Source organism: Priestia sp. JSM ZJ58 (assembly GCF_044383985.1).
GTDB lineage: Bacteria > Bacillota > Bacilli > Bacillales > Bacillaceae_H > Priestia > Priestia zanthoxyli.
Genome location: NZ_JBISEM010000001.1, coordinates 230,687 through 1,153,432, shown reverse-complemented (window position 1 = coordinate 1,153,432; position 922,746 = coordinate 230,687). Strand labels below are relative to the sequence as shown.

957 protein-coding genes, 6 tRNA genes, 1 other RNA gene, 7 pseudogenes, 8 riboswitches and 5 other annotated features (2 of these 984 only partly in view) are annotated in these 922,746 nt (G+C 38.9%); of the genes and pseudogenes, 169 read left to right on the top strand and 802 right to left on the bottom strand.

Features of this window, described 5'->3' with window-relative positions; translation table 11 throughout:
- Positions 1-205, top strand: partial view of a hypothetical protein gene (locus ACH6EI_RS05970; RefSeq protein WP_028414870.1) — the end only. 389 nt of this gene lie to the left of the window's left edge; the window shows 205 of its 594 coding nt (coding positions 390-594); its start codon lies beyond the left edge, outside the window; the stop codon is at positions 203-205.
- Between the two features lie 79 nt (positions 206-284).
- On the opposite strand, the gene ACH6EI_RS05965 is transcribed toward ACH6EI_RS05970, so the two are convergent.
- Together ACH6EI_RS05965 and ACH6EI_RS05960 are read right to left on the bottom strand one after the other, a co-directional pair.
- Entirely contained in the window at positions 285-1,487 is a 1,203-nt protein-coding gene (locus ACH6EI_RS05965) for an iron-containing alcohol dehydrogenase (RefSeq protein ID WP_098999675.1), read from the bottom strand.
- A gap of 80 nt (positions 1,488-1,567) precedes the next feature.
- Positions 1,568-2,077: a GNAT family N-acetyltransferase gene (locus tag ACH6EI_RS05960; protein WP_098112467.1), complete on the bottom strand. Its 510-nt coding sequence runs from the start codon at positions 2,075-2,077 to the stop codon at positions 1,568-1,570.
- A gap of 411 nt (positions 2,078-2,488) precedes the next feature.
- Here ACH6EI_RS05960 and ACH6EI_RS05955 point away from each other — a divergent pair, with 411 nt between their 5' ends.
- The gene (locus ACH6EI_RS05955; protein WP_394530417.1) at positions 2,489-2,680 is read left to right on the top strand and encodes a hypothetical protein; all 192 of its coding nucleotides are present in this window, start codon (positions 2,489-2,491) and stop codon (positions 2,678-2,680) included.
- Positions 2,681-3,081: 401 nt separating this feature from the next.
- Here ACH6EI_RS05955 and ACH6EI_RS05950 read toward each other — a convergent pair whose 3' ends face one another.
- Positions 3,082-3,249 carry a hypothetical protein gene (locus tag ACH6EI_RS05950; RefSeq protein ID WP_165573610.1) on the bottom strand — a complete coding sequence of 56 codons (168 nt, stop codon included), beginning with the start codon at positions 3,247-3,249 and terminating at the stop codon, positions 3,082-3,084.
- Between the two features lie 196 nt (positions 3,250-3,445).
- On the bottom strand, positions 3,446-3,829 hold the full coding sequence (locus ACH6EI_RS05945) for a hypothetical protein (protein ID WP_028414874.1): 384 nt from the start codon (positions 3,827-3,829) through the stop codon (positions 3,446-3,448).
- A gap of 608 nt (positions 3,830-4,437) precedes the next feature.
- Here ACH6EI_RS05945 and ACH6EI_RS05940 point away from each other — a divergent pair.
- Positions 4,438-5,151: a hypothetical protein gene (locus tag ACH6EI_RS05940; protein ID WP_014458832.1), complete on the top strand. Its 714-nt coding sequence runs from the start codon at positions 4,438-4,440 to the stop codon at positions 5,149-5,151.
- Positions 5,152-5,201: 50 nt separating this feature from the next.
- Here the strand turns inward: ACH6EI_RS05940 and ACH6EI_RS05935 are convergent, their stop codons facing one another.
- Both ACH6EI_RS05935 and ACH6EI_RS05930 read right to left on the bottom strand, forming a co-directional pair.
- The gene (locus ACH6EI_RS05935) at positions 5,202-5,348 is read right to left on the bottom strand and encodes a hypothetical protein (RefSeq protein WP_014458831.1); all 147 of its coding nucleotides are present in this window, start codon (positions 5,346-5,348) and stop codon (positions 5,202-5,204) included.
- A gap of 43 nt (positions 5,349-5,391) precedes the next feature.
- Positions 5,392-6,312, bottom strand: coding sequence for a CPBP family intramembrane glutamic endopeptidase (locus tag ACH6EI_RS05930; RefSeq protein ID WP_098999674.1), 921 nt, complete (start codon positions 6,310-6,312; stop codon positions 5,392-5,394).
- Between the two features lie 855 nt (positions 6,313-7,167).
- Between ACH6EI_RS05930 and bioF the strand changes: the two genes are divergently transcribed.
- The 3 genes from bioF to bioC are packed head-to-tail and all read left to right on the top strand — an operon-like array spanning position 7,168 to position 9,903.
- Positions 7,168-8,346: an 8-amino-7-oxononanoate synthase gene (gene bioF / locus ACH6EI_RS05925; protein WP_028414876.1), complete on the top strand. Its 1,179-nt coding sequence runs from the start codon at positions 7,168-7,170 to the stop codon at positions 8,344-8,346.
- Positions 8,343-9,089 (top strand): alpha/beta fold hydrolase, encoded by a 747-nt coding sequence (locus tag ACH6EI_RS05920; RefSeq protein WP_028414877.1) that lies wholly within the window; start codon positions 8,343-8,345, stop codon positions 9,087-9,089. The genes bioF and ACH6EI_RS05920 overlap by 4 nt, the downstream gene beginning before the upstream one ends.
- The gene (gene bioC / locus ACH6EI_RS05915) at positions 9,082-9,903 is read left to right on the top strand and encodes a malonyl-ACP O-methyltransferase BioC (RefSeq protein ID WP_028414878.1); all 822 of its coding nucleotides are present in this window, start codon (positions 9,082-9,084) and stop codon (positions 9,901-9,903) included. Before ACH6EI_RS05920 ends, bioC begins: the two co-directional genes overlap by 8 nt.
- 111 nt (positions 9,904-10,014) lie before the next feature.
- Here the strand turns inward: bioC and ACH6EI_RS05910 are convergent.
- The 3 genes and pseudogenes from ACH6EI_RS05910 to murQ all read right to left on the bottom strand — a co-directional run.
- Positions 10,015-10,455, bottom strand: a pseudogene (locus tag ACH6EI_RS05910) (PTS sugar transporter subunit IIA); the annotation flags it as partial.
- A gap of 120 nt (positions 10,456-10,575) precedes the next feature.
- Positions 10,576-11,982, bottom strand: a pseudogene (locus ACH6EI_RS05905) (PTS transporter subunit EIIC); the annotation flags it as partial.
- A gap of 32 nt (positions 11,983-12,014) precedes the next feature.
- On the bottom strand, positions 12,015-12,905 hold the full coding sequence (murQ, locus tag ACH6EI_RS05900; RefSeq protein ID WP_028414879.1) for an N-acetylmuramic acid 6-phosphate etherase: 891 nt from the start codon (positions 12,903-12,905) through the stop codon (positions 12,015-12,017).
- A gap of 604 nt (positions 12,906-13,509) precedes the next feature.
- On the opposite strand from murQ, the gene ACH6EI_RS05895 reads away from it, so the two are divergent.
- Positions 13,510-14,622 (top strand): type II asparaginase, encoded by a 1,113-nt coding sequence (locus tag ACH6EI_RS05895; protein WP_028414880.1) that lies wholly within the window; start codon positions 13,510-13,512, stop codon positions 14,620-14,622.
- Between the two features lie 131 nt (positions 14,623-14,753).
- Here ACH6EI_RS05895 and ACH6EI_RS05890 read toward each other — a convergent pair whose 3' ends face one another.
- From ACH6EI_RS05890 to mreC (ACH6EI_RS05835), 12 genes are all read right to left on the bottom strand, one after another.
- A complete protein-coding gene (locus ACH6EI_RS05890; protein ID WP_028414881.1) occupies positions 14,754-15,140 on the bottom strand; it encodes a hypothetical protein in 387 nt (128 codons plus the stop codon).
- Between the two features lie 385 nt (positions 15,141-15,525).
- Entirely contained in the window at positions 15,526-16,944 is a 1,419-nt protein-coding gene (locus ACH6EI_RS05885; protein WP_028414882.1) for a sodium/glutamate symporter, read from the bottom strand.
- 21 nt (positions 16,945-16,965) lie between these two features.
- Entirely contained in the window at positions 16,966-18,132 is a 1,167-nt protein-coding gene (locus ACH6EI_RS05880; protein WP_098999672.1) for an alanine dehydrogenase, read from the bottom strand.
- Positions 18,133-18,469: 337 nt separating this feature from the next.
- Complete coding sequence (locus ACH6EI_RS05875; protein ID WP_098999671.1) at positions 18,470-19,333, bottom strand: DUF4097 family beta strand repeat-containing protein; 864 nt, start codon at positions 19,331-19,333, stop codon at positions 18,470-18,472.
- Positions 19,323-19,886: an HAAS signaling domain-containing protein gene (locus ACH6EI_RS05870; RefSeq protein WP_098999723.1), complete on the bottom strand. Its 564-nt coding sequence runs from the start codon at positions 19,884-19,886 to the stop codon at positions 19,323-19,325. The genes ACH6EI_RS05875 and ACH6EI_RS05870 overlap by 11 nt, the downstream gene beginning before the upstream one ends.
- On the bottom strand, positions 19,873-20,202 hold the full coding sequence (locus tag ACH6EI_RS05865; RefSeq protein WP_028414886.1) for a PadR family transcriptional regulator: 330 nt from the start codon (positions 20,200-20,202) through the stop codon (positions 19,873-19,875). The genes ACH6EI_RS05870 and ACH6EI_RS05865 overlap by 14 nt, the downstream gene beginning before the upstream one ends.
- Before the next feature lie 280 nt (positions 20,203-20,482).
- Positions 20,483-20,638: a hypothetical protein gene (locus tag ACH6EI_RS05860; RefSeq protein WP_028414887.1), complete on the bottom strand. Its 156-nt coding sequence runs from the start codon at positions 20,636-20,638 to the stop codon at positions 20,483-20,485.
- A gap of 492 nt (positions 20,639-21,130) precedes the next feature.
- Positions 21,131-21,799, bottom strand: a complete 669-nt coding sequence (locus ACH6EI_RS05855) for a phosphatase PAP2 family protein (RefSeq protein ID WP_098999669.1) — start codon at positions 21,797-21,799, stop codon at positions 21,131-21,133.
- 140 nt (positions 21,800-21,939) lie between these two features.
- On the bottom strand, positions 21,940-23,358 hold the full coding sequence (locus tag ACH6EI_RS05850; protein ID WP_028414890.1) for a HAMP domain-containing sensor histidine kinase: 1,419 nt from the start codon (positions 23,356-23,358) through the stop codon (positions 21,940-21,942).
- Positions 23,359-24,042 (bottom strand): response regulator transcription factor, encoded by a 684-nt coding sequence (locus tag ACH6EI_RS05845; RefSeq protein ID WP_028414891.1) that lies wholly within the window; start codon positions 24,040-24,042, stop codon positions 23,359-23,361.
- A gap of 261 nt (positions 24,043-24,303) precedes the next feature.
- On the bottom strand, positions 24,304-24,999 hold the full coding sequence (locus ACH6EI_RS05840) for a response regulator transcription factor (protein ID WP_028414892.1): 696 nt from the start codon (positions 24,997-24,999) through the stop codon (positions 24,304-24,306).
- A 181-nt stretch (positions 25,000-25,180) separates the two neighbouring features.
- Positions 25,181-25,972 carry a rod shape-determining protein MreC gene (gene mreC, locus ACH6EI_RS05835; protein WP_051418593.1) on the bottom strand — a complete coding sequence of 264 codons (792 nt, stop codon included), beginning with the start codon at positions 25,970-25,972 and terminating at the stop codon, positions 25,181-25,183.
- Positions 25,973-26,482: 510 nt separating this feature from the next.
- Between mreC (ACH6EI_RS05835) and ACH6EI_RS05830 the strand changes: the two genes are divergently transcribed.
- Together ACH6EI_RS05830 and ACH6EI_RS05825 are read left to right on the top strand one after the other, a co-directional pair.
- The gene (locus tag ACH6EI_RS05830) at positions 26,483-27,247 is read left to right on the top strand and encodes a COG4705 family protein (RefSeq protein WP_223546208.1); all 765 of its coding nucleotides are present in this window, start codon (positions 26,483-26,485) and stop codon (positions 27,245-27,247) included.
- 113 nt (positions 27,248-27,360) lie between these two features.
- Positions 27,361-27,519: a hypothetical protein gene (locus tag ACH6EI_RS05825; protein ID WP_155017460.1), complete on the top strand. Its 159-nt coding sequence runs from the start codon at positions 27,361-27,363 to the stop codon at positions 27,517-27,519.
- Positions 27,520-28,371: 852 nt separating this feature from the next.
- Here the strand turns inward: ACH6EI_RS05825 and ACH6EI_RS05820 are convergent.
- Complete coding sequence (locus ACH6EI_RS05820; RefSeq protein ID WP_098999668.1) at positions 28,372-29,274, bottom strand: LysR family transcriptional regulator; 903 nt, start codon at positions 29,272-29,274, stop codon at positions 28,372-28,374.
- A 178-nt stretch (positions 29,275-29,452) separates the two neighbouring features.
- Between ACH6EI_RS05820 and ACH6EI_RS05815 the strand changes: the two genes are divergently transcribed.
- The 3 genes from ACH6EI_RS05815 to ACH6EI_RS05805 all read left to right on the top strand — a co-directional run bounded on the left by ACH6EI_RS05815 (position 29,453) and on the right by ACH6EI_RS05805 (position 32,052).
- Positions 29,453-29,962 carry a cyclophilin-like fold protein gene (locus ACH6EI_RS05815; protein WP_028414895.1) on the top strand — a complete coding sequence of 170 codons (510 nt, stop codon included), beginning with the start codon at positions 29,453-29,455 and terminating at the stop codon, positions 29,960-29,962.
- 81 nt (positions 29,963-30,043) lie between these two features.
- Positions 30,044-31,213 (top strand): MFS transporter, encoded by a 1,170-nt coding sequence (locus tag ACH6EI_RS05810; RefSeq protein ID WP_098999667.1) that lies wholly within the window; start codon positions 30,044-30,046, stop codon positions 31,211-31,213.
- A 131-nt stretch (positions 31,214-31,344) separates the two neighbouring features.
- Positions 31,345-32,052 carry an SDR family oxidoreductase gene (locus tag ACH6EI_RS05805; protein ID WP_098999666.1) on the top strand — a complete coding sequence of 236 codons (708 nt, stop codon included), beginning with the start codon at positions 31,345-31,347 and terminating at the stop codon, positions 32,050-32,052.
- A gap of 112 nt (positions 32,053-32,164) precedes the next feature.
- Here ACH6EI_RS05805 and ACH6EI_RS05800 read toward each other — a convergent pair whose 3' ends face one another.
- The 3 genes from ACH6EI_RS05800 to ACH6EI_RS05790 all read right to left on the bottom strand — a co-directional run bounded on the left by ACH6EI_RS05800 (position 32,165) and on the right by ACH6EI_RS05790 (position 34,369).
- Positions 32,165-32,575: a cupin domain-containing protein gene (locus ACH6EI_RS05800; protein ID WP_098999665.1), complete on the bottom strand. Its 411-nt coding sequence runs from the start codon at positions 32,573-32,575 to the stop codon at positions 32,165-32,167.
- 57 nt (positions 32,576-32,632) lie between these two features.
- Positions 32,633-33,496, bottom strand: coding sequence for an aldo/keto reductase (locus ACH6EI_RS05795; protein ID WP_098999664.1), 864 nt, complete (start codon positions 33,494-33,496; stop codon positions 32,633-32,635).
- 117 nt (positions 33,497-33,613) lie between these two features.
- A complete protein-coding gene (locus ACH6EI_RS05790; RefSeq protein ID WP_098999663.1) occupies positions 33,614-34,369 on the bottom strand; it encodes a carboxymuconolactone decarboxylase family protein in 756 nt (251 codons plus the stop codon).
- A gap of 216 nt (positions 34,370-34,585) precedes the next feature.
- Here ACH6EI_RS05790 and ACH6EI_RS05785 point away from each other — a divergent pair, with 216 nt between their 5' ends.
- On the top strand, positions 34,586-35,134 hold the full coding sequence (locus tag ACH6EI_RS05785; RefSeq protein ID WP_028414900.1) for a TetR/AcrR family transcriptional regulator: 549 nt from the start codon (positions 34,586-34,588) through the stop codon (positions 35,132-35,134).
- A 305-nt stretch (positions 35,135-35,439) separates the two neighbouring features.
- Here the strand turns inward: ACH6EI_RS05785 and ACH6EI_RS05780 are convergent, their stop codons facing one another.
- The 10 genes from ACH6EI_RS05780 to ACH6EI_RS05735 all read right to left on the bottom strand — a co-directional run bounded on the left by ACH6EI_RS05780 (position 35,440) and on the right by ACH6EI_RS05735 (position 42,580).
- Positions 35,440-35,997: a sugar O-acetyltransferase gene (locus ACH6EI_RS05780; RefSeq protein WP_098112455.1), complete on the bottom strand. Its 558-nt coding sequence runs from the start codon at positions 35,995-35,997 to the stop codon at positions 35,440-35,442.
- Between the two features lie 166 nt (positions 35,998-36,163).
- Positions 36,164-37,522, bottom strand: a complete 1,359-nt coding sequence (locus tag ACH6EI_RS05775; RefSeq protein WP_028414902.1) for an SLC45 family MFS transporter — start codon at positions 37,520-37,522, stop codon at positions 36,164-36,166.
- Between the two features lie 1,378 nt (positions 37,523-38,900).
- Positions 38,901-39,317, bottom strand: a complete 417-nt coding sequence (locus tag ACH6EI_RS05770) for a helix-turn-helix domain-containing protein (RefSeq protein WP_098112454.1) — start codon at positions 39,315-39,317, stop codon at positions 38,901-38,903.
- A gap of 191 nt (positions 39,318-39,508) precedes the next feature.
- Positions 39,509-39,661, bottom strand: a complete 153-nt coding sequence (locus ACH6EI_RS05765) for a YjcZ family sporulation protein (protein ID WP_013058439.1) — start codon at positions 39,659-39,661, stop codon at positions 39,509-39,511.
- A gap of 283 nt (positions 39,662-39,944) precedes the next feature.
- Positions 39,945-40,052: a YjcZ family sporulation protein gene (locus tag ACH6EI_RS05760; RefSeq protein ID WP_081213975.1), complete on the bottom strand. Its 108-nt coding sequence runs from the start codon at positions 40,050-40,052 to the stop codon at positions 39,945-39,947.
- Positions 40,053-40,253: 201 nt separating this feature from the next.
- On the bottom strand, positions 40,254-40,592 hold the full coding sequence (locus tag ACH6EI_RS05755) for a CotD family spore coat protein (protein WP_098999661.1): 339 nt from the start codon (positions 40,590-40,592) through the stop codon (positions 40,254-40,256).
- Positions 40,593-40,775: 183 nt separating this feature from the next.
- The gene (locus ACH6EI_RS05750) at positions 40,776-40,964 is read right to left on the bottom strand and encodes a hypothetical protein (RefSeq protein WP_028414904.1); all 189 of its coding nucleotides are present in this window, start codon (positions 40,962-40,964) and stop codon (positions 40,776-40,778) included.
- Between the two features lie 125 nt (positions 40,965-41,089).
- On the bottom strand, positions 41,090-41,833 hold the full coding sequence (locus tag ACH6EI_RS05745; protein WP_394530422.1) for an HAD family hydrolase: 744 nt from the start codon (positions 41,831-41,833) through the stop codon (positions 41,090-41,092).
- Positions 41,834-42,056: 223 nt separating this feature from the next.
- Complete coding sequence (locus ACH6EI_RS05740) at positions 42,057-42,239, bottom strand: hypothetical protein (RefSeq protein WP_028414906.1); 183 nt, start codon at positions 42,237-42,239, stop codon at positions 42,057-42,059.
- A 134-nt stretch (positions 42,240-42,373) separates the two neighbouring features.
- Positions 42,374-42,580, bottom strand: a complete 207-nt coding sequence (locus ACH6EI_RS05735; RefSeq protein ID WP_028414907.1) for a hypothetical protein — start codon at positions 42,578-42,580, stop codon at positions 42,374-42,376.
- Positions 42,581-43,093: 513 nt separating this feature from the next.
- On the opposite strand from ACH6EI_RS05735, the gene ACH6EI_RS05730 reads away from it, so the two are divergent.
- Together ACH6EI_RS05730 and ACH6EI_RS05725 are read left to right on the top strand one after the other, a co-directional pair.
- A complete protein-coding gene (locus ACH6EI_RS05730) occupies positions 43,094-43,303 on the top strand; it encodes an alpha/beta-type small acid-soluble spore protein (RefSeq protein ID WP_047750082.1) in 210 nt (69 codons plus the stop codon).
- An 83-nt stretch (positions 43,304-43,386) separates the two neighbouring features.
- Positions 43,387-43,545, top strand: a complete 159-nt coding sequence (locus tag ACH6EI_RS05725) for a hypothetical protein (RefSeq protein WP_165636196.1) — start codon at positions 43,387-43,389, stop codon at positions 43,543-43,545.
- 221 nt (positions 43,546-43,766) lie between these two features.
- Here ACH6EI_RS05725 and ACH6EI_RS05720 read toward each other — a convergent pair.
- A pseudogene (locus ACH6EI_RS05720) lies at positions 43,767-43,868 on the bottom strand (esterase); the annotation flags it as partial.
- Between the two features lie 265 nt (positions 43,869-44,133).
- Here ACH6EI_RS05720 and ACH6EI_RS05715 point away from each other — a divergent pair.
- Both ACH6EI_RS05715 and ACH6EI_RS05710 read left to right on the top strand, forming a co-directional pair.
- A complete protein-coding gene (locus ACH6EI_RS05715; RefSeq protein ID WP_028414909.1) occupies positions 44,134-44,922 on the top strand; it encodes a hypothetical protein in 789 nt (262 codons plus the stop codon).
- 4 nt (positions 44,923-44,926) lie between these two features.
- Positions 44,927-45,397: a hypothetical protein gene (locus ACH6EI_RS05710; protein WP_028414910.1), complete on the top strand. Its 471-nt coding sequence runs from the start codon at positions 44,927-44,929 to the stop codon at positions 45,395-45,397.
- Positions 45,398-45,609: 212 nt separating this feature from the next.
- On the opposite strand, the gene ACH6EI_RS05705 is transcribed toward ACH6EI_RS05710, so the two are convergent.
- The 6 genes from ACH6EI_RS05705 to ACH6EI_RS05680 form a co-directional block, all read right to left on the bottom strand.
- A complete protein-coding gene (locus ACH6EI_RS05705; RefSeq protein WP_014458796.1) occupies positions 45,610-46,128 on the bottom strand; it encodes a YfiT family bacillithiol transferase in 519 nt (172 codons plus the stop codon).
- Between the two features lie 121 nt (positions 46,129-46,249).
- Positions 46,250-46,783 (bottom strand): hypothetical protein, encoded by a 534-nt coding sequence (locus ACH6EI_RS05700; protein WP_051418594.1) that lies wholly within the window; start codon positions 46,781-46,783, stop codon positions 46,250-46,252.
- A 196-nt stretch (positions 46,784-46,979) separates the two neighbouring features.
- Positions 46,980-47,261, bottom strand: a complete 282-nt coding sequence (locus ACH6EI_RS05695; protein WP_025749994.1) for a hypothetical protein — start codon at positions 47,259-47,261, stop codon at positions 46,980-46,982.
- Positions 47,262-47,342: 81 nt separating this feature from the next.
- Entirely contained in the window at positions 47,343-47,528 is a 186-nt protein-coding gene (locus ACH6EI_RS05690; protein WP_028414911.1) for a hypothetical protein, read from the bottom strand.
- Between the two features lie 559 nt (positions 47,529-48,087).
- Positions 48,088-48,582, bottom strand: coding sequence for a DUF3267 domain-containing protein (locus tag ACH6EI_RS05685; RefSeq protein ID WP_098112507.1), 495 nt, complete (start codon positions 48,580-48,582; stop codon positions 48,088-48,090).
- 101 nt (positions 48,583-48,683) lie between these two features.
- Positions 48,684-49,181 carry an ankyrin repeat domain-containing protein gene (locus tag ACH6EI_RS05680; protein WP_098999658.1) on the bottom strand — a complete coding sequence of 166 codons (498 nt, stop codon included), beginning with the start codon at positions 49,179-49,181 and terminating at the stop codon, positions 48,684-48,686.
- Positions 49,182-49,349: 168 nt separating this feature from the next.
- Between ACH6EI_RS05680 and ACH6EI_RS05675 the strand changes: the two genes are divergently transcribed.
- The gene (locus ACH6EI_RS05675) at positions 49,350-49,802 is read left to right on the top strand and encodes a DUF4288 domain-containing protein (RefSeq protein ID WP_098112445.1); all 453 of its coding nucleotides are present in this window, start codon (positions 49,350-49,352) and stop codon (positions 49,800-49,802) included.
- 116 nt (positions 49,803-49,918) lie between these two features.
- Here the strand turns inward: ACH6EI_RS05675 and ACH6EI_RS05670 are convergent, their stop codons facing one another.
- Positions 49,919-50,500, bottom strand: a complete 582-nt coding sequence (locus ACH6EI_RS05670) for a manganese efflux pump (protein WP_394530424.1) — start codon at positions 50,498-50,500, stop codon at positions 49,919-49,921.
- A 119-nt stretch (positions 50,501-50,619) separates the two neighbouring features.
- Here ACH6EI_RS05670 and ACH6EI_RS05665 point away from each other — a divergent pair, with 119 nt between their 5' ends.
- Positions 50,620-51,261, top strand: a complete 642-nt coding sequence (locus ACH6EI_RS05665; protein ID WP_028414916.1) for a DUF1232 domain-containing protein — start codon at positions 50,620-50,622, stop codon at positions 51,259-51,261.
- A 43-nt stretch (positions 51,262-51,304) separates the two neighbouring features.
- Here the strand turns inward: ACH6EI_RS05665 and ACH6EI_RS05660 are convergent, their stop codons facing one another.
- The 3 genes from ACH6EI_RS05660 to ACH6EI_RS05650 all read right to left on the bottom strand — a co-directional run bounded on the left by ACH6EI_RS05660 (position 51,305) and on the right by ACH6EI_RS05650 (position 53,761).
- Positions 51,305-51,577, bottom strand: coding sequence for a DUF3973 domain-containing protein (locus ACH6EI_RS05660; protein ID WP_049165968.1), 273 nt, complete (start codon positions 51,575-51,577; stop codon positions 51,305-51,307).
- Between the two features lie 492 nt (positions 51,578-52,069).
- Positions 52,070-52,942, bottom strand: a complete 873-nt coding sequence (locus tag ACH6EI_RS05655) for an AraC family transcriptional regulator (RefSeq protein WP_108674268.1) — start codon at positions 52,940-52,942, stop codon at positions 52,070-52,072.
- Between the two features lie 249 nt (positions 52,943-53,191).
- Entirely contained in the window at positions 53,192-53,761 is a 570-nt protein-coding gene (locus ACH6EI_RS05650; RefSeq protein ID WP_028414918.1) for an MEDS domain-containing protein, read from the bottom strand.
- Between the two features lie 326 nt (positions 53,762-54,087).
- On the opposite strand from ACH6EI_RS05650, the pseudogene ACH6EI_RS05645 reads away from it, so the two are divergent.
- Positions 54,088-54,282: pseudogene (locus tag ACH6EI_RS05645) on the top strand (winged helix-turn-helix transcriptional regulator); the annotation flags it as partial.
- Positions 54,283-54,406: 124 nt separating this feature from the next.
- Here the strand turns inward: ACH6EI_RS05645 and ACH6EI_RS05640 are convergent.
- Together ACH6EI_RS05640 and ACH6EI_RS05635 are read right to left on the bottom strand one after the other, a co-directional pair.
- Positions 54,407-54,592 carry a hypothetical protein gene (locus ACH6EI_RS05640; RefSeq protein WP_028414919.1) on the bottom strand — a complete coding sequence of 62 codons (186 nt, stop codon included), beginning with the start codon at positions 54,590-54,592 and terminating at the stop codon, positions 54,407-54,409.
- 231 nt (positions 54,593-54,823) lie between these two features.
- Entirely contained in the window at positions 54,824-55,606 is a 783-nt protein-coding gene (locus ACH6EI_RS05635; protein WP_394530426.1) for a GNAT family N-acetyltransferase, read from the bottom strand.
- Positions 55,607-55,755: 149 nt separating this feature from the next.
- On the opposite strand from ACH6EI_RS05635, the gene ACH6EI_RS05630 reads away from it, so the two are divergent.
- Entirely contained in the window at positions 55,756-56,187 is a 432-nt protein-coding gene (locus tag ACH6EI_RS05630) for a hypothetical protein (RefSeq protein ID WP_028414921.1), read from the top strand.
- Between the two features lie 439 nt (positions 56,188-56,626).
- The gene (locus ACH6EI_RS05625) at positions 56,627-56,758 is read left to right on the top strand and encodes a YvrJ family protein (protein WP_014458777.1); all 132 of its coding nucleotides are present in this window, start codon (positions 56,627-56,629) and stop codon (positions 56,756-56,758) included.
- 14 nt (positions 56,759-56,772) lie between these two features.
- On the opposite strand, the gene ACH6EI_RS05620 is transcribed toward ACH6EI_RS05625, so the two are convergent.
- Complete coding sequence (locus ACH6EI_RS05620) at positions 56,773-58,038, bottom strand: molybdopterin molybdotransferase MoeA (RefSeq protein ID WP_108674269.1); 1,266 nt, start codon at positions 58,036-58,038, stop codon at positions 56,773-56,775.
- A 114-nt stretch (positions 58,039-58,152) separates the two neighbouring features.
- Here ACH6EI_RS05620 and moaC point away from each other — a divergent pair, with 114 nt between their 5' ends.
- Both moaC and ACH6EI_RS05610 read left to right on the top strand, forming a co-directional pair.
- On the top strand, positions 58,153-58,641 hold the full coding sequence (gene moaC / locus ACH6EI_RS05615; protein WP_394530429.1) for a cyclic pyranopterin monophosphate synthase MoaC: 489 nt from the start codon (positions 58,153-58,155) through the stop codon (positions 58,639-58,641).
- A gap of 12 nt (positions 58,642-58,653) precedes the next feature.
- Positions 58,654-59,166 carry a MogA/MoaB family molybdenum cofactor biosynthesis protein gene (locus tag ACH6EI_RS05610; RefSeq protein ID WP_014458774.1) on the top strand — a complete coding sequence of 171 codons (513 nt, stop codon included), beginning with the start codon at positions 58,654-58,656 and terminating at the stop codon, positions 59,164-59,166.
- Between the two features lie 33 nt (positions 59,167-59,199).
- Here ACH6EI_RS05610 and ACH6EI_RS05605 read toward each other — a convergent pair whose 3' ends face one another.
- The 5 genes from ACH6EI_RS05605 to ACH6EI_RS05585 all read right to left on the bottom strand — a co-directional run bounded on the left by ACH6EI_RS05605 (position 59,200) and on the right by ACH6EI_RS05585 (position 64,457).
- Positions 59,200-59,862, bottom strand: coding sequence for a sulfite oxidase-like oxidoreductase (locus ACH6EI_RS05605; protein WP_108674271.1), 663 nt, complete (start codon positions 59,860-59,862; stop codon positions 59,200-59,202).
- A gap of 24 nt (positions 59,863-59,886) precedes the next feature.
- On the bottom strand, positions 59,887-60,804 hold the full coding sequence (locus ACH6EI_RS05600; RefSeq protein WP_042991975.1) for an ABC transporter permease: 918 nt from the start codon (positions 60,802-60,804) through the stop codon (positions 59,887-59,889).
- On the bottom strand, positions 60,791-61,858 hold the full coding sequence (locus ACH6EI_RS05595; RefSeq protein ID WP_189643473.1) for an ABC transporter permease: 1,068 nt from the start codon (positions 61,856-61,858) through the stop codon (positions 60,791-60,793). Before ACH6EI_RS05595 ends, ACH6EI_RS05600 begins: the two co-directional genes overlap by 14 nt.
- Complete coding sequence (locus ACH6EI_RS05590; RefSeq protein WP_108674272.1) at positions 61,833-63,365, bottom strand: ABC transporter ATP-binding protein; 1,533 nt, start codon at positions 63,363-63,365, stop codon at positions 61,833-61,835. Before ACH6EI_RS05590 ends, ACH6EI_RS05595 begins: the two co-directional genes overlap by 26 nt.
- 81 nt (positions 63,366-63,446) lie before the next feature.
- A complete protein-coding gene (locus ACH6EI_RS05585; RefSeq protein ID WP_014458769.1) occupies positions 63,447-64,457 on the bottom strand; it encodes a BMP family lipoprotein in 1,011 nt (336 codons plus the stop codon).
- 75 nt (positions 64,458-64,532) lie between these two features.
- Positions 64,533-64,639, bottom strand: a riboswitch (SAM riboswitch).
- Positions 64,640-64,972: 333 nt separating this feature from the next.
- On the opposite strand from ACH6EI_RS05585, the gene ACH6EI_RS05580 reads away from it, so the two are divergent.
- On the top strand, positions 64,973-65,134 hold the full coding sequence (locus tag ACH6EI_RS05580) for a hypothetical protein (protein WP_155017469.1): 162 nt from the start codon (positions 64,973-64,975) through the stop codon (positions 65,132-65,134).
- Positions 65,135-65,224: 90 nt separating this feature from the next.
- Here the strand turns inward: ACH6EI_RS05580 and ACH6EI_RS05575 are convergent, their stop codons facing one another.
- On the bottom strand, positions 65,225-65,593 hold the full coding sequence (locus ACH6EI_RS05575) for a hypothetical protein (RefSeq protein ID WP_028414930.1): 369 nt from the start codon (positions 65,591-65,593) through the stop codon (positions 65,225-65,227).
- A 19-nt stretch (positions 65,594-65,612) separates the two neighbouring features.
- Positions 65,613-67,223, bottom strand: coding sequence for a putative polysaccharide biosynthesis protein (locus tag ACH6EI_RS05570; RefSeq protein ID WP_108674273.1), 1,611 nt, complete (start codon positions 67,221-67,223; stop codon positions 65,613-65,615).
- 334 nt (positions 67,224-67,557) lie between these two features.
- Here ACH6EI_RS05570 and ACH6EI_RS05565 point away from each other — a divergent pair, with 334 nt between their 5' ends.
- Positions 67,558-68,142: a YjgB family protein gene (locus ACH6EI_RS05565; protein WP_108674274.1), complete on the top strand. Its 585-nt coding sequence runs from the start codon at positions 67,558-67,560 to the stop codon at positions 68,140-68,142.
- 27 nt (positions 68,143-68,169) lie between these two features.
- On the opposite strand, the gene ACH6EI_RS05560 is transcribed toward ACH6EI_RS05565, so the two are convergent.
- The 3 genes from ACH6EI_RS05560 to ACH6EI_RS05550 form a co-directional block, all read right to left on the bottom strand.
- On the bottom strand, positions 68,170-69,012 hold the full coding sequence (locus ACH6EI_RS05560) for a GNAT family N-acetyltransferase (protein WP_028414933.1): 843 nt from the start codon (positions 69,010-69,012) through the stop codon (positions 68,170-68,172).
- Positions 69,009-69,674: a cyclase family protein gene (locus tag ACH6EI_RS05555; RefSeq protein ID WP_098113616.1), complete on the bottom strand. Its 666-nt coding sequence runs from the start codon at positions 69,672-69,674 to the stop codon at positions 69,009-69,011. The genes ACH6EI_RS05560 and ACH6EI_RS05555 overlap by 4 nt, the downstream gene beginning before the upstream one ends.
- A 93-nt stretch (positions 69,675-69,767) precedes the next feature.
- Entirely contained in the window at positions 69,768-70,895 is a 1,128-nt protein-coding gene (locus ACH6EI_RS05550; RefSeq protein WP_028414935.1) for a 2-methylaconitate cis-trans isomerase PrpF family protein, read from the bottom strand.
- A 184-nt stretch (positions 70,896-71,079) separates the two neighbouring features.
- Between ACH6EI_RS05550 and ACH6EI_RS05545 the strand changes: the two genes are divergently transcribed.
- Both ACH6EI_RS05545 and ACH6EI_RS05540 read left to right on the top strand, forming a co-directional pair.
- Positions 71,080-71,940: a LysR family transcriptional regulator gene (locus tag ACH6EI_RS05545; protein WP_108674275.1), complete on the top strand. Its 861-nt coding sequence runs from the start codon at positions 71,080-71,082 to the stop codon at positions 71,938-71,940.
- Between the two features lie 296 nt (positions 71,941-72,236).
- Complete coding sequence (locus tag ACH6EI_RS05540) at positions 72,237-73,553, top strand: CitMHS family transporter (protein ID WP_028414937.1); 1,317 nt, start codon at positions 72,237-72,239, stop codon at positions 73,551-73,553.
- Positions 73,554-73,886: 333 nt separating this feature from the next.
- Here ACH6EI_RS05540 and ACH6EI_RS05535 read toward each other — a convergent pair whose 3' ends face one another.
- Positions 73,887-74,564 (bottom strand): hypothetical protein, encoded by a 678-nt coding sequence (locus ACH6EI_RS05535; protein WP_028414938.1) that lies wholly within the window; start codon positions 74,562-74,564, stop codon positions 73,887-73,889.
- A gap of 148 nt (positions 74,565-74,712) precedes the next feature.
- Complete coding sequence (locus ACH6EI_RS05530) at positions 74,713-75,165, bottom strand: hypothetical protein (protein WP_108674276.1); 453 nt, start codon at positions 75,163-75,165, stop codon at positions 74,713-74,715.
- Positions 75,166-75,365: 200 nt separating this feature from the next.
- Between ACH6EI_RS05530 and ACH6EI_RS05525 the strand changes: the two genes are divergently transcribed.
- A complete protein-coding gene (locus ACH6EI_RS05525) occupies positions 75,366-75,608 on the top strand; it encodes a hypothetical protein (protein ID WP_028414940.1) in 243 nt (80 codons plus the stop codon).
- A gap of 85 nt (positions 75,609-75,693) precedes the next feature.
- Here ACH6EI_RS05525 and ACH6EI_RS05520 read toward each other — a convergent pair whose 3' ends face one another.
- The 4 genes from ACH6EI_RS05520 to ACH6EI_RS05505 all read right to left on the bottom strand — a co-directional run bounded on the left by ACH6EI_RS05520 (position 75,694) and on the right by ACH6EI_RS05505 (position 78,034).
- Complete coding sequence (locus ACH6EI_RS05520) at positions 75,694-75,828, bottom strand: hypothetical protein (RefSeq protein ID WP_255256922.1); 135 nt, start codon at positions 75,826-75,828, stop codon at positions 75,694-75,696.
- Between the two features lie 139 nt (positions 75,829-75,967).
- On the bottom strand, positions 75,968-76,612 hold the full coding sequence (locus ACH6EI_RS05515) for a Bax inhibitor-1/YccA family protein (RefSeq protein WP_014458757.1): 645 nt from the start codon (positions 76,610-76,612) through the stop codon (positions 75,968-75,970).
- A gap of 145 nt (positions 76,613-76,757) precedes the next feature.
- Positions 76,758-77,339, bottom strand: coding sequence for an ATP-dependent Clp endopeptidase proteolytic subunit ClpP (gene clpP / locus ACH6EI_RS05510; RefSeq protein ID WP_028414941.1), 582 nt, complete (start codon positions 77,337-77,339; stop codon positions 76,758-76,760).
- Between the two features lie 29 nt (positions 77,340-77,368).
- On the bottom strand, positions 77,369-78,034 hold the full coding sequence (locus ACH6EI_RS05505; RefSeq protein ID WP_028414942.1) for a sigma-70 family RNA polymerase sigma factor: 666 nt from the start codon (positions 78,032-78,034) through the stop codon (positions 77,369-77,371).
- A 152-nt stretch (positions 78,035-78,186) separates the two neighbouring features.
- Between ACH6EI_RS05505 and ACH6EI_RS05500 the strand changes: the two genes are divergently transcribed.
- Positions 78,187-78,726: a DUF2199 domain-containing protein gene (locus ACH6EI_RS05500; protein WP_028414943.1), complete on the top strand. Its 540-nt coding sequence runs from the start codon at positions 78,187-78,189 to the stop codon at positions 78,724-78,726.
- Between the two features lie 39 nt (positions 78,727-78,765).
- Here ACH6EI_RS05500 and ACH6EI_RS05495 read toward each other — a convergent pair whose 3' ends face one another.
- The 3 genes from ACH6EI_RS05495 to ACH6EI_RS05485 all read right to left on the bottom strand — a co-directional run bounded on the left by ACH6EI_RS05495 (position 78,766) and on the right by ACH6EI_RS05485 (position 81,816).
- Complete coding sequence (locus ACH6EI_RS05495; protein WP_099331227.1) at positions 78,766-80,016, bottom strand: C40 family peptidase; 1,251 nt, start codon at positions 80,014-80,016, stop codon at positions 78,766-78,768.
- Positions 80,017-80,195: 179 nt separating this feature from the next.
- Complete coding sequence (locus tag ACH6EI_RS05490) at positions 80,196-81,395, bottom strand: MFS transporter (protein ID WP_028414945.1); 1,200 nt, start codon at positions 81,393-81,395, stop codon at positions 80,196-80,198.
- On the bottom strand, positions 81,364-81,816 hold the full coding sequence (locus ACH6EI_RS05485; RefSeq protein WP_013058498.1) for a MarR family winged helix-turn-helix transcriptional regulator: 453 nt from the start codon (positions 81,814-81,816) through the stop codon (positions 81,364-81,366). The genes ACH6EI_RS05490 and ACH6EI_RS05485 overlap by 32 nt, the downstream gene beginning before the upstream one ends.
- A gap of 253 nt (positions 81,817-82,069) precedes the next feature.
- On the opposite strand from ACH6EI_RS05485, the gene ACH6EI_RS05480 reads away from it, so the two are divergent.
- Complete coding sequence (locus ACH6EI_RS05480; protein WP_028414946.1) at positions 82,070-82,498, top strand: hypothetical protein; 429 nt, start codon at positions 82,070-82,072, stop codon at positions 82,496-82,498.
- 14 nt (positions 82,499-82,512) lie between these two features.
- Here ACH6EI_RS05480 and ACH6EI_RS05475 read toward each other — a convergent pair whose 3' ends face one another.
- From ACH6EI_RS05475 to ACH6EI_RS05460, 4 genes are all read right to left on the bottom strand, one after another.
- Positions 82,513-82,890 (bottom strand): hypothetical protein, encoded by a 378-nt coding sequence (locus tag ACH6EI_RS05475; RefSeq protein ID WP_397376932.1) that lies wholly within the window; start codon positions 82,888-82,890, stop codon positions 82,513-82,515.
- A gap of 149 nt (positions 82,891-83,039) precedes the next feature.
- Positions 83,040-83,690, bottom strand: a complete 651-nt coding sequence (gene sigH, locus ACH6EI_RS05470; protein ID WP_049165990.1) for an RNA polymerase sporulation sigma factor SigH — start codon at positions 83,688-83,690, stop codon at positions 83,040-83,042.
- 385 nt (positions 83,691-84,075) lie between these two features.
- Complete coding sequence (locus ACH6EI_RS05465) at positions 84,076-84,231, bottom strand: DUF3934 family protein (RefSeq protein ID WP_162837669.1); 156 nt, start codon at positions 84,229-84,231, stop codon at positions 84,076-84,078.
- A 77-nt stretch (positions 84,232-84,308) separates the two neighbouring features.
- Complete coding sequence (locus ACH6EI_RS05460) at positions 84,309-84,509, bottom strand: cold-shock protein (RefSeq protein ID WP_013058502.1); 201 nt, start codon at positions 84,507-84,509, stop codon at positions 84,309-84,311.
- A 482-nt stretch (positions 84,510-84,991) separates the two neighbouring features.
- Here ACH6EI_RS05460 and ACH6EI_RS05455 point away from each other — a divergent pair, with 482 nt between their 5' ends.
- Complete coding sequence (locus ACH6EI_RS05455) at positions 84,992-85,666, top strand: hypothetical protein (RefSeq protein ID WP_108674277.1); 675 nt, start codon at positions 84,992-84,994, stop codon at positions 85,664-85,666.
- A gap of 41 nt (positions 85,667-85,707) precedes the next feature.
- Here ACH6EI_RS05455 and ACH6EI_RS05450 read toward each other — a convergent pair whose 3' ends face one another.
- The 3 genes from ACH6EI_RS05450 to ACH6EI_RS05440 all read right to left on the bottom strand — a co-directional run bounded on the left by ACH6EI_RS05450 (position 85,708) and on the right by ACH6EI_RS05440 (position 88,835).
- Complete coding sequence (locus ACH6EI_RS05450; protein WP_080754474.1) at positions 85,708-85,821, bottom strand: YjcZ family sporulation protein; 114 nt, start codon at positions 85,819-85,821, stop codon at positions 85,708-85,710.
- Positions 85,822-86,010: 189 nt separating this feature from the next.
- Complete coding sequence (locus ACH6EI_RS05445; RefSeq protein WP_033579977.1) at positions 86,011-87,399, bottom strand: amino acid permease; 1,389 nt, start codon at positions 87,397-87,399, stop codon at positions 86,011-86,013.
- 41 nt (positions 87,400-87,440) lie between these two features.
- Positions 87,441-88,835 carry an amino acid permease gene (locus tag ACH6EI_RS05440; RefSeq protein ID WP_099331228.1) on the bottom strand — a complete coding sequence of 465 codons (1,395 nt, stop codon included), beginning with the start codon at positions 88,833-88,835 and terminating at the stop codon, positions 87,441-87,443.
- 528 nt (positions 88,836-89,363) lie between these two features.
- Between ACH6EI_RS05440 and pruA the strand changes: the two genes are divergently transcribed.
- The 3 genes from pruA (at position 89,364) to ACH6EI_RS05425 (ending at position 92,898) form a co-directional block, all read left to right on the top strand.
- Complete coding sequence (pruA, locus tag ACH6EI_RS05435; protein WP_028414951.1) at positions 89,364-90,932, top strand: L-glutamate gamma-semialdehyde dehydrogenase; 1,569 nt, start codon at positions 89,364-89,366, stop codon at positions 90,930-90,932.
- Between the two features lie 72 nt (positions 90,933-91,004).
- Positions 91,005-91,919 carry a proline dehydrogenase family protein gene (locus ACH6EI_RS05430; RefSeq protein WP_014458744.1) on the top strand — a complete coding sequence of 305 codons (915 nt, stop codon included), beginning with the start codon at positions 91,005-91,007 and terminating at the stop codon, positions 91,917-91,919.
- Between the two features lie 175 nt (positions 91,920-92,094).
- The gene (locus ACH6EI_RS05425; RefSeq protein ID WP_028414952.1) at positions 92,095-92,898 is read left to right on the top strand and encodes a YwqG family protein; all 804 of its coding nucleotides are present in this window, start codon (positions 92,095-92,097) and stop codon (positions 92,896-92,898) included.
- A 57-nt stretch (positions 92,899-92,955) separates the two neighbouring features.
- Here ACH6EI_RS05425 and ACH6EI_RS05420 read toward each other — a convergent pair whose 3' ends face one another.
- On the bottom strand, positions 92,956-93,477 hold the full coding sequence (locus ACH6EI_RS05420; RefSeq protein ID WP_098999646.1) for a YcxB family protein: 522 nt from the start codon (positions 93,475-93,477) through the stop codon (positions 92,956-92,958).
- Positions 93,478-93,649: 172 nt separating this feature from the next.
- On the opposite strand from ACH6EI_RS05420, the gene ACH6EI_RS05415 reads away from it, so the two are divergent.
- Positions 93,650-94,036, top strand: a complete 387-nt coding sequence (locus ACH6EI_RS05415) for a VOC family protein (protein ID WP_098999645.1) — start codon at positions 93,650-93,652, stop codon at positions 94,034-94,036.
- Between the two features lie 26 nt (positions 94,037-94,062).
- On the opposite strand, the gene ACH6EI_RS05410 is transcribed toward ACH6EI_RS05415, so the two are convergent.
- Positions 94,063-94,215 carry a hypothetical protein gene (locus ACH6EI_RS05410; RefSeq protein ID WP_014458740.1) on the bottom strand — a complete coding sequence of 51 codons (153 nt, stop codon included), beginning with the start codon at positions 94,213-94,215 and terminating at the stop codon, positions 94,063-94,065.
- A 190-nt stretch (positions 94,216-94,405) separates the two neighbouring features.
- Here ACH6EI_RS05410 and spoIIP point away from each other — a divergent pair, with 190 nt between their 5' ends.
- Positions 94,406-95,590 carry a stage II sporulation protein P gene (gene spoIIP, locus ACH6EI_RS05405; protein WP_034271278.1) on the top strand — a complete coding sequence of 395 codons (1,185 nt, stop codon included), beginning with the start codon at positions 94,406-94,408 and terminating at the stop codon, positions 95,588-95,590.
- A gap of 256 nt (positions 95,591-95,846) precedes the next feature.
- Here spoIIP and ACH6EI_RS05400 read toward each other — a convergent pair whose 3' ends face one another.
- The 4 genes from ACH6EI_RS05400 to pgaC form a co-directional block, all read right to left on the bottom strand.
- Complete coding sequence (locus ACH6EI_RS05400) at positions 95,847-97,562, bottom strand: putative bifunctional diguanylate cyclase/phosphodiesterase (protein WP_028414956.1); 1,716 nt, start codon at positions 97,560-97,562, stop codon at positions 95,847-95,849.
- A 380-nt stretch (positions 97,563-97,942) separates the two neighbouring features.
- Positions 97,943-98,809 (bottom strand): intercellular adhesin biosynthesis polysaccharide N-deacetylase, encoded by an 867-nt coding sequence (gene icaB / locus ACH6EI_RS05395; RefSeq protein WP_028414957.1) that lies wholly within the window; start codon positions 98,807-98,809, stop codon positions 97,943-97,945.
- Complete coding sequence (pgaD, locus tag ACH6EI_RS05390; protein ID WP_028414958.1) at positions 98,806-99,267, bottom strand: poly-beta-1,6-N-acetyl-D-glucosamine biosynthesis protein PgaD; 462 nt, start codon at positions 99,265-99,267, stop codon at positions 98,806-98,808. The genes icaB and pgaD overlap by 4 nt, the downstream gene beginning before the upstream one ends.
- Entirely contained in the window at positions 99,225-100,481 is a 1,257-nt protein-coding gene (gene pgaC / locus ACH6EI_RS05385) for a poly-beta-1,6-N-acetyl-D-glucosamine synthase (protein ID WP_034328181.1), read from the bottom strand. The genes pgaD and pgaC overlap by 43 nt, the downstream gene beginning before the upstream one ends.
- Positions 100,482-100,774: 293 nt before the next feature.
- On the opposite strand from pgaC, the gene ACH6EI_RS05380 reads away from it, so the two are divergent.
- From ACH6EI_RS05380 to ACH6EI_RS05360, 5 genes are all read left to right on the top strand, one after another.
- Positions 100,775-101,296, top strand: a complete 522-nt coding sequence (locus ACH6EI_RS05380) for a ferritin (protein ID WP_014458733.1) — start codon at positions 100,775-100,777, stop codon at positions 101,294-101,296.
- A gap of 22 nt (positions 101,297-101,318) precedes the next feature.
- Positions 101,319-101,519 (top strand): hypothetical protein, encoded by a 201-nt coding sequence (locus tag ACH6EI_RS05375; protein ID WP_028414960.1) that lies wholly within the window; start codon positions 101,319-101,321, stop codon positions 101,517-101,519.
- 142 nt (positions 101,520-101,661) lie between these two features.
- Positions 101,662-101,817, top strand: a complete 156-nt coding sequence (locus tag ACH6EI_RS05370; protein WP_014458731.1) for a hypothetical protein — start codon at positions 101,662-101,664, stop codon at positions 101,815-101,817.
- A gap of 475 nt (positions 101,818-102,292) precedes the next feature.
- A complete protein-coding gene (locus ACH6EI_RS05365; protein ID WP_108674278.1) occupies positions 102,293-103,018 on the top strand; it encodes an AbrB/MazE/SpoVT family DNA-binding domain-containing protein in 726 nt (241 codons plus the stop codon).
- 249 nt (positions 103,019-103,267) lie between these two features.
- On the top strand, positions 103,268-104,002 hold the full coding sequence (locus tag ACH6EI_RS05360; RefSeq protein WP_049166000.1) for a class I SAM-dependent DNA methyltransferase: 735 nt from the start codon (positions 103,268-103,270) through the stop codon (positions 104,000-104,002).
- Positions 104,003-104,057: 55 nt separating this feature from the next.
- Here the strand turns inward: ACH6EI_RS05360 and ACH6EI_RS05355 are convergent, their stop codons facing one another.
- Positions 104,058-105,608: an ABC transporter substrate-binding protein gene (locus ACH6EI_RS05355; RefSeq protein WP_099331378.1), complete on the bottom strand. Its 1,551-nt coding sequence runs from the start codon at positions 105,606-105,608 to the stop codon at positions 104,058-104,060.
- A 205-nt stretch (positions 105,609-105,813) separates the two neighbouring features.
- Here ACH6EI_RS05355 and ACH6EI_RS05350 point away from each other — a divergent pair, with 205 nt between their 5' ends.
- The gene (locus ACH6EI_RS05350) at positions 105,814-107,310 is read left to right on the top strand and encodes a gluzincin family metallopeptidase (RefSeq protein WP_028414964.1); all 1,497 of its coding nucleotides are present in this window, start codon (positions 105,814-105,816) and stop codon (positions 107,308-107,310) included.
- A gap of 130 nt (positions 107,311-107,440) precedes the next feature.
- Here the strand turns inward: ACH6EI_RS05350 and ACH6EI_RS05345 are convergent, their stop codons facing one another.
- Both ACH6EI_RS05345 and ACH6EI_RS05340 read right to left on the bottom strand, forming a co-directional pair.
- The gene (locus ACH6EI_RS05345) at positions 107,441-108,319 is read right to left on the bottom strand and encodes a 5'-methylthioadenosine/S-adenosylhomocysteine nucleosidase (RefSeq protein WP_394530434.1); all 879 of its coding nucleotides are present in this window, start codon (positions 108,317-108,319) and stop codon (positions 107,441-107,443) included.
- A gap of 156 nt (positions 108,320-108,475) precedes the next feature.
- Positions 108,476-108,579: riboswitch (purine riboswitch) on the bottom strand.
- Positions 108,580-109,064: 485 nt separating this feature from the next.
- Positions 109,065-110,075 carry an aldo/keto reductase gene (locus ACH6EI_RS05340; RefSeq protein ID WP_028414966.1) on the bottom strand — a complete coding sequence of 337 codons (1,011 nt, stop codon included), beginning with the start codon at positions 110,073-110,075 and terminating at the stop codon, positions 109,065-109,067.
- Between the two features lie 286 nt (positions 110,076-110,361).
- Here ACH6EI_RS05340 and ACH6EI_RS05335 point away from each other — a divergent pair, with 286 nt between their 5' ends.
- Both ACH6EI_RS05335 and ACH6EI_RS05330 read left to right on the top strand, forming a co-directional pair.
- Complete coding sequence (locus ACH6EI_RS05335; protein WP_014458723.1) at positions 110,362-110,607, top strand: hypothetical protein; 246 nt, start codon at positions 110,362-110,364, stop codon at positions 110,605-110,607.
- Positions 110,608-110,731: 124 nt separating this feature from the next.
- On the top strand, positions 110,732-111,373 hold the full coding sequence (locus ACH6EI_RS05330; protein ID WP_028414967.1) for a pyridoxamine 5'-phosphate oxidase family protein: 642 nt from the start codon (positions 110,732-110,734) through the stop codon (positions 111,371-111,373).
- 11 nt (positions 111,374-111,384) lie between these two features.
- Here the strand turns inward: ACH6EI_RS05330 and ACH6EI_RS05325 are convergent, their stop codons facing one another.
- The 4 genes from ACH6EI_RS05325 to ACH6EI_RS05310 all read right to left on the bottom strand — a co-directional run bounded on the left by ACH6EI_RS05325 (position 111,385) and on the right by ACH6EI_RS05310 (position 113,101).
- Positions 111,385-111,552, bottom strand: coding sequence for a hypothetical protein (locus tag ACH6EI_RS05325; protein ID WP_167387332.1), 168 nt, complete (start codon positions 111,550-111,552; stop codon positions 111,385-111,387).
- Complete coding sequence (locus tag ACH6EI_RS05320; protein WP_028414968.1) at positions 111,536-112,018, bottom strand: DinB family protein; 483 nt, start codon at positions 112,016-112,018, stop codon at positions 111,536-111,538. Before ACH6EI_RS05320 ends, ACH6EI_RS05325 begins: the two co-directional genes overlap by 17 nt.
- Before the next feature lie 2 nt (positions 112,019-112,020).
- Entirely contained in the window at positions 112,021-112,539 is a 519-nt protein-coding gene (locus ACH6EI_RS05315; protein ID WP_028414969.1) for a GNAT family N-acetyltransferase, read from the bottom strand.
- 64 nt (positions 112,540-112,603) lie between these two features.
- Entirely contained in the window at positions 112,604-113,101 is a 498-nt protein-coding gene (locus ACH6EI_RS05310) for a hypothetical protein (RefSeq protein ID WP_224980604.1), read from the bottom strand.
- 250 nt (positions 113,102-113,351) lie between these two features.
- On the opposite strand from ACH6EI_RS05310, the gene ACH6EI_RS05305 reads away from it, so the two are divergent.
- Positions 113,352-113,546 (top strand): hypothetical protein, encoded by a 195-nt coding sequence (locus tag ACH6EI_RS05305; protein WP_048407606.1) that lies wholly within the window; start codon positions 113,352-113,354, stop codon positions 113,544-113,546.
- An 18-nt stretch (positions 113,547-113,564) separates the two neighbouring features.
- On the opposite strand, the gene ACH6EI_RS05300 is transcribed toward ACH6EI_RS05305, so the two are convergent.
- Both ACH6EI_RS05300 and ACH6EI_RS05295 read right to left on the bottom strand, forming a co-directional pair.
- Positions 113,565-113,723, bottom strand: a complete 159-nt coding sequence (locus ACH6EI_RS05300; RefSeq protein ID WP_162213596.1) for a hypothetical protein — start codon at positions 113,721-113,723, stop codon at positions 113,565-113,567.
- A 62-nt stretch (positions 113,724-113,785) separates the two neighbouring features.
- A complete protein-coding gene (locus tag ACH6EI_RS05295; protein ID WP_014458715.1) occupies positions 113,786-113,956 on the bottom strand; it encodes a hypothetical protein in 171 nt (56 codons plus the stop codon).
- Positions 113,957-114,143: 187 nt separating this feature from the next.
- On the opposite strand from ACH6EI_RS05295, the gene ACH6EI_RS05290 reads away from it, so the two are divergent.
- Positions 114,144-114,530 carry a MerR family transcriptional regulator gene (locus ACH6EI_RS05290; RefSeq protein WP_013058539.1) on the top strand — a complete coding sequence of 129 codons (387 nt, stop codon included), beginning with the start codon at positions 114,144-114,146 and terminating at the stop codon, positions 114,528-114,530.
- Between the two features lie 36 nt (positions 114,531-114,566).
- Here the strand turns inward: ACH6EI_RS05290 and ACH6EI_RS05285 are convergent, their stop codons facing one another.
- A complete protein-coding gene (locus tag ACH6EI_RS05285) occupies positions 114,567-115,523 on the bottom strand; it encodes an aldo/keto reductase (protein ID WP_397376919.1) in 957 nt (318 codons plus the stop codon).
- 225 nt (positions 115,524-115,748) lie between these two features.
- Positions 115,749-116,429, bottom strand: coding sequence for a CPBP family intramembrane glutamic endopeptidase (locus tag ACH6EI_RS05280; protein WP_028414972.1), 681 nt, complete (start codon positions 116,427-116,429; stop codon positions 115,749-115,751).
- Positions 116,430-116,512: 83 nt separating this feature from the next.
- Here ACH6EI_RS05280 and ACH6EI_RS05275 point away from each other — a divergent pair, with 83 nt between their 5' ends.
- The 3 genes from ACH6EI_RS05275 to ACH6EI_RS05265 all read left to right on the top strand — a co-directional run bounded on the left by ACH6EI_RS05275 (position 116,513) and on the right by ACH6EI_RS05265 (position 118,972).
- The gene (locus ACH6EI_RS05275) at positions 116,513-117,250 is read left to right on the top strand and encodes a MerR family transcriptional regulator (protein ID WP_028414973.1); all 738 of its coding nucleotides are present in this window, start codon (positions 116,513-116,515) and stop codon (positions 117,248-117,250) included.
- Entirely contained in the window at positions 117,247-118,491 is a 1,245-nt protein-coding gene (locus tag ACH6EI_RS05270) for an MFS transporter (RefSeq protein WP_224980474.1), read from the top strand. The genes ACH6EI_RS05275 and ACH6EI_RS05270 overlap by 4 nt, the downstream gene beginning before the upstream one ends.
- A 199-nt stretch (positions 118,492-118,690) precedes the next feature.
- Complete coding sequence (locus tag ACH6EI_RS05265) at positions 118,691-118,972, top strand: hypothetical protein (protein ID WP_028414975.1); 282 nt, start codon at positions 118,691-118,693, stop codon at positions 118,970-118,972.
- 50 nt (positions 118,973-119,022) lie between these two features.
- Here ACH6EI_RS05265 and ACH6EI_RS05260 read toward each other — a convergent pair whose 3' ends face one another.
- Positions 119,023-120,498 carry a glycoside hydrolase family 32 protein gene (locus ACH6EI_RS05260; RefSeq protein ID WP_034328185.1) on the bottom strand — a complete coding sequence of 492 codons (1,476 nt, stop codon included), beginning with the start codon at positions 120,496-120,498 and terminating at the stop codon, positions 119,023-119,025.
- A 327-nt stretch (positions 120,499-120,825) separates the two neighbouring features.
- On the opposite strand from ACH6EI_RS05260, the gene ACH6EI_RS05255 reads away from it, so the two are divergent.
- Positions 120,826-121,299, top strand: coding sequence for a YtxH domain-containing protein (locus ACH6EI_RS05255; protein ID WP_013058548.1), 474 nt, complete (start codon positions 120,826-120,828; stop codon positions 121,297-121,299).
- A 43-nt stretch (positions 121,300-121,342) separates the two neighbouring features.
- Here the strand turns inward: ACH6EI_RS05255 and ACH6EI_RS05250 are convergent, their stop codons facing one another.
- The 3 genes from ACH6EI_RS05250 to ACH6EI_RS05240 all read right to left on the bottom strand — a co-directional run bounded on the left by ACH6EI_RS05250 (position 121,343) and on the right by ACH6EI_RS05240 (position 122,977).
- Positions 121,343-121,681 carry a hypothetical protein gene (locus ACH6EI_RS05250; RefSeq protein ID WP_028414977.1) on the bottom strand — a complete coding sequence of 113 codons (339 nt, stop codon included), beginning with the start codon at positions 121,679-121,681 and terminating at the stop codon, positions 121,343-121,345.
- A gap of 290 nt (positions 121,682-121,971) precedes the next feature.
- Positions 121,972-122,232, bottom strand: coding sequence for a hypothetical protein (locus ACH6EI_RS05245; RefSeq protein WP_016765166.1), 261 nt, complete (start codon positions 122,230-122,232; stop codon positions 121,972-121,974).
- A gap of 136 nt (positions 122,233-122,368) precedes the next feature.
- Positions 122,369-122,977, bottom strand: coding sequence for a hypothetical protein (locus ACH6EI_RS05240; RefSeq protein ID WP_028414978.1), 609 nt, complete (start codon positions 122,975-122,977; stop codon positions 122,369-122,371).
- A 173-nt stretch (positions 122,978-123,150) separates the two neighbouring features.
- On the opposite strand from ACH6EI_RS05240, the gene ACH6EI_RS05235 reads away from it, so the two are divergent.
- A complete protein-coding gene (locus tag ACH6EI_RS05235; RefSeq protein ID WP_028414979.1) occupies positions 123,151-123,516 on the top strand; it encodes a DUF3221 domain-containing protein in 366 nt (121 codons plus the stop codon).
- A gap of 11 nt (positions 123,517-123,527) precedes the next feature.
- Here ACH6EI_RS05235 and ACH6EI_RS05230 read toward each other — a convergent pair whose 3' ends face one another.
- From ACH6EI_RS05230 to ACH6EI_RS05205, 6 genes are all read right to left on the bottom strand, one after another.
- Complete coding sequence (locus ACH6EI_RS05230; protein ID WP_028414980.1) at positions 123,528-124,460, bottom strand: patatin-like phospholipase family protein; 933 nt, start codon at positions 124,458-124,460, stop codon at positions 123,528-123,530.
- Between the two features lie 127 nt (positions 124,461-124,587).
- The gene (locus ACH6EI_RS05225) at positions 124,588-126,498 is read right to left on the bottom strand and encodes an ABC transporter permease (protein WP_099331232.1); all 1,911 of its coding nucleotides are present in this window, start codon (positions 126,496-126,498) and stop codon (positions 124,588-124,590) included.
- Positions 126,485-127,252, bottom strand: a complete 768-nt coding sequence (locus ACH6EI_RS05220) for an ABC transporter ATP-binding protein (protein WP_028414982.1) — start codon at positions 127,250-127,252, stop codon at positions 126,485-126,487. The genes ACH6EI_RS05225 and ACH6EI_RS05220 overlap by 14 nt, the downstream gene beginning before the upstream one ends.
- A complete protein-coding gene (locus ACH6EI_RS05215) occupies positions 127,249-127,605 on the bottom strand; it encodes a YxeA family protein (protein WP_028414983.1) in 357 nt (118 codons plus the stop codon). The genes ACH6EI_RS05220 and ACH6EI_RS05215 overlap by 4 nt, the downstream gene beginning before the upstream one ends.
- Before the next feature lie 87 nt (positions 127,606-127,692).
- Positions 127,693-128,727, bottom strand: a complete 1,035-nt coding sequence (locus ACH6EI_RS05210) for a sensor histidine kinase (protein WP_028414984.1) — start codon at positions 128,725-128,727, stop codon at positions 127,693-127,695.
- Position 128,728: 1 nt separating this feature from the next.
- Complete coding sequence (locus ACH6EI_RS05205; protein ID WP_028414985.1) at positions 128,729-129,400, bottom strand: response regulator transcription factor; 672 nt, start codon at positions 129,398-129,400, stop codon at positions 128,729-128,731.
- Positions 129,401-129,725: 325 nt separating this feature from the next.
- Here ACH6EI_RS05205 and ACH6EI_RS05200 point away from each other — a divergent pair, with 325 nt between their 5' ends.
- On the top strand, positions 129,726-130,544 hold the full coding sequence (locus tag ACH6EI_RS05200) for a squalene/phytoene synthase family protein (protein ID WP_028414986.1): 819 nt from the start codon (positions 129,726-129,728) through the stop codon (positions 130,542-130,544).
- A gap of 35 nt (positions 130,545-130,579) precedes the next feature.
- Here the strand turns inward: ACH6EI_RS05200 and ACH6EI_RS05195 are convergent, their stop codons facing one another.
- Both ACH6EI_RS05195 and ACH6EI_RS05190 read right to left on the bottom strand, forming a co-directional pair.
- Positions 130,580-132,529 carry an FUSC family protein gene (locus ACH6EI_RS05195; protein ID WP_028414987.1) on the bottom strand — a complete coding sequence of 650 codons (1,950 nt, stop codon included), beginning with the start codon at positions 132,527-132,529 and terminating at the stop codon, positions 130,580-130,582.
- Between the two features lie 156 nt (positions 132,530-132,685).
- The gene (locus tag ACH6EI_RS05190) at positions 132,686-132,946 is read right to left on the bottom strand and encodes a metal-sensitive transcriptional regulator (protein ID WP_013058561.1); all 261 of its coding nucleotides are present in this window, start codon (positions 132,944-132,946) and stop codon (positions 132,686-132,688) included.
- Between the two features lie 378 nt (positions 132,947-133,324).
- Between ACH6EI_RS05190 and ACH6EI_RS05185 the strand changes: the two genes are divergently transcribed.
- Positions 133,325-133,765: a NucA/NucB deoxyribonuclease domain-containing protein gene (locus ACH6EI_RS05185; protein ID WP_028414988.1), complete on the top strand. Its 441-nt coding sequence runs from the start codon at positions 133,325-133,327 to the stop codon at positions 133,763-133,765.
- A 35-nt stretch (positions 133,766-133,800) separates the two neighbouring features.
- The gene (comJ, locus tag ACH6EI_RS05180; protein ID WP_098113593.1) at positions 133,801-134,208 is read left to right on the top strand and encodes a competence protein ComJ; all 408 of its coding nucleotides are present in this window, start codon (positions 133,801-133,803) and stop codon (positions 134,206-134,208) included.
- Positions 134,209-134,309: 101 nt separating this feature from the next.
- On the opposite strand, the gene ACH6EI_RS05175 is transcribed toward comJ, so the two are convergent.
- The 4 genes from ACH6EI_RS05175 to ACH6EI_RS05160 all read right to left on the bottom strand — a co-directional run bounded on the left by ACH6EI_RS05175 (position 134,310) and on the right by ACH6EI_RS05160 (position 138,632).
- Entirely contained in the window at positions 134,310-134,900 is a 591-nt protein-coding gene (locus ACH6EI_RS05175) for a CPBP family intramembrane glutamic endopeptidase (RefSeq protein WP_028414990.1), read from the bottom strand.
- 388 nt (positions 134,901-135,288) lie between these two features.
- Positions 135,289-137,607 carry an RNA polymerase recycling motor HelD gene (gene helD / locus ACH6EI_RS05170; protein WP_108674279.1) on the bottom strand — a complete coding sequence of 773 codons (2,319 nt, stop codon included), beginning with the start codon at positions 137,605-137,607 and terminating at the stop codon, positions 135,289-135,291.
- 243 nt (positions 137,608-137,850) lie between these two features.
- A complete protein-coding gene (locus ACH6EI_RS05165) occupies positions 137,851-137,976 on the bottom strand; it encodes a hypothetical protein (RefSeq protein ID WP_014458690.1) in 126 nt (41 codons plus the stop codon).
- Between the two features lie 140 nt (positions 137,977-138,116).
- Positions 138,117-138,632: an enoyl-CoA hydratase/isomerase family protein gene (locus ACH6EI_RS05160; RefSeq protein WP_108674280.1), complete on the bottom strand. Its 516-nt coding sequence runs from the start codon at positions 138,630-138,632 to the stop codon at positions 138,117-138,119.
- Positions 138,633-138,874: 242 nt separating this feature from the next.
- Between ACH6EI_RS05160 and ACH6EI_RS05155 the strand changes: the two genes are divergently transcribed.
- Positions 138,875-139,243, top strand: a complete 369-nt coding sequence (locus tag ACH6EI_RS05155; protein WP_013084552.1) for a winged helix-turn-helix transcriptional regulator — start codon at positions 138,875-138,877, stop codon at positions 139,241-139,243.
- Between the two features lie 23 nt (positions 139,244-139,266).
- Here the strand turns inward: ACH6EI_RS05155 and ACH6EI_RS05150 are convergent, their stop codons facing one another.
- The 8 genes from ACH6EI_RS05150 to ACH6EI_RS05115 all read right to left on the bottom strand — a co-directional run bounded on the left by ACH6EI_RS05150 (position 139,267) and on the right by ACH6EI_RS05115 (position 146,913).
- Entirely contained in the window at positions 139,267-140,481 is a 1,215-nt protein-coding gene (locus ACH6EI_RS05150) for a cytochrome P450 (protein WP_028414993.1), read from the bottom strand.
- Between the two features lie 170 nt (positions 140,482-140,651).
- Positions 140,652-141,047 carry a DoxX family protein gene (locus ACH6EI_RS05145; protein WP_048019962.1) on the bottom strand — a complete coding sequence of 132 codons (396 nt, stop codon included), beginning with the start codon at positions 141,045-141,047 and terminating at the stop codon, positions 140,652-140,654.
- A 155-nt stretch (positions 141,048-141,202) separates the two neighbouring features.
- On the bottom strand, positions 141,203-142,624 hold the full coding sequence (locus ACH6EI_RS05140) for a glycosyltransferase family 2 protein (RefSeq protein ID WP_108674281.1): 1,422 nt from the start codon (positions 142,622-142,624) through the stop codon (positions 141,203-141,205).
- Between the two features lie 44 nt (positions 142,625-142,668).
- Positions 142,669-143,892, bottom strand: coding sequence for a nucleotide sugar dehydrogenase (locus tag ACH6EI_RS05135; RefSeq protein WP_042991958.1), 1,224 nt, complete (start codon positions 143,890-143,892; stop codon positions 142,669-142,671).
- A complete protein-coding gene (locus tag ACH6EI_RS05130) occupies positions 143,885-145,411 on the bottom strand; it encodes a glycosyltransferase family 2 protein (RefSeq protein ID WP_099331233.1) in 1,527 nt (508 codons plus the stop codon). Before ACH6EI_RS05130 ends, ACH6EI_RS05135 begins: the two co-directional genes overlap by 8 nt.
- A gap of 2 nt (positions 145,412-145,413) precedes the next feature.
- A complete protein-coding gene (locus tag ACH6EI_RS05125; protein WP_014458685.1) occupies positions 145,414-145,614 on the bottom strand; it encodes a hypothetical protein in 201 nt (66 codons plus the stop codon).
- 18 nt (positions 145,615-145,632) lie between these two features.
- On the bottom strand, positions 145,633-145,980 hold the full coding sequence (locus ACH6EI_RS05120) for a DUF2642 domain-containing protein (protein WP_028414998.1): 348 nt from the start codon (positions 145,978-145,980) through the stop codon (positions 145,633-145,635).
- A gap of 258 nt (positions 145,981-146,238) precedes the next feature.
- A complete protein-coding gene (locus ACH6EI_RS05115; protein WP_099331234.1) occupies positions 146,239-146,913 on the bottom strand; it encodes a C40 family peptidase in 675 nt (224 codons plus the stop codon).
- A gap of 185 nt (positions 146,914-147,098) precedes the next feature.
- Between ACH6EI_RS05115 and ACH6EI_RS05110 the strand changes: the two genes are divergently transcribed.
- Positions 147,099-148,295, top strand: a complete 1,197-nt coding sequence (locus ACH6EI_RS05110; RefSeq protein WP_397376906.1) for a protoglobin domain-containing protein — start codon at positions 147,099-147,101, stop codon at positions 148,293-148,295.
- A 134-nt stretch (positions 148,296-148,429) separates the two neighbouring features.
- Here ACH6EI_RS05110 and ACH6EI_RS05105 read toward each other — a convergent pair whose 3' ends face one another.
- The 3 genes from ACH6EI_RS05105 to ACH6EI_RS05095 form a co-directional block, all read right to left on the bottom strand.
- Entirely contained in the window at positions 148,430-148,960 is a 531-nt protein-coding gene (locus ACH6EI_RS05105; protein ID WP_028415001.1) for an HTH-type transcriptional regulator Hpr, read from the bottom strand.
- Positions 148,961-149,155: 195 nt separating this feature from the next.
- On the bottom strand, positions 149,156-150,019 hold the full coding sequence (gene rsiV / locus ACH6EI_RS05100) for an anti-sigma-V factor RsiV (protein WP_098999632.1): 864 nt from the start codon (positions 150,017-150,019) through the stop codon (positions 149,156-149,158).
- Positions 150,016-150,516, bottom strand: a complete 501-nt coding sequence (locus ACH6EI_RS05095) for an RNA polymerase sigma factor SigV (protein WP_028415003.1) — start codon at positions 150,514-150,516, stop codon at positions 150,016-150,018. Before ACH6EI_RS05095 ends, rsiV begins: the two co-directional genes overlap by 4 nt.
- A 160-nt stretch (positions 150,517-150,676) precedes the next feature.
- Here ACH6EI_RS05095 and ACH6EI_RS05090 point away from each other — a divergent pair, with 160 nt between their 5' ends.
- The gene (locus tag ACH6EI_RS05090; protein ID WP_108674282.1) at positions 150,677-152,086 is read left to right on the top strand and encodes a polysaccharide deacetylase family protein; all 1,410 of its coding nucleotides are present in this window, start codon (positions 150,677-150,679) and stop codon (positions 152,084-152,086) included.
- Between the two features lie 28 nt (positions 152,087-152,114).
- On the opposite strand, the gene ACH6EI_RS05085 is transcribed toward ACH6EI_RS05090, so the two are convergent.
- Genes ACH6EI_RS05085 through ACH6EI_RS05075 form a run of 3 tightly spaced genes read right to left on the bottom strand, consistent with a single transcriptional unit; the run spans position 152,115 to position 156,089 of the window.
- Positions 152,115-153,230 carry a GerAB/ArcD/ProY family transporter gene (locus ACH6EI_RS05085; protein WP_028415005.1) on the bottom strand — a complete coding sequence of 372 codons (1,116 nt, stop codon included), beginning with the start codon at positions 153,228-153,230 and terminating at the stop codon, positions 152,115-152,117.
- Positions 153,231-153,247: 17 nt separating this feature from the next.
- Positions 153,248-154,477, bottom strand: a complete 1,230-nt coding sequence (locus tag ACH6EI_RS05080) for a Ger(x)C family spore germination protein (RefSeq protein ID WP_394530442.1) — start codon at positions 154,475-154,477, stop codon at positions 153,248-153,250.
- Positions 154,467-156,089: a spore germination protein gene (locus ACH6EI_RS05075; protein ID WP_108674283.1), complete on the bottom strand. Its 1,623-nt coding sequence runs from the start codon at positions 156,087-156,089 to the stop codon at positions 154,467-154,469. Before ACH6EI_RS05075 ends, ACH6EI_RS05080 begins: the two co-directional genes overlap by 11 nt.
- Positions 156,090-156,246: 157 nt before the next feature.
- On the opposite strand from ACH6EI_RS05075, the gene ACH6EI_RS05070 reads away from it, so the two are divergent.
- Entirely contained in the window at positions 156,247-156,480 is a 234-nt protein-coding gene (locus ACH6EI_RS05070; RefSeq protein WP_028415008.1) for a YczF family membrane protein, read from the top strand.
- A gap of 167 nt (positions 156,481-156,647) precedes the next feature.
- On the top strand, positions 156,648-157,820 hold the full coding sequence (locus ACH6EI_RS05065; RefSeq protein ID WP_223546227.1) for a hypothetical protein: 1,173 nt from the start codon (positions 156,648-156,650) through the stop codon (positions 157,818-157,820).
- A gap of 50 nt (positions 157,821-157,870) precedes the next feature.
- Here the strand turns inward: ACH6EI_RS05065 and ACH6EI_RS05060 are convergent, their stop codons facing one another.
- The 4 genes from ACH6EI_RS05060 to ACH6EI_RS05045 all read right to left on the bottom strand — a co-directional run bounded on the left by ACH6EI_RS05060 (position 157,871) and on the right by ACH6EI_RS05045 (position 163,811).
- Positions 157,871-159,304, bottom strand: coding sequence for an amino acid permease (locus ACH6EI_RS05060; RefSeq protein ID WP_028415010.1), 1,434 nt, complete (start codon positions 159,302-159,304; stop codon positions 157,871-157,873).
- A 230-nt stretch (positions 159,305-159,534) separates the two neighbouring features.
- Entirely contained in the window at positions 159,535-160,434 is a 900-nt protein-coding gene (rocF, locus tag ACH6EI_RS05055; RefSeq protein WP_034270538.1) for an arginase, read from the bottom strand.
- Positions 160,435-160,825: 391 nt separating this feature from the next.
- On the bottom strand, positions 160,826-162,904 hold the full coding sequence (gene ggt, locus ACH6EI_RS05050; RefSeq protein ID WP_028415011.1) for a gamma-glutamyltransferase: 2,079 nt from the start codon (positions 162,902-162,904) through the stop codon (positions 160,826-160,828).
- Between the two features lie 409 nt (positions 162,905-163,313).
- Positions 163,314-163,811, bottom strand: a complete 498-nt coding sequence (locus ACH6EI_RS05045; protein WP_028415012.1) for a tetratricopeptide repeat protein — start codon at positions 163,809-163,811, stop codon at positions 163,314-163,316.
- 173 nt (positions 163,812-163,984) lie between these two features.
- On the opposite strand from ACH6EI_RS05045, the gene ACH6EI_RS05040 reads away from it, so the two are divergent.
- On the top strand, positions 163,985-164,071 hold the full coding sequence (locus ACH6EI_RS05040; RefSeq protein ID WP_016765201.1) for a YjcZ family sporulation protein: 87 nt from the start codon (positions 163,985-163,987) through the stop codon (positions 164,069-164,071).
- 188 nt (positions 164,072-164,259) lie between these two features.
- Here ACH6EI_RS05040 and ACH6EI_RS05035 read toward each other — a convergent pair whose 3' ends face one another.
- The 4 genes from ACH6EI_RS05035 to ACH6EI_RS05020 all read right to left on the bottom strand — a co-directional run bounded on the left by ACH6EI_RS05035 (position 164,260) and on the right by ACH6EI_RS05020 (position 167,493).
- The gene (locus ACH6EI_RS05035; RefSeq protein WP_016765202.1) at positions 164,260-164,340 is read right to left on the bottom strand and encodes a YjcZ family sporulation protein; all 81 of its coding nucleotides are present in this window, start codon (positions 164,338-164,340) and stop codon (positions 164,260-164,262) included.
- 327 nt (positions 164,341-164,667) lie between these two features.
- Positions 164,668-165,987: a TrkH family potassium uptake protein gene (locus tag ACH6EI_RS05030; protein ID WP_028415013.1), complete on the bottom strand. Its 1,320-nt coding sequence runs from the start codon at positions 165,985-165,987 to the stop codon at positions 164,668-164,670.
- Positions 165,988-165,990: 3 nt separating this feature from the next.
- On the bottom strand, positions 165,991-166,650 hold the full coding sequence (locus tag ACH6EI_RS05025) for a potassium channel family protein (RefSeq protein WP_098999628.1): 660 nt from the start codon (positions 166,648-166,650) through the stop codon (positions 165,991-165,993).
- Between the two features lie 124 nt (positions 166,651-166,774).
- A riboswitch (cyclic di-AMP (ydaO/yuaA leader) is annotated at positions 166,775-166,919 on the bottom strand.
- Positions 166,920-167,034: 115 nt separating this feature from the next.
- Positions 167,035-167,493, bottom strand: coding sequence for a carboxymuconolactone decarboxylase family protein (locus ACH6EI_RS05020; protein WP_108674284.1), 459 nt, complete (start codon positions 167,491-167,493; stop codon positions 167,035-167,037).
- Between the two features lie 120 nt (positions 167,494-167,613).
- On the opposite strand from ACH6EI_RS05020, the gene ACH6EI_RS05015 reads away from it, so the two are divergent.
- On the top strand, positions 167,614-168,069 hold the full coding sequence (locus tag ACH6EI_RS05015; RefSeq protein ID WP_028415016.1) for an Lrp/AsnC family transcriptional regulator: 456 nt from the start codon (positions 167,614-167,616) through the stop codon (positions 168,067-168,069).
- Between the two features lie 288 nt (positions 168,070-168,357).
- On the opposite strand, the gene ACH6EI_RS05010 is transcribed toward ACH6EI_RS05015, so the two are convergent.
- Together ACH6EI_RS05010 and ACH6EI_RS05005 are read right to left on the bottom strand one after the other, a co-directional pair.
- Positions 168,358-169,260, bottom strand: coding sequence for a peptidyl-prolyl cis-trans isomerase (locus ACH6EI_RS05010; RefSeq protein WP_108674285.1), 903 nt, complete (start codon positions 169,258-169,260; stop codon positions 168,358-168,360).
- Positions 169,257-170,531: a S1C family serine protease gene (locus ACH6EI_RS05005; RefSeq protein WP_028415018.1), complete on the bottom strand. Its 1,275-nt coding sequence runs from the start codon at positions 170,529-170,531 to the stop codon at positions 169,257-169,259. Before ACH6EI_RS05005 ends, ACH6EI_RS05010 begins: the two co-directional genes overlap by 4 nt.
- Before the next feature lie 222 nt (positions 170,532-170,753).
- Between ACH6EI_RS05005 and ACH6EI_RS05000 the strand changes: the two genes are divergently transcribed.
- Together ACH6EI_RS05000 and ACH6EI_RS04995 are read left to right on the top strand one after the other, a co-directional pair.
- Complete coding sequence (locus tag ACH6EI_RS05000; protein WP_028415019.1) at positions 170,754-171,425, top strand: response regulator transcription factor; 672 nt, start codon at positions 170,754-170,756, stop codon at positions 171,423-171,425.
- Entirely contained in the window at positions 171,422-172,771 is a 1,350-nt protein-coding gene (locus ACH6EI_RS04995) for a sensor histidine kinase (RefSeq protein WP_028415020.1), read from the top strand. Before ACH6EI_RS05000 ends, ACH6EI_RS04995 begins: the two co-directional genes overlap by 4 nt.
- 35 nt (positions 172,772-172,806) lie before the next feature.
- Here ACH6EI_RS04995 and cuyA read toward each other — a convergent pair whose 3' ends face one another.
- Positions 172,807-173,799, bottom strand: coding sequence for a D-cysteate sulfo-lyase (gene cuyA / locus ACH6EI_RS04990; protein WP_108674286.1), 993 nt, complete (start codon positions 173,797-173,799; stop codon positions 172,807-172,809).
- A gap of 150 nt (positions 173,800-173,949) precedes the next feature.
- Between cuyA and ACH6EI_RS04985 the strand changes: the two genes are divergently transcribed.
- The 3 genes from ACH6EI_RS04985 (at position 173,950) to ACH6EI_RS04975 (ending at position 176,161) form a co-directional block, all read left to right on the top strand.
- A complete protein-coding gene (locus ACH6EI_RS04985) occupies positions 173,950-174,468 on the top strand; it encodes an acyl-CoA thioesterase (RefSeq protein ID WP_028415022.1) in 519 nt (172 codons plus the stop codon).
- Positions 174,469-174,542: 74 nt separating this feature from the next.
- Complete coding sequence (locus tag ACH6EI_RS04980; RefSeq protein ID WP_028415023.1) at positions 174,543-175,223, top strand: GntR family transcriptional regulator; 681 nt, start codon at positions 174,543-174,545, stop codon at positions 175,221-175,223.
- Complete coding sequence (locus tag ACH6EI_RS04975; RefSeq protein WP_108674287.1) at positions 175,220-176,161, top strand: DMT family transporter; 942 nt, start codon at positions 175,220-175,222, stop codon at positions 176,159-176,161. Before ACH6EI_RS04980 ends, ACH6EI_RS04975 begins: the two co-directional genes overlap by 4 nt.
- Positions 176,162-176,202: 41 nt before the next feature.
- On the opposite strand, the gene ACH6EI_RS04970 is transcribed toward ACH6EI_RS04975, so the two are convergent.
- The 3 genes from ACH6EI_RS04970 to ACH6EI_RS04960 form a co-directional block, all read right to left on the bottom strand.
- Positions 176,203-176,781, bottom strand: coding sequence for a suppressor of fused domain protein (locus tag ACH6EI_RS04970; protein ID WP_013084584.1), 579 nt, complete (start codon positions 176,779-176,781; stop codon positions 176,203-176,205).
- A 224-nt stretch (positions 176,782-177,005) separates the two neighbouring features.
- Positions 177,006-178,106: a M24 family metallopeptidase gene (locus ACH6EI_RS04965; RefSeq protein WP_099331236.1), complete on the bottom strand. Its 1,101-nt coding sequence runs from the start codon at positions 178,104-178,106 to the stop codon at positions 177,006-177,008.
- Between the two features lie 75 nt (positions 178,107-178,181).
- Entirely contained in the window at positions 178,182-178,856 is a 675-nt protein-coding gene (locus ACH6EI_RS04960; protein WP_033579911.1) for a hypothetical protein, read from the bottom strand.
- A gap of 312 nt (positions 178,857-179,168) precedes the next feature.
- Here ACH6EI_RS04960 and ACH6EI_RS04955 point away from each other — a divergent pair, with 312 nt between their 5' ends.
- Together ACH6EI_RS04955 and ACH6EI_RS04950 are read left to right on the top strand one after the other, a co-directional pair.
- The gene (locus ACH6EI_RS04955; protein WP_372454540.1) at positions 179,169-180,125 is read left to right on the top strand and encodes an LCP family protein; all 957 of its coding nucleotides are present in this window, start codon (positions 179,169-179,171) and stop codon (positions 180,123-180,125) included.
- Between the two features lie 225 nt (positions 180,126-180,350).
- Positions 180,351-180,716 (top strand): hypothetical protein, encoded by a 366-nt coding sequence (locus ACH6EI_RS04950; protein ID WP_028415028.1) that lies wholly within the window; start codon positions 180,351-180,353, stop codon positions 180,714-180,716.
- Positions 180,717-180,743: 27 nt separating this feature from the next.
- On the opposite strand, the gene ACH6EI_RS04945 is transcribed toward ACH6EI_RS04950, so the two are convergent.
- The 5 genes from ACH6EI_RS04945 to ACH6EI_RS04925 form a co-directional block, all read right to left on the bottom strand.
- Positions 180,744-181,262: an NAD(P)H-dependent oxidoreductase gene (locus ACH6EI_RS04945; protein ID WP_028415029.1), complete on the bottom strand. Its 519-nt coding sequence runs from the start codon at positions 181,260-181,262 to the stop codon at positions 180,744-180,746.
- Positions 181,263-181,402: 140 nt separating this feature from the next.
- On the bottom strand, positions 181,403-182,149 hold the full coding sequence (locus ACH6EI_RS04940; protein ID WP_108674288.1) for a YwaF family protein: 747 nt from the start codon (positions 182,147-182,149) through the stop codon (positions 181,403-181,405).
- Positions 182,150-182,358: 209 nt separating this feature from the next.
- The gene (locus ACH6EI_RS04935; RefSeq protein WP_108674289.1) at positions 182,359-183,882 is read right to left on the bottom strand and encodes an ABC transporter permease/substrate-binding protein; all 1,524 of its coding nucleotides are present in this window, start codon (positions 183,880-183,882) and stop codon (positions 182,359-182,361) included.
- Positions 183,882-184,832 carry an ABC transporter ATP-binding protein gene (locus tag ACH6EI_RS04930; RefSeq protein WP_014458647.1) on the bottom strand — a complete coding sequence of 317 codons (951 nt, stop codon included), beginning with the start codon at positions 184,830-184,832 and terminating at the stop codon, positions 183,882-183,884. Before ACH6EI_RS04930 ends, ACH6EI_RS04935 begins: the two co-directional genes overlap by 1 nt.
- Before the next feature lie 265 nt (positions 184,833-185,097).
- Positions 185,098-185,170: transfer RNA gene (locus ACH6EI_RS04925), tRNA-Thr, on the bottom strand.
- A 210-nt stretch (positions 185,171-185,380) separates the two neighbouring features.
- Here ACH6EI_RS04925 and ACH6EI_RS04920 point away from each other — a divergent pair.
- Positions 185,381-186,433: an aromatic ring-hydroxylating dioxygenase subunit alpha gene (locus ACH6EI_RS04920; RefSeq protein ID WP_108674290.1), complete on the top strand. Its 1,053-nt coding sequence runs from the start codon at positions 185,381-185,383 to the stop codon at positions 186,431-186,433.
- A 32-nt stretch (positions 186,434-186,465) separates the two neighbouring features.
- On the opposite strand, the gene ACH6EI_RS04915 is transcribed toward ACH6EI_RS04920, so the two are convergent.
- Positions 186,466-187,995 (bottom strand): DHA2 family efflux MFS transporter permease subunit, encoded by a 1,530-nt coding sequence (locus ACH6EI_RS04915; protein WP_108674291.1) that lies wholly within the window; start codon positions 187,993-187,995, stop codon positions 186,466-186,468.
- Between the two features lie 265 nt (positions 187,996-188,260).
- Here ACH6EI_RS04915 and ACH6EI_RS04910 point away from each other — a divergent pair, with 265 nt between their 5' ends.
- Positions 188,261-189,181 (top strand): TetR/AcrR family transcriptional regulator, encoded by a 921-nt coding sequence (locus tag ACH6EI_RS04910; RefSeq protein WP_028415034.1) that lies wholly within the window; start codon positions 188,261-188,263, stop codon positions 189,179-189,181.
- A gap of 109 nt (positions 189,182-189,290) precedes the next feature.
- Here ACH6EI_RS04910 and ACH6EI_RS04905 read toward each other — a convergent pair whose 3' ends face one another.
- From ACH6EI_RS04905 to ACH6EI_RS04880, 6 genes are all read right to left on the bottom strand, one after another.
- Positions 189,291-190,112, bottom strand: coding sequence for a carbohydrate ABC transporter permease (locus tag ACH6EI_RS04905; protein ID WP_014458643.1), 822 nt, complete (start codon positions 190,110-190,112; stop codon positions 189,291-189,293).
- 17 nt (positions 190,113-190,129) lie between these two features.
- Positions 190,130-191,032 (bottom strand): carbohydrate ABC transporter permease, encoded by a 903-nt coding sequence (locus ACH6EI_RS04900; RefSeq protein WP_098113586.1) that lies wholly within the window; start codon positions 191,030-191,032, stop codon positions 190,130-190,132.
- 23 nt (positions 191,033-191,055) lie between these two features.
- A complete protein-coding gene (locus tag ACH6EI_RS04895; protein WP_028415036.1) occupies positions 191,056-192,297 on the bottom strand; it encodes an ABC transporter substrate-binding protein in 1,242 nt (413 codons plus the stop codon).
- A 72-nt stretch (positions 192,298-192,369) separates the two neighbouring features.
- Positions 192,370-194,490, bottom strand: a complete 2,121-nt coding sequence (locus ACH6EI_RS04890; protein WP_028415037.1) for an amylo-alpha-1,6-glucosidase — start codon at positions 194,488-194,490, stop codon at positions 192,370-192,372.
- An 87-nt stretch (positions 194,491-194,577) separates the two neighbouring features.
- Positions 194,578-195,594: a LacI family DNA-binding transcriptional regulator gene (locus tag ACH6EI_RS04885; RefSeq protein WP_028415038.1), complete on the bottom strand. Its 1,017-nt coding sequence runs from the start codon at positions 195,592-195,594 to the stop codon at positions 194,578-194,580.
- 146 nt (positions 195,595-195,740) lie between these two features.
- A complete protein-coding gene (locus ACH6EI_RS04880; protein WP_028415039.1) occupies positions 195,741-197,015 on the bottom strand; it encodes an ATP-binding protein in 1,275 nt (424 codons plus the stop codon).
- Between the two features lie 271 nt (positions 197,016-197,286).
- On the opposite strand from ACH6EI_RS04880, the gene ACH6EI_RS04875 reads away from it, so the two are divergent.
- The gene (locus ACH6EI_RS04875) at positions 197,287-198,051 is read left to right on the top strand and encodes a sulfite exporter TauE/SafE family protein (protein ID WP_108674292.1); all 765 of its coding nucleotides are present in this window, start codon (positions 197,287-197,289) and stop codon (positions 198,049-198,051) included.
- Positions 198,052-198,284: 233 nt separating this feature from the next.
- Positions 198,285-199,637 (top strand): cation:dicarboxylate symporter family transporter, encoded by a 1,353-nt coding sequence (locus tag ACH6EI_RS04870; RefSeq protein ID WP_397376889.1) that lies wholly within the window; start codon positions 198,285-198,287, stop codon positions 199,635-199,637.
- 27 nt (positions 199,638-199,664) lie between these two features.
- Here the strand turns inward: ACH6EI_RS04870 and ACH6EI_RS04865 are convergent, their stop codons facing one another.
- Together ACH6EI_RS04865 and ACH6EI_RS04860 are read right to left on the bottom strand one after the other, a co-directional pair.
- Positions 199,665-200,060, bottom strand: coding sequence for a hypothetical protein (locus ACH6EI_RS04865; protein WP_108674293.1), 396 nt, complete (start codon positions 200,058-200,060; stop codon positions 199,665-199,667).
- Positions 200,061-200,130: 70 nt separating this feature from the next.
- Complete coding sequence (locus ACH6EI_RS04860) at positions 200,131-201,102, bottom strand: NAD(P)H-dependent flavin oxidoreductase (RefSeq protein ID WP_028415043.1); 972 nt, start codon at positions 201,100-201,102, stop codon at positions 200,131-200,133.
- Between the two features lie 172 nt (positions 201,103-201,274).
- On the opposite strand from ACH6EI_RS04860, the gene ACH6EI_RS04855 reads away from it, so the two are divergent.
- Positions 201,275-203,317, top strand: a complete 2,043-nt coding sequence (locus tag ACH6EI_RS04855; protein WP_028415044.1) for a catalase — start codon at positions 201,275-201,277, stop codon at positions 203,315-203,317.
- A 123-nt stretch (positions 203,318-203,440) separates the two neighbouring features.
- Entirely contained in the window at positions 203,441-204,154 is a 714-nt protein-coding gene (locus tag ACH6EI_RS04850) for a YoaK family protein (protein WP_063248327.1), read from the top strand.
- 26 nt (positions 204,155-204,180) lie between these two features.
- On the opposite strand, the gene ACH6EI_RS04845 is transcribed toward ACH6EI_RS04850, so the two are convergent.
- Positions 204,181-204,678, bottom strand: a complete 498-nt coding sequence (locus tag ACH6EI_RS04845; RefSeq protein WP_028415046.1) for a GNAT family N-acetyltransferase — start codon at positions 204,676-204,678, stop codon at positions 204,181-204,183.
- A gap of 200 nt (positions 204,679-204,878) precedes the next feature.
- Here ACH6EI_RS04845 and ACH6EI_RS04840 point away from each other — a divergent pair, with 200 nt between their 5' ends.
- Positions 204,879-205,460, top strand: coding sequence for a YitT family protein (locus ACH6EI_RS04840; protein WP_013058630.1), 582 nt, complete (start codon positions 204,879-204,881; stop codon positions 205,458-205,460).
- Positions 205,461-205,497: 37 nt separating this feature from the next.
- On the opposite strand, the gene ACH6EI_RS04835 is transcribed toward ACH6EI_RS04840, so the two are convergent.
- The 7 genes from ACH6EI_RS04835 to ACH6EI_RS04805 all read right to left on the bottom strand — a co-directional run bounded on the left by ACH6EI_RS04835 (position 205,498) and on the right by ACH6EI_RS04805 (position 212,832).
- On the bottom strand, positions 205,498-206,466 hold the full coding sequence (locus ACH6EI_RS04835; protein WP_028415047.1) for an LCP family protein: 969 nt from the start codon (positions 206,464-206,466) through the stop codon (positions 205,498-205,500).
- Between the two features lie 87 nt (positions 206,467-206,553).
- Positions 206,554-208,476, bottom strand: a complete 1,923-nt coding sequence (gene ltaS, locus ACH6EI_RS04830) for a lipoteichoic acid synthase (RefSeq protein ID WP_028415048.1) — start codon at positions 208,474-208,476, stop codon at positions 206,554-206,556.
- 406 nt (positions 208,477-208,882) lie between these two features.
- A complete protein-coding gene (locus tag ACH6EI_RS04825) occupies positions 208,883-209,236 on the bottom strand; it encodes a cupin domain-containing protein (RefSeq protein ID WP_028415049.1) in 354 nt (117 codons plus the stop codon).
- 52 nt (positions 209,237-209,288) lie between these two features.
- Entirely contained in the window at positions 209,289-210,188 is a 900-nt protein-coding gene (locus ACH6EI_RS04820) for a DMT family transporter (RefSeq protein ID WP_028415050.1), read from the bottom strand.
- Positions 210,189-210,339: 151 nt separating this feature from the next.
- On the bottom strand, positions 210,340-211,467 hold the full coding sequence (locus ACH6EI_RS04815; RefSeq protein WP_028415051.1) for an NADH-dependent flavin oxidoreductase: 1,128 nt from the start codon (positions 211,465-211,467) through the stop codon (positions 210,340-210,342).
- Between the two features lie 194 nt (positions 211,468-211,661).
- Positions 211,662-211,847: a Fur-regulated basic protein FbpA gene (locus ACH6EI_RS04810; RefSeq protein ID WP_033580328.1), complete on the bottom strand. Its 186-nt coding sequence runs from the start codon at positions 211,845-211,847 to the stop codon at positions 211,662-211,664.
- Positions 211,848-211,956: 109 nt separating this feature from the next.
- Positions 211,957-212,832, bottom strand: a complete 876-nt coding sequence (locus ACH6EI_RS04805; protein WP_247807428.1) for a DUF4405 domain-containing protein — start codon at positions 212,830-212,832, stop codon at positions 211,957-211,959.
- Positions 212,833-213,078: 246 nt separating this feature from the next.
- Positions 213,079-213,310 (top strand) — a binding site (T-box leader).
- Between the two features lie 67 nt (positions 213,311-213,377).
- Here ACH6EI_RS04805 and ACH6EI_RS04800 point away from each other — a divergent pair.
- Positions 213,378-214,748: an amino acid permease gene (locus ACH6EI_RS04800; protein ID WP_028415053.1), complete on the top strand. Its 1,371-nt coding sequence runs from the start codon at positions 213,378-213,380 to the stop codon at positions 214,746-214,748.
- A 42-nt stretch (positions 214,749-214,790) separates the two neighbouring features.
- Here ACH6EI_RS04800 and ACH6EI_RS04795 read toward each other — a convergent pair whose 3' ends face one another.
- The 4 genes from ACH6EI_RS04795 to ACH6EI_RS04780 form a co-directional block, all read right to left on the bottom strand.
- A complete protein-coding gene (locus ACH6EI_RS04795) occupies positions 214,791-216,017 on the bottom strand; it encodes a DUF819 family protein (RefSeq protein ID WP_028415054.1) in 1,227 nt (408 codons plus the stop codon).
- A 131-nt stretch (positions 216,018-216,148) separates the two neighbouring features.
- Positions 216,149-216,715, bottom strand: coding sequence for a TetR/AcrR family transcriptional regulator (locus ACH6EI_RS04790; protein WP_028415055.1), 567 nt, complete (start codon positions 216,713-216,715; stop codon positions 216,149-216,151).
- Positions 216,716-216,836: 121 nt separating this feature from the next.
- Positions 216,837-217,475 (bottom strand): hypothetical protein, encoded by a 639-nt coding sequence (locus ACH6EI_RS04785; RefSeq protein WP_028415056.1) that lies wholly within the window; start codon positions 217,473-217,475, stop codon positions 216,837-216,839.
- Positions 217,472-218,371: a LysR family transcriptional regulator gene (locus ACH6EI_RS04780; RefSeq protein WP_028415057.1), complete on the bottom strand. Its 900-nt coding sequence runs from the start codon at positions 218,369-218,371 to the stop codon at positions 217,472-217,474. Before ACH6EI_RS04780 ends, ACH6EI_RS04785 begins: the two co-directional genes overlap by 4 nt.
- Before the next feature lie 156 nt (positions 218,372-218,527).
- Here ACH6EI_RS04780 and ACH6EI_RS04775 point away from each other — a divergent pair, with 156 nt between their 5' ends.
- Positions 218,528-219,277, top strand: coding sequence for a sulfite exporter TauE/SafE family protein (locus ACH6EI_RS04775; protein ID WP_028415058.1), 750 nt, complete (start codon positions 218,528-218,530; stop codon positions 219,275-219,277).
- 21 nt (positions 219,278-219,298) lie between these two features.
- Here the strand turns inward: ACH6EI_RS04775 and ACH6EI_RS04770 are convergent, their stop codons facing one another.
- The 4 genes and pseudogenes from ACH6EI_RS04770 to ACH6EI_RS04755 all read right to left on the bottom strand — a co-directional run bounded on the left by ACH6EI_RS04770 (position 219,299) and on the right by ACH6EI_RS04755 (position 221,548).
- The gene (locus tag ACH6EI_RS04770; protein ID WP_028415059.1) at positions 219,299-219,793 is read right to left on the bottom strand and encodes a GNAT family N-acetyltransferase; all 495 of its coding nucleotides are present in this window, start codon (positions 219,791-219,793) and stop codon (positions 219,299-219,301) included.
- 72 nt (positions 219,794-219,865) lie between these two features.
- The gene (locus ACH6EI_RS04765) at positions 219,866-220,507 is read right to left on the bottom strand and encodes an NAD(P)-dependent oxidoreductase (protein WP_028415060.1); all 642 of its coding nucleotides are present in this window, start codon (positions 220,505-220,507) and stop codon (positions 219,866-219,868) included.
- Between the two features lie 50 nt (positions 220,508-220,557).
- Positions 220,558-220,755, bottom strand: a pseudogene (locus ACH6EI_RS04760) (hypothetical protein); the annotation flags it as partial.
- 130 nt (positions 220,756-220,885) lie between these two features.
- Positions 220,886-221,548, bottom strand: coding sequence for an MgtC/SapB family protein (locus tag ACH6EI_RS04755; RefSeq protein WP_028415061.1), 663 nt, complete (start codon positions 221,546-221,548; stop codon positions 220,886-220,888).
- A 105-nt stretch (positions 221,549-221,653) separates the two neighbouring features.
- Between ACH6EI_RS04755 and ACH6EI_RS04750 the strand changes: the two genes are divergently transcribed.
- Together ACH6EI_RS04750 and ACH6EI_RS04745 are read left to right on the top strand one after the other, a co-directional pair.
- Positions 221,654-222,463, top strand: a complete 810-nt coding sequence (locus ACH6EI_RS04750; protein ID WP_028415062.1) for a class I SAM-dependent methyltransferase — start codon at positions 221,654-221,656, stop codon at positions 222,461-222,463.
- Positions 222,464-222,506: 43 nt separating this feature from the next.
- The gene (locus ACH6EI_RS04745; RefSeq protein WP_028415063.1) at positions 222,507-223,226 is read left to right on the top strand and encodes a poly-gamma-glutamate hydrolase family protein; all 720 of its coding nucleotides are present in this window, start codon (positions 222,507-222,509) and stop codon (positions 223,224-223,226) included.
- Between the two features lie 51 nt (positions 223,227-223,277).
- On the opposite strand, the gene ACH6EI_RS04740 is transcribed toward ACH6EI_RS04745, so the two are convergent.
- On the bottom strand, positions 223,278-223,787 hold the full coding sequence (locus ACH6EI_RS04740; RefSeq protein WP_028415064.1) for a hypothetical protein: 510 nt from the start codon (positions 223,785-223,787) through the stop codon (positions 223,278-223,280).
- Between the two features lie 22 nt (positions 223,788-223,809).
- Positions 223,810-225,219, bottom strand: a complete 1,410-nt coding sequence (gene pdxR / locus ACH6EI_RS04735) for a MocR-like pyridoxine biosynthesis transcription factor PdxR (RefSeq protein WP_028415065.1) — start codon at positions 225,217-225,219, stop codon at positions 223,810-223,812.
- 112 nt (positions 225,220-225,331) lie between these two features.
- On the opposite strand from pdxR, the gene ACH6EI_RS04730 reads away from it, so the two are divergent.
- Entirely contained in the window at positions 225,332-225,730 is a 399-nt protein-coding gene (locus ACH6EI_RS04730; RefSeq protein WP_028415066.1) for a GNAT family N-acetyltransferase, read from the top strand.
- Between the two features lie 233 nt (positions 225,731-225,963).
- Positions 225,964-228,057: a TerD family protein gene (locus ACH6EI_RS04725; protein WP_028415067.1), complete on the top strand. Its 2,094-nt coding sequence runs from the start codon at positions 225,964-225,966 to the stop codon at positions 228,055-228,057.
- Between the two features lie 65 nt (positions 228,058-228,122).
- Here the strand turns inward: ACH6EI_RS04725 and alaP are convergent, their stop codons facing one another.
- The 3 genes from alaP to ACH6EI_RS04710 all read right to left on the bottom strand — a co-directional run bounded on the left by alaP (position 228,123) and on the right by ACH6EI_RS04710 (position 230,446).
- Positions 228,123-229,526: an alanine permease AlaP gene (alaP, locus tag ACH6EI_RS04720; protein WP_028415068.1), complete on the bottom strand. Its 1,404-nt coding sequence runs from the start codon at positions 229,524-229,526 to the stop codon at positions 228,123-228,125.
- A 316-nt stretch (positions 229,527-229,842) separates the two neighbouring features.
- Complete coding sequence (locus ACH6EI_RS04715; RefSeq protein WP_016765258.1) at positions 229,843-230,001, bottom strand: DUF1540 domain-containing protein; 159 nt, start codon at positions 229,999-230,001, stop codon at positions 229,843-229,845.
- Between the two features lie 100 nt (positions 230,002-230,101).
- A complete protein-coding gene (locus tag ACH6EI_RS04710; protein WP_230624677.1) occupies positions 230,102-230,446 on the bottom strand; it encodes a hypothetical protein in 345 nt (114 codons plus the stop codon).
- Positions 230,447-230,509: 63 nt separating this feature from the next.
- A riboswitch (SAM riboswitch) is annotated at positions 230,510-230,611 on the bottom strand.
- Positions 230,612-230,732: 121 nt separating this feature from the next.
- On the opposite strand from ACH6EI_RS04710, the gene ACH6EI_RS04705 reads away from it, so the two are divergent.
- A complete protein-coding gene (locus ACH6EI_RS04705) occupies positions 230,733-231,029 on the top strand; it encodes a hypothetical protein (protein WP_014458607.1) in 297 nt (98 codons plus the stop codon).
- A 12-nt stretch (positions 231,030-231,041) separates the two neighbouring features.
- Here ACH6EI_RS04705 and ACH6EI_RS04700 read toward each other — a convergent pair whose 3' ends face one another.
- The 6 genes from ACH6EI_RS04700 to ACH6EI_RS04675 form a co-directional block, all read right to left on the bottom strand.
- Entirely contained in the window at positions 231,042-231,488 is a 447-nt protein-coding gene (locus ACH6EI_RS04700; protein WP_028415070.1) for a GNAT family N-acetyltransferase, read from the bottom strand.
- Positions 231,489-231,569: 81 nt separating this feature from the next.
- Positions 231,570-232,010, bottom strand: coding sequence for a hypothetical protein (locus ACH6EI_RS04695; RefSeq protein WP_028415071.1), 441 nt, complete (start codon positions 232,008-232,010; stop codon positions 231,570-231,572).
- Positions 232,011-232,117: 107 nt separating this feature from the next.
- Positions 232,118-233,107 carry a glycosyltransferase family 2 protein gene (locus ACH6EI_RS04690; protein ID WP_034270670.1) on the bottom strand — a complete coding sequence of 330 codons (990 nt, stop codon included), beginning with the start codon at positions 233,105-233,107 and terminating at the stop codon, positions 232,118-232,120.
- 12 nt (positions 233,108-233,119) lie between these two features.
- A complete protein-coding gene (locus ACH6EI_RS04685; protein ID WP_028415073.1) occupies positions 233,120-234,805 on the bottom strand; it encodes a DUF6044 family protein in 1,686 nt (561 codons plus the stop codon).
- 37 nt (positions 234,806-234,842) lie between these two features.
- Entirely contained in the window at positions 234,843-235,262 is a 420-nt protein-coding gene (locus ACH6EI_RS04680) for a GtrA family protein (protein WP_028415074.1), read from the bottom strand.
- Between the two features lie 158 nt (positions 235,263-235,420).
- Positions 235,421-236,746, bottom strand: coding sequence for a metallophosphoesterase (locus ACH6EI_RS04675; RefSeq protein WP_034328197.1), 1,326 nt, complete (start codon positions 236,744-236,746; stop codon positions 235,421-235,423).
- Between the two features lie 221 nt (positions 236,747-236,967).
- On the opposite strand from ACH6EI_RS04675, the gene ACH6EI_RS04670 reads away from it, so the two are divergent.
- Positions 236,968-238,353 (top strand): protoporphyrinogen oxidase, encoded by a 1,386-nt coding sequence (locus tag ACH6EI_RS04670; RefSeq protein WP_099331237.1) that lies wholly within the window; start codon positions 236,968-236,970, stop codon positions 238,351-238,353.
- Between the two features lie 474 nt (positions 238,354-238,827).
- Here ACH6EI_RS04670 and ACH6EI_RS04665 read toward each other — a convergent pair whose 3' ends face one another.
- The 4 genes from ACH6EI_RS04665 to ACH6EI_RS04650 form a co-directional block, all read right to left on the bottom strand.
- A complete protein-coding gene (locus ACH6EI_RS04665) occupies positions 238,828-239,679 on the bottom strand; it encodes a VOC family protein (protein WP_098999620.1) in 852 nt (283 codons plus the stop codon).
- Between the two features lie 207 nt (positions 239,680-239,886).
- Positions 239,887-240,825 (bottom strand): MBL fold metallo-hydrolase, encoded by a 939-nt coding sequence (locus tag ACH6EI_RS04660; protein ID WP_098999619.1) that lies wholly within the window; start codon positions 240,823-240,825, stop codon positions 239,887-239,889.
- A 24-nt stretch (positions 240,826-240,849) separates the two neighbouring features.
- Complete coding sequence (locus ACH6EI_RS04655) at positions 240,850-241,776, bottom strand: DMT family transporter (RefSeq protein WP_033579879.1); 927 nt, start codon at positions 241,774-241,776, stop codon at positions 240,850-240,852.
- Positions 241,773-242,255 (bottom strand): GNAT family N-acetyltransferase, encoded by a 483-nt coding sequence (locus tag ACH6EI_RS04650; RefSeq protein WP_098999618.1) that lies wholly within the window; start codon positions 242,253-242,255, stop codon positions 241,773-241,775. Before ACH6EI_RS04650 ends, ACH6EI_RS04655 begins: the two co-directional genes overlap by 4 nt.
- A gap of 220 nt (positions 242,256-242,475) precedes the next feature.
- Between ACH6EI_RS04650 and ACH6EI_RS04645 the strand changes: the two genes are divergently transcribed.
- Together ACH6EI_RS04645 and ACH6EI_RS04640 are read left to right on the top strand one after the other, a co-directional pair.
- Entirely contained in the window at positions 242,476-243,096 is a 621-nt protein-coding gene (locus tag ACH6EI_RS04645; RefSeq protein WP_028415080.1) for a LysE family translocator, read from the top strand.
- 277 nt (positions 243,097-243,373) lie between these two features.
- A complete protein-coding gene (locus tag ACH6EI_RS04640; RefSeq protein WP_028415081.1) occupies positions 243,374-244,807 on the top strand; it encodes an alanine/glycine:cation symporter family protein in 1,434 nt (477 codons plus the stop codon).
- Between the two features lie 61 nt (positions 244,808-244,868).
- Here ACH6EI_RS04640 and ACH6EI_RS04635 read toward each other — a convergent pair whose 3' ends face one another.
- Entirely contained in the window at positions 244,869-245,321 is a 453-nt protein-coding gene (locus ACH6EI_RS04635) for a CBO0543 family protein (protein WP_028415082.1), read from the bottom strand.
- Between the two features lie 157 nt (positions 245,322-245,478).
- Positions 245,479-246,444, bottom strand: a complete 966-nt coding sequence (locus ACH6EI_RS04630; RefSeq protein WP_048019912.1) for a bile acid:sodium symporter family protein — start codon at positions 246,442-246,444, stop codon at positions 245,479-245,481.
- Positions 246,445-246,736: 292 nt separating this feature from the next.
- Between ACH6EI_RS04630 and ACH6EI_RS04625 the strand changes: the two genes are divergently transcribed.
- Positions 246,737-247,843 (top strand): mechanosensitive ion channel family protein, encoded by a 1,107-nt coding sequence (locus ACH6EI_RS04625; protein ID WP_025750169.1) that lies wholly within the window; start codon positions 246,737-246,739, stop codon positions 247,841-247,843.
- 40 nt (positions 247,844-247,883) lie between these two features.
- On the opposite strand, the gene safA (ACH6EI_RS04620) is transcribed toward ACH6EI_RS04625, so the two are convergent.
- The 5 genes from safA (ACH6EI_RS04620) to ACH6EI_RS04600 form a co-directional block, all read right to left on the bottom strand.
- Positions 247,884-248,507, bottom strand: a complete 624-nt coding sequence (gene safA, locus ACH6EI_RS04620) for a SafA/ExsA family spore coat assembly protein (RefSeq protein ID WP_099331238.1) — start codon at positions 248,505-248,507, stop codon at positions 247,884-247,886.
- Between the two features lie 137 nt (positions 248,508-248,644).
- Entirely contained in the window at positions 248,645-250,009 is a 1,365-nt protein-coding gene (locus ACH6EI_RS04615) for a hemolysin family protein (protein WP_028415084.1), read from the bottom strand.
- Between the two features lie 613 nt (positions 250,010-250,622).
- Positions 250,623-250,853: a YuzI family membrane protein gene (locus tag ACH6EI_RS04610; protein WP_016765278.1), complete on the bottom strand. Its 231-nt coding sequence runs from the start codon at positions 250,851-250,853 to the stop codon at positions 250,623-250,625.
- Between the two features lie 114 nt (positions 250,854-250,967).
- Positions 250,968-251,687, bottom strand: coding sequence for an NAD-dependent protein deacylase (locus ACH6EI_RS04605; protein ID WP_028415085.1), 720 nt, complete (start codon positions 251,685-251,687; stop codon positions 250,968-250,970).
- A 12-nt stretch (positions 251,688-251,699) separates the two neighbouring features.
- The gene (locus ACH6EI_RS04600) at positions 251,700-252,098 is read right to left on the bottom strand and encodes a universal stress protein (protein ID WP_013058676.1); all 399 of its coding nucleotides are present in this window, start codon (positions 252,096-252,098) and stop codon (positions 251,700-251,702) included.
- A 158-nt stretch (positions 252,099-252,256) separates the two neighbouring features.
- On the opposite strand from ACH6EI_RS04600, the gene ACH6EI_RS04595 reads away from it, so the two are divergent.
- Positions 252,257-252,400 (top strand): hypothetical protein, encoded by a 144-nt coding sequence (locus tag ACH6EI_RS04595; protein ID WP_013058677.1) that lies wholly within the window; start codon positions 252,257-252,259, stop codon positions 252,398-252,400.
- A 26-nt stretch (positions 252,401-252,426) separates the two neighbouring features.
- On the opposite strand, the gene pfkA is transcribed toward ACH6EI_RS04595, so the two are convergent.
- A complete protein-coding gene (gene pfkA / locus ACH6EI_RS04590; protein WP_028415086.1) occupies positions 252,427-253,386 on the bottom strand; it encodes a 6-phosphofructokinase in 960 nt (319 codons plus the stop codon).
- 345 nt (positions 253,387-253,731) lie between these two features.
- Between pfkA and ACH6EI_RS04585 the strand changes: the two genes are divergently transcribed.
- A complete protein-coding gene (locus ACH6EI_RS04585) occupies positions 253,732-254,409 on the top strand; it encodes a C40 family peptidase (protein ID WP_013058679.1) in 678 nt (225 codons plus the stop codon).
- 134 nt (positions 254,410-254,543) lie between these two features.
- Positions 254,544-255,086 (top strand): 5' nucleotidase, NT5C type, encoded by a 543-nt coding sequence (locus tag ACH6EI_RS04580; RefSeq protein ID WP_028415087.1) that lies wholly within the window; start codon positions 254,544-254,546, stop codon positions 255,084-255,086.
- Positions 255,087-255,236: 150 nt separating this feature from the next.
- Here ACH6EI_RS04580 and ACH6EI_RS04575 read toward each other — a convergent pair whose 3' ends face one another.
- From ACH6EI_RS04575 to ACH6EI_RS04565, 3 genes are all read right to left on the bottom strand, one after another.
- Positions 255,237-255,362 carry a hypothetical protein gene (locus tag ACH6EI_RS04575; protein WP_013058681.1) on the bottom strand — a complete coding sequence of 42 codons (126 nt, stop codon included), beginning with the start codon at positions 255,360-255,362 and terminating at the stop codon, positions 255,237-255,239.
- Between the two features lie 586 nt (positions 255,363-255,948).
- A complete protein-coding gene (locus ACH6EI_RS04570) occupies positions 255,949-256,074 on the bottom strand; it encodes a hypothetical protein (protein ID WP_016765283.1) in 126 nt (41 codons plus the stop codon).
- A gap of 102 nt (positions 256,075-256,176) precedes the next feature.
- Complete coding sequence (locus tag ACH6EI_RS04565; RefSeq protein WP_028415088.1) at positions 256,177-256,581, bottom strand: secondary thiamine-phosphate synthase enzyme YjbQ; 405 nt, start codon at positions 256,579-256,581, stop codon at positions 256,177-256,179.
- Between the two features lie 118 nt (positions 256,582-256,699).
- On the opposite strand from ACH6EI_RS04565, the gene ACH6EI_RS04560 reads away from it, so the two are divergent.
- From ACH6EI_RS04560 to ACH6EI_RS04550, 3 genes are read left to right on the top strand one after another with little or no spacing between them, the layout of a single operon-like run.
- The gene (locus ACH6EI_RS04560; RefSeq protein ID WP_028415089.1) at positions 256,700-258,136 is read left to right on the top strand and encodes a spore germination protein; all 1,437 of its coding nucleotides are present in this window, start codon (positions 256,700-256,702) and stop codon (positions 258,134-258,136) included.
- Between the two features lie 15 nt (positions 258,137-258,151).
- Positions 258,152-259,249 carry a GerAB/ArcD/ProY family transporter gene (locus tag ACH6EI_RS04555; protein WP_063248346.1) on the top strand — a complete coding sequence of 366 codons (1,098 nt, stop codon included), beginning with the start codon at positions 258,152-258,154 and terminating at the stop codon, positions 259,247-259,249.
- Positions 259,246-260,373 (top strand): Ger(x)C family spore germination protein, encoded by a 1,128-nt coding sequence (locus ACH6EI_RS04550; RefSeq protein WP_098113575.1) that lies wholly within the window; start codon positions 259,246-259,248, stop codon positions 260,371-260,373. Before ACH6EI_RS04555 ends, ACH6EI_RS04550 begins: the two co-directional genes overlap by 4 nt.
- Positions 260,374-260,378: 5 nt before the next feature.
- On the opposite strand, the gene ACH6EI_RS04545 is transcribed toward ACH6EI_RS04550, so the two are convergent.
- On the bottom strand, positions 260,379-260,747 hold the full coding sequence (locus ACH6EI_RS04545) for a hypothetical protein (protein WP_028415092.1): 369 nt from the start codon (positions 260,745-260,747) through the stop codon (positions 260,379-260,381).
- 230 nt (positions 260,748-260,977) lie between these two features.
- Between ACH6EI_RS04545 and ACH6EI_RS04540 the strand changes: the two genes are divergently transcribed.
- Positions 260,978-261,580 carry a DUF3885 domain-containing protein gene (locus ACH6EI_RS04540; RefSeq protein ID WP_013058688.1) on the top strand — a complete coding sequence of 201 codons (603 nt, stop codon included), beginning with the start codon at positions 260,978-260,980 and terminating at the stop codon, positions 261,578-261,580.
- Positions 261,581-261,618: 38 nt separating this feature from the next.
- Here ACH6EI_RS04540 and ACH6EI_RS04535 read toward each other — a convergent pair whose 3' ends face one another.
- From ACH6EI_RS04535 to ACH6EI_RS04515, 5 genes are all read right to left on the bottom strand, one after another.
- Positions 261,619-262,314 (bottom strand): hypothetical protein, encoded by a 696-nt coding sequence (locus tag ACH6EI_RS04535; RefSeq protein WP_033579869.1) that lies wholly within the window; start codon positions 262,312-262,314, stop codon positions 261,619-261,621.
- Positions 262,314-263,183, bottom strand: a complete 870-nt coding sequence (locus ACH6EI_RS04530) for an ABC transporter ATP-binding protein (RefSeq protein WP_028415094.1) — start codon at positions 263,181-263,183, stop codon at positions 262,314-262,316. Before ACH6EI_RS04530 ends, ACH6EI_RS04535 begins: the two co-directional genes overlap by 1 nt.
- On the bottom strand, positions 263,180-263,548 hold the full coding sequence (locus ACH6EI_RS04525; protein ID WP_028415095.1) for a GntR family transcriptional regulator: 369 nt from the start codon (positions 263,546-263,548) through the stop codon (positions 263,180-263,182). The genes ACH6EI_RS04530 and ACH6EI_RS04525 overlap by 4 nt, the downstream gene beginning before the upstream one ends.
- A 105-nt stretch (positions 263,549-263,653) precedes the next feature.
- Positions 263,654-264,409 (bottom strand): alpha/beta family hydrolase, encoded by a 756-nt coding sequence (locus ACH6EI_RS04520; RefSeq protein WP_049166054.1) that lies wholly within the window; start codon positions 264,407-264,409, stop codon positions 263,654-263,656.
- A 214-nt stretch (positions 264,410-264,623) separates the two neighbouring features.
- On the bottom strand, positions 264,624-265,514 hold the full coding sequence (locus ACH6EI_RS04515; RefSeq protein ID WP_013058693.1) for a YitT family protein: 891 nt from the start codon (positions 265,512-265,514) through the stop codon (positions 264,624-264,626).
- Positions 265,515-265,774: 260 nt separating this feature from the next.
- On the opposite strand from ACH6EI_RS04515, the gene ACH6EI_RS04510 reads away from it, so the two are divergent.
- The 3 genes from ACH6EI_RS04510 to ACH6EI_RS04500 all read left to right on the top strand — a co-directional run bounded on the left by ACH6EI_RS04510 (position 265,775) and on the right by ACH6EI_RS04500 (position 268,151).
- The gene (locus tag ACH6EI_RS04510) at positions 265,775-266,584 is read left to right on the top strand and encodes a DUF4397 domain-containing protein (RefSeq protein ID WP_028415097.1); all 810 of its coding nucleotides are present in this window, start codon (positions 265,775-265,777) and stop codon (positions 266,582-266,584) included.
- Positions 266,581-267,204, top strand: coding sequence for a class F sortase (locus ACH6EI_RS04505; RefSeq protein ID WP_028415098.1), 624 nt, complete (start codon positions 266,581-266,583; stop codon positions 267,202-267,204). The genes ACH6EI_RS04510 and ACH6EI_RS04505 overlap by 4 nt, the downstream gene beginning before the upstream one ends.
- 128 nt (positions 267,205-267,332) lie before the next feature.
- A complete protein-coding gene (locus tag ACH6EI_RS04500) occupies positions 267,333-268,151 on the top strand; it encodes a glycerophosphodiester phosphodiesterase family protein (RefSeq protein WP_028415099.1) in 819 nt (272 codons plus the stop codon).
- Positions 268,152-268,178: 27 nt separating this feature from the next.
- Here ACH6EI_RS04500 and ACH6EI_RS04495 read toward each other — a convergent pair whose 3' ends face one another.
- The 12 genes from ACH6EI_RS04495 to ACH6EI_RS04440 form a co-directional block, all read right to left on the bottom strand.
- Complete coding sequence (locus tag ACH6EI_RS04495; RefSeq protein WP_028415100.1) at positions 268,179-268,865, bottom strand: hypothetical protein; 687 nt, start codon at positions 268,863-268,865, stop codon at positions 268,179-268,181.
- A gap of 1 nt (position 268,866) precedes the next feature.
- Entirely contained in the window at positions 268,867-269,709 is an 843-nt protein-coding gene (locus ACH6EI_RS04490; RefSeq protein WP_028415101.1) for an ATP-binding cassette domain-containing protein, read from the bottom strand.
- Positions 269,710-269,828: 119 nt separating this feature from the next.
- On the bottom strand, positions 269,829-270,338 hold the full coding sequence (locus tag ACH6EI_RS04485; protein WP_033579864.1) for a GNAT family N-acetyltransferase: 510 nt from the start codon (positions 270,336-270,338) through the stop codon (positions 269,829-269,831).
- 35 nt (positions 270,339-270,373) lie between these two features.
- Positions 270,374-271,579 carry a TolB family protein gene (locus tag ACH6EI_RS04480; RefSeq protein WP_033579863.1) on the bottom strand — a complete coding sequence of 402 codons (1,206 nt, stop codon included), beginning with the start codon at positions 271,577-271,579 and terminating at the stop codon, positions 270,374-270,376.
- A gap of 101 nt (positions 271,580-271,680) precedes the next feature.
- Positions 271,681-272,499 carry a membrane protein insertase YidC gene (gene yidC, locus ACH6EI_RS04475; protein ID WP_014458568.1) on the bottom strand — a complete coding sequence of 273 codons (819 nt, stop codon included), beginning with the start codon at positions 272,497-272,499 and terminating at the stop codon, positions 271,681-271,683.
- Positions 272,500-272,997: 498 nt separating this feature from the next.
- Positions 272,998-274,377, bottom strand: a complete 1,380-nt coding sequence (locus ACH6EI_RS04470; protein WP_028415103.1) for a sucrose-specific PTS transporter subunit IIBC — start codon at positions 274,375-274,377, stop codon at positions 272,998-273,000.
- A gap of 178 nt (positions 274,378-274,555) precedes the next feature.
- On the bottom strand, positions 274,556-275,383 hold the full coding sequence (locus ACH6EI_RS04465) for a PRD domain-containing protein (RefSeq protein WP_033579862.1): 828 nt from the start codon (positions 275,381-275,383) through the stop codon (positions 274,556-274,558).
- A 37-nt stretch (positions 275,384-275,420) separates the two neighbouring features.
- A complete protein-coding gene (locus ACH6EI_RS04460) occupies positions 275,421-275,918 on the bottom strand; it encodes a PTS sugar transporter subunit IIA (protein WP_028415105.1) in 498 nt (165 codons plus the stop codon).
- A 234-nt stretch (positions 275,919-276,152) separates the two neighbouring features.
- Entirely contained in the window at positions 276,153-276,353 is a 201-nt protein-coding gene (locus ACH6EI_RS04455) for a hypothetical protein (RefSeq protein ID WP_099331239.1), read from the bottom strand.
- A gap of 130 nt (positions 276,354-276,483) precedes the next feature.
- Positions 276,484-277,110, bottom strand: coding sequence for an FMN-dependent NADH-azoreductase (locus ACH6EI_RS04450; RefSeq protein ID WP_014458563.1), 627 nt, complete (start codon positions 277,108-277,110; stop codon positions 276,484-276,486).
- A gap of 140 nt (positions 277,111-277,250) precedes the next feature.
- Positions 277,251-277,706, bottom strand: coding sequence for a hypothetical protein (locus ACH6EI_RS04445; RefSeq protein WP_028415107.1), 456 nt, complete (start codon positions 277,704-277,706; stop codon positions 277,251-277,253).
- Between the two features lie 160 nt (positions 277,707-277,866).
- A complete protein-coding gene (locus ACH6EI_RS04440; protein ID WP_028415108.1) occupies positions 277,867-278,412 on the bottom strand; it encodes a hypothetical protein in 546 nt (181 codons plus the stop codon).
- 666 nt (positions 278,413-279,078) lie between these two features.
- Between ACH6EI_RS04440 and ACH6EI_RS04435 the strand changes: the two genes are divergently transcribed.
- Positions 279,079-280,245 carry an FtsW/RodA/SpoVE family cell cycle protein gene (locus ACH6EI_RS04435; protein ID WP_014458560.1) on the top strand — a complete coding sequence of 389 codons (1,167 nt, stop codon included), beginning with the start codon at positions 279,079-279,081 and terminating at the stop codon, positions 280,243-280,245.
- A 245-nt stretch (positions 280,246-280,490) separates the two neighbouring features.
- Here the strand turns inward: ACH6EI_RS04435 and ACH6EI_RS04430 are convergent, their stop codons facing one another.
- The gene (locus ACH6EI_RS04430) at positions 280,491-281,939 is read right to left on the bottom strand and encodes a SulP family inorganic anion transporter (RefSeq protein WP_028415109.1); all 1,449 of its coding nucleotides are present in this window, start codon (positions 281,937-281,939) and stop codon (positions 280,491-280,493) included.
- A 214-nt stretch (positions 281,940-282,153) separates the two neighbouring features.
- A complete protein-coding gene (gene deoD / locus ACH6EI_RS04425) occupies positions 282,154-282,858 on the bottom strand; it encodes a purine-nucleoside phosphorylase (protein WP_013058711.1) in 705 nt (234 codons plus the stop codon).
- Between the two features lie 194 nt (positions 282,859-283,052).
- Here deoD and ACH6EI_RS04420 point away from each other — a divergent pair, with 194 nt between their 5' ends.
- Complete coding sequence (locus ACH6EI_RS04420; protein WP_013058712.1) at positions 283,053-283,205, top strand: hypothetical protein; 153 nt, start codon at positions 283,053-283,055, stop codon at positions 283,203-283,205.
- Positions 283,206-283,256: 51 nt separating this feature from the next.
- Here the strand turns inward: ACH6EI_RS04420 and ACH6EI_RS04415 are convergent, their stop codons facing one another.
- The 5 genes from ACH6EI_RS04415 to ACH6EI_RS04395 form a co-directional block, all read right to left on the bottom strand.
- Positions 283,257-283,580, bottom strand: a complete 324-nt coding sequence (locus ACH6EI_RS04415; RefSeq protein WP_013058713.1) for a hypothetical protein — start codon at positions 283,578-283,580, stop codon at positions 283,257-283,259.
- Positions 283,581-283,826: 246 nt separating this feature from the next.
- A complete protein-coding gene (locus ACH6EI_RS04410; RefSeq protein ID WP_028415110.1) occupies positions 283,827-284,453 on the bottom strand; it encodes a phosphatase PAP2 family protein in 627 nt (208 codons plus the stop codon).
- Between the two features lie 235 nt (positions 284,454-284,688).
- Positions 284,689-285,459, bottom strand: coding sequence for a sporulation protein (locus tag ACH6EI_RS04405; RefSeq protein ID WP_028415111.1), 771 nt, complete (start codon positions 285,457-285,459; stop codon positions 284,689-284,691).
- Positions 285,446-286,279: a serine/threonine protein kinase gene (locus ACH6EI_RS04400; protein WP_047749946.1), complete on the bottom strand. Its 834-nt coding sequence runs from the start codon at positions 286,277-286,279 to the stop codon at positions 285,446-285,448. Before ACH6EI_RS04400 ends, ACH6EI_RS04405 begins: the two co-directional genes overlap by 14 nt.
- Before the next feature lie 6 nt (positions 286,280-286,285).
- Positions 286,286-286,540 (bottom strand): hypothetical protein, encoded by a 255-nt coding sequence (locus ACH6EI_RS04395; RefSeq protein ID WP_080754470.1) that lies wholly within the window; start codon positions 286,538-286,540, stop codon positions 286,286-286,288.
- Positions 286,541-286,657: 117 nt separating this feature from the next.
- Here ACH6EI_RS04395 and ACH6EI_RS04390 point away from each other — a divergent pair, with 117 nt between their 5' ends.
- On the top strand, positions 286,658-287,719 hold the full coding sequence (locus ACH6EI_RS04390) for a DUF2515 family protein (RefSeq protein ID WP_033579858.1): 1,062 nt from the start codon (positions 286,658-286,660) through the stop codon (positions 287,717-287,719).
- Between the two features lie 58 nt (positions 287,720-287,777).
- On the opposite strand, the gene ACH6EI_RS04385 is transcribed toward ACH6EI_RS04390, so the two are convergent.
- The 3 genes from ACH6EI_RS04385 to ACH6EI_RS04375 form a co-directional block, all read right to left on the bottom strand.
- A complete protein-coding gene (locus ACH6EI_RS04385; protein ID WP_013058720.1) occupies positions 287,778-287,948 on the bottom strand; it encodes a YozD family protein in 171 nt (56 codons plus the stop codon).
- A 265-nt stretch (positions 287,949-288,213) separates the two neighbouring features.
- Positions 288,214-288,900: a hypothetical protein gene (locus tag ACH6EI_RS04380; RefSeq protein ID WP_013058721.1), complete on the bottom strand. Its 687-nt coding sequence runs from the start codon at positions 288,898-288,900 to the stop codon at positions 288,214-288,216.
- 197 nt (positions 288,901-289,097) lie between these two features.
- Positions 289,098-289,313 (bottom strand): YozE family protein, encoded by a 216-nt coding sequence (locus ACH6EI_RS04375; RefSeq protein WP_013058722.1) that lies wholly within the window; start codon positions 289,311-289,313, stop codon positions 289,098-289,100.
- Positions 289,314-289,721: 408 nt separating this feature from the next.
- Here ACH6EI_RS04375 and ACH6EI_RS04370 point away from each other — a divergent pair, with 408 nt between their 5' ends.
- Together ACH6EI_RS04370 and dat are read left to right on the top strand one after the other, a co-directional pair.
- Positions 289,722-290,759 (top strand): acyltransferase family protein, encoded by a 1,038-nt coding sequence (locus ACH6EI_RS04370; protein WP_013058723.1) that lies wholly within the window; start codon positions 289,722-289,724, stop codon positions 290,757-290,759.
- 121 nt (positions 290,760-290,880) lie between these two features.
- Positions 290,881-291,726, top strand: coding sequence for a D-amino-acid transaminase (gene dat / locus ACH6EI_RS04365; RefSeq protein ID WP_028415114.1), 846 nt, complete (start codon positions 290,881-290,883; stop codon positions 291,724-291,726).
- Positions 291,727-291,761: 35 nt separating this feature from the next.
- On the opposite strand, the gene ACH6EI_RS04360 is transcribed toward dat, so the two are convergent.
- The 13 genes from ACH6EI_RS04360 to ACH6EI_RS04300 all read right to left on the bottom strand — a co-directional run bounded on the left by ACH6EI_RS04360 (position 291,762) and on the right by ACH6EI_RS04300 (position 304,746).
- The gene (locus ACH6EI_RS04360; protein ID WP_013058725.1) at positions 291,762-292,040 is read right to left on the bottom strand and encodes a YokU family protein; all 279 of its coding nucleotides are present in this window, start codon (positions 292,038-292,040) and stop codon (positions 291,762-291,764) included.
- A gap of 14 nt (positions 292,041-292,054) precedes the next feature.
- Positions 292,055-293,467, bottom strand: a complete 1,413-nt coding sequence (gene kamA, locus ACH6EI_RS04355; protein WP_028415115.1) for a lysine 2,3-aminomutase — start codon at positions 293,465-293,467, stop codon at positions 292,055-292,057.
- Positions 293,468-293,534: 67 nt separating this feature from the next.
- Entirely contained in the window at positions 293,535-294,383 is an 849-nt protein-coding gene (ablB, locus tag ACH6EI_RS04350) for a putative beta-lysine N-acetyltransferase (RefSeq protein ID WP_028415116.1), read from the bottom strand.
- A 26-nt stretch (positions 294,384-294,409) separates the two neighbouring features.
- Complete coding sequence (locus ACH6EI_RS04345; protein WP_028415117.1) at positions 294,410-295,675, bottom strand: peptidase; 1,266 nt, start codon at positions 295,673-295,675, stop codon at positions 294,410-294,412.
- A gap of 13 nt (positions 295,676-295,688) precedes the next feature.
- Positions 295,689-296,351, bottom strand: coding sequence for a 3-oxoacid CoA-transferase subunit B (locus ACH6EI_RS04340; RefSeq protein ID WP_028415118.1), 663 nt, complete (start codon positions 296,349-296,351; stop codon positions 295,689-295,691).
- Entirely contained in the window at positions 296,336-297,037 is a 702-nt protein-coding gene (locus tag ACH6EI_RS04335) for a CoA transferase subunit A (RefSeq protein WP_028415119.1), read from the bottom strand. Before ACH6EI_RS04335 ends, ACH6EI_RS04340 begins: the two co-directional genes overlap by 16 nt.
- Positions 297,038-298,387: an aspartate aminotransferase family protein gene (locus tag ACH6EI_RS04330; protein ID WP_098999605.1), complete on the bottom strand. Its 1,350-nt coding sequence runs from the start codon at positions 298,385-298,387 to the stop codon at positions 297,038-297,040.
- 108 nt (positions 298,388-298,495) lie between these two features.
- The gene (locus tag ACH6EI_RS04325) at positions 298,496-299,731 is read right to left on the bottom strand and encodes a dicarboxylate/amino acid:cation symporter (RefSeq protein ID WP_057242995.1); all 1,236 of its coding nucleotides are present in this window, start codon (positions 299,729-299,731) and stop codon (positions 298,496-298,498) included.
- 180 nt (positions 299,732-299,911) lie between these two features.
- Positions 299,912-300,066: riboswitch (cyclic di-AMP (ydaO/yuaA leader) on the bottom strand.
- A gap of 602 nt (positions 300,067-300,668) precedes the next feature.
- Entirely contained in the window at positions 300,669-302,138 is a 1,470-nt protein-coding gene (locus tag ACH6EI_RS04320; RefSeq protein ID WP_028415122.1) for an NAD(P)/FAD-dependent oxidoreductase, read from the bottom strand.
- Between the two features lie 216 nt (positions 302,139-302,354).
- The gene (locus tag ACH6EI_RS04315) at positions 302,355-303,755 is read right to left on the bottom strand and encodes an ATP-binding protein (protein ID WP_028415123.1); all 1,401 of its coding nucleotides are present in this window, start codon (positions 303,753-303,755) and stop codon (positions 302,355-302,357) included.
- 153 nt (positions 303,756-303,908) lie between these two features.
- A complete protein-coding gene (locus ACH6EI_RS04310; protein WP_080518349.1) occupies positions 303,909-304,082 on the bottom strand; it encodes a YjcZ family sporulation protein in 174 nt (57 codons plus the stop codon).
- Between the two features lie 87 nt (positions 304,083-304,169).
- Positions 304,170-304,595, bottom strand: a complete 426-nt coding sequence (locus ACH6EI_RS04305) for a hypothetical protein (RefSeq protein ID WP_176551729.1) — start codon at positions 304,593-304,595, stop codon at positions 304,170-304,172.
- Positions 304,585-304,746, bottom strand: a complete 162-nt coding sequence (locus ACH6EI_RS04300; protein WP_165573653.1) for a hypothetical protein — start codon at positions 304,744-304,746, stop codon at positions 304,585-304,587. Before ACH6EI_RS04300 ends, ACH6EI_RS04305 begins: the two co-directional genes overlap by 11 nt.
- Before the next feature lie 214 nt (positions 304,747-304,960).
- On the opposite strand from ACH6EI_RS04300, the gene ACH6EI_RS04295 reads away from it, so the two are divergent.
- Complete coding sequence (locus ACH6EI_RS04295) at positions 304,961-305,716, top strand: DUF4397 domain-containing protein (RefSeq protein ID WP_014458542.1); 756 nt, start codon at positions 304,961-304,963, stop codon at positions 305,714-305,716.
- 31 nt (positions 305,717-305,747) lie between these two features.
- Here ACH6EI_RS04295 and ACH6EI_RS04290 read toward each other — a convergent pair whose 3' ends face one another.
- The 7 genes from ACH6EI_RS04290 to ilvA form a co-directional block, all read right to left on the bottom strand.
- A complete protein-coding gene (locus tag ACH6EI_RS04290; RefSeq protein WP_028415126.1) occupies positions 305,748-306,320 on the bottom strand; it encodes a YpmS family protein in 573 nt (190 codons plus the stop codon).
- Positions 306,321-306,332: 12 nt separating this feature from the next.
- A complete protein-coding gene (locus ACH6EI_RS04285; protein ID WP_014458541.1) occupies positions 306,333-307,217 on the bottom strand; it encodes an SGNH/GDSL hydrolase family protein in 885 nt (294 codons plus the stop codon).
- A 236-nt stretch (positions 307,218-307,453) separates the two neighbouring features.
- Positions 307,454-308,032 carry an SCO family protein gene (locus ACH6EI_RS04280; RefSeq protein WP_098999603.1) on the bottom strand — a complete coding sequence of 193 codons (579 nt, stop codon included), beginning with the start codon at positions 308,030-308,032 and terminating at the stop codon, positions 307,454-307,456.
- Between the two features lie 24 nt (positions 308,033-308,056).
- The gene (locus ACH6EI_RS04275; protein ID WP_098999602.1) at positions 308,057-309,673 is read right to left on the bottom strand and encodes an ATP-binding protein; all 1,617 of its coding nucleotides are present in this window, start codon (positions 309,671-309,673) and stop codon (positions 308,057-308,059) included.
- 150 nt (positions 309,674-309,823) lie between these two features.
- Positions 309,824-310,666 (bottom strand): DegV family protein, encoded by an 843-nt coding sequence (locus tag ACH6EI_RS04270; RefSeq protein WP_028415129.1) that lies wholly within the window; start codon positions 310,664-310,666, stop codon positions 309,824-309,826.
- A 169-nt stretch (positions 310,667-310,835) separates the two neighbouring features.
- Positions 310,836-311,087, bottom strand: coding sequence for a YpmP family protein (locus ACH6EI_RS04265; protein ID WP_013058743.1), 252 nt, complete (start codon positions 311,085-311,087; stop codon positions 310,836-310,838).
- Positions 311,088-311,248: 161 nt separating this feature from the next.
- On the bottom strand, positions 311,249-312,520 hold the full coding sequence (ilvA, locus tag ACH6EI_RS04260; protein WP_013084697.1) for a threonine ammonia-lyase IlvA: 1,272 nt from the start codon (positions 312,518-312,520) through the stop codon (positions 311,249-311,251).
- A 231-nt stretch (positions 312,521-312,751) separates the two neighbouring features.
- Here ilvA and ACH6EI_RS04255 point away from each other — a divergent pair, with 231 nt between their 5' ends.
- Positions 312,752-312,970 carry a hypothetical protein gene (locus ACH6EI_RS04255; protein WP_028415130.1) on the top strand — a complete coding sequence of 73 codons (219 nt, stop codon included), beginning with the start codon at positions 312,752-312,754 and terminating at the stop codon, positions 312,968-312,970.
- A gap of 294 nt (positions 312,971-313,264) precedes the next feature.
- Here ACH6EI_RS04255 and ACH6EI_RS04250 read toward each other — a convergent pair whose 3' ends face one another.
- The 12 genes from ACH6EI_RS04250 to ACH6EI_RS04195 form a co-directional block, all read right to left on the bottom strand.
- Complete coding sequence (locus tag ACH6EI_RS04250) at positions 313,265-313,750, bottom strand: dihydrofolate reductase (protein ID WP_028415131.1); 486 nt, start codon at positions 313,748-313,750, stop codon at positions 313,265-313,267.
- Entirely contained in the window at positions 313,747-314,541 is a 795-nt protein-coding gene (locus tag ACH6EI_RS04245; protein ID WP_013058746.1) for a thymidylate synthase, read from the bottom strand. Before ACH6EI_RS04245 ends, ACH6EI_RS04250 begins: the two co-directional genes overlap by 4 nt.
- Positions 314,542-314,808: 267 nt before the next feature.
- Positions 314,809-315,711, bottom strand: coding sequence for a formyltetrahydrofolate deformylase (gene purU, locus ACH6EI_RS04240; protein WP_028415133.1), 903 nt, complete (start codon positions 315,709-315,711; stop codon positions 314,809-314,811).
- Positions 315,712-315,996: 285 nt separating this feature from the next.
- Positions 315,997-317,802: an IucA/IucC family protein gene (locus tag ACH6EI_RS04235; RefSeq protein WP_394530446.1), complete on the bottom strand. Its 1,806-nt coding sequence runs from the start codon at positions 317,800-317,802 to the stop codon at positions 315,997-315,999.
- Complete coding sequence (locus tag ACH6EI_RS04230) at positions 317,799-318,956, bottom strand: MFS transporter (protein ID WP_099331241.1); 1,158 nt, start codon at positions 318,954-318,956, stop codon at positions 317,799-317,801. The genes ACH6EI_RS04235 and ACH6EI_RS04230 overlap by 4 nt, the downstream gene beginning before the upstream one ends.
- A gap of 3 nt (positions 318,957-318,959) precedes the next feature.
- Entirely contained in the window at positions 318,960-320,249 is a 1,290-nt protein-coding gene (locus ACH6EI_RS04225) for a lysine N(6)-hydroxylase/L-ornithine N(5)-oxygenase family protein (RefSeq protein ID WP_108674295.1), read from the bottom strand.
- On the bottom strand, positions 320,228-320,821 hold the full coding sequence (locus ACH6EI_RS04220; RefSeq protein ID WP_028415137.1) for a GNAT family N-acetyltransferase: 594 nt from the start codon (positions 320,819-320,821) through the stop codon (positions 320,228-320,230). Before ACH6EI_RS04220 ends, ACH6EI_RS04225 begins: the two co-directional genes overlap by 22 nt.
- Positions 320,818-322,572, bottom strand: coding sequence for an IucA/IucC family protein (locus tag ACH6EI_RS04215; RefSeq protein WP_028415138.1), 1,755 nt, complete (start codon positions 322,570-322,572; stop codon positions 320,818-320,820). The genes ACH6EI_RS04220 and ACH6EI_RS04215 overlap by 4 nt, the downstream gene beginning before the upstream one ends.
- On the bottom strand, positions 322,550-324,070 hold the full coding sequence (locus ACH6EI_RS04210; RefSeq protein ID WP_099331243.1) for a pyridoxal phosphate-dependent decarboxylase family protein: 1,521 nt from the start codon (positions 324,068-324,070) through the stop codon (positions 322,550-322,552). Before ACH6EI_RS04210 ends, ACH6EI_RS04215 begins: the two co-directional genes overlap by 23 nt.
- Position 324,071: 1 nt before the next feature.
- Positions 324,072-325,436 carry an aspartate aminotransferase family protein gene (locus ACH6EI_RS04205; RefSeq protein WP_099331244.1) on the bottom strand — a complete coding sequence of 455 codons (1,365 nt, stop codon included), beginning with the start codon at positions 325,434-325,436 and terminating at the stop codon, positions 324,072-324,074.
- Between the two features lie 262 nt (positions 325,437-325,698).
- Positions 325,699-326,391, bottom strand: coding sequence for a copper homeostasis protein CutC (locus ACH6EI_RS04200; RefSeq protein ID WP_014458532.1), 693 nt, complete (start codon positions 326,389-326,391; stop codon positions 325,699-325,701).
- Between the two features lie 251 nt (positions 326,392-326,642).
- Positions 326,643-327,383 (bottom strand): hypothetical protein, encoded by a 741-nt coding sequence (locus ACH6EI_RS04195; RefSeq protein WP_397376847.1) that lies wholly within the window; start codon positions 327,381-327,383, stop codon positions 326,643-326,645.
- Positions 327,384-327,548: 165 nt separating this feature from the next.
- Here ACH6EI_RS04195 and ACH6EI_RS04190 point away from each other — a divergent pair, with 165 nt between their 5' ends.
- Positions 327,549-328,976, top strand: a complete 1,428-nt coding sequence (locus tag ACH6EI_RS04190) for a cryptochrome/photolyase family protein (protein WP_099331246.1) — start codon at positions 327,549-327,551, stop codon at positions 328,974-328,976.
- Between the two features lie 239 nt (positions 328,977-329,215).
- Positions 329,216-330,421 (top strand): ATP-binding protein, encoded by a 1,206-nt coding sequence (locus ACH6EI_RS04185; RefSeq protein WP_397376845.1) that lies wholly within the window; start codon positions 329,216-329,218, stop codon positions 330,419-330,421.
- Between the two features lie 36 nt (positions 330,422-330,457).
- Here the strand turns inward: ACH6EI_RS04185 and ACH6EI_RS04180 are convergent, their stop codons facing one another.
- The gene (locus ACH6EI_RS04180) at positions 330,458-330,952 is read right to left on the bottom strand and encodes a metal-dependent hydrolase (RefSeq protein WP_224357778.1); all 495 of its coding nucleotides are present in this window, start codon (positions 330,950-330,952) and stop codon (positions 330,458-330,460) included.
- A 107-nt stretch (positions 330,953-331,059) separates the two neighbouring features.
- Positions 331,060-331,227 carry a hypothetical protein gene (locus ACH6EI_RS04175; protein ID WP_165573659.1) on the bottom strand — a complete coding sequence of 56 codons (168 nt, stop codon included), beginning with the start codon at positions 331,225-331,227 and terminating at the stop codon, positions 331,060-331,062.
- Positions 331,228-331,351: 124 nt separating this feature from the next.
- Here ACH6EI_RS04175 and ACH6EI_RS04170 point away from each other — a divergent pair, with 124 nt between their 5' ends.
- The gene (locus ACH6EI_RS04170; protein ID WP_028411356.1) at positions 331,352-331,594 is read left to right on the top strand and encodes a hypothetical protein; all 243 of its coding nucleotides are present in this window, start codon (positions 331,352-331,354) and stop codon (positions 331,592-331,594) included.
- 36 nt (positions 331,595-331,630) lie between these two features.
- On the opposite strand, the gene ACH6EI_RS04165 is transcribed toward ACH6EI_RS04170, so the two are convergent.
- The 3 genes from ACH6EI_RS04165 to gabT form a co-directional block, all read right to left on the bottom strand.
- Positions 331,631-333,055 (bottom strand): NAD-dependent succinate-semialdehyde dehydrogenase, encoded by a 1,425-nt coding sequence (locus ACH6EI_RS04165; protein WP_028411357.1) that lies wholly within the window; start codon positions 333,053-333,055, stop codon positions 331,631-331,633.
- Between the two features lie 31 nt (positions 333,056-333,086).
- Positions 333,087-334,457, bottom strand: a complete 1,371-nt coding sequence (locus tag ACH6EI_RS04160; RefSeq protein ID WP_028411358.1) for a sigma-54 interaction domain-containing protein — start codon at positions 334,455-334,457, stop codon at positions 333,087-333,089.
- 148 nt (positions 334,458-334,605) lie between these two features.
- Positions 334,606-335,961 (bottom strand): 4-aminobutyrate--2-oxoglutarate transaminase, encoded by a 1,356-nt coding sequence (gene gabT, locus ACH6EI_RS04155; protein ID WP_028411359.1) that lies wholly within the window; start codon positions 335,959-335,961, stop codon positions 334,606-334,608.
- Positions 335,962-336,237: 276 nt separating this feature from the next.
- On the opposite strand from gabT, the gene ACH6EI_RS04150 reads away from it, so the two are divergent.
- Positions 336,238-336,663, top strand: coding sequence for a DUF2621 domain-containing protein (locus ACH6EI_RS04150; RefSeq protein ID WP_028411360.1), 426 nt, complete (start codon positions 336,238-336,240; stop codon positions 336,661-336,663).
- 31 nt (positions 336,664-336,694) lie between these two features.
- Here ACH6EI_RS04150 and ACH6EI_RS04145 read toward each other — a convergent pair whose 3' ends face one another.
- From ACH6EI_RS04145 to ACH6EI_RS04135, 3 genes are all read right to left on the bottom strand, one after another.
- Positions 336,695-337,186: a CcdC family protein gene (locus ACH6EI_RS04145; RefSeq protein ID WP_013084715.1), complete on the bottom strand. Its 492-nt coding sequence runs from the start codon at positions 337,184-337,186 to the stop codon at positions 336,695-336,697.
- Between the two features lie 105 nt (positions 337,187-337,291).
- Positions 337,292-337,849, bottom strand: coding sequence for a DUF2179 domain-containing protein (locus ACH6EI_RS04140; RefSeq protein ID WP_013058767.1), 558 nt, complete (start codon positions 337,847-337,849; stop codon positions 337,292-337,294).
- Positions 337,850-338,059: 210 nt separating this feature from the next.
- Positions 338,060-338,767, bottom strand: a complete 708-nt coding sequence (locus tag ACH6EI_RS04135) for a cytochrome c biogenesis CcdA family protein (RefSeq protein WP_028411361.1) — start codon at positions 338,765-338,767, stop codon at positions 338,060-338,062.
- Positions 338,768-338,906: 139 nt separating this feature from the next.
- Between ACH6EI_RS04135 and ACH6EI_RS04130 the strand changes: the two genes are divergently transcribed.
- Positions 338,907-339,083, top strand: coding sequence for an aspartyl-phosphate phosphatase Spo0E family protein (locus tag ACH6EI_RS04130; protein WP_013084718.1), 177 nt, complete (start codon positions 338,907-338,909; stop codon positions 339,081-339,083).
- A gap of 22 nt (positions 339,084-339,105) precedes the next feature.
- On the opposite strand, the gene ACH6EI_RS04125 is transcribed toward ACH6EI_RS04130, so the two are convergent.
- The 8 genes from ACH6EI_RS04125 to yneA all read right to left on the bottom strand — a co-directional run bounded on the left by ACH6EI_RS04125 (position 339,106) and on the right by yneA (position 347,173).
- Positions 339,106-340,911, bottom strand: coding sequence for an ABC transporter ATP-binding protein (locus ACH6EI_RS04125; RefSeq protein WP_028411362.1), 1,806 nt, complete (start codon positions 340,909-340,911; stop codon positions 339,106-339,108).
- Positions 340,901-342,664 (bottom strand): ABC transporter transmembrane domain-containing protein, encoded by a 1,764-nt coding sequence (locus tag ACH6EI_RS04120; protein ID WP_028411363.1) that lies wholly within the window; start codon positions 342,662-342,664, stop codon positions 340,901-340,903. Before ACH6EI_RS04120 ends, ACH6EI_RS04125 begins: the two co-directional genes overlap by 11 nt.
- Before the next feature lie 90 nt (positions 342,665-342,754).
- Positions 342,755-342,967, bottom strand: a complete 213-nt coding sequence (locus ACH6EI_RS04115; protein WP_013058772.1) for a YneF family protein — start codon at positions 342,965-342,967, stop codon at positions 342,755-342,757.
- A gap of 90 nt (positions 342,968-343,057) precedes the next feature.
- Complete coding sequence (sirA, locus tag ACH6EI_RS04110; RefSeq protein WP_028411364.1) at positions 343,058-343,498, bottom strand: sporulation inhibitor of replication protein SirA; 441 nt, start codon at positions 343,496-343,498, stop codon at positions 343,058-343,060.
- A gap of 149 nt (positions 343,499-343,647) precedes the next feature.
- Complete coding sequence (gene tkt / locus ACH6EI_RS04105) at positions 343,648-345,654, bottom strand: transketolase (protein ID WP_013058774.1); 2,007 nt, start codon at positions 345,652-345,654, stop codon at positions 343,648-343,650.
- Between the two features lie 167 nt (positions 345,655-345,821).
- Positions 345,822-346,052, bottom strand: coding sequence for a DUF896 domain-containing protein (locus ACH6EI_RS04100; protein ID WP_013058775.1), 231 nt, complete (start codon positions 346,050-346,052; stop codon positions 345,822-345,824).
- A 69-nt stretch (positions 346,053-346,121) separates the two neighbouring features.
- Entirely contained in the window at positions 346,122-346,790 is a 669-nt protein-coding gene (locus ACH6EI_RS04095) for a YneB family resolvase-like protein (protein WP_028411365.1), read from the bottom strand.
- 53 nt (positions 346,791-346,843) lie between these two features.
- Positions 346,844-347,173, bottom strand: a complete 330-nt coding sequence (gene yneA, locus ACH6EI_RS04090) for a cell division suppressor protein YneA (protein ID WP_028411366.1) — start codon at positions 347,171-347,173, stop codon at positions 346,844-346,846.
- Between the two features lie 146 nt (positions 347,174-347,319).
- Between yneA and lexA the strand changes: the two genes are divergently transcribed.
- Both lexA and ACH6EI_RS04080 read left to right on the top strand, forming a co-directional pair.
- Positions 347,320-347,937, top strand: a complete 618-nt coding sequence (gene lexA / locus ACH6EI_RS04085; RefSeq protein WP_013058778.1) for a transcriptional repressor LexA — start codon at positions 347,320-347,322, stop codon at positions 347,935-347,937.
- Between the two features lie 209 nt (positions 347,938-348,146).
- The gene (locus ACH6EI_RS04080; protein ID WP_034270839.1) at positions 348,147-349,592 is read left to right on the top strand and encodes a magnesium transporter CorA family protein; all 1,446 of its coding nucleotides are present in this window, start codon (positions 348,147-348,149) and stop codon (positions 349,590-349,592) included.
- Between the two features lie 67 nt (positions 349,593-349,659).
- On the opposite strand, the gene ACH6EI_RS04075 is transcribed toward ACH6EI_RS04080, so the two are convergent.
- Entirely contained in the window at positions 349,660-349,860 is a 201-nt protein-coding gene (locus ACH6EI_RS04075) for a hypothetical protein (protein ID WP_223546232.1), read from the bottom strand.
- A 282-nt stretch (positions 349,861-350,142) separates the two neighbouring features.
- On the opposite strand from ACH6EI_RS04075, the gene ACH6EI_RS04070 reads away from it, so the two are divergent.
- From ACH6EI_RS04070 to ACH6EI_RS04060, 3 genes are read left to right on the top strand one after another with little or no spacing between them, the layout of a single operon-like run.
- Positions 350,143-351,648, top strand: a complete 1,506-nt coding sequence (locus tag ACH6EI_RS04070; protein WP_028411368.1) for an ArnT family glycosyltransferase — start codon at positions 350,143-350,145, stop codon at positions 351,646-351,648.
- 20 nt (positions 351,649-351,668) lie between these two features.
- Positions 351,669-352,064: a GtrA family protein gene (locus tag ACH6EI_RS04065; protein ID WP_108674297.1), complete on the top strand. Its 396-nt coding sequence runs from the start codon at positions 351,669-351,671 to the stop codon at positions 352,062-352,064.
- The gene (locus tag ACH6EI_RS04060) at positions 352,061-353,038 is read left to right on the top strand and encodes a glycosyltransferase family 2 protein (protein WP_028411370.1); all 978 of its coding nucleotides are present in this window, start codon (positions 352,061-352,063) and stop codon (positions 353,036-353,038) included. Before ACH6EI_RS04065 ends, ACH6EI_RS04060 begins: the two co-directional genes overlap by 4 nt.
- A 39-nt stretch (positions 353,039-353,077) precedes the next feature.
- Here ACH6EI_RS04060 and ACH6EI_RS04055 read toward each other — a convergent pair whose 3' ends face one another.
- From ACH6EI_RS04055 to hflX, 7 genes are all read right to left on the bottom strand, one after another.
- Positions 353,078-354,055, bottom strand: a complete 978-nt coding sequence (locus ACH6EI_RS04055; protein WP_028411371.1) for a cation diffusion facilitator family transporter — start codon at positions 354,053-354,055, stop codon at positions 353,078-353,080.
- A 109-nt stretch (positions 354,056-354,164) separates the two neighbouring features.
- Complete coding sequence (locus ACH6EI_RS04050) at positions 354,165-355,991, bottom strand: APC family permease (RefSeq protein ID WP_028411372.1); 1,827 nt, start codon at positions 355,989-355,991, stop codon at positions 354,165-354,167.
- A 162-nt stretch (positions 355,992-356,153) separates the two neighbouring features.
- A riboswitch (cyclic di-AMP (ydaO/yuaA leader) is annotated at positions 356,154-356,297 on the bottom strand.
- A 191-nt stretch (positions 356,298-356,488) separates the two neighbouring features.
- A complete protein-coding gene (locus tag ACH6EI_RS04045; RefSeq protein ID WP_028411373.1) occupies positions 356,489-357,529 on the bottom strand; it encodes an N-acetylmuramoyl-L-alanine amidase in 1,041 nt (346 codons plus the stop codon).
- Positions 357,530-358,451: 922 nt separating this feature from the next.
- Positions 358,452-359,786: a type I glutamate--ammonia ligase gene (gene glnA, locus ACH6EI_RS04040; RefSeq protein WP_013084732.1), complete on the bottom strand. Its 1,335-nt coding sequence runs from the start codon at positions 359,784-359,786 to the stop codon at positions 358,452-358,454.
- A gap of 83 nt (positions 359,787-359,869) precedes the next feature.
- A complete protein-coding gene (locus ACH6EI_RS04035; RefSeq protein ID WP_014458504.1) occupies positions 359,870-360,277 on the bottom strand; it encodes a MerR family transcriptional regulator in 408 nt (135 codons plus the stop codon).
- A 182-nt stretch (positions 360,278-360,459) separates the two neighbouring features.
- Positions 360,460-361,722: a methionine gamma-lyase family protein gene (locus tag ACH6EI_RS04030; protein WP_028411374.1), complete on the bottom strand. Its 1,263-nt coding sequence runs from the start codon at positions 361,720-361,722 to the stop codon at positions 360,460-360,462.
- Positions 361,723-361,736: 14 nt separating this feature from the next.
- Positions 361,737-362,999: a GTPase HflX gene (hflX, locus tag ACH6EI_RS04025; RefSeq protein WP_016765352.1), complete on the bottom strand. Its 1,263-nt coding sequence runs from the start codon at positions 362,997-362,999 to the stop codon at positions 361,737-361,739.
- 277 nt (positions 363,000-363,276) lie between these two features.
- Between hflX and ACH6EI_RS04020 the strand changes: the two genes are divergently transcribed.
- Positions 363,277-363,888, top strand: a complete 612-nt coding sequence (locus ACH6EI_RS04020) for a trimeric intracellular cation channel family protein (protein WP_013058789.1) — start codon at positions 363,277-363,279, stop codon at positions 363,886-363,888.
- Positions 363,889-363,919: 31 nt separating this feature from the next.
- Here the strand turns inward: ACH6EI_RS04020 and spoVK are convergent, their stop codons facing one another.
- From spoVK to ACH6EI_RS03380, 128 genes and pseudogenes are all read right to left on the bottom strand, one after another.
- On the bottom strand, positions 363,920-364,858 hold the full coding sequence (gene spoVK, locus ACH6EI_RS04015; protein ID WP_223546698.1) for a stage V sporulation protein K: 939 nt from the start codon (positions 364,856-364,858) through the stop codon (positions 363,920-363,922).
- A gap of 205 nt (positions 364,859-365,063) precedes the next feature.
- A complete protein-coding gene (gene hfq, locus ACH6EI_RS04010) occupies positions 365,064-365,288 on the bottom strand; it encodes an RNA chaperone Hfq (protein ID WP_013058791.1) in 225 nt (74 codons plus the stop codon).
- A 32-nt stretch (positions 365,289-365,320) separates the two neighbouring features.
- Positions 365,321-366,271 (bottom strand): tRNA (adenosine(37)-N6)-dimethylallyltransferase MiaA, encoded by a 951-nt coding sequence (gene miaA, locus ACH6EI_RS04005; protein ID WP_098112974.1) that lies wholly within the window; start codon positions 366,269-366,271, stop codon positions 365,321-365,323.
- 100 nt (positions 366,272-366,371) lie between these two features.
- A complete protein-coding gene (gene mutL / locus ACH6EI_RS04000; protein ID WP_028411376.1) occupies positions 366,372-368,249 on the bottom strand; it encodes a DNA mismatch repair endonuclease MutL in 1,878 nt (625 codons plus the stop codon).
- Between the two features lie 18 nt (positions 368,250-368,267).
- Positions 368,268-370,925 (bottom strand): DNA mismatch repair protein MutS, encoded by a 2,658-nt coding sequence (gene mutS, locus ACH6EI_RS03995; protein WP_028411377.1) that lies wholly within the window; start codon positions 370,923-370,925, stop codon positions 368,268-368,270.
- Between the two features lie 163 nt (positions 370,926-371,088).
- The gene (gene bcaP / locus ACH6EI_RS03990; RefSeq protein WP_028411378.1) at positions 371,089-372,486 is read right to left on the bottom strand and encodes a branched-chain amino acid transporter BcaP; all 1,398 of its coding nucleotides are present in this window, start codon (positions 372,484-372,486) and stop codon (positions 371,089-371,091) included.
- Between the two features lie 176 nt (positions 372,487-372,662).
- Positions 372,663-373,208, bottom strand: coding sequence for an outer spore coat protein CotE (locus tag ACH6EI_RS03985; protein ID WP_013058796.1), 546 nt, complete (start codon positions 373,206-373,208; stop codon positions 372,663-372,665).
- Positions 373,209-373,433: 225 nt separating this feature from the next.
- Entirely contained in the window at positions 373,434-373,865 is a 432-nt protein-coding gene (locus tag ACH6EI_RS03980; protein ID WP_013058797.1) for a YlbF/YmcA family competence regulator, read from the bottom strand.
- Position 373,866: 1 nt separating this feature from the next.
- On the bottom strand, positions 373,867-375,396 hold the full coding sequence (gene miaB, locus ACH6EI_RS03975; RefSeq protein WP_025601388.1) for a tRNA (N6-isopentenyl adenosine(37)-C2)-methylthiotransferase MiaB: 1,530 nt from the start codon (positions 375,394-375,396) through the stop codon (positions 373,867-373,869).
- 254 nt (positions 375,397-375,650) lie between these two features.
- Positions 375,651-376,517, bottom strand: coding sequence for a 2-oxoacid:ferredoxin oxidoreductase subunit beta (locus tag ACH6EI_RS03970; RefSeq protein WP_013058799.1), 867 nt, complete (start codon positions 376,515-376,517; stop codon positions 375,651-375,653).
- A complete protein-coding gene (locus tag ACH6EI_RS03965; RefSeq protein WP_013058800.1) occupies positions 376,504-378,261 on the bottom strand; it encodes a 2-oxoacid:acceptor oxidoreductase subunit alpha in 1,758 nt (585 codons plus the stop codon). The genes ACH6EI_RS03970 and ACH6EI_RS03965 overlap by 14 nt, the downstream gene beginning before the upstream one ends.
- Before the next feature lie 17 nt (positions 378,262-378,278).
- Entirely contained in the window at positions 378,279-378,455 is a 177-nt protein-coding gene (locus ACH6EI_RS03960; RefSeq protein ID WP_155017479.1) for a hypothetical protein, read from the bottom strand.
- A gap of 185 nt (positions 378,456-378,640) precedes the next feature.
- Positions 378,641-379,558, bottom strand: coding sequence for a dipeptidase (locus ACH6EI_RS03955; RefSeq protein WP_042991934.1), 918 nt, complete (start codon positions 379,556-379,558; stop codon positions 378,641-378,643).
- Between the two features lie 75 nt (positions 379,559-379,633).
- On the bottom strand, positions 379,634-379,894 hold the full coding sequence (gene spoVS / locus ACH6EI_RS03950) for a stage V sporulation protein SpoVS (protein ID WP_003181955.1): 261 nt from the start codon (positions 379,892-379,894) through the stop codon (positions 379,634-379,636).
- Positions 379,895-380,117: 223 nt separating this feature from the next.
- Positions 380,118-380,915: a TIGR00282 family metallophosphoesterase gene (locus tag ACH6EI_RS03945; protein ID WP_028411380.1), complete on the bottom strand. Its 798-nt coding sequence runs from the start codon at positions 380,913-380,915 to the stop codon at positions 380,118-380,120.
- 81 nt (positions 380,916-380,996) lie between these two features.
- Positions 380,997-382,556: a ribonuclease Y gene (gene rny, locus ACH6EI_RS03940; protein ID WP_013058803.1), complete on the bottom strand. Its 1,560-nt coding sequence runs from the start codon at positions 382,554-382,556 to the stop codon at positions 380,997-380,999.
- Positions 382,557-382,836: 280 nt separating this feature from the next.
- The gene (recA, locus tag ACH6EI_RS03935; protein ID WP_013058804.1) at positions 382,837-383,874 is read right to left on the bottom strand and encodes a recombinase RecA; all 1,038 of its coding nucleotides are present in this window, start codon (positions 383,872-383,874) and stop codon (positions 382,837-382,839) included.
- 199 nt (positions 383,875-384,073) lie between these two features.
- Positions 384,074-385,315, bottom strand: a complete 1,242-nt coding sequence (locus ACH6EI_RS03930) for a competence/damage-inducible protein A (RefSeq protein ID WP_028411381.1) — start codon at positions 385,313-385,315, stop codon at positions 384,074-384,076.
- 16 nt (positions 385,316-385,331) lie between these two features.
- Entirely contained in the window at positions 385,332-385,916 is a 585-nt protein-coding gene (gene pgsA, locus ACH6EI_RS03925) for a CDP-diacylglycerol--glycerol-3-phosphate 3-phosphatidyltransferase (RefSeq protein WP_028411382.1), read from the bottom strand.
- A 144-nt stretch (positions 385,917-386,060) separates the two neighbouring features.
- Positions 386,061-387,044, bottom strand: a complete 984-nt coding sequence (locus tag ACH6EI_RS03920; protein ID WP_223546233.1) for a helix-turn-helix domain-containing protein — start codon at positions 387,042-387,044, stop codon at positions 386,061-386,063.
- A 12-nt stretch (positions 387,045-387,056) separates the two neighbouring features.
- Complete coding sequence (locus ACH6EI_RS03915; protein ID WP_013058808.1) at positions 387,057-387,848, bottom strand: DUF3388 domain-containing protein; 792 nt, start codon at positions 387,846-387,848, stop codon at positions 387,057-387,059.
- Between the two features lie 213 nt (positions 387,849-388,061).
- A complete protein-coding gene (locus ACH6EI_RS03910; RefSeq protein ID WP_013058809.1) occupies positions 388,062-388,322 on the bottom strand; it encodes a DUF3243 domain-containing protein in 261 nt (86 codons plus the stop codon).
- 65 nt (positions 388,323-388,387) lie between these two features.
- Positions 388,388-389,113 (bottom strand): elongation factor P 5-aminopentanone reductase, encoded by a 726-nt coding sequence (gene ymfI, locus ACH6EI_RS03905; protein WP_028411384.1) that lies wholly within the window; start codon positions 389,111-389,113, stop codon positions 388,388-388,390.
- A 63-nt stretch (positions 389,114-389,176) separates the two neighbouring features.
- Positions 389,177-390,460: an EF-P 5-aminopentanol modification-associated protein YfmH gene (gene yfmH / locus ACH6EI_RS03900; protein WP_025750276.1), complete on the bottom strand. Its 1,284-nt coding sequence runs from the start codon at positions 390,458-390,460 to the stop codon at positions 389,177-389,179.
- Positions 390,447-391,742, bottom strand: a complete 1,296-nt coding sequence (gene yfmF / locus ACH6EI_RS03895) for an EF-P 5-aminopentanol modification-associated protein YfmF (RefSeq protein WP_028411385.1) — start codon at positions 391,740-391,742, stop codon at positions 390,447-390,449. The genes yfmH and yfmF overlap by 14 nt, the downstream gene beginning before the upstream one ends.
- Positions 391,743-392,000: 258 nt before the next feature.
- Positions 392,001-392,960, bottom strand: a complete 960-nt coding sequence (locus ACH6EI_RS03890; RefSeq protein WP_013084750.1) for an ABC transporter permease — start codon at positions 392,958-392,960, stop codon at positions 392,001-392,003.
- Complete coding sequence (locus tag ACH6EI_RS03885; RefSeq protein ID WP_099331248.1) at positions 392,957-394,018, bottom strand: ABC transporter permease; 1,062 nt, start codon at positions 394,016-394,018, stop codon at positions 392,957-392,959. Before ACH6EI_RS03885 ends, ACH6EI_RS03890 begins: the two co-directional genes overlap by 4 nt.
- Positions 394,015-395,544, bottom strand: coding sequence for an ABC transporter ATP-binding protein (locus tag ACH6EI_RS03880; RefSeq protein WP_028411387.1), 1,530 nt, complete (start codon positions 395,542-395,544; stop codon positions 394,015-394,017). The genes ACH6EI_RS03885 and ACH6EI_RS03880 overlap by 4 nt, the downstream gene beginning before the upstream one ends.
- Before the next feature lie 119 nt (positions 395,545-395,663).
- Positions 395,664-396,752 carry a BMP family lipoprotein gene (locus ACH6EI_RS03875; protein ID WP_028411388.1) on the bottom strand — a complete coding sequence of 363 codons (1,089 nt, stop codon included), beginning with the start codon at positions 396,750-396,752 and terminating at the stop codon, positions 395,664-395,666.
- 133 nt (positions 396,753-396,885) lie between these two features.
- On the bottom strand, positions 396,886-397,611 hold the full coding sequence (locus ACH6EI_RS03870) for a GntR family transcriptional regulator (RefSeq protein ID WP_028411389.1): 726 nt from the start codon (positions 397,609-397,611) through the stop codon (positions 396,886-396,888).
- 640 nt (positions 397,612-398,251) lie between these two features.
- On the bottom strand, positions 398,252-400,609 hold the full coding sequence (locus tag ACH6EI_RS03865) for an FtsK/SpoIIIE family DNA translocase (protein ID WP_099331250.1): 2,358 nt from the start codon (positions 400,607-400,609) through the stop codon (positions 398,252-398,254).
- A gap of 138 nt (positions 400,610-400,747) precedes the next feature.
- The gene (locus tag ACH6EI_RS03860; RefSeq protein ID WP_028411391.1) at positions 400,748-400,957 is read right to left on the bottom strand and encodes a YlzJ-like family protein; all 210 of its coding nucleotides are present in this window, start codon (positions 400,955-400,957) and stop codon (positions 400,748-400,750) included.
- Positions 400,954-401,706 (bottom strand): ClpP family protease, encoded by a 753-nt coding sequence (locus tag ACH6EI_RS03855; RefSeq protein ID WP_013058820.1) that lies wholly within the window; start codon positions 401,704-401,706, stop codon positions 400,954-400,956. Before ACH6EI_RS03855 ends, ACH6EI_RS03860 begins: the two co-directional genes overlap by 4 nt.
- 105 nt (positions 401,707-401,811) lie before the next feature.
- Complete coding sequence (locus tag ACH6EI_RS03850; protein WP_028411392.1) at positions 401,812-403,479, bottom strand: ribonuclease J; 1,668 nt, start codon at positions 403,477-403,479, stop codon at positions 401,812-401,814.
- Positions 403,480-403,673: 194 nt separating this feature from the next.
- Positions 403,674-404,546 (bottom strand): 4-hydroxy-tetrahydrodipicolinate synthase, encoded by an 873-nt coding sequence (dapA, locus tag ACH6EI_RS03845; protein ID WP_013058822.1) that lies wholly within the window; start codon positions 404,544-404,546, stop codon positions 403,674-403,676.
- A 75-nt stretch (positions 404,547-404,621) separates the two neighbouring features.
- The gene (dapG, locus tag ACH6EI_RS03840) at positions 404,622-405,854 is read right to left on the bottom strand and encodes an aspartate kinase (RefSeq protein WP_028411393.1); all 1,233 of its coding nucleotides are present in this window, start codon (positions 405,852-405,854) and stop codon (positions 404,622-404,624) included.
- A gap of 39 nt (positions 405,855-405,893) precedes the next feature.
- Entirely contained in the window at positions 405,894-406,937 is a 1,044-nt protein-coding gene (gene asd, locus ACH6EI_RS03835; RefSeq protein WP_013058824.1) for an aspartate-semialdehyde dehydrogenase, read from the bottom strand.
- 191 nt (positions 406,938-407,128) lie between these two features.
- Positions 407,129-407,734, bottom strand: coding sequence for a dipicolinate synthase subunit B (locus ACH6EI_RS03830; protein ID WP_013058825.1), 606 nt, complete (start codon positions 407,732-407,734; stop codon positions 407,129-407,131).
- The gene (gene dpaA / locus ACH6EI_RS03825; RefSeq protein ID WP_013058826.1) at positions 407,734-408,633 is read right to left on the bottom strand and encodes a dipicolinic acid synthetase subunit A; all 900 of its coding nucleotides are present in this window, start codon (positions 408,631-408,633) and stop codon (positions 407,734-407,736) included. The genes ACH6EI_RS03830 and dpaA overlap by 1 nt, the downstream gene beginning before the upstream one ends.
- Before the next feature lie 188 nt (positions 408,634-408,821).
- Positions 408,822-409,088 carry a YlmC/YmxH family sporulation protein gene (locus ACH6EI_RS03820; RefSeq protein WP_013058827.1) on the bottom strand — a complete coding sequence of 89 codons (267 nt, stop codon included), beginning with the start codon at positions 409,086-409,088 and terminating at the stop codon, positions 408,822-408,824.
- A gap of 98 nt (positions 409,089-409,186) precedes the next feature.
- Positions 409,187-410,431, bottom strand: coding sequence for a M16 family metallopeptidase (locus ACH6EI_RS03815; protein WP_028411394.1), 1,245 nt, complete (start codon positions 410,429-410,431; stop codon positions 409,187-409,189).
- A gap of 28 nt (positions 410,432-410,459) precedes the next feature.
- Positions 410,460-411,440, bottom strand: a complete 981-nt coding sequence (locus ACH6EI_RS03810; protein ID WP_028411395.1) for a polysaccharide deacetylase family protein — start codon at positions 411,438-411,440, stop codon at positions 410,460-410,462.
- A gap of 142 nt (positions 411,441-411,582) precedes the next feature.
- Positions 411,583-413,709 carry a polyribonucleotide nucleotidyltransferase gene (gene pnp, locus ACH6EI_RS03805; protein ID WP_014458473.1) on the bottom strand — a complete coding sequence of 709 codons (2,127 nt, stop codon included), beginning with the start codon at positions 413,707-413,709 and terminating at the stop codon, positions 411,583-411,585.
- Between the two features lie 168 nt (positions 413,710-413,877).
- Positions 413,878-414,147 (bottom strand): 30S ribosomal protein S15, encoded by a 270-nt coding sequence (gene rpsO / locus ACH6EI_RS03800; protein WP_013058831.1) that lies wholly within the window; start codon positions 414,145-414,147, stop codon positions 413,878-413,880.
- 149 nt (positions 414,148-414,296) lie between these two features.
- On the bottom strand, positions 414,297-415,253 hold the full coding sequence (gene ribF / locus ACH6EI_RS03795) for a bifunctional riboflavin kinase/FAD synthetase (RefSeq protein ID WP_099331251.1): 957 nt from the start codon (positions 415,251-415,253) through the stop codon (positions 414,297-414,299).
- Between the two features lie 28 nt (positions 415,254-415,281).
- Positions 415,282-416,199 (bottom strand): tRNA pseudouridine(55) synthase TruB, encoded by a 918-nt coding sequence (truB, locus tag ACH6EI_RS03790; protein WP_028411398.1) that lies wholly within the window; start codon positions 416,197-416,199, stop codon positions 415,282-415,284.
- Between the two features lie 92 nt (positions 416,200-416,291).
- A complete protein-coding gene (rbfA, locus tag ACH6EI_RS03785) occupies positions 416,292-416,657 on the bottom strand; it encodes a 30S ribosome-binding factor RbfA (protein WP_013058834.1) in 366 nt (121 codons plus the stop codon).
- 14 nt (positions 416,658-416,671) lie between these two features.
- Complete coding sequence (locus ACH6EI_RS03780) at positions 416,672-416,950, bottom strand: DUF503 domain-containing protein (protein WP_013058835.1); 279 nt, start codon at positions 416,948-416,950, stop codon at positions 416,672-416,674.
- A pseudogene (gene infB / locus ACH6EI_RS03775) lies at positions 416,947-418,815 on the bottom strand (translation initiation factor IF-2); the annotation flags it as partial. The pseudogene infB and the gene ACH6EI_RS03780, both read right to left, overlap by 4 nt.
- Before the next feature lie 22 nt (positions 418,816-418,837).
- Positions 418,838-419,137 carry a YlxQ family RNA-binding protein gene (locus ACH6EI_RS03770; protein ID WP_028411400.1) on the bottom strand — a complete coding sequence of 100 codons (300 nt, stop codon included), beginning with the start codon at positions 419,135-419,137 and terminating at the stop codon, positions 418,838-418,840.
- Complete coding sequence (gene rnpM / locus ACH6EI_RS03765) at positions 419,137-419,418, bottom strand: RNase P modulator RnpM (RefSeq protein ID WP_013058838.1); 282 nt, start codon at positions 419,416-419,418, stop codon at positions 419,137-419,139. The genes ACH6EI_RS03770 and rnpM overlap by 1 nt, the downstream gene beginning before the upstream one ends.
- Before the next feature lie 13 nt (positions 419,419-419,431).
- On the bottom strand, positions 419,432-420,544 hold the full coding sequence (nusA, locus tag ACH6EI_RS03760) for a transcription termination factor NusA (RefSeq protein ID WP_028411401.1): 1,113 nt from the start codon (positions 420,542-420,544) through the stop codon (positions 419,432-419,434).
- A 37-nt stretch (positions 420,545-420,581) separates the two neighbouring features.
- Entirely contained in the window at positions 420,582-421,052 is a 471-nt protein-coding gene (gene rimP / locus ACH6EI_RS03755) for a ribosome maturation factor RimP (protein ID WP_028411402.1), read from the bottom strand.
- A 364-nt stretch (positions 421,053-421,416) separates the two neighbouring features.
- Entirely contained in the window at positions 421,417-425,727 is a 4,311-nt protein-coding gene (locus tag ACH6EI_RS03750; RefSeq protein WP_028411403.1) for a PolC-type DNA polymerase III, read from the bottom strand.
- Positions 425,728-425,845: 118 nt separating this feature from the next.
- Positions 425,846-427,543: a proline--tRNA ligase gene (locus ACH6EI_RS03745; RefSeq protein ID WP_028411404.1), complete on the bottom strand. Its 1,698-nt coding sequence runs from the start codon at positions 427,541-427,543 to the stop codon at positions 425,846-425,848.
- A 104-nt stretch (positions 427,544-427,647) separates the two neighbouring features.
- Positions 427,648-428,907, bottom strand: coding sequence for an RIP metalloprotease RseP (rseP, locus tag ACH6EI_RS03740; RefSeq protein WP_028411405.1), 1,260 nt, complete (start codon positions 428,905-428,907; stop codon positions 427,648-427,650).
- A 78-nt stretch (positions 428,908-428,985) separates the two neighbouring features.
- Positions 428,986-430,134, bottom strand: coding sequence for a 1-deoxy-D-xylulose-5-phosphate reductoisomerase (gene dxr / locus ACH6EI_RS03735; protein WP_028411406.1), 1,149 nt, complete (start codon positions 430,132-430,134; stop codon positions 428,986-428,988).
- Between the two features lie 35 nt (positions 430,135-430,169).
- Entirely contained in the window at positions 430,170-430,961 is a 792-nt protein-coding gene (locus ACH6EI_RS03730; protein ID WP_028411407.1) for a phosphatidate cytidylyltransferase, read from the bottom strand.
- A gap of 18 nt (positions 430,962-430,979) precedes the next feature.
- Positions 430,980-431,762 (bottom strand): undecaprenyl pyrophosphate synthase, encoded by a 783-nt coding sequence (locus ACH6EI_RS03725; RefSeq protein ID WP_028411408.1) that lies wholly within the window; start codon positions 431,760-431,762, stop codon positions 430,980-430,982.
- A 134-nt stretch (positions 431,763-431,896) separates the two neighbouring features.
- Positions 431,897-432,454: a ribosome recycling factor gene (gene frr, locus ACH6EI_RS03720; RefSeq protein ID WP_013058847.1), complete on the bottom strand. Its 558-nt coding sequence runs from the start codon at positions 432,452-432,454 to the stop codon at positions 431,897-431,899.
- Positions 432,455-432,456: 2 nt separating this feature from the next.
- A complete protein-coding gene (pyrH, locus tag ACH6EI_RS03715) occupies positions 432,457-433,179 on the bottom strand; it encodes a UMP kinase (RefSeq protein ID WP_028411409.1) in 723 nt (240 codons plus the stop codon).
- A 76-nt stretch (positions 433,180-433,255) separates the two neighbouring features.
- The gene (tsf, locus tag ACH6EI_RS03710; protein WP_013058849.1) at positions 433,256-434,137 is read right to left on the bottom strand and encodes a translation elongation factor Ts; all 882 of its coding nucleotides are present in this window, start codon (positions 434,135-434,137) and stop codon (positions 433,256-433,258) included.
- A 107-nt stretch (positions 434,138-434,244) separates the two neighbouring features.
- Positions 434,245-434,964, bottom strand: coding sequence for a 30S ribosomal protein S2 (gene rpsB / locus ACH6EI_RS03705; protein WP_013058850.1), 720 nt, complete (start codon positions 434,962-434,964; stop codon positions 434,245-434,247).
- A gap of 158 nt (positions 434,965-435,122) precedes the next feature.
- Positions 435,123-435,650 carry a hypothetical protein gene (locus ACH6EI_RS03700; protein ID WP_108674299.1) on the bottom strand — a complete coding sequence of 176 codons (528 nt, stop codon included), beginning with the start codon at positions 435,648-435,650 and terminating at the stop codon, positions 435,123-435,125.
- Positions 435,651-435,665: 15 nt separating this feature from the next.
- Complete coding sequence (locus tag ACH6EI_RS03695) at positions 435,666-436,427, bottom strand: FliA/WhiG family RNA polymerase sigma factor (RefSeq protein WP_025750299.1); 762 nt, start codon at positions 436,425-436,427, stop codon at positions 435,666-435,668.
- A 56-nt stretch (positions 436,428-436,483) separates the two neighbouring features.
- On the bottom strand, positions 436,484-436,978 hold the full coding sequence (locus ACH6EI_RS03690; protein ID WP_028411411.1) for a chemotaxis protein CheD: 495 nt from the start codon (positions 436,976-436,978) through the stop codon (positions 436,484-436,486).
- 50 nt (positions 436,979-437,028) lie between these two features.
- Positions 437,029-437,457, bottom strand: coding sequence for a chemotaxis protein CheW (locus tag ACH6EI_RS03685; RefSeq protein WP_014458457.1), 429 nt, complete (start codon positions 437,455-437,457; stop codon positions 437,029-437,031).
- Positions 437,458-437,487: 30 nt separating this feature from the next.
- Positions 437,488-439,467, bottom strand: coding sequence for a chemotaxis protein CheA (locus tag ACH6EI_RS03680; RefSeq protein WP_224980527.1), 1,980 nt, complete (start codon positions 439,465-439,467; stop codon positions 437,488-437,490).
- 14 nt (positions 439,468-439,481) lie between these two features.
- Positions 439,482-440,525, bottom strand: coding sequence for a protein-glutamate methylesterase/protein-glutamine glutaminase (locus ACH6EI_RS03675; protein WP_063248586.1), 1,044 nt, complete (start codon positions 440,523-440,525; stop codon positions 439,482-439,484).
- Between the two features lie 9 nt (positions 440,526-440,534).
- Positions 440,535-441,404 carry a MinD/ParA family protein gene (locus tag ACH6EI_RS03670; protein ID WP_028411415.1) on the bottom strand — a complete coding sequence of 290 codons (870 nt, stop codon included), beginning with the start codon at positions 441,402-441,404 and terminating at the stop codon, positions 440,535-440,537.
- Positions 441,397-442,494, bottom strand: a complete 1,098-nt coding sequence (gene flhF, locus ACH6EI_RS03665; protein ID WP_028411416.1) for a flagellar biosynthesis GTPase FlhF — start codon at positions 442,492-442,494, stop codon at positions 441,397-441,399. The genes ACH6EI_RS03670 and flhF overlap by 8 nt, the downstream gene beginning before the upstream one ends.
- Positions 442,494-444,530, bottom strand: coding sequence for a flagellar biosynthesis protein FlhA (flhA, locus tag ACH6EI_RS03660; protein ID WP_033579790.1), 2,037 nt, complete (start codon positions 444,528-444,530; stop codon positions 442,494-442,496). Before flhA ends, flhF begins: the two co-directional genes overlap by 1 nt.
- A gap of 30 nt (positions 444,531-444,560) precedes the next feature.
- Entirely contained in the window at positions 444,561-445,643 is a 1,083-nt protein-coding gene (gene flhB, locus ACH6EI_RS03655) for a flagellar biosynthesis protein FlhB (RefSeq protein ID WP_033579789.1), read from the bottom strand.
- A 2-nt stretch (positions 445,644-445,645) separates the two neighbouring features.
- Positions 445,646-446,422 (bottom strand): flagellar biosynthetic protein FliR, encoded by a 777-nt coding sequence (fliR, locus tag ACH6EI_RS03650; RefSeq protein ID WP_028411419.1) that lies wholly within the window; start codon positions 446,420-446,422, stop codon positions 445,646-445,648.
- 2 nt (positions 446,423-446,424) lie between these two features.
- The gene (gene fliQ, locus ACH6EI_RS03645) at positions 446,425-446,694 is read right to left on the bottom strand and encodes a flagellar biosynthesis protein FliQ (RefSeq protein ID WP_016765390.1); all 270 of its coding nucleotides are present in this window, start codon (positions 446,692-446,694) and stop codon (positions 446,425-446,427) included.
- Positions 446,695-446,704: 10 nt separating this feature from the next.
- Positions 446,705-447,373: a flagellar type III secretion system pore protein FliP gene (fliP, locus tag ACH6EI_RS03640; protein ID WP_028411420.1), complete on the bottom strand. Its 669-nt coding sequence runs from the start codon at positions 447,371-447,373 to the stop codon at positions 446,705-446,707.
- Complete coding sequence (locus ACH6EI_RS03635) at positions 447,366-448,007, bottom strand: flagellar biosynthetic protein FliO (RefSeq protein ID WP_108674301.1); 642 nt, start codon at positions 448,005-448,007, stop codon at positions 447,366-447,368. The genes fliP and ACH6EI_RS03635 overlap by 8 nt, the downstream gene beginning before the upstream one ends.
- Positions 448,008-448,070: 63 nt before the next feature.
- Entirely contained in the window at positions 448,071-448,433 is a 363-nt protein-coding gene (locus ACH6EI_RS03630; protein ID WP_108674302.1) for a response regulator, read from the bottom strand.
- Positions 448,434-448,454: 21 nt separating this feature from the next.
- Positions 448,455-449,585 (bottom strand): flagellar motor switch phosphatase FliY, encoded by a 1,131-nt coding sequence (gene fliY, locus ACH6EI_RS03625; protein WP_264158851.1) that lies wholly within the window; start codon positions 449,583-449,585, stop codon positions 448,455-448,457.
- Entirely contained in the window at positions 449,575-450,576 is a 1,002-nt protein-coding gene (gene fliM / locus ACH6EI_RS03620) for a flagellar motor switch protein FliM (protein ID WP_108674304.1), read from the bottom strand. The genes fliY and fliM overlap by 11 nt, the downstream gene beginning before the upstream one ends.
- A 20-nt stretch (positions 450,577-450,596) precedes the next feature.
- A complete protein-coding gene (gene fliL / locus ACH6EI_RS03615) occupies positions 450,597-451,028 on the bottom strand; it encodes a flagellar basal body-associated protein FliL (protein ID WP_028411424.1) in 432 nt (143 codons plus the stop codon).
- Between the two features lie 3 nt (positions 451,029-451,031).
- Positions 451,032-451,241 carry a flagellar FlbD family protein gene (locus ACH6EI_RS03610; protein WP_025750317.1) on the bottom strand — a complete coding sequence of 70 codons (210 nt, stop codon included), beginning with the start codon at positions 451,239-451,241 and terminating at the stop codon, positions 451,032-451,034.
- Positions 451,242-451,276: 35 nt separating this feature from the next.
- Positions 451,277-452,092: a flagellar basal body rod protein FlgG gene (gene flgG, locus ACH6EI_RS03605; protein ID WP_108674305.1), complete on the bottom strand. Its 816-nt coding sequence runs from the start codon at positions 452,090-452,092 to the stop codon at positions 451,277-451,279.
- Between the two features lie 25 nt (positions 452,093-452,117).
- Positions 452,118-452,546: a flagellar hook assembly protein FlgD gene (gene flgD, locus ACH6EI_RS03600; protein WP_033579782.1), complete on the bottom strand. Its 429-nt coding sequence runs from the start codon at positions 452,544-452,546 to the stop codon at positions 452,118-452,120.
- A 9-nt stretch (positions 452,547-452,555) separates the two neighbouring features.
- On the bottom strand, positions 452,556-455,174 hold the full coding sequence (locus ACH6EI_RS03595) for a flagellar hook-length control protein FliK (RefSeq protein ID WP_108674306.1): 2,619 nt from the start codon (positions 455,172-455,174) through the stop codon (positions 452,556-452,558).
- A 17-nt stretch (positions 455,175-455,191) separates the two neighbouring features.
- On the bottom strand, positions 455,192-455,824 hold the full coding sequence (locus ACH6EI_RS03590) for a MotE family protein (protein ID WP_033579781.1): 633 nt from the start codon (positions 455,822-455,824) through the stop codon (positions 455,192-455,194).
- Between the two features lie 9 nt (positions 455,825-455,833).
- Positions 455,834-456,277, bottom strand: a complete 444-nt coding sequence (gene fliJ, locus ACH6EI_RS03585; protein ID WP_028411429.1) for a flagellar export protein FliJ — start codon at positions 456,275-456,277, stop codon at positions 455,834-455,836.
- A gap of 2 nt (positions 456,278-456,279) precedes the next feature.
- Positions 456,280-457,593, bottom strand: coding sequence for a flagellar protein export ATPase FliI (gene fliI / locus ACH6EI_RS03580; RefSeq protein WP_108674307.1), 1,314 nt, complete (start codon positions 457,591-457,593; stop codon positions 456,280-456,282).
- Positions 457,568-458,356: a flagellar assembly protein FliH gene (fliH, locus tag ACH6EI_RS03575; protein WP_063248580.1), complete on the bottom strand. Its 789-nt coding sequence runs from the start codon at positions 458,354-458,356 to the stop codon at positions 457,568-457,570. Before fliH ends, fliI begins: the two co-directional genes overlap by 26 nt.
- Positions 458,349-459,368: a flagellar motor switch protein FliG gene (gene fliG / locus ACH6EI_RS03570; protein ID WP_025750326.1), complete on the bottom strand. Its 1,020-nt coding sequence runs from the start codon at positions 459,366-459,368 to the stop codon at positions 458,349-458,351. Before fliG ends, fliH begins: the two co-directional genes overlap by 8 nt.
- A gap of 11 nt (positions 459,369-459,379) precedes the next feature.
- The gene (gene fliF / locus ACH6EI_RS03565) at positions 459,380-460,972 is read right to left on the bottom strand and encodes a flagellar basal-body MS-ring/collar protein FliF (RefSeq protein ID WP_048019845.1); all 1,593 of its coding nucleotides are present in this window, start codon (positions 460,970-460,972) and stop codon (positions 459,380-459,382) included.
- 49 nt (positions 460,973-461,021) lie between these two features.
- Positions 461,022-461,312 carry a flagellar hook-basal body complex protein FliE gene (fliE, locus tag ACH6EI_RS03560; RefSeq protein ID WP_397376804.1) on the bottom strand — a complete coding sequence of 97 codons (291 nt, stop codon included), beginning with the start codon at positions 461,310-461,312 and terminating at the stop codon, positions 461,022-461,024.
- 12 nt (positions 461,313-461,324) lie between these two features.
- Positions 461,325-461,774 carry a flagellar basal body rod protein FlgC gene (flgC, locus tag ACH6EI_RS03555; protein ID WP_108674308.1) on the bottom strand — a complete coding sequence of 150 codons (450 nt, stop codon included), beginning with the start codon at positions 461,772-461,774 and terminating at the stop codon, positions 461,325-461,327.
- 2 nt (positions 461,775-461,776) lie between these two features.
- Positions 461,777-462,166 (bottom strand): flagellar basal body rod protein FlgB, encoded by a 390-nt coding sequence (flgB, locus tag ACH6EI_RS03550; protein WP_033579777.1) that lies wholly within the window; start codon positions 462,164-462,166, stop codon positions 461,777-461,779.
- Positions 462,167-462,609: 443 nt separating this feature from the next.
- Entirely contained in the window at positions 462,610-463,389 is a 780-nt protein-coding gene (codY, locus tag ACH6EI_RS03545) for a GTP-sensing pleiotropic transcriptional regulator CodY (RefSeq protein ID WP_013058882.1), read from the bottom strand.
- 28 nt (positions 463,390-463,417) lie between these two features.
- Positions 463,418-464,818 (bottom strand): ATP-dependent protease ATPase subunit HslU, encoded by a 1,401-nt coding sequence (gene hslU, locus ACH6EI_RS03540; RefSeq protein ID WP_013084801.1) that lies wholly within the window; start codon positions 464,816-464,818, stop codon positions 463,418-463,420.
- 16 nt (positions 464,819-464,834) lie between these two features.
- Positions 464,835-465,377, bottom strand: a complete 543-nt coding sequence (gene hslV, locus ACH6EI_RS03535; RefSeq protein WP_013058884.1) for an ATP-dependent protease subunit HslV — start codon at positions 465,375-465,377, stop codon at positions 464,835-464,837.
- A 14-nt stretch (positions 465,378-465,391) separates the two neighbouring features.
- On the bottom strand, positions 465,392-466,294 hold the full coding sequence (xerC, locus tag ACH6EI_RS03530) for a tyrosine recombinase XerC (RefSeq protein WP_014458427.1): 903 nt from the start codon (positions 466,292-466,294) through the stop codon (positions 465,392-465,394).
- Between the two features lie 65 nt (positions 466,295-466,359).
- Positions 466,360-467,664 (bottom strand): FADH(2)-oxidizing methylenetetrahydrofolate--tRNA-(uracil(54)-C(5))-methyltransferase TrmFO, encoded by a 1,305-nt coding sequence (gene trmFO / locus ACH6EI_RS03525; RefSeq protein WP_028411436.1) that lies wholly within the window; start codon positions 467,662-467,664, stop codon positions 466,360-466,362.
- A 206-nt stretch (positions 467,665-467,870) separates the two neighbouring features.
- A complete protein-coding gene (topA, locus tag ACH6EI_RS03520; protein WP_028411437.1) occupies positions 467,871-469,946 on the bottom strand; it encodes a type I DNA topoisomerase in 2,076 nt (691 codons plus the stop codon).
- A gap of 154 nt (positions 469,947-470,100) precedes the next feature.
- Positions 470,101-470,982, bottom strand: a complete 882-nt coding sequence (dprA, locus tag ACH6EI_RS03515; protein WP_028411438.1) for a DNA-processing protein DprA — start codon at positions 470,980-470,982, stop codon at positions 470,101-470,103.
- A 63-nt stretch (positions 470,983-471,045) separates the two neighbouring features.
- Entirely contained in the window at positions 471,046-471,948 is a 903-nt protein-coding gene (gene sucD, locus ACH6EI_RS03510; protein WP_028411439.1) for a succinate--CoA ligase subunit alpha, read from the bottom strand.
- 18 nt (positions 471,949-471,966) lie between these two features.
- The gene (sucC, locus tag ACH6EI_RS03505; RefSeq protein WP_013058890.1) at positions 471,967-473,127 is read right to left on the bottom strand and encodes an ADP-forming succinate--CoA ligase subunit beta; all 1,161 of its coding nucleotides are present in this window, start codon (positions 473,125-473,127) and stop codon (positions 471,967-471,969) included.
- Between the two features lie 368 nt (positions 473,128-473,495).
- Entirely contained in the window at positions 473,496-474,263 is a 768-nt protein-coding gene (locus ACH6EI_RS03500; RefSeq protein WP_028411440.1) for a ribonuclease HII, read from the bottom strand.
- Between the two features lie 107 nt (positions 474,264-474,370).
- A complete protein-coding gene (ylqF, locus tag ACH6EI_RS03495) occupies positions 474,371-475,237 on the bottom strand; it encodes a ribosome biogenesis GTPase YlqF (protein WP_025750333.1) in 867 nt (288 codons plus the stop codon).
- Between the two features lie 21 nt (positions 475,238-475,258).
- Complete coding sequence (gene lepB, locus ACH6EI_RS03490) at positions 475,259-475,810, bottom strand: signal peptidase I (RefSeq protein ID WP_013058893.1); 552 nt, start codon at positions 475,808-475,810, stop codon at positions 475,259-475,261.
- A 180-nt stretch (positions 475,811-475,990) separates the two neighbouring features.
- Entirely contained in the window at positions 475,991-476,335 is a 345-nt protein-coding gene (gene rplS / locus ACH6EI_RS03485; protein WP_013084808.1) for a 50S ribosomal protein L19, read from the bottom strand.
- 161 nt (positions 476,336-476,496) lie between these two features.
- A complete protein-coding gene (trmD, locus tag ACH6EI_RS03480; RefSeq protein WP_028411441.1) occupies positions 476,497-477,237 on the bottom strand; it encodes a tRNA (guanosine(37)-N1)-methyltransferase TrmD in 741 nt (246 codons plus the stop codon).
- Positions 477,237-477,749, bottom strand: a complete 513-nt coding sequence (gene rimM / locus ACH6EI_RS03475) for a ribosome maturation factor RimM (RefSeq protein WP_028411442.1) — start codon at positions 477,747-477,749, stop codon at positions 477,237-477,239. Before rimM ends, trmD begins: the two co-directional genes overlap by 1 nt.
- 12 nt (positions 477,750-477,761) lie before the next feature.
- A complete protein-coding gene (locus ACH6EI_RS03470; RefSeq protein ID WP_098999584.1) occupies positions 477,762-478,145 on the bottom strand; it encodes a YlqD family protein in 384 nt (127 codons plus the stop codon).
- A 151-nt stretch (positions 478,146-478,296) separates the two neighbouring features.
- Positions 478,297-478,527 carry a KH domain-containing protein gene (locus ACH6EI_RS03465; protein WP_013058898.1) on the bottom strand — a complete coding sequence of 77 codons (231 nt, stop codon included), beginning with the start codon at positions 478,525-478,527 and terminating at the stop codon, positions 478,297-478,299.
- An 11-nt stretch (positions 478,528-478,538) separates the two neighbouring features.
- Complete coding sequence (rpsP, locus tag ACH6EI_RS03460; protein WP_013058899.1) at positions 478,539-478,811, bottom strand: 30S ribosomal protein S16; 273 nt, start codon at positions 478,809-478,811, stop codon at positions 478,539-478,541.
- A 137-nt stretch (positions 478,812-478,948) separates the two neighbouring features.
- Positions 478,949-480,292: a signal recognition particle protein gene (gene ffh, locus ACH6EI_RS03455; protein WP_028411443.1), complete on the bottom strand. Its 1,344-nt coding sequence runs from the start codon at positions 480,290-480,292 to the stop codon at positions 478,949-478,951.
- 12 nt (positions 480,293-480,304) lie between these two features.
- Positions 480,305-480,637 (bottom strand): putative DNA-binding protein, encoded by a 333-nt coding sequence (locus ACH6EI_RS03450; RefSeq protein ID WP_025750337.1) that lies wholly within the window; start codon positions 480,635-480,637, stop codon positions 480,305-480,307.
- 273 nt (positions 480,638-480,910) lie between these two features.
- Positions 480,911-481,909 (bottom strand): signal recognition particle-docking protein FtsY, encoded by a 999-nt coding sequence (gene ftsY, locus ACH6EI_RS03445; protein WP_013058902.1) that lies wholly within the window; start codon positions 481,907-481,909, stop codon positions 480,911-480,913.
- 25 nt (positions 481,910-481,934) lie between these two features.
- Positions 481,935-485,495 (bottom strand): chromosome segregation protein SMC, encoded by a 3,561-nt coding sequence (gene smc, locus ACH6EI_RS03440; protein WP_028411444.1) that lies wholly within the window; start codon positions 485,493-485,495, stop codon positions 481,935-481,937.
- A 77-nt stretch (positions 485,496-485,572) separates the two neighbouring features.
- Positions 485,573-486,319, bottom strand: a complete 747-nt coding sequence (gene rnc, locus ACH6EI_RS03435; protein ID WP_013058904.1) for a ribonuclease III — start codon at positions 486,317-486,319, stop codon at positions 485,573-485,575.
- A 181-nt stretch (positions 486,320-486,500) separates the two neighbouring features.
- Entirely contained in the window at positions 486,501-486,734 is a 234-nt protein-coding gene (gene acpP, locus ACH6EI_RS03430) for an acyl carrier protein (protein WP_013058905.1), read from the bottom strand.
- A gap of 138 nt (positions 486,735-486,872) precedes the next feature.
- Positions 486,873-487,613 (bottom strand): 3-oxoacyl-[acyl-carrier-protein] reductase, encoded by a 741-nt coding sequence (fabG, locus tag ACH6EI_RS03425; RefSeq protein WP_013058906.1) that lies wholly within the window; start codon positions 487,611-487,613, stop codon positions 486,873-486,875.
- 1 nt (position 487,614) lies between these two features.
- Positions 487,615-488,559 (bottom strand): ACP S-malonyltransferase, encoded by a 945-nt coding sequence (gene fabD, locus ACH6EI_RS03420; RefSeq protein WP_098999582.1) that lies wholly within the window; start codon positions 488,557-488,559, stop codon positions 487,615-487,617.
- A 3-nt stretch (positions 488,560-488,562) separates the two neighbouring features.
- The gene (gene plsX / locus ACH6EI_RS03415; protein WP_028411446.1) at positions 488,563-489,567 is read right to left on the bottom strand and encodes a phosphate acyltransferase PlsX; all 1,005 of its coding nucleotides are present in this window, start codon (positions 489,565-489,567) and stop codon (positions 488,563-488,565) included.
- 20 nt (positions 489,568-489,587) lie between these two features.
- Positions 489,588-490,151: a transcription factor FapR gene (gene fapR, locus ACH6EI_RS03410; RefSeq protein WP_013058909.1), complete on the bottom strand. Its 564-nt coding sequence runs from the start codon at positions 490,149-490,151 to the stop codon at positions 489,588-489,590.
- Positions 490,152-490,414: 263 nt separating this feature from the next.
- Positions 490,415-492,463: an ATP-dependent DNA helicase RecG gene (gene recG, locus ACH6EI_RS03405; protein WP_028411447.1), complete on the bottom strand. Its 2,049-nt coding sequence runs from the start codon at positions 492,461-492,463 to the stop codon at positions 490,415-490,417.
- Entirely contained in the window at positions 492,456-493,343 is an 888-nt protein-coding gene (gene sdaAA, locus ACH6EI_RS03400) for an L-serine ammonia-lyase, iron-sulfur-dependent, subunit alpha (protein WP_013084817.1), read from the bottom strand. Before sdaAA ends, recG begins: the two co-directional genes overlap by 8 nt.
- A 79-nt stretch (positions 493,344-493,422) precedes the next feature.
- Entirely contained in the window at positions 493,423-494,085 is a 663-nt protein-coding gene (gene sdaAB, locus ACH6EI_RS03395) for an L-serine ammonia-lyase, iron-sulfur-dependent subunit beta (RefSeq protein WP_028411448.1), read from the bottom strand.
- Between the two features lie 212 nt (positions 494,086-494,297).
- Positions 494,298-495,326 carry a PTS sugar transporter subunit IIC gene (locus ACH6EI_RS03390; protein WP_098626931.1) on the bottom strand — a complete coding sequence of 343 codons (1,029 nt, stop codon included), beginning with the start codon at positions 495,324-495,326 and terminating at the stop codon, positions 494,298-494,300.
- A 195-nt stretch (positions 495,327-495,521) separates the two neighbouring features.
- Positions 495,522-497,189, bottom strand: a complete 1,668-nt coding sequence (locus ACH6EI_RS03385; RefSeq protein ID WP_098626932.1) for a DAK2 domain-containing protein — start codon at positions 497,187-497,189, stop codon at positions 495,522-495,524.
- Positions 497,190-497,205: 16 nt separating this feature from the next.
- Positions 497,206-497,568 (bottom strand): Asp23/Gls24 family envelope stress response protein, encoded by a 363-nt coding sequence (locus ACH6EI_RS03380; RefSeq protein WP_013058913.1) that lies wholly within the window; start codon positions 497,566-497,568, stop codon positions 497,206-497,208.
- Between the two features lie 314 nt (positions 497,569-497,882).
- Here ACH6EI_RS03380 and rpmB point away from each other — a divergent pair, with 314 nt between their 5' ends.
- Positions 497,883-498,071, top strand: a complete 189-nt coding sequence (rpmB, locus tag ACH6EI_RS03375; RefSeq protein ID WP_013058914.1) for a 50S ribosomal protein L28 — start codon at positions 497,883-497,885, stop codon at positions 498,069-498,071.
- Positions 498,072-498,128: 57 nt separating this feature from the next.
- On the opposite strand, the gene spoVM is transcribed toward rpmB, so the two are convergent.
- From spoVM to ACH6EI_RS03290, 17 genes are all read right to left on the bottom strand, one after another.
- The gene (spoVM, locus tag ACH6EI_RS03370) at positions 498,129-498,209 is read right to left on the bottom strand and encodes a stage V sporulation protein SpoVM (RefSeq protein WP_016765421.1); all 81 of its coding nucleotides are present in this window, start codon (positions 498,207-498,209) and stop codon (positions 498,129-498,131) included.
- Positions 498,210-498,288: 79 nt separating this feature from the next.
- Complete coding sequence (locus tag ACH6EI_RS03365) at positions 498,289-498,936, bottom strand: thiamine diphosphokinase (RefSeq protein WP_028411450.1); 648 nt, start codon at positions 498,934-498,936, stop codon at positions 498,289-498,291.
- A gap of 116 nt (positions 498,937-499,052) precedes the next feature.
- On the bottom strand, positions 499,053-499,709 hold the full coding sequence (rpe, locus tag ACH6EI_RS03360) for a ribulose-phosphate 3-epimerase (RefSeq protein WP_013058916.1): 657 nt from the start codon (positions 499,707-499,709) through the stop codon (positions 499,053-499,055).
- A 2-nt stretch (positions 499,710-499,711) separates the two neighbouring features.
- Positions 499,712-500,593, bottom strand: coding sequence for a ribosome small subunit-dependent GTPase A (rsgA, locus tag ACH6EI_RS03355; protein WP_013058917.1), 882 nt, complete (start codon positions 500,591-500,593; stop codon positions 499,712-499,714).
- 13 nt (positions 500,594-500,606) lie between these two features.
- Complete coding sequence (pknB, locus tag ACH6EI_RS03350) at positions 500,607-502,652, bottom strand: Stk1 family PASTA domain-containing Ser/Thr kinase (protein WP_047751791.1); 2,046 nt, start codon at positions 502,650-502,652, stop codon at positions 500,607-500,609.
- 5 nt (positions 502,653-502,657) lie between these two features.
- Positions 502,658-503,401, bottom strand: a complete 744-nt coding sequence (locus ACH6EI_RS03345) for a Stp1/IreP family PP2C-type Ser/Thr phosphatase (RefSeq protein ID WP_028411452.1) — start codon at positions 503,399-503,401, stop codon at positions 502,658-502,660.
- A gap of 4 nt (positions 503,402-503,405) precedes the next feature.
- Positions 503,406-504,497: a dual-specificity RNA methyltransferase RlmN gene (gene rlmN, locus ACH6EI_RS03340; protein WP_028411453.1), complete on the bottom strand. Its 1,092-nt coding sequence runs from the start codon at positions 504,495-504,497 to the stop codon at positions 503,406-503,408.
- A gap of 2 nt (positions 504,498-504,499) precedes the next feature.
- Positions 504,500-505,840, bottom strand: coding sequence for a 16S rRNA (cytosine(967)-C(5))-methyltransferase RsmB (rsmB, locus tag ACH6EI_RS03335; protein ID WP_028411454.1), 1,341 nt, complete (start codon positions 505,838-505,840; stop codon positions 504,500-504,502).
- The gene (gene fmt, locus ACH6EI_RS03330; protein WP_028411455.1) at positions 505,833-506,771 is read right to left on the bottom strand and encodes a methionyl-tRNA formyltransferase; all 939 of its coding nucleotides are present in this window, start codon (positions 506,769-506,771) and stop codon (positions 505,833-505,835) included. Before fmt ends, rsmB begins: the two co-directional genes overlap by 8 nt.
- A gap of 10 nt (positions 506,772-506,781) precedes the next feature.
- Positions 506,782-507,255 carry a peptide deformylase gene (gene def, locus ACH6EI_RS03325; protein ID WP_013084828.1) on the bottom strand — a complete coding sequence of 158 codons (474 nt, stop codon included), beginning with the start codon at positions 507,253-507,255 and terminating at the stop codon, positions 506,782-506,784.
- Positions 507,256-507,325: 70 nt separating this feature from the next.
- Positions 507,326-509,740 (bottom strand): primosomal protein N', encoded by a 2,415-nt coding sequence (priA, locus tag ACH6EI_RS03320; RefSeq protein ID WP_028411456.1) that lies wholly within the window; start codon positions 509,738-509,740, stop codon positions 507,326-507,328.
- Entirely contained in the window at positions 509,737-510,954 is a 1,218-nt protein-coding gene (gene coaBC, locus ACH6EI_RS03315; protein WP_028411457.1) for a bifunctional phosphopantothenoylcysteine decarboxylase/phosphopantothenate--cysteine ligase CoaBC, read from the bottom strand. The genes priA and coaBC overlap by 4 nt, the downstream gene beginning before the upstream one ends.
- Positions 510,955-511,134: 180 nt before the next feature.
- Positions 511,135-511,356, bottom strand: a complete 222-nt coding sequence (rpoZ, locus tag ACH6EI_RS03310) for a DNA-directed RNA polymerase subunit omega (protein ID WP_013058926.1) — start codon at positions 511,354-511,356, stop codon at positions 511,135-511,137.
- A 2-nt stretch (positions 511,357-511,358) separates the two neighbouring features.
- Positions 511,359-511,973: a guanylate kinase gene (gene gmk, locus ACH6EI_RS03305; RefSeq protein ID WP_013058927.1), complete on the bottom strand. Its 615-nt coding sequence runs from the start codon at positions 511,971-511,973 to the stop codon at positions 511,359-511,361.
- Between the two features lie 13 nt (positions 511,974-511,986).
- Entirely contained in the window at positions 511,987-512,247 is a 261-nt protein-coding gene (locus ACH6EI_RS03300; protein ID WP_013084831.1) for a DUF370 domain-containing protein, read from the bottom strand.
- A gap of 46 nt (positions 512,248-512,293) precedes the next feature.
- On the bottom strand, positions 512,294-513,169 hold the full coding sequence (locus tag ACH6EI_RS03295; RefSeq protein ID WP_028411458.1) for a YicC/YloC family endoribonuclease: 876 nt from the start codon (positions 513,167-513,169) through the stop codon (positions 512,294-512,296).
- A gap of 153 nt (positions 513,170-513,322) precedes the next feature.
- A complete protein-coding gene (locus ACH6EI_RS03290; protein ID WP_394530450.1) occupies positions 513,323-516,001 on the bottom strand; it encodes a cation-translocating P-type ATPase in 2,679 nt (892 codons plus the stop codon).
- A gap of 141 nt (positions 516,002-516,142) precedes the next feature.
- Here ACH6EI_RS03290 and ACH6EI_RS03285 point away from each other — a divergent pair, with 141 nt between their 5' ends.
- Positions 516,143-517,855, top strand: coding sequence for an Rqc2 family fibronectin-binding protein (locus ACH6EI_RS03285; protein ID WP_028411460.1), 1,713 nt, complete (start codon positions 516,143-516,145; stop codon positions 517,853-517,855).
- Positions 517,856-517,889: 34 nt separating this feature from the next.
- Here ACH6EI_RS03285 and pyrE read toward each other — a convergent pair whose 3' ends face one another.
- From pyrE to ACH6EI_RS03075, 42 genes are all read right to left on the bottom strand, one after another.
- Positions 517,890-518,528, bottom strand: a complete 639-nt coding sequence (gene pyrE / locus ACH6EI_RS03280) for an orotate phosphoribosyltransferase (RefSeq protein ID WP_028411461.1) — start codon at positions 518,526-518,528, stop codon at positions 517,890-517,892.
- On the bottom strand, positions 518,525-519,247 hold the full coding sequence (gene pyrF / locus ACH6EI_RS03275; RefSeq protein WP_098626934.1) for an orotidine-5'-phosphate decarboxylase: 723 nt from the start codon (positions 519,245-519,247) through the stop codon (positions 518,525-518,527). The genes pyrE and pyrF overlap by 4 nt, the downstream gene beginning before the upstream one ends.
- Positions 519,219-520,160 (bottom strand): dihydroorotate dehydrogenase, encoded by a 942-nt coding sequence (locus tag ACH6EI_RS03270; protein WP_013058933.1) that lies wholly within the window; start codon positions 520,158-520,160, stop codon positions 519,219-519,221. Before ACH6EI_RS03270 ends, pyrF begins: the two co-directional genes overlap by 29 nt.
- Positions 520,157-520,930, bottom strand: coding sequence for a dihydroorotate dehydrogenase electron transfer subunit (locus ACH6EI_RS03265; protein WP_328152849.1), 774 nt, complete (start codon positions 520,928-520,930; stop codon positions 520,157-520,159). The genes ACH6EI_RS03270 and ACH6EI_RS03265 overlap by 4 nt, the downstream gene beginning before the upstream one ends.
- Complete coding sequence (gene carB, locus ACH6EI_RS03260; protein WP_014458390.1) at positions 520,927-524,139, bottom strand: carbamoyl-phosphate synthase large subunit; 3,213 nt, start codon at positions 524,137-524,139, stop codon at positions 520,927-520,929. Before carB ends, ACH6EI_RS03265 begins: the two co-directional genes overlap by 4 nt.
- Positions 524,139-525,224, bottom strand: coding sequence for a carbamoyl phosphate synthase small subunit (locus ACH6EI_RS03255; RefSeq protein ID WP_028411464.1), 1,086 nt, complete (start codon positions 525,222-525,224; stop codon positions 524,139-524,141). Before ACH6EI_RS03255 ends, carB begins: the two co-directional genes overlap by 1 nt.
- On the bottom strand, positions 525,209-526,498 hold the full coding sequence (locus tag ACH6EI_RS03250; RefSeq protein ID WP_028411465.1) for a dihydroorotase: 1,290 nt from the start codon (positions 526,496-526,498) through the stop codon (positions 525,209-525,211). The genes ACH6EI_RS03255 and ACH6EI_RS03250 overlap by 16 nt, the downstream gene beginning before the upstream one ends.
- A complete protein-coding gene (locus ACH6EI_RS03245; protein ID WP_028411466.1) occupies positions 526,461-527,399 on the bottom strand; it encodes an aspartate carbamoyltransferase catalytic subunit in 939 nt (312 codons plus the stop codon). Before ACH6EI_RS03245 ends, ACH6EI_RS03250 begins: the two co-directional genes overlap by 38 nt.
- 148 nt (positions 527,400-527,547) lie before the next feature.
- Positions 527,548-528,855 carry a uracil-xanthine permease family protein gene (locus ACH6EI_RS03240; RefSeq protein ID WP_028411467.1) on the bottom strand — a complete coding sequence of 436 codons (1,308 nt, stop codon included), beginning with the start codon at positions 528,853-528,855 and terminating at the stop codon, positions 527,548-527,550.
- A 156-nt stretch (positions 528,856-529,011) separates the two neighbouring features.
- Positions 529,012-529,554 (bottom strand): bifunctional pyr operon transcriptional regulator/uracil phosphoribosyltransferase PyrR, encoded by a 543-nt coding sequence (gene pyrR, locus ACH6EI_RS03235; protein WP_013058940.1) that lies wholly within the window; start codon positions 529,552-529,554, stop codon positions 529,012-529,014.
- Positions 529,555-529,745: 191 nt separating this feature from the next.
- Positions 529,746-530,660: an RluA family pseudouridine synthase gene (locus tag ACH6EI_RS03230; RefSeq protein ID WP_013058941.1), complete on the bottom strand. Its 915-nt coding sequence runs from the start codon at positions 530,658-530,660 to the stop codon at positions 529,746-529,748.
- Positions 530,657-531,124 (bottom strand): signal peptidase II, encoded by a 468-nt coding sequence (lspA, locus tag ACH6EI_RS03225; protein ID WP_013084844.1) that lies wholly within the window; start codon positions 531,122-531,124, stop codon positions 530,657-530,659. The genes ACH6EI_RS03230 and lspA overlap by 4 nt, the downstream gene beginning before the upstream one ends.
- Positions 531,125-531,204: 80 nt before the next feature.
- Positions 531,205-531,492, bottom strand: a complete 288-nt coding sequence (locus ACH6EI_RS03220; protein WP_028411468.1) for a conjugal transfer protein TraR — start codon at positions 531,490-531,492, stop codon at positions 531,205-531,207.
- 170 nt (positions 531,493-531,662) lie between these two features.
- Positions 531,663-534,428 (bottom strand): isoleucine--tRNA ligase, encoded by a 2,766-nt coding sequence (gene ileS, locus ACH6EI_RS03215; protein WP_014458384.1) that lies wholly within the window; start codon positions 534,426-534,428, stop codon positions 531,663-531,665.
- A gap of 70 nt (positions 534,429-534,498) precedes the next feature.
- Positions 534,499-534,719 (bottom strand) — a binding site (T-box leader).
- A gap of 69 nt (positions 534,720-534,788) precedes the next feature.
- The gene (locus ACH6EI_RS03210) at positions 534,789-535,283 is read right to left on the bottom strand and encodes a DivIVA domain-containing protein (protein WP_013058945.1); all 495 of its coding nucleotides are present in this window, start codon (positions 535,281-535,283) and stop codon (positions 534,789-534,791) included.
- A gap of 84 nt (positions 535,284-535,367) precedes the next feature.
- On the bottom strand, positions 535,368-536,141 hold the full coding sequence (locus ACH6EI_RS03205) for a YlmH family RNA-binding protein (protein WP_013058946.1): 774 nt from the start codon (positions 536,139-536,141) through the stop codon (positions 535,368-535,370).
- 50 nt (positions 536,142-536,191) lie between these two features.
- Positions 536,192-536,461 (bottom strand): YggT family protein, encoded by a 270-nt coding sequence (locus tag ACH6EI_RS03200; protein WP_108674311.1) that lies wholly within the window; start codon positions 536,459-536,461, stop codon positions 536,192-536,194.
- 3 nt (positions 536,462-536,464) lie between these two features.
- Positions 536,465-536,929 carry a cell division protein SepF gene (locus tag ACH6EI_RS03195; protein ID WP_028411470.1) on the bottom strand — a complete coding sequence of 155 codons (465 nt, stop codon included), beginning with the start codon at positions 536,927-536,929 and terminating at the stop codon, positions 536,465-536,467.
- Positions 536,930-536,945: 16 nt separating this feature from the next.
- Positions 536,946-537,629, bottom strand: a complete 684-nt coding sequence (locus ACH6EI_RS03190) for a YggS family pyridoxal phosphate-dependent enzyme (RefSeq protein WP_099331255.1) — start codon at positions 537,627-537,629, stop codon at positions 536,946-536,948.
- A 7-nt stretch (positions 537,630-537,636) separates the two neighbouring features.
- Positions 537,637-538,458 carry a peptidoglycan editing factor PgeF gene (gene pgeF, locus ACH6EI_RS03185; RefSeq protein WP_098999571.1) on the bottom strand — a complete coding sequence of 274 codons (822 nt, stop codon included), beginning with the start codon at positions 538,456-538,458 and terminating at the stop codon, positions 537,637-537,639.
- Between the two features lie 74 nt (positions 538,459-538,532).
- Positions 538,533-538,787, bottom strand: coding sequence for a YlmC/YmxH family sporulation protein (locus ACH6EI_RS03180; protein ID WP_013058951.1), 255 nt, complete (start codon positions 538,785-538,787; stop codon positions 538,533-538,535).
- Positions 538,788-539,132: 345 nt separating this feature from the next.
- Complete coding sequence (gene sigG, locus ACH6EI_RS03175; protein ID WP_013058952.1) at positions 539,133-539,912, bottom strand: RNA polymerase sporulation sigma factor SigG; 780 nt, start codon at positions 539,910-539,912, stop codon at positions 539,133-539,135.
- Positions 539,913-540,060: 148 nt separating this feature from the next.
- Complete coding sequence (gene sigE, locus ACH6EI_RS03170) at positions 540,061-540,780, bottom strand: RNA polymerase sporulation sigma factor SigE (protein ID WP_013058953.1); 720 nt, start codon at positions 540,778-540,780, stop codon at positions 540,061-540,063.
- Between the two features lie 30 nt (positions 540,781-540,810).
- On the bottom strand, positions 540,811-541,734 hold the full coding sequence (spoIIGA, locus tag ACH6EI_RS03165) for a sigma-E processing peptidase SpoIIGA (protein WP_014458377.1): 924 nt from the start codon (positions 541,732-541,734) through the stop codon (positions 540,811-540,813).
- A gap of 276 nt (positions 541,735-542,010) precedes the next feature.
- Positions 542,011-543,168 carry a cell division protein FtsZ gene (gene ftsZ / locus ACH6EI_RS03160; protein ID WP_013058955.1) on the bottom strand — a complete coding sequence of 386 codons (1,158 nt, stop codon included), beginning with the start codon at positions 543,166-543,168 and terminating at the stop codon, positions 542,011-542,013.
- 41 nt (positions 543,169-543,209) lie between these two features.
- Positions 543,210-544,505, bottom strand: a complete 1,296-nt coding sequence (gene ftsA / locus ACH6EI_RS03155; protein WP_013058956.1) for a cell division protein FtsA — start codon at positions 544,503-544,505, stop codon at positions 543,210-543,212.
- Between the two features lie 427 nt (positions 544,506-544,932).
- Positions 544,933-545,691, bottom strand: a complete 759-nt coding sequence (locus ACH6EI_RS03150) for a cell division protein FtsQ/DivIB (protein ID WP_016765445.1) — start codon at positions 545,689-545,691, stop codon at positions 544,933-544,935.
- Positions 545,692-545,844: 153 nt separating this feature from the next.
- On the bottom strand, positions 545,845-546,750 hold the full coding sequence (gene murB / locus ACH6EI_RS03145) for a UDP-N-acetylmuramate dehydrogenase (protein ID WP_028411473.1): 906 nt from the start codon (positions 546,748-546,750) through the stop codon (positions 545,845-545,847).
- A 540-nt stretch (positions 546,751-547,290) separates the two neighbouring features.
- On the bottom strand, positions 547,291-548,391 hold the full coding sequence (spoVE, locus tag ACH6EI_RS03140; protein ID WP_099331256.1) for a stage V sporulation protein E: 1,101 nt from the start codon (positions 548,389-548,391) through the stop codon (positions 547,291-547,293).
- Between the two features lie 61 nt (positions 548,392-548,452).
- A complete protein-coding gene (gene murD / locus ACH6EI_RS03135; protein WP_028411474.1) occupies positions 548,453-549,802 on the bottom strand; it encodes a UDP-N-acetylmuramoyl-L-alanine--D-glutamate ligase in 1,350 nt (449 codons plus the stop codon).
- Entirely contained in the window at positions 549,803-550,777 is a 975-nt protein-coding gene (gene mraY, locus ACH6EI_RS03130) for a phospho-N-acetylmuramoyl-pentapeptide-transferase (RefSeq protein ID WP_013058961.1), read from the bottom strand.
- Between the two features lie 61 nt (positions 550,778-550,838).
- Positions 550,839-552,302: a UDP-N-acetylmuramoyl-L-alanyl-D-glutamate--2,6-diaminopimelate ligase gene (locus tag ACH6EI_RS03125; RefSeq protein ID WP_028411475.1), complete on the bottom strand. Its 1,464-nt coding sequence runs from the start codon at positions 552,300-552,302 to the stop codon at positions 550,839-550,841.
- A 211-nt stretch (positions 552,303-552,513) separates the two neighbouring features.
- Positions 552,514-554,430, bottom strand: a complete 1,917-nt coding sequence (locus ACH6EI_RS03120) for a stage V sporulation protein D (protein ID WP_108674312.1) — start codon at positions 554,428-554,430, stop codon at positions 552,514-552,516.
- Positions 554,431-554,499: 69 nt separating this feature from the next.
- A complete protein-coding gene (locus ACH6EI_RS03115) occupies positions 554,500-556,758 on the bottom strand; it encodes a penicillin-binding protein (protein ID WP_028411476.1) in 2,259 nt (752 codons plus the stop codon).
- A gap of 5 nt (positions 556,759-556,763) precedes the next feature.
- Positions 556,764-557,123, bottom strand: a complete 360-nt coding sequence (gene ftsL, locus ACH6EI_RS03110; RefSeq protein WP_028410764.1) for a cell division protein FtsL — start codon at positions 557,121-557,123, stop codon at positions 556,764-556,766.
- Between the two features lie 33 nt (positions 557,124-557,156).
- Positions 557,157-558,092 (bottom strand): 16S rRNA (cytosine(1402)-N(4))-methyltransferase RsmH, encoded by a 936-nt coding sequence (rsmH, locus tag ACH6EI_RS03105; RefSeq protein WP_028411477.1) that lies wholly within the window; start codon positions 558,090-558,092, stop codon positions 557,157-557,159.
- 334 nt (positions 558,093-558,426) lie between these two features.
- Positions 558,427-560,052 carry a bacillithiol biosynthesis cysteine-adding enzyme BshC gene (bshC, locus tag ACH6EI_RS03100; RefSeq protein ID WP_394530454.1) on the bottom strand — a complete coding sequence of 542 codons (1,626 nt, stop codon included), beginning with the start codon at positions 560,050-560,052 and terminating at the stop codon, positions 558,427-558,429.
- Positions 560,053-560,142: 90 nt separating this feature from the next.
- The gene (locus tag ACH6EI_RS03095) at positions 560,143-560,526 is read right to left on the bottom strand and encodes a DUF3397 domain-containing protein (RefSeq protein ID WP_013058968.1); all 384 of its coding nucleotides are present in this window, start codon (positions 560,524-560,526) and stop codon (positions 560,143-560,145) included.
- A gap of 1 nt (position 560,527) precedes the next feature.
- Positions 560,528-561,409 (bottom strand): 2-dehydropantoate 2-reductase, encoded by an 882-nt coding sequence (locus ACH6EI_RS03090; RefSeq protein WP_098999566.1) that lies wholly within the window; start codon positions 561,407-561,409, stop codon positions 560,528-560,530.
- A gap of 158 nt (positions 561,410-561,567) precedes the next feature.
- Positions 561,568-563,109 (bottom strand): acyl-CoA carboxylase subunit beta, encoded by a 1,542-nt coding sequence (locus ACH6EI_RS03085; RefSeq protein ID WP_098999565.1) that lies wholly within the window; start codon positions 563,107-563,109, stop codon positions 561,568-561,570.
- A gap of 19 nt (positions 563,110-563,128) precedes the next feature.
- Entirely contained in the window at positions 563,129-563,341 is a 213-nt protein-coding gene (locus ACH6EI_RS03080; RefSeq protein ID WP_098999564.1) for a biotin/lipoyl-containing protein, read from the bottom strand.
- Positions 563,338-564,690: an acetyl-CoA carboxylase biotin carboxylase subunit gene (locus ACH6EI_RS03075; protein ID WP_028411481.1), complete on the bottom strand. Its 1,353-nt coding sequence runs from the start codon at positions 564,688-564,690 to the stop codon at positions 563,338-563,340. The genes ACH6EI_RS03080 and ACH6EI_RS03075 overlap by 4 nt, the downstream gene beginning before the upstream one ends.
- A gap of 313 nt (positions 564,691-565,003) precedes the next feature.
- On the opposite strand from ACH6EI_RS03075, the gene ACH6EI_RS03070 reads away from it, so the two are divergent.
- A complete protein-coding gene (locus tag ACH6EI_RS03070; protein ID WP_013058973.1) occupies positions 565,004-565,474 on the top strand; it encodes an N-acetyltransferase in 471 nt (156 codons plus the stop codon).
- A gap of 81 nt (positions 565,475-565,555) precedes the next feature.
- Here ACH6EI_RS03070 and ACH6EI_RS03065 read toward each other — a convergent pair whose 3' ends face one another.
- From ACH6EI_RS03065 to ACH6EI_RS03050, 4 genes are all read right to left on the bottom strand, one after another.
- Positions 565,556-566,158, bottom strand: coding sequence for an RsfA family transcriptional regulator (locus ACH6EI_RS03065; protein ID WP_028411482.1), 603 nt, complete (start codon positions 566,156-566,158; stop codon positions 565,556-565,558).
- Positions 566,159-566,336: 178 nt separating this feature from the next.
- Positions 566,337-567,104 (bottom strand): enoyl-CoA hydratase/isomerase family protein, encoded by a 768-nt coding sequence (locus ACH6EI_RS03060; protein ID WP_028411483.1) that lies wholly within the window; start codon positions 567,102-567,104, stop codon positions 566,337-566,339.
- Positions 567,105-567,273: 169 nt separating this feature from the next.
- Positions 567,274-567,447: a 50S ribosomal protein L32 gene (gene rpmF, locus ACH6EI_RS03055; protein ID WP_013058976.1), complete on the bottom strand. Its 174-nt coding sequence runs from the start codon at positions 567,445-567,447 to the stop codon at positions 567,274-567,276.
- A gap of 65 nt (positions 567,448-567,512) precedes the next feature.
- The gene (locus tag ACH6EI_RS03050) at positions 567,513-568,031 is read right to left on the bottom strand and encodes a YceD family protein (protein ID WP_014458367.1); all 519 of its coding nucleotides are present in this window, start codon (positions 568,029-568,031) and stop codon (positions 567,513-567,515) included.
- A 179-nt stretch (positions 568,032-568,210) separates the two neighbouring features.
- On the opposite strand from ACH6EI_RS03050, the gene ACH6EI_RS03045 reads away from it, so the two are divergent.
- Positions 568,211-569,410, top strand: a complete 1,200-nt coding sequence (locus ACH6EI_RS03045; protein WP_099331257.1) for a nucleotidyltransferase — start codon at positions 568,211-568,213, stop codon at positions 569,408-569,410.
- Positions 569,411-569,437: 27 nt separating this feature from the next.
- Here the strand turns inward: ACH6EI_RS03045 and ACH6EI_RS03040 are convergent, their stop codons facing one another.
- Both ACH6EI_RS03040 and ACH6EI_RS03035 read right to left on the bottom strand, forming a co-directional pair.
- Positions 569,438-570,454, bottom strand: a complete 1,017-nt coding sequence (locus tag ACH6EI_RS03040) for a SepM family pheromone-processing serine protease (RefSeq protein WP_028411485.1) — start codon at positions 570,452-570,454, stop codon at positions 569,438-569,440.
- Complete coding sequence (locus ACH6EI_RS03035; RefSeq protein WP_099331258.1) at positions 570,444-571,241, bottom strand: patatin-like phospholipase family protein; 798 nt, start codon at positions 571,239-571,241, stop codon at positions 570,444-570,446. Before ACH6EI_RS03035 ends, ACH6EI_RS03040 begins: the two co-directional genes overlap by 11 nt.
- Before the next feature lie 466 nt (positions 571,242-571,707).
- Between ACH6EI_RS03035 and ylbJ the strand changes: the two genes are divergently transcribed.
- A complete protein-coding gene (gene ylbJ, locus ACH6EI_RS03030; protein ID WP_033579758.1) occupies positions 571,708-572,916 on the top strand; it encodes a sporulation integral membrane protein YlbJ in 1,209 nt (402 codons plus the stop codon).
- Between the two features lie 58 nt (positions 572,917-572,974).
- On the opposite strand, the gene coaD is transcribed toward ylbJ, so the two are convergent.
- Together coaD and rsmD are read right to left on the bottom strand one after the other, a co-directional pair.
- Positions 572,975-573,469, bottom strand: coding sequence for a pantetheine-phosphate adenylyltransferase (coaD, locus tag ACH6EI_RS03025; protein WP_013058982.1), 495 nt, complete (start codon positions 573,467-573,469; stop codon positions 572,975-572,977).
- Positions 573,470-573,504: 35 nt separating this feature from the next.
- Positions 573,505-574,074 carry a 16S rRNA (guanine(966)-N(2))-methyltransferase RsmD gene (gene rsmD / locus ACH6EI_RS03020; protein ID WP_099331259.1) on the bottom strand — a complete coding sequence of 190 codons (570 nt, stop codon included), beginning with the start codon at positions 574,072-574,074 and terminating at the stop codon, positions 573,505-573,507.
- Positions 574,075-574,663: 589 nt separating this feature from the next.
- Between rsmD and ACH6EI_RS03015 the strand changes: the two genes are divergently transcribed.
- A complete protein-coding gene (locus ACH6EI_RS03015; RefSeq protein WP_013084871.1) occupies positions 574,664-575,050 on the top strand; it encodes a DUF7147 family protein in 387 nt (128 codons plus the stop codon).
- 74 nt (positions 575,051-575,124) lie between these two features.
- Here the strand turns inward: ACH6EI_RS03015 and ACH6EI_RS03010 are convergent, their stop codons facing one another.
- Positions 575,125-575,400: a YlbG family protein gene (locus ACH6EI_RS03010; RefSeq protein ID WP_013058985.1), complete on the bottom strand. Its 276-nt coding sequence runs from the start codon at positions 575,398-575,400 to the stop codon at positions 575,125-575,127.
- Positions 575,401-575,477: 77 nt separating this feature from the next.
- On the opposite strand from ACH6EI_RS03010, the gene ACH6EI_RS03005 reads away from it, so the two are divergent.
- On the top strand, positions 575,478-575,792 hold the full coding sequence (locus ACH6EI_RS03005; protein ID WP_033579757.1) for a hypothetical protein: 315 nt from the start codon (positions 575,478-575,480) through the stop codon (positions 575,790-575,792).
- Between the two features lie 5 nt (positions 575,793-575,797).
- Here the strand turns inward: ACH6EI_RS03005 and ACH6EI_RS03000 are convergent, their stop codons facing one another.
- The 36 genes and pseudogenes from ACH6EI_RS03000 to ACH6EI_RS02825 form a co-directional block, all read right to left on the bottom strand.
- Entirely contained in the window at positions 575,798-576,244 is a 447-nt protein-coding gene (locus ACH6EI_RS03000) for a YlbF/YmcA family competence regulator (protein ID WP_099331260.1), read from the bottom strand.
- A gap of 100 nt (positions 576,245-576,344) precedes the next feature.
- Positions 576,345-576,731 (bottom strand): carbohydrate-binding protein, encoded by a 387-nt coding sequence (locus ACH6EI_RS02995; RefSeq protein WP_033579756.1) that lies wholly within the window; start codon positions 576,729-576,731, stop codon positions 576,345-576,347.
- A 99-nt stretch (positions 576,732-576,830) separates the two neighbouring features.
- Positions 576,831-577,067, bottom strand: coding sequence for a YlbE-like family protein (locus tag ACH6EI_RS02990; protein WP_013058988.1), 237 nt, complete (start codon positions 577,065-577,067; stop codon positions 576,831-576,833).
- Between the two features lie 5 nt (positions 577,068-577,072).
- The gene (ylbD, locus tag ACH6EI_RS02985) at positions 577,073-577,483 is read right to left on the bottom strand and encodes a YlbD family protein (RefSeq protein WP_033579755.1); all 411 of its coding nucleotides are present in this window, start codon (positions 577,481-577,483) and stop codon (positions 577,073-577,075) included.
- A gap of 82 nt (positions 577,484-577,565) precedes the next feature.
- Positions 577,566-578,153 carry a lipoprotein heptaprenylglyceryl N-acetyltransferase LhaT gene (gene lhaT / locus ACH6EI_RS02980; protein ID WP_028411492.1) on the bottom strand — a complete coding sequence of 196 codons (588 nt, stop codon included), beginning with the start codon at positions 578,151-578,153 and terminating at the stop codon, positions 577,566-577,568.
- Between the two features lie 133 nt (positions 578,154-578,286).
- Positions 578,287-579,054 (bottom strand): menaquinol-cytochrome c reductase cytochrome b/c subunit, encoded by a 768-nt coding sequence (locus tag ACH6EI_RS02975; RefSeq protein WP_028411493.1) that lies wholly within the window; start codon positions 579,052-579,054, stop codon positions 578,287-578,289.
- Positions 579,055-579,164: 110 nt separating this feature from the next.
- Positions 579,165-579,839 carry a menaquinol-cytochrome c reductase cytochrome b subunit gene (gene qcrB / locus ACH6EI_RS02970; protein ID WP_013058992.1) on the bottom strand — a complete coding sequence of 225 codons (675 nt, stop codon included), beginning with the start codon at positions 579,837-579,839 and terminating at the stop codon, positions 579,165-579,167.
- Positions 579,840-579,842: 3 nt separating this feature from the next.
- Complete coding sequence (locus tag ACH6EI_RS02965; protein ID WP_013058993.1) at positions 579,843-580,343, bottom strand: QcrA and Rieske domain-containing protein; 501 nt, start codon at positions 580,341-580,343, stop codon at positions 579,843-579,845.
- A gap of 204 nt (positions 580,344-580,547) precedes the next feature.
- A complete protein-coding gene (locus ACH6EI_RS02960; protein ID WP_028411494.1) occupies positions 580,548-581,006 on the bottom strand; it encodes a YpiF family protein in 459 nt (152 codons plus the stop codon).
- A gap of 117 nt (positions 581,007-581,123) precedes the next feature.
- Positions 581,124-581,669: a ReoY family proteolytic degradation factor gene (locus ACH6EI_RS02955; protein ID WP_013058996.1), complete on the bottom strand. Its 546-nt coding sequence runs from the start codon at positions 581,667-581,669 to the stop codon at positions 581,124-581,126.
- 97 nt (positions 581,670-581,766) lie between these two features.
- Complete coding sequence (locus ACH6EI_RS02950; RefSeq protein ID WP_205689540.1) at positions 581,767-583,029, bottom strand: tetratricopeptide repeat protein; 1,263 nt, start codon at positions 583,027-583,029, stop codon at positions 581,767-581,769.
- 298 nt (positions 583,030-583,327) lie between these two features.
- The gene (aroA, locus tag ACH6EI_RS02945; RefSeq protein WP_034270869.1) at positions 583,328-584,617 is read right to left on the bottom strand and encodes a 3-phosphoshikimate 1-carboxyvinyltransferase; all 1,290 of its coding nucleotides are present in this window, start codon (positions 584,615-584,617) and stop codon (positions 583,328-583,330) included.
- A gap of 21 nt (positions 584,618-584,638) precedes the next feature.
- Positions 584,639-585,739 (bottom strand): prephenate dehydrogenase, encoded by a 1,101-nt coding sequence (locus ACH6EI_RS02940; RefSeq protein WP_099000468.1) that lies wholly within the window; start codon positions 585,737-585,739, stop codon positions 584,639-584,641.
- Positions 585,740-585,811: 72 nt separating this feature from the next.
- On the bottom strand, positions 585,812-586,915 hold the full coding sequence (gene hisC, locus ACH6EI_RS02935) for a histidinol-phosphate transaminase (RefSeq protein ID WP_099000469.1): 1,104 nt from the start codon (positions 586,913-586,915) through the stop codon (positions 585,812-585,814).
- A 4-nt stretch (positions 586,916-586,919) separates the two neighbouring features.
- Positions 586,920-587,735: a tryptophan synthase subunit alpha gene (gene trpA / locus ACH6EI_RS02930; RefSeq protein WP_033579751.1), complete on the bottom strand. Its 816-nt coding sequence runs from the start codon at positions 587,733-587,735 to the stop codon at positions 586,920-586,922.
- Positions 587,722-588,936: a tryptophan synthase subunit beta gene (trpB, locus tag ACH6EI_RS02925; protein WP_028411500.1), complete on the bottom strand. Its 1,215-nt coding sequence runs from the start codon at positions 588,934-588,936 to the stop codon at positions 587,722-587,724. The genes trpA and trpB overlap by 14 nt, the downstream gene beginning before the upstream one ends.
- 30 nt (positions 588,937-588,966) lie before the next feature.
- A pseudogene (locus ACH6EI_RS02920) lies at positions 588,967-589,560 on the bottom strand (phosphoribosylanthranilate isomerase); the annotation flags it as partial.
- A complete protein-coding gene (gene trpC / locus ACH6EI_RS02915) occupies positions 589,550-590,317 on the bottom strand; it encodes an indole-3-glycerol phosphate synthase TrpC (RefSeq protein WP_028411501.1) in 768 nt (255 codons plus the stop codon). The gene trpC and the pseudogene ACH6EI_RS02920, both read right to left, overlap by 11 nt.
- Positions 590,307-591,332 carry an anthranilate phosphoribosyltransferase gene (trpD, locus tag ACH6EI_RS02910; RefSeq protein ID WP_028411502.1) on the bottom strand — a complete coding sequence of 342 codons (1,026 nt, stop codon included), beginning with the start codon at positions 591,330-591,332 and terminating at the stop codon, positions 590,307-590,309. Before trpD ends, trpC begins: the two co-directional genes overlap by 11 nt.
- Entirely contained in the window at positions 591,325-592,839 is a 1,515-nt protein-coding gene (gene trpE, locus ACH6EI_RS02905) for an anthranilate synthase component I (protein WP_028411503.1), read from the bottom strand. The genes trpD and trpE overlap by 8 nt, the downstream gene beginning before the upstream one ends.
- A gap of 283 nt (positions 592,840-593,122) precedes the next feature.
- Positions 593,123-594,205: a 3-dehydroquinate synthase gene (gene aroB, locus ACH6EI_RS02900; protein WP_028411504.1), complete on the bottom strand. Its 1,083-nt coding sequence runs from the start codon at positions 594,203-594,205 to the stop codon at positions 593,123-593,125.
- On the bottom strand, positions 594,205-595,377 hold the full coding sequence (gene aroC / locus ACH6EI_RS02895) for a chorismate synthase (RefSeq protein ID WP_099000471.1): 1,173 nt from the start codon (positions 595,375-595,377) through the stop codon (positions 594,205-594,207). The genes aroB and aroC overlap by 1 nt, the downstream gene beginning before the upstream one ends.
- A gap of 134 nt (positions 595,378-595,511) precedes the next feature.
- Positions 595,512-596,294 carry a CheR family methyltransferase gene (locus ACH6EI_RS02890; protein ID WP_028411506.1) on the bottom strand — a complete coding sequence of 261 codons (783 nt, stop codon included), beginning with the start codon at positions 596,292-596,294 and terminating at the stop codon, positions 595,512-595,514.
- Positions 596,295-596,505: 211 nt separating this feature from the next.
- Positions 596,506-596,955, bottom strand: a complete 450-nt coding sequence (ndk, locus tag ACH6EI_RS02885; RefSeq protein ID WP_013059010.1) for a nucleoside-diphosphate kinase — start codon at positions 596,953-596,955, stop codon at positions 596,506-596,508.
- A gap of 115 nt (positions 596,956-597,070) precedes the next feature.
- Positions 597,071-598,036 (bottom strand): heptaprenyl diphosphate synthase component II, encoded by a 966-nt coding sequence (gene hepT, locus ACH6EI_RS02880; RefSeq protein WP_028411507.1) that lies wholly within the window; start codon positions 598,034-598,036, stop codon positions 597,071-597,073.
- A gap of 81 nt (positions 598,037-598,117) precedes the next feature.
- Positions 598,118-598,822 (bottom strand): demethylmenaquinone methyltransferase, encoded by a 705-nt coding sequence (locus tag ACH6EI_RS02875; protein ID WP_013059012.1) that lies wholly within the window; start codon positions 598,820-598,822, stop codon positions 598,118-598,120.
- Positions 598,823-598,826: 4 nt separating this feature from the next.
- On the bottom strand, positions 598,827-599,618 hold the full coding sequence (locus tag ACH6EI_RS02870) for a heptaprenyl diphosphate synthase component 1 (RefSeq protein ID WP_226313308.1): 792 nt from the start codon (positions 599,616-599,618) through the stop codon (positions 598,827-598,829).
- 281 nt (positions 599,619-599,899) lie between these two features.
- Entirely contained in the window at positions 599,900-600,130 is a 231-nt protein-coding gene (gene mtrB / locus ACH6EI_RS02865; protein ID WP_028411509.1) for a trp RNA-binding attenuation protein MtrB, read from the bottom strand.
- A gap of 25 nt (positions 600,131-600,155) precedes the next feature.
- Positions 600,156-600,722: a GTP cyclohydrolase I FolE gene (gene folE, locus ACH6EI_RS02860; protein WP_013059015.1), complete on the bottom strand. Its 567-nt coding sequence runs from the start codon at positions 600,720-600,722 to the stop codon at positions 600,156-600,158.
- A 148-nt stretch (positions 600,723-600,870) separates the two neighbouring features.
- Positions 600,871-601,143: an HU family DNA-binding protein gene (locus ACH6EI_RS02855; RefSeq protein WP_013059016.1), complete on the bottom strand. Its 273-nt coding sequence runs from the start codon at positions 601,141-601,143 to the stop codon at positions 600,871-600,873.
- A gap of 373 nt (positions 601,144-601,516) precedes the next feature.
- Entirely contained in the window at positions 601,517-602,995 is a 1,479-nt protein-coding gene (spoIVA, locus tag ACH6EI_RS02850) for a stage IV sporulation protein A (protein ID WP_013059017.1), read from the bottom strand.
- Between the two features lie 229 nt (positions 602,996-603,224).
- Positions 603,225-603,947: a hypothetical protein gene (locus tag ACH6EI_RS02845; RefSeq protein WP_028411510.1), complete on the bottom strand. Its 723-nt coding sequence runs from the start codon at positions 603,945-603,947 to the stop codon at positions 603,225-603,227.
- 24 nt (positions 603,948-603,971) lie between these two features.
- On the bottom strand, positions 603,972-604,175 hold the full coding sequence (locus ACH6EI_RS02840; RefSeq protein WP_028411511.1) for a DUF2768 domain-containing protein: 204 nt from the start codon (positions 604,173-604,175) through the stop codon (positions 603,972-603,974).
- Positions 604,176-604,490: 315 nt separating this feature from the next.
- On the bottom strand, positions 604,491-605,522 hold the full coding sequence (locus ACH6EI_RS02835) for an NAD(P)H-dependent glycerol-3-phosphate dehydrogenase (RefSeq protein ID WP_013059021.1): 1,032 nt from the start codon (positions 605,520-605,522) through the stop codon (positions 604,491-604,493).
- A gap of 17 nt (positions 605,523-605,539) precedes the next feature.
- A complete protein-coding gene (gene der, locus ACH6EI_RS02830) occupies positions 605,540-606,850 on the bottom strand; it encodes a ribosome biogenesis GTPase Der (protein ID WP_028411512.1) in 1,311 nt (436 codons plus the stop codon).
- Between the two features lie 297 nt (positions 606,851-607,147).
- Entirely contained in the window at positions 607,148-607,753 is a 606-nt protein-coding gene (locus ACH6EI_RS02825) for a YphA family membrane protein (protein WP_028411513.1), read from the bottom strand.
- A 120-nt stretch (positions 607,754-607,873) separates the two neighbouring features.
- On the opposite strand from ACH6EI_RS02825, the gene ACH6EI_RS02820 reads away from it, so the two are divergent.
- Complete coding sequence (locus ACH6EI_RS02820; protein ID WP_013059024.1) at positions 607,874-608,011, top strand: YpzI family protein; 138 nt, start codon at positions 607,874-607,876, stop codon at positions 608,009-608,011.
- 30 nt (positions 608,012-608,041) lie between these two features.
- Here the strand turns inward: ACH6EI_RS02820 and ACH6EI_RS02815 are convergent, their stop codons facing one another.
- The 10 genes from ACH6EI_RS02815 to prsW all read right to left on the bottom strand — a co-directional run bounded on the left by ACH6EI_RS02815 (position 608,042) and on the right by prsW (position 617,381).
- Complete coding sequence (locus ACH6EI_RS02815; protein WP_028411514.1) at positions 608,042-609,256, bottom strand: MFS transporter; 1,215 nt, start codon at positions 609,254-609,256, stop codon at positions 608,042-608,044.
- 179 nt (positions 609,257-609,435) lie between these two features.
- Complete coding sequence (gene fni, locus ACH6EI_RS02810; RefSeq protein WP_099000472.1) at positions 609,436-610,485, bottom strand: type 2 isopentenyl-diphosphate Delta-isomerase; 1,050 nt, start codon at positions 610,483-610,485, stop codon at positions 609,436-609,438.
- Positions 610,486-610,501: 16 nt separating this feature from the next.
- Positions 610,502-611,638, bottom strand: coding sequence for a 30S ribosomal protein S1 (gene rpsA / locus ACH6EI_RS02805; RefSeq protein ID WP_028410732.1), 1,137 nt, complete (start codon positions 611,636-611,638; stop codon positions 610,502-610,504).
- Positions 611,639-611,800: 162 nt separating this feature from the next.
- On the bottom strand, positions 611,801-612,388 hold the full coding sequence (locus ACH6EI_RS02800) for a lysophospholipid acyltransferase family protein (RefSeq protein ID WP_033579748.1): 588 nt from the start codon (positions 612,386-612,388) through the stop codon (positions 611,801-611,803).
- Positions 612,385-613,059 carry a (d)CMP kinase gene (gene cmk, locus ACH6EI_RS02795; protein WP_028411517.1) on the bottom strand — a complete coding sequence of 225 codons (675 nt, stop codon included), beginning with the start codon at positions 613,057-613,059 and terminating at the stop codon, positions 612,385-612,387. The genes ACH6EI_RS02800 and cmk overlap by 4 nt, the downstream gene beginning before the upstream one ends.
- Positions 613,060-613,221: 162 nt before the next feature.
- The gene (locus ACH6EI_RS02790) at positions 613,222-613,398 is read right to left on the bottom strand and encodes a YpfB family protein (protein ID WP_013059030.1); all 177 of its coding nucleotides are present in this window, start codon (positions 613,396-613,398) and stop codon (positions 613,222-613,224) included.
- Positions 613,399-613,466: 68 nt separating this feature from the next.
- Complete coding sequence (locus ACH6EI_RS02785; protein ID WP_028411518.1) at positions 613,467-614,132, bottom strand: flagellar brake protein; 666 nt, start codon at positions 614,130-614,132, stop codon at positions 613,467-613,469.
- Between the two features lie 153 nt (positions 614,133-614,285).
- On the bottom strand, positions 614,286-615,635 hold the full coding sequence (gene ypeB / locus ACH6EI_RS02780) for a germination protein YpeB (protein WP_014458333.1): 1,350 nt from the start codon (positions 615,633-615,635) through the stop codon (positions 614,286-614,288).
- Positions 615,636-615,652: 17 nt separating this feature from the next.
- The gene (gene sleB, locus ACH6EI_RS02775; protein WP_028411519.1) at positions 615,653-616,585 is read right to left on the bottom strand and encodes a spore cortex-lytic enzyme; all 933 of its coding nucleotides are present in this window, start codon (positions 616,583-616,585) and stop codon (positions 615,653-615,655) included.
- 145 nt (positions 616,586-616,730) lie between these two features.
- Positions 616,731-617,381 (bottom strand): glutamic-type intramembrane protease PrsW, encoded by a 651-nt coding sequence (gene prsW, locus ACH6EI_RS02770; RefSeq protein WP_028411520.1) that lies wholly within the window; start codon positions 617,379-617,381, stop codon positions 616,731-616,733.
- A 198-nt stretch (positions 617,382-617,579) separates the two neighbouring features.
- On the opposite strand from prsW, the gene ACH6EI_RS02765 reads away from it, so the two are divergent.
- Entirely contained in the window at positions 617,580-618,551 is a 972-nt protein-coding gene (locus tag ACH6EI_RS02765) for an asparaginase (protein ID WP_099331262.1), read from the top strand.
- Positions 618,552-618,570: 19 nt separating this feature from the next.
- Here ACH6EI_RS02765 and ACH6EI_RS02760 read toward each other — a convergent pair whose 3' ends face one another.
- From ACH6EI_RS02760 to ACH6EI_RS02715, 10 genes are all read right to left on the bottom strand, one after another.
- Entirely contained in the window at positions 618,571-619,542 is a 972-nt protein-coding gene (locus ACH6EI_RS02760) for a YpdA family putative bacillithiol disulfide reductase (RefSeq protein WP_099331263.1), read from the bottom strand.
- A 123-nt stretch (positions 619,543-619,665) separates the two neighbouring features.
- Entirely contained in the window at positions 619,666-620,931 is a 1,266-nt protein-coding gene (locus ACH6EI_RS02755) for a Glu/Leu/Phe/Val family dehydrogenase (RefSeq protein ID WP_370506064.1), read from the bottom strand.
- Positions 620,932-621,288: 357 nt separating this feature from the next.
- Positions 621,289-621,891, bottom strand: coding sequence for a genetic competence negative regulator (locus tag ACH6EI_RS02750; RefSeq protein WP_025750420.1), 603 nt, complete (start codon positions 621,889-621,891; stop codon positions 621,289-621,291).
- A 127-nt stretch (positions 621,892-622,018) separates the two neighbouring features.
- A complete protein-coding gene (locus tag ACH6EI_RS02745) occupies positions 622,019-622,930 on the bottom strand; it encodes a MerR family transcriptional regulator (protein WP_028411523.1) in 912 nt (303 codons plus the stop codon).
- A 107-nt stretch (positions 622,931-623,037) separates the two neighbouring features.
- On the bottom strand, positions 623,038-623,805 hold the full coding sequence (locus ACH6EI_RS02740; protein ID WP_099331265.1) for a metallophosphoesterase: 768 nt from the start codon (positions 623,803-623,805) through the stop codon (positions 623,038-623,040).
- A 20-nt stretch (positions 623,806-623,825) separates the two neighbouring features.
- Complete coding sequence (locus tag ACH6EI_RS02735; RefSeq protein WP_099331266.1) at positions 623,826-624,200, bottom strand: hypothetical protein; 375 nt, start codon at positions 624,198-624,200, stop codon at positions 623,826-623,828.
- 54 nt (positions 624,201-624,254) lie between these two features.
- A complete protein-coding gene (locus ACH6EI_RS02730) occupies positions 624,255-624,710 on the bottom strand; it encodes a DUF2663 family protein (RefSeq protein WP_047749869.1) in 456 nt (151 codons plus the stop codon).
- 88 nt (positions 624,711-624,798) lie between these two features.
- Positions 624,799-625,404, bottom strand: a complete 606-nt coding sequence (locus ACH6EI_RS02725; RefSeq protein WP_047749868.1) for a CPBP family intramembrane glutamic endopeptidase — start codon at positions 625,402-625,404, stop codon at positions 624,799-624,801.
- Positions 625,404-626,921, bottom strand: a complete 1,518-nt coding sequence (locus ACH6EI_RS02720; protein WP_028411528.1) for a RecQ family ATP-dependent DNA helicase — start codon at positions 626,919-626,921, stop codon at positions 625,404-625,406. The genes ACH6EI_RS02725 and ACH6EI_RS02720 overlap by 1 nt, the downstream gene beginning before the upstream one ends.
- A gap of 23 nt (positions 626,922-626,944) precedes the next feature.
- Positions 626,945-627,994: a YpbB family protein gene (locus ACH6EI_RS02715; RefSeq protein WP_028411529.1), complete on the bottom strand. Its 1,050-nt coding sequence runs from the start codon at positions 627,992-627,994 to the stop codon at positions 626,945-626,947.
- A gap of 257 nt (positions 627,995-628,251) precedes the next feature.
- On the opposite strand from ACH6EI_RS02715, the gene ACH6EI_RS02710 reads away from it, so the two are divergent.
- Positions 628,252-628,500, top strand: a complete 249-nt coding sequence (locus ACH6EI_RS02710) for a ferredoxin (protein WP_013059046.1) — start codon at positions 628,252-628,254, stop codon at positions 628,498-628,500.
- Positions 628,501-628,581: 81 nt separating this feature from the next.
- On the opposite strand, the gene ACH6EI_RS02705 is transcribed toward ACH6EI_RS02710, so the two are convergent.
- Complete coding sequence (locus tag ACH6EI_RS02705; RefSeq protein ID WP_028411530.1) at positions 628,582-629,157, bottom strand: ECF transporter S component; 576 nt, start codon at positions 629,155-629,157, stop codon at positions 628,582-628,584.
- 154 nt (positions 629,158-629,311) lie between these two features.
- Positions 629,312-629,455, bottom strand: a riboswitch (FMN riboswitch).
- A gap of 299 nt (positions 629,456-629,754) precedes the next feature.
- Between ACH6EI_RS02705 and serA the strand changes: the two genes are divergently transcribed.
- Positions 629,755-631,329 (top strand): phosphoglycerate dehydrogenase, encoded by a 1,575-nt coding sequence (gene serA / locus ACH6EI_RS02700; RefSeq protein WP_028411531.1) that lies wholly within the window; start codon positions 629,755-629,757, stop codon positions 631,327-631,329.
- A gap of 31 nt (positions 631,330-631,360) precedes the next feature.
- Here the strand turns inward: serA and ACH6EI_RS02695 are convergent, their stop codons facing one another.
- The 12 genes from ACH6EI_RS02695 to ACH6EI_RS02640 all read right to left on the bottom strand — a co-directional run bounded on the left by ACH6EI_RS02695 (position 631,361) and on the right by ACH6EI_RS02640 (position 643,108).
- Entirely contained in the window at positions 631,361-632,050 is a 690-nt protein-coding gene (locus ACH6EI_RS02695) for a peptidoglycan DD-metalloendopeptidase family protein (protein WP_028411532.1), read from the bottom strand.
- 171 nt (positions 632,051-632,221) lie between these two features.
- Positions 632,222-633,994 carry an ATP-binding protein gene (locus tag ACH6EI_RS02690; protein WP_033579740.1) on the bottom strand — a complete coding sequence of 591 codons (1,773 nt, stop codon included), beginning with the start codon at positions 633,992-633,994 and terminating at the stop codon, positions 632,222-632,224.
- The gene (locus ACH6EI_RS02685) at positions 633,994-634,710 is read right to left on the bottom strand and encodes a response regulator transcription factor (protein ID WP_013059051.1); all 717 of its coding nucleotides are present in this window, start codon (positions 634,708-634,710) and stop codon (positions 633,994-633,996) included. Before ACH6EI_RS02685 ends, ACH6EI_RS02690 begins: the two co-directional genes overlap by 1 nt.
- Before the next feature lie 328 nt (positions 634,711-635,038).
- On the bottom strand, positions 635,039-636,217 hold the full coding sequence (gene ccsB / locus ACH6EI_RS02680) for a c-type cytochrome biogenesis protein CcsB (RefSeq protein ID WP_099331267.1): 1,179 nt from the start codon (positions 636,215-636,217) through the stop codon (positions 635,039-635,041).
- A gap of 11 nt (positions 636,218-636,228) precedes the next feature.
- Positions 636,229-637,851 (bottom strand): cytochrome c biogenesis protein ResB, encoded by a 1,623-nt coding sequence (resB, locus tag ACH6EI_RS02675; protein ID WP_028411535.1) that lies wholly within the window; start codon positions 637,849-637,851, stop codon positions 636,229-636,231.
- A 12-nt stretch (positions 637,852-637,863) separates the two neighbouring features.
- Entirely contained in the window at positions 637,864-638,385 is a 522-nt protein-coding gene (gene resA, locus ACH6EI_RS02670; RefSeq protein WP_028411536.1) for a thiol-disulfide oxidoreductase ResA, read from the bottom strand.
- A 198-nt stretch (positions 638,386-638,583) separates the two neighbouring features.
- Positions 638,584-639,309 (bottom strand): pseudouridine synthase, encoded by a 726-nt coding sequence (locus ACH6EI_RS02665; RefSeq protein WP_028411537.1) that lies wholly within the window; start codon positions 639,307-639,309, stop codon positions 638,584-638,586.
- Between the two features lie 86 nt (positions 639,310-639,395).
- Positions 639,396-639,929 (bottom strand): spore maturation protein, encoded by a 534-nt coding sequence (locus tag ACH6EI_RS02660; protein ID WP_013084923.1) that lies wholly within the window; start codon positions 639,927-639,929, stop codon positions 639,396-639,398.
- Complete coding sequence (locus ACH6EI_RS02655) at positions 639,926-640,525, bottom strand: nucleoside recognition domain-containing protein (protein WP_013059057.1); 600 nt, start codon at positions 640,523-640,525, stop codon at positions 639,926-639,928. The genes ACH6EI_RS02660 and ACH6EI_RS02655 overlap by 4 nt, the downstream gene beginning before the upstream one ends.
- Positions 640,518-641,666 carry a D-alanyl-D-alanine carboxypeptidase family protein gene (locus ACH6EI_RS02650; RefSeq protein WP_033579737.1) on the bottom strand — a complete coding sequence of 383 codons (1,149 nt, stop codon included), beginning with the start codon at positions 641,664-641,666 and terminating at the stop codon, positions 640,518-640,520. Before ACH6EI_RS02650 ends, ACH6EI_RS02655 begins: the two co-directional genes overlap by 8 nt.
- A 117-nt stretch (positions 641,667-641,783) precedes the next feature.
- Positions 641,784-642,356: an SMC-Scp complex subunit ScpB gene (scpB, locus tag ACH6EI_RS02645; protein WP_048019796.1), complete on the bottom strand. Its 573-nt coding sequence runs from the start codon at positions 642,354-642,356 to the stop codon at positions 641,784-641,786.
- Positions 642,353-643,108, bottom strand: coding sequence for a segregation/condensation protein A (locus ACH6EI_RS02640; RefSeq protein WP_013059060.1), 756 nt, complete (start codon positions 643,106-643,108; stop codon positions 642,353-642,355). Before ACH6EI_RS02640 ends, scpB begins: the two co-directional genes overlap by 4 nt.
- Before the next feature lie 198 nt (positions 643,109-643,306).
- On the opposite strand from ACH6EI_RS02640, the gene ACH6EI_RS02635 reads away from it, so the two are divergent.
- Entirely contained in the window at positions 643,307-643,405 is a 99-nt protein-coding gene (locus ACH6EI_RS02635) for a YjcZ family sporulation protein (RefSeq protein ID WP_170836726.1), read from the top strand.
- Between the two features lie 132 nt (positions 643,406-643,537).
- Positions 643,538-644,059 (top strand): DUF309 domain-containing protein, encoded by a 522-nt coding sequence (locus tag ACH6EI_RS02630; RefSeq protein WP_099331268.1) that lies wholly within the window; start codon positions 643,538-643,540, stop codon positions 644,057-644,059.
- A 75-nt stretch (positions 644,060-644,134) separates the two neighbouring features.
- On the opposite strand, the gene ACH6EI_RS02625 is transcribed toward ACH6EI_RS02630, so the two are convergent.
- A complete protein-coding gene (locus ACH6EI_RS02625; RefSeq protein ID WP_013059063.1) occupies positions 644,135-644,488 on the bottom strand; it encodes a GNAT family N-acetyltransferase in 354 nt (117 codons plus the stop codon).
- 244 nt (positions 644,489-644,732) lie between these two features.
- Positions 644,733-645,167: a peptidylprolyl isomerase gene (locus ACH6EI_RS02620; protein WP_013059064.1), complete on the bottom strand. Its 435-nt coding sequence runs from the start codon at positions 645,165-645,167 to the stop codon at positions 644,733-644,735.
- Between the two features lie 389 nt (positions 645,168-645,556).
- On the opposite strand from ACH6EI_RS02620, the gene ACH6EI_RS02615 reads away from it, so the two are divergent.
- The gene (locus tag ACH6EI_RS02615; protein WP_014458307.1) at positions 645,557-646,432 is read left to right on the top strand and encodes a DUF1002 domain-containing protein; all 876 of its coding nucleotides are present in this window, start codon (positions 645,557-645,559) and stop codon (positions 646,430-646,432) included.
- A gap of 47 nt (positions 646,433-646,479) precedes the next feature.
- On the opposite strand, the gene lysA is transcribed toward ACH6EI_RS02615, so the two are convergent.
- The 19 genes from lysA to ACH6EI_RS02520 all read right to left on the bottom strand — a co-directional run bounded on the left by lysA (position 646,480) and on the right by ACH6EI_RS02520 (position 661,839).
- A complete protein-coding gene (gene lysA / locus ACH6EI_RS02610) occupies positions 646,480-647,799 on the bottom strand; it encodes a diaminopimelate decarboxylase (RefSeq protein WP_028411542.1) in 1,320 nt (439 codons plus the stop codon).
- Between the two features lie 138 nt (positions 647,800-647,937).
- Positions 647,938-649,419, bottom strand: a complete 1,482-nt coding sequence (locus tag ACH6EI_RS02605) for a spore germination protein (RefSeq protein WP_028411543.1) — start codon at positions 649,417-649,419, stop codon at positions 647,938-647,940.
- Positions 649,412-649,978 (bottom strand): stage V sporulation protein SpoVABEA, encoded by a 567-nt coding sequence (spoVAEA, locus tag ACH6EI_RS02600; RefSeq protein WP_014458304.1) that lies wholly within the window; start codon positions 649,976-649,978, stop codon positions 649,412-649,414. The genes ACH6EI_RS02605 and spoVAEA overlap by 8 nt, the downstream gene beginning before the upstream one ends.
- 6 nt (positions 649,979-649,984) lie before the next feature.
- Positions 649,985-650,335, bottom strand: a complete 351-nt coding sequence (gene spoVAE, locus ACH6EI_RS02595; RefSeq protein ID WP_013059069.1) for a stage V sporulation protein AE — start codon at positions 650,333-650,335, stop codon at positions 649,985-649,987.
- A complete protein-coding gene (gene spoVAD, locus ACH6EI_RS02590) occupies positions 650,323-651,354 on the bottom strand; it encodes a stage V sporulation protein AD (protein WP_028411544.1) in 1,032 nt (343 codons plus the stop codon). Before spoVAD ends, spoVAE begins: the two co-directional genes overlap by 13 nt.
- A 13-nt stretch (positions 651,355-651,367) precedes the next feature.
- The gene (gene spoVAC / locus ACH6EI_RS02585; RefSeq protein WP_028411545.1) at positions 651,368-651,829 is read right to left on the bottom strand and encodes a stage V sporulation protein AC; all 462 of its coding nucleotides are present in this window, start codon (positions 651,827-651,829) and stop codon (positions 651,368-651,370) included.
- A gap of 18 nt (positions 651,830-651,847) precedes the next feature.
- Entirely contained in the window at positions 651,848-652,270 is a 423-nt protein-coding gene (locus tag ACH6EI_RS02580; protein ID WP_014458301.1) for a stage V sporulation protein AB, read from the bottom strand.
- Positions 652,260-652,880, bottom strand: a complete 621-nt coding sequence (locus ACH6EI_RS02575; protein WP_028411546.1) for a stage V sporulation protein AA — start codon at positions 652,878-652,880, stop codon at positions 652,260-652,262. Before ACH6EI_RS02575 ends, ACH6EI_RS02580 begins: the two co-directional genes overlap by 11 nt.
- A gap of 161 nt (positions 652,881-653,041) precedes the next feature.
- On the bottom strand, positions 653,042-653,803 hold the full coding sequence (gene sigF, locus ACH6EI_RS02570; protein WP_013059074.1) for an RNA polymerase sporulation sigma factor SigF: 762 nt from the start codon (positions 653,801-653,803) through the stop codon (positions 653,042-653,044).
- 12 nt (positions 653,804-653,815) lie between these two features.
- Positions 653,816-654,259 carry an anti-sigma F factor gene (gene spoIIAB / locus ACH6EI_RS02565; RefSeq protein WP_013084935.1) on the bottom strand — a complete coding sequence of 148 codons (444 nt, stop codon included), beginning with the start codon at positions 654,257-654,259 and terminating at the stop codon, positions 653,816-653,818.
- Positions 654,259-654,609 (bottom strand): anti-sigma F factor antagonist, encoded by a 351-nt coding sequence (spoIIAA, locus tag ACH6EI_RS02560; RefSeq protein ID WP_014458299.1) that lies wholly within the window; start codon positions 654,607-654,609, stop codon positions 654,259-654,261. The genes spoIIAB and spoIIAA overlap by 1 nt, the downstream gene beginning before the upstream one ends.
- A gap of 102 nt (positions 654,610-654,711) precedes the next feature.
- Positions 654,712-655,878 (bottom strand): D-alanyl-D-alanine carboxypeptidase family protein, encoded by a 1,167-nt coding sequence (locus ACH6EI_RS02555; RefSeq protein WP_099331269.1) that lies wholly within the window; start codon positions 655,876-655,878, stop codon positions 654,712-654,714.
- A 116-nt stretch (positions 655,879-655,994) separates the two neighbouring features.
- Positions 655,995-656,825: a purine-nucleoside phosphorylase gene (locus ACH6EI_RS02550; protein WP_028411548.1), complete on the bottom strand. Its 831-nt coding sequence runs from the start codon at positions 656,823-656,825 to the stop codon at positions 655,995-655,997.
- Between the two features lie 16 nt (positions 656,826-656,841).
- Positions 656,842-658,023 carry a phosphopentomutase gene (gene deoB, locus ACH6EI_RS02545; protein WP_028411549.1) on the bottom strand — a complete coding sequence of 394 codons (1,182 nt, stop codon included), beginning with the start codon at positions 658,021-658,023 and terminating at the stop codon, positions 656,842-656,844.
- A gap of 197 nt (positions 658,024-658,220) precedes the next feature.
- Complete coding sequence (xerD, locus tag ACH6EI_RS02540; RefSeq protein WP_028411550.1) at positions 658,221-659,114, bottom strand: site-specific tyrosine recombinase XerD; 894 nt, start codon at positions 659,112-659,114, stop codon at positions 658,221-658,223.
- A gap of 6 nt (positions 659,115-659,120) precedes the next feature.
- Positions 659,121-659,348: a YqzK family protein gene (locus ACH6EI_RS02535; protein ID WP_013059081.1), complete on the bottom strand. Its 228-nt coding sequence runs from the start codon at positions 659,346-659,348 to the stop codon at positions 659,121-659,123.
- 195 nt (positions 659,349-659,543) lie between these two features.
- Complete coding sequence (gene fur / locus ACH6EI_RS02530; RefSeq protein WP_013059082.1) at positions 659,544-659,996, bottom strand: ferric iron uptake transcriptional regulator; 453 nt, start codon at positions 659,994-659,996, stop codon at positions 659,544-659,546.
- 112 nt (positions 659,997-660,108) lie between these two features.
- Complete coding sequence (spoIIM, locus tag ACH6EI_RS02525) at positions 660,109-660,753, bottom strand: stage II sporulation protein M (RefSeq protein WP_025750451.1); 645 nt, start codon at positions 660,751-660,753, stop codon at positions 660,109-660,111.
- A gap of 534 nt (positions 660,754-661,287) precedes the next feature.
- The gene (locus ACH6EI_RS02520) at positions 661,288-661,839 is read right to left on the bottom strand and encodes an NUDIX hydrolase (protein ID WP_028411551.1); all 552 of its coding nucleotides are present in this window, start codon (positions 661,837-661,839) and stop codon (positions 661,288-661,290) included.
- 71 nt (positions 661,840-661,910) lie between these two features.
- Between ACH6EI_RS02520 and mciZ the strand changes: the two genes are divergently transcribed.
- A complete protein-coding gene (gene mciZ, locus ACH6EI_RS02515) occupies positions 661,911-662,078 on the top strand; it encodes a Z-ring formation inhibitor MciZ (protein ID WP_033579730.1) in 168 nt (55 codons plus the stop codon).
- Between the two features lie 93 nt (positions 662,079-662,171).
- A complete protein-coding gene (locus ACH6EI_RS02510) occupies positions 662,172-663,089 on the top strand; it encodes an aldo/keto reductase (RefSeq protein ID WP_028411552.1) in 918 nt (305 codons plus the stop codon).
- 27 nt (positions 663,090-663,116) lie between these two features.
- Here ACH6EI_RS02510 and ACH6EI_RS02505 read toward each other — a convergent pair whose 3' ends face one another.
- From ACH6EI_RS02505 to ACH6EI_RS02490, 4 genes are all read right to left on the bottom strand, one after another.
- The gene (locus ACH6EI_RS02505; RefSeq protein ID WP_028411553.1) at positions 663,117-663,365 is read right to left on the bottom strand and encodes a YqkE family protein; all 249 of its coding nucleotides are present in this window, start codon (positions 663,363-663,365) and stop codon (positions 663,117-663,119) included.
- A gap of 64 nt (positions 663,366-663,429) precedes the next feature.
- Positions 663,430-664,098 (bottom strand): CoA transferase subunit B, encoded by a 669-nt coding sequence (locus ACH6EI_RS02500; protein WP_028411554.1) that lies wholly within the window; start codon positions 664,096-664,098, stop codon positions 663,430-663,432.
- 20 nt (positions 664,099-664,118) lie between these two features.
- Entirely contained in the window at positions 664,119-664,808 is a 690-nt protein-coding gene (locus ACH6EI_RS02495) for a CoA transferase subunit A (RefSeq protein ID WP_028411555.1), read from the bottom strand.
- A 238-nt stretch (positions 664,809-665,046) separates the two neighbouring features.
- Positions 665,047-666,234 (bottom strand): acetyl-CoA C-acetyltransferase, encoded by a 1,188-nt coding sequence (locus ACH6EI_RS02490; RefSeq protein ID WP_028411556.1) that lies wholly within the window; start codon positions 666,232-666,234, stop codon positions 665,047-665,049.
- Between the two features lie 177 nt (positions 666,235-666,411).
- Between ACH6EI_RS02490 and ACH6EI_RS02485 the strand changes: the two genes are divergently transcribed.
- Positions 666,412-667,308, top strand: coding sequence for a hydroxymethylglutaryl-CoA lyase (locus tag ACH6EI_RS02485; protein ID WP_028411557.1), 897 nt, complete (start codon positions 666,412-666,414; stop codon positions 667,306-667,308).
- Between the two features lie 68 nt (positions 667,309-667,376).
- A complete protein-coding gene (locus ACH6EI_RS02480; protein ID WP_028411558.1) occupies positions 667,377-668,288 on the top strand; it encodes an alpha/beta hydrolase in 912 nt (303 codons plus the stop codon).
- On the opposite strand, the gene ACH6EI_RS02475 is transcribed toward ACH6EI_RS02480, so the two are convergent.
- Complete coding sequence (locus tag ACH6EI_RS02475) at positions 668,285-668,623, bottom strand: iron-sulfur cluster biosynthesis family protein (RefSeq protein ID WP_028411559.1); 339 nt, start codon at positions 668,621-668,623, stop codon at positions 668,285-668,287. The two genes, ACH6EI_RS02480 and ACH6EI_RS02475, sit on opposite strands and share 4 nt — an antisense overlap.
- A gap of 130 nt (positions 668,624-668,753) precedes the next feature.
- On the opposite strand from ACH6EI_RS02475, the gene ACH6EI_RS02470 reads away from it, so the two are divergent.
- Positions 668,754-668,969 (top strand): CDGSH iron-sulfur domain-containing protein, encoded by a 216-nt coding sequence (locus tag ACH6EI_RS02470; protein ID WP_028410691.1) that lies wholly within the window; start codon positions 668,754-668,756, stop codon positions 668,967-668,969.
- A gap of 73 nt (positions 668,970-669,042) precedes the next feature.
- Here the strand turns inward: ACH6EI_RS02470 and ACH6EI_RS02465 are convergent, their stop codons facing one another.
- Together ACH6EI_RS02465 and ACH6EI_RS02460 are read right to left on the bottom strand one after the other, a co-directional pair.
- A complete protein-coding gene (locus tag ACH6EI_RS02465; RefSeq protein ID WP_099331270.1) occupies positions 669,043-669,837 on the bottom strand; it encodes an SDR family NAD(P)-dependent oxidoreductase in 795 nt (264 codons plus the stop codon).
- A 23-nt stretch (positions 669,838-669,860) separates the two neighbouring features.
- The gene (locus ACH6EI_RS02460) at positions 669,861-670,817 is read right to left on the bottom strand and encodes an MBL fold metallo-hydrolase (protein ID WP_028411561.1); all 957 of its coding nucleotides are present in this window, start codon (positions 670,815-670,817) and stop codon (positions 669,861-669,863) included.
- Positions 670,818-671,085: 268 nt separating this feature from the next.
- Between ACH6EI_RS02460 and proI the strand changes: the two genes are divergently transcribed.
- A complete protein-coding gene (proI, locus tag ACH6EI_RS02455) occupies positions 671,086-671,934 on the top strand; it encodes a pyrroline-5-carboxylate reductase ProI (protein ID WP_099000482.1) in 849 nt (282 codons plus the stop codon).
- A gap of 136 nt (positions 671,935-672,070) precedes the next feature.
- Positions 672,071-673,087 (top strand): NADPH dehydrogenase NamA, encoded by a 1,017-nt coding sequence (gene namA, locus ACH6EI_RS02450; RefSeq protein WP_028411563.1) that lies wholly within the window; start codon positions 672,071-672,073, stop codon positions 673,085-673,087.
- 28 nt (positions 673,088-673,115) lie between these two features.
- On the opposite strand, the gene rnz is transcribed toward namA, so the two are convergent.
- The 12 genes from rnz to mce all read right to left on the bottom strand — a co-directional run bounded on the left by rnz (position 673,116) and on the right by mce (position 687,285).
- Positions 673,116-674,045 (bottom strand): ribonuclease Z, encoded by a 930-nt coding sequence (gene rnz, locus ACH6EI_RS02445; RefSeq protein WP_099331271.1) that lies wholly within the window; start codon positions 674,043-674,045, stop codon positions 673,116-673,118.
- A gap of 68 nt (positions 674,046-674,113) precedes the next feature.
- The gene (locus ACH6EI_RS02440) at positions 674,114-675,472 is read right to left on the bottom strand and encodes an aspartate aminotransferase family protein (RefSeq protein WP_028411565.1); all 1,359 of its coding nucleotides are present in this window, start codon (positions 675,470-675,472) and stop codon (positions 674,114-674,116) included.
- Positions 675,473-675,565: 93 nt separating this feature from the next.
- Entirely contained in the window at positions 675,566-677,035 is a 1,470-nt protein-coding gene (locus ACH6EI_RS02435) for a CoA-acylating methylmalonate-semialdehyde dehydrogenase (protein ID WP_099331272.1), read from the bottom strand.
- A 207-nt stretch (positions 677,036-677,242) separates the two neighbouring features.
- The gene (locus ACH6EI_RS02430) at positions 677,243-678,874 is read right to left on the bottom strand and encodes a PucR family transcriptional regulator (RefSeq protein WP_033579724.1); all 1,632 of its coding nucleotides are present in this window, start codon (positions 678,872-678,874) and stop codon (positions 677,243-677,245) included.
- Positions 678,875-679,013: 139 nt separating this feature from the next.
- Positions 679,014-679,205, bottom strand: coding sequence for a hypothetical protein (locus tag ACH6EI_RS02425; RefSeq protein ID WP_013059103.1), 192 nt, complete (start codon positions 679,203-679,205; stop codon positions 679,014-679,016).
- Between the two features lie 395 nt (positions 679,206-679,600).
- Entirely contained in the window at positions 679,601-679,813 is a 213-nt protein-coding gene (locus ACH6EI_RS02420) for a hypothetical protein (protein ID WP_028411568.1), read from the bottom strand.
- A gap of 33 nt (positions 679,814-679,846) precedes the next feature.
- On the bottom strand, positions 679,847-681,265 hold the full coding sequence (gene hydA, locus ACH6EI_RS02415; protein ID WP_033579723.1) for a dihydropyrimidinase: 1,419 nt from the start codon (positions 681,263-681,265) through the stop codon (positions 679,847-679,849).
- Between the two features lie 19 nt (positions 681,266-681,284).
- Positions 681,285-682,565, bottom strand: a complete 1,281-nt coding sequence (gene preA, locus ACH6EI_RS02410) for an NAD-dependent dihydropyrimidine dehydrogenase subunit PreA (protein WP_028411570.1) — start codon at positions 682,563-682,565, stop codon at positions 681,285-681,287.
- 21 nt (positions 682,566-682,586) lie between these two features.
- The gene (locus tag ACH6EI_RS02405) at positions 682,587-683,948 is read right to left on the bottom strand and encodes an NAD(P)-dependent oxidoreductase (RefSeq protein ID WP_099331273.1); all 1,362 of its coding nucleotides are present in this window, start codon (positions 683,946-683,948) and stop codon (positions 682,587-682,589) included.
- Between the two features lie 224 nt (positions 683,949-684,172).
- Positions 684,173-685,291: a tripeptidase T gene (locus ACH6EI_RS02400; protein ID WP_013084962.1), complete on the bottom strand. Its 1,119-nt coding sequence runs from the start codon at positions 685,289-685,291 to the stop codon at positions 684,173-684,175.
- Between the two features lie 25 nt (positions 685,292-685,316).
- A complete protein-coding gene (locus tag ACH6EI_RS02395) occupies positions 685,317-686,867 on the bottom strand; it encodes an acyl-CoA carboxylase subunit beta (protein WP_033579719.1) in 1,551 nt (516 codons plus the stop codon).
- The gene (gene mce, locus ACH6EI_RS02390; protein ID WP_099331274.1) at positions 686,860-687,285 is read right to left on the bottom strand and encodes a methylmalonyl-CoA epimerase; all 426 of its coding nucleotides are present in this window, start codon (positions 687,283-687,285) and stop codon (positions 686,860-686,862) included. The genes ACH6EI_RS02395 and mce overlap by 8 nt, the downstream gene beginning before the upstream one ends.
- A gap of 149 nt (positions 687,286-687,434) precedes the next feature.
- On the opposite strand from mce, the gene prli42 reads away from it, so the two are divergent.
- A complete protein-coding gene (gene prli42, locus ACH6EI_RS02385; protein ID WP_149917156.1) occupies positions 687,435-687,530 on the top strand; it encodes a stressosome-associated protein Prli42 in 96 nt (31 codons plus the stop codon).
- Between the two features lie 75 nt (positions 687,531-687,605).
- On the opposite strand, the gene ACH6EI_RS02380 is transcribed toward prli42, so the two are convergent.
- The 17 genes from ACH6EI_RS02380 to ACH6EI_RS02300 form a co-directional block, all read right to left on the bottom strand.
- Positions 687,606-688,130, bottom strand: coding sequence for a L,D-transpeptidase (locus ACH6EI_RS02380; RefSeq protein ID WP_014458269.1), 525 nt, complete (start codon positions 688,128-688,130; stop codon positions 687,606-687,608).
- 98 nt (positions 688,131-688,228) lie between these two features.
- A complete protein-coding gene (locus ACH6EI_RS02375; protein WP_013059112.1) occupies positions 688,229-689,179 on the bottom strand; it encodes an aromatic acid exporter family protein in 951 nt (316 codons plus the stop codon).
- A gap of 160 nt (positions 689,180-689,339) precedes the next feature.
- Positions 689,340-690,062, bottom strand: coding sequence for an amino acid ABC transporter ATP-binding protein (locus ACH6EI_RS02370; protein ID WP_028411574.1), 723 nt, complete (start codon positions 690,060-690,062; stop codon positions 689,340-689,342).
- On the bottom strand, positions 690,055-690,714 hold the full coding sequence (locus tag ACH6EI_RS02365) for an amino acid ABC transporter permease (protein WP_013059114.1): 660 nt from the start codon (positions 690,712-690,714) through the stop codon (positions 690,055-690,057). Before ACH6EI_RS02365 ends, ACH6EI_RS02370 begins: the two co-directional genes overlap by 8 nt.
- A 31-nt stretch (positions 690,715-690,745) precedes the next feature.
- Positions 690,746-691,549 (bottom strand): transporter substrate-binding domain-containing protein, encoded by an 804-nt coding sequence (locus tag ACH6EI_RS02360; protein WP_026106695.1) that lies wholly within the window; start codon positions 691,547-691,549, stop codon positions 690,746-690,748.
- Positions 691,550-691,830: 281 nt separating this feature from the next.
- The gene (locus ACH6EI_RS02355) at positions 691,831-692,268 is read right to left on the bottom strand and encodes a BrxA/BrxB family bacilliredoxin (protein ID WP_028411575.1); all 438 of its coding nucleotides are present in this window, start codon (positions 692,266-692,268) and stop codon (positions 691,831-691,833) included.
- 192 nt (positions 692,269-692,460) lie between these two features.
- The gene (gene meaB, locus ACH6EI_RS02350) at positions 692,461-693,456 is read right to left on the bottom strand and encodes a methylmalonyl Co-A mutase-associated GTPase MeaB (RefSeq protein WP_099331275.1); all 996 of its coding nucleotides are present in this window, start codon (positions 693,454-693,456) and stop codon (positions 692,461-692,463) included.
- Between the two features lie 16 nt (positions 693,457-693,472).
- A complete protein-coding gene (scpA, locus tag ACH6EI_RS02345) occupies positions 693,473-695,623 on the bottom strand; it encodes a methylmalonyl-CoA mutase (protein WP_099331276.1) in 2,151 nt (716 codons plus the stop codon).
- Positions 695,616-697,652, bottom strand: coding sequence for a methylmalonyl-CoA mutase family protein (locus ACH6EI_RS02340; RefSeq protein ID WP_099331277.1), 2,037 nt, complete (start codon positions 697,650-697,652; stop codon positions 695,616-695,618). Before ACH6EI_RS02340 ends, scpA begins: the two co-directional genes overlap by 8 nt.
- A gap of 157 nt (positions 697,653-697,809) precedes the next feature.
- Positions 697,810-699,069 carry a dihydrolipoamide acetyltransferase family protein gene (locus ACH6EI_RS02335; RefSeq protein ID WP_049166191.1) on the bottom strand — a complete coding sequence of 420 codons (1,260 nt, stop codon included), beginning with the start codon at positions 699,067-699,069 and terminating at the stop codon, positions 697,810-697,812.
- 15 nt (positions 699,070-699,084) lie between these two features.
- Positions 699,085-700,068 carry an alpha-ketoacid dehydrogenase subunit beta gene (locus tag ACH6EI_RS02330; RefSeq protein WP_013084975.1) on the bottom strand — a complete coding sequence of 328 codons (984 nt, stop codon included), beginning with the start codon at positions 700,066-700,068 and terminating at the stop codon, positions 699,085-699,087.
- Positions 700,069-700,080: 12 nt separating this feature from the next.
- Positions 700,081-701,073, bottom strand: a complete 993-nt coding sequence (locus ACH6EI_RS02325) for a thiamine pyrophosphate-dependent dehydrogenase E1 component subunit alpha (RefSeq protein ID WP_013084976.1) — start codon at positions 701,071-701,073, stop codon at positions 700,081-700,083.
- Positions 701,074-701,093: 20 nt separating this feature from the next.
- Positions 701,094-702,515, bottom strand: coding sequence for a dihydrolipoyl dehydrogenase (gene lpdA / locus ACH6EI_RS02320; RefSeq protein WP_099331278.1), 1,422 nt, complete (start codon positions 702,513-702,515; stop codon positions 701,094-701,096).
- A 28-nt stretch (positions 702,516-702,543) separates the two neighbouring features.
- A complete protein-coding gene (gene buk, locus ACH6EI_RS02315) occupies positions 702,544-703,623 on the bottom strand; it encodes a butyrate kinase (protein WP_390896062.1) in 1,080 nt (359 codons plus the stop codon).
- A gap of 96 nt (positions 703,624-703,719) precedes the next feature.
- Positions 703,720-704,823, bottom strand: a complete 1,104-nt coding sequence (bcd, locus tag ACH6EI_RS02310) for a branched-chain amino acid dehydrogenase (protein WP_013059125.1) — start codon at positions 704,821-704,823, stop codon at positions 703,720-703,722.
- Positions 704,824-704,835: 12 nt separating this feature from the next.
- Positions 704,836-705,747 carry a phosphate butyryltransferase gene (gene yqiS / locus ACH6EI_RS02305; protein WP_099331280.1) on the bottom strand — a complete coding sequence of 304 codons (912 nt, stop codon included), beginning with the start codon at positions 705,745-705,747 and terminating at the stop codon, positions 704,836-704,838.
- Positions 705,748-705,985: 238 nt separating this feature from the next.
- Positions 705,986-708,055 carry a sigma-54 interaction domain-containing protein gene (locus ACH6EI_RS02300; RefSeq protein WP_028411583.1) on the bottom strand — a complete coding sequence of 690 codons (2,070 nt, stop codon included), beginning with the start codon at positions 708,053-708,055 and terminating at the stop codon, positions 705,986-705,988.
- 175 nt (positions 708,056-708,230) lie between these two features.
- Between ACH6EI_RS02300 and ACH6EI_RS02295 the strand changes: the two genes are divergently transcribed.
- Positions 708,231-708,482 (top strand): DUF2627 domain-containing protein, encoded by a 252-nt coding sequence (locus ACH6EI_RS02295; protein WP_028411584.1) that lies wholly within the window; start codon positions 708,231-708,233, stop codon positions 708,480-708,482.
- Positions 708,483-708,494: 12 nt separating this feature from the next.
- On the opposite strand, the gene ACH6EI_RS02290 is transcribed toward ACH6EI_RS02295, so the two are convergent.
- Positions 708,495-709,223, bottom strand: a complete 729-nt coding sequence (locus tag ACH6EI_RS02290; RefSeq protein ID WP_099331281.1) for a glycerophosphodiester phosphodiesterase — start codon at positions 709,221-709,223, stop codon at positions 708,495-708,497.
- Positions 709,224-709,347: 124 nt separating this feature from the next.
- Between ACH6EI_RS02290 and ACH6EI_RS02285 the strand changes: the two genes are divergently transcribed.
- Both ACH6EI_RS02285 and ACH6EI_RS02280 read left to right on the top strand, forming a co-directional pair.
- Positions 709,348-709,500, top strand: coding sequence for a YycC family protein (locus ACH6EI_RS02285; protein ID WP_064504589.1), 153 nt, complete (start codon positions 709,348-709,350; stop codon positions 709,498-709,500).
- 313 nt (positions 709,501-709,813) lie between these two features.
- Complete coding sequence (locus tag ACH6EI_RS02280; protein WP_028411586.1) at positions 709,814-711,145, top strand: peptide MFS transporter; 1,332 nt, start codon at positions 709,814-709,816, stop codon at positions 711,143-711,145.
- 370 nt (positions 711,146-711,515) lie between these two features.
- On the opposite strand, the gene spo0A is transcribed toward ACH6EI_RS02280, so the two are convergent.
- The 26 genes from spo0A to ACH6EI_RS02150 form a co-directional block, all read right to left on the bottom strand.
- Positions 711,516-712,304 (bottom strand): sporulation transcription factor Spo0A, encoded by a 789-nt coding sequence (gene spo0A, locus ACH6EI_RS02275; protein ID WP_013084985.1) that lies wholly within the window; start codon positions 712,302-712,304, stop codon positions 711,516-711,518.
- Positions 712,305-712,531: 227 nt separating this feature from the next.
- Positions 712,532-713,812: a SpoIVB peptidase gene (spoIVB, locus tag ACH6EI_RS02270; protein ID WP_028411587.1), complete on the bottom strand. Its 1,281-nt coding sequence runs from the start codon at positions 713,810-713,812 to the stop codon at positions 712,532-712,534.
- Between the two features lie 182 nt (positions 713,813-713,994).
- A complete protein-coding gene (recN, locus tag ACH6EI_RS02265) occupies positions 713,995-715,722 on the bottom strand; it encodes a DNA repair protein RecN (RefSeq protein WP_028411588.1) in 1,728 nt (575 codons plus the stop codon).
- A 16-nt stretch (positions 715,723-715,738) separates the two neighbouring features.
- Positions 715,739-716,188, bottom strand: coding sequence for a transcriptional regulator AhrC/ArgR (gene ahrC / locus ACH6EI_RS02260; protein WP_013059136.1), 450 nt, complete (start codon positions 716,186-716,188; stop codon positions 715,739-715,741).
- Positions 716,189-716,349: 161 nt separating this feature from the next.
- Positions 716,350-717,177, bottom strand: a complete 828-nt coding sequence (locus tag ACH6EI_RS02255) for a TlyA family RNA methyltransferase (RefSeq protein WP_397376797.1) — start codon at positions 717,175-717,177, stop codon at positions 716,350-716,352.
- On the bottom strand, positions 717,174-719,075 hold the full coding sequence (gene dxs / locus ACH6EI_RS02250; RefSeq protein ID WP_028411590.1) for a 1-deoxy-D-xylulose-5-phosphate synthase: 1,902 nt from the start codon (positions 719,073-719,075) through the stop codon (positions 717,174-717,176). Before dxs ends, ACH6EI_RS02255 begins: the two co-directional genes overlap by 4 nt.
- Positions 719,076-719,395: 320 nt before the next feature.
- On the bottom strand, positions 719,396-720,292 hold the full coding sequence (locus ACH6EI_RS02245; RefSeq protein ID WP_099331283.1) for a polyprenyl synthetase family protein: 897 nt from the start codon (positions 720,290-720,292) through the stop codon (positions 719,396-719,398).
- On the bottom strand, positions 720,292-720,525 hold the full coding sequence (locus tag ACH6EI_RS02240; protein WP_013059140.1) for an exodeoxyribonuclease VII small subunit: 234 nt from the start codon (positions 720,523-720,525) through the stop codon (positions 720,292-720,294). Before ACH6EI_RS02240 ends, ACH6EI_RS02245 begins: the two co-directional genes overlap by 1 nt.
- A gap of 3 nt (positions 720,526-720,528) precedes the next feature.
- Positions 720,529-721,869, bottom strand: coding sequence for an exodeoxyribonuclease VII large subunit (gene xseA / locus ACH6EI_RS02235; RefSeq protein WP_034271010.1), 1,341 nt, complete (start codon positions 721,867-721,869; stop codon positions 720,529-720,531).
- 84 nt (positions 721,870-721,953) lie between these two features.
- Positions 721,954-722,346, bottom strand: a complete 393-nt coding sequence (gene nusB, locus ACH6EI_RS02230) for a transcription antitermination factor NusB (protein ID WP_013059142.1) — start codon at positions 722,344-722,346, stop codon at positions 721,954-721,956.
- A 221-nt stretch (positions 722,347-722,567) separates the two neighbouring features.
- Positions 722,568-722,969: an Asp23/Gls24 family envelope stress response protein gene (locus ACH6EI_RS02225; protein WP_013059143.1), complete on the bottom strand. Its 402-nt coding sequence runs from the start codon at positions 722,967-722,969 to the stop codon at positions 722,568-722,570.
- Positions 722,970-722,998: 29 nt separating this feature from the next.
- Positions 722,999-724,351, bottom strand: a complete 1,353-nt coding sequence (gene accC, locus ACH6EI_RS02220; RefSeq protein ID WP_028411593.1) for an acetyl-CoA carboxylase biotin carboxylase subunit — start codon at positions 724,349-724,351, stop codon at positions 722,999-723,001.
- A 12-nt stretch (positions 724,352-724,363) separates the two neighbouring features.
- Positions 724,364-724,870, bottom strand: coding sequence for an acetyl-CoA carboxylase biotin carboxyl carrier protein (accB, locus tag ACH6EI_RS02215; RefSeq protein ID WP_098112938.1), 507 nt, complete (start codon positions 724,868-724,870; stop codon positions 724,364-724,366).
- A gap of 352 nt (positions 724,871-725,222) precedes the next feature.
- The gene (locus ACH6EI_RS02210; RefSeq protein WP_223268967.1) at positions 725,223-725,873 is read right to left on the bottom strand and encodes a SpoIIIAH-like family protein; all 651 of its coding nucleotides are present in this window, start codon (positions 725,871-725,873) and stop codon (positions 725,223-725,225) included.
- A gap of 7 nt (positions 725,874-725,880) precedes the next feature.
- Positions 725,881-726,543 carry a stage III sporulation protein AG gene (gene spoIIIAG, locus ACH6EI_RS02205; RefSeq protein WP_013084996.1) on the bottom strand — a complete coding sequence of 221 codons (663 nt, stop codon included), beginning with the start codon at positions 726,541-726,543 and terminating at the stop codon, positions 725,881-725,883.
- Positions 726,540-727,169: a stage III sporulation protein AF gene (gene spoIIIAF, locus ACH6EI_RS02200; RefSeq protein WP_224980536.1), complete on the bottom strand. Its 630-nt coding sequence runs from the start codon at positions 727,167-727,169 to the stop codon at positions 726,540-726,542. Before spoIIIAF ends, spoIIIAG begins: the two co-directional genes overlap by 4 nt.
- Positions 727,166-728,350: a stage III sporulation protein AE gene (gene spoIIIAE, locus ACH6EI_RS02195; protein ID WP_013059149.1), complete on the bottom strand. Its 1,185-nt coding sequence runs from the start codon at positions 728,348-728,350 to the stop codon at positions 727,166-727,168. The genes spoIIIAF and spoIIIAE overlap by 4 nt, the downstream gene beginning before the upstream one ends.
- A gap of 24 nt (positions 728,351-728,374) precedes the next feature.
- The gene (spoIIIAD, locus tag ACH6EI_RS02190) at positions 728,375-728,758 is read right to left on the bottom strand and encodes a stage III sporulation protein AD (protein ID WP_013059150.1); all 384 of its coding nucleotides are present in this window, start codon (positions 728,756-728,758) and stop codon (positions 728,375-728,377) included.
- A gap of 20 nt (positions 728,759-728,778) precedes the next feature.
- Positions 728,779-728,985 carry a stage III sporulation protein AC gene (gene spoIIIAC / locus ACH6EI_RS02185; RefSeq protein ID WP_013059151.1) on the bottom strand — a complete coding sequence of 69 codons (207 nt, stop codon included), beginning with the start codon at positions 728,983-728,985 and terminating at the stop codon, positions 728,779-728,781.
- Positions 728,986-729,004: 19 nt separating this feature from the next.
- Positions 729,005-729,517 carry a stage III sporulation protein SpoIIIAB gene (gene spoIIIAB / locus ACH6EI_RS02180; RefSeq protein WP_028411597.1) on the bottom strand — a complete coding sequence of 171 codons (513 nt, stop codon included), beginning with the start codon at positions 729,515-729,517 and terminating at the stop codon, positions 729,005-729,007.
- A gap of 6 nt (positions 729,518-729,523) precedes the next feature.
- Positions 729,524-730,471: a stage III sporulation protein AA gene (gene spoIIIAA, locus ACH6EI_RS02175; protein WP_028411598.1), complete on the bottom strand. Its 948-nt coding sequence runs from the start codon at positions 730,469-730,471 to the stop codon at positions 729,524-729,526.
- Between the two features lie 65 nt (positions 730,472-730,536).
- Positions 730,537-730,818, bottom strand: a complete 282-nt coding sequence (locus ACH6EI_RS02170; protein ID WP_028411599.1) for a YqhV family protein — start codon at positions 730,816-730,818, stop codon at positions 730,537-730,539.
- Between the two features lie 138 nt (positions 730,819-730,956).
- Positions 730,957-731,514 (bottom strand): elongation factor P, encoded by a 558-nt coding sequence (gene efp / locus ACH6EI_RS02165; protein WP_098112940.1) that lies wholly within the window; start codon positions 731,512-731,514, stop codon positions 730,957-730,959.
- A 19-nt stretch (positions 731,515-731,533) separates the two neighbouring features.
- Positions 731,534-732,592, bottom strand: a complete 1,059-nt coding sequence (locus tag ACH6EI_RS02160) for a M24 family metallopeptidase (protein ID WP_033579709.1) — start codon at positions 732,590-732,592, stop codon at positions 731,534-731,536.
- A 1-nt stretch (position 732,593) separates the two neighbouring features.
- Positions 732,594-733,031 carry a type II 3-dehydroquinate dehydratase gene (gene aroQ / locus ACH6EI_RS02155; RefSeq protein WP_013059157.1) on the bottom strand — a complete coding sequence of 146 codons (438 nt, stop codon included), beginning with the start codon at positions 733,029-733,031 and terminating at the stop codon, positions 732,594-732,596.
- 121 nt (positions 733,032-733,152) lie between these two features.
- On the bottom strand, positions 733,153-733,689 hold the full coding sequence (locus tag ACH6EI_RS02150; protein WP_028411601.1) for a YqhR family membrane protein: 537 nt from the start codon (positions 733,687-733,689) through the stop codon (positions 733,153-733,155).
- Positions 733,690-734,002: 313 nt separating this feature from the next.
- On the opposite strand from ACH6EI_RS02150, the gene ACH6EI_RS02145 reads away from it, so the two are divergent.
- Together ACH6EI_RS02145 and ACH6EI_RS02140 are read left to right on the top strand one after the other, a co-directional pair.
- The gene (locus tag ACH6EI_RS02145) at positions 734,003-734,959 is read left to right on the top strand and encodes a DUF1385 domain-containing protein (RefSeq protein ID WP_014458240.1); all 957 of its coding nucleotides are present in this window, start codon (positions 734,003-734,005) and stop codon (positions 734,957-734,959) included.
- Positions 734,960-735,007: 48 nt separating this feature from the next.
- Positions 735,008-735,406 (top strand): SA1362 family protein, encoded by a 399-nt coding sequence (locus tag ACH6EI_RS02140; protein ID WP_013059160.1) that lies wholly within the window; start codon positions 735,008-735,010, stop codon positions 735,404-735,406.
- Positions 735,407-735,436: 30 nt separating this feature from the next.
- On the opposite strand, the gene ACH6EI_RS02135 is transcribed toward ACH6EI_RS02140, so the two are convergent.
- The 4 genes from ACH6EI_RS02135 to ACH6EI_RS02120 all read right to left on the bottom strand — a co-directional run bounded on the left by ACH6EI_RS02135 (position 735,437) and on the right by ACH6EI_RS02120 (position 740,842).
- Entirely contained in the window at positions 735,437-736,318 is an 882-nt protein-coding gene (locus ACH6EI_RS02135) for a patatin-like phospholipase family protein (protein ID WP_028411603.1), read from the bottom strand.
- A 102-nt stretch (positions 736,319-736,420) separates the two neighbouring features.
- Positions 736,421-736,852 (bottom strand): transcriptional regulator MntR, encoded by a 432-nt coding sequence (gene mntR / locus ACH6EI_RS02130; protein ID WP_013085004.1) that lies wholly within the window; start codon positions 736,850-736,852, stop codon positions 736,421-736,423.
- 285 nt (positions 736,853-737,137) lie between these two features.
- Positions 737,138-739,696 carry a vitamin B12-dependent ribonucleotide reductase gene (locus ACH6EI_RS02125; protein WP_099331284.1) on the bottom strand — a complete coding sequence of 853 codons (2,559 nt, stop codon included), beginning with the start codon at positions 739,694-739,696 and terminating at the stop codon, positions 737,138-737,140.
- A 312-nt stretch (positions 739,697-740,008) separates the two neighbouring features.
- Positions 740,009-740,842: a lipoate--protein ligase family protein gene (locus ACH6EI_RS02120; RefSeq protein ID WP_013085005.1), complete on the bottom strand. Its 834-nt coding sequence runs from the start codon at positions 740,840-740,842 to the stop codon at positions 740,009-740,011.
- Between the two features lie 229 nt (positions 740,843-741,071).
- Here ACH6EI_RS02120 and ACH6EI_RS02115 point away from each other — a divergent pair, with 229 nt between their 5' ends.
- Positions 741,072-741,455: a rhodanese-like domain-containing protein gene (locus tag ACH6EI_RS02115; RefSeq protein WP_098112941.1), complete on the top strand. Its 384-nt coding sequence runs from the start codon at positions 741,072-741,074 to the stop codon at positions 741,453-741,455.
- Between the two features lie 44 nt (positions 741,456-741,499).
- On the opposite strand, the gene gcvPB is transcribed toward ACH6EI_RS02115, so the two are convergent.
- Genes gcvPB through gcvT form a run of 3 tightly spaced genes read right to left on the bottom strand, consistent with a single transcriptional unit; the run spans position 741,500 to position 745,438 of the window.
- The gene (gcvPB, locus tag ACH6EI_RS02110) at positions 741,500-742,978 is read right to left on the bottom strand and encodes an aminomethyl-transferring glycine dehydrogenase subunit GcvPB (protein ID WP_397376796.1); all 1,479 of its coding nucleotides are present in this window, start codon (positions 742,976-742,978) and stop codon (positions 741,500-741,502) included.
- Entirely contained in the window at positions 742,971-744,317 is a 1,347-nt protein-coding gene (gene gcvPA / locus ACH6EI_RS02105; protein WP_033579704.1) for an aminomethyl-transferring glycine dehydrogenase subunit GcvPA, read from the bottom strand. Before gcvPA ends, gcvPB begins: the two co-directional genes overlap by 8 nt.
- Before the next feature lie 20 nt (positions 744,318-744,337).
- Positions 744,338-745,438: a glycine cleavage system aminomethyltransferase GcvT gene (gene gcvT / locus ACH6EI_RS02100; protein WP_047749843.1), complete on the bottom strand. Its 1,101-nt coding sequence runs from the start codon at positions 745,436-745,438 to the stop codon at positions 744,338-744,340.
- Between the two features lie 212 nt (positions 745,439-745,650).
- Positions 745,651-745,743, bottom strand: a riboswitch (glycine riboswitch).
- Positions 745,744-745,923: 180 nt separating this feature from the next.
- On the opposite strand from gcvT, the gene ACH6EI_RS02095 reads away from it, so the two are divergent.
- Both ACH6EI_RS02095 and ACH6EI_RS02090 read left to right on the top strand, forming a co-directional pair.
- On the top strand, positions 745,924-747,597 hold the full coding sequence (locus ACH6EI_RS02095) for a DEAD/DEAH box helicase (RefSeq protein ID WP_033579702.1): 1,674 nt from the start codon (positions 745,924-745,926) through the stop codon (positions 747,595-747,597).
- Entirely contained in the window at positions 747,584-748,408 is an 825-nt protein-coding gene (locus ACH6EI_RS02090; RefSeq protein WP_099331285.1) for a YqhG family protein, read from the top strand. Before ACH6EI_RS02095 ends, ACH6EI_RS02090 begins: the two co-directional genes overlap by 14 nt.
- 23 nt (positions 748,409-748,431) lie before the next feature.
- Here ACH6EI_RS02090 and ACH6EI_RS02085 read toward each other — a convergent pair whose 3' ends face one another.
- The 9 genes from ACH6EI_RS02085 to ACH6EI_RS02045 all read right to left on the bottom strand — a co-directional run bounded on the left by ACH6EI_RS02085 (position 748,432) and on the right by ACH6EI_RS02045 (position 753,274).
- The gene (locus ACH6EI_RS02085; RefSeq protein WP_013059170.1) at positions 748,432-748,617 is read right to left on the bottom strand and encodes a YqzE family protein; all 186 of its coding nucleotides are present in this window, start codon (positions 748,615-748,617) and stop codon (positions 748,432-748,434) included.
- A 43-nt stretch (positions 748,618-748,660) separates the two neighbouring features.
- A complete protein-coding gene (comGG, locus tag ACH6EI_RS02080) occupies positions 748,661-749,035 on the bottom strand; it encodes a competence type IV pilus minor pilin ComGG (protein WP_098112944.1) in 375 nt (124 codons plus the stop codon).
- Positions 749,025-749,462, bottom strand: coding sequence for a competence type IV pilus minor pilin ComGF (comGF, locus tag ACH6EI_RS02075; protein ID WP_099331286.1), 438 nt, complete (start codon positions 749,460-749,462; stop codon positions 749,025-749,027). Before comGF ends, comGG begins: the two co-directional genes overlap by 11 nt.
- On the bottom strand, positions 749,459-749,797 hold the full coding sequence (locus ACH6EI_RS02070; protein ID WP_098112946.1) for a type II secretion system protein: 339 nt from the start codon (positions 749,795-749,797) through the stop codon (positions 749,459-749,461). Before ACH6EI_RS02070 ends, comGF begins: the two co-directional genes overlap by 4 nt.
- Positions 749,781-750,218 carry a competence type IV pilus minor pilin ComGD gene (comGD, locus tag ACH6EI_RS02065; protein ID WP_016765559.1) on the bottom strand — a complete coding sequence of 146 codons (438 nt, stop codon included), beginning with the start codon at positions 750,216-750,218 and terminating at the stop codon, positions 749,781-749,783. The genes ACH6EI_RS02070 and comGD overlap by 17 nt, the downstream gene beginning before the upstream one ends.
- Positions 750,205-750,516 carry a competence type IV pilus major pilin ComGC gene (gene comGC, locus ACH6EI_RS02060; RefSeq protein WP_016765560.1) on the bottom strand — a complete coding sequence of 104 codons (312 nt, stop codon included), beginning with the start codon at positions 750,514-750,516 and terminating at the stop codon, positions 750,205-750,207. The genes comGD and comGC overlap by 14 nt, the downstream gene beginning before the upstream one ends.
- A 14-nt stretch (positions 750,517-750,530) precedes the next feature.
- Entirely contained in the window at positions 750,531-751,577 is a 1,047-nt protein-coding gene (gene comGB / locus ACH6EI_RS02055; RefSeq protein ID WP_033579696.1) for a competence type IV pilus assembly protein ComGB, read from the bottom strand.
- Positions 751,568-752,620 carry a competence type IV pilus ATPase ComGA gene (gene comGA / locus ACH6EI_RS02050; protein WP_028411611.1) on the bottom strand — a complete coding sequence of 351 codons (1,053 nt, stop codon included), beginning with the start codon at positions 752,618-752,620 and terminating at the stop codon, positions 751,568-751,570. Before comGA ends, comGB begins: the two co-directional genes overlap by 10 nt.
- 270 nt (positions 752,621-752,890) lie before the next feature.
- Complete coding sequence (locus tag ACH6EI_RS02045; protein WP_028411612.1) at positions 752,891-753,274, bottom strand: Spx/MgsR family RNA polymerase-binding regulatory protein; 384 nt, start codon at positions 753,272-753,274, stop codon at positions 752,891-752,893.
- Between the two features lie 262 nt (positions 753,275-753,536).
- On the opposite strand from ACH6EI_RS02045, the gene ACH6EI_RS02040 reads away from it, so the two are divergent.
- A complete protein-coding gene (locus ACH6EI_RS02040) occupies positions 753,537-753,773 on the top strand; it encodes a DUF2626 domain-containing protein (RefSeq protein ID WP_013059179.1) in 237 nt (78 codons plus the stop codon).
- Between the two features lie 37 nt (positions 753,774-753,810).
- Here the strand turns inward: ACH6EI_RS02040 and ACH6EI_RS02035 are convergent, their stop codons facing one another.
- Positions 753,811-754,443: an MBL fold metallo-hydrolase gene (locus tag ACH6EI_RS02035; protein ID WP_028411613.1), complete on the bottom strand. Its 633-nt coding sequence runs from the start codon at positions 754,441-754,443 to the stop codon at positions 753,811-753,813.
- A gap of 209 nt (positions 754,444-754,652) precedes the next feature.
- On the opposite strand from ACH6EI_RS02035, the gene ACH6EI_RS02030 reads away from it, so the two are divergent.
- Positions 754,653-754,829, top strand: a complete 177-nt coding sequence (locus ACH6EI_RS02030; protein ID WP_028411614.1) for a DUF2759 domain-containing protein — start codon at positions 754,653-754,655, stop codon at positions 754,827-754,829.
- 35 nt (positions 754,830-754,864) lie between these two features.
- Here the strand turns inward: ACH6EI_RS02030 and ACH6EI_RS02025 are convergent, their stop codons facing one another.
- The 25 genes from ACH6EI_RS02025 to ACH6EI_RS01905 form a co-directional block, all read right to left on the bottom strand.
- On the bottom strand, positions 754,865-755,767 hold the full coding sequence (locus ACH6EI_RS02025; protein WP_028411615.1) for a M14 family metallopeptidase: 903 nt from the start codon (positions 755,765-755,767) through the stop codon (positions 754,865-754,867).
- A gap of 111 nt (positions 755,768-755,878) precedes the next feature.
- On the bottom strand, positions 755,879-756,847 hold the full coding sequence (locus tag ACH6EI_RS02020; protein WP_098112947.1) for an ROK family glucokinase: 969 nt from the start codon (positions 756,845-756,847) through the stop codon (positions 755,879-755,881).
- 2 nt (positions 756,848-756,849) lie between these two features.
- Positions 756,850-757,056: a YqgQ family protein gene (locus ACH6EI_RS02015; RefSeq protein WP_028411617.1), complete on the bottom strand. Its 207-nt coding sequence runs from the start codon at positions 757,054-757,056 to the stop codon at positions 756,850-756,852.
- 181 nt (positions 757,057-757,237) lie between these two features.
- The gene (locus tag ACH6EI_RS02010; protein ID WP_028411618.1) at positions 757,238-758,758 is read right to left on the bottom strand and encodes a rhomboid family protein; all 1,521 of its coding nucleotides are present in this window, start codon (positions 758,756-758,758) and stop codon (positions 757,238-757,240) included.
- A gap of 134 nt (positions 758,759-758,892) precedes the next feature.
- Positions 758,893-759,069, bottom strand: coding sequence for a hypothetical protein (locus ACH6EI_RS02005; RefSeq protein ID WP_013059186.1), 177 nt, complete (start codon positions 759,067-759,069; stop codon positions 758,893-758,895).
- Between the two features lie 51 nt (positions 759,070-759,120).
- Positions 759,121-759,918, bottom strand: a complete 798-nt coding sequence (locus ACH6EI_RS02000; RefSeq protein WP_028411619.1) for a DUF92 domain-containing protein — start codon at positions 759,916-759,918, stop codon at positions 759,121-759,123.
- The gene (locus tag ACH6EI_RS01995; RefSeq protein ID WP_028411620.1) at positions 759,905-760,471 is read right to left on the bottom strand and encodes a 5-formyltetrahydrofolate cyclo-ligase; all 567 of its coding nucleotides are present in this window, start codon (positions 760,469-760,471) and stop codon (positions 759,905-759,907) included. The genes ACH6EI_RS02000 and ACH6EI_RS01995 overlap by 14 nt, the downstream gene beginning before the upstream one ends.
- 48 nt (positions 760,472-760,519) lie before the next feature.
- Positions 760,520-760,669, bottom strand: coding sequence for a 50S ribosomal protein L33 (rpmG, locus tag ACH6EI_RS01990; protein ID WP_013059189.1), 150 nt, complete (start codon positions 760,667-760,669; stop codon positions 760,520-760,522).
- A gap of 242 nt (positions 760,670-760,911) precedes the next feature.
- The gene (locus ACH6EI_RS01985) at positions 760,912-763,191 is read right to left on the bottom strand and encodes a sugar phosphate nucleotidyltransferase (protein ID WP_099331287.1); all 2,280 of its coding nucleotides are present in this window, start codon (positions 763,189-763,191) and stop codon (positions 760,912-760,914) included.
- Positions 763,188-765,506 (bottom strand): glycosyltransferase, encoded by a 2,319-nt coding sequence (locus tag ACH6EI_RS01980; protein ID WP_397376795.1) that lies wholly within the window; start codon positions 765,504-765,506, stop codon positions 763,188-763,190. Before ACH6EI_RS01980 ends, ACH6EI_RS01985 begins: the two co-directional genes overlap by 4 nt.
- Complete coding sequence (locus tag ACH6EI_RS01975; protein ID WP_028411623.1) at positions 765,499-765,993, bottom strand: DUF4912 domain-containing protein; 495 nt, start codon at positions 765,991-765,993, stop codon at positions 765,499-765,501. Before ACH6EI_RS01975 ends, ACH6EI_RS01980 begins: the two co-directional genes overlap by 8 nt.
- A 67-nt stretch (positions 765,994-766,060) precedes the next feature.
- A complete protein-coding gene (locus ACH6EI_RS01970; protein WP_141483538.1) occupies positions 766,061-766,267 on the bottom strand; it encodes a hypothetical protein in 207 nt (68 codons plus the stop codon).
- Between the two features lie 119 nt (positions 766,268-766,386).
- Entirely contained in the window at positions 766,387-767,046 is a 660-nt protein-coding gene (gene phoU / locus ACH6EI_RS01965) for a phosphate signaling complex protein PhoU (protein WP_013059193.1), read from the bottom strand.
- 22 nt (positions 767,047-767,068) lie between these two features.
- The gene (gene pstB, locus ACH6EI_RS01960) at positions 767,069-767,866 is read right to left on the bottom strand and encodes a phosphate ABC transporter ATP-binding protein PstB (RefSeq protein ID WP_370506071.1); all 798 of its coding nucleotides are present in this window, start codon (positions 767,864-767,866) and stop codon (positions 767,069-767,071) included.
- A 389-nt stretch (positions 767,867-768,255) separates the two neighbouring features.
- The gene (locus ACH6EI_RS01955; RefSeq protein ID WP_255256887.1) at positions 768,256-768,384 is read right to left on the bottom strand and encodes a hypothetical protein; all 129 of its coding nucleotides are present in this window, start codon (positions 768,382-768,384) and stop codon (positions 768,256-768,258) included.
- A 126-nt stretch (positions 768,385-768,510) separates the two neighbouring features.
- Positions 768,511-770,688: a peptidoglycan D,D-transpeptidase FtsI family protein gene (locus ACH6EI_RS01950; protein WP_099331288.1), complete on the bottom strand. Its 2,178-nt coding sequence runs from the start codon at positions 770,686-770,688 to the stop codon at positions 768,511-768,513.
- A 161-nt stretch (positions 770,689-770,849) separates the two neighbouring features.
- Entirely contained in the window at positions 770,850-772,127 is a 1,278-nt protein-coding gene (locus ACH6EI_RS01945; protein WP_028411625.1) for an MFS transporter, read from the bottom strand.
- A gap of 129 nt (positions 772,128-772,256) precedes the next feature.
- On the bottom strand, positions 772,257-772,865 hold the full coding sequence (sodA, locus tag ACH6EI_RS01940) for a superoxide dismutase SodA (protein WP_014458213.1): 609 nt from the start codon (positions 772,863-772,865) through the stop codon (positions 772,257-772,259).
- Between the two features lie 197 nt (positions 772,866-773,062).
- Positions 773,063-773,155 (bottom strand) — tRNA-Ser (locus ACH6EI_RS01935).
- Between the two features lie 11 nt (positions 773,156-773,166).
- Positions 773,167-773,243 (bottom strand) — tRNA-Ile (locus ACH6EI_RS01930).
- A gap of 3 nt (positions 773,244-773,246) precedes the next feature.
- Positions 773,247-773,321: transfer RNA gene (locus tag ACH6EI_RS01925), tRNA-Asn, on the bottom strand.
- A gap of 40 nt (positions 773,322-773,361) precedes the next feature.
- A tRNA-Met gene (locus ACH6EI_RS01920) sits at positions 773,362-773,435 on the bottom strand.
- Position 773,436: 1 nt separating this feature from the next.
- Positions 773,437-773,511 (bottom strand) — tRNA-Asn (locus ACH6EI_RS01915).
- A 62-nt stretch (positions 773,512-773,573) separates the two neighbouring features.
- Positions 773,574-774,059, bottom strand: coding sequence for a DUF456 domain-containing protein (locus tag ACH6EI_RS01910; protein ID WP_028411626.1), 486 nt, complete (start codon positions 774,057-774,059; stop codon positions 773,574-773,576).
- An 86-nt stretch (positions 774,060-774,145) separates the two neighbouring features.
- Entirely contained in the window at positions 774,146-775,801 is a 1,656-nt protein-coding gene (locus tag ACH6EI_RS01905; RefSeq protein WP_028411627.1) for a Na/Pi cotransporter family protein, read from the bottom strand.
- A 227-nt stretch (positions 775,802-776,028) separates the two neighbouring features.
- Between ACH6EI_RS01905 and ACH6EI_RS01900 the strand changes: the two genes are divergently transcribed.
- Positions 776,029-776,805, top strand: a complete 777-nt coding sequence (locus ACH6EI_RS01900; protein WP_226313309.1) for a DUF1189 domain-containing protein — start codon at positions 776,029-776,031, stop codon at positions 776,803-776,805.
- 151 nt (positions 776,806-776,956) lie between these two features.
- Here the strand turns inward: ACH6EI_RS01900 and ACH6EI_RS01895 are convergent, their stop codons facing one another.
- Positions 776,957-778,168 carry an MFS transporter gene (locus ACH6EI_RS01895; protein WP_028411629.1) on the bottom strand — a complete coding sequence of 404 codons (1,212 nt, stop codon included), beginning with the start codon at positions 778,166-778,168 and terminating at the stop codon, positions 776,957-776,959.
- Positions 778,169-778,244: 76 nt separating this feature from the next.
- On the opposite strand from ACH6EI_RS01895, the gene ACH6EI_RS01890 reads away from it, so the two are divergent.
- The gene (locus ACH6EI_RS01890; protein WP_028411630.1) at positions 778,245-778,577 is read left to right on the top strand and encodes a hypothetical protein; all 333 of its coding nucleotides are present in this window, start codon (positions 778,245-778,247) and stop codon (positions 778,575-778,577) included.
- 151 nt (positions 778,578-778,728) lie between these two features.
- Positions 778,729-779,832 (top strand): flavodoxin-dependent (E)-4-hydroxy-3-methylbut-2-enyl-diphosphate synthase, encoded by a 1,104-nt coding sequence (gene ispG, locus ACH6EI_RS01885; RefSeq protein WP_201763664.1) that lies wholly within the window; start codon positions 778,729-778,731, stop codon positions 779,830-779,832.
- 36 nt (positions 779,833-779,868) lie between these two features.
- On the opposite strand, the gene ACH6EI_RS01880 is transcribed toward ispG, so the two are convergent.
- Positions 779,869-780,234, bottom strand: a complete 366-nt coding sequence (locus ACH6EI_RS01880; protein ID WP_013059205.1) for a G protein-coupled receptor family protein — start codon at positions 780,232-780,234, stop codon at positions 779,869-779,871.
- A gap of 259 nt (positions 780,235-780,493) precedes the next feature.
- On the opposite strand from ACH6EI_RS01880, the gene ACH6EI_RS01875 reads away from it, so the two are divergent.
- Positions 780,494-781,069, top strand: a complete 576-nt coding sequence (locus tag ACH6EI_RS01875) for a 5' nucleotidase, NT5C type (protein WP_034271152.1) — start codon at positions 780,494-780,496, stop codon at positions 781,067-781,069.
- 30 nt (positions 781,070-781,099) lie between these two features.
- Here the strand turns inward: ACH6EI_RS01875 and ACH6EI_RS01870 are convergent, their stop codons facing one another.
- From ACH6EI_RS01870 to ACH6EI_RS01860, 3 genes are read right to left on the bottom strand one after another with little or no spacing between them, the layout of a single operon-like run.
- Positions 781,100-781,513, bottom strand: coding sequence for a Fur family transcriptional regulator (locus ACH6EI_RS01870; protein ID WP_013059207.1), 414 nt, complete (start codon positions 781,511-781,513; stop codon positions 781,100-781,102).
- Positions 781,510-782,352, bottom strand: coding sequence for a metal ABC transporter permease (locus tag ACH6EI_RS01865; protein ID WP_028411633.1), 843 nt, complete (start codon positions 782,350-782,352; stop codon positions 781,510-781,512). The genes ACH6EI_RS01870 and ACH6EI_RS01865 overlap by 4 nt, the downstream gene beginning before the upstream one ends.
- A complete protein-coding gene (locus ACH6EI_RS01860) occupies positions 782,349-783,128 on the bottom strand; it encodes a metal ABC transporter ATP-binding protein (RefSeq protein WP_028411634.1) in 780 nt (259 codons plus the stop codon). The genes ACH6EI_RS01865 and ACH6EI_RS01860 overlap by 4 nt, the downstream gene beginning before the upstream one ends.
- A 273-nt stretch (positions 783,129-783,401) precedes the next feature.
- On the opposite strand from ACH6EI_RS01860, the gene ACH6EI_RS01855 reads away from it, so the two are divergent.
- A complete protein-coding gene (locus ACH6EI_RS01855) occupies positions 783,402-783,653 on the top strand; it encodes a DUF2624 domain-containing protein (protein WP_394547790.1) in 252 nt (83 codons plus the stop codon).
- Between the two features lie 49 nt (positions 783,654-783,702).
- Here ACH6EI_RS01855 and ACH6EI_RS01850 read toward each other — a convergent pair whose 3' ends face one another.
- Both ACH6EI_RS01850 and ACH6EI_RS01845 read right to left on the bottom strand, forming a co-directional pair.
- Positions 783,703-784,590, bottom strand: coding sequence for a deoxyribonuclease IV (locus tag ACH6EI_RS01850; RefSeq protein ID WP_028411635.1), 888 nt, complete (start codon positions 784,588-784,590; stop codon positions 783,703-783,705).
- A gap of 28 nt (positions 784,591-784,618) precedes the next feature.
- Entirely contained in the window at positions 784,619-785,938 is a 1,320-nt protein-coding gene (locus ACH6EI_RS01845) for a DEAD/DEAH box helicase (protein WP_013059212.1), read from the bottom strand.
- Between the two features lie 185 nt (positions 785,939-786,123).
- On the opposite strand from ACH6EI_RS01845, the gene ACH6EI_RS01840 reads away from it, so the two are divergent.
- Together ACH6EI_RS01840 and ACH6EI_RS01835 are read left to right on the top strand one after the other, a co-directional pair.
- Positions 786,124-786,828, top strand: coding sequence for a YqfQ family protein (locus ACH6EI_RS01840; RefSeq protein ID WP_028411637.1), 705 nt, complete (start codon positions 786,124-786,126; stop codon positions 786,826-786,828).
- 128 nt (positions 786,829-786,956) lie between these two features.
- Positions 786,957-787,907: a 4-hydroxy-3-methylbut-2-enyl diphosphate reductase gene (locus tag ACH6EI_RS01835; protein WP_028411638.1), complete on the top strand. Its 951-nt coding sequence runs from the start codon at positions 786,957-786,959 to the stop codon at positions 787,905-787,907.
- Between the two features lie 43 nt (positions 787,908-787,950).
- On the opposite strand, the gene ACH6EI_RS01830 is transcribed toward ACH6EI_RS01835, so the two are convergent.
- The 35 genes from ACH6EI_RS01830 to gpr all read right to left on the bottom strand — a co-directional run bounded on the left by ACH6EI_RS01830 (position 787,951) and on the right by gpr (position 822,361).
- Positions 787,951-789,072 carry a Nif3-like dinuclear metal center hexameric protein gene (locus ACH6EI_RS01830; RefSeq protein ID WP_048019743.1) on the bottom strand — a complete coding sequence of 374 codons (1,122 nt, stop codon included), beginning with the start codon at positions 789,070-789,072 and terminating at the stop codon, positions 787,951-787,953.
- The gene (locus ACH6EI_RS01825) at positions 789,069-789,773 is read right to left on the bottom strand and encodes a tRNA (adenine(22)-N(1))-methyltransferase (RefSeq protein ID WP_028411640.1); all 705 of its coding nucleotides are present in this window, start codon (positions 789,771-789,773) and stop codon (positions 789,069-789,071) included. Before ACH6EI_RS01825 ends, ACH6EI_RS01830 begins: the two co-directional genes overlap by 4 nt.
- Before the next feature lie 169 nt (positions 789,774-789,942).
- Positions 789,943-790,302 carry a cytochrome c550 gene (gene cccA / locus ACH6EI_RS01820; protein WP_099331290.1) on the bottom strand — a complete coding sequence of 120 codons (360 nt, stop codon included), beginning with the start codon at positions 790,300-790,302 and terminating at the stop codon, positions 789,943-789,945.
- Between the two features lie 131 nt (positions 790,303-790,433).
- Positions 790,434-791,573, bottom strand: a complete 1,140-nt coding sequence (locus ACH6EI_RS01815; protein WP_028411642.1) for an acyl-CoA dehydrogenase family protein — start codon at positions 791,571-791,573, stop codon at positions 790,434-790,436.
- 384 nt (positions 791,574-791,957) lie between these two features.
- The gene (rpoD, locus tag ACH6EI_RS01810; RefSeq protein WP_013059219.1) at positions 791,958-793,091 is read right to left on the bottom strand and encodes an RNA polymerase sigma factor RpoD; all 1,134 of its coding nucleotides are present in this window, start codon (positions 793,089-793,091) and stop codon (positions 791,958-791,960) included.
- 65 nt (positions 793,092-793,156) lie between these two features.
- Positions 793,157-794,965: a DNA primase gene (gene dnaG, locus ACH6EI_RS01805; protein ID WP_016765586.1), complete on the bottom strand. Its 1,809-nt coding sequence runs from the start codon at positions 794,963-794,965 to the stop codon at positions 793,157-793,159.
- A gap of 41 nt (positions 794,966-795,006) precedes the next feature.
- The gene (locus tag ACH6EI_RS01800) at positions 795,007-795,477 is read right to left on the bottom strand and encodes a YaiI/YqxD family protein (RefSeq protein WP_028411643.1); all 471 of its coding nucleotides are present in this window, start codon (positions 795,475-795,477) and stop codon (positions 795,007-795,009) included.
- Positions 795,478-795,788: 311 nt separating this feature from the next.
- On the bottom strand, positions 795,789-796,592 hold the full coding sequence (locus tag ACH6EI_RS01795; protein WP_014458195.1) for a pyruvate, water dikinase regulatory protein: 804 nt from the start codon (positions 796,590-796,592) through the stop codon (positions 795,789-795,791).
- 33 nt (positions 796,593-796,625) lie between these two features.
- A complete protein-coding gene (gene ccpN, locus ACH6EI_RS01790; RefSeq protein ID WP_025750542.1) occupies positions 796,626-797,264 on the bottom strand; it encodes a transcriptional regulator CcpN in 639 nt (212 codons plus the stop codon).
- 258 nt (positions 797,265-797,522) lie between these two features.
- On the bottom strand, positions 797,523-798,287 hold the full coding sequence (recO, locus tag ACH6EI_RS01785) for a DNA repair protein RecO (protein WP_013059224.1): 765 nt from the start codon (positions 798,285-798,287) through the stop codon (positions 797,523-797,525).
- A 27-nt stretch (positions 798,288-798,314) separates the two neighbouring features.
- Positions 798,315-798,458 (bottom strand): YqzL family protein, encoded by a 144-nt coding sequence (locus tag ACH6EI_RS01780; protein ID WP_014458193.1) that lies wholly within the window; start codon positions 798,456-798,458, stop codon positions 798,315-798,317.
- A 155-nt stretch (positions 798,459-798,613) separates the two neighbouring features.
- Positions 798,614-799,519 carry a GTPase Era gene (gene era / locus ACH6EI_RS01775; protein ID WP_013059225.1) on the bottom strand — a complete coding sequence of 302 codons (906 nt, stop codon included), beginning with the start codon at positions 799,517-799,519 and terminating at the stop codon, positions 798,614-798,616.
- Positions 799,512-799,910, bottom strand: a complete 399-nt coding sequence (locus ACH6EI_RS01770) for a cytidine deaminase (protein ID WP_028411644.1) — start codon at positions 799,908-799,910, stop codon at positions 799,512-799,514. Before ACH6EI_RS01770 ends, era begins: the two co-directional genes overlap by 8 nt.
- 91 nt (positions 799,911-800,001) lie before the next feature.
- On the bottom strand, positions 800,002-800,373 hold the full coding sequence (locus ACH6EI_RS01765) for a diacylglycerol kinase family protein (protein WP_016765589.1): 372 nt from the start codon (positions 800,371-800,373) through the stop codon (positions 800,002-800,004).
- On the bottom strand, positions 800,357-800,827 hold the full coding sequence (gene ybeY / locus ACH6EI_RS01760) for an rRNA maturation RNase YbeY (RefSeq protein ID WP_028411646.1): 471 nt from the start codon (positions 800,825-800,827) through the stop codon (positions 800,357-800,359). The genes ACH6EI_RS01765 and ybeY overlap by 17 nt, the downstream gene beginning before the upstream one ends.
- Positions 800,824-802,932, bottom strand: coding sequence for an HD family phosphohydrolase (locus ACH6EI_RS01755; protein WP_071276952.1), 2,109 nt, complete (start codon positions 802,930-802,932; stop codon positions 800,824-800,826). The genes ybeY and ACH6EI_RS01755 overlap by 4 nt, the downstream gene beginning before the upstream one ends.
- A gap of 63 nt (positions 802,933-802,995) precedes the next feature.
- Positions 802,996-803,970 carry a PhoH family protein gene (locus ACH6EI_RS01750; RefSeq protein WP_028411648.1) on the bottom strand — a complete coding sequence of 325 codons (975 nt, stop codon included), beginning with the start codon at positions 803,968-803,970 and terminating at the stop codon, positions 802,996-802,998.
- Positions 803,971-803,973: 3 nt separating this feature from the next.
- Entirely contained in the window at positions 803,974-805,161 is a 1,188-nt protein-coding gene (gene yqfD, locus ACH6EI_RS01745) for a sporulation protein YqfD (protein ID WP_028411649.1), read from the bottom strand.
- Positions 805,162-805,177: 16 nt separating this feature from the next.
- Positions 805,178-805,462, bottom strand: coding sequence for a sporulation protein YqfC (gene yqfC, locus ACH6EI_RS01740; protein WP_013059232.1), 285 nt, complete (start codon positions 805,460-805,462; stop codon positions 805,178-805,180).
- Positions 805,463-805,521: 59 nt separating this feature from the next.
- On the bottom strand, positions 805,522-805,983 hold the full coding sequence (locus tag ACH6EI_RS01735; protein ID WP_099331291.1) for a hypothetical protein: 462 nt from the start codon (positions 805,981-805,983) through the stop codon (positions 805,522-805,524).
- Between the two features lie 31 nt (positions 805,984-806,014).
- On the bottom strand, positions 806,015-806,998 hold the full coding sequence (gene floA / locus ACH6EI_RS01730; RefSeq protein WP_028411651.1) for a flotillin-like protein FloA: 984 nt from the start codon (positions 806,996-806,998) through the stop codon (positions 806,015-806,017).
- The gene (locus tag ACH6EI_RS01725; protein WP_099331292.1) at positions 806,998-808,329 is read right to left on the bottom strand and encodes an NfeD family protein; all 1,332 of its coding nucleotides are present in this window, start codon (positions 808,327-808,329) and stop codon (positions 806,998-807,000) included. Before ACH6EI_RS01725 ends, floA begins: the two co-directional genes overlap by 1 nt.
- A gap of 178 nt (positions 808,330-808,507) precedes the next feature.
- Positions 808,508-808,951 (bottom strand): GatB/YqeY domain-containing protein, encoded by a 444-nt coding sequence (locus ACH6EI_RS01720; RefSeq protein WP_013059236.1) that lies wholly within the window; start codon positions 808,949-808,951, stop codon positions 808,508-808,510.
- Between the two features lie 15 nt (positions 808,952-808,966).
- Complete coding sequence (rpsU, locus tag ACH6EI_RS01715) at positions 808,967-809,140, bottom strand: 30S ribosomal protein S21 (protein ID WP_013059237.1); 174 nt, start codon at positions 809,138-809,140, stop codon at positions 808,967-808,969.
- A gap of 226 nt (positions 809,141-809,366) precedes the next feature.
- Positions 809,367-810,725, bottom strand: coding sequence for a tRNA (N(6)-L-threonylcarbamoyladenosine(37)-C(2))-methylthiotransferase MtaB (gene mtaB / locus ACH6EI_RS01710; protein ID WP_099331293.1), 1,359 nt, complete (start codon positions 810,723-810,725; stop codon positions 809,367-809,369).
- 5 nt (positions 810,726-810,730) lie between these two features.
- Entirely contained in the window at positions 810,731-811,483 is a 753-nt protein-coding gene (locus ACH6EI_RS01705) for a 16S rRNA (uracil(1498)-N(3))-methyltransferase (RefSeq protein ID WP_099331294.1), read from the bottom strand.
- A gap of 19 nt (positions 811,484-811,502) precedes the next feature.
- Positions 811,503-812,444 (bottom strand): 50S ribosomal protein L11 methyltransferase, encoded by a 942-nt coding sequence (gene prmA / locus ACH6EI_RS01700; protein WP_028411654.1) that lies wholly within the window; start codon positions 812,442-812,444, stop codon positions 811,503-811,505.
- A 117-nt stretch (positions 812,445-812,561) separates the two neighbouring features.
- On the bottom strand, positions 812,562-813,692 hold the full coding sequence (dnaJ, locus tag ACH6EI_RS01695) for a molecular chaperone DnaJ (protein WP_013059241.1): 1,131 nt from the start codon (positions 813,690-813,692) through the stop codon (positions 812,562-812,564).
- A gap of 235 nt (positions 813,693-813,927) precedes the next feature.
- A complete protein-coding gene (dnaK, locus tag ACH6EI_RS01690) occupies positions 813,928-815,745 on the bottom strand; it encodes a molecular chaperone DnaK (RefSeq protein WP_014458181.1) in 1,818 nt (605 codons plus the stop codon).
- Positions 815,746-815,775: 30 nt separating this feature from the next.
- A complete protein-coding gene (grpE, locus tag ACH6EI_RS01685) occupies positions 815,776-816,336 on the bottom strand; it encodes a nucleotide exchange factor GrpE (protein ID WP_028411655.1) in 561 nt (186 codons plus the stop codon).
- 105 nt (positions 816,337-816,441) lie between these two features.
- Positions 816,442-817,470, bottom strand: a complete 1,029-nt coding sequence (gene hrcA, locus ACH6EI_RS01680; protein ID WP_013059244.1) for a heat-inducible transcriptional repressor HrcA — start codon at positions 817,468-817,470, stop codon at positions 816,442-816,444.
- 91 nt (positions 817,471-817,561) lie between these two features.
- Positions 817,562-818,701 (bottom strand): radical SAM family heme chaperone HemW, encoded by a 1,140-nt coding sequence (gene hemW, locus ACH6EI_RS01675; protein ID WP_033579674.1) that lies wholly within the window; start codon positions 818,699-818,701, stop codon positions 817,562-817,564.
- 175 nt (positions 818,702-818,876) lie between these two features.
- Positions 818,877-820,700, bottom strand: coding sequence for a translation elongation factor 4 (gene lepA, locus ACH6EI_RS01670; protein WP_013059246.1), 1,824 nt, complete (start codon positions 820,698-820,700; stop codon positions 818,877-818,879).
- Between the two features lie 128 nt (positions 820,701-820,828).
- Positions 820,829-821,164 carry a YqxA family protein gene (locus tag ACH6EI_RS01665; protein ID WP_099331295.1) on the bottom strand — a complete coding sequence of 112 codons (336 nt, stop codon included), beginning with the start codon at positions 821,162-821,164 and terminating at the stop codon, positions 820,829-820,831.
- A gap of 84 nt (positions 821,165-821,248) precedes the next feature.
- Positions 821,249-822,361 (bottom strand): GPR endopeptidase, encoded by a 1,113-nt coding sequence (gene gpr / locus ACH6EI_RS01660; RefSeq protein WP_028411658.1) that lies wholly within the window; start codon positions 822,359-822,361, stop codon positions 821,249-821,251.
- Between the two features lie 256 nt (positions 822,362-822,617).
- Here gpr and rpsT point away from each other — a divergent pair, with 256 nt between their 5' ends.
- Positions 822,618-822,884, top strand: coding sequence for a 30S ribosomal protein S20 (gene rpsT, locus ACH6EI_RS01655; protein WP_013085065.1), 267 nt, complete (start codon positions 822,618-822,620; stop codon positions 822,882-822,884).
- Between the two features lie 34 nt (positions 822,885-822,918).
- Here the strand turns inward: rpsT and holA are convergent, their stop codons facing one another.
- Positions 822,919-823,935, bottom strand: coding sequence for a DNA polymerase III subunit delta (gene holA, locus ACH6EI_RS01650; protein ID WP_099331296.1), 1,017 nt, complete (start codon positions 823,933-823,935; stop codon positions 822,919-822,921).
- Positions 823,936-824,262: 327 nt separating this feature from the next.
- On the opposite strand from holA, the gene ACH6EI_RS01645 reads away from it, so the two are divergent.
- Positions 824,263-824,397 (top strand): YqzM family protein, encoded by a 135-nt coding sequence (locus ACH6EI_RS01645; RefSeq protein WP_013059251.1) that lies wholly within the window; start codon positions 824,263-824,265, stop codon positions 824,395-824,397.
- 57 nt (positions 824,398-824,454) lie between these two features.
- On the opposite strand, the gene ACH6EI_RS01640 is transcribed toward ACH6EI_RS01645, so the two are convergent.
- The 3 genes from ACH6EI_RS01640 to ACH6EI_RS01630 form a co-directional block, all read right to left on the bottom strand.
- Positions 824,455-826,746 carry a DNA internalization-related competence protein ComEC/Rec2 gene (locus ACH6EI_RS01640; protein WP_108674862.1) on the bottom strand — a complete coding sequence of 764 codons (2,292 nt, stop codon included), beginning with the start codon at positions 826,744-826,746 and terminating at the stop codon, positions 824,455-824,457.
- Positions 826,747-826,814: 68 nt separating this feature from the next.
- Positions 826,815-827,381, bottom strand: coding sequence for a ComE operon protein 2 (locus tag ACH6EI_RS01635; RefSeq protein WP_028411661.1), 567 nt, complete (start codon positions 827,379-827,381; stop codon positions 826,815-826,817).
- A gap of 90 nt (positions 827,382-827,471) precedes the next feature.
- Positions 827,472-828,107: a helix-hairpin-helix domain-containing protein gene (locus ACH6EI_RS01630; RefSeq protein ID WP_099000498.1), complete on the bottom strand. Its 636-nt coding sequence runs from the start codon at positions 828,105-828,107 to the stop codon at positions 827,472-827,474.
- 96 nt (positions 828,108-828,203) lie between these two features.
- Here ACH6EI_RS01630 and comER point away from each other — a divergent pair, with 96 nt between their 5' ends.
- Positions 828,204-829,034 carry a late competence protein ComER gene (gene comER / locus ACH6EI_RS01625; RefSeq protein ID WP_099000499.1) on the top strand — a complete coding sequence of 277 codons (831 nt, stop codon included), beginning with the start codon at positions 828,204-828,206 and terminating at the stop codon, positions 829,032-829,034.
- 40 nt (positions 829,035-829,074) lie between these two features.
- Here comER and ACH6EI_RS01620 read toward each other — a convergent pair whose 3' ends face one another.
- The 8 genes from ACH6EI_RS01620 to ACH6EI_RS01585 are packed head-to-tail and all read right to left on the bottom strand — an operon-like array spanning position 829,075 to position 834,167.
- Positions 829,075-829,833 carry a class I SAM-dependent DNA methyltransferase gene (locus ACH6EI_RS01620; protein WP_099331297.1) on the bottom strand — a complete coding sequence of 253 codons (759 nt, stop codon included), beginning with the start codon at positions 829,831-829,833 and terminating at the stop codon, positions 829,075-829,077.
- Positions 829,830-830,183, bottom strand: coding sequence for a ribosome silencing factor (rsfS, locus tag ACH6EI_RS01615; RefSeq protein WP_013085071.1), 354 nt, complete (start codon positions 830,181-830,183; stop codon positions 829,830-829,832). Before rsfS ends, ACH6EI_RS01620 begins: the two co-directional genes overlap by 4 nt.
- Positions 830,176-830,748 (bottom strand): bis(5'-nucleosyl)-tetraphosphatase (symmetrical) YqeK, encoded by a 573-nt coding sequence (yqeK, locus tag ACH6EI_RS01610; RefSeq protein WP_028411664.1) that lies wholly within the window; start codon positions 830,746-830,748, stop codon positions 830,176-830,178. Before yqeK ends, rsfS begins: the two co-directional genes overlap by 8 nt.
- Positions 830,735-831,307, bottom strand: a complete 573-nt coding sequence (locus ACH6EI_RS01605) for a nicotinate-nucleotide adenylyltransferase (RefSeq protein ID WP_025750563.1) — start codon at positions 831,305-831,307, stop codon at positions 830,735-830,737. Before ACH6EI_RS01605 ends, yqeK begins: the two co-directional genes overlap by 14 nt.
- A gap of 60 nt (positions 831,308-831,367) precedes the next feature.
- Positions 831,368-831,667, bottom strand: coding sequence for a ribosome assembly RNA-binding protein YhbY (gene yhbY / locus ACH6EI_RS01600; RefSeq protein ID WP_013059260.1), 300 nt, complete (start codon positions 831,665-831,667; stop codon positions 831,368-831,370).
- An 18-nt stretch (positions 831,668-831,685) separates the two neighbouring features.
- Complete coding sequence (gene aroE / locus ACH6EI_RS01595) at positions 831,686-832,525, bottom strand: shikimate dehydrogenase (RefSeq protein ID WP_099000501.1); 840 nt, start codon at positions 832,523-832,525, stop codon at positions 831,686-831,688.
- Positions 832,526-832,544: 19 nt separating this feature from the next.
- Positions 832,545-833,651 (bottom strand): ribosome biogenesis GTPase YqeH, encoded by a 1,107-nt coding sequence (gene yqeH, locus ACH6EI_RS01590; RefSeq protein WP_028411666.1) that lies wholly within the window; start codon positions 833,649-833,651, stop codon positions 832,545-832,547.
- Positions 833,652-833,654: 3 nt separating this feature from the next.
- Positions 833,655-834,167, bottom strand: a complete 513-nt coding sequence (locus ACH6EI_RS01585) for a YqeG family HAD IIIA-type phosphatase (protein WP_013059263.1) — start codon at positions 834,165-834,167, stop codon at positions 833,655-833,657.
- A gap of 549 nt (positions 834,168-834,716) precedes the next feature.
- Between ACH6EI_RS01585 and ACH6EI_RS01580 the strand changes: the two genes are divergently transcribed.
- The gene (locus ACH6EI_RS01580) at positions 834,717-834,857 is read left to right on the top strand and encodes a sporulation histidine kinase inhibitor Sda (RefSeq protein WP_013059264.1); all 141 of its coding nucleotides are present in this window, start codon (positions 834,717-834,719) and stop codon (positions 834,855-834,857) included.
- 73 nt (positions 834,858-834,930) lie between these two features.
- Here ACH6EI_RS01580 and ACH6EI_RS01575 read toward each other — a convergent pair whose 3' ends face one another.
- Positions 834,931-835,713: a phosphatidylserine decarboxylase gene (locus ACH6EI_RS01575; protein ID WP_028411667.1), complete on the bottom strand. Its 783-nt coding sequence runs from the start codon at positions 835,711-835,713 to the stop codon at positions 834,931-834,933.
- Positions 835,714-835,827: 114 nt separating this feature from the next.
- Between ACH6EI_RS01575 and pssA the strand changes: the two genes are divergently transcribed.
- Positions 835,828-836,367, top strand: coding sequence for a CDP-diacylglycerol--serine O-phosphatidyltransferase (gene pssA, locus ACH6EI_RS01570; RefSeq protein ID WP_013059266.1), 540 nt, complete (start codon positions 835,828-835,830; stop codon positions 836,365-836,367).
- Positions 836,368-836,542: 175 nt separating this feature from the next.
- On the opposite strand, the gene ACH6EI_RS01565 is transcribed toward pssA, so the two are convergent.
- Positions 836,543-836,692 carry a hypothetical protein gene (locus ACH6EI_RS01565; RefSeq protein WP_014458166.1) on the bottom strand — a complete coding sequence of 50 codons (150 nt, stop codon included), beginning with the start codon at positions 836,690-836,692 and terminating at the stop codon, positions 836,543-836,545.
- Positions 836,693-836,908: 216 nt separating this feature from the next.
- Between ACH6EI_RS01565 and sigK the strand changes: the two genes are divergently transcribed.
- The gene (sigK, locus tag ACH6EI_RS01560) at positions 836,909-837,637 is read left to right on the top strand and encodes an RNA polymerase sporulation sigma factor SigK (RefSeq protein WP_013059268.1); all 729 of its coding nucleotides are present in this window, start codon (positions 836,909-836,911) and stop codon (positions 837,635-837,637) included.
- Positions 837,638-837,806: 169 nt separating this feature from the next.
- Here the strand turns inward: sigK and ACH6EI_RS01555 are convergent, their stop codons facing one another.
- The 6 genes from ACH6EI_RS01555 to ACH6EI_RS01530 all read right to left on the bottom strand — a co-directional run bounded on the left by ACH6EI_RS01555 (position 837,807) and on the right by ACH6EI_RS01530 (position 842,205).
- Positions 837,807-837,947: a YrzI family small protein gene (locus ACH6EI_RS01555; RefSeq protein WP_014458165.1), complete on the bottom strand. Its 141-nt coding sequence runs from the start codon at positions 837,945-837,947 to the stop codon at positions 837,807-837,809.
- A 389-nt stretch (positions 837,948-838,336) separates the two neighbouring features.
- The gene (locus tag ACH6EI_RS01550; protein ID WP_028411668.1) at positions 838,337-838,567 is read right to left on the bottom strand and encodes a YrhC family protein; all 231 of its coding nucleotides are present in this window, start codon (positions 838,565-838,567) and stop codon (positions 838,337-838,339) included.
- 81 nt (positions 838,568-838,648) lie between these two features.
- The gene (locus tag ACH6EI_RS01545) at positions 838,649-839,782 is read right to left on the bottom strand and encodes a bifunctional cystathionine gamma-lyase/homocysteine desulfhydrase (protein WP_028411669.1); all 1,134 of its coding nucleotides are present in this window, start codon (positions 839,780-839,782) and stop codon (positions 838,649-838,651) included.
- A 1-nt stretch (position 839,783) separates the two neighbouring features.
- Positions 839,784-840,707 carry a PLP-dependent cysteine synthase family protein gene (locus ACH6EI_RS01540; RefSeq protein ID WP_108674316.1) on the bottom strand — a complete coding sequence of 308 codons (924 nt, stop codon included), beginning with the start codon at positions 840,705-840,707 and terminating at the stop codon, positions 839,784-839,786.
- A 143-nt stretch (positions 840,708-840,850) separates the two neighbouring features.
- Complete coding sequence (gene mtnN, locus ACH6EI_RS01535) at positions 840,851-841,546, bottom strand: 5'-methylthioadenosine/S-adenosylhomocysteine nucleosidase (RefSeq protein WP_028411671.1); 696 nt, start codon at positions 841,544-841,546, stop codon at positions 840,851-840,853.
- A gap of 17 nt (positions 841,547-841,563) precedes the next feature.
- Positions 841,564-842,205, bottom strand: coding sequence for a class I SAM-dependent methyltransferase (locus tag ACH6EI_RS01530; protein WP_028411672.1), 642 nt, complete (start codon positions 842,203-842,205; stop codon positions 841,564-841,566).
- 138 nt (positions 842,206-842,343) lie between these two features.
- Here ACH6EI_RS01530 and ACH6EI_RS01525 point away from each other — a divergent pair, with 138 nt between their 5' ends.
- Positions 842,344-842,559 (top strand): DUF2536 family protein, encoded by a 216-nt coding sequence (locus ACH6EI_RS01525; RefSeq protein ID WP_013085082.1) that lies wholly within the window; start codon positions 842,344-842,346, stop codon positions 842,557-842,559.
- Between the two features lie 13 nt (positions 842,560-842,572).
- Here the strand turns inward: ACH6EI_RS01525 and ACH6EI_RS01520 are convergent, their stop codons facing one another.
- The 21 genes from ACH6EI_RS01520 to cymR all read right to left on the bottom strand — a co-directional run bounded on the left by ACH6EI_RS01520 (position 842,573) and on the right by cymR (position 863,727).
- Positions 842,573-843,223, bottom strand: coding sequence for a YrrS family protein (locus ACH6EI_RS01520; protein WP_013085083.1), 651 nt, complete (start codon positions 843,221-843,223; stop codon positions 842,573-842,575).
- A gap of 117 nt (positions 843,224-843,340) precedes the next feature.
- A complete protein-coding gene (locus tag ACH6EI_RS01515; RefSeq protein ID WP_028411673.1) occupies positions 843,341-845,107 on the bottom strand; it encodes a peptidoglycan D,D-transpeptidase FtsI family protein in 1,767 nt (588 codons plus the stop codon).
- Between the two features lie 119 nt (positions 845,108-845,226).
- Entirely contained in the window at positions 845,227-845,787 is a 561-nt protein-coding gene (locus ACH6EI_RS01510) for an isochorismatase family protein (RefSeq protein ID WP_028411674.1), read from the bottom strand.
- A 119-nt stretch (positions 845,788-845,906) separates the two neighbouring features.
- Entirely contained in the window at positions 845,907-846,383 is a 477-nt protein-coding gene (greA, locus tag ACH6EI_RS01505; RefSeq protein ID WP_013059279.1) for a transcription elongation factor GreA, read from the bottom strand.
- A 218-nt stretch (positions 846,384-846,601) separates the two neighbouring features.
- The gene (gene udk / locus ACH6EI_RS01500; RefSeq protein ID WP_028411675.1) at positions 846,602-847,237 is read right to left on the bottom strand and encodes a uridine kinase; all 636 of its coding nucleotides are present in this window, start codon (positions 847,235-847,237) and stop codon (positions 846,602-846,604) included.
- A 7-nt stretch (positions 847,238-847,244) separates the two neighbouring features.
- A complete protein-coding gene (locus tag ACH6EI_RS01495; RefSeq protein ID WP_028411676.1) occupies positions 847,245-848,507 on the bottom strand; it encodes a peptidase U32 family protein in 1,263 nt (420 codons plus the stop codon).
- Positions 848,508-848,546: 39 nt separating this feature from the next.
- Positions 848,547-849,476, bottom strand: a complete 930-nt coding sequence (locus tag ACH6EI_RS01490) for a peptidase U32 family protein (protein ID WP_028411677.1) — start codon at positions 849,474-849,476, stop codon at positions 848,547-848,549.
- On the bottom strand, positions 849,473-850,129 hold the full coding sequence (locus tag ACH6EI_RS01485) for an O-methyltransferase (RefSeq protein ID WP_028411678.1): 657 nt from the start codon (positions 850,127-850,129) through the stop codon (positions 849,473-849,475). Before ACH6EI_RS01485 ends, ACH6EI_RS01490 begins: the two co-directional genes overlap by 4 nt.
- A 181-nt stretch (positions 850,130-850,310) precedes the next feature.
- Entirely contained in the window at positions 850,311-851,414 is a 1,104-nt protein-coding gene (mltG, locus tag ACH6EI_RS01480; RefSeq protein WP_028411679.1) for an endolytic transglycosylase MltG, read from the bottom strand.
- A 412-nt stretch (positions 851,415-851,826) separates the two neighbouring features.
- A complete protein-coding gene (locus ACH6EI_RS01475) occupies positions 851,827-852,111 on the bottom strand; it encodes a DUF1292 domain-containing protein (protein ID WP_013059285.1) in 285 nt (94 codons plus the stop codon).
- Positions 852,112-852,265: 154 nt separating this feature from the next.
- The gene (gene ruvX, locus ACH6EI_RS01470; RefSeq protein WP_013059286.1) at positions 852,266-852,682 is read right to left on the bottom strand and encodes a Holliday junction resolvase RuvX; all 417 of its coding nucleotides are present in this window, start codon (positions 852,680-852,682) and stop codon (positions 852,266-852,268) included.
- Positions 852,683-852,952, bottom strand: coding sequence for an IreB family regulatory phosphoprotein (locus ACH6EI_RS01465; RefSeq protein ID WP_013059287.1), 270 nt, complete (start codon positions 852,950-852,952; stop codon positions 852,683-852,685).
- 84 nt (positions 852,953-853,036) lie between these two features.
- Positions 853,037-855,670 (bottom strand): alanine--tRNA ligase, encoded by a 2,634-nt coding sequence (alaS, locus tag ACH6EI_RS01460; protein ID WP_028411680.1) that lies wholly within the window; start codon positions 855,668-855,670, stop codon positions 853,037-853,039.
- A 388-nt stretch (positions 855,671-856,058) separates the two neighbouring features.
- Complete coding sequence (locus tag ACH6EI_RS01455) at positions 856,059-857,120, bottom strand: AI-2E family transporter (protein WP_048019728.1); 1,062 nt, start codon at positions 857,118-857,120, stop codon at positions 856,059-856,061.
- A gap of 113 nt (positions 857,121-857,233) precedes the next feature.
- Positions 857,234-857,368: a YrzQ family protein gene (locus ACH6EI_RS01450; protein ID WP_013059291.1), complete on the bottom strand. Its 135-nt coding sequence runs from the start codon at positions 857,366-857,368 to the stop codon at positions 857,234-857,236.
- Positions 857,369-857,393: 25 nt separating this feature from the next.
- Positions 857,394-857,585 carry a hypothetical protein gene (locus ACH6EI_RS01445; RefSeq protein WP_013059292.1) on the bottom strand — a complete coding sequence of 64 codons (192 nt, stop codon included), beginning with the start codon at positions 857,583-857,585 and terminating at the stop codon, positions 857,394-857,396.
- A 141-nt stretch (positions 857,586-857,726) separates the two neighbouring features.
- Entirely contained in the window at positions 857,727-860,084 is a 2,358-nt protein-coding gene (gene recD2 / locus ACH6EI_RS01440) for an SF1B family DNA helicase RecD2 (protein WP_047749816.1), read from the bottom strand.
- Positions 860,085-860,108: 24 nt separating this feature from the next.
- Positions 860,109-860,768: a tetratricopeptide repeat protein gene (locus tag ACH6EI_RS01435; protein WP_013085089.1), complete on the bottom strand. Its 660-nt coding sequence runs from the start codon at positions 860,766-860,768 to the stop codon at positions 860,109-860,111.
- A gap of 157 nt (positions 860,769-860,925) precedes the next feature.
- The gene (gene mnmA, locus ACH6EI_RS01430; protein ID WP_028411683.1) at positions 860,926-862,038 is read right to left on the bottom strand and encodes a tRNA 2-thiouridine(34) synthase MnmA; all 1,113 of its coding nucleotides are present in this window, start codon (positions 862,036-862,038) and stop codon (positions 860,926-860,928) included.
- Positions 862,039-862,144: 106 nt separating this feature from the next.
- Positions 862,145-863,287 carry a cysteine desulfurase family protein gene (locus ACH6EI_RS01425; protein ID WP_028411684.1) on the bottom strand — a complete coding sequence of 381 codons (1,143 nt, stop codon included), beginning with the start codon at positions 863,285-863,287 and terminating at the stop codon, positions 862,145-862,147.
- Positions 863,288-863,310: 23 nt separating this feature from the next.
- Positions 863,311-863,727, bottom strand: coding sequence for a cysteine metabolism transcriptional regulator CymR (cymR, locus tag ACH6EI_RS01420; RefSeq protein WP_013059297.1), 417 nt, complete (start codon positions 863,725-863,727; stop codon positions 863,311-863,313).
- Between the two features lie 226 nt (positions 863,728-863,953).
- Between cymR and ACH6EI_RS01415 the strand changes: the two genes are divergently transcribed.
- Positions 863,954-865,231 (top strand): replication-associated recombination protein A, encoded by a 1,278-nt coding sequence (locus ACH6EI_RS01415; RefSeq protein ID WP_028411685.1) that lies wholly within the window; start codon positions 863,954-863,956, stop codon positions 865,229-865,231.
- 46 nt (positions 865,232-865,277) lie between these two features.
- Here the strand turns inward: ACH6EI_RS01415 and pstA are convergent, their stop codons facing one another.
- The 8 genes from pstA to ACH6EI_RS01375 form a co-directional block, all read right to left on the bottom strand.
- On the bottom strand, positions 865,278-866,207 hold the full coding sequence (pstA, locus tag ACH6EI_RS01410; RefSeq protein ID WP_025750576.1) for a phosphate ABC transporter permease PstA: 930 nt from the start codon (positions 866,205-866,207) through the stop codon (positions 865,278-865,280).
- Positions 866,204-867,091, bottom strand: coding sequence for a phosphate ABC transporter permease subunit PstC (pstC, locus tag ACH6EI_RS01405; protein WP_013059300.1), 888 nt, complete (start codon positions 867,089-867,091; stop codon positions 866,204-866,206). Before pstC ends, pstA begins: the two co-directional genes overlap by 4 nt.
- A gap of 124 nt (positions 867,092-867,215) precedes the next feature.
- On the bottom strand, positions 867,216-868,100 hold the full coding sequence (locus ACH6EI_RS01400; RefSeq protein WP_033579664.1) for a phosphate ABC transporter substrate-binding protein PstS family protein: 885 nt from the start codon (positions 868,098-868,100) through the stop codon (positions 867,216-867,218).
- Positions 868,101-868,521: 421 nt separating this feature from the next.
- On the bottom strand, positions 868,522-869,286 hold the full coding sequence (locus ACH6EI_RS01395) for a tRNA threonylcarbamoyladenosine dehydratase (RefSeq protein WP_028411687.1): 765 nt from the start codon (positions 869,284-869,286) through the stop codon (positions 868,522-868,524).
- Between the two features lie 162 nt (positions 869,287-869,448).
- Positions 869,449-869,630: non-coding RNA, 6S RNA (gene ssrS / locus ACH6EI_RS01390), on the bottom strand.
- 119 nt (positions 869,631-869,749) lie between these two features.
- Positions 869,750-871,528, bottom strand: a complete 1,779-nt coding sequence (gene aspS / locus ACH6EI_RS01385; RefSeq protein ID WP_013059303.1) for an aspartate--tRNA ligase — start codon at positions 871,526-871,528, stop codon at positions 869,750-869,752.
- A 12-nt stretch (positions 871,529-871,540) separates the two neighbouring features.
- The gene (gene hisS, locus ACH6EI_RS01380; protein WP_028410586.1) at positions 871,541-872,809 is read right to left on the bottom strand and encodes a histidine--tRNA ligase; all 1,269 of its coding nucleotides are present in this window, start codon (positions 872,807-872,809) and stop codon (positions 871,541-871,543) included.
- A 68-nt stretch (positions 872,810-872,877) separates the two neighbouring features.
- Positions 872,878-873,110 (bottom strand) — a binding site (T-box leader).
- 87 nt (positions 873,111-873,197) lie between these two features.
- A complete protein-coding gene (locus ACH6EI_RS01375) occupies positions 873,198-873,374 on the bottom strand; it encodes a hypothetical protein (RefSeq protein ID WP_013059305.1) in 177 nt (58 codons plus the stop codon).
- A gap of 166 nt (positions 873,375-873,540) precedes the next feature.
- Here ACH6EI_RS01375 and ACH6EI_RS01370 point away from each other — a divergent pair, with 166 nt between their 5' ends.
- Positions 873,541-874,425, top strand: coding sequence for an N-acetylmuramoyl-L-alanine amidase family protein (locus tag ACH6EI_RS01370; RefSeq protein ID WP_223546263.1), 885 nt, complete (start codon positions 873,541-873,543; stop codon positions 874,423-874,425).
- Here the strand turns inward: ACH6EI_RS01370 and dtd are convergent.
- The 6 genes from dtd to ACH6EI_RS01340 form a co-directional block, all read right to left on the bottom strand.
- Positions 874,416-874,877: a D-aminoacyl-tRNA deacylase gene (dtd, locus tag ACH6EI_RS01365; RefSeq protein WP_028411689.1), complete on the bottom strand. Its 462-nt coding sequence runs from the start codon at positions 874,875-874,877 to the stop codon at positions 874,416-874,418. The two genes, ACH6EI_RS01370 and dtd, sit on opposite strands and share 10 nt — an antisense overlap.
- 15 nt (positions 874,878-874,892) lie before the next feature.
- Positions 874,893-877,091 (bottom strand): RelA/SpoT family protein, encoded by a 2,199-nt coding sequence (locus tag ACH6EI_RS01360; protein ID WP_013059308.1) that lies wholly within the window; start codon positions 877,089-877,091, stop codon positions 874,893-874,895.
- A gap of 185 nt (positions 877,092-877,276) precedes the next feature.
- Positions 877,277-877,789, bottom strand: a complete 513-nt coding sequence (locus ACH6EI_RS01355) for an adenine phosphoribosyltransferase (protein WP_013059309.1) — start codon at positions 877,787-877,789, stop codon at positions 877,277-877,279.
- Positions 877,790-877,804: 15 nt separating this feature from the next.
- Complete coding sequence (recJ, locus tag ACH6EI_RS01350) at positions 877,805-880,147, bottom strand: single-stranded-DNA-specific exonuclease RecJ (RefSeq protein ID WP_028411690.1); 2,343 nt, start codon at positions 880,145-880,147, stop codon at positions 877,805-877,807.
- A gap of 140 nt (positions 880,148-880,287) precedes the next feature.
- A complete protein-coding gene (secDF, locus tag ACH6EI_RS01345) occupies positions 880,288-882,525 on the bottom strand; it encodes a protein translocase subunit SecDF (RefSeq protein ID WP_028411691.1) in 2,238 nt (745 codons plus the stop codon).
- 137 nt (positions 882,526-882,662) lie between these two features.
- Complete coding sequence (locus ACH6EI_RS01340; protein ID WP_028411692.1) at positions 882,663-882,956, bottom strand: post-transcriptional regulator; 294 nt, start codon at positions 882,954-882,956, stop codon at positions 882,663-882,665.
- A gap of 64 nt (positions 882,957-883,020) precedes the next feature.
- Here ACH6EI_RS01340 and spoVB point away from each other — a divergent pair, with 64 nt between their 5' ends.
- Entirely contained in the window at positions 883,021-884,631 is a 1,611-nt protein-coding gene (gene spoVB / locus ACH6EI_RS01335; protein WP_028411693.1) for a stage V sporulation protein B, read from the top strand.
- Positions 884,632-884,651: 20 nt separating this feature from the next.
- Here the strand turns inward: spoVB and ACH6EI_RS01330 are convergent, their stop codons facing one another.
- A complete protein-coding gene (locus ACH6EI_RS01330) occupies positions 884,652-885,305 on the bottom strand; it encodes a DUF421 domain-containing protein (protein ID WP_028411694.1) in 654 nt (217 codons plus the stop codon).
- Between the two features lie 146 nt (positions 885,306-885,451).
- Here ACH6EI_RS01330 and ACH6EI_RS01325 point away from each other — a divergent pair, with 146 nt between their 5' ends.
- Positions 885,452-885,835, top strand: a complete 384-nt coding sequence (locus ACH6EI_RS01325; protein WP_014458132.1) for a TIGR04086 family membrane protein — start codon at positions 885,452-885,454, stop codon at positions 885,833-885,835.
- 35 nt (positions 885,836-885,870) lie between these two features.
- Here the strand turns inward: ACH6EI_RS01325 and yajC are convergent, their stop codons facing one another.
- The 7 genes from yajC to ACH6EI_RS01290 form a co-directional block, all read right to left on the bottom strand.
- Positions 885,871-886,134 carry a preprotein translocase subunit YajC gene (gene yajC / locus ACH6EI_RS01320; RefSeq protein WP_028411695.1) on the bottom strand — a complete coding sequence of 88 codons (264 nt, stop codon included), beginning with the start codon at positions 886,132-886,134 and terminating at the stop codon, positions 885,871-885,873.
- A gap of 72 nt (positions 886,135-886,206) precedes the next feature.
- Positions 886,207-887,346, bottom strand: coding sequence for a tRNA guanosine(34) transglycosylase Tgt (gene tgt, locus ACH6EI_RS01315; RefSeq protein WP_013059317.1), 1,140 nt, complete (start codon positions 887,344-887,346; stop codon positions 886,207-886,209).
- 23 nt (positions 887,347-887,369) lie between these two features.
- Positions 887,370-888,398 carry a tRNA preQ1(34) S-adenosylmethionine ribosyltransferase-isomerase QueA gene (gene queA, locus ACH6EI_RS01310; RefSeq protein WP_048019724.1) on the bottom strand — a complete coding sequence of 343 codons (1,029 nt, stop codon included), beginning with the start codon at positions 888,396-888,398 and terminating at the stop codon, positions 887,370-887,372.
- Positions 888,399-888,421: 23 nt separating this feature from the next.
- Complete coding sequence (locus ACH6EI_RS01305) at positions 888,422-888,622, bottom strand: DUF2905 domain-containing protein (protein WP_028411697.1); 201 nt, start codon at positions 888,620-888,622, stop codon at positions 888,422-888,424.
- Complete coding sequence (ruvB, locus tag ACH6EI_RS01300) at positions 888,619-889,620, bottom strand: Holliday junction branch migration DNA helicase RuvB (protein WP_028411698.1); 1,002 nt, start codon at positions 889,618-889,620, stop codon at positions 888,619-888,621. The genes ACH6EI_RS01305 and ruvB overlap by 4 nt, the downstream gene beginning before the upstream one ends.
- Before the next feature lie 16 nt (positions 889,621-889,636).
- Positions 889,637-890,248 (bottom strand): Holliday junction branch migration protein RuvA, encoded by a 612-nt coding sequence (gene ruvA / locus ACH6EI_RS01295; RefSeq protein ID WP_028411699.1) that lies wholly within the window; start codon positions 890,246-890,248, stop codon positions 889,637-889,639.
- 296 nt (positions 890,249-890,544) lie between these two features.
- A complete protein-coding gene (locus ACH6EI_RS01290; protein ID WP_028411700.1) occupies positions 890,545-891,081 on the bottom strand; it encodes a BofC C-terminal domain-containing protein in 537 nt (178 codons plus the stop codon).
- A gap of 291 nt (positions 891,082-891,372) precedes the next feature.
- Here ACH6EI_RS01290 and ACH6EI_RS01285 point away from each other — a divergent pair, with 291 nt between their 5' ends.
- Positions 891,373-892,452 (top strand): YsnF/AvaK domain-containing protein, encoded by a 1,080-nt coding sequence (locus ACH6EI_RS01285; protein ID WP_028411701.1) that lies wholly within the window; start codon positions 891,373-891,375, stop codon positions 892,450-892,452.
- A gap of 103 nt (positions 892,453-892,555) precedes the next feature.
- Here ACH6EI_RS01285 and ACH6EI_RS01280 read toward each other — a convergent pair whose 3' ends face one another.
- From ACH6EI_RS01280 to nadB, 6 genes are all read right to left on the bottom strand, one after another.
- Positions 892,556-893,215, bottom strand: a complete 660-nt coding sequence (locus ACH6EI_RS01280; protein ID WP_033579658.1) for a YhcN/YlaJ family sporulation lipoprotein — start codon at positions 893,213-893,215, stop codon at positions 892,556-892,558.
- 94 nt (positions 893,216-893,309) lie between these two features.
- Positions 893,310-894,275, bottom strand: a complete 966-nt coding sequence (locus ACH6EI_RS01275) for a phosphotransferase (RefSeq protein ID WP_223546267.1) — start codon at positions 894,273-894,275, stop codon at positions 893,310-893,312.
- Positions 894,265-895,545, bottom strand: coding sequence for a SafA/ExsA family spore coat assembly protein (gene safA, locus ACH6EI_RS01270; RefSeq protein WP_028411704.1), 1,281 nt, complete (start codon positions 895,543-895,545; stop codon positions 894,265-894,267). The genes ACH6EI_RS01275 and safA (ACH6EI_RS01270) overlap by 11 nt, the downstream gene beginning before the upstream one ends.
- 214 nt (positions 895,546-895,759) lie before the next feature.
- Positions 895,760-896,860 (bottom strand): quinolinate synthase NadA, encoded by a 1,101-nt coding sequence (gene nadA / locus ACH6EI_RS01265; protein ID WP_028411705.1) that lies wholly within the window; start codon positions 896,858-896,860, stop codon positions 895,760-895,762.
- A complete protein-coding gene (nadC, locus tag ACH6EI_RS01260; RefSeq protein ID WP_028411706.1) occupies positions 896,817-897,710 on the bottom strand; it encodes a carboxylating nicotinate-nucleotide diphosphorylase in 894 nt (297 codons plus the stop codon). The genes nadA and nadC overlap by 44 nt, the downstream gene beginning before the upstream one ends.
- 35 nt (positions 897,711-897,745) lie before the next feature.
- Entirely contained in the window at positions 897,746-899,290 is a 1,545-nt protein-coding gene (gene nadB, locus ACH6EI_RS01255) for an L-aspartate oxidase (protein ID WP_028411707.1), read from the bottom strand.
- 89 nt (positions 899,291-899,379) lie between these two features.
- On the opposite strand from nadB, the gene ACH6EI_RS01250 reads away from it, so the two are divergent.
- Together ACH6EI_RS01250 and ACH6EI_RS01245 are read left to right on the top strand one after the other, a co-directional pair.
- Positions 899,380-900,516, top strand: a complete 1,137-nt coding sequence (locus ACH6EI_RS01250; RefSeq protein ID WP_028411708.1) for an IscS subfamily cysteine desulfurase — start codon at positions 899,380-899,382, stop codon at positions 900,514-900,516.
- 15 nt (positions 900,517-900,531) lie between these two features.
- Positions 900,532-901,077, top strand: a complete 546-nt coding sequence (locus tag ACH6EI_RS01245) for a transcription repressor NadR (protein ID WP_028411709.1) — start codon at positions 900,532-900,534, stop codon at positions 901,075-901,077.
- A 29-nt stretch (positions 901,078-901,106) separates the two neighbouring features.
- On the opposite strand, the gene pheA is transcribed toward ACH6EI_RS01245, so the two are convergent.
- The 23 genes from pheA to ACH6EI_RS01130 form a co-directional block, all read right to left on the bottom strand.
- The gene (gene pheA / locus ACH6EI_RS01240; protein WP_028411710.1) at positions 901,107-901,979 is read right to left on the bottom strand and encodes a prephenate dehydratase; all 873 of its coding nucleotides are present in this window, start codon (positions 901,977-901,979) and stop codon (positions 901,107-901,109) included.
- A 28-nt stretch (positions 901,980-902,007) separates the two neighbouring features.
- Positions 902,008-902,457, bottom strand: coding sequence for an ACT domain-containing protein (locus ACH6EI_RS01235; protein WP_028411711.1), 450 nt, complete (start codon positions 902,455-902,457; stop codon positions 902,008-902,010).
- A 33-nt stretch (positions 902,458-902,490) separates the two neighbouring features.
- On the bottom strand, positions 902,491-903,777 hold the full coding sequence (gene obgE / locus ACH6EI_RS01230) for a GTPase ObgE (RefSeq protein WP_028411712.1): 1,287 nt from the start codon (positions 903,775-903,777) through the stop codon (positions 902,491-902,493).
- A 51-nt stretch (positions 903,778-903,828) separates the two neighbouring features.
- On the bottom strand, positions 903,829-904,365 hold the full coding sequence (locus tag ACH6EI_RS01225) for a Spo0B C-terminal domain-containing protein (RefSeq protein WP_028411713.1): 537 nt from the start codon (positions 904,363-904,365) through the stop codon (positions 903,829-903,831).
- A 171-nt stretch (positions 904,366-904,536) separates the two neighbouring features.
- A complete protein-coding gene (gene rpmA, locus ACH6EI_RS01220; protein WP_013059335.1) occupies positions 904,537-904,830 on the bottom strand; it encodes a 50S ribosomal protein L27 in 294 nt (97 codons plus the stop codon).
- Between the two features lie 16 nt (positions 904,831-904,846).
- On the bottom strand, positions 904,847-905,179 hold the full coding sequence (locus tag ACH6EI_RS01215; RefSeq protein WP_013059336.1) for a ribosomal-processing cysteine protease Prp: 333 nt from the start codon (positions 905,177-905,179) through the stop codon (positions 904,847-904,849).
- Between the two features lie 9 nt (positions 905,180-905,188).
- Positions 905,189-905,497, bottom strand: a complete 309-nt coding sequence (gene rplU, locus ACH6EI_RS01210; protein ID WP_013059337.1) for a 50S ribosomal protein L21 — start codon at positions 905,495-905,497, stop codon at positions 905,189-905,191.
- A 14-nt stretch (positions 905,498-905,511) separates the two neighbouring features.
- Positions 905,512-905,583, bottom strand: a sequence feature (ribosomal protein L21 leader region).
- Positions 905,584-905,661: 78 nt separating this feature from the next.
- Positions 905,662-907,131, bottom strand: a complete 1,470-nt coding sequence (locus tag ACH6EI_RS01205) for an Rne/Rng family ribonuclease (protein ID WP_028411714.1) — start codon at positions 907,129-907,131, stop codon at positions 905,662-905,664.
- Between the two features lie 83 nt (positions 907,132-907,214).
- On the bottom strand, positions 907,215-908,081 hold the full coding sequence (locus ACH6EI_RS01200; protein WP_028411715.1) for a M50 family metallopeptidase: 867 nt from the start codon (positions 908,079-908,081) through the stop codon (positions 907,215-907,217).
- The gene (locus ACH6EI_RS01195) at positions 908,074-908,856 is read right to left on the bottom strand and encodes a M23 family metallopeptidase (protein ID WP_028411716.1); all 783 of its coding nucleotides are present in this window, start codon (positions 908,854-908,856) and stop codon (positions 908,074-908,076) included. Before ACH6EI_RS01195 ends, ACH6EI_RS01200 begins: the two co-directional genes overlap by 8 nt.
- Before the next feature lie 120 nt (positions 908,857-908,976).
- The gene (gene minD, locus ACH6EI_RS01190; RefSeq protein ID WP_013059341.1) at positions 908,977-909,777 is read right to left on the bottom strand and encodes a septum site-determining protein MinD; all 801 of its coding nucleotides are present in this window, start codon (positions 909,775-909,777) and stop codon (positions 908,977-908,979) included.
- Between the two features lie 2 nt (positions 909,778-909,779).
- Positions 909,780-910,463, bottom strand: coding sequence for a septum site-determining protein MinC (minC, locus tag ACH6EI_RS01185; RefSeq protein ID WP_028411717.1), 684 nt, complete (start codon positions 910,461-910,463; stop codon positions 909,780-909,782).
- Positions 910,464-910,579: 116 nt separating this feature from the next.
- Positions 910,580-911,098, bottom strand: a complete 519-nt coding sequence (mreD, locus tag ACH6EI_RS01180) for a rod shape-determining protein MreD (protein ID WP_014458115.1) — start codon at positions 911,096-911,098, stop codon at positions 910,580-910,582.
- Complete coding sequence (gene mreC / locus ACH6EI_RS01175) at positions 911,098-911,979, bottom strand: rod shape-determining protein MreC (RefSeq protein WP_013059344.1); 882 nt, start codon at positions 911,977-911,979, stop codon at positions 911,098-911,100. The genes mreD and mreC (ACH6EI_RS01175) overlap by 1 nt, the downstream gene beginning before the upstream one ends.
- Before the next feature lie 19 nt (positions 911,980-911,998).
- Positions 911,999-913,024 (bottom strand): rod shape-determining protein, encoded by a 1,026-nt coding sequence (locus ACH6EI_RS01170; protein WP_013059345.1) that lies wholly within the window; start codon positions 913,022-913,024, stop codon positions 911,999-912,001.
- Positions 913,025-913,253: 229 nt separating this feature from the next.
- Positions 913,254-913,940, bottom strand: a complete 687-nt coding sequence (gene radC, locus ACH6EI_RS01165; RefSeq protein ID WP_028411718.1) for a RadC family protein — start codon at positions 913,938-913,940, stop codon at positions 913,254-913,256.
- A gap of 15 nt (positions 913,941-913,955) precedes the next feature.
- Complete coding sequence (locus tag ACH6EI_RS01160) at positions 913,956-914,525, bottom strand: Maf family protein (RefSeq protein WP_108674318.1); 570 nt, start codon at positions 914,523-914,525, stop codon at positions 913,956-913,958.
- A 111-nt stretch (positions 914,526-914,636) separates the two neighbouring features.
- Positions 914,637-915,719, bottom strand: coding sequence for an SPOR domain-containing protein (locus ACH6EI_RS01155; RefSeq protein ID WP_033579649.1), 1,083 nt, complete (start codon positions 915,717-915,719; stop codon positions 914,637-914,639).
- A 118-nt stretch (positions 915,720-915,837) separates the two neighbouring features.
- Positions 915,838-916,593 carry a prepilin peptidase gene (locus tag ACH6EI_RS01150; RefSeq protein ID WP_034265545.1) on the bottom strand — a complete coding sequence of 252 codons (756 nt, stop codon included), beginning with the start codon at positions 916,591-916,593 and terminating at the stop codon, positions 915,838-915,840.
- Positions 916,590-916,784 (bottom strand): ATP synthase subunit B family protein, encoded by a 195-nt coding sequence (locus ACH6EI_RS01145; protein WP_033579647.1) that lies wholly within the window; start codon positions 916,782-916,784, stop codon positions 916,590-916,592. The genes ACH6EI_RS01150 and ACH6EI_RS01145 overlap by 4 nt, the downstream gene beginning before the upstream one ends.
- A gap of 185 nt (positions 916,785-916,969) precedes the next feature.
- On the bottom strand, positions 916,970-917,527 hold the full coding sequence (locus ACH6EI_RS01140; RefSeq protein ID WP_028411723.1) for a DUF420 domain-containing protein: 558 nt from the start codon (positions 917,525-917,527) through the stop codon (positions 916,970-916,972).
- Positions 917,528-917,683: 156 nt separating this feature from the next.
- Positions 917,684-918,982 (bottom strand): bifunctional folylpolyglutamate synthase/dihydrofolate synthase, encoded by a 1,299-nt coding sequence (locus ACH6EI_RS01135; RefSeq protein WP_028411724.1) that lies wholly within the window; start codon positions 918,980-918,982, stop codon positions 917,684-917,686.
- A gap of 96 nt (positions 918,983-919,078) precedes the next feature.
- Entirely contained in the window at positions 919,079-921,721 is a 2,643-nt protein-coding gene (locus ACH6EI_RS01130; protein WP_108674319.1) for a valine--tRNA ligase, read from the bottom strand.
- Between the two features lie 82 nt (positions 921,722-921,803).
- Positions 921,804-922,048, bottom strand: a binding site (T-box leader).
- 230 nt (positions 922,049-922,278) lie between these two features.
- On the opposite strand from ACH6EI_RS01130, the gene ACH6EI_RS01125 reads away from it, so the two are divergent.
- Entirely contained in the window at positions 922,279-922,476 is a 198-nt protein-coding gene (locus ACH6EI_RS01125; RefSeq protein ID WP_013059354.1) for a hypothetical protein, read from the top strand.
- 11 nt (positions 922,477-922,487) lie between these two features.
- Here the strand turns inward: ACH6EI_RS01125 and ysxE are convergent, their stop codons facing one another.
- Positions 922,488-922,746, bottom strand: partial view of a spore coat protein YsxE gene (gene ysxE / locus ACH6EI_RS01120; RefSeq protein WP_013085128.1) — the 3' end only. Its footprint extends 791 nt past the window's final position; only the last 259 of its 1,050 coding nucleotides appear in the window; its start codon lies off the right edge, out of view; the stop codon is at positions 922,488-922,490.

The window sequence follows — 922,746 nt, the reverse complement described above, 5'->3', positions numbered from 1 at the left end:
GTCTAAAGGCGGAGGCGACATTGAAGTAGAGACAAAAGGAAAGTCGACATCAATTCTTTTCTTTACGTACCGCGGGATGCTAGACAATTTCTCAGGATTTGTTTATGACCCAAATGATCATAAACCTTCAAAAAGCGATTTTGACGGAGATTTTAAACAGATAGAAAAAGTACATAAGAACTGGTATTATGTATCTTCTTATTAAAAATAGATACTACTTAAAAACTAGCCCCAAATCGTTAGACACTGTCTGACAATTAGGGCTAGTTTTTAATTTTCATTCTTTACTTCAAGCTCTCTACTTCAGAATGCCGTTTTTTATCTACACGGTCAAAGTAAGCTTGTTCAAGAATTTGCATATAATCGCCCTCGGTAATTAAACGGACGTTACTTGATGTTGAGTTATTTTGCATGGCCAACCTTACAATGCTCGGAAAGTCTTCTTTCTTTACACCCTCTAAATCTTTCAATTTAGGAATGTTTAATGATTCTGTTAATTCTATAATTCCTTGAATTAATTTTTCAACAGCTATTTCATCTGAATCTGAATCCTTGGCAAAGCTCATATACCTTGCTAATGTAGCATGTAATTGCTTATTCTCCATAGAATTGAACCTTAATACATATGGTAAAAACACTGCGTTGGCAACTCCATGCGGGGTATCATAAAGTCCTCCAAGCGCTTCTGCTAAGCAGTGTACTGAGGCAACATCTGCAGATCCAAAACAAAGGCCTGCTAAGAGACTTCCTTCCAGCATATCTTGACGAGCCGCTTCATTTTTACCATCGCGGAAAACGATAGGCAATGCCGAAACAATGGTTCTCATTGCTTGAGCTCCGAGCGCTTGTGAAATAGAATTTGTTACTTTACATGTATAACCTTCAATCGCATGAACGAGTGCATCAATGCCAGTAGCGGCAGTAACAGAAGGCGGAAGACTGAATGTTAGTTCAGGATCAAGAATCGCCAAGGCAGGTCTTAACAAACTATGTTTGAGTGTCATCTTTCGGTGTGTAGATGCTTCCGTAATAACAGCAGAACGAGTAACTTCTGATCCCGTACCTGAAGTAGTTGGAATACAAATAACTGGTGCAATGTTTGAATACAGGAGTCGGCCGTCTGCATAGTCAGATGGTTCCCCGCCGTTTGGACCGCACAGTGCAATAGCTTTTCCAGTATCCATCGCACTTCCACCACCAATGGCAACAACTGCATCCGCACTAAAGTCATGAAATAACTTAGCACCTTCCAAGCAGTTCGTATCTCGAGGGTTTTGTTCAATTGAATCAAATACCAGCACCCGGTAACCAGAATTCTCCAGGGAAGTTACAATTGGTGAAACTAATCCTGCACGAACTACACCAGGGTCACTCACGACTAAAATTGATGAACTAATATTTAAAGATGTCAGCATTTCTGGTAATTCTCTAGCTTTCCCCATTCCTACCTCAATTTGAGTAGAACAAAAATAGTTATAAGATTTCATTTATACCCCTCCCGTTGTCTAAAATCAAATACATATCTTAAGAAGTACTAGTTTTTAAAATTTCATCATGGCCGGTAAGCTTACTTATTCCACTCTGAAGCTAATATACCCATAAAATATGTATCTACGTATTTCCCATCCACATAGGCATGGTTTCTTAATTTTCCTTCGGTAACAAAACCAATCTTTTCATATAGTGCAATGGCCTGTTCGTTTATTCCCCTTGTGGTTAAATAGATTTTATTTAGACGAAGCTGTTTAAACCCTAGATCAATCATTTGCTCCATAGCCATTCGACCATATCCGTGACCTCTAGATTCTGAAGATAGGAGAATTCCTATACTAGCTCTTCCATGTGCATAGTCTATATCCTTCAGAAATACCCATCCGACTAATTCTTTTTCATCGCTTTCAATTCCTAAAATTAAATCGTTGTTCATTCTTTTGTTTTCTACTTCTTGTACCACCTCTTCATAAGTTAAAGGTGTTCTGCCTATCATTCGTATTGCCCGTTCATCATTTAACCATTTATGTAAGTATTGAATGTGAGTAGTTTCAAATGGCGTAAGATGTATTCTTTTTGTACTCATTGATTTATCTTCTCCTTCTAAAGAAATGCAATCACAAATTACAATTCATTCCATACTTGATTCCATAAATATCGCTGACAAAGGTAAATGTGTATTTCTACTTACGATATACAACAGCCAAATTAAAATAAGTAGGTGCATAATTGAATTAAGCCATTAATCTGTTTAAATAGAACACTTTTGTATATAATTCTGGAATCAATAAAAAAAACCTCTCTTACATTTTACGTATAGTTAATCTTTGTCTTTAATTAGGGTTAATTCATCGGTTTGAGCTATTAAATCAATTTTCTCTAATCTGAGGTTGGTTCTTCTAATAAAACCCATTACGTTAATCCGATGTAATAGAAGAAGGATTTTTACTTTTTAAGGTAGAATAGTTCCTTAAAGAATCATAAAGGAGTTGATTTCATGTCTAAACAAACAAAAGATAGAAAAGAAATAAAGCTTTTGGATTCTCAACTTTACTTATGGGAGGAAATTAGAAAGCTGTTGAGGAAAAAAGAAAAAAGAAGTCTAGCCTTTGAACAAGAGTATACAGAACATGATATATTACACATTGCTTTAAACAGATTAATGAGTGAGCTAATCTCTAGACATTAAAAATTTCATCTATTATATTTGATATTATTCGAAATAGATACGTTTAATATAAAAATAGACAGAATATTTCATTAATATCTTTACTTTGTAAACGTTTTCGTTTATACTAAGTATAGGTTGGATGGCATGAGTGGCTGTCATAGTATTTAGCGTAGGCGGGGCTGATATGAGGGAACAGGGCATAGAAGAAATGTCCTTTTTTTGTTTGGGCAACATTTGTTAGAAACTAGGAAATGTTATAAAACTTCTTTCAAACGCTTTTTTTGTTTCATATGCCCTATCCAGTCTAGAAATTGAAAAAGACCACCTCTTCCCAGTCAAAAGAGGTAGCTTTTTTTAAAAATTGAATGAACAGTAGTCATTAAATAATGCTTTATTGCTTCTTGAGTAAGTTGCTTAACTTAAGAAATGGTATTCGTAGACAGCATATTAACCGCTTTTTCCAACAGTAAAATATCTTCTTCAACCATTCTTTTCATATCATCGAGATCAAGTTGAATATATTCTTCTTTTAAACGTTCTAATTCCCTGACGAACAGGGATCCCGTATAGTACCTATAATTTGTCACTACTATTTATCCCCTTTGTATGCTCTTACTAGATGTAATTCCCCTTTATTCAGATTAACAACCAATAAATGCAAAATTTTTTAAAAAAATCCTTCCCTGATGTAGGTAAAGGATTTTTAACTTGATTAAAATAGGAAAAATATGTTATTAACGTGGCCAGATTTTTAGTTTCATATACATACAACGTTTTATCGTTCTACTTTGATGTTAAATCAAATTTATCTTCTTTCCCATTCCATTTTATTGTCACGTGATAAGGAGCGTTGCTGCTTTGAGTCGAACACCCGCTGCAGCTTCCATTTAAATTAATTTTCCCTTCTGTCTCGTCATCCGTACCTGATAATTTGCTTGTTTCCCCTTCAACAACATAAGAAACTTTTCCTACTTTCTCCTTGTCTTTTCCTTTATAGATGATACTGCCTTGCCCATTTTCAGTATTCTCTCCTTTATTTAAAAGATATAAAGCTTTCCAATGATCTCCTTCACCTTCGAAACGCACACTTTCTTCTTTGCTGCCACAGCTACCCAATACTAATAAAAAAATAGATATAAGTCCTAAAAACAAAAACTTCCTTTTCAATTTAAATCCTCCTACACGATAAAAAAGCACCCAACTATCCTATTAGGTGATTTTTTGTTAGTATCTGTTCTTTTTTTCAAGTAATTTAATTAATCTATCATTTTGTTTCACTATCGTTCTTAGCTTAGCTTCTAACGAACATAAAGTGATAAAGACGGCTATAAATCCTATAATGACAAAAAACATATTAGCTGATATCCCCCATACATCATTTTATTTTCAGAACAATATCTATATAATAACATTTTTTCTATATTTTATATCATAATGTTGTTTCTTAGTTAACATAATAAATAAAAGGAATAGGAAAGTGTTCTCTTAAAGGAAACCTTCAGGGCGGCCATTTAAACGTTCTAGCTATACCAAAATACAGAATGAATATGCCTTCACCCACGAACTCAACAGCTTTCCTTTATAATAAATACCCTTTCTCTAGCTAATAATAAGTAAGTAAAATATGTATATACTATAAACTAACACCATTCTTAAAAGTCTGACGTTTACGAACATCTACCTATAATTCAGCAATGTTTCCATCTAAATCATGGTTTCTCTTCTTCTATTAAAGGGAATTAAACCCTAAAAGTGAACCTTAAAAGGAGACCACCATGGTTACAATTGAATCAATTATCATAGGTATTGTTTTTATCCTCATTCAATTATACGCATTAACGATTGTCGAACGTTCTCCAATCGGGGAGCAAAAGCTGCTCTCATTATCAGGTGGTGTAGCTATTGCTTATGTATTTATTTATATCTTACCGACGCTTCATAAGAAACAAGAAGAGTTTGGAGGATCGCTAGCCCTTGATACTGAACTATATTTTCTTGGTCTTCTCGGCTTACTCGTCTATTTTTCAGTGTATTCATTTGCTCAGACAAAAGCAGCCACTCACCTAACGGAACTGACCGTTTATATGGTACAGGCTAGTTTTTTTATGATTTATTCTTTTATCATTTCTTATGTCGTGTTTTCAACCGATGTTAAGCGAGTTGAATCAGTATTCTACGGACTGGCTATCAGCCTTCATTTTATCGGGTGGTCTTACCATCTAGGAAAAAAACATCCGCGCTTACACAAAACTAGAGGTCGCTATATGCTGGCCGGAGCAACTTTTCTTGGGTCAATTCTGGGCGTTTTCGGACCCTCATCAGGACTGCTTATTGAGTCTATGATTGCTTTTAGTTCAGGTGCAATGTTATTTAACGTAATCAGTAAAGAGCTCCCTTTTGAAAAACATGCGCATTTGCCTACCTTTTTAATCTCATCTCTTGTCTACGCCGCTACAATGATTTCGTTAAAAGCTTTTTTCAACTGGTAGTTGCGAGGTGTTGGGACAAAATAAAAAGAGCAGCCATAAAGGCTGCTCTTTTAAAGTATGGTTTTTATTACTAGATACACTGCAGCAATCGATGCAAGAACGATAAGTACATTCAAAATGCGATGTTGAGTAGCTAAGTGGCCCCGCTTCATTTCTGCACGAGTCAATGGTTTATTTTCATCGTGATTTCCACTCACTCTGTTACATCTCCTATCCTGTTTAGGTATTGGTTCTACTAATTTAAGCAATAAGCTGATCTTTTTCAGCTGCTTCTTCCTTTTTTATCTTCCCTCTACATACGATATAGAAAACACTGAACATAACAATCGACCAAATAAGGTTAGCTCCTGGCTCAGTGTTAGCTACCTTAAACAAACTCGGTATAGACCCGAAAACAGAATCATCCGTTGTAAGGAACAGAGCGAGAAATATGTTATTGGCTGCGTGTGCTCCAATGGTAATTTCTAAGCTTTTTGTTTTAACGGCGATATATGTAAGAGCAAAACCAGCTACAATATAATCTAGTCCCACCAATATAATCGATTTATTCATTTCAGGATTAGCAAAATGACCTATTGAAAACATTAGTCCCACAATAATCGCAAGTAAAATTGGACGCTTCACTTTCTTACCCACCCATTGAAGAAGAAGACCTCTAAAAAACAGCTCCTCGGTTGTTGTTTGAATAGGTACTAATAAAAGCGTGATCAGTACTAACAGGGCATACTCTTTTAAACTTACATGATTCCATGAATAATCCGAGTGGTTAAACACGACATCAATTAATTGTGAAACGATTAGTAACAGACTAAAAGCTCCAAAAGACCATATTACTTTCTTCCAGTTCACACGTTTGTTAGCAGTGATTAGTGATTTCATTTTTCGTTTGTGAATAAAACGAATCCCGATCCATAAACCAAAAATCCAGCATATGTACATAATATGAGACAACAGAAAATCAAGATTAGCATTGATTCCTACAGCTAACCCGCTATCAAAATCAACATATGATTTTCCACTTTCATCAGCCGCAACCATTATCATTTCAGCAATAATATAAATAATGGATCCTAACAGCATAAACACAGAAGCAAGGACTGTTGTACTTACATAACGCTTCCAGCTATTTTTTCCTTCTTCCACATTTAAATAGTTTTTCATTTTATTCTTATTCCCTCAGCCTTCTCTTCTCAACTACATCGTTCTTCTCTACTTCGTTGTTGTCTAGGCAATGTAAAGATCTATTAGGACCCGAAGTCCTGCAATTATGTTAACTACCGCCTGCTTTTTACCTTTGAAGATAAGGGAAGAGACTGACAACATTAAGAAATTACAACTCTACCCATTACCTCTTTATATAAAATTTAGCGCCTTAAAAGCCGTCAAAAAACAGCTTCTTCTAAAAGAAGACTCGACACTAAGTCATCGTTAACCTTTATATCCTGCTCATACGTGCCCGCATACACATAATTTTGAAGAAAATACTTGCTACTCAAGAATATATATCCTAGAACAACTAAAATAAATATTTTTTTCAACATCGTCCTCACCTTTTTATCTAAAGTTTCCCCCTCGCGGCTGCTTCCACAATCGCTAAGGGCTTACCCATAAACAGATTTTCATTTTTTAAAATTAGCTACCATTCTATCTAACACCGCAAAAATGCATATAAGTTACAATTATATTACATTATTATTACAAATGTAACAATTACATTATAACTAAGAAAATGAGGATAATCAATATGAAGTGTTTAAGTAAAGCAAATAAAATTGCTAGATTAATATGATGTGTGTAAATAAATCCAAAACATGTTGGAAAAGATGTTTGTTATTAAACAGGAATATTTAAAGAACAAAAAAAGCAAACTCCCTACCGTTAGGAGTTTGCTTCTTTTATTCAAGAGTTTTTATAACCTCTCTCATCTTGACACTCTTCTAAAGGAGTGATTAGATATATATGTTAACTATTTAAAAATTAAAGTTAACTAATTTCATTGTCGGTGGTGAGAGTGTATTGTATTGGGAAGAAGATATTAAGAGAGAACTTGCCTATTTAGATGAGATTTTTCAAAAACGGCACCTTGTTACTACAGAATTTGCTGAACAACCATGGCTTACAGTCAATGGACGTAAAATGTTAAACCTTGCCTCTAATAACTATTTAGGCTATGCAGGAGATAGTGGACTGAAGAAAACAATGAGTGATGCTGTGATGACGTATGGAGTAGGAGCAACAGCTTCACGCTTAATAGTAGGAAATCATTTCCTTTACGAGAAAACAGAAAGAGCCCTTGTTAATTGGAAGACAGCTGAGGCAGGACTTATTATCAATAGTGGTTATAATGCAAACCTAGGAATCATCTCAGCCTTGGTTCCGCGTAATGGCTTCATCTTCAGCGATAAGTTAAATCATGCAAGTATCATTGATGGGGCCCTACTGAGCCGTGCAAAACTTCAACGCTATCGCCATAACGATATGAACCACCTAGAAAATTTATTAAAAAAAGTTCCCTTAGAGTCACGGAAGTTAGTTGTAACAGATACTGTTTTCAGCATGGATGGTGATTTCGCCAAGCTTAAGGAGCTTGTTAAATTAAAAGAGCAATATAACGCCCTACTAATGGTTGATGAGGCTCATGCAAGCGGTGTATACGGAAAAAATGGTGAAGGATACGCACATTTTCTTAATCTGCAAGATAAAATTGATATTCAAATGGGAACGTTTAGTAAAGCGCTAGGATCATTTGGAGCTTATGTTACGGGAAAACAGTGGCTCATAGATTATTTGAAAAATAGAATGCGAGGACTCATTTATTCAACTGCTCTTCCCCCTGCTATACTCGGTGCAATAACGGCTGCAATTGAAAAGGTGCAACAAGACACAGAGCGTCGCGCACTTCTTCAACAACATGCACTATTTTTCAGGAAGGCCCTTACATACGAAGGATTTAACACATGCAAAAGTCAATCTCAAATCATTCCAATTTTGACGGGAGAAAACAAAAGAACAATGCAGTTTGCAGAGCGTTTACAGAAAGAAGGAATTGCTGCTATTGCAGTTAGGCCTCCTACTGTTCCTGAAAATAAAGCAAGAATTCGTTTTACTGTAACAGCCGATCATACGCGAGAAGATTTAAATTGGGCCATAAAGAGAATTTCTCTAATTGGAAAAGAAATGAGTGTGATTCAATGAAACAAGCCACTATTATAATATTTCCCGGATGGGGAATGGAAAAAGCAGCGTTTCATCCGATCATAAAACCATTGTCTACTATATGTAACGTTTTGTGTACAGACTGGAGAGGTGTAAAAGAACTAAGTGACTTTAGAGAACGAGCAATCCAATTGCTTACTTCTACTCAAGGTACTGTTTATTTAATGGGTTGGTCATTAGGTTCCCTTGTAACGCTTGAACTTGCAAGTTTATACCCTAACAAGATAGAAGGACTCATATTAATTGGCGGAACTAGTCGCTTTACAAACGACATGCATAATACATTTGGATGGGAGCAACGCATCGTTGAACGTATGAAAAAACAACTACAGCGTAATAAAGAAAAAACCCTTACTTCATTTTATAACGCTATGTTCACTAAATCTGAAAAAGAAGAAGAATTTCATCATCAATTTATTGAAGTTGTTCAGCGTGATTATCAAGGAGACAGTACGTACTCCCTCCTTACAGGGCTAGATTATTTACTCCAAAAAGATGTTAGAATGCAACTCAATCAAATTCAAACTCCTTGTTTGTTGATCCATGGAAGAGATGATCAAATATGTTTGCCTGAGTCTTCTTCTTTCATAGCTGAAAGAATTGGTGGAAAAGCGCAGCTGTGTATTTTAGAAAAAGCTGGCCATATTCCTTTTTTTACAAAGCCTCAGCACTGTACGCAACTTATAGAAAAATTTCTCGAAAAGGAGCTCATTTATGATTAATAAGCAACTTTTAAAGAAAAGATTTAATAATCATGCTAAAACTTATGATGCTTATGCCGATGTACAAAAAAGCATGGCAAACCAATTAATAGATCAGCTTTCCACCAATTTCTTTAACCAGGAAATAGCTATTCTTGAAATTGGCTGCGGCACGGGTTATTTAACACAGTTATTATGCGAAAAATTTCCTAAGGCTGCTATTACAGCAGTTGATTTGTCATCAGGAATGATTGAGTTAGCAAAGGAAAAAGTAAGGGAAGATCGAATTTCTTTCATATGCGGAGATATCGAGGAACTAAGTATAGAAAGACATTATGACCTTATTATTTCTAATGCAACATTTCAGTGGTTTAATAGTCTTCATACGACAATTAAAAAATTGTATAAACAACTTAAGCCTACAGGCAGCCTGCTATTTTCAACCTTTGGTAACCGTACGTTTCAAGAGCTTCATTCATGCTACAGCCATGTGAAACAAAAGCTTGGTCTTTTCAGTAACAGTTCACCTGGCCAATCGTTTTTTTCTCTTGAAGAGTTGTCTCAAATTTGTGAACAAGCATTAGTTCCATTGAGAGAGCATCCATTTAAACTATCAAAAACGGCGGAGCTAGAGGTTCAATACTTTCCGACGGTTAAGGCATTTTTTACATCAATAAAAAAGATTGGAGCAAGTAACAGTAACGAGGAAAGCTACTGTCAGCGCCCTTCCTTTTTTCGTGAATTAATCAACCTATACGAAAATAATCATCGTGACGAAAATGGCGTAAAAGTAACCTATCATTGCTTAATGTTTAATATTACAAAAACGAACTAATAGCCAATCCAGCCCTGGCTACTCTCTAGAAGTGATGACTTGCCGCCAGTAAAAAAGGGTACTCTTCTATTTAGAAAAGTACCCTTAAATAATCAATTAGATTTAATTAACTTACTGTTTTTTAGAAACTAGCTCAATAATATTTGTTATACCTTGCTCATTGTACCCTGTTTTTAATAACTGTATTTGATTATGTTCAGATAAATTTGTAAAAATGATTGGTGTAACAAGTGATTTAGCATTTTCTTTAATGTAGTTTAGGTCTATTTTTAAAAGCGGGGTTCCTTGTGTAACCTTTTCTCCCTCTTTAATTAGACATGTAAACCCTTTCCCATTCAAGTTCACTGTTTCTAACCCTACGTGAATTAATAACTCTAGACCTTGATCTGTTTTTAGACCTATGGCATGTTTTGTAGGAAAGATGCTAACAACCTCCCCGTTGATAGGAGAAACAAGAGTATTATTAGTTGGTTCGATGGCAAAACCGTCTCCCATCATCTTTGAAGAAAAAACGGCATCAGGGACTCCTTCTAGAGGCACAATATATCCATCAAACGGAAGTTTGAATGCGCTTTCTAAAGTTGTATCGTTCATTTCTTTTTTCTCACCTGTTGCAGCAACTTCAGCTTTTGCTTTTGTTTCAGATACTTCTTTATTATTAGATCCTTCTGTAATAGCCTCTTTTGGTATGCCAAATAAATATGTGCAGATGAACCCTCCAGCATATCCTGCAAGTAAGCCAATGATATATTTTAGCCATAAGCCATGAGCAATTAATGGAATTAAAGCTAGACCAGATGGACCGATAGCGATGGAACCAACGTTTCCGAACATTCCAATTACGGCTCCTCCAATTCCTCCACCGATACAAGCCGTAATGAACGGGCGTCCTAATGGAAGAATAACTCCGTAAATAAGTGGTTCTCCAATACCTAATATTCCGACAGGAAGAGCCCCTTTAATAATGGTAACAAGTGATTTATTTTTACGACAACGAATCCAAAGTGCTAAAGTTGCACCTACTTGTCCAGCACCAGACATGGCAAGAATCGGAAGCAAGATGGTCATACCAGCTGTGTTAATCATTTCAATATGAATAGGGATTAATACTTGATGCAGACCTAGCATCACCAATGGTAAAAATGCCACTCCTAGTACAAAACCTGCAAAAACCCCTCCACGTTCAAGTGTCCAATCTATTCCACCAATTAAATTACTAGAAATTAGACCTGCAAAAGGCATAATAAAGAAAATCGTTAGTAATCCAACAATCAGAAGAACAACTGTAGGTGTTACAATAATATCGATTGCATCAGGAATAAATCTACGTAAGAATTTTTCTAAAAATGAGAGTAACCATACAGCAATCAAAACCCCGATAATCCCGCCTTGCCCAGGAGTTAGAGGCTGATCAGTAAAGATATTCATAATAGGAAACTCTTCTGTAACTCCCGTTAAAAGGGTAATACCTCCGATAACTCCACCTAGGGCCGGAGTAGCGCCAAACTCTTTTGCTGCGTTAATCCCTACATAAATAACTAAATAGCTGAAGATTGCATTTTTAATCACATTAAGAATCGTAACGTATTGTTGCCAATTATCTTTATCAAGGTCTCCCGCGGTTATGCTGTTGGCTAAAATAGAAGCAATACCAGCTATCAAACCTGCGCCTACGAATGCTGGAATGAGAGGGATAAAAATGCTTCCAACTTTTCGTAAAAAATTCTTAAATGGCGTATTGTTTTTCTTTTTCAGCTCAGATTTCATATCTGCACCTTTTGAAGTCAAATCTTCAGATGAAGCTTTTTCTTGTGAAGGAGCTGTTGAATCTTCTTGAAGTATAATACCAAATTGTTCAGCAACTTTCGTAACTACTCCTGGTCCTAGAATAATTTGATACGTATCATCATCGACAACCCCTACCACTCCTTTCACTTGTTTTATACTCGCTTCATCGATTCTATTATGATTCACTGGGGTGACACGGAGTCTTGTCATACAGTGTGTATAATTCGCTATATTAGAACTGCCTCCAAGAGCTTGAAGCAGTTCTTTAGCTGTTTGATGATGTTTACTCATAGTTGTTCCCATCTCCCTTATAGTTTCGCTACTTAATTCACGATTGCTTGACGGATAAATCCTTGTGTTTGTTCTAAACGATGTAAAGATTCCTCATATGAAAGTCCTGTTAAAATCATGACTATAGCAAGCTTAGAATTACAATTTGCTTTTGCTAAGTACTCTTCTGCCGTATCATACGTGCATGAAGTTGCTTCCATCACAATTCGTTTTGCGCGTTCTACGAGCTTTTCATTCGTCAGCTGAACGTCTACCATTAGATTTCCATACACTTTTCCGATACCTACCATAGAAGCTGTCGAAAGCATGTTACAAACCAATTTTTGTGCTGTTCCGGCTTTCAAGCGAGTAGAACCTGTTAATACTTCAGGACCATTTACTACTTCAATTGCAATGTTTGCTACTTTTCCAATATCAGAGCCCTTATTACAGCTAACTGCTATTGTTTGAGCCTCAATTGAGTTAGCATATTCTAATGCTCCAATGACATAAGGTGTACGACCGCTTGCTGCAATCCCCACAACAATGTCTACCTTAGTAAGTCGAATGTTTTGTAAGTCTTCCATGCCCAACTCTTTACTATCTTCTGCTCCTTCTACTGCTTTGATAAAAGCTTTTTCTCCGCCGGCAATTAAGCCTATTACTTCATCTGGGTTTGTACCAAATGTAGGCGGACACTCAACAGCATCAAGCAAGCCGATGCGGCCACTAGTTCCTGCACCTATATAAATAAGGCGCCCCCCTTGTTTCTTAGCTTCTATAATAGCTTCTACAGCTTTTGCAATAGAAGGAAGTTCTTTTTTTATCGCACTCGCAACTTTTTCATCTTCTTCATTCATGGTTGTAAGAAAATCAAAAATGGACATTTCATCCAGATTCATTGTTTTTTCATTACGAGTCTCAGTAGTTAAATGTTCAAGCATTACTTATCATCCTATCTTTGTTTTTGTTTGAAATCGTTCTCAAGTACAGAATAACGCCTTTGAAATTAAATTTCAACAATTATTTTAAAATGTTAAAATTTAATTTCAAAAGCTATAGTAATATGTGACTTTGAACAAACATCATATGCCTGAATTTTAGTAAATAAGACAACTCTCACCGTATAAATATCAAGCATGTCTTATATCAATAATGACTCCTTCCCTGCTGCAGTAAGGATTTTTTTTATAAACGTTCCTATTAAAATCATTATTTTCATCCCTATATAGAGACTACATTATGTTAAATGGGTAAAAAAGCGAAAGGATTTCCATCTTTTAAAATAGACTAGTTCCTTAAAAGGTTATAAAGGAGCCGAACTCATGTCTAAACAAATAGAAGATATAAAAGAAATAAAGCTTTTAGATTCTCAAGTTCACTTATGTGAGAAGATGAGAAAATTGTTAAGAGAAAAAGCAAAAAGGATCTCATAAAAATAATGCGTTTATCTTTTTATTCTTCGTGCGGACAAATGATTGGATATTTTAAATTCAGCTTACCAATAATACCGTTATATGTCTTTTGCGTAAAAGGAGCTAAGTAACGATGAAACTGAAAAGAATAGTAATTATCACCTTTTTATCAAGCGTTATCTTATTTTCGGGACCTTTATCATTGGTCAATGCATCAGTAAATGATTCTAAAATGACTGTGAAAAATTCAGTGAAAGAAAAATTGCCCAATATAAAGATTTTGGCCACTGGAGGTACGATTGCAGGTTCTTCTGAGAGCAGCACAGACACAACTGGATATGAATCAGGAGCCCTTGATATTAAAACCATCATTAAAGCTGTTCCTGAGTTAAAAAAACTAGCGAATGTAAGCGGAGAACAAGTTGTAAATATCGGAAGTCAAAATATAGATAACAGCATTTTGTTAAAGTTAGCCAAACGAATTAATACGCTATTAGCGTCTAAGGATGTTGACGGGATTGTCGTGACACACGGATCTGATACGATGGAGGAAACAGCTTATTTTCTAAACTTAGTAGTAAAAAGTGAAAAACCTGTAGTTGTGGTTGGTTCAATGAGACCCGCTACCGCTATAAGTGCAGATGGACCGCTAAACTTGTATAATGCGGTGAAAATTGCTTCTAAAAAAGAAGCACGAAATACCGGTGTTTTAGTAGCGCTTAATGATCGAATTGGCGCAGCTCGTTATATAACGAAAACACATACAACGGCAGTGGATACGTTTAAATCTCCTGAACAGGGATATGTAGGAGAAATAGCTGGAGATCAGGTATTATTTTATAATAAAGCAACTCGTAAGCATACAACGCAATCAATATTCGATGTATCAAAATTAGATAAGCTTCCTCGAGTAGACATCATATATGGGTATCAAAACGACTCTAGGAACTTTTATGACACGGCCGTAAAAGCTGGAGCTAAAGGAATAGTCGTCGCAGGAGCAGGAAATGGGCTGCTATCCGATGTTGCCCTAACAGGTGCTAGAGATGCGGTAAAAAAAGGCATAGTTATTGTTAGATCTAGCCGCGTAGGAAGCGGGGTTGTGACACATGAAGAATCAGATGATAAAGATACGTTTGTTACATCTGATTCATTAAATCCACAAAAAGCCCGTATTCTTTTAATGCTTGCTTTAACGAAAACAAAGGACCCTAAAAAGATTCAAGAATATTTTAATGAGTATTAATCAAAAATATCTTTCCTCCTCTATTTTGGTGCTTTAAGAACAATCGGTAACAAAAGTATAAACAGGCCGAGACACCACTAGCATACTTTTGTCTCGGCCTGTTTTCATAAGAAAAAGCATCAGCAGGTCCCTTATTCATTTCCCCAGTTCTTGCTTTCTATAATTAAATGATTGGATGTGTTATCTAGGACACGCCATACCAAGGTCTTACCTTCTATATCTTTTAACTCAATAATACCTTCTAACTTATTGGTATTCACATGGACACGGTTCTCATCTATTCTTAGCGCACTTTTTAATCTCGTTCCAAATGTTGCAGGACTTTCTTCCGTTAGCTTTACAATTACATCTATCATACGTTTATCAGAAATATAGTTTTCGCTGTTTTCATAGTTTTTATCAGCAGGTTTAATAGCGTGTTCTAACCCATTTTCGTACTGACGCCAATCAACAATTAAAAAAAGCGCAAATATTAAAGACACTGTTAGTAATAAGCCATACACAACATTTCGTTTCATTTACTTTTGCTCCTTTCAATAGGGTTTTATAGGTAAAACAAAGAAAATACCTGTTGTAAGAATAGGTTGTATCAGAAAATAGTATCGTACAACTCTGAAAAATATTCCGGTTTCCGAGTAAAAGAAGGTATATTTTTAAAGATTTCTACCTACGGAGACTATAAATATCTAGACAATCGGCTTAATATAGGTCAAGCACTAACAATCCATTAATTAAGAAAAACAAGAGATAAATCATGGTAGAAAACGGACGAATTTATCCTTCTCTATCACAAACTTCTCATCGGATTGTAAGAGCCCGTAAACGTATGTTTACGGGCTCTTGTTTCTCGTTCATAAGATATAAATATAAGTAGTCAAGTATACATATTTTATTTAACCTACGTTATTTTTCAATATGTTCTCCCGATATAGGAATAAAGCCTTCATTTCTATCTAGTGGAACAGGAGGACGCTCGCCTAAAGGAACCTTCCAGTGCCACCATTTGAAGATTCGAGCGATGACGAAACATAGAATTGATATGCCTGCAAAAATCCCAACAAACGTCCAGTGCTGTCCGCTTAGCAGCATAACAGGGCCCGCTGACCATGCAAATAATTCTAACGGCGTATTAAGCGGTCCAACTACCGCTGTGTCTGTAAGTGTTTTTGATTTATTGTTAGGATCAATAATTCTTAGTAATGTAAGTCCGATAGCGAATACACCTGTTGAGTAGCCATACACAAATATAGAACGTTCAAACCAGCTTTCATAGTTCATAGCAGGTCCAATTACGACTAGCATCACCACCACTACTACTATGCCTGAAAGCATTAATAAACCAAGCGGAAGTGCATATTCAACAACAATCGGTAATTTAATTGACGCTACACCGAAAAACACAAGAAAATCGGTTGCTGCACTGCCTAAACGATCGACTACCTTACTATCAACGTATTTGTAAACGCCTTTTTCTCCTTTGCCTAGCAATATGTACATAAGCAACGCTATTAAAAATGCTATTGTAAACGTTGGGAATTCCAGTCCCCAAGCAGTAGCAATATAGTTATTTAATAGATAGCCCAAACCTGACGGCACAACTAATAATGCTAAATGAAAAGCTAATGGATCCATGGCAATTGGTGAAATCGTGTCATTCCCCATTGCCGTTCTATTTTTAGGCTGAACTAATCCTGTTTTTAGATCCTCCGAAATTTCCGAAAAATCTTTTACATAGTGAGTATAACCTTTTCGCGTTGCCCATTTTATAAAGATAAGTCCACCAAAAATACCTGCTAAAATACCGCCGGTAGCAGCTGTCATTCCTAAGTCAGTTGCATTTTCCCATCCTAAATTTTCAAAGGTTGTACCTACCGCTGCCGCCGTTCCATGACCTCCATAAAATCCGGCTGCTAAAAGCAAACCAAATCCGTTATTAATCTCCGGGGCAAACTTTGAAATCACTAAAATCGAAAAAACAATTGGAATAGACATTTGAAGACCTATACAAAGAATTTTATAAGTGGCATATGCGCCCATTCGATTAATATCCTTTTTCATATTGCCTGGTGAAAAAGAAAACCCGTTTATCCCAACTGCCGCAAATACAAAGATGGTGATGATTCCTGCATATGAGCTAATATCTTCAGAAAAAGGTAGAACATTTAGAAAGCTAGGTCCTAGTGCTAAACCTAAAAAACCTGCCAATAAGCTTGCCGGAATAAAACTTCTTTGAATAAATTTAAATTTTGCGCGAAGCAGCATGCCTATTAGAATCAGGACGCTGGCACAAGCAAAATCTACTAGTATCGTATATACAGTCATTCATATCCTCCTTTCGTAACGTTACATGCTTAAAAAATTAGTTGATCTTGTTGATGTAGCCGGTGGTGCTGGGTCTAGTTTTTCTTCTTTTATATGTAATACGTCTTCTGGTTTGATCCAAGGTCTATTTTGGATAGCACTTGTTTCTTCATGTGTAAGGTATCCTTTATAAGCGGTTAAGCTTCGTCTTAAAAATCCGTCTTTCATACAGGCTGATTTTACACCTGAATTTAGGATAGATTGGATATGTGGCAATACAGATGCCGCATAAGCTACAGAAGTAGAATTAGCAATAGCTCCAGGAATATTGCTGACACAATAATGAACGACACCATTTTCGATATATGTAGGATTTTCATGAGTTGTTTCACGGAAGGACTCAATCGCACCGTCAGTATCATTGCTAATATCTACAATAACTGATCCTTTTTCCATTAAATTGAGCATATCACGATCTATTAAATAATCTTCGCGTTCCTTTGGCCATTTAACACAGTTAATCACCATATCAATTTCAGGAAGCAATTTTTTAATATTTTGCTTAGTTGATAGCTGCGTATTTACTTTTTCATTATACGTTTTGCCAATATCTCTTAATGTTCCGTAATTGATATCCATTACAGTACACCACGCGCCTAAAGAATGTAGCACCTGCAGCGCCGACCTTCCTACTAGTCCTCCTCCAAGGATAAGCACCTTCATACCAGGGGCTCCGGCTAAGCCACTAACAAATTTTCCTTTCCCTCCGTTAATCGTTAGCATTGCCTGCAGACCCATTAATGCACCTTGTTTTCCCGCTGCTTCACAGTTAACTGAACCAAATCTATGAGAATCCTCTGCTGTGAACGCAATACATTTGCTATCGAGTATAGCCTGTACCTGCTCTTTATGTGCAGCTGGATGTATACACGTATAGATAATTTGGTTTTCCTTAAGCAGCTTATATTCACTTTCTTCAATCTCTTTAACTTTTGCGATAAAGTCACATCTTTCATACATCTCTTCTGTTGTTTCTACTATTTCCGCCCCTTCTTCTTCATACTGTTCATTCGTAAATCCCGCTAATGCGCCCGCATCTTTTTGAACAAGAACCGTATGGCCGTCATCTTTAATAGCAGCAGCCTCCACAGGCGTCATAATTACTCGATACTCTCCCACTTTATTATCTTTCAATACACCAAATATCATGTTGTTCCCCCTAAAGTCGTTTTTTTTTGAATGCTTCTCCCTCTCATTCCTGCGTGATATCAAAGTTAATCAAACTATTAATAATATTCAGATTAAAATGAATACAGCTTATTTTTCTAGCACGCAAGTTTTGGAATAATTGTTCTATTAGAACCTTATTCTGCATTCACTTACCAAATTATAAATTAAAATGAATAAAAATTCAAAACAATATAATATTACTATCTATTTTTTGTGTAGTAACAAGCTTTTAGCTTATTAATCTTGCATAGAAAAAAGGTTCCACTCATTAACGTTCAATGAGTAAAACCTTTTTAATTTAGTTATAGCTAATAGGTTACTTTATTACTGAAATATTGCCATTGTGAGTACCTAGTTTAATGATATTCTTTCCATTTCCAATAACAGCGTCCCTATCATATTTATTCAGAATATCGACTTTTCCATTGTCGACAGAAACGTTAAATTGAACGTTACTTGGTTGTTTTTCCGTTGTAATTTTAATCTTTCCATTGTTCGTTTTAAAGTCAATATCTCGATCAAGTTCTTCTGTTTCGAGAGCGATACTTCCGTTATGCGTTTCGCCTTTTAAACTACCTTGCACGTTACTCAGCGTTATTTTTCCGTTATTTCCTTTTGCTTGAACTGTTTTGGCTGCAGCATTTTTTATGCTCGTAAGTCCATTGTGTACGCTAGTGTTCAGGTTTTGTGAATCAATGTCCTCTAATTCTACACGTCCATTGTTTGCACGAACAGAAACATCTGCTGCGCGTAATTTTTTAACAGACACATATCCGTTGTTACTGGAAATCCCCAATGAATTATACTGTTTTTCAGGCAGATAAACGTTGATGGATAGCGGTTTTAATACACTAACAATATCAAAATTGACCCAGCTGCGCTGCTGTTCATTATAAGAGATAAAAAGGGTTGAATTTTTAACGTCAGTAGTGAAGTCTCTTTTTATGTTAGGAGATGTTTCGCCTTTTAAGGTTACTTTGATATTATCGCCTTTGATAGGATACACATGAACACGAGTATTATCCGTATTAATGTTTACCTTTGATACTTGATTACTGTTAATAACTTTTTCTTTTGAAATAGGTTCAGGATCAATAGCACGATAAGTAAGGAGACTTCCTATAACCCCAATAAGAATGAGAATGCCTGCAAGAACGGAGAGTTTCTTTTTATTCAACACGTTTTAAACCGCCTTTCACCAGTGATACATTGTATTTCAGATAACGTACAAAGCCTTTTATAGCTAGCTTCGTTACAACGAACATACCTAGCATAATAAAATATCCAATTCCGCAAAATGCTAACGACATAAATAAATTAAAGAGAAAAAAGCCGCTCAAATGTACAATAGCTTCACCGAGAACTAGAATAGGAGATAGCAAGAAACATAGACCTATGGCCCAAGCTGATAAAATAAAGCCAGCTAATGCAACGGCAGGCCCAAGCACAATCACTACATTAAAAAAAGCTAAACCAATTACGGCCCAAGTAGCTCTCAAAATATTTTGAGTTGTTGCCTTAGCTGTTGCTTGCTCAACATGATAATCTGCCAGCAATTCTTTGGCTATTTGATTTGGAGAGCCTAGTGACGTTACAATTTCTTCTTCTGTTTTTCCTTCTTCTAAGCCAATGGAAAAATGTTCTTCATAATCTTGTAAAATATCTGCTCGTTCTTTTGAGGATAATGGTTTTAATGATTCATTTAATTGCTGTAAAAATTTACCCTTCGACATTGTTCACACCTTCTTTAATTAATTGATTAACACCTCTTGAAAACTCATTCCATTCATCGATAAGTTCGTATAAATACTCCCTGCCTTTATCGGTAAGCTGATAATATTTCCTTGAAGGACCTTCTGTAGATTCCTTTAAATACGTTGTAAAATATTCTTCTTTTGTTAATCGGCGCAGAAGAGGATATACCGACCCTTCTGATATTTCAATTTGATCGGAGATTTTTTGAACTAATTCATATCCATAGCGGTCTTTCTTATCCAGTAATACAAGGACACAAAGCTCTAAAACTCCTTTTTTAAATTGCACGTTCACTGTTCTTCACCCTTTTCTTTTCACAGTCCACTACTGTTTATTGTATAGTACTGATTTATAATAACTTCCTAATAATTACAATATATCACCAGCTATTGTTTATTGCAAGGTACTGTTTAATATTTTTTAAAATTTTAATCATTTTACGTTCGTAAGGTATTTTTTATAAAGCAAGGTTCAACCTTCTTTTTCTAATTAGCTTATAGATAGAATTATTTTTAATGCACCAAAAGAAAAAGCAGCCTATAACTATAGACTACTCAGCAGCGAACATTCTAGGCTATTTTTCTTTTGCTTGCTTGATAAATAAAAAAAAAACCGTAATTAAGATAAAATAATTGAGCGGGTTTTTAAAGATATTCCCGTCTAAAGCTAATTGTAATAAGATCCACAAAGCGAATATAACGAGTATGGCTGGTATTATAAGTTTGTTCATACATTGCTCATCCTTAGTCTCAGAGTAATACAGTAATCATGACTCTCAATATTTTTTATACTGTAAAAATTCAATCCACAAATAGCTTTGAAAGTATATTGATTGAATTACTGTAAGAATATCACTTTTTAAGATAAAATTTAACAGTTTCTGCCACAATCGATAGAAATAGATCAATTTCATTTGATTTTTTTGTAATAAGTTCAAGAAAAAAGTAACCGTTATTTTACATTTTCTAATAATAAAAACAGTCAATTTTATGACTGTTTTAAGTAGAATGCTATCAAAAATTTCATTTCCTAGGTGGTGTATCATCTTTATAAAAAATGCAGTTCTTATAGATTCGTTTTTTATTCCCCCTACTGAAAAAACGTCCATAAATCAATGCTGGCTGTTCATATCAGTACTTTTGATAATCCACACTTAATTATGAAGCCAGTCACTTGCATCCTTAGCCTATATGATTATTTCCGTGTTGATATATCATCGTATTCATTCTTTACTTTGAGTAAATCTTCTTTGCTCAACCTTCTTCTCCTGATAGCGTTGATAGAACCAAATAGCAATAGCTAGCCAGCAGCCGCTAGCAAAATAGCCTCCAATAACGTCGCTAGGATAATGCACGCCTAAGTAAATACGACTAATACCTATTGCTAGAATCATTGTAGTGGTAATAACGATTAAAAGTGTACGTCCCCAGCGAGTAGAAATATGACGCCAGAGCAAAAATGAAAGGACGCCGTAAACAGCAAAAGCACTCATAGCATGCCCACTTGGAAAGCTATAACCATTGATTTCGATTAATCGATGGAAATCAGGACGTGCACGATGAAAAAGTAGTTTTAGCAGCTCATTGAGGATTGGAGAACCTACAATAATCGCGATAAATAAAATAAGCTCCGTTCGATGTTTTAATACCTTATAGAGAAAAAACAAACTAAAGAGAGAAATCACTGCAACAGATGGCGTAGAGCCAATAAAAGTAAAGCATTTCATAATAGTCGTTAGCCCAGGAGTTTCGAACCCTTGAATTAGCGATATAATAGACCGATCAAATGCGACAATTTTTGATCCATTAATTAAAAGAGCCATCCCACTAAAACAAATAAGGGACAACAAGCTTAATATAAAAGCAAGTGTAAATTGAAACTTCAACTTCATACTAGACACCTCTACTTTCTGTGCTTTATCAAGCTACTTTTGATGAAATGTGATAAGGTCTTTTTCCTTTTAGATTTTGATGCTTCTTTGCTTTTGAAGTTAGGAGTATTAAAAATAAAGAGCTTGTTTTATATGCACATTTATAGAGAGTTAGTAAACAGAGGCCATACAGCCGTTACATTTGTTCCTTCGCCCTCTTTACTCTCGATGTTAATCGTACCGTGGTACTTTTCAATCCATCGTTTGGCTATAGCCAGTCCTAAGCCAAGTCCTCCTTGTTTTCTGCTCCTTGCCTTATCCACTCGGTAAAATCTATTTAAAATATAAGGTATATCCTCTTCTGGAATTCCAATTCCTTTATCCATTATTTTAAGGGATACCTTTTCATTGATGAGAGAACAGTCTATAACTACCTCTTTCTCTTCCTTCTTAGAATATTTGACTGCATTATCTAACAAAATGATTAATATTTGTTCTAGATGGCGAGAAGAAATATTCACGTACAGATTTTCATGTGAGTGTCTTATTTTAAACTCATAGTTGTTATACAGTACTTCAAAATTCCTTACAACATGTTGAACAGTGGCCAATACGTTAATAGGTTCAACATCTACAGGATTTATCAGACTATTTTCAGCTCGGGATAGCTCCAATAATTCTTGCACAAGATTCGTTAAACGCTCTACTTCTTTCAGACTGGATTTCAAGGATTTATCTAATACTGCTGCTTCATTTTTCCCCCAGCGATTTAACAATGTCAAATGTCCTTGGATAATGGCTAACGGAGTTCTTAATTCATGTGAAGCATCCTCTACAAACTGTTTTTGCTGTAAAAAAGAGTCTTCGAGGCTATCCATCAACTCATTAAATAAACTGCCTAATTGAGCAAATTCATCGTTTTTTTCATTAACTGGAACACGTTCTTCAAGGCCATTTGTTTTTATTTTTTTCATCGTCAATGTTAACGCTTGAACGTTAGATAGTATTTTCTTTGCTAGAATGGTTCCACCTAGAATACTAAAGATTAGTGAGCCTATCCCTGCAGCAAGCATTAATAAAAAAATCTTGTCCATAAAAGCATCAGACATCTCCATATTTCTAACAATTTCAACCGTTCCAGTGAAGTTGTCGGTGACAATTGGAGAACGAAGAACGAGTAGACGTTCATCGTGGTTTCGAATCACTTTATACTCTTGGTGCTTCACCGCCTTCGGTTGCTGCCAATTTGGTGAAACATTGTTTGAGGTACTGGTTATAATGTTCCCTTTCCTATCAAGAACACGAATCAACTGATTCTTTTCATTAATTTTCGATAAGTATCCTTCACTGCTTTCAATTTGTTTTAAGGATAAAGGTTCATCATCAGATTGAATAAAAGCGAGAACCTCGTTTAATTGATGAATACCATTTTGCTTCTCATAATTTAAAATACCGTTATCAATCACAATGTATTGAAAGAGGTTATAAGAGAGAAAAAGAAAAAATAAAAACATGGAAGACCATAACGTTATCTTCCATCTTATAGGCAAATCTTTTATACACTTTATCCACTTTCTCATTTAAACATCACGCATCACGTACCCAACCCCTCTGATGGTTTGAATATATAACTCTTTGTCCTGCGCACTTAATTTATTTCTTAAATATCTAACATATACATCGACAACATTCGTTTCAACAACTGAATCGTACCCCCACACTTGCTCTAAAAGTATGTCTCTCGTTAATACTTTGTTAATGTTACGCATAAAAATGGCTAGGAGTTCAAATTCTTTATTCGTGAGTTCAATTAGTTTTTTTTCTTTTATCACTGTTCTTGATTCCAAATCAAGTTCAATATCTTTAAATGTTAATAGTAGCTTCTGATCCAGCATCTTGTTGTTTTCTTGACGTCTAAAAATGACTCGCATTCTTGCAAATAATTCTTCAATTGCAAATGGTTTGGACAAATAATCGTCAGCTCCATTATCAAGCCCCATTACCCTATCCATGACACTATCCTTAGCTGTGAGCATAATAACAGGAGTATCCTTAGTTGTTCTTAGTCTTCTGCATACCTCAATTCCATTTAATCCAGGCATCATTAAATCCAATAATATAATATCGTACTTCTGCTTGGTTGCTTTATCTAAACCAGTACGACCATCGTAAGCTACGTCAACTAAATATCCTTCATATTTTAGTTCTAATTCTAAAAATTCTACTAATCCTTCTTCATCCTCTACAATTAGTACCTTTTGCATATAAAGTACTCTCCTTTGTCTAAAAATTAAAAACGTAAAAACTGCTTCTACAAATGAATATGAGTACTAGTACTATATCCCTCCATTTTGAAAGATAATAAGAAGAAATATGAAATAAGTTTTCTATGACTTTCTTCTTTATAGGCTTTTCTTCAATTTATCAAATAAAAATTAGATTTGAATAAAAAAGAGATTAAGAATAAATGAATTTATTTCTTAATCTTCTTTAATGAATCATATAAAGTTGCTTTCCTTGTTTCTTTAACTTTCTTTAATGGTGTATCCTATACCTCGAACAGTCTCAATGAGTGAGGGACTAAATCCTTCTTCAATTTTCTTTCTCAAATAACTTATATAAACATCAAGTATATTTGTATCTCCTTCGTATTCATATCCCCATACATTTAGTAAGATTCCTTCACGAGTAACCGTCTTATTTTTATGGATGACTAAGTAAATTAATAAATCATACTCTTTAGGGGTTAAGCTGATTTTTTGCCCAGCTCTAGTTACTTCTCTTGATTCAGTATTTATAACCATATCTTCAATTAATAATAACGAGTCTTTTTCTACCTTATTCCTAATAACAAGGTGCTTATAACGTAGTAAAGAACGTATCCGAGCCAGCAATTCTTCAGTTTTAAATGGCTTAGTTATATAGTCGTTTGCGCCATGATCTAACCCCAGTATTTTGTCTAGAGTTGAGTTGCGAGCTGTCAAAAGAATAATAGGCACGTAATTTTCTCTCTTTCTTACTTTACGCAAGACCTCTATACCACTCATTTCCGGTAGCATAATGTCAAGTAAAATTAAATCAAACATATTTGATAAGGCCATTTCGAGACCATCTCTTCCATTGTTTTTAATTTTCACTTGGTAACCTTCATGTTCAAGTTCCATTTTTAATATATTGCCTATTTCTACTTCATCTTCCACAATTAAAATACTTTCTTTCATCTAACTAACCCCTCTTTTCAATCTCTATATTTTTGCTTTGCATATCGATCGCTCTTTCCAATAATAAAGAGAAGTGTATAGCTATCACAAACCAACATCTCAGTAGACAATAAGAAATTTTAAGTGCTGAACATAAAAACATAAGATAAAAGACTTCTATTAGAATGTGATATTAAATTCCCTACCCATTGTTCTTTGCTTTAATAACAATTACTTCACTAATATCATTAAAGTTGGATGAGGGTTTTACAACGGCCAATTGCGTTAATCCATATTCATCAGGCTTTACTTTGATGACTTTTCCTAAGGCTAACTTCCTTTGAAAGATTGAACTGATAGGAGAGGTTTGAACTTTATCTCCTACATTAACCTCAGCCTCACTAGGGATTTTTCTAATAATTAAATTACCTTTTTTATCATCGTAGCCTTCTAATGTTCCATTCACGCTTTTCCTATCCTTTAACATTACCGCCATACGATTTGTCCTAAGGTTTGAGCTAATTAGTTCTACGATAGAGGTTGACGAAAAAACTTTGGATACCTTCCCAACGACTCCATTTGTACCTAGCACATTCATATCTATTTTTAACCCCTGCTTCTTTCCTTTATCAATTGTTAATTCATTGTTCCAGTTGTTCGTTGAGCGGCCAATTACGGTAGCTGTTACAGGATTATAGGTTTTCACCTGATCTTCTGCTTTTAAAATTTTTTTTAAGACTTTATTTTCATATTCCAACTTATAAGCATTTGCTTCCTCCTGATTTTCAGTGGCTAGCTTATTCTTTAAGATAGAGTTTTCTTTGTAAGTGGAAAATAATTGACTCACTTGTTGAGGTTCACTCCAAGAAAGCTTGTCTAAAGAAAGTAAGCTACCTTTGTACAAGGTTCCAACAAAAATAAGTCCTCCTACAGTAAGAATCCCTCCTATCAAAATATATGTATGTCTTTTCTTCTTTCTTTGAAAACGTATCAAAATGGCACCTTCCTACCAATAGTCATGCTATTTATAATCTTACTAGCTGTTTCTTAAAAATTTCTTAAGTATCATCATCTTTGACCTCTTAACAACTGTTCAACGTTCTCCTTCTTTTAATGAATTGTACTTATTTTCTAGTTTCAAAAGCTGAAGGCATAACGTTATGTTTAAAAAACTTGGCTCACATAATTTAAATTTAATACTGTGTAATGAAATTTAAATGAAATTAAAATGAGAATTCGATAAAAAATAAATATTTTATTTTTATAAAAACATCATGGTGCAACAGAGTTGATAAAACATTTAATTAAAACATTAATAAAAAGTTTTTTATAAAAATCTCATTAAATTCTTATTTATTTTTCATTTTAATTTTAGAAAAAGACTGTACAGTTTGAATTGCAGCGATGAAGCTTTTAAAAAATTTCTTTAAGAAAAACGTTAGGCAAGTGTGCCGTTTATTTAAGAGAATAAACAGTTAGCACAAGAAGGAGAGAAAAATTAAAAATGCAAGCATCTTCGCCAATGAATAAAATTGCACAAATTACCCTTGTTTTTTGGATTATGAAGATTTCTGCTACGACACTGGGTGAAACCGCAGGTGACTTGTTAGCACAAACATTAGGAGTTGGATATGCAGTTAGTACGCTGATCTTTTTTAGCATATTTTTAATTACACTTGTAGCTCAACTAAGCTCTAAGAGGTATATTCCGGCCCTTTATTGGACTGTTATTCTGTCAACTAGCGTAGCTGGCACAACTATGTCTGATTTTATGGATCGTACACTGGCATTAGGTTACGCAAAAGGCTCGATGATATTAATCACTATATTGTTGTCGATATTTGCATACTGGTATTTTAGCGAGCGTTCATTAAATATCAACTATATTAGAAACCGCAAGGCTGAAATACTTTATTGGATTGCCATCCTTTTCTCAAACACATTAGGTACAGCTTTAGGAGATTTTTTGTCTGATACGTCTGGCCTTGGATATATAGGTGGAGCTATTTTAATTGGCAGCTTACTAGCATTCATTGTTATATGTACCTTCTATACAAAGATTTCTCGTGTGTTTTTATTTTGGGTAGCATTCGTTTTGACTCGCCCTTTCGGAGCAACATTTGGAGATCTTTTGACAAAGCCACATGAAAAAGGTGGTTTAGACTTAGGTACGGCAGGCTCTTCTCTAGTCCTAGCCTCCATTCTTATTGTCTTTATGATTCATACGACATTTAAACAAAATAAAGTAAGCTCAGAACAAGCGCTGTAGATTTCCTTTTTTATTTAATACATTACAAAACCCATAAAAAGAAAAAATCTAACGAAGTGACTAATTGCATGAACCACCTCTTTTTCGCACATACTCGTAAGGAGGTGGTGTTTATGGTTAATCAGTTAGAAGTTCTTACCCAGCGTGTTAATGATAAACAATACGATTACTGGCTTCATCATGATTTATTTAGTGCTCAATGGTGGCTAATTATCATTTTAAGTGCGCTTTTCTATTCGTTTTTTATCTCCTCATTGACCGACAACGAATAATATTTATTCTCTTAGTATTTTTCATTAGTTTTGTTTTAGTTGGTACTGTGGATGAACTCGGAAAGTTCTTTGGCGTATGGAGCTACCCTCATCAATTATTGGTCTTTACTCATCGTTTTAATTCCGTTGATTTTGCAGTTATCCCGGTTATACTTACATTAGTTTACCAATTCTTTAGCACATGGAAGATTTATTGGATTGCTTCTCTTATTGCTTCAGCTTTTATCGCTTTTATTGGAGTGCCTATATTTACTTTTTTCCATGTTCTATGGAGCATATTAATTACAGACACAAAAAAAGCTCACCTTAAAAGGTCAGCCTAAATAGGGGAGTTCTATAGAAAATGTTGTATTGCATTACTGATATTTATACTAGCATCTAATAGTGAAAAATTGGTGAAATGTTCGTCTCACTTATCTTTTTAAAAATTTCTTCTTTGCAAAATGAAGTCTACGTTTTAAGCTCTCACTATAAAAGCGTGAACTCGTGACAGGCTACGCTTTTATACATCTATATTCCATTAAGATCTATGAAAGTTAACCGGTCTCTAATCAGCGCTTACTCGTTCAAGCCTGCTATTTTTAGGTACGTCTCTTTTATCTTCAATCGCTCTCTGTAAAGGAAGCTAAAAGAACTGTAAAATATATGGACGAAAAAGCTAATCATTATCTTGATATTATTAACGGTTTATCGCCAGATGACACTAACCCTGGCGAATGGGAGTTAATACATCATAATAAAACATCCTAAGGCTCTTAACATCACCTCCATACCCGCAGTAAAAAGACTTATCTACCATACCGTATAGATAAGTCTTTTTAATCCATTTGTTTGAACTAGACCGATGCGCTGTCAGTTTAGAGTTTGTGAAAATTCCCCCTGCAGTTCTTTTAAAAACGCATCAGCTGCAGCTGAAAGAACATGATGCTTTTTCCACACAATATTTAAACCTGATTCAAGTCTTGGCTGTAACGGCCTGAAACAAAGGTTGCTATTAGTAGACGTATTGACTATTTTATCAAGTGTTATGGCATATCCAACGCCTTCTTCAACCATAATGGCCGCATTATATGCAAGATTGTATGTAGTGACGATGTTTAATTTATGAAAATCTTCGCCAAACCAATCCGCAAATTCATTTTTTGAAAACGTCTGTTTCATGGCCTGTCGTGAACAAATCAGTGGAACGTTTAATAAATCTGCAGCTTGAATGCTTTCTTTGAGGGCAAGAGGGCTGTCTTTTCTCATCACAACGCCCCAAACATCTTTGGCAGGGATATTAAGATAATTGTATTTTGAAATATCAGCCGGTTGAATTAAAATGCCAAAGTCAAGCAGCCCCTTGTCAAGCCGTTCCGTTATATCTTCTTCGTTTCCGCTGTAGAGGTGATATCGTATATTGGGATAACGTACCTGCACATCTTTTGCGACTCGTGCAATATGTTTCATTGCTTCTGTCTCCCCGCCCCCTATATAAATATCACCACCTATTGTTTCTTCCATGGAACTAAACTCCGCCTCCAATTTATCGACCATATTAACAATTTCCTCTGCCCTGTTTCGCAGAAGCATTCCTTCATCTGTCAAAATGATACTGTGACTGCTGCGAATAAATAATTTTTTGCCCAACTCTTGTTCAAGATCTTTTAATTGTCTAGACAGTGTTGGCTGAGTCACATGCAAAACATCAGCGGCCTTCGTGATGTTTCCTTCTCTTGCAACCGTAAGAAAATACCGCAAAACTCGAATTTCTATATCCCTCTCCTCCTTTCATAAGCTTTAGTATATACACTCCAGAAATGCTTATCAAACATATCATGATATAAGATATAAGTATTTTTTATATTTGGAAGAAGCCGTTAGAATAAACAACACAGAAGTTTATATCACACCATCAACATCTTTAATAATTCAATGTGGAAAGGAGCTTAAGATGAAAAAGCTGTTGTGCCTAGCTTCTATCTTAGTAACAAGCGTTGTCCTTGCCGCTTGTGGCAACAATAATTCATCTGCAACCGACCATAATGCCAGTAAGCATTTAAACCGAGTACCAGAACAAACAGAAGAAGTTAGTATTTCAAATACAAGAATAAAGTTAACGTTCAACAACAAAGAAGTGTTTGTTAGGATGTACGATAATCCAGCAAGTAAGGATTTTCTAGCTCAACTGCCTTTAACCGTAACGTTTGAAGATTATATAGGTAAAGAGAAAGTTAGTATTTTACAAAAAAGATTATCTATAGATGATGTACAAGCCGGAGACCTATCCAAAAAAGGAGACTTTGCTTATTACGCTCCTTGGGGAAATGTAGCTATTTTTTACAAAGATTTTGAGGATGCTACAAACGACCTTATCATACTAGGTCAAATTGAATCAGGAAAGGAAAATTTTGAAAATGTTGATGGTGATTTTACAGGTAGAATTGAAAAAGTGACTAAGTAAAAACATGACAATACACCTTTAAACAACCCGCTTTACAGCAACTAGAACACAACATTTTTCAGAAAGAAGGATCTTTATTTTATGTCTAAACAAACTAAGCTACTTATATTTGTCTTAACTTTAGGAGCTTTCGGTATTATCAATACCGAAATGGGCGTTATAGGGATATTATCCTACATTGCGGATCACTTTCATATCAGTGTATCAAAGGCAGGATGGCTGGTGAGTCTCTTTGCGCTTACTGTGTCAATATCCGGTCCAACGATGCCGTTATTATTTTCGGGAGTCAATCGCAAGAAGGCAATGCTGCTTGTACTTGGTATTTTCATTTTCGGTAACATTATCTCTATCTTTACTTCTAATTTTGCTATTGCCATCATTGCGCGTGTGATTCCAGCTATTTTTCATCCAATTTATTTTTCAGCAGCTTTTACAATGGCAGCGAACTCAGTTAGCAAGGAAGAGGCTCCAAAAGCTGTTTCCAAAGTCTTTATTGGCGTATCTGCAGGTATGGTACTTGGTGTGCCGATCGCAAGTTTTCTTGCAAGTACAGTCTCGTTTCAACTATCAATGACGTTTTTTGCTGTTATTAACGCGATAGTATTTATTGCTACGTGGGCATTCTTCCCTTCAATGCCTGTTAAAGAAAGACTTTCATACGGAGCACAGCTCAGCGTATTAAAAAAACCCGTTACTTGGCTTTCGATCATTGCTGTCCTTTTACTCAATTCAGCAGTATTTGGGGTATATAGCTATCTTGCTGAGTATCTTAAAAGCGTTACGAACCTTTCTGGACAATTAATTAGTTTCATGCTGGTGCTGTACGGTGTGGCAAATATTATCGGAAACATTATCGCAGGGAAATTACTTACGAAAAATGCCATTAAAACTGTAGTCGTTTTTCCTTTCGCATTGGGAGTCGTTTACATCATTTTATTCTTTATCGGACAGTTTACTTGGCCGATGGCTATCATGACTTTAGTTTGGGGAATATTTGCTGGTATAGGAACGAATATTAACCAATACTGGATTTCATCAGCAGCTCCAGAAGCTCCTGATTTCGCGAATGGATTATTTTTAGCATCCGTTAACTTAGGAACAACCATTGGTACAGCCGTAGGTGGACTATTTATATCAGGAATGGGTATACAATACGTTGTACTAGTAGGCATCTTGTCATTAGTATTAAGCGCACTATTTATTTTACCAAGAAGTTATATGAAACGTCCTGTAAGTCAACTTTCAAAATAAGACATCAACGCAACTTTCTTTCGGGATCCCTAGTAGGATCCCTTTGTTTTCTTTTATTACATCTATGAAAAGCTGAAATCTGTTCTAATCAATGCTTACAGCATTCATATATAAAAAATGGAGGACTTGAAATGGAAAAACATACTAAAGTTGCACTCGTCACCGGAGGAAATCGCGGTATTGGCTATGAACTAGTGAGACAATTGGCGATGAAAGGTTTTAAGGTCATTTTGACGAGCCGAAATTCAGAAACCGGACATAAAGCCGTGCAAAAACTGAAAGACTCTCATCTTGATGTTTCATTTTTGACAATGGATATAAACAATCAAACAAGTATCGGTCAAGCTGCGGCTAAAGTAAGTGAGCAATATGGAAGATTAGATGTGTTAATTAATAACGCGGGCATATATTTAGATAAAAATCAAAAATTAGTGAACTTGGACCCTTCTGTTCTAGAAAAAACGCTAGAAACGAATTTCTTCGGTGCCTACCACGTAATCCGTTCCTTTATGCCTCTTATGGAACAGCAAGCCTACGGAAGAATTATTAATGTTTCCTCCGAATATGGAGCAATGAGTGAAATGTCTTCTTCAGGAGTGGGCGCTTATAAGTTATCCAAGCTTATTCTAAATGGCTTAACGCAATTAATAGCTGTGGAAAGCACCAAAGATATCAAAATTAACGCGGTCGATCCAGGATGGGTAAGCTCAGATATGGGTGGACCATCAGCTCCAAGAACGCCGCAGCAAGCTGCTCGTTCTATTCTTTGGTTAGCAACGATTGGACCCGAAGGACCTTCCGGATTCTTTTTTAAAGACGGAAAACAAATCGATTGGTGAACTTTTATAGCGTTAAGGCTATTTCCTATGACATCTTGAATTTATAATAAAAACCCTACGAATTATTAGTAATAATCCGTAGGGTTTTTGCTTCTAAGATACATACGATCTATTATTTTATGCTATTATATTCCTCATCCGTTACTGGTTCTAACCACTCCGGCGTACCGGCAGTGATGGCAATGTGTTCAAACCAGCTGTCTTTTGCAGCACCATGCCAATGTTTGACACCATCATGCGTCACAATAACATCTCCAGCTTTTAAGAATTGTGCAGGTTTTTCTTCTTCTTGGTACCAACCTTCGCCCCCTGTTACTAATAGAAGCTGAAATCCATCACGATGAATATGCCAGTTATTGCGGCATCCAGGTTCAAAGGTTACATTTCCAACTCCAACGTTCACTTTAGGATCTGCGATTAAGGTTTGGAGATAACTTTGTCCAACAAAAAATTGTGCATACGCTTCATTCTTTTCACCTACTGGAAAAATAACGCCATTTTTTACTTCTTCATGTTTTGCCATTTTGATTCCTCCAATACTATCATTCATTGCTATAAAAAGTCCTCATTCGTTAGCCGTTTATTTTAATTTCCCGCCAAATACCGGGAAGTAGCTATGCTCACCATAATCTTGAATAGGTTCTACATTTTTCAAAGTCTCCATATCTGCATCGCTGATCACAAAGTCAAGCTTTGCATTGATTCTCATATGATCTGGGTTTGCCGTCTTAGGAATGACTGCAAGACCAAGCTGAATATCATAGCGCAGGCAAAGCTGAGCAACAGACACTCCGTATTTATCAGCTATTACCTTCACTTCTTTATTATCAAGAACCGCACCGTGCGCAATTGGTGAATATGCTTCTACCAAGATACCATTCTTCTGGCAGAACTCAATTAACTCCAAAGGCGTATTGCTCACATGTGCCAATATTTGATTGACCATAGGCTTGATTTCACAGCTAGAAAGAATATTCTCTATATCATCCTGAAGGAAGTTAGAAAGGCCGATTGCCTTTACCTTCCCTGCCTTATAAGCATCCTCCATTGCTTTCCATGCCTCTTTGTTTTCTTCGAAGTAACGTTTCTCTTCTCTAAACTCCGTCCAAGGCTGTGGACTGTGGGTAATTAGAAGATCAATGTAATCCAGCCCCAACTTTGTTAAAGACTCATCAATGGAATTCGTAACTTCCTCATAAGTTTTTGCTTCTGCTGCAACCTTTGTTGTAATAAAAAGTTCTTCTCTTGCAACACCGCATGAACGGATTCCTTCGCCTATACCAGCTTCATTCATATAAGCTTGTGCCGTATCAATATGACGATACTCGCTAGATACCGCATCACGCACTGCCTGCGCTGCCTGTTCATCATCAAGCAGCCAAGTACCCAGGCCTAATAGCGGAATTTCTACACCGTTTGATAATTTATACGTTTCGTTAAACATGTTTTTTATCTCCTTTGAATTGTTTATTTTTTGTAGTAGCTTGTCTTATATGCTTTGGTTTCCCATTTCTTATCAGGAAGTTCTTCACATAAAACAGAAATTTTTCACTCTCTTCTCTTAGTTTTCAGGGCTAATTTCATTAATACAAGCTAATGCATTTAGTGTTCTTGGAAACCCCATATATGGAAGACAGTGAGTAATTGCATCAATCAATCGTCCCTTGTCATTTCCAACATTCAGGTTACCTTGTACATGTGCCTTCACTTGACCTTCAGCACCGCCTAACGCACTTACAATACAGAGAGTTAATAGCTCTCTTGTTTTCAAATCAAGTCCGCTGCGGGTGTAGAAATCTCCGAAGCAAAAAGCAGAAAGATATTCCTGTATATGCGTTTGATTCAATGGAGCATTCTTCTGCATTTTTTTAATAACATCTCCGAAAATCTCTACTTGAGTAGCCAGCCCTTTTTGCAAACGATTCTGTTCATCTATCGCCTTTTGGCTTTCAAGCGGTAACGCGATATGGTTTGCTTTAAAAACCTCATTCACTTCATTGACGGCATTTAACGTTTTTGGAAAGCCAATATATGGCGCACACTGATAAACAGCCTCTTTAATTTCTACAGGCGTTAGCCCAACATTCAGCGCTGCGCTAACATGTGCTTTTAACTGAGATAACGTCTGGTTAGTAACCAGAACGACCAGTGTAATTAGTTCACGTTGCTTATCGTCTAGGTCACCTTGATAAAAAACTTCTCCAAAAATGAAATGGCTCAGAATGTCTTGAAAATCCGGATCGGTAACATGTGTAGCCGGAACACCATCGCCAAACAGCTGTTTATATTTTTCTGCACTCTTATCAATACGGTTCATACACATCCCTCCTCTTGAATTTCATTTTTTTATACTTTTAAAACTCTCTATCTTTCTGTTGAAAAAATAATCAATATTGATTGATTAATCAACATCTGTCTATAATTATAAAAGCAAATAAAATCCTTTCAATCGTTAATTGAAGGCGATTCGTTGATTACTCAACAAATGAAGAGGTATTGTTGAATATCTTTTAAAAAAAGTGAGGTTTTTAAAATGGCGAAAGTGGATAGAAGAATACTAAAGAGCCAAGAGGCTATAAAAAACGCAGTGACTGAATTAATGACCCAAAAACGATTTGATGACATTACCATTCAGGATATTGCTGACAAAGCAAACGTTAACCGAGGCACGATTTATCTTCACTATATGGATAAATATGATTTATTAGATAAGATGATTGAAGAACATATGAACAACCTCGAAGAACTATGTCATTCGGCTGCTGATATGACGTTCCAAGAAGGAAATTATGTTTGGTTTGAATATTTTGAGCGTCACCATCTCTTCTTTTCAACCATGTTAGAAAGTAAAGGCGCTCATTATTTCCGCAGCCGTTTTCTCGAGTTAGTCATCCAAGAGTATGGTCCTGAAGTTGATACAACTGAAGGAGAAAACAAAGGGTTGCGTAAAGAGGTTGTTATTCAGTTCTTTGCCTCGGCCGTTGTAGGGACAGTAGAATGGTGGTTTAAAAACGGGATGCACGTTCCAACCGATGTAATAGCCGAGCAAACCGGCATATTGTTAGATCGGAATTTGGAATAATTTCATCCGTTTTACACGTACACATAAATGAAAATTCCCCCAAAGTGTAAAAGTGGCAGAAACTTTCTTATTAGAAGATTATGTTAATAAGCTGAGTTAGAGATGATATGACTTGCAGTCAGATAAAGAGATCATCTCAACATAAAAGAACAGCACTAAACCTGCTGAGTATCCATAGGTTTAGTGCTGCTCGAACATTTTGTTTTTTTAAAAACAGATATTGATTTTTACAGAAAGATTCATTTCTATCGGGAATAACTCTTTATTTTTTAGTTAATTTATAAACAATGTTTAGCTAGTAAAAATTAATCCAACTTTTTTATAATTTTTGCGGGGTTCCCTCCCACTACTACATGATCTGGAACATCTTTTATCACAACAGCTCCGGAAGCGATTACAGCATTATGTCCAATTGTAACGCCTGGATTGATGACAGCTCGTCCCCCAATCCATACATTATCTCCAATCGTGACGGGCTTGGTATATTCAACTTCTGTAATTCGCTGTTCTGCATTCACAGGATGAGTATTCGTATAAATATGTACGCCCGGTGCCATCATGCAGTTCTTACCTATTGTAATTCGTCCCCCATCTAAAAGTGTGCAGTCAAAGTTCGCATAAAAATTTTCTCCTACGTGGATATTGTATCCGTAGTCGCATCGAAAGTTAGATTCAAGGTAAATGCGTTCTCCTGTTGAACCAAATAGTTCCTTTAGTAACTCGGTACGCTTTTCATAATTCGTCTCATCTGTACCGTTAAACGAACGAACAAGCCTTCTTGCATCTTCCCGGTCCTTTACTAATTCTTGGTCTGCTGGAAAATACAGCTCGCCATCCACCATTTTTTCTTTTTCAGTTTTCATTGATTCATTCTCCATTCTTGTTATCAAATTTCCCACTAGATTGAATTCGTTTACATTTTATCATGATAGTCAATACAAAAATAAGATGTTTATAGATTCCGGTCAATAGCTCGAACACAAAAAAACTAAGAAACCACGCTGCTTTTGTACCATGGACAGCTACTAATTACTTTGTATATGTTTCCTTAATAATCGAAACAGACGCTGCTCCCGTAGCAAGTAAAATACCTGAGATTAAAATCATGCCCGGCATAGAAGATCCGATTATTGGGAACAAAGCAAAACTCAAGCAAGAAGCTATAATTTGCGGCAAACAAATACTTCCATTAAATAACCCTAGATATGTTCCCATATTCTTTCCTGACAGGGCGTTGGTAAGCATCGTGAACGGAAACGTCATCATAGCAGCCCAAGCGATGCCAATTAAAATAAATGAAGCAATCAGCATCCATTGATTGTGAATAAAAAAGACAGATCCAAAACCAATACCGCCTAGCAGTAAACTAAAAGCATACGCTGGCTTACGTTTGTTGTTGGCTACGCGTGACAAAACTAGTGACCAAATGACTGCGGCAATCGACTGTACAGCTGATAAAATGCCGAACCAGTTGCCAGCTGCTTGATAGCCGGAGCTAGACGGCTGATTCGTATACCAAACGTTTTCAGCGACTGCACCTGTACCGTATGTCCATAAATATTGAAAGCCCATCCAGCAGAAAAATTGAACAAGTGTGACCGTCCAAAAAACCTTTGGAGCGTTGCGAAGCAGTTTAAAAACGTTTACATTTTCTTTTGTAGCTTCATCTGGAATACCATGGTATGCTGCAAATTCTGCAGGTGAATATTCTTTTACTTTAAGTATTGTAAATAAACTACAAATAATTAACACAACGGCTCCAACATAAAATGAAATAACAACTGATTGTGGTACTACTCCTTTTGGTGCACTATTTGATACGCCTAATACCGTTAAAACAAAAGGGAAAATACAGGCTAGCACAGCACCGCTGTTTGATAGAAAACTTTGAATAGAATAGGCAAAACCTTTTTGCTCTTCATTGACCATGTCTCCAACCATCATCTTAAATGGCTGCATGGCTACATTTGATGATACGTCCATAAACAAAATAGTGATGGCGCCAAAAGTCATAGCAGCCACCGCACTAAAACCAAAACTGCCGGCGTTTGGCAGCAAACACATAACAATTACGGCTACAATTGCGCCAATCAGTAGATAGGGTATACGACGGCCAAGCCTTGGCATCCAGGTACGATCTGAAAAATAACCAACTAAGGGCTGAACCACTAAACCGGCCAACGGCGGTAAAATAAAGAAAAAGCCTAATGTAGTTGGATCAGCACCGATTGTTTGAAATATACGTCCCATATTTGAACTCTGTAATGAGAATGCCATTTGTACACCTAAAAATCCAAAACTAATTAACCATATGGTACTGATCGGTAGATAAGGTAAGTTTGGCTGAACGCTTTTTTCACTGGTTTCAACGATTCTTTCTTCTAACATAACTGCCTCCTATGATTCAATTAACAGCCGCAAAAGATAGATGTTCTGATGTAAAGTGCTACAACATGTGTTGTGAACGTTTTCAAAACAACGATGAATACTGTAAATGCTAGTGTCTTTGGCTGGCTGTTTTCTATTTTGCTAGATTACCTCAGGAATACGGCATAACTAATAGTCCTGTCTAAAAATGCTGTTTGAGTATGTAAGAATTTTCACTATCTGCTCATCCGTAAGCTGCTGACTATCGCTTATACCTTCTTGAAAGTTTCATAAAATCTAATTATTAAAAACATTAGAATACTTTTATTTGAACATTATATACTAAACTAATAATTTAATGCAATCGTTTGCACAAATTATTTTTTAAATATTTAAAGACCTTCGAATCTCGTGACACTTTGCTTACATACTCATTATCATCGCTTTAATATTTCTAAGTAAAAGGAGGCTTTACTCTTGAAATCTTATAAAAAACCCAAAGAATATACGTATTCCTTGGGTTTGAGTTCCTTTAATTCACTTAATTTCCTTCTGGAGCAATCCATAATAGAACAGAGATTATCTGTAATATAACTTTAACTGAAGGTTTTTGTAACCATAAGGATTATAAAGAAGATAACCGCGAAGAAAAATCCTTGACTGACAGGTCTAATAGTCTTTTTATCTAAGGATTTTCGGGTAAATAGCTTGAAGAACAATGGAAACAGAATGCCTCCAATGATTGCTGTAATTAGTGCTTTAACTAACATCCAATACTCCTTTCTAAAAACTGTTAATATCCGTATATAGCTGGTTCAGTAGAGAAAACAACATCGCTCCATTTCCCGGGCAAATATTTTGGTAACCAATAGGAATGTTTAAGAATTGATCCCTTTAGCTATAACACTATTTTCTTATGTAAAAGGTTTTACAATTAAAAGCATAATAAACATGATAATCGCAAACAAAGCTCCCTGAAGGACAAAGTTTATTGGCCTATGAGTAGCTTCATTTGCTTTTAGAAAATACTTTGACCATCTTGTATGCATCATTATTTTTGCACATAAGCTAAATAAAACACCCGCACTGATTGAAGCAACTGCTGTTTTTAAGATATAAATTCACTCCTTTCTAAAACAATTGAAGGATACCCATAACTTAACATAAAAACCTAAATCCTACAAAAAATCATAGAATTGAAAACGTATGGTAATCGCCCGTAAACCATTCGTTTACAGACGAAACTGTGAATTAGGCTAAGAAATTTTGTGGAAAACCGTTCATTTCCTTACTACTAACATTTTTAATAAACCCTCTAAAAGAAAATAATAACCAATGTTAATGTTTTTATGACTACAAGTACAAAAACAGGCTTTAAGGTTCCTTAAAGCCTGTCCACTTACCTTTCTTCCTTAAAATCTTTTTTTATATTCCAAAACGTTTTCATTAAATCCTCATAAAAAAACATCGTTAGAAAACCTAGTATGGTAACCCCCGCTGAAAATTTACCTAAATCTAAAAATAATCCTACGAATACAAGAATGATTCCAACCACAAAACCAGGATCTGAAAAATCCTCACTTTTTTTTCGATCAATTGCTATTTTGCTTTGAAATGATTGATCTCCCTTAATTAATTCATCCAGCGTCACATTATAAACCTCACTTAACTTAATAAGGTTCTCAATATCCGGATACCCTTTATTATTTTCCCACTTATAGACGGCTTGTCTAGATACATTCATTTCCCCAGCTAAGTCTTCCCTGGACATCTTTTTTTCTTCCCTTAACTTCTGCAGCTGTTCCCCTAAATTCACTCTCATCACCTCTAAGGCTTAGCTTACAATAAATATGTAAAAAATTCCATAAACGCTTAGTAACAAGCTGTAAACCATTGGTTAACGCGGCAAATATAAAGCGTAATCACTTGACATGTACAAATTCAACACAGAAAAAAAGCTAGCATAAAGCTAACTTTTTTAAGTTAGAGATAAAGGCAGGCTAATAATTAGCAACCGCCAAATCCTCCCCAACAAGCACAGCCAATAATGATTAATAAGATAAACAGCACGATAATTAAAGCAAAACCACTGCCACCGCCGTAACCGCAGCCGCCGCCATAACCATAGCCACAACCTCCGCCATAACCGCCAAAGAACATAAACTTCACCTCCTTCTTCTTCATACATTTAGCATATGATAAAAAACGAAATGTGCTCCACGAAGTGGATAAACTACGTTTTATATCACTATAAAAAAACAATAACCTTTTAGTTTCTTTTACATACAATGAAGCATCCTCAGATCCCATATACGAGTTTTACGCCCTCTGCAATAGAGTGTTTGAATTCCGCCCAATCAGTTCTATTGCGTATAAAAGCACTCCCTCACAACCTCGAATAAAAAAGTCTTTCTCAAATTAGAGAAAGACTTTTTTATTGTTATTAACAGCCAAATCCGCGGCCGTAACAGCTGCATCCAATAATGACAAGAAGAATAAACAGAACAACTAATAAAGCAAAACCAGAACCAGCTCCACCATAACTAGACATACAAACACTTCCTTTCGTGATATTTAACTAAAGGAAAAAACTTTAAACTTACATGGGTTAAGGTATTATATGTAGACATAGCTCATATCGATTGGATTTTGGTCTAAAATGGGCTATTTTGTTTAACGATAGCTAAATAACATCCTAAGTTTCACATAGTAAAAACCCTTCATTGTTAAAATGAAGGAGCTTTTTTGGCTATCAGCACCAAAGACGAGGTCTAGGAGGACAGCTTGGAGCACAAAAATGTTGGTGCGTTTCCTGACATACAACGGATTCTGTATGCGGGAATGAGTGCATATATTTATAATTTTTTTGATAAACATTTGTAGTATGACTCGGATGCACCACTGGCACAAACACATCTTGACCAGTAAAAGATGTATTTTGTTTAACTGGGTCATACTGAGCAGGCATGGTTTGAGGAGGCAATTGACCACAAGGTTTAGCTTGAGGATAACCACAGTTACCTTGCTGAGGATACATAGCGCCGTGATAACCACCGTAATTAGAGTGCTGATAAGGATAGTTGTTTCTCATATTAAAAATCTTCTCCTTTCTGTTAGTAGACTCCTATTACTGTATGTGAAACAACCATAGAATGTTTGGACAAATACCTAAAAAAGACCCTAAATAGTTAGGGTCTTTTTTACTAAGAGAAAAAATGTGTATCCTTAGTAACATAGCTATGATACTAAGAAATAAAAGGTTTTTTAATGCCCATTATTCCTCAAGATTAACATCCATCGCTCCGTTATCAATATTATTTAAAATGGTTTTGTTTTTATCGTCTAATTCATTACGTAAAAGTGAATTACGCGTCGCTTCGTATAAATCGTAGCTTCTTTCATCAACTGGAGAATTATGATCTTCACATATCATTTTTTCTGATTCTTTGGATTGACCTCCCATATCAGTCACCTCCTCTGTATAGTATGTGAGTTGATTAGAAAAAACATAATAACTTTATCTGCCCACTGTTGAGTAAGGTTTAATCAACGGTTAGCTGTTTCTGTATATTGTGTTTACATATGACCTTAGGTGGACACAACCATTTCTTGAGCGTGCTTTTGGATGATTTCTGGAACTTCCAGCAGTGAATGAACGGTTATTAATTTACCTTTTGGCGCAATATCAATTTCAACTTGGTTATAGCTCCACTCCAGTTCAGAAGGTACGTGAATCGCATGTATTCCAACCTCTACTGCCGGTCTTATATCGGTTTTTAATGAATTGCCAATCATCCAAGTTTTTTTTGGATTGTACTTAATTTGGTTTAGTATTTCTTTTAATGCAGGTGTATCTTTTTGTTCAGAAATAAATACCCTTTTTTCAAAGTATTTAGCTAGCTCTAGCTGAACAATTTTTCTACCTTGGTTTTCCTCGTCTCCACCTGTGTGTAAGTAGAGATTATGTCCTTGTTCTTTAAGCTTATCTAATACTTCATACATATTTGGCAGAGGCTCTATCGGTACTTCAAATACACTTTGGCCAATTTTTTTGACTCTTTCGACTCTATCTTCATGAATATCTTGATGATTTTGTTCACTAAAAAATAAATAAGTAGCTACTAATGATTCTGGAAAACGGGAAGAGTGAAGGCCATACTTTTCGATACTTTTTAAATCTATCTCTAACTGCTTTTGTTTTATTTCTTCCTTAGTCAGCTTCTCAAACCATTCCTGCAATTGAGCCACAAAAGCATTTATTGTGTCTCTAAAATATTTATTACAGTGAACAAGCGTATCGTCTAAATTAAAAAGTAAGGTTTGCTTCTGCATTTCGTGAAATCCTTTCTACAATGGATGTACAGACAGTATATATAAAAAAACACTAACCGCTTTTATTACCTATCCACACCTAAAACCAAGGTGAATTTTTCAATACCTTAGGCACGAGCAATTGATTACTATACTGAAATGAGAATATTTAGTGGAAAGATCCTTCTAACATATAAAATAGAAGGATCTTTTTTATAAAATAAAACGCTGCAGAATATTCCTGCTAATAAATATAACGTTCAAAATGTTCTCTATTCATATTTGTTTTGAACGTAGAGGTACTCAGTCCTGAACGATTTATTAGCGGTTGGCTGCCTTCGTTTTCTTTAGGTATATTCATTTCAAGACCTTGTATAGTGAAAGGATCATACATATACGTTGTTCGTTCAGTTTCCGTATGCGACATTAACTTCACCTCTATTAATAGCCCTCATTTTTTTAAATCATGTTAACTCGTTTACAGCAGATCCTCTAATAAAAATAGCTACGTTTCATAGGTCTTTTCGCTAAAAAAAGATCCGCCGTTTTCTACTTTTTTTATTACGTTGTAATTTCTTGTGGCTCTTCGCCTTCAAGGTCAGTAAAGAAATTTTCTAAGGATTCCCTTGGGTCAAGAGCACGTCCGTCTTCTTCGACAATACGGTTAAGCGTAGGGTCATTATTGCTATCTTTATTTTTATAGTTGTTATAATCAACTCTTTCTGCAATTCCTGAATTATCAACGTCTTTAAAGTCTTTCTTTGGCATAAAAACACCTCCTAGCCCTATTGTTTGAAAATTTGAAGATAAAATAAGTGGAAGGTTAAGTTATATTTTTATTTCCCCAGAATTAATTAGATACTTGTTGCTAAGAGATATGTACAACATGCTTAATTGTTTTACGAAATGGGGAAACTAAAACGTCATAACTGAATTTACAGAGGAAGAATAACTAAACACACTTCTTAAAATAGCTATAAAAAGCAATCATTTTTATTAATCCAAAGACTAATTCTTTAAAGAGTTAGTCCTTTGTCATTCAATTAGTATACTCATGAACATGAAAAAAGAATGACAAATGAACTGTCATTCTTTCTCCTACACATGGCAAGCGTATAGTTTTCTTCACAAGGAAATGAAACATGTAATTCCATTTTTCACAGCGTAACTTGTTTCTACTCTTTAGTATCATTAAATGATAAGGTCTAAACATCCACAAATTACCATGTATATACTTCTTGGCCTCTAGGAAACTTAAGGAAAACAAGGAGGTGACACAACATGGCAAACAACAAAAGCAGCAACAACAACGAATTATTAGTATACGGTGCTGAACAAGCAATCGATCAAATGAAATATGAAATCGCTAGCGAATTTGGTGTAAACCTTGGTGCTGATACAACTGCACGTGCAAACGGATCAGTAGGCGGCGAAATCACAAAACGTCTTGTGCAATTAGCTCAGCAACAACTTGGCGGCGGACGCTTCTAAGACAACTTTATAACTGATGGCTGAAGGAAGAATGGATCTCCATTCTTCCTTTTTGTACGAATAAAAAAAGAAGGAGAGATTATATGCAGCAAAATCAACCGGCTAAAGAAAATGCGGGCTTTACTGAAAAATCAGCAGCTTCTGCAACAAATGCTCAAAAAGTAAAACAAGAAATCCAAAGAGACATAAATGAAGGGCAAGGTGCAATGACTTCTCGAGAAGCAGGCGCAATGCGCGATTAAAAAAACACTTTAAGCAGTTTTTAATCACGGACTCTTTGTATAAGAACCTATAAAAGTACCTCAATTAACCGAGGTACTTTTAGCAGTCTACTCTATTTCGACGGGGGAGATACTGTGACTTCGGGTGTGTTTCATCAGGTCCATACTGGTGAAACACAAAGGCAAACGGTCTAATCCCCAATATATAAAAGGCGAGCCTGCCTTGTCCACCTGAAAAATAATTAGTTTGTATTTTGTCCCTCGCCATTCAGCCCTTCTTTTATGTACGCGTTAACCTGACTATTTGAAAGCAACCCAATATGTCCAATGCCATAAAGTTGAATATATTTCTATATCTTGAACAAACGAATCAAGACGCCGTGAAGCATCTAACCATCTCTTTATTAACATGATACCAATTGTTAGAAACAACATGTAAAAAAGCTCTCTATCGAAAAATAAAGAGCTTTTTCTTATCAACGAGTTCTCCATTTTGACAAAGATTAAGTGTATATCAATGGATATTGCATAAAATAAGTAAACAAGACCATATTAAATATGAATGATAGGTATAAAAGTGTATTTTCTTCCAATCATAGGAGATCGTATATGAATAATTATAAAAATGACAATACTGCAAGACGCTATATTGCTCATGTCAGTATATTTGGAACGACTCAAATTCATTTAAGAAACCCCTATATTGTTGCTTGGTGGTCAGCAGCTTTTCCTGGGTTTGGACACTTGCTACTGTCTAAATACCTTCGCGGCTTTGTGTTATTTATATGGGAGGTCGTCATAAACCTTAAATCTCATGTAAATTTAGCAATGATTTATTCTTTTCAAGGAAACATTGATATGGCCAAAGACGTGCTTAATACAAGATGGCTTCTTATTTATATTCCCGTTTATATTTTTGCTATATGGGATAGTTACCGAACAACCGTTGATTTAAATAAAATATATGTGTTAGCTGAAAGAGAAAATCATCGGTTCAACTCCTTTAGTATAGGAGCCATGGAAATAAACTATTTAGATAAACGGAATCCCATCTTGTCCGTTGCCTGGTCCTTTTTGATGCCAGGTCTAGGACAACTTTATATTCATCGGATCATTGGTGCTTTCTTTGTTATCATTTGGGCAGTCATTTTCTTTTATTATTCCCATCTACTTGAAGGGATTTCTCTGCTATTTTTAGGAGAAATAAAACAGGCTACTTCCGCTTTAAATAAAGAATGGCTGTTATTTTTCCCTTCCCTATATGGTTTTGCTACTTTTGATTCCTACATGAATACTGTTGAGAACAATAAACTTGTGGAAAGAGAGCAAAAAAACTTCTTCGAGAAAACGTATCAACATCCAAGCTTTTGTATTGTGAAAGGAAAAAAGGTGGAGTGAAAACATGCAGATCTTTTCTACATTTGAATACTCCAGTTACATAGAGTTAGCTGTTTCGGAGCTAGAGAGAAAAGGGATAAAGAAAAGGGATATATTTATTGTTCCTCTTAATAATCGAACAGAAAATCGCCGGATTTTTGATAGCCTTCATCGAGCAGATGGAGTTTCTCTTATTGATTTAGGAATGGCTTTAGCCACAGCCTTTTCCGTCATTGGTGCAAGCATTGGCTTTAAACTAAGCTGGGGCCCTATTTATTGGGGAATTATTAGTGCTTTTATCGGATTTAGCTTAGGATTGGGAATTAAACTATTTATATTTAAAGTAATCAGGAAAAATCAACGACTTCTGCGTGGCAAACATTCAGAAGTCATACTCATTGTGGATTGTCGTACGGTGGATGCCGAAATGGTTGAACAAACTTTGTGGAAAAACCTTGCCTTAGGTGTTTCAAAAGTTAGATCTGATGGCTTATAAAAATAAGTCACCATCGTACAATACAATAGCGAGATGCAGGATGAATGAATCACTATTCAGGATTAGAGATAACTTCCTTAACGGTTTGAGGGATTGAGGGAGTTTTCCTGTTTTTAAGCTGTATACTCTTCAATTAGCATAATTTCATTTATTAGAACCAAAAAAGCTCTTAAAAAGAGCTTTTTTGGTTCTAACATATGTTAAATGCCATTCTACCATCCTCTTTGATTTCTTAATGTGGTAATATGAGCAATATGATGCTTTCCATGCCAAGCGTAAGTGGCTATTAATTGCTCAATCGTCACTTCCCCATTTTCAGGATGGTGGATCATTTTCTTCAAATCTTTTTCATCAAGTGAGTTTAAAACTTTATGAAGACGCTTATGTAAAGCTGAAAAAAGTTGAAGAGAAACTTCTATCGGTAAATCATTATCAGGCAGAGTGGACCAAGCTACTTCATCATAGGCCTTAATAGTAGGTGCTTGCTCTGTTAAGCCTAATTTAAAACGAGTATAAGCATTCATATGTGAGTCAGCTAAATGATGGACAACTTGACTTAATTTCCAACCGCCTTCTCGATAAGGCGTAGCTAACTGCTCGTTTGTCAGCCCTTCTACAGCATAAGCTAATTGCTTTGGTGCATCTCCAATGTCATGAATCCAACCTTGAATATCTTCTTTCTGAATATTTTCCTTCACGGTAAATTTTCCAATAGGATATTGATTAAACATACTTCTTCCTCCCTTTCTAATTTTGTTAATATCTAGTATAGCACTCTATATGAAAATAAACTTGAATATTCAGAATAAACAACAGACGGATAAAGTGTTAAAAATAAATAAAAAAAGATCTTCAGCTATTGGAAGATCCTTTTTGGATAGTTGCTTTAAGCACTTGTAATCTTGACTGAGAATCATTGGTTTGCCTAATTACTTTTTCCACAATGTACTGATATCCATATAAAACAACGGCTAAAACCGTAGTCATCCCCCAGTACATGCTTGGCGACATCTTTTTCATTTTAAAGATGCCCACTTTTTTCAAAGCACCGCCAAAAGGGAAAATATTAAACCAGTCTAACACCGTATTGGCAAGTATGTATTTTAGAAAAGAGCCGTACGTTAGCTTAAATATCCAAAGCGTTCCTATTAAGTGCGGACCTAAAATATAAGTAAAATCTATAGGTGCTTTAGGAAATAAAGGATTGTTGTTTCTAAACCATTTTTTCTGATTAGCAATGACGGTAAACACAATGATGAATAAGTTAGCGAAAGTAGCTACAGGCAAAAAGCGGACAAATGATTTTGTTCCTATAAAAGGCGCAGTTAACCATGGAAAGATTAGCACGCTTAAAGAAATGATCAATTTTCTTTTATACTTACGCATGAATTGTCTCCTCAAACTGTATTTTCGTAAATATTATTACCTAAAATTGAAAGTTTATGTAATATACCACAACGATTCCAGACAAAGATAACCTAGCTAACGATGACATACGTTTATTTCTAGTGACGATGGCATTAAAATCCAATCCTCAAAAAAAGAAGCATCTAGTCTTTAAAGACTAAATGCTTCTCCTCCTTTACACCTTATAGATTTCATTAGACGACAGCCAGTCAACGAATTGATGATACGGATAATATGTAGTCCCTTTCAGCTCTATTTTTGGAGCTCCAGGATATTTAGTTAACAGTTCTTCAATTTCACCCTTACTCAAATGAAAGTGATAGTGTAGATCTTTTTCTTTAATCAAATAAGGATATTTTGATTTCCTTTGAGGTTTACTAAAATTTTTTAAACCATCGCCTATAAAATAACCAAGGGCAGCTAATCCTAACGCTAACCAAAAAAAGTTCATTTCCAAAACAGGATACCCCCCAAACATTTCTAATAAATACATTCTAGCGTAAGATTCATAACAAAGAGATCTTACTTTATAAGATCTCTACAAATTAGCCAGTTTTTCATCAGCTATAAACTTCATAAGTATACCTGCCCCTGAAACATTTAATAATATGCTGCTTCCTAAAATAACACCATATAATAATCCAGCTATATGTAATGTTAAAGCTAAAATCAAAAAGACTGTTCCTATACCAACTAAAAATAATCCCAAGCTTCGATTATCCATCTATTTCACCACCAAAAAAATAAATATAGTTATATTTTAACATAATTATAATTATTTCACTTATCAAAAAGAAGGAGAAGCTAAGCTATGTTAGTTTCCCCTTCTTTTTGTAACTCCAGTTTTCATTAAAAACCCTGCGGATATAATACAGGCAGCAGATAAAAGCACCCCTGTTAATCCCTGTTTTAAAATAAACCCAAAGATTATAATAGAAAATGATCCTAAAAAGAACATCAACTTGACTAAAACATTTCTTTTGCTCATTTACCCAATCATCTCGATTCTATATACAAATAATACATATAGTTACTCCCTCTGTTCTCTTTGTCCAGCACTCCAAGCTAACGCTAATATAGAAATCGTTACTACTAGTGCAGTCACCATAACTATATCCACCTCTTATTCCTTATAATTACATTTTAACATAGTTTTAGAATACTGTTGGAACGGAGATTATCCGAAACTGACTAGTATAAAACGGATTACCAGCACAAAAAGAGCATCTAATTACTATAAGTGCTCCTTTTTTAGGTATTAGTACAACTAGACCCCTGTCCTACTACTTTACTTGGTAATAACCTCTGCAAAAAAACGAGTTCTTCGGTTTAATAGCAATTAAAAATGAGTTATAGATATCTGAGCCAGAAATGAATGTATTTATCCAACATACAAATAATAGGATGGATCTAATGTTTCCTGATACATAGAACGACGTAATAGCAGGAACTATCGATAATACAAGAAAAGGCAAGCTCATAAAGATCCAATATCTCGTTTTAGATAGAGTTGCATTTGTATTGAGCCAGAAAAATATTCCGCTAAATGTCAAGCTCACATCACCTTTTTTATATACGACTAAAACGTGCAGACATTCATGAATAGCAAAGACAATCATACCCATTATAATAAGATAAAAGAGATTGATGTGAGTAAAGCCTGCTCCAAAGAAATAAGGTATTGATAGAATAATAATCTGAAGCAAATATACAAACTTCATATAGTGTTTTCGATACCACGTATTCTGGATAAAAGGTGTCCATTCAGAAAAGTCCATGCTTATTTGTGGCAAGTGACGAAACCAAATGATAATAGGCGTTCCCTCTCCTTCATGTAAACTTCCGCTAATTTCATTAACATAAAATCTCCTACTCTATATTAAGCTTTATGATTTAAATACTGAGTAAGTAAATGAACTGCGCCGTCTTGTTTTTTCTCTACTGCAACCTCTAAAGGTGTTTTACCATCATCTTTTTGTATATCGATATCTGCACCTTTTTCGATGAGAAGTTTAATCATATTTTCATCTCCTAGCAACGAGGCCTCATGAAGGCTAGTCCATCCACCGCTTTGTTTTGCATTTACATCTGCGCCTTTTGTAAGCAACAAGTCTACAGCTTGAATTTGCTGATTTGCTACTGCTGCATGAAGAGGCAGGTTTTCATTCGAATTTTTAGCCTTAATATGAATATCCGCCCCTAGCGACAACAATAACTTAGTGCTATCCACTTGTCCAAAATAACAAGCTAAATGTAAAGGCGTCCATCCATCTGAATTAAAAGCGTTAAGTAAAGATGGCTCTTTATTTAATAAAACTCTTATCTCTTCGCTTTTCCCATTCACTGCAGCATTTGTTATTTGATCAATATATTCCACTTTACATCCCCCTAATATATAGAAATACCTTGATTATATTTCCATTTTATCATAGTTTAGTGGATGAACACGATATACAAACTCAGTTATATAAGCAAGAAGGACAATAAGGAATACGATGATAAAATTAATAATTATGGTTCCTTTAGTTAAGAATGGAGAGTTGGTATGAAAACGAATAAAACCGGAAAATTAGATAGCCACTGGTATGGAGTAAAGGTTCTTTATCAGTACTTCATGGTGGATAAACCTAATCCAGAAAACATTGATGAAAACTACGAAGAACATCAGATATTTGAAGAAAGCATTTTATTAATTAACGCTCCATCATTTGATCAAGCCTATGAAATTGCAGAAAAAAAAGCAAAAGAATGTGAAGACAGCTATACCAACGTTTATGATCAGACTGTAAAGTTCCAATTTATTGAGAGTTTAGATGCCTTCCTCTTATGTGAAGAAGAGGAGTTACCAAATGGTACGGAAGTATATTCACGTTTTTTACACGTACCTAAAAAAGAAAGTCTAGCTAATGTCTTATCTAGGTACTATCCGGAAGTTACAGAGGATGAAACAGACCTGATACGTAAAAACTTCATTTTAAGGAATAGAGATTTTAATTAAAAATTCATATTAAATATAAAGACAAGATGTATACGATATACGAACTTGATCAACATAATGTACTAACTTAAAACATAAGGAAGAGACGCCACTTGCTTTAAATGGCGTGTCTTCTTTTAAAATATTTGAGTAAAAGCTACAATTAAAATCGTAATCCCGCTTATCAACGTTCCGCATTGACCTAATGTAAAGCTGCCGATTTGAACATTTGCTGCTTTTTGCCCCACCATTACTCCTAGCCATACCGTTATAAAACTACCAAATGCTGATGTAAGCGAAATAGCTAAAGGTGATAAACCAAATAAACCCGCTCCTAGACCGTTTGTAAGTGCATTGGCTGAAAGTGCAACACCTAGCACACTGCTTTCAACCCAGCCAATATATCGTACGTTTTCTTGACCACTACTATCTAGTTCATCAATTCCATTATTTTTTTGGGAACCAACTAATAAAATAATTCGAATTCCAATTAGCGTTAATAATACGACGGCTACAATAACATGGAACACTCCCGGTAAGATTGTTGAAATCCACCTGCCAAACATAATTCCCACCATGCTAAAGAGGAAACAAATAGCTGCTATTAGTAAATTCGAAAGCCATTTGATCCTGATTTTTCGTACTCCATAAGATATTCCTACACCAAAGTTATCTATACTTGATGATAGGGCAAAACCTAAAATGAATAACCATTCCATTTTGTATTCTCCTTTTGATGATAATATTGAGGAAATTTGCTTACTTGTTGCATATATTGTTGATAAACCTTCAATAAAATGATTACTGCGCGTTGAAAAATATAAAGAGGTGAATCGCAATGTCTAACATCCAAAATGAACAAAGCCTTGGTCTGTTATTACGGTCTTTATTAAAGGAAAATGCTTTATCTATGCGGAAACTAAGCTCACTTACGGGGATTGATACGGCAACTATTTCACGGATTATAAATGGAAAGCAGCAAGCAAATCTACATCATTTAAAGCAATTTGCACACTATTTAAATACGCCTCTTGAAGCATTGATTGATCCTGCTGAAGCTGCTTCAAACCATACAGAAAATGAACTAGAAACAGGCATTCATTACTCCATCGATAAAATTCAAGAAATACTTAAATCTTTTAATATAGCAGATACCAACTTTACGATTGAACGTGTAAAACAAGAACTAACAAAATATAAGCAATATGCACAGACAGACGAAGGACACAGCATGATCATAAATAACTTTCAATCCAAAATAGAGCAAGTAGGAAGCGTTGGTACTTTCATCGACCAATTAAAGCAAATGTATCTTGAATATTGTAGCGAAGAAACCTCAGCCGCCAAGCGCTCTATATTGGGAAGTGCGCTATTGTATTTTATTTTGCCTACCGATATTATTCCAGACTACGTCTTTCCAATCGGTTATTTAGACGATGCAATAGCTGTACAACTAGTGATGAATCAACTTACGGAATAAAAACTGAGTTTTATTAAGGGAACTGAACGCGGCATTCCGCTATTTATTGTGAAAATGGAACTTTTTCTGAACCATGACGATGAGCAGGTAAATACTCTATTGCCTTCTTTAATTTAGATAATTCCTTTGGCACAATCTTTTTAATAATTTTTTCTTTTTTACATGGCTCGCATGACTCATGGTTGCATCTATGTGCACACATACCTAAAGGGATTTTCTCTCCTACAAATGGATCTATATAGACTCCATTTTCAAATAACTTACTCTTAATAAGATGTTCATTTTGCAATCTGCAGCAATTAACACAATAGTACATTTGTTTTCACTCTCTTTCTTATACTTGATTTTGAAACATCTTATGAGAACTCATCAACAGAAGTGCTTGTTCCTACATGAAAAGTTGAAAAAATCTCAACAGGCGTTGATGAATACTCAACACACGTTACTTCCAAACATATAGTTTAAGTATGACATCATACAGAGTGTCATACTTGGGTTAATGACCGTATTACTTAGTTTATGGAGCTTGAACTCTAAAGCAAGATTAAAATTAAAAGCTGTAAGTTAAAAAGCGAATAATATTCCAGTGTTTGCTTAAACTACTCAAGATACCGCAACGTATCGACTATGTGAGAAATAATTCTCCTAGCAGAAAAGCTCCCTACGGAAATAGGGAGCTTTTTCTGCTTTTTATGTAAGGACGGTACATATTTATTTAGTCAACGTAATGTAGTTGATAGAAAGCTATAAAGTAGCAAAGGTAGATCACATTTGCGATCTACCTTTGCTCTCCATTACGGAGTCATCATTACTTTTTTAACACGGGTATCCATATTTCACTTTTAAAGGTTGGCGACGTTACATTTTTATGTTCATTCCATAAGATTTCCGGTCCTTCTACTTGTTCATAAGTTGAGGCCGGAAACCATTCTGAATAAATTCGTCCCCATACATCTTGTAATGTGTCAGGAAATGGTCCGACTGCTTCGAATACAGCCCATGTTCCAGCTGGCACTTCAAGTTGTACTAAATGATCGGGACAATCCTTAGTTGTGGCTACACCGATATAATGGTCCAGCTGCCCTTTTTCCTCCATTCTCCCTTCAGAAAAGTTCACAGATGCACTAAGCAAACCTAATGGTGTAACATTAGAAAGTTCTTTTAATTCACGTATTGTTTCATCGTTCAAGCTTTCCCACATAGCAGCAATCTTTGGATTGACTCCATGAAAGATTATTGGAACTCTTTCTTTAATACCGACTATATGAAAGGCCTCTTTTTCCTCAATTCGATAATTCATTTCATTTCCTCCTTTAATTGATAACTGAAAGGTCATTTTTGGAAATGCTTTAAGTGAACTCCCATTTTTTTTAGCTTCCGAAGGAGTTATACCGTGTAGATTTTGAAAAGCCCTTGTAAACGAATCGGGTGAGCTGTAATTGTACTTGATCGCAACATCAATGACTTTGATGTTACTATCTTTAAGTTCAAATGCTGCAAGTGTAAGTCGTCTTCGGCGAATATATTCTGATAAAGTAATACCTGCAAGAAAAGAAAACATTCTTTTAAAGTGATACTCAGAGCAAAGAGCCAGTCTTGCTACTTCTCTAAAATCGATATCATTGGTTAAATTCTCCTCAATATAGTCTAAAGCTCTATTCATATTTCTAAGCAAATCCATTTATATGACCTCCCTTATTATCAGAATAGCAGGATTTGAATAGACCTATCCGACATTTCATGCACAGTTATGCAGGCTTTTTTCTTCTGTTCATAAGTTTTCACAAACTTAAACAAGCTATTCAAAATGCAATTTTAGTTAACATAATAACTTTCGAAAACAACCAATAAAGAGCCTTAAAGTATAAGGCTCTTTATTGGTTCTCTATTCACCTGTGTTTTTATGAGCAAATCCCAACCAAAATAGCAATTACACTGCATCTGTCATTACATATAAATGGGATGGCGCAATTTTATTTTCTAAAATTACGTATGGATGGCATTTCATTAAAGCGAGCTTAAGAACTTCTGGTACTCTCTCTTCATCATAAGCGCATACTAAATACAATCCGCCTTTATTTACTAATTTATCGGCTTCATTTTCAAACTCTTCTAGAATAGGTATAATTCCTTCTTGCTGTCCCCATTCTACATGAGCCCATATTTGAAAAGATGTATTGTTTTTATAGAAAGGATCTAAGTGTCTAGAAAGGTGTTCAAAGATTATGGCAGGCTGAAAACTTCCACTTGAACAGTAATAATCAAAATTATTAATAGTATGTATATAGGTTAATTGATCTTTAGTTAGAATTCCCTCTAATTTTTCAAAAATTAATGGAATTAATCTTTCACTTTCTATAACTAAAGTATGTCTCTTCTGTTCAATACCCGAAACAATATAAGACACAAGATTGTCTAAGTAACTTTTCATATCGTCAATGTTGTAGTAAATATGAACGCTTTCATTATTCTGTATTAATTGAGCAAACTGATTTTTCAAATATGTACGCTCCCTTATATAAAATCAACCTAAATTTTAAGCCTCTTGAAATAGTAATTTGTTTATCTGTTAGAAAGATTCTACGCTTTGCGTTCCTGCATGTCAAAATTGGATGTTCTTCCCTTTGTTTTGGGGTGGACAGCTGTTTTTAGAACAGTGTATCTATATTGATTGCAAACGTTTGCGACAATTATTCTAGCAGCTTGACTAAAGGATACTATACCCTTTTCAAATACGATTAAAACCTAACAAGAAGTAATTATGGAATTAAACTTAAAAGAGAAGCTCCAACGTTTCTTCTATATTCACTTATGTCCTCTCAAAACCTTCAATTAAAAGAGTTAGAAAAAGACGGGATTGTTCACCGTGAAATCTATAAAGAAATCCCCCCAAAAGTAGAGTACTCCCTAACCGAATTCGGAAGATCTCTCGAACCAATCATTTTACTTATGAAAGACTGGGGAGAAACGCATAAGAACAGAATTATTAATGCGAGAGCAATGAAAAAAGAAGAAATTTAAATATAAATTATATTTATTAATAGATTCGTGTACTTTAGATATAGCCTATACACGAGTAGTTACTGTAATGTAATAAGCTAAAAAAGTGCTTGGATAATGTTTATCCAAGCACTTTTGAAATTAATTATGTATGACTTTTCTTTTTAATTTGTACACCTGTATAAATAGAATTACCTATTAATATTGCGGTTCCTAAAAGCCATCCCACCGTAGGAGAGTACTCAAATACATTTTTCAAAGCCATCCCTAAAGAAATAGCTGCCATTCCTAACATTAATAAAAGGACAGTAATGCCTTGCTGTCTTTGCATATATACCACCTCAGATGCTTTTTCTTCTAATCATTGTTTCCTCGGCTGCTCTTTTTTCCCTACAATCCAAGCTAAAGATAAAATTGAAACAGTTACAACTACTGCCGTCAACATCCCTATATCCACCTCTTCTTCCTTATAATTACATTGTAAGATACCTATCATAATTAGACTTAGTTAACTTAAAATATGTTGTTGGTACAAAGAAAAAAACCATATTTCTAGGGCTTTTCATTTTAATACATATAGAGCGTAACTCTCTTCATTAGAAAATCCAAGTTTACTAGCTAATACTTTTGACGCTTCATTATTATTATCGCAATCCCAAGCAGGCATAACGTTCTTTTCTAAACACTTTTTTATAAACTCTTGACCTACTATCTTTCCCAGTCCCCGTCCTCTATAGCTAGGATTAGTCACAATATCGATTTCAGCTATTGTTCCACTATGAAAGATCGACACACATTCAGCGACAATATTTTCTTTATGGATAACACAAACGCCTAATCCATTTTTCAGAAAATGACTTTCTGATTCCCAGTAATCCACTATATATGATTCATTCAAATTCTTACTTTTTCTTAAAGCGTCGGAGTTAAAATCTTTTAACTCATAAAGATCGGGAAGATTATACTTAGAAGGAACTTTTGAAGCAACAAATCTATACTTAGAACGCATCATTTTCTTTACGTACGGTTCGAAAGTCTCGTCAAAAAAAGCCTCCCAGTCGGTCGATGGAGTAAAAACAGTAAAACGTTTTTCCTTACCATAAACATTCTCAACGAAGTAACGATAGAGAGATTTATTAAACACCCCATCATTTCCTTTACCAAATACATAATAGTCACCTGCAGGTATTCTAAGAAATCCTGACGTTGGCCTCATACGATCATTTACATACACAGATCCTTCAATAACATGATTAACGACAGAAAAAGCAAATGTAGGAGTCTTAAATGATGCTTTTAAAATGTTATGTATCTTATCATAATCTTTTGGTTCTAAATAATACATTTTATCTACTCCTCCTTAACAAAGTATATGTTTATATATGTGTTAATTAATACCACACAAGACTATTTTACTGTAAACTGAATACTACAGATTTAACAATATCTAATTTATAAAAATATCGTACATCAACATGTTAGCAGGAGGAACTTATGATATCGCTTCATAGAATTTTAAAATTGCGTGATTTAGAAATCTTCCATGTATCAAGAAATGGAAGAATTATTTCTTATGTAGTTATTGAAGACACTCGAAATCCATTTACAGAAGAAGATAAAAAACTAGATCCATTATGTTATATGGATGCAGAAGATATTGACGCGATTTTAAACGTTTTTAGGATTTCGATCATTAATGATGAAAAATTAAACGAAGAAGATTCAGACCTTATAACATCGTTCTTTTCAGACTTTGTTAATAATACAAATTTAACAAACTTTATTATTAAGGAATACATTCAAGAAGATTTGTATGATCATGAAGTTAATCTAAAATTCTTCAATAAAATGTTAAAGAATATAGGTTCAAATTATAGTATTGAAGAATTTGATGAAATCAACTGGATTTATTTATCTCAGGATTAAAATATAAACTGTGTACACAACCATTCTCTTAGGCACACAGCAAAAAAGAGAACCCTTAGGGAAGTAAGAGTTCTGAAAAAGTCACTTTTATAGAATATGCAGCTTTTTATACATCCTTCATTTAGTTGGTTTTTCATTAGGAGGACCAATTAAATCGATGAATTAAAAGTGCACCTCTTATTCATATGTTAGAACACATCAAAAGTATTATTTATATTTTAAAATATGTTATAGTTTAATTCCAATAATCGTTCATACTTGAATACGTGTGAATGAACCCTTATAAAAAGCAGCCTCGCTTGCCAATGCCGAGGCTGCTTTTTCTTATTTCTTAAGGACTTTTGTCTTAAAAATGGATGTATGTCCTGTGAACAAATACTTAGAAATCACATATTATAGTGTATCTTCTAATTGAAGGAGGTATGCAATTATAGAAAACTTGGTTAGTTATATTAAAGAATTAGGCTTTCCAGTTGCGCTATCTTTTTACTTACTCGTGCGCATTGAAAGCAAATTAGATCGAATTACAGAACTGCTTCAAATTCTTATTGAAAAAAAGGACAAGCAATAAGCAGACTTCTGCTTTTATACCCAAAGCGAACTTGTACCTTCTTTTTCAAGATGCAGCACATCCACTTCTATTCCCCTATCGTATCCATGCTCTCCACCCGGAAGAACAATCAAGCCGTTCGCCGCAGCTAAAGATGAAATAGCACCCGACTTGTCCATGCCAACAGGCGTTACTAAGAGCCTTCCCCCTTCGTCTGTAATTTTTCCTCGCACCATTCTTGTGAATGCGTTAGGCTCTTTAAAACGGCCGTTTAACACCGCTTTTGTTTTATGTAAATGAGGCGCCGGTGAATGTAAAAAGCTGCGAACAATCGGACGTACAAACAGTTCAAACCCGACATAGCAAGCAGATGGGTTTCCTGATAATCCAAACAACAGCTGTCCGTTTCGTTCTGCGACTGTTGTGACGCTTCCCGGTCGCATCGCAATTTTGTTAAACAGCACGTTCGCGCCAAGCTTTTTATAAATAGCCGGTAAATAATCATAGTCCCCAACGGATACGCCGCCGGTTGTCAGTAAAATATCCACTTCTTCAAGCGCTTTTTCTACCGCTTCATAGCAGCGGTCAAAATCATCTTCAAGCTTCCCTAAATATTTCGGAATTCCCCCGCTTCTTACGATTTGTGCAAGTGCCATATAGGAGTTGCTGTTGCGGATTTTCCCTGGTTCTAGCGGCTCGTTCACATCAAGCAGTTCGCTTCCTGTTGTTAACACGCCAACAATCGGCTGCTTCACCACGGCTACATCCGCATAGCCAAACGTAGCTAAAAAAGCGGTGACGCCCGGATTGATGCGCGTTCCTTTTGAAACGAGCACGTCTCCTTTTTTTGTTTCTTCTCCTTTTAACGCAATGTGTTCCCACTTTGAAGCCCGCCTGCTTAACGCCATATACGTTTTGCCTTCTTTTTCATACGACTTCGTTACTTCAAGCATCACAACCGCATCACATGAATGAGGCACTTGTGCTCCTGTCATAATGCGCACAGCTTGAAACGGCTTTAGTTCTTCTTCAAAGACAGAGCCAGCGCCGATTTCACCTACAACTTCGAACTCGACAGAATGTTCATTTGATACTTCTACGCAGTCTTGTGCTCGAACCGCAAAGCCGTCATAAAGCGATTTATTAAAATGAGGCACGTTTTGGTCGGCGATAATATCTTCTCCTAAATAGCGTCCGTAGCTTTCGGTGATCGATACACGTTCGATGCTGCCTTTTCTTTTATATGTCATAACTTTTTCAATTGCTTCAGGAATTGAAATAGGTGTTCTGCTTTCTAACATACATTCTTCACTTCCTTTATGTCTGTTCACTTTTTGCGCTATGGTGTAAAATCATAGCATATCTCACTATTTCTATCATACAACAAAATTTACTGAAAAAGGATGAAAACACCGATGTCTTCTTTTACTCATTTTAATGATCAAGGCCGGGCCAATATGGTCGATATTAGCGAAAAATCTATCACTCGCCGCGTTGCAACAGCTCGTTCAAGCATACTTGTTAACAAAGAAATTCACGAAGCCATTGTAGAACATAAGATCGGAAAAGGCGATGTGCTTGCTGTTGCACAAGTAGCAGGGATCATGGCAGCAAAACGCACGTCTGACATTATTCCGATGTGTCACCCTCTTTTATTAAAAGGCGTGAACCTTTCATTTGAATGGGATACAAGCAATGACCAGTATCGTTTATTAATAGAAGCAACGGTTAAAACGGAAGGATTAACCGGTGTTGAAATGGAAGCTTTAACCGCCGCTTCTGCCTGCGCATTAACCGTTTATGATATGTGCAAAGCCATTGATAAAGGGATGATTATTGGCGAAACATATCTGCTTGAAAAATCAGGCGGCAAAAACGGTGACTACAAACGTACAGAAGCGTAAAGGAGGTACATAATGAGCGTACACGAACATAAATCCAAAGCAACGCAGCCCGTTCGCTGCAAAGTCATTACCGTATCCGATACACGTACAAAAGAAACCGATAAAAGCGGCGCGCTGATGATCCAACTTCTAAAAGAACATGATATGCAAGTCGCAGCATATGAAATTGTAAAAGACGACCAAACGTCGATTCAACAAGCGATACTTGCCGGCTGCAGTGATGATGACATTGACGTTGTCCTTACAAACGGCGGAACCGGCATTACAAAACGAGACGTCACGATTGAAGCTGTTCAAGCGCTGATTCATAAAGAAATCGTCGGGTTTGGCGAGCTGTTTCGCATGCTGAGCTACACGGAAGACATTGGCAGCGCAGCGATTATGAGCCGGGCAATTGCCGGGACGGTTAACGAAAAAGCCGTTTTTTCTACACCAGGATCAAGCGGTGCGGTTCGTCTAGCCATGACCAAGCTGATTTTGCCTGAACTTCGCCACGTTGTGTGGGAGTTAAACCGCCAGCGCTAACAAAATGCCTATGCACAAGCATAGGCATTTTTATTAATCATAGTCTTTATGTACCCACTCATCTTCTGGAATACCTAAATCTTCTCCAGAAAAACGCTCTTCTTTAAATGGATCTCCTCTAAGATGAAAGCCGTTTTGCTCCCAAAAGCCAGGATGATTTTCATCAATGACTTCAAAGCCTCGAAGCCATTTAACACTTTTCCAAAAGTACAAGTGCGGAACAACCAATCGCAGCGGATATCCATGCTTAGGTGTAAGCGGCTCTCCGTTAAAGGAATGAGCAAGAAGAATATCGTCTCTCAGCAAATCTTCTACTTCAATGTTTGACGTATAGTCATTGTCTCCGTGCAGCATGATATATTTACTTTTTAACTCCACGCCAACTGCTTTTAAAAAGTCTGTAAACAATACGCCCGTAAATTCATTATCAAGCCTTGTCCATCTCGTTACGCAGTGAATATCACATTTCACCGTCGTTTGCGGCATATCCAATATGTCTTGATAGGAAAGGGTCACTTCCTTGTCTACCAATCCAAACACACGAAGCGTCCACTCCTCTAAGTTATACTCCGGCACGTCCCCTTCATGTAAAATAGGAAAGCGCTCTGTCACTACTTGCCCCGGAGGCACTCGTCCTTCATACTTTGGATCAATTTCTGGTGTTTTCATTCGTTTAATACGGTCTGCTTTGTTCATAGGTACCACCTCTTTATTTTTTTATCAGCGTGCACTTTGCTGACTTGTTTGATTCGTTTCGACACCTTTATCTCGTAAGAAAAACATCGCGGCTAATGTAAGTACGTAAGGGACCATCATCGTAAACTCAGTCGGTATTGAAAAACCTTGCAGTCGTGTGCTCACGGCATCCATTAAGCCGAAAAGGATACTTGACGCTAAAATACCGAGCGGATGAGACTGACCGAGCATCATCGCAACAAGTGCGATAAATCCACGCCCTGAAGTCATACCTTCTGAGAACATCGTGACTTGCCCTAACGAAAGCTGTGCTCCCGCGATCCCGCACAGGATTCCGCATGCTGCAATCGCAAACAGCTGATATCTTATTGCTTTCAACCCAAGCGTACTTGCTGCTACTTTATTGTAGCCTACTGCTAGAAGACGAAAACCAAAAATCGTTCGATAAAAGAAGATATAAAAAGCAATAGCTGCTAAAAAAGCAAAATAGACAAGCGGTGACTGCCCGGAAACAATGTCGCCGATTATAGGTATGTCTTTAATTAAAGGAATATCCCATGTACCTATCCCGTGCATGTTTTTATCGTAATAGGCACCTTTTGTATGAAAAATAGTCCGGAGTAAAAATGTCGTTAAGCCCAGTGCTAAAAAATTAATAGACACCCCAACGACAATTTCATTCGCTTTAAACACCACGACCATCATTCCAAAAAGCAAAGCAAAAAGTAAGCTTGCTCCAGCAGCAATCACGATCGCAAAAAAGACATTGTGAGTATAATAGTTACCGGCAATTCCACTAAAAGCCCCAATCAATATCAGACCTTCTAACCCTACATTAAATATGCCTACGCGCGCACAAAGCATTCCGCCCAGCGCCGCTAATAAAATCGGTGCAACCATTCGCAGCGTTGCATTTAACAGTGACCAATCAAGCAGCTCCACGAATATCAGCTCCTTTCTTTTTGGCTTTCCACCACTGCTTTGTAAATTTCGCTGAGATAAATAGAATAAGAACAGCTTGCATAATACTCGCAATTTCTAACGGAATTTCTATATTACGCTCTAGCCCCATCGCTCCTGTTTGCAAAGCGGCAAGTAAAAGAGACGTAAAAACAATGCCGATTGGATTTGAATTTGCTAACAGAGCAGCCATCACTCCAGTCCATGCATATCCAGGAACGGTGAGCGCACCGTCTACAAATCGGTACTGTGAACCAAGCACTTCAAATCCTCCTGCTAATCCAGCCAAGCTTCCGCTAATAAACATGCTAAACAGCATGACTTTTACCTGATGAATGCCTCCATACGCTCCGAACAACGGATTTTTCCCGGATGCGTTTACTTCATAGCCAAACACAGAGTAGCGAAGCACCGTCCATAGCAGCAGCGCACCCACTAGAGCAATGATAAATCCGACATGAAGAGGCATTCCTTGAAACACTTTTCCAAGCCATGCTGATTGCTCAATCATAGGCGTCTGAGCGAGAGCAGCTGAGCCTGTTTTATCTTGAAAAGGGTGACCTGCTAAATAACTTGCAAATAAAACAGCGATATAATTTAATAAAAGGGTCGAAATGACAAGCTGAATTTTAAACGCGGCTTCCATCCATCCTGCTAAAACGGAAAGCAAACCTCCTGCCACAACAGCAGCGGCAATGGCTGCTATCAGCTTGACTATCCCTGGAGCCGGCAGGTAATAAGCAACAATCGCTGCACTAATCGCTCCAACGACCATTTGTCCTTCTCCCCCTAAATTAAACACACCTGCTCTAAAAGCAAATCCCACACCTAACGCAATTAACAGAATAGGCGTAGCGCGAGCCAGTGTAGTGGTGAAGAAATAAAAATTACCAAACGCTCCATTCCAGAGCTCTGTATATGTTTGGAAAACCGAACCACCTGTTAAGAAGATAATAATGCCTCCTATCGCTAAGCCAAAAATGACCGCAATAATCGGTTGGATTAATGATTTAAGAAGTTTCTGCAACTGTATCACCTTCTACCGTTCCTCCTGCCATTAATATGCTTAGTTTCTCTTCCGTCGCTTCTTCTCTTGTAAGCTCTCCGACAATACTGCCTTCGTACATCACTAAAATTCGATCTGATAGTGAGATAATCTCCGACAGCTCAGACGATACAAGTAAAATAGCAGAGCCATTATTCCTTTTTTGAATCAAGGCATCATGAATACGTTCCATTGCCCCAATATCCACTCCTCGCGTTGGTTCGGCAGCAAGTAGAAAAGAGGTGTTTTGGCCAAGCTCTCTTGCAACAATTAATTTTTGCAGATTTCCCCCAGACAGTTCTCCTGCTTTTTGCTTAGATGAAGTGGCTTTAATCGAAAATTCATTTATCCATTCCTCCACGCTCGACTTGAATATCTTTCTTTTCAGCCAGCCCATCTTCGAGTAAGAAGCTTTATACTGATAGCCCATCAGCGCATTTTCCTCGATCGTATCGTCTTTAGAGGCTCCCCACATATAGCGGTCTTCTGGAATATGAGCAATTCCTGCCTCTCTTCTTTCACGCACAGATCGCCCTGTAAGATCTTCATCTCCAAGTTTGATACTTCCGGTGTCTGTTTCTACTAATCCAGCAATTGCTTGAAGCAGCTCTGACTGCCCATTTCCTGAAACCCCTGCAATACCGACAATTTCGCCTGCAGAAACGTGAAGAGACACATTTTGCAACACGTTTTTTTGTCCTTTTCCTTTTAAAAAGAGATTTTGTACGCTTAAATGAGAAGTGCTTTGTGATGGCACTCTTGCAGGACGCTCTTTTAATTCTCTCCCTACCATTAGTCTCGCTAAATGGTGAGCATTGGTATCTTCTTTACTTGTGACGCCGGCTACTTTACCATTTCGAAGAACTGTAATTCGGTCCGCTACTTCCATCACTTCTTGCAGCTTATGTGTAATAATAATGATGCTTTTTCCTTGAGAAGCCAAAAACCGGATTGTTTTTAATAGTTCCTTTACTTCATAAGGAGTAAGAACTGCGGTAGGCTCGTCTAAAATAATAATTTCTGCTCCTTGATACAGCACTTTTAAAATTTCAATCTTTTGCTGTTCCCCAATTGAGCAATGCTTTACTTTTTTATGAACATCCACTGAAATTTGATAAGTTTGGGTTAATTGCTGTACATCTGCTTTCGCCTGCTTTCTGTTGAAAAAGAGACCTTTCTTTGGCTCATGCCCCAAGACAATATTTTCAGCCACTGAAAAATGAGGAAAAACCATAAAATGCTGATGCACCATGCCTATTCCGTTTTTAATCGCATCCGCAGGAGATGAAAACGAAACAGGTTTCCCGTGCAGCTGAACACTTCCTGAACTCGGCTTTTCCATTCCGTAAAGCATCCTCATCAACGTTGTTTTACCAGCACCGTTTTCTCCGACCAGCGCGTGAACCTCCCCTTTTTTCAGCGTAAAAGACACGTTATCGTTTGCTAAAAATGAACCGTATTTCTTCGTCAAATTCGTTAACTGCAACAGCTCACTCATTCCATTCATTGCTCCTTTCCCTTTAGGTTTTTTTCAAAAATAAGAAAGAGAAGCCAGCCTTACTCGACTTCTCTTCTCAACTCACTTTGCTAACGGATCTTTTACCACTGTTTTTCCATCAATAATCGAATCTTTAATTTCTTTTAATTGATCAATTACATCTTGTCCTACAAAGTCATTAAGAGGTGTCTTGCTGTCTTGAGTCACATACGTTAACCCAACACCTTTTTCTTTTAAGCCGTATGTCACTACGCCCGATTTAAATTTGTCATTTGCGAGTGCTTCTACCGTTTCATAAGCAGCCGCATCAGATCCTTTTAACTGCGATAAAATGATATGCTCAGGATCTACTTCCGTACGGTCAATATCTTGTCCTGCCGTATAAAAACCTTTTTCTTTTGCTGCTTCAAATACACCCAAGTCGCCTACAGCTGATGCTCCAGCGATAAAATCAGCACCTTTTGAAGCTTGTAAAATAGCAAGTTCTTTTGCTTTAGCTGGATCAGAGAAACTTCCCACATAATTTACTAGAAACTCTGCTTTGGGATTTGTTGATTGTAATCCTTCTTTAAAGCTTACCGTCCATTTTTTTAATAATGGAATATCATCAGCTGCAACCATTCCTACTTTATTCGTTTTCGTAATCAATCCTGCGGCTGCTCCTAATAAATATGAAGCTTCTTGTTCACGGAATACAACGCTTCTTACATTTGGTAAATCAACCACTGTATCAATAATCGCAAATTGACGCTGCGGATTTTCTTGAGCTACTTTTTTCAACGCATCTTCGGATTCAAAAGAAGATGTAATAATCAAGTCATAATTTTCTGCTACGGCAGCACGCAAATTACTTTCAATGGCTGCTTGATCTGTAGATTCAATTGTCTTTACATCAATGTTATACTTCTTCCCAGCGCGTTTTGCTCCCTCATCCATTTGCTGAAAAAACGGGTTAACTCCAATCTTTTCAGGCAAAACAAGAGCAATTCGCTTCTTTCCTTTCTCTTCACTTCCACTGCTTTTTGTGCTTTTTGACTGACAGCCAGTTACGAGTAGTACAAGCGCAACTGCTAAAATAAGAAATCTCTTCATTTAACTTACTCCCCCTATAATATAAAAAAAGCTCTTCCTTTATATAAAGGAAGAGCTCGTTAACCAAACGTCTCTTCCTCATCTTCAAGAACATACTGTTCTTAAGGATTTGGCACCATTCTGTCATAGACAGCGGTTGCCGGGTTTCACAGGGCCAGTCCCTCCACCTCTCTTGATAAGGAAAACAATAGCTATTTGTTTTATGTAATATAGTCAATATTAATAGTTTTTTAATAATTGTCAATATTATTTTTCTTTTTCATACAAAAAAACTTTAAAAACAGATAGGATTATATGGTTTTAGTCTACTAAAATAGAAGTTAAAGCCTTTACCTCATTTCTTGAATCATTCTATACTTCTTCACAAAGCGCTTATACTGAATTTGTTGACTGTCGAAAGGATTTAGTGGTAGCAAATAAATTCTATTATGCTTCTTCGGTTAATGTGTTATTAATTGAAACCACTTTACCAATAATGTTAGACTTTTCCTTAGCGATATTGTTAAGAGGTGTTAATGTTGAAATTAATGAAAGAATTATCTGGCATAGCCATTGGGCTTATTATCGCTTTAGCCGTTTCAAAAATATTTTTTGATACCCCGACCAACATTGGAATCGTAGTTATTTTTATTACGAGTATGGTCGTAACAGGGGTAGCAAGAGCAAAACTAAGATGAGATAATCTAACAAAAAAACACCACCTTTTATTCGCAAGGTGGTGTTTTCTTTTAATGATTTTAGTATGTAGTAATTCTAAGTGAAGGCCTTTACCCTTCTCCATCAATCATCGTATACTTCCTTGCAAAGCGCTTGTAGTAAATTTGCTCATCCTCTTGCCCATCGTTAAAAACAAGTCGGTTATGATCAATATCTTTCTCTTTTAACACATAGCCTTTTTCATTCATCAGTTGAATATATTCATCTAAATGTCCTTTTTTCACCATATAGTAAAGAGCATCATCTGAATCCGTAGTCTCTGCTACACCTTGACTTCCCACTTCTAATTTGAAAACAGCTTTTGCCGTTTGAATGGGACGGTAGTCTCCAAACACTCTTTCCCAATTTAATAGCAGCAGCGCGCCGAAAATTATGATACATCCTCCAGCCGCTACGGTTAGTAAAAATCGTTTTGACACACCTTTCTCTCCTTTACATTTACATTCTTTTTCTTCTATTTAATACAACAGATTGCCCTAAACTTGTTTTTACGCCAAGCCCTAGATACACAGCAGCACCTAAAGCAATTGAAATACAAGATGTGCTAATCGCAAGTGAAGATGCAGACAGCTTATTTTCTAAAAAATAGTGAGAAGTATAATTGCCGATAATCACAGCGGCTGACATCACACTTACTAATAAAACAGGTGTCAACGCAGCTTGTCCCAGTGATTGAACTCGGTAAGAAATAGATTTTTCAATTAAATAGAAGTTATATATAACCGATACACCATACCCTCCGTAAGTCGCGACAACCGGTCCAATTTCTTTTAAGCTTGAAACCAACAGTACGTTTAATACTATCTTCACAACAATTCCTAAGCCCAAGCCTAAAATTAGCTTCTTTTGTTGATTAATTCCTTGGAGAATTGCGGCTGTTACGGTAAAAAGAGCAAAAAGAATCGCAGCAGGCGCATACCATTGTAAAACAACTCCACCGATTTCAGGACTGTTTTTCGCTCCAAAAATCATCATATATACCGGCTTACCCAATAAACAAAGCCCTACCGCAGCAGGAAGAGTAAAAAACAACAGCAGCTGCAGCGTTTTTGTAATCTTTCCTTTTACTTCTCGTAAATTTCTTTGCACAAAAGAAGATGTAATGCCCGGAATTAGCGACATGCTGAAGGCAGTCGCTAACGATACCGGCACCATCACCAAAATTTGCGCTAATCCAATGACGGAGTTAATCGTTTCAGCCTTAGCTTGTCCATATCCTATTGATTGAAAAAGCATGTTAATCGTAAACGTATCAATATTTTGATAGATAGGAATAGCTAAACCAACTAATACAAACGGAACAGCGTACGTCACAAGCTCTTTGAACATTAAAGAGAACGGAACGGATTTATTATTCTTTCCGCTGTTCACTTCTTTTATAATCAACCGCTTGCGCTTCAAATAAACCGCTCCAAGAATCCCAATTCCCCCTACGCCTCCAATAAACGCTCCAAACGTACCGATTCCAACAGCTTTTGTCATTGTGCTATGAAAAAGGTGAATAACAGCGTATGCTCCTACTAAAATGAACAACACTCGCACTATTTGTTCAATAATTGTACTTAGCGCGGACGGTCCCATAGACTGGTTACCTTGAAAGTAGCCTCGTAATAGACTCATAGGCGGGATAATAATTAAAGCAAAGCTTACCATTCGGATGACGTACACTACGTCTTTTTGACTATTTCCTGAGGAATCTTTTCCGTTAATAACTAGTTCAGCGAGCCACGGTGCCATCGTATAGAGGACTAAGAAACCTATTATGCCCGTTATCGTCATTAATAGAAGTCCTGCTTTTAACAGATCTTGTCCCGCACGGTAGTTTCCAAGACCGTTATATTTCGATACATACTTAGAAACAGCAAGCGGAAGACCCATTGTCGAAAAGCTTAGCATCAATGTATATGGACCGTATGCATACTTATAAAGTGCATAACCTGACGTTCCCACTAAGGCTGTGAAAGGAATAATATAAATAAAGCCTAAAATCTTTGTTAACAAAGAAGACGCTGTTAATAAAAGCGTACCTCTCATCAAATTTTTTTCCATACATCAAAACTCCAGCAATAAATATTATATTTTTAACAAATACTTGATTTATTGTATCATAATTACAATTATTATCCAGTTTTTTATAAAGCATTAGAACCTTCTTCATATTGCGTTTTTTTACCTAATAAAGGAATATAAACCACTCTTTTCACCTATGATAAATGAATCGTTTTTTGCTTTTTGCTTTACCTGACGTTTACATTCTAAAAGACGTGTTACATTATATATATATCAGTTACCAACTCAACTAAGACTCCTTGACTATTCTGGCCTACCTTCTCTTTTAGGTAGACTGAGGTTGCTAAATCGTTATATATAGGAGGAAAAAATCATGAAAATGAAACAACGACTATCAAAAGCGGCTGCTGCTGCGACGATTACAGGAATTGCTGCGTTTGGATTTGCTCCTGTCGCTCAGCTTGATACACCAGCACATGCAGCTACATCTCAAGAAACAAGCAGTCAAAGTCAAACAGCTGTAAAGAACATTAACGAAATTTATAACGCCGCAGTAAAAGGTGAAGTACCACGATTAACAGCAGACTTTAAAATTGGCAAAACCCTGCGTCAAGACGTTCGCGATCAGTTCGGTCCGCCGCCTGAAGGTTCATCAAATAGCTTTGACTACTACCACGCGGAAATGGGCCATCCTGGGTATGCATTCGGCTATGACCAAAATAACGTCATCAATGAAATTCGCTATTTTGGTACGAATGTAGAGCGTCAAACAAATTTAGGGTCCATCACGCAAGCTAACTTAAAGAAAGAATTAGGTCAGCCAAACTTTACAGGTAAAGTAAAAGGTGATGGTACGACTCAAACGAGATACACGTATCACGCCGGCGCCTATGATCTTGAATTTATTTTTGATGATAGCAAAACGTTAAATCACGTTAATTTAGTTAAAAAACCTTAAGTAATAGAAAAAGTAGCAGACAGCCTGCTACTTTTTTTCATGAAATAAAACTAGTGCTGAATCAGCTACGTGTTCATACCCAATCTCCATATAAATCTTGTTAGGCGTAGGGTTTGTCATGTCCGTGTATAGACTTGTTGTTTGAAAACCGCTGTCTAGCATAAGCTGAGAAAGCGTGGACACACAGCTTGAGGCATAGCCTTTTTTACGTTCTTCCCGCGGCGTGTATACAAAGTTAATTGTAATGTTATGAGTCGTTGGACGCGTAGCATTGGCAATCGACACATACTTCCCGTTCACTTCCCATAAAAATAACCGTTCTGCTTTAATAAAAGCTTCGCCTGTTTTGACAGCTTGTTCTTTTGACACAGGCTCTCCAATAGTCCCCATAAACTCCCAAATCCATTCTGTCACGAGCGGAAGGTGCTCCAACCTTGCTTTTACCAGCACTCCGTTCGCGTCCACAGCTTTTTTTACTTTGTCTAACTGATAAATGCGCTGATCCATTTTCAAAGAAGCTTCTTGATTTTTTAGCGCTGCTAGTTTTTGAGAAAGATATAAAGCCGTTTGCCTTTCTCCAACTAAGCCCGGTACGTCGATTTCTTGTAATAGCTCTGCCGCTTCGCTTAGTTCACCCTCCGTTAGCTTCTGTATTTGAGACAGGATGATTTGCTTAGGATGCGTTTGCAGTAACACAAGCGCAGCACGACTGTCTTTTAAAATAACACCCATGAAATTTGGTTTGCTGCTTTCATTTAAGCTGTGTAAAATGCCAAGCGCTAAGTTATGAAGAACTTCATTCTTCGATAAAAGCGGTTCTACTTGGTTTTTAAATTCCTGCACTTCTCTATATCTATGTAACTGGATCATTTTCTTTCTACCTCCGCAAATGCTCTTACGGGAAACGTTCCGGCTCCTTTTATTTTAGGAGGCACGGCGTAAAATAAAAAGGACTGCGTTAGTTGATTTAAGTGACATAAGTGTTCAGCAATTACAATGTCCGCTCCTAACAGCAGCGTATGAGCTGGTCTTGCTTTTCCTTTTGTGTCGTCAATATTCATCGAATCAATTCCTACAAGAGCGGGCTGTTGAGACACTAAATAAGCTGCCGCGCTTTCTGTTAAGTATGGATGGTTTTCTAAATAATCGTCTGTATTCCAGTAGCGATCCCATCCCGTGTGAATTAATACCGCTTTGCCTTTTACGTCTATATGGTGAAAATGAGATTCATCAATAGCCGTTAAAGTCGGGTCGATTGAAACTACTATTCCTTCCAGTCCGGCTGTTTTATCAATAGCCGTTTGAGCTAAATCCGCTCCGTTTTTATATCTGTGAAACGGCACGTCAATATACGTACCGGTATTCGTGACCATTTCAATTTTACCGATTTGAAATTCAGTCCCTGGTTCATACAGCTTTTTAGACTCTTCTCGGCTTAAATAGTCGCAAATAATCGGTGCCGGCAAGCCTTTATGCGTGATAACTCCGTCTTCAATGACGTGGCTTAAATCAATATACGTTCTTTTTTTCATACTACCACCTACTTTTTTCAATATTCAGTAAAAATAGTCTAACATAAAAAAGCTCTTCCTAGTTTCCTAGAAAGAGTTTTTTTGAGAACGTTATCAACTTGATAAACATACATCGTACGCGTGCTTTGTATAAACAAATCCTTCAAAAATAAGACGGGCCGTACGCACTACTTTGATTCCATTAACCTGTCCTTCTTTTAGATCTACACTGGTTTCCATAATTCCCATTGGATGAGCAAGTCGAACCGTATCGCCTTTTAGTTGAACCATTTCTGACAGAAGCGTGCCTTTTGTATAGATAGCCGCCGTTGTACAAATTGCTCCTGTAATCGCAAGCGTTTGATGCGGTTTTTGCATCGACATCATGCGAATTAATACGTCCATTTGAGAAGCAGCTTTTTCTCTGCCAGTCCCGTCGCGGTGGTCCATCGGAGGAGCAATAATCGTCATTTTTGGAACCGCTGGTGATAGTTTAGTTGCTTTGCCTTGAGGTGCGAGCCCCGCTTTTTCCGCTGCAATGGAGCGAATTTCTTCAAATAGCTTCAGCTGTTTGTCCGTGTATTCATGCGGAAGTTCTGTTCCTTTTAGGCCAATATCCGCTGCTTTAACAAATACAAGCGGATTTCCTACATCAACAATTGATGCTTTTACTGTTCCGATGGATGTTTGCAGAAGATCAATAGCGTTCCCGGTCGGAAGCAGTTTTCCGGTAACGGCTCCTTCTCCGTTTTCAAACGAAAGATAAATAGGTGAACCCGTACCTGGCACTCCAGGAATCATACATTCCCCTTCTGTTTTCACTTTCCCGTTTTCTACTTCTACTTCCGCTACGATTACTTTTTTAGTATTCGTATTATAAATCCGCACTTTGGTCACCGGTTCCACAGCTTGTACAAGTCCTTGTTCAATTGCGTAAGGCCCCACTGCTGAGGAGATATTGCCGCAGTTTCCTTTAAAATCAACGAGAGATTCGCTGATGCTGACCTGCGCAAACGTGTAATCTACGTCAGCTTTCTCTAAATCTGATTTTTTAATAATCGCAATTTTACTTGTCAGCGAATTAGCTCCGCCCAACCCGTCAATTTGACGTTGATCCGGACTTCCCATTATATCTAGCAAAAACGGTTCCCAATCCGATTTGTTCACAGGCATTTCTTCATGATTGATAAAGACCCCTTTACTCGTTCCACCTCTCATAACCGTTACAGGAATACGCGTCATCTTAATCACCTTTCTCCCCTACTAACAAACGCCCAGGCGTTCATCAAACCATTTTATTTTTTTACTATTTAGAACCGGTTCATTTGCCATTTATCGTATAATAGAGGTGGTCATAAGTAAAATACATAAAATTTATTGTCTTTTTAAAAAAAATTTTATAATCTAAATACAAGGGGGAATTGGGATGGATCAAAAAGATTGGATATTAATTAAAACGCTTCACGAAGAAAAGAACATTACGCGAACGGCTGAAAGGCTCTACGTATCGCAGCCTTCTTTAAGCTACCGGCTTAAAAATCTTGAAGAAGAATTTGGCGTGACGCTGTTTTTTAAAACGAAAAAAGGAATTGAGTTTACATCTGAAGGTGAGCATCTTGTTCGCTATGCAGAAAACATGTGGAAGCAGCTGCAAGAAACAAAAGACAGCATGCGTAATATGAGCGAAACCGTTACAGGCACGCTTCGCTTAGGGGTATCGAGTAACTTCGCACAGCATAAGCTTCCAAAGATTTTAAAACAGTTTTCTCTTCACTATCCAAACGTACAGTTCAGTGTCAATACAGGCTGGAGTACGCAAGTTATGAATCTATTAGACTCTTCGCGTGTGCACGTTGGTATTTTGCGAGGCAATTACCCGTGGAACGGAGAAAAATCACTGCTGACGAAAGAGCGGCTTTGCTTAATTTCAAAAAAAGAAATTGCGATTGATGACTTGCCAAGCCTGCCTTATATTAATTATAAAACGGATACGTCGCTAAAAGATCTCATTCAAGACTGGTGGCATGACAAGTTTTCAGAGCCTCCGTTTGTAGCGATGGAAGTTGACCGGCAAGAAACGGCCAAAGAAATGGTTAAAAATGATTTAGGCTTTGCGATTTTACCAGAAATTTGCCTTCACTCCAGCGACAATTTATATACATACGGACTTTCATACCGAGATGAATCACCTTTGCTTCGAAACACGTGGCTCATGTACGATCCTTCTTACTTGAATCTATCGGTCGTGAAAGCATTTATTGACTTTTTAAAGCTAAGTGAAAAATGAAGCAAAAGCTAAAAAGTTTGGGTCTTTGGAGAATCTCTCTTTTGGACCAAGCTTTTTTCTAGACTACCATTATAAATTTTTTTTATGAACTTTCTAAAAAAACCTATATTTCCTTTATTTTTAAAAATGTACTAACATGAAAACAAGAAACATCAGCGGGGGTAAAGAGCGGATTTAAAAATTCTTAATAATCAAACTACGACTCATACATGGGGATGAAAGATGTTAGTCACGTTTTTTTACTCTAAAAGAAAACGCTTTCAGAGAAACGAGGGAAAATAAAGGAGGTTGTTTGAATGCTAGCACTACTAGGTTTTACAATGATTATTGTCTTTACGTATCTCATTATGTCAAAAAGGATGTCTCCTATCGTAGCTTTAATGGTGATTCCACTTCTTTTTGCGGTGATTGGAGGGTTTGGCAAAGGCGTCGGAGACATGATGCTAGAAGGGTTAAAACAAGTAGCTCCGTCAGCTGCGATGCTGCTGTTTGCCATTTTATACTTCGGCGTTATGATTGATGCCGGCCTGTTTGATCCATTAATTAAGCAGCTGTTAAAAATCGTAAAAGGCGATCCGCTCAAAATCGTGATTGGAACCGCTCTTCTATCGCTTTTAGTTGCACTAGACGGAGACGGTACAACTACTTATATGATTACGGTTTCTGCTCTTCTTCCACTGTATAAACGTTTGAATATGAGCCCGTTAGTGTTAACGACGGTTGCGATGCTTTCTCTTAGTATTATGAGCAGCATGACGCCTTGGGGAGGCCCGGCTACTCGCGCGATTGTTGCTCTTAACCTCGATGCATCAGAGTTCTTTATTCCACTTCTTCCAACGTTAATTGGCGGAGCTTTGTGGGTGATTTTTACAGGCTATATTCTTGGAAAAAAAGAGCGCAGACGACTTGGTGCTATTGACATCGAGCAGTTTGAATTAAAAAGCTCGCTTGCTTTTGCTGAAGACGCGTCTTTAACTTCTCAAGAAGATATTACGCAGCCTAAAAAAATCTGGATTAACTTAGCCTTAACCATTGCACTTATGGTCGTATTAGTTTCTGGTATTTGGTCCGTTTCTGTTTTATTTATGATTGGTTTTGCGCTTGCTCTTATGATTAACTATCCAAAACTTGAGGATCAAAAAGAACGTTTAATGGCTCATGCAGGCAACGCGTTAACCGTTGCAGCCCTTGTCTTTGCAGCTGGTATTTTTACAGGAATACTCTCCGGCACTAAAATGGTGGACGAAATGGCAAGCCTGTTAATTCATTTAGTTCCTGATTCACTCGGTTCGTTTTTACCAACAATCGTTGCTTTAACAAGCATGCCGTTTACATTTGTGATGAGTAACGACGCCTATTACTTTGGTGTTTTACCAATCTTCGCTGAAACTGCTGCTTCTTACGGAATTGATCCAATGGAAATTGCGCGAGCTTCAGTACTCGGACAACCTGTTCATCTATTAAGTCCACTCGTTGCCTCTACTTTCTTACTTGTAGGTATGGTAGGTGTTGATCTTGGTGAACATCAGCGCTTTGCATTTAAATGGGCCGTTTTAACGTCTCTTGTTCTCATTGTCCTTGCTATTGTCACAGGCGCACTTACGCTATTTTAATAGGGAATAAAAGCTGCTATAGCTTTTTATTAATAAATTCTACATGATAGGTGGAGGTACTTCTAAAATGTATGTGATTACGTGTTATGTCAGAAAAGGTGAAATGAAAATGTACGAGTTTGATAGTAAAGAAGAAGCGCTTTCTCAGCTCAAAAAGCTGAAAGGCTGCAGTATTCTTTCAGAAGTTGCTTACTTTAATGATTCATCGGTTATTCCGATAGCTATTTAATTATGCACCACTCAACCCTATAGGTACAAATTTGATAAGCTTCCTTTCGCTCAAAAGGAAGCTTCTTTTTTATGTTCTTCTCAAGCTCCGGCCCTTTTCTCTCATCAACGTTTTGTTACGTCTGGTTCGTTTTGTTTCCTTGCTTCAATCATATGAATAATTCGATTAGTATGTGGAGTTAATGCTGTACATTTTTGATAGAAGGCTCCGTCTACAACAAGCAGCTCTTCGTCCATCCCGCAAAACTTGCAGCGGAGCTCTTGTGGTCCTGCGTATGAGGTGTGATAAACACTATCGTTAAAGATGGTATAAAAAGTATTTCGTTGCTGCGCGTCGTAAAAGCCATATTCTTTATTACTGTCATCACGGTAGTTAACTCCATAGTTCCGTTCAAATTCTTCTTGAGTAAACCCATCCTGCAAAAGTTCATTTTGTACTAGTGCTCTTAAACAATCCTCTATTTCTTCGTCGTTAAATGAACAATTATGTGCGTAAACATTCAGTTCTTCAGTGCTGTTCTCTTTTACCATCACTTCACTGCCGCAAATCTTACAGGGGTGTTTAGGACGCTGTTGATCAAAGTAAGAGAGAGTTTGTACCTTTTCCACTGCTATTTCATCGCTCACCTTTTTAAATTTGATCATCACATTTTCTGTTTGACTAACGTTTTCGTTATACAACATCACTTCATATTCATCTATATTCTTTCCGTTTTCTTTTCGACTCGAATGCTCCATTACTTCATACGAAGAAATGGTAAAAAACTCGTTAAAATTCACCACTAGCATGCATCCTTCCAAAAAATTTGCGTTCTCTATGTACCTGCTCTATACTACCATTTTTTCAAAGGCTCGCACCACTAAACGAACTTCTTTTAAATTCATGCATGTATAGCAGTTCACTATAACTCCCAAATATCCGATCAGTTCGCTATTTCACATTCACATCAAATAAATAAGTTGCCTTTCCATGAGGCCATTTACCCGATACTTCGTAAAGATAGTAACCGCTCTTTGAAGACACTTCAATATGATTATCCGTTATTTTAATTTTTTCTTTTTGATTATTTTTGTTTAGTTGATAAATTGTAAGTTTTGGATTGTTTTTTAGTAGAATTGTAACTTTGGTATCTTTCTCTAGCGTGAGGTCATCAAATTCTTTAGCAACCTCTTTTGGTGAGTAAGAATCCATTTTGGTTATGTGCGCACCATCGTCACCGTTCCATTCATATTCTCCTACTCGCATTTCATACTCTTTGTCATTAACCACAATGCTTCCTGACACTGGAACTTGTTCATCATTAGGTGTAGATACATTGACCTTTTCTTGGTTGCAACCAACTAGTAAGAAAAAGAATAACGATGTAAGAACTACTTTATTCATACTTTCCCTCCTCTTAAGACTCGCTCTTCTCCTCATCTTATTTTTCATCACAAATATATAATACCAAAAATATCCATAAGAGAAACCATGAAAAATCGTCACAATTATGATTTACATCAATCTGTTTGGTTACAACCCCTTATGCATATTCTTTTACTATGCGGCATACGTAACACTAACCCTTTTATAAGGAGGATTCCATGAATACGTATATAATCATCAGTATTGGCGTTGCTGCCAGCGCATTTTTATTTCGTAAATATCGAAAGCAAGTCGTTGAAATATATACAATCAGTGAATTTATTCATGCTAAAAACGGCGCGGTCGCTACAGGCTTTACGTGGCTTGAAAAGTTTTTGAAAGAACCTTACGCTACCGGACCAAACTATGAAAAAACAGAGGATGACGTTAGCGAGGATGAAGATGGGGATGGCGGAGAATAACTAAAACAAAAAAAAGAGATTGTGATATAACTACATCAATCCCATCTAAAGATCAACAGATTGGATACATGAGGTGGACTGCTTATTATACCGCTGTTGATTTCCGTGCAAGGCTTCGCTTTCCGCGGGCGGCCGCTGAGCCTCCTCGTCGCTTCCGCTCCTGCGGGGTCTCACCTATTCCGCTTCTCCCGCAGGAGTCTCCGCCTTGCCCTCCAATCAACAGCTAGAAGCATCTAAATGGATGACACCTACGCTCATCCTACCAATAAAAAATCCGAACGAAGTTGATTCTCCATCAAGAATCTTCATCGTTCGGATCGCCCTTCAGTTAGAACACTTTTGTCCCAGCCTATTTCTTATTAATCATCGCTGCCTAAAATACCAAAAAAGCGAAGCAAGTTGATGAATAGATTAATAAAGTCTAAATAAAGAGATAGTGCCAGCAGTGGAACAAGCTCTTCTGTAATTTCACCATGCTTCATTTTGTTAAAATCATATAGTACGTAAAGTGAGAAAACGATGGTACCAATCACTGAGAATGCCATAAGTCCAGGCGTTGTTAATGGACTAAACAGCGAGAAAATGCTGATGCACACTAATGCTAACAGCGCCACTAATAAAAAGCTGCCTAAAAACCCTAAATCTTTTTTTGTTTTTGCGCCAATTACACCCATCACCGTAAAAATAACGAACGTGCTTCCAAACGCATAAAGAACGACTTGCGCTCCCGCTACTGATGCATAGTAGCTGACAATCGGAAACAGCGTGATGCCTGATATAAATGAAAAAGCATATGTAAAGCCATATCCTACGCTTTTTTTCTTTCGTAACATAAATGCGGCAACCAGCATCACAATTTCAGCAATCGCTAACGGAAGGAAATAAGCCGGCGGCACATATTGACCTACGTATAAGCCAACTGTTGAAATAAATAACGAAAAAATAAATGTGACTAATACTTTTTGAAACAGAGACCGCTGCTCTACTCCAATCACTTCTTGCATGTGTAAAACCTTCTTTCTAAAATCTGTTATATTTTATATAATACCTACCTTTTCAAGAAAAATAAAGATAATACTAAGGTCTTTTTTCTTATTTCTATAGACAAGAAAGCATAGACGCTGCCGTCTATGCTTTCTTGTCACCTCTTTATTTCGGCAACAGAATACCATCGATAATTCCGTACTCCCTTGCTTCTTCAGCACTCATGAAATAATCTCGTTCCGTATCGTTTGCCACTTTTTCAACCGGCTGTCCCGTTCGTGTTGATATGATTTCATTAATATGCTGCTTCAATTTTAAAATCCGCCGAGCGCTAATTTCAATTTCAGTCGCCTGCCCTCTAGCTCCTCCTAGCGGCTGATGAATCATAACTTCACTATTTGGAAGTGCATAGCGCTTTCCTTTTGCTCCTGCTAGGAGAAGCAGTGCGCCAAAAGAAGCGGCCATGCCCGTGCAAATTGTTTGAACGTCCGGCTCAATGTACTGCATCGTATCATAAATCGCAAACCCTGCGGAAGTCGAACCTCCGGGGCTGTTAATATACAGTGAAATATCTTTTTTAGGATCATCTGCCGCAAGAAATAAGAGCTGCGCGACCACGCTGTTAGCAATATGATCATTGATTTCATCACCAATTAAAATAATCCGGTCTTTTAACAGCCTCGAATAAATATCATACGAACGTTCACCGCGGTTGCTTTGTTCAATTACATATGGAATGGTACTCATATATATCCTCCTTGTCACGCGTAATATGGCTATGCAGCCATGCAGAGAGTGCATGTCGGAGTATACGTTGGTTTTTGAATGACGCTTTTTAAGGAAGGCAACTCCCGAATCAAAAGTGCTGGGTCCTGCGCTTCTAACGTTTTATAAAACAGTTCTGACAGCTTTTTACGCTCTCTTTCATCCCAAAAAGAATCTGTAGAAAACGGCTCACTGTCTTTTTCTAATCGCTGCTTAGCACGATGTAAATTGCTTTTCACCGCTGTTTCTGACGTTTGTAAAATCGAAGCGATCTCTTTCAGCTGATAGCGAAAGCCTTCTTTTAAGAAAAAGATAACCGCTTGCTTCGGCGTAAATTGACTAAGCAGCAGTTCGACCGAGTGTCCCTTACTATCAAACGCATGCTTATCGGCTTGTTGTTCCAAAGCTTTTTCTTCGACTATTCCTTCACGCTTTCGTTTTCGCAGCAGGTCAATCCAGTGGTGGTACGCAATTTTATTTAACAGCGCAGAAGACAAATTGTGCTCTTCGCCTTTATATCGCTGAGCTTTTAAAAACGTTTCTTGCGCGATATCATCTCCGTCCCACACATTTTGTGCTAAAAAGCGGCAGTACTGCTGCAGTTTTGGGTAATGCTCGTTCCAGCAAGCCTCATCAAAGCTTTCTGTTTGTTTTTCAATTTTTTTTGAATGTGACATGGTTTTCACTCCTTTTGCACTCTCTATTTACTAAACGATTAAAGGAAATTCAAAAGATACGGGGAATCAAACTTTTTTATACATTATACGCTTAAGCAGCCATTTTTTTGTATTATAATGAAGATACTTTTATCTAAGGAGTCTAAAATGATATGCGAAGAAGACGATTATACGGCAAAAAGAAAACGAACAAACTTCACTATAAAGACTTAACTTGTGAACACCCTCTGCCCGCTTTGCCTATGAGTTATACAAGTGAAGCTCCTTTTTACTATTATGAGGCGTCAGAAGACGAAAAACAAAACGACTTTGAACTATATTCAGAGATTTGTATCATGAATCAAGAACATTTTTTCGTCAGAGGCTGCGTTGAAATTCCCGTTCTTAATGAAGAAGACCCTTTCATTTGGAACATTTGGGTTTCTTTAAGCGAAGAAAATTTTCATCGAATGATAAATTTATGGGAAAGTGACGAAAGAGAACATGAACCGCCTTATTTCGGCTGGTTTTCAGTTTCAATTCCAGGCTATCCTGAAACGTTAAATTTAAAAACAAATGTGCATACAAGACCTGTTGGAACGAGACCTCTCATTGAATTAGAACCAACCGATCATCCTTTAGCCATCGAGCAGCGGGAAGGGATAACTCTAGAGCGAATCAAAGATATACAAAAACAATTGGCTACCTATTAAAAAACCAAGACAGCCCCAGACTGTCTTAGTTTTTTACCTTTATGGCATGCGCTTTGCTCCGTAGTATTTAGGCGCCCAGTAGCTGTCTACTTTATAGTTTGTAATTTTCACGCCCTCAGATGTGGATACGTGAACGACATAGTCATTTCCAATATAGATAGATGGAATAAGTGAACTTCCTTCAAAAAAGACGAGATCTCCCGGCTTCAAGTCAGATTGTGAAATGGTTTCTCCTGCTTCCCACTGCTGACTTGCATAGCGCGGAATGTCTTTTCCAGCTGCTTCTTTATAAATGTATTGAACAAAACCTGCTGTATCAAAGCCTGTAGAAGGACTTGTCCCACCTTGTGCGTAAGGTACTTCTCCTACATATTTAAGAGATTCCGTCACAAATGGATTGTCTTTTGACAGCGATAAGTCATCGTAGCGCCTTGCTCCGGCGTACTTAGACGTCCAGTAGCTGCTTGTTAGGTAATCAACCGTCACATTTTCGCTGCGCTTGGCGTGAATAAACTGATTGCCGCCTGCGTAAATGCCTACGTGTGAAATCCCTTCACGATACGTGTCTTTAAAAAAGATAACGTCTCCTGGCTTTAAATCTGCCCGTGCAACTTCTTCTCCAACTTGCCACTGCTGATCGGTTGATCGCGGAAGGTAGACGTCCGATGCATGTTGAAATATATAGGCAACAAATGCGGAACAGTCAAAACCGTCTGTTGGCGACTCGCCTCCAAATACATATGGCGTGCCGAGATGTTTTAATGCTTCTGCAATGACTTCATTATCTTTTGCAATTTCCGGTGCTCCTGTAATGCGCTTTGCTTTGGCGAAATGTGATGACCAATAATCACTGCTTGAAATGTTTTTCACCACGACTTTTCCGTCTGAAGAAGATGCATAAATCATCTCATCGTCTCCGATATAAATAGCGGCTACGTTCACTTCACCGTTTTCATTAGTGTCAAAAAACAATACATCACCCGCTTGCAGCTCGTTTTTATCAACGTCTGTCCCAAGCTCTGACTGTTCTTTCACGGAACGAGGCAGCGTTGTATCCAGCGCTTGCTTAAACACATATTGAACGAAGCCAGAGCTGTCAAACCCTTCGCTTAGCGTCTCTCCTCCAGATGTATAATCGGCTCCTTCATACGTTTTTGCTTTACCAGCAATCACGTTTTCATCTGTAGCAGCCTGTACTTGCACAGCTTTTTCTGCAGGAAAAGCGCCTTCATAAAAAGTGGCAAGACTAAGCCCTAACGCTGTGACCATAAGAGGTTTCATTACTTTCATGTTTGTTCTCCTTTGTTTTTTATTTCATCCAAGAAGTTTTATATGTAAATGGTTCCCCTGTTAAAGTATGGTGCAGATGGATAGGAATTGGCTAGTACCTTTTGACTTAAATATGCTTCCCTTCCAAAGTCCTGTAAAAAATCCATAAAAAAACTCGGCGCATATTACGCCGAGCTTTTTTATTTCATGCCCACCTGGATATTTGCTGCTTTTTGTTTTTGACGTAAATTTGCAATCCACTTATAGTAAAGCGTAATTAACAGAACAAAAATTCCTAGCGCAAAGTACAGTTTCGAATAGCCTAAAGCGCCTGCTGCAATTCCTAATACAAACGAACCAACTGCAATCCCGCTATCATAAAACGTAAAGAATGTAGCAGTTGCATATGCGCTTCGGTGAGCAGGCGCCGCTTGAATCGCAAGCGTTTGGAAGCTAGGAAGCAGCGTTCCATACCCTAGTCCTACTAACGCACCTGAAAACAGCAGCATCCAAGAAGAATGTGTAAAGCTTAAGCTAAATAGACCAATCGCAAAGACAATACACGATGGAATAATCACAATGTTTGGGCCAGATTTATCAAATAATCTTCCTGTAAACGGTCGTGAAATCAGCATCGCAGCTGCGAATACGACAAAGAAAAAGCTTGCTGTTTTAATTAATCCAAGCGACTGTGCGTACACAGAAATAAACGAAATAATACTTGCATACGAAAAAGAAACGAGAATACCTACAGATGAAATCGGCATGGATTTCTTTTCAAACAAGTCGCTCAGTGAAAATGATTTCTTCACTGGCGAAGCAGCGTTTTCTTGAAGATTTTTGACCATCATTCCACACAGCCAGCCAACGAGCATAATCACGCCAAATACAAGGAAAATAATGTTGTATGCCATGTATTGATGAAGCGTTAATGCTAAAAACGGCCCTGCAACTACAGCTAAGTTCATTGACATTCCGAAGTAGCCAAGCCCTTCTCCTCGTCGTTTAGCGGGAACTAAATCCGCTGCAATCGCTCCGGTGACGGTTGTCGCTAAGCTGAATGAAATTCCTTGAAAGAAGCGCAGTAATAAAAGCACGTTAAAATGGTGGATAAACATATATAAGAAGGAAGAAAGCGCAAAAATGAGGGTACTAAATACAAGCGTTTTTTTCTTTCCAATGTTTTCAATGACTTTCCCTGAAAACGGTCTAACAATAATCGCAGATAATAAAAAGATGGTAACAACAAGCCCTGCCTGCGTACTCGTGCCGTCCAAGGCGTCTAATACATAAATCGGCAGCAGCGTCAGCAATGCATAAAACACGACAAAAATAAAAAAGTTGGTAATCGCAATGCTGATAAAGCTTTTAGTCCAGATTGGCTCCTGCTGGTTCGTCATTCATTTCACCCTTTTCTGTAGATTTACAAATTTTCTTTAATAACGAAATAAGCTGATCCTGTTCGCTGTCGGATAAAGCAATCAGCAAATTTTCTTCTAAACGTTCAATTTCTTGCTGAATTTCTGGAAGCTTTTTCTTCGCTTGAGGAGACAAATAAACGATGCGCTCTCGTTTATCACTGCCTGCTTTTCGAACGATCCATCCGCTTTTTTCAAGCCTTGTTAACGTGCGGGTAACCGTTGGCGCTTCGACATTTAAATACTGCCAAATCTCCGTTTGCGTCATCGAGCCGAATCGCTTTAAACAAAATAAAATTGAATACTGTGAGCTGTATAGCCCGTACGCCTTTAACACTTCATTTACTTCTTTAATAGACAATCTCGACTTTTGATGAAGTTCATGAAACACCAAGTTATTCACTTTTCCCACCTCACCTTTTCATTTTATTTACCTAGGTAACTAATTGCTCTTTTATTAGTATATGTGCTGCTAGTTGATGTGTAAAGGCGGCCAAAAAGAGTAAAAATCAGCTGTTTTCTCTCATTTTCTACTAATGATTTACGCTTACACTTCTGTTTTCTTATTCTTTCGTATCACGAAACTTTTTGTATAGATTTACATGCACCTGCAAACTCTGTTAAAGAAGACGAAACAATATGCGGGAGGCTGGTATATGTTTTCACTGCGCGGCGATGCTCATAAAGTCTACCTTAAACTGAAAAAAGCGGCTCATCAAAACCAAAACGCAGAAGATATTGATGAATTAGCGGAAATGGAAGAAATTCGGCAGCTTTACCTTACGCTCGACAGCGCTATTTTACGAAAAGTGTATTACCGAATGACCAAAGAAAAAAACGGCTCCGGCGTCATCCCTATCCTTGTTTCTGCCTTGCCCTGGCTCTTTTTTTTATTTTCGCAGCGGCTGCAGCAATTTTTATTTAAAGACGGCAGCTGGCTTTGGATTATTTTTGTCGTGCTGTATGTTTTTATTCTCATTCCAAGCGTGTTTCTTCATTTCCGTGAACAATCGTGGGCTTCTGTTCATATTGAAATTATTCAAGACATTTTAAAAGATCGTGAAAAAGAGCCGAAACCCCTTTGAGGTCCGGCCCTTTTCTATTCATGTAGCTTATTCATCACTTTTGGAATGACGTGAGACAGTAAAAACCTACCTAAAAGAATCAGCAGGTAAATCATAATGAATTGAAAAACAATGAACACATGATGCGTATGTGCCCAAGCAAGCATATTAGTCGTAGAATAAGCCAATACAACAATTAATAGTAAAAAACACAGTACGTATAAAATACGCTTACCCCAAGAGGTAGCTTTTATTTTCTTTTTAATAAGCCTGCGATGTTGAATTCCCTGTAAGCATATGTAGAGGGTCAATACAAATGTAAGCATATCTCGCATTACGAAAAAAGGAATAAGTCCGATTCCTACAATCATCCACGTTAGCTTGTCATAATGCTTGTCTAGAAAGAAAAACATAAAATCCTCCTTCGAAATTAACGTGCTATTAGTTTAACACATAAAGGAAATTATGGTAAAAACCTAAATTTGCTAAATATTTCAGTGCAGAATAGACACCTATTCAATAAAAAAAGAACCTTATTATCCAATAAGGTCCTCTTTACCTATTATGAAATAGCTTGTCTGCTTTCTACGTCTCGACCTAACTTTCTTTTGATACGCTGCAGCGCGTTGTCAATTGACTTGACGTGCGTGTTTAATTCTTTCGAAATTTCAGCGTATGAATGGCCGTCCATATACAGCGTCAATGCTTTTCTTTCCAATTCACTAAGTGTTTCCGCAATTTTTAACTCGCGGTCTTCCACTTTTTCTTGATGAATCAGCACCGCTTCCGGATTAGCAATTTGATCGCCAGGAATCATATCCATCAGCGTATAGTTTGATTCTTCATCATACAGAGGCTTGTCCAATGAAATGTACGAATTTAACGGACCGTGCTTTTGACGAGTAGCCGTTTTAATCGCCGTAATAATTTGTCTTGTGATACATAACTCCGCAAACCCTTTAAAAGATGTTAGCTTGTCTTCGTTAAAGTCGCGAATTGCTTTGTACAGTCCAATCATTCCTTCTTGGACGATGTCTTCTTTTTCAGCACCAATCAAAAAGTATTTTCTTGCTTTTCCCCTTACAAGATTTTGATACTTATTGATTAAATACTCCAATGATTTTTCGTCTCCGCTGTGAACCATTTCAACCAAAACATGATCTTCTAACATAGCATAATTTTGAACTTTTTCAATTACGATGCCTGCGCTCACTCATATCCCCCCGTTACACTTAGTTGAGTTTTGATGTGTTCTAAACTGATGCATGATCTACTTACTACGACGCTACTGCAATACGGTCCAGAAACGTAAAAAGCGTACAGAGTAAACTGTCGCTTTCCTCTCTCACTTTATGCTCCCCTGCATCTTTCTATAATCTATTATAAAGAAGTATAACCGATAAAAATCAAAAAGGTTGTCGAAATATGAAAGTGTTTGCAAAAAAAATCAATTTTTATAGAAAATTCACACAAATCACTTTATTATTTCATATAGTGACAGCAATCTGTCAAAAAAGCAATAAAAAAATAATTCCATATGAAATAAACTTACTCAAGCAGAGTAAGTCGAAGTTGCAGATGATACTGCGCATATAGGATTAGTTGCCTTCCGGCTTATCAGCATTTTTTGTTCCCTTGCTTTTATAAGGCTTTGCATTTTTCTTCTTTTTTGCACTCGCCTGCCAGCGGTTCCACCCTTTTTTGCCGGTGCCTCGCCCCGTGCCACCTTTACCTTTTGCTTTACTCATACGTATTCCTCCGTTACCTGCGTGTTTGCTACAATAAAAAAAGACCCCGTCCAAAGTCGGAGTCTTTTTTGGATTGCATAAAATTATGCTTTTACAACGTTAGCAGCTTGTGCACCGCGTTGACCTTGCTCGATGTCGAAAGTCACTTTTTGACCTTCGTCTAAAGATTTGAATCCGTCGCCTTGAATTGCGCTGAAATGTACGAATACATCTTCTCCGCCTTCAATTTCGATGAAACCGAAACCTTTTTCTGCATTAAACCATTTTACTGTACCTTCAGTCATACTATTTCCTCCAGTGGTGGAATTACTCCACACATATATTACTACCCTTGCTCAATCGTACTATTTCCAGATAAAAATTTCTATTGAAGAATATTTCTCTTCTTTCAATTTCATACCGAACAAAAATAATTAACCTTAGTGTAACATATCAATTTAGAAATAGCAAGTTTCTGTTCTAAGACAGGCTTTATCCTAATTATGTATCTGTTAAAACCCTCTGTGTAAGCTTTGAGGCTACCGACATTTCTGGATTGTGATGCGCCATAAAGTTTTTTCATTCTGCAATATGTATCATTTGCACAAAAATAAATATTTCATATCCTGTTTTCTAAGAAACTACGACGCTTATAAATGGACATACACATTTTTTATCAATTTATTTCCCACTCTCTCTTCTCCCATGCAATAAAATAACCATTAATTACAAAAAAAGATAATAATAGTATATAATGATACGTGATTTATAGCTAAGGAGGAACAACATGATTCGTGAACGATCACTTTTGATAAAAGGACTCATCTTTTTACTAGCTGTTTTTATCTTAAATATCCCTTTCCCTAACTCAGCGCCGCTTATTAATTCTGTCTTTTCTTTTTTAGGCCTTCCCATTTATGGAAATGAAGAAACAATGACGGGATTCTATTATGCTAACAATGCTTGGGCAATCATACTTTTAACAAGTCTTTTTTTACTTTATAAAAGTTTAAACCGTCATCGTTTAAAACTAACGATTTTAGCTGCATTCATCGTTACTTCCGGCCCTGGGTTTATGATTGAAGTCATGCAAAAGACCGTGTTAACAGGAATGTATGCCGTTTCTTACGATGCTGAAAACAGCAGTTGCACATTCGAGACTAATAAAAGAGAAACCATATTAACGGGAAACTGCAAGCTTTCCTTTGAAAATCACCGTTCAAAGCCTGTTACGTTTGAAGTGGCAATTGATAAGCGCGCTTTTTTTGAAGATGAACAGCCTTTTTTACAAATGATGAATAAGCCTAAACTTCATACCATTACGTTAGAATCAAAGGGGTATCAAACTGTAGAAATTACTTCATCTGTCAAAGTAGCTGATTTACCCTCTAAACTCTATATCGGAGAAATGAACGGCTTTCACGTAAACATTTATCAAAACGGGAAAAAGCGTTATTTATAAGCATTGAAAAAAGCCCTTATAGGGCTTTTTAAATGAGTGAATTACCAGCCAAGGCCTCCGCCGTAGCAGCTGCAGCCGATGATTACTAATAAAATAAATAATACAACTAATAAAGCAAAACCAGATCCATATCCACATCCAGCGTTTCCAGACATACGAACACTTCCTTTTCTTTAGTTACTCTTTCCTCAAGAAAAACGCCGCTTGCATTTCGCTTGAGTTGGATTATCTTATGCCTGAACACGCCGATTTGACTCTGGTTTTTTCTTTTTTCTTTTTCCTTCTTGCCATGCACCTCATTAGTAAAAAAAGAAAATGCTTTTCAGCCCCTCTTACAAAATCATTTATTTCACTAGCTTACGTCTTTCAGAAGACCGTACTTCCGTGCGCTTTCCGATACCTAGTACATAGTAGCTCAGCACGACAATAGCTAAAAAGATAAGCCCGACAATCAGCGATATGCGCGTTTCATCATTAAACCACATGCCTACAAGCACCATAAGTAAAAACGCGATGGTTACGTAGTTCGTCACAGGAGCAAAAGGCATTTTAAATGGATGCTGATCCATCGCCGCTCCTTTTGCTTTTCGAAAACGAATTTGACTAATAAGAATGACAAACCATGGAATCATACCTGGAAGCACGCTCGCGCTGTACACGTACACAAAAACATTTGGCGGAGCAATATAATTTAAGACAACGCCCGCAGCTAACCCAATCATTACCGCAACGGTACTATAAATAGGTACACCGTTTCGAGAAACCTTTGTAAAAAACGCTGGAGCCTGTCCGTTTACGCCTAACGTATAAAGCATGCGTCCTGCGCTGAAAATTCCGCTGTTACATCCAGACATTGCCGCTGTAATGACCACAAAGTTAATGATTCCCGCAGCTGCCGTAATCCCTACTTTCGCAAATGTAGAAACAAACGGACTGCCGAGTGAGTCCAGCTCGTTCCACGGATATACCGTTACAATGATAAAGATGGCACCGATATAAAAGATTAATATACGCCAAATCAAGCTTTGAATCGCGCTTGTTAACGTTTTTTTAGGATCTTTGGCTTCTCCTGCTGTAATTCCAATAAGCTCTACTCCTTGATAGGCAGCAATCACAAGCGACAGCGCAAAGAAAAAGCCGGACCATCCGCCTGTAAAGAAACCGCCGTTTGCCCACAAATTCGATAGTCCAAGCGCTTCTCCCCCGTTTCCAAGACCGAAGAAAACAAGGCCAAGACCGGCAATAATCATGAGAACAATCGTCACGATTTTAATCATTGCAAACCAAAATTCAAACTCTCCAAACGATTTTACTGAGATTAAATTTGCCGCACCGAGAATGATCATGGCGATAATTCCCGGAACCCACGCCGGCAAATGCGGGAACCAGTACTGCATATAAGCTCCGACGGCAATAATTTCTGCCATGCCGACAATGACCCACTGAAACCAGTTGCTCCAAGCCGTAATGTAGCCAGCTAACGGGTGAATATATTTATGACCAAATGTCGCAAATGAACCCGTACTTGGCTCTAAGTAAAGCATTTCACCCATTGCACGCATAATAAAGAAAATAAAGACGCCGCAAATAGCATACGCAAGCAGGACGGATGGCCCCGTCCATTTAATGGTGCTTGCTGAACCCATAAATAACCCTACCCCGATCGTTCCTCCAAGAGCAATCATTTGAATATGACGAGATTCAAGCCCTCTTTTTAACTCTTTGTTTGCCAATTTACTTCCTCCTAGCCCCTCGTGATGATTTTCTCTTCTATTTAAGAGATTCTTTTATTCCCCTGTCCTGATAGGGAATGATCATCTTTTTTCTTTTTCATAAAGAAGTACGAACATACCACAAATACAGCAATCAGCAGCGTGAGATAAAACTGAGTGCGAAGTGAATCAATAAATGCCATCGCAATAAAGATACTTGTGATTGCCGCAATCGTTCCATACGTTAAATAAGGAAACAGCCACATTCTGATTTTTAAAGCTTCTGGCTTTTCTTTTTCGTATTTCTTTCTCATGCGAAGCTGTGAAAAAGCAATAACAAGGTACACAAGAAGCGCTACGCCTCCAGATGCATTTACTAAAAATAAAAAGATTTTATCAGGTGAAAGATAGTTAAAACCAACGCTGATGTAAGAAATCACGGTACATCCTACAATGGCATTAAACGGAATGCCTTTTTTATTCACTTTCAAAAACATGCGCGGCGCGTCTCCTTTTTGCGCCATTGAGTAAAGCATACGAGAACTCGTATATAGACCTGAATTTAAGCAAGAAAGAACAGCAGTCAGTACGATAAAGTTCATAATTTGAGCAGCTGCCGGAACGTTTACCAGCTCTAATATCGAAACAAACGGACTTTTCATCAAGCTTGAAGAATCCCACGGAAGGATTGTTACTAAGATTAAAATGGACCCAAGATAAAAAATTAAAATACGATAAATAACGGTATTTGTTGCGATGGTGATCGCTCGCTCAGGCTGAGCCGATTCTCCAGCCGCTGTTGCGACAATTTCTGTTCCCATAAAAGAAAACATCACAATCGCCACTCCTAAAAAGACGGAGCTGATTCCATTTGGAAGAAATCCTCCTCTATGAAGAAGGTTCGACGCTCCCGGAGACTCTACTCCCGGCATTAAACCGAGGATGATCGCTCCCCCTAAAAGTAAAAACAGCACTAAACTAACTACTTTAATAAGCGAAAACCAGTATTCAAATTCACCAAATGATTTAACAGAGTATAAGTTCGTTAACGTTAATAAAAATGTCAGGAGCAGACTCACACCCCAAGACGGTAGAGATGGAAACCAGTATTGAATAATCGTTGAACCAGCAATCGCTTCAACAGCAATAACAATTACCCAGAAAAACCAGTATAGCCAGCCGATTGTGTAGCCAGCCCACGGTCCAAGCGCTTCTCTGGCATATGTCGCGAACGAACCGCTTGAAGGATTAGCCGTAGACATTTCCCCCAGCATTCGCATCACTAAAATCACCAGCAAACCGGCAAACGCGTACGAAAAAATGGAACCAGGACCTGCTGCGTTAATAAGCGATCCGCTTCCAATGAACAAACCGGCACCAATGATTCCTCCTAAAGAAATCATGGTTATGTGTCGAATTTTTAATTCTTTTTTTAACTCAGGCGGTTGATGACTCATATTAAAATCCTCCTCATAGAAACCGTCATTTAAAGAATTACACGTTCTTCGCATCGCGCGTTAAATATGTAAGCCCTTACAAAATCATGGACAAATAACTGCCGTTTTCCTACCCTCCTTCTATCTGTGCATGCAAATGAAGCTTTCACTTAACGCAAAAGTCAGCTTCATTCGACAAAATCACTTTTCGAATTATATGATAATTTATTTTGAACAACTTTGTCTATTGTTTTTTGATCGAAAAAGTATTTTACCTTACTATCGATAAACTCTTTCTTTTATCGTAATTCTTCACTTCAAAACATCTTTTCATCTACTTACTCATATCCCTTTCTTTTCTTTTTGTTCAAAATCACTATAAAAAACATCGTTTTATTGGCTTTTTAAACAAAAGTGTTTATTTTAAAAATTTTTGAACATTTTTGTTAAAAAACTATGTACAAAACGAGAATAAGGTGATTATAATACAGGTATAGGGTGTTGGAATATTAATTATGTTGTAAATTTTCTAAAAAAGGGGTAATGAAAATGAACACAATGAATATTAACGAAATCAAACAATACAAACACGAGCCTTTCACGGACTTTACGGTTGCTGAAAACAAAGATGCGTTTGAATCTGCATTAGAACTTGTACAATCAGAGCTTGGAAAGGACTATCCTCTTGTAATTGGCGGAGAATTCATTACAACAGAAGATCAAATTCAGTCCATTAACCCAGCAAATAAAGCAGAAGTTATCGGACGCGTGTCAAAAGCAGATCAAGACCTGGCTGAAAAAGCAATGCAAGCAGCACTTTCTACATTTAATACATGGAAAAAAGAAGCGCCGGAAGCTCGCGCTGACATTCTTTTCCGCGCAGCGGACATCATTCGCCGCCGCAAACATGAATTTTCAGCTTACCTTGTAAAAGAAGCAGGAAAGCCGTGGAATGAAGCAGATGCTGATACAGCAGAAGCAATTGACTTCCTTGAATACTACGCTCGCCAAATGGTGCAGCTAAAAGACGGCGCGCCTGTTGAGAGCCGCGAAGGTGAAGAAAATAAATTTAATTACATTCCGCTTGGTGTCGGCGTTATTATTTCACCGTTTAACTTCCCGCTAGCGATCATGGCTGGAACAGCTGCTGCAGCGATCGTAGCAGGAAATACAGTTCTATTAAAACCAGCAAACAACACGCCGGTTATCGCAGCAAAATTTGTAGAAGTAATGAAAGAAGCCGGCCTTCCAGACGGCGTACTGAACTACGTGCCGGGAAGCGGAAGCGAAATTGGCGACTATTTAGTAGATCATCCAAAAACACGCTTTGTTTCATTTACAGGCTCGCGTGAAGTAGGCTGCCGCATCTATGAACGCGCAGCAAAAGTACAGCCTGGTCAAATTTGGCTAAAGCGCGTTATTGCTGAAATGGGTGGTAAAGACACGGTCGTTGTAGATAAAGATGCTGATTTAGATTTAGCTGCTTCTTCTATTGTGTATTCAGCATTTGGCTTCTCTGGACAAAAGTGTTCAGCAGGTTCTCGTGCGGTTGTTCACCAAGACGTATACGATATCGTTCTTGAAAAAGCAGTTGCGCTCACAAAAACATTAACAATGGGCAGCCCTGAAGATGTAAATACGTATATGGGACCTGTTATTGATCAGGCTTCTTTCAACAAAATTACAAAGTACATTGAAATCGGTAAAGAAGAAGGCCGTTTAATGACGGGCGGAGAAGCAGATGATTCAAAAGGCTACTTCATCCAGCCTACGATCATTGCAGATGTAGATGAAAAAGCACGTTTAATGCAAGAAGAAATCTTCGGCCCAGTCGTAGCATTCTGCAAAGCGCGCGACTTCGATCATATGATGGAAATTGCGAACAACACTGACTACGGTTTAACAGGTGCCCTTCTTTCAAATACGCCTGAACACATTGAGCGTGCGAAAGAAGAGTTCCACGTTGGAAACCTTTATTTCAACCGCGGTTGTACAGGTGCCATCGTTGGGTACCAGCCGTTTGGCGGATTTAATATGTCAGGAACAGATTCAAAAGCTGGCGGTCCTGATTACTTGATTCTGCACCTGCAAGCAAAAACAACAAGCACAACGCTTTAATACTCAGTAGAGCAGCCCTAGGCTGCTCTATCTTAAAACAACAAGGGATTTTTTCTATAGGGGGAGATATTTATGTTAGCAGAGGTATCTAAAAATGTGTTTCTTCACGCTTCCCAAAATAAAGCGCTAAACAAAGCGGCGAAAAAATGGGGTCTTCGCTTTGGTGCAGCTCAAGTGGTAGCTGGCGACACAATTGAACATGCGATTAAAAAAGTGCAAGAACTGAATGAAAAAGGACTTGTCTGTACGCTTGATCATTTAGGGGAATTTGTTTCAAGCAGAGAAGAAGCTATCGAAGCAACTCAATATAACGTCAGAACGCTGGAAGCTATGGGCCAAGCCGGTGTAACATGTAACTTATCCGTAAAAATGACGCAGCTTGGTTTAGATATTGACCGCAGTTTTTGCGTTGAGAACATGCGCCGTATTGTTGAAACGGCGAAAAAATACGATAACTTTGTCCGAATCGACATGGAAGACTACGCTCACTGTCAAATGACGCTAGATATTTTACGAGAGCTTCGCGAGACCTATGATAATGTCGGAACAGTTATTCAAGCTTACCTGTTCCGCGCTGAACAAGACGTAAAAGAGCTAAAAGGAGTTCCTCTTCGATTGGTAAAAGGCGCGTATCAAGAATCACCAACCGTGGCGTTTCAAGACAAAGCCCAAATTGATGAGAACTATATGCGAATTATTGAAGAGCATCTGCTTAGCGGAACATACACGGCTATTGCATCTCACGACCACAATATTATTGCAAAAGTAAAAGAGTTCGCTCACAAAAACAACATCCCGCGCACGCAGTTTGAGTTTCAAATGCTGTACGGATTCCGAACAGATATGCAGCTTAGCCTTGCAAAAGAAGGCTATACAATGCGCGTATACGTTCCATTTGGCAACGACTGGTTTGGCTACTTTATGCGCCGCTTAGCCGAAAGACCGCAAAACGTCGCATTTGCTTTAAAAGGATTCTTTTCTAAATAAGCAATCTATTCAGTAAGTATCATAATGAAAACGCTATCATTTCTTTGTACCCTTTGCAGAAGCATCTGCAAAGGGATTTTTTTATACGATTTCTCTTCCCTTTCAGTATGTATTAAGGTAAAATCAAAATACGAACAAACGTTCTTTTTAATTCCAAACAAAAAGGAGAATACACATGAATCCTCTATCAAAATTAGAACTGCCTCCTAAGCTAGAACCTTACCGAACAGAAATCGAAAAAACATGTAAGCCTTACATCCACATCCATACGGTTATGAACAGTCCAAAATTATATGAAAGCAAGTTTGGCGGCAACCCTTACCTTCCTCTAGAAGCAAATCATCCTCTTGATTCTCAGGGCAAGCCGATGCTCCTGATGGCACAAATCAATTTTTCTGACGTGCCTTCCTATGAAAATATGCCCTCTCAAGGCATGCTTCAATTTTTTATTTGTGGAGCTGATAATGAAAACGCCGGCGATGTGTACGGACTTGAATTTGACCATCCTACATCTCAAAAAGACTTTCGCGTCGTTTTTTATGAAGACGTAATAACTGACGAAAAAAAGTTAACAACCGATTTTTCGTATCTTGAAGACATTGACCGAGATATGTTTCCTATTCCTCAAGAAGTGGGCTTACAGTTTGAAATAAGAAGCGAACCCGTTTCCCCTACTGACTATCGCTATAACGCTGTAGAACCAGGTTTTTTTGACGATGAAGAAACGGAAGAAATCTACTGGGATGAAGTGACGGGCGAGTATCATAAAATGGGCGGATACGCTTTTTTCACTCAAACTGATCCAAGGGACTACGATGAAGCGCTGCGAGCATACAATGTTTTGCTTCTTCAATTTGCCATGGACGACGAAGCGGAAATTATGTTTGGCGATGCAGGAGTGGCCAATTTCTTTATTAAAGAAAAAGACCTTCGCAACCGTAACTTTAAAGATGTTTTGTATAACTGGGACTGCTGTTAAAAAAACGCCCTCTTAGATACTTTTCTAAGAGAGCGTTTTTTACATTACTTTTACTACTCAGCCTGTTTTTCTTGCAGCATTCAGCGTTTCTTTAAACTGCTGTAGCGCTTTCACATCTGAAAATGTGTTTGTAGGAATAACATATCCGCTCATTGCGCTAACAAGAATAAAGATATGTTCATCGGTTTCTCTAATTTGAGTGATGCTTGACCAAGGAGTCTTCACTTCTCCTTTTGAGCTTTTCTCTACCAAGCCATCTTCCGTAACCATTATAGTATGCTCACCCGTCAGACTGCTGTTACCTTCTTCATTCATCACCTTTATAATGTTCTTTTTAATACTGCCGTAAAAATACTTCGGATAAAATAAAAACCAAAGCACCGCAAGCAGCGCAAACGCTGCGAACATGCCAAGTAAAAACTCTCCTTTAATCCACGAAACAAGCAAAGGAATAAAAAGAAAAATAAGCGACATCCATCGCTGAACTTTCAGCACTTTTTGTACTCTTTCCGAATGTTGAGCGTGATGCATGTTAAAAGCTACGTAATCATCTTTGGTTAACGTATAGTGATATTCCATATTAATCTCCAATTCTCTTAAATAACAACAAAATAAAATATACCTCATTTGGTTTTATATGTATATAAAATAATGAGTTTTTCTTATGAAACACATCAACTTTTTATCATTTATTTACACATATACATCACGTAAACTTAACTAGTACTTTACTATTTAAGGAGGAATGTTTATGACTTTTACACTGACGCATATTGATCATATTCAGCTAGCAGCACCACCGAACTCAGAAAGCGAAGCACGACACTTTTTCGGAACTGTTCTTGGATTAACAGAAGTCAAAAAGCCGGAAAGTCTAAAAAAGCGCGGCGGCGTTTGGTTTGAATTTGGTTCTTATCAGCTGCATATTGGTGTGGAAACTGCCTTTTCACCTGCAAAAAAAGCGCATCCAGGCTTTCACGTTAAAAATCTACCTGCGTTCAAAGATCATCTGACTAGCTTCGGTATTTCTTTTATAGAAGACCAAAACATTCCCGGCGTCGAAAGAATTTACGTGGCTGATCCTTTTGACAACCGAATAGAGTTTTTAGAGAAAGTGAATCTCCCTTTTTCTAACTGAATGTTCGACAAAACAAGAGCTCTTATTTAAGAGCTCTTGTTTTCTTTTGGTCCTTCTTTTTGCTTTTCTTTCCACAGCATGTATAGCAACAGCCCCAGCAAACAAAATGCCACGCCAAACATTGCTAAAGGAAATAAAAGTGTATTAATAAAATGATGATAAACCCATGAGTCGTTCATCTAACCAGCTCCAATACGCACCGTTTTTTTACAGTATGCCCTAATATAAACTTTTTTATATTGTGTTAAATATCATGGTTTCTATCATATTTCTTTTTCTTTTTAATAGAGTAAATAGTAGATACATAACATTCTCCTCTTAGAGTTCTTATTCGCTGATTTCAAAATTTTATTAGAGGAGGTTTACTCTATGAAAAAAAAGTTCACTGAAAAGCCTAAAAAGCTTTTTTGGATTCTTTCTTATAAATCATTAATTATCGCTATACTATTTGTTCTGTTAACATCTGCCGCTATTTTTACCGTCACGTATTCAACTCTTCAGCATACGCTGCGCTCGAACGTTGTCTATCAAGCGCTATCAAATTATAAAGCTCAAAGCTTGTTCTACTTCATGCATACGGAAAACCATCATTTCTCTCATGCCTTTGAAGAAGACTTCTCCCCGCCTCCTCTTTCTTCTGTCGCCCTTCAGCTTGCGACGAATATTCGCGTGGCGGATACAAGAAGTCTATTTGGATCAGAACTGCCCGGCTTTTCTATTTTTGATTCTCATATTCTGTTAGCCGGTGAAGGAACGGATTATACCACGATTCCTCATGAATCGGCTCCTCCTCTCGAAAGCATTTCTGGAGAGCGTGATTTGGATCCTGCTGAAAGCAAAACGTACGAAGAAAGCAAAAAACAGTCTCAAACACAAGCTAAGCAAAGCACGGGAGACAGAAAAGTTGTGTACATCTACCACACGCACAGCTGGGAATCTTATTTCCCTTTACTTGGTATGCCAGGTGAAGCGAACGAAAATAAAGCAGTAGATAACAAAACCAACATCACGCTCGTTGGTCAAATGCTAGGAATGGAATTAAAAGCAGACGGAATCGGATCGGAAGTAGATACAACCAACATGACGCAAAAGCTGAATGAAAAAGGCTGGGGTACAGGACGAGCCTATGCGATGTCTCGAAGCGTGGTGGAAACAGCTCTTCAGCAAAACCAAGACGTCGATTATTTAATTGATATTCATCGTGATTCACTACGTCAAGAAAAAACAACGGCTACTATCAACGGCAAATCGTACGCTAAAATAATGATTGTATTAGGTGAAGCGAATCCGAAATTTGATGAAAATGTAAAAATGGCTAAAGCGATTCATGAAAAGCTAGAGGAAAAATATCCAGGCCTTAGCCGCGGAGTATTAAGCAAAAAGAAAACAAGCGGCAATAACGGCCTGTATAATCAAGACTTATCCGACCGCTCCATTTTAATTGAAGTAGGCGGCGTCGATAACAATATGGAAGAACTCACAAATACCGTCAAAGCCTTTTCTGATGTGTTCAGCGAGTATTACTGGCAAGCTGAAAAAGTGAATGCGCAGTAAACAAAAACTAGCTACCCCAGGTAGCTAGTTTTTGTTTTTATGAGAGTCACGCTTCTCCTTTTCTTCACACGCAAAGCAGACAAGCTTCCCTTCAACAACCACACCGTTCAAAAATCCCTCTAAACAGTACACGTTCTTTTGACATATCGTGCAGATTCCAACGTACTCTTTCACGACTTTCTCACTCCTTACATACGATTAAAAACCATAAAAAAAGCTCTATTAAAGAGCTTCTTTCCGTACATAGGATTTTCCTTCATTTCAACAAACGGCTCATTTCCTCAGGAGAAAGCGGCTTATCAAATAGATAGCCTTGACCGATATGACAGCCTTGTTCCGTCACAAACTGCAGCTGTTCTTCGTTTTCGATTCCTTCTGCGGTTAGGGCAAAATTAAGTTTTTTCCCCATTTGAATAATCGTTTCCACCAGCACTTTTCCAACTTCATCTAAGTCATCAATAAATGATTTATCAATTTTTAACGTATTGATTGGCAAGTGTTTAAGATAGCTGAGAGAAGAGTAGCACGTTCCGAAATCATCCATCGCCACTTTTATCCCTAGACTCCGCAGGCGGTTTAGCACTTTTTTCGATTCTTGACTGTTTTGAATAACGCTTTCGGTGATTTCAAGTTCTAGAAAGTGCGGATCAAGGCCCGTTTTCTTCAAAATTTGTTCCATGTCCGTTACAAATCGTGAGGACTTCAGCTGAATAGGTGACACGTTCACCCCTATTTTACTCGCTTTTAAATTTATCTCCGTCCATGCTTTCATTTGCTGACATGCTTCTTCTAATACCCATTTGCCAACCGGTACAATCAAACCAACTTCTTCTAAAATGGGCAAAAATTCATTTGGATAGACAGTACCAAATTTTGCGCTATTCCAGCGGATAAGCGCTTCTGCCCCTATGACATCAGACGTTTTCAAATCGATTAACGGCTGATAAACGAGCTGAAACTCATTTCTTTCTAACGCATACTTTAACTCATTCTCCATGCTAATCGTTTTAATGATTTTTTCATTTGATGAAGAAGAACTCATTTCATATGTGTTTCGCCCATTTCGTTTTGCTACATACATCGCAATATCTGCTTGCTTAATTAACCTGTCAATTAGTTCATCTGCGTCTTTTGGAATAATATGCTGCTGACATTCCTTTGAAAATAGGCTGATGCCAACGCTTGTAGAGGTTAGCACTTTATCTCCGTCTATATAAAAAGGAAGCGACATTTCTTTTACAATCTGCTCGGTCATTTCTTCAATTTCCTCAACAGTTTTTAGTGTATGAAGCACTAAAATAAACTCATCGCCCCCGTGCCGCGAGATAAAATCAGAGGACGGAATACATTTTTTTAATCTTTCTGCTACGCGCCTCAGCAGCACATCGCCGTGATGATGGCCAAGCGTATCATTTATTGATTTGAAGCGGTCTAAATCTAAAAATAAAATAGCCAGCAGTTCTGGAGATTCTTCATCTAAAAACAGTTTTTTTAGCTGTTTGTTTAACCAGTAGCGGTTAGGTAAATTAGTTAACGGATCATAATAAGCCATTTGCTTAATTTTTTCTTCATATGCTTTTCGCTTTGTAATATCATTGCGAATTGATACGTACTGATACGGTTTTCCTCGTTCATCTAAAAATGGAACAATGGTTGTATCCACCCAGTAATACGAACCGTCTTTTGCCTTGTTTTTTATTTCTCCGTGCCAGACCTTACCTGAGCTGATTGTACTCCATAACTCTTTAAAAAACCGTTTTGAGTGATGTTTCGAATTAATAATACGATGATCTTGACCGAGAAGCTCATGTCTTTCATATTTAGAAATTTCACAGAATTTATCGTTCACGTGATTGATGAATCCGCGACTATCTGTAATCGCTACAATCGATGATTCATTTAACGCAAGTTCAATATCATTTAGTTTTTTCAGCGCTTCTTTAAATTTATATTCAAAATGCCTGTTTTCCATATCCTATACACCTTTATCAAAATTTTAACGATAAAACAAAACCCATGACGAAATGATAGAGAGGAATCGTGAATAATGAATACAATTTAATTAGCAATGGACAGCGAATTAGTTTGTCCGATTGCCTTACATTCGTAAAATAGTAAGCGTACAATTGCCGCTTTTCCTCTTTACACCTTTACAAACTTCTTACACGCAGTTTGTAAAAGGATTGATAGATAGTTTCGTTTATCCATATCTGTTATCACAACTTTTCTATGGTAACATTAAAATGATTTTTATAGAAATGAAAGTGTACTTTCTTCACGTAATTGACATACCTTTTGATGGTAAACAGAAAAAAGCCTCTGCTTTAGACAGAGGCTTTTTTCACTTTCTTCTCATGAGCTCGTACGCGTCAGCCACGGAAGAATAAGATATTGAAAGGTTTTGTTGTACACAACAATCCGGTTAAGATAATACGGATCGTTGTCTTTTGTAATAACATGAGGAGCTAAAATAGCTGCTTGGTGAAAACCAGCATCTTTCACAATCTTAGCTACGTCATCATTCGTATTGCCGTATGGATAGGCAAAGTAAACGGGGTCTATTCCTAAATGGTTCTTAATCGTTTCTTTGCTTTTTCGTAAATCACGAGCAAACGCGCTGTATTTAGCAGGCGTCAGAAATAAAGGCTTGTCTTCTTCTAAACGGTGCATATCATATGTATGCGAACCGATTGTCGCAAGGCCGCTGTCTTTCATTTCTTTTAGCTGACTCCATGAAGCCATATTTAAATTTTGAAAGTCCTCTGCTCCCACTTGTCCTGCGATTACATATAGCGTAAACGGAATGTTTTCCTTTTTCAAAATTGGAAAAGCGTTTTGATACACGGTACGGTCAATATCGTCAAATGAAATCCATACGCAGCGTTTTGGAAACGTGCCTTTTTGCTGATACGTTTCAATATCTTTTGGCGTAACAAACGTAGCGTCAAGTTCCTTCAGCTTTTTTAACTGTTGTTCAAAATCATTGCTGTAGACGCTGTACTCTGTCAGTTCGTCAGACTTTGTAACTGAGCTGACAATTCGATTAAACCAATTATGCTTGCGCACGCGATGATAATTTAAGCCTAAGCATCCGTTCGTCTCAAGCGCTGGCTCCACGGTCGTTGTTGCTTTCGCCTTATCTTCCCAGTTCACTACTTTAAAGAAAATAAAGCCAACTACCGCTGCCGCAATTAAAAGAAAGAATACATATTTCTTCATGCGTGCTTCCTCTCCTCAGTATGTTTTAACGGATTAACATCAAACTCGATGTACTGTGCACGCTGAAGCTCTTGAATTTGATCCTTCGATAAAAGCTCAAGACGCTCTAAATCTTTAATACTCGTATACGCCGGCTCTTTTCGTCGGTTTAAGCTTCCAAATCTCTTTTTGTTGTAGAATCTCCATAAAAACAGAGCCAGGAAAAAGAAGCAAAAAATAGCGAGTCCAATTACTAAAAACGTTCGAATTTCGCCGTTCGTCGTTTTGAACGCAATTTTTAATACCCCGCTGTAACGGTCATTTACGCCGATAACAGCTGAAAGGAAAAACCAAAGAACAATGGCACAATACATCCAAAAAACAGATGAAACAATGATGCTTATCACGAATCGAGCAAGAGGCTGCTTAGCTTGAATCATGATTTGCTCTTCGTTAAGCCGCGGTCTGGACTGCTCCATGTGGCATAGCCTCCTTTCACTCTAGATCTGATAGCACGAGGAAATGCGCCCACTACCACAATCGTATTGACAATCCAGTAAAGCGCTGGGTACCATGCAGCCCAGACGTAATACCGCTTCACGTTGTCGTATTTCGAATCAATTTTCAGCGCAATAAACAGCTGAATTAAGCTCATAAATACAAGGGAAAATGACGTAAACGTAAACCAAAACAGTATGTCTTGAGGACTGTTCGCGGTAACAAGCAGCATGATCGTCACAAACAGCCATGCGAATGACCAAAGAGTACTGATCCACTGCTCTAGGTATACAATCCAAATTCTGCGCTGCTTCCATTTTAATAACACTTTCCAGTGGCGAAGCATTACCTCTTGCCCACCTTGAGCCCAACGTACTCGCTGCTTCCAAATTCCTTTTAAGGTTTCGGGCACAAGCATCCAGCACAATGCCCGCGGTTCATAGCGGATATCCCAAAAGCGCTGCTGCAGCTTCCAGCTTACGGCGATATCTTCCGTAATCATGTCACGATCCCACAGCCCGACGTCCACAAGTGCTTTCTTTCGAAAAGCCACTACTACGCCTGAGACCGTCATTACTTTTCCTAAAATTCGCTGTGTTCGTTTAATAGAACCGATAATAGAAGAATACTCAACTAGCTGAATGCGACTCAGCAGCGTATTACGGTTTCGAATGCGCGGATTTCCGGTAACGGCTCCCAGCCGTTCCCCTTTATGAAGAAAATGATGGATTAGATAATACGGAGCGTCTTGATCTAAAATAGCGTCTGAATCTAAGCAGATTAAAAACTCAGCTTTAGATGCGTGCGCACCTAAATGCAACGCGTTGGCTTTTCCTTTATTTTCATAAAGCTGAATCACACGAACTTCAGGGTGATTCCTGCTGATTTCCTTTAAAATATCAGCTGTTCCATCGGTGCTTCCATCGTTAATAAGGATGATTTCTTTAGACGGATAATCTAACGCCAAAAGGTGCTTAAGCGTTTCTTCAATCGTTTCTTCTTCATTATAGCAAGGCACTAAAAAGCTCACTAACGGCCAATCAACTGTTGAAAAATCAACTTTAGGATCTCGGTCGCGATAGCGTATGTAAATAAGCGTGCCCGCAATCCAAAATAAAGACATAATAAATGGATACCAGAAAACAAAGCTCGCGAGCTTTTCAAATCCAGGTATTAATACGTGTTGCATATTCATTTTTCTGACTCCTTCATACCAATTAAAATTGCACAGAGTGACAATTTTATCATTAAATTGGTTAAATAGAACATAGTAATTTTAACCATCTAAAAAAAGAGTCTTTTAAACTACGTTTATTCCTATATTATACAACCCCTTTATGTAAGTAAGAAGCACCAATAAAGGATGGGCAAGTTACCTACTTAAAGAAGTGACATATAGTATCACTATAGATTTCTTTCACCATAAAAAACGTGAGGGTTGCAGCTAGTATATGAAAGAAATTCTTTCCCTAAGGAGGAATAACAAATATGAACGAACAAATTCAAAAACTGCTCAATAACTTAATTCAACTTGAACACGTCTCTTCAACTTTGTACCTAGCTATGTCTAACTATATGAATCGATTAAACTATAAAGGAATGGGCAGCTGGCTACGCCTGCAGTCTGAAGAAGAACGCACTCATATGCTAAAACTTATTGACTACTTAGTTGACCGCGGCGGAACGGTTGAATTAAGTTCTTTACCTGCTCAGCCAAGTGAGTTTGGGACACCGTTAGAAACGTTTCAAAAAGTATTGGAGCATGAAAAGTTCGTCACAAATTCTTATCGTCAAGCGTTTCAATTTATCAGCCAAGCGAACGATCCTCAAACCCTAGTCATCGTGCAGGACTTTTTGAGAGAACAAGTCGATGAAGAAGCTCAGGCTCAGACAATTGTAGACCGCTTAAAAATTGCTCAAAATAACCCTGCAGCTATTTTTATACTCGATCAAGAACTAGGACAGCGAAAAGCTGCGCCGGCGGCGGGCGGAGCAGCTGCGCAAGGTTAAACGCGCAGAAGAGCACCGAACAATGTACAAAAACAATACCACGCCTCCCGTTTCCTTGTTTCGAGTTGGGATTCATCACGGCTATTATGGCTACCCGCCCAATGTGTATGACGCCATTCAAAGACTTATGAATCAATATATGCATCAGCTTCACTATCATCGTCCTCAGTACGTTCACGTGTACTACGTGCACCCTTCTCTTATTCACTACTACCTTCACTGAGTGGAGGAAAACAGGAATTTTGTTTCATGAAGAAATTCACCGCTTTTCCACCTAATTCAGGAATTCCAATCAAAAATATGGATATTTATGCTAATATAAAATTTGTTAATCATATAAAGAAATAATATTAGCGGGGTGTCATATGGATAATCAATACGTTGTAGGATGGGGAACGCTGGCTCTAATTAATGCCGGATTAGCGCAAGGTAAAAATCGAACCGGTCTGAACTGGTTCTTATTATCTCTTGCTTTAGGACCGCTTGCTACCTTCATCTTACTGCTGGTTGAAAAACGATAAAATTAGCTCAAAGCTCATTACATTGAGCTTTTTTCTTTATCCTTTAACTATGACTTGAGCCCAAAAGGTGTAAAAAAAGCATTGCGTGAAATTTTTTTCTTGGCTTAATATGCATAAATCTATTCATTATTCAGACTGAATTCCGCTGTATTTTTTTGTTTAAAAACCTCTATCTACTCTTTTTAAAAAAGATACTACCTCTTTTTAAGGTTTTTTTTCCTACAATAAAACCAAAAGAAAGAAAAACACTTCTATTTCTATGTTTTTTTTAATTAATAGATTAGCTGTTTTCTTCAGATTATTATTCTTTACACGAGACACATGTACATCTACTGAACCCGGTTAAACTTCCTGTATTTCGCAATCTGTACGATGAATAAATACTCATTTGCTTCATTTGACAAAGAAATAAATGCTGTGTAATTTAAGTAACATACCCCATCTAAACTGTTTTTAGAAAGGATTAAGTAGCAAGATGCGTACAAAAAAAGAAGAGTGTATAATTGACGAAATGGGAAGAGTATCCCTTCCTTCTTTGTTTATGCAACTAACGAAACTCGAGACGAACGACAAAGTTCTTTTACGGAGCTGTGATGATTGGATTATTATTGATCATCATGATGAAAATGTCCCCGTTCCTTCTCATATCTTCATTCGAACAATTGACCATATGGGTAGAATAGTCATTCCAAGATCCCTGCGAGATGACTATGAACTTAAGCCCTTTGATTATGTAGAACTATACGTAGTAGAACAGCAAATTGTTATGAAAAAAAGAGACGAAAAAACGATAGCGCTTTCAAAAAAACCTGGGGCGCCTCCTCCTTATTATGCAACATTAACCGGACGGCAGATTCAGCTCACTTCTGAACTTTTAACGTCAGTCGAATTGGATGCAAACATGGAGGTTCAATTTTTTATTAACAAAGAAAATAACATTGTGATTCAAAAATACGAAATGAATTTCGGTGAAAAAACGACTTTAATATTTACGGCTCAATCTCGAAAAATTGATGAACGTTTTCGACTTACCATTCCTAAAAAGCTGCGAGATGATTTCTCCATCCACTCAGGTACGATGTTAAAAATCAAGACAGGTAATAAGCAGCTCATTTTAGAAAAAGTAGAGCATGAAAAAGAGATTAGCAGCGCATTATCTCAGCAAATAGACGCAGCAATTGTTGAAAAGTTACCGAAATAAGACCGACGCCAAAAACAAATGGTTCCTTACGACTTCAAAGCAAAAGCTAAGAGTTATGCATAGACTGACCCTTTCTATACTCAACTCTTAGCTTTTAGACTTATCTTCCATAGACGTGTACAAGTTTGTTACTCCACATGATAGCACTTCTCCAAAATAAAACGCTATTTCCATATCCATCAAAATCATTGTAAATAATTTGAATATATGATTATAATAAGGTACTTTGCATAAAGGAGGCTGATTTAGTTGAAGATCTCAACAGGAGCTGAATTTTACGATAATGACGAGACGTTTTTGGCCTATACAAAACGCCGGCAGCAAAAAGAAAATGCGAATGATACGATTGAAAAACCAGCTATTCTACAGCTTCTAGGTGATGTTACAGATGCAAACATTTTAGACTTAGGGTGTGGAAACGCTGGGTTTGGCGTGGAGCTTCTTGAACAGGGATGTTTCTCTTATACCGGAGTAGACGGCTCGATCAATATGATAAACGCAGCTCAGCAACAGCTTTCAACCTATCCAAATGCAGGAGTGATTCATGAACCGATGGAGCACTATACTCCACCCCGTGACAAATACGATTTAGTTACCGCAAGACTGTCTCTTCACTATATCGAAGACTTAGCTTCCATTTTCATTAAAGTGAATCAAGCACTCAAACCTGAAGGAAGATTTGTTTTTTCCGTTGAACATCCAGTCATTACTTCTACTCTTCAGCCTTCCGCTCTACGCACAAACTGGACGGTGGATAACTACTTCTTCACGGGATTCCGTCAGCAACACTGGATGGGTGGATACGTTCAAAAGTATCATCGCACCCTTGAAGAGTACTTTTCTTTGATGCAGCAAAGCGGATTCACCGTTACAAATTTAACAGAAGCATGTCCTCAAAAAGAACATTTCGACAGCGCTGAAACTTACGAGCGTCGAATGCGTATTCCTTTGTTTTTACTAATGAGCGGTGTGAAAAATAGATAAACGAAAGACCCTTTGCTTTCCGGCAAAGGGTCTTCGTAACTTTCTTTAATATATGTTATTTATTCACGCTCACGTTATAAAATACAGGGCCTAAATTAAAATCATAGCCTTTTACATGTGTAGACACGGCGTTAATATTGACTTTATGACCAATTAACGTAAACGGAAGCTCATCCCATACGTATTTCTGCGTAGCATCAATGGCTGGTCTCGCATCTTTTACAGAAGCAGCCGCTTTAATTTTATCTAAGTACTTTGTTGATTTCTCAACAGGAGCGCCCCCTGACGTCCAAAATCCTTGGAAAATGGTTGAACGCGCCGCCCAGTCTACCGGGTAAATATCCCATGCTTTAGGATCATTTACTTTATCTGTAAACGTTGCCCAGTCATACACTTCTAGCTTTACTTTTACACCGATTTTTTCAAGCTCTTGCTGGACGATAACAGCCGTATTGTACTGATCTTGATAATCGCGTGAAGTTAAAAGACGCAGTTCCTGCCCGCTGTATCCAGCTCTTTTCAAATAGCTTTTTGCTTTCTTTTCATCATGCTGATTGTACTCTTCTTTTCCTGCTTCACTGTAATAGTTAGGAAATTTTTTATTCACAATCGATGAAGTCAGTTCATAATAATCGGAATCGCCGTATGAACTTGATAAAATATCTTTTGCATTAATCGTGGCATTTACAGCTTTTCTAGCATTTAAATCGCTAAAGAACCCTTCTTGCGTGTTATAAAATAAACCAATAAATCCTCCTGGAGCCAGCTTGTTCTTAACGTTTTGCGTACTTTCAATTTGTGCCGCATTGTCGCTTGAAACACCTAAGGCAATATCAAACTGTCCAGCTGTAATGCCTGAAATTCTAGTAGATTCATCGCTTAAAAAACTAATTTTAATTTCATCTACGTGAGGAGTCTTTTTAATTTTTCGTCCTTTTGAAGAATAATCTTTAAATCTCTCTAGCGTGATATATTGATTCTTTTTCCATTCCTTCAATTTAAATGGCCCTGTGCCAACGAACTCAGTAGCTCCTTCAGCAGGTGCTTTTTCGATAATTTCTTTTGGAAAAATAGCGGCTGCCGGAATTGGATCTGCTAGCAGTGCCAGCGTATTCACGTTCGGTGTTTTCAAATGAAGCTCAACCGTATAGTCTCCTGTTCTTTTAACTTGTGCACCAACAAAGTTTGTTTTGCCAAGTGAAGACAGCTTAATCCAGCGGTTAATCGAAGCTTCTACATCGTCCGCTGTCATTTCCTTTCCGTTATGAAACTTTACGCCTTTTCGCAGCTGAAACGTGTAGACTTTTTTATCATCGCTTATATCAATTTTTTCTGCTAAATCAGGCTCTACATTGCCTTTACTATCAAAAATAACAAGTCCTTCGTAAATATTTCGCGCCGCATCTTTAACTGAAGAATTTCCAGTAATCTGAGAATCTAAAGTTGTTGGCTCGCTTTGAAACGCAATGTTTAGCGTACCTCCGTCTTTTTGAGCGGCACTGGTGCTTTTATCGCCTGAGCTTGCTTGATTATTGCTGCACCCGGCAACAAATAAAGCAATCACAATAAATAATAACCATTTCACCTTAACCTGTTTCAACGTCATTCTCCCAATAATTAAAATCACTTTTTAAAACCCACTATTTTTGTAAGGTTAGTAGGAATATAAACCATCCTACCACCTTTCCATTTGTTTGTGAAATTAGCAAAATTAAACTGTTTCTTTGCAATTACTGATTCAATTTGTCTTGTTTCAATTCTCAATTCTTAGTATGTTTATAAGTAAAGTATTTTATCTAAAGGAGGATATTATGAACTCTGCCATCCGTCTTCATACTAAAGAACATATTGCAACGATTGAACACTACAAACAAGCTTTATCTCTTCTATCATGGGACGCAAAAACATCCGCTCCTCTTAACAGTCAAAAGCAGCATGCAACCATTCAAGGCACGCTTTCCAAAGAGTTTTATTTGTTGCAAACAGATCCAGCCTTTGCAAAAGAATTGCAGCATCTTCAAGAACAAAATCTAAGTCAAATACAGCAAAAACAAGTACAGCACTATTGGAATATCTATCAAAAACTTTCCGCTGTACCACTGGAAGACTATCATCAATTTTCTGTTTTAAAAGCTTCTACTCATGCTCTTTGGTCACAGGCTAGAGAGCAAAATAACTTTAAGCTCGTTGAAGACAACCTGCAGCAGCTGATTCATATGCATAAAAGATTTGCGGAGTACCGTAATCCTCACCTCGCTCCTTACGAACAGCTTTTAGAAGAATATGAGCCTGAAATTTCTAGTGAAACCATCGAGTCGCTTTTTCAACAAATTAAATATGCTATTCTTCCTTTGCTGACAAAAATCAAACGCTCCTCGGTTACACATGATACATCGTTTCTCCACGAATCGTTTTCGGTCGAAAATCAGCAAAAGCTCGGAAAACACCTGCTAACTGCGATTGGCTATAACTTTAAGTCGGGACAAATAGGCACCACTAGCCACCCGTTTAGTGCAGGCATTCACCCTCACGATGCAAGGCTTGCAGTAAGATACGACGAACACAATGTAAAACTGGCAGCTTTTATGTTTTTACATGAAGGCGGACATTCTATTTATAATCAGCAAATTAGCTCTGAGTTGCTTGACACAGGGTTAGGCGCATACACGTCTATGGGACTGCATGAATCTCAATCTCTTTTTTGGGAACGCATCATCGGAAAACATGAAGGGTTTTGGAGAAATCACGCTCACTTATTCAAAGAGTTAGAACCTGCGATCTACGGTAATATTTCATTTGAAACTCTTTACTTTGCCTTAAATGAAGTCACACCTTCTCTTATTCGTTTGCAAGCAGATGACCTTACGTATCTGCTGCATATTATCATTCGCTACGAGCTAGAAAGAGATTTATTCGCTGACAAGCTTCGCGTCTCGGATCTTCCTTCCGCATGGAATACAAAATATGAAGCGTACTTAGGAATCAAACCAGAAACGGACATTGACGGAGTATTGCAGGATGGCCACTGGTACGGAGGAGCGTTTGGCTACTTTCCTTCCTACAATATAGGCTTCATTTATGCAGCTCAGCTAAGAGAAGCCGTGATCAAAGACCACCCTGACTTTGATGAAATCATTTCGAGTCAAAATCTATCGCTTATAGCAGACTGGCAAAAACAGCATATTCACCAGTATGGAAAACTAAAGACGCCAAAAGAGATATTAACTGGTCTTTCTATAGATAGAATTGATGCTCAGCCGTTAATTAATTATTTGACGAAAAAGTATGAAGAGTTGTATAAACTTTAAATTTACCAATCCATTTATTTTATAAAATTTTGATAGCGTAAATACAGTAAACCCCTATAGACATGACGAAAAAAGCATCAAAGCCTTTTGTTAGAGAAACAAAAGCTTTGATGCTTTTTTAAATAAAGATTTACTTAGCGTTTGTGCTGATATAATGTTTAATTACTTCATAAACATAGTCTTGGCAAGCGGCTGCTGTATTTGGATTATATTTTCCACCGTTTACTTTGTTGTTAGATAACACTCTGATACCCAAGAATGGAACGTCGTAGCTTCCTGCAATTTGTGCTGCCGCTGCGCCTTCCATTTCTTCTACAGACGTCCCGTACTTAGTATGGAACCACTTAATTCGATCCACTTCGTTATTCCACGTGTCTGCTGATCCTATCGTTCCTTCAACCACTTTTCCTTTTTTATATGTATCTTTTACTGCATTTGCAGCCGCAAGTAACTTCTTATCTCCTTCATAATAACGAGCTTTTTCAGCATCAGGATCTTCTCCAGCGCTTCCTTCAGAAGCCATTAAATCCATCGGCTTCCACGCAGTAGGATCCATTCCTTCGCCTTCTTTTTTATCTTCTGTTTTTAAAGAGCCTATATTCGTTGTTCGCTTTCCTAATACAATATCAAACATGTTCAGGTTTTCATCATGCCCGCCTGATGTTCCTTGGTTGATAATTGCTTTAGGATGGTATTTTTCTATAGCTATCGCTGTAGCAGCTGCCGTGTTTTCCATTCCTTTTCCCGTTTTAACCACAATGACCGGATAATTGTCGACAGTTCCTTTGTAAAAAACAAAATTCCCTGACTTTTCTTCTTTTACATTTTCTAATTTTTTAGCGAATTTCTGCGCTTCTATCGGCATCGGCCCTTGCACAATAATAGGCTTCTGCTTCTGTTTATCTCCGGCTTCTTTTTTTGAAGCTGAATTACACCCGGCAAGTATAGATAGCAGTAAAACCATACCAATAGTAAATAAAGCACCTGTTTTTAACATCTTGTTTTTCATAGATCGTTACTTTCACTCCATTTCGTTTTGCTGTTTCATACACTCGATGATTGGACAAAAGAAAAAAACCTAGAGCATGTTTCATGGTCTACGTTTTTTAGAGTCAAAGTATAAGAAATTAAGTACGGAATACAGCTTCTGTCTGGGTAAACCGAACATTTTTATACTTTAACTCGTAGTCCAGTTCTTTGAATGGGAACCAGGTAGAGACACTTAGACCATATTTCCAAGCATATACGAGCAATATTTTTCACTTTCTAAATGTATCAAATACAAAATGGTTATTCAATATAAAAAGCGAATATTTTAATATTATTCATATAAATCGTTCGCATTTAACCATTTCTTACTAAATATATGACAAACCCCTATCTCAAAACAAAAAAAGAGGCTGAGACATAACGAGATGAATCCAATTTAAAGACGCACAAATGGCATACATGAGCTGAACCGCTTGTGACACCGCAGTTTATTTCCGTGCAAGACTTCGCTTTCCGCGGGCGGTCGATGAGAATCCTCGTCACTTGCGTTCCTGCGGGGTCTCACCTGTTACGCTTTTCCCGCAGGAGTCTTCGTCTTGCCCTCCAATCACCTGCTAGAAAGATCTAAACAGGTGAAACCTACGTTCACCCTAATAAAAAAACGAACCACTAATCAAAAATTTTGATCAATGGTTCGTTTTTCACTTCGTCTAAAATACTTTTGTTCCAGCCTCTTTTTCTACTTACTATTTACCGTTCTACCTTCATTTAACGTTTATTGGCAGCGGTGCATGAGACGCTACAAGCTGCTGTTCACGCATTTCTTCCCAGAAGGCTGCCGGAATTACAGTGTTTAATGCCGCTTTGTCTTCTGCAATACGCTCTGGACGACTGGCGCCAGGAATAACGGCAGCAACCGCTGGATTAGCAAGCGAGAACTGTACAGCAGCAGCCTTAATGCTGATCTGATGACGATCTGCAATGGCTTTGATTTTTTCTACTTTTGCCATAATGTCTGAAGACGCTTTTTGATATTCAAAGTGTGTACCTCCAGCAAGAACGCCTGAGCTGTATGGTCCGCCGACAACGATGTCCATATTATGCTTTACAGCTTCGGGCATCACTCGCTGCAGCGCACGTTCATGATCTAACAGCGTGTATCGGCCAGCGAGCAGCGATACATCAGGCTTTGCTTCTTCTAGCTCCAGCATAATTTCGATTGGTTCCACTCGGTTTACTCCAAGTCCCCATCCTTTTATAACTCCTTCTTCGCGCAAACGTGTAAGCACACGAAATGCGCCCGTTCGAGCAGATTCAAATTGTCCTACCCACTCATCTCCATAAAAATCTTGCGCAACATCATGAATATACACAAAGTCTAAGCGATCTGTTTTTAAACGGTTTAAGCTTTGTTCAATTGAACGAAGAGTTGCATCAGCGCTATAGTCATTAATAATTTTATTTTTACGGCCGAATTCAAAAAGCCCGCCTTTTTCTCCCATATCACGTGAAGATGTATCTTCCAATTCATCTGAAATGACGCGACCTACCTTTGTACTTAGCACATACTCATCGCGGTTTCTTTTTGATAGTGCTTCACCAAGGCGCATTTCTGCTAAGCCAGCTCCGTAAAGAGGGGCTGCGTCAAAGTAGCGGATGCCGCTTTCCCAAGCAGCATCAACCGTTGCGATGGCCTCTTCTTCTGGAATATTGCGATACATATTGCCTAGTGGTGCTGTTCCAAAACCTAGTTTTCCTTGCAGTATCTCTCTCATATGAATAAAACCTCCTGAAATTTTTATACCTCTATTTTAGAATTTGATTCGTATAATCAATTTATTAAATGTCTTATTATTCCCTGACAAAATTTATTATGAAGCATGGAAACACGAAAAAAAAGTACGCACTTTAAAGTAATATGGGAACTAAAAAGTAACCTACTAAGATGCAAATGAGCTTTTTAGACTCTTTTTTCTTTATACTCTTTCTACTTCTTACTCATGCAAACAAACATTTTGCATACAATAAGCAGAAAGCTACTTTATAAATGAGGTGAGACTCTTGAGAGATGAATACTTCAAAAAAATTGAAGATAAGCTCGATAAGCTCGATGAAATGGACGATTCCACAATGAAAGAAGAACAAAAAGATGAGTATTTTCAAAGTTTGCTAGATGATATGGATGATTTGTTAAAAGACATGCGCCAGCGAGAAAAAGACTCGAATCATCTTGTCAGCGAACATATGAGAACGGTTAATGACATATTTGATAACGCAATCAAAAATTTAAAAAAAGACCGAAGCTAGCGTTATAACACTTCTACTTCATTTAAATATACTGATTTTTCTGTTTTTTTAATATAAAAATATAGTATTTCATATATAAAAATGGTATTTTCAGTATACGCATACAGTAGGAGTGAAAAGAGGAATGAAAAACAGTCACTTTAAAGAACAAGTAAAAACGAAAGAAGAGCTTCGCCGTATAGTCGGCACGCCTAACAAATTGGCGCATCAAAAAATAATTCCTTATTTAGATCGACACTGCCGGGAATTTATTAAACATTCCCCTTTTGTTATCATTGCTACAGCTGATTATAAAGGAATTTGCGACAGCTCTCCGCGGGGTGATCACCCTGGTTTTGTACAAGTCGTCGATGAGAAAAGGCTGTTGATTCCAGAGAGGCGCGGCAATCAAAAAGTAGATTCATTGGAAAATATTTTATCTAATCCTCAAATAGGGCTACTTTTTTTAATTCCAGGCATAGAAGAAACGCTGCGTATTAACGGCAAAGCTTGCATTGTAAAAGAAAAAGCGCTGCTTGAAACAATGGCGGTTCAAAATAAACCTCCGCTGCTCGCTATCGGCGTCGAAGTACAAGAGTGCTTTCTCCACTGCAGCAAAGCGTTCAAGCGATCAAAACTGTGGAACCCAGAATCTTGGGAAAGAGTCGAAACGCTTCCTTCTGCAGCTAAAATAGTCGCAGAACACGCAGGCTTTTCCACCCTAGAAAGCCTCAACAATCCCGAAGGAAGCAAAACCCAGCACCTTTATGAAAAAAAGCCGCTATAATGCGGCTTTTATCATTTTACCATCAAAAAAAATATACCTCCAGCAATGATCAGAACGGGTAACAAAGCAAGAAGCACGCCCTTTTTCGAAGCTCCTATGTATTCGTGGTCACCATAGGCGCGGCCTGCTCTCAAATCGACTTTCACCTGAGATTCTTCTTTTTTATGTTCTTTTTTCATCCTCTTTGCCTCCTAGCGGCATTTGAGCGTCGATTTGCTTGATATGATGCTCCAAATGAGCGATATAATCTTTAGCCAACCATTCAAGCGAAACGAACTTTCCATCTCCTAGTTCGAATTGATACGTATGCTTTTCTATTGGTATATGCAAAAGAACGGAAGCAATTTGCTTATTTAAGCTGCTCCATAGGGCAACTACTTCTTTCATGGACGTATCTTGATAGTGCTGCAGTTCTACCCATTCATCTTGTTTGTAAGGCGTCAGTACACAAGGATTTTTTTCATGCTGCACGTTGATAAAGCGCTGTAAATTGTGAATGGCTGAGTCGCATAAGTGGCCGACAATTTCTTTTGGTGACCATTTCTTAGGAGCAGGACGGTTTGACGCCTCTGCTTCAGAGAGTACTTCAAGCTTTTTAGGAAGCTTTACCACCCATTCGTTTAACTGAACAATCGTCGTTTCCATGTTCATTTCTCCTTTAAGCACGTTTTTTCAAAAACCTTCCCCATATAATATTCATCGACTGATTTTTCATCTACAACGAGTGAACATACTTTTTTCCCTTCTATTTCAAAACCCATCTTTTTATACAGCGAAATGGCCGGTTCATTGTGGGTCATCACCGTTAGCTCTACTCGTTTAATGCCGCTCTGTGCTGCCCATTTCTCCATTTCTTTAAACAACGAAGTGCCGATGCCTCGGTTTCCGTAAGATTGAAGCACCCCAACAGCTAAGTATGCACTGTGTTTTTTTCGGTTAACGCTTCCGCCAATCACAGATAAATGACCAACGAGCTGTCCGTCTTGTTCCGCCACTAAAATGGTTGAGTTCGGCATCTTTAAAAAAGTTGTAATCATTTTTTTCTGCTGTTCAAGCGTGGTCGCACGCTCATTTTCCTCGTACAGCATACACGCTGTTTCTCGATCAAGCTCTTTATTTAACGCTAAAAAAGCGGCTGCATCGGAAGCTAAAATTTCTCGAATCACGTTTACCCCTGCTTTCGTCAATAGTAGTTAACTAGAAAAGAACGTTAATAAACGGATGATATCCTTACACACGTGCTGAACGTTTTCCAAGAAACGCAGTGAAGATAAAACATATACTAAAAGCAACGGCTGAAACGAAAAAGCCAAGCATCCATCCTAAAGCTCGCATAAACGTATCTTCATTGGGATACAGAGGCTTAACGCTTAGCCACTGGATCACCATAATCAATGCCAATATTAAATAAAAGCTGCTTCCTGTTAAAGCCATTTTAAGACGGTTTTTAAATGACCCTGTCCATGCTGTACTAAAAGCGCTCCACGTGAAAATACTTACAATCGTCGCTAAAAACATAAGAACAAGATGTAAATAAGGGATATCTGTAAACATAAGAAGATAGAGTAAAAATATCGTAGTACCAAAATATAAAGCATTAATGCCAAACAAATAGCCTCCGCTCAGCCAGTGGTTTTGAAACCACTTTTTCTTGCCGAGACGCTCTACCATTCCGCTGGGCACCCAGAGCGTACGCGAAAAAATAATCATCACCAGCACAAGTACCATGCCGGCCAAAAAGAATATTAACACCTTTTCATCAGCCTTTCTATCCAAAATAAATATGGTTAATTATACTATTAATAACAAAATTAAACTATTGTTTTCTTTACTAATGAAGAGGCTGAGACAAACGTATTTTATTAGTGGTAGGGAAATTTGAACGATGCATTGAGATTCTTGGTAGAGAATTAAATTCGTTCGGATTTTTTATGGATAGGCTGAATGTAAGTTTTATGTAGGTAGCTGCTTCTAGCTGTTGATTGGAGGGCAAGGCGAAGACTCCTGCGGGAAAAGCGGAACAGGTGAGACCCCGCAGAAGCGTAAGCGACGAGGAGGCTCACCGGCCGCCCGCGGAAAGCGAAGCCTTGCACGGAAATTAACAGCGGTGTCACAAACAATTCATATGAGCTCATTTATCCTATTTGTTCGTCTTTCAATGGGAGTAATTTAGAGATGTCTTAATCTCTATTTACATTCTTCCTCCAGTAAACGGATTGATTTCCCCTGTTAAATCACGTCCGGCTTTCTTTTCTTCATGTGCGATGCGCTTGCCAATCGCAATTTTATTCCAAATTAGTGGTACCCAAATACACGCTCCGAACAAAATCATCCAAAAAAGTTCTCCCATTTCTTCCATCCTTTCATTTTCTGCTTTTATTTTGAAGACAATAAGAAACGCCTATACGGTTTTTATTCCTGATTTGAATCACTCATGCCGTATGAAAAGAAATAAACCAGGATTGATAAAGCCATTCCGTAAACGGTCCAAGCCGCTAGTAAAATGGCGTACTGATGATTGATAAAAAACACTCCGCTTGAAATTAGCAGCAGGATAAAACTAATCCATTTTATTTTTTTCATTACTCTATCCCCTTTACTTAACCTTTTACAGTAAGTTTCTTATTGTCTACTTGTTATTACGGACAAAATGTATAAAAGTTCCATTTTTTTAAAAAATAACTGAAAAAGAATTTGATAAAACGTTCAACTATCGATTATCATATATCTTAAAGTAAGCTTTACGATTCACAAGTGGGAGTGAACAATCTTGTCTTATAGCATGAAAGAAATGAATAAAAAAACCGGGCTTTCCGCACCAACTTTACGCTACTATGAAAAAGAAGGAATCCTCCCTTTTATAGAACGTGATGAAAACGGAAAGCGCCTCTATAATGATACAAATGTTGAATGGATCCGTTTTATCTTAGCTCTTCGCTCAACGGGCATGCCGCTTGCTGAAATCAAGCGCTATGTAGAGCTCTATAAACAAGGCGAAAGTACGATTAAAGAACGAAAAAACATGATGCTTCATCATAAAGAGGCGGTAGAAGAAGAAATGGCCAAAACGTTTAAATACCTTGAACAAATTAACTATAAGCTCGCTTTGTACGACTCGCTGGAAGCAAAAATAATGCAAAAAGAAATTAAAATTTAAACACAAAAATCCGCAGGTGCACCTGCGGATTTTTTATTAATACAGTGAATTTACGGTATTCAACAGCTCTTCTGACCAGGTCCAATCGCTGATTTCAACCGCTACGTGATGCAATTTACTAGCTCCGATAATGCTTGATGTTACAGCGGGCTGATTTAGCACCCACGCAAGAGCAAACTGAGACAAGCTTACTTCATTTTGTTCTGCTAACTTGCGATACTGCTCCACCAGCTGAAAGTTTCGGTCGGTAAAGTAGTTTCGCAACAGCTTTTCACCATGCGCAGCGCGGCTTTCTGGCGGCACGTCATTTGGTGTTTTATATTTTCCTGAAAGCATGCCGCGCGCTAACGGACTGTATACCATGACGCCTACACCTTCAGATTGACTAAACGGCAGGAGCTCTTGTTCAATTTCACGAGAGAGAAGATTGTACTGAGGCTGAACAGAAATAAATTTTTCAAGGTTCATGTTGTCACTAATATGATGAGACTTTGCAATTTGCCATGCGGCATAATTGGAACAGCCAATATAACGGACCTTTCCTTGCCGAACTAAATCATCTAGCGTGCGAAGCGTTTCTTCCATAGGTGTATTCGGATCAAAAAGATGAACTTGATAAAGATCAATATAGTCCGTCTGTAGTCGTCGCAGCTGATTATCCACTTCTCTCATAATATGACTGCGCGAAAGACCTTTATCGTTTTTGCCTTTTCCTACGGCAATTCCGACTTTTGTCGCAAGCACCACATCATCTCTTTTTCCTTTTAACGCACGTCCAATTATTTCTTCAGATTCCCCTGTGCCATATCTAAACTCTTCATCCTGCCCTTTTCCGTAATAGTTGGCTGTGTCAATGAAGTTAATTCCGTTGTCAATGGCGCTATGTAAAATAGCTGCCGACGCTTTTTCGTCAATCCATCGTCCAAACGCCATAGTACCTAGACATAAATTTGATACTTCCAGACCTGTTGTTCCAAGCTTTCGATATTGCATCGATACCCTCTCCTTTTTATTTCTGTTTATAGTCACTATTATCATACACCTTAATGTGCACTTTAAGACAAGCCTTGAGCGTGCGTGCATATACAAAAAACTGTTAGGAACAGGCAGTGCTTCTAGCAGTTTTTTTGTTCATTTCTGCTTATTTTTTGTAATTAGCTTCTTCAGTAGACATAATATGGTAAGATAAATCATAGCTTACCCATTATCGAAACTACATTAAGCTGCCGCCGTTAAAATCACGGCAATTCCATTAAAACAAGCGTGGATGATCATACTAGGAAGCAACGACTTTGTTTTTTCGTACACCCAAGCGAATACGAGACCTGAAAAAAAGTTAACGGGCAAGGTATTGTACGTTGGAATATGCACCAGCATAAAGATAAACGAACTTCCCGCCATTCCAAATACAATCCCTCCTTTACGTTTCAGCCACGTATAAAAAAAACCTCGGTAAATAATCTCTTCATAAAAAGGTGAGATCACAGCGGCTGAAACAAAAGCAAGTATAAATGAAAACAGCGACAGGTCATGCTGTAAACTGGCTGTTTTTTTATTTTCATACGTCATACCAAACCATTCCATGAGTACAACAATTGCCACACTTCCTAAGATCAGCACAAAAAGCCAAAAAAGAATGAGCGGCCAGTGACGTTTTGAAAACGATTGAAAACCAATTTTTCTATCACCATCCTGCACCATCAGCCAATACAGAGCTGATAAAAACACAGTTGCCATAACAAATCCAGTAGCTGTTCCAGCATAGAGCTCACTTTTAAATAGCGACTGGAAAACGTGCTGCAATGCTCCTTCAATGAAAACAGGAACACCAATAAACGTAACGACTAGCATAATTACAAATGATTTTATTGTCCATAATCCTTGATTTTGTTGTTTCAATTTACTTCGCCTCCCTTTTACCTATATTCAGTGTAAAAGGTGACGTAACGTTACCTGCAAGCATTTTTTTGGAGGGATTAAACATGATTTATTTTTCTACGGGGCAAGCCGCTAAAAAATTAGGACTCACGGTGCGTACGCTTCGTTACTACGATCAAATCGGATTGCTTCATCCATCGTCAAAAGCCGAAAATGGAAAACGCTCCTACTCAGAAACGGACTTAGTCACACTAGAGAAAATTACCCTGTTAAAAAACTTAGCCGTTCCTTTGCGAGATATTGAACTTATTCTTCATCAAGTAAGTATTGATGAACTTTTAGCGATTCATCAGCAAAAACTTCAGCAAAAAGCTTCAGAAATTCAGCGAGCTTTAGAACACACCCACACTCTTCGCAACAGTATAAAAATAGAAGGTGAACTAAACTGGAAGCAGCTCCTTCCTTTAGTTCACAATCAGCCTACTACACAAAGCAGCTGGACTGATCTGCTTTCAATAGAAGAAAGTGAGATTCTGCAGCGTGATATGCCTAAACTGGAGAATGAGAGTGCTGATAAATGGATCAGCATCATTAAACGAATTCAGCTGTGTTTAAAGCATCAGCGTGCACCACAGTCTGAAGATGGCCAGCTGATTGCGGCGGATATACTGCTTTTATCAAGTGAGCTATTTGGCCCTCATACCGATTTAGAGAAAGCCTTTTGGGATATTCGCAAATCTCCTGAGGCATCCAGTTCACTTAATCTCTATCCTATTGACAGCGAAGTCCTTCAATTTATTGAAGATGCGATTATTTTTTACGAACAACACATAAAGGAATGAAAGTATTGAAAAAAGAAAAGCTGTTTGCTAATTCTTCTTATAAAAAATTATTTATTTCAAGTACTGCGGCAAGCTTCGGAGATTTATTTGATATGTTTGCGGTGATGACGCTTTTTACATACGTGTGGCACGCAAATTCCCTCTGGATTACGCTTATTCCTGTCGCGTACGCTTTGCCTAGCATCCTGCTAAGTCAAGCAGCTGGAAATTTAGCAGACCGCTACAATAAAGTACAGCTGATGTTTCTGTCTGAACTAGTCCGTCTTCTGTTTACATGTCTGTTATTTTTCACAAATGAACCGCTTTTGGCACTAGGGGTGCTGACGCTGCGCTCTATGAGTTCTGTTATGAAAGTGCCCGCACAGCTCGCTTGCGTTCGAGAAGTGGTCAAAGAAGACCAGCTGCTGCAGGCCTCTACTTTACAAAACATTATGTTTCAAATTGCCAAAGTTGTGGGACCGTTTCTCGGAGCCGCCGCGCTGACGTTTACAACACCTAAAGCATGTATTTTAGTTAACGCCGCAGCTTGTATGATTTCTATCGGCGTACTGTTTTCACTTAAAAAAGCAGGTAAAAATATTCAAGGGCAAGCTGCTCGTTCTTCCCATCAACCGAAAGAAACGTACTCAAACGGCTGGAAACTCGTTTTTCAGCACCCAATTCTTTTACGTGTCGTTGTTTTGTTTCACGTTTCATACTTTGTCGTCATGCTTGTTGACGCTCAAATTAGCATCTTTCTTCGAGATGTGCTCCCTCATAACCCGGAAATGCTCGGCTGGCTGCTTTCTGGAATCGGGATAGGAGCGCTAGCAACAGGAGTGTATCTTAATCGAAAAAAACACGTTCATCATCCATTTAGGCTTTTATCACTTGGACTGCTTCTATTTGGAGGGGCTTTATTTTTCATTAGCTGCTTTAACCCAGCCGTTATGTCACGCTATTTTATTTTGATTGCTGCACCTATTGGAGGGGCCGGAGTTGGGCTTAATTTACTGCTGTTTAACTATATCGTTCAAGCATATAGCGACAAGGAACACCTCGGAAAAGTGTACGGATTCATTAACACCTTAACGAGTGCCGTTTTACTTACTGCTCCTCTTCTTGGAGGCATGGTCGTAAAGCTTGCAGGTGCTCAGACGACTTTTTTAACGGCGGCAATCATCATCGTAAGCGTTGGATTTGTGAGTATGGTGATGCAACTGCGTGATAAACAGGAAAGAAACGCTCAGATTGACGCATAAAAAATATCTTTCCTTATTCCCCTGCAGCCGGCTGGATTCTAGGGACACTGCTTTTGCTAGGAAACTCATTTTATACGAGAAGATACTTACATAGAAGGTTAATTAAGAAGTAAATATCCGCCCCGAGCCGTATATACAAACCTTCATTCGGTTATGGTAAAATAGATAAGCAAAAACTGGATGTAAGGAGATTTTGAGTTTGAAAACAGGATTAATATCTGGCATTATATCTTTAATTATTGTGATTATCATTTCTATTACAGCAGGCAACTGGCAGTATATTTACTATATTTCAGGCCCTCTTGGCATATTACTTACGGCAATTGCACTCGTAACCTTACTGGATACATTTCGATTTGAAACGAGAGGACCTTACTTTACCCCGGTCCGGCAGCGAGAGGATACAGAATGGATGAAACGTTTTATTATTGCAGCTGTTCCTCATTTAGTTGCTTCTTGTATTTGTATCTTATTTTTATAGAAACCAAAAAGCCAATGAATGATCTTCATTGGCTTTTCTTATTTATTATATTAAATACCGCGCGACATACCGTAATAATCAATACGGTAGTCCACAGATCCCTCTGCAAATACATTTACAGCTGATTTAGAATCTTTTTTCGGGAATACGCGGGAAGTGAAGACAATTTTACCGCCGTTTATATAAATTTCGACAATGCTTTTGTCGACAAATACGCGAACATCGACTTCATTTGACGCCGTCCATTTTTCAGAGCGAACGACACCGTATTCCGTTGCATATTGATGGTGGAATGAAGAGCGGTCGAGTCTCACTTCTTGCTTTTCTGTATCAAACACAAGGCGAAGCTCTTCTTCTTTACTATTAAACAGCTCTAAACCAAACTGTTTGGCCCCTATCTCGCGGAACGTCATATTGATTTCATAGGCATTGTTTGTTGCTTCATCAATAATCACTTCTTCATTTTTTAGCGTTCCTCTAAAATGAACCGCTTGATCTCGAAGCTTATTTAACTCTTCTACAGGCTTTTGAACAAGTTCATTACCTTCAAGGGAAAGCTCACGAGGAAGCGTTAACGCATGGGCCCATCCGTATTCGTCTGATGGATAGTCAACGTCCGGGTTTCCAATCCATGCAAACAGCAAGCGACGTCCGCTTTCATCTTGGAACGTTTGCGGTGCATAAAAGTCAAACCCTTTATCAATTTCACGGTAATACTCCATTTCAAACGTTAAACTTTCCACATCAAATGTTCCCACCGCGTAAATCACATTATAAATATTATGAAAATCGTGGCCCTCCGCTTTGATTCCTTGCGGTGAAAAGACAAACACATCTTTTCCGTCCAGTTTAAAGTAATCCGGGCACTCCCACATATAGCCAAAGTCAGGAAGCGATGTTTTAACTTCGCCTTTAAATGACCACTGAAGCGCATCGCTTGATTCATACACAATTAATGCGCCCGTTTCGTTTTCACGCTGAGCGCCTAGCAGCATATAATATGTATCATTTTCTTTCCATACTTTCGGATCGCGCACATGTCCTGTATACCCATCAGGAACGCCTCGTACCGCTGGATTATGCGTGTATTTTTCTACACTTCCATCCCTGTTTAGCATCGCGATACACTGATTAGCAGAACGTGAGCCGTCTTCGTATTTTACATTCCCCGTATAAAACAGCAGCCCTTGACCATCTTTTTCAATCGCGCCGCCTGAGTATGCGCCGTGCGATTCATATTCTTCCGTTGGCGTTAACGCAACCGGAAGGCGTTCCCACGTTACTAAATCCGTAGATTTCACATGAGCCCAGTGCTTCATTCCATGCATCGCACCGTACGGATACCACTGATAAAACACGTGATATTCACCGTTTAATTGAATCAATCCGTTTGGATCATTCATCAGCCCGTACTGTGGATGAATATGATAAATCGGCTGCCAGCTGTCTTTGATTGCTTTGTCTTTTAATGCTTCTAACTCTCCAGATTTTGCTTCTAAAATCGTTCTGTACTTCGATTCAGCCATTTCTTCAATCCCTCCAGCATTTAAAAAAAGAGAACGTATTCCCCTTGCCCTCTATGATATAAAATTTCAAGTGAAAATGCTACCAAAGAACGAATGTTGTCGTTTTCTTGTGTCGGATTTTATAGATAAGTTTTTTTCTGTTTTTATAGCAGAAAAGAAGGTTTTTCTGTCAGGTGGTTGAATACTATATACAATCAAATTTCACCAGCCTGTACGAGCGTCCGACGGCACTTGCAGATTTTTTTAGCGAATCATTTGCGTTTTACAGGAAGTATTCAACAAAATGGTAAACCCTTCATATTACATATTATAAAAGGAGGAAATGTCATGACAAAAGAAAACGTAAAAGAAACAGTGGGTAAAGAAACAAAAGGTGGAAGCAAAGAGTTATTAGTCGGCACTTTAGTAGGCAGCGTAGTGGGTGTAACAACAGCTTTACTAGTAGCGCCAAAGTCAGGAAAAGAGCTGCGTGCTTCTATTCAAGACGGAGCGAATCAAGCACTTGCTAAAACAGGTCAAGTGAAAGAAACGGTATATGCAAAAGGCCAAGACCTCAAACAGCGCACGGCTCGTCTTTCACAAAAAGTCTCCGAACAATCTTCGCAAGTTGTCAACAAAGTGAAGTCTCTGCGCACTGCTAAAGAACAGCCGCTTGCAGAAACGGCTGCAGCAGAAGAGCTTGAAACGACAGAAATCGTTCAAGATCCTGTTCTTGAAGCTGAAGCGGTGCAAGAAGAATTAAATACAATTACGCAAGAAGTAAGTGACTTAGAACAATCTGTCGATGAAACAAGACGTTAATAACAAGCTGTAGAGATATCTCTACAGCTTTTATGTATATTCGCTATCCTTCCTTCCACCCTTCAAAAAAATAGCCTCCGTGCGGACACGGCTCTGATTCCGGCAGTTCTTCATAACGCTGTCCGCTGTAATACTTCGCCAGCACAATCTTAGGCTTCAAAACCGCTATCCCTTCACTGTCTTCTTGCTCCGCTCCGCTTTCTCTCATCAAACAAAAAATATCCATTCCCGCAAACTCTCCGTACCCTTGATAGCACGACTCATAATAAACTTTACCAGGTGTCACCAAATAACACTCCCGCTGCCACGACGGCTGCTTACTGTAGACACTCGCAATACTTATTCCACTCACTGCACACTTCCAGCTGCAAATTCCAACCATATAACGCCTCCAACGACTTAATAGTCTATTCATCTACAACTTTTGATGAAATCAAACGTCCTGAGAAATGTACAGCATTTTAACGTCGACCAAAAACCTACGCTACCAGATTCCCTGACCCCTTGAATTCCCCCAAAAAGGTCCACCTATGCGGAAGTTGGCAGCCCGCAAGGGAGGACAACTTCCGCTTAGGTCTAGCTCTGTCTCCGTGGCTAAAGAGCAGCCACGGAGACAGAGCTACATCGATAAAAATAAAAAAGGTCTGATAAATCGACCATTTCTGGTGATTATCAGACCTCAAGTTTTTCTGCATTTGAGCGGCTTATTTGCTGTTCAAGCGATTTAGCCAGCAGGACAATTTCATGATCTACATATTTTGTTTTGATTTCTTCAATTTCCATTAATGTTTTAGAAAAGCTTTCTGCATTATTTCCCTGTCTGTGCTGCACATCTTTAAAGAAATCAAGCAGTGCCTCGTTAGACTGCGTTGGACGGCTAAAATCAATCGTGTACATTTTGTACCCCAGTGTTAAATTTGTTGTAGTTGTCATAATTATTTCCCCCATTCTTCCTATAGTGATATATCTTCTACTCTTTACCCTTTAATTCCTTCTTTTTAACCTAAATTAATTATTTTTTTCAAAAAAACTTCCCATTATAAGAAAAAACACCCTTATAACAAGGATGTTAGAGTATTCTTCCCTTCGGTACAATTCCAGATGCAAAGTCATCTTTGAACTTAAAGCTAGCAGAATTGTTTTCCTCTAGAAAATGTATTTCCCATTTAAAGACGGGATATTCAGGCTTGTACATTTCGACTTTCTGATTGGGATTTTCTTCTAATCTTGCAATTACTCGTTTGAATCCTTCATATGCAATCCACCAGTCGCTTCCGGTTTCATCGGTAATAAAACAAATAGAACCGTCAATTAAATGAAGGTTTTGCTTGATATCATCAGCATTGGTAAAATACGCATTTCCAAACGTTTGAAGACAACGATCGCAATAACCTGCTTTGCCTCCATCTTTATAAATCCAGTGTGTGATTGGCTCACTGCAGTCTTTACACGTATTCGTCACTTCTTGAAGAAATGTCTTGCCGCTCCACTGTTCTTTTTCATTTTCAAACACGGTCCATACTAAATAATCCTCCGTTTGCTCTGAAATAAAAAGGCGAAACGGCTCGTCTCGATGCCAAAAATGAATATTCTGTTCGTCTGATTCTTCAAAGTCTATGACAAAATTATCTCGTTCTAATATATGTCGAATAACATTGGTTAAAAAGGTAACATCCATACAAGGACCTCCCGTACTAAGCATAGCTTCTAGTAATATAGCGTTTATGAGTTAAAACATATCACGCGCGCTGAAATAACGTCAATGATTACCTCTTGCTTTCTCCGAAAACTGGAAAAGAAATGGTCAAACGCGCTATAATGGTAGTCATGTTAAAACGGAAAGGAGATTTTATGAAGTTTACCGTTCAATCAGCTGCACTTTTTCTTCTCTTTTTTATTTGTTTAAGCGGCTGTTCGGATAACGCCGAGCAGTCAAAAAAGCCGGCCGGCTATTTAGTTCAAGGGCGAATTTTACAAGTGAAACAGAATGAAATTCTCATTGCAAACGTCATTCCGCGAGATACCGCGCTTGACTATACAACCAAAGAAATACTTGGTTCTAGCGATGTACAGCCTATTTATGTAAAAGTTGCAGATGATCAAACATACAAAAAAGGACAGCTCGTTAAAGCATGGCTCAAAAAAGACAAAAGCGTTCAGTATTCTGTTCCCGCAAAAGGCGAGGCTGTGGAAGTCAACATTTTAAAACAGCCGTAGAAAAGCTCCTGTTACAGGAGCTTCCTTCGCGTCAGCGGACGTTCGGTCCGATTCATTTTATGCTGTTCAAAATCCCACTTTTCTAAAAAGCGCTTTGCTGATATATAACCAGATTCATATAAAAACTCGATTTCTTCTTCTTTTAATGCAAAATCCGTTGCCGTAATCACACCCGTTGGAATTTGTACGGTTCGTTCTTTTGTCTCCGCGTTCAAATACCGCAAATCGTGAGCTTGCAGCATCGTTGTAAACATGCTTTTAAATAAATGGACAGGTGTTGGAATAATAGCAGCTGTATCAATTTCTTCTTTTACAAATCGAAAACCAAACGTCGGGAAACGCGGATGCTCCGTATCAAACAGCCAAATCGGAAAATTGCTTAAAAGCGCTCCATCGACAATGTATGACCTCTTGAACCCTTTGGATTTCCAAATGACGGGACGAAAGAAAAAAGGAATGGACGCACTCATCATCACGGCTTGTGAAATCTTCATATCGCTTGGCTGCATTCCGTATCGGGGCAAATCGTCAGGGAGCACAAGCATCTGTCCGTTCGAAATATCTGAGGCAATAATTTTCAGCTTATCTGCAGGCAAATCTGCAAACGTTTCGATTCCTTTTTCACGCAGCAGACCGTACACCCATTTTTCCAAATAATCATTTTTATAAAAACCTAAATGAACCATCAGTTCAATCAAGTTGCCAATGAGAGGAATTCGGTTAATGATCGTTTTTCCGCGAAACTTGGCATAGTCCATGTTTTGAAGCTCCTTGCGAATTTCCCCGCTTTTATAGCCGCTCGCCAAAAGTGCCGCAATCAACGCTCCGGCTGACGTACCTGCTAGACGCTGCCATTCTACATTGCTTTCTTCCATCGCTTCAATCGCACCGGTGAATGCGATTCCTCGAACTCCTCCCCCTTCAAACACAGCATCTGCTTTCACATCTTTCCCCTCCTATACAACTCTCTAGTTTTTATATACCCTTTTTTATATTCAGGTTTTCGCTACTCCATACCTTTTATTTTTTTAACAAAAAAAGACTGTTTCTTTGATCGAAACAGTCTTTTCTTTACAGTCGCTTTATTACCATTCGATAGTAATTCATTGTCAGCCAGTAGAAAATGAAATAAATAACCCCGTATACTGCATCCGCTATTAAAACAGGAACGATCAGACTTTCACCGGTTAGATTCGTAATGACCTTCAGCGCAAATAGACTGTGCAAGATGCCAATTACTAAAGGCAAACCAAACGTAAACAGCTGCTGCTTTCGAACGGCGCTCATCATTTGAGACACTGAAAACCCAAGCTTGCGCAGTACTTCAAATCTTTTGCTCTCTTGTTCGGCTTCGGAGATTTGCTTAAAATAAATAATACTGCCCGTTGCCATCAAAAAGACGAGCCCTAAAAATCCTCCAATAAAAATAAACAATCCTTTACTCATTAAGCCTGCCTGAAACACATCATAGTATGAAGTACGGCTTTCTCCAGCTTCTTTTGCGATTTGATGATAGTTCTTAGTAAGTTCGTTTTGTTTGTTTCCATCATCGGTATTAAATACGTACACCGCTTGCTTTTTTCCAGCCTTTGAAAGTTTGATAAACGTGTCGTGATTGACTACAAACTGATAGCCGGCACTGTCAGAATCAAGAATGAGCAAAGGCTCGGATTTAACGACTTTTAAAGCAAGCTGTTCTGATTCCTTCAGCTGCACAGCTGCGGTTTTACCTGTACTAGGCTTAAACACTTTTCCTTTTGCCATTGAATCAAAAATAACGGTTTCATTTGCGCTTAGCGCAGGAACCGAAACGCCATTTTTCCGCACTTCTTCTTCATCTAAAAAGCTGATTTGTTCCCTATCTTTATAGTAGCCCGATGTAATAAATCGAAAATCCGATAAATCAGCGGAATGCTTCACGATATGATAGACATACTGATTTGATTGGATATCTAACTCACGCAGTACATCCATAAAGCCTTGCGCTGCGTTTTTACTGTGCAGCGTATAGTCATAAGGCTGCATGCTTCTGGCATCGGCTTTTGTGTTATAGTACGAGGAATACGTCACACCAACTGCTACAAGTGTAGTAGCCGACAAAATCGTAATTAGGGTTAACACTCGTGCATTTGCTTTAATGCGATACATCATCGTAGAAACGCTTAGCATATTTGCAAACGAATAATATCGGCTTGCATGCTCTCGGTAAAGTCCCATCAGCCACTCAATTGTGGCTTTAAAAAGTAAAAATGTACCGAAAATGACCGAGAACAGTACAACGGCTACAATTAGAAAAAAATTAGGCGTCACAATGTTTCCCGATGAAAGGTAGTACCCATAGCCAACGAGTAAGATACCCAGTCCTCCCACTGCAATTGAGCGTTTCGAATTCATTTTATTTACGCGTTCACTTTTGCTTTCTGCTTGAAACAAATCTAATAGCGTATAGCGGTACATAATAAAATAGCCTTGAAACGAGATAAAAATGGTAACAATCAAAAACACTACGGCTGTTTTCAAAACCGCTTGAAGAGAAAATGTGAGCGTAATAGAAAACGACAGTCCCATAAGCTTTAGTAAAAACAGCACAAACAGCCTTGAAAACACGGTACCTAGTAAAATACCGACCACCAAAGAAAAAATCCCCAGCAGCATATTCTCGTAGAAAATCATTTTCCCAATCGTACGTTTTTCAATACCGACTAAATGATACAGTCCGAGCTCTCTCTTACGCTGTCTGATAAAAAATGAGTTTGTGTACCAAATAAAGACAACAATAAAAGTAAGCAAAACGTAATTTGAAGCATTAAAAATGCCCTGCAGCCTCATCTCTTCTCCAATCACTTTTGAAATCGATTGGTCGTACTGAAGCGTAGCAAACACATAGTACACAACAATACTAAAAATCATTGAAAAGAAATAAAGGCTGTACCGACTAATATTTTTGCGCATATTCTTTTTAACAAGATCAAATACGGTCATAGCCTTCACCGCCTAATGCGCCTTGAATGTTCATAATTCGTTTGAAAAATTCTTGTCTCGTTTGTTCGCCTTTAAACAGCTCCGTGTAAATTTGTCCGTCTTTAATAAACAGCACGCGGCTGCAGTAGCTTGAAGCCAGCGGATCATGCGTCACCATAATAATGGTGGCACGGTCTTCTTGATTTAACTGGGACATCTTTTCAAGCAGGCTTGAAGCGGCCTTGGAATCAAGAGCTCCGGTAGGTTCATCGGCGAAAATAACGGCTGGATTCGTAATAATTGCTCTCGCTGCTGCAACGCGCTGTTTTTGTCCACCAGAAATCTCATACGGGTACTTACCCGCCAGCTCATAGATGCCTAGTCGCGTTGCGGTGTCTTTCAGCTTCGCTTCCATTTCTTTCTTAGACATTTTTGTAACCGTAAGCGGCAGAAGAATATTTTCTTTTACTGTTAACGTATCCAGTAAATTATAATCTTGAAAAATAAATCCTAGATGATTGCGTCTGAAAGCAGACAGCTTCTTATCTTTCATGAGCGCTACGTTTTCTCCTTGAATCCATACCTCGCCATCTGTGGGACGGTCAATCGTTGAAAGAATGTTCATCAGCGTCGTTTTTCCCGCTCCAGATGGTCCCATAATACCGACAAACTCTCCTTCTTCGATTGTAAAATCAATTCCTTGTAGCGCTTCGTATACGTTTCCTCTTGATCCAAACGTTTTGGTTACATTTTTCCCTTCAAGGACAATACTCATTTCCCTTCCTCCTTTCGTTCTTTTGTAGGCCACACGCTTTTCACCCGCTGCGGCAGCTCATTTTTTGTTATAATGTCATATTTCCGAACTTCGTTACCTCGAACAAAAAGGTCAATAACCGTTCCTTCTTTTAACTGTTTAATCGTCGTAAACGTTTGAAAAGTTGTTTGTCCTTTTTCGTTTATTACTGAAATGGTATATTGAACTCGTCCATAGTCGTCCACTTTTTTTGCTTCTTTTGGGATGATCCCGTATTGATGCTCCGTTGCGGCGTTTTGATAAATCTTTACTCCTCCTATACATGCTCCCACAATAAAAATCAGGGCTAAAAGGCTAATCCACTTTCGCTTCATGTACGTTCCCTCCTTGTGTATAGCTCTATCTTACTTCGTAACAAGGAAAGATTCGTTTGAAGCAGATGACAATCTCGGCTTTCAACCTTACATTTTTGAAAGGTTATCAAAAGAATTCGGTTTGTAGAAGGTCAAAATTACCGTGGTTCCTTCGTGTAAAAGTGAATGTACCTCTATTCGATGGCCAAGAGCATCTGTAATTTTTTTTGAAAAATACAGCCCTAGCCCCGTAGCTCCTTTCGATTTTCTTCCGACATTTCCTGTAAATCCTTTTTCAAATATGCGCGGAAGGTCTTGTGGTGGAATGCCCTCCCCTTGGTCAACGATAAATAACTTCACATACTTCGGCGTTTCTTCACTAAAAAAAGAAAGCTTTCCTTCTAGAGGGCTATATTTAATTGCATTGGATAACACTTGCTTCACAACAAACTGCATCCACTTTGGGTCAGTGTGCACTAACGTATCTAGATTCTTTTCATCAATATGCAGTCTTTTCTCAATACACCATTTCGAGAAATACGCAACGTTTGGAAAAACAAGTTCGCTTAGCGACACTGCCTGCACCTGGTAATCTTTTTCTAAGTGACGCAGACGTGCGGCATATAAATTCTGATCTACTAACCCATCAATTTTCATCCATTCATCTTCAATATCCTTAAGCCAAGGCCATTTATAAAGCTCTGTACGACGAGCGTTAATAAGCAGCTTCATAGCAGTAAGCGGCGTTTTGATTTCATGAACCCACGTCGTTATATATTCCTGCTGTTCTCGCTGCTGTACGTGAAGAGCGTGAGTTTGTCTGCGATAGACACGATCTATACGCTGCAGCAGACTCAGCATGTCTTCATCTGCTTTCGTTCGCACGTATGAATGCATTTCTTGTAAATCGTACGCGTCATTCTGCAGCATTAAACTTAATCTTTTTATAAATCTTCTTTCTTTTACTCCTCTCCATAAAAGAAACAGAATTAGCATACACAGCGTTAAAAGATTCAAGTACCAAAACGAAGTAGACGATACCTTAATATCATACTCGAGAAGCAGCAGAGCATCGATTACACTCAGCCATAGAAGAACGAATAGAATCCAGCTTAGCCTTTCTCTTAAAAAACTTTTCCACATTTTAATTCACCAGATATCCTTGACCTTTTTTGGTCACGATTTGATCATTCAGCCCGATTTCTTCCAGCTTGGTACGAATGCGTGTGATGTTGACTGAAAGCGTATTGTCACTTACAAATTTCTCATCTTCCCATAATCTTCGCATAAGCTCTTCTCGCGATACAATCTTGCCTCGCTCTTCCAAAAGAAGCCGTAAAATAAAAAATTCATTTTTCGTTAAATGAACTTCTCGATCGTTATAATGCAAACTTCCTTTTTTTAAGTCTAGCACCGCGCCGTTCCACTCGATAACGTCTGAAATCGTGTCTCCATACGAATACGTTCTGCGCAGAAGTGCCTGCACTTTAGCAATAAGAACATCCAAGTTAAACGGCTTTTGGATATAGTCATCCGCCCCAACATTCATTGCCATAACAATGTCCATTGGATGTTCACGAGACGACAGAAATACGATAGGAGTTTTTGAAACTGTACGTATTTGCTGACACCAGTAAAACCCGTCATATACAGGTAAATTCACGTCTAAAATGACCAATTCTGGGCTTTCTGCAATAAATACTTCCATTACCTTTTGAAAATCTTCTACTCCAGCCACTTCAAATGACCACTGTTCGAATTTTTCTTTCACTAATTCATATATTTTGCTATCGTCTTCTACAATTAAAATTTTCATACCTTCACCTCTGTATTCTCCTATGTATTATGTATACCCGACTGTTGAGGGTTTTCTTAAAAGTTCATCTAACCCATTAGCATGACGGCAATTTTCTTAAAAATAAACTTTTTATGTCTGTAAAATGAAGAATGAACGAGTATTATCGTAGTGTAAACTTGTGCATGATACAAGTATCTCTGTTTAAATACTACAAAATAATGACAATATCGTTAATAAGTAATCTTTAAACTCCATTAAATGCTCATTTTTTGTTACTATAGTATATAAGATGAAAACTTAAACTAATTTGACATGTGGATATGTAAAAAGGAGCTAGTTATCAATGAGTGTACCCAACAAATTACGCGACAACGCAATGGTGATGTTAAAAGAGACAAGCCGAACATTTTTTATTCCAATTAGCCACTTGCCGGCAGAATTGCAAGATGCAGTAGGATCTGCTTACTTATGTATGAGGGCAATTGATGAAATTGAAGATCACCCTGAGCTAGAAGCCGGTGTAAAAAGCCGCTTGCTTTACGCCATTAGTGACCTGTTAAAAAAGTCTTTTAACGAAGACGACTACATGGCATTAGTAGGTCCTTATCAAGCTGATTTACCTGACGTAACGCTTCAGCTCGGCAACTGGATTGCGCTTTGTCCGACTGGAGTTGCAGATCAAGTATTAGATGCAACTTCTATTATGGCCAAAGGAATGGCCGATTGGGTAGAAAAAGACTGGCATATTCAAAATGAAGCGGATTTAGATGACTATACGTTCTATGTAGCTGGTCTAGTAGGCGTGATGCTTAACGACATTTGGAAATGGTATGACGGCACGGATACAGACAAAGAATTAGCCATTGCATTTGGACGCGGCTTGCAGTCTGTAAATATTCTGCGCAATACCTCGGAAGATTCAGAGCGTGGAGTCAGCTTCTTCCCTAACAACTGGAGCAGAGAAGATATGTTTGCCTATGCTCGCCGCAATCTGTCACTAGGAAAGAAATATTTAGAAGATGTCAAATCGCTTCCGATTCTTCATTTCTGTAAAATTCCGTTAGCGCTTGCCGATGGAACGTTAAACGCCTTAATGAAAGGAAAAGAAAAAATGACGCGTGACGATGTAAATAAAACGGTAAGTGAAGTTGTGGATATGTAAAAGCAAAAGCACGGAGCCCATTGGTTCCGTGCTTTTTATATTTCTACCTGCAGACTTTCATATAAAGCAGTGATTTCCCCTTGAATAATGGGGTAGCGTTTCAGGGTCGGAACACTTGAAAGCTTTGGCGCTCGCTTTTGCTCTGCTGCTGCGGCTAGCTGAGCAAACGTTTCTTGAAGCTCTCGCTTTTCCGTTTCTGACAGCTCATATCCTTCATACGACGCAAGAAGCATATAACCTAACTGCTGCGTAGCGACAACTGCCGGCCACAGTCCTTCAAGCTTGACGGCCGTTTTAGAATATTCTCCAATCACATTATCATAAAGCGCCCGAAGATTAACTAGTTCCCCTTGAAGCTTATTTCTTTCTTGTTTAATTCTTTCTTCATCTTGTTCAGTGCTTAGCATTTCTAAAAATTGTCCTTCTTTTCGAATGACATCTCCAAGTAAATACGGCAGACGAAGCGAAGAAGCTCGTTTAAAAACTAATACCGTACCGACCACTCCAATAACAGAACCAATAACAATATCAATCACCCGAGCGGACGTAAAATAGCTAATCGCTTTGTCCGGATGACCGCTTTCAGCAATTAAAAGAGCATTCGGTGTGATAAAAAGCGTACCGAGCGCGTAGTTTTTAACAATCACAATTTCAATCGTTGACTGAAGCACAAAGACAATGAGCGCAATGACAATTCCCGTTGGTTCAAGCATGAGAATCCCGGTTCCAATTAAAATACCTAAAATGGTTCCGACAGAGCGTTGAATACCTCGCTGAACCGTTGCACGAACGGTTGCCCCAAGCATCACTCCTGCACACGTGAGAGGAATCCAGTAAGACCTTGGAATGTCTGTCGTGTAGGCAACAGCTGCGGCGATAATCATAATAATTCCGTAGCGCAAAGCGTTTTTAAGTACATACGAACGTTTGTGAAAAGCAGCTTTTAACCGTGCTTTTACGCTGCCTTGTGAAAATTGAATATACTCCGTTTCTTTTAATTCCTTCATTTGAAGAACGTCGTTTACATCTAGTAATAATGTGCGCAGCTCTTCTTTGATGGACAGCTCTTCAATTTCTTCTCGCACGTCTCGAATTTTTTTATGTTTTTTTAACGTGGCCATTTCGGATGCGAACGTTTCAATTACCGCTTGTGCTTTTTTCGAAACAGCCGGATTAAAATCATTCGCAGCGGCCATCACAAAAATAAACAGCCCTTCAGCTTTTTGGTTTAATAAAAACAGCCGGTGAGAAAACGATGATTTTTTTCGATTAATTTTCGCTTGCTTCATCGCTGTTTCCGCTGCCCGAAGCTCTACAACCGTTTTGTGCTGCTCAGCGTGAAACGATTCCGTGCCAAGTGATCCAACAAATGAAGCTAGCTGCCTATAAGCTTTCGCCACAGCGGCCGTTTCAGGCCCTCGCGGATTAATAAGCCAGCCACTCATGCTAATACACCAAGATAGTGCTCCTCCTAAAAAAACGAGGCCTGCATGCAAAAAAACTGCCTGTAAATTCGGAGCTGGAATGCTTGTACTCACTGCAAATGAAAGGACAAAAAACATCGCGGAAGGTCCCGGAATTTTTAAAGCTCCGAAGATATAAACCGATACGGCTCCAATCACACCAAATAAAATAGTTTTCATCCACTCCACGTCAGCAAATAAAGAGCCGAGTGTAAAGCACAGCGTAACGCCAAGCAAAGCTAAAAATAACTTAACGGCACGCTGCGCGTAAGGTTCATCTTTTGTATACAAATATGTAAAGCCGCCAATACTTGCAATGAGTCCGTACTGCAAATGACCAAACAAAATGCCTATTAAAATCGGCAAACTTGAAGACAAGCCCGAGCTGATTCCTCTTACCCACGGAGAAGAAGCGTGGTTAAAGCGAAAAGCAGCTTTGATTCCCGGCGCTTTTGGAGAAGCTTCAATTTTATGATGAATTTCCGTATGGTTATATGTTGGTGACTTTTTGTCATCATTCACCTTGCCCTCCTCCTTTCTCTTCATATATCTTTCCTGTTCTTAAAACGAGATAAACCTAAAAAACCGCTGTTCCTATCCGTATTGTGTTTAGGAACAGCGCTTTTTATCCTTTTAAGCAGCGTACAGAAAAAACAAAAAGCAGATGAAACGAATGTCTCATCTGCTTTTTACTAACAACTCTACTGCTTCTTTTACTAAGTTTTCCGTGTTCTCGCCTTTTTCAATGCTTTCTCTTACGCATTGTTCAAGGTTTGTGCTGACAATAACACCCATCGTGCGATCAATTGCGCTTCTGGCTGCTGAGAGCTGTGTCACAATGTCACGGCAGTCTTTTCCTTGTTCCATCATATTTAAGACGCCTTTTAACTGACCTTCAATACGTTTCAACCGATTTTTAACTTGCTTATCATATTCCATCATACTACTACCTCCGCTCATGCATGATTGCGTTTGTTGCTTTTAAGCTTACACAAGAAGTAAATGTACACACAACTTTATACCTATTAGGGTATGATGTCAAGTAAAGGAAGTTGACTCTTTTTTTTCACCTAGGACCCATAGACATACAATTAGACACTTCACACTCCATTTAAACTGAATCGTAAGTAAGGTACACACCGTAAAGTATAACTCCTAGAATATTCTGAGGCCTTTTGAATCTTACAGATAAGACAAAATGATCATTTTTACATAATTGTTAATACTTGTTTACACCGTATTTATTGTCCTGTAATCTAAACTTAGCAATCTGAGAGTATAGTTAAGCTGTAAAAACGACTACACTGGAGGTTTGAGATGAGTACATACGGGAAAAAATTAATGGCAAGTCTATTCATTATCATTGCATGCGTTTTAGGGTTTATAGGACATGCGGCGTTTTTAGCTCCTGAAAAAACGGAAGCCGAAGCAAACTATGATGCAACGCTTTATTTTCCACTGGACCGATATCCTGAAACCGGCGATCATATTCGCGACGCAATTACTGCTGGTCACTCTTCCGTTTGCACAATTGATCGCGATGGTGCTGAAGCAAACCGAGAAGAATCGCTGAAAGGATACCCAACAAAAACAGGATATGACCGTGATGAATGGCCAATGGCTATGTGCGAAGAAGGCGGAGCAGGAGCTGATATTCGCTATATTTCACCTTCTGATAACCGCGGAGCCGGCTCATGGGTTGGAAATCAGTTAGAACAGTACCCAGATGGTACACGCGTACAATTTATCGTGCAATAATAGCTGAACAAGCTTTACTTTGAAGAGGTGAAATCATGAAAACAAAATGGAAAGAACAAGAGCTAACAATGTCATATCATCAGTTTACGCTGTTTCAAAAAGGACAGCCAAAGCCCCATCACGACTGGAGTGATGAAGATATTCAAAAAGGATATGTCGCAGACGATAAAGCTATTTCATTTGAAGCCGTGTCGAACACAAAAGCCATTGTCGAAGTGTGGGTAAACGAAACTCCAGACGCATCAAAGGCTGAAAAGACCACTCGCCTTCCTTTTCACGTCGAAAGCGATGGGATTGAAATCAAAAGCGTCCTATCTGAAACTTTAAGCTATGATATTCCAAAAGGATATTATTACGTTACGTGCCTGACCATTCCTCTTCAAGAAAAAACAAACTCAGGCCTTTATTTAGTGAAGTATTTGCTGCATTTTGAAAGTCAATAAAAAAAGACGACCTACTGTAGACAGTTCAGGTAATATACAACACTAATAACTCATAAAAAGCTCAGAGCGATATATAGCTCTGAGCTTTTTGGTGCAAGATACTAAAATATCCATCCGTTAAAGACCATGCCTAAATTAATAATAAAATGAAAAACTACGGCTGGGTATATGCTTTTCGTCTTTAAAACGACAAATGCATAGAAAAGTCCACCAAAAGAAAAAAGTAAACTTGTTACCACAGGAATTCCTATTGATATGTGCAAGAGACCAAATCCAATACTCGTAATAAAAACAGCGTAAAAAGTCGATAGATTACTTTTTAATTGAGATAACATGATCCCTCTCCAAAGCACCTCTTCTAAAATAGCGTTTATGATTGAGAATACTATACCGTATATGACGAATGATTTTGTATAACTTATATCTTCAGCGAATAGTAAAGGTACAAAAATTGTAGCCGAACCAATTAGACCAAACAGTAAAAAATACGTTAGTTTAATTGAATGATGTGGCATCACTATACGTTTCTGCCAGTCTGGTAATGATGCAAAAAGAAATACCTTTTGCTTGGACAATAAAATTGAAAGCAATAGTCCACCTATGATAAACAAAAGTAAAACTCTGTTTACAATGATTTTCATCTCTTTAGATAGATCCCATTCAATGAAATAATTGCTTCCTACTTGAAACATACATGTCCCTACTAAAAAGAATAGAAACAGAGAAACCGTTGAACGATATTTAAAGGTTAAAGCATAGATAAAAAGCAAGCCTATGATAGGCAACAGTCCCGCAGCAAATAACTTATAAGAAAAAAGAATAATACCCGAGAAAAATAAACTTATTATAAAGATGAGTAATACATTTATTCGTAAATATTGGATATAAAACTCCTCCTTTCACTGTCCTTCTGATTCGCTTTATGGTAGTTGGACTTTAACCAAAGAAATTTTATTCAAGCAATGTAAATAAACTGAATCCATCCATAAAAATAAAAAATCGAGGGTAAAACCTTTGCGATTTCACCCTCGATTTTTCGTACTACTATTTCAGACACTCAAGACACTGACCGTTCTCTGTTTATTTACCGTGGTATTCATAAGTTTCTTTATTTGATATAAACGGGCTAATTTCACCAAGTGAGAACAGGTGGAGCTCATGCATCGCTCTTGTGCATGCTGTATAAAATAAATTTCTCTCATATTCATCCTGATAACATTCACTCGAGGCATTGTAAATGATGACTGCATCAAACTCAATTCCTTTTGCTAAGTAGGCTGGCAGGACAAGCATGCCTTTTTCAAATGAACTTGTTTCTTTTGTCAGTAGCCTTGCAGACATCGAATCAGGCAGTGCTTGGAATGCTTCTCGGCTTTCTTCAGCAGTTTTGGCAATAACAGCAATTGTTTTATAGTTTTGCTGCTTCAATTCATTAATTTTGTGTATAATTGCCTCATGCAGATCTTTGACGTTACCTGCAGCCGTCACGGTCGGCTTCGCTCCGTCTCGATTAAACGGATCGATTAAATGGCCGTTTGCCACCATATCCCTTGAAAACTCGACAATTTGACGCGTTGATCGATAGCTTCTTGTAAGAGTCAGCGTTTCTGCTTCTTTCTCTTCGTACAGTTCGCTTGAAAGAATGGTCGGTGCGTTCAAGGCGTGCGCATAAATCGCTTGATTCAAGTCTCCAAGCAGCGTCATTCTAGCATGCGGAAACAGCTCTTTTAAAAACGCTAGCTGAAACGGTGAATAATCTTGTGCTTCATCAATAAACAAATAGCGAATGACAGGATTGGCTTTTCGCCCTTCAATTTGATCTTTTATATACAAGTAAGGCGTTACATCTTCATAAGACAGCTTCATGTTCATAACTCTTTCCACCGTGTTTTTAGCTGTTTCGTCCCACCCTTCTACGTGGGAAAAAAGGTGATGTCTTTCAAACAGCTGCATATAGATACGGCGAATATCGATAAATTTAAGCTGTTTGATGGCCTGCTTAATAAATTTCATTTTCTTAGCTACAACGGCTTTAGCTAAATACGCTTGTTCACGGTCAAAGTCATCAAATGAACTTTCCGTATAGCCTTCCTTTTTCTGCAGATGCTGATAGGCCTCGACATAATCTTCTTTTTCTAAAAGCTGAATTTCTTCTTGAACCCAATCTTTTTTACGTTCAAGTTTTTCAAGCTGGTTGATGAGCTTAAGCGCCCACTCGGCTACGAGCTGCATTCTGTTAGGAATGGAAATTCCCGTATCAAGCGAATAGAAATAAGATAACAAACGCCGAGCAGATAACACGATTTCGCCGCGAAACTTAATATTTTTAAAAATGATGTCTTTAGTAGACAGCTCTTCGATATACGCATCTACCTGCTTTTTAAATTCACGGCTTGCTTTGTAGCGGATTTCCTGCATTTTTTGTTTTTTTACCGCAGCATCTTTTTCCGTTAATAAATATTCAATTTGAACGAACAAATCCTCCACGTCAAACTCGTTTCCTAACCGTCCGTCGGCATATTGCTGAAACGTTGTTTGTTTCATATTGTCTTCTCCAAGCTCCGGAAGAACAGTTGAGACGTAGCTGTTAAAAAGCGGATTTGGCGAAAACAGCATCATGTTTTCTGCAGTCAGCTGCTTTCGGTGATGATAGAGAAGATAAGCCACCCGCTGAAGAGCTGCAGACGTTTTACCGCTCCCTGCTACTCCTTGGACGATCAGCACTTTATTTTTTTCATTTCGAATAATTTGGTTTTGTTCTTTTTGAATGGTCGCTACAATACTTTTCATTTGACTGCTTGCGTTGTGTCCGAGCACTTCTTGAAGCAGCTCGTCTCGAATGGTAATTCCTGTATCAAACATGCTTTTAATTACGCTATTTTCGATAATAAACTGACGCTTTAGCTTCATCTCGCCTTTTATCGCTTCACCTGGCGTTTCGTACTGCGCTTTTCCCGGTGAATAATCATAATAAAGACTCGAAATAGGCGCACGCCAATCATAAATTAAAAACTCTTCATCTTTTTGATCCATTAAAGAGCCCACGCCCACATAAATAGCTTCCGCTTCTTTTTCACCATTCTCTATAAAATCAAAACGTCCAAAATAAGGGGATTGCGTTAGCTTTTTTAATGTTTTTAATTGATCATACGCTTGTCTATGGGTAATTTCACGTTCAGCTAAAAGTTCTGCCTGCTGCTTAATGCTCGTAAATGTCTCAATCACGTCATCCGGCTCATCCATATTAACCGTGACATCGTCCCAAAACGTGCTTCGCAAATCGACAATTTCGCCTTTTACGCTTCCTACGCTTTTGCCTATTTTTTCAGCTTTTTGGCTGATTTCTTCGACTACCCAATCAACTCGCTGCTGTTCTTCTGTTAAATTTTTATCTTTCACTTATCCACACCCCTTACACACGTTACCCGATAACAAAACTTGTTACCGGGTAAAAGCGATCATTGTTTATTTTTTCAGAGTCTACATACTTCCCTACTAAGTTCGTAAATCCCTGCTATGTAACCATATTATGTCTTAATTTCCACCGTTAGTATACTGAAAAATAATGAGCTCCACAACAAAAAGGGCTGAGAAAGTCTCAAGCCCCTTATCTTTATAAGTTGTTCCTCTACTTATTAGCTATTACTGTTTCCAAAAAGTTAGCATATGAATGATGGCTGTCACCACTTCTACTCCTTGAAACGCCAGTAAACCTGCTGCTGCCGCTGTAAACAATCCGACTACCGCTTCTTTAAAAATGAATGGCATTGATACCAGCTCCTTTGCTTATTTAAAATAAGTAGATTTGTTATCATTCTACTCCTTTTTTCAGAATTTTCAATACCATTTTGCCAATGAAATAAAATAAAAACGCTTTCACTTTATAGGAAATAAAGTGAAAGCGCTTTTTAAGCTTCCTTTTCTAATGCATTGAGCGCAAGTGAATATTCTAATCCTTTCCCTTTTTGCACAATATGCTGCACTTTACCCATGTTGCATGCTTCTTGCGCACTAACGGTCATACCGTTTGTTAACTTCAGCTGCACAGGTTCTTCTGCAATTCGTACGTCGCATGCTAAAGCTAACTCATACCCTCCGCCAAACGTAAAGTTTGTAAGAAGCGCAATCGTTTGTTTGGAGCTGCATGAAATGCGCTGAAAAATCGCTCGAGCTGTTACTGCATGAATCGGCTGATAAAGCCTTCCTGTTTCTTCACGCAGGAAAGAAGTTGTTCTATGATCGCCGTTCATTTTATAGTACTCTCCCATAAATACAATAGATCCAACCGACGCATCGTGCTGCAGCTCATTCATCGTTTCTTGCAGCTCATACATAACTTCACTGTTCAAACGATTAAGCATCGACTGATTCATTCGTACAACCGCCACGTGATTTCTTTTTTCTACTTTGATAAATCTTTTCATCGTTCCTCCGCCCTTTCCCCTGTCGTCCTTTATAAATAAAGCGCTTTCAAAATATTTCGCTTTTTAATAGAAAAGTTATTTTCATAGTTTCATCATACAACAAACTCATAATTATTTCCATTACTTTTTTAATTTTCCGTCAATAATTCCATGAATCATTTCCATGTTTTTATCAAATAAGACGTGCTATAGTATAGACAGCACAAATTCAGCTGGACTCACGGATAAAAGGAGTAATCACTATGAAATACGACTTAACAAAATGGGAGCCTCACGGCTATTCTTGCCCTGTGGAAGCAGCCGTTGATGTAGTCGGAGGCAAATGGAAAAGCGTCATTTTATATCAATTATCGAAGGAACGCCGGCGCTTTAATGAACTGCGCAGACTCATTCCAGGCGTGACGCAGCGAATGCTCACGCTGCAGCTTCGCGAACTTGAGCGCGACGGAATTATCCACCGCGAAGTCTACAAACAAGTTCCGCCTAAAGTAGAATATTATTTAACGCCTTTTGGAGAAACTCTCATTCCTATTATCGAGCTGATGTTTAAATGGGGATATGATCATACGGATAAAATTGCTGAAGCGAGAATTCAGGCAGAGAAAGAGTAAAAAGCACGCAAAGCGTGCTTTTTTTATACATGTTTACGAATCAATAATTCTTCTAACCCGTACACAAACGTGCTTTCAATCGGCTTTAACTCAAATGCCGGGCTCCAGTCCATATGCGGATAGCGGTCAATCAGTTCAGCCAGCATAACTTTTGCTTCTATTCGAGCAAGCGGTGCTCCTAAGCAAAAATGAATCCCTCTTCCAAATGCCATATGGATATTTGGCTTTCGATCGATTTGAAATACATCCGGGTCTTCAAAATACTGCGCATCTCGGTGCGCGGATCCCATCCATGGAACGACGTGTTCGCCCGCTTTTAATTTCTTCCCTGCAAGAACCACATCTTTTTTTACGATTCGGTGAAGAGCCTGAACGGGTGAACGATAGCGAAGAACTTCTTCAATCGCAGAAGGTAAAAGTTCTTTTTCTCGTTTGAGTCGTTCAAAAGAAGCTTTATCTTCCATTAAACAATAAATCGTATTTGAAATTAAGTTCGTGGTTGTTTCGTTGCCTGCAATCAGCAGCAAAATGGAAAACCCGACGATTTCTTCATCCGTTAGCTGCTTCCCTTCTTCTTTTGCCTGAAGAAGCACGGAGATAATATCATCCCCTGGATGCGTGCGTTTTTCTTCAATGATTTTATAAAAATAAGTTTCGAGCTCATCATTTGCTTTCATTTTATCTTGCTGCAATTTTTCGAGCGTTTCGCGTTCATTATTCGACGGACCCGCTACGATAATATCCGACCAATCTTTAAACTGACGCTGATCTTCTATCGGCACGCCTAAAATATCGGCAATTACCATAACCGGAAGCGGATAGGAAAGATGCTCGACTATATCAATATCTTCAAGATGCTCAACTTCTTGTAATAATTCGTGTGTAATACGCGCAATTTTAGGCTCCCATGCTTTCATTGCTTTAGGCGTAAAAGCTTTATTAACAAGCGCTCTCATTTCAGCATGCTTAGGCGGATCAATATTAATTAGGCTCGTTCCTAGAGCAGTTTGTCTTTGGTTTTGTGGAGGTCTTCGATCAGAAGAAAAAATATTCTTTTGTTCTAGCACTTCTTTGACTCCAGCATAGTGAAAAACATCCCATACCTGCCTTTCTTCGTCCCATTGCACAGGCGCGCTGTTTCTCATCTCTTCATACCATGAAAAAGGATTAAAGCGCTCTTCTTTTGATTGAATCGTATTCACTTGACGGACAATTCCGTTTTCTCTTTCGGTTTTCATGTTAAAACCTCCCCGTATCGTTCAAATAGACTGACTATGTAGTCATCTATGACCAAATAGTACCATATATACGAATTTCCTTAAAAATGATAGCTGTATATTTTAGTAAAAATGAATCGATAGAAGGATATATTTTACAAAAAAGGGTAGGCGCATAGCGCCTACCCTTTTTAAGAATAATGTTCTTCTGGCTTTTGTAATCGGTTGTCTAACGCGTACGCGCCGCTTCCTGCTAGAATCACATGAAGCGAAACAGCAAAAAGGGCAATCTCAAGCTCATAGCCGCCTGTAAAACCAGCACCGCTTTTCGCTGTAAAAATAGCGCCAATCATCACGATCGCAAACAGAACACCTATTAAGCGCGTTTGAAACCCAAGAATCATAGCAGCTCCTCCTACGAATTCAATAACAGCAACTGCGTAAGCGAAAAACGCGGGAATCCCCATGCTGTGGAAAAAACCGACCGTATTATCAATACCGCTTTGAAATTTGCCAAGTCCATGAATAAAAAACGTTAGTCCTAACATAAGACGAAGTAAAAACGTTCCAAGCTGATAGCTTTTCATTTCTTTTCCTCCTTTTTTACTTTTGTCTGCACATGTAACAATTTTAGTTACAACTGTGAACAAATTCAAGAGGTTAGAACAGAAAAACAAGATATCAGCAAATTTCTTTACCTCATTTTAAACATTTTTTTTGAAAATAAGACCATGCTTCCTGCTCAGTCACGCTGAAGATACGATAGAAATGCAAAAATATGATCCTGAATAATGAGTTCTGCCGTAGCAGAATGGCTCTTTAATGATAAGTGTTCAGAATATCGAAATCTGTTAAATTTATTTACATCAACATGGTGAACGGCCTGCACATGGAAACCCCCTACTATGGCTTTTACTTGGGCAAAAGGCGGTACAGCAAGAGATTCGGGCTCAATTTTCTCGAGGCACTCTCTGCTTATGGCATGAGGAACAGCTGTCATGGAGCTCATTAATAAATCTTTTCTTCCTATTGTCTCGTTCAACACGTACTTCCACCCCTGGACCACATGCGTGAGCTTTTCTTCATCTTCACATATGTTTAAAGCTACATCGACACCGCTCGCTACCGCTGCAGCAAACGGATACAACTCCTGAGCTGAAAGAACAAAGTCCCCGTCTATGAAGAGAAGAATATCTCCCGTTGCTGCAAGTGCTCCTGCAGCTCTTCCGCAATCATGCCCTAACCGCTCATCGTAAACAATAGTTTTAACACCCTGTTCTTTGGCATACTTCTCCGACTGATCCGTAGAGCCGTTAATCACAACAATAATTTCTAACGGTTCAAGTTTTCTTGCTTCTGCAATCACTTGTTTGATTGTTCCTTCTTCGTTGCAAACCGGAACAATAACAGACAGCTGTTTGCCTCCATAAAAAGAAGATAATTTCCCCCAGCCGTGCTCCACAACTGGAAGAGGCTGTGCGAGCATATCCACTCGCCTTTTACGATTTGACGCAAGCGTATAATATGTTTGAAGAAGCTGCTGGTAGGATTGAATTCGTTCTCTGCTACGCAGCGGCCGATCAAACGGACGAAAGCTTCCCTTTCCCTGCGTTTCGATCGTAATATGCGAGCTTACACGATACTGTGTTAAGAACGTCACAAATAAAGAAAGAGGCGGCAACTCCCAGTGGTTCTTTAATACGCTTACTAGCACACCGTAAGGCGCTTTTAAACAAGCGTTGGCACGATGAGGCTTTCCAAGTGCATGATGCAGAACCGTACTCCACGTCAGCTCGCTGCGGTTAAAAGCATTCATCTTTGTTTTTTCCCACTTGTTTAGCACCACATCGCTATGTTCAAATAACAGCGGCTGAACAAAACGCTCAAGCTCGGAAGCCGAAAGAATAATATCGCCGTCTACAAATAAGACGGCATCTCCTTTAGCAGCCTTTGCCCCTTCCATTCTCGCTTCATGTGGAAAAAGGCGTTTTTCTACTACTTTTACCGTACATCCCTCTTCTTTCGCTATTTTAACTGAAGCATCGGTACAGCCGTTTGCAACTACGATAATCTCAAGCACGTTCACTTTTTTAATTTGTTTAAGCACGTTTTTTAACATTTCTTCTTCATTGTAAACGGGCAGAACGACAGAAAGAGTTTTCATTGATATCCCCCCTAAAAAAAGAACCACTGAACAATTCAGCGGTTTCATTCATTTAAAATACCTCTTGTATCCACAACTTTTTTTGCGTATTTTACAATTGACCAATCGATTTGACTGTGATCGGTTAATACAAGTACAATATCGCTTTTTTCAACTTCTTCTTTTGTCAGCGGTACAGAAAAATACGTTTGCTTATTTAATATAGCGGAGTCAATATAAGGGTCATGATACGTCAGCTCATATCCTTTTGCTAAAAGACCTTCACATACCGTCAGCGCCGGCGATTCACGCATATCATTTACATCTTTTTTATACGCCATGCCTACAACAAACACTCGTTTCTCATTTGCTGCCAGCTGCTTTTCAACACGTCTAATCACTTTATTTGGCATTTCTTCATTAATATGATGAGCGGCTTCAATAAGTTCGCTCGTTAAGCCATTTTGCTTTAGTTTCCATAGGAAATAAAGCGGATCAACGGGTATGCAGTGTCCTCCAATTCCAGGACCTGGATAATAAGGAGTGAATCCAAATGGCTTAGTAGATGCAGCTTGTAAGACCTCATAAAAGTCTATTCCTAATTCCTCACACAGCTCGTTTGTTTCGTTCACCAACGAAATATTGACCAGGCGCTGAATGTTTTCAAACAGTTTGCACATTTCTGCTACTTTTGGAGAAGAAACAGGCACCACCTGTTGAAAAATACTTTCATAAAACGTCTGCACGTGATGAAGGCAGTCTTTGCTGTAGCCGCTAATTACTTTTGGAATATGCTCAATATCGTATGATTTGTTTGCCGGATCAACTCGTTCTGGAGAATAAGCTAGATAAAAATCTTTACCTGCCTGTAAGTTGGAATCTTTCAAAATAGGCAACACGACTTCTTCAAGCGTGCCTGGGTAAGTAGAGCTTTCATAAATAACGGTTTGCCCTTTTACCATCTGTTCTTTTAAGAATGCAGATGCGCTAATGACTGGTCCTAGATCGGGGTTATGATTTTCTGTAATAGGAGTTGGCACGGTCACAACTACATAATCGCATGCTTGAAATGCAGAGATACCTTTTTGTAACTCATATGCTTCAAAATTTTTCTCGCTTTGAATCACATCACTATGCACATCTGGAATATAGCTTTTCCCTTGTTTTAGCGCCTCAATTTTTCGTGCGTCAATATCAAGACCAACGACGCTATAGTTTTTCTTTGCAAATAAAAGAGCAAGCGGCAATCCAACATAGCCAAGACCAATAACAGCAACTTTTTTATTCATTCTTCAACACCTCAAACAAGATATCATGTCTTCGTATGTCCGGAAGAAACTCGCCTCTTTCACTTGTTTGGCTAATATAGTATGCAAGGGCCTCAACATAATCTCCTAGAATGCGCTGCGTTGATGCCGCCAAACCTTTGACTTTCATGTGCTCCTTTCGAATCCGGTTCGTTCGCGCCACATCAACAAAATGAACGGGCTGAACCATAAAGCCGTACATAATACTTTTTAATTGAAATAAAGGTGGAATAATAAGAGATTCGTAGCCAACTTTCTCCATTACATCCCGTTTAATTGCATGCGGAATCGCCGTCGTTGTATTGATTGTCAAATCGGGACGTTTGCAAATGATATTAAGAAAATATTTCGCCGCACTTACAGAGTGAATAGGATGCACTTCATCCAGCAGACACTCTAAATTATTAAGCGCTACATCAATTCCTTGATCAGCTGCTTCTAGATACGGACGTAAATTTTCTGCAGAAATGACGATATCCCCATCTACGAACAAGCAAACTTCACCGCTGCTGTACATGGCACCGATTGCTCGAGGTACATTATGTCCAAGCCGCTGCTTGTAATGAAGAACAGTAGCACCCGCTTCAATTGCTCGCTTAACCGTCACTTCATCGGCTCCGTTAGCAACCACGATGATTTCTTCCACTCCTGCTTTTTTCACTTCTTGGATCACGCTTGCAATCGTTTCTTTTTCTTCACCTACTGGAATAACGGCACTGTACTTAACGCCTGCTTTCCGCTTCACGCTTGGTGTATAAGCGGAAACAACTTCTCGGTTTCGATTGCCGTCTGTTAGTCCGCCTCTTATTCCTTTTTCTTCAATAAGATGAGCTAACGCTTTAATGTGATCTCCAATGATATAGTTAGTGGAAATAGGAAAAGGGGAATTGGTAGGAATGGTTTTATGAGTGTTTCGAATCTTGTTTGTATAAATAACGTCTGAAGAACACGGTGCAACAATTGACATTCCTTTTAAAAGAGCAATCGTATGAGCGAGGGGTGGATGAGCTAAGTTTTCGTATCCGATTTTAGCTGCTGATGTTTTTTTGATGGCATGAGGAATAGCTGTTAAGGCTTGAACAGATAAATCTTCACGCTGTAAGCACAAGTTCAGCATATATTTGGCAACAGAAACAGGATGAGGACGCACCTTTCGTTTCATAATCCATGTTAGATTATTTAAAGCGATATCATGACCGGTTTCTATAGCTTGAGTATATTTCATCAGCTCCTCATGAGAAACCGCTATATCTCCGTCCAAAAAAAGCAAAATATCTCCTTTTGCTTTTTTAGCCCCAATGGCTCTTCCAATATTAATACCTAGAGCTTCTTCATAGTAAATGACGCGGCACCCTGCACCCTCGGCTATTGCCTTAGTTGCATCACTAGATCCATTTACTACGACAATAATTTCTAACGGCTTTATTTTTTGAGCTTCTTTAAGCACAGGTAATAATGAATCTTCTTCGTTACAGACTGGAATAATGACTGATACTTTCAATCTCACTCAACTCCGCTGAAAATTCGAACATACGTGATGGCTACTAGTGGGATGGTTACGTCCGTGGGCTCACCATATGAGCTTGATGTACGCACAACAGCCGCTGCGTCCGTAACAGCAAGCAGTGTTCCATTAATAACGTCGATAGCTGTGATGATTTGCACAAATGAACCCACATTTTCTCTTAATGCATCTTGAAACATACTTTTCTCTCCTTTCGTTTAAGCGCTTTGAATAGTAACAATGCTTGTAAATGGAAGTAATACTGTTGATGTTGGAGACTCTACTAATTCTAAATAATCATCTCCTACAAATATCACAACACCTTCTAGTGGACCAGCCGTTGTTTCAATCACAACTTCTTTTCCAATATACTGCTCGGCAATTTCTTTAAAAGGTGATTCTTGAGATTCTTTAATAATATTTATTACGTATTCTTTGAACGTGTCAGAATAAACGACTTCTTCTACCGCTTTCTTTGTGTTTTCCTGAATAAATTCAGCAAATCGATTTGAAAACAACAGGTGTTTTATCTTTTCTACATAGCGACGGTAACAACAAAAAAACATAAATTTTGTTCCTCCTTTTTATACGGTTCTCCCTTCAAATTACCTACAACCATTGACGTAACTTAAGAGATTACTTTACCAATATATACAAGCTTTATCATAAAGGTGACAGAACTTTTATCACATTGTTATACAAATACGCACATGACCAGCCCGTTTTGCATAGGATTATTCCCTACTTCCTCCTACCTATTGAAACCCAAACAAAAAAAGACAAAGCTCCTAAGCTTTGTCTTTTCTTATCTATTAAATGAAGAATCAGTTGGCTGCAATACGCTTTGCTCCTATATAGCGCTCTTTCCAATAGCTTGAATTTTTATCGCTAATTGTAACGCCTTTAGAAGACGATGCGTTAATAAACTTTCCGTCTCCAAGATAAATACCTGCATGAGAAGGACCTTCTTTGTACGTTTCAAAGAACACAAGATCTCCTACCTGCGGTTCACTTACATTTTCACCTGCTTTATAGATATCTTCAACCGTTCTTGGAATATCAACGCCTACGCTTTCTTTATATACATACTGAAGATATCCGCTGCAGTCAAATCCTGAAGGTGTAGTGCCGCCCCATTTGTACGGCGTGCCCATTAAGGATTTTGCTTTGCTGATTACTTTATCCGTATTCACTTCTGATTCGCCTTCTACAACGCCGCCTTTACCTAATGCATTGTATGTATTCTCTCCAACAATTCCATCTGCTTCTAGGTTATGTTTCTCTTGAAAAGCCATAACCGCTTTTTTTGTTTCATAATTAAAATAACGCGATACTTCGCCTTTTAAAAATCCTTTATCTTTTAACACCGTTTTAACTTGTTCAACATCATCATTTGTCATCCCTTGTTTTAAAACCATGTCGCCAAACGCAGCATGTCCCATTGCCGGACTTGCAAATAAAGCTCCTCCTACAAGAAGCGCCGATAGCATTTTTTTCATTTCGTTTCCTCCCCGAATCATGTTTTAAGCACCGTACAACCATACCATCTGCGGATAACAATTCAATTAATAGAAGATAACAATTTGATAACAATCTTTTTAAACAGCCTCAACTCTTGGACGTAAAACGCCGAAATATAAGAAGAAGAGAAAAACAACTATTCTAGCAAATAAAGGTGATAAACATGAATTGGTTTAAACGAAACAACGTGCACGCCGAAGCCGCGGCTGTCGAATCCATCACTGTAAAGCTTCATGTATCGGATCCGATGATAAAAAAGCAGATTAACATGATTTCCTTAACAGCAGAGGATCTCGAACGAATTGCCAGATTTCAAGTTCACGCGCTGAACGCCATCGAAGAAATCGTGAATGATTTTTATAAAGCTATTGGCGAACAGGCTCATTTGGTTGCGATTATCGAAAAGCACAGCAGCGTCCATGCATTAAAACAAACGTTAAAACAGCACATCTTAGAAATGTTTGATGGACAAATAGACGACGCTTTTGTGGTAAAACGTCAAAAAATTTCCAAGATGCACGTTAAAATTGGACTTGAGCCAAACTGGTATTTGTGCGCATTCCAAAATTTATTTACGTCGCTTCTTTCAGTATGTGAACGTACGATGGAATCAAAAGAAGAATGTCTAGCTTTTATCGCAAGTATGACAAAACTTATTAGTCTAGAACAGCAAATTGTGTTAAAAGCCTATGAGCTTGAATATGACGAGCAGCGCGCTGGACTTCAGACTCAAAAAGAGAAAATTCAGCTAGAAATCTCTCGTACATCATCTATCCTTTCTTCGTTATCTGAAGAAACGAAGAAATTTATGAATCAAATGCACAGTCAGTCTTCTGACGTCGTTTCTTATGCAAACAAAAGCTCTGAACTAGCAGAAGTCATTGAGAAGGAATCCGTTACGAGTCAAGCAAAATTAAAAGAAGAACAAAACATGCTTGGAAGCATACAAAAAAATACGTCGCTCATTCAAAACAAAATGAAAACGCTCGAACATACATCACAGCAAATTCATCAAATTGTTTCCATTGTTACTTCTATTGCGGAGCAAACGAATTTATTGGCATTAAACGCTTCGATTGAGTCTGCTCGAGCAGGTGAGCATGGAAAAGGATTTGCAGTGGTGGCACAGGAAGTACGGAAGCTTGCAGAAGAAACGAAGAAATCGATTTCTAATATTTCTACTTTTATCGGAGACATTCAAAAACAAATCGAAAGCGTTTCGGCGTTAGGTGGAGAAGTCGCTACATTAACAAAAGATACAGCTGACAATATGAACAACATTACTTCTTTTTTCACGAACGTCCTTAGCATAACAACCGAGAACAAACAGCAAACCGTTCTAACAAAAAAAAGAGCTTGATAAAATCGCTGACGCAATGAAGCAGCTATCTCTGCGGATTGAGAAGATGGCCCATTCCTCAGAAGAACTTGAACGGTTAACTGAAAAAAGTTGATATGCAAAAAAGCCTTCTCAGCTTGCACAAGAAGGCTTTTTTATTTTTTCAAGCTAGCGGGCTCTTGAGAAGAACGTTCGATGAACTGGACAAAATCATCTCCGTATATGCTTCGAATCAGAGCCGTCAGCTCAACAAAGTCAGGCAGCTCTCCATAAACATCTCGCAGCGGCATCGCTCCTTGAAACAAAGGATTTTCAAGAGGGTTATAATCCTCGATCGTTTTTAAAAACATCTTTTTTCCTTCTTCTGTGAGCTGCACGTATGTATTCCGCTTATCTTTCTCATTTTTAGAAAGGGTAAGATAGCCCCGCAGGTGCAATTTTTTTGCAAAGTTAAAAGCTGTGGATAAATGCATGACGCCTAGCTTTGAAATGTCGGTCATCGACGCAATTTCCAGCTGATAAGCAATCCCTAAAATGTGATGCTCATTAATGCTCAGATCGTACGGCTTAACCCACTGTTCCCAATCCTTTTCAGTAGACTTCCAAAGAGCTTTGCTTACTTGCATCACAAGCTGATTAAACAGCATGGCATCTTTAATCGTATCTTGATTTAACGTGCGTTTCACCTCTTCACTTCCTCTCTAGAAATGCAACCGTTCACATCATTTGTCCCTAAGACTTTATAAATAAAAAGAATGAAAATATATACAGAATATTATACATGATTGCTTATATATTTCAACTTATTTTGCATAAAAATAAATTTAAACGTTTCTTTATGTAAAAACCAGGCGTGAACGTTCAGTGTTCACGCCTGGTTTTTAATGAATATACCGTTTACCAACTAGAAGGTTTGAAATAACGTCCGTTGGAATTTCAAACTCAATGTTTCCCATATATCCTGGAGCGACTTTGTATTTATCAAATACAATTCTAAGCTTGTGATCTTTTGTAATGTAGAAGCTTTGATTTTCAGCAATCTCTTTAAAAGGATCCATATCTTCTTCAGTCAGCCAATAGATTTTGCCTTCTTCATGCTTCATTTGATCTTTCATTTGCTGTTTAATATTTTCACTAATGACCTTTATATAGCTTTTATCTTTGAACAAACTTGGAAGCGTAACGAGCACTTCGTGTTTTTTATCAATCGTGTCGTACTGATTAACGCTCGACGTTGAAGCTCTCGATTCTTCCACATATCGATGAACCACAAGCAAATCATCAGTATCCGTCATAATATCATAGCCGCTGCTGACAGCCACGTTTCCTTTCTCTTCTTTTCGTAATGTTTTCATCTCTTTTTTAAACTGTTCATACAGCTGTTCATTTTCTTTTATATACTTTTCATTTAAGTTTGTTTGAAGACCTTTGTTTTCCAAGCCTGAAATCGATGGTGTTTTCACGTCAATACGAGAATGCTTTTCTTCTTGTTTTAGTTCCTCAAATGTAATTACTTCTACTACTTTTCCCAGTACAGGAATTTTTGCCATTGCATTTGCCGCATCTGGACTTACATTCACCGTTGTGATAAAAATCATCGCTGCTGCCGCAATCGAGCTCGGCCAAATATAGAATTTCTTTTTACGAGGGTGTGAAAAAAGTGCCTGTGCAACAACACCATCTAATTCGTCTGGAATAGGAATGTCATGATACTGCTTCTTTAACTTTTCTATTTTTTCATTCATTGTTCTAAGTCCTCCTCCGTCATCGTAATCCGCAACAGGTTCAACGCTCTGTATAGCCTTGTCTTTACTGTATTTACATTTTCCTCAATGATTTCCGCAATTTCGTCCATTTTTAAATCTTCGAAAAACCGCAGAATAATAATGGTCTTATATTTAATCGGCAGCTGATCCATTGCTTGCTTTAAATCAATATCTTCATACTGATCTTCACGTCCGCTGCTCAGATACTCAAGCTCTTCATCGCCCATAAGCGTTAAACGTTTATGCTTACGCAGGAAATCGATTGCTGTTCGTACAACAATTTTATAAAGCCAGCTGTTAATCGATTGAATATCTTTGATACTGTCTATTGAAATGAGTGCTTTTTTAATCGATTCTTGCACAATATCAAGCGCATCTTCTTGATTTTTTACATAGCTAAAAGCAAGCCGGTAAAAATCTGCTTTATGCTCGGTTATGCATGCTACGAGCATCTGATGTGCATCGTGTTTTTTCATTGTCTTTCATACCCCTTCTATTTTCTCTTGCTGAAGTACATCTATAAGGTAGACGGAATGAGTAGAAAAATAGTTTGGTTTTTTTTAAAAAAAAGTAAAACTAAATGATGGTCTCATGCGTCTATTAGGTAGATATATACAAAAAGGGGAATATTACTACATGAAAACCATGGGCTACAAACGTATTTTGACACTGCTTGGATGCTGTATTTTGTTTCTTGGTACAGCAGGGTATATCGTCAAAGCAAACAGTACAGAGAAAAAAACGGCAAGTATTCAAACAGATCAAACCTATCCAGACGTTGAAATTCAAACGCTAGTTAAGGACCTTACCGACGGAGGCTATGCCATTAGCTACCCTTCCTTTGGTAAAAAAGAAATTGATCAATCCATTCAAGCTTACGTAATAGATCAAGTGGCACACTATGAAAAAAAGCTGAAGAAGCAGTCAAAAAAGAAAAAATCTGAATTAACGATTACATATAAAATCGTCCATTACAGCAAGCAAACGCTAAGCGTTGTCTTTGATGAATATGAATCTGTAAATGGAGAGAAAGGAACGTCTTCTCTCAAAACCTTTACATTTGACCTGCCTGCTCAAAAACAAATGACGTTAAAAGATTTATTTAACGAGAATGCAAACTATTTAGATCGCCTTTCGGCTATTTCATATGCTGAATTAAAAAAACAAATGAAAAAAGCTGATTTTGACCCGGGCCTTCAAAAAGGAACTCAGGCAGCCAATCAAAATTTCAGTCAGTTTGCGCTGCTTGAAAACAGTATTGTGATCTACTTTAAGCCTTATCAGCTAGGTGCTGAACAAACGAAAACCAAAACGATCGCTATCCAAAAAGATTTATTTAAAGACATGCTGAGCGATGCTTACAAAGACGAAGCAGCAAATAAAAATAAAGTCAAAGAAACGCCTCCAAAACATATCGTTAACGAAATGCCGCAGCAAGGAGCGCCTATTGATCCAACTAAAAAAGTCGTTGCGATGACCTTTGATGATGGACCTAACCCTGCATCTACCAATGTGATTTTAGATGGATTAAAAGAAGTGAACGGACACGCTACCTTTTTTGTGTTAGGAAGCCGCGTTCAATATTATCCTGAAACAATCGAACGTATGGTGAAGGAAGGCAACGAAGTCGGAAATCACTCTTGGGACCACCCTCAGCTCACACGTTTAAATGAAGCGCAGGTCAAACACCAAATAGGCGATACCCAAGCCCTTATTAAACAAGTGAGCGGCTATGAACCACTGCATGTACGTCCTCCTTATGGAGCTGTGAATGCAAATGTAAGACGTTATGTCGGAAATGTTGGCGTGACTCTATGGGATATCGATCCTGAAGACTGGAAATATCGAAACGTTCCTCACTCCGTTCAAGCAGTTATGAGCCAAGTCGGAGACGGAAAAGTTATTTTAATGCATGATATTTATCAAACAAGTGCCGAAGCAGCGGTTGAAATTATGAAGCAGCTTCACGCACAAGGATATCAGCTTGTTACGATTTCACAGCTAGAACAAGTAAAAAAAGAGCGGGAACAGCTGCACTTGCAGTAGAGGATCGCAGACGAATGCGCTGCAGCCATTAGGATGGCTGCAGCGCTTTTGTTTTTTTTATGCGATGTTTAATAAAGGCTATACAGAGCAGCGTAAGCGGAATCACTACGTGAAAAGGGATAAAAAGTAGCACCGGCATAATCGTTAAGCCTTCTTTTAAATGCTCTTGAAAATTACTTGCAATCGTCAGAGAAAAAAATAAAATCACCGTGCCAACAGGATATGTCAGCGCAGAAGGTCGTTTTACCTTAAACAGCGTGGAAAGCCCCACAATTACCGCGTAAAAAAAGACGCTGATTTTAACAAACCCTCCAATGACTAACGCAATCATAAAAAACACGTCTAGCCGCTCTAAAAAATCAGCTACTCTAATGCTCTCTACCGTACTTAAAAGCGGAAAGACCGACCTGTTAGTCAACCCTATCCCTAATACACTCACGTTGATCGCCATTGTAATTGCTAAATTAATGCCGCTTAACACAATGCCGCAAAGGCCTACAAGCTTTACTTTTTTAGGATCTTTTACATATGGAAAAATCATCGTAAACACAACAGCTTCTCCATACGGAATATACAGAGTCTGAGTGGCGACTGTTTTTAAAACCGGCCAAATCCCATCTCCAAGTATCGGTTTTAAAGAAGTAAAATCAATTAATCCTGAAACAAAAATAAGCACAAATCCTGCTACAGCCAAGATATACATCAAAATAAACATGAGCTCTCCTGCCCGAGCCACTACTTCAAGTCCTTTGTGCACAGTATAAATAATCAACAGCATCAGCATCGCGTTCACGACAAACAAAGGGCTGTCGGGGTAGCCAAATGTCAGCAGCATTTCTCCAAAATCACGAAGTACGCGAGCGGCAGCATATGAAAAATGAAGCAAATATAAAAAAGCAAGTGCAGATCCCAAGACTTTCCCTAGCAGCTTTTGCATGTATTCTGTCGGCAGCATGTTAGGATAGTACCTATACAGCCGGTAGTAAATGAGGTAAAGCAATAAGCTCCCAAACATACCGAGTAAAATAGCAAGCCAGGCGTCTTGTTTTGCATCCATTGCAAGCGGAATGAGCAATGCGCTTCCATGTTCAAAAAGGACGATTAAAATAAAAAACTGCACAGAGCTAATTTTCACTTTTTCCACTCATTGCTCCCTCCTGTTTACTGGCGTTGTTTTACCGCATCAGACATAAACGACTTGTTTCGCAAACCTGCTCGTCTTACATACGCTTCTACTTTCACATCCATCTCCACTTCAGGAAAATACACATCGCTCCACTCATGCTGAAGCCTTTTCCACTGCCTCGGATAATTTTCGTGCACGACGTCTCCAAATCCCACAACATCCGTCTGTTTTTTTTGAGCAAAAGCAAACGCTTCTTTTATTTCGTTTTCAATCGCTGCTTCTATTTTTTTTTCAATATCAAGAATCACAAATGGATTTTTAATATCTATAGGTACTTCCATTTCACCAATATCTCCTTCTACTCTAGTTCGTACAATCATCTTTGGTTTGCCGTTTACCATATTTGCACTCACATTTGTTCGCTGACGGACGACTTGATAAGCAATGGCTTTCTTTTTATCTTTCCATGAAATATTCACATCTGTTCCCTGCACTTTATCCCGCAGCCACATCACGCCTCGCGCTTTTTTTCCATATAAAAATGTAATCAACTTCCCATCTTTAAACATGCCGAGTCCTTCTGCACGAAGAGTCGATTCAGGAGCAGTTTGCTGAAGATTTTGCAGCGTTTGGGCTTTTTGAGCGCTACCTCTTATTCCAAACCCTGACATCAGCGCTTGACTTCCCGGGGATTCAAGGTTTTTCATAACTTCTTGAGCCGATACTTTCATATGTTCTCCCCACTTTTGTTCGGTGAGTTCCAGCGTTTTAAGGACTTTATTAGCTGGAATTTTATCAATTGGCGTAAGAGATTTTACAAAACTGGAAGCTTTTACGCCGTTTGCAATGACCATATCAGATGTAATTCGAAATTCCGGATCTCGGTCAATGCCATCAATAATAACATCAATGCCCTCCGTTCTCGCTAGGCTTTCTCCGATCACAATTAAGTTTGTATGAGCGTAGTACAGTCTTCTTGATACCGTGCTCGATGCTCTTCTGCTTGCTTCTACTAAGTTTGCGCCTTTTGCTCCGTATACGGAAACAGACGGACTTTGGGTACCACCCCCGCCGCCTTGAAGACCGCCGGCTACGTTACCTGGATTAATAATTTGTAGCGTGATTTGATACTGACCATCTTTTGTTTTATCAATTCCCATCGCTGCGACAATCGCTAAATCGGTTAATTCCTTACTGCTCCAGCAGCTTGAAAGGATGCAAATCGAAAATGCCATAACTGTACATAAAAGCCCTTTACGCATCACTTTGATCGCCTTCTTTCACCGTAGTGTTTGCCATTCCCCGGCTTTTAGGAGGCATTGGGCGCTGGTTGTCTCCTTCTCTCACCATATTTCCACTACTGATGAGCCTTGGTCTTTGTCTAAGCGTCCACCACGGCATGCGAACAATGGTATCACCTGAATTGCTCGGAATAAATGGAGCAAGAGGCGTCATGTATGGAACACCGAATGAACGAAGACTGCAGAGATGAACAATCATCATTAAAAAGCACAGGATAATGCCATAAAACCCGAAAGTAGCCGCTGCAATCATAAAAACAAAGCGAATGAGCCGAGCAGAAATCGCAATGGCAAATGAAGGCGTCGCAAAGCTTGCAATCGCCGTCATCGCTACAACAATAACCATCGCTGGAGATACAATCCCTGCTTGAACCGATGCTTGCCCAATCACGAGCGCTCCTACAATTGAAACTGCAGAACCGATCGCCCTTGGAAGTCGAATACCAGCTTCTCGCAAAATTTCAAATGTGACTTCCATAATGAGCGCTTCAACCAAGGAAGGAAACGGAACATCTTCCCGCTGTGCAGCAATGGCGATGAGCAGCTTCGTCGGAACCATTTCTTGATGAAAAGTTGTGATCGCTACATACGTAGCCGGTGCAATCAGTGAAATAAAAAAAATAAGAATGCGTAAAAAACGAATCGACGTGGCAATATCAAAGCGTGAATAATAATCTTCAGGAGACTGAAAAAACTGAATGAAGACAGCAGGTGCAATCAGCACGAATGGCGTTCCGTCTACAAAAATCGCAATACGCCCTTCTAAGAGATTTCCTGCAACGATATCGGGACGCTCCGTGTGATACATTGTAGGAAAAGTAGTGTACGTTTGGTCTTCAATAAGCTGCTCTACATAGCCTGATTCTAAAATGCTATCGATATTAATTTGGTTAAGACGCTTCTTTACTTCTTTTACGATTTTGTCATTGGCAATCCCATTAATGTACATCATTGAAACGTCTGTCTGCGTTACTTTCCCAATCTTCATCGTTTCTACCCATAAGTCAGGCGATTTGATAATTCGCCTGACCATGGGCATGTTTTTAGCAATCGATTCCGTGAACCCTTCCTTAGAACCCCGAACGACAAGCTGTGTAGTCGGTTCTTGAATGGAACGCCACTCCCCGCCTTTCGTACCTGCACTCATCGCATGGTTGTTTCCATCTATCAAGATAAGCGTGTCTCCTGACATCAAGGCGGGAAACACTTCACTCCACGTATGTAAAATCGCAATGTCTCCAATTCCTACTACATCTTCTTTTAATAACGTAAAAGCATTTTGAGGTGTTATTGGTTCAGAAAACACGTCATCTTTCATCATGGTGTCTACTAAAAGCTCTTGGATAGACTGATTGTCTACAATTCCGTCTATATAGATAACAGCGGCTTGAATGACTGCCCTTTCCCCAATTTTTATATAGCGGATCACCATATCCGAGCTGTTCCCCGTTCGCTTTTTTATGTTAGCTATATTACCTTCAAGCGACTGCATCAGCAGTTCTTGTTCCTCTGGTAGCGAACCTTCTGTTTCCTTTTTATTGTCTTTGCTTTTTTTATTTTTAAATAAAGAAGGCACGATTAAAAACACCTTTCTTTTCTTTTTTTTAGCTTTTTCCAAATAAATGCTTTGTATGCAATTTTTAATAGAACAATCAAAGCGTAAGACCAAAAAAATAACAAAAACTATCAGTAGAATGTTTTTAAGAAAAAAATAAAAACGGAGAGTGAGACATATGAAAATCGTTTGGATATCAGCTTTGCTGTTAGGATGCTTAATGGGATTTTCTATCGGTGTGGATATGATGCAAGGATTTAGTTTTTCCATGGCCTTGCAAAATGCCTACAGTCCGTTTCGTGTTATGGAGTTTGCTGAATTATTTGTCCTTTTTTTCCTTTTGTTCTGTTTTGTAGTTGAAGTATTTTACCGCTCATTTAAAGTAAAAAAAGCAAAACAGCAGCAAAAATAAAACTCCGTAAAAAACACATATTTCTCCTTTTTACCACCTATTCTCCTTTCCATTTAAATGTTATAATTTTCATAATTGGAGAAACTTTTACACGCCTTTCTTCATGGAAAGCTGTACGCTTAAACTACAAAATAAATATTAACTTTGAACTAAAAGGTGAAGAAATGATGAAAAAAAAATTAGCCGTTATTAGTACAGCTTGCTTACTTATTCTTGCAAGTGACCCCATCTCTTCTTATGCTACTCCTGATTCCCCGGATTCCTCTTCCGATGTTTTGGACCAGTCAACGGACGTGGATACAACTGAAGATGTAAAAGCTATTTTTGACTCTCTCTATCAAGAAGGCTATTCGCTCGGAGAAGAAGATGGATACGCACAGAAAAAATTCGAGCAGTTCGATCAAACAACAGGACTGGACAAATCTTCTGAAGAATTCACGTGGTTTATGATGGGGTATACGGTAGGATATAAAAAAGGACAGCAGCAAAAAGAGGAAGAACTCAAGACTGAACAAGAAAATGAAATGGCTGCCGGCGAAGAGGAAGGCTATCAGCAAGGCGTCCTTGATTACAAACATGCTACTATTCAATCGGAAATCGACCCTTTCCCTTCTAAGTCATCCGACTGGAATAAAGGTTATGTTCAAGGCTACAAAAAAGCTATTTCTTTAATGGACCTATCTGTTAAAGCAAAAAAAGAAGGCTATGAACAAGGTCTTGAAAATGATTCGATGAGTGTTCCCAGCATGTATGATGATGAGGATGTCACACGTCAGGCTTTTACAGAAGGCTTTGAAACCGCTCAAGCCGAAGTACTGAATCAGCAAAAAAAGCAGTTTGAAAAGCAAGGCTACGTACAAGGCTATCACGACCTTCCACTCGAAGTACCTGCAGAAGCAGAGGGCGAATTGCAAACAGCCTTTGAACAAGGATATGAAAAAGGACAGAAACAAAAACAAAAAGACGTAAAAGCAGATGGATACGACTCAGCTTTCACTTATCAGACCTATAGAGCGCCTAAAAGTCTTCAGGACAAGCCTCAACTAGAAAAATGGTACAAAGCAGGTTTTTATTCGAATAAAGATGTGAAATCTTTACAGCAAAAAGCTTATAAAGACGGCTGGAAACTAGGAAAAGAAATGAGCGTTCCGAAAAAATACAAGCAAAATAAAGCTGCGGTGGCGATGTACAAGAAATATTTTGAACAAGGCCAAAAAAAGCAGGATAAAACAGTGAGTCATATCCTGCTCGGCAGCGGTATCGTTCTTACACTGCTTGCCCTTATCACGCTATGGAGACTTCGCCGCCGTAAAAATGAAGATACAACACTAGATAGCTAAAGACAAGTACATAAAAAACCCGAAAAATCATGATTTTTCGGGTTTTTATGTTAAATAATCATTCGTTTATTTTCCGCAAGCTGAACTTCTTGCTCCTGTTTTGACTGATTTTGTTTTCGAATTTTCAAATAATAATAAACATAACAGCCTATAAAGAAGATACCTCCGCAGTATAACGCCATTCGCTGCTCAGGATCAAACGCAAGACTGATCATAACAATACAGTTCGTAATAAGCGCTACGATAGGCAGAACCGGATAAAGAGGTGTTCTAAATTTCAGATCTTCTACTTTTCCACCTTTAGCCACGTAAGCACGACGGAATGCAAGCAGTGAAGCTGTAATCGCAATCCAGCCAATTTGAGCGCCAAGTCCAGCGAGTGAAATCAGCCATACGAAAACGGTTTTAGCTGCCACTACGCTTGAAAGCAGCGAAAAGCATGAAATCACAAGCGTAATTAATAGTGCATTAAACGGTACACCTCTTTTGTTGACTTTTCCAAGCGCAGGACTTGCCATTCCTTCTCTTGAAAGAGAATAAAGCATACGTGTAGCCGCGTAAAACCCAGAGTTTGCGACTGAAAGAAGAGCTGTTAAAATGATAAAGTTCATAATATCCGCCGCGTAAGGTACACCTACACTATCTAACACAACAACAAACGGGCTTTCTACAACGCCTGCTTTTTCACGAGGAATCATGCTTGCTAAGACAAACACGGATAAGACGAAAAAGAAAAGCGTACGCCAAACCGTTTGCTTGATCGCTTTTGGAATTGTTTTTTCCGGATTTTCACTTTCTCCCGCCGCAATTCCAATCAATTCTGTTCCTTGAAACGAAAAGTTCACCGTAATCATTGTAATCAGTAAAGCCGTTACACCGTTTGGAAACAGCCCTTCGGCAAAGAAGTTTGATAGAAGCGGTGCTTCCTGTCCGCTTTTCATATCAATAAGTCCAAACATTGCCGCTCCGCCTACCACAATAAACATAATGATGGCGAAAATTTTAACGCTTGAAAACCAAAATTCTGTTTCACCAAATGCTTTGGCTGAAAGTGCATTTAGTGAAAAAATTAACGCTCCAAAAATGGCGCACCATAACCAAACGGGCGAGCCTGGGAACCATCTTTGCATTAATTGTCCGGCAGCTAAAAACTCAAGTGCCACCGTTACTGCCCATCCTAGCCAGTACAGCCATCCAATCGCAAAACCTGTTGCAGGGCCGATAAATTTAGTGGAGTACGTTTGAAACGATCCTGCAACTGGCATAGCAACGGATAATTCTCCAAGACACAGCATCGTTAGATACATAATGATCCCTCCTACTAAGTAGGAAATCATTGCTCCCATCGGACCTGCTTCATTGATGGTATAACCTGAACCAAGAAAAAAACCGGTACCAATACATCCTCCTAGTGATATCATAAAAAGATGCCTTGTTTTCATCGTTCTTTTTAATTCTCCTGGCTGTCCCTGTGGAATATTCATCCCATTTCCTCCCTTTGCTGCACAAAAATGAAATCGCTTTCATTTTTTTAGGTTTATTTTGTTTTTATAGCCGCTTATTAGGCAGCTCTTCCTGACTGAAGTCAATTGGTGCCGGATGATTTTCAAATGGCGCCACCCCCGTAACGAAGATGGCAGCCGCTTAGTCCTGCATGACCGTTTCTTGGATCACAACAGATTTTCTCCACACGATACCTGTAAGTAGCTTTTTCCTATAAAAGCTTATCGCCAAACAATGAACTCATTAACGCAACCGCTACTTCTGCAGTTTTGTTATGCTGATCTAAAATGGGGTTCACTTCTACAAATTCAGCAGATGTCACCATGTCTGCTTCCGCTAGCATTTCCATTGCTAAATGACTTTCTCGGTAGCTGATGCCGCCTTTTACAGGTGTACCTACGCCTGGTGCATCATCTGGATCTAAGCCGTCTAAGTCCAGCGACAGGTGCACACCGTCTGTACCGCTTAAATAATCAATCGTTTCTTTCATCACTTGCGTCATACCTAAACGATCAATTTCATGCATCGTATACACTTTAATTCCTTTTTCTTTAATTAACTCTTTTTCACCATCATCTAGTGAGCGTGCACCGATAATAACTAGATTTTCAGGTTTAATTTTTGGTGTATACCCTCCAATATTTAAAAGTACAGGATGTCCTATACCCAGGCTCACCGCTAACGGCATGCCGTGAATGTTGCCCGATGGAGATGTTTCAGCGGTATTTAAATCACCATGAGCATCATACCAAATAACGCCTAAATTTTCTGAACCTTTCGCCACTCCTGCAAGCGTTCCAATTGCAATACTGTGATCTCCGCCTAATATTAACGGAAAGCGGTCTTGCTCTTTCACTTCTTCAACTCTTGCAGCAAGCTGTTCATTTCCGCTGGCTACAGCCGCTAAGTTTTTCAAATTCGTATTTTTATCCACGTCTGCCCGTTCTTTAATCTCTACTTTAATATCGCCTTCATCATGTACGGTATAGCCAAGAGCTTCTAAGCGTGTATTCATGCCCGCATAGCGGATTGCGCTCGGCCCCATGTCTACGCCCCTTCTTGTTTGCCCGTAATCCATTGGTACACCGATAATTGAAATTTCTTTTTTCATTTTCTATACCTCCGTTGCATGTTAGTCTGTGTGAAGTAAACATAGGCGTTTATTTAACTATGTATTTTTTCATTGATACAGCCCCTCATCTATTTCTTATGCAAAAATGATGCCAACTTTGTTTGTAGCATTCTATCAGTCTTTTTATCACAGTTTTTCTTACACATGCCAAAAAAACTGTCGATTTCTACAACTTTTTGGCAAACTACGCAAATTTTTTTGTCGTTTGGTTTAAAATCGCCAATTTTATTTGCTTTCTTAAAAAGGAGTGAGCCAATATATAAATGAAACCTACGTTTACCATCGCAATAAAAAATCCGAACGCTTTAGATTCTCTATCAAGAATCAAACGCGTTCGGATCTTCCTTCAACTAAGCTACTTTTATCCCATTTAATTTGTAATAACGTCTCCGTCTTCATCATCGCCGGTATCGTTTTCACCAGGATCTTTTTCTAATGAGACTACTTTCTTTTCTTCATCCCATTTCACTTTGTAGCCAAGTGATTTGGCTACTTTGATAACCGATAAATAGGAGTGGTGATTTGGCTTATACAGCTTTAAATCACTCGAATCAATGACGCCTAATCCTAGCAGCAGGCGGTCGGACTGAACGTAAGGCTTTCCATCAATCAGTTTTACTTGCTTATCAGTAAATGGATACACGGCACGGTTGACTTCGACCGTAAACTCTCCTTTTTTCTCTTCTTTAATTGGTTTTGGCTGTTTGGATACATATTTAATTGCGTCTACTCCTAATACCGTGCCTTGGCGCGTATTATCAGCACCTCCGTACATTTTCCCCGTTTCATAGTCATAGATAACCGCTTGGACATTTCCAATATGCTCTGGCTTTTCTTCAAACGCATGTCCTTTAGCCATCATTTCAAGGAGTGTATCTTGGCTAAAACCAGGTTCCCATCTTACGGTTGGATAGCCGCTTGAATAAATACGAGGCGTTAAAATCGCTTTTTGAATCGGCATCTTATGGTCAATAACATTCATAATCGTTTCTGCTACAGACGCAATAATGGTTGGGCCTCCCGGTGAACCAATTGCCATGAACGGATTTCCGTCTTTTAACAGCATCGTTGGAGACATGCTGCTTCGAGGGCGTTTTTTAGGCTCAACCTGGTTCACGCCTCCCGGAGTGGCATCAAAATCCGTCATTTCATTGTTGAGCATAAATCCGTAGTCAGGAACCATAATTCCTGAACCAAAAACTTGTTCAATGGTAGTCGTGTAAGAAACCATGTTTCCCCATTTGTCTACAACAGAGAAATGAGTCGTTTGGCCGATTGGATTTTCTTCCGTTACCGTTGCTTTATTTGGATTTTCTTTTCCTTCATATTTCCAAGGGTCTCCTTCTTTAACATTAGGCGTTGCTTTATTTGGATTAATTAATTTACGACGTTCTTTAATATAATCTTCATCTAACAGGCCTTTTTTCGGCACTTCGTAAAAGTCTTCATCTGCCATATACGCCGCGCGGTCCGCAAAAGCTAAGTGCATCGCTTCCGTTAAATGCTGCAAATACTGTGGCGTATTGGAACCCATTTTTTCTACATCATAACCTTCCATTAGCTTTAAAATTTGCTGCACGGTTAATCCGCCGGAGCTAGGAGGAGCCGCACTAACCACATCGTAGCCTCGATAAGTTGTTTTGACCGGCTCGCGTTCTTTTACAACATAATTTTTTAAATCATCCATGGTCATGCTTCCATCGCGTTTTTGAACTTCTTTAACAAGCGCTTTTCCAATTTCTCCTTTATAAAGAGCGTCTGACCCTTCTTTTTGAATAAGCTTTAATGTTTTCGCAAGATCAGGCTGAACAAGCTTATCTCCTTCTTTTAACGGCTTGCCATTCGGTACAAATACATTACCGGCCGTTTGGTATCTTTCAAGCTTGTCCGCATTTTCATCGATATACTGAGCCATCGACCAATTCACTTTAATTCCTTGTTCCGCTTGAGTAATAGCAGGTTTAATAACATCTGATAAGTCCATGGTTCCATAATCTTCAAGGGCTGTTTCTACTCCTTTTAACGTACCAGGAACTCCAACTGCTTTTCCTGTTATGTGACGCTTACTGAAAGGAATGACTTTTCCTTTTGAATCTAAAAACAGCTTAGGCGTGACATCAGCCGGTGCCATTTCACGGCTGTCTAGCATCGTAATTTTATCTTTCTTTTTTTCATAAATCATCATAAAACCGCCGCCGCCGATACCAGACATCATCGGTTCCACAACGTTTAGAGATAGTTGAATGGCCGCTGCCGCATCTACAGCGTTTCCGCCTTCAGCTAACACTTTCCTCCCCGCTTCAGCAGCCAGCGGGTGAGATGCCGCTACAATTCCTTGTGTAGCACCCCGTTTCATTGAATGGTCGACACCCGGAACTTCAGCAGCAGCTGGTGTGACAACTAAACATAAACTAAATAACGTAATAGCCAACATCTTCATAACCTTCATCTGGGTCTCCTCCTTCAAATACATTATTTCACATCGCCTGAGACGATGGATTTCACGAAGAATAAATTGGTTTATTATGATATTTTTTACATATGCGTATAAATAAAAAGCAAAGTAAATCATACCTTTGCTTTTTTAGTTAATCGCATGTTTAACTTTTCTCTCTATTCATTTACAATTATCTATATTTTCTAACAATTTATCCATAGGCTGATAGTTTCTTACTATTTTTGGAACTATGTAGACTGAACGCTCTAATAATGTAGAAAATCTAGCAGTTAAGAAGTCGTTCGACTTACATGCACTTCTTAAATTTTTTATAAATATTCTTATTGTTATATAAAAAGCAATCCTTTATGAAAATCAGCATACGTTTTCTGAAAATCAAAAATAAAACAGGACTTTAGATTCATCGTCCTGTTTGGAGCATGTTTTCGACTTTTTTAATGTCCGCGTGCGTAGGATTGATTTCCCGAGCATAGGCGATTTGTTCTTTCGCTTTTTCCATTTCTTTTAATTGAATATAGGTTTTGGCGAGTTCGAGCGGCAGCATAATCCCTTCAAAACCAAGATCTTGCGCCTTCTGCAAATAAAACAGCGATTTTTCGTAATTCCCTCCAAACATAAGCGGAGTTTCCCGATATTTTATTCCTCGAACGAAGTGCGCCAAGCTTGAAGATGGATTTAATGTTAATGCCTGATGAAGAGCCCGGTCCATTTCTAAGTTCAATACCATTTTTTCAAAGATAATTGATTCTTCAATTTGCTTTGCTAAACAAACGGCTAAGTAACAGTACAAATCAGATGCTTGAGGTTTTTTCTTCATTTCTTGTTGAATTTCGCGCTTGATCTCTTTCCACTTTCCCTCTTCTAGCTGATTCATGACGTATTGTGCATGTATTCCCACCTGTTTGCCCTCCTTTTCCTCTTTATCATAAAGGATTTCTGCGCAAATGAAAAAAGTAAGTGTTCTTCATTCTTCACAAAAAACGTTACCATTAAAAAATAGGCAAATTTCTCAATCACTTAACCCAATTAGTACATAGGATATAGAGACTTTTATTAAAGGAGGTTACACATATGGGCGCAAAAGGCGGTTTTGGTTTTTCATTTATCGTTGTTTTATTTATCCTATTAGTAATCGTAGGGTGTTCTTGCTACTACTAATTTCTAGAGAGGATGAACATCATTCATCCTCTCCTATTTCAAAAAAACCATGCTTTCGCATGGCTACATACCGATTAGATGAATGAGTAGAGGAACTCATTGTTCGGCAATATTGAAGAAATTTTTGGTTTTTACTTCCGCCTAGTATGCCTTTTTTGAAGGGGACTATGCGCAAATAAAGTTAACGTTTAAAAGCGAAAGCCAGACGCACCTACAATAACAAGTAAAACAAATAACACAACGATTAACGCAAAATTTTGTTTTCCCACGTACCATCCCTCACTTCCTGTTATCTGCTTTTAGTGTATGCAACAGCTTGGCAAAATGTTTAGGACAGGGGTGCGGATTTTTCCAATGAGAAAAACCTTCAAATTTCGCCAAAAAAAGTGAATCATATTTTTGTTTCTTTCGTTATATATAGTAAGAGATTTTTTTACTATAAAAAAGGAGGGGCTTTAATGCGCCGACATTCCAAATTGCCCATTGTTCTTGTTTTTGCCTTCTTTTTATTCATCGCAACTGTTTTGTGCGTAACCTCTTATATGTCTTGAACGTATAAATAATATAAAAAAATCGCCTCATCGAAGGCGATTTTTCTATCCTAGCATTATATCTTCGTTTGGATAGCGAACGGCTTCACGCTTTTGCTTAGATAATGAAAACGCAAGGGTTAATGGCCCCACTTTTCCTAAAAACATGATAAAGATAATAATCACGCGTCCAAAGTATGAAAGCTCAGGAGTTGCTCCCATCGATAACCCCACTGTTCCAAACGCAGAAACCACTTCAAACATAATTTTTATAAACGGCAGGTTTTCTGAGATATTTAATAGAAAAATGGCCCCAAACACAAACATAATCGAAATCATCGTAATGGCTAGTGCCTTAAACACATGAAGAGGAAGAAGCCGTCTCTTTAACAGCACAATATCTTCCCTGCTTCGTAAAAATGCCCATACAGAAAAGACAATCACCACAAACGTTGTTAGTTTAATACCTCCTCCTGTTGACGCACTCCCTGCACCTATGAACATTAACATAACCATTAAAAATATGGTGGAATCATGTAGACTTCCTATATCGATACTATTAAAACCTGCTGTGCGTGTTGTTACCGCTTGAAAATAAGACGCCCACACTTTGTCTCCTAATGACAAACTTCCAAGTGTATGTGAATTGCCGTACTCTAAGAAAAAAATAAAAAGCATGGCAATCACGTTAATGGCAAACGTGCTGATAATCATAATTTTTGAATGCAGCGTTAGTTTTTTATACGATTTTTTTACCCACATATCAGCAAGAACGGTAAATCCTAACCCACCAATAATAAACAAAAAGGAAATCGTTATGTTAATAACGGGATCTCCTACATACTGAACTAAGCTGTCAGATAATAGTCCGAACCCTGCGTTATTAAAAGCTGAAATTGAATGAAACAAGCTAAAGAATAGCCCCTTAGACCATCCGAATTCCGGAACCCAGCGTATCGCTAAAAAGATAAGTGCAACAAACTCAATTAAAAATGAAAAGATAAACAGCCTTTTAACTAGCAGGACAACTCCGCCGACGCTCGTTTGATTTAATGCCTGCTGAACGAGCATACGCTCTTTAAATCCAATTTTTTTACCTAGCATCATAAAAATCAGCACGGCAAATGACATAATGCCAAGACCGCCTATTTGAATTAACAGCATAATAATCGTTTGACCGATGACGGTAAAACGCGTACCTGTATCTACGACGGCTAAGCCGGTCACTGTCATAGCGGAAGTAGATGTAAAAAGGGCGTCTACCCACCGGATTGGCTCAGTAGTAGAAAAAGGCATCATTAATAAAAGAGCACCAATAATAATTCCTCCGCCAAAAATGGAGACAAGCAGCTGCGGCGGCGTAAGCCTAACAATTTTTTTTTTCATAAGTTAAACTCCTTCTTCTTCAAAACGGTTTAAATCGCGATTATGTCCGATAACAATCAGCATATCTCCTTGTTCAATTGTTTCATGCGCCGTAGGCGAAATCACCATTTCCCCGTCTTTTCGCTGAAAACCGATAATATTACAGCCGTACTTTGCACGAATATTTAAATCAAACAGCGTTTTATTATGAAGTTTCTTAGAAGCGACAATTTCAACAATACTATAGTCTTTAGACAGTTCAATATAGTCAATAATTTTTTCTGACACCACGTGATGAGCAATCCGCTTCGCAATATCGCGCTCAGGATGAATGACTTTGTCCGCTCCTATTTTCTCCAGCACTTTTTGATGATACATATTCACCGCTTTTACCCATACTTGCTTAACGCCCATATCTTTTAAAAGCATCGTTGCAAGCACGCTTGCTTCGATATCGTCTCCAAACGAAATAAGAGCATGATCAACGTTACGAATGCCTAGCCCTTTTAAGCTAGCTTCATCAATTGCGTTCGCTTGCACGACATATGTAGCTGAGTTGCTATATTTCTTTACTACCTCCTGATTGCGGTCAATAGCGAGCACATCCACATCCAAATTAGCAAACTCTTCAACCAAACTGCCTCCAAAACGACCTAATCCCAATACAGCAAACTGTTTTTTCATAATGTATTTATTCCTTTCTTCAACTGCTGTGTGTTCTCTTAGCTTATACTTTTTCTAAAAAATTACATGTTTTTCTTAAAAAAAGCGCAAAAAAACACAGGAAGGCTCCTGTGTTTTTTCACACTCTTCCCCCTCAAAACGCTTGCGAAGTTAGCTGTCGGGTTCGGGTTTTAAGAGTAACCCTACCTTTTTAAGGATTCACCCCGGAGCACAATATGTGCGTAAATAATGGGTCCTCCGCTCCGTAATGGATTAAGCGATTTTTATTCAAATGTCTATGATCTATTTTTTAGAATAATCGATTCGATTCATGATACGTTTCACTTCACGAAAGCTATCTTACTCCTGTGGATTTTGTCTGTCAAGATATTTTTAGGGAAGACATCACTTGCGCTGCAAACTGCAAAAATCATATAAATCTAAACTGACAATCAGTTTGTGAAATTGATCAAACAAATTAATAACAGCCAAAAGCTCTAATAGCTGCGTATCACTGTAAAATTTCTTTAATTGATCCATATCAGCATCCGTCAAATCCCTTGGACGCACTCGGTATACATCTATAAATCGAAACAGCAGTCGATCTTTTTCTTCCAGCTCTTTTTCTCTTAACACTTTTTGATTAAGCGTCTTATCGCCTACATATGACATGCTCATACACGTCTCACAGCCGTTAACACCTGCTAGATAAAGCCTGATTTTTTCCTTAGTCTCTCTTTTTATTATATCACTGTTCCAAAGCTTGTCGTATAGCTCATCATACAACCTTTTTACATCTGGAATTAAATTCAGTGCTTTTTCAAAATTTGTTCCCTCTTCGTTTGTTAACAAAACTCTTGCCATTTTTTACTCACTCCTTTTTAATTATTATAGTAAGAAAAATGGAGATTTCAGATAACAAATAAAACATATTATCTGCTGTTACTAATCAAATGAAACATTAATATGAAAGAAGGTTTTCAATTGAAAATTGATGAAATTGATTTATCGATTTTGCAGGCACTGCAGCAAAACAGCCGTCTTTCCTTAAGAGAGCTAGGAAAACAAATTAACCTGTCTCCTCCTTCAGTGGCAGAGCGAGTAAGACAGCTAGAGAGCTTTGGTATTATAAAAGGATATACAATCGATATTGATTATGAAAAGCTGCAGTTGCCCGTCTCGTGTTTTATTGAAGTAACCATGAAAAACGGAGAGCACGAGCGTTTTAAACGATTTATTTCTCAGTATCCCTATGCTTTATTCTGTGAACGCATCGCCGGACAGGCTTGCTTCATTACAAAGCTTCAGCTTCCTCACCTGCACGTACTCGAGCAATTTATTAACGAAATTACACCTTATGCCAAAACGATTTCACACATCGCCCTTTCTCACGTGGAGATGTCTTCTGCATTATTGAGTCATTTAAAAGATGAAAAGTGATTGAAACATACGTTCACCGTACTAACGAAAAGATCCGAACGATTCATCGTTCGGATCTTCTTTCCACTAAACTACTTCTGTCCTAGCCTCTTTTATTCGTCCAAAAGCATAAAAAATAACCCTCCAAAGCTGGAGGGTATAAATTTTCCGAATAATGAAAGTTTTACAACTTCATTCTATCAGGTACCGACATTTCTGTCTACTTAAAAATGTAAAAGAGCTCTCTATTAATAGAAAGCTCTTTTACCTGCTTGTTTTTTGAAAACAATCAATCTATATAAAAGGGAACTACCTAAGGCTGAAAGTCACGTGAAACCTTGGCAGTTGATCCTGGATATACCGGTTGATATGATTCAAAACAAGTTCTTTCATCATTTCTTCTTTGACTTCTGATTCCGTTTTTTTATCTTTTTGTTTTAAAATAAGAATATAATAGACTTTACCCATTTTAATGGGCTTACTACACTCTCCGATGTGCTGTTTTTTTAAAACATCTATAAAAGAGGGAGATAGATTCGAAAGCTTTAGATTATCATCATTCTCTATTTTGCTGATGGTCTGGACATCAGCATATTTTTTTTGAACGTCTTGAAGCGATGTTCCTTTTTGCAGCTCAGCCGCAACGGTCTCGGCATCATGTAAAGTTGTAAAAGTTAGCTGCGAAAAAGATACGCGCGTTACATCGTTCTCAATACGTGTATAGTAAGCGTCTAGTTCATCAGACGTAATTTGTTTACGGAAATATTCTTCTAATTTAAACTGATTTATTAGCTGTTTAGTTACATCGCTAGAACGAATGTGCAAGACTTCATAGCCTTGTTTTCTTGTATCTTCGTCATATGAACGTTTGATTTGTTTCCACATATCCTCGACTTTTTTCTGTACCCTGTCACTTGTCTTTAGATGCGAAATTAAGATTTTTTGCATGACAAGCTGCCGCAACAACTCTTTGCGGTAGCTTGTATCATTTAGCGGCGCATCGGGATTTAAGAACCCTTCAACTGCTAAAAAACGATTGAATTCAGCTCCTGTCACCTTTCCTCCTTCATACGCTGCCACTTCTTTGGCAGAAGATAGCTGACTAATTTCTACAGAAGGAAACATCGTGTTTGAATGCTTCCCTCCGCAGCCTGTTAAAAATCCGAACGCTGTTAATACTGCTAGCAGCAGCTTTAACGGTGCTGAACTCATCCATTGTTATCCTGCTGCTCTGAAAGCTTCAGAGAAATAGTTTGTTTTTTTCCATTTCGGTACACGTCTAATTTTACCGTGTCTCCTACTTTGCGTTTTGTGTATAGATATTGACGTAAATCACTGGATGTTTTGACTTCATTTCCATCGATGGCAACAATCACGTCTTTTGATTGTAAACCAGCATCAGAAGCAGAAGAGAACGGTTCAACCGTCGTTACGACAACTCCTTCAGACGTATCGCTTGTTAGGCCTAGCTGATCTTGTTTTGTTGCAGCTGAAAGCTGACCTACATCTTGAAGACCTACCCCCATATATGGACGCGTTATTTTTCCGTTTTTCATCAGCTGTTCAATCGTTGGCTGCACTTCATCACTTGGAAGAGCAAAGCCGATTCCTTCTACATTGTCTTCTGAAATTTTCATACTGTTGATACCAACTACTTCACCGGAAGAATTGATCAAGGCACCGCCGCTGTTTCCTGGATTAATCGCCGCATCCGTTTGAATTGCATCTACGTTCCAATTCTCTGAAATAGGGACAGAGCGTTTTGCTGCGCTCACGATACCTTGTGTGACCGTACGAGAAAATTGTTCACCAAGAGGGTTTCCGATTGCAAGAACCGTTTCACCCGCCACTAAATCTGATGATTTTCCGAACTTCGCCACTTGTTCAACATTTTTGTCGGACATTTCAAGCACCGCTAAATCCGTTAGCGCATCAGCTCCCACAATTTTAGCTTTTTCTTTTTGCCCGTTTGAAAGTGACACTTCTACTTCGCTTGCGCCATCGATAACGTGGTTATTTGTTACAACGTATGCTTTTCCATTTTCTTTTTTGAAAATAACACCGGAACCCGTTCCTGCTTCTTGCGTTTGGGTATCTCCAGAAAATGGATTTGTTTGCTGCTGGATGTTGTTCACGCCTACAACAGCGGCTGATACTTTATTTACAACTGAAACAAGATCTGACTGATTCACGGTGGTGCTTACTGTTCGAGGCGTTGTGCTCGTTGTTGTTGCGGTTTGAGTCTGCGTTGTTTGATTCACTGTATGCGTATCCGCTGAATCCATTAACCCTAGCTGCGGAGCGCCGTATAGCACAATTCCTCCCCCTAGCACTGCTCCCGCGATGGAAGATGCGATCACTGGAAATAAGCGTCTTTTTGGAGGCTGTGATGATGACGCAGGCTGATACTGATCATAGCGCCGCTGGCGGTTTTCATATTCTTCTTTTCGTTCTTCCTCTCTTTCATAATCACGTGGATCCATGAAAATCACTCCTTTTAACGTAGCAAATTTTATGTTATCTATACTATAAAATAAAAGTTTGGGATAAGTATCAAAACAATATGTGAAATTGTGAAAAATTTCTTTATAACAGCAAACACGTAGTATAATAGCGGGTACATAAACCTTTAAAGAAACGCGCATAGATGGCGTAATATGCTTTATTTACCTTAATTTTCATATATTCAGAGGAAGGTGTCAAATTTGAGCTTTACACTATATTTAGTAGAGGATGAACAAAATTTAAACGAAGTTTTAACCCTTTACCTTCAAAAAGAAGGCTGGGACGTTCGCTCATTTTTTAACGGCACGGACGCAAAAGAAATGATTGCAACTCCTCCGCACCTGTGGATTTTAGATATTATGCTGCCTGATATTGACGGGTATCAGCTCATTCGCGAAATCAAGCAGCAAACGCCACATGTGCCTGTTATTTTCATTTCAGCACGCGATGCCGATATTGACCGGGTTCTTGGACTTGAAATGGGCAGCGACGACTATTTATCAAAGCCTTTTTTGCCTCGTGAACTAGTTATTCGAGCAAACAAACTGCTAAACCTCGTATATGGTTCCAATCAAAAGAAAACCGATACCATTACGCTGACTCCTTATGAAATCGATTTACATACGCGTACAGTCAGTGAAAATGGAAAGCCGATTGATTTGACGTCTAAAGAATTTGATTTTCTTGTCACTATCTCAAAAGACCTTGGACAGGCTTTTTCAAGGGAGCAGCTGTTGAATCTCATTTGGGGAGAAGATTATTTCGGCACAGACCGAGTGGTGGATGATTTAGTGAGGCGCGTGCGTAAAAAAATGCCGCAAGCACGAATTGAAACGATTTACGGATACGGATACCGGATGATGAAAGCATGAAAAACAAGTCGCTTGCATTTCAAATTTGGCTCGTCATCTCGGGTATTTTACTGCTCATTTCAATTTTGCTCGCTATTTTATTCCCAACGACGCTCAGGCAGTTCTTCACGAATGAAATTTATACCACTATTGAAAATGAACAGCATATTTTAAAAGAATACGGCCTGCCAAGCCGCTCAGGTGAATACTACTTTAGCAATGAAGACAGTGAACCAACGCTTGGCAATCGAACCGTGGATCATATTTTATTGCCTGAACATGCGGATATCTCTTATTTTTCATCACGGGTGTTGCCTCAAGACTTTTTGAGAAAAGCACAGGAAGATGCAATCAGTCAGCGGAAAATCGTCGCTCGCTATGAAAAAGATCTCGGCAACCGGACGCTTTTTTATGTGATTCGAAAAGTAAGCGTAAACGGACAGCCTGCTTTTTTACTTTCATTTTCGTGGGATACGTATCGCAACGCGCTCACTTCTACTCTTTTTAAACAGCTGCTTCTTGTCATTTCAATTGTATTTCTATTCAGCTGGCTTCCATCTATTTGGCTATCAAGATACTTAAGCAAGCCGCTTGTATCGCTTGAAAAAGATGTAAAAAAAATCGCCGAACAAAATTGGCATGAACCTGTTACAGTCAACCGTTCCGATGAAATCGGCAAGCTAGGCGCGTCCATCGAGCAAATGCGCAAAAGGCTCGTATCTAAAGATGAAGCACAGCAAACGCTGCTTCAAAATATTTCACATGATTTAAAAACACCGGTAATGGTTATTCAAAGCTACGCTCAGTCGATTCAAGACGGCATTTATCCAAAAGGTGATTTATCCCAAACGGTAAAAGTCATTGAAGATGAATCCAAAAATCTTGAGAAAAAAATCCGCGATTTGCTTTACTTAACCAAGCTTGACTATATGTCCACTCACCAGCTTGCACAAGACGACTTTGATTTTACTGCACTTCTTCATGAAGTAGTGGATCGCTTGCGGTGGAGGCGCCCTGAAATACAGTGGGAATTTGACGACGTAAATGCAACGATTAAAGGAGACAAAGAGCTGTGGACAAAAGTCCTTGAAAATGTACTCGACAATCAGCTGCGCTATGCTGATACGAAGGTTTCACTTTCACTTACTAAACACCAAACGAACGTTCAATGTACCATCAGCAACGATGGTCCGCCGATTGATCAAAGCGTGCTTCAACACTTGTTTGAACCGTTTAAAAAAGGAGCAAACGGTGAATTCGGTATTGGCCTAAGTATCGTAAAGCGTATTGTTACGATGCACGATGCAGCCATTACGGCTGAAAACACAGACGCCGGAGTGACGTTTTCACTTACTATTCCTATATAAACTAAAAAGGCAAGGGAGTCGACTCCCTTGCTTTTTTATGAAAAAACCGATGTATATGCATAAAGAGCTGGTGAACCCCCAGAGTGAATGAACACCACATTCTCATCTTTTTTAAAATAACCTTTTCGAATTAAATCAATCAGGCCGGCCATCGCTTTTCCCGTATACACAGGATCCAATAAAATTCCTTCCGTACCGGCCACAAGTTTGACTGCTTCCACCATCTCTTCTGTTGGAACAGCATAGCCTGGACCGACATATTCATCCATACAAACAATATCTTCTTTTTTAAAAGGCGTTTTGCTATGTAAATGATCATAAAGTTCACTCGTCAGCTTGGCAACTTTCATTTCTTGCTCTTCTTTAGCACGACTCACATTCATTCCAATAACAGACACCCCGCTTTGAAGGCCTTGAAAGCCTGCCACTAGCCCTGCGTGCATGCCTCCGCTTCCGCTTGTGCAAACTACGTGGCTAAGCTTTATTTGTTGCTCATAGCTTTGCATAAGCAGCTCCTGTGCGCAGGCAGCGTAGCCTGTTGCACCGATAACATTTGAACCTCCTACGGGGATTAGGTACGGCTTATGACCTTTTTCACTTAGCTCGCGCGCTACTTTTTCCATTTCCGCTGTCAAATCCGAACCTTCAGCGACAAACCGCATGTCATGAGCCCCTAATAAATGATAAAGAAAATAGTTTCCCGTCGGCTGATCACTTGCTTTATTTTCCCCTTCTTCTAATACGAGCACGCATTTCATTTGCTCTTTTACGGCAGCAGCAAGCGTCAAACGACAGTGATTGGATTGTATCGCACCGCACGTTACAAGCACGTCTGCCCCTTGTGCTTTTGCATCAGCTACTAGATATTCAAGCTTACGCGTCTTATTTCCGCCCCCTGTCAGTCCAAGCATATCATCGCGCTTCATATAAATTGAAGGTCCGTTTAACTGCTGAGATAAAACCGATAGCTTTTCTAAAGGTGTAGGGGAATCCGTATATTTTCTTCTAAAAAATTGCGTTAAGTTCATGCTCTCATCCTCTCTTTCATATTTGTTCTATTTTACCATATAGAAGCTTTTGAAGAGCTTTTTACGAAAGGGCTTTCTATAACTTGTATACATAAGAACAAGTAGTCAACATACATTAAACCATATAAACAGTTTGAAGGAGTGTTTTCAATGAGTGAAAAAGCAGTACTTTGCAGCGTCTCACGAGTAGTCAAATCACAGCACATTTTTCCAAATGACCTAAACAATCACCACACCCTTTTTGGCGGCAAAATTGTCGCTGACATGGACATGACGGCTTCTCTTTCAGCAGCTAAACATTCCAGAAAGTCGTGTGTTACAGCTTCCATTGATCATGTTGACTTTATCGAGCCCGTCACAGAAGAAGATTTTATTTCATATGAGGCATTCGTTGTTGTCACAGGAAAAAGTTCCATGATTATTTTTGTTAAAGTCATTGCCGAAAATTTGTTAACGGGCATTAAACGTATTGCTGCTACTTCTTTTCTTACCTTCGTCGCATTAGAAAATGGGAAGCCTGCTCCCGTTCCTCAAGTTATTGCTCAAACTGAAGAAGAAAAAAGCCTTCAAAAAGTAGCTCTTGAACGAAAAGAGTCCAAAAAAACGCAGGTTGAGCACAGCAAAGCAATTGCGCGCATCTTATCTAAATCTTTGCGCAGCAGTAATTAAGCTCTTCATCTAAAAAGCAGCTGTCTGCTTTTTAGACGAAGTTTTTTAATTTTCACATTGTTATTTAATGTGATATGCGATATATTGGTTTTATGAAAAATAACATTCAACCTCTCAAACGACTTTCCCTACGGGAGGAAGTCTATCAAACACTTAAACACAATATCGTTATGCTTGAATTTCAGCCGGAACAAAAGCTTCAGGATAAAGAACTGGCTGAGCAATTTGGAGTTAGCCGCACTCCTGTTCGAGAAGCATTAAAAAGGCTCGAAGATGAAGGCCTTGTACAAACGACACCTGGTTCTTCTACAAAAGTGGCTCCATTAAACCTTGAGGAGGCAAAACAATCCTTTATTGTCGTCGCAGCTCTTCATGCACTTGCTGCTAAGCTGGCTTGTACTTCGTTACAAGAAGAAGATATGGGCGAACTAATCAAACATAATCAATCTCTAGAACATGCAATCAAAACAAGAAATGTACTGAAAGCGATCGAAGCGGATGAAGCATTTCATTCCGTTTTTTTAAACCGGGCGAATAATTTAGAGCTAGAACGTGTTGTAAAACAAACAAGCGCCAAAATTCAACGTCTGGAAATCGCTCGCTTTTCTTCTCTTGCTAGCCTTGCTTCCGTTGATCAGCACAAAGAAATCATAAATGCTTGCCGTCAAAAAGATTCCGCACTGACATCACAGCTTGTCGAAACAAACTGGCTGACACTAGGTGAAGCGCTGACAAGTGAGGAGGAAGCAAAGTGAAGCCTCTTTTATTAGGCGTTGCTGCATCATTCTTTTTTGCTTTTACATTCGTTTTAAATCGAGCGATGGATTTATCTGGAGGCAGCTGGGCGTGGAGCGCATCTCTACGCTATTTTTTTATGGTACCTCTTTTGCTTATGCTTGTTTATTTTTGGGGTGGCATCAAACCTGTGGTGGCAGAAATAAAAGCCCAGCCGCAAAAATGGCTGCTATGGAGCACGGTCGGATTTGGCTTATTTTACGCTCCTCTTTGTTTTGCTTCCGCCTACGGTCCCGGCTGGCTTATTGCAGGAACTTGGCAAATCACGATTTTATCGGGGTCTCTCCTAGCTCCTTTGTTTTACAAGGAAGGAAAAAAGCGAGGAGCCATTCCTTTCAAGCAGCTAGGTTTTTCGCTTATTATTTTAATAGGAGTTGTGCTCATGCAGCTTGAGCATGCGACTGAACTGTCGGCGGCTACTGCCTTGCTTTGTACGATTCCCATTTTAATTGCGTCTTTTGCGTATCCGCTTGGCAACCGTAAGATGATGGAGCTGTCGTCGCTTAATACGTTTCAGCGCGTGCTTGGAATGACGCTTTCAAGCCTGCCGTTTTGGATTATTCTTTCTGTCTATGCCTACTTGACCGATGGACTACCAAAACCAACTCAGATGTATCAAAGCAGTTTAGTTGCTTTACTTTCAGGAGTGTGTGCAACGATTTTATTTTTTGCGGCAACTGACCTTGTGAAAAAAGATTCTCACAAGTTAGGTGCAGTTGAAGCTACACAATCGATGGAAGTTTTATTTGCCCTGCTAGGAGAGGTCTTCCTTCTATCAAGTCCTTTGCCATCGATTCTTTCTTGGGTTGGAATGGGAGTTATCGTAGCAGGCATGGTGCTTCACAGCTACCAAACGAGTCATAAAAAAGCTATACCTCAAAAAGAATTGACCTACTAATCAATAACAAAAAAGAGCGTCTCAGTCGGCGCTCTTTTTGTTTATACAACAGATCTTCTTTCTAAATTGAAGACATTAACCTGCTCAGCATCAAAGCGGCTTAGCAACGAATCTACTCCGTACTCAAGTGCAAAAGCACGTTCATTTTCTGAAATCGGAACGGCCTGCAGGAACGTTACTTTTTTATCAGATAGTTCAATCGTTGAAAAATTATCCCATAAAAACGGCGGAATCAGCAAAATGTGCTGCATATGAAAGCTGTCATCAAGGACTGCAATAACGTCTTTATAAATAGCTCCTGGGAAAATGGAGACATGAGATTTCATCATATGGAAAATACAGTTTGCTAAAATAGCAGAATAAATACCGAACTCCTCATGACATGCCCCAACAATTTCAATTCGAAGCGGGATCCCTCCAACTGTATAACCTGTCGGACATTGATGTCCACCGAGCGTTGCATACGCGGTTACGTCTTGACGCGGATGATTTTCACATGCCACAACGTGAATACCATGCTTTTTTCGTTCATCTGAATAATCTTCAATTCGGTCCTTTTGACCAAATACATCTATTGCTTTATGTATAATTAATTCTTCATCTTTTGTAAAATTACTCATAAAAAACCTCCTTGCTTGCGACCTTAAAAAGTCCCCTACTGTACAGCATATACTACCGCACTCGCTTACGATATAGTTTTTAGAAAATGTGATAGAAATGTTATCGTTTCGTAACATACTATGAAATTGTCTCAAGAAGCAAACAAGAAACCTTAACCAATTTTTTCTTTTCCCATAAAAAAATAGAGCCTGCACCATGGCAGCCCCTATTTTTTGTGACATTATTATGAAATAATTTGTAATTCTTTTGGGTACTTCGTTAACGTTTCGTATCCATCTTTTGTGATGATTACATCATCTTCAATACGCACGCCTCCGAGTCCTGGAATATAGATACCCGGTTCAATCGTATACACCATGCCTTCTTGAAGCACATCATCATTGTTGCGGCTCATTGAAGGAAACTCATGCACGCTGATACCAAGGCCATGACCAAGACGATGCAAGAAATACTCTCCATACCCTGCTTCTGTAATAATATTGCGTGCTACCATGTCCAAGTCGCCAATGCGAGTGCCAGGCTTGGAAGCTTCAAGAGCTGCCTGCTCGGCGCGCTGTACCGTTTCATAGATTTCTTTTTGCTTATCATTAATCGACTTGTACGCGACTGTACGCGTAATATCTGAACAGTATCCATCTAGCACTACACCTAAATCGAAGAGAACCATATCTCCTGGCTTTAACGTGCGAAGACCTGGGTTCCCGTGCGCTTCTCCCGTTTTTTCACCAAATAACACCATCGTTGAAAACGACATCTCACGAATTCCTTTTCGCTTTAGCTCGTATTCAATTTTAGCCAGAACATCCATTTCCGTAACGCCTTCTTTTAAGGCAGCTACGCCTACTTCTACGCCAAAATCAGCTAATGCAGCTGCCTTTTGCAGAATCTCAACTTCACGCTCATCTTTAATTAAACGCAGCTGATTTAATTTCTCTTCTGCTCCGACTAGCTCAGCATTTGGATATAAATTAAGCAGTTCTTCAGCTCTCGCATACAGCAGCTGCTCTTTCTCTACAGCAACTTTTTTCACATCCATTACGTTTCGTTTATGTAAAGCTTCTTTAATAAGTTCCCAAGGATTTTGATGGTCTTCATATCCGATCACGTCAAATTTCCAGCCGGCTTCTTTTGCTTGACCCACTTCCATTGATGGACAAACAAGCATCGGCTCCGCTTCATTAAATAAAAATAAACCAAGCAGACGCTCATGCGGATCCGTGTGAAATCCAGTTAAATAAAATACGTTTTCAGTTGACGAAATAAAGGCCATTTCTACATTCTTTTCCTTGAGCCATGATACGACTTTTTGCAAACGTGCTTCCATTAAAAAAACCCCTTTCATTGTGCAATATTACTATTATAACATAGTTATTTAGCAATATTGTACAATGAATAGAGGTTAAGACAAAGCCGCGTGAAGAGTAGTAAGCTGCTCTTTAATCGCTTTTCGCTGAATACTTACTTTCATCAGCCAGCCATTTTCTCCGTATCTATAAATAAATTCGTACGTACCTTTAGGAAAATATTCTTTTACCAGCATGTCTCGGTTTTCAACAAATCCCGGATCGCCAATAAAATAGTTACCTTCTTCAAGCGGGAGCTCATGAACTTTTTTTTCTAGCTGCTTCTCTTCGTCTTCGTCATCATCTATCACAATGTGAAGACCACCTTCATCACGCACAACGTCAAATTCACCGTTTTGTTCAAGCTCAAGCACCGGTACCACCTGTCCATTTACCGTTAGCAGCTGCTTGGTTCCTTCAAGGACCTGGGACCAATGATCATCGTATAAAGTAGAAGAATAAAAAATATAGCCCTGAGATTTATATAATAAAAGCAGCTGTTCAAAATGATTTTTCACTTGTTCTTTATCAAATAGAATAACAAAATGCTTTCGATAGAAAAAACTTGTAAAAGGCAGAATAGACGATTGATTAAGCTCTCTAATTATTTCAGCACTATCCTTACCTGAAATAATAGCTCCGGTCAATTCCCCCGCGCCATAAGGTTTCCAATGACTTAACGCCGCTTCTGGAATCAGCACAAGGTTCGAAGATGACACATATATACTCATTCGCTTCACTCCTTTTTTCTACACTTAGACCTATATTTAATTCTCAACAAACAGAGACTTTTCTCTTATTCCCTTCTTAAAAGACAGAACTTTTTCCCTAACTATGATAGATTATAACAAATATCTTCGAAAAAAATAACCTTTATTTCCTCTTTCTTCTATTTGTACACTTCTCTTATTTTAGCTGTCTTCGCAGATTTACTAGTGAACGTACTTGCTAATCTAATTCCTTAGTGTTAATTTTATTATGTCGTTTTATAATTTTTTGCATAATTGGTTTTAAACAAAAAAGTATTAATATTTTTGAATGCGATGGTGAGACATTTGGAAGAACGTACAGAACGTAAACAACATAAAAGAAAAAAGCAAAGAAAAAAGAAACGCTTTAGAAAGCTACTTCTTTTCTTTCTCATTCTTGTAATCGCCGCTGGTGCATATGTGTATTATCAATACCAACAAGGATTAGCAGAAGCAGACGGAGCTTTTGGGAAAGATGGACAGTTTGATTTTAATGGTGCAAGTGCCAATTTAGATAGCATGAATGTGCTGCTTCTCGGAATTGACTCTCGCGGTGAAGAACATTCGCGTGCCGATACAATCATGATTGCTCATTATGACAAAGACAGCAATCAGCCTAAAATTGTTTCTTTGATGCGTGATTCATATGTGGATATTCCTGGACATGGCAAAAACAAATTAAATTCAGCCTATGCATTTGGCGGGCCCGAATTAATGCGTAAGACAATTAAAGAAAATTTCGGCGTAGATGTAAACTATTATGCTGTTGTTGATTTTAAAGGTTTTTCTAAAGTTGCCGATACGATTGCCCCTGAGGGAATTACGGTTACCGTGCCACATGAAATGTCGTCAGGAATTGGCATGACGCTAAAACCTGGAAAACAAACTCTTCACGGAGATAAATTACTAGGATACGTGCGATTCCGCCATGATAGCCAAAGTGATTTCGGGCGCGTGAAGCGTCAACAAGAAGTGATTGGTAAATTAATGGATGAAGCTCTTCAAGTAAAGACACTGGCGAAAGCTCCTAAGCTATGGGGTGTCATTGATCCATATGTGGATACAAATATTCCGCCAAAAACATTTATTGTGATAGGAAAAGATTTTTTAGTTGGAAATCAGCCAGATTTAAAATCTCTTCGTTTACCGGTTGAAGGTTCCTATTCAAATGAACGAATATCCGGTATTGGTGCTGTTTTAAGCATCGACCTTGAAGAAAACAAACAAGCGTTACAGTCATTTTTAAATTAGGAAAAGGTGTCCATTAGAGGACACCTTTTTTTATACTATTCAAAAAAACTTCTGTTTTTCCTCCCTATCCTTCAAAAAATTTTCAGCTTCGACAAAAAATGGAGATAAAATGGAGTTGTTTTCTAGAAAACAGCTGTTTCTTTGGAGTTCTATTTTTTCTCCTGTATGCGTATATGAAAAGAGAAGGACTTCTTTTTTATATTTTTTAGTCAAGGAGATGAAATGATGAAATTATATGGTTTTCAATCTGAAGAAGAGCGTTCCTTTCTTCATTCTACCTATAAAGTAAACCCATTACTTTCTCATACTGGAGATGTCAAAATCAGCTTTTTATCTTTTCAAGAAAATGATTATACCCCCCGTCAAGAAGCTACGATTCCACAGCTTCTTTTAGTCGTTCACGGGGAAGGCTGGGTAGCTGGCGATAACGGACTGAAAATTTATATCAAACAAGGTGAATCAGCATTTTGGAGAGCTGGGGAATCTTTTGAAGTCGGGAGTCTAACGGCTATGACAGGACTACTGATTGAAGGATTAGATATTGCTCCTCAAAAGCTGCTTACTTCTTTCTCACGAACAAACGCAAATTAAAAAGCCGCTTTGACGCGGCTTTTTTTATTATCTTAGTAATTGAGCGTAGTTTTCTGCGCTATCTTGAATAACTTTGTCACTCAGGTCACCGCCTGCTCCTTGAAATAAAAATGGAGTTTGGAACTTCATACCTGTTAAATTTGCCATAGCTTGGAAAGGAAGAAGCAGATGATTCATTGGGTAACGGTTGTATCCCCCTTCTTGATAAGCTTCTGCAGGGCCTCCTGTCGAAGTAGCTACGACAAACTCTTTTCCCTGAAGTTTAGTACCTTTGCTTCCATAAGCCCATCCGTATGTTAAAACAACATCTTGCCACTCTTTTAAGAGTGCTGGTGAGCTGTACCAGTAAAATGGAAATTGAAAAACAATACGATCGAATTGAACAGCTAACTCCTGCTCTTTTTCTACATCAATTTTGAAATCGGGATAGTTTGCGTATAAATCATGAACGTACACATCCTCCTCTTTTTTTACTCGCTCTGCCCACGCTTTATTAATACGAGAAGATGCTAGATTTGGATGCGCTAAAATAACCAGTGTTTTCATTTTGATACTCTCCTTCTGATGTCTGTGCTTGCTTTTTTCTTTTCTATTTTTTACGCTTGCCTCTCACGGCTTGTTCACTCATTCTTTCCTTTTCCTTCAGGAAATCCGAGTTCGTTTACACTTATAAATTACCAGTATTATCATTCTGCTTCAATAAAATTGACTTTGCTTTTATCACCTTTAATTTTTTTATGTACCCAAAACGGAAGATAAAGGACAAGAAAACTAAGAATCATGATTCCTTCAATCCATACTAAATACCAAGGATGAGGTCCAAGAACATCCAGCAAGGAAGCGTGCTCTGGCTTTTTCATCATGTATAAATAATTCGCACCCAGTAAACGATTCATGACATAGATAAAACCTCCGTACAGATTAACAAATACTACGCTTACCCATAAAGAACGAAACGTCGGCTCATATCTGCAGGCAGCAATTAGCATACAGCAAGCAAGTACCACACCGCCATGCGATACATAGAACTGCACATAGCGAAACTGGGCATACGCATAGCCGCCAAGGTCTGGGGTAATCATCGCTTGAACAGAGCTGCTGATTCCTGCGAAGTACACAAAATAAAAAAGAAATCTGCTTTTGGTTATCAGCATAACAGCAGCAAGCAGCACGACTATATCACTGAGCTGAAGAGGCAAGGAAGTTTCAACGGACCACTGATGACATCCGATTTCCCAAGCCTGGTAGGCCGTTTCTGAAACCATTAGAATGAATGAAAGCAAAACGAATACAAACCTCTTTTTTCGCAGCTGCTTTCGACATAAAAAAATAAATGCTCCTATGATTACGATAATGGCTAAAGTTACAAGATGTTCAACTGAAAAAAGCTGAAAAGAATGCTGTACAGGATGACATGTAAAAAATGAATTCATAACGGCGCCTCCTCTCCATCAAAAAACAAATTTGGTACCTTTAGCTTGTTCATAAGACCTCATTTTCATTAACGCTTCTCTCACATTAAAAAGAGATTGAAACATAATGAAAGCTACGTCCACCATGCTAATAAAAAGATCCGAACGATTTATCGTTCGGATCTTCTTTTAACTAAAATAATTTTGTACTAATCTTTTTGTCTTCATTTTTATTTTTTAATTAATCCTTTTTTCAGTAAGAATTGATGAGCGACTTCTTCAGCCGTTTTTCCTTTTGCATTTACTTGATAGTTCATTTCACGCATTTCGTCGTCACTGATTTTGCCACCCAGTTGATTTAAGATCTTTTTCAGTTCAGGGTGCTCTTTTAGTGTATCTTCACGAAGCACAGGCGATCCTTGATACGGAGGGAAGAACTGCTGGTCGTCTTTTAAGACTTTTAAACCAAACTGTTTGATTTCAGGATCCGTTGCGTAAGCATCAAGCATGTTAATATCGCCTTTTTCAACAGCGCGATAGCGAAGCTTCGGCTCCATCGTTTTAATATTCGGGAAAGTAAGGCCATATTCTTTTTGAATGCCTACGTAGCCGTCTTCACGATCTTTAAACTCAAGCGTAAATCCTGCTTTTACTTTATCTGTTGCATTTGCCAAATCTGAAATGGTCGTTAGATTATTTTCTTTGGCAAATTCTTTTGTCACGGTCAATGTGTACGTATTATTAAACTTCATTGGATCTAAATAGACAAGCCCGAATTTCTTTTTAAATCCTTCTTTTGCCTGCTTGTACACCTGTGTTTCATCTTTGTTGTCCGGCTGTTCCTTTAGATGCGTCACAATGGCTGTCCCCGTATATTCAGGGTACAAATCAATTTCCTTGTTACGCAGAGCCTCAAATACAAATACCGTTTTCCCAAGCGACGAACGAAGGTTTACTTTCATATCGGTTTGATCTTCAATTAATTCTTTGTACATATTGATTAAAATATCTTGTTCTGCGCCAATTTTCCCTCCGATAACAAGGTCTGGTTTTGTTGCGCTCATCGCTGCAAACGGAGAAACAAGAATAAGTACTAATACGATGATCATGATGAACGAGCGTTTTTTGGACCCTTTTTTAGCAGAGTGTTCAATCGTTCGCAGAATTCCATCAAAAATAAGCGCTAATAATGCTGCTGGAACGGCTCCTAATAAAATCAAACTATTATCGCTTCGGTCAATACCAAGCAAAATTAAGCTTCCGAGTCCGCCTGCTCCGATAAGAGCCACGATTGTCGCTGTACCAATAATGAGTACCATCGCTGTGCGAATTCCGGCCATAATGACAGGAAGCGCTAGAGGAAGTTCTACTTTGATTAATCGTCTCCACGAGTTCATCCCCATGGCTTTGGATGCTTCAATTAAAGATGGGTCCACTTCTTTGATTCCGGTATATGTATTTCGTACAATAGGAAGAAGCGAATATAAAAACAGTGCAATAACCGCGGGAAAGGTTCCAATTCCGACAAGAGGAATCAGTAATCCTAATAAAGCGAGTGAAGGAATGGTTTGCAGTACGGCTGTTACGCCAATGATCGGTTCAGCAATGCGGTCATGCCTCGTTAAGTACAGTCCAAGCGGCACTGAAATTAATACGGCGATCACAAGAGCCAGTACTGAAATTTGAATGTGTTCAAGAAGAGCTTGAAACAGGGCATCTCCTCGTTGATCTAATAATGCGCTTAGTGCATTCATTACAGCGTTCCTCCTTCTTTCGTTTTATCAGAAAGAAACGCTAATAGAGTTTTGCGCGTTACAACGCCAATGCGTTTGCTCCCTTTTTTCACAGCTATTGCTTCATGGTCGTAAAGGGCGTCCATTGCCTGCTGAACAGTGGCGGTTGAAGCTAGCTCTTCAGTAGGTTCTACGTCTGGCTGTTCACTTTCTTTGACAAACATATCCAATGTCTCAAATAAAGCATTTCCTTGATTTCCAATAAATGTTTTTACAAACTCATTTTTAGGCTTTTGAATGAATTCCTCCGGGGTGCCAACTTGAACAATTTCCCCATCTTTCATCAGGCAGATACGATCTCCAAGCGTCATGGCTTCGCTCATATCATGCGTAACAAACACAAATGTTTTTTTGATTTTTTCTTTTAAGCTAATAACATCTTGTTGAAGCTGTTCGCGGCTTAACGGATCGAGGGCACTAAAGGGTTCGTCCATTAAAATAACGGGGGGATCAGCTGCGAGGGCACGTGCTACACCTACACGTTGCTGCTGGCCACCTGAGAGCTCAGACGGCTTTCGGTTTCGATATTGCTTTGGGTCTAGTCCTACCAAGGTAAGCAGTTCATCAATACGCGTTTTGATTTTGTTTTTCTTCCAATGCTTCATCTCCGGTACAATGGCTATATTCTCAGCAATGGTCATATGAGGAAAAAGAGCAATCTGCTGTAGCACATAACCAATGTTCCAGCGTAGCTCATGTATGTTGTGGTCCGATACGAGCTTATCTTTTATGTATAGTTCTCCTTCGGTAATATCATGAAGACGGTTAATCATTTTTAAGGTGGTTGTTTTCCCACATCCACTCGGACCAATTAAAACGAAAAACTCTCCTTCTTTTATTTCTAGATTAATATTTTTCACGGCGGTCGTACCGTCTGGATATTGCTTTGACACATTCTTAAACGTAATCAAATTATCGTTCACACTCCCTGTTGAAATTTAACCCCTAGTTTCGTGTACCCAATACTTAGAGGCAATAAACATTCTTTTAAGAATATTTCTAAATATGATTCATAAGACATAGTGGAAAAGATACACATGTTTTCTAACAGCCTCCTAATAAGGCTATCAAACTGTTAAAGTTTTCACAAGGCGGGGAAGAATAATTCGGAGAATAAATTTAAAGCCAATCCAAATAAAAAAACCTTCTTTCAACAAGAAAGAAGGTTTTTGAGTATGCTAGCGACAGGGATCGAACCTGCGACCTCTTGCTTACCATGCAAGTGCTCTACCTACTGAGCTACACCAGCGTCTTGGAAAATTATATCACGTTTAAATTTATTTAGGAAGCGCTTTTTTAAATTTTTTTATTGGTATATTCTCTAATTTGCGTCTTCTGAAATTCGCACTTTCTACAAAGTTCCATATTTCATGTTAGAACTTCTTACATAAATTGTGTGAATTTTCTTTTTTTATATTACCCTTAGTAAAAGAGCTTACAAAAGAAGGGAAGAAAATAGATGGAACAACAACCAACCATGACAAAATCAAAAACGGCAACTCCCTACCCAAGAGACTGCACGTTCAGCCTGGAAGATTGGACGACGCTTGCTAAGTATTGGTACCCCGTCGCACGCTGCAGTGATGTAACAGAAAAACCAACGTCCGTAAAATTACTAGATGTAAATCTAGTTTTATACCGCACCACACACAAAGTTGTAGCGGCACGTGATTTATGCGTTCACCGAGGCACCCCGCTTAGCATGGGCTGGGTGGAAGATGATGAAATTGTCTGTCCTTACCACGGCTTCCGCTACGCAACGGACGGCGCATGCACGTCAATTCCAGCTCACCCTGACGCCAACATTTCTCCCCGTCTCTGTATGGCCGTCTATCCAGTTATTGAACGATATGGATTAGTGTGGACGTCCCTGACAGGAGAACAAGATAACCTGCCTTATTTCGATGCGTGGGAGGACCCTGATTTTCAGCAAATTGTTTGTCCGAGCTTTGATATCATGGGTTCAGCCGGTCGTCAAATGGAAGGCTTTTTAGACGTAGCTCATTTTGCTTGGGTTCACACAGACACATTTGGTGATCGAAACAACGCCTTTGTGCCTAAATATAAAGTAAGCGATACAGACTATGGGCTTCATGTAGAATATACGAGCACCGTGAGCAATTATTCCAAAGAACAGCAGCATTTAAATCCAACTGATTTTAAATGGCTTCGCGTCTTTGATGTTTATCCCCCGTTTACAGCTACGCTAAAAGTATACTTCCCAGAAGGCGCAGAGCTGTGGATTATGAATGCAGTCTCTCCTATTTCAGCCCGCGAAACACGTTTATTCGCGCCAATCGCTCGAAACTTTGACAAAGATTCTCCCGTTGAAGGTGTGTATGACTTTAACCTTCGCGTCTTTGACGAAGACCGTGAAATGGTGGAAAACCAAAAACCTGAAGACTTGCCTTTAGACCTGCAGATGGAAGCGCATATTATGGCTGATCAAACGTCCATCGGTTACCGGAAATTATTAAAGAAAATGGGCTTAAGCTTTAGATATACAAGCTAAAAAAATCCCCGCTGTCTCAGCGGGGATTTTTTTTATTTAGCAAACTGCTCGCGTGCTGCTTTTTCCTTTATCACTTCATCTTCACTTGCCGGCGTTGCGCGTTTCATGAAGAATGAAAGAATTAAGGCAACCACCACTAGGACTACTGAGACAGCAAACGCATCGTTAATCCCTTGTACCATTGCCTGCATCCCAATCTGTTCTTTCATTTGAGCTGCCCCGGCTGCGGTTGCATTAGCTGCTCCTGCTCCTGCTCCGCTCATTGCATCTTGAGCGAGCTCTTTTGCATGAGTAGCTGTACGGTTTGACATCACCGTTACTAAAAGAGCCGAACCAATAGCTCCCGATACTTGTTGAAGCGTATTGTTCATCGCAGTACCATGCGGATTAAAACGCTGCGGAAGCTGATTTAATCCGTTTGTCATAACCGGCATCATCACCATAGACATTCCGAACATACGAAGCGTGTAAAGCGTAATGAGCGTTGTATAGGTCGTATCAAGCTCTAAGTTACTGAAGAAATACGTCGTAACGGCTGTAATCGTTAGACCCGTTACAGCCAATGCACGCGCTCCGAATTTATCAAATAATTTTCCGGTAATCGGTGACATCACACCCATTAGCAGCGCACCTGGAAGCATTAGTAATCCTGAATGAAGCGGAGAGATGCCTCGTACCGTTTGAACATAAATTGGCATTAGCAGCATGGCTGAGAATAATGCCATTGTAATTACCATCGAAATCGTTGATGATAAAGCAAACATTGGATATTTAAAAATGCGGAATTCAAGCATCGGTGTTTTAAGCTTGAACTGACGCGTAATAAATAAAATCAGAGCCACAGCTCCTACGATAATGGTACCGTATACTTCCACAGAATCCCAGCCTTTATCCCCTGCTGAGCTAAACCCGTATAGAAGTCCGCCAAATCCAATTGTAGATAGCAAAAGGGATAAAAAATCCAAATTGATTTCCACTTTTTCTTTTTTGTCTTTTAATAGGAAGAAAGCGCCTATTAATACAATGGCTGCGATTGGCGTAACAAGGTGGAACAGCATTCTCCACTCATAGTGTTCAATTAGCCATCCTGATAATGTAGGACCAATTGCCGGAGCAAAAATCATAACTAAACCGAAAATCCCCATCGCAGCTCCGCGTTTTTCTAATGGAAAACTTGTGAGCAATACGTTCATTAAAAGCGGCATCATAATAGCTGCGCCTGACGCTTGAATAATACGAGCGGTTAACAACACAGAAAATACTGGCGAAGCACCTGCAAGTATTGTTCCTGCTGTAAATAAAGTCATCGCCGTTAAAAATAAGCCTCTGACAGAATAGCGCTGAATTAAAAAAGCGGTAGTTGGAATCATAATACCATTCACTAACATATAACCAGTAGAAAGCCACTGGACAGTTGACGTTGTCACATCTAAGTCTTTCATAATAGACGGCAGCGCCACATTTAATAACGTTTCATTCAATAATGAGATAAAAGCGCCAATTAACAAAATAGCAATTATGCCATAAGGCGGCTTTTCCATTTGATTTATCGATCGACTCATTATTGTACCTCCTTATACTTTAGGTTCATTTTTTTAGACACGTGTTCTACATAGAGTATATTATACTGTGAGTTCAATTTATGCAAGTGAAAAATCTTACGTTCACGTTCTTTATTTTCTCAACTTTTTTAGTCCTATAATCCTTTTATACCAATATATTGTCGTGATATCGTTCAGTTTTCTGAAAAGAACATTTGTGTAAACGCTTTAAATCATGTATCATAAAGTTGGACCATGAGTCTAATTTTACATTTAGGTGATAATAATGAATAATCGAAAACAGCAAGTTGTAAAAAATGCACACCATCTCTTCGTTGAAAAAGGATTTCAAGCTACTTCTATTCAAGACATCATTGATTATAGCGGCATTTCAAAAGGAACATTCTACAACTATTTTTCTTCAAAAAATGAATTATTAATCGCTGTTTTTACATGGCTTCATACGACCATTGAACAAGAGCGCAATCAGCTGCTGGTTGGTAAAAGTCTGACCGATGTAGATGTATTTATTAAACAGATCGATGCGCAGATGAAAAACCATCACAAACATAAATTTTTTACGTTACTTGAAGAAGTATTTGTTTCTAATGATCCTGATTTAAAAGCATACATAAAAAAAACCCAGTTCATTGAAGTAAACTGGTTCTACAAACGGTTTATTGATTTATTTGGACAAGAAAAGAAACCTTATCTGCTAGATTGTGCAATTATGTTTCTTGGCATGCTTCACCGCAACTTTCACTATAATTTTATGGTCAACGGTACAAATACTGATCCCCATGAGATTATAACTTACAGCGTTAAGCGTCTGCTTCCTCTTGTAGACGAAGTAGCAAGTTCAGGAGACATTTTGCTCGATCCGCAAACGATCAAAGAATGGCTTCCATCTTGCCCAAATACTAAAAATCAAATAGAACAGGACATTTCCGCAGCACTTATCGATTTAAAAAAGCAAGCTCACAAACAATTTACGGATGAATTCGAACGTCAAAAATGCACAGAGCTTATTAGTTTTATTGAAGAAGAGATGTTTAAACAATCGAATCCACGCAAGTTTGTTGTGGATAGTGCCCTTCATTCATTAAAGCAGCTGCCTGTTAACAACCGTAAAACGAACCTAGAGGAACTGCAAACGATGATTGATCAGTATGTGAGTGAACTTCAATCAACAGCTAGAAGCAACTAAACATATGAAATTCACGCTCACCATAACAACAAAAAACGAACGATTATGATTTTTTAATTAATCGTTCGTTTGTAATTCCAACTAAAATACTTTTATCCCAGCCTCTTTTTTATTTTCCTCCAGTAAACGAAATTCCTTTAATGAAATATTTGTTAAAAAACGCATAAATGAGCAAAATTGGAAGTGTAAAAACCATGGAAGCTGCCATAATATAGTTCCAATAACTGATATACTGACCTTTAAATGTGTTAAGGCCTAAAGTCAACGTGAACATATTTTCATCAGACATCACAATTAAAGGCTTCATAAAATCATTCCAAAACCCCATAAATACAAAAATCGTTTGTGCTGCTAAGGCAGGTTTTGCAAGTGGAAGGACTATTTTGAAGAATGTTCCAAACTTCGATAACCCATCCAACTCCGCTGCTTCTTCAAGCTCTTTTGGGAAATTAATAAAAAATTGACGCATCATAAATATAAAAGTCGCATTTACCATTCCCGGTACAATCATTCCCTGATAGGTATTTAACCAGCCTAACTCTTTTAAAATTAAAAAATTAGGAATCATCGTTACTTGTCCAGGAATCATAAGCACCGCTAAAATAATAATAAATAAACTTTTCTTTCCCGGGAAACTGAGGCGTGCAAGGGCATAACCAGCCATTGAGTTAAATAGCAAATTCAGAGCTGTTCCTACTACGGCAATGAATAAGCTATTAAACATCCAGCGAGGGAACAGCTTTTGTTCCACAAAAATTTGTTTATAATTGTCTAGCGTAAAGTGTTTCGGAATAAAGTTCACCGTACCTGACACAATTTCTTCTAGCGTTTTAAAAGAAGCGGACAGCGCCCAAATAAATGGAATCAGAGTAATCAGCGCGTATATGCTTAAAATCGTATATAAAATGAGGACTCCTGTTTTTTTCTTCATCTTTTTCTTCCCCCCCCTTAGTACATACTTTCTTCTTTTGAAAACTTTCTCTGAATAACGGTTGCCACCAAAATCACGAGCGCCAGCATAAAGGCTAGTGCTGCAGCATACCCCATAGTACCTAAATTTTTAAATGCATATTGATAAATAAGCAGAACAACAGTCAGAGTCGAGTTATTAGGACCTCCTGAACCTCCTGAGAAAATAAACGATTGATCAAATAACTGAAACGTACCAATCAGTCCCATGATCACTACGAATGATGTAACCGGTCGCAGATTCGGAACTGTAATATGCCAAAACCGTTGAAACACATTAGCCCCATCTAACTGAGCTGCTTCATAAAGCGAATCTGGTACGTCTTGCAAAGCTGCCAAATAAATAACCATAAAAAATGGAGCTGTTGCCCAGATGTTCATAATCATAATGGCAATCAAAGCGACCTGAGGATCTCCAAGCCAATTGTAAGTTGGAAGACCAACAAACTTTAAAAACTCGTTCACAATTCCATTTTGATTGTACATCCACATAAAAATAAGCGTTAATACAGCCGATGATGTAAGTGTAGGTAAAAAATAAATAATGCGAAAAACTTTTTCTGCTTTTAGCCCTGCATTTAATGTGGCCGCCAGTATAAGTGCCAATGCGGTTTGTACCGGTACAACAATTACTACATACTTCACCGTATTCCAAAGAGCAATTTTAGCTTTGTCATCTTCAAGAACCTTCATGTAGTTCTCAAGCCCTCGAAAATGAAACTCAGTTCCTCCCAGCAATTGAACTTTATGTAAAGACAAAAAGATGGCATAAAAAATAGGTGCAATAACAAACAGCAATAGTACAAACAGTGTAGGTGTCATAAAAGCATATCCTTGCCCTACATCACGAGGTTTGTACGTTCGTATTTTTCCGTCTTTCATTTCCTCCACTCCCCCGCCAAGCCTTATTCATAAATACTAATCTCTTGATTTGCCTGCTTTTGTGCTTTTTTCAAAGCTGTTTCTAAATCACTTTGTCCCAAAAAGGCGCTTAAAAACTGGTTATTAAAGTTATTCATGATAATAGGCAAATACGGACCATCTTGCCAGACAGTTGCATAAGCAGCTCCTTTTACTAATGGACCTCGTTTTTCGTCTTCAGCAAAACCAAGCTTATCCGCTACGGATTTTCTTGTTGGCAATGCATAACCCTTGCTTGTCCAAGTTTCCATTCCTTCTTTCCCGGTTAAGTACTGAATGAGCTCCCAAGATGCTTTTTTCTTTTTTGAGTCAGCATTCATTACATACGCGACCGTAAATGCCATCGTATTTTTGTGACCGTTTATTGTCGGAACTTCCGCTGTACCGTAATCAAGTTTTGGGAAGGACTCCTGTAAAAATGGAATCATCCAATTCCCTTCAATCACCATAGCTACTTTTTGTTGTGCAAACATGTCCGTACCTGAGTTTGCGCCTACATCAGAGGGCTGTACAGACGTTTTATCTTTTAAATGCTGATCGATGAGCGGCTGAAGAGAATCCACGACTTCTTTCGTAGCAAAGTTTGCCTTATTGTTCTTTACAACGTCTCCTCCGTTTGCCTGCGCCATGTAGAAGATACGCGCTAATTCCGGCGTGACACCAAACGCTTGAATCCCTTTCTTTTTAAATACTTTTGAAACTTCTTTAAACTCATCCCATGTTTTTGGTACTTCTACTCCTGCTTCTTTAAATAGCTTTTTGTTGTAAAATAAGCCTAATGTGGAGTAATCTTTCGGAAAACCATAAGTCTCTCCATTTTTTTGAAACGCTTTCAATAATGGTTTCTCAAAATCCTGAACATCAAAATCAGATTTTACATAAGAATTTAAAGGTTCTAAAACCCCTGTATTAATAAGACCCGGCGCTTCAAGTGCATCAAGATAAAAAACATCTGGACCATTTCCACCTATTAAACGCGTTTTTAAAATATCCATGTATTGATCAGTGATTACTTCATGCTTCACATGAATTGATGGATGGAGTTTTTCAAAGTCTTGAATAGTTTGATTAAGCAGCTTCGTCTCTGTTGGGTTGCCTCCCCAGCCGGCTAATACAATTTCGACTTGACCATTTTCCCCGGAAACTTCTTGTACATTTGAACATCCAGTTAAAGCTGCTCCAGCCACTGCCAGAACCAAACTTAAAGCGAGTATCCACTTCTTCATTAGCTGTCTCCTTTCATTTCATTGACCTGCGGCTTATTAATTGACGCTTAATAAACCGCGGTCGAAGTAACATTAACCTACATAATTTCTTACCTTACATTGAGATAGAAGCTCGTATTTTGTCGTATTTTCTTTCACGTAAATAATAGTTTCGCTTTCTTCTTTTTTAACCGTTAATGAAAGTTTCCCACTGCCAATCACAAGGTTTTCTACAGAGATTTCATTCATATCGTCTATGAGCAAAGGATTTATCTGTATAGTACCTGCTGTACTATCAGGAAACAGTCTCAGCATCGCCTGTACGAAAGCTAAAGGCGTGCCGGCTGCCCAAGCTTGAGGTGAGCAGGCAACGGGATATTTGACAGGCTTGCCAAGGTTACTTGAATAGCCGCAGAATAGCTCTGGAAGACGGTCGTATTCAAAATGCTCAGCTGCATCAACCAGCCCTTTTATCACTTTATTGACTTCTGTTTGCTTGTTCGCTTTACTCAAACCGAGAACAATTAAACTATTATCGTGCGGCCAAATGCTCCCGTCATGATAACTCATTGGATTATAACCCGCTTCTCCTTCTGCCATTGTACGAATTCCATATCCCGAAAACATAGATTCTGATACTAGCCTTTCCGCTACTTTGTTCAGCTTCTCCTCATCCATCATCTCGGCTAAAAGTACATGACCTGGATTTGACGTAATCGTTCCTACTTGATGTTTATGTTCATCAAGTGCAATGGCATAGAATGACACGTCTTCCATCCAAAAGGCTTCATTGAACTTTTTACGCAGCAGCTCAGCTTCTTCACGTAAACTATTTGCTTCATTTGTTTTGTTTAACTGATCATATAAAGAAGCAATACCCATTTTCGCTTGATATACGTAGCCTTGTACTTCCACTAAAGCAATAGGAGTTTTTGCATATTCACCGCTGCGATGGACAACAGAATCCCCTGAGTCTTTCCATCCTTGGTTAGCAATTCCTTTACTTGATTCTTGATGGTATTCAAGAAATAAATCACCGTCTCGATCTCCATATTCATTGATCCATGTCAAAGCTCCATCGACAGTCATTTGCATTTCTTTTACAAACTCGAAGTCTCCCGTCCACTTCACATATTCCGTTAACAAAATTAAAAATAATGGTGTCGCGTCAACTGTTCCGTAATATGGAGTAAAAGGTATTTGATTTGTGTTGGCTAGTTCTCCGTAACGTATTTCATGCATAATTTTACCCGGCTGTTCATCACGCCATGGATCATTTGCCGTTCCTTGATATGCTGCCATAGTACGTAGCGTTCCTTTTGCTACTTCCGGATTAAAAGCCAGCATTTGAAGCGCTGCAATTAGACTATCCCTTCCAAATGGCACACCAAACCAAGGCAATCCAGCTACAGGAAAAGCACCGAATCCTACATCCGTTAGCAGTACGCGCAGGTCGTTAAGTCCTCTTGTAATAAGGCGCTGCATTGTCGGATGATCGGTTGTCACTTTTGTAGAAGATTTTTCCCACTTTTTATATGACTGCGTTAGTAAACTAAATGCTTCACCAGCTGATAAAATATTTTCATTGATGTCTTCGCCTATTTGCGGCTGAACCATTAATGTAATTTCTTCTTCTTCCTGATGGTTCAGTTCGAAAGAAAACATAACCTCTCCTTGTTCATACACGTGTGAGGCTTTTTTATCCCAAGAAATCCGTGTCGAACGCTTGATATCATCTGATCCTTCGTATGTATATATTAAACTGCTTTCCCCTTTTATTTGCCCTGTTCGTTTTCCGACATTTCCAGTTTGAAAACCTCTTACGATAAACATATCGTTAAAATCGACATCTGCTTGGATACTTAATGTAAAAGCAATTTTTTTAGGAAAATAACTTTTCAATTTTATTTTTTCATAGAAAATACCCTCATATATAAAGCGCTTTCTTTCTATTTCTACAGACTCTCGCCACAGCGATAGTTCTCCTTCTTTTTCCATATGCGGATTAGTAAGAAGAATTGTGGCTAACAGGTTTTCGTCGGCACTTGAGGACAATAACACAGGATCTGTACCGTTAATTTTCAAATGAAATTTGCTCAAAAAACGCGTATCTTTCATATATAGCCCTAAACCATACTGATGGTTTTCAGTGATATTTCCTGCTTGATCTGTTAGTAAAAATAAGTCATTTTCTTTAATCACACGGTAATCCATTTCCATCCCCCTAAATTTCACCGAAACGTTTTGGAAAAACGAAACACAAAACCGAAACGTTTCGGTTTTTACATTATATAAAAACCACTAGCCGTGGTTTTTAGCTGTTGATTCTCGAATAATCAGCTGTGTATCAAGATAACGCTTCATATTTGTTTCTTTTCCTTCTAGCATCTCAATTAGTAAATCTGCAGCTTCATAGCCAATCTGATATACTTCCTGCCCTACAGTCGTCAAATTTGGAGACGAGTAAGAAGCAAGAACAATATTATCATATCCGACAATCGAAACGTCTTTTGGTACATCAAGGCCAAGTTCTTTGCATGCTTTTAATGCTCCCAGTGCCATTAAATCACTTGCACAAAAAATAGCGGTGAGCTCTTCATACTTATTTAAAAGCTCACTGGCAGCTTTCTCTGCTTTCTTTTCTTCAAACTTTCCGCTTACAACCCATTCAGACCGAAACGACAAACCGCATTCTTTGAGGGCTTGTCTGTATCCGTTGAGACGTTCTTGGCTGACAAATGCGTCTTCATGTCCGTTAATCATCCCAATATGCTGATGGCCAAGACTCGCTAAATGTTCAACCGCTTTTTTAGCTCCCAAGGCATTATCGGTGGTGACATAGCCTACTGAACTAGAATGGACGGGAATATCAACTAAAACACAAGGAATATCGCTTTCTACTACTTCTTTTAAATAAGGATCTTCTTTTTTGATGCCCTGAATAATTGCCCCGTCCACTCTTCGCTCTCGACAAAGCTGAGTATATGTTTTTTCTCGCTGCATCATCGTGTTTGTATTAAATAAAATCAAGTCATACCCCAAAGTAGATGCACGCTCATTTACACCGCACAATACTTCAAACGTGAAATTATCTTTTACGCTCTCTCTGCTGATGCCTGAAACTAGTAGTCCAATTGTCTTTGACTTTTGCATAACCAATCCTCGAGCTAACGTATTGGGGCTATAGTCCAGCTCTCTTGCTACGGCTGCAATCTTTTGCCTTGTTTTTTCATTTACATCTGAATAACCATTTAAAGCCCGAGACACCGTTGTTACAGATACGCCGGCAACTCGCGCTATATCTTTAATCGTTGTCAATCAAAATTCCTCCAAAACGTTTCGGATAACTTTAAATAGATTGTAACGCTTTCATTTCTTAAATTCAATACTTTTTTAATAATCAGTTTACTTTTATCTATTTTTAAAATTTTTGCATATAAAAAAAGCAGCCCTAAAGCTGCTCTTTACTCACAAAGAGGAAATTGAAGTGAAAAGCACGTTTCTTTTCCTTTTACGCTAGACACACTTACTTTTCCCTTCATATAATGAATAATACTGAAAGATACCATCGTTCCAAGCCCCGTACCTTTTTCTTTTGTTGTAAAATACGGTTCGCCTAACCGGTTGACTTGTTCTTGCGTCATACCGCAGCCTGTATCCATAATATCAACGATCACAACTCCGCCTTCTTTTCCTACTTTAATAGTTAACGTGCCTCCGTTTTGCATGGCTTCAATACTATTTTTAAATAAGTTGATTAGACACTGCTGAAGCTTTCTTCTTTCTCCCATTACGAAGAACTTCACTTCTTCATCGAATGTAAAATCAATCGCGACTCCGTTCATATTGGCAAGAGGCGTCATAATATGGGTGACGTGATGAATTTCTTCTGACATATTCATTTTTTCATTTCGTTCTGGAGCGGAATTGGCAAATAGCAAGTAATCATCAATGATTTCTTTTGCGCGGTCTAGTTCATTAATCGCAATCGAAATGTAGCGTTTTTTAGCAGGTTCTTTTTCATCTTCTTGCAGCATTTGCATAAATCCTCTGCTTGCAGTTAGAGGATTTCGCACCTCATGAGAGATGCTGGCGGCTAAATGACTGACAATTTCTAGCTTTTCTGCTTTCATCAGGCGCTGCAGCACTAATAAATTTGCCCGTATCGCTTCCCACAGTATGGTAATCACAAACATGCCTGCCACATCTAAAACAGCGAACTGAACCCACACGCTAATAGGAATGCTTGTTACGTGTAAGACGAAAATAGATACAAGCATAGCTAATAAAGAACCAATTACACTAAGACAGGTGCTCACGATAATTCTATTTTTTAATGAGAAATGTAAAAAGTATTTTGTTATGAAAAATAAAGGAATGGATAAAATCGGAAGAGCAATTAATGTTGATAAAAATCCTACATCGTACCCGCCAATTAGCAAGCGCAGCAGTAAAATAAAGACAAAAAGCAAGCTTCCTAGCGGCCAGCCTCCATATAACGTTCCTAAAATATAAGGAATTCTTCGTAAATCCATTCGATAGTCATCCGGGACATAAGCTCCGTTAACCGGAAACAAAAGGCAAAAGGTAATAGCTAAAATCGGAAATACCGCGATATAGTGATCTTTCCACCAATGAACTTTTTTAGCATACTTGATCAAATAAAACATCTGCACTAAAAACAGCGCCAATAAAATAAATAAAAAATTAATTAACAAATCTTTCGTAACAAAACTCATGCATTCACCGGTCTTTCAAATGAGATAAAAATAAACTCTTTTATTGCATTTACATTTGTAACACAAATTAGAGCGTAATCATAGATAAATAAACGTATTCTATTTACTTTTTTATAACTTCCTATGACTTTATCGTCCGTTCCCTAAAATAGTGAAGACTAAGAAAACCTTTTCAACTTCACTAAAAATATTCAGAATTTTATTTACATACGGGTTACAATGCTCTATAATCAGATCAATGTACTTGGTTTTGAGAGTAGGAGGACAAAATATGGAACTATCAATTACCTTAATGGGATTATTCGTTGGAACCCTTGTAGGCTTAACGGGGGTTGGAGGTGCCGCTTTATTAACACCTTTACTGATTGTACTCGGCATTAGCCCTTCCATTGCCGTAGGAACAGATCTTGTCTACAATTCTATCACAAAATTATTCGGAGTCGCTCAGCACTACAAACAGCGAACCATTAACTTTAAATTAGCAAAATATTTAGCTTTCGGAAGTATTCCGAGCGCTGTGCTGGCTATTGTCACACTTCATGCATTCCCATCTTTTCACGAGCATCAAGAAACGATTATTAAGCACGCTCTCGGGTACGTCATGACGCTGGTTGCCATCTCAATTATCTTTCGCGTCTTTTTTGATAAATTAATTCGCCCAAATCGGTTTCAGGAAATGGACTTAAATCAGAAAAAAGGATTAACAATCGGAATTGGCGTAGTCTTTGGGTTCATTGTCGGACTAACATCGATTGGTTCTGGCTCATTATTTGCCATTGCAATGCTGTACTTATTTAAGTTAAAAACATCTGAGCTGGTTGGTACTGATATTGCACATGCGTTTCTTCTCGTTACGGTGGCTGGTATTTTAAATGCAAGCTTTGGAAGCGTTGATTATATGTTGACTGCTAACCTATTAACTGGATCTATTCCGGGTGTGTTACTCGGAAGCCGTTTATCAACGAAAGTGCCTTCAAGACCGCTTCAAGCCATTATGGCGACCATCATTTTAATTAGCGGAATTAAACTAATTTAATAAATAAAAAGCACATGCCTTTGCATGTGCTTTTTATTAGTTTTTTTAAAGATCTACATTAAAAATAATAATGTTTTAAACCACTCTCTTCCCTTCTTATACACTTCAACTAATATTTTTATTGAATTTTAGTCAAAGAGACCAATGACACCTCAAATAACCTTACGTTAAAATGTAAAAAAACATAACATCTATTGTAACATCAAAAAAATTGTACGACGAAGGGAGAACACATGACACAAACAGCGGCAAAAAGTAAGCAAAAACCTTTTTATAAAGGTCTTTTCTTTCAAATTATGATGGCAATTGTACTTGGCGTAGCCGTAGGATATCTATGGCCAAGCTTTGGAAATGCTGTGAAACCGATTGGAGACGGTTTTATTAAGCTCATCAAAATGCTGATTGCTCCTCTTATCTTTGGGGTAGTCGTTGTCGGAATTGCCAAGGTTGGAAACATTAAAACAGTTGGGCGTATTGGTGGAAAAACCATTCTTTACTTCGAAATTGTCACAACATTCGCTCTACTTATCGGTCTATTAGTAGCAAACGTAATGAACCCCGGCGCCGGTATGAATGTTGATCCTTCAAGCTTAAGCACAACTGAAGTGGACGCGAAGACAAACGGCTCCGAACTTCCGAGCGAAGGTGATTTTTTTCTTAATATGATTCCAGACAGTGCAGTTGGTGCTTTTTCAAACAACTCCATGCTTCAAGTGCTTTTAATTTCGTGTTTGTTCGGAATCGCTCTTGTCCATATAGGTGGAAAAACAGCGGAGACCCTTCTACACGTATTAGAAAAAGTAAATGATGTGTTATTTAAAATTATGGGATACATCATGAAGTTAACGGCTCTTGCCACGTTTAGCGCCATGGCATTTGCGGTTAGTCAGTACGGTCTTGGAACACTTGCTGCATTTGGAAAGCTATTTATCGCTATGACAATTGCTTGTCTAGCATTTGTTCTTGTTTTAGCTGTTATTTTACGAACCTATTTAAAATTAAGCTTGTGGAAAGTTATTCTATATATACGAGAAGAAATTATGCTGGCATTTGCTACGGGTTCTACTGAAGCCGTTATGCCGCAGCTCATGGATAAATTTGAACAAGCAGGATGCAACAAAGCAGTCGTTGGCCTTGTTGTGCCTACGGGCTATTCGTTTAACCTAGACGGTGCTTCTATCTACCTGTCTCTTGCTCTCGTCTTTTTAGCACAAGCGACGGGCGTGGACTTGAGCCTCACTGATCAGCTTTTAATGCTTGGTGTTCTTCTTCTTACGTCTAAAGGAATGGCTGGCATTCCAGGATCAGCTTTTGTTGCTCTTTCTGCTATCGCAGCAGCAACCGGATCCATTCCGGTAGCTGCCGTTGCTCTGATGCTTGCTCCTGATCGCTTTATGGGTAATTACCGAACCACAGTTAATATTATTGGTTATGCGGTAGCCGCTTTTATTATCGCACGATGGGAAAATTTATTAGACCTACAAAAAGCCAATGATGTGCTGGACGGAAAAATTACGTATCAGCCCAAAAATGCTGAAATTTCTCTCCCTGAGAGTATTCCAGCAGCCAATGAAAAAGCATTTTAATAAAAAAAATTCCTGGCCGAGACAAGTCTATTTTGCTTGTTTTTCGGGCAGGAATTTAATTGTTACATGAAAGGCCTTTTGCTGAAATTTATTTTCTTCCAGTATTTTATATACCATTTGTTTAATCGTTTCTTGCGTTTTGGCATCAGCTGAAACGGAAGGCTCCATATACACATCCAGCTCTACTCTGTCTTTTGAATAAAGGGAAGAATTCACACCCCTTGATTCATAGCCCGCTTCAGTTAAACCGCTGCTGATTTTATGCCAAATATCCAGTTTGTCCATTTGTTTAATAACAGGCTGTGCTTCTTCGTACACTTGTGCTTGCTGAGTCTTGGAAACTTCTTCTTTTTTAATAAAAACTGCATATCCTGAACCTACTATTAAAAACGTCATGATAGCAAATGCTCGCATTCTTTTCATTCTCTCACCTCATTTAGAGATATAGATTATAAATATGCGAACAATTGCTACAGTATGACGGCTTGTATCTCTACTTCTTTTCTACTATACTTAACAGTCGTTTAGAACCGGCGTGCACTTCTTCTATCATACTGTTAAACAGCTCTTGCACCGTTGGAATACTATCAATCAGTCCAACGACTTGGCCTGCCCATCCATAGCCTTCATCGATTTTATTTTCATAAATATACCGGCAGTTTGCCCCTCCGCTAATGACGTCTTTTAACTCTTCGTATCTCTCTCCTTGCTGTTCACGCTCAATAATGTCAAGAGTGTAGTGGGACTTCAATACGCGTCCAGGTGCCCCGAACGAACGTTTAATAACCACAGTATCGGTTTCTTTCGCTTCCACAATAGCTTGTTTATACGCATCATGGGCATCTACACATTCTTTTGTCGCGATAAAACGTGTTCCCATTTCTATCCCTTCAGCGCCTAATGATAACGCTGCCAATAATCCTTGTCCGTTTCCAATCCCTCCGCTTGCCAAGACCGGAATTGACACAGCCGCAGCTACTCGAGGAATTAATACCATTGTGCCTAGATCCTCACGTCCGATATGTCCTCCGGCTTCTTGCCCTACTGCCATGACAGCATCTGCTCCTAGCTTCTCAGCTTTTTGAGCTTGACGTACGTTGGCTACCAGCACGAGCGTTTTAATTCCCGTTCCTTTTAATCTTTCAAAAATAGGTGTGGGATTTGCTCCTGTTATGGAAATAACCGGAACACCTTCTTCTACTGCTGCGTCGAGAAGTTCTTTATAAGAACCTTCTGTTTGACCTCCAACAGCAAAATTAACGCCAAAAGGACGCTCAGTTAAAGAACGTACTTTCTTAATTTCAGCTCGAAGTTTCTCAGGTGTTCGGAGCGTCATAGCTGTAATTTGTCCAAGCCCGCCTGCATTTGAGACAGCAGCCGCAAGTTCTGCGTACGCTAGATACGCAAGACCTCCTTGTACAATTGGATATTGAATTCCTAATAAATCTGTTACCCGTGTTTTCATCTATGTATCCCCTCTCCTTTTATTTTTGTATTTATGAATACTTATTCATAATCATAACAAGAAAATAACGGATTTCCTACGAAAAAATTCCAACATTTCTGTTTGCTTCAACTTTTGATAGGGTACACATTTTGTAATGATTATTAACTGAAGATCAAGGAGGAAGACAAGCATGACAAAAAAGCACCCTGTAAATGAAAAAAGCAAGCAAGAACAACTCGAGCAGTTTAAAACAGACGATCGAAACCAAGCGCTCACAACCAATCAAGGGTTAAAGCTTTCCGAAGATGAATTTTCTTTAAAAGCAGGCGAACGTGGTCCAACCCTTATGGAAGACTTTCATTTCCGTGAAAAAATGACGCATTTTGACCACGAGCGCATTCCTGAACGCATCGTTCATGCACGAGGCTTCGCTGCTCACGGAGAATTTGAGCTGTATGACTCGCTCAGTGAATATACAAAAGCTAAATTTTTACAGAATCCGTCTGTAAAAACACCTGTATTTGTCCGTTTTTCTACTGTAGCAGGTTCTAAAGGTTCAGCTGAAACGGTTCGCGACGCACGTGGTTTTGCAACAAAATTTTATACAGAAGAAGGAAACTATGACTTAGTTGGAAATAACATTCCCGTGTTCTTTATCCAAGATGCGATTAAATTCCCGGATTTAATTCACGCTGTTAAGCCTGAGCCACACAACGAAATGCCTCAGGCGGCTTCAGCACATGATACGTTTTGGGATTTTGTCGCTAATAACCAAGAGTCTGCCCACATGGTCATGTGGACAATGTCAGACCGTGCAATTCCTCGCAGCTTGCGTATGATGGAAGGCTTCGGCGTACATACTTTTCGCTTAGTTAATGCGGAAGGAAAAGCTCATTTTGTCAAATTCCACTGGAAGCCTGTGCTCGGCACGCATTCCCTTGTTTGGGACGAAGCTCAAACCATTTCTGGGAAAGACCCTGATTTTCATCGCCGCGATTTATGGGAGTCAATTGAAAACGGAGACTATCCTGAATATGAGCTAGGGCTTCAAATCATAGCTGAGGAAGATGAATTTAAATTCGACTTTGACATTCTCGATCCAACTAAGCTTTGGCCAGAAGAAGACATTCCCGTCAAATTGGTTGGAAAAATGACCTTAAATCGAAATGTAGACAACGTATTTGCCGAAACGGAACAAGTCGCATTCCATCCGGGGCATGTAGTACCGGGAATTGATTTTTCCAATGATCCTCTCTTACAAGGAAGATTGTTTTCATACACGGATACCCAGCTTATTCGTCTTGGCGGCCCGAATTTTCACGAACTTCCAATCAACCGTCCAGTGTGCCCGTTTCATAACAATCAACGCGACGGTTACGGACGTCAAACGATTAACAAAGGGCCTGTCAGCTATCACAGAAACTCTCTTGCAGCCAATACGCCGGCTCCTGTACCAGAGTCAGAGGGCGGTTATTCTCACTATCAGGAAAAAGTGGAAGGAAGAAAAGTTCGAAGCCGAAGCGAAAGTTTTAAAGACCACTTTTCACAGGCAACGCTATTTTGGAATAGCATGAGCGACCCTGAAAAAGAGCATATTATCAGTGCTTTCAGCTTTGAGCTTGGAAAAGTGAAAAGCAAGTCTGTTCAGCAACAGGTTGTTGATATGTTTGCCAACGTCAGTACAGTGCTAGCTAAACAAGTGGCACAAGCGATTGGTGCAACGCCTCCATCAGGAGAAGACGCGCCAGTGACCAAGTCGTCTCCGGCTCTTAGTCAGGAACAGACGATTAAAAAGCCGAATACGCGTAAAGTAGCTGTCATTGTAGCTAATGACTTTAGCGGTGACCTACCACAAGTGTTAAACAGTTTAAAACAACAGGGCATTCAGCCTGAAATTGTAAGCACAACCCTCCAAAACGTAAAAGGAACAGACGGGTCAGAACTTGAAGTACAGCACACGTTCTTAACAAGTGATTCTGTCTTATTCGATGCGGTTTATGTTGTCGGAAGTTCGTCAGCTGATGAGAAGTTTCGTAAAGAAGCACTGACGTTTGCTCAAGAAGCATTCGAGCATTTTAAACCAATTGGCGCCACAGATGAAGGTGTTAAGTGGCTAAAAGCTGCTGGCTTAGATAGTAGTCCCGGTGTCGTAACTGGAGATTCTACACGTTTTACAGATGAATTTGTTGAAGCTGTTTCAGCTCACCGCCACTGGAATCGTCACGTTATATAAATGACAAAAAAGATAGGGATCTTCCCTATCTTTTTTACATGGAGTCACAGCAATTGAAGAAAAGCCGATTTTTTGCTTATACTAGATAATGCACCTTAGATTTTCAGGAGGCAAAAGGAAGACATGCTCACAAACAAATCATCTTACTTTTTACAATTAACGAAACGATTCAAAAAAGCTGCAACGGCAAATTCAGTTATCCTTGGAATTTTGTTAGCTATTGTGGGAGGTTTTCTTGATGCTTATACGTATATAAGCAGAAACGGAGTATTTGCAAATGCACAAAGTGGAAATATCGTTTTATTAGGTGTAAAGGCAGCACAAGGTCAATGGACAGAAGCTTTTCTTCATATTCCGCCTATTTTAGCCTTTATCCTAGGCGTTGCTGTAACCGAAACATTTAAGCAGCCGCGATTTGTATCTGTACTCCCTGATACTTCTCGTATTGTATTGCTTTTAGAAATTGTCGTACTCATTATTGTTGGGTTTTTACCACCTAGTGTTCCTAATATGTTGGTTACAGTAACAATTTCATTTGTTGCTGCTCTTCAAGTTTCTTCATTTAGAACTTTGATAAAATGGTCATATAATACAACAATGACAACTGGAAACCTTCGTACTGCTTCTCAAGCAGCATACTATGCTATATTCAAACGCGACGAAAATGCTGCTTATCAGTGCCTTCGTTTTACGGCCATTATCCTCTCTTTTTTAAGTGGTGCGTTGTTAGGCTCTATTTCTACTTTCACCCTCGGAACAAAAGCAATTTGGCTAGCTTCTGCTATTCTTTTTCTCGCTTTTGTCATTTTAAATTCAGAATCTCAAAAAAGCCTTTGAAATCAATGATTTCAAAGGCTTTTTTATTAAACTGATTTTCTAAATGCCATGACATGCAAATCTTTTACCGGATAAAAATCGTTATCAGGAAAGCGGACGTAACCTCTTTTAGTGTACAGCTTAATGGCATGTTCCATTGAATGATCTGTATGTAAACCTAAATAAGAACATCCTAGCTCCCGAGATTTTTTTTCACACGCTTCAAGAAGCGCATTGGCGACTCCTTTTCGGCGATGAGATGGAGCAACTGCCAGCAGACGAATTTCAGCCCATGGAAATGGTTTTAATAACCCTCCATATACATCCGTATTCGGCGGATAAAACAAAACGCTTCCTGCCATTTCTCCATCGATTTCAGCTACCATGCATTCAAATTTTTTTTCTTCACTCAGGGTATGTAAAATTCCCTTTCGATATCTTTTCCAGTGTGCTTCCGATTTTACAGCTGCATATTGCTCATAAGCAGCAAGCGTTACTGTTTCAATAGATGATGTTTCTTCTTCTCTAGCTTTTCGAACGATCAATTTTTTCTCCTCCATTTACCTTCTTCGTTAATTCTTATTGTCTATGGTGAAGAATGTTTATGCAACACATTTGCATTGCGAAACAGCTTCCTTTGCATATATTTAATCCGTGCATTATGGTTTCTAAAGCAGTCTTTGTGCTGAAACTCTGCTTGTCTTCATATACATATAAAGAGATTCATAGACAAGGATGAGACAGCATGTACAAAAAATTAATTGCAATTGGAATTGGCAGTGTGTTTGTTAGTATTGGAATTAACGTTTTTATTCTTCCGCTTCAGCTTGTAACAGGAGGCATTACGGGAATTAGCTTAATCATTAATTATTTACTTGGCTATAAAGTAGGCGTGATGATTTTTTGCTTAAACTTGCCGATTTACCTTCTCGCTCTAGGTTTTAACCGCTCTTATTTTTTAAATGCTATCTATGGCATGGTTCTCTCAGCCGTTATGATTGATTTGCTGTTTCCGCTTCACGGAATTTTTCACCTTCCCATTATCTTAAGCGCTTGCCTTGGAGGCGTTTTTAACGGAATTGGAACTGGCATCATGCTCCGGCAGCACGCAAGTCAAGGCGGGGTCGACTTATTTTCTCTGATACTTGCAAAATGGTTATCTTTAAACCCTGGCATCATCATTTTAGTGATTGACGCATCTATTATTATTTCAGGTATTTTACTGCTTCAAAACGATACAGCTATTTATTCATTATTCATTGTTGTATGCTCTGGTATAGTGACCAGTTTAATTACGTCATTCAAACGCATCATCGTCTATGTATAAGGAAAAAGCCTCGAGACATGCGTCTCGAGGCTTTTCTTTATTTGTCATTTAAGAATTCTTGCAGCGCTTCTTTATTTTTATCTAAATCAATATCAAGCACCATACCAACGCCGCTATACGTTTTGTTTTCAAATGATCCGTCTAAAGGCAGTCGTAGGCTTTGAACGTCTTTCATGTTTCCTGTTACCACATCTTTAGCTAGAAGCATCATGCTTTTTGTATCTAAATTTGTATCGATGTAAGGATCCATTACGCCGAGAAGCTTCGGTATTTTAAACACGCTGTTTAGGCTTGCTACTTCATCTTTGAGCTTTAAAACGACTTCTTGCTGGCGCTGAACGCGTCCAAAATCACTCATGTTATCATGGCGAAAACGTACGTAGCCAAGCAACTGTTCACCGTGTAAAACTTGGGTACCTTTGTGAAGCGTCATACCAATTCCCGAAGACATATCGTGAGGCACGGTTACTTCAATGCCATCAGGCGCAATCGTATCTACAATTTTTGAAAATCCTTCGAAGTCCACAACTGCATAATAGTTAATATCAATATCAAAATTTTGTTTGATCGTTTGACGCAGCAGCTCAGGACCTCCGAACGCGTAAGCAGCATTCAGCTTTTGCTTGCCGTGTCCTGGAATATCCACGTACATATCCCTCATAAGAGAAACAATTTTCGGGTGTTTGCTTTTAGAATCGTAGTGAGCAATTAAAATAGAGTCTGTACGAGAATGCTTTTCCCCGCGCGAGTCACTTCCTAACAGCAGCATATTTACTTCTCCGTTATTCGGGAGACTGCCTTGAAACTGTTCAAATGTCGTGCCGTCATCCGCAAATTTACCATCGCTTGCTATCGATAGCCCTTGCTTATATTGGAAATAGCTGTATATGCCCCCAACGATAATAAAAAGGAACAACAAAGCAAAGAACACTCTGCCCCATCGAACTCTTCTTCTTCTTTTGCGTCTTGTTCGCTCCACGTTTCTGTCACCAGCTTTCTTTTTCAATGAAGTTCTCATAAAACAAGCAAGTAGCTAAGCTTTTAAAAAGCTCCTCTACTTGCTTGTTTGGATTGTATGGTGTGAAAGCTTACATTATTTTTCTGTTTCTTGGTCTTTTCCATACATGTATTTTGATGGATCGACCGGTTTAAAGTCATCTAATTTATTAAATCGTAATAAATCACCGTATAACACTTTATCAGAAAGTTCTAGCTCTCTTCCAACTTTCTTTTTATAAGCTTTCGCTTCGTCTGTTGCTGTGATTCTTTCTCCTGTGTTTGTATCGTAATACTTGCCGTCAATTGACGTGTATTTCGGAGAAACATAATCACCGTTTCTAAATGCTACTACCTGATCATGGTCTTTTGATAATAAATCTGTACCGAATTGAACATACTCTTTACTATCAATTCCCACTAGGTGAAGAAGCGTAGGCACTACGTCAATTTCACCGCCGTACGTATGGTTTACTCCACCTTTTACACCTGGTACGTGAAGGAAGAACGGTACGCGTTGAAGCTGAGCGTTTTTATATGGCGTGATTTTCTCGCCAAGAACTTTTTCCATTGCTTTGTTATGATTTTCAGAAATACCGTAGTGGTCACCGTAAATCATAATAACTGAGTTGTCATATAAACCTGAAGCTTTTAGCTCTGTAAAGAATTCTTGCAGTGATTCATCCAAATAACGAGCCGTTTGGAAATAACGGTCTACCGTTCCATCTCCTGTGTTCGCCGGTTCAATGCTAGCATCACCTTTATCAAGAACGAATGGGAAATGGTTTGTTAATGTAATCATATGCGCATAGAACGGCTGCTTCAATGACTGTAGCATTGGCATAGATTCTTTGAAGAATGGCTTATCTTTTAATCCATAGTTTACTTTGTTATCACCAGTCATATTGTAATAACTTGCATCAAAGAATTTATCCACACCGAACTGTTTGTAAATTTCATTACGGTTCCAGAACGTTTTATAATCTCCGTGTAACACAGCACTTGTATAGCCGCCCTCTTGATCTAAGATCGCTGGTGCTGCTTGGTACGTGTTGCGGCCTTTTAAGCTAAATGCTGATCCTTGAGGCAAGCCATATAATGACGTATCCATCATAAGCTCTGCATCAGCTGTTTTACCTTGTCCTGTTTGATGGAAGAAGTTATCAAAATACATAAATTCATTTCCATTTGCTAATGAATTTAAAAACGGCGTTACTTCTTGTCCATTTAACTTGTAATTAATTAGGAATGACTGAAATGATTCTAGATGAATTTTAATAATATTTTTTCCTTTTGCTTTACCCGCATACTCAATATTCGGAGCTGCATAGTGACTTGTACTGAAGTTTTTCACTGTTGTTAAGTCATCACTGCTTGCGAATGCTCGTTGCTTTGAGTTTTGAAACGTTTGAACTGCATCATACACCGTGTAGTTGTATGCTCCTAAATATTTCACTAGGTAGTTGCGATCAAATGTTCTTGTTAATAATTCAGGGCGATCTTTTTCAGCATAGTGCAAGTTAATTGCAAATGCGACAGCTCCTGCCGCTAACACCATGAACGTATAGCGGAATTTAAGACGTGCTTTTGGCCATTCGATTTTTCTAACAAACAATAGCGCAATCAGTAAAATGATATCTACAAAGTAAAAAATATCGTGAGCTTTTACTAAATCAGCGATACTGCCTCCTAAATGACCCACATTGCTTGTTTGCGTTAAAGTAGGCAATGTCACAAAGTCATTGAAGAATCGATAATATAAAATATTGCTGTACAAAATGACCGTCATGATTGTACTAAGGATAAGCGTCCAAACGATGGCTCTTTTTCCTTTTGCAAACAATGCTAACCCTAAAAAGATCAAAGTTGAACTAATTGGATTAATAAACAATAACGTTTTTTGCATTGAGTCACTTATATCTAAGTTGAACTCCACTTTGTAAGACATGTAAGACTTGATCCACATGAATAAAACCGCTATAAAAAAGTAAAACAACGGCTTTGAAAATAGTTTTTTCATTTTCAAATTCCTTTCACTAAAAAGTAGAGATTTCATGTTCAGCTAACCTCAGGAAAGTCCCCTACATTAAATCGTAACGGTTAAGTCCTGCAAAAGATTACCTGAAAATGATTCAATTTGTCAAACAATATCATCTTCATCTCTTTTTTTAGTCATCTACAAAATTTACATTTTAACTTGTAATCTCTTATTTTTTATCGTGATGTTAATATTACACAATTGTTAATTTGTAAATTTTGTTCTCCCTATATTGCATACATATTAATTTACCACATTTCTGCTCTGCAATAAAAGTATTTTTATTTTATTAGGCATAATATTTCACTTGCTGAATGAAAAGGTACTATTGTACTGGACGGTATTCTTCGCTTACTGTTAGGACTAGTAAAAATAGACTTATCTATGCTTAGTCTTTATCTTCATCAACAGCTATGCGGTCTCCTTGTGCAAAAGGCTGTGAAATCACAAGAAACTCAATCTCCTCACTCGAACGATTCATCATTTGATGAAGAATCGAAGGAAATACTTCTACTCCTTCGTGTGCTTTTACATCGTAAATAACTCCGTCTATTTCTAGAGCAGCTGTTCCTTTTAGTACAAAGAAAAATTGATGTGCTTTCAAGTGATAATGCCTTACCTCTTCCGTATAAGGGGGCATGCGCTCATGAATAATACTTACGTCTTTATTTTTCACTAGGTGCCACCCATCGCATTTTCCTCCCCACACGTAGTGTTCTGCGTTTTGCTTACTAACTTTCATGACTAGCTCCCCTTTTTCTAATAAATGAACACCTGCAGATGAAATAGAAATTCTATGTGATCTTTTTTATCCTGCTATTGGAAATATTTTTTTCAGATGAAGGTTTTGGCTTCAAAGTAAAAAGCATTCCTAAAAAGATCAAAACAATGCCTGCAAGCTGCAAAAGCGTAGGGCGAAATCCCGTGAATGCTGTATCTAATAAAATGGCAACGGCTGGATCTAAAAACACCAGAACCGAAATCACCTGAGTTTTTAAATAGCGCAGGCTGTCGAAAAACAAATAATACACTAAACCAGTATGTACAAAGCCTGTTACTAAAATAGATGTCCAGTTGGCCGTTGTTAGGAAATGAAAATCAGTAAAATGAACAAACGGCAATAATAGAAAAATTCCTAAAAAAGTCTGAAGAAATGTAACAGCATAAGCACTCGTATGAATAATGCCTTTACCAAGCAGCGTCGTGCATGCATAAAACAAAGCGGCTAAAAGCGCCCAGAGTATTCCTGAAGACATGAAGCCGTCAATCGTAAGTTGCTCCACTCCAATAATTAGAAGTGTTCCTCCAAAACAAATGAAGATAGACATCACGCCAAGAACCGTTAATTTCTCCTTAAACATAAAGCTCCCCAGAAGCAATACTAAAACGGGTGCAAGATGATAAATAGAAATAGCAACCGTAACGGACATCATTTCAAATGCTTTAAATAGAAACACCCAGTTAAACACAAGAAATATCCCACACAGTAAAATCTGCTTTATTTCTTTAGCATTCCATTTTTCCCTTTTATATTCACCCGTTACGAACCAGCACATTCCGAGAAAAAGTGTTGCACAAATACAGCGAACAAATACTAAGTCAAAAGAAGGCAGTCCAGTTTGTGTGGAGAAAAAGCCAATTGAACCAAAAATACTCATTGAAATCATCATTTTCACCATTGGCTCTGCTTTCATTCTCTCACCTCACTTTCAGAAAACTATTACTATTCAAACATAAAGAAGCCCATTTGTAAATTAATGGTTCAAAAGCGCTATTCCATGAAAAAGCAAAAAGCGCAAAGACACGGGATCAGTCCCATCGTCTTTGCGCTTTTCTGTCTTTCTTTTAATCTTCAACCGGGAACCAGCCTGGTGTGTTAATAACGGCTTGCCACAGCGGGTCAGGAATCACAAGCTTTTCCTGATCTTTTTTGCTTAATGTTGTTACAATTTCATTTTCACGGCCTTCTTTTACTTTTTGAACCCAGTCTGGATCCATAATTAATTCGCGGCCAATCGCAAGCAGTGGAATGCCCGTTTCAAGAGCGGCTGCTGCTTCGGCTGCTGTATGAATAGAACCTACGCCCATTACAGGTACACGGCTTCCTACTCGCTCTTGAATAATTTCAATACGTGAACGAGTATCTTCCACGCCTCGGCGCGGTTTTGACCAGAATTCCATTAGCGATACGTGAAGGTAATCAAGGTCTTTTTCTGCTAGTGCATCGACTAACTTCAACGTATCAGCCATTGTAATTCCTGGCGTTTCAGGCTCTTCTGGCGAGAAGCGATAGCCTACTAAAAATGATTCTTTTGCATGCTTAGAAACGGCTTGCTTTACTTTGTCTACGATTGCAAGCGGGAATGTTAAGCGTTTTTCTACGCTGCCGCCCCATTTATCTTCGCGGCGATTAGAATGCGGAGAAAAGAACTGCTGAATTAAATAGTTATTTGCTCCGTGAATTTCAACTCCGTCAAATCCTGCTTCAATGGCACGGCGCGTCATTTCACCAAAATCGTGAATAATGCCTTCAATTTCTTCATTTGTTAACTCTCGAGGTACCGGAGCTCCTTCTTGTTCTGCAGCAACAGCACTTGCGCTAACAACCTCTCCATTTGGAACAAGCTCAGGCGGACACATGCGGCCTCCGTGAAAAATTTGAAGAACTGCTTTTGCTCCTTGATCTTTAATGGCTGTTGCTAATCGACGCAGGCTAGGAATCATTTCATCGCTGTCTGCAGCAAACTCTCCGTGAAATCCTTTTCCGTTCGCCGTTCCGTATGTACATGCTGTAATGACCATGCTAACACCTTTTGAACGTCGTACGTAGTAGTCTACTTCTGCATTTGATACTGTCCCATCTTCATTTGATGAAAAATTTGTCATAGGAGCAAGAATAACGCGGTTATCTAATTTGATGCCATTTGAAAAAGTAAATGGCTGTAAAAGCGGCTCATACTTTTTATTTGTCATTTTATTTCCCTCCAAAAATGATACGGTCAAAAATAGTGGCATATTATAGGTAGAGACTGTTTTCTTTCCTATAATATGTGTCATTTAAAACTGTAACTTTAAAATATACTGTGATTTTAATCTGTACAGTTTTGCCTGTCAAAGAATAAGACTTTCTAACACAAAAAAGCACTCATATACTGAGTGCTTTTTTATCATTGCGAAAGAGGTTCCTGATTATACATAAATGATTTTACTTTTACATATTGAGCTTCTAACTCTTGAAGTGTCAGTTCGTATAGATGCCGATTTCCTTTTTTATAAATACCAAAATTCAATAGCGCATTAATAAACCAATTTTTCTTATGTTCCGTTTCAGGCTGTGTATGTTGTTTCACGATTTCCACCACCTAAGGTTCTCTCATTTTAATTTTGCAAAGCATTCGCTTTTACATAAATGATTTTACTTCTATACGATGAAAAAACGGTGAAATAGAAAGCTTTTTCATTTTAAATTTCCGCAGCAGGACCCGTTATTTTTTTACGTCTCTTCACACCTGCTAATATTTTTTCAATATAATAAATAACAATAATAAAAACTGACATAATAGCAAAATAAGTACCGATTACAACAAAAGGATTTGGACTTTCAAAGCCGCTTTCTTTTCCTTTCATTCCTCTTTCCGGACCTCCGCCATCGTGATCAAAGTTTGGACGTTCGTGACCAGCAGATGCCGTCGCAGAAGATTTGTTCTCGCTAAATGAATGGCGATCAAAATTCGGCTTCCCACCGCCTTTTTGCGGCATATCTGAGGAACTTACATTCAGTACTCTCGCTACTCCTCCAAGTTTTCCAAGAAAACCCGTTTCATTTATTTCGTATATGCCAATGACTAACAGCGCAGCGGTTGTGAGCTTAGCTGCTATGCTCAAGCTTTTCTTTGACTTTTTGAATTTCGTCATATTTTTACATACATTTATAACCCATTGCCAATGAAGACCTATGTGAGCGGCTACTAAAATTAACACTAAAAATGATACGGAAATATGCGAAACCTTAAACCACTGTTCGTTCCCAACATTAATATTTGGAAATACTACTCTTGAAATAAAAATACCGCTAATCATAATAAATGACATCGTAATCAACAGCATGATATTTAAAAAGTAACCGAACTTTGTTCTGCGCGGAAGCCTGCGGTCAAATAATTTAACCGTAACTTTCTTTACCCACTGCCAGTTTAGCAGCACGTGGGTAAAAAAGGCGACGGCAATCGCCAACCCCGCAATTTCATGAAATGTTAACCCTCCCAATACTTGCTTGTTAAAAAACAAAACAAACGTAACGGCCATTAAAAGATCCAGTCCAAACCGGACGTACATCATCTTTTTCACTCTATTCATTCTCCTCACCTATGTATTTGTCAAAACAACTCCTTTTTTATATTTCTTAATGTAAGCAGAGTTGGTGAAAATTAGGTGAAACGACTGATTTTTTTACCAAAATAACCAGTCCTGAGTTCTATAAAAGTAGAATGGAATCATTTTTGCTTTTTCGAAAATAGCTGTTGACAAAGAAAAAAGAAGCACGTATAGTAATGGTTATTCATCAAGAACTTTCAGATTTTAATCAAAAACACAGCGATTGGGAGTAGTAAAAGCTTATTATTCGGTCAAGAGAGCTACGGGTTGGTGTGACGTAGTCCAATAATACTTTGAACTCGCCCAGGAGTGGTAATTCAGAAAGAATGCAGAAGTGTTCTCTAAGTTTTAACGTCTAACCTTCGTTATCAGGTTTTAAGCAGGGTTCTTTAAGAGCCAACAAGAGTGGTACCGCGGTTAGCTAAAGCTTATCGTCTCTTCTCTCATTTGATAATGAGGTAGGAGACGATAAGCTTTTTTTATTTTATAAAAAAGTGGAGGGAAAAGTCATGAAGAAGGACAACCAAGGTTTGCAGCGAACAATGACTTCACGTCACATTATGATGATGGCGCTAGGTGGAGCAATTGGCGCTGGTTTATTTAAAGGAAGCAGCTCGGCTATTGATATGGCAGGACCATCAGTTATTATTGCCTATTTAATTGGCGGAATTATTTTACTATTCATCATGCAAGGTCTTGCTGAAATGGCGGTTCGAAATAGTGAAGCACGAACGTTTCGTGATTTAGTTCAGTCGATTTTAGGAAGCTATCCCGCTTACTTTTTGGACTGGATTTACTGGAAAATGTGGGTGTTAAACATTGCAGCTGAAGCCGTTGTAGCCGCTATTTTTATTCAGTACTGGCTTCCTGATTACCCAATTTGGATGCTTGCTTTAGGCGTATCCGTTATTGTTACAGCCATTAACTTGCTTTCAGTTAAAGCATTTGCTGAAACGGAATACTGGTTAGCTTTAATTAAAATCACGGTCATTGTGATCTTTATTATCGCTGGACTTTTATTATTGTTTGTATCATTCGGTCATCATACCGCAGCGGGTTTTTCAAATTTAAGCGATCACGGCGGTTTTTTCCCAAAGGGACCAACCGGGCTAATTACGGCGATGTTAGTTGTCATCTACTCATACGGTGGAACTGAAATCATCGGAGTAACGCTAGCTGAAACAAAAAACCCTGAAAAAGTAGTACCTAAGGCTGTGCGCAGTACATTAACGCGTATCATTGCTTTTTATCTGTTCCCGTTTTTTATCATCGTGAGCTTGATTCCTTGGAATGAAGTGAACGGCGTTTCTCAAAGTCCTTTTGTAATGGTATTTAAAATGATTGGCATTCCCGGAGCAGATCATATTATGAATGCCGTGATCTTGTTAGCCGTTATTTCTTCTATGAACTCAGGACTTTACGGTTCATCACGTATTTTGTATACGCAAGCAGTAGACGGTCGAGTGCCGAAGATATTTTCGAAACTTTCTGTTAACAAAGTTCCTGTCTATGCAATCTTAATGTGTACATCATCCCTTTATGTGGGCGTGTTGATTTCCTTATTTGCAGGAAGTAAGACATTTGATTATTTGATGGGATCTTTAGGGTATACGGTATTGTTTATTTGGTTGATTATTGCGATTGCACACTTAAAGTCCCGCAAAGTTCAGCCAGAAGCATCGAGCAGCTACTCTGTTAAATGGTTTCCTTATACAACGTGGGCTGCCCTTATTGCACTAAGCGCTATTTTAATTGGTGTTATCTGCACAACATCCGTTGTTATTACGACTATTACATTAGCTATCTATTTATTTATTACAGCTACGTATATCTTTAAAGGTCGTTTTTATCAATCTTCAGCAGTCAAGCACGCTAAATAAAAAAACGCCTCCTTTGAGTCATCAGAGGAGGCGTTTTTTTATTTAAAATGTTAAGTACCAATAGCCAAGTGCAAAGCCGATATAGTTACCAATAATATAGCCAAGCGTTCCTACTACCAAGATAGGACCAACCAAACTTCCCCATCCTTTAGCAATCGCCATCGCGCTTGCTGTCGTAGGTCCCCCTACCGTTGCATTGCTCGCCAGTAAAATATGTTCTAACTCAATTTTAAATACTTTTCCTAAAAGCAGCCCCACTATTAAATTACTCATCCCCACAATGAGCACAAATAGAATCAAAAGAGGTGCTTTTTCAACAATTAATGGAATGGACGCCGGCACTCCAATGACAACAAAGAAAATATAAATGAAGTATGTGCCGATTTCTTGGCTTCCGCTAATGTTTTTAAAATAAGAAGGAAACAGATAAATGACAAGAAACGTAAGTGTGGAAAGCAATAAGTATTTTTCGCTCAAAATAGTATGTAATAACGTTTGAACTACGGAAGCATTTGGACCGGCTGGAATGATTGTTCCAAACCATTCGGCTAATTTAAAAGATACAACCACTAGAAAAAATGATGTACCAATGGAAGCCGCCACGTCTTTTAACGAAATTTCTTTTTTTGCCCAATATTTTTCTGCAAGCGTATGACGATCATTTTCTCCATATTGCCTGGCCTCTACTTCTTGAATATGAGGTGTCTTAAAATGTTTCCTAAAAAACTTCATAGAAGGAACAAACATATACACGGCAAACAGTAAAGCCATGACCATATTATCAGCAACCACCGTCGCGGAAACCATTTGACTTGATGGTTCAAATTTGGCCGTAACGGTAGCAAAGTTAACCCCTCCACCTACATAAGAAGCGCCAATAGCAGCTGCAATTTTTGCTAGTTCAGGAATATAATCTTTTAACAACAAGAAGCCTGCTGTGCTCCCTATGACCGTTCCTACTGCACAGATTAAGAAAATAAAAAGCAGTTTCCGGCTTTCTTGAAATAATTCTTTCATATTGACTTGAAATAACAATAATGGAATGGCAAGCGGTACTAGATACGCCCAAACCGCATCATAGACTGGAGACTCTGTTGGAATAATTTTTAAATTTGATAGGATAAGCGCTCCTGCTAGCGCAATAATAGCTCCTGACAGAAAAGAAGCCCACTTATACTTTTGTTCGAGAAAAATACTAACAGAAGCCCAAATCGCTAGAATTCCCCATAGTGCCCACGTATCATCAGCTTGAATAATAGTAAAAATCACGAGCTACTCCTTTCTTTCTTTTTAAAGAAATATAATTTTCAGAAAATATACCTTTAAATTTTATCAATATATGCCAAATTCCGTCAATCCATAAAAAAAAGCTTTCCACTCTAAAAGTGGAAAGCTTTTTTTTATTTGCGAATCAGAACCGGAATCTGCTGCTGAATCTGCTGCAAAGGAGCGCTCGTTTTTTCTGTTAACGAACGCAAAATACCGCCTTCTATCAGACAGTTGATTACAACTGCAAGCTCTCCTGCTTGCTTCTCTTGAAATCCGCTCTCTATCATTTTTTCTCTAAAAAGTTTTTCCCAATCTTGAAAAGCCACATAGCAGACTTCGCGCAGCGGTTCATTAATAAGCGCCGTTTCTCCAGCCATCAGTCCAACAGGCATACCAGCAATACTTTCTTCGTGTTCAAACTGCTTGGACAATTCTTCAATAAAATACTGAATAGCCTGTGCCGCGTCAGAAGATTTATTTAAACTTTCTTTAATTTGAACTTGGACGTATTTATTCGTATATTGAACAGCGTGAATCGCCAGTTCTTCTTTCCCTTTTGGAAAATAATAATAAAGAGACCCTTTTGGCGACCCGCTCTCTTTAATAATTTGATTTAATCCCGTTGCATGATAGCCTTGCAGCTGAAAAAGCCGCGATGCTGTTTCTAAAATCTTATCGCGTGCATTTGCTTTCTTCACAAAACGATGCCTCCCCTATATAATAAGTGGTTTCTATAACACTACTTATCATATAAGTAAATGAAATTTTTGTCAAAATAAAGTGAATATTTTACCATTTATTTTTCCTTATTTTCATTTCTTATGACCTAATAATTGTTTTTCTTACTTCTTCCGCTAACGGTTGAAGAGGCGTAATAATACGGTCGCTTACCTCCTCCGCCGCTTCTACCATCGAGAGCTGCGCCACTGAAACAACAGTGTTATGCTCTTTTATTAGCTCATCTAAGACATGTTTCACCTTCTGTTTATACTTCTCTAGGTTTCCAGTCATTACTAGTTCAAAAGCACCTTCTATCACAACAGGGTGAACTTTTATCTTTACATTTTGATAAAATGCAAATTCGTCTAGACGCTTCATCGTTCCTTCTACGGTCTCCGGATTTGTAAACACGATAAGCTGCGGTTCTTCTATTTCACATATTCGGCGAAAATAAGGCTCATCGATTTTAATAATTGGAACATCACTTGTAAATGCTTCTGGTAAAAGAGCAATGTAATTCGTACACGTAAGTAAAATGGCATCCGCTGAACATTCTTCCATCCACTTTAACTGCTTCTCTACTTTTGCACCTGCTGACTCCGCTGCAAATTTAGGATCGGTTTTTACCCGATGTACAAGTCCAGGGTCTACGAAATGCATACAGCTCGCAAACGGCAGCGCTTTTTCTATATAAGAGATGTTCGAATGATGAGCGTGCAGGCAAGCAATTTTCTTCATCGTTTTCCTCCTGTATGATGGTCTTTGAAATACTGAATTAAAAATTCCTGGAACTTTTTCGCAACAGGAGTTAAGTATTTATCCTTGTTCCACGCAATCCCGATTACCCTTGAAGCTGTGTCTTCTTTGAGCTTTATTTTTTTAATGCCTCGCAAGTCCACTCCCTTTATTTCAGGAAGCAAGGCAACCCCTAAATGAGCCGCTACAAAACCAATCACCGTCAAAAATTCTTCTCCTTCAAACGTAATATTTGGGACAATTTCAGCTTCTTCGAACAGCTGATCAAAAATTGTTCGGCTTCCGTATCCTTTTTTTAACGCGATAAACGATTCATGAGCCAACTCTGAAATCGAAAGCACTTGTCTTGAGGCAAAAGAATGCGTATCAGGGACATACGCGTACAGCTCGTCTTTCCATAAATATTCCCACTGAATTCCTGCCCTAGATTCCGTTACGGAAGACATACAAAAATCAATTTCTCCCGTTTGAAGCTGATCGAGCATGATGTTCGTCGCGTTCTCAAAAATTTGAAATTGAACGTTCGGATACTCTTGTAAAAAAGCATGAACTAGTTTCGGAACGGACGAAGCGCCTAATGATTTTAAAAAAGCAAACGAAATGCTGCCGCGATGAGGATGAATCAAATCTGAAAGCTCACGTTTCGCTTCTTCCATTTCGTTTAATACTTTAGCCGTTCGTTCATAAAAAAGCCTTCCGTATCGATTTAAAATAACTTGCCTTCCTTTTCGTTCAAATAGCGGTACGCCAAGCTCTGATTCTAATTTAGAAATTGAGCGGCTGAGCGTAGGCTGCGCAATTGATAATTGTTCCGCTGCATTTGTGAAATGTTCCGTTTGAGCTACAACATTAAAATATTCGAGCTGCTGCCATTCCATTTTTTTCACATCCTTTACTTATTACATAATACTATCGATTTCATATAAATTATACATTGGACGTCATAAAAAATTCATGTTTAAATGAAGAACGTAGCACTTGCCGAAAATGTTATGTGTCTGCATAGAATAAGTGTTGAAAGAAGGAATTCGTTTATGGATGTTTCAATTATTTTAACAATGTTAGCCGTCGGACTGATCTTAGGATTTGTCGGAGCAGGCGGATCAGGTTTTATTATTTCAATTTTAACGCTGCTGTACGGCGTATCTGTACACGTTGCACTCGCAACGGCTCTTACCGCAATGATTTTCTCTTCTTTATCTGGTGCCGTCAGTCATTACCGCGAAGGTAACGTATCTTTAAAATCTGGTATCTCTGTTGGTATCCTCGGTGCATTAGGCGCTTGGATTGGGTCTAACCTTTCATCCTTTATCCCAGAAGGCGAGCTAAAATGGCTCACAGCCGGCATGCTTTTATTATCTGGTGTTTTACTTTGGCTGCGAATGTTTTTATTTTCCCGTCAGCAAAAAGAACGTACTGTTCCAACAGGAGCTAAATTTGTCGTCTACTCTTTACTAATCGGCTTAATTACGGGCGCTCTGTCCGGAATGTTTGGAATTGGCTCAACTCCATTTATCCAGCTTGGCCTTATGATGGTGTTAGGCTTGTCTATTCGCCAGTCCGCCGGAACGACGATGCTCGTTATTATTCCGATTGCAATTGGCGGAGGAATGGGCTATTATCAGCAGGGCTTTTTAGATATCCCGCTGTTGATTCAAGTAGTTGTCGGCACAATGGTCGGTTCATATATTGGAGCAAAATTTACAAATCGTGTACCTGCTCCCGTATTAAAAACGTCCCTTGTAGCGCTGCCTATTTGCTCTAGCTTTCTCCTTGTTATATAAGAAAAAAGCTTGAACTCTTGTTCAAGCTTTTTTTATGTTCATCTGATAAACAAACTGCTTTCCTTGGCTTCCAAAAACATGCCGGTCTGTATCGACAAAGCCGCATCGTTTGTATAGGTGCTGCGCCGCCGTGTTTTTATGGTTCACGCCTAGCACCACTTTATTTTTAGTGCGAAAGTGATGGTTGATAAAAGAAGGAAGAAGTTTCAATGACTTTTTGCCAACTCCCTTTCCTTGATAATCAGGATGAATGGAATAAGACCGTATTAAAAGCGCGCCGGATCCCTCGGTATATTCTTTAACGGCTTCCCCTGCGTCGAGCACGAAAAAGCCGGCTAGTTTGTTTTCTGCCAAAATCAAAACGGGCGTTTTATCTCTTTCCTGCTTACACTTAGCTATAGCTTCAGCGGGAAGTGCCGTGTAAATGAGCTGCTCTTCAGGCAGCGTATAGCTATGTATAGATGACTCGTAGGCTTCACTATAAAACGTTAAGGCTACGTTTTCTTTATTCTCCATTTTCTGCTGGACTCCTTTTCTTTTTCCATAGTATAACATGCACAAAAAAAGCCGCATAAAGCGGCTTTTCCTTTATCTAGCGTCGGATACAACGGTAAAGCGTTCGTTTACATGCTCTCCTCGCTCAATTTCATCAATAACTGCAATGGCGTAATCCGCATAGCTGACATGGCTGTTTCCTTCTGAGTTTAAAATAACATGATCTTTCCCTGTTTTATAAGCATCCGTTCGTTTTCCTGAAGGATTAAAAAATGCTGCTGGGCTAATGAACGTCCAATTAATATCGCTTGTACTTTCTAAGTCTTTTAAATTTTGGGCTTGGTTGTCAGCTGTCGCTTTGTACTCTTTTGGAAAATCAGGCGTATCTGCTAGACGCGTCGTTTTCTCTTCATCTACAAACAAACTTCCTGCTCCTCCTACAACAAGAAGACGAACGTCCGGAGCTTGTTTAAATACATGAATTAACGATTGCCCCGCTTCTACATGCAGATGTTCCTTTCCTTCAGGAGCTCCAAACGCATTCACTACCGCATCGAAACCTTCAATATCGTTTGCCGTAATATCGAAGATGTCCTTTTCCAGTGTACGAACATCCTTTTCTTCTACTTTGCCCGCATCACGTACAATTGCCGTCACGTCATGCCCGCGATTTAAGGCTTCTTTCACGATAAAACTTCCTGCTTTTCCTGTAGCACCTACAACTCCAATTTTCATTTTATAACCTCCAGTAAAATTCTCTATATTTAGGTAATAGCCTTTTTTTGCTATGATAAAACACAGCAAAACGGTTTAAGCAAGATAGAGAGAACAAATTGGATAAATGAGTTAGTATGGATTACTTTTAACACCGCGGTTGATTTCCGTGCAAGGCTTCGCTTTCCGCAGGCGGCTGCTGAGCCTCCTCGTCGCTTATGCTCCTGTGGGGTCTCACCTGTTCCGCTTTTCCCGCAGGAGTCTTCGCCTTACCCTCCAATTAACCGCTAGAAGCACCTACATACACGAATTCTACGTCCTCCATTCATCGTTCGGCCCTGCTCTTCCTTCAACTAAAATACATTTCTTCCAGTCTCTTTTGAAAAAATAAATAAGTGCTTATTCAATTTCAATAAATAACACGTGAGCCATAGAGTGAATCGATTTAATCAATTCTACTTTATTCCCTTTCTTTTTTGCCTTTCCTTTTATTTCAACAAAATAGAGCAGCTCACCTTGATGATGATCTTGGTGAATTTCGTAAGACGAAATCATAATATTTTCTTTTTCAATCTTATCAAGCAGCTCATAAATATCCTCTTGATTTGCTGCACGAAACTTAATTAAAATGGAATGAGTAGAAAGAGATGTAAACATTACGTTCAATATTTCTAAGCCAATCAGCACTAATATAGTTGCGCTAATGCCGACTGTATACATACCGGCCCCAATGGTTAAACCAATTCCCGACGTTGCCCATACGCCTGCGGCTGTTGTGAGCCCTCTAATATGCTGCTTTTGAATAATAATCATACCTGCTCCTAAAAAACCAATACCGCTTACTACTTGTGCGGCCACCCGGCTCGGATCAAGAGCCATATGATCTTGATGAAGCACATCTGAAAAGCCATATTTCGAAATTAGCATAATCAGCGTGCTACCGACAGCAACTAAAAAATGAGTGCGAAACCCTGCTTCTTTAGCTCTAAACTCTCTTTCTAAACCAACCAAAGCTCCTAACAAACCTGATAGGGCTAGACGACTAATAAAAGCTGCGGTCATTCTTTCTCCTCCTTTCTCTTCACTTTTTCACAAATGTACCTATTAACTATTTCTATTTTTGTTATAATTTACTATAACTATTTTTTAAAGTGGAGGCTAATCAAAGTGGATAAAGTTATCGATTATTACAGCAGATTTGATGAGTGGGGACGGTTAGAACGAGAACCTATTGAGTTTCAAGTAAACTGGCATTTCATAAAAAAACACCTTCCTCCTAGAGGCCATATTTTAGATAACGGTGCCGGACCGGGAAGATATGCCTTGAAACTAGCAGAAAACGGCTATGAAGTAACTTTAACTGATTTGACACCGCAGTTGGTTGAAAAAGCCAAAGAAAAAGCTTTAGAACAGCAAGTATATAATGTATTTCGTAATTTTCACGTGGCAGATGCACGAAACCTTCACTATTGTTCAGATGAACAATTTCATGCCGCATTAATGCTTGGACCAATGTATCATTTACAGAAGAAACAAGACCGTATTCAAGCCGTTCGAGAGCTGTATCGGGTAACAAAGCCAGGCGGAACTGTTTTTATTTCATTTATGCCGCGCGTTCAGCACGTCATTTCTTCTTTAACATCGCCGGAGCGTTTAAAACCAAACAACACGGCAAAAGCGCTTCATGATTTTTATGAATCAGGCTGCTTTAATCATGCAGAAGAAAGGCGATTTACTCACGCTTATTACACTAAAATTGAGGATATTATTCCGTTTTTAAAGAAGCATGGATTTCGATGCATCGAGCTGATTGCCTCTAACGTTGCCTCGTCAGTTAATTCAAAAGAGTGGACGTACTGGCAGGAAACTTCTTCTGAAGAAATGAACAACATCGTTCAGCTCCTTATTCAACAAGCATCGAACCCTTATCACCTTGGACTGTCTTCTCACTTACTTTATATCGGGCGAAAAAATTAATAATCACCTCTATTTATCATAGAATAAATAGAGGTGATTATTAATGAACCGTTTATTCAAATGGAGTACAAGCATTTTGCTATGTTTTATGTACTGCTTTTTGATTTCCCTTCCCTCTTATGCAAGCGGTGACTATTACTCTTCCTATGCAGAACTGCAGCAGCACGAAATTCTCCATCAAGACTACGATATTCGCTACGAACATCGCTTTAGCTATTTATCCATTATGGCCATTCACGGCGGCGGAATTGAACCAGGTACATCAGAAGTTGCCAAAGAACTCGCCGATCGTTTTTCTGCTTCTTATTATTTATTTGAAGGCATCAAGTCCACTAACAACGGAGTTCTGCACATAACCTCAGAAAATTTTGACGAACCGATTGCTAGAGGAATGGCTCAGCAAAGCATGTCCGTTTTGACGATTCACGGCTACAGCGGCAGTCAGCCTATCGTGTATATAGGTGGAAAAAATCAGCTTTATAAAGAGCTGATGAAGCAATCACTGCGCAAAAACGGCTTTACCGTCCGTGACGCTCCTTCTAACATAGCGGGAACAAGCGAACAAAACATTGTGAACGATAATCTGCTAAAAGCCGGAGTGCAGCTTGAACTCACAGCCGAACTAAGAAAATCATTTTTCGCAAACCATGACTGGTCGAGAAACAACCGCATGAATGTAACACCGCTTTTTTATACATTTGTTACTTCCTTACAAGAAGCATCCTCTTCCTATCAAACTTTCCTTTACCTACAGATCCACTAATTTTCAAAAATTCTCGATTTCCAGACAAAAAAACCAGCGCAGTCTGTGTAATCAAACGCGCTGGTTTTTATCTATTTCTCTCGCTAAAATAGATCGTTTAAAGCCTTTTTGCTCAAAAAATTCTTTGATTTCACTTGGACTTTGATAAGCAAGTCTAATCACATAGTAGTTAATATATTCAATCCAAGCAAACGCGTAAAGGCCTAGAAAAAAAGCAAGTCCCTTAACCCCTAACTGCATATAGTGGTAAATGAGTACACCTAAACCTAACGTAAGAAGAATTTTATTCATTTTTTTAAAAAGCAGAAACAACTGAATGTAGCTGGAGGGCAAATGAGAATCTTCTTTTCGGCTCACCCGCCTCCATTTCATAAACCAGTACAAGCTTCCTTGAAACAGGATAAACTCAAGTATAATAAAAGCATACACACTTGAAAACGTTGTTAAATAAAAAGCCAGATGAGAAAACTCATTTAAGTACCCTATCCACAGCGCAGCAAACAGTAAAGCTGCCGTAAGCTCTCCTGTCCATAAACCAAACAATTTCCGCTTTACTTTCATAGAAATCCCCCCAGCGTACCTCTCAATCCTTCTGTTCAAACCAAGCTTTAAACAGCAGGTTTACACCTGTTTTTATTTCTCCATCAGACAATCCTGCAAATCCAAGCAATACATAGGGCGTGTTGTTTTCACCCGCACTATGATAATAAATAGATGTTGGATAAATCGTTACCCCTTGTTTGGCAGCTGCTTCAATTAGTTTCTGTTCACTCATTCCTTTTTTTACCCTAAGAAGAATATGCAAGCCAGAATGTTCTCCAATAACATCTACACGTTCTCCCATAATAGTAGTCAAACAATCTAGCAGCAGCGCTTGTTTTTTACGGTATGCTGTTCTCATTTTATTCAAGTGACGTTCCCAGTGCCCTTCTTTCATAAACAGAAAAAGCGTATGCTGATGAAGCCTTGAAACAGGCTGTTTAAAAAGTCCACAGTGTTTCATATAACTTGTAAGAAGCCGGTGTGGCAGCACGGCATAACTTATTCGAAGAGAAGGCATCAACGATTTTGAAAACGTACCCGTATAAATAACGCGATCGTCTTGATCTAATCCTTGAAGGGCCGGAATCGGTTTTCCTTTATAGCGAAATTCTCCGTCATAGTCATCCTCTATGATATAGCCATTCGTTTCTGCCGCCCACTCTAATAGTTCAAGTCTTCTTGCTATCGGCATGACCATCCCAACAGGAAATTGATGAGACGGCGTAATGTACACCGCATCCGCTCCGCCTTCTTTCAGTTCCTTCACTTTCAAGCCAGAACTATCAAGAGAAATAGGGACGACCGACATGCCTTGTTCTTGAAAAACGTGCCTCGTTCGGTGAAAGCCTGGGTTTTCGAACCCAATTATCTTTTCTTTTCCTAGAATGACAGAAAGCAGCCACATGAGGTACTGTGTACCTGCACCTATCACAATTTGCTCCGCTGTGCAGCGCACTCCTCTTGAATGATAAAGATACGCTGCAATTTCTTGACGAAGAAGCAGTTCGCCCTGTGGATGTCCGCTATAAAAAAGCTGGCTTTCATCATGATAAATAGTTTGAACCGTTAGCTTTTTCCACGTGTTATACGGAAATTTTTCTACGTCTACCTTTCCATGGCTAAAGTCAATGACAGTTGATTTCCCTTCTTCTTCCGGTAAAGAGACATAGGCGGGAGGCTGTTTTTGAAGCACGACTTCATTTTTTATCTCTTTTACAAATGCTCCTTTCCTGGCTAGTATCTCGATATAGCCTTCAGCTTCTAACTGTACATAAGCCGCTTCAACCGTATTTTGGCTAATGCTTAAATGAAGAGCTAACTTTCGTTTAGAAGGCAGTTTTTCATGAGGCGGAATGGTGCCTTTTTGAATTTGTTTTTTTATGTAAGTATAAAGCTGCATGTATAAGGGATCTGCTTTTCTTTTATCGAGCAAAGGCATTAACTCTAACATGATGTTCTTTCCTTTCTAACTGACCCTATTAAATTTACTGTTTCTGACACTTATTCTCAGTTCAGATTCTTCATATACTGGACTATATCTTATAAATCAAGGAGATGACACAATGACCATTACTTACAAAACCAACGTCTCAATCCGTGCCGAACAAGCTGCTGAAGTGTTTGTACATTCAGGTATTAAACGTCCGGCACAAGATCTTGATCGGATTCAAAGAATGCTTGATCATGCTTCCCTTACTGTTACCGCTTGGAAAGACAGCGAACTCATTGGCATAGCCAGAGCGTTAACAGATTTTAGCTACTGCTGCTATTTATCGGATTTAGCTGTCGTAAAAGACTATCAAAATCAAGGAATCGGCACACAGCTCATCAAGCACGTTCAATCAGAAATCGGTGAAGAAGCCGCGCTCATTTTACTTTCCGCTCCTTCTGCTATGAACTACTATCCAAAAGTCGGCTTTCATCAGATTGATAATGGGTTTAAAATTGGGAGAATTCGATAGATAAAAAAGATAAAAAATTCCTTTTATTACTAAACTATTATTATTTTACATCTTTTTGATATGATGTTACAATATTCAAAGATTAAGGCTATGATACTTCTTCCTTCTCATCCAACTCTTAGAATTTAGAGGTATCGCTTTCCTTAATCTATTAACTTAACTATACATATATTCAAAGTCAGGAAGCACAGCGCCTGGCTTTTTCTGTGCAAATCATACATGGTGGTGTTTGAATGAAAAACGATATTTTTTTAAGAAGACAGTCTAAAGTAATTGTGAAGCAAGGATCAGATATATTACCCCCTGCTTATGTAGCTTCCATGTTAAAAAACATTGAGGCATTAGGATTTACAGCTTCAACTTCTTTAATTGATCGGTTACTCACTCTTCCGTTCTACGAATTTATGTCTTTTTATGAGCAGCTTCTCTTATCTTTAAAAAGACTTGTTGGCGCTCATGTCAAATATAAACCGATGTATCCTAACTTTCCAAACGAAGTCATGCAAGCTTCCGAAGCAGAACTATACATAAATGCCGTACTTCACTATCTGACTGGGGTTTTACCAAACAGTGAAAAACAAGATGTTTTTCCACTGTTAGATACTACAGATTTACGGATTATTGACCTCGGAACAGATGAAGAATTTGACCTTATGATATGCCAATTAATTGGTGCCAATACCTCATTATCGCAAACGGATCGAGCAGACATCGAATGGTCTCTTATCAATTTACCGGCATTAGATCTACTTCCAGCAGTCATTCCTCAAAAAGAAAATGCTGCATTTGTTAGCTCAGTGTTAATTAAGACAAAAAAACTACCTATTGATGTCTTGTCTTCTTATTTTAAAACAGCAACAGATGTCTTACGTTTGGCAACCGCTTTATCTGATGGCGATATTAGCCTTTCATCACCCACTTTATTTAAGAAGTTTAGTCGTTTTGAACGCCGAAGCTTGTTGCAGCTGCTAGAAAGCACTCCAAACGTAGAAGAAGATATGTTTCGTTATAAAGTAAAGTGGATTCGTTTAGGTGAAATTTTACATCCTGGAGAATACAAACATCGATTTCCTCATGCTGCTAAAGGATTCGATACTGTTCGGAATCATAAAAGACCATTGACGTTCTATAGTAAATTAGAGAAAGCACTCGAGCAACAAGACGTCTCAAAAGCAGTTTCACTTTTAGAAAAACGTCCAGGTGACTTTGCTAGACGAATTGACCATTTGCTGCGCTTATCTACTGGGGAACAAGAAGCTGCTTCTATTATTACAGCATTTGCAGCGGTCGCTCATCACGTCTCTACGCCAGTACTGCTTCAGCTCTATTCACATATGAAACATCGACATCATAGACAAGATATGCGCGTAGTGTTTCCAAAAGGGAATGTGTCCAAAGTAATGGCGCTTGATAATCCCTTACCCTCTCTTCGTAAAAATCTTTGTGATGGTGTAATAGATGCATGCAAAGATGCTTTACATGACCGTTTTGCTAAGTTGCCACCTCTTGGAAATGTATGGCTTGATGAACGTTTGCGTGAACAAACTATACCGTTTTCACAGCGTTCAAGCAGCAAAACATTAAAAACGATTAGCAGGGGAAGTAAATTAACAATTCCTGAAGGCGATACGCTTCGTTTTTTCATTTGGTGGAAAGAAGGCTTTGCAAATGGTGAACATACCGGTAGTGTAGATATTGATTTATCTGCCGGAATTTACGATGAAAACTGGCAGTATAAAGAGCATATTTCTTATACAAACTTATCTTCAAAAAGCTTCAAAGCTTTTCACAGCGGAGATATTACATCTGCTCCTAACGGGGCATGTGAATTTATTGACTTGCATATCCCTACGATTCTAAAAAAAGGCGGCCGTTATATATTGATGAACGTTTATTCATTTTCTGTCCAGCCTTTTGTTATGCTTCCCGAATGTTTTGGAGGATGGATGATGAGACAGCACATAGAGTCCGGCGAGATATTCGAACCTTCTACCGTACAAAATAAAGTAGATCTTGCTAGTGATTCCACCATCTCCATCCCTTTAATTTTTGATTTACAAGAGCGAAAATTAATCTGGACGGATATTTCGCTGCATCACCATGTTGAATTTGAAAATAATCTTGAACAAAACAATGGTTCGGTCTCTCTTATGGGAAAAGCCATGACAAAGCTGTTAAAGCCAACGCTTTATGATCTTTTTTCATTTCACGCACAAGCTAGAGGAACACTTGTCCATGACAAACAAAAAGCTGACACTATTTATTCGCTTGATGAAGGTGTTACTCCTTATGATATTGAAACAATTATTGAAACCTATCTAAACTAATTATTTATAGGAAAGTAAGAACAAATAAACGAAAAGACCTCTTTCCAAGAAAGAGGTCTTTTCGTTTACTTCACTAGCTTTTGCTCAGTCCCAGCTGAACCTTGACTTCGTTTATGAAATCCTTTTGCGTAGTACGCAATAATAAGACCGATAAACCATAGTGGTCCGATAACAACTGCAATTCTTGTATCTGGATTGTACGCCATAAGAACAACCACCAGCGCTAGGAACGCAAGTGACACATAAGACGTTAACGGAAATAAAGGCATTTTGTATTTTAACTTTGCCTCTTCACCTTTTTTTAGCGTTTTGCGATACTTAATTTGAGAAAGCAAAATAATTCCCCAAGTCCAAATCGCACCGAATGTTGCAATGCTTGTTACCCACGTAAATACTTTGGCAGGCACAATGTAGTTTAACGCTACTCCGACTAATAACGCACCCGCTGATGCTAAAACAGCTTTTCCAGGTACGCCGCCTTTTGTCAGCTGACCGTATCCTTTTGGAGCTTCTCCGTGCTCTGCTAAGTTAAACAGCATACGGCCTGTACTAAAAATACCGCTGTTACAAGAAGAAAGAGCTGCTGTTAGCACCACAAAGTTAATAATGCCTGCCGCTGCTGGAATCCCGATTTTTTCAAATGTTAATACAAACGGGCTTCCCTGTGAACCAATTTCTTGCCAAGGATAAATCGACATAATGACAAATAATGCACCAACGTAGAAAATAAGAATACGCCAAAAGACCGAATCAATCGCTCTTGCTAGAGATTTTTCTGGATTTTTCACTTCTCCCGCGGTAACGCCGATCATTTCAATTCCTAAATATGCAAACATAACCATTTGCAGCGACAGTAAAATACCTTTGAATCCGTTCGGGAACAGCCCGCCGTTGTCCCATAAGTTTTTAATACCCGTCGCAACGCCGCCGTTCCCGATTCCAAACACAATCATTAATAATCCAACGGCAATCATTAACACAATCGCTAAAATTTTAATAAGTGCAAACCAAAATTCCAGTTCACCATATGCCTTAACAGCTAAGAAGTTAACTGTTGTCATGATGACAAGCGCCGATAACGCCCAAATCCAGTTTGGTACATCCGGATACCAATATCCCATATAAATACCAACGGCTGTAATTTCAGCCATACATGTTACAACCCATAAAAACCAGTAGTTCCAACCTGTTAGATAACCAGCAAGGGGCCCTAAATAGTCGCGCGCGTACTTGCTGAATGAACCTGCAACAGGTTTTTGAATCGCCATTTCTCCAAGTGCTCTCATAATAAAAAACATAATCATTCCGCTAAATCCATACGCCAATAATATTCCCGGCCCTGCTAATTTAATAGCAGATGCAGATCCAAGAAACAGCCCTACCCCTATGGCTGCTCCTAAGGACATCAGCGTCACATGTCTTTCTTCTAACCCGCGTTTCAATTCTTTCCCCTGAGTTTTCCCCTGCATAAACGTCTCCCCTTTTTCCAATCTGTCAAAACGAGATGAATACAGCTTTTTTGTTAGCGCTTTCATATAAATTTATGCTAAAAGTCAGCTAGGCTGTATATTTGTATTCTATCACCTTTCTCTCGTTTTTCTTTTGTCGAAAAACAAAAAAATTATCGTATCATTTTGTTTAAACGCACAATTAGACGTAGACACTGCTTTTTTACTATGTATTTATTATCGCACCTAAGTAATAGTATTTTTTTAAAAATAGAAAAACGCCGACTCAACTCCGTCAGCGCATCGTTCATTTTATGCTTTTTTATAAAACTAGCATTTATCTCGCGGGTTCAAAAGTTTTACAGCCAGGTTCTTCCGTTTCAGAAACATGGTGACTACTTTCAGGACTCACAACGTAAATGGACTCTGCACTGCATTTATTTCCCGATTTCCAATACATGCACTCATTCACTTCACATAATACACCTTGGGCCACTGTTATCCCTCCTTTTTTTGTCTTATCTATTTACTACCCGAAATAGAACGCTTCTAACATTTACATGCAAAAAAACCGCTTGTTTATCAAGCGGATCCTTTTACTGCGTGTGTTCAACATACTGTTTTTTAGCTAAATATAATTCACGACTCAGCGTGATCCGCCGTTCTCTCAAGTTCCTTAATTTAACTTGAAACTGTTCATTAGTTGGCTCTTCTTGAATTAAGCGATACGTAAAAGAAATATCTTCATTTAACTGTTTAAAATCTTCCCATATTTCTTGAACGAGTGCGGATTGTTTGTCTTCAAATGAACGATTTTGCTTCGTTTTTAGCGCGGCTAAAATTTCCTGCTGCCACGTTTCGTCTTTTAGTTCTTTTGCTAACAAGTATAGATCTAAATAATCATCAACGCTTAGCGCCTGTTGTGTATTTTTCAATGTCATCACCTTTTCTATACGAAATGTTTCTTCCTAAGAAGAGGATTTCATCATAGAAAAAGATTCCTCTTCTTATCTGTCAGAGCTAGGCTATGCTGGAATTAGCACCATTCAATGATTGTGGTTGCTGAGGCTTCAAAGGGCCAGTCCCTCCACCTCTCTAGATAAGAATATTTCGCTTTTAAATTATTTCTGACTATTCTAATATGTTTTATAGGTTACGTCAATAGCTTTTCAATAAAAAGAAAAAAGAAGTAAAATATGGTATGATTTTATAAAGGATGGTGAGCACATGAAACGATATATGTTATCTGCTTTTTTGGGAAGCTTGCTGCTGCTTCTCAGCATTGCTTTTTCATCTACTTTCCACGTTGCAATTGTCAAAACAACCGGAAGCATTGGAGGGATTATTTTAGCAGCGGCGGCTTTAGTTATGAACGCGCTTGAAGATCCCCCCTCCTCAGGTAATACAGGTGCCGGAGCTGTTGAATCACTGGATAAAAGCACCGTTTGGGCTACTTATTTGCTTTTACTTTCATTACCGAACCTCATCGCATGTATAACATCTTATGTTTTATGGACTCGCTGACATTCACCAACATTACGGACGTTTTGCCACCTGTAGGCTCATTGATATTTGTTTATCTACAAATCCAAGTTCACGGTACACATGCTGTGCAAAATTCCCAGCATGAACGCTGAGTCTGATTTCAGGGTATCCTTTGATAGACAATTCATCAATTGCTTTTTGCATTAACGGCTTGGCTAGACCTTGCCCGCGGTATTCTGGTAAAACATATAACTCGTAGATAAAGCCAATTTCTGCTTTTGAAAAGAAGTCGGCAGATGGACCGACAAAAACCCAGCCTGCAAGTTTATTTTCTTGTCTAGATACTAAATAATAACACCCTTTTTCAAGGGCATTATCAATTAGTTCATTTACGCGTTCAGTTGACGGTTGAAACTGATGCGTTGTTCCTTCAAACAGCGCATCAGCAGATTTCGTCCGAATTTCCTGTATTTCTTCTTCAGTAGCTTTTGCAATCATCACAATCTCTCCTTTCGTGTTCGTTTTCCACATACAGAGATAAATTCCTGCAAAAAAAAGTCTTCGCCTAAGCGAAGACTTTTATTTAAATTCAAAATGTTCTTGATGGTTGCCTTGTTCATCCGTCCAGTTAATCATGATGTCTAAGCCTGCCGCTTTTCCAGGAACAGCAAAATTGGCATAGCGAAAACGCTGACCGCTTTTGCTTAAGTTAGACCTTTCAATAGGAGAAAACAAGCTGTATTTCGCCTTATTTTTTCCTTCGTGCCTAAAAGCTTGGACCTGCACACGCTCTACGTCTTTTCCAATGTTTTCAACGGTTAATCCATATGTATGATAGACGTTATTTTTCCACTTTAGCTGATTATCTCCCGTCATGCTCGCTTTTGTCAGTTCGACCGACCATTGTTCAGATGATTTCTTCATTGGAAGTTTCTCAATCGAAAGAGCGCTGACATGAATGGTTGCAAAAGCAAGCCAAACAAAACAAAAAGTGCTGACTGTATAAAGTAGTCTTTTCATAGATTTTGATCTCCTTAGAAATTTTAGTAGTAGCATCTCCTATTACCTTAAAAATTATGATAAACACTTTAACAAAAAAGCCTCTCCATTCAGGAGAAGCTTCTTAATTAATGCATCAGCAAATCTTTTTGTTTGTCTAACGAGTGTTTTGTATATAAATCTCTTTCAATCGCATATTTAGGACGCTGTTTCACTTCGTTGAAAATCTTGCCAATGTATTCTCCGACAAGACCTATTCCCATTAGCTGCAGGCCGCCTACAAGCCAAATTGATAAAATAAGAGACGTCCAGCCAATTTGCGTATGATCTAAATATTTTTGAATCAGCGCATAAATGCCAAACAAAATACTAAAGAGAAACGAAGCTCCTCCAAGCAGCGTCAGTAAGCGTATAGGTGCTACGCTAAAAGACGTAATCCCGTCAAATGCAAAAGCGAGCATTTTCTTTAGCGGATATTTTGACTCACCCGCCGTCCGTTCTTTGCGGTCATATGTGACTTCCGTGGAGCGAAATCCTACTAATGGTACAAGGCCCCGCAAAAAGACGTTTCCTTCTTTATATTTCATGAGTTCACCAAGAGCACGTTTGCTCATAAGGCGAAAATCAGCGTGATTTTGAACGAGCTGAATTCCTAGCTTGTTCATAAAACGATAAAACCCTACTGCCGTGGTTCGTTTGAAAAATGTATCGGTTTCTCTGCTGTCTCGAACGCCATATACAACTTCATACCCGAGCCAATATTTCTCTACAAAAGTACGAATGACGCTGATATCATCTTGCAAATCCGCGTCAATGGAAATGACGCAGTCAGATTGCTTATGAGCTACTTCTAGTCCTGCAAGCAAAGCATTTTGATGTCCTACATTTCGCGCTAACTTTAACCCTTTTACAAACAAATTGCTGCAGCTTTCTTTTTCAATAAGCGACCACGTGCTGTCTTTACTTCCATCGTCTACAAATAAAATGGTGCTTTCACTGGATACAAGTCGTTCATTAATTAGTTCTTTTACTACAGTAGTTAATTGAAAAGACGTCTCTGTGAATACTTCTTCTTCGTTGTAGCATGGAACCACGATCGTTAAAATAGGTCTGTTCATGTTATTGCCCCCTTACTTTGCTTCATATACATACACTTTCCAAGCGGACTGTTTATCGTTAAATGCTTTTAAAAAGTGCAAACCGTCGCTTTCAGCATTTTCAATTGGCACAGCTGAAAAAATATAGCGACCGCCCATTTTCTTAAATTGGCTGATATTAAGCTGCAAATGACGGATTTTTTTCGTTGAGTCTTTTCGGTAATCATATTTTTTCCCTAGCTCACTAACAAACACATAGCAGCGATTGCCCCAATGATCATAGTAGCTTTCTAGTTTTTTATTTTTATCAAGCTCTTTGGCAATAATTTTGCGAAACTCATGTTTATATGTTAACGGATAGAAGTTGTTATACGTATCTAGCGTATAAAAGCCGTTATACTGAGCAATTGATGGATGAAGCCCTATGCTCGCTACGCGATAAGATGATTTAGGTTTTCCAATATATCTGCTTATTTCATCAAATTGATGCACAGCATAAAATTCTTTGACTGAAGGCTCGTGATTGTAGCGATAGTAAAGTTCAGGATTTGCTATAAATAACAAAAGCAGCTGTAAAATCAAACATACCCACACAAACTTTTTCCACGCCTTGCTCCTTTTCCACAAAACATAGCCGCCAACGGCAAACATCAAATAAATAATGAGCGGGCGTAAAAAGTGAAATCTAGCAAAGTTGAACGTATTAAAAAGCTGATATTTTTCTTTTAGCGGCTCCCAACCTTTATAAAACCAAAACGCATACCAAATCGACAGTAGTAGATTAAGAATAAATAACTGCAAAAACGTTTTTTCAAGCTTTTCCTTGCGATTTCGAGCAACAAACCACAATACGACAAAAGAAAGCGGTAAAATGACAAAAGTATGAAGCGTCATTACATGCGTATGCCCGAGCGTATAGTTCTTCAAAGCAAGGCGAACGGAATGTCCAAAGCTTAGAGTAGAGCTTAAAAATTCATTTCGACTCGTCGGGGCCTCCGGAAATAAAAGCGAATCAACAAGTCGGTATTCAATGAGCAGAAAGACAGCAGTCATCGCTGCAATACTGCTTAAAAAAGGAATATTCCACGCTCGTTTTTTTACTACGTCTCTTAGCCATAGCAGCCCCATCGCTGCTAAAAAGAAGAAAAACCCGAGCACAAAGCTCGCGTAAAACGGGAGCAGTAAAAGTGTAAGCCATTCCTTCCACGTTCCTTCGCGGTTTCGAATGGTTAAAAACGCCCACAGCGCCAGCGGCTGTCCTAATGTACTCAGCATGCCCGAAGGCCAAAATGGCGTAAGTGCAAAAGCAAGCGATACAAGCACTCGAATCGCATACGCATCCTTGCTTTTAATAAAATGCTTTTTTAATAACAAATACATTCCAATTAAAGCAAATACGCGCGTGATCGTTTGACTCAGGCTGTATGCAAGCATGGTCGGGAATAAACCATATAGCCACTGGATACCGCTAAATTCTGTTCCAAACGTATTCCTCGGCAATCCGTTAATAATTTGAGGTAATACGGCATGACTGGAGCCAAACAGCTCTCCGCTTCGATGCAGAACTTTATACCACGTAATATTTGAGTCTAAATTATCATGCACGCGTATATGTGAATTTTCCCCAAGCAAAAACATAGGAGATACATACGCAAGCAGCAAAAGGAAAGCGATAATAAGCAATGTTTTTTCTTTATTCATAGCTGTTTCTTTCTTCATCTGTTAACACCTATTTCCATTTCATAATGACTAAAAGCTAATCGTGGACGACTGCTTCTTTTTTTGTATTAAATACAAAGTATTTTTGACCCGTATAATTTAAAAGCGTATACAGACCTGTTCCAATTAATATACCGACGTCTTTTTTGAACGGACGCACCGCAACAGGAAGTTGATGCAATAACCAGCTGGAGAACTGCAGTCCAATATAGTAAGACAAGCCGTAGCAAATGCCAATAACTAAAATAAAACGCAGTATGCTTTTTGATAAATGAACTCCGCTTTTAAACGTAAATATTCGATTTAACACGTAGCTGACGACTGCCCCCGCTGCATTGCCAACGAACGTCGCTATCCAGTAATGATGAAAGATATGAAGCAACACATACATAATGGAGAGACCTACTGCTGTATTGACCAGTCCCACTACTAAAAAACGTACAAAAGATCCTTTCATATAAACTCCTTTTGATTTTGATACTTTCATAAAAATTACATATTATGACTTTAAATACAGTTTCAGTGTAGCAACTCCACTTAAAAATCTAATGAAAATAACATTAAAAACAGATGAAAAAAAGCTAAAAGAATCAATAAAAATCAGGATTCTTTCAGCTATTTAGTAGAGCCTTCAATCATTAATTTTTGATCGCTTTGATTATCAAACGCATCCACTGCCGCTACTTCTATTTGATACGCAGTATGAGGCTGCAAACCGGATAACGGAAGACTTAAAACATCCGGAACAGGATCGCTGTAATATTGAGAAAATGCATTATATGTTTTGACCACTTTTCCAGTTTCTTTATTTTTGACGGTAATGCGATAAGAATGAACCATCAGATTATCCACCGCTTGCGTAAACTGGATATAAAGCTGATTTGCTGAAGCTTTTTCTTGTATAACAGAAATAGTAGAGCTTGGAAGAAAAATCGGTTTTACTAAATCTCGCTCATTCGTGTAGTGAAATTTTTTTGTATCTGCAGGTGTGTCAATTTCCCACGCTTCTCCCGTCCACTTATTGGCGTGAAAATCCCGCCTTTTAACGACTACTTTTCGATTATAAACCTCTACAAGAAGACCTTGACTCACATCTCGGTAGCCAGGAGGAAGTTCACCTTGTAAATATCCAGCACCAGGCCATATATACCGAACAGAAGACGTTGCAAGAGAGGTGAAATCTCTTTGAAAAATAGTACGAGGGTCGTCCAACGGATGGTGGGTATGACCAGAAAACGTAATGACCTGCGGATAAGGTTTTAACGTATTGTAAAGAAGCTGTTCATTCACTTCTATCCCCCATCTGTTTTTCCCGTACAATGTATTGTTAATAGGCTGATGAATAAAGACAAAAATCGGTTTTTTAGGATCGTCTCGCTTTGCTATCTTCAACTGTTCAGCAAGCCAGTTAATTTGTTTGATTGAATAATCACCGGCGGTCAGACGGCTTTCTGTTCCAAGCATGATAAAATGATATCCTTTTATCACTTGATGAAAGTAAAGAGACTTCATTTTGGTTTTAGATAAAAAACGCTGCTGCGCTTGCTGATTGGTTACACTGTCCCGGTATTCATGGTTGCCAATTGTAAAAAGAGACACGGCCTGCGACTGTTTATTTTGATTATAAATAGAAAAAAAGCGATCGTATTCTTTTAACGCGCCTGTGTCGGCCAAATCTCCTACGACTACGAATGCATCTTGTTTCGGTGCCTGTTCATTTAATTGCGTTAATGCATGTTGAAAAGTACGCAAATCAAGCGTTCCTGTTTCCTTAATGTGAACATCACTGATCACAGGAAAAACTAGCTTTGGTTCGATGTATCCGCTTCGTCCGCTCTTCTCTTCAGCTCGTACATTTAAGGTAATCCCGCATATAAGAACACTTATTAATACTAAAGCGAGCCAGTCTTTTTTCAGCGTTTCCATAAAACCGCCGAGCATGATGCTTCCTCCTTCCTTCACTGCTGCGTCTCAGTCATTTTCTCTACGTGTATGAGCTTTTATTTTATGTAATTTCAAAATATATAATCGTATAGTTTCAATATTTCTTTTCGTGTTTGCATACACTATGTTCACAATCAATTCATTACACTTTTCCTAGTCATAGTGGTATGATTTTCGTATATTACAGACTAATTGTTGAAAATGTAGGAGTGAATATTTTGAAAACGGTCGCTGTTATTGGAGGAGGAATTACGGGCTTAACCACTCTGTACTATTTGCAGAAACTAAAACGAGAACGTAATCTTCCGCTTAAATTATTATTACTAGAGAAACATCCCCATCTAGGAGGGAAAATCAATACGCGTGAAGCTGGGGAATTTATTATGGAAACAGGGGCGGATTCTATTGTGGCTCGAAAAGAAAACGTTATGCCTCTGCTAGAAGAGCTGTACTTAACAAACGATTTAGTCTATAACGAAACGGGCAAATCATTTATTTACTCTGCTAATGAGCTGCTTCCAATTCCTGAAGATACCATGTTCGGTATTCCAACAAGCGTGGAATCTCTTTTTAAAAGCGAGCTGATTTCTTCAAAAGCTAAAATTACAGCTTTAAAAGACTTAATTACTAAAAATACAACGTTTACGAAAGACAGCTCGATTGGACTCTTTTTAAAACATTTTTTAGGAGAAGAGCTAGTAGAAAAGCAAATTGCACCTATTTTATCGGGCGTCTACTCTGGCGATTTAGACAAGCTCACGATTTCTTCGACTCTCCCGTATCTGCTCGACTACAAAAACACGTACGGCAGCATCATCAAAGGAATGGGCGCCAATGAAAAAAAATTTAAAACGGCAGGAAATAAAAAATTCATTTCGTTTAAACAAGGTTTATCAACGATTATTCACCGCTTAGAAGAAGAGCTTTCTGATGTAACGATTTTAAAAGATACGCCAACCACCAGCATAAAACAGTACGATGAGCGCTATCAAATCACTACGCCGGGGCAAGCCTATTCAGCGGATTACGTGGTGTTAGCTACACCGCACACGGCTGCTCAGCATCTGTTGAACGATCCCGAACTAAACGAAGACTTTGAGCAGTTAAAAGATTCTTCTCTCATTAGCGTGTACATCGGCTATGACGTTCCAGACGAATACCTTCCCGCTGAAGGCACCGGGTTTATTGCTTCTCAATCAAGCAACTTAATCGCCAATGCCTGCACGTGGACGAGCAAAAAATGGGCTCACACCTCTAAGCGAGGGAATTTGTTAGTTCGCCTGTTTTATAAAAGCACGAGTCACCACTTTGACAGCCTGCGGACGATGTCAAAAGAAGAGCTGCTAGCAGTGGCACAAAAGGACATTAAAAACAGCTTAGGGATCAAAGAGCAGCCCATTGAAAGCGACGTAACAAATTGGGATAAATTGATGCCTACCTATCACCTTAAACACGGTGAACTCGTACGCAGCTTGACTCAAAAATTGCATGACAAGCACCCCGCTATTACATTAGCCGGCTGTTCTTACTATGGAGTGGGGATTGCAGCGTGTATAACAAACGGCAAACAAACGGCCGAAGCTATCTCTCAACAGTTGACTTAAACAAGGTTTGAAAACAATAAAAGGCCTGAAAATAAATATATTATTTTCAGGCCTTTTATTACCTTTTCGTTAGCATATAAAGCTACTTTCCTTACTATTAACAACTCTTTTATCGCTTTTCTTTTTGCAAAGCAGCAGTAGCAAACAATACAAGATAGCGCTCGTCTGAAGTTAATCTAAGCCAATGTTTCACTTTATATCTCACAGGTTTCCGCTCCCTTCCTTCAAGGTTTTATATGGAAAGACTTTATATAAAGATTCAATAATGATAAGAAATGATGCTTGATATGTATTTTATTCCCACGCACGCTTGTTTACAAACTTTTTTAAGCATAAGACTCTTCGTTTATTTCCCTGAAAATAACACTATTTTCGCCATTATCATCTTACTATTTGAGAAAAAAGTGTACATTTCTTGCCTATTTTGACGAACATTGCGATAAATAAAAGCTGCCAACTGCGGCAGCTTTTATGTTAAAGGACTAATCTAATTATATTTCCTGATGGATCTTTTGTGATGAAATCTTGGTTTTCTTTAGACACAGCTGCTCCGATTTCACGAAGCTTATTTATTGCCTGTTCCCTTGCTTCTTCAGCTGGAAAAACAAGTGTAAATGAGTCCAAACCAACGCTGTTTTCAAGAGGACTAGGCGCTCCAATTCCATTCCAAACGTTTAGTCCGATGTGATGATGATAGCGCCCAGTTGAAATAAACAAGGCTTGATTATGGTAATTGCTCACAACCTCAAAACCTAATCCATTTCGATAAAAGGTTTCCGTTTGCTTTAATTCAGAAACGTGAAGGTGAATATGTCCCATTAAGGTAGCTGAAGGTAATCCTGTCCATGGTTTACCGTTCCCTTCAGCTAATATTGCTTCTGCATCTAAAGGTTTTGTAGCCATTACTACTTCACTGTCATTCCATTCCCATGTACTTGACGGACGATCTCGATAAATCTCTATGCCGTTTCCATCTGGATCTGCCAAGTACAGCGCTTCGCTCACTAGATGATCAGACGCCCCTTGAAGCGGATAACCGCTATTTAACAAATGCTGCAGAATACTTCCTAAATCAGAACGAGTCGGCAACAATAGAGCAAAATGATATAAGCCTGTTGTACGAGGCTGTTTTGCTGTAACGTTTTCCGGCTGTTCAATGGATAAAAGCGCCGTGCGTCCATCAGCTGTTAACAAGGCTTTGTTCTCTTTTCTCCCTAAAAGTTTAAACCCGATTATTTGCTGATAAAAAGCAAGTGAACGCTCTAAATTTTCTACTTTTAAATTTACTTTCCCAACAAATACATGGGGTGCACGGTGAAAGTTCATGATTATTTCTCCTTTTAAATAGATCATTTTTTAATTAACTTACTTTATGTAACTCATTATATTTTTATAACTTTGTTTCGTCAAGTTATTTATTTTACTATCATAACTTAAAACTCATATCACAGCATAACCAATTAAATAAGCCCGCCTGCTCATAATATAGTATGAACAGGCGGGCTTATTTACCATTAGGCTATGCATAAACTATTAAAACAGTTCTCTGCTTTTACGTTTGACATTTCCATTAACAAAATACTGTATTCTCTCTTTTTGCTCATTTGTTGGCTTCTTATACGTTTCACATTCAAACTGAAAACATGCTTTTTCTAAATCGACTTCATTTCCTACAATTTCTCCAATCGCACTCAATTGGTTTAAATCTCTCCAAAGTTCCTCAGAAGTTTCAGGGTCAAAATGAGATGAAAGATAATACTGCGCATCATATTTTTTAAGTTCTCTCTGAATCCGCTCAAGGTCTTCTTTATCATAACTCCCGTCACCGCTATAAAAATCTGGACATAGACAATCACCTAAAAACAGTACTTTTTCTTTGGGGACGTAGACAACGGACGAGTCCTGCGCGTGTACCCCTCCAATATGCTGAATGCAACAAGTGATTCCACCTAGGTCAACTTCCATATGATGATGAAATGTTACGTCTGGCTCCCGTAAAATTAACGTCTCTCGACACGGCATTTCTTTCTTTATCATATCCCGGCAAAATTCGATTTCCTCCCCTTCCTGGACGCGTTTATCCAAGGAATCATCGTCCCAGCGCAGTGTCTTTAAATAGGCCAGCTTTTTCTTCGTCAAATGATGGCTGATTGTATATTTGTTCATTGCATGAATGCCAAATGTATGATCCCAGTGCCAATGCGTAATAGCTACTCCTTTGATTGGAGGGGCTCCCATTTTTTCCACTTCTTCTAAAAATGATGATGCATGCGCAGGAGAATTCCCAGCATCTACGAGGAAACTATACTTCTCCCCGCATATAAGCCCGAGCACCGGCCGATCCGTTTCTTCAGAATGAGGAAAGTAATAAACGTGATCCGTTAGTTTTTTCAGCATATTTACACCTGCTTTATGTAGTTTAATAAAAACCTCTTTACTAAATGGTAAATAATGATAAATAAACTGTATCATACTCGGTGCTGCTTGCCTATCCCATTAGCTGATATTCGACTTTTCTTGAAAAGCTATAACTTTTTCGGGCTCTGCTGCTTTGTACTTTAAGAAGATCATCACACTAATCATCACAATCATTCCTCCCGCTAGCTGAGAAATGGTTGTCATTTCTCCAAGCAAGAAATAGGCGAGAATGATGGCACCAATTGGCTCGCCTAAAATAGCCATCGAAATCGTTGTAGCACCTACATACTTTAACAGCCAGTTAAATAAGGCGTGACCAAAAATATTAGGAATAAGCGCTAAAAGCAAAAAGATCCACCAATCCTTTGTGTCATACTGAGTCAGCGATACGTTTGTACAAATATTGTAAACAAATAGAACCAGTCCACCGATTAAAAAAACGGCGAAGCTATAGATGATTGGAGGCATTTTCCTGCATAGATCTTGCCCCGCCAGCATATGAACAGAAACGGCCACTGTACCTAAAACAGAAAGTAAGTCTCCGTAAAGAGCCGTTTTAGATACTCCGATATCGCCCGATGCGATAATCACCGAGCCGCTAACAGCCATTAAAATACTGATGACTCCTACTTTGCTTGTTTTTTCTTTAAATAAAAAATAAGCTCCAATCACTACGAAGACCGGCTCGAGCGCAGTCAAAATCATAGCGCTAGCAACTGTTGTATGTGAAAAAGATTCCATCCAAAACAGAAAGTGAAGCCCTAAAAACACGCCTGATACAGCTAGCATTAGCCATTCTTTTACCGTGCTGTTTTTAAAAAGAATTTTCATTTTTCTCCATGGTAAAAACGGTAAAAATAAAAGGACGGTAAACAGCAGTCTATACATTCCTAAAATAGAAGCAGGCGCATCCGACCATTTAATTAAAATAGAAGAAAAGGAAACGGCTAATACACCGATTAAAAGAAAGACAGGAGGCGGTAAAGGAAGAGTTGATTTATTCATGCCATTGCTCCTTTTAAAATCTCTTTTTTCATATTTACTACGGGAATATTCACTCCCCCTCTATGTACGATTTCTTTTTCCTCTATGTAAAGGCCGATTGATTCATATAAAGCTATATTACGAGAAACACTCATTCTCACCTTGCATGATAAACTTTCCTTACCACACTCTTTGGCGTATGTTTCTAACCATTGAATAAGCCGTTTAGCCAGTCCTTTTCCTTGAAAAGCAGGAATAACAGACAGACGGTAAAAATATAAGCTCGTTTCTTCTAGCGTAAAGCGCGCCATCGCTACGGGCTTATTTTCGACGTATAAAATGACAGCTTCTTTTCCATGCTTTAACGATTGCATAATAGATTCCGTTGTTTCATCAAGAGCACTGGAAGGTGGGACAGAATCGCGATAGACGGAGAAGGCTTGCAGCATAAGATCGTGAACTGTAGCAGCGTCCTCCGGCTGTGCTAAACAGTAGTTCATAAATTTTACCTTCTTTCTATAAAAATTAAGTATATCGAATTATTATACAACACCACCTATTTTTTTCCTACACCTTTTATTGATTTTTATTAAGGAGAATAACCTCTTTTTACGCTCTTATACCTTCTTAGCTTTACTCCATTAAACCATTAATTCATTAGCACACACTCTTGAGAACTTTTTGTCGAAATGGTTAAAATTCTGTTGGGAGGGAATTATCATGACATTTTCTTGGCTTATACCTTACATAGCCGTGTCACTTATCATTGTCTTAATACCAGGACAAGACATGATTTTTGTAATGACACAAAGTATTGCTTCAGGCGTCAAAGCAGGCATCAAAACCGTACTGGGATCTATTACGGGAACATTTGTACATACTCTTTTAGCCGCAGTGGGGCTATCTATTATCTTTCAAAAATCAATTATTGCCTTTACGATTCTAAAGGTTGTAGGTGTTCTGTACCTGCTGTTTTTAGCCTACCAATCGTTTCGCGAAAAAAGCGGTCCGTTGGAATTAACAGAAAACGTTCAGCACCACCATCACTTTAGAAAAGGATTTGTTAGCAACTTAACCAATCCAAAAGTAGCTATTTTCTTCATTACGTTCTTACCGCAGTTTGTTAATTCATCTCTTGGACATGTAAGTTTGCAGATGATTTTGTTTGGGATCATCTTTATCGCCGAAACGCTCATCATCTTTTCACTTATTGCGCTATTTGCTTCTGGCCTTGGGAAAAAAGTCAAAAAAAGCCGTATCTTTCAGCACACATTAAAATATGTAAAAGGAACCGTTTTTGGGGTACTTGGCCTAAAACTTTTATTTTCTAGCAACAATTAAGTAAAACAAAATGAAATTTCTTTCATCCCTGCTGTTATCACCTTTTCATACCCGCTTCATTTGTCATATCACCCTATTTTTCCATGTGAGGTTAGTTGACAAAAGACCAAAATTATTATTTTATATATATATAAGGTTCAGATTTAGCAACAAGATTCGACAAGGATAATGAAGAAAAACAGCGGGGAAATAGGGAGATCTATCTAAATAGAGGGAAAATTCTATAAATTCACGTTTTTTATTATTATTCTACTATAATTCATGAAGAGGTGAAACTATGCAAGAAGTAGTTCAAGGTTTTGTTAGTTCAATCAACGAATTTCTTTGGTCCTACTTACTGATTGCGATGCTGATTGCATTTGGTTTGTTTTTTACATTCAGGTCAAAGTTTTTACAAATTCGGTTATTAAGAGAAATGATTCGTGTATTAAAAGAAGGTGCGGACAGCTCTTCTAAAGACGGAATTTCGCCATTCCAAGCGTTTTGTATCAGTATGGCAGCCCGCGTTGGTACGGGGAATATTACAGGTATTGCGATTGCGATCGCTTTAGGGGGACCTGGTGCTGTATTTTGGATGTGGGTACTTGCCGTTATTGGTTCAGCTTCAGCATTTGTCGAAAGTACGTTAGCACAAATATACAAAGTAAAAGACAAAGACGGCGGCTTCCGAGGCGGACCGGCTTACTATATGGAAAAAGGGTTAAAAAAGCGCTGGATGGGCGGACTGTTTGCTGTCTTAATCACTTTATCCTTCGGCTTAATTTTTAATGCTGTACAATCAAACACGATTACCCTTGCGTTTGAAAATGCGTTCGGAACGAATCGTCTAGTGTTAGGAATTATTATGACAGTGGCTTTCGCTGCCATTATTTTTGGCGGAGTTAAGCGTATTGCAAAAATGTCAGAATACATTGTTGTGGTACTAGCTGTTGCCTACATTGCAGTAGCACTCTTCATTATTATTATGAACATTCAAGAAATGCCTTCTCTTATTGCGTTAATCGTTAAAAATGCATTTGGTTTCGAGCAAATTGCTGGCGGTTCTCTTGGAGCAGCTCTTATGCAAGGAATTAAACGCGGATTATTCTCAAACGAAGCGGGTATGGGTAGTGCGCCAAACGCAGCCGCAGCTGCAACAACAAGCCACCCGGTAAAACAAGGATTAATTCAAGCCTTTGGTGTATTAACGGATACGCTTATTATTTGTAGTAGTACTGCCTTTATCATTTTACTTTCAGGTGCTTATACAAATAAAAATTTAAGCGGTATTGAATTAACACAAGCTGCTTTAAGCACTCATATTGGTTCTTGGGCAACAGGTGCTCTTGCAATTATGATTTTCCTATTTGCGTTTAGTACATTAATTGGTAACTACTACTACGGAGAAACAAATATTGAGTTCTTGAACACAAATAAAGCTTGGCTGATGACTTATCGTGTTGCTGTGCTTGCAATGATCGTGTTCGGTTCTATTTCTCAAATTCAGCTTGTATGGGACTTAGCAGACCTGTTTATGGGCTTTATGGTAGTAGTCAACTTAATCGCAATTCTCCTGCTCTCGAAAGTGGCCTTTGCCGCACTCAAAGATTATCTTGCCCAAAAGAAAGCTGGAAAAGACCCTGTCTTCTATCAAGACAGCATTTCTGGACTTGATAATATTGATGCATGGGATCATTCAAAAGATAAATCTAGCTCTAAAGAAGCGATCTAATAAAAAAAGCCGTGAATACTCACGGCTTTTTTTATTGTGCAAATTTACTTCTTTTTTTCTTCTAGTGAAGCAGTCTAAGACTAACCAAATACCTATAGTATAAATAAATTACGCTGTACGGAATCCAGTAGGAAAAAAATGTCCAGCCGAGATTCCATCCGTTTCCGTATATAACTCTTTCCATATACATATACGTTCCTTCTAAAAATGTTGTAAACAGCGCTATAAGAAAAATAAAAAAATGAGGCTTTCCGATTCGCTGGATTAAAAAAATCATATAGCTGGCCAATACAGGATAAACACCTAAATTAAAAGGCAGCGCTTCTAATGCTTCATTTTCTAAAGAAGTCCGGAGTTTCCAAAAGCCATAATAGCTCCCTAATTCATTGATAACGATTGCTAAAATGCAAAAAGCAGTTCCTACTAAAGGCAGTAAACGACGATTTCTAGGATGTAAATAGAGGGTGCCAAAAATCCAAGGTAAAACAAACGCCAGCGCTATATTGATAAGCAAGAATATCCGACCTTTTTCTTTCTAGTATGCCACACCGCAGCTTTTTCTAATCATCTCATTATCTTGAACGCAGCAAGTGTAAAAGTATCTTATCTCTGATCGTTAAACCAGAGTGCTTACTTTATGATTACTGTGGTTCGTCCCTTGCTTTTTTAATTTATTTTAATGAAGCAAATTCAGCGTCTTTTTTCTGGTAATAGTTTTGAACTAAACGCCCTGATAAAGCAGCTAATACCTGCTGAAATAACATCCCTAATACGACCGGTACAGCAACGGGAGCTGGAAAATAAGATACGGCTAATACGGCTCCGGCGCTAATATTTCTCATGCCTCCGCAAAACGTAAGCGTCACAACTTTTGCTCGGTCCCATCTTAGCCATTTGCCAATCATCCAGCTGAAGAAATAACCAGCTGAACTCATTAAAAAGACGATCACGATAATAAACAGCAGTTTTTTATCAATATGTTTTAAATAAGGTGCAATCACTCCCCCGTTTACCATAACCATCACACTTAACCCTATTTTCGAAACAGGTGCCAGCTTTGGTCCTAAGGTCTGCTTAATTGTTCCTTTTGTATATTGATTTAAGCACATGCCTAACAAAGATGGAAGGACAATCATAAAACATAAATCTTTGACTAACTTTAGCGCTTCCAAATGTACGGTGTCTCCAACCACCAATAAAAGCGTATAAGGAACGATAAGCGGTGCTAAAAGAGTATCAATTAAAATAATGGATAGTGCAAGAGGAATGCTTCCTTTGTAAATCGAGACCCATATAAAACTAGTCACTCCCGTTGGAATAATTGCTGCTAGCAAAAGACCCGTGCTTGTAAATACATCATGTGGAAAAATCACTTGGCCAACGCTCCAAGCCCATGCTGGCATAAAAATATGTAAAACAAACAGAGCCATAATGATTGGAAATGGACGATGTATCGTGGCATTTAATTGGTGAAAGTTTGAATTCAAACTTCCGGCAAACGTCATTAATGCAAAAAGCCATGGAATTAAGAAGGTATACTGACTTAATGATGAACCGATAAGAACTCCTATGAGCAAGCTGACCGGCGTAATAAACGGCATCAATTTTTCTAGCATTCTATTTAATTGACTTAACAAAGCTTTCTCCCTCCAACGAACGTTTTAAATAAATAATAAGATAAATTAACGTTTATAATATCACCTATTTATTATACAACTTATTTTCAGACTATTGTCTGTCTCTTTTACTAAAAAGAGATATATTCATAATTATCACTTAAATAGATTTACAGGTATTTTTGTGCTATTTTAATAGGGAAGAAGCTTTTAAAAAGCATGAATTTAGGGTAAAGAACACTCTACATAGGAATGCTTTCAATTGACGGATATAAATGGACTGTAGCACAGTTTTGGTAACTAGGAGGATTGTATGGATTTTTTGAAGTCTCTATCATCGTTAGATGATTGGAAAAAAATCGTGATTGCGATTGGGATCTTTTTGATCTTTTTAATTCTTCGCAAGCTTTTCACGACTTATTTGTTTAAGTTTATTATTGGTTTTGTCAAAAATAAAAAAATCAATTTAATTACGAGCGTTTTAGAAGCTTTTGAAAAGCCGCTGCGCTGGATTTTTGTGATTATTGGTTTCAAGCTTGCTCTTCCCTATCTTCCCTTTGATGTTTTAACAGCCGATACGGAAAGACATTTAGTTCGTTCAGCTTCTGTTGGCCTTGCAGGATGGGGCTTGTATAATTTAGCTGCTTCTACCAATTTATTTTTTGCAACGTTTGCCAAAAATTTTGATATCCAAGTGGATCGAATCATTATTCCTTTTATTGAAAAGTTTATCCGCATCGTTGTTGTTATGCTTTCTATCTCCATCATCGCAGAAGAATGGGGTTTTAACGTAAACGGCTTTGTAGCAGGTCTTGGCTTAGGTGGTCTTGCTTTTGCCCTAGCCGCAAAAGACACCGTTAGTAATTTATTCGGCGGAATCGTAATTATTACTGAAAAGCCTTTTACCATTGGAGATTGGATTAAAACACCAAGTGTTGAAGGCGTTGTAGAAGATATTACGTTTCGAAGCACCAAAGTTCGAACGTTCGCTCAAGCAGTCGTAACGGTTCCAAATGCTACTCTTTCTAATGAACCTATTATTAACTGGGCTAAAATGGGGAAACGTCAAATTGCCTTTCATTTAAACTTGAATTATAATACACCAAAAGAAAAGTTAGAAACCGTAGTGGCAAGAATTAAAAAGATGCTGACTGAGCACGAAGAAATTCACAATGAAACGATTCTTGTAAATTTTGACGGTTTCTATGAATCTAGTTTAAATATCTATCTGTATTTCTTTACAAATACAACCGTTTTTGCTGATTACTTAGATGTAAAAGAAAATATAAACTTCGAAATTATGGACATTCTTGAAGAAGAAGGCGTAGAATTTGCTTTCCCTACACGCACACTCATCGTTGAGCAGGACGGAAAGCTTTCTGGCAATCCAAAAGAATTTCTAGAAAGTGCTCGAAGCTAAAAAAAGCTGACTTAGTAGTCAGCTTTTTTTCCTTTCTTCTTTAGTTTGAAATGAACATTTGAGTCCAGTGATGACCGTAGCTTCCGCCTTTAGCGTAACCTACTCCGATTTCGGTAAATTGACTTGATAGTATGTTTTTACGGTGACCTTCGCTATTCATCCATGCGTTAACCACTTCTTTTGGAGTTGCTTGTCCAGCAGCGATATTTTCACCTGCTGTACTGTATGTAATGCCAAATTTTTTCATCATGTCGAACGGACTTCCATACGTAGGCGATGTATGACTGAAATAATTTTTATCAATCATATCCTGCGATTTATAGCGAGCCACGCGAGCTACTTCCCAATTAGACTTTAAAGGCTTAAGCCCTACTTTAGCACGTTCTTGATTCACTAGCTGAACCACTTGCTCTTCGTATGAACTTCCCGCTTTATCTGTTGGTATGGTAATTTTTTGTCCCGGATAGATCGAATTAGGATTTTTAATAGCAGAATTCGCTTCAATCAGCTCGGAAACACCCACCTGATATTTTACTGCTATTTTCCACATCGTATCTCCCGATTGAACGGTATGTACGGTTGCTGCTTGCGCAGTGTTATTAAGACCAAAAGCTAGAGTGACAGACAACAATGTTACTAATAAAAGTTTTGATAGAGTTTTCATACTTTTATTAAAGCAAATTGATTTCAAGATTCATAGCGGTAATATTATCCCATAGTTCCATCATATGACTTTGTCATCTTCCCTCCACACTTTCTTTATAAAAAAGACGCACTGCTCTTTCGCAATGCGCCTTCTTATTATGAAGATAAAGCCTGTGACTGGTTCATGTCCGACACATTAACCGCTTCATCCGTACTTTGATGTACCTGACGTTTTTTAATCACATCAATATATTGAATGTGATGGCCTTCCATTTTCGTAACGGTAAAATCATACTGATCAAAGCTAAGGCTTTCTCCTTGTTTGACGTCATATTTTTCCGTTAAGACCCAGCCTCCAATTGTATCAACATCCGTATCATCAATTGTCGTGCCAAGCAGCTCGTTAAGCTCACTTACTAATAATTTTCCATCTACAATATAATGATCGGGTTTGACTTTCTGAATTAATGGAAGTTCATCCGCATCAAATTCATCACGAATTTCACCGACAATTTCTTCTAAAATATCCTCTACTGTTACAATCCCTGCTGTTCCACCGTATTCATCAATTAAAATAGCCATATGGATGCGTTCACGCTGCATCTTAAGCAATAAATCATGAATAGGAATCGATTCAATTACTTCAATAACAGGACGGATATACTGTTTTAAATCTATTTTTTCCTTGCTGTTGTTCATGACAATCTCGGTTAAAATTTCTTTCATATTGACCATTCCAATAATATGGTCTTTATCTCCATCGATGACCGGATAGCGGGTAAACCGTTCTTCTTGGACCATCTCAAGGATGTATTCGACCGTATCTTCCTGGTCAATTGAAACGACTTCCGTACGCGGCACCATAATCTCCTTGGCAACGCGATCATCAAAGTCAAAAATTTTACTTACATATTTAAACTCCGATTGATTGATTTCACCGCTTTTATAGCTTTCTGATAACAAGATGCGAAGCTCTTCTTCACTGTGTGCAAGCTCATTTTCTGAAGCAGGCTTTAGACCAAATAACCCTGTTATTAAACGAGAAGAACTGTTTAATAGCCAAATGAAAGGATAGGTTACTTTATAAAAGAGTATAAGCGGACGAACAAATAATAAAGTGACTTTCTCTGCTTTTTGAATTGCAAATGTTTTCGGAGCAAGCTCTCCGACCACAACATTTATAAATGTAACAACCGCAAAAGAAATCGCAACAGATAGTACTTTTGTTAACGCTCCGCTTATCCCTAGTTGATCAAGTAATGGTGACAGGAGATGCGAAAGTGTAGGCTCTCCTAACCAACCAATTCCCAGCGCAGTAATCGTAATACCAAGCTGGCACGCAGATAAGTATTCATCTAAATTTGAAATAACTTGCTTCGCAGCTTTTGCATTGCTGCTCCCTTCTGCTATAAGCTGATCCACTTTGGAACTCCTCACGCGAATAATCGCAAACTCGGTAGCAACGAAAAAAGCAGTTAATGCAATCAGTACCGCTAGTAAAATCAAGTTAAATATGTCCAATCAAGTTCCTTAGCTCGTTTAAAAACGAGTAAGGACTCACCTCCTAAAAAATAAAAAATTTGGATAAAGAACTCTATCCCTGTACTGATCACTTGGAAAAGTGCATATAAGGAGGAATCACATGATAAATGTATAAACATTTTTATATGGAGCAAAACTGCCAGCCTTTCTTCCTTATCTCACGTTTCACTCGTTAATCTAGCAGGTCATTCTTTATTCAGCTGTTCTAGATGTGAAGCAATGGCTCACATCGCTTCATTTCATGATGTTGCTTCAGCGCTGATTCTCTCTCCCAATTCATTTATAAAAAATTTAGTAGTTTACAATCTTTATAAAGTTAAAGTCTGTTAACGCCTTAAAAGAGCGATTATGTGATAAAGAGCGATATGCGTGAAGCAAATGTAGGTTTGTATAATACTGTATTGTACGCTTTGACACTGGTGCATATAATGCTACTTCGCCAACGTGGTACACTGCCCCATCCAATCACCTCTATTTCCGTATATCTAAAAAGATTTAGGAATAATTATCCTATTTCTTTTTAAACTTATTGACTTTATTTTAAATGTTAAAAACTTTGCAGTCAAACGTTTTAGTTAGTCTCCTGCCCTTGCTATTTACTGGTGCGGCGATTTTTAGCAGGCAAATAAAAGCTTGCTGCTACACAAAAAAAACCAAGGACAAAACAGATAATGGGGAGTTTCATACCTATCGCTTCAGCATAATAAGTGAGACTCCTTCCGTGAATAGGGACAAGATTCATTTCAAAAATCAAAGTCAAAACAGCTGTCACTTTGAGTGCAATACCAACAATGAAAAGACAAACTCTCAGGCCTCCACTCATATGCAAAAACATCCCTTCTATCCATTAGCGAATGGATGATGTACTACACCATATGATACATCCCTACACTTTATCACTAAATGCTAAAAAAGCGCTATGTCCATGCATAGACGCTTATAAATTTGCAACCACTTGTCCAATGGAATCATAGATAACCAAATCAAACAAATAATCGTAATGCGTAGGTTCTTTATTAATGATCACCATATTTGTACGATTGTACCGGCTCACAAGCAGCGGAATCTGATTAATCGGTGCTACTTCAAGCGATGAACCAAGCACGATGAATAAATCAGATGACAGCGCTGCTGTAACTGCTTCATCGAACTGATGAATGGCATCTCCAAAGAGAACAACATTTGGCTTTAAAAGGCGCTCACACGCTGTACATTGTGGGAGAGCTGACTGATTTAAATACGCTAAGTCATACTCTTTTTTACACCTCGGACAATGAGCTCTCTTAATGGACCCATGAATTTCAAAAACGTTCGTGCTTCCTGCATCTTGGTGCAGCCCATCGATATTTTGCGTAATCACATGCACGGTTTTGGCGTCTTCTAGTTCAGCAATAAAGCGATGGCCCGTATTTGCTTTATAATGATGCAGCATTTTAATATGAAAAATTTCTTTAAACAGCGGCCAAAATTCATGAGGATACTGTTCATAGAAGTCAGCAGCTACTATGTCCACAAAGCTTTTGTTTTGGCGATATAAGCCATTTTGAGAGCGAAAGTCAGGTATGCCCGACTCTGTGCTCATTCCTGCTCCCGTAAAAAAACAAATGTGTTTAGCATCATCAATGAGCTGTTTTAATTCTTTGTACTGGTTTGACATTGCATTTCTCTCCTATTTAACAATTAGCACAGGAATTGTTACTTGCTGTGCTATCTTAGAACTAACGCTTCCAAGCAGCATGCCTTTTACAGGATTTAACCCTCTGCTCCCTATTACTACAAGGTCAAATGAATTTTGATTAGCAAATTGAATCACTGTTTTAGCCGCGTCTCCGTGCATAAAGGTGATCTCATACTCCACGTTTCCTTGCTTTAAAATTTCATCCGTTGTATGTATCCGACTTTCCCGTTCCTCGTCGCGGCTAAGTGATTTTAATCTTGAATCACCTTCTACTGCATAAATAACTTGAATAAAACTGTTTTCCGTAAGCTGAGCCAGCTGAACGGCTTTTTCTGTTGCTTTAGCTGCATGCTCTGAGCCATCTGAGGCAAGTAAAATTCGTTTAAACATCACGCTTCCTCTCCTCTTTTATAAAATGGTCTTCTCTCTTTACTATATCACTCGCTGTTCAAATGTAATCATTTTTTTGATTATTTCTATAATTTTTAAAATTATTTGTCTACTTTTATGATAAACTGAAAGAAAACGTGTACAGAGGGGATGAACCAATGTTTGGTTTTGAATTAATTTGCACTTTTTGCAAAGGGCTCGGAAAGCTAGCTGTTATTCCTGGTATCGGTTACATGAAAACATGCAAACACTGTGAAGGGACAGGGATGCAGTCAAAAAAAGACGAAACTCCTTCAATATAAGAAGTTTCGCCTCAGCAACACTGTGATTAGATTGAAAGTTCTTTAGATAAACGGTACATATCAGCATTGATATGGTGAGGTTCACCTAAAATTTCCATAATATCATAATCTACAATTTCATTTTTACGGATACCGATTGCACGGCCGCCTTTACCTTCTAGTAAAAGTTCGACTGCACGACCGCCGAAACGGCTTCCTAGCACACGATCTTGAGCAGTTGGGGAACCACCGCGCTGAATGTGTCCTAATACTGTTACACGCGTTTCAATACCTGCAGCTTCATGAAGCTGTTTCGCTACTTCATTACCATTGGCTACACCTTCAGCTACCACGATAATGCTGTGCTTTTTACCGCGCTCTTGTCCTTTTCTCAAACGATCAACCATTTCTTGGAACTCATCTTTTGCTTCTGGGATAAGGATTGTTTCCGCACCGCCAGCAAGACCTGACCAAAGAGCAATGTCTCCTGCATTACGACCCATAACTTCAATAATAAACGTACGCTCATGAGAAGTCGCCGTATCACGGATTTTATCAATTGCATCGATAACCGTATGAAGAGCCGTATCAAATCCTAGTGTAAAATCTGTTCCTGGAATGTCGTTATCAATTGTTCCTGGAATACCGATACAAGGGAAACCAAGCTCTGTTAGTTTTACAGCTCCCATATATGATCCGTCTCCACCGATAACTACTAAGCCTTCAATACCGTGCTTCTTAAGGTTTTCAATACCTTTTAAACGCCCTTCTTCTGTTTTGAATTCTGGACATCTTGCAGAATAAAGCATCGTTCCGCCGCGTTGAATGATGTCACCAACATCTCCAACTTCTAGCTTTTTAATATTTCCTTCTATTAATCCTTGATATCCTTGGAAGATACCATAAACTTCCATACCTTCATGAATTGCTTTACGCACAACAGCACGAACCGCAGGATTCATACCTGGAGAATCTCCGCCGCTTGTTAATACACCTATTCTTTTCATTACTTTCACCTCATCAAAGTCACATATATGACTACTATATTATAGTTCTACATTTTACCCGAGTTCGAACTTTTTGTGTAGTAATTCACAACATATTTCTTTGTTAAATTTTAAATGTACATACTTTTTCATATCTTTTAGTTATTTACCGTCAAATATTCAAAGTTTTTCTAGCAATATTACACATCTAAAGAACCCTTTTAATTACAGCTTTTATAAGACTATATTCACCTTTATATTTCATTTTTTTCATATATGTAATGAAATTGTAACGTAGAACACTGTCGAAAGATGATATGATGAATTTACTCAAATCAGGAAAAATTTTCAGGGGGTACTAGTTTTATGAAAAAAGTAATAGCAGCTCTTACGCTTGCTGGCGTTATTGTTTCTACTAGCCCGATTGTCAGCCAAGCGGCTCTAGGCGACCAAACGCTTCGCCAAGGCATGAATCACCAAGATGTTAAACAACTACAACAAACGTTGAAAAATAAAGGTTATTTTAAAGGGAATACGACTACATACTTTGGGACTGTTACAACTTCTGCTGTAAAATCATTTCAGCGCAAAAATGGACTAGCAGCAGATGGTATTGTCGGAAAAGGAACGTACGCTAAACTAGGCGTTTCAGCAAAGGGCAAATCGTCTTCTAGCTCAGCGCGCTATAACCCTAACGCAGTGATTAACAAAGGAAAACAGTACATGGGCGTTCGCTATCGCTGGGGCGGAACAACGCCAAGCGGCTTTGACTGCAGCGGTTTTATTGGCTATGCGTTCAAACATGGCGGCGGGGTTCAGCTTCCTCGAACAGTAGCTCAAATTTACCAAAAAGGAACGCGCGTCTCAAGTCCAAAAGCTGGAGATATTGTGTTCTTCCAAACCTATACAAAAGGGCCTTCCCATGCAGGAATTTATTTAGGAAACAACCAGTTTCTTCACTGTTCTTCATCTAAAGGTGTGAGCATCTCTTCTCTAAAAGAGAGCTATTGGAGCAAACGCTATTTAGGTGCTAAAAGAATGTAGTTTCGATAAAAAGGGCAAGCTGTGCGATTTTGATGCGGCTTGCTCTTTTTCTGCATGTAAAAGATTTGGTATAGTAGAAGCAGCGCATTACAAAACCAAGCGTGTAGATGAATACTGTAAAGGAAGTTGAATAAATGCACACCCTTTTAATTGACATGGATTCTGTCATTTGTGATCTTATGACGGATTGGCATAACCAATATAACAAAGATTATTGCGACAGCTTATCGGTTGAAAAGTTAAAATGCTGGGAATCAGAAAAGTATGTAAAGCCGGAATGCGGCACAAAGATTTATGACTACCTCGATCAGCCGGGGCTTTTTTTACATTTACAACCTCTGCCTCATGCTGTTGAGGTTCTTAAACGACTTTATGAAAGGTTTTCCATTTTAATTGTCACAAGCAGCCGTACCTATGCTTATACAGAAAAAGAGCAGTGGGTTGAAAAACACCTTCCGTTTATCGGAAAGTACAATATCGTGTTTACACACCAAAAAGATAAAATATACGGAGACTTGCTATTTGATGATGCACCGCATAATTTGAAGGCTTTTCAAGCTACAGGTCGCCATGCTGTTGCCATGAGCTACCCATACAACGAAGAAGTAAATGTCCCTCGCGTGGACGATTGGCTTCAGTTTGAACAGTACGTAAATACTTATTTCAACGAATGTTAATCAAAAAAACACGTAGACTTTGTCATCAGAGAATGAATGCAGTGCGTTTGTGAGCACAGCTATAAGCATAAAAAAACCGCCTTTTGGGCGGTTTTTGACGGATAGCCCCCTAAGGGTTATCCGCTTTTTATTTAAAAAAGATATCGTTTTTTAGTACTTATCAGCTGATGAAAAAAAGTCCATAATGGCATGGATAATTTCAACGGACTGAAAAGAAAACAATGATATGGCTGTTAATGAAAAGAAACCAATCATGGCCATACGTACAAGTAACATAGACTAATCGCCTCCCTGTTTTGAACTAAATGAACGCACCCAAAACAATTCGCTATCTGTCTTTGTTTGTACGACGTTTTCGCCAAGCAAAGGCAGCTCATTCACTGCGTGTAACAATGACAATGAATCTTCATCTTTCTCTTAAAGACTAAGCGTATAGTTAGTATATCAAATGAAACTTTTTCTTCAAGGCTATACTAGCGGTAAAAAAGGAAATAGTATGAAACGATGCGTTTTATCTTTACTTCATACAATTCAGTACCCTAATATTTATTATATTAAACCTTTTAGAAAAATTGCTACTATAATATCTTTTTTATAAAAAAGATATTAAGACCTAACTAAATTATTCCAATCCAAAGACGAACAAACGAGATAAATAATCTCAACTGCTTGTTACGTTGCTGTTGATTTCCTTGTAAGACTTCGCTTTCCCCAGGCGGCTGATGAGCCTCCTCGTCTACATACATAAAATCTACGTTCACTATATCAATGAAAAAATCCGAATGCGTTGGATTCTCCAGCAAGAATCAAACGCGTTCGGATCTTCCTTCAACTAAAATAATTTTGCCCCAGATTCTTCACATTATCGACACGTACTGTAATACTCATTAACAATGTCTAAAATAGTTGGGTATTCTTCCACCCATGTAAAGTTTGTTTTTTCGTTTTCTTTTTTTACTGTTTCTTGTTCTGCACCGATCTTTTCCATTATTCAATCTCTCCCTTTAACTGTTATATAACATTTATATTAACTAAACTTTGTTTTATAACAACTTTAAAAAGAAAGTTGGACAATGAGTATGAAAAAAAGTTATTGCAGGGATAAAATTTTCACATAATACGTACGGTTCCTCGGTCCATCAAACTCACAAAAATAAATTCCTTGCCACGTTCCTAGCAGCAGCTGCCCATCGTGAATGATTATATGCTGAGAGGGGCCGACCGTGCTCGCTTTGAGATGTGCCGCCGTATTTCCTTCCATATGAAGATCTAACTTATGTTCCCAAGGATATACTTCATCGAAGCGTCGGATCATATCCGTTTTTACATCGGGATCCGCATTTTCATTAATTGTTATACCAGCGGTTGTATGAGGACAGTAAACAACTACAGCCCCTTCTTTTAATCCTTCTGTTCTTATTACTGCTTGTACATGACTCGTAACGTCGATCATTTCGTCACGCTTATTCGTTTTTAACGTAAATGAATGTAGCATACCATCACCTCTTTTCTTTACCATAACATATCTTTTCTATTCTTCCACATTTTTCGCATAACTCGTTTTTACATCGTAAACACTAAGCTCATTAATACAACAGGCGGTGAGTTTATTTATGCTTGATTCAAAATTTCAGCCCAATGCAGACTACACCGTTCAAACGTTTCTAGATTTGGTGGGTCAAAATACAGATGTTGGTTCCAAAAAATTATGGCTGTCCCCCACAAAATATATATGCATTATTTATCTCCAAGGATTAGTCGACGGAGAAAAACTTGATAATCTCACTCAGCATATTGTTGAGACCAAAGCAAAAAGTGAAACGCAAACACTCGATGACATCGATTCGTTTATTTCTGTCATTAAAGACAAAGAAGTTTATACATACAAGCAAGCGATCTCGTGTTTTTTTAAAGGTCAGCCCTTGCTGTTCATTAGCGAAAGCACCACGGCATATTCGCTGAATATGTCTATGACCAAACAGCGCTCTTTAAGTGAACCTACAACAGAAAAAGTAGTGCGTGGCCCTAAAATTGCGCTTATCGAAAACTTAGATGAAAACCTTGGTCTTTTAAGGCAGCGTTCTACCGAAGAAGAAATGGTTATTGAAGACATTTACATTGGAAATACAAAGGAACATCGAACAAGTATCGTTTTTCATAATAAACACTGTCAAACTCACATCGTGAATCAAGTCCGAGAGAAATTATTAGACATTCCTTTAGATAACATTCAAGACTCAGGAATGATTGAAGAATTTTTAGAAGAAGCACCCTACTCACCGTTCCCTCAAGTGCAAAATACAGAAAGACCGGATCGCGTTCTCGCTGCGGTGAATGAAGGGCGAGTAGCCATTTTAGTAGATGGCTCTCCTTTTGCTCTTTTAGTACCTACAACTTTCGATATGATTATGAAATCACCCGATGATTATTACGAAAGATGGATAGCGGGTTCATTGCTGAGATTACTAAGGTACTTGTCTATTTTTATTACCCTATTCTTTTCAGCTATTTATATTTCACTCGTTTCGTTTAACCAAGGTCTGCTTCCGACGGAGCTAGCTATCACTATTGCGGCTACACGAGAAAACGTTCCTTTTTCTCCTTTTATCGAAGCAGTGGTCATGGAAGTGACGCTTGAATTATTGCGCGAAGCCGGGCTGCGTCTCCCTACTCCTGTCGGACAAACAGTTGGACTTGTAGGAGGGGTTGTGATTGGTCAAGCAGCGGTGGAAGCCCATATCGTTAGCTCCGTTATGATTATTGTTGTATCCGTATCGGCAATTGCGTCCTTTACCGTTCCTCAGTATGGAATTGGCCTTTCGTTTCGAATTTTGCGTTTCGTATCTATGATGATTGCAGCAATCTTTGGATTATACGGAGTGACCATGTTTTTCCTTGTTCTTGTCATTCATCTAACTAAGCTCGAAAGTTTTGGTATAGCCTACTTTAAACCGTTTTTTGCGTTAAATAAAAAAGCGTGGAAAGACTCTTATGTTCGTCTTCCAAACAAAAGCCTAAAACAGTCTAAAAATAAATCAAAACAAAACTAACAAAAGGAGGACCATATGCAACAATCACAATCAAGCAAGCTTCTTTCAGATTTTTACGCCATTTCAATTATTTCTTCAACTATGCTTGGCGTCGGTTTATTAACACTGCCAAGCAGTATTACAAACCAGACAAATAATGCAGACGGATGGATTGTACTGATTATGGACGGTCTTTTGTTTATTGGAATTGTTCTTTTTTTAGTCTGGATGGTTAAGTATTTTACAATTAGCTGTATGTTTGATTTTACACAGGAAGTAACCGGCAAGATAATTGGAAATATCTTCAACTTTACTATGGTCGTTTATTTTACATCTGTAGCAAGCTTTGAAGTAAGAGCTATGGCAGAAATGATTCATTTTTATTTACTGGAAACGATGCCCATTGAATTAATTATTCTTTCGTTTATTTTGACAGGCGTTTATTTAATCACGGGAGGTATTGATTCTATTGGAAAAGTAATGGCACTATGTTTTCCTGTAACGGTCATCATTCTTCTTACCTTATACGCTCTTAGCATCGGTATGGTGGATTTAAAAAACTTGCAGCCTGTATTAGCTGACGGATTCAGCCCGCTTCTTGCTGCCTTTACAACCGTCTCTGTTTCTTTTTTAGGGATTGAAACCATTGTCTTTCTTCCGAAGCATATGAAAAATAAAAATCACTTACGAAAAGTTTCGATCATCGGATTTTCTATTCCTTTACTTTTGTATATTATCACTTACGTATTAGTTGTAGGCGCTTTATCCGTTCCGGAGGTAAAAACAACCGTTTGGCCTACGATTGAATTTGTTCAGACGCATGAAGTAAAAGGAATTTTCTTTGAGAGGCTTGAATTATTTTTACTTATTGTCTGGCTTCTTCAGTTTTTTTTAACTTTTGTAATGTATTTCTTTTTGGCTGTTTCAGGATTTAAAAAGATTTTCAAAAACCGGTCAACTACCAATATTATCTTTCTTGTGCCCATTTTATTTATGAGCTCGTTAGCCCCCAAAACAGCAAGCGACGTGTCCCATTTTTCAACGGTATTAGGCTGGGCATTTTTAGTGACATTTTTAGTTATCCCTCTTTTTTTCAGCACGTTAATGAAAATAAAAAAGGTTGTGTTCAAATGACGAAAAAATGTCTTCCTGTCATGATGACCGTTTTTTTATTATGCGGCTGTATGAGCCATCGGAATATTGAACAACTTGCTCTTGTTATAGGAGTGGCAATGGATATTACACCAAAAATCGAACCAAAAACAGGAAAAAATCAGCTTGTGCTGACTCATCAAACGTTAACCGAAACGGAATCCGGAAATATGTCTTCTTCCATTCCATACAAAAACATTACAACAGCCGGCCCTACCATTCATGAAATCACACGAAATATTTCGCTGAAATCTGACCCTATATACAGCCAGCATCAGCGAGCACTTTTAATAGGAGAAAAAGCGAGCAAGACAATCCCTCTTGATGCGCTTATCAATCAGTTTGTACGTGATAATGAAATACGGCGCAGCAGCCTTGCGTTTGTTACAAAAGGAGACGCTAAAAACGTTTTAACGATTCAAGGAATGTCTGTGCCTCCAGTCAACTTAATTTACGAGCTTGTTTACAATAAATTCAAAACGAATAAAATTCTAAATCCCTTAACCATGGGAGAGCTATCGGCTAAGTTAAAAACAGATCAAAGCTTTTTAATACAGCGGCTTTCTAAAATAAAAAACAGCGTGGAAATAGACGGCGCGGCAATCATAAAAGATAAAAAAGCAAAATTCACCTTAACTCAGCACCAAGTGGAGGCTTTAACGTGGTTAACGGGGAATATTAAAGGCGGAATTATTTACGGCAAACACGGTCCATACCCCTTTTCCTATGAAATTGGAGATGTTCAGCAAGATGTGAAGGCCCGCATTGATTCAAATCACTCCCTTCATTTTGACATCAACGTTCAAACAAGCGGCAGGCTATCAGAAGATTGGGAGACTTCAAAACAGGCTCTTGCCGCCTCTAATGTAAAGAACACCGAGAAAAAAATAGAAAAAATTATTCGAAAAGACGCAGAAAAAACACTTCGCTTATTACAAAATAATTACAAAGCTGATGTGCTTGACCTGCATAATTACGTACGAATTCATCATCCTCATTTTTGGAAAAAACATCAGCATGAATGGGATGAAATATTTAGCCAGTCGACCATCGACTATCATGTCGATGTTCAAATTAAAGATTTTGGTACACAGGGCAGAGATTAGTCTTATTACTCAACGCCAGCTTCAGTCAGCTCTTTTTTCTTTAGTTCCATAATCGTGAACTTATCGGTATAGTTTTTGCTGATGAACAGCTGGCGTTCATCATCGTTATTAAAATAAAACTTTTTATCGTCCTGATATTGAAAATTCACTTTTTTCTTTTTCATTTGTTTAATAAACGTTAAATAGTCATTTGAATGAATGAGGTACCTCTTAGGCTTATCAGATATTTGAACAACATCTTCACCTGAAGACTTTAATTTTACAATACTCCATGCAATGGGAAGAGGATTACCTTCTTGAAAGATCGTTTTGTGAAAAATAAGCACAAAGAAAGCAGCTGTAACAATTGAAATAAGAACAAGCTGTTTTTTCACCGTCTATCACCCTTTCTTCACGTCGTTACTACGTTAAGTAATACGACAGGCGTATGAAAAAACCTGTTCATCCGCAAAGGTTGTGTAAAGAAATAATGCAAAATCAACAAAATATAACAGTTTGGTTACCTTTTGATTAAATAACATTACTTCTTTACAAATTTAGCTAATCACGTGATAGACTAAATTCAACATATTAAGTCAGGACTAAACTAAATGAGGTGTTGCGTATGACCACAATGCGGCTTCAATCATACTTAACAACAATGTTTCCAAATGTTCAAATGAAAAGACCTCTTTTTTATAACGCGCCTGCGGGTATTCGCTTTACGCTTACCAATCAAAAAGGCGTATGGGAACGAGAATACATGAAAAATGTGTACGCACGCGCTTACGAAATTTTTGAAACACTCCATGAAAAAAATGATGAGCTGCTGCTTGTTTTCAAAGCGAATGCTGCACAGGATGATTTACTTTTAAAAAAGAAAAAAGAAACAGCTATTAAAAAATTCATCCGCTCTCGCCTGAAGAAACAAGAAGTTCAATCCGTAGCATTATTAAATAACGCTGAGTATATTATTGCCTGTAAAACAAATGATGTGAAAGAAAAGCTTCTTTTGCAATCAATTGCCAACCGTGATCTTCATATTCATCCGGCTATTGAAGAAGAGTGTTACATTGTGAATTTGAATAAAGAAACCATCTTCCACCTATACGACGAGCGCGGCCTGGACATCGTATCAAACAATCAGTCTTCTCTTCAACTGCTTCAGCAAAAGTTTCACGACTGGATTCTAGATATTGATGCAGCTTGTTCAAAAAAAGTACAGTAAAAAAGCAATCATTCAGTAAAGGAATGATTGCTTTTTTATTAGGCTTGATGGACAGGAGACGCTTTTTTTAAAAACAGCCAGTTGATAAGAAAGAGTAGGAAGCTTACGATAACCATTGTTCCGAATGTAAGCAATAACGACCCGCTCGAAAAGCTTTTTATAAAATGAATAATCGGTTCTTTTGTTACTGGAATTGTGAACAGTAACACCAGAACAGCACCGCTGATCATCCCTCCTGTTTGCCCGAATTTGTAAACAATGCTGCCAAGCAAACACGCGGCTGCTGTAATAAAAAAGATAAAGACAGCGTCCGTTAAAAAGTGAACAGCGAGAGTAGGATCATGGAAGATAAAATCACTTGCATAATAAAGCTGAACATTCATTAAATTCAAACTATTAATCACCTTCATTGAAATGCTCATGATGACAACATTGATAAAAGACATTACAATTGCAAATAGAGCAAAAACACAGGTCATCGTTGAAAGATATGCTTTACGAGTAGCTCCTAACTTTAAGCAAAAGGAAAAACTTTTTCGAATGATAATAAAACTTACAATACCTGAAAAGATATACTGCGGCATACTTGTTACTAACAGAAGATGCTCATTCACCTGACTGAACACTAAAATATCTACTGCAACAAAAGCTAGCAGAATCGTCCAAAAGCGAATCATTAAATACTTTAGTTCAACGTAGAGCGAATAACTAATGGCTGCAAACTGTCCTTTCATTACGCTACACCTCCACGATTGGCTGTAAGATAAATCATAATATCCTGTATGTGAACGGCTTCTACATGAAACGAACTGTCGACAAGTTCTTCAGCATAAATATCTTCATTAAACAGCACTATTTTTTTCTCTCCCCCGAATACTTGTTCATGGATGACTTGCTTTCCTTTTTCATACTCTTCAATTTGACTTTTAGGTCCTTTCACACTTACACAGCGCTGCTGCAAATTTTCTGCTGTATCCTGAAGAATCAGCTTTCCTTTTTGCATAATAAGTACTTCTTCAAACAAATTACTTACTTCATCAATTAAGTGCGTTGAAATAATGAACGTGCGTGGATATTCTTCATATTCATCCAATAAAAGCTCATAAAAGCGCGCTCGCATCGCAGCATCAAGTCCAATATAAGGTTCATCAAAAATTGTGATGCTTGTGCGAGAAGATAACCCAACAATAATTCCTAACGCTGATTCCATACCTTTAGACAATGCCTTCACTTTCCTATTACAATCTAAATCGAACTCTTCCATAAGCCTCTCAGCAGCTTCCTGGCTCCAATAAGGATAAAAAAAGGAGGCAATTTTTAGCACGTCTTTGACTTTTAATGTTTTTTTGAAATTTCCGCTTTCGTTAATTAAGCAGATGTTTTGTAGAACAGAGCGGTTTTCAAACGGAGATTGATTTCCCACTTTTACCTCTCCTGTTGTAACTGGAATATGTCCGGCTACAATTTGCATCAGAGTCGTTTTACCTGCTCCGTTTCTACCTAGCAGTCCGTATATTTTATTTTGTGCTAGCGTAAGTGAAATATCCTTTAACACTTGCTTAGATCCGTAGCATTTATTTAACAGCTGCGCTTCTATATTCATTCTATTTCCCCCTTGTCTAACAGCTCTTTTAACTCGGTTACCGTAATTCCTAAATGCTGTGCTTCTTTTTTCAGCGGAACGATAAAACGGTTATAAAATTCTTCTTTTCTTTGTGTAAGCAACACTTCTTTGGCACCCGCACATACAAACATCCCGATCCCTCTCTTTTTATACAATATTCCGTGGTCAACTAGCTGATTAATTCCTTTAGCTGCCGTTGCAGGGTTAATGCGATACATTTTGGCAAATTCATTCGTAGACGGTACTCTTTCTTCTTCTGGAAAAGCATCATTTAAAATATTCTCTTCGATGGTTTCTTTGATTTGTTGAAAAATTGGTCGCTGATGATCTAATGATTGTTTCATTTTGACTACCTCACTTAAGTGGTTCATTACTCATGTAACTAACTATATAACTAACTGGTTATTTTTTCAAGTGTTATTTCCAAAAAAAGAAAAAAAGTCCGTCAGTTAGTTACTGACGGACTTTTTCATTTGACTGTTGAACCACTTTACCGTTCTTTTTACTAGCTCATCCTGCTGCTCTTTAGGAGAAATACTGGCTTTGTTGTCGCCTTTTTGTTTCCCGTACATTCCAAACTGTGCGTGATTAGCTCCTTTTACTTGGACCAGCTCCGTATTTTTTGAAAGTAAATGCTTGGTTTCTTTAATTTTTTCAGGCGTCGACAAACCATCTTTCTCACCGGTTAAAGACAAAATAGGGTAAGTGGAGGTTGAAAAATCATTTTTATTCATCGGATACGATGCTAAAAGAACTAAGCCTTTTATTGAGTTTTGATGATCATACGCATAAGACGCTGCACTCACTCCTCCAAGGGAATGCCCTCCGATAAACCATGCGGCAATCTTCGGGTAGCTCTTCACAATATCCGTCGCTTTATTTTGACTAAAGAAGCTCATATTAAACGGAGAATCTACAACAGCAACAAGATATCCTTCATTTGCAATTTGCTGAGCATAATAGCCATATGCTAACGGCTCTACTTTAGCACCTTGATAAATAATATAGCCGGCCTTTATCTCTTTGTTCGTTTGAGGCTTAAATACGTAATAATCGTCTTTTTTCACTACTTTTTTCTCATCTACCAGTGAGTGAAGCTGTTTTGAAGGTTCATAATCAAAACCCGACCATATAACAAAAAAAGCCGCGGTTACTGCAACAAGAACGGCAAGACTGACTCCTAGTATTTTTAACGTTTTTTTCATGTCACTCCCTCTTTCTGTTTTTTTACTATGTACTCTTTTTATATCTTTTAGACATTTTACATGTTTGTTTCAAAGACATACAAGAAAAAAGAGGGGCTCAATATGCATGAAGCAGCAAAAGTAACGTAAACCATTACAAACAATCAAGCAGAGAAAGCTAAAAATTCGGCTGTAAGCTATAATAAGGGGCAGTCTCATTAGCAGACAACCTTCATTAATGAATATCTCGTTTCTTAAACCTTCCTCCCCTGACTTCAGCAATAGCTGCTACAGCAAAAAAAGCAGATGGATCTATCTCATCGATAATCGCTTTTAACTTTGCTTCTTCAAGCCTGGTAATAACACAAAAAATCACTTTTTTATCATCTCCCGTATACGCACCTTCCCCGTTTAAATACGTGACGCCTCTCCCTAAACGAGCAAGGATTGCTTCACCAATTTGTTCATATTGTTCGCTAATAATCCAAGCTGACTTGGACTCATCTAAACCTTGAATCACAATGTCAATCGTTTTAAAAGCAATGAAGTAAGCCATTAAAGAATACATAGCGCGGTCCCAGCCAAATACAAAACCGGCACTTCCCAAAATAAATAAATTAAAAAACATAATCGTCTCACCTACGGAGAACGGCGTACGCTTATTAAATAAAATAGCTAATATCTCGGTGCCGTCTAAAGAACCTCCGTATCGAATAACAATTCCTACTCCCACACCGAGAACAATTCCGCCAAACACAGTTGCTAAAAGAGGGTCGCCTGTTAAGACCGGCAAGTCGTGAAAAATAGAGGTAGCAATGGATAGAATGATAACACCTAATAGCGTAGATAGCGCAAATGTTTTTCCAATTTGCTTGTATCCAATAAAAAAGAATGGAAGATTTAATACGAAGATATAAAAGCCGATTTGAACATCCGTTAAGTGGGATAAAATAATAGATATACCTACAATTCCACCGTCAATAACCTCATTAGGGACAAGAAAAAATTCTAGCCCGACGGCCATTAAAAGAGCCCCCACTAAAATAAATAGCATACGCTTTACAATCATTTTAGCTGATAGCGAACGATGAACAACCTTTTTTATTTCATGATTCGTTTGCAGCACATAACTTCCCCTCCTTTTTGTGATAGAGACATCAATTACTAACTAAACGCTCTATTTTAATATTATCACAAAATTCAAACTATTTATCTGCTCTTTTACAAAAATTTCATCTAACGAAATAAATTATGCATATATTGGATAAAATTGTAGATGATAACAAGTGAATAAATGCCCGAGTACGTTCAAAAGTGAATGCACCCCGACCACTTTTCATACGGGATTAACAGGACAAACTTAGATTAAAAGGAGAGTAAAACGTTATGAACCGTGTAAAGATTATTGCTGCTTCTTTACTCGCAGTTTTATTGCTAGCTTTTTCAGATAATTTCACTTCTGCAGCTGTGCAGGAGGCAATGATACGAGTTGTGCATGCATCACCTGATGCACCTGAAGTAGATATATATGTGGACAATCAAAGCATCGTAGTCGGCGCATCGTTTAAAGATGTGACAGATTACCTTAAGGTACCTGCGGGGTCTCATAAAGTAGAGGTATATGCTATAGGTACAAAAGGAAAAGAAAAACCTGTCATTTCAACTAATGTAACCGTCGAAGCAAACAAAGCCTATACCCTTGCTGCTATTAACCAAGTTGCACACTTAGAATTAAAAGTAGCTCAAGATGATATGAACGTAGCTAAAGGAAAGAGTAAAATCCGAATTGCTCACTTTTCTCCAGATGCTCCCGCTGTTAATGTAGGTATTAATCACGGCCCTGCTTTGTTTAAAGACACTGCTTTTAAACAAATGACAAATTATTCTGAAGTAGATGCCGGAACTTATGATTTAACCATCGCAACTAGTCAAGACAATAAAAAAATACTGGAAATTCCAAACCTTAATTTAGAAGCCAACACGGTCTACACGGTGCTCGCTATTAACAAAGCCGACAGCCTTGAAACGCTGTTATTAAAAGATAATACCGCTATGCCTTCCGAAATGCCAAAAACCGGTATGGGCGGTGCTTCAGAGGATAATTATAATTCAATTGTGCCGGTTCTTACTTTATTGGGAATTGGAGCGGTCGCTATATTTGTTGTTCGTCGTCACAGAGGATACGAAAGCGAATGAAATGGATAGGAGGGGTTTTCACCTTTTCTTTTATACTATTCATGAGCAGCTGGTTTGCCCAATCAGCATTTGCAAACAGCTCGACGGATTTTGTTGTGAAGATGGCTGAAACAAAATCGGCTCAATCCTTGAAATCTTCAGGGACCGCTTCTACACCTCTTCCATCTCAGCTTATTATTCCGAAGCTTCATATCAAGGCTTTTATAAAAGGAATGGGCCTTACTAATCAAGGTGAAATGAGCGTTCCTGATAATGGTCATGATGTAGCATGGTTTAAGCTTGGAGCAAGACCCGGAGAGGAAGGAAATGCGGTCATTGCAGGACATGTTGATGACCAAAAAGGACCCGCTATCTTCTATCATCTCGACAAGCTCACAAAAGGAGATGAAATTTTTGTAACCGATCAGCAAGGTCAGCAGCTGGCCTTTGTTGTTACCAATAAAGCTTCTTACCCCCGAGAGTCTGCTCCTATCAGAGAGATTTTCGGTCCAACTTTTCAACACCAGCTTAATTTAATCACCTGTACGGGAACATTTGATCATAAACAGAAAACTCATGAGCGCAGACTCGTTATTTATACAAGCCTCCGCCCGGAAAAAACAGCCGATGTTTCTCACTAAACATCGGCCTTTATTACTTTTAATTACACACTGGTTCGTTTTATTTAAATATTTACACAGCCTTAATATGAACACAACATCTCGCTGGTAAACTAATGCACGACCCCTCAATAAAAAGGAGTTTTGATATGAGACTAAAATGGTGGTTTGTAAGCTCACTCACTTTTTGTTTATGCGGTATTTTTATGTTTATACATACGCAGGCAGCTTCTACTCAAGCAGAAAAAGTAGCCATTATTGCTCATCGAGGCGCATCAGGATATGAGCCAGAGCATACGATGCAATCTTATCTCACGGCCGTCCAGCAAAAAGCGGATTACATTGAACTTGATCTTCACATGTCTAAAGATCAGCAGCTTGTAGCCATTCATGACTACAAAGTTGACCGCACGACAAATGGAACAGGCTATGTAAAACAGTATACAGTGAAGCAGCTTCAGCGTTTGAACGCAGGAAAAGGCCCTAAAAAAGCCGTCATTCCAACTTTAGAAGAAATATTCCGTACGTTTGGCAATCGAACAAACTATTATATTGAAACAAAATCTCCTCATGAATATCCAGGTATGGAAAAGGAGTTGTTGACGTTGATGGCTAAGTACAACATTCATACCGATCACGTCATTGTACAATCATTTAGTCCTGAAAGCTTAAAAACCATCCATCGATACCGACCTACTATGAAACTAATTCAACTGATTCGTTCTAAGCAAACCAATATGTTAACAGATCAGCAGTTCAGACAAATCAAAAAGTACGCAAACGGCATCGGTCCTAATGCAAACACGCTGACAAAGTCATATGTACAAAAAGCTCGCTCATATGATTTAGACGTTCATCCTTATACAGTAAATGATGAAAAGCAAATGAGAATGCTTATTGAGTGGGGCGTAACCGGCATGTTTACTAATTACCCGGATCGTCTTTATAACGTGCTTCATAATAAATAAACACTTGCCGCGGCAAGTGTTTATTCTTTATACATCTCTTCTATTAGCTCTCCACAAGTACAGGCTAATTAATGCTATGGCATAAAGCAAAGCCCAGCCAAACACCAAAAATTTATTTAATCCTTCGTTAATAAATTGAATGATTGCAGATACGGGTGGCAATACATACAGCAGCAGTCCGCCTCCTTGATACGGAAATGAAACACCTGCCGCTGCAAGCGTAATGATTAAAATAAATAGAGGTCCAAACCACGATAAGCTGCCTTCTCTTACAACATCTCTTGTAAAAACAAGACCTATGCTCATACCAAGCAAACTAAACGTCCAGTGAATAATAAACCCAAACACCATTTGCTTAGTGGATATATCCACTTCAAACATATCAAGCAGCACGGGATAGGCAATTGAAACCGCTGATAAAAATGTAAACAGCAGAACACAGCTAATAAGTTTGCTCGTAAAGTACTTATTCTTTTTCCCTACGTGAAGTTTTGTAATAACTTCTTGACTGGAATCTTCCGCGTGAAACAGCGACATTGTAAACCAAGTGGTTAGAAAAAAGAGGAAAAGCGCCGTATTAAAAAAGCTATCAAGCACCGGGTTCGGTCTATATGTATAGTTCATACACAGCGAAATAATATAAAGTGCAAGCGGCGGAATATATCGATACGATTTAATATATGTAATAAAATGATAGCGAATCAATGCACCCATCTTAAATTTCTTCCCTTTCCATATGATATAGCTTTACAACTTCACCTTGAACAGCAAGTAATTCTGCAAGAAACTCGTTTACATATTTTTTATCTATATAAAAAATCCAGTAGTTTCCGTGCTGTTCAATTTTCGTGCACTTTTCTTTTAATAAACGAAGTGGCTTATTAAGAATCACATTTGCCTCAATAACCGTTAAATGCTCAATGAGTTGAACGCGCTCATTTTTTAAAATGCGCTGTGACCCAATAGTGATAACACGATCTGCTACAGCATGTATGAGCCTTTCTTCATGACACGTAAATACAATGGTCATCCCTCGTTCTTTTAGCTTTGTAAAAATTCGTTCTACTTCTAGCTGAGCACGCGCATCTAATCCTGATAGAGGTTCATCAAGCAATAGCAGCTTAGAAGAACTCAGCAGTGCTTGCATCATGTTGACTTTTTGCTTCATTCCTTTTGAAAAAGAAACGATTTCTTCATGTCTAAACTCTACCATTTCGAAAGTTTCGAGCAGCTCTTCAATTCTAGAGCTGCGCTTTTTCTTAGACAATCCTTGAATTCGTCCCATGTGCTGCAAATAACCTACTAGGGTAAAACGCAGCTCCTGAGGAAATTGCTCTACCACAAATCCAGGCGTACCGGTTTCTTTATCAAGGTGAATTGTTCCTTTAGTCGGTTTAGATAATCCGCCAATTAGCTTTAAAAACGTACTTTTTCCCGCCCCGTTTTTTCCAACAATCGCAACAGTCTCTCCTTTATAAAGGGTCGTATGAATGTTTTCTAATACGGTATGTTTTTTGTATACTTTTGCAACATTTTTTAATTCAATCAGTTTTTCCATCCGCTGCCTCGCCTCTCCATAATCCTATATGTTAAATCATAGCATATTTATGGGGAATGTGCTTCCATCTCTATACGTTTCAGCTAAATTTTTCCCGTACAAAAAAGCCTTTGATATGATCAAAGGCTTTTTATAGACAATACCATATGCTCTTCATCAATAAATTCACCATCTACTTGAAGAGCTCTTTTTTCATACGCATAAGAAGTAAAACCGAGGCTTTTGTATAGGGCTTTTGCCCCTTCATTTTTAGCAGCGACAGCTAGGTAGATTTGCAAAACATTCGTTTTGGAAAAAGCTTGTTCAACAGCGGCTTTTAACAGCTTCTTCCCAAGACCTTTCCCCCTTGCTTCAGGGGCTACGTACATGCCCCAAATATCTCCTTTATGCTGAACTTTTAAAGGCTTTTGCTGCTGAAACCCTACAATCCCTACAAGCTGGCTTTCCATAAAAGCTCCTACTACAAATTCTGATTGGCTGCTTGGAAAATAATTTCTGATATCAGCAATTTCTTTTTCATATTCTTCTTCATAACTTAAAATAAAACTTTCGGGATGATCTTTTAAAGCACGAAGACGGAGTTCAAAGTACACGTCAGCGTCTTCTTTTGCCAACAATCGTATATTCATCTTTTCACCTTAGTTTCTTATGTTTTAATTAGCTATTAAGGACTGTACACGCTAAATACTTCATTCCACCGATACAGCTCATAATAATTTCCCGGCAGGTCTAAATCTGAAATGAGTACCTTATCATTTTTCGTATCTTTTACGCGCGTTAAAAGATTTGCTTGTTTTCGATTTGTACGAATCCACATCGTTTGATTCGTTGCTTTATGATAAACAGGCGCGTAATCGCCTAAGCCTTTTTGCGGAAATGTGAACTGACTTTGCTTATTGGTCTTTACATTCATGCTATATAAAAAAGGCAGCGGCCTCTTTTTTTCATCATTCGACCACCCTGCTTCGGGCACACGTGAAATGATGATGTTATCTTTTTCTGTCCAAGTGAAATCCCAATCTGCGAAGCCTTTTGGCGTAAAAACATGTTCTTTAAAAACGGGCATCTCTTTTAAAGTGAACTTTTTATTTTCGGTGGCAAATCTTCCTTCTCCATTAATAAATGCCAGTACTTGCTCTTCATTACTCCACTTAAACCAATTGGGTACATTAAGCATATCTCCCACCACTTGAAAAGCTTTTCCTTCTTTTGTAATGATGCACAGCTTATTTGCATCTGCAGACATCGAAGCCGTTGGAATAGCGATAAAACTAATCCATTGACCGTTAGGAGACCATTTAAAGCTGCTTGTTGTATACGCAAAAAATGAATCATTTTCTGCTGGCAGCGTCGTAAAAGCCTCTACTTTTTTCACATCTAACCCTGCATATTTGCTCACTGTATATAGCTTTACCGGTCCCCATCCCGTGGGCGCCAGCGCAGCAGCTGACGTAATTAAAAATCGATCTCCTTCCGGAAACCATGAAAACTGATCAACTCCTATGGCTACACGCTTCTTTTCATGCGTTTTAACGTTGTAATATACTAAGATTCCATTCGAAATATACGCAAGCTCCTCGGCAACCGGTGACCATTGATAATGAGTCACATCATGTTCAACAAGCAGCGGTTTTCCTTTTAACGGTGCAATCATTAAAGAATCATTTTCTGCATACGCAACTATATCTCCATGTGATGACCATTGAGGTATAGAGGCATGACGGGCATAGGATAACTGCCTTTCGGTACCGTTATCATATACCCATAGGTTTCCTTGCCGTATAAAACTGACCTTCACTGTATTGGCAGCATTTATTTGCATAGGGAACAACATAAGAAAAAGCAGACATAACGCTATTTTTTTCACCATGTTCACTCCTGTCTTTTTTTATAGCGTTACACAAATCTCCTCATCTCATCACATTTTTGAAAAAATAAAAAAGCGCAGCGGATAGCTGCGCTTTTTGTATATTATGATTTTGACTTAGATTTTGGTGATGGCTTTGTTTTAGCTTGTGCTGCATTATTAGCCGCATCTTTTTCTTTTAATAAACTCATACGTTTTTTCAAGTAGTAACCTTGTCCAATTCCGAATAAGTTACCAATTACCCAATATAGTGCAAGAGCAGATGGAAGTGAAATTCCCGCTACTAAGATGAAGATTGGCATAATGTTCATCATCATTTTCATTGGAGGTTGAATTTCATCCGTCATACTTACACGAATTTGTAAGAATGTCGTAATCGCTGCAACTACCGGTAAAATGAAGTAAGGATCTGGCTTTCCTAAACTTACCCATAAGAATGAATGCTGCGCAATTTCATGCGTTCGTGCAATGGCATTATAAAATGCGATAATAATAGGCATTTGAATAAAGATTGGCAAACATCCGCCAACCGGATTAATTTTATGCGTTTGGTAAAGCTGCATCATTTCTTTTTGCTGCTTTTGCTGTGTTTCCGGATCTTTTTTACCAGCATATTTCTTTTGAATCTTTTCCATCTCTGGACGAAGTGCTTGCATAGCCATCGTGCTCTTTTGCTGTTTTAAAATAAGTGGCAATAGAACTAAACGAATGATAACCGTTGCAATAATAATAGACAGACCATAGCTTCCGCCTGCCCACTCAGCAATTTTCGTTAATGCCATAGATAAAGGGTAAACAAAATAATGATCCCAGAATCCGCCACTTGTAGCCGTAACCGGTGTTTTTGTACTGCTACAGCCGGCTAGAGCTAAAAGAAGCGCTCCCATTAAACCAAGCAATAATAATTTTTTATTTCTTTTCATATTCTTTCCTCCTAATAATGACTAAATGTATGAAGTGTTTTTCAGAAGGAAAGGATCTTCTTCATCATTATTCTTCTCTTTAACTGGTGTTTTTCTATACACATGTATAAATACATTTCGTCTTTTCCATATCGTTAATACTGAAGGATCGATCCCTGCATTCACATGGTCAGTGACAGGTTCCGCATGAAAAGCCGTAAACCTAGCTTCACGAAGCATATAATAACAAAGGATGTATAAAACGAAAGCAGATAAATACGGCGCATATAGAAAAAGATCGTGATAAAATTCCATGTGCCAGCTCTCTTTCTGACTATAATAGTACAATCCAATATATGTAGTGTAGCATTTACGTTCCTGTTACACAACATCAACTTATCTCTTTGACTGTTCTACGTATTACTTTTTAAAAAGTTTCATATTTACGACACAAAATTTGCTCATCATAAAATATGATGAGCAAATCTAATCCTATTCTCGTATGCTTAGCGCTGGTTCTCAGTCTTCTTTTAGTTTCATGAACCACGTAACGCCGAATGCTACACCCACAGAAATAATCATACCGATGATATAGTGAATTAAATTGCTCATACCAAGCGGTGCGGCGATTGCCATCATTGGAATACCTGTGAGTCCGTATGCATTGGCTACTACGTGCATAAGTACAACGTAGCCTCCCCCGGCTGCCCCGCCTATAGCCGCAGCAATAAATGGCTTGCGAAGCCGTAAGTTGACGCCAAAAATAATCGGTTCTGTAATTCCTAAGAAAGAAGAAATAGCCGCCGGAATCGCAATTTTCTTCGTTTTGGCATTTTTCGTCTTAAAGTAAACAGCCAGCCCTGCTCCTCCTTGCGCTACATTCGCGCAGGCCCAAATAGGAAGTAAGAAGTTAACACCAATCTTCGGGTTAGCAAGCAGCCCTGCTTCAATAGCATGAAAACTATGCTGCAAGCCTGTTAATACAATGGTTGAATATAAGCCACCAAACAAAATTCCTGCAAACACTCCGGCTACATCGTATAGAGACTGAAGGCTAATGGAAATTAAATCTCCAATATAACGGCCGAAAGGACCAATAAACACAAGTGACACAAAGCCCGTGATAATAACAGTTAAAAAAGGCGTAACAAGTAAATCAACCGAATTCGGCACAATTTTCCGCAGGCCCTTTTCAATTTTACTCATCACGTAAATAGCTAATAAAATTGGAACGACCGTACCTTGATAGCCAATCAGCGGAATACTTAAGCCAAACAAATCCATATATTCTGGCTTAGCATCTGCTAATGTCCATGGATTTAATAACATCGGATGCGTCAAAATCCCTCCGATAACCGCTCCAAGATAAGGGTTTGAACCAAATTCTTTTGCAGCTGAAAACCCGATTAAAATCGGTAAAATGATAAATGCTGCGCCTGAGAACATGTCCAATAAAACAAATAACGCACTATCTTCTGAGACCCAGTGGAACGCTTTCATCATACCGAGCAATCCCATTAATAAACCGCTTGCTACAATGGCTGGAATAATCGGAACAAAAATATTGGAAAGCATGCGAGCAAAACGGGCAAATGGGTTCATCTTCTTCTTCATTTCTTCTTGGTGATCTACTGGGGCAGCAGCCTCTTCAGCGCCTAATTCTTTAACAAAAGCAGCGTGGATTTTATTAACGAGACCGGTTCCAAAAATGATTTGAAACTGTCCTGAATTTGAAAAAGCCCCTTTTACATCCTCTATTTCATCCAAACCTTTTTGATCGATTTTGCTTTCATCTCGAATAACGAGGCGCAAACGCGTAGCACAGTGCTGGGCACTAGCAATATTTTCTTTTCCACCCAAAAGCGGAACAAGCTTTTTAGCAATTTCTTTTACGTCCATCTTACTTCCTCCTTGTTGTATGTCATAAAAAAAGCAAGACCTAAAACACGCTTATAAAAGACACACTTGTCCTTTATGCGCATTCTAGGTCTTGCCTGCTTTACCAGTCACAATCCCGATTATTCAATTAATACGCTTTCATTGTACTCAATACAACAATATTCGTCAATGCTTTTTTCTATATTCTTTGCTCTATTCGGCAAATGTGAAGCGTGATGTAGCCTAACTCCGCTTCTGGAAAATTAATATCGTACTCCTCTTTGACAAATTGCTTTATCGTTTCAGCACACTGATACGATTTTTTATATTTGACTTTTAATACGTCGAGCATCTCTTCATCCATCTCATGAAAAGGTTCATTTTGCGCTAAACGATTTAACGCAAAGCGCAAGTGAGTCAGCAGACGCTGATAGGACATGCTGTTTTCATCAATCTCCATATTCAGCTCTTTTTTTATAATCGTAACCATTTCATTAATAATCGTTGTATTCATCATGAGCTGCTGCATTCCCGGTGAATTCAGTTTCGCCGTATGAATATGAAGCGCAATATATCCCGCTTCATCAATCGGCATCGTGATGTCTAACCTCTTTTTGATATGCTGAAGAGCCCACACTCCTATTGCATACTCAGGCTGATAGAGTGATTTAATTTCATTAAGCAATTTATTTTGGATGGAAATTCCGCGGGCTATCCTTTCGACAGCAAAGGATAAATGATCGCTCAAAGCAATATGCACATGATGACTTAGCGTAGCAGAAAGCTGCTGCTCAGCATACGAAATGATTTCTTCCGCCACTTGAATATGCTCTTCAGGAAGATTTTTTAATAGTTCTTGAAACTTTTCCTGTTCTTCTTTCATGACAAAGACTTTCTCCACTTTTGTAGCATTAATAAGATCATTTTTACCTTTTTGAAAAGCGATGCCGGGACCCATCGCAATCTTTTCAACTCCGCCTTCCTTAAAGACAACGGCGTTGTTATTTAACACTTTTAATATCTTCAAATGCGCTCTCCTTTCTTAAAGGAAAAGGCCTTGCTTATTACTTCATCGTTACTTTTGCACAAGCAGTTTCGCCTTTTTGAACCGTCCCTTGAGCCAAAATTTCGAAACTTTCACTTGCATCACTATTTGTAATAACAATTGGTGTGATAATGCTTTTCGCTTTTTCTTGAATAAGCGCTAAATCAAATGTAATAAGAGGTGTTCCTACACTTACTTTGTCACCTTGTGTTACGTGAGCTTCGAATCCTTCGCCTTCCATTGCCACTGTTTCAAGGCCGATATGTATTAATACTTCTGTACCGGCTTCTGTTTTTAAGCCTACCGCATGTTTTGTATGAAAAAGCTGAACGACTTCCCCAGCAACGGGTGAAACAACTTGTCCTTCTGAAGGTTCGATTGCAAAACCGTCTCCCATCATCTTCTGTGCGAACACTGGATCTGGCACTTCGCTGATTGGCAGGATATTACCTGAAAGCGGAGCTAGAACGGTTGTTTCTTTTGATTTTGTCTTATTACCAAATAATTTTTTAAACATCTCAATCACCCTTTTTTAGATTGTACTTGTAGCATACCCCAATGATTCTGCAGAAAAACTTCCCCTATCCTGATGGTACATTAACATGGTCATTATTTAACCATGCTTTTTTTATCTTGTAAATAAAAATGTATAAGCGCTTTTATAAGAAGCACGTTCCCTATGCTGCACTTTATGTAACCCTTTCTACATCTTCTGAAGGGTGGATATTGAATTTCAACCCTAAAAAAGAGGTTAAGACATAAACAAATGAATCCAATCTAAAGACGAATAACTCGTATACATGAGCCGAACCGCTTTTGACACCGCAGTTGATTTCCGTGCACGACTTCGCTTTCCGCGGGCGGATGCTGAGCCTCCTCGTCGCATACGCTCCTGTGGGGTCTCACCTATTCCGCTTTTCCCGCAGGAGTCTTCGGCTTGCCCTCCAATCAACTGCTAGAAAGACTTACAAACATGAAACCTACGTTCACCGTAACAAAAAAAACGAACCACTAATCAAACATCTTGATCAGTGGTTCGTTTTTCACTTCGTCTAAAATCCTTTTGTCCCAGCCTCTTGAGATTAGAACGTTGACGCAACTTCTTTTGCTTTTTCAGATGCTTTTGCTAGAATATTGTCTGCTTCTGCTGGCGTGTAAGCCATGCCTTCTGCAACAACCAGTTGGAAATCTTGAACACCAATGAATCCCATTACTGTACGTAAATAGCTTTGAGTAAATTCTAGCTCTGCCGCAGGGCCTTCTGAATACACGCCTCCACGAGCTTCTAGTAATACTACCTTTTTATCTGAAGCTAATCCTACTGGACCATTTTCAGTATATTTAAACGTTTTTCCTGCAATTAAAATGTTATCAATATATGCTTTCATTAGTGGAGGGAAACTTAAGTTCCACATTGGAGCTGAGAAAATAACTTTGTCAGCTTGTAAAAACTGCTCTACTAATTCACCCATACGCGTTACTTTTTCTAACTCAACAGCTGATAATTCTTCACCAGCTCCAGCTTTTCCCCATGCTGCTAAAACATCTCCATCGATGAATGGAACTGTTTCTTTATACAGATCAAGCGTTGTCACTGTATCAGTCGGGTTTGCTGTTTTATACTCATCTAAGAAAACCTGTGCTAAACGAGTTGAAAATGATGCTTCATCAACCTGTGGATTTACTTTTACATATAATACATTTGCCATAAATGTCATCTCCTAAAAAGTGTATATTATTATCAATTCGAGATATTACTAAACAAATTATCTTTAATTCGAGATTTATTATATAACGTCATTTTTTATGCGTCAACCTTTTCGCACAAAAAAACTCCGCAAGCGGAGTTTTATACACATTGAAATTCTCGAATTTGATTCACATCTACCCCAGCATACACCCAGAAAGATCCTGTCCAGCGATATCCTGCAACTGAGCGTCTGCCTACAAAGGTTGGGTAAAACCAGTAAGGTCGACCATTTCTCGGCCATATATAGGTGTATCGGTATAGGCATCCTGAAATAGCGCCTGGATCAACAGCATAAAGTGATGGACCTCCTGAACCTAGCTTTGGTGCAGGTGTAAAACCTGGCGGCGGACTTGAAGGCGGCTGCGCTCCTCCCTGCGGCGGAAACCCTTGGCCCCCTCCTCCAGGTGGCGATGGTGGAAAGCCTTGACCTCCTCCTCCAGGTGGCGGCGGCGGAAAGCCCTGACCTCCTCCTCCAGGTGGAAACGACGGAAACCCTTGGCCTCCTCCAGGTGGAAACAAATTTTGAAAACGTGGATCGTATTGATATGGATACATACGCACTCCCCCTTTATAATGCTTGCTACGTTACAATATGCATCATAATGAAGATAGGTGAATGTCTACTTTTACCTTCTATAGACTAATTGAACGATGTCAAACTTGGTAAGCTTAAAGAGGAGCCTTATGGGAGAAAGTAATAAATCCAACACGGAAACTACTTGCGTGTTGGATCTGCTTGCGGAAAATACTTTTCAATAAAATTATACAGCCAAAATACGGTAATCAAAATAGGCGCTATCAGAAAAGGATGTTGAACCCACATTTTCACCAGTACCTTTTCAAATGACGGAATCGATTTTAACACTTGAAATAACGAGCTTCCGCTAAAAATAACGCTCGTTCCTATCAATAAAAAAGACAGCGAGTTAAATTGATCTATCCACATACTCATAGAGATATAAAAACTAACACTCGTTCCTATGCCCCCCATTATTCCGCTTAAAATACTTTTTACCGAAAAAGGAATCCCCACAAACCATCCGGCTCCTAGTCCTGCACACCCTGCTAAAATGCTAGAAAAAAGCAGCGGCTGCTCAAGCCAGAGACATGCATTCACTCCAACCACTAAGGTAACATGTATTCCTACGTGAAGGGAAATTCTTTTGCCAACAGGCTCTGAAACATAATGATGGTAGCGCCCGCTATAAAAAATTGTCCACCATAATAATAAAAATGCTGTCAAACTTGCCCCTATAATCATAAACACACCTCTCTACGTTATGATTCTATTAATCTCTATCTATTATTTTCCTAATATCCTGTGTCTCTTATTCGGTAATCTACCCCATGCCTTCCATACGTTCATCAGTAAGAAAGTAGACTATGACTGTTTACTTGTAGGGAGCTAAGAAGTTGAATGTCTGCATGTAGAAAAAGATAGTGTAGAACACTTTCTCTTACCTTTACTATTATTCATATGTATAGCTTGCTAGATTTAGTCCTCGCAGTTTAGAATTTTTCAGTCGTTCATATGAAACTATTTGCCCCTTTCTTTCGTTATATATATACACGTTTCTTTATCTTTTCACGTGCAAAAAAAGATAAATTCCTATAGTATGTTTTCATATTAACCTTTAAGGAGATAAAGAAGATGAATTGAATCAATCCTTACAAATAGAGTTTTTAGAAAAAAGAAATTGTTATCATTTCTCCTATTTATGTTATAGAATAATTCATGTATAATAAAAGGCTGTATGGTAACGCAGCTTGCGACATATCTTTTCTTACTTTTAGCAAGTCTATATTCAAAGCAAAAACTGCAAAGCGGGGTTAGTGCGACTCTTCATTAATCGACTTTGCATTAAAAACCAGCATTTTTCTTTTATCATAAAGAAAGAATGAGATTTAATAGTGACAGGTGAATAATATGGGTGAAAATCAAAGAAATGTTAGTAGATTTGACTGGAACTTGGCTTTCCTAATCTTCCTATTGTTTTGCGTAAGCGTTGTGGCAATCCATAGTGCTGAAAAAATTGGGCAGTATGATAAGAACTTCGTAGCGCAACAAGTTGTTTTTTATATTATTGGAATGGTGATTATAGGATTTGTCATGCGTTTTGACTCCGATCAGCTTCAAAAGCTAACGTGGGTTTTTTATGGATTTGGGAACTTTTTATTGCTTCTTTTACTAGTGGCTCCTTCAAGTATTGCCAGAGAAATTAACGGGGCAAAAAGTTGGTTCACACTTCCCGGCTTCTCGTTGCAGCCATCAGAGTTTATGAAAGTGTTTTTGATTATCACACTGAGTACGGTCATTGTTAAACACAATGAAAAATATCGTATCCGAACAGTAAGAGAAGACTTTTTACTGCTTGGTAAACTAGGCGCTGTACTTGCTTTACCTTTATTGTTAATCATGCAGCAGCCTGACTTAGGTACCGCTCTTGTGTTCTTAGCAATCACAGTTGGACTTGTATTTGTTTCAGGCGTAAGCTGGAAAATCATCGCGCCTGCATTTTTAGGTATTACAGCGGTTGGTTCTGTTATTTTGGGACTTGTTGTTTATGCACCTAACTTATTAGAAAAGTATTTAGGGGTTAAGCAATACCAATTTGGACGTATTTATTCTTGGCTTGATCCTGAGTCGTATAGTTCGGGAGAGGGCTATCATTTAAAGAAATCGTTAGATGCGATTGGGTCAGGAATGGTAAACGGTAAAGGGATCGGAAATGGAGTTGTCTATTTGCCAGAAGGACAGACCGACTTTATTTTTGCGGTTATTGGAGAAGAGTTTGGCTTTATAGGCGCCAGCATTGTTATTAGTCTTTTCTTCGTACTCGTTTATTACTTGATCAAGCTAGGGCTTGAAACAAAAAATGAATTCAATTCTTACTTATGTGTAGGCGTTATTTCAATGCTTACGTTCCACGTATTTCAAAATATCGGTATGACCATTCAAGTCTTACCTATTACCGGAATTCCACTTCCTTTTATTTCATATGGAGGTAGTTCACTGATGGGGAACATGTTTGCAATGGGTCTGATGTTTGGAATCTCATGGCATCACAAACGCTATATGTTTGGAAATGATTAAAGAGAGACAATGGTCTCTCTTTTTTCTTTTATCTCCCTATTAAGCATGCTACAATAAAGAAAGCGCTTTCAAAATCTGTTTTAAAAGGAGTAGATATGCATGCTTGATTACCAATATCGTCGCAAAGCCTATGCTATTTTGTTAAAACAGACATCCGCACCTTCATCTACAACTTCTTTTTCCACCTGGCTCATACAGCTACTAAAACGAAACAAGTAAAAAAGGTGTGCTACTGCACACCTTTTTTACTTGTTCGACAGCGACGTTAAGCCAATCTGCCTAACGATTTTTTTACTGTCTTCATTTAATCCTTTTACAATAACCTTTTTATTCAATCGCTCATACTTATCGATAATTTTTGAGATGCCGATCACGGCCGATTGATCCCATATATGAGAAGAACTAAAATCAATAATGATGGTATCTGGGTCTGTTTCATACTGAAATTCATCCATAAAGAAACTGATGGTAGCAAAAAATAATTGCCCTGAAACCCTGTATTGCTTCATATTGCCTTCTTTTTGTGAAGTTGTTTTGATTTTAGCCATCTTCCAGCCAAATACAATCGTACTTAAAACAATACCTACCATTACTCCTAATGCTAAGTTATGTGTAAACAATACGATAACCACCGTAACAACCATTACAATGGCATCCGATAGCGGATATTTCGTTAAGTCTTTAAGGGACTGCCAATCAAATGTACCGGCAGCTACCATAAACATAACGCCTACAAGAGCAGCCATTGGAATTTGTTTAACAACATCGCCAAGCACCATAATTAAGAACAATAAAAAGACTCCGGCGACTAAGGTAGATAACCTTCCACGTCCCCCTGATTTTACATTAATCATAGATTGTCCAATCATGGCACAGCCAGCCATTCCTCCAAAGAAACCTGTTACAATATTAGCAATGCCTTGACCGCGCGCTTCTTTATTTTTATTCGAAGGCGTATCTGTAATTTCGTCCAGTACCGTTGCCGTTAGCATAGATTCAAGTAGGCCTACAATCGCCAAAGGAAGCGAATAAGGTAAAATGATGAGCAGTGTCTCCACTGATAAATCAACCTTTGGAAAGTGAAGAACCGGCAATGAACGCGTAATATTCCCCATATCTCCTACCGTTTTTAAATCTAAATGAAAGACAATCGCTACAATCGTCATCAAGACAATCGCAACAAGCGGAGATGGTATTGCCTTGGTCATGAGCGGAAATAAGTAGACGATGAGCAGCGTTCCGGCTACCATTGCGTACATCATCCAATTTGCTCCTTCAAAATGCGGAAGCTGTGCGGTAAAAATCAAAATACCGAGCGCATTTACAAAGCCAATCATCACTGTTTGAGGAAGAAACGATAAAAACCTTCCTACTTTCAAAACACCAAGTAAAATTTGAATAATTCCGGTTAAAACAGTAGCTGCAAATAAATACTCAATGCCATGATCTTTGACTAAGTTAATCATCAATAAAGACATTGCTCCTGTTGCAGCTGAAATCATAGCTGGTCTTCCACCTGTAAAAGCAATCACAATTGCCATACAAAAAGATGCATACAGACCAACCATAGGATCGACACCGGCGATAATGGAAAAAGCAAGGGCTTCTGGAATAAGCGCAAGAGCAACTGTCATCCCTGACAAAATGTCTGCTCGAACATTTGAAAACCACTGCTGTTTAATACTTGCCATCATGATGGTTTATCACCTCTTATGAATTTTTTATACGATTTTCGACTTTCACGAAAATCAAGGCCGTTTTTAACGTATCAAATCGTACCATACAATTTCCTATTTGGAAACAATTAATTTTCGCAAATAAAAAGACGAGAAGCTTGATTGCTTCTCGTCTTTTTATTTGTTACGCGGCAGCATTTCGCTTCCATTCAGCAAATAAATGAAATTATGTTCATTCATTAATTGCTGCTTCAAGCGCAACAACAATCATATCGTTGAACGTCGTTTGACGTTCTTCTGACGTTGTTTCTTCACCAGTGAAGATGTGATCACTTACTGTTAAAACCGACAAAGCATTACGGCCGTATTTAGCGGCTAGCGTATACAGAGCCGTCGTTTCCATTTCAACTGCCAATACGCCGTGAGCTGCTAATTTTTCTAGCTGGCCGTCTTCATTGTAAAATTGATCAGATGTAAATACACTTCCTACTTTTAACTGAAGGCCTTTTTCAACACCTGCATCGTAAGCGCGCTTTAATAAATCAAAGTTAGCTGTCGGTGCATAGTCAATAGGACCAAATTTAACGCGGTTCATTTGTGAATCACTTGACGAAGACATGGCTAAAATAACGTCACGTACTTTTACATCTTTTTGGATTGCTCCGCATGTACCCACGCGAATTAGGTTTTGAACACCATATTCATTCATTAGTTCATTTACATAAATAGCAATCGATGGTACACCCATTCCCGTTCCTTGAACAGAAACGCGCTTTCCTTTATATGTTCCTGTAAATCCAAGCATACCGCGCACTTCGTTATAGCAAGTTACATCTTCTAAAAACGTTTCTGCAATGTATTTTGCACGAAGTGGATCACCTGGAAGTAAAATTGTTTCTGCAATATCACCTTGTTTTGCCCCAATATGTACGCTCATTTCGTACCTCCTATATGTAAAAAATCTTACGCTTTCACTATACCATATTGTATCCCTTGCATGTCTATTTACTTCTAACATTATGCGTCAAAAATAAAAAGACATACTGCCCAAAAAATGGCGTAGTATGTCTTTTTATATAAGGGTACGCTAATAGCGCAAGGGATTTACTAACTTTAGCTGAGGTGATATGTATGGGGAAAAAACATCGCAACCGAATTAATTCGCCTAAAAAGAATAATCACATTCCAAAAGAAGCAATTATAGCAGAACATGAAGCCCATGGAGATGAATATTCAGCAACAAACCGAAAAAATGGCCCTGGTCATCATACTCGTGATTACTAAGAGTCAACATATAAATAAAAAGCGGCCAGATAGGTCGCTTTTACCTTATGTTTAACGTACATGCAGGCGATTCACTTTTTGCCATCCGTCTGTCCATAGCTTGTAGTAATACTTCCCTCGAGTACCTTCATCAATTAACAAAATATCGCCTGTGCTAATAAATCTCGCATCACAATCTTTTGGCAAATTATCAGCAATATTAAACATCTGAAATACTTGTGTTGCAGCGTCTTGATGATCGAATGCTGTAATCGTTAGACGATGGACAGGCTTATATCCGCGCTTTTCGCCTTTTTCTTCTGTTTGCATAATGGTTACATCATATTCTGTGCTAATATTAAATTGTTTTTTTATTGTGGTCCACACACTCAACATTCTTCCCTCCACCCAAAAGCAAGTATTTACTCTTTTACGTTATGTATTCTTATATAATTAGTGATAAAATCCGAAAATCCTTTATCGAATCAAAACGTTTTTTGTCGAAATTACTAGTTTCTCCTTATTAAACATGTACATAAAATATTTGTTTCCCATTTTATCATTAGTTGTTTTTGAATGGATGAATCAATAGACCTACTTAAACAAAATGAAATATTAACGAAAAAAATGTAACCATTGCTCCTATTTTTGGTTATATAGGCGCTTAGAAAGGAGGTAGACTCCTAATGACCAAGCAAGTCCTACACAATATCCTGCTAGTATATCCGTTAAAAAGTGTACGCCTAAATACAAACGGCTAAATCCAATTAATAAAATAATAATAGCAATTACGCATGCAGCTGCCGTTTTAATAGCCCTGCTTCTTGTATACATCCATATTAACAAAAGCACTCCGCTGTAAAACGCCATTGAGTTCATGGCATGTCCGCTCGGAAAACTATAGTGAGAGGCGGGAACGACTTGACTCCAATCAGGTCTTGGTCTTGCAAAAATCTCCTTCAATCCCCAATTTAAAGCGCGAACTCCCCAAAAAACAAGCGTGATATATAAAGCGAGCAATCCTTTTCGTTTATAAAGAAGAAATACTATAATGGCAAACCATATTGGCGCAGTGACATACCAAGATCCTACAGTTGTTATAAATATGATGATGGGTGTTAACGTATCCGTCCTCCATCCTTCAATGGTATGAAGTACATTAAAGTCAAGCTGTTTCACCCAAGGTGTATTAAACGTAAATAAAATGAGTAAAAAGAAAGCTAAAAGCGATACAATAAATAGAGAATATTTTGTAGTGCGATTTACCATTTTTTATTTCCTCCAACCTATTAAAAGAAAAAGCATGTAGCGTGCTACATGCTTTACTTATTCACACGTTTTGGCTGAATATAGTCTTCCGGCTTGGGAGCTTGATGAACGACAAATTCAGCCGAAAATTCCTCTTTTGCATTTATTTTTTTCGTTTGTTTTGATTGCGGCATATACCTCTCTCCTTTCTTTTTACTGTCTTTAATATACGAAAAATAAAGGAGAGCTATGCACGTTAGCTATAGCGTGAAATAATATTGGTTAATCTATTTTTTAACTGAGGAATTTCTTTTTCAGAAACATGAACATGAACGAGCGACTCATCTGCATCCAGCATTTCAGATAAAAACCCGCCAAATCCTCTGGCCCGTCGATCTACTTCTATAAATAAATCGTAGTCATGTAAGCCGCTCGGCTGCACGATGATTTCAATTTCATCTACTTTCCCAGCGTACACTCCACCGCTTGGAACAAATTCAAATTCTTGAACAAAAGGAAGTCTTTTTCTCATCCTGCGAGGAGCTTCTTCGCACTCGACTTGGCGCAAGCGAAAGCCAAGCTGTTCCATCGCTTCAATTGTGCTTGTTACCATAAGGTTAGGGAGCACTTTTACATGATCAATATCCGACGGATCAACCGCATCTTTAATATCGAGGCTCGTCGCCACCCACACTCGGGTTCTCCCTAATGTAACAGGCGTATCATCAGGTAGCTGAAAGGTAAAAGGAATAGACTTGGTTTCAGATGGTTGGATCGTAAACGGGTCGTTAATCTTAAACGTATTAAGTTCAATGTCCTGCTTGTATTTTTTATCGTCTCTTTCTTTTACATAGGTTGTGAATAGACGCAGATAGATGCTGTCAATTTTCTGCTCAACATTTCCGCCGTACACTTCAACAATCCCTTCAATCGTTTCACCAGCACGAAATTCATCATTGACAAGCTTAGCATCCACTCGCGCTGCACCAATTCCAATGCGGGCTAACGCTTTATTAAATAGCGCCATGCTTTTCCCTCCCCGAGTTCTTACTATTTATATAGTCATAAATGTCTTTTTGTAAACTTTTAATACTTTCATACGCTTCATCTGCTCTCAGCATTTTTTGAATGATGGTTTTAATGGGCGCCGACAAGCTTAGCTCTTGTTCCCAGCTTTTTTCTTGTTTATCCGTCGGCTCATAACCAGAATACAATAAAAATAAAAGAAAATGACCAAGCGCATAGATATCGCTTGCAACCGATGTTTGTCTCATAAACTGCTGTTCTTCTATAAGGCTGCTTGTTTCTTCATGAGCTCCCAAAAATCTTGCAAGACCAAAGTCAATAACATAAATGGTCCCGTTAACATCAATAATGTTTGGAATACGAAGATCACGGTGAACGATTCCTTGCTCATGAATAACGGAAACTACTTTTAGAATATCAAGTAAAATGTCAAGCGCTTTTTCTTCTGTATATACGCGCTTCTCTTCAAAAATTAAATCTTCAAACGTTTTTCCTTGAATCAACTCCATCACTAGAAAACACCCTTCATCTATTTCAACAGCTTCATACAGCGAAGGAATTTGAGGATGATCTAGTTGAGACAGCAGTTTTGCTTCATAATGAAAAGACTTCAGCCCCTGAGGCGTGCGCTGCTTCGTTTTGCGGAGTTGCTTTATTACTACCTCTTTTTGTTGCACAATGTCACTAGCAACATATGTTATACCATAGCTCCCCATTCCCAGTACATTTATGATTTCATAGCGCTCACAAATGACTGTTCCTTTTTTAAAAGGACGGTCAACTAGCCAGCGATGAAAGTGTTTGAACATTCGATTTTTCATTCCAAATCAACTTGAGAAAAAGCTTGAGAAGAAGCTTCCGCTTTTGCGTTTACGCTTGTAATGGTGATGACCATATTTTGAATGACTGTGGCTGTCATAATATTTGCTTCGTTTATAATCGCTACTGCTGCTATGGTGACGCGGACGTCTGTGATGATGATCACTGCTGCTGTAGTGGCGTGGACGTCGGTAGTGTCGATCACTGCTGCTGTAGCGGCGATGTTTAGATCCAGTTAATGATTCAAATATTTTTCTGAACATAAAGAAAACCTCTTTTCTTAACATTTGTTACCCTTTATACGTACGAAATGTTATAAAGGTTTCAAAAAGTCCCTTACCCTTTTTTAAAATAGTTAAACGTTTCAAAGGAGGCTTAACATGACTTCTACTGACACAAATCCCCTCATTAGATTGGAGGATGTTCTTCGTCTGCAGCAGATGATGCAGCACAAACCTCCTGCTATTCTCCCGCTCTCTTTTATTGGAGAAGATGTAAAATGGATTAAAGAAATTCGAAGAAAAGTGAAAAAAGCTAATCAAAACAATGTTACACGTACACAAGCTTATTTGGACTATTATCAAAAACACCCTGAAATTCACTGGGCTCTTTTAGCACACTTAGTTTCACGAAACGGCGGCTATTATATGACAGATCTCTCCACTACCTTAATAAAATCCCTGCTTTCATCAGAGAAACAGCACGCATACTTCTTGTTTTTAGAACATTCCAACTCAGCGATATTTCATGATGCTTACGCTCAGCTGTTACTCTATGAAAAAAGCAAAGAGCAAAACAGCAATCTGTTTCATTTACTCCCCGCCTTTCACATATCTTCTTTTATGAAAGCTGTTTGGAATGACTTTTGGCAGCATAGAAACAAAACGCTCTTATCAATAGCCCTGATTGTGAACGAACAGTATCATATCGAAAAAAATGTTCTCTTTAAAAAAGAGTTTCAGCGTAATGTTCTTCACTCTTGGCAGTTTCACACTCAAAATTTTCTCGGTATGACTCAAATCGTCTTTCCCTATTATTCAGGTAATAAAATTGATTTATGTGGAACGAAAGTGTACCATTTTGAGTCTGTGATAAGACGGATTGAAGTGGGAAAAACCCTATACGTTCTTCTTTTTTATTCAAACTTGCATGATGCTATTTATACCTTTAGCCTTAAACACCCTCATACAGGGTCTCGAAGCGATTATAATTCAGATATATTTACAAATGACAGAACTCATTCCAAAAAGCTCTATAGCCCGACTTTAACTATGAGCTGGGGAGACCGCGTACATCTTTTTTTAAGAAAAGAAGAATGGTTTGAAGACGAAAGCATATTTTCTCTTCTTGACTCTATTCCCGCTTCTTCAGTTAAAAAAATCCCCCTTCAGCATCATATAAAAGTGCAATCCGCTATAAAAGCTGCTAATCCTTTTTCATAACCGCTGTCTCATAAACAAAACGACGAGTTTCCCCGTCGTTACAGATGTATCTATCTTTTTATTCTTCATCTTGCTCATCAATAATACATTTATCAATGAGATAATCAAAAGTTATATCCGCTAATTCGCCTAGCTCTTCTTCAGCGGGAACATAGCCTCGCTTGACTAGTTCATTGTAAAAGAACTCCGCAATTTCTTCCGTATCAATGACCACTTCGATTTCTTTCACAATATCACTCCTTATCCCGTTTGAACGGATTAGCGTACCTTATTTTTCTTAAAGATAGGTTCACTCCATCTTCTGCTTGAAGTTTTACCTTATACACATTTATGAACAATTTGGCAATAGTATGTCTAAAATTTCAGCAGTTTAAATAGAAAGGTAATTATACCCATTCTTTTTTCATTACCATCGCCGTATACACAATAAAAGATAGCTAAGAGAGATGTGATGATCTATCTCGGCTATCTTTTATTTATTAGGCATCTACCTGCTATTTTCCTTGTTCGGATTTTGCTATCTTTTTTAAATGTTTCAGCACTAAGTTCATGACTTCAGCGTATTCTTCATCTTCAAAAAGCTCATACAAAAATTTATAATCATTGTACACATCTAAAAGACCGTTTATAATCTCATGCTTTTCTTTAGTTAACCTCACTTCTTCTTTTTCAGAACCGTTTTGTTTTTTCATCTTTGGTAGCAACTCCGTCTTTTTAATTTCTTTACCTAAATACAACATATCAACACTTTGAGCGTAATTTTCTGTTTCCTCATGAGGAGTTACGAGAATGAGTTCTTCTTCACTAGCCTCAAGCCATTCTCCATCTGTTACACGTGACAATTCATAGACAATATCTTCCCATGAATCCTCTTTATAACGCCATATTTCTGTTCGAATACCAATGATTTTAAATAACTCTTTTCCATAATTAAAAACCTGGACGATATCGCCGAAGAAAAATTTATATTCAAGCTCTACTCTTTCCTGTACTAATATTTGACCTTCATATTCTTCTAGAAGTTCAATTGTATCTTCTAAAAAAAGACCTTCACTATGGTTGATTTCGTATACAAAAATCCCATCCATCACTTTTATATCGGTAATAGTGCCAACGGTCCCGTATATTGTTACAACGACTGTTTCACCAATTCCGTATTTAGGTTTTTTCTTCCCTGCCATCGTCGCACCTCCTTAGTAAACATACACCTACTGAAAAGTTACAATATTATATGCAGTAACTAAAAAAGGGGAAGTATAACATCTTTAGAACCAAGCCTTTATTATCTATTGCCCTCTATCATTTTTTTCTGCTTATTGTACAGGCTAAGGAAAATAAAAAGATCCGAACGATGAATCGTTCGGATCTTTTTATTTTCTCACGCATTATTTTGATAAAGCTCCCATGCTTCATCAAATACGGTCATACTTGATAAATAATGTCCGTTGAGCTCTAAATAAGAACTCAGTTCGTCATAGTCTGTTGAAGATTTCGGGAAGCTGTGATCATCATAAGCACTTCGCGCAAACTCTCCCATTCGATCATGTTTTTTATTTGATCGGAATTTCATTATATAGTGATAAAAGGATTTCATCGTACTCCCCCTCCAGCGGTATGTTTATCTTTTCTATCATTTTTTCAAGAAATCTACAACTTTCTTCTGTGATATGTAGATGTCGAACACTGCAATATGAGTGTTTTACTGGACAAAAAATATTAAATTCATGTTACAGTTGCAAAACAAATTTCACTATTAGCGTAACGAATAAATATTGTTATATCAATATTTTTCTTTTTTCAAAAAGACATTTGTAACAAAAACACATCGTTTTTATAACAAAAGCGTTGATTCGACAGGTTTCTCAAGCCTTTATGTAATTGCAAAAAAGAAGAATTCATGTTTTAATTCCGTAGTGAAAGGTTATTCTAACAATAATCGCCATTTAAATAAATCTTGTTGGTGGGAGGTTTACATCAGCATATGTTGAGGAAAAATAATACTATGAATACTCGAAATGCTTACTTTGATAATGCTAAATTCGTATTAATTTTTTTAGTTGTATTTGGGCACATGATTTCTCCGTACCGAACAGATAGCAGCGGAATGCTGTCCATTTATCACTTTATCTTTATTTTCCATATGCCTGTCTTTATTTTACTAGCAGGTTATTTCTCGAAAAATTTCCATAAAAAAGGATATTACAAAAAAATATTTACAAAGGTGGCTCTTCCTTACTTAGCTTTCCAAACGATCTATACTCTTTATTATAGTGTGCTTTATACAGATGAAACGTACACGCTTCAATATTTGGTTCCTAGATGGGCAATGTGGTTTCTACTGAGCTTAATTTTTTGGAAATTAATGCTTCCTTTCTTTGCAAAATTCCCAATGTGGATTAGCTTAACTGTCTCTATTTCGCTTGGACTTGCAATGGGCTTCATTGATATTGACGGATTTGATAAAATTCTAAGCATTAGCAGAATGTTTGTCTTCTTCCCGTTTTTCCTTTTAGGCTACTATTTGTCACAGCGACAAGAGCCTTTTACAAATCTTTTGACAGCGCGAAATCGAATCATTGCATCCATCGTATTACTAGTTACATTAATTGGAAGCTATTCTTTCTTAGACGACACGGCTTACACAGATATGCTGTATGGAACGAACACGTACGACAATGTGGCCGAATTTTTAATGCGCGTTTCTCACTATGGAATTGCTTTTCTTGTATCTTTTGCCTTTATGGCTTTAATTCCAACGCGCGGTTTTGCTTTAACAAGCATTGGACAGCGATCACTATACGTGTATTTATTGCACGGCTTCATTTTAAAATGGTTCTTTACAACTGACTTCTCAAAAAGTCTAGAGCCAACATCATGGGGTATTATCGTCTTAATCGCACTGTCTATTTTAGTAACGATGCTTCTTGGTAGCCGTATTGTCGATTGGTTCATCACCGGTACCAAGCTCATCGTTCAGTTTGTTACACCTAAAAAAGCCATTCAGAAATTTTCATTAGCATTCAAACGTACGTTTTCATAAAAGTCATACTCCTTTAGGAGTATGACTTTTTTCATTTTCTTTAGAGAAACCAAGTAAATAATTTCATTTTGCTGAATTTTATGTTAACGTTTTAATATCTAAAGGAAGGGAGTTTTTCAAGATGGAATTAGCATATTATGCTGGAGAGTTTAGAGATATTAACGAGGCTGTTATTCCAATTGATGAACGCGGTCACCAGTTTGGAGACGGTGTTTATGAATTTATTCGTGTATACAAAGGAGTTCCGTTTTCGATTGAACGTCACTTAGACCGCTTAGAAAGAAGTGCAAAGGCAATCTTTATTGAACTGCCGGTTTCAAGACAGGAACTAAAGGACATCATTCGTCAAGGAATGGAAAAATCAACGTTAAAAGACGCTGATATTTATATTCAAGTTACGCGCGGGATTGCTCCTCGAAATCATTTATTTCCTGATGTACCTGCACAATTAGCACTCACAATACGCCATCCTCGCCAAACACCTGAAGAAGCCTATGAAAAAGGCATTTCCACTCTTCTATTGGAAGACGAACGATGGGCTAATTGCTATATCAAATCATTGAACCTACTTCCTAACCTTCTGGCCAAACAAGCTGCGGCTTCTAAAGGGTGCAAAGAAGCTATTTTAGTAAAAGACGGATACATAACCGAAGGGTCGAGCAGCAATGTATTTGCGATAAAAGACAACGTCTTGTTCACGACTCCTGCCACAAGAAAAATTCTATCCGGTATTACGCGCGCTAACGTACTGGAATGTGCGCAGGAACAAGCCATTCAAATCCGAGAACAAAATATGACTCCTTCCTTTTTAAAAGACGCTGATGAAGTTTTTATTACGAGCACGTCCGTTGGTCTTTTGCCCGTTTCGAAAATAGACGAAGTCGAACTTCCAACTGTTCGTCCTGTTACAGTAGCTTTAAAGCACGCATACAGCCTACGTACTGCTGGAACAAAGGCTTATCAATAAGAAAATCCGCCCCTTACAAAATAAGGGGCGGATTTTTAGAATTTAAAGTAGTTGCGCTTTAATAATCTTGGCACTTTTAATAGCTCATCATACCGAATGGATTCATCAAGTTTTTTTGTATCGACAAGAAGCAGCTGTGTTTCCACTTCTTCTATGATCTCTTCTTCTTGATATGACATCCCGCAACCTGAACAGCTGATACATGGCATATGAGTAATTTCGATACTTCTCGTTCCATCTGGCAATTCCCAGTATGCGGTATTGGTTGTTTCTACCGCTTTTTCTTCTTCGCACCATGCGCATTGAACAGTCATATTACAGGACCTCCTTAAGATGATGGAGCATCGTCGCTTTTACCGTCTTTTTTCAATTGAGCTTTAAACTTTTTATCTTTTAATTCATCTCTTTTTTCACGTTTGTCTTTTAGGCTTTCGTGAGCACTGTCACTTTCATATGTTTTACGTCTTTTTACTCTCCCTAACCCTTCCGGTACAAGGTTGAATTGAGCATCATTCATAAGACCCGAGATGCCGATGGAAGAATCTTTAGCATCCGATTCTGGATAAACAGCTCGAAAATAATCATCTGCACGCCCAGGCACATAGCTTTCTGGCTCCGGATACGTCGTAATCACGCCTTCAAAGTTTCGCAGAACAACTTTACTTGCGCTTTGACTAATAATATAGTTTGGTTGAACGGCAATCTTTCCTCCACCTCCTGGCGCATCAATAACAAACGTTGGAACAGCATAGCCAGACGTATGACCTCGCAGCCCTTCCATAATTTCAAGCCCTTTGGAAACAGGTGCGCGGAAATGCCCAATTCCTTCTGATAAATCACATTGATAAATATAGTAAGGACGAACGCGTATTTTTACTAAATCGTGCATAAGCTTTTTCATGATAGCTACGCTGTCATTAATCCCAGCTAAAATAACCGCTTGATTGCCAACTGGAACGCCTGCATCGACAAGCATTTCACATGCTTTTTTTGTCTCTTCCGTAATTTCAATGGATGTATTAAAGTGAGTATTTAACCACACTGGATGATATTTTCTTAAAATGGCACATAAATTTTCCGTTATTCGCTGGGGAAACACAACGGGTGCTCTGGTGCCAATTCGAATAATTTCCACGTGGGGAATAGCTCTTAAATTTTTCAAAATATATTCTAAAATGTTGTCATTAATCAGCAAGCCATCACCGCCTGAAATGAGTACATCTCGCACTTCAGGTGTTTTGGCGATATAAGCAATCGCAGCATCTAACTGTTTTTTTGGAACGCCCATTCCAATTTGTCCTGAAAACCTTCTTCGAGTGCAGTATCTGCAGTACATGGAGCATTGATTGGTAACTAAGAACAAAACGCGATCCGGATAGCGATGAGTCAATCCTGGCACTGGAGAATCTTCGTCTTCATCTAGCGGATCTTCTAGATCGTATTTTGTTTTATGAAGTTCTTGGCCAACCGGAACAGACTGCATACGGACGGGGCAGCGAGGATCATCTGGATTCATTAAAGATGCATAGTAAGGCGTAATATTAAGCGGAATGGTTTTGGTTGAAATGCGCACTCCTTCTTCTTCTTCAGGAGTTAAATTAATGACTTTTTTTAAATCATCTAGCGTTCGAATTGTGTTTGTTAATTGCCAAATCCAATCGTTCCACTTTTCCTCGGGCACATCTTTCCATAATTCGATATCTTTCCAATGTCGGGACGGCTTATATAAATCATATAACATACAATCGCTCCTTTATGAAGATTTACTATTGTTATATGTTACAGCCCATAAATTGGTTAATTATTTCTCATCCTTTACTTTTTGATAGATCCTTCACCCATACGTTCATATCTTCTAACGATTTATAAATGTAACAATTATTCGTTAACCGTCCCGTATAGGTATACCCAAGCTGATGAAAAGCGGCATTCATCCCAAATGAAAGCGCTCTCGCTATTGTGTATGCACAAAAAATATGCCTCTGTTTTAGCTCCGCCTCTAGTGCGCTTAATAAATGCTTCATGAATCCATACTTTCGGTAAGCAGGGAGAGTCGCACAATCCGTTAGTTCAGCATTGTGATAGACATAGTCAATTTCAGCAGAAGCAGCGCTAACGATATCGTTCTTGTCAACGATGATATAAAACAAATTATCTTCTTGAAGCAAACTAAAGAGATACTCTTCTTCATAGAGGGGAGTCGGATACACTGTGAAGATTTGACGGTAGAGCTGAGAAAGTTGTTTGGCGTCAGATGAAATGGCTCGGCGCATGATCAGTTGATTCGATAAAGGAGAATAATCAGATGTCGGCAAATTCAAAACATCTTGAAGCAGCTCTGTTTCTTTTAACGTCTCCCCGCTGTCTCGGCGGGATTGAGACGTATAGTAGCATAAAAGATACGCGTCGCTTCCGTTAAAATAGTAGGGAACAGTTGCTTCTAAAGAAAATCCCAAGCTCATCCAGTCCAACAGATGTTCGGCACGTGCTTTTATAATCCACTTTTCGTACGTTGCCTTATCCATTTCTTTATATATATAGCTGTAAATATCGTTCACATTTCCCCGGTAATCATCCATTCTCAGACGCTTGTTACATTCATCTAAAAAAAGAGTCATAGCAAAGGTTGGTTGACAAATAGTTTCTTGTTTCGCCATTTGTTTGTATCCTCTCCCTTTTTAGCTTAGTCCGCAATACTGCACCAGTCTGCTACGGTGAGCGCAATAATTTCTGCTGCATCAAGCATCGTTTGAATACAAATATACTCATTTGGAAAGTGGGCTACTTCTGTTACTCCTGGTCCAAACACAACTGTTGGAATATCTCCAACTTGTGACAATATCCCTCCGTCCGTTCCCCAAGGAGATGCTTCAATGATCGGCTGTTTCTGTTTCACATGATAAAAAGAGGACGAAAGAGAGGTCATAAGCGGATGCTCTAATTCAATTTCACCAGGAAGCCAGTGGGCCCCAAACCATTCCAAGTCGACAGGATGCTCAGCAAACCACTCATCACACTGAGGCAAAAGTTCAAGCCACGATTTCATTTCCGCTCTGACATTTTTCATTTTTTCATGCGGAGCAACTCCTATCCTGCCTTCTAATACTACTTGATCAGCAACTGAAGAAGGCCACGTTCCTCCTTGTATATTTCCGATATTAATGGGCACGGGAATGGGAATTTTATTATAGAGCGGGTCTGTAATTCGGCTGTTTCTCTCTTTTTCAAGACCCTCAATATGTTTAAGCACAACAGCTGCTTTTTCAATGGCACTCACGCCTTCATACCGAGTCCCTCCATGTGCTGCTACTCCATGTACGGTCACGCGAAACCACATCGAGCCTTGTTGTTTAGGAAAGATCTTCATGTTGGTTGGTTCTGGAATAATGGCACCATCTGCTTTATACCCTCTAAGCACGCAGGAAAGTGTTCCTGCCCCTCCGCTTTCCTCTTCTACTACGCTTTGAAAAATAACATCTCCTTTTAATGAAATACCTAGCTCTTTTAATGCTTGAATCGCTAAAAGTAACGACACATTTCCTCCTTTCATATCCGTTGCACCGCGCCCATATAAGTTTCCATCTTTTACAACGGCCGTATAAGGGTCTTCCTTCCACTGTGAAAGATCGCCGGGAGGCACAACATCAATATGTCCGTTTAAAATGATGGATTTTCCCCCACCTTTTCCTTTTAACACGCCTACCACATTCGGGCTATCTCGGAAACTAGAACGGTTGGAGGCAAAAGCTTCATGGGTACGAAGTGTTTTTTCGTCTGGTTCCCATATATCAATATCTAACTGCAGCTGTCGAAGGCGTTCAATGACAATTGCCTGCGCATGCTTTTCAGAACCCTGTACGCTTGCTTCTTCTACGAAACGCTTGAGTAAACGCACTGCACTTTGACGATGCTCTGTCATCCAGTTATGAATAGATTGCTGTATGTTCATGTAATGGTCCTCCTTATCGTATCGTAATCAATTGATCACTCAGGCGAACTGTCGCTTCTGTTGAACTCAAAATATCCTCTACGGTATAAGGAGACATTAACTCGGTTAGAAGAAGCGCATCTTTTTCTACTTTAAAAACCGCCCGATCCGTAATAACTAATCCCACGCAGCCCGAAGCAGTAAGAGGTAAAGAGCATGTCTTGACCAGTTTTGGTTCTCCTGTCTTGCTCGTATGATTCATTAGCACAATGACTTTTTTCGCTTTTTGAGCTAATTCCATCGCTCCTCCCATCCCAGGAACTCGCTTACCTGGCACAATCCAATTAGCTAAATCCCCTTTTTCACTCACTTCTAACGCACCAAGAATGGTCATATCGACGTATCCTTTTCGAATCATCGCGAAGGCTGTAGCACTATCACAGTATGAAGCCCCTTGAACAGTAGTTGTTGGATAGCCTGCTGCATTGCAGACATTCTCATCTTCTTCACCTAAAGGAGGCGAAGATCCTAACCCTAAAATTCCGTTTTCAGCATGAAACATCACATGAACAGCGCTTGGTACATAATTAGGAATAAGAGAAGGAATGCCAATCCCTAAGTTAACAATCATGCCGTTTTTGATTTCAGCCGCAGCACGTCTTGCAATACGATGACGAATATCTATTCCCAAACCCATTTCCAATTCACTCCTTTTGAAGGCACAATATAATCCACAAATACGCCTGACGTCATCACATTCTCTGGGTCAATGTCGCCAAGAGGAACGATTTCCTCCACTTCAGCAATAGTTATACGACCTGCCATAGCCATTAATGGATTAGTGTTTCGAGCGCTTTTATCATAGAGCAAGTTGCCGAATGGATCTGCTTTTTTTGCATATACAAAAGCCACGTCGGCTGTGAGCGGTTTTTCAACTAAAAATGTCTTGCCGTCTACTTCCACTTTTTCTTTTCCAAATTGAATAATGTCATTTTCTATTCCTACATCAATCAGTACTCCTCCAAGTCCAACTCCCCCCGCTCGAATCCGTTCAGCAAGCGTTCCTTGAGGAGAAAACTCAACTTTCAGCTTTTCTTCTGTCATCAGCGTTCCAGCCACGGGATTCGATCCAATGTGAGAAGCGATCAGTTTTTGAATTCTTCCTTGACTTACTAATTTTCCCGCACCAATATGAGGAAAGCCTGAATCATTACATATCAGTGTGAAATTTGATTTTTCGCTTTCAATAAGGCCGTCAATGAGAGAAGGCGGACTGCCTACGCCTCCAAACCCTCCTATCATCAGCGTAGCAGCATGATCCACGTATTCAATTGCTTGTTCCACAGTTGTAATCTTTTGAAATGAGTTTTCGACCTTTGTCACTTATTTCACCTCATTTCCCTGTTTTTCATTTTGTACTTCATACAATGTTTTCGAAAGCAACACGACCGCTTCATCAAGTTGGCGATGAGTAATCGTAAATGGCGGCGCAATAATAATACCGTCTCCTTCTACTCCATCTGTTCCTGCTTGTGAAGGATAAAGGAGAAGACCATTTTTATGGGCTTTACTTATTACGCGCGCCGTCATATTTTCGGAGGATGAAAAAGGCTCCTTCGTTTTTGGATTTTGTACAAGCTCAAGACCAACTAGTAAGCCTTTGCCACGAATATCACCAATGATAGGGTAAAGAAGTTGAAGCTCCTTCAATTTTTTTACTAAATAGGCTCCTTTCAGCGCTACTTGTTGAACAAGATCGTTCTTTTCAATATAGGCTAAGACAGCTAGCCCTACAGCCGCTGACAGCGGATTAGCGCTTAGCGTATGGCCGCTCATAATTAATTTGGATCCGTTCATGATAGGTTCAATCGTTTTGCTGCTAGCTAACGTAACGGCTATCGGTGTATATCCTGCTCCCACTCCTTTTCCAAGCGTCATGATGTCTGGTTTAGCTCCCCAGTGCTCATATGCAAACATCACGCCTGTACGCCCAACTCCAGTCATGACTTCATCGGCTATCCATAACACATCATATTTATCACAAATTTCTCTTATCACTTCATAATAACCGGGTGGAGGTGTAAGAGCTGCTCCGGCAGCTCCTACAATGGGCTCTGTAATAAAAGCAGCAATATGTTCAGGGCCGGTTCGTTTGATAACTGTTTCCAATTCGTGTGCACAAGCAAGATTACAGGATGGATAGGTTTGATGAAACGGACATCGATAGCAATAAGGAGGTGAAACCGAAGGATAATCTTCAAGCAAAGACGAGAAACGTTTTCGTCTTCCAACGTGCCCTGACATAGACAGCGCTCCTATTGTAATACCGTGATAGCTCATCCAGCGTGACAAAACCTTTGTTTTGGTTGGCTTTCCTTGCTCTTGAAAATGCTGAATGGCTGTTTTCATAGCCGTTTCAGTCGCTTCTGTCCCGCTGTTAACAAAAAAGCTCCACTGGAAATGATTGCTGCTTAATTCACATAGTTTCTTAGCTAAGGCTTCCGTCGGATCGCTTGTAAACTGCGACCGATATACAAACGCAACTTTCTGTGCCTGATCCGTCATCGCATCAATAATTTCTTTTACGCCGTGTCCGATACTTGCTGTAACTGCCCCTGACGAAGCATCTATGTACTTTTTTCCATCTTGGTCGTACAAATAAATTCCTTTTCCATATGAAATAACTGGGTAGTCGTCGTCGAGCAGCGGCTTTATCACATGGGTCTTATTCATTTCCGCACTCTCCTTTCAAACACATACTCTTATTAAACTGTATGCTGAAAAGAAGAGTTTCTTGCCAATAAAAAAAGCCCTAGCATATAGCTAGAGCTTTTACATTTATTAAGCCGATTGCGTTACAGATTTATCGATACGCTTTGCTTCTGACTCAGCCACAATAACGGCACACGCAGCGTCTCCCGTAATATTTACAGATGTACGAAGCATATCAAGCAAGCGATCAATCCCGATAATCAATCCGATACCTGCTACAGGCAGGCCAACCGAACTCAATACCATCGCTAGCATAATGAGACCAACTCCCGGCACGCCTGCTGTACCAATACTAGCAAGCACCGCTGTTAATACAACCGTCACAAGAGCACCCAGCGACAGGTCAACGCCGTATACTTGCGCAATAAAAATAGTCGCGACACCTTGCATAATTGCTGTTCCATCCATGTTAATGGTAGCACCTAACGGCTGAACAAAACTGCTGATGGACTCCGGGACACGAAGATTTTTTTGAGCCACATTCATTGAAATCGGAAGCGTTGCACTACTGCTTGATGTACTGAATCCAACTGTCATCGCAGGAGCAAAACCTTTAAAAAATTCAATAGGGTTACGTCTGGCCATAAGAGCGACTGACCCCCCATATGTTACAATCGAATGGATGAACAGTGCGAGCACGACTACAATCATGTAAAGCCCCATCGCTTTAATTGCCTGCCAGCCTTGACTTCCAACCGCTGTTGCAAGAAGCCCAAATGTTCCGTAAGGAGCAAACTTCATCACTAGATTTACAAGGTACATCATCAATTCATTGCCTTGCTCGAGTAAATTATAAAGCCCTTTGGTTTTACTTCCAAGCATCGTAATACCAAAACCGATAAAGATAGAGAAAACGATAAGTTGAAGCATATTCCCTTCAGCCATCGCTTGGATTGGATTGACTGGAATCATATTTAAGAATGTCTCTCCAACCGGCGGTGCTTTTTCAGCTTCAAAAGAAGCGTTTTTTGTATCAAAAGATCCAAATGTTCCTGGTTTAATAACAAACGCTAATAATAAACCAATTACAATAGCAACGGTTGTTGTCACTAGGAAGTACGAAACTGTTTTTGCCCCGATTCTTCCCAGTTTTTTAGGATCTCCTAAACCTGCTACGCCTAACGTGATAGAGAAAAACACAATTGGTACAACAAGCATTTTAATTAAGCTTAAGAAAATTTGCCCAAGCGGCGTAAACAAGTACTTGTCCAGCGGAGCAAAAGCACTTGGAGCAAAAGCATTAATCAACACTCCTACAACAGCACCAGCAATTAGCGCGATAATGATCTTTGTCGATAGCTTCATAGATTTACCTCCCATAAATAAATTATATTAGAATGATTCTAACTACTATACTTATTTTACCATGCATTGAGGGTGATAACACTCAAAATATACAATATATTAAAAATTTTCAGATTAATAGTTTAGGAATATTTTTAGCTATACAAAAAACCATGAGAATATCATGGTTTCATAGACCTGTTATTCCCTCACTGAATGCTTACGGAGTTAGCTGTCGGATTCGGGTACGTGAGTTACCCTACTTGATTCATTCAAGATTCACCCCAAGTACATTACGCACAAATATGGGTCCTCCGTTCTCTTATAAAACAAAAGAGATTAAGCAAATAATTTTCTTTAATATTTTTGCATGATAATAATTGTTACTTTAATTAAAATTCATTTTATGTATTCCTGTCAAGTTTTTATTCAAAAATAATGCATGATTTTATCGTAAAAAGTTGAGAATTGTTATATTTCAAAATATTTACATCATATTTCAATAAACCAAAAACACCTATTTAACAAGACTTACAATCTAATGAATAAAAAATTAATTCAAAAAATAGTTTATAAAGTGAACTTTCTTCTCATTAATATCATTCATAAATATGTATAATTATTCTAATATCCATGTACTTTACTGCTTCCATAAATATTTTACTTATCAAAAAAAATAACTCTTTCCAACTGTTGATTTTATCCTTGTACTGCTTGATATACACTCCCTAAAATTTCACTGACTTTATTGATGCGAAGAAATCGACATTATCAATTCCCCTTATTCTACTTAATTCTGCTCAAGATAGAAGTATAGATTTCCTACTATCTTTTAAAAAGGAGCGGGTAATTATCATATAAAACTATCGGAGTTGGAGCGGTACAAGTTCTTTACTTTTTACTTATTCCCTCTCGTTATTTAACCCATAAAAAAAAGAGGCCGTGACGGCCTCTTTTTTTATACAGTAACAGGTTCAGAACTTGCTTTACGATTCTTTAATTTTTCAACAATGTCACGCGCTACCCACACACCACACGCACTTGCCTGCGCGAGTCCTCGCGTAATACCAGCTCCGTCTCCTCCCACGTATAAACCGGAAATTTCAGTTTCAAACTTATCGTTTAACTTCGGACGGGCGGAGTAAAATTTCGCTTCCACACCGTAAAACAGCGTATGTTCAGATGCTAACCCAGGCGTTACATGATCCAGTGCTTCTGTCATTTCAATTAAGCTTTTCATTGTATTGTATGGAAGCACTAAACCCAAATCACCAGGGACAGCTTCTTTTAACGTTGGTTCTAAAAAGCCTTCTTTAATTCGATTCGCTGTTGAACGGCGCCCCTTTAAAATATCTCCATACTTTTGAACAACTAAGCCTCCGTTTGACAGCATATTAGCTAATCTTGATACTTCGTGCGCATATTCGTTCGGCTGATCAAATGGATCCGAAAATTTATGAGAAACAAGCAGCGCAAAGTTCGTATTTTGACTTCCAAGCTTCGGATCTTTGTATGCGTGTCCATTTGCTAACATAATCCCTGAATGATTCTCTACTACCACATGCCCTGAAGGATTGCTGCAGAACGTTCTGACTCTTGTACCTACAGACGTATTGTAAATAAATTTCCCTTCGTACAAGTGCTTGTTGATTTCTTCCATAACAACGTTAGATGTTTCTACTCGAACACCGATGTCTACTTGATTGTTAATCATTTTCAAACGGCGTTTTTTTAGTAAGTCGCTCATCCACTTCGAGCCGTCTCGACCTGGTGAAACCACGACTTTATCAGCCGTAATTCTGTCACCATTCTTCAATTCAATACCGCGTACGATATGCTGACCATCTTCTTTTTCTGTTATTAAATCGGCTACTTCCGTTTTATACTGCATATCAATTTTTTCTTTTAAGTATTCATAAATGCTTTTTAAAATTTCTAAATTTTGCTCTGTTCCTAAATGACGCACTTGGGCACGCAATAGCTTTAATCCTGCTGCGTATCCGCGTTTTTCAATTTCACGAACTTTATCAGTTAACGGATCCGTAATCGTATCGGTTGCTCCGTGTTTTAAATTAATTTCATCCACGTATTTAATTAAATCTACCACCTGTGATTCAGACAGATAATCCGTCATCCAGCCTCCAAATTCACTGGTGATATTAAACTTTCCATCTGAATATGCGCCGGCTCCACCGAAACCATTTGTGATAGAACAAGCAGGCAAACAGCCAGCAAACTCTTTTCTGCCAACTGCAGGCGGACATTTTTCAATTTTTTTCTGAAGAATCGGACAATTACGTCGATAGATATCGTGTCCTTTATCGATTAATAAAATAGTTGCTTCCGGTAATTTTAACGTTAGCTCATAGCAAGTAAAAATTCCAGCGGGTCCTGCCCCTACCACAATAACATCATAATTTGAGTTCATTGTACATTCTCCCATCATCTTTTTTCTTTGGGTAAAAGATAAAAGTTATTGACCGAATTTTCTTTTTTATTATCATTCGGTTATTTTCTAGCCATTTGATAATATATCAAAAACAAACCCTTTAGTCAACAATATACACGAACATTAAAATAAAAAAAATAAAAAACATTCGTTTTTATTTCAACCAAATAAAAACCAGCGAACGAATAGCAAGCGCTACGAAATGTTCACTGGTTCTTTAATATACGGAAGAGCAATTTCTACTTTTGTTCCTACTCCTACTTTACTCGCAAATGAAATATGCCCTTGATGCTGTTCGATTATTCGGTAGCTAATCATTAATCCTAGCCCAGTTCCTGTTTGTTTGGTGGAATAAAATGGTTCACCTAGCCGAGCTAAAGATTGCTCATCAATTCCACATCCTTCATCCTCGATAATGACCATGCCGTATTCATTTCTTTTCTCAACGGTAACTTTAACTGTACCTTTGCTCATTGACTCAAGCGCATTTTGAATTAAATTAATAAAAACTTGTTTAAGCGCATTTTCTTCACAAAAGATTGTAATCTCATCACTAATCTCATTAATAATACGACAATTTTTATAATTGGCGTGTGTATCTAATAGTAATGTCACGTGACGTATGATTTGATTGAGACTTTTGGGGTGGTATGAATTTTCAATTTTAGGCTTGGCCAGCGTTAAAAATTCTTGAATAATGGATTCGACGCGATTCAATTCTTCAAGCATAATATCATTGTATTCTTCATTATACTGTTTCGATGCTTTTAGCAGCTGAATAAACCCTTTAATCGCCGTCATTGGATTACGGATTTCATGTGCTACTCCTGCCGCTAGCTTGCTCACCATTGTAAGCTTTTCAGATTTGCTTGCCATTTCATCATATTTTTTTCGATCCGTTACGTCGCGAATAATATACTGAATGGCATCCTGTCCTTCAAACTTAATTTTGGTTGCCGAAGATTCAATAATGACGACCCCTTTTTTAGTCAATAGTTTCACATCAACACGTGGCCTCACGGACATTCCATTCATCAGCTGAACCATTCGTTCTTTTACAATTTCTAAATGTTCGGGATGAATAAAGTGAAGCCAAGGACGCCCGATATACTCTTCTTTTTTCTCGCCGCCAAGAAGTTTAACACCAGCGGGATTCAAATATTGGATTCTGCCTTCTCTCGTTACAATAAATGCATCTTGACTTTGCTGGACAAACTGCTTATATTGCTTCATTTTCCGAATGACTTCCTCTTGCTTTTCAATACTTGAGGAAAACTCTTTCCACTGAACAACTAAGAGCGGAATATCTTCTTCCGTGCGCTGAATATGGATATGCATCGGAAACTGCTGATCTACTTTTTTCTTAAGTAAAACAACTTCTTCCTCTTGCTTTCTTAACGGTTCCACTTCATGCTTTTCAATAAAAAAGCGATTTGGCTCTTCAAATACATTACAGGAAAGAAGCCGTTCCTCCGTCGTTTTAAAAAGGTGGCAGCAAGCTTCATTTAAAATTTGAATATCGCCATCCATATTCATTACGAGCATTGGTGTAAATGACATTGAAAATAGCTGTTGAAATACTTTTTCCTTTTCCATATATTCACCTTCGCTTATTGAGTTACTAGCTATAGTATAATATGGTAAATGTTGATTTGGCAAAATTTTTTTATTATTTAAACAATTTATATGTAAGTTTGTCCTTTTCCATCTTTTATAAAAAGCTCGCACATGCGAGCAAATGAGACCTAATCAGCAAAAACAAGTGCAGCCAATGATGATTAATAAAATAAATAGTACAACAATTAATGCAAATGACTGGCCCGTTCCGCAATGATGATAACCGCCAATTGGATAGTGGCAAGTATCATATAGGTGGTGATAGCCTCCGTGATGGCATGGGTCGTAACAATCGTAGTTATACATAGCAATCTCTCCTCTTGTTTTTTTCATTTCGTACACTGTACTTTATATGCGTTAGTTGATTGTCCTGTATGTGCATTCGCCCATTTTTTACTTTCTCTTACGCCATATTCGCCTTTTGGGCTGCAGCGTATACGAAAACAACAAAAGTAAAATACTGCCCATCACCAGTAGCGTAGTAAAATCTTTCATAAACTCAATAATGACCCCTATATACGGGAGATGGTATGCGTAGCTTCCAATCACTTTAAAAGAAGCAGGCAAAGAATTTCTTTGAGCTGTAACCAGTACATCAGGGTCTTGATTATGGGCCAGTACAAGTTCATTCTTTGAAGAAGATGATTCGTCTCTAAAGACAACTATATCTCCGCGATGCAGGTGGTGATAATCCGTTTCTTGAACGGTCACGGTGAAACCAAATAGGCTTGGAACTGTACTAACAAATAAAAATGTAAAGCAAATTGCATAAAGAACAAGTACATATCGAAACGCAGAAAAAATACATTTATTGATCATAGGTAATCAGCTCAATTCGCTCGGTTACTTTATTTAGCGCGGGGGTAATGTGATTAAATGAAGTAGAGCGCTCTGTAAATTGAATTAAAAGTAGCAGCAGTAAAAAACTTAACATGATTAACCGTAGCATCCGAGCATAAAAATCACGCATGCTCTCACTCCTTTTTTCTATACTAAATTCGGTCGTACAATAAGCCTTCAGTCAATAATTTGATTCAGTATATGCACATAGAGGGCGTTTGGCTCATTGTTTCTTCTTGGAGGTCTCGGGAGTGATCAGTGATCGGCATAAATTATGAGTTTTAGCATATGTTTGGTTACGTATGGAAATGTTTTTATACTCCGACAATAAGGGAGCTGAACATATGGCTAATTATTCCTTTGATCAATATATTAAAAAAGCAATGAAATACGATTTTCTAGCTAACTACTATAAGTATAGTGATCCATCTAAGCATATTCATTATTATCAAAAGCATTTGTACTATATCCAGCAGGCCATCTTAACTTCTTCTGAAAATACGAATTTACGCGTAAATCCGCCGCAAATTCGTATACTTCACGCTTCTCCAGATTCTCCATCTGTAGATATTTATATTAACAACAAACGAGTGATTCGCAACTTAACTTATAAACAAGAAACAGATTATATTGAATTACAAGAACCTGGAAGATACACAATTTCTATTTATCCCGCTGGAGAAACGGGAAGACCTGTTTTAACGGAATCATTTACATTTGAAGGAAACCAAAATTACACGGTAGCGGCGGTAGATGAGCTAAACAAGCTTGATTTATTATTTATCTATGACAATACGGATGTACCAAGTGGAGAAACGAAGCTTCGGTTTGTGCACCTTTCTCCTGATGCTCCTGCTGTGGATATTGCGGCTAGAGGTGGAGACGTCATTTTTTCTGGCGTGCAGTTTAAAGAAGTCACAAAATATTTGCCTTTATCCCCCATGCATGTTCAACTTAGTGTGCGCATAGCAGGAACCAAAAATGTAGTACTCGAAATCCCAGCACTGAACCTTCGCCCGAATCGAACATATACGGTATATGCCGTCGGATTTGCTAAAAACCGTCCTGCATTAGAAGCGCTGATTTCCCAAGACCGTTAACAAAAAAAACCTTCCAAATTGGAAGGTTTTTTTATTCACTGCGCGAAATTAAACGTACGCGAATATCATCATTTTTTAAATCAAACTTTTGTACTTTTACAGCAAAATCACTCTCTAACTTCATCTGCTGTAACGCTACGTATACTGATTCATTCTTTGGATCGATTGTTACCCATTCTGGTAGCGCAAAATTATTATTTACGTATCGAAGCACTGTGCGGACAGGCAGCTGCAGCTTTCCAACAGAAAGTGACTGCTGTTCAAGCACAATATCTCCATTTTTTTGTACGATCGGATCAAATGTCATTCGAATATTAATATCATCGCCGAATACTTGAATCGTTCCGTCTACTCTTACTACATCGGTAAGAGTAATTTTGTAGTTAAGCGGCTGATTCTTAAATTCTTTTTTTAAATATTTATCAATCAGTACATTTAAGTCCGCTTTTTTAGCCAAAATAGTTAGTTCTGCGTCTCCTTCTACTTTTTCAGAGGGAGTTGGATTGACCTTGTCAACCGGTTGAAAAATAAACGCAATAATAAGGATAGCCCCTAGAACATTAATCCCTAATAACGCGATAAATAGGGTTTTCCACTTCTTCATATAACAATCTCCTTACTCGTTCCCACTCTCTTTCGTGTTTTTCTCTTTTTCATCAGATGTAACTTCTTCTGCTGTTTCCTTTTTCTGGTCTCCAACGAGAGGATCTTCTTCCTCCATTGATTTACTAATGCGCTCAGCCATTAGTTTGTACCCTTTTTTATTAGGGTGAAACTCGTCTTTCCCTAATAAATTTACGTCAGAATCATAAAAAATATCATCAATTTTTACATAACTTACATTATCATATTGAGAAGCAATTTTCTCGCTTGCCGCATTCCATTCATTAATAACGACATTAATTTCTTTCACATCACTTAACGATTTAAAGAATGGATTATAAAAACCGATTAAATAAATATGGGCATTAGGATTAAGCTTACGTATGCGTGAAAACACGTCATTTAGACGTTTTTCATATTTTGACTGCTGTGATTCAAACGTCTTAATTGAGATATTGTAAAAGTAATCCCTTACCACTTTCATCACGTCATTGCCGCCAATTGTCAAGAAAACGATGTCTGCTCTTGATACTTCAGCTGCTACTCCCGGCTGATTTAACCTTGCTAATAGCTGATCCGTCCGGTTTCCTCTTTTGCCTAGATTCTCTGTTCGTACATTTTGCACTTCATTTTGTTTAGAAAGGTATTTAGTTAAGTATGGTACATAACCGCCTTTTTTAGACTCATCTCCTACTCCTTCAGTTAATGAGTCGCCAATGGCTACAATATCTAAATCTACAGGAAAAAAGCCTTTCGGAATATGCTTTTTAGGTGTTAAATCCACTTCTTTCTGAACGGCTTCTTCTTTATTGTCCGTTGGCAAAAAAGTCGTCGTCGAACAGCTCGCTAACACCACCGCACTCATACTGCTTATCACTATACTTTTCCATTTTCTCATCATAACACCTACTAACTATGCTGTATTCTCGCTGTCACAAGCAATACTGCTTACCGCTCTGAATAACTATATCTTTATATCTTATCATACTATGTCAAGTTGATATTTTACTACGTTTCTTATATATAGTATATGTAAAAAAAAGGATAAGCATGTTTCTTTCATAAAAATATCCGCTCACACATCGCTGTAAAGATAGCTGTGTTTGGCGGATAGATTTGACGATTTTATAGCTCTTACTGAAGGGTTTTAATATCTTTTATCATATCATCATAAGGAGGATCAGTCACTCCCTGATAAGATTTTTGAACCACTCCATCTTTGTCAATTAGAAAAAAATACGTACCGTGAATAACCTGCGGATCTTCTTGCGGCTTTTTCACAATCATCTTAAATTGATCCAGCGCAAACTTTTCAATTTCCGCTTGTTTATAGCCCGTTAAGAAATCCCAATTCGAAAAATCAGCGCCAAATTTAGTCGCATAGTCCTTCATTTTCTGAGGAGTGTCCACTTCAGGGTCTACGCTAAATGAAACAAAGCGAACGTCCAGGCCTTCATCCTTAGCCATTTTTTGTAATTTAGCCATATGAGCCGTCATTGGGGGACATACGGTTTCGCAGCTTGTGAAGATAAAGTTAGCTACCCAAACGTTCCCTTTCAGCTGACTTAGCCCTACTTTCTTTTGATCTTGGTTAACATAAGAAAAAGAGTCCATCTTCCAATTAAGCGGATTTTCTATTTTGGAACCACAGGCTGTTAACATCATGTAACTAATAAGCAGTAAAAAAAACAATTTATAAGACCAGCTTTTCATATGTTCCTCCTGCACGGTTAAAGTTTAGTCATAGCTAGGGAAAATCAAGATAAACGTTGAACCTTTTCCTGGTATGCTTTCCACTTCAATTCTTCCATTCATTTGTTCCACCAGTTGATAAGAAACCATCAGACCAATCCCTGTTCCTTTTTCTTTTAAAGAATAAAACGCTGTTCCTAGCCGGTTCACTTGTTCACTGGTCATGCCTATACCAGTATCTTCAATTTGAATATGTACATGCCCTTCTCGCTTGTAAAGCCCCACTCGAAGCGTTCCCCCAGCTCTCATGGCTTCAATTCCATTTTTCATAATATTAAGCAGAACTTGATTCAATTCGTTTCGGCTGCCGCAAACATACATCTCTTCTTTTGCGTCTAATTCTATGAGTATATTGTTTGTTAATAAAGCATAAGAAGATAATAAATCTACTAAGCTTGTAATACACTCCAAGCAGTTAATAAAACGATGCTGGTGAACATCCGGCTTGGCTAACGATAAATAGTCATGAATAATCGCTTCTGCTCTGTCCATTTCATTAATCATAAGATGAATGTAACTTAATTCAGTGTTTGAAAGCTTTGTGTTATCTTGAAACAGCTGCAAAAACCCTTTTACCACCGTCATAGGATTTCGAATTTCATGCGCTACAGAAGCAGCTAATTGGCCAATTGCATTCATTTTCTCCGCTCGCTGCAATTCCTTTTGCATCCTCGTTTTTTCCATAATAACTTCCAATTCATCAATCGCTTTGGTAATTCCGTCTTTTGTATGACTGAGATCTGTTTCTACATTCAGGTGTTCTTTTGTTACTGACACTTGATGAAAAAGCTGCTGCAGCCGCTCGGTCATTTCATTAAATCTTGTGTGTACATTCCCTAACTCAGAATCATCTTCGTGTGTCAGCTTCACATCAAATTTCCCTTGACTCACCGCTTGAATTCCTTCTATTAATTCCCCAAGGGGCGACATTAATCGCCTTAGTCCCCAGTCTTGAATCACAATAATGAAGGTAAACAGAAGCGTAAACGCAACGACCAAAGACACAATTAAACGTTTTTGATAGATATAGATAGCGCTTGCATCTACATCTACACCAAGAATAGCCACAACTTTTCCAGAGCTGTTTGTAATAGGCGATAAAACGGTTATCCACGTCCCGAATTCGTCTTTGTATGTAGATGTTACGATATTTTTCTTTTTTCGTTCTGCTTCCTTAAATGATTTGTAAAATTCTTCTCCCCCATAATAAATCATGGACGGCTCTAGCGATTGCTTAATTTTCTTATTCGCTGTTACGATAATCTTATTTCCATGCGATTTGAATTTTTCGGTCGTCATAATATATCCCTGCAAGTACGACGGATGCAATTCATAAATCTTTCTGAACTGCTTTTCTAGCTCGTCTTTTTCAGGAATCGGCCCGTTCCTTGAATCCACTGCTGCTATTACGTCTTGTTTAGATAAAGACTCCCTCCATAAATCGGCCATAATTAACACATGCTGCGTTAACGTCTCTTTCGCCATTTTTTTTTGAACTTGATAGCTAATGGCTAAAGAAATGACTCCAAGGGCAACTACAATTAAAGTAGAAAATAAAACCGTTTTGTTAAACACACTCAAATTTCGAATATATTTTTTCATCGGTATACTCCGGATTCAAAAGAATAGTAACCAGCACAGCATTCGCTGGTAGAAAGTTGATTCTATTATATCACACGTTCGTCCACTTCTCTTTCTCCTTTTTCCAAAAAAGAGAAAGCCAAAAAAGTGACTTGCAAAAAGCAACTCACTTTATTCAGCAAAATACATAAAACCAATTGCACCAATACCCGTATGCGTCGAGATAATAGGCGTCGTATCTTCAATCGAAAATTGCGTATAGCCTCTTGCCTTCACGATTGATTCTTTTAGCTTAGAAGCGAGCCCAAGTCCATCTGCATGTACAAGCCCTACTCCTTTAATACTTTTTCCTTCTGTATGCTCTTCGAACTGCTTCGTTAAAAACTTAACAATTTGAGAATGACTGCGCACTTTAGCAACAGGAGTATATACTCCGTCAGCTAGGGAAGCAATTGGCTTAATATTTAAAAGAGAACCGATTAGCCCTTTTCCACGTCCAATACGTCCACCTTTAACCAAATTTTCAAGCGTATCGACTACGACAAAAAGATTCGTATTTTGACGCACCTCTTCCAAGCGCGCGACAATTTCTTCTACCGTATGCCCCTCTTCAATCATTTTCACCGCTTCAAAGACTTGAAACGAAAGAGCTTTTGTAATGTACATAGAATCGACAACGGTGATATTTCCTTCTACCATTTGAGCCGCGCTTTCAGCTGCTCGAACGGTTCCGCTCATTCCTCCAGTCATATGAATGGAAATGACGTCATACCCTTCACTCACTAATCGTTCATATACTTCAACAAAAGAACCAATAGCCGGCTGAGAGCTTTTTGGTAATTCTTTTGAATTTTTCATTTTTTCAATAAAATCTGTCGGCGTTAATTCCACGCGATCCAAATATGTTTCATTATCAATATTAATACATAAAGGTATCATCTCAATACCGTATTTTTCAGCTTCTTCCAACGTTAAATCAATTGTTGAATCCGTTACCACTTTAATTTTCGACATGTGTTCACCCCTATAAGATGCATTGCAGACTAGTATAACATGAACGCTTACAACAATATAGTTATAATAGAATGCAAGTTTTGCTAATTCGTAAAATGCATGTTCAACCTTTTAGATCAACAAAAAAAGTTGACTCTGCTGAAATATTCAGAAAAGTCAACTTTTACGTTTATGCATTATGCTTTAATACATGAGACTTAAAGAGCTGTTCGTAATCTTTCCATTTCAGCACGCGTTTTAAATATTCTTGAAACGAGTAGGTTTGCTTCGGAACTGATTCGTTCGTGATTTGTCTAATAAATAAATCAAGTTTTGCAGATAACATGAACCGAAACGTGCTATTTTCCTCTAAAACTGGAATTTCAGTAATTTTTACTTTTTGACCACTGACATGTTTAAATTCAAGGCTTTTTAATAGCAAGGCGATCAACCCTCTTTTTACCCGTTTATTTTATTATAATGCTTGAGGTACTTTCTGTCTTGATAAAATAAAAAGAAAACACAAATATTTTTTAAAATAAAAATGCTTCATCAACTTATTCGACAGTTGATGAAGCATTCCTTTTTAAAACGACCTTCTATTTAAATAAATAAGTGAAACAAGTTGCTTTCTTTATTAATTTCTGTGTAAGGAAATCCTTTTTTATCCATACGATTAATTAGTGGATAATAATCTTCTTTATGCTTAAGCTCGATTCCCACAAGTGCAGGCCCGCTGTCTTTGTTATTCTTTTTCGTATACTCAAAGCGCGAAATATCGTCTGTCGGTCCAAGCACTTCGTCTAAAAATTCACGAAGAGCTCCTGCGCGCTGAGGGAAGTTAACGATAAAATAATGCTGTAATCCTTCATAAATCATCGAACGTTCTTTGATTTCTTGCATACGTCCAATGTCATTGTTGCCTCCGCTGATGACGCAAACAACCGTTTTTCCTTTAATTTGCTCACGGTATGAGTCAAGAGCAGCAATCGAAAGAGCTCCTGCTGGTTCTGCTACAATCGCATTTTCATTGTATAGAGATAAAATGGTTGTGCAAACCTTGCCTTCAGGAACAACTACAATATCGTCCACAAGCTCTTTACTGATGTCATACGGAAGCGTTCCAACTGTTTTAACAGCTGCTCCGTCTACAAATGGATCGATTGCCGGTAGCGTCACTACATTTCCATTTGCTAAAGATGTCTGCATACCAGGCGCGCCTGCTGGTTCTACCCCAATCACAGCTGTTTGAGGCGAGATGCTTTTTACGTATGTGCCGACACCGGAAATTAATCCGCCCCCGCCGATACCCGCAAATACGTAGTCAATTTCATCTTCACAGTCATTGAACATTTCAACGGCTACTGTACCCTGTCCTGCAATAACGTCTACATCATTAAATGGATGAATAAATGTTCGATGCTCCTCTTCACTGCATGCAATAGCTTGTTCATAAGAATCATCAAACGTATCTCCGATTAGTACGACCTTTACGTTATCTTTGCCTAGAAATTTCACTTGATTAATTTTTTGGCGTGGCGTTGTGCTCGGCATAAAGATTTTACCATCGATATTTAAATGACGGCACGCATATGCTACACCTTGTGCGTGGTTTCCTGCACTTGCACAGGCAATTCCATTTTCTAATTCTTCTGGGGATAACTTTTTGATTCGATTGTACGCACCGCGGATTTTAAATGAGCGCACCACCTGTAAATCCTCACGTTTTAAATAGATATTACATTCATATCGTTCAGACAAAACGTCATTACGCTGTAGTGGTGTATGCACAACAACATCTTTAATCAATTGATTTGCAATCATGATGTCCTCTAAATGTACGTGTTTTGTTCGATTATCTACTTGTTGTTTCATAACCAACTTCCTTCCTCTTCTACCATTATTAATTTGTACATTATATCACATAAAATTTAGAAAAATCATTATTTTTCATTAATAATGACTAAAAAAACTTTTCCAACTATTTTACTGTCCACATACTTTACATATGTTTAGCAAACGCTAAATAGACTTACAAAATTGCCCATACTTTCTACATGCAGCTGATGCTATAACAGGTATAAATTAAGAAAGGTTGTGGAATAAATGGAGTTTTCACTTCAAAGTTATGAAAGTGCCATTCCGTGCGAAGTAGTTGCAGATGAAGAAAACGGTAGATATATGCTTCGCAAAGCAGATACAAGCGGAGAAGTTTTTAATACACCAAGCGAGCTGATTCAATGGATTGAAGCAAACTGGAGCGCTGAACAGTTTGTTAGCACAGCCGCTTTTCACGAAATGATGAAGCAATTAAAATCAATATAAAAAGAGATTGAGACATAACGAAATAGACCCCACCTAAAGACGTCTAATATGAATCGGTTTTTACACCGCAGTTGATTTCCGTGCAAGACTTCGCTTTCCGCGGGCGGTGAGCCTCCTCATTGCTTCCGCTCCCGCCTGAGTCTTCGCCTTGCCCTCCAATCAACTGCTAAAAGCACCTACAGACATGAAACCTACGTTCACCATCACAAAGAAAGATCCGAACGATGAATCGTTCGGATCTTTCTTCAACTACCATACTTTTGTCCCAGACTCGCATTTTTTTAATAAGGGAAATCAGCTTCGCTCGTATACGGTAAAATAATACGTGTAGGGATTTTTTTCATCTTTAATTCCTTGCTGCTTCGAAATAACTTTCCATTCGCTCAAATCAATCGCAGGAAAATGTGTATCGCCGTCAAAAGATTCTTCAATATGCGTAATATAAAGTCGGTTTGCAACGTCTAATGTTTGCTCATACAGAGTAGCTCCACCAATCACAAAGAGCTCGTCTTCTTTTTCAGCATCTAATGCTTCTAGTTCCTCAACTGAATGAATAACGGTTGCTCCTTCTTGCTGATAATCTTTTTGACGCGTAAGAACCACATTTTCGCGATTAGGGAGCGGTCGTCCAATTGATTCAAATGTTTTTCTTCCCATTACAATCGTATGACTCGTTGTGATGCGCTTGAAATACTTTAAATCTTCCGGAAGACGCCATGGCAAATCATTCTCTTTACCGATCAGCCTATTTTGATCCATTGCGACAATGAGGGAAATCATACGCTCACAGCTCCTTTAATGTGAGGATGCGCATTATAATCTACTAATTCAAAGTCTTCAAATTTAAAGTCAAAAATTGATTTTACGTCTGGATTGATTTTCATTTTTGGTAATGCATGAGGCTCGCGCGTCAACTGCAGGTTTACTTGTTCGATGTGATTGCTGTAGATATGCGCATCACCAAACGTATGAACAAAATCACCTGGCTCTAAATCACACACTTGTGCCACCATCATTGTAAGCAGCGCATATGAAGCTATATTAAACGGTACGCCTAGGAAAATATCAGCTGAGCGCTGATACAATTGACAAGACAATTTGCCGTCCGCTACATAAAACTGAAATAAGCAGTGACAAGGCGGCAAAGCCATATTGTCTACATCAGATACATTCCAGGCGCTTACCATTAAGCGGCGCGAATCAGGATTGTTTTTGATTTGATTAATAACATTTGTAATTTGATCAATTTTTTCGCCGTCCGGCGTTGGCCATGAACGCCACTGATGACCATATACAGGGCCAAGCTCGCCGTTTTCATCCGCCCATTCATTCCAAATGCGCACGCCGTTATCTTGTAAATACTTAACGTTTGTATCTCCTTGTAAAAACCAAAGCAGTTCATGAATAATTGATTTCAAATGAAGTTTTTTTGTCGTTAATACCGGGAAACCTTCTTGTAAATTAAAACGCATTTGATAGCCAAATGTGCTAATTGTACCTGTTCCTGTCCGATCTTCTTTTTTTGTTCCATTTGCTAACACATGCTCGCAAAGTTCAAGATATTGTTTCACTTCCGACACTTCCTTTATTAAAAAGTCCTTTTCTATTGTATAAGTGTTCACGGGCTAAGTAAACAACTAAATCTCAGCTCATATAGAAAAGTTCTTTATCATGTAGGTACGCGATTTCCCCGAAAAAAAACGAGAATGAGACCTAATGAAACCTACGTTTACCATGACCATAAAAAAATCCGAACGAATTTCATTCTCTCTCAAGAATCTCGATTCATCGTTCGGATCTTCCTTCGGCTAAACTACTTTTTAACAGCTTAGTCTTTGTTAATTAAATACAATTGTGCGGTTTTCATGCACTAAAATGCGGTCTTCTAAGTGCCATTTCACAGCGCGTGCAAGCACCGTACGTTCAATTAAGCGGCCTTTTTTCTTTAAGTCATCCGCATCATCACGGTGATTCACGCGTTCAATATCTTGTTCAATAATTGGTCCTTCATCCAAGTCGTCCGTTACATAGTGAGACGTAGCACCAATTAATTTTACGCCTCGTTGATATGCACGTTCATATGGACGTGCTCCAATGAATGCCGGTAAGAATGAATGGTGAATATTAATAATGCGATACGGATTTTCAGCCACAAAGGTCGGCGTTAAAATTTGCATATAACGCGCTAAAATAATTACATCAATATCATAATCTTTTAATACTTGAAGCTGTTTTGCTTCTGCTTCTTGACGAATGTCTTTTGTCGCTGGTATATGCTTAAATGGAATGCCAAACGATTCAACTACTTCGCGCGCATCTTCGTGATTGCTTACAACGACAGCGATGTCTGTCATCAAGTCTCCGCTTTCCCACGCCCACAGCAGCTCTAGCAGACAGTGAGGCTCTTTTGACACAAAAATAGCTGTTTTTTTCAAATTATGAGCATATGTAAACTGCCAGTTCATCGAAAATGTATCGGCAATCTTTTTGAAGCTTTCTTCTAGCTTTACTTCTTTAGCTAATAAATCCTCACATTCAAATTCGAAACGGATAAAAAACATGCCGCCTTCATGGTTTGTTGAATGTTGACTTGATTCTACAATATTTGCACCGTGCTCATGTAAAAACGTAGACACAGCGGCTACAATACCCGGTTTGTCCGGACAGCTAATTAGCAGCCGACCTCGGTTTTTATATTTCTCTTTATATGAAGTTAAATGTTTTTGAATATGCGATTTCATGTAATTCCCTCTCTTTTTTTAAATATACAGACAATTGTACCATTATCCTTGTAGCGATGCGACATTGAAATAAGGCTTTGACAAAAGAAAGCCGAAACGTTTGCTTCGGCTTGCGTATTTGTTGTTCTACCATCTACTCCATCAAATCGTTCATTCACTGATCTTTACGTTCTACACATACATAAAATGAGTGTTTCCTAAAGTGCTGCAGCTCATCCCCTTCGCTGCCTGCTTTAGAATTAACCATAAAAAAGCCGCTAGCACAACACCAGCGGCTTTTCCTTATTATTGCACGGCTTTTTCACTCACTTCATGCAAGGCATTTCTCACCGTACCATATTCGCTTGCGTGAGGACGATCTCCGTCATCTTCGTATCCGTAGTCAAACATTCGATTTCGATTTAACGTTAACTTCGTAATCGTTGGACGCAACAAATCAAATAATTCAAATCGTTTTTTCAAATGTGGAAATGATGCTTGATAATGCAAGATTTCTGCTCGTACACTTTTCCAAAAGTCCTCTTCTTCTACACCTTCATGCTCTTCTAAGATGCTTGCTAAATAGCGGAAGTGACAAACAAATAACCCTGTTAAAATAAACTGTGTCAATCCTTCTGGCTCTTCGCTGCGCAGCACTTCTTTTAATTCAAAAGATAGCTGCTGCAATTCTTCAAATGGCTGATCGCTAATATTCACGTCGTCTACAAAATCTTTCATAATAATTCGAACCGGCTTGTTGTTTTTAAGAACCAGTACCGTATTTTGACCGTGCGGGGAAAATACAGTGCCGTATTGATACAAGTAATGAAGTAGTGGCGGCAACACAGCGCTGGTTAGCGCATTAATCCACTCGTTAGGAGTTAAGCCTGACTTTTCAATATATGACGAAACTAAAGCCTTCCCTTGACCGTCAACATGTAATAGCGCAGCTAGCGTAATCGCATGCTCTCCTTCTTCTAGCTCTTGATAAATGCTTTCACGCCAAACGACTCCAAGCATCTCTAGATACTGATAAGGCGCATTTTTAATAGAAGCGAACGTCGGCTGAGTGACGTTTAACGTAGCCACTTCTCCTAAAAGTCCTACTTTGCACGTATCTTTTAAAAACGTATCACGATCTCTTATGCCTTTTATATGCTGAGTGACTTGAGGAGCAATGACCGTCCTCTCACTTGGAAGGCCTCTGTACACAAGCGTATTTAATATACTCATTGGAAGCTTTACGTGATACTTATCTCGATTTGTTGTATTCACAAACGTACGAATCGACTGCTGAGGCAAGTATTGATCCTGCCCTTCTCCTAAAGGAACAATTAAATTATTTGCAATGTATTCAGCGAATAAAGGAACAATTACGTTCAGCCACTGCCATTCATGGACGGGAATATAATAATAGTCCTCCGGTAAAAGACTTTGGCTTGTTAACTCTTTTTCAAATTCAGCTAGCGTCTCAGCGCTTAACTCCTGCTTCATGACATCATCAAAACCAAGGGTATCCAACGAATGAAATGAAGCAATTTGCTTCTCTACAGCAATCCATGAAAGCTGAATTTCTTGTTTTTGCTCAGGCGCAAACCGAAGATAGTCATCATAACCAAACCCAATGCGCCCTTTATTATACGTAATCCAAGGATGTCCCGTCATTTCACCTTCTAGCTCTGCGTAATCCATATCTGCTAATTCATCAGCTGATTTTCGATTTTGTAAATGCAAATCTGCTATTAATGTATGAAAATATTCTTTTGCTAAGTGACCTGCGGTTGAGCTAGACATTCCTTTGTCTTCAGATAGGCTAATTAACAGCTGCAAGGCCTCCGAAAATGTAGGGGTTGACGTTTTAGATGTCAACTTAATACTTTCTGGTAGTACAGAAAAACTGTCAAAAAATCGTTGTTTCGCTTGATATGTATACGTAACGCCCCGGTGATCTTCCCATCGATACGTGGCAAGCGCACCCTGCTTTTGCAGCTGTTTTGGCTCAATAATATTTTCATACATAAATTCCTGCAGCATTTTAGCTAAAAGCTGTCGATTTGCTTTTTCCCATGATTGCTTATTAAATACGGAAAGATTCGTTTCTTTGATTTTCATCCTTCATTCTCCTTTACTTGTCTTAGAATAGGGATTGTTTTATTACGCAGCGGCATTACAGCGCTAGCAGCTAGCAAAGCAGCTGCTCCCGCTACTAAAGGAAATGCCAAATCCACTTTGCTGATTTCTAATGCTACAATCGGTGCAATCAGCAGAGCGATATTTTGAACAGCAATAAGCCAGCTGTAATAGTAAGCAGCCGCTTCTTTACTTTTTCGAAATAAATAGATATCCAGTATAACCATGCTGAGATAAAACCCGGCTCCATATAAAATTCGGCTGATAATAAACACGCTGAGATGATCAGCATATGCCTGCAAACACAGCACCAAAACACTAGCACCCGTTATGCCATAAAAAAGCGGTATAACGTTGCCGTTCAATAGTTTGGTAGGTACCGTAAGCTTTAAGACAATCGCCATAATACTCGGCATCGCATACAGCAAAGCGCTGCCTTGACTGCTCATGCCATATGTTTCATGTGTAAACAATGTAAAATAAGGGCGAATGACATTGTGCCCAAGGTAAAAAAAGAAAATCGCCAGCAAATAAAAAAAGATGGGCTCGTTTATGCTTTGAATGGATGCCGGTGTTTTTTCTGCTTTTAAAGGTAATGCTTTTCTTGTTAAGAGCCATACGGCCAGTACCATATCAATTAAAGCAAAGTATTGATATACGTTAAGCGGCATTTCCCATGCAATAACCGTACTTCCAAACAAGCTAGCGACAATAATCGCCGTATGAACAATAAATACATACGTTGTTGCAGCACTTGCCTTTTTCTGTCCTTTTTTCATGCCGCCTACTAAATAGGGGTACAAAAGATATAAACTGCTTTGAAATAGGAGCAGCACTAAGGAAGTAGCTAAAAATCCATAAAAAGTAGAAACTTCGCTCAAAATGACTTTAATTAAGGCCGTCATTAAAAGTGACGTTACAACTACATATTTTACGTTCCATTTCTTAAACAGCATTCCCCATAAAGGTGTCATAACAATGACCACAATCCGGCAGCAAATAATGAAAAAAGACGTCATCGCCACTCCATCTACATGAAATGCATGTGTAAAATACTGTGGATAAAATGGTGATAATAATACTTCTGACGTCATGGTCATAAACAAGCAGATAAAAACAAAGCGCGGAGAAATCATTTCTTAAAATCCGAACTTTTGGAAAACAGTATTTTTATATATTTTGTACACGCTTTTGCCTGCAATTTGGTTAATCAAAACAGCATTGCGATTAGCGCCTAAACCTAAGTCCGGTGCTCCAACTCCGTGTGTATGAAGCTCTCCGTTTTGCACAAATAGCGGGGCTCCTTTCTTCTTCATCTCAACTTGATAGCGTTCGTTAATTTTCAGCTGGCCTTTTTCATCGAATAGTACATGTTCTTTTAAACCTTCCATAAAAGCAGGCTCTTTTGCATGATAGCCAGTAGCCATAATGACAATTTCACTTTCTTCTTTTTCAAATGAGTCCTGCTCGTATTGGTGAAGAGTCAGAAGATGTGTATCGTTTATCTTTTCAACGCCTGCAAGTTCCGTAAGCGCGCGCATCGTTAGAGGCACTTCTTTTCCTCCAATTGTTCGTTCGTAAATCAAATCATAAATATTCCCGATTGTTTCAAAGCTTATTCCTTTATAGAGGAGAGCTTGATTTCGTAAAACGCTCTCTTTTTTCTCTTCGGGCAATCTGTAAAAATAGCGGGTATAATCCGGTGAAAAATGTTCAAGGCCAAGCTTTGAATATTCCATTGGATAAAAACCTTTTGAGCGCGTATACCAATTCAGCTTATACTCAAACTCAGGCTGCTGTTGAAGTAAATCATAGACAATTTCAGCTGCACTTTGACCAGAGCCAATTACGGTTATGCTTTTAGCCTGCAGCGTTTGCTGACGCTTCATTTTGTAATGAGCGGAGTGATAAAACGTATCGCTTGCCACTGTTTGAAAGTCTCTTGGCACTACGGGCTGCGTACCTACTCCAGTAACAAGATGATAGCTGTAATAGGTATAAAGCTTTCCTTCTTTTTCAACTGTTACTTCGTAGTAAGGCTTAGCGTCTTCATGCATTTTTACTTCTTTTACTGTGCTGTTAAATTCAAGCCCACTCAGCTGGCTCGCTACCCAGCGGCAATAGTGATTGTATTCATTTCTCGGAATATGAAACTTTTCAAAGAAATAAAACTGATACAAGCGCTCATGCTCATGCAAATAATTTAAGAACGTGTATGGACTCTTCGGATCCACCATCGTGACCACATCTGCCATAAACGGCACTTGAAGTGTTGTCCCTTCTAAAAGCATTCCTGGATGCCAATTAAACTCATCCTTTTGTTCAAAACATTTATATGTACAATCTTTTTTATCAATTAAAGCGGCTAATCCTAAATTAAATGGACCAACTCCTACTCCAATTACGTCTAAAATGTCCCGTTGTTCCATTCGCTCCACCTTCTTTCAAATACTTCTCTTTCACATTTCATCAGTACACCCGTTTTATCAGGCAGCGACACTTCTTTCATGAATTGAAACCCGCATTTTTTAAATACTGCAATCATTTTTTCATTTCGTCTATCTGGCTCCGCTATTACTTTAGCAGTGTCTGCTACGTTAAACTTATGCTTTAGCAAACTAAGAAGGAGCGGATAAATATAGCCTTTTCCTAAAAAAGCAGGTTCTCCAATCAATAAATGAATTCCTTGATCTCCTTTTTCATAAGGATAATAGTTACTGATTATGTCACCTTCAACCATATAAGATTCCCAATAGCTCATAGGTACACCATCAATTTCTCCGATTAGCAGCTTTTGATGAGAATCAGCTAGAAATGTTTTTAAATGCTGCTCGTACGCCTGTTTTGAAATATTTAAATTCCAATACGGAATAACATGCGGTTCATGCATCCACTTGTACAGCCGTTCGAAATCTTTTGCAAAAGAAACAGAGCGAAAGGTAATGCTCTGCTCCTTTTGCTGAATCATAAATGGATACTGCGTTTGCAAGGCTGATTTCATACACGTACACCTGCAGATTCGAACAATGGATTCTCGACATTTACATAAACAGACTGTGTTTCAAGAGATCCTACCAGCTCATCCATATCATGAACGCGCGTTAAGAAGTTGGCTTTGCAAGGAAGCACTTTCTCTTCTAACATTGATGAAACAAGCCCTGTATGATCATTTTCTTTGTACATCTCGATCTCTTGTCGCAAAATCAATAGCAGATCTGATTCTTGAGCGAGGCCAGCTGCACCAAAAGCGTTAACTAATCCTAAAATATGATTAAAAAATACGTAATAACGAAATCTTTCTTCTGCTACAGCGTCATCACAGACCGTATCGCTTTCTCCGTTTAAGGAAGGAAGCAGCTTGCGAAGCTCTTGTTCCTTTGATTTCATAAAGTAATAGCCTTGGTTATCGCGGTAGTAAAACACCGATGGATATCCGTTTTCATCAAGTTTAATAACGGAGTTTTGCTGATGAGCTTCCAGCGCAATTCCTTTTTGAGTGTAAAGCCACATCATAGGATGAAAAGATACGTCTAAATAGCGTTTAAACCAGCGCTTGCTTACATCTTCAGTCGTGCTATTTTCACTTGCAGCAATGTGATGAATAATATTTTCAATTTGAGAAGCTTCTCCAAACACATGATCTTGACACAAACTGGCTAGAAGTGTTGTACGATCCCCTTGCTTACCTTGAAAAGGATTGCTTCGAATCATAACTTCAAATCCAAGCTCCTTTTCTCCAAGCGTGATGTAAGCAGGGTCTTCAATTACTTGAAAAGCCGGATGATTTTCGTGAAGCTCCGCCTGTAATCCCTTTTGCAATAAACGGCTAACTTCTACCCCTCTGCTTAATTCTTTGCGTTTGTTCACTCTCAGTGAATTAGTGATTTTTACCGGAATGGAAAATTTGTACATCACATCTGCATTGTTACTGTATACGGTTCGAACAGACGAAGTCGGATAAAACGGCTGACCGTGTGGCCCTAGATAAGCAAGCCTGCCTTTTTGAATCCATTGGCACACTTCTTCTTTTCCTAAAAGATAACGAGCTTGTAGCGGATGCATAGGTATAAGTGAATAATCGTCCGCTTGGCAATAAGACTGTATGAATTCTTCAGAAACCGTCTTATCTTTTTTCAGCTGCTCTTTAATAAGCTGTGAAGCGGTTTGATTTCCAGCGGACTGTTCTGCAACGAGAGATGCATGCGCTTTAAAATAATGAAGCTGAAATTCCCCGTTCACTTCAGGTCCAAATACCTCTTCTTCTTCAGGTAATATCCCTTGGCGGCTTTTAGGTGTTGGATGCAGCTGGTGCCCAATAAGCAGGGACTGTTCAGATTCTAAGAACGTTTTGTCCCATTTATAGCACGTTTCTAACTCTTTCTGCCTTTTTTCAATGAATAATTTCATATTTTCATAGCTTAATAGAACACGTATAATTAGCTCATTTACTTGTACTAAATGATCCGTTACTTCTTTTAAAAGAAAGGCCAAAAGAGTGACGATATCTAACTCCTTAATCTCCTCTTGCTGAATACGATAAGAAAAGTTTGAAAAGAACAAGTGACGTCCGGTGGCTGAGCGGTACTTTACTGGAAAGTAAAGAGTTACCGGCTGTTTTTCTAGTCTAAGAACGAGCGTTTCCTCACTTTTTATTTCTGAAACGGACTGCCATACTCCCTTACCTGTCTCTCGAATATAGCAATTAATAATGTTTTGCATCGTAATAAAATTAGCCGATAACTGAGCGTTCACGTAATCGCTCCTCCTTTTTCTCCAACTGTTTGCCTAAAGCAACAACTTCCTCTAAATGAGTGACAACAGAATCAAATGTAATCATAGGATTTAACATCGTTAGTTTTAAATAGACTCGTTCTTTATGCTTTGTTTTTGCCATGATAAACGTGCCTTTTTCGTATAAGTGCTGCTGAATAAGCTGATTCAACCTATTTTCATAATGCTGCTGCTTTTGACAATCACTATATAAAATATCTGGTACATAGCGAAAGACAACCGCGTTCATATAAGGGTCATTTAACACTTCTACATTCCTTTGTTTTTGTAAGTAGTCAGCTGTTTGCTTAGCAGTTTCAATCGTGTGGTCAACCATTTCTCCGTATTCATTTGCACCTACTGCACCGAAAGTAAGCCAGAGCTTCAAGGCGTCAAACCGCTTTGTCGTTTGAATGCTGCGGTCTACTAAGTGCACATGCTCATCTTCTTCAGGATTTAAATAATCTGCATGAAGCTGAATGTGTTTAAACATAGCTGAATTTTTCAGCAAAAATGCTCCGCAGCTTACAGGCTGATAAAACCATTTATGAAAATCCATCGTAATAGAATCTGCTCGTTCAAGAGCTTTTAAGCGTTCACGATATTTATGCGAAAATAGCAGCGCTCCTCCATAAGCGGCGTCAGCATGGAGCCAGAGCCCTTCTTTTTTAGCAAGCTCACTTATTTCAAAAAGAGGATCTACGCTCCCAAAATCTGTTGTACCTGCCGTTGCTACAATAGCAAAGGGAAGGTTGCCCTGAGCTTTCACTTCCTGTATTGCTTCTTCTAAGCTTTTTATATCCATTTCATGCTGCTCATTGCACTTTACACTCACCACTGCACGCATGCCCAGCCCAAGCTGAGCTGCAGATTGTTGCACCGTAAAGTGCGCTTTTTCCGAGCAGAAAATCCGCAGTTTTTTAGCTTGGAACGGTAAGCCTTCTTTACTAACATCCATTGAAAAGGCAGAATGGCAATATTCATTACGAGCAAGCAGGAGTCCCATATAATTTGACTGCGTCCCTCCGCTTGTAAAAATGCCTGAAGATGAGCTTGGATAACCAATTTGTTGTGTTAACTCATCAATCACTTTATCTTCTATATACGTAGCTGCCGGACTTTGATCCCACGAGTCCATAGATTGATTCAAAGCAGAAATCATCACTTCCGCAGCAAGAGCCGGTATAATCGGAGGGCAATGCAAGTGCGCCATTGCTCCGGGATGCGAAATATGAAGCGAATGATTCATCACTACTGCTTGTACGTTATCAAATAAATCTTCTAGCGGCTGTTCGTGCTTGCTAAAATAGACAGAACGATTGACTAAGTTTGACAGCTCTTCAACGTCGATGTGAGTATAAGCGGACTTTAATTCATAGTAGTGACGTTTGATCATCTCAGTCATTCCGCCTATCATCGCTTCATAATTCTCGAGGCTTTCCTTTGTTGATGATAAAAACCACTTTTCAAACGGTGCCATTCTATTTATTCACCCACTTCTCTTCTGCTGCTTTTACCGCTTCTTCAAATTTCGTTAATATTTCATCCGTTTGTTGTTTTGTTAAAATTAATGGAGGAAGCAAACGAATAACAGCACCATGCCTTCCACCGACTTCTAAAATGACGCCTCTGTCAAAACATTCTTTTTGAATCAGCTTAGCTAACTCACCGTTTGCAGGATGACTGCCGATTTTATTAGCCGGCTTTGTCGCGTCGATGATTTCAACACCCAGCATCAAACCTCTTCCGCGTACATCCCCAATCGACAATACTTGCTTTTGAATATGTCTTAGCTGGCTTTGAATGTAGGCTCCCAACTCGTGAGCATGCGCAGGTAAGTTTTCTTGTTTTATAAATTGCAGAGTAGCCCGTCCTGTAGCCATTGCAAGCTGATTTCCTCTAAAGGTGCCGATATGTGCACCTGCTTCCCATTGATCAAGCCTTTTATCATACAGAACAACGGATAATGGAAGGCTTCCTCCAATTGCTTTAGACAGTACTAATACATCCGGTTCGATATCAGCGTGCTCAAATGCATACAGTTTTCCTGTTCGTCCAATTCCAGTTTGAACTTCATCCACAATAAGCGGAATATCTCGTTCTTTTGTAATTCGGCGAAGCTCTTTTAACCACGGAATCGGTGCTGGAACAGAACCTCCTTCTCCTTGTACAATTTCTACTACAACACCCGCTGGAGTCACAATTCCGCTTTCAGGATCATCCAGCATATTTTCAATATATGTACTAATATACGTGTGTCCTTCAGCACCTACGCCAAAAGGGCAGCGATATTCATATGGGTAGGGTAAAAAATGTGTATCTGGCACTAGCGCATGAATGTGCTTTTTTGGACTCGTTGTACCGCTGATGCTTAATGTTCCGTGTGTGGAGCCGTGATATCCCCCTTGAAAAGATAAAATCGTTCGGTTGCCTGTTGCTGTTTTCACAAGTTTCAAAGCCGCTTCAATTGCGTCTCCTCCAGTGGGACCGCAAAACTGAATTTTCGCTTTGTTTGCGAAATTTTCCGGCAAACTAGCGAACACTTCATCGATAAAAGCTTCTTTTACAGGCGTTGTTAAATCTAATGTATGTAAAGGAATAGATTTTGCTAAAACGTCTTGAATTGCTTCATGAACTACGTGATGGTTATGACCAAGAGCAAGTGTGCCGGCTCCGGCTAAACAATCAATATACTCTTTTCCATCCATATCCGTGATCACGGCGCCTTTTGCCTGTTTAATCGCAATAGGAAGGCGTCTAGGATAAGATCTTGCATTGGATTCTCGTTCATTTTGCATAGCAAGCAGCATTTCGTTTGATGTAAGTTGTTTCGTTGACGTTGACATATCATATCCTCCTGTTTGTTCGATTGATAATGATTTTCATTAACAATTACAACAATAAATGATAATGATTATCACTGTCAATAATTATTCTGAAAATATGAAATTATTCCTATTTCACTCTACAGTCGGAAAAACGCAGTATTTCTCTTATGTATCAAGGGTTAAAAGAGTTTTATGTTGTTTTCCAATTAGGGAAAACTATGTAATAAGTCCCTTTCTATTTCCAAATAAAAAAGTGCTACAATTTCTTGTAGCACTTCTGTTACTTTTGTTTATTCATCGTCTCTTTTGCAGCTTTTACACTCCTTGGGTCAAGCGGTTTCGTATACTGACAATTTACTCGAACCCCTGAACCAATACGAATTTCTTTCACGGGAGTAACGGATAAGAACGCTTGAAGATTTTCAGGCTTCAGCCCTTTTGTCCCGATTAAAATAATATCTTTATCTTTCATTCTTCTTAACAGCTTTTTAATATGAGGAATACCGTTTAGCGCACTTTTATCCGCTCCCGAAGTCATAACACGCTGAATTTGCTTATAGCTTAAAAGCGTTTCAAGCGCCTTTTCTTGATCACTGATTTCATCAAACGCTAAATGAAACGTTACGTTCATTTCTCCTGCCGCATCCAGCAGTCGCTTTAAAGCTTGCTCATCGATAATTTTGTCTTCTGTTAAACAGCCAATTTCAATTCCATCAATGCCAATTTCTCTTGCATAGTGAATATCTTCAATCATTGTTTGCAAATCATCTTCATCATATTGAAAAGATTGATTATGTGGACGGATCATCACAAATATTGGGATATGTATCGTTTCTTTCACTTTTTTCATCAAACCGTAGCTTGGGGTTAAGCCGCCTTCACCGATTCCAGTTACAAGACTTATACGATCGGCACCATGTTCCTGGGCAACTTTAGCATCATGTAAGGTTGCAGCTGTGACTTCTAATATCATTCTAAAAACACCCTTTCCCCTTTAATATAGAGCTTTTGCCTTCTTTTCCCTGTATTTATACTTAAAAAACTCTACCAAACTCTCTTATGTAAGAAAACACCCAAAAGATGTGATTAATATTTGCAAAAAATTGAATGTCATGGAAAAAGAGTAAGAACTATTCTTTTTCTCATGACGTTTCAATTAATAAAATTCTATATTTATACTAAAGATCCAAAAATACATCCCTTTTATCTAGGGTAAAGGATTTATTAAAAAGAGCGTGGATTTGTTTGTTGCATGAACATCCACTCATTTAAAGAATGAGGCTGCTGATGACCAACGGGTGCTGAGAAATCGCGGCATCCGCAATCATGCATCGGCATTTGACCCATCCCTCCGTGCATTGGCGGCATTCCACCTTGCATCGACATTTGACCCATTCCTCCGTGCATTGGCGGCATTCCTCCATGCATCGGCATTTGACCCATTCCTCCGTACATTGGCGGCATTCCACCTTGCATCGGCATTTGGCACATTCCTCCGTGCATTGGCGGCATTCCACCTTGCATCGACATTTGGCACATTCCTTCGTGCATTGGCGGCATTCCACCCTGCATCGGCATTTGACCCATCCCTCCGTGCATTGGCGGCATTCCACCCTGCATCGGCATTTGACCCATCCCTCCATGCATTGGCGGCATTCCGTCTTTCATCGGCATTTGATCCATCCCTCCATGCATTGGCGGTAGTTCTCCGTACATTGGCATTTGATTCATGTCTTTTTGCATAGTTGGCATTTGACTCATTCCGCCATGCATCGGCGGCATTCCGTCTTTCATCGGCGGCATTTCTCCGTGCATCGGCATTTGACTTGTGCCTTCTTGTATCGGCATTGCCTGCATTTCCTTTGCAGAAGGCATTGGCGGCATTTTAGCAGGTTTAGGTGCTGCTTGCATATATGGATTGGATATCGGTTGTCCGGTTTGTTTCATTCCATACGAATTTCTCATTTTTAAGGGCTCCTTCCCATTCTCTTACTCTGTTTACGTTATTCTTTTTACAATCAATCTGAAATTCGTCCATACGAAAATAGGCTTTCTACACATTCAAAATTGTAGAACGTATAAGAAAAAAGCTATAATCGAGGCAAATTGCAAATAGAAAGGTGGCACATGATGAAGAAAACCATTATCGTATGGATTCGAAAAGATTTTCGGTTAGTAGATAACCCAGCTCTATTTCACGCAGCGAAAGAAGGAATGGTTGTACCTGTTTATATTCATGATGACGATGAAGAAAGCTCAATGGGAAGTGCAAGTAAATGGTGGCTTCACCATGCGCTAAATGACTTCAAAACTTCGATCGAAAAAATAGAAGGAACGCTGATTATAAAAAAAGGAAACCCTAAAGATGTGTTGCAAAAGTTAATCCATGAAACGAATGCGCAAGATATTTATTGGAACAGACGCTATGAACCACATGCGCTAAAAAGAGATAAAGAGCTTCAAGCTTTTTTTTCAGAGCAACAAATAAATATTCGCACATTTGAGGGATTTCTCCTTCATGAACCTTGGAAAATCAAAAAAGAAAATGGAGATCCTTATAAAGTATTTACAGCTTACTATAAAGCTTCTCAAAAACATGCCGTATCTTCTACTGTAAAAAAAGTTACTTACATCCACGCCTTTTCTTCATCGATTGAATCTCTTTCAGTCTCAGATCTGGATTTGCTTCCAAGCATACCGTGGGATGAAACGATTAAGTCTACGTGGGACGCTACGGAACAAGGCGCTATTAATAGCTTCAAAACGTTTTTAAAGAATAAGCTGCTGCATTATGAAAAAGGACGAGATTTTCCTGCTGAAGCATTCAATTCATTCCTTTCTCCTTATTTCGCTTCAGGACAGCTCTCAGCTCGCGTTCTTTATCATTATTTAAGAAATAAAGCAGAAAAAGTAAGCTCTAATGCTTTTGAACATCAAGCTGAAATGTTTATTCGCCAACTTGTATGGAGAGATTTTGCTTATCAGCTGCTTTATCATTTCCCACACACTACAAGTGAACCGCTGAATGAAAAATTCAAGCAATTTCAGTGGGCGGACGGCAATGAAGAGCTTCAAGCTTGGAAAAATGGAAAAACCGGCTATCCCCTTGTCGATGCCGGAATGCGGGAGCTGTGGGAAACAGGGTTTATGCACAATCGAGTTCGAATGGTAGCTGCTTCCTTTTTAGTAAAACACCTTTTAATTCATTGGAAACACGGAGCAAATTGGTTTTTTGATACCTTAGTAGACGCAGATTTAGCTAACAACACAATGGGCTGGCAGTGGGTTGCAGGCTCGGGAGCAGACGCCGCGCCATATTTTCGTATCTTTAATCCAACTGCTCAATCAGAAAAATTTGATAAAGAAGGAGAATATATTAAAAAGTGGCTTCCAGAGCTTAGAGATCTGCCTTCCCCCTACATTCATAAACCTTGGGAGGCTCCAGCAGACGTATTAGAAAAAGCAAACGTTACGCTTGATAAAACATATCCCACTCCAATTGTCGATCATAAAGCAGCTAGAGAGCGTGCGCTAGAGCATTATCAAGACATCAAATAAGAGGTATTATTCACCTCTTATTTGATGTCTTAATTTTTTAAATGTGTAAAAATTCCCATTTTTTATCTATTTGCAACTAAAAACATGTATTTGAAATCCCTTTATAGGGTTTTCAAGCCCAATTCCCCTCTCTATAGCACATTTGATTTTTCATATTTTTTCCTATAATTTGAATATATAATAATGATTATATGTGCTTGAGAACTCTCTCACTGCATAGATCTGATTGGAGTGATTCGATGCCCGTTTGTCCTTCTTGTAACTATAAGGAAGATTATAATTTTTGCAGAATGTGCGGCACTCAAGTTCGGCACACCTTCACTAACCAAGAAGATCAGCTTTTTTATCCATTAAAAGATCGAATCATTGCGGATGACAATGAACCAAAGCATCAAGCTATTTTATCTCATACGCATGATTTAGTATGTGCTATTACTGAAGATGGCATTTATGAATACGCTTCTCCTTCTTACGCTAAAACATTAGGGGTTTATCCTGATGAACTTATTGGACAACATGTGCTTATCAATGCGTATCCTGAAGACAAGCACCTAATCTCGACTATTTTAGCTAACATGAGCAAAACAAAAGATGCCTCCACATTTGAATACCGGAAGTTTCACGTGAATGGCACCATCGTTTTATTAGAATGTAAAGGCGCTCCAATTATCACAGCTACTGGAGAAATCGAAGGGTTTGTATTTATCTCACGAGACGTAACAGAGAAAAGACAAGCAGAGAAAAAGATCCAGAATTCAGAAAAACTCTCTGTCATTGGTCACCTTGCTGCAAGTATCGCACACGAGGTTAGAAATCCTTTGACAACCATTAAAGGGTTTATACAACTGTTCAGTGAGACACAGCAGCCGAAAAAAACAATGATTTATCGAGATCTCATTCAGCACGAGCTCTCACAAATTGAACATATTATCGCAGAATTTATGAGTTTAGCTAAACGAGAGTACGCATATACAGAAAGCCTTATTATGACAGACTTGCTAGATGAGGTATTAAAGCAATTTGAATCGGTTACCGAAGTCAAAGACATCCACATCATTCGCCATTATCCAAAAGAATATCCCCTGCTCATTAGTGGGCAAAAAACACAGCTAACCCAAGTATTTATTCATATTATACAAAATGCCATTGATTCTATGGAAAGCGGCGGCAAGCTGGCTGTATCGATTGAAAAATCAGCTAGAGAAACGCTATGCATTGTGATAAAAGATAGCGGATGTGGAATTGACTCAAAGCGTATCCCTCATATAGGAGAGCCTTTTTATACAACAAAAGAACGAGGAATAGGCCTGGGACTAACCATTTGCAACAAAATTATTAACGAGCATAATGGCTTTTTCCACGTATCAAGTGAAGAAAATGACGGCACAAGCATTACCATTACCCTGCCTATGAAAACGCCTGAACTTTATGTGGTAGAAGTGTAAAAGAAGCCATCTAATTTACTCAGATGGCTTCTTTCTTTAAAACAGCTGGGTGTACAGCTGATACTTATAAAGCATATAGAAACTTCCTATCACTGCCAGGTAAAAGATGAGAGTCTCTGCTCCACCACCTGTTTCATATGTTAAAGGAGGCTTAAACTTCTTCTTGCTAAGAGGAGAGAAAAAAGGTACCCCTCTTTTAGAAAAGAAATCTCCAAGAATATGAAAAGCGTACCCATAGGCTATCCCTAATGTAAAATCGTTGTTATACATCGTATGTAAATAAAAAATAAGTCCACTTGCAAGAATAGAATGCGTGATACCTCGGTGTCCAAAAATAGATTTAATGACTTTTGCGAGACCAAGAGATCTTCTACCAATATATGAATTTGGTTCATCTATATCAGGAAGCAGCGCTCCAATCGCAATGCCTACAACATAAGGAAATGTAAACGAAGCTTCTCCTGTTATAGCCACACCGGCACCGGCAGCAATCGATGTTGCAATATGTGTGTGATATCTCAAATATGCCACCTTCTTTCTTTTTCAACTTAAGGCAAGCACCGTAACCAAAATCATACATATGTTCGCCCAACGTTAACTATAAGTGAAGGTGGTAAAAATGTCAAAATAATCTATAGTTATGTAAACTGCATACCGACTAACCCGATAAGCATCACAAGAAAACTAATAAGAGTACCCTTTCCATTTTTCTTTGCTCTTCCATCTTTTTTGACAATGGAATAAATCCACGTACTCGAATACACAGCGAATCCAAGAAAACCAAATAACGTGATATATGTAAACATGCCGAAACTCCTTTGCTTGTCATTACTATTAACTATACGAGATTTTTTCAAAAAAAACAAAGTAGTATGACGGCTTGTTTAATATCTCTTTCTTTTTCTTATACTAAGAAGAGGAGGGATGGCTATGCACCAAAAGCAGTTGGAAGATATATTTGACTTTTATGGACTGAGCGAGGTTTATCGAGGCAAATTTGAAGATGTTGAACACCACTGGTTATTTAAAGACGCCGAACCAACTATACTAGAAGATTTTTTTAATTCTCACGATTGCGAAGACCTTGCATGCTGTACTCTTGAGGAGTTTTGTTTTTTATTCATGAATTTCCAATCAATCCATGCACAAATTCCCCACGTGTACTATTACTAAAAAAGTGATTTCGCAGGAAAGCGAAATCACTTTTTATTAAAAGCCTAAAGAAATATATTTTACTTCTAAATATTCTTCAATTCCGTAATGTCCGCCTTCACGTCCAAGTCCACTTTCTTTAAAGCCGCCAAACGGCGCTTGTGGTGTAGAAGGTAGTCCATCATTTAGCCCTACAATACCATATTCTAAAGCTTCAGCAATACGAATAGCTTCTGAAATATTTTCAGTGAACACATAAGCTGCTAATCCGTAAGGCGAGTTATTTGCACGGCGAATAACTTCTTCTTCTGTTTGATACGTTGCAATTGGAGCAATTGGTCCGAATGTTTCTTCGTACATACAAAGCATGTCATCCGTTGCACCATCTACAACCGTAGGCTCAACAAAAAGTCCGCTTCCCTCTTCGCGTACAGCCCCTCCAGTCAAGACGTTTCCACCCTTTGCTACAACATCATCTAAGTGGCGCTTTACTTTTTCTAACGCTTTTTCATCGATTAAAGGTCCGATATCCGTACCTTCTTCTAAGCCGTTTCCGACTTTCAGCTGACTAACAGCTGCTGCAAACTGCTCTGCGAACGGTTTAGCAATAGACTCGTGCACGTAGATGCGGTTTGTACATACGCATGTTTGACCAGCGTTACGGAATTTAGAAGCAATTGCATTTGTTACTGCTTTATCTAAATCAGCATTTGCTGTTACGATAAACGGAGCGTGTCCTCCTAATTCTAAAGACACTTTTTTAACCGTATCAGCTGCTCCGCGCATTAATAGTTTACCTACTTCTGTAGAGCCCGTAAACGATAGTTTGCGTACGCGTCCATCTTGCAGCCACGCTTCTCCAATTGCTTTTGCATCTCCTGTAACTACATTCATTACCCCTTTTGGAATACCTGCTTCCTGCGCCAGCTCTGCTAGACGAAGAGCCGTTAGTGGCGTTTGTTCTGCCGGTTTAATAACCGCTGTACATCCAGCTGCTAAAGCTGGCGCTACTTTACGCGTAATCATAGCTGCTGGGAAGTTCCAAGGTGTAATAGCTGCCATAACTCCCACAGGCTGCTTATGAGCAAATAATCGTTTATTAGGAGAAGAAGCTGGAATTGTTTCTCCGTAAATGCGTTTTCCTTCTTCTGCGTACCATGAAACGAATCCGTTGGCATAGCCAATTTCACCTTTTGCTTCTTTAAGAGGCTTACCTTGCTCGACTGTCATGATTTCAGCAAGTTCATCGGTGTGTTCTTCGATCAGCTGATGCCATTTAAATAATAATTTACCGCGCTCTTCTGCTGTTTTTTTAGACCATGTTTGAAACGCTTCATAGGCAGCATCTGCTGCTAGCTTTGCTTCTTTTTCTCCGCCTTTTGCAACGGTAGCTACTACTTCATTTGTTGCTGGATTTACCACTTCGTATGTATCATTTGCTGAAACAAATTCTCCGTTAATATATAAGTTTGCTTGCTTCATATTTCTTCACTCCCTGCTTAAATTTATCTACTCACTGTTCGGTACTGTCCGACACATATTTTCGAATTTTACGGCTCGCTTGTGATTGACTAATACCAAGCTGTTCGGCTACTTTGTAAGATGACCTATGCTGTTCAAACGCCTTGATGACCATTTCTTTTTCCACATGTTCAATCATTTCAGGAAGCGTATGCACAGGTGGATCGATAGCAAACTCTTTTGCAAATGGCAAGTCTTTAAGCGTAATCATTTCTTCTCCTGTAACAACCAGACGCTCAATGATATTTTCCACTTCACGAACGTTTCCTTTCCATTCCTGCCCTAAAAATGCATCTAATGCCTTTGGTGATAAGCGTACATTACGTTCGTATACCGTATTAAAATGATGAAGAAACTGATAGACAAGAGGCAGAATATCTTCTTTTCGCTCTCGTAAAGGTGGGATCGTAATTGGCACCACGTTAAGTCGATAGTACAAATCACGTCTAAACTTTCCTTCTTCGACCATTTGCTCCAGATTTTGATTCGTAGCAGCAATAATTCGTACGTCTATTGATACTGCTCTTGTTGAGCCCACGGGACGAATTGTACGGTCTTGCAGTACATGGAGCAACTTACTTTGTGCTGAAAGAGAAAGTTCACCAATCTCATCTAGAAAAAGCGTGCCTTCGTTCGAAAGCTCAATGATCCCTTTTTTCCCTTCGCGAAATGCTCCAGTGAACGTACCGCCTTCATAGCCAAATAGCTCTGACTCAATAAGCTGTTCAGGAAGCGCTGCACAATTAAGCTCATGATACGGCTGCTGTTTTCTTGTACTAAGCTGATGAAGCAGTTTTGCTACTCTGCTTTTTCCTACCCCTGTTTCTCCAAGTAAGAGAACGGTTGTATTTACAGAAGCAACTCGTTGAATGGTTGAAAAAACTTTTTTCATCGCTTCGCTTTTTGTTACGATTCCTTCTAAATCTACGGATTCGTTTAACTCTTTTTTATAGTTTTCAAGCTGTTCTTCCATCTCTTCTACTTTTCGTTTTAATTCCATTAAGTCTGTGAGATCTCGAGAATAGCTAATAACACTTTTCAATTGCCCGTCATTAGTAAATACTGGCCTAGTCCGCACATGAAGATATCGGCCTGAGTTTGTTTTTTGAACCAATTCAATTGCTTGATTAGATTCAATCACCTTTAACGTGGCCGAAGGATAAAAGATGCCCATTTCCTGAAGTTCTTTTACGTGCTTTCCAATAAAATCTTCCACTTTCAAAGCATAATTTTTTTCACACTCTGAATTTACAACTAATACATACCCATTTGCATCAGTTACAAAGATTTCATCAAATGATGACTCAAATATATCGTAAAGTTCGTCGTTAATTTGCTGAATCTGCTTTTTATGAATGGTCATTTGAATCACCTTTTCGTCAAAAAATAATTATTATTTTATTTTATCAGAAAATGAAAAATCTATAAATAGAGTGTCCAAACATATCCATTCTTTGTGATTCATGAAGAATGAGTGAAGAGTTCTCTCTTCACTCATGCCTCAATTTCTCTTATACTTCAACCGTTTGCTGCACGCTTGCTTCTAGTGCTGCTTCAAAAATAGCTAAGCCTTCTTCTAGCTGCTCATCTGTAATAACAATCGGCATTAAGATACGAAGAACGTTTCCGAATACTCCCGCGCTAAGCAGTAATAATCCACGTTTGTTTGCTTCTTTTACGATGCGCTGTGTAAGCTCTTTATCCGCTTCTTTTGTTTCGCGGTCTTTCACAAGCTCGATAGCAGACATAGCTCCTAATCCGCGGATATCACCGATACAGTCATATTTTTCTGCTAATTTTTCAAATCGTGATGTTACCACTTTTCCAAGGTACTCACCGCGTTCATTTAGCTTTTCTTCTTCAATGATATCAAGTACAGCTAAAGCCGCTTCACATCCAAGAGGGCTTCCGCAGTACGTTCCGCCAAGCTCACCAGGATTAGATTCATCCATGATTTCAGCGCGGCCGATGACACCACTAATCGGTACACCAGCTCCTAGTGATTTAGATACTGTAATTAAATCTGGTGCAACGTCAAAGTGTTCAATACCGAAGTAGCGGCCCGTACGTGCAAAACCAGCTTGAATTTCATCTGATACAAATAAAATTCCGTGCTCTTTACATAATTGATACACTTCTTGCACAAAACGTTTACCTGGAACAATGAAACCACCTTCGCCTTGAATTGGCTCCATTACAACAGCTGCAATCGTTTCTGGTGCTACTTCTGTATTTAAGAAGTTTTTGAATTCAGTGATCATAAACTCTTCGTATGCTTCAACTGATAATCCTTGTGGGCGGCGATACTCATAAGGATATGGAGCTTTGTATACTTCAGGAGCAAACGGTCCAAATTCATATTTATATGGCTTTACTTTACTTGTCATTGTCATTGTCATTAATGTACGGCCATGGAAACCGCGGTTAAATGAAATAATTCCTTGACGCTTTGTATATTTACGAGCAATTTTCACTGCATTTTCTACAGCTTCTGCTCCGCTATTTAAAAGTAATACTTTCTTGTCAAATTCACCAGGAGCAATTGCTGCTAGTCTTTCTGCAAGCTCTACATATGACTCATACATCATGACATTAAATCCTGTGTGAATAAAACGGTCTACTTGCTTGTGAAGCGCTTCTTTCACTTTTGGATGACTATGACCTACATTGATTGTGCCAATTGCCCCTACGAAATCAATAAACGTATTGCCATCGACATCTTTAACGATCGCCCCTTCAGCCGTATCAGCAAATGTCGGAATGCCATAACTTACACCTTTCGGAATGGCACGGTGTCTTCTATCTAATAATTGCTTTGCATTTTCTCCCGGTAAATTTGTTGCTACTTTGCTAAAAGTTTGACTCATTTTTTATCTTCCTCTCATATTAAATAATTCTTCAATTAGTTTATATGCAAAAAACGTGCCAACTTTTAAAAGGCTGAAAAATAAGCATTTTTAGATAATTCTAACGATAATTCACTTATCGATAAGTCAATATAAACTTATCAATAAGTCAAAAATGACTCTCTTTTCACATAAAGTGCAGGAATTTTATATTGCCATAAAAGGAACAAGGCTTTTATAATAAATGTATAAATATAGTAATGTTATGATTAATCTCTTTATAAAGGAGTGAAAAATATGCTAGAGGGCTGGTTTTTATGGGTTATTTTATTTTGGGTTGTCTTTTTAATGAGCATGTTTGCTATCGGCGGATTTTTTATGTTCAGAAAATTTTTAAAGCGCTTACCAAAAGAAGACGGCATGTCTGAACTTGATTGGCAAGATCACTATCTTTCCAAAACCATTCACCTTTGGTCAGCGGATCAAAAGCAGCTATTAAACGTTCTTGTTGAACCAGTACCTGAACTATTTCGCGATGTGGCCAAACAAAAAATTGCAGGGAAAATTGGGGAACTCGCACTTGAGGAACAAGCCGCCTCTATAACAGAAGACTTAATCGTACGTGGATACATCTTAGCTACGCCTAAACGTGATCATAAATTTTTATTAAAAACATTAAAAAAGCAAAAAATAGATGCCGTCCCTTATCAGCATTTATTTTAAATCAAAAAAGGTGGCTGCGTAGCCACCTTTTTTAATTTAATATCGTTGTATTTCCAAGACGATCATTGTGCAGCTTTCGTTCGAGCTTTTTGTACGATGTGTACATCGCAATGCGCCAAGGTACAATCATACCAAATGCTAAAATCCAGAACATACCGCCAAGCTGGCCAACATCAATTGAAGAACTTAAATATATTTTCATTGCAATTCGAATAATAAGCAAACCAATAATAATGAATGCAAAAGCTTTTGAACGCTTCAAGTAAATATGATCGTCACGAATTTCAAATTTAGACGTTTTAATTAACAGGATTGAGAAGATCATGCCTGCTATTAACGCCTCAAGCAGTTCTGCACCCGTTACTCGAAACATTGGAAAGATAAACATTAACGCTCCCGTACTCATAAAAAAAGGCGGAAGTATAATTTTTTTTGCATTCGTTGGTTTATCAGCAGCTTTCATTCGAACAACTAATATGAAAGAAGCCATAAAAATTGCGACAAGTGTTGAAGCAATAACCAATGAAATCCTTCCTTTACTATAGTTTAGTGTGTACTTATATTATAATCCAAAAAACATCAGAAGTAAAAGTGCAACAAAAAAAACAGAAGAGGATCTCTTCTGTTTTTATTTAGTAGAGGTAATATCTGCTTTTGCTTTTTGCTTTTGTTTTTGCTTTTTCATTGCTTTTAGTAAGAACCCGCCTTTAAATTTACGAGGCTCGTATGAAATAATGAAAGCACGAGGCTCATATTCTTCAATGAATGCTAATAGCTCTTCTTCTCTACTTCTTTTTGTTAAAATGTCTAATCTATAGCGTGCACTGTCTCTTCCTTCACCTTGGTACACAGTAACACCAAAACCTTCCTGTCGAAGGCGGTTAATTAACTCTTCATTTTTGGTCATAAGGTTAACTAAGAATGTTGTATATCCGATAGCAAGCCTAGATTCGATATAACTTCCAAGTATAATTCCCACTCCAAATCCAACTGCGTATACAACCATAGCAAGCGTGCTTTGATCTCCTGAAAATACTAGGGATAAGCCAAATACATAAATTAACGCTTCAACAAATCCAAAAACTGAGGCATACATACTCATACCTTTGACTAAAAAAATTGTGCGCAGCGTCAAGATCGGTACATAGATCAGTTGCAAAAGCAAGATTAACAAAATATCTTTCAATTTATACACCTCTTTTTAACAATTAAAAATATGACGATTTCATTGTATCACTCCGTATTTATAGAAGATATAGTAAAAATAAATTTTTCTATATATTTTTTCGAGTCATATTCTTGCTTATTTCCTAAGAGCTAAAATGAACGTTTGGTCTTTAAAAAACAAAAAAGAACCTGCCAACTTCCAGATTCTTTTTTGTATCATTTTCCCTTTTTAAAAGCCCGTAAACCCTCCAAATACGCTCGTTGTATAAATAATAATTTTTGTCATCCAGTCAAAATATAAAATAAACCCCATGCCAATCATTGCGTATCCGCCAACTTTCATCATGGAATTCATATGTTTTTTTAACCAATTCATTTTTCCAATAAAGAATGTCATGATAAAGAACGGAATAGAAAACCCAAGTGAATACGTTATCATGTACAAAAGACCGGATCCTGGGTTTGTCGCTGCAAGCGCCATAACCGATACTAAAATAGGTCCCGTGCAAGGAGTCCAGCCGGCAGCAAAAGCCATACCAATAAAAGAAGAACCTAAGAGTCCAGCCGGCTTATTGGCGAATTGAACTTTATGTTCCTGCATAAGAATTCGAGGCTTAAAAATCCCTAGTACAACTAGACCAAAGAAAATAATAAGAATAGCGCCAATCTGCCGAATTAAATCCTTATAGTTAAAAAACCACTGACCAATAAAGGATGTCGCAAAACCAATCATAATAAAGATAACAGAAAATCCCAGCAGGAAAAAAGCTGTGTGAATAAAAGCTTTGCGCTGATGTGACCTAGCGCCTTCCTTTAGCTCGCTGACTGATACTCCCGTTATGTACGATAAAAAAGCTGGATACAAAGGCAAACAGCAGGGTGAAATAAACGATAAAAAGCCTGCGCCAAATGCCAAAAATAAATTTAAATCTCCCACATTTCCCACTTCCCTTTTTTGTTCTTTTTGTTCTTTTTCGTTACCATTTTGTAACCAAATTGTCTTATCTCACTTCTTTCAAATAGTACCATTATCTTGTATAATTAGGTAAACGACTTGTTAGAAGGGATACATAGCATTGGCCAAAAAAGATATTCTATTAGCGATTGAAAAGAAACGAGAAGAACTCATCCGCATAGTCCGAGTAAGTGGATTAAACTCTCCACCTGCTATTAAACATAGTCAAGAATTAGATCATTTATTAAACGTTTACAATGAATTCCCTGCTCAAACAACAGAAACAACCTCTTCATGAAGGTTGTTTCTTTTTTTCACCTTCACTCTATCAATTCTTTATAAATCTCTTTTACTCCTGTTTCTTTATTGAAATTTTCCTCTTTTTCACTGTGCTGAAGCTGATACATATTATAGTACAAACCGCCTTTATCTAGCAGTTCAGCATGCGTTCCTTTTTCGACGATTTTCCCTTTATGCAATACTAAAATACAATCGGCGTGTTGAATAGTTGATAAACGATGGGCAATCGCAATCGTTGTGCGGCCTTTTCCCATATCTCTTAACACTTCTTGAATCGCTTCTTCCGTTTCTGTATCGATATGGGCTGTTGCTTCATCAAGAATAAGGATTTTAGGGTTTCGAATCACCGTTCTTGCAAATGCTAAGAGCTGACGCTGACCGCTTGATAAAGTTGAACCTCTTTCCACTAGCACTTCATTATACTTATTAGGAAGAGCTTCGATAAATGCGTGAGCTTGCACAAATTTCGCCGCTGCTTTTACTTGCTCATCAGAAAAATGGTCTTCATGCAGCGTAATATTTCGCTTTACGGTATCGGCAAATAAAAAGGCATCTTGCAGCACCAGCCCTACCTGATCTCGAAGCTGTTTATTTGAAAAGGACGACAGTGGTTTATTATCGATCAAAATGTCTCCTTTTTGCTGCTCATAAAAACGCATTAATAAATTAATGATGGAGCTTTTCCCGCTTCCAGTATGGCCTACTAAAGCCACTGTTTCTCCTTCGTTTACCGTAAATGATATATCAGAAAGCACATCTCGAACACCGTCATAGGAAAACGTGACGTTTTTGAATTCTACCGTTCCTTTTTGTACCCCCTGCTTTTGTTCTCCTGTCATCACTGGATTTTTTTCTTCCTCATCCATCAAATCAAATACCCGGGAGGCTGATACCATCGCTTGCTGATACATAGAAAGACGCTGCATCATTTCATTAACGGGCTCAAAAAAACGATCCAAATAGTTGATAAACGCGTAAAGAACACCAATTTTAACAGGACTGTCAGCTACGGAAATGCCAAAATAACTGAGCACAAGAATAACGGCTAAAATATAAAGAATTTCGACAGCAGGCCTCAATAGCAAACCATCTAACTTAATATTGCGCATGCCCGCTTTGTAGTGCTCATCATTAATTTCTTCAAATTCCGAGCGAAGCCGCTTTTCTTGACGAAATAATTGAATAATGGACATGCCTTGCAAAGACTCATGAAGCTTGGCATTTAACTGACTTAGCTTTTCTCGGAGCTGTCCGTAGTAAATAGCGCTGTAATGCTGATAAAGCTTCATAAGTCCCCAAATAAACGGGAGAAGAACTAAACAGTAAAAAGCCAGCTTCACATCTAGCATAAACATCGCTATAAAAATACCAATCAAAAATACCCCATTTTGAATAAAAACCGCGATGACTTCTACAAACATTTCTTTCATAGCTTCCGTGTCATTTGTAATTCGAGAAACAAGGCTTCCCGTTGGCGTGTTGTCAAAAAAGCGAAGCGCCAGACGATGAACATGAGAAAAAACGTCAATTCGAATCTGCTGAATAATTTGAAGCGCAATATTCTGAAACTGCAGAAGCTGAAAGTATTGAACGACAATTTTTAAAAGCTGTAAAAGCAAATAACTGCTTGCAAGCCACACCAGAGGCTGAAGAGGCAAATACTTAGGAGTTAAATAATCGTCAATGAAAATTTTAATCAAAATGGGCCCTAATAAATCAGCAGCCGTAGCAATTAATAATAGAGTGAACGCTAAAAAAAATGATTTTTTATGCGGAATTGTATAGTGAAACAGACGTTTATGTACCGAAGAATGCTCAATTTTCATTTTTCGTCTCTCCTTCTTCTACCGCACGTTCAAGCTGCTGTCTATCGTACATATCCTGATACCAGCCGCTCACGCTAAGCAGTTCCTCATGAGTTCCTCGCTGAATAATTTTCCCTTTATCAAGGACAAGAATCAGGTCTGCATGAGTAACCGAGCTCAGCCGATGCGCTGTAATAATCGTTGTTCGATTTTGACGTTTTTGCCTCAACGCTTGTAAAATACCCGCTTCCGTTTTTCCATCTACCGCTGATAGCGAGTCATCTAAAATTAAAAGCTCAGGATCTAATAGAAGAGCTCTTGCAATCGAGATACGCTGTTTTTGTCCACCAGATAACGAAACGCCTTTTTCACCTACTATTGTTTGATAGCCATCTGTAAAATCGAGGATGTCTTTATGTACATTTGCAACTTTAGCCGCTTCTTGAATTTCTTGATTGCTTGCGTCTTCTTTTCCGAACGCGATATTAGCAGCGACTGTTGTTGAAAACAAAAAGTGATCTTGAGGAACATATCCAATGCTTTTGTACAGTGAATCAAAAGCATAATCTTTAATGTCTTTTCCTCCCCATAAAACAGCTCCGTCGCTTACATCAAATTCACGAAGCAACAGCTTTAAAAGCGTGGTTTTCCCAGCACCCGTCTTTCCGACAATCCCTAACGTTTGACCGCGAGAAAGTGTAAAGTAAATTTCGTTTAACGTGTATTCGTCTTCTTTACCATACGAAAACCTATGAATAACAGCTTCAATATTTCCTGTTGGCAGTTCAACACTAGGATGCGCTGCTTCTTCAATCGAATTTTCTTCTTTTAATAAAGAAAATACCCTGTCATATGATGCTCTTCCTCGTTCCACAATGTTAAATAGCCAGCCAAACGCGAGCATCGGCCAAATAAGAAGGCCCAAATAAGTTGTAAAGGTAACAAGCTGTCCCAGTGTTAACTCTTCACTAATCACCATCTTGCTGCCAAAAATAAGAGCAAGTAAAAAAGAAAGTGCTACAATAATCGAAATGGTCGGATCAAACAATGCATCTACTCGTGCTACCTTCATGTTCTTTTGAACAACATCTGCAGACTTCATACGAAATTCTTCGACATCAGCTGCTTCTTCCCCAAACGTCTTAATGACTTTAATTCCGCTAATGCTTTCTTGAACCTTATCATTTAAAGTAGAAAATGCTGCTTGTGCGTGATGAAACCGCGCATGAAGCAATGTACCATAGTAACTTGTTAAAACGGCCATAAGCGGCATAGGAATAAGGCAAATAAGCGTTAATTTCCAGCTGATTGTTAGGGCCATTGTGCATAGAACAAGCCCTCCTGTGACAATGGAATCCACGAGCGTCAAAACGCCCGAACCTGCAGTTTGTTGAATAGCTTGAATATCATTCGTTGCATGGGCCATCATATCCCCAATTCGCCGCCGCTGATAAAAGGCCTGATTCATCCTGGTAAAATGAGTGTAGAGGGTATTTCTCAGCTGCTTGGCTAGTTTAACAGATGAACCAAATATCATAATACGCCATATGTATCTTGTGAAATAGGCCACAACAGCAGCTCCTAGCAAAATGCCAACCATCTGCATTAAGCGCTTTCCATTCAGCGTCCCTTCTTTAATGCCATCTACCGTTAAACCAATAATTTTAGGCGGGAGAAGTTCTAATGCTGCCACAATAATGAGCAGCGCTATCCCCGTTATGTAAGACTTTTTTTCCTGTTTGAAAAACCACCATAACTCTCGAAAAATTTTCATCGTATCCCCCTAGCCCCACAACCATTTTCTTATCTCTATCATAAAACAAAAGACACCCTTCTGAATAGAGAGTGTCTGTCCAATTAACCATTATTTAATTTGGCCGTTCATTGCTTTCATCATTTGGTTAATTTTTTTCTGCGATGGTTTCATGCCCATTTGCATCATCATCATTTTTAACATTTGTTCATTAATTGGTGGATTTTTCTTCAGATAGCTCATCATATACTTACGAGCAATGAAAAATCCTAGCGCTATCCCAACAATTAATGCTAGAACACCAACTAGAATATACATTCCCATGGTATTACTTCCTCCTTCATGTTGTCTAACTTACAGTGTACTAGACCATACGCTATTATACAATATTTCCGTTCCAATTTCCTTAAATAATTACACAAATTTTCTTGTTTTCACAGGCCTCAGCCAGCCGTATTCATCCGTTCCATAATTCACTGCTAAAAAACAAGGATCTAGCTTGCGTAATACTTCAAAAAAAGCTGTCTCAGCATCAACATTGCCATCTCCTTCAATTGTTATACAGCGATTCGTTAATTTTATAGATGCTCGACTTTTTTTATGAGGATATTCCAGCACAAACGTCTCTTGATGAGTAAAAAAATGAGGATAATGAGAAAACGCCTGAAGTAATTCTCGTTGAATAAATGAATTGGGCAGTTGGCGAGTAATGTAATGAACTTGTTTTTGTAAATGCGTTTCCTGCAAGTGACGTTTCATTTTATATTCAATCAGCAGCTGATAAATGAGCTTTTCTCTTCGAAAATAGGATGATGCAACTTCTTCCTCCATTAAATATACTTCATACGTTCTCACGATTCATCCTCCCTTTCGGCTCGTTCTTTTTTGTACCATTATACCGAATGGTGTACGCAATGCTTGTCTATCGATGAAAAAATTTCTTTGTTTTTTTGTCGAAAAAAAAGAGCAGACCATAGGAGTCTGCTCTTTCTTGTGAAAAAGAATTATGCATTAAGCAAGCTTTTCACTTTTGCTACTACATTTTCAACTGTAAAACCAAATTCTTTCATGATTGTTTCACCAGGAGCAGATGCACCGAAGTGATTAATACCAAGAACTTGTCCCTCGTCTCCAACATAGCGTTCCCAGCCAAGTGTAGAAGCCATTTCAATACCTAAACGTTTTTTCACTGATTTAGGGATAACACTTTCTTTGTACTCAGCAGATTGCTCTTCGAAACGATCCCATGCAGGCATACTTACTACAGATACATCAATGCCTTCTGCAGCTAATGCTTTTTGTGCTTCTACTGCTAGGCTTACTTCAGAGCCTGTTGCAAGTATTAATGCATCCGCTTGGTCTTTACCAGCTTTAGATACAACGTACGCGCCTTTAGACACGCCTTCGTATGCATTTTCTTTTGTACCTTCAAGCGTTGGCAAGTTTTGACGAGTCAATACAAGCGCCGTTGGGCGGTCAGTTGATTCTAATGCTAAGCGCCATGCAGCAGCTGTTTCATTTGCATCTGCAGGACGAACCACTGAAAGACCTGGCATTGCACGAAGTGATGGCAATTGTTCAATTGGCTCATGTGTTGGGCCGTCTTCTCCAACTGCGATACTGTCATGTGTGAATACATATGTTACAGGAAGCTTCATTAAAGCTGCTAAGCGAATTGCTGGGCGAAGATAATCAGAGAATACAAAGAATGTTCCTCCGAATACTTTTACACCGCCGTGTAGAGCCATACCGTTTAATGCAGCTCCCATTGCAAATTCACGTACACCGAACCAAATATTACGTCCGCTGTAATCAGCTGCAGTGAAGTCTTCTGAACCTTTAATCATTGTTTTATTTGACCCAGCTAAGTCAGCTGAACCGCCGAAGAATTGAGGTACAGCTTGTGCTACTGCGTTTAATACTTCTCCAGAAGAAGCACGGCTAGCTAAGCTTGAACCCGTTTCGTATGCTGGAAGCGTTTCTTCCCAGCCTTCCGGTAACTTTCCTTCTACTGCTAGTTCAAATTGACGACCTAGTTCAGGATATTTTTCTTTATACTGTGCAAATACATCGTTCCATTCGTTTTCTTTCTTTTGGCCATCTTCAGCAATTGTAGCTTTGAAGTGAGCATACACTTCTTCTGGCACATAGAAATCTTCTTCAAATGTCCATGCATAAGCTTCTTTTGTTAATTTTGTTTCATCGGAACCTAATGGAGAACCGTGCACGCCAGAAGTACCCGCGTGGTTTGGAGAACCAAATCCGATTGTTGTTTTTACTTCAATTAGCGTTGGGCGTGTTAAATCGCCTTTTGCTTCTTCAATTGCGTTTGCAATCGCTGTCAAGTCATTGCCGTCTTCAACGCGAATTACTTGCCATCCGTAAGCCTTGAAACGATCTTCTACGTTCTCAGAGAACGAGCGATCTAAATCTCCGTCTAAAGAAATATCATTTGAATCGTATAAAACAACTAAGCGTCCTAATTTTAAGTGTGCCGCTAATGAAGCTGCTTCAGCAGATACACCTTCCATTAAGTCTCCGTCACCACAAATACCATACGTAAAGTGGTCTACAATTTCTAAACCTTCTTTGTTGTATGTTTCAGCTAAATGACGTTCTGCCATTGCTTTACCAACAGCCATTGCAATACCTTGTCCTAGTGGACCAGTTGTTGCATCAACACCTGCTGTATGACCGAACTCTGGATGACCTGGTGTTTTGCTTCCCCATTGACGGAAGTTTTTAAGGTCTTCAATTGATAAGTCATATCCAGCTAAATGAAGCAAGCTGTATAATAGTGCCGATCCGTGTCCTGCTGATAATACAAAGCGGTCACGGTTGAACCAGTTTGGATTCTTTGGATTGATGTTCATAAATTTTGTCCACAATGTATATGCCATTGGAGCAGCTCCCATTGGCATACCTGGGTGACCTGAATTTGCTTTCTCAATCGCATCGATTGATAAAGTACGAATTGTTGCAATCGAAAGATCTTCAATACGTTGTGTCATACTCTTCATTCCTTTCAAAACTATGTACATATGTTATCATACTAATGATTTGCTTATTTGTACAATACTTGAACCAAAAAAATTTCCACTTTTACAGTTTTTGTGTGCCTTATTAAAAATATACAAAAAACTAGAGGGAACTCTCCCTCTAGTTTTACTAGAACGTCTTAGTGAAGACGCTTCTTTTTGCTCTCTTTTAACTTCTTAGGCGTAACATCTTTACCTTCCTCGTCCACAACTTTAATCGTATGAAGGTGGTTTGTCATAGATTGTCGGAAAACTTTTAAATATTCCTGACGTAGCTCTTGCTGTTCTTTCGCTTCAGATTCTGTCAGACCTTCAGCCTTTGCCTTTTTTGAAAGAGCATTAATACGAGCAAGTTTATCTTTTGATAGCATATAAAACCTATCTCCTTATAATCAATAATTAAAATTACCGAACCGTTCCGGCAACATGTAGTCATCTTACTAAATCTCTTTCGTTTTATCAAGAGATTGAGCACTCTCTTGATACTCTTGATAGCGACGATGTACCGTTGCTTTTGAAATATTATAACCAAAACCTTTTAGCGTAACTGAAATTTCAGCAAAGGTTAAGCCGTTATGACGAAGGCGGACAATTTCTTCAATCGGCGCTTCTTTTTTTTCTCTTCCTGAGTTAACTCCTTGATTTTTTAAATTTTGCTGCGGACGATAACCGTTTTCTACGGCTCTTTTCATTCCTCTTTTAATTTTAGCGTTATGTAATTTCCGCTGATGCTCTTCCACTAAGCTAATAATATCTAACACCATCGAATCAGATTCTGAAAGCTGAAGCTGACCTTGATGACTAATCGTATAGATCGTAGCATTTTCTTTATGAAAAGCATGAAGAAGCGCAATTCGGGCATTTCCTCTGCCTAATCGCGTTTCGTCTTGAATGAGCAGCACAGATATTTTTTCTTCTTTCATTGTATGAAGAACATCCAATATACCCTCTCTGTCTACGTCATATCCGCTTGCTTTTTCCATTACGACTTTTTTTACGTTTAGATGGTGAAGATCAGCAAGCTTTTTTAATTCTTCTTGCTGGCGCTGTAAAGATGTTTCTTGGGTTTTTTTATCCGTACTTACACGGCAATAAATAATGGCGTCCACTTTTATCACGACCTTTTCGGCTTCTAACAATATTCAGGAACGGCCGTTACACACTACTGTTCAATTGCCACTTGATTATGTAACTCTTTTTTTAAAACAGGAATATATAATTTATCTCCAGGAGATAAAGACTGGGCAGTGTCTGAGTTTAGATCATTGACGTCTTCAACCCATTTGACAAATTCATTGGTGGTCAAATGATGGTGATTATGATACTTGTTGGACAAGTCCCAAAGCGTATCTCCTTTTGTAATAGTAACCGTTGAATATTTGTCTAAATCTACTTTATCCGCTCCTAAAACCAGCGTCAATACATATGTAAGTGCAGCGATAACTGCAAAAAAAATAGCGTAATGTTTCATAGAATGTAAGAATTGGTGCATATTATGATCCCCCTATCAGAATATATGTTCTTATTTTATTGAGAACATTTGTTTCTGTCAATGGAATTCTTCGAACTTATGTTTGTATATTGACACATCACGTGGTATAATTCACCTAAAGAATAGCTAAAATCGAGGTGAAAAATATGAAGCTATCAAAACGTCAACAAGACATACTAGATTTTATTAAGCACGAAGTAAAATTAAAAGGTTATCCGCCTTCTGTTCGTGAGATTGGGGAAGCGGTGGGATTAGCCTCTAGCTCCACTGTACACGGGCATTTAGCTCGTTTAGAAAGTAAAGGGTTAATTCGCAGAGATCCAACAAAACCAAGAGCAATCGAAGTTCTTCAACTAGACGAAGTAAACATCCCTAAAAGCAATGTCATTAATGTTCCTGTTATCGGTAAAGTAACAGCGGGTCTTCCTATAACAGCCGTTGAAAATGTGGAAGAATATTTCCCTCTTCCAGATAAATTCGTTTCTCCAGATGATCATGTATTTATGCTTGAAATTATGGGAGAAAGTATGATTGAAGCAGGTATTCTAGATGGCGATATGGTAATCGTACGTCAGCAGCAAACTGCTAATAACGGAGATATTGTGGTCGCTATGACCGAGGACAACGAAGCAACGGTAAAACGTTTCTTTAAAGAAGAAAATTTCGTTCGTTTACAGCCTGAAAATTCAACGATGGCGCCTATTATTCTTCGCCACGTAACGATTTTAGGAAAAGTCACTGGTGTATATCGCACGATTCACTAATCACACACTGTATGTAAAACCAACTAATCATGATGTTAGTTGGTTTTTTACGTTTGTTTTCTAAAAAAATTGGCATATTATAAATGATACGTCGAATCATTACAGGCAGGTAGAGCGGTTTTTATAAAGCCTGTTTTACCTTTTACTTTCTGTCTGCATTTTTTCGACTCTCAAAAAAAATACAACCGACTATAAGAAGGATGTAGTTTATGACCAATACACCAAGGAAAACAGAACCATTTCAAACTATTATGCCTACCAAAGCAATGAACATGTTTCTTTTTCCTTTTTCCTTTGATCGAAAAAATAAAGAGCAGCTTGTTCATGCACTAGAAGCAAATATGTTTGAGTTTTTTTCCATTCAAAACAAACATGTAGAAAAAGAATACTACGGAGAACAGTATTACGTATCTCATGATAGCTTGGATCAATATTTTCTTCCTTACATTGAATGTATTCTATTTCCTGATTCGTGCGAAAAAGAAGGCTTGCTTCGATTTTCAAAAAAAATAGACCATACCGTTACGCTACAAACTTCCTCCACCACCGTGTCTAGCAACGTGCTGTCTGTGGATGTTTTTTTATGTCCTTTTGAAATTGGCGTCATGACCATTCGCACTGAGATGAGTCATAATCATTACACCTATGATGACATTTTAGAATTCATGAATCATTTTCGTGTATTAGAACCGAAGCTTGCTGAAGAGCATGGATCCACCATTACCTATGAACATCATCGCTATAGCAAAGTACAGGATTATATTTTTTCACAGCTCGCGCCATTTTTGAACGAACACATCAAAAAAGAAGCGACGCGTGAACAGCACGTCGGGAGTCTTCCTTATTTTATCGATGAACGGATGTTTGTATTAAGTTATGTAACGGTAAATCAAGAGCAAGAGATTAACTCCACAACTTTATTTCGTACTGGGCAGCTAAATAGCTATACGCCTGACGGGAAACCGTTTATCTCTGCACACAACCATGAGTATATTAAAACGTATAATACCAAACACGTGTATTCCAGATGGGCTCCTGAAACCTATTACGTTATAACAGACCATGTGTTTTCGTGTATTTCTAAATCGACAGACTCTAAAACGGATCAGCTTTTGATGAATCATCTATTTGGCCAACATTACTATAATTTATTTTTGCATTTTTTCTATAAAATCGTGTTGCTAAAACTATCCTATGAGTATTCTCAGCTCACGTTTCATAAAAATTCAGAGGGCATCGAGCGACTAATTCGCTCTATTACTGTATTTTCAGGTAAATATTTATTTTTAGAAATTAGCTCTCGCACGGAAGGTCAAGAGTTTTCTGAGCTCTTTAAAAAAATCTTCCACATCAATTCTCTTTATCAAGAAGTCAAAGAAACCCTTGGTACTTTGTATCAAAATCAAGAGAAAATCGCGGCCAAGCGTCACAATTACTTATTATTAATTTTAACGATTTATACCGTTCTTTCCGGTATTTACGGAATGAATTTAGTTATTAGCAAGCTAAAGGGAAACATCAATTGGGATAGTATGAAGCAGTTTTCTATCTTTGAATATATCGCTTTAATAGTAGCTTTATCAGGAATTCTGATCAGCATTAGTCTCGGAGTGAGTTCCCTATGGAATTTATTAAAAGATCGATTTAAAACATAAAAGCTGTTCGCATCAGAAAATACATTATAAAAAAGAAGAGATTGAGACATAACTAAACCAAGCAAGTCTAAAGGGAAACAAATGAAATAAATAAGCTAGCAGGGATTGCTTGTGACATCGCAGTTGATTTCCGTGCAAGACTTCGCTTTCCGCGGGCGGCCGGTGAGCCTCCTCGTCGCTTGCGCTCCTGCGGGGTCTCACCCCTTCCGCTTTTCCCGCAGGAGTCTTCGTCTTGCCCTCCAATCAACTGCTGGAAAGAACTAAACAAATGAAACCTACGTGCACCATAAAAAACGAACCACTAATCAAACATGATGATTAATGGTTCGTTTTTCGCTTCGACTAAAATCCTTTTTTCCCAACCTCTTTTATCTATTACTAAATCACTGCCTACTCCACTGAACCTTTTATTACACGTTGTGCCGCTGTTGTAATTTCAGAACAATCTAACATTATACTCTATAAGAAAAATATATACAAAATAATAAAATATGGTATCATAGGGTAGGAATTTTGTACCTTATCTTTGAAATAATTTGCAGGAGGTAATATGCTTAACTCATTTTTATCCAAAAGCCTGATTCTTTTATGTGTCATGATTCTTACATGGTCTCTATGGGGCAGTTATAGTGCGATGACAAATTCATTGGACTTAAAAGGCTTGGCTTTAAGTAATTCATTTATTATTGAAGGAATATGTATCACTTTCCTTGTCATTTTTCTAATAGCTATTGCAAGTAGATACATGAACAAAACTGTTTTTTTTATTTCACTGATTGTTTTGACCTTAGGTGTTCGATTAGCATGGATGCTTTCTGTTCAAACACCTGTAAAATCTGACTTTCTTGTCATGTTAGATGCCGCACGTAATATCGCAAAAGGAAATTATGAATTTAACCAAAGCGTTTATTTCACTACATGGGTATATCAGCTAGGCTTTTCATTCTATGAATCTATTGTTATTCGCTGTTTTGGAGATAGCATTTTTACATTAAAATTGTTAAATATTTTTTATTCTACTGGAACCGTTATTTTTATTTATCTAATTGGCGCTAAAGTATTTAACGAACTTGCTGGGAGAATGGCAGCTTTCCTATATGCGTTCTACATTCCGAACATTCTCTACAGCTCAGTGTTAACCAATCAGCATTTAGCTACTTTTTTATTTTATGCAGCTTTTTACCTTATTATAAAAAGATTTGCTCATAACAAGTTTAGCTGGCTTTATATTGGTCTTCTATTGTCGTTAGGAAATTTAATGCGCCCTCTGGGACCCATTATTATCGTTGCTGTTTTCATTTATTTCATCTTGCAAATTCTTCAACCTTACATTAAAGCGAAGGATGCTGCTGAGTTAAAAACTCGTCGAAAGAAAATAGGAAAAAACCTCGTAGGCGTACTGGCTACTTTTTTTATTGCAAATGCGCTGATCAACTACTCTTTTGTAGCGAGCGGTATTTCTAAATATCCTTTAAGTAACAGAGATCCTTTATGGAAATTCGTTATTGGCTTTAATTATGAAACAAGCGGTTCTTATTCTTCAGAGGATGCTAGTCGTTTTATGGGTATGCCAATTGGAGAAAAACGAGCTGAAGCAGAAAAAGAAGTAATTAAAGAGCGAGTAGCAGATAAAGAGCAACTTTTAGATCTCTTTCACATTAAATTCCTGAATATGTGGGGAGGAACGGATGCATCTACATTTTGGAGTATTTCATTAACTCCTCAAGAAGATGTACCTTTTAATAAAGAGAAATTAATTAGTGCTGCTCAAAGTTATGAAAGAATCATTTACGTTTCAACTACTATTCTTTCCATTATTGGACTTATATGTTTATTCCTGAAGAAGCAGGATAAATATCCGTATACACTGTTTTTATTACTAATCATAGGATACGTTCTTATTCACTTGCTTATTGAAATTCAAACTCGCTATCGATTCTTTATTTTCCCAAGCTTTATGCTGCTCGAAGGGTTTGGTATTTCAGTGATTCTATCTTATTTACTAGTACGGTTTACTAAAAATAAGACCCAGGCAAAATGTGAAGAGATAAATTAAATGGAAGGGATTATGCAACCGTGATAAAATTCCTGAAATTCGGATTTGTAGGTATAATGAATACCCTGCTCACTATTATCAGTTACTTAGCACTGATTCATTTTGATATGAATTATATATTGGCTAACGTACTATCCTATTTCATTGGCGTCATAAACAGCTACTATTGGAACAAATCGTGGGTGTTTCAAGCAACTGTACATAAATGGATGTTAGCTCAATTTTTCATCGTAAACCTTATTACTTTAGCAATTAATACATCTTGCTTATTCCTTCTTGTACACTATACACCTGCTAATCCGATAATTGGACAACTGTTGTCTACTTGTATAGGAATGTTTTTTAATTTTTTTCTTAATAAAATATGGACGTTTAAGCACACAAACAATCACTCGATAGGAGGTAGTAAAGCATGAAAGAACTAATTTCAATCGTGGTACCTATGTATTTTGAAGAAGAAGTAGCTAATGAATGCTATAATCGCTTGCTTTCCGTCATGCATGAAAATCACATTAACTATGAATTCATTTTCGTCAATGACGGCAGTACAGACCGAACAATTGAAATCTTAAAGGACGTAGCAGCTATGGATTCTAACGTAAAAATTATTGATTTTGCCCGTAATTTCGGGCACCAAACTGCCGTCACAGCAGGTATTGACTATGCTCAAGGTGATGCTATCGTAATTATTGATGCTGACTTACAGGATCCGCCTGAAATGATTCCTGAATTAATTGCTAAATGGCAGCAAGGCTATGAAATTGTATACGCAAAGCGCAAGAAGCGAAGCGGAGAGACCTTTTTTAAATTGACAACGGCTAAGTATTTTTATCGCTTTTTAAATTATATGTCCGATATTGAAATCCCAAAAGACACGGGAGATTTTCGTATTATCGACCGAAAAGTTGCGGACGTATTCAAAAAAATGACTGAACGCAATCGTTTCGTAAGAGGAATGATGTCTTGGATCGGCTTCAGGCAAACATATGTAGAATATGAGCGCGATGAGCGTTTTGCTGGTGAAACAAAATATCCTTTAAAAAAGATGATCAAGTTTGCTTCAGATGGAATTATTGGGTTTTCAACGAAACCTTTACGTTTAGTAATGGTTATTGGCTTGTTATCAGTTTTTGTATCACTTCTCGTTTTAAGTTATTCGATTGTTGTTTGGCTGATAGGTGAAAATATTCAGCCTGGCTGGACTTCGATTATGGTAGCTATCACTTTCTTTAGCGGTATTCAGCTACTTGGTTTAGGTCTAGTGGGACAATACATCGCAAGAATTTACGATGAAAGTAAAAATAGACCTATTTACGTTGTACGTGAAACTATTAACTTTTCTGCGGCTTCAACAGATTCTCAAAACGTGCGTGAAAAAGTATATAGCTAAAAAAACAAGGAAGAAAACAACTGTTTTCTTCCTTGTTTTTTATTCTTTTTGAAGCTGTAAATCGCTTGTCACCCAGTCAGGAATTCCATCATCTTCATCAAATTCAATAATGACATCCGTTATTCCTTTTTCCTGTAAAATACGATTTTCGAGACGATCTTTAATATCATCCGCTTCTGCTACTGTTAAAGAAGGATCAATTTCTACTTTTAATTCAACGTGAAGCTCTTCTCCTTCTTTCATCACCATTAACGTTTGAATATCACGCACTTGTACATCTTGCATAACAATGGCGCCAATTTTCATTTCCATTTCTTTATCTGCTTCACCAAGCGCTCCGGCAGCGTTATCTAAAAATACTCGTCCTACTACAAAAAACATCATAAGACCAATTAGCATAGAAGCAATTCCTTCAGCTTGATGAAAAGGCGTAAACCGCGAAATAAAAACGGCGATTAAAGCCAATACGCCTCCTCCAGTAGCTACCAGATCTTCCATAAAAACAAGCTTAGTTGCTGGCTTTGCTTTCTTTAGATGAACAAAGCTTTGCGTAAAAACATTGACCTCTGCAGTATTCATTCCGACATCGTGCAAAATTTCTTTCATTGCCTTAAAGAGGACAAACATCTCAAGTAATACCGAGATGCCAAGTACTGCAATATTTAAAATAAAGCCTGAAGACTTCGTCGGATGAAGAATATGATGATACCCTTCTTTAATCGTTTCAAATGCCATAATTCCTACTACAAGAACCGCCCCTAATAAAACGAGATTAACCAATCGTCCAAATCCGTTTGGAAATCGTTTGGTCGGAGCTTTTTTGCTTAATGCTGAACCTATAAAAACAAAGAACTGATTTGCTGCGTCCCCTAAGCTGTGCATCGTTTCAGCAAACATCGCTACATTTCCCGTTAAAGCAAAAGCAATCCCTTTAATAATGGATATAATGGTATTAACTATAGCGGCCATCATGGCCGATTTATTTCCTTTTCGCAATAACTTAATTAATTCACTCATGCAATCCCTCCGTTTGTGCCTTTGATGAGATTCAATTATGGTTAGTGTATGTGAATTTAAAAATTAAAAACCTCCAACATATAAGTTGGAGGTTTTTAGTCATGTTTCATTATTTTTTAAAACGATAAGGTACCGTTGTAACGATTACGTTTTTACGGTAAAGCAAATGTGCTTTTAACAGCAGACTGGACTGATTATGAAGGATGTTTTGCCAGCTTTTTTTCGTGATGAACTGCGGAATAACAACCGTAATAGCCATATTATTTTCACGGGCTTTTTCTTCAGCCATATCGATGAATCGAAACAGCGGACGCACAAGACTGCGGTATTGAGAATGAAACGTAACAATACGAATATCAGGCTGCCACTTTTCCCACTTCTCTTCCATTCTCTTTTCGCTTTCTCGGTCAAAAGCAACGTGCACCGCAATAACGGTATCACCAATCGTTCTTGCATAGTTCAATGAATTTTCCACTACCTTTGTCATTCCTGCTACAGGAACAATGACCACACTTCCTTCAAGCTTTCCAATCTTTTCTCCTTGCTTAATACGAAGCTGCTCTCCTACCGCTTCATAATGCGTATGAATGCGATGAAAAATATAAACGATAACCGGTAAGAAAACGAGCACGGACCATACTTGTGAAAACTTCGTTGTAAACAAAATGATTAGCACCGTTAAGGTAATGAGGGCACCAATTAAGTTAATGGTTAGCTTTCCTTGCCAGCCGGCCGGCTTTTCTCTAAGCCATTTGACAATCATGCCTGTTTGAGAAAGCGTAAATGGAATGAACACTCCAACTGCATAAAGAGGAATTAATTGTTCCGTCGCTCCTTTAAAGGCGACAAGTAAGACAATAGAAGCAATTCCAAGGGTCACAATTCCATTTGAATAGCCTAGTCGATCGCCGCGAATTTGAAACATTCTTGGCATGTATTTATCAGACGATAAGTTTACGGCAAGCAAAGGGAAAGCTGAAAAACCTGTATTCGCCGCTAGCACTAAAATCAGAGCTGTGGTACCTTGAATAAAATAATAAAATCCATTTCGTCCAAATACACTCGATGCAATTTGTGATACAACCGTTTCATCTGCTTTTGGAGAAATGCCAAGCCAATAAGCTAAAAACGTGATGCCAGAAAATAAAACGGCTAAAATACCGCCCATCAGCATTAATGTATGAACAGCATTTTTTGCACCTGGATCTTTAAAGTTAGGCACTGCATTTGAAATAGCTTCTACACCAGTCAATGCCGAACAGCCTGATGAAAAAGCTTTTAATAATAAAAACAAACTAATACCTGGCACCACGGTACCGAGAGATGTATGAAGCTCAGGTGAAACTTGACCTGTCACTATTTTGAAGAAGCCCACCGCTATTAACAAAATAAGAGCAATAACAAATAAATAAACCGGATAAGCTAAGACAGAAGCGGATTCTGTTACACCTCGTAAATTTAAAACCGTAATAAAAATCACCAGCAAACACGCAATTACTACGTTATAGTGATGCAGCGTTGGAAAAGCCGAAGTTAAAGCATCGGTTCCTGCTGAAACACTCACGGCAACTGTTAAAATATAATCTACTAACAGTGATCCCCCAGCGATAAGTCCAGGATTTTCTCCTAAATTGGTTTTCGAAACAATATAAGCTCCTCCGCCTTGCGGATACGCATAAATAATTTGACGATATGAAAGAATTAAAGCCGTCAGCAGCACCAATACCCCAATCGCAATTGGAATCGAATACCAATAGGCAAGCACGCCCACTGTTGCAAGGACAATCAAAATCTGTTCTGTTCCATAAGCCACTGAAGATAAGGCATCTGATGATAAAATAGCCAGCGCTTTAAGCTTACTAAGCTTTTGATCGCCTAACTCTTTTGTTTTGAGCGGCTTTCCAATCAATAATCTCTTGAGAACTGAATAGTTCACGTAATTTCCCTCCGATGATTGCTTAGCTACTATTCACTGTTCGTTGCTAAGCTCCGTTACAAGTTCATGAATAAGTGATATTATCCCTAAAAAATACCTTTTTATGTTAAAAAAGCGCACAAAAAAAACACTAAGGGTTCTCAGCGTTTTTACACAGCTTAAACCTCCTCTCCAAAACGCTTATGGGGTTAGCTGTCGGATTCGGGCTATGAGAGTAGCCCTACCTTTTAAAAAAAAGGATTCACCCCAAGTGACAATGCACAAATTTGGGTCCCCCACTTCTGACGAATTAAGCGATAACAGGTCAATATAATTTTCGGTTAAAGAGTATGATCGATAACATGTTTCTTTCATAACTATCCTTTGTTCTTAGATAATATACTCCCGTACAAATGGTTTGTAAAGCATTATTTTACGTAAACGATAAAATAGTACTTAAGGCGCTTTTAAGGGGAAAACAAAAGGCCTTCTGCCTGCTTACAGAAGACCTGCTTTCTTTAACTTTTTGCTTTTAAAACGGCTGCTAGCTTGTTTTTCGTTTGAGGACCATAAATGCCATCTACATCATAAGGAAGATACACAAGCTGAAAACGTCTGACTGCATCTTTCGTTTGTACTCCATATATTCCGTCTACTGACCCTACTTTAAAACTAACCGCGTTTAATGCTCTTTGAAGCTGTTTCACTGCTTCTCCAGAATCGCCTTGTTTTAAAATTCCATTGGGAAGTGGATATTGTTCAGAAGGTGGTGTTGGAGTAGGTGTTGGTGAAGTTCCTGAAGGAATAACAATTGTTTTTCCAACCTGTAGTGTTAAAGGATCAGAAAGCCCTGTATTCGCTTCTTGAAGCTCCTGTACTGTTATGCCGTACTTCTGTGCAATACTGTACAGCGTATCTCCTTGCTTAATTGTATACGTTTTTTCACCTGGTTCAGAAGGTGATGGATTTGGTGTCGGTGTTGGAGATGGCGATGGATTTGGAACTGCACGACGAGGTAAATTTAAATATACGGCAATTCCTTTTGCATACGATTCACCCATGCTTTTTAAAAAAGCTTCATTTTGAAGAAGTGCTGCATCGGCGCTCCTATCAATAAAAGCTATTTCAGTTAGTACTGCAGGCATATTTGTTAAGCGAAGCACCGCATAATTGGCCGATTTTCGTCCACGATTCGGATGATTATACGACAGCAGCGTTGGCTGTACTTGCCCGTGCACAATCGATTGAAACGTTTTACTAGCATTGCTAGCGCTTCTATAAACATAATCTTCGTATCCTGTTCCTCCACCGGCATTTACGTGAATAGACATAAATGCATCTGCCCCCCACGAATTAGCTTGAGAAGCGCGCTGAGATAACGATAAAAAAGTATCTGTGGTACGGGTGGTTTTAATCGTAAAGTCACTGTAAGTGCTATTTAAATAGCTTATTAAATATTGTTGAATTTTTAACACTAAGTTTTTTTCATACAGTCCATTCGCTCCAACTGCTCCTGCATCTGCCCCACCATGTCCTGCATCAAGATAAATTTTTTTCATATTACTTGTCCCTCCTTATTGTTAACATATGCATGAGGGAAAAAAGTGCTACGTATACTAGCCTACTTAGTGAAAAATTACTAAAAAAGGAGATTGAGACATAACGAAATCACTTCAAACTCAAAACGAACAAATGGGATAAATGCGCTAGTATGGATGGCTTGTTACATCGCTGTTGAATTCCGTGCAAGGCTTCGCTTTCCGCGGGGGGGCTGGTGAGCCTCCTCGTCGCGTGCGCTACTGCGGAGTCTCACCTATTCCGCTTTTCCCCCAGGAGTCTTCGCCTGCCCTCCAATCAACTTCTAGAAGCAACTAAATAGATGAAATCTACGTTCATCCTACCAATAAAAAAATCCGCACAATTCATCGTGCGGTTCCCTCCTCCTAACATACTTTTGGTCCAGATTCTATTCTGGTTGATTAAATAGATCAGGAGGGTCTATTATTTATAACGTTAGGACCTATTTAAAAAGCAGAACGCCTACAACAATGAGAATAATCCAAATTGGAATGCTTATCAATATCCCTATCACTAAACCTTTAAAGAAATTTCCTTCTTTCATTTTTATTACATTCCTCTCCAACAGTATTTTCTAACGATACTATGATTGGCTGAAAACTCTCTGAAGTTATACTGAAATACAGTGCAGAGTGAACACATAAACAATCTCACTATCTGTTATACACTACTTTTACTTATAGATTCAATGAGACAAAAAGCTCATCCTTTTTGATTCATGTAAACAAATTCTTTCTTGTATGTAACAAAACAATAAAAAAGCTCCCTGTAAATTATACGACAGGCAGCTTTTTTATAAACAAGCTATATTATTCAATTTACGTATGTAGAATGTTATTTATTCATTGTGAAAAACAAAAAAGTCGGAGAGAACGTACAAACGATCTCTCCGACTTTTAAAAATTAATATTGGCTCATGTATTGGTCACGTTCCCAAGGATGAACTTGTGTACGGAACATATCCCACTCGATTTCTTTCGCTTCAACGAAGTGCTCTGCTAAGTGTTCACCTAATGCAGAAACCATCACTTCGTTTGATTGGAAGCTATCTAAAGCTTGAGCTAATGTTGCAGGTAAATCTACGATACCTTCTTCAACACGCTCTTCTTTTGTCATTACATAGATATTACGATCAATAGGTTTTGGAGCTTCAAGATTGTTCTTGATTCCATCTAAACCAGCTTTTAATAGAACAGCCATTGCTAAATATGGGTTAGCAGCTGGGTCTACGCTACGTACTTCAACACGAGTTCCTACGCCGCGAGAAGCTGGGATACGGATTAATGGGCTACGGTTGCGAGCAGACCATGCAACATAACAAGGAGCCTCATATCCAGGTACTAGACGCTTATAAGAGTTTACAGTAGGATTTGTTACTGCTGTAAAGCTGTGTGCGTGCTTGATGATACCTGCGATAAATTGACGAGCAGTATCACTTAGCTCTAGATTACCGTTCTCATCATAAAATGCGTTTTGGCCATCTTTGAATAACGAAACGTTACAGTGCATACCTGAACCGTTCACACCAAATAATGGTTTTGGCATAAATGTAGCATGTAAGCCATGTTTACGTGCAATTGTTTTTACAACAAGTTTGAACGTTTGGATATCATCACAAGCTTTTAATGCAGCAGCATATTTGAAGTCGATCTCGTGTTGTCCAGGAGCTACCTCATGGTGAGATGCTTCAATTTCAAAGCCCATTTCTTCAAGCTCTAATACGATGTCACGACGGCAGTTTTCACCAAGGTCAGTTGGCGCTAAGTCGAAGTAGCCACCTTTATCATTTAATTCTAATGTAGGTTCGCCTTTTTCGTCTAATTTGAATAAGAAGAACTCTGGCTCAGGTCCAAGGTTAAAATCAGTAAATCCTAACTCTTCCATCTCTTTTAACACACGTTTTAAGTTATTACGTGGATCGCCATCAAACGGAGTTCTATCTGCATTGTAGATGTCACAAATAAAACGTGCTACTTTACCTTTTTCAGATGTCCAAGGGAAAATAACAAATGTATCAATATCCGGGAATAGGTACATATCTGATTCTTCAATACGTACAAACCCTTCAATAGAAGAACCGTCAAACATCATTTTGTTGTCTAACGCTTTTTCTAATTGACTTACTGGAATTTCAACGTTTTTAATTGTTCCTAAAATGTCAGTGAACTGAAGACGAATATACTTTACATTCTCTTCTTGAACTTTGCGGAAAATATCTTCTTTTGTGTACTTTGCCATCGTGTGATCCTCCCCTAAATCTCTATATAATATTTATAATCTATACCCCTCATATACGAACGGCATAAATATTGATAACTTTATTAATGAAAGAACCTGGACATATCTCCTTGATTTAAAGTTGCTCGATTAAAACGGCCTGCTTGCATAAGTTCTGCACGAAGCATTTTTCGCAACTCATCGTCCGTTAATTCTGGCTTTGCTGTTTCTGCCACAACTTTTTCTTCTTGCTTATGCCCTTTTTGCTCCTTTTGAAGATGAAACAGCTGTTTTACACCTGCTAAGTTTACACCTTGTTCGATTAGATCGCGGATTTCAAGCAGCTTATCAACATCGTTAAATGAGAATAGTCGTCGATTTCCCTCTGTTCTTACCGGTGCAACTAATTCATGTTCTTCATAGTAGCGAATTTGGCGAGCAGACAACTCAGTTAACTGCATCACAATTCCAATCGGGAAAAGTGGCGTATTTCTTCGAATGTTGTCACTCATTTCAGTTCCTCCTTTGGATTAACTATTTACATTGTATGCTATGTTAGTTCACCTGTCAACCGAATGTTAGTAATTCTAACATAAATTTTTCTGAACATTTTTTCTATACAAATAAATAGCACTTCGTTTATTTTTATAGCTTATCTTTTTCCTTCTTAACGGGGAGAAATAATCTTTCTATCTTATAAAAGTTCTTTTGTCAGTAATTGATCTACCGCCATGCATATTGCTACTTTTACATGAGCATACGTTAATCCGCCCTGCACGTAAGCGACATAAGGCGGCCTGATAGGACCATCTGCCGTAAGCTCGAGGCTCGCTCCTTGTATAAACGTTCCTGCTGCCATAATCACATCATCTTCATACCCTGGCATATAAGCAGGATACGCCGTTACGTGTGAATTAATTGGCGAAGCGAATTGAATTGCCTGACAAAAAGCCACCATTTTATCGGGGTCATCAAACTGAACGGATTGAATTAAATCTGTTCGTTCACTGTCCCACTTCGGTTCACTTTGCATACCAAGCTCTTCAAACATAGCGGATGAGAAAACCGCTCCTTTTAAGGCTTGACCTACTACGTGCGGCGCCAAGAAGAACCCTTGATACATTTCTTGCAAGCTATACAGCGTCGCTCCAGCTTCTGCACCGATTCCAGGAGTTGTCATTCGGTATGAACAAGCTTCCACTAGGTCTTTTCGTCCTGCAATATAGCCACCGATTTTAGCGAGACCTCCACCAGGGTTCTTAATAAGCGACCCCGCCATCAAATCTGCTCCTACATGCGTTGGCTCGATTGTTTCTACAAATTCACCGTAGCAGTTGTCAACAAATACAACAACGTCAGGCTTAATGCTCTTTACAAACGAAATCATTTCTTTTATTTGAGCGACTGTAAAAGAAGGACGAATGCCGTACCCTTTTGAACGCTGAATGCCTATCATCTTTGTATGCTCATGAATAGACGCTTTCACTTCTTCAAAATCCACTTGACCTTCCTCAGTTAAATCTACTGATTTATAGCTAATGTTATATTCTTTTAAAGAACCTACACCGCTTCCTCGTATGCCAACGATTTCTTCAAGCGTGTCATAAGGCTTTCCGGTTATATATAATAGTTCATCTCCAGGACGCAGTACACCAAACAGCGAAATGCCGATTGCATGCGTGCCTGAAATAATTTGCGGACGCACTAGACATGCTTCTGTTCCAAAAACGTCCGCATATACTTTCTCCAACGTATCGCGGCCTAGATCGTCGTAGCCATACCCCGTTGTCGGATTAAAATGTGAATCACTCACTCGGTTTTGCTGAAAGCTTTGCAGCACTCGAAATTGATTTGCTTCAATACGCTCGTCAATTTTCTCATGTACGGGCTTAATCTGCTTTTCTACTTTTGCAGCAAGTTCCCGAATGCGTGCCCCGTTTTTTAACTGATCAAACATCATTTCTTTGTTCCTCAACTTTCTTCAAGCGTTTGTAGCTTTTTGTAAAGGGGATGCTCTTTTGCAATATACCCTTTGCACTGATACTTCTCAGTTTCTTCATTGAACTTTAACGACTCAAGAATAGAGACCGTTTTTAGTTCAGCGAGCATTTTTCCTTCATAAGCCGGCAGCAGCACATGAAAAAACGCCATTTCTTTTTTCATTTCTTCTTGAATTCTTTCCCCAAGCTTCACTAAATCCGTAGCTTTAAAAGCGCTCATTGATAACGATGTTGAAGCGGATGGGACAAATAGTTCATGCTGCATATCTTCTTTATTGTAAACTGTTAGCATCGGAATGTCCGTTACGTTCAGCTCTTCTAGTAAGCGATGCACTGTTTTTTCGTGGTTGTTGTAATCTGGATTAGATGAATCTACCACGTGCAGAACAAGGTCAGCTTCGGTTACTTCTTCAAGTGTTGAACGGAACGCGGCTACTAACGTTGTTGGAAGATCTTGAATAAATCCAACCGTATCCGTTAACAGCGCCGTTAATCCTGACGGAAGCGTATACTGTCTTGTCGTTGGATCAAGAGTTGCAAACAGCTGATTTTCTTCAAAAATACCAGCTTCTGTTAAGCGGTTAAAGATCGTCGATTTACCAGCGTTCGTATAGCCCACAATTGCAATTTGATAGACATGATTACGCTTACGTCTTTCTCGATAACGTTCGCGGTGACTTACCACTGTCTTTAACTGACGCTTAATTTCATCAATTTTACGGCGAATATGTCTGCGGTCACTTTCAAGTTTCGTTTCACCAGGACCTCTTGTTCCAATTCCGCCTCCAAGACGCGACAAAGCGGTACCTTGTCCTACTAACCTAGGCAGCAGATAATTTAATTGAGCAAGTTCCACCTGCATTTTTCCTTCTCGCGTTTGAGCACGCTGTGCGAAGATATCCAAAATCAGCTGCGTGCGGTCAATAACACGCGCAGATAACCCTGCTGACAAATTGCGGATTTGACTGGGTGACAATTCATCATTAAATACAATTAAATCAGGCTCTAACTCTTCTTCAAGAGCCACAAGTTCTTCTACTTTCCCTTTTCCAATATAAGTAGCTGGATGAATGCGATCGCGCTTTTGCGTTAACCTTACCAGCACTTCGCCTTTTGCAGTCTCAGTTAAAGATGCTAGCTCATCCATTGAATATTCAAAACGTTCGTCATCGTCATGAAGCTGACATCCGACTAAAATTACGCGTTCAAGTTCAGTATTCATTTCTGCTGTCAAAGATTTTTCCTTCCCTTACTATTAAATTGACAAATCATTCATATCATATCAAAAAAATCTCCATTTCTCCATCTTTGCAAAAGAGACAGAATACATTGTCTTTTACTAGTTTAACACCCTTTTTAAAATCTATAAAACGATGATTAAAAAAACATTGAAATATCACGAAATTCTGTATACAATTTGAATTGGTTTACTTATCGAAATTTGAATCAGGCTGCCTGATTTTAAAATAATAGTCGCTACTTGGTGAAAACAGAATAAAGGGGATAGCATCATGACTTGGGACGTACTTAGCATTATTGGAACGATTGCTTTTGCAATCAGCGGAGCTTTCATTGCGATGGAAGAGGAATATGATATTTTAGGCGTTTACATACTCGGAATCGTAACGGCTTTTGGCGGAGGAGCCATTCGAAACCTGCTTATCGGTGTACCGGTGTCTGCCCTTTGGGAACAAGGACTCTTTTTTCAAATTGCTTTATTATCTATCACTGCCACTTTTTTATTTCCAAACAATATCTTAAAACATTGGAAGCGATGGGGAAATTTTTCGGACGCCATTGGCCTTGCAGCATTCGCGATTCAAGGAGCGCTTTATGCCACTCATATGAACCATCCGCTTAGCGCGGTTATTGTAGCTGCGGTCTTAACAGGAAGCGGCGGGGGGATTATCCGAGATTTATTAGCACGCCGAAAGCCTACTGTTCTTAAAGATGAAATTTATGCCGTATGGGCGATTATCGCAGGATTTAGCGTAGGGCTCCATATTACAAACACGCCTGTAGAACTTTATACGTTATTTATCTTGCTTGTAGGCCTTCGGATGTGTTCATACATTTACAAATGGCGCCTGCCGATTAAAACGATTCGACAACCAAATATGTAGAAAAAAGCCTTTCATGACGAAAGGCTTTTTTTCACAGCTGAATATCGCTTGACGTTAAAGTTAAAAGCTCGTTACGTTCAAAGCTTTCTTCTTCTAAAAGCCTCATGGATTGAGTACGTATGGAACGTTCAATAATGTTTCGCACATATCGACCGTTACTAAAATCCCTAGGCGTCTGATTGTACTTCACGTCCATAAAATGATCTTTTAGCTTTTTATAGGCCTCTGTACTAAACTGATACTGCCTGTCATTCATCATGTGACCCGCAATGTCCATCAGTTCATTAACATCATAATCCGGAAAATCAAAAATAAACGGAAACCTAGAGCGCAGTCCTGGATTAAGACTTAAGAAATTTTCCATTTCTCTTGGATAACCAGCTAAAATCAATACAAACTTATCATTTGAATCTTCCATATGTTTGACCAATGTATCAATCGCTTCTTTTCCAAAATCTTTTTCTCCCCCTCTTGCAAGAGAATAAGCCTCATCGATAAATAAAATACCTCCAAGCGCTTTTTTTACAAGATCTCTCGTTTTCTGAGCGGTATGACCAATGTATTCTCCAACTAAATCTGCACGCTCTGCTTCAATTAAATGTCCTTTAGACAAGATGTTCATATTCAAAAATAATTTACCCAGCAGGCGGGCTACCGTCGTTTTCCCTGTTCCTGGATTTCCTTTAAACATCATATGCAGCGCCTGCTTTCCCGCTTTTAAGCCCTGTTCCTCTCTTTTTTTGTTAATATATAGCCACGCATATATTTCTTTTATCATTTTTTTCAATTCTTCCATTCCAACCAGTCCGCTCATTTCTCGTTCAATTTCCCGAAGCGGCTCATGATTTATCACAGCTTTTTTGGCAGGACGCGGAATTGATGTCGTATACGATTTTTCCTTTTTTGTTTCATTATTTAAAATGATATTAATTTGCCCATTATTTTTAAGAGTTATCGGCTGTTCCACCATGTTCACCTCTCGTTTCATCCCACTTCTCTGTATCGCATAGCTGCATGCGATGAACGATACGAAGACAATGATCTCTTATTACCGAAGAAATAATCGTCTATTATAAGGTTTATGTTCAATGAGTAAAAACAATGTTAAGAAACTTTTCTAAGCCTTTATTTACATAAAAAAAGCATCCGAATATGCGGATGCTTCTCTTTAATCTCTATTCAAGTTCTACTGTAATATTTTTATTTGGTACAAATGTCGAAATCGCATGTTTATAAATCAGCTGCTGTTTTCCTTCAGATTCAATTAGCACAGTAAAATTATCAAATCCTTTAATTAGTCCTCTTAATTGAAAACCATTTAAAAGAAATACCGTCACATAGATATTTTCTTTACGTAATTGATTTAAAAATTGATCTTGAATATTAACTGATTGTTTCATTATTCGGCCTCCTCGTTTCTCTATCTGTTTACTTAATTCGCTTCTTTCTTCAGCTTTCCTGCAATATATGTAAAAATTTCAGCAAACTTTTCGGGAAATTTGTCAACTTCCATCTCTATCCATTTTACAGGCATTTTATTTCGAAACCATGTTAACTGACGCTTTGCATATCTGCGTGAATTTTGTTTCAACTGTTCAACGGCTTCTTCGAGCGTACAGCGTCCCTCAAAATAAGCATAAAGCTCTTTGTAGCCGATAGCTTGAATTGATTGTACATCATGCAGACCACTTTCGTACAATGATTTGACTTCCTCAAGCAGTCCAGCCTGCATCATCATATCGACTCGGTGATTAATTCTCTCATATAATACGTCTCGATCCATTGTAAGTCCAATAATGGTTACATCGTATAATAACTCTTGCGACTGTTCTTTTGTATAGTCACTGAATTTTTTGCCGGTTACTTCATAAACTTCAAGCGCTCGAATTACACGGCGATGGTTATTTTTATGAATAGCAGCCGCACTGTCTGGGTCAATTTCTTTGAGCTTCTCATACAGGGGATCAATGCCATGAGCTTTAATAAATACTTCCATTCGTTCACGAACTTTTTCATCACTAGGCGTTTCTGTGAACTGATAATCATAAATAACGGATTGAATATAAAGACCCGTCCCTCCAACAATCATCGGCATTTTTCCTTTAGCATGAATATCATCGATTTGTTTTCTTACAATCTCTTGAAATTCTGCCACAGAAAACGATTCATCCGGCTCCTTAATATCGATCAGGTAATGGGGAACACCCTGCATCTCTTCTTCTGACACCTTTGCTGTTCCGATATCCATCCCTTTATAAATTTGCATCGAATCACCTGAAATAATTTCTCCGTCTAACTGTTTGGCAAGTTCAATGCTTAATTTTGTTTTACCAACCGCAGTTGGTCCAATAATGACAATAAGTTTTGGTTTCTCTCCCGTCATAACAACACTACTTTCATCTATAGGCATTCACATCATTCCATTTTATCCAAATGGTCATGATTTATTCAACAAAACGGCTAGCTGCAGCTAGCCGCATTGCTTACATCACTCGCTTAAACATTTTTTCCATTTCATACGTCGAATGATGAATAATAATTGGTCGTCCGTGCGGACACGTAAATGGATCCGTTGTTTTTCTTAACGTTTCAAGTAAAGCAAAAATCTCATCGTTTCGCAAATGATGATTCGCTTTAATCGATCCTTTACAGCTCATCATAATAGCCGCTTCTTCTCGTAACTTCTCGATATTGACTCGTTTCATCGTAAAGATTTGCTGAATCATTTCTTCAATGGTTTCCTGTTCCTCTCCTTTTGGAAACCACTGCGGATGTGAACGAACGATATAGGAGTTTTGTCCAAACGGTTCTAAAAAGACTCCTACTTCAGCAAGCATGTCTTTGTATTCTTCTAAAATCAAGGCTTCATTTCCCGAGAACTCTAGCGTAAGCGGCATAAGCAGTTCTTGAACTTCTGAATCTACTTCTCCAAGCTTTCGCTTAAAATATTCGTACTTAATTCTCTCCTGCGCCGCGTGCTGATCAATAATAAATAATCCTTTTTCATTTTGTGCCAAAATATACGTTCCGTGCATTTGTCCAATTGGGTACATCGCAGGAACACGCGGTTCTGGCTGTTCTTTGGCTGAACGGTTTGGTTCTGGAATAGGTGCGTTTTCTTCCACCGATTCTTCATAGTGTTCTATTTCTCGAAACGTTGGCTCAAGTTCTTCATCTTGACGTATGACCTCTGTTTTAACAGGCGGCATGATCTCGTCTACACGAGCGGTAGTCTCCTTAAAGCTAGGCTCGCGAACCGTATCAGACGGCTGATAGCCAGACGGTTTAGACTGATGATCAAATGTAAAGGTCTGCTGCTCAGTTGGCTGCACAGCTGATTTTGACTTGGTTGGTACTACAGCATCCGGAATTAACTGCTGCTTTTTAAAAGCAGCTTTTACTCCTTGTTCAATAAGCTCAAACAGCTCCGCTTCTTTACTTAAACGCACTTCTAGTTTCGCTGGATGAACATTCACGTCCACTAACAAAGGGTCCATTGTAATGGTTAAAAACACGATTGGAAAACGGCCGATAGGTAAAAGGGTATGATAGCCCTGCTGTACCGCTTTTAACAACCCGTAGTTTTTAACAAAACGACCGTTAATAATGGTGGACATATAGTTGCGAGAAGCTCGTGTAATTTCAGGAAGGGCAACGTAACCATTCACTTCATAATCAAGAGACTGAACGTTAATCGGAATCATTTTTTTGGCGACTGCCATTCCATAAATAGCTGCAAGCACTTGGCGCACATCTCCGCTTCCGTTCGTATACAGAAGCTGTCTTCCTTGATGCATCAGCCGAATTGAAACTTCAGGATGAGACATCGCAAGGCGATTGACGACATCCGTTACGTTACCAAGCTCCGTGTTTACCGTCTTCATATATTTTAAACGTGCAGGTGTGTTAAAAAATAGGTTTTCAATAACAAGTTCGGTACCTTTTCGGCTTGACGTTAATTCGTGATGAACGATTTCTCCGCCTCTAAGTTTAAGGTGAGTGCCGGCTTCTTCTCCCGTACTCGTTTTGAGTTCAAGCATTGAAACCGAAGCAATACTTGGCAAAGCTTCACCGCGAAATCCTAACGTTCGAATTCGAAATAAATCTTGTTCTGTTTTGATTTTACTTGTCGCATGTCTTTTAAAAGCGGTCAAGCAGTCTTCAGAAGCAATGCCGTCTCCATTATCCAATATACGAATTTTTGAAAGCCCAGCTTCTTCTAGTTCAATTTCAATAACTGTACTGTTTGCATCAATAGCATTTTCGACTAGTTCTTTCACCACCGAAGCAGGTCGTTCAACAACCTCTCCGGCAGCAATTTTATTTGAAAGTTCGTCTGAAAGCTGCACAATTTTACCCACAGACTCACTCCTCTCAATCTATTTCTTTTTTAATGATTTTTGCAGTTCATACATCGCATTCATTGCGTCTAAAGGCGTCATTTCTAAAATATCGAGCTCTTTTAAACGATCGATAATTGCTTTTTCACGTTTTGAAAGCGCAGGCTTTTCTTTTTTCTCTTCTATTTCAAAGAACGAAAGCTGATTGGCTTCATCTGCTTTTTTACGATCTGCACGTTCTTCTTGAACCAAAGAAGCACCTTCTTGTGGAACTTGTTGTGTTATCTCTTCTCTTTTTGGAGCCTGACGTACAGGTTCACGCTCAGAAAATTGTTCTAAATCGTGTAAGATGACGCGAGCTCTCTCCAGAAGCGGATCTGGAAGTTCTGCTAGTTCCGCTACGTGAATACCATAGCTTTTATCTGCGGCACCATCTTTGATTTTGTGTAAAAAGACGACTTTCCCATTTTTTTCAACCGCGCTTACATGAACATTTTTAAGCGCAGGAAGCGACTCATCGAGTACGGTTAATTCATGATAATGAGTAGAAAATAGTGTCTTACAGCCAATATGTTCATGAACGTATTCAATAATTGCTTGAGCAAGAGCCATTCCGTCATACGTAGACGTGCCCCGTCCAATTTCATCTAACAGGATCAGACTCGACTGAGTGGCATTTGTCACTGCATTCTTCGTTTCTAGCATCTCGACCATAAACGTACTTTGACCTGAAATTAAGTCATCAGCTGCTCCGATACGTGTAAACACTTGATCAAAAATCGGCAGAACCGCTTCGTCAGCTGGCACAAAACAGCCAATTTGAGCTAATATCGCCGTTAAAGCGACCTGACGCATGTACGTACTTTTACCAGACATATTTGGTCCTGTAATCAGTAAAATTGAACTATCATCTGTCATTTGACAGTCGTTTGGCACATATTCCTGCGAATTCATTACTTTTTCTACTACTGGATGGCGTCCATTTTGAATCGAAATGTCTTCACTTGAAAAAATAGGCTTAGTGTAATGACGTTCTTCACTGATTTTTGCAAAGCACTGCAGTACGTCAAGCTCACTTACTTTTTTAGCAAGTTCTTGCAGCCTTGGAATATATGCTTTTACTTCTTCACGAATTTGTAAAAACAATTCATATTCCAGCTCTACAATTTTCTCTTCCGCTTCTAAAATCAGCGCTTCTTTTTCTTTCAGCTCAGGCGTAATAAAACGTTCTGCATTGGTTAACGTCTGTTTTCGTTCATACATTCCTTCAGGCAAAAGATGCAGATTTGCCCGCGTTACTTCTATATAATAGCCGAACACGCGATTATAACCAATTTTCAGTGAGCGAATCCCTGTTTTCTCACGCTCTTGCTGTTCAAGTGACGCAATCCACGTTTTTCCGTTTCGGCTTGCATCTCGGTATTGATCAAGCTGTTCATGATAGCCGTCATTAATAATGTCTCCTTCTTTAATTGACAAAGGAGGGTGCTCTTTTAATCCTCTTTCAAGAAGATTAGCTAATCGCTCACAAGGATCAATGTCTTCAACAAGCTTTGTGGCATAAGGATGATTCAAACGATTCACAACCTCTTGAATATGAGGCACATTTTGCAATGATTTTTTTAATTGAATTAAATCACGAGCATTTACATTCCCAAAAGCTACTCGACCAGCTAAGCGTTCTAAATCATATACGTCTTTTAACAACTCACGCAGTTCTTCTCGTTCAAAAAACTGTTTCATTAAGACATCTACCATATTCAAACGATTATCAATATCCGCTTGTTTTAAAAGCGGACGGTCAATCCAATTTTTTAATAAACGGCCGCCCATTGCCGTAACGGTCTGGTCTAATAGCCATAGAAGCGAGCCTTTCTTTCCTTTTGAACGAATCGTTTCGGTTAACTCTAGGTTTCGCTTAGAGAACAAATCAATTTTCATATATTCATTGATTTGATAAAACTGCACGGGCTGTAAGTGCTCAAGCGAACGCTTCTGCGTGCGAGTTAAATACTGAAGAATACGCGCAAACGTTGTAATAAGCTTTTGCTGCTGAAGCGACTCTACTAAATAATCTAGTCCTTCTACTTGATCTGTACTATTCTCATAAGAAATGGTAATCGTCATGCGCTCTTTTAGTGTTTGTAATAAGTCAGCAGGAAACTCAGAGCTTACAACGACTTCTTTTGCTTCTTTTGCATAAATCTCTGAGACGATATCGTGAAATGAACTAACAAGCGTTACGCTGTTTTCTCCTGTAGACAAATCAGAAAGAGCAAGACCAAACGTTTGATCCTCGAACGCAGTAACAGAACAAATATAGTTATTTTCCTTTTCATGCAGTCCGCGTTCATTCATCAGTGTTCCGGGTGAAATCACCTGCACCACTTCTCGCTTTACAACACCTTTTGCATGCTTAGGGTCTTCTACCTGCTCACAAATAGCTACTTTAAATCCCTTTTCAATTAAACGCTCGATATACGTAGGAGCAGAGTGATACGGAACCCCGCACATCGGAATTCGCTCTTGTCCTCCTCCGTCTCGACTTGTTAATGTTATTTCAAGTTCTTGAGAAGCTGTCGTAGCATCTTCAAAGAACATTTCATAAAAATCACCTAATCTAAAAAATAAAAAGGCATCTTGATACTCTGCCTTAATTCTCAAATATTGCTGTATCATTGGCGTATACGCTGCCATACTATTCCTCCATACCACATCTAGTTGTGCGTTTTTGCTACACGTATTATAACATAAGTCTTTCTTAAACTTAATTTATTCAAATAGAACAATCTTCAATTTCTTTTCATCAAACAAATAAAAAAGCTTCGGACGAAGGAAGAAGCTTGTCCGAAGCTTTTCATTATTTACTGCTGTTCAAATGACTATGCTTACGTCCGTATAAGAAGTAAACCACTAGCCCTAGTACAAGCCAAATTACGAAACTAATCCATGTTAACTTTGGAAGCTGAAGTGCTAAGTATAAACAGAACACAAAAGCTAAAATTGGAATCACCGGCACGAACGGTACGCGGAAACCAGTCGATTCTGAAGTTTGTTTTGATTTACGTAAATATAAAATTCCAATTGATACAGTCATGAAAGCAAAAAGAGTACCGATATTTGTTAACTCTGCTAATCTTCCTAATGGTACTAAACCAGAGAAGATAGATACTAGTAAACATGTAATCCACGTATTTACTACTGGCGTTTGTTTTTTCTCACTGATTTTTGAAAAAGGCTTCGGCAATAGACCATCTCGACTGATCGCATAAAATAAACGAGTTTGTCCATACATCATAACGAGTAATACCGTTGTAATACCAACAATTGCACCTAATGAAATAAATCCTGCTACCCAGTCTTGATTAATGTAGCTTAAAGCAAATGCTACAGGGTTTTTAACATTTAATTCAGTATAAGGGACGATTCCTGTTAAGATAAGCGATACGACGATATAAAGGACTGTACAAATCGCAAGAGATGCGATGATTCCAATTGGCATATCTCGCTGAGGCTTACGTACTTCCTCGGCCGCTGTTGCTACAGCATCAAATCCAATGTAGGCGAAGAATACAGTTGCTGCTCCTGTCGCTACTCCCGAGAAACCAAACGGCATAAACGGCGTCCAGTTTTCTGGCTTAACATAGCTAACTCCTACCCCGATAAACAGAAGTACAACAGCCAGTTTAATAATAACCATGATAGCATTAAAACGTGAAGATTTTTTTACTCCTTGTGTTAAAAGCAAGGTAATTAAGAAAACAATTATAATTGCTGGAATATCAATGTACGTGCCGTTTGCAGGATTGTATGCACTTGTTAAAGCTTTTGGAAAATGTATGCCAAACCCTGCTAACAATCCTTGGAAATACCCCGACCATCCGCTCGCTACAGCAGAAGAAGCAAGACCGTATTCCAAGATAAGATCCCACCCTAAAATCCAAGCAATTAATTCACCAAATGTTGCATAACTGTAAGTGTATGCACTTCCTGAAACGGGAACTGTTGAGGCAAACTCCGCATAACAAAGAGCTGCAAACACACACGCAAGTCCTGACATAATGAAAGATATAACTAAAGCTGGACCGGCATGTTCAGCGGCGGCTACGCCCGTTAATACAAAAATTCCGGTTCCGATAATGGCTCCAATTCCTAACATCGTTAAATCGAAAGCGCCTAAATCCTTTTTTAATTTAACACCTTTAGAGTTGGTTTCACTAATTAACGTTTGAATTGATTTTTTACGAAATAAGCTCATAGTAAACCCCCAAAAATACTTATCTGATATAACTAAATTTTCTGAAAATTAATGCATTATTTTCTTTAGATTTACTATACACTGCGCATTCGACAAAAAGCAATATATTTTTTTATTTTTATAAGAATTTTCTTAAAATAGTAAAAATAAAAAAACTAGGAAGAACTTCTTCCTAGTTACTCATCGTCTCCTAATATAAAATCAGGATCTAAATCTTCAAATTCATCGTCATCTACGTCTAAATCAAACTCGTCTTCATCATCGCAGCCTTTCGGATTTACTGCAACACAAACCTTGGTTTCGCCAATCACTTCCGCCAACAATTCTCTCTCTACTTGAACAATCGTTTTATTGCCATTTGGTGAAATTGTGCACTCTAGGCAATTTGGCTGCTGCAGTACGCGAACAATTACTTCGTAATCGTCTCCAATCGAATCTTCGTCTTTATAGCGCAGCTTAATATTATCTTTGTATGATACGGTTTCCGTCCAAACTTCGGTTTTTGTATTATTATTGTACGAATACCAGATGTTAATATCATATCTGCCGTCAACTTCTACATTGCTGCCGCTTTTCTTTGCTTTGTACTCATGGTTAATCACCCAGCATCCTAAGATGCTTGTTGGTCGATTTTTCGGTGCAAGCGTATGAGACGATTGTGTAAACTTGCGACCTTTACCTACGACTGCTTTTGTAATAATTTCTCTATAGTGTTGTGACATGTGAGCATACCCTCCTCAAACTATCTTCATTTCATCCTATGCAGGCTCATTCACTTGTTTGCACATTATTTTTAAGAAACTAGGTTTAAGGCATAAAAAACCTATGTTCCATTGTATGCAAGGATATAGAAAAACGTGACAATTATTAGAGAGAAAATCTGCCCAATTTTCGTGCAACGTGATGCACAAAAAAATGCCTCAGCAATTTGCTAAGGCATTTTTTCTTTATGAGCAGCTAGATCCAGGGCTGTTTCGCACCTGTGAACCTGTTTCACCGCGCAATAAATCACCATCTGTTGACACAATAATTTCATCTGTTACTGTGTTTGAAATAGTGTTAGCGACAAGTTGAAGCAAATCATTCACGTTTATTTGAGACTCTTGAAACTGCTGAATAATCGGCAGTTCATCCAGCTCTTCCTGTAAACGATCGATTTTTGCCTCCACTTGTTTTAACGCTTCTGTCTTACCATAATGTTGGAAATTAACAGCTTGTTTTTGCAAACTTTTAATGCTTGCAATGGTTTCACGCACTTTTTGATTTTCGTTAAGCTGAGCTTCGGCACGCTTGAAGAAATCTACTTCTTCCGTTTCAGCGATCATTTTTGCCAGCTCTTGAGCACGTTTAATTACGTCACTCTTGTTATACTGCGCCATATTACTTCACCTCTGCTGTTTCTTCTACCATTTCCCCGTTTAATGTCCATGTTTTGGCTTTTGTAACTTTTACTTTTACAAGTTGCCCAATCACTGACTTAGGTGCTTTGAAGTTTACAAGCTTACTTTTTTCCGTGTAGCCTGCTAATACTTCCGGATTATTTTTACTTTCACCTTCTACTAATACTTCGACAACTTTACCTTCATATTCCTTCAATTTCTTTGCAGAAATTTCATTTACAAGAGCATTTAAACGCTGAAGACGCTCTTTTTTCACTTCCATTGGTACGTTGTCTTGCATCTTAGCAGCCGGCGTACCTTCACGAGGTGAATAAATAAACGTATAAGCACTATCAAATTCAACCTCACGATATAGCGACATTGTTTCTTCAAACTGCTCATCCGTTTCATTTGGGAAACCAACAATAATATCAGTTGTTAATGATGCCGTTGGAATGGCTTCTTTAATTTTACGAACAAGCTCTAAATAATGTTCACGAGAATATTTTCGTGCCATAATTTTTAAGATATCACTGCTTCCTGATTGAACAGGCAAGTGAATGTGATCGACAAGATTTCCACCTTTAGCAAGAACTTCAATTAAACGGTCATCAAAGTCACGAGGATGACTTGTTGTAAAACGGATACGAGCAACGTCAATTTTACGGATTTCGTCCATTAAGTCGCCTAAGCCGTACGTCATGTCTTCAAAATCTTTTCCGTATGCATTAACGTTTTGGCCTAGAAGCGTAATTTCTTTGTAGCCTTGAGCAGCTAAATGACGTACTTCTTGGATAATATCTTCTGGACGGCGGCTTCGTTCTTTTCCTCGCGTATACGGAACGATACAGTACGTACAGAACTTGTCACAGCCGTACATGATGTTAACCCATGCTTTGACGCTGCCTTTACGTGCTCTTGGAAGGTTTTCAATAACGTCCCCTTCTTTAGACCATACTTCAATCACCATTTCTTTTGCTAAGTATGCTTCGTTCAAAATGTGAGGCAAACGGTGAATGTTATGTGTACCAAAAATCATATCCACGTGCTGATGTTTTTGTAAAATTTTATTTACAACTGACTCTTCTTGAGACATACATCCGCAGACGCCGATTAATAGCTCAGGACGCTCGCGCTTTAAGGCCTTCAAGTGTCCTAATTCACCAAACACTTTATTTTCCGCATTTTCACGGATCGCACACGTATTCAATAAAATAACATGAGCATCTTCAACAGAGTCAGTCGGCTCGTAGCCAAGGCCTAGAAAAATACCAGCCATTACTTCTGTATCGTGCTCATTCATTTGACAGCCGTACGTACGGATATAAAACTTACGTCCCTGTCCCATTCCATGAAACTGTTCATCGATTGCAAAATCGTTGTGATAGGAAACTTCTTCTTTTCCTCGTTTTTTCGCATCTTTTAAAGAAGGTGGCATGTATACTGTTTGAAAATATTTGCTGTAATCCTTTTCGGATTTTTTGTCCGCTGGATTAACTTGGTTGCTTTCTAAACGTTGTTTTTCGTTCATAAAAAAATCTCCTTTCGCCATGACAATTGTCACGTTGCACCTGTAAATCGCAAAAAAATGTGACAGCCTTATGCTTATGCATAAAACTCATCACATTAACATAGTATATAACTTTCAAGTAGCGAACACAATCATATACCTATTTTCTATACCTATCACTATGAAAAAATCCGAACGAGCTGGATTCTCCATTAAGAATCTCAATTTACCGTTCGGATTTTCCCTCTACTAAACTGCTTTTATTGCAGCCTCTTTTACATAAATTCAGCCACTAGCTCATCAAATTTTTCCTCAGTCATACCTAAGTCTGCTTTTGACAGCGGCTCTTCACTATAGCCGTGAACAAGCTGCTGATACGACGGCTGATGCGCATTTTGATAAATAAGCCCTGTTACTAAGCCATTATGCTCCATTAACGTCTGCATAGCTTGCATACGATTGTTTGCATCATAACCTTCAATTGTGCTAAGACTAGTTAGGTTTTCTTTAAACCAATCATACGTGTTCACTTTGTTATACGTTACGCACGGGCTAAATACGTTAATTAAAGAAAAACCTTTATGCTGAATGCCTTGTTCAATTAAGCTTGTTAACTCTTTTAAATTCGTTGAAAAGCTTTGCGCTACAAACGTTGCCCCGGAAGTTAACGCCAGCTCCATGACAGATAAAGACGACTCAATTGATCCTTCAGGCGTACTTTTTGTCTTGAATCCTACTTCACTGCGAGGAGATGTTTGTCCTTTTGTTAAACCATAGATTTGGTTATCCATTACGATATACGTTACATCGATGTTTCGGCGAATCGCATGTACCGTGTGTCCCATACCGATAGCAAACCCATCTCCATCACCGCCAGATGCGATAACGGTTAAATCACGATTAGCCATTTTTACACCTTGAGCGATTGGAAGCGCACGTCCGTGAATACCGTGAAAACCATATGAATTAATATAACCAGAGATACGTCCAGAGCATCCAATACCTGAAATAACAGCAAGCTCATGAGGTTCTAAACCTACGTTAGCAGATGCGCGTTGAATGGCTGCTTGTACGGAGAAATCTCCACACCCCGGACACCAGTTAGGTTTTACACTGTTACGAAAATCTTTAAACGTTGCCATTTAACACAAACATCTCCTTACTTTTTGCGTATACTTCTTGCGGAAGAAATGGATTTCCATCGTACTTCAATACGCTTTGAATTTTATCATGACTTGCGATATTCATTTTTAAAATATTAGCAAGCTGTCCAGTAGCATTGTTTTCAACGACAACTACTTTTTTAGCTCCTTGCACGTAAGGAAGCAGTTCGTCAGCTGGGAAAGGATGAATTAAACGAATGTGAGCGTGATTTACTTTTATACCGTCCTGTTCCAAACGTTCCATTGCCTCTTCAATAACTCCACGCGTCGAATTAAATCCAACAAATAAAATATCAGACTCTTTTTCATGAGAGTGAACATGAATTGGCGTATTAAAACGAATTCCTTTTGTTTTACGAAGACGCTTATTCATTTGATCATCGCGGTTCACCGGAGATTCAGATGGCTTTCCTGTCTCATCATGTTCTACTCCCGTTACGTGATGAATGCCATGCTTCATTCCTGGAATGACGCGTGGTGATACGCCGTCTTCTGTTACGCGGTAGCGCTTGTAGTATTGTTTTTCTTCCAACTCTTCTAGCTCTCCTTGCTGAAGCTTGCCGCGGCGGATTTCAACGCGGTTATAGTCAAGCGGTTCTACCGACTGTTTCCCAAGTGAAAGCTGTAAATCCGTTAGCATAATAACTGGACACTGATATTCTTCTGCTAAGTTAAACGCTTCAATCGTATCGTAGAATGCTTCTTCAACCGTACTTGGCGCCATGACGATCTTCGGAATTTCACCGTGCGTACCGTAAATCATAGCCATTAAGTCAGACTGTTCTTGCTTAGTTGGAAGCCCTGTACTTGGACCGCCGCGCTGCGTATCAATAATCACAACAGGCTGCTCAGTGATGCCCGCTAATCCAATCGACTCCATCATTAATGATAGACCAGGTCCAGCTGATGCTGTCAGCGCACGTACGCCTGCATAGTTAGCTCCGATAGCCATCGTACATGCTGCGATTTCATCTTCTGTTTGAATAACAGTTCCACCGAATTGAGGAAGCTTTTTAATTAAGTATTCCATGATTTCTGAAGCAGGGGTAATTGGATATGCTGGCATAAAACGAGCCCCACCGGCTAAAGCACCTAGTGCAATCGCATCGTTTCCAATCATAAACATACGTTTTTTACCATCCGCTGGATCTAGTTTCATTGTTTCTAATTGTTCGCCTAGCTGTTCACGAATGTAATCTGCACCTTTTTTAATAGCTTCCATGTTTTTTTGTACAACTTTTTGGCCCTTTTTACCGAAGATTTCAAGCACTACTTCTTCAAATACTTCTGTGTCAATATGAAGCACAGCACTTGAAGCGCCTACAGCAACCATGTTCTTCATTAGCGACGTTCCTAGTTCCGTTGCAATTTCTGTAAACGGAACAGCGTATAGCGTAGCAGTTGTACATGTTTCGGGCAGACTTGGGTTGAATTTCGCATCTGCAATTACAACGCCTCCTACGCGCAGCTCATGGACGTTTACATCGATGGTTTCCTGATCGAACGCAACTAAAATATCCAAATCATCTGACACAGATCGAACCTGAGTTGTACTCACTCGGATCTTATTATTTGTATGTCCACCTTTGATACGAGAAGAAAAATGACGATAGCCGTATAAGTAATAACCTAATCGATTTAAAGCGGTTGAAAAGATTTCTCCCGTACTTTCGATTCCCTCACCCTGCTGTCCGCCAACTTTCCATGAAAGTTGCTGTACCATAAATCAACGCCACTCCTTTAATTGCTCTTAATATAGAAATCTATTTTATTGATAAAAACTGAAAAAAGTAAATTAGCAAACGATTTCATTTGCTTCTGCATTTCACGAACAAAAATCATCCGCAAAACTCCCACAGCACCTTGTCGCTGTGCAGGATACGTTTCTGCGTGAACAGCTCCATAATCCGTTTTCAATTTTATTCCGATTGCCAGAAAAATGCAACCCTTTCCATTGAATTCTCAATCGTTTTAATTATATTTATATTTAATGAATAAGATGAAGTTTTTTAATGATCTTTTCTGTCTTCACATGAGGCATTAGTATATAAATATCTTCTATAAAAAAAGAGCTTTTCCAAGAAGAAAAAGCTCTTTTTTTATTAGCTGCATACACGATCAGCAAAGTTTTGAAACAGAAAACGTTTTACCTGCTCCTCAGTGTAATGCTTAAGGAGTTCTTCGATTAAATTCGTATACTGTTCATATCTTCCGAGACGATGAACCGTTTTGTCAATGCCGTCAAAGTCAGAGCCAAAACCAACGGAGTATTCGCCTCCTCTTTCACACATGTAATCAAGGTGACGGATCACATCCGCTATTTGCGCTTTGGCAGAGCTCGTTAAAAATTCAGGGACAAACGTGATGCCAATCACGCCGTTTCGCTTTATTAAAGCATGAATTTGATCGTCTCTTAAATTCCGGGGATGAGAACACAATACGTGTGAATTGGAATGAGTAGCCACTACATATTGCGCTAGCTCAATCACATCCCAAAAACCTCTTACCGATAAATGAGAGACATCCGTCCACACTTTATGTTCATTATTCAATTCAACAACTTCTCTTCCAAAAGAAGATAACCCCGCGCCTCGAGGTTCTAAAATACCGTCACACACAGCATTGCTGTAATTCCATGTCAAACCTACTGAACGTACACCCAGTGAAAAAAGTGTCTTTAAACGAACTAAACTGGTATCAATGGCATCGCACCCTTCAAGCGTCAGCATTGCTCCTATTTCACCTTTTTTTAAGCTATCTATATCGTGCTTTGAACGAACCCATTTCACACCGGGAAGCGATAAAATATGACTCTGAAACAGCTGGATCATTTCTAACGCAACATCAAAGCGTTGAGCTGCCGGAACCGCTTCTGGAATATAAATAGCGAATAGCTGAACTTTCCCTTTTGCTTTTTTTATTCCTTCTAACGTCACATGCAGCGCTAAATCATATGTAAAAGATAAACGTTTATTTAACCAGAGCTTCATCAATACATCACAATGAGCATCAAATATCACAACCCACACCCCTTTAGCTCTATACAAAAAGGACCTGTTTGGCTTCTACGCTTTACAGGTCCGTGGTTTTTATAATTATCGCGGCTCTACAATTAATTTAATGGCTGTTCGCTCTTCTCCATCAATTTGAATATCTGTAAAAGCTGGGATGCAGATTAAATCAACCCCACTTGGTGCAACGAACCCTCTTGCGATTGCTACAGCTTTTACTGCTTGATTAAGCGCCCCGGCCCCAATGGCTTGAATTTCTGCTGCGCCGCGTTCGCGCAGCACGCCTGCTAAGGCACCAGCAACTGAATTTGGATTAGACTTTGCTGAAACTTTTAATATTTCCATATCTAGCTCCTCCTTATTCTTTACAATGTATGATGAGAGATCATTAGACCAATGACTTAATTGATTTCAATGTTACTATATTCACGATATGTCAAACGTATTCCTGCTTGTTTTTCCTAAATATTCAAAAACTTATATTTCTACACCTTTCTTTTTTCTTTTTACGTTTTTGACAAAATAAAAAAGCCAACGTATCGTCTTTCGACACATTGACTTTTTCCCTTTATTCAAAAAACGGATGATCTTCGTTAATTAAAATTCGCTCTGTTTTTGTTGCTTTCCCCGTCTTTTGATCAATATCAATAACGATTCCACTAAGCTGCGTTCTTCCTTCTTTTGGCACTTCAAATCGAACAGGAAGAGACGTTAAAAAACGCTTAATAACTGCTTCGCGCTCCATCCCTAAAATGCCGTCATAAGGTCCCGTCATTCCTACGTCAGAGATGTAGGCTGTTCCTTTTGGCAATATACGATTGTCAGCTGTTTGAACGTGCGTATGAGTGCCGACAACAGCGCTGACACGACCGTCCACATACCAGCTAATCGCTTGCTTTTCACTTGTTGTTTCAGCATGAAAATCAATAAAAATAAGCGGAGTGCGCTGACGTGCTTCTTCAATCAGTTCATCTGCTTTTTGAAATGGACAATCAAGCGGAGCCATAAACGTGCGCCCTTGTAAATTAATCACGGCTACCTCAAGCTGATTGTACGTAAAATACGTAATTCCCTTGCCCGGTGTACCTTCAGGAAAATTAGCTGGACGAACAAGATTTTTTGCATCGTCAATAAAATCAAAAATTTCACGTTTGTCCCACGCATGGTTACCAAGAGTAATAATGTTAGCCCCTGCTTGTAAGAACTGACGATAAATCTTTTCGGTAATTCCTTTTCCTGAAGCTGCATTTTCTCCATTCACAATTGTAAGTCCCGGAGAGTATTTTCTTTTTAATCTCGGTAAATATTCTTCAACCATTTCACGGCCTGGAGAACCAACTACGTCTCCAATAAATAAAATTCTCATGTAAAAGCTCCTATACTTCATTCTTAATCTGCATCTTCATCTCTACGAAAAAAAATAAAGTGGCGAAACGCCACTTCATTTTTATTTTGCATACTCTACTGCTCTTGTTTCGCGAATAACCGTTACTTTGATGTGGCCAGGATAATCCAGCTCATCTTCAATTCGTTTTCGGATATCTCGAGCAAGTCGATGCGCTTCTAGATCACCAATCGTATCTGGTTTCACCATAATACGAACTTCACGCCCTGCTTGAATTGCAAATGATTTTTCAACGCCTTCATAAGACTCTGAAATTTCTTCTAACTTTTCAAGACGACGAATGTAGTTTTCTAACGTCTCACTGCGAGCACCTGGTCTTGCAGCAGATAATGCATCCGCTGCTGCAACTAGTACAGCAATGATTGATGTTGGTTCTGTATCTCCATGGTGAGAAGCAATCGCGTTAATAACAACCGGATGTTCTTTATACTTTGTAGCTAATTCAACACCGATTTCTACGTGGCTTCCTTCTACCTCATGGTCAATTGCTTTACCAATATCATGTAACAATCCTGCTCGTTTGGCTAACGTTTCATCTTCACCTAATTCAGCAGCCATAAGTCCTGATAAATGCGCTACTTCCATTGAATGTTTCAGCACATTTTGACCATAGCTTGTTCTAAATTTTAAGCGCCCAAGAATTTTCATCAAGTCTGGGTGCAACCCATGAACACCGACTTCAAACGTCGTTTGTTCACCGACTTCACGAATATATTCGTCCACTTCGCGGCGAGATTTTTCAACCATTTCTTCAATACGTGCGGGATGGATACGACCATCTTGAACGAGTTTATCAAGTGCAATTCTTGCTGTCTCACGACGAATTGGGTCAAATCCTGATAAAATAACTGCTTCTGGCGTATCATCAATAATAAGATCAATTCCTGTCAAAGTTTCAAGCGTACGGATGTTTCGACCTTCTCGACCGATAATTCGGCCTTTCATTTCGTCATTTGGCAAGTTAACAACTGAGACAGTCGTTTCAGCAACATGATCTGCTGCGCAACGCTGAATAGCAAGTGAAAGAATTTCTTTCGCCTTTTTATCGGCGTCTTCTTTTGCACGGTTTTCTGTTTCTTTTACCATTATTGCAATGTCGTGGGAAAGTTCATTTTCAACACGATCTAAAATAATCGCTCTTGCATCTTCTCTTGTTAAGCTTGAAATGCGCTCTAGCTCTGTTTGCTGTGCACGTACTACTTCTTCAACTTTGCTTTCCATCTCTTCAATATGCTGTTGTTTAACAGTAAGAGAATCATCTTTCTTTTCAAGTAACGCTTCACGTTTATCAAGTGATTCGTCTTTACGATCAAGATTTTCCTCTTTTTGCATTAATCGATTTTCTTGTTTTTGAAGTTCTGCTCGACGATCACGAATATCTTGTTCTGCCTCTGTACGAAGCTGATGGATTTCATCCTTCGCTTCTAGTAAAGCTTCTTTTTTCAAAGCTTCCGCCTCGCGGGTTCCTTCATCAATAATTTGTTCTGCACTAGACTTTGCTCCCGCAATTTTAGCTTCAGCAATCGATTTACAAACAAAAAAGCCAACAACTGCACCGACGATTAGGCCAAGCAAAGCGAAGATGATTGTATTAGTATCCATCATTTCACCTCCCCTTGCTATAAACTTGTAAGTTTTAAATTTCATGTCGGCATGTACATCGTATTCACCTTTCAATATACACACAAAGGCTTTTAAACGCTAAAATGTTTTAAAAAGGGAAAATATACATCTTAATTGTAAATCTGTGCATTTTTATTGTCAAGCCTGCCTCTACAGTATATATTGAAATTTCGCATGTTACTTTTCTAGCATTAACAATTTTTACAAAAAAAAGACCCCTTCTTTGAAATAGAGGAGTCTTTTTTTATCTCGCAGCAAATTAAATATTTAAATCGCCTTGATCGTCATCCTCAGGAGCTGGCTCTCCATCTTGGTCTAAACCATGATGTTCACGCACTTGTCCCGCAATTTCCTGACGAATATCAGTATTTTCTTTTAAGAATTGCTTTGCATTTTCACGGCCTTGACCTAGACGCTCGTCATTATATGAATACCAAGATCCACTTTTTTGGACAATATCTAGTTCAGAAGCGATATCCAAAATTTCACCCTCTTTTGAAATACCTTCTCCGTACATAATATCTACTTCGGCAGCACGGAAAGGCGGAGCTACTTTATTTTTCACAACTTTAATTCTTGTTTTGTTACCTACGATATCATTTCCTTGCTTTAACTGCTCTGCACGACGCACTTCTAGACGCACTGAAGAGTAGAATTTAAGCGCACGTCCACCAGGAGTTGTTTCAGGGTTACCAAACATTACGCCGACTTTTTCACGAATTTGGTTAATAAAGATAGCGATTGTTTTAGACTTGTTAATAGCTCCAGATAGTTTACGCAATGCTTGAGACATTAAACGAGCTTGTAGACCCACGTGAGAGTCTCCCATTTCTCCTTCAATTTCCGCTTTTGGCACTAACGCTGCTACTGAGTCAACAACAATAATATCTACTGCGCCGCTTCGAACTAAAGCTTCAGCGATTTCTAAAGCTTGTTCTCCTGTATCAGGCTGAGATAATAACAGCTCATCAATATTAACACCTAATTTTTGAGCATATACAGGATCTAACGCGTGCTCCGCATCGATAAATGCAGCCTGTCCGCCCTGCTGTTGAACTTCTGCAATCGCGTGAAGAGCAACTGTTGTTTTACCTGAGCTTTCTGGGCCATATACTTCCACCACACGTCCACGTGGATATCCACCTACGCCTAAAGCTATATCTAATGCTAATGAACCACTTGGAATTGTAGAAATTCTTTTTTCCGTTTGTTCACCTAATTTCATAATTGAACCTTTACCAAATTGCTTTTCAATTTGCTTTAAAGCCATATCAAGGGCTGCTTGACGATCGTTCACTCAATTTCCTCCTCTATCTCTTTGAAATCATCTATAAACTGCAAACTTACTACGATGTAGTAGCAATGTCGAATTAACAACTTTCTATAACTTACTATACTAGTTTTTGGGTCGTTTGACAAGCAAAAAGCGAATAAATGTTCGTTTTTTATAAAATTAAAAAAAGGCTGCTTTGGTAAAACTAAGCAGCCTTTTTTCTTTATTTTTTTATCGTCTTCAATACGTAATGACAGCCGTAATTAACCGTTCGTGAACGAATTCCTTGGCGGCTTCCAGATAGCTGCAAACTGTAAACTTGAGGAGTTTGATCCTTATAAGCGACCCCTATATGCACTGTTCCTACAGGGTGTCCTTCTTGTTTAGAGGGTCCAGCTACACCCGTAAAACCGATGCCAATATCCGTTTTGTATAACTGTTGAATACGCTGAGCCATTTCAGCCGCGCACTGCTCGCTAACGGCTCCGTACTGATTCAGCGTGTGTTCGCTCACTCCGAGAATATTTTGCTTGATTTCATAATGATAGGCTACCAGGCTGCCTTTAACAACTTCTCCAGCACCTGAAACAGTTGTTAAACGTTCGCTGAATAACCCGCCGGTTAAACTTTCGGCTGAAGCAATCGTCAAGCCTTGTGCCGTTAATTCTTTTACCAATTCATTATGTAAAGAAGTTGCTTCGTATCCATATAAATACTCGCCTACGCGCTCTGAAATGGTTTTTTCCACTTCGTCTAACATGCGCTGTGCTTCAGCAGCATCAGCGTGCTTAGCAGTTAAGCGAAGCGTCACTTCTCCATCTCCTGCAAGCGGTGCAATCGTCGGGTTTGTTTGCGCATCAAGCAAATCTTCAATTTCCGTCTCAAGCTGTGATTCTCCTATTCCGAAAAAACGAAGAACGCGTGATTCAATACTTTCTTTTAATTCAAGCTTTTGAGCTAAAAATTCTTGACCATATGCTTCATACATTGGATAGAGCTCTTTTGGCGGCCCTGGGAATAGCATATAGTGTTTTCCCTCTACTGTAAGCCCCATACCTGGAGCCATTCCGTAATCATTAGGGAGCACTGTCGAACCTTCAAGTACAATTGCCTGTTTTTTATTGTTAGGTGTCATGATACGATTTGACTGTTTGAAATAGGCTTCAATGCTTTCAAGTGCTTCCGCATTTGTTGTCAACTCTACTCCTAGCACACTCGCAATTGTTTCTTTTGTTAAATCATCTTTTGTAGGACCAAGCCCGCCTGTGAAAATAATTAACTCTGCACGTGTTTGAGCTGTAGCAATCACTTCTTTCAAGCGCTGTGCATTATCTCCTACTACTGTATGATAGTAAACATTAATTCCAAGTTCGGCTAATTTTTTCGATAAATACTGAGCGTTTGTATTGGCAATTTGCCCAAGCAGCAGCTCAGAGCCGACTCCAATAATTTCAGCGTTCATCATATCATCTCCATCTTACTTATTTTGAATTAACAAAAGCCTGTTTGTTTTTAGCAAAGTAGTCCCAGCCTGAAATAACCGTAAAAATCACTGAGATCCAAAGCATTACGCTAGCAAACGGAATGGAAATCCATTCAAAAGGCAAGTTGTACAACAGAATAGCTGAAATAGCTAAAATTTGAGTCCATGTTTTAATTTTACCTAACATATTGGCTGCTACAACTTCTCCTTCCCCTGCTAGTACAAGTCTTAAACCTGTGATAGCAAATTCACGGCTAATAATGATGATAGCAGCCCATCCTGCACCTGCAATTAAATCTAAGTCAACAATAGCTACAAGCGCAGCTGAAACCAACAGCTTGTCTGCTAGTGGATCTAAAAACTTGCCCAAGTTCGTGACTAAATCGTACTTTCTTGCATAGTATCCGTCGATCCAGTCTGTTGTAGATGCAATAATAAATAATGCCGCCCCTAATAGATGAGCGATCGGAATCTCTTTTCCTGCTGCCTCTACTGTGCCAAATGGTAGCGGCACCATCATAAAAATGAGGAATACGGGAATTAGAAAAATTCGCGAAATGGTAATCTTGTTTGGTAAATTCACTTCTTCTGCCTCCAATTACTGTTACAAACTGAAAGCGTGCAAACGAAGTTGTTTGCACGGCTTTGGTTTTATTATAGCGTGAATGAGTGTTTAATTCACATATTATCTTTATTTACACCCTGACCACTTTTTAAAACAGGCTGTTTACTGTGCTTCTGCCGGCTGATATTGAATCGTTACAACTTGTCGAACTTGCTTGGATGAATCAAACGGCAAGTCAACCGCTTTTCCATTTACTTTTAACTCTACTCCAGGTGAATAACCGATGTTGACACGAGCTTCCGTTTCTTTCGTCAAATCAAATTCTTTTGTTTCCCCTTTTTTTAGAATGGAGCTAAAGAAAGCATTTCCTTTTCCATTTTTCACATCTAACCAAGTATCTGCTTGAGTGGATGTTACTTCTAGGTTAAATGCATCTGTACCGGAAAGAGCATACGTAGCACTTCTGCCTGTTTTTTGAACTTCCTTGTATTCTTGTTTACCGCTGTCTTTCTTTTCTTTTTCAGCTTTTTCTTTCTCAGCTTTTTCTTTTGCGGCTTTTTCTTTTTCAGCTTTTTCTTTTTCTTGTTCTTTCTTATCAGCAGCACTTTGTTCATCTTCTGACTTGCTATTGTCATTTTTTGCAGTAGTTTCATTCGTTTCTTCCTGCGTGTTAGACTGCTGAACTTCGCTGTTTGGAGCTTCTTGGTTAGCCTGCTCCTTGTTTTTATCCGAGACGATATTTTGAGCGATTACCCAAATAATAATCCCAACAACTACAACTCCCGCCACCACTAGAACAGTTGGAAGGTAGTCATATGCTTTTGAAACTCCTTTTGTATGCTGAGGAATTTCTTTGCGGCTGCGAACGCGCGAAAGCTGCTGCGGCATGTCTTCTGTTTGAGTTGAAGGAATGTCTGATTTGTATTCTTCAAAAATAGCATCTGTGTCCAACCCAATTGCTTCGCAGTATTGCTTAATAAACGCTCGTACGTAAAATTTCCCTGGCATAACCTCATAATTGCCTTCTTCAATGCCAAGTAAATAGCGTTTTTGAATTTTCGTTAGTTTTTGTAAATCCTCTAACGACAATCCTTTGCTTTCTCGTTCTTGTCTTAACCTTTGTCCTAACTCTGTCAATGCTAACACCTACCAATTATGCTAAAAATCAAACATCGATAATCCACCGTCTTGAAACATTTGAGGACCTTCCATTATTTCATATGTAATCTTCTCATTGGGGTCATTTCTTATTTCAATAATGTAGGCAAAATCATCTAACGAATACTCGGTATTTTGTACAAATACATCCGGATGCTCCACGATTTTTGTCGCGGGTACATTCATTACTTCTCGAACAAGCTGCCAGTGCTTTTCATTCGCTCGTTTTGTCGATACAATCCCGTCAATGATAAAAATATTATCAGCGTTGTATTCGTCAGCAATAAGCTGACTGCGAATCGTTTGTTTTAAGAGTGTAGAAGACACAAAAAGCCACCTTTTGTTCGCACATACGCTAGCTGCTACAATCGATTCGGTTTTGCCTACTCGTGGCATACCTCGAATACCGATAAGCTTATGACCGTCTTGTTTAAACAGTTCCGCCATAAAATCTACGAGCAAACCTAATTCATCTCTTACGAAACGGAATGTCTTTTTATCATCTGCGTCACGCTGAATATAGCGACCGTGACGCACTGCTAACTTATCACGCAATTTAGGCGGTCTCATTTTTGTCACAATGATATTATCCATTGTTTTCAAAATAGATTCAAGCCTGTCTATTTGCTCATGTGAATCACAGCGCAGCAATAATCCACGGCGAATATCATCCACTCCATTAATTGTGACAATATTAATTGACAACATTCCAAGAAGCGATGAAATATCACCTAAAAGACCCGGACGATTTTTTTGTATTTGATATTCTAAATACCACTCAATTTTCTCCATCAAACCCCTCCCATTTCTTGGCTGGCCTTCGAGAGGTGCCCCCTTTTTTTCACCTAGTTTAACTATAAATGATTTCCATTATATTATAAACCCTAAAGGCAAGTAGTTCTACATTTGTTATGTATGTAAGCGCTTATTTATTTGTACTATTTAATTCTAAGAAAAAAGGAGCTTTCACACGCGGTGAATTAGCTCCTTTTTAGAAACGATAACTTATTTTACTGATCCGTTATTTTGAACTAATTTCACCATGCTGCTCGCAATCGCATGCTGCTCTTCTTTAGAAGCAACGCTCCAAAGGTCTGCTAAAATTCGCTCTTGATCATTTTTTGCATCAACTTGGTTTGCTAAATATCCACCAATTTGATAAGCAAGATCATGAATAACTTCTTCTTGCATTCCTTCGTTTTGTGCATGATGTAAACGGTCGCCTAAAAAATCTTTCCAGCTATCCCAGTTTTCTAATACTGACATGAGTAGCCCTCCTTAAGGTTTATTCATATCATAGTTTGTACCTTGTTTTTAATTTTATGCACACTTTATATGTACCAACCGCCATTAACCGATAATATTTGTCCAGTTATATACGAAGCACGTGAAGATATTAAATATGAAACCGTATCTGCCACTTCTTTTGGATATCCTATTCTTCCTAAAGGGATCTCTTCAGCCAGCTCTTTAACCTCTTCTTTTGAATAGCTGGCCATCATATCCGTTTCAATCGCTCCGGGCGCAACTCCATTGACGCGAATTCCACTTAATGCAACCTCTTTTGCCAAAGCTTTTACAAACGTATTTTGGGCGCCTTTTACCATTGAATAAAGAACTTCAAACGAAGCTCCTGTAAGTCCCCAAATGGAAGAAATCATGATAATTTGTCCGCTTTTAGCACTGATCATTTTAGGCAGCAAAGCTTTTGTAATAACAAAGGGAGCCGTGATGTGAAGATAGATCATTTCTTCGGTTTCATTTGCCGAAGCATCTGTCATTAACCCGCTAACGCTTCGTCCGCTGTTATGAATAATAACTTCTACCGGAACAATAATCTCCTTTAAAAACTTCTCCACTCCCTCTTTACATGATAAATCCGCTTGTACTGTAAACACGGTTTTCACCTTTTCAGCTAGCTCATGTGCAAGCGCCTCTATTTTGTCTTTTCGTTGATGATAGTGCAAAATAAGCGAGTATCCATCTTCAGCCAATTGCTTAGCAATCGCTGTGCCAATTCCTCCGCTTGCACCTGTCACAAGGGCAAATTTCTCCATAGCCTTCTCTCCTTTACATGCAAAAAAGCTGATGAACATCAGCTTTTTTGGCAACAATCATCTTTATTTAGGTACTACTTCACAAACCGTAAAGTTCTTTTCATCAATAATCTCGTTTAGCACATCTTTTATTTCGTTTACCTTCAGTTTTTCTAGCGTTTCAACAATATCAAATAAATTCATATCATTAAACGCATAGCGTGTAAACTGATTAGCGATAAACTCAGGTGAGTTTAATGAACGTAAAAATCCGCCGATTTTCTTTTTACGAATACGTTCAAGTTCCTCTTCTGTTAGTGATTTTGTTTTCATTTCAAGTAAAATTTGTTTAACTCGATCATACAGCTGTTCGGGTTGATCCGTATCTCCTCCGATAAGAGCAAAACCAAATCCTCTTTCCTCCGTATAATCATACGCAAACGTTTCATCAATGAGTCCGTCTGCATACAACTCCTCATAGTACGAAGAGCTTTTTCCAAATGCATAATCTAAAATGATATTCATTGCTAACTCGTATTTAAGCATTTCTCCGCCTGAACGCTGCGGATTTTTCGCTTTTAGACCCACCATACATTTCGAAGACTGCACCGGCATTTTTAATACTTGTTTTTCTTGATCCACCGTTTCAGGCTCTTCGTCAAAATGACGCTGTATGTCAGAGATTTCTTTATAATCTTTTTTCTGCTGATTGTCTCGAACTTGCTTCATTACTTTTTCCGCATCAACAGGACCTACAATGAACAACAGCATGTTGCTCGGATGATAGAACGTTTCATAGCATGTGTACAGTAAATCTTTATTAATATGTGAAATCGATTCGATCGTGCCAGCAATATCAATTTTAACAGGATGGTTTTTGTACATATTTTGAATGGTACCAAAATACAAGCGCCAGTCCGGATTGTCGTCATACATTGTAATTTCTTGACCGATAATGCCTTTTTCTTTTTCTACCGTTTTTTCTGAGAAGTACGGCTCTTGTACAAAGTCCACTAATGTTTCAAGATTTTCTTCAAAGTTAGATGTACAGCTGAATAAGTAAGCTGTGCGGGTAAAAGAAGTAAATGCGTTGGCCGAAGCACCTTGTTTACTAAACTGCTGAAAGACATCTCCGTCTTCTTTTTCAAATAATTTATGCTCTAAAAAGTGGGCAATTCCATCCGGAACTTTTGTCATTTCATTTTCATTTAGCGGTACAAATTGATTGTCAATCGATCCGTAGTTTGTTGTAAAAGTGGCAAACGTTTTGTTAAACTCCGGTTTTGGCAAAATGTATACCTGCAGCCCGTTATCCATTTTTTCATGATACAGCTGTTCTTGAAGCTGCGAAAATTCAATTTTCTCCATTTTCTTCACCGCCCGTTCCTGTTAAGAAATAAATTGTATCCATTTCAATTTTCTCAGCCACTTTAATAATTTCCTGCTTAGATACCGCATCAATATGCTTTAAGTATTCATCAATTGAAATATCTTTACCCGTTAATTCATTATGATACATAACCTCTACTAGTCCTCGTGGAGTATCCACCGTTTCAAGCAGCTGGTTGTGAATAACGGCTTTCGTTTGAGCGATTTCGCCGTCTGTAAACGATCCTTGTTTCATTTCCTGCATTTGTTCTTTAATAATCGTAACAGCTTGGTCGTAATTTTTAGCATCAATACCCGACATGACCATTAGTAATCCTTTATGACTCTCTACTCTCGAAGCAGCATAGTAAGCTAAGCTCGCTTTTTCACGAACGTTAATAAATAGCTTGGAATGTGAGAACCCTCCGAATATCCCATTGAATACTTGAAGAGCAAAATACTGTCTATCTCCGTATACAACGTTTGTACGATAGCCAATATTTAATTTCCCTTGTTTGACTTCTTGTTTTTCCACCACTTCATTTACGTTCGAGATCTCTTTAGACGTGATAGAATCTTCAATGTCTTTTTGCTCGCGCTTTGGTAAAGTAAATGTTTCTTTTACTGTTTGTAAAACCTCTTCGACTTGCAAATCTCCAATAGCATAAAGGTGAATGGCATCTTCTTTTAACACCTGCTGATAATAGGCGTACAAACTTTCACCTGTAATTTCTTCCACATCGTCAATTTGACCGTTTACATGTAAAGAGTAAGGTTCTTCCTTACACATTTCTTCAACTAGTCTTAAATTAGCATAGCGCATTTTATCATCAAATACGGCTTGAATTCGCTGACGAAGCGAACGCTTTTCTTTTGTCATAATATCCGTTAAAAAAGAGTCCCCTTCAACTGCTGGCTTTAATAAAATATCGCCAAGAAGAGCTAACGCTTTTTGTAAAAGCGGAGTTGAATCTTTCAAATATTTTTCATTCGCTATATCAATGCGAATCGTAATATCGTGGTTATCACCTTTTTTTGTTAAGTCTACTTGTAAAGTAGCACCATAAAGCTCATCTAAATATGTACGAAGCTTTGTCGTAGACGGCAGCGACTCGGTAGCGCTTTGAAGCACATAAGGTAAAAGGGCACGCATTGTCACCGTTTTCTTATCTAAAGGGGCATTTAGTTTTAAAATGAACGTGTTTGTTTTGTACTTAGCTGTTTGAATGGTATGAACAGTCAATCCTTCTAGTTCATGTTTTTGTTCAGTCAATAATTTCATATATAAACCTCCTTTTAAATTTTGATGTATTAACTAGACAATACTTCTATTTTGAATCTTTAACGCTAATTTTAGTCTTATAACCACTATATCGAATTCAAGGAAACATTTTCAAGTAACTTGCCGCGCGCTTCCTCATTTCTTTTCATATTCTTTCTCTCAATGAAAAAAAGGCGGAGAAAAGAATATGATTTCTTTGTCTCCACCTTCTATATTTATCCAACTTTAGTCATTGTTAGACCTCGTATAGAGGATTTATTAGCGGCGGCCTTTTTCATAAGGAACGCCCAGCGCTTTAGGAGCCTCAGCACGTCCTACAAAACCAGTAAGCGCTAAGATTGTTAATACGTACGGTGCAATGGTTAAAAGGACGGATGGGATATCTTGAATAACCGGAATCTGAGCTCCCGTGATACTCAAAGACTGTGCTAATCCGAAAAACATGGCTGCACCTAAAGCACCAATAGGATGCCACTTCCCGAAAATCATGGCCGCAATAGCAAGGAACCCTTGTCCAGCAATCGTTCCCGCTGCAAAGTTTGTAGCGATAGACGTGGCATACACCGCTCCGCCGATTCCAGCGAACATGCCGGAAATCATAACGCCAACGTAACGCATTCTCACAACTTTGATCCCCATCGTGTCTGCTGCCATTGGGTGTTCACCAACTGAACGAAGACGGAGACCAAACGGCGTTTTATAAATGATGTACCATACAGCAAAAGCTAGCGCAATCGCAATATAAGACGTAATAGGAACGTTCGAAAACAGAATTTTACCGATTACTGGAATGTCTGATAAACCTGGAATACTTACTTTATCGATACGGAATTGAATAAAATCTGTTTGTCCTTTCCCAAAAATCTTTTTAATTAAAAAGATTGAAAGACCCGCAGCTAGAAAATTCAGGGCTACACCACTTACAGTTTGATCTGCTTTTAATGTAATGCTTGCAACAGCATGAATCAGCGAGAACACAGCGCAAACAACAGCCGCAATTACTATTGCTACCCACGGGGCCCAAGCACCTAATGAATCCTGAAGTAAAAGGGTTGAAACAATACCTGTGAACGCGCCAAACATCATCAGCCCTTCTAATCCGATGTTCACGACCCCGGAACGTTCACTAAATATCCCTCCGAGCGCGGTAAAGATAAGCGGTGCAGCTGAATAAAGCGCCGCTGGAATAATAATGGCTAACACCTCTAAGAAGTTCATTTTGCTCCCCCCTTGCCTGCACGGCCAAGCACCCAGCGAATTAAATAACTAGATGCAACAAAAAAGATAATAAGCGCAATGACAATTTGAATTAATTCAGACGGTACGCCTGTCATAAAGTTCATTTGAGGAGCCGCAGTTTGCAGTCCTCCGAAAAAGAATGATGCTAATAAAATTCCAATTGCGCTGTTAACTCCTAAAAGGGCTACGGCGATACCGTCAAACCCCGTACCTGTAAACGCAGTGAATGTGCCCATATACTGAAATGTTCCAAGCCCTTCCATAGCCCCAGCAAGCCCGGCAAAAGCGCCTGAAATCGCCATGGATAACACAATGTTTCGGCCTACATTCATTCCTGCATACTGTGAAGCATGCTGATTAAAACCAACGGCTCTTAGCTCGAAGCCCTTAGCTGTTTTATTCAAAATAAACCACATTACGACGGCTGCAGCGATGGTAATAAGAATGCCGTAATGAAGGCGGGAGTTATTGGTTAACTGTGCTAAAAAGCTTGATGCTAAAGATGCCGATTCTTTAATATCATACGATTTTTCATTACCCGCGTATAAATACGTACGGATTAAGCTGCTCGTGGTGTAAAGGGCAATATAGTTCATCATGATGGAAACAATTACTTCATGAACATGAAATTTTGCTTTTAAAAATCCTGGAATAAACGCCCAAACTGCTCCAGCTGCAGCTGCTGCTAATACAGCTAAAGGAATATGAATGACTGCTGGTAAATCAAACGCATACCCAACCCATACTGAAGCCAACCAGCCAACTAAAAGCTGTCCTTCTACTCCAATGTTAAAGAGACCGGTTTTATAAGCAAACGCAACCGCAATACCGGCCAGAGCAAGAGGAGTCATGGCACGAATCGTTTCTCCAATGGCTTTTGGCGTTCCAAACATCCCGTCAAAAAGAGATTGATAGCCAAGCATTGGATCATAGCCGCCTAGTAACATAATAACCGCTCCGGCAATGAGTCCTAATATGGCCGATACAATAGGGATCAAAATCATCATTACACGTTCATTTTTCACAAGTTTATTCATGCTGTTCCACCCGCTTTCTCACGCGTACCGCCTGCCATTAATAGACCTAACTCTTGTTCATTCGTTTCTTTTGGATCTACAATGTCAACTATTTTCCCTTCATAAATAACCGCAATGCGATCGCTTAGATTCATTACTTCATCTAGTTCTAGCGAAACGAGCAGCACTGCCCGTCCTTTATCTCGTTCTTCAATCAGCTTTTTATGAATAAATTCAATGGCTCCTACATCCAGCCCCCTCGTTGGCTGAGCTGCAATTAATAGTTCCGGACTGCGGTCTACTTCACGGGCAATAATGGCTTTTTGCTGATTTCCGCCCGATAGCGATCGCGCTTGCGTATATTCACTAGGGGTTCGCACATCATATTCTGCAATTAACTCTTTTGCTTTTTTATACAGCTCTTTATAATTCAAAATACCTGATTTAGACATCGGCTTTTGATAATACGTTTGAAGACCGATATTTTCACCAATTGTATAATCTAATACAAGCCCGTGCTTATGGCGATCCTGCGGAATATGTCCTACTCCTGACTCCGTAATTTTACGCGTGGATAACGTAGACAACTCTTGATTTTTTAACGTGACCGAGCCCGACTTTATTTTTCTTAGACCCGTAATTGCCTCAATCAGCTCTGTTTGGCCATTTCCATCCACACCCGCGATGCCTACAATTTCGCCTGCTCGAACGCTTAGATCAAGTGAACTTACAGCCTCTACTCCTCGGCTGTCTTCTACTACTAATTCTTTTATTGTTAACACAGCTTCTTTTGGAGTCGCTGTTTTCTTTTCAGTTTTAAAATGTACTTCTCTTCCTACCATTAAAGCAGCAAGTTCATCAGGGTTGGTCTCTTGCACATTTACCGTACCAACCCCGACACCTTTTCGAATAATTGTACAGCGGTCACACACTGACATAATTTCTTTTAATTTATGCGTAATTAAAATAATCGACTTTCCTTCTTGAATTAATTTTTTCATAATTTGAATTAATTCCGTAATTTCCTGAGGTGTTAAGGCGGCAGTAGGTTCATCAAAAATAAGAATGTCGGCTCCTCTGTAAAGCGTCTTTAAAATTTCCACTCGCTGCTGCATGCCAACTGAGATATCTTGAATCTTCGCATATGGATCTACCGATAATCCATATTGATTTGAAAGCTCTTGAATATCTTGAGCTGCTTTTTTAATATTGATTTTCCCCGTTCGCGTCGGTTCGTTCCCAAGAATAATATTTTCTGTGACTGTAAAGTTTTGAACAAGCATAAAATGCTGATGAACCATTCCAATTCCTAAGTCATTCGCTACGTTAGGGTCCGTGATTTTGACTTCTTGGCCGTTTACACGAATCTGCCCTTTTTCAGGCTGATAAAGCCCAAATAAAACGTTCATCAGCGTTGACTTACCTGCACCATTTTCTCCTAACAAAGCATGAATTTCTCCCTTTTTCACTTGGAGTGTAATATTGTCATTAGCGACAATACCGGGAAACTCTTTGCGAATATCTAGCATTTCAATAACATATTCCACTACTTTCACTCCCTATTCCTGCCTGCTACAGGATTCTGTCTTCCGTTTTTTGGCTATGAAAAAGGCTAGTTTTCACTAGCCTTTTAAACTCATATAATCATTGCTTAACAGATATCAGCTTATTTTTTAAGCGTTTTTTCAAACTCTTTAAATTCTTTATCCGTTTGAGGCACTGTAATGTCACCGTCTAGAATTTTTTGCTTATACTCATCAACTGCTTTTAACGCATCTTTGCTTACATTATCTTGTGATGGAGCAATTCCCACTCCGTCTTCTTTTAAGCCAAACACAACCTCTTTACCGCCTGGGAATTTGTCGTCCATTGCTTGTTTTGCAACATCTTCTACAGCAAGGTCAACGCGTTTTACCATCGAAGTTAACGTTACGTTTTCAGGCATACCTTCTTCATGCTGATCGCGGTCAACTCCAATTACCCAAACCTTTTTGTCTTTACCGCCTTTTGAACGGTTTTTAGCTTCTGTAAATACGCCGTTTCCAGTACCGCCAGCCGCTTGATAAATAATATCAGCGCCTTTGCTGTAAATGGTAGAAGCGATAGCTGAGCCTTTTTCTGGAGAGTTAAAACTTTCCGCGTATTGAGAAATAACTTCAGCGTCTGGGTTTACAGATTTAACACCTGCTTTAAATCCGTTTTCAAACTTCTTGATTAATGGAGATTCAACGCCTCCGATAAAGCCGATTTTGTTCGTTTTCGTTTGTTTCGCTGCCACTACACCTACTAAGAAAGAGCCCTGCTCTTCTTTAAATAGAATGCTCGCCACGTTATCTAAATTTTCTGACTTTAACGTATCGTCTACTAATGCAAAGTTAGCATCTGGATACTGCTTTGCTGCTTTTTTAATGTCTTCTTTTAACAAAAAGCCAATTCCATACGTCAAGTTGTAGCCACTCTCAGCAAATTTAGAAAGGTTGCTCTCGTATTCAGATGCTTTTGTAGACTGCAAATATTTGTATCCAGTCCCTTCATCAAGTCCGTTGTCTTTCCCAAACTTTGTTAGACCTTCCCAAGCAGATTGGTTAAACGATTTATCATCTACCCCGCCCGTATCTGTTACCATTCCCACTTTAAAATCCGCTGCTTTTTTATCTCCGCTGCTCTTATCTGCGTCGTTTGAGCCACACGCGCTTAAAAGTGTTCCTGCCGCTAATACTAGTGATAATGCAAGTCCCGTTTTACGTTTTAACATGTTTTAACCCCCTGAATAGTTTTAAAAGTATAAAGCCAATTTTCTATTTCGTCCCTGTGACCTACATTTGACACCTCCTTAAAAGGACAATATTAAATAGTTGTAAATTTTCTGACATTTAACCATAAAAAAACTAGACGCGTTTACGCAGTACTTGGAAACTAAATTGATCTGCTTTAAAATAATTGATGGAATATAAAATGGGTTCATCATACTGGTCATAATGCATTTGTTTCAGCACAAGCAAAGCGGTTTCTGGCTCGCATTGTAAAATAGGAGAAACTTTTTCATGATAGCCTAGAGGCTCAATATTTGCCACGGCGTATGAAATGTGCTTTCCTGCTTGTTTTTCAAGAATTTCTAACAAAGATTCCTGTTTATATTCGAAATTTTCAGGCAATATTTTTTGAGGAACCTTGTCCATGCAATATACAACAGGCTCTCCGTTTGCCGTTCTCACCCGTTCAACAAATAAAATCTGTTCGTCTTCCCCGCAAGCAAAACGTGTTAAATCATTTTCAGACAACTCTTGTATTTGAGAAGATAAGAAGATTGTTCCGGCCTTCATACCAGCTTGTTCAATCATATGTGTTATACTATTTAATTGCTCAATCCCTGACAAAAAAGTAGGCTTCGTGTTGACAAATGTTCCCACGCCGTGTCTGCGAACAATAATATTCTCTTCTTCTAATATGCGAAGTGCCTCACGTAGCGTTGCGCGGCTAACCCCTAGCTGCTTTGATAAATCAAACTCTGAAGGGAGTCTTTCCTTTTCTTTAAAAATTCCTTTTTCTATATTTTGTTTAATTTTATCAATCACTTGTAAATACAAGTGCCGATTATCCGCACGTATAGACATCACTCTTCCTCCATATTAAAAAGTCATCAGACCTCTGATGTTCGACTACTTAATCGAAAATAATATATCATTTTTCGACAGATAAATAAATAGGTTATATTAATTTTTTGTTAAAATTTTTAATATTTTTTTAAAAAAATGAATTTTTGTTATTTTTTAATGTCAGCATACCTAACAACCTACTTTTCTTCTAATATTAGATAAAACCCAAACATTTTAGTCATTAAATTTTTTAATATTCGTTTTTATTTTATTTATTTAGCATGACATATTTTTGTATAATACTATTCTTACCGTCTCTTCTTCCATAAAAAAATGAGGTTGAGACATAACTAAATGAATCCAATCTAAAGACAAACAAATAAGATACATGAGCTGAAACGCTTGCGACACCGCAGTTGATTTCCGTGCAAGACTTCGGTTTCCACGGGCGGGCGATGGGCCTCCTCGTCGCTTACGCTTTTCCCGCAGGAGTCTTCACCTTGTCTTTCAGTCAACTGCTAGAAGGAACGAAACGGATGAAACCTATATTCACCCTAACAAAAAAAACGAACCGCTAATCAGACATGTTGATTAGTGATTCGTTTTTCACTTAGGCTAAAATACTTTTGTCCCAGCTCCATCTTTTCTAATAACCTTATTAAGATCCAACATCTTCATTTTGCTGAGAAATCAACACCGAACGCGGCTTACTTCCTTCGTAAGGCCCAACCACTCCACGATCTTCCATCGCATCGATTAAGCGTGCAGCCCGGTTATAGCCAATTCGAAAGCGTCGCTGCAGCATAGAAACAGAAGCTGTTTGCATTTCTGCCACAAGCTGAACCGCTTCGTCATACAGCTCATCTGCAAAATCATCGACTTGTTCAGGGGCATCTGTTGGAATCATTTCTTCTTGATACTGTGCTTTTTGCTGTGCAATTACAAAATCAACAATCTCTTCTACTTCTTCATCTGATAAAAAGGCACCTTGCACACGCACAGGTTTTGAAGCTCCAACAGGCATGAACAGCATATCTCCTCTTCCTAGAAGCTTCTCAGCTCCTCCCATATCTAGGATCGTACGAGAGTCAGTTTGTGAAGATACACTAAAAGCGATTCGGGAAGGAATGTTTGCTTTAATAACTCCAGTAATAACATCTACTGATGGTCGCTGTGTAGCAATAATCAAATGAATGCCGGCAGCACGAGCCATTTGAGCAAGACGTGTGATCGAATCTTCGACGTCAGATGAAGCAACCATCATCAAGTCAGCCAACTCATCAACAATCACCACAATATAAGGAAGAGTCGGCTGTTTTGCATCGGCGTCTCCATCATCATTCATACGTTTTACTAAATCGTTATACCCTTCAATGTTTCTCGTTCCGCTGTGTGAGAACAACTCATAACGTCGCTCCATCTCACTTACAACTTTCTTTAATGCTTGAGAAGCTTTTTTCGGATCTGTTACGACAGGAGCCAATAAATGCGGAATACCATTGTACATATTCAACTCAACCATTTTAGGGTCAATCATCATTAATTTTACTTCATGAGGCTTTGTTCTCATTAAAATACTAATAATAATACCGTTGATACACACACTTTTTCCGCTTCCTGTTGCCCCTGCTACAAGCATATGAGGCATTTTATTAAGCTCTGCTAGCACAGCTTCGCCTGAAATATCTCTTCCTAAACCAACTAATAGCTTTTTATCAGGTCGGTTATTTTCAGTCGCTTCAAGTACTTCTCTAAGTGAAACCATCGCTACTTCTTCGTTCGGCACTTCAATTCCTACCGCTGATTTCCCGGGAATTGGAGCTTCAATCCGAATATCTTTGGCAGCTAATGCAAGTGCTAAATCATCACTTAAATTAACAATCTTACTTACTTTTACTCCTACATCAGGATATACTTCATATTTTGTAACAGCTGGTCCAAGGTGAACTTTTGCCACTTTTGCTTTTACGCCGAAACTTTGAAACGTTTTTTCAAGCTTTTCGGCATTTTTATAAATGTTTTTATGCTCTTTTGCCTGGTTACTTTTCTTTGGCATCGTCAATAGCTTGATAGGAGGAAGCTCATACTCTTTATTTTCCGTTTCAGTAAAGGTAATCATAGGAGCTTTTTCTTCTTCCTGTTCCTTTTGCGGCCTTGGCTGTTGAGGTGCAGCAGCTACAGGCTTCGATTCCATAACCGGAGGCACCGGAGCTATAGGAGCAGCAGGAGATTGACTAGACTCTTCCTCTCCATAATCAAAGTGTTCAATAATTGGAGGCGAAGGTGCTTCCACTTCTATTTCCACGCTTTCTTCAGGTTCTTGAACAGCTTTTTCTTGGCGTCTCTTTTTTGTTGTTTTAGGGGCTTTTTTCTTCTTATGTTTCCACGTCTGAATATCTTGCCAGCCTTCTTTTAACTCCATTGTTAAAAAATTAACTAGAGGTGACAGAAGTTTTAATACCGTTTCGTGAAGCGAACGTCCGGTAATGAGCAGTACCCCAATCACAATAAGCAAGGCAGCGATAAGTTCTGTTCCTAAGCTATCAAACAGATAGTAGAACATGGCAAACATAATAGCTCCTATCATCCCTCCCCCTAAATCACTGTGATTCGATTGTCCCGTTGCTTCGAGCATATACAAATCCCACGTATTCATAATGACAGATGGATCTGTAAACGTTCCGTTTTTCGATAAATTTTCAAATAACGTCACGTGACTAAACAGTAAAATAGATAAAATAATGAGGTATGTACCGATAAGCTGCCGCGTCACTAAAGGAGGCATTTCTCTTTTCCAAATAATATAAACAGATAGAATAACCATTCCGATTAAACACAGCATATACCATTCGCCAATAAATAAGCGGACCACGAGTACAAGAGCCTGTCCTACAGCACCGAGTCCTGCCATGGCAATTAACGTTAACGCTAATAAAAATAATCCAATAAGCTCAAAGCGCAATATGCGTTTCCATTCATCCTTTTTTATTTGACCTCTTCGTTTTTTCTTTGCCATTTTTCCACTCCAATCAACGTCCAACACCCTATGTTGATTTTGTTTCTTTTATCAGTTGAATAAAAAAGCAGCCAATACAGCGGCTGCCTTCTTCGTCATATTCATTATACCATATTCACCATAATTATACTGAAATCCTTACGACAAAATTTGACCAGGATAATAATTTTCATTCAAATAATCTTGAGGATTCGTGCTTAAAACCCTCACAATTTGCTGTTGTTTTTGTTCATTTTCTTCAACGATAACCGGGATTCCATTATGATTAATAAGCTTTGGCTGAGATTGTTCTTGATGATAAGACTGCTGAAAAATCAGTTCTTGTGGCATCATTGTATATAAAATCATTGCAGCAGCTGCTCCTCATTCTGACGTCCTTGCTCAATCAGTTCATTCAATTTTTTGATTGCTTGAGCAACTCCGCCTACTTCGTTAATTAACCCGTATGAAACAGCATCTCCGCCAACTACATTTGTCCCGATATCACGCGTTAAGTTCCCTTTTGAAAACATAAGTTCTTTAAACTTTTCTTCTGAAATATGAGAGTGTTCTCTCACAAAGTTAATCACGCGCTCTTGCATTTTATCTAAGTATTCGAATGTTTGCGGTACACCAATAACAAGACCCGTTAAGCGAATGGGATGAATGGTCATGGTCGCTGTACCGGCAATATACGAATAATCAGTTGAAACCGCAATTGGAACACCGATTGAATGTCCGCCTCCTAGCACAATGGACACAGAAGGCTTGGATAACGAAGCGATCATTTCCGCAATGGCAAGACCTGCTTCTACATCTCCACCTACTGTATTCAAAATAATAAGCAATCCTTCAATTTTTGGATTTTGTTCAATCGCCACAATTTGCGGGATGACATGCTCATATTTTGTCGTTTTATTTTGAGGAGGCAGCTGCATGTGCCCTTCGATTTGTCCTACAATCGTTAAACAGTGAATATTAGAATCCTGAGGAAGCTGAGCCACGTTGGTCTGTCCCAATTGTTGAATTTTATCTAATATTCCGCCCTTGCTTTCTTCATTTTTATTAGGCTGCTGAGGCGCTTCATCAGAATGTAATCTTTCGTTATTTTCAAACATATTCTAGCTCCTTTCACTTATTGATAATAGTAGTATGAACTTCTCATAGTTATTACATCCGCATCAGCTGCAAATAAAAAGCCTTCCCAGCGGGAAGGCTTCACATTAGATTTCCATGATAATCGGTAAAATCATCGGTTTACGACGGGTTTTTTCATATAAAAATTGATTTAAACTTTCTCTCATTTTTAATTTTAATGAAGACCACTCGATCACTTTGTCTTCCATACACTTTTCTAAAATTTGCTGAACAATCTTCGTTGCTTCTTCTAAAAGCTTTTCTGATTCTCTTACATAGACGAATCCGCGGGAGATGATTTCTGGCCCCGCTACTACTGTTTTTTGACGTTTATTAATCGTAACTACTACCGTTAAGATTCCGTCCTGTGACAGCAGCCTGCGATCCCTCAGAACGATATTCCCAATATCGCCGACGCCTAGTCCATCAATGAGCGTATTTCCCGCTTGAATAGAACCGCTAGGGTACATGCGAGCATCTTTAAACTCAACTCGCTCACCTTTTTCAAGCAAACAAATATGATCTTCTGATATTCCTAATTGACCGGCTAGCTTTGCATAAGCTTTTTGTTTTCGGTACTCTCCATTCACAGGCATGACATATTTCGGCTTTGTTAAGTTAATCATAAATTTTAATTCTTCTTGACTGCCGTGTCCGGAAGCCTGCACTTTCTTCTGAGCAAACACTACGCTTGCTCCTAAACGAAAGATGACGTCAATTGTTTTTGAAAAGGTCGTTTCGTGCCCCGCCACGGGTGTAGCAGCCAGCAGCACCGTGTCATCTTGTTTGATTTGAATAAATTTATGGGACTGTTTAGCCATTCGAGTAAGACCTGAAATCGGCTCTCCGTGATGACCTGTTGTTAAAATAACCGTTTCATGTTCTGAAAGATCCTTTAGCTTTTGCACAGGAACAATTAAATCCTCAGGCAGCTGCAAATGTCCAAGTTTTGCTGCAATATCAATGATTTTCAGCATACTCTTTTCCATAATGATCAGGTTACGGCCATGCTGATATGCGGCATGAATAATTTGCTGAATACGGTGCAGATTGGAACTGTATGCAGCAACAATGATTCGACCTTTGCTTTTATAAAAAGCGTCGGTAATATTTTGTCCGATGACGGCCTCGGAAACTGTATAGCCTGGCTTATCCGCATTTGTACTGTCTGAAAGCAAACACAGGACGCCTTTTTCCCCAATGGCAGCCATTTTTCCAATATCAGCGCTTTGAATGCTGACTGAGTTTTGATCAAATTTAAAATCACCTGTATATACAATCGCACCTTGATTGGTTTGTAAACAAATGCCGACTGAATCTTGTATACTGTGCTGCGTTCTAAAAAATGAAATATCCACTCCTTCAAACGATAAAACCGTTGACGAAGTGATAGGATGTAAAGCTTCATATTTTTTAATTCCATACTCTTTTAACTTTTCTTTGATAAGTGCTAGCGTTAATTCTGTACCATATACCGGCACGTCCAATTTTTGAAGTATAAAGGGAATAGCCCCAATTTGCTCTTCGTGTCCATGAGTAACAAAAATGCCTTTTACGTTCTGCTGATTTTCTACTAAATATGTAATGTCAGGAATGACAATATCAATTCCTAACATTTCCCCTCCCGGAAACTTTGACCCTGCATCTAACACATATATGTTTTCATTGATTTCCACCACATACATGTTTTTTCCAAGTTCTCCGACTCCACCCAAGGCTGAAATTTTAATATTTTCTGTCTTTTCTAGTACCATAAGTTCCTCCTACTTACTTTCACCCGTACAATTTCATTTGCTTACATTATAACTGAAGTAAGAATTGGAATACAAGAAATTTCATTCGTCTATTTCCGTCATCTGCTCTTCTATTATCTTATAAGAAAAAAACGTCTCTTCATCAACTCGTATATACGGTCAATGAAGAGACGTTTAAAAAACATACTTATAGCTTATAGCGTATTTAATGTGCTGACTAACGTTTGGCGTTCTTCTTCCGTTAACGGAACTAAAGGTAATCGTACCGATCCTACGTCTAACCCTTTTAGCTGTAAAGCTGTTTTAACAGGCGTTGGACTTGGAGCCGCAAAAAGAGATTTCATCACAGGTACAATACGCTGATGAATTTTTGCTGCTTCTTTCGGATTTCCTGACTCATACAACTTAACCATCTCTTGCATTTCATTTCCAATAACGTGAGAGGCAACAGAAATAATCCCAGTTCCTCCAATTGCTAATACCGGCAGTGTTAAGCCATCATCACCGCTGTATAAAGCAAAATCATCGCTTGTTTGTGCGATAATAGCTGTCATTGCGTCAAGGTCGCCGCTTGCATCTTTTAACGCTACAACATTTGGCAGTTCAGCTAGGCGTACAATTGTATCCACAGACATATTGATCACGGATCGCCCCGGAATATTGTATAACATGACAGGCAGCTCTGTACTTTCAGCAATTGTTTTAAAGTGCTGATATAAGCCTTCCTGATTCGGCTTGTTATAATAAGGTGCTACAATCATAATCGCATCTACGCCGATTTCTTCTGCCTTTTTCGTTAATTCAATTGATGCATACGTATTATTGCTTCCTGTACCTGCAACAACAGGTACACGGCCATCTACTACCTTTACTGAGTGGCGGAACAGCGCCAGCTTTTCTTCTGTTGAAAGCGTAGGAGATTCACCCGTTGTTCCTGCAATAACCAACGCATCTGAACCGTTGCTGATTAAATAGTTAATAAGCTGCGTTGTTTTTTCAAAATCAATATTTCCTTTATGATCAAAAGGCGTTACCATCGCTGTTGCGACTTTCCCAAAATCAATCATGTTTTCACTCCTTGAAATTGCATTATCCCTATTCATATAATGAACCGTTAGCTTATAGCTAACGGAACATGTAGTTTATCTCTTTTGCGGTGCTTTTGACAAGTCAAAGGCACCATGAAGAGCATTAACGGCTTTCTTTAAATCCTCTTCTTTTACAAGCACCCAAATCGTCGTATGGCTGTCAGCAGATTGTAAAATCTGAATACCTTCGCTAGAAAGAGCTGTAACAATTTTAGATGTAACACCAGGCACTCCTGCAATTCCTGCTCCAACCGTTGATACTTTGGCACAGTTGCGAATAACAGCCGGCTCATACCCTAGCGCATGAAGCACATCAATTGCTTTGTCAGTTGCTTCATCTGTTACCGTATATACAACACCCTTCGGTGAAATATTGATAAAATCTACGCTGATTTTTTCTTGTGCCATTGCTTTGAATACTTCTGCTTGCGTATCATAATGGCCTTCTTTACTAAAAACTTTAATTTGAGTCACGTTGGATACGTGGGCGATGCCTGTTACAAGGCGTTCTTGCACATCGCTTCCACGCTGCTGTGCTTCACCTTGAGATGTAACGAGCGTACCTTCTGAATCAGCATACGTGGAACGGACGCGCATCGGTACTTTTGCTTGCATGGCAATCTCTACAGCACGTGGGTGAACTACTTTTGCACCTTGATAAGCCATGTTGCATATTTCGTTATATGTGACAACGGATAGCGGTCTTGCATCTTCTACAATACGCGGGTCCGCTGTCATCACACCTTCTACATCCGTGAAAATGTCAATGTAATCAGCCATAAGGGCTGCACCTAACGCTGAAGCAGATGTATCGCTACCTCCGCGTCCAAGCGTTGTTGTATCACCTTCAGCAGTTGCCCCTTGAAAGCCTGTTACGACAACGACATCATATTCTTCTAATTCTTTTAACAAACGGTCGCATTTCATTTCTAGTATCTTGGCATTGGTGAAATCATCATTCGTCACAAACCCTGCCTGTGCACCGTTTAATGCTGTAGCTTTAATCCCATTTTCGTTTAATAAATTTGTAAACACAACCGATGAAATTAATTCTCCGCATGCCATAAGCATATCAAGCTCACGTTTGTTAAGAGACGCTTTATTTCCATCAACAAGTGAAAGCAATGTATCCGTTGCATACGGTTCACCTTTTCGTCCCATTGCCGATACAACAACGACTACTTTGTAACCCTCACTTAATGCATTATTTAAATGATAGATTGCTCTTGCTCTTCCTTCTTCGTTACGAACGGAAGTTCCTCCAAATTTTTGGACGATTATTTTCATACTTACACCTCATCATGTTCCGAGACACTCTGGTTGCGCTTATTTTACTAAGCTAAGCTTAATAAGTGATTCTGCAATTTGTACAGAATTCCAAGCTGCACCTTTTAACAAGTTATCAGAAACGATCCACATATGGAAACCGTTATCGCGATCTAAATCTTTACGAATACGGCCGACAAACACATCTCGTTTACCTACACAGTCTGCTGGCATTGGATATACTTGATTTTCTGGATCATCTTGCAATACGATACCAGGTGCATCAGCCAATAAATTTTTCACATCAGCTACCGTTACACCGTCTTTTTCAATTTCAATGTAAACTGACTCTGAATGACCTGTTACAACCGGTAGACGAACACAAGTAGCAGCTACTGGCAATTCAGGCATGCTCATAATTTTTTTCGTTTCATTAATCATTTTCATTTCTTCAAATGTAAAACCGTTATCTTGAAATTTATCAATTTGCGGAATGGCATTAAAAGCAATTTGATAATGTTTTTTATCTCCACCAACCGGTAAAATTTCCGGTGTAAACTCTTTTTCTTCTAAAATAGCTTTAGCTTGTTCTTTTAATTCATTAATTGCAGCAGCACCTGCTCCAGAAACGGCTTGATACGTTGATACTAGCACTTTAGATAAGCCGTATGTTTCGCGTAATGGCTGTAATGCTGCTACCATTTGAATTGTAGAGCAGTTTGGATTAGCAATGATTCCGTTATGTGCGTGTAATGCATCTTCATTCACTTCCGGCACAACTAACGGGACATTTTCATCCATTCGATAAGCGCTTGTGTTGTCTACAACGATTGCTCCGCGTTTTACTGCCTCTGGTGCAAGTGCTTTTGAAATGCTGCCGCCTGCACTGAATAAAGCAATGTCCACGCCTTCAAAGCTATCAGGAGTTGCTTCTTGCACAACAACTTCTTCTCCGTTAAACAACACTTTTTTACCAGCTGAACGAGCTGAAGATAATAACGTTAATTTACCAACTGGAAAATTACGCTCCTGTAGGGTTTTAATCATTTGTTGTCCTACTGCACCTGTTGCTCCTACTACTGCTACATGTAATTCTCTTGTCATTTTAATACCGCCTCCAACAATTTTCAACTACTCAACATTTATCTGCATATACTGACTATTTTAACATATTATTATGCTTCATTGCGTCAAAGAAGAGAAGATTTTTAAAATCTTCTCTTCTTTGAGATTGAGAGTTCTCTTACAGCCGCAGTATTGAACAGATTCATACAACAGCAAGAGGCATATATGTCCTATGACTCTTGACCGTCGCGGAACCTTTCGACAATAACAGGCTGAATCTGTTTATCTTCAAGCGCTGCGTACACCGTGTCTGATAACATCGTCATACGCGCTACCATTGAATTTGGTTTAAGCACCGGGTCATCTTGACCAAATGGAATAAAATAAATATTTTTAGTCGCCATTAGCCTCATTAAGTTTACACCATTTAGCCCTAGTGCGTCATTAGTCGAAATTCCCAGTACCACTGGCTTATTATTACGAAGCGTTGCTTTAGCTGCCATGAGTACCGGAGATTCAGTCATTGCATTCGCAAACTTACTCATCGTATTCCCAGTGATTGGGGCAACTACCATACAATCAAGCGGAATCTTTGGTCCTAGAGGCTCTGCTTTTACAATTGTATTGATGACGGCGTGACCTGTTAATTCCTCAATTTTCTTCACCCAGTCTTCTCCATCTCCAAAACGAGTATTTGTGGATTGTACAGTGTAAGAAACAACCGGTAACACTTCTGCTCCCAAATTAACAAGCTTTTCAATTTCTGGCATAACCGCATCATACGTACAGTGAGATCCGGTCAAGCCGAATCCTATTCTTTTACCTTTTAATGACATTATTTTTTCTCCTCTCTCGCATCCGCAGCGTCTTTTAATAAATTCACTAATACATTAGCGACAATCTGACCTGCTGTTTTTGGAGCCACAATCCCTGGAAGACCAGGTGCTAAAATAGCTTTAATTCCTCGTTTTTCTGCATAGCGGAAATCGGTTCCTCCAGGCTTTGAAGCTAAATCAATAATGAGCGCGTGGGTCGGGACATTAGATAATGTCTTAGCCGTTAAGATGGGGTATGGAATGGTGTTAATACATATATCACTATCAGCAATTTCTTTATCGAGTTCAGAAAGATAGAAAGGCTGTAAACCCATTTCAGCAATACGTGCTAAATGTTCAGATTTTCTAGCTCCTACTTTTACATTGGCACCAAGTGCAGCAAAGGACCTCGCCACGCTCATCCCTACTCTTCCTAAACCTAGGACAGAAATATTTGAACCGTGAATGGTAAAATCCGTATGTTGAATAACAAGCATGATGGTACCTTCAACAGTAGGAATAGAGTTATAAATTGCTACATCATCACGCTCAAATAGCTGAACGAGTTTACGGTTTGTCGTTTTGACTAATTCGTTTAAATACCCATTGCTAATACCAGAATAAATAATGCAGTGCTCAGGCGTTTTTTTAAGTATTTCTTCAGTCAATACTACTTTTTCATTTGAAAAAATAGTATCTACTTGCCCTTCGTGATTTGTTCCAGGCACTGGAAGGATGATGGCGTCAACATCTGAAAAATCCAGCTCCTCTATCTGATATTTCGTCGCACCTGTAAAACCATGATCTAGCTGATCAAAACCAATAAGAGAGGTTTTTGCATCTAATTGAATTAATTTTCGAATGACTTCAAGCTGCCTAGCATCACCGCCAATTACAGCTATGTGCAAATCCGTTAACATGTTTCATTTTCACCTTCTTTAACATTAAATAGATGTATCCTTCGCTTAAACCATCGAGATGTAAAGTGCTATCATTACGCCCTAGAATGCCTATTGCTTTTCTTCAACATACTATGTAAACACACAGGAATCGGTGAATCTTTATCCCTGAAAATAAAAGAAACGAGATGCAGGAAGCATCTCGTTTGTTATTTTGTTGACTCATTATTTATGTCTTCTAGCTGATGAACATTTACAATCACCATATCCGTACCAATTTTTTCGATATTCCCCCACGGCACTCGCACTTCATCTCCTTGTTTTCGAAATCCAAACCACTTCACAGATGGAATAATAAGCGCATTAATTTGTCCCGTATGTTCATTAATTTCAAGATCTGTTTGCCCTAAAATACCCAAACGCTCTGCTCGCTTAACATCTACAATTTCTTTTCCACTCAGCTCACTTAATCTCATGAAATCCCTCCTTTCATCTAATTTATTGAACAACCATACAAAAAATGACATAAAAATAAGGCTGGCTCAATTATTTTAGCCAACCTTACTTTTATGGTTTAATTTCCTTTAAAACCCTTAGGTAAATCTCCACTCGGGCTTATTAATGAAAGCGCAAATTCGTCTTTGAAAATATCTCGTGCAAGACCATTTACACTATCTTTAGTCACGGCATTAACAAGGTCTAAAATCTCATCTAATGAACGGTGATAGCCCAGCATTAACTCATTTTTTCCGTTTCTGCTCATACGGCTATTTGTACTTTCAAGACTCAGCATTAAGTTTCCTTTCAGCTGCTCTTTGCTGTTAGCAAGTTCTTTATCCGTAATACCTTTGTCTTTCAAATCATAAAGCGTTTCTTGAACCGTATCATATAATACGTCGAGCTGATGGCTTCCAGTTCCCCCATAAATCGTTACAAGACCGCTGTCTCGATAAGAAGAATGATAAGAGAAAACAGAGTAAGCCAAGCCGCGCTGTTCACGGACTTCTTGGAACAAACGACTGCTCATACTTCCACCAAGCACGTTGTTTAATACAATTAAGCTATATACATCTTCTCCGCCGATTGGCAAACCTTTAAAGCCAAGGCAAAGATGAGCTTGTTCTGTCTCTTTTTTGCGCGCAATATGATTTGTATGGAACTCTGGCTGAACATATTGATGAGCGGAATGACTTGACGTATATGTACCAAAATAGTTTTCCACCTGTTGAATAAAACTCTCATCAATGTTTCCAGCTACTGAAATAACGATGTTTTCAGGAATATACATTTGCTCCATATACTGACGAAGCGAATCACCGTTAAATGTTTTTAACGTATCTTCCGTCCCTAAAATTGGATAGCCTAATGGATGATTGCCATATACGGCTTTTCCTAATAGATCGTGTACAATATCATCAGGTGTATCTTCATACATTTTAATTTCTTCATATACAACATTTTTTTCACGAGCTAATTCCTCTTCATCAAATGAAGAATTAAAGAACATATCCGCCAGCACATCTAGCGCTTGATCTGCGTGTTCGTCTAATACTTTTGCATAGTAGCACGTGTATTCTTTAGAAGTGAATGCATTTACTTGTCCCCCAATGCGGTCGAAGCTTTCTGCAATTTCACGAGCAGATCTTGTTTTTGTTCCTTTAAAAAACATATGTTCAAGAAAATGTGATACACCATTAATTTCAGGGTGTTCACTTCGAGAACCCGTTCCGATCCATACCCCAATGGCCACAGATCGAACAGTTGGGATATTTTCCAATACAATTCTTACACCATTTTTGCACGTATATCGTTTTATCAAGCTAGTGCCTCCCTTTTGCTTATCTCACTTACTTCTTAGTAGAAGAAGGTATTTTCATCATTCTTTCTTCATCTAGCATTGTTGACACATCGCTAACTTTCAGGCCTTTGCGTTCAATATCGGTTAACAATTGGTCAAGCGATTCAGCCGTTGATTCAGTCGGGTGCATCAGTACAATAGCCCCTGGATGAATCTTTTTCATTACTCGATTAATTAACACTTCTGAACTTGGCTTTTGCCAATCGATTGTATCAACTGTCCACATGATTGTACTCATTTTTAACTGAGAAGCAAGCGTTACTACTTCGGGGCGAAAACTGCCGCTTGGCGGAGCAAACCATTTTACTTTTTGTCCCGTAGTAGATGTAATAATATCATTCGTTTTTTTAAGCTGCTGATTGATTTGACTAGCCGATAAAGTGGCCATATCAGGATGAGAATAAGAGTGGTTTCCCACTTCATGCCCTGCGTCTACAATCATTTTTGCCATATCTGGATTATTTTTAACCCATTTTCCTTCTAAAAAGAAGGTTGCTTTAGCATGGTGCTTTTTCAGCACTTCTAACATTTTAGGCAAATACTCGTTCCCCCATGCTACGTTCACTGTAAACGATACCATAGGCTTTTCATCGTGTCCACGGTAGATAGGTTCCTGTGGTAAATCCTTCAAGTGAACCTTTGGTCTAACCTGTTTGTACACTAATTTTTTTTCATCAAATTTACCCGCAGGTTTCATATTTTTATAAGAAGCAGCAAGATCAACTTTTATGCCGTTATAGCCAGGAACCCGTTTCCAAACAGGATCGATTCGTGCATTCGCCGCTGGCTTTTCATAATCTTTTGCTTTTTCTTCAATCTTTTGATATAACGCATTATGCTGAGCTGATACAAGTTGTACATCGGATTTAAGTGCTTCTATATATGCTTCAGCAAAAGGATTATAAATAGATTTATATGTAATTGCCAGTAAAAATAGAAATGCTGTAAATTGCACAATGGTTCTCTTCACTTATCCTTCCCCCTTTACCATTTAAAATATGTATAAAGAGGACAAGGTAGAACAAACATCTACAAACGATAAAATCGCCCTACACATGGATTTTCTTCATGTATGGACGATTTCACAATATCTATATAGTAGTAAAAGAAGATTATTTTGTTTCTTTTGCTTTTTCTTCTTTTTCTTTTTGTTCTTTTAAAATTGCTTTACGAGATAAGTTAACGCGACCTTGTTTATCAATTTCCATGACTTTAACTAAAAGCTCGTCACCAATCGCTACAACGTCTTCTACTTTTCCAATACGCTCTTCTGCAAGCTCTGAAATATGAACAAGCCCATCTTTTCCGCTGAAGATTTCTACAAATGCACCGAATTTTTCAATTCGTTTTACTTTTCCTAAGTACATTTGGCCGACTTCAACTTCGCGTACAAGATCTTCAATGATTTTCTTCGCTTTTTCATTCATCGGCTGATCAATAGAAGAAATGAAGATTGTACCATCTTGTTCGATATCAATTTTAACGCCTGTTTCTTCGATGATTTTATTGATTTGCTTGCCGCTTGGTCCAATAACATCACGAATTTTATCAGGGTTAATCGCCATTGTAAGGATCTTAGGCGCATATTGAGAAAGCTCTTGACGAGGCGTAGCAATCGTTGACATCATATGATTTAAGATTTGCATACGGCCTTTTTTCGCTTGTTGAAGGGCTTCGTCTAAAATTTCACGAGATAACCCGTCAATTTTAATATCCATTTGAAGCGCAGTTACGCCATTTTCGGTACCTGCTACTTTAAAGTCCATGTCTCCTAGGTGATCTTCCATTCCTTGAATGTCCGTTAGAATCGAGTAGTGTTCACCTGATTTGATCAGACCCATTGCAATCCCTGCTACAGGTGCTTTAATTGGAACCCCAGCATCCATCATTGCAAGCGTGCTTGCACAAATACTTGCTTGTGAAGTAGAACCGTTTGACTCTAATACTTCAGATACAAGACGAATTGTATAAGGGAAATCTTTTTCATTTGGAATAACCGGTTCAAGTGCACGTTCACCTAGCGCACCATGTCCAATTTCACGACGACCCGGTCCGCGCATCGGTCTAGTTTCACCAACACTAAATGAAGGGAAGTTATAGTGATGCATGAAGCGTTTAGATTCTTCTACACTTAAACCATCTAAAATTTGCACATCGCCAAGTGCACCTAATGTACAGATGCTAAGCGCTTGAGTTTGTCCACGCGTAAATAATCCAGATCCGTGTGTACGTGGAAGCAAGTTTGTTTCAGAAGAAAGTGGACGAATTTCGTCAATACTACGGCCATCAGGACGTACTTTTTCTTCTGTGATCAAGCGACGCACTTCACTTTTAACAAGCTTCGACAAAATTTCATTCACTTGATTTAGTACTTCTTCTTCTACATCTTGCTCTTCAAATTTTGCAGCTACAGCGCTTTTCACTTCTTTAATCGCATTTTCGCGCGCATGCTTTTCTTGAACTTGAACAGCACGATTCATGTCACCTTCTGCAATTTCGCGAACTTGACGCTCAAGGTCAGCATCAACAGTATAAAGCTCAACTTCAACTTTTTCTTTGCCTACTGCTGCTACAATTTCTTCTTGGAACGCAATTAATTTTTTAATTTGCTCGTGTCCAAACATAATTGCTTCTAACATTACTTCTTCCGGCACTTCATCAGCGCCTGCTTCAACCATGTTGATCGCGTCTTTTGTACCAGCAACCGTCAGATGAATATCGCTTTTTTCAAGCTCATCTACCGTTGGGTTTACAACAAATTCATTGTCTACACGGCCTACGATTACGCCTGCAATAGGACCTTCAAATGGAATATCAGATACTGATAATGCTAATGAAGAACCAAACATTGCTGCGATTTCTGAAGAACAGTTTTGGTCTACGCTCATTACAACGCTGACAACTTGAACTTCGTTTCGGAAACCATCTGCGAATAAAGGACGAATCGGACGGTCGATTAAACGGCTAGCCAAGATTGCTTTTTCACTTGGTCTGCCTTCACGCTTAATGAATCCACCTGGGATTTTACCGACTGCATATAAACGCTCTTCATAGTTTACTGTTAACGGGAAGAAATCTACATTTTTAGGCTCTTTTGAAGCCGTTGCTGTACTTAATACAACTGTGTCTCCATAGCGGATTAATGCTGCGCCATTTGCTTGTTTTGCCAACTGGCCAACTTCAACTTCTAGCTTTCGTCCAGCTAGATCTACAGAGAACACTCGTTTTTCTTGTTCCATATCGACGAGTACCCCTCTCTACATATAAAATATGTATGTAATCAAATGTGATAGTTTTATTATAAACGAAATATCCAAAAACAATAGCTTTTTTCACATTATGTAGCATCTTTAATGTTTCTTAAATGTACATACTAAAAAAGCGGGAATGCTCCCGCTTTCTTCTTATTATCGACGTAAACCAAGTTTGTTGATTAACTCACGATAACGAGTAACGTCTTTGTTACGTAGGTAGTTAAGTAAGTTACGACGTCGACCTACCATTTTTAAAAGACCACGACGTGAATGGTGATCCTTTTTATGAGTACGTAAGTGACCGTTTAGATTGTTAATTTGCTCTGTTAGGACAGCGATTTGAACTTCTGGAGAACCAGTGTCGTTCGCATGAGTTTTGTACTCACTAATGATTTCATTTTTACGCTCTTGTGTGATAGCCATCCTATTCACCTCCTTATTATTAAACCCCAGTTACCGAGCAAAACGTTGGTGAATCGTAATGCCAAGCAATGGTTGTTTTACATACAAGTGTTATGTTACTACTTATTAGAACAAAAAGCAAGTCGTAGCAGCTATTTATATATATTTTTTTATTTCTTGTTTTTTTGAATTCCTTCAAAATAAGCAAGGGCTTCTTCCTTGTCCTTTGAGATCTGACCGACAAGCTCTTCGATGCCGCTGAACTTTTTTTCTGAGCGAATCATTCGGTGCCATTTCACCGTTACGTGCTGATCGTAGATTTGCTCGTCAAATGATAATAAGTGGACTTCGATTGTTGGCTTTTCTAAATTATCGTGAAAAGTCGGCTTGTAGCCCACGTTGCACACTCCTGCATACCACTTACCGTGAAGCTGAAGCTCAACAGCATACACGCCGATGCGTGGAAGTAAATACTCATCGTCTAAAGCGATGTTAGCAGTAGGAAAACCTATTTGCCTGCCTCGCTTTTCTCCATGAGTCACTGTACCTGACACTTCATAATAGCGGCCAAGCAGCTCTTTTACTCGATGTATATCTCCATTTGCTAAACTTTCGCGAATAAGCGTTGAACTAATTTTTTCTTCGCCATTTGTTAACTTATCAATTGTTGTTTGCGTGAATTTTGATCGAGAATGAAATGGTAGTATTTCCATTGTTCCTTTACCTAACTTTCCATACGTATAGTCAAATCCAGCTACCACATGCTGTACATTCAGTCCAATAATATACTGATCAACAAACTCTTGAGGCAATAGTGCTGCAAACTGTTTATCAAAATGAACGATATATAAAAAGTCAATTCCCATTTCCTCAATGAGTTTCTTTTTTTCTTGAAGCGGTGTGATCATATCAATGTGCTGCACATTGCGCCCGAGCACCACAGAAGGGTGAGGAGTAAACGTCATCACAGCACTAGCTATGCCTTTTTCATCGGCTAACTGTTTTGCTGAATTTATCACTTGCTGATGCCCTAAATGCACACCATCAAAATAACCAAGCGCTAACACTGATTGTTGAACAGCTTCTCGTTGAAAGTGGTGTGGATGTCGAATTTCAATCGTTTCCAAAACACAGTTCACCTTTTCCCTAACCGGTCTAGTCGATTGCCAACACTTTAACCGGCTTCATTAAATGTTTTTTTGTTGGGTGCTGAGCATAAATTGCTAAGCACTTGCCTGCAGAATTTATCATTAAAAAGAAGGGTTCTTTTTTTAACTCTTCATCTTCCGTACACGGCAATACCGCGCCATTTTTCACTTTCTCTGCTAATGTATCACTAATTTGAAGTTTCGGCAAATGATTAAGAGCTTCTTCGATCGAATGTAGTTTCTCATTGATCGTTTCTTCTTCTACCGCCCGTTCAATATCTTCAAATGTCACACAATCTTTGAGTGAAAACTGCCCGGAACCCGTTCGCTGCAAATACGACATATGAGATGGATAGCCAAGAGCTTCTCCAATCATCACAGCAAGCGTTCGCACATATGTACCTTTGCTGCACGTTACGCGGAATTTGAAGGAAATTTGTTCTCCCTCAAATGTAGCGCGATCATCCAGCAGTTCAAAGTTATAGATATGAATGGTTCTAACTGGGCGCTCTACTTCGATTCCTTGCCTTGCATATTCATATAGTTTTTTACCTTTGACCTTTACCGCTGAATACATTGGAGGGACTTGCTGAAGTTCTCCTGTCATCGAAGACAGCACTTCTTCGATTTGAGCACGTGAAAAAGAATCCGCTACTTTCTTTTCTTCTACAACCTCTCCGGAAGAATCTTCTGTTGTTGTAGAAAACCCGAGTGTAACTTCCCCTTCATAGGTTTTAGTAGCTCCTGTTAGATATTCTACAATCTTGGTAGCTCTACCGATACAAATAGGCAATACCCCTGTAACGTCTGGGTCTAATGTGCCTGTATGCCCTACCTTTTTAGTGCGAAGCAGCTTTCGGACTTTAAACACACAGTCGTGCGAAGTCAGGCCAGCTGGTTTATGTAAAACTAAAACACCGTCCACTCATTCTTCATCTCCTTTTCATTTAAAAAAGGGTGTCTCAGAAGCAAAAACCACTTTTGAGACACCCTTTTTTGTTTCTACATTCACTGATCTTATTCGTTCTCTTGATGGTCATCGCTTTCTTTTTTTATTTCATGAAGCAATGATTCAATTCGATTACCATAATCAATTGATTCATCAAACTCAAACGTAATTTCAGGTGTTTTACGTAAGCGAATGCGCTGACCGATTTCTGAGCGGATAAATCCCTTTGCTTTCGCAAGGCCTTTTAACGTATTCTCACGCTGTTCAGCATCTCCTAAAACAGAGATATAAACTTTCGCTTGCTGTAAATCGCCTGATACTTGAACATCTGTTACAGTCACAAAACCGATGCGCGGATCCTTGATTTTACGATTTAAAATCTCGCCCATCTCTTTTTTCATTTGTTCTCCGACTCTAGTTGCTCTTATGTTCATCTGTGTCACCCCTTTTATAACCAATCAAAAGTTGTAATGGTACGTTCAATCTCTGGAAAAGAATCAATCAAGCTTAGCGCTTTTTGCAGTTCTTGTTCCGTTGTGACACGGCTAGATGAGACTGCGACAATGCTAATTTTTGTTCGTTGCCACACATCTTGAAAATCAGTTTCTGAAACCGATACGTTAAACCGCTGCTTCAAGCGCATCAAGATGCGCTGAAGCACGGCACGTTTTTCTTTAAGAGAAGCAGCATCGTAAATTAAGCATTCACACTCCACTAGTCCAATCATTTAGGATCAATTTGCTCCATTACATATGCTTCAATAATATCTCCTTCTTTAATATCATTGAAGTTTTTAATTGTAATACCACACTCATATCCTTGAGCGACTTCTTTTGCATCGTCTTTAAAGCGTTTTAGCACATCTACTTCACCTTCAAAGATAACAATTCCGTCACGGATTAAACGAATTCCACTGTTACGCGTAATTTTACCGTCTGTTACGTAACTTCCTGCGATTGTACCAACTTTTGATACTTTGAATGTTTGACGTACTTCCACTTGACCGATGATTTTTTCAGCAAACTCAGGGTCAAGCATTCCTTTCATCGCAGATTCAATTTCTTCAATTACTTTATAAATAATGCGGTGAAGACGAATATCTACGTTTTCTACGTCAGCTGTACGTTTTGCTCCAGCATCTGGACGCACGTTAAAGCCGATAACGATTGCGTTAGAAGCAGTTGCAAGAATGATATCAGATTCTGTAATTGCGCCTACACCCGTATGGATAATACGAACATTTACACCCTCTACATCAATCTTTTGAAGAGCAGCAGCCAATGCTTCTACAGAACCTTGTACGTCTGCTTTTACGATAAGGTTTAAGTCTTTCATTTCACCTTGTTTAATTTTTTCAAATAAATCATCTAAGCTTACGCGAGATTTTTCACCGCGCTGTTGTTCAAGCTGCTTTTGAGCACGAGCTTCTCCGATTTGACGAGCTGTTTTCTCATCTTCAAATACTAAGAAACGATCTCCAGCTAATGGAACTTCGTTTAAGCCAGTAATCTCAACCGGAGTAGATGGTCCTACTTCCTTCACACGGCGGCCGATATCATTTACCATTGCACGAACGCGGCCAAACGTATTTCCGACTACGATTGGATCACCTACGCGTAGTGTACCAGTTTGAACAAGAAGCGTTGCTACAGACCCACGGCCTTTATCTAGCTGTGCTTCTACAACTGTACCTGCTGCACGACGGTTAGGATTTGCTTTTAACTCCTCTACTTCACTTACAAGTAAAATCATTTCAAGTAATTGATCGATCCCTTCACCTGAAATGGCTGAAAGCTTACAGAAGATTGTTTCTCCGCCCCACTCTTCAGCTACAAGGCCGTGCTCCATTAGTTCTTGCATAACGCGATCTGGATTTGCTGCTTCTTTATCCATTTTGTTAACCGCAACAATAATTGGCACTTCTGCCGCTTTTGCATGGTTAATCGCTTCAATTGTTTGAGGCATTACACCATCGTCTGCTGCAACAACAAGGATTGTAATATCCGTTACTTGCGCACCGCGAGCACGCATTGTTGTAAATGCAGCATGCCCTGGTGTATCAAGGAATGTAATTTTCTTTTCATCAACCACAACTTGATAAGCACCGATATGCTGCGTGATACCGCCTGCTTCTGCAGCCGTTACTTTTGTGTTACGGATAGAGTCAAGAAGCGTCGTTTTACCGTGGTCAACGTGACCCATGATTGTAACAACTGGAGGACGCACTTGAAGGTCTTTTTCGTCGTCAATAATTTCTAATGATTCAAAAGCAGTGTCATCTACTACTACTTCTTCTTCAACTTCTACACCGTATTCTCCGGCAATTAGTTCGATAGAATCTTTATCTAACTCTTGGTTAATTGTTGCCATTACACCAAGCATAAATAATTTTTTAATAATTTCAGAAGGCTCTTTGCCTAATTCTTTTGCTAACTCAGAAACCGTTAAGCTTCCGACAAACGTTACTTTTTCCGGTAACTCTTTTGCAGCTGCTGGAGCTGGTCTACCTTTTGGTGCCTGTGACTTTTGTGCCTGTGGCTTTTTGTTACCTTTATTGTTTCCTTTGTTAGCTGTTGATTTTGTATTTTTATTCAATACTTTCACCCCCATAAAATTAACCGAGCATCGTTGCTAGCTTTTTAGCAAATCCCTCGTCCATAACGGCTACCACAACTCGAGCATCTTTACCAATCGCTTGACCTAGCGTGTAGCGATCGGGAACCATTCTAACCGAAACGTTGTAGTAAGAACATTTATCCGTTACTTTTTTCTTTGTGTTTTCAGACGCATCGCTTGCTAAAAGTACTAACTTTGCTTTTTGTTTCCGAACTTCTCTAACCACAAGTTCTTCTCCAGAAATCAATTTGCGTGCACGGTTTGCAAGCCCTAAAAAAGAGATCCACTGTTCATTCATTAGCGTGACTGTTTCTCCTTTTCTACAAGCGCTAGCAACTCTTCATAAACCGCTTCATCTATTGACGCGCCTAAATGTGTCGAAAGCACATTTTTCTTTTTTGCCAATAAAATTGCTTCTTTATCCTTGCTTACATAAGCTCCGCGCCCGGACTTTTTACCCGTTACATCAACTGAAACGTCGCCTTCTTTTGAACGTACAACGCGTACTAGCTCTTTTTTAGGCTTCATTTCTCCAGTGGCCACACATTTTCGCATCGGGACTTTTTTACGATTGTTCACCTTGGCTCACCTCTTATTCCATATCTTCATCTGAATCAAATGCATGTTGACTTACTAGCATATCATCGCTGCTTTTTACAACCATACCTTCTTGCTCAGCTTCTGATTGACTTTTAATATCAATTTTCCAGCCTGTCAGCTTAGCGGCTAGACGTGCATTTTGTCCACGCTTACCAATTGCAAGTGACAGCTGATAGTCAGGAACGATAACAGTTGTTGCTTTTTCATTTTCATCTACAATCACATCTACTACCTTAGATGGACTTAGGGCATTGGCAACAAATTCAACTGGGTCATTTGACCAGCGAACGATGTCAATTTTTTCACCTTTTAGTTCATTCACAACAGCCTGTACGCGCTGACCTTTTGGACCAACACAAGAGCCGACCGGATCTACTTCAGCATACTCAGAATGAACAGAGATTTTTGAACGGTCTCCAGCTTCGCGAGCTACTGATTTTAATTCAACTGTACCGTCATAGATTTCCGGAACTTCTTTTTCGAAAAGACGTTTTAAAAGACCTGGATGCGTACGTGAAACATAGATTTGTGGTCCTTTTGTTGTTTTTTCTACTTTCGTAATATACACTTTAATACGATCATGAGGTTTATACTGCTCATTTGGCATTTGCTCGCTTTGAGGAAGCAATGCTTCAATTTTGCCAAGGCTCACGTAAATGAAGCGAGAATCTTGACGCTGAACAATACCTGTCATAATATCTTCTTCACGATCGCTGAACTCTGAGTAGATAACGCCGCGCTCCGCCTCACGAACACGCTGTGTAACAACTTGTTTTGCTGTTTGAGCCGCGATGCGTCCAAAGTCTTTTGGCGTTACTTCGATTTCAACCACATCGTCTAGCTGGAAGTTAGGGTTGATTGTTTGTGCTTCTTCAACCGAAATTTCTAGACGTGGATCATATACTTCATCAACCACATCTTTGCGAGCAAACACGCGCATTGAACCTCTTTCTAAATTTAAATCAACGCGTACGTTTTGCGCTTGGTTAAAGTTGCGTTTGTAAGCAGAAATTAGCGCTGCTTCAATTGCTTCAATAATTACATCTTTGCTAATGCCTTTCTCTTTTTCAAGAATGACTAAGGCATCAAATAACTCACTGCTCATCGTTGGATAATCCCCCTTTAATATTGGCCCCTACACATTAAAATACAATCGCTAATCGAGCAAAAGCGACTTTGTCATATGGTAAAATCACCGTTTTTGTGCGTGTTTTGATACGAATAGATAATGTGACAGTTTCTCCGTCAAATGATTGTAATTCGCCTTCAAATTCTTTTGCACCTTCAATTGGTTCATATGTTTTTATGTATACATGCTTACCAATTGCACGTTCAAAATCTTTATCTTTTTTTAATGGGCGTTCCGCACCAGGCGATGATACTTCTAAAAAATAGTTATGAGGGATTGGATCTACTGCATCCATTTTCTCACTCAATTTTTCACTTACTGCTCCGCAGTCTTCGATATCCACGCCGGTATCAGAGTCGATAAACACACGTAAAAACCAATCTTTTCCTTCTTTTACGTATTCAATTTCAACAAGCTCTAAATTCATTTCCTCTAAGATAGGGGAAACCATTTCTTCCACTGTTTGTTTTACATTTTTACTCATTCTAATCCTCCCTTCGAGACATTGCATGGTATGTTTAGGTTACGCGTTTTTTATGTCTCTTATATCAAAAAAGAGTGGTTTATTTGCTATTTTTATTTTGCACTCTATAAGAGGTCTAACCTACTAGAGTGGAAATGTTGTCATTTGTGTTGCAGGATTTTAAACGTCACATAATAAATCAATCATGGTGATTGAAAATCTACAGAAAAAACGAATCATGCTAGAAGCCGATTCGTTCTCCATACTACTTACTATGACAGTAAGTTCATATCAATAAGAAAGAGCGGGTTTCCCCACTCTTTCTCGTCCGTATCCTTAGCATTTCCACAATTACTATATCATAACCGCTTATTTTATGCAAATGTTAGAAAAGAGAAAGCTGGTTCTGATCAGGTAATGATTCAAGGCATCCATGGTTGTCTAGATACTCTAAAATCGTCTTCGATACTTTGCCTCGCTGCTGCAAGTCTTCTTTCGATAAAAACTCTCCCGTTTCACGAGCTTTTACAATGTTCAGCGCTGCATTTGTGCCAAGACCAGGAATGGCATTAAACGGTGGAATTAAAGATGTGCCGTCAATTAAAAATTCGTCTGCGCTCGATTCATATAAATCTACTTTTTTAAATGAATAGCCTCGTTCGCACATTTCCAAAGAAAGCTCAAGCACCGTTAATAAGTTTTTCTCTTTAGGAGATGCATCTAAACCTTTGGCATTGATTTCTTCCATCTTCGCTCGAATGGCAGTTGATCCTTTAATCATCGTATCAATATCAAAGTCATCTGCACGAACCGTAAAGTATGCTGCGTAATAAAGAAGCGCGTGGTGCACTTTGAAATAAGCAATACGCACGGCCATCAATACATAAGCAGCCGCATGGGCTTTAGGGAACATGTACTTAATCTTTTTACAAGAATCAATATACCAGTCCGGAACACCATTTTTGATCATTTCTTCTTCAAATTCAGGTGTTAGCCCTTTCCCTTTACGCACAGACTCCATAATTTTAAAAGCAAGTGAAGGTTCAAGACCTTGATAAATTAGATAAACCATGATGTCATCACGACAGCCGATTACTTCACTTAAGTTGCAAATATCATTGCGAATTAGCTCCTGCGCATTACCAAGCCATACGTCCGTCCCGTGCGACAGTCCCGAGATTTGAACAAGTTCTGAAAACGTCGTTGGCTTCGTATCTTCTAACATTTGACGCACAAAGCGCGTTCCAAATTCAGGTATGCCAAGCGTTCCTGTTTTACACATAATTTGTTCTTCTGTTACGCCAAGTGATTCCGTTCCACTAAAAATTTTCATCACTTCAGGATCATCCGTCGGAATTGTTTTTGGATCAATTCCACTTAAATCTTGAAGCATGCGAATCACGGTCGGATCATCGTGTCCGAGTATATCAAGTTTTAATAAATTATCATGAATCGAATGGAAGTCAAAATGAGTTGTTCTCCATTCGGAATTACGGTCGTCAGCTGGAAACTGGATGGGTGAAAAATCGAAAATATCCATATAGTCCGGTACAACAATAATTCCTCCTGGATGCTGACCAGTTGTACGTTTTACGCCCGTACATCCTGCTACTAAACGATCCACTTCTGCGTTTCGTAAATGTAAATCGCGGTCACCAGCATAGCCTTTTACATAGCCATAAGCTGTTTTTTCGGCAACTGTACCGATTGTTCCCGCACGGTATACATTATCTTCTCCAAACAGTACTTTTGTATAGTTATGAGCTCGTGGCTGATACTCTCCGGAGAAGTTCAAATCGATATCGGGAACCTTGTCTCCCTTGAATCCTAAGAACGTTTCAAACGGAATATCGTGTCCATCTTTAATAAACGGTACGCCACAATCGTCGCAGCTTTTGTCCGGCAGATCGAATCCAGAACCTACGGAACCGTCATTAAAAAACTCGGATTTCTTACATTTTGGACACACATAATGCGGCGGCAGTGGGTTTACTTCTGTAATTTCCGTCATCGTCGCAACAAATGAAGACCCTACGGAACCACGTGAACCAACTAAGTAACCATCATTTAATGATTTTTTAACGAGTTTATGCGAGATCAAGTAAATAACGGCAAACCCGTGGCCGATAATACTTTTCAACTCTTTCTCTAGACGAGCTTCTACTACTTCAGGCAGCTCTTCACCGTAGATGCTGCGTGCCATCGCATAGCTCATTTCACGCATTTCTTCGTCCGCACCTTCAATTTTCGGCGTATATAAATCATCTTTAATTGGTTTAATATCATCGATCATATCGGCTATTTTTTGCGTATTATGAACAACAATTTCTTTCGCTTTGTCCCCATCTAAAAATGAAAAACAATTCAGCATCTCATCCGTTGATCTAAAGTGAACATCCGGCAGCTGATGACGGTTTAAAGGATTAGCCCCGCCTTGTGAACCAATTAAAATTTTTCGGTAAATTTTGTCTTCCGGATTGAGATAGTGAACATTTCCTGTTGCTACAACCGGCTTTCCAATCTTTTCACCAAGCTTCACAATATTGCTAATAATATCTTTTAAGGCTTTCTCATCTCGCACTAAATCTAGTTCAATTAAGTGCTTGTAGTTGTCAGGAGGCTGTACTTCGATGTAATCATAAAATTCAGCTACTCCTTCTACTTCATCAATTCCTTTTTGCATCATGCCTTCGAATACTTCGCCTCGGTCACATGCGGTTCCAATCAAGATGCCTTCTCGATATTTGTCAAGCTGAGATCTTGGAATTCGCGGAACTCGATAAAAGTAATTTAAATGAGAAATCGAAACAAGTTTAAATAGATTTTTTAATCCTACGTCGGTTTGTGCTAAAAGAGTCGCATGATAAGGACGGGCCCGCTGATAGGCATTCCCTTCTCCCATATAATCATTTAAGCGATCATGCATTGTAATTTCCCGTTCAAATGCATCTTTCAGCATTTTATTTAACAAATAGCCAGTTGTTTCCGCATCATAAATCGCGCGGTGATGCTGCACAAGTTCAATATCAAACTTTTTAGCAAGTGTATTCAAACGATGGTTTTTCATATGCGGATACAAAAATCTTCCGAGTTCAAGCGTATCAATAACGCCGTTAGCTGCTTTTTCTAAACCGATTTTTTGCAGTCCCATATTTAAAAATCCCATATCAAAGCTTGCATTATGAGCGACTAAAATACTGTCACCCATCCACTCGTGAAAATCACGAAGTACTTCTGAGATTTCAGGCGCATTTTGGACCATATCATCTGTAATACCCGTCAGCTCAATTGTTGTTGCAGACAGAGGATGATGAGGATTTGCAAACCGTTCAAATCGATCAATGATTTCTCCTTCTTTCATCTTCACGGCAGCAAGTTCAATAATGGTATCGTATACGGCTGACAAACCGGTTGTTTCGACGTCAAATACTACGTAAGTTGCTTCTGTCAAATCCACATGCTTCGGATTATAGGCAATCGGCACGCCGTCGTCTACTAAATTAACTTCCACTCCGTACAGTATTTTAATGCCGTTCTTTTTCCCGGCTCCATATGCTTCAGGAAACGACTGTGCAACCGCATGATCAGTTATCGCTACAGCCGGATGTCCCCATTTTTTAGCTTGTCCGACTAAAGCTCCAACAGATGAAACGGCATCCATTTGACTCATTGGCGTATGCAAGTGAAGCTCCACACGCTTTTCATCTTCAGGCGCTGTATCTTGTCTAGCAGGACCGGTAATCTCGTTGACATCATTTCCAATCATAACTAAATCACGGACAAATGTATCATTTTGTACACTTCCGCGAACCTTTACCCACATTCCTTTTTTAATCGCTTGAAGTAAAGGAATATCTTCTTTGTCACGTGAAAACATTTTAACCATAATAGAGTTTGTATAATCTGTCACTTTAAAAATAAGAAGCGTACGTCCGCTTCGTAATTCTCTAGTTTCTGCATCAAATACGTATCCTTCAACGGCAATTCGCTTTTCTTCATCCACAATGGAGTCTAGGCGAACCGTCTCGTCTTTAATCGTATATCCAATTGTAAGCGGACCTTTTGGTAGGTCTGGTCCATCACTTTTTTCATTTTCTTTATTTTGCATTTCTGTGATGGCTTGTAATACTTTTTCTGTATCTTCTTGTTTTCGTTGCTCTACAAACTGCTGAAATGCTTCTTCTGAATGTACAACTTCCGTCATTAGCTGAAGGTTCGGAAAGCCATAGGACGCATACTGATCAGCAATTAACTGACTGTACTTTTTACGTAAAGCCGTTCCTTCTGCATCATGTCGTGCGTTCACAATCAATTTGGCACCGTTCAATCTCGGCATTTGATCTTGTAAAAGCGACTGTAAAAGCGGGGATATTCCCTGCATTTCTCCAATACAATGCTTCCAATATGACTGTACATGCTCTTCCGTACATTCTTTATTAACGGTTTGAATAGAAAAAGAAACACTCGCAATATGAGAAAAAGCTGAAGACATGCGAGCATGGAATAACTCATAGATCTCAAAAGGTAATAACCCTTCTAAAGAAAAATGAAAATGCCATTTTTTTTGTTCTTTCTGAATGACGAGCTTTTCAATCGCTGCGTTTTCAAAATAAGGAACAATTTGATCACTCGTCAGCTCTAACTGCTGCAGCAGCAACTTAAAACGCTCTTTTTTTCCTAGCGTTTGTGCTTCCAAGTTTTCTGCCTCCTTTTATAAATGAGTGCAATCTATTTTAACATAAATGACTTCTATTCTGTCATATGTTCTGTTTATAAACATAAAAACAGCAGGGATACAAATCCCCGCTGCTTCATTACTTCGCTAGCAGTTCTTTCACTGTTGAAACAAGATTGTCAACTGACACTTCTAGTGACTCCCCAGTTTTCCGTACTTTTACTTCTACAATTCCTTCAGATGCACGTTTACCAACTGTTACTCGAACAGGAAGACCAATTAGATCTGAATCTGCAAATTTTACTCCTGCACGCTCTTGGCGGTCATCTAACAGCACTTCAAAGCGATTATCTAATAACTCATTATATAATTTCTCACCTAGTTCACGCTGTTCATCATTTTTCACGTTAACTGGAATAACGTGCACTTGATAAGGCGTAACAGCCTCTGGCCATAGAAGACCGTTTTCATCATTGAATTGTTCTGCAATCGCAGCTACTGTACGAGAAACACCGATACCATAGCAACCCATAATCATTGGCTGGCTGCGTCCGTTCTCATCTAGATACGTTGCTCCCATCGCTTCACTGTAGCGAGTTCCTAGCTTAAAGACATGTCCGACTTCAATACCTTTAGCGAACTTAATAACACCTTGTCCATCCGGTGACTGATCTCCTTCTTGGATGAAGCGGAAATCTTCGTAAGTTGCATTAAAGTTACGTTCATTCACATTTGTATAGTGATAACCTTCTTCATTTGCTCCGCATACACCGTTAACGATTGCTTTTACCGCATGATCAGCTACCACTTCTACTGAATCACTTACACCAATCGGTCCTACTGAACCAACTGCGCATTTTAATGCTTCTTTTGTTTCTTCTGGAGTTGCCAGTTCAACGACGGAAGCTTCAAAATAGTTTTTCACTTTAATATCGTTTACTTCGTGATCCCCGCGAACAAGTACAAGCACAAAACGATCATCTACTTTAAATAAAAGGGACTTGATACAAGAAGTCGCTTCAACATTTAAGAAAGCAGCTACGTCTTCAATGCTATGCTGATTTGGTGTTTCCACTTTTGTTAATTCTTTTTCAGCTTCATCTGATTTTTCATACGTATTTACAACCGGTGCCATTTCAACATTTGCTGCATAAGAAGATGTATCTGAATAAGCAATTGTGTCTTCCCCGATTTCAGAAAGAACCATAAATTCATGCGTATCTTTTCCGCCCATTGCACCTGAATCAGCGATAACCGCACGGAAATTTAATCCGCAGCGCTCAAAGATGCGGCTGTAGGCAGCAAACATTTTATCATACACTTCATCTAAACTTTCTTGAGAAGCATGAAACGAATATGCATCTTTCATAATAAATTCACGACCGCGTAATAAGCCAAAGCGTGGACGTTTTTCATCGCGGAACTTCGTTTGAATTTGATATAAATTTAGCGGTAAACGTTTGTATGACTTCACTTCGTCACGAAGCAAGCTTGTGATAACTTCTTCGTGTGTCGCTCCCAAAGCAAATTCACGGCCGTGACGATCTTTCATACGCATTAACTCAGGCCCATATGAATACCAGCGGCCAGACTCTTGCCACAATTCAGCTTGTTGTAAAGCAGGCATCAATAATTCGACAGAACCTGCACGGTCCATCTCTTCACGAACAATTTGTTCAACTTTTTGCAATACACGCTTACCAAGCGGTAAAAAGCTGTACACGCCGCTTGCATTTTGGCGCATATAACCTGCGCGCAATAGAAGCTGATGGCTTTTTATATCCGCATCAGCTGGCACTTCTCTTAATGTAGGAATCAATGTAGAACTTTGTCTCATAACCTCGCACCTCTTTGCTTACTTCTCTATCTTATTTTTTAAGGCGGACCATGCCGCAATTTTCATATAATCAGCGAGGGAATATCCCTCGCTGAGCGTATGTCTTATAAAAAGAACTTTTGAATATCGTTCCACGTTACAACGAGCATCAGCAGCATTAATAAAGCAAAACCGATAAAATGAACAATCCCTTCTTTTTGACGATCAATTGGCTTACCGCGAATTCCTTCTACAGCGAAGAATAATAGTCGTCCTCCATCTAAAGCAGGAAGTGGAAGCAAATTGACAATCCCTAAGTTAATACTTAAAACGGCTGCCCATTTCATTAGGTAATAAATGCCTGACTGTGCTACTTGATCGGTTGCTGCGTAAATACCTACAGGACCAGAAAGCATATCCAGTTTGAACTGTCCTGTCACAAGCTTCCCAAGGCCCGTTAAGATTTCTTTCATCCACGTATATGTTTCAGTAGCTCCGTGCGTGATCGAACCAATGAATGACTTTTCAACCGGTGCATATACGCCAATTAATCCAATTGTCTGTTCCCCAACCTTGCGGCTTTCAGGTGTAATTGGAATATCTAGGGTTTTGCCGCCGCGCTGAACCGTGAATGTAATTTGCTGTTCAGGATGTTTTTGAATTACTTTTACGACATCATCCCACGTTGAAACACTTTGTCCATCAATTGCTTGAACTTTATCTCCTTGTTTAAGTCCCGCATCAACGGCTACTCCATCTGATGTTAATTTGCCCATCACAGGTTTGTCAACAACATATCCTTGAGAAATCCCAAGAACTATAAAAATAACAAAGGCTAATATAAAGTTCATTAGTGGACCAGCGAAAATGGCTAGCGCACGCTGACCAAGAGTTTTGGAAGCAAACTGACGGCTGTAAGGTGCAATTTGAATGTCTTCTCCGTCCATAACAAAGTAAGATTCTTCTGCTACCTCGAATTTTTGCAGATGTTCATCTTCACCTTCTTCATAACCTGAAATAAATAGATTATGCTCTAAGTCTGCTTGCTCTACCTCAATAACTTTTGCATTTGGATGCTGTTCCTTGTTATTAATAATGACTTTATTTACTTTGCCTTCCTTATCAAACATGAGGCCCACCATTTGACCAGGCTTAACTTCAATCATTTCCGGATCTTCTCCAGCCATTCGAACAAATCCACCTAGAGGCAGTAAGCGAATGGTATAAACTGTTTCATCTCGTTTAAATGAAAAGATTTTGGGACCAAACCCAATGGCAAACTCACGGCATAAGATGCCTGCACGCTTTGCAAAAACTAAATGACCAAGCTCATGAAAGAATACAAGAGCTCCAAAAATGACGACAAACGCAATGACTGTGTTCAATGGGTATTACCCCCTTCATGTAATAGAGTCAAACCTCCACCCACCAAAAATAAGGGAGTGGCTTCTCTCGCACGCACATTATCGAGAGATGGCGGATCTAACAAACTCTCTTGCTTCTAAATCTACTTCTTTAATAGTAGATAAACAAGGTTTCTGTATTACAGTATGTTCATTCATTGCTTTTTCAATCACATCTTCAATTTGTAAAAATGTAATGTGACCATCTAGAAAGGCTTGAACAGCTTCTTCATTAGCTGCATTTAAAACAGTCGGAAGTGTTCCACCCGCTTTGCCAGCCTCAAATGCAAAAGCTAAACAGCGAAAACGCTCTTCATCCATTTTAGCGAAGTGAAGCTGACCAATATCCGCCAAACTTAAACGCTTGGTGTCAGGCAAAGACATGCGTCTTGGATACGTTAACGCGTATTGAATTGGCACGCGCATATCGGGCGTTCCAAGCTGAGCAATAACGCTTGTATCAGAATACTCTACCATAGAATGAATGATGCTTTCCTTATGTAACAATACATCAATTTTCTCATAGGGAAGATCAAAAAGCCAATGTGCTTCAATCACTTCTAGTCCCTTATTCATCATCGTTGCCGAATCAATTGTAATTTTAGCTCCCATTGACCAGTTTGGATGATTTAACGCATCTTCAACCGTTACTCCCTGTAGTTCTGCTCTCGTCTTATCTCGAAAGCTCCCTCCAGAAGCCGTTAAAATTAAACGGTCTATTGCTTTTTGATCTTGCCCTTGCAAACTTTGAAAAATAGCTGAATGCTCACTGTCTACCGGTAAAATATCAGCGCCATATTCCTTGGCTGCTTCCATGACAAGGTGACCAGCGGTAACAAGTGTCTCCTTATTTGCAATAGCAATTGTTTTTCTCATTTTGATTGCTTCTAGCGTAGGAGTCAACCCTACACTTCCAAGAACAGCGTTTACCAACACTTCTGTAGAAGGATCAGTTGCTACTTCCACAAGTCCTTCTTCTCCATAAACAAATCGAATAGAAGGGAATTCTGCTTGCAGTGACAGACAATCTTCTTTCTTCATTACAGAAACAAGGGCTGGCTTACACTGCTGAATAATCTTTCTTGCTTCGTTAATATTTCGACCTACAGAGATTGCTGAGAGCTCAAAATGCTCAGGATGCGCTCGAACAATATCAACGGTTTGAGTACCGATTGAACCTGTAGCTCCTAACAAGGAAATTTTCTTCAAGTATATTCACTCCTATTAAAACAAAGACATCTTTTTTATAGAGATAATAAAAAAGCTAAAATTGGCATGATGAACATTAAACTGTCAAAACGGTCTAAAATCCCACCATGACCCGGTAAAATTTTCCCTGAATCTTTTACGCCATAGTGACGTTTGAACGCTGATTGTACAAGATCACCCATCTGTCCAAATAACGATACGATAATACCAATTACAAGTAGCTCGATCATAGTTTGATCAATATTTGCTAACAGCTTAAATACAACGGCTACTATAATAGCGCATACGACGCCACCAACAAAACCTTCAATTGTTTTATTGGGACTGATTTCCGGCCATAGCTTTCGTTTCCCCATTGCTCGTCCAATAAAATAAGCTCCGGAATCCGTCGCCCAAATAATAAGGAAAGCAAAGAACAAATAAGCTAACCCGAACTCTTGACGAACCTCGATAAAATAATGAAAGCCAAAGCCAACATATACTGTTGTTAATAAAATAAACCCAACGTCATCGAAGGTAAATTTATTTTTAACTACAACCGTGTACATTAATAAAAGAAGGACAGCAGCAAGCGCTACTTCTATCTTATGTTCACTTAAGAATTGAAATGCAACATCTCTTCCGTTTGGTAGTAAAAACACCCAAGTTAGTAATAAACTAATGATACTTGGAAAAGACATTGCTTTCAAATGTTTCATCTTTAAAAGCTCAATTACACCAACTGTTCCGATCACATACATGATAAGGGTAAAAGGTAACCCTCCAATTAAAACAATCGGCACAAATACCGCAAGTGCTACAATCGCGGTGATAATGCGCTGTTTCATCTTGTTTTCCACACCTTCTTATACACCACCAAAGCGGCGACCGCGCTTTTGAAACGCCTCGACTGCTTCGATTAAATGATTTTCTTTAAAATCTGGCCATAATACTTTTGTAAACCAAAACTCTGTGTACGCTAGCTGCCAAAGCATAAAGTTACTTAAGCGAAGCTCACCACTTGTGCGAATAAGCAAATCCGGATCTGGAAGGCTTTTGCTCATTAAATAGGAAGAAAATAAATTTTCTGAAATAGAAGAGGAAGCCACTTTTCCCTGTTCTACATCTTCTGCCAATGACCGAATAGCGCCCACAATTTCGTGACGGCTACCGTAATTAAGCGCGAAGTTTAAAATCATCCCCGTGTTATGCTTTGTTTTTTCAATTGCCTTATCCACGGCTCGAATCGTATGGGCAGGGAGCTCACTTTTATCTCCCATAATACGAACTTGCACATTTTTTTCAATTAGCTCAGGCAAAAAGGTTGTTAAAAATTCCTCTGGCAGTTTCATTAAAAACTCAACTTCAGTTTTGGGGCGCTTCCAATTTTCAGTGGAAAATGCATATAAAGTTAATACTTTAACACCTAATTCATTGGCCAGTCTGGTCACATGACGTACTACTTTCATTCCTTCATGATGGCCCATCATGCGAGGAAGAGCTCGTTTTTGCGCCCAACGACCGTTCCCATCCATAATAATTGCAATATGTTCAGGAACAGGGTGCTGTTTCACTTGATCTTTTCGTTCTGACAAAGACAGTGTATTTAAATCTTGACTTTTCTTCCATGCTTGAAATTTTCTTAACATGCAAAGGTCCCCCGTTGTACGCTCTCACATAAACGTGTAGCTTATGTGAGTTTTTTCTTACTACACATTATTAACAAAAAAACCCCCTGTAAACAATAGAGGGTCTTTTACAATATATTTTACCTTGAAATGACTTAAACTGCCATAATTTCTTCTTCTTTATCTTTTGCCACTTTATCCACTTTTACGATATGGTCATCTGTTAGTTTTTGAATGTCATCACTGTAGCCACGTAGATCGTCTTCAGTAATTTCACCTTTTTTCTCTAACTTTTTGAAATCATCGTTTGCATCACGGCGTACGTTACGAACCGCAACTTTTGCTTCTTCAGCATATTTTTTAACCATTTTCACTAACTCACGACGACGCTCTTCCGTTAAAGCAGGAATCGATAAACGGATAATAGTTCCATCGCTTGTAGGTGTTAATCCTAAATCAGATTTTAAAATAGCTTTTTCAACTTCACCAATTTGTGATTTGTCATAAGGCTGAATAACAAGCATACGAGCTTCCGGTACGCTTACTTGCGCCAATTGGTTAATAGGTGTTGGTGCACCGTAGTATTCTACCGTTACGCGGTCAAGAAGTGACGCGCTTGCACGTCCAGCGCGAATTGATGCTAGTTCGCGGCTAAATGATTGAATTGCTTTTTCCATTCTTTCTTTTGCGTTTTGCAACACTTGTTTTGGCATGTTTATTTCCCCTTTACAATTGTTCCAATGTTTTCGCCTGTAACGGCACGTTTAATATTGCCTTCTTCCGTAATTGAGAAAACAATTAGCGGAATATCGTTGTCCATACATAATGAAGAAGCTGTAGAATCCATAACAGCTAGTCCATCTTTTAAAACATCAATATATGTTAATGTTTCATATTTTACAGCATCAGGTACAAGCTTAGGATCTGCATTATAAACGCCATCTACGTTGTTTTTAGCCATTAAGATAACGTCAGCTTCGATTTCAGCTGCACGCAAAGCTGCTGTTGTATCTGTAGAGAAATAAGGGTTTCCTGTACCCGCAGCGAAAATAACAACGCGTTTTTTCTCAAGATGTCGAACAGCTTTTCTTCTAATATAAGGCTCTGCTACTTGTCTCATCTCGATAGAAGTCTGAACTCGTGTTTGCACACCAATGTTCTCTAAGCTATCTTGAAGAGCCAGCGAGTTCATTACTGTTGCTAGCATTCCCATATAATCAGCAGCTGCACGATCCATACCCATTTCACTACCAATTTTACCACGCCAAATGTTTCCACCACCAACGACTACAGCAATTTCCACACCTAATTCATAAACGGCTTTTACTTGTTCAGCAACAGATTTGATGATGGATGGGTTAATACCAAAACCATCTTCACCAGCTAATGCTTCTCCACTTAACTTTAATACGATACGATTATATTTTGCTTGACTCATGCTTACCTCCATCGTTAACGGTGAGATCTCTTTTGTAAAAAAGGGAACACACAGTGTTCCCTATACGGTCAAACCCTTACTTTTTAACTTGGTTCATTACTTCTTCAGCGAAGTTGTCTTGACGTTTCTCAATACCTTCTCCTACTTCAAAACGAACGAAGCTTTCAACAGTAGCGCCTTTGCTCTCAACGAACTGACGTACTTTTTGATCAGGATTTTTAACAAATGTTTGATCTAGTAAGCAAATATCTTCGAAGAATTTGCCAAGGCGACCTTCAACCATTTTTGCAACGATTTTTTCTGGTTTGCCTTCGTTTAATGCTTGTTGAGTCAATACTTCGCGCTCACGCTCAGTTTCTTCAGCAGAAACTTGGTCACGAGAGATGTATTTAGGGTTGATTGCAGCGATGTGCATAGCAACGTCTTTTGCAACAGCTTCTTCAGTTGTACCAGATAATACTGTTAACACACCGATACGTCCGCCAGCATGTAGGTAAGCACCGAATGCATCAGCATCAGTTTTTGTTGCTACAGCGAAACGACGTAGAGATAATTTTTCTCCGATTGTAGCGATTGCAGAGTTGATGTGTTCTTCAACAGTTGCACCGTTTTCCATTTTTTGAGTAGCAGCTTCAGCAGCGTCAGCTGGTTTGTTAGCTAAGATGTGAGCAGCTAATTCTTTTGTTAATTTTTGGAAACCTTCATTTTTCGCAACGAAATCAGTTTCAGAGTTAACTTCTAAGATAACAGCTTCGTTACCTTGAGTTTCGATGTAAGTTAGACCTTCAGCAGCAATACGGTCTGATTTTTTAGCAGCTTTTGCAATACCTTTTTCACGTAAGAAATCGATTGCTTGCTCCATATCACCGTTAGTTTCAGTTAACGCTTTTTTACAATCCATCATACCAGCGCCTGTTTTTTCACGTAGTTCTTTTACCATTTGAGCAGTAATTGCCATAATGTGTAGCCTCCTTGTTTGGGTATGTAATTAATGTATATAAATGGGTTAAATCTTTTCAAAAAAAGGTGATAAAAGGCTATTCCCTCTTATCACCTTTCACGGAATTAAGCAGTAGTTGTTTCAGTTTCAACTGCTGTTTCTTCACCTTGTTTAGCTTCTAGAATAGCATCAGCAACTTTAGAAGTTAAAAGTTTAACAGCACGAATTGCATCATCGTTTGCAGGGATTACATAATCAATTTCGTCTGGATCACAGTTAGTGTCTACGATACCAACGATTGGAATGTGTAATTTTTTAGCTTCCGCTACTGCAATACGCTCTTTACGAGGGTCAATGATGAATAATGCATCTGGAAGTTGTTTCATATCTTTAATGCCGCCTAAGAATTTTTCAAGACGCTCTAACTCTTTTTTAAGTTGAACTACTTCTTTCTTAGGTAGTACTTCGAAAGTACCGTCTTCTTGCATTTTTTCGATATCTTTTAAACGTTTGATACGTTTTTGGATAGTTGAGAAGTTAGTTAATGTACCACCTAACCAACGTTGGTTAACAAAGTACATACCAGCGCGAGCTGCTTCTTCTTTAACAGAATCTTGAGCTTGTTTTTTCGTACCTACGAATAAAACAGTACCGCCGTCTGCAGCTAATTCTTTAACGAATTTGTACGCTTCTTCTACTTTCTTAACTGTTTTTTGAAGATCGATAATGTAGATGCCGTTACGCTCAGTGAAGATATATTTCTTCATTTTTGGGTTCCAACGGCGAGTTTGGTGACCGAAATGTACACCAGCTTCTAGTAATTGTTTCATTGAAATTACTGACATGTGTTTTTCCTCCTAATGGTTTTAAGTCTCCTCCGCTTATATCATCTTCAGCCGAAACTACAAAAAGTAGCACCATCAACCGAATCAACAAGCGTGTGTAATAACACCAAAAACTAATATAGCATACTCCTTTTTCACAAGCAAGCGTTTCATTAAGTTTATTGATGAAATTTCAATAATAATTCAATTTCAGTTTTCCCTCTGTGTAAATGTTTTGCAATTTCTTCAATTGTTAAACCTTTTCCCTTTAAATAAACGGAAAATTCTTTTATCTCTTCACCTGACAAATCTTGAATTTGGTCTGTAGTTAATTCATCAAAAGATGTGCTTATATGTTTCTGATTTTCTTCTATAGAGAGAAGTTCATGCAGCGACTGGGAAGGCTCACTTTTTAGATCCACCCTTTGAACAGGCACGTCTTCTTCATCTACCAAAGGTGATTTGGCGCTGCTTTCTTCCATTTCGGAAGAAAGCGAAGTTGAACGCTTACGAAGCTGCCGTAAAAACTGCTCGTTTTGTTCCTGAAATTCAGCGAGATATGAACTCATTGCAGCTTCCATTTTATTTATATTTTGCTGGTGCAAGCGTTCAATCCTTTTCACTTTGGTCACTTGCATATATAAAAGAATAATGCAAAACAGTGATAGACCATGAATTAAAAAACTAACTGTGAGTAAAAACCCCATCACTTTACCTCTTTGTTAAATTATTTTGCTTAAACTCGTACGCATTTTAAACAGCGCTTTCGAATGAATTTGAGAAATGCGTGAAGTGGATAGCCCTAACAGCTGCGCGATCTCTGTGAAAGTCAACTCCTCTTTATAAAATAATGAAACAACAAGCTGCTCTTTTTCATTTAGCTGCTCGATAACTTCAGCGAGCTCTTGATATCGTTCGTCGTTAATTAGCTCCTCTTCAGGAGAGAGCGTTTTTTCATCTTTAATCGTGTATTTTTGCTCTCCATCTTCATACTCTTTTGGCTGTTCTTCCATTGACAAAACGTTAGCTAAGAAGCCTTCATTCATTGTATGAACAACATCTGCTTCTGTCATGCCTACTTCTTTTGCAACCTCACTTGGTGCAACTCTGCGCAAGTATCTTTGTTCAAGTGCTTCTGTTGCTTGCTCAATTCTTTTCGTCTTTTCCCTTGCGCTTCTTGATAACCAATCTTCTTTACGAAGCCCGTCTATTATCGCCCCTCGAATTCGAAAAGACGCATATGTATCAAACTTTAAGTCTCTACCGTAATCAAACTTTTCCAAAGCATCGTAAAGGCCGATTAATCCTAAACTACGAAGCTCTTCTTTATGAATATTCTTCGGCAGCCCTACACTAATCCGCTGAACGTGATAGTTAACAAGCGGCATATACTTTTTAACAAGCATGTTTCCCGCATGGGAGTCTCTCGTCTCTATCCATTCCTGCCAAATTTTATGTTCTTCAACTTCTTGTATACTTTTCAAGGGTCTTTCAACTCCTTTTTATAGCGCTATTAAACGGTCAACGGTCAGAGCGCGCTTTATATCGTTTTTATCCCTTCATTAATCGTACGAACCTTTAAAATAGCCGTTTGAGGATCAAATTCAATTGTGCGTCCGTTGTGTCCTCCTGTAGCTTTTGCTGCAATTTCTACACTGTTTCTATGCAGTTCTCTCTCCACTGCTTGAACATTTCGAAGGCCAATTCGCATCACATCATTTCTTGGTTCAAATTGAAACATCTGTGCGCCCCCTGCTATTTTTGCTTTTAATAATCTTCTATGTGCACCTTGTTTAATCAACATATTTATCAAATCAAAAATGGCTGTATCTGCATATTTAGCTCTATTAAAAGGACATTTAGCCCCGCTTGAATCGGGAAGCATTACATGAGCGAGCCCAGCTACTGAGTGAACAGAGTCGTAAACGACAACTCCTACACATGACCCTAATCCCGCTGTTCGAAGCACTGCGGGTGCATGTGTAACATTCATCTCGGCAATTCCTACCTTAATCACTTGTTTATCATCTCTCACGATTCTTCAACTCCTAGAAACTTCAGCGTGATATCCATTATTCGCTTGGCTCACTGGAGGTGGTCTTCTAAAGAGAGAACTTTAGGTAAATTTAGAAGAACAATTAAACGGCTATCTACTTTAACAACTCCGTTCAAGTATTCTACAGCTGTTCCTTCAACTGTTTCAGGCACTGAAGCAATCGTTTTTTCATCAATGTCTACTACATCATTTGCCGCATCCACAATCAAACCTGCTTCTACATCATTAAGACGAACCATAATAATACGTGTCAGCTCATGGTTAAGCTGTTCTTGTAAGTTAAAACGAGTGCGCAAATCAATAATCGGTGTAATAACACCGCGAAGATTAATAACACCTTTTACATATTCTTTTACTCCAGGAACGCGTGTTATGTGCTGAATCTTTTCAATCGATTGCACTTCTTCTACTGAAATTCCGTACTCCTCGTCCCCCAATTGAAACACAATAATTTTCATGCCTTTCTCCCTTTCTTTTTACAGCATTTGTTATTTGATCAAAGCGTTGCAATCAATGATAAGTGCTACTTGTCCATCGCCTAAAATCGTGGCTCCTGAAATAGCAAATACACCCGGCAGATAATGACCTAAAGATTTTAAAACGATTTCCTGCTGACCGATAAAAGAATCAACAATTAGCCCGGCGGTCTTTTCTCCTTTTTTCACAATAACGACGGAATAATGATCTCTTTGTACCGAGTTAGGCACAGTAAATAGTTCTTTTAAATCAATAAGAGGAATAATGGCTCCTCGAAAGTCAATAACCTTTTGACCATGTACATGCATGACCTCTTTCGGCTGAACAATAGCTGTTTCAATAATCGAAGAAAGCGGTAAGGCATAGCGCTCTTCACTCATTTGCACGAGTAAAGCAGAAATGATAGACAGAGTGAGCGGCAGTTGAATAGAAAAACGCGAACCGTATCCTTCGTTAGAATCGATCGTTACAGAACCCCCTAGCGATTCAATCGTGTTTTTCACGACATCTAGACCTACTCCTCGTCCGGAAACATCTGAAATTTGTTCAGCCGTCGAAAAGCCCGAAGCGAAAATGAGCTCGTACACTTGTTTATCCGTCAGCGTTTCAGCAGTTTTCCCATCGATAATTCCTCGATCTAACGCTTTTTGCAGTACCTTTTCACGATTGATGCCCGCCCCGTCATCTTCTAAATCAATAAAGACATGATTTCCGCTATGATAAGCTTTAAGGCGAATCGTTCCCTTTTCATTCTTTCCGTTCTTTAAGCGTGCTTGAGGCATTTCAATTCCGTGGTCAACGGCATTTCTTAATAAGTGAACAAGCGGATCTCCAATTTCATCAATGACGGTCCGGTCCAACTCTGTATCAGCTCCGACAATTTGAAGTTCAATTTGTTTCCCTAAATCTTTTGAAAGCTGTCTCACCATACGGGGAAACCGATTAAAAACGGTTTCTACAGGCACCATACGCATATTTAAAATAATCGTTTGCAAATCTCCAGAAATACGGGACATCCGCTCTACCGTTTCGTCTAATTCGCTATTATTCAATTCTTTTGATATTTGTTCTAACCTGCCTCTATCAATAACTAGTTCTTCAAACAAGTTCATGAGACTGTCCAAACGGTCAATATTGACTCGAATCGTCTTGTTATTTGAGAGCTGTCTTTTCTCTTCAACAGGCGATTTAGAAGGTGCTGACACAGTAACTTCCTGTATAGCTGCTGCTTCTTCTTGTGAAACAAGCTCCTGCATTTCTGTCTCCTTTTTTATGGGGACCGCAGCAATTTTCACGCTTTCTACTTCAGAGACCTCCATAATGCTCGCCTTCAGCTTTTCTTGCGATTCGCTTGTTACTAATATAACGATAAAAGATGATTCAAATTTTTCTTGTTCGATATCTTGAACAGTTGGCGCTGACTTAATGACGTCTCCCGCTTGCTCTAACACATCAAATACCATATATGCACGCGCAGCTTTTAACAGACAGGTGCGTTCGAGCTGTACGGTTATTTCAAACGCATTAAATCCTTGCCCTGCTGTTTGACTGAGCAGCGTTTGTACGAACTCATCATACTCAATAGAAGAAGCCGCATGCTCTGCTGCGGGTTCCTCTGCTACAATACGCTGCAGCTTTTGAACAAGCAATTTGACATCAAGCTGACCATCGCCCCCTTCAGAAATAGATTGAACCATTATTTCTAGCGCATCGACTGATTCAAACAAAGCATCAAGAACTTCCGTGTGAGCGTCGATTTGATGATTTCGAACGGCATCTAGCACGTTTTCCATTTTGTGAGTTAATTGTGCTAAATCATCAAATCCCATTGTTGCAGACATACCTTTTAACGTATGAGCAGACCGAAAAATTTCATTTACATAACCAAGATCATCGGTATTTTTTTCAAAACGCATTAGCTGGTCGTTAACGTTTTGAAGATGTTCCTTGCTTTCTTCAATAAACACTTCTAGATATTGATTCATATCCATCGTAACTTTCCCTCCTATTTCTGTGCGTAGCGAGAAATAAAGCTTCCAACGTTTCGCAGCGGTTCAATATAATCAACAAGCTTTGTAGAAACAGCTGATTTGGGCATCCCATAAATGACAGCTGTTTCTTTAGATTCAGCCAATATAAGCGCGTCTTTATTTTTCTTTAAATCAATAATGCCTTCCGTTCCATCCGCCCCCATTCCCGTCAACACAATAGCAAGTTTTTGATAACCTGAAATTTTACTAATCGACTGAAACAAACGATCCACTGAGGGGCGATGTCCCTTTACAGGTGAAGAAGTGTCTAAACAAATGCTGAGCTGTCCTTCTTTCTCTACAACCGTCATATGAAAACCTCCAGGCGCAATGTACGCACATCCTGAGCGCACGATTTCATTGTCTTGTGCTTCTTTCACTTCAATATCAGCTAGCTGATCTAGTCTAACCGCTAATGATTTTGTGAAATTTGGAGGCATATGCTGCACAATAAAAATAGGTGCGTGTATGTCTTTTGAAACAGTTGATAATACTTCTTGCAGCGCACGCGGTCCTCCAGTAGAAGTGCCAATACAAATCATTTTGTTCACTTTCGTCCCCATCGGGAGGTTATATACACTTCTGTTTTGCACGTGCTGATGACTGCTTGAAGATATGTTGGCTTTACTAGCAAGCAATAGTTTAGAGATAAGCTCATCTTTCACTTTATGTAAGTCCAGCGAAATAGCTCCCGAAGGTTTAGCAACAAAATCAACTGCGCCGTACTGCATAGCGGTCAGCGTATTTTCAGCACCTTCTATTGTTGTACTCGATAACATGACAACAGGAAGGGGCTTCACACGCATAAGCTGCTTTAACATATCTAAGCCATTCATTTTAGGCATTTCGATATCAAGTGTCACAATGTCTGGCGACAGCTCGAGCGCTTTTTTCAACCCTTCTTCACCGTTACGTGCGGTACCCACAACGTGAAAACGACTGTCACATGCTAAAAAATCGCCGATTAGCTTTCGCATAAATGCAGAATCATCTACAATAAGCACCTTTATTTCATTCACTCTCATTTCCTACCTTTCAAGAAAAAATCGTTTGAGGCGCCGAATAAACATTCCCTCGTTTTTAGCCGTTATCCTATTGTCTTGAGGAATAAGAATATTCACCATTTCTATTAGTGATACACTTGCTTTAGATGTTGGGTTTTGAAGCAAAAAAGGCATTTGGCGATTGACCGCTTTCTGGACAGCTTGATCGTTTGGCACAATACCTAATAGAGAAATAGATATGTTCAAAAACTGCTGAACAGCTCGGTTAAATCGTTCATACGTCTCATTTCCTTCTTTGTCAGAAAGCGTTTTGTTAATAATAAGACGAACCGGTGCTGATACAGAATAGGAAGCTGCTAGCTTAATAGCAGCGTAAGCATCTGTGATAGATGTAGGTTCGGGTGTTGTGACCACGATCATTTCATCTACAGCTTTTAAAAACTTAAGCACACTCTCTGACATGCCCGCTCCCATATCAAAAATCATGTAATCGTATTGATTTGTCAAAGAACTCAATTCTTGTATTAAATGAGCAAGGTCCGATGGAGACCATTCAAATACAGAGGAAATTCCCGTTCCACCAGCCACATAAGCTAAATCTTCAGGACCTTTTTTAATAATTTGCTGGATGGAAAGCTTTTTTTCTAGCAAATCAACCATCGTATAGGAAGCAGTTTGTCCAATCAAAATATCAATATTCCCCATCCCTATATCCATGTCAAAAAGAAGAACTCTTTGCTTTTGCTTCGTTAGCGCAAGAGATAAGTTTAATGATAGATTCGACTTTCCAACTCCTCCTTTTCCGCTTAACACGGCTATCGTTTTACAATTCCTTAAAGAGTTTTGATGTTTCTTTAACACTTTTTCTCTTAAAACTGCTGCTTGATCATTCATCTTTCCAATCTCCAAACACATCGTCGATAAACTCTTCTATTTTAAATGACGAAACATCTTCTGGTACATCCTGCCCGTTTGTTGTGAAAGCAGCTCGTTGGCCGTAACGATACAACATATTTAAAAGCGAACCTTTGTGAGTTGTTTCATCTCGCTTCGTAAAAATCAGTTGATCAACAGGGAGACTAGCAAAACGTTCATATATAGCTTTCATATCTGATGCTTTTGACGTTAGTGCTAGAACAAGAAACGTTTGCAAATCTTCTTGAAACGTAATAATTTTCTTTAAATCATTTACATATTGCGGTTCTAAAAAGTTACGGCCTGCTGTGTCAATAAAAATCACATCGTATGCTTTTGTTTCCAGCAAAGCTTTTTTAAAATCTTCTCCGTTATAGCAAATCGTTAAAGGCGCATTTAAGATCGAAGCGTACGTCTTGAGCTGCTCAATCGCTGAAATTCTATAGGTGTCCGTTGTGATAAATGCTATTTTTTGATTTTGTTCTAGGACACACTTTGCAGCCAATTTAGCAAGAGTGGTTGTTTTACCGACACCTGTTGGCCCTACTACACTTACATATTTTTTGAAAGGACCGCTCCATTCACTTGCTTTAAACTGATTGGTAAACCAGTTTTTCGTCCACTTCATGAGTTGGTTTGAGTTAGGGCGATGTAAGTAGTAGTACTCTAGCATAGGAGCCTCCAAGTTTTCTAAAATAGCTTCGTCTATTTCTTGCAAACGCAAATAAGCAAGCACATCTTCCACTACTTTTGGATATGAACCTGAAGAAACCTTTGGCATTTGACTCATTTGTGAGACAAGAGTATTTAACTCACTGAGCTGCTGCTTCATAAAAGATTGATTATCTTCCATACTGGGTTCTGGCGGCGCTGAGTTCTTCTTTACGCTCAGCTTTTCTACGGGATCGACAGCTGCCAATACTTCTATTTTCGCCTTAGTAAATAAGCCAAGAAAACCTCCTGTTCGAATTTGTTTCGAATGTAAAATAACCGCTTCCTCACCTAAATCTGAACGAATGGCTTTCATAGCTTGCGGCATAGATTCTACTACATATTTTTTTACTTTCATCAGATATCCACCACTCCAACACTTTGAACTTCAACATTTGCTTCTAACTCGTTATATGATAAAACCGCCATATGAGGAAAATACCGCTCAGTGATTTGACGCACGTACATCCTCACTGCAGGAGAACATAACACAATTGGAGACTGTTCTTGAAAAGAAAGTGTTTCTATTTGCTTAGCTATACTTTCCACAATAGCTTGTGAAACGTTAGGGTCTAGTGATAAATAGTTCCCATGCTCCGTTTGTTGAACAGCTTCCGCCATCGTTTTTTCAACTTTTCCTGAAAGGGTAAGAACTCGAAGCAGACCTTCTTGGACCGTATATTGACTGGTAATTTGCCTTGCAAGTCCTTGCCTGACATATTCAGTTAACAAATCGGTGTCTGACGTCATTTTTCCGTAGTCGGCCAGCACCTCAAAAATAATGGGTAAATTTCGAATTGAGACGCTCTCTTTTAAAAGTTTTGCCAGTACCCTTTGAATGTCTCCAACGGAAAGCGGATTAGGCGTTACTTCCTCAATTAAAATAGGATACGTTTCTTTTGTGTGATCAATTAGTTGCTTTGTCTCCTGCCTTCCAATCAGCTCATGCGCATACGATTTTATAACTTCTGTTATGTGCGTAGACACAACCGACGGTGGGTCCACAACGGTATACCCAAACATCTCAGCCTGCTCCTTCACCGACTCGCTAATCCATTTCGCAGGCATTTTAAAAGCTGGTTCTAACGTATCAATTCCTTCAATCAACTCATCATCCATTCCGGGACTGATTGCTAAGTAGTGATCGAGCAGCAGCTCCCCTTTCGCCACTTCATTGCCCTTTATTTTAAGACAGTATTCGTTGGGCTGAAGCTGAATGTTATCTCTGATACGAACAACTGGAATGACTAATCCTAGCTCAAGTGCCAGCTGGCGCCTAATCATAACAATTCGATCGAGTAAATCGCCTCCTTGATTCGTATCAGCAAGCGGAATTAATGCATACCCAAATTCAAATTCAATCGGATCAACGCTTAATAGATTGACAACACTCTCTGGACTTTTCATTTCATTGTCTTCTAGCTCTTCTTCAGTAGGGGCCATTTCTTCACGAACCGCCTGATTTTTAGCCTGAGACAAATAATAGCCTCCCACACCTAATAAAATAGCAATAGGCATTGTAATGACATCATTAATTGGCGTGATTAAACCAAGAGCGGCAATTGTTCCTCCAGTTACATAAAGCATAACGGGAAAAGCAAACAGCTGCCGTGTAATATCTTCGCTCAAATTGCCTGTTGAAGCAGCTCTCGTGACGATAATTCCCGTCGCTGTTGAAATCATGAGGGCTGGAATTTGACTCACTAATCCATCGCCTACTGTTAACAAAGTAAACGTTTGGGATGCTTCAGTGATGGACATTCCCATTTGCAGCATGCCGATAATAATTCCAAACAAGATGTTAATAAGGGTAATGACAATCCCTGCAATGGCATCACCTTTGACAAATTTACTAGCTCCATCCATTGCTCCATAAAAATCTGCTTCGCGCTGAATTTTTTCACGGCGGTCAATTGCTTGTTTTTCTGAAATCATACCTGCATTTAAATCTGCATCAATGCTCATTTGTTTCCCTGGCATCGCATCCAAGGTAAAACGTGCGGCTACTTCAGAAACACGCTCCGCTCCTTTTGTAATAACGAGAAACTGAATGATAATTAAAATAATAAAGACAACAAACCCCACTAACGGATTTCCACCAATCACGAAGTGGCCAAATGTTTCCACTACTCCGCCTGCTTCTCCTGTTCCTAAAATTGAACGGGTTGTCGATACGTTCAAACCTAATCGAAACAGCGTAAGAACCAGCAGCAAAGACGGAAACACCGATAGCTCTAAAGGTTCTTTCATATTCATGGAAACGAGCAGTACAAGCAGCGCAAGAGAAATGTTAATCATGATTAAAATACTTAATAACCATGAAGGCAACGGAATAACAAGCATAACGATAATGAGTACAACACCTATAACAACTGGCAGTTCTCTTGCAGACATTAATTTTTCTCTCCTTACAATAGCGTAACGTTACATTTTATTTTGAATGCGGTATACGTAAGCTAATATTTCAGCCACCGCTTTAAAAAACTCTTCTGGAACCGCATCCCCTACTTTGGTTTGATCAAAAAGCGCTCTTGCCAGCGGGCGGTTCTCTACCATGATAATTTCATGACTTTTGGCAATTCCTTTGATCTTTTGAGCAATAAAATCTACGCCGCTGGCTACAACATAGGGAGCATCCATTTTTTCTTCATCATATTTTAAAGCAATGGCATAATGAGTAGGGTTTGTAATGACGACATCTGCTTTTGGAACTTCTTGCATCATGCGAGACATTGCCATTTCACGCTGCTTTTGCTTTATTTTTGATTTGATTAGAGGATCTCCTTCAATGTTTTTATGCTCATCTTTGATATCTTGCTTTGACATTCGAATATTTTTCTCGAAATCAAACTTTTGGTACAAATAATCAAGCAGCGATAAAAATAAAAGCATAAGCGAAGCTGCAAGTCCCATTTGAAAAACAAGCTTAGACAGAACAACCAGCGAGTCCCCTATACTTTTTTGAGATAAATTTAATACATCTTCTATGTGAATCCATAAGATAAAAAACGTGACGGCTCCGATACACATAATTTTCAGCGTTGACTTGATTAGTTCTACCAGCGCTCTCATGGCAAAAATTCGTTTGGCTCCGCTAATAGGGTTAATCTTTTCTAACTTAGGCTGAAGGGACTCCGTGGAAAAAAGAATGCCAACCTGCATATAATTCGCTCCGAGCGCAGCAACAAAAGCTGCGAGCATGACAGGACCCGCTGCAAGAGCAATTGAAGGAAGAAGATGCTTAAACATCGCAAATACGCGCTCTGCCGTCACTTCCTCAAGCATATACGTTTGAAAAGCTTCTCTTAACAGCTTCATCATTTGCTGTAAAAATTGTTTGGCTCCAAACAAAAAATAAAGAAAAACCATTAAAAGAATGAGCGCAGTGGTAACGTCTTGACTTTTAGCTACCTGTCCTTTTTTTCGAGAGTCCTGCTTTTTTTTAGGTGTAGCTTTTTCCGTTTTTTCTCCTGCAAAAAATTGCAAATCAACTTTTACTAAAAACAAAGCTACACCCCTCCTAATATGCGGATCATCGCGCGCATCGCTTCTATCATTTGTTCAAATATGATTTGCATCATATAAAACATGCTCCCCATCACTACAATTAGTAAAATAAAAGCAACGATGATTTTCACCGGAAATCCAACTACAAAAATATTTAACTGCGGAACCGTTCTCGCGACGATGCCAAGCGCGATATCGACTAAAAATAATGAACCAACCAAAGGCAAAGACATTTGAACGGCTACTAAAAACATCGATGAAAAAACAGTTATGATGTGTGTAGCAAATGCTTGGCTTCCCACAGGGAAAGCTACTTTGTCTAACGGAATAATTAAATAACTATTATAAATGCCATCTATTAATAAATGATGCCCATTGGTCGATAATAAAAATAGAAGAGCAAATACATATAAATATTGACCTAGTATCGGACTTTGCGCCCCTGTCTGCGGGTCTATTACATTGGCAATGGCAAACCCAATTTGAAAATCGATGAGACCTCCGGCGATTTGAATAGCCATAATAAATACATACGCAGTCAAACCAATAAACAACCCAACAGCACATTCTTTTACTACTAAAAGTACAAACTGTGCATCTAACGAAACGACGGGTAAATCAATCGTTGTCGCAATAATGACGGATAGCGAGGCAGATAAACCTACCTTATGAACTGCGGGAATCGTTTTGTATGAAAATAGCGGAACAGTGATAAAAAAAGACGTTACCCGCACTAGTACTAGTAAAAACGCGGGATAGGATAAGATCAACTGACTCATAGCTATCCTACGTACCGATACAGATTTGAAAAAATTTCATATGTAAATGAAATCATTTTTGATAACATCCACGGACCAAAAAATACAATCCCTACTAAGACCGCTACAATCTTAGGAACAAAAGCAAGAGTTTGCTCTTGAATTTGGGTAGTTGCTTGAAAAATACTAATAATGAGCCCAACTACAAGGGCCAGCAGTAATAGAGGACCAGATACAATTAAAATTGTATACACGCCTTTTTCTGCTAACGAAATGACAAATTCTCCATTCATTGTCTATCACCTATTGAAAACTTATTAATAATGATTTAACAACTAAATTCCAGCCGTCAACCAGTACAAATAGTAAAATTTTAAATGGGAGCGAAATCATAACGGGAGGAAGCATCATCATTCCCATAGACATCAGCACGCTTGCTATAATCATATCGATAATGAGAAAAGGAATAAAAATCATAAATCCAATTTGAAATGCCGTCTTTAGCTCACTGATCGCATAAGCTGGAACGAGTGCAGTTAAGGGAATATCTTGAACAGAGGATGGTTTATCTATATCCGCATATTCTAAAAAAAGAGCTAAATCTTTTTGTCTTGTATGAGCACTCATAAATTCTTTCATTGGTTCAGCTGCTTTTTTATAGGCTTGATTCAACGTGATTTTTTCTTTTAAAAGCGGCTGAAGCGCCTGTTCATTTACCTGAGAAAAAGTTGGTGCCATAATAAAAAATGTTAAAAACAGCGATAAACCAACTAATACTTGATTAGGAGGCATTTGCTGTGTCCCAAGCGACGTACGTACAAATGAAAGCACAATGACAATTCGTGTAAAGCAGGTCATCATGATTAAAATTCCAGGAGCTACTGAAAACACCGTCAGCAGCAACAAAAGCTGGACAGAAGTTGAAATATTTGTAGGACTGCTCGAGTTAAAGAGATTCATCACTTCATTCATCGTTCTTTTTGTTCCTTTCTAACTCTTTCAGTGCGTTTTGTCTTTTTATTTTCATTTCATTCATTTCTCGCTGAAAAAGCTGCTGAAAAGAATGACTAGATTTCTCTTCTTTTTTAGAAGTGAATTTTTCTAAAAAAGACGGTAGTACGACTTTATATTCGCCCTCGTTTTTCTGTTGTTCCTCATACTGCGTAAGCAGCTGCTGTTTCTCTTGCCCTGTAATTTCTGAAAGAAGCTGCACATTTTCACCGACTCCAATAACAAAAAGCTGATTTCCAACTTTGACTACTTGTACAGACTTGCTGCTTCCAACATTTGTACCACCCAAGTTTTGTACGACTTTATTTTTTTGTAGCAGCCTTCCTTTTTTATTTACAAATTTTAAGAGCGCAAAAAGCAGCCCAATTACAAGTAAAAACGCGAATATCATCTTCACGATATCTCCAGCTGAAAGCGCAGGCGTCGCCTGGAGTTCAGTTTTTTCTTTTGAATCAGTACTCTCACTCTCTGAACACTTCTCCGTTTTCTCCAAACATTCTTTTACCGATGCAGATCCACTTTCTGCATAGACGATTTTATTTGATCCTGCTAATACGCTTATTAACAGCGCAACAATTACGAACTTTCGCAGCAATGTCTGCCACCTCTTACTTCAACATAGTGTAAGATTAGCGGGAAAGTCCCGCCAATCTGTTGTTTATCCAATTGCTTTTGAAATTGCCTCTACTACACGATCTGCTTGAAACGGCTTAACGATAAAATCTTTTGCCCCTGCTTGAATGGCATCAATCACCATTGCCTGCTGTCCCATCGCTGAACACATGATCACCTTGGCATCACTTTTTATGTTTTTAATTTCTTTTAAGGCCGTAATTCCATCCATTTCAGGCATCGTAATATCCATTGTGACAAGATCTGGTGCATGCTCTCTAAATAACTCCACAGCCTGCTGGCCATCTGCCGCTTCCGCTACTACTTCATATCCATTTTTCGTTAAAATATCTTTAATCATCATGCGCATGAATGCAGCATCATCTACAATTAAAATTCGGTTTCCCATCTCTACTCCTCCTAAAAATCATTACTTTAGTTTGTTAATACGGTCTCTTTGACTAATAATATCAGTTACGCGAACGCCAAAATTCTCGTCAATGACGACCACTTCACCTTTTGCAATTAATTTGCTATTAATCAAGATATCTACCGGTTCGCCTGCTAGTTTATCAAGTTCAATGATTGCACCAGAAGATAATGCTAAAATCTCTTGAACCGTTCGCTTAGTCCTTCCAAGCTCCACGGTAACTTGAAGCGGGATATCAAGCAGCATGTCTAAATTTCGCGAATCCCCTTGAGGAGAAGACACGTGCTCGAACTCTGAAAACGATGCGGGCTGAACATCAACTGGTACATGAACAGGTTCTGCCTGCTGTGTTTCTTCATGCTGTATGTATTCAGCTGTCGGCGGTTCTGTTTGCTTTTCGTTAAGGTCTGATTCTTTTTCAATAGAAGCTGCGGTACCTTCTGCGCTTGGAACTAAGAGCTCTTCCACCAAACTTTTGGCAAAAGATATCGATAACAGCTGCATAATATTCGAATCGATTAATGTGCCTACCTTCAAATTAAAAGAGACTTTTACAAAGACGTCATCTTGGGGAATCAGCTCTGTGCCTTCCCCTTTTTGAATATTTAAAATATCTAAGCTCGGCGGAGAGATATCAATTTTCTTTTGAAATACCGTAGACATAGACGTCGCTGCAGAACCCATCATTTGATTCATCGCTTCCTGCACTGCACTCAGCTTAATTTCATCCATGATTTCCGTCGGATTCTCTCCCGTTCCACCAAGCATCAAATCTGAAATAACAGCTGCATCTTCATGTTTAATAACTAACAAATTCGTACCAGAAAAGCCTTCTGTGTACTGAACTTGCACAGCGACATGAGGATTTGGAAATTCATCCGTCAGCTCTTCTTTATACACGAGCGATACAAACGGTGTGGTAATATCGACTTTTTGATTCAATAAAGCCGATAACGCTGTTGCTGAACTGCCAAACGAAATATTTCCAATTTCGCCAAGCGCGTCTTTTTCCATTTCCGTAAAGTAATCGTCTACTTGACTTGACTTATTCGGCTCTGAAAACTGGTCAAGTGAAGAAGTTCCTTTTAACAACGCATCAATTTCATCTTGCGAAAGCATGTCATCGTTCATTCCTTTCGTTCCTCCTCTTAACATCATCTAGAATTTGCACAGCGACTTTCCGACTGACTTTTCCAGGCTGTGCAATAAATTTAGGTTGTTCTCCGACGTAAATAGTTAACGGATTATGAACGCTTGTTTGCAGTCGAATAACATCTCCCGCATCTAATGCTAGGAAATCTCCAATGGAAATATCCGCTTTTCCTAGCTCGGCTACAACCTGCAATTCCGCATCATTAATTTGTTCCTTTAGCTGCTCAACCTCTTGTACGTTAGGTTCTTTTTTCGAAGATTGCATCCAGTAATGAACGGACAGTTTGGACACAATCGGCTCAAGCGTCACGTGCGGAATACATAGATTGATCATGCCCGTTTCATCTCCAATTTGTACGTTTAATGAAATGACGATGACAATTTCATTTGGTGAAATTACCTGCAAAAACTGAGGATTCACTTCAAACTCTGATGTTTCAGGTTCAATTTCCGCAATAGAACTCCAAGCTTCTCTCATACTGTCTAACGTTTTCTCTAACAAGTTTCGAACCAAGCTCGTTTCAATCTCCGTTAAGTTACTAATTTTCCCACCGCTCTCGCCTTGTCCCCCGAGCAAGCGGTCAAGCATCGCATAGGCAATGTTCGGATTGACTTCCATAATGATATGCCCTTCTAAAGGAGGGACAGCTATCACATTTAAGATGGTTACTTTCGGAACAGAGCGAATGAACTCCTCATACGGAATTTGATCCACTGATACAACGGACACTTGTACAACGTTACGAAGCTGTGCCGAAAAGACGTTGATGAGCATGCGCGCATAATTTTCATGAATTCGCGTCAAACTGCGAATCTGATCTTTTGAAAAACGCAGCGCGCGTTTAAAATCATATGTACGAATGCGCTGTTTTTTATTTTCCTTTTTTAGCTCATCCGCATCCATCTCTCCGGTTGATAACGCGGATAATAGGGCATCAATTTCATTTTGTGATAATACATCCCCAGCCACTAGCTTCCCTCCCTTTTTCTTTACTGCAACACTTTAGACGTTGTATAAATTTTAACAACATGTCCGTTTTCCATTAATTGATCAATTTGCTTTGCAATATCTGTTTCTAACGTACTGAGCCCTTGCGTTCCTTCAAAATCTTGAGCACTCATATCGGAGAGCCGTTTGATAATAATGTCTCTTACTTGAAAGTCTCTTTTTTGAAGCTCTGCTGCCGCTTTTTTACTATCCATTTGAATTTTAAAGGAGATGCTGATGTAGTTATTGCTTTTTAAATTGGTTTTGATATCCGTTACATCCACAGAAGCTTTAATCACATCGTCGATAGATGGACCTTTTTCGGTACTTGCCTGCTCCGTATACTTTAACGTCACAATAACCGCAATGCTTCCTATTAAAGTAAGAGAAAGCAGGATAATAATCATCTTACTAATTAGCTTATTTTTGAACACACTTTATTCCTCCGTCGTTTGCTGCAACCCTAATACGTTAATTCGCTGATAATAACTCGTCACTTTCTCATTCACTTCTTCAACTGAATCCTTTACCACTAGCTTTTTGTTATTTGTTAGCGTAATAGTTGTATCTGGAAATGCCTCAACCTGCTCGATGTAAAGAGCATTTAACGTAAATGTTTTGCCGTTTAGCCTCGTTAAAGTGATCATAATCAACCGGAGTAATACCTACTCCTTCCTCCCGCCTATCGTTTTAGATTCACTAATTCTTGCAGTATTTCATCGGATGTTGTGATAATTCTTGTATTCGCTTGAAATCCGCGCTGTGCAACAATCATGTCCGTGAATTCCTCGGATAAATCAACGTTGGACATTTCAAGGGCGCTTGAAATTAAAGTTCCCGTACCGCTGTTTCCAGGAGTAATGTTTGCAGGAGTTGTAACCAATCCTGCATTTGGAGTATTAGTGAACAAATTCCCTCCTGCTTTTTGAAGTCCTTCATTGTTAGCGAACTTTGCAAGTTTGATAGTTTGGGGATTCGGAAGCATGTTTCCATTTAGCCCAACAATATTAACGGTTCCGTTTGACCCAATGCTGTAGCTTTTAGCTGTAGTTGGATCAATTTTAATTCTTCCATTGTCATTAGTACTAGTAGATTTCACAAACAACCCATCACCTGTCACTAGATAACCATCTTTATCTAAATAGAAATTCCCCGCTCTTGTGTAATAGTCTGATGTTCCATCATTTACAACAAAATAGCCGTCACCAGAAATAGCTAAATCCAGCGGACGTCCCGTTGACTGAATGCTTCCTGCCGTTTGAACTGTATCAATCGTGCCAATCTGTGAACCTAATCCAACTTGTTTAGCATTAACACCTCCACGGTTCCCCGCCGGTGCCGTCGCTCCTGCTACCTGCTGACTTACTAAATCTTGAAACGTTGTACGTCCTTTTTTATAGCCGTATGTATTAACATTGGCAATGTTATTTCCTAGGACATCTAATTTAGTTTGAAAATTTTTCATGCCGCTGATTCCTGAATACATCGAACGTAACATAAAATCACTCCTTAAATTTGGTTGGTTAACTGCTTACTTCTAGGATATCGTTTAGCGAAAGTACCGTATGATTTTCATCGTTGATCGTAAACGATATCTCATTGTTTTTGACGGATGCTGTTGAAATGACTCCTTGCTTTTTATTTCCTTCTTCATCTAACCATGCAGCGGTTTTACCAATTAATTCGCTTCCTTTTAAAATAGGAGAAGCCTGAGACTGCGTTACAAACGTATTGAGCGATGTGCTCATATTTGTCATTTGTTCAAGGGAAGAAAACTGAGCCATTTGAGCAATAAAGTCTTTGTCTTCCATTGGATTCATTGGATCTTGATTTTGAAGCTGAGCAATCAAAAGCTTCAAAAAGTCATCTTTGCCAAGCGAGCTGTTTCCCGTTTGCTTCACTTGTGTGTCCCTATTGCTTAAATACAAGTCAGACGTAATTTCATTTGTCATTGTTATCACCTATACGTTGTAGTTAATGAGCGCTGATTCAAAAGAAGATAGAAAGGAAGCCGATTCTTCCAATTGTTGTGAATCTTGATCTTCTTCTTCTTTTTTAAACGCTTCTTTTTCCTGTCTTTCTTTTTGCTGGTCGTTTTCATTGTTATACGACATCGCTTGTTCTGACAGTAGCACATCGATTTTATCAATTGATACATGCTGAGACGCGAGACCATGCCGCAAAGTTGAAAGATTGGAGTCCAATAACTCTTTTGTTTTTACTGACGATACGACAATTCGCGCAACCGTTTCGCTGTCTTTCTGAAGCATTTCAATTGAAATCGCACCTAGCTGTTTGGGAAATAACTTAATGAGAAGCTTGGATGTTCCGTCTTCAGTACTAAACGAAGCTTTACTCCATATTTTTTGCAGCTCGTTTACCAAATTGCTAGACTGCTGATAGTCTGATTTTGCTTGCCCTAGATAAATAGAGAACTGCTGAAGCTTAGGCATTTCTCCACTTCCAAAGGATGATGCCTGATTCTCTACTGGCGCCCCGGTTGTGTGTGTACCTGCCGGACTTTCGCTATTTTCCAAAAAGCTATTGGTATCTATACTTCCGCTGGGTACAACCACATCTTTTTTCCATGGAAGCTGATTAAAAAACGGTACTTTTTCTTCTTTAGGAAAAGCAGTCATATTTTTCACAGAACTTTCTGAAGCTGTATGAACAGCGTCCATATCCACTTGATCAACCAATACATGCTGAGACCCGAGAGCCTGCCGTAAACTGAAAAGGTTGGCATTTAACAGCTCTTTTGTTTTTGCCGACGTTACCACAACCTGCGCAATCGTTTCATCGTCTTGTTGAAGTACTTCAATTGATATTGTCCCTAGCTGATTTGGAAATAGCTGAATGGAAAGCTTGGACGCCCCCTCTTCAGATCCAACTGAAGCTTTACTCCATATTTTTTGCAGCTCGTTTACCAGATCGCTAGACTGTTCATAATCTGATTTCGCTTTCCCTAAATCAATAGAAAACTGCGGCCTTTTTTCTTCTTTACCAAAAGCAGTCATATCTGTTACTGAACTTTTTGGAGCTGCTTGAACAGTAGCCACATCCACTTCATCAACGGATACATGCTGAGACGTGAGAGCTTGTCGTAAACTGAAAAGGTTGGCATTTAACAGCTCTTTTGTTTTCGCTGACGATACAGCTACTTGTGCAACCGTTTCATTGTCTTGTTGAAACACTTCAATTGAAATCGGCCCTAGCTGCTTTGGAAATAACTGAATGGAAAGCTTGGATGCTCCTTCTTCAATACTGATGGAAGCTTCACTCCATATTTTTTCCAGATTATTCACCAAATCCCTAGACTGCTGATAGTCTGATTTTACTTGGCTTAAATCAATAGAAAACTGCGGCTCTTTTTCTTCTTTACCAAAAGCATTCATCTCTGTTACAGAACTTTCTGGAGCTGCTTGAACGCCCGCCGCATCCACTTGATCAACCGCTACGCGTTGAGACGCAAGAGCTTGTCGTAAACTGAAAAGGTTGGCATCTAACAGCTCTTTTGTTTTCGCTGACGTTACCACAACCTGCGCAATTGTTTCATTGTCTTGTTGAAGCACTTCAATTGAAATCGTCCCTAGCTGCTCTGGAAACAATTTAATGGAAAGCTTGGATGCTCCTTCTTCAGTACTGATCGAAGCTTTACTCCATATTTTTTGCAGCTCATTTACCAGATCGTCAGACTGTTGATGATCAGAGTTTGCTTGCCCTAGATCAATAGAAAACTCTTGGATCTTAAGCATTTCTCCAGCTCCAAAAGCTGATGGGTTATTTTTTAACGTCAACCCGGCTGTTTTAGCAGTGAAAGAACTTTCACTATCTATACTTGGGTTACCTAAAACCACATCTTTTTTCCATGGAAGCTGATTAAATAGCGGCCCTTTTTCTTCTTTACGAACAGCGCTCATATCTTTTAGAGAATTTTTTGAAGTTGAATGAACAACGGCGAAAAAACCAGCTGAGCGCTTTTCATGTAAGGTATCGGTTAATACACGTGGTTGTTTATGAATTTTCTCTATTTTTTCAACAGCAGCTTTCCGCAAGCCTTGAAGCTGCGAATCTGAAAGCTTCACTGACTGTAGCTGCGGTTTTTGTAGTTTTTCCATCAGCTGAGCAAACTCTGTTTGAAACGCAGACGACGTGTTTTTGCATATAGTCAACAAGCTAGAAATAGAAGACAAATATTGTTCTTGACTGTCTGTTTTAGATGAAACAGGTTCGTGCTGCATTTCTGTTAACACGTGCTGCAGCTTTAGAAGCGGCTGTTCCAAATCTAGACTACTTGGAATACTACTGATCATTTCGGCTAGATGTTCGTATAAGACAGACGGTTCATCTCCTTCATATTCTGCTTCGCTTAACTGAATCGCAATTAACCCGACCGCGTTAAAGACGTCTTGATTTATCGCTTGTTCATTCAATGATTTCTCCCGGCTCGCTAAAGGTTGCGCATTTAGCTGCTGAAGCTGTTGAACGATTTCTTCAAAAAAACCCTGAGTCTGAATAACAGCCGCTTTTTCATCGCAGTTTACCTTTGATGCAGCTGCTGGACGTAGTGAAATTTCCACTGTTTTCACCTCTGCTTTTATTCATCAATCTGATCTGTTAACAATGTCGTATAGCGTGCAGCTACTTTCGGATCCATTTTTTCTAAGATTGCCGTTCTTGTACTTGCTTTGAACTGCTTAAGCATCGCGACCGCTTTGTCTTCTTTTAATTCGGCAAAAATGAGCGCTGCATTTTTAGGAGACATGTTTTCATAGGTAGCAATGACATCTTTTTTCGCCAGCTGATTGTTCTTTTGTTTTTTCGCTTCGTCATCGGCTTTTTCTTCCATATCACGCATTTCAATTTTTAGTTCATCCATTTGACGATCTTTTGTACTGATCGTTTTCTCATAGGCTGAAATTTGCTTTTCTTTCGTGCTCAGCTTCTTTTGAAGGCTCTCAACCTGCTTTTGTATTTCTTCATTGCTTTCTTGAATATTTTCATTTTTTTGTGACTGCTCACTTGATACAAATGGAATGGCGTGTGTAACAGCAGAAACCTTATCATTTATATTGACGCCTAAAAGTGTCAGGACAATGTAAGCTGCCAAGATGAGGAACACCGCTGGAATAAAGATTAAAAATAAAAACACCTGGCTTTTACTGTAAGATTTCCCATCTTCATAGTTTTCTTCTTCGTACTCTTCTCTTAATTCTTTTCGTTTAGCCATGTTTTTCACCTAATTTCTATGCAGCATGTACTGCTGTAAAGACAGCTCATCCATTTGCTTCGCTTCTAATTGTTTTTCCGCTGTTATATAAGAATCGTAGTCTTTCTTTTTTAATTTTTCATACTTCTTTACTTCTATATTCTTTTCTTCTAGCTTCAGTTTCTTTAAGTTCATTTGCTGTCTGGCAAACATGACCTCTTGTTGCAGCCTTTCAATCACTCGTTCGGCACTTGTTAAAAACTGCTGAAATGATGTAATTTCTAAAATAGAAAGCCCCTGCTTCATTTTGCCCGTATGCTGTTCAATCAGCGTTTCTTTTTCTTTTAACTTTTTATAAAGCTTTTCACCCGCTGTTTCAAACTGCTGTAAGGACTGATTATATTGAGATAGCAGTTCATCTTTTTCATTTGACTTAATTGCCATTATTTTAGATAACCTAAATTCATATGCCATATTTACTCACCTTTCACAAACAGTTCACAGAGCTTTGTTACACTTGTTTCAAACGATGGATGTTCGTTCGTTTTTTGCTTTAAAAACGCCTCAATGACAGGATGATAGTGGATTGCCTCATCAATGTAAGCAGAAGATCCTCTTTTGTAGGCACCTATGTTAATTAAGTCTTCAGAATTAGCGTAGGTAGCCATTAATGAACGCAGTTTTTCAGCTGCTTCTTTATGCCGTTCACTTACGATATGGTTCATCACGCGACTAACGCTTTTTAAGACATTGATGGCCGGATATTGACCTTTATTGGCAAGCTCCCTGTCTAGTACAATATGTCCGTCTATAATGCCTCGCACCGTATCCGAAATAGGTTCGTTCATATCATCACCGTCTACTAATACAGTGTAAAAAGCGGTAATAGATCCATGTGGATTAGTCCCTGTACGTTCAAGCAGCCTTGGCAAGCTAGCAAAAACAGATGGTGTATAACCTTTGGTAGTCGGAGGTTCACCTACGGCTAATCCAATTTCTCTCTGAGCCATTGCTACACGGGTAACAGAATCCATCATCATCATGACGCTCAGCCCCTCATCTCGAAAGTATTCAGCAATAGAAGTAGCTGTATATGCTGCTTTCATTCGAAGTAGAGCAGGCTGATCCGAGGTAGCAACTACTACAACGGAGCGCTTTAACCCTTCCTCTCCAAGATCTCGTTCAATAAATTCTCTAACTTCTCTTCCTCGCTCGCCTACAAGGGCAATGACATTGATATCTGCTTTTGTATTACGAGCAATCATCCCGAGCAGCGTACTTTTCCCAACACCGCTTCCTGCAAAAATACCTATGCGCTGCCCTCGGCCTACGGTTAACAAACTATCAATCGTCCGTACACCTACTTCAATAGGCTGTTCAATAGGCGGGCGCTCTAAAGGATTAGGGGGGTCTTGATCGGTTAAAACAAAAGGCAAATAATGAGAAAGTTCAGACCCATCTAAAGGGTTGCCTAACGAATCAAGCACTTGACCTATTAACTCTTTCCCCACGCTTACCTGCAGAGGTTTTTCTGTTGTTTCCACTAGGCAGCCAGGTCCGATATATCGAACAGACGTATAAGGCATTAAAACGACGTGCTCACCGTTAAAACCAACAACTTCTGCACGAATTTTATCTCCTCGTTCACTGAGATGAATAAAACAAACATCTCCTATTGACGTTCTAGGTCCTTTAGATTCAATCATCATTCCTACTACTCGGCTGACTTTCCCGTACCGTTTAAAAGAAGATGTGCGCGGGATTTCATGAATGAGTTGTGCGACTTTCATGTTTACTCCCCTCTAACAAACGTTCTTTTAATTTTTTCTTCATTTCCATTAACTGACTATCAAAAGAAGCAACAAGACGCCCATAAGAGGAATCGATGACACAATCCATTTCCTGAAGATTTTCATCTGCATAAATAAACAGCCCGGTTTCTCCGTTTAATAAATCGAACAGTTCTCGTTTATGTTCACATACATATGCATATTTTTTGGGAGAAACAAAAAGCTGGATTTCTTTATGTTCTCTAACTTCTTTTAAAGACCTTGCAACAAGTGATAAAAATGATTCATCTCTTTGAAGCTGCTCATTTAAAAGCGTTTCTGCTAGGGTGAAACCTAATTCAAAAATGACTTCTTCAGATTGATTTATATATTCGTAGTACTGATTCTTTGTTTCGTCAACAATGTTTCGCGACATGGCTAATACATGTTCGTACTCTTGTTTCCCTTGAAGCAGCCCTTCTTCGTACCCTTCTTCATAGCCGCGTTTTTTTTCTTGTTGAAACAGCAGCACCTTCTCTTCTTCCCACTGCTTTTTCAAATGTTCAACTTCGTTTTGAGCTTGTTTGCGGTAAGCGTCTGCCTCGGCCTTTATCATTTCAGCTTCACTATGCGCTTGTTCAATAACGTGCTGTGCATTTTCTTGCTGAAGATGTTCTTCTGTCGGCTCATCTTGTATCGGAAAACCAAATGGAATGACTTGAATGTGCTTAGCATTTTCGTCTGAAAGTTTGTTCGTATAAGTTGATTTAATGATATTAGACAATAATATCGTCTCCTCCACCTCGAGCTAGTACAATTTCACCAGCATCTTCTAAACGTCTAATTGCAGCAACGATACGTGACTGGGCTTCCTCTACATCTTTCAAACGCACAGGGCCCATAAATTCCATTTCTTCTTTAAACGTTTCCACCATACGGCTAGACATATTTTTAAAAATAATAGATTTCACTTCTTCACTTGCTACTTTTAAGCTCAACAATAAATCATCATTTTCTACATCTCGTATCACACGCTGAATAGAACGGTTATCGAGCGTTACGATATCCTCAAATACAAACATTCGCTGTTTGATTTCTTCTGCTAATGCCGGATCTTGAATTTCAAGCGTATCAATAATAATTTTTTCAGTCGCTCGGTCCACTCCATTTAATACTTCAACTACTGCTTCTAAACCACCTGTTTGGGTATAATCTTGGGTAACGGTAGCTGAAAGCTTTCTCTCTAAAATTTGCTCCACTTCATTAATGACTTCCGGAGACGTACTTCCCATCGTTGCAATCCGCCTTGCAATATCCGCTTGCCTTTCCTGAGGCAGTGATGATAAGATTTGTCCTGCCTGCGGCGGTTCTAAGTAAGATAAAATAAGGGCAATCGTCTGAGGATGCTCATGCTGAATAAAATTTAACAGCTGCATAGGATCAGCTTTTCTGGCAAAGTCAAACGGACGAACTTGCAAAGAAGAAGTTAATCGATTGATAATCATCATAGCCTGCTCTGGTCCAAGTGCTTTTTCTAACACCTGTTTCGCATAGCTTACTCCTCCTTTTTCAAGGTAGTTTTGAGCAAGCGTTATTTGTTCAAACTCATGAAGCACAGCTTCTTTTAGGGACGGCTCTACCTTTCTCACTGAAGAAATTTCAAGCGTTAGTTGCTCAATTTCATCTTCACTGAGATGTTTATAGATAGAAGCTGATACATCCGGACCGAGAGAAATCAACAAAATTGCTGCTTTTTGCTTTCCAGTTAACTCATTTTTTTGCATAGCCTTTACCATTAGCTTTCCTCCTAATCCTCACTAATCCATGTTCGTAGCAGCTTTGCAAACTCTTCTGGGTCTTGCTTCGCTAACGTTTCAAGATTGCTTTTTGTTTGCTGTTCAGCACTTAAAACAGGGGCTTTTTGTGCCGCTTCATATGCTTCAAAAGTTTCATCATACTCTTCATCATATTCGTCTTCATCTAAGTCTTGACGCCTTTTCCTAACCAACAGCACAATAAGAACAACAATAATAAGCAGCAGTGCTCCTCCGATTATATACATCCACAATGGAATCGAACTTGCTGTGCTGTCAGCTGTTTCTTGTCCATTAAACGGCTGAACGGAAACGGTAATCTTATCGCTGACCGCGTTATCCGAGAGAGCTTTCGTATTTGCATCTTTTGAAATAGAAGTACGGACAATTGTACCTAACATTTTTTGAACGTCTGACTCAAGTGTATCGGACACTTGTGATTTCCCTTTTGCATTGGAGGGATCTATCATTACTTGAATGCCAAGGTCTTGAATTTTGTATGGACTTTCAACGATTTCTTTATGAATTCGATTCACTTCATAATTAATACGTTCTTCGTTTTTTTCGTAGTCTCCGTCTCCACTTGCTGTGCTAGATGAGTAATTTGTTGTATCTTCTTCTCCTGTTCCAGCAACGCCTCCATCTTGAGCATTTTTACCAGAAAATGTTTCATTGATTTTTTCAGCGCTAACGGCAATTCCTTGCATATTATCTTTATCAACAGGCTCTACTAGCTTTTCTTCGCGATTTTCCTGTGTAAAATCAAGATCTGCTGTAACAGAGACCATTACTTTGTCTTGACCGACCAGTCTTCCTAGCATTTGCTGTACTTGACGCTGAATATCCCGCTCAACTTCTTTTTTCGCTTCGTTCTGCGAAGCAAATGAGCTAGAAGCTGAATCCGTTTCATTTCCTTTTAAATCAAAGTACTCAAAATATTGGTTCATAATGACGATATTATCTGTAGGAAGGTTTGGCACACTTTTGGATACTAAATGATAAAGAGATTTAATTTGCTGATCATCAAATTTATAACCAGCCTTTGTATTAAGCACAATCGATGCAGAGGCTTCTCCCTGCTTTTCATTCGCCCATACACTTTCATTGGGAAGGGTAATCATCACTTTTGCATCGTTGACTCCTTGAATGTTTTTCATTAAGTTAGCCAATTCAGTTTGCATCGCATCGAGTTTTAACACATCAAATTCATTGTCTGTCATACCAAAGCTCGCATTTTTCCCAAAAAACGAATAGTCGATACTTCCGCTATCAGGAATTCCTTGTGCAGCTAAATCAACTTTTAGCGAGTCAACGCTTTGTTCAGGCACCGAAATGGTTGTTCCATTATCAGAGATTTCTGAAGGAACGCTTCTAGCATCAAGCTCTGCTTTGATTTGTCCTGTTTCTTGAGCCGATAGATTGCTATAAAGAGGGACAAATTTATCTTTGTTTAAGAAAACAGATGCTAAACTAATGACTAGAATAGCCGCAAGAGGAGCAGCGATAAGGGCTATTTTCTGTCCTTTTTTGCGGTTATTCCAAAAGACTTTCATCTTATCTCGATAAAGAGCTATTCTTTCATTCATGGTATTCCTCCGGTTATTACTATTTTCATTTTCTTTAATAACCGCTCAATTACATTTGCATTCTCATCATTTCCTGATAGGCTTCAACAGCTTTATTGCGTATTTCAAGAGCCGTTTGCATCGTAATACTTGCTTTTTGAGCAGTAATCATTACATCTTGGAGTTCGACATTTTCTCCTTTAGCAAGCTTTTCAGTCGCTATATCCGAAGCGCGTTGAGCATTGTTTAACTCATTGATTGAGTCTTTTAAAAACGTTGAAAACTGTTGAGTTGTTTGTCCAGTGCCAGTCGAAGCGGCTGTTTTTGCTATTGCCATTTGATTGCTGATACCATTAATCATTTTATCGCTCCTTTATTTTCCAATTTCTAACGCCTTTGTTAATATACTTTTGTTTGTATTAATGACCGTCACGTTTGCTTCATAGGATCGAGTAGCACTAATTAAATCCGTCATTTCCTTTAAGGGATCTACGTTCGGCATCTGCACGTACCCTTGGTCATTAGCATCTGGATGCGTCGGATTATATACTAAATTAAAAGGAGTATTATCTTCTACGATATCTGTGACTTTTACACCATTGTTTTGACTTTTATTGATTTCAGAGTGTAAGAGAGACGAAAAAGAAGGCGAACGATCAGACTGCATGACAACCATTTTTCTTTTGTAAGGCTGCCACTCACCATTAACGTACGTCCCTCTTGTCGTTTCAGCATTCGCCATGTTAGATGAAACAACGTCCATCCTTAAACGATTGGCAGTTAAAGCTGAAGATGTAATATTCATATTTTGAAAAATAGTCAAACTTATCTCCCCCCTCTAATGACTGTTTGAAGAGAATTAAATTTTCCGTTTAAACGATCTACTAGCGCCTCATAGTAAATTTGATTTTCAGCCATATCCGCCATCTCTTTATCCATATCCACATTGTTTCCATTTGCTTGATAGGAAGTGTTTCCTTGCTGGGTAATCACTCGCTGGGATGAATCGGAAAATGGGATATGTTTTGAATCAGTCTGATATGCTTCTAACTCGTTATGTAATAAATCTCGAAATTCACTCGTACGCGATACTGTTTTCGATTTATAATTTGGAGTATCAACGTTTGCGATATTTTGTGCAATCGTCTGCTGCTTTTGTGACGCGTAGCTAATTCCATTTTCAATTGTTTGAAAAGTAGTTGAAAACAAACTCAATTCTTACACCTGCTTACCTATTCTATTTTTCTCAAAAATGAGACAAATTTCGACTTTAGTACCATAGAACTTATTGTAAGAAAAACTTCATGCAATGTCTATCCTTTTTTAAGAACTTTTGGACTATAAACCAAAATTTTCATTCGATTTCCAAGCATATTTTAACATCAATGCTGTACTTTAGCTCTATTTTTTTAATTTAAAATCAAAATGCATACCATAAGTCCTGAACAATATGTAATAAAAGTAACGATTTGTAATCAACTAGTATCTTTTTACTATTTAAAGATTCTATAATATAATTTTTAGATTTTTATATGAAGTTTGTTAAAGATTTATAAAAATAGTGAACGAATCGTCTTAACCCAGAGCGAACCTTTTCATACTGAGAGCATATAAAAAAAGCACACGGGCTTTGCCCGTGTGCTTTTTGGTTCATAAACTTAGTTAGATTTTAATTTTTCAAGCTCTACTAAGAATTTGTTGTTAAGAACTTTAATGTAAGTTCCTTTCATTCCTAGCGAACGTGATTCGATAACGCCAGCACTTTCTAATTTACGTAGCGCATTTACGATTACTGAACGTGTAATTCCAACGCGGTCAGCAATTTTACTTGCGACTAATAGTCCTTCATTTCCATTTAACTCTTCAAAGATGTGCTCAATAGCTTCTAACTCACTGTATGATAATGAGCTAATTGCCATTTGTACAACAGCTTTGCTACGCGCTTCTTCTTCAATCTCTTCTGCTTTTTCACGAAGAATTTCCATACCTACTACCGTTGCACCGTATTCAGCAAGGATTAAATCATCGTCTTCGAACTGACGGTCTAAACGAGATAGTACAAGCGTACCTAGACGCTCTCCGCCTCCGATAATTGGAACGATTGTTGTTAGTCCTGCATCAAATAAGTCTTTATTTTCAACTGGGAAAGCTGTATATTGACTTTCAATGTTTAAATTAGAAGATGTTTCTTGAATGTTAAATAGGCTTTGAGTATATTCTTCTGGGAACTGGCGTGCTTCTAACATATCTTTCATGCGCGCATTCTCAATTTGCTGTTTAACAGCGATTCCTAATAATTTACCGCGACGACTTACTACGAATACGTTTGATTCGATCACTTCGCAAAGTGTTTCAGCCATTTCTTTAAAGTTTACTGGTTTACCAGCTGCTTTTTGTAGCATTGCATTAATCTTTCTAGTTTTCCCTAATAAATCCATTAGTACTCTTCCTCCTGCGATTTCAGTTCTATAAAATAAATTGACTCAAATCTTTGTTTTTAGCGATTTTTTCTAATTTTTCTTCCACATACTGCGGAGTAATCACAATTTTCTCTAATGTTACTTCTGGTGCTTCAAACGATAAATCCTCTAGCAAACGTTCTAAAATCGTATGAAGCCTTCTTGCACCAATATTGTCTGTATCTTGATTTACCTGATATGCAATTTCTGCAATCTTACGTATAGCATCGTCAGAAAATTCAATTTGTATACCTTCAGTTTCCAATAATGCCGCATATTGCTTTAATAACGCATTATCTGGCTCTACTAAAATGTTTATAAAATCTTCAACGGTTAGCTTCGTTAATTCAACGCGAATTGGGAATCGACCTTGCAATTCTGGAATTAAATCCGACGGTTTTGATACATGGAAAGCACCAGCTGCTACGAATAAAACATGATCAGTTTTGACTGCACCATATTTGGTAACAATCGTTGATCCTTCTACAATTGGTAAAATATCTCGCTGCACGCCTTCACGTGAAACATCAGCGGAAGATGAATTACCACTTTTTTGAGCAATTTTATCAATTTCGTCAATGAAAATAATTCCGTATTGTTCTGCACGATTCACAGCTTCTTGCGTCACTTCATCCATATCAATCAATTTTTGCGCTTCTTCATTTGTTAATACTTTTCGTGCATCTTTAACAGTAAGTTTGCGCTTTTTTTGTTTTTTAGGCATAAAATTGCTTAAGGCATCCTGCATGTTCATGCCCATTTGTTCCATACCCGAACCTTGTAACATATCAAACATAGAAGGCTGTTGCTCTTCTACTTCAATTGTGACATAATGATTTTCAAGCTCTCCTAGAGCAAGCTGATGAGCAATCTGCTTGCGCTTCGTTGCAATATTCGTTTCCTCATCTTGATCAGGATCTGCATCGCTTGACTGTGTACCGTTTGAAAAAATCATTTCAAACGGATTTTTAAACGATTGCTGCTTCTTTTTGCTTGGAACAAGAAGCTCCACTATCCGCTTGTTTGCATTTTCTTCTGCACGATCACGCACGCCGTTCATTTTTTCTTCTTTCACAAGTCGAACTGACGTTTCCACTAAATCACGAACCATTGATTCCACATCGCGTCCTACATATCCAACTTCCGTAAATTTTGTTGCCTCAACCTTAATAAAAGGTGCACCGACAAGCTTAGCTAAGCGGCGTGCAATCTCGGTTTTACCCACACCTGTAGGACCAATCATTAAAATGTTTTTCGGCACAACTTCATCACGTAAAGATTCGTCTAGCAGACCGCGGCGATAGCGATTTCTCAGCGCAACAGCGACCGCTTTCTTTGCCTTCGTTTGACCAATAATATACTGATCGAGCTTTTCTACAATTTGTCGAGGTGTTAAATGAGAATTCATAAAAAAATCCCCTTTCCTACAGTTCTTCTACAATAATATGATCATTTGTATAAACACATATCTCACTTGCTACATCTAAAGCTGCTTTTGCAATTTCTTTAGCTGTTAAATGTTCGCCTGCATGTTGTTTTAATGCACGTCCCGCTGATAAAGCATAATTTCCGCCTGATCCAATTGCTAAAATGCCGTCGTCCGGTTCAATAACTTCACCCGTTCCTGATACTAACAGTAAGTTATCTTTGTTCATAACAATAAGCATTGCTTCTAACTTTCGCAATACTTTGTCACTTCTCCATTGTTTAGCAAGCTCCACGGCTGCACGCTGAAGATTTCCGTTATACTCTTCAAGCTTCGTTTCAAATAATTCAAAAAGAGTGAATGCATCAGCTACTGAACCTGCAAAGCCGGCAAGAACTTGCCCTTGAAATAGACGTCTTACTTTTCGAGCAGTATGTTTCATCACAACAGCATTTCCAAACGTTACTTGTCCGTCCCCAGACATGGCACATTGACCGTTATGCTGAACTGCAAAAATCGTAGTAGCATGGAAAGTAGACAAATTAACTCCTCCTTTTATGCGCGAGGATGGTGATTCATATAAACTGCCTTTAAACGATCCTTCGTCACATGTGTGTATATTTGAGTGGTTGATAAATGTTCATGACCTAGCATTTCTTGAACTGTACGTAAATCTGCCCCTTCATTTAACATATGAGTCGCAAAAGTATGCCGCAAAACGTGTGGACTAATATGTATATTCTCAGCGGTTTTCTTTACTAACTGATCAATGACTAAGCGTATGCCTCGGTCTGTCAACGGTGTCCCCTTATAATTTAAAAAGAGCGAATGAGTATCAGAAGGAGCCTTTTTTAAAAGAAGCTTTCTTCCATTATCTATATATACTCTAAGAGCGTCCTTGGCATAACAGCCAAATGGCACGTACCGTTGTTTTTTCCCTTTGCCATATACGAGCAAAGTTTGAAGTGAAAAATCTATATCGCTAAGCTTAATAGATGCACATTCACTCACTCGTATTCCGGTGGCATACAGCAATTCTAAGAGAGACTGATTACGCTGCCCTAACGGAGTTGTTAAGTCATTCATTTGAAATAATTTCACAATCTCCTCTTCATACAGGAAGCGAGGATTTCTCTCTTCCTTTTTAGGAAGGGTAACGAGCGCAAATGGATTATCTTCTACTAATTCTTCTCTATTTAAGTAACGATAAAACGTTCTCAAACAAGAAATTTTGCGTGACATCGATCTTTTTGAATACTGCTTTTCATATAGGCGTGTTAAAAACAGCCTTGCATCAGCATATGTAACACTTTGTAGGTTTTGTATTTGCTCTTCCTGCATAAAAGACATGAAGATACCTATGTCTTTTTCATAGCAGTCAACTGTATATTTTGAATAATTTTTCTCAATTTGTAAATATTCTAGAAAGGAATTTAATACATCTTTAACAAATTCCAATGTTATCACCTCACAAGGGCTACTAAATATTATCACAATTAAGTAGCCCTTGCAAACAATTTTGATTATTTTGTTGTAAAATTCTGAATAGTTTCCAATGCTCGTTTAGCCAGCGTTTCATTTCGTTCTTGTTTGTTTTTGATTCGCACTTCCAATTCTTTGAATAAGCCAAAGTTGGCATTCATCGGCTGGAAGTTTTTGGCGTTTGTATGTGTGATATAGTGAGCCATACTGCCAATCGCTGTTTCCTGCGGCAATACAACCAATTCTTCACCAAGCACGAGTCGAGCCGCGTTCATTCCTGCCATTAATCCGCTCGCAGCTGATTCTACATATCCTTCTACTCCCGTCATTTGTCCAGCAAAGAATAAGTCATCACGCTCGCGATATTGATACGTAGGCTTTAACAATTTAGGAGAATTAATAAACGTATTTCTATGCATAACTCCGTAGCGTACTACTTCTGCATTTTCTAAACCTGGGATTAAGCTTAATACTTCTTTTTGTGCTCCCCATTTTAAATGTGTTTGGAAACCTACAATATTATATAGTGTACCTGCTGCATCATCTTGACGAAGCTGAACAACTGCATAAGGTCGCTTTCCTGTTTTCGGATCTTCTAACCCAACTGGTTTCATTGGTCCAAAGAGCATTGTTTTTTCTCCGCGTGAAGCCATTACTTCAATCGGCATACATCCTTCAAAATAAATTTCTTTCTCAAATTCTTTTAAAGGAACCGTCTCTGCATTGATTAATGCTTCATGAAAGCGCTGGAATTCTTCTTTTGTCATCGGACAGTTTAAATAGGCAGCTTCCCCTTTGTCATAGCGAGATTTAAGATATACTTTATCCATATCAATGCTGTCTTTTTCAATAATAGGTGCAGCCGCATCGTAAAAATATAAATAATCTTCACTTGTTAACGCGCGCAGCTGTTCCGATAAATCTTTTGACGTTAGCGGACCTGTTGCAATAACAGTTGGTCCCTGTGGAATTTCCGTAATTTCTTCATTAACAACCGTTACGTTCGGATGGTTTTTAACGCTTTCCGTCACACGAGAGGCAAATTCGTGACGATCAACAGCCAGTGCTCCACCTGCTGGAACCGCACACTCGTCTGCTGAACGAATAATGACAGAGTCTAATAATCGCATTTCTTCTTTTAGCACACCCACTGCATTTGTTAATGTATTCGCACGCAGTGAATTACTACATACTAATTCAGCAAATTTGTCCGTATGATGAGCAGGTGTTTGCTTTACTGGTCTCATCTCATAAAGACGGACTTTCAAACCGCGCTTTGCGATTTGCCAAGCTGCTTCACTTCCAGCAAGACCTGCTCCAATAACATTAATTACTTGTTCATTCATTGTAAATCCTCCAACTTCATTTCTATCTTTTCTATCATTTTGCTTATTCATTCACTTGTCTTTTCCTTTTTTAACGTGACAAAGAAAATGCGACATTACTCAATGTCGCTAATAACGTTTCCATTTTAGCACATGAAGCAATGTCGCCGCATCTTATATAACTGCTATTTTTAAATTTAAAGTGTGGGAATTCATCCCATTCTCTTTTACTGCTGAGCTTCCTCTTTATAATCACAACTTGTACAGACGACTTGAGTTCCTTTTTTCTGTTTCTTCTCTACAAGCAGATTTTCACATTTCGGACATTTTCTTGCAATCGGTTTATCCCAAGATACGAAGTCACAGCCCGGGAATCGATCACAGCCATAAAATGTACGCTTTTTCTTCGATTTTCGCTCAACGATATTTCCTTCTTCACATTTCGGACACTTTACGCCAATCTCTTTTACAATTGGCTTCGTGTTGCGACAGTCAGGGAAATTAGAGCATGCCATAAATTTTCCGTAGCGCCCCATTTTGTATACCATAGGTGAACCGCATTCTTCACAGTCTTCTCCGGCAGGTTCATCTTTAATCTCCACTTCGCGCATTTCTTTTTCAGCATGTTCTAAGCGTTTTTCAAAATCACTGTAAAATTCGTCAATAACACGCACCCATTGAACATTACCATCTTCCACTTCATCCAAATCGTTTTCCATTTTAGCTGTAAACTCTACATCTAAAATTTCCGGGAAAAACTCCAATACAAGCTCTAGTACAATTTCTCCAAGTTCTGTTGGAACAAAACGCTTGTTATCGAGCGCTACGTATCCGCGCTTTTGAATCGTATCAAGTGTTGGAGCATATGTAGACGGTCGGCCAATGCCTAGCTCTTCTAATGTCTTAACTAAACGAGCTTCTGTATATCTTGGCGGCGGCTGTGTGAAGTGCTGCTTTTCATCGATGTCCTTAGAATAAGCTACTTCTCCTTCTTCTAAGTCTGGAAGAAGATTTTCTTTTTCCTCCACTTGATCATCATTGCCTTCAACATACACTTTCATAAAGCCTGGAAATTTAACTTTTGAGCCGTTCGCTCTAAATGTTACGTCTCCATTTTTCAAATCTACAGCCATTGTATCCATAATGGCAGGTGCCATTTGACTAGCAACGAAGCGCTCCCATACTAACTTATACAGTCGATACTGATCACGCGATAAGAACTCTTTTACCTCTCCTGGTTTACGAAGAGCTGAAGTTGGACGAATCGCTTCGTGGGCATCTTGCGCATTTGAATTCTTCTTTTCTTTACGCTTTTCCGTTGCCACAAACTGATTTCCGTACGCGTTCGTAATGTAATCTCTAGCTTCTGTTTGAGCTGTTTCTGAAATACGAGTTGAATCGGTACGCATATACGTGATAAGACCTACTGTACCTTCTTTTCCTAAATCAATTCCTTCATATAATTGCTGCGCAATCATCATCGTTTTTTTCGCTCGGAAGTTCAGTTTCCGCGCTGCCTCTTGCTGTAATGAAGACGTGGTAAAAGAAGGAGCCGCATTACGCTTTCGCTCACGTTTTGTTACTTTAGAAATTGAAAATTCGTTTCCATCTAATTGTTTAACAATGTTGGTTACATCATCTTCATTCGATAGCTCTACTTTTTTCCCTTGATATTCGATTAACTGGCCTTCAAACTGGTCGTTCCCTTTTTGAAAAGTTGCTTTTACCGTCCAGTATTCTTCTGGGATAAACTTTGCAATTTCTTTTTCACGATCAATAATTAACCGCACTGCAATTGATTGAACCCTTCCGGCACTTAATCCTTTTTTCACTTTTTTCCACAGCAATGGACTGATATTGTAGCCAACCAGCCTGTCAAGAATACGTCGTGCTTGTTGAGCATCTACTAAATCCATATTAATTGCTCGTGGATGTTTAAAAGATTCTTTAATCGCTTCTTTTGTAATCTCGTTAAATACTACGCGGCAGTCCGATGCAATGTCTACATCCAAACTGTGCGCCAAATGCCATGCAATCGCTTCTCCTTCACGGTCTGGATCGGCTGCTAGGTAAATCTTTTTTGCTTTTTTAGCCGCTGTTTTTAGTTCTTTTAAAACCGGGCCTTTCCCGCGAATTGTAATATATTTCGGGTTGTAATCTTGTTCAATATCAATTCCCATTTGACTTTTAGGTAAATCGCGAACATGTCCCATCGATGCTTTTACTTTATATTTCTTTCCTAAATAACGTTCAATTGTTTTAGCCTTTGCAGGCGATTCTACAATTACTAGGTAGTCAGACATCTATTTGTTCCTCCTCAAGAGGTAGAATAAAATCTTCATTATTATTAAATATTTGGTTCTTGTTTGTCAAATGTCAAAAAGATAAGTCATACGATTTTCCTACGTATCTCACTAGTATTTCATACCATGCAAGAATATGACTACTTTGAAACATTCATCTTATATACATCATTTCATCTGTAATATCAGCAGCGCTTTGCACAAGTTTTGCCCCTAATTGGATTAACTTATTCGTTCCACATGATGTTTCTTCAAAAATAGAACCCGGTATGGCAAATACTTCTCTTCCTTGCTGAAGCGCCTGGTCGGCGGTAATAAAAGATCCACTTCTTTCTTTTGCTTGCACCACCAACGTGCCTCCTGTTAATCCGCTAATGATTCTGTTTCTGCGAGGGAAAAACCATTTCGTCGGCTTCATAAACGGGGCATATTCAGAAAGCAGCAAATGATGCTGCGCAATTTCTCTTGCTAAATTTTGGTTTCCTCTTGGGTAAATATTATAAAACCCTCCGCCTAAAACTGCAATCGTTTTAGCTTTTTCAGCGATAGCCAGTTCATGAGCAGCCTGGTCAATTCCTAAGGCTAGCCCACTCACAACGACAAATTCTTCATGCAGCATCGGCTTAACAATACGAGTTAAAGCTGCAGTTCCATATGAAGTAGGATTTCTTGTTCCTACAACGCTTAAGCTTGCCGGAGCGTGTAGAAGAGACAAGTTCCCCCTTGCAAATAATACCCAAGGCGGATCATAAATATGGCGCAAAAGTTCAGGATATTCATCATCTAAGATGGTGACACATTGAATATTCTCAGCGTCATATTTATCTAGAATATCTCGTATTGGAATAGTTTGCAAATCTTTTTTTATTTGATTAGCACGTTCAATCGAGAGAGTCAATAGTTTTTGAAGCTGTGATGGAGAGTACTCGTAGAGATTTTGTAATGAAGAATTCTGTTGAAGTAGCGTAAAAATTTGTTTCCAATTAACAGATGGACAATGTGCTAAATGAATTAATTTTTCCCGTAAACCAGACATTCTACAATCTCCTTTTTAAATGGACAAAATAGCCCCCGGTCAAAGGAGGCTATATGTCTTCTATTAATGAGTCTTACACTGCTCGTAAATGCCTTGTTCTTTTAACACTTTAATAAGTGTTTCTCCCATAACAGATGGTGTTTCAGCTACTTGGATACCGCACTCATTCATTGTTTTAATTTTTTCAGACGCTGTCCCTTTACCACCTGAAATAATCGCACCAGCATGGCCCATACGTTTTCCTGGAGGGGCTGTTTGACCGCCAATGAAGCCGACAACAGGTTTTGTCATATTTGCTTTTACCCATTCTGCCGCTTCTTCTTCTGCTGTACCGCCGATTTCCCCAATCATAATTACTGCATACGTATCTTCATCTTCATTAAACGATTTTAATACATCGATAAAGTTCGTGCCATTCACCGGGTCACCGCCGATACCAACAGCTGTTGATTGGCCAATTCCAGCTTCAGAAAGTTGGTGAACAGCTTCATATGTTAATGTACCAGAACGCGAAACTACACCTACATGACCTTTTTTGTGAATGTACCCTGGCATAATGCCAATTTTACATTCTTCCGGTGTAATAACACCTGGGCAGTTAGGCCCTACAAGACGCGTACGTTTTCCTTCCATATAACGCTTTACTTTTACCATATCTAATACTGGAATACCTTCTGTAATACAAATAACTAAATCTAAATCTGCGTCAACTGCTTCAATAATGGAGTCAGCTGCGAATGCTGGTGGAACATATACAACAGAAGCCGTTGCGCCTGTTTTTTCTTTCGCCTCGGCAACCGTATTAAATACCGGAACACCTTCTACTTCTAAGCCGCCTTTACCCGGCGTTACGCCACCAACAATTTTTGTTCCATATTCTAACATTTGCTGTGTGTGAAAAAGGCCAACTCCGCCTGTAATTCCTTGTACAATTACTTTTGTATCTTGATTAATAAATACGCTCATTCCTATCCCCCAGCCTTTCTATTTCACTAGTGAAACGATTTTTTGTGCGCCGTCTGCCATAGATTCAGCAGCTGTGATATTTAAGCCTGATTTTTGTAAAATTTCTTTTCCAAGTTCAACGTTTGTTCCTTCTAAGCGAACAACTAATGGAAGGCTTAATCCAACTTGTTTTGTTGCTTCAACAACACCTGTTGCAATAACATCACATTTCATAATTCCGCCGAAAATATTAACGAAAATACCTTTTACATTTTGGTCAGATAAAATAATTTTAAATGCTTCTGTTACTTTTTCAGCAGTTGCGCCGCCCCCAACATCCAGGAAGTTAGCAGGGTCGCCTCCGTAATGCTTAATAATATCCATCGTTGCCATCGCTAAACCTGCACCGTTTACCATACAACCGATATTACCGTCTAGTGAAATGTAGCTTAAGTCGTATTTAGATGCTTCAATTTCTTTAGCATCTTCCTCTTCAAGGTCACGATATTCAAGAATATCTTTTTGGCGATACAGCGCATTTGAATCAAAGTTTAACTTCGCATCCAATGCCATAACGTCTCCGTCACCTGTTACAACTAGAGGGTTAATCTCTGCAATTGAGCAGTCTTTTTCAACAAATACTGTATATAAACCTGTCATGAATTTAACTGCTTTTCCAACTAATTCTTTTGGAATATTAATATTAAATGCAAGTCTGCGAGCTTGGAATGCTTGTAAACCAATCGCAGGATCTACATATTCTTTAAAGATTTTTTCAGGCGTTTTTTCCGCCACTTCTTCAATTTCAGTTCCACCTTCTTCAGAACCCATCAATACAACTTGAGACGTTGCACGATCAAGAACTAAACCGATGTAGTATTCTTTCTTAATATCGCATCCCTCTTCAACTAACAAGCGCTTAACTTCTTTTCCTTCAGGGCCTGTTTGGTGCGTTACGAGGGTCTTTCCTAAAATATCTTGTGCATATGTACGAACTTCATCTAAGTTTTTTGCTACTTTGACACCGCCCGCTTTACCGCGTCCACCAGCATGGATTTGTGCTTTCACCACTGATACTTGTGAACCTAATTCCTTTGCTGCTTCAACTGCTTCTTCAACAGTAAAAGCTACTCGACCGTTTGGTACTGCAACCCCATATTTTCTGAGTAGTTCTTTTCCTTGATACTCATGGATATTCATTTCCCATCCTCCTAACATAATCAACCACAAAACTATACTGCACAAAATAGACTGCGCTTTCATTGTATAAAAATAATTGTCTAATTGTCTACTATTCTAGTGAAAAATATTGAAATAATAAGAAAATTGATATTTTTATGGAGATAGTACTTAACCATACCTTATGAAGTAGATGAGGCTCTGCGGACGTTAAACGTGTGGTTGATCATGTAAATCAACCTTCATAACTAAAGCAGACTGAGAGGAAAATAATTTACGAATTTTTCCCGCTGCCATATCTCCGCTTACATAGGCTATATTCTTTTTAAGCCTAGAATCCCGCATTGAAAAATGCGCTAAAAAGCAGAGATATGCTCGGGTATCATGTTCTAGTTTACTTGGTTTTTTATCGGTGCAAAAGATCGGCGGTGTTCTGGCAAAATTCCATATTGTTCGATTGCTTCTAAATGTTGTTTTGTTCCATATCCCATATGTTTTTCGAATCCGTATGCAGGATAGCGTTCACCAAGTTCTTTCATCATTCGATCTCGCGTCACTTTTGCAATAACAGAACTTGCAGCAATTGAAATGCTTGTAGCATCGCCTTTAATGATTGACTGCTGTGAAATAGGCACCGGCAGCTTCATCGCATCAATGAGCAGTTCATCAGGCTGAACTGCCAGCAGTTCAATGGCTTCAGTCATTGCCTTTTTTGTTGCTTCGTAAATATTAATAGAATCAATGACCTCTGCGTCTATAATCCCTATACCGATAGCGACAGCTTTTTTACAAATTTCTTCATAAAACGCTTCTCGCTTTGCTTCTGATAACTTCTTTGAATCCGTCAGACCAGGGAGAAAAAAATCGGGAGGCAAAATAACAGCAGCCGCTACTACCGGTCCTGCTAACGGTCCTCTTCCTACTTCGTCTACTCCGGCAATATAAGTTGCTCCTTGTCTATATAATTCATTTTCATATGCCATCATTTCATCAAACTGTTGCTTCAAGCGCTCAGCCGCTTCAAATTGCCTTTGTTTTTGAATAATAACCTGCTGCACACCTTTACGCTCATCTTGCGCATATGCCTTAAATAAAGCATCTTCCGGGCTTCTCACTTGCTTTATTTCCTCTTTTATTTCCTTAATACTCTTTTTCATTAGCTCCACCTTCTTTATATCAACATTTTCACGCGGCACTTTCACATAAAAAACGCCTCATGCTGAAAAGGCAGAGGCGTTTTTTGCTTCAGTTCGCAATGTGTTGCTTACAGCTGTTGTTCAGCTTCACTTGGATCATCAAATGTAAAGGTGCCAATTTTATCCGTTCGAATTTCTCGAAGAACAAGCTCAGCTGTTTTATCGTAATCCACCATGCCGCCACCCATTAAACAGCCGCGGCGCGACCCAATTGCATCAAAAAGCTCTACAATGTCTTCAGGGATTTCATTTAAATCATAACGCTGCTTTAATTGTTCTGGGTAATGGCTAGTTAAGAAGCGCAGCGCATAAACAGCGACATCTTGCATATTTAAAATGGTATCTTTGATAGCACCCGTTGTCGCAAGCTTATATCCAACTGTTTCATCTTCAAACTTAGGCCACAAAATACCTGGCGTATCAAGCAGCTCTAGCTCGTTTCCTACCTTAATCCACTGCTGTGCCTGCGTCACACCTGGACGATCTCCCGTCTTGGCGATTTTTTTGCTGGCAAGGCGATTAATTAGCGTTGATTTACCGACGTTAGGAATCCCTACAATCATCGCACGGATAGCGCGGGGTTTTTTAACTCCTTTTGCGCGCATGCGGTCAAACTTCTCTTGAAGAAGTTCTTTAGAAGACGAAACAATTTGTTTCATTCCTTTACCTGCTTGTGCGTCAATAGCTAAGGCATAAATACCTTGTTCTTTGTAATAATCTAACCACTGCTGAGTGACGCGCGGATCCGCTTTGTCCACTTTATTCAACAACACGATTCTGGGCTTGTTCACAATAATCTCATCAATCATTGGATTTCGCGATGATTGCGGAATGCGTGCATCAACCAGTTCGTATACAATATCAATCAATTTTAGCTTTTCAGTTACTTGTCTTCTGGCCTTGGCCATATGGCCAGGAAACCATTGAATTGTCATATTTTACTCACCTTTTATATTTTACTTTGCAAAACGCGCTTCTTTAATCGGCCAGTATACGGCACTCGTTTTACCAAGCACCTTGTCCATGCTCACAAAGCCAATCTGACGGCTGTCTTTACTGTAGCGTCGATTGTCTCCCATCACGAACAAATAGCCTTCTGGCACGGTCTTTTTACCCGTTACGTCTTCTAGTTTAAAATCTTCGGTTAAATTACCGTCAATCACTTCTTTTTTATACTGATCTAAATAGGGCTCTTTATAAGCTTTTCCATTTACATATAGCGTATCATTTCGATACTCAATATGATCACCCGGCAGTCCGATAATACGTTTTATGTAATCTTTTTCCGCTGTAGCATGAAAAACAATAATATCAAAGCGATCAGGATCACCAATCTTATAGGAGAACTTATTTACAATCATTCGATTTTGGTCATGCAGCGTAGGCATCATAGAAAGTCCATCTACTACAATCGGTGCAAACAAAAAATAGCGAATTACAACAGCTAACAGTACGGCAATGGCGATTGCTTTTATCCATTCCCACAGTTCATTTTTCTTTCGAGCCATCTTCAGTCCTCCAACTCTTATGTCATACCTTTATTTTAAACGATAATGTTTGAAACGCCTAATAAATAAATAGAATAAAAAAATGATGACTTGTACGTCTATTTTTCACTGTCAGAGAACGAATCGTTCTAAAAAAACATTTGAAAAAAGGAGCTTGTATAAACAAGCTCCCCTTTACTATTATCGAATTTCTTTAATACGCGCAGCTTTACCACGTAATTCACGTAGGTAATAAAGTTTCGCACGGCGTACTTTACCGCGGCGCATTACTTCGATTTTTGCAATTTTTGGCGTATGAAGTGGGAATGTACGCTCTACACCTACACCGTAAGAAATCTTACGTACTGTAAATGTTTCGCTGATACCACCGCCACGACGCTTAATAACAACACCTTCAAATACCTGAACACGTTCACGAGTACCCTCAACGATATTTACGTGTACACGTACAGTATCACCAGGACGGAACGTAGGAAGATCTGTTTTTAATTGTTCTTTTGTAATCTCTTCGATTAATTTTTGCATCGCGTGTTTCAACTCCTTCCAACAGACGCTCATACCAATGCTTTTCAATCATTGCAGCGGAACATCGTTATAGGTGACCAGACATCTGCCCAAGCCACAAAATCTATCTTAGCACACTCTTATACCGTATGCAACAGAGTTTATGCATAAATTTTATGGATTTATGAAAGGTTGTTTTCCTCTTTTAATTGAGCTACTAGTTTCTTTTGCTCTTCCGTTAGCTCCATCTTTTCAAGCATATCCGGTCTTCGAAGCAACGTGCGCTTTAAAGACTCTTTTTGGCGCCACTGTTCAATTTTTTTATGATTTCCTGACATAAGTACTTCAGGAACTGTTAAGCCTCTAAAATCAGCAGGACGCGTATAGTGGGGGTGCTCTAGTAAACCTGTACTGTGTGAGTCTTGCACAGCTGAATGATTATTGCCAAGGACATCAGGAAGCAGGCGAACAACGCTATCGATCACAACCATTGCACCAAGCTCTCCTCCAGTTAATACATAGTCACCAATTGAAATTTCATCAGTTACCAGCTGCTCACGAATTCGTTCATCATATCCTTCGTAATGACCGCAAATAAAAATTAAATGCTCTTCTGCTGCTAGTTCTTCTGCTTTTGCCTGTGTATAGCGTTCGCCCTGCGGACAAAGCAAAACTACCCGGGGCTTCTTAGCTGATTCAGTCAGCTTTTCTACAGCGTCAAAAATAGGCTGAGGTGTCAATACCATTCCAGCACCTCCGCCGTAAGGATAATCGTCCACATTTTGATGTTTGTTCGTAGAATATTCTCGGAAATTAACTACATTCAGTTCAACCGCATTTTTTTCCTGTGCTTTTTTCAAAATTGATTCACCAAAAACACCGTCAAACATAGAAGGAAATAGCGATAGTACATCAATTTTCATTAGTCCAATAACCCTTCCATTACTGTAATAACAATCTCTTTTTCCTCTATATCAATAGATTGTACAACGTCGTCGATGTAAGGAATAAGAACTTCTTTTCCGCCTTTTTTAACGACCCACACATCATTAGCTCCCGGCGTTAAAATTTCTTTGACCGTTCCTACCTCTACTCCGTCTTCTGTTTTTACTGTACAGCCAATAATTTCGTGGAAATAAAATTCACCGTCTTCTAAATCCGTTAGCTGCTCCTCAGGAATTTTCACTTCGCAGTTTTTGTACTGCTCAACATCATTTACGTTGTGATAGCCTTCGAATGTAAGCAGATCAAAATTTTTATGCCTGCGATGGCTTGCTACCGTTACTTCTACCGGCTCGCTTTGCTTTTCTTTGAAGATATAAAGTTTATTTCCTTTTTCATAGCGCTCATCAGCAAAATCCGTAGTTGATACAATACGAATTTCTCCTTTTACACCATGGGTATTCACAATTTTTCCAACCTTAAACCATTTCATGCTTCTTCACCTCTATCTAATCTCAACAACTTTGCTATCTTTTATAATAATTGTTTTACTTTCTTTTATCTTTTCCCAATCATCGCCGATTTTTACCTCTATTAAGGCATCCAGTTCCGTTTCAACGAGTTCGCTCCCTAAAGGAAGCTTTTCTAATTGCGTCAGCTGAAAGTTCAACACTTCAATTTTTTCAAGGCGAGCGGATTTTTCTTTTTCAAATTGACTATGTAATAAAGAAGAACCTTTATTGGCTTTTTCCATGTGCTTTAACTGAAATTTCAGCTGTTCCATTTCCTTTTCAAGCGCCTGCTTGCGGTTTATAAAACGATTTTCAAGATCTTGTTTGCTTGCTTCAGTTAACACTTGTTTCACAACCACTTTTTGAATAATGTTCAAAACGTTCCCTCCGCCCTCAAGATAGTGACCTTGTGCTTTTTACATGCATATTGAAATAGCTGCTTCTTGCTCGCAAAAGACTTACTGTGATCAAAACGTTCATCTTATCATAACATAAAAAAAGGGCGAGGTTATCCCTCTCCCTTTTTGATTACTCTTGAATTTTCACATACACTTTTTTACCTTGCTGTGATGCTGCTGCATTCACAACAGTTCGAATCGCTTTTGCAACGCGGCCTTGTTTGCCGATTACTTTGCCGACATCTTCTTGGTGAACAGTAAGGATGTAAGTCACTTGACGTTCATCTTCTTGTTCCTCCACTTTAACATCAGCTGGATAATCAACAAGCGGCTTTACAATTGTTTCGATTAGTGATGTCATCTCGAGTGAAATTATTTTCCTAATTTAGCATTATGGAATTTTTCCATGATGCCTTCGTTAGAGAAAAGGTTACGAACTGTATCAGATGGTTTAGCACCATTTTGTAACCATTTAAGAGCTAGCTCTTCATCGATTTTAACTTCAGCTGGTTGAACTACAGGATTGTAAGTTCCAACTACTTCGATGTAACGTCCATCACGTGGTGAACGAGAGTCTGCTGCTACGATACGATAGAAAGGAGATTTTTTAGCTCCCATACGTTTTAAACGAATTTTTACTGCCATTTTATAAAGCACCTCCGAATATGTTTCAACAAGATAATATAATATCAAATAGGTAAAATGTTTGTAAAGGTTTTTTTCTTAACACTAGAAAAATATTTTATTTTCTTTGGTTTTTTCAGTTCAAATCAAGCATTTTATCATGAAAAGAATGGAAGTTTCATACCCTTTTTCTTGCCTTTTGACATATTTGTCATTTGTTTCATCATTTTTTTCATGTCTTCAAATTGTTTAAGCAAACGGTTGACTTCTTGTACAGAACGTCCGCTTCCTTTTGCAATACGCTTTCTTCGACTTGAATTAATGATTTCAGGGTTTGTTTTTTCCGCTTTCGTCATCGAACGAATAATTGCTTCTACATGATTAATTTGCTTTTCATCAACCTGCAGGTTTTTGAGCCCCTTTACTTTATTGGCGCCCGGAAGCATACCAATTAGCTCATCAAGCGGTCCCATTTGACGCACCTGAGCAAGTTGATCTAAAAAGTCATCGAATGTAAATGACTGCGTGCGCAGCTTAGCTTCAAGCTCTTTTGCCTTTTCAGCATCTACATTTGCCTGAGCCTTTTCGATAAGCGTCAGCACATCACCCATACCTAAGATACGGGAAGCCATACGCTCTGGGTGGAATGCTTCAATAGCATCCATCTTTTCTCCAAGACCGACAAACTTAATTGGTGTATCAGTTACTGCACGAATAGAAAGCGCTGCACCACCGCGCGTATCGCCGTCTAGTTTCGTTAATACAACGCCAGTTAATCCTAATTGCTTATTAAAGCTATCCGCAACGTTTACTGCATCTTGACCCGTCATCGCATCGACAACAAGGAAAATTTCGTCTGGGTTAGAAAGCTCTTTGATCTGTTCTAACTCCTCCATTAGATTTTCATCAACATGCAAACGTCCCGCTGTATCAATTAATACATAATCGTGATGCTCTTCTTTCGCATGAGCAATAGCTTGTTTCGCAATCTCCACAGGACTTACTTGATCACCTAATGAAAAAACAGACATGCTAAGCTGTTTCCCTAGTGTTTCAAGCTGTTTAATAGCTGCCGGACGATAAATATCTGCTGCTACAAGCAATGGATTACGGTTATATTTTTTACGTAATAAATTGGCAAGTTTACCAGTTGTTGTTGTTTTACCTGCACCTTGAAGTCCAACCATCATAATTACAGTTGGAGCTTTTGGAGCTACTGCAATCTTGCTTTGCTCTCCGCCCATAAGTGCAGTTAATTCTTCTTGTACAACCTTAATAACTTGCTGTCCAGGCGTTAAGCTCTTAAGAACGTCTTGACCTACAGCACGTTCGCTTACGCGCTTAACAAAGTCTTTTACTACTTTAAAGTTTACATCGGCTTCTAAAAGGGCAAGTCTAACTTCACGCATCATTTCTTTAACATCAGCTTCGTTAACTTTTCCTTTTCCTTTTAACTTTTGCAGTGTGCTTTGCAAACGGTCGGCTAATCCTTCAAATGCCATATACGCCGCCCCCTAATCTAATTTCTCGAGCGAATCAAGAAGAGAAGAAAGCTTACTGTTCTTGTGTAAGTCGGCTGCAAGTTCGTCTTTCAGTTGTTGAACAATTGATTGACGCTCTTGAAACCGTTGAAATAACAATAGCTTTTCCTCATATTGTTCAAGCATTTGCTCTGTACGTTTTATATTATCATAAACTGCTTGACGACTCACATCAAATTCTTCCGCTATTTCACCGAGGGAATAATCATCCAAGTAATAAAGTGACATATAACTTCTTTGTTTGGGCGTCAACAGCGCCTGATAGAAGTCAAATAAGTAATTCATTCTTGTTGTTTTCTCGAGCATATGCACGCTCTTTTCAACCATCTGACCGCCCCCTTGTTAAGTGAAAAGCCTTTACATGTTATTAGTTTAACTAGGCGAGGTTTGAATGTCAAGTTTTTTCCTTAACACCTCACATTTTTCCACTTAAAAGAGATGGAAACATAACTAAATTACTTCAATTTAAAGACGACTAAATATGAAACCTGCGTCCACCCTACTAATAAAAAGATCCGAACGATTAATCGTTCGGATCTTCCTTCAACTAAGATACTTTTATCCCAGCCTCTTTTTAGATTACGCCTCTTTTTCTGTTTCTTCTTCTACAGCATTGGCAAATAACCCATAGATATATTGCTCCGTGTCAAACGGCTGAAGGTCGTCTACTTTTTCTCCAAGTCCAACGAATTTAACAGGAAGCTTCAGTTCGTTTCGAATGGCAAGAACAATTCCGCCTTTAGCCGTACCATCTAGTTTTGTTAACACAATTCCAGTCACGTTCGTTGCTTCTGAGAATGTTTTAGCCTGACTTAAAGCGTTTTGACCGGTCGTCGCATCAAGTACGAGAAGCACTTCATGCGGAGCACCAGGAATTTCTCGCTCAATAACACGCTTTACTTTCTCTAATTCTTTCATTAAATTCACTTTGTTTTGAAGGCGACCTGCTGTATCACATAATAAAACATCTGCTTTTCGAGCCTTGGCTGACTGAACAGCGTCATACATGACAGCGGCAGGGTCAGAGCCTGCAGATTGCTTAATAACATCAACACCAACGCGTTCTCCCCATACTTCTAACTGCTCAATCGCACCGGCACGGAACGTATCTCCTGCCGCCATTACGACTTTTTTGCCTTCTTGTTTGAATTTATGCGCAATTTTCCCAATTGTTGTTGTCTTCCCAACGCCGTTTACCCCTACAAACAAAATAACCGTTAAATCATTTTGCTGCATATTTAATTCACCAATCTGCTCTTCACCAGATTCATAAATATCAATTAATTTCTCAGAGATGACAGCCTGTACATCTTGAGGGTCCTTAATATTACGGCGTTTCACTTCCGATTTTAAGTCATCAATTAAATCCAACACGGTAGCCACGCCGACATCAGCGCTAATTAAAATTTCCTCTAATTCTTCAAAAAACTCTTCGTCTACTTGACGATAGCGAGACACTAGATCATTCACACGTTCCGAAAAAGAATTGCGTGTTTTTGATAGTCCATCTTTAAATTTTTGTGTAACAGAATCCGTTTGCATTGTAATTTTTTCTTTTAATTTCTTAAAAAAGCTCATTCGTACCACCCTTTCATTCTATGAGTTAAACATATTGCTTTGATTCTTCTAAACGAACAGAGACTAATTTCGATACGCCAGATTCTTGCATTGTCACACCGTACAGTACGTCAGCTTCTTCCATTGTACCTTTTCGGTGAGTAATAACAATGAACTGTGTTTGATTACTAAATTTGCGTAAATACGTAGCGAAGCGATGAACGTTCGCTTCATCAAGCGCCGCTTCCACTTCATCTAGCACACAAAACGGCACCGGACGTACTTTCAAAATAGAAAACAGGAGGGCAATGGCTGTTAACGAACGCTCGCCGCCTGACAGCAACCCTAGATTCTGCAGTTTTTTCCCAGGAGGCTGGGCAACAATTTCCACCCCTGTATTTAATAGATCTTTCGGATCCGTTAATTTCAAATCCGCTTTTCCTCCTCCGAATAGTGAAGAGAACACTGTACCAAATTCATTGCGGATACGAGAGAACGTATCAGAAAAACGTTTCTTCATTTCCTCGTCCATTTCTTCAATCACTTGATACAGGGTATTTTTCGCTTCGTCGAGGTCAGCTCGCTGCGTATTTAAAAATTCATAGCGTTCTGAAACGCGTTCGTATTGTTCGATAGAACCTAAGTTTACGGTTCCTAATTCATCAATTGCCAGCTTAATGAGCTTGATTTTTTTCCTTGCTTCTTGAATATCTAATGTTAAAGGATACTTTTCTTTTGCTGCTTCAAAGCTAATTTCGTACTCTTCTGTCAGCTGCTGGAGACGGCTGTCTAGCTCTACGTCAATTCGATTGATTTTGACTTCTTCATCTTTTAAAGCATCCGTAATTTGTTTGTACTGACGCTGGAGCTCTTTTACAACCCTTTCTTCGTCTTCAAGCTTATTCTGGGCTTTCAACCGCTCTGATCTGCAGTCATCCATTAATTGTAACGTTTCTGTCTTTTCTTTTATTCGCTCATGCGCCGCTTCTTCGAGCTGAAGTTCACCCGAGTCGTTGCTCGTGATTTCACTCGTTAAAAGAGAAAGATCATCTGTAGCTTCAGACAAACGCTGAATGGTTTGATCAAGCTCAAAGCACACTCTTTCGTATTTTTCTTGCTGATTTGTGAGGAACTGTTCTTTTTTCGCAAGAAGCACTTTTACTTCTGTAAGCTCATGTTGAACCGTTTCTTTAGACGTTTGCTGTGTATGCTTGCGTGCAGCTAACTCTTCAATGTTTTTCTCTAATACATTTGCCTGCTGCTGATTTCCCTGCAAACTCGTATGCAGCTCATCAATTCGAGCGGACAAGCTTGTTTGATCTTGTCTAAAGCTAGCAATATCATGATCATACATGGTTAAGCGGTCATTCACTGCTTTTTCTTCGATGTCAATTTGCTTTACTTCTCGGTCAGATTCCTGCTCTTTGTCTTTCAAGCGTTCCACAAATGCCTGCTGTTTATTAATTTCCTGTTGAAGCTCTTCAATCTGTGACTTTTTATCTTTCACATCTTGCTCGAGCACAAGCGTCTTTTGTTCCATCTCTTCTATTTTTGCCGTAATGGCTTCCACTTCACGCTGACGGCCTAACAAAGAGTTGGACTTTTGCTTCATTGAACCGCCTGTCATCGAACCACCGGGGTTGACCACATCCCCTTTAACGGTCACAAAACGATAGCGATGCTGCACAAGACGGGCAAGTTCATTCGCGCCTTTTAAATCATTGACAACAATAACGGTTCCAAGCAAATTTTTAATAACTCGGTCGTAAGTAGCTTCGTATTTAACAAGAGATGAAGCGATTCCTACATACGCTTCGTGACTCTCTAGCATAGAAATAGTTTGAGCCGGAACATAACGGTCTTTTACAGACGTCAGTGGTAAAAATGTAGCTCTTCCGTAACCGTTTTGTTTCAAAAAGCCAATTGCCTGACGGGCACTTTGTTCGTCTTGAACGACAATGTGCTGAGCTGCTCCTCCAAGCGCAATTTCAAGCGCTGTTTCATACTCTTTTGGGACATTAATTAGCTCAGCAATGGCACCTTTAATACCTGCAAGCTTCCCATCACGCGCTTTTAATACTTCTTTTACACCGTGAAAATAACCTTCATAGTCTTCTTGCATCTCTTCAAGCATTTCTTTTCGTGATTTTGTCTGTTGCACGTACTGATAAGCTTGATAAAGCGTAGACTCTTGTTTACGATAGGCTTGCCTTAATGACTCAAGCTTCTCTCCTTGCTGCTTATACACTTGTACAGCCTGCTGAAGCTCTTGACGAAACTGAGCGAGCCTTTTGATCGCCGCTTCTTTTCGCTGCGTTAATTCACGGCGCTGTTGGACGTATTGCTCGTTGGATTTTGTTAAGCGCTGCTCTTTTTCAAACGTTTGCATTTTTTGCTGCTCTAAAAATGAAATTTCATTTCGAGCGGATGTTTGAGCGTTCGCTAATTCAAAATATTCGCTTTTCATCTGTTCAAGTTTTTCTTCTAGATTCTCACTGTACTGCCTGAACAACTGTTCCTGCTCAGTAAGCTTCAGACGTATCTCTTGCACTTCTTTTTGAGATTGCTCAAGATCTTTTCCTTCGCTGTCTTTTGCTTTACTTAACTCTTGATGCTTATGAGTATACTCTTTTACTAAACGTTCCAGCTGCTCTTTATTTTGAAAAGCATTTTTCTTACGCTCTTTTAATACTTCTTTTTTGCCTTCTAGCTTTTCTACTTCTTCACTTACATATAGTAGTTTTTTATGTAAAGAGTCTAGCTGTTCATCAATTTGCTGAATATGCGAACGAAGGGTCTGGATTTCTCCTTCACGCGTGCGAATATTCGTCGCGAGAGATTCTTCAAGCTGCTCGTGCTGAGCCATTTCAGCTTTTAATTTTTCCCATTTCTGATGAAGATCTTCAACTTCAAATACCGTAACAGCCACATCAATGTGCTCTAATTCTTCTTTTTTCTGCAAATAATCTTTTGCAATAGACGATTGAATCTGTAAAGGCTCTAACTGACCTTCAATTTCATGAAGAATATCTACTACTCGATTTAAATTTTCTTGCGTTTCGAGAAGCCGAAGCTCCGCTTTTCGTTTACGCGTTTTGTATTTTAATACACCTGCTGCTTCTTCAAAAATTTTACGGCGCTCGTCAGATTTACTGCTTAGTACTTCTTCTACTTTTCCTTGACTGATAATCGAAAAAGCTTCTCTTCCAAGTCCTGAGTCCATAAATAAATCGACAATATCTTTTAAACGGCACGGCTGGTTGTTAATAAAAAATTCACTGTCTCCTGAGCGGTACACGCGCCTTGTGATACTAACTTCATGATAATCAAGCGGGAGAAACTGGTCATCATTTTCCAAAGTCAGCGTTACGTCAGCCACGTTTACCGCACGGCGTGATTCGCTTCCTGCAAAAATAATGTCCTCCATTTTCCCTCCACGAAGCGATTTGGCTGACTGTTCTCCAAGCACCCAGCGTATAGCATCCGTAATGTTGCTTTTTCCGCTCCCATTCGGTCCTACTACCGCCGTTACACCTGGCACAAAATCTATCGATACTTTTTCTGCAAACGATTTGAACCCTGCAATATCTAATCGTTTGAGGAACATAGAAATCCCCCCTCACACATGTAATCTTTTCATAGCAAATCCCCCTTTATAACGAATGCGTTAAGAGGGGGATCATTTTATTTCGTTTGACTTGCTCTAATTTTCGTAATAGCTACTTGAGCTGCTTTTTGCTCTGCTTCTTTTTTCGAACGGCCTACACCAACGCCGAGCTCTTCACCATTTAACGATACGCGAGATAAGAATTCGCGATTATGCGCTGGACCTTTTTCTTGCAAAACTTTGTATTCTAATTGTCCAACTCCATCACGTTGAATCACTTCTTGAAGCTGGCTTTTGAAATCCATCACATGAGAAAAAGCACCTTCATTAATTTTTGGAAAGACAACTTTTTTTAGAATTGTTACTACCGTATCAAGCCCTTGGTCTAAATAAAGAGCTCCGATAAATGCTTCAAACACATCGGCCAGTAAAGCCGGTCTAGATCGGCCGCCCGTCATCTCTTCACCTTTTCCAAGTAACACTAGTTTACCAAAATCCATTTCATTTGCAAAAGTAACAAGCGACGGTTCACACACAACTGCTGCACGAAGCTTCGTTAACTCACCTTCACTCATCGTTGGATACTTTTTAAATAAAAATTGTGATACGGTTAGCTCTAATACGGCATCTCCTAAAAACTCAAGACGCTCGTTGTCTTCATACGGTCTTCTGCGATGCTCATTCACATAGGATGAATGTGTAAATGCTTGAAAAAGAAGCGCTTCATTTGTAAACTGAATACCAATTTCCTTTTGAAACTCGGCAAAATTTTGCTTGAATTTCACGTTCATCTTTCGATCTCGATTTGAATATTGTTTAGGCATAAAATACCTCCGCTTACCTGCTTCAATTGTTTCGTAGTTTTTCCCTACCATCTCTCATTATAAAACGAGGTATCCTAAAAGATACACTACCTTTTCAAAAAAAAGAGGTCTTTTTTTGAAATTCTTAAAAAGAAGAGAAAGCCCCGCTGTTTAACGGGGCTTTTCATACATATACTACAGATTAAATTTGGCTCTGTATGTAATTAACTGCATCTCCTACAGTTGAAATTTTTTCAGCTTCTTCGTCAGAAATTTCAATATCGAATTCCTCTTCAAGCTCCATTACAAATTCAACTACGTCTAGAGAGTCAGCACCTAAGTCTTCTTTGAAACTAGATTCTAGTTTCACTTCACTTTTGTCTACACCAAGACGATCAACAATGATTGTTGTTACGCGTTCTAGTACCTCTGCCATTGTTCTTCACCTCCCCTCAAGTCATTATAGATGATTTCCATCTAAAATACTATGGTTGAATAATAAAGTTTATCGGTCGCCTAGTAAACGTCCCTTTGTACTTTATCACCAAATTGCACTTTTCGTAAAGTGCCTTTTTTACATCACCATTCCGCCGTCAACGTGAATCGTTTGACCCGTAATATAACGGCTTGCATCTGATGCTAAAAACGCAACTGCGTTCGCAACATCCTCAGGCTGGCCAAAGCTTGCAAGAGGAATTTGCTTTAACATTTCCGCCTGAACTTCTTCATTCAATTTATCCGTCATGTCTGTTGCAATGAAACCTGGAGCAACTGCATTCACTGTAATATTGCGGCTTGCTAATTCTTTGGCAGTTGTTTTTGTTAAACCAATCACGCCTGATTTTGCTGCTACATAATTTGCTTGTCCAGCATTACCGCTGACGCCGACAATTGATGAAATGTTAATGATGCGTCCTGCGCGCTGCTTCATCATTTGACGAGTAACCGCTTTTGTACACAAAAACACGCCTTTTAAGTTTGTATTAATAACATCATCCCATTCGTCTTCTTTCATACGCATAAGAAGATTATCACGTGTGATGCCCGCATTGTTTACTAAAATATCTACTGAACCAAATGTAGAAATCGCTTCTTTTATCATTGCTTGTACAGAATCACTTTCTGCCACATTTGCTTGTACAGCAATTGCATCCGTTCCTAGTCCTTTAATTTCATCCACAACTTCAAGAGCTTTCGCTTCGCTTCCAGAATAGTTTACAACTACTTTAGCACCAAGCTTTCCCAGCTCAATTGCAACGGCACGACCAATTCCGCGAGAAGCGCCTGTTACAACTGCAACTTTCCCTTGTAACATTTTATTCTCCCCCTTTTAGTGCGTCAATCGTTGATTTTAATGATGTAAGATCATTAACAGCGTAAACAGCCGCACGGCGATTTACTTTTTTCACAAGACCTGATAATACTTTTCCTGGTCCAATTTCAACAAATGTATCTACACCTTCTGCAAGAAGTGTCTCAACTGTTTCTTCCCATCTCACTGGAGAATACAGTTGTTCCACTAGCTTGTTTTGAATATCTTGACTGTCAGTAACCGGCTTTGCTGTTACGTTTGCTACGACTGGAACTTTCGCATCGCTAAAGCCCACTGTTTCTAGCGTATCACGTAATTTTTCAGCAGCTGGCTTCATTAAACTAGAGTGAAACGGACCGCTTACCACTAGAGGAATCACGCGTTTTGCACCTTTTTCTTTGGCAAGAGCTCCTGCTTTTTCTACGCCATTTACCGTACCTGAAATAACAATTTGACCCGGACAGTTAATATTTGCAAGCTGAACAGCGTCGCCTTCGTTTGAAATTTGAGCGGTAACGGCTTCTAGATCTTCCGCAGACATGCCAAGCACTGCTGCCATTGTACCTTGACCTGCTGGTACAGCTTCGTCCATATAGCGACCTCTTTTGTGAACAGCCACAACAGCATCTTTAAACGATAAAACCTCAGCAGCCACAAGCGCACTGTATTCTCCTAGACTGTGACCCGCAACAAAATCGGGTGTAATTCCGCTCGTTTTAAACGCTTCAAGCAGCATTGTACTCGTTGTTAAAAGAGCAGGTTGAGCGTGATAAGTTAAAGTCAATTCTTCTTGAGGCCCTTCAAAAATAATGTTTGAAAGACTGAACCCTAAAGCTTCGTCAGCTGTATGAATCAGCTTTTTTGCTTCCTCTGTTTCATCATATAAATCTTTTCCCATACCAACAGTTTGTGACCCTTGGCCTGGAAAGATAAAAGCAATTTTCCCCATTTCTTATCTCTCCTTTTCTTCATTAGCAGTTTGTTCGATTGCTTTTTGAATAGTGGAAGACACATTGTTTTCCACCATATTCACAGCTTGCTTAATCGCGCTAAATACTGCATTCGCATCCGACGAACCGTGCGCTTTGATAACAGGCGCATGCAATCCAAACAGCCCTGCTCCTCCATATTCACTGTAATCCATTTTCGCTTTTAAACCCTGCAGCTGAGGCTTGAGTACCGCTGCGGCTAACTTGCTTTTTAACGTGCTCATTAATTCTTGTTTAATCATTGAAAACAAGGAAAGCGCCGTTCCCTCAATGCTCTTAAGAGTCATATTTCCTGTAAAACCATCTGTTACAACCACATCGGCTACGCCGTTTAGCAAATCACGAGATTCCACGTTGCCTACAAAATTGAGATCAGCGTTTTTTAGTAGCTGAAAAGCTTGTTTGGTTAAGTCATTTCCTTTTTTATCTTCAGTTCCAATGTTCAACAGTCCCACTCTAGGAGCTTGAATGCCGCGTACTTTTTCGGCATACACCGACCCCATCACAGCGTACTGGAGCAAATGTTCAGGCTTGGCATCAACGTTTGCACCAACGTCTAGCATTAAAAAGCCTTTTCCATCTAGTGTCGGAAGCGTCGGAGCAAGTGCTGGACGTTCAATGCCTTTGATGCGACCTACAATAAAAAGTCCCGCTGTCATTAACGCACCTGTGTTTCCTGCTGAAATACAAGCATCAGCACGACCTTCGGCTACTTCATTTGCCATTAATACCATAGATGCTTGTTTTTTACGGCGCACAGCTCGCACTGGCTCATCAGTTGCATCAATGGTTTCTTCTGTATGAATAATTGAAATACGATCTGAATTTGTTAAATGCTTTTTTATTTCTGATTCGTTTCCAATTAACGTAATATGTAATTCTTTAAATTGAGCAGTAGCTTTTTCTACACCTTCAATAATGGCTTTCGGTGCATGATCTCCGCCCATTGCATCAATAGCTAGTTTCATGTTGGGTCTCATCCTTTTTATTATTTATCCTTTGTAGAACGATACATTTTAAAAGTGCCAGAGAACACTTGCTCTTGCCCTACATAGCTGTTTACCTCAACGGTGGTTCGCACTTCACTAGTTGACAGAACTTTCGCTTTTGCTATCACTCGCTCATGAAGCTTCACAGGGCGATGATAACGGATCGACGCATCTGCTGTGAGCGCTAGTTCGTTGTTAATAACAGCGACAGCTAACGAATTAGCTTGCGCAAAAAGGTGGTGACCACGAGCAATTTGATTACGCTGAAACACATGCTCTGTTTTCACATCAAAAATAGATATCGCTGATTGATCTAGTTCAATGTCGATAACTTCTCCAATTACTTCTTCAATCGGAAGCGAACGCACTTCCTCGTCTAGTTGTTTTGAAGCTACATGCTTAATACGTTCTCGCAGTTCAGGAATCGACAACTCTAGGCGGTCTAATCGAATTGTTTGAACGCTCACTGAAAAACGGTCTGCTAGTTCTTCATCCGTAATAAATGGGTTTTCTTCAATTGTCGTTTTTAATAGCTGCTGTCTTTCTTTTTTACTGCGCTTCATTGTCCACCATCCGAACTTTTAATACTAGGTACTAATAGCAGTATATAATCATTGCCTTCTAATTGCAACATTTTTCACATGCTGTATTCTGTGCATCACACTATGGATATTCATGACTATTAACAGCCGCTAAAAGTATCTACATACATGAAACCGACGTTCACCCTACCAATGAAAAAATCCGAACGAGTTGGATTCTTCATCAAGAATCTCGATTCATCGTTCGGATTTCCCTTCAACTAAACTACTTTCAGCCTCTTTTACTAATCAAATTTTTCTCCAGTTAATACGCCCGTTGCTTCTAATTGTATTCTCAGCAGTGCAAACTGATCTTCTGTCCAAAAGCTGTCGGAATTTACAAGCTTAGCAGCATCTTCTCGAGCTACTTCAAGCGCACGGTAATCGTGCACCATGTCTGCTACTTTAAACTCAGGCATCCCGCTTTGCTTTCTACCAAAGAAATCACCAGGCCCACGAAGCTCTAGGTCTCTTTCTGATAATACAAATCCATCGTTTGTTTCCGTCATGATGGTCATTCGTTCTTTTCCAACTTCTGATTTGGGATCCGCGAGCAGAATACAATACGACTGTGCATCTCCTCGTCCTACGCGTCCTCTTAGCTGATGAAGCTGAGATAACCCAAAGCGCTCTGCATCATAAATGACCATCACGGTTGCATTCGGAACGTTCACTCCTACTTCTACAACCGTTGTGGATACTAAAATCTGCACGTCATTTACGCTAAACTGTTTCATCACTTCTTCTTTTTCATCAGGTGACAATCTTCCGTGCATGAGACCAACGCTTGCTTTTCCATTAAAATAGTGAGTGAGTGTTGCATGCACATCAATTGCATTTTGAACATCCAGCTTGTCCGATTCTTCAATCAATGGACAAATAACATAAGCTTGTCTGCCATCGTGTATTTCTTTTTCAACGAAATGTAAAATACGTTCAAGCATATCATGTTTTACCCAGTACGTTTCAATAGCCTTACGTCCTGCTGGCATTTCATCAATAATGGACACATCCATTTCTCCAAACACCGTAATAGCAAGGGTTCTTGGAATAGGAGTCGCCGTCATAAACAGTACATCCGGACTTTCTCCTTTTTCACGTAAAACCCGGCGCTGTCCAACTCCAAAGCGGTGCTGTTCATCCGTAATGACGAGCCCTAAACTATTATATATAACTTCGTCTTGAATTAAGGCATGTGTACCTACTAATACATGAACATCTCCGTCTCTCACTCGCTGAAGCAGCTCTCTTCTTGCTTTTCCTTTAACAGACCCTGTTAGCAAGCCTACGCTGATGCCTACCTTTTCAAGCATCGCAGTTAATGACTCTGCATGCTGTTCAGCTAAAATTTCAGTCGGTACCATTAAAGCACCTTGATGTCCCGCTAAAACAGTGGCGTATAAAGCAACCGCTGCTACGACTGTTTTACCTGACCCTACATCACCTTGCAGCAAGCGATTCATGCGATAAGGCGATTTCATATCGTGCGTAATTTCGTTTACTACACGTTTTTGAGCGCTTGTTAACGGAAACGGCAGCAAGTTCGTGAAGTTTACCAGATCAGTTGAATCAAATGCTTGCTTCATTCCAGGCGTTTCTTCTCTTTCGCGCTTTCTCAGCGCCTGCATTTTTAATTGAAAAAGTAGAAATTCTTCATAGACAAATCGACGTCTCGCTTGTTTTAAATCTTCATGATCACGAGGTAAGTGAATACTTCTAACCGCTTCTTCACGCGTTACTAGTTTGTACCTAGAACGAATAGAGGCCGGGAGCATATCCTGAATGCTGCTGCCATAATTCTTCAACGCAAGAGAGACGAACTTCCGCATTCCTTTGACCGTTAAGCTGCCTTTAACTGAGTAAACAGGCTCAATCGTTTGATTTTTAACAAACGGAGAAAATTGAAGCTCCTGCAAGTTAATCGTTTGCCGATGCTGATCCCATTTCCCTGTAACCGTAACAGTTTGATCGATTTCTAACTTTGATTTATAGTAAGGGCGATTAAAACAAGTAACCGTAATCAAATAGCGGTTTACTAGCAGCCGAAACGTAAGGCGCGAACGTTTTTTGCCGTAATACGTAAGCGAGGGGACGCTGTGAACCTTTCCTTCTACGGTGACCTTTTCGTCGTGCTTTGCTTCAGCCAAATCTTTTAACTCATAATCTTCATAGCGGTATGGGAAATGTTCTAACAAGTCATGCACACTGTGAATATGCATATCCTCTAATGCTTGTGCTGTTTCATCTCCAATACCTTTAATGGTTTTAATTGAAATAGTTGTTAGTTCATTCACTTTTATTTAATGCAATACCAAAGATCTTCGCTTCAAGCTCGCGACCTGTTGGTGTTGCCGCTAAGCCTCCTTGTGCAGTTTCTCGTAATGCAACCGGCATTGTTTGACCAATTTTATACATAGCATCAATGACTTCATCACATGGAATACGACTTGTAATGCCTGCTAAGGCCATATCTGCTGCAATCATTGCATTCGCCGCTCCCATTGCGTTTCGTTTCACACATGGAACTTCTACTAGCCCCGCTACTGGGTCACATACTAATCCTAGCATATTTTTGAGAGTAATTGCCATTGCTTCAGCTGCCTGACTAGGTGTACCTCCTGCCATTTCAACGATCGCTGCAGCTGCCATACCTGAAGCTGAACCAACTTCTGCTTGACATCCGCCTGCTGCTCCTGAAATAGACGCATTATTGGCTACAACAAACCCAAAAGCACCTGATGTAAATAAAAATTCAATCATTTCTTTACGAGTGGGATTTAGCTTATGTTGCACTGCAAACAGCGTTCCTGGCACTACCCCTGCAGATCCAGCAGTAGGCGTTGCACAGATTGTACCCATTGCCGCATTTACTTCGTTTGTCGCTACAGCTTTGCTAACTGCATCTAAAATTAAATTTCCAGATAAAGATTTTCCGCTTTGAATATAGTTTTGAAGCAGCACTGCATCCCCGCCTGTTAAACCTGTAACAGACTGTACCCCTTTTAAACCGCGTTCAACCGCTTCTTCCATAACCGTTAAGTTCCGGTCCATTTTTTCCATGATTTCTTCACGAGTAACTCCCGTGATATCTATTTCCTGTTGAATCATAATCTCTGCAATTTTCACATTTTGACTTTCTGCTAATTCTACTAGTTCTGCTACATTTCGAAACATAGTAACCTCCGCTATTATTCTGTCTTATTTTCACTTTAGAACCATATATAATTATTCGATTTATTCTCCCAGGCCTTTCCTATTCAACCATTCTTGTTACTTGAATAATGTGAGGCAATGTTTTTAACTCTTCAATTACATCATCTTCAATATTCGTATCCATTTCAATTGCCATAAGCGCTACTTCGCCGCGCTCTTTGCGAGATACTTCCATATGTCCGATATTAATTGAATGTTTCATCAAAATATTTGTAACGGTCGCAATGGCACCAAATCGATCATTATGCACAACGAGAATAGCTGGATTCATGCCTGATAAATTTAATTCAAATCCGTTAAGCTCCGTAATTTGAATTTTTCCTCCGCCAATTGAAATTCCAACAACTTCAATTTCCTTTAATCCGTCGCTCATTTTGATGCGAGCAGTATTCGGATGATCGGTGATTGCCGCTTCCTCAACAAATGTGACGTCGATTCCTTCCTTTTTAGCCAAGTCCAAAGACTCCGGAATACGCTGATCGAATGTATCAAAATCTAAAATACCGCCAATCAACGCTACGTCTGTTCCGTGCCCTTTATACGTTTGCGCAAAAGAACCGTACAATGAAACCACAACTTTTGTGGGCTGCTTACCAAAGAGTGTTCGGGCAACGCGTCCAATACGCGCTGCACCAGCCGTATGTGAACTAGATGGTCCAATCATTACCGGACCAATAATATCAAAGACAGATTTATATTTCATAAGGATTTTCCCCCTGCTATTTAGACATTGTTATTACTTATATGTTACTTGAGCTTTTGACTTTTTGGAAGCTTTGTTTCACGCTCTTAAAAAATTTAAAAATTCTCATTTTTGTTAGAGATTCACGCACAAAAAAAGCGGTGTATTTATCCATAAAAATAGGATAAGTACACCGCTTTTTTTGCTATGTTATGCAGGAAAAGATGAATTACTTACGCTGCTTCTTGCTCTGAAGCTACATCGTCTACTGTTTTAATTTTAAAGTTTTTAAAAACAACTGAACCTATAAACCCAGCTAATGCTCCCGCTAGTGCACAAAGTACTGCACAAATTGTGACCTTCATAGGGTCATTAAACCCAAACATCACTGCAAGTCCTGCGATTGGCGTTGCCGTGCCTGCAGCATCATTTACTAATCCGAACAGAGCCACAACTACACCCGCTAGTGCCCCTCCAACAAAGTTGGTAACGTAAATAGGAATTGGATTGGCTGAAATAATATTCGCTTGTGTTAAAGGTTCAACTGCAACTGAAATGGTTGTACGACGATCCCCAATTTTTAATCGATCAAACAGCACATAGTTCATGAAAGAAGAACCAAACACAGCAAGAGCTCCAATCGCCATAGGCAATCCCGTTAACCCTAGCATAGCCGTTAAAGCCATTGAGCTAAGCGGAGCCGTTGCTACTACTGTAATAACTCCCCCTAAAATAATTCCCATCAAAATAGGGCTAGCACTTGTTGTATCTTTAATAATTCCTCCAATATTTAAAAGCGTCGCATCTACAATAGGTGAGAATGCATTACCAATTAATCTTGTTAAAGGTGCTGCAATTAAGATATTGCCTAATAAGTCTAGACCAGCAGGTGCCTTTTTCTCAATAAATTTCACTACAAATGCCATGAGGTATCCCGCAAAAAATCCAGGGAGCAAGCCTAGTCCTGAACACACCACGCCCATCATAAGAGCATATACAGGAGATACTCCTAACGCCAAAGCAACTAGTGCAGCTGCTGCAACTCCTCCCATTCCTCCTGCAGCCTTTCCAACTTCACCTAAGAATGAAATACCTAGTAAATCTCCTCCTACATACGACTGAAAGGCCTCTACGAGAAACGCAGCCACCGCTCCGCTTGCCAGAGCCCCCATCGCTTTCATGCCATAAGGTGCCTTGTTGCTAAACAACCAAAATAAAAATAAAACTAATAACAATAAACCTGTTCCTTTTAAAATATCCACTGTTGCCTCTCCTCTCATGCTGTTTTCTTTCACATTTGACTCAATCAGTTTTCAAAACTACCATACAAACGGGTTCTTTTCAACTAATATACCTAATATACCGAACGATTACAACATGTAAAAATAAAATAGTTCGTATTTAACTTAAAAAACACAAAAAAGAAGCGCCCCTTGAGAGGAGTGCTTCTTTTTTTGTTATTCAATTGCAAAAATGTAAGAATATAAAGGTTGATCTCCTTTATGAAGCTCTACCTCAACTTCTTCAAACGTTTCTTCTACAAACGATGTTAGCGCTTCAGCTTCATAGTCTGAGACATCCTCTCCTTGAAGAATCGTAAGGATTTCCGCTTCGTCATCAATCATATAAGTCAATAGCTTTTTCGCTGCTTCTAATTTCTCTGAATCTTTTACGACGATTTTCTTTTCGGCAATACCCATAAAATCGCCTTTAGCTAATTCAAGACCATCAATATTTGTATCGCGAACTGCATACGTTACTTGCCCTGTTTTTACGTGCTGCAGAGCTTCTGTCATTGCTTCCTCGTTTTCTTTTAAGCTTTGCTGAGGATTAAATGATAGCAGCGCTGTCATTCCTTGAGGAACCGTTTTAGACGGGACAACCGAAACGTGACTGCCCGCAACAGCAGCCGCTTGGTTAGCAGCCATTACAATATTTCCGTTATTAGGTAAAATAAGTACCTGTTCTGCATTTGTTTCTTCAATCGCTTTGACAATATCCTCCGTACTTGGATTCATTGTTTGTCCGCCTTCAATGACAACCGTTGCCCCAAGGCTCTTGAACAATTCAGCAATTCCTTTTCCCATTGATACAGTAACAATGCCAAAGGGCTGTTTTTCAGCCTTTTTTACTGCAGGCTTTTCTTCATCTGAAACAATGCTGCTATGCTGTTCTCTCATGTTTTCAATCTTCATTTTAATTAAACTTCCATATTGCTGCCCGTAGTTTAACACTTCTCCAGGATGCTCGGCGTGAATATGAACTTTCACAATTTCATCATCAGATACTACAAGCAACGAGTCGCCCCATTTACTTAAATCTTGGCGAAACGTTTCTTCAGAAAATGTTTTAGCTGCGGGCTTATCCTCTTCCAGCCTTACCATAAATTCTGTACAATAGCCAAATTCAATATCTTCTGTATTCATATGGCTTTGCGCATGCTTATGATGCTCAGCATTTACAAGTTCATTCATCGAAGGAGCTGACATGGGTACACCCGGAAGTTTTTCACCTTTTAATTCAGCTAAAAACCCTTCATAAATTAAAACAAGCCCTTGACCTCCGCTATCCACTACGCCTACTTCTTTTAACACGGGTAAAAGATCTGGCGTGCGATTTAACGAAGCATTAGCTTCCTTAAGTACTTCTTCCATGAACAGAATCATATCAGATTGCTTTTTAGCAACAGCCGCTGCTTTTTTAGCGGTATCCTTAGCTACTGTTAAAATGGTTCCTTCGATTGGTTTCATAACAGCTTTATAAGCAGTTTCTACACCAAGCTCAAGAGCTTCAGCAAACTCAACTGTTGTAATCGCTGACTTTTGCTCAACCGATTTCGCAAAACCACGGAATAATTGAGATAAAATAACTCCTGAATTACCGCGCGCGCCCATCAATAAGCCCTTAGACAAAGCTTGACTCACTTGACCGATGTGATCAGATAGTTTATTTTTCACTTCTTTAGCACCAGACGTAATCGATAAGTTCATATTTGTTCCAGTATCACCATCTGGTACAGGAAAAACGTTCAGCGCATCCACGTAATCTGCATTGTTAGATAGATGCTGGGCTCCTTGAAGCACCATTTCTCTAAACCGCTTTCCGTCCAACGTTGTCATTGACACGAATCTTCCTCCTTAATTAAACGTTCGTTACACGAACACCCTGCACATAAATATTTACTGAATCAACCGTTAGACCAACCGTTTGTTCCAGCGTGTATTTTACTTTTGTTTGCACATTATGAGCAATTTCAGAAATTTTTGTTCCATAGCTTACGATAATGTACATGTCGATATGTACGTCATCCTCTTCTTGTCTTACCACAATACCTCGTGTAAAGTTTTCTTTGCGAAGAATTTCTGTAAGACCATCTTTAAGCTGATTTTTTGAAGCCATTCCGACAATCCCGTAACAATCAACAGCTGCTCCTCCAGCAATTGTTGCAATTACATCTGTAGAAATATCAATTTGACCATACTTCGTTTTCATTTCGATGGACATACTCGTTCCCCTTTCTACTTTCATAGGTTATAAATATTCTACTATAATCAATCTCGTTTTAAAAGAGGCGTCCAGCTTGTCCCTTTTAAAGATGACAGTATTGGGTATCAACTTGTCTTAAAATAAGTAATTGCCCAAGTTATACCTATTTCTACTCTCTATATTATTGAACATAGATTCATTTTATATGTCAAGGAAAATTTCTTGAAAGCTTTTCTCCAGAACTATTGCATTCTCTTTAAGGCTGTGATAAATTAATATAGTATTTCTCAAAACAGAATTGAGTAGTTTTTTTGGTGTTAGGAGGGAAAATCATGGCACGCAAATGTGTAGTAACTGGTAGAAAAGCTCGTTCAGGTAACGCACGTTCTCACGCAATGAACGCTACTAAGCGTAAATGGGGTGCTAACGTTCAAAAAGTACGTATCTTAGTGAACGGTAAACCAAAACGTGTGTACGTTTCAGCTAGAGCCCTTAAGTCTGGTAAAGTTCAACGCGTTTAATCTTTATAATGAAAAAGCACCATATTTTATGGTGCTTCTTTTATTATTCCGGCGTTGTTAATCTTTTTTAAACGAATTAAGCATGACCTTTACGATCCCACCTAAAAACTTTGGAAGTTTGATTGTATAGAATTTCATACTGTCCCTCCTAACCGTCTCCACACTTTATCTCCTTTTAAAGAAAGCCCTATGTCCTGCTCTCATTTTCCATACTTCATCACAAGCAACGTTTATCATTGCTTCTTACCATCATTAATATGCCTTTTGTAAATGAAAAAGTACCTCTTTGTTGAATAAGTTCGTTGCTAATACATAAAGTTGAGCCGAGTTCTACTTCATGCTTATTGAGCGGATATTTGAAACCTTCTAGCGTAAGTTCTTTTACACCGCCTGCAAAAGGAACGAATGAAATATAGTGAAACTCCTTTAAACGATCAACATGATAAGTGCCTGGTTCAAACAATTGAATGATATTTTGATTGTCAATCATTTGTACATTCGCTTTCTTTTTTAAGCCTTTGTACAGGAGCTGAATGCTTCCAAACATGTGGTCAAGTCTTCCACCGGTTGCTCCAAAGATACAAATACTGTCCGGTTTTTGCTCTATTGCCCACTCAAAAGCAAGTTCCAAATCAGTTGCATCTTTTTCCGCAGGATACAATTCAACATCTTGTAATGCTTCTCTCACTCGCTTAAGCTGCGCATTTGTAATGGAATCAAAATCTCCGAATGCTTTCACGGGCAAAATGTCTTGTTGAAGAAGCAGGAATACGCCCCGGTCTACTCCTACCCACTTTACATCATTTGATTGGTGCAGGAGTGGCATATGTTCATCCGGTCCCCCTGCTAGAATATGAATTTTCATTATGTATATGCTCCTTTTCTATTAAAAAATGAACGAAATAAATATGTTTTCTTTATCCTAAAAGAAAAAGCTGCTGTGTACAAGTTCTACCCGTTGTACACAGCAGCTTTTATTACTTACGCTTGAACAGTTGTGCGAATTTGGCTGATTGCGCCAGCTCGATCTTCTTGATTATAAATAGCTGAGCCAGCCACTAAGACATTTGCTCCTGCTTCTACACATTTTCTTGCTGTTTCTTCATTAATTCCTCCATCAACCTCTACTTCAATAGAAAGGTGACGGATTTCAATAAGCTGAGAGATTTGCTCAATTTTCGGCAGTACACTTGGAATGAAGTTTTGTCCTCCAAAGCCTGGGTTCACCGTCATTAATAAAATAAGATCGATATCTTCTAAGATATGCTTTACCACGTCAATTGGCGTTGCAGGATTTAAAGCAACGCCTGCTTTCATGCCGTGCTCTTTGATTAATTGAATGGTGCGGTGCAAATGAGTACACGCTTCAGCATGTACCGTTAAAATATCAGCACCCGCCTTTGCAAACATTGGAACGTATTGATCTGGGTTTTCAATCATTAAATGCACATCTAATGGCAGTGTTGTGACAGGGCGTACAGCCTCAACGATAAGCGGTCCAATTGTAATATTAGGAACAAAATGGCCATCCATGACGTCTATATGGATGTAGTCTGCTCCACCTGCTTCAACTTCACGAATTTCTTCAGCAAGCTTTGAAAAATTGGCAGATAAAATGGAAGGTGCGATTTTTGTCATTTTTAATACCTCGGCTTTCTTTGCTTAATTTCCTCAATAAATTGCAAGTAATGTTCGTAGCGATAACTCGGAATTTCTTTTTGTTCGTATGCTTCTTTCACCGCACATTTTGGTTCTTTCACATGCAAACAACCTCGAAATTTACACTGTTCACTCAAACGCGACATTTCAGGAAAACAATCGGTCAACTCTTCTACTTCTAACGTTAAAAATTCCAGTGAGCTAAAGCCTGGCGTATCAGCTACTAAACCTTCACCAAACGAAATCAGTTCTACATGACGTGTTGTATGCTTTCCTCTTCCAAGTGACATTGAAATATCATTTGTCTTTAACTCAAGCTCTGGTTTAAGCGTATTTAGCAGTGAAGATTTACCTACACCTGACTGTCCAGCAATAACCGTTACGCGATCTTCAAATAACGGCTGAATTTGTTCCATGCCTTTTTCTGTGACTGTCGACGTTAAAATGACCTCATATCCTATTTTACGATATTCTTCGGCATATTGCTCGATTTCTTGCTTTTGCTGCTGTGATAAAAGATCTACTTTTGAAATACAAATAATAGGTTCAATATGATTAGACTCCACTAACACTAAAAATCGGTCAAGAAGCATTGTACTAAAATCAGGTTCAATCGCTGAAAAAACAAGCAGCGCCTGATCAACATTTGAAATTGGGGGACGAACTAATTCATTTTTACGTTCTTTAATTTCAAGTATATATCCTTCAAGCTTATTTTCCGCCTGAAATACTACATTGTCACCGACTAAAGGCGTTACCTTCTTTTTACGAAAAACACCTCGTCCTCGACATTGCGTTACTTGTCCGTCATGAAGAACATAATAAAATCCGCTAAGGGATTTAATAATTCTTCCTTCTGGCATAACCTCACTCCTATCACTCTGGATATTCAACGTCTTTTTCTTCAATAACTTCCCCGTCTCGGACAATTTTATAAGACGCTTTTTCATTTTCATCAACTAAAACATCGAATGATTCTTTTGTTGTTTCAGTAATCGTTAGTTCTTTAGCAGGAACCGACATATCGTTATCTGCATCTTCGATATAAATTTGTACTTTTTGCGGCTTTGGCTTTTCCTCTTCTGTTTCAGTGGCATCGCCTGTTTCCGTTGCGTCGCCTTGTTCCGTGCTTGCTTCGGTGTCAGCCTCTTCTTTATACGGAATGGTAACATCCACTGACACCGTTTGAGGAGCTTTTGGCTCTTTGCCCATTGAGACCGTAATGGTGAGCTTATCACCTTGCTCAATACTCTGCTCCGCTGCAGGCTTTTGAGACATCACAAGACCTTTTTCAACAGTGTCGGAATACGCTGTTTTTACGTCCACTTCAATATCTTCATCTGATGCATAATCTTTTACGCTTTTTTCCGTCCAGCCCGAGAAATCCTTTAATGCAATCTTCGGCGGACCTTTACTTACCCATAGAGTAACCGTTGTATCTTCCGGCACGACTTGTTCGGTTTCTTTAGGCGTCTGATCTGTAATATTGCCTTTTGGTTCTGTGCTTTCAACTTCGATGGATTGGATATCTTTATAATTCTGCTTTTCTAACAGACTTTTTACTTCCGTAAAGCTTCTTCCAATGTACCGGTTAAATGCTTCTTTTTTCTTTCCTGTACTTCGATAAATAATGACGTTAGAGCCTTCTTTGATCACGTCTCCCGCTTCTGGCATCGTTTTAACCACGTCGCCTTCTTCCACCTCATTATCAGATATATCTTTAGGATTCTTCACTTTAAAGCCTAAAGAAACTAAATCGGTTACAGCTGATTCATAATCTTGATTATGTAAATCAGGAACCTTTACGTCTTTTGGCAGTAATAAAGCCGGAATGAATGTAACGGCGGCTACGCTAGCAGCTGCCAGCAGCAAAAAAATTAAAACAAGCGTTACAATCAGCTTGCTTTTGCCTTTTTTCTTTTTCTTCTTTTTTTTCTTCGGCTTTACTTCTTCTTCTTCTTGTTCTTCGCGCTCTAAGTGAGGTGGTTTTCTCACAGGTACGTGCGTTTCTTCGGATTCAACAAAATCCTCCTTAATAACGGGAATGGCTTTTGTCACTTCTTCATCATCAGGCACCGTAAATCTTTGTTCATTATAACGATTTGGATGAACAGCAGACTGTAAATCCGCTTCGAGTTCTTCGACGGAACTGTATCGGTAAAATGGATCTTTAGTTGTTGCTTTTAATACAACATTCTCCACGCTTTGAGGGATAGATGGATTCCACCTTTTTGGAGAAGGTGTTTCTGTCTGTAAATGTTTTAATGCAATTGACACAGCCGATTCCCCAGAAAAAGGGACTCGACCCGTTAGCAATTCAAATAGGACGATGCCAAGCGAATAAATATCAGAACGCTTATTCGCAAGCCCTCCCCTTGCCTGTTCAGGAGATAAATAATGAACAGAGCCCAAAACAGAATTAGTATGCGTAATGGTTGTAGAACTTAGTGCTACGGCAATGCCGAAGTCAGTAACTTTAATGGTATCATCATGATCAATTAAAATATTTTGAGGCTTAATATCCCGGTGAATAATTCCGTACTGATGAGCATGGGCAATAGCTGATGTAATCTGCGTCATAATATGTATGGCTTTATCAAGAGATAATGGTGATTCTTGCAGAATGTATTGCTTTAATGTCATACCCGGTACATATTCCATGATGATATAGTAAATATCTTCTTCTTCTCCAACATCATAAATGCTGACAATATTAGGATGAGCAATACTCGTAGCAGATTGAGCTTCTCGATGGAAACGCTTTATAAACGCATCGTCACTTGCAAAGTCTAAACGAAGCACTTTAATTGCCACATCACGATCCAAAATCATGTCGCGACCTAAATAGACGTTTGCCATTCCGCCTCCACCAATTACTTGCAATACCTTATAACGGTCGTTTAGCCGTCTACCTATTAGCAACACTCTCACCCACTTTCAGATGTAAAGTCCACAATTGCAAGTGTAATATTGTCTTCTCCACCAAGCTCATTTGCTAATTGAATCAGGCTCGTACCCTTTTCGTGAAGTGATGAACTTGTTGATAACGTTTCGTTCAGCTTTTGTTCCGTTACCTTATTTGTCAGTCCATCTGAACATAATAATAATCGATCTTCTTTTTCCACTTCAATTGTTTTTACATCTAAACTAACATTTTCTTCGGTACCTAGTGCTCGCAATAAGATATTTTTTCGCGGATGATGTTCAGCATCTTCTTTTGTGATTTGACCATTTTTTACGAGTTCATTCACAAGAGAATGATCTTCTGTTACTTGTTGAAATCCATATTCATTGGAAATATAGCACCTGCTGTCTCCTATATTACCAATCGCACAAAACGTATCGGCGCATAAAGCAAGTACAACTGTCGTACCCATGCCTTTACACTCTTCATGCTCCTGAGCATACCGATAAATATCTTGATTAATTTGCGAAACATGCGTACGAATCCACTGCGTCGCCTCATCAGGAGACGTTACTTTGTTCGCTTCTTCCCACGCTATTTGCAATTTTTGAACCGCCATCTCACTGGCGATGTCGCCAGCTCGATGACCTCCCATACCATCAGCCACAATTGCAAGCAGCTGATTATGTTGGTTCAAAAATACCCCTCCGTTATCTTCATTGTGTTGTCTAACTCTCCCTCGGTCTGTCATGAAGACAGTTGCCATACAATCACCTCGTCTCTTCTTTACGCTCCTTCGCACGTAATTGGCCACAAGCTGCATCGATGTCATGACCTTGCTCACGTCGAATAGTCACGTTAACGCCACGCTTTTTAAGCGTACGTTCAAATGCAAAAATCTGTTCACGCGGTGTACGAACATAATCACGCTCAGGCACATAGTTTACCGGAATCAAGTTCACGTGACATTTAACGTCTTTAATCAAATCCGCTAATTCCTCCGCATGCTCTACTTGATCGTTTACTCCTCCGAATAGACCATACTCAAAGCTAATACGTCTTCCCGTTTTATCCGTATAATATTTAATGGCTTCCATCAAATCAGGAAGTTTATACGCGCGGTTAATCGGCATTAAGCGTGAGCGGATGTCATTGTTTGGAGCGTGAAGTGAAATCGCAAAATTGATTTGCATTTTTTCATCAGCAAATTTATAGATTTTTGGAATGATTCCACTTGTCGATACTGTGATATGACGTGCACCAATATTTAATCCATCATCACTGTTAATTGTTTTTAAGAAGCGCATCATTTCATCATAGTTATCAAATGGCTCCCCAATACCCATAATTACGACAGAGCTCACGCGTTCTCCTTGTTCATCTAGCGCTTTTTGTACTTTTACTACTTGCGCTACGATTTCTCCAGCTTCTAAGTTACGCTTTAAACCTCCAAGAGTAGACGCACAGAACGTACAGCCGATGCGACAGCCAACTTGAGTTGTTACGCAGACAGAATTTCCGTATTCATGACGCATAAGCACCGTTTCAATCGTATAACCGTCATGGAGTTCGAATAAAAACTTCATCGTGCCGTCTCCAGACGTTTGCTGAACAACTGTTTTTAATGTCGTTAATGCAAATTTGTCTTTTAATTGTTCACGTAATCCTTTAGATAAGTTTGACATATCGTCAAAGTCCGTTACGCGTTTAACATATAACCAGTCAAAAATTTGTTTAGCACGGAACTTCTTATCACCATGTTCCACTAACCAATTTTCTAGGTCGTGCATTTCTAATGAATAAATAGATGGTTTTTGCGTTTTTTCTTCTGCTTTTGCTTTTCTTTTAGCTACTTCTTCCATTTTTACACCTTCTTCTGTAAACATGCAATATAAAATCCATCGCTTTGTGCATCTGGCAACAATTGAATTTCACCATGTTTTACGTTTTGTTTAAGTCTTTGCGGCATGCGTGCAGCAAGCGTTTCGTCTTTTTGAAAATCAGCATGATCTGCTAAAAATGCTGCTACAACATCCCCATTTTCATCCCGATCAATTGTACATGTACTATATACGAGGGTCCCACCTTTTTTTAATAAAGGCGCAACCGCATTTAAAATATCTTGTTGAATACGCGCCAGCTGCTTTACATCCTGCTCAGTTTTTGTATATTTCAAATCAGGTTTACGTCTCATCACACCAAAACCTGAGCACGGGGCATCTACTAAAATGCGGTCAAACATTTCTTTATCAAACTGTTCACCGGCTTTGCGGCTGTCTTGAACCGTTGGCTCAATATTGGTAAGATGCAGACGCTCTGCCTGCTGGGCAATCAGCTTTACTTTATGGTCATGAATGTCCAAGGAAATAACTCTACCACTGTTTTTAAGCTGCTCTGCAATATGAGTTGATTTTCCTCCCGGTGCAGCACAGCTATCTAAAATCAGCTCTTCTGCTTCTGCACCTAGTGCATGAGCTACTAACATAGAGCTTTCATCTTGAACGGTAAACATTCCTTCACGAAATGCTTGTGTATGAGCTGCATTTCCTTTTTGAACTTCTAGCGCTTCTTCTACAAAATGGCCTGGTTCTACAACAATACCTTCTTTTTCTAGCGCTTCTTTTACTTCATTTTGCGTAAAGCGTGCACTGTTTACTCGGATTGTTTGTTTAGGGGCCATTAAATTAGCTAAACAGATTCCGCGTGTTTTGTCCAATCCATATTGTTCCACCCAGCGTTTTACAAGCCATACTGGATGACTCGTTTCAATTGCCAAGCGCTCCACAGGATTTTGTATTTCTTCTAAAGAAGGCGTGCCGCTGCGCTGAATATTTCGTAAAACGCCGTTTACCATTGAGGCAATTCCTTTGTGACCACGTTTTTTAGCAATTTCTACTGCTTCATGAAGGATTGCCCGGTCAGGTACTCGGTCTAAATACATCATCTGATAAAGAGATAAACGAAGCAGCACTCGCACCCAAGGCTGAAGTTTTTTGGGATTTTTCAAGAAAGGGGCTAACCCGTAATCTAACGTATCGCGTCTTTGAATCGTTCCATACACGATTTCCGTTAACAGCCCTGCATCTTTCCCTTGAATACCACGTTTTTGTATACTGTTATTTAACAATAGATTGCTGAATGCCTGATTTTTTTCAATAGCTAGTAAAATATCTAAAGCTATGTCTCGAACGTTGTACTTACTCATTGACATCCCCTAATACTGTTCCGACTTCAACAGATGTACCTCGTAAATACTGCGCTGCATCCATACGTTTTTTTCCAGCCGGCTGAAGTTCCGTCACTTTAATAGCTGTTTCATTTCCAGTTGCTACTACAAATCCGTCCTCTTCAAGTGATAAAACGGTACCCGGTTTGCCTGATGCGGATACTTTCTCTCCCCACCAAATTTTCATGACTTGACCGTCTGCTGTTGTATAAGCAACGGGCCAAGGATGAAGTCCGCGGATATGATTATAAATTTCTTCTCCTGTACGGGCCCAATCAATTTTCTCTTGTTCACGCTTAATATTAGAAGCAAATGTCGCTTCGCCATCGTTTTGTTTAACCGGCGTAATTTCACCTTTCACAAGAGAAGGAATGGTTTCTGAAAGCAATTTTGCACCAGCAGCGCTGAGTTTATCGTGAAGTGTGCCCACGTGATCACGTTCTTCAATCGGAACTTCTACCTGTGTTAAGATATCACCTGCATCTAATTTTTCTACCATATACATAATTGTAACACCAGTTTTCGGCTTACCTTGTAGAATTGAATAGTGAATCGGCGCGCCTCCGCGCAGTTCAGGTAACAGAGAAGCATGTACGTTAATACAGCCGTATTTAGGCGCTTCTAAAATAGGAGTTGGTAAAATTTGACCAAAAGCCGCTGTTACAATTAGGTCAGGCTCATACGCTAACACTTGCTGATATTCTTCTTCTAAACGAATCTTTTCTGGCTGCAGTACAGGTATTTCATGTTTTAACGCCTCAACTTTTACAGGAGGAGGTGTTAATACGCGCTTGCGTCCTTTTGGTCGGTCCGGCTGTGTAACCACTGCGACCACTTCATATCCATCTTTAAGTAATGTTTGTAAAACCGGCACTGAAAAATCCGGCGTTCCCATAAATACGACTTTCATCGTGTAAAACCTACCCTTCTAGTTCATCCTCTTCGTAATACTTTGTTACTTTTTCCGTGAACAATACACCGTGTAAGTGATCAATTTCATGTTGAATGGCTCGTGCTAAAAAACCTTTTGCTTCTATAAAATAAGGTTTTCCTTTACGATTTTGCGCACGTACTTTCACATAATCAGCTCGAGCCACGTCACCAAAAAGGCCCGGAAAACTTAGGCAGCCTTCTGGACCGATTTGTTCGCCTCGTTGCTCAATAATTACCGGATTAATTAACTCAATTTTACCGTGTCGATCGTCCACGTCTACCACTGCCACTTGCTGCAGAACTCCTACTTGAGGAGCAGCTAGACCCACACCGTCTGCTTCAAGCATTAAATCATACATGCCGTTTAGTAATTTCGCTAATTTATTATCAAAGTTTTTAACGACTTCACACTCTTGTTCAAGTACTTCATTAGGATGGTAAACAAGCTTAAGCTTAGCCAAATAGGCACCTCCTTTATTCTTTCTATTTATATCCAAAAAGCTTCTTCTTTAACGCCATCAAGACGACTAGTTACATCATCGAGTATGGATTCAAATCAATTGTAATCGTTAAATTTTCCTTCTGCATTTCCGCTTGATAACGTTCTAATATATATTTCAACAGCGGAATCAGGCTTGGTTCCAGCTTGTATTTTAACATGCATTGATAGCGATATCTATCTTTTATCTTAGCAATGGGAGATGCGACTGGCCCTAAGATCGTTGTTTGCGGCGAAAGTTTCTGACCCAGATACTGCGAAATTTTGTCTGTAACAGACACCACTTTTGCAATATTTTCATGAGATACCGTTACAAGCGCCAAGTAAAAGAAAGGCGGATATTTATGCATTTTACGAATTTCCATCTCCTGCTTATAAAACGCATCGTAATCATGCTGACTCGCAAGTTGAATGCTGTAGTGCTCAGGCGTGTACGTTTGAATCACTACTTCTCCTGGAAGCTTGTGGCGTCCTGCTCTTCCGCTTACTTGTGTTAAAAGCTGAAACGTTTTTTCAGATGCACGAAAGTCAGGTAAATTCAGCATCGTATCTGCTGTTAAAACGCCTACAAGCGTGACGTTTGGAAAGTCTAGCCCTTTGGCAATCATCTGCGTCCCTAGTAAAATTTGCGCTTCTCCACTTGCAAACTTGTTCAGGAGCTTTTCATGCGCGCCTTTTCGGCTTGTCGTATCAACATCCATTCGCACGACTCTAGCCTCAGGCAGCACTTTTGTTAATTCTTCTTCCACTTTTTGTGTACCAGATCCAAAAAAGCGGATATGTTCGCTGTGGCATTCCGGGCACTCAGTGTGCACATGTTCTTCGTGTCCGCAGTAATGGCATTTTAATTTATTTTGATAGCGGTGATACGTTAGTGAAATTTCACAGTGCTCACATGTCGGAACGTAACCGCAGTCCCTGCACATAACAAAAGAAGAATGGCCTCTTTTATTTAAAAATAAAACGATTTGCTCTCCTTTTTCCAAACGGTTTTTCATCTTTTCAAACAGCATAGTTGAAAACATAGAGCGATTGCCGCTGCGAAGTTCCTCTCTCATATCAACAATATCCACCGACGGCATCGATGACTTATTCATTCTTTGCTTTAACGTCAGTAGCTTATATACACCTTTTTGCGCTCTTGCAAAGGACTCAAGCGTTGGTGTTGCACTTCCTAAAATGACTGGACACTGATGATGCTGCCCTCGGTAAATGGCTACATCTTTTGCATGATAACGGGGGTTTTCTTCTTGTTTATAACTCGTCTCATGTTCTTCATCGATAATAAGAAGGCCTAAATTTTCAAATGGAGCAAATACAGCAGAGCGGGCCCCTACCACAACGGATACTTCTTTTCGCTGAATTTTTCGCCATTCATCGTATTTTTCTCCAGTAGACAAGCCGCTATGAAGCACAGCAACTTTTGAGCCGAACCGCTCTTTAAACCGCTTGACCATCTGAGGGGTAAGTGAAATCTCCGGAACAAGCATAATCGCTTCTTTTCCTTTTTTTAATACTTGATCAATCGATTGGAGATACACTTCTGTTTTTCCGCTTCCCGTTACTCCATACATTAAAAACACATCGTGAAGATTTTCTTCGATGTCCTGCAGAATCGGTGCGATTGCCTCAGCTTGTTCATCGGTCAATTGAAATGGCTTTGACGGTGTAAAGTATCGATCTTGATAAGGATCACGGTATATTTCAATTTCCGTTTCCTCTAAGAGTCCTTTGTTAATCAGCGCTTTTATAGGAGCGGAGGTAATCTGCAAATCTTCCGCTATTTCTTTTATGGCTACTTCTTCATTTCGCTCGAGCATAAAAGACAGCACTTGCTTTTGCTTTTCTGCCTGCTTATTTAACTCGTTCATAAACTGTTGAATGTCTTCAAGGCTTTGATTCAGTTTTACGCCTTTTGCCGTTTTTTTGTTTCCTTTGTTTTTCACCACGTAGACGACTTCAATTAGACCTTTTTGAATATCACGGTGAAAAGCAGGAGCAGCGGCTGTTTTTTCCACTTCACTCCACTTCAGCGAGGATCTTGACTGAAAAAACGGCTTGACTTGCTCATGAAGCTGTTCGTATGCCTCTTTTGAAAGGAGTGACAGTTCTTTATCATATTTTGCTTTCATCGCCGCAGGCAGCATGACTTGAAAAGCCGATATCATAAAACAAAGCGTTTTTTCTGTTAGCCAGTGCCCAATCTCTAACAGTTCAGGAGTTAGAACCGGCGTTAAATCAAGCAAGTCAGCGATTGGTTTAACACGCTTAACTTCAGCCTCTTCTTTAAGAGCCACCACAAACCCTTGAACTTTTCTTGGACCAAACGGAACGACAACTCGCATACCCGGAACAATAATTCCTTTCCATTTGTCAGGAATGGCGTAGTCAAAAGCTCGATCTGTTTGTTTAGCAGCCACGTCCACAATTACACTAGCTACACTCATTTTCTCCGCCCTTCTAACATTTCCTTCACTTCTTTTAACACCTCGGTAGCTACATCGTGTTTTGAAAGAATGGGAAGTTCTTTAGACTCTCCGCTTCGCTTATAGAGCGTCACAATATTTGTGTCCGTCCCAAAACCTGCTCCTTCTGTCGTCACGTTATTGGCTACAATCATATCCAAGTTTTTAGATGCAAGTTTCTTTTGTGCATATTCATCCACTTGTTCTGTTTCTGCTGCAAAGCCGACTAAAAGCTGGTGTTCTTTTCGCTCTCCAAGCGTGCGTAAAATATCTGTTGTTCTCTCTAGCTCTAATACTGCTTCACCAGGCTGCTTTTTCATCTTTTGATCAAACACATACTTTGGTCGGTAATCTGCCACTGCGGCTGATTTAATGACAACATCTGCTTCATGATAGCGCTGCATAACAGCTTCAAGCATCTGCTGCGCACTTTCAATTTGAACAACCTGCACCCCTTTTGGATACTCTAAATTCGTCGGTCCCGTTACAAGTGTTACCGATGCACCTAACTTAGCAGCTTGTTCTGCAAGAGCATAGCCCATTTTCCCAGTAGAGCGATTGGTGAAAAATCGGACGGGATCAACGCGTTCTACCGTAGGTCCTGCTGTAACCAATACATTGATACCGTCAAAGATTTTTTGTGTATCTGATACTTTGGAAAAATAAGAGCCGATTAGTGAAACAATTGTTTCTGGCTCTTCAAGACGACCTTTTCCTACATAACCACATGCCAAATACCCTTCTCCTGGTTCTACAAAAGAGTAACCAAATGATGAAAGAGTGCTCATATTTTTTTTAACAGCGGGATGATCGTACATATGAACATTCATTGCAGGCGCAATCCACACAGGTGCAGTAGCAGCCAATAGCGTTGTGGAAATCATATCATCTGCAAGACCATTTGCTATTTTCCCTATCATATTAGCCGTAGCAGGAGCCACTAAAATTAAATCGGGCCAATCGGCTAAATCAATATGTGCAATCACAGATGGATCTTTTTCATCAAACGTATCTGTATAAACTGGGTTTCGAGACAGAGCTTGAAACGTAAGCGGCGTTACGAACTCGCGTGCTGAAGCAGTCATCATTACTTTAACTTCCGCTCCTGCTTGTACTAATTTACTTGTTAAAGCTACGGCTTTATATACGGCGATTCCGCCGCTAACACATAATAAAATTCGTTTTCCCTTCATCATTATGCCCCCATCTATTTATCCCGCTCAACCAGCATCCGCTTGTTTACTCGGGTAACTATCTAAAGCTTTTCAATTCAATTATTATACCATTTTTGTAGTGAGACATTCACTATCCTGCTTGAATACAAACAAAAGCATCAAAAAAATAACAACCTATAAAGTAGGTTGTTATTTTTTCACTTACTGATGTTTAGAATCTTCTTCTGCTACACCTTGCTTATAGCTTAATTGTTCAGCATTAATTTCTTCTAAAGCACAGCCTACAAACTTATAAGAAACCGGCTTTTCAATCGGCGTATCATTGTGAAGCTGTAATTGACGAGCGCGTTTTGCAGCTACTGTCACAAGCGTGTACTTAGAATCTAATTTTTCCATTAGGGAATCAATTGATGGATAAAGCATGTTTATTCTACCTCCAGCATTCTTTTATAGCGCGCAGAAATACGATCACGACGGCAGTGTTCAGCCGTTACGATAGCACGGATGCGAGCACAAGCATTTTCTACTTTGTCATTTTCTACAACATAATCGTAGGCGTCCATAAGTTCAATTTCTTCTTTTGCCACGCGCATACGGTTATTGATTAAGTCTTCTGTTTCAGTACCGCGGTTTACGATACGACTTTTAAGCTCTGATAAACTCGGCGGTGCCAAGAAGATGAACAAACCTTCTGGAAATGCTTCTTTCACTTGAAGAGCACCTTGCACTTCAATTTCTAGAAATACGTCTTTTCCTTCAGATAACGTTTGTTCTACATAATCAACCGGGGTACCGTAGTAGTTGCCTACGTATTCAGCCCACTCTAATAATTTCTTGTTTTCAATCATGCGCTCAAACTCTTCGCGTGGTTTGAAGAAATAGTCAACGCCGTCTACTTCACCTTCGCGGGGCTTTCTTGTTGTTGCAGAGATAGAATACTGCAATTTAATGTCTTCTTGCTCAAACAATGCTTTTCGTACCGTTCCTTTTCCAACACCTGATGGTCCGGAAAGAACAATTAATAAACCTCTTTCAATCATCGGTTCAAGTGACCTACCCTTCTAATAATTCTTCTTTGTTTATAAGTCGCTGCGACACAGTTTCTGGCTGTACAGGAGCTAAAATAACATGATCGCTATCCATAACAATAACAGATCGTGTTTTACGTCCTTGCGTTGCATCTATTAAAGAGCCTCGATCTTTTGCATCTTGAATAATGCGTTTGATTGGAGCTGATTCAGGATGAACGACAGAGATTATACGATTAGAAGAAATAAAATTTCCAAATCCAACGTTCACTAATTTACCGCTCATAAGAAGCCTCCTGCTATACCAATATAATCTTTATCTTACACGAAGGCTATTCAATATTTTGAACCTGCTCTTTTATGCGTTCTAATTGTGCTTTCATACTAATAACATACTGAGCAATAGTACCATTATTTGCCTTCGCACCGATTGTATTCATTTCACGATTCAGCTCTTGAACAAGAAAATCCAGCTTGCGTCCCACTGAATCAGGTGTATTTAATGCTTGAATAAATTGTGAAACATGACTTTGAATTCGCGTAAGTTCTTCGCTAATATCTGCTTTTTCAGCAAAAATAGCTACTTCAGTCAGCACTCGCTGCTCATCGAAAGTACCTTCTAAATAGTCGCTCAGCTTTCTTTTAATACGCTCGCGATATTGTTCAGCAACTTCAGGAGCAAGCTGTGTAATTTTTTCGCGAATGTCTTGAATGTCCTGTAAGTATCCCATTAAATCGTGATACAGCTCTGATCCCTCTCGTTTCCGCATATCCACTAACTGATGAACAGCAGCTTCAACGGCTTCAAAGATTGCACCATGAATACTCGTCTGATCAGCTTCTTCTTCATAAGTTGTCATCACTTCAGGCATGTGTAAAATGTCTTGAATTTGAACAGATTGTGACAGCCCGTGCTTTTCTTTTACTTGCTGCAACGCATTCATGTATTCATCAAGCAGCTGCCAATCCGTCTGCAGTTTCTTTTTTGCCATTTCTTCACCTGAAATAGTAACAAATACTTCTACTCTACCACGTTTTATGTATGTTTGAACGATTTTTTTTATTTTATCTTCAATTTCAATTAATTGTCTTGGCATACGGATAACAATTTCACAAAAACGATGATTAACAGACTTCATTTCCACTGTTACTGATCGATTTTCCACTTCCGCTTTTCCGCGGCCAAAACCAGTCATACTTTTTATCATTATCATCACATCCACTATGTACATCTTACATAAAAAGTATCGTAAAAGAAAGTGTTAGCAAAAAAAAGAAATCTCTCTTCTTTATTCAACCTGTAAAGGCTGCCTTCATGAGTTTTCTCATTTGGGACAGCCTGTATTAAAGTATAGCACAATTTATGAAGGTTTTCTTGTTAAAAGTGAACCAGCAAGTAAAAAAGTTGGAAGGCTTGCAAGTCCTAAAATAACGAGCCATTCCCGCGGTGCAATGGCCATTGTATGGAAAATAGGCTGCAGCGGCGGATAGTAGATGGCCACCAGCATAAGGATAATAGATGAAATAACAGCCCCTACAAGATATAAGTTCTGAAATGGATTCCGATCAAAAATTGATTTTTCACTTCGGCAGTCAAATACGTGAATAAGCTGTGCCATGACAAGTGTGGCAAATGCAATCGTCTGAGCATACTGCAACCGATCTGGGTCATTGTCGTAAACAATCATAAACGCAGCAAGTGTAGCAGCTCCAATTAAAAATCCACGGCTGACTACTTTCCATCCTAATCCTCTTGCAAAAATACCTTCGCGCGGATGCCTTGGATGGCGCTTCATCACGTTGTCCTCTGGCTGGTCTAAGCCAAGAGCCATCGCAGGCAAACCGTCTGTTACTAAGTTTACCCATAGTATCTGAATGGGCACTAGCGGAAGCGGAAGTGCTAAAATCATCGCAAAGAGCATAACTAAAATTTCTCCTACATTTGATGCAAGCAAGTAACGGATAAACTTCCGAATATTTTCATAGATATTTCGCCCTTCTTTGATCGCTGATTTAATAGTGGCAAAATTATCATCAAGCAAAACGAGTGAAGACGCTTCTTTTGCTACGTCTGTCCCGGTGATGCCCATCGCAATTCCTATGTCTGCTGCTTTAATAGCCGGTGCGTCATTTACGCCGTCGCCCGTCATCGCTACAATGTGATCTTTTGCTTGAAGAGCTTTAACAATTTTAAGCTTATGCTCAGGTGATACCCTTGCATATACATAAACATCATCTACTACTTCTTCTAGCTCTTCCTGCGTCATTTTGGATAAATCCGTTCCTTCCAAGACTTGACCGTTTTTCGGTAAAATTCCGAGCTGTTTTGCAATCGCCTGTGCTGTAATAACGTGGTCACCTGTAATCATAACGGTTTTGATGCCTGCGTCTCGGCATTCTTTGACCGCTTGCTTGACCTCTGGTCTTGGCGGATCAATCATTCCTTGAAGCCCGAGGAAAGTCAGGTCTTTTTCTGCTTCCTTCTCTGTATGAACGCTCTCATGTTCTCCTAACGGTCGATATGCAATAGCAATGGTTCGAAGCGCTTGGCTAGCTAACTGATCAATCGCTCCTTTTACTTCATTATGAACCGTTACCGACAGCGTTTGTTGTCTGCTTTCCCACAAAATATTTTTGCTGTTTATAAGCAGCACATCCGGAGCACCTTTTGTTATCACATAGCGTTTATGAGATGCGTCTTCAATGACTACACTCATCATTTTACGCGTTGAATCAAATGGAAACTCTTCAATAATCGTAAACTGCTTTTGAATATTTTCTTTTGTCAGCCCCGCTTTCATCGCGGCAACAAGCAAAGCCGCTTCAGTAGGATCCCCGTCGATAACATATTCTTTATCTTTTCTCGAGATGGACGTTTGATTGCAAAGCAGACCAAACACCAAAAGCTGCTGAAGCGGTTTTTCACTCCGTGTATCAACTTCTCTTTCCTCTCGTGAAAATACGCCCGTAGGTTCATACCCTGTCCCTGATACTCTCCACGTCATTCCTCCCGACCAGAGGTGGGTAACCGTCATTTTATTTTGCGTTAATGTGCCCGTTTTGTCTGAGCAAATGACTGACGCGCATCCTAGTGTCTCAACAGCAGGAAGTTTGCGAACAATGGATCTTTGCTTAATCATGCGCTGTACACCAAGAGATAGCGCCACGGTTACGATGGCAGGAAGACCTTCGGGTATGGCAGCAACAGCTAAGGAAACTCCCGCTAAGAACATACTGTATAAATCATGCCCTTGCAGCACACCAATCCCAACAACTAATACAGTAAGTGCAAGAGCTACAACAATTAAAATTTTGCCCAATTGCTCTAACTTCCGTTGAAGAGGAGTAATCATGGCTTCAGCATTTTGAAGTAAATCAGCAATTTGCCCCATTGTTGTTTTCATTCCAATCCCTACAACGATACCTGTTCCGCTTCCTCTGGTTACAAGGGTACCCATAAACGCCATATTGTCCTGATCTCCAAGCGGCACTTCATCTCCTGACAATGCTTTTATTTGCTTACCAACAGGCAAAGACTCTCCCGTAAGCGCTGATTCTTCAATTTCTAGACTTTTGGCTTCCATAATCCGAAGGTCAGCTCCAATACGGTCTCCGCTCGAAAACTTTACAACGTCTCCTACCACCAGCTCTTTAGATGGTAACTTAACCCATTTCCCTTCACGCATGGCTGCTACTTGAGGAGCCGAAAGCTCTTTTAATGCATGAAGAGATTTCTCTGCTTTTCTTTCTTGGAAGAACCCGAGAAATCCATTAATTACCACAATAGCAATGATAGCAATTGCATCGATGTATTCTCCTAAAAGCCCTGAAATAAGCGTGGCAGCTAGTAAAACCAGTACCATAAAATCTTTAAACTGCTCTAGAAACACAAGAATGGCTGGTTTTTTCTCTCCTTCAGTCAATTCATTAAACCCTTGTTGCTGCTGACGTGCTTTTACTTCTTTGTGTGTAAGACCATGCTGCCTGTCTGTTTTTGTTACTTCTACTATTGCTTTTTCACCTAATTCATACCATTTCATTGCATCTTTTCACACCCTTTTATTTGTAAATGCACCTATTAGATTGTTACAATCTTATATCGTATGCTTATTCAGACTCGTCCTAAAAAATGCTATACTTTTCTATAGGACAATTTTCAATTACTTAAGGATGTGAGCACTGTGTCATTTGATGGTATTTTTACATATGGCATTTTACAAGAATTATCTGAGACCTTGGTTTCAGGACGAATTTCAAAAATATATCAGCCGTTTCCAAACGAGTTGATTTTACAAGTACGCGCTAAAGGTGAAAACCGCAAACTTTTAATCTCAGCTCACCCTAACTATTCACGCGTTCATTTTACAAATGAGCCCTATGAAAATCCATCTGAGCCTCCTATGTTTTGTATGCTTCTTCGCAAGCATTTAGAAGGAAGCATTATTGAACAAGTGTATCAGCTTGGATTAGACCGCATTTTAGTCATTGAAACAAAAGGACGAAATGAAATTGGCGACGTGACGTACAAGCAGCTTATTATTGAAATCATGGGAAGACATAGTAATGTTGTACTTGTAGATAAAGAAAAACAAACGATTATCGACAGTATTAAGCATGTTCCAATGGCCTTGAACAGGCATCGTACGCTTCTACCCGGAGCTCCTTACGTACTGCCTCCTAGCCAAGATAAGCTTCATCCATTTGAAGCGGACGAGGAAACCGTGGTTAAAAAAATTGATTTTAATAGCGGAAAGCTAGCTAACCAGCTAGTGCAGACCTTCTCAGGGCTTTCTCCTTTAATTGCAAATGAAGTAGTGTTTCGCTCTGGCTTAGCGAATCGTTCTACCCTTCCAAAATCATTCGTCGAAACCATGACGCTGATCAAAGAAGGTCAGTTTACACCGACTCTGACAACCGTTAATCAAAAAGACTATTTTTATTTACTCGAATTAACGCATTTAGAGGGTACGAAAAAAACGTATGCAACTATCAGCGAGCTTCTTGACCGCTATTACTACGGGAAAGCAGAGCGAGATCGTGTAAAGCAGCAAGCGCATGATTTAGTACAGTTTATTTCCACCGAGAAAAAGAAAAATGAGAAAAAAATAAAAAAACTTGAGCAAACGCTGCAAAATGCAGAAAAAGCATCTGATTATCAGCTAGCCGGTGAACTCCTTACGGCAAATTTACACCTTGTCAAAAAAGGAGATGCGAAAGTGGATGTTATTAATTATTACGATGAAAATAGCGGTACACTTACGATTTCATTAGATCCGCAAAAATCACCGTCTCAAAATGCTCAAAGCTATTTTACAAAGTATCAAAAAGCGAAAAATTCCGTTTCGATTGTAATCGAACAGATTGAAAAAGCAAACGAAGAAGTACAGTATTTTGAATCACTTATTCAGCAAATGGATACTGCTACTCACAAAGACATTGCCGAGATTCGCGAAGAGCTTGTGGAAGAAGGATATTTGCGCAACCGTCAGCAAAAGCAAGCAAAAAAACAAAAAAACACCACGCCTACACTTGAACAATACGTTTCAAGCGACGGCACGACGATTTTAGTTGGAAAAAACAATAAGCAAAATGAGTATTTAACAAATCGCCTTGCTGCTCGTGATGACGTTTGGTTTCATACGAAAGATATACCGGGTTCTCACGTTGTTATCCGCAGCCAAGAGCCTTCAGAAGAAACAATTTTAGAAGCGGCTCACCTTGCTGCTTACTTTAGTAAAGCCAAGAATTCAAGTTCGGTACCAGTGGACTATACAAAAATTCGCCACGTAAAAAAACCAAGCGGTGCTAAACCTGGTTTTGTGACGTACGATAATCAGCAAACGGTGTACGTCACGCCTAGCGAAGAACTTGTACTGAAGCTGCGCCAGTCATAACAAAAACCCCCTTTCTATATAGGGGGTTTTTAGTTTAGTTCATCCATGAAGGATCTGAAGGATTTTCACGCCATTTAAATAGCTTTTCCATCGCTTCTTCTTCAATGTATCCCGCTTCGTTTGCCGCCTCTACTAGCGTAGAGTAGTCTGTTAAAGAATAAACTTGAAGTTCTTTTTCTTTAAACAGCTGACGCGCTTTTTCCAGCTCATATGTAAAGATAGAAACAACTCCTAGCACTTCACAACCCTGCGCTTTTAATGCATCGACTGCGGTAAATACACTTCCGCCAGTTGAAATCAAATCTTCAATCACAACTACTTTTTGACCTTTTATTACTTTTCCTTCAATTTGATTTCCTTGGCCATGTTCTTTTGCTTTGCTTCGCACATAGCACATCGGAAGCTCTAGCGCTTCACTTACCCATGCTGCATGAGGAATACCAGCTGTAGCTGTACCAGCAATCACTTCTGCATTGGCAAAATACGTTTTAATTAAATGCTGCAGACCTTTTGCAATTTCTTTTCGCACTTTTGGGTAGCTAAGCGTTAGACGGTTGTCACAATAAATAGGCGACTTAATTCCAGAGGCCCACGTAAACGGATCGTTCGGTTGAAGGCTTACTGCCTCAATATCAATTAATTGTTTTGCAATTTCTTTTCGTAGTTTTGTCATCGCGTAATACGCTCCCCTTTCCACTGCTGTAACATCTCATAATATGCTTTAAGCGGGTCTTTTGCTTTAGTAATAGAACGTCCAACCACAATGGCACTTGAGCCATATTCTCTCGCTAGCTGAGGCGTTGCTACGCGGACTTGGTCATCTACTGAATCTGCGCCCATACGAATACCCGGCGTTACGGTCAAAAAGTCCTCTCCTGCTGCTTTTCGAATCGAAGGCACTTCATGAGTAGAACATACAACGCCGTCTAGTCCGCTTTTTTTAGCAAGCGCTGCATAATGCGTAACCACTTCTTGCATCGAGTGCGTAATCAGCTGCTGCTCTTTTAGCATTTCATCCGATGTACTTGTTAGCTGAGTAACCGCAATACAAGCCGGACGTTTTTTGCCAGCAGCGGTTCCTAAGTCAAGTCCTTCAACGGCTGCTTGCATCATATTCGTTCCGCCGGCTGCGTGAACGTTAACCAAATCCACTTCAAGAGAAGCCAAAGACTTCATTCCTTGCTTTACCGTATTGGGAATATCATGAAGCTTTAAGTCTAAGAAAATCTGGTGGTTTTGCTCTTTTAATGCAGAAATAATGGATAGCCCTTCTTTATAAAACAGTTCCATGCCTACTTTCACAAATAATGATTCTTGTTGAAAAGGCATTAAAAACTGCTGTACATCGTTAATTGATGAAAAATCAAGAGCAATGATTAACGGTTGCTTCACGCTTTTTCCAGCTCCTTCCAATACATTCTGAAACATGCTCGTATCCTAATGATGTTAATAGCCTTGGCAGTTCGTCAATGATGGTTGGGCATACATACGGATCGACAAAGTTTGCTGTACCAACCGCTACGGCACTTGCACCTGCATATAAAAATTCAAGTGCATCTTCAGCAGTCGTCACTCCGCCCATACCGATAATTGGAATGTTTACTTTTTGGCTCACTTCATACACCATTCGAATCGCTACCGGTTTAATTGAAGGTCCTGACAGTCCGCCTGTGCCGTTCGCTAAAACCGGCTGAGCTGTTTTCAAATCCAGACGCATCCCGAGAAGCGTATTGATCATCGTTAAGCCATCCGCGCCAGCTTCTTCAACAGCCATTGCCATGTCTACAATATTGGATACGTTTGGTGATAGTTTAACATAAACTGGAACATTTGAAACATCTTTTACCGCTTTTGTTAAACGAGCAGCGATGACAGGATCTACGCCAAACGCAATTCCGCCTTCCTTTACGTTAGGACATGAAATATTCAATTCAAGTGCTTTCACATTTGATACGGTTGAAATTTCTTTTGCTACGTGCACATATTCTTCAATTGAAGCACCGGCTACGTTCGCGATAATCGGCACATCATATTGCTGAAGCCAAACGAGCTCTTCATTCATTACTTTTTCTAGCCCAGGATTTTGTAATCCAATCGCATTTAACATTCCTGCAGATGTCTCCGCTACGCGAGGAGTTGGATTGCCAAAACGAGTTTCAGCAGTAGTCGCTTTAATCATAATGGCTCCAAGTGCATCAAGTGAATAAAATTGAGCATACTCACGCCCAAATCCAAAGCAGCCGGATGCTGGCATAATTGGATTTTTCAAATCTAACCCTGGCAATGTCGTTTTTAGCATACTCATAGAAGCACCTCCCCTGCTTGAAAGACGGGACCGTCGCTGCAGATTTTTTTATACGCCGTAGAATCTTCACTTTCCCTGCATACACATGCAAAGCAAGCCCCGATTCCACAGCCCATTCTTTCTTCTAAAGAAATGTAAAGCGGCTTGTTTGTATAATTATTTTCTAGTGCTTTTAACATCGGAGTTGGACCGCATGAAAACATAACGTCATATGAAAACTGATGCTCGTCAATCACCGTTGTGACAAAACCTTTTGTTCCGTAAGAGCCGTCTACCGTTGCAATATATGTTTCTCCTAAAGCTAAAAACTCTCGTTCATAAAATACGTCTGCTTTTGATTGAAAACCCAGGACGTGGATAACCTGCACGCCTTTTTCACGAAGTCTTTTTGAAAGCTCATAGAGCGGAGGCACTCCAATGCCTCCCCCTACTAATAAAGCCGTTTGACCTGACTCTATTGCATCTAATGGAAAACCGTGGCCAAGGGGACCTAACACGTCAATCGACTGTCCGGCTTGTTTTTCAGCCAGCAGCGATGTTCCCGCCCCTTCTGCACGGTAAATCATCGTAAATTGTTCGTGCGTTTGATCAATTTCTGCAATACTGATTGGTCTGCGAAGCAGTGGCAAATAGTCGTTGTTAACGCGGATATGCACAAACTGTCCCGGCTCATTCATGAAACGAACAAGCTCGCCTTGAAGGGTTAATTTATATACATTGTGTGTTAACGGTCGCTGACTGACGACTTGCATCATTTCATGTTTGATCATACGGTTGTCACCTCTTTGGTTGGACGAACTTTTTTCATTGGCGTTGTATGGAAGCTGATCGTTTCAAGCACTCGTAAAATCGCTTCTGCTGTATCAAGTGATGTTAAGCAAGGTACGCCATTTTCAACTGCTTCACGGCGAATTTTAAATCCGTCACGCGCAGGCTGTTTTCCTTTTGTTAGCGTGTTGATGACCAGCTGGGCTTCACCTTTTCGTATCACATCTAAAAGATTGTGATCTTCATGATGAATTTTATTTACTATTTTTACGCGAATGTCTTCTTTTGTAAACGTTGAAGCTGTTCCTTCCGTTGCAATCACCTGGTAGCCAATATTAGCAAAGCGCTTTGCTAACGCTGTTGCCTCTTCTTTATCTTTATCCGCTACTGTCATAAGTACTGAACCGTACGGCTTAATGGACATACCTGACGCAATTAGTCCTTTATATAATGCTTTTTCGTACGTTGAATCTTGCCCCATTACTTCTCCAGTAGATTTCATTTCAGGTCCAAGCGTAATATCTACGCGGCGCAGTTTTGCAAATGAGAAGACCGGCACTTTTACGTAGACGCCTTCTTCTTCAGGATGCATGCCTGATTCATACCCAAGATCTTTTAAACTTGTTCCTAAAATAACTTTTGTTGCCACATTCGCCATCGGAATACGCGTGATTTTACTTAAGAACGGCACCGTACGGCTTGAACGAGGATTTACTTCAAGAACAAACACTTCTCCTTTTGACAAGACGAACTGAATGTTAAGCAGGCCAATAATGTTTAAGCCTTTTGCAATTCGTGTTGTGTAATCAATGATTGTATCTTTTACGTCCTGTGACAGAGTTTGCGGTGGATATACAGCGATGGAGTCGCCTGAGTGGACACCCGCGCGCTCTACATGCTCCATGATCCCTGGAATAACCACTGTTTCACCGTCTGAAATGGCATCGACTTCAATTTCTTTTCCCGTTAAGTAGCGGTCGATTAATACAGGGTGATCAGCGTGTACTTTTACCGCGTGTTTCATATAGTGAAGCAGCTCTTCTTCTTTGTACACAATTTCCATCGCGCGTCCGCCCAGTACATATGAAGGACGTACAAGCACCGGATAACCAATTTCTTTCGCCACAACCACTGCTTCTTCAACTGAAGTAACCGTCTTTCCAAGCGGCTGAGGTACTTCTAAACGCGCTAGCGTCGCTTCGAATTTTTTACGGTCTTCCGCTGCATCTAAGCTTTCAAGCGACGTACCTAAGATCTTGACCCCTCTTGCTTCTAGCTCATCCGCTAAGTTGATTGCTGTTTGACCACCGAACTGTACAACCACACCTTCTGGTTTTTCTAAATCGATGATATGCATCACATCTTCAATCGTCAGCGGCTCGAAGTATAATTTATCTGAAATACTGAAGTCAGTTGACACTGTTTCTGGATTGTTATTGACAATAATCGCTTCGTATCCAGCTTCTTTAATCGCCCACACCGAGTGAACCGTTGCATAGTCAAACTCAATTCCTTGCCCAATGCGGATCGGACCTGACCCTAACACTACAACGCTTTTACGATCTGTAACAATCGATTCATTTTCATCTTCAAACGTACCGTAGAAATATGGTGTTGTAGATTCAAATTCTGCTGCACATGTATCTACCGTTTTGTATACTGGCATCACGCCGTTTTGTTTGCGGAAGTCGTATACTTCACGCTCTGTTTGATTCCATAGCTTAGCAATCGTGCAGTCTGCAAATCCCATTTCTTTTGCTTCCTGTAAAACTTCTACATTATGAATCTCTTCTTTTAACACATTTTCAAAAGCAATCACTTTTTCAAGTTTTACTAAGAAGAAAAGATCGATTTTGCTCCACTCGTGAATTTGCTGAATTGTTACGCCGCGGCGAATGGCTTCTGCGACGTAGAATAATCGCTCATCGCCAGCTTTGCGAATACGTTTTTCAATAATGGCATCATCAAATTCATGCGCATCTTTTAGCTCTAAGTGATGAACGTTTGACTCAAGTGAGCGTACGGCTTTTAAAATTGACTCTTCGAACGTGCGGCCAATTGCCATTACTTCCCCTGTTGCCTTCATCTGTGTACCTAGTTTACGGTTAGCTGATTCAAATTTATCAAACGGCCAGCGTGGAATTTTAGATACGATGTAATCTAGTGCAGGTTCGAAACATGCGTATGTCTTCCCAGTTACCGGGTTCATCATTTCATCTAATGTTAACCCTACCGCAATTTTTGCAGCTAATTTTGCAATTGGATACCCTGTTGCTTTTGATGCTAAGGCCGACGAACGGCTTACACGAGGGTTTACTTCAATTACGTAATACTGGAAGCTTTCTGGGTCTAGTGCTAGCTGAACGTTACATCCGCCTTCGATTTTAAGCGCTCGGATAATTGTTAGTGACGCATTTCTAAGCAGCTGATACTCACGGTCGCTTAGCGTTTGGCTTGGTGCTACAACAATTGAATCTCCCGTATGAATACCGACCGGGTCAAAGTTTTCCATATTACATACTACAATCGCATTATCGTTTGCATCGCGCATTACTTCATATTCAATTTCTTTAAAGCCTGCAATGCTTTTCTCAAGTAAGCACTGTGTTACAGGACTGTGTTTTAACCCACTTGTTACAATTTCAATCAGCTCTTGCTCGTTGTTACAAATTCCGCCTCCCGTACCGCCAAGCGTATAAGCAGGACGCACGATTACCGGATAGTTTACTTGTTCAACAAACGCATACGCTTCGTCTAGTGAATGAATGATTTCACTTGCTGGGACAGGCTGATTTAGTTCATTCATTAATGAACGGAACTGCTCACGGTCTTCAGCTTGTTCAATCGCTGATAATTTTGTCCCGAGAATTTCTACGTTAAATTCTTCTAAAATGCCCGTTTCGTGTAATTCTACCGCTAAGTTCAGTCCCGTTTGACCGCCAAGCGTTGGAAGCAGTGCATCCGGGCGTTCTTTACGAATAATTGAGCTTACAAATTCAACCGTTAGAGGTTCAATATATACTTTGTCTGCCATTTCTGAATCTGTCATGATTGTTGCAGGATTGGAGTTCACAAGAATAACTTTGTATCCTTCTTCTTTTAACGCAATACATGCTTGCGCTCCTGCATAGTCAAACTCTGCCGCCTGTCCAATGACGATTGGTCCTGATCCGATTACGAGAATTGTGTTAATATCTTGACGTTTTGGCATTAGCAATTACCTACTTTCTGATTGTTTTTCATAAGATCCATAAATTCGTTGAACAATCCGTTTGCATCTTCAGGTCCCGGTGATGCTTCAGGGTGATACTGAACCGTAAATGCCGGATATTCTTTATGCTTTACTCCTTCAACTGTTCCATCGTTAAGCGCAACGTGCGTCACTTCTAATGGCGTGTTGACAAGAGATGGCTCACACACTGTATAGCCGTGGTTTTGAGATGTAAGAGCTACTTTATTGGTTTTTAGATCCTTTACAGGATGGTTGGATCCACGATGACCAAATTTCATTTTTTCTGTATCTGCTCCGCATGCTAGGGCAAACAGCTGATGTCCTAAACAAATTCCGAAAAGCGGAACCTTCCCTAAAACCCCTTGAATCATCTCGATTGCTTCCGGTACGTCTTTTGGGTCTCCAGGTCCGTTGCTTAACATGATGCCATCTGGATTTAATTGAAGAATTTCTTGCGCAGTTACGTTATAAGGAACCACAATCACGTCGCATTGACGAGCTGTTAATTCACGTAAAATTCCGTGTTTCATTCCAAAGTCAACGAGTACCACTTTTTTACCTCTGCCTGGGCTTGGGTAAGGCTTCACCGTTGATACTTTTTTAACTGAATCAGTCGGAAGTTCATGATTTTGAAGCTGTGCTACCACTTCTTCTACATTGACTTCCATGCTGCACACGCGTCCGCGAAGCGCACCGTGCTGACGAATTTTTCGCGTTAATTTTCGCGTGTCGATTCCAGCTAATCCTGGAATATCTTTTTGTTTTAAAAATTCATCTACTGATAGTTCGCTTCTGAAGTTTGAAGGAGCATCACAAATTTCTTTTACAATCAAACCGTGTACAGCTGGTTCAATCGACTCAAAGTCATCGCGGTTAATACCGTAGTTTCCGATTAAAGGATATGTTAATGTCACAATTTGTGCACAGTATGATGGATCAGATAGAATTTCTTGATATCCTGTCATTCCCGTGTTGAAAACAACTTCTCCTGTCATTTCTTTGTCGCTGCCGAATCCTTTTCCGATAAATACTGTTCCATCTTCTAAAATTAGTTGACGTTGCATGCTTTAACATCCTCCCATACTCGTTTACCTTCTACTAATGTCATTACCGGCCAACCTTTGCATACCCAGTTAGCAAACGGCGTGTTTTTACCTTTTGATACAAATTCTTCTGGATTAATTGCTTTTTCTGTTTCAAGATCAATGATGGTTAAATCCGCTGTTTTTCCCACTTCAATCGTGCCATAAGGAAGATTGAATGTTTCAGCCGGCTTGTTTGTTAAATACGATACTAGCTGCTCTAGCGTCATTACTTCTTTTAATACCAAGTTTGTATAAAGAAGCGGGAAAGCTGTTTCAAGTCCCACAATTCCAAACGGCGCAAGCTCCATGCCTTCTGCTTTTTCGTCCGCTGTGTGCGGTGCGTGATCAGTGGCGATAAAATCAAGCGTTCCGTCTAATAAAGCTTCAATTAATGCCTGTTGATCATCTTTTCCTCGAAGCGGCGGATTCATTTTGAAATTCGAATCAAGTCCCGGGATATCTTCTTCATTTAGTAACAGATGATGAGGCGTTACTTCTGCAGTTACGCGAATGCCTGCTTTTTTCGCATCACGAATGGCGCGAATGGATTCTTTTGTACTTACGTGACACACATGGTAGTGACAGTTTGCTGCTTCAGCAAGCAGGACATCTCGTGCAATTTGAACGGCTTCGCAGATAGATGGGATACCGTTTAGTCCATGTTCTTTTGCAAATTTCCCGTCGTGTACGCAGCCTTTGTTAATTAAATCATTATCTTCACAGTGTGCAACGATTGCTTTGTTTAATGAAGCGGCTTTTTTCATCGCTTCTAGCATCATTCCTGTTGACTGAACCCCTACTCCATCATCTGTAAAAGCAAATGCTCCCGCTTCTTTTAAGCCTTCAAAGTCCGTTAATTCTTTTCCCAATTGACGAGTAGTAATCGATGCGTACGGTAATACGCGCACATGTGCTGTTTGTTCAATGCGCTTGTTTACCCACTCCATTTGTTCAACAGTATCAGGCACTGGACGCGTGTTCGGCATTGCAGCAATTGCTGTAAAACCGCCCTTTGCAGCTGCTAGAGTACCTGTTTCAATTGTTTCTTTCTTTTCTCCCCCTGGCTCACGCAAGTGAACGTGGACATCGATTAAACCCGGTGATAAGAAGTTCCCGCCTGCATCAATGACTTCTTCATTCTCTACGTCAATGTGTGAAGCTATTTCAGCAATTACACCATTTTCAATTTTCAGTTCGACTTTTTCAATTTTTCCTTCATTTAACCATGTAGCATTTTTGATAATTGTTGTCATTATTAAGTCCCCTTTCAATTGGTTGTAGCGCTCTTGCTAATACTGCCATGCGAATGTATACGCCATTTTGCATTTGTTTAAAAATTCTTGAACGTTCACATTCAACGAGCTCATCTGCAATTTCGACTCCTCTGTTCACCGGAGCTGGATGAAGAATAATGCTATGTGATTTCATTTTCCGCTCTCGTTCAACGGTTAATCCGAAGCGGCTATGGTAGTTCTTTGCAAGCTCTGAAGTGTTCTCTTCATGCCTTTCAAATTGAATACGCAGTAGCATCACAACATCGACCGTTTCGATTGCTTCATCGATATCAAGATATGTACCGTGTCTGTTCTCTTCATCTTTCCATTCTTCAGGTCCCGCAAAATATACGGTCGCCCCTAGTTTTGTCAGCATTTCTGCATTCGATCTCGCTACGCGGCTATGTCGCAAATCTCCGACTATTGCGACTTTTAATCCTTTAAACGAGCCGAACTCTTGGCGAATTGTCAGTAGATCAAGCAGACACTGAGTTGGATGCTGACCGCATCCGTCTCCTGCATTAATGATGGGAATCGATACTTTTTCCTGCAGTGCTTCATAATAACGATCTTGCGGGTGGCGAATAACAACTGACTGAACACCGATTGAAGCTAATGTTTCAATCGTGTCATAAAGCGTTTCTCCTTTTTGGACGCTTGAAGTTGTTACTTCAAACGGAATTGTTGTTAATCCTAGCTGCTGTTCTGCCATTTCAAAGCTGCATCGAGTACGCGTGCTCGCTTCAAAAAATAAGTTGGCAACAAACATTTTCTCTTCCGGTTTCCATCCTTGTTTATTCGTTCGATAGTTTTCAGCGCTGTCTAAAATCTCTAGAATTTCATTTGTTTCTAGTGTTGAGACTGTCACTAAATGTTTCATATCGATTCCCTCCATTTTTGCTTTCCTCGCATTTCTTTATAAAAAACACCCTTTCTAACTTAGAAAGGGTGTAAGAAAACAAGCTTCGTCTATAACGCGCTTTTCACACACCCTTAGAAACCTCTCTGGATTTCAATTAAAAGGCGTTCTATGAAATTTTTCGTGCTGACGTTTGTTGAACGTTTTCTGCTTCTTTTATCTTCTCTTTCGGCAGAACTAGATTCAGCAGAACTCCCATGATAGCAGACAGTGCCATGCTATCAATCTTTACATGTTCTGAGATATCTAAGTGTGCTCCTCCGATTCCTAACACTAAGATAATCGAAGCAATCATTAAGTTTCGTTTTGATCCAAGATCTACCTTTGCATCCACCATCATGCGCAAGCCTGATGAAGCAATGATTCCGAATAAGAGAATTGAAATCCCACCCATGACCGGCGTTGGTATACTTGAAATAAGAGCGTTGATTTTGCCGACAAACCCGAACAAAATCGCGAAGACTGCTGCTCCTGCTATTACAAATACGCTAAGCACCTTTGTGATGGCTAACACTCCGATGTTCTCACCATATGTTGTGTTTGGAGGTCCGCCGATCAGCGCAGCAAGCATAGTGGCTACTCCGTCTCCTAAAATCGATCTGTGCAGCCCTGGCTTTTCAATATAGTTTCGATCCACAATCTTATTTAAAACAAGAATGTGTCCAATATGTTCTGAAAGTGTTACGACTGCTACAGGTACCATGATAAGCACAATCCCTAGTGAAATGGACGGCGTGTATGTGACGAACGGCACGTAGAAGTGAGGTATTTCAATCCACTCTGCTTTCATTACCTTTGAAAAGTCTACCAATCCTTGTGTATAAGCGAAGATGTATCCGCCGATAATTCCCATCAGTACCGGAATCAGGCTGATAATGTTTTTAAAGAAGATTGAGCAAGCAACTGTTATTGCTAGCGTTACAAGCGCAACCATCAGGTAAGTTAAGCTGTAATTTCCTTTTGCATCGTTCATCGCCATGCCTACTGCTGTATTAGCTAATCCTAAGCCTATAACCATAATAACTGGTCCTACTACAACCGGAGGAAGCAGCTTCATAATCCAATTGATTCCTGTTCCTTTTATAATCAAAGCAACGATTCCATACACAAGTCCGGCTAAGAAACAGCCAACCATCGTTTCTTCAGGTCCAAACGAAGCTTTTGCGAAAATGATTGGCGTGATGAACGCGAACGATGAACCAAGGTAAGAAGGAATTTGACCTCTTGTAATGAGCAGGAAAGCAAGCGTTCCTACCCCACTTGAAATCAAAGCAATTGCCGGGCTGAATCCGACTAGGAACGGCACTAGCACCGTCGATCCAAACATTGCAAACAAATGCTGCAGACTCAATGTTAACCAATTTACTGCTTTTGGTTTATCATGTATATCAAGTACAAAATCTCGTTGTTGACTCATATGTTTTTCCTCCTATCACTATAAAAAAACCTCTTTACGCAGAGGCAAAGAGGTTTTCAGCATACAAGGAAGACGCTATACCGCAGTATAGTTTTCCTTGTATAGTGACCCCCCTTTTGCAGCCTCACGGGACTACTATTTAAAAGGGTATATAATTTATTTTTCGTAAATAGACACGTGGTCTTTTTCGTCTACTTCCATCAAATGCACCGCAATTTTTTCACTTTTAGCTGTCGGTACGTTTTTACCAACATAGTCTGCTCGAATCGGCAGCTCGCGGTGTCCTCTATCCACTAAAACAGCCAGCTGAATGAGTTCCGGTCGACCGATATCAATTAGTGCATCAAGTGCTGCTCGAACCGTACGGCCCGTATATAACACATCGTCTACTAAGATGACGTTCTTATTTGCAATATCTGTCGGAATATCTGATCCTTTTACGAGAGGCTCATCATTGCTTGTCACTTTCGATAAATCATCTCGGTAAAGCGTGATGTCTAGTTCTCCGACTGGCAATGTATTTCCTTCAATTTGTGCAATTCGTTCTGCTAAACGTTTTGCGATATAAATACCTCGCGTTTTAATCCCCACTAGCACACAATTTTCGATTCCTTTATTCTTTTCAATAATCTCATGTGCAATTCGAGTTAAAGCGCGGCGAATAGCCTGTTCGTCAAGTACGGTAGCTTTTACGTTCACTGTTTTTCACCTCAAGTTGTTGACATAAAAAAATCCTCTTGCCTTGAGGCAAGAGGATTTGGTTTTAGACATATTTCTTCAAAAAGGCTATAAGCATGCCTTTTCTGCACCGTTTCCTTCTCAGCCTCTCTGGACTGTTCTTAAAGGTTCTTATTAAGTTAATACAAGTATGCCATCACTTATGGCAGTTGTCAACTTCTTTTTTCAATAAGCTCTAGCATCTCATTAAACTCTTTTGGAGCCGGTGCTTCAAATTCCATATACTCATTTGTACGAGGGTGAATAAAGCCTAATACACCTGCATGAAGCGCTTGTCCGTCAATCGGAAGCGTTTTTTTCGGTCCGTACTTCGGATCTCCAGCAAGCGGAAAGCCAATATACTTCATATGAACGCGAATTTGGTGTGTTCGCCCCGTTTCTAGCTTACATTCGACTAGTGAAAAATCTTTAAAACGCTGCAATACAGTAAAGTGCGTCACTGCATCACGACTATTTTCATCAGTCACCGTCATGCTTTGACGATCTTGCTTATCTCGGCCGATTGGCGCATCAATTGTACCGTGATCGTGCGCAATTACTCCGTGAACGATAGCTTTATAGCGACGCGTCACTGTTTTAGCTACAAGCTGACTAACTAGTGATTCATGAGCTAAATCATTTTTTGCAACCATAAGTAAACCTGACGTATCTTTATCAATTCGATGAACGATACCAGGGCGCATAACGCCGTTAATACCGGATAAATCTTTACAGTGAGCCATTAAGCCGTTTACAAGCGTGCCGCTATGATGACCTGGAGCTGGATGTACAACCATGCCGCGAGGTTTATTTACAACAAGCACATCTTGATCTTCATAATAAATATCTAAATCCATTTCTTCCGCTACCACATCAAGCTCCTCTAGTTCCGGCACTTCAATAATAATAGCGTCTCCTGTTTTACATTTATAGTTTCCTTTAACGGTTTTATCATTCACTTTTGCATGACCTTCTTTAATCCACTGCTGCACTTGTGAACGTGACCATTCTGCATTTACAGTCGAAAGTACTTTATCAATACGTTCTCCCGCTTGTTCTTCATTTATAACTGTTTCAATTACATTCATTCTTTGTGCTCCTTCTTCATTTTCCCTTCAAACAGCGTCATAATAAACATGATGATTACTCCGACGACAAGTGCCGAATCAGCTACGTTAAAAATCGGAAAATCATACGTAAAGATGTATGTATTTACGAAATCAACTACTTCTTTACGGACCACTCGATCAATAAAGTTTCCAATGGCGCCGCCTAACATTAATGCTAGCGCAATACCGAACCATTTATCTTGTTTTTTGAGCTTTTGAATATAAATTATTAAACCGACTACCACAACCACCGTAATGAGATAAAAGAACCACATCTGTCCTTGTAGAATACCCCACGCGGCTCCTCTGTTACGATGAGAGGTAATGTAAAGAAAGTTTTCAATTACGGTAATGCTTTGTCCATAATACATTTCTTTTACAATCATCCATTTTGTTACCTGATCAATAAGTATAACAGCTAAAGCGATAAGATAATAAAACACAAACGTTTTCCTCCCGCAATAAAATCAAACGAATCCATACTAAAGCATTTTAGCACATAATTCATTTTTTTTCTCGCTTCTCACCAGAAAACAAATAAATCTTCGTTTGTGCGGGCCGTCGGCATTACTTTTAATTTATGAATAGACATCACTTCGCCAGTTAGTTCATCAATTCCAAACGCACCAACGTCAAGCTTTGCTAGCGCGTGTTCTACATCTTTTAAATCGGCTTTAATCATTTCTATTACGTAACGTTCCTTTTCATCTATATAACCAGATTGTTCTGTAGCATATCTCAATAGGCGATCTTGTAATTCTTCTTTGATAAGAGCTAATTCCTGTCCAATGGAAAGATAATTTTCATACATGCAAACGCCTCCTGTGCTGATAAGATGAAGTATTAATGATGTTAGGTTTACCGAGTTTTCCATCGAATCTACAACACAAGTTTTTCCTAAGGCTTTGAATGCTTTATACCATTGTATTTGGGAATTTCGTACAGCAAAAAACACGCCCAAAAAGGACGTGCTTTTGTTCATTACTGCTGAACGTAGTGATTTTTCACAACATCCGCACAGCGTGTACATAAAGTTGGGTGATCTTGATCTTCGCCAACTGTTGGTGATACTACCCAGCAGCGCTCACACTTCTCACCTTCTGCTTTACTTACAACAATTGAAGCATAGCTGAATTTTTGTGCTTCAGCAGGCGCTTCACCTTCTGCTACTTCAAGATCTGAAACGATGAAGAGTTGACCTACATTTTCAGAAATAGAGGCTAACAGCTCTTTCGTATCTGCTGTTGGATACAGCGTTAATTTTGCTTCTAAAGACTTACCGATTACTTTTTCATTACGAGCTTGTTCTAGCGCTTTTAAGACTTCATCGCGAAGCTCCATGAACGCATCCCATTTCTCTACTAATTGATCTGCTCCTTCAATTTCTTGAACCTCTGGCATATCAACTAGCTGCGCGCTTTCTTCCGTTACGTTCGGAATGTGAACCCATACTTCGTCTGCTGTATGAGAAAGAATTGGAGACACTAATTTCGTTAACGATAATAACGTTTCATAAAGAACCGTTTGAATGCTGCGACGCTCTACATTATTTTCTGCTTCAATGTACAATACATCTTTTGCAAAGTCTAAGTAGAATGAACTCATATCAATTGTACAGAAATTATGCACTGCGTGATAAATGCTTGAGAATTCATATGAATCATAAGATTTTTTCACTTTATCAATTAATTTGTTCAGCTTCACAAGCATGTAGCGATCTACTTCACGAAGGTCTTCAACGGCTACAGCGTCAGTTGTTGGATTAAAGTCCGCTAGGTTTCCTAGTAAGAAACGGAACGTGTTGCGGATTTTACGATATACTTCTGCTACTTGTTTTAAAATGTTATCAGATACACGAACATCCGCTTGGTAATCTACAGAAGCTACCCATAGACGTAAAATATCCGCACCTAGTTGTTTCATTACTTTTTCTGGAATTACAACATTCCCTAATGACTTACTCATTTTGCGACCTTCACCGTCTAAAGCAAATCCGTGACTAAGTACGCCTTTATAAGGTGCTTCACCTGTTACAGCTACACTTGTAGAAAGACTTGAATTAAACCAGCCGCGGTATTGGTCAGAACCTTCTAAATACAAATCAGCCGGACGCTGTAAGTCTTCACGCTCTTCAAGAACAGCTTGATGTGAAGAACCAGAGTCAAACCATACGTCCATGATGTCTGTTTCTTTTGTGAAACGGCCATTTGGGCTTCCTTCATGAGTAAAGCCTTCTGGAAGCAAGTCTTTTGCTTCACGCTCAAACCATACGTTTGATCCATGTTCTCTAAATAGATTTGATACGTGCTCAATTGTCTCGTCCGTAATGATTGGCTCATCATTTTCAGCATAAAATACTGGAATCGGAACGCCCCATGCACGTTGACGAGAAATACACCAGTCTCCGCGGTCACGCACCATGTTATAAAGTCGCGTTTCACCCCAAGTAGGCACCCATTCTGTTTTTTCTACTGCTTTTAATAAATCTTCACGGAAATCTTTAATAGACGCAAACCACTGTGCTGTTGCACGGAAAATTGTTGGTTTCTTCGTACGCCAGTCATGTGGATATGAGTGGGTAATGAAACTTAATTTTAACAGCGCGCCTTCTTCTTCTAGTTTGTCTGTAATCGGCTTATTCGCTTTATCATAGAATAATCCTTCAAATCCTGGTGCTTCATTCGTCATATGACCCTTACTATCAACTGGACAAAGAACTTCCAAACCATATTTTTGACCAACGATAAAGTCGTCTTCCCCGTGTCCCGGTGCTGTATGAACACAGCCAGTACCAGCATCAGTCGTTACGTGATCGCCAAGAACAACTAAAGAATCACGCTTGTAGATTGGATGTTCAGCTACCACGCGTTCAAGTTCTGAACCTTTTACTGTACGAAGTGTCTTATAGTCAGCCCATTCAATTTCTTTAGCAACTGTTTCAATAAGTTCAGTTGCTACTACATATTTTGCTCCATCTGCTTCAACTACGCTGTACTGAAGCTCGGGATTGACAGCAATCCCTTGGTTAGCTGGCATTGTCCATGGTGTTGTCGTCCAAATGATGAATTTTTCATCTTGTTCAAGCACGCCTTTACCATCTTTCACATTAAACGCTACGTAAATAGAAGCTGAACGCTTGTCATAGTATTCAATTTCCGCTTCTGCTAAAGCAGATTCACTTGAAGGGGACCAGTATACAGGTTTTAATCCTTTGTAGATATAGCCTTTTTTCGCCATATCGCCAAATACCTTGATTTGCTGCGCTTCGTACTGTGGCTGAAGCGTTACATATGGATTATCCCAATCTCCGCGTACGCCTAAACGCTTGAACTGCTCACGCTGGCCGTTTACTTGTTCCCAAGCATACTGTTCGCAAAGCTTACGGAATTCAGCTACTGTCATTTCTTTGCGGTTTACTTTTTTATTTTTTGTTAAAGCCGTTTCAATTGGCAAGCCGTGTGTATCCCAGCCTGGCACATAAGGTGCGCAGAAGCCTGACATCGACTTATAGCGAACGATAAAATCTTTTAAAATTTTATTTAAGGCATGTCCCATGTGAATATCGCCATTGGCATATGGAGGTCCATCATGCAGGACGAATAGCGGACGGCCTTCCGTACGTTTTTGTACTTTTTCATAAATATTCATTTCAGCCCACTGTTCTTGCATTTTAGGCTCGCGGTTCGGTAAATTTCCACGCATAGGAAATTCAGTTTTTGGCATCAATAATGTATCTTTATATTCCATGTTTTACCCTCCAAAAAAAACGTAAATTTCATATCTTTTTGCACCATAACAAAAAGACCTCCTCATCCCAAAAAGGGACGAGAAGGCCTCCCGCGGTACCACCCTAGTAGATTTGCTGCACGCAAATCCTCTTTGCATTCGTAACGTGAATAAACCGCCACTGCTTACTATCATCATTTCAGCAATGGTACTCTAGGGTGATTTTCACTTTTTTGTTTGTTATCGAGCTCGCACCATCCTCGATTCGCTTTGACAAACTAAAAAAGCTACTGTCCCTGTCTCCGTACTGTTTGATATGAAATTTCATCTGTTACCAAATTATATGACAACAAAACGTGAGAAGTCAAGATGATGTCTTGACTAGTCAATTTTTTCTTCTAGCGCTGGCATCTCATAATCCATCAACTGATCCCAGTCATCGCTGTTTAACATTTCCAGCTGTGCTTCAATTAACATTTTGAAACGAGTTCTAAATACTTTAGACTGCTTTTTCGTCTCCTCAATGTCCATCGCAATTTTACGAGACTTAGACAGTGCTTCATTAATAATACGGTCCGCATTTTTTTCTGCTTCTTTTATAATGAGCTTCGCTTCTTTTTCAGCGTTTCGCTTTACATCTTCCGCTGCTTCTTGAGCAATTAAAATTGATTTATTTAACGTTTCTTCGATGTTAGTAAAATGTCCAAGACGATCTGTTAATTCAGATACTCTTCCTTCTAACTCCTTTTTATCACGCATTACCAGCTCATAGTCTTTAATTACTTGGTCAAGAAACTCATTTACTTCATCTTCATCATATCCGCGAAACCCGCGATTAAACTCTTTGTTATGAATATCCAAAGGGGTTAAAGGCATCTAGGCCACCTCCGTGTTGTCTCATTACATCATTAGTAATGGTTTATTCGACATATTTTTAAAATTTCCTGCTAGTAGATTTCTTTATTTCTGCTTCCCTACAACAATTCGCCATTTTTCTTTTTTTGTTTTGCCTTCAAGTGAAACGATACGACTTCTGCCGTGGCCACGAAGCGACAAAATATCACCTTCATGACATTCAAAAGAAGGCTGTTCAATGACTTTAAAATTTACTTTTACCGCTCCATTTGCAATAAACGGCTGGACTTTTTGTCTTGATAAATTGTGAATGGTCGACAGCAAAACATCAAGCCTCATTGAAGAAACTGTATAAACGTGTTCAATCAGCTCTTCTTTTACCACATGCAGCTGCTCTCTTTGAATAGAAGAAAGTGAAACTTTGGCTTTTCCAATTGATGTTAAATTCATCTCAATATAAGAAGAAATTTCCTCTGCGGCTACAAGCTGAATATCGTCTCCCGCGACCAAAATATCGCCAAATTTTGAACGGCGCAGTCCTAAGGACATCGCCGAACCAAGAACTTGAGGATGTTCAATCGTCACAAACTTTTTAGGATAATTCAATTCGTACATATGCAACTGAAAATCTTCGCTTTCAGGCACATAGTAATCCGGATATAGCAGCGCACGCTTGCGTTCAGCAAACGGTTGTCCACCATCAAATGAAACTTGAACCTCTCCTTCAGTCCCAACAATAGCTGTCACAATCTGCTGCTCTCTTGGATCTAAAAAATCCGTTAATTTTGGGCTGTATTGATGTAGGACATCTTCTTTCCACTGAAGAACCTGGTCAATAAATCCATGTTCTTCTTGCCTAAAATGTTCATAAATAGACATATTATTACTCCTACTATTGGTATGTAAAAAAGGAATCCAGCGATTCCTTTTTAAATAAATCCAACCATACTGTGAAGTGAACGTACACCTGCTTGCGCAAATCGTAGTAAAAAGATTGCAACAAGAGGTGAAATATCAATCATGCCAATAGGCGGAATGATTTTACGAAAAGGCTCTAAGTAAGGCTCGCAAATGCTGCCAAGCAGCTGACCAAACTTAGACGCCCTTACATCGGGTACCCAAGACATCAAAATGTGAATAATCAGTGCCCATGAGTAAAGACCAATCAATTGCCCAAGAATCCCAAAAACGATGTCCAAAAACTACCACCTCTTTACGTTTGTTGTATCGTGTTCTCCCATCATATCTGAAATGCTTCCGCTTACGTCTACATTATCAGGTGTACATAAAAAGATGTCGGTTCCAATTTTTTGAATGTCCCCGCCTAAAGCATAAACTGTACCACTTAAAAAGTCGACAATTCTCACTGCTTGATCTCGTTGAATGCGCTGTAAATTAACAACTACGACTTTACGATTTTTTAAATGATCCGTAATTTCTTGTGCTTCGGCATAGACGCGAGGTTCGCAAAGCATCATTTTTGATGATTTTTGAACGCTTTGCAAGCTAATCACGTTTTGCTGCTGATTCGGCTGCTGACTAGCTTTCACTGGTCTCGACTGCTGTACAGGCTCTTCTACCGACTCTTCTTGTTCGTAATGTTCTTCTACATATTCAGTATCGTCATCAAGAGCAAAAAAACTTCTAAAGCGATTTTTCATACTCATCTTGAATTACACCTCCTTAACGTTCATTCCCAACTAGCGTGGTTCCTAGTCGAATGAATGTTGCTCCTTCTTCAATTGCAATTGCATAATCGTTTGACATTCCCATTGATAGCTCCGTACAAGGTGCATACGGGAGGTTTAGTTCTTGTATACGATCCTGCAATTTCTTTAGACCTTGAAAACAGCTGCGAAGCAAGGACTCGTCATCTGTGTGAGGAGCCATGGTCATTAATCCAACTACTTGGATATTTGTAAATGTTTCAAGAGATTGAATAAATGGAATTACCTCTTCTACAGCAAGGCCATGCTTTGATTGTTCTTCGGCAACATTAACTTGTACAAAACATTTTATACGATGTCCTGCACGTTTATCAATTTCTTTTGCTAAAGATAATCGGTCTAGTGAATGAATATAGTCAACTTTATCAATCACATGTTTTACTTTTCTTGTTTGCAAGCTTCCGATAAAATGCCAGGTCGCTTTCTCACCGATTGATTCATACTTTTCTAGAAGACCTTCATCCCTGTTTTCTCCAAGATGTAAAATGCCTGCATCCACTGCTTCTGCTGCTCGTTTTGTGGAAACGTATTTTGTTACAGCAATCACCTCTACATCTTCTCGATTTCGATTAACTTTTTTACATGCTTCAGCAATTGTTTGTTGAACTGCTTCTAGATTTTCACTTACGCTAGCTGTCACTATGTAATTACTCCTCCTTAAAGCCTATGAAGTTAAACATGCGTCCTGTTTTCCCTTGGTCGCGGCGATGTGAGAAGAACAGGTCATCTTCACAGCTTGTACAATACGACGATGTTAAAATTCGTTCCGGCAATACGCCTGCGTTTTGAACCAGCAGCTTATTGACTTTTTTTAAATTAAGCGCGTATTGTCCAGGGCTTACTTCTTGATATCCATTTTGGCCAACTACTTCGTTTACTTGTGTAATGACGCGGTTATCGACAACATAACAGCAATCTTCAATCGAAGGGCCAATCGCCACGTAAATATCTTCAACCGGAACATTTTCTTGCTCTACCCACAGCCGAATCATATTTCCTGCAATATCTTTTACTGTTCCCTTCCACCCAGCATGAGCAAGACCAACTAAATGGTGATCAGGCGCATAGAAGTACAGCGGAACACAATCTGCATAACATAAAGCTAACAAAATATCAGATTCATTTGTATAAATGCCATCCGCTGCTTTTATGCCCTCTTCATACTTGTAGAGTCCTTTTGCACAGTCGGCTTTTGTTACTTTTTGAACAGTTGCTTCATGTACTTGTTCAGCACATACAAAGCTTTCAAAAGACATGTCTAGTTCGGCTGCTAAAATTTTTCTATTTGTAATAACATCTTCTACGTTATCGTTTACGTGAAGCCCTAGGTTAAAAGAAGCAAATGGAGGTTTACTCACGCCACCATTTTTTGTGGTGAAACCAGCAACAAGCATATCATTCTTTTCTACCCAAGGGCTCAGCCACATAAACGACTCGTGATGGCTTTTTTTTAATGGCTCAGGATTCATGTATGTGACACATCCCTTGTTTCATTTGTTCTCACATATTGTACCACAGATTGCTAGGTGCTGTTGACAAAAAACTAATTCTCTTCAGGCTGAAATGCGTCTTTATAACGTACTAAAATGACATCGGAACCAATTTTCACAATATTTTTCCACGGAATCACAATTTCATCATCTTTTCCAAAGAAGCCCAATACACGAGAGCCTCCGATAATGACGGCCTGTATTTTTCCCGTTGTTAAGTCAATATCAATATCCCCTACATTTCCAAGTTTTTTGCCATCAGCTACATTCACTACATCTTTCAGCTGAAACTCTGAAATCTTTAACATGCTCTCTCCTCCTATAGCCAACTTTATTCCTTAGCCTATATATATTTTCAAATTTTCATTTCATGAAGGAAAAGCTTATTTTTTCTCTGCCATTCTCTTTCTATAAGCATTTTGTTCACTAATTACACAGTTTTTCATCAAGAGACATTCTCAACAAGCAGCGAGAAGTCCTCATAGCAATAGGAAATCTAACATGAATATCTTTTGGTTATGTATTCATTGATACATACAAAATAAGCATCGTGTCTGTTTTTATAGACACGATGCTTATTAAGTTGAACATCAAATAAAGTGAATGGTATTGATTGTATGAACAAGAGCAGCTGCCAGTTTAGAGAGCTTTTGTTAACTTTGAATATTTTTATTCATCTGTTTAATAGCAGCTTTTTCTAAACGAGAAACCTGCGCTTGAGAAATACCAATTTCTTCAGCAACTTCCATCTGTGTTTTACCTTGGAAGAAGCGCTTTCGTAAAATTAGTTTTTCTCGCTCGTTCAATCTTCTCATACCTTCTTGCAAAGCAATTTCTTCAATCCAAGTTGAATCACGGTTGCGTTCATCGCTTAGCTGATCCATCACATAGATTGGGTCTCCGCCATCATTGTAAATAGGTTCAAATAAAGAAACCGGATCTTGGATAGCATCTAAAGCAAACACAATTTCTTCATGCGGTACTTCTAGGACTTTTGAAATTTCCTCAGCTGTAGGTTCCTTGGATGTTTCACTCATAAGCCTTTCACGAACTTGAAGAGCTTTATAAGCAATATCACGAAGGGAACGAGAAACACGGATTGGATTATTGTCACGTAAATAGCGGCGAATTTCCCCTATAATCATTGGGACAGCATATGTAGAAAACTTCACGTTTTGACTTAAATCAAAATTGTCAATGGATTTCATTAATCCAATACACCCAACCTGAAATAAGTCATCAACAAATTCTCCACGATTGTTAAAACGTTGGATCACGCTGAGTACGAGACGTAAATTTCCGCTTACTAGCTTTTCTCTTGCTGTTCCATCTCCAGCCTGCATTTGTTTAAACAACTTTCGCATTTCTTCATTTTTTAATACGGGAAGTTTCGAAGTATCTACTCCACAAATTTCTACTTTATTTCTTGTCAACTCTTTCCCTCCTAACAGGAGATGATGTTCTGAATTCAGTATCTCCTCCGGAGGAAAAAATATGCACTTTTACAATTCTGACAATTTCACGCTAAAAAAGCTGATTGTATAAGATGCTTCTCAGCCCTTATACAATCAGCTTTTTTACTTAAACCATTTTATTAAATTCTTTTCGCAGCCGTTTAATAATTCGTTTTTCGAGCCTTGAAATATAAGACTGAGAAATGCCTAGCATATCGGCTACATCTTTTTGCGTTTTTTCTTCTCCGCCGGCTAGCCCAAAGCGCAGCTCCATAATTTGCTTTTCACGATCATTTAATTGGTGCAGTGCTTTCAGCAAAAGTTTTCGATCTACATTCGCTTCTAGGTCTTTTGTGATGATATCTTCTTCGGTTCCCATCACGTCAGACAATAACAGTTCGTTTCCATCCCAATCAATATTTAACGGCTCATCAAATGAAACTTCAGATCGAATTTTATTGTTGCGGCGCAAATACATTAAAATTTCATTTTCAATACAGCGAGAGGCGTACGTCGCTAGCTTAATTTTCTTTTCAGGATTAAACGTGTTTACTGCTTTAATTAAACCGATGGTGCCGATGCTAATTAAATCCTCAATATTGATTCCCGTATTTTCAAACTTGCGGGCAATATAAACAACAAGTCGCAAATTACGCTCAATCAACAGTGAACGTGCTGCTTCATCTCCTGATGGAAGTTTCTTCAAGAGCACTTCTTCTTCATCTTTTGTTAAAGGTGGTGGAAGAGCTTCACTTCCTCCTATATAGTACACTTCATCTGTTTTTAGCTTAAGTTTAATTAATAATTTGTACCACCATAATTGAAATCGAATTCGATATGTAGCCATTGTGTATCCTCCTTTATTTGTTCACACCTTTTACGATGCGGAACTTACTTCTCCAATAACGATAAGCTTGGGATGAACAATACATTCATATTGCTTCTCCACTGAAAGCGTTGTATGACTAATACCTACTAATACTTTAGTGACTTCAATCGTGTTGGACTGATGAACCAGCCTTACCATATCTGGCTTTAGAGCAAGCAGCAGCTGATTGGCTTGGCCTACGCTTCGATAAGGGACAAAGCGGACTTTTGAATACCACTCTTGATCAATATCTTCGCTGTGTGAAAAGGATTGAACATTTTTGCTTAATTCCATTAAGCCTTCAGGCAATATTTCTTTTAAAGAATCTGCTGTAACAATCATAACCGGGGTTTTCGTCAGCGGATCTACAAGCTGATTCCCACTATCAATAAGTCCTTTCATCGACAGCGTCTGTTCGTTTAAAATAACTTCTACATCTACCAGCTGATCAAATGTAATATTTTTCATTCGCAAATCATCAACTCGTGCTTTTGAAAAATAAGATAATAGCGGAAAACCAATAAGAACAAATATCCAGCTAATAGGATCACCAAACTGTGGAGATTTCGTATCAACCATTTGATTAAGAACAAGGAACTGATCTTGAAATAAAAAGTGAACGCCCATTAACCCTCCACCCACAACAAAGGTTGCAAAATAAAACGTTAATAAATTCTCAAAGAAAAAGCGCAGTCGTTTATAACCAAACGCCATCAATACCATAAAAAACGAGAATAAAATTTTAATAGCAGGGTGAACCATAAGATGAGAAAAAGGTGTAAACATAAGAAGGACAATCAATGAACCGATAAAGCCGCCAAGCAAAAGCCGCCACCACTTGTAATTCCGTTTAAGTACAACAGCACATAACATTAGTAAGATCGTATCTAACCCAAAATTCAGCATCCATATTAAATCTAAATAGATTGGCAATGTTTATAACCTCTCCATTCTTTCTGAATTTTTCTGTTAAAAATTAGTATATAGTACATCCTATTAGAAAGTCTGTCAGTTCATGCCGAGAAACAAGCAGTATTTTTGAGGAAATCATTCGATATTTGTCACACTACTTTTAGAAAGAAAACACAAACCCTTTGAAGGCGTCATATTGACCATGTCGAATGTTTTTTATACTCTTTTTGAGTTTTCTAGATTCATTGCATAAAAAAAGACCTCTGTATAAAACAGAGGTCTTGGCTTTTTATTTTCTTAGCGTCTACGATTACGGTTTCGTAAGAATGTTGGAATATCTAGCGCATCTTCAGACTGTGGCTGAGATGGACGCGTATATTCTTGCTGTACAGGTTCTTCACGCTTTACTTCACGCTTCGGCTGTGGAGCCGGTTGCTGTGTCGATTGCTGCATGCGATTCGCCGATAACGAAGGACGACCTGGTTTTGGCTGTGATAAATCTTGGTCACTAAAGCCAGTTGCAATAACTGTAACAACAATCTCATCTTTTAGGTTTTCGTTAATAACAGATCCAAAGATCATGTTCACTTCTTGGTCAGAAGCCGAAGCAACGATATCTGCAGCTTCTTGTACTTCGTAAAGACTTAGGTTTGTACCGCCTGTGATATTCATTAATACACCTTGAGCTCCATCGATAGATGTTTCAAGAAGTGGACTTGAAATAGCTTTTTTAGCTGCTTCAGCAGCGCGGTTTTCACCAGTCGCAATACCGATACCCATAAGTGCAGATCCTTTGTTAGACATAATTGTTTTCACGTCCGCGAAGTCTAAGTTAATTAATCCAGGAACTGCGATTAAATCTGAAATACCTTGCACACCTTGTCGTAATACGTTATCCGCTTCACGGAACGCTTCTAGCATTGGCGTGTTTTTATCAACGATTTCTAATAAGCGATCATTTGGAATAACAATCAGCGTATCCACTGCTTCTTTCATTGACGCAATGCCACCTGCCGCTTGAGTAGAACGCTTACGGCCTTCAAACGTAAATGGACGAGTAACAACACCTACCGTTAGTGCTCCTAGCTCACGAGCAATTTGGGCAATGACTGGAGCTGCACCAGTTCCAGTTCCTCCACCCATACCAGCTGTTACGAAAACCATGTCTGCACCTTTTAGTGCTTCTTGTATTTGTTCCTTACTTTCTTCAGCTGCTTTTTTACCAACTTCTGGATTAGCACCTGCACCTAATCCTCTTGTTAATTTAGCGCCGATTTGCATTTTTGTTTCAGCTTTTGATAAATTTAATGCCTGTGCATCTGTATTAACTGCAATAAATTCTACACCTTGGACGCCATGTTCAATCATTCGGTTAACCGCGTTGTTACCGCCGCCTCCGACACCGATTACTTTAATCGTCGCTAATTGGTCTACACTTGTATCAAACTCCAACATGATAGTTCCTCCTAATTCTTCGAAATTACCAATCCGTAACGTTAATCAAAGAAGTATCCAAAAAACTTCTTCATTAAATTTTGGTCATTTTTCTTTTTCGGCTGCTCAGCTGATTGTTGCGGCTGCTGTGGTTTCGGGCTAGGCTTGATCATTTCTTGTTCAATCGGCTCTTCTTCCACAACTGGCGCTCCAATTTCCCGGCCTTGTATTTTAGCATTTTTGTATGCAAATTTTATTAATCCTACGCCTGTTGTATAATGCGGCTCACGTACTCCAATATAATCAGGCACTGCTATGCGCACGTTATTCTTTAAAATCACTTGAGCTAGCTCAAGAATACCAGGCATCGCTACTACTCCGCCTGTTAAAACAAATCCTCCTGGAATATCTTTGTATCCTAGGCGATTTACCTCCTGCGTAATCATATCTAAAATCTCTTCTAATCTAGCTTCAATAATATCAGAGATTTCGAGCTGATTAAACTGCTGATGCTGATCGCTTCCAATGATCGGTACACTAAATACTTCTTCTTCAGAAGCATGATCGTAGAAAGCATGTCCATGCTTTATCTTAATATTTTCCGCGTCTTCAGTCGATGTGCGAAGGCCAATCGATAAATCTTTGGTAATGTGCTCTCCGCCAACAGCTAGTACATTTGTTACTTTCAAATGTCCTTGGTCAAAGATCGCAACCGTTGTTGAACCTCCACCGATATCTACCAGTGCGACACCTAAGTTTTTTTCATCACGAGATAATGCAATTGAACCAGCGGCTAGAGGCTGTAAACAAATATCACTGATTTCTAAACCAGCTCTTTCTACACAGCGTAATAAGTTATGTAAAACCGTTCTAGATCCTGTTATGATTGTGCCTTCCATTTCTAAACGTACCCCAATCATACCTCTAGGATCGTTAATACCTTCTAAGCCATCTACAATAAATTGCTTTGGAATAACATCAATGATTTCACGATCTGGCGGGATAGACATGACTTGAGCAGCATCAATTACTCGATGAATATCTTCGTTTGTAATTTCACGATTTTCGCTTGACACGGCTACTACTCCGTGACAATCCTGTAAAAATACATGATTTCCGCTTATGCCCACTACAACCTTTTTAATTGTAATGCCTACCATTCGTTCAGCTTGTTCTACTGCTTTTCGAATAGATTGAACTGTTGCATCTATATCAACGATAGAACCTTTTTTTAGTCCGTGTGATTTAACATTCCCTACACCAATGATATTCAATGAATCGTTACTCATCTCTCCGATGATTACTTTCACACTGGATGTACCGATGTCTAAACTAACGTATATTTCATTGCTGTTCATTCTTTGGCACCTCCTTTTTCTTTCTGCACATGTCATCTTAAATAAATTAAGAAGAACAACAATATTAATTTTTTATTATATGAAAATATTCAACAAATACATCTGTTTCCCTTTTGTAAAATCAATTTTTTTCAAGTTTTTCACAGACTTTATCTCTTTCAAAGAACAAAACGTTCTTGTTTTGACTTTTTTTTAGATTTAAGCCTCAAATTCACTGAAAAAAAGCTATTTAACTACAAGTCTACACTAAGATGTACACTGAGAAAAGCGAAACTTACCTAGAACAAATATTACATTTCCATTTCACAGCAGCGGAGAAGAAAATCATATGTATGCAGAATACTTGCATGTGATTATACAATGTACAAGGGCTAGTTTGCCAGTCTCAACTCATCTATTTCCTTTAATTAACACTTATAAAAAATAATTACTGCTTGCTCTTTTTATAAGGTTTAAATGCATATCCTTCTTCTAAATCAATAATGCCTTTTTGATCATCACTCAATTTACTTGCAATAGCTGGGTAATGAACAATTTTATCAGAGAAGTTGCTAATTTTCCCGCTTACTTCACGCGTATCATTCATAAATACCTCGATGTGAAGAGGTTCTGATTTTGTCGGCGCATAGTAAATCTCAGAAATAGCCCCTTTTATGCTCTTAGGCGTTTTAGCTAATTCTTGAACCATGCTTTGTATAGCGTCTCCGTCTTTCCAGTCAATTAGCAGCGGAGCGTCGGATGACACTTTCTTAGCACTTACTTCTTTTAAAACTTTTCCATTTTCATTCACAGGGAAATATTTATTCCCCGAGGTTACATATGCAATTCTTGCGTACTCTTTTACGTCGATTACGACCTTATTAGGAAATGTTTTGTGAATGACAGCTTCCTTTACCTCAGGATTTTTTTCGACTTTTTCTTGAATTTGATCAGCATCAGCTTTCCAGTAGCTAGTTTTTTTGGACAGACCACTCGCTTTGACAATATCCTTATCACTTACATGTTTATTCCCTTGTACTTCAATGTTAGAAACATTACTCAGAGAAGATTGAGAATATACAATAAATAAAATAAGGATGAAAAAGAGTGATAAATACAAAATAAGCCGTCTATTTGCTTTTTGCTTTCGCTGTTCTTGCAGCTTCGGTACACGATCTTCTAAAACAATTAACTTACCTTTTTCCATTTTTTTCACCCTTATCCATTTGAGAAAATAAACGAGGACTTACCATCTATTTATTTCCAATCTTTGCTTCATGAGAATATCCCCATTATAGCATAGAATAAACACATAAAAGCTACCTTTTCACGCATAACCATACAGCGACGGGCTGAGTAATTAGCGACCGATAATCTCAACTTCTGTATGAATATCAATATCGAATTTCTCTTTAATTGTTTTCTTAACATGAGCAATTAAATTCAGCACGTCTGAAGCCGTTGCATCTCCTGTATTGACAATGAAGTTCGCATGCTGCTCACTAATTTGCGCACCGCCTACTGAAAAACCTTTTAAGTTGGACTTTTCAATTAAGTCTCCTGCATAATTTGGAAGCGGATTTCTAAAAATACTTCCTGCACAAGGGAAATTCCAAGGCTGTGTTTCGCGGCGATAGTCTTTATTTTTCTGCATGACCGCCACAATATCATCTTTCGTTCCCTTTTTCAAACGCAGCACAGCTTCTACACATACTCCAGGACGGTCTTTTTGTAGAATGGAATGACGATACGAAAATTGAAGCTCTTCATTTGTCAGCCACTCCAGAGTGCCATCTTCAAATAAAATCAGCGCTTTTTCGACTACATGAGACATATCAGAACCATGGGCACCTGCATTCATATAAACAGCGCCTCCCACAGATCCAGGAATTCCACTTGAAAACTCCAATCCAGACAGACCTTGTTTTGTAATAACTGTTGCAAGCTTGATGCTAGGGTATCCCCCACCTACAGTAACCGTCTCTCCATCTACTGTTAAATCATCTAATCCGGCTCCGAGCTTAATGACCACACCTTCAATTCCCTTATCAGAAACAAGAAGATTAGATCCTCGACCAATCGCTCTCCATTTCACGCCGTGTTTTTTAATCATATCCATTGTAACTTTTAAGTGATCAACAGAATCAGGTTCTACAAGCACATCTGCTGGACCACCAATTTTCATTGTTGTATGTTTTGCTAGCGGTTCATTTTCACGAACCTTTCCAATATTCGCTTCGACTAACTCTTTTACTAACGCTTCCATAAGAACCTCCTAAAACCCTCTTTGCTGTTATAAAACTTTCATGTCAATGCGCCCTTACTTCTAATGCATAAGAATAATAAGAACAGATTCATAACTAAGCAGCAGCACCTTGTAAGATACCTTTTTTCTACGAAGGCACTCTATTCTGTTGTCAATTTCATCATTTTTATTTATCGTATGACATTCACCCATAGAATGTACGTTCATCTGCTATATAAAGTAATTTTGATTGTTTTTTTATCGTTTTTCATTTAGAAGTTAAACACATGCTGACAGTCATAAAAAAACGCTACGCTCATAAGTGCACATACGTTCACCTACTCACTAAGATAAAACATTTAACCTTACACATCATACCATAGTTGGACTCAAAATTGGTTATCACAACATTACATTTTAAAAACATTTCATACAAAAATATCATCTACCTGTAAAAAATCGAAAATAAACCGCCAACAAAATCCGGCGTGCACTTGGATTTAAGATGACGGTTTACTTCAGTAGACCATTGCCTACTTGACATTATACAATTTTTTTCAATTAATAGCGAGAATATCTACTAACATTTAACAAAACTCCAACTGCTGCCAGCATGAGCGTCAGCGACGATCCGCCGTAACTTAAAAATGGAAGCGTAATTCCCGTAACAGGCATAAGACCTGTTACCACGCCTATATTGATCATGACTTGAATCGCAACCATTGAAATAATTCCTAAGGCTAAAAACGTTCCGTAAAGATCAGGTGCTCCGAGCGCTACTTTAATTCCTCTCCAAAGCAATAAGCTAAACAAAAGTAGAACAAGTGTTCCGCCGATAAAACCGAGCTCTTCTGCCAGAATAGCAAAAATAAAATCAGTTTGAGGCTCCGGCAGATAAAAGAACTTTTGTCTACTTTGCCCTAACCCTAATCCAAGCAATCCCCCCGGCCCAATTGCATAAAGAGATTGAATGATTTGAAACCCGCTTCCAAGCGGATCTTCCCAAGGATTTAAAAATGAGGTGATGCGTTTAATCCGATAAGGAGCTGATAAAACAAGCCCTACAAAACCGGCAACGCCAAGAAACCCAAGACCTGCAAAGTGACTTACCTTTGCTCCTGAAACAAAAATCATGACTAAACAAGTTCCAACAAGCACCGTTCCAGTTCCTAAATCCGGCTGCATCATAATAATGCCAAACGGTAAGAAAACCAGTAATAACGCCGGTAACATTCCTTTTCTAAAGGATGTAATTTTCTTCTGGTTTTCTGATAAATATTTCGCTAAAAATATAATCATAGCAAACTTCATAAATTCTGAAGGCTGAATCGAAAACGCTCCAACTCCTATCCAACTTTGCGACCCATTCCGTACTAGCCCTACTCCCGGAATCAACACAAGTACCAGCATAACAAAGCAAATGATTACAATTGGCTTTGCCCACGTACGCCACATCCAATAATCAATATTCATGATGACAAACATCGCGCATACACCAAGCCCTGCAAATAAGAGCTGGCGTTTAGCAAAGAAAAAAGAATCATTAAACTTGTATGTAGCCCATACCGCACTTGCACTGTATACCATGATAAGGCCGATGGTTAGCAAGGAAAGCGTAACGATTATGAGAAAAAAATCTGGGGTAGACCTTTTTGTCGACACTGTCACACACCTCTAAAAATAGATTAGGGCTAGTGTATTTTCTAGGTGTTTAGACAAGCCCTTATTTCAGTTTATGCACAGATTCAATAAAGATGTCACCACGTTCTTCAAAAGTTTTAAATTGATCCCAGCTTGCACAAGCAGGAGATAATAAAATAACATCTTCTTCATCTGAACAAGCATATGCTTCTGAAACTGCTTGTTTAACATTATCGACACGTTTTACAATTTGTATTCCCTCTTCTTTGGCTACGCGTTCAATTTTAGGAGCCGTTTCACCAAACGTAATAACAGCTTTCACATTTTTAAACTCTTCTTTTAAATCATCAAACTCATTGCCGCGATCGAGTCCGCCTGCAAGTAGAATCGTCGGCTGTGAAAAAGCGGAAAGAGCTACTTTTGTAGCAAGCATATTTGTAGCTTTAGAGTCATTATAAAACTTACGTTTGTTGATTGTCGTGACATATTGAACGCGGTGTTTAACACCAGCAAACGTTGTGAGCACGGAATAGATAGCTTCATTTGAACAGCCGTACAGCTTCACAACGGATACAGCTGCTAAAATATTTTCTTGATTATGTTTGCCTGGCAGCACCACATCTTTTAACGACATCACTTCTTCATCTTTAAAGAAAATCGTTTCGTTTTTAATATACGCTCCTTCTGTCGTTTGAGCTGTAACAGAAAAAGGTACTTTTGTCGCTTTAATATTTGCACTAGCTTTCATCACTAGCTCATCATCCGCATTAATAACGGCAAAGTCTTCACTTGTTTGATTGTTAAAGAGATTTGCTTTCGCTTTGATATATTCCTCTTTTGTACCATGATAGTCTAAGTGAGCATCAAACAAATTCAATAATAAAGAGATTTTCGGACGGAATTTTTCAATTCCCATCAGCTGAAAAGAAGAAAGCTCCGTTACAATTACATTGTCCTTTGTTGCTTTTTGCGCCACTTCACAAGCTACTGTTCCAATATTTCCAGCAATCAACGGCTGCTTTTGATCTTCTTCTAACATTTTATAAATGAGCGTTGTTGTTGTTGTCTTCCCATTGCTTCCCGTAATCCCGATAAAAGGAGCTTCGCTAATTTCATAAGCTAATTCTACCTCTGTTAAAATCGGAATATGTCGCTTTAATGCTTCTTGCAATAGAACATTTGAATACGGAATCCCAGGGTTTTTTACAATAACATCCGCTTTGTCTAAAAGCTCAAGCGGATGATGTCCACAGACAACTTCAATGCCCGTTTTTTCTAATTCCTGTGCTGCTGCGTTCTCTTCGTACGGTTTTTGATCATTAACGACTACTTTAGCACCAAGCTGTTTAACTAACTGAGCGGCTGCTAAACCGCTCTTGGCTAATCCTAAAATAAGTACTTGTTTACCTTGATACGTATTGACTGATTTCATTTAAATCCACACCTCGATATAAATTCCAAGCATTGCAAATAATAGTCCTACAGCCCAAAAAGTCATAACTACGCGCCATTCCGACCAGCCGCTTAGCTCGTAATGGTGATGAAGCGGGCTCATTTTAAACACACGTTTTCCTGTTGTTTTGAAAGATGCGACTTGAATAATAACAGATAATGTTTCAATAACAAACACACCACCGATAATAACAAGCAAGAATTCCATTTTCATTAAGACAGCCACCGTAGCGATAGCTCCTCCTAGCGCTAAAGAACCCGTATCTCCCATAAATACTTTTGCAGGATGGGCATTAAAAACTAAAAATCCTAACACAGCTCCTACTACAGCAACTGAGAAAATAGATAGTTCAAACTGCTCTGCATTCCAGGCGAGAACTGCAAATGCACCAAAAGCAATCGCACTTGTACCAGATACAAGTCCGTCTAATCCATCCGTTAAGTTGACCGCGTTTGAAAAACCAACAAGCCAGATGATGAGGAAAACAACATAAAACCAACCTAAATCGATTGGGTCTTTAATTCCTGGAATCGTCACTTCAGTTGAAAACTCAAACTGTCTTGCAATAAAGTAAAAAATAATTGAAATGACAACCTGACCTAAAAACTTTTGTTTAGATGTTAATCCAAGGTTACGCTTTAACACTACTTTTATAAAATCATCTAAAAATCCTAATAAACCAAATCCGATTGTGACAAATAATAATAGAAACGTCTTATATGTAAGTTCTGCATATTGATTGACCATAATAAGAGTTGCCACAATAATAGATAATAAAATCATGATACCGCCCATTGTAGGTGTACCTGATTTTTTCTGGTGAGATTTCGGGCCTTCATCACGAATACTTTGACCAAACTTTAATCTTCTTAAGAAGGGAATAAAAATCGGCGACAATACAACCGTAATCAAAAAGGCTACGCCGATTGTCAATAAAATTGATTGTTCTAGCACGATGTCCCCTCCTTAACTTCCAACTCATTCCGACTCATTTTGTTCTCTACCCATTTCATTACTACTTTCGCTCCTCAATCATTTTGCGTGCTACTTCTCGATCGTCAAAATCGAATACTTTTTTACCAATAATTTGATAGGTCTCGTGCCCTTTTCCAGCAATGACAATAACATCATCTGCATGCGCTGTTTCCACTGCATAGCGAATAGCTTCTGCACGATCAGCAATCGTCACATAGTTATCTGTATCCAAACCTTCTTCCATATCTTTTAAAATAGCCAATGGATCTTCACTTCGTGGATTATCAGATGTCAAAATAGCTTGTGTACTGTATTCAGCTGCAATCCGAGCCATGATTGGTCGTTTTGTACGATCTCGATCTCCGCCACAACCAACAATAACATATATATTGCGTTTTGCGAATTCTTTTACAGTTTTTAACACGTTCTCTAAGCTGTCCGGCGTGTGGGCATAATCCACGATAACCGTAAAATCTTGCTGCGCATCAACCACTTCAAAACGCCCAGACACACCTTCTAACACTTTTATTTCCTCGACAATAACTGACAGAGGGAGACCAGATACTAAACATGCAGCCGTAGCCGCTAATACGTTGTAGACGCTAAATTTCCCAATAAGCTTCATTTCTACAGAAACCGTTTCTGTCGGTGTTGTCAAATCGAACGTTGTGCCGCTGTTTGTAATTTGAATATTCGTTGCACGAATATCACTTTCACGGTCAATACCATACGTAATCACTGTAGCAGCCGTGTTTTTAATATATTCCTCGGTTGCCGCATCATCGACATTAAGAACAGCAAATTTAGGACGAGTATGGTTATAAGCATTTCCTAACTGTGCAAATAGCAACCCTTTCGCACGACGATAATCTTCCATTGTATGATGATAGTCGAGGTGATCTTGCGTTAAGTTACTAAATACCGCCACGTCAAAGTCGCACCCGTGTACGCGTCCTAAGTCAAGCGCGTGAGATGATACTTCCATCATCGCTACTTCTACATTCTCTTCCACCATTTGATTAAATGTTTTTTGAAGAGTCAGCGATTCAGGCGTTGTGTTTTTCACATCATAAGACGTATCACCAATACGAATTTCAATCGTTCCAATTAGACCCGTCTTTTTATGCTGTGATTTAAAGATATGCTCAATTAAATGTGTAATCGTTGTTTTTCCATTTGTGCCTGTTACACCAATTAAATGCATTTTTTGTGTGGGCTGATTGTAGAAAGCATCCGCCAGCACTGCCATTGCTCGCTTTGTACTCTTCACGCGTACAACGGGCACTTCTACATCCACAGGCTTTTCTGCTAAGATTGCTACTGCCCCTTTTTCCACAGCCATCTGTGCAAAGCTATGACCATCAACCGTATAGCCGTCTATACAAATGAACAATGCTCCGGGCTTAACTTCTCTTGAATCCATTTCAATTGACGTAATATCAATATTCTGTTCAGGAAGCTGAACAAAATCATGTAAATGTGTTAGTAGTTCTCGTAAATCCATTCCTACCATGTCCTCTCTATTTGTAAAGTGAAACGTTTGTTATAAGACGCTATGGCAACTATTCTTCTTTTTCTAGCACCTAACCTATTACATTTTACAGAAAAAGAAGCCCGGAGGGAACACCCCCAAGGCTTATTTGTTGATTTCATGTTCACACGCAGCGTAACCTGCTGATTATCATGCAAGGAAGAATAATAGTTTATAGAGATTTTTATTTTCCCATATAAATTCTAACCGTTTCGCCTTCTTTAACTTTCGTTCCGGCTGCAGGAGACTGCTTGACCACTTTATCTCCTTCGCCACTCACATCTAATTTTAAATTAAGTAGCTGTTCTTGTAACTCTTTTTTTGACATTCCTACGACATTTGGTACTTTTATCATTGGTGTGTCCAGCCACGTTAACTCTTTTTCAATTTGTCCTTTACGCGGTTTAACGTCCATCACACGTAAACTGTCTTCAATCATTTTACCTACAATCGGAGCTGCTACCACTCCACCAAACTGAATGGTGCCCTTTGGATTATCAACCGCAACATACACGACAATTTCAGGGTTATCTGCTGGTGCAACACCGATAAAAGAAACGATGTGATTATTTTTTAAATACTTTCCATTTTGAGCTTTCTGCGCCGTACCCGTCTTTCCTCCAACGCGGTACCCTTCCACAAAAGCTCCTTTTCCGCTTCCTTGTGCGACTACACTTTCAAGAGCAAAACGCACTTGCTTAGACGTTTCCTCGGAAATAACTTTTCGCTTAGCAACCGGTTTATGACTGCTTACAACTTTTCCGGTAGTTGGATCCACCCACTCTTTTGCAATATAAGGTTCATAAAGCGTTCCACCGTTTACGGCTGCGGAAACAGCAGCTACTTGTTGAATAGGCGTAACGGCAACCCCTTGCCCAAAAGCTGTTGTAGCTTGTTCAACCGGCCCTACGCGCTCAAGCGGGAACAAAATTCCTTTTGCTTCCCCTTGTAAATCAATACCTGTTTTTTGACCAAAGCCAAATTCTTTAATGTATTTGAACAATTTCTCTTTTCCTAAACGTTCCCCAAGCTCCACAAAACCAGGGTTACATGAGTTCTGTACAACTTCTAAAAAAGACTGCTGTCCGTGTCCGCCTTTTTTCCAGCAGCGAAGTCTCGCTCCTCCAACTTCCGCCGCCCCATCATCGTAGAATTGATCTTTTAGTAAATCCACTTTCTTTTCTTCAAGAGCAGCTGCCAGTGTAATAATCTTAAACGTTGATCCGGGCTCATATACGCTCCAGATTGGAAGATTGCGATTATACACCTCAGGCTTCACATTTTTAAAATCCGTCGGATCAAAGCCTGGACGACTTGACATACCTAAAATTTCACCGTTTTTAGGATTCATGGCAATGGCAATCATACCATCTGGATTATAAGCTGTCTGAGCATTATCCAACTCACGCTCCATGATTGTTTGCACACGTGAATCAATGGTCAATCTCAAATCGAGCCCGTCCACAGGCGCTGTGTAGTCATCGGCTATATTGGGCATCTTTTTACCTTTAGCATCAGAATACAATTTAACTGAACCTTTTTGTCCTTTTAGCTCTTTATCATAATATAATTCAAGGCCCGTTAACCCTTGATTATCTACTCCCGCAAAGCCTAATACATGCGACAAATAACTTCCAAACGGATAGTACCGCTTCGAATCCTCAGCTATATATACGCCTTTTAAATTTAAATTTCGCACTTCATTTGCTTTCGCATGTGAAATTTTTCTTCCTTCAGGACGCAAATATACGCTAGAAGAAGCTTTTGTTATTTGTTCATATACTTTTTCTTTTGATGCTCCCAGCACTTTTGCTAACTTTTCAGCCGTAACAGCTGGATTTTCAACTTGTCTTGGCATAACTAAAACGGTCGGTGCACTTTTATTTGTAGCAAGTGCCACATCCTTGCGATCTAGTATCTTTCCTCTTTCAGGTTCAAAAGGAATATTCCGACTCCATAAGTCTTTGGCTTTTTCAGTTAGCGTATCCCCAGTCAGCAACTGTACATATCCAAGCCTTGTATCAATAATCAAAAACACAATAAAACCGACAAACAAAACAATGGCTAGCCTTTTACGAACTGTGACTCCTGATACCCGCATATATTAGAACCTCCTCTGAATCGGCTCGTTCCAATATATGCTTGTACAGGATTCACTAGAACTTATTTTCTAGTCAAGTTGCTTATCGTCTTTTTTACTGTCAGATTCACTTTTTTCCGTTTCTTTTAGCTTATTTAACGTGCTTGAAAATTCTTTAGGCGTTTCAAGTTCCACTTTCAGGTACGTTCCTGCTTTTAGCGGATCTCCTGCTTTAATACTTTGACTTACAACATAACCATTTTCAAGTGCGCTAGGTCGAACGTTGACAAATTCACTAAAGCGAATAACGTCACGATGTGAAAAACCTGTTAAATCAGGCATTGTGGCTTTTCCGTTTGTCTTAATGAACACGCGTTGACCAGTGACAATGGTATCAGAAGTCGGTGATTGGCTTTCTACCGTATCTCCTTTACCTATTACAACAGGAACAAGCCCTTTTTGTTTTAAGTCTTTCACGGTACTATCAACTGATTCATTAACGTAAGATTTAAGCTTGATTTCTGAATCCACTTTCTTTTCTTTCGTTTCTTTTCCGTCTTCATCCGTTTTTTGAGGCTCCACTCCTAAATACTGCAGACTATTTTTCATCACCGGATTAAATACAGCTGTAAGCGGCGCAGTACCCGTTTCTTGAGGCGTGAGAGTTGGATTTTTAACGGCTACATAGACAAGGAGCTTTGGATCCTTAGCAGGTGCAAAGCCCATAAAGGAAATGAAATTTTTCCCGTGTCCATGCAGGTAACCTCCGGTAGGCCCAGGAATTTGAGCTGTTCCCGTCTTTCCAGCGACATCGTATCCTTCAATCGCGTAAGGTTTGCCTGTTCCATCATCAGAAGAAACAACGGTTTCTAAAATACCTAGCGTTTCGTTCGCTGCTTTTTTAGAAATAGGCTGGCCTACTACGGTAGGTTTTGTTTTCTTAATTGTTTTCTTATTTGTTTCATCGACTACTTGTTTAATCACGTAAGGCTTCATCATTTTCCCGTCATTTGCAATCGCAGTAGCCGCTTGAATTTCTTGAATAGGCGTAAAAGCAGACGCCTGTCCAAACGCAGTGGTTACGCGGTCTCTCGGGTACTTCGTCACTAACTTGCTAGAAGCTTCATTTGGCAAGTCAATTCCCGTCTTATCCATAAAGCCAAACTTGTCCAAGTATTTATACAAACGGTCGGTACCTAATTTTTCGTTGGCTAAAATGGCAACCGCTACATTTGAAGACCTTTGAATTCCTTCATTAAATGTAATAGCTCCCCAGCCGACTCCGCCGTTGTGATCGTTAATCGGAACGCTGTTTTTCGTTACTTTATAAGATCCCGACTGATAGCGGTCTTCGCCGTTATAAACGCCTGCATCAATCGCGGCTGCTAGCGTAAAGATTTTCATCGTTGAACCAAGCTCATAGCTGTTTTCAACAAACGGATTGCGATAAGAAGTGATATCACGAATATTTGGATCAAATGAAGGTCGGTTTGACATCGCCAAAATTTCACCGGTTTTCGGATTCACTACCGTTGCCATTAGCTCTTCTGGTTTATATTCTTTAGCAGCAGCTGTCATCGCATCCTCTAAAAACGTTTGAATTTTTTCATCAATCGTAAGCGTAACGCTGTCTCCGTTTTTAGGAGCTACAATTGACTCTTTTGGATCCGGAAGCTTAATTCCATTTTTAGCAGCTTCGTATTTTACATATCCATCTTCTTCAGAAAGCTGCTTATCAAATACTTTTTCAATTCCCATTTTCCCTACGATTTTACCCGTATCATCTTTTTGTGCATATCCTAAAATACTTGAGGCAAATACACCGTTTGGATAGAAGCGCTTCGAATCGCGTAAAAACGTGATGCCCGGGAGATTTAGTTTCTCAATTTTTTGCTTTAGCACGTTATCAATATCACGTCCGCCTGGGCCAAGTTCTACTTGGAAGGTACCACGTTTAATTCCTCTCGTTAACATGCTTTCAATTTTCGATTCGTCCATCTTCAACAATGGGGCTAATTTTTGAGCCGTTTTTTCTGGGTCTACCACATGTTGCGGGTGATCTTTATCTTTTGTTTGTTTTTTATCTAAAATCGCCACAACCGTATAAGCACCCGTGTCTTGGGCGATTGCTTCTCCATTTCGATCGTAAATCGTACCGCGCTGTCCTTCAATTTTAGACGTTCGCGTATGCTGTTTTTGTGCAATTTCGGCTAAAGCTTCTCCGTCTGCTTTGCCCGTCGCTTGGATGTAAAAGAACCTGATGGCTAATACAAAAAAGAGCAATGCAAATATTAAAATTAATATTGCTGCTCCTGTACTAATATTGCTATTTTTTCTTGGCGTAGTCATCGCAATTAATCGTTAACGACTTTTACGTTATTTTCATTCAATTTTAGTCCAAGTTCTTTTGCTTTTGTCCAAATACGATCGTATGCACTTAACTCTGTTACCTGTAATTTTAACTCATTGTTTTTTGCTTCTTGCTTGTCAATCTTTCCATCGAGTGATTGCACTTCTTCACTGATGCTATAAAGCGAAGATTGATTTGAAATGATTTGCACAGACCCAAACAGCATGAGTGCGACAAACCCAGAATACACAATTTTTTCACCAACCGTGATTTTTCTTTTTGTCTTTCGAACAACTTGACGTACCGTCTTTTGCTGCTTCTGCTGCTGGTCTTGCTCTCTTACTTTGTATGCTGCATTGTTCATTCTCGTCCCCTCCTCTTTGATTAAACCCTTTTATTAGACTAATTTCTCAACAATTCGAAGCTTTGCCGAACGCGCGCGCTTATTTTCTTCTACCTCTTCTTCTGAAGGTAAAATAGGTTTTCTTGTGATGACTTTCATTTTAGGTTTAAATTCTTCTGGAATAACCGGCAGTCCATGAGGAAGCTGCGGAACCGTGCTTGCATTTTTAAACGCTACTTTACAAATTCGGTCTTCAAGTGAATGGAAGGTAATAACACTTACACGTCCACCTTTTTTGATTACATCCATGGCCTGTTCAATTGCATCTTCAAATACTTGAAGCTCATCATTTACAGCAATGCGAATAGCCTGGAAAATCCGTTTTGCCGGATGTCCGCCCGTTCGTCTAGCTGGTGCTGGAATACCATCTTTAATAAGATCAACCAGCTCTAGCGTTGTTTCAATTGGTTTAGACTCTCGATATGCTTCAATCTTGCGGGCAATTTGTTTCGAAAACTTTTCTTCTCCGTATTGGAAAAAGATTTTTACAAGTTTTTCATAAGGCCATTCATTTACTACGTTGTACGCAGAAAACTTTGAGTTTTGATCCATGCGCATATCAAGCGGGGCCTCATGATGAAAGCTGAACCCTCGCTCTGGTGTATCCAACTGAGGAGACGAGACGCCTAGGTCAAACAATACTCCATCTACTTCTTCAATTCCATGTTTCATTAGCTGCTCTTTTAAATAGCGAAAATTACTTTTGATTAGAATAACTCTGTCTAGATACGGGGCTAATTTTTCTTTTGCATTTTCAAGAGCAACATCGTCTTGATCAAACGCAATTAATTTCCCTTTTTCTGATAGCTGTTTTACGATATATTCACTATGACCTGCTCCGCCAAGCGTGCAGTCGACATATACTCCATCCGGCTTAATATTTAAGCCTTCCGCTGCTTCTTTAAGCAAAACAGTTGTGTGATTAAACATTATGACACCTACTTCTTTCTAAACTACTTAGTTATGTATACAAAAAGCAAAAAACGGTGTTTTTCTTTGATATATATACACGTTTATATTATATATCAAAGTTCAACATTATTTCAGCTATTTATATAAGAATTAAGTAGAATTTTGTCTTTTTGTCACAAATAGTGTCATTTTGTTAAAAGTAGGACATATTCGTAGAATAAAATGTAAGGAATATAAGGTTTTTTTGTGTAATTAGAAATAAATACCTTATAAGGATTCAATTGGCTGACATTCACCTTGTAAACTTGTTCTCTTTTCCAAAATAAAAATCCTGCTTTTCAGCAGGATTTTATTAGACATAGCAGACTTTTAACTGGTGATTTAATTCGACTTCAGCACTTAGTAAATCTGACACAAATTGCATACCATAGCCGTTTAAATAATACATAATATTCCACATGCGTTCTTGTGGAGCATTGTAGGGACGAAGAGCAAGTTCAATTTGAGCATATTTTGAATGCTTCACATCGTGCTTAATGAGCTGTTTGGATTCGACAATCTTTTGAATGGTTTCAAACTGCTTTTGAATAATCGCTCGATTTTTAAGCATGACTTCATCAAATGTTTTGTCTTCTTTTTGAATATTTTCACGAAGAGTTTTATGAATTTTTTCAAAATCTTCTTTCGCTTTTTCAAAATACATTTCGTACGGGTTGTGAACTTCTGTCTTAAGCCAGTGCTCCCTCTCTGCATCTACGCCTTTGTTAATGACATTCGAAAGGTCTAACTGAAGTTCATCCATATACTTCTCGATATGTCTTTCTACGATTGCATAGGATAACCTCGGAACCACGGGAGGCATTTTAAAGCTAAATAAAGAAAATGCTTTTTCAAGCTCTGCCCAATACGCTACTTCCCCTGGACCTGCAATAAACGCAAGGGTAGGAAGTAAGTACTCCTGCATAAGGGGTCTAGTCACAACGTTATTACTAAGAAGCTCTGGCGTTTGTTTAGCAATTTGAACCAGCTCTTCTTTAGACAGCGCGAGTTCATTTTGCTTTCCAACAAACCGCTCTTGCTCTGCGTCTCTTTCTAAAAGTACTCTGTTTTCGTTGTGTGAATAAAAGAGATGGGCCGTTTCTTCTCCCACTTCAATCATTCGTCCGTATTGTTTTTGAATCTCTGTTTGCTGTTCCATAACGGCTGACGATAATTTGTCATTTTGTTCAATTAACGTCACAAAGAAAGAAGATTCAATGTTGCGCACTTCTTTAGAAGCTGCATCCATTAAAATAAGACCTGACTCTGCAAACAATGTGGTAACCAAATGAGCAAAGAAATCGACATAGGTACGTGATTTATCTAACGCCTCTAAAACAAAGTGTAACACCTGATTTGTATGCGCCGTTTCGTTAAACGTTTGAAAAACATCACGAACCCAGCTTCTACAGGCTTCATGATCTAATTCGATTTGAGAAACCATTTGCTTTTTCTTTAAAGAATGCTTTAACGTTTTCTTTAAAAGCTGGTTTTTATGCTCTGTGTATACATGGTTGATCTCAGCAAAATCATGATCTTCTCCAGCAATCCAAAATACCGGAAGCACGGGCACGTTTAGAGCTGCCTCTTGTTGTTTAGCTAGCAGCACAATTGAAATCACTTTATGAATGGTGTACAAAGGACCCGTAAGCAGCCCCGCTTGCTGACCTCCAACGACCACTACGCTGTTAGGATCTTTTAGCTTTTCAATATTTTCAATCGTCTTAGAAGATGCTCCGTAGCGCTTATTAAAATCAAGCAGATACTCAGCAAGCTGTTCTCTTGGATAAGACTGCTTTTGAACGTCCGCTAAACGTTTTTCATATACGTCTTTTTCGTGTATATTATAATGAAAAAAGGAAAGTGCTTGCTTTTCACCTTTTATGTAATCGTTCGTTAGTTTGTTTCCCGCCTTTAAAGAGACGTCTGTAATCTCCATGAAAGAACTTCCTTTCTTTTCCTAATACTTATATTCTCTACATATAGCTTCATTATCCATAATGTAACTGCTCACGTCTAGTAACATGCTTTACAGAGAGGAAATACGAAAAGCGATTCCACCTATATTTAACACAATATGTGCAATAAGAAACAAAACGAAATTCATCCGAAAGAACCCTTTCGCAATAAGCTTCATTTCTAAGTCATGTTTGACTTTCCAATGTACAAACATCATAATCATTGCCACAACTAAAAGGACTAACGCAATCAACCACAAAAAAGAGTGCCCAAAAATTTCCACAGCTGCATAATGCACGGACAAAATAAGAAAAACCGTAGTAATGTACGTTGCTATGTGGACAGATTTCCTTTTATTTTTCGTCAGTTTGCGTAAAAGCATGTATAGAATAAAAAAACCGACGAGCGGCAGAGTGACAAACGTCGCAAAAACGCCAGCAATAAAACTTCCCATGTTACTCACCCTTTTCTTCTTCGATTCCTTTTATTGACCTATATAAAAAGTCAACAATAGGCGTCGACGTTCTTTTTTCAGCAGCTTGTGTTTGGATATAACCTAAGATAGCATCAATCTCGGTTTGCCGCCCCTCCTGTATATCTTTTAGCATAGAAGATTGATTTGTACTCGTGCGCGAACAAACCCCCATCGCATTTTCCCAATAATTAAAAGCTGAATCCAGTTTTAACACATCTGCAATCTCTTCATACAATAGACGCATCGTTTTATAAAAGTAGCTGTTGTGAATCAGCTGCCCATTTTTCACGCGATACAGTGCCGTAAGAGGATTAATGAGCGCATTTACAACTAATTTCTTCACCAGCATCGCATACCAATCTTTTTCAATTACCCAAGGAAAATTCACAATCGGTAAGATAGACTCCATTTCTCCTCTGTACGAAGCAATACGAGTTGTTCCTATTCCTGTATGATGGACGCTATCCATATTTGTACGCATTGCCCCATGTTCAACTGTACCCAAATAGAGAGTGCGCTGCGGGAGGTTTTTGAGAATTTCAATATGGCTCATACCGTTTTGGATAAACAAAAGGGGAGTATGTATAGTAAGGGTTTTAATAAAAGGAATAATCTCTTTTAAATGATACTGTTTTACAGTAATAATGATTAAATCTGCTTCTTTTATGTTTTTTTCCAGAGGGATAGCACTGACTTTTTTCGTGTGATGTTCCCCTTGTCTATGTAAGGTAATTCCATTTTCGTTAATACACTTTGCTTGAGTTGGTGTTTTCGTGTACAAGGTTACATCATAACAATCTGATAAATACGCGCTAAACAACAGACCTAATGATCCGCCTCCAATAATACATATAGTTTTCATCGTATTTTTTGTTCCTCTTTCTATTATTGAGTTTCATTTTAGCAAAAAAATGCTTTGAATTAAATGCATTCTTTAAATTTTACCTATTCATATAGCCCGTGTGATTAAAAATCACCGGGCTTATTGTAAATTATTTAGAGTGATCCCGTTTTTTTCTATTATACGGGATACACCGGATGTTTACGACGGCTAAAGGTCACATTCTTTGTTTCATATAATCGAAAGCGGTCAATTAACGTTCGACGCAGTTCGTTAGCAGGAACGATGTCGTCAATAATAAGTTCAGATGCCAGCGTATAGATATCGATGTGTTCTTTATACTCTTGCTGTTTCTGTTTAACAAACATGAACCGCTCTTTCGGATCTTCAATTTCATTAATTTTATTAGAATAGACGGCATTTACTGCAGCTTCAGGACCCATTACGGCAATTTGAGCAGTAGGCAATGCAATGCAGCAATCTGGTTCAAAAGCCGGACCAGCCATAGCGTAAAGCCCTGCGCCATAAGCTTTACGCATGACTACGGAAATTTTAGGAACTGTAGCTGAACTCATCGCTGCAATTAATTTGGCTCCATGTCTAATGATGCCAGCTCTTTCTACTTTGGTTCCAATCATAAATCCAGGCACGTCAGCTAAAAACAGCAAAGGAATATGGAATGCATCGCACAATTGAATAAATTTTGCGCCTTTATCTGCTGAATCTACAAACAGCACTCCCCCTTTAACTTTTGGCTGATTAGCAACAACCCCTACTACTTTTCCATCTATTCGTGCAAGCCCTGTTACCAATTCGGCGGCAAACAGTTTTTTTATTTCAAAAAAGCTCCCCTCGTCAATAAGGGTATCAATTGCTTCATAGATATCAAATGGAACATTTTGATTCTCCGGAATTAGTTCTACTAAATCTTTTGTCTGCTTAGGCTCTTTAGCTTTTTGTACTTTAGGCTTCTCTTGATAGTTTTGTGGAAAGTACGTTAAATAAGATTTGGCATACGAAATAGCTTCTTCTTCAGAATAAGCCAGCACATCCCCGCACCCGCTAACGCTGCAGTGCATATGCGCTCCTCCCATTTCTTCTAGCGTAACCTTTTCTCCAATAACGGCTTCGGCCATACGCGGCGACCCTAAGTACATAGAAGCGTTCCCATCTACCATCACAACAATATCACAAAATGCAGGGATATAAGCCCCTCCAGCTGCTGACGGACCGAAAAGCAAACAAATTTGAGGAATGACGCCGGAAAGTTTTACTTGATTGTGAAAGATCCTTCCAGCTCCTCGGCGGTTTGGAAACATATCTAATTGATCCGTAATACGAGCTCCCGCGGAATCCACCAAGTACAGTAAAGGCACATGCAGTTTTTCTGCAACTTCTTGAATCCGAATAATTTTTTCTACTGTTCTAGCCCCCCAAGACCCTGCTTTTACAGTAGAATCATTAGCCATTACACAAACCGTTTCACCGTTTACTTTTCCAATCGCAGTTACAACACCGTCTGCCGGCAAACCTTCGGCTTTATTATTTGCAAACATACCGTCTTCTTCATATTTCCCGTCATCGAATAAAAGGGCTAAACGATCTCTTACAAAAAGCTTCTGTTGTTTTGCAAGTTTCTCTTTATACTTCTCGGCGTTGCCACGCTCTACTTTTTGACGATTTTCATCATATTTTTTCTGAGATTCACCTGTATGTATCATGATATCTCTCCTTTATGAGTTATGAAATAGTCACCAAAACGTCGCCTTCGTTCACAAAATCTCCCACGGCTATATGGACCGTCTCTGCAATACCGGCTTGATTGCTTTCAATAGGAATTTCCATTTTCATAGATTCTAATACAACAACAACTTCTCCTTTGGCTACACTTGCTCCTTGCTGAACAAACACATTAAATACCATGCCTGCCATTGTCGCTTTGATTTCACTCATTGTGGTGCTCCTCCTTTATTTAATACTGTTGATAATAACGATGTGTTGTAGGCGCCTTTTTCATATAACTCTTCATTTAACAACTGCTTAAATAGAGGAATATTTGTTTTGATTCCCTCTACAACAGCTTCTGTAAAATATGATTTAGCTAGTTCAATTGCATTTGAACGCGTACGACCAGTAATGATAACCTTTGCAATCATTGGATCATAAAAAGGTGTAACCGCATTCATATCACTGTAGCCGCTATCCACGCGCGCGTAGGTTCGCTCCGGCAAGTGATAACCCGTAATTTTCCCCGGAGCCGGTAAAAAAGTAAACGGATCTTCTGCATAAATTCGAAATTCAATGGCGTAGTTATTTGCTGCTATTTCCTCTTGCATACGAGGAAGCTTTTCACCGCGCGCAGCTAAAATCTGCCACTTAACTAAATCGACCCCTGCAATTTGCTCGGTGATCGGATGCTCAACTTGCAGCCGCGTGTTCATTTCAAGAAAATAAAAATTTTCGTCTTCATCCACGATAAACTCCACCGTACCCGCATTATAATAGCCGATTGCTTTAGCCGCTTGAACGGCTTGGTTTTGCATGGCTTGTCGCGTACTTTCTTTTAAAGCAAGCGCAGGGGCTTCTTCAATCACTTTTTGATTTCTTCTTTGTACAGAACAATCGCGTTCAAAAAGATGAACGACATTACCATGCTGATCTCCAAAGACCTGTACCTCGATATGTTTTGCGTTTGTGATAAGCTTTTCAATAAACATTCCTTCATGACCAAAATATGCTTTTGCTCTTGCTTTTGTTGAGGCATATACTTGTTTTACTGCTTCTTCGTTATCGCAGCGCACCATCCCAATTCCTCCGCCGCCTCCGCTTGCTTTTAACATAACGGGATATCCAATTACCCCCGCTACTTTACAAGCCTCTTCAACCGACGTCACATCACCTTCGCTGCCGGGGACAACAGGTACACCCGCTTCTTTCATCGCAGCGCGGGCAGCAATTTTGTCGCCCATCATCGAAATGATTTCGGGAGAAGGACCGATAAAACAAAAACCTTCATCAATCGCTCTTTTAGCAAATGCACTATTTTCCGATAAAAATCCATATCCAGGATGAATGGCGTCTACTTTTTCTTCATGACTAATTCTAAGCAGCTCTTCCACATTCAAATATGACTTTTGCACAGGAGGCTCTCCAATTCGACGTGCTTTTGTAGCCGCTTGAACATAAGGAAGTTCTGCATCTGCATCGGAATAGACAGCCACCGTTTCAATGCCCATTTGTTTGCATGTATGAATAATACGAAGAGCAATTTCTCCTCGATTTGCAATCAGTATTTTTTTCACCTTTCTCTCCCCTTTCCTCAAATTTCTACTTTCCCCCATATAATTCTACAATAATTTTAAAACTCCTCTACAATTTTTGAAAACGCTTTCTATTTGAATTCTGTTTCCCTTTTGCCTCCTTTCTAAAAAGTGATGTTTATAGTAATGTATTCTTCGTATTTAACCGAAAGAATTCATTTTTCTTTGTGCGCATTGAATATTCGTTCACCAATCACGAAAACAGAATATTTTGTATTTTTGTTATATAATATTAGATGAACGAACCAATCCAGTTCGTTCATCTAGCAAGGAGACATAACAAGGGGGATATGGGATGAATTACGAAGTGAAGCATTTAAAAATTAATTTTAAAACGCTAGAAGAGTTCAAGAAATTCAAAGAATATGGCATTCAAGAACTTTCAATGCTAGAAGAATTACATGCCAAGATTTCCGATAATGAAATAAATTCTCCGTTTTACGGCATTTATTTTGGAAATAGCTTAGTGGCTCGCATGAGTCTCTATAAACGAAACAAACAGTACGATCAATATTTCGAGCCGCCTCAAACGTATATTGAAGTGTGGAAACTTGAAGTGCTCAGCGATTTTCAGCGCAAAGGATTAGGTCAAACGCTCGTTGAATATGCCAAATCCTTTCAATTACCTATCAAAACAAGCCCGCGAGTAAAATCGAGTGATTTTTGGTCAAAAATGGGGTTCGTACCTGTAACGTATGATATCGATCGTGATTTGGGAGAAAACCCTCTTATTTGGCTACCAAACGGTGTAAGCGAACAAAAATAAACAGCTGATTTCCAGCTGTTTATTTTATATCTATGTGGTATATATGATTAACATGAAGTAGGGAGCATTCAAGCTTTCGCTTTACTTTTGAACTTTTTCTAAATTTAAATTTTTATCCACTTGAAATTTCACTTTTCTACTTTTTTCATCCTCTTTTAATACAACCATTTTACGAGCCCTCTCCATAATTTCAATAAGAGCTTTATAGTCATCTTCCACAATTAACAAATTGTTTTGCAAAGCTTTTTTTTCTTTTTCCAAAATCGTTACTTTCTCTTGTAAACGTTCAATCTTTTGCTGCAGTTCTTCATTAGCTTCGAGAAGCTCCGACGAGTGTTTTTGCCCTTGATCTACATTTTCTAAATACTTAATTACCTCATTAAGCGAAATATGTTTCTCTGCTTCCATATATGATAAGCGTGCAGGCTGCTCGTCGTCTTTTGAAACAGTTCTTGCTTTTAATTCTTTTCTCTGTTTTTTCGCAAGGTCAATACCAGTCTTGTATTGTTTGCGCACAAAAGAATTCCAGCGGAAGCCACAAGCTGCTGATGTTCGTGTAAGTTTCTTCCCCACTTCTTCAAATGCAGCTAGCTGAGTGCCACCTTCACGTATATGACGCAGTACAATTTCTGCGAGTAATAAATCTTCATCATGAGTCCATGCATCTTGACGAGAAGAAGTCATTTTTCTATCCCTCCTTATCCGTACTTATTAAATGAATATGCACCTACTAGATAAGATAGACTATTGTTCCTCTTCTCAATCAAGAAAATCTTTCATATACTTTGAAGCAAAATGGGAAATCCGTGATTCTTTCATCTTTTGCTTATTAACTATATTGCTATGGAAATGCAGTTCATAACTATGTTTTTTTAACGATGACCTTTTGAACCGCTTCTTCATGCTCAGGCGATTCCCACAATATCGAACAGCGATGAATTTCTTGTTCCATTCGATTCCAAACCCGGCTTTGCTCCCATTTCTCAATAGCGATTTCTTTGTAAGCTTGCAATACTTGGGTCGATTTATGAGTAATAGGAGCTAACCACTCCTCACACCTCATAGTTAGCTCTTTAAACGATGTAACATAGGAAAGAAATCCAATTTGCTTTGCTCGTTCTACTCCATACAGCTGAGCACTGTAGATCATTTCCATCGCTTCTTGATACCGCAGCTTTTCAAGAAGAATGGTTCCTCCTCCCCAGCCTGTTGTAATTCCTAAATTCCCTTGAATAAAGCCCATTTCGCTATGTGTTGCACTTATACGGAAGTCACATGCAATCGCAAGCTCACATCCCCCCCCAACCGATGTTCCATTCAAAAGGGCAACTGTTGGTTTTGGGAGCGTTAAAATTTCATAAAGAATTCTCCCCATTTTCGTTAACATTTGAGACGCCTCTTTCGAAGTCTTTAGCTCATGAAATACGCTTAAATCTCCTCCACTGCAAAATGCGTCTGAACCAGCACCTGTAATTACAAAAGCTTTTACTAACTGATTATGTTTCACATAATCTACAGCTTGCTGCAGTTCATTCATCACATCATAATCAATGGCATTACGCTTTTCAGGGCGATTAATCACAAATGTAGCAATGCCTTGGCTTGTAGTAAACAGCTCGCTTTTTTTCATGCTTTTTCCTCCTTATGGACAAGGTATGAATCCTTTTACAACAGTAATTGTTTATTTAAAAAGAGTTCTTGTTCTATAAGAAAAATCCTTCTCTTCCAAAGGGTAGAGAAGGAAAAAAGGCAAAAAAAATAAAAGACCCTTTAAGAGGGTCTTTTATTTAAATAAGCAATTATTTGCTTACTACGTCATTTCCTTTGTAAGTACCACAAGCTTTACATACGCGGTGTGATAGTTTCATTTCACCACAATTTGGGCACTCTACCATACCAGGAACTTGTAATTTAAAGTGCGTACGACGCGTTCTTTTCTTCATTTTAGATGTTCTTCTAAAAGGTACAGCCATTATTCCCACCTCCTTAAAAGAATTTTAAAATCATATGAAGGCCCGAAAGCCGGATCTTCGCATTTTTATTTCTTTTTGTCTTTAAAGAAATTTTCGAGTACGGCTAAGCGGGGATCTACTTTTTCCTGCTGTTCTTCTTCGGTAACAACTTCCCAGTCTTTTCCTGACTGTGGAGCTGCTCCTGCCGCTTGCTGATTTTCACTAAATACCTGCAGAGGAATTTCAACAATAATTAACTCTTGAATCAAAGGTTGTAAATCAACCGTTTCTCCCTCTACAATGCGTACTTCAGCATCTTCTTCATAATCAGCATTCACATTCAATAAAAACGTTTCAGTTGCGTTAATTTCAAACGGATACGGAACGTCAACTAATGTACGAGCACAAGGCAACGTCATTTCTCCTGAAATTTTAAGGTGAAACGTTACTTTCGAAGAGCTAATGTCGGCTCTTCCTTTCACGTTTACATCTGACATTCTACGAATTTGAGGATCAGCATTCATAAACTCTTTGCCGTCAATCACTTCGTCAAATGTTAGACCTTTATTTTGCAACTGATACAATTGATGTATTGTCCATTTCATTGTTAATCACCTCAAGGCAACAAAGGTTATTATAGCTTTCACAAGATTATTTGTCAATATTTTTTCTTTACACTATAATGTACTTAAATATGCTTTTTTGTAAAAATTTCTTACTTTCATAAAAAAACGTTTTTAAAACAAAGAGCTAGACTAAAAATAATAAATTAAAAGGAGACATTATGCAAGCAGTTGGAATAATTGTCGAATATAATCCTTTTCATAACGGACACGCTTATCATTTGCAGCAAGCCAAACAACAAACCGGAGCAGATTGTGTGATTGCTGTGATGAGCGGGCACTTCTTGCAGCGCGGAGAGCCTGCTCTTGTATCGAAATGGTCCCGCACAAGAATGGCTTTAGCCGCTGGTGCAGACTTAGTCGTTGAATTACCCTATGCTTTTTCTACTCAAAAAGCTGAAACATTCGCAAGCGGCGCTATTTCTATTTTGGAATCCCTTCACGCTGACTTTGTATGCTTTGGCAGCGAAAATGGCAATATTGACTCATTTACCCGCACCGCTGATTTGCTCGAAGCTCATGAATCAGAACTATCTGCCTTAATTCAACAAGAGATGAAAAAAGGAAACAGTTATCCAAAATCAGCTTCCAATGCTTTCTTACAGCTTTTCACGGAGGCTCCTATTGATCTATCTCAGCCAAATAATGTGCTTGGAATGAGCTATGTAGCTGCCATAAAAAAACAGCATGCATCTATTAAACCATATACAATCACTCGAATTCAATCACATTATCACGATGATTCCCTGTCTTCCTCTTTTATTTCAAGCGCTACAAGCATACGTAAAGCTATTTTTGACAGCAGCAGCTATGGGGACCTGGGCAGGCATATGCCAGTTAGTACAGCAAATGAATTAGCAGCTTACAAACAAGCACACGGACAGTTTCATCATTGGGAGCACTATTTCCCATTTTTGAAATACAAATTATTAACTACTCCACTTTATGACTTACAGCGTATTTATGAAATAGAAGAAGGTATTGAACATCGACTGCTATCTTATATTTCTTCATCTACTTCATTTGAAGATTTTTTAACAAATGTTAAAACGAAGCGATATACGAGAACCCGTTTACAGCGCATGTGCGTTCACCTTTTAACCAATACAACAAAAAGTGAGATGCAACAAGCTGATCCTTATATTCGCTTATTGGGAATGTCAAAGACCGGACAAGCCTATTTAAAAACAATTAAGAAAAAGCTGTCCCTTCCTATTGTATCCACTGTATCGCAATGTAAACTAAAAGAAATTGATACCGATATTAAAGCGACACATGTTTATAGTATGCCGTTTCAGGAGCCTCTGCGCTCTCAGTTTATGAAACAAGAATATACGCAACCTCCTATCATTTGGCCATAAAAAAATCGTCTGCAAGAGACGATTTTTTTATGGTTTCAGCTTTTCTAAATAGGTTACGGCATCCGAAAATGAATCTACGGGTACAATTTTCATATCACTGTTTATTTTTTTGGCTGTCTTCACTGCTTCTCGGTAGTTAGAGCCAGCAGCCCCTTTTTCATTTGGTGCAAAGAAAATCTCTGCTCCTTCTTTATCTGCGGCTACAATCTTTTGTGAAATACCTCCGATTGGTCCTACCTCTCCTTTGTCATTGATAGTCCCTGTACCTGCAACGCGGTGGCCTTTTGTCATGTCCTCTTTAACAAGCTGATTATAGATTTCAAGTGAGAACATCAGTCCCGCTGAAGGCCCTCCTATTTTTTCAGTATCAATATGTATATCGGGCTTGACTTTTAATTCTTGGTTCGTTTCTAAGGCAATTCCTAGGCCTACTCGTTTCGGCTCGTCAGGAAATGCTTTAACTTTTAGAGTATGTTTGCTTTCTTTGCCATCTCTTTTTACATAAATTGATACTGAATCTCCTGCTTTTTTAGTCGATACGTAGTTGATTAAGTCCTCAGCAGTTTGAATTTTTTTCTCATCTACTTTTGTCACGACATCTCCAACATGAAGTTTTCCATGTGCAGGCATATTTTCTACAACATATGTAACATATACGCCTTTATTGTGGTAGGAAACGCTCTTTCCAGCTGCTTCATATGCTACTGAAATAGCGGCATTTTTTGACGTATCCATCATATGTAATTGCCTTGTCGAGTAATCTTCATCGCTTTCACCCTGCTGCAAAATTTGCTTTGTAGGGAAAATTTCATGAAAGTCCTGTATTTTCGCAAGACCATATGAAAGAGGAGTTGCTCTGCCCATTCTTACAGTTGTAAGCATAAACGTCCCTTTTTCATGGTATCCATCTTCTACCTTAATAATAGGCGCAAGTTCTTCTGCCATTCCAGGCTTTGTAATGTAGTACGGCAATGGATAAAAACAAAGCATTGCCACCACTGCAATAACAGCCAAATATACCAAAATTCTAATTCTAGATTTCACTTTTTTTGTTCTCCTTCCAATGATCAATTGCTTGTAGAATAGAAGGCAACTGCTCATGTGCTGCTTGTTCACCAATTGACATCATTTCTTGAATGTTTGTAAATGCTCTGGAACTAAAAGTATCGAGATTAGGACGAATCATAACGTCTGAAGCAATAGTTCGGTGAGCTACTAGCTCATCTTGCAAAATATCTAAACTTTGCATAATGACATCAAAAATGGAGCTGATTTCTGCATTCACTTTCGCTTTTGATACATCGACTCCAATGACAATATCAGATCCCATCTCTTTTACAACCGATACAGGAATACGGTCCACTACCCCGCCGTCTACAAGCAATCGCCCATCAATTACTTCGGGAGCAAAGATTCCTGGAATTGAAATACTTGCTCTCACCGCTTCAGCGATAGGTCCTTTTTTAAACACCACTTTCTCGCCTGTTTTCAAATCTGTCGCTACAATGGCAAACGGTATAGATAGCTGTTCAATGGTTCTATTTTGCGTAAAGGTGCGAACCAACGATTTTACTCTGTTGCCTGTAATAAATCCCATTTTTGGCACGGTAAAATCCAAATAATACTTTCGTTTGAACGTTAGCGCCATTTTATAAAGAGTTGTCAGTTCAATACCCGACGCATATAGTGCACCAACTAAAGCTCCCATGCTGCTGCCAGCTAGAAAATCAATAGGAATGTTATTTTCTGTTAGCGTTTTGATTACTCCTAAATGTGCAAAACCTCTAGCTCCACCTGAGCCTAACGCAACTCCTATTTTTGGGCTTTCCACTTTACCTGCCCCCTCGTTTTACCTTATAGACTTCTAAAAATGTAAAAACATTTGATGAGCTTCTCTATCATTGTTGCCCTGTCTTCGGTAGGACTATTCTTCATTTTCTATTTGTTCATTTAGTATGAAGCTAAAGATATGTTTTGCTCAATCCACGGTGGTTATTAAGCATTATACTATACTGAAGGTTGTTTTAAGAAATTCTTACTCTTCGCTTGCTGCGTATACGTTTTTTTACTCCTTGACTATCCTAGAAGTGCATTGATTTATGTATATGAATTGTATTTCCAAATGTGACAAGACGCCTTTTTATTCAGTATGAATTTATTTTCTCCTTACTCATAGGCATAAAGTCGATGCATAGCTTCGTATATTGATATATAGAAGAACTTGTACATTTGCCTAAAACTCCTCATTTCATTCGTATCAAAATGACGTGAGCTTAGAAAAGGAGATGAATCGTTCGTTGAATAAATCGATGGTGAAAACACTTCTGCTCGGGACGAGCGTAACGCTTCTCGCTATTGCGCTTATTGTATATCCAAAAGAAGCGCTAGAAGGTTCAGTAAGAGGTCTCAACACATGGTGGAAGGTCGTCTTTCCTTCTCTGCTGCCCTTTTTTATTGTTTCAGAAATGCTTATTGGGTTTGGCGTAGTGAAGTTCATTGGAATCTTATTAGAGCCGTTTATGAGGCCTTTATTCCGAGTACCTGGAGTAGGGGGTTTTGCTTTAGCAATGGGCATGGCTTCTGGGTTTCCTTCAGGTGCAAAAATCACTTCCCGGCTGCGCCAAGAAAAACAGCTAACAGCTATTGAAGCTGAAAGGCTCGTATCATTTACTAACTCATCTAACCCTATTTTTATTTTTGGAGCTGTGGCAGTTGGCTTTTTTCACAATCCAGCTGTCGGTATCATATTAGCTCTCTCTCATTACATAGGGAATATTTGTGTAGGACTGGTGATGCGGTTTTATGGATCAGCAAAACCTAAAGGACAAGTAATTCAAAAACCTTCTTTATCGTTAGCTTTTCACGAAATGCATAAAACGCGATTAAAAGATAAGCGTCCTATCGGGAAGCTTTTAGGAGATGCGGTTACTTCTGCAGTTCAATCTCTCTTAATGATTGGCGGTTTTATCATTTTATTTTCTGTATTAAACAAACTTTTATATGTGACTCATATCACGGCCGTTTTAAGCAGCGGTCTAGCTTATTTATTTTCCCTTTGTCATATAGGGACTGAGCTGAGCCTTCCCTTTATTTCGGGGCTTTTTGAAATTACGTTAGGAAGCCGCCTAGCAAGCGAAGCACCGGACACGCTGCTGTTTCATCAAATTATCATCGTTAGCTTTGTATTAGGCTTTAGCGGTTTCTCTGTTCAAGCACAAGTAGCTAGCATACTCGCCGAAACAGATATTCGATTTTTCCCGTTTTTTATTGCCCGAATTTTTCACGGCTGTTTTGCGGTAGTATTCACTATCTTTCTATGGGGTCCTCTTCGGGAATCCATTACTACTTTTCAAGCATCTGAAGGAGCACTGCCGGTTTTTTCTCACTTGGAGTCCGTTACGATTCTATCGCAGTGGCTAAACGTGTACGGCCCGCTCCTAACGATTTTTACGCTGTGCTGCTATATTTATCTATATTCAAAACGAGCGTTTCTTCATCGTTCCTAGTAAAAAAAGAACGTGACGTTTTCTTATCGGCAAAGAAAACGTCACGTTCTTTTTTATCTTATTTTTGAGACAGCTGTTCAAATTTTTCTGCAAGCGCTTCTCTAACAGGGGGAGGAACTAATTCAGAAATATTCCCGCCATATTTAGCTACCTCTTTTACAATACTAGAACTTAAAAACGAGTATTGATTATTTGTCATCATAAATAACGTTTCGATTTCTTTATCTAATACGCGATTTACAGATGTGATTTGCATTTCGTACTCAAAATCTGATACTGCACGCAAACCTCTTAAAATGGTCTTTGCCTGCTTTTCTTTTGCATACTCCATTAATAATCCGCTGTACGACTCTACTACCACATTAGGAAGTGATTTTGTTACTTCTTTCAGCAAAGCTACTCGCTCTTCCCCTGTAAATAGAGGACTTTTTGAGGAGTTATTTAAAACAACCACATAAATCGTATCAAATACATTTGCGCCTCGTTTAATAATATCAAAATGTCCATTCGTAACTGGATCAAAGCTTCCTGGACAAACAGCTATACTGCCCATACGTATCCCCTTTCTACATCTAACAGCTCATTGATTTATTCAACTGATTCTTCTTTCTTGTATGTATAAATAGAAACACCAATGATACCGTACGTTTCGCTTTTTATTTTTTCAAATAAACCAATCTCATTATCTAAATGTACATCATGAGAATGCTCCGCTACAATAATTCCTGTTTTTGTCAGAAGGTTTTCTTCACTTACCGTTTCGATAAGCGCTTTCAACTTTTGTGCTTTATACGGTGGGTCAAGCAAAAGTAAATCGACAGTCAGCTCCCTTTTCTTTATCGCTTTCAGTGCACGCTCTGCATCATTTCGATACACTTCAGCGCGGTCTTCTAACCGGCAGGATGCTAAGTTTGCTTTAATCGTCTGAATCGCTTTGCCATCCCGATCCACAAAAATGACTTTATCTATTCCTCGACTTAGAGCTTCAATTCCCAAGCCACCGCTTCCACCGAACAAATCAAGAGCTGTTCCACCTTCAAAAAACGGTCCAATCATATTAAAAATAGCTTCTTTCACCTTATCTGTTGTAGGGCGGGTTGAGTATCCTGGAACCGCCTTTAACGCATGGCCTTTATATAAACCTGCTACTACTCTCATCCTTATCACTACCTTACTTTTACTTCCTTATTCTTCATTATCCTAACATATTTTGAATTACAAAGACTAGCAAAAATCCTCAATTTATTCAATGCTGTATGCATTCTGTGCAATAACCCAGCAGCTTGCTTTTATGCTGGACTTTTACGACCGTCTCCTTAGATACACCTATGCAGATCATTCGGCATTTCGTTCATAAAAGATTTCCTTTACTTTAATATGTCATCATAAACGTAAATTTACCCTTTTTCTCTGTCATGTTATCAGTCTTTTATATTTTAAAAAGTGAATTTCACGAGACAGGTATATGAACGTTTAAAACGGACATACTGACTAGTAACAACATCATCTAACCGATGTTGTTGCCAACCGCGGAGAAGACTTACGTTTCCCCATAAGTTCTTCCTCCGGTTTCTCCTCTCCCTTTGCCTTCATCAAGGTGCTTGTAATCGCAGAGGTGATTACACCCCTTTATTGAAGGGCCCTACAATGAGTAGTTGTAGGGATTTTTTTATTTACTCCTAAAATATTCAGTGATACATTAAACTACGTGAGTTTGCTTTTTTAATACATAGAGGGGGAAATACATATGATTCAGCGTTTTATTGAGCTCGGAGAAGGGTATTCAGATATTTATGAGCTGTTAGAGATTGTCAAAAGCAACAAACATCGTCTTGCCCATCTTATTATGCTGCGAACAGTAAAAGAAGATCGACAAGTAGCTTCTTTTGTCGCTGTCTTGCATCCAACAGCTGAAGGGAATTTCCAACCGCTTTACGTTTGCCGAGAAGGAATTGTTTTAAAACAAAACGACAGCAAGCGCGTTGAGTTATTTAAACGAGCAGCTGAGGAAGCGGGAAAAGAAATTGTGGTACTCGATGTCAAACCATCTACTACCTTTCCAGAAACAGCACTATACTATCAGCACCTTATTGGCATTTTGCGAATGAACCGCTTTATTCCGCCAATGCAATAACCTCATCCCTGCCTATTCGTTTGCTAAGGCCAAGTAAAATAAAAAAAGGAATGTACATTACATTCCTTTTTTGTTTAAATTCCTATCTTATAGTCATATTCCTTCGCTTTATCCGGCTTTGAATTTTCGAATTCTGTTTTTAAAAACGGCCGATAAGAAGGATCTACTTTCTTCACAAAAGGTAGAGACTGAAGTTTATGGATTGTTTTTTCAATGCCATCTTGGTTGCAATATAAGACAACATACTTTAATTCTTTAGATACGTAATGTACATTTCCGTACTTTCGCAATGCTTTTGCTTGCTTAACAGAATGCACATACGCCACAATTCCTTGACGTTCAACAAACATATTTAGTTCCCCTTTTGCATACGTTATATTGGTTTTCTTTATCATAAATTCTTTTATATGAAGTAGGTGCTTTATGTATGAATTTAGATGATATCTGGATGCTCTTTCTTACTCATTTTAACGAGCACAGAGCTATTGAACAAGTCATTTTCAAAAAAATCACAAATATACCCTTTTTGTATATAAACACATCAATTGAGCGTAGAAAAATAGATGAGCTTCTAGAAGCTTCATCTATTTTTGCTACATCCAATACAAATGCTACGTGGCGCTCAAGTTTTGTCAGAAGTCAGCATCTTACTTATGTCTATCAGCACAGGTTTTACGTTCCACAGCGTAAAATGGCCTGCTGCGGAAATTCCTGTGCTGATTGCGTTCGATTTATACAGTGAACGGCTTATGCGCTGCACCCGCAGCTTCCACCAGATCCGCAGCCACCGCCGCAGCTGCTTCCCGTATCAAAAAACGGATTTCCCGTCGGTACTTTAACATGCTCTGAAACAGCTTGACCAAGGATAACGCTAATTTCATCAAGCAGTTTTTGCAATTCATTTTCTGCTTTTTTGAACGCAGCGATTGTCGCATGTAAATCAACTTGACGCTTTACATCACGTACTTGTCTCGTAATGGTTTTATAGTCAGGATGATATTTTCCAAATCGCTGAACATCCTCATACTGTTCCTTTATTTTCACAAATTGAGCAATTAATGCCTGTGCATGTGAATCTTTATTTAATCTATATAAACATTGACGATAGTTCTCGGCTACGTCTGATTGTAACACCATGTTCGCTACCTGATCAGACTCGTCGAGTAATTCAACAGTTCTCATTGTTGTCAGCATGGCTGTGCACCTCCGTTTTTATCTTATCACGTTTTGGATCTAAAGAAAAAGAACTTGCTAAAACAGATTACACTGATTTACTACAAGTTCTACTTTTTAACTATATAATTTCAACCGTAAAGGTATTCCTCACTTGATAACTTTCTTCTTTAGATTTCATCAGTTCAATCGTAACAGTATGAGATCCTTTTGGAAGATCACTTAAAACAAAGGCTGCTTGCTTCATTTCTTTAAATGGTTTTCCATCTACTGTGATTTGAAGGAATCCACTCTCTGTTGAAAATGAAAACCCGCTTAGAATACATTCGACGTATACGTTCTGTCCTTTCACATGCTGGTGTACCATCAGTGAAGGTTTTGTATTCATTGCACCAAACGTTTCAGCCGCCCGCGGTTGAGAGGAAGTTTTAGTCTCAGGTTTTGGTTTATCATGGTTGCATCCTAGCAGAGAAACTACACATAAGGCCGTCGTTAATAGTAAGCGCATAATACCATTCCTTTATCATTCGTTTCTCCATAGTGTTTACAAACTCTTTATTTTTACTCATGACGTGCAAAAATCTCTGCATCGCTATGTATGCAGAGATCATTGATTTTTCATGGATTGAAACATATGAAACATCATGTTTGCCATTTGAATCGAATTCGAAAACTTTTCAACTTTATGAGGAATGGTTTGTTTGTAGTAGTGTTTGGATTCTAATTCAAATTTCTCCAGTTCTTCAGGATTCCTAGATAAACGCCGGTACCACATTGGCTGTTCACGAACGAAGTCGTTGAGTTTAGGACGAGACTGCATATACTCGTATATATCTTTTCTCATTGCGTTTAATCTTTCCTAAAGCCAAATGGATTCCCTGGCCCGGAAGCTGCTCCTCCACCGGATGGCTTAGATGGCTGAAATTGCTGCAGTACTTGTTGAATATTCGAAATAGCGGAATTTACATTTGTGATATGATTTTGCATTTGATTCAAGTCCATGTTTTTTAGCGAGGATACAATTGTACCCATAATATCTTTTTTCTCCTCTGTGGCAGCAGCTGGTTCAGCCTTTTCACTTTCTTCTGAACGATATGCCTCCCACATTGGGTCTTCTGCACCGAATAAATACCAATCTTCATAAAGCTCTTTCCACGTTTTTTGCTGCTTTCGAACCTGTTCTACTAATTTGGGATGTGATTTTACAAATTGTTTAAATTCCACAACGGACGGATGAAGCTCTCGTTTGGTTTCCTTCACAGTCACTCACCTCATACTTAAATATAGCCTACTATATCTTAGAAAAAGAGAGCTCGTTTCGTGCGCCTATTTCAAAAATTTTTTATAGCTGTTTTTTTGAAGAAGCACGAACTGTGAACCAGTATGTAATGAAAATAGATAAAATGCTTAGCCAAAATGTAAAATAACCAATTTCAGACATATACGCATTGAGCATGCTGTATCTTGGCATCATAGAAAAAACGTAATCAATGATATCATTATGTACGGCCCATACAGCGGCAACCGCTACATGCCATAACTTAATCCGGTAAAACGGTACGTATAAAAGCCCTTGAAAAGCCATTGCTGCATGAGAAGCCATTAACATAAGCATCATCCAATCAATGTATCCTGTTAACACATAGACCAATACATTCATTATAACGGCCCAAATCCCGTATTTAAACAGCGTGACCATGGCTAAAGCTTCAAATAGTGAAAAATGTTTTCCGAGTAAAAGACCGATAAGTACGATAACAAAAAACAAGCTTGCCGTTGGACTATCAGGTACAAATAATAAAAACTTCTTAGGTGTTTCCGCTAATTGACTCCCATACCAAATATATCCGTAGATTGTTCCTAGTATATTTACAATCAGCAAAAGCGTTAAAAAACGCTTATCTTTTAAGGTATACCATAACCAAGCCATTCAGAAAGTCTCCTTTACATTTAATCTCTTCTTTATTATGTACAGTTTTTGGACAATAGCAAGCACCTATCTCATTGATATAAACCACAACATTAAATAAATTCAAAAAAACCAGCCTTTTGGCTGGTTTTCATTATTCTTTTCCTAAGTTTCCGACAAACTCCGAGAGCGTTTTCAATTCTTTATCTGAACCTTTGAAAACACCTTTTGGCATATTGCCTTTACCATTTTTTGCGATATTGGCGATTTCTTCAGGAGATAAATCAATTCCTGTTAAAGCCGGAGCCGCAGGGCCTCCCTGTAAATTATCACCATGACAGGTCAAGCACGTTTGCTTTTGCATAATTTTGTAGCCTTCTGAATTTTTGTCAATCGCTACTTCTTCTCTAATTTTCCCTTGCTCTTCACGTGCTTTCCAATCTACCTGTGTCGCTGACTGCCACGTTAGGAAAAAGACTGCTGCTATAGCCAGAAGCATGAATCCTGTCGCAAACGGTCTCTTAGCCGGTCTTCTTTCTGGTCCGCGATCAATGAAAGGAGCAAGCATTAATGCGCCAAATGCAATCCCAGGAATAATAAATGCACCTATAATATTATATGGACCAGAAGCAAATGAATATTTAAGCAATTGATATAGGAACAAAAAATACCAGTCGGGAAGAGGCAAGTACCCCGTATCAGTCGGATCGGCAATACGTTCAAGCGGAGATGGATGAGCGATGGTTAAACATAAATAACCAATTAAAAAAACTGCTCCTACCATCCATTCTTTTAGTAAAAAGTTTGGCCAGAATGCTTCTGTTTTCCCTGGAAATTCAGAGTAATCTTTTGGAATATTGGGTTTTCGTTCTGCAGGAACACGTGAATCTCCAACAAACTTCATCCCTTTACCACGATGCATGTTCTCCCTCCTTTTTCTCACTGTTCTAGTGAAAGTACTAACAACGGAGTATGTGCTTGATGCATATGATGACTAGTGTGATTGACTAATTGAATAAAGCGTATAAACTTTTATAGTGGTCCTGAAATTCCTTGTTTACGAATCATTAAGAAGTGGGCACCCATTAAGCCAAGCAGGGCTCCGGGTAAAAAGAATACGTGAATGGCGAAAAAGCGAGTTAGTGTTTGAGCACCAACGATGTCTGGATGTCCTGAGAGTAATGTCTTCACTTGCTGGCCTATAATTGGTGTGGATTCAGCAATTTGCAAACCTACTTTCGTTGCAAATAGCGCTTTCATATCCCACGGCAACAAATAACCTGTAAAACCTAAACCTAACATAACAAAGAAAATTAACACACCCACAATCCAGTTTAACTCGCGGGGTTTTTTGTATGCTCCTTGGAAGAAAACACGAAGTGTATGTAAAAACATCATGACGATAACCAAACTTGCTCCCCAGTGATGCATACCTCGAACAATTTGTCCGAAAGCGACTTCATTTTGCAGATAATAAACGGATTCCCATGCATTTTTTATATCTGGTACATAATACATGGTCAAAAACATGCCTGATAAAATTTGAATAACGGTAACAAAAAACGTCAATCCACCAAAACAATACACAAATGCTGAAAAGTGATGTGCAGGATTTACGTGTTCTGGCACTTCATGATCGGCCACATCTCGCCATAAAGGAGTAATATCTAGCCGTTCATCCACCCAGTCATAGATTTTATTCAACATTTTCTATGCCCCTCCTTGTGGTTTGGCTTTTCCTAGATATAACGTACCGCCTTTTACCTTTTGAACGTATACATCTAACGGTCCCATCGGTGGTGTCCCCGGTACATTTTTACCGCTTTTTTCATACATTCCCCCATGACAAGGGCAGTAGAAACGATGTGGATAGTTTTTGTCACCAGCCCAGTTAACCGTACAGCCTAAATGCTTACAAATTGGTGACAGCGCGACGATTTCACCTTTATCAGTTTTGTACACCCAAGCCGATCTTGGTTCTTCTGATTTATGCCACGCATCCACTTGCTTGATTTTAAAATCGACACGTTTCGGCTCTTTTGTAATGTCTTTAACCTGCGCTACAGCTACTAAATCCTGACCCGCTTCTTTTTCCAAAATTGGATCTACTGCAAAGCGCACCATTGGCATTAACATTCCAGCAGCCATAAATCCCCCTACACCAGTGAGCGTATAGTTTAAAAACTGTCGTCTTGATACCCGATCACCCATGCTTTTCCCCCCTTTAAAAAAGTTCAGTCCAGAGAATTTTGGACACATGATGGACCATTCTATTAAACTAGGACATAATCATGATATATTAATATTTCTGGAAGGTCAATACAATAAAAACCTAAAACATGGAAATAATCTTTATTTTTCTAAATTTTTCGTCATTATTTTGTTTGCGCTTCCATTGCTTATTCTACAGCCTTTTTAAACACTCCATTTCTCTACAAAAATCGGCAGGAGCTGTTGGACTTGTTCATGTATGAGCGTATACTTATGCGAGTCGTCTATATGCTCAAGCGGTAAAGCAGGTATCCAAATGCAGTGAGCCCCTATTTCTTTCTCATACTGCAGCCAATCTCGGTCGCTAGTAAGCACAAAAAGATGTTTGACTTCATTGTCATTTATATGCTCATTCCAACGAAGTAATGTTTCATAAACAGCAGCTACTCCATCTTTTTTTAAGTATGTAAAACTAGGTGTTAAAATCACTCTTCCTTTAAATTGTCTCTCTAACTCTTCAGTAAGAGCAGTCGTATATTCACTCATAGATGCAGTAAGCTTTAAATCTTCTCCGAAATCAATAGGAATGAGTGGAACCAATACAGTATCAACATAACTTTTGGATTGTAAATACACATCCATTTCCTTCGCCTGCAGCTTCAACTTTCTTCTCCTCTCAGCAAGCTTGCTAAGGCTTGTCTTATTTATTTTTCAAACTGAATAAGGAGATAAAAAAAGAGATTGACCTTTTTCTAAGAAGCTAGCCAATCTCTCGTTTATCTACTGTACATAATGGTTATTTAAATATTCGCTTAAGCGCTGAAATTCCTCTTTATCATTTTCATCTAATGCTTTATCAATTAGTTCCATGATTTTTGATCGTTGAAATTTCTGAATAGATTCTTCCAATATTTGCTCAGCTAATACTCTGTCTTTTTCATTTGTTTGATTAGCTTTTGGCATATACGGATTGTCTTCCAGTACAGCCACATATTGAGGCGATGAATACAACGATCGGAAGTTTAATTGAATATAAATGTCTTCTTCTCGATTCAAACGAATATCATGAAATGATTTTTCTGCATCGGTTGTCATGATATTTTCTTTATAAAAACGAAATGGAGGGTCTTCCACACAGTGCGTAGACATCACCATCCCGCGAGGACAAAACTGTGCTTGCTCAACGAAGTGAACTCGTTTCATCAATTGATCATGGCTCATCAAATAATTTAAAATCCATACACATTCTCTGCGCTTCAGCTGATAATTCGTTAAAAACCAGCGAACAAATTCTTTTTTCTCGTTGACAGTAACAGGGGTCGTCATATTCTCACTTCCCTCCTCTGTGTTTAAACTCTCAGTTAAAACACCTTTTACAGTTATTTATTCCACACGGCAGCAATAAAATCCTCTGAACTATTATTTATTCTTCTAATTGAAATAATATGTCTTGAATTTCATCTACTGTTGGATCCATGGCTAATAAAGCTTGGAAAATCCCCTTCGCTTTCGAGCGCTGTCCTTCTTCTAATAAGAAATAGCCATACTCTTCTAAAAACGCATACTCTTCTTTAAAAACAGTATATGCAGATTCGTAGTATTTTAGCGCTTCTTCATAATTTTCTAATTCCTGATAAGCTTTTGCTAAATCCCATTCAAAATGAGGATCATGCTCATTATATTCTTTGGCATGCTCGATATTCTCTACTACATCTTCATATCTCTCTTGACTCATATAAAGTTTAGAGAGAGTTAAAATAGCTTCAATGTACCCTGGATCTAGTGCAATCGCTTGTTGAAACGCCGATTCAGCCTCTTCTTCTAGACCGCGCTTTAATGCTATTTTACCTTTAAAAAAGTAAAGTTCTTTTTGAAATTCATCCTGCGCAATACCTTCGTTGACAGCCACCGCAGCCTCTTCTAGCATCTCTTCATGTTCATATGACTTTGCTAAATATAAATAAAGAGAATGGTACTCACGGTCTAACTCTTTTAGTTCTGTAAACTTTTCAATAGCGGTCTGATAATGACCTGCTTGATACGCTGAAATCGCATATTCAAATAGTGTGTTAATCTCAAGCTTATCTTTTAACGCTTGATCAAAGTAAGGAAGCGCTTCTTCGAACTGGCCGATACCTGCTAGACTTTCAGCTAATCGCTGACGAAGATCCGTACCGTTAAATTCTTTTTCTGTTTTTAGCAGCGTTTGATAAAAAGGAATTGCCTTTTGATAAATTCCTTGACTGCTGTAAAATTCACCGAGCCCAAAATCGATAACCGGCTCATTTGGAAGCATTTTTTTCGCTTCCATTAACTTTTGCTCACTTACTTCACTAAGGCCTTGCATTTGATATAAGTCAGCTACAAGAAGCAGAGCTGGCACGTAATTATCGTCTTCGCTGCTAATTTGATTTAAAATATGAATGGCTTCTTCTTCTTCTTCTAAATCAATGAGCATTTCAGCTTTTAATAAATACAGCTCGCCTTCTTCTGGGTATTTAGCGATGAGCTCGTCTATTAAAGGCAGCGCATCATTTACTAGTCCCCACTCCTGCAGCTGTTCAGCCATTAAAAACTTTTCTTCGTCTGTAGCTTTATCTTTCAATTCATGAATAAGGGCAAGACCTTTTTCAATTTCATTGGATTCTACGTAACCTATCGCGCGGTCTAGTTCTTTCACACACAATTCTCCTTTATTATTACATTCACTTTTTATATAAAAATAAAACGAATTAATTTTCTATTTTTCCAAACTCGAAGCAAGAACACATGCTTCTATACACAATGATAAAATAGTTTGAGCGTTTGTTCAACAAATCAATTTGAATACGCTTACATTTTTTTAGGTAAAAACGAGATTGAGACATGAAACCTTCGTTCACCATCTCAATAAAAAATCCGAACGAGTTTGATTTTTCATCAACAATATCAATTCCTCGTTCGGATTTCCCTTCAACCAAAATACGTTTGTTCCAGCCTCTTCCTTATTGGCTTAGCTCATCAAGATCTTCAAAAAAAGTAGGGTAGGAGACGTGAATGGCATCACTTCTCTTTAGCGTTACCTCTCCCGTTGCAATGGCTGCTGCGACCGCAAGCATCATTCCAATTCGATGATCTCCGTAGCTGTCTACTTCACCGCTTCGCAGGGCCGTCTTGCCTTCAATGATGAGGCCATCAGCTGTTGGCGTAACAGAGGCACCCAGCTTGCTTAGCTCGGTTGCAACCGTATCGATACGGTTCGTTTCTTTTACTTTTAGTTCTTCCGCATCTTTAATCACCGTTTTCCCAGTTGCCTGAGTCGCCAAAAGAGCGATTACCGGAATTTCATCAATTAAACGAGGAATTAAATCGCCCCCAATTTCAATCCCTTTCAACTGAGACGTTTCAATCGTCAAATCGCCAATAGGCTCTCCATTTTGAATACGTTCATTGGAAATTGTAAGGCGTGCACCCATTTGCTGAAGCACATCAATAATACCTGTTCTTGTAGGATTGAGTCCGACGTTTTTCAAAACGATTCGGCTGTTTGGAACAATGGCTCCTGCAACAAGAAAGAATGCAGCTGAAGAAATGTCTCCAGGGACGTACACATCCGTTCCGCGCAGGGATTGTCCCCCTTCAATACTTACAGTCGTTCCATCTACCTCTACGTCTACTCCAAATGCGCGAAGCATACGCTCGGTATGGTCGCGTGATGTAAAAGGCTCGGTTACTTTTGTTGTGCCTTCGGCATGAAGTCCCGCTAGTAAAATCGCCGATTTTACTTGTGCACTTGCTACAGGAGAATGGTAATGAATTGCTTTTAATGCTCCTCCTCTAGTAGATAAAGGCGTATATTGGCCATGCTCACGCCCATCAATCTTTGCACCCATAGAGCGCAGCGGCACCGTAACACGGCTCATTGGACGCTTGGCAATCGACTCATCTCCAATTAGAGACGTATGAAATGGCACACCGGCAAGAATCCCCAGCATTAAACGAGTAGTTGTTCCTGAATTTCCTACATCTAAGATGGAAGTAGGTTCACTTAATCCTTCGATACCTTTACCTTCCACTTCGACATACTCGCCTTCTCTTTTAATCGATACGCCCATCTTTTCAAAACAAGAGATAGTACTTAAGCAATCTTCACCTGCTAAAAAATGATTAATCGTAGTTTTCCCTTCTGCCATCGCTCCGAACATCACAGCTCTGTGAGAAATCGACTTATCCCCGGGAATAGAAATTTCTCCTTGAAGAGATGAAAGATTCGTTTTTAATGGTTTTCCACTCATTTCATTCACACCTTTCGTACATTAAGAAATAAACGTCTGATATTGATGCTGATGGAGACACGCTCTTGCCCGCTTTCTATCTTCCTCTGTTTGAAAGCTCAAACGTAATACTCCGTATATATCTTCTCGTGTTTCTAAAATTCGAATGTTTGTAATACTGATTTCATCTTCTGCTAAATAACCGGTTACTTCTGAGATAATACCCGGATAGTCAGGAACATCCACATAGAGATCATAAAAGGATGGAATCGCTCCTTTGGTTCGTACAGGAAGCTGATCTCTAAATTGTTTCGCTTGTGAAAAATATGTATAGATATCATTCGCATCTTTTCGTTCGATCATATTTCGCACGTCGTTCATTTCTTCAAGCCAGTGGTCAAACATTGAAAGAAGCGCATCCTGGTTATGAAGCAAAATATCTCTCCACATCGCTGGACTGCTTGAAGCAATACGTGTAATATCACGAAACCCTCCAGCCGCAAGCTGCGAAACTAGCTGATTGTCTTGTTGGTAATATTCTGCTTGATGAACAAGGCTTGCAGCAATAATATGTGGAAAATGGCTAATGACACCTGCTAATTTATCATGTTCTTTTGGTGACATTACAATAATTTTAGCTTTTGTACCACTTAGCAATTCCTTTAAGCTTTTTAAAGCCTCCGAAGAAGTAGAAGATGAAGGTGTTAATACATACATTGCATTTTCAAATAAATGAGCTTTAGAAGCAGCTACTCCGCTTTTATGAGACCCCGCCATTGGATGACCCCCGATAAACTCAATGCCTTTAGAAATAAGAGCCTCGGCTGTCTTCACTACTTCTTCTTTTGTACTTCCTACGTCTGTTACGATGACAGACTGTTTGAGCGTAAAATGTTCGAACTGTTTTAGCACTTCCGCTGCTTGGGTGACCGGAATGGCAATAACAATATAATCCGCTTGCTCAGCGCCTTGTTGCAAAGAAGAAGCCGCTTGGTCAATTACGCCTAGAGTTTTAGCGAGCTCCAGCTGCTCTTGATTAATGTCAAAACCTATTACATCAAGATGATGATGCGTCTTTTTTATATTAAGTGCAAGAGATCCTCCAATTAATCCTAGGCCTATAACAAAAACATTTTCTTTCACTTTCCTTCACCTCATTGTGCATATGAAGATGAGAGTGTGAAATCACACTCTCATCTTTTACTATATTAGGTATTAAGCTTTCGCCGTTTCTTGGTTAACAAACTGCTGAAGCAATTCAATGATTTGTTCATTTTGTTCTTTTGTTCCCACCGTAATACGAACGGAAGTTGGGAAGCCTAATGCATTCCCTGAACGAACGATAAATCCGCGCTCCAATAAAAATTGAAACACTTCATCGCCTTGACGGCCAAAATCAATTAGAACAAAATTAGTGAAAGAAGGATAATAGTTTAAGCCATTCTTATCACAGAAAGCATAGTACTGCTGCAAACCTGCTTCATTTTTCTTTTTGCACTCTTCAATGAACGCTTGGTCTTCAAGAGCAACGATTGCTGCTTTTTGAGCCATGCGGCTTGTATTAAAAGGTTCGCGAGCCGGCTCAATTTTTTGTAGCAATGATTCGTTTGCAATACCGTAACCAATACGCAAAGAAGCTAAGCCGTATGCTTTTGAAAATGTGCGAAGTACAATTAAGTTTTCGTATTCATTCAAAAGCTCTACCGTATTCGGATAGTCGGCTTGGTCTGCTACATACTCAAAATACGCTTCATCCATAACGATTAACGTATGCTTAGGAACTTGCTTCATAAAGGAAATTAACTCATCGCCCTTCACATACGTTCCCGTTGGGTTATTAGGACTGCATACCCATACAATTGTCGTATTTTCATCAATTGCACGAAGCATAGCATTTAAATCATGATCTCCGCCGCGCAGCGGTACTTCACGAATTTCTGCACCTTCAATCACGGCATTGTGCTTATATTGAGGAAATGATGGCGTTGGCATGACAGTGTTTGTATCAGCCGATAGTAAAGCTCGGCAAATAATTTGAATGACTTCATCAGACCCATTTCCAAAAATCAGCTGATCTTGCTCTACACCTACGTGTTTTGCTACTGCTGCACGCAGTTCAGCTGCATAACCGTCTGGATAAAGCGCCATATTTTCAATTTCTGCAGCAATCGCCTCTTTTACTAAAGCAGAGCTGCCGTAAGGATTTTCATTGGATGCTAATTTTACAACGCGATCTAAATTAAATTCACGCTTCACTTCTTCAATTGGCTTACCTGGTTTATATGGAGATAAAGTCAGTAATTGTTCTTTTACCTTCACCGTGTTACACCTCGCATTTTTGTATAGGCGAAACGATGGATGCAACATACTCCTCAATTTGATTTAATCCGTCTCGGCGTGTATCCTTATTTAAAAGAACTTCTTCAAGCTGGCCAATTTTATTAACAATTGCACTTCCAATTACAATGCCGTCGCTGTGTTCTTTTAATACCTCTACTTGTTCGCTTGTTGAAATCCCAAAACCGACGGCAACCGGTATAGAAGCTGCTGCTTTCACATCTTCTAAAAAGGTGCCAATATCAGCCGGCAACGTAGAGCGAACCCCAGTAACGCCTAAAGACGACACGCAGTATAAGAAGCCCGTTGCATCTGCAGCAATTTTTTGAATACGCTCTTTAGATGTAGGAGCAACCATTGAAATGTACGCAACTTCATTTTCAGCGGCAAGCTCCCGGATACGGCCACTCTCTTCGTACGGTAAATCCGGAATTAGCACTCCATCTATTTCATTTTCTCGCATTAACGCGAAAAAGGATTCTAAACCTAATTGTAACACAGGATTAAAATAGGTAAAGAGAATTACCGGTATTTTCACACCTTTTTTTCTCATCACCGATACAAGCTTAATAGCTTTTGAAATAGACATACCGCCAGATAAAGCTCTTTTGGACGCCTCTTGAATAATCGGACCATCTGCTAAAGGATCGGAATACGGTACGCCCAGCTCTAAAATAGAAGCACCTTGCTTTTGCAAAGACAAAGCAATCTCCACCGTTGCATCTTCATGAGGATCTCCTGCTGTAATAAATGGAATAAATAATGTTTCATGTTTAGGTAGTCTCGCTTCAAACGTATTCATGTTCTTCTTCCTTCCCTTCTAGCAAGTTTACTAATGTATGAACGTCCTTATCTCCTCGACCTGATAAGCAAATTAAAATGGTTTCTTCTTTCGTCATGCTTTTAGCCAGTTCAAATGCTTTTGCCAGCGCATGGGCGGATTCGATAGCCGGGATGATTCCCTCCGTTTTCGCCAGCAGCTGAAGAGCTTCGATTGATTCATCATCCGTTACACTTTCATATTCTACTCGTCCAATAGATGAAAGGTGAGAATGCTCTGGACCGATACCCGGATAATCCAAACCTGCTGAAATAGAATAAGGCTCTGTAATTTGACCATTTTCATCTTGAAGTAAATACGTGAGCGTTCCGTGGATAACACCTTTTGTGCCTTTAGCCATTTTAGCAGCATGAAGAGCTGTATTTAGTCCTTTCCCCCCTGCTTCTACTCCAATCAAGCGTACATGTTCTTCTTTAATAAAATCATAAAACATACCGATTGCATTACTACCGCCTCCGACGCATGCCACGACAGCATTTGGAAGTTTTCCTTCTACCGCTGTAAACTGTTCTTTTGCTTCTTCTCCAATAATTTTTTGGAAATCTCGAACCATTTTAGGATAAGGATGCGGTCCAATTGCCGAACCAATTAAGTAAAAATGATCTTCACAGTGTTGAACCCAGTAGCGGATTGCTTCATTTGTTGCATCTTTTAGCGTTTTTGTTCCAGAAGTTGCAGGAATGACTTCCGCTCCTAGAAGCTTCATGCGAAAGACGTTCAACGCCTGACGTTCAATATCTTCTTCTCCCATGAATACTTTACATTCCATTCCGAACTTTGCAGCTACTGTAGCTGTGGCTACCCCGTGCTGACCCGCTCCTGTTTCAGCAATAATTTTTGTTTTGCCCATCCGTTTAGCAAGTAAAATCTGTCCAATGGCATTGTTGATTTTGTGAGCACCCGTATGATTTAAGTCTTCACGTTTTAAATAAATTTTTGCCCCGCCGAGTGTTTCGGTAATATTATCAGCATATGTTAAAGCCGTTGGTCGCCCTGAGTAATTGACGAGTAAGGATAGATACTCATCTTTAAATGCCGGATCTTTCATTGCTTGATTCAAAGCTGCTTCTACTTCTTCAAGTGGTTTCATTAATGTTTCAGGTACGTATTTTCCGCCAAATTCACCAAAGCGGCCAAATTCATCAGGATGATTGTATGTCATAGTATGGATCTTCCTTTCAATCTCTATAATTTTTGTATAGTCCTTCGTTTCATTTGTTTCAATACCGCCAGAAATATCAATCGCCCCAGGCTTGTAGGGTAACAAGTTCTCAATGTTAAAGGCATTGATTCCTCCAGCAATAAAGCATTTTTTACCTAACTTTCGTGCAGCTGATTCATACTGAGGAACGAAGCTCCAATCAAAAGCGACGCCCGTTCCTCCGAATTGTTCTTTAACCTTGCTGTCAATTACATAACCGTCAGCTTCTTCATATACATGCATTTGCTGCAGCGTATCTTTATTGTGCGGGAGTGCTTTCCATACTTCATATCCACGCTGCTTTAACTCACGTACTTCAGCAGCTGTTTCTTGCCCGTGGCACTGAATCACAGCTAAATTTGTCACGGAGGCAATTTCAAGTATTTGATCCACCGGTGTATTAACAAATACCCCTACTAGCGAGACTTGTTTTTTTATTTCATCCGTTACAAACTCATTTACTCGTTCAGGCTTTACATATCGTTTACTTTTAGGGTAGAAAATAAAGCCAATGTGAGTAGCAGCCGACTTTTCGATTAAAGCTATATCTTGTTTTGATCGAATACCGCAGTACTTAATAAGCATATTCACTTTCCCCAAACAGCTTTTTAATCGCTTTGGTTTGATTATCCTGTCTCATAAGCGATTCTCCTACTAAAATAGCTTTTGCTCCGGCTTCTTTTACGTAGGAAACATCATCGTATAAGTAAATGCCGCTTTCACTTACTAAAAGCTGATCTTTCGGCACGTGCTTAGCGATTTCTTTTGTCTGCTGCACGCTGGTTTCAAACGTATGAAGATTTCGATTATTAATCCCGATAATCTTCGGTGTAAATACAGCTAACAGCTGTTCAAGCGTTTCTAAAGAATGCACTTCTACTAAACAATCTAACTCTTTTTCAGCAGCTTGAAGATAAAGCTCTTGCAATTTTAATGGTTCAAGTGCTTCTCCGATGAGTAAAATAGCATCGGCACCGATTCTTGCACTTTCTTCCACTTGAATGGAATCAATGATGAAATCCTTACGAAGCACAGGAATAGAGACATGCTGTTTAATATCACTTAAAAACGTTCGGTGTCCTTGAAAATAGTGCTGATCCGTTAACACAGACAAAGCATCTGCTTTTCCTTCCTCGTAGGCTTTAGCAATTTCCACAGGCTGAAAATTCTCCTTTATTAATCCTTTGGAAGGAGAGGCTTTTTTTACTTCTGCAATAAGAGCCAGCTCTCGATTTGGATTTGATAAAGCTTCTAAAAATGATCGTTTTGTAACATTTTGCTGTTCGGGTAACTGTAGGTTTTGAATTTCTTCTTTTTTTGTTTCAATAATTTTATTGAGCATGTTCAACCACCTTTTTCGATTTCAATCGTTGTAATTGCGTGTATGCAGCACCTGATTCAATTGTTTCTAAAGCTACAGCTACTCCTTCTTCAAAAGTAGAAACGTTTCCGCTAACGTAAATAGCTGCAGCAGAGTTCAACACGACTGCATTTTTAGCAGTTACATTACTTTTATTTAAAAATAGCGATTCAATGAGCTCTGCACTCGATTTCGCGTCTTCTACCACCAAGTCTTCAAGCTTACCTCTCTGTAAGTGTACATCCTCTGGTGCAAGCGTATATTCTGTAATAACATTGTCTTGCACTTCTACAATATCCGTTACATCCGTGGCACTAATTTCATCCAAACCGTCCCTGCCCGCAACGAGAAGAACGTGGTTAGCTCCCAGTACAACAAGCGCTTCTGCTAATTTCCGTGCAAGCTCAATAGAGTAAACGCCAATTACTTGCTTTGTGCAATTAGTAGGGTTTGCTAACGGACCTAATGCATTAAAAACGGTTCTAAACCCTAATTCCTTTCGAGTAGCAGCAACGTGCTTCATAGCAGGGTGATAAAGCGGCGCAAATAAAAAGGACATGTTGAGGTCAGACACCGCATTTTTCACTTCTTTTTCATTTCCTTGAATCCATATATCCAGATGTTCTAACACGTCTGCACTTCCGCTTTTAGAAGACACCGCGCGATTCCCATGTTTCGCAACCTTTACTCCAGCAGCAGATGCCACAATCGCACTAGCCGTCGAAATATTAAACGTAGAGGCGCCGTCTCCTCCCGTACCGCACGTATCTACTACGTTTAATTCTTCTAGAGAAATAGCATTCATGTTGTTTTTCATACCCCGGACAAAACCAACAATTTCATCGACGGTTTCTCCTCGGTACGTTAAAATGGTTAGCACGCTAGCAATTTGAGCTGCCGGGACTTTACCGTTCATAATATCATTCATAATTTTTTCTGCTTCTTCCGCTGAAAGTGACTCGCCGCGCAAACACTTTTTCAACAATTCTTTAAACATATACATCCTCCTTTTTATCGTAGATGTCTTGAGCTAATTGAATTGTTTTAATTAAAGCGCTAGCTTTATTGCGGGTTTCTTTCCACTCAAGCTCCGGTTTTGAGTCAGCAACCACTCCTGCTCCAGCCTGTATATAAGCGGTTTGGTCTTTCAAAAGAATGGTACGAATTGCAATGCACGAATCAATGTTTCCATCAAATCCGAGATATGCTACGGTTCCTGCATATACATTTCGCGCAACTGGTTCAATTTCATTTAAGATTTGCATCGCCCGCACTTTTGGAGCGCCAGATACGGTACCCGCTGGAAATGCAGAAAGCAGCGCATCAATAGGATGTACTTTTTCATCTAGGCGTCCTGTCACTTTAGAAATCAAGTGCATGACGTGCGAAAAATTAACCTGCTGCATTAATACCGGCGTTTGGACACTTCCATACTGTGCAACTCGGCCGATGTCATTTCTTGCTAAGTCCACGAGCATATAGTGTTCTGCCCGCTCTTTTTCATCGTTAATTAAGTCTTCATACAAGCGCGCATCTTCTTCTGCATCTCTGCCGCGTCTTCTCGTTCCTGCAATTGGATGAATTTCTAAATGGCCGTTTTCAATTTGAATCAACCGCTCAGGGGAACTTCCAATCAATTCCACTCCCTTTACTTTCACGTAAAATAAATAAGGAGATGGATTAACTAATCGCAATACTCTGTAAATATCAAATCCAGCTACGGTCGTATCAATTTGAAATCTCTGCGACAATACGGCTTGAAAAACATCTCCGCTTTTAATGTATTCCTTAATTTTTTCCACATCTTGCACAAATTTATCTTTTTGGTATGACGATGTCACACCTTCAAAGCTAACTTCGCGCTGCTCGCTTTCAAACATCATCGGCTTTTCTTTCACCGTCTGCGCTATTCTTTCAACATATCGATTGATCTCTGCTAGAGCTTCATCATGTTTTTCTTTTTTCTGCTGTTCTTTATCTTGCTCATCAAGCTGAATGTAGTGAATCACCATAAGCTCTTTTGTTTGGTGATTATAAGCGAGCATCGTTTGACAATAGATAAAGTGAAAAGTAGGCATGTTCAAATCGTTTTGGGCATGTACGTTTACTTTTTCAATTTGCGATACTGCGTCGTAGCTGATAAATCCTACTGCTCCTCCTTTAAAAGGAAGTGCAAGGTCTGGTACTTTCACTTTCAGCTCTTGCTGAATTTTACAAAATACCTCTTTAAAGCTGTCTCCTTGCAGCACAGGTTGAAGCTGCTTGTTTTTTGCTAGATAGGTTCCGTTCTCTTCTTCTACATACAAAAACGGATTCAAGCCAATAAAAGAATAATTGGACCATGGTGATGATTCATCATTGCTTTCAAGCAAATATACAGCTTCATCTTTTACTTGCTGAAAAAGATCAACAGGTGTCATGCTATCGATAAATATTTTTTTTATGATTGGAATGGTTAAATACTTTGTAGAGTCTTCTAAAAAAGAAGTATACGTGTTCGTCATATCTTTCAATCCTCCATTTCATGGAGAATGAGAATAGATGAGGTTATATAAAAGAGGATATAATAAATAAACCCAAAGACACATCAAAAATGGGCCTTTGGGTATACGAATGGTAAAATTCACTCAACTAAACTCTGCTCAACTGTCTCATTCTCGTCTACCCTAATCTCAACTAAACTGTCTATTTTTTTCTCATAACTAAAATCTCTAAACTAACTTGTTACCAATTGTAGTACGTTTCAAATTCATTTGTCAACTACTATCTACTTGGCTTTTGAAGAAACTACGCTTGAAGCTCTTCATTCAGCAGCTTAAGAATCACTTCATCTTCTACTTGTTGAACAAAAGGTTTTCCTACGCCTTCAAGCAGTACCATATGAACATTGCTTGATTTGGACTTCTTGTCTGCTTTCATTCTCACGAGCAGCTTTTCAGCTGAAAGGTGGTTTGGAACAGACGTCTCATAGCCAAATTTTTCAAACCATTTCGCAATTTCAGCTACAGGGAACTCGCTTTTCCCAAGCGTATTGCTGACTTTCATAGCAAACAGCATCCCAATGGCTACGCCTTCTCCGTGACTGATTTGTCCATAGCCGCACTCTGCTTCGATCGCATGACCTAACGTATGTCCAAAGTTCAGGTGAGCGCGAACGCCAGCTTCTGTCTCATCTTCTTTTACAACAGATGCTTTGACTAAAATACCGCTTTGAATAGCATAAATTAATTTTTCATCTTGTAAATCAGTCAGCGATTGTATATTTTGCTGAAGCCATTCATAAAATGCTTCATCGTGAATAAAAGCATGTTTAATCACTTCTGCAAAACCAGAACGCCACTCTCTTTCAGGAAGCGTTTTAAGAAGATCAATGTCATAAACAACCGCTTCAGGCTGATAAAAAGCGCCAATCATATTTTTTCCAAGCTCATGATTAATGGCTACTTTACCGCCTACAGCACTATCGTGAGCAAGAAGCGTCGTTGGCACTTGAATAAACGAAACCCCTCTCATGTATGTAGCGGCTACAAATCCAGCTAAATCGCCAACTACCCCTCCGCCGAAAGCAATAACGAGCGCATTGCGGTCAAGCTGCTGCTCGAGTGCAAAAGTCTGACAATCGTAGTAATGTTGAAATGACTTTGCGTGTTCACCGCTTGGTACTACGTATTTAGCCACTTTAAACTGCGTCTCAATCGCTTTTACAACCGCTTCTCCATAATATGAATCTACAGCTGAATCAGTGATGATTAACACCGACGACAGATTAGGTTTTACACTCTCAATAATAGAAGGCAGCTTTTCAATTAATCCATTTCCTAAATAAAGAGGATATGTTTTGGATAAAGTTTGAATATCAATTTGCAACATTAAAACTCCCTCGCATGTACACGCATTTTCTCAATATTTTCAGCAATTAAATCAATTCGGTCTTGTCCAAACTGTTCGATTAGCGCATCAGCCAATTCCCAAGCTACAACGGCTTCTGCTACAACGCTTGCTGCCGGCACAGCACAGCTGTCTGAACGTTCGATGCTTGCCTCGAAGGCTTCTTTTGTTTCAATATCAACACTTTTTAACGGCTTGTAAAGCGTTGGAATAGGTTTCATTACACCGCGTACTACAATTGGCATACCTGTTGTCATGCCACCTTCAAAGCCGCCTAAGTTGTTTGTTTTACGGGTATATCCATGCTCTTCATCCCATAGAATTTCGTCATGAACTTCGCTTCCTGGTCTGCGAGCCGCTTCAAATCCAATCCCAAACTCAACGCCTTTAAATGCATTAATGCTCATAACAGCTGCAGCAATCTTCGCATCTAATTTACGATCGTAATGGACATAGCTGCCCACTCCTGCTGGCACGCCTTCAATAATAACTTCTACTACGCCTCCGATCGAATCGCCGTTTTTCTTAGCATCATCGATTGCTTGCATCATGTCTTTCTCAACAGCTGAGTCAAAACATCTTACTGGAGAAGCTTCAGTGACTTCTTGAAGTTCCTCTAAGCTTTTGTATTGAGGAGGATTTGCCTGTACGCCGCCAATTTCTAATACATGTCCAGCTACAGAAATCCCGAACTGAGCAAGGATTTGACGAGCCACAGCACCTGCCGCTACCCTTACAGTTGTTTCACGAGCTGAAGAACGTTCTAATACATTTCTCATATCGCGATGACCATATTTAATAGCGCCGTTTAAATCGGCATGCCCTGGTCTTGGTCTTGAGATTTTACGCTTTACTTCTTCTGATTCTTCTTCAGAAATTGGCTCGATGCCCATAATTTTTGTCCAGTGTTTCCAGTCGTTATTTTCTACCGCTAACGTAATAGGAGATCCTAGCGTATAGCCGTGGCGAACACCGCTTAAAATTTCCGCTTGATCTTTTTCAATTTGCATACGTCTTCCGCGACCATGACCTTTTTGTCTTCGCGCTAAATCTGTATTGATGTCTTCGGCTGTTAAAGGAAGTCCTGCGGGAACACCCTCTAAAATAGTAGTCAACTGTGGACCATGTGATTCTCCTGCTGTTAAATATCGCATAATCGTACCTCCGCTTAATATGTATTATTCGTCAGAATTTTTCCATTTTTAAATATGACTATACCATACTATAACATAAGAATATATAAAAAGTTTCACCTCAGCTTGTAAGAAATCGCTTCAGGTTATCTCAATTAAATGGTCTTTACTTTTCTGTAAAAAAACGTATCAGCCGTTTCAAACCCATACTTTTGCGGAGTGAAAATCTGCTCTGTGCTCCCTACAAATAAGATGCCTCCAGGTGCTAAAGCTCTGCTAAACTTTTCATATAAAGCATGCTTTGCTTCATCGGTAAAATAAATAAGCACGTTTCGACAAACAATCAAGTCAACGTTTTTAGGAAAAGAGTCTGACAGTAAGTTATGTTTTTGAAAAATAACTGTTTTTTTGATTTTTTCATCTAATAAGTACCCGGTTCCTCTTTGTTGAAAGTACTTATTTTTCATCGAAACAGGCATTTCCTGAAGTGAACGTTCATCATAAAAGCCTATTTTTGCTTTTTCTATCACTTTTTCATCCAGATCGGTCGCCAATATAGAAATACGCGAAAGCGGAAAAAATGTTGATAAAACCATCGCTAGTGTATACGGCTCTTCCCCTGTTGAACAGGCAGCGCTCCACACTTTCAGATCTGTTTTTCCTTTTACAAGAGTCGGTAAAATTTTTTGCTCCAATATATCCCACCGCTGATAGTTGCGATAAAACTCTGACACGTTAATCGTCATCCGATCTAAAAACTCCTCAAGCAGTTCGTTGTTACTGTTCATTGCTCGATAATATTCAAAAAAACTAGAAAAACCTTTTTTTTCATACAGCGAGGTGAGGCGGCGGTGCATTTGAGACTGCTTATATAGTGATAAATCAATGCCTGTTTTTGTTTTTATTTTCTCCACAAACGCGTCGTATTCATCTATCATCTTTGACTCTCCTTTCTCATTCCTATACGTTTATGTTAGACGTATAAAGAAATAAAACCTTTATATACGCTTATCTTCTTATTAATATATCGGAATACATTATGAAAATGTTTATGCGGGGAAATCTTTGCACTTAATAGCCTAGAAGCCTGTTTATACACACAATAAAAAAGACGAATGAAAATTCATTCGTCTTTTTGCGCTATCTAAATTAGTAAATCCAAGCGTCTGCGTCTTTTTTATAGAAAGTCAGCTCTTCACTTTCAAAGAATAAGCTGATTTCACGCTCCGCACTTTCTGGTGAATCTGAGCCGTGAATAATATTCTTATCCACAATCAGTCCATAATCACCTCGAATAGTTCCAGGAAGCGCTTCTTGAGGGTTAGTTTTCCCCACCATTTGACGTGATACTGAAATCACGTTTTCACCTTCCCATACCATAGCAAAAACTGGACCTGATGTGATAAATTTCACTAACTCACCGAAGAAAGGTTTCTCTTTATGTTCACCATAGTGTGTTTCAGCTAATTCCTGCGAAATATGCATAAGCTTAGCTCCAACTAATTGAAAACCTTTTTTCTCAAAGCGAGAAATAACCTCACCAATAATGCTTCTTTGTACCCCGTCTGGTTTGACCATTAAAAACGTTTTTTGTATCATTTTACTCTCCACCCCTGAAGTTCATGATATGTAAACAAGTTTTGAAAGCGCAATCACACCTCATGAAGATATTAACATTGTTTCGAGCAGTTTACAACTTATGAAAGTAAATAAATCAAAATTTCCGTTTTCCAATGTACTTCGCAATTTGATGCAGCGTTTTTTTCGCCTTGTTTGGCGGCAGTTCTTCTAAAATGCTCATCGCTTTTTGCAGATAACGATCGCTCATCTCAAATGAACGTTCAATGGCGTTAGAAGATTTAATATCAGAAATAATTTCATCGATCAGCTCTTGCTCATATTCCCTCTCGAAAAGCTGTTCTACTTTATCTCGAAACTCAGCATTTTCAATGGCATACAAAACTGGCAGCGTAATATTTCCTTGCAGTAAGTCGCTGCCAACTGGTTTCCCAAGCTGTTCTTCTGATGAGATAAAATCTAAAATGTCATCCGTAATTTGAAATGACATTCCCACGTAATATCCAAACCAAAATAAACGTTTATGTATATCTTCAGGAGCTCCCGCTGCAATTGCGCCTAACTGACAGCTTGCAGCAATTAGCAGTGCCGTTTTACGTTTAATTCTACGCAGATACACGCGTAAGTTTTGGTTTAGGTTGTATTTGTCCTTAATCTGTTCAATTTCACCGAGCGTTAATTCCACCATCGTATTAGATAAAATTTTATGTGCTTCCACATCTTTAACCTCACTCATAACTTCAAGTGCACGAGCAAAGATGTAATCCCCTGTATACATAGCAATACGATTGTCCCATTTTGCCTTAATTGTTGGTTTTCCCCGTCGCTTATCAGCGTCATCAATAACATCATCATGAACAAGAGACGCCATATGAATCAGCTCAAGCGCTACTGCCACATGTTTGATTTGGTCGATATTGTAATGCCCAAATTTAGCTGCCAACAAAACAAATACAGGGCGAATTCGTTTCCCCCCTGCTTGTAAAAGGTGAAGAGAAGCATCTGTGATAAGTGTTTCATCGGTATGAACAGTTTGTTCAAGTTCTTTCTCAATAAGGGTAATATCCGTATTCAAAAAAGCGTACATCATTTTTAGTTTCATTGGACTCACCTTGCATTATATATTCATTCTTTACTCCTTATCCTACAGGCTGTTGCACCTGTAGGACAAGCTTTTTCTCTTTTATCGTTTGTACCCTAGATGCATCGCCGCTACTCCACCTGTGTAAGATTTCACTTCAACATCTGTCAAACCGGCTTCACGGAACATATCAGCCAATTGCTTTTGACCTGGAAAGTCCCTAGCTGACTCTTGAAGCCATGAATATTCATCATAGCTTTTAGCGACCATCTTTCCAAGCGCAGGCATAATATACTTAAAATAAAGCAAGTACATTTGTCGGTAACCAATCATCGTTGGCTGAGACGTTTCAAGGCAAACCACTTTTCCGCCAGGTTTCACGACGCGCTGCATTTCCTTTAAAACTTGAAGGTAATCGGGCACGTTGCGCAGTCCGAATCCAATCGTTACATAGTCAAATGAATTATCTTCAAAAGGAAGCTCCATTGCATTGCCATGTAGTAAAGTAATATTTGAAAAAGGTGAGTTTTTTACTTTCTCTTCACCAATCTTTAGCATATTTTGACTAAAATCCAGGCCAACTGCCTCTCCTGTTTCTCCAACTGCTTCAGCCATAGCTAGCGTCCAATCCGCAGTTCCGCAACAAACATCTAAAGCTTTTGTTCCTTTTTGAACATTCATTCGCTTCATCGTATCTTTGCGCCATGCCTTATGACGCTGAAAACTAATAACAGAATTCATTTGATCATAATTTTTGTATATTTTTTCAAATACGCCATGGACACGCTGTTCTTTTGATTGCTGCATATCTCTATCCTTCTCCTACGACATTTTTCAACACTTCTAAGCTAGATGTAAGTTCATCTAAGTGCTCTCTTAAAAACTCATTCATCGCAAATTCACTTCGTAAGTACCCTCTAACAATATCTACAGACTGTTGAGTATACGAATAAAGGTATTCTTTTATTTGTTCTTGATTCATGCCAATTTGTTTGCAATAGTTTAGCAAGAGAGTAGGCTCTTTATGCTGTAATGACTTTAATTGCTTTAATATCCCATTCAAATACGCTGCATGTTTTAAAAGTTCTTTCCACTCTTCACGTTCAAAATAGTCACATAAGCATCTTACAAACGATGATTCTGCTGCTAAAAAACTATTCATAACGTCGTGTGGATTAGTAGAGCGATTGTTATAAATGTGTATCTTAGCGATATTAATTTCTTTAATAGCAGATGCTATAACTTTCATTAAATTCAGCTGGCTGCTTTGAGCTAAATAGTAATAGTACAGGCCGCTGTAATAATCTCCGGCCAAAACTACCAGCTGCCTCTCATGCAGCTTCCCTTCATTTCCGCTAACATTTTGAGTGGAGACTAGATCGTGGGTATCAAGTGCGGTTTGAACGAGCATCACAGATAGCACAGAGCTGTTCTTTTTTTCTTCTTCCATTGAAAGAGTATCTAAGAACGAACACATGTACAGTAATCTATTTTCATCAATACGCGGATGATGAATATATTTTTTTACATATGGATGACTTAATTCAACATGAAGCTGTTCTTTCATGTTGGCCACAATATCATAGATGGTTTTTACGCTCATCATCCTTGTCTCCCTTTCCATCACTATTTGTTTAAAGTTCTTTTAACTCCAAATCGATAGTGTCAATTATAACATAATTACATTATAAAATATCCTTTAAATTCTTTTGAAGCTTTTTCACGGTTTAAATCCTTTAGCTGCTCATCCGCTTGAACACCGTTCATCTACATACCATCTTGATTTCTTAGACAGTAATTTAAGATATTGCTTTTAGTTTCACCATGTTTTTCCTGTTCTTATTCATTTATTTTAAATATAAATAAAAGCAGGAAAATCCCTGCTTATTTTTTCGTATCGGATTCAATTTCTCCGTGAACAGTCTGAACGACGGCTTTGCCACGAATTTTAATTGCGGATGTATGCTCAGTAAACTGCGCAATCATCACTTCGCCTTTATCTAGTTTTTCTGAATGATGAAATCGCGTATCTGCTCCTCGCGTTAAGCCAATTACGTTAACTCCATCTTCGACCGCTTTAATGACAATATACTCTGGCGTTCCTTTTTGTGTCATATTCTCTTCTCCTTCATCATCCACATTATGATTTGATCAATGATAAAACTTCAGCTCTAGAACTTGCATCGTGTTCTAACACTCCACGCACAGCAGAAGTAATTGTCATAGCCCCAGGCTTTTTAATGCCTCGCATGGTCATACACATGTGCTCTGCTTCCACTACTACCATTACCCCGTGCGGCTCTAATGTTTCTACAATAGAATCCGCCACTGTAGATGTAATTCTCTCCTGAAGCTGAGGACGTTTCGCAACAGCTTCTACCGCTCTTGCCAGCTTACTTAAACCGGTCACTCGTCCGCCTTTTGGAATATACGCAACATGAGCTTTTCCGTAAAAAGGCACTAAGTGGTGTTCACACATAGAGTAAAAAGGAATATCTTTTACAAGCACTAGCTCTTCATGATCTTCTCCAAAAACTGTTTTAAAATGCTCTTTTGGATCTTCATTCAACCCGGAAAAGACTTCCTCATACATTTTAGCTACTCGCTTTGGTGTATCTAATAATCCTTCACGGTTTGGATCTTCGCCAATTGCTTCTAAAATTAGTCTCACAGCTTGTTCGATCTGTGGTTTATTTACAGATGACATGTTGTTGCCCTCCAATTCGTTGCATTACGACTTTATGAAAAAAATTCTAGCATATGTATATACCAAAGGCAAAAAAGAAAGGTCGCAAATGTGCGACCTTTCAAAGCTCTTCATCAACGGCTATGAATAAAGCCATTTTATGTAGATATTATTTTACAGCATCTTTAAGAGCTTTACCTGGTTTGAATGCAGGAACTTTGCTAGCAGGAATTTCGATTTCTTCGCCAGTTTGTGGATTGCGTCCTTTACGAGCAGCACGTTCACGTACTTCGAAGTTACCAAAACCGATAAGTTGAACTTTGTCCTCAGCTTTTAAAGCTTCTAAAATTGTATCGAAAACAGCATCAACTGCTTTTGTAGCATCCTTTTTTGAAAGCTCACTTGCTTCTGCAACAGCATTAATTAATTCTGTCTTGTTCATGCCATTCACCTCCTCCCAAAATCGGATCATATAATAACTAAAAACCTTGTTAGAAAAGGAATCTAGTAATTCGTTATATCTCATTCTTTAACAAAACAAATGGATATTATACATAACCTATGTATCGACAAGCCTAATCATAAACGATTGAACTAAATAATTCAATGTTTTTCATTCGTCTGCCGTATGTATGTAGTGAAAACAGTATGATCGATCGATTTCTGTTAAAAGATTAACATATTGAACAAGGCATAGCAAGCAGAAAATAACGCAGGAATAGGATAACCACGCGATCTATCACAATATATGTAAAGTTTTGTATGATCTATCCAAAAAGAAGAGGCTCCTTTATGAGGAGCCTAACGTTATATTCTTATAAAATAATCGCGATTAAACCTCCAGATCCTTCGTTAATAATCCGTTCTAGCGTTTCTTTTAACTTATATCGCGCATTTTCAGGCATCAGCGACAGCTTTCCTTGAATCCCTTCTCTTACAATTGAACTTAGAGAGCGGCCAAATATATCTGAATTCCAAATTGAAAGCGGATCATCTTCAAAGTCTTGCATCAAATAACGAACTAATTCTTCGCTTTGCTTCTCCGTTCCGATAATCGGCGCAAATTCTGATTCTACATCCACTTTAATCATGTGTATAGAAGGTGCCACTGCTTTTAAACGAACTCCAAAACGCGATCCTTGGCGAATAATTTCAGGTTCATCAAGGCTCATATCTGAAAGCGAAGGTGCAGCTACACCATAACCCGTTTGCTTAACCATGCGAAGTGCATCAGAGACTTGATCATACTCGGTTTTTGCATGCACAAAGTCTTGCATTAACTGCAGCAAATGATCTCTTCCGCGAATTTCTACTCCCACGATTTCTTTCAAAATCTGATCATATAAGTCATCTGGAGCGTATAAGTCAATTTCGGCAATTCCCTGCCCCATTTCAATTCCGGCTAATCGAGCCTGATCGATAAACTCAAACTGGCTAAATTGCTCTACTACCCGTTCAACGTCTCTCAGCCTCTTAATATCCTTTACCGTTTCTTTAACGGCTTCTTGATAGCTTTCACGCAGCCAATGTTTATCTTTTAAAACCATTACCCAGCTTGGTAGATTAACGTTGACTTCTAATACAGGAAACTCGTAGAGTGCTTCTCTTAATACGTTCATCACATCAGTATCGCGCATGCTTTCCACACTCATCGCTAATACTGGAATATCATATTTTTCATTAAGCTTTGCACGAAGCTTTTCTGTATCAGGATGATATGGCTGTACGGTATTAATAACCATGATAAATGGTTTGCCTACTTCTTTTAGCTCATTAATGACGCGCTCTTCTGCTTCGACGTAATCTTGACGAGGTATATCTCCAATTGAGCCATCTGTTGTAATGACGACACCAATCGTTGAGTGTTCCTGAATTACCTTTCTCGTTCCAATTTCAGCCGCTTCGTGAAATGGAATTGGTTCTTCATACCAAGGTGTATTGATCATTCGAGGTCCGTTTTCATCTTCGTACCCTTTAGCACCAGGCACCGTATATCCTACACAATCTACTAACCGTATGTTAACTTCTAGCCCGTCATCTACCAAAACATTAACTGCTTGATTCGGTACGAATTTCGGCTCAGTTGTCATAATCGTTTTTCCAGCTGCACTTTGTGGTAGTTCATCTTGTGTGCGAGCTCTTTCTGCCTCGTTCTCGATGTGAGGCAGGACCACCAGCTCCATAAATTTTTTAATAAATGTAGATTTTCCTGTTCGAACTGCTCCCACCACACCTAAATATATATCGCCTCCTGTACGTTCAGCGATATCTTTAAATACATCCACCTTTTCCAAAAGATCCCCTCCGATCTATGAGTTCATGGAATATGACATCCATTGCGAGAGTAAATTAGGACACTATATAGTTATGACGTTGTCCTATTAAAATATGACTTTTGATAGAAAAATTTATGATTTTTTTCATGCACATGCTGACTTAGTCATTCTGATTATCATTATTGGTGTACAAGAAAGAGAAAACCCCTTCTCTCTGAATATTATTCAAGGAGAAGGGGTTCATGACTTATTTTTTAAAAAATATTGGTTCATTCTTATCGTTAACTGTATAAGGAAGAGAGTAAGCAGGTACAAAATCACTGTTTTCCACAAGGAGCTTTCGGATATCTTCACCCGGTTTGTAGGAGCTTTTATGCTTTTGAATGGCATCATACAAATCAGGACGATAATCTACAAATACATCTCCCTGCCCATTAACAATTAAAGAAAGACTATTCCCTGTATACGGGCTAGTAACGACAGGGGGTTCTTTCATATTCAATTTCTTATAGTTAATAGAGAATACGCCGGGAGCGATGACGTCTTTAAACGGTACGTATCCTTTATGGTTTTGACGGTATATATTCAAATGTACATTAACATCTTGAATCGTATCCGCCATCCGTAAGTCTAATAATTTAACCGTGGGCTTTGTTTCTGCATCCACAAGCACGTACGCAAATATCCCTCCGCTTTCATACGAATTCCCAGGTGCGTCTTGCATGTATCTAGGAACAATTTTCGTAAAGTCAATCGGATATTTTTGATAAATCGGCGTGTCCATATCTTTCGTTTTTATCGGCAATAAGCCTCCGCTTTCTTCTTTAAATTGATCAACGGCCGTTTGTACGGAAGCAACTTGATCTTTATAAGGAACTTGATTTTGAGACATTCTTTCCGTCGGGTACAAACAACCGGATAATACAAAAATGGTTAACCCAACAATAGACGTTAGCATGAATTTTTTCATTTTCCTCACCCTACCATATGTACATTAAGCATCTGTCGGACCACTGAATACAACAATTACCATAATAAGACCTGCTACAATCATGAGCGAATAGGCAATGAAAGCGAGTACAATTTTACCAACGCGGTTCGTGATTTTATAACGACTAAAGTAAATAGAAAATACCGCAATAAACATAAATACAATGGAACCCAATGAAATCCACATCTTTAACAAACCTGGCGACAAATTGCATCCACTCCTTTTTTCACCGTTATTATAACATAAGGACTTATAGTTAAGATGGATATTAATAGAACATTCTAAATTTAATATTTATTTACCTTCCATTGATTTACGCTCTATAGTAATTACTTTCCTATTAAATTGACAAATTCCTGCTTTTTCACATAAAAAAAATCGAAGCGAAGGGGGCTCTTCGCTTCGACCGTAACTAAATATTCCCATACTAACAGTTCTACTCATCTTTATTTACACGTTATTTTATGCAAGTAAATGATTTTGGGTATCACCAATTGCCTATTTTTTCATATTTCTTTGCACTTAATTTAATTTTTCTCCTAAAACATTCGCTAAATCTTCCATTTCATGTGTTTTAGTACGAGACATAAGCGCGTCTACTGCATCTTTTGCCTTCACATCATTAAACAGTACATTATATAAAGCATCAGCAATCGGCATTTTTACGTCGTATTTTTGAGATAGCTGGTAAGCTGCTTTCGTCGTGCGTACACCTTCTACAACCATTCCCATATTTTCTAATACTTCGTCTAAATTTTTGCCTTTTCCAAGAAGATTACCAGCGCGCCAATTTCGAGAATGAACGCTTGTACACGTTACAATCAAGTCTCCAATCCCGGTTAAACCTGAGAACGTCAGAGGATTGGCGCCAAGCACCGTACCTAAACGAGCGATTTCAGCTAAGCCACGAGTCATAAGAGCGGCCTTCGCATTGTCACCATATCCAAGTCCATCCGTGATACCAGCAGCAAGAGCAATAATATTTTTTAACGCTCCCCCAATTTCCACACCAATCACATCAGGATTTGTATAAACACGGAAGTACTGTTGATTATTAAATAAATCCTGCACTTTTTCTGCTGCTTGTATATTTGTTGAAGCTGACGTCACGGTTGTCGGCTGCCTTCTACTTACTTCTTCAGCATGACTCGGACCTGATAAGACAACGATGTCTTTTGTATCAATTTCTTGTTGAATCATTTGAGATATACGTAAAAGAGAATCCGGTTCAATTCCTTTACTTACGTGAACAATTGTAAACAGTTCATCGGTAAGGGATTTTAGCTGTTGCAACACTTCACGAATGGCCTTCGTTGGAACAGCTAAAATAAGGGTTTCAACACCCTCTATTGCCTTTTCTAATGACGTAAAACCTTTAATCTGATGAGGAAGCTCTACACCAGGCAGATATTTTTCATTCTGATGCGTCTCGTTGATTTGATCAATGACTTGTTGTCTATGTCCCCAAATGCGAACATCGTGTCCATTTTCCGCCAATACGAAAGCTAATGCAGTTCCCCAACTCCCTGCTCCTAGTACAGCTATTCTTTCCACGCCGATCACATCCTCTGTTATTTTCTTGGTCTTGCAATAATTTTAATTGGAGTTCCTTCGAATCCAAAAGCTTCACGAAGCTTATTTTCTAAGAAACGTTTATATGAAAAATGCATTAGCTCAGGATCATTTACAAACACAACAAAAGTTGGCGGCTTGATTGCTACTTGAGTTGTGTAATAGATTTTTAAGCGGTTGCCGTTGTGAGTAGGCGTAGGGTTCATTGCTACTGCATCCATAATTACATCGTTTAAGATGCTTGTTTCTACACGTACAGCATGGCTTTCGCTTGCAAGATCAATCATTGGCAATAGGGTATGCGTACGTTTTTTCGTTTTAGCTGAAAGGAATACAATTGGAGCATATGTTAAGAACTGAAAATGCTCGCGTATATTTTCTTCAAATTTTTTCATTGTTTTTTCATCTTTTTCTACTGTATCCCATTTGTTCACAACAATGACGACAGCTTTTCCAGCTTCTTGTGCATAGCCAGCAATTTTCTTATCTTGTTCAATAATACCCTCTTCAGCATTTAATACAATTAAGACAACGTCTGAGCGTTCAATTGCCTTTAATGCGCGAAGTACGCTGTATTTTTCAGTACTCTCGTACACTTTTCCACGCTTTCTCATTCCAGCTGTATCAATAACAACATATTCTTGATCTTCTTTTGTAAACTTCGTATCGATGGCATCGCGTGTCGTGCCGGCAAGATCACTGACAATAACACGGTCTTCACCTAGAAGAGCATTAACTAATGAAGATTTCCCTACGTTAGGACGACCAATCAATGAAAATTTAATGACGTCTTCTCCGTAATCTTCGTCTTTTTCTTTTGGAAAGTGCTTAGCTGCCTCGTCTAGCAGGTCACCTAAACCTAAACCATGCGTTCCTGAGATTGGGAACGGTTCTCCATATCCTAGTGCGTAGAAATCATAGATTAATTCTCTCATTTCAGGATTATCTACTTTATTAACGGCTAGGACGACGGGCTTTTTGGATTTGTATAAAATTTTCGCCACTTCTTCATCAGCTGCAGTAATTCCATCGCGTCCATTCACTAGAAAAATGATTACGTCCGCTTCATCAATTGCAATTTCTGCTTGCTGTTTGATCTGTTCTAAAAATGGCTCATCTCCAATATCAATACCACCAGTATCAATAATGTTAAAGTCCAAATTCAGCCACTCACCTGAACTATAGATACGATCACGAGTTACACCCGGAATATCTTCTACAATAGATACTCGCTCTCCTACAATTCGGTTGAAAATTGTTGATTTTCCTACGTTGGGACGACCAACAATCGCAATAATTGGTTTTGGCATACGATTCTTCCCTTTCCTTGATCTTTTTTATGTATCGGCAACCAGTCTTTAATCGACTAAAGGTATTTATCTACATGTACAAATAAATAAGATCATTCTTTTTTCAAAAATCGAGGCCATGCAGCGTGGCATGACCTCTACTAATCGATCATAAGCGATAAAGCAGGATTTTTATCAGCTCTTTCTTATACTGAACTGATTAACTGCCTATCCGCTGAATAAGCATTACTCTTTCAATCAAACAATTTTATCAAAAATCACCGGTAACAACAATATAATTTTACGAAATCTCTTCTTCTATTTGTAAGTACTTTGCTTTTGCCTGTGAGACTTCAGCACGTACAAATCTAAATAAGCAGAGAAATAAACCAGCATCTCCCAAATAAACATCGCTCCTACTGCTGTGGCTAAAACGTCGAGTGTACGAAGAGACCCTATTTCATAAGATGCGATATCCCGAATGACAACTGCATATAAAAAGTCTCCTCCAACTACACCTAAAATGATTGCTGCGAATCTTTTTTCAGCATCTTTAACCACCATAAAGCAAATATATAAGATAAGTCCAGTCAAAATCCACTTACGATCAATAAAAATCCAGACAGGATCATAGAGCTCAAGTAAACAAAAACTAGCATAGGCAATTATTATAATGCCGCATACAATAACATAATATAACTGCTGAAATCGGCTGTAGCCTGAAGCATACACACACGCTACTCCCACTAAAAACAAAGCGGTGTAGCTACATGAAAACTGAGTCATATGCATGTTCATTCCGCTTAGGAGTATACTGATTAATATAATGGCTGCTACCTTCCAACGCCTAGCTGTTTTGGGCATAAGAAAAGTCGCAACAATCCATCCCATCCACGAAAGCCAATAAAAGAAAATTCCGTCCACTGAATATGGCACCTCCCCTATCTGTCATCAGTATGTATCAATTTTGGAAAACTTAATCGGAGTTTTAGAATAGAACCGCTTATTTTGGACAACCTATCAGAAAAAAGGAGGGAATATAAAATGGGAAAAGATCGTCAAGAGAAAAAATTAAAGGAATCAAAACGAGTTGAATCTGACCGTGATCAAGGACTTCACTATCCGGGAGCAACTAGCTTGCAAAGTCCTGAAGAAGCGCGCGAGTTAAATGAGCATAAATAAAAAAATGCGCTGACTAAGTCAGCGCATTTTTTATTTTAAAACTGGATGTGAAACAGGATAGGAACGTTCTTTCTTTCCTGTAAACAAAAAGAGAACTCCTCCCACTAACAATAGTGCTCCTGACAAATAAAATCCGAATTCCATACTTCCAAGTTTATCTGCAAAATATCCGGTAATGTAAGGTGCAAAGATCGATGACAGCATGCCGCTGAAGTTAAAAAAACCGTACACTTTAGAGTACATGGAAGAGGGAGTAATATCCGCCATATACGAAATTAAAATCGGATCTAATGCTAATTTCCCTATCAGACCGTACACAATTAAGCCGATTAATAGCCAAGAATAACTCTCTGTATAGGGAATAAAAAATTGACATAAAGCGCCCGCTACTGACAAACTCACAATTAATGCTTTTTTATTTGCAATTCGATCCGATATATAACCAAAGAAGATTGCTCCCGGAATAGACGCCCACGGTACTAAAGATGCTATGATGCCTGTTTGAGACCCTTCTAAGCCGCGCGAGTGCTGCAAATAATAAGGAAGCCACGTCAGCATCCCAAAAAATCCGTAAAGAGAGCAGAAGATTAAAATGTATACGAAAATATGATTTTTTGTAAATAATACTTTTAGCGACTGCTTTGTTTCTTTATTTAGCGAATTTTTTTCTTGATCCCTTTGCTTATCTTTTACAAAGAAAGCTATTAAAATAGCTATTACTATAGTCGGAATAGCAAATAAGTAAAAAGTAAACTGCCAGTCTTTTTCTAACGTATATGTAATGTATGTAGAACCGATAAAACCAAGCGATATACCAAAAGCCATTCCACTATTGATGAGCGCAGACACTAGACCTCGGTATCGTTCAGACGTGATGCTTGAAGAAATTCCGTATTGTGAACCATAATACGTTCCTTCTCCAAGTCCTGTCAGCGCCCGCATGAGCAAGAACATACCGAAAGTAGTCGTAAGTCCTGTAAAGAATGTGGCAACTCCAAACAAAATGTATCCAGCCACTAAGATCTTAACGCGACCAAATCGATCTGCCAAAAAACCCGTTGGAATCTGCATAGCTGCATACGCTGCAAAAAATACGGTAGACATTAGCCCAAGTTCAGCTTTATTAAGATCCCACTGCGCACCGATATCTCCCATAACTGGAGATAAAATATTACGATCTGCATACATGAAAACCCAGCCTAAAAAGAAAAGAAAAATTGTAAATATAGGATGTCCCTTTTTCATTACGCCACCTCTTTTTTCTGATTTTTCTGTTTATTTAACTTATTATAAGTGGCTAACGTTTGGGATTTCATGCTTTTTGTCACTTCTTCTGCCAATATTTTTTGTTTTTTTTAATGAAAACGCGATCATTCATCTTCTAAGGAAATAAAAAAGCAAGCAGTTAACTGCTTGCTTTTTTATCATCTGTTATTAAATGTTTCTATAGATACATTTCGCTGAGTCAGCCAGCTATGGGTATCCCCTGTAATAACTAGAGGCATTTGCTGAAGCTTAGCAATAGAAGTTGCTCCTAATGCAGCCATTATAAACGTTAACTCCTCATGCAGCTCGGCTATCTCTTCTACGACTGCTTCTAAACCAGACTTCATTAAAATGGATAGAAAATATCCTGCCATTCCCGTTGCAGAAGCTCCTAACGCAATGGACTTAGCAACATCCATAGAGGTTTGAATACCTCCTGAACCAATAATGGATATACCTTCTACGTGCTGAGATACTTCCGCTAAAGAAGCTGCTGTGGAAATTCCCCAATCATTAAAGAAGTGAAAATGTTTTGCTCGTCTTTCATTTTCGATTTTCGAAAAATTGGTACCACCGTACCCACCAATATCAACGATTTCAACACCAACATCTTTAAGTTTTTGCACTGCTTGAGCGCTCATCCCAAAACCTACTTCTTTGACAATTACAGGAACGGTTACTTCTCGGACAATTCGTTCAATACGATGTAATGCATCGGTAAAATCACGATCTCCCTCTGGCATGACCAGTTCTTGTATAACATTTAAATGAATTTGAAGTCCATTTGCTTCAAGCATATCAACCGCTTTTTTAGCTTGTTCAACTGTAGCTTCACTGCCTAGGTTGGCAAAAATAATTCCGTTAGGGTTTTCTTGACGCACTACTCTGTATGATTGTTCTTCCTTTTCATCTTTAATCGCAGCCATCTGCGATCCAACGGCCATTGCTAATTGACCATGATGAGCAATTTGAGCAAACGAACGGTTAATCCGTTCCGTTTCTTGTCCGCCTCCACCCGTCATAGCATTTATAAAAATTGGCGAACTTAACAAAAGTTCGCCAATTTTTGTATCAATATGAACATCGTGCACGCCTGTATTTGGTAAGCTATTATGAACGAAGCGAATATCATCTAGCCCGTGCAGCCGATGCTGTCCCGTTTGAATCGCATGATGAATGTGATCAATTTTACGTTTTGCTCTGCTCACAAATCATCACCATTACTTATCTTAATTTTTTTAATTGATCCCCAATCATATCACCTAATTGGAAGCCTTTTGACTCTTCTTGTAATTCATAGTCACCGTAATCTTCTTGCTCTTCTTCCTCAAGGTCACGAATGCTTAACGAAACGCGTCGTTCTTGTTCATTCACATCAAGTACTTTTACCGTCACTTTTTCGCCTTCAGAAAGCACTTCATGCGGTGTCCCGATATGCTTATGTGAAATTTGAGAAATGTGTACAAGTCCTTCTACTCCAGGTAGAACTTCCACAAAAGCTCCAAAAGATACAAGTCTTTTAACAGTTCCATCTACTACATCACCTTGGCGAAGCTTCGTAGAAATGTTGGACCATGGACCTTCTAACGTATCTTTAATAGATAATGAAACACGACCCGTTGATTTGTCAACAGATAATACTTTGACTTTCACAGTATCTCCCTCAGCTACTACGTCTGAAGGCTTTTCTACACGCGTATGTGAAAGCTGAGAGATATGCACTAGCCCATCTACTCCGCCTACATCTACAAACGCACCAAAGTCTGTTAAGCGCTGAACGGTTCCTTCTAAAACCTGACCTTCTTTTAATGACTCAAGAACATTTTCTTTTTGTTGTACAAGCTCTTCTTCTACAACTGCACGATGCGAAAGGATCACGCGATTTTTTTCTTTATCTAATTCCACTACTTTGACTGTAAGAGTTTGATCTTGATATTCTGCGAAATCATCAACGAAATGAGTTTCAACAAGAGAAGCTGGAATGAACCCTCTTACACCAATATCTACTACTAATCCGCCTTTGACAATTTCTTTGACTACCGCTTCAAACACTTCACCTGAAGAAAGTTTTGCTTCTAAACCGTCCCATGCTTTTTCAGCATCTACAGCCCGTTTAGATAACACAAGCACATCGTCTTCCACTTTAATTACTTTCGCTTCGACTTCGGCACCTTCTTGGATTACATCCCCTGCTTTTTCAATATGTAAGCTCGCTAATTCACTAATTGGAATAATACCGTCTAGTTTGCTGTTAGGCACATCTACATACACTTGCTTTTCTTCTACTTTTGTAATAGTACCTTTTACTGTTTCTCCTACTTCTAATGACGTTACCTCTACTTGATTCATATCTTCTGTCATCGTCTTTTCCTCCTCCAATATCCATCTACAATATGTATTCCCTTGTAAGAGTTCTTCACTCTTTTAGCTCATCATTATTGTATATAGCTCTGTATAGAAAAAACTCTCTTTGTTACTAACTTCTAATAAATAGAATCTTTTGTCAAGTCATAAGGTTACAAACTATTGATATTTTTCAATTAATTCACCAATGCTTTTCATAATAACTTCGGTTACTTCCTCGGCTGATGCCTTTCGTTCACGAAGTTCATCCATCTGAATTGGCGGTCCGTACACTACTTTTAACCTTGCAAAACGCTTATATGGACCAATAACAGCACAAGGAACAACAGCTGCTTTTGAACGCAAAGCAAAAAAGCCTACTCCAGCCATTCCTTTTCCTAATTTTCCATCTTTACTTCTTGTTCCTTCTGGAAATAATCCAAGCACTTTTCCTTCTTTTAAAATCTTTAACCCTTGGCGCAAAGCTTCACGATCTGCCATCCCCCGCTTTACAGGGAACGTTTCTAACTTTGGCAGAACCGTCTTCAGAAAAGGTGCTTTAAACAGCTCTGCTTTTGCCATAAACGAAATAGGCCTTGGACATGTCACACCTACCGTAGGCGGATCTAAGTTGTCAATATGATTTGAACAAAGCAAAACTCCGCCTTCTGAAGGGATATTTTCTGCACCGATTACTTCATAACGATAAACTGGTGTTAAAATACCTTTTACAATGCCACGTGCAAACATATAAAAGCTCAAAATCATCCAATCCTTTCGTTTGTAATAGAAAGTATTTTTTCTACAACTCCTTCAATCGATAAGGAAGTTGTATCGATTTCAATTGCATCTTCAGCTTTTTTAAGAGGTGCTACTTCACGCTCAGAATCCAGCTTGTCTCTGCGGGCAATTTCTTCTTTTAAACGCTCTAAATTTGATTCAAAACCTTTTTTTATGTTTTCATCATGGCGTCGCTGTGCTCTTTCATCCACAGACGCTAATAAAAAGATTTTAACTTCTGCCTGAGGAAGCACGTGTGTACCGATATCACGTCCATCCATTACAACGCCTCCATCTTTAGCAAGGCCCTGCTGTCTCGCTACCATCTCTTCACGAACTGCACGATGTTTCGCTACAATGGATACAGAGTTAGTTACTTCTGCGGAACGAATTTCACTTGTAACATTCTGTCCATTTAAGATGACTACCTGCCCAGATTCAGACGGTTTTAAATCGATTACTGTTTCATTAAGCAAATGCAATAGCTCTTCTTCATTTTGCAAATCCACCTGGTTTTTCTGCGCTTGATACGTTAGAGCACGATACATCGCTCCTGTATCAACATAAATATATGATAAGGTTTCTGCTATAATCTTTGCCACTGTACTTTTCCCAGCAGCTGCAGGACCGTCAATCGCGATTGAAATTTGTTTTTCCATAAGTGCCTCCCTTAATTTCAAAACAGGAACAAACCACTTTCATCTTTTATACAATGAGCCATTTTATATGAAACGTTTATAAACGAAAAAAAGAGCAGGGGGTCTTCTCCTGCCTGGTGTTCACTGCATGTTTCTTTCCTAGTTATTCTACCATACGTCCGACTACTGGTCGAATGTTTCAATAATTTTATTAAAATTATTTTTGCTAACTCCCTCATACTGAATGACCTTTGAGAAATATGTACTGTGACTGCTAGATAGTAAAATACATTGGGCAATTATTAAAAACACAAATTGAATAACCACTAATTTAATTAAAATTCGTTCTATTCGATTCATCTTTTTCTCCTTTTGTAAGAAGTAATACCTTTGCTTACAGTTTAGGAAAGAGAAGTTTTTTTTATACGCTAAAGAAGACCTTTTCTCCTTAGGTCGAGCTGACGCTTTAAGGTATAACGAATCATCATTTCTTTCGTTTGTTTTTCCATGTCCATAAATTTAATAGATAGCTGACCTACTTTACAGGAAGTCGGGGCGGTAATTCGTACAACTTCCCCTTTTAATTCAAGATGCTGCAAAGTTCCCTCACGATTAGGAAGACTTAATCGTACAACAACGGAATCTTTCTCATTAAAAAGCAGCGAATGATGGAAGGAGCCGGCTACTCCACCTGCACTGATGTTTTTAGTCATGATTTCCATTACGGCCTGCTGTTCTTGTTCACTTTTTATCACCGCCTTCACTGTAAGCGGCACACGGAAAAAATTTCTTCTTTGGATAGATTTTAACTTTTTATCGCCCGGGTAAAAGAGCTTTACTACAGGCATGCCTTTTATTTCGCGTCCTGTTACTTCAGTTGGAAAGGTATATACATTTTGATTATATCCAATAAACGTAGCCAGCAATTTTGTACCTTTTAGTAAAAAAGCACTTCGCTGCGTTTCTTCATTTAGCGGATAGCTAATATAAATCACGTCTTCCGTAAACTCAACTACCTTACATCGATACGTTTGTTGTAAGGTAGACTCTCTGTGCCCGCTCTCTAACGTCAACCTCATTCCCGCTTTTATCATCTTCTCTCTCCTTCAGTTCCACTATATACACTTTTTCCCTTTATTTAAACATAGTCAAATATATTTATTTTGTAAATAAAAATTAGTCATTTAGACTCAAAAAAACTTATACAATACAAAAAACCGGTGTCTATAGACACCGGTTTCTCAGCTTTACACTTCATTATATAAAGGTTCTGAGTTTTGCAGTTTTTCGACTTTCTCTTCAAAACCCGTATCGGCATTGATAAAAATACGATACGTATCATTTTTAATTGTCCCTAAAAACTCATAGCATAGCACTTCTTCGTTTAAATCATTTGTAATAATTGCCAAGCGGTCTTCCATCACTTTTACATTCGAGTTTAGCTTGGTTTTTGCCTGTTCTTTCGAAATTTTAGGTTTTGGAATATCTCTTGTACGATGTTTTAATAAGAAGTCTTTAGCTGAGAAGCCAATCACAGATCCATCTTCTAAAGACATTTTCATTTTAACTGAATCCGGATAAATCCGAACTCCACTTTCCGTTTGCTCAACGAATGTAAAGACTCCCATGTTATCGTATTGAGCGCTTTCAGCCATCACTAGGCTTTCAAAACGATGATCTTTTAAAAACTTAGTCGCTTTGTTCATAGCATCGTTTAAACTAATATTTTGTTTTTTAATATCTCGATCTTCGAGCACCCAAAGCGGATATCCACCTTTTTGGGTAATATCCATATACGTCTCTTGTTTAGTCTTTGGATCTGTAATGGTTAAGCTGTACACCTCATAATCGGCATCTTTTCCGCTCTTTACAATATGAATTTGTTCATTTCCTTTTAAATTCAAAAACGAACGCGCCACTTGTTTAGCAACATCTTCACTAACTTCTCTACCTTTTAATTGATGAAAAGCGTTTTTTTCCTGTTCATTCGTTGCATTCATAACCCCTAAATCTGTTTCGGCAAAAGAATCCATACTTTTTTCAACGGTTTTTAATCCGTCAATAATCGTATTGTCCCCTTGCTTTTCTTTTGTGGCTAGAGCTAGCTCAACATCCATCCAGCGCAAGTTATTATCAATGACTAGATGCTGTACTTGGCGCATTTCATTTTGAATTTCGCCTGACTGATCATAAAGCGAATTTAACGTTTTATACTCTTTATCTGTTAAGGGAGATTTGCTTAAATCCCTTACCGCCACTTTGTACGTAAAGTCACCAACATCTGAAAGAAACTCTTCTGTTTTATTGAACGGTAAAAGCGATAAAGGCAGCTGTCCTACATTGTTATGAGCTTCAGAAGTTAAACGCCATACTTCTGCAAGCGCGGGCGAAAGCTGATCTCTCGAACTCATGGCAAGCGTGCCACCGATTTTATCATTTAATAAATCTAGCTGATATGACAAATCATGAAATGCTCGTTGATACGTATTCTCCGCTTGAAGCAGCACAGCATCTTTTTCTTGATGTTCGCTGTACCCCCAATACCCTACACCTACAACACCAATAGCTAATAATACAATTAAAATTGTTCGAATCATGTTTCCTTCACCTCTCTTTATCGACAGAAAATGTGTTTCCCGATTTGCTTAATTTGAGGACGTGACCAAATCCATGCGCTTGTTGCTGTATCCGGATTAAAGTAATAAATAGCATTCCCAGTAGGATCCCATCCGTTAATCGCATCCATAACCGCTTTTTTAGATGTTGGATTGGGTTCAAGCCAAATTTGCCCATCTGCTACGGCAGTAAATGCACGCGGTTCAAAAATAACTCCAGCGACTGTATTTGGAAATGACGGACTGTTAACTCGGTTTAAAATAACGGCCGCTACGGCTACTTGGCCATTATATGGTTCACCCCGTGCTTCACCATGCACAGCATTTGCCATGAGCTGAATATCATTTTGTGAAAACCCGCTCGGTACATTCACCGCTGTTGGCTTTTGTGCTTTTTCTTTCTGTTGTTCAGAATTTCCTTTAGACGTATTACGCTGCGGCTGACTGGCAGGTTTTTTTGCTTGAGAAGATCCGCTTTGTGCTTTTTGCTGACCATTGTTCCCGCTGCTTTTTCCACTGCTACCGCTTCCTTTAGACTGCTGATCAAGAGGCTTACCGCCATAGTGCGTAAACTTATTGCCTTTTCTAATTTGATTTTTCACATAGCTTTCGTGATATTTTGTTGCGTTAGCTAATTTAATCTTTGTTTGCCAGCCTGCTAAACCGTCAATCTTTTTAATGCCAAATTCATATTGAAAATTGCGCAGTGCCCAGTATGTGCTCCATCCAAATACACCGTCAATTTTCCCGTTATAATAACCTAAATACTGAAGTCTCGACTGCAGCTCAATAACGTCATCTCCAACTGCTCCGTGTTGAATGACTTGATTTGAAAACGCGTGAGCGGCCTTTGGACTCACAACGGACGCTGCAATAAATGAACATATGCATATGAGACATGCATACTTTTTAAAACATCGAAATGATAACATGACAAAACCTCCTACATCGTATGTAACTGATAAGATGATAGGAGTATTTTTTGTAAAGGTTGTTTTTTTATACAAGGTGCGCAAAATTTACCGAAATGAAAAAACTCAGCTCGTAAATCTCTCAAAAAAGATTTACAAGCTGAGCCTAGACAATCGATGGCTGTTTGGCCTTTTTTACTTTTCTTAATGCCAGCCACCATAAATAAATCATAAATGGAATAATAATAAATACCCAATGATCCATTGTTTTTAAAATATAATCATATGTTCCATGTAAAATGAGCGGCGCAAATACGGAATACAGCGTCCACTTCGTTTTTTCCTTTCCTTCAGAAAACTTTGCTTTCCCTAAATAATACCCCATAATGACGCCGAATAAAGCATGACTAGATACGGGTAAAATGGCTCTTCCTAGCGCTGATTCTAAACCATTTGCAAATAAATATAAAATATTTTCAACGGTAGCAAAACCTAATGAAACAGCTGCCCCGTAAACAATTCCATCGTAATGCTCATCAAATTCCACATGCTGATAAATCGTGAAATATAAAATGAACCATTTGAAAAATTCTTCTAAAAAGCTTGTCGTAAAAAATGCTTCAAGAAAAGGTGATTGAAAAACGTGTTCTTCACCAAATACATATTGAATAAACATAATTGGCAAAACAAGCATTGCTCCAAAAATAAATGTTTTTAATACCATTGAAATAGGCTCAGTTTCATATTCATCTTTCAAATAAAAAAAACTTAACAATGCCAATCCTGGCGCAATGCCTGCAGATACAATCGCCAACATAAATAGCGCCTCATCTCCTCTATTTTTTTTAATAGTAACATGTTATCTTTAGGATGAAAATCTCCGTCTATAATGTCCTTATCTTTATATGTAAATACTCACATAACTTGCTGTCGATTTACAAAGCCTAACAAAGACCTTAAACAAGTATACCAAAAAATGTATCATACTTATACGAAAAATTGAAAGGAGCTCTCTATGAAAACTGTTTATATTCTTCACACCGGCGGCACAATCTCGATGAAAGAAGACATGGAAACTGGAGCGGTAGCACCAGATATTCAAAACCCGCTTCACCGCTCAACATCATCTGTTTCAGGTATGGCCAATGTAATCGTAGAAGAAGCATTTCATCTGCCTTCTCCTCATATTACTCCTAAGGAAATGCTTATACTTTCAAAAAAAATACGCGATAAAATTAATGAAGGCAAAATTGATGCAGTCGTGTTAACCCACGGCACGGACACGCTGGAAGAAACCGCTTATTTTTTAGATTTAACCGTGCATACAGATATTCCAATTGTCTTAACTGGAGCTATGAGATCAAGCAATGAAATCGGTTCAGACGGTCCTTATAATTTTATATCTGCGGTTCGGGTGGCTATTAGTGACGGGGCAAAAGGAAAAGGTGTCTTAGTTGTGATGAACGATGAAATTCATACCGCTGAAAATGTGACCAAGACCCACACAAGCAACGTGGCGACATTTCAAAGCCCTCAGTACGGGCCAATAGGATTAATCACAAAACGCGGCGTATCTTTTCACCACATGCCTACAGAACATGAATTTTATCCTGTTAATCAAATAGATAAACAAATCACTTTATTAAAAGCTTATGCAGGAATGGACGACCATTTATTTCAAGCAGTGGCTTCAATGAATGTTGACGGACTTATAATTGAAGCCCTCGGTCAAGGAAATCTGCCTCCTCTCACCATTCCAGGAATTCAATTGCTTTTGAAGCGAAAGATACCCATCGTGCTCGTTTCTCGCTGTTTTAATGGAATTGCTCAAGATGTATATGGGTATGAAGGCGGTGGCAAGCTGTTAAAAGAGATGGGCGTTATTTTTTCAAATGGCTTAAATGGTCCTAAAGCACGCATTAAACTGTTGGTTGCTCTCCAAGTAACAACGAATCATGATGAGCTGCAGCAGCTATTTAATCATTAGTAAAACAACGCATAGAAGCCTATGCGTTGTTTTTGTTGATAATATGAGAAGCGATTGATTTCCCATGAAAACGTCCATTTTCAATAAAAATCTCATTAGCATTGTTTCCTGCAGCAATCACACCAGCGATATAAATTCCTTCCACGTTTGTTTCCATCGTCTCTTCGTTAAAAGAAGGGCGGCCTGTTTCATCATCTAATTCCACACCCATTTTTGTTAAAAACGAGTGATCAGGGTGATAGCCAGTCATGGCAAAAACGAAATCGTTACTAATCGTAAATTCTTTCCCTTCCTGCTCATATGTTACTGCTTCATCCGTTATCTTTGTTACATGAGCGTTAAAATGCATCCCAATCGTTCCATTTCGAACCAGCGCTTCAAATTCAGGCAATATCCAAGGTTTTACGCTAGGGGAGTAATCTGAGCCACGATAAATAACCGTCACCCTTGCATCACACTTCACCAATTCCAGAGCTGCATCGACGCTAGAGTTTTTTCCGCCTATAACGACTACATCTTTATCAAAATACGGATGCGCTTCTTTGAAATAATGAAATACCTTTGATAAATCTTCACCAGGAACATTCATATAATTAGGATGATCGTAATAGCCCGTAGCTATAATGACATTCTCCGCTTCATATGTCTCTTTGGATGTTGTGACAATAATTTGGTTTTCCGCTTGTTTGTCTACTTGCAAGACACGTTCAAACGGCTGAATTCGAACTTGCTTGCGCTTCACCACTTCTCGGTAGTAAGCAAGAGCTTGGTTGCGCACAGGCTTACGATTTTCGGTAATAAAAGGGACATCCCCAATTTCTAGTTTTTCACTTGAACTAAAAAACGTTTGGTGGGTCGGATAGTTATAAATTGCATTCACAATATTGCCTTTTTCAATTACAAGGGCATCAATACCTGTATGTTGAAGCTCAATAGCTGCTGAAAGCCCGCATGGTCCTCCGCCAACAATAATTACTTTTTCTTTCTTCATGCCTGTCACTCCTTCAGTTGTAAACGCACCTTTTTTTATTTTAACGCAGTGTAAAACAAAAAAATCTCCTCATTAATGATAGGAGATTTTTTCTATTTACGCAATTGTTCTGCTGTTCTGTTTTTAAATCCAGCCTCTGAAGCGAGAGCCTTCTGCCATTTTTCTTACGCCTATCATATAAGCAGCTAGACGCATGTCGACTTTTCGAGTTGTAGAAGTTTCGTAGATGTTATTAAATGATTTCACCATTACTTTTTCAAGCTTTTCTTCTACTTCTTCTTCCGTCCAATAATAACCTTGGTTATTTTGCACCCATTCAAAATAAGAGACTGTTACACCGCCAGCACTTGCCAAAACGTCTGGAACTAATAAAATCCCTCTCTCTGACAAGATGCGCGTTGCTTCAAGAGTTGTTGGTCCATTTGCTGCTTCCACCACAATACTCGCTTGAATGTTATGGGCATTTTCTTCTGTAATTTGATTTTCAATCGCAGCTGGAACTAGGATGTCACAGTCAAGTTCAAGCAGCTCTTTGTTGCTGATAGTATTATTGAATAATTTCGTTACTGTACCAAAGCTATCGCGTCGATCTAATAAATAATCAATGTCTAAACCATTAGGATCATGCAGCGCTCCGTATGCATCAGATATCCCTACAATTTTAGCACCAGCGTCGTGCATGAACTTAGCTAAAAAGCTTCCTGCATTTCCAAACCCTTGTACTACTACCCGTGCACCTTGTAATTCAATGCCTCGTTTTTTCGCTGCTTCACGAATACAAATAGTTACTCCTTTTGCAGTCGCAGTTTCACGGCCGTGCGAACCACCTAAGACAAGGGGCTTTCCAGTAATAAAGCCAGGCGAGTTAAATTCATCAATCCGGCTGTATTCATCCATCATCCAAGCCATAATTTGTGAATTTGTAAACACATCCGGCGCTGGAATATCCTTTGTTGGTCCAACAATTTGGCTAATCGCACGAACATATCCGCGGCTTAAACGCTCTAATTCTCCAAAAGACATATTTCGAGGATCACAAACAATTCCACCTTTTCCTCCACCGTAAGGAAGGTCAACGATTCCACATTTTAAACTCATCCATATAGATAGAGCTTTTACTTCTTTTTCAGTTACGTTTGGGTGAAAACGAATTCCACCTTTCGTAGGACCAACTGCATCGTTATGCTGCGCTCGGTGACCTGTAAAAATCTTAACTGATCCGTCATCCATACGAACAGGAATTTTTACTGTCATCATTCGTAATGGCTCTTTTAATAGTTCATACACTTCATCAGGATAGCCTAGTTTTTCTAACGCTTTATGTATCACTGTTTGTGTAGATTTTAAAACATCATGCTTCTCTTCTTGACTATTTTTACTGTCTTGCATCTTGTCGGCTACCATCTGTAAACCTCCTAAAATGTATCGAAAATTATTCGTTTTTAATTGAATGGTGCTTCTTTCATGACATAGTATACACCCTTAGTTTTACATTGCAAAGGAAAATATCGAACTTTTAGTATTTTTTGTGTTCTTCTAAGAAAACGCTTCCAATAACTTTACAAGGTATGCTACAATGTTTTAAGTCTGCCTCTTTCCTAGTATGCGTTAATCGTCTTAAAAAAATAAAAAACACCCGGTGATAAAGAGCACTTTCAACAACTTTGTACAAGCTGAAAGTGCAGCCACTCTTATTTTAATAAAAGTGCTTTATCCTTCACGGGTGTAATTATTTCAATTAAACAGTTAAGAAAAGACAGAGTTAATATACTCCAGAGCTCTCTTTTCTACTAATATTTTTCCATATTCATTTACGCGGTGCTTTGTAATTGTAGAGGGATTTCCATACTCCGCCAAAACCGCAATCATATTCCCAACTTCAGCCGGTGACAGCATGTGATAATCCAACAGCACGTAAAAACGTTTTTCGAATGAATAGAGCACGCTATCCGTATCGTAAAAGTTTGACATGCGCTTGGTCAGCTGAATGACATCTTCAAATGAATCAAACTCAAAAAACATGTCTTCGCTTTCATCTAGCATGACCTGCATTTCAATGAAGTCCTCGAACTCGTCTTCATCGAACTCACCGTAGCTGGTTTCTTCTTCATACTGCTTTGTCACAAATACAACCATTCCCTGTGCTTGAAGTGAAAAAACTTCTACCGAAAGAGAATTTGTAGGTTCAAAGTTCAGTTCTTGAGAAGCTTGCTCTATCATCTCACGAAAGAGCTGTTTTACTTTGAATGTATCTGTCCATAGATCTTCTTTTGTTAACCCTCTTTCTTTTAAATCATCGTAGGTCAAAAAAACTTTTAGCTTATTATAGTTTAATCGTTCAAGCCTCATTAGCGTCCCTCCCCGCTTGCACTCATAACCACATGGTTCGATAATGCAGTATATGTATTTTTTGGAAAACGGTTCGTGATGTTTACTTACGAGTTTACAGGTTTATGAAAGGAAAGACAAGCTATTCTCAATCAATTTCTGCTAATTTTTTTGTTAGCCAGCTGTTCCACTCTTCTTTTGTATTTCCTAAAATAAACGGCTGAGCCTCGCCTTTTCTTTTGCTATCTAAACCATCAAACACATAACCGCCTAATCCTACTTTAAGATGCGGGAATTTCTTTATCATTTGGTTCGTCAAATTCAGTGTTTTCTCGGCATTTTCCATCATTGTGCATGACATAAATAAAAACGTTGGGTCTACTTCTTTAACAATTAGCTCAACATCTTTATCTTCAATGCTGCTTCCTAAATAAATAACCTCAAACCCTTTACGGCGTAAAAATAGCGTAAAGACTAGAAGTCCAACTTCATGTGTCTCATTAGGCCCACATACAGCAATCGCTTTAGGCAATAAGCCATTTGAAGGCAGCGAATAAAAAATCATGCTGATACGCGTTTTTAATACTTGAGTCGTATAATGCTCATGAGCACTTGTGATTTGCCCTTTTTCCCACATATCTCCAACCGTCACGAGTAGAGAACCCAAAATATCAATAACCACTTTTTCTACCGAATACAGGCTAAACGCATGATTAATTAAATCCTGTGCTTTTCCTTCTTCAAAAGATAGAAGCATCGTTAACAGCTCATCCCTAATTTTTTGAGGGGAATCTACTTCTCCTTCTTCTTCAAACGCTCCTACTGTACTACTTTCCGTTTCTAATAACGAAACCGCTTGACTAATCGTAAAACCTCCGCTCACTTTTTCCGTGAGCCATTTTAATTTCCGCAAATCTTCCTCTGTATATAACCGATGCCCCGATTCGTTGCGGACAGGATTTAAAATTTGATAGCGTCGTTCCCATGCACGCAAAGTTCCCGGCTGGATCCCGACCATATTTGAGATGGCTTTAATATTATACTTCCCTTCGTGAGCCATACGTAACCTCCAACTACTCTTCGTGAACTGTTTCTATTAATTGAATTATAGGATAAGTTATCCTGTGTGTAAAATTTGTATATGCTATGTAAAGAGTTTGTTCAAGGCTATTCTTTCCTTTTTAAAGTGATATAATGCGTTTGTGCTCTAGCTTGTAAACGGAGAGGCAGGGAGGTTGTACCATATCCATTACTAACAAAAAGAGGAATCTGTCTTTTCTCTTTCAGCCCTCCTAATTCATACATACCAAAATTAAATAAGCGTATCTGTCCTCCGTGTGTATGTCCGCTCAAAATTAAATCTACTTTTGATTCTTCATCTACATAATAGATAACATCAGGATTGTGGCTTAGAAGAATGGTAAGCTGGTCAGGTTCAATGGAAGAAACAGCTCGCTTTAGATCCATCTCACCTTCGGATAAATCATCTACTCCCGCAAAATTGCATGTAGTACCATGTTTAGAAACTGCAGAGACATGCTCGTTTTTAAGGGTAATAACTCCCTCATCCTTAAGCATCTGCTTCAATTGCACTTGACTTACTTCGTAATCATTATTTCCCCATACAAAATAGACCGGTCCAAGCGTTTTAAGCTTTTGAATATTTTGACGAGCACGCAATAAAGGTACTCCTCCTTCTAGTAAGTCACCGCCTATGATCACAAAATCTACTTCACCAGGTATTTTTTCCAACAGCTTCGACGAAACTGTTCGCTTATGTACATCCGATATAAAAAACAGGCGTAAAGGCTGCTGATTTCCGGGAAATGCTGATAAATGAATCGTTCTTTCTTCTACATATGTACGATGGGCTTCCGAAAACATAAAAATCAGCAGGCCTATGCCTAACGCTAAAATAATTAAAGAAATAACCATATATTCTCCTTCTTTTCATTTTATACACGGTGTGTTTCTGTTAAAGAAGAAAGGGCATAAATTGTCGCAATTGTTAACAAACCTACTACTTGATAGAGCGCAACTGTACTTAACGATAAAATTCCTATCACACATAGACATGAAACAAGATATTCATGCCATTTTACCTTATAGCCTTTTAGAAACAACCGACTTTGCAGAAACACTTTACGAACTGCCGCCGACAGACAAAAAAGAGCCGTGAAAAATAAGATTATAATACCAAACACATCTAACGGATGTAAAATCATTTGAATAAGTAAATAGGTTAACGAAGCTTTTGAGCCTACAGCCGTTAAACTGCTGATATAATAACTGCATAACCACGCAGCCAGCAAGTTAAACCAATCTCTCACAAAAAAACCCCCTTCACTAAACTTCTATGTAAAAAGAGGCTTTTTCATGCGATTCTATTTATTTTCATGATATAAATTAATTCCATAAGTGGACTGCATCCAGCGGAACGTTTCTTTTCGGTTCTCCCATGTTTCAGGCGTCGCCCATAGCTCTTTGCTTCTTTTAATAATCTCACAGCGCAAGTCTTGAAAAGTCTTTTCCGCTTTCTCGCTTTTTTTCTGCAGCTGTACAGTATAAAAATAAAGGGAGACGGTAAGCAATAGAAACATCAAATGCCCTATGTTACCTAACAAAAATGAGAAAAATTCGCTAAACGTCGTAAAAAAACCGCTTTGAAATATGAAAAAAAAGTAGCTAATAACAGCCGTTAAGCTGGCTAAAAACAAAAGCTTCCATCTTTTCTCTTTAGCTTTCAGCTTATTAACCGTCTCTTTTCTTTTGATAACGCTCGCTAATATATATTGAAGTGTTTCATCGCTTTCAAAGTCTATTAACTTGTTTTCCAACATTCCACCCCCTCGTATGCTAGTACAACATATGAGTGAATATAAAAGATTATGTGGATAACACTGAAAATAATGGCTGTTTCCTTAACCTTTACTGCATGAGTTCTTCTGGCTGTACAGATTTCCCTTTTGACTTTCGTATCTGCAGGCCTAATAAAAAATCAATGAGAAAATGAGTGAAAATCGTGACATACAAATTTTCGGTCCACCAAAACAGCAACCCTATTAAAAAGCTTAAAACCACAACCGAAATAAAAAGAAACCACTTTTTTAAATATCGAATGTGAACGAGTGCAAATACGATACTCGCCCAAAAAAGGCCAAACTGAACTTGTATAACCCCTCGAAATAATATTTCTTCTGAACATGCAACGATTAGGCAAATAAGGGCTAGATGAGGAATGGAACGATTAGCAAATAAACGTTCATTAATCCCTCCGTCATCATATAAATGCTCGGGTACACATTTCATTAGAAGCATATCTCCTCCTACTACCAAGAGAGCTGTACCTCCCCCGTACAATAAAATAGACGCCCAATCCAGCTCAAAAAACTGTAAAAAGGAATGCCACGAATCAAATGTGAAAAAACCGATGCCTAAAGCAATAAAGCAGATGAGCAGCTGCGTTACATATAAATTTTTAACCAGCTCTGCATCCGTCATGGATGAAATAAGCTCTTGCTGTGACTTTGCCATTATATCTCTCCTTGACGAAGCAAACGAGCTAATTCTAATTCCCAGCCTTGAAATGTCCATTGCTCTTGCTCACCATTTGTTTTTTTATAGGCTTCTAAATCCAATCCGCAGCAATCGCAACAATTCTGAAGCTCTGATTTTCCGAGCTCATTGAAATAGCCAAGCAGCACCTGACGACGGCATTCTTTTGCCTCAATAAACTCCTTCATCGCACGATACTTGTCATGTTTGTTTCGAAGACGTTTATTTACAGCTGCAACAATCGTTTCATGCAGCGATTCAGGGATTTTCCTAGGTTCAACATGTTCATTTTCCACTACATTTTCTCTGTACAAATAATAACGAATAAATCTCCAATGTGTTTCTTGAATACCCACTGTATAAAGAAAATGAGACTCTACTTGTTTTAAAGGAATGGCCTGATCATGATTTCGTAAATACGACAGGCAGTATAAGATGATATCTGAAGAAGGAAGCTCAATTTCAAGTAAAGAATGAGCAAAATCATCGTCTCCTTCAGCATAAAGCAAAATCGCAATACTGTTTTGCTGATCGCGTCCACTTCTTCCAATTTCCTGTACGTATGCTTCTAGCTGCGTAGGTGTATGAAAATGAATAACAAAGCGAACATTCGATTTATTAACCCCCATTCCAAATGCACTTGTGCAGCAAATGATATCCAGCTGATTTTCTAAAAATTGCTGTTGAACAAGCATTCTTTCATTCGGTTCCATTCCCCCATGGTAATACTGCACTCGCTGTATCCCATTTTCCTTTAGAAGCTGTGTTAATGCTTCTGTCCAAGATCGGCTGGAACAATAGATAATTCCTGGACTTTGCAGTTCACTAACGTACATCAGCAACTTCTCTTTTTTCTCTTCAATACTTGCAACAAAATCAACTTTCATCGCAATATTACTTCGATTCATGGAATAGATGTGCTCGTTGACAGCAGGCAGCGATAAGTAGCGCTTAATATCTTCCACTACTTCCCTGGTCGCAGTTCCTGTTAGTGCCAGACATAGCGGACTGCCAAGTTCCTTCCATATATCTCCTAACTGAAGATAATCCAAACGGAAATCATGTCCCCACTGAGAAATACAGTGCGCCTCGTCCACAACGAAAAGGCCTACCTTTGCCTGTTTTAATGCTTCTACCACAACAGCGTTTTGCAAAATTTCAGGAGATGCATAAATAAAACGATAAAAAGCTAAATCTTTTAGCGCCCGTCTTTTTTCTTCTTGTTGTAGGAAACTATTTAAGGCAATAACTCTCTTTTCTCCACTTGCCTTTAGTTGTTGAACTTGATCTTCCATCAGTGAAATTAAAGGAGATACAATCAGCACCGGTCGGTTCAACACATAAGCGGGGAGCTGATAGCACAATGATTTCCCTGTTCCTGTAGGAAGAACCGCTAACACATTATGACCTGTTAAAATATCTTGAATAATCTCTTTTTGTCCTAGTCGAAATTGGCTATAGCCAAATTGTTTCTGTAGAAGTTGTTCTATCTTCACATCAAACACCACTTTTTTTAGTATCAGGTAAAATGTTTTGCTAATACGAGACGAATCTGAAAATAGGTAACGTCGTCTTTTACTTCTTCCTTTATCGCCTTTAATTTATTTGTACGCAAACTTTCAAAAGCCGAGATAATTTCTTCCTGCTGCTTAGGCGATACGTATGCATCGATTGAAAAAGATGGAACAAACAGAGCTAATTCTGCAATATGATCTTCAATTGTACTTTCTTTTAAACGCCTTATATAAGCAATTTCTTCAAGCGTCTTTCCTTTTTGAAGCCAGCTATACGTTTTTAACGTCGAGCTTGTCAAAGGCAATTCTAAATATAGATCATGCAAAAAAGAAGAAAGTACATGAAAGCTTTCATTATTTTGACTCACTTTTTCAATGATATGATGAATAACCCCTAAAAGTTGAATATGCACATAATGCTCATCGAGTTCATATTGATATGCTAACTGATTTTTTGTAAAGCCTACTCTTTCGTATCCAGTCAGTTGCAAAACAAAAAGAGACGCATCCCGTTCCGTACAATCTTTCAAGCACGTTCGGAGCTCTTTGAATAGCTCGGCGGCTAACTCTTGACGCGTTTGCTTTTGAGACATAATATACGTTTTGACCCATTGAATGACCTCAGGATTTTTGGAAATGGGTAAAAACCCTTTTTGAAAATACTGTAGGTTGGATAAGGTCTGAATGAACAAAGTGATTCTTGCTAAAAATAATTGAGTACTGCTTGCGAATTTCCATCCGTCTAAAGCTGGATGAAAGGGCCGAGCCGTCAGTTCATCTTCAAGGCGTGTTCGTCCCTTATCTGTCATCACATACTTTTGATTTTCAGTTTCTTCGATATACTGCTGTTCTTTTAAATATGCAACGCAGGTTTCAAAAGACCGTTTATCTAAGTAAAGAAATGACTGAAAAAGAAAAGAGATTCCAAAAATTTTTCCGTCTTGAATTGTTTGCGCTGACTTTTTACCTGTTAATAAATGATAAATACCATAGGCGGTTCGCTCACCTTTTAACTGTTTTATACAAAATAAAATGCTAACTTGAATATAATTCAAAGGTGTCAACTTCCTTTCTCATTCATTGTACCAAAAGTGACCAATAGCATGTGAGATAAAGGCTTTTTAGCTCTTTCCTTTATGTATCAAAACGTTTGGATAAGTGAAGAAACCTTGATTTGATAAGCATTCTCAGTGACTTTTCTATTGAAAAGTTTTATAAATCATTTTACAATGAATAAGGAGAAATTTCACTCTTGATTCGCGAAGAGATTATATAATAAGAAATTTTCGAACACTTTACAGGAGGTCTTGTTATGCCAAAATATACAATTGTTGATAAAGATACTTGCATCGCATGCGGCGCTTGCGGAGCAGCAGCACCAGACATTTATGATTATGATGATGAAGGTATTGCATTCGTAACATTAGATGATAACCAAGGTGTAGTAGAAATTCCAGAAGATCTAGAAGATGATATGATGGATGCAATGGAAGGCTGCCCTACGGATTCAATTCGCGTAGCGGATGAAAAATTCGAAGGCGATGCTAATAAATTCGAATAAGTATTGAACAAACCTGTAGTATAGTACATGCTGCAGGTTTTTTTTTATATAAAAATCGCTCTCCCCGGGAGAGCGATTGAATTAAACAGCAACGCGGCGCGTGATCCATTGCTTCATTTTTGAAAACAATAAGACAAAAATAACCCCTGTTGCTGCTCCTTTTATTAAGTTAAACGGCAAAATACCTGCAACGATATATTGACGCGCTTGTTCACTAGACATTTCTGGCGATTGTAAGAAGATTGTATACGCCGGTAAAAAGACATAATAATTTAAGACAGCCATGAGTACCGTCATTACAACCGTACCCGTAACCAAACCTATCGTTACGCCTTTAGCTGTTTTAAATCGACGGAACATATATGATACAGGAAGAACGAACAGTAAACCAGCTACAAAGTTCGCCACTTGACCAACCGGAACCCCTGTAGCACTTCCTTGAATTAAATAATTCAATAAATTTTTTATTCCTTCTACTATAACAGCAGCCATAGGTCCAAATACAAGTGCTGCTACGAGTGCAGGAATTTCGCTAAAATCAATTGTTAAAAACGGAGGTAATCCAGGAATCGGAAAATTAATCATCATTAAAATGTAAGCAATACTGCTTAACATTCCTAGTATAACCAGCTTTTGAGTTTTCTTACTTTGTTGCATCTTGCCTCTCTCCTTCTTTGTGATCCACTCTTCAAAGAAGAAAGGTTCAACTTCATATCCCCACGCAAAAACCTCCCAACAAATGATTCGTTGAGAGGAGACATGGCAGGCATATTTAATAAACGTTCATCACATTAGGTTTTGAACGCTGAACCTCCACCTTCTCCCATCCAGACTGTACTGTCGGCTTTGGAATTTCACCAAATCTGCTCGTATGTATTACATATAAGCTCGCGGGCTCAAAACAATTTGTTTTTTTACCGCCGGTCGGGAATTTCACCCTGCCCCGAAGATAGATCAATATTTAATTATGAATTTATTATATGTTATCTCGAATTAAAAGTAAATAAAGAAGTTTTTTTAATTCCTATTAAATTGATGTCTTTTATAAACTTCATTACTGTTTTATATGTAAAATAAGGAAATAAGTGCATAACCAACAGCATTATGACATATTTATAGTTTCAATTTTACGTTTACAATTGTGTATTTGATAACTAATTGTAAAGTTTAAAAAATATAATTGACAGAATTTTTTTAACATGGTAAATTATCAAATATTTGATGATAGTAAAATCCAAGGGAGATGTTCACGTCATGTATAACGTATTAGTAGCTGATTCAATTAGCAATGAAGGTCTTGCTCCACTACTTGAAGCTCCTCATGTGAATCTTACGCGAAAAAAAGTTGAAGAAGTTGAGAATGATTTGCATACGTACGATGCGCTTTTAGTACGGAGTGCTACGACGGTTACAGAGGATTTGCTGGCAAAAATGCCGAATTTAAAAATTGTTGCTCGCGCTGGAGTAGGTGTCGATAATATTGATATTGAAGCCTCAACCAAACGAGGGGTTGTCGTTATTAACGCGCCGAACGGAAATACCATTTCAACGGCGGAACATACATTTGCTATGATGGCTAGCTTGTTTCGGCATATCCCCCAAGGAAATGCTTCAGTCAAAGCGCGCGAATGGAACCGCTCAGCATTTGTTGGAACAGAGCTTAATCGCAAACACCTGGGCATTATCGGATTTGGAAGAATTGGCTCAGAGCTTGCTAAACGCGCAAAAGCCTTCAATATGAGCGTTCACGTTTACGATCCTTTTTTAACCTCTTCCCGAGCTGAAAAGCTAGGCGTAGAACTATTATCCCTGGATGAATTACTAGCAGCAGCGGATGTAATTACCGTACACACTCCGCTTACGAAAGAAACCAAGGGATTGCTCAATCATGAAACATTAGCCAAAACAAAGAAGGGTGTATTTTTATTAAACTGCGCACGCGGCGGGATCATTGATGAAAAAGCCTTAGTTCATTATTTAGAAATTGGCCATGTTCAAGGTGCAGCTATTGACGTATTTGAAGTTGAACCGCCGATTGATAACCCTTTGTTACATTTTGATCAAGTTATTACAACTCCCCATTTAGGAGCTTCTACAAAAGAAGCCCAGCTTAACGTTGCTGAAGACGTGGCACATGACGTTCTGCGTTTTCTAGAAGGTAATCCTGTAAGTTCATCCATTAATTTACCAACGCTTTCTAAAGAAGTTTTTGAAAAAATTCAGCCGTTTACGAGCCTTACTAAACAAATGGGAGCTATTTTATCTCAATGCATGCGAGAACCCGTTCAGCATATCTCGATCTCCTACGGAGGTACAGTGACGGATTTAGAAACCACTTATATTACACGGAGCTTGTTATCAGGCTTTTTAACCCATCGTATTGACTCACCTGTTAACGAAGTCAATGCTTCTATGATTGCCAAAGAACGAGGAATTACATTTGGTGAAAAAACATCGGAAGATACGCAAGGATATTCTAATATAATTGACGTTACAGTAACAGGCGAACAGCGTACATTTACCATTACGGGCACTTATATAGCAGGATATGGACCTCGAATTGTTAATATTGATTCGTTTGATATTGATTTTTATCCAGAAGGACATCTTCTTTATATCCGTCACAGTGATCAGCCCGGAGTTATTGGAAATGTAGGGAAAGTACTTGGAGATTTACGTATTAACATTGCTACCATGCAAGTGGGACGTAAGCAAAAAGGCGGAGAAGCCATTATGATGCTCACGTTTGATAAACTTTTAGATGATTCTGTCATCACTTCATTAAAACAAACAAGCGAAATCGTGACCATACAGCGCATTGAGTTGTGACATTGAAAAAAGAGCCTTAACGGCTCTTTTTTTATGGACTTATTTTTAACACTTGTCCTGCATTTAAAGCGGTGTTCTCTAAATGATTCCACTTTCTTAGCTGCTCCACATCGACTTCATATTTGGCCGCAAGTTCAGATAATGTATCTCCTTGATGGATAAGAATACAGTTATCAGAAGCCTGATGTAACTGCTGAAAAACCGTGGCAGCTAAATCGTTTTTTACGTATGCCGATAGTTTTTGCTTGTCCAATTTGGCGAGTGGGTTTACCGCATTGGTTTTATCCGGATTCCAACTTCCTTGATGAACTTCAAAATGCAAATGTGCACCTGAAGATCGTCCTGTATTGCCAACCCATCCAATGTTTTGACCTGCGGCTACAGAATTCCCTTCTGCAACAAGTCGTTTCTCTAGATGAGCATAGACCGTTTCGTATCCATTCGTTTGTTTGATAAAAACAACTTGCCCGTATGTATTTGAATAATAAGAGCGGCTCACCACTCCTTTTGCAACAGCATACACCTGTGTACCAACAGGTGCTGCTATATCGATTCCAAAGTGTTTGGCGTGACGAGAACCAAATATATCAGTTAAGACTCCTTCAACCGGCCACTCCCACTGCTTCTCTTCTGCCTTTACCATTTGCCCGCCCAAAAATAAAAGACCTATACACAATCCCATCACTAATACAACCAATATTCTTCTTAACACGTCAATCATGAAGAAAGAACCTCCTATGTAGATCATTGCACACAAAACATACTATATGCCAATTCCTTCTCTTTTAGACTTGTTTATAGAAAAAATAAAGAGATGTGATTCTCCAATGAATCACATCTCTTTGCTATTCTTAATATTTCAGCCGAAGACAAACTGTTATTTAGCATGTGTTTACTTTGGCAGTTTGATAAAGAAAGTTGTTCCTTCATTTAATTCACTTTCAACCGCAATAATCCCTTGGTGTGCCTCCACGATATTTTTAGCGATCGCAAGCCCAAGACCAGTTCCTGACTTTCCTCTCGTTCTGGCTTTATCAGCTTTATAAAATCGCTCGAATACAAACGGAAGATCTTCTTTTGGAATCCCTGCTCCCGTATCTTGAACAGAAAGATGGATTTCGGATTGACTTTTATCAAGATGCAGCTTTACTTCTCCGTAGTCATCCGTATGACGAATGGCATTATCAATTAAGTTTGTCAGCACTTGTTCCATACGGTCTGAATCAATCATCGCTTCAAATTCATCTTCTATTTTTCCATTAAGAGACAGTTTAATATGTTTTTCTTTAGCTAACCCTTGAAACTTGCGCAAAACACGTTCTGTAAATTCAACCATTGCTACAGATTCTAAGTGAAGCTGCACATGTCCCGCTTCCATTCGCGCTAAATCTAAAAGTTCATTTACAAGCCGGCCCATACGGAGTGATTCATCATAAATCACCTGTGCAATTTCTTTCTTTTCTTCATCCGTACTTGCAATATCGTCAATAATAGCTTCACTATAACCTTGAAGCATAGAAATAGGTGTACGCAATTCATGAGACACGTTTGCAATAAAATCTTTTCTCGATTTATCAAGTTTACGCTCTTCAGACATGTCTCGCAGTACAGCTACAGCACCGCGGATTTTCGTTTGATTATAGAGCGGTGACATTAAAATGACCCACGTTTTCCCTTGAATTTTCAACTCTGCACTTCGCTCCGTTTCAGTCTCTACTACCGTTTGAAACAAATGCACGACGTTTGCTGGAAGCTCAGGCACCTGCTGGTTGTTCACATCCTGCTCGTAATACCAAGTCTGAAGAAAATGCTCCGCTGGGGGATTGGTAATTAAAATCGATCCGTCTCTACTAAACGTAATAACACCGTCTGCCATACTGCTTAAAATACTTGAAAGCTGTTCTTTTTCCTGATTGAGCGCATTGAGATTAAACTTTAACTGCCTGCCCATTTGATTAAAAGCAATCGCTAACTCTCCAATTTCATCGTGAGTTAAAATAGGTACTTTTGTATCAAAGTTCCCTTTTGTTACTTCAAATGCCGCCTGCCTCATTTTTCTAAGAGGTGCTGTAATTCGAGTAGATAAGAAAAAAGCAAAGATAGTAGTTAAAATAATAGCAATACCTGCAGCCAATAAAATGAACTTAGTCGTATATTGAGCGGGCTCTTCAATTTCAGAAAGAGATTGATACAGATAAACGCCGCCTGTCGGTTTATTATCTTTCATTAAAGGTACACCGACAACAAACATTAAAGGCTCATCACTCGTGTCTTTCTTTGTGGTCATGTACATTTTTTCCCGTATTACTTTACCTTTTTCAACCACTTGATTTAGCTGATCGTTTTGTTTAACAATGGCCGAAATAGCTTTCTTATTTTCTTTATCAGGATGTGTGGAATGCCAATAGAAATCTTTATCTTGAACAATAACTACACTTGCTTGATCTGCAAGTTCACGAGCAATGGATAGTCCTAGCTTTTCATCCTCTGTTTCCTGCACAATGGTAGAGATTTTAGCAGCCGTTTTAGTTAAACGGTTTTCTGCGTCTACAACATGATAATTTTCAAAAAACTGAAGCAGTAAAATGGTCAAAATAAATAAAACAAGCGTAACGAGCAATAGGATAGTAAACCATAGTTTACCAACTACACTTCTCCAAAACATCAGTTATTTTCAACCTCAAATTTATACCCTACTCCCCAAACGGTTACGATCATTTTCGCCGCTTGTGACGATACGCGATTTAACTTTTCACGCAAACGCTTGACGTGCGTATCTACCGTACGAAGATCTCCAAAGAAATCATAATGCCACACTTCACGCAGCAGCTGCTCTCTGTCGTATACTTTATCTGGCGTTTTTGCAAGGTAGCATAATAATTCATATTCTTTTGGAGTTAAATTAACTTCTTTTCCGTCTGCTGTAACGCGATGTGCATCATTATCAATCGTTAAGTGATCAAAGACAATAAGGTTTTTCACGCTCGTTTCTGGCTGAATAAACGTTGCTTGAGAAGAACGTCGAAGCAGTGCTTTTACGCGAAGAACCACTTCTCTTGGGCTAAACGGCTTAACGATGTAATCATCTGTACCTACTTCAAACCCTTGGACTCTGTTTACTTCTTCACCTTTAGCTGTAAGCATGATAATAGGAGTTGCTTTTTTCTCGCGAATTTGTTTACAGACCTCAATACCGTCTATGCCAGGCATCATTAAATCTAATACAATCAAATCATAATCTATGTGTAACGCTTTTTCGATTGCTTCATGCCCGTCGGCTGCTTCTTCAATGATGTATCCTTCTTTTTCTAAGTACATTTTTAACAATCGTCTAATGCGATCTTCATCGTCTACTAGCAGTAATCTTTGTTCGTTTTGCATGTATTTTCAACCTCCTAGTCTTAGTGTACAAAAAAAAACCGGCGAGTTCTACTTATGTTACCCAAACAATGTGACAATTCGTGAACACCTTTATGAAAAATAGCTTTTTTCCTCAAAAAAGAGGTTGAGACATATCGAAATCCATCCAATCTACAGATGGACAAATAAAATACAGGAGCTAGAAGCAACTACATATATGAAGCCTCCGTTCACCATGCAAATAAAAAAATCCGAACAAATGTGATTCTCCATCAAGAATCTCAACTCATCGTTCGGATCTTCTTCAACTAAAATATCTTTATTTCAGCCTCTATTCTATTTTTAAAGGTTACGCATATGAATGTAAACCTGCAATAACTAGGTTCACGGCCACTAAGTTGAACATGATGATGGCAAATCCGCCAACTGCCAGCCAAGCTGATTTTTCACCGTGCCATCCTTTAGACAGCCGAAGATGAAGAAAAGCGGCATAAAATAAAAAGGTGATCAGCGCCCACACCTCTTTGGGGTCCCATCCCCAAAAGCGCGTCCAGGCCATCTGAGCCCAAATCATAGCGAAAATAAGTGCTCCTAATGTAAAAATAGGAAATCCAATCGCCACTGCTCTGTAGCTTACTTCATCAAGCAAGTCGCTGTTTACCTGCTTCACAAGCGGCTGCAGTGCGGCTCCAATTCGCTTCCGTAAAATAAGACGAATCAGCCAATATAAGACAAACCCACCGGCTAACGACCAAATAACCGTATTTAATTTTTTAGCATTGATAATAGCCGGCATATCAACAAGCGGCTTTATGTCGTTCCCGTCTGTCCACTCACTTTGATGAGGCCCCACTAGCGGAACCATATGATATACGACTTGCTCTTGTTCGCCACTTTTATTAACCCAATTAAATGATGACTCGTAGTGAGCCGCATTAAAAGCCAGCGTCACCGCTACAAACCCAAGCGTACTAATAAGCGTATACAGGATGAATTCCAGCCAAAATGCTTTTTTATTTCGCTTGGATTGATCAATTGTTTTGATTAAATAAATCAATCCTGCAACAAAGCTAATGGAAAGCACGGCTTCACCCGTAGCTGCGGTTGTAACGTGAATATGCAGCCAATTCGTCTGGAGAGCTGGTATCAGCGGCGTAATTTCAGTTGGAAACATGCTTGCATAAGCAATGATTAAAAGAGCCACCGGCAAGGCAAAAAGTCCAAGCATGCTAAGACGATAAATAAAGTAAATAACAATAAATGCGCCAACAAGCATCATGCCAAAAAACGTCGTAAATTCAAATAAATTACTAACAGGAGCGTGGCCTGATGCAATCCATCTTGTAATGAAATAGCCAATCTGTGCAATAAAACCGATGATGGTAACCGCAATTCCAAACGTTGCCCACTTTGTTTTCTTTTGAGCTGCTCGCTTATCTCGAATAGCTCCTCCGAAAAAAAAGGTTGCAACTAAATAAGCAATAAACGCCACATACAGTAAATTACTACTTATACTCGCGTAATCCATGCTTTTTCCTCCTATTTTGTTTCTTTATCATTTTGGTCCTTCAGCTGTGTGAGGGATGTGGATTCTAATAAACCATTTAATTCTTTTTTAAGACCATACCAGTTTTTATTTGTATGTGCGGCCAACCATATCTCATTATTGACTTTTTGAATCCACATGCGGCGATGATTCCAATACATCCCTTGAATCACACCAATCATAAAGATGGCTCCGCCAATCCCTAAAAACCAAAGCGTATAGTCTCTGCGAACGGTTAATCCCGTTACATTTTTCGTTTCCACACCAGCAAAGGTCATTTTATAATCGTTATTTCCTAGCGGTTCCAAGTTCTCTCTAATTCCAACAAAAGCAACTTCGCCTTTTTTATGCTGAGGCGTAATCATTTTAAATACAAAAGCCGGGTTGTTAGGCACTCTTGTTTTTGTATTTGGGTTTCCTTCATCATCAAAGAAAAAGTCTGGAAAGTAGCTCATGAGCTTGACTTTATATCCGTTTTTTAAATCATATGTTGCTTTTGGATTATGTAAATCTACTGTAAGTGAACCAACGTTTTTATTTGCATTTTTATCTGTTAAATGGAAAGACATAGAGCTAAACTCATTTAACTTGAAGTCCACTTGGTACATGGCATATCCTTCAAACTTAAGCGGCTGATTCACACGAATCTCTGAATCTTTTATTTTCTTTAGCTTTGGATCTGCTCCCGGTATAAGCTTTCCTTCGCGCTTATACAGACTAACATCCGCTTCATATTTTTTGGCTACTTTATTATTCCCTGCACGATCAATTGCTTCTTGAAACACGGCGCTTTCGCTATCTTTATCATACGTTTCCACAGTAAAACGATGGTTTTTCAAAAAATACTCTCCGTTCGTCCCAGGAATAACTTTTGTTTCACCTTCACGGATCCAAAGAACTTCATCTATATACATACCTGGTACAAATCTAAGCATAGCACCTAGTAAAAAGATAATGAGACCGATATGATTAACGTATGGACCCCATCTTGAGAAGCGTCCTTTTTCAGCCAGCAGATTGCCCTTTTCTTCGCGAATAGAGTATCTTCTTTTTTTCAGCATGCTTTTTACATGTTCATAATCTTGATCCGTCCACGATGATGAAGTGCTGTATAAACGCTGTCTCTTTAAGAAGTTTGGATGTTTTGTTACACTCTGCTTTTTTAGAGCTCGGTACAAAGGCACTACTCGATCTAAACTGCAAATGACTAACGACATTCCTAAAGCAGCAATTAAAAGCAAGTACCACCACGATTCATAGAGATGATGAAAACCTAACTTATAATAAAGCTCTCCTGTCCATCCATATTCCTTTTGATAATACTCACCTGCTGTCACATTAGGAGGTATGTAAGCTTCTTGAGGATAAATGGTTCCGACTGCAGACGCAACAAGCGTCACAATAATGATCCAAATGCCTACCTTTACAGAAGAGAAAAAATTCCATATTTTATCGATAACTGTTTTATTGTACGTTTGCGATCGCCTTGCGCTTCCTTCATAACGCATATCTACTAATTTTTCAGTTGTTTCTTCTGCAATTGGTTTACCACAGGCTTCACACAAAATCGTACCATGCGGGTTAACGTGTCCACATTCACATTTTACGTGTTTCATTGTCAACACTCCCTATGGTTTAATTTCTTCCATATATTCTTTTATTTTAGATTCTTCTAATCCGCCAATAAAGCTGTCTACAATCTTTCCGTTTTTATCAATTAAAAACGTAGTCGGAAGAGGATCTATCCCGTACGCACCCAACACTTGTGAATCTTTATCCATCAAAATTGGAAAAGATAGCCCATACTGTTTAGCAAACTGCTCTACCGCTATATTCGTTTCTGCAACGTTAACAGCTAAAATTTCAACGCCTTGCTTTTTATATGCTGCATACTGCTTTTCCATCGCCGGCATCTCTTGTTTACAGGGCTTGCACCATGTTCCCCAAAAATTCAAAAAAACTCCTTTGCCTTTGTAATCTGATAGCTGATGAGTTTCTCCATTAATATCTCTTAATATAAAGTCAGGTGCCTCATCTCCTACCGATACCTTTTGTTTATCAGCAAAAAATTGAGCATAAAGGGTATATCCAACCGCGCACAGTAAAACTGCTAATATAACTGTTCGAATAATCAAGCGCTTTTTTTTCATAGCACGAACTCCTTTTAACCGCTTTCAATACGCTTTTTTTCTACCATTATATCATTTTTTTGGTAGTGGCTTTCCGATAATATTTCGACGTTTCTGTGAAGTCTTCCTCTCATTCTACAAGTTCGACATTTTTTCAAAAAACCTTGCTTGATTTTCTAATTCACGACATTTTTCATAAAAAAAACAGGTAAGTGAAAATTACTTACCTGTTTGAGACATTGAATATAATTGTTTGACTTCATGAGCCGTAAGCTCGCGTGCTTCTCCTGCATTTAATCCGCGTAAGTCTAAAGGTCCGTAGCGCTCACGTTTTAACTTTAATACAGAATGTCCGATTGCATCGAACATGCGACGTACTTGACGATTTTTCCCTTCGTGAATCGTCAGTTCTACGATCGCCGTCTGCTTGCTTTTATCAATGGAAAGAACTTTTGCACGAGCTGGTGCTGTTTTTCCGTCTTCAAGCATCACTCCGCGTTGCAGCTGTCTGATGCTTTCACGACTTGGGATTCCTTTAATTTTAGCTACATACACTTTATCCACTTCAAATTTCGGGTGCATTAGCTGATTAGCAAATTCACCATCATTTGTTAAAAGAAGTAGACCCGACGTATCATAGTCCAGACGTCCAATCGGGTAAATTCTTTCTTCTACATGCGGAAAGAAGTCAACGACTGTTTTTCTTCCTTTGTCGTCGTTAGCAGCTGAAATCACGCCTCTTGGTTTGTATAGCATAAAATAAACGGGCGCTTCGCTTTCTACCGGCACTTCGTCTACTTCAATTTTATCGTTAGGACCTACTTTCGTGCCCAATTCTTTTACAACTTTTCCATTTACTTTCACTCGGCCTTGGCCGATTAATTCTTCAGCTTTACGTCTTGATGCTACACCTGCGTGAGCAATCACTTTTTGTAATCGTTCCATTAACACTTCACCTCTTGTAACATCTTACTTGTTTACGAAGTAATACACAAGTCTATTTGCCACACAGAGGTAGAATTTTCGATTTCTTACCGGCCAAATACAAGGATTACGATCACAACTGATGCAATAATCCCTACCAAATCCGCCAGTAAACCAACCTTCAGCGCATCTCCCATTTTTTTAATACCTACTGCTCCGAAATAAACCGTTAAAATATAAAACGTGGTATCTGTACTTCCCTGCATGGTCGATGCCAAACGACCGATAAAAGAATCAGGTCCATATGTAGAAATTAGATCCGTTGTGATACCAAGGGCAGCCGTTCCAGATATCGGTTTAATAAGAGCTAAAGGTACAATTTCAGCCGGAACGCCGACTGCTTGCAGCATAGGTTTTAAAACAGATAAGAAAAAATCAAGGGCTCCTGAAGCTCGAAAAATAGAGATGCTCACTAACATGCCGACTAAGTAAGGAATGATGGAAAAAGCAATTTGTAATCCGTCTTTCCCTCCCTCTACAAACTTTTCATACGTAGGAATTTTTTTGTAGGTTCCATAAAGTAAAATACAGCCTACGATAAGAGGAATAAACATCAATGATACTTGATTAAGCATCGTCATTTTCGTTTTCCTCCTTTTCGCGTACGTCGATAATAAAAGAAGCGATCGATGATGATAGCTCCTATCGTAGCTACAACAGTTGCTAAAAGCGTAGTACCCACAATTTCAGTAGGATTAGCCGAGTTATACGTAATTCGAATGGCAATAACTGTGGTCGGTATAAGCGTTAAACTGGTTGTGTTAAGTGCTAAAAGTGTGATCATAGAACGGCTTGCTTCGTCTCTGTCGCCGTTCAGTTTTTTAAGCTGCTCCATCGCTTTAATACCAAGAGGAGTTGCCGCATTCCCCAGCCCAAACATATTCGCCATCATATTGGACAATATGTATCCTAAGGCCGGATGATCTTTTGGAACATCAGGGAAAAGTCTAGTAATAATGGGTCGAAATAGTTTCGCTAACTTGTCGAGAAGCCCTGCACTTTGAGCAATATTCATCATACCTAACCAAAAGACCAGCACGCTGATTAATCCAATGCTGATGGTCACCGCTTCGCCTGCTCCTTGAAAAATTGCTTTGTTTACATCACCAATTTTCCCATTTATAATTGCAAAAACAATTCCGATAATGGTCAGCAGCATCCAAATAATATTAACCATCTGTTTTGGCTCCAGACTGAATAAACATTAATCGCTTCACTCGATTAAAGAAACCTTCTTGCTGCTCGGCCTGCTTTTCGAAATAAATAGGAACACTGTCAATCGTTTCTCCACTTCTATAAATATCGAGCTTCCCTACAACATTAGGAACTTTCCCTGTTTCTTCCCACTGCTTTTTAGGCTGAATTAACGTTGTTTTCACTTCTACAGAGCTCTGTTCTTTCTTTGTAAGAGGATAGACGACATTTCGTTTAATATACAACTGATCTTTATAGAAAGAATCTTTTATATCTGCCAATTCGCCTTTTGCAGCTAAACTGGTCATATCATATTTATCAAATGCATTTTCATACATGGAAATGTGATCGTTCCAATCATCTGGCGCATTTATCGTTACGGCGATTAAATCCATTCCATCTTTTGTAGCAGTTGTCACAAGCGTTCGTTTTGCTAATTTTGTATATCCTGTTTTTCCGCCAGTACAGTATGCATATAGTGTTGTCAGCAGTTTATTTTTGTTTTTCCACACTCGATCCCATTTCTCTTCAGGGTGCTTCATTCGATAGACTTTTGTTCCTGAAATCTCTTTGAAAATTTTATTATTCATTGCATAGCGCATAAGCAGAGCCATATCGTGCGCTGTTGAGCGATGATTTTCATGATCGTCTAATCCATGCGGATTTTGAAATGTTGTATTCGTCATGCCAATTTCTTCTGCTTTTTTATTCATCAAATAAACAAATCCATCTTCGCTTCCTCCAACGGCTTCTGCGATAGCTACAGCAGCATCATTACCTGAGCGAAGCATCAAGCCATACACTAAATCTTTTAATTTTATTTTTTCACCTTCAACTAAATACACAGAAGAACCTTCAACGCCAACTGCGTTGTGGCTAACGGTAACTTTTTTATTTATTTTGCCAGATTCAATCGCCAGTATTGCTGTCATAATTTTTGTGATGCTAGCAATTCGGCTAACTTGATCTGCATTTTTAGCGTATAACACTCTTCCTGACTTCTGTTCCATCAAAATAGCACTATGAGCACTTACACTCCCTGCTGCAGATGATACGGAAGGCCAACCGCTGAGACATAGCAATACAATAAATAGATAGATGATACTTTTTTTGCTTCTTTTCATGTCATCCCCGTCCCTCTACCTGTTTGTACAAGTTTATGCTCGTCTTTTTTGGTTATGAATGAAAAGATTTGTCCATACAAAAAAGAACATAGAAAAACTCTATGTTCTTTTACGGTTTCACTTCATTTCTTGAAACGATTGAAAAAATAAATCTGCCTCTTGATCGGTTCCTTCTTGTAACAAATCTTCTGGAAGCGGCGGCAGCTCTTCGATACTTTTAAGCCCAAAATAGCCTAAAAATTCTTTTGTCGTTCCGTATAAGATGGCACGCCCTGCGCCTTCCGCTCGTCCCACTTCTTTTAACAGAACCTTTCCAATTAAAGTTTGAAGAGGTCTTTCCGTTTTCACTCCGCGAATCTCTTCGATTTCAGCTCTTGTAATTGGCTGCTTATAAGCTACAATAGCTAACGTTTCAAGCGCTGCTTGTGACAATGATTGATTAGCAGGAGCTTCTACGAGCTTCTCAATATATGGTGCATGCTCTTTTTTTGTAACAAGCTGATAGGCCCCGCCTATTTCAACAAGTGTAACTCCTCTGAACTTACACTCTTGCTCTAAGCTTTCCAAAGCACCTTGAATGTCTTCATGAGGCTTTTCTATAATCTCAGCTAACCGGCTAATAGACAGACCTTCATCACCAGAAACAAAAAGTAAGCTCTCAATAATAGCCTGTAGATTATTCGTTGTCATTCCTCTTCATTCCTTTCTCGATACGATACATAAAGCTCGTCTAGATTGTGCTGCTGTTCCACAACGATTTCATTTTCTTTCATTAATTCCAGCACAGCTAAAAACGTTACAACAATATGATCACGCTCTTGATAAGGAAACAGCTGATAAAAACTTTTTTTCCCTTTAAAGGCTTTTAATTCATTCACAATTTCACTCATGCGCTTGTCAATTGGAATATCTTGTCTTGCTATTTTCGTCTGCATAGGCTTTTTGTTTTGCTTTCGTTTCATTAACTTTTGAAAAGCACTTAGCATATCATACAGTGATATATCCAACCCTTCGTCCTGAGGCTGCGTACGTTCTTCTGCATTTATTTGCACATTACTTGGAGGTTTTGTATACACATGACTTTGGTCTTCTTCCAGCTTTTGAAGCTCTACTGCCGCTTCTTTAAACTTTCGATATTCAATTAAGCGCTGCATCAATTCTTCACGCGGATCTTCTTCATCGACCATTTCAATTTCATCCATATCTTCTTCATACGTAGGCAGAAGCATTTTACTTTTAATTTGAAGCAAAGTTGCTGCCATGACTAGATACTCACTGGCAACGTCTAGCTGAAGCTCATTCATTGTATGTATAAACATCATATATTGCTCAGTAATTGTCGCTACTGGGATATCGTAAATATCAATTTCAAATCGGTTAATTAAATGCAGAAGAAGATCTAAAGGTCCTTCAAACGCATCTACTTTTACACTGTACTCCACTTTTATCTCACCAACACTTTTCAATTGCTTATCATTTCTGCTGCTTTATATAACGTTACTATCATTAGTATAGAGGATTATAGACACATGTCCAATACAAATTAACGTAAAAATAGGTCATTTGCCCATACAAAAAGTTTAAACATACATATGATGTCAAGGTAATAACATTTTCAAATGGCTGAAGGAGGAACTCGCATGGGTGAAAAATCTTGTGGATACGGTAGCGGTTTCGCTTTAATTGTTGTACTGTTTATTTTATTAATTATTGTTGGTTGTTCTTGCTTACGCTTCTAACCACACATATTGAATAAAAACAAACGTGTTCGCCATACCTTGAGCACGTTTGTCTCTTTAAAGGCACAGCGCTGATGAATAGCTAATTTTTGTGATACACTACATATAGAGTCTTACCAGGAGGGAACAAGATTGTATTCACAAGCCTATATTGATTATTTAGTTCATTTTCATGGCGACCGGGATTACTTTGAATGCCATGAACTGCTAGAAGAACACTGGAAAAAAGACGAAAGAGGACACCGCAATATTATTTGGGTTGGCCTTATTCAAATTGCTGTTTCACTCTATCATCATCGACGTCAAAATTTCGCGGGAGCCAAAAGAACGATGCAAAAGGCGCTGGCAATTTTAACGAAGGAAGAAGAAAATATTGCACAGCTTGGACTTAATTATCCTTCACTGCTTAAACTTCTTCGCAAACAATTAGCTTTAATCGATACCTATCAGCCATATAAAAGCATTAACTTACCTATTGAAGATCCAGCATTATTACGAGCTTGCAAACAAAGAAGCACTGATAAACAGCTTGTCTGGTTATCAGCTTCTAATCTACAAAATGATGCGATTGTTCATCGTCACAGTACGCGAGATCGTTCAGGTGTGATTGCGGAAAGACAAGCGAACTTATTGGCAAAACAAAACAACAGGTAGCTAGAAGCTACCTGTTGTTTTATGATGACTAAGATGTGAAAGACGCTTTCGCACCTCAACTAATCATGCTTTTCTTTATTCATCCGCCTGACACTTTTCATAAAAAGGAGCGATGATTTCACTCGGCTTAATTTGTGCAGTCGTATACATTTCTTTAAGAGCTTTAATCATTTTTTTGCCAATGCCCTGTTGGCGGTGTGAAGGGTTTACACTGACGTGTTGAACCTCAATCAAACTTTTATCGAGCATGGAAATGCCAACAATTCCAATAATATCTTCTTCTTGCTTCCAAAGATACAGCTGCCAATGTTCGTTTTGCTCATATTCTTTCATCGTTTGTTGAAGTTTTTTTAAATCTTTTTCCGTAGGTACAAACGATAGAAGACCCATGGCAATTTTTTCATAGTTTCGTTTATAGCGAATAAGCATACGATTCTCCCTCGTCCTCAAACTTTCCTACAAATTAATGCGCTGCGTTTTTTACTGCTTTTATCATACAAAATTTATAAGTAAATAGCAATATTACACAAAAACTTGTCATATGTCACGCGTGTATGAGAAACCTAATCTATTACGCTTTTTGAGCTGTTGCGCGAAGAAAAAACGCCGTAACCCCCTGTAAAAGGTTGTTATGACGTTTTATTAGCTGATATCCATTTATAGCAGTATGCTCTTATTCTTCCCAGACTTTTACTTCTTTCATTACGTCGCCATTTTTCATTTTCAACACTGTATCAAGTCCTTCTGTTACTTTTCCAAATACAGTGTGAACACCGTTCAAATGAGGCTGTGGCTCATGAACAAGAAAGAACTGACTGCCGCCTGTGTCTTTACCAGCATGCGCCATTGATAGAGAACCCGCTTCGTGTTTGTGAGGGTTTCCTTCTGTTTCACATTTAATTGAATAGCCAGGGCCGCCAGCACCTGTACCAGTTGGGTCTCCTCCTTGAGAAACAAATCCAGGGATAACGCGGTGGAACGTTACGCCGTTGTAGAATCCTTCATTAGCTAACTTTTCAAAGTTTTCTACTGTTCCTGGTGCTTCGTTCGGAAATAAATCGATTAGAATTTTTTCACCATTTTCCATTAAAATACTTGCTTTTTTCATATAAATGACCTCCAATATATGTATTAGTACCGCTACAGGCTCTATCTTCCCCGTCAAAGCGGCAAAACGTAAAAGTTGTAAATGCCACCTAGAGGCAGAACACTTACATTTATAAACTCACTCTATTCTACTACAAACAAGCTCATGAATTCAATGAATGCACTTTTTAACTTTCTTCTCGTAGGGCTCTAAATAAAAAATAATAGTTGTGAGATGAAACTTTTTATAGTATCATCCGTCTAATACAGTGATGGAGATACATAGATTTCATTTTATATAGAAATCTACGCCTCTAGACTGATTTATGGGAAAATGATGAATTGACTCTGTTACTTCAGACCTGCCCGTATTATAATAGGGCAAGTATGGGATTAAAGGAGGAAAAAGGTTTGAAATTAACGATAAAAGCAATGATGGTGACATTAGGTCTTCTTCTATTCCTAACCGCACCCTTAAAAAGTTTTGCAGATGCTGCTCCGGGCGATGTGATTATTACATTAGGTCAGGACTTAACCAGCTCTCAGAAGCAACAGGTATTAAATGACCTTGATGCACCAAGCAATGCTCAAACAGTAACCGTGACAAACCAAGAAGAGCATGAATACTTAGGTGACTTTATTCCAAAGGCTACTATTGGATCTCGTGCTATTTCATCTTCTAGTATTACCCTTGGCTCAAAAGATTCTGGTTTAAGCGTATCAACTCAAAATATTAATGGTATTACAGATGACATGTATATTAATGCTTTAATGACCGCCGGCGTTAAAGATGCAAAAATCCAGATTACTGCTCCATTTGAAGTATCTGGTACAGCCGCTTTAACAGGTATTATGAAAGCATATGAAGTTCAAACAGATCAAAAAATCCCAGAAGAAGTAAAAAAAGCAGCCAACGAAGAGATGGTCCAAACATCTGAACTTGGTGAAAAAATCGGTAAAGAAAAAGCAGCGCAGTTTATGGCAACGATTAAAGAAGAAATTGCTAAAGAAAATCCTCAAACAAAGGACGATTTACGCACGTTAATTCAGCGCGTGGCTGATGATTTAGGTATTAAATTAACAGATTCAGAGCTTAATACACTGGTTGACTTTTTCAATCGGTTAAAAGATATGAACATCGATTGGAACCAAGTAAAAGACCAGCTTTCTGCGACAAAGGAAAAAGTAACAACATTTCTTCAGTCAGAAGAAGGCCAATCATTTCTTGATAAATTAAAGCAATTCTTTGTTGATATTATTGATGCTATTAAATCGTTATTCTCATAAAAAAGAGCCTCTTGAACAAGAGGCTCTTTTTTTACGTTAATCACTCGTTACTTTTTTACCGTCACTTTGTATTTCACGTCATTTTTTACAATGTCTTCATACGTTTCGCGTTTTACGACTAGCTGTGCTTCTCCATCTTCTACGAACACGACAGCTGGCTTTGGCAAACGGTTATAGTGACTTGCCATAGAATAACCGTATGCGCCTGTACAAAACATCGCTAATAAATCATCTGGGTTTGCTTTTGGAAGATGTACATCCCACATCAGCATATCCCCCGATTCGCAGCACTTACCTGCGATGGATACGAGCTCATCACTCTCATCATTCATTCGATTGGCAATGACCGCTTCATATTTCGCTTGATACAGTGCGGGACGAATATTGTCGTTCATGCCTCCATCAATCGCTACATATTCACGTACATTCGGTACGTGTTTACGAGAACCGATTGAATACAGGGTCGTTCCAGCATCTCCTACAAGAGAGCGCCCGGGCTCAATCCAAATTTCAGGAATTTCTACTTCTAACTGTTTGGACTGCTTTTTGACCTCTTCTATAATAACCTCCACATACTGAGAAACAGGGATAGGCTGATCTTCTTCCGTATAACGAATGCCAAAACCCCCGCCTAAATTTAATACTTGCGGAACAAATTTTATACGTTGTTTCCACTCTTTCATTTTTGCAAAAAGCTTTTGAGTCGCCATAATAAATCCCGTTGTTTCAAAAATTTGCGATCCTATATGACAGTGAATACCTAAAAGTTCTAGCCCCTTGCTATTTTGCACAAGACGCACAGCTTCGTCTGCTTGACCGTTTTGAAGATCAAATCCAAACTTCGAGTCTTCTTGCCCTGTCAAGATATAATCATGTGTATGAGCTTCAATTCCAGGTGTTAATCTGAGAAGAACAGGCATCTTTTTTTGATACTGTTCCGTTATTTCCTCAAGCAATGCAATTTCATAAAAATTATCAACTACAATGCATCCTACATCTTCTTTGACGGCCATTTCTAGTTCTGCTCGGCTTTTATTGTTTCCGTGAAAATGAATTCGTTCTTTTGGAAAGTCAGCTGCTAAAGCCGTATACAGTTCTCCCCCCGAAACAACGTCTAACGAAAGACCTTCTTCATGAACGACTTGGACCATTGCAATTGTCGAAAAAGCTTTGCTTGCATAAGCGACCTGTGCTTTTACCCCATGCTTTTCAAATGTTTCTTTAAATCCTCTAGCACGCTGCCGAATTAAAGCCACGTCATATACGTAAAGGGGTGTCCCAAAATTTGATGCTAATTCAACCGTATCAACTCCACCAATTTCAAGATGCCCCTGCTTATTTATGCGACTTGTTCCGTGTAAAAACATGTTTAGACCCCGTTCCTGTGTATAGTGTAAAAAAGACAGTTAACGGCAATTCGCTGCTAACTGTCTAAATATTTATTATTTTCCATATTTAAAACAAATTTATCACATCTTCATACAGGTTTCAACCACATATTTTGTTTAAGGTTTTGCAGGCTGGCGGTCTTTATCCTGCGGATGCACAATACTAGGTCGCGGATTCGCTCCAGGAACCGGTGTGCGGATGAGAATCTGCCACAAAGCCTGCGGATTAAATGGAAGAAACGGCCACAAATAAGGCGTATTTAATGATTTTAGTCGCGCCATGTAGAGAATGATACACGTTGTCGCAATAAGAAACCCTGGAGTATGAAAGGCCGCCACGAAAATTAACAGAAACAATCGCAGCATTTTATTTGCTACCGCTAACTCATAGCTTGGCGTCGCGAATGAACCAATTGCTGCAATAGCCACATACAAAATAACCTCGGGAACAAAAAGACCTACATCAATAGCAATTTGCCCAATAAGCGCAGCGGCAATCAAGCCCATCGCCGTGGCAAGCGGCGTCGGCGTATGAATGGCCGCCATCCTCAGAAATTCAATCCCAAAATCAGCTAGGAAAATTTGAACAACAGTTGGAATATTTGTTGCTTCGTTTGGTCCAATAAACTGCAATTTTGACGGCAGCAAGTCTGGCTCAAGTACAAATAACAGCCATAACGGTAATAAGAAAAGAGAAGCAAGAATTCCTAAAAACCGTATCCAGCGGATAAACGTACCGACAGAAGGAGCCTGCCTGTATTCTTCCGCATGCTGCACGTGATGAAACAGCGTAGTTGGCGTAATAATAACGCTTGGAGACGTATCGGTAATAATAATCACATGCCCTTCCAGTACATGAGCTGCTGCTGTGTCCGGACGTTCTGTATAGCGTACCATTGGAAAAGGATTAATTCCTTGTTTGACTAAAAACTCTTCAATTGATTTGTCAGCCATCGGCAAACCATCTATATCAATTGCTTCCAGTTCATCTTTTATCAGTTTAACCAGCCCTGGATCAGCTACGCCATTTATGTACCCAATCGCTACGTCCAGTTTTGATCGTTCGCCTACCTTCATAATTTCAAAACGAAATCTTCCGTCACGAATTCGTCTTCTTGTTAACGCTGTATTGATAATGATGTTTTCAGTGTATCCATCTCGTGCTCCGCGAATCACTTTCTCTGTATCCGCTTCTTCAGGGGATCTGCCAGGATATGTACGCACATCGACTTCAAAGCCAACTTCTTCACCGTCAATTAAAACGAATAGCAGTCCTGATAAAACCGATACCATTCCATCATCCAGCGTCTTTAAAGGCTTGACTTGCTGATGAATAAGACGGTTTTCAACAATATCCTTTAACTTTGCTCGTTCAACTTCATTATCATTAATTTGAATGAGTACTTTTGCAATTTCAATAATAAATGAACTATCACACAGCCCCGTTACGTAGTAAATATGAACTTCTCGATCCAAAATAAGCAGTTTACGTACGCCCACATCAAAGCTTGTGTTCATACTAGCGTTTTCCTTGAACCACTGATCGTTTTTTTGCACTTTTGAAAAAATAGCTGTTTTCTTCTCTGCTAGCTTACCCAAACGAACCGCTCCTTTCTAAAATAAGTCTTGCTGCTTTTTCAGTAATAGGACATCCCAGTTTGACATCATCCATCCTAGCCATTTTGCCGATATCTCCTATTCCTACAACTAAGGGAATATCGAGCTGATCCAAGCAGTAAACTGTATCTCCATTAATTCGTCCGACTTCTAACTCTTGAATTCCGCTTTTATCCACGCCGTAATGCGATATTTCCCCAAAACGATCAATGGTCACATCCACTCTTGTCCATTCGCTTTGATGAGTACGTGATGCAACGGCAATCACTCCAAGAACTTCTACTTGAGGATGCTTTGCTACATGCAGCAAAGCAATTTCCCCAGGTCCTTCCTCTAAGAAACCGCTATCGTCGAACATCACAAAGACGGGATCATATGGTGCTTGAAGAATTAAATCTACCGTTTGACTACCTGTTAACGTAGTAGGGTTTCCATATGACCTCGAAATGCACCTGCCACCAACGGATTTAGCTACATGCTCAATTGCTTTGCGCGCATATTCATCGCCATCGGTTACAATAATGATCCTTCTTTTTTTCATAATCTTTTATCCTTTCGGTTTAAAGATTAACGCGATAATAAAAGCAAATAAAATAGCTGCTGAAATTCCAGCGGAGGTAAGTTCAAAAATCCCAATCCCAATCCCGATAAATCCATGGTCATCCGCTTGCTTCATCGCTCCGTGCAACAAGGAATGACCAAAGCTTGTAATTGGAACCGTCGCTCCGGCGCCAGCAAATTCAATCAACTTATCATAAAGACCAAATCCATCTAAAATCGCTCCCGCAACTACAAACGAACTCATAACATGCGCTGGAGTAAGTTTAGCAAGATCCAGCAGCAGCTGCCCAATAACGCAAATGATTCCTCCTACAGCAAAAGCTATTACATACTCCATTGATCATCCCCCTCCCCGATATGTTCTAAGACGACGCCATGAGCAATTGTTGGAATTGACTCTTTTTGCTGAATCATCGTTGGACTTAAAAGAGCTCCTGTTGCCACCATAAACACTTTCTTTAAGTTTCCCGATTTTAATTCATTTAAAATATGACCATACGTGACAATAGCCGAGCAGCCGCAGCCGCTTCCTCCTGCAAATACATTTTGGTCGGGGCGATATACCATTAATCCGCAATCATTATGATTGGTTGATATATCGTAGCCTTCGTCCTTGAGCAGCTGTTTTAAAATTGGACTGCCTACACCAGATAAATCTCCTGTTAAAATAAGATCATACTCGCTTGGCGCGACGTTTAAGTCTTCCAAATGCCTTTGAATGGTATCTGCAGCAGCTGGTGCCATAGCAGAACCCATATCGTTTGCGTTTTTAATCCCATAATCCATTACACGCCCAATCGTTGCAGACGTGAGACGCACAATACCTTTTTCTTTCGAGACCAGCGCTGCCCCTGCTCCCGTAATAGTTGCCGTTGCCGTATCTGGTTTTTGTCCTCCGTACTCGGTAGGATTTCGAAATTGGCGCTCAGCGGTTGCGTTATGACTGCTCGCTGATGCAATAACACGATTAGCAAATCCCGCATCCACAAGAGCTGCCCCTGTTGCCAGCGTTTCCATTGATGTGGAGCAAGCGCCAAACATGCATAGAAATGGAATTTGGTTATGTCGAGCTACAAAATTAGCCGTTACGTTTTGATTTAATAAATCTCCAGCCAAAAACAAATCAATGTCTTCATAGGATAAATTTATTTTTTGCAAGCAGGAGTCAATGGACTCCGTCATCAGTCTTCTTTCAGCTAACTCCCAGTTGTCTTCTTCACAGTGCAAATCTTTATGTGTAATATCAAATGTTTCTCCCAACGGTCCATCTGCTTCTTTTGGCCCTACTGCTGTTCCTGTAGCATTAATGTAAATAGGATTTTCATAAACCCACGTTTGCTTTCCAGTTTTTCTCATAATCCCCCTCTTTTCATAGCAAATAAGTTTTAAAAAGGTAGCGAATGATTCCTACAACGTAAGCCGAAACCGTTCCAAATACAATGACGTTTCCAGCCAGCTTGAACATGTTGGTCGCAACGCCGAGAACAATTCCTTCACTTCGATGTTCAAGCGCTGCACTCGTCATGGAATTGGCAAAACCCGTAACAGGAACGGCTGAACCTGCACCTGCGAATTGACCAATACGATCATATATCCCAAACCCGGTTAAGAGCGCAGATATTAAAATAAGGGTTGCGACGGTAGGATTACCTGCATTTTTTTCATTAAAGTCAAAAAATGCAATATAGAAATTTTGAATTGCCTGTCCTAATGTACAAATGATTCCCCCTACCAAAAAGGCCTTTAGGCAATTTGCCACATATGAAGGTTTAGGCTGAAATGGTTTAATGCTTTCTTGATAGTTATCTTTTAATTTTTGATTATTTGCCATGTTACATACATCCTTTTCTTATTGATTAACAAAATAAATCCAATGAAATAATGACCCGCATACTTTGCCTAGTACAATGGCCATTAACAATAAAATAAGCTTGCCTTCCATTCCTATTCGTTTTGTTAACGTCGGCAATACATTAAGCACTTCTGTTAACGCTGCTGCCAGCATCCCAATAAAAATACCGCTCGTTAGACCTATGATCATAATAAGCACCGCAGGAAACTGCCACGTGTATTGATGAAGACTGCACCAACCGCCTGTAACGGCACCACCTACGACTCCCCACTCATATGCTTGAATGTATTTCATGGTTTTGGTCAGCTGCATCAAACGCGGAATAATGCCCAGCACCGTTAAAAATGCTACAAATCCAGCACCTGCAGCCAATCCTCCCGCAAGTCCAATTACAATGGTCATCACAATGTTAATGATCATCAATTTTTTTCATACTTTCTTTATTCTCGTGCATAATGACGTATTGATCTAAGTCTTGCTGGTAATTAAACATTTCGACTTCGAGAGGACTAGGCTCTTCATTAATTCGTTTTCTAAAGACGTGGTTAAAAAACAGAATCATTCCCAACCCTAAACCGATAGAGTAAGGTACTTGAATCAGCAAAGGCTGCTTATCTCTCAGACCGGTCAGCATATAGAACAATTTTTGATGTACTTGTCTCATACTCACATCTTCGTGAAAGTTCATAATTGCTAAAGCAGCTCCGATGAAGAGAAGAAACCAAACAGCTAGAAAAAACAAAAAGGAATATTGTCTCTTTTTATACACGACCTCTACAATTGTTTGAGCGGGTCCAATCGTCTGAATGTCTAAGTGCGGATACTGAGAGGCAACTTTTTCAATTACCTTCATTAAATCAACAATGATAATATTTCGATCACTCATACTTACTTGATAGACAATTAGCTTTTCAATTTGCTTTTGAACAGAATCTCCTGCTATAACCATTGCTAATTGTCCAATATTTACAGCTTCATCAGGTTTTACTTGAATACGATGCCTCATTTTAAGATAAAGAACGTTTTCCATTCATATCACACCTTACGATTCATTATCTCCCTGTACGTGTAGTATGGATTTTCTTAAATTTTCTAATTCACGTTTCTGAACAGACCATTAATTACCAAATAAAAAAAGCAATCCGTTTCACTATTCTTCTTTGAATAGCAAAACGGATTGCTTCTTAAGTATTACGTGTCATTCATATGCAGCTTCATTTGTTTTAAGATTTTCTTCTCAAGCCTCGATACCTGAACCTGAGAAATTCCTAGCCTTGCGGCCACTTCGGACTGAGTTTGATCTTTGTAATACCTCAAATAGACAATGAGCTTTTCACGCTCATCAAGTTCTTCAATTGCTTCTTTTAAAGCAATTTTATCAAACCACTTCGCTTCCGTATGATCAGCAATTTGGTCAAGAAGGGTAATTGGATCTCCATCATTTTCATAGACGGTCTCGTGAATAGACGAAGGAGCACGATTAGCTTCTTGAGCCAGCACTACTTCTTCAGGAGTGAGATCCAAATGTTCTGCAACCTCAGCGACTGTAGGGACGCGTCCAAGCAATTTGGAAAGCTCATCTTTTGCTTTACGTATTTTATTGCTCATTTCTTTCAGAGAACGGCTAACCTTTACCGTGCCATCATCACGAATAAACCGCTGAATTTCACCAATAATCATCGGAACAGCATATGTTGAAAATTTAACATCATACGATAGGTCAAATTTATCAACGGACTTTAATAGTCCTATACATCCAATTTGAAATAAATCATCGGGCTCATAACCACGGTTAATAAAACGTTGAACAACCGACCAAACGAGCCGCATATTTTTTTGGACGATTGTATCTCGTGCAATTTGATCACCTTGCTGACTGCGCTTGATGAGGTCTTTAACTTCATGATCCTTTAAATACGGTTCGTTTTTATTTTTTTTGACCTCCACATCCATTGGCAAGTCTCCTTAATTACATAGCGCTTTACTATTTGTTAAGTGCTTTTTTAAATATAAGGTCGTACCTTCTAATACAGTAGACTCTACTCGAATTTCGTCCATAAAGTTTTCCATTATGGTGAAACCCATTCCAGAGCGTTCTAGATCTGGTTTCGTTGTGTATAAAGGCTGCTTTGCTTCATCCACGTTATCGATACCAATTCCTTCATCACGAATCATCAGCTCCACTACACCGTCTTCATGAAGCGTCACAGAAATATATACCACACCATCCGGATTGCTTTCGTAGCCGTGAATAATAGCATTTGTTACTGCTTCAGATACGACTGTTTTAATTTCTGTTAACTCATCCATTGTTGGATCTAACTGTGTAATAAATGATGCTACCGTGACGCGGGCAAACGATTCATTTTGACTAAGCGCGGAAAATTGGAGGTTCATTTGATTTTTCATTATGCCACCCCCAATTTTTGAAGCGCGTTTTCTTCATTAGGTTCAAAACGAATAATTTTAAATAAGCCTGACATATTAAACAAACGTTCTACAGCGGGAGAAATAGCGCATACAACCATTTCCCCACCGTTATTATGAACTTGTTTGTATCTCCCTAAAATAACCCCCAAGCCAGAGCTGTCCATAAAGGTTAAATGCTGTAGATTTAAAATCAAATGGCTGATAGATTCCTTCTCTATCGCTTGGGTGATTTTGCTTCTTAGCTCTTCTGCCGTATGATGATCTAATTCTCCTGTTAATCGAACCAACAAGACATCTTGTTTGAATTCCAGTTCAATTGAAAGACTCACTATACAAACCTCCTCGGAAATCTTATAGTCAATCTTTCGCTGCCAACAGAATAGAATCCTTCTCACCGACAAAACTAGTTCTATTTCGTCACATTTAGCTGTTTAAGATGTTTGAGAGAAAATAGAGAACGTACGTTTAAATAGCTTCCACCAAGAAGCAGCATCGATATCTTCTTTTGCAAGAAGCGGTGAAGAACTCATTACTTTGTTATCCTTCTTAATGGTCAACGTTCCAATTTTGTCGCCTTTTTGAATAGGCGCATTTAACTTCTCGTTCATTTTCACTTCTGTTTTAACATCTTTGGCTGCATTTCCTTTTTTCAATAAAACAGAAATAGGCTCTGACGTAACGGCTGTTACCTGATCTTCACTACCCTTGTTTACATCTATCTTGGCAATAACGTCTCCTTTTTTGTATAAAGGCTTCGTTGTATATTGACTGAATGCGTAGTCTAACATTTTGGTTACTTGATTATTGCGATCTTTTGGCGTGCTTGCACCGAATACAACCGCTAACACACGCATATTTCCCTTTTTAGCGGTAGCTGTCAGGCAATACTTAGCTTGACCTGTAAATCCCGTTTTGAGTCCATCAACCCCGGGATAAAACTTCACTAAGCGATTCGTATTTACTAACCAAAACTTCTTATCTGTATCCGTGCGTAAATAAGCTTCGTATTTACTTGTATAGTTAATAATTTTTTCATACTTTAGTAGCTCTCTGCCCATCATGGCCATATCATGAGCTGTACTATAGTGATTTTCTACAGGCAGGCCTGTCGGATTTTGAAATTTTGTATGAGTCAAACCAAGCTCTTTCGCTTTTTGGTTCATCTTTGCTACAAATTTTTCTTCTGATCCAGCTAAATATTCAGCCATTGCCATAGAAGCATCGTTACCAGAACCTATCGCAATCCCTTTTAGCAAATCATTTACCGTCATTTCTTCTCCGGGCTCTAAAAAGATTTGTGAGCCTCCCATTGAAGCGGCATATTCACTTGCTCGCACTTTATCTTTTAAGGTAATTTTCCCTTTATCCAAAGCCTCCATAATTAAAATCATTGTCATAATTTTAGTCATACTGGCAGGGGGAAGTTTTTGATTACTATTTTTTTCGTATAGAATTTTTCCTGTATCCCGTTCAATTAAAATAGCTGACCTAGCACTGTCAGCAAGCTCAGAACTCTTTTTTTCTGCGGCTAAAACAGGTTGCGTCATAAGTGGAAATAAAAATATGACAACGAGTAACTTTACAATAGTTCGCTTCATCTCCACAAACCTCCATTCTTTATACAACCTATTTTTTCCAAGGTATAATCGATTTATACTAAACGAAATAAAAAAAGCATCGAGAAATTCTCGATGCTTGAAGTCATATTTTCTTCTTATTTTTGATCAGCTGGAAGTTGCTTTACTACTTCTTTTACAAGCGATAAAAACTGCTGTTTTACTTTTTCAGTCGTTTCAATCACTTCTTCATGATTTAACGGCTGATCTAAAATACCAGCTGCCATATTAGAAATACAAGAAATACCTAGCACTTTCATACCTGCATGGCGTGCTACAATAACTTCTGGTACTGTAGACATACCGACCGCGTCTCCCCCGATAATGCGAAGCATTCGTACTTCAGCAGGCGTTTCATATGTTGGACCTGTATTTCCTACATATACACCTTCTTGTAAGGCGATATTTAAATCAGCTCCTACTTTCTTCGCTAATTGACGAAGGTCCTTGCAGTAAGCAGTTGACATATCCGGGAATCTTACGCCAAAATCAGAGTCATTAGGTCCAATCAAAGGGTTCGTTCCAAAGTTATTAATATGATCAGAAATAATCATTAAGTCTCCTGGATTAAAGGATTCGTTTACTCCGCCTGCTGCATTCGTTACAATCAACGTTTCTACACCGATTTCTTTCATTACGCGCACTGGAAATGTTACTTTATCAAGGGCGTACCCTTCATAAAAGTGAAAACGTCCTTGCATAGCTACAACCGGTACGTCATGAATAGTACCTATTACTAATTGACCTGCGTGACCTTCAACTGTTGAAACCGGGAACTCAGGAATGTCGTTGTACGGAATTTTTACCGCGCCTTCAATTTCGTCAGCTAATACCCCTAGTCCAGAACCTAAAATAAGCCCAATGGTTGGTGTAACAGCTGATTGATTTTTAATATATGCTGCTGCTTTTTCAATATATTCTTTTTTCATACTCCATTCCCCCTGCTTAATTCAGCTCTTGTAAAAAACTTTTTCCATGCTTAGGCATTGCTACGCCAAAATTTTCTGCTACCGTTGCGCCAATATCCGCAAACGTTTGACGAATAGAAAGTTCTTTTCCTTCTTTCATGCCTTTATTGTACACAAGAAGCGGCACGTATTCACGCGTATGGTCTGTCCCATGATGAACAGGGTCATTTCCATGATCCGCTGTAATAATCAATAAATCATCTTCTTTTAATAAATCAAATACTTCTTCCAAGCGTGCATCATATTCTTCAAGCGCTTGCCCATATCCTTGTGGATCGCGGCGATGGCCATAGAGAGCATCAAAATCAACTAAATTTAAGAAGCTTAAGCCTGTGAAGTCCATGTTTAATGTATCAACTAGCTTATCCATGCCGTCCATATTCGACTTGGTACGAAGAGATTTTGTGACCCCTTCTCCGTCGTAAATATCAGAAATTTTACCGATAGCAATAACATCGATGTCATTGTCTTTTAATTCATTCATTACTGTACGTCCAAAAGGCTTTAATGCATAGTCATGACGATTGGATGTACGAGTGAAGTTACCTGGTTCACCTAAAAACGGGCGAGCGATAACACGTCCAATCATATATGGATCATCAAGCGTTAATTCACGAGCAATCTCACAAATTTTGTACAATTCATCAATTGGAACAATTTCTTCATGAGCAGCAATTTGCAAAACAGAATCTGCTGATGTATAGACGATTAAGTCACCTGTTTCCATATGCTGTTTTCCTAGCTCATCTAAAATTTCTGTACCAGATGCTGGTTTGTTTCCAATAATTTTACGGCCTGTTTTTTCTTCTAATTGTGAAATCAGCTCTTCTGGAAATCCGTCTGGAAACACATTAAAAGGCGTATCAATATTAAGACCCATAATTTCCCAATGACCTGTCATTGTATCTTTTCCGGCAGAAGCTTCCTGCATTTTTGTATAGTAAGCCAACGGCTTTTCGGCTTTATCAATTCCTTTAATTTCACGGATATTGCTTAGACCAAGCTTAGCCATATTAGGCATATGAAGACCGTTGCAGTGTTCTGCAATATGACCAAACGTATCGGCACCTTTATCATTGTATTTTTCAGCATCCGGTGATTCACCGATACCTACTGAATCCATGACAACTAAAAATACGCGTTTATATGTATGCGCCATTTTATTCCCTCCAAATATCAATTTATTTATTCTCTATAAAATTCCCGTTTGGAAATAATTTAACCATCTTCTCTTATTGGTCAGAAGTCTGACCTCTCTATTAGTATAGACGCTTTTTATTTTTTTGTACACAGGAATGAAAGTGTTTTCAATCAAAAAAACCAATGTCTATGAACTTACTGGACATTGGGATCTTCCTACGCTCGCGGGTGAAACTGATTGTATACATCTTTTAAACGTGCTTTTGTGACATGTGTATAAATTTGAGTGGTCGAAATATCCGCATGCCCGAGCATTTCTTGAACAGCTCTCAAATCCGCGCCGTTCTCTAACAAATGAGTAGCAAACGAATGGCGTAACGTATGTGGAGTTAATTCTTTTTCAATTTTTGCTTCAGAAGCTAACTTTTTTAATATTTTCCAAAACCCCTGCCTTGTCAAGCGCCTTCCATGATGATTAACAAAAAGTGCTTTGTCCTGTTCCTTTTGCTTTGTTAAAATACTCCGGCCATGCTGTAAGTACTCTTCAATCGCCTCTGTTGCCAACCTTCCGATGGGGACAATTCTTTCTTTATTCCCTTTTCCGATACACCGAATAAATCCCATCGTCAAATGTGCATCATCAATATTTAAGTTAACGAGTTCAGATACACGAATTCCAGTAGCATAAAGCAATTCAAGCATCGCTTTGTCTCGTATGCCAAAAGGCGTCGAAGTATCAAACACATTTAACAGCGCCTCTACTTCCTCTGCATTTAGCACTTTTGGCAGCTTGCGCTCAAGCTGCGGAGTATCAATATGAACGGATGGATCTGTATCCGCTGCTTTTTCCCTTAGTAAGAATTGATGAAAAGATCTAGTTGAAGCCACATGTCTCGCAATCGTTTTAGATGATTTTTGCTGATCACTTAAATATTTCAGAAAATTAACGATGTGGAGTCTTGTTACTTCATTAAATGATTTCAGCTGCTCTACATGCTCTAAATATTGAGCATACTTTTTTAAATCTCGTTCATACGAATCAATCGTATTTTTCGCCAGTCCCCGCTCTACTACTAAATAATGAATAAAATCTTGAATTTGATCATTCAATAGCCTCTACTCCCCGTTTTGATAAAACATAAATAAACGCTCCAGCCACGTCTGATCTTTGTTCACACTTGCTTGCATGACCTTAACTGCTGAACCCGACGGCTCATCATAACGTTTATAATTTTGATACTCTTGAGATACCCATATCATTCCAAAATAAAACAAAAGAGTAAACCCGGTAAATAAGATAAATACTTTACATGTATTATATACCATTTCAGCCCATGATTTCATGAAACAATTCCTCCAATTTTTGATTCTATTAGAAGATATGCCAATTGGGACAGGTTTTATACATGTTTCTTGCCTTTATACGCTGAGTTCTCTCCTTGTCATTTCCTTCCTTTCTATAAAACCATATAGCTTGTAACCTCGTTATTTTTTCTATTTATGTACAACAAAAAACCTTCTCCATTATGGAAAAGGCTTTTACTGCTTGTCTTCTTTATCCTGACAGCGATGGCAAATGCCATGAAATGTCAAGCGGTGATCTTTAATTTTAAAATTCCATTGCTTTTCCACAATTTCTTCAACGTCTTCAAGCAAATCTTCTTGAATTTCGTCCACAGATCCACATTCCATACACACAAGGTGATGATGAAAGTGTGCGGCTCCTTCTTGTCTTAAATCGTAGCGAGAAACGCCATCGCCAAAGTTTATTTTATCAACAATTTTAAGTTCAGTTAACAATTCTAACGTACGATAAACAGTTGCCAATCCAATTTCCGGAGACTTTTCCTTGACGAGGAGATATACATCTTCGGCACTTAAATGATCCTCTTCATGTTCAAGAAGTACTCTTACAGTCGCCTCACGTTGAGGTGTCAATTTATAGCTAGCTGAGTGCAACTGCTGCTTAATTCGCTCAATTCGACTTTCCATAATTATTCCCTCCCTCGCCATTCACTAATCCATTATATCAGATGTGTCGAGGGTGTCAAAATAAAGTTATTCTTAATAAGAAAAAAGAATTCTTTTTATTTAATACTTATTCTTACTTATTTAATAGAGCCATTACACTTTTCATTAAAGTAGGTGATACGTAAGCTTCAACTGTAGCTGCACAGGCAACCAAACATATCATTGCAATCATCGTGCCGCTATAGCGTAAAAAGGATGCAGAAATAGGCTCCGCTGCTTTTTTAAAAAACTGCTGCCGCACGAGCTTCAAAGAAAAGGCAACTGAAGCTGCAGACAGAATCAGAAATGCCGGTATGAGAAAGATATTTTGCGGCATAACAGATACAAAAGATAGCGCAAACCCAGAGAGTCCCATTTGATTGACTAAAAAGCCTACGGTAAAACCAATCACCATTCCTTTTAAAAACAGCAGAATTAACACTACAGGCAAACCAATAATAGCAATTCCTAGTATCCAAATGAGCCCTAAGTATTTAACATTGTGAAAAAAACTTTGCTGAAACATTTCAACGCTGCTTGCTACTTCCCCACTCTTTACCTGTCCGAAAAACCGGTTTAAATAGAAGTACAGGTCTTCTTTTTGATCAAGCGTCAAACTATTTACAACAATAGCCCCAAAAATGATTCCCATTAAAAACAGCACGGTTACAAATAAATAAATAGAACTGTTTTCTTGAAAATGTCTTGCATACGATAATGGCAATTGTTTTTTTCTCATCGTCTTCCTCCTATTAATCGCTTAATAGAGTGTATGATAGAGTACAAAAACTATGCCAAGAATCTTTTAAATCTATCACATAAAAAAGAGATTAAGACATAATGAAATTAATCTAATCTAAATAAGAACAAATGAGATAGTATGGATAGCTTGTGACACCGCTGTTGATTTTCATGCAAGGCTTCGCTTTCCGCGGGCGGCCGGTGAGCCTCCTCGTCGCGTACGCTCCTGCGGGGTCTCACCTATTCCGTTTTTCCCGCAGGAGTCTTCGCCTTGCCCTCCAATCAACCGCTAGAACCAACTACATAAATGAAAGCTACGTTCACCATCAACTTAAAAAAAATCCGAACGAATTTGATTCTAAATCAAGAATCTCTATTTATCGTTCGGATTTTTCTTCAACTAAAATATGGTTGTCACACATTTTTTAAGCTAGAGATACGCGCATGCCTGTTTTTTCTCACATCAAATGACGTTTCAATGTAAACCTCTAAATTGCTAGATTGCCGTACGTATGTAAAAGAAAAAACTCTCTTACTCTCCTAATCCGCTTTTTAACTGTAAGTACTGCACAGCATATGCTGTTTTTGCATCGTAAATTTCTTTGTTTTGAATAAGAGTAAGGGCCTCATCTACAGTAACTTCCATCACTTCAACAAATTCATCTTCGTCCAATTCCGCTTTGGTGGTCATCACTTTTAAATCTTCTGCTAAATAAACGTGAACCAACTCATCTGCAAAACCTGGCGATGTGTAAAAAGAAATAATATGGCTAAGGGAATCTGTTGTATAGCCCGTTTCTTCTTCTAACTCACGTTTTGCCGTTACAATCGGCTCTTCTCCTTTTTCTAGCTTTCCGGCTGGAATTTCCACTAAAATACGATCCATCGGTCTGCGATACTGTTTGACCATAACCATTTTATGATCGCTTGTTAACGCAATGACAGCGACAGCTCCAGGATGCTTAACTACTTCTCTTGTACTCGTTTTTCCGTTCGGAAGCTCTACTTCTTCTAAGTACAAATCAATCACTCTGCCTCCAAACAGCTTTTCAGAAGACCGCATTTTTTCTGTTAAATGATCCATTTTCTCCACCTCGTTCTATTTTTTTGACTCTTACATATATTCTATCATACGAATCTTGGGAGGTAGAAAAAATGAAAGTTTATGTTCACGAGAAGCAAATCATTTTAGTCGGTAAAGCATGGGAAATTAAGCAAAAGTTAAAAGAATACGGCGAACAATTTCAGTATGTTGATGAGTGGACGAACGCTATCTCTCAAAATTTTAATTCTTACAAACAACAAGCAGACTGCAGACACTAATTGTGCTGCAGTTTTTTAATCTTCTTATTTGAGTTTCTCTCTATCATAGCGCTACAATAGATAGAAACAAGTAAAAAATAAGGAGTGGCATATATGGAAAAAAGACGCTTAGGTACTTCAGATTTGCTGGTCAGTACATTAGGTTTAGGATGCATGTCTCTTGGCACGGAACAGAAACACGCTGTCAATATGATTGATGAAGCTCTGGAATATGGCATTAATTATTTTGATACAGCAGATTTATATGACTTTGGCTTAAACGAGGAGTTTGTGGGACAAGCTTTAAAAAACCGCAGACATGATATTGTTTTAGCCACAAAAGTAGGAAATCGCTGGAATGATGCAAAAGACAGCTGGACGTGGGATCCGTCTAAAGCTTACATAAAAGATGAAGTAAAAGAAAGCCTGCGCCGGCTTCAAACGGATTACATCGATTTATATCAACTGCACGGAGGGACTGTTGAAGACAATATTGAAGAAACGATTGAAGCATTTGAAGAATTAAAACAAGAAGGCGTCATTCGCTACTATGGTATTTCATCTATCCGGCCGAATGTGATTCGAGAGTATGTGCAAAACTCTTCTATTGTCAGTGTCATGATGCAATATAGCTTGTTAGACAGACGTCCTGAAGAAAGTGCACTTCCCCTTTTGCACGATAACGGCATTAGCGTTGTAGCCAGAGGTCCAGTAGCCAAAGGGCTGCTAACCGAAAAAGGAGAGCAAAAGCTTGCTGCATTCGAAGGTAAGGGATACTTAGACTATAGCGGTACGGAATTATCAAAAACGATTGAAGCATTTCGTCACGTACGACCAAATCACTCTCTGAATTCAACTGCACTTCAATACTGTTTAGCTAATCCTACGGTAGCCTCAGTTGTAGCGGGAGCAAGCTCTTCTTCACAGCTTCGTGAAAACGTAAAGGCTGTCGAGACCTCCCCCCTACAGCCTACTGAAGTTAACAAACTGCACTCGATCTTTAAAGCAAACCAATATGAAGCTCATCGTTAAAAAATAAAAGCGCCTTTATCGGCGCTTTTATTTTTTAAATTCGGACCAGTTCATATCACTTTCATTTAACAGCTCTTCAAACGATTTATGTTTTTCTTTTTCTTTTCGAATTCGAGCAGCTTCTTTACGTTCTGTTTCTTTCTGCTCTTCTTCTTTTAAAGAAAGCGCCTGTTTTTTAGCCTGAAGCTGTTTTAATAAGCTATCATTTAGCTGATCTTTGATACTGAGCTGATCATTTTGTTTTTGTGCTGATTGTTTTTGCTTTTTTTTAGCCATCACAATTCCCCCGCTACTTTAATTGAGAGATATTGTATCATATTCTTGCTTTTGTTACCAAAAATCAAAATGCATCTAGTTTTACATGTTCATCAATGATTAAAGTTGGCTCTGTAGACTGTTGAATATCTTCTACCGTATAGCCTTTCGCTACTTCGACAAGTTTTAGGCCTTCTGCCGTAATGTCAATGACCGCTCGATCTGTAATAATACGATCTACTACCCCTTTTCCTGTCAGAGGGAGGGTGCACTCATTTAAGATTTTAGGTTGGTCTTTTCTCGTCACATGTTCCATAATAACAATGATGCGCTGCGCTCCATGAACTAAATCCATTGCACCGCCCATTCCTTTAATCATTTTTCCAGGAATCATCCAGTTAGCTAAGTCACCAGTTTTTGAGACTTCCATGCCTCCTAAAATCGCAATATTAATATGCCCTCCGCGAATCATGCCAAACGATTCAGCACTGTCGAAGTAAGAAGCCCCTTTTGTCGCCGTTACGGTTTCTTTGCCTGCATTAATTAAATCAGGATCTACTTCTCCTTCTTTCGGATATGGTCCAATGCCTAACAGACCGTTTTCGGACTGAAGCACAACCGTTTTATTATCTGAGATATGATTAGCCACAAGCGTTGGAATACCAATTCCAAGGTTTACATAAAATCCGTCCAAAATTTCTTTTTCAGCACGTTTTGCAATTCGCTCTCTCACGTTCACGCCGTTTTCAATCATGAAAAATCTCTCCCCTTTTGTTATTTTTGAACGGTTAAACGCTCAATACGTTTTTCTTGTTCACCAATAATTAACGATTGAACATATACACTAGGTGTGTGGATAATATTTGGATCAAGTGAACCTGTTGGATGAAGTTCCTCTACTTCTGCTATCGTCACTTTTCCTGCTGCTGCAATCATTGGGCTGAAATTGCGCGCTGTCTTGTTATACACTAAATTCCCCATATGATCGGCTTTCCAAGCTCTAACCAAACTAAAATCAGCTTTTAACGCCTCTTCTAGTAAATATTCTTTCCCATCAAACACACGAACTTCTTTTCCTTCAGCAATGGGTGTTCCCACTCCCGCTGGTGTATAAAATGCAGGTATGCCCGCTCCGCCGGCGCGAATCTTTTCAGCTAGCGTGCCTTGAGGTAGCAATTCTACTTCAATTTCTCCTGACAATACTTGTCTTTCAAACTCTTTATTTTCTCCCACGTAAGAGCCAATCATCTTTTTAATTTGTTTGTTTTTCAGAAGCAGTCCAAGTCCCCAGTCGTCTACGCCGCAGTTATTTGAAATTACGGTTAAATCTTTTACCCCTGTTTCAACTAACGCTAAAATCAAATTCTCCGGAATTCCACATAAACCAAAACCACCGACCATCATCGTAGCACCGTCGTGAATATCTTTCACCGCTTCTTTAAACGACGTATGTACTTGTTTCATACATAACCACCCCTTCGTTATTTTTGAAAACGCTTTCTAATCTATTATAAAAGATTTTTATTTCTTTTTAAATATATATATAACTAAAAATTATAATTTAATCATTTTTTTGTCAAAAAAGTTATATTAGTAGACAAAATTCAAAGAAAAACAAAAACGCCACGAGTTCCAAAGCAGTATGTTTGGAATCTGTGGCGTTGTGATATAGCTTTAATGTTTGTTAAAGCTATATCAAAAATTAAGGACGTTCAACGATTGTTGCAACACCTTGGCCTCCGCCAATACATAACGTTGCTAAACCAAGTTTTGCGTCGCGTTTTTGCATTTCATGAATAAGTGAAACCAGGACACGTGTACCACTTGCACCAATAGGATGTCCAAGCGCAATTGCTCCACCGTTTACATTTAAAATATCATGGTTAAATTGAAGTTCACGATCCACAGCGATTGACTGTGCAGCGAATGCTTCGTTTGCTTCTACTAGTTGAACGTCTTCTAATGAAACAGCAGCTCTTTCAAGCGCCTTTTTCACTGCGCTTACAGGACCGATTCCCATAATGCTTGGGTCTACTCCAGCAGTTGCATTAGCTTTAATAGACACTAATGGTGTTAGGCCTAACTCGTCTGCTTTTTTACGGCTCATTACCACTACTGCAGCTGCACCGTCATTGATACCAGATGCATTACCAGCTGTTACTGAACCGTCTTTTTTGAAAGCTGGACGTAGCTTTCCTAGACTTTCAGCCGTTGTGCCTGCGCGTGGGAACTCATCTTGTTCAAAAATTGTTACTTGGCCTTTTCTTCCAGGCACTTCTACTGGCACAATTTCATCTGCGAAACGGCCAGATTGAATAGCTGCTTCTGCTTTTTGCTGACTTGAAGCTGCAAATGCATCTTGTTCGTCGCGAGTAATTTCATATTTATCACACAGGTTTTCAGCTGTAACGCCCATATGGTAGTCGTTAAATGCACACCATAATCCATCTTGGATCATGCTGTCGACTACTTTTTGATCGCCCATTTTAAACCCGTTGCGTGCATTTTTTAATAGGTATGGTGCTTGGCTCATGTTTTCCATTCCACCAGCAACAATCACATCAGCATCCCCAGCAAGAATCGCCTGTGTAGCGAGATGTACTGCTTTTAGTCCTGATCCGCATACTTTATTGATGGTTAATGCTGAAACAGTTTCAGGTAACCCTGCTGCTAAAGTTGCTTGTCGTGCTGGATTTTGTCCTAAACCTGCTTGTAAGACATTTCCCATAATAACTTCATCTACTTCGTTTGCTGATACCCCTGCTTTGTTTAAAGCTTCTTTAATTACAGTACCACCTAAAGTTGTTGCGGATACATTTTGTAAGCTTCCCCCAAAGCTGCCGATTGCTGTACGTACAGCGCTTACAATGACTACTTCTGTTTGACCCATGTCGAAAACCTCTCCTTACTGTTTGATTACTGTGATTAACTGTCACTTGTATTAATTTCGACATCGCTTGCGAAATTCCTCTTTTTTTGTAAAAATTTATAATTTTTATTGAATTTTAATTTTTTAGAATTAAAATAAATATTAGTAAGCGTTTACATTGTGGGAGGAGAGCGGTTTATGGGATTTCCTGAAAAAGTAACAATTATAGAAGTTGGTCCACGAGATGGACTTCAAAATGAAAAAAATTTTGTTCCAACTGATAAAAAAATTAATTTTATCAAAAAATTAAAAGAAGCTGGACTATCTGAAATCGAAATTACATCCTTTGTTTCTCCAAAATGGGTTCCTCAAATGAAAGATGCTTCTACTATTGCACCTATATTCCAGCCTGATACATGCCGAAACATTGTACTGGTGCCGAATCAAAAAGGCTTGGAAAAGGCACTGCAAGCTGATTGCCGCTCGGTTGCGCTTTTTATTGGCGTAAGCGATACTTTTAATCAAAAAAATATTAACAAAAACACCGAAGAAGCTGTCCAAACGCTGCTTCCTCTCATTCAGCAGCTTAAGCAGCAAGAATGTTTTATTCGCACCTGCATTTCCACCGCCTTTTATTGCCCATATGAAGGAAAAATAAATGAACGTGACGTGCTGAGCCTTTGCGAAAGCTTTGTGGAAGCTGGAGTAGATGAGCTAAGCGTTGCCGATACAATTGGCATGGCAAATCCTAAAGATGTATTTTCACTTTTCTCGAAATTAAAACAAAGTTTTTCCCACACGCTACTTGCTGCGCACTTTCACGATACGAGAGGATTGGCTATTGCCAATATCTATGCAGCTCTGCAAGCCGGTATTAACAGGTTCGATTCATCCGCTGGCGGGCTAGGAGGATGTCCATTTGCTAAGGGAGCAACGGGAAACGTAGCTACCGAAGATCTTGTCTTTATGCTTCATGAAATGGGTATTTCCACTTCTATTAATGAAGAAAAGCTGCTCGAAGCGGTCGATTTTATCGCTCCTTACATTTCAAGACCGATTGAAAGCAAGCAATACTCTTTATTTGCACAGCGTTAAAAATTAGGTTTTTATGAGAGCGATGCTATAATAACTAATAGCTATATTAACAAAAGGAGCCGCTAATCATGAAAAAATGGCTATTATTAGTAGGAAGCGTTCTCGGAGCATTTGCCGCTCTTGGCATCTTTTTTACAAATCAAATGATGTACATCCGTAAAAAGACCGACAAAGTTATTATTGACCGCGATACGGAAGATGGCTTTTATGATGAGAAAGTCTATAGCACTCTTCCTAAAGAAGCATTTGTACTTCCTTCTTCTCTAGGCTATAACATAGCTGGAACCGTTATTAAACAACACGATAACAACCGATTTATGATTCTTTCGCATGGAGTCACAGTTCATTCACTGAATTCTATGAAATATGCTCGGCTTTTTCTGAAGCTTGGATGGAACGTCGTTCTTTATGATCATCGCCGTCACGGCAAGTCTGAAGGGAAAACAACGAGCTACGGCTATTATGAAAAGCTGGACCTTCAATCTGTTGTTCACTGGGTAAAAGAACAATTCGGTTCAACTATTTCCCTTGGGATTCACGGGGAGTCTATGGGAGCTGCGACCACTCTTTTGTATGCTGGAATGGAAGACGGAGCTGATTTTTATATTGTCGACTGCCCTTTTTCAGACTTGGAAGAACTTCTTGCCTATCGCTTAAAACAAGATTTCCATCTGCCCAAACAGCTTGTGATGCCAGCAGCCAATATTATTTTAAAATGGCGAGAAGGCTATTCATTTAAAGACGTATCCCCCATTTCAGTCGTAGATCAAATAAAACATCCTGTTCTGTTTATCCATAGTAAAGAAGATGACTATATTCTTCCTAAAATGACGGAGCAGCTGCATGCCAAAAAAATGGGTGCAAAACGGATGTATTTGGCACCTGTAGGCACTCATGCCCGCTCGTATGCTGATAATCCAGGGGAATATGAACAAGTTATTGAATCATTTTTAGAAAAAATACAAAAAGAAGCGCATTAAAGCGCTTCTTTTGTTTTATCGATGAATGACATGCGCGGATTTAAAATTTGAGAAGGACATTTTAGCATAAACGCATATGCACTTTCATTGTAGTCAACCGTCATATTATCATCTAGAAATACTTGCTTTGTTTTTTCGACAAGAACGGGAACAAAATTCGTCTCGATGGTCACATCATCGCTCTCTTTTTCATCAACAATCCATAGCGTCGTTACACCGCTCACCACACAGCCGCATCCATCCGTATCGTATTTCAATTTTAAATATAGTGAAGAATCTTTTCCGTACTTTTCTTGTATTTTTGTTATTGCTTTATCTGTAAAGGTAATATTCATTTTCCTTTAACTCCTTTTAAACTAATTGTATAAACAAACGAAAATTGCTTATATAATGAGTATAATACACATCTTGCTTTCATTAAACTCTGGCGCTTCATATAGGTGTGTACAAAAAGGAGGTTTTTCTATGTCAAAAGTACAAATTAAAGTAATGGATAACGGTTCTTTCCGTGTCACTGGAGACGTTGAATTAATTGATGCAGACGGCAATAAATTTGAAACAAAGCCGACATTTTCACTATGCCGATGTGGCCAGTCGCAAAAGATGCCCTTTTGCGACGGAAATCATAAAGGAAAATTCGACTCTTGTGTGCGCGCTGCAAAAGTTTTAGACGAGCAGTAGATTCATAGAAATACAGCTTTACTGAACGAAAGCATTAACGAAAAACATTGATAACCTGTGATTAAAGCACAGGTTATTTTCTATTAAACGCATCCCCTGCCAATTTTTCTACGAGCCCCGGGGCAAGCTGATACACCTTCGAACCCATGTTCATCCACTTAGGCAAGTTGACTTCTCGTTTTGATTTCCCAATAATATTGACCGTTTTTTCAGCTACGTATTGAGGTTTTAACATAAACTTTTCTACACTTTTTTCATAGTTTCCTGACTGATCCGCTATTGAAAAAAAGTTGGTTTGAATAGGACCTGGATTCACTGCGGTTACATAGATATCCGTTTTTGCTAATTCCATTCGCAGGCTGTTGGTAAACCCTAGCACGGCATGTTTAGAAGCTGAATAGCCACTGGATTTAGGCGTTGCCAGTTTGCCTGCTTGAGAAGCAATGTTAATAATATGTCCTTTGTTTTCTTTTAGCATATAAGCTAAAATTTCTTGTGTACATGCAATTAATCCAATAACATTGACTTGAAACATTGATGCAATTGTCGAAATGGATGCTTCTTTCACTTCTTCAAATACACCAAAGCCTGCATTATTAATCAGCACATCAACACGCTTAATTTCACTTATCATTTTCTGAACAACACTTTTGACTTCCTCTACGTTCGCTACGTCAGCTTTATATATGTAAGAGGTAATCCCATACTTTTGATTAATTTGCTCAGCTACTCGCTGCAGCTTTTCTTCTGTACGTGCAAGTAAAACGGGGACGCCCCCTCTTTTGGCCACTTCATAAGCTAAATGTTCTCCAAGACCTCCTGAAGCGCCTGTAATCACGACATGTTGGTTCTTTAACGAGGATTTCAAATATAACACACCTTTTTTGTAAGTTAAGAGCACACAGAATAAATAAGCGTACTTTCCTTTTCATGTGTACTGATTTTATTTGCATCTTCTAAAAAATCGAGCTGACCAATTGTTTCAGAAAGAGTTAGCCCTAGTTCTTTTTCATAAATAGTAGGAAATAGCTGTTTGCAAATATCAAACGCTGTTTGAGGGCGTTCTTTTATCATGCTAAGCACTTTATCCGCTCGGTCGCTTTGCTTTTGTAACCTCTCTTGTACAAGTTCACGGACATGTAATACTTCATCTCCATGACCTGTATAGATACAGCTTATCTCTAAGTCAAGCAGACGTCTTAACGAATGATTATATTGAAGAAGCGTTTTAGGCCGCTCGCCGCTTGGTTTCATAGGAGGTTCAATAAGCGGATTAGATGAAATATGCTTTAACAGCAAATCTCCTCCAATCATAACCGCTGTTTTTTCATTGTATAATGCAATATGGCTTTGAGCATGACCGGGCACTTCAAGCACTTTCCAACTCTCTAGGCCCGGAATGTAATCTCCTTCCTGCACAGAAGTCGTAAGAGAACGGTGACATGAATACTTCATTGATGCTTTTAAACGTTTTAAATAGGGGCGAAATCTTTCATCTACGCCCGCTTTCATAAAGTGATCTTCAAAAAACGCATCGTACCACTCAAAAAAATCCGGATTCTGAGAGATCCAAGGCTGATTTTTCGCATGACCGACTATGGCGATATCTTTATCAAAAAAATCAAGCATTCCTACGTGATCAGGATGGTGATGAGTTAGGACAACTTGTTTAATATCATCTGGTTTTAATCCTATTTCATTAAGCTTTTCTTTAAATACAGACCACGCTGCCTCCGTTTTAATACCAGCATCGATTAGCGTAACGGTCTGACCTTTTATAACAAAAACATTCACATCTCCTACCGCAAAAGGAGTAGGCAGCACAATTTTATACAATTGCTCATTCATCTGTATTTTTGCTCCTTTACCATCGCATTTTCTTTTAAGTTTACACGATTTCCCCCCTTATTTATACAATTGCTTTCGTTTTCTGAAAATTACATTGACATCCCTCTCTTTTTCATTGCATAATGACAGAAATATAGTGAAGTTTTATTCATATCTTTAGATAACTATGCATTTTATAAAGAAGAGATACACAAACACAAACCTTTAACAGATACTGAAATTTCAGTATCTGTTTTCATTGGATAGCAAATGACTGGAGGAAATTTTAATGAAAACGGATTTAAACATCGCCTTTATTGGAGCTGGATCAATGGCTGAAGCCATGATCTCAGGGCTGCTGTCAGATAAAAAGCTTCGCCCCAATCAAATCACCGTAACAAATCATAGCAGCGATAAAAGACTTCACGAACTTCGAAACGCCTATGGAATTAACATTACGCGTAATCATGCCTTGTTAATAGAAAAAAGCGATATCGTCATGCTTGCTATTAAACCAAAAGACGTAGCCGAAAGCATCAATACGATTAAGTCCTATATTCGTCCCCATCACCTCGTTCTCTCTGTTTTAGCGGGTGTATCGACTGCCACAATTGTAAACTTGTTTGACCAAGAAGTAGCGGTTGTAAGAGCTATGCCAAATACATCTGCTTCTATTGGATTATCGGCTACAGCCATTGCACCCGGGAAGTTTGCTACAGCGGAGCATATGAACGTTACTACTGCTTTATTTGAAACGATTGGTACGGTTACAACTGTAGAGGAAGAGCAGCTTCACGCTGTAACAGGACTATCTGGAAGCGGCCCAGCGTATGTCTATTATCTAGTAGAAGCAATGGAAAAAGCAGCTGAAAAACAAGGCTTGGATACGTCAGTGTCAAACGAACTAATTCTTCAAACGCTTATCGGTGCTGCAGAAATGCTGAAACAGTCACCTAAAACACCGGCCGTACTTCGAAAAGAAGTTATGAGTCCTGGCGGTACAACAGAAGCAGGTATCGAACAGCTTATTTCTCATAACTTCCAAGAAGCGATGATGCAGTGTATTGAACAAGCTACCATTCGCTCTAAATATTTAGGAGATACGATTGACGAAAAAATCTCGAGTAAACGTTCGTAAAGGTTCACCTCTTTCTAAAAAAGAAAGAGGTTTTTTTATGATTAAAAATGGATAAGCAGATTATGTGAAAGATATTTCAATGCGGTGATATAATAACTTTTGTTTAGAGTATCGAAATAATTGGAGGTTAAACCGAATGACAACAAAACTATTTTCACCTTATACAGTGAAAGACGTAACATTAAAAAACCGAATTGTAATGTCACCAATGTGCATGTATTCATGCGAAAAAGAAGACGGAGTAGTAACCGACTTTCATATGGTTCACTACACAACTCGCGCGGTTGGACAAGTAGGTCTCATTATGGTTGAAGCCTCAGCTGTCGTCCCACAAGGTCGTATTTCAGCTCAAGACTTAGGGATTTGGAATGATGAGCAAAGAGATGGATTAACAAAACTTGTGACACAGCTAAAAGAAAACGGTGCAAAAACGGCCATTCAACTTGCACACGCAGGACGTAAAGCAACTGTTGAAGGCGATATTTATGCTCCTTCTGCGATTGCTTTTGATGATAAAAGTAAAAAACCTGTGGAAATGACCACAGAACAAATTCATGAAACGATTTCTGCCTTTAAAGAAAGCGCTCGACGCTCAAAGGAAGCTGGATTTGATATTATCGAGCTTCACGCGGCACACGGTTATTTAGTACATCAATTCCTATCACCGCTAAGCAATAAACGCAGCGACGAATATGGCGGCAGCGCAGAAAACCGCTATCGTTTCTTAAAGGAAATTATTGACGCTGTGAAAACAGAGTGGGACGGTCCTTTATTTGTCCGTGTTTCTGCTTCTGACTATACAGAAGGCGGATTAACAGTCGATGATCACGTTGTATTTGCAAAATGGATGAAAGAACAAGGCGTCGACTTAATTGACGTTAGTTCCGGTGCTCTTGTACATGCTCCAATCAACGTATACCCTGGCTATCAAGTTCCGTTTGCAGATAAAATTAAGCAGCAGGCAAATATTGATACAGGCGCAGTTGGATTAATTACAACTGGACGACAAGCTGAAGAGGTTTTACAAAGCGAACGCGCTGATTTAATTTTTGTTGCGCGCGAACTTCTGCGCGATCCGTACTTCCCGCGCACGGCGGCAAAAGAATTAAATGAAACACTTTCAGCACCCGTTCAGTACGAACGCGGATGGTAAAAAAAGACGAGGATATCCTCGTCTTTTTTTATGAAATCGTAAACCTTTTTAAGTCTTCTGCTATATCGGTATTCGGAAAAATTTCTTTTGCTCCTTCTGCTAACTGGCTGACTGCGTCTCCTTGGTAACGCGAACTGATATGAGATAAAATAAGACGCTCGGCCGATGCTGTTTTAGCAATTTCAGCGGCTTCTTTTGCAGTAGAATGAAAATAGTTGTAAGCAAGCTCCTCGTCTCCCGCTGCAAACGTAGCTTCATGGATTAACAGATTCGCATGCATAGCAAGCTGAACACTTTGCGCGCACCTTCTTGTATCTCCTAAAACCGTGATGACCTTCCCTTTTTTAGGTTCTCCTACAAACTCTTGTCCATTGATTAGACGCCCATCTTTTAATACTACTTCTTTCCCTTCTTTTAACTGCTGATAATGAGGCCCTGGGGGAATATTCATTTCTCTTAAACGCTGAACGTCCAGTGACCCTGGCAAATCTTTTTCGACAACGCGATATCCATAAGATAAAATGCCATGTTCAAGTTTGCCAAACTCCACTGAAAAAGTTTCATCTTCAAAAATCGTTCCACTTTCACTTTCCTCTTCTATTTCAACAACCTCTAGAGGATATTGCAGATGAGTTTGACTTACAGCAAGCGTGACTTCAATAAATTCTTTAATTCCTTTTGGCCCGTATACAGTAAGCAGCGATTCTCCGCCTTGAAACGAACGGCTTCCAAGGAGTCCAGGTAAGCCATAAATATGATCACCGTGAAGGTGCGTAATAAAAATTTTCTCAATTCGTCTCGGTTTAACGGTTGTATGTAAAATTTGATGCTGCGTTGCTTCTCCGCAATCAAAAAGCCACACCGCCCCTCTTTCTTGCAAAAGTTCGAGCGCAAGAGATGAAACATTCCGCTGTTTTGCTGGTACTCCTGCACCCGTTCCTAAAAATAACAATTCCATTTTCTACTTCCTCCTTCACACGCACAAAAAGCCTGTAAGTATATTATACAGGCTTTTTGCAAACTTACCTATTTGATGCTGTCAAGCGCATACGTAATAGTAGCTAATAACAGCTCAATATCACTTTCCTCAATGTTGAGCGGCGGCGAGAGCGTGAGAACATTATTATAGCCGGCTACCGTTGCTCCATTTTTCCCAATAATGACTCCTTTGCTTTTACATTTAGCAATCACTTCATTTACAAGATTAACGTCTAGCGGTTCCTTCGTTTGCTTATCAGCAACAAGTTCAATTCCGATTAAAAGCCCTTTACCTCTTACATCTCCAACGTATGGGTGGCTATCAATAAGCGGCGTTAGCTCACTTAATACGTAAGCCCCGAGCTGTTTAGAGCGATCAAACAGATTTTCTCTTTCCATAATTTCTAAATTCTTTAATGCCAGTGCACACGCAGCCGGGCTTCCTCCAAATGTATTAACGTGGCGAAAATACTCGTACTGATCGCTATCTTTGAACGCTTCATAAATTTCTTTTTTAACAGCAGTTGCCGAGAGCGGAAGATATGCGCTTGTAATTCCTTTTGCCATGGTAATGATATCTGGTTTTACATCGTAGTTCATAAAACCAAAGGCTTCTCCTGTACGTCCAAAGCCGCAAATAACTTCATCTACAATTAGAAGTGCACCGTGTTTTTCACACGTTTCTTTTACGCCTTTCATATAATTTTGAGGCGGTAAAAGAATTCCTCCACCTGTAATAATTGGCTCCATAATAACAGCGGCAATCGTTTCGCTTAGCTCCCACGTCATGACATTGTCAATATCTTTTACAGATTGAAGCTCTTCTTTTGGCGCATGGTAGTCATCTTGCCCTCGGTATGAATCAGGCGGCGCAACGTGAATAAAGCCAGGAGCAAGCGGTTCATATTTATATTTACGCTGAGCTTGGCCCGTTGCTGCTAGTGCGCCCATTGAATTTCCGTGATACCCTCGGTAACGCGAAATAAATTTGTAGCGAGAGTGCTCTCCTTTTTGCTGATGGTACTGACGCACAATTTTAAAAGCCGTTTCATTTGCTTCAGATCCGCTATTTGAAAAGAAGATAACATAATCATCACCTAGCATTTCATTTAGCTTCTCTGCTAGTTTGATAGCAGGTACGTGAGATTGAGTGAGCGGAAAATAAGCCAGTTCTTTTAGCTGCTCGTAAGCTGCAAGCGCTAACTCATCCCGTCCATACCCGGTATTTACACACCAAAGCCCTGCCATTGCATCTAAATAGCGATTTCCTTGTTCATCTGTAATCCAAGCACCTTTTGCTTTTGTAGCTACCATCGTTGCATCCGGACTGTATGGTTTCATTCCATGCCATACATACTGCTCATCTTTTGCACGCAGATCTTTTTCATTTTGACTGACCTGTACCATCTTATCCACTCCCAAATCGCTAGCGCGGTATTTTTTTCTGTATGAAAAGACTTCGACAAAATGCCGAAGCCCCTTGCTATATTCATCTATATGTTAAAAGTCAAAGCGTGATGTAACCATCTTTTTACGTGTAAAGAAGTTCAAACCGTCTTTGCCGTTTACATGCAAATCTCCATAAAAAGAGTCTTTCCAGCCGGAGAATGGGAAGAAAGCCATGGTAGCAGGTACTCCTACGTTAATGCCGAGCATACCCGCATCTGCTTCTTCTCTAAATTGACGCACCGCTTTTGCGTCTTTTGTATAAATCGTTGCTCCATTTCCAAAACGGGATTTTTCCATATAGCGAAGCGCTTCATCTAATGTGTCAGCGCGAAGCAAGCTTAGTACAGGTGCAAAAATCTCTTCTTTAGCAATGGTCATATCAGGAGTTACGCGGTCAAAAATGGTTGCCCCTAAGAAGTTGCCTTCCGTATGCTCATCCATTTCTTTACGTCCGTCACGAATGAGTTCCGCCCCTTCTTTCATGCCAAGTTCAATATAATCCAGCACCTTATCACGGTGCTCTTTTCGAATCACGGGCGTTAGAAGCACTTCATCATCAAAGCCGCTTCCCATAATTAATTCATCTGCTTTTTGCTTTAATTTTGCGACGAATTCATCGCCTTTTTCACCAACTACGACCACGGCGCTGCAAGCCATGCATCGCTGGCCGGCACTTCCATAAGCCGAGCTGATAATATGGGATACCGCTTTATCCATATCGCAGTCTGGCATCACAACATGATGATTTTTAGCTCCGGATAAAGCCTGAACTCGTTTCCCTTGAGCTGCAGCTTGTTCATAAACATACTTTGCTACCGGCTGCGATCCGACGAATGAAATCGCTTTAACTTTTTCGTGCTCTATTAATCCATTCACGACATCATGTGCCCCGTGTACAATATTTAATAATCCATCCGGTGCTCCTGCTTCTGTAAAAAGTTCAGCAAGTCGCGTTGCTAAAAGCGGCGTTCGCTCAGACGGTTTTAATACAAACGTATTTCCACATACAATGGCAAGCGGGAACATCCAAAGAGGTACCATCATCGGAAAATTAAAAGGTGTGATGCCTCCGACAACACCAAGTGGGAAACGGAACATTTCAGAATCAATTTCTTCCGCTATGTTATTTAATGATTCTCCCATTAATAAAGTAGGAGCACCCGCAGCAAACTCCACGCATTCAATACCGCGCTGTACTTCACCGTAAGCTTCTTTAAAAGCCTTGCCGTTTTCTTGTACAACTAATTTCGCTAACTCTTCGTGATGCTTAACTAGTAAATGCTGAAACGCAAACATTAATCTTGCTCGTTTTGGAGCAGGAACGTTACGCCATGTTTCAAATGTTTTTTGCGCTGTTTCCACCGCATTGGCTACGTCTTCTTTTGTAGAAAGCGGTACTTTTGCAATTACTTCTCCAGTCGATGGATTAATTACCTCTCCAAATTTTTGCCCTGCCGTATCAACCCATTTTCCGCCCACGTAATTTTTTAAAACTTGCGTATCATTATTCACAACTGACATATCGCTTGGCCTCCTCAAAAAATAAGAAATGACAAATCTACCTTTATTATTGAATAAATAAATGGTGGTTGCATTAGACAAAATGTGAAACAACTCTAGATTCTCGTTTCACATTTTGCGCAGTGAACTCGGAGAAAGCATGAACTAAAATGAACATATAGTAAAATCATCCTCAACATAAAAAAACAGCTGTTTCCAGCTGCTTACTTATCCGTTTATAAATTCCGCACGCGACTTTTTCATCATAAACAAATATTCATATGCCATAATCATAAATTCAATCGCCAATCGTTTTTCCGGCTCCATAAAATCTTCACCCAGCAGCTTTTCTAGTTTTTCAATGCGGTGATACAGCGTTTGCCGCACAATGTATAAACGCTTAGCCGTCTCTTGTTTAGATCCGTTGCATGCTAAATAAATTTTTAATGTTTCCATGAGTTTTGCATTGTACGTTTCATCATATGTAATAACGGGCTGCAGATATTCAAACACCACTTCCTGTAAGTCTTCATGCTGATGTAAAAGCGAAATAATTCGGTACATATGCAAATCATCATAAAAATGAATAATGGTTTGTTTTTGCAGCATTTCTTGAATCGAAATTGTTTCTTTAGCCGTTTCATAGCTTTTATGCATACAGTCAAGCTGTTCACAGTATTGGCCAATTCCGATAAAGCTAATAGCGTTCCGCTTTGAGTTTTCATCCGATTCGTATTGATTCATCCAGCGGTGAAGGCTGCTTTCTAATCTCTCTCTCCACGTGCTAACCATTCGTTTGTTCAAAAGAATAAATAACACTTCGCGATTTCGCTCGGAGACTAATAAGTGAAAGCCTTCTTGTTCAAAGATGCTTCGTAAGATCAGCTTAAAATACGTTCGATCAAACTTTTCCCGTCTTTGCCACTTACAGCAAACAACGATACCCCCGCGAATAGGAGAATCTGAACACACCTCGTGCATAGAATCTTTTATTTGTTCAAGAGTTAGCTCTCCGTTCATCCATTTCGTCATCCATTCAGTTTCATCTACTCTTTTTTTCTCTTCGACATACAAGTCCTTCAAAAAATGCTGAGCAAGTGCAGTTGCCGTCCGGTCAACGGTGAGCACTTCAAGTTCTGTTAACGCTTCATTTATAGAGGCGACATACAGCTGAGCATAATCTTGTCCTAATAAATGAATAGGCTGCTCAGTAAAATGCGGACTCTCATTTTCCCTGCTTATATAATGAAGTAGAAGCTGCTGTTTGAGTAAGTCCATCTCCGGAGCAAAGGTAAATAATTCATTTGAAACTTTAAGGCCGACAAGAAGCCCCGTAGATTCATATAAACACTGTAAGATAACGGCCGGGTCATTAACTGTTAACAGCAGCTGATTTAGCCGATGAGAATACTGTTCTAAATCGGAAATCATTTGATAATGCTGATTAATTAAAAGTGAGTGAACATCTTGCGTAATTTCAACGAACGGAACTTCTTCGTGAAATAAAATAATCGGAAAATCACATTCGTTCGCTTTATCAATGACAATTTGCGGAATCTTAGAAGTATAAGTGCCAAGTTCAATACACAGTCCTGATGCCTTACAAGAAATTAATTGCTGAAGAAATGATAAACAAGATTGAGGATCTTCTCCCCAGCCTACCCCTGTTGATAAAATGAGCTCGTTTCCTTTTAGCAGCTCATTAATGCGCGTCACTTCCATCACGTGCACCCACTTCACAGAATTAGTAAGCCCTTTCTCTCCAGCTATTACTTCACAGTTTACAAAATGTTTCCTTGTTAAAATCTCTGTTACTGTTAAATATGATTTCAAGTCAACACCGCCCCTAGCGAATTTCACATCATGTCTCCTGGATCATTAACGCGTATTTCGCATATGTGTAGAACAAAAGCTATATCTTCTTACATTATATTAAATATTTAGAAGAAATAAAATATTTAATAAAAGAAACGAAAAAAGCTGTAACGATAATGGATCGTTACAGCTTCTGAGCCGTTTGCTGTAATTTATTAAAAAAACCGTGGCGCTTAACCGCTTGTTCTTTAATTCGGTGAATTTCTTTTTTATAAAAACGCAAATCTTGTAGTGACACTGCATTTAACATTTCCATTTTTAATTTATCAATAATTTTTGTTTCTTCTTGTGTCATACACTGCGTAGCTTGATCCATCCGTGTCACACCCTTTTTATATTTAATAGATTTATTGTGAAAACGTTCTACTATAATATTTACTACAATTTACTAGATAACTAAACCTTTTCTCTTTCGATGTAAACGAAATGTAACAACTGTAATACAGTCAATGGATAATATCTAGTTATTTTGTTTCACATCCAAAACGAAAAAAACACAAAAACGGATCACTTTTGTCAGCCAATATAGTAAAAAACTTATAGGTCTTAGTAAACAAAGAAAGGGATTGAGACATAACTAAATTACTTCCATCAACATCTAGGAGCTCCTGCATACGTGAAACCTACGTTCACCCTACCAATAAAAAAATCCGAACGATTCATCGTTCGGATCTTCCTTCAGCTAAAATAATTTTGTCTCAGCCTCTGTTTTTATACTTGTTGAATCAGTAAGGATGAAAAATACTTTCTAGCATCCGCCGTCAATATATGAAGCGTTTCTTGTTCGGTTTGATTCTTTTCGATGCGTTCAAACGTCACAAACGCCCCGCTTAGATTCTCTGTTACAGCCGTTATTTTAAATCCTTTTTGCAGCAAAAAATCAATCTTTTCCCGCTCTGCCATATATTCATGGTAACTTGACATTCCCCTGCCTCCAATCTATTTTGGCATCTGTTTTTATAACGTTAATTTTTCAGCTTCGTTAGCCGTGTTTAACTCATTAAACTTTGCTCTTTTTGTATACTGTCCATAGCCTTTTTGACCGACAAACTGCTTATCTTTTACGACAAATTCTCCTCGGCAAAGCACTGAAACCGGCTCACCTGTAACTTTCATTCCCTCAAATGCGCTATAATCAACTGCCATATGATGCGTTTTAGCTGAAATCGCACGTTCAACAGAAGGGTCAAATATAAGCAGATCCGCGTCTGCACCAACTGCTATCGTTCCTTTTTTCGGATACAGTCCGAACAGCTTCGCGATTTTTGTTGACGTTATATCCACAAACTGATTGATATTAATTCGGTTTTTCACTACTCCTTCTGAAAATAAAAGGCTCATGCGATCCTCGATAATAGGTCCTCCGTTTGGAATCTTTGTAAAATCTCCTTTTCCTAGATCTTTTTGACCGTTAAAATCAAACGAGCACTGATCTGATCCAATCGTTTGCAAGTCGCCATTACGCAGGGCATTCCACAAAACATCTTGGTTCCATTTTTCACGTAAAGGCGGCGACCATACGTATTTTGCTCCTTCAAAATCCGGTTTCTCTAAATAGGTTTGGTCAAGCGTCAAATACTGCGGACACGTTTCGCCCCAGATATTTACGCCTTTTTCCCTTGCTTCAGCAATCTTTTTAACCGCTTCAGCGCAAGATACGTGAACAACATAGAGCTGTGAGTCAGCAAGCTCGGTTAGCACTGCGGCTCTTCCCGTAGCTTCTCCTTCTATTTCCGGAGGACGAGTGAGTGCATGATAGATAGGATCAGTTTGTCCTTGCTCCAGCGCTTTTGCCGTTAAATACTCAATAACATCTCCATTTTCAGCATGTACCATCACAAGCGCCCCTAGTTTTTTAGCTTGCACTAGCGTTTGGTAAAGGGTAGCATCGTCTGCTTGAAAAACATTTTTATAGGCCATGAACACTTTAAAAGAAGTAATTCCTTCTTTTTCAATAATCGTAGGAAGCTCATTTAATACATCTTCCGTGATTTCTCCAATCATTAGATGAAAGCTGTAATCGATAGCCGCTTTTCCTTTTGATTTTTCATGCCATGTGCCGATCGCTTTTTGGAGCGGTTCGCCTTTATTGGTTAAGCAAAAATCAATAACAGTTGTCGTACCTCCAAAAGCTGCTGCTCTTGTACCTGTTTCAAAGTCGTCTTTTGTAACAGTCCCTCCAAACGGCATATCCAAATGAGTATGGGGATCGATGCCTCCTGGGAATACATAGTTGCCTTTTGCATCAATCACTTCGCATCCCTGTTCTTCAAAAGCTGAGCCAATTGCCGAAATCACTCCATTTTCAATTAAAATATCGGCTTTATACGTATCTGTTGCTGTGACTATGACACCATTTTTAACGATTTTCTTCATTTCTTCATCCCCTTTGTATTTATACGTCCAATCGCTGTGCAGCCGTCGCTTGTAAAGCAGCTTGGCGTTCATTCCACGTCATTGGCGGTTGTTCATTTGGTAATTCAACCATAGATATAGCTCCGTCCACAGGACATACAATCGAACATAAATTACAGCCTACACAATCTTCTTCTCGTACTTTTAAATAAGGTTTCCCTGAAGGATCTTTCAACATATCAATACATTGGTGAGAAGTATCTTCACAAGAAATATGACACTTATTGCAGTTAATACACGTATCAGGGTCGATGCGAGCCACTACTTTATAATTGAGATCTAAGTTGCCCCAGTCGGAATATTTTGAAACGGCTTTCCCTACAATATCGCTTACTTTTTCGATTCCTCTTTCATCCAAGTAATAGTTGAGACCTTGAATCATATCCTCTACAATGCGGAATCCGTGATGCATAGCAGCTGTACATACTTGCACACCTGTAGCACCCATGAGCATAAATTCCACTGCTTCTTGCCAGTTCGAAACGCCCCCCATACCAGATATTGGAACGTTAATAAACGGACTTCTTGCACATTCAGCAACCATGTTTAATGCAATCGGCTTAACAGCCGGGCCGCAATAGCCTCCGTGAGCGCCTTTTCCCGCTACGTGTGGAATTGTATTCCATGAATGAATGTCTACTCCTGCTAAACTATTAATGGTGTTAATCATACTAACAGCGTCGGCACCACCTCGAACCGCTGCTTCTGCTGTAACGGTAATATCTGTGATATTTGGGGTTAATTTAACAATGACCGGCGTTTGGGCTACTTCTTTAGCCCAATACGTTTGTTTTTCAACTAAATCAGGGACTTGCCCAGAGGCAGCACCCATCCCTCGTTCTGCCATTCCATGCGGACAGCCAAAGTTCAGCTCTAATCCATCTACTCCTACATCTTCTACTTTTTTGACAATCTCATGCCATTTTTCTTGCTGAGGCTCTACCATAAGAGAGGCAATAATTGCGTGGTTAGGAAACTTCTTTTTCGTTTCATAGATTTCCTTCAAATTAACTTCAAGCGGACGATCGGTGATTAGCTCAATATTGTTAAAGCCGGCTACGCGCTGACCGTTGAAGCCAACGGCAGCAAATCGAGAGGAAACATTTAAAATCGGATCACCAAGCGTTTTCCAAACTGCGCCTCCCCATCCTGCTTCAAATGCACGCTGCACTTGATAACCTGAATTGGTTGGCGGTGCGGATGCCAGCCAAAACGGATTTGGTGATTGAATACCTGCTAAATTTGTTGTTAAATCTGCCATAGATTTCTCCTCCTCCTGATTTTAAGCTGTTTCCATTGTTTCTTTTGTTAACTGCATATGAATATTTAACGCCGTTTGTTTTCCTTGCTGAGCAGCGGTCACGACCATCGCTTCTCCTTGTCCTTTACCAAAAATGACATCTCCACAAGCAAATACTTTTGGATTTGATGTTTGGAACGTCTCTTGATTGATTAAGACAACTCCGTCTTCATGATGCAGCTGGAATTGTTGAATCAAAGACAGGTACCGTTCTTGACCAATTGCTTTAACAACAGCATCGACTGGAATCGTAAACGTTGAACCTTCAACAGGAACAGGCTTTCTGCGGCCGTCTGCATCTGGATCTGTTAACGTCATTTTTACGCATTCAATCCCGCTCACCTTACCATTTTCATCTCCAATAATTCGTATAGGCGCCGTTAACCAGCGGAATTCAACACCATCTTGTTTCGCAAATTCAAATTCAAAATCATAGGCCGTCATTTCTTCTCGTGTACGACGGTATAAAATTTGAACATTTTCAGCTCCCAAGCGCACGGAACACGTAGCACCATCAATCGCAGTATTTCCCGCTCCAATGACGGCTACACGCTTACCCACAAATTCTGTTGATAGGGCTTCTGACTTCGTTTTTTTCACAAAATCAATCGCATCATACACACCGTCTAGCTCTTCACCTTCAACATGTAGAGAAGGCACCTTGCTCATACCAATAGCTAATACAACCGCGTCATATGACTGCAGCAATTCGCTTGGAAGAACATCTTCTCCGATTCTTACGTTTGTTTTAATTTTTACATCCAAGCTTTTTACTTGTTCAACTTCCCAAAATGAAATCGCTTGAGGAAGACGAAACGACACGATTCCATATGTATTTAACCCTCCTGCTTGTTTTTCCGCTTCAAAAATGGTTACGTCATACCCAAATCGCGCCAGTTCTCTTGCTGCAGAGAGACCCGCCGGACCTCCACCAACAATTGCTACCTTTTTGCCGTTGGCTCTTCCTTTCTCAAACAGCACCTGTTCATTTTGAATAGCCCAATCCGTTGCGTAGCGCTGCAAATCTCCAATCATAATTGGTTTGGTTGAATGGTTTAGTACACACGCTCCTTCACATAGTTCATCGGTTGGACAGACTCTCGAACAGCTTGCTCCTACTGGATTCGAAGACATAATCGTTTCGGCAGAGCCCTTTAAATTGCCCGATGCAATTTTTTTAATAAACGTCGGGATGTCAATTCCTGTAGGGCATGCCTGAATACAGGGTGCATCATAACAGTACAAACATCGATTAGATTCTTCGACTGCTTCTCTATTGGACAACCCTTTTTCTACTTCATTAAAGTTTTGAATGATGGACTGCAAACTTTCCGGTGATCGCATTGCATCAACCTCCCAAGAATATCTGTTGATAAAACTTAAATTGAAAGCGCTTACATATTTTTTATATACGTTATTTTCAACTTCTACTTTGTAAAATGTATTACTAACTTTATTGTACAAAACGACCGTCTTTTCTTCATTATACATTATGTTAAAAAATTCAGACTATTTACTATTCACTATGTAAAAAGCCTTGCTTTTATATAAAAGCAAGGCTGCAACTATTATTTTGCTACTTCTTTAATAATCGACACTACTAGTTCAGATGTCTTCACCAGTTCTTCTACCGGAATTTTTTCATTGGTTGTATGAATGTCTTCATAACCAACTGCTAAATTTACTGTTGGGATATCAAAGCCTGCGATTACATTTGCATCGCTTCCGCCTCCGCTTTGAAGTAGGCGTGAAGGACGATCGATATTAGCCACGGCTTTTTTAGCAACTTCGACAACATGATCTCCATCGCCAAATTTAAAGCCTGGATACATCACTTTAATATCAACTTCTGCACGTCCGCCCATTTCTTGTGCAGCTGTTTCAAACGCTTCTTTCATTTTCGCTACTTGTGCTTCCATTTTTTCTGGAATTAATGAACGAGCTTCTGCTAAAATATCGACGCGGTCACACACGATATTCGTTTGCGTTCCACCTTCAAAACGTCCAATATTCGCTGTAGTCTCTTCATCAATACGTCCAAGCGGCATTTTAGAAATGGCTCTTGAAGCAATCGTAATAGCAGAAACGCCTCGTTCAGGAGCTACACCTGCATGAGCTGTTTTTCCATAAATTGTTGCATTTACTTTTGCTTGCGTCGGCGCAGCAACAATAATGTCTCCCACTTTGCCATCGCTATCTAAAGCATAGCCGAATTTTGCCGTTACGAGACTAGAATCAAGAGCTTTAGCGCCCACTAAGCCAGATTCTTCTCCTACTGTAATAATAAATTCAATTTTGCCGTGCGCGATGTTTTCTTCTTTTAATACGGTAATGGCTTCTAGCATTGCTGCTAAGCCTGCTTTATCATCCGCTCCAAGAATTGTCGTGCCGTCACTTTTAATATAGCCATCTTCAATAGACGGTTTAATACCGTTTCCAGGTACGACTGTATCCATATGAGAAGTAAAGTAGATTGTGTCTACTCCTTCTTTTGTAGCTGGCAGTGTGCAGATTAAGTTGTTGGCTCCGTGTCCGGTTTTTTCTTTGGCATCATCTTCTACTACTTCGACGCCTAATGCAGTAAATTTTTCTTTTAGTACAACAGCAATTTTTTCTTCATGCTTTGTTTCTGAGTCTACTTGTACTAATTCAATAAATAAATCAACGATTCGTTGTTCATTAATCATAATATGTAATCCCTCCAAAAATAACCTACAATGGTATGTTACCATGTTTCTTTGCTGGACGCTCTTCCTTTTTATTGTGCAACATTTCAAGCGCTTGTATTAATTTTATTCGTGTTTCCCGAGGGTCAATCACATCATCGACCATTCCAGCGCTTGCCGCTACGTAAGGATTAGCAAATTTCTCGCGATACTGCTCAATTTTTTCGTGTCTTGTTTCATCTGGGTTTTCGCTACCTCGAATGTCGTTTGCAAAGATAATATTTGCAGCACCTTGAGGACCCATAACAGCAATTTCTGCATTCGGCCACGAATACACAAGGTCGGCTCCAATCGATTTACTATTTAAAGCTACATACGCACCACCGTACGCCTTTCGCAAGATCACCGTGATTTTCGGAACGGTAGCTTCGGAGTATGCGTATAAAATTTTAGCACCATGTCGTATAATTCCGCCATGTTCCTGCTTGATACCTGGGAAAAAACCTGTAACATCTTCAAATGTAATAAGTGGGATATTAAATGAATCGCAAAACCGAATAAACCTTGCTGCTTTATCTGAGGAGTTAATATCTAAACTGCCTGCCATTACTTTAGGCTGGTTACACACAAGTCCGACAACTTTTCCATCTATGCGGGCAAAACCAATGACAATATTTCTGGCAAAGTCTTTTTGCACTTCAAAAAAGGAGTGCTCGTCCACTACTTGGTGAATGACTTGACGCACATCGTAAGGACGCACGGCATCAAACGGGACAACGTCTAATAAATCCGGACGGTAATGATCACTCTGTGCCTCTGAAGCTAAAGGAGGCTGCTCTTGACTAGACTGCGGAAGATAGCTTAAGAGCGTTCGTACTTGTTCTAGTACCTCTTGTTCTGTTGAACCTCTGAAATGGGCGTTACCGCTAATTTCGTTATGAACAGCTGCTCCTCCAAGATTTTCAGAGGAAATGCTTTCCCCCGTTACGGTTTCAATTACTTTTGGTCCGGTAATGAACATTTGACTTGTTTCTTCTACCATAAAAACAAAGTCCGTAATCGCCGGTGAGTACACGGCTCCGCCTGCACAAGGACCCATAATAACAGATATTTGAGGCATAACACCTGAATAAATGGCGTTTCGATAAAAAATATGACCGTATCCATCAAGAGACATGACGCCCTCTTGAATACGAGCCCCGCCTGAGTCATTTAAACCAATAAACGGCACGCCTGTTTTAGCCGCTAAATCCATTACGTGCGCAATTTTTTTAGCATGCATCTCACCTAACGCGCCTCCAAATACCGTAAAATCTTGCGAAAACAAATAGACTGAGCGACCGTTTATCTTGCCGTAGCCTGTTACTACCCCGTCTCCTGGTCCTACTTGATTATTCATACTGAAGTCAGCACACCGATGCTCAATAAACGGATTTAACTCGACAAATGTATGTTCATCCAAAAGAATTTCAATTCGTTCGCGTGCCGTTAGTTTCCCTTTATGGTGCTGTTTTTCAATTTTTTCGTCTCCACCGCCTAACTCGATTTTCCGGCGCTTATCGTACAATTCATTTAATTTATCATAAATGTCAACCATGTTTCTTCTCCTCCTCTAGTGTTTTTTCACAGAGCTCATAAAGAACACCGTTTGCTGACTTAGGATGCAAAAAAGCAATGGATGCTTCCCCTGCGCCTTTTCGCGGAACATCGTCAATCATTTGTATACCTTTTTCCTTTAACTCGTTAATCCGTTCTTCAATCGTACGTACACCTAAAGCAACATGGTGAAGACCTTCACCTCTCTTTTTGATGAACGCACCGACTGCACTGTCTTCAAAGAGCGGCTCTAATAATTCAATTTTTACGTTGCCGCACTGAATAAAAGCCACTTTTACTCCTTGTTCTTCTACTTTTTCTACTTTTAATAGAGACAGTCCTAATACCTTTTCGTAAAAAGGGAGGCTGCCTTCAATTGATTTTACAGCTACTCCTATGTGATCAATTCCTTTTATCACTTTCTCACCTCTTTAAAAAAGCGTTTTCATTTACACATATTCTTGAAAACAAAAGAAATCTCCTGCTCGCGTATGTACAGAAAGTTGCTTGTCTAAGCAGCGGAAGACATGTAAAATAAGAAAAAAACGTGTAGGAGGACTTTGGTTGTATGTCTAATAAGAAAATCCAAAAAACCATTGTGTTTTTAATGCTTCTTGTCATGTTAATATCTACGCTTCTAGCGGGACTTGCGATGTGGTTTTAATCGAGACTGATGACTAAAAACATAGATGCACTGCTGTTTCTTTGTGCAATGCAAACATATAAAAAAGACTGGTGACTAGTCACCAGTCTTTTGCTGTATATTCACAATGCCTTTTTGAGCGGCTAACTCTTCAAAAGATTGATCTGTAGATACAATCCATACTTTTGTACCTAACGGGACTTGATCATATAAATGGCTTACTTCACGATTTTCTACGCGAATACAGCCATTCGATACATATTTACCGATGGAATCCGGCTGATTTGTACCATGAATCCCATAAATACGTCCGTCAGTCTCTCTTGCATCAAACCCAATCCACCTTACACCTAGAGGATTTTGAGGAGCGCCTCCTTCAATGTTACTTCTCCGATAATAAGGATTAACAGCTTTTACTGTTACCGTGAACTCCCCTTCGGGCGTCAGATTAACTGTTTTCCCCGTTGCTACTTTAATAATTTGTTTAATTTCTTTATTTTGAATATAAGCAAGCTCATTGCTTTGTTTATTAATAATAATATAAGGATCATTTGGCAACGGATTTTCTCCTAATGGCCAAACCGGAGATAGTAGTAAAAGGATAAAAGCAAACACATGCACGTAATCCACCACCTTACGTTAGTCCTAAGTAAAAGACAAGAGAGACATCTCTTGTCTTATTTAGTGTTCGTAAGCAAGATACACAACATGCATGCTGTTTAACTTATTTTTAAGGTTTGTTTAATAACCAAATATTGTTCAATTTCTTTGACTACGTGCAGTAAATCGGCACGCGCTTCAAACTCTTCCCGCGTTTTAGGAAGCGGCATCTCTGCAAACGCTTCTCGTAAATGCTGAAGTTTGGCTAAAAATAATTTTGCTGTATTACCGGGGTGGATGGATAGACTTAATTCTTCAATGAAATCGGCAATCATGTAGCGCTGTTCGACCACCAAATCAATAGCGGTAATGAGAGGAAGCGTACGCTCAATAATTTCAAGCTGTTTTTCACGAATTTTAAAATAGCGGTAATAATAATTTTCCCCACGCACAAAATGATTTTCTACATCACGAAACGCAAGGCTTTTTGCTTTTTCTAAAATTTTTACCGTATCTGCAATTTCCTTACCGTCCCAGCTGCTGTCATTGGTTCTGAGATACAGGGCAATTTCTTTTAACATCGATCGGAAATTTTCTTCAATTTCTTGCTGATACGTGCGAAGCTCTTGATCTAAACTTGGCATATATAAATTCACAAGCAGGGCAACCCCTATCCCAATTACAATTAAGCCAAGTTCATTAAAGACGATTCCCCACGTCATATTGCCTTTGGAGTAAATATGAAGCAAAATAACGGAGCTTGTAACAATGCCTGCATTAACTTTGAATATAACCGTAACCGGGATAAACAAAAGCAGCATCAGTCCTATAACAAGTGGATGATAAGCAATCCCTTCAAAGAATATAAACGAAAACAGAATGGATAAAGAACAAGCAATAAAACGATCGCTTGCGCTTCGCAGCGATTTTTTCTTTGAATTTTGAATGCACAAAATGGTGATAATTCCAGCTGATACAAAAAACTCGAGGTGAAAGAACTGCGCTATAATAATAGCCAGTGATGTACCGACGGCTGTTTTAATTGTCCGGTACCCAATTTTAAATTTCATTTTCTAGACTCCTACATGTTGGTTTCTTTTTAGTGTGATAAAATACTCTATTCTTTATTAACACGAATAGAAAAATAACACAACCTTAAATCTTGCTGTACTTTATAAATTTCAATAAAAAAAGTGCAGAAAAGATCGTACTCTTCCTGCACTTTTTTTATTATAAAATCTTTTCTAAGAAATCTTTAGCACGCTTGCTTTTAGGGGCTGAGAAAAATTCGGCCGGAGGCGCATCTTCAACAAGCACACCGCCGTCTAAAAACAGCACACGATCCGCTACTTCTCGTGCAAATCCCATTTCATGCGTTACAATGACCATCGTCATTCCTGTTTCTGTTAGCGACTTCATTACATCTAGCACTTCTTTTACCATCTCTGGATCCAATGCTGATGTTGGTTCGTCAAACAGCATTACTTTCGGCTCCATTGCCAATGCTCTTGCAATAGCTACACGCTGCTTTTGACCGCCCGATAAGCGACTTGGAAACTCGTTGGCTTTTTGAGCAAGTCCAACTTTTTGGAGTAATTCTTTGCCTTTAGCAACAGCCGTTTCTCTTGACACGCCTTTTACCGTCATCGGAGCATACGTCAAATTTTCAAGCACTGTCATATGTGGAAACAAGTGAAAATGCTGAAATACCATTCCTACATTTTCACGCACACGCATAATGTTTGTTTTTTTATCTGTAATCACTTGACCGTTAATGGAAACTAATCCGCTCGTCGGTTCTTCAAGCAGGTTCATACAGCGTAAAAAAGTAGATTTACCAGAACCAGAAGGGCCAATAACAGCTACGACTTCTTTTTCCTTAATCGTAGTTGAAATACCTTTTAAAACGTCATTCTTACCAAATGATTTGTGTAAATTTTCAACGTTAATCACCTTTTCTCATTCTCCTCTCGACTGCTTTACCAAGGAGCGTTAAGCCCATTACCATTACATAATAAATCAACCCTGCAAAAATTAACGGTTCAAGGTAGGCGAATTTTTCTCCCCCTACAATGTAAGCACGGCGCATAATGTCGAGTGCTCCAATAACTGTAACGATAGCTGATTCCTTTGTTAATGTAATGAACTCATTCATTAAAGCAGGTAAAATATTTTTAAGTGCCTGTGGCAAAATAATTTGTCCCATCATGCGGCGATAAGGAATTCCTAACGCTAATGCCGCTTCACGCTGTCCTTTATCAACAGCTAAAATACCAGCGCGAATAATTTCAGATATATATGCTGCAGAGTTTAGCCCGAACGCAGCAACGGCCGCTGGAAACGGGGCAATATCAAACCCGAGCAGCTGAGGTAATCCAAAGTATATTAATAATAATTGCAGTACAAGCGGTGTTCCGCGAAACACGGACGTATATGCATCCGCAAACCATTGAAGAGGTTTATTGCGGCTGATTTTACATAAAGATAAAATAACTCCCAGCACAAACCCTAAAATTGCTGAAGCTAGGACTATCTGTATCGTTACCCCTATCCCTTTTAAAATATAAGGCATAGAAGGCACGATTTGCGAAAAATCCAAATTCATGCCTAGTTCCATTCCTCTCTAACTATCATTCTTATTTTTGGTCGTCAAACCACTTAACGATTAATTTATCCAATTCACCGTTTTCTTTCATTTTCTTTAATTCACGGTTAAAGTCATTCGTTAGCTTGCTGTCTTTAGGAAATGCGATTGCTGATCCTTTACTTGAATCGGGACGTCCTGTATCAGACATTTGCAAGCTTTTGTCTTTGTTCACATACCCTTTAGCTACTGTATCTTCAATAATCGCTGCATCGATACGATTTGATTTCATTTCTTGAATTAGTTCTGGAATACGGTCACGCGTTGTTACATTTACTCCGTCAACTTCTTTTGCAATTTCTTTTGCTTCGTCTGCTTGAATAGAAGAAGTTTGTACACCGACTGTTTTTCCTTTTAGTTCTTCTGCGTTTTTAATTGGCGCATCTTTCTTCGATACAATCATGTTTTTTGCTTCATAGTATACGTCTGAGAAGTCCACGTTCTTTTTACGCTTTTCAGTTGGCGTCATACCGGCTAAAACTAAATCGACTTTATTAGATTGTAAAGCTGGAATTAATCCGCCAAATTCCATATCCTTTACCTGCACGTCATAGCCTAACTTTTTACCGATTGTTTTTGCTAAATCTACGTCAAATCCGATTGCTTCACTATCACCTTTTGCCGTATCAATATATTCAAAGGGTGGGTAATCTGCTGATGTTCCCATTACAAGTACTTTTTTATCTTTGTCGTCGCTGCTTGCTCCTCCATTAGACGTTCCTTCTCCTGCTCCGCATGCAGCTAAAACGCCTGCTGTTAAGAGACCAATTGCCGTTACCGATAACCACTTTTTCAATTTCATCTTCGTTCCCCCTAGTTTATTCCTTACATTATTTTTTAAAAATTAATAATATTATGAAATAAGTTTTTTACTATTGCAAGTAAATGTCGAAATTTAAATATATATTCATATAAATGTATTTTAACACAACATTATAAATATGCAATATCTTTTTTAAATATAAGTTTCACTATTTGAAAATACCTTTTCTCAACATTTTCCACTCATTAGAAAGCCTGCATACAGACGGATAAAAAAATGCATAAAAAAAGAAGCCGTTCAAAACGGCTTCTCTCTTACACTTCTTCACAGTTCTGTTCGAACGCTTCTTGCAGCTTCATCACAACTGACATTGGCTCATGGCCTTCAATTTCGTGACGCTCTACCATTGTGATAATTTTTCCGTCTTTTAATAAAGCGAAAGATGGAGATGAAGGCGGATAACCTTCAAAGTATTCGCGTGCACGCGCAGTTGCTTCTTTATCTTGCCCAGCAAATACTGTAACCAAGTTTGTTGGACGTTTATCATAATGTACAGCGTGCGCTGCAGCAGGTCTTGCAATACCTCCTGCACAACCGCAAACTGAATTCACCATTACAAGCGTTGTGCCAGGCTGTTTAAACGTTTCATCTACCGCTTCAGCCGTCGTTAATTCTGTATAACCAGCAGCTGTAATTTCTTTACGGGCCTGACGAACAACGTCGTTCATAAACAAGTTAAAATCGATATTCATTTTCATACCTCCCTTTTGCTATCTATCCTTTATCATAGCAAACGAAAACTAAAAAGGCGATTGCTTTGACTCATTTTTTCTTGGTAATCAAGATTAAACAAGAAAAGAAATGGTGATACTGTTTTTACAGCTAGAAAACCATACTCTTAACTCCCTAGTGTAGAAGGACCGCATAAAATGCAGGATCCTTTTTTAAATTTCTTTCATCGCCTGCTGATAGATTTTAATCAAGTGTTGGAGAGCTTCAGCCATTGTGGCATCTCCGGTCATCATTTGTTTTTCAACATCCCCTAATGTTTGCTTAACTAAAGGATGTTCATAAAATGATTCTTGTAAATATTCATTAACACTTGCTTGTAACCATGCCTTCATTTGCTTTTGTCTTACTGCATAAAACAGATCTTTTTTATTCATCCATTCCTTATAGTCACAAATTATCTGCCATAAATGTTGAAACGACGCTTCTTCATAAGCAGAAGTTGTGATGACCTGTGGTTTCCACCCTCCGGAATGACCGTGAAGAAAACCGATGACACTTTTGTATTCTTTTGCAGTCACTTCTGCTTTTAGCCGGTTATCCCCGTCTGCTTTATTTACACAAATTAAATTAACCCATTCAAGCAGCCCTTTTTTAATTCCTTGCAAATCATCTCCTGCTCCGGTTAAAGCAAGCAAAACAAAGAAGTCTACCATCTCTTTTACAATCATTTCACCTTGGCCAACACCCATCGTTTCGACAAATATGATGTTATACCCAGCCGCTTCACAAAGAAAAATGGCTTCTCTCGTTTTAAGATGAACACCTCCAAGCGTTCCTTGAGAAGGTGAAGGACGGACAAAAGCGTTCTCTTGTTTGGCAAGCAGCTCCATTCTGGTTTTATCTCCTAAAATACTTCCTCCAGACAAGGTACTGCTTGGATCGACTGCTAAAACTGCAACGGAATGGCCATTTTTGCATAGATACGATCCAAATTTGTCAATCAGCGTACTTTTTCCTGCTCCTGGTACGCCTGTAAAACCAATGCGCACTGAATGCCCCGTATGGGGATAGATTTCTTTAATCAGCTGTTGTGCTATTGCTTTATGCTTCAGCGCTTTACTTTCAATTAAAGTAATGGCTTGAGCTAACGCTGTTCTTTTCCCTTCAAGCAGCCCTTGTTTATAATCTTGTACCGTTTTTAATTTCACCAATTGTCTTCACCAACTATTCTTCTAACCGTTTCTTTATTTCATGTAAGACGGAAACGGCCGCTTTTGGGATTACTGTTCCAGGTCCAAAGATTGCAGAAGCGCCGTGCTCTAAAAGAAATGAGTAGTCTTGTTTCGGAATAACGCCTCCGACAATAACAACGATATCGTCGCGCTCTAATTTCTTTAACTCATCAACAAGGTGCGGCAGTAACGTTTTATGCCCGGCTGCCAAAGAGCTTATGCCAATCACATGTACGTCGTTTTCTACAGCTTGCCTTGCTGTCTCTTCAGGCGTTTGAAATAAAGGGCCAATATCCACATCAAATCCAAGGTCAGCAAAGGCTGTTGAAATCACTTTTGATCCTCTGTCATGACCGTCTTGCCCCATTTTCGCCACTAAAATCCTTGGGCGTCTTCCTTCTTCCTCTAAAAATTCAGCCGTGAGCTTTCGAACTTCTTCGATTTGATCTCGATGCGCAAACTCCGCACTGTATACCCCGCTGACTGACTTAGAAGTAGCCTGATGTCTTCCAGCCACTTTCTCAATGGCTTCTGAAATTTCACCTAGTGTAGCTCTAGCTCTTGCAGCTTCAACCGCAAAAGCAAGGAGATTCCCTTCGCCTGTTTTGGCACAAGTGGTCAGTCGATTAAGCGCTTCGAGTACCGCTTGTTCGTTACGTTCACTGCGTATTTTCTTTAGCTTTTCCAGCTGCTTCATTCGAACTGCTGTGTTATCAATATCAAGAATATCAAGCGGTTCTTCTTGCTCCGGCTGAAACTGATTCACACCTACAATAATTTCTACCTGCGAGTCTATTCTTGCTTGTCTGCGCGCAGCAGCTTCTTCTATCTTCATTTTAGGTACGCCTGCTTCTATTGCTTTTGTCATTCCGCCGAGCTGCTCTATTTCTTCAAGGTGCTTCCACGCTTTTATCATTAATTCATTCGTTAATGATTCCACATAATAAGAGCCTCCCCAAGGGTCAATGACGGAACAAATCTCCGTTTCATTTTGCAAATAAAGCTGCGTATTTCGAGCAATTCTAGCTGAAAAATCAGTCGGAAGAGCAATCGCTTCATCCAGTGCGTTTGTATGAAGCGATTGCGTATGTCCTGACACTGCAGCCAGAGCTTCGACGCATGTTCTAATAACATTATTAAATGGATCCTGCTCGGTTAAGCTCCATCCGGACGTTTGAGAATGCGTTCTAAGAGCGAGTGATTTAGGGTTGTCCGGCTCAAACTGTTTCATGAGTTTTGCCCACAGCAGCCTCCCCGCTCTCATTTTCGCTACTTCCATAAAGTAGTTCATTCCAATTGCCCAGAAAAAGGATAGTCTCGGTGCAAACGCGTCAATTGAAATTCCTGCTTTCAAGCCGGTTCGTACATATTCAAGTCCATCTGCAAGCGTATAAGCAAGCTCTAAGTCTGCTGGAGCGCCTGCTTCTTGCATATGATAGCCTGATATACTAATACTGTTAAATTTCGGCATATGCTCCGCTGTATATTTAAAAATATCCGCAATGATTCGCATGGACATTTCAGGAGGATAAATATACGTATTGCGCACCATATATTCTTTTAAAATATCGTTTTGAATCGTTCCAGCCAGCTTTTCTTTTTTTACTCCTTGTTCTTCAGCTGTTACGATGTAGAAAGCTAAAATAGGAAGAACCGCCCCGTTCATCGTCATCGACACGGACATTTGATCAAGCGGAATCCCTTCAAACAGCTGCTTCATATCAATCATTGAATCAATTGCCACTCCTGCTTTCCCTACATCTCCAACAACTCTTGGATGATCAGAGTCATAGCCGCGGTGGGTAGCTAGGTCAAAAGCAACAGACAGCCCTTTCTGTCCAGCAGCTAGGTTTCGGCGGTAAAAGGCATTGCTTTCCTCCGCCGTTGAGTATCCTGCATACTGTCTAATCGTCCAAGGCCGATTCACATACATCGTTGCATACGGTCCTCTCACAAACGGTGGAATACCAGGTGCAAAGTGAATAAAGTCGAGGTCATCTCTGTCTTTTTTTGTATATAATGATTTTAATTCAATTTGTTCATTTGTTTGAAAAGCAGTGAATGAACTTTGAGTCACGTCATCTTCCCTTTGCTGCTTTGAAAATGATAATGGAATATTAGAAAAAGAAGGCTTTTTATACATGAACTTCTACCTCCAAAGCACATAATAACTTCTTAACGCATTGAATAACATTTGTCTTAGGATGTATGACGCTCATTACACCTTTTTGCTGCCACTGCGTTTTGCGTGATACGTGTTCTTCCCCTACTACGTACACATAAACGGAATCTTCCTCAAAATAAGTCATCGCTTTTGTTAAGAGCTTTTCCACGAGTTCATCACTTCCACAGATTACATATGCTTCGTGCTTTTGTTCATTCATCCAATCTGCTATCTCGACGTAGGAATCTATGTTTTTAATTGTTTCACACGCAAAGCCTGCGCTTTCAAATAAAGACCGGGCAATCTCAGCTTTTTTATGGCTGCTAGGATCGACGAGCTCCATAATGCCAATGCTCATTCCCTTTGTATAAACCCGTATTTTTTCAAACTTCTCTGCTGCTCTCCACTTAGTGAGCGGCACAACACTGTCTGGCTGTGACTGCTTCGCCATTTGTTTTAGCATCCACCCTGCTGTTACCCCTTTAGATGCTAGCTTTGTATAGTCCTCTAGCGAAAGATTTGATGAAAATTCCGAAGTGTTCTGGTCACTGTATTTATTCATTTTTCTTTCTTCTTTTTTAGACAGAGTGCTTTTTATCTCTTCAGATGCAGCGTGTTGCTTAGGAGCATAGTGTGTGACTCCGATCAAGCGCTCAATTCGGCACTCTATATCTCCTTGTCTTTTTACTCTCATTTGTTCAACTTCATCTTGAATTCGCCCTTGTTTTAAAGCTTCTTCCATTCCGCCGTGGTCTTCAATGTTGCCAAATAACTCCCAAGCTTTTGTCATTAATTCATGTGTGTAAGCTTCAACGTACCAAGAGCCTCCGGCAGGATCCATTACTTTTGATATATGTGTTTCGTGCTGCAAAATTAAGTGAGTATTACGGGAAAGGCGATGAGCGAACTGAGAAGATGAGGATGTAACGGAATCATATGGTTCAATATGCAGACTATCCGCTCCTCCTACAATAGAAGCAAACGCTTGAACCGTGCTCCTTAATGCATTTGTATACATATCTTCTTTAGACTGTGTAAGACGTGACGTTTCCGTATGAATAAACGGCACTGAAACGGCCGTGTCATCAAAAGCACGAACCACATTTGCCCAAAGCATGCGAAAAGCACGAAGTTTTGATATTTCCATAAATAAATGTGAGCTAACTGAAAAAGAAAAGGTCATGTGAGGTAAAACTTGATGTAAGGACAGACCGCGTTTCATGCATTCATCAATATACTGCACTCCTGTAGCAAGCATATAAGCTAGTTCTTGAACAGCGTTTGCACCGCTGTTATGGTAAGGAATGCTTGATACAATGATCGTTTTGAGCTCTGGAACATTACTGTGAGCCAAACGCGTTGCGTAAGCTAAATGATCGTATAAATCTCGAGTAGAAAGTGGAACTCTCCCGTATTCAGCAAGAGTGCCGAGCGGATCCATTCCAACCGTACCTGTTAGCTGTCTCATATCAAAGTTATGATCAACACAGTATGCTTTTAGAAACGAAAGAAGTGGAACGGATGTACATCCCGTATTTAAAAATAAAGGCACAGCTTCAAGAGCTACATGCTGAAACAAATGAGCAACATCCTCTAAAGTAGAAATTGTAGCGCCTGAGGCTACTTCAGCTTCAGTTGCTTCATCAACGTCTTTTCCTTGCCTCATTGCTTCACTGCACGTAAAAGCGGCCGTATTTTGTCCATTTCTCAAACTGTGTAAAAGAAGTTTATTGCTTTCTTTAATAGAAGGTAAGTCGATTTTTTGGGTGATTTCCCATTCCCCTAGTATGTATGATTCTTTACCGGCTCCTCTTAAACAATCTATTCCCGCCGGACTCTGCTGCAAGTAGTCTAAATGTGCCGTATCACTTTCAAAATAAAGCGGTTTCAAAAAGATGTTTTCTAACGTTTCTTTTGAGCGGAGCGCGGTGTTTTTGCTAACTTCCTGTGCCCAATCTTCTTTAGGTGTACGTGTAAATTCATGAAATGATAATGTATTTGTTTTCATTTCCATGCCCCTTTACAGTTAATAGCTGCCTGCTAGACCTAGATGATTACACTTTGAAGTTTGATGATTCTTCTTTTATTTTAATACATCTTTTACAAATTGTTCAATCATTGCTTCAAAATAAAAAAGCAAATGGAGAAAGCTCCATTTGCTTTTTTTAATAGACGGACGTATTCTCTTTAGACGTAGATTCTAAAATCTCTTTAACTCTTGCCAAGAACCTGCCGCACACCAAGCCGTCCAACACGCGGTGATCAAGTGATAAACATAAGTTAACCATATCTCGAACAGCAATCATGTTATCAATAATAACCGGACGTTTTACAATAGATTCCACTTGTAAAATAGCCGCTTGCGGGTAATTAATAATCCCCATTGATTGCACGGAACCAAATGAGCCTGTGTTGTTAACAGTAAACGTTCCGCCCTGCATGTCTTCAGACTTCAATGAACCCGTACGAACTTTTTGCGCAAGCTCTGTAATTTCACGCGCAATGCCTTTGATTGTCTTTTCATCGGCTTGTTTAATAACCGGCACAAATAAAGCATCGTCTGTTGCAACAGCAATAGATACATTAATATCTTTTTTCTGAACAATACGGTCTCCTGCCCACATTGAATTCATTTGAGGGAATTCTTTTAAAGCCTGAGCCACTGCTTTTACGAAGAACGCAAAATAAGTTAAGTTAAAACCTTCTTTTTGTTTGAACTCCGTCTTTAATGCATCACGATAAGAAACTAAGTTCGTTACATCAACTTCAACCATTGTCCATGCATGCGGAATTTCGTGTTTACTGCGAAGCATATTTGCTGCAATAGCTTTACGCACGCCTGAAACAGGGATTTCTTGATCTCCGGCTGCAGACACAACCGGCGCGGGTTGCTTCGTTTTCGGAGCAGCTGCCGCTACGGGTGCTTCTGGCTGAACTGTTGATGCAGGTGTTTCTTTCACTTCAGAAGCTCCGCCTTTTTCGATAACAGCTAAAATATCTTTTCTCGTAATGCGGCCGCCCGCTCCTGTTCCTGTCACGGTATCTAAATTAATATTATGTTCTTGTGACAGACGCATAACAGCTGGAGAGTATCGGCTTTTATTGGATTGACTGTCCGCTGTTTTTGGCGCTGATTCTTCTACAGTCTTATCAGACGTTTTCTGTTCTTTTTGAGGTACAGTTCCTTCTACTTCAATTAAACAAATCACTTCTCCCACGGGTAAAGTATCATCTTCACCTGCAATTAACTCTTTAATTGTTCCACTAAAAGAAGAAGGCACTTCAGCATTTACTTTATCCGTCATGACTTCAGCTAACGGGTCGTACTTATTTACGTGATCTCCAACAGAAACGAGCCATTTGCTAATTGTACCTTCTGTTACACTTTCACCGAGCTGCGGCATCGTAATTTTTTCAATAGCCAATTGATACAACTCCTTTTAAAATTGAGCTAATTCTCTCATTGCTTTTTCTACTTTATCTGGATTCACCATAAAATATTTTTCCATTGTTGGTGCATACGGCATAGCTGGAACATCAGGGCCAGCAAGGCGCTGAATTGGCGCATCTAAATCGAATAAGCAGTGTTCAGCAATAATAGCTGCTACTTCGCTCATAATGCTGCCTTCTTTGTTGTCTTCCGTTAAAAGCAGGACCTTACCTGTTTTAGAGGCTGCTTCAATAATAGCTTCTTTATCAAGTGGATAGACCGTTCTTAAATCTAAGATGTGTGCTGAAATACCGTCTGCTTCTAGTTTTTCAGCAGCTTGAAGAGCAAAGTGTACACAAAGACCATATGTAATAACCGTGATGTCGTCTCCTTCTCTCTTTACATCTGCTTTGCCAATCGGCAGTACATAATCATCTTCAGGGACTTCTCCTTTAATCAAACGGTACGCACGCTTATGCTCAAAGAAAAGAACTGGGTCATCATCACGAATAGCTGCTTTTAATAATCCTTTTACATCATAAGGCGTAGAAGGCATCACAATCTTTAACCCTGGCGTATTGGCAAATAGTGCTTCAACAGATTGAGAATGATAAAGAGCACCGTGAACTCCGCCGCCGTAAGGAGCTCGAATTGTAATTGGACAACTCCAATCATTATTAGAACGATAGCGAATTTTTGCTGCTTCTGACACAATTTGATTGACTGCAGGCATAATAAAATCAGCAAACTGCATTTCAGCAATCGGACGCATGCCGTACATTGCCGCTCCGATTCCTACGCCTGCAATAGCAGACTCTGCAAGAGGTGTGTCAATAACTCTTTCTTCTCCGAACTGTTCGTACAGTCCGTTGGTTGCTTTAAATACGCCGCCTTTTTTCCCTACGTCTTCTCCTAATACAAACACGCGGGAATCTCTTTCCATTTCTTCACGAATGGCCATTGTTACTGCATCAATATATGAAATAACCGGCATATGTTCTCCTCCTTACTCACCGTACACGTATTTTAAAGCCGATTCCGCTTCTGCATAAGGAGCGTTTTCAGCATAATCTGTTGCATCATTAACGATGTTCATAATATCATCAAGCATTTGTTTTTCTCGTTCATCGGTTAACACGTTAACCTCTTTTAAATAAGTCGCAAAGTACGCAAGCGGATCACTCTTTTTAGCTTCAGACAATTCTTCTGCGCCGCGATATGCACGATCATCGTCATCACTTGAATGGGCAGTCAAACGCTCTGAAACAGTTTCAATAAGAGTAGGCCCTTCTCCTCTGGATGCACGATCTCTTGCTTCTTTTACCACTCGGTATACTTCAAGGACGTCGTTTCCATCAATTGTGTAGCCTGGCATACCATATCCAATCGCACGATCAGATACTTTTGCGCATCCTAGCTGCTTTTCAACCGGAACAGAAATCGCATACTTGTTATTTTCACACATAAAGATAACAGGAAGCTTATGAACACCTGCAAAGTTCGCGCCTTCATGGAAATCTCCTTGGTTAGAAGATCCTTCTCCAAACGTGACAAACGTGACTAAGTCTTTTTTCTCCAACCGTCCTGCTAAAGCGATTCCTACTGCATGAGGCACCTGTGTTGTAACTGGAGAAGATCCTGTTACAATTCGCTTTTCTTTATGGCCAAAGTGACCTGGCATTTGACGACCTCCTGAGTTTGGATCTTCTGCTTTAGCAAACCCAGAAAGCATTAAATCGCGCGCGGTCATTCCAAATGCCAGCACAACACCCAGATCGCGGTAATAAGGTAATATGTAATCATTCTCTCTGTTTAAGGCAAAAGCTGCGCCAACTTGAGCGGCTTCTTGACCTTGACATGAAATAACAAAAGGCACCTTCCCTGCACGGTTTAGTAGCCACATACGCTCATCAATTTTTCGTGCAAGCAGCATAGTGCGGTACATTTCAAGTACTTGTTCATCAGTTAATCCTAATGATTCATGACGGTTTTTTGTCATGTTTAAACCTCCTTTAATCATCAAAAATGAATCGCTTTTCCATCTACAGCTAATGAAGCTTCTCCCATTGCTTCTGAAAGGCTAGGGTGAGGATGAATGGTATGAGCAATTTCCCATGGTGTAGCATCCAATACCTTTGCAAGACCCGCTTCAGAGATCATATCCGTCACGTGAGGTCCAATCATATGCACACCAAGAACATCATTTGTGTCGGCATCGGCAATAATTTTAACAAATCCCTCTGCCTCTCCATATACAAGAGCTTTTCCAACGGCCTTAAACGGAAACTTTCCAACCTTCAGCTGAAATCCTTGCTGTTTTGCTTCTTGTTCTGTTAATCCTACACTTGCTGCCTCCGGGCTGCTATATACGCATTTAGAGATTGTTGTATAATCAATCTTCAAAGGCTTTTCACCGTGTAAATGCTCCACAGCTACAATCCCTTCGTGAGAAGCTACATGTGCAAGCTGCAGTCCGCCAATCACATCTCCAATTGCGTAGATATGAGATTCTTTCGTTTGATAAAAATCATTCGTGGCAATCACACCGTTTTCTACTACGATATCAGTATTCTCGAGACCAATTCCTTCGACATTCGCTTTACGCCCTACAGATACAAGCAGCTTTTCTGCTTCATATTCTTGCATATCGTCTCCTACTTGAGCCGAAATTTTCACCTGACCATCAATAGACAGTGTATCAGCCATTACTTTAGCAGAAGTAATAATGGTAACTCCTTTTGCTTTTAAAAGCTTCGTCATTTCACGGGAGATATCTTGATCTTCTGTTGGTAAAATTCGATCGCTGTATTCCACAACCGTTACATCAACATCAAAATCTGTGAGCATTGACGCCCATTCAATTCCAATGACGCCGCCTCCCACAATAATAATAGAAGCAGGAAGTGTTTCCAGCTTTAATGCTTCATCTGAAGTGATTACTTTCTCTCCGTCAATCGTTAAACCAGGTAATGTTCTAGGGCGAGACCCTGTTGCGACAATTACATTCTTTGGAATAAGCATTTCGTTTTCTTCACCGCTTTTTAATTCAACGGAGATGGTTCCTGGCATAGGAGAAAAAATAGAAGGTCCTAAAATACGTCCAATTCCTTCATATACGTCAATTTTACCTTTTTTCATTAGCTGTTTGACACCGTTATGTAACTGTGAAACAATTTCTGACTTTCGTTCTTGTACACGTGCATAGTTCAATAGTACATTGGACGTTTCTACGCCAAATTCACTGCTTTTCTTAGCCGTTTGATAGACTTCTGCACTTCTTAGTAAAGCTTTGCTTGGGATACACCCTGCGTGCAGGCATGTGCCGCCTAACTTATTTTTCTCCACAACCGCTACTGATAGACCTAACTGAGAGGCACGAATAGCTGCTACGTATCCTCCGGTTCCACCGCCAAGAATGACCAAATCATATTCTTTTGCCACACTGCTTCACACCTTTCTGCAAACGCTATTAAGCGCCTTTATATTCCTTCACTTCTTCTTCACCTGTAAGCACTCGGAGAGCCCCTTCAGCTAGCGCTTGAAGCTCATTTTCCCCAGGATAAACAATGACATCTGCAATCCACTTTACATGATTAATAATCAGCTCAACAAACGCTTTTGAATAAGCAATGCCTCCCGTTAGAATAATGGCGTCTACTTTTCCATGCAATACCGTACTGGCAGCTCCAATTTCCTTCGAAATTTGATAAGCCATTGCTTCGTAGATAAGCTTAGCTTTTTCGTTTCCATTTTTCACTAGCGCTTCGACTTTCTGCACGTCAGATGTACCCAAATAACCGACAAGCCCGCCTTTTCCTACAAGCATTTTCATAATCTCCTCGCGGTAATACTGACCTGAAAAGCAAAGACGAACTAATTCACCAACCGGTACACCGCCAGCGCGCTCTGGACTAAAAGGACCGTCGCCGTGCAGGCCATTGTTCACATCAATTACTTTTCCACACTTGTGAACTCCAACTGTAATGCCTCCGCCCATATGGGTAACAATAACGTTCATTTGTTCGTATGTGCTATTCATTTCTTTGGCCACTTTTCGAGCCACCGATTTTTGATTCAGCGCATGAAAGATGCTTTTCCTTTCCATAAAAGGAGTTCCTGAGATACGAGCGGTGTCACTTAGCTCATCTACCACCACTGGATCAACAATGTACGCTGGAATATTTAATCCAGATGCAATCTCAAACGCTAAAATCCCGCCTAAATTGGAAGCATGATGGCCGGCATAACCGTCTTTTAAATCTTTGAGCATGGCTTGATTTACTTCGTATGTGCCGCCTTCAATCGGGCGTAAAAGCCCTCCTCTTCCACATACTGCACTTAATTTAGATAAATTAATCCCTTCTTCATCAAGTGCCTCTAAAATCGAGTTTTTACGGAACTCATACTGTGCATATATCGTCTCAAACTGATTCATTTGCTGTGAATCGTAGCGGATTGTTCGATCAAAAATTGGTTTATCGTTGTGAAATACGCCAATTTTTGTGGACGTTGAACCCGGATTTATTATCAGCATTCGATATTCGTGCATATCCAACACATGTCCTCCTACCTTATCATTCTCATAAACGAAGGCTAGGTCGAAAGGATTTCATTTATTCCTTTTGCCTAGCCTTCAGCTCAAACATTAGCGCGTATGACGTCTACTTAAAATATGCTGTCCATTTTGTAAAAATTGACTGCGTGAACGACGCAGCTTTTCAATTCTTTCTTCAGCTAAGCGATCTGCTGCTAGATAGGTTGGAATGCCATCTCGCTTTGAGATTTCAACTACCTTTTCAATATTATCATAAATACCTTCAACTTTTTTCAGCGCACGCTCACGGTTATATCCAACTAGCTCATCAGCTACGTTAATAACGCCTCCTGCATTAATAACATAGTCCGGTGCATATACAATGCCTAATTCATGAATTAAATCACCATGACGCGTTTCTTTCAATTGATTATTAGCTGCCCCTGCAATAACTTTTGCTTTTATTTGAGGGATCGTTTCATCGTTAATCGTTGCTCCGAGTGCACAAGGAGCATAGATATCACATTCTACACCATAAATATCATTTGGGTCTACTGCTTGCGCACCAAATTCTTCTACCGCACGCTGAACAGCTTCTTTATTAATATCCGTTACAATAAGTTTTGCCCCTTCTTCGTGAAGGTGGCGGCATAAATTATATGCTACGTTTCCTACACCTTGGACAGCTACTACTTTTCCTTCAAGCATATCTGTTCCAAATGCTTCTTTTGCTGCTGCTTTAATTCCTCGGTATACGCCGTAGGCTGTGACTGGTGATGGATTGCCTGATGAACCGAAGGCAGGAGATACACCCGTTACATAATCCGTTTCCTCATATACAATATCCATATCCTCTACCGTTGTGCCCACATCTTCTGCTGTAATATATCGACCATTTAACCCTTGAATAAAGCGGCCAAATGCACGGAACATCGCTTCATTTTTGTCTTTGCGAGGATCTCCGATAATAACCGTTTTTCCTCCTCCTAAATTCAAGCCTGCTGCTGCATTTTTATAAGTCATTCCGCGTGATAAACGAAGCGCATCTTCAATTGCAGCCTCTTCTGATTCATATGTCCACATTCTCGTACCGCCTAGAGCTGGTCCAATTGTTGTATCATGAATCGCAATAATGGCTTTTAAGCCTGAATCTTTATCTTGGCAAAATAATAACTGCTCATAATCGTATGTTTCCATATAGTCAAAAATTTTCATTGTTAGTGCCTCCTAAGAATTCTGTTGAGCGACGCTGATAGCAAGCGCCAGTGAGTATAATTTACTTTCTGATGAATCTGCTCTGGATGTTAAGACGACCGGAGCTTTTGCCCCCGCTAGAATAGCTCCAACTTTTGCTTTAGCAAAATAAATAAGGGATTTATATAAGACGTTCCCTGTTTCAATTGCTGGAACGAGTAATATATCTGCTTGACCGGCAACTTCACTTTGAATGCCTTTTTGCTTGGCTGCTTCTATGTTAATGGCATTGTCGAGTGCTAAAGGTCCATCAATAACGCAGCCTTTAATTTGTCCTCTGCGGTTCATCTGTGTAAGAAGTGCAGCCTCTACTGTGGCAGGCATCAAAGGGTTCACAACTTCAACCGCTGCAACAGGAGCTACCTTTGGCATCTCTATCCCAATCGAGTGAGCAACGTTCACCGCGTTTTGAATGATTTGAACTTTCTCTTCCAGAGATGGCGTAATATTCATAGCTGCATCTGTTACAAGAATAGGACGGTCATAGTGAGGAACATCAAACACAGCTACGTGTGATAAAACATTTCCCGTACGCAAACCATGCTCTTTATTTAACACAGCTTTTAAAATAAGCGATGTGGATAAATTCCCTTTCATTACGATATGAGCTTGACCTTGCTGAACTGAACGCACAGCCAATTGAGCCGCTTCTAAAACGGACTCCGTATGTACGACCGTCACAGCCTTATGAGTGAGTAAGGATGGGCGGTACTGCCTGAATAATTCATTAATTGTTGTTTCGTTGCCAAACAAAATAAATTCAGAAACTTCCCTTGACACAGCTTCATACACTGCCTCAATTGTTTCTAAGTCTTCAGCTGCAGCAACAGCAACAGTCAAAGAAGACTGCTTAGCAACCCGAGATAAGATGGTAGCAAGAGTCATGGAATGTTCGACCTCTCCTTTTTCATTCTTTCTTTTGCCCCTTTTTAAAGAGCATACTGCGCGTTTATGCAGTCACTTAAAATATATGCAAGATTTGTGCCACACTCTGCATATATTACATAATATAGCTGCTTATATCCGTTTCTACGCACAAAAAATTTTTTTTATTGATTCTAACGACAAACAGAAAAAAAGAATACCTCTCTATTTATATGCAATAACTTGCACACCATGCATTTTATTGCATGCTGTTATTTGCAAGATTGTATTTTTCCAACTTATAATACAGAGAACGCAGGGAAATATTGAGCTGTTTTGCTGTTTTCGTTCGGTTATACTTGTTTGCAATCAGCACTTTTTGAATAAGTTCAGCTTCATAATTTTCCATCATGTGCGCTAAAGTCTTCCCTTCGAATACTACCTCTTCATTCGCCTGATTTTTTTCTTTTTTGCCCTTGCCTTCAAGTGAAGGGAGATGAACAGAATCAATCATTGTTTCCGTATAGTGCATATAAATAATAGCTCTTCCTAATATGTTTTCAAGCTCTCTGACGTTTCCTGGCCAGTCGTATGATCTCAATGATTGTAAGGCCCGATCTGTTACCCCTTCAACATGTCGGCCGTAATCTTGATTAATTTTTGTAATTAAGTGTGTAACAAGCGCTCCAATATCCTCTTTTCTCTTCCGAAGAGGAGGTATGTGAATCGGAATTTTGTTTAGCCGATAATACAAGTCCTGTCTGATGCTTCCATCAGCCATTCCTTTTTCTAAATTCACATTCGTAGCTGCAATCACGCGAACATTCACCGGAATGGGGGTCGTGCCTCCAACGCGAATAAGCTCTTTTTCTTGAAGCACTCGAAGCAGCTTAGCCTGCATATGAGCTGAAAGCTCCCCGATTTCATCCAAAAAGATGCTACCGTTATTGGCTTCTTCAAAAACACCTCGTTTTCCGCCTCGTTTTGCCCCGGAAAAAGCTCCTTCTTCATACCCAAAAAGTTCACTTTCAAGCAAAGACTCAGAAAGTGCAGCACAGTTGATCCGAACAAATTTATTAAACTTTCGGCTGCTCGCATTATGAATCGCATGTGCAAACAGCTCCTTACCCGTCCCAGATTCACCTCTAAGCAAAACAGTAGCTGGTGTTTTAGCAGCAAGTCTAGCCTGCTCAATTGCTAACTGAAACTCTTCAGACTGACCAATGATATCAGCAAATGAATATTTCGCTTCAAGCGTTCGGATAATTTGACGCGCTCTTTTAAGTTCATTTGTAAGCTCTTGAATTTCAGACATATCATGAATAACGCCAACGCTGCCTTTTAATTTTCCATCGACAATAACAGGGGCAACATTCACAACTACGTCTCTTTTACTCGGACCAAGCCTCATTCTTACACCTCGAACGGGACGTCTTGTTTGCAGCACCTTCATGTGCATACTGTCTCCTTCAGAGATATCGGCAGTCGCGGGCTGACCAATAATATCCGTCTTTTTTAAACCCGTAATTCTCGTATAAGCAGGATTAATTAAAATCCCTCTTCCTTCTTCATCGACAACCGAAATAGCTTCTTCAGAAGATTGAATAATAGCTTGAAGCATAGTTTGTACTTCTTTTAAGTTCGTAACTTCTTCTGCCAATCCGACAACGTCCGTAATATCTTTAAAAATCGAAAAGGCACCAAACAGCTCTCTATTCTCGTCGAGTATTGGTATTCTAGTCGTAATGACCTTCCGTCCGCTATCTAACACAAATTCACTATTTTGATCAATCGTTTTTGTATGAAGAACATCAACAAGTTTACTATTTGGAATAACTTCATGAAGATGCTTACCAATTACATCTCTGTGTGAAAAGTTCGTCAAACGCTCGGCACTTTGATTAAATAGCGTAATATATCCATTCTTATCAATCACGACCATCGCATCATGAGCCGCGTTAAAAATAAGATCATATTTATACGATTCTTGCTTTAACCGCTGAATTAACTCTTCTTTTTCCTCCATCAGATTGGCCATAATTTCAGCAACCAATCCCGGAACTACCAGTGCATCAGCAGGTTTGCTTCTCTGCAATTGTTGAAAAACACCTTGTTTACCTGTTGTTTCAACAATGACATCGAGCTGCTTTGTCATATAAGGCTCCCAATTCATTCCGGTTGAAATATCTTGTTCTTTCGCATGCAAAACAGCCGGCGCGTCAGCTCGTACGTCTACTACACCAATCACTTTCATAAATTCGGTTTCCAACAAGATTTTCAGAATAGCTAATCCACCTTTTCCTCCTCCAACGATCAACACTTTTTGCATATTTTTTCACCTTTTCCACTTAATATGTACATGTTCCGTGCAAAATATTGCATATACCTATCATATAAAAAAAGAAACGCTCTTGACAATTTATTTAGTTCTTTTATGATTCAAGTATAACGGTTTTATAATGTAAACGCATTCATTTTAAAAAAGAGAAGCGAAAGGAGAAGCTATGGTTCGAATTATTGCCCTGCTAATCTTACTTATTCCTGGTATACTCGCTGGATATGGCATTAAACTTATGAGAGATATGATTTTTGGCATCCTGCAATCCCCGTTCCCTTCTTTATTTTTGCAATTTTCAGTCGGTCTTCTGTTATTTGTAATCGGCCTTGGATTTGTTGCTGGCTTTATTCTGCACAGAGACCGCAAGCGAAACAAAGTTCAAAACAGATTTCAAAAAGATAAAAAAACATCGCATTAATGCGATGTTTTTTTACGAAAAGCGTCCCCCAAATTGCTTCACCATTTTTTCAGGATAATCAGTAATAATGGATTCACATCCATATTTCCGAAGCTGCTCAGCTACTTTTACATCATTTACTGTGTAAGGTCGCACTGGAATTTGACAATCTTTTGAAGCGGCTACATTTACTTCATTCACGGTACGCTGATTAGGGTGAAGAGCTTTTGCGCCAAGATGCTGCGCATATACCCAAGGCTCATACATAGGATAAGAATATAAAATAGCTGTTTCAATCGTAGAATCCAAAGAACCAATTCGGGCTAAGCTGTTATGATTAAAAGATGAAATCATCGTTCGATCCTTCATCTTGTATAAATAAATTAAATCTAAAACTTTCATTTCTAAGTATGGATAGTCAAATATATTGTTTTTCAACTCGATGTTTACGCTAATTCCTTCACTTGAAGCCCACTCCATTACTTCATTTAACATGGGAATTTTACATGCCCCGTACTTTTTTTTGAACTTATAGCTCGCATCTAATTTCTGTAAATCTTGATACGTAAAATCTTTTACATACCCTTTTCCATTCGTCGTTCGATCTACTTTTTCATCATGAATTACAGCAAGTTCCCCATCCTTTGTCATATGCACATCAAGTTCAATTCCGTGTGCTCCGACTCTCGCTGCTTCTTTGAAGGAAATCATCGTATTTTCAGGAAACGTTCCAGCTGCGCCGCGATGACCTATTACAAACATACTTGCTCAACTCCTCTATTATCACTTATTATTAACTTTAGCATTACTTAATAGTGAAAGCACGAATTTACTGTTTATACTTCTTCACTTTCATTACTTTATATGCAAAAGGAGGTCGTTGTGTATGAGACCACTGCAAATTTCTCCGGATACAGCCGTAAAATTAGCAGAACAATTAAATATCCCCCTCGAGCAATTGATGCATATGCCTCAGCATATTTTGCTGCAGAAGCTTGCTGAATTAAATGCGGGCGAAGATAAAAAAGGATCTGAATAACAGATCCTTTTTTCTTTCGAATTTTCGTTTCCAAAAATAGTATTACTTTCTTACTTCATTTCCCATAACATATATTAGAATATTTAATAATATAAATGTATTTTTAAAAATGCTTTTAAATAAGTAATTTAATACTTTTTTGTGTATATTTAATTATTTTTTGATTTTTCCATATAATTTCATTGACGAAATTATTATTTTTCTACTAAAATAAAAATACATTATATTTATTCCAGTACTTATATTCTGATTTTTTGATCAATTCAAATAAAAGAATTAAATAGTATGAGAGAAATTTTAGGGGGACTTCATTATGCAAGCAGCTGTACAACACGAAAATCAGCAGCCAAATGAGTCTAGGAAAAAACACCCTCCTGGACTGTACTTATTATTCGCGACTGAGGCATGGGAAAGATTTAGTTATTATGGAATGAGAGCCATTCTGGTTCTTTATTTAACTGCTACCGCTGCTCAAGGTGGACTCGGGGTAGATAAAGCAACTGCACTGAGCTTATATGGAACATTCACTAGTGCTGTTTACATTACGCCGATGATTGGCGGATATTTAACAGACCGCTTCCTCGGAAGAAGGCTAGCCATCACAATCGGTGGTGTGATTATGGCACTCGGGAATTTTTCCATCTTCATTCATCAAAGCGTAGCCGCTTTGTATATCGGACTTGCTTTATTAATTATCGGAAACGGATTTTTCAAACCAAATATCTCCACATTGGTCGGAGATCTTTATGCAGAAAATGATCCTCGCCGTGACGGTGCTTTTACCATTTTTTATATGGGTATTAACTTTGGTGCATTTTTCGCCCCATTAGTTGTTGGATTAATGAGTTATAAATACGGATTTTTAACAGCAGCTATCGGAATGGTTGTTGGACAAATTTTATTTAACCTACTGGCTAATCGCTATTTAGGTGATATTGGGAAAGAGCCTACAGGAAAAGTTCATGCAGCAGCATCTCAAACATCAACTGCTCCGCTGACAGCACGAGAAAAGAAAAGAACGGTTGCTATCGTTATTCTAGCTTTCGTTGTTATTGCTTTCTGGACAGCTTTTGAACAGGCTGGAAGTTCTTTAACGCTATATGCTCAAGATCAAATTGATCGTCAAATCGGTAGTTTTACGGTTCCAACAGAGTGGTTCCAATCATTGAATCCACTGTTTATCATGATTTTAGCACCAATTATGTCACTTGTTTGGTACAAGCTAGGAAATTCAAAACGCGGTGATTTTAAAACACCAACAAAAATGGGTATGGGACTTGTAACAGTCGGATTAGGATTCTTAATTTTAATTCCAGCCGTTATGTATACTGGTAATGACCCAGCTTTAAAAGTAAATATCCTATTTATGATTTTCACTTACTTCCTGCACACGCTAGCTGAGCTTATGATTTCGCCAGTAGGGTTGTCTATGGTAAGTAGACTGGCTCCATTAAAGCTTGCTTCTCTTTTAATGGGCGTATGGATGGCAAGCTCTGCTGTTGCTAATAAGCTAGCGGGTGTTCTTGCATCTTATACACAGTCGTTAGGTTATTTCGACATCTTCAGCTTAATCGGAGCTGTAACAATTGTACTTGGAATTATTGTTTTGTTCCTTTCAAAATCGATTGCTAAATTAATGGATTAAAAAAAGCAGCCTTTTCTGAAGGCTGCTTTTTTTATCATTTACTTATCCATATATGTAGATGAATTTTTTAACACATCTTCTAAATCTTCTTTCAAACACAAAGCCCTCATAACAATTAAATAAATTATTTCAATAAAATACACTACTATGGATCACAAGATGTACATTCCCTTAACCTCCCTATTTCCAACTCTTAAAACAAAATGAAAGGACCCATGAATGATTAAAATTCATCGGCCCTGCAGTAAAAAGTTTATTGATTTTCAGTTTGCTATCTAGTGTAAATTCCAAAAGTTTATAGGCATGTACTCTGTATTACAAAAGGTATCAGCTCACTCAAAACCCCGTAATTCCAGCAGTCCTATCCCTTTCAACTCGCTTTATGTTCAAGGCGTAATTTATCCGCAACCATGGCGATAAATTCACTATTTGTCGGCTTTGCTTTTGACATGCTGACAGTATATCCGAATAATGAAGAAATAGAATCAATGTTCCCTCGGCTCCATGCTACTTCAATGGCATGACGAATGGCGCGCTCAACGCGGCTTGCTGTTGTATTGTATTTTTTTGCAATGTCAGGATACAGCACTTTTGTAATCGACCCAAGCAGCTCAATATCCTTATATACCATTGAAATGGCTTCTCTCAAATATAAATAGCCTTTAATATGAGCAGGTACACCAATTTCGTGAATGATGCTCGTAATGCTTGCATCTAAATTTGCTGGTTTGCTGTCGCGATGCGAACGCATGGAAGAAGATGAACGTTGCATAAATGAAGATGTTTGTCCGCTAACTTGACGAATATGATTCACTAAGTTTTCCATATCAAACGGCTTTAGAATAAAATAAGCAGCTCCTAAATCAACCGCTTTTTTCGTTACGTCTTCTTGCCCAAATGCTGTTAGCATGATGACATTTGGATAATTTTCTTTTTTCATTTCTTTTAACTGACCTAAAACTGCTAATCCATCTAGATGCGGCATAATAATGTCTAATACAAGAACATCCGGATCTTTATCTTTTAAAATGGATAAACACTCTTGTCCATTGTAAGCTACTCCGATTACTTCCATGTCTTCTTGCTCTGAAATATAATCTTCAAGCAAACCAATTAGTTCCCGATTATCATCAACCAAGCATACTTTAATTTTTTTCAATGCAGCTTCCTCCTCAGTCCTTTATGTTATACGTCGTTTCCTACGTGTCTCTATTCTTTATTCTAAAGGACAAATTCGACAATGCAACATTATTTCCTTTATTTTTTTAGAAAAAAGTCTTTTAAATGGAATTTATTCGATTTTCTCTTATTTTCTTTGTTTTTCGACGTTTTTCTCGTACATTTACGACAATAATTTTTATCAAAAAAAGCGAACTAATGACAACATTAGCTCGCTTTTTTTCGATTATTTTTATAAATATCGATTCCTGCTTCGTTAAGCATCCATTCAATATGGACACCGTAACCGGAGGTAGGATCATTTACAAAAACATGGGTAACCGCTCCAACGACTTTACCGTTTTGAATAATCGGACTCCCGCTCATTCCTTGAACAATTCCACCTGTTTTCTTTAACAATTTAGGATCTGTAATTTTAATAACCATTCCTTTAGTAGCCGGAAACTTTTGAGGTATAGTACTCATAATTTCAATATCAAATTCTTCCACTTGATCATCATCTACTACCGTTAGAATTTTAGCCGGTCCTTCTTTTACTTGATGAGATAGAGCAATTGGCATTGCTTTATCCATTATTCCGTTTTCCATCGTTGAAGACAATTTTCCAAAAATACCGAAAGGACTATTTCGTGTAATATTTCCAATGATTTGTCTATCTTCAGAAAACCTCGCTAGCTTTTCGCCGGGAACGCCGTTCGAACCTTTCTCAATTGATGTAACGGTCGAACGGACAATTTGTCCATCTTCTACTACGATTGGCTTTTTTGTATCCATATCCGAAATAACATGGCCTAAAGCGCCGTATTTTTTAGATTTTGGATCATAAAAAGTCATTGTGCCAATTCCTGCAGCTGAATCACGGATGTATAAACCGATTCTGTACGCATAATCTTGCTTATCTTTTAACGGATACAGCTTCGTGTCAAACTGCTTTTTTTCTCTTAAAATATGCAGATTTAATGGTTCACCCGTTTTCCCTGCCTGCTGAATAAACGGTGTAATATCACTCATTTTTTCAATGGTTTTACCATTAATCTTCGTAATCATATCTCCAACTTGAATACCCGCAATTTCGCCAGGAGATTTTTTACCTTTTGCTGTATCTACCTGATGATAGCCTACAACAAGAACACCTTTTGAATTTAATTTCACACCGATTGATTGTCCACCAGGAATGACTTTAAAATCAGATAATACCTGCACGTCTACACGCTTTACAGGAATACCGGCCAAATGAAGCATCAACTCTTCTTTGCCTACCTGTTTGCCTGCTACGGTCAGCTTCGCCTTGTTACTTGTTACATCGTAAACAGGTGATGAAGCTTCTACGCTAAGCGGTAATGTCGTATTAATTTTTTCTTTTTGCTGTTCAAATAAGACGATTTGTTTTGGAATGTGTATATATTGTTGCACAACTGGAATAAATCCTACAAAAATGAACGAAACAAGGAGAATCGCACCAATTATATGTCTGTATCGATTTTGCATGTTTTCACTCTCCTCGCTTCCTCGCCTAAATGGCTACACATTTAATTTAGCCTTCTTAGAGCGCATTTATAACAGAAGTTCAGAGAAAAATGAAAAGAAGTACAAGGAAACATTTTCAGTTCCTCCATTTTGTATAAAAAAACACCTTTAACACATACTGTTACGTGTTAAAAGGTGTTTTTTTAAATGGTCTGCTTCATCTTATCCGCTAAATCTAAAAGCTCTTTGGCATGCTCCTTCGTTAAGCTTGTAATTTCAGCTCCTGCAATCATTCGACCAATTTCTTTTACTTTTTCATCAAGAGTTAATGGAAGAACAGATGTCGTTGTACGATCACCTTTTATCTCTTTAGCAATAAAGAGATGAGTATCTGCCATAGCTGCTACCTGCGGCAAATGAGATATGCAAAGAACCTGCGAATCAACGGAAATGGCATGTATTTTTTCACCGATCGATTGAGCTACTCTTCCACTTACGCCTGTATCAACTTCATCAAAGATAATGGACGTCACGCCTTGATGCTTAGAGAAGATGCTCTTTAACGCCAGCATGATCCTTGACAGTTCTCCGCCTGATGCTACTTTCGCAAGAGGCTTTAACGGTTCACCAGGGTTGGTAGAAATATAAAACTCTACGTTGTCAATGCCGTCTTTGGTGAATTTTATTCTTTCGCCATTTACTTCAACGTCATTTTTACCTGCATTTACGACAGAGAATTTAATTTGAAATACGGTTTTAGCCATATAGAGTTCTTGAAGCTCATGATGGATGCTGTCCGTTAACTCCTGAGCAAGTTTTTTTCGAATAGCTGAAACGTTGTTAGCTTCTACTAATAAATCCTGTGCTACGCTGTTTAACTGTTCTTTGATCTTGCTCACGTGCGTATCTCGATTTTCAATACGATCAATTTCATCTTCAATTTGTGCTGCATATTCTAGAATTTCATCTACACTTTGACCGTATTTACGCTTTAAGTGATTAATTTCATTTAAACGCGCTTCAATAAAGTCTAAGCGTTTCGGATCAAATTCTAATAAATCCAGCTGCTGACGAATTTTATAAGATGCGTCTTCTAACTGATAGAAGCTCGATGAAATAATCTCCGAAATTTCGGCATAGTTTTTTTCCAGTGACGAAATATCCTCCGTATGATTCATTGCTACGCCTACCCAATCCAGACCTTGATGTTCACCGTGCAGCGCATTGTACGCATCGTTTAGCGACGTATAGATCTTTTCAAAGTTGGAAATCTTCAAACGCTCTTCATTTAGTTCCTCGTCTTCATTGAGCTGCAAATTTGCGGCTTTGATTTCATCTAATTGAAATTGAATAAGATCGAGGCGATGTGCCATCTGCTGCTCATTTTCAGTTAATTGATCCAACTGCTTTTTTAGCGACGTATACCTCGAAAATACCTCTCGATACTCCGTCAAAGCCTCTTCTACTTTTTCTCCTCCATATTGATCAAGAAGAGTTAAGTGACGATCTTGATTCATTAAATCTTGGTGCTCGTGCTGTCCATGTATATCAATTAACGTCTGTCCGACTTCACGTAGGATAGCTAACGTGACGAGCTTACCGTTGATGCGGCAAATACTTTTCCCATTTGTAGTGATATCTCGGCGAAGCACAATCATTCCATCTTCCACTTCCAAACCGACTTGTTTGGCTTTTTCGTGACTCGGATGCTGTTCTTCATCAAATAAGAAAAGCCCTTCAATTTCGGCTCTGTCTGTTCCATGGCGGACAAACTCCGAAGAGCCTCTTCCACCTACTAACAATGAAATGGCATCAATAATAATCGACTTTCCCGCTCCTGTTTCGCCTGTTAATACCGTTAAGCCTTTTTCAAATGAAACAGAAAGTTCATCAATAATCGCAAAGTTTTTAATGGATAATTCAGCTAACAACCTGCTTCACTCACCTTTATAACATTTCTAAGAATCGGTCTGATATAATTTGCGTATCTTCAGGAGTACGGCAAATAATCAAACATGTATCGTCTCCACAAATTGTTCCTAATATTTCATCCCAGTCCAAATGATCAATTAATGCGCCAATCGCATTTGCGTTTCCCGGCAATGTTTTCATCACCAGCATATGCCCGGCTGAATCAATTTTTACAAATGCGTCCATAAGAGAGCGCTTTAACTTTTGTAAGGGATTAAAACGCTGATCTGCAGGCAAGCTGTATTTGTATCGTCCGTCCATCAAAGGCACTTTGACTAAGTGCAGTTCTTTAATATCACGAGAGATTGTTGCCTGTGTTACATTAAAACCTTGGTTTTTTAAAATATCTACCAATTCATCCTGTGTTTCAATATCATTATTCGTGATAATGTCACGAATTTTAATATGTCTTTGCCCTTTATTCATGTTGGCACCTCACATTAATATGTAATCTTCTTTTTGTTTTGTTGTTTATAAGTCTTTCACTAATTAAGTATCATAATGTGTTCAACTTGATTATGCACCTTTTGTATAAAGAGTCATAATCAAATCGCCAATGCTAAGTTTTTGCTTAACATTGGCCATTATTACTTTTTCTCTTTTAACGTCTTATGTGCTTCTTCGACCACTTCACGCACAGTAAGCGGAGCTTGATTTTCACCAAATTTACGCTCGCCTTTCCAGCTCAGATGAAGAAGAAATTCGATATTTCCATCTCCTCCTGTTATCGGTGAATACGACATGTTATATACATCGTATCCTTGACGAAGGGAGAAATCCACCATTCCTTGAAGGACTTCTTCATGCACTTTTGAGTCACGCACGATTCCTTTTTTCCCAACTTGCTCTCTTCCAGCCTCAAACTGTGGCTTAACAAGTGCAACAACATCGCTGCATGGAACAAGAAGTGTTTTTAACACAGGGAGAATGAGTCTTAAGGAAATAAACGATACATCAATAGAAGCGAATTCAGGCAAGCCTCTTGATAAATCAGCTGGTGTCACATAACGGAAATTTGTTCGTTCCATTACTTCTACTCGCTCATCTTGACGAAGCTTCCAAGCTAGCTGATTATAGCCTACGTCTAGCGCATAGGACATCTTCGCTCCATTTTGAAGCGCACAATCGGTAAAGCCTCCAGTAGAAGAACCAATATCAATCATGATTTTATCCGCTACATGGACATTAAATTCTTTAATCGCTTTTTCAAGCTTAAAGCCGCCTCTGCTGACGTAAGGCATCACTGCACCTTTAATTGTCAGCGGCGTATCGCGTTCAATTTTCTCTCCCGGCTTATCCAAACGGACTTCATTCGCATAAACAAGTCCTGCCATCACTGTACGCTTTGCTTTTTCTCTTGTTTCAATCAAACCTCGTTCTACTAATAATACATCTACTCGTTCTTTTTTTGTCACTTAACTTCAAGCCTCTTTTGTGTTGGTGTTACGAGTTTTTTAACTCGATTTATAATCTCTTCTTTGGTTAAGCCAATTTCTTCTAAAAGTTTTGTTACGCTGCCGTGCTCGATAAAGCGATCAGGAATACCCATACGTTCAACGCGAGTATTATAATAGCCGTGCTCTGATGCAAACTCTAACACCGCACTTCCAAAACCGCCTTGAAGTACCGCTTCTTCCACCGTAATCACAGGCTTATTCGTTTGGAAAATCTCGTGAAGCATTTTTTCATCCAGCGGTTTAATAAAACGAGCATTGACCACTTTGACGCTGATTCCTTGCTTCTCAAGTTCTGCTGCTGCATCCATCGCCATTGAAATCGTTGTACCAAACGTTAAAATGGTTGTATCCGAACCTTCTTTTAATACGTCCCATGTACCGATCGGAATGTTTTTCAGTTCTGAATCTAGTTCAACACCTAATCCGTTTCCTCTCGCATAGCGCATCGCAATCGGACCTTCTTCATAAGTCAAAGCAGTGTGAACCATGTGCTGACCTTCATTTTCGTCTTTTGGCATCATAATAACAAGGTTAGGCAAATGACGTAAAAACGCAATGTCAAATACACCTTGGTGCGTTTCACCATCAGCACCTACTAGTCCAGCTCGATCAATCCCAATAAATACATTTAGCTTCTGACGGCAAATATCATGAACCACTTGATCGTATGCACGCTGTAAAAACGTCGAATAAATAGCTAAAAAGGGCTTCATATTTTGAGTTGCAAGACCAGCGGCCATTGTTGTTGCATGCTGCTCTGCAATCCCAACATCAAACATGCGATGCGGAAACTCTTTTTGAAACGCTTCAAGTTTTGAACCTACAGGCATTGCTGGCGTTACTGCTACGATACGCTCATCTTCCCTAGCCATTTTCAATACCGTATCACTTACTAATTTACTCCAAGCAATCGGAACATTTTTGTCTTTAATAAAGTCACCGGACTCAATTTTGTAAGGGCCTGTACCATGCCACGCTCCGCTTTTATCGCTTTCCGCTGGCAAGTACCCTTTCCCTTTTTTCGTAATCACATGAATCAGTACCGGTCCTTTTGTTTTCTTTGCATATTGTAACGTTTCCAATAAATCGTCATAGCTATGGCCGTCAACCGGTCCTAAATACGTAAAGCCAAGATCTTCAAAGAACATGCCTGACACAACCATGTACTTTAGGCCATCTTTTACACGTTCTGCCGTTGCCGCGAGCTTACCGCCTACCGCAGGCACTTTTTTCAGTAGAACTTCAAGCTCATCTTTTACCCAGTTGTATTTGCCCGCCGTGCGCAAACGCCCCAGAATGCTGTGTACAGCCCCGACGTTAGGAGCGATAGACATTTCATTGTCATTTAAAATAACGGTCATATCCGTTTGCTCGTGCCCGATGTGGTTAAGCGCTTCAAGAGCCATACCACCTGTTAAAGCTCCGTCACCAATGATAGGAACAATGTGAGCTTTTGTTTTTTGCAAATCTCTTGCAGCAGCCATTCCCATTGCGGCTGAAAGAGATGTAGAACTATGTCCCGTTTCCCATACATCATGCTCACTTTCATCTCGCTTTGGAAAGCCGCATAATCCTTTATATTGACGGATTGTATCAAACTCTCCCGCTCGTCCTGTTAAAATTTTATGGACATACGACTGATGCCCGACGTCCCATAAAAATTTATCTTTTGGACTGTCGAACACTTTATGGAGTGCAAGCGTTAACTCAACAACCCCTAAATTTGGCCCTATATGACCACCAGTTGCAGAAAGCTTTGTAATTAAAAAACGACGAATCTCTTCACTTAGTTCTTCTAATTGTGTTACTGACATTTTCTTTAAAAACTCAGGATTTTTTATCGTTGTAAGATCCAAGGTGGATCACTCACTTTCGTACTTGTTATAAAGTTACCTTAATACATTGTCTATTGTTTTATACGTATAGTCAATTTTTAGTATTTCCTTATTACTTACAATACCTTTGATATTCTATCAGTAAACCAGTGATATTCAAAGGAAAATAGTGAAAAAATAGCCGCTAACACAAATGTGATAACGGCCACCAAGATATTGTATATGTCTTTCAAACCTATGCACTACGCTTTTATACAGTAGTAAAATCATTATAGCATAGCCCCTATTGGGACTCAATCTTATTTTACTGTATCACTCAAAAAACCTGACAGAAATCGTCATTAACTATCACGTTTTGCTATATATAAACAAATTTCTTCTAGTAATCCGTGCTTAATTTGAGCTTGACGTAACGAGAGAAGTGCTTGTTCAACATGATACTGTAACTTTTCTTTGGCCGCTTCCATACCTAATAAAGAAGGATATGTCGTTTTTTCATTTTCTGTATCACTGCCAATTGGCTTTCCTAACTTTTCTTCAGACCCTTCCACATCCAAGATATCATCTTGAATTTGAAACGCTAACCCTACATGCTTACTGAATTCTTCTAATAATTCTTGCTGTAGAGGCGTAGCTTTTGCAAGAATTGCTCCTGCTTTTACACAGAATCCTAGCAGCTTCCCCGTTTTATGAAGATGAATATATTCAAGCTCATCTAGCGTGAGCTGCTTTTTTTCACCTTCCATATCTGCAACCTGTCCGCTGATCATACCTTCTGTTCCGCTTGCTTTTACCAGTTCTGTAATGAGCTGAAGTTTCATATGTGATGTAATTTCAGAATGTACCGCTTCAGAAATGAGCTGAAAGCTATTTGTTAAAAGAGCATCTCCAGCTAATATAGCCGTTGCTTCGCCGTACACCTTGTGATTTGTCGGTTTACCTCTTCTTAAGTCGTCATCATCCATACTAGGTAAATCATCATGAATGAGCGAATATGTATGAATCATTTCCACTGCACAGGCTGTTTCTAGTCCGATGCTCTCGTCTTTTCCAAATGCATGTAGCGTTGCAAACAACAGCACTGGGCGAAGTCGCTTTCCTCCTGCCGTAAGCGAGTAAAGCATGGATTCCTTTAAGTTAACCGGAGCATGTAATGCCTTTACCACTTCAGGCAAGCGTGTTTCTACTCGATCTTTTGTAAAAGAAATATACTCTTTTAAATTCATTTCATTCACCATCACTCTTCCTCCTGTACCGAGAATGGCTCAAGCGTTCCGTCTTCACGTAAAATAGTTTCCATTTGCTTTTCAATATGCTGAAGACGATCGTGACAGAATTTTGAAAGAGTCATTCCTTCTTGGAATTGTTGAATTGCTTCTTCTAAAGGCACGTCGCCTTCTTCTAGCTTGTTTACGATGGTTTCTAACTGCTCCATCGCCTCTTCAAACGTATACTCTTTATTTGTCGCCATTTTTCATCGCTCCTCTATTTTCGAAACTTCACACTGCAACTGTCCATCGGTCAAACGAACGTTTACCACATCACCTTTGGATACTTGTTTGGTTGATTTAATTAACTCTTTTTCTTTATCGTATACTAAGCTGTAGCCTCTTTCCATTGTTTTTAATGGACTAAGCGTATGTAATTTTGACGTTGCCGTGGCAAATAAAAGCTGTTTTTGCTTTAGCAGCTGCTGCATCTCTTTTGTCAGCATTTTCGTCAGCTGCTGTTGACGGTCTGCCGCTTTCGTTAACTGATGCTCGGGGTGATTGCGCAACAAAGCGGCTGTTAGCTGCTCGTAGTTCGTCCGTTTATGCTCAATGTACCTTCTACCTTCACGATAAAAACGCTCCATCAGCTGATCTAACTGCTGCTCTTTTTGCTCGACCAACTTTTGAGGGTAACGAAAAGCATATGATTTCTGAGATCGTTCAAGCCTGCGGCTACTAGACTGAAGCATCTCTTTCATCGAACGAAGAAGACGGATATTTCGCTGAGTCAATCTTTCTGTAATTTCACTGATATGAGGTACGGCCAGCTCCGCAGCACCCGTTGGAGTAGGGGCTCGCAAATCTGCTACAAAGTCTGCAATTGTAAAATCGGTTTCATGTCCAACCGCTGAAATAACGGGAATAGTAGAAGTGAAAATTGCACGAGCTACGCTTTCTTCGTTAAACGCCCAAAGCTCTTCAATTGACCCGCCGCCGCGGCCGACAATTAATACGTCTGCTTCTTTACGACGGTTTGCTTCTTCAATTGCCTTGATGATAGACGGTGCCGCATTCACTCCTTGAACAAGAGCGGGCATAACAATAATGTTCGCGTTATATCTGCGCTTTAATGTCGTAATAATATCACGTACGGCGGCTCCAGTAGGAGATGTAATCACACCTATTGTTGTTGGATACTTCGGAAGTTTTCGTTTTCTAGCATGATCAAACAAGCCTTCTTTTTCCAGCTTTTTTTTCAGCTGTTCGTAGGCCAAGTATAAGTTTCCAACGCCGTCAGGCTGCATTTCTTTTACGTACATTTGATAATTTCCGCTTGGTTCATAAACCGAAATTTCAGCTCGAATCAGTACATTCATTCCTTCTTCAGGCTGAAAATTAAGCTGACGGTTATGCCCAGCAAACATAACGGCTGCGATACGAGCATTTTGATCTTTTAAGGTGAAATACATATGTCCTCGACTATGACGTTTAAAGTTAGAAATTTCTCCTTTAATCCATACATCTTGCATGTGAGGGTCTACGTCAAACTTGCGCTTGATGTATCGTGTAAGAGCCGTAACGGTTAGATAACGCACTTCACTCATCATTTTGCCTCCTTTGCAGTCACCCTCTCCCCTTTATATAAAGGAGAGAAGCATTTTAGTCACTTGATTTGGCAAGATGAACGTTTATTTAGATAAAGTTGTTAACACTTTAGACAATACGCCGTTGATAAACTTGCTTGATTGATCATCGCCAAATGTTTTTGCTAATTCAATCGCTTCATTTAACGTAACGCTCGTAGGAATTTCTTCTTCATACTTCATTTCGTATACGGCAATACGCAGGATTACGCGGTCTACAGTAGCTACGCGGTCTAACGTCCATTTTTCTAAATGATTGCGTAAAAGTTCATCAATTTCTTGCTGATGCTCAACTACACCTAGCACAAGACTTTCTAAAAATTGATCAGACTTTTCGTTTTGTACAACATTTCCGATTGCCTCCATTGGCTCGGTTTGCCCTAAATCATGCTGAAATAGTGCTTGTAATGCTTTTTGGCGTGCTGTATGTCTTTTCATTATTTTTGCTCCTTTATTTATCTTCTTCAACTAGTATACCTAGATAATAGCATAGTTTATGAAACGATACTTGATTGTTCTTATACGAAGTTTGTAGAACACGAAAAAGACCGTCTTTATGACGAGACAGTCTTTTTCACTTTACCATAGCTTGTGTTGAAAAGGAACAAGTAATCATACGTTATTCCATTTTAGCAACAGCCGTTAGGTAAACGTTTGTTTTATTCAACTTCTTCAATATCAGTTTTTTGCGTATCAAACTGAATCCCTACGATATGAATGTTTACTTCATCGAGATCAATAGCTGTCATATTTTTAAGGGCTTGACGAATGTTATCTTGTACTTGCTGCGCTACGTTTGGAATAGACACACCAAACTTCATCATACAAAACACGTCTACTTTTATCCCGTTTTCTGTTAAGTCCACTTTTACACCTTTACCGTGGTTTTTCTTTCCTAGTTTCTCCACAACGCCAGCTGCAAAATTTCCTCTCATTGCAGAAACGCCTTCTACTTCAGAAGCAGCAATACCCGCAATGACTTCAATAACCTCAGGAGCAATTTCTACTTTGCCAAGAGAATTTGGGTGTTCTTCCATTTCTAATACATGATTTTCATTCATGTACAGCACCTCCTATAGTTTATATTATACTAAGAATTCATTACGTCATATAGCTCAAGAAACTTCGTGTTGAATTCACCGCTAACAAATTTTTCATGATTTAATAGCTTTTGGTGAAAAGGAATAGTGGTCGCAACGCCATCGATAACAAATTCATCTAACGCGCGCTTCATTCGTTCAATAGCTTCCTCACGAGTTGGCGCATGAACAATCAATTTAGCCACCATTGAATCATAGTAAGGTGGGATTGCATAGCCCGGATATGCAGCAGAGTCTACGCGCACTCCGTAGCCACCTGGCGGCAAGTACATTTGAATCGTACCTGGTGATGGCATAAAGTTTTTCTCTGGGTTTTCTGCGTTGATTCGGCACTCAATTGCCCATCCGTTAAACGTCACTTCTTCTTGCGTAAACGGTAAAGTTTCACCATTTGCCACGTTGATTTGTTCTTTAATTAAGTCAACTCCTGTCACCATCTCTGTAACAGGATGTTCTACTTGGATACGCGTATTCATTTCCATGAAGTAAAATTTGTTTTCACGATAATCATAAATGAATTCCACGGTTCCGGCTCCTGTGTAATTAACGGCTTGAGCGGCTTTAACAGCAGCGTCGCCCATTAATTCACGCGTTTTTTCGTCCAACGCTGGAGAAGGCGTTTCTTCAATTAATTTTTGAAGACGGCGTTGAATCGAGCAATCACGCTCTCCTAAATGTACAGTATTTCCATGAGAATCAGCCAACACTTGGATCTCAACGTGACGGAAATCCTCAATGAACTTTTCAATGTACACACCAGGGTTACCGAAAGCTGTCGCAGCTTCTTGCTGCGTAATTGTAATACCTTTAATAAGCTCTTGTTCATTTTTCGCAACGCGGATTCCTTTTCCTCCGCCTCCTGCCGTTGCTTTAATAATAACAGGATAGCCAATATCATTAGCGATTGACATACCGTCTTCCACTGACTCTACAATTCCAGTGGAACCAGGAACAATTGGAACACCCGCTTCACGCATCGTTTCTCTCGCTACGTCTTTTGTTCCCATTTTGTTAATGGCTTCAGGACTTGGTCCTACAAATGTAACGTTACACTCTCTGCATAGCTCTGCAAAATCAGCGTTTTCAGCTAAAAAGCCGTATCCAGGGTGAATAGCGTCACAGCCCGTTAGCATCGCAACACTCATAATGTTTGTAAAGTTTAAATAGCTGTCTTTAGATGACGTTGGTCCAATACAATACGCTTCGTCTGCTAATTGTACATGCAAAGAATCGCGATCAGCTTGAGAATGAACAGCTACTGATTCTACACCTAACTCTTTACACGCTCGAATAATTCGAACCGCAATTTCTCCTCGATTCGCAATTAATAGCTTTTTAATCATATTTACCGCTCCTTATTCAGGCTTTACTAAGAAAAGAGGTTGACCGTATTCTACAAGTTGTCCATTTTCAACTAATACGTCAACGATTTCACCTTTAACTTCTGCTTCGATTTCATTAAATAATTTCATTGCTTCTACGATACATACAACCGAATCTTTTTGTACTTTATCTCCAGGCGTTACGTATACATCTGTTTCTGGCGATGATGACGCATAGAATGTCCCTACCATCGGAGATGTAATTTTATGTAAGCTTTCATCAACCGCTGGGGCCGCTTGTTCTTCTTTTGGCTGTGCAGACTGTGCTGCTGGGGCTGGCGCTGGAGCCGCTGCTGCCTGCGGTGCAGGTGCTGCTGCTTGTTCAGGTGCCGAAACCACTACTTGCTGCGCTTGTTTGGAAACAATTGCGTCTTTTTTCTTCATCTTGATTTTGGAGCCTTCGTGCTCATAGGTGAACTCCTCGATTGATGATTGATCAACTAGTTTAATGATCTCACGGATCTCTTGAATTTTTAACATATTGAACACTCCTACCTCATGAAAATAGAATTCTCTACAATGTTAATAATACGATAAATGGCTACAGCCATTCAATTCGTTTGGCAAACATTAAAAAGAAGTTCCACTTACTCTATAATAACTTTTTAGCGTTATTGTTTTATAAATGGAAACATAGCTTTACAGATGACAATACTTATGAAAACATTTGTCACCTAGTACTAATATAAGATTATGAAACCTATTATAACCGAAGTAAAAAAAGAAAGCCATGTTAAAATTTTTCCCGTCTCGCTTAGATTTTAGTCATTTCATAAAAAAAGAAGTGTAAACAACCCCAATTTGCGGCTGTTTTACACTTCTTTTATTCCCTTTATTTAGTTGGCTGAAACTCTACCGCTACTTCTTTTGGACCCATTTCTTTTTTGACTAGCTGAATGATTTGATTGGCTTTTGTTTTTGAGTGTTTTTCTGTCTTAACGGTAATTTGCACTTGTTTTCCATCTGCTCTTACTAGCGCGTCGCTGTATCCTTTTGCTTTAATTAATGTTTCCAGCGTTGCTTCTTTTTCCCCGAGCTTTGATAATTCATCGATTTTATCCATCGCTTTGCTTACTTCTGCAGGCGTTACATTTTTTGATGCCGCTACTTCCTGATACTCTTCTTTCAGCTGACTTCTTTCATCATTTAATTCCAAGCGGAGCGCCGTAAATAGCTCGTCGCTATCTGTGCTTGATACAACCGCTGATTCTTTTGCATTTTTAGCCGTTTCCTTTTTTACATCTTCTGCTGAGCCTTCGGTTTTTGAATCTTCTTTTGTTCCTGATTTCTCATCTGCCTGTTGTTTTGTATCTTCTGCAGGAGCCTTGTCATCAGCCTGTTTTTCGCTTTGTTTTTCATTGTCTACTAGCGCAACATTACTCTGAGGATTTTCTGGCGTTGTCATATAGTACACCGATAACACAACAACTAAACTTAACATTGTTAATAACCAAACCGTTTGCTTTTTTAATAACATATTCATTTCCCCCTCATCCTTTTTTCGCTAATACTGCTACTCTATGACTTGGTATATCGAGCGCTCTTGTCACGGCTTCAATAATAGATTTCTTTACCTCGATATTATCAGCTCCTTTAGCGACAACTAACACACCTCTGACTTTTGGCTTTTCGGTTTTGACTACAACAGGCTTTTCTTGTTCTCCACTTCTTACAATGACCAGCTGTTCATCTGTTGAGGAATCTTCAACTTTACGAGTCCCTCCTTCACGGTCCGTCTCGTTGGTCGTTTGCGATTTTGTCACGCTGTTTTTTTCATATATTTTGGATTCTGTTGCATCTAGGTTCACAATTACTTTTACCTTACTTACGCCTCTAACTTGATCTAAAATATCTTTCAATTCTTCCTCATACCGCTCTTCATAACCTGTCATCGTTGTTGTCTTTTTGGAGCTAAAAGCGGGAACATCCTGTGATACGGGTGGTGCGCTGGTTTCTTTGCTTGCACTCTTTAATAATCCGCCTGAATTCATAGATGTTGTGAGTGAGTTGCTAAATACCATAAAGATAACGCCTGCAGCTAGTAAAATACCTATATACATTAACTTTGAAGGTTTCTTCGTAGTTGATGACTGTTTAAGTGAAAAGAACCGCTGAAAAAATGATGGGTCACCTTTTTCTGGCTTTTGACTCATTTCGTGTCTCCCTCCTCCATATTCACAACAACTTGGCCTTGTTTTACATCCCATTTTGCTGCTAAATAGTTGGATAATTTCTTGGATTCTGTTGGTTTGTTTGTTTCGATCGGTGTGGAGGTATCAATAGAAATAACTTTCACAGCTGAAACAACCTCGGAATCACCCGATGCTTTTTTACTTACGGCAACTGAAATGGATTTAATATTATCAGCGGTAGGTTCGTCGTTCGGCTTTTTTGTTTCAATGTGAATTCGATCAATTGCTACACCATACTGATCCATCAACTCCTCTTTTACATCTGCCTCCATTTGGACAGCCATTTGTTCTAAAATATATGCACGTTGTGAAGCTTGTATTTCTTTTTTCTGATTTTCTATTGAATTTTCTACCTGTTGATCGGATCGAATAGATGATAAGCTAAGTGATTTCAGCATTTGATTAACATCCACTTTAAAAATTTGAAAAACGGGTGTAATAATAATCAGCATCAAAAGAAGTCCAACCACCAGCTTCGTATACTTTTGAAAACTAGAATTGGGCAACAGTAAATTAATAATGGTAGCTAATAAGATAAAAAGAACGATATTCGTAATCCACGTCGTTAAGGCCTGCAATTTCTTCACCTCACCATCATTGTGACGTTGCTCGCTGTAATGATGACCGTTAAACATAAGAAAAACATAAGCGAGACAACAGCAAGCGCCGCAAAAATATAGATGACGCTTTTGCTGATAATGCTCAAGCAGGAAATAACCGGTCCTCCTCCAATGGGTTGAAGAAGAGCTGCTGCTAGCTTATAGATAAAAGCGAGCGTTAACACTTTAATAGCCGGAAATGCGACGATTAACAGTAAGACTGCTACTCCAGCAATCCCTACTGAATTCTTTAATAGAAGCGAGGCACTGATGACTGTATCAGCCGCATCTGTGAACACACGCCCTACAACAGGTATAAAGTTCCCTGTGACGAACTTTGCCGTTCGAATCGTAATACCGTCAGCAACAGCTGATGTGGCACCTTGGACGGATAGCACACCTAAAAAAACAGTTAGGAATATTCCAAGCACGCCAATGCTTATATTTCTCAACAGCTGAGCAAGCTGTGTAACCTTATGCTCATCTGAAATCGTACTCACAATGCTAAGCAGTGCTGAAAGAAAAAGCAGCGGCATCACTACGTATTGAATAAGCAAACCGCTGGTGTTCATTAAAAACAAAATCATCGGATGAAAAAAGGCTGCCGATACAACTCCTCCTGATGATGCCATTAAGGCAAGCAGCAGCGGCACCAGAGCTAAAATGAATTTAGTCATGGTCTCGATCGCTCCTGTTGCATAAGAAATAGCAATTTGAAAACTATTAAGAGCAATGATGATCAAAACCATATATACAAGCGCATACGCTACTTTACTTACGGTTTGCTGATTAAACGCACTTTGGAGCGTTTGCAAAAACACGCTAAAAACCGTTAGCATAATGAGTGTACCGAGGAGCTTTCCATTCGCTAATACTTCGTGAAATAAAAACTTTACAAGACCTCCTAGCCATTCTTTAAGAGAGAACTCTTTTTCTCCTTTTAAAAAATCGACTAAACTTCCCTTCTGACTCTCGGGTAAAAAGCCGCCGTATTGGGTAATAATATCGTCCCAAAACTGTTTGACTTCATCGATACCGAGCTTATCAATTTGTTCATTGACAAGTTCTTGCTGCTTCGGGGGTTCGGAAGCTTGTACATTTTCTGGAAAGAAAAAAAAGAGGAACAAAAGAAGAGCGAGTATATTCACTTTAAACGTCCACCGCTTCATTTCGTCACCTCATATTAAGTAAAATTAATTGGGCAGCATTGAAATAATCGTTTCAATAATGACCGTCAAAATAGGAATTGCCATGGAGAGAATCAGCACTTTTCCACCTAATTCAATTTTAGAAGCAATGGCACCTTGTCCTGCATCTTTCGTAATTTGAGCACCAAATTCGGCGATATAGGCAATACCAATGATTTTCAAAATGGTTTCCACATAAATCATGTTAACGTGAGCATTGATCGACAGCCGCTCGACCATCTTAATAATCTCGTAGATTTGATCAATTAAAAAAAGAAAGATCACGGATCCCACGAATACGACAAGTAAAAAAGCAATAGGTGATTTATGTTCTTTTAAAATGAGTGCCAAAAATGTCGCTACTAATCCTAAGCCCACAATTTGAAGCATTTCAATGGCAAATCACCCCTCTACCCTTGAAATAAAAAAACCGATTTGATTTTTTGAAATAAGTCCTCCACAATCGAAGCAACCATAAATAAAATATAAATAAAACCGATGAGGGTAACCCAATTCGCGTAATCTTTTTTTCCCATCTGTTCGAGTACGGTGACTAAAAAAGCTACGACGATACCAATCCCAGCAATCTGAAAAATGGTGTTCATATCAATTCCCACATTCAATCCTCCTCCATCGCTACATCAATAGGATGACCAGTAGCAATCCAGATAGAAAGCCTAAACTTTTAACCATTTTTTCATAGCGATTCTGCTTATCAACTGCATCTTGTTCTTCGCGTTCGAGATGGTTCAGCGTCAGCAAAATATGCTTTTGCTGCGAATAACGATCATGCTGACCAAGCGTTTCACCAAATTGTTTTAAGATTTCCAGTTCTCCTGTTTTAAGTGCGGTTTGTTTCCAAAATTGGTCCAACGTCTTTTCCCAAGCTTCCTTGACACTTTCAGTACCTTCTTTTAATTTCATTGAAAACTCACTAAATAAAGAAGCTAAAGGGTTAGGAAGCTGTAGAGATAACAAATGAGCAACTTCTTGAAGAGGCCGGTTGCTATACATAATTTCCGCTTCTAACGACCGAAGAGCCGTTTTTAATTGCCTGAGCTGCCTAGGTCTTTCGCTAAGCTGCTTTGCAAACTCAAATCCTGTGTAAGTGGAAGCAAATAAGATAAAGATGGCACCAAACAGTTTCATACACCATCACCCTTTACTATTTTCAATAAGCGACTTTTCAGCGGTCAATTTCATGGAGTTATAATGCTCATCATAGATAGCCTGAAGTGTTCCAGGACCTCGGCTGTTCGATAGCACAACATACTTTTTAAATACGTGAAGTTTCATTAAAGCTTGCAAAGTGGGACGCTTCATTAAATCGTCAATGTCATACCCATGAACAGTCATAATGACACGAACACCAGCATTAACGGCTTCAAGTACGGCCTTACAATCTTCTTCACTTCCAACTTCATCCACGATCAGTACATCGGGACTCATGGAGCGAATCATCATCATCATGCCTTCAGCTTTCGGACAGCTATCTAATAAATCCATTCTAGATCCGAATGTATGCTGAGGAACCCCTTTAACAGCCCCAGCAATTTCTGATCGTTCATCTACAATCCCTACTTTAAACGGAGGAATCTTAGAGCGCTCTATGCCAGTGCTTATTACTCTGGCTAAATCACGAATCATGGTTGTTTTTCCTGTTTGAGGAGGTCCTATAATGACCGTACTTTGCCAATAGCGATTGTATAAAAAAGGAATAAGCTGATTCGAAATGCCAATCTTTTGTTTAGCAATCCGGATATTAAAGGATGATACATCACGAATCACACGAACCTGTCCATTTTCCGTTACAACTTTTCCCGCTAGTCCAACCCGGTGTCCGCCTTCAATGGTGACATATCCTTTTTTTAATTCTTCTTCAATCATATAAATCGAAAACTGGCTTAGTTTATTTAAGATAAATAAAGCATCTTCTGCACTTGGAAGATACGATTCGAAATAAGGCTGATTGTTGATTGTAAATTCGACAGGTCTTCCTATGCGCACTCGAATTTCTTCTAGCACATGAGAATGGTTTGTGACATAAAATTCAACAGTCTTTTTTAAATTAGGCGGAAAAATTGCAAGTATTTCGTTTAACATATTCATCCCCTCATATTTGAACTCACTTCAATGTATTATGAGCTTGACCATTTTATGCCTACCTTTTATTTAAAAACACCAATTAAAATGAAGAGCACTCCTATTACAATCATGATTAATTTTCCAAAAGATAATTGATCTGCTACGGACACTAAACCAATGGTGAAAGAACTCACCATTACAATCGGACCAACAAGCGCTAGCATTCCATTAATCATTAACGCTTTTTTCACATCATTGTTTGTGACAATTAAAATAGCGGCAATAAACTCAATAAATGAAGAAATAAATCGAAGGCACGCCATCGTTAATACCGTACCGTTTAAATGATCCAACCACTGCTTCATAAGCCCCTCCTATATCTCTGCGTTGTTTAGTACAACCTATGCAAAATAAGGAAGGGTTAGCACAAAAAAACACACAAAAAAGGCAGAGAATCATTCTCTGCCTTTTTCGTGTGTTTGCAGCTTGCTTACACGACCGAATTACGCGCGTGATACGTAGCTGCTGTCTGTTGTGTTAATAATTAATACGTCGCCTTCATTTACGAAGAAAGGAACGTTTACTGTTAAACCAGTTTCAACAGTTGCCGGTTTTGTACCGCCAGAAGCTGTGTCACCTTTAATACCAGGTTCAGTTTCTGTTACTTTAAGCTCAACTGTGTTTGGAAGTTCAACACCTAATGTCTCACCTTGGTACATCATAATTGCTACTTCCATATTTTCTTTTAAGAATTTTAGTTCATATTCAATTGTACTTGCCGGAAGCTCTAATTGCTCATAAGACTGGTTGTCCATGAATACGTGCTGATCGCCGCTTGCGTATAGATATTGCATTTTACGATTATCAATTTGAGCTTTTCCTACCTTTTCACCTGCACGGAACGTTTTTTCTTGCACAGCTCCTGTACGAAGGTTACGTAGTTTTGAGCGAACGAATGCAGCGCCTTTACCAGGCTTTACGTGTTGGAAATCCATTACACGCCAAATACCTCCGTCTACTTCTACTGTCAAACCTGTACGAAAATCATTTACTGAAATCATGAAGAAATCCTCCTACATTTTATAAAATAATGAACTCTTTTGATGAGTGCGATAATGCCTCATTACCTTCTGCTGTGACGACCGTATCATCTTCAATACGAACGCCCCCTAAGTCTGGTATGTAAATACCTGGTTCAACGGTTACAATCATACCTGGCTGCAGTACATCTGTAGATTTCACAGAAAGTGATGGGCCTTCATGTACTTCTAACCCTACGCCGTGACCGGTCGAATGTCCAAAATACTGGCCGTATCCGTGTTCTGTAATATAATCACGCGTTAGCGCATCTGCTTCTTTACCCGTCATACCTGCTTTGATACCGTTCATTCCGTTAAGCTCTGCTTGCAGTACGACATTATAAATTTCTTTTAGCTTATCACTTACTTCACCGACGGCAAATGTTCGTGTGATATCTGAACAGTAACCATTATAATATGCGCCAAAATCAAGCGTTACAAGTTCTCCTTTTTCAATTACTTTGTCAGAAGCAACACCATGCGGTAAAGCCCCGCGATGCCCTGAAGCAACAATTGTATCAAAAGATGAAGATGTTGCGCCTTGTTTTCTCATAAAGAACTCCAGTTCATTCGATACTTGAAGCTCTGTTAAACCAGGACGAACAAAGGTTAAAATATGTTCATATGCTGCATCTGCTATTTTTGCAGCTTCCTTTAATATCTTAATCTCTGAGTCACTCTTTATCAAGCGTAAGTTTTCGATTGCGTGCGAGATTGGAACAAGTTCCGCTCCGATATGCTTATCAAATAATTGATGCTGTCCATATGTAACATAATTCTGTTCAAAACCAAGCTTTTTAATTCCAAATTGTTTCACTACATTCGCTACTTCTTCTACAATAGGACCCTTGTGCTGAACGATATCAAAACCTTCTGTTTGACTAGTTGCTTGTTCAACATAACGAAAATCTGTTACAAATGCCGCTTTGTCTTCAGAAATGATAACGACACCAGCAGATCCTGTAAAATTGGTCATATAGCGTCTGTTATATTCACTTGTAACGACAACACCGTCTACATTCAACTTTGAAAACTGTTCGCGTAGTTTTTCGATTTTCATTTTATTTCCCCCTTAATTGTAAAAGTGCCTGCAGAGCAAGCTCGTATCCGTATAAACCTAACCCGACAATTTGACCATGCGTAACAGGTGCCGTCACCGAATGGTGGCGAAACTCTTCACGCTTATGTACGTTCGAAATATGCACTTCAATAACAGGAACAGATATACTGGCAATCGCATCTCGAATGGCATAACTGTAGTGAGTAAAAGCACCAGGATTGATCATAATCCCATCAAACTTCTCATCCGCTTCGTGAATCCAGTCGATAATTACACCTTCGTGATTAGACTGTACGCACTCAACTTCTACCCCATGGTCTCTGCCTGCTCGCTGAAGCTTCTCTTCAAGATTTTGAAGATTATCTGTCCCATATACCGCTGGTTCGCGTACGCCTAAACGGTTTAAATTAGGACCGTTTATTACTAAAATCTTATTCATCTTATTTCAACACTCTCCCCTACTACGAACCCTTTATGCAGCTCACTTGTGTGAATTTACACTTTATTTTTCTTTTTAAATCATTATATAGAATATATTAGCATACGTTGGAACATTCACACTACTTATTCGCCGTTTGAAAATCTGTAGATTCATCTTTTGTTTGAAGCTCTGCCGCTTCAAAAGAAATGGAATATCCGATGAATACACCATATAAAATATAAATACAGAGGGATGAAATAATTGTGTTAGCTGGAAGCTCTCCAATTGTTTTCAAGTTAGGAAAGAGCGGATTCAAAACAACGAATACGATTGCCCACCATAATAAGCCGTAAGCAAAACCTATCCAAATTGTTTTAAACTTCTTTAATAGGACGTAGTATAACAACCCGACAACAATAGATAATACCCCTATGAGAAAAATACTGACGATAACACCTATTCCTTTATCCTTCCAATCACCTAATGCCCATGGATCTAAAAGCATATTTGGATTGATAACACTAAAGCTAAACAGATAATTTAAATAGCCAATAAAGCTCCAGAAAACCCCTCCAAAAAAGGAAATAAAGATGGCTTTAAATAAAAAAGATATTTCCTGTTTATGCGTAGGTTGGTTATCCTGTTTTTTTTCATGCTGTTCTTTAGGTTCTGACATATTAATCACCTCTTGATGTAGTATGAACTTTTTTCTCATTTCCTACCGACTCATTTCTAAGTTTTTACGTTTATTACTCTTCCTATACGCAAGAAGGGCGCCTGATATCGCAGAGACATTTTAAAACTACTTCGCACAGAGTTTCATAAACAAATTTTATAAATGAAAGGAAAAAAATTCATATGAAGGGTGTGGAGATGAAAAATATTGGCTAAACTAGATAACATGCATCCGCCTAGAGGTTTATTTGATTTTGCTGTAGAATATAAAATACTAAGAAGTCTAGTCTAGTTAAGTTAGGTTGGTGCCTGAAATGTCTAAATTACAAAAACCTGCGTATGGTGGTCAAGCCGTTATAGAAGGTGTCATGTTCGGTGGCAAACGTATGATGGTGACGGCTATTCGCCGCAAAGATCAATCTATTGATTATTTTCATTCAAAAAGAAAATCAAATTCCGTACTCACTGCTTTAAAAAAAATTCCTTTTTTACGAGGAATTGCTGCTATTGTTGAAGCCAGTGCAAACGGTACGCAGCACTTGAACTTTTCCTCTGAACGCTATGACGTGAATCCAGAAGATGATGCTCAAGTAGCAGCAGAACAACAAAAAGAGAAAAAAGAATCAAAACTATCTTTAATATTTGGCGTTGCAACTATTGGTGTAATATCCTTTCTTTTCGGGAAAGTACTATTTACATTGATTCCTGTGTTTTTAGCACAATTGACACGTCCTGTTTTCACTTCAAGTGTAGCTCAAGTTTTTATTGAAGGAGTATTTAAACTATTATTGCTCCTTGGCTATATTTATGTGATTTCACAAACGCCACTTATTAAACGGGTGTTTCAATATCATGGAGCAGAACACAAGGTCATTAATGCATATGAAAACAATGCTGAACTTACGGTAGAAGCCGTTCAAGCACAATCTCGACTTCATTATCGCTGCGGAAGTAGCTTTATCCTCTTTACCGTAGTTGTAGGAATGTTTGTCTACCTACTAGTTCCAACGGATCCTCTTTGGTTACGAATTGTGGATCGCCTTGCATTAATTCCAGTTGTCCTTGGTTTATCATTTGAAGTGTTACAGTTAACCAATAAAGTTCGTCATGTCCCTCTTCTTCGCTTTTTAGGTTATCCCGGTTTATGGCTTCAGCTTTTAACAACCAAAGAACCAAAAGATGATCAAGTTGAAGTTGCGATTGCTTCATTTAAAGAACTTTTACGCGTTGAAAATGAACTTTCTTCTACCACTGACGAACAAGTTGTCTAATCCACACCGTTTTGCTTTCTTTTTTTACTATTTTAGGAGGTGAACAAAATGAGACGTCCATTCGTGAAACCACTTGTATATGGTCTAATCGGGTTAGGAGTCATTGGCTTTGCATTTACGTTGATTACAGATCCAGCTGTTTTATTACGTCAAGCAGGTTATATTTTTCTGTTTATCATTTTGTTTTACTTAGTTTATCGGTTTATTCTCCGCCCTTCTCAGACAAAAGGTCAAGATAGAGGCTATGTGCGCGCAGTAAAGCAATCGAAACTGCGTCAAAAAGAAAAAGAGCGAGGAAGCAACAAAGTTGATATGCATACGTACCGAAGCTCAAATAAGCGCCCGGTATCCAAATCAACGAAACCGCTAAAGAAAAAGAAAAACAACTCACACTTGACCGTCATCGAAGGTAAAAAAGGAAAAAAGAAAAATAGAGCATTCTTTTAAAAAAACAAGGAGAAAAGCCTCCTTGTTTTTTTAATAGCACCATTTTTTCAAAAATGCCCTTGTACGCTTTTTGCCAAACGCAATCAGCTCTTCCTTCCGTTCTTCTGTGAGGGTAAATTCTGTCGCAAAAACTTGATTAACAGGTAAAAAGATAATATTTTTTTCGTGACGTTTTGAAATATGTCTTGCATCGTGCGCATCTTTCATCGTCTCAAAAAGCGCACTGAATAAACCAACGGCATTTTTAATTTTATTCCGTTCTCTCTCTTCGTCCTTCGGACTCAGCTTCACACCAATTACCGGTCGTTTCTTCAAACTTTTATCATCATCAAATAAAAAAATTGGAAAGTTGCTTAACACTCCCCCGTCGACTATTAAACTGCTTGGAGTAGATTTTAATTTAACCGGCTCAAAAAAATATGGAATGCTGCAGCTCATCCGAACGGCTCTTGCTACAGAAAAACGATTCGGATCAATGTGATATTTAGGCAAATCATCTGGAAGAACAAGCATCGTACTGTTGGTCAAATCTGACGCAATAATACGCAGCGACTGATCAGGCAAATCAGCAAATGTACGAATTCCTCTGCTCCGCAACTTCTCAGCAATCCACTTTTCAAGCCTTTCTCCTTTATATAATCCCATTTTCCAATATAAAAACAGCCATTTTGTCAAGCTCGATGGTAAAAAGGACATTCTTTGATCTAGGAAAGAAGATAACTCAATTTCATTCATCATTTCAACGATTTCTTCACTTGTATAACCAGCTGCTACAAATGCACAAATAATGGAACCCGCACTCGTTCCCGCTAACCGCCGAAAAATAAAGCCTTTTTCTTCTAGAGCTTGTAACGCACCAATCAGTGCAAGCCCTTTAATACCGCCACCTGAAAATACTCCGTCGACGTACACAGCCTCTCCTCCAAACTACCTACTCTACATTTGTAGTCGACTCAGCAACAAGTTATGATAAAAAGAAAAAAAGCAGTGACGCTATTGGCCGCTGCTTTTTCCTTATAATTTTTGCTCTTCTTCATTTCGTTTCTGTACATTGCGAAGATCTTGAATACGGTTATGATTTTCTTCAAAGTATTGAACCAAGTCCCCAATTCGATCAATGGAATTCCAGCTTAAATGATGTTCAATTCCTTCTACGTCATCATAAATATTCTTCTCATCCACGCCAATGATTCGCAATAGCTGCTCTAAGAGCTCGTGGCGATAAACAAGACGTTTTCCAATCTTCTGTCCCTTAGCTGTTAAAACAAGGCCTCGATATTTTTCATAAATTAAGTACTCATCTTTGTCTAGTTTTTGAACCATCTTTGTTACAGATGAGGGGTGAACCGCCAATGCATCAGCAATATCAGACACTCGAGCGTATCCTTTATCTTCAATTAGCATATATATTTGTTCAATATAATCTTCCATACTCGGTGTAGGCATGAAATCTCCCCCAATTAATATTATGTATTGCTAATAATAAGTCATAAATGTCTGTTTCTTATAGTGATATCGTGTTCATGTTTGATAATCTATGTGAAAAAAACGTGTAAATAAAGCGATGTCATAAGATAAAACTGGATAAAAGACATTCAATTAAAATCATACTACAATGCTTATTCAAATACAAGAACCGTTCTCTCCCGCTTCTTATTTATGCCCCATTTTCATACATAATAAAAGCCGACTCACTTGAGTCAGCTTTTACTAGTCAATCATGATTAAAAATTAAAGGCCGCATTTCAGCTGTGCACCACAGTTTGTACATGTGTTGCATCCGCCCATTTCCTCTACCGTTCCTTGACGGCAAACCGGACACGTATTACCTACTTCAGAACCGATTGTTACATCAGTTGAACGAATTTCATTAATTGTATCAACTAACACAACGTGTGGTTTTGTTTCTTCTTTTGGCGCTTCAATTTCTTCATCAAATGTATTTTCTTCTGCTTTTAGCGTTAAGACTTGTGCATCACGGCTTCCGTCTACGTACACCGTACCGCCTTTTGCTCCGCCTTTATACAGACGCTCGTACACTTTTTGAACTTGCTCTACCGTGTAACCACGAGGAGCGTTTACTGTTTTACTAATTGAGCTATCAATCCAGCGCTGAATCACACATTGCACGTCCGCGTGAGCTTGTGGTGCAAGTTCCATAGCTGAAATGAACCATTCAGGAAGATTGTTTGGATCTGCTTCTGGATGCTGATCTAAATACTCTTGAACGATATCAGCTTTCACTTCAATAAACTTACCTAAACGACCGCTTCGGAAGTATGAGAATGAGAAATAAGGTTCAAGACCCGTTGATACTCCAACCATCGTTCCAGTACTGCCTGTTGGCGCTACTGTTAATAAATGAGAGTTTCGGATACCGTGCTCTTTAATGTTTTCACGAATATCTTCAGGCATTTTTTTCATGAAGCCTGTATTTGTGAATGCTTCACGTAAAGAAGCCGTTTCAGCATCTGTTTCGCCCACTAAGAACGGGAAGCTTCCTTTTTCTTTTCCAAGCTCTACAGACGCGCGGTAAGCCGTCGTGGCAATTGTTTCAAACACTTTATCTACTAACTCATTGCCTTTGTCAGAGCCGTATTCTGTTTCACAATAAATAAGAAGATCGTGAAGACCCATTACACCAAGACCAACGCGGCGTTCGCCAAGCGCTTGCTTTTGGTTCTCTTCTAAGAAATAAGGAGTTGCATCAATAACGTTATCTTGCATTCTAACGCCCGTTTCAACCGTTTGACGTAGCTTTTCAAAGTCAACTGTTTTTGTTTCTTTATCTGCCATTTGCGCTAAGTTAACAGCAGCTAAGTTACAAACAGAGAATGGTGCAAGTGGTTGTTCACCACATGGATTCGTTGCAACAACGTGCTGACCATATGCTTGAGCATTTGTCATGTCATTGGCATTGTCGAAGAAGAAAATGCCTGGTTCAGCTGAGTACGTTGCACAAATATTAATTAAGTTCCATAGCTCTTTTGCACGGATAGTACGGTACGTACGAACTTTGTTTCCTTGTTTTGCCCACTCGCGCACGTCGCCTACTTCGTGCCAGTTTTCATTGTAGTTAGCCATTTCTTCTTTTGAATAGCTTTCTACGTCTGGGAAGCGAAGTTCGTATTCACCGTCGTTTTCAACAGCATCCATAAAATCTTTTGTTAAGCATACAGAAATGTTTGCTCCTGTTAAAAACTCTGAGTTATGAACGCTGTACGTCCCGCCTGTTTGCAGCTTTTCTTCTGCATCTTTAATGATTTTTTCGTTGAATCCACCAAGGCCAGGAATTTGTTTATAGTTAATGATTCCTTGGTACATTGCTTCTTCAGACTCTGTTAGCGGCGTGAACTTCAATTTATCTTGAGCGTGCTTTTTAATCATTTCGTCATTTGTGTTTTCAATTAAGAAACGTAAAATGCGAGGGTTTTGCATTTTAGAAATAATAAACTCTACAATGTCAGGATGCCAGTCGGCAAGCATGATCATTTGAGCCCCACGACGCGACCCACCTTGCTCAACAAGATGCGTCAGTTTAGCAATATCATCCAACCATGAAACCGAACCAGATGATTTGCCGTTTACACCGCGAGCCAGCGTGTTGCGCGGGCGAAGAGTTGAACCATTCGTTCCAACACCGCCTCCGCGGCTCATGATTTCCATTACTTGTTTGCGGTGTTCTGAAATACCTTCACGTGAATCTTTTACATAAGGCATTACGTAACAGTTAAAGTACGTTACGTCCGTGTCAGCACCTGCACCGTAAAGAACGCGGCCAGCTGGTACAAAGTTTAGCTGAACAAGCTCTTGATAGAACTTTTCAAACCACTCTTTGCGCTTTTCTTCTGTTTTTTCCACAGAAGCTAAGCCTGTTGCATTACGTTTTGCAATTTGCTCATAGAAGACCTCTAGAGGTTTTTCAATGACATCTAAAGAACGAGTAATTAACCCATTTTCTGCTTCTTCAGGTGATAAAGCTCCTCTAAACTCATCTTCTACCTTGACAACAGCGGTTTTTTGCTCAAAATTAATGCTTTCCACATAGCCAAGTCCTCGTGCTGGAAATTTTGGGTCTTCTTTTACAGTTAGAACAACAAAATCTCCTTCTGATAACGTTAATTTTTCCGTATCTTTAAACGCATAGCGGTCTAACATTACCAATCTTGAAACACCTTTATGAGTTAACTTCATATCCGGTGTAATCGGATGTACTTGCGGAAAGCGTTCAATATCTGAATTGAGCTTTTCAACATTCATATTCACTTTTTGATTTAACAAAACAGTCATTCTCACAACTCCTTACCTATCGAACATCTATAAATTTATTAACTCTATTTCCTTTTAAAGGAAATAGAGTTTTTCAATCAACTATCAATAACTTACCACACGGCTTGGACGAATTCAATATATAGTATTTGACACTTCTCCAAACATCTACATATAGAAGGGTGTCAAGTGAAATATTTTTTTTTTCGTAAAAAAAGTGTTTGACTTTTCTTCCCTATGTATTCTATTAGCCAAGCACTGTTTCTAAAAATTCCAATAAAAAGTGCAACTTATAAGAAGTTGCACTTTTATCTATTTACCATCCGCATTCGTTTAGCGCTTAAAGTTCCATTCATCCGATCCGTACTTTGTGCGCGCTAGTTCTTCTACATATGCTTCCTCTTCTTCAGACAGTGTATACGGTTCTAAATCGATATCAAGAGCAGAAGCAAATCCTTTATAAAACGCTTCTTTTGCTTCTTCGATAGAAATTTTGCGGCCCGCAATTGCATTGATCGCTACCGCTTTAGAACGAAATGCGCGCTGCATTCTTTCTTTCACGCGGTCATTTGGATAATTAAACACGCTGAATAATTTATCTTCATCAATCTCTAACAGAATAGAGCCGTGCTGTAGAATAACTCCTTTTTGTCTAGTTTGGGCACTTCCAGCAATTTTGCGGCCCTCTACAACAAGTTCATACCAAGAAGGAGCATCAAAGCACACGGACGAACGAGGGTTTTTTAAGCTATTTTTTTCTTCTTCTGAACGAGGAATAGCAAAATAAGCCTCGAGCCCTAACGAACGAAATCCTTCCAGTAAACCTTCTGAGATGACGCGATATGCCTCTGTAACTGTCTTAGGCATATTAGGATACTCTTCAGATACAATGACGCTGTAAGTAAGCTCTTCATCATGAAGCACGCCCCTGCCGCCCGTTGGACGTCTCACAAAGCCTAATCCTAATTCTTTTACTTTATCAAAGTTAATTTCTTTTTCAGCTTTTTGAAAATAACCGATCGACAGCGTTGGAGGGTTCCATCCGTAAAAACGAATCGTAGGTGGAATTTCTCCTTTACTATGCCATTCTAATAACGCTTCATCTAACGCCATATTGTAATAAGGCGAACGGTTGTTGGAATCAATAAATCTCCACTTTGCTTTCATCTACCTCATCCTCAGCTATATGTAATATAAAAATAAATCCGTTTTTTAGTCTACCAAAAGATTGAGCTAAGGAAAAGCAAAGAGCAACATAAAACTGCGAATTCAAATGTGGTAGTTTTTTCATTTTGGGGAAGAAATCCGCTAGATTCAAGGCAAAATCGCTTTACTTCTAATTTCATTCACTTATATAATAAGAGTATGGATTTTGTCGAAGAAAGGAAGAATCAGCATGTCACCAATTACAGCAGTACTCATTTTACTTGGAGTAATCATCATATACTCTGTCGTTATGTTCTTTATCCAACGTCGCATTATGAAAACGTTAACTGAAGAAGAATTCCGCAGCGGCTACCGCAAGGCACAGCTAGTTGATATTCGCGAACCGAATGAATTCGAAAACGGACATATTTTAGGCGCACGAAATATTCCTCTTTCACAGTTCCGTATGCGCATTAAAGAATTTCGTCCAGATCAGCCTGTGTACATCTATTGTCAAAGCGGAATGCGCACAGGACGTGCAGCACAAATGCTTCGTCGCCACGGTGTTCAAGAAATCTATGATTTAAAAGGCGGCTTCAAAATGTGGAACGGTAAAGTAAAAAAGAAAAAATAATGGTATGTATATAGAAAAACCTCGCCTTTGGGCGAGGTTTTTTGTTAGACGTTTTGAACAGCCTGTTCTTTCTGATAGCGAAGAACTGGTTTTCTCGCTGCCAGCGTTTCGTCAAGGCGCTTCACAACCGTTGTATGCGGAGCTTCCTGTACGAGTTCAGGCGTCTCTTCTGCTTCTTTTGCAATTTGAATCATCGCATCGATAAACGCATCTAGCGTTTCTTTCGACTCCGTTTCCGTTGGTTCGATCATCATGCACTCTTCTACGATAAGAGGGAAGTAGATAGTCGGCGGATGATAGCCAAAATCAAGCAGTCGTTTCGCGATATCCAATGTGCGCACACCAAGCTTTTTCTGACGTTTTCCTGATAAAACAAATTCGTGCTTACAGTGACGGTCAAACGGCAGCTCATAGTGTTCTGCTAAACGACGCATCATATAGTTGGCATTTAGCACAGCGTTTTCCGTTACGGCTTTTAAGCCGTCTGGACCCATTGAACGAATATACGTATAAGCGCGAACGTTGATACCGAAGTTGCCGTAAAACGGCTTTACGCGTCCAATTGACTGAGGACGGTTATAGTCAAAGTGATAGCCTTGTTCTGTTTTCACAAGCACTGGTTTAGGCAGATACGGAATTAAATCTGCTTTTACCCCTACCGGACCAGAACCAGGACCGCCGCCTCCATGAGGACCTGTAAAGGTTTTATGAAGATTTAAATGAACAACGTCAAATCCCATATCTCCAGGACGAGCTTTGCTTAATACTGCGTTTAAATTTGCACCATCATAATAAAGTTTTCCACCTGCTGCGTGAACAATTTCAGCCATTTCTAAAATATCTTCTTCAAATAACCCTAGCGTATTTGGGTTTGTTAACATTAAAGCGGCTGTATCTCCTCCCACTACGCGGCGTAAATCCTCTAAGTCCACTAAACCATGTTCATTTGATTTTACCGTTACCGTTTCAAATCCCGCAACTGTTGCCGAAGCAGGGTTCGTTCCGTGAGCTGAGTCTGGAACAATGACTTTTGTTCGCTGCGTCTCACCATTTGCTTCATGATAGGCACGAATCATCATAAGCCCGGTCCACTCGCCATGAGCACCCGCTGCTGGCTGAAGTGTTACTTCATCCATTCCCGTAATTTCTGTTAAATGCTCTTGTAAATCATATAAAAGTTCGAGAGCACCTTGAACCGTTTGCTCATCTTGAAGCGGATGAATATGCGCTAACCCAGCAATGCGTGCTGCTTGTTCATTCACTTTTGGATTATATTTCATCGTACATGAACCAAGCGGATAAAACCCTGAGTCTACTCCGTGATTTCGTTTTGAAAGCGCGGTGTAATGACGCATAATATCGAGTTCTGATACTTCAGGAAGCTCAGGAGCTTCGGTACGGACATACGCTTTTCCAAGCAGCTCTTCAGCATTTACTTGCGGAACATCTAACTCCGGCAATGAATAGCCGATTCGCCCTTCTTTACTGCTTTCAAAAATAAGTGATTGATTTTGATTAAGCATGAAGATCCCCCAATTCATTTACAAGTTGGTCAATTTCCTCTTTTGTACGGAGTTCTGTAAAAGCAAGCAGCATGTGATTTTCAAGCGCTTGGTTATCACGGCTAAGATCATAACCGCCAATTATTTTTGATGCTAATAAATGATTGTTTGCTTCTGTTACCGAAACAGGAAGCTTCACGACTAGTTCGTTAAAAAACGGTCCTTCAAATGCTACATTTACCCCTTTTGCCTTTAACGCTTCATATGCATAATGCGTTTTTGATAAGTTTTGCAGCGCCATTTCTTTTACACCTTGCTTGCCTAAAGCTGTCATGGCAACTGATGCTGCTAAAGCATTTAACGCTTGATTTGAACAAATGTTAGACGTCGCTTTATCACGGCGTATATGCTGCTCACGCGCTTGAAGGGTTAAAACAAACCCTCGCTTACCGTTTTCATCGACCGTTTGCCCTACTAATCGTCCAGGAATTTTTCGCATAAGCTTAGACGTAGTTGCAAAGTATCCGCAGTGCGGGCCTCCAAATTGACTTGGAATACCAAATGGCTGTGCATCTCCAATGACAATATCAGCTCCAAATTCTCCAGGAGGCGTAAGTAAACCTAATGATAAAGGATTGCTTGAAACCACAAACATACATTTTTCTTGATGAGTAATTTCTTCAATTTCTTTTAACGGCTCGATTTGTCCGTAGAAATTTGGATACTGGACAATAACAGCTGCCACGTCACTTCCCATCTCTTTTTCTAATGCAATCATATCTGTTACGCCGTCTGCTGCAGGGATTTCTACCACTTCAATATATTGACCCTTCGCATACGTTTTTAACACATCTTTTGACTCAGGGTGAACGGCCGCAGAGACAAGTACTTTTTTCTTTTTCGTTTGACCCGCACTGAGCATAGCGGCTTCTGCTAAAGCAGTTCCTCCGTCATACATAGAAGAATTGGCCACGTCCATCCCCGTTAACTCACAAATCATTGTTTGAAATTCAAAGATGGCCTGAAGTTCTCCTTGAGAAATTTCTGGCTGATACGGAGTATAGGCAGTATAAAATTCCGAACGAGAAATAACATGGTCAACAATAACCGGCATGTAATGATCATAAACTCCCGCTCCTAAAAAAGAAGAATATTCTTTCAAATGAGCATTTTTTGCAGCCATATTATTTAATTCTTTTAACAGCTGAGGCTCTGAAGCCGCTTTTTTAATATTGTATTCTCCTTGAAAACGAACGCGCTGCGGAATATCTGAAAATAAATCATCAACGGATGAAACACCAATTGCTGCTAACATTTGCTGCTGATCTTGTTCTGTCATTGGTAAATAGCGATGTAACATGTTAAATTCCTCCCCAAAGCTTACTTTGAACGTTTATAAAAAGGTGTTGAAACCACTTTTGCTTTTAAGCGTTTTTTCCGAACCTGCACTTCCACTTCTTGACCAAGCTCTGTATACTCTGCTGATAATAGCGCTAAACCGATGTTTTTCTTTAATGTCGGTGACTGTGTACCTGTTGTCACAAATCCAATTTGTTCTTCATCTGCAAATACTTCGTAACCGTGTCTTGGTATACCTTTATCAATCATTTCAATTCCTACCAGCTTACGAGGTGCCCCGCTTTCACGCTGTTCTTTTAACACTTCTTTTCCAATAAAGCTGTCTTTGTTCGTTTTTACTGCAAATCCAATTCGAGCTTCAATGGGCGTAATATCTTTTGAAAGCTCTTGGCCATATAAAGCCAAAGTAGCTTCAAAACGCAGCGTATCGCGAGCTCCTAGTCCGCAAGGCAACACACCGTCCTCACTTCCTGCTTCTAAAATAGCCGTCCACAAGTGAGAGGCGTCAGCTGAAGAACAATAAATTTCAAAACCATCTTCTCCGGTATATCCAGTACGTGAAACAAGAGCATTTACATTCGCTACTTCTACATCATCAGCAAATGTAAATGGCTTTAATGAAGCTAAATTTTCATTCGTTAACGTTTGTAAAACTTTTTCTGCTAAAGGACCTTGTAATGCTAGCTGCGCAGTTTCATCAGATTGATTAACGAGCGTTACATCTCCTTGCTTGTGAGACACAAGCCACTCATAGTCTTTTTGAATATTAGCAGCGTTTACGACCAGCAAATACTCTTGATCTGCTTTTTTGTAAATCAGCAAATCATCTACCGTGCCTCCGTCTTCATAACACATAGCCGTATACTGCGCTTTTCCATCTACAAGGGTAGAAACGTCATTTGTCATCGTATGCTGAAGAAAAGCTAAGCTATCAGCTCCTGTCACAAGAATTTCTCCCATATGAGAGACATCAAAAAGACCTGCCTTTGTACGTACAGCTTCATGCTCTTCTTTAATAGAAGAAAATTGAACGGGAAGAGCCCATCCTCCAAAATCAATTGTTTTGGCACCATATCTTTGATAGGTATCATAAAGCGGCGTTTTGTGTAATTCTGTTGTCATATTTATGTCCTCCTCTTTTTCACGTGAAACTTTTCATAACGGGGAGTTTTCAAATAGTGTGGGGATCACTATGTATCCAAACAAAAAAGGACAGAAAACCCCCTACTGTATTTAGTAGGAAGTCTCTGTCCTTTTCACCTGAAAGTTTACCTATAAACGAATAGGTTTGCCTCGTGGGTGGTCTATAAACGCATAGACACTCTCCAGAGCTGCGTCAAACAAGAGTCTTTTTGCCTGAGAGATTCACAATTTTATTGCTTGCTCCTTCGGCGCTACATTCAAGTAGTCTCTCCCCGTGTCGTCATTCGCTTCTATAAAGTTGGTAAAGTTGGGCATACTACTGAAAGATGTATCTATCTTTATTCACACAATCATTTGTAAAGTGCTAATCTATTTTCTTTTTCAAATTTTCTAAATATATTTTTATCCTACCTGATTCTTATCATTTGTTCAATAAAAATTTTTTACAAAGGAGCATTTTTATCATGAAAGTGAAATTAAACATCGATGAAACATGGGAAGCAGCCTTCTCAACTAAATTGGAGCAAGACGGCCCTTGGTCTGCATGGGATTTGTATAAACTTGCCTATGAAATAGAAGACCAAACGCTTATCTCAGAATTTGAAGGGCTACAAAGCCCAAAACATCTAGCCGATTTAACGCCGCTTCCTCATCAGCTCGAAGTAGCCAAACAAGTAGTCGAAACAATGAATGGGAAAGCCATTTTAGCAGATGAAGTAGGACTAGGGAAAACGATTGAAGCAGGGTTAATTTTGAAGGAATATATGATTCGCGGGCTTGTTAAAAAAGTTCTCATTTTAGTTCCAGCTTCGCTTGTTTCACAGTGGGCTATGGAATTGAATCAAAAATTTTATATTCCCGCGGTCCCTCAAAGAAAATCATATGTGTGGGATCAGTGTGACATCGTTGTATCTTCAATTGATACAGCAAAACGTTCCCCTCATCGAGAAATTGTGCTAGAACAAGACTACGACCTCATCATCATTGATGAAGCTCATAAACTTAAAAACAACAAAACAAAAAACTATGAATTTGTTCAAAGCCTGAAAAAGAAATTTTGTCTGTTGCTAACCGCAACACCGATTCAAAATCGAATTGAAGAAATTTTCAACTTAGTCTCTCTTTTAAAGCCTGGCCATCTCGGCAATAAAGACTATTTCGAAGAATTATTTTCTGCTAAAAAACGCTCTTTGCAAAACGATGAGCACTTAAAAGAGCTTGTTAACAAAGTTATGATTCGAAATCGCCGCCATGATACGGGTATCGAATGGACGAAGCGAATTGTTCAAACCATTCCTGTTGAATTTTCACCGAAAGAACGCGAGCTATACGATGCGATTACGTCTTTTAAAGGAAACGGACTGCACCCTTCAAGCGCTTTTTCAATTTTAACCCTGCAGCGAGAGGCCTGCAGCAGCCGTGAAGCGGTGTATATGACATTAAAAAACATGCTGGAACGTCAGGAAGATCAAAACAGCGCATTAACGGAACATATGATTACTCCGTTAATGCAACTACTTCAACAAGTACCGCAAAATGCAAAAGCAGAAAAAGTTCTGGAGCTCGTTCAAAAAATTGATGACAAAGTTATTATTTTCACTGAGTACAGAGCAACTCAACTGTACTTACAGTGGTATTTAAAACAGCATGGAATTACCTCTGTACCGTTTAGAGGAGGATTTAAGCGAGGTAAAAAAGACTGGATGAAGCAGCTTTTTGAAAGCCACGCGCAAGTATTTATTGCCACTGAAGCGGGCGGCGAAGGAATCAACCTTCAGTTTTGTCATCATATTATTAACTATGATCTGCCGTGGAATCCAATGCGTCTAGAACAGCGAATTGGAAGGGTCCATCGTTTAGGTCAAAAACATGATGTTCACATTTACAATTTAGCCATTCAACATACGGTCGAAGAACATATTTTAAAATTGTTATACGAAAAAATAAACCTGTTTGAACGAGTTGTTGGAGAGCTAGATGATATTTTAACAAAGCTTGATTTAAAAAATATCGAAGAGCATATTCAAGATATTTTATTTCATTCACGGAGTGAAGGAGAAATAAAAATCAAAATGGAGAACTTGACGTCTATTATTCAATACGAAGACAGCGAGGAGGATCAGCATGCAGCAAACTGATATTCATCAATTTTTAAAGCGTTACTTTCTAGCTAATAATTGTTCTATTGTTACAGAAACACCGTCTTATCTGACGGTTCAATTAACGATTGAACTCGACAAAGAATTGATGAATCGTCCATTTTATTGGCACTATATTGAAAAGACGGGAGGAGAAGCAATTCCTGCTTCGCTCACTTTCATTACAGACCCAGCATTTGAAGACGATTCCATTCAAGGCGAACGAATTCATTTTGGCTCACCTAGGCTGCACCAAATTTTCGCTTCTACTCAAAAGCTAGGCGGGTTTATTCACTTGTATGAACAAGTTGCATCAGCTCAGCAAACAAATCAGCCTTTACATCCTTGGCTTGCGTTAAATATTAAAGTCTCGTACAAATGCGATCGCAAAAAAGATGAGCTTTTGTCGCTTGGTATTAATTTAATCAATGGACAAATCGTTGAATCATTTCATGAATTAATCATTAATCAAAATTTGTCATCTAAAATCTCAGACTATTGCTTTACTCTTTCACCTTTTATTAAACCGAAAAGTGCCATCTCACGACTCACATCATATGTGACTGACTATGTTAAAACTCAGCCAACTGAATGGGCTGAAAAAGCGCAGGAAAGATGGTATGAAGACTTAGCGCTTCTTGATCATTTTTACGAAACGGCGGAGGAGCTGCCAGAAATATATATGACCGAAAAAACAGCGCTTCAAGAGCTGTACGAACCGACTATTTTATTCAAGTTTATAAACGGTGGCTTATTTTACATATCGCCTGAAACGATGTCTCGTCAATTTAATAAAACACAAGCCGGTTAAAAAAAGATGAGCATATGATATGCTCATCTTTCTTTTTTCTTTCTGTACCACAGCATAAACGACAGCGGAATCATTCCAAACCATCTGTTTGCAAAAGGTGCTCGCTCTTCTTTTTTTTGAATCTTTTTCGTTTTCCTCTCTTCTTTTGGCTGATCCATATATTGTACAAATTGCTGAGTCATATATTTTACATAATCATTCGTTTTCATATAATCATCTCCTCAGCACTATTATATCCGGAGAGAAAGAGACTTAATCCGTCCACTTCACAATGTGCTGATCCTTTTTTTGAATATATGCGGTTTCTGTCAATGCTCTTCCTTGCAGTGTTTGACACTTTATTTTTAGAATAATCATCTGTTCATCTTCACTTACTACTTCGTATGAAACCGTACCCGTTTCTAATACTAAGGGTGCAGATGGAGATTTATTCTGTTCTTTTATTTCTTTTTTCACATGTACCACCGCGTTTTCTAGAAGATGCTGCAGACGATTTTTCTGCTCTACTTCTTGATAAAATGAACTTTTCGTCACAAAATAAGTGGTTTGCTGAGCTACTAACAGAAGAAAAAGCGCACAGAATGCCAACACAACCGGGAGAATAAACCCTTGCTCATTATGTTTCATAAGCAAGCATCAAAAACGTCGTAATGGTTTCTTCTCTAACTTTGTTAACACCGTCTGTTGAACGAATCAGCAGCCTTTCTTTTTGCTGTTCATACATAATATTCTTAATGTGCTGCAGCACCACTTCATGACCGCTTTCATCCACTCGTCTTCTTATCTTATCTTCATAGCGTTCATAAGTGATGATCTGATTATTTTCCATTTTCAACGTAAGCGTAGTCGCATGAATTCCCACTTCTTTTGCTTCTCGATATTCCATAGCAAGTTGATTCACAAAAATTCCCCACTCCATTTCATTCATACTAAAGTCCGGATTATACGTTTGCTTAGCTAGCGGAATGATAATGGGGAAAAATGAAACAATGATCAAAGAAAGAGTAAAACTGACTAACATCTCTACAAGCGTAAAGCCTTTTTCACTTTTCACTTCAACATCACATCACACTTCTTTTTCATTTTATCAGCGGAATCTGTCCATTCTACACAAAGCTTTTGAGCACTTTCTCCGTTCCACTTCAGATAAAACACAACGTTTTCTTTTATGATTTTTTCTCGCTGTTTATATCCTGCTTCATATTTATATTTCAATAGCTCTTCGTGCAAGATAGCATCAGCTTGATACGAAACATATTGCTTCTTTTCTGCTTCCTTCATCTGAACATACAAAGGAATAATTGTACCGGTTAGGAGTAAAAGCATGCTAAATGAAACAAGCATTTCTAACAAGGTATAGCCCTGCTGACCCTTACATCTTGTCCACATAAAAACGCCCTCTACCTATTTGAAAAGTAACTTTGTATTTAAACTTTTGACTGCTGATAAAAATGGTCTTTGCTTGAGAAATATTGCCGTTTTTGTTGTATTGTATCGTGGAATTGCCGCTTCCAAACGTGATATGAATGGTGGAGTCATAGGCGCGCTTATAAAGAACGGCACGAGAATCAGAAACAATATATTCTGTTCCCTTCGGTGCGAAGTTAATTTTAATTGGAGATTCTCGGTTCATGGCTGTCTGCTGCACATAAAACGTGTCGCTTTGCAGCTGTCGCAAGAATAATGTGATTTTGTAATATTCCACAAGCGGCCGAATGGTTACGATAATGGAAAACATCATCACTTGCACAATAAATAAAACCATCAGCATCTCAATGAGGGTAAATCCTTTTTGCTTAAGAAGAACCACTAGCCGTAACCTTTCCGGTACCGTCAATTTGAATAGCTTGACCATTTGGACACACGGTGCCTTCTTTTAAGTAGCCTCCTGCTTCAAGCTCTTCTAGACTTGGTTTTTCGCCGTTTTCAAGCTCATATACTTGTACCTCAGCCTCTACGGTTTTGACAAGAGCTGAGCAGCCTTTGTTGTTAATAACCGTATTATGCTTTAATACATTTGGAATCATAATGAGCAAAAGCACGGTAATAACGAGCATAACGATTAACATTTCAATAAGGGTAAACCCTTTATTACCTTTTAGAATCATATTCTTTCACCCTTCTACAAGCTCGACATCACTTCTAACATCGGAAGCATAACAGACATATACATAAGCAGAATGACCATTCCGATGAACAAAAATGTAAGCGGCTGTACATATTTTAAAATACGAAAAATAAATTGTTCCATTCTTTCCATCATAAATAGACTGTAATCATACAGCTCTTGAGAAAGCTCACCGTTCTGCTGGCCATGCACAATAACATGAGCCAAGTCTTTTTCATAATGAGATTTAGCTGAAACGATATGATCTAATCGCATTCCTGAGGAAAGTTGATCTGTAAAAGCAAAAGCTTCCACTTGAAAGAACGGATGATGCTCCTGCTTTTGAAAAAGAGCAAAACATTCATAAATAGATAAACCACCGTTTAATAAATTGCTCATATGAACAGAAAAAAAGTAGGAGTTAAATAGCCGTGTGAACGTTCGGATAACGGGAACTCTCATAAAAAGCTGCATTTGAACTACTGGAGGCAATTTTTTAATGTAAATTACATAAAACAAATAAAGGATGATTGGCATACTGATGACTGCAGGTAACACAAAAGGAAAGAACGACATCGCCTGCATAAATAAGAGGATAAACGAAGACTGCTTGTTTCCAAAGGATAAGTACAGAGCTTCAAACTGCGGAAGTAAAACCGTACTTAAAACAAATAAAATGGAAAGAATAAACAGAAGCAGCAATACGGGATATTGAACAAGCTTTTGAAATTTTTTACGATGCCTTACTTTTTCTTCAATCATTGAGCTACTTTCTTTTAAAGCAAATTGAAGGTTTCCATGCTGTTCCGCAAAATATAAATAGCTTAAAATATCACGGTGAAACTGAAGTTTAACAAAAGCATCGTGCAAAGATTCTCCTCGTTTTAACTGCTCAAGACATTTTTCAATATCCGTTTTTTCTTTGTTAGATACTTGAAACGTCAAAAATGAAAGAGCTTGAGAAAGAGTGTAGCCTTTTTCTAAGAGCTTGGAGACCTGCTTAAGAATTTTTGCTTGCTGAGCCAGAGACCACCTTTTTTGTCTATTTGTCTTTACCCCCATCCGTCTAGCGAATGCGGATATAAATAGCCTAGCGCGATTCCTTTTAGAATAACATCTCGGAGCGTCTTATAATCATAATCCGCATTTTCTCCTTTCACTTCTCTCATCACTGCGCTAAGCTCCTTGCCATAAAGCAATTCGTATATGCTGGACTGACGATGCTTCCTCATTTTTTTACAAGCAGGGTGGCATTTTCCCGAACACAGCGGACAGCGAATTTCTACAAGACGCTGTGCAGCTACTGCTACAAGAGTCTGCTCCATTTCTTGAAAGCTAACGCCAAACTCAAGCAGCCTGTACAAAGATCCTTTTGTATCTTTAGTATGCATCGTTGTCAAAACCAAGTGTCCGGTAAGCGCTGCTCTCACAGCAATTTTGGCGGTCTCACTATCTCTTATTTCTCCCACCATGATAATGTCTGGATCATGGCGCAATATAGCTTTTAAACCAGTCGTATACGTAATCCCTGCGCGTTCATTTACCTGCACTTGAAGCACGGTTTCACTCGGTTTTTCAATAGGATCTTCTAGTGTAATAACATTTCGATTAAAAAGGTGCTTTACTTCGTGTAAAAGAGTATATAGAGTAGTGGTTTTACCTGATCCTGTAGGACCGGTAAAAATAATTAATCCATGAGAGAATTTCAAGAGAGAAATAAGCTTTTTAGTATGTTCAGGAAAAAGAGATAAATGTTTGAGAGAGGTAGATTGTTGATGAGGCAAAAGCCGAATAACAAGACTTTCATCATGAGAAGTAGGAAGAGTTGATAAACGCAAATTTACTTGATAGTGATCAACGGAAGTGGTCAATGCACCATTTTGAGGTTTTCTGCGCTCCCCAATATCCATTCCCCCTAAAAATTTAAAATGCGAAATGAGCCGTTCAGACATTTCCTTTGAAATAACCCTCTTTAAAATAAGCTCCTGGTCAATTCGCAGCTGAATCACAGCATCTTTCTTTCGGGGCACAATATGCACATCAGAACTTCGACACTCACATGCATCTCGTATAACGTAAGTAGCAAACTGTTCAATTTCGGTCAAACGATCATCACTCCTTTATTTGTAATGAAGATGATTCTTAAAACACCTAGAAACAGTAATTTCGACCTTTTTCGAGATTTCCCTCCTTCTTTTTTCATTTTTTATAATTTTTTTCGTATACGCTTCTTTTCTTCGCTTCAGTCCTTGTACACGATGTACAACTTCTGTACACCTCTAAACGATTACATAAAAAAAAGACAACGTGATGTAAAACTCTACGCTGTCGTTTTATTCGTTATTTACTGAATTGAGCTTCTTCATCATGTATGCTTACACAACTAGAGACGCAAGACTTGTTTTTTTCTTGACCAAATTTTTAAGTGCAGATTCGTTATAACCTACTACAAGCTTTTTGCCATCCGTTAAAATGGGGCGGCGAAGCAAACGAGGATGTTCAATTAATAGATTGACTACTTGTGATAACGTCATACTGTCCACATCAACATTTAACTTTTTATATTCCTGACTTCTTTTAGCAAGAAGTTCATCCATCCCTTCTGTTGTCATAGAAAGAAGTTCAAGCATTTCTTTATGAGTAGGTGTTTCTCTAAATAAATGACGCTCTTTAAAATTTACATCTTCCTTCACTAGCCACTTTTTCGTTTTACGACATGATGTACAGCTCGGGTACGTATAAAATTTAATTTCTTCCATATGAAACCCTCCCGTTTTTTAGTTATAGATTGTTTATATACATTGTACACGTTTTGTATAACCTTTGTATAGTATTTTGCATACGTTTTGTATAACTTTTTTTTCTTCTGTCGTATTTCAAGGAAAAGATAGCGTTTTCAGGAAAGAAAGGATGTATTATAATGGAAAAGTATCGATATAGTTTCATAAGTGCTTTCTAGTGCTTACACAGCGATGACATTCATCATGACACTAACTAAGTTTGATAAAGGAGGAAATGGACGTGGAACGAATGTACCGTGTAATGGGGTTCTGGACAGCAATTTTCACTGTAATGTTTTACCTCGGTCACATGCATAAGACTTCTTTACTCTTTTTAGCTCAAACAGGTTTTTTTGTAATTCTTAGTTATTTAAAGCTGTCTGAAAGAATGTACATTTACGTTTTTGGAGCATATTTGACCGTCTTTTTTGTGGGGTTCACGTACTGGTCAACTTTTATGATGACACCAGGACAGTAAAGAGAAAAGCGATGGGCTTCCATCGCTTTTTGTATTCTTAAAACCCATTTAGAAAAGGATTTTGATCCATTTCGTGTCCCACAGTTGTTTCAGGTCCGTGACCGCTTAGTACAAGCGTATCTTCTGGAAGGGACAGCAATTTCGATTCGATGCTTTCTAACAGCTGAGCTTGATTACCTCCAGGTAAATCTGTGCGCCCGATGCCGCCTGCAAAAAGCGCGTCACCAGATACTACAAAGTTACCCGGTTTGAAATAATATGAAACGCTGCCAGGAGAATGACCAGGCGTTTCATACACCTCAAATTGGAATGAACCGATTGTTAAATTGCCTTCTGATGAAATAATATCGGTTGCATCTGGAGCTGTAATTTCTCCTAGGTCAAAAAATTTCGACCCGTTTAAGTCACTATTATGAAGCCATTCTTTTTCGTTTTTATGTACATAAAGCGGGATAGAGTAGTGATTCATCACCTCATCTACTCCTCCAATGTGATCGAAATGAGCGTGTGTCAGCAAAATAGCTAATGGTTTATACGTTTGTTTTTCGAGAAATTCAACGAGCTGTTTTCCCTGAGCTCCCGGATCAAAAATTAAACATTCTTTTTTTTCGTTAGCAACGACATAACAATTCGTTTGAATAGGTCCTAGCGGTATACGATGATAGTTCATAATGTGTCCTCCTTGTGTAAACTTATTTCCGTTATATGCATTATCATACACACATCATCTTATAAATGAAAGTAAGGACCTTTCTAAGCCAAAGAAGCAAAAGAAAGATTGGTTTTCATCTCGACAAACGGTTAGAAAAGTTTTACAATTGAAGGGATAAGCTAATGATAGCGCTTTAATTTTAAGTTACCTAAAGGAGGTTTCTTCGAGTGGGTCTTATGATTATTTTTGCACTAACAACATTGCTAGGCGTATTTGCAGCTATTTCATCTTTGAGAAATAAAAACATATTAGGCATTGGTTTTTCGGTACTAACATTCGGTGTATTCGGATGGTTTACCGTGATGACCATCATACATCACGGTTATCCGGCGGTACATCATTAAAAAAGCCATGCAAAGCATATGCTTTGCGTGGCTTTTTAAATAGACAGATAATCCATTGCCGCAACTAAAATAGCTTTAGTCGGATTATATACGCGCGATATTTGAGATAAAGGCAGCGGATTAATCCCTTTTCCCAATTCTAGGGTGAACCCCAGCTTTTTCTTTTCTAAAATAAACCAATCCTTAAATCCCGCGTGACTATCAATCGTTTTGACAGCTTTATAACCGCTTACCCTTTCAAAATAGCTTGCTATTTCCTCTGCTTCCTCAGGCTCTTCATTCATATACCCCCAATAAAATTCTTCTCCTTGGGTATGTAAAGCAATCACACAATCAAAATCATGACGCTCAACGAGTTTTACCATTGCCTGAGCTTCAGGTTCAGAGAGAGATTCATAGCCTGGAAAATCTCGATAATGCGGCGCTTTAGGTTCTTTACGCTTTTTTTCGATTTCCCAATAAGCCGGAAACTGATTGTTTAAGTCCACCCCTCGGATATTTGCTTTCCAGCTTTGAAAATCCGGAAAATCTCTCCCTATTTTAGAAAGAAAAGACGCATAAGGTTCGCCTACACCAGGACCTTTTAAGACCAGATCTACTCCGTCTGGGTTAACAATTGGAACTGCAGAAAGCGTAATTTGATTAAAAAGAGCTCTTGAATCTTGCCCGTTCAACGCCTGATCATAATGAAGAGCAGCTAAATAATCTTCCATAAACTGTAGAAGAACATTTGTCGTAATCCATTCATTAGCATGAAACGACGCATTGATATGAACCTTTCTCTTTCCGTTTCCAATTAAAATATGAGGAATCGGCTTTCCAAGCACGCTGCACCCTATCCATTCAAGAGAACCATAGGGATAATAAGTCAAAAGTGTTTGTATGTCTTTTATGGTTCGCTTGTAATCGTAAGGCTTTTGGATATCTATAATTCGCATAATCTTCACTCCTTTACACTATGTATATGTAAAGATTGAAAAGATGCATGATAAAAAAGCGCTTTGACATTTAGTCAAAGCGCTTTTTTATCTCAGTTAGATTCTTGCTTATTATTCAAAATAAGATTTAACTAACCAAGCTCCTCCAATAATTCCCGCATCGTTTCCTAAAGTAGCGATTGCTAGTTCAGCACCTTGTGCTACGCGAGGAAATGCAAAACGTTTGAAATAACCTCTTACCGGTGCAAGTAATACCTCGCCTGCACGAGACACACCGCCGCCTAGAACGATTTTCTCAGGGTTTAATGCATTAGCAGAGTTTGCTAGTGCTAGACCTAAATGAAAGGCAACTTTATCTACAACATGCATCGCTAACTCGTCTTTTGAACGAGCTGCATCAAATACATCTTTAGATGTAACTTGTCCATTTTGTTCTAACACTGTGCGAAGCTCACTTGGTTTGTCCGTTTCCGTTAATTCTTCCATTGTTAAACGTACAATTCCAGTTGCTGAAGCGATTGTTTCTAAACAGCCGGTTTTGCCGCAGTTACACGGTGCTCCGCCTTCAGGAATAGAAGTAATGTGCCCGATCTCACCAGCGGCTCCATTTACGCCTTGTACAATTTCACCGTTGGCAATGACACCGCCGCCAACACCTGTGCCAAGCGTAACGCACAGCAAATCTTTTGCTCCGTCTCCAGCACCTTTCCACATTTCTCCAATGGCTGCAATGTTTGCATCATTGTCTACTACAACAGGAAGAGAAGTTTCTACTTCCAAGATATCTTTGATAGGGAATTTTTCCCAACCTAAATTGACAGCTACTTCAATCGAACCGTTTGCAAAGTTGACAGGCCCCGGTGCACCAATACCAATTCCTACCAACCTTGACTTTACTTCTCCAAGATCGTTTAACTTTTTATCAATTGCTTTTGCAATATCTGTTGGAATTTTACGGCCTTGCTCGCTCACATCCGTATTAATTTCCCACTTGTGAATGATTTCTCCATAATGATTAATAAAGGCCATTTTTATTGTTGTACCGCCTAAATCAACTCCAACTAACCATTTGTCATCCATGTTCATTCATCCTTTTTCTCTTTTTGTTGTTTTAACTCTCGACGAAGCAAAAGAATTGCCATTTGGTAATCACGTACATCAATCAAATTAGACTGATATAATTCTTTTACTTCCGCTTCCATCAGCTCTAAATCAGCAGTACGATCGCCTACGTATATAAAAATGCCGAAGGACTTTAATAATTGTTGTACATCATATAACGTATTCATTCTGTCACCTTTATCCTATTTTCTAGGTGATATGATTCATTTATTTTGAGATAACTCAACAGTCATTCAGTCATAAACAGCGGCCGTATTTAACGCCCACTGCTAGGTCTACATATTAATATTCTAGTAAACGTTCTCACAATAGTAAAGTATAAAATATTAAATTCGTCATTCAACAGTTTTAATTTTCTAGCTGTTGCTTCAGCTTTTCATATTTTTTACTTTGTGGTTCAAGCGCAATTGCTTTGTCGATATTTTGTGTGGCCGCTGAAATATCGTTCAGTTTTATATTCACCAAAGCTAAATAGTAATACGCCTCATGAAAAGTTGAATCATACTTTACAGCCTGATTCAATTGCTGTTTAGCTTCTTTATAATTTTCAAGATAAAGTTCTGCGCTAGCACTGATAAAATATATGTCACTATTGCTTGTCCCTTTTTCAATAAAAAGCTTGATGGCGTCTTTTGCTTCTTCATACTGCTTCTGCTGAAGATACGTAGCCGCTACGCTGAGTGCATATGGCTCATCTTGATAAACAGAACGCTCATGATATCCATAAAAAAGCAGACTTCCTACTAATAAAAGCGTGCAAATGAAAGCCGGAATCTGAATATACAGCTTTTTTTGTTTCGGTAAACTGACGATGCTTGCAGCTAAAAATCCGCCAACCAAACCGCCAATATGCCCTGCATTATCGACGTTCGGCGCAACAAATCCAAAAATCAAGTTAATCACAATGATGACAATGAAACTCGATCCCATTGTTCGAAAAAAGAAGCGTGGATTTGTTCTTGCTAAAAACAGTAAAGCTCCAAAGCAACCGAAAATGGCCCCTGAGGCTCCTGCGGAAATAGACGTATTCCATATAAAACTTCCTAGAGATCCTGCAAACCCGGCAAATATATAAATAAAGACAAAACGCCCGCTGCCATATATCCTCTCTACAAGCGTTCCTAAATAATACAGGGCTACACTATTCATAAGCAAATGCAGAAGTCCTATATGCAAAATTATAGGTGTAAAAAAACGCCACCATTCGCCTTCTATAATTAAGGGGTTATATTTAGCTCCGTATTGAATCAGAGTGAGCGTATTTTGCGTACTGCTTTTCCACTCCAGAAATAGAAACATTAAGATTTGCATCGCTAAAAATATATATGTAAAAATAGGCTTTCCGTATCCAGCTATTTGCTGTTCTTCGCTTTGTTTTTTCTGCACAAAAAGCACAATTTTATGTTTCCACTGTTCTATCCGCTGAGCTTCTTCTTCGGAAGAGAAATTGTCTGCGCTTTCTAATGTAAGACCCAGCCGTTCGAATAGAGGTTCATAAGCGCTTGCTTTCTCTGCCGTTAGTTGTTCAACATAACTATTCACTTTAGAGGGACTCGGCGCACTTTCTAAGGACTGCTCTGTATAAAAAGGATCAAAATCAGCAAAGTAAATTGTGTTAAGAGTAAGCGTTGATTTACCGCTCTGCTTTCGCACATTCTCAGCTCTTTGTAATGCATACAGTACATCTTTTTGCTGCTCAACGACTGATTTGAAATTACGGCGGACTATGCGGATTATTGACTTATCTTTGCGATAGTGAGATTGAAACCATAGCTCTGAAGCATCAGCTTTCATCGAAATCAGCTCATATGAAGAATGGCCAAGCAATTGCTGTGCCACCTGCAAATAATAAAAATCTTGCCTAGACAAATAGTCACCTCCTCACACTCTCTATATGTAAAGATGGCAGAAAGCCAGGAAAAAAGCAACGATTTTCCCTTTTTCTTTTTCTACGAAAAAACACCTTACATGTCTGTAAGGTGTTTTTTATGTATCTTTCGCTCTTAGCGGAAGACCTGCTTCATTAAACGATCCCGAACAAACGGCAAATTAAAAAATGAACGAACAGCTAGACTGCGGATAAATGAATTTCCAAACAGCGAATTTAAAACACGGTATCTCATTTGGTAGCCCAGCGTTCCAACAACTAAAAGCGTAAGTACTAATACAATATGTCTCATTTTCAAGCCTCCTTACGTTTACTTTGCTCCTATGACGAACATTTTATGCTCTTATATAGGTAAAAGCAGGATAAGGATTCCGCCTGTAAAAGCAGCAAGCAAAATAGCGGCAAGATTCACAACATCATTGTTAAAGAACGTTATTCCTTTTTCTTTTACGGTTGGCTTGCCGCAATGATCTTTCCGTTCCGTTTCAATACCGCAGCTTTGACAGCGAAAGCGAACTTGCACACTTGCTCCAAGAAGAGTGTCTATAGCGTTTCCAATAAAACCAAAGCACCCAACTAGCAATATACTACTCAGCGATACGGATGGAAAAGCAAAATAACAAGCGGCAGCAATAAGAAAAGTTCCGGCTGCTCCGGCTGCTGTACCTAAAAGTGAAACGGCTCCTGAAGTACCCGCTTCTACTCTCTTTAACGTCCAAATGTAAAACGGCGGCTTCTTACTAAGAGACCCTATTTCAGATGCCCATGTGTCAGCATTAGCAGCTGAGATACTAATCATAAACATCCACATGTAAACAGGCAAAGCTGTTGCAGCATATAACAAACCGCAAGCAGCAGCTACACCTCCATTAGCAAGGACTTGAATGTAATCTCGCCTGTCGTGCTTCTCTAGCTTTTCTTCTAATGCGCGTTTTTTTTCTTTTTTATACTTACTACACAACGTAGAAGTGCTAAAAAATAAGAGTAAGAGTAAAAAACCTTGAAGCGAAAAACCGATATAAACGCTCGCTCCTACGATGAAAGACATGCAGGCTCCCGATACTGTCAGTGCTTTTGCTATGTAGCCCGCTCCTGCCATGAGTAATATCACGATTATCATGACAGCATCAAACGGATTCACAGCAAATAAGCTCCTTCTCTGTCAAAATATATTCAACGGGAATATCATGAGATTCATATGGAACCTCTGAAACGACTTGACAATCAAACGCAAGGCTTAGCTTCTGTCCGGTATAATCTGTTAAATAACGATCGTAATAGCCGCCTCCATAGCCGATACGATATCCATTCTTGCTATATACCACGCCAGGCACAAGGAGTAAATCAATTGAAGATTTTGAAACGGGAACCGTTTCTTCAACAATTGGTTCGGCTAACCCGTAGTACACTGTTTCAAGCTGTGAAAAATTCGTAATCTCGTAGAAAACCATTTGAGATGTTGTGGGGTTGCATTTTGGAACAGCTACTTTCTTTCCATCTTTCCAAGCCCGTTCAATGATGGCTTTCGTATTAACTTCTTTATTTCTTGAAACCGTAGCTGCAATGACTCTAGCCTCTTTCCATAAACAAGTTTCATACAGTGCATTTGCTATGCTCGTTGAATGTGCCTCGTGCTGCTCTTCAGAAATTAAATTAAGAACGCGCTTCATCTCTTTGCGCAGATGAGATTTCATTTTAATTCCCCCCTATAAAAAAAAACAGCAGGATTGTACTCCTACTGCTTACTTTGTTTCACGATGAAGTGTAACTTTTTTAAGTCTTGGGCTGTATTTTTTTAACTCAAGACGATCTGGGTTATTACGCTTGTTTTTAGTTGTAATGTAATTACGGTCACCAGTTTCAGTGCAAGCTAATGTAACGTTTACGCGCATCTATTTTCCCTCCAAACATTATAAACATAAATCAGACTTTAATATAATATCATTTTTCGAAAGGAAATGCCAGTCTGTTTTTTTGAAGAAAGTCATTTAATTTCATTTCTTCACTTTTTCTTTCCTCTTAGAGTCCTGAGCTCCTTCTCTGCTACGCCTTATATATAGATGAAGTTTCTTAAAATAGGCGGAACTCTTTTTATGAGAGGCGTACTTCCTTTCTTTTAAATAAAATCCATTATTTACACTCTTTGATATTCTTGTATTTTTTCTACAAAATATGCCGACAGCTTCTTGGCAGTCTGAGTGTTTAACGCCTCTGAATAAATATTTAATACAGGCAAGTGACCATCGGGCAAAATAAGCGTCCATTCATGAGGATCATGGTAAATTTTTAAACCATCAATGACATACACTTGTTTACCGATTGCTTCTTCTAATAACTTCTTCATCACTTGTTCTTGAATTTCTAGCGGACATGAAATATAGCGCCAGTTCATATAAGCGTGGGGGACATATTGAATCATTTCAGAAATTTTCCGCTGCTGCACCATAATTAATTCGATCAGCTGACATAAAGCGTACATGGCATCTAACTGAAATTGAACAGGCCCCAAAAGACTAAGCAAATCACGTTTTTTTGCTTTTGTCCTCATAAATGATTGATTGAGAGATTGAGCAAATGTTTCTAATGTGGATGAATAGTGTATAGGAATAGGAACGAATGCTACTTTTTTTGTCATGTATACGCTATAAATATAAAGCGACATAATTTCTGAGTCATTTACGCTGCAGCCTTTTTCATCATATAGAGCAAATGTTTCTCCATCTTCTTTAATCTGAATACAAAAAGACAGCTTATTTCGTTTAATTATTCGTTTGGTTTCTTCTGTTTTCTCCCACTTGTTTAAAAATAACACATGGATACGAAGACGCTTACATAATAATTCGACAACTTCCTGTATAAACGGTGAACAAATCACACCAATCCGCGTACTGTCTTCTAATAAAATATGCTGATTAATTGATTTTACTAAAGCATCACAATATTCTTCCCTGATATTTCCTATGCTTGTTTCTTTAAGTGAAACAGAAGTCGTTATGTTTGCTTTTTTAGCTTGAAGATACATCCGCTCAATCTTTTTTTCAATAAGCTGATTAACTAATTGTCCTTTATTATCATATATTTCTAAAAATAGACCGCTGTTTTTGCTATCCACACCAATATAAATACCAATGCTCGCTTGTGAAGTCATCATGTAATATCGAAATACCGGAAGAGCTTCTTTTTTAATATCATACACAACTGAATGATTACTCCGTAAAAAAGAAAAGCATTCTTTGCGAAGTTGAGTGGCTTCTCCTTCATCATCGCTTGCTAGACAGAACGATCCTTGATGTTTGCATACAAGTAATAACGCATTGTATAGTCTTTCTCGATCAACAGATGAATGTACATACAGGCGACCGTTTTTGAAGATAGAAACATCTGGTTTTACAGAAAGGTGAGGTAGCACTTGATTTTCAGCTACTGTATCTTGGACATACGTAGTCATCGCTTGAACATTTACATACGGACCTATCGTAGCGTTGTATAAAAACGATTCTGCCCCCACCGTTACGTTTTGAAGCAAAATCGTTTTATCGATTGCAGCATGTGCTTCTATGATACTATTGGTTCCGATAATCGTGTAAGGACCAATTGAAGCACCTTTTCTAATCACCACATTTTCTCCTACGTAAACCGGATCGTAAACAGTCACCCCTTCTTCTATAAGCGCGGCATCTGAGACAATACTTTCCTGTCTATCGCCAAACCACTTGCTCCACAGATCATAGTGTGCTTGACGATAATGGTGGATTTGCCCAATATCAATCCAATAATCCTCTGTTACAAAACTGCACACAGTATGATTATATTCCAAAAGAAGCGGGATAATGTCAAAGCTAAAATCTGTAGGACCATAAGAATTCACGTAATCAAGAACGGATTTTTTGATCACATACACTCCCGTATTAATCAATCGGCTATTGGCCTGTTCGTAGGTCGGTTTCTCTACAAATCCCGTGACTCGATTCCCTTCATCTATCGTCACCACTCCATAACCCCGCACGTCGTTTACTTCTTTTGTAACAATAGTCATTTCGCTTTTTTGTTCATAATGAAAATGAATAACGTCTTGAAGATTAATTTCTGTTAAGGCATCTCCACTAATAATAATACAGTCTTCCTCAATAAAGGCCTCTGCTCGCTTAATTCCGCCCGCTGTTCCAAGAGGCTCTTTTTCGATAAAATAAGTAAGCGTCACTCCCCACTGAGAGCCATCCCCAAAGTATTCAATAATTTGTTCATGCCTATACTGCAGCGTAATCCCAATCTCTGTAATTCCATGTTTCTTAAGCAGTTCAATGCTATATTCCATCACAGGTTTATCGTAAAGCGGCAGCATAGGCTTTGGAATCGTGTAGGTCAAGGGCTGCAGTCTTGTTCCTTTACCGCCAGCAAGTATAATGGCTTTCAATTTTTTGCCTCCCTCCTTTTTTTATCCTGGCAAATGTGATGTTGAAACAGCTTACTTGTATCGATAGCGATTTTCTCCCAGCTAAACATCGTTGTTGCTTTTCTATACCCATTTTCGCTGATTTTCGCAGCTATTTTTTCATTTTTTAACAAAAATTCAATACAGTTGATTAATTCGAGCGTATCTCCTCTGGCAAACGTCAGGCCCGTGTCGAAATGTGAAACAATATCGCTTAGACCTCCTGTATCGGCAACGATGGTTGGCTTCTTGGCTACCATCCCCTCTAAAGCCACAATTCCAAAAGGTTCATATAGACTTGGAAAAACAACCATTTTGCAAGCTTGAAGAAGTTGATTTCGTTCGTTATCGGTAATGTATCCAATAAAATACACGTATTTGTCTAATTGCTTTTCACTTACCTGTGTTCGAAATTCATGAAGTAAAGGCCCTTTTCCCGCCACAACAAATTGAACATCTATTTGTTTTTTCTTAAATAGTTCCGCTGCTTCAATAAATAGCTGAAATCCTTTTTCATATACAATTCGTCCAATTGAAAAAATAATAGGGGCCTTTCTAAAATTATATTTCTTTTGTAAACTTTCTTTTAACCGTTCATTTAATGCGTCGACTACCAGCTGCTTGTCAATTCCATTTGGAAATATAGCAATTTTATCCTGTTCTACGTGAAATAAAGTGATTAATTCTTTCTTCATATAGTCGCTGCAGACAATGATTGAGCTTGATTGTCGAATCAGCTCCTCTTCTTGCAAGTGAATTTTCTGCTGCATGTCATTATGAATACCATTATTGCGCCCATGTTCTGTCGCATGAATGGTCGTAATTAGCGGCCTATCCGTTTTATCTGCTAAACATTTTGCTGCGGATGCAACAAGCCAGTCATGAGCATGAATAACGTCAAAAGACAGCTTGTAGCCTAACTGCAGTCCTCTAAGAGCCATAGCCACGTTCAAACTGTTTACCCATGTCAAAAAATCCGGATGATGAGGCTGCAGGCTTTTAACTCTGTAAACGTGAACACCGTATAAACGTTCATATTCCGGCAGCCCCTCTACATACGTCGTTAATACACTAACGTGATGGCCCGCTCTAGCTAACGCTCTGGATAAATCAAATACATGTCGTGCAAGTCCTCCGATAACTAGAGGAGGGAATTCCCATGCAAGCATTAAAATGGAGAGACCGCCTTTATATTGATTTACTGATAAAGCCGACGGCTCTATCTCTTTTACAGGGTATAAAAAAGAACTTCCTGAAAGAAAACTGTTTTCACTATCCATCCTTGGATTCTCTTCGTGACAGAGAAAATCAAACAGCTTTATTTGCCTTTCGTATTCACCTCTGACTTTTTCAAAAGTATAAAGCCAATCGCTGCTACTTAAAAGGAGCCACTGTCGGTAGATGGCATTCACCACGCTAGGATGTTTAAAATCGATCACACCTAGCATCGCCTCTGACTTCTGTACGGTTGAAATAAACAATTCATTGTTCTCACTGACAAATTCGGCGCTTTTTGTTGCACCGTAGAGTGCAAGAGTTTCGTTTTGATGAAACTGTATATCCCTCGCGTAATCTAAAGGATATTGAAATGTACCGCTTGCTGCTTGCATTCGCTGAAAGCCAAGCGTGTCCTTCGCTTTCAAATCCAAAACAGCGCTCGCTTTATTCATTGTTCCTTCCTCAACTTGTTTTCCTTGCTTAGGATATGGAAACAAGATAATACCAGCAGGGGACTTTTTTAGTTCATCTGTTGATGACTTCACAAAGGTATAGCGCATTTCATGAGATTTCAGGAGCATATCTACTTGATGAGTATACTCTCCTTGCTGTATAAAAAAACCGACGGGCTTTTTTTCAAAAAACTGTTGAAAAACACGTATTGCTTCTGTAATTTGGAGATTTAATGTTTGTTCTGTTTTAAGGATGGAAACGAACGCGTTCGTTACGGTAGTAGGAATACATTCCATCATGTCATGCTGAAAGAAATATTTGCAGGCTGAGAACAAGCTCCCGTCCCACTTTTTTAAAAAAGTGAGTGCTCTCTGATGCTGCCGGCTTGAAAACTGGTGTAAATACTGAGCGTAACGAGTATTAAACTCCTCGTCGTTTAATACGTTCAAAAATATACAAGACATCACAGCTGTTGCACCTATCAATTTTTCAGACTCAATTTGATCTAAAAAAGGGATGAATTCGTTCGTTACTTGTTCAAACAGCGGATACTCACTCTCTGCTTGAAGTACATGTAGCAACGGATAATGCATATAAGTTAAAAGAATACAGTCATCACTATTCATATTGCTTCTTCACCTGCTCCAAGTCATTTGAATATAAGGAATATGTGCTAAATTCATTTTGAACACCTTGGTGAACTTTTACAGGTTCGTACATCCAGCTCAACGACTTTACATTCACTTGTTCATGCTGTTCTTTCATCAAATAAACCGGATTCGAACGAAGAAGGGAAAAAAAACTTCCTTCTTTATCTTGAATACCAATATCTATTACATACGTGCGCTCACTTTCCAAGCTATTCATAAACATGAAGTCTTGCTTAGGAGTAAGACCCTTCATATAATAGCGGTTTGATTCATGGCCGTTAAAATGAAGGCCTGTTATATCATACGTACACATAGCTAGATTCAATTCTTCCCATCGTGTCGAAAACATACTTTCTACCATGTCTCGAATATGCTCTGAAAACGACCAGTGAACATAAATACGAGATGAGTCAAGCTGAGTAGCTATACACACATTTAAGTTTTGAATAAGATTAGGAGCCACTGTTTTATCACTTCGTTTCTTAGATTGTTTTTTCTACATATAAATGCCGTATAAACTTATTAACATCTTACCATTCAGAAAAAGTTGCCACAATAAACGCAATTTGTCGATTTGTGTTAAAAAATCCAGCCCAGCAAATTGGATGCATGAGCCCGTATGAATCGTTTGTTACACCGCTGTTGATTTCCGTGCAAAATGTCGCTTTCCGAGGGCGGCGATGAGCCTCCTCGTCGCTTCCGCTTTTCCTGCAGGAGTCTTTGCCCTTCCCTCTCATTAACAGCTAGAAGCAGCTACATTAAACCTACGTTTCTCGATACAATGAAAAAAATCCGAACGATTCATCGTTCGGATCTTCCTTCAACTAAAACACTTTTGTCCCAGCCTCTTTTTCCACTATTCATTTAAATCGTAGCGTTTGCCTTTTACAAGGTAAAATACGCTTTCTGCTACGTTAGTGGTATGATCAGCCATACGCTCTAAATAACGGGCTACAAATAAAAGCTGTGTAATTTGGTTCATAGCCTCCTGCTTTTCTTTAGCAAGACTTAAAAGTTCTTTAATTGTTATTCCGTAAAGCTCATCCACTTGATCGTCCATTTCCGCTACTTTTTTAGCCAACACAAGATCTTCTTCGTGATAAGCTTTTAACGAAAGGCTCAGCATTTCAATCGAAATATCGTGCATTTTCTTTACATGTTCTAACGGCTTAATTAATTCTTCGTTTCCAATTCGTATAGCTGATTTTGCTACATTAACGGCAAAATCTGCCATACGCTCAACATCCGAAGCAATTTTAATTGCCACAATAATACGTCTTAAATCAATAGCCACAGGCTGCTGCTTTGCAATCAGTAGGATAGCTAGGTCATTAATTTCTTCTTCTAAGTCATCCACGTATGAATCACCGTCGATAATTTCTAGCGCCAGCTCAACGTTACTTGTTTGCAACGCTTCAATTGATTTTGATAACGCCTCATGCGTTAAGCGCCCTATTTCTAATAATTTTTCACGTAATATCTTTAAATCACCATGAAACTTTTCGCGTACAACCACTCATCCCATCTCCTTGTATGTCTTAACCGAAACGACCTGTAATATAATCTTCTGTGCGTTTATCAGATGGCATTGAGAAGATTTTATCTGTTTCTGCGTACTCTACCACTTCTCCATTTAAGAAAAATGCTGTTTTATCTGAAATACGTGCCGCTTGCTGCATATTATGTGTAACAATAATAATGCTGAAGTCTTTCTTTAATTCTTGTACTAACTCTTCTACTTTTAATGTCGAAATTGGATCGAGTGCAGAAGTAGGCTCATCCATTAAAATAACGTCGGGTTCAATAGCCAAGCAGCGCGCAATACAGATACGCTGCTGTTGTCCACCTGACAACCCATTCGCATTTTGATTCAAACGATCTTTAACTTCGTCCCAAATAGCTGCTCCTCGTAAACTTTTTTCAACAATTTCATCTAGTTTTTTCTTGTTGCGAACGCCATGAATTCTTGGACCGTACGCGATATTATCATAAATAGATTTTGGGAACGGATTTGGCTTTTGGAAAACCATTCCTACTTGCGTGCGCAGCTCTTCCACATGGTACGATTTATCAAAAATATTTTTTCCTCTATACTCAATTTCACCTGATGTACGGACAATTGGCGTCATTTCTACCATACGATTTAACGTTTTAATATATGTTGATTTTCCGCAGCCTGATGGACCGATGATCGCGGTAACTTCGTTAGCATGAATGTCTAAATCAATATTTTTTAAGGCATGTGTGTTGCCATACCATAAATTCAAACCTTTTGTTTTATATACAATTTCTTTTGTTTGCGGAGTATTTACTTTTTCTTTGTTAGTCAATTCCATTGTTATTGCCATTGGATAATCCTCCTTCATCGTCTTTAACCGTTTTGAGCACAATAAAAGTCTCTCTATGTCTATTTAATATCTATTGTTTACTATTAGTGTAAATACATACGAGAAGCCGAACGCTTCCCCTTATTTTGATCATTTCTATTAATCCTTACACTTACAGAATAATAGCCGACTATTAATTGTGTTTTAACTCAATGTAAAGCTTTTGTAAACGAAGGCCTATCTGCGTGTTTTTTAGGTAAAAAACTAGTTCTTACGACCCTTAAATTCAATAAAAAACCATATATGTAAAGATTTCTAACAAAAAAAGAAGAGGTTGAGACATAACTAAATTAATTTGATATAAAGATAAGTAAATTAGATAAATAAGCCAGTACGAATCACTTCTGACACCACTGTTGATTTCCGTGCAAGCAGGCGGCCGGTGAGCCTCGTTGTCGCTTCCGCTCCTGCGGGGTCTCACTTCTTCCGCTTTTCCGGCAGAAGTCTTCGCCCTGCCCTCCAATCAACCGCTTAAAGCACCTACTTACATGAAATCTACGTTCACCCTCTCAATAAAAAAATCCGAACAGCGTTGATTCTTAATCAACGTCGTTCGGATCTTACTTCAACTAATATGCTTTTTCCCAGCCTCTTTAATTGGCGTCGTTTGCAATGACAGCCTGTTGATTCTCTTCTTGATCTTTTACTTCTTGTTCACCTTTTTTCTTTAAATCAAAATACGTATCGAGCGCAGAACGAGCAAGCTCTTTTGTAATGGTATTTGGTGCACTTGGCACAAATGCCGATGGTACCACGACAGCTACTGCAATTTCAGGATCATTTGCCGGAGCAAAGGCCACAAAGTTTGAATTATTAACTTTAATTGGATCCCCTCCGCTTGGGTTTTTCTCATAGGCTTGTGCCGTTCCAGATTTACCAGCAGGATTATAGTTCGCTGTATGGAAAGCTGCGTACCCTGTACCGCCTTGTTCCTGCGTAACCCGTTTAAAGCCATTTTGAACATCTTTAATGTATTCTTCTTTCATCGTGATACGATTTAACACATCAGGTTCAAATGAATGCTGCGTACCGCCAATTTCATCGGTTTTTATTGTTGGCTTTCGGATTTCTTTTACTAGCTGCGGCTTGATGCGATACCCTCCATTAGCTATTGCAGAAGTATATTGAACAAGCTGCAGCGGCGTGTACGTATCATACTGGCCAATTCCTAAATCAAGCGCTGTACCTGGAACATTGCTTCCGCCTTGTACACCTGTTGATTCGTTATCGAGGTTTATGCCTGTTGATACGCCTAAGCCGAACTGACTGTAGTACGAACGCAGTTCGCTGAATGTGTCAGGTTTAATCGGTAAAGTCATGTTCTTGTGGTACTGTAATCCAGCCATCGCCATTACCGTTTTAAACATAAATACGTTGGATGAATATTTTAACGCGGATGAATACGTTAAGGGTCCTAACCCCTCAGCCTCAGCTGATTTCTTAATTGGTGTTCCTTTAATTTTTAACGGTTCATCAACGAACACTGTGTTTGGCTTAATAGCTCCTGAATCTAAGCCAGCTAGAACCGTTGCCCCTTTTACAACAGAGCCCATTGTATAAGATGTTGAAATATTCCCTAATGCAAAATCTTCTATTTTAGGTACCCCAGTCTTCTTATCAATGGTGTATTTTTTACCTGCCATTGTTAAGATTTCTCCTGTGTGAGGATCCATCATAATCACAAAAGCACGGTCTAAAAACTGCGTTCCTTTCATTTTCTTTTTGGCTAAAAGCTGGTCCGTAATTTGTTTTTCTACCGCTTTTTGAAGCTCCATATCAATAGTTAAAACTAAATCACTGCCGCGTTCGCCTTTCGACACTTGAATTGTATCAAGGAGATTTCCTTTATCATCTGTTACATACTGGACTTTTTCTTTTTGACCGCTGAGCTGAGCTTCGTATTGCTTCTCTAAATAGCTCGTCCCAACTTGGTCATTTCGACTATAGCCTCTTGATAAGTAATACTGTACTTTATCTTTGGGCAGACCCTCGTTGGCAGAGGATACATTTCCAAGCAAAGTACGGAGAGTGCTGTTTTCTGGGTATGAGCGATCCCAATACGTTGTTGTATCAACACCCGGAAGTTCATCTAAATGCTCACTTACAACGGCATACTCTTCATTTGTCACACCGCTTTTAACAATTTGCGGGGTGCTAGAATAACCTGCCTCCATTTGGCGCTTAATAGCTAGAACTTCTAAATCACTCTTTAAACTTTCTAAATCTTTTTTAGAAATGCGGTCTAACTGACGTTGATACAGTTCGTCATCAGTCATTTCACCATCTTGAACTTTTTTGCGATCAGCTTTCGTAATTTTCTGCTCCGCTTCTTTAGGGTGAAGCATAATCCAATAATCCTTCATGTCGCGTTCTGTAATTTTTACCACGTTTTTAGCATCTTTATTCTTTCTATTTTCTGGAATATCAATCACATTTGTGGTGTAAGGAACATCGATCATAGTGGCTAACTTTTTAGCGATGCGCAGCCTTTCTTCAGCTGTATTTCCTTGAAAACGAGTATATGTAATCGTATTTAAAGAGGTATTATCTACAATTACGCGGTTATACCGATCGTACATTTTCCCTCGAGGAACAGGCGTACTGACTGTAACGTCCTGTGTTTTTTCGACTTCTCGTTCGTAATTCTCACCGTACACAATTTGAACAAGTCCCAACCGCAAAATTAATACGGAAAATAGGGCAAATACGGTCAAGAAAAGTAAGTTCACACGAAAAGGCACGTGACTTTTTCTTCTTTTTTTCTTTTTCATACCAACACCTACACTTTATAAAACATATATACCATAACACCATAAAATCAGACATTTAGCAAATAAATAGACACCTGGCAGGTGCCTATTTACACAACGTATTTATTCTAAAAGAAAAGCGAGGCATTTTCCATAGTACAAATGAAGGAGCTAATAATACTCTAAGCTGGAGACTCTCCGTCTCCTTCATTTAATACTGGAGGAGTAACAGTCGTTTCTTTTTTGTGCAGAGGCTGTGAGATATGTCTTACACAAAAATAAATGATCGTATGCCCTGCTCCAACAATAGCTAATAAAATGGGAATACTTTTTGCTTCATCAAAAAATAGTACGGCTATTAAAAATAAAGATATGGAAACGACCCGCCCAATATTCAGAAATACTTCTCTGACAACAATGTATTCGATTCTTTTTGAAACAACGTCCTTTGCTCGTCCAATCACATCGTACGTTAGAGAAATGAATGGAACCAACAAAATAGGATAGGCAATAGCAATACAAACAGCATATATAATTAACTTTGGATACGATAAGTTAAAGATAAGCAAAAAGACTGCTCCATAGAGAAGGAGGCCCCCGGTGAAAATAAATCGAAGGCGATTTTTTTGCTTAATAAATCTTGAGGCTACATAGTATCCTACAAACGCCACCGCTGAATTCACCAGTCCATAAGTTCCTAAAGCTAATTCACTTCCCGTCGTAATAAATACCATGACGGATACGACAAAAATGAACGTACCTTCACGCAATCCTTGAAAGAAATGAGCCTGTAATATTCGATTCCAGTCTTTGTTGACTTTTCGTTCAGCCCACACTTCTTTAAATTTGTATACTCCTTCAGCTGCGCGTCTTGTAATAAAAAAACTAAGCACAACGGCACCGACAAACAATAGCAGAGATACACCAAACACAATTTTATACCCAAGTGATTCATACAAAGCGGAAATAACAAAGCCCGCTCCTAAAGGACCAATCATCCCTGCAAAAGAGTTTAAGATCCCTAAAAATCCGTTAAAAAAGTCTCTTGTATCAGGTTCTGTAATTTCAAAAGTTAGCACATTAAAAGCTAGCCAATAAAAGCCATATCCTATACCCAGCAGTCCACCAAGCAATACTAAATACTCGGCTGCGTTAGCTCCACTGACCAATACAGCGATATAAAAAACAGCTAAAAAAGATACGCCTAACCTTAAAACCACAACCCGGTCAATTCGTTTGGCCCATTTACCTGCTAAAATAAACGTAAGCGGCTGAAGCACCACTACCGCTAAATTATAAATAGCGAGATCCGAAAATTCGCCTGATTGTTTCCACAGATAAATGTTAACAAACGAATTGGAAATTGAAATAGCCAAGGCATAAAGACCGCCTATAATTAAAAGCAAAAGTAAATCTTTACTAACTTCTATATCTCCAACTACTTTTTTTAATAAAGGCATATCAAAAAACTCCTTTTCTCTTCTACACCTAGTGTGTGAAAAAGAAAAGGAGATATGTAAAAGAATTGGAAAACAAAAAAGCCAGTAAAGGTAATAATTACTTTACTGGCTCTTAAATACGTCTTCAGCTTATTTTGCAGCGTCGTAACGCTTAGCAACTTCGTCCCATTTTACAACATTAAAGAATGCTGAAATGTAATCTGGACGGCGGTTTTGATAATTTAAGTAGTAAGCGTGCTCCCAAACGTCTAGACCAAGAATTGGCGTTTTGCCTTCCATTAATGGGCTATCTTGGTTTGGTGTGCTTGTTACTTCTAATTGGCCGTTGTTTACAACTAACCAAGCCCAGCCAGAACCGAAGCGAGTTTTAGCTGCATTTGCAAATTCTTCTTTGAATTGATCAAAGCTGCCGAATTTGCTAGCAATAGCGTCTGCTAATTCACCAGTTGGAGCACCGCCGCCGTTAGGGCAAAGGATTGTCCAAAATAATGAGTGGTTCGCATGACCGCCACCGTTATTGCGTACTGCTGTACGGATATCTTCAGGAACAGCATCTAAGTTTGAAATTAACTCTTCAATACTTTTGCTTTCTAAATCCGCTTTGCCTTCAACAGCAGCGTTTAGGTTTGTAACATATGTGTTGTGATGTTTTGTGTGGTGAATATTCATTGTTTCTTTGTCGATATGTGGTTCCAGTGCATCGTATGCATAAGGTAGTTCTGGTAATTTGTAAGCCATGAATAATTCCTCCTTCAAAATATGTAAGCATTTTGGCGCAAAAGCACCATATACGTTTAGATTAGCAAATTTACCCTACTCTTTCAAATAAAAAGTACCTAATCCATGATTTATATTTACCTAATTCCCATTCGCTATTCTTTTAAACATAAAAAAAGCTTCTTTTTCTCAAAAGAAGCTTTGAATAGACAATAGTATGGCGGAGGAAGAGGGATTCGAACCCCCGCGGGCTTTAACACCCCTGTCGGTTTTCAAGACCGATCCCTTCAGCCGGACTTGGGTATTCCTCCAACCCTATAAATGGTGGACCCTGCAGGACTCGAACCTGCGACCGGACGGTTATGAGCCGTCTGCTCTAACCAGCTGAGCTAAGGGTCCACGTGGCTCCACAGGTAGGACTCGAACCTACGACCGATCGGTTAACAGCCGATAGCTCTACCACTGAGCTACTGTGGAACAATATGAATTATGTATGTCACAAACGTAAATTGGAAAATAGCGGCGGAGGGGATCGAACCCCCGACCTCACGGGTATGAACCGTACGCTCTAGCCAGCTGAGCTACACCGCCATGGCTCCACAGGTAGGACTCGAACCTACGACCGATCGGTTAACAGCCGATAGCTCTACCACTGAGCTACTGTGGAACAATATAACATTTACTAGCGACATTAAAAATTTAACATGTTTCTGGCCTAAAGTCAATATATTATTTTAAAACAGCGTATAAAAAATAGGCAATCATCAACAGTTGAATAAATCCTTTCGAGATAGCGCCACTAAAAAAGCCAATAACCGAACCTACTCCAATTTTTACTGCGTTGCTAATTGTGGTCCGATGAACAATCAGTTCTCCTACAATCGCTCCGATAAACGGCCCTAAAATAATTCCAAATCCCGGAATAACAAACGGACCCACAAGCAATCCAACTGTACTTCCCCAAACGCCTGCTTTAGTCCCTCCGAATTTTTTCACACCAATAATATTAGCGATATAGTCTGCTAAAAAAAGTGCGACAACTAACAATCCTTGTATCACCCAAAATAACCAGCTATAGGAGCTAAAATCATAAAATAAACCGTATATAACAAATCCTAGCGCTACAAATAGCACGCTTGGGATGATGGGATAAACCAACCCAACAAACGATACAACAAAGCTAATGATAACTAATGCCCAACATAAAATAGCCATGCCCGCACCTATCCTTTTTATTATTACTATTTATCATACAATAACCACTCTTATAAAGAAAGGCCTTGCATGAGCAAGGCCTTTCTTTATTTTACCTTTGAATATGTCTTTAGATAGCGATCTCCGAGTACCGCTTCCGCAATATTAACAGCATGATCTCCAATTCGTTCTAAATTGCTAATGATATCGACAAAAACAATAGCAGCAGAACCTGTACATACATTTTCATTTAGACGTAAAATGTGCTTCTTACGAAGCAGACGCTCCATTGCATCAATCTGCTCTTCTTTTTGAATGACCTGGACTGCTTTTTCTCTATCTACTTTTTCTAAAGCAAAAACAGCTTCTTTAACTGTTACAATAGTCAATTCGAACATATCAGCTAAGTCGGTATTAGCTTCTTTTGTCATTCTCACCTTATTTGTAATTTGATAATCAACAAGTTCAATGATATTTTCAAAATGATCGCCAATACGCTCAATATCTCGCGCAGTATCTAGAAGCACAGAATGCTCTTCGCTTTCAGCTTCTGACATGGAAGAGCGGGATAACAACACTAAATAATTCGTGATTTTTTTATCTAAATTGTTAATGGCATTTTCAATTTGCATAGTAGCATCAGAATGTTTAGGATGGCGCGTCTTCAAATAACTATTGGCTTCTTCTAACCCAATCGTCGCGAATTCTCCCATACGAATAAGCTCTGCTTTTGCCTGCCCAAGAGCAATTGAAGAAGACTGTTCAATAAAAATAGGATCAAGATGTTTAGGTTTAAAGTCTATAACAGCATCTTCACCAGGAATCAGCTTTGTAACAATTAACGCAAGCAGACCGATAAGAGGGAACTGAATAATTGTATTGGTTGTGTTAAAGAGACCATGAGCAAATGCAATCGTCATTTCTGGGTTTAAGCCCATCGTCTCTCTCAAGTACTCCACAAGACGAGTAAATAACGGCAAGATAATTAAAAAGATAGTTGTACCAATTAAGTTGAACATTACGTGCGTTAAAGCAGCCCTTCTTGCTGCCACACTTGCCCCGATTGAAGCTAAAATAGCGGTAATAGTCGTACCAATGTTGTCTCCAAACAATACAGGCAGCGCGGCATGTATATCAATAGCGCCCTGTCCAAAAAGTTCTTGTAGAATTCCGATAGTAGCGCTAGAGCTTTGCACAATCACCGTAAATAAAGTGCCAATTACAACTCCTAAAATCGGATTATCACTCATGCTTACAGTTAAATCATGAAACTGTTGAAGTGAGCGAAGCGGCTTCATCCCGCTTCCCATAAGCTCTAGACCAAAGAATAACATTCCAAACCCAAAAGCGATTTGACCAAAATTTTGAACAGGTTTACTTTTAAAGAAAAAGAGTAAAATCGCTCCCACTGCGAGAATAGGAAGAGCGTAGCTCGAAATGTCAATTCCGATTATAAAAGCTGTAACTGTCGTACCGATATTTGCGCCCATAATAACCCCTATAGCTTGGCGCAAAGTCATAAAACCGGCACTTACTAAGCCTACCGTAATAACAGTGGTTCCTGAGCTGCTCTGAATAAGAACGGTAACCAGAATACCTGCTAGAACTCCCATAAACGGATTAGTTGTGAATCTGTCTAAAATATCGCGCAATCTATCTCCTGCTGATTTTTGCAACCCATCTCCCATGAACTTAATCCCGAATAAAAAGATTCCGAGTCCACCGATAAATTCAAAAATCATTTTTTGAACATCTAGTTCCAAACACCTCAACTCCTTGATTTTTTTCTAACGACATAGAGAAGTCCCCACTATTATTAACGAATCTTAAAAGCACTGTAAACGTTTTTACGCTAATGTTTACAATAACTTAACAGTATATTTACATTGTAATTGGAAACGATTTCTAGAATCTATTGTAAACCTTGAATTTCCGCTATAGAATAAATTATAGTTAGAATTTTTTAATAAAAGGAGGGTTTACAATAATCATGTTAAAAAAGATGGGATGGAGTCTTACTTCTTTTCAAAAAATGAGGTCTCTTCGCTTTGAGCATACAAACAAAACCATTGGCTTCATATTGTTTTTAACACTTATTTCTTTGCTGCCTACATTTTTCTTTATGACGTTGACAATTGTAAACGGCTATCACATTGCTACAACAGAGCTCCCGAAATCTGTTTCTTCTTTTTCTATTTCAAATTCACAGCTTACGTCAAGCCAACCTTTCACAAAAAAAGTAAACGGTACCGCTTTTATCTTAGACCCCTCACAGTCTATTGAACGGTTTCATTCCCCTGCTCATGCAATTGGTTTTTTAAAGGATGGAATTTACATCACGACTAATTCACAAACACAAACGTATTCATATGAGTTGCTAAACTGGCATCATAAAGATAAAAATGAACTGTTAAACTTGCTGCACGAACAAAAATTTTCTTTATACATACTTGTCCCTATCGCTATGCTTTTACTGTACGTATTAACATCTGGACTAAACTTCCTTTCTATTACCTGCCTTGCTTATCTTGGAAAACTGATTGGACTCATCACTAAGAAGCAGCTTCCTTTCAAACAGCTATGGGCACTGAGCGCTTATAGTACGGTAGCCTTCACGCTGCTTTATACGCTTTTTGAAGCTTTTTCTTTTTCTCTAGCAACACATAGCTCTCTTTACTGGATAGGAACGTTCTTCATTTACTTATTGCTCGTCACAAGGGTTCCTATGAGAAAAAAGGTAAAACCTAATAAAGCGATTGAAACATAACGAAATGAATCCAATCAACCGCTAGAAGCACCTACATACATAAAATCTATGTTTACCCTGCCAATGAAAAGCTCCGAACGAATTTAATTCTTGATCAAGAATCAAATTTGTTGGGAGCTTCTTCAACTAACATACTTTTGTCCCAGCCTCTTTATTTCTGTACAACTTTTCTTCTCCCCATTGCAGAAGAAAAAATTTTCAACTGATACAAAACCCACAAACCTCCTGCTGCGAGCAAACTAAAGCTATAAATAAACATCAGCCTTTCAGTATGCATCCACACTTCAAAAACAACGGGTCCCAACGCTACTCCTAAAAATCTCACCGTTCCATAAATGGATACAATAAATCCTCTTTCTTCGTCTGAAGCCGCTGAAGTAATCATCATATTAATACAAGGAAGAACAAATCCTAAGCCGCCAAAGGCGACTGTCAAACAAAACATCAGCACAGGAAGCGTATAAATCACCGTTAATACTCCAAACATTACGAATAAAAGAATCATTCCTACTATCATCAATTTTTTCATGAGCACTACATCTGTTTTGATTCGCTGACCGGTCCAATAAGAAACGAGCGTCATCGCGCCAAGAGGAAATAAAAAAGCGGTTCCTTTGAAAAAACCGTCTATATGATACGTTTCCTCTATTAAAAAAGATAAGTAATATAAAATGCCAAATAATAAAAACAACCCCAGTCCCCCGACAAAGAATAAAGGAAAAAGCGATTTTCTTTTATCATAGACGATCCCAATGGCTCTCTTTAAATACTCTCCAACAGATACTGAATCTGAACCTGTTTTCGCTTCTCTCACATACATGGCTATACCTACTAAAGCAGCACCTGCAGCTAAAGGATACACAAAAAATGCGGCATACCATACAACGAGTGCCGCCGTTGCTCCAATTATAGGTGCAACCACTTTTCCAGCTCCATTATATACTTCTAAAATCCCAAGGACTTTTGCTCTTTTTTCCCCTGTAAATACATCTCCAGTTAATGCCATTGCCAACGTTGTAGTACCAGCAGCGCCAATCCCTTGAATCACTCTTCCAGCCATCAACACAGCAAAGCTTCCAGAAGAGACCAAAGCGCTACTAGCAGCGACAAGGCTACCGATTATCATCACGATGAGGGAATACATAATTAATTTTTTACGTCCATATCGATCTGATAAAATTCCTACCGCAGGAATACACAATGCAGCCGGAATCGAAAATACACTCAGTATCAAACTGGTTTGGACTCCACTTAAGTGAAGTGACTTTTGAATGCTTGGCAGCAGAGGAATGAGCATGGAATTTCCCAGCACCATGATTAAAGGCAATAAGCCTAATGAAACAATCATTAATTTTTCTTTCAATTTTCGTTCTCCAATCATATTTAAGTAAGACAAGCATAGGCTTTACACATAAGCAAAAGAATGAAGGAGGAGCATAATGAAAAAGCTATGTGCATTAGCCGCTTTCGCTTTTATCGGATATATTTGTCACTACGACATTAAATACGGGACCATTCCTACTGCGACTGAAGCAGTTCAAGTCAGCAAAGCGCAGCCTGCAGAAACAAAAGCCGCCAGCTCTTCTTCCACCTATACAAAAATAAAAATTAAGCCAGGCGATACAGTTTTGTCCGTCATTGAAGAGCTTACAAAAAAATCGATACCGGTTTCTATGAACCAAATGATTAAAGACTTTAAGAAGTTAAATAACGGTACAGCGCCTGAAGATATTCAAATTGGAAAAACGTATAAGTTCCCTATTTACAAGTAATGACAGCATTCTTCTTGTCAAGATGGGATAGTCATTGTTAAAATAGCTAAGGTAGTACTTTCTACTAGTTATTTTGTTCATAAAGAGTTATTCTATTAATGAATTCAAATTCTTGATTTCATTTTGAAGGAGAGATTATCACGTGAGTGAAATTATACATCGTACAAAAACACGCCCCGTTAAAGTTGGAGATTTAACAATTGGGGGCAGTAACGAATTAGTTATTCAAAGTATGACAACCACTAAAACACATGATGTTGAAGCAACGGTTGCAGAAATTAAACGTTTAGAAGAAGCAGGATGCCAAGTTGTTCGTGTTGCTTGTCCAGATGAGCGCGCAGCAGATGCAATCCCTGAAATTAAAAAACGCATTAACATTCCATTAGTTGTAGATATTCATTTTGACTATCGCTTAGCGTTAAAAGCAATTGAAGGCGGAGCGGATAAAATCCGTATCAACCCAGGTAATATTGGACGCCGTGAAAAAGTGGAAGCTGTTGTAAATGCTGCAAAAGCTAAAAATATTCCAATTCGTATTGGAGTTAACGCCGGTTCACTGGAAAAACGTATTTTAGATAAATACGGCTATCCGACAGCAGATGGCATGGTAGAAAGTGCACTTCATCACATTAAAATTTTAGAAGACCTTGATTTCCATGACATCATCGTTTCAATGAAAGCATCCGATGTTAACTTGGCAATTGAAGCATATGAAAAAGCTGCTCAAGCTTTTGACTACCCTCTTCACTTAGGAATTACAGAATCGGGTACATTATTTGCGGGAACTGTAAAAAGTGCAGCAGGTCTTGGCGCTATTTTGTCTAAAGGAATCGGAAATACATTACGTATTTCTTTAAGTGCGGATCCTGTAGAAGAAGTAAAAGTTGCACGCGAGTTGCTAAAATCATTCGGTTTAGCTTCCAATGCTGCAACGCTTATTTCTTGCCCAACTTGCGGACGTATTGAAATTGATTTAATTAGCATTGCTAATGAAGTTGAAGAGTATATTTCAACTGTAAAAGCACCGATTAAAGTAGCGGTACTTGGCTGCGCTGTGAACGGTCCTGGCGAAGCTCGTGAAGCTGATATCGGGATTGCAGGAGCACGCGGTGAAGGTCTTCTATTCCGCAAAGGTGAAATCGTACGCAAAGTTCCGGAAGAAACAATGGTTGAGGAACTAAAAAAAGAAATTGATAAAATTGCTGCTGAATATCACGCAAAGCAAGAAGCTGAAAAAGCTGCAGCTAAATCATAACCAAAAAAAGCGAGGCGCATATGCGCCTCGCTTTTTTTATGAAAAGAACGGTAATATAAACGTACCGACAATAATCGATACAACTCCGATCCCTATTGCCCATGCTCCTAGCGTAAGTGCTCCTTTTCTGCGTGCGATAAACCCTAGAATAATCCCAGCGGCACCAAGAATAATTGGTAAAAAGAATAGTGAAAGAATCGAAAGCACGAGTGCGAAACGACCGTATCCCGTTCCTTCTCCTCGTCCAGCGACTTCATGATTGCGATTGCGGTCAATATCTATAACTTCACGCTCTGCATGTGGCTCTCCTACTCGGTAAGGAACGCCCACTTCAGCTGCAGTTTCTTCCATGAAATCAGCTTCATATACATCTTTTCTACGCCTTTGTTCTTCATTCTCCATGCTTAATCCCTCGCTTTCGTAAATAAGGAGCATTTATAGTATCTGAATGCGAGAAAAAATTATAAGTGTTAATCTTATACAGCTGCTCATTTTCTTGCAAAAATAGATACCTGCACGATTTCCACACCGTATAATCATCCTTATCTTTTTTCTTAAGGAGTATAAAAAGTATTACTGTTTCTCTTTAGGCTTTATGTTACACTAGACAAGAATAATCAAGCACCTAAGTAGAATAAACGTATTAAAGGAGTGCACGTAGTTGACAAAAAAGTTTGGAATTGACATTGATGGAACTGTTACCTCTCCTGAAACTTTTGTTCCTCATTTAAATAAAGCCTTTAACTTAAATTTAACACTTGAAGATATTACAGAATATGATTTCAGCCCTTTTGTAAATGTATCACCTGCAGAACTCGGGAAATGGTTTAAAGCAAATGAACGCTCTATTTACGAAACCTCTCCACTTGCAGACGATGCAAAAGCGGTTTTGCAAAAGTGGCATCAAAAGCACGAATTATTCTTTATTAGTGCAAGGCACGATCAGCTATTGGACGTCACGGAAGAATGGTTTCAAAAAAATGAGCTATCGTTTCATCACATTGAGTTAGTCGGCTCACATTTTAAAGTTGAGACAGCAAAACGATACGATGTTGATATCTTTTTTGAAGACAAACATGATAATGCTTGTGAAATCAGTGAAGAATGCAATATTCCCGTTATCTTATTTGATACTCCTTATAATCGCTTACCTGTTCCAAAAGGAGTGGTTCGCGTATATAACTGGCTAGAAGCAGATCAGTGGGTAGCCGACTGGTTAAAAGAACAGCAAAAATAAAAAAGAGAGGTGCATAGCACCCTCTCTTTTTTATTGATTACATTCTATACATTGACCGTAAATTTCGAATTTATGGCCTGTAATATTATACCCTCGCAAATCCTCGTCTACATACTCCATCGGACAAGCTTCAATTTCTTTTGTTTTTCCACAATCTAAACAAATGAAGTGGTGATGATGATGAGCAGTTGCACATTTAAATCGAAAGTGCTTTTCGCTCGAAAGCTCCGTCATTTCAAGTACGCCTAACTCCACAAATAATGATAAATTACGGTAGATTGTATCAAAACTTAGACCAGGATAATCAGGCTTCATATATTCTAATACATCTTTTGCCGTTAAGTACTTATTTGATTTTGAAAACAAGGCAAGCATTTCTTCACGTTTTCCTGTATGTTTATATCCTTGATCTTTTAATAAATGAATGGCTTCAGTTAAATTCATTTTTGTTTCCCCTTCCGTCCTTTATTAATCATAATAGATATGATTAAAATAACAACAGCAATGACAACAATTGTACCGCCTGGTGCTAAATCCAAGTAGTACGCTGAAAATAATCCGCCTAAAACAGATATTTCACCAAAAATCACCGAAAGCAGAATCGTTTGTTTAAAGCCTCTAGCTAAGCGAATGCTTGCTGCTACAGGAAGAGTCATAAGCGATGACACCAATAGAATACCGACGATACGCATCGATACAGCAATGACAAGAGCAACCATCACGATAAATAAAAAGTGCATCCACTTCGATTTAATTCCAGAAGCAGAAGCATGCTCCTCGTCAAAAGATAAAATAAATAATTCTTTATATAAGAAAAAGACAATAGCTATTACAAATACGGCTATGACAACAACTGTCCAAAGATCCGAACGACTAACTGCACTCACGCTTCCAAACAAATAATTCATTAAATCATTATTAAAACCGTCTGCCAGCGAGATACAAATTGCACTAATACCAATTCCGCCCGATAAAATAATCGGAATGGCCAGCTCTTGATAGTGCTTGTAGACCCCTCGAAGCTTCTCGATAAAAAGAGCCCCTGTAACGGAAGACACCATTCCTAAATAGACGGGGTTCACTCCTTGCATAAACCCTATTTTCTGACTAAGAAGCAAGCTCGCAGAAATTCCGGCTAGCGTCACGTGACTTAACGCGTCTGCAATTAAAGAAAGACGTCTTACTACGATGAACGTGCCCAATAAAGGAGCTAAGACGCCAATAATCATACCTGTTAAAAATGCATTTCGCAAAAACTCAAATTGAAATAAACTGCTTATCATACGTGCTGCCCTCCATGATGATGATCATGGGTTAACACATGAACATTATGACCATAAAACATAGATACGTCATGTTCACAAAGCTGTTCGAATTCTTTGGCATTCCCATGAAAGTGTAAAAATTTATTTAAACAAGCAACGTGGGTTACTTTTTCCGAGACAGTTCCAATATCGTGAGTAACAAGCACAAGCGTAATTCCTTTTTCTTTATTTAACTTTTCAAGAAGCTCATAAAAAGTGTACACATTTTGTGCATCCACTCCGACCGTAGGCTCATCTAAAATCAACAGCTCGGGCTCACTTACAAGCGCGCGTGCAATAAAAATTCGCTGCTGCTGACCACCGGATAGCTCTCCTATGTTTCGATTTAAAAATTCGCTCATCCCCACTGCTTCTACCGCTTCTTTTACTTTTTGTTTATGAGAAGCATTCATAAAGCGAAACAAACCTAGTTTTGAAGTAAGGCCCGTGGAAACCACTTCAAAAACGGTAGCAGGAAAGCCGCTGTTGAAACTATTCGCTTTTTGCGATACATATCCAATTTTACTTCGTTCTTTAAACCTTCTCTGATCTTTTCCAAATAAACGAATTGAACCTTGAGATGGTTTTTGCAAACCAAGCAAACATTTAATTAGCGTTGATTTCCCAGAACCATTTGGACCAACGAGCCCCAAAAAAGCTCCTTTTGGAATTGAAAAACTTATATCTTCTAATACATTCACTCCATCATATTGAAATGATAAATGATCAATTTCAATGATATCAGGTGTATTCATATGCGCCTCACCATTCTTTTTTTATATTTCTCCATACAAAAGAGGGCACGGTTTCTATCGTATACTCCGTTACCCATTTACTTTCTCAGAATCATTACGATTTAGTCATTAATGTAGTATACAGGATTGTCTTTTATTTGTAAACTAAGCCGTTTCACTCTTTCGCTTTCTTACCCCCGTAGGTTCATCCGACTCAAAATGTTGTTTTATTACACAATATAGTCACATCTTTCTTTTTTATTCATAAACTGTATATGACGAGGAGGTAATCATATGAAAATTGTACAGCAGATTGTCAATAAGAAAGTAAACAATATTACCCCGAAAGAGCTTTTAAAGTATAGCAAACAATACAACATCCCCATTACAGATCAGCAGGTACACACCCTTGTATCTGTCATTAGACAGCAGCCCGTAAATATTTATAACCTTGAAGAGCGCCGAAATTTAATCAAACAAATTGCTCAAGTAACAGATCGTGAAACTGCCAGACGCGTGAACGAATTATTTCAGCAGTTAATGTAAAAGAAGAGGTCATGTCTGTAGACATGACCTCTTTCAATCACATATGAAATTACATAAGCTTTTGTTTTAACTCTGAATCAAAGCTTTGTGCACGAATCATATCAATTTCCAATTGATATGGCGCTTTTTTATTTTTCTTATCTTCTCCTACATAAGGAGTTTCTAGAATTTTAGGAACTTCTTTAAACGCTGGGTGATGAACAATATAATTCAGTGCACCAAATCCGATTTCACCAAACCCAATGTTTTCATGACGGTCTTTTCGAGCACCGCATACATTTTTACTATCATTGATGTGAAGCACTTTAATTCGCTGTATTCCTACGGTTTTGTCAAATTCATTTAATACACCGTCAAAGTCTTGAACGATATCGTAACCAGCATCATGTACGTGACATGTGTCAAAACAAACAGAGAGCTTTTCATTGTGCGTCACACCATCAATAATTTGGGCGATTTCTTCAAAGCTTCTTCCACACTCTGTTCCTTTTCCAGCCATTGTCTCAAGCGCAATTTGAACTTCTTGATCAGCTGTCAACACTTCGTTTAGACCGTTGATAATTTGCTGAATACCAGCATCTGCTCCGGCCCCCACATGAGCCCCTGGATGAAGAACAATTTGCTTTGCACCAAGAGCATGGGTGCGCTGAATTTCAGACGTTAAGAAATCTACTCCAAGCTCAAATGTTTCGGGCTTTGTTGTATTTCCTAAATTAATGATATAAGGAGCATGTACAACAATATCTTTCATTCCATGCTCTTTCATATGCAAAAGACCAGCTTCAATATTAAGCTCTTCAATCTTTTTGCGACGAGTATTTTGTGGAGCGCCTGTATAGATCATAAACGTATTTGCTCCATAAGAAGCTGCCTCTTCACTTGCTCCTAAAAGCATCTTTTTGCCGCTCATCGATACGTGAGAACCAATTTTCAACATTCTTTTTTACACCTCTAACCTATTGCGATTAACGATTGTTGCGTCTTTCACTACGCTTTTTCTTTTGCACGTACTTTGTAATTTCACGAGCACGTTTTTTCTTATAGCCAGGCTTTACTTTCTTAGGCTTTTGAATAAAGCGATGTGCCTCTTCTCCCACTTCATCCGCTTTCTTCACACGCTTTTTACGGCGGTTACGGTCATCAATAGAAACCCATTCTTGCTTTTGAAGATCTTTGTTTACAAACTCGATTCCCATTTTCTCTAGCTTATTTACTGCATCTTCATCTTCCACATCGAAGATTGTAGCAGCAATTCCAGAATGACCAGCACGAGCTGTACGGCCTACGCGGTGAATGTAGAAATCTAGATCTGAAGGAAGCTCAAAGTTAATAACGTGTGAAATCCCTTCAATATCAATACCGCGAGCTGCTAAATCTGTCGCTACTACGTATTGAAATTCTAAATTATTAATTTGCTTCATCATTTTCTTACGGTCACGAGGAGATAAGTCTCCGTGAATTCTTCCTACTTTTAAGCCTTTAGACAGTAGGTCATCTGCTACTTCGTCCGCCATTTTCTTTGTATTTGTAAAGACGATAGCTAAATAAGGATTATACGAAATAAGCATATCGTGCAGCAGCTTAAACTTGTTACGATGACGTAGTGGAACTAATACATGCTCTAATTTAGCCGCTGCTGCTTGCTTCGGCGAAACATGCGTAAATTTTGGATTTTCCATGTATTTTTTTAAGAATGGCTTTAATTTTTCAGGAATCGTTGCTGAAAAAACAAGCATCTGTAATTTTTCAGGCATGTTGCTTGCCAAACGGTCCACATCTTCTAAAAATCCCATATCAAGCATTAAATCAGCTTCGTCTACTACTAACGCCTTAGTTGTATACACAACTAACGCTTTTTCATTTACTAAATCAAACAAACGAGCCGGTGTTCCTACAACCACTTGAGGCTGTTTCTTTAATTTGTCGATTGTACGCTGCTTATCTGTACCGCCGATAAAACATTTTGCTGAAATTTCTTCTCCTTCAGCGCTGTGTTTTGTTAGCTTTAAGACTTCTTGATAAATTTGAGAAGCAAGCTCACGAGTTGGAGCGGTAATTACAACTTGTACTTCTTCTTTTTTAGGATCTACCTTTTCAAGTAAAGGCAATAAATAAGCGTGTGTTTTGCCCGTCCCTGTTTGTGACTGACCAATTACACTTTCCCCTTTTAAAACGGAAGGAATTAAGCGCTCTTGAATCTCTGTAGGCTGATAAAAACCTAATTGTTTAATTGCTTCTATTAAAAATGGTTGAAACTCAAAACGTTCAAAGTTTGTTTTTTCCATAATAGTCTCCTTTTTTACATTCACGTTCATCTTTTAAGGCACAATATATGATTATAATCGATTTTTCCTTCTGTGACTACTTCTCATTCATATTACTAAAACTTATTACCTGTTTCAAAAACATTTTATCGCGAGTTGCATACGATAGTAAAAGAAAATCTACTTTACTAAAGGAGGTGCGTCCTTTGCTACAGCGAAGACCACCATTTCCACCCGGTATGCAAAGAAGAATGATGCCAGGAATGCCACCGCAAAACGGTTTTGGGCAACAACCTGGTAACTTTGGCCAATTTAACCCATTACAGCAGTTTCGTAACTTTGCCCAGCAAACAAATGCTCAACAATCATTTTACCCGAATCAGCAAGGCCTGAACCGTGGAGGAGGTAACTTCTTAACTCGCCTATTCCGAAGAGGCGGGAATAGAAACATCCCCTTTCAACAAGCAGCAGCTGCTGCTCCTCGAGGTTCTTTGTTTTCAGGCCTTTCAGGAGCCCAAGGTGCTGCAGGAGCGACCAACTCTTCTTCCCTGCTTGGAGGTTTGCAAGGTTTAACGAACCCTGCTAACTTAAGCTCCATGATGGGAAATGTTCAGCGAGTATTAAAAGCTGCGGAAACGATGGGACCTATGATTCAACAATACGGACCTCTTGTCAAAAATGCTCCTTCTCTATGGAAAATCTATCAGGCCCTGCGCTCAAGTGACGATACAGATGAAGTACTCGAAGCAGAAGGAACAGAGGTTGCTGAAACTGATGAAAGCAAAGACAGTAAGGTTTTGTCAACAGGCGCAGAAAGCACGGATTCATCTGATGATGAGCTGGATTTCTTCGAAGAAGAAATTGAACTTTCCTCTAGAGATCGAGTGTCTAAACCAAAACTTTATATTTGATAAATCTGCTAGTTCCGTAAGTAAAGACAGTAAGTAAAAAAAGAATATCTTTGTATTCTTCCTTCCTCTTTTATATAATAGAAGCGAGTTGAATTGCTCGTCAGGATTATGATGAGGAGGAAATTGAAATGAAAGTTATTAAAATCGCACCGCGCGGCTATTGTTATGGTGTAGTAGACGCAATGGTCATTGCACGAAACGCCGCTTTAGATAAATCATTGCCTCGACCAATCTATATCTTAGGAATGATTGTTCATAATAAACACGTTACAGATGCGTTTGAAGAGGACGGCATTATCACACTGGACGGTGCTAATCGCCTAGAAATCTTAGACCAAATAAATGAAGGAACCGTTATTTTTACGGCGCACGGAGTATCTCCAGAAGTAAAAGAACGAGCAAAAGAAAAAGGTTTAACAACAATCGATGCTACATGTCCGGATGTTACAAAAACCCATGACCTTATTCGCCAAAAAGAAAAAGAAGGTTATGACGTTATTTATATCGGAAAAAGAAATCATCCTGAGCCAGAAGGTGCACTTGGCATCGCACCAGATATCGTTCATTTAATTGAAAAAGCAGAAGACGTAGCCCATTTAAATATTCAACGTGAAAAAGTCATTGTAACCAATCAGACAACAATGAGTCAGTGGGACGTTGCAGATGTAATGGAAAAAGTAAAAGAAAAATATCCGCACGCTGAAGTTCACAAGGAAATTTGTTTAGCTACACAAGTTCGCCAAGAAGCTGTAGCTGAGCAAGCAGGTGAAGCAGATGTTACAATCGTAGTAGGAGATCCTAAAAGTAACAATTCAAACCGTTTAGCTCAAGTATCAATGGAGATTGCCGGCACTGAGGCATATCGCATCGGTGACATCTCAGAGCTTCAGATCGAATGGTTGATGAACGCGAAAACCGTAGCTGTTACGGCAGGCGCATCTACCCCTACTCCAATCACAAAAGAGGTCATCAATTTTCTAGATCAGTTCGATCCGGAAGATGAAACAACATGGACACGTGAAAAAAGTGTGCCTCTTTCGAAAATTTTACCAAAAGTTCGAACAAAAAAATCGTCTTAATAGACGCAAAAGAAGGTGTTGACATTCGTCAACACCTTCTTTGTTACATAAACGTAAATGGGTTTGTGTCTACTTTTGAATCAAATACTTCACACTCAAAGTTTTTCGCTTCAAAAAGACTGTTTAATACGCGTGTTACACCTTGTCTCATGACTTTTTCAACATGATGACCAGGATCTACAACGTTTAATCCCATTGCCATTGCATCATGCGCAACGTGAAAATACAAATCACCTGTTACATAGGCATCTGCTCCGCTAAATTTTGCGTTTGTAATATATTTGTTTCCGTCTCCGCCAAGAACAGCTACTTTTTTCACAGTGGCATCCATAGACCCTACTACTCTGACACCATCTACATCCAATGCTTGTTTAACGTGATCGGCAAACTGTTTTAACGTCATCTCTTCTTTTAACTTACCAATTCGTCCAAGTCCAAGCGTTTCGCCCGTTTGTTCCACTGGATAAATGTCATAGGCTACTTCTTCGTAAGGATGAGCACTGAGCATGGCACGAATAATTTTATTTTGTTGACCCGCTTCAAAAATAGTTTCAACTTTTGTTTCATTGACACGTTCTAGCTCTCCTTTTGAGCCAATGTATGGATTGGCTTCTGAAGAAGGTTTAAATGTGCCTTCGCCTTCTGTTGAAAACGTACAGTCGCTGTAAAGGCCAACATGTCCAGCTCCCGCATCACAAATAGCTGTGCGCACTGCTTCAGCGTCATTTGAAGGAACAAATACAGCTAGCTTTTTCAATTGAATCGACGTTGTCGGAACCAGCACTTTTGTCTCTTGTAGCCCCAACGCTTCAGCTAACAAGTCATTTACTCCGCCTTTAGCTATATCTAAGTTTGTATGAGCAGCATATACGGCAATATCATGCTTAATGCATTTCTCTAAAATACGCCCTTCAGGACGATCTGTAACCACTTGTTTTAGTGGTCTAAAAATAGGAGGATGATGAGCAATAATTAAATCCACTTGTTTTTCGATTGCTTCGTCTACGACCGTTTCAAGAACATCTAACGTTACCATTACTTTTTTTACAGGCTTGTTTAACGTTCCAATCTGTAAACCAATTTTATCTCCTTCAACCGCTAAATGCTTGGGAGAAAATGATTCAAATGCCTCAATTACTTGAAATCCGTTAGGGATTTTACTCATTTTAACGCCTCCTCAATTAATGAGATGTCTTGGGTAAGTTTTTGAAGTTTTGCTTTGCTTTCCTCTGACTGAGCCTGTTCCATTTGACTGACAATTTGTTTAAGATGATTTAGTTCATGCGTCCACTTTGTCATAAAAGCAGAAGAGCGCTTTTCTTTTAAAATAGGGCCCATTAACACACCGGCTTCCACTTCCCCGTTATACGGAGCTAAAGGGTTTCCAGGTTCAGCGACGATGACTTCATACATACGACCGTCTTCTTCGATGATTTTTTCATCAATGATTTCCCAGTTGTGTTGAATCAGCCAGCTGCGAATATGATGTGAACCAATATTCGGCTGAAGCACCAGTCTTTTTACTCCTTCTAATTTTGCCTTTCCTTCTTCTAAAATCATCGTAATAAGCGTTCCGCCCATTCCGCAGATTGTAATACAGTCTACTTCATTCGGTGATATTACTTCTAGGCCGTTTCCTTTTCGAACATCAATAACATCCGTTAAGCTTGTTTTTTTAACCTGCTGAATAGCCGATTGCAGGGGACCTTCTGTAATTTCACCTGCTACAGCGCCGCTAATATATCCATTTAAATAAGCAAAACATGGCAAATACGCATGATCTGAGCCAATGTCTGCTATCTTTGCTCCCAAAGGAATCGACTTTACTACTTCTTCAAGTCTTGTTGATAAGTTTAATTCATTCATTTTGTCACCTATTCTCTATGTGATTACTGTTCATTATTTTAACATAGATAGCTGCATGATTCCTATTTCTCTTCATGTTTTCCTTCTAGCTGAATGCGTATAAAAACATCATAAAAAAAAAGCCTGCTTTATAAATGAGCGGCTTTCCAGAAAATCATGTTTCTGAACTCTATTTAATTTCTGATACCCATTTAGCCATTTCCTTCGCTTTTTCCGGTGGAACCAGCCCCGGCGGCATGTTTCCTTTACCGTTTACAACAATATCTGCAATTTCGTCTTGAGAAACTTTTTTCCCAATTCCTTTTAACGAAGGACCTACTCCACCTTGATACTGATCGCCGTGACAACCAATACAAGTTTTTTGATAAATTTCTTCTGGTTTAGCTGAAGTCTGCTGTTCCGCGCCACCGCCTTCTTTTTCAGCCGCGATTTCTTTTGCATTGTTCAATCCGTTGAACGAAAGCGTTAACATTAAAGCAATCCCGATTACCGCAATTAATAAAAATGGTATTAGCGGATTTCGCTTCACTCACTATACCCCCTTTATGTATTCCCATCCCTAGAAATAACAAAATAGTATAAGCACTTTTATTTTACTTGAAAATGCTCATAAGTGAAAGGGTTTTATTTACATAATTAACTAATTTCTTATTGCTTATCTTAACAGCCAATTTGCCTTGCAATAACAGAGCGCTGAATTTCCGAAGTTCCTTCTCCAATTTCTAAAAGCTTGGCATCCCGTAAATACCGCTCCACGTGATACTCTTTCATGTAGCCGTATCCTCCATGAATCTGCACAGCTTGACTGGCTACTTCCATACAAATTTCAGAAGCATACAGTTTACACATAGCTGCTTCTTTCGTAAATGGCTTTCCTTGGTCTTTTAACCACGCTGCTTTATACACCATATTTCTTGCTAACTCAATTTTCATGGCCATATCAGCTAATTTAAACTGAATCGCTTGAAACGATGAAATAGCTTTCCCAAACTGCTTTCTTTCCTGCGCATATGACAGTGCTTTTTCATAAGCCGCTTGAGCGATTCCAACGGCCATTGCCCCAATTCCAATTCTTCCCCCGTCAAGCGTCATTAGAAATTGTTTGAATCCTTCTCCTCTTACACCGAGTAAATTCTCTTCAGGCACTTCAACATCCTCTAAAACGAGTTCAGTTGTATTTGAAGCATGTAGACCCATTTTCTCGTAATTGTCTATTACAGTAAAACCTCGAGCTTCTGTAGGCACGATAATAGCTGAAATTTCTTTTTTACCTTCTGTACGGTTTGTAACAGCTGTTAAAGCTAAAAACTTTGCATAGCTGGCATTCGTAATATAGCATTTACTTCCATTAATCCTAAATGTTCCATCCTTCAACACTGCTTCGGTCTCCGTTCCCCCCGCGTCACTTCCTGCGTTCGGTTCGGTTAAACCAAACGCTCCAAAAGATTCCCCGGAGCATAAAGCAGGTAGGTACTGTTCTTTTTGCTCCTTTGTTCCGAATAAATAAATAGGTGCCCCCCCGAGCGAAACATGAGCTGAGTATGTAATTCCTGTAGAGCCACAAGCTTTACTTAACTCCTCTACGACAATAGCAAAACTAACCGTATCTGCGCCTCCGCCACCATACTCTTCAGGAAAAGGAAGGCCCATTACACCAAGCTCACTTAACTTTTTAAAAACATCAAGCGGAAATTGCTTACTTCGATCGCGCTCTAGTGCATTTGGTGCTACCTCAGCTTCTGAAAATTCTCTCAGCGTCCGTTGAATCATCTTTTGTTCATTGGTTAATTCATAATTCATTTTTATTCCCCCTAAAAATGTATACGCTTACATTATCTAATTATAATTCATTTTTGTAAATTTTCTCAACTTTTAAAACGTTTTAATTTTTTCATGTTATAATAGAGGAGTATTCATCAATGCAAGAATAAAATGAGAGCGATTCCATTTTTTTTCGGATGTTTAAATGAAATTTGAACATCTTACGCTTCTATAACAAAAGAATATAAAGGAGCATTTGCAAAACGAAGGACAATTCAGTAAAATATATGAAAGAAGAAAAGTTGGTAAAAAAATCAATATACTTCTTTAAAATGCGTTTTCATGAAATTTATTCCATAAAAAACAGATAGCCTCTTTCCGCAGGGAAAGAAGCTATCTCATAAGCGCTATTTACGCTTTTATCTATTCTAAGAAATCTTTTAAACGTTTGCTTCGGCTAGGGTGACGAAGCTTGCGAAGCGCTTTAGCTTCAATTTGACGAATACGCTCACGCGTTACGCCAAATACTTTTCCTACTTCTTCAAGCGTACGCGTACGCCCATCGTCCAGACCAAAGCGGAGTCTAAGAACATTTTCTTCGCGATCTGTTAACGTATCAAGGACGTCTTCTAACTGCTCTTTTAATAATTCATATGCAGCATGTTCAGAAGGTGATGTTGCATCTTGGTCTTCAATGAAGTCACCTAAATGAGAATCATCTTCCTCACCAATTGGCGTTTCAAGAGAAACCGGCTCTTGGGCAATTTTTAAGATTTCACGAACTTTTTCTGGTGTTAAGTCCATATCTTCTGCAATTTCTTCAGGAGATGGTTCGCGACCTAAATCTTGTAGAAGCTGACGTTGAACACGAATTAGTTTGTTAATCGTTTCAACCATATGAACAGGGATACGAATCGTTCTTGCTTGGTCAGCAATCGCACGAGTAATAGCTTGACGAATCCACCATGTCGCATACGTACTGAATTTATAACCTTTGCGATAATCAAATTTTTCTACCGCTTTAATAAGACCCATGTTTCCTTCTTGAATTAAATCAAGAAACAGCATACCGCGTCCAACATAGCGTTTAGCGATACTTACAACAAGACGTAAGTTTGCTTCAGCAAGACGACGTTTCGCTTCTTCATCGCCTTCTTCAATACGTTTTGCTAAATTGATTTCTTCCTCTGCCGACAATAAGTCAACGCGTCCGATTTCTTTTAAGTACATACGAACTGGATCATTAATTTTCACACCAGGAGGTACACTTAAATCATTTAAATCAAACTCTTCTTCTTTTGACAGTTCTTGAATATCGGGATCGGCATCGTCATCATTTGCTTCAGATTCACTCATTACTTCAACACCTTGTTCTCCAAGGTATTCATAATATTCATCCATTTGATCGGATTCAATTTCGAAGTTCGCCATACGCTCTGCAATTTCTTCGTATGTTAGCACACCACGTTTTTTTCCGATTTCGGTCAATTGATCTTTTACTTGTTCAATTGTTAAATCTGAATCAAGTTGTTTTGATTGAGCTGATTTTTCAGCCATCAGATCCCCTCCTTCCAAAATTTTAAGGAAAACCTTCTAAAAGTGGGACTAATACGCAACATCGTTTATTTTAACGTTTTTTTCAACTGTAAAATTTCCATTGCTATTGTCGCAGCTTTTAAATAATCTTTTTGACGCTCTGCTTCTTGCTTTTCTGCTTCTTTTTTTTCTATCGCTACCCTTTGTGGATAAATCAATATCGTTTGGATATAATCATTCAAAGCTTGCTCCGACAATTCATCATTGATTGACATCATCGCCAATTCTGAAGCTAGACTAGACAACGAAGATTCGGGCAACCGCTCAATAAATCCGCTCGGATTAGGCTCGTGTCCTTCCTCGTAATAGGCATACAAATATAGAACAAGCGCACGATGTTCTTCGACATTGAACTGACCTTGAAGTCGGTCTTGAATTCTAAATGCTACATCCTTATCTTTCAACATATGAGCGATCAAAAAACGTTCTGCATTTTGATAAGCCGGTAATAAGCTTCTCTTTACGACTGGTTGTCTATTTATATTATTTCGATTTGGAGAATCATTATCCTTTTTCTTTTTTTCCGTTCGATACACTTGATACTGCTGTTCTTTAAGCGCATCTAATGAAATGGAAAACTCTTGTGCCAATTGGCGTAAATAATGATCTCGCTCTACAGCTTTTGTAAGGAGGCTTATTTCTTTCAAAACGTCTTCAATGTATTGCATACGTTCAGATTCATTTTGTAGATTTCGCTTTCGGCGGAGATACCTCATTTGAAATGCCATAAAGGTCAAGCTGCTATTAATAACATCATTTTGAAACTTCTCTGCCCCGTATTCTTTAATATAATCATCCGGGTCATAACCATCCGGCATCACAGCAATCTTAACGGTACAACCCACATTTGTTAAGATAGCTGTTGCTTTGTGCGCTGCTTCAATTCCAGCAGAATCTGCATCATAGCAAATGATAACGGACTCTACATTTCGGCGAATAATTTTGGCTTGTTCTTCTGTTAAGGCAGTTCCCATTGTTGCAATTGCGTTTGGGCACCCCGCTTTAACAGCTGAAATAACATCTGCAAATCCTTCAAATAAAATAACCTGCTGATTTTTGCGTATATGTTTTTTAGCGCGGTGAAAGTTGTAGAGTGTGCGACTTTTGTTAAAAATAGAAGTTTCGGGACTGTTTAAATATTTAGGCTGCCCTTTTATCTCTTTTAGCAGGCGCCCTGAAAATGCAATTGTTTTGCCTTGCAAGTCAGCAATAGGAAACATAATTCGATCGCGAAAACGATCAAAGTACGTTTCATCTTGGTTGCGTTTAATGATTAAACCTGCATGTTCCATCTCTTGCGGATTAAACCCACGTTTTGTTAAGAACTTACTTACAAATTCCCACGAATCTAAAGCAAAACCTATCTCAAATTCATCGATAATTTCTCGTGAAAACCCTCGATTTATTAAATAATCATAAGCATCTTGGCCTTCTTTTGTATTTACCAATAAATGATGGTAAAATTTCTTTAAAAGCTCGTGTGCTTCAATCATTTTATTGCTAGGCTTTTGATTATCTTCTTCATGAGGATGTATCTCATGTTCGAAAGGAATATCTCCTTTTTCAGCGAGCTGCTGAGCTGCTTCCGTGAAGGACAGTCCTTCTAATTCCATTATGAATGAAAATGAATTCCCTCCTGCACCGCATCCAAAGCAATGATAAATTTGTTTATCAGGCGATACTGAAAAAGATGGTGTGCTTTCCCCATGAAACGGACAGAGTCCAAAATAATTGCGCCCTTGTTTTTTTAGTTGTACATAATCGCTTATGACGTCGACAATATCTACTGAATGCCGAATACGGTCGATTACTTCATCAGGAATTCGATTTGCCATAGTAACAGCTCCGTATTTCATATAATATTCTTCACTAAGTGCTAAATTCCTGCAAGTTTCGACAACATTTTTTCAAAAGCTTGAATGAAATGCTGGCGATCTTCTTCACTAAATGCCTTCGGGCCTTTAGTATGACGCCCTGATCGTCGCTCTTTTGCAGAAACATAGCGAAAGAAAAGCACCGTATTCATTTCGTCGTCATTATAGTACTTTCCACGAGGAGACAGTGCATAAACCCCTCGACTTACTAACATGCTTGCCAAGCCAGTATCTTGAGTTACGACAATATCCTGCTTGGCTGCGTGATTTAAAATATATAAATCTGCGGCTTCCTTTTCTGCATCCACATAGACCCATTTTCCTGGTGTAGGATTTGTTTGCATGTGAGCATAGGAAGCAACAAACACAAGCTCGATGTCATATGTATGTGTAAGTTCAACGATTTCTGCTTTGACAGGGCATGCATCAGCATCGACAAAAACTTTACTTTTTCTTTTGCTATAACTCTGTATTCTACATCCCTCCAGAGATTCCTTCTAACAAATTGTTATTTCCTGTAGATGGCATTTGTCGAATACTTTTTTCGATTTTGACTTGACTTTTATATAAATAGTTTATTCGTTCTTAACAAAGTCTAAACCTAAAACTATTCTTTTTTATCACAATTTTTTATTATAATATAAACAACCTATATTTTCTATACCAAAGTCACTTGTTTTTAAAAGTTCTGTCATATTCATCTTTGGTATATTTTCTTAGGCTTACAGCATACAAACATAAGAAAGCAATCTCCTTTATATTACGCACGGAGGAGATCCATCGTTTATTTCTTTTTGATGGTATTGAGAATGATACCGGCTGTTTCTTCTACGGCCCTGTTGGATACGTCAACCACTTCACAGCCAATCTTATCTACAATCCCTTGAAAAAATTCAAGTTCTTCTTTAATACGACCAATATTAGCATAAATTGCTTTATCGTTTAGACCAAGAGACTTTAAACGCTCTTTACGAATATCGTTTAATTTTTCGGGACTAATAGTAAGCCCTATACACTTCTCAGGCGATACGTGAAACAGCTCTTCTGGTGGATCTACTTCAGGTACAATCGGAACATTGGCTACTTTCAAACGCTTGTGTGCTAAAAATTGAGAAAGAGGCGTTTTAGACGTTCTTGATACACCGATTAATACGATATCCGCTCTAAGAATTCCTCTCGGATCACGCCCATCATCATATTTCACTGCAAATTCAATCGCTTCTACTTTCTTAAAATAATCTTCGTCTAATTTTCTAGCCATACCAGGCTCATAGCGAGGAGAAAGTTGATAAGAAGATTGAATTTTATCAATTAAAGGTCCAATAATATCAAATACCTCTACCCCGTTCTTGGACGCTTCTTGAATTAAAAATTCTCTCATTTCGGGCTTTACTAACGTAAAGCCAATAATAGCGTTGTTCAACTTTGCTACTGAAACCACTTCTGAAAGTGTTGCGATGTCCTCTACATAAGGTACTCTTTTAATTACAAAGTCTGTCATATTGAACTGACTAGAGGCAGCCTTTACAACTAGTTCAGCTGTCTCACCTACAGAATCCGAAATGACATAAAGACATGGGTTGTTCATATTTTGTGCATCCCCTTTTTAATCCTTTTTCACTTATAATACTTCATCATTTGCTAATGCTACTAGTAATTTTGTAATATTTGTTTTGGTAATGCGTCCCACCACTTCAAAATTGCCGTCTCCCTCTTTAATAACGGGCATAGCATCAATCTGTTTTTCAATTAAGATCTTAGCAATATCAATTAACAAATCTTCGCGATAGCAATATGTAATGTTGGGCATTCTCGTCATGATAATATGAACAGGAATAGATGTGAGCTCTTGCTTTCCGATACTCGCGCGCAATAAATCTTTACGCGACAGTACTCCCACTAGCTGTGATTTCTCATCCACTACAAAAAGGGTCCCCACGTCTTCTAGAAACATTGTACAAATAGCATCATATACCGACACATTTTCGTTCACGACTACAGGGATAGACTGATACTCTTGCACCTGTATTTTTTTTATTTTATCTGTAAGAAGCTGTGCTCCTGTTTTACCTGTGTAAAAGTAACCTACGCGCGGTCGCGCTTCTAGATAACCAGCCATTGTTAAAATAGCAAGGTCCGGTCTTAGCGTGGCCCGCGTAAGGCTAAGCTGATCTGCAATATGCTCGCCTGTAATAGGGCCTTCGTCTTTGACAATTTGTAAAATTTGTTCTTGTCGTTTGTTCAGTTCGATTGTACTCACCACCTAATCATTAAATGTGACATACTATTTATAAAACATTATATACTTTTTAAGCAAAAGTAAAAGCTATAACTTATTAATTTTAGCATTTTATCTTTTTAGAATGCCGTTTATTTTACCATGGCTTCTCAAAAAAAGCAGACATTACGCTTACAATAAGCGAAGCTACCCCTTCGCTCCACAGTAAAAAGGGTGTCCTCTACACACTACGAGGCACCCTAGCGACAGCAATTCCTTGCATATCACTGATTATCTTTTCTATTTCTCATCAGAGAGCGATTGTTTTAAAGACTCCATCTGATTCAAAAACCGCTTTGTTTTTAAAAACAATCCTGAATATTCTTCATAATATTGATCAATTACAAACTTTAATTGTTTTTTTGTTTCGGGTTTAACAGAAATAGAACCTAACCGCTTTAAATCAATGTAATAAAATAGCCTTAATAGTTTAACCGTCATCGGACTAATTTTCAAATGATAAGGATCTTTTTCTAAGCATCGATGACAAATAAACCCGCCTTCTCGAATGGAAAAATGAAATGTTCCTTCACCTTGATGGCAGACTGCACATTCATTTAATGTAGGATGAAGACCTAGAACGTTTAACATTTTCATTTCATAAATAAATGTTAAGATCTCTGCATCATACTCTTCGTTCATATAATGAATGGTTTGGTGCAGCAGTTCAAATAGAAATGGATTTGGTTTATTGTTCTCAGTAGCTTTATCTGTTAATTCAAGAATATAAGAAGCATACGCTGTTGTGAAGATATCTTCGCGTATGCTTCTCATAGATGAGATAACTTCTCCTTGATGGAGAGTGCCCATTCCTGAACCTGCTTGTATAAAAAAGTATCCATACGTAAATAATTGTGTGACGGAAGCTAAGCGACTACTGGGCTTTTTTGCCCCTCTTGCCATAAGACCCACTTTTCCGAGTTCACGTGAATAAATGGTGACAATTTTATTTGATTCACCGTAATCATTCGTTCGAATGACAATTCCTTCACACTTTTTAAACAATCATCATCACCGCCATCTTACAGAAGGCTAAGACAAGGGAGAATTGAGACTTTCGCTGTTGTCCTCATATGTTTCGGGTCTTTCTTTCACTTCATTTTCAAGTTCCTTAAAAATGAGATAAGTATCAATGCTACCTGTTTGTGAAAAAATGTTCCAAGTAAAATTCAACATAGAACTCCCACCTTTCTAACCATAAAGATCAGATACATATTTCAATTCCTTATGTTTAGAATAGCCTTCCGACGTAAAATCATGTAACACAATTTTTTACAAATCACCTTCTTTTATGAAGGGATATAAATCGACGCAAACAAGAACTCAAATGATTAATATTCGTCTTCTCTAAATCCAAAGTCACGGAGATGCGACGCTCGGTTTCGCCAATCTTTTTGTACTTTTACCCATAGTTCTAAAAATACTTTTGAACCTAAAAGGGCTTCAATGTCTGCTCTTGCTTTTCTTCCTACCTCTTTTAACATCTTTCCTTGCTTTCCAATTACGATGCCTTTTTGTGAATCTCTTTCGACGATAATTGTAGCCCCGACGTAAACAGCGCCATTATCTCGTCTTTGCATAGAATCCATCACAACGGCAATAGAATGAGGTATTTCTTCCCTCGTTGCATGCAGCACTTTTTCACGAATTAATTCCGTAATAATAAAGCGCTCTGGGTGATCTGTTACCTGATCTGCCGGGTAATATTGCGGACCTTCCGGCAATCGCTGCTTGATTTGATCAAGCAAACGCTCCACGTTATTTCCTTGTAAAGCTGAAATTGGCACAATTTCAGCAAAAGGATATAAGTCTTTATAATTCGTGATAATTGAAAACAATTCGTCTGGATGAATTTCATCAATTTTATTAATCACAAGGAAAACAGGCGTTTTTGTATCTTTTAAACGCTCGATAATAAATTCATCGCCTCGACCTAAGCCTTCTGTTGCGTTAATCATAAATAAAATTAAATCTACTTCTTTAAGCGTATTTTGTGCTACCTTCATCATAAAGTCGCCTAATTTATGCTTTGGTTTGTGAATTCCTGGTGTATCTATAAACACAATTTGCGCCTGATCTTCCGTGTACACACCCTGAATTTTATTTCTAGTTGTTTGCGGTTTGTCACTCATAATCGCAATCTTTTGACCAATCACTCGGTTCAAAAAAGTTGATTTCCCTACGTTTGGTCTTCCAATAATTGAAACAAAACCTGACTTAAATTCATTATTACTCATGTAAATCCTCCGATGAAAATGCTCCTGGAAGTAATTCTTCCACAGTTAGTTCTTGTATGTCATTTTTTAAATTGGTTAATATAACTTTCATTTCTTTTGGACAAAGCTCAGAGATTACTTGTCTGCATGCTCCACACGGAGAAACAGGACGATCAGTATCAGCTACTACAACAAGTGCTTTATACTCTTTATCTCCTTCTGAATAGGCTTTAAATAAAGCCGTACGCTCAGCACAATTGCACATGCTATAAGCTGCATTTTCAATATTGCAGCCGCGATAAACCTTTCCATCTTTCGTCAATAAAGCTGCACCAACTTTAAATTTTGAATACGGTACATAAGCCATTTCACGAGCTTTTTTCGCCTCATCAATCAGTCCGGTCTTATCCATTTATCCGCTCTCCTTTTGCGCTTCTACATGTCTTTTAACTTGTCCTTTTTTATTATACCACGGGGGTGTAAAGAACCAAAAAGAATCCTTTTTAAAACAAATACTTTAAGAAAATAATTCCTCCTATAAGGACAGCAAAACACGCATAGACCAACACCGCGGCTGCGGCTGCATCTTTTGCGTGTTTTGCTAGTATGTGATATTCAGGAGAAACTAAATCAACAACTTTTTCAACCGCTGTATTCATTAACTCTAAGCTGAACATGCCTGCAATCAGAAGCAGCACAACCGTCCATTCACCAGCTGTAATTGACAGCACGGCTCCTAAGAGAAGGACGATGAAAGAAGCTGCTACGTGAATTTGCATATTTCTCTGTGTTTTACAAACATAGAGAAACCCCTCTATTGCATAACCAAAGCTACTGACAACTTTAGCTATCCCTTTTTTATCGCGAGAGTCCATATTGTTCTAAAATATCTTTTTGACGTGTAAACATCTCTTTTTCATCTTCTGATGTTTCATGGTCATACCCAAGCAAGTGCAAGAAACCGTGAACCGTTAAGAATCCTAGCTCCCTCATAAACGAGTGATTGTATTCTTCTGCTTGCTCATGAGCTTTTGGAATCGAAATGACAATATCCCCCAGGACTCTTGGCATCTCATCTCCGATAATTTGCATTTCATCTTCGCCCATTTCTTCTAGCGCAAACGATATTACATCCGTTGGCTGATTTTTATGGCGGTATTGATGATTGATTTCTTGAATTCGATCATTATCCACAAATGTAACGGATACTTCTGCATCCTCTTGAAGATTTTCATATATAGCAGCGGCTTCAAGCAGCTTCTCAAGCTCTTTTTGCTGCTCTTTACTCACTTCGTTTGTTTCATCAATAAAATCAATAACTAAACTCATACCTTCACCTTCTCTTTTTTTATCTCTGGATATTCAATTCGGGAATGAAAAATCCCATTTAAAGTTTCACATAGTGCTTGGCGAATTAACTCTAGCTCTTTGAGCGTTACGTTACACTCGCTAAGCTGCTCATCCTGCAAGCGATCTTTAATAATATTTCGCACCAAGTTCTCAATCTTTTCCGGAGTTGGATTGGACATTGACCTTACGGCTGCTTCTACACTATCAGCTATGCAAATAACCGCTGCTTCTTTTGACTGAGGCTTTGGTCCAGGATAGCGATATTCTTTTTCATCAATTTTTTCTTCTGTTTGTTCAAGTGCCTTATGATAGAAAAACTTAAGCAGGGTCGTTCCGTGATGCTGCTCTGCAATATCTACAATCTCTTTTGGAAACTTGTGATTTCGCAAAATGGTCGCTCCATCTGTAGCATGTGCGATTATAATATTTTTACTAGTCTTCGGACTTAGTTTATCATGCGGATTGGTAATATTCATTTGATTTTCAATAAAATACTGCGGTCGCTTCGTTTTACCAATATCGTGGTAATAAGCCCCCACTCTCGCTAATAAACCGTTAGCTCCTATCGTTTCGCACGCCGCTTCAGATAAGTTTGCCACCATTACACTGTGATGATACGTTCCCGGTGTTTCGGTTAAGATTTTACGTAATAGCGGATGATTAGGACTCGATAATTCAATCAGCTTCATCGTAGATAAAATGCCAAATCCACTTTCAAAAAACGGAAGCAAACCTATAGCTAAAACGGAAGCAATAACACCAGATGCAATTGACATCATGCTGTAATAGCCAAGCTCTACAGTACCAATTTGGCCATTTTTAATAAAAATAATAGCAAAGCTAATAATTACGTTTACCATAGCCACAAATAGACCTGCCTGCAAAATCCGTGAACGCCTGTGCTGCCTGCTTAAAAATAAAATAGCAGCAATATTGCTAATTAAAAAGTAAATCCCAATGTTCATATTAAACGAGGTTGTCAATTCACCATTAAAAATAATGCTTCCACAAATAGCAAATACAATACTTGATAAAATAGCAATGCGTTCATCCATTAAAATTCGAATCAGCAAACCTCCCACCGCAACAGGAGCTAAGAAACCAATTTCCGATAAATCAATTTGTTGAAACAAGCTTAAGATTTTCATGAGGCCAATCGTAATGGTTGCTACCAATACATACAACAACAAGGGCTGATATGTCTTGGTGTGAAATTCACGCAAATAGTAAATGAGGCCGGCTATCATCATCACAATCAGCAAAGCTAATCCCGCAAAAGGCTGAATAGATCCTTTATTATTCAACAATCCCGCGAGCTGGAGCTGACGATATATATCAGGATTAATAAGCTGATTTTCTTCTACAATAATCTGACCTTGTTTAATTCGAACAGGCTCCACTTTTTCCACAGCTGCTTGACGGTTTTCAGCTGTTTTTTTGGGATCATAAATCACATTTGGAATGATAGCGAATTTAGCAATTGCATTCATTGAATCCTTTAGGGAGTTGCTGACATTGGTGTAAACAAGCTGACCTTCTACCTGGTCTTTTTTCTCTTCTACATCGCTAATCTTCACTTGATCTTTCATCACATGATGAACGGCTGTAACTACAGCGTCTTTCGCAATCGATAAATCACTGTTAGAAGACTGAAGCAGCTGCTTGATGGTATCCTTTGGCAAGTTTTTTTGAATGTCTTCAGGAAGCTTGTCCTCTAGCATTTTTTGTTTGGTTTTTAATACGGCATCGATACTGTCATCTTCATGATCTTCTTTTTCATATTCTGTATTAACTTCCATCATCGCATCAAAAATAGATGCAACAAGATCGACTTGGTTCTGTGCGTATTCTGTTTTTTGTGTATACACATCTTCAACGGCTTGTTCTGCCTCTGCCCGTTTTTTCTCTGTGCTCTCTTTATCTTCAATGGTAACGGGTGAGTAAATGGTTTGCGGGGAAATAGACAGTAGTCTAAGATCTAATTCCTGCGGCTTTACATTGCTATACATAGACGCAAACATCATTATACCTAACAAGGCATATAACCCAATTTGAATTAACCGTAATCGCTCGATCTGTGCCATTGTTTGCTTGATTATCCGAAACGTTGACACAAACGTACCCCCTTTTACAAAAAATAGACCCTATTAAGAAAGGGTCTTTTGGTCAGCGTGTTCGTACGCTTGAATGATACGTCCCACAAGTGGATGGCGCACAACATCTGACTGTTCTAGATGAACAAACGAAATACCTTTAACATTGGTCAGGATTTTCGAGACAGCCGCTAGACCAGACTGAGCTCCTTTTGGTAAATCAATTTGTGAAATATCTCCTGTAATCACCATTTTAGACCCAAATCCTAGTCGTGTTAAAAACATCTTCATTTGCGCCATCGTGGTGTTTTGTGCTTCGTCTAAGATAACAAACGCATCATCTAGTGTACGACCTCGCATATAAGCAAGGGGTGCTATTTCAATAACTCCGCGTTCGATTAGGCGTTGCGTATGTTCTGTTCCTAATACATCATGTAATGCATCGTACAGAGGCCGCAAGTACGGATCTACTTTTTCTTTCAAATCTCCTGGCAAGAAGCCAAGACTTTCACCTGCTTCAACAGCAGGACGTGTTAAAATAATACGCTGTACGTGACCATTTTTAAGAGCATTAACGGCCATGACAACGGCTAAATACGTTTTACCCGTACCAGCAGGCCCAATTCCAAATACCAAATCATTTTTCTTAATAGCAGAAATGTAGTGACTTTGTCCTAATGTCTTAACACGAATAGTCTTACCTTTTACGTTTTTACCAATCTCTTCTTCATATACATCTTCAAAAAACTCGAGAGAATTTTTCTTAGCTAATTGAATCGCATACACAACATCTCGTTCAGATATGGAAATATTTTTGCGGATAATGTTCAGTAACTTTTTAAGCATTTCTTCCACTAGCTGAACATTTTCTGTACTTCCGGAGACTACAACAGTCTCACCTCTTGAAATGATCGAGACCTGCATTTCTTCTTCAATTCGCTTTAAATTCGCATCTTGTACGCCAAATAATGAAATGGCTTCGTTTGAATCATCAAGTTGTACGTTAATTGTTACTAGCTGTTCTGACATTCATCAATCTCCTTGAATAATTGGTTGAGTGTTCGCAATATTTTCTATAACTTGGTAATGTATTGATAATCTAACTTTACCATTGTCCTGTTCTTGGTGCAAAACTTTTTCACCTTTTATTTTAGCATCCTCACCTAAAGTTGATAGTAATTTTTTTCGACCGATTTCCAAAGCTTTTTCCACCGCCTCTTGTTTAGAATAGACGCGCTGCGAATTCTGTTCTTCTCGTACAGCAACTTTCTCATACGACAGAGGTAATTTCCATTTAAAAAAATAGAGTGGATGCTCCACTTTTTCTGTCACCTTTGAGCCGTATTTCTCTTTGTTAAAAGCCCAAAGAGGCATTTTAAAAGCTTGAAAATCTAAATAGTGCTTCGTATATCCATTACCCGTTAATACTTGAAAATCAGTTTTTAAAGGCACTTCCACCTCAGACTTATACCATGTTTCACCGTAGACTTTTCCTTTAGCAGCTACTACTTTTTTATTTTTTTCGTTTCCAATAATACCGGAAACTAAGACCTCGCCTTCGTTGACAAAATCATTAACCTTGACTAAAGGTTGTCCTTTTTCGACAAACAAATTCGTAATAATAGCTTTCTTTTTAGCAATTAAATGTTGGTAAGGTGTTTTTTGCTGAGGCTTGGGCTCATTTTTTTCAACCACTTGGAAGTGATAAGAAGTGCCGCGCACTTCTACTCCCACCCAGGTAATATTGTTCATATTATCCGTTAAATAGCGCTGAATTTTTTCAGGACTCTCTAACAGAAATTGAAACTCTCCTCTTTTTACACCTATTTTGGCCAGCTGCTTCGTCATTTGATGTTCTGTTTGTGGTTCTGCACCGCTAATTTCCACTTTCCACACCATGTTGGAAAGCAAACCAAGAATAATAAAAAAAGAAAGAAAACCTAAAGCAAATCCACTATTTTTAATCACTCGTTTTGTTAAAAAAGGAAAACCTCGGCCTCTTATAAAATAAATTTTACAGTCTGCGTTGCGAATTAGTATACGAATTTTCTTTACATCTTTCAATAATATCGTTGCTGTCGCTAGCTGACCGTCAACTTTATGGACATTCGAGATCATAATCTGTTGTCTCACACAATTATTTAAGAAACGTTCAATTCCTTTTCCAACAATTCGAATACGTACGGTACCAATAACAAAGTTTGTCCATCCATTCTTCATTTTTTTCCTCCTTGTGTTATTGTTCTAAATAAAGAACTTGATTGATTTTACCTTCTAAAACCAGTTCTTCTGGCAGTATTACTTTAATGACCAGTCCTTCACCTCGAATTAACATTTGTCCCTGTTTTAGTAACACGCGTATTTCAGTATCAGAAAAGGCTAATAAACCTTTATGATTTTCAATATAAATGTGTATTTGTCCAACTAACGTAATACGGGGAAGATCCATTAATACATCAGCGGGTAGTTCCATTGTTTTTGTCATCCATCTTTTCATTTGGTGTCTCCACTTTTTGCTCATAAAAAGAACCCCCTTTCATCTCATGTTTATGAGAAAGGGGGTTAATGTATCACATCTATTTATCGTTTATATTTACGTTGTTTCGATTTTGGCGGCCCTAGAATTTCGGACCATATCACTCCTTGAACAGCTTCTTTACGAGAAATGGGCTTAAAAACGTTTTTCTCATCAGTTGTTTTTGGTTTTTCAACTGCGATTTTCTTTTGAATAGAAGGTTCATGATACGAACGGTTTTTTAGCTCTTCCAGTTTTTCTTGCAAAGGATTTGTTTCTGCTGAAGGAGCGATTTCTGGCTCCATACGAGCTGTTTTTGGCTCTTCTTTGACAGGGCGATATCTAGGTCTTTCCCGCCTTGAAGGATTGTTTACAGGAGGCATAGGAGCTCTTTTAGAACGCTGCTGTTCTTCCTCTTTTGACTGAGCCATAAAACGCTGCACAACGTTAAAAACAATCCCTCCAATGATGACAAAAATGAAAGCATTATTAATAATTAGTTTAATAAGCGTTTCAACGATATTCATTAGGAGAAAACCTCCTTGTTAAACTGATTCATTATTTCTCATCGTCTTCTTTAGACATTTTTCCAATTGAATCACGCATATCCGTATCAGCAGTCAAGTTTTGAATATTCATATAATCCATGACGCCAATATTGCCAGAGCGCAGTGCTTCTGCCATCGCTAATGGTACTTCTGCTTCTGCTTCTACTACTTTTGCACGCATTTCTTCTACTTTTGCACGCATTTCTTGTTCTTGAGCAACGGCCATAGCACGACGTTCTTCGGCTTTTGCTTGGGCAATATTTTTATCTGCTTCTGCTTGGTCTGTTTGAAGAACTGCCCCAATATTTTTACCAATGTCGATATCAGCAATATCAATGGATAAGATTTCAAACGCTGTTCCGGAATCCAACCCTTTTCCTAAAACCGTTTGAGAGATCATATCAGGGTTTTCCAATACTTTTTTGTGATCTTTTTGTGAACCGATTGTAGAAACAATCCCCTCGCCAACACGGGCAATAATCGTTTCTTCTCCAGCTCCCCCTACTAGTCGATCAATGTTTGCACGAACGGTAATTCGGGCTTTTGCTTTGACTTCGATTCCATCCATAGCCACCCCTGCAATAAAAGGTGTTTCAATAACTTTTGGATTAACGCTCATTTGTACAGCTTCTAGCACATCACGGCCCGCTAAGTCGATAGCTGCTCCGCGCTCAAATGTTAACTCAATATTTGCTCGGTGCGCTGCAATCAACGCATTTACCACGCGGTCCACGTTACCGCCTGCTAAATAGTGGCTTTCTAATTGATTAATGGTAATACCTAAACCGGCTTTACTTGCTTTAATTAACGGGTTCACAACGCGAGATGGTATCACTCGACGAAGTCTCATTCCGACCAGTGTGAAAATACTAATACGAACGCCTGCTGCTAATGCTGAGATCCATAACATAATCGGTACAAAAGTGAAAAAAACAGCTAAAGCAATAATTGCTAGGCCAATAACTACAAAAAACAATACGCTACCTGCTTCCATTAATTAAGGTCCTCCTTTTTCAAAGGCTCTGTGAGCTTCCGCACCACAACCCTTGATCCCTCTACTTTTATAATATTTACTAACACATCTTTGTCTAAATATCCGCCTTCAGTGACTACATCCACATACTCTTCATCGATGAGCACGGTGCCTGAAGGACGCAGCGGTGTTGTTGTTTTACCTTGTTTTCCTATTAATTCATACCGATTTTGATTCGATACATAACCAGATTCGGTATTAAGTGAATCATTAAGCACCATTTTTTTGAAAGGTGTAAGCTTTCTTTTAAAAAATTTCATCATCACAAACGCACCTCCCAGTGCCACCACTATCGCAATTACAAGAGAAATTCCCATTTCGACATTATTATCTGTTGACATAAAAAAACTTAAAATGATAGCTCCAAGCCCTAGCAGCCCTAAAACGCCGCCTGGCACTACAATCTCTAATAGAAGCAGTATAATTCCTGCTATAAATAAAACGAGGGCTTCCATTCCTGCTAATCCTGCTACCATATGACCATAGAAAAATAAAAGAAGTGAAGCTACTCCAATGGAGCCCGCAATACCAAATGAAGGCGTAAACAATTCAATTACAATTCCTAAAGCACCAATAGATAATAAAATGGGAACAACAAGCGGATGGGTAAGAAAACGAGCAATTTGTTCACTTACACTCATTTTTGCATACGTCAGTTTAGCATCTTCATAGCCAAGCACGCTCAGGAGATCGTCTAAATTTTTTACAGTTCCTTCTGAATAACCAACTTGCTCGGCTTGCTTCGGAGTTAGCGTCAGCAATTCGTTTCCTTTTAAGTTGAGCTCAGGTATTACCATCTTTGTGTTTGCCATCGCTTCTGCATATTTAGGGTTTCGGTTATTTTGTTCTGCTGCGCTCTTCATAGCCGATAACCAGTAGGACTGAGCTTTTTTTCCTGCTGCATTTCCCTGTTGGTCAATCACAGCCGCCGATCCCATTGTAGAACCGGGTGTCATATAAATTTGATCGGCGTTAAGTGCAATATACGCTCCGGCCGATAATGCTTTTTTGTCGACAAAAGCAGCGGTAGAAATAGGTGTTGAGGTTAAGCTTTTAGCTATTTCAGAAGCTGCATCTACAGCTCCTCCAGGAGTATCTATGTCCAATATAATCAAATCTGCACCGTCATTTTCCGCATCTTCAATGGATCTGTTTAAAAAAGAAAGCAGTCCATTTTCTACCGTTTTATTGACAGGAATAACGTGTACACGCTTCACGTCAGCGGTGCTAATAGTGGGGAATAACCCAGTGGCTAAAATAAGAAAGCACACGAAAGAAAATAAGGTTTTCACCGAATACACTTCCCTCCTTCCATAGATAGTATGAGTATGTATCTGTATATACGAATAACTTTAACAATAGTTTCAAATTTTTTAAAATTTATCTATTTTATTCTTTGCACTAGAGAAACAAAACATACGTTCGGATATTATCTATATAAAAAACACCTTACACAAGGTAAGGTGTTTTTTATGATAAGTGTTGAAGGACAAGCTTATTAACAAGAGAGCCATCCGCTTTGCCTTTTACTTTCGGCATAAGCGCTCCCATAACTTTCCCCATATCAGCTTTAGAGGAAGACTGCGTTTCTTCAATCGTCGTTTTAATAATTTCAGATAACTCTTCTTCAGTTAGCTGTTTAGGAGCGTAAACTTCTAAAACCGCTAATTCAGAATGAATTTTATCAACAAGATCTTGACGACCTGCTTTCTCAAATTCATGGAGGGAGTCTTTACGTTGTTTGAATTCGCGAGAAATAACCGTCAACTCGTCTGCTTCAGTTAGGTCAGTGCCTAACTTAATGGCTTCGTTTTGAAGAGATGCTTTGACCATACGAATGACCCCAAGCTTCTCTTTCTCTTTGTTTTTCATCGCTTGTTTCATATCACTATTTAAACGCTCGAGAAGACTCATAAATCCACCCTCTTATTAGAACTTGCGTTTTCTAGCAGCTTCAGATTTCTTCTTACGCTTTACGCTAGGCTTTTCATAGAATTCGCGCTTTCTTGCTTCTTGTAACGTACCAGTTTTTGAAACTGAACGTTTGAAGCGACGAAGAGCATCTTCAAGCGATTCGTTTTTACGAACAACTGTTCTTGACATTCTAATTCCCTCCCTCCGAACAAAACCACTAACATCATAATGAAATGACATGTTAGACATGTCTTTTGCAATTATAATATAATGATTCCTTAAGGTCAACCGCTTTACATAAAGTAATGCAGTTATTCCCCCTTTATTTTATGAACTTTCTTGATAAAACATTACTCGCTCAGCTGTTTTATACGTATGAAAAAAGCTGCGCAAACACGCAGCTTTCCAATAAGTGTTATGAGCTCATTTTCACCTGATCTTGAAGATGAACCTCATCTAGCACGCGAACAAACTCACCTTCATTATAAGGATATCCAGCTTTTGAAATTTTCACTTTTACAAGCTTTCCAACCATTTCTTCAGACGCTTTAAACACAACCTTTAAGTAGTTATCAGTATATCCTACATATAAACCACTTTCAGGATCTTCTTTATATTTTTCTTCCGGAATTACTTCCAGTACTTCTCCTTCAAACGTTGAAGCATATTCTTTTGCCAATTGGTTTGAAAGTTCGATTAAACGGTGCACACGTTGATTTTTTACTTCTTCATCAATCTGGTCGGTCATACGAGCTGCTGGCGTACCTGTACGTTTAGAATACGGGAATACGTGAAGCTCTGAAAAACCGTGCTCTTTAATAAAGTTATACGTCTCCATAAACTCTTCTTCTGTCTCACCTGGGAACCCGACAATCACATCTGATGTAATCGCTAATCCAGGAAGAGCTTCTTTCAGACGGTTTAAGCGCTCGCCAAAGAACTCCATTGTATACTTACGACGCATGCGCTTCAATACCGTATTTGAACCTGATTGAAGAGGGATATGCAAATGACGTACAACCATTTCTGACTGATCTAGTACCTCTATCACTTCGTCCGTAATTTGACTTGCTTCGATTGACGAAATACGAATGCGTTTTAATCCTTTTACTTGAGACTCTAAATCACGAAGAAGCTGGGCAAGATTGTAATCTTTCATGTCTTCTCCGTATCCGCCAGTGTGAATACCTGTTAACACGATTTCTTTATAGCCTGCATCCACTAGCTGCTGTGCTTGTGCTACTACTTCTTTAGGATCACGAGATCGCATTAAACCGCGTGCCCATGGAATAATACAGAATGTACAGAAGTTGTTACAGCCTTCTTGAATTTTTAACGAAGCACGCGTACGGTCTGTAAATGCCGGTACATCTAGCTCTTCATATACGCGTGTTTTCATAATGTTTCCTACACCGTTAATCGGCTGACGCTCTTTTTTAAATTGTTCAATATAATCAAGCATCTTAACACGATCTTGTGTACCTACTACGATATCAACACCAGGAATGGCCATAATTTCAGCTGGCGAAGTTTGAGCATAACATCCAGTTACACAAATAACCGCATCTGGATTTTTTCGCACAGCTCTGCGAATAACTTGACGGCTCTTTTTATCTCCTGTATTTGTTACCGTACATGTATTAATTACATATACATCGGCAGTTTGTTCATATTCAACACGCTTATAGCCTTGGCCTTTGAACAATTGCCAAATTGCTTCTGTTTCATAGTGATTTACTTTACACCCTAGCGTGTGAAAAGCAACTGTTGACATAATCGTCACCTCATTAACTCAGTTTGATAAGATATAGCAGACAGCGCATATAATGGAGCTGTTTCTGCTCGTAAAATCCGCGGACCAAATCCGCTTATTGTAAATTCATTTTCTTCTAATATTTCTACTTCCTGCTCGGTCAAACCACCCTCGGGGCCTACAACCACAAGCACGGAATTGCCGGGTTTTAAAGCTGAAAGAACAGCATGCAGATGAGATGTTTCTCCTTGCTTTGCTCTTTCTTCATAGGCTACAACTTTATGAGTATAGTCACCGCTAATTTCTACTAGTTTCTTAAAAGAAATTGGGGCTTCTACTGCTGGTACAATCGTACGATGAGATTGTTCTGCAGCCTCTTTAGCAATCTTGTTCCAGCGATCTACTTTTTTTTGACTCTTTTTATCATCCCATTTAACAACTGAACGAGCCGCAATAAAAGGGATAAACCTATACGCTCCAAGTTCTGTCCCTTTTTGGATAATAAGCTCGAGCTTATCCCCTTTAGGCAGACCGTTCACAATTGTAACATGGACTGGAAGCTCTTTTTCTTCGCTTATCCATTCTATAATAGATGCTTTCACTTCGTTAGCGGAAATATTTTCAATTTCACACAAAGCAGCTTGCCCCTGTTCATTACAGGCAATAAACTGTGATCCTTCATTCATTCTCATGACGCGTGAGATATGATGGGCATCATCTTGTATCACTGTGACACTTTGCTCTTGAAATTGATCATTTGGCAGAAAATAACGTTGCATCTTGACACCTTCTCACTTGTTAAGCTTGTTTTTGCGCAATAATTGCTACCCAGTCTTCCATAAGCGTTACTTCTTGAATAACAAAGCCCGCTCCCGTTAACGCTTTTTTGACATCTTCTTTTTTCGCACTAATAATACCTGATGTAATGAACATGCCTCCTGGCTTTAATACCTTTGCAGCATCGTCTACAAAACGAACGATTACCTCAGCTAGAATATTCGCCACAACAATGTCAACCGGCCCTTCTATGCCTTGCAATAAGTTGTTTTGACCTACTGTTACGATATTTCCAACTTGATTCAGTTCAATATTTTCGCGGGCAGAACGTACGGCTACTTCATCAAGATCTAGAGCTTGTACATTACTTGCTCCTAACAGGGCTGCGCCAATACTTAGCACTCCTGAGCCTGTACCCACGTCAATAACGGTATCTCCTGCTTTCACTGTTCTTTCCAATGCTTGAAGAGACATAACCGTCGTTGGATGCGTACCTGTACCAAAAGCCATTCCGGGATCAAGCTCGATAATCAATTCATCTGTGCTTACTTTTTCATAGTTTTCCCAAGTTGGTACAATCGTAAAACGCTCTGAAATTTTCACAGGGTGGTAATATTTTTTCCAAGCAGTGGCCCACTCTTCCTCGTTCACTTCACTGATCGTAACTTTGTTAGCTCCTAAATCAAAGTCGTAAACAAGCAGTCCATTAATTTCTTTTTTGATACCATCCACAGTTTCTGCTAAAAAGCTGTTAACTGGAAGGTATGCTTTAATCACTACACCTTCCTCTGGGTAGTCTTCTACGTTTAAATCATAGATTTCACCAAAAGTTGTATCTCTGTCCTTCACTAAATCAGCAGGATCTTCAATGACTACCCCGCTAGCTCCTGATTCATGTAAAATATGAGAGATGGGTTCAATTGCTTCTTGCGCTGTATGAATACAAATTTCAGACCATTTCATTGCTACCAACTTCATCCTTTCTGCCTTCAGTAATATAGGATTTTAAATATGAACATGACAGATGACAGGTTGGCAAAGTACCTTTACCAACCTGTCTCTGTTTATTATGAAAGACAATTATTCTCCTTTAATTGCTCGTTTTACTTTTGCAAAAAAGGAATCATGCTGCTCATCAACGGCTTCTTGACCGCTCAGTTCAGCGAACTCACGCAATAATTGTTTTTGTTTTTCTGATATTTTTGTTGGCGTTACAACGCGAACGTGAATATGCTGATCTCCTTGACCATACCCTCGTACGTTTGCCACACCTTTTCCTTTTAAACGGAATTTCGTCCCCGTTTGTGTACCAGCAGGAATCTTCAGCTTCACCTTGCCGTGTAGAGTTGGTACTTCTACTTCATCACCTAGTGCTGCCTGAGCAAACGTTAAAGGCATTTCGCAGTAGATATCGTCTCCATCACGTTCAAAGAATTCATGAGTGCGCACGTGGAACACTACGTATAAATCTCCCGGAGGACCACCATTTACCCCTGGTTCTCCTTGAGCACTAACGCGCAGCTGTTGACCATCATCTACACCAGCTGGAATTTTAACATTAATTTTACGTCGTTTTGTTACTTTACCGTCACCGTGGCACGTTGCACATTTGTCTTTAATGATTTTTCCCGTACCATTACAATGATGACACGCACGTCGATTTACCACGCGACCAAACGGCGTGTTTTGTTCAACGTTTAACTGACCTGAACCATTACAGTGCGAACATGTATCAACTTTTGTTCCAGGTTTTGCACCTGAACCGTGACATGTTTCACACGTTTCTTCACGTGGAATTTCAATTGTTGTTTCTTTTCCGAAAACAGCTTCTTCAAAAGAAAGTGTCATCGTGTATTGTAAATCGGCACCTTGTCTCGGAGCATTAGGGTCACGTCTGCGACCACCACCACCAAAGATCGAGCTGAAAATATCTTCAAAGCCGAAGCCGCCAAAGTCTGAGCCGCCTCCACCAAAGCCGCCAAAGCCTTGATTTGGATCAGTATGACCAAATTGATCGTATTGTGCTTTTTTTTGGTCATCACTCAATACTTCATATGCTTCTTTTACTTCTTTAAATTTGTCAGCAGCATCTTCCGCTTTATTAATATCTGGATGATATTGTTTAGAAAGCTTGCGGTATGCTTTTTTTATTTCATCTTTTGTAGCGCTCTTACTGATACCGAGTACTTCATAGTAATCTCGCTTACTCATCAATACTCACTCCCGAATCGTTTCACATAAACGTAATTGTATCATTATTAATAATTCCATAGCAACATAAAAGTTACTTTCTATTGCTCACGTGCACGCAGAGAGCCAAGAGAAAAACTTCCCCTTTCGCTTTTCCACGTTAAAAAAGTCAAAGCCAAGAAATAAGCTTGACTTTGACTTTTTAAAAAGATGTGAATCGCACCATGGCGTCATTCACGTTAGTCGTCAAGATGCATTATTTTTTGTCGTCGTTTACTTCTTCAAACTCTGCATCTACAACATCATCATTTTGAGCGCCTTGTTCACCTGCTTGCTGAGCTTGTTGAGCTTGCTCATACAATTTTACAGTTAACGCTTGAACGATTTCTTGAAGTTCATCTTTTTTCGCTTTGATTTCTTCAAGGTCATTCTTTTCAATCGCAGCTTTTAAAGCATCTTTTGCTTCGTTAGCTTTTGTTACTTCAGCTTCTTCTACTTTTCCTTCAAGATCTTTTAATGTTTTTTCAGTTGTAAACACTAGTTGATCTGCTTCGTTGCGTAGTTCCACTTCTTCTTTACGTTGCTTATCAGCATCTGCGTTTTCTTCCGCCTCTTTTACCATGCGTTCGATTTCGTCATCTGATAAACCAGTTGAAGATTTAATTGTAATCGCCTGCTCTTTGTTTGTACCTAAATCTTTTGCACGAACGTTTACGATACCGTTCTTATCAATATCGAATGATACTTCGATTTGAGGTACTCCGCGTGGTGCAGGAGGAATGTCTGTTAATTGGAAACGTCCTAGCGTTTTATTGTCTGCAGACATTGGACGCTCACCTTGAAGAACGTGAATATCTACAGCCGTTTGGCTATCTGCAGCCGTTGAGAATACTTGTGATTTACTTGTTGGAATTGTCGTATTACGCTCAATTAGCTTTGTAAATACGCCACCCATTGTTTCGATACCTAGTGATAAAGGCGTTACGTCTAGTAATACAACGTCTTTTACATCACCAGTTAATACGCCACCTTGAATTGCTGCACCAAGTGCAACTACTTCATCAGGGTTTACACCTTTATGAGGATCTTGACCAGTTTCTTTTTTGATTGCATCTTGTACCGCTGGGATACGAGTTGAACCACCAACTAAGATTACTTTATCAAGTTCGCTTGCAGAAAGACCTGCATCTTTTAAAGCTTGACGCACAGGGGCCATTGTACGTTCAACAAGACCTGCTGATAACTCGTCAAATTTAGCACGTGATAAAGATACTTCTAAGTGAAGAGGACCAGCTTCTCCAGCAGTGATAAATGGTAAAGAAATTTGTGTAGATGTTACGCCTGATAAATCTTTTTTCGCTTTTTCAGCCGCATCTTTTAAACGTTGAAGCGCCATTTTATCTTTGCTTAAATCAACGCCGTTTTCTTTTTTGAATTCAGCTACTAAATAGTCGATGATTACTTGGTCAAAGTCGTCACCACCAAGGCGATTGTCACCTGCAGTTGCGCGAACTTCAAACACGCCGTCGCCAAGTTCTAGAATAGATACGTCAAACGTACCGCCACCAAGGTCATAAACTAAAACTGTTTGATCTTCATCTGTTTTTTCTAATCCGTATGCAAGCGCTGCTGCAGTAGGCTCGTTAATAATACGCTCTACTTCTAAACCAGCAATTTTACCAGCATCTTTTGTTGCTTGACGCTCAGCATCATTAAAGTAAGCAGGAACTGTGATAACAGCTTTTGTTACAGGCTCACCTAAATACTCTTCAGCATAACCTTTTAAATGTTGAAGAATGATAGCTGACATTTCTTGAGGCGTGTATTGCTTGCCTTCAGCTTCCACCTTATGGTCTGTACCCATATGACGTTTAACTGAAATAATTGTGTTAGGGTTTGTGATAGCTTGACGTTTCGCTACTTCCCCAACTTGACGCTCACCGTTTTTGAATGCCACAACTGATGGCGTTGTACGGTTTCCTTCTGGGTTTGGAATTACTTTTGGTTCGCCGCCTTCTAATACAGCGACACAAGAGTTAGTTGTACCTAAATCGATACCAATGATCTTACTCATTGACAATGACCTCCTTCATAATATGTAGTGTTATTGATTCACTTTAACCATCGCAGGGCGGATGATTTTATCTTTTAATTTGTAACCTTTTTGAAGCTCTTCTACTACCGTGTTCGGTTCGTATTCATCGTCTTCTACTTGCATCACTGCTTGATGCTCGTATGGATCAAATGTTTTCCCAACTGACTCAATTGCTTCAACACCTTCTTTTTGAAGTGCCTCCACCAATTGACGGTATACCATTTCTACACCTTGTAGCACAGATTTAGTTTGTTCGTCCGCTGTGTTAACTTGTAATGCACGTTCAAAGTTATCAAGTGCTGGTAAAATATCCGCAACCAATGATTGAGCACGGTATTTTTGAGCAGCTTCTGCATCGAGACGTGAACGACGACGGAAATTATCGAAATCAGCTTGTAGACGTAAGTAGCGATTCTCTTCTTCTTCAAGCTGTTGCTTTAATTGATCATTTTCTTGTTGAAGAGGGTTTACTTCCTCAGACGCTTCAGCTTCAGTTGCTTCAGCAGCTTCTGTTTGAACTTCTTCAACCACTTCTTCGTTTTGTTCTTCTACTTGCTTTTCGTTTGACAATTCATTCACCTCCCTTAAATGTTTACACACATTTTCACATTTTAAACAACGATTTTTATTTTATCACAGGGAAAGGATGGAAGTAATATATTCCACCCGATTCCTTTATTCTTTATACAAGTTTGTTAACACTTGAGACATATCTGATGATAGCAGTGTAAGCAAACTAATCACACGCGCATATTCCATGCGGGTCGGTCCCAGTATAGCAATTGTGCCGAGCTGTTCGTGACCAAAAGAATAACTAGCTGTAATTAAGCTGCAGCCTACCATTTCATTCAACTTATTTTCATGACCAATTTTCACGTGTATGCCAGCCTCATTTGGGCTTAGCAGCTTATAAAACTGCTGTTCATGTTCAATAATGTTGAACAGCCCGCGAATTTTATTAAGATCATGAAATTCCGGCTGAGCAAACATATTCGTTTTGCCGCCAACTACTAATTTGCCATTCATGTTGAGCTTTAATGCATCATTGAGTATATCCATCGTCTGCTCATACCCTTGAATGTGGCTTTTTAAGAGCGTCGCTACTTCTTTGTACATTTTATCATGTAAATCAGTAATGCGAACGCCGATGAGCTTTTCGTTCAAAATGTTAACCATCTTTTCAATATCGGAAGGTTGAATACTGCTCGGTAACGTAATCGTCCGACTTTCAACGTGTCCTGTATCAGTCACAATAATGGCAACAGCTGACTGAGCCGTTAAAGGTAAAATCTGCAGCTGTTTTAACTTATGGCTGACCGCTTTTGGCCCTAGCACAATGGACGTTAAACTCGTTAAATCAGATAAAATTTGCGCTGATTTTTGAACGAGCTGCTCCAGTTCTACAATGCGCTCAGCAAATACCGAACGTACTGTAGAAACATCGCTTGCTTTCAAGTGCTGCGGGGACACTAGGTGATCAACATAATAACGATAGCCTTTCTCAGACGGAACGCGCCCTGAAGAAGTATGAGTTTTTTCAATAAATCCAAGTTCTTCTAGGTCTGACATCTCATTACGAATCGTAGCCGAACTAAAATTAAACTCTTCTTTCTTAGATAATGTTCGAGAGCCTACCGGCTGCGCAGATCGAATGAAATCATCAATAATGACTTGTAAAATTAATAACTGTCGATCAGTAAGCACGCTTCATCACCTCTGTTAGCACTCTAAAACTCTGAGTGCTAAATCTAATAATAAATTACCAAATCACTATAGCGATGTCAACGATTTGGTATTAGATTATCCCAATAAAGGCTTGAAAAACTTCATTCCCCAAAAATCGACCATTGTGTGTTAAAAAGACGGAGCTATTGTCTTCACCCAAAAGTCCTTTCTCTTTGTATTCTTGAATAGGTTCTCCAAATACATCTTTTAATTCTCGATTGAATTTTTGCTTAAACTCCTCTTTTGAGACTCCTTTCGTTTTACGAAGGCCCAAAAACATTTCTTCTTCCATTTTTTCAGCCTCGGTCACGCTCACTTCATTAAGATATGCATTTCCTTTTTGCTGGACTGAATCAATGTACTTTTTTAATGGTCCAATATTTGCTCGTCTTATTCCGTCAATATAGCTATGTGCGCCTGCACCAATTCCGTAATAATCGTCGTTGTTCCAATATGTTAGATTATGAATACTCTCGTAGCCTGACTTTGCGAAATTACTGATTTCATATTGATGAAAACCTTGTTTGTCCATTTCTTTCATAAGCAGCTCATACATAGCTGCTTCTTCTTCTTGAGCAGGCAGCGGCAGCTTCCCTTTATTCATTAAATTATAAAATACCGTTTTAGGTTCAATAATTAACGAATAGGCAGACATATGCTCTACCTCTAATGAAAAAGCGGTTTGAAGCGTAGAAGAAAAATCAGCTACCGTTTGTTCCGGCAAGCTATAAATTAAGTCTAAGCTTATATTCGACATTCCAATTTTTCTCGCTTGCTCAATACAATCAAATACCTGCCTATTTGAATGCACACGTCCAATTTTCTCCAATAACCTTTCATTAAACGTTTGTACACCAATACTTAAACGATTCACGCCATAGTCATGGAGAAGCTGAAGCTTTTCTTTTGTCAATTCATTCGGATTCGCTTCAAATGTAAACTCACCTTTCTCATCATAAGGAAGATACATACGAATGGATTCTAAAAAATACTCCAGCTGCTGTTCATCTAAGGCTGTGGGCGTTCCACCCCCAACGAATATCGTGTTCAAATTGGTCGTTGGATAACGTTCGACTGTTTGTTTCATTTCTTCTCGCATGCTTTCCAAATACGGCATAACGGGCTGATTTTTGAAAAACACTTTATTAAAGTCACAATAGTGACAAATATGATGACAAAACGGGATATGCAGATATGCTGCCTTCACCATGGACTTTCACCTCAATCACATTTATAAATGATAAAAATACCGCAGAGTCTCTCTGCGGTATTTTTATCTATGTTCGTTCACACTTATTTACAGCGCTCAAAACTCTTTACTATCGTATCAGATTCGCTTCATTTTCAAAACTAATTTGACATGTTAAATAATAGAATTTCAGCTATTAATCTTCGTCCATGCGAAGCACAGCCATGAATGCTTCCTGCGGTACTTCAACAGAACCGACCTGCTTCATACGTTTTTTACCTTCTTTTTGTTTTTCAAGAAGTTTACGTTTACGAGAGATATCTCCTCCGTAACATTTTGCTAAAACGTTTTTGCGAATGGCTTTAATTGTTGAACGCGCCACAATTTTTTGACCGATTGCCGCTTGAATCGGCACTTCGAACTGTTGACGTGGAATAAGCTCTTTAAGCTTTTCTACAATGACTTTACCACGATCATAAGCTGAATCTCTGTGAACGATAAAGGACAGCGCATCGACCGTTTCACCGTTTAAAAGAATATCCATCTTCACAAGCTTCGAAGGCTGATATCCGATAAGCTCGTAGTCAAACGACGCGTAGCCTTTTGTATTTGATTTTAGTTGATCAAAGAAATCATATACAATTTCAGCCAGCGGAATTTCGTATACAATACTCACGCGATTAGCATCCAAGTACTGCATATCAATAAAGTTGCCTCGCTTCTTCTGACAAAGCTCCATCACAGCACCAACATAATCGTTTGGTACCATCATTGTGGCCTTCACATACGGTTCTTCCACGCGTTCAATCTTTTGTGGGTCCGGCATATTAGAAGGGTTATCTACAGACAGATGAGTCTCGTCTGTTAAATATACGTCATAAATAACGCTTGGAGCTGTTGTAATTAAATCAATTTTAAATTCACGCTCAATACGCTCTTGGATAATCTCCATGTGAAGCAGTCCTAAGAATCCACATCGGAAACCAAACCCTAAGGCCTGAGACGTCTCTGGCTCAAACTGAAGTGCAGAGTCATTTAGCTCTAACTTTTCTAGTGCTTCACGAAGATCGTTATACTTCGCTGTATCAATCGGATACAGTCCGCAGTATACCATTGGATTCAGACGACGATAGCCAGGAAGAGGTTCACTTGCTCCGTTTTTGGCAAGAGTAATCGTGTCCCCTACTCGCGTATCTCCAACATTTTTAATAGCTGCTGTTAAAAACCCTACGTCGCCAACAGAAAGTTCATCTTTAGCAACGGCTTTTGGCGTTAACACACCTAGCTCCGTTACCTCAAACTCTTTTCCTGTTGCCATCATTTTAATTTTGTCGCCTACTTTTACTCGTCCCTGTACGATACGAATAGATGCAACTACACCTCGGTATGCATCATAAAATGAATCAAAGATTAGCGCTTGAAGCGGTGCATCTGGATCCCCTTCAGGAGCAGGAACTTTTTCAACAATTTGTTCTAAAATTTCTTCGATTCCAATTCCTGCTTTAGCTGAAGCTAATACAGCTTCCGACGCATCTAATCCAATTACGTCTTCAACCTCTTGGCGCACTCGCTCTGGCTCTGCGCTCGGCAGGTCAATCTTATTGATGACAGGTAAAATTTCAAGGTTGTTATCAAGCGCTAAATATACGTTTGCTAGTGTTTGAGCTTCAATACCTTGAGCTGCATCTACTACTAGAATAGCACCTTCACACGCGGCTAAACTTCGCGACACTTCATATGTAAAATCGACGTGTCCCGGTGTGTCAATTAGATGAAAAGTATACTCTTCTCCATCTTTTGCTTTGTATTGAAGCTGCACAGCATTTAATTTAATGGTAATTCCACGTTCACGTTCTAAATCCATCGAATCTAAAAGCTGAGCTTTCATTTCTCGCTGTGTTAACGCATTTGTTTTTTCTAAAATACGGTCTGCTAATGTTGACTTACCGTGGTCTATATGAGCAATAATCGAAAAGTTTCTGATTTTCGATTGTCGTTTCAATCTTGCTTCTCTATCCATATTTTTTTCACTCCTACTGAAAATCGGCAAAATACACTAAACTAAATTATAACAACACATTCGTCAACATTCAATAAGCATTCCATTGGGGATTTTTCCATACAAAAAAGCAGAAAGAGATTCTGCTTTTAATTAAGAAGATGATGGATAGCCTTAAAAGCTTTCCCTATTGTACTTTTCACGCCTTCCGCTAGACTTTGACCTAGCGAGGAGAAAAAGTTAAAAGCCTTTCGTTTTTCTAAAAGCTGCTGTTTTTCATCAATGTTCACAACTTTTTTTGAACCTAAAACAGCAGCTTCCACCTGACCATCTGACGTTTTAGACACATTAATAACATGTTCAATCGAAGGATCATTATATCCCTTCATTTTAATCAGCCCTTGCTGAGCCGTCTGCATTCCTAAAAATACGACGAACAGTAAAAAAATAGTTAGCACTACTGATTTTAAAATAAATTTAATCATATTATTAGGCCCCTTACTTCTTTATCTTCTGTAGTACTAACCATTATGACTATATTCTGAAGAACTCATTCATCTAAAAGCGTATTAATGAGTATATGCCCCAAAGTTCTCTTGGTCCACTTCATGATGCAAAGCAGCGTTAAGTCCTCCTGCAACTACATTAGCCATATCTTCAATAAACATATCCACTTCTTTTGGTGTAACCATCAAATTATGACCTAAAGGTGCAAGCACTTCATGAATAAGACGTCTTTTTTCTTCATCGGGAAGAGTGCCAATCATACCGAGATACGTTTGACGCTGCTCTTCATTGGGTAAATCATCCTCCGTGAGCTTCTTTTTTTCTCCAAACGTCATACCGGACGGAAGCAGCGACTTAGACGGCTTTCCCTGCTCTTTCATTTCTCGGCCAAAATGTTTTAAGATAAAGTCAATTGTATCGCTTGTAATGGACACAGCATCCACCACCGTTGGAATACCTATTGCAATAACTGGAATGCCAAGTGTTTCATAACTGATTTCTTTGCGCTTGTTTCCAACCCCAGACCCAGGATGAATACCTGAATCTGAAATTTGAATGGTAGCATTTACCCGTTCAATCGAACGAGCGGCCAGCGCATCGATTGCAATAATAAAATCCGGATTCACTTTCTTTACAACGCCAAAGATAATATCACTTGTCTCAATACCCGTCATTCCCATTACTCCCGGAACAATGGCGCTAACGGGTCTAAAGCCATCTTGCACGCTTTCAGGCTGTAACTCAAACAAATGTCTTGTAATCAACAAATTATCTACTGCCTTTGGTCCAAGCGCATCTGGTGTCACACTTAAGTTTCCAAGACCCACTACAAGACAGCTAGCATCATCTGGAATGTTGAGGCTTTTAATAAAAAAATTCAGCTCTTTAGCAAATACTTCTTCCATAGCCTCTTGCTTTTCAGTATCCTGCTCGCGAATGCCTACCGATTCAAGGGTTACATATCGGCCTTTTTTCTTACCGATTGCTTCTGCGCCCTCTTCCGTAATTTCTACCATTGAAATTTTGACACCTTGTTCTTCTTTTTCTTTTACAATTACGCCGTTGATTTCTGACTGGTTATTCGGTTTAGGCTGATTTTCTAACGCTATGTCTTTTGCTTCGACAGCTAAATCCGTGCGCACGCTATATTGACTTAAATCAAGTTCTTTTTCCATTTCTTAACCTCCTAGACAATCTTTGTTGAAATTATTGTCACCGAGGACTGGCAGATTCATGCATTTAAGAAACGAAAAGTAGAAGGAAGGGCGCAATATCAGCTACAAGCTTTTAAAGAGAGGTCTGTCATATAAAATTCCTTGTCAAGGCTATTGCATTCTGTCCTTGTGTTTGATAAAATATCTTTTGTTCTTATTGTGAAGAATGTCGAGTTCTATATAATCTCGATTGTTATCATTTCGGGAGGTGAAACGGATGCCAAACATTAAATCAGCTATCAAACGTGTAAAAACTACTGAAGCTCGCCGTGCTCATAACATTCAAGCTAAATCAGCTATGCGTACTGCAATCAAAAACTTTGAAGCTTTAGTTGAAAACAACGATGTAGATAACGCAAAAGCAGCATTTGCTGTTGCTTCTAAAAAATTAGACAAAGCCGCACAATCTGGTCTTATCCACAAAAATGCTGCAGCTCGTCAAAAATCTCGCTTAGCAGTAAAACTTAACGGTTTATCTGCATAATTGAGACAAAAACGATCCCATTAGGATCGTTTTTTTATTGCGCTCTTTTTAATAAAAACAGCTGTAAAATAAGCGCTTTATCCATTTTTCCCGTCTTCATTTCATAATCTGCCTCTGCTAAATCCTTTAAAATTCCTTTAAGCTGCTGTTCCTCAAAACTTCTGCTCTGCTGCAAAGCGATTTTCACACGAAACGGATGAACCTTAATCGTTTGAGCAATTTGCTGCTGACCGTACCCTTGACTAGACAGCTGCTTCGTATGATAAATTAAACGAAACTGCGTCGCTAACAAAGATAAAATTTTAATAGGCTCTTCGTTGTTACGCAGCAAATCCTGATACATATTTAAAGCGATAGAAACCTTTCGCTGAATAACAGCGTCAATAAGCGTAAATACGTTTTGTTCAAGCGTTTTTGCCACAAGCTTAAGCACTACTTCTTTTGTAATGACTCCTCCTTGTCCAACGTATAACACCATTTTTTCAATTTCATTTGTCACAAGCGTTACATTAAGCCCCACAAGCTGAATAAGCAGCGTTTCAGCATCTTCATCCATATTCACTCCATCTTTTGAAAGCAAATTATGAATCCACTGCTTCATTTCTTTTTCACCAAATTCGTTCGCTTCGATGTAAGCTGCTTGTTTTTTTAATAATTTTGTTATTTTTTTTCTTTCATCCAGCTTTTCATAAGGGGCTAGAAGAATTAACGTTGAAAAAGACGGGGGCTGTTCGACATATTGCTGAAGTTTTGCCAGATCATGCTCAACTTTATCTTTTGATTTTTCAGCCGTTAAAAATGCTGCATTTTTCGCAACCACTACACGCTTGTCTCCTAAAAAAGGAAGCGTTTCAGCATCTTCTAGAACTTGATCAATCGATGTCTCTTCTAAATCGTATAGGGACAAGTTAAATTCTTTATCTTCTTCATTCAACGTATAGTCGACGATTTTATCTCTAATCTTTTTACTCATAAATGCATTAACCCCGTGTATTAAATAAACGGGGGCGATATTATTTTTGGTAATACTTTTTAAGCTATCAACTGCCAACGTATATACGCTCCTCTTTTTTTATTCATCTATATTGATTATGTATAGTTACTGATAAACAAAATACAATTTCTATCGTAAAGGTGTTATGAGTTTTTGGCAACAATACAAAAGGAATTGTCTTAAAACGACAATTCCTCAGTTTATGATAAACATCAACAATATAAGCCCTAGGTTACTTATTTGTTAATGATTAAACCCTTATCTCTATTTTCTCCTCATGCTCATAAAGTATAGTTGTTAACTGTTGTCAGTTTGTGAAAACGCTTTTAAATTGTCTAGATTTTTAAAAAAAGTTAGATTATACTGTAAACAGGAGGGGTGTTAATGAACCAATTTGAAGAAAGTGTCCAAAGTAAACGAAACGACGCTGTCGATTCTGCCGTAGGATTTGGTGTTTCATTTGGCTTTTTCACTGCCTTATTTGTTATTGCAACTGTGATTCACTACTTGGGTTCGTAAAATTGCTTCAAGGCTGCTTCTTAGCAGTCTTTTTCAGTTCGTTTTTCTTACTATAGACTATGGAAGTTGCTGCGAAAACGTTCCTGACTTTTTTGTAAATTCATACATTACCCCACCATCTTCATCCGTTCGGTAAATGTACACCCCGTAGCTTTTCAGAAGCTCTAATATTTCTTGATGGGGATGACCATAACGATTTTTTTGCCCCGCTGAAACAAGCGCTACTTTAGGGTTTAAATGTTGAACAAACTCTTCTGAAGTTGAGGTTTTACTGCCATGATGACCCACTTTTAATACATCTGCTTTAAGGTTGGGAAAGTCTTTCAATATTCTTTGTTCTCCTTCCTTTTCTAAATCTCCGGTGAATAGCCATCTTAAATTTCCTAACTTAGCGTCTATTACAATTGAGCCGTTGTTGCTCGTTTCTTCGAAACCTGTCGGAGAAATAACCTGAAATAAGACACCTCCTTCTTGCCAGCTATCTCCTTGTTGAACAATTTGAACAGGCACGCTTTGTTTTTGAGCAGCGATCACCAAGCCAGTCTCTACGTCATTTAATTCGGCTTTTTTTCCAAGCACCAGCTCTCCGACAGCCACTTGTGAAAATAAATGTTGTGCCGCCCCTGCGTGATCATAATCGCCGTGTGTGATAATCATTTTATCTACCTTTGTCATTCCTTTTGAATGCAAAAAGGGAACAAGTACGTCTTCTCCCACGTCAAAAGAAGAACGGCGTTTTTGCCATGGTTCTTTTGGAAATGAAACGGTTCCTCCGGTATCGATCATATACACGCCTTTTCGATAAGGAAGCTCAATGATAAAGCAGTCTCCTTGTCCTACATCGACCATTGTGACCGTTCCTTTTGGATTCAAATAAGGATACATACATTGTGCGGCTAACAATGCCGCGAGAAGAAACATATAGCGAACGAAAAATTTCCCTGCTTCGACCGCCACAAATAAAGCATAAATGCATAGGTACATGCCCAAAAACAGCAAAATATGGGGTTTTCCCGTTACGAAATCAGCGGGAATCCACTCAAAAAAATCAAGCAATTTTTCACAAGCAAGTAAAAGAACATGAAGAATTTGCTCCAGCAATTCACTCACTCCCGGCAAGATGATACGAACAAAAAGAATGAGCAAACAAAGAGGTAATACAACAAGAGAAAACAACGGTACAAAAACCATATTTAATGGCAAACTGAGGAGAGATACTCCATAAAAATAGTACAACAATAAAGGAAGTGAACTGACTTGTGCAATCGCTGAAACAGCCATGAGCTGGCTGAAAGAAGAATGAAAACGAGGTAAAATTGTCTGACTCGATAAAATCAAGGCAAAACTAACGGCAAAAGAAAGCTGAAATCCTACATCAAATAAATAGTACGGTTTGAAAAGAAGCATGCTCATAAAAGCAAGGCTGATGCTATCAACCAAAAGAATTTTTCTTTGTATTTTTATCGATATAAGCATCAGCATACTCATAAAAACAGCTCGGACAACTGAAGCGCTGCCACCGGCCAAAACCATGTATACAGGAAGAAGCAAAAGTAAAAGCGTAATGGCTCGCTCGCGCGTTATTCCAATCCGAATGAGCAAATAAAAACACATCGCTGTCAGCAGTCCAACATGAAGACCTGATATGGCAAGCAAGTGTATTAAACCAAATTGCTGATAGCGCTTGATACTCTCTTCTTCGATCCCAGTACGCTCGCCGTAAATTAGTGCCTGCATAAATCCAGCGCCTGGATCCGACATGTTTTGTTGAATATAATTAATTCCTTTTTGACGAATAAAGGTAAGGTACGTAAGTGGAGTTAAGGTGGGGAGCTGGCATTTTGCCAAATCAAGTCTCTTGACGTTAAGCTGCCAATGAATAGACTGATGGTATAAATATTGCTGATAATCAAATGCATGAAGGTTGCGAGCAGGTGAAGGAGAAGTTAATTGCCCTGCTAATTGACAAACTTGATGAATCGTTAGCTTTTCGAGCTGCTGTTTCTCTTCCAGCGTTTTTAGTTTATAAAAAGCCATGACTTCTTCATTTTGAACCGTAAACTTAAAAGTAAGCTTGTCGCCGTCACTATGCGGAACAGATGAAATTTCGCCTGTAAAAGTAGAAGATTCAGCTAAAAGAACCGTTTTGTTATACTTATTTGCCTCAGCTAATAGGTAGACGCACAAAACGCTCAACAGTGCAGAAGCAATAACCACTTTCCTCGGACATTGTAGCCATTGAAAAATGAAAAGCACGATTAGCAAAAACAGGCTTACAGCGGAATGATTATCATATACATATAAGGCTAGCATCATGCTAAAAGCACAGTAAATATAATATCCTTTCACTTTTAGCTCCTTTCTTCTTAAAAGAAAGAGGCTTCTTACTGTTACCAAGTAAAAAACCTCTTTTACCTTTAATTTGCCGTAAACAAAGCGAGAGCTTCACGCTGTAAATTCATCACTTCTGCTTCGTCAGCTCCGCTTTTTTCTAAACGAGCGAGAACATCCGTTACAAATTGAAGCTTCTCTTTACTTTTTAAGTCAATGATTGCTTCATCAAGTTCAACTTTTGCTGTTTTCACTCCCGCCTGTTCAAATAACTCAACAGCATACGGATGATTTTTGTAATCATTAGCATAATATACTGTTTTAATTCCCGCTTGAATAAGAGCTTTACAGCAGTTTAAACAAGGAAAATGCGTGACGTATACTTCCGCATCTTCTGTCTTCACACCAAACTTAGCACACTGCAAGAGTGCATTCACTTCTGCATGGACAGTTCTTACGCAGTGGCCATCAATTACATAGCAGCCTTCGTCAGCACAATGCACGCCTCCGCTGATCGAACCGTTGTATCCTCCAGCTATAATACGTTTATCACGCACCACTGTAGCTCCAACAGCCAGACGTTCACAAGTGCTTCTTAAAGCTAGCAAATGGCTTTGTGCCATAAAATATTGATCCCATGAAATCCGGTTCATCTCATTCCCTGCCTTTTTATTTAAAACTGAATAATGATACTTTTCTCTTTCATAGTGTAGCGTTTTTTTTCCTTTTTCGTCAATAAGTCTCTACTGTACCGTAATTTGAGTTTTGATTTTTTCTAGCGACTTCTCGCCAATACCTGATACTTTTCCCAAATCCTCTACTGTTTGAAACAAGCCATTTTCCTCTCGATATGAAACGATGGCACTGGCTTTTGAAGGTCCAATGCCATTTAACGTTTGCAGTTCATCAGTGTTCGCTGTATTGATATTAACAAGGGGCTGATCATTTGAAGTTCCTGAGGAAGAAATTGAAGAAACTGGAGATGAAGGGGGGATTTCTTCTCCAGCAGCTGGAATATACACAGCCATTTCATCTTGTAGCTTGGTAGCTAAATTGAGCTGTCTTAAGTCCGCTTCTTTCGTAGCGCCTCCGGCTTGTGCTAGAGCATCTTTTACCCTTGCATCTTTCGGAAGCTGGTATACACCAGGCTTCTGAACAGCTCCTTTAATATCCACCATCACAAACGGGGAATCTTGGCTTGAAATTACTTGATTAGACGACTCTCCTTCTTTTTTTGTAGCAGAAGATTCTGCCTTGATTATATCTGAGGTTTGAAGAGAACTTTCCGGTTTCTCTCCTCCTGTTCGATAGATATAAAAAGCCAACCCAACTGCTAAGCAAATACACCCAATTAGCCATTGTTTTTTTGAAAAAGTCAACTTGTACACTCCTTTGAATTTTGAAGTAACGTCATAAATTCCATTACGTCTTCATAGTGTTTAGAAGAAAAGGCTTTTGAAGGAGGGAATGAATCAGTGAACATAGGGTTTATCGGAACAGGGAACATGGGGAAAATATTAATTGATGCGTTTATTGAATCAAAAGCCGTACGTCCTTCTAAAATTACTATTATGAATCGTACAAAAAAAAGGGCCAAAGAGATTCAACAGCAGCATAAAAAAATTCATGTTGCTGATACAGCTGAAGAAGTTGTTCACGCATCCAAAGTCATTTTTATTTGTGTTAAGCCATTGGATATTCACCCCCTTTTAATACAATTAGAACCACTGCTGACAAAAGATCACTGCATTGTATCCATTACCAGTCCAATTAGCGTAGAACAAATCGAACGCCTCATTCCGAGTCAAGCAGCTAGAATTATCCCTAGCATTACGAATCGGGCATTAGCAGGTGTTTCTCTTTTCACGTTTGGAGAAAGATGTACGCCTTTTTACCAAAATTATTTACATGAATTATTTTCATCTATGTCAAAGCCTGTGGCTATTGATCAAACGATTACCCGCGTATCATCCGATATTGTAAGCTGCGGTCCTGCATTCTTCAGCTTTTTGCTTCAACGCTTTATTGATGCAGCAGTCCAAGAAACAAATATTTCTGCAGAAGAAGCTACCGTCATGGCCAGCGATATGATTATTGGAATGGGAAAACTGTTGGAAAAAGAAATATTTACGCTTCCTACCTTGCAGGATAAAGTATGCGTAAAAGGCGGTGTAACCGGAGAAGGTATTAAAGTTTTAGAAGCTGAACTCGGAGAGATGTTTGTGCACGTATTTCAAAAAACACACGAAAAATTTGACGAAGACATTGAGCTTGTTCACAATCAGTTTGATAGTCTTATTCCATAATTTCTGTAGAAATCCTGCTTTGAAACAAAAAAAGAAGCCTCTACTCGGCTTCTTTTTTTTGCGCAGAGAAAAAGATGCGCTCACTGTTTGAAGTAGGCTTACTCATTTTGAAATCTGCACTTACTTCTATATTTATAAAACCAGCTTGGCTCAGCCATGATTGATAATGGTCAATCGACCAAGTGCGCTGAGCATGCACCTCATCAAAACGATGATATGCATCGATTTCTGCATCATAAGCAAAAAACGTAATATCATGCTCTACACGCATGTCTGTATCGTCATAGGTGCAGTTCCAAATATATGACACGTCTTCATCTACATAAGAAAAAGATTGATTTCCAAATACGTCCTTCATCTTATGCACTGAATGAACATCAAATATAAAGAGCCCACCTGGTTTTAAGTGTTTATATACACGTTGAATGGTTTCTTGAACTTCTTTATCACTTTGCAAATAGTTCAAAGAATCACAAAAGATTACTACACAATCAAACTCTTTCAATAACTCAAGTTCCGCCATGTTTTGCTGAAAAAGAGATAGCGTTACCCCTGCTTCTGCTGCCTTCTCTTGAGCTACCATAAGCATATCATCAGACAAATCAACGCCGACTACGGAGAAACCTTCTTTTGCAAATCGAACGGAGAGTTCTCCCGTGCCGCAGGCAAGGTCTAATATACTGTTAGGCTTTGTTTTTGCTTTTGCCACCTGCTGATTAAAAAATTCAGCCCAATCGTCATACGGAACGTCTGCCATTAGCTGATCATATACGTAGGCAAATTCTCCGTACCTGCTCATAGCTGTAGCTCTTCTGAACTTACAAATGGTGCATCTCCCCATAAGCGTTCTAAGTTATAATATCCGCGCTCATCTTTATGGAAAATGTGAACCACAACATCTCCAAGATCAACAAGCACCCACTTAGCCTGCTCAAACCCTTCTAAACGCTTCACAGAAATGCCTTGTTCGTGTGCTTTTTCTTTAATTTCACGAGCAATTGCCTGCACTTGTTTATCTGAGTTACCGTGACAAATAACAAAATAATCTGCCACAAGTGAGATTCCTTCCATATTTAACGCTACGATATCGATTGCTTTTTTATCATCGGCTGCTTCTACAACAAGAGATAGCAATTCACGTTCAGTCATGTGTTTGACCTCCTAAGATTAAATCATTATATGTCATCATCGTATCGGGATAAACGGCCTGATGTTTGGTCATTAAAAAAGAAATAGTATTCTTTAATGATTGAATAAGTGCTGCATTTAAGTCGGTTTTAGCTAACTCCCGCACTTCATCAACACCTGGAAATCTCCTTCCAGGTTCAATATAATCAGCAACGTACACAATTTTTTCAAGTAACGTCATGCCAGGTCTTCCGGATGTATGGTAAGCAATTGCATCCAATACTTCCTTATCCGTAATCCCTACTTCATTTCTCACTAAAAACGCGCCTACTGGAGCATGCCATAATTCGGTATTGTATTCCAATAAAGAAGGGTTCATGTTTTGATCAATAATAATTTGCTTCATCTCTTCCTTTGGACGAAACTTGGCATAGTCATGAAAAATAGCAGCCAGTTCTGCTTTTTTTTCGTCTGCTTCAAAACGTTTAGCTAATTCAATTGCTGTTTCCATTACCCCGACAGTATGAATATAACGACGTTCTGTTAACTGTTTCTTTACGATTTCTAATGCCTCAGTTCGATTCATATAATTGATTCTCCTCGATATATTGTTTAACACCAGCAGGTATAAAATAACGAATGGTTTCTTTCTTTACTACTCGTTCGCGAATAAAGGAAGAGGAGACATCAAACTGCGGAACTTCTACTTCTTTTATCGGGTAAGGGGACGTAATGGTATACCCCGGGCGCTTTACACCTACAAATGTAACCAAATTGACTAATTCATCAATTTCATACCACTTCGGCAAATATTCTACCATATCAGCACCAATGATGAAATGAAACTGATACGTTGGATATTTCTCTGTTAGTATTCTCATCGTATCATATGTATATGAAGGCTCTTTGCGCTCAAATTCAATCGGCTGCAGGGTGAATTGATCATGTTCTTCAATAGCTAGCTTTAGCATTTGTAAACGATGATATGGCTCAATAGGCTCTTTGATTGTTTTATGAGGTGGAATATATGACGGCATGAACCATATCTCATCTAATTTCAAGGCATGCAAAACCTCATTTGCCATCATTAAATGCCCCAAATGAGGCGGATTGAACGTTCCACCTAAAATTCCAATACTCTTCAACAATCCCCGACTCCTTTAATTTACTTCATTTTTAAATAGAGCGGGTTTCCCCGCTCTATTTCATTTCACTTTTGGAAGCATTAACTGCTTATTTTCACGTGATTCTTTATATAACACAATTGTATTTCCAATCACTTGTACAAGCTCTGCTTTTGTTCCTTTTGTTAATCGAGCAGCAACCGTGTCACGATCTTCGTCACAGTTTTGCAGAATGCTTACTTTTAATAATTCTCTTGCTTCTAATGCATCAGCAATTTGACCAATCATATTTTCATTGACTCCACCTTTTCCTACTTGGAAAATTGGATTTAAATGATGTGCTTTTGAACGTAAAAAACGTTTTTGTTTACCTGTTAACATAAAAACCTCCGTTGTATCTTATCTCTTAGTTAGTGTTGAAAGAACAATGTGTTCCATTGCCTCTTCGTCAGGACGGACCTTCGTCCATTTTTCAAATGCAAGTGCACCTTGCAGTACAAACATACCGACACCGTTATGAGTGCCTGCCCCTTTTGCTTCAGCCTCTTTCAAAAGCTTTGTTTTTAAAGGGTTGTAAATAATATCGCTGACCACCGCTTCTTTTTGCAATAAAGTAAGTGCTAAAGGCAGCTCATCAACGTTAGGATACATCCCCACCGAAGTGGTATTAATAATAATATCGAATGTATCTAGTTGTTTTTCCGCATCAGAAATAGACATCGCCGCCGTTTTCGTCGAAAAAGGCAGCTCATTAGCTAGTACAGCTGCTTTTTCGACGGTACGATTGCATATCGCAATTACATCGGGAGCGTGCTGAGCTGCAATTGTATAAAAAATAGCTTTTGCAGCTCCTCCAGCTCCAATAATTAAAATTCTTTTTTGGGATAAGCCGCCTTCTACTGCTTTGAGTAAAGAAGTCACATACCCCTCTCCGTCGGTATTGTATCCAATATAACGGCCATCTTGATTAACAACTGTATTTACAGCGCCAATTGCCTTTGCTAATGAATCGACTTCATCCAAATGATTCATAATATCAACTTTATACGGAATCGTGACATTAAATCCTTGAATGTTTTTATCTTTTAGCTCTCCAATAGCTGACTCAAAATGAACAGGTTCAATTGGAAAAGCCTCATAATGCGCATCCATGTTCAGACGTTTAAAGGCATCATTTTGCATCAATGGCGATAGTGAATGCCCAAGCGGATAACCAACTAGCCCATATAATGTACTCAAGATTTTTTCCCCTTTTTGTTTAAATTAAAGAATCGCGCACAAATACGCCGACTCCTTTTGGTGCATGCGCCACAACTTTTGAACCTGACTCATTAACCGTCACCCAGCCAAGCCCTGAAAAAACAATATCCGTCTTTTCATTTTTGATTGTAAATTCATGTGCAACAAGTTCAGGAAACTCACTCATTTGCTCTGGGCGCGGCGGCTGAAGCAGTTCACCTGCTTGCTTTTCATACAACTCATCTGCTTTTTCAAGCTTTGTACGATGGATATGCAAATCATTCGATACATAACATGTTAACGACTTGCGGCCTCCCTGTACATAATCTAAGCGCGCCAGTCCTCCAAAGTATAGCGTTTGCCCTTCGTTTAGCTGATAAACCTTCGGCTTTATTTCTTTTTTAGGAGAAATTAACTTTAAGTCTCGTTTATCTACATAGTGAGCCATTTGATGATGATTAATAATGCCAGGCGTATCATATAAAGACGCGCCGTTATCAAGCGGGATATCAATCATATCAAGCGTTGTGCCCGGATATTGAGACGTAGTAATAATATCTTTTTCTCCCGTTACTTCTTTAATAATGGCATTAATAAATGTCGATTTACCAACGTTTGTACATCCAACAACATATACATCTTTACCTTCGCGATAATGTTCAATGGCTTCGGCAATTTCTCGAATTCCTTGTCCTTTTTGCGCGCTCATGAGGAACACATCCACTGATTTTAGGCCAAGCTCTTTCGCTTCTCGCTTCATCCAATGAATTAGTTTATTTTTCTTTATAGACTTCGGCAGTAAATCTGCTTTATTTCCCACTAAAAGAACCTTATTATTTCCAACAAATCGATGCAAACCAGGTAACCAGCTGCCGTTAAAGTCAAAGATATCTACAACTTTTACAACCAAACCGTCCGTTTGACCAATTCCATTTAAGATTTTTAAAAAATCATCGTCTGTTAAGGAAACATCTTGTACTTCATTATAATGCTTCAAGCGAAAGCATCGCTGGCAAATAATAGCTTCTTTTTCTAATGCTGATTTTGGAGCGTAGCCAAGTTCATTCGGTCGTTCTGTTTGAATCTCCACTCCGCATCCTACGCACTGTATTTTTTCTTCACTCACGTTTTAATCCTCCCAGTTAATCATACCTTTTCGTTTCATCCAACCTAGAATTCTTCGTTCCATTTTACGGTTAAATTTCGTTACAAATCCATCTGTTTGCGCAACTGGTACAACCAAAACCGTATATACGCCTAGGCGATTTCCTCCTAATACATCCGTTAAAAGCTGGTCGCCAATGACCACAACCTCATCTTTTTGCAGCTCCATATCACGAAGAGCTCTTCTAAATGCTTTACGCATCGGTTTGCGTGCTTTATATACAAATGGAAGTCCAACTGGATCTGAAAACAGCTTGACTCGTTTCTCCACATTATTCGATACAATCGTAATTTTAATTCCACTATCTTTCATTAACTGAAACCACTCAATTAATTCCGGAGTGGCATCAGGGCGATCCCATTCCACCAACGTGTTATCTAAGTCGGTAATAATTCCTTTTATCCCGCGCTCTTTCAAATCGTCTGGCTTAATTTGAAACACGTTTTTCACATGTTCATTTGGTAAAAAAAGTTTCAACACGTATCATGCACCTCGAATATATAGTTACATACTAAAATTAACGCCGTCTATCATTATAACGACTTCTTGTTATTTTCCAACCTAAAATTTTATTCTCTTCAAAAACAGGTCTTTTCTTAGTATAAAGGATATGCCTTGTGAATGCTTTAACTTTATACAGAAAGTTATTGACAAAAGGCAGTAAACCTCCATTTGTTCGTGAGCTTACGATATATTTACCCACTGCAAACTTAAAATAAAAAATAGTGCAGAAAACGTTTATTACTTATCAAATAGGGTAAGTGGTAAACAAATTCTGTTAAAAGTTTTCGACAAAAAATGATAAGCCCAACTATGTGGATAAGGTTATACACATTATCCTCTGTTATAGTTCAGCAATTAATGGTAATTATAAACAACATACCCACATTTTATCCACCGAAAGCTGTGGATAACAGAACGATTGTTCCTTTATTTGATTCATGTTAGATTATAAATAAGGAATTTATTAGCATTTAAATATAACTTTTTAGGATATTTATTTTAGTAGGAGGTGGCGGCAATCTTATGAGAAAATTATCAGATGAGCTGCTTATTGAGTCATACAGCAAAGCAACCGAACTGCAATTAAGCCCTGATTTTATAAAATTAATTGAAGAGGAAATTGAAAGAAGATCATTAAAGATTAGCATACAAATTCCTTCTTAACGAATAAAAGAGCCTTCTTAATAAAAGAAAGCTGCATCTTCATTTATCTATCTACTCTTTTATTATATAGGCTCTATTTTTTCAAATGAGCAATTGGTTCTCCACATTTTACGTAAGAACCTGAGTGGACGTTAGAATCAAAAGTGATTGAGTTCTTCTCAAATAATAAAATGACAGTCGAGCCAAACGTGAAGTAAGCCATTTCTTCCCCTTTTTCGACTACTTCTTTTTTAGAAACCGCTTCAATGCTGTTTATAAACATGGCTCCTACTTTTACCATCAGCATGTGACCATTTTCAAATGTTAACTCCGTGAGCTTCCGGAAATTTTTCACAAGCGGTTCTTTCCCATACTTGATTCCTAATGAATTTACTGGATAAGACTTTTGTCCAACGGTCCACGTATTCCCTACTTGTGCTTTAAGAGGACTGTGAATGCGATGATAGTCTTTTGGACTAAGATAGAGGATAATAAACTGTCCTTCTATATATTTTTCAAGAATGAGATCATTTGAAACCATTTCCTGTATAGAATAAGGTTTGTTTTTTACAATCATTTCTTTTTGAGGCGTAATGACTCCATATGCTTCTATCTTTGCATCTACAGGACTGACAACGCTGTCTTTCTGCTGATCGACCGGACGGGCAGAAGGCTTCAAACGACGAATAAATAGCTCGTGTAAGTTTTGATAATGATGCAGAGGCTTGTCCATTTCTTCTTTATTTACTTTAAAAACTTTTGTATAGGAGGGTATAATAAACCGACTCCATTTAGAGAAAGTGAATTTTCGAATGAGCTTCGATGATCCCTGGTGATTCGTAAGCTCAATAAACGTTCGATACAGGTGCTGCAACAATAATTTTACCTCCACATACTGAATAGTTCTTTACTAGAATAAGGTTTGCGTCTACAATGAAATTACCATTATTTTTACCTTTAGTTCATTCCATCCTTTAAAGGAGTGAGGAAATTGTTTTTATTAGACTATCTAGATCATACAATTAAAAAGCTGAGATCCCAAGCGGCAAACTCCTTAACGATTGTTAATTTAAGTTTAGGAAGCTTTGCTATTTTATTTGTCATGAAAAATGAATTGAACTTAAGTTTATTACTAATTTTTTTAGCAGCGTTAGCAGACCGATTCGACGGCATGGTAGCCAGAAAGCTGCAAATTGAATCTGAACTTGGAAAACAACTGGACTCCATGTGCGATATTATATCATTTGGCATCGCTCCAGCTCTACTACTTTATCAAAGTATTTTATCTCACTTTGGTGCTGCAGGTTCAATTGTTACCATCTGTTACATTGCTTGCGGAGCACTTCGTCTTGCCCGCTTTAACATCACAGAAAATACTGGGTATTTTACAGGGCTCCCTATTACCGCAGCAGGTTGTTTATTAACTCTTAGCTACTTGGGCGTCCCTTATTTGCCTTCACACTTTTATATGTTTTTAATTATCGTACTCGCTTGCTTGATGATTAGTACGTTCAAGCTAAAAAAAGTATAGAGCTCCACTTACTTTTACAAAGGAATATTATCATCTTACTTCTTTTCTTAATTATAGAATAAATCATCTTCTTTAAGAAACAAAGCGAAAATTCCTTAAGAATTCTTAAAAATGAATGGTTCTATTCGGTAGGATATGTCATCTAAAAAAACTCATGCACATGCATGAGTTTTTTTTAACACCAGCAGCTAAAAAACCAATAGAAGCTTCCGAAAATTAATAACAGAACAAATAGAACAATCAACAATCCAAGTCCCCAGCCGAACCCTCCTCCGCATGGGTAAGCTGGATAATTAGGATAACAGCAGCCTCCGTAACCGTACATACTCTCCCTCCTTACACTATGAACTACTACTAGCGTATGTACATACTTTTTCTCTGTATAGGCTGGTAACTATCTCTAAAGAAAAATCTGTGGACTTTTTCAAACTCTCTTGTCCCTGGGGGGAATTTTAAACGTACAGGCAAAGACATCCTTCTTTTTACATATAGTGTAATGTTAGTCTCTCACAGGTTGATATCCCCTTATGGAGGTGAAGAGATGTCTGCATTATTTACCGCACTAGGCTATTTCTTTAAAGAATTGGTTTTCCTTGTTTCCTACGTAAAAAACAATGCGTTTCCTCAACCCTTGTCTGCTGCTGAAGAAAAGAGATATTTATCTTTAATGGAACAAGGAGATCAAGAAGCGCGAAACCTTCTTATTGAACACAATCTCCGACTCGTTGCGCATATTGTTAAAAAGTTTGAAAACACGGGAGAGGATGCGGAAGATTTAATTTCAATTGGGACAATCGGTTTAATTAAAGCAATCGAAAGTTATTCGCAAGGAAAAGGAACAAAATTAGCTACTTATGCCGCACGCTGTATTGAAAATGAAATATTGATGCACTTGCGAGCGCTCAAAAAAACAAAAAAAGATGTGTCGCTGCATGATCCAATTGGCCAGGATAAAGAAGGAAATGAAATCAGTTTGATTGATGTATTAAAATCAGAATCAGACGATGTAATTGATATGATTCAACTAAATATGGAATTAGAAAAAATAAAAGAATACATCGATATCCTCGATGATCGAGAAAAAGAAGTAATTGTTGGCCGCTTCGGTTTGGATTTGCAGGATGAAAAAACCCAGCGAGAAATTGCAAAGGAATTAAATATTTCAAGAAGTTATGTTTCACGAATTGAAAAGCGAGCGCTGATGAAAATGTTTCACGAATTTTACAGAGCCGAAAAAGAGAAAAAAAAGAGCGGAAAGAAGGAGAATTAATCCTTCTTTCCGCTCTTTTTTAAAATAATTTCCAAATGATAATCCGCAGCAAACACATCATTACTCCCCCTACTAGTCATTTAGGTGGAATCTTTCTCCACAAGCAGCCATACAACGATATATCCTTTTTGATTAATCATCATTCATCCACTCCTTTCCACTATTCAAATTAGAAATGACGATAAAATTCATACTTGCGGTCTTTTATTTCTTCTTCTAATTGTCTTACATACTGTTCATGCTTAATTTCTTCCTCTGAGTATTGACGGGACTTTATGGTAATAGTTAAAAAGAAAATATTCAGTGTCATTCCAATCACCTCCTTATACAAAAAAAACCACAGTTATGCATAAGCATCCTGTGGCTGAAAGACAATAAAAACCACAGGGCTACTATTCGCACCTGTGGTGAATTAACGTGTTTTAACGATCAAGGTAAGAAAGTTACTTGATACAGGAACACGGCCGAATAGTATACATATATAGACGATTTTTGAACATAGCCCAAACTGAATGATCCATACCTGATAAACGTCTTAACATATGACTCGACCTCCTTTTAATAAAGTATTTTCCTTACAATGGTAATTATATCCACGAACTCATAAAAAGTAAACTGTTTTTTTGAAAAATAGGGAATTTTTTTATTTTTTTAACCCTCATAAAAAAAAGACGATGGATCATCGCCTTTTTGTATCTATTATTCTTTTTCTTTCATTAATTCTTTTTTTAGTTTTTTAGTTTGATAACTAAAATAAAAAGCAAGGGCGGTAAAAAGAATAACGATCGCTTCCATTATTCCAAGCTGCATATCACTTTTTTCACCTTGGCCAATCATAACACCAATATACAAGAATGTACTTACGGCTAGAAGGACGTAAATAAAGCGGCTGTAATCTTCAATTTTTGCTTTGATGTGTTGAGCTTTCATACAATCACCTTCTCAGTAGAATGTTATAACTCTACTCTATCATAGATCTATAGGTCTATAAAAATCCTATTTTTACCACCTTTATTCCAATGCTCTTTCTAAGTCTTCAATTAAATCTTCTACATCTTCAAGACCTACAGAAATACGAATTAATCCATCTGTAATTCCTAGCTCTTTACGTCGGTCGCTCGGTATAGAAGCATGAGTCATTTTAGAAGGAATGGAAATGAGGCTTTCGATGGCTCCTAAACTTTCTGCTAATGTAAAATACTTCACTTTGCTCAGTACTTCTTCCGCTTTCTCTTCGCTTCCCACATCAAACGAAACCATTCCCCCAAAACCTCTTGCTTGCTTTTTAGCAATGAGGTGGTTTGGGTGGGTTTTTAATCCTGGATAATATACTTTTGCCACAGCAGGATGGGCAAGTAAAAATTCTACTATTTTCCCCGTGTTGAATTCGTGTTCTTCCATTCGTATTCCTAATGTTTTAATCCCTCTCATTAAAAGCCAAGAATCCTGAGGTCCTAAAATGCCTCCAGTCGCATTTTGGATAAAATGAAGGTCTTCAGCTAATTTAGGCGAATTCACCACTGCTAGCCCTGCTACAACGTCACTGTGTCCCCCTAAATACTTAGTTGCACTGTGCAGAACAATATCTGCGCCTTTTTCGATAGGATTTTGCCAATACGGCGTACTGAATGTGTTGTCAACGATGGTAAGTAAATGGTGTTGTTTAGCTACTGAAGAAGCATGCTGCAAGTCAGTAATTTTTAGAAGAGGATTCGTTGGAGTTTCAATAAAAATGGCTTTTGTGTTAGGGCGAATTTCTTTCTCGATATTTTGGATATCGCTTGTATCAATAAAAGTAGCCTCAATGCCGATACGGCTTAGTACCTTTGTGATCACTCGATACGTTCCTCCGTATACGTCATCTGTAATTAACACATGATCTCCGCTGTTAAACAGCATGAACACGGCAGTAGTAGCGGCCATACCAGATCCAAACGCAAACCCAGCATATCCTCCTTCAATTTCTTTGATAAGTTCTTCTAGGGCATGACGTGTAGGGTTACCGGTTCTCGAATACTCATATCCCGTATGTTTTCCCGCTCCCTCTTGTTTATAAGTACTCACTTGATAAATAGGAACAGAGACAGCACCCGTCTGTTCATCGCCAACAATTCCACCATGAATCAACTGTGTTTTACGTTTCATCTTATCTTCCTCCACTGTAAATATTTTTACTTAAGTACCGTTCACTGCTATCCGGAAAAATCGTGACGATATGAGCCCCTTTTTCTGCATTTTTTGCTTCGATCAGGGCTGCTTCAAAGGCTGCTCCTGAAGAGCTACCTACTAGTAACCCCTCTTTTAAAGCCAGCTCTTTCACTCTTTGAAAAGCATAAACATCTTCAACAGTATGAATAGCATTAAAATAAGATCGCTCCATATAATCAGGGATGAACTCCATTCCAATTCCTTCAGTTAAGTGAGGGCCGGATTTCCCCCCGTTTAAAATTGAACCTTCCGGCTCCACAATGACTGTTTTTAGAGAAGGATTTTTTTTTTTCAAAAATTTCGCTGTACCCATAAATGTTCCCCCTGTACCTGCTCCAGCTACAAACACGTCAACTTTTCCATCAAGCTGTTCATATATTTCTGGCCCTAAGGTTTTATAATAAGTCATAGGGTTGGCCGGATTAGCAAACTGTTGAGGACAATAAGAACCAGGGATTTCACGCAGCAGCTCTTGAGCTTTGTTTATAGCACCTTTCATACCAGCTTCAGTAGGCGTTTGAACCACCGTTGCCCCCAAAGCCTTCATAAGCTGCTGTTTTTCAATACTGAATTTTTCTGGAACACATAGTATGACGTTTATTTCGTACTGAAGAGCAGCTAAAGCCAGCCCGATCCCCGTATTCCCAGCAGTAGGCTCAACCAGCGTTCCGCCTCGCTTCAGTCTTCCAGAGCCAAGAGCTTCTTGCAGCAGTTCTTTTCCTAAACGATCTTTTACACTTCCTCCTGGATTAACATATTCCAGCTTGGCAAATATCCTGATTTCCCTAGGTAAATCAAATTGTGTAATCTCAATCATAGGTGTGTTTCCAATCAATTCATGAACGTTTTTGACTACCTTCATAATCTTGAACACCTCGCTATCGAAATAATATAACTTAACCTATAAATAAAGTAGGAATTAAGATGAAAATATAGTCTACACCCCATGTTATGACAAACGATGCAGAGTGTAGACGAAAACAAACTCTATATTTTATGAACAGCTTATTTTAATTTTGTAATAAAATTCAATACTAATTTTGTTGAATTAACAGCTGCTTTTTCTAAAAATTGCTCAAAAGAAACATTTGATTCTTTGCCGGCGATGTCAGAAAGAGCACGAAGAATAACGAACGGTACGCCAAATTGATAGCATACTTGAGCAACAGCCGCTGCTTCCATTTCAGCTGCATAAAGGTCTGGAAACTTAGAGCGAACAAACTCTACGCGCACAGGATCGTTCATGAACGAATCTCCTGTAGCAATTAATCCTTTTACAATTTTCATATCCGTTACTTCAAGAGCGCTTTCTTCAGCAAGACGAACTAGTTTTTCATCTGCTTTAAAAGCTGCAGGCAAGTTTGGCACTTGACCGTATTCATAGTTGAATACCGTTACATCTACATCATGATGACGAACTTCTGTTGAAATAACCGCATCCCCTACGTTTAACTCTGGATGGAAACCGCCTGCTGATCCTGTGTTAATAACGTAATCAGGTTTGAACTTCTCTAGTAAGATGGCTGTAGATAACGCCGCATTTACTTTTCCAATACCTGATTTTAATAATACAACCTCCACGCCGCTGATTGTTCCTGTTGAGTATTCACATCCTGCGATTACTGTTTCTTGACGATTCTCAATTTTATCGCGTAAAATCGTCACTTCTTCTTCCATTGCTCCAATGATTGCTACTTTCATTTTAAAACCTCTTTCTACTATTGTTTCGTTGCCTCCAATACCCACACAAAGTGATTAAATTGTGTAAAGGTTATGTGAAAACCATTGCTTTCAAAGATTTGCTTTAAGACAGGGATCGTTGTATAGTATTCCCTCTCTAGATCTTCTGCTAGTTGCGTATACCCTTTTTGTTTTGCCTGAACAATGGTATCAGCAAATGAATCCGCTGTTTCAAACATTGTATCGGCAAACACTATTTTACCACCGGTTTGAAGTAACTTTCCATAGTTTATCACAGCTTCTTCTTTTTCTTTATCTGTTAAATGATGAAATGCATACGTACTAACTAAGCTCTCTGCTGGAAACAACGATGTATCAAACTGTAAAAAGTCTCCCGGTGTGACTAAAACATCTGCTCCTAATTTCTGGTGTGCCAATTGTCTCATTGGCACTGACGGCTCAATTCCTACTACCGTAAGTTCTTTTTCTAAAAGTTTTTTTGTTAAGTTTCCAGTCCCTGTTCCAAATTCGATCACATGCCCTATTGAACGATTTGCTACATACTCTAAGATTTCATTATAATTGCGAAACACTTCTTTATACTGTTCATCTTTCCCGCTTACCGATGCATCATACTCATTCGCCCACTTTTCAAAGATATCTAAAAACTCTAGACCCATAAAAAACGCCTCCTTATAACTAATAATTCTTATGGATATAGTATGTTTTTAACTATCGTTTGTTCTTCATTTACAAATATTTTAAGCTTTTAACTTTCTATTTGCTATACTATAGTAATGAGGTAAGGAGGTCGTAAGATGAATTTTGAATTTGAAATGATTGAAGATAAAATAGAATTTTTTGAAGCGCCTGATGTTAAAATGCTTGAGAAACAAATTGCGGAAAAAATTGATCAAAATAAGGCGATTTTGCTTGAGGTGCACAGCGTATCTCATCAAATGTCTGTGGACTATGAACAAGGTAAAAAACTGTACTCTGCAGTTGTTCATTTCAAATTAAAAAAGCAGCGCTAGCGCGCTGCTTTTCTTATTGAAGCTTATCCACTACTGCGGGCTTCCAGCCTTCTCCATCTACCCATTCAATTTGAACGCGGTATTTTGTTGATGAGTTGCCTTTAGGACTAACCGTAGCTACGGCTTTACCTACGCCACCGTTATTCCCTAAACGCCATACGGTCATATTGCTTGGGCTAATGCCTGATCCTTCGCCTACAGCTTTTAGCATTTCGTTCCAATCCGTTGATCCTTTTTTATAAGTTGCTGCAGGTGCATCTTGTGACGTACCTACTGAATCCCATGAAGGATCTACCTTGCGTTCTGCCACGCCAGGCTCTGGATTTTTCTCTACTTCAGCCTGTGAATCTGAGTCATTTGATTCTTCATCTGTTGCTTGATCATCTTCAGAGCTTTGGTCATCTTCAGAACTTTGATCATCTGTTGCTTGATCATCTTTCGAAGAATCATCGTCTTTTTTAGCCGTCTTGTCCGTTTTTTGGTCATTTGTTTGCGGATTGTTTTGAGTTGTTTCCGCTTGGTTATCCGATTTATCCTTGTTTCCAAGAATCATCGTACCACCGACAAATACAATTAAAACTGCTACGACAGCAATTAACAGATTATATAATCGGTTTACTTTTTTTTCTTTGTTTTCGTGTCTTGAAGAACGATTGTTATTCATTGCTACAATTTCCTCCAACTTTTATAATGCTTTATTCTAACATGTGTTTTCTTATACATGAAGCATCAAAATTTATTTGAAGTATATTTGTAATATTTTTTACAAATTCTTCTTATTTTAACGTGTATTTAAGTCATACATCCCTTTAACAATATCATAAAATACGCTGTTTGTGGGAGATATCGCACTTTTTGTATTTAAATCCACTACTACCATTGCGTATTTTGGATCATCTGCCGGAAAGTAACCCGCAAACCATTTATTGACGATATCGGCCTTCACATTGATTTCAGCAGTTCCTGACTTTCCTGCCACTTCATAAGGAAGCGTTTGAAATCTTCTTCCTGTTCCTTTTTCGCTCTGTACGACGCCTTTTAAAAGCTGCTGCATAGAAGCAGCTGTGGCTTCATTAATCGTATCTCCTTTTAGCTCATGCTCTTTAAACGTATACAGTGACGTATTGTTCTTATAGTCCAGCGCATCTACCGCTTTTACCTGCTTCTTTTCTCCTCCCCGTGCAATTGTCGCCATCATATTTGCTACTGCAAGCGGAGTCACTTTTACGTCAAGCTGTCCAATTGCTGTTTGCGCTACAGCATTTGGTACTTTTTTTTCTCTATCATTTGTCCAAACTCTTCCCGATTTTTCTCCTAAAAACTGCTTAAAATGTTCAAAGTGAAACACATCACCCGTCCATCCTACAGGCTGAAGAAGCCCTAACTTATCAGCATATTGTTCAATGATATCCGGATTAGATATTATCATTTCTTTTGCTAGCTGGGCAAACGTTGCATTACAACTTTGCGCAAAGCTTTCTTCAAACGTCAGCTGCCCTTTTTGATGATCTTCTTCTACATTATTGCCATAAATACTTTTATCGCAGTTATAGGTAAAAGAAGGCTGAATTTTATTTTGTTCAAGCGCTGCAGCTGCTGTTACGGTTTTAAATATAGATCCAGGAGTTTGCGGCGTCAGCAAACGATTTTCTACGCTGTCTGAACCGTTTTGCTTTTTAAATGGATCTTTCTTATTAATCGAAGGCCTGCTGGCCATCGCAATTACTTTATTGTTTTTTATATCAATTAAGACGGCTCCTCCGTCTTTTAACTTATAATGATTCAATGTATTCTCCACTAGCTCCTGAGCAGACAAATCAAGCGTCGTACGCACACTGACTGGATAATAAGGGTTAGCTGTGCCCGTATATTTTACATCGATGCCAAACATAGGTCCACCTAGGCGATCAACATGATAAAGGAGCTTAGACTCTTGTTCAGGCAGCAAAAACTCGTCAAAAGCCCTCTGCATCCCTGAGATACCTACAGGCGTAGTTGATTTAATAGCTCCATTTTTCAATTTATCACTGTACTTCTCTTCAATTATTTGTTTGCTTTGTGCTTCTAGTCCGATTAAATGTTCAGCAAGAGGAACTGGACGCTCATCTTTTAGAGGAATTCCAAACACGCCAGGTACCTTTAATGCATTTATTTTTTCGACTTGTGCATGTGATAATTCTTTTGTAATAACAACCGGTGTTTTAGCATTTGCTAGTCTGTTCGTTAATTCCTGTGGTTGCATTCCCACAATTTCGCTTACTTGCTGAACGGGCCACTTCATTTTTTCTAAAAACGGAAATAGGACTAAGCGATTATGCGTGATAGATGTTAAAGACTGCCCATTTTTATCTTCAAATTTCCCTCGCCCGTCGTCTACCACCATTTCCTGCGTACGCTGTTTTACGCTTCCTTCAATTAAGTTAATATTTTTATCAGTAAAAGATTCTGTGCTGACAAGCTGGAGTTGAACAAGCCGTGCTCCCAGTCCACTAATTAATAATAAAATAAAAATAAGAGTAATATAAATTCGCTTGTGAATTATTTTCATGACTACACCTCACTCTTTACAAGTGTCGACGTTGCCATTACTTTTAAAACCATTATCTTAAGAAATATTCATTCTTTTTTTCATTCCATAAAAAAACTTGCTGATTCAGCAAGTTTTTATTATTCATTTTCCGTTAAAAATTGTTGAGTTGTTCGTAGCTTTCCTATTTTCGGAAAGATGTAAGAAAGAGTGGCCTCATGCTCTTCTTTTGTAAATGTCGCCATGGCATCCGTGATAAAAATTTGGTTATATCCATACTGAAATGCTTCACGAGCTGTGCTTTCCACACCAATGTTTGTTGCAATTCCGCAAAGGACAATTGTATCAATTCCTCTTCGGCGAAGCTGAAGGTCTAAATCTGTCCCAAAAAAGGCTCCCCACTGACGTTTTGTCACAATGTAATCAGTCTCTTGAACATTAAGTCTTGGATCGAATTCTGCCCAGTCTGCAGGTCTTTCTTGAGGAGCAGATGGCTTTTGATCCGTTTCTGGCGTCAACGCATCTTTTCCATCTTGAAAATCTACTCGTACAAAGCTAATAAATCCATTTTGTTCGCGGAAATGATTCACAAGCTGAACAGATTTTTCTACAATTTCGTCTCCTCCAATTGGCACAATCCCTTTTTGTAAATCAATTAAAACAAGCGCTGTTTTAGTAAAATCGATATCTTTCATCTTCATCTTTCCTTTCCTACATATCTTTTCTATTCTCTCCGTTTTTTTAAATCATATAAAAAAAGCTGACGCGTGTCAGCTTTTTTACTTACGAGCATTCAGTAGAACGCTTCCAACCATATGTTTTACTTAACAGATACAATTTTCACTGACATATCTCCACCAGGAGTTTGAACAGTTACTTGATCTCCAATTTGTTTGCCCATTAGACTTTTAGCAATTGGCGAATCATTTGAAATTTTCCCTTCAAATGGATCTGCTTCTGCACTACCTACAATTGTATACGTTTCTTCGTCACCATCTGGCAACTCTACAAATGTTACAGATTTACCTAATGATACGATAGAAGAATTTTCTACATCTTCTTCAATAATTTTCGCATTGCGAATCATATTCTCAAGCGTTGTAATACGTCCTTCCACGAAAGCCTGCTCGTCTTTTGCAGAATCGTACTCAGAGTTCTCCGATAAATCTCCAAAACTGCGGGCGATCTTGATACGCTCTACAACTTCTTTACGTTTTACTGTTTTTAAATATTCTAGCTCTTGCTCTAGCTTTAGCTTTCCTTCTTCTGTCATTGGAAATACTTTTTCTTGTGCCATAATCCCTTCACTCCTTCTTGAACTCAAAATCTCTAGTGTATACAGTCGATTTCTGTATGTACAAAAAATTTTCCACTCTGTGGAAAAATCAGTTAATAGAGAAATGACAGCTTCAAAATAGAAGCTGCTCGTTTCTCTATTCTTTATAATGTTTGTGTTTAGTTAGCAGAATATGTCTGCATTGTCTTCAAAAAAATTCCTGCATCTATGCTATGTTATTATAAAATGGCATTTTGTTCAAGAATTGTTTGAATTTTAGTGACCATCAAGTCAATCGCTACGTGGTTTTGACCGCCTTCAGGAATGATAATATCTGCATAGCGTTTTGTTGGTTCAACAAACTGATTATGCATCGGGCGAACGACAGATACGTATTGATCAACAACTGACTCAAGCGTACGCTCTCGTTCTTTAATATCACGAAGCATACGACGAATGATACGAAGATCCGCATCTGTATCTACGTATAGCTTGATATCCATTAAATTACGCAAGCGCTGATCTTCTAGTACAAGAATACCTTCTAAGATAATAACATCTTTTGGTTCTTCTTTAATTACCTTCTCAGAGCGCGTATGAATTGCGTAATCATATACCGGTTTGTCAATGCTCTCATAATTTAATAAGTTTTGCAAGTGTTCAATCAGCAAATCATTATCAAATGCTAGAGGATGATCGTAATTTGTTTGCAAACGCTGTTCAAACGGTACATCGCTTTGATCTTTATAATAATAGTCTTGCTCAAGAAGCATAATAGAATGCCCTTTAAAATACTCATAAATAGCTTTGGTTACAGTTGTTTTACCAGAACCGGATCCACCAGCGATACCGATTACAACGGGCTTTTTCCCCATTTTATATTTAAATCCCCTTTCGCATCATGTTATATGAAAATAGAGGTTGGTCCACTTTAAATTTCACAATTTGCAGCGGATGACGCGCAGCATCTAGTTCATTGCCATCTTCGTCCCAAATTTTATCTATTTTTTGCGTAAAGTTTTTAATTTCCGGACCAAAAAATTCCACTTCTTCTCCCGGTTTAAAATAGTTACGCTGTTGCAATGTCACGATGCTTGTTTCTTCATCATAATTCAATACTAAACCAGCAAAATCAAATTTTGTTTTCTTGCCGTGTACGCCAAACATTTGTTCATCCACTCCAGGAACCCCTTCAAAAAAGGCGGGAGCCGTATCGCGGTTCGCACATTTGTCTAGCTCATCAAGCCATTCTTTTTGAATCACAAAATTCTCAGGATCTGCACAGTATGCGTCAATCACTTTGCGATATACGCTCACCACTGTTGCAATATAGTGGATCGACTTCATACGTCCTTCAATTTTCAAGCTATCAATACCCAGCTCAATCATTTGAGGGATAGATTGAATTAAATTTAAATCTTTTGGACTCATTGCAAACGGATCGTCTTGCTCATCAAATAAAGGCGTTTCCGTTTTACCGTCTTCTACTTTAAATAAATCATAGTCCCAACGGCATGATTGACAGCAGCCTCCACGGTTTGAATCACGCGCTGTCATGTGGTTACTTAGCACGCAGCGGCCTGAATAAGCAATACACATCGCTCCGTGAATAAAAGCTTCAATTTCAATATCCACTTTTTCTTTCATTTCGCGCATTTCTTCAGCACCCGTTTCACGAGCAAGTACAACACGTTCTAATCCTTCTTCTTTCCAGAATTGAACGGCTTTCCAGTTTGAAAGTGATTGCTGCGTACTTAAGTGTACTTCAAGCTTAGGTGCAACGCGTCGACAGGTTTCGATAATTAACGGATCAGCTACGATGATTCCAGAAACGCCAGCGCGCTCTAATCCCATTAAATAATCTTCAAGTCCGTCCATATTTTCATTGTGAGCAAAAATGTTTGTTGTAACATAAATACGTGCGCCGTATTTGTTTGCAAACTGAACACCTTCTGCCATTTCTTCAAATGTAAAGTTATCTGCATTTGAACGAAGGCCAAACTCTTTTCCTCCGATAAACACAGCATCTGCTCCATAGTGTACGGCAACTTTTAATTTTTCAAGGTTACCGGCTGGAGCTAACAACTCAGGCTTTTTCGTAATAACTCGTTTACCTTCTACTACAGTATCGATTTGAACAGCCATCGTTTGTACCTCCTTTGTTTATCTTTCTTTGCATGCTTTTTAATATACAGTTTCTTTAAAGAAAAACCCTGTGTCTAACGGGCGGTTAATTGGCTGCAAGCTTTCAATTTCTTCTAACAAATCGTCTTTAACGTTTTCGTATTCTTCACGGTCATCTACACATAAATCAATCGCTTGACGATATTTTTTTGTTACTTCTAAAATATATTGCGGTGACTTTAATACGCCGTCAATTTTAAATACATCTACTTCAGCGTCAATCATTTCGGAAAGCTCATCGATAATGCACATATCATTTGGACTCATAATGTGCGTTCCATTTTCATCTTCGAAAATTGGATACTTATTGTTTCGCTCATTATCAAGTAAAAACATATCTTTTTCTACTTTACGATTTTCAATTTCCATGACTTTTCCTTGATACTCAAAGTAGTTGCCAAGAAGTGAACGTTTCGATTGGAACATACACGTCATGCCATGCACCTGAACTTCAATTTCTACTTCGGCTTTTTCTTTGATATCAATGATGCTATCCATGCTTAGCTCACGAGCAAGAACTGCACGCTTAGCTCCTTTGCGGCCCCAGTAGTTACATGAATACCAGTTTGTTCCCGTTGTTTCAGTACTCCAGTGCATCTTCATTTCTGGAGCTGTTTCACGCACTGCCATTAATACAGCCGGATCTCCAAATACAATCGCATCCACGCTTGCTTCTTTTAAGAATAAAATATATTCATTTAATTCGGCGATTTTATCATTGTGAAATAATCCGTTCATCGCTACGTAGACTTTTGCATCATGCTGATGAGCAATATTTACAGCTTCTACGATATCTTCACGTTTGAATTCACCTGCTAAACGCAAACCGTAGCGCTGTTCACCAACCATAATAGCCGTTGCTCCAGCTTGTAGTAATGATTCGATTTCCGAAACTGCAGTTGGTGTCACTAATAGTTCTGGTTTTTTCATTCTTGGTCACCTCTTTTAATACTAATCGCGATTCCGTCTCCAATAGGGAGAATAGTTGTATAATAATCGGGATGATTCATCAGCCACGTATTGTATGCCTGAATTTTTTTAATTAAGCTACGGCGTCGACGTGTTTCTACTTCCGCCAAATCGGTCGCTACGTGACCTTTAAATAGTACGTTATCCGAAATAATCATTCCTTTAGAAGATAGCATCGGCTCATAATGTTCGAAAAAACGCTGATACTGACCTTTAGCTGCATCGATAAAGACTGCATCATAAGGACCATGACGTTCAATTTCATCTCTAAGCTCAAGTGCATCTCCAAACAACGACACAATTTTATCTTGTTTTCCCGCCCGTTCAATAAACTCTTGCGCTTTTTGGTAACGCTCTTCATTTCGTTCTACCGTAACCACTCGTGCCTCTGGAAGCGCATGGGTGATTCGAATAGACGAATATGCAATCGCTGTTCCAATTTCTAATATATGTTTTGGCTGATGAAGACGAAGAATTTGCAATAGCGTTTCAACACCAATCAATTCCATAATCGGAACGTGATGTTCTTCTGCATAAGCTTCCATTTCTTCAATAAGCTCCTGGCGCTTAGGAATAAGCTTTTCCACATACTGCTCTACGTTTTGTAAAAGCAAAACACTTCCTCCGTTCTCAGAAGTACATTTTACATTATGTTTTCATAACGTTTCATTACTGCAAAATAGTAAGACAACTAGTCTATTATAAGTTTTTTTCGTTTTTACGTAAACCCGATATATTTTAACATAAAAGATGGGGAATGCGAAGTATCGCGATTCCCCAATTTTAAATTTCCAATTATTTTTCGGTATTTTGCTTTTCTTTACCTGTAATATGCTTGGCTTTTTCTTTGTTATGTTCTTCTAACGTTTTGGTAAAAATAACTTTTCCTTCAGGTGTAGCCAAGAAGTATAAATAATCTGTATTGGCTGGATGTAACGCAGCTTTGATTGACATCAATCCAGAGCTGGCAATTGGTCCTGGAGGCAACCCCTTTACTTTATACGTATTGTAAGGAGAGTCCACTTCTAAATGCTTATAGAACACCCGGTCTTTATGCTCTCCTAAGGCATATAATACGGTTGGATCCGTTTGAAGAGGCATGTTTTTTTCAAGGCGATTATAAAAGACGCTGGCAATTTTTTCTCGGTCGACTTTCGCAGTCGCTTCCTCTTCAATTAGAGAAGACATGGTTAACAATTTATGTGCACTGAATTTTTTCTTTTCCATTTGCCCACTGTACTGACCTAATACATTATTTGTTTTCCCTACCATTTTATCCAATATTTCATCTAACGACACATTTTTATCATAAAAATCATACGTAACGGGATATAAATAACCTTCTAGCGGATGTTTAATATCTTTTTGCATCACTTCATCCGTTACTAAATCTGGATACTTTTCTTTCATTTTATTGATGAATGCCTTATCGTCTAGCTTTTTCATGACTTCGTCTTTTGTAAACTTTGTATTTTTAGCAATGATATCAGCAATTTCGACAAGCTGGCGTCCTTCTGGAATGGTGACACGAATATCAGGTTGTTTTGAAACCTCGCCTTTTTCCATTTTTTCAACCATTTCCCCTAAGCTCATGGAAGGAGAAAATAAATACGTTCCAGCTTGAAATCCAGATACATGGGTTAATTTTACGTAATAGCGAAAGGCACTTTTACTTTTAATTAAATCTTCTTTTTTCAATACCGTACCAATCGATTGAACGGAAGAACCTTGTGGAATGGTCACATTTACTTTTTTATTGCTGTTTCGATCCACGGGTGTTAAGCGGGATTGAGCATAGAAAAATGCACCGCCAACAAGTAAAAGAAGTACGATAATTGTAATAAAAATAACTCGTTTTTTCCTTGAACGATTAGGTGGTAAAAATGTTTGTTGCGACAAGCAGCTTCCTGGTTAAATCTACTTCTGTAAAAGAAGATACAACCAGTTTCACCTCTTTTCTTCTTGATTTTTTGTAAGTATGAACAGAGAGGATACATGAGATTGCGATTCATTCGTATCTCCTATAGGTGTGAGATGGTATCGCTTCCTTAAACTATCGCCTCTCCTAAATTTTTTCCATGATTTATGTTATTGTCTGCCCAAAGTCTAGTTTCATCCGTTCAAACAATGAATTCTTTTATTAAAATGCACTCTCACACGCAGGAATTATTATACTACAATTTATCTCATTTTTCGTCATTATCATACAATCTCCCCTAAGAATGCAAGGAAAAACCTTTTTATATCTAAAAAGAACGGCCGCTATGTAAAAAAAAGCTGATAACGATTGTCATCAGCTTTTTCACTATAATTATTCGCCTTCTTCGTCAAGGAATGTGTTAACCATTTCCTCAACCATGTCCCACTCTTCTTCTGTTTCAATCGGTTGAAGCTCGCCGTCTTGACCGTCTTCACTTGGTGTGAAAGCAGATGCATGAATTTCAATTTCTTCTTCATCATCTTGGTCTGCTCCGATTGGATAGTAAATTACATATGATTTGTTATATTGATCAGAATCAAATGTGAATAAAATTTCGCATAGCTGCTCATTTCCATTCTCATCGACGATTGTAATTTTATTTTCTTCTACGCTCATGTTTGCACCTCATTTTATATTGTAAGCTCTTAGCTTAACTTTTTCTTCAGCGAAAAGCAAGCTGTTCAGTTATTTCACTTCCCTTTTACGTACGAAAGAATATGTAAAAGGGAAAGTCATAACTTGTCAGCTTAAGCAAAGCCTGCTGCTTTTCTTATTGCTTGCTGTCTAAGTATCCTTGAAGAATCATAACAGCTGCCATTTTATCGATTACTTTTTTGCGTTTCTTGCGGCTTACGTCGGCAGACAGCAGTACTCGCTCTGCTGCCATCGTTGACAAGCGCTCGTCCCACATCATCGTTTCAATGTTAAGTTTTTCTTTGACGTTGTCAGCAAACTCGATGCACGCTTCGCCTCGAGGGCCAATCGTACCATTCATATTTTTAGGAAGACCCACTACGATTTTCTCTACGGAATATTCGTCAATTAACTGCTGTAAACGAGGATATGATTGCTCCATCTGCTCATCTGCAATTTTAATTGTTTCAATTCCTTGCGCTGTCCATCCCATTTCATCACTAACTGCCACACCAATTGTTTTGGTTCCTACATCTAATCCTAATACGCGCATTTATGAATCCTTTCGATGCTGTTGTAAATAAGATTTAACAAGTTCTTCAATGAGCTCGTCTCGCTCTAACTGGCGAATTGTGTTTCTCGCATCGTTATGACGAGGAATGTAAGCAGGGTCTCCTGATAACAAATACCCAACGATTTGGTTAATCGGGTTGTAGCCTTTTTCTTGCAGTGCGTCATAAACCGTAAACAATACTTCATGTACGTTTGTTTCAGCTGGCTCATCTTGAAAATTAAATTGCATGGTTTTATCAAATGAACTCACGGTCCCACCTCACTCTCTTAATTTGTGAACACATTGTGCACTATGCTAAGTCTTATTTATATTGTACACCAAGAAAGAGGAGAATTAAACGGATTTAACCCATTCTTCTACAGTGCTAAGTGCTTTTTCAATTTGGCTAGCGTCTTTTCCTCCAGCTTGCGCCATGTCAGGGCGTCCGCCTCCGCCTCCGCCGCAAATCGTTGCTACTTCTTTAACAAGTTTGCCAGCATGATGGCCTTTAGCAATTAAATCTTTTGTTACACCTGCAATAATATTTACCTTTTCACCTTGTGGAGAAGCTAATACGATCACAGCAGATTCTAATTTTTGTTTTAAATCATCAACCATTGCACGAAGGTTATTCATATCCGTTGCATTCACTTTTGCTGCTAGGACATTTACACCATTAATGTTTTGTACGCGGTCAACAAGATTGCCAGCTTCAATATTGCCAAGCTTTGTAGATAGTGAATCATTTTCACGCTGAAGATTACGAATTTCTTCTAGTAATCCTTCAACGCGCCCTACTAAATCGCGCGGGTTGGATTTTACTTTTGCCGCAGCTTCTTTTAGTAAACCTACTTGATCATTCATTAACTGATAGGCAGCTTTTCCAGTTACAGCTTCAATACGTCGAGTACCTGCACCGATTCCAGATTCTGATACAATTTTAAATAAACCGATAACAGATGTATTTGGTACGTGACATCCACCACATAATTCTAAGCTGTAGTCGCCTACTTGTACTACGCGCACGATATCTCCGTATTTCTCACCAAATAGTGCCATTGCACCCATCGCTTTTGCTTCGTCAATTGCTTTGTTTTCAATTTGTACAGAGATGCTGTCCCAAATCTTTTCATTAACGATTTGTTCAATTTTCTCAATCTCTTCTTGTGTCACTTGACCAAAGTGAGAGAAGTCAAAGCGCAAGCGATCCGCTGTTACTAAAGAACCCGCTTGATTAACATGCGTTCCTAACGTATCTTTTAATGCTTGATGCAATAAATGCGTTGCCGTATGGTTTTTCACAATCGCACTGCGGTTTTCTTCATCAAGCGTTGCCATGTATGTTTCACCTTTTACAAGCTCACCGCTTGTTACAGATACCGTTTGGACATTTTGACCATTTGGCGCTTTTTGAACGTCTTTTACTTCCGCTTTTCCTGAAGCACTTTGGATCGTACCTTGGTCCGCAATTTGACCGCCGCTTTCTGCGTAGAATGGCGTGTGGCTTAAGATGACTTGCGCTTCTGTTCCAGCTTCAGCACGGTCAACAAGCTCACCGTCTACAATAATTGCTTCAACAACTGTTTCTACTTCATTTTTATCATAGCCCACAAACTCACTTGCAACCGTTACTTCACCAAGTACGCCGCCTTGAACTTGCATAGAACTAGAATCTTGACGAGCAGCACGCGCACGCTCACGCTGTGCTTCCATTTCACGTTCAAAACCTGCATGATCGATTTTCATGTTCTCATCTTCTGCGTATTCTTCCGTTAATTCAACAGGGAAGCCATACGTATCATATAGACGGAAAACATCTTCGCCTTGTACCGTATCACTGTTTTGCGCTTTTTCTTTTTTAATAACAGTTGCCAAGATAGCTAGTCCGTCATTTAACGTTTCGTGAAAACGCTCTTCTTCATTTTTGACTACGCGCTGGATAAAATCCGTTTTTTCCTTTACTTCCGGATAGAAATCAACCATGATTTCACCTACTACCGGCACTAGGTCGTACATGAACGGACGATTAATGTTTAACTTTTTAGCATAGCGAACTGCTCGGCGTAACAAACGACGCAGCACATACCCGCGGCCTTCATTTGAAGGAAGAGCACCATCACCTACAGCAAATGTTACCGTACGAATGTGGTCAGCAATGACTTTAAATGCCGTATCTTGCTCATCATTTGTACGATATTTAGCGCCTGAAATATTTTCTGTTGCTTCAATAATTGGCATAAACAAATCTGTATCAAAGTTTGTTTGCACATCTTGAATAACAGAAACCATACGCTCTAAGCCCATTCCTGTATCAATATTTTTCTTTGGAAGCGGCGTGTACGTATTATCAGGATTATGATTAAACTGAGAAAATACAAGGTTCCAAATTTCTAAATAACGCTCATTTTCTCCACCTGGATATAATTCCGGATCAGTTAGGTCATTTCCATATGCTTCTCCGCGATCATAAAAGATCTCTGTATTTGGACCACTCGGACCTTCTCCAATATCCCAGAAGTTACCTTCTAAACGAATGATACGCTCTTTAGGCACGCCCATTTTTTCATTCCAGATCTTAAATGCTTCTTCATCTTCAGGGTGAACTGTTACAGATAGCTTATCTGCGTCGAATCCAATCCATTTATCGCTCGTTAAGAATTCCCATGCCCATTGGATTGCTTCTTCTTTGAAATAATCACCGATAGAGAAGTTACCAAGCATTTCAAAAAACGTATGATGGCGAGCCGTTTTACCTACGTTTTCGATATCGTTTGTACGAATAGATTTTTGTGCGTTACAAATACGCGGATTTTGAGGAATAACACGACCATCAAAATATTTTTTTAATGTAGCTACTCCACTGTTAATCCATAATAAAGATGGATCTTCATGCGGAACTAAAGATGCGCTTGGTTCTACATCATGGCCTTTTTCTTTAAAGAAATCTAAATACATTTGACGAACTTGTGCTGACGTCAGTTTTTTCATGATTGGTCCTCCTTTAATACTCTTCTTATTTATAGACAAAAAAATGATGACATAAAAGCATCTATTTTGCCTGTGTCCAAAAGTAATTGCTAGTTATTTGCACACAAAAAAACTCTCATCCCTGTAGCAGGGACGAGAGTTGAACTCGCGGTACCACCCTGATTATAAATGCCAAAAGCATTTATCACCTTCATAGCGTTAACGTTGCTGACACGGCAGGTTTTAGCCTGCACTCTGGACTAGCGTTCAGCTGCTCTTTGTTTAGCGCTTCTTTCAGCCAAGGAAGCCCTTCTCTAAAAACCAGTGTGCAACGTACTCGATCCATCATTGTGTTCAAAATATGTAGCGTTTTCTTATGGCGATATTATGACAAATTAACCGCTCTTTGTCAATGTTTGAGCGTATAAGAGCGGATATGCAAAATAGATATTTTAACGACTGCTAAAATTGGCACAGCCAAAATGAGACCCAATACTCCTCCAAACTCTCCTCCTAAAAGGAGCGCAAGCATGATAAACAAAGGATGAATATGAAGGCTCTTTCCTACGATAAGCGGAGACAGCACATTTCCTTCTAGAAACTGCAGCACAAAGATAATAATGACAATGGTAATAACCAACTTTATCGAGATAGTTGCTGCAATAATAGCTGCTGGAACCGCACCAATAATCGGGCCAAAATACGGAATGATATTCGTTACGCCAATAATAAAGCCTAAAAGAAGTGCATAAGGTACATGAAAGAACCAAAGTGCTGCTGTGGCAATCACACCAATAATGAGACAAACAAAAAATTGTCCTCTAATATAATTGCCAAGCGATTCATTCACATCCGATAAAAAACGTTCGCCTGGTTTGTGCCACTTTTTAGGTGTGACATAAGCTGTTGCTTTCTTAATAGAGGAAAAATCCTTCAGCATATAAAAAACAATAAATGGAATAATGATTAAAATCAAAAAAGAGGTAATCAATGATTTTAATCCTTCCGCCACTTTTGTAAGCCACACGTTGAGCGTAGCCTCTACATCATCAATGCTGCCTTCAATTTTCTCATGTACACCGTTTGGAAGTGAAGTTGTACGATCATGAATCGATTCTACCCAATGTCTATATGTATTCGTAAAATGAGGCAGCTGTTCATTTAAATCTTTTACTTGTTCCACAAAAATAGGATACGACTTATAGGCTCCGAACCCGATTCCTCCAAAAAAGATAATGTAGATCAGTAAAATAGCTAGAGGACGAGGCACGCCTTTATCATGCGTTTTTTCAATAAGCGGATGAAGTAAATATGTAATGAATGCTGCAATAAAAAAAGGCAGCAGTGCTTTTAAAAACATGTAAATAACAGGCAGCCATAAAAACTGGACTTTAAAAAAGACTAATATGCACAGCAGTGCTAATAACAGCAGTCCGAATCTATAGAACCATTTGAATGAACTATCTTTCAACGTAAACTCCTCCTCTCTTCTATTTTTTGATAAAGAAAGGAGTTTATACATGCAGTTGTATCTTCTGCCTGCAAAAAAGCACTATTGCAGCTCAGTGCAATAGTGCTTTTTTATTAGTGAATAGCTTTCATCATACGTTTACGCATTTTTTTCATATTTCTTTTTGTAAACATCTCTCGATCATCTGCCATTTTAAATGCATAAGCTCCAAGACCGAAAGCGACTACTGACGGAATGATTCTGCCCATTGCTCTTCCTCCCGGTAAAAAAGAATTAGAAATTGATTGTGCGCTCGTCATCTGAGAACAAATCATCAAGCGAGCTCAATGTTCCATCTTCTTCTACTTGGTGAGTATTAATTTGTCCTTTTGAAATAGTCATTTCAATAAAACAATTCCAGCAGTAATACTGATTTACACCAATTTTGCCAACGTCAATACTTTTACAGTTTGGACATTTAAACAAAGTCGACACCTCTTTATACGTTCTACTTATATAAACGCATTATGTCCACTTTTTTTCACGCCCATACTTTATTTTCTGACAATTAGCAAAGAAGGATGGCAACAAAGGAGTTTATTTAACTCTTTGTTAGCATGCGAAAGGTTACATGAAATCATACGGCGTAACGTTTTCCATCCCAATATTTGCATCTTTCATAAATGGAATTTCGGGATCTTCTATGTCGTTATCCAAGCTTTCTCGAAGCAGGGGCTGTAAATTCGTTTGTCGAACGCTGTCTTCATTCCGGCTGACTCCAAGCTGAAACGCTTCGTCTTCGCCGCATAAAATTAAAAACTGTTTACTTCGCGTAACGGCGGTATAAAGTAAATTGCGTCGCAGCATCCGGTAATAGCTTTTGACAATTGGAAGCACAACAATGGGAAATTCACTTCCCTGCGATTTATGAATGGAACAGCAGTATGCATGAGTTATTTGATTAAAGTCTTGCTTTGTATAAGTTACTTCGTTTCCTTCATATGAAATAACCAGCATATCCTGTTTTTCCGTATTTTCTTTGGCAAAGAAAACTGAGACGATTTCTCCCATATCTCCGTTAAATACGTTGCTATCCGGCTGATTTACAAGCTGCAGCACTTTATCTCCGACTCGGTACGTAATATCTCCGTGCTTAAGCTCTCTTCTTTGCTCAGAAGCCGGGTTAAATAATTCCTGAAGAACTTCATTCAGTTTATCAATCCCTGCAGGACCTTTATACATAGGAGCTAGAACTTGAATATCTTTAGCCGTATAGCCTTTTTTTAACGCATTCCCGCAAACTTGTTGCACGACATTCGTGATGTGCTGTCCGTGACAGCGAATAAAGGAACGATCTCCTTGCTGCCTCGATAAGTCTTCCGGAAGCTTTCCTTTTTTTATTTCATGAGCCAAATCAATAATCGACGACCCTTCCGCTTGCCGGTATACATCTGTCAGACGGACGGTAGGAACTACTTCTGAACTCAGTAAATCTTTTAACACCTGTCCCGGACCTACTGAAGGAAGCTGGTCTTCGTCTCCAACTAAAATAACCTGTAAATTAGCAGGAAGAGACTTAAACAGCTGATGAGCAAGCCACAAATCTACCATCGATACTTCATCCACAATCAATAATTTTCCGTCAATTGGATTCTCCTCATTATGGTCAAATCCTTCTTGTCCGTTCCATTTTAATAATCTGTGAATCGTAACTGCCGGAAGTCCGGTCGCTTCGCTCATTCGTTTAGCAGCGCGTCCAGTAGGTGCCACAAGTAAAACAGGAAAAGCTTCATCTTTTTTATAATCCCCTGGATTTAACGAACATCCGTGAAGTTCTGCATAGAGTTCGACTATTCCTTTAATAACCGTTGTTTTCCCTGTACCTGGTCCACCTGTTAAAAGAAGCATTGGAGACATTAAAGCAGTTTGTATGCCCTTGCGCTGAGACGGTGCATATTGCACGTCTAATCGCTCTTCTAGTTCACCTAAAGCTAGTAAAAATTCTGATTCTGGAAACTGCTCTTCGTATTGCGTTTGGGCCATAATTTTTTGAATAGCTTTAACCAGCCCTTTTTCAGCATAGAAAAGGGGAGGAAAATAAATTTTTTCGTCTTGAATGATAAGCTTTTTGTCTGCTTTTAATGCGTCCACTTCTCTTGTAAGATCCATTTCAGACAGATTCTCATGCCTGCTTTTTCGAAGAAGCTCTGCTGTTTTTCCATACAGCTGATCTGCCGTGACGTATACATGTCCCATTTGATTACATTCTTGCTCAATGACGTATAAAATACCTGCACGCAAACGATCAGGATGGTTGGTTGCCATACCAAGCCTCTTTCCAAGTTCATCGGCCCTGCTAAAACCAATACCTTGAATATCTTCTACGAGCTGATAAGGATTATTTTGAACAATTTCAAGCGCTTCTTGTTTGTACGCTTGGAAAATCTTCATCGAAAGCTGCGGTCCAAACCCGAGGTCTGTCAGCTTTACCATTACTTCTTCTAACCCTTGATGTTCACGAAGCTGCGTTACTAAAGCCTCTGCCTTGTCGGCTGAAAGCCTCGGAACCTCTTTTAGCACGGACTCATTTTGCAAAATACGAAAAATAGCGCGTTCTCCTAGGGCGTCCACAATATTTTCAGCGGTTTTTTTACCGATTCCGTGAAATAAATCGCTTGATAGGTACTGAACAACCCCTTGCCTTGATTGCGGAAGTTCTTTTTTAAACTGCTCAACATGAAATTGCAGACCAAACTTTGGATGCTCTTTGAAGTCCCCGTAAAATGTGTATACTTCATCTTCATTAAGCTTAGGAAAATAGCCTGTAACGACCGTTTCTTTATCTTCAATCTCTAAATTTGTTTTTTTGATCCGTATCCGCGTAACGTTATATAAGTTTTCTTCGTTATGAAAAACCGTTACAATTGACGTGCCGCTTATATAATGACGTTCTGGCTGTGAAGGGTTCACTAGTTCTTCGTTCATGTTATCCTTCCTTTACCCGCTTTCTTAATGTTCTAATGTAGACAGAACTTGTTTAGCATTTGCTGCCATTACGTGATCTGGCTGCACGTTTAAAGCTTCATCTAACATCTCAATTGCTTTGTCCTTATCATCTTTCATGGCATACGCTACGCCCAAATTATAGAAAGCATCGGCATGTTCTGGCTCTTGATTTACTACCTTAAGAAATTCAGCAATCGCTTCATCTACCATTTCGAGCTGTGCTAAACAAAGACCGTACTGAAATTTTGCTTCTACATCATGTTCGTTTAGTTCTACCGCTCGCTGCAGATAAGGCATCGCAAAACGAATTTCTTCCATATGAAACAGCGTTAAACCAAGCATAAAGTAGGCATCGGATGAATCTAAGCCTTTTTTGATTGCTAAATCAAAGTAGTGCTTTGCCTGCTCAAGCTGCTCTGCATTAAAATAAATATTTCCTGCTCCGTAATACGCTGTTGCCGTTTCTTCATCTAATTCAATCGCACGTTCATAAAATTTCAAAGCACGATCCATCTCACTAACAGCCGCTAACAAATTGCCAAAATTCACATACACAATTGGATCTTTTGGATTATCTTCAATTGCTTCTGAAAATGTTTTAGCAGCCTCTTCAAATTTCCCTTCCTGCATATACTGAATTCCTAGCTGATTTTTATCTGTCATTTTTTCGTTCACTCCACTGTTTTAGTTATGATTTAAAAGATTTTCACATCATGAAAATCTAGAATATGTAAGTTATTAGTTTACCCAATAAGTAAAGTATATCACAGAAAAACCTCAGCTATATACAGCTGAGGTTTTTCGTTCTTGCTTATATAAATTATACGTACCAAATTTGCTCTTCTTCTTGAAATACTTTGTCAATAGTTGCTCCGCCAAGACATTCGTCATCTTTGTAAAACACAACTGCTTGACCTGGCGTAATTGCCCGCACGGGTTCAGCAAAAATAACTTTAATTGTATCATCATCGACTTTTTCAACGGTTACTGCTGAATCGGTTTGACGATAGCGGAATTTTGCTGTGCACGTCATTGGTGACGACCAGTCACGGTCGCTTACCCAGCTGACATTTGTTGCTGTAAGAGATGTAGAATAAAGCAGCTCATTGTGAAAGCCTTGATCGACGTATAAAACGTTTTTTTCTAAATCTTTTCCAACTACAAACCACGGTTCGCCGCTGCCTCCGATACCCAAACCATGGCGTTGACCAATCGTGTAGTACATAAGGCCGTCATGCTTGCCTTTCACTTCGCCGTCAAGCGTTTGCATCACACCTGGCTGAGCAGGAAGATACTGACTTAAAAATTCTTTGAAGTTGCGTTCACCAATAAAGCAAATACCTGTGCTGTCTTTTTTCGTTGCTGTAGCAAGGCCTGCTTCTTTTGCAATTTCACGCACTTTTGATTTCTCAATTTCTCCAATTGGGAACATTACTTTTGAAAGCTGATCTTGTCCTAATTGATTTAAGAAATACGTTTGATCTTTATTTCCATCTACACCTCGAAGCATTTTATACTCCCCGTCACGATACGCAACGCGTGCATAATGTCCTGTCGCTAGATAGTCTGCTCCTAGCGTCATTGCATGCTCCAAAAAGGCTTTGAATTTAATTTCTTTATTACACATTACATCAGGATTCGGTGTACGACCTGCTTTATATTCATCTAAAAAGTAGGTAAATACTTTATCCCAATATTGTTTCTCAAAGTTGACTGCATAGTAGGGAATACCAATTTGATTACATACGCGAATAACATCGTTATAATCTTCAGTCGCAGTACAAACGCCGTTTTCATCCGTATCGTCCCAGTTTTTCATAAAGATTCCGATCACATCGTATCCTTGTTGTTTTAATAAAAGAGCTGCTACAGATGAATCAACGCCTCCGCTCATTCCGACTACTACACGTGTATCTTTAGGTGATTTTGTCAACTTCGCCACCTCCGTTTTCTTCATTTTAATTAAATTGTTCGCTAAAAAGCGAAAGAAACGACACAAACCATCAGTGAGGGATGAAGACCCTACTGATGGCTGCTATTTACATCGTTAGTCGCTTAACGATGTTTGCTGTTTGACGTGCGGTTTTTTCAATTTGCTCAGCAGAGTTTCCTAGGCCAAAGCTAAATCGAATAGAAGTTGTTAAACGTTCAGACCCTTTTCCAAACATAGCAACAAGCACATGAGAAGGATCGATTGCTCCCGCTGTGCAAGCTGAACCGCTCGATGCCGCAATTCCTGCTAAGTCTAAATTTACGAGCATCGATTCAACATTTGTTTTTGGAAATGATAAATTTAACACATGTGGCAGAGCATTTTCAAGATGTCCGTTAATTTCAAATGAAATACCTTCTTCTTTCAACACAGCTACCATTATTTCTTTGTATCTTCTATATTCATCTGCACGTGTTTGCAGCGTTTGTTGCGAAATTTTCACAGCTTCTTCAAACCCGACGATACTTGTCATGTTCTCAGTTCCAGCTCGTCGTTTGCGCTCTTGTTCTCCTCCAAATAGCAAAGGAGACAGTGAAACGTGAGCAGCTGCATATAAAAAGCCCATCCCTTTTGGTCCGTTAATTTTATGAGCCGAAACGGATAAAAGATCGACACCTAATTGTTGCACATTTAACGGAATTAATCCATAAGCTTGCACTGCATCCGTGTGGAAATATGCTCCATGCTCTTTTAATAGAACTCCAATTTCTCCAATTGGCTGAATAGCACCTACTTCATTATTTCCAAACATCACCGACACAAGAATTGTTTGATCCGTTAGGGCTGATTTTATTTCATCCACAGATACTTGTCCGTACTCATTAACTGGTAGGTAAGTCACTTCAAAGCCCTGTGTTTCTAAATATTCACACGTATGAAGCACAGCGTGGTGTTCAATTTGCGTGGTAATAATATGATTTCCTTTATGGCGGTTTGCAAGAGCGACTCCGATCAGTGCCATATTATCTGCTTCTGTCCCACCACTTGTAAAAATCAGTTCATTTTCGTGTGCTCCAATACTTGCTGCAATCGTTTGGCGAGCTTCGTCTAAATAGCGTCGACTTTCCCGCCCGTAGTGATGAATACTAGACGGATTTCCAAAGTACTCATGCATAAAAGTCGTCATTTTCTCAACGACTGCTGGATGTATTGGAGACGTTGCTGCATGATCAACATAAATACGTTCCAAAATAAACGCCTCCTATCTCATTATTAAATATAAAACATATAAGACGCTTGATCATCATCAGAATGATTTGCTAAATCTTCAAGCGTTGTACTATCTAGCACTTCTTTAACTGCATCTCGAATACGAATCCACAGCTCGCGTTTTGCAGGCTCTTCATCTTCAATTCCTTCTACAGGACTAATAGGACCTTCTAAAACGGAAATAATATCGCCAGAAGTAATGTTAGCAGGTTCATGTGCCAAGATGTAACCTCCATAAGCTCCGCGCACGCTTTTTACAAGCCCAGCGTTACGCAGCGGTGAAATAAGCTGCTCTAAATAATGTTCAGATAAATCATGCGTTTGAGCAATAGTTTTAAGCGAGATAGGACCTTCTCCAAAGCGCTTCGCAAGCTCAATCATAATCGTTAAACCGTAGCGTCCTTTTGTTGAAATTTTCATACGATACACTCCTTCAATACACTTTTTTTATTTATGAAAAAAATAAGACCCTCACGTTGTCACTGAATGCTGTGATGAGTCGTTTTTTACTAAGCTATATGAACTTCTCTATACGCGTTTCTTGCAAATGTAACTGTTGATATTATAACATACTATGCCTATAAGATAAATTTCCACCACCTATTCACCTCTTGTGATACAGTGAAAGAAAAGAAAGGAGAAAAACATGTCTACAAAACCTCTCGCATTTCGAATGCGTCCGACTCATTTAGATGACGTTATCGGGCAGCAGCATTTAGTTGGCAAAGATAAAATGATTTATCGAATGGTAAAAGCAAATCACTTAAGCTCGATGATTTTATATGGGCCTCCAGGCGTCGGGAAAACAACAATTGCCACAGCTATTGCAAAAACAACCAACACGGCGTTTCGTCAGTTAAATGCCGTTGTAAACAATAAAAAAGATATGGAAATTGTCGCCGAAGAGGCCAAAATGTCAGGCAAAGTAATTCTTCTGCTAGATGAAGTTCATCGCCTTGACAAAGCCAAGCAAGACTTTTTGCTTCCTTATTTAGAAAACGGCATGATCATTCTAATCGGAGCGACAACAAGCAATCCTTATCACGCGATTAATCCTGCTATTCGAAGCAGATGCCAAATCTTCGAATTAAAATCTCTTACGCCAGACGATATCAAAATGGCGCTAACAAGAGCACTCAACGACTCATCCAATGGATTTGGGGATAGAAAAATTGCCGTAGAAGATGACGCCATGAACCACTTTGCCAACAGCTGTAACGGTGACGTGCGCTCGGCTTTGAATGCTCTGGAACTAGCTGTTTTATCAACAAGTGAAAGCGATGGTAAAATCGTTATTACCTTACAAACGGCAGAAGAATGTCTGCAGCAAAAGTATTTTTCACATGATAAAAATGGTGACGCTCACTATGATGTATTATCGGCTTTTCAAAAATCGATTCGCGGCAGCGACGTAAATGCCGCTCTTCATTATTTGGGACGGCTAATTGAAGCAGGAGACTTGATCAGCATCAATCGTCGCCTTTTAGTCATTGCCTATGAAGACATTGGACTAGCTGATCCGGATGCCGGCATGAGGACACTAGCAGCTATTCAAGCAACTGAGCGATTAGGACTTCCAGAAGCACGCATCCCGCTTGCAAACGCCGTTATTGAGCTTTGCCTATCACCGAAGTCCAACGCTGCTTACAAAGCATTAGATGAAGCGATAAGTGATATTAAAAAAGGGTTGTCCGGCGACGTTCCCATTCATTTGAAGGATGCTCATTACAAAGGAGCAGAGAACCTTGGACGAGGCGTTGAATATCAATACCCGCATGATTTTGATAACGGATGGGTCCTTCAACAGTATTTACCGGATCGCATCAAAAACAAACAATATTTTCATCCTAAACAAAATGGACAAGAAAAATACTTTTCAAAAGTTTTCAATCGTTTAGAGACATTAAAAAAAGAAAATGGCTGAAACTGTTGCTCAGTTTCAAAGCCATTTTCTTTTTTGTCTTTATCTATTAAGCTGCACTTTTAACGTCTTTTCGTTTTTTCGTTTTTGTTGAACCTTTAAAGTAGCTGTCTAAAAGTTTTGCTACTAAACGAGCGATGATATTAAACAACAGAACCATAATGATTAGAATAGCAGCTGACTTTGTTGCAATCAATCTCGCATCAGGTACAATTCCTTCAGAGTTTAATTTCCAAATGTGGACGGCAAGCGTCTCCGCTGGCCGAAAAATATTAAACGGGTTTACAGGACTCGTTAAGTCGGCATTTGAATTTAACATCGGCGTCGTTAAGCCAGCTGTATAAATCAGCGCAGCTGCCTCTCCAAAGATTCGTCCCGCTGTTAAAATAACGCCCGTGATAATTTGTTGAATCGCTGATGGAATCACTACTTTGACAATTGTTTGCCATTTAGTCGCACCCAAGCCTAAACTCGCTTCTTTTACACTCGCAGGAACAGATGCAATCGCACTTTCACATACGCGCGTTAAACCCGGTAAATTTAAAATTGTAATCACAAGTGCTCCGCCGATAAGCGTATAGCCCCAGCCTGAAAATGTGACGAAAATTAATAATCCAAATAAACCAACTACAATGGACGGTAATGACGCCATTGTCTCAATACATAAGCGGACGAAATTTAGGAAACGACCTTGCTTCGCGTACTCCGCTAAGTAAATTCCGGCTCCTAAACCAAGAGGAATAGAAATGATCAGCGTTAAAACAAGCATGTAAAACGAGTTAAACAGCTGCGGTCCGATACCGCCACCTGCCATCGTATTGCTTGGCTTTCCAAATAAAAAGTTCGGATCCCAAAATCCCCAGCCCTTGGCGATAATTTCAACAACTAAATACACTAATAGCGCCACAACTAGAGCGGCAATGCCATAAAAAATACCTGTCCATATATTATTTACTGTGCGTGCATTTTTGTTTCTCATTGATGAGCACCTCGTTTCCCAATTGCTCGGATAATTAAAATGAACACGAAAGAAATAAGCAGTAAAATCATGGCTAACGTCCACAATGCGTTATTCCATGCCGTTCCGTTTAACGTATTAGACATATCCATTGTTAAAATACCTGTTAATGTTGCCGTTGGGCTGTATAAGCTTTCAGGAAGCTTAACCGTATTTCCGATAACCATTTGCACAGCTAGCGCTTCTCCGAATGCACGGGCAAGCCCTAACACGATACCTGTTAAAATACCTGTTTTAGCAGATGGAATAATAACTCGGCTAATTGCCTGCCATCTTGTTGAACCTAGTCCATAAGAAGCTTCTAAATATTCAGGTGCTACGCTTCGAATTGCATCGTCAGCAATACTTGCAATTGTCGGAAGAATCATGACGCTTAAGACAATAATTCCGGCAATCAAACTAAAGCCCACTCCGCCGAAGTTATCGCGAAGAAGCGGCACTAAAATGGTAACCCCTAAAAGGCCGTATACCACTGAAGGAACTCCGACTAAAAGCTCTAAAACCGGTCGTAAAACCGTTGACCCAAATTTAGGCGAAATATAGTTGTTAAAAATGGCAATAGCAATTCCAATTGGAGCACTTATAATAACGGCTCCGATTGATACAAGCATGGAACCCAGAATAAACACAAGTGCCCCGTATTCTTTATTGTTTGGGCTCCATTTTGTTGAAGTCAACATTTCACCGATTGATATATTGCTTTGTAAAAATGACTGTATGCCTTTTTCACAAATAAATACGATAATAGCTAACGTAACAAGTACAATTAAAATACCGCAAAATGTAGAAAGCGTACGGCCAATGTATTCGCTTTTTACATAATTAATGGATTTTTTCCCCTTCATCGCTCTGTCTCCTTACATATTCAGTATATATTCGCTTTTCTTTTTATTTGCTATATACTTTATTAACATTCAAATAGAATAAGACTGACTGTGTTAGTCAGCCCTATTCTTTTTAAAAACACTTTTATTTTTTGAATTCAGTCATTGGGATATAGCCCATATCTTCTACTTGCTTAGCAAAGTCTTTACCAGATACATAATCAATGTACTCTTTTGCACCATCTTTTGGCTCACCGTTTGTAATCATGTACTCATAAGACCAGAACGGATATTTTTTAGAAACAATATTTTCTGTTGTTGGCTCCACACCATCAATATTAAGCATTTTTAAACTTTCTTTTTTATCGCCAATTAAATACGACATAGCAAGGTAACTTACTGCTCCTGGAGTTGAGTTTACTGATTGCTCAACCGCTCCGTTTGAATCTTGAGCTGTACCAACGCTGTCATTTACTTTTGCGTCACCCATTAATGTTTTCTCAAATGTAGCACGTGTACCAGATGATGCTGGACGGTTGATTACGTTAATTTTTTCGTCGTTTCCGCCAACTTCTTTCCAGTTTTTAATTTCACCAGAGAAAATCTTTTGAATTTGCTCTTTTGTTAACGATTCTACTTTTACATCTTTATTTACAACAAGTGCGAACCCAATGCCCGCTACTTTCGTATCGACAAGTTTATCTGCTTTTGATTTATCTTCGATTTTATCGGCTGCTGGAACGTCAGAGTTTCCAATGTCAACTGCTCCTGATGCTACTTGGTTAACACCAGTTCCACTACCTCCACCTTGTACCGTTACTGAAAGGTTTGGATATTTTTCCGTAATTCCATTCGCTGCTTCTTCTGCAAGTGGTTGTAAAGCTGTAGATCCCGCCGCTGTTAACGTACCTGACACTTCTTCTTTGCTGCCCGAACCACTGTCGTTGCTTGCTCCGTCTTTACCACATGCTGCTAGTGCTCCTACCATTAAAAAAGCTGCTAATGTTACTTTAAAACCCTTTGTTTTCATTACATTACCCTCCAATAAATATATGTGTAATTAGTACTAGTCCTTTGTACTCGAACAACAGGTACAAGACACATTATACGAGTAGATTGTTGTCTTTATATGAAGTGAATTTTAAGTTACTGTAAACTTACTTATTTGGGGTTTATTTTTTCTTATTTCTATCAAAACCCTTGATATATAAGACTTTCTGAATATTACTGTAGAAGATACAACAGAAAGAAAGCCAAAACGTAAATTTTATGTAAATAAAGCGTTAAATAAATTTACATAAATCTCTTTTTTTACTACAGTGTAAATTCACCATCAAGCCATATTTTTCAATTTATTAGTACTTTTTATACATATCAAACAGAAGATTCCATCCAAAGCATAAATAGAACAGATATTTCCATAAAAAAAGAAGGCTGCGATAGCCTTCTTTTTATTGATCACCTACGCGGCGAATCTTAATATTACTTAATAATTCATTGATAACATGACCGCCCATAATTAATCCCGCTACAGATGGAACAAAAGCATTAGAAGATGGGGGCATTTTCGCTTTTCGAATTTGCGCTTGATCGTTTCCTACTTCTTTGCGAACTTCTTCGCGAATAACGATTGGACGTTCATCAGAAAAAACGACGTTAATTCCTTTGCGAATTCCTTCTTTACGCAGACGAGTACGAACCACTTTTGCAATCGGATCTGTATGCGTCTTTGAAATGTCTGCAATTTTAAAACGTGTTGGATCCATTTTATTCGCAGCACCCATACTTGAAATAATCGGAATATCACGTTTTAAACATTCTTTCATTAAATGAATTTTATACGAAATCGTATCGGATGCATCCACTACAAAGTCCGGTTTGTAACTAAAGAACTCTTCATACGTTTCTTCCGTATAAAACATTTGAAGAGAAACGACGTCACAGTCTGGGTTAATATCCAAAATACGCTGTTTCATTAATTCTGTCTTGGGCTGACCTACCGTCGAAAGCAGCGCATGAATTTGACGATTTACGTTTGTAATATCAACATCGTCTTTATCTACAAGAATTAAACGACCTACTCCTGACCGAGCCAAAGCCTCAGCAGAAAACGACCCTACTCCTCCTATCCCTAAAATAGCAACCGTGCTGCCTTTTAAAGTAGCTAACCCTTCTTTTCCTATCGCCAGTTCATTACGCGAAAACTGATGCAACATGTTAAAACACTCCTCTATTAAATACACCAACGTGTATGATTAATTCAAATAAACAACGAAATTGACTATACCATATTTTTAGCAAAACGAACATGAGCATTCGTTATTTCTCCATAAAAAAACTCTATGCAAATCATTACATAGAGGATTTCTTATATGTATGCTAGTCCCGATCGTGCCGTCTCGAGTGCCTTCGTTTTGAACCCGCTCTCGGCAGGTGGGTGCTCTGCTTTAACCATTGTAAGTCCTCGAGATGAGGCATGTACGCTCGTTAAAAACTCCGAGCTCCCAAGCAAAAAATTGTTCGGTCAAAACTGGATTAAGGACGAACACATCAGGACTATTTAGTTCTTGAAAGTATCTTATCACAGAAAAAATCACTTTGCAATTAATAAGTAAAACAAAAAAAATCGAGCCTGTCGTGCTCCAGTGACAGGCTCGATTTAACAGATGGTTTAATCGATTACGCTTCTGTTTTTTGCTTTTTTACCTGCAAATGCAGCTCGTCTAATTGCGCTTCACTTACTTCACCAGGTGCGTTTGTTAATAGACAGCTTGCACTTGCTGTTTTAGGGAAGGCAATTGTATCGCGCAAGTTTGTGCGTCCTGCTAAAAGCATAACCAAACGGTCAAGACCTAACGCAATTCCGCCGTGAGGAGGAGTACCGTATTCAAATGCTTCAAGTAAGAAACCGAACTGCTCATATGCTTCTTCTAATGTAAATCCAAGCGTTTTAAACATTTTTTCTTGAATATCACGCTCATAAATACGTAAAGATCCTCCGCCAAGTTCGTAACCATTCAACACTAAGTCATATGCTTGTGCACGGACTTGTCCAGGATCGCTTTCTAACATTGGTAAATCTTCACGAACTGGCATTGTGAATGGATGATGAGCCGCGTAGTAACGGTTGTCTTCTTCGTCATGCTCAAGAAGAGGCCAATCTGTTACCCATAGGAAGTTAAATTTCGTTTCATCAATAATCCCTTGTTCTTTTGCAAGCTTTAGACGAAGAGCGCCAAGTGCATCTGCTACAACTGACTTTTTATCAGCTACAAATAAAAGTAAATCTCCTTCTTCCGTTTGAAGAGCTTCAGCAAATTGCTTTTGCTCATCTTCGTTGAAGAATTTTGCAATCGGTCCTTTTAAGCCGTCTGCTTCAACTTTCAGCCATGCTAACCCTTTAGCACCGTAAATTTTCACGAACTCTGTTAAAGCATCGATATCTTTACGTGAATAGCTAGAAGCGGCACCTTTTACGTTAATCGCTTTTACTTCTCCGCCGTTTTCAACTGCTGCGCTAAATACTTTAAACCCGCAGTCTTTCACAAGCTCTGATAAGTTGACTAGCTCCATTTCAAAACGTGTATCCGGCTTATCTGAGCCATAGCGGCTCATCGCTTCATCATATGACATGCGCGGGAAAGGCGTCGTTACATCTAAATCTTTTACGCGCTTCATTACTTTAGACATCATTTCTTCCGTCATTGTCATGATGTCCTCTTGAGATAAAAATGATGTTTCAATATCGATTTGAGTAAATTCAGGCTGACGATCTGCACGCAAGTCCTCATCGCGGAAGCAGCGAGCAATTTGATAATAACGCTCAACTCCGCTTACCATTAACAGCTGCTTAAAGATTTGCGGTGATTGAGGAAGAGCATAAAACTCACCTTCGTGTACGCGGCTCGGCACAAGATAATCGCGTGCACCTTCTGGCGTGCTTTTTGTTAAAATAGGTGTTTCAACATCTAAAAAGTCATTTTGATCTAAGAAGTCGCGAATTGTTTTTGTAATGTCATTGCGCATTTTAAGCGTGTTAAACATTTCAGAACGTCGAAGATCTAAATAACGATATTTTAATCGAACATCTTCTGATACTTCGGTTTGATCCGCAATGGCAAAAGGAGGTGTTTTGGCTTTATTCAACACCGTAATTTGCTCAGCGTGAACTTCAATTTTACCTGTTTTTAAGTTCGGGTTAACGGTTCCCTCTTCACGAGCTACAACAGTTCCCTGCACTTCCAGTACGAATTCATTACGTACATCTTCAGCAATTTTTAGCGCTTCAGCAGATTTTTCAGGATTAAATACAACTTGCACAACTCCGCCGCGGTCGCGTAAATCAATAAAAATTAATCCGCCTAAATCACGGCGCTTTTGAACCCATCCTTTTAATAGAACTGTTTCGCCAGTTGCTTGTTCTGTTACATCTCCACAGTAGTATGAACGTTTTGTCATCATGGTTCCCCCTTATACTTGTTCCTGCAAATAGCTAACCAATTGATCAATTGATACTTCTTGCTGTTCGCCAGACTCCATATTCTTTACGTTTACAACTTGTTTTGCTAGCTCATCTTCACCTAGAACAACAACAAATTTTGCTTGTACACGATCGGCTGCTTTGAACTGAGCTTTCATTTTTTTATCTTGATAATCTTTATCTGCTACAAAACCTGCACGTCGAAGCGTATTCACAATTGAAACAGATTTTTCTTTCGCCTCATCGCCCATTGTCACTACATAGCAATCTACGCCAGTTTCTACCGGAAGCTCAATTCCTTCTGCTTCCAATGCAGATAATAAGCGTTCAATGCTTAAAGCGAATCCGATACCTGGTGTTTCAGGTCCGCCGATTTCTTGAATCAGCCCATTATAACGGCCTCCGCCGCAAAGAGTTGTAATGGCGCCAAATCCTTCTGCTTCACTCATTAGTTCAAATGCTGTGTGATTATAATAATCTAACCCGCGTACTAGCGTCGGATCTACAACATAGTCAATGTCTAAATCGGTTAAGTACTGCTGTACTTTTTCAAAATATTCTTTTGAATAGTCGTTTAAATAATCAAGAATAGACGGCGCTGTAGCCATCAGTTCGTGGTCACGATCTTTTTTACAATCTAAAATACGAAGAGGATTTTTCTCCAATCGGCTTTGACAGTCGCTGCAAAACTCTCCGATGCGAGGTGCAAAGTGATCGATAAGTGCTTGACGGTGAGCTTGACGACTTTCTGTATCTCCTAAACTGTTAACAACCAGCTTTAATTTTTTTAATCCAAGCGATTGGTAAAAGCTCATTAACAGGGCAAGAACTTCAGCGTCGATAGCTGGATCATTTACCCCTAATGCTTCTACGCCAAACTGAACGAATTGACGGAAACGTCCCGCTTGAGGTCGTTCATAACGAAACATAGGACCGATATAAAACAGCTTTGTTGGCTGCGTTGGATTTCCAAACATTTTATTTGAAACAAATGATCGTCCAACTGCAGCTGTTCCTTCTGGACGAAGTGTTAAGCTGCGGTCGCCTCGATCCTTAAATGTGTACATTTCTTTTTGCACGATATCCGTTGTTTCTCCCACTCCGCGCAAAAATAATTCAGTGTGTTCAAACATTGGTGTACGAATTTCTTGGTAGTTGAACGCACGGCAGATTTCTCTTGCTCGCTGTTCAACAAACTGCCAATATTCTACTTTGCCCGGTAAAATATCTTGTGTGCCTCTAGGTATTTGAACTGACATAACGTGATATGCCTCCTATATTTAAAATTTACAATACAAAAAAACTCTCGCCTCTACTATTTTTCCATAGTAGGGACGAGAGTTAATCTCACGTGGTACCACCCTAATTGAAACATATGACATGTTTCCACTCATTTCGTTAACGCACGAACACGTTCATCTCCTACTAAGTTTCCCTTTTCAGAGTGAAGCCTCCTGAGTGTTCTTTCATAAAGTCATCATGTAGAAATGCTTTCAGCCTAAGACATTTCCTCTCTAGCCATGTGTCATCTTTACTACTTTTCTCGATCTTTGGCTTATCAATATAAAAATGTTATACATTCATTTTAATTTAGCAATTGCTTTCTATATTACGAATGAAATGAGCAGTTGTCAAGCACCTTTCATGTTAAGAGCGGTCTAATTGTTTTCTTAGTTTCTGAATATCTCGAAGCGTTAAACCAAATTCAGAAGCCAATTCAAGGGATGAAGCTTCACTTTCTCTATCAATAAAATCATGAAAATGAATGCCAAATACCGGATTTACCTGCTGAAATGATTGTTCACCTTTTTCACTAAACTTCATCGTTTCTTCCTCCCTGCCTACACTTACTTATCCTTTTATTAGCATTGCCCAAAAAAGATGTTTTTACATAAGAGAAAGGATTTTTTTTCTTTTCATCGAATACTCTATTTTGTTATAAAAAGGAGGTCTATCTATTCGCCATCTTAACATGAAGTCTGTATCTGTTTTGGCTGCAAGTATCCTTTTGTTACTGTGCTCTTCCTCATTTGAGCGCCCAAATGTACCGGTGCATCAACCCATTGTTGTAACAGCTGACTCTCTTCATGTACGCAGCGGTCCAGGACGTTCATTTTCAATTACAAATAAATTGACGAAGAATACAAGACTATCCGTTTCAGACCGTCAAGGAGATTGGTATTATGTAGAAAGCTCGGGTATTCAAGGCTGGGTGTTTAAAAAATTCACGAAAACCGTAGCGCTCCGTAGCGTTCAGCCCAGCATGCAGGTAGCGCAGCGCCAGCCTGTTTATACGCTGAGTAAAAGCTTGCAGCACCTAAAGGGCAAAACCATTATTATTGATGCAGGCCATGGAGGAAAAGACAAAGGAGCCATCGGCACACAGGGCACATATGAAAAAGATCTCACTCTCCGAACAGCGCTGATTTTACAAAACAAACTTCAAAAAGAAGGCGCACACGTCATTTTAACCCGCACCCGTGATGAGTACGTTCTACTTTCACAGCGCACGCTGCAATCGACTAAAGCAGATGCTTTTATAAGCGTTCACTACAACAGTACGAACAGCTCACAGCTAACTGGCCTTATGACGTATTATTATCATCAGCATCAGGACAGTCCACTCACACATTCTATTCATCAGTCACTCATTGAACATGCAAAATTGAAAGACAAAGGAGAACGATTTGGAAACTATTATGTTCTTCGCGAAAATACACGTCCGAGTACATTAATTGAACTGGGCTTTTTAAGCAACGAACGGGAAGAAACGTATATTAATTCCATCAGTTATCAGCAAATGATTACATCCGCTATCGCTGAAGGATTAAATCACTACTTTCAAAACAAAGAAAAAACGCAGACTCATCTGTGAGCCTGCGTTTTTTCTTTGCTTTCTACAATAAGTGTGACCGGTCCGTCATTCGTAAATGATACGTCCATCATTTCGCCAAATGCGCCGGTTTCTACTCGAATATTTTTTCCTGATAATACTTTATTAAAATAGTTGTAAATCGTTACAGCATGATCTGGCCTAGCAGCTTCCATAAAGTTTGGTCTTCTGCCTTTTCGGCAATCTCCGTAAAGCGTAAATTGAGATACCGATAAAATTTCTCCTTCTACATCTAGAAGCGACAAATTCATTTTGCCAGACTCATCTTCAAACACTCGCAAATTTACAATTTTGTCTGCTACATACTCTGCATCGGCTTCAGTATCCTCGTGGGTAATACCGACTAAAAGCATATATCCGTGCTCAATCTCGCCGACCGTCTCCCCTGCAACAGTTACTTTTGCATTCTTTGCTCTTTGTACGACTACTCTCATGTATAACGACCTTTCTTAATGCATAATTCGGCGAACTGAATAAATGTCTCGAAGCTGCTTAATGCGCTCGACCACTTTATGAAGATGACTGATGTTATGAATAGAAATTGACATATGAATCGTAGCCATTTTGTTTCGGTCCGATTTTCCTGAAACGGCTGAAATATTCGTTTTAGTCTCGTTTACAACCTGCAGAACTTCATTTAGTAAGCCTCGACGGTCGTAGCCCGAAATTTCAATTTCCACATTAAACTCTTTGCCTTCTTTAATATGTGTTTCCCACTCTACAGGAATAAGACGGCTTTCAGCATCATCTGTGTGAACGTTTAAACAATCTGCTCTATGAACAGATACTCCCCGCCCCTTTGTAATAAAACCAACAATCTCATCTCCGGGAACTGGATTACAGCATTTAGACAAGCGAATCAGCATGTTCTCTACACCCGGTACGATAACACCGGAATCTTTTCGTTTATGCTGGCGAACACGTTTAGCCGCAGTGTCGCGTGCAATGTCATCAATTTGGATCTCTTGTTCTTGATCGCGCTGCTTTCTCCACTTCTCGGTTAAACGATTAGCTACTTGAGCCGCAGTTAATCCGTTATATCCAATAGCTGCATACATATCATCTTCATTTGAGAAATTAAACTTCTCCGCTACTCGTTTGATATTATCAGCTGTTAATACTTCTTTTAAGTCAAACTCCATTTGACGAATTTCTTTTTCAACCAGCTCTTTGCCTTTTTCAATATTTTCATCGCGGCTTTGCTTTTTAAAGAATTGGCGAATTTTATTTTTGGCTTGAGACGTTTGAGCAAGCTTTAACCAGTCCTTGCTTGGACCATATGAATGCTTAGACGTCAAAATTTCGATAATGTCCCCCGTTTTCAAACGGTAATCAAGCGTAACCATCTTGCCGTTGACTTTTGCTCCAATGGTTTTATTTCCGATTTCAGAATGAATACGATAGGAAAAATCAATTGGAACAGAACCCGAAGGAAGCTCAATGACGTCGCCTTTTGGCGTAAAAATATAAACCATGTCAGAAAACAAATCAACTTTTAGAGATTCCATAAACTCTTCTGCATCGTTTGCATCATTTTGAAATTCTAAAATTTCTCTAAACCACGTTAACTTTTCTTCAAATGAAGCATGCTCAGCTGTTTTTCCCTCTTTGTAAGCCCAGTGAGCAGCAATTCCATACTCAGCAATTTGGTGCATGTCAAATGTTCGAATTTGAACTTCTAACGGATCACCTTTTGGTCCGATAACCGTCGTATGAAGAGACTGGTACATATTTTGTTTTGGCATCGCAATATAATCTTTGAAACGTCCTGGCATTGGTTTCCAGCACGTGTGAATAATCCCTAACACCGCATAGCAGTCTTTAATGCTATTTACAATAATGCGCACAGCTAGTAAATCGTAAATTTCATTAAACTGCTTGTTTTGCAGTGCCATTTTACGATAAATGGAATAAATATGTTTTGGACGTCCTGAAATTTCAACTTTAATCGACACTTCATCTACTTGCTCACGAACTTCATCAATAACTTCAGCCAAATATTGCTCGCGTTCCGCACGCTTTTTCTTCATCAAATTGACAATGCGATAATATTGCTGAGGATTTAAGTAACGTAAAGCTGTATCTTCAAGCTCCCACTTAATTTTTGAAATACCAAGACGATGAGCAAGAGGAGCAAAAATTTCAAGCGTTTCATTTGAAATGCGTCGCTGCTTTTCCTGCGGTAAATGCTTCAGCGTACGCATGTTATGAAGACGATCCGCAAGTTTGATCAGTATGACTCGAATATCTTGAGCCATTGCCACAAACATCTTGCGGTGATTTTCAGCCTGCTGCTCTTCTTTAGACTTATATTTAATTTTTCCAAGTTTCGTTACGCCGTCTACTAGCATTGCTACTTCTTCGTTAAAAGCTTTTTCTAAATCCTTTAGTGTTATCTCTGTATCTTCGACCACATCATGTAGAAATCCAGCTGCAATTGTTGCTGGATCCATATCTAGATCAACTAAAATTCCTGCGACTTGAATCGGGTGGATAATATATGGTTCACCCGACTTGCGATATTGTTCTTTGTGAGCTTCTTTTGCAAAATCATATGCTTTTTGTACAAAAGCCACGTCTTCTTCATTTAAATATCGCTTCGTATTGTCAATGACCTGTTCCGCTGTTAGGACTTGCTCATTTGCCATGAAATCACCTTTTATCAACTAGCATTTTTAATTCATATTGTAACTATTATCTTGAAAAAATCCAAGGATGTAAAGCCTTTGCGTCTAATTTATGAAATTTACATCATTTCCATTTTACGTATTCACGTTTTTTAACGAAAAAAGAGCACCTGTATCAGGTACTCTTTTTTATGTGATCGTTCTTCTTAATACGTCATTAATGTGAATACATCGTAACCGTCTAGTTTGTCACGGCCGTCAAGGTAAGAAAGTTCAATTAAGAACGCAGCTCCAACAACAATTCCGCCTAATTCTTCAACAAGCTTAATTGTCGCTTCAATTGTACCGCCTGTTGCTAATAAATCATCTGTAATCAACACGCGCTGACCTGGCTTAATTGCATCTTTGTGAATCGTTAATACGTCTTTACCGTATTCTAAACCGTAATCTACTTTAATTACTTCACGCGGTAATTTTCCTTCTTTACGAACAGGTGCAAAGCCGATACCTAACGCATATGCTACTGGACAACCAACGATAAATCCGCGAGCTTCCGGTCCTACGATAATATCAACTTGTTTATCATTGGCATATTTTACAATCTCATCCGTTGCGGCACGGTATGCGTCACCGTTATCCATTAATGTTGAGATATCTTTAAATGTAATACCTGGTTTTGGCCAGTCAGGTACAATTGTAATATAATCTTTAAAATTCATTCTAATGTTGCCTCCTCATTCAATCGAACGCTTAAAAATATCTTGAAATTGATTTTTAAGCTGTACATATGACGTATAAATAAAGTTTTTTTCTATTTCAATCTGCTGCTGCTTTTGGCGATAAGTCGCAGATTCTATTAAATCACGTTTCGTAGAATTTTTCACTAACGAAATTAAGCCATTGTTTATTGTAACAAATTCTAACTCAAAAAACACCTTTGCCATAAAATCAATCGTTTCTTTCGACCAGCCCTTATGAATTGCTAAATCTTCTTTGTAGCGTTTTAAATCAAAAGGACCCTTTTTCGCTAAAAAGCCGTAGAACCATTTAAAGTGATCGCGAGTTGGGATTGTATCAAAATAATGGTCTTCTTCCGTTAAGAAAATAGCGTATATCCTAGAAGGAATACCTTGGACAAACAAAGCTTCAAGCCACTTCTGTGACGGAGGCAAATCTAATAAAACGATCTGTTCTCCTGCAAACATGCATGCTTTTGCCTGTTCTTCATTTTGAATAAGAACAACATGTTCCATCGGCAGCATCGACTTGTATTTATCAATTGTTGAATCGTGAAAAGCAACAACTTTCATTTGATCTGTGAATACCTGTTCAAAGAAACGTTTGACATCAACCGCGCTGCGATAATCAAACATCTGCCACTCATCTACAGAGATATCTTCTACCATCAGCTGCGGTTTGCGCATATTGTTCCACTCATTAATGGATAGTTCACCTACTAATGATACCTTAGCTATAGGAGATACTTCATCTAATATATAGCCTAACCCAAATCCTACTGCATCAACCGATACACCGCTGTCTTCAAATACGAGTTTTAAATGATTTTTATTCGCACCAATTTTCCGCATAGATGTTGTATGAACATCTTTAATGAGAACTTTTGGCTTCGGATTATGCATACCAAATGGAGCAAGCGCACTCATTTGTTCAATGTTTTCCAGGGTAATTTCCTCTGTTTTGCATACTGTATCAACTGATGTAATTGGAATAAAGTCCTGTTGAGTTAACACGTTGCTTGCTTGTTCATTAAGGCGTCTGCGCAGTTCTTCTACATCCTCGCTGTTTAACGTCATGCCGGCTGCCATTGGATGCCCTCCAAAATGCGGCAAAATGTCACGGCATTTAGATAAGTTCGCGAATAAGTCAAAGCCTTGGATACTTCTTGCTGAACCTTTAGCAATACGGTTTTCAGAGTCAACACTTAATACAATTGTTGGTCTGTAGAACTTTTCTACGAGCCTAGAAGCAACAATTCCAACAACGCCTGCATTCCATCCTTCTCCCTCTACAATAAGAACGCTATTTTCATCCGGAGGATACATACTTTCAACAAATTCAACGGCTTCTTCCGTAATATCGTTTACGATTTGCTGCCTTTCCTTGTTTAACGCATCAATTTCTTTAGCTAAACCTTTTGCTTCTTCAGCATTTGTTGTCATAAGCAAATGAACAGCTGGATCAGCATCTTGAAGACGTCCTACTGCATTAATGCGAGGAGCCATGGCAAATCCAATTGTATCTTCAGTAATTTCTTCGCGTTTTACTCCACATACGCTCAGCAGCGCTTCAATTCCAGTACGCTTCGTGAGCTTGAGATAGTCAAGACCTTTGCGAGCAATTAAGCGGTTTTCGTCGACTAAAGGAACTAAGTCAGCAATCGTCCCAATCACTGCTAGTTCTAACAAATGTTCCGGAAGCTCCCCTAACAGCGCATGAGCAAGTTTAAAAGCAACTCCTACACCTGCCAGTTCTTTAAATGGATATGTACTGCCCGGCAGCTTTGGATGAATAATTGCATAGGCATCGGGTAAAACCGGACCCGGCTCGTGGTGATCAGTAATAATTAAATCAAAATCTAATTCACGTGCATACGCCGTTTCTTCGACTGCCGAAATACCTGTGTCTACCGTAATCACCAGCTGATAGCCGCCTGCGTTTATTTTATCAAATGCTGCCTTATTCGGCCCATAACCTTCTGTAAAGCGATTAGGAATATAAAAATCAGTATCAGCGCCGAGCTGCTGTAAAGCAGATAACATAACTGAAGTACTGCTGACGCCGTCCGCATCGTAATCTCCATAGATCATAATTTTTTCATTATGATCAATTGCTTGCTGAATACGAGCTACTGCTTTGTCCATATCGTGCAATAAAAACGGATCGTGGAACGTTTGTGCATCAACGTGTAAAAACTCACGTGCCGCTTCTACTGTTGTCATGCCTCTATTAAGTAATAACGAAGCTACTAGAGGTGTAATATTGAGGTTTTCTACAAATTCATTAACAAGTTGTTCATCACATTCTTGAACATTCCAACGTTTTTTTGACTGTAACATGTCTCTTCACCCCTTAACCCACATTATTATACTAGAGTGGATGAAATGGAGCAACGAAAGAAAATAAGCATATTTTTCTGACAGTGCGCCTTAAATTTTCACGTACAAAAAAACGTGCGAACACTTCGCACGTTTTTGAATTACTTGCTTTCTACTTCTTTTTGTTCCTCACGCTTCAACTGTTTACCTTTCCACACAAGCCATAGCTGCGCAGCAATAAACACAGATGAATATGCACCAAGAATTAAACCTACTAACAGGGCAATTGAGAAGTTTTGAATGGACTCACTTCCGAATACAAGAAGTGCTACAACTGCAATCACAACTGTTAACACGGTATTCATCGAACGAGTAAACGTTTCGCGTAAACTTAGATTTACGATAAATGCCAAATCGTCAAACGTTTTGGATTTGAATTTCTGCATATTTTCACGAATGCGGTCAAACGTAACGATTGTATCGTTAATTGAGTAACCAACAATCGTCAAGACAGCGGCGATAAACGTTAAATCTACTTCTAACTTTGTTAAGCTAAAGACCGTAACGATAAAGAACGCATCATGCAGCAGAGCAAGCACGGCTGCAAGCGCCATGTAAAACTCGAATCGAATCGTTACATAGATGATAATTCCAATTGAAGCAATCACGATCGCCATCATTGCATTTTTCGCCAGTTCTTTTCCAACTGTCGGCGAAACGGTGCTTACGTTTGGTTCAGAACCGTATTTGTCTTTAAAGTGGTCTTTTAAATTGGCAATTTCTTTTTTATTCAAGACCCCAACTACACGTACGACACCCGTATCATTACTTTTTCCTGTAATAACTATGTCATCCGTTTTGATATCAAGAGACTTCATTTCACGCTGTATCTCAGCCTGCGTAACGGTATGATTTGCGGGAATCTCTATGCGAGTTCCGCTCGTAAAGTCAATACCGAGGTTCAGCCTAAACACAGCAACCGAGATAATACCGATAATCACGAGCACGCTTGAGAATGTGAAGAACGCTTTACGGTATTTAACAAAGTCAATTTTATCCCACGCTGTAGGTAAAACGGTTGTGCCGTCATCTTTGCTTAAATCGTGAATTTGCTCTTTCTTCACGCCAAAGTAGCCTGGTTTTTTATCAAACCAGCGGCTGTTTACTAAAAGGCTCATTAATAAACGCGTACCGTATACGGCCGTAATAAAACTTAGCACAATCCCAATCATTAATGTTGTTGCAAATCCCTTTACTGAACTTTGACCATAAAAGAACAGTACAAGAGCCGCTAACATTGTTGTAATATTGGCATCAAAAATGGTCGCAAGTGAGCGACGATTTCCTGCCCGGTAAGCCGATATAACAGACCTTCCTGTTTTCAGTTCATCTTTAATCCGCTCGTAGGTAATAATATTCGCATCTACTGCCATACCTACGCCGAGAATAAGAGCCGCAATCCCTGGAAGCGTCATAACCACGTGCATCCAGTCAAATACAACTAAGTTTAAGTAGATATAAAAACTGAGTGTAATAATGGCAATAAGCCCCGGTAAACGGTAGAAAAACAGCATGTAAAGGAAGATAATTCCGATGCCGATAATACCCGCTAATATAGTCGTATGAAGAGCTTCTTCTCCAAACTGAGCTCCAACGGATGTAGAGTATAGCTCATCTAATTTAACTGGCAGCGACCCGGCATTTAACAATTCCGCCAGCTGCGTTGCACTTTTCACTGTGAAGTTTCCACCTGAAATTTCAACATCTGGCTGTGTTAACACGCTGCTAACAGAAGCTGCAGACAGGTACTTCGGATTTTGTTTTGCTGATTCTTTTTGGTACGAGTCTTTTCCTTCTTCATAATCCAGCCAAATGACAATTAAATTGTTAGGTGCTGGTTTTTGAGAAAGCTCTCGCGTAATCTTTTCAAATTTTTTCGCATTTTTTAACTTTAGTGAGACGCTAGGCTGATTGCTTTGGTCAAACGATTGCTTTGCTCCGCCTTGCGCTAAGTCTGTACCATCCATCAGCACCTTATCGTTCACGTCACGGAACGTTAAGTTTGCTTGAGTTGATAACAGATCCCTGGCTTGCTTTTGATTCGTGACACCAGCTAGCTGAACACGGATGCGGTCGTTTCCTTCAATTTGAATGCTGGGCTCACTAACTCCCAGTACATCGACACGTTGACGCAGCGCTTCAACCGTGCTGTTAAGTGCCTTTTTGTCAATGACATCGCCTTTTTTAGCTGGACTGACTTTATATAAAATTTCAAATCCACCTTGAAGGTCGAGGCCAAGTTTAATATCTTTTGTAATTCCAGTCATCGTTGTTCCGATTGTACTAAACACAAGCAGTACTAAGAGGAAAAAGGCAACGATACGTCCTCTTTTAACCATCGACAGAAAATCCTCCTTCTTATGTAAAAAACATGAAATGATAACAATAGATAAATGACCAATCTAATTATCATTCATAACCTAATGTCTGTCAAATAAAGACCTTATCAAATTTTAATACATGTATTTTACAAACTCTACTTTAATAATTCTTTCCAGTCTTCTCCATTATTAACACTTGAGAACATATCAGATTTATAAGATTCAATGGTTACATAGCTCATCACCTGCGTGATCTTAACAGATAAAATATCATTTACAACTTGATGGAGAGATAGCTCCTTTTCTTTTTTCCATTTTTTCATTTCCAAATAACTCAATAAATCGTTCTCCGTTACTTCTTCATATCCGAGCATATGAAATTCTTCCATTTTGCTGGATACGACAGGCTGTATAAGTTCTTTCGAAGCTGAAATAAATGGATGTGTCATATTGATCCTCCTTTCCGTTTGACATTTTGCGTAAAATTTCTTTCTCGTATGAGGAATACTTGTCATGCTTGGACACCGACGGCGCATATATTCACTGTATAAACCTCAAGAAAGCAGTGAGTATATGTCTAAATTTTTACAGGGAACTATTATTTTAATAATTGCTGGCTTAATTACACGTGTACTCGGGTTTGTCAATCGAATTGTGGTGGCTCGAATGATTGGAGACGAAGGTGTGGGACTTTATATGATGGCGGTCCCCACGCTGGTATTAGTAATCACCTTAACACAGCTTGGGCTACCGGTTGCCATTTCAAAGTTAGTGGCAGAAGCAGAAGCTTTAGGTGACAGGCATAAAATAAAAAAAATACTTGTCGTCTCTTTAAGTATTACGTGTACGCTGAGCGTTTTATTTACGCTCGGACTAATATTATTCGCTCCCGTTGTAGCAAAAACCTTCTTTACAGATTCACGTACGATCTATCCGCTGCTTGCGATTATTCCTGTTATTCCGATCATCGCCGTGTCGTCTGTCATTCGCGGATATTTTCAAGGAAAGCAGCAAATGAAGCCCGCTGCTTATTCTCAAATTATTGAACAAGTGGTGCGAATTACGTTAATTGCTGTCTGTACAAAAGCATTTTTACCTTATGGAATTGAGTACGCCGCGGCTGGCGCTATGCTCTCTTCGGTATTTGGAGAGCTCGCTTCCCTGTTTTACATGGTGTTTATGTTCAAGCGAAAGAAGAAAATAACGGTAAGACGAAAATTTTTTGCTTCTTTACATGCGGGCAAAGATACGTTCCTTGACTTAATGCGAATCGCTCTTCCCACGACAGGAAGCCGCATGATTGGGTCAATTTCTTGGTTTTTAGAACCTATTGTAGTAGCTCAAAGTTTAGCAATTGCAGGAGTAGCGACAGCGGTAGCAACGAAGCAGTACGGAGAATTAACAGGCTTTGCACTCCCTCTCCTGATGCTGCCTTCTTTTGTAACGGTGTCTCTATCCACTTCTTTGGTTCCCGCAATCAGTGAATCTCTTGCACAGAATCAAATGAAACAAATCGAATATCGGCTTCATCAAGCTCTCCGCTTGTCGTTTGTAACAGGCGGACTGGCCGTTGTTGTTCTTTATGTATTTGCTAATCCGGTAATGGAATTGATGTATGGTTCTGACAAAGCTGCTATTTTTGTCAAAGTCATGGCGCCTTTTTTTATCTTTTATTACTTTCAAGGGCCGCTTCAAGCTGTTCTGCAGGCGCTAGACCTTGCAAAAGCCGCCATGATTAACAGTTTTATAGGAGCAGCGGTCAAAACGTCTCTTATCTTCTTACTCGCAACTCAGCCCAATCTAGGCATTATGGGAGCTGGCCTTGCAATTGTTGTGGGAATGATGCTTGTCACTCTTTTACATCTGTCTACGGTCATGAAAAAAATCACGTATAAGCTTCATGTGTTTGAGTATCTTCGCAGCTTTGCTGTAATGGGCATATCAGGCTTTATTGGACACTTTGCTTATATGAACCTTTTCACTTCCATCCCGTTAAGCTTACGAACCATTTTATCAATTGCACTGACAAGCTTTGTATATGTACTGTTTTTGCTGCTTTTTAGACTGATAACAAAAGAAGAATTAAATCGCTTTTCTGTTTTACGTTATTTTAAACGAAAATAAAACGCGGAGCACTCCGCGTTTTATTGTTTCACATCTATTAAATCTATAAAAAATTTTCCGTTGTCGTAGCTGCAATATGAAATCTTGTCTAAGTTTGAATGCCCCAGTTTCTCTAACTCCTGCCTTAACCATTCCGTTGTTTTATGTTCATGCAACAGATGCTCTTCTTGAATAACGCCGTCAATGATAAAAGGCAAATTCAAATTGCCTTTTTTACCTGATTGCTGATCTTTTTCAAACACGGATAGCCTTCCTGAAGATTCTAAAATAGCAAATTCAACATCAGCTACATTTTTTATATTTTTATCTCGTAGCTGCACAAGCAAATCATTGAAGTTATATCGCTGCCTTTTCATTTCATGTTCATTTATTTTTCCATTTTCAATGATAATACTAGGTTTACCATCAATAAAATTTCGCATTCGATTGCTTTTAAGAGACCATATAGCTAAACCAATTTGAATAATAAGAAGCGTTAACATCGGAAGAATTGAATACAGCAAAGGATCTTTTGGGTTTTCAATAGCCATTACTGCCATTTCAGCAATCATAATAAAGACAACTAAATCCAAAATGCTCAGCTCTCCTATTTCCCTTTTGCCCATAACGCGAAAAATAATTAAAACTACTACATACAAAAGCACGGTTCGCGCAACCATGATTAATAGTTCCACTGCAAAGACCTCCTTTATGTATTCCCTTGTAGTTTGTACCATTTATTTTAAAATAGCCTTACTTTTATGCGTCTATTTTGAAGTCATCCCGAATATGCTCGTACTAAGGGTTCACCTATCTTTTTATTTCATGAGGGGGAAACAAGTTGGGTGCAAAACGAATGAGCAACGCTGTATTTGCAGGGGTAGCAACAATCTTAGTGATGGCTTTAGCGATTAGCATTATCTTTTCGCTTATTTTAAAATTCACATCGCTTGAAGAACAGTCCGTACGTTTATTTTTACTTATTCTCTCATTTATTACACTGTTTATCGGAGGATTTATCGCGGGAGGACGAAACGGTTCAAAGGGACTGCTTGTTGGAGGAGCCACTGGTATTTCTTATTCTTTTTTAATGTTTTTGCTGCAATTCCTCGGCTATAGTCACCTGTTTTCTGCACAGCAGCTTTTATTTCACGCTGGGTTTATTGGAGTCGCTATTCTCGGGGGAATTGTTGGCGTAAACATTGCCGGTTCACGAGAAGCATAAAAAAACGTCACGTACATGTACGTGACGTTTTTTTATTAATCTACGCTTCTTACTTCACGAATAGCATTGCGGTCAAATGTTAATTTTGAACCGTCAGTGCTGCGAACCACAACTTGTGACTCATCGATTGCTTCTACCAAACCGTGCATACCGCCAATTGTAACAATCTTATCACCTTTTTTAAGTGCTGATTGCATTTGCTGTACGTTTTTTTGACGTTTTTGCTGTGGACGGATTAACAAGAAATAGAAAATGACAAACATTAAAAGTAATGGCCAAATATTTTGTAAAACACCCATGAAAACTCCTCCTTTTATTTATATTATCAACAGGTACTCATTCATAAATTTGATGAAAATTCCTGTAGTGACCTAGAAATTCTTTGCGTCTGGGCCGTTAAACCCATATTTTTCAAAGAACTCATCGCGGAAATCGCCAAGTCGGTCTTCGCGAATGGCTTCACGGACTTGCTCCATTAAGTTTAGCAGAAAATATAAGTTATGGTAAGATGTTAAACGAATTCCAAACGTTTCATTACAGCGAATTAAGTGGCGAATATACGCTCTTGAATAATTTTGACATGTGTAGCAGTCACAGTTTGGATCAATCGGACCGAAGTCTTCTGCATATTTGGCATTTTTAACAACAAGACGACCTTCACTTGTCATAAGCGTTCCGTTACGTGCAATACGCGTTGGTAATACGCAGTCAAACATGTCAATCCCGCGAATTGCTCCATCAATTAACGAGTCAGGTGATCCTACTCCCATTAAATAACGAGGTTTGTCAGTTGGCAAGTATGGCGTCGTAAACTCAAGCACACGATTCATCACATCTTTTGGTTCTCCAACTGACAGGCCTCCCACAGCATAACCTGGGAAGTCCATTGATACTAAATCAGCTGCACTTTGACGGCGTAAATCTTCAAACTCTCCGCCTTGAACAATTCCAAAAAGACCTTGGTCTTGAGGGCGGCTGTGAGCCTCAAGGCATCGCTCTGCCCATCGGCTAGTACGCTCTACTGAACGTTTTAAGTAGTCATACTCTGCTGGATAAGGAGGGCATTCATCAAATGCCATCATAATATCAGACCCAAGCGCATTTTGAATGTCCATCGCTTTTTCTGGAGATAGGAAAAGCTTGTCTCCATTCAAATGGTTGCGGAAATGAACGCCTTCTTCTTCAATACGGCGCAAATCGCTTAAACTAAAAACTTGGAAGCCGCCTGAATCTGTTAAGATAGGACGATCCCAGTTCATAAATTTATGCAGACCACCTGCTTTTTTAACAATTTCATGACCTGGACGAAGCCATAAATGGTACGTATTACTTAAAATAATGCCTGCCCCCATTGCTTTTAAATCTTCCGGAGACATTGTTTTTACTGTAGCTAATGTGCCTACTGGCATAAAAATAGGCGTTTCAAATGAACCATGAGGCGTGTGGACAATACCTAAACGCGCTCCTGTTTGTTTACAAGTTTTTATATGTTCGTAACGAATTGCTGTCATTGATGTATTCCTTTCATGTTAAATTACAAAATTAGCATCGCGTCGCCGAAGCTGAAAAAGCGATACTTCTCTGCTACAGCTTGTTCATAGGCAGAAATGACGTTTTCTCTTCCTGCTAAGGCACTTACAAGCATAATGAGCGTAGATTTTGGAAGATGGAAGTTTGTAATCATTCCATCAATTGCTTTAAATTCATACCCTGGGAAAATAAAAATATTGGTCCAGCCTGAAGAAGCAACAAATTTTCCGTTATGCTCAGTTGCAATTGTTTCAAGAGTACGGGTAGAAGTTGTACCTACTGAAATAATGCGTCCGCCTTTTTCGCGTACGCTGTTTAGTAAAGCCGCGGTTCCTTCACTCACTTGATAAAACTCTGCGTGCATATCGTGCTCTTCTAAGTCGTCAACGCTGACTGGACGGAACGTACCTAATCCGACATGAAGCGTTAAAAATGCAATATGCACACCTTTTGTTTTTAACTGTTCAAGCATCTCTTCTGTAAAGTGAAGACCTGCTGTTGGCGCTGCTGCAGAACCTTGCTCACGGGCAAAAACCGTTTGATAGCGCTCTTGATCATCCAAACGTTCTTTAATATAAGGCGGCAGCGGCATTTCTCCTAACTGTTCAAGCACCTCATAAAAGATGCCTTCATAGTTGAATTCTAGCAAACGTCCGCCTTGATCGCTCGTTTCTTTGCATACAGCAGTCAGACGTCCGTCACCAAACGAAATAACCGTTCCTTCTTTTACTCTCTTAGCCGGTTTTACAAGCGTCTCCCACGTATCGCCTTGTGTTTGTTTTAAAAGCAATACTTCAATATTAGCACCTGTATCTTCTTTTGTGCCAAATAAACGTGCAGGAAGAACACGCGTATCGTTTAACACTAAACAATCTCCTTCTTGCACATAATCAAGAAGGTCATGAAACATATGATGTTTCACATTTCCTGTTTCTTTGTTTAATACCATGAGTCTTGATGCATCTCGCTGCTCAAGTGGTGTTTGCGCAATCAATTCTTCTGGTAAATGAAAATCAAATAAATCTACTTTCAAAATGTTCACCTGTTTCTACTTAATTATTTAAACCTGCCAATTACATAAAAAATAAGTGATAACACAACGCTTACTAGGATACATGTCACAATCGGGAAATAAAAGGTTGTATTTCCTTTTTTAATAAAAATATCGCCAGGAAGCTTGCCAACGAACTGCCATAACAGCCCAATGACTACTAAAATGCCTCCTAATGTGATCAGCATCTTAGGCATATCATTCACTGATCAGGCACCTCCAGCTGAAAATGATCATAAACCAAAGGAGTCACAATTCGTCCTCGAGGCGTTCGCTGCAAAAAGCCAATTTGTAGTAAATAAGGCTCGTATACATCTTCAATCGTGTGAGATTCTTCACCAATAGTAGCTGATATTGTATCTAAGCCTACAGGCCCGCCTCTAAATTTTTCAATAATCCCTCTTAATAATTTATGGTCAATATGATCAAGACCTAAACGGTCCACCTGTAACATTTCTAATGCTTCAGTAGCAAGGGTTTCAGTTATAGCTCCGTCTCCTTTTACCTGGGCAAAATCTCTGACTCTTCGAAGCAAGCGATTCGCAATACGTGGAGTTCCCCTAGCACGCCTAGCCATCTCAAACGTCGCTTTCTGATCAATCTCTACATCTAAAATAGCTGCTGTTCTTTCTACTATCGAAGCAAGATCTTCTTCTTGATAGTATTCCAAACGGCTTAAAACGCCGAAGCGATCACGTAAAGGAGAAGATAAAAGCCCTGCTCTTGTTGTTGCACCTACTAGCGTAAACGGAGGCAAATCAAGACGGACAGAACGTGCACTCGGCCCTTTTCCAATCACAATGTCCAAACAGAAGTCTTCCATTGCTGGGTACAGTACTTCTTCAACTGAACGATTTAATCGATGAATTTCATCAATAAAAAGCACATCTCCAGGCTCTAAGCTGGTTAAAACCGCGGCTAAGTCGCCTGGACGCTCAATGGCTGGCCCTGAGGTCGTTCGGATTTGCACGCCCATTTCATTAGCGATAATAGTGGCAAGGGTTGTTTTACCTAATCCTGGAGGACCATATAAGAGCACGTGATCTAACGTTTCGCTTCGCATTTTGGCAGCTTTAATAAAAATGTCAAGATGGGATTTTACTTTATGCTGACCAATATACTGCTGTAAGGTTTGCGGCCGCAAACTTTGCTCGATGATTTCTTCTTCACCAAGAACATCTCCCGTTACAATACGATCGTCCATTTTACTCCTCCCTTACTTATTGTTTCAATAATCGTTTTAGCGCTTCTTTAATATACTGATCTGTTGTCATCGTTTCCTTCATTAAAGCTGGAACAATTTTTTTGATTTCTCTTTCTGCGTAACCTAATACTTTAAGTGCTTCAATCGCTTCATCGAGTGCTTCTGAACTTTGAGATTTGACTTCTTGTGCGTCCAAATCTGCAAATAAAGAAGGAACGGCATCTGGTACAATATCATGCAGCTTTCCTTTTAAATCTAGAATCATCTGTCGAGCTGTTTTTTTACCTACTCCTGGAAACTTAACTAAAAACTTCTCGTCTTCCTCCTCCACAGCTTGGACAACCTGCGCTGGATTACCTGACGCTAAAATAGCTAAACCGCCTTTTGGGCCGATTCCTGACACGCTAATTAACTTCATAAATAAATCCTTTTGTTCTCGCGAAGCAAACCCGTAAAGTGCAATTACGTCTTCTCTTACATATTGATAGGTGTAAACCGTTTTTGGTTGTTCATCAATTGAAAACACGTATGGATTCGGCGTAAAGACCTGATAGCCTATTCCGTTGTTTTCAATTACTATATACTCAGGGTTTATATATGTAACCGTGCCTTTGATATAATCAAACAATAAGCTCTCTCCTTACTCACGTACGCGCGGGCAGTGACCTTCCATCTTACCTATGAAGAGTCCTGCCCGCATCGTTCTCTATTTTCCTTTACAGTTCCTTTTAAAAAGACGTTCAAGAGAACGTTCGCCTCTTTTCATCTTTCTCAACCCACTTTTACAATAGCTGTAAAAAATAGAACCGCCCACTTTTATTGATGAATGACCTTTTAAGTTATATACAATACTAGACTGCTGAATACCATTTTAACATATCGCCAAAAGCAAATAGAAGCAATTTAGAATGTTGAATTCAATAATTATTTTACCATACTAAAAAACGGCTGCTTGATCGAAAGCGGCCGCTGCTGGAGCTGATAGATTTTATAGAAATTAATGAGGGAAAGATATTCATCTTTTGATTGAACGCGAATACCTTTCTTTAATTGTTCATGCTGATAGCTTTCAAGCCTTTTGATGTCAATTTGAAAAAACGACTGTATAATGTGCTGCGACGAAGCTGGCTTGCCTTCAAATGCTGAGAGAATACCGTTAACAGAAAGCCCTACGTAGCCGTTGTCTTTTAAAATAGGTGAAATATCGTCTATGCTTGTTCTAAAAACTAGCTCTCGATCGGTTTCTTTAAGCAGTCGCCAATTTTTATATTTTTTCATTAATTGTTTTTTTGTCATAGAAGGGCTTTTGATCATCTCTTGACTTACGACTCCATCCACATACACGCGCTCAAGAAATAATGTCATCGGCTCCTTTTCATTCGCATCTGCACGGTATGGCATTATACAAAGCACAATACTTACTAGCATTAAAAAAGCTGCTTGATGAATGACTTTCTTCACTCACCTTCACCTCACACGTTAATCATACTCTTTTTAGTATTATCTAAAAAGGTTTTGTGAAAATCTACACTAATAGTTTGACCTACTTATTTTCTTTTATCCTCTTATTTTATGAAGCGAATCCTTTTCACGATATTATGTTAAGAAAACATGGAGTATTTGTTACATTTGCACACTATTTGTAAAATTTTCTCTTAAACGTTTTAATTAAATTTTCGCAGGGTATGTACATAGTGGAAGTAATTGTAAGGACTTCTATTATCTATTTTCATAAAAAAGGGAGCTGAAGTAATGAGAATGAATAAACGTGTAGTCGGAACTTTTTTTTCAGAAAAAGAAGCTTTAGATGTTATCCATAATTTAAAACGTCAAGGTTATCGAGAAACAGACATCATGGTCATTTCTAATAGTAAAAGCAATACATTTCAAATAGGTCATGATACAAATGTAATTATTGAAGCTGGTTCGCCTGCCGTAAGTTCATTAGCTGGCGTCATGATGGATAACTTTTTTACCATGATGACAGGCGGCATGGGGCTCAAACAAGGAAGCGGCTTGAAATCAAAATTAATCCGCATGGGCATCCCAGACATCTCAGCCGTGCAGTGCGAGACAGATGTAGCTGCTGGTAAAATTCTAATTTTGATAGATGCCGTAAGCTCTGAACAAACTCCAGCGTACGGAACCTATACGGAACACAACGAGCATAGAGCTGTCCAACTGCGTGAAGAAAAATTAGATGTCTTAAAAGAACGCGTTCAAGTAGGTGAAGTAAAACTCCACAAAAAAGTAATAGAGGAAGAAAGAACTGTACACGTTCCTGTTACAAGAGAAGAGTTTTATATTGAACGCCGCCCTGTAATTGACGGAGACTATAACGCTGGCCCACTTACAGAAGATGAAATTATTCGTGTTCCAATCATGGAAGAACGAGTAGAAATAACCAAAAGACCAGTTATTGTTGAAGAAGTAATTATAGGAAAAAAACTTATTCAAGAAACAAAAGAATGGACTGAAACGATTAAGAAAGAAGAAGCAAGCGTAGAACCTGATGGACTCGCGAGCCCTGAAGTATACGAAAATATGATGAACTATACAGACCATACTTACGCTCAAGTTTCTGCAGCTCTAGCAAGCGACGTGGAAGCTGAATACGAAAATAGTCAGACAACTAACAACGAGAAGCCAAACACACAAGCTAATAAGACAAGCTCTTCTGCAAAAAATGTTAAAAATACAAAGAGTGTCGCTACGGCACCAGCAGATACGAAAAAAAGAGAAGGTCGCCTCAAACAAAACGAAACTAACGCTCAAAATGAAGAAGCGGAATCTAAAACAACAAACAAATCTGCTTCTAACAAGAAAAATTAATAGTTACATGTTCGAGGAATAGCTGCCTGGCTTCAATGGCAGCTTTTTTATATGTATTCTCATCAAAAAAACAGCCGCCCTTCACAGACAGCTGCTTCTTCATTTAACGATGTTTATGATTGACATTCTCATCGACTGATTCAAATAGACCATTGAAATTAGTTTGAATCGTATTTCGGTCTTTTCCATTTCGAATATCGTCATCAAGAGAACGAGCATTCATAAATACATCGTGATCTACTTTTACTTGAACATTGTAGTCCTTCGCAATAGGCTTTACTTTATCGAGCACATTTTGTCTTAAACGGCCGTTATTTATGTCTTTGGCAGGATCCACAGCAACTAATAGCTGATCTCCACGGACAACGGCGCGACTATTTTCTACACCTTTAACGCTTGCAGCTCGATCAGCCACTTTTTCCGTAAAGTCTCTTGGATAATCTTCACCGTAATACATATTAGCCACGCCATTTGTACGATCATTTGTATTATTGATGTTTCCATAAGGGTTTGTCGGATTGTCAAAACGTCCATCACTTACGTTTAACGGATAATTAGGTGTTCCATTCCCATCTAAAACTTCAGTCATTGGACCTTTCGGATTATCTACGCGATGTTCATTCGCTTTTTCATTTGTATGATACCCAACAGGCTGTGTCGTATCTGTATAGCGTTGTTCCATACCTTGGTCTTTGTTATTGCAAGCGCCAAGTCCCATCATACATGCAAAAGCTAAAGAAGTTGCTACATACCTATTCAACATAATCGCCCCCTAATTTAAGCTCTATTTACTCTGAGCTTACTATTAGGATTAAAAGACAAGCCGTTTCTTATTCGATGAAGTGTTTATAAACTCTTTACATGTCATGTAGGTTTTGTAAGTGCTGGTAAATCACTCGATAAAACCGTGTACGCTGTGACCATTCTTCAACTGATTGCTGCATTAACCTTTGACGGTTTGCCCATGATAAAGCAGAGGGGTTTATATTCCAGTTTCTCATCAGCATCGATGGAAATAGCAAAGAAGCAAGAAAAAAACGCTGCTTGCTTAATTCTTTTATTTTCGAGTGTTGAAGTAGTTCTTTCATCGACCACTGGACGTAAGGCAAAAAGCGCTGGGCCAGCTGAACATAGTCATAAAGAGCAGGAGCTTTAGCCGCTAAGTCAAAATCAATCATAACAATACCCAAGTGGTTTGTTTTCAAGAAATTATGTGAAGCAACGTCACCATGAATAATGGAGTGGTTCAACTGACTATCTCTGAAACGCTCCATTAAAACTAAAGCTTTTTCCCCCCAAGTCACAATATCTTTATATACATGAAATTGATTACACTCTTTAAATATATACGACGTTTCTCGAAAAGAGGAAAGCCGCTTTTTCCATTTTAAAATAAGATCATATTCAGGAAGCTTTGTATACGCAGCTATTTTCTTTTTACGAACTTCTCCATGATAGCGGATCAATGTTTGTAATACCTCTTCCCGATCCTGAAAACTTTCGTACGTTATCTCTTTTACTTGCTTAACAAAGGGCATCATCGCCCAATACAAATGACGGTCCTTTATATAAAGTTCACCTTCTGGGTAAGTTTCGAAATTAACCGCATACCCCTGCTTAATTTGAGATAAAACGTGATAAACATGTTCAATTTTACCTTTGTCTCTGTATGCTTTTATTACTTTTCTTCCTTTATTCGTATCCGCGATGATGACGTGAGGCTTTTTCATACGGTAGGTCTCAACGTGAATATCTCTTTTTTTCAAATAGAGAAAGAGACGATTTAAATTAAAATCGTCTCGTCTATAATAATCAATCTTCATCTTCGTCGTACTCATCATATTCTGGAATACTAAATGCATTTGGGTCAAACGCAGGATACGGAGGTACACCAATCATGCCATATGGGGCTGGATAGAGTGCCCTTGGATCCTGAAAGCCGTAAGGTACCGGCTGCTGATACTGTGGATAAGGCTGCTGTGTGGCATAGTCGTCAGGTCTTGGTTCACCGCAGCCGCAGTCTCCTTGCTGCTGTGGGGCATAGTGCTGCCCATAATGGTAAGGCACGTTTCCAAAACCTTCCGAAGAACTTTCATAATGTCCACCTGTCATGGCTCCCTGCACTTGTGGATACATTGGTGCTTGATGATAGGCCGGATAAACGGGCTGCTGATATCCCCATGGAGGCGGACAAGGAGAGCATTGTACCGGTCCATAGCAGCTGTGTGGCATCATTGGATACATTGGCATCGGTGCCATATGAGCACCCATTGCATGTTCTTCAAACGATTCGTTTTCATAACCGTGATGATACATTGGAGCCTGTTGATACATTGGCATTGGATACGGCTGTGGTGCATACATTGGCGGATGACACGGCATATAATTAAATCCGTAGCCTGGCATCACAGGCGATATCGGCGTGATTGGATAACATGGCATTTGAGGAGGCATTTCGATACTCTCCATTTCAGGACTTTCTGGCGATTCATGCTTTGGCAGTTCTTTTGGCGCTTCTTTTTTTGGAGCCTGCATCGCCATATTAACCGTGTAATAGTTGTTAATATCAATCTCAGGTGCAATCGGCTTTAATTTAGGAAGCTTTGGTGCAACAGGCATTTCTTTTTTAGGCTGCGCAATTGGTGCCTCTTTTTTAGGCTGCGCGACCGGCGCTTCTTTCTTTGGCTGCGCAATGGGCGCTTCCTTTTTCGGTTGAGCAATCGGTGCTTCTTTCTTTGGCTGCGCAATTGGTGCTTCTTTTATCGGCTGCATAAAGGGCGTCTGAGCAGGCTGATTAGCTGATTTATTGTCATCTGAACTTTCATCAATTTCCGTTACTGGATAAGCTTTAGTGGATTGGTCACTATAAGGGTGTTGAACTTTAGGCATTTCTTTTATACCAGGTGAAGGAGCTCCTTCTTTTTGAACAGGCACTCCGCTTGTCGGCACTTTAATTTTCATTCCAGGCATGATCATGTCTGGATTGCTTAATTGAGAATTCGCTTTTTTTAACTCTTCAAAATTAACCCCATACTTTTCAGCGATTTTCCAAAGGGTATCCCCTTTTTGAACGATATGGATTTTCAACGTCATTCCCCTCCCGAGTAGAGTCTCTGCCATCTATATGTGCAAAATCAAAGTAAGTTCTGTTTGTTCATCACAAGATATGCCTTGAACCATTTTTTTATTCATTTTGCCCACAGTTTGGTTCAAGTTTTTATGATAAAGAAAAAAAGACTTATCAACACAAACAATATGTCAATAAGTCTTCTTTTAGACCTTCTCTTTTCAATTGTCTTAAAAATCTTTATGCTCGTTCTAGCATATTCGTTAGCGCTTTGATTGCACCTTGCGCTGTATGCTTATCTACCTTGATTTGATTTACTTCTATTCCTTCTTCAATGCTTTCTAAAGCCCACAGCAAGTGAGGCAAATCAATTCGGTTCATCGTCAAACAAGGACACATATAGGGATTAAGCGAAACAATTTCTTTATCCGGATGACTGTTGATAATCCGTTTCACTAAGTTCATTTCCGTGCCAATGGCCCATTTAGAGCCTGAAGGAGCTTTTTCAATTGTATCAATAATATATTTTGTAGAACCTGCATAATCTGATTTTTGCACCACTTCATAGGAACACTCCGGATGAACAATAATATTCATCTCAGGCTGCTTCTCGCGTAAATAATCAATATTTTTAACCGTGAAATTTTCGTGCACAGAACAGTGACCTTTCCATAGAATCACCTTGATGTTGTTTATATCGCCTTCATATTCGAGCATTTCTTCAATAGGATTCCAAATGGCCATTTCATCTAGTCCAACACCTAAATCATAAGCTGTGTTTCTGCCCAAATGCTGATCTGGTAAAAAGAGAATGCGCTCTTTTTTAGAAAATGCCCACTCCACCATATTTTTTGCATTTGAAGATGTTACTGTTGCACCATCATGTTCGCCTACAAAAGATTTAATTGCAGCTGTAGAATTTACATACGTAAGCGGAATAATCGTATCTCCGAAAAGATCCTGCAAGACAGGCCATGCCTTTTCTGTTTGCTGAATAGTAGCCATATCAGCCATTGAACAGCCAGCTCGCATATCGGGTAAAATGACTTTTTGGTTTTCATCTGTTAAAATATCAGCTGTTTCTGCCATGAAGTGAACGCCGCAAAACACAATATGCTCAGCTTCTCTATTTTCAGCCGCTATTTGAGCCAGCTGTAAGGAGTCTCCTACCGCATCTGCAAACTCGTACACTTCGTCTTTTTGATAATGGTGGCCGAGCAGAAACAATTTGCTTCCGAGTTTTTTCTTGATTTCTAATACTCTTCTTTTCATTTCATTTTCTGTGAGCTCCGTATATTTAGCGGGCAGCGTTTGCTGCTGAAGCGTTTGTAATAAACTCATCATTTTCTGTTCCCCTTTCTGTTAATAAGTCCAAGCTGATATCGATAGACCCTGCTGAATGCGTTAAAGCTCCAAGTGAAATATAGTCCACTCCGCTGTCTCTAAAAGAATGGAGCGTGCCAAGCGTAATTCCACCGGATGCTTCTGTGACAATATGAGCGGGAACCAGCGGTATCCAATCTTTAATGACTTCTGGAGAACAGTTATCGAACATAATGACATCTGCTCCTGCCTCTATTGCTTCTAGCAATTGACTTTTATTTTCAATTTCTACTTCCACCTTAACCATATGTCCAAGCTGCTCTCTTACTCTCACAACAGCGTCTAGAATAGATCCTGCATGTGCAATATGGTTATCTTTTAACATGACGCCATCGTACAAGCCAAAACGATGATTATAACCTCCTCCAGCACGAACGGCATACTTCTCTAACATTCGCAGACCAGGCGTTGTTTTTCGCGTGTCACATATGCGGGTATGTGAGCTGCCAAGCATCGCTACGGCTTTGTGCGTCATCGTGGCAATGCCGCTCATTCTTTGAAGTAAGTTTAAAATTACCCGTTCACCGGTCAAAATAGATCTCACGGATCCTGAAACGGCAGCTATTTTATCTCCAGGCTTAAGAACATCTCCATCTTTTTTTTCGAAATCCACTTTCACATTAGGGTCTATTAAATGAAATCCTTCTTTAATCAATTCCACTCCTGCGATAATACCTGATTGCTTTGCCGTAAACACAGCCTTCCCTTGGTCAGACGGAGAAAAAATAGCTTCACAAGTTATATCTCCATCTCCAATGTCTTCTATAAAAAAAGAATGCAACAGTGTTTGTAATTTCAACGTGTTCATTATGCTACCTCACCTTTCTTTTTAGATTTCCTTGCTTATAAAATCAATGATTGTTTTGTTGAAGCAGCAGACTGCTTAATAATTCGCTTATGCTCCCACTCTTGCTTTTCATGCGGAAAGTCACTTCGGTAATGACCTCCTCTACTTTCTTTTCTTGCAAGAGAGGACTCGGCAATAAGCAGACCTGCAGTTAGCATATTGCAGATGGTTGCAGCTTCCCTCGAATATATAACTTCTTGATCAAGAGGTATTCCATCCAAATAATTTGTGAATTCATGCACAATGGTAGCCAATTCGTTTTCATGACGAATGATTCCTACACAATCCATCATTTTATGCTGAATTTGTCTTGTGGCAGGCAGTATTTTAGGCATGCCTTTATAGACGTAACGAACGGGAGTATAACGAGATACCGTTCTCGCTTTATGTAAAATATGACGCCCTGCCCGTTTTCCGAATACAAGACACTCTAACAATGAATTGCTTGCTAGACGATTTGCTCCATGAACGCCTGTAGAAGAAACTTCCCCCACGGCATACAATCCTTCAACACTTGTTTGTCCGTAAGCATCTACTTCAATTCCACCCATTAAAAAATGTGCGCCCGGAGTAACAGGTATTCGTTTTTTGTCCAATTGAATTTTATACTTTCGACACAGTGCCGTAATCGTAGGAAATTTTTGTTCAAAATGAGCCACTTTTTCAATGTCTAAAAATACGGATCTTCCTTTTTTCATTTCATTAAAAATCGTTCTTGCTACAACATCTCGCGGTGCTAAATCCTTAAAGAGATGAACGCCTTCCATTATGCGTTCATTCCATTCATTTACCAGTACACCACCTTCACCTCGAACCGCTTCGGATACTAGACCTTTCGCTTCCTTTTGATACAAAAGGGTCGGATGAAACTGAACAAATTCTAAGTCCGCTAATTTTGCTCCAGCCCTGTACGCAAGCGCTAGCCCATCTCCTGTCGCAAGCGGCTGGTTAGATGTATGCTTGTACAAAGCGCCGATTCCTCCGGTAGCAATAATGGTTTGGCGAGCATAATATATAGTAATTTTGTTGTTTTCACCTTGTCCGATAGCACCTCTACACGTTCCATCTACAGTTACTAAATGCTGAATCATTTCGTTTTCAATCACTGTAATATATGGCAGTACTTCTTTTTTCAAAAAAGCGAACAGCGCTTGTCCTGTTGCATCCCCACCTGCATGCAGAATACGATTGACACGATGGGCTCCTTCTTTTCCAAAATGCAGCGTACCATCTGGATTTTTATCAAACTTCATTCCTTTATGAATCAATTCATTTACTACAGCCGCACCTTCTTCCACTAAAGTGCGTACCGCTTGTTCATTGCAATGCTTATTGCCCGCAATCAACGTATCATAGAGATGTTCACTCCAGTGATCGCTGCTTCCAATAGCAGCTGCTACTCCGCCTTGAGCAAGAACTGAGTTATTGCGGTCAATTTTCCCTTTCGTTACCATTACAACTCTGTTATGACGACACAGTTCATAAGCTGCAGAAAACGCTGCTAATCCGCTTCCAATAATTAAAACATCCGTCTCTAACATTTTACACCTCTTTATTTACATGTGTCTTGACACCTATATTTACATATTATTAAATGAAAGACAAGAAGTTTTTTTATCGGGGGGAGAAAATGATTTATCTGGACTATGCAGCAACAACGCCAATGAGACAAGAAGCAATTGAGGTATATACTGAAGCGGCAACGAGCTATTATGGAAATTCCAGCAGTCTTCACACACTTGGAACACAAGCAGAGAATCTGCTTACACTATGCAGAAAAAAATTAAGTCTGTTAGTAAATTGCCGAGAGGATGATCTTTTTTTTACAAGCGGGGGAACAGAAGCTAATTACTTAGCTATCCACTCTCTTTTAAAAGGAAACACTAGCAAACGAAAACATTTGGTTACAACGAAGCTTGAACATTCTTCAGTTCTTCATACGTTGCAGCAGCTTGAAAAAGAAGGCTTTTCCTTATCTTACGTACCTGTAGATCAAAACGGCGTTGTGTCTGTAGACGACTTAAAGAAGACGATTCGACCTGACACTGTGCTAGTAGCCATTCAGCATATCAATCATGAGCTCGGTACAATTCAGCCAGTTGAGGATATTGGCCATTTTTTATCTAAAAAAGAAATTCTCTTTCACTGTGATTGTGTTCAATCTTTCGGTAAGCTTCCTATTGATGTTAAAAAGCTGAAAGCTGATAGCATCTCAGTTTCTAGTCATAAAATTTACGGACCAAAAGGTGTAGGAATGGTATACATGAATTCAAGTTCTTCTTGGAAGCCTATTTATCATAAAGCAACTCATGAAAAAGGCTTTCGCCCTGGGACTGTAAATACCACAGGCATTGCTGCCTTTACTGCAGCAGCTGAATGCGCATATGCAGAAATGAAGACCGCCAGAAGCCATTATGAGCGCTTAAAATCGTACTTACTGGAAAAACTAGAATCTCTTGCTCCTTTTATAGAGGTAGAAGGCCTTGGGAACTCTCATTTTCCTGGAATTATTGGACTGACATTTTCAAACATACAGGGTCAATATGTTATGTTACAATGTAATCGTCACGGAATTGCTATATCTACGGGAAGTGCCTGCCATGTAAATCAGCAGGAACCATTAGCTTCTTTACTTGCGATTGGCAAATCGACTGCGAATGCTAAGAACTTTGTACGTCTTTCATTTAGTCAACATTCAACGTTTAAGCATATTGATCGACTCATATCCGTTTTTCATTTATTACAGCAAGAATTTATGACAGTGTAAAAGGAGGGATTAAAGGTGCCAGGAACTCAAAAAAAAATTCTTGGAGAAGAAAGAAGAGAACTTATTCTACAATGGTTACAAACAGAGAATAAACCAATGACGGGCAGTGAGCTTTCGAAAAGAACAAACGTTAGCCGCCAAGTCATTGTACAAGATATTTCGCTGCTTAAAGCTAAAAATGAGCCCATTATCGCAACAAGCCAAGGATATATTTATATTCAAAATCCATCTCAAACTACCGTGCATCAGCGAATTATTGCCTGTCAGCATACGCCAGAAGATGCTGAAAAGGAGCTTCTCCTGCTTGTTGACCACGGCGTTCTTGTAAAAAATGTAACCGTTGAACACCCTGTGTATGGTGAATTAACGGCTTCCGTTATGATTCAAACCCGAAAAGAAGTAGAAACGTTCATAAAAAAAATTCAAGAAACAAACGCAACTTATTTATCTCAGTTAACAGAGGGGATTCACCTTCATACGATTGAAGCAGATACAATTGAAAAACTGAATGCTGCCTGCTTAGCTCTTGAAGCGGAAGGTTATTTAGTTTCGAATGAGTAAAAAGGTGTTATAACAAAAAAAATCCCGCTTTAAAGCGGGATTTCTGTTTCAAGTAGTGTATGAGGATAGCTTCCTAACAGCTCTACGCTACAGCCCAGTGCCTCAAGTTCAGCCATAGCCCCAGGGATTAATACTTCATCCATTTTTTGTTCAATATCAACGATAAAGAAATAGTTTCCAAGCCCTGTTTTCATGGGACGGGATTCAATTTTAGACAGATTTAGCTTACGCCAGGAGAAAGCTGAAAGCACTTGATGAAGCGCTCCTGCCTGATCAGATGGAAGTGTAATCATTAACGTTGTCTTGCACCCGTTTCCAGCTAAAAATGGCACCTCTTGCCCTCCATCTTTATGCAAAATAACAAACCTTGTTGTATTATGATCATAATCATGAATATTCGGGCAAGCAATATGTAATCCATATTCACGGGCTGCTAATCCATTCGCAATAGCTCCAATATTAAGCTCAGGGTGTTCGCTTACATATTTAGCAGCAAACGCCGTTGATGTCATCTCTTCTACTGCAGTTGACGTACATTCTCCGTGTAAAAATTTATGACACTGCGCAATTGCATGAGGATGAGAATAAATCGTTTCAATGTTTTTCCACTGTTCTGCATGAGATGGATGAACCATTAAATGCTGACGAATTGGAAGCACAATTTCTCCAACAATCGGCAGACGACGTTCGTGAATAAGATAATCAAGTGTTAAATTTACAGATCCTTCAAGTGCATTTTCTAACGGTACAATTCCATACTCAATCTCTCCTTTATCCACTGCATCAATGCATGCTGGAATTGTTTTGTATGGAATATGGTCGTGCTGTTTAAATACGCCTTGGACGGCCACATGTGTAAATGTTGCCTTTGGTCCTAAATATCCTACTTTCCCCACAATCATGCCTCTCCTTATCTATATCTGTTTACCATTATGCCCCTGAACCAAGCACGTCCACTTTATCTACAAACTCTAAGCTTTTCAGTCTTCGCAGCATTTCATTTAACTCAACACTCATACTTGCTGTATCTAATGAAAGAGTTACGTTGGCACGCCCTTGTAAAGGGATGGTTTGGTGAATTGTTAGCACATTGCATCCTGATGATGCAACGGTGCTCAATAAATGTGATAAAGTTCCTGATCGATCTTCAATATGAAAAAATAGTGAAATAATGCGCTGTTTGACAACCGTCTGAAACGGAAAGACCGTGTCGCGGTACTTATAAAAAGCACTGCGACTCAAGTCTACGGCTTGTACAGCATCTGCTACCGACTCAGCTTTTCCCCGTTCAATTAACAGCTTCGCATCCAATGTTTTTTTCATCGCTTCTGGTAATACATCTTCGCGAACTAAATAAAACTGCTTATCGCTCTTATGCAAGTAAAGCCCCTCCCCTTATCCTATGAACAACAATTAGTCGATAAATTCAAATTCATATTCAAACAGCTTTACAATGTCGCCATCTTTTGCTCCTCGTTCACGAAGGGCTTCATCGACGCCCATGCCTCGAAGCTGGCGCGCGAATCGACGAACTGATTCTTCACGTGAGAAGTCAGTCATCTTGAATAATTTTTCGATTTTTTCACCGCTTAATACGTATGAGCCATCGCTATCACGCGTAATAACAAATTCCACTTCTTTCTTTTCATGCTTGTACAGTACGCGGTGCATAGATAGATCTTCCTCTTCTTGCATTGGGAATTCCGGCGTCGTTTCTACAAGATCAGCTACTGTAAATAACAGTTCGCGTATTCCATCACGCGTTGCCGCAGAAATTGGAAAGATTTTCACTTCGTCCCCTACTTTTTCTTTGAATGCAGCTAAATTCTCTTCGGCTTGCGGGATATCCATTTTATTTGCTACCACTACTTGCGGACGTTCCGTTAAACGCATATTATACTGACGCAGCTCTTCATTAATAGTTAAGTAATCTTCATATGGATCACGGCCTTCTAAACCTGACATATCGATTACATGGACAATCACGCGGGTACGTTCAATGTGACGTAAAAACTGATGACCTAATCCTACACCTTCATGTGCACCTTCGATTAGCCCTGGTAAATCTGCCATCACAAAACTGCGATTATCTTCTGTTTCAACTACTCCCAAATTCGGATTAATTGTTGTAAAATGATATTCAGCAATTTTTGGCTTTGCAGCAGACGTTACGGATAATAACGTTGACTTTCCAACACTTGGGAAACCAACTAATCCTACATCGGCTAATACTTTTAATTCAAGAATGACATTTCTCTCTTTACCTGGCTCTCCATTTTCTGAAAGCTCCGGTGCTGGATTTGCAGGTGTAGCAAAACGCGTATTCCCACGCCCTCCGCGTCCACCTTTAGCAATCACTGCGCGCTGGCCGTGCTCAACTAAATCAGCAATCGTTTCGTTCGTATCTTCATCCAACACAACGGTACCTGGTGGAACTTTTACAATCATCGGCTCAGCGTTACGTCCGTGCTGTCCTTTTGACATTCCATGTTCACCACGGCTTGCTTTAAAGTGACGCTTATAGCGGAAATCCATCAGCGTACGTAATCCTTCTTCTACTTCAAAAATGACATCTGCACCGTGACCACCGTCACCACCTGCAGGACCTCCTTTTGGTACGTACTTTTCGCGACGGAAGGCAACCATTCCATTTCCTCCGTCGCCACCTTTTACATATACCTTGACCTGATCTACAAACATTTCTTTTTCACTCCGTTCTATATCTTAGCTCTTGCCATAGCAAAAGCGCTTTTAACTTATTGTGAGCATAAGGCTAAATTCATCTTCAGACATATGCTGTTCAACCAATGCAGCTCCTTGAGCGCACTCATAACATTGTAGCTTGTTTTGTAGCTTCTGTATATCTGTTAGTATTCCACTAAAGTCAAAAAAGAAACGAATTCCCTGTTCTTCAATGCATACTGAAATACTCAAATAGTTTTCTGCATGATAATCAACATATTTTTCGAGTGCTTCTGTCAAATAGCAACACCAGTTGTATACGAACTCATCGTATTGTGATAAATCCTTCAATTCTCCAAGCACTTCCACATCTAAGCGAACAGCATGGTTATTCCAATGATAGGTCATAACAAAGCCCGCAAACAGTCGCATATTGATGTTTGTTAACTTGGATTCATGTTTGGATTCATTTACAATTTCTTCAATGATTTCATTCGCTCGATCAAGCCGATTCAACGCTAGATTGCCTTTGATTAATTGCAGCTTATTTAACCAATCATGCCGCGCGTATCTTAATACCTCTACGACATCCCATTCTTTTTCCATCTTAGCACTCCTAACTTTGACTCGAGCATAAGTATTTCACAACGCTGACAAACATCTCGTATCAATCTTCTTAGATATGTTCGATTATAACAAATTCCAATGGGTAATAGGTGAAATATTCTACAAAAAGAAAACTCTAACCTACTTGGGTTAGAGTTTTCTTTTTGTATCTTATGCTTCTTGAGCAACAGGGTATACAGATACTTTTTTACGGTCACGACCGAAACGTTCAAATTTAACGATACCGTCGATTTGAGCGAATAAAGTATCATCTCCACCACGACCTACGTTTGCACCTGGGTAAATTTTAGTACCGCGTTGACGGTATAAAATTGAACCACCAGATACGAATTGGCCATCAGCACGTTTAGCACCAAGACGTTTCGAGATTGAATCACGACCGTTTTTAGTACTACCTACTCCTTTTTTAGAAGCGAAGAATTGAAGGTCTAATCTTACTAACATGACATCCACCTCCTGTTTAGTTGTCGTTAATTTTTATATAATTACTGTAATCTAATTCGATCGTTTTCAGTGAAACAACCATACCTTCTAATAGCAATTGAATCTGTTCCAATGTGAACGAATCCACATCTTTCGGAATCTCACAACGGAGATAGCCACCATCTCCACCTTGCTCTAAGTGCGGTTCAACCCCACTTATTGAAAAGATAGCATTAATTGTTCCAAATGAAACTGCAGATGCTCCCGCACAAACAAGATCTTTTCCGTGTTCGGAAAAGTCAGCATGTCCACTCATCGTGAACCCGTCAACTTTCTTATTTGCATCACGAGAAATCGTCACCTTAATCATTTGTTATAATTACGCGTTGATAGCGTCGATTACAACTTTTGTGTAAGGTTGACGGTGACCTTGCTTACGACGATAGTTTTTCTTTGCTTTGTATTTAAATACAGTGATCTTTTTAGCGCGACCTTGTTTTTCAACTTTAGCCGTAACTGTTGCACCTTCTACGAAAGGAACACCAACTTTCACGCTGTCGCCACCTACAAATAATACTTTGTCAAAAGTAACTGTTTCGCCTTGTTCACCAGCAAGTTTTTCAACGTAGATTGCTTGACCAGCCTCTACTTTAATTTGCTTACCACCAGTTTCAATAATTGCGTACATTCTCTGCACCTCCTCTAAAAACTAAGACTCGCCATCACAGGTGTTCAAGTGAACTTAAAACCTGTTCTGAGCGGTTGTAGCACGGGTGCTACAAACCAACATATTAAATCTTACTACAAATCAAAGGTTAGTGTCAATTGGAATTCATGTTTTCTTCTAAAAATTTATATAGAAGCAGAGACCCTTTTTTGAATCTGCTCTTTCGACCCCAATTGACGCAAAACAAATGCGTTTGTATAATCATCGTTTGGCGTAAGATATACGGTTTTTTTAACCATTTTCTCTAGAGCTTTGAGAAACCCTTGAGCTTTCATTTCATTTATAACATCACTTCGCGTCTCAATCCAAATAGCCTCTTCTTCCGCGCCGCGATGTTCCCAAATTACACGTTCAATTTGAAAAGCAACCGTTTTGGAATCAATCATTTTACCGGTTCCTTCACATACTTCACAAGGCATAGTTAATGTTGACCCAATGCTATTGCGCACTTTCTTCCGCGTTAATTGCAATATGCCGAGCTCTGTAAAGCCAACTACATTCGTCCGCACTTCATCTTGTTCACATAGCTTTTTCATATACCTTTCTACTTCTGTCCGATCTTCTTTATGAGACATATTTATAAAATCAATTAAGATCATGCCGCCTAAGTGACGTAATTGCATCTGTTTGGACAGTTCATACGCAGCTTCCATATTTGTTTGAAGCATCGTCTTTCGAATATTATCTTTTCCTGAAAACTTCCCCGTGTTCACGTCTACGACCGTCATCGCTTCCGTTTCGTCAATAACGATATAACCTCCACTTTTGAGCCACACGATTCGCTTTAAAAGCTTCTCTATTTGCCGTTCCACATCATAAAAGGAGAAAATATTTTCATTTCCTTTATAGTACTCTATTGACGAGTTAGGGTAGGCAGCTTGAAAATGTTGATATAGGTCAAAGTCATCTACTACTATCCCGTCAATTCCTTGTTGAAGTGCAGCTTGCACTCTTGTTTCGAGAAAATCTTGTCCTTTGCTGACTAGGGCAGGAGCTTTCATTCCCTGTGTCTGTCGTTCAAGGCGCTCATATTTCTTCTGTAGCTCTTTTATTTTGTGTTGGACCGCAGCTTCTGATTTTTCCTCAATCGCTGTTCGAAATAAAAAGCCTTCCATCCCCTGTTTTAACCGCTCGCCAAGCTGTTTCCACTGTTGGCGTTTTGGCTCATCTATTTTTTTGGATACAGCGACATAGTTTCCGTGCGGTAAATATACAAGCTCATCAGAAGAAAATTCAATAATACCCGTCAGCTTCGGCCCTTTTGTTCCAATGCCTTCTTTTACAACTTGAACCAATACTTTTTCTCCTTCACGAATAAAAGCAGACATCGGCTGCTGATCCTTGTGAGGATTATCTGACTGCTGATAGGATACAAGTTCATTTCGATGAATAAATCCGTTCATTGATAAACCAATATCGATAAAGGCTGCTTGCATATGCGGCAGGACTTTTACGACTTTACCCCAATATATATCACCAATAATTTGATTCTCGCTTTGTTCTTCTAAATATATTTTTTCTAGTGTTTTATCGTTTATCACGGCTATACGTTTGGAAGAAGTAGCCGCGTTAATGATACATGCCTTCACATACATTGCCTCACTTTAATCTAAATTCATAGGAAAAAGTTCGGTCAGTGCAACCGAACTTTTTTCATTCTATTCTATGTTACTAGAAATCAGTAAACTGTTACAAGTTCATCTAGTGGGCTATTTGTTCTTTTTTCTACAAAGTAAGCGTGTAAAAGTTCATTTTCATCAATTTGTACATGCTCGCCTGTTTGAGATGTAGCAATAATCATATGCTTACAACCTCTTTGGAATTTTTGCAGGACTTGATGGAGCGTCTCACTGGTTGATACACTTAGCGTTTTTAAAACTCCAATTGGATGCTCTTTTCCATGATACCTCTCCAACAAAAAGCGCATGTAGACAAATTGCCTGCTCTTCCATTCCAAATATCCGGATATAATTAAAAATGAAATAACAATCCATAAGTGCAGCTGAAAAGGATGCATAATGACGGCGTATATAATACCGATAGCTAAAAAAAACGTTGATAACCGGAGTGCAAGCTTATGCGCTTCTAAAAATGGTAAAGAACGACTGCACATTAAAAAAAGCAGCTTCCCTCCGTCCAATGGCCAAATGGGCAAAAGGTTAAACAGTAAAATTACTGTGCATTGAAACATAAATTGCTCATACGTTTCCAAAGACAACACATTTATTTTCATTAATAAGAAAGCAGCTCCAAACATCCAAAGATGCTGAAGAGGTCCACTTATTGTCACAATAAACTCTTCTCGAAATGGACGATTACCATGTTCATCTACTTCTGCTACTCCTCCAAAAGGTAAGAGCATAATTCTACGAATTCGCCAAGAAAAACACTGAGCCGCTACGGCGTGGCCCAGTTCATGAATAATTACAATAATAAATAACAAAAAAAGCTGCTTTACCGTAGCCGTTAAGATACCAATTACGAAAATCCCCCAAAACAATGGATGAATGTGAATTTTCATTAATAACGAAAAAGCACTATTCAAATTGAATCACCTGACTAGGATCCACAAACTTATCGCCTTTTTTAATAGCAAAATAGAACGTTCCAGCATCGCCTTTTTTACTGTTTTCCACAATTCCTACTTCTTTGCCTTTATTCACAAAATCATACATGCTAACATTGATTTTTTTGAGCTGTCCATACCAAGTTTCAGTTCCATCGGCATGTTGAATGATAACGGTATTCCCAGTATCATCACGTTTTCCTACATACCTTACAATACCTTCACTCATTGCTTCTACAACAGAATCCACTCCTGTTTGAACCGTCACGCCTTGCTTACTTTGAGCAAATGTTTCCGTTACTTTCCCTGAAGCTGGAGTAGCGTATTCTCCGCTTACACTTTGCTCCGTTTTGCTAGACTCCTTATTCGGCAGTAGCGTTAACGGCTTCCCAAACTTATCTTCATACCAAGAGGAAACAGCTGCAAACTGAAATTCTTTATCCATTGTTTGTTGAACCACCACTCTGGCCTGTTCAAAAGCAGGAGAAGCGTTCTTGAACATAATCCCTACAATTAACACTAAGCAGGCCGAAGCTAAAATTTTAAATAAAAAGCGTTCTTTTCGAAATAACGGGTGATATTCCTTTGCTGATGGTGTGTATTCAACCGCAGAATAATCCATCGATCCATATTTTTCTTCTTCACTCATTAAGGACGTATGAAGAGGTTCTTGAGGAAGACGCTTCGTTGTATTTAATTGTTTTCGCTTGCGCTCAGCAATTCGTTTACGGATTTCATCAGCACGTCGATTCATGATTCATCATTCTCCTTGTTCTTATCGTATAATCAACTATATGACTTGTCCGTGGAGCTTATGACAGCTTGACTCTACAAAATCACACAAATAAAAAAAGCTTCCTCTATCGGAAGCTTTTTAAGAACGAACACCAAAGAATCGTTTAATACGTGCAAACATTCCCTTATCTTCTTCATCTAACGATTGAAGAGGAACCGTTTCACCTAGAATACGTCTTGCAATATTACGATATGCAATTGATGCTTTGCTTGATGGATCCATGACAATTGGTTCACCGTTGTTAGAAGCACGAATAACATTTTCATCGTCAGCAACGATTCCAATTAAATCAACAGCCAGAAGCTGAGAAATTTCTTCCACGTCCAGCATGTCTCCATTTTTCATCATATGACTACGGATTCGGTTAATAACCAGTTTTGGAGATTCGATATCCTCTTGCTCCAATAATCCAATAATACGGTCAGCATCACGAACAGCTGAAACTTCCGGTGTTGTCACAACGAGTGCCTTATCAGCGCCAGCTACGGCATTCTTATAGCCTTGTTCAATACCAGCTGGGCAATCAATAACCACATAGTCATAGTCTTGCTTTAACTGAAGAACTAACTCTCGCATTTGTTCTGGTTGAACAGCTGTTTTGTCACTCGTTTGAGCAGCAGGAAGTAAGTACAAACATTCAAAACGCTTGTCCTTAATCAAGGCTTTTTGCGGTTGGCATCGACCTTCTACCACGTCTACAAGATCATAAATAATACGATTTTCAAGCCCCATTACAACATCCAAGTTGCGTAAGCCGATATCAGTGTCTACTAGACACACGCGCTTTCCAGCTAATGCTAGAGCAGTACCTAAATTGGCTGATGTCGTTGTTTTTCCAACTCCACCTTTACCAGACGTAACAACAATAGCCTCTCCCACTGTCAAATTCTCCTTTCTACCCTGGTCAAATTCGGTCTTAGATGCGGTAAAGCTTGCACGCGATCTATCACCATTTGATCATTATCATCTAAGTATGCACATTCCATTATATTCTCTTCCTTCTCACTGCGCTCTTCTTCTGATCGGGTAATGATATCAGCAATGCGCAGCTGTGAAGGTTTCATTAACGATGCAGCAATAACGGCGTTTTTATTGCCGCGATATCCTGCATGAGCAATCCCTTTTAAAGCACCTAATACAAATAAATTTCCTCCAGCTACAACGGTTCCTCCGGGATTTACGTCTCCGACTAGAAGCAAATCGCCTTCTACATGGAGAACCTGTCCTGAACGAACTACCTTTGTAACAGATACTAATTCACTTTCTTCTCTTACTCGGACTGCATCTTGCTTTAAAATAACGTTACTATCAATTTGTTTAACTACTAAATACTGATTTTCTTCTATGAGCGCCTTCAATTCGGTTTCCTGCTCTGTAGTTAAATAACGATTTCCGATTTTGACATACACTGTGACGATTTGATCGGCATCGCCATGCTTATTTGTCAAAAGCTTCGTCTTAAGTTCCGTCAAAAGCTCTGCAAATGAACATGTATCATTGAGATGCAACGTTAATCCATCTTTTGTTCCTTTAATTGTCACATTTTGTTGCTTTTGTTTATTCAAGACGCTCACCTCAACGAATATATAATTTCGACAGAGACTTACTCAATTCCTTTTTTTCGTTTCTTCAATCAGCATTTTTATCACATCACGAACGAGAAGCGTAATATATTTTCGGATCAGCGTTCATCGATAAATTTAGCGAAATATTGAAAACATCTTTGAAGCGGAAATGCAAAAATGAGTGCAAATATGGCATTTAAAATGATGGTTGCGTAAAATCGCTCTTGCAAGAAGCGACCAATGGTCATATCGGATATATTAATAATGCTATTAATTCCATATACATAAAACTCAATAATGGCTACAGCTAATAGCGACATGCAGATCACGATAAGCGTATTTTGCTGAAAAATCTTCATTAGTTTTGATACGATATAGCATACGGCCGGCAATCCAAGCGCGTATACTCCTAAGACATCCGTAAAGGCAATATCGTACATGAATCCAAGGATTACCCCATATAGCATCGCTTGCTTTGGGTGATAATACACTGCCATAAAAGCCAGTACCACTACAACAAAGTGAGGCGATAGAATCCAGTCTCGCCATGGTGATGCCATGGCGACAAAATTAACAAAGATACTTTCAAACATAAAAACGACAAGCACGAGAATAGGAAGGACAAACCGCTTCATCAGTTAGCCTCCTCCGCCCCTAAATCGTCTTCAGCAGCGGGCGCACTTCTTTTAGCTACAACTACGTTATCTAAGTCATACAAGTCAGCAGCAGGTTTGATATAAGCTTTTTTCGTTAATCCATATTCATCAGGCTCAATTTTTGTGATAACGCCAATTGGAAGATTGCTAGGAAAAATGCCGTCTTCTTGTCCTAGACCGGACGTTACTACTTTTTGCTTTTCTTTAATATCAGCATCAAAAGGAATACGACGCATAACAAGCGCCTGTTCTTTATCATCATAGCCTTCAATTAAACCAAACACTTCTTTTTTAGCCTGAATTTTAGCAGATACACGGTTTGTACGATCTGATGAACTAATTAACTGCACAGTAGATGTGAACTTAGATGCATGCTTCACTTTACCAATCAGCCCTTCAGGAGTCATAACAGCCATATTTTCCTGTACATTATGAACCGTCCCTTTATCAATGGCAATTACCTCATGCCAACGGTCTGGATTACGAGCAATAACTGTTGCTTCGATTGGATTGTATTGACTTAAATCCGTTTTTTTGTCGAGCTGTGCTCTTAATTTTTTATTTTCTTGCTGCAAAGCGTTGGCTTTCGTTTCTAATTGCATGCGTTCGTCTAAACGGGCTTTTAATACCTCGTTTTCTTCGTATGTACGCTTTAAGTCACCTACATTCTGAAAGAAACCCGCTACAAATTGTGCGGGTTCATTAAAGGTAGCCTGAACAAGACCAACCGTATCTTTGACAAACTGTTCAGGCCACGTTACATTTTTACGACCATTTAACGAAAAACCAATCAATGCCACTAATACAATAATACTGACCAATAAAATAACTAAACGTTTATTTAAGAAAAATTGTGGCACGATCTACACCTCTTAATATTTAGCGATATGAATCGCTTGTACGATTTTTAAATAAATCAATGTGTTCTAACGCTTTACCAGTTCCAATTGCAACACAGTCAAGCGGATCTTCTGCGATGACAACCGGCATATTTGTTTCTTCACTAATAACTTTATCTAAATTACGTAGCAATGCGCCACCGCCTGTTAATACAATACCGCGATCCATAATATCTGCCGCAAGTTCAGGTGGTGTTTTTTCTAATGTACTTTTTACTGAATCGACAATAGAAGCCACTGTATCTTTTAGCGCTTCTGCAATTTCTTCTGCTGAAATTTCGATTGTTTTCGGTAGACCTGTTAGTAAGTCACGTCCGCGAATTTCCATGTTTTCAATACCTTCTGGAATTCCGGCAGAACCGACTTCTACTTTTAATGCTTCTGACGTACGCTCACCGATCATTAAATTGTAATTCTTGCGAATATATTGAATAATCGCTTCATCCATCTCGTCCCCAGCGATACGGATTGACTGACATGTTACGATTCCGCCTAAAGAAATAATCGCAACTTCTGTTGTTCCTCCACCAATATCTACTACCATACTTCCCGTTGGCTCCCAAACCGGTAGATTGGCGCCGATTGCTGCAGCAAACGGTTCTTCAATTGTATACGCATCACGCGCGCCAGCCTGACGAGTCGCATCAATAACGGCACGCTTCTCAACAGCTGTAATGCCAGAAGGTACACAAACCATTACATACGGCTTACCCGCAAACAAACTTTTTGTTTTTTGAGCTTGATTGATGTAATATTTCATCATCGTCGCAGTTGTTTCGTAATCTGCAATAACTCCATCTTTCATTGGACGAAGGGCTACTACGTTCCCAGGTGTACGACCAATCATATTTTTTGCATCGTTACCTACCGCAACGATTTGTTTTGTATCAGTTTGCAAAGCCACAACAGACGGCTCACGCACAACAATTCCTTTTCCTTTTACATAAACGAGCGTATTTGCAGTACCCAAATCTATTCCAAGGTCTCTAGTACCGATTCCAAACATGTGTCTCTTCCTTTCTCTTACCAAAATGCAAAGGTAAAAATTCCATAATTCAATTTCTTCATTTCATAAGTAACATTTTTTATTTTCTATACTTTTTTCATAGATGTCAACGCCAAATATTGTATGATAAAAAGTCATACTTTGTCTATTAATAACGAATGATTGTAAAGAACTTGTCATTTAAAATCATGACTACTATTATAACCCAAGGATTTTAAAAAGCATAGCCTTACATGTATCCTTTTTCTTTTAAACTAATATATTTTCGATCTCCGATAATTAAATGATCTAACAATTCAATTCCTATGATAAATCCGCACTCTTTTAAGCGCTTCGTTACCTCTATATCTTCTCTGCTGGGAGTAGGGTCGCCGGAGGGATGATTATGAATACAAATAAGAGATGCAGCTGAACGGCGAAAGGCTTCTTTAAATACTTCTCTTGGATGGACAATAGATGAATTGAGGCTTCCGATAAAAATGGTTTGCTTGTGGAGAACTTGATTTTTCGTGTTGAGGTATAAACAGACGAAATGCTCTTGGGACAGCACGCGCATTTCTTCCATCACATAATTAGCTCCGTCTTCAGGGCCATGAATGGTATATCGCTCACTAGATTTCCGCTGTACAATCCTCTTACCTATTTCAATAGCCGCTATAATTTGAATCGCTTTTGCAGGTCCGATACCTTTAATATTCATCATTTCATCAAGCGATGCATGCTGTAAAAGTTGAAGACCTTCAAAATGCGTTAATATGCGATTGGACAGCTGAAGAACAGATTCATCTTTGGTTCCGGTGCGCAGCAAAATAGCAATAAGCTCGTGGTTAGAAAGACTAGAAGCACCCATTGCCACAAGGCGCTCTCGAGGTCTTTCATCTTGAGGAAAATCTTTAATTAGCAATGATTGATCCAATTTCGTCACTCCTTTTTAGTAGACGAAACCGTATTGTTTTAGCTCACGTATTGTTCGGGAGAGCGGCAAGCCCACCACGGAGAAATAGTCTCCTTCAATTTTTTTAACTAGCGCAGCACCGAGACCTTGAATTCCATAAGAACCAGCCTTATCCATAGGCTCTCCTGACTCTACGTACTGTACGATTTCATCTTGTTCAATCGGCCAAAACTCTACATCAGTTTGTTCATAAAACGTATGAACTTTTGCATTTGATACGAACGCTACTCCAGTTAACACCTGATGTTTTTGACCTGACAGCATCGTAAGTGTTTCAATCGCTTCTTGTTTCGTTTTTGGCTTTCCTAAAATACGATTGCCATATACGACAACTGTATCGGCGCCTAGGACCATATCCTCTTTATAATGCGAAGCGACGTCCACTGCTTTTTGCCTAGCTAAATCCATTACTACCTCGGACGGAGTGTATGATGGATTGACGATTTCTTCAATTGTACTAACGTGAACGGTAAAGGAAATGTGAAGCTGCTGAAGTAATTCTTTTCGACGAGGAGAGCCTGAGGCTAAAATTAATGTTTGTTTCATACATCTCACCTTTGCATTTTGATTTAAAAAAAGAAGGACACACCGTTATTTTAGCAATTTCATCTCTAAATGACAATAAACAAGTGAGGCAGCATTACACTACCTCACCTGTTAAGACGTTACAAGGCTTTCATACTGCTGAAGAGCTTTTAACACGTATCCCTGAGCAAGCCAAGCGTCTTTACTGCTTTTATTGTCTTCATATGAAGAAAGAGAAGCCGCAGCCTTTTGAAGGGTTCTCACCATGGTTTTAATGTCTTCATTTGACGCTTCTTTCTGAACTTTTGTCAGCTCTTTTTTCAAAGATTTGATATCGGCTACCCGCTCTCCCTCAATCGCTTTAACAGATTGATCTAAGAGATTAGCCATAAACGGCTGCGCTGTTGTTATAACCGTTTGATCTTTTTTCCCTAATTCGCTGGTGGGCTTAATTTCATAAGACTTTACATATACATCTTTACCTTGTTGTTTATACGTTTTACTAAGTGCCTTTGCTTTTTCTTCTCCAGTGGCAGCACCAACGACAAGAGAATAGGTTTTAGGTGAAAAAATCTCGCCTGCTTCGTTCTCTTCTTTCCATTTATCCATTGCTTTATTTGCAGCAGTTTTTGATGAAAAAGCACCTGCTTGCACAATGTAAAAGGAAAAAGGGTCTAAAGTAGAAGCAGCAGCTGACGTATCCTTCGATTCCTGTTCGCTTTTCTTTTCAGCTTTACCAACACTTTCAGTGGCAGACGCTGTTTGAGCAGCTTTTTCTTCTTTCGCTCGCTCACTTGTTTGTGCTTTTCCTACAGGCTGTTCGCTTCCTGTCATCATTTTCACACCAACCATACCGATGCCGCTGCCTATTCCGACTGCTAGTAATACAATCACAGCCGTTCGTTTGATCACACCGCCGTTTACTGTTTTAATCGAAACATTTTTAGGGTGTAATCGCGGCTTTTTCTTCTTTTCATTTCTTACATCTTCAATAAACACCACTTTATTTTCTTCCACATGAGAATCTTTGGATGCCGGTTCCGGAAGAACCCACGTAAATTCGTCTTTTTCCGGCGCTTGTTCTTCCTTCTCATCCTTAGATTGACCATTGATTTTAATTGAAATTTTTCGTTCCTGCTTGTCCACTGCCCCACCGCCTTTAGTTAACGTAGTCTTAGTACCGGTTGTAAGCTGAGGTAAACCGACATAAAACATACACTTTTTTCCATGCTATCATAGAAGAAAAAAAAAATAACAAGACATTTGTCGTCTTGTTACAAAAGGTTTTCGCTATTTAGTTACAGAAATTTTAACTTTGTCGAAGACTTGAAGCTCAATAAAAATAGTTGCTAACATACCAATCTATCAATTCGTTTCCATGAAAATAAGCAGCGATTGTCCCTATAAAAATAAAAGGAACGAAAGGAATTGGTACACCTACCTTTGCCTTTTTCATTAATAATGCTCCTATACTAACGGTTCCGCCTATTAATATAGCTAAAAAAAGTGATAGCAAAACAAGCTTTACTCCAAGCACAATACCAATCAAACCATACAATTTAATATCTCCTTCTCCAAGGCCTCCTCTGCTGAGAAATGCGATTAGAAAGAGGAGAAAAAATGCGATTCCTCCTCCCATTAAAGAATCACTCCACGAAGTTAATGGAATGAAAAGACGCTCAAGAAGAAAGATAGGCAAAAAGAAAAGCAGCACCTTATTTGGGACAATCATATAGGCTATATCTGAGACAACGATAATTGTTAAAAAAGAAACAAAAGTTAATATGACAATCAGTTCTAACGTCATATTCAATTTTAAAAAAGCATATACAAATAAACTTCCTGTCGAAAATTCTACGAACGGGTAGATGAAGGAGATTTTTTTGCGACACATACTACATTTTCCTGCATTTTTAATGTAGGAGACTACGGGGATTAACTGTTGTGGAGAAAGAACGTATAAACAGTGTGGACAATGAGATCGTGGAGATAAAATAGATTTTCCCTGAGGAATTCTAAGGCCTGCTACGTTGTAAAATGAACCTAGAGTGATACCTGAAACGAATAGATAAAGGTAAATTATACTCATACGACTCCTTCCATTTCAGGGGTATAGAATACTAACTGTAGATTTTCTTTTGAATGGGGCAATGTATCTTTTCCTTTTAAATAGCTGCCAATAAACGGTATGAGAAAAGCTGCTAGAAGACCTATTACGATAACCAGTATGATCACTTGCGTGAGAGAAAGTCCTTTATTCTCTTTTGACAGTTTATCCATTTCCACACCTCTCTTTTATTGATTAGTATCAAACAGCTCCTTCATTAATAAACTGAATCTTAATACCCATAAAAGTCATATTCTGTATGCCTCCTTCCTTAAAACACACCTTTTATAGGTAATAAGGATTATACCACTAAAAAACAAAAACAGCATAAAAAAACGTCTGCAAAAGCAGACGTTTTTTAATAGTAAGGAGCCATAAATAAGTAGACAATTACACCTGTAAGGCTTACATAAAGCCAGATTGGCATTGTCCATCGCACAATTTTTTTATGTTTTTCAACTTGCATTGTCCAGCCCCACACAAGTGCAAACAGTGCCAGCGGAACGATAATCGCTGCTAAGAAACTGTGTGTGATCAAAATAAAGAAGTAAATGGGACGAACAATTCCTTCTCCACCAAACGTAGCTGTTTCCGTTGAGATATAGTGGAACGTTAAATATGAAACTAAAAAGAGCAGTGTAGAAGTGAATGCCGCTAAGATAAACCCTCTATGAGCATTGATGTTTTTTCTAAAGATTGAAATCAACGCTGCAACTAAAAAAATAAACGTAAAACTATTCAAAATAGCATTTAACCGTGGAAAGATAGTCAAATCAAAACTTACTTTTCCTTGATAGCCAATATTCGAAAAGAATAGCAGTAAGATAATAACATTCGCTATCACTGAAAAGGTAAGAATAATACCGGTAAAGTTTTTATTACTTTTCGGTACAATTTTTTCATTATTCTTACTCATGTTAACAATCTCCTTATTTAGTGATGTACATGTTTATTATATATCACTTACCTAGGGGGTGAAAGTGACAATACTTTGAACTTAGTGCTTCCTTATTATTTGTATCCCTTTCTTACATTATGTTAAAAGCAGCAAGAGTTCACTTGCTGCTTCTGCTCATTTGAGAAGAAAGGCCCGCACTTCTGATATAAAATACAGAGACCCTGTAATCACGACCATGTCTTGTTCACCTGTCGCCTTTTCCTTTACGTAAGCAATTGCTTTTTTCCACTCCTCGTCCATATGCTTATTACGATGAGTACTCATCTCATAAAGCTCCCCAGCTGCGCGAGCACGAGGAAAGTCAAACGACGTAAATGTAATACTTGCAGCGATTGTTTCAAGTTCTTGGACCATTCGATCAGCGCTTTTATCATTTAAGCAGCTGAAGATTAAATGAATGTTTCGATCTTCATAATGAAGGCGTAAAGTAGATAACAAGCTATCAATGCCTTCTGCATTATGAGCCCCGTCAATAATCGTTAAAGGATGCTCATTTACTATCTCAAAGCGGCCGTTCCACTTTGTATGCTGAATCCCTTTTATCATTTGCTCATTGGAGATAGAAAGCTTTTTCTTTTCTTTTAAATAACAAACGGCCATCACAGCCAAAGCTGCATTTTTAACTTGATGATAGCCAAGCATATTTAATTGCAAGTGTTCAAATGTACCATACGGCGTTTTTAACGTAAAGCCTTCTCCATTTGCTAAGGGCTCATAGTTTTCAATTTTAAATTCTTTTCCTAACACAAATAACGAAGCCTGCTTCAAATTTGCCTCTTCTGTAATGACGTCAAGCGCCTTTACTTGCTCTGCACCAGTAATAATAGGGACTTCTTTTTTAATAATCCCCGCTTTTTCTGCTGCAATTTCTTCTACCGTATCACCTAGTATCGCCATGTGATCAAATCCAATGTTTGTAATAATACTCACCATAGGATTCACAACGTTTGTTGAATCATATCGTCCCCCAAGACCTGTTTCAAACACAACATAGTCAACTGAATCATGATAGCCGAAATAAAGAAAAGCCATGATTGTAATCACTTCAAATTCCGTTGCTGACCCTAAGTCCGTATGTTCTAGTCGCTCCACTACAGGCTTTACTTCCTGAACAAGAGCGGTCATTGCTTCATTTGAAATAGGCTGTCCATTCACGCTAATCCGCTCATTAAATGTTTCGATATAAGGGGAAGTAAACGTTCCAACTTTATACCCTGCTTCTTCTAACATATTTCGCAAATACGAAACAGTAGAACCTTTACCATTCGTCCCAGCAACGTGAATAGCATTTATATTTTGCTGCGGAAAATCAAGCTGCTCTAGCATCCATTCCATTCGTTCTAACCCCGGCTTGATTCCAAAGCGAAGTCTGTTATGAATCCAATCAAGCGCTTCTTCATATGTCGTTATCATCTTTTATTCACCTTTCTTTTCCATCGCTATTATTATGTAAAGAAAAAGCGTCGCTATACAAGCCACGCTTTTTCTGTTGGTTTATTAACCCATTGATTATCCGCGTAATTCAGCAATACGAGACTGAACAGCTTCACGTTTTTCAACGTAATCTTGCTCTTTTGCACGCTCTTCTTCTACTACTTTAGCAGGCGCTTTTGCAATAAAGCCTTGGTTGTTTAATTTCTTTTGTACACGTTCTACTTCTTTGTTTAACTTATCGTGTTCTTTTTCTAAACGGGCGATTTCTTCTTCGATATTAATTAAACCTTCAAGAGGTAAAATTAATTCTGCGCCTGTTACAACAGCAGTCATCGCTTTTTCATCTAATGAAACATCGGTTGAAATTACAAGCTCACTTGGATTACAGAAACGTTCTACATACGCACGATTCTTTTCAAGCTGACTTTGAATATTTTCATCTTTAGCTTTAATAAATAATTTTACTTGTTTGCTCATCGGCGTGTTCACTTCAGCACGAATGTTACGAACAGCACGGATAATATCTACAAGTAAACGCATATCGTTAGCAGCTTCTTTATCCGAAAGCTCAGCGCGTACTTCCGGCCATTTAGCTACTGTAATTGATTCACCTTCATGCGGCAAGCTTTGCCAAATTTCTTCAGTAATAAACGGCATGAATGGATGTAAAAGTCGCATTGTGTTATCAAGTACATAAGCTAAAATTGAGCGAGTGGTCTTTTTAGCTGCTTCATCTTCTCCGTAAAGAGGAAGTTTAGCCATTTCAATGTACCAATCGCAGAAGTCATCCCAAATAAAGTTATAAAGAATGCGTCCAACTTCACCAAATTCATATTTGTCAGCTAATTTTGTTACGTGCTCAATCGTTTCATTTAAGCGCGTTAAAATCCATTTATCCGCAACTGACTTTTCGCCTGATAAATCAAGCTCTTCAAATGTGATGCCGTCCATGTTCATTAATGCGAAACGAGAAGCATTCCAAATTTTATTTGCAAAGTTCCATGTCGCTTCGACTTTTTCAAAGCTAAAGCGTAAATCTTGTCCCGGTGAGCTTCCTGTAGATAAGAAATAGCGAAGAGAATCTGCACCGTATTTCTCGATTACTTCCATTGGATCTACGCCGTTACCAAGTGATTTACTCATTTTACGACCTTCAGCATCTCGTACAAGACCGTGAATAAGTACATCGTCAAACGGACGTTTACCCGTAAATTCAAGACCTTGGAAAATCATACGAGATACCCAGAAGAAAATAATGTCGTAGCCCGTTACAAGCACATTTGTTGGGTAGTAGCGTTTGAAATCAGCTGCATCCACATCCGGCCAGCCCATTGTTGAGAACGGCCATAGCGCTGAACTGAACCATGTGTCTAATACATCTGAATCCTGTTCCCAGTTTTCGATATCTGCTGGAGCCTCATGATCTACGTATACTTCTCCAGTTTCTTTATGATACCAAGCTGGAATGCGGTGTCCCCACCAAAGCTGACGCGAAATACACCAGTCGCGAATATTTTCCATCCAGTGTAAGTATGTCTTTTCAAAACGATCAGGCACAAAGTTTACTTTTTCTTCTTGTTTTTGAAGATCTACTGCTTTATCTGCTAACGGCTGCATTTTTACAAACCACTGAGTTGATAAATAAGGTTCAACAACGGCACCGCTTCGTTCACTGTGACCTACTGAATGCATGTGGTCTTCAATGTCGAACAATACGCCGTCTTCTTGAAGGTCTTTAACAATTTGCTTACGGCAAGCAAAACGATCCATTCCTTCATATTTACCTGCTTTGTCATTCATCGTACCGTCTTGATTCATCACTAAAATACGCTCTAAATTATGACGGTTTCCAATTTCAAAATCGTTCGGGTCATGAGCAGGCGTAATTTTTACTGCACCAGAACCGAATTCCATATCTACATAATCATCGCCTACGATTGGAATTTCACGACCTACAATCGGAAGGACAACCTTTTTGCCGATTAAGTGCTTATAGCGATCATCTTCAGGGTGAACAGCTACAGCCGTATCTCCTAGCATTGTTTCAGGACGAGTTGTTGCGATTTCAATATGTCCAGAACCATCTGCCAACGGATAGCGCATATGATAAAACGCACCTTGTACATCTTTGTAAATAACCTCGATGTCTGAAAGAGCTGTTTTTGTAGCTGGATCCCAGTTAATAATATATTCTCCGCGATAGATTAACCCTTTTTTGTAAAGCGTTACGAATACTTCGCGCACTGCTTTAGAAAGGCCTTCATCAAGCGTGAAGCGCTCGCGTGAATAGTCTAAGCCAAGTCCTAGCTTCGACCACTGCTGGCGAATAAAGCTTGCATATTCTTCTTTCCATTTCCACGTTTCGGCTACAAAATTTTCGCGGCCTAGATCGTAGCGGCTTTTCCCTTCGCTGCGAAGCTTTTCTTCTACTTTTGCCTGCGTTGCAATCCCCGCATGGTCCATGCCGGGAAGCCATAAAACGTCATAGCCTTGCATGCGCTTCATACGCGTTAAGATGTCTTGTAACGTTGTATCCCAAGCGTGGCCTAAATGCAGCTTGCCCGTTACGTTTGGGGGTGGAATTACAATTGTATATGGCTCTTTTTCAGGGTCATTTGTTGCTTCAAAAAACTTCCCGTCTAACCAATACTGATAACGATTTTCTTCAACGGCTTTTGGATCATACTTCGTTGGAAGAGTCACTTCTTTTTCAGACATAATGTATACCTCCATAATATAAAGTTTCAGTCTTTAGAAACTGTGTAAAGCTTTTATAAACATAAAAAAACTCCTTTCCTAATAAAAGGACGAAAGGAGTTGATTTCGCGGTACCACCTTTTTTTATAGACGTATCCCGTTTGATAAGCCTATACACTTCATTTCATAACGGTTGATTAACCGGCTTTTTCTACTGAGCTATGCAGCTGTTCAAAAAAGCTACTCATAGGCGACATTCCGAGTGCACATTCTTAAGAAATCTCACAGCAGCTGATTTCTCTCTCTGAAAGACGAACATCCCGTACTCTTCCTATTCACTGTATTTATGTATGAATTTCTCTTAATTATACTATATGAAAAAATGTTGAATCGTCAATAATCTTCTCCATTTTTTTATGATTATATTCATAATTTTTTTGTTCTGCTCTTTATTTTTTCATTCACTCGCTAATTTTGGAAATAAAATGAAAAGTCCGCTCAAAAAAATGGCACCATTTCTTTCTTTTTTCATATACTTACTTTAACCTGGGCACGTGGATTGAAAGGGGCATGTACAAATGAAGAAACGAATAAATGTAAATTCGTATCAGCTGCAGCGGTGGCTCAAAACAGCAGGAGCGGCTTGTGGACAGTTTATTGTTCCTTTAACAATTTTTCAAGGTATACGTACACTATTCTTCCCCACAACCTTTGATGTACTGTTGTTGGCACTTCTTGCCATACTAGCGGTTGCTTTATATTCGGACTGGATTTAAAAACCCAAGCGCTATTCGTTCGCTTGGGCTTGTGCAGCTGCTTCCGCTGCCATTTTTTTTTGCTGATCTACTTCAAATATTTTAATATTGAGCTGTTCAATGTTTTTCGTCAGCCAGTATGCTCGAATAAATGACTGCATATGTTCAAGCTCCGTTTTACTTTCTTTATGCTGCCTATATTGAACGATACACTGATACAAGGGTTCTGGAAACGCTAAATAACTGTGCAAAAGCAGTCTTTCCTCTTCTCTGAGAGCAAAATGTTTTTCA

Coding starts and splice junctions, on each gene's coding strand:
- ACH6EI_RS03965 (WP_013058800.1), bottom strand. CDS start 378,261: ATGGTACAGCAACTTTCATGGAAAGTTGGCGGACAGCAGGGTGAGGGA.
- hslU (WP_013084801.1), bottom strand. CDS start 464,818: ATGAATTCTCATTTAACACCTCGACAAATTGTAGAAAAGCTCGATCAG.
- hepT (WP_028411507.1), bottom strand. CDS start 598,036: ATGAAACTAAAAATGATGTACGCTTTTTTGAATACGGATATTACCCTT.
- ACH6EI_RS04320 (WP_028415122.1), bottom strand. CDS start 302,138: ATGAACTCAAATTATGATGTTATTGTGGTAGGGGCAGGACCCGCTGGA.
- rsiV (WP_098999632.1), bottom strand. CDS start 150,019: ATGAATGAAAAAATAGAAAAGTTAAAGAAGCAGTATCATGACATTCCT.
- ACH6EI_RS02710 (WP_013059046.1), top strand. CDS start 628,252: ATGCCAAAATATACAATTGTTGATAAAGATACTTGCATCGCATGCGGC.
- pgaD (WP_028414958.1), bottom strand. CDS start 99,267: ATGGAGCAGTCCAGACCGCGGCTTAACGAAGAGCAAATCATGATTCAA.
- fliG (WP_025750326.1), bottom strand. CDS start 459,368: ATGGTAAAGGCTATGCAAAAAAATGAGTTAACTGGAAAGCAAAAAGCA.
- nadB (WP_028411707.1), bottom strand. CDS start 899,290: ATGTTAGAGACGGATGTTTTAATTATTGGAAGCGGATTAGCAGCGTTT.
- ACH6EI_RS02070 (WP_098112946.1), bottom strand. CDS start 749,797: ATGTGGACAAGATGTAAGGGTCAGCAGGGCTATACCTTGTTAGAAATG.
- sigE (WP_013058953.1), bottom strand. CDS start 540,780: ATGGCTACATATCGAATTCGATTTCAATTATGGTGGTACAAATTATTA.
- ilvA (WP_013084697.1), bottom strand. CDS start 312,520: ATGAAACAACAAGTAGATAATCGAACAAAACACGTACATTTAGAGGAC.
- ACH6EI_RS04225 (WP_108674295.1), bottom strand. CDS start 320,249: ATGGAACAACGGGACATTTTAGACGTAATTGGAGTAGGAGTTGGTCCA.
- ACH6EI_RS04580 (WP_028415087.1), top strand. CDS start 254,544: ATGCACACCCTTTTAATTGACATGGATTCTGTCATTTGTGATCTTATG.
- ACH6EI_RS04595 (WP_013058677.1), top strand. CDS start 252,257: ATGTTTGGTTTTGAATTAATTTGCACTTTTTGCAAAGGGCTCGGAAAG.
- pdxR (WP_028415065.1), bottom strand. CDS start 225,219: ATGTTAGAGTTAATGCCTTTGCTCGATAAAAGAAAAGCAGATCCCTTA.
- ACH6EI_RS04070 (WP_028411368.1), top strand. CDS start 350,143: ATGCTTAACTCATTTTTATCCAAAAGCCTGATTCTTTTATGTGTCATG.
- ACH6EI_RS05920 (WP_028414877.1), top strand. CDS start 8,343: ATGAAACAAGCCACTATTATAATATTTCCCGGATGGGGAATGGAAAAA.
- ACH6EI_RS04495 (WP_028415100.1), bottom strand. CDS start 268,865: ATGGGTGCATTGATTCGCTATCATTTTATTACATATATTAAATCGTAT.
- rsmB (WP_028411454.1), bottom strand. CDS start 505,840: ATGAGTAAGTACAACGTTCGAGACATAGCTTTAGATATTTTACTAGCT.
- yneA (WP_028411366.1), bottom strand. CDS start 347,173: ATGCACCAATTCTTACATTCTATGAAACATTACGCTATTTTTTTTGCA.
- ACH6EI_RS04695 (WP_028415071.1), bottom strand. CDS start 232,010: ATGAAAAGACTACTTTATACAGTCAGCACTTTTTGTTTTGTTTGGCTT.
- ACH6EI_RS03180 (WP_013058951.1), bottom strand. CDS start 538,787: ATGTTAAAGATTTCAGAGTTTCAGCTGAAAGATGTAGTGAATGTAGCT.
- ACH6EI_RS04775 (WP_028415058.1), top strand. CDS start 218,528: ATGGATGTTTCAATTATTTTAACAATGTTAGCCGTCGGACTGATCTTA.
- ACH6EI_RS05285 (WP_397376919.1), bottom strand. CDS start 115,523: ATGCAATATCGAAAGCTTGGAACAACAGGTCTGGAAGTATCAAATTTA.
- ACH6EI_RS02495 (WP_028411555.1), bottom strand. CDS start 664,808: ATGAAACAAGTACATACGTCGTTTAAAGAAGCGGTGAAAGATATTCAC.
- ACH6EI_RS04115 (WP_013058772.1), bottom strand. CDS start 342,967: ATGGGAATGTATATTCTAGTTGGTGTTCTAGCATTAATTGTTGGGATA.
- ACH6EI_RS04165 (WP_028411357.1), bottom strand. CDS start 333,055: ATGAAGCAAGCAAACTTATATATTAACGGAGAATTTGTTTCAGCAAAT.
- ACH6EI_RS01995 (WP_028411620.1), bottom strand. CDS start 760,471: ATGAAATCTCATCTGCGCAAAGAGATGAAGCGCGTTCTTAATTTAATT.
- rimM (WP_028411442.1), bottom strand. CDS start 477,749: ATGAAATGGTTTAAGGTTGGAAAAATTGTGAATACCCATGGTGTAAAA.
- ACH6EI_RS02120 (WP_013085005.1), bottom strand. CDS start 740,842: ATGAAAGCAAAGTGGAGATTTATTGATTCCAACAACCGTTCGCCTTAT.
- murB (WP_028411473.1), bottom strand. CDS start 546,750: ATGGAAGCGTTAGTAAAAGAGTTAGTCGAAGCGAATATTGGAAAGGTT.
- ACH6EI_RS04645 (WP_028415080.1), top strand. CDS start 242,476: ATGACATTTTCTTGGCTTATACCTTACATAGCCGTGTCACTTATCATT.
- ACH6EI_RS04310 (WP_080518349.1), bottom strand. CDS start 304,082: ATGTATAACTACGATTGTTACGACCCATGCCATCACGGAGGCTATCAC.
- aroA (WP_034270869.1), bottom strand. CDS start 584,617: ATGAGTGGAAAACCATTAAAAACGAATCTTTCATCTCTTCAAGGAGAA.
- ACH6EI_RS03855 (WP_013058820.1), bottom strand. CDS start 401,706: ATGTTTGAAAATAACGAAAGATTACATTCTGATGAAGCGCCTCAGCAG.
- ACH6EI_RS05860 (WP_028414887.1), bottom strand. CDS start 20,638: ATGAACAAACTTATAATACCAGCCATACTCGTTATATTCGCTTTGTGG.
- ACH6EI_RS05805 (WP_098999666.1), top strand. CDS start 31,345: ATGGAAAAACATACTAAAGTTGCACTCGTCACCGGAGGAAATCGCGGT.
- rpsU (WP_013059237.1), bottom strand. CDS start 809,140: ATGTCAAGAACAGTTGTTCGTAAAAACGAATCGCTTGAAGATGCTCTT.
- ACH6EI_RS02485 (WP_028411557.1), top strand. CDS start 666,412: ATGGGATTTCCTGAAAAAGTAACAATTATAGAAGTTGGTCCACGAGAT.
- ACH6EI_RS01830 (WP_048019743.1), bottom strand. CDS start 789,072: ATGAGTAAAATCCCTAACGGATTTCAAGTAATTGAGGCATTTGAATCA.
- ACH6EI_RS05065 (WP_223546227.1), top strand. CDS start 156,648: ATGAAAAAAAAATTAGCCGTTATTAGTACAGCTTGCTTACTTATTCTT.
- ACH6EI_RS04285 (WP_014458541.1), bottom strand. CDS start 307,217: ATGAGAAAATGGAAAAGTATAGTGATAAGCAGTATGAGTGCGGTGGTG.
- ACH6EI_RS04895 (WP_028415036.1), bottom strand. CDS start 192,297: ATGAAGAAGTGGATACTCGCTTTAAGTTTGGTTCTGGCAGTGGCTGGA.
- ACH6EI_RS01735 (WP_099331291.1), bottom strand. CDS start 805,983: ATGAATATCGTTGAAACGCTTATTAAACTAATTATTAATAATGCTTTC.
- acpP (WP_013058905.1), bottom strand. CDS start 486,734: ATGGCAGAGGTACTAGAACGCGTAACAACAATCATTGTTGATCGTCTT.
- ACH6EI_RS02875 (WP_013059012.1), bottom strand. CDS start 598,822: ATGCAGCAATCAAAAGAACAGCGTGTCCATGGCGTATTTGAAAAAATA.
- ACH6EI_RS01170 (WP_013059345.1), bottom strand. CDS start 913,024: ATGTTTGGAATCGGTACTAGAGACCTTGGAATAGATTTGGGTACTGCA.
- fabD (WP_098999582.1), bottom strand. CDS start 488,559: ATGGGGAAAATTGCTTTTATCTTTCCAGGCCAAGGGTCACAAACTGTT.
- ACH6EI_RS04685 (WP_028415073.1), bottom strand. CDS start 234,805: ATGAAGAAAGAAACAGCTATGAATAAAGAAAAAACATTGCTTATTATC.
- ACH6EI_RS03240 (WP_028411467.1), bottom strand. CDS start 528,855: ATGAGTCAACAACGAGATTTTGTACTTGATATACATGATAAACCAAAA.
- ACH6EI_RS02375 (WP_013059112.1), bottom strand. CDS start 689,179: ATGAAATTTAAAATTGGGTACCGGACAATTAAAACAGCCGTCGGTACA.
- ACH6EI_RS05550 (WP_028414935.1), bottom strand. CDS start 70,895: ATGACGCGTATTCCTGTAACGGTTATGAGAGGTGGAACGAGTAAAGGG.
- ACH6EI_RS05255 (WP_013058548.1), top strand. CDS start 120,826: ATGACAAAAGAAAACGTAAAAGAAACAGTGGGTAAAGAAACAAAAGGT.
- ACH6EI_RS01970 (WP_141483538.1), bottom strand. CDS start 766,267: ATGAGAGGGAAGGGCAAAGACTCCTGCAGGAAAAGCGGAAGCGACGAG.
- ACH6EI_RS02975 (WP_028411493.1), bottom strand. CDS start 579,054: ATGCATCGTGGTAAAGGGATGAAGTTTGTTGGAGATTCACGTGTTCCT.
- ACH6EI_RS04235 (WP_394530446.1), bottom strand. CDS start 317,802: ATGAAAATCAAAGAAACGAATCTTTCCGTATTTAATAAGCAATCATGG.
- ACH6EI_RS04585 (WP_013058679.1), top strand. CDS start 253,732: ATGAAAAAAGTAATAGCAGCTCTTACGCTTGCTGGCGTTATTGTTTCT.
- ACH6EI_RS01490 (WP_028411677.1), bottom strand. CDS start 849,476: ATGAAAAAACCAGAACTATTAGTGACACCAACTGCAGTTTCGGAAATC.
- bshC (WP_394530454.1), bottom strand. CDS start 560,052: ATGGAGATTACAGACGTCTCTTTAAAGGCGGGAAACAAACTAACGAAC.
- ACH6EI_RS04970 (WP_013084584.1), bottom strand. CDS start 176,781: ATGAGTAATTTTACAAAAGATGAAGAATTAATTATACATAAAGCAATA.
- ACH6EI_RS05560 (WP_028414933.1), bottom strand. CDS start 69,012: ATGATCCAGTTACATAGATATAGAGAAGTGCAGGAATTTAAAAACCAA.
- ACH6EI_RS04600 (WP_013058676.1), bottom strand. CDS start 252,098: ATGTTTAAACGAATTTTACTTGCCTCAGATGGCTCAGAGCATGCAGCT.
- ACH6EI_RS05795 (WP_098999664.1), bottom strand. CDS start 33,496: ATGTTTAACGAAACGTATAAATTATCAAACGGTGTAGAAATTCCGCTA.
- ACH6EI_RS02690 (WP_033579740.1), bottom strand. CDS start 633,994: ATGTTTTGGAGAAGTGTAGTTGGTAAACTATGGTTTACTATCCTATTG.
- spoIIM (WP_025750451.1), bottom strand. CDS start 660,753: ATGAGAAAAAAACAATTGCCATTATCGTATGCAAGACATTTTCAAGAA.
- ACH6EI_RS01375 (WP_013059305.1), bottom strand. CDS start 873,374: ATGAAGTTTAGTGAAAAAGGTGAACAATCATTTCAGCAGGTAAATCCG.
- mtnN (WP_028411671.1), bottom strand. CDS start 841,546: ATGAAAGTAGCAATCATTGGAGCAATGGAAGAAGAAGTGACGATTTTA.
- ACH6EI_RS04770 (WP_028415059.1), bottom strand. CDS start 219,793: ATGGAGAATAAAGAAAACGTAGCCTTAACGTTTTATAGTGAAGCCTAC.
- ACH6EI_RS01705 (WP_099331294.1), bottom strand. CDS start 811,483: ATGCAACGTTATTTTCTGCCAAATGATCAATTTCAAGAGCAAAGTGTC.
- topA (WP_028411437.1), bottom strand. CDS start 469,946: ATGTCTGACTACCTAGTAATTGTAGAATCGCCTGCAAAGGCTAAAACA.
- yfmH (WP_025750276.1), bottom strand. CDS start 390,460: ATGGAGAAAATTGAATTTTCGCAGCTTCAAGAACAGCTGTATCATGAA.
- ACH6EI_RS05200 (WP_028414986.1), top strand. CDS start 129,726: ATGAGTGTACCCAACAAATTACGCGACAACGCAATGGTGATGTTAAAA.
- ACH6EI_RS03970 (WP_013058799.1), bottom strand. CDS start 376,517: ATGGCAACGTTTAAAGATTTTCGTAACAGTGTAAAACCTAACTGGTGT.
- ACH6EI_RS04210 (WP_099331243.1), bottom strand. CDS start 324,070: ATGGCACCGTTTGAAAAGTGGTTTTTATCATCAACAAAGGAAAGCCTC.
- comGB (WP_033579696.1), bottom strand. CDS start 751,577: ATGGGGGTAAAGACAAATAGACAAAAAAGGTGGTCTCTGGCTCAGCAA.
- rpe (WP_013058916.1), bottom strand. CDS start 499,709: ATGACAAAAATCGCACCTTCCATTTTATCTGCCAATTTTTCAAAGCTT.
- ACH6EI_RS03115 (WP_028411476.1), bottom strand. CDS start 556,758: ATGACTACGCCAAGAAAAAATAGCAATATTAGTACAGGAGCAGCAATA.
- ACH6EI_RS05630 (WP_028414921.1), top strand. CDS start 55,756: ATGATATCGCTTCATAGAATTTTAAAATTGCGTGATTTAGAAATCTTC.
- coaD (WP_013058982.1), bottom strand. CDS start 573,469: ATGGGCAGTATAGCTGTTTGTCCAGGAAGCTTTGATCCAGTTACGAAT.
- ACH6EI_RS04255 (WP_028415130.1), top strand. CDS start 312,752: ATGGAGTTTTCACTTCAAAGTTATGAAAGTGCCATTCCGTGCGAAGTA.
- ACH6EI_RS05120 (WP_028414998.1), bottom strand. CDS start 145,980: ATGTTTTTTTGTTGTTACCGTCGCTATGTAGAAAAGATAAAACACCTG.
- serA (WP_028411531.1), top strand. CDS start 629,755: ATGTATAACGTATTAGTAGCTGATTCAATTAGCAATGAAGGTCTTGCT.
- rnz (WP_099331271.1), bottom strand. CDS start 674,045: ATGGAATTGTTATTTTTAGGAACGGGTGCAGGAGTACCAGCAAAACAG.
- rpoD (WP_013059219.1), bottom strand. CDS start 793,091: ATGGCTGAAAAATCAGCTCAATCAAAACAACTTGATTCAGATTTAACA.
- ACH6EI_RS03300 (WP_013084831.1), bottom strand. CDS start 512,247: ATGAGCGGTAAATTAGTGAACGTTGGATTTGGAAATTTTATTTCTTCT.
- dnaJ (WP_013059241.1), bottom strand. CDS start 813,692: ATGAGTAAGCGAGATTACTATGAAGTACTCGGTATCAGTAAGAGCGCT.
- ACH6EI_RS03685 (WP_014458457.1), bottom strand. CDS start 437,457: ATGAAAATTATTGTGTTTCAATTGGGGGACGAGGAGTACGGAATTTCA.
- ACH6EI_RS02490 (WP_028411556.1), bottom strand. CDS start 666,234: ATGGGTCAAACAGAAGTAGTCATTGTAAGCGCTGTACGTACAGCAATC.
- ACH6EI_RS02290 (WP_099331281.1), bottom strand. CDS start 709,223: ATGTTTGTAATAGGTCATCGCGGCGCAGCTGGAACGTTTCCTGAAAAT.
- ACH6EI_RS01900 (WP_226313309.1), top strand. CDS start 776,029: ATGTTAAAAAAGATGGGATGGAGTCTTACTTCTTTTCAAAAAATGAGG.
- ACH6EI_RS05150 (WP_028414993.1), bottom strand. CDS start 140,481: ATGAAAACCGAAAGAGAAAACGGAATTGTCCGTCAAGTGAATACGATT.
- ACH6EI_RS05220 (WP_028414982.1), bottom strand. CDS start 127,252: ATGAGTATTGTCCTTGAAGGGAAAAATGTAACCAAAACGTTTGGATCA.
- ACH6EI_RS02790 (WP_013059030.1), bottom strand. CDS start 613,398: ATGAATCGAATAGAACGAATTTTAATTAAATTAGTGGTTATTCAATTT.
- prli42 (WP_149917156.1), top strand. CDS start 687,435: ATGTCTAATAAGAAAATCCAAAAAACCATTGTGTTTTTAATGCTTCTT.
- ACH6EI_RS03010 (WP_013058985.1), bottom strand. CDS start 575,400: ATGTTTGTTGAACGTCAAGGAATTGTGGCGTATGTGCATTCTGTTAAG.
- ACH6EI_RS04965 (WP_099331236.1), bottom strand. CDS start 178,106: ATGGAAGCACGTTTGCAAAAAGTCGTATCATGGCTCAAGGAAAAGAAT.
- ACH6EI_RS03610 (WP_025750317.1), bottom strand. CDS start 451,241: ATGATCACTTTAACGAGGCTAAACGGCAAAACATTTACGTTAAATGCT.
- ACH6EI_RS03700 (WP_108674299.1), bottom strand. CDS start 435,650: ATGGGGTTTTTACTCACAGTTAGTTTTTTAATTCATGGTCTATCACTG.
- kamA (WP_028415115.1), bottom strand. CDS start 293,467: ATGTTATATGATTTATATAAGCCGTCCCGACATTGGAAAGATATCGAA.
- ACH6EI_RS04390 (WP_033579858.1), top strand. CDS start 286,658: ATGACTTCTACTGACACAAATCCCCTCATTAGATTGGAGGATGTTCTT.
- ACH6EI_RS03050 (WP_014458367.1), bottom strand. CDS start 568,031: ATGAAATGGACAATACATCAATTGTATCAGTTGCAAAATAAAGGTCTA.
- yhbY (WP_013059260.1), bottom strand. CDS start 831,667: ATGTTAACAGGTAAACAAAAACGTTTTTTACGTTCAAAAGCACATCAT.
- yidC (WP_014458568.1), bottom strand. CDS start 272,499: ATGAAAAGAAATAAAAAATTATTATTGCTTGGTTTAATGGGAGCGCTT.
- ACH6EI_RS03780 (WP_013058835.1), bottom strand. CDS start 416,950: ATGATTGGACTAGTGGAGTGTGAATGCTTAATTTACGATGCTGCTTCT.
- ACH6EI_RS04055 (WP_028411371.1), bottom strand. CDS start 354,055: ATGAGTGAATTAATTAAGTTATTGCGAAAAGGAAATAAATCGGCCATG.
- ACH6EI_RS04520 (WP_049166054.1), bottom strand. CDS start 264,409: ATGAAAAAAACGTTAAAAATACTAGGAGTCAGTCTTGCCGTTCTTGTT.
- ACH6EI_RS05185 (WP_028414988.1), top strand. CDS start 133,325: ATGAGTACATACGGGAAAAAATTAATGGCAAGTCTATTCATTATCATT.
- ACH6EI_RS03045 (WP_099331257.1), top strand. CDS start 568,211: ATGCAAGCAGTTGGAATAATTGTCGAATATAATCCTTTTCATAACGGA.
- ACH6EI_RS01475 (WP_013059285.1), bottom strand. CDS start 852,111: ATGAGCGTAGAAGAAAATAAAATTACAATCGTCGATGAGAATGGAAAT.
- ACH6EI_RS04480 (WP_033579863.1), bottom strand. CDS start 271,579: ATGGTGAAAAAAATAGCGTTATGTCTGCTTTTTCTTATGTTGTTCCCT.
- ACH6EI_RS05380 (WP_014458733.1), top strand. CDS start 100,775: ATGAACGAACAAATTCAAAAACTGCTCAATAACTTAATTCAACTTGAA.
- ACH6EI_RS02510 (WP_028411552.1), top strand. CDS start 662,172: ATGGAAAAAAGACGCTTAGGTACTTCAGATTTGCTGGTCAGTACATTA.
- tsf (WP_013058849.1), bottom strand. CDS start 434,137: ATGGCAATTACTGCTCAAATGGTAAAAGAACTACGTGAAAAAACAGGC.
- fliF (WP_048019845.1), bottom strand. CDS start 460,972: ATGAATGAAAGAATAGCTCTTTATCGAGATAAGATGAAAGTCTTTTGG.
- clpP (WP_028414941.1), bottom strand. CDS start 77,339: ATGAGTACCATTCCATATGTAATTGAACAAAGCAACCGCGGTGAACGT.
- ACH6EI_RS04470 (WP_028415103.1), bottom strand. CDS start 274,377: ATGGACGTAAAAGAAATTGCTAAAAAGCTTGTTCCGCTTTTGGGTGGA.
- pfkA (WP_028415086.1), bottom strand. CDS start 253,386: ATGAAAAGAATAGGTGTATTAACAAGCGGCGGAGATTCTCCAGGTATG.
- cmk (WP_028411517.1), bottom strand. CDS start 613,059: ATGGAAAAACAAATTTCAATCGCGATTGACGGTCCTGCAGCTGCTGGG.
- ACH6EI_RS02355 (WP_028411575.1), bottom strand. CDS start 692,268: ATGAATATCGATTTTAACTTGTTTATGAACGACGTTGTTCGTCAGGCC.
- ACH6EI_RS05160 (WP_108674280.1), bottom strand. CDS start 138,632: ATGAAAAGATTTATCAAAGTAGAAAAAAGAAATCACGTGGCGGTTGTA.
- ACH6EI_RS01140 (WP_028411723.1), bottom strand. CDS start 917,527: ATGAGTAAGAATAATGAAAAAATTGTACCGAAAAGTAATAAAAACTTT.
- ACH6EI_RS04915 (WP_108674291.1), bottom strand. CDS start 187,995: ATGAGTCGATCGATAAATCAAATGGAAAAGCCGCCTTATGGCATAATT.
- ACH6EI_RS04500 (WP_028415099.1), top strand. CDS start 267,333: ATGAGACTAAAATGGTGGTTTGTAAGCTCACTCACTTTTTGTTTATGC.
- ACH6EI_RS01755 (WP_071276952.1), bottom strand. CDS start 802,932: ATGGCACAGATCGAGCGATTACGGTTAATTCAAATTGGGTTATATGCC.
- aroB (WP_028411504.1), bottom strand. CDS start 594,205: ATGTTGCAAATTGATATTCAAACTTTATCCAAAACATATCCTCTTTAT.
- ACH6EI_RS02685 (WP_013059051.1), bottom strand. CDS start 634,710: ATGCAAAACGAACAAAGATTACTGCTAGTAGACGATGAAGATCGCATT.
- deoD (WP_013058711.1), bottom strand. CDS start 282,858: ATGAGCGTACATATTGGGGCAAAACAAGGTGATATTGCAGAAACAATT.
- ACH6EI_RS05245 (WP_016765166.1), bottom strand. CDS start 122,232: ATGACAACTACAACAAATTTAACACTGGGGTACAAAATGTACACGATT.
- lysA (WP_028411542.1), bottom strand. CDS start 647,799: ATGTTTTTACACGGAACAAGTCGCATAAATAAGCAGGGGCATCTTGAA.
- ACH6EI_RS05870 (WP_098999723.1), bottom strand. CDS start 19,886: ATGTCGAAGGGTAAATTTTTACAGCAATTAAATGAATCATTAAAACCA.
- ACH6EI_RS04690 (WP_034270670.1), bottom strand. CDS start 233,107: ATGAACAGACCTATTTTAACGATCGTGGTTCCATGCTACAACGAAGAA.
- aroQ (WP_013059157.1), bottom strand. CDS start 733,031: ATGAATAAGATTTTAGTAATAAACGGTCCTAATTTAAACCGTTTAGGC.
- comGG (WP_098112944.1), bottom strand. CDS start 749,035: ATGAAACATAATGAGCAAGGGTTTATTCTCCCGGTTGTGTTGGCATTC.
- ACH6EI_RS03290 (WP_394530450.1), bottom strand. CDS start 516,001: ATGAAATGGTATGAATTAGGTGAAAAAGCAATAGTAGAAGTAACAAAA.
- ACH6EI_RS03005 (WP_033579757.1), top strand. CDS start 575,478: ATGAATTTAGATGATATCTGGATGCTCTTTCTTACTCATTTTAACGAG.
- rpoZ (WP_013058926.1), bottom strand. CDS start 511,356: ATGCTTTATCCATCAATTGATTCCCTAATGGAAAAATTAGATTCTAAG.
- ACH6EI_RS05580 (WP_155017469.1), top strand. CDS start 64,973: ATGTTGAAATTAATGAAAGAATTATCTGGCATAGCCATTGGGCTTATT.
- ACH6EI_RS04755 (WP_028415061.1), bottom strand. CDS start 221,548: ATGACCGCAGCTTTTATTAGTCGTCTAGCCCTATCAGGTTTGTTAGGA.
- ACH6EI_RS03945 (WP_028411380.1), bottom strand. CDS start 380,915: ATGAGAATTTTATTTATTGGAGACGTAGTTGGTTCTCCAGGCCGTGAA.
- ACH6EI_RS01125 (WP_013059354.1), top strand. CDS start 922,279: ATGAAGAAACGAATAAATGTAAATTCGTATCAGCTGCAGCGGTGGCTC.
- ftsY (WP_013058902.1), bottom strand. CDS start 481,909: ATGAGCTTTTTTAAGAAATTAAAAGAAAAAATTACAATGCAAACGGAT.
- ACH6EI_RS02090 (WP_099331285.1), top strand. CDS start 747,584: ATGCAGCAAACTGATATTCATCAATTTTTAAAGCGTTACTTTCTAGCT.
- plsX (WP_028411446.1), bottom strand. CDS start 489,567: ATGAAACTAGCTATTGATGCAATGGGCGGAGATCATGCACCGAAAGCC.
- ACH6EI_RS01635 (WP_028411661.1), bottom strand. CDS start 827,381: ATGAACCGGATTTCATGGGATCAATATTTTATGGCACAAAGCCATTTG.
- ACH6EI_RS03890 (WP_013084750.1), bottom strand. CDS start 392,960: ATGAACTTCTTAGAGGTGTTAGCCATTATTATTCCAGCGGCGCTTTAT.
- ACH6EI_RS01450 (WP_013059291.1), bottom strand. CDS start 857,368: ATGGGCAGAATCATTCCGTCAGTAGTCGCTTTCGGTCTTGGAGCTTAT.
- gpr (WP_028411658.1), bottom strand. CDS start 822,361: ATGGAAAAAGAACTTGATTTAAGTCAATATAGCGTGCGCACGGATTTA.
- ACH6EI_RS02655 (WP_013059057.1), bottom strand. CDS start 640,525: ATGGTTAATATTATTTGGATGCTGCTGACCATTATCGGAATTGTTTTT.
- ACH6EI_RS05115 (WP_099331234.1), bottom strand. CDS start 146,913: ATGAAAAAAATGCTATCGGCGCTTCTTGTAGGAGGAGCTTTATTTGCA.
- ACH6EI_RS03450 (WP_025750337.1), bottom strand. CDS start 480,637: ATGCTCGAGAAAACAACAAGAATGAATTACTTATTTGACTTCTATCAG.
- ACH6EI_RS02855 (WP_013059016.1), bottom strand. CDS start 601,143: ATGAACAAGACAGAATTAATTAATGCTGTTGCAGAAGCAAGTGAGCTT.
- ACH6EI_RS04170 (WP_028411356.1), top strand. CDS start 331,352: ATGCACCAAAAGCAGTTGGAAGATATATTTGACTTTTATGGACTGAGC.
- ACH6EI_RS05440 (WP_099331228.1), bottom strand. CDS start 88,835: ATGAGTCATCAACCGCCTGAGTTAAAAAAAGAATTAAAAATTCGACAC.
- ACH6EI_RS02015 (WP_028411617.1), bottom strand. CDS start 757,056: ATGAATACGTTATATGATGTACAACAATTATTAAAGTCCTTCGGCATT.
- buk (WP_390896062.1), bottom strand. CDS start 703,623: ATGCACGAATATCGAATGCTGATAATAAATCCGGGTTCAACGTCCACA.
- ACH6EI_RS04605 (WP_028415085.1), bottom strand. CDS start 251,687: ATGTCAAACCAGTACAAAGAATTAAAACAGCTCATTGATGATGCTAAA.
- ACH6EI_RS04940 (WP_108674288.1), bottom strand. CDS start 182,149: ATGAATTCATTTTTTACATGTCATCCTGTACAGCATTCTTTTCAGCTT.
- ACH6EI_RS02820 (WP_013059024.1), top strand. CDS start 607,874: ATGGGAAAAGATCGTCAAGAGAAAAAATTAAAGGAATCAAAACGAGTT.
- ACH6EI_RS05125 (WP_014458685.1), bottom strand. CDS start 145,614: ATGTTTCAAGATGCATTAAGAGAAAATGTGGGTTCATTTGTGCAAATC.
- ACH6EI_RS02480 (WP_028411558.1), top strand. CDS start 667,377: ATGAAAAAATGGCTATTATTAGTAGGAAGCGTTCTCGGAGCATTTGCC.
- ACH6EI_RS05800 (WP_098999665.1), bottom strand. CDS start 32,575: ATGGCAAAACATGAAGAAGTAAAAAATGGCGTTATTTTTCCAGTAGGT.
- ybeY (WP_028411646.1), bottom strand. CDS start 800,827: ATGAGTTTAGTTATTGATTTTATTGATGAAACAAACGAAGTGAGTAAA.
- gabT (WP_028411359.1), bottom strand. CDS start 335,961: ATGAGTCAAACTTTTAGCAAAGTAGCAACAAATTTACCGGGAGAAAAT.
- ACH6EI_RS03080 (WP_098999564.1), bottom strand. CDS start 563,341: ATGAGTGAAATCAAAGCGACAATGGCAGGCATGGTATTTAATGTGTTT.
- ACH6EI_RS05345 (WP_394530434.1), bottom strand. CDS start 108,319: ATGAAAAACAAGATGTTAAAAACAGGTGCTTTATTTACTATTGGTATG.
- ACH6EI_RS02965 (WP_013058993.1), bottom strand. CDS start 580,343: ATGGGTGATCGGGTATCAAGACGACAGTTTTTAAACTATACGCTCACT.
- recD2 (WP_047749816.1), bottom strand. CDS start 860,084: ATGAACGAAGAACTAGTGAACCCTTCACAGCCAGAACGTCATTATATA.
- lhaT (WP_028411492.1), bottom strand. CDS start 578,153: ATGGCTTGGTTATGGTATACCTTAAAAGATAAGCGTTTTTTAACGCTT.
- ACH6EI_RS05260 (WP_034328185.1), bottom strand. CDS start 120,498: ATGGCTGAATCGAAGTACAGAACGATTTTAGAAGCAAAATCTGGAGAG.
- ACH6EI_RS04250 (WP_028415131.1), bottom strand. CDS start 313,750: ATGATTTCCCTCATTGTCGCAATGGATCAAAATAGGCTGATCGGTAAA.
- ACH6EI_RS05690 (WP_028414911.1), bottom strand. CDS start 47,528: ATGGATAATCGAAGCTTGGGATTATTTTTAGTTGGTATAGGAACAGTC.
- ACH6EI_RS04935 (WP_108674289.1), bottom strand. CDS start 183,882: ATGAATGCACTAAGCGCATTATTAGATCAACGAGGAGATGCCCTGTTT.
- flgG (WP_108674305.1), bottom strand. CDS start 452,092: ATGTTACGTTCGATGTATTCAGGAATCAGCGGCATGAAAAATTTTCAA.
- ACH6EI_RS05030 (WP_028415013.1), bottom strand. CDS start 165,987: ATGAAAAAAAAAATTGTTAGGCTTACGCCGCCGCAGCTGCTTGTCTCC.
- sigK (WP_013059268.1), top strand. CDS start 836,909: ATGTCTGCATTATTTACCGCACTAGGCTATTTCTTTAAAGAATTGGTT.
- ACH6EI_RS02025 (WP_028411615.1), bottom strand. CDS start 755,767: ATGCGAATTATAGATATCCAAAAGCCTTACGATTACAAGCGAACCATA.
- recJ (WP_028411690.1), bottom strand. CDS start 880,147: ATGTTACAGTCAAAAAAACGTTGGAATGTTCAAGAATGTGATGAACAA.
- ACH6EI_RS01855 (WP_394547790.1), top strand. CDS start 783,402: ATGAAAATTGTACAGCAGATTGTCAATAAGAAAGTAAACAATATTACC.
- fliQ (WP_016765390.1), bottom strand. CDS start 446,694: ATGAATGGAGAATTTGTCATTTCGTTAGCAGAAAAAGGCGTGTATACA.
- ACH6EI_RS05425 (WP_028414952.1), top strand. CDS start 92,095: ATGAATCCTCTATCAAAATTAGAACTGCCTCCTAAGCTAGAACCTTAC.
- ACH6EI_RS04030 (WP_028411374.1), bottom strand. CDS start 361,722: ATGTTTGATCAGTTAAAAAACGGGGCACGCATTCGGGAACTTGCTGCA.
- ACH6EI_RS02845 (WP_028411510.1), bottom strand. CDS start 603,947: ATGAAAAAATTCATGCTAACGTCTATTGTTGGGTTAACCATTTTTGTA.
- ACH6EI_RS02210 (WP_223268967.1), bottom strand. CDS start 725,873: ATGAATATGTTATTAAAAAAGCAAACGGTTTGGTTATTAACAATGTTA.
- ACH6EI_RS04740 (WP_028415064.1), bottom strand. CDS start 223,787: ATGAAAGTAAAGCGGAAATTGTTTGGTTTATGGACAGGAGAGCTTACG.
- bcaP (WP_028411378.1), bottom strand. CDS start 372,486: ATGAGCTTATTTCGTAAAAAATCAATTCAAACGTTAATTAGTGAAACC.
- ACH6EI_RS04440 (WP_028415108.1), bottom strand. CDS start 278,412: ATGATTATAGGGGCAAGTTTGACAGCATTTTTATTATTATGGTGGACA.
- ACH6EI_RS05070 (WP_028415008.1), top strand. CDS start 156,247: ATGAAAATCGTTTGGATATCAGCTTTGCTGTTAGGATGCTTAATGGGA.
- ACH6EI_RS03090 (WP_098999566.1), bottom strand. CDS start 561,409: ATGAAAACTATATGTATTATTGGAGGCGGATCATTAGGTCTGTTGTTT.
- fliE (WP_397376804.1), bottom strand. CDS start 461,312: ATGATTAATGGTATCAGCAATCAAATGGCAATAGCAAAAACAGCCGCT.
- ggt (WP_028415011.1), bottom strand. CDS start 162,904: ATGAAGGTTATGAAGATGTTGGCTATTACGTTATTTAGTTTATGTTTA.
- ACH6EI_RS02725 (WP_047749868.1), bottom strand. CDS start 625,404: ATGGCAAAGTCACAGCAAGAGCTTATTTCATCCATGACGGATGCAGAG.
- ACH6EI_RS05675 (WP_098112445.1), top strand. CDS start 49,350: ATGAAAACGAATAAAACCGGAAAATTAGATAGCCACTGGTATGGAGTA.
- deoB (WP_028411549.1), bottom strand. CDS start 658,023: ATGGCGCATACATATAAACGCGTATTTTTAGTTGTCATGGATTCAGTA.
- hfq (WP_013058791.1), bottom strand. CDS start 365,288: ATGAAACAATCAGTTAATATTCAAGATCAATTTTTAAATCAATTACGT.
- fliJ (WP_028411429.1), bottom strand. CDS start 456,277: ATGGCATATGAATTTAGGTTATCTAAAATAATGGCAATTAAGTCAAAT.
- ACH6EI_RS05880 (WP_098999672.1), bottom strand. CDS start 18,132: ATGATATTTGGTGTATTGAAAGATAATAAAGTGGGAGAGTATCGAGTA.
- fliP (WP_028411420.1), bottom strand. CDS start 447,373: ATGAATGAAGTGATGAATCTCTTTAACTCGAGCAGTCCTACAAATATT.
- resB (WP_028411535.1), bottom strand. CDS start 637,851: ATGAAACACGTAAAATGTGAATGTGGACACGTTAACCCGCATGGTACG.
- fur (WP_013059082.1), bottom strand. CDS start 659,996: ATGGAAAGTCGAATTGAGCGAATTAAGCAGCAGTTGCACTCAGCTAGC.
- ACH6EI_RS03630 (WP_108674302.1), bottom strand. CDS start 448,433: ATGGGAAACCGAATTTTAATTGTAGATGATGCTGCATTCATGCGCATG.
- nadC (WP_028411706.1), bottom strand. CDS start 897,710: ATGAACACGTTGAAATTACAAACACTGTTGCATTCTTTTTTTATAGAA.
- safA (WP_028411704.1), bottom strand. CDS start 895,545: ATGACGTTGAAAATCCATATCGTTCAAAAAGGGGATACCCTTTGGAAA.
- ACH6EI_RS04415 (WP_013058713.1), bottom strand. CDS start 283,580: ATGTTGAGTGTGTGGACCACAATAAAAAAACAATTTAATATTAGCACA.
- ACH6EI_RS04445 (WP_028415107.1), bottom strand. CDS start 277,706: ATGTATCCATATCAATACGATCCACGTTTTCAAAATTTGTTTCCACCT.
- ACH6EI_RS03345 (WP_028411452.1), bottom strand. CDS start 503,401: ATGGCAACTGTCTTCATGACAGACCGAGGGAGAGTTAGACAACACAAT.
- ACH6EI_RS05450 (WP_080754474.1), bottom strand. CDS start 85,821: ATGTCTGGAAACGCTGGATGTGGATATGGATCTGGTTTTGCTTTATTA.
- ACH6EI_RS04185 (WP_397376845.1), top strand. CDS start 329,216: ATGCCCGTTTGTCCTTCTTGTAACTATAAGGAAGATTATAATTTTTGC.
- ACH6EI_RS04765 (WP_028415060.1), bottom strand. CDS start 220,507: ATGAAAATTGGAGTTGTAGGTGCTACAGGAAAAGCAGGAAGTTTTATC.
- ACH6EI_RS05455 (WP_108674277.1), top strand. CDS start 84,992: ATGATTCGTGAACGATCACTTTTGATAAAAGGACTCATCTTTTTACTA.
- ACH6EI_RS04325 (WP_057242995.1), bottom strand. CDS start 299,731: ATGAAGCTATCGACAAAGATCATTATCGCGCTAATTGCTGGTGCTGTT.
- yajC (WP_028411695.1), bottom strand. CDS start 886,134: ATGGGTGTTTTACAAAATATTTGGCCATTACTTTTAATGTTTGTCATT.
- ACH6EI_RS05005 (WP_028415018.1), bottom strand. CDS start 170,531: ATGGATCCACGTGATTATGAAAGAGAGGAAGAACGAAAAGAAGAATAT.
- alaS (WP_028411680.1), bottom strand. CDS start 855,670: ATGAAAAAACTGACGTCAGCACAAGTTCGTCAAATGTATTTAGATTTC.
- ACH6EI_RS03820 (WP_013058827.1), bottom strand. CDS start 409,088: ATGAGATTAAGTGAGCTGAGTGGAAAAGAAATTGTAGATGTTAAGCGA.
- ACH6EI_RS05705 (WP_014458796.1), bottom strand. CDS start 46,128: ATGTTTAATCAATATCCTATTGGAAAATTTACCGTGAAGGAAAATATT.
- rpsO (WP_013058831.1), bottom strand. CDS start 414,147: ATGGCTATCACACAAGAGCGTAAAAATGAAATCATTAGTGAGTACAAA.
- ACH6EI_RS05780 (WP_098112455.1), bottom strand. CDS start 35,997: ATGAAAACTGAAAAAGAAAAAATGGTGGATGGCGAGCTGTATTTTCCA.
- ACH6EI_RS02815 (WP_028411514.1), bottom strand. CDS start 609,256: ATGAAAAAGGGACATCCTATATTTACAATTTTTCTTTTCTTTTTAGGC.
- ACH6EI_RS05400 (WP_028414956.1), bottom strand. CDS start 97,562: ATGGAAAACAGGCATTTTGAATATAAATTTAAAGAAGCGCTGAAAAAA.
- ACH6EI_RS04800 (WP_028415053.1), top strand. CDS start 213,378: ATGAAGAAGGACAACCAAGGTTTGCAGCGAACAATGACTTCACGTCAC.
- ACH6EI_RS02405 (WP_099331273.1), bottom strand. CDS start 683,948: ATGCGATCACCGGAAAGTTTGCAGTCCATCATTCAAAACTTTAATGAA.
- gcvT (WP_047749843.1), bottom strand. CDS start 745,438: ATGACAACAGAATTACACAAAACGCCGCTTTATGATACCTATCAAAGA.
- ACH6EI_RS04655 (WP_033579879.1), bottom strand. CDS start 241,776: ATGAATAAATCAACTCTTCCTTTACCGCCTCCTGTCTTTCTTTTAATC.
- dat (WP_028415114.1), top strand. CDS start 290,881: ATGGAATTAGCATATTATGCTGGAGAGTTTAGAGATATTAACGAGGCT.
- mciZ (WP_033579730.1), top strand. CDS start 661,911: ATGAAAGTTTATGTTCACGAGAAGCAAATCATTTTAGTCGGTAAAGCA.
- nadA (WP_028411705.1), bottom strand. CDS start 896,860: ATGAGTTTATTACAAACGCTTCAGCAGCAAACGCTGCCCGCTAAATAT.
- ACH6EI_RS05610 (WP_014458774.1), top strand. CDS start 58,654: ATGAGCGTACACGAACATAAATCCAAAGCAACGCAGCCCGTTCGCTGC.
- ACH6EI_RS03830 (WP_013058825.1), bottom strand. CDS start 407,734: ATGTCATTAAAAGGTAAAAGAATAGGATTCGGCTTGACCGGATCTCAC.
- ACH6EI_RS04565 (WP_028415088.1), bottom strand. CDS start 256,581: ATGCTACATTCATTTACGTTAAAAACGAATAAGCGTGACGAAATGATC.
- trmFO (WP_028411436.1), bottom strand. CDS start 467,664: ATGAATGAACAAGTAATTAATGTTATTGGAGCAGGTCTTGCTGGAAGT.
- pgeF (WP_098999571.1), bottom strand. CDS start 538,458: ATGAATCCTGAGCCATTAAAAAAAAGCCATCACGAGTCGTTTATGTGG.
- ACH6EI_RS01415 (WP_028411685.1), top strand. CDS start 863,954: ATGTCTACAAAACCTCTCGCATTTCGAATGCGTCCGACTCATTTAGAT.
- efp (WP_098112940.1), bottom strand. CDS start 731,514: ATGATTTCAGTAAATGATTTTCGTACAGGTTTGACAGTAGAAGTAGAC.
- spoIVB (WP_028411587.1), bottom strand. CDS start 713,812: ATGCAAAATCGATACAGACATATAATTGGTGCGATTCTCCTTGTTTCG.
- ACH6EI_RS02420 (WP_028411568.1), bottom strand. CDS start 679,813: ATGTCAAGTTACCATGAATATATGGCAGAGCGGGAAAAGATTGATTTT.
- ACH6EI_RS02550 (WP_028411548.1), bottom strand. CDS start 656,825: ATGAAAAAAGAATATATTGAAAAAGCAGCAGCATATATTAAAAATCAA.
- spoVAE (WP_013059069.1), bottom strand. CDS start 650,335: ATGGAGTATGTAATAGCTTTTGCTGTAGGAGGAATCATTTGCGTTATT.
- ACH6EI_RS01620 (WP_099331297.1), bottom strand. CDS start 829,833: ATGAGCAGGTACGGAGAATTTGCCTACGTATATGATCAGCTAATGGCA.
- ACH6EI_RS03270 (WP_013058933.1), bottom strand. CDS start 520,160: ATGAGTATGCTAAAAACGACATTGCCAGGGTTAGATTTGAAAAATCCA.
- ACH6EI_RS04675 (WP_034328197.1), bottom strand. CDS start 236,746: ATGCTCGGCGGTTTTATGGAAACGCTGAAAAAAGACTGGCTCGCTTTA.
- ACH6EI_RS03205 (WP_013058946.1), bottom strand. CDS start 536,141: ATGTCTATTTATGAACATTTTAGGCAAGAAGAACATGGATTTATTGAC.
- ACH6EI_RS05330 (WP_028414967.1), top strand. CDS start 110,732: ATGAAAAACAGTCACTTTAAAGAACAAGTAAAAACGAAAGAAGAGCTT.
- spoIIIAE (WP_013059149.1), bottom strand. CDS start 728,350: ATGAAGCGGTGGACGTTTAAAGTGAATATACTCGCTCTTCTTTTGTTC.
- rsmD (WP_099331259.1), bottom strand. CDS start 574,074: ATGAGAGTAGTAGCAGGTTTATATAAAGGCCATGCGTTAAAGGCGGTT.
- ACH6EI_RS05745 (WP_394530422.1), bottom strand. CDS start 41,833: ATGCAGAAGCAAACCTTACTTTTTAATTTAGACGATACGCTTGTTCAC.
- trpD (WP_028411502.1), bottom strand. CDS start 591,332: ATGTTTAAAGAATTGTTGAAAAAGTGTTTGCGCGGCGAGTCACTTTCA.
- ACH6EI_RS03060 (WP_028411483.1), bottom strand. CDS start 567,104: ATGAAAAAAAGCGAGCTGTTTACTACAAGCCAAGGCATTGCTACATTT.
- ACH6EI_RS05375 (WP_028414960.1), top strand. CDS start 101,319: ATGTACAAAAACAATACCACGCCTCCCGTTTCCTTGTTTCGAGTTGGG.
- ACH6EI_RS02365 (WP_013059114.1), bottom strand. CDS start 690,714: ATGAATTTGGATTTTTCGCAAATCGTGCCTTCTATGCCTTATATTTTA.
- ACH6EI_RS03985 (WP_013058796.1), bottom strand. CDS start 373,208: ATGTCACAACACTATAGAGAAATTATTACAAAAGCAGTCGTAGGTAAA.
- qcrB (WP_013058992.1), bottom strand. CDS start 579,839: ATGTTGAATAAAATCTATGACTGGGTGGATGAACGGCTAGATATTACT.
- yqfD (WP_028411649.1), bottom strand. CDS start 805,161: ATGAAGAATGGATGGACAAACTTTGTTATTGGTACCGTACGTATTCGA.
- ACH6EI_RS03870 (WP_028411389.1), bottom strand. CDS start 397,611: ATGTCTATACGTGCGGATAATCGGCACTTGTATTTACAAGTGATTGAT.
- ACH6EI_RS04305 (WP_176551729.1), bottom strand. CDS start 304,595: ATGATCAATAAATGTATTTTTTCTGCGTTTCGATATGTACTTGTTCTT.
- ccsB (WP_099331267.1), bottom strand. CDS start 636,217: ATGGATTACGCGAGTATAAGTAGTAATTTACTGTATGTGGCGTTTATT.
- ACH6EI_RS03150 (WP_016765445.1), bottom strand. CDS start 545,691: ATGGAAAAAGGTAAGTTAATTGTTTTAGAAGATCGTGTACCGAAGCTG.
- spoVAD (WP_028411544.1), bottom strand. CDS start 651,354: ATGAGAAAAACTGGAAAGCAAACGTGGGTTTATGAAAATCCTATTTAC.
- ACH6EI_RS01280 (WP_033579658.1), bottom strand. CDS start 893,215: ATGTTGAATAGGTATGTAGCAACTTCTTTAGCTTTTGCATGTATGATG.
- ACH6EI_RS03910 (WP_013058809.1), bottom strand. CDS start 388,322: ATGTCAGTATTAGAAAACTGGGATAGCTGGAAAGATTTTTTAGGCGAC.
- ruvX (WP_013059286.1), bottom strand. CDS start 852,682: ATGCGCGTATTAGGATTAGATGTAGGAACCAAAACAATTGGTGTGGCA.
- ACH6EI_RS03865 (WP_099331250.1), bottom strand. CDS start 400,609: ATGGCAAAGAAAAAACGAAGAGGTCAAATAAAAAAGGATGAATGGAAA.
- ACH6EI_RS04360 (WP_013058725.1), bottom strand. CDS start 292,040: ATGACTGTTCAATGCGCATGGTGCGAAGAAGAAAAAGCGGTAGAAACA.
- ACH6EI_RS04395 (WP_080754470.1), bottom strand. CDS start 286,540: ATGTTCAGAAAAATATTTGAATCATTAACTGGATCTAAACATCGCCGC.
- ACH6EI_RS02785 (WP_028411518.1), bottom strand. CDS start 614,132: ATGATAAAAGCGGGAATGAGGTTGACGTTAGAGAGCGGGCACAGAGAG.
- spoIIAB (WP_013084935.1), bottom strand. CDS start 654,259: ATGAAAAATCAAATGAACCTCCAATTTTCCGCGCTTAGTCAAAATGAA.
- ACH6EI_RS02620 (WP_013059064.1), bottom strand. CDS start 645,167: ATGAAAAAAGCAAGTATTTTAATGGAAAATGGTGAAAAAATTCTAATC.
- ACH6EI_RS05025 (WP_098999628.1), bottom strand. CDS start 166,650: ATGAAAAAACAGTTTGCTGTATTGGGATTAGGTCGTTTTGGAGGCAGT.
- ACH6EI_RS01530 (WP_028411672.1), bottom strand. CDS start 842,205: ATGGGTCTAGAGTTTTTAGATATCTTTGAAAAGTGGGCGAATGAGTAT.
- ACH6EI_RS01130 (WP_108674319.1), bottom strand. CDS start 921,721: ATGTCTGAAAAAGAAGTGACTCTTCCAACGAAGTATGATCCAAAAGCC.
- ACH6EI_RS05635 (WP_394530426.1), bottom strand. CDS start 55,606: ATGTATTATTTAGAACCAAAAGATTATGATAAGATACATAACATTTTA.
- dtd (WP_028411689.1), bottom strand. CDS start 874,877: ATGAGAGTAGTCGTACAAAGAGCAAAGAATGCAAAAGTAACTGTTGCA.
- ACH6EI_RS05040 (WP_016765201.1), top strand. CDS start 163,985: ATGGGCGCAAAAGGCGGTTTTGGTTTTTCATTTATCGTTGTTTTATTT.
- carB (WP_014458390.1), bottom strand. CDS start 524,139: ATGCCAAAACGTCAAGATATTAACACAATTCTCGTAATCGGATCAGGA.
- ACH6EI_RS01720 (WP_013059236.1), bottom strand. CDS start 808,951: ATGAGTCTTCTCGAGCGTTTAAATAGTGATATGAAACAAGCGATGAAA.
- pstC (WP_013059300.1), bottom strand. CDS start 867,091: ATGAAGGGGAAAAAATCCATTAATTATGTAAAAAGCGAATACATTGGC.
- ACH6EI_RS03065 (WP_028411482.1), bottom strand. CDS start 566,158: ATGACTTCTTCTCGTCAAGATGCATGGACTCATGATGAAGATTTATTA.
- yfmF (WP_028411385.1), bottom strand. CDS start 391,742: ATGAAATTATTGACTGAACAAAAACATGAACTAGAAGGATTGACTGTT.
- ACH6EI_RS04660 (WP_098999619.1), bottom strand. CDS start 240,825: ATGATACAGTTTATTTATCATTATTTACCATTTAGTAAAGAGGTTTTT.
- flhF (WP_028411416.1), bottom strand. CDS start 442,494: ATGAAAGTAAAAAAATATGTAGTAGAATCTATGCCGCAAGCTATGAAA.
- hemW (WP_033579674.1), bottom strand. CDS start 818,701: ATGGTGAAGGCAGCATATCTGCATATCCCGTTTTGTCATCATATTTGT.
- ACH6EI_RS04280 (WP_098999603.1), bottom strand. CDS start 308,032: ATGAAAAGCTGGTCTTATAAATTGTTTTTTTTACTGCTTATTAGTTAC.
- spoIIIAB (WP_028411597.1), bottom strand. CDS start 729,517: ATGAAACTGTTTGGTGCCATCTTTATCTTATTTGCTTCCACTTACACA.
- ACH6EI_RS05710 (WP_028414910.1), top strand. CDS start 44,927: ATGCAGATCTTTTCTACATTTGAATACTCCAGTTACATAGAGTTAGCT.
- rpmF (WP_013058976.1), bottom strand. CDS start 567,447: ATGGCTGTACCTTTTAGAAGAACATCTAAAATGAAGAAAAGAACGCGT.
- dnaG (WP_016765586.1), bottom strand. CDS start 794,965: ATGGCAAATCGAATTCCTGATGAAGTAATCGACCGTATTCGGCATTCA.
- scpB (WP_048019796.1), bottom strand. CDS start 642,356: ATGACAACGAATAATCTACAGGCTATTATTGAGAGCTTACTTTTTGTT.
- ndk (WP_013059010.1), bottom strand. CDS start 596,955: ATGATACAAAAAACGTTTTTAATGGTCAAACCAGACGGGGTACAAAGA.
- glnA (WP_013084732.1), bottom strand. CDS start 359,786: ATGGCAAAGTACACAAAAGAAGATATTTTCCGCAAAGTTCAAGAAGAG.
- gmk (WP_013058927.1), bottom strand. CDS start 511,973: ATGATTGAAAGAGGTTTATTAATTGTTCTTTCCGGACCATCAGGTGTT.
- greA (WP_013059279.1), bottom strand. CDS start 846,383: ATGGCACAAGAAAAAGTATTTCCAATGACAGAAGAAGGAAAGCTAAAG.
- ymfI (WP_028411384.1), bottom strand. CDS start 389,113: ATGGAGAAATTTGCCCTTGTGACAGGTGCAAGCGGAGGAATTGGCACA.
- ACH6EI_RS04450 (WP_014458563.1), bottom strand. CDS start 277,110: ATGGCAAATGTATTATATGTAAAAGTAAATCCACAGGTTGATGAAGCA.
- ACH6EI_RS04405 (WP_028415111.1), bottom strand. CDS start 285,459: ATGGCGCTATTTAATAAAGCGTTAGCCCGCATTGGAATTGGTGCAGCG.
- spoIIIAA (WP_028411598.1), bottom strand. CDS start 730,471: ATGTTAAACGAAATACTTGCAATTTTTCCGCCTAATTTAAAAAAGACT.
- ACH6EI_RS01550 (WP_028411668.1), bottom strand. CDS start 838,567: ATGAAAGCTCAACACATCAAAGCAAAAATTGAAGATTACAGCCGCTTT.
- ACH6EI_RS04525 (WP_028415095.1), bottom strand. CDS start 263,548: ATGAAACAATCATTAGATCATCAGCGACCAATTTTTCAACAAATCAAA.
- ACH6EI_RS01520 (WP_013085083.1), bottom strand. CDS start 843,223: ATGAATAACAATCGTTCTTCAAGACACGAAAACAAAGAAAAAAAAGTA.
- yqfC (WP_013059232.1), bottom strand. CDS start 805,462: ATGAGCAAAAAGTGGAGACACCAAATGAAAAGATGGATGACAAAAACA.
- ACH6EI_RS03000 (WP_099331260.1), bottom strand. CDS start 576,244: ATGCTGACAACAATGAGAACTGTTGAATTACTCGACGAGTCTGATCAG.
- ACH6EI_RS05750 (WP_028414904.1), bottom strand. CDS start 40,964: ATGGGAGGTCAATCCAAAGAATCAGAAAAAATGATATGTGAAGATCAT.
- murQ (WP_028414879.1), bottom strand. CDS start 12,905: ATGCTTGAACATTTAACTACTGAGACTCGTAATGAAAAAACAATGAAT.
- dprA (WP_028411438.1), bottom strand. CDS start 470,982: ATGTCTGGTTTACGGGAAAAATTAATTCATTTAGCACATTGTCCATCT.
- rpsP (WP_013058899.1), bottom strand. CDS start 478,811: ATGGCAGTAAAAATTCGTTTAAAACGTATGGGAGCTAAAAAATCTCCT.
- ACH6EI_RS04700 (WP_028415070.1), bottom strand. CDS start 231,488: ATGATTGCAAAAGCTACTGAAGAAGAAATACAGGAAATTCGGACGAAA.
- ltaS (WP_028415048.1), bottom strand. CDS start 208,476: ATGAAAAAACTATTTTCAAAGCCGTTGTTTTACTTTTTTATAGCGGTT.
- safA (WP_099331238.1), bottom strand. CDS start 248,507: ATGAAAACTCTATCAAAACTTTTATTAGTAACATTGTTGTCTGTCACT.
- mutS (WP_028411377.1), bottom strand. CDS start 370,925: ATGGCAGCGTATACGCCAATGATACAGCAATATTTGAGAATTAAGGCA.
- ACH6EI_RS02125 (WP_099331284.1), bottom strand. CDS start 739,696: ATGACTGTTTTGTTAAATCAAAAAGTGAATATGAATGTTGAAAAGCTC.
- ACH6EI_RS01845 (WP_013059212.1), bottom strand. CDS start 785,938: ATGGAAAAAACAAACTTTGAACGTTTTGAGTTTCAACCATTTTTAATA.
- aspS (WP_013059303.1), bottom strand. CDS start 871,528: ATGACAAAACGTTCATACTACTGTGGAGATGTAACAGAACAAGCAACT.
- ACH6EI_RS01765 (WP_016765589.1), bottom strand. CDS start 800,373: ATGGACTCTCGCGATAAAAAAGGGATAGCTAAAGTTGTCAGTAGCTTT.
- udk (WP_028411675.1), bottom strand. CDS start 847,237: ATGGGGAAAAAGCCCGTTGTAATCGGTATCGCTGGTGGATCCGGTTCT.
- ACH6EI_RS02665 (WP_028411537.1), bottom strand. CDS start 639,309: ATGGAACGATTACAAAAAGTGATTGCTCACGCAGGTGTAGCATCAAGA.
- ACH6EI_RS04300 (WP_165573653.1), bottom strand. CDS start 304,746: ATGCGTGATTTTTATGCTCGGATGCTACGGTTAATCATGTTAAGTTTT.
- ACH6EI_RS05210 (WP_028414984.1), bottom strand. CDS start 128,727: ATGTGGAAAAGTTTTTTAAGAGAAAGGCTAAGCTGGATTCTATTCGTT.
- ACH6EI_RS02240 (WP_013059140.1), bottom strand. CDS start 720,525: ATGGCGACAAATAAAGAGTATACGTTTGAAGAGGCGATGGAGCAGTTA.
- murD (WP_028411474.1), bottom strand. CDS start 549,802: ATGAAATCAGTCAATACGTATCAAGGTAAACAAGTACTTATTTTAGGA.
- ACH6EI_RS03250 (WP_028411465.1), bottom strand. CDS start 526,498: ATGACAACAATTATCAAAAATGCTACATGGTTAAATGAAGGAAAAATT.
- ACH6EI_RS02140 (WP_013059160.1), top strand. CDS start 735,008: ATGAGACGTCCATTCGTGAAACCACTTGTATATGGTCTAATCGGGTTA.
- yqeK (WP_028411664.1), bottom strand. CDS start 830,748: ATGAATCGAACTGAGGCATTAGAAATCGTAAAGAAACAGTTAACAGAA.
- ACH6EI_RS03875 (WP_028411388.1), bottom strand. CDS start 396,752: ATGTTAAAACGTAAAACGGGACTTGCATTATCACTAGTATTAGCGGCA.
- ACH6EI_RS02330 (WP_013084975.1), bottom strand. CDS start 700,068: ATGCCGGTTATTTCATATATTGATGCAGTAACAATGGCCATTCGTGAA.
- ACH6EI_RS02425 (WP_013059103.1), bottom strand. CDS start 679,205: ATGGATCAAGCTACGCAGTGTATGACACAAGAAGAAACAAAAATTATT.
- ACH6EI_RS01795 (WP_014458195.1), bottom strand. CDS start 796,592: ATGAACAACCCATGTCTTTATGTCATTTCGGATTCTGTAGGTGAGACA.
- pyrH (WP_028411409.1), bottom strand. CDS start 433,179: ATGAGTCAAGCAAAATATAATCGTATCGTATTAAAGTTAAGTGGAGAA.
- ACH6EI_RS05110 (WP_397376906.1), top strand. CDS start 147,099: ATGAATTGGTTTAAACGAAACAACGTGCACGCCGAAGCCGCGGCTGTC.
- ACH6EI_RS05205 (WP_028414985.1), bottom strand. CDS start 129,400: ATGAAAATTTTAATTGTAGAAGACGATAGCAAAATATATGAATTAGTG.
- ACH6EI_RS03770 (WP_028411400.1), bottom strand. CDS start 419,137: ATGAATGAACAGTGGATCTCTTTTTTAGGGCTTGCAAACCGTGCACGC.
- pheA (WP_028411710.1), bottom strand. CDS start 901,979: ATGATTGTGGGGAAAGTAGGATATTTAGGACCAAAGGCAACATTTACA.
- ACH6EI_RS04060 (WP_028411370.1), top strand. CDS start 352,061: ATGAAAGAACTAATTTCAATCGTGGTACCTATGTATTTTGAAGAAGAA.
- ACH6EI_RS04640 (WP_028415081.1), top strand. CDS start 243,374: ATGCAAGAAGTAGTTCAAGGTTTTGTTAGTTCAATCAACGAATTTCTT.
- ACH6EI_RS05505 (WP_028414942.1), bottom strand. CDS start 78,034: ATGTCACATTCAAAAAAAATTGAAAAACAAACAGAAAGCTTTGATGAG.
- ACH6EI_RS02660 (WP_013084923.1), bottom strand. CDS start 639,929: ATGACGATGCTTAATCAAGTATCATTGATGTTTATTCCTCTTATCGTA.
- ACH6EI_RS01815 (WP_028411642.1), bottom strand. CDS start 791,573: ATGAATTATGAATTAACCAATGAACAAAAGATGATTCAACGGACGCTG.
- rpsB (WP_013058850.1), bottom strand. CDS start 434,964: ATGTCAGTAATTTCAATGAAACAATTACTAGAAGCTGGTGTACATTTC.
- ACH6EI_RS02160 (WP_033579709.1), bottom strand. CDS start 732,592: ATGAAAATCGAAAAACTACGCGAACAGTTTTCAAAGTTGAATGTAGAC.
- ACH6EI_RS04340 (WP_028415118.1), bottom strand. CDS start 296,351: ATGGGTTTGGGAATAGATATTCGTCATCGTATTGCAAGACGTGCTGCG.
- ACH6EI_RS02170 (WP_028411599.1), bottom strand. CDS start 730,818: ATGAAGCAGTGGTTGGATCATTTAAACGGTACGGTATTAACGATGGCG.
- ACH6EI_RS02095 (WP_033579702.1), top strand. CDS start 745,924: ATGAAAGTGAAATTAAACATCGATGAAACATGGGAAGCAGCCTTCTCA.
- ACH6EI_RS02745 (WP_028411523.1), bottom strand. CDS start 622,930: ATGGCTCACGAAGGGAAGTATAATATTAAAGCCATCTCAAATATGGTC.
- fliI (WP_108674307.1), bottom strand. CDS start 457,593: ATGAAAGTCGCACAACTCATTCATGAAATCCCGCGCACATCTTCTTTT.
- ypeB (WP_014458333.1), bottom strand. CDS start 615,635: ATGATTCGAACAATTTTAATTGTATTATTAGCTATTGGTGTTGTAGGT.
- ACH6EI_RS01360 (WP_013059308.1), bottom strand. CDS start 877,091: ATGGCAAATGAGCAAGTCCTAACAGCGGAACAGGTCATTGACAATACG.
- ACH6EI_RS04190 (WP_099331246.1), top strand. CDS start 327,549: ATGAAGAAAACCATTATCGTATGGATTCGAAAAGATTTTCGGTTAGTA.
- ACH6EI_RS04625 (WP_025750169.1), top strand. CDS start 246,737: ATGGATTTTTTGAAGTCTCTATCATCGTTAGATGATTGGAAAAAAATC.
- bioC (WP_028414878.1), top strand. CDS start 9,082: ATGATTAATAAGCAACTTTTAAAGAAAAGATTTAATAATCATGCTAAA.
- ACH6EI_RS01565 (WP_014458166.1), bottom strand. CDS start 836,692: ATGTACGGTTACGGAGGCTGCTGTTATCCTAATTATCCAGCTTACCCA.
- ACH6EI_RS03255 (WP_028411464.1), bottom strand. CDS start 525,224: ATGCAACGTCAACTAATTTTAGAAGATGGAACAGTATTTATCGGAAAA.
- rsgA (WP_013058917.1), bottom strand. CDS start 500,593: ATGCCAGAAGGAAGAATTATTAAATCCCTTAGCGGATTTTATTATGTT.
- ACH6EI_RS04330 (WP_098999605.1), bottom strand. CDS start 298,387: ATGAATAAGACCCATGTGATAAAGCCGCTGCTCGACGACGACTACCCA.
- ACH6EI_RS02460 (WP_028411561.1), bottom strand. CDS start 670,817: ATGAATGAGCAATTGTATAAAATTGTGCTGCCTACTCCTTTTGCGGTA.
- nusB (WP_013059142.1), bottom strand. CDS start 722,346: ATGAAAAGACATACAGCACGCCAAAAAGCATTACAAGCACTATTTCAG.
- smc (WP_028411444.1), bottom strand. CDS start 485,495: ATGTTCCTCAAACGATTAGATATTGCAGGGTTCAAATCGTTTGCAGAA.
- ACH6EI_RS05785 (WP_028414900.1), top strand. CDS start 34,586: ATGGCGAAAGTGGATAGAAGAATACTAAAGAGCCAAGAGGCTATAAAA.
- pgaC (WP_034328181.1), bottom strand. CDS start 100,481: ATGAATATGCAACACGTATTAATACCTGGATTTGAAAAGCTCGCGAGC.
- ACH6EI_RS05490 (WP_028414945.1), bottom strand. CDS start 81,395: ATGACGAACCAGCAGGAGCCAATCTGGACTAAAAGCTTTATCAGCATT.
- sdaAB (WP_028411448.1), bottom strand. CDS start 494,085: ATGAAATATAAATCTGTCTTTGATATTATTGGTCCGGTAATGATTGGA.
- pnp (WP_014458473.1), bottom strand. CDS start 413,709: ATGGAACAAGAAAAACGAGTGTTCTCTGTAGATCTAGCTGGACGAAAG.
- ACH6EI_RS04035 (WP_014458504.1), bottom strand. CDS start 360,277: ATGAGTGACAACATTCGAAGAAATACGCCACTTTTCCCGATTGGAATT.
- ACH6EI_RS05155 (WP_013084552.1), top strand. CDS start 138,875: ATGAAATACGACTTAACAAAATGGGAGCCTCACGGCTATTCTTGCCCT.
- ACH6EI_RS04150 (WP_028411360.1), top strand. CDS start 336,238: ATGCTAGAGGGCTGGTTTTTATGGGTTATTTTATTTTGGGTTGTCTTT.
- ACH6EI_RS01910 (WP_028411626.1), bottom strand. CDS start 774,059: ATGGCTATTTTATGTTGGGCATTAGTTATCATTAGCTTTGTTGTATCG.
- trpA (WP_033579751.1), bottom strand. CDS start 587,735: ATGAATACGTTTGAAGCGAGACTACCTAAACATGAAACATTATTTATT.
- fliY (WP_264158851.1), bottom strand. CDS start 449,585: ATGAACGATGACATGCTTTCGCAAGATGAAATTGATGCGTTGTTAAAA.
- ACH6EI_RS01770 (WP_028411644.1), bottom strand. CDS start 799,910: ATGGATAAGACCGGACTGATTGATGAGGCGAAAAAAGCTCGTGAAATG.
- ACH6EI_RS02650 (WP_033579737.1), bottom strand. CDS start 641,666: ATGAAAAGAAGCAAAAAAAGTATCATCTATCTATTTATTGTATTGCTA.
- obgE (WP_028411712.1), bottom strand. CDS start 903,777: ATGTTTGTAGATCAGGTCAAGGTATATGTAAAAGGTGGCGACGGAGGA.
- miaB (WP_025601388.1), bottom strand. CDS start 375,396: ATGAACGAAAAACAACGTTTAGAAAGCAACCAAGTTAATCCAGCGGAC.
- ACH6EI_RS05540 (WP_028414937.1), top strand. CDS start 72,237: ATGCTAGCACTACTAGGTTTTACAATGATTATTGTCTTTACGTATCTC.
- sucC (WP_013058890.1), bottom strand. CDS start 473,127: ATGAATATCCATGAGTATCAAGGAAAAGAACTACTCAGAAAATATGGG.
- rimP (WP_028411402.1), bottom strand. CDS start 421,052: ATGAGTAAAAATGTAAAACAAACAGTGGAAGAAATGGTTTCCCCTATC.
- ACH6EI_RS04875 (WP_108674292.1), top strand. CDS start 197,287: ATGGAACTATCAATTACCTTAATGGGATTATTCGTTGGAACCCTTGTA.
- ACH6EI_RS05295 (WP_014458715.1), bottom strand. CDS start 113,956: ATGAAAAAAATAAAATGGATTAGTTTTATCCTGCTGCTAATTTCAAGC.
- ACH6EI_RS02555 (WP_099331269.1), bottom strand. CDS start 655,878: ATGAAGCGAACTATTGTAAAGTTACTCGTTGTCATATTTTTATTTCCA.
- ACH6EI_RS02245 (WP_099331283.1), bottom strand. CDS start 720,292: ATGGTGAATGAAATGAATTTAAAAGAGTATATTTCTTTTACAAAAGAT.
- proI (WP_099000482.1), top strand. CDS start 671,086: ATGAAAACGGATTTAAACATCGCCTTTATTGGAGCTGGATCAATGGCT.
- pstA (WP_025750576.1), bottom strand. CDS start 866,207: ATGAGAAACAAAAATGCACGCACAGTAAATAATATATGGACAGGTATT.
- ACH6EI_RS04945 (WP_028415029.1), bottom strand. CDS start 181,262: ATGAAAACACTGGTTATTTTAGCGCATCCAAATCTAGCATCTTCTCGT.
- ACH6EI_RS05660 (WP_049165968.1), bottom strand. CDS start 51,577: ATGTACTATTGTGTTAATTGCTGCAGATTGCAAAATGAACATCTTATT.
- ACH6EI_RS02535 (WP_013059081.1), bottom strand. CDS start 659,348: ATGAAATCATGGGCTGAAATGGTATATAATACATGTAAAGTATTTATC.
- ftsZ (WP_013058955.1), bottom strand. CDS start 543,168: ATGTTGGAGTTTGATACAAGTGTAGACCAATTAGCGACGATTAAAGTA.
- ACH6EI_RS05430 (WP_014458744.1), top strand. CDS start 91,005: ATGTTAGCAGAGGTATCTAAAAATGTGTTTCTTCACGCTTCCCAAAAT.
- ACH6EI_RS04680 (WP_028415074.1), bottom strand. CDS start 235,262: ATGAAAGGATCTTTTGTACGTTTTTTAGTAGTGGGACTGGTCAATACA.
- gcvPB (WP_397376796.1), bottom strand. CDS start 742,978: ATGCTTAATCAAAATCAATCACTTATTTTTGAAAGCAGTAAAGAAGGG.
- ACH6EI_RS01835 (WP_028411638.1), top strand. CDS start 786,957: ATGAAAGTTATTAAAATCGCACCGCGCGGCTATTGTTATGGTGTAGTA.
- ACH6EI_RS05730 (WP_047750082.1), top strand. CDS start 43,094: ATGGCAAACAACAAAAGCAGCAACAACAACGAATTATTAGTATACGGT.
- ACH6EI_RS05700 (WP_051418594.1), bottom strand. CDS start 46,783: ATGCGTAAGTATAAAAGAAAATTGATCATTTCTTTAAGCGTGCTAATC.
- ACH6EI_RS03915 (WP_013058808.1), bottom strand. CDS start 387,848: ATGGAGAAAATTGAGTGGTATTTAGAATATCAAATACAAAAAAATCGT.
- ACH6EI_RS01825 (WP_028411640.1), bottom strand. CDS start 789,773: ATGAATGAATTAAACTTATCAACAAGACTTGAAGAAGTAGTAAAGTCG.
- ACH6EI_RS04295 (WP_014458542.1), top strand. CDS start 304,961: ATGGCTAATTATTCCTTTGATCAATATATTAAAAAAGCAATGAAATAC.
- ACH6EI_RS01865 (WP_028411633.1), bottom strand. CDS start 782,352: ATGATAAGCAGTTTATTTCAATTTGAGTTTTTGCGAAATGCATTTTTA.
- ACH6EI_RS05140 (WP_108674281.1), bottom strand. CDS start 142,624: ATGAAAACTCTTTCTGTCGTTCTGCCCGTTTACAATGAAGAAGAAATG.
- dapA (WP_013058822.1), bottom strand. CDS start 404,546: ATGATTGATTTTGGGAAAGTCGCAACAGCGATGGTAACGCCTTTTGAT.
- ACH6EI_RS05830 (WP_223546208.1), top strand. CDS start 26,483: ATGCAAGCATCTTCGCCAATGAATAAAATTGCACAAATTACCCTTGTT.
- ACH6EI_RS03745 (WP_028411404.1), bottom strand. CDS start 427,543: ATGAGACAAAGTTCTACATTGATTCCTACATTAAGAGAAGTGCCAGCT.
- ACH6EI_RS01950 (WP_099331288.1), bottom strand. CDS start 770,688: ATGAAAAAGAAAAAAAGAAGAAAAAGTCACGTGCCTTTTCGTGTGAAC.
- mtaB (WP_099331293.1), bottom strand. CDS start 810,725: ATGTCAACAGTTGCTTTTCACACGCTAGGGTGTAAAGTAAATCACTAT.
- ACH6EI_RS01215 (WP_013059336.1), bottom strand. CDS start 905,179: ATGATTAAGGTGACGATTTCTCGTGATGCAAATAAGAAAGTTGACGGG.
- ACH6EI_RS02045 (WP_028411612.1), bottom strand. CDS start 753,274: ATGGAAGAAATTAAATTTTATACGTACCCGAGCTGTACATCATGTCGT.
- ACH6EI_RS01750 (WP_028411648.1), bottom strand. CDS start 803,970: ATGTCAGAACAGCTAGTAACAATTAACGTACAACTTGATGATTCAAAC.
- ACH6EI_RS04400 (WP_047749946.1), bottom strand. CDS start 286,279: ATGAAAAATCGAATGTTCAAACACTTTCATCGCTGGCTAGTTGACCGT.
- ACH6EI_RS01400 (WP_033579664.1), bottom strand. CDS start 868,100: ATGAAAACAAAGGGTTTTAAAGTAACATTAGCAGCTTTTTTAATGGTA.
- ACH6EI_RS01135 (WP_028411724.1), bottom strand. CDS start 918,982: ATGATAACGACATATGAAGAAGCGCTTGATTGGATTCATAACAGACTT.
- ACH6EI_RS02695 (WP_028411532.1), bottom strand. CDS start 632,050: ATGATTGACGTGTTAAGAAGAATATTGGTTGTATTAGTGATGGGATTG.
- sleB (WP_028411519.1), bottom strand. CDS start 616,585: ATGTTATCATTTCGATGTTTTAAAAAGTATGCATGTCTCATATGCATA.
- ACH6EI_RS05735 (WP_028414907.1), bottom strand. CDS start 42,580: ATGCCAAAGAAAGACTTTAAAGACGTTGATAATTCAGGAATTGCAGAA.
- ACH6EI_RS05850 (WP_028414890.1), bottom strand. CDS start 23,358: ATGAGAAAGTGGATAAAGTGTATAAAAGATTTGCCTATAAGATGGAAG.
- ruvB (WP_028411698.1), bottom strand. CDS start 889,620: ATGGACGATCGTATTGTAACGGGAGATGTTCTTGGTGAAGAAGAAATC.
- ACH6EI_RS03295 (WP_028411458.1), bottom strand. CDS start 513,169: ATGATAAAAAGTATGACTGGTTTTGGCCGCGGAAAAGCGGAAGTGGAA.
- ACH6EI_RS04535 (WP_033579869.1), bottom strand. CDS start 262,314: ATGAAAGGACAGTTTGCAGCCATTAGTTATTCGCTCTACGTTGAACTA.
- ACH6EI_RS05940 (WP_014458832.1), top strand. CDS start 4,438: ATGGTTACAATTGAATCAATTATCATAGGTATTGTTTTTATCCTCATT.
- ACH6EI_RS01225 (WP_028411713.1), bottom strand. CDS start 904,365: ATGGAAAAAGAATGGGATGTCGTAGAGGTATTAAGATACGCGCGGCAT.
- ACH6EI_RS02005 (WP_013059186.1), bottom strand. CDS start 759,069: ATGAGACATATTGTATTAGTACTTACGCTTTTAGTTGTTGGAACGCTG.
- ACH6EI_RS02750 (WP_025750420.1), bottom strand. CDS start 621,891: ATGAGGCTTGAACGATTAAACTATAATAAGCTAAAAGTTTTTTTGACC.
- cuyA (WP_108674286.1), bottom strand. CDS start 173,799: ATGAACTTAACGCAATTTTTTAGAAGAAAATATACGGATTCCCCTACA.
- ACH6EI_RS03245 (WP_028411466.1), bottom strand. CDS start 527,399: ATGAAACATTTAGTGACAGTCTCAACACTAGAAACAAATGAAATTCTA.
- ACH6EI_RS05325 (WP_167387332.1), bottom strand. CDS start 111,552: ATGAAAAAAGAACATAAAAAAGAAGAATCTCAGGTGAAAGTCGATTTG.
- ACH6EI_RS04995 (WP_028415020.1), top strand. CDS start 171,422: ATGAAAAACAAGTCGCTTGCATTTCAAATTTGGCTCGTCATCTCGGGT.
- ACH6EI_RS02740 (WP_099331265.1), bottom strand. CDS start 623,805: ATGGTTATTTCTTTAATTATTTTAGCGTTAGGCATAGGCCTGCTGATT.
- ahrC (WP_013059136.1), bottom strand. CDS start 716,188: ATGAATAAAGGGCAAAGACATATTAAAATTCGTGACATTATCACGAAT.
- ACH6EI_RS05165 (WP_014458690.1), bottom strand. CDS start 137,976: ATGCCATTCATTTTTAAAGAAGCGGTAGTCGGATTGTTTACAGCGGCA.
- ACH6EI_RS03195 (WP_028411470.1), bottom strand. CDS start 536,929: ATGAGTATGAAAAATCGCTTTAGAAGTTTTTTTGCTCTTGATGACGAT.
- ACH6EI_RS04200 (WP_014458532.1), bottom strand. CDS start 326,391: ATGATATTAGAAGTCACAGCTGCAACCTTACATGATGCTAAAGTTGCC.
- ACH6EI_RS05545 (WP_108674275.1), top strand. CDS start 71,080: ATGGATCAAAAAGATTGGATATTAATTAAAACGCTTCACGAAGAAAAG.
- ACH6EI_RS05890 (WP_028414881.1), bottom strand. CDS start 15,140: ATGAAACGAAATGTTGTGTATGGCTTATTACTAACAGTGTCTTTAATA.
- ACH6EI_RS04825 (WP_028415049.1), bottom strand. CDS start 209,236: ATGAAAGTTAGTAAGCAAAACGCAGAACACTACGTGTGGGGAGGAAAA.
- ileS (WP_014458384.1), bottom strand. CDS start 534,428: ATGGAATATAAAGATACATTATTGATGCCAAAAACTGAATTTCCTATG.
- rplS (WP_013084808.1), bottom strand. CDS start 476,335: ATGCAAAAATTAATCGAAGAGATTACAAAAGAACAATTAAAAACAGAT.
- ACH6EI_RS04175 (WP_165573659.1), bottom strand. CDS start 331,227: ATGTTTACATATATCACGTTATTTGGTTTTCTTGGATTCGCTGTGTAT.
- ACH6EI_RS04850 (WP_063248327.1), top strand. CDS start 203,441: ATGCTCACAAACAAATCATCTTACTTTTTACAATTAACGAAACGATTC.
- aroC (WP_099000471.1), bottom strand. CDS start 595,377: ATGCGATATTTAACAGCAGGAGAATCACATGGTCCACAGTTGACTACT.
- ACH6EI_RS04430 (WP_028415109.1), bottom strand. CDS start 281,939: ATGATGGCAAGTATTAAACAGCAGTGGTTTTCAAATGTTCGAGCAGAC.
- ACH6EI_RS04665 (WP_098999620.1), bottom strand. CDS start 239,679: ATGAACTTTCACCGTGCACCCCATGTATTTGTTGGGAAAGTAAATTTA.
- ACH6EI_RS02340 (WP_099331277.1), bottom strand. CDS start 697,652: ATGAAAACAAATACATTATCATTTCATGAATTTACACGTACACCTAAA.
- ACH6EI_RS03015 (WP_013084871.1), top strand. CDS start 574,664: ATGATTCAGCGTTTTATTGAGCTCGGAGAAGGGTATTCAGATATTTAT.
- spoVB (WP_028411693.1), top strand. CDS start 883,021: ATGCTTGGACACCGACGGCGCATATATTCACTGTATAAACCTCAAGAA.
- ACH6EI_RS02500 (WP_028411554.1), bottom strand. CDS start 664,098: ATGATTGAAAACGGCGTGAACGTGAGAGAGCGAATTGCAAAACGTGCT.
- ACH6EI_RS04230 (WP_099331241.1), bottom strand. CDS start 318,956: ATGATTTCTCCGCGCTTTGTTTTTATCTGCTTGTTTATGACCATGACG.
- ACH6EI_RS03265 (WP_328152849.1), bottom strand. CDS start 520,930: ATGATCAAACATGAAATGATGCAAGTCGTCAGTCAGCGACCGTTAACA.
- alaP (WP_028415068.1), bottom strand. CDS start 229,526: ATGCAGGGGAAAACTCAGGGGAAAGAATTGAAACGCGGGTTAGAAGAA.
- ACH6EI_RS02300 (WP_028411583.1), bottom strand. CDS start 708,055: ATGCAAAAAGTGTTGATCGTTGGAGGAGGAAAAGGTGGATTAGCTATT.
- spoVAEA (WP_014458304.1), bottom strand. CDS start 649,978: ATGAAAAAAAGAAGGATCATTATTGTAACCGATGGCGATGAATATGCG.
- ACH6EI_RS03230 (WP_013058941.1), bottom strand. CDS start 530,660: ATGAATGTAATTGAAACAGTTATAAATGAAGAACAAGCGGGAGAACGT.
- ACH6EI_RS03730 (WP_028411407.1), bottom strand. CDS start 430,961: ATGAAACAGCGCATTATCACCGCGATTGTAGCACTTGCGGTATTTGTG.
- ACH6EI_RS01395 (WP_028411687.1), bottom strand. CDS start 869,286: ATGTTGCATCAGTTTTCGCGTAATGAACTGGCGATAGGAAAAGAAGGG.
- accB (WP_098112938.1), bottom strand. CDS start 724,870: ATGTTAAAAATTCAAGAGATCCGTGAGATCATTAAACTAGTTGATCAA.
- tgt (WP_013059317.1), bottom strand. CDS start 887,346: ATGACAGCAATTCGTTACGAACATATAAAAACTTGTAAACAAACAGGA.
- ACH6EI_RS05480 (WP_028414946.1), top strand. CDS start 82,070: ATGTTTTCACTGCGCGGCGATGCTCATAAAGTCTACCTTAAACTGAAA.
- trmD (WP_028411441.1), bottom strand. CDS start 477,237: ATGAAAATTGATGTACTATCGCTATTTCCTTCTATGTTTGACGGTGTT.
- ACH6EI_RS04410 (WP_028415110.1), bottom strand. CDS start 284,453: ATGGTAAATCGCACTACAAAATATTCTCTATTTATTGTATCGCTTTTA.
- rbfA (WP_013058834.1), bottom strand. CDS start 416,657: ATGAACATAAGAGCAACTAGAGTCGGAGAACAAATGAAAAAAGAGATG.
- ACH6EI_RS01275 (WP_223546267.1), bottom strand. CDS start 894,275: ATGAAGATTGATTATTATAGACGAGACGATTTTAATTTAAATCGTCTC.
- ACH6EI_RS05495 (WP_099331227.1), bottom strand. CDS start 80,016: ATGAAAGTAATGAAACCTCTTATGGTCACAGCGTTAGGGCTTAGTCTT.
- ACH6EI_RS05060 (WP_028415010.1), bottom strand. CDS start 159,304: ATGAATATTCCACAGGGACAGCCAGGAGAATTAAAAAGAACGATGAAA.
- ACH6EI_RS01555 (WP_014458165.1), bottom strand. CDS start 837,947: ATGACACTGAATATTTTCTTTTTAACTATTACCATAAAGTCCCGTCAA.
- ACH6EI_RS05515 (WP_014458757.1), bottom strand. CDS start 76,612: ATGCAAGAAGTGATTGGAGTAGAGCAGCGGTCTCTGTTTCAAAAAGTA.
- ACH6EI_RS02995 (WP_033579756.1), bottom strand. CDS start 576,731: ATGCGCTTACTATTAACGACGGCCTTATGTGTAGTTTCTCTGCTAGGA.
- ACH6EI_RS01980 (WP_397376795.1), bottom strand. CDS start 765,506: ATGAATAGTGATGACTGTATTCTTTTAACTTATATGCATTATCCGTTG.
- ACH6EI_RS04890 (WP_028415037.1), bottom strand. CDS start 194,490: ATGGATTACCGTGTGATTAAAGAAAATGACTTATTTTTACTAACAGAT.
- ACH6EI_RS04865 (WP_108674293.1), bottom strand. CDS start 200,060: ATGAAAAGAATGCGAGCATTTGCTATCATGACGTTTTTAATAGTAGGT.
- ACH6EI_RS04820 (WP_028415050.1), bottom strand. CDS start 210,188: ATGAAAGCAGAGCCAATGGTGAAAATGATGATTTCAATGAGTATTTTT.
- ACH6EI_RS02635 (WP_170836726.1), top strand. CDS start 643,307: ATGGGTGAAAAATCTTGTGGATACGGTAGCGGTTTCGCTTTAATTGTT.
- fabG (WP_013058906.1), bottom strand. CDS start 487,613: ATGTTACAAGGGAAAGTTGCAGTTGTAACAGGCGCTTCTCGCGGAATT.
- ACH6EI_RS05825 (WP_155017460.1), top strand. CDS start 27,361: ATGGTTAATCAGTTAGAAGTTCTTACCCAGCGTGTTAATGATAAACAA.
- ACH6EI_RS04275 (WP_098999602.1), bottom strand. CDS start 309,673: ATGAAAAAATATATTCGAAATTTGAGTGTGTTTAACAAAACGGTTTTA.
- ACH6EI_RS01580 (WP_013059264.1), top strand. CDS start 834,717: ATGAGAAAATTATCAGATGAGCTGCTTATTGAGTCATACAGCAAAGCA.
- ACH6EI_RS04420 (WP_013058712.1), top strand. CDS start 283,053: ATGGGGAAAAAACATCGCAACCGAATTAATTCGCCTAAAAAGAATAAT.
- rny (WP_013058803.1), bottom strand. CDS start 382,556: ATGGATACTAATACAATCATCTTCGCTTTGCTTGGCCTAATCGTCGGT.
- ylqF (WP_025750333.1), bottom strand. CDS start 475,237: ATGACAATTCAATGGTTTCCTGGCCATATGGCCAAGGCCAGAAGACAA.
- ACH6EI_RS05715 (WP_028414909.1), top strand. CDS start 44,134: ATGAATAATTATAAAAATGACAATACTGCAAGACGCTATATTGCTCAT.
- ACH6EI_RS04220 (WP_028415137.1), bottom strand. CDS start 320,821: ATGAAATCAGCCTTGCAAACGCAGTATCCATTTATGATTCAGCAAAAG.
- ACH6EI_RS05215 (WP_028414983.1), bottom strand. CDS start 127,605: ATGAAGCGAAAGTGGATTAGCCTTTTAGCCCTGATTTTTATTGTGGGA.
- ACH6EI_RS04610 (WP_016765278.1), bottom strand. CDS start 250,853: ATGAGTGGAGGCCTGAGAGTTTGTCTTTTCATTGTTGGTATTGCACTC.
- ACH6EI_RS02295 (WP_028411584.1), top strand. CDS start 708,231: ATGGTTCGAATTATTGCCCTGCTAATCTTACTTATTCCTGGTATACTC.
- ACH6EI_RS04080 (WP_034270839.1), top strand. CDS start 348,147: ATGACCAATACACCAAGGAAAACAGAACCATTTCAAACTATTATGCCT.
- ACH6EI_RS02890 (WP_028411506.1), bottom strand. CDS start 596,294: ATGATAGATGAATACGACGCGTTTGTGGAGAAAATAAAAACAAAAACA.
- ACH6EI_RS03220 (WP_028411468.1), bottom strand. CDS start 531,492: ATGTATGAAAATTATCTTTCCATTGGACAGGAATTAGCTCTTATCAAA.
- ACH6EI_RS05655 (WP_108674268.1), bottom strand. CDS start 52,942: ATGGATTTGCTTAGAAATATGAATAGAGCTTTAGACTATATTGAGGAG.
- ACH6EI_RS05965 (WP_098999675.1), bottom strand. CDS start 1,487: ATGAAATCTTATAACTATTTTTGTTCTACTCAAATTGAGGTAGGAATG.
- prsW (WP_028411520.1), bottom strand. CDS start 617,381: ATGTTGGCGATTGTATCTGCAGGCATTGCGCCAGGATTGGCATTGTTA.
- ACH6EI_RS04780 (WP_028415057.1), bottom strand. CDS start 218,371: ATGGAATGGCAGCAGCTCGAATATTTTAATGTTGTAGCTCAAACGGAA.
- ACH6EI_RS04815 (WP_028415051.1), bottom strand. CDS start 211,467: ATGACAAATAAAAAGTATGAGCCGCTTTTACAGCCATTTACTTTTTCA.
- sdaAA (WP_013084817.1), bottom strand. CDS start 493,343: ATGTTTCGAAATGTAGCAGAACTAGTAGAATTAGCAGAAAGTCAAAAT.
- ACH6EI_RS04860 (WP_028415043.1), bottom strand. CDS start 201,102: ATGAAAACACGGGTAACAGATTTATTAGGAATTCAATATCCAATTGTA.
- ACH6EI_RS02470 (WP_028410691.1), top strand. CDS start 668,754: ATGTCAAAAGTACAAATTAAAGTAATGGATAACGGTTCTTTCCGTGTC.
- ACH6EI_RS05855 (WP_098999669.1), bottom strand. CDS start 21,799: ATGAAGTTGAAGTTTCAATTTACACTTGCTTTTATATTAAGCTTGTTG.
- ACH6EI_RS04960 (WP_033579911.1), bottom strand. CDS start 178,856: ATGAGTATATATGTGTCATCTTCGAACCTTGTGCTGATTCCAGAAGCG.
- ACH6EI_RS04020 (WP_013058789.1), top strand. CDS start 363,277: ATGACTTGGGACGTACTTAGCATTATTGGAACGATTGCTTTTGCAATC.
- sigF (WP_013059074.1), bottom strand. CDS start 653,803: ATGGATGTGGAGGTCAAAAAAAATAAAAACGAACCGTATTTAAAGGAT.
- ACH6EI_RS04485 (WP_033579864.1), bottom strand. CDS start 270,338: ATGAATATACGATTGTTGGCAAAAGAAGACGCTGACGTGTACTTTGAA.
- ACH6EI_RS04870 (WP_397376889.1), top strand. CDS start 198,285: ATGACACAAACAGCGGCAAAAAGTAAGCAAAAACCTTTTTATAAAGGT.
- ACH6EI_RS02760 (WP_099331263.1), bottom strand. CDS start 619,542: ATGAAGAAAGAAAAAGTAATTATTGTTGGCGGAGGACCATGCGGGCTT.
- ACH6EI_RS01355 (WP_013059309.1), bottom strand. CDS start 877,789: ATGAATTTTAAAGATTATATTACAATTGTACCTGACTGGCCAAAACCA.
- ACH6EI_RS05095 (WP_028415003.1), bottom strand. CDS start 150,516: ATGAAAAAACACGATGCACATCAGATGCTCGTAGCATGCATAACCGAG.
- ACH6EI_RS04375 (WP_013058722.1), bottom strand. CDS start 289,313: ATGAAATCCTTTTATCACTATATAATGAAATTCCGATCAAATAAAAAA.
- miaA (WP_098112974.1), bottom strand. CDS start 366,271: ATGACGGGAGAGAAACCAAAACTTATTGTCATTATTGGACCAACTGCG.
- purU (WP_028415133.1), bottom strand. CDS start 315,711: ATGAAATCGCATATTCAAAAACATTTAACTTCATATAAAGAGAAATAT.
- mtrB (WP_028411509.1), bottom strand. CDS start 600,130: ATGACACAAAAAGGAACGCCAGAGTATATTGTCATTAAAGCGGTCGAA.
- dapG (WP_028411393.1), bottom strand. CDS start 405,854: ATGAAAATAATCGTCCAAAAATTTGGAGGAACTTCCGTTCGTAACGAA.
- ACH6EI_RS04955 (WP_372454540.1), top strand. CDS start 179,169: ATGGTGAGACATTTGGAAGAACGTACAGAACGTAAACAACATAAAAGA.
- ACH6EI_RS02115 (WP_098112941.1), top strand. CDS start 741,072: ATGTCACCAATTACAGCAGTACTCATTTTACTTGGAGTAATCATCATA.
- ACH6EI_RS01870 (WP_013059207.1), bottom strand. CDS start 781,513: ATGAATTTAACTGAAGCCATTCATTTATTAAAAGATCAAGGATATAAA.
- ffh (WP_028411443.1), bottom strand. CDS start 480,292: ATGGCATTTGAAGGATTAGCCGACCGTTTGCAAAGCACACTGCAAAAG.
- ACH6EI_RS03885 (WP_099331248.1), bottom strand. CDS start 394,018: ATGAATAAACTTGTGAAAAATGAACGTGTAATGATGATTTTGATCCCT.
- fmt (WP_028411455.1), bottom strand. CDS start 506,771: ATGAAAGTCGTATTTATGGGAACGCCGGATTTTTCAGTGCCGGTTTTA.
- ACH6EI_RS05765 (WP_013058439.1), bottom strand. CDS start 39,661: ATGTTCTTTGGCGGTTATGGCGGAGGTTGTGGCTATGGTTATGGCGGC.
- ACH6EI_RS05725 (WP_165636196.1), top strand. CDS start 43,387: ATGCAGCAAAATCAACCGGCTAAAGAAAATGCGGGCTTTACTGAAAAA.
- ACH6EI_RS02400 (WP_013084962.1), bottom strand. CDS start 685,291: ATGATTAATGAACAACGAATCGTTGATTTATTTATTGAATTAGTACAA.
- folE (WP_013059015.1), bottom strand. CDS start 600,722: ATGTCATCTGTAAATAAACCACAGATCGAACAAGCTGTGAGACTAATT.
- lepA (WP_013059246.1), bottom strand. CDS start 820,700: ATGGATAGAGAAGCAAGATTGAAACGACAATCGAAAATCAGAAACTTT.
- ACH6EI_RS04805 (WP_247807428.1), bottom strand. CDS start 212,832: ATGATGTACGTCCGGTTTGGACTGGATCTTTTAATGGCCGTTACGTTT.
- ACH6EI_RS05010 (WP_108674285.1), bottom strand. CDS start 169,260: ATGAGTTCAGCACCGTTAAAGCTGCTGCTAGCAGTATTAACAGCGTTC.
- ACH6EI_RS04570 (WP_016765283.1), bottom strand. CDS start 256,074: ATGGAAAAGATCGGTGCAGAACAAGAAACAGTAAAAAAAGAAAACGAA.
- rpmA (WP_013059335.1), bottom strand. CDS start 904,830: ATGTTAGTAAGATTAGACCTTCAATTCTTCGCTTCTAAAAAAGGAGTA.
- ACH6EI_RS02575 (WP_028411546.1), bottom strand. CDS start 652,880: ATGGAAAACGTTCTTTATCTTAAAATGAGGCATCGTATTCAAGTAAAA.
- rsfS (WP_013085071.1), bottom strand. CDS start 830,183: ATGACTGAACGTGAATTGCTATCTCTTGTTGTAGAAGCAGCCGATGAT.
- trpC (WP_028411501.1), bottom strand. CDS start 590,317: ATGCTCAATAAAATTATTGAAACAAAAAAAGAAGAAATTCAAAACCTA.
- namA (WP_028411563.1), top strand. CDS start 672,071: ATGACAACAAAACTATTTTCACCTTATACAGTGAAAGACGTAACATTA.
- ACH6EI_RS04505 (WP_028415098.1), top strand. CDS start 266,581: ATGAAATGGATAGGAGGGGTTTTCACCTTTTCTTTTATACTATTCATG.
- ACH6EI_RS01160 (WP_108674318.1), bottom strand. CDS start 914,525: ATGAAACAAACATTAATTTTAGCCTCAGGCTCTCCTCGTCGAAAAGAA.
- ACH6EI_RS04900 (WP_098113586.1), bottom strand. CDS start 191,032: ATGAAAGACGGAAAAATACGAACGTACAAACCTCGTGATGTAGGGCAA.
- rplU (WP_013059337.1), bottom strand. CDS start 905,497: ATGTACGCAATTATTGAAACTGGTGGTAAGCAAATTAAAGTAGAGGCT.
- ACH6EI_RS01665 (WP_099331295.1), bottom strand. CDS start 821,164: ATGATTAAATTTATTTTAAAATCAGTAGTGCTAACTATTTTTTTACTG.
- hisS (WP_028410586.1), bottom strand. CDS start 872,809: ATGTCAGTTCAAATACCTAGAGGCACACAAGATATTTTACCGGGCAAA.
- flgD (WP_033579782.1), bottom strand. CDS start 452,546: ATGACAAATGAAATTACGTCTGACTTGTATTTAAGCAATAGGGACACA.
- ACH6EI_RS04650 (WP_098999618.1), bottom strand. CDS start 242,255: ATGAACTACTGTTTAGCACAGCCGGAGGACGCTGCTACAGTTCACGAT.
- ACH6EI_RS03680 (WP_224980527.1), bottom strand. CDS start 439,467: ATGGATATGAATCAATATCTAGAAGTGTTTATTGAAGAAAGCAAGGAA.
- ACH6EI_RS03850 (WP_028411392.1), bottom strand. CDS start 403,479: ATGGTACTAGAAAAGACAGAAAATATTAAAATTTCAGCCTTGGGTGGA.
- ACH6EI_RS02955 (WP_013058996.1), bottom strand. CDS start 581,669: ATGACGACCCCTGTTACTGTCAACGAGAAAAAAGAATTTGTTCGCTGG.
- ACH6EI_RS03725 (WP_028411408.1), bottom strand. CDS start 431,762: ATGTTAAGAAAATTTCAAGCATGGAAGAAAAGTCAAGATTTAAATACA.
- spoVAC (WP_028411545.1), bottom strand. CDS start 651,829: ATGGCAAATAATCAAAAATTAAAAGATAACTATCAAGAAAGCATTAAA.
- fliR (WP_028411419.1), bottom strand. CDS start 446,422: ATGAGTCAGTTGATCTTATCCTATCCCGCGTTTTTACTAGTACTAGTG.
- resA (WP_028411536.1), bottom strand. CDS start 638,385: ATGAAAAAAAAGCGCTTGATTATTCGAACAGTTATATTAGCAGTTTTA.
- ACH6EI_RS05740 (WP_028414906.1), bottom strand. CDS start 42,239: ATGTCGCATACGGAAACTGAACGAACAACGTATATGTATGATCCTTTC.
- ACH6EI_RS04160 (WP_028411358.1), bottom strand. CDS start 334,457: ATGACCATTCATAAAAAGCAGATTCAGCAAATTAACGACGAACTTTAC.
- spoVS (WP_003181955.1), bottom strand. CDS start 379,894: ATGGAAATATTAAAAGTTTCAGCAAAGTCTAATCCAAATTCAGTTGCT.
- ACH6EI_RS05840 (WP_028414892.1), bottom strand. CDS start 24,999: ATGAAAGAAAGTATTTTAATTGTGGAAGATGAAGTAGAAATAGGCAAT.
- ACH6EI_RS03210 (WP_013058945.1), bottom strand. CDS start 535,283: ATGCCTTTAACCCCTTTGGATATTCATAACAAAGAGTTTAATCGCGGG.
- ACH6EI_RS04490 (WP_028415101.1), bottom strand. CDS start 269,709: ATGGAAAAACTGATTGAATTAAAAAATGTTGCAAAAGTATACAAAAAA.
- der (WP_028411512.1), bottom strand. CDS start 606,850: ATGCCAAAACCAATTATTGCGATTGTTGGTCGTCCCAACGTAGGAAAA.
- trpE (WP_028411503.1), bottom strand. CDS start 592,839: ATGACGAACACGTATACTTCTTTTTTAGAAGACTCTACAAAGTATTTA.
- ACH6EI_RS01860 (WP_028411634.1), bottom strand. CDS start 783,128: ATGAATACACCTGATATCATTGAAATTGATCATTTATCATTTCAATAT.
- ACH6EI_RS01205 (WP_028411714.1), bottom strand. CDS start 907,131: ATGTATGTGAAGGCATGTATCATTAACGCGGCTACTTCTTCCAAACGT.
- scpA (WP_099331276.1), bottom strand. CDS start 695,623: ATGTATAAAAAGCCTTCTTTTTCTAATATTCCATTATCATTTTCAAAG.
- spoIIP (WP_034271278.1), top strand. CDS start 94,406: ATGAAAAAAAAGTTCACTGAAAAGCCTAAAAAGCTTTTTTGGATTCTT.
- ACH6EI_RS05420 (WP_098999646.1), bottom strand. CDS start 93,477: ATGGAATATCACTATACGTTAACCAAAGATGATTACGTAGCTTTTAAC.
- ACH6EI_RS03365 (WP_028411450.1), bottom strand. CDS start 498,936: ATGAAAATTCATATTCTAGCAGGGGGACCGGATGAACATATGCCACTC.
- moaC (WP_394530429.1), top strand. CDS start 58,153: ATGTCTTCTTTTACTCATTTTAATGATCAAGGCCGGGCCAATATGGTC.
- ACH6EI_RS04785 (WP_028415056.1), bottom strand. CDS start 217,475: ATGAAGAAAATTGCTTGCCTGCACGCTCATCATTCGAACATCTCTTAT.
- ACH6EI_RS05340 (WP_028414966.1), bottom strand. CDS start 110,075: ATGAGAGAGATACTGCAAGGAAAACTAGGTTTTGGAACAGCACCACTA.
- ACH6EI_RS04905 (WP_014458643.1), bottom strand. CDS start 190,112: ATGAAGAAAAAAACAGGAGTCCTCATTTTATATACGATTTTAAGCATA.
- xseA (WP_034271010.1), bottom strand. CDS start 721,869: ATGAGTGAAGTGCGTTATCTAACCGTTACGGCTCTTACACGATACATC.
- ACH6EI_RS05240 (WP_028414978.1), bottom strand. CDS start 122,977: ATGGATGTTACCTTTTTAACCAATGTTATTCGACATATATTAGAACGA.
- ACH6EI_RS05300 (WP_162213596.1), bottom strand. CDS start 113,723: ATGGGAGAACTTTTTTGGATGATTTTGTTCGGAGCGTGTATTTGGGTA.
- rnc (WP_013058904.1), bottom strand. CDS start 486,319: ATGCCTAAACAATATTCAAATCGAGATCGAAAGATGAACGTGAAATTC.
- ACH6EI_RS02475 (WP_028411559.1), bottom strand. CDS start 668,623: ATGAATATTACCTTTACAGATAAAGCAATAACAAAAATACAAGAAAAG.
- ACH6EI_RS03380 (WP_013058913.1), bottom strand. CDS start 497,568: ATGTCCATCGAAATGAAAACGAAGTATGGTCAAATTGATATTTCTACA.
- ACH6EI_RS03125 (WP_028411475.1), bottom strand. CDS start 552,302: ATGGATTTACGAGAACTACTAACACATTTACATGATTTTGTTCAGCTT.
- lepB (WP_013058893.1), bottom strand. CDS start 475,810: ATGGCTCGAAAGAAAAATGAACTGTGGGAATGGATAAAAGCAATCGCC.
- ACH6EI_RS05320 (WP_028414968.1), bottom strand. CDS start 112,018: ATGGAAACGACGATTGTTCAGTTAAACGAATGGGTGGTAAAGCTTCCT.
- ACH6EI_RS04980 (WP_028415023.1), top strand. CDS start 174,543: ATGCGATATATTGGTTTTATGAAAAATAACATTCAACCTCTCAAACGA.
- ACH6EI_RS02285 (WP_064504589.1), top strand. CDS start 709,348: ATGAGACCACTGCAAATTTCTCCGGATACAGCCGTAAAATTAGCAGAA.
- tkt (WP_013058774.1), bottom strand. CDS start 345,654: ATGACACAACGTATTGAAGATCTTTCGATTGCAACAATTCGTACTTTA.
- ACH6EI_RS04345 (WP_028415117.1), bottom strand. CDS start 295,675: ATGAACATACAGCAATCTATTCATAACTGGATGACAGAGCATCGTCAA.
- ACH6EI_RS05670 (WP_394530424.1), bottom strand. CDS start 50,500: ATGGAATGGTTATTCATTTTAGGTTTTGCCCTATCATCAAGTATAGAT.
- prmA (WP_028411654.1), bottom strand. CDS start 812,444: ATGAAATGGTCTGAAATTTGTATTCATACAGCGCAAGAAGCAATTGAA.
- ACH6EI_RS04730 (WP_028415066.1), top strand. CDS start 225,332: ATGACCATTACTTACAAAACCAACGTCTCAATCCGTGCCGAACAAGCT.
- ACH6EI_RS05020 (WP_108674284.1), bottom strand. CDS start 167,493: ATGGCAAGAGTTTTGTTAACAAACGAAGAGGGAACAAATTTTGAAAAA.
- comGC (WP_016765560.1), bottom strand. CDS start 750,516: ATGATTCTAAAAGGTAATAAAGGGTTTACCCTTATTGAAATGTTAATC.
- ACH6EI_RS05760 (WP_081213975.1), bottom strand. CDS start 40,052: ATGTCTAGTTATGGTGGAGCTGGTTCTGGTTTTGCTTTATTAGTTGTT.
- ACH6EI_RS04560 (WP_028415089.1), top strand. CDS start 256,700: ATGCTTGATTCAAAATTTCAGCCCAATGCAGACTACACCGTTCAAACG.
- pstB (WP_370506071.1), bottom strand. CDS start 767,866: ATGGAATTGACTAACAAAGAAAAAGTAAATACTCCGCAAACAAAAGAA.
- ACH6EI_RS02435 (WP_099331272.1), bottom strand. CDS start 677,035: ATGTCAGTTGTGAATAATGATACGCAAGTTTTAAAAAATTACGTGGGC.
- ACH6EI_RS05790 (WP_098999663.1), bottom strand. CDS start 34,369: ATGAACCGTATTGATAAGAGTGCAGAAAAATATAAACAGCTGTTTGGC.
- ACH6EI_RS04125 (WP_028411362.1), bottom strand. CDS start 340,911: ATGAAAATTGAGCATTCTTCGGTACATAAACGTCTGTTTCACTATACA.
- ACH6EI_RS02800 (WP_033579748.1), bottom strand. CDS start 612,388: ATGATTTTGAGCTTTTATATGTTTGCACGTGGCATTGTAAAAGGTATT.
- ACH6EI_RS04435 (WP_014458560.1), top strand. CDS start 279,079: ATGGGTGAAAATCAAAGAAATGTTAGTAGATTTGACTGGAACTTGGCT.
- sodA (WP_014458213.1), bottom strand. CDS start 772,865: ATGGCTTACAAATTACCAGAACTACCTTATGCATACGATGCACTGGAA.
- trpB (WP_028411500.1), bottom strand. CDS start 588,936: ATGACATACAATCATCCTGATGAATTTGGCCGCTTTGGTGAATTTGGC.
- ACH6EI_RS05665 (WP_028414916.1), top strand. CDS start 50,620: ATGTCTAACATCCAAAATGAACAAAGCCTTGGTCTGTTATTACGGTCT.
- ACH6EI_RS04985 (WP_028415022.1), top strand. CDS start 173,950: ATGAGTGAAAAAGCAGTACTTTGCAGCGTCTCACGAGTAGTCAAATCA.
- rpsA (WP_028410732.1), bottom strand. CDS start 611,638: ATGACAGAAGATATGAATCAAGTAGAGGTAACGTCATTAGAAGTAGGA.
- ACH6EI_RS02035 (WP_028411613.1), bottom strand. CDS start 754,443: ATGAACTATCATCGTATACCGCTAGGACCTATTCAAACGAATTGTTAT.
- ACH6EI_RS01515 (WP_028411673.1), bottom strand. CDS start 845,107: ATGAAAATAATTCACAAGCGAATTTATATTACTCTTATTTTTATTTTA.
- rsmH (WP_028411477.1), bottom strand. CDS start 558,092: ATGTTTAATCACACAACTGTTTTGCTTAAAGAAGCAGCGGAAGGCTTA.
- ACH6EI_RS04550 (WP_098113575.1), top strand. CDS start 259,246: ATGACGAAAAAATGTCTTCCTGTCATGATGACCGTTTTTTTATTATGC.
- ACH6EI_RS05500 (WP_028414943.1), top strand. CDS start 78,187: ATGCGAAGAAGACGATTATACGGCAAAAAGAAAACGAACAAACTTCAC.
- ACH6EI_RS01435 (WP_013085089.1), bottom strand. CDS start 860,768: ATGACAGATAAAAATCAGCTAGGAATTCAGTATATGCAGGAAGGGAAA.
- ACH6EI_RS05410 (WP_014458740.1), bottom strand. CDS start 94,215: ATGAACGACTCATGGGTTTATCATCATTTTATTAATACACTTTTATTT.
- ACH6EI_RS04195 (WP_397376847.1), bottom strand. CDS start 327,383: ATGAGAAATTCGTATGGAATGAAACAAACCGGACAACCGATATCCAAT.
- ACH6EI_RS05350 (WP_028414964.1), top strand. CDS start 105,814: ATGAACTCTGCCATCCGTCTTCATACTAAAGAACATATTGCAACGATT.
- ACH6EI_RS04555 (WP_063248346.1), top strand. CDS start 258,152: ATGCAACAATCACAATCAAGCAAGCTTCTTTCAGATTTTTACGCCATT.
- ACH6EI_RS05815 (WP_028414895.1), top strand. CDS start 29,453: ATGAAAAAGCTGTTGTGCCTAGCTTCTATCTTAGTAACAAGCGTTGTC.
- ACH6EI_RS01145 (WP_033579647.1), bottom strand. CDS start 916,784: ATGGATAAACTGTCAAAAGAGAATAAAGGACTTTCTCTCACGCAAGTG.
- rlmN (WP_028411453.1), bottom strand. CDS start 504,497: ATGGAAGAAGTAGCTAAAAGAAAAGCAAAAGCAGAAGAAAAAACGCAA.
- ACH6EI_RS05930 (WP_098999674.1), bottom strand. CDS start 6,312: ATGAAAAACTATTTAAATGTGGAAGAAGGAAAAAATAGCTGGAAGCGT.
- ACH6EI_RS05270 (WP_224980474.1), top strand. CDS start 117,247: ATGAAAGTATTGAAAAAAGAAAAGCTGTTTGCTAATTCTTCTTATAAA.
- ACH6EI_RS02325 (WP_013084976.1), bottom strand. CDS start 701,073: ATGACAAAAAACCGTCATGAATCATTAGGATTAACTGATGAACAAGTA.
- ACH6EI_RS05475 (WP_397376932.1), bottom strand. CDS start 82,890: ATGTTTTTCTTTCTAGACAAGCATTATGACAAGCTAACGTGGATGATT.
- ACH6EI_RS03085 (WP_098999565.1), bottom strand. CDS start 563,109: ATGATACATACAGGTGAATCTCAGAAAAAATATGATGAAAATCGTCAA.
- ACH6EI_RS02625 (WP_013059063.1), bottom strand. CDS start 644,488: ATGCTTATTCGCTATAAACGAAACTATGAAAAAATTGCCATGGGTCTT.
- ACH6EI_RS05885 (WP_028414882.1), bottom strand. CDS start 16,944: ATGACTGTATATACGATACTAGTAGATTTTGCTTGTGCCAGCGTCCTG.
- ACH6EI_RS01890 (WP_028411630.1), top strand. CDS start 778,245: ATGAAAAAGCTATGTGCATTAGCCGCTTTCGCTTTTATCGGATATATT.
- ACH6EI_RS04910 (WP_028415034.1), top strand. CDS start 188,261: ATGAATAATCGAAAACAGCAAGTTGTAAAAAATGCACACCATCTCTTC.
- ACH6EI_RS01850 (WP_028411635.1), bottom strand. CDS start 784,590: ATGTTGAAAATTGGTTCTCACGTATCGATGAGCGGCAAAAAGATGCTT.
- ACH6EI_RS02085 (WP_013059170.1), bottom strand. CDS start 748,617: ATGAAAACGAATGATTATGTAAAATATATGACTCAGCAATTTGTACAA.
- ACH6EI_RS04270 (WP_028415129.1), bottom strand. CDS start 310,666: ATGTCGAAAATTAAAGTGGTAACGGATTCAACAATTGATTTAACGTTG.
- rocF (WP_034270538.1), bottom strand. CDS start 160,434: ATGAAAAAAGAAATTTCAATTATCGGTGTACCAATGGATTACGGGCAA.
- rpmG (WP_013059189.1), bottom strand. CDS start 760,669: ATGCGCGTAAACGTTACATTAGCTTGCACTGAAACTGGTGACCGTAAT.
- ACH6EI_RS01155 (WP_033579649.1), bottom strand. CDS start 915,719: ATGTTTTATGTCGGTTTACCTCAGCTTACAACCGGTACTAAGACTACG.
- priA (WP_028411456.1), bottom strand. CDS start 509,740: ATGAGTGTAGCTAGTGTAATTGTGGACGTGGCTGCTAAACAAACAGAT.
- ACH6EI_RS03070 (WP_013058973.1), top strand. CDS start 565,004: ATGAATTACGAAGTGAAGCATTTAAAAATTAATTTTAAAACGCTAGAA.
- ACH6EI_RS04840 (WP_013058630.1), top strand. CDS start 204,879: ATGTACAAAAAATTAATTGCAATTGGAATTGGCAGTGTGTTTGTTAGT.
- ACH6EI_RS02145 (WP_014458240.1), top strand. CDS start 734,003: ATGTCTAAATTACAAAAACCTGCGTATGGTGGTCAAGCCGTTATAGAA.
- ACH6EI_RS02730 (WP_047749869.1), bottom strand. CDS start 624,710: ATGTTGGAAAACAAGTTAATAGACTTTGAAAGCGATGAAACACTTCAA.
- nusA (WP_028411401.1), bottom strand. CDS start 420,544: ATGAGCAGTGAGTTATTTGATGCCTTAGTCATTCTTGAAAAAGAGAAA.
- ACH6EI_RS05590 (WP_108674272.1), bottom strand. CDS start 63,365: ATGAGTGAGCTGTTGCAGTTAACGAATTTGACGAAGAAATACGGTTCA.
- ACH6EI_RS03930 (WP_028411381.1), bottom strand. CDS start 385,315: ATGATGAACGCTGAAATTATTGGAGTCGGCTCTGAGCTGCTGCTTGGG.
- ACH6EI_RS05525 (WP_028414940.1), top strand. CDS start 75,366: ATGAATACGTATATAATCATCAGTATTGGCGTTGCTGCCAGCGCATTT.
- accC (WP_028411593.1), bottom strand. CDS start 724,351: ATGATTAAAAAGCTATTAATTGCGAATCGAGGAGAAATTGCGGTTCGA.
- ACH6EI_RS01285 (WP_028411701.1), top strand. CDS start 891,373: ATGAGAATGAATAAACGTGTAGTCGGAACTTTTTTTTCAGAAAAAGAA.
- ACH6EI_RS05415 (WP_098999645.1), top strand. CDS start 93,650: ATGACTTTTACACTGACGCATATTGATCATATTCAGCTAGCAGCACCA.
- ACH6EI_RS04205 (WP_099331244.1), bottom strand. CDS start 325,436: ATGTCAACGTCAACGAAACAACTTACATCAAACGAAATGCTGCTTGCT.
- ACH6EI_RS04855 (WP_028415044.1), top strand. CDS start 201,275: ATGACAAAAAAGCACCCTGTAAATGAAAAAAGCAAGCAAGAACAACTC.
- ACH6EI_RS02765 (WP_099331262.1), top strand. CDS start 617,580: ATGAAAACTGTTTATATTCTTCACACCGGCGGCACAATCTCGATGAAA.
- ACH6EI_RS04950 (WP_028415028.1), top strand. CDS start 180,351: ATGAAATTATATGGTTTTCAATCTGAAGAAGAGCGTTCCTTTCTTCAT.
- ACH6EI_RS03860 (WP_028411391.1), bottom strand. CDS start 400,957: ATGATTTTATATACAATGATGCCACAAGAACTGATTTTTCAGCAGTCT.
- ACH6EI_RS04120 (WP_028411363.1), bottom strand. CDS start 342,664: ATGAAAATTTTTCGAGAGTTATGGTGGTTTTTCAAACAGGAAAAAAAG.
- rpsT (WP_013085065.1), top strand. CDS start 822,618: ATGCCAAACATTAAATCAGCTATCAAACGTGTAAAAACTACTGAAGCT.
- ACH6EI_RS05460 (WP_013058502.1), bottom strand. CDS start 84,509: ATGACTGAAGGTACAGTAAAATGGTTTAATGCAGAAAAAGGTTTCGGT.
- ACH6EI_RS01880 (WP_013059205.1), bottom strand. CDS start 780,234: ATGGAGAATGAAGAACAAAGGCGTAGAAAAGATGTATATGAAGCTGAT.
- ACH6EI_RS05570 (WP_108674273.1), bottom strand. CDS start 67,223: ATGGAAAAAAATTTGATGAGAGGTACGCTTTTATTAACAGCGTCTTCT.
- ACH6EI_RS04290 (WP_028415126.1), bottom strand. CDS start 306,320: ATGAAGAAGTGGAAAACCCTATTTATCGCGTTATTAGGGATTAATGTT.
- ACH6EI_RS05555 (WP_098113616.1), bottom strand. CDS start 69,674: ATGAAAAAAAGAACGTATATTGATTTAAGCCACGTCATTGAAGACGGA.
- ACH6EI_RS03590 (WP_033579781.1), bottom strand. CDS start 455,824: ATGGCTAAACGAAAAGAATTAAGAGAAGAGTACGAAGAAGAAAACTAT.
- ACH6EI_RS05960 (WP_098112467.1), bottom strand. CDS start 2,077: ATGAGTACAAAAAGAATACATCTTACGCCATTTGAAACTACTCACATT.
- spoVK (WP_223546698.1), bottom strand. CDS start 364,858: ATGGTGGAACAGCCGATAACTCTTAAAAATAATGGGCAAATTAATATC.
- ACH6EI_RS04315 (WP_028415123.1), bottom strand. CDS start 303,755: ATGGAAAAGGAAAAAGTATTTCAACAGCTATTTTCAATGTCATTTACA.
- preA (WP_028411570.1), bottom strand. CDS start 682,565: ATGGCAGATTTAACAACAAATTTAGCAGGTATTCAATCACCAAATCCG.
- cymR (WP_013059297.1), bottom strand. CDS start 863,727: ATGAAAATTTCAACAAAAGGACGCTACGGTTTAACGATTATGATTGAG.
- ACH6EI_RS03500 (WP_028411440.1), bottom strand. CDS start 474,263: ATGAAAAAGAGTATTAAGGAAATAAAAGAGGAAATAAAGCAAGTGAGA.
- ACH6EI_RS04540 (WP_013058688.1), top strand. CDS start 260,978: ATGACCACAATGCGGCTTCAATCATACTTAACAACAATGTTTCCAAAT.
- ACH6EI_RS02020 (WP_098112947.1), bottom strand. CDS start 756,847: ATGGATGACAAATGGTTAGTTGGAGTTGATTTAGGCGGTACAACAATA.
- spoIIIAD (WP_013059150.1), bottom strand. CDS start 728,758: ATGCTTCAAATTGTGGGCTTAGGATTAGTAGCGACATTTTTGGCACTC.
- ACH6EI_RS04575 (WP_013058681.1), bottom strand. CDS start 255,362: ATGTTACTTGTACGTATGGCCATGATTGGTTTCTTTTCATTAACAGCC.
- ACH6EI_RS05755 (WP_098999661.1), bottom strand. CDS start 40,592: ATGAGAAACAACTATCCTTATCAGCACTCTAATTACGGTGGTTATCAC.
- ACH6EI_RS03670 (WP_028411415.1), bottom strand. CDS start 441,404: ATGAATGATCAAGCAGCAGTTTTAAGAGAAAAAGTGTTAAAGAAACAT.
- ACH6EI_RS04460 (WP_028415105.1), bottom strand. CDS start 275,918: ATGTTTAAAAAATTATTTGGTAATAAGACAAAATCAAAAGAAACAACC.
- ACH6EI_RS05955 (WP_394530417.1), top strand. CDS start 2,489: ATGTCTAAACAAACAAAAGATAGAAAAGAAATAAAGCTTTTGGATTCT.
- ACH6EI_RS05845 (WP_028414891.1), bottom strand. CDS start 24,042: ATGCAAAAGGTACTAATTGTAGAGGATGAAGAAGGATTAGTAGAATTT.
- ACH6EI_RS03980 (WP_013058797.1), bottom strand. CDS start 373,865: ATGGCGCAGTATAACAAGAGTGACGTAATTAAACGTGCTCAAGAGCTG.
- ACH6EI_RS02520 (WP_028411551.1), bottom strand. CDS start 661,839: ATGGATCATTTAACAGAAAAAATGCGGTCTTCTGAAAAGCTGTTTGGA.
- ACH6EI_RS04745 (WP_028415063.1), top strand. CDS start 222,507: ATGAACCGTTTATTCAAATGGAGTACAAGCATTTTGCTATGTTTTATG.
- codY (WP_013058882.1), bottom strand. CDS start 463,389: ATGGATTTATTAGGGAAAACTAGAAAGATTAATGCAATGCTACAAAAA.
- fapR (WP_013058909.1), bottom strand. CDS start 490,151: ATGAAGCGCAGTAAAAAAGAAAGACAGCAGCTATTAAAAACGACAATT.
- ACH6EI_RS05190 (WP_013058561.1), bottom strand. CDS start 132,946: ATGGAATATGATAAGCAAGTTAAAAATCGGTTGAAACGTATTGAAGGT.
- ACH6EI_RS04510 (WP_028415097.1), top strand. CDS start 265,775: ATGAACCGTGTAAAGATTATTGCTGCTTCTTTACTCGCAGTTTTATTG.
- ACH6EI_RS05090 (WP_108674282.1), top strand. CDS start 150,677: ATGAAAACCATGGGCTACAAACGTATTTTGACACTGCTTGGATGCTGT.
- bcd (WP_013059125.1), bottom strand. CDS start 704,823: ATGAAAATTTTTGACTATATGGAAACATACGATTATGAGCAGTTATTA.
- ACH6EI_RS05310 (WP_224980604.1), bottom strand. CDS start 113,101: ATGGTACTTGTGCTGGTGATGATTATTTTTTCGCGTACGCTCTGGGTG.
- ACH6EI_RS05175 (WP_028414990.1), bottom strand. CDS start 134,900: ATGTTTCAAGTAGGAAGCAATTATTTCATTGAATGGGATCTATCTAAA.
- ACH6EI_RS02755 (WP_370506064.1), bottom strand. CDS start 620,931: ATGCAAGACAGTAAAAATAGTCAAGAAGAGAAGCATGATGTTTTAAAA.
- ACH6EI_RS01250 (WP_028411708.1), top strand. CDS start 899,380: ATGATTTATCTGGACTATGCAGCAACAACGCCAATGAGACAAGAAGCA.
- ACH6EI_RS05895 (WP_028414880.1), top strand. CDS start 13,510: ATGAAACTGAAAAGAATAGTAATTATCACCTTTTTATCAAGCGTTATC.
- ACH6EI_RS04380 (WP_013058721.1), bottom strand. CDS start 288,900: ATGGCAGGGAAGAAAAAACCTAAATACGGAATTGGTGAAACAGTCGTT.
- ACH6EI_RS04100 (WP_013058775.1), bottom strand. CDS start 346,052: ATGCTATCAAAAGATAAACTTGCTCGTATTAATGCTCTTTCAAAAAAG.
- ACH6EI_RS02705 (WP_028411530.1), bottom strand. CDS start 629,157: ATGCAACAAAGTAAGAAAACTCAAAAGCTGGTTATACTAGGAATGTTA.
- ACH6EI_RS04725 (WP_028415067.1), top strand. CDS start 225,964: ATGAAAAACGATATTTTTTTAAGAAGACAGTCTAAAGTAATTGTGAAG.
- ACH6EI_RS05275 (WP_028414973.1), top strand. CDS start 116,513: ATGATTTATTTTTCTACGGGGCAAGCCGCTAAAAAATTAGGACTCACG.
- ACH6EI_RS01150 (WP_034265545.1), bottom strand. CDS start 916,593: ATGAGTATAATTTACCTTTATCTATTCGTTTCAGGTATCACTCTAGGT.
- ACH6EI_RS02870 (WP_226313308.1), bottom strand. CDS start 599,618: ATGAGCGTAAAAACCATCTATGATATTGTGGCCAACATGAAAGAACAG.
- ACH6EI_RS04710 (WP_230624677.1), bottom strand. CDS start 230,446: ATGACATTGAAAAATACACAACAGGCGCTAAGCGTTGATGATTATTTA.
- sucD (WP_028411439.1), bottom strand. CDS start 471,948: ATGAGCGTATTTATTAATCAAGATACAAAAGTAATTGTACAAGGAATT.
- ACH6EI_RS01495 (WP_028411676.1), bottom strand. CDS start 848,507: ATGGCTGTTCAAATCGATACTGTAGTAGAAGGTAAACGAGTTATTACG.
- ftsL (WP_028410764.1), bottom strand. CDS start 557,123: ATGAACAATGCAGCATACAAAGTAAGAGAGCAAGACCAGCAGCAGAAG.
- asd (WP_013058824.1), bottom strand. CDS start 406,937: ATGACAAGAGAATTACATGTAGCAGTAGTAGGAGCAACAGGTGCAGTA.
- ACH6EI_RS05365 (WP_108674278.1), top strand. CDS start 102,293: ATGCGTACAAAAAAAGAAGAGTGTATAATTGACGAAATGGGAAGAGTA.
- ACH6EI_RS01195 (WP_028411716.1), bottom strand. CDS start 908,856: ATGAATCGACGTGCTGATGAAATCCGTAAACGAATTGCTGAGCGCAAG.
- ACH6EI_RS04530 (WP_028415094.1), bottom strand. CDS start 263,183: ATGAATATAGAAGCGCAGCTGTTAAATAAATGCTACGGATCTAAGCAA.
- ACH6EI_RS05355 (WP_099331378.1), bottom strand. CDS start 105,608: ATGACGTTGAAACAGGTTAAGGTGAAATGGTTATTATTTATTGTGATT.
- ACH6EI_RS04880 (WP_028415039.1), bottom strand. CDS start 197,015: ATGAGTTTTGTTACGAAAGATTTGTTAATTAATTTTTTATTTATTTTA.
- spoIIIAG (WP_013084996.1), bottom strand. CDS start 726,543: ATGAGTCAAAAGCCAGAAAAAGGTGACCCATCATTTTTTCAGCGGTTC.
- secDF (WP_028411691.1), bottom strand. CDS start 882,525: ATGGTTAAAAGAGGACGTATCGTTGCCTTTTTCCTCTTAGTACTGCTT.
- mntR (WP_013085004.1), bottom strand. CDS start 736,852: ATGCCTACACCGAGTATGGAAGATTATATTGAACAAATATATATGCTA.
- ACH6EI_RS05620 (WP_108674269.1), bottom strand. CDS start 58,038: ATGTTAGAAAGCAGAACACCTATTTCAATTCCTGAAGCAATTGAAAAA.
- ACH6EI_RS05250 (WP_028414977.1), bottom strand. CDS start 121,681: ATGGTTGGAATTTGCAGCTGGAAGTGTGCAGTGAGTGGAATAAGTATT.
- ACH6EI_RS04705 (WP_014458607.1), top strand. CDS start 230,733: ATGAAACGATATATGTTATCTGCTTTTTTGGGAAGCTTGCTGCTGCTT.
- ACH6EI_RS04045 (WP_028411373.1), bottom strand. CDS start 357,529: ATGAAAAAAATTTATCTTGATGCAGGACATGGTGGGGCAGATGCAGGA.
- icaB (WP_028414957.1), bottom strand. CDS start 98,809: ATGAAGAAATATGTATTCTTTCTTTTAATTGCGGCAGCGGTAGTTGGC.
- ACH6EI_RS03465 (WP_013058898.1), bottom strand. CDS start 478,527: ATGACATCACTAATCGAAACAATTGTAAAGCCGCTTGTTGATTATCCA.
- ACH6EI_RS05605 (WP_108674271.1), bottom strand. CDS start 59,862: ATGAACAAAGCAGACCGTATTAAACGAATGAAAACACCAGAAATTGAT.
- ACH6EI_RS05370 (WP_014458731.1), top strand. CDS start 101,662: ATGGATAATCAATACGTTGTAGGATGGGGAACGCTGGCTCTAATTAAT.
- ACH6EI_RS02225 (WP_013059143.1), bottom strand. CDS start 722,969: ATGAATGAAAATCATGTATTAGAAATGGAAGAACACCCAAATTCTCTT.
- mreD (WP_014458115.1), bottom strand. CDS start 911,098: ATGAAGCGGTTTGTCCTTCCTATTCTCGTGCTTGTCGTTTTTATGTTT.
- ACH6EI_RS04370 (WP_013058723.1), top strand. CDS start 289,722: ATGAATACTCGAAATGCTTACTTTGATAATGCTAAATTCGTATTAATT.
- comJ (WP_098113593.1), top strand. CDS start 133,801: ATGAAAACAAAATGGAAAGAACAAGAGCTAACAATGTCATATCATCAG.
- ACH6EI_RS05640 (WP_028414919.1), bottom strand. CDS start 54,592: ATGCAAAGACAGCAAGGCATTACTGTCCTTTTATTAATGTTAGGAATG.
- ACH6EI_RS05565 (WP_108674274.1), top strand. CDS start 67,558: ATGAAAATGAAACAACGACTATCAAAAGCGGCTGCTGCTGCGACGATT.
- ACH6EI_RS01945 (WP_028411625.1), bottom strand. CDS start 772,127: ATGCCTTTATTAAAAAAAGTAGTTGGAGATATAGAAGTTAGTAAAGAT.
- ACH6EI_RS01645 (WP_013059251.1), top strand. CDS start 824,263: ATGAACCAATTTGAAGAAAGTGTCCAAAGTAAACGAAACGACGCTGTC.
- frr (WP_013058847.1), bottom strand. CDS start 432,454: ATGCCAAAACAAGTGTTGCAAAACGCAAAAGAAAGAATGGAAAAAGCA.
- ACH6EI_RS05685 (WP_098112507.1), bottom strand. CDS start 48,582: ATGGACTTTTCTGAATGGACACCTTTTATCCAGAATACGTGGTATCGA.
- ACH6EI_RS02440 (WP_028411565.1), bottom strand. CDS start 675,472: ATGGTACAGGTCAGTCAAAATGAAAAAGATCTGCGTGCAAAAGATGAG.
- ACH6EI_RS02280 (WP_028411586.1), top strand. CDS start 709,814: ATGCAAGCAGCTGTACAACACGAAAATCAGCAGCCAAATGAGTCTAGG.
- hydA (WP_033579723.1), bottom strand. CDS start 681,265: ATGAAGAAAATCGTTAAAAATGGTGTCATAGTCACAGCAACAGATACG.
- ftsA (WP_013058956.1), bottom strand. CDS start 544,505: ATGAACAGCAATGAAATATACGTTAGTTTAGACATCGGTACATCCAGT.
- yqiS (WP_099331280.1), bottom strand. CDS start 705,747: ATGACTCTTGCTACCATCTTATCTCGGGTTGCTAAGCAGTCTTCTTTG.
- floA (WP_028411651.1), bottom strand. CDS start 806,998: ATGGAAGCAGGTAGCGTATTGTTTTTTGTAGTTATTGGCCTAGCAATT.
- ACH6EI_RS05145 (WP_048019962.1), bottom strand. CDS start 141,047: ATGAAAAGCTATCAGCTTGGAACGTTTTTACTTCGTCTTATGTTAGGA.
- era (WP_013059225.1), bottom strand. CDS start 799,519: ATGAGTAATAATGAATTTAAGTCAGGTTTTGTTTCAATTATTGGAAGA.
- rpmB (WP_013058914.1), top strand. CDS start 497,883: ATGGCACGCAAATGTGTAGTAACTGGTAGAAAAGCTCGTTCAGGTAAC.
- gcvPA (WP_033579704.1), bottom strand. CDS start 744,317: ATGTTACATCGCTATTTACCAATGACAGAACAAGATCAGCAGCAAATG.
- ACH6EI_RS05135 (WP_042991958.1), bottom strand. CDS start 143,892: ATGAATAAAAAAGTTGCTGTTATTGGTCTTGGCTATGTTGGATTGCCG.
- ACH6EI_RS01525 (WP_013085082.1), top strand. CDS start 842,344: ATGAATTTTGAATTTGAAATGATTGAAGATAAAATAGAATTTTTTGAA.
- lexA (WP_013058778.1), top strand. CDS start 347,320: ATGAAGCTATCAAAACGTCAACAAGACATACTAGATTTTATTAAGCAC.
- ACH6EI_RS05585 (WP_014458769.1), bottom strand. CDS start 64,457: ATGAAGAGATTTCTTATTTTAGCAGTTGCGCTTGTACTACTCGTAACT.
- ACH6EI_RS04920 (WP_108674290.1), top strand. CDS start 185,381: ATGGAACAACAACCAACCATGACAAAATCAAAAACGGCAACTCCCTAC.
- ACH6EI_RS02505 (WP_028411553.1), bottom strand. CDS start 663,365: ATGGCTAAAAAAAAGCAAAAACAATCAGCACAAAAACAAAATGATCAG.
- pyrE (WP_028411461.1), bottom strand. CDS start 518,528: ATGACAAAACTACGAAAAGAAATTGCAAAACAATTAATTGATATTGAG.
- ACH6EI_RS03095 (WP_013058968.1), bottom strand. CDS start 560,526: ATGGGAAGTTTTATTGCTGGCGTTTTTGCGACGTTTGTCACTCTGCCG.
- ACH6EI_RS01340 (WP_028411692.1), bottom strand. CDS start 882,956: ATGACACATCCATTTATTTCAGCTTCGAAAGAACTTATACAGCCTGTC.
- ACH6EI_RS05530 (WP_108674276.1), bottom strand. CDS start 75,165: ATGAATAAAGTAGTTCTTACATCGTTATTCTTTTTCTTACTAGTTGGT.
- flhA (WP_033579790.1), bottom strand. CDS start 444,530: ATGTCTGCAAGAGAACTGCCAGTTGTTATAGGTGTTGTACTCATTATC.
- ACH6EI_RS05810 (WP_098999667.1), top strand. CDS start 30,044: ATGTCTAAACAAACTAAGCTACTTATATTTGTCTTAACTTTAGGAGCT.
- dnaK (WP_014458181.1), bottom strand. CDS start 815,745: ATGAGTAAGATCATTGGTATCGATTTAGGTACAACTAACTCTTGTGTC.
- pruA (WP_028414951.1), top strand. CDS start 89,364: ATGAACACAATGAATATTAACGAAATCAAACAATACAAACACGAGCCT.
- ablB (WP_028415116.1), bottom strand. CDS start 294,383: ATGGCGAAACAAGAAACTATTTGTCAACCAACCTTTGCTATGACTCTT.
- ACH6EI_RS05775 (WP_028414902.1), bottom strand. CDS start 37,522: ATGTTAGAAGAAAGAATCGTTGAAACCAGTGAAAAAAGCGTTCAGCCA.
- ACH6EI_RS01545 (WP_028411669.1), bottom strand. CDS start 839,782: ATGAAACGTAAAACACAGTTGATTCATGGTGGAATTGTTGGCGATGAA.
- dpaA (WP_013058826.1), bottom strand. CDS start 408,633: ATGTTAACGGATTTGCACATAGCTGTAATTGGCGGTGATGCTAGGCAG.
- ACH6EI_RS02580 (WP_014458301.1), bottom strand. CDS start 652,270: ATGATCATTAACATTGTGATGACCATTGTAATTGGACTTGCGGGAGGA.
- ACH6EI_RS03120 (WP_108674312.1), bottom strand. CDS start 554,430: ATGCGGGTATCAGGAGTCACAGTTCGTAAAAGGCTAGCCATTGTTTTG.
- ACH6EI_RS01540 (WP_108674316.1), bottom strand. CDS start 840,707: ATGAAGGTAGTCAAAAACGTTCATGAATTGATTGGAAACACACCTATG.
- ACH6EI_RS02990 (WP_013058988.1), bottom strand. CDS start 577,067: ATGAGAAAAGATATATACGAGTATATGCAGTCTCGTCCTAAACTCAAC.
- ACH6EI_RS01510 (WP_028411674.1), bottom strand. CDS start 845,787: ATGAAGATGAAAGATATCGATTTTACTAAAACAGCGCTTGTTTTAATT.
- ACH6EI_RS01780 (WP_014458193.1), bottom strand. CDS start 798,458: ATGTTGAATTTTACTTGGAACATTTTTTCACAAACAGGTAGCATTGAT.
- coaBC (WP_028411457.1), bottom strand. CDS start 510,954: ATGATGAAGGGAAAACGAATTTTATTATGTGTTAGCGGCGGAATCGCC.
- ACH6EI_RS05235 (WP_028414979.1), top strand. CDS start 123,151: ATGAAGTTTACCGTTCAATCAGCTGCACTTTTTCTTCTCTTTTTTATT.
- ACH6EI_RS02150 (WP_028411601.1), bottom strand. CDS start 733,689: ATGTCAGAACCTAAAGAACAGCATGAAAAAAAACAGGATAACCAACCT.
- ACH6EI_RS05225 (WP_099331232.1), bottom strand. CDS start 126,498: ATGACCGTATTTGATCTTGTTAAAAAGAATATGCGCAAAAATATTAGT.
- spoVM (WP_016765421.1), bottom strand. CDS start 498,209: ATGAAATTCTATACAATCAAACTTCCAAAGTTTTTAGGTGGGATCGTA.
- ACH6EI_RS02395 (WP_033579719.1), bottom strand. CDS start 686,867: ATGGTTGACATTTATGATAAATTAAATGAATTGTACGATAAGCGCCGG.